The 901,914-nt window shown below is 60.9% G+C and carries 917 protein-coding genes, 13 tRNA genes and 10 pseudogenes (1 of these 940 cut by a window edge); 507 read left to right on the top strand and 433 right to left on the bottom strand.

What is annotated here, in order from left to right; translation table 11 throughout:
* Both ACMGFL_RS12280 and ACMGFL_RS12275 read right to left on the bottom strand, forming a co-directional pair.
* Nucleotides 1-923, bottom strand: partial view of a threonyl-tRNA synthetase editing domain-containing protein gene (locus ACMGFL_RS12280; protein WP_436935825.1) — the 5' portion only. Its footprint begins 703 nt before the window's first position; only the first 923 of its 1,626 coding nucleotides appear in the window; the start codon lies at nt 921-923; the stop codon falls past the left edge of the window.
* A 72-nt stretch (nt 924-995) separates the two neighbouring features.
* Nucleotides 996-1,820, bottom strand: a complete 825-nt coding sequence (locus ACMGFL_RS12275) for a PspA/IM30 family protein (RefSeq protein ID WP_436935824.1) — start codon at nt 1,818-1,820, stop codon at nt 996-998.
* Nucleotides 1,821-1,872: 52 nt separating this feature from the next.
* Between ACMGFL_RS12275 and ACMGFL_RS12270 the strand changes: the two genes are divergently transcribed.
* The 4 genes from ACMGFL_RS12270 to ACMGFL_RS12255 all read left to right on the top strand — a co-directional run bounded on the left by ACMGFL_RS12270 (nt 1,873) and on the right by ACMGFL_RS12255 (nt 5,471).
* Nucleotides 1,873-2,481 carry an alpha/beta hydrolase gene (locus ACMGFL_RS12270; RefSeq protein ID WP_436935823.1) on the top strand — a complete coding sequence of 203 codons (609 nt, stop codon included), beginning with the start codon at nt 1,873-1,875 and terminating at the stop codon, nt 2,479-2,481.
* 116 nt (nt 2,482-2,597) lie between these two features.
* Complete coding sequence (gene pyrG / locus ACMGFL_RS12265; RefSeq protein ID WP_436935822.1) at nt 2,598-4,229, top strand: CTP synthase; 1,632 nt, start codon at nt 2,598-2,600, stop codon at nt 4,227-4,229.
* On the top strand, nt 4,229-5,146 hold the full coding sequence (gene guaA / locus ACMGFL_RS12260) for a glutamine-hydrolyzing GMP synthase (protein ID WP_436935821.1): 918 nt from the start codon (nt 4,229-4,231) through the stop codon (nt 5,144-5,146). Before pyrG ends, guaA begins: the two co-directional genes overlap by 1 nt.
* Nucleotide 5,147: 1 nt before the next feature.
* On the top strand, nt 5,148-5,471 hold the full coding sequence (locus ACMGFL_RS12255) for a DUF7126 family protein (RefSeq protein WP_436935820.1): 324 nt from the start codon (nt 5,148-5,150) through the stop codon (nt 5,469-5,471).
* 52 nt (nt 5,472-5,523) lie between these two features.
* On the opposite strand, the gene ACMGFL_RS12250 is transcribed toward ACMGFL_RS12255, so the two are convergent.
* From ACMGFL_RS12250 to ACMGFL_RS12220, 7 genes are all read right to left on the bottom strand, one after another.
* A complete protein-coding gene (locus ACMGFL_RS12250) occupies nt 5,524-5,751 on the bottom strand; it encodes a hypothetical protein (RefSeq protein WP_436935819.1) in 228 nt (75 codons plus the stop codon).
* 112 nt (nt 5,752-5,863) lie between these two features.
* Nucleotides 5,864-6,841, bottom strand: coding sequence for a DUF368 domain-containing protein (locus ACMGFL_RS12245; protein ID WP_436935818.1), 978 nt, complete (start codon nt 6,839-6,841; stop codon nt 5,864-5,866).
* Between the two features lie 28 nt (nt 6,842-6,869).
* On the bottom strand, nt 6,870-7,325 hold the full coding sequence (locus tag ACMGFL_RS12240) for a DUF892 family protein (protein WP_436935817.1): 456 nt from the start codon (nt 7,323-7,325) through the stop codon (nt 6,870-6,872).
* A gap of 176 nt (nt 7,326-7,501) precedes the next feature.
* The gene (sucD, locus tag ACMGFL_RS12235) at nt 7,502-8,371 is read right to left on the bottom strand and encodes a succinate--CoA ligase subunit alpha (RefSeq protein WP_436935816.1); all 870 of its coding nucleotides are present in this window, start codon (nt 8,369-8,371) and stop codon (nt 7,502-7,504) included.
* Complete coding sequence (gene sucC / locus ACMGFL_RS12230; protein WP_436935815.1) at nt 8,368-9,513, bottom strand: ADP-forming succinate--CoA ligase subunit beta; 1,146 nt, start codon at nt 9,511-9,513, stop codon at nt 8,368-8,370. Before sucC ends, sucD begins: the two co-directional genes overlap by 4 nt.
* A 73-nt stretch (nt 9,514-9,586) precedes the next feature.
* The gene (locus ACMGFL_RS12225; protein WP_436935814.1) at nt 9,587-9,862 is read right to left on the bottom strand and encodes a hypothetical protein; all 276 of its coding nucleotides are present in this window, start codon (nt 9,860-9,862) and stop codon (nt 9,587-9,589) included.
* A gap of 78 nt (nt 9,863-9,940) precedes the next feature.
* On the bottom strand, nt 9,941-10,300 hold the full coding sequence (locus ACMGFL_RS12220) for a dihydroneopterin aldolase family protein (RefSeq protein ID WP_436935813.1): 360 nt from the start codon (nt 10,298-10,300) through the stop codon (nt 9,941-9,943).
* A 205-nt stretch (nt 10,301-10,505) separates the two neighbouring features.
* On the opposite strand from ACMGFL_RS12220, the gene ACMGFL_RS12215 reads away from it, so the two are divergent.
* Complete coding sequence (locus tag ACMGFL_RS12215; protein ID WP_436935812.1) at nt 10,506-11,309, top strand: alpha/beta fold hydrolase; 804 nt, start codon at nt 10,506-10,508, stop codon at nt 11,307-11,309.
* 142 nt (nt 11,310-11,451) lie between these two features.
* On the opposite strand, the gene ACMGFL_RS12210 is transcribed toward ACMGFL_RS12215, so the two are convergent.
* Entirely contained in the window at nt 11,452-11,583 is a 132-nt protein-coding gene (locus ACMGFL_RS12210) for a hypothetical protein (protein WP_436935811.1), read from the bottom strand.
* A 76-nt stretch (nt 11,584-11,659) separates the two neighbouring features.
* Between ACMGFL_RS12210 and ACMGFL_RS12205 the strand changes: the two genes are divergently transcribed.
* Nucleotides 11,660-11,974: a hypothetical protein gene (locus tag ACMGFL_RS12205; RefSeq protein ID WP_436935810.1), complete on the top strand. Its 315-nt coding sequence runs from the start codon at nt 11,660-11,662 to the stop codon at nt 11,972-11,974.
* Here ACMGFL_RS12205 and ACMGFL_RS12200 read toward each other — a convergent pair.
* Nucleotides 11,971-13,056: an actin-like salactin gene (locus ACMGFL_RS12200; protein WP_436935809.1), complete on the bottom strand. Its 1,086-nt coding sequence runs from the start codon at nt 13,054-13,056 to the stop codon at nt 11,971-11,973. The two genes, ACMGFL_RS12205 and ACMGFL_RS12200, sit on opposite strands and share 4 nt — an antisense overlap.
* A gap of 75 nt (nt 13,057-13,131) precedes the next feature.
* Nucleotides 13,132-13,617, bottom strand: a complete 486-nt coding sequence (locus ACMGFL_RS12195; RefSeq protein WP_436935808.1) for a FlaD/FlaE family flagellar protein — start codon at nt 13,615-13,617, stop codon at nt 13,132-13,134.
* 197 nt (nt 13,618-13,814) lie between these two features.
* Here ACMGFL_RS12195 and ACMGFL_RS12190 point away from each other — a divergent pair, with 197 nt between their 5' ends.
* From ACMGFL_RS12190 to ACMGFL_RS12170, 5 genes are all read left to right on the top strand, one after another.
* Nucleotides 13,815-14,714, top strand: a complete 900-nt coding sequence (locus tag ACMGFL_RS12190) for a ParA family protein (protein WP_436935807.1) — start codon at nt 13,815-13,817, stop codon at nt 14,712-14,714.
* The gene (locus tag ACMGFL_RS12185; RefSeq protein WP_436935806.1) at nt 14,711-15,637 is read left to right on the top strand and encodes a chemotaxis protein CheW; all 927 of its coding nucleotides are present in this window, start codon (nt 14,711-14,713) and stop codon (nt 15,635-15,637) included. The genes ACMGFL_RS12190 and ACMGFL_RS12185 overlap by 4 nt, the downstream gene beginning before the upstream one ends.
* Before the next feature lie 64 nt (nt 15,638-15,701).
* Entirely contained in the window at nt 15,702-16,193 is a 492-nt protein-coding gene (locus ACMGFL_RS12180) for a metallophosphoesterase family protein (protein WP_436935805.1), read from the top strand.
* Nucleotides 16,194-16,253: 60 nt separating this feature from the next.
* Nucleotides 16,254-17,006 carry a coenzyme F420-0:L-glutamate ligase gene (locus tag ACMGFL_RS12175; protein WP_436935804.1) on the top strand — a complete coding sequence of 251 codons (753 nt, stop codon included), beginning with the start codon at nt 16,254-16,256 and terminating at the stop codon, nt 17,004-17,006.
* Nucleotides 16,993-17,973 carry a 5,10-methylenetetrahydromethanopterin reductase gene (locus tag ACMGFL_RS12170; RefSeq protein ID WP_436935803.1) on the top strand — a complete coding sequence of 327 codons (981 nt, stop codon included), beginning with the start codon at nt 16,993-16,995 and terminating at the stop codon, nt 17,971-17,973. Before ACMGFL_RS12175 ends, ACMGFL_RS12170 begins: the two co-directional genes overlap by 14 nt.
* On the opposite strand, the gene ACMGFL_RS12165 is transcribed toward ACMGFL_RS12170, so the two are convergent.
* Both ACMGFL_RS12165 and ACMGFL_RS12160 read right to left on the bottom strand, forming a co-directional pair.
* Nucleotides 17,927-18,139, bottom strand: a complete 213-nt coding sequence (locus tag ACMGFL_RS12165) for a DUF8024 family protein (RefSeq protein WP_436935802.1) — start codon at nt 18,137-18,139, stop codon at nt 17,927-17,929. The genes ACMGFL_RS12170 and ACMGFL_RS12165 overlap by 47 nt on opposite strands.
* Nucleotides 18,140-18,332: 193 nt before the next feature.
* On the bottom strand, nt 18,333-19,040 hold the full coding sequence (locus ACMGFL_RS12160) for a hypothetical protein (protein ID WP_436935801.1): 708 nt from the start codon (nt 19,038-19,040) through the stop codon (nt 18,333-18,335).
* A 272-nt stretch (nt 19,041-19,312) separates the two neighbouring features.
* Here ACMGFL_RS12160 and ACMGFL_RS12155 point away from each other — a divergent pair, with 272 nt between their 5' ends.
* Complete coding sequence (locus ACMGFL_RS12155; protein ID WP_436935800.1) at nt 19,313-20,434, top strand: helix-turn-helix transcriptional regulator; 1,122 nt, start codon at nt 19,313-19,315, stop codon at nt 20,432-20,434.
* A 25-nt stretch (nt 20,435-20,459) separates the two neighbouring features.
* Here the strand turns inward: ACMGFL_RS12155 and ACMGFL_RS12150 are convergent, their stop codons facing one another.
* Nucleotides 20,460-21,413 carry a hypothetical protein gene (locus tag ACMGFL_RS12150; protein WP_436935799.1) on the bottom strand — a complete coding sequence of 318 codons (954 nt, stop codon included), beginning with the start codon at nt 21,411-21,413 and terminating at the stop codon, nt 20,460-20,462.
* A gap of 154 nt (nt 21,414-21,567) precedes the next feature.
* Between ACMGFL_RS12150 and ACMGFL_RS12145 the strand changes: the two genes are divergently transcribed.
* The 4 genes from ACMGFL_RS12145 (at nt 21,568) to ACMGFL_RS12130 (ending at nt 26,240) form a co-directional block, all read left to right on the top strand.
* Nucleotides 21,568-21,819 carry a DUF7573 domain-containing protein gene (locus ACMGFL_RS12145; RefSeq protein ID WP_436935798.1) on the top strand — a complete coding sequence of 84 codons (252 nt, stop codon included), beginning with the start codon at nt 21,568-21,570 and terminating at the stop codon, nt 21,817-21,819.
* A gap of 223 nt (nt 21,820-22,042) precedes the next feature.
* Nucleotides 22,043-23,023, top strand: coding sequence for an AAA family ATPase (locus tag ACMGFL_RS12140; RefSeq protein WP_436935797.1), 981 nt, complete (start codon nt 22,043-22,045; stop codon nt 23,021-23,023).
* Nucleotides 23,020-24,030, top strand: a complete 1,011-nt coding sequence (locus tag ACMGFL_RS12135; RefSeq protein ID WP_436935796.1) for a DUF58 domain-containing protein — start codon at nt 23,020-23,022, stop codon at nt 24,028-24,030. Before ACMGFL_RS12140 ends, ACMGFL_RS12135 begins: the two co-directional genes overlap by 4 nt.
* The gene (locus tag ACMGFL_RS12130) at nt 24,027-26,240 is read left to right on the top strand and encodes a transglutaminase TgpA family protein (protein ID WP_436935795.1); all 2,214 of its coding nucleotides are present in this window, start codon (nt 24,027-24,029) and stop codon (nt 26,238-26,240) included. Before ACMGFL_RS12135 ends, ACMGFL_RS12130 begins: the two co-directional genes overlap by 4 nt.
* Nucleotides 26,241-26,245: 5 nt before the next feature.
* Here the strand turns inward: ACMGFL_RS12130 and ACMGFL_RS12125 are convergent, their stop codons facing one another.
* Entirely contained in the window at nt 26,246-27,628 is a 1,383-nt protein-coding gene (locus ACMGFL_RS12125; protein WP_436935794.1) for an FAD-dependent oxidoreductase, read from the bottom strand.
* A 121-nt stretch (nt 27,629-27,749) separates the two neighbouring features.
* Between ACMGFL_RS12125 and ACMGFL_RS12120 the strand changes: the two genes are divergently transcribed.
* The gene (locus tag ACMGFL_RS12120; protein WP_436935793.1) at nt 27,750-28,736 is read left to right on the top strand and encodes an LLM class flavin-dependent oxidoreductase; all 987 of its coding nucleotides are present in this window, start codon (nt 27,750-27,752) and stop codon (nt 28,734-28,736) included.
* Nucleotides 28,737-28,799: 63 nt separating this feature from the next.
* Here the strand turns inward: ACMGFL_RS12120 and ACMGFL_RS12115 are convergent, their stop codons facing one another.
* Nucleotides 28,800-29,894, bottom strand: coding sequence for a Gfo/Idh/MocA family protein (locus ACMGFL_RS12115; protein WP_436935792.1), 1,095 nt, complete (start codon nt 29,892-29,894; stop codon nt 28,800-28,802).
* Between the two features lie 142 nt (nt 29,895-30,036).
* Between ACMGFL_RS12115 and yciH the strand changes: the two genes are divergently transcribed.
* The gene (yciH, locus tag ACMGFL_RS12110) at nt 30,037-30,330 is read left to right on the top strand and encodes a stress response translation initiation inhibitor YciH (RefSeq protein WP_436935791.1); all 294 of its coding nucleotides are present in this window, start codon (nt 30,037-30,039) and stop codon (nt 30,328-30,330) included.
* Nucleotides 30,331-30,743: 413 nt separating this feature from the next.
* Here yciH and engB read toward each other — a convergent pair whose 3' ends face one another.
* Together engB and ACMGFL_RS12100 are read right to left on the bottom strand one after the other, a co-directional pair.
* On the bottom strand, nt 30,744-31,361 hold the full coding sequence (engB, locus tag ACMGFL_RS12105; protein WP_436935790.1) for a GTP-binding protein EngB: 618 nt from the start codon (nt 31,359-31,361) through the stop codon (nt 30,744-30,746).
* 245 nt (nt 31,362-31,606) lie between these two features.
* Nucleotides 31,607-31,679, bottom strand: a tRNA-Gln gene (locus tag ACMGFL_RS12100).
* Between the two features lie 105 nt (nt 31,680-31,784).
* Here ACMGFL_RS12100 and ACMGFL_RS12095 point away from each other — a divergent pair.
* The 3 genes from ACMGFL_RS12095 to ACMGFL_RS12085 all read left to right on the top strand — a co-directional run bounded on the left by ACMGFL_RS12095 (nt 31,785) and on the right by ACMGFL_RS12085 (nt 35,445).
* Nucleotides 31,785-33,323: a (R)-citramalate synthase gene (locus ACMGFL_RS12095; protein WP_436935789.1), complete on the top strand. Its 1,539-nt coding sequence runs from the start codon at nt 31,785-31,787 to the stop codon at nt 33,321-33,323.
* Between the two features lie 425 nt (nt 33,324-33,748).
* Nucleotides 33,749-34,237, top strand: a complete 489-nt coding sequence (locus ACMGFL_RS12090; RefSeq protein ID WP_436935788.1) for a 50S ribosomal protein L11 — start codon at nt 33,749-33,751, stop codon at nt 34,235-34,237.
* A gap of 95 nt (nt 34,238-34,332) precedes the next feature.
* Nucleotides 34,333-35,445 carry an OBG GTPase family GTP-binding protein gene (locus ACMGFL_RS12085; protein WP_436935787.1) on the top strand — a complete coding sequence of 371 codons (1,113 nt, stop codon included), beginning with the start codon at nt 34,333-34,335 and terminating at the stop codon, nt 35,443-35,445.
* 9 nt (nt 35,446-35,454) lie between these two features.
* Here ACMGFL_RS12085 and ACMGFL_RS12080 read toward each other — a convergent pair whose 3' ends face one another.
* Nucleotides 35,455-35,844: a PIN domain-containing protein gene (locus tag ACMGFL_RS12080; RefSeq protein ID WP_436935786.1), complete on the bottom strand. Its 390-nt coding sequence runs from the start codon at nt 35,842-35,844 to the stop codon at nt 35,455-35,457.
* Nucleotides 35,841-36,053, bottom strand: a complete 213-nt coding sequence (locus ACMGFL_RS12075; protein WP_436935785.1) for an antitoxin VapB family protein — start codon at nt 36,051-36,053, stop codon at nt 35,841-35,843. The genes ACMGFL_RS12080 and ACMGFL_RS12075 overlap by 4 nt, the downstream gene beginning before the upstream one ends.
* A 132-nt stretch (nt 36,054-36,185) precedes the next feature.
* Here ACMGFL_RS12075 and ACMGFL_RS12070 point away from each other — a divergent pair, with 132 nt between their 5' ends.
* The 10 genes and pseudogenes from ACMGFL_RS12070 (at nt 36,186) to artA (ending at nt 62,502) form a co-directional block, all read left to right on the top strand.
* The gene (locus tag ACMGFL_RS12070; RefSeq protein WP_436935784.1) at nt 36,186-36,968 is read left to right on the top strand and encodes a VOC family protein; all 783 of its coding nucleotides are present in this window, start codon (nt 36,186-36,188) and stop codon (nt 36,966-36,968) included.
* 383 nt (nt 36,969-37,351) lie between these two features.
* Entirely contained in the window at nt 37,352-39,541 is a 2,190-nt protein-coding gene (locus ACMGFL_RS12065; RefSeq protein ID WP_436935783.1) for a histidine kinase N-terminal 7TM domain-containing protein, read from the top strand.
* Between the two features lie 443 nt (nt 39,542-39,984).
* Nucleotides 39,985-40,689 (top strand): DUF192 domain-containing protein, encoded by a 705-nt coding sequence (locus tag ACMGFL_RS12060; RefSeq protein ID WP_436935782.1) that lies wholly within the window; start codon nt 39,985-39,987, stop codon nt 40,687-40,689.
* A gap of 739 nt (nt 40,690-41,428) precedes the next feature.
* Nucleotides 41,429-46,900: a LamG-like jellyroll fold domain-containing protein gene (locus tag ACMGFL_RS12055; RefSeq protein ID WP_436935781.1), complete on the top strand. Its 5,472-nt coding sequence runs from the start codon at nt 41,429-41,431 to the stop codon at nt 46,898-46,900.
* Nucleotides 46,901-47,094: 194 nt separating this feature from the next.
* Complete coding sequence (locus ACMGFL_RS12050; RefSeq protein WP_436935780.1) at nt 47,095-49,995, top strand: S8 family serine peptidase; 2,901 nt, start codon at nt 47,095-47,097, stop codon at nt 49,993-49,995.
* Between the two features lie 604 nt (nt 49,996-50,599).
* The gene (locus tag ACMGFL_RS12045) at nt 50,600-55,867 is read left to right on the top strand and encodes a beta strand repeat-containing protein (RefSeq protein ID WP_436935779.1); all 5,268 of its coding nucleotides are present in this window, start codon (nt 50,600-50,602) and stop codon (nt 55,865-55,867) included.
* A gap of 317 nt (nt 55,868-56,184) precedes the next feature.
* Nucleotides 56,185-57,705, top strand: coding sequence for a CARDB domain-containing protein (locus ACMGFL_RS12040; RefSeq protein ID WP_436935778.1), 1,521 nt, complete (start codon nt 56,185-56,187; stop codon nt 57,703-57,705).
* A 259-nt stretch (nt 57,706-57,964) separates the two neighbouring features.
* A pseudogene (locus tag ACMGFL_RS12035) lies at nt 57,965-58,069 on the top strand (surface glycoprotein); the annotation flags it as partial.
* 144 nt (nt 58,070-58,213) lie between these two features.
* Nucleotides 58,214-61,405, top strand: a complete 3,192-nt coding sequence (locus ACMGFL_RS12030; protein WP_436936449.1) for a BGTF surface domain-containing protein — start codon at nt 58,214-58,216, stop codon at nt 61,403-61,405.
* Between the two features lie 128 nt (nt 61,406-61,533).
* Nucleotides 61,534-62,502, top strand: a complete 969-nt coding sequence (gene artA, locus ACMGFL_RS12025) for an archaeosortase A (RefSeq protein ID WP_436935777.1) — start codon at nt 61,534-61,536, stop codon at nt 62,500-62,502.
* Between the two features lie 26 nt (nt 62,503-62,528).
* Here artA and dph5 read toward each other — a convergent pair whose 3' ends face one another.
* Nucleotides 62,529-63,269, bottom strand: coding sequence for a diphthine synthase (dph5, locus tag ACMGFL_RS12020; protein WP_436935776.1), 741 nt, complete (start codon nt 63,267-63,269; stop codon nt 62,529-62,531).
* 84 nt (nt 63,270-63,353) lie between these two features.
* Here dph5 and ACMGFL_RS12015 point away from each other — a divergent pair, with 84 nt between their 5' ends.
* Together ACMGFL_RS12015 and ACMGFL_RS12010 are read left to right on the top strand one after the other, a co-directional pair.
* Complete coding sequence (locus ACMGFL_RS12015) at nt 63,354-64,331, top strand: class I SAM-dependent methyltransferase (protein WP_436935775.1); 978 nt, start codon at nt 63,354-63,356, stop codon at nt 64,329-64,331.
* A gap of 50 nt (nt 64,332-64,381) precedes the next feature.
* A tRNA-Thr gene (locus tag ACMGFL_RS12010) sits at nt 64,382-64,455 on the top strand.
* Between the two features lie 199 nt (nt 64,456-64,654).
* Here the strand turns inward: ACMGFL_RS12010 and ACMGFL_RS12005 are convergent.
* The 4 genes from ACMGFL_RS12005 to ACMGFL_RS11990 form a co-directional block, all read right to left on the bottom strand.
* Nucleotides 64,655-65,272: a class I SAM-dependent methyltransferase gene (locus tag ACMGFL_RS12005; protein ID WP_436935774.1), complete on the bottom strand. Its 618-nt coding sequence runs from the start codon at nt 65,270-65,272 to the stop codon at nt 64,655-64,657.
* A gap of 264 nt (nt 65,273-65,536) precedes the next feature.
* Nucleotides 65,537-66,139: a class I SAM-dependent methyltransferase gene (locus tag ACMGFL_RS12000; RefSeq protein WP_436935773.1), complete on the bottom strand. Its 603-nt coding sequence runs from the start codon at nt 66,137-66,139 to the stop codon at nt 65,537-65,539.
* 48 nt (nt 66,140-66,187) lie between these two features.
* Nucleotides 66,188-66,709: a hypothetical protein gene (locus ACMGFL_RS11995; RefSeq protein ID WP_436935772.1), complete on the bottom strand. Its 522-nt coding sequence runs from the start codon at nt 66,707-66,709 to the stop codon at nt 66,188-66,190.
* Nucleotides 66,710-66,767: 58 nt separating this feature from the next.
* On the bottom strand, nt 66,768-67,355 hold the full coding sequence (locus tag ACMGFL_RS11990; RefSeq protein WP_436935771.1) for a mechanosensitive ion channel domain-containing protein: 588 nt from the start codon (nt 67,353-67,355) through the stop codon (nt 66,768-66,770).
* A gap of 161 nt (nt 67,356-67,516) precedes the next feature.
* Between ACMGFL_RS11990 and ACMGFL_RS11985 the strand changes: the two genes are divergently transcribed.
* The 5 genes from ACMGFL_RS11985 to ACMGFL_RS11965 all read left to right on the top strand — a co-directional run bounded on the left by ACMGFL_RS11985 (nt 67,517) and on the right by ACMGFL_RS11965 (nt 70,992).
* Nucleotides 67,517-67,774, top strand: coding sequence for a hypothetical protein (locus tag ACMGFL_RS11985; RefSeq protein ID WP_436935770.1), 258 nt, complete (start codon nt 67,517-67,519; stop codon nt 67,772-67,774).
* 256 nt (nt 67,775-68,030) lie between these two features.
* A complete protein-coding gene (gene pstB / locus ACMGFL_RS11980; RefSeq protein WP_436935769.1) occupies nt 68,031-68,882 on the top strand; it encodes a phosphate ABC transporter ATP-binding protein PstB in 852 nt (283 codons plus the stop codon).
* Between the two features lie 215 nt (nt 68,883-69,097).
* Nucleotides 69,098-69,934: a TatD family hydrolase gene (locus ACMGFL_RS11975; RefSeq protein ID WP_436935768.1), complete on the top strand. Its 837-nt coding sequence runs from the start codon at nt 69,098-69,100 to the stop codon at nt 69,932-69,934.
* 146 nt (nt 69,935-70,080) lie between these two features.
* Nucleotides 70,081-70,671, top strand: a complete 591-nt coding sequence (locus ACMGFL_RS11970; RefSeq protein WP_436935767.1) for a DUF2150 family protein — start codon at nt 70,081-70,083, stop codon at nt 70,669-70,671.
* 15 nt (nt 70,672-70,686) lie between these two features.
* Nucleotides 70,687-70,992, top strand: a complete 306-nt coding sequence (locus ACMGFL_RS11965) for an archaellin/type IV pilin N-terminal domain-containing protein (RefSeq protein ID WP_436935766.1) — start codon at nt 70,687-70,689, stop codon at nt 70,990-70,992.
* Here the strand turns inward: ACMGFL_RS11965 and ACMGFL_RS11960 are convergent.
* Nucleotides 70,961-71,447, bottom strand: a pseudogene (locus ACMGFL_RS11960) (DDE-type integrase/transposase/recombinase); the annotation flags it as partial. The gene ACMGFL_RS11965 and the pseudogene ACMGFL_RS11960 sit on opposite strands and share 32 nt — an antisense overlap.
* 117 nt (nt 71,448-71,564) lie before the next feature.
* On the opposite strand from ACMGFL_RS11960, the gene ACMGFL_RS11955 reads away from it, so the two are divergent.
* Nucleotides 71,565-72,812, top strand: a complete 1,248-nt coding sequence (locus ACMGFL_RS11955; protein ID WP_436935765.1) for an aminotransferase class V-fold PLP-dependent enzyme — start codon at nt 71,565-71,567, stop codon at nt 72,810-72,812.
* 24 nt (nt 72,813-72,836) lie between these two features.
* Here the strand turns inward: ACMGFL_RS11955 and ACMGFL_RS11950 are convergent, their stop codons facing one another.
* A complete protein-coding gene (locus tag ACMGFL_RS11950) occupies nt 72,837-73,616 on the bottom strand; it encodes an SDR family NAD(P)-dependent oxidoreductase (protein WP_436935764.1) in 780 nt (259 codons plus the stop codon).
* 123 nt (nt 73,617-73,739) lie between these two features.
* On the opposite strand from ACMGFL_RS11950, the gene ACMGFL_RS11945 reads away from it, so the two are divergent.
* Nucleotides 73,740-74,735 (top strand): aldo/keto reductase, encoded by a 996-nt coding sequence (locus ACMGFL_RS11945; RefSeq protein ID WP_436935763.1) that lies wholly within the window; start codon nt 73,740-73,742, stop codon nt 74,733-74,735.
* A 2-nt stretch (nt 74,736-74,737) separates the two neighbouring features.
* Nucleotides 74,738-75,826 carry a dipeptide epimerase gene (locus ACMGFL_RS11940; protein ID WP_436935762.1) on the top strand — a complete coding sequence of 363 codons (1,089 nt, stop codon included), beginning with the start codon at nt 74,738-74,740 and terminating at the stop codon, nt 75,824-75,826.
* Nucleotides 75,827-75,867: 41 nt separating this feature from the next.
* Here ACMGFL_RS11940 and carA read toward each other — a convergent pair whose 3' ends face one another.
* Nucleotides 75,868-76,914 (bottom strand): glutamine-hydrolyzing carbamoyl-phosphate synthase small subunit, encoded by a 1,047-nt coding sequence (gene carA / locus ACMGFL_RS11935; protein ID WP_436935761.1) that lies wholly within the window; start codon nt 76,912-76,914, stop codon nt 75,868-75,870.
* Nucleotides 76,915-77,045: 131 nt separating this feature from the next.
* Here carA and ACMGFL_RS11930 point away from each other — a divergent pair, with 131 nt between their 5' ends.
* On the top strand, nt 77,046-77,609 hold the full coding sequence (locus tag ACMGFL_RS11930) for an isopentenyl-diphosphate Delta-isomerase (RefSeq protein ID WP_436935760.1): 564 nt from the start codon (nt 77,046-77,048) through the stop codon (nt 77,607-77,609).
* A 26-nt stretch (nt 77,610-77,635) separates the two neighbouring features.
* Here the strand turns inward: ACMGFL_RS11930 and ACMGFL_RS11925 are convergent, their stop codons facing one another.
* The gene (locus tag ACMGFL_RS11925) at nt 77,636-78,040 is read right to left on the bottom strand and encodes a DUF7977 family protein (protein ID WP_436935759.1); all 405 of its coding nucleotides are present in this window, start codon (nt 78,038-78,040) and stop codon (nt 77,636-77,638) included.
* Between the two features lie 91 nt (nt 78,041-78,131).
* Between ACMGFL_RS11925 and ACMGFL_RS11920 the strand changes: the two genes are divergently transcribed.
* From ACMGFL_RS11920 to ACMGFL_RS11910, 3 genes are read left to right on the top strand one after another with little or no spacing between them, the layout of a single operon-like run.
* Complete coding sequence (locus ACMGFL_RS11920) at nt 78,132-78,767, top strand: MogA/MoaB family molybdenum cofactor biosynthesis protein (protein WP_436935758.1); 636 nt, start codon at nt 78,132-78,134, stop codon at nt 78,765-78,767.
* Nucleotides 78,768-78,769: 2 nt separating this feature from the next.
* Nucleotides 78,770-80,272: a family 10 glycosylhydrolase gene (locus ACMGFL_RS11915; RefSeq protein WP_436935757.1), complete on the top strand. Its 1,503-nt coding sequence runs from the start codon at nt 78,770-78,772 to the stop codon at nt 80,270-80,272.
* Nucleotides 80,273-80,325: 53 nt separating this feature from the next.
* Complete coding sequence (locus tag ACMGFL_RS11910; RefSeq protein ID WP_436935756.1) at nt 80,326-81,030, top strand: MBL fold metallo-hydrolase; 705 nt, start codon at nt 80,326-80,328, stop codon at nt 81,028-81,030.
* A 60-nt stretch (nt 81,031-81,090) separates the two neighbouring features.
* Here ACMGFL_RS11910 and ACMGFL_RS11905 read toward each other — a convergent pair whose 3' ends face one another.
* The 4 genes from ACMGFL_RS11905 to ACMGFL_RS11890 form a co-directional block, all read right to left on the bottom strand.
* Complete coding sequence (locus ACMGFL_RS11905; protein ID WP_436935755.1) at nt 81,091-81,624, bottom strand: thiol-disulfide oxidoreductase DCC family protein; 534 nt, start codon at nt 81,622-81,624, stop codon at nt 81,091-81,093.
* Nucleotides 81,625-81,692: 68 nt separating this feature from the next.
* Nucleotides 81,693-82,892, bottom strand: a complete 1,200-nt coding sequence (locus tag ACMGFL_RS11900) for an iron-containing alcohol dehydrogenase family protein (protein ID WP_436935754.1) — start codon at nt 82,890-82,892, stop codon at nt 81,693-81,695.
* Nucleotides 82,893-82,977: 85 nt separating this feature from the next.
* Nucleotides 82,978-83,048 (bottom strand) — tRNA-Gly (locus ACMGFL_RS11895).
* Nucleotides 83,049-83,123: 75 nt separating this feature from the next.
* On the bottom strand, nt 83,124-83,564 hold the full coding sequence (locus tag ACMGFL_RS11890; protein WP_436935753.1) for a hypothetical protein: 441 nt from the start codon (nt 83,562-83,564) through the stop codon (nt 83,124-83,126).
* Between the two features lie 126 nt (nt 83,565-83,690).
* On the opposite strand from ACMGFL_RS11890, the gene ACMGFL_RS11885 reads away from it, so the two are divergent.
* The 5 genes from ACMGFL_RS11885 (at nt 83,691) to ACMGFL_RS11865 (ending at nt 87,333) form a co-directional block, all read left to right on the top strand.
* Entirely contained in the window at nt 83,691-84,530 is an 840-nt protein-coding gene (locus ACMGFL_RS11885; RefSeq protein WP_436935752.1) for an NAD+ synthase, read from the top strand.
* A 102-nt stretch (nt 84,531-84,632) separates the two neighbouring features.
* Complete coding sequence (locus ACMGFL_RS11880) at nt 84,633-85,337, top strand: DUF7114 family protein (RefSeq protein WP_436935751.1); 705 nt, start codon at nt 84,633-84,635, stop codon at nt 85,335-85,337.
* 42 nt (nt 85,338-85,379) lie between these two features.
* A tRNA-Thr gene (locus ACMGFL_RS11875) sits at nt 85,380-85,451 on the top strand.
* A gap of 199 nt (nt 85,452-85,650) precedes the next feature.
* A complete protein-coding gene (locus ACMGFL_RS11870; RefSeq protein ID WP_436935750.1) occupies nt 85,651-86,775 on the top strand; it encodes a tyrosine-type recombinase/integrase in 1,125 nt (374 codons plus the stop codon).
* 177 nt (nt 86,776-86,952) lie between these two features.
* Nucleotides 86,953-87,333: a hypothetical protein gene (locus ACMGFL_RS11865; protein WP_436935749.1), complete on the top strand. Its 381-nt coding sequence runs from the start codon at nt 86,953-86,955 to the stop codon at nt 87,331-87,333.
* Nucleotides 87,334-87,354: 21 nt separating this feature from the next.
* Here ACMGFL_RS11865 and ACMGFL_RS11860 read toward each other — a convergent pair whose 3' ends face one another.
* Entirely contained in the window at nt 87,355-88,710 is a 1,356-nt protein-coding gene (locus tag ACMGFL_RS11860) for a twin-arginine translocation signal domain-containing protein (RefSeq protein WP_436935748.1), read from the bottom strand.
* 146 nt (nt 88,711-88,856) lie between these two features.
* On the opposite strand from ACMGFL_RS11860, the gene ACMGFL_RS11855 reads away from it, so the two are divergent.
* The 8 genes from ACMGFL_RS11855 (at nt 88,857) to ACMGFL_RS11820 (ending at nt 97,677) form a co-directional block, all read left to right on the top strand.
* Nucleotides 88,857-89,513 carry a helix-turn-helix domain-containing protein gene (locus ACMGFL_RS11855; RefSeq protein WP_436935747.1) on the top strand — a complete coding sequence of 219 codons (657 nt, stop codon included), beginning with the start codon at nt 88,857-88,859 and terminating at the stop codon, nt 89,511-89,513.
* Nucleotides 89,514-89,518: 5 nt separating this feature from the next.
* On the top strand, nt 89,519-90,196 hold the full coding sequence (locus ACMGFL_RS11850) for a nucleotidyltransferase domain-containing protein (RefSeq protein WP_436935746.1): 678 nt from the start codon (nt 89,519-89,521) through the stop codon (nt 90,194-90,196).
* Between the two features lie 300 nt (nt 90,197-90,496).
* Nucleotides 90,497-91,105 carry a hypothetical protein gene (locus ACMGFL_RS11845; protein WP_436935745.1) on the top strand — a complete coding sequence of 203 codons (609 nt, stop codon included), beginning with the start codon at nt 90,497-90,499 and terminating at the stop codon, nt 91,103-91,105.
* The gene (locus ACMGFL_RS11840) at nt 91,105-91,920 is read left to right on the top strand and encodes a nucleotidyl transferase AbiEii/AbiGii toxin family protein (RefSeq protein ID WP_436935744.1); all 816 of its coding nucleotides are present in this window, start codon (nt 91,105-91,107) and stop codon (nt 91,918-91,920) included. The genes ACMGFL_RS11845 and ACMGFL_RS11840 overlap by 1 nt, the downstream gene beginning before the upstream one ends.
* Before the next feature lie 168 nt (nt 91,921-92,088).
* Complete coding sequence (locus ACMGFL_RS11835) at nt 92,089-95,292, top strand: hypothetical protein (protein WP_436935743.1); 3,204 nt, start codon at nt 92,089-92,091, stop codon at nt 95,290-95,292.
* Between the two features lie 102 nt (nt 95,293-95,394).
* Complete coding sequence (locus tag ACMGFL_RS11830; RefSeq protein WP_436935742.1) at nt 95,395-95,835, top strand: hypothetical protein; 441 nt, start codon at nt 95,395-95,397, stop codon at nt 95,833-95,835.
* Complete coding sequence (locus ACMGFL_RS11825) at nt 95,828-96,256, top strand: hypothetical protein (RefSeq protein WP_436935741.1); 429 nt, start codon at nt 95,828-95,830, stop codon at nt 96,254-96,256. The genes ACMGFL_RS11830 and ACMGFL_RS11825 overlap by 8 nt, the downstream gene beginning before the upstream one ends.
* The gene (locus tag ACMGFL_RS11820; protein ID WP_436935740.1) at nt 96,253-97,677 is read left to right on the top strand and encodes a 7-cyano-7-deazaguanine synthase; all 1,425 of its coding nucleotides are present in this window, start codon (nt 96,253-96,255) and stop codon (nt 97,675-97,677) included. The genes ACMGFL_RS11825 and ACMGFL_RS11820 overlap by 4 nt, the downstream gene beginning before the upstream one ends.
* Here the strand turns inward: ACMGFL_RS11820 and ACMGFL_RS11815 are convergent.
* Nucleotides 97,674-97,928, bottom strand: a complete 255-nt coding sequence (locus ACMGFL_RS11815) for a hypothetical protein (RefSeq protein ID WP_436935739.1) — start codon at nt 97,926-97,928, stop codon at nt 97,674-97,676. The two genes, ACMGFL_RS11820 and ACMGFL_RS11815, sit on opposite strands and share 4 nt — an antisense overlap.
* Before the next feature lie 384 nt (nt 97,929-98,312).
* On the opposite strand from ACMGFL_RS11815, the gene ACMGFL_RS11810 reads away from it, so the two are divergent.
* The 4 genes from ACMGFL_RS11810 to ACMGFL_RS11795 are packed head-to-tail and all read left to right on the top strand — an operon-like array spanning nt 98,313 to nt 102,349.
* Nucleotides 98,313-98,945, top strand: a complete 633-nt coding sequence (locus ACMGFL_RS11810) for a hypothetical protein (protein WP_436935738.1) — start codon at nt 98,313-98,315, stop codon at nt 98,943-98,945.
* On the top strand, nt 98,902-99,939 hold the full coding sequence (locus ACMGFL_RS11805) for a hypothetical protein (protein WP_436935737.1): 1,038 nt from the start codon (nt 98,902-98,904) through the stop codon (nt 99,937-99,939). Before ACMGFL_RS11810 ends, ACMGFL_RS11805 begins: the two co-directional genes overlap by 44 nt.
* 6 nt (nt 99,940-99,945) lie before the next feature.
* Entirely contained in the window at nt 99,946-100,335 is a 390-nt protein-coding gene (locus tag ACMGFL_RS11800; protein ID WP_436935736.1) for a hypothetical protein, read from the top strand.
* Nucleotides 100,336-100,345: 10 nt separating this feature from the next.
* Complete coding sequence (locus ACMGFL_RS11795) at nt 100,346-102,349, top strand: helicase HerA-like domain-containing protein (RefSeq protein ID WP_436935735.1); 2,004 nt, start codon at nt 100,346-100,348, stop codon at nt 102,347-102,349.
* A gap of 19 nt (nt 102,350-102,368) precedes the next feature.
* Here ACMGFL_RS11795 and ACMGFL_RS11790 read toward each other — a convergent pair whose 3' ends face one another.
* Nucleotides 102,369-102,977, bottom strand: a complete 609-nt coding sequence (locus tag ACMGFL_RS11790) for a hypothetical protein (protein ID WP_436935734.1) — start codon at nt 102,975-102,977, stop codon at nt 102,369-102,371.
* A gap of 204 nt (nt 102,978-103,181) precedes the next feature.
* Here ACMGFL_RS11790 and ACMGFL_RS11785 point away from each other — a divergent pair, with 204 nt between their 5' ends.
* Together ACMGFL_RS11785 and ACMGFL_RS11780 are read left to right on the top strand one after the other, a co-directional pair.
* Complete coding sequence (locus ACMGFL_RS11785; protein WP_436935733.1) at nt 103,182-104,147, top strand: DUF932 domain-containing protein; 966 nt, start codon at nt 103,182-103,184, stop codon at nt 104,145-104,147.
* A gap of 293 nt (nt 104,148-104,440) precedes the next feature.
* On the top strand, nt 104,441-105,055 hold the full coding sequence (locus tag ACMGFL_RS11780) for a hypothetical protein (protein ID WP_436935732.1): 615 nt from the start codon (nt 104,441-104,443) through the stop codon (nt 105,053-105,055).
* Nucleotides 105,056-105,075: 20 nt separating this feature from the next.
* Here the strand turns inward: ACMGFL_RS11780 and ACMGFL_RS11775 are convergent, their stop codons facing one another.
* Nucleotides 105,076-106,095 (bottom strand): hypothetical protein, encoded by a 1,020-nt coding sequence (locus ACMGFL_RS11775; protein WP_436935731.1) that lies wholly within the window; start codon nt 106,093-106,095, stop codon nt 105,076-105,078.
* A gap of 142 nt (nt 106,096-106,237) precedes the next feature.
* On the opposite strand from ACMGFL_RS11775, the gene ACMGFL_RS11770 reads away from it, so the two are divergent.
* Both ACMGFL_RS11770 and ACMGFL_RS11765 read left to right on the top strand, forming a co-directional pair.
* Nucleotides 106,238-106,570: a hypothetical protein gene (locus tag ACMGFL_RS11770; RefSeq protein WP_436935730.1), complete on the top strand. Its 333-nt coding sequence runs from the start codon at nt 106,238-106,240 to the stop codon at nt 106,568-106,570.
* A gap of 62 nt (nt 106,571-106,632) precedes the next feature.
* Nucleotides 106,633-107,010, top strand: coding sequence for a hypothetical protein (locus ACMGFL_RS11765; RefSeq protein WP_436935729.1), 378 nt, complete (start codon nt 106,633-106,635; stop codon nt 107,008-107,010).
* A 12-nt stretch (nt 107,011-107,022) separates the two neighbouring features.
* Here ACMGFL_RS11765 and ACMGFL_RS11760 read toward each other — a convergent pair whose 3' ends face one another.
* Nucleotides 107,023-107,532, bottom strand: coding sequence for a PIN domain-containing protein (locus tag ACMGFL_RS11760; RefSeq protein ID WP_436935728.1), 510 nt, complete (start codon nt 107,530-107,532; stop codon nt 107,023-107,025).
* 4 nt (nt 107,533-107,536) lie between these two features.
* Nucleotides 107,537-107,827: a UPF0175 family protein gene (locus tag ACMGFL_RS11755; RefSeq protein WP_436935727.1), complete on the bottom strand. Its 291-nt coding sequence runs from the start codon at nt 107,825-107,827 to the stop codon at nt 107,537-107,539.
* 181 nt (nt 107,828-108,008) lie between these two features.
* Here ACMGFL_RS11755 and ACMGFL_RS11750 point away from each other — a divergent pair, with 181 nt between their 5' ends.
* Nucleotides 108,009-109,952 (top strand): ATP-binding protein, encoded by a 1,944-nt coding sequence (locus tag ACMGFL_RS11750; RefSeq protein WP_436935726.1) that lies wholly within the window; start codon nt 108,009-108,011, stop codon nt 109,950-109,952.
* An 83-nt stretch (nt 109,953-110,035) separates the two neighbouring features.
* A complete protein-coding gene (locus ACMGFL_RS11745) occupies nt 110,036-110,392 on the top strand; it encodes a hypothetical protein (protein ID WP_436935725.1) in 357 nt (118 codons plus the stop codon).
* Nucleotides 110,393-110,775: 383 nt separating this feature from the next.
* Here ACMGFL_RS11745 and ACMGFL_RS11740 read toward each other — a convergent pair whose 3' ends face one another.
* Nucleotides 110,776-112,359 (bottom strand): hypothetical protein, encoded by a 1,584-nt coding sequence (locus ACMGFL_RS11740; RefSeq protein WP_436935724.1) that lies wholly within the window; start codon nt 112,357-112,359, stop codon nt 110,776-110,778.
* Between the two features lie 381 nt (nt 112,360-112,740).
* Between ACMGFL_RS11740 and ACMGFL_RS11735 the strand changes: the two genes are divergently transcribed.
* The 4 genes from ACMGFL_RS11735 (at nt 112,741) to ACMGFL_RS11720 (ending at nt 115,898) form a co-directional block, all read left to right on the top strand.
* Complete coding sequence (locus ACMGFL_RS11735; RefSeq protein ID WP_436935723.1) at nt 112,741-113,973, top strand: tyrosine-type recombinase/integrase; 1,233 nt, start codon at nt 112,741-112,743, stop codon at nt 113,971-113,973.
* A gap of 82 nt (nt 113,974-114,055) precedes the next feature.
* The gene (locus tag ACMGFL_RS11730; RefSeq protein ID WP_436935722.1) at nt 114,056-114,208 is read left to right on the top strand and encodes a hypothetical protein; all 153 of its coding nucleotides are present in this window, start codon (nt 114,056-114,058) and stop codon (nt 114,206-114,208) included.
* 34 nt (nt 114,209-114,242) lie between these two features.
* Nucleotides 114,243-114,620 (top strand): DUF8104 domain-containing protein, encoded by a 378-nt coding sequence (locus tag ACMGFL_RS11725; protein ID WP_436935721.1) that lies wholly within the window; start codon nt 114,243-114,245, stop codon nt 114,618-114,620.
* A 258-nt stretch (nt 114,621-114,878) separates the two neighbouring features.
* Nucleotides 114,879-115,898: a LamG-like jellyroll fold domain-containing protein gene (locus ACMGFL_RS11720; protein WP_436935720.1), complete on the top strand. Its 1,020-nt coding sequence runs from the start codon at nt 114,879-114,881 to the stop codon at nt 115,896-115,898.
* Nucleotides 115,899-115,919: 21 nt separating this feature from the next.
* Here the strand turns inward: ACMGFL_RS11720 and ACMGFL_RS11715 are convergent, their stop codons facing one another.
* A complete protein-coding gene (locus tag ACMGFL_RS11715) occupies nt 115,920-116,927 on the bottom strand; it encodes a Cdc6/Cdc18 family protein (protein ID WP_436935719.1) in 1,008 nt (335 codons plus the stop codon).
* A gap of 173 nt (nt 116,928-117,100) precedes the next feature.
* Between ACMGFL_RS11715 and ACMGFL_RS11710 the strand changes: the two genes are divergently transcribed.
* The 6 genes from ACMGFL_RS11710 (at nt 117,101) to ACMGFL_RS11685 (ending at nt 121,700) form a co-directional block, all read left to right on the top strand.
* Nucleotides 117,101-117,895 (top strand): Cdc6/Cdc18 family protein, encoded by a 795-nt coding sequence (locus ACMGFL_RS11710; protein WP_436935718.1) that lies wholly within the window; start codon nt 117,101-117,103, stop codon nt 117,893-117,895.
* Nucleotides 117,896-117,980: 85 nt separating this feature from the next.
* On the top strand, nt 117,981-118,385 hold the full coding sequence (locus ACMGFL_RS11705) for a twin-arginine translocation signal domain-containing protein (RefSeq protein ID WP_436936448.1): 405 nt from the start codon (nt 117,981-117,983) through the stop codon (nt 118,383-118,385).
* 3 nt (nt 118,386-118,388) lie between these two features.
* Entirely contained in the window at nt 118,389-119,432 is a 1,044-nt protein-coding gene (locus ACMGFL_RS11700) for a fibronectin type III domain-containing protein (protein ID WP_436935717.1), read from the top strand.
* Complete coding sequence (locus tag ACMGFL_RS11695) at nt 119,432-119,959, top strand: fibronectin type III domain-containing protein (protein WP_436935716.1); 528 nt, start codon at nt 119,432-119,434, stop codon at nt 119,957-119,959. The genes ACMGFL_RS11700 and ACMGFL_RS11695 overlap by 1 nt, the downstream gene beginning before the upstream one ends.
* A 687-nt stretch (nt 119,960-120,646) precedes the next feature.
* Nucleotides 120,647-121,234, top strand: a complete 588-nt coding sequence (locus ACMGFL_RS11690) for a winged helix-turn-helix transcriptional regulator (RefSeq protein WP_436935715.1) — start codon at nt 120,647-120,649, stop codon at nt 121,232-121,234.
* 199 nt (nt 121,235-121,433) lie between these two features.
* On the top strand, nt 121,434-121,700 hold the full coding sequence (locus ACMGFL_RS11685; protein WP_436935714.1) for a DUF2798 domain-containing protein: 267 nt from the start codon (nt 121,434-121,436) through the stop codon (nt 121,698-121,700).
* Here the strand turns inward: ACMGFL_RS11685 and ACMGFL_RS11680 are convergent, their stop codons facing one another.
* Entirely contained in the window at nt 121,701-124,898 is a 3,198-nt protein-coding gene (locus ACMGFL_RS11680) for a PAS domain S-box protein (protein WP_436935713.1), read from the bottom strand.
* A gap of 49 nt (nt 124,899-124,947) precedes the next feature.
* A complete protein-coding gene (locus ACMGFL_RS11675; protein ID WP_436935712.1) occupies nt 124,948-126,429 on the bottom strand; it encodes a PAS domain-containing protein in 1,482 nt (493 codons plus the stop codon).
* A gap of 76 nt (nt 126,430-126,505) precedes the next feature.
* Here ACMGFL_RS11675 and ACMGFL_RS11670 point away from each other — a divergent pair, with 76 nt between their 5' ends.
* From ACMGFL_RS11670 to ACMGFL_RS11635, 8 genes are all read left to right on the top strand, one after another.
* Nucleotides 126,506-127,987 carry an ATPase domain-containing protein gene (locus ACMGFL_RS11670; RefSeq protein ID WP_436935711.1) on the top strand — a complete coding sequence of 494 codons (1,482 nt, stop codon included), beginning with the start codon at nt 126,506-126,508 and terminating at the stop codon, nt 127,985-127,987.
* A 220-nt stretch (nt 127,988-128,207) separates the two neighbouring features.
* Nucleotides 128,208-129,074, top strand: coding sequence for a sensor histidine kinase (locus ACMGFL_RS11665; protein ID WP_436935710.1), 867 nt, complete (start codon nt 128,208-128,210; stop codon nt 129,072-129,074).
* Nucleotides 129,075-129,280: 206 nt separating this feature from the next.
* Complete coding sequence (locus ACMGFL_RS11660) at nt 129,281-132,025, top strand: cation-translocating P-type ATPase (RefSeq protein WP_436935709.1); 2,745 nt, start codon at nt 129,281-129,283, stop codon at nt 132,023-132,025.
* 78 nt (nt 132,026-132,103) lie between these two features.
* Nucleotides 132,104-132,571, top strand: coding sequence for a pyridoxamine 5'-phosphate oxidase family protein (locus ACMGFL_RS11655; protein WP_436935708.1), 468 nt, complete (start codon nt 132,104-132,106; stop codon nt 132,569-132,571).
* A 94-nt stretch (nt 132,572-132,665) separates the two neighbouring features.
* The gene (locus ACMGFL_RS11650; protein ID WP_436935707.1) at nt 132,666-133,295 is read left to right on the top strand and encodes a metal-dependent hydrolase; all 630 of its coding nucleotides are present in this window, start codon (nt 132,666-132,668) and stop codon (nt 133,293-133,295) included.
* Between the two features lie 84 nt (nt 133,296-133,379).
* Nucleotides 133,380-134,075: a DUF2238 domain-containing protein gene (locus ACMGFL_RS11645; RefSeq protein WP_436935706.1), complete on the top strand. Its 696-nt coding sequence runs from the start codon at nt 133,380-133,382 to the stop codon at nt 134,073-134,075.
* Between the two features lie 90 nt (nt 134,076-134,165).
* Nucleotides 134,166-134,588 carry a universal stress protein gene (locus tag ACMGFL_RS11640; protein ID WP_436935705.1) on the top strand — a complete coding sequence of 141 codons (423 nt, stop codon included), beginning with the start codon at nt 134,166-134,168 and terminating at the stop codon, nt 134,586-134,588.
* A gap of 203 nt (nt 134,589-134,791) precedes the next feature.
* The gene (locus tag ACMGFL_RS11635; RefSeq protein ID WP_436935704.1) at nt 134,792-135,508 is read left to right on the top strand and encodes a helix-turn-helix domain-containing protein; all 717 of its coding nucleotides are present in this window, start codon (nt 134,792-134,794) and stop codon (nt 135,506-135,508) included.
* An 89-nt stretch (nt 135,509-135,597) separates the two neighbouring features.
* Here ACMGFL_RS11635 and ACMGFL_RS11630 read toward each other — a convergent pair whose 3' ends face one another.
* The 3 genes from ACMGFL_RS11630 to ACMGFL_RS11620 all read right to left on the bottom strand — a co-directional run bounded on the left by ACMGFL_RS11630 (nt 135,598) and on the right by ACMGFL_RS11620 (nt 138,353).
* Nucleotides 135,598-135,909 carry a HalOD1 output domain-containing protein gene (locus ACMGFL_RS11630; RefSeq protein WP_436935703.1) on the bottom strand — a complete coding sequence of 104 codons (312 nt, stop codon included), beginning with the start codon at nt 135,907-135,909 and terminating at the stop codon, nt 135,598-135,600.
* Between the two features lie 143 nt (nt 135,910-136,052).
* Entirely contained in the window at nt 136,053-136,718 is a 666-nt protein-coding gene (locus ACMGFL_RS11625; protein ID WP_436935702.1) for an endonuclease III domain-containing protein, read from the bottom strand.
* 87 nt (nt 136,719-136,805) lie between these two features.
* Entirely contained in the window at nt 136,806-138,353 is a 1,548-nt protein-coding gene (locus ACMGFL_RS11620) for an HVO_2922 family protein (RefSeq protein ID WP_436935701.1), read from the bottom strand.
* Between the two features lie 194 nt (nt 138,354-138,547).
* Here ACMGFL_RS11620 and ACMGFL_RS11615 point away from each other — a divergent pair, with 194 nt between their 5' ends.
* The 4 genes from ACMGFL_RS11615 to ACMGFL_RS11600 all read left to right on the top strand — a co-directional run bounded on the left by ACMGFL_RS11615 (nt 138,548) and on the right by ACMGFL_RS11600 (nt 143,101).
* Entirely contained in the window at nt 138,548-139,558 is a 1,011-nt protein-coding gene (locus tag ACMGFL_RS11615) for a polymer-forming cytoskeletal protein (RefSeq protein ID WP_436935700.1), read from the top strand.
* A 53-nt stretch (nt 139,559-139,611) separates the two neighbouring features.
* Nucleotides 139,612-140,718, top strand: a complete 1,107-nt coding sequence (locus ACMGFL_RS11610; protein ID WP_436935699.1) for a phosphotriesterase family protein — start codon at nt 139,612-139,614, stop codon at nt 140,716-140,718.
* An 82-nt stretch (nt 140,719-140,800) separates the two neighbouring features.
* On the top strand, nt 140,801-141,982 hold the full coding sequence (locus tag ACMGFL_RS11605) for a redox-regulated ATPase YchF (RefSeq protein WP_436935698.1): 1,182 nt from the start codon (nt 140,801-140,803) through the stop codon (nt 141,980-141,982).
* 54 nt (nt 141,983-142,036) lie between these two features.
* Entirely contained in the window at nt 142,037-143,101 is a 1,065-nt protein-coding gene (locus ACMGFL_RS11600) for a polyprenyl synthetase family protein (RefSeq protein WP_436935697.1), read from the top strand.
* 27 nt (nt 143,102-143,128) lie between these two features.
* Here ACMGFL_RS11600 and ACMGFL_RS11595 read toward each other — a convergent pair whose 3' ends face one another.
* Nucleotides 143,129-143,893: a DUF2797 domain-containing protein gene (locus tag ACMGFL_RS11595; RefSeq protein WP_436935696.1), complete on the bottom strand. Its 765-nt coding sequence runs from the start codon at nt 143,891-143,893 to the stop codon at nt 143,129-143,131.
* 104 nt (nt 143,894-143,997) lie between these two features.
* On the opposite strand from ACMGFL_RS11595, the gene ACMGFL_RS11590 reads away from it, so the two are divergent.
* Nucleotides 143,998-145,566 (top strand): alpha/beta hydrolase, encoded by a 1,569-nt coding sequence (locus ACMGFL_RS11590; RefSeq protein WP_436935695.1) that lies wholly within the window; start codon nt 143,998-144,000, stop codon nt 145,564-145,566.
* Between the two features lie 27 nt (nt 145,567-145,593).
* Here ACMGFL_RS11590 and ACMGFL_RS11585 read toward each other — a convergent pair whose 3' ends face one another.
* The 3 genes from ACMGFL_RS11585 to asd all read right to left on the bottom strand — a co-directional run bounded on the left by ACMGFL_RS11585 (nt 145,594) and on the right by asd (nt 148,314).
* Nucleotides 145,594-146,517: an NAD-dependent epimerase/dehydratase family protein gene (locus ACMGFL_RS11585; protein ID WP_436935694.1), complete on the bottom strand. Its 924-nt coding sequence runs from the start codon at nt 146,515-146,517 to the stop codon at nt 145,594-145,596.
* Between the two features lie 63 nt (nt 146,518-146,580).
* Nucleotides 146,581-147,174 carry a HalX domain-containing protein gene (locus tag ACMGFL_RS11580; RefSeq protein WP_436935693.1) on the bottom strand — a complete coding sequence of 198 codons (594 nt, stop codon included), beginning with the start codon at nt 147,172-147,174 and terminating at the stop codon, nt 146,581-146,583.
* Nucleotides 147,175-147,276: 102 nt separating this feature from the next.
* Complete coding sequence (gene asd / locus ACMGFL_RS11575) at nt 147,277-148,314, bottom strand: aspartate-semialdehyde dehydrogenase (protein WP_436935692.1); 1,038 nt, start codon at nt 148,312-148,314, stop codon at nt 147,277-147,279.
* A 128-nt stretch (nt 148,315-148,442) separates the two neighbouring features.
* On the opposite strand from asd, the gene ACMGFL_RS11570 reads away from it, so the two are divergent.
* The 6 genes from ACMGFL_RS11570 (at nt 148,443) to ACMGFL_RS11545 (ending at nt 151,925) form a co-directional block, all read left to right on the top strand.
* Entirely contained in the window at nt 148,443-149,564 is a 1,122-nt protein-coding gene (locus ACMGFL_RS11570; RefSeq protein ID WP_436935691.1) for a pyridoxal phosphate-dependent aminotransferase, read from the top strand.
* Nucleotides 149,565-149,615: 51 nt separating this feature from the next.
* The gene (locus ACMGFL_RS11565; protein WP_436935690.1) at nt 149,616-149,993 is read left to right on the top strand and encodes a hypothetical protein; all 378 of its coding nucleotides are present in this window, start codon (nt 149,616-149,618) and stop codon (nt 149,991-149,993) included.
* Between the two features lie 44 nt (nt 149,994-150,037).
* Nucleotides 150,038-150,475, top strand: a complete 438-nt coding sequence (locus tag ACMGFL_RS11560; protein ID WP_436935689.1) for a DUF5810 domain-containing protein — start codon at nt 150,038-150,040, stop codon at nt 150,473-150,475.
* Between the two features lie 24 nt (nt 150,476-150,499).
* Nucleotides 150,500-150,949, top strand: coding sequence for a DUF5809 family protein (locus ACMGFL_RS11555; protein ID WP_436935688.1), 450 nt, complete (start codon nt 150,500-150,502; stop codon nt 150,947-150,949).
* Nucleotides 150,942-151,496, top strand: a complete 555-nt coding sequence (locus ACMGFL_RS11550) for an NUDIX hydrolase (protein ID WP_436935687.1) — start codon at nt 150,942-150,944, stop codon at nt 151,494-151,496. Before ACMGFL_RS11555 ends, ACMGFL_RS11550 begins: the two co-directional genes overlap by 8 nt.
* Nucleotides 151,497-151,574: 78 nt before the next feature.
* Nucleotides 151,575-151,925 carry a rhodanese-like domain-containing protein gene (locus ACMGFL_RS11545; protein ID WP_436935686.1) on the top strand — a complete coding sequence of 117 codons (351 nt, stop codon included), beginning with the start codon at nt 151,575-151,577 and terminating at the stop codon, nt 151,923-151,925.
* A gap of 116 nt (nt 151,926-152,041) precedes the next feature.
* Here ACMGFL_RS11545 and ACMGFL_RS11540 read toward each other — a convergent pair whose 3' ends face one another.
* Together ACMGFL_RS11540 and ACMGFL_RS11535 are read right to left on the bottom strand one after the other, a co-directional pair.
* Entirely contained in the window at nt 152,042-153,148 is a 1,107-nt protein-coding gene (locus ACMGFL_RS11540; RefSeq protein ID WP_436935685.1) for a 60S ribosomal export protein NMD3, read from the bottom strand.
* Between the two features lie 80 nt (nt 153,149-153,228).
* Nucleotides 153,229-153,582: a hypothetical protein gene (locus ACMGFL_RS11535; RefSeq protein ID WP_436935684.1), complete on the bottom strand. Its 354-nt coding sequence runs from the start codon at nt 153,580-153,582 to the stop codon at nt 153,229-153,231.
* Nucleotides 153,583-153,682: 100 nt separating this feature from the next.
* Between ACMGFL_RS11535 and ACMGFL_RS11530 the strand changes: the two genes are divergently transcribed.
* The gene (locus ACMGFL_RS11530; RefSeq protein WP_436936447.1) at nt 153,683-153,856 is read left to right on the top strand and encodes a DUF5786 family protein; all 174 of its coding nucleotides are present in this window, start codon (nt 153,683-153,685) and stop codon (nt 153,854-153,856) included.
* Here the strand turns inward: ACMGFL_RS11530 and ACMGFL_RS11525 are convergent.
* Nucleotides 153,853-154,563 (bottom strand): DUF7530 family protein, encoded by a 711-nt coding sequence (locus ACMGFL_RS11525; RefSeq protein WP_436935683.1) that lies wholly within the window; start codon nt 154,561-154,563, stop codon nt 153,853-153,855. The two genes, ACMGFL_RS11530 and ACMGFL_RS11525, sit on opposite strands and share 4 nt — an antisense overlap.
* Nucleotides 154,560-155,462, bottom strand: a complete 903-nt coding sequence (locus tag ACMGFL_RS11520; RefSeq protein ID WP_436935682.1) for an NAD(P)H-binding protein — start codon at nt 155,460-155,462, stop codon at nt 154,560-154,562. The genes ACMGFL_RS11525 and ACMGFL_RS11520 overlap by 4 nt, the downstream gene beginning before the upstream one ends.
* Before the next feature lie 90 nt (nt 155,463-155,552).
* Between ACMGFL_RS11520 and ACMGFL_RS11515 the strand changes: the two genes are divergently transcribed.
* Nucleotides 155,553-155,753: a DUF7561 family protein gene (locus ACMGFL_RS11515; RefSeq protein ID WP_436935681.1), complete on the top strand. Its 201-nt coding sequence runs from the start codon at nt 155,553-155,555 to the stop codon at nt 155,751-155,753.
* A 227-nt stretch (nt 155,754-155,980) separates the two neighbouring features.
* Nucleotides 155,981-156,358: a DUF7344 domain-containing protein gene (locus tag ACMGFL_RS11510; protein ID WP_436935680.1), complete on the top strand. Its 378-nt coding sequence runs from the start codon at nt 155,981-155,983 to the stop codon at nt 156,356-156,358.
* A 90-nt stretch (nt 156,359-156,448) separates the two neighbouring features.
* Here ACMGFL_RS11510 and ACMGFL_RS11505 read toward each other — a convergent pair whose 3' ends face one another.
* Nucleotides 156,449-157,489 carry an NAD(P)/FAD-dependent oxidoreductase gene (locus ACMGFL_RS11505; RefSeq protein ID WP_436935679.1) on the bottom strand — a complete coding sequence of 347 codons (1,041 nt, stop codon included), beginning with the start codon at nt 157,487-157,489 and terminating at the stop codon, nt 156,449-156,451.
* Nucleotides 157,490-157,592: 103 nt separating this feature from the next.
* Here ACMGFL_RS11505 and ACMGFL_RS11500 point away from each other — a divergent pair, with 103 nt between their 5' ends.
* Entirely contained in the window at nt 157,593-159,326 is a 1,734-nt protein-coding gene (locus tag ACMGFL_RS11500; protein ID WP_436935678.1) for a helicase C-terminal domain-containing protein, read from the top strand.
* Between the two features lie 84 nt (nt 159,327-159,410).
* Here ACMGFL_RS11500 and ACMGFL_RS11495 read toward each other — a convergent pair whose 3' ends face one another.
* Nucleotides 159,411-160,301, bottom strand: coding sequence for a coiled-coil protein (locus ACMGFL_RS11495; RefSeq protein WP_436935677.1), 891 nt, complete (start codon nt 160,299-160,301; stop codon nt 159,411-159,413).
* Nucleotides 160,302-160,563: 262 nt separating this feature from the next.
* Entirely contained in the window at nt 160,564-162,393 is a 1,830-nt protein-coding gene (locus ACMGFL_RS11490; RefSeq protein WP_436935676.1) for a glycoside hydrolase family 2 protein, read from the bottom strand.
* 112 nt (nt 162,394-162,505) lie between these two features.
* On the opposite strand from ACMGFL_RS11490, the gene ACMGFL_RS11485 reads away from it, so the two are divergent.
* Entirely contained in the window at nt 162,506-162,652 is a 147-nt protein-coding gene (locus ACMGFL_RS11485) for a hypothetical protein (protein ID WP_436935675.1), read from the top strand.
* Nucleotides 162,653-162,714: 62 nt separating this feature from the next.
* Entirely contained in the window at nt 162,715-163,437 is a 723-nt protein-coding gene (locus ACMGFL_RS11480; RefSeq protein WP_436935674.1) for a diphthine--ammonia ligase, read from the top strand.
* 29 nt (nt 163,438-163,466) lie between these two features.
* Here ACMGFL_RS11480 and ACMGFL_RS11475 read toward each other — a convergent pair whose 3' ends face one another.
* Nucleotides 163,467-163,886, bottom strand: a complete 420-nt coding sequence (locus ACMGFL_RS11475; RefSeq protein ID WP_436935673.1) for a CopG family ribbon-helix-helix protein — start codon at nt 163,884-163,886, stop codon at nt 163,467-163,469.
* A gap of 191 nt (nt 163,887-164,077) precedes the next feature.
* Here ACMGFL_RS11475 and ACMGFL_RS11470 point away from each other — a divergent pair, with 191 nt between their 5' ends.
* Nucleotides 164,078-165,421 carry a phosphohexomutase domain-containing protein gene (locus ACMGFL_RS11470; RefSeq protein ID WP_436935672.1) on the top strand — a complete coding sequence of 448 codons (1,344 nt, stop codon included), beginning with the start codon at nt 164,078-164,080 and terminating at the stop codon, nt 165,419-165,421.
* Between the two features lie 8 nt (nt 165,422-165,429).
* Here the strand turns inward: ACMGFL_RS11470 and ACMGFL_RS11465 are convergent, their stop codons facing one another.
* Together ACMGFL_RS11465 and ACMGFL_RS11460 are read right to left on the bottom strand one after the other, a co-directional pair.
* A complete protein-coding gene (locus ACMGFL_RS11465; RefSeq protein WP_436935671.1) occupies nt 165,430-166,596 on the bottom strand; it encodes an NAD(P)/FAD-dependent oxidoreductase in 1,167 nt (388 codons plus the stop codon).
* Nucleotides 166,597-166,767: 171 nt separating this feature from the next.
* On the bottom strand, nt 166,768-167,301 hold the full coding sequence (locus ACMGFL_RS11460) for an HTH domain-containing protein (protein WP_436935670.1): 534 nt from the start codon (nt 167,299-167,301) through the stop codon (nt 166,768-166,770).
* Nucleotides 167,302-167,396: 95 nt separating this feature from the next.
* On the opposite strand from ACMGFL_RS11460, the gene rocF reads away from it, so the two are divergent.
* The gene (gene rocF, locus ACMGFL_RS11455) at nt 167,397-168,308 is read left to right on the top strand and encodes an arginase (protein ID WP_436935669.1); all 912 of its coding nucleotides are present in this window, start codon (nt 167,397-167,399) and stop codon (nt 168,306-168,308) included.
* A gap of 31 nt (nt 168,309-168,339) precedes the next feature.
* Here rocF and ACMGFL_RS11450 read toward each other — a convergent pair whose 3' ends face one another.
* The gene (locus ACMGFL_RS11450) at nt 168,340-168,546 is read right to left on the bottom strand and encodes a heavy-metal-associated domain-containing protein (RefSeq protein WP_436935668.1); all 207 of its coding nucleotides are present in this window, start codon (nt 168,544-168,546) and stop codon (nt 168,340-168,342) included.
* A gap of 64 nt (nt 168,547-168,610) precedes the next feature.
* Nucleotides 168,611-169,021, bottom strand: a complete 411-nt coding sequence (locus tag ACMGFL_RS11445; RefSeq protein WP_436935667.1) for a winged helix-turn-helix domain-containing protein — start codon at nt 169,019-169,021, stop codon at nt 168,611-168,613.
* A gap of 96 nt (nt 169,022-169,117) precedes the next feature.
* Between ACMGFL_RS11445 and ACMGFL_RS11440 the strand changes: the two genes are divergently transcribed.
* Nucleotides 169,118-169,735 (top strand): DUF7509 family protein, encoded by a 618-nt coding sequence (locus tag ACMGFL_RS11440; RefSeq protein ID WP_436935666.1) that lies wholly within the window; start codon nt 169,118-169,120, stop codon nt 169,733-169,735.
* Here the strand turns inward: ACMGFL_RS11440 and gyrA are convergent.
* Together gyrA and gyrB are read right to left on the bottom strand one after the other, a co-directional pair.
* Complete coding sequence (gyrA, locus tag ACMGFL_RS11435) at nt 169,719-172,247, bottom strand: DNA gyrase subunit A (protein ID WP_436935665.1); 2,529 nt, start codon at nt 172,245-172,247, stop codon at nt 169,719-169,721. The genes ACMGFL_RS11440 and gyrA overlap by 17 nt on opposite strands.
* A gap of 1 nt (nt 172,248) precedes the next feature.
* A complete protein-coding gene (gene gyrB / locus ACMGFL_RS11430; protein WP_436935664.1) occupies nt 172,249-174,192 on the bottom strand; it encodes a DNA topoisomerase (ATP-hydrolyzing) subunit B in 1,944 nt (647 codons plus the stop codon).
* Nucleotides 174,193-174,346: 154 nt separating this feature from the next.
* Here gyrB and ACMGFL_RS11425 point away from each other — a divergent pair, with 154 nt between their 5' ends.
* Both ACMGFL_RS11425 and ACMGFL_RS11420 read left to right on the top strand, forming a co-directional pair.
* Complete coding sequence (locus tag ACMGFL_RS11425) at nt 174,347-176,725, top strand: DNA topoisomerase VI subunit B (RefSeq protein WP_436935663.1); 2,379 nt, start codon at nt 174,347-174,349, stop codon at nt 176,723-176,725.
* Complete coding sequence (locus ACMGFL_RS11420; protein ID WP_436935662.1) at nt 176,722-177,810, top strand: DNA topoisomerase IV subunit A; 1,089 nt, start codon at nt 176,722-176,724, stop codon at nt 177,808-177,810. The genes ACMGFL_RS11425 and ACMGFL_RS11420 overlap by 4 nt, the downstream gene beginning before the upstream one ends.
* 102 nt (nt 177,811-177,912) lie before the next feature.
* On the opposite strand, the gene ACMGFL_RS11415 is transcribed toward ACMGFL_RS11420, so the two are convergent.
* Entirely contained in the window at nt 177,913-178,662 is a 750-nt protein-coding gene (locus ACMGFL_RS11415) for an MBL fold metallo-hydrolase (protein ID WP_436935661.1), read from the bottom strand.
* Between the two features lie 122 nt (nt 178,663-178,784).
* On the opposite strand from ACMGFL_RS11415, the gene ACMGFL_RS11410 reads away from it, so the two are divergent.
* Nucleotides 178,785-179,111, top strand: coding sequence for a ribbon-helix-helix protein (locus tag ACMGFL_RS11410; protein WP_436935660.1), 327 nt, complete (start codon nt 178,785-178,787; stop codon nt 179,109-179,111).
* 19 nt (nt 179,112-179,130) lie between these two features.
* Here ACMGFL_RS11410 and ACMGFL_RS11405 read toward each other — a convergent pair whose 3' ends face one another.
* The 6 genes from ACMGFL_RS11405 to ACMGFL_RS11380 all read right to left on the bottom strand — a co-directional run bounded on the left by ACMGFL_RS11405 (nt 179,131) and on the right by ACMGFL_RS11380 (nt 183,443).
* A complete protein-coding gene (locus ACMGFL_RS11405; RefSeq protein ID WP_436935659.1) occupies nt 179,131-179,304 on the bottom strand; it encodes a hypothetical protein in 174 nt (57 codons plus the stop codon).
* A gap of 136 nt (nt 179,305-179,440) precedes the next feature.
* Nucleotides 179,441-180,772: a class-III pyridoxal-phosphate-dependent aminotransferase gene (locus ACMGFL_RS11400; protein WP_436935658.1), complete on the bottom strand. Its 1,332-nt coding sequence runs from the start codon at nt 180,770-180,772 to the stop codon at nt 179,441-179,443.
* Between the two features lie 74 nt (nt 180,773-180,846).
* Nucleotides 180,847-181,083, bottom strand: coding sequence for a hypothetical protein (locus ACMGFL_RS11395; RefSeq protein WP_436935657.1), 237 nt, complete (start codon nt 181,081-181,083; stop codon nt 180,847-180,849).
* A gap of 22 nt (nt 181,084-181,105) precedes the next feature.
* Nucleotides 181,106-181,381: a PadR family transcriptional regulator gene (locus tag ACMGFL_RS11390; RefSeq protein WP_436935656.1), complete on the bottom strand. Its 276-nt coding sequence runs from the start codon at nt 181,379-181,381 to the stop codon at nt 181,106-181,108.
* 266 nt (nt 181,382-181,647) lie between these two features.
* Nucleotides 181,648-182,757, bottom strand: coding sequence for an asparagine synthase C-terminal domain-containing protein (locus ACMGFL_RS11385; RefSeq protein ID WP_436935655.1), 1,110 nt, complete (start codon nt 182,755-182,757; stop codon nt 181,648-181,650).
* Nucleotides 182,757-183,443, bottom strand: coding sequence for a PHP domain-containing protein (locus ACMGFL_RS11380; protein WP_436935654.1), 687 nt, complete (start codon nt 183,441-183,443; stop codon nt 182,757-182,759). Before ACMGFL_RS11380 ends, ACMGFL_RS11385 begins: the two co-directional genes overlap by 1 nt.
* A gap of 95 nt (nt 183,444-183,538) precedes the next feature.
* On the opposite strand from ACMGFL_RS11380, the gene ACMGFL_RS11375 reads away from it, so the two are divergent.
* The 6 genes from ACMGFL_RS11375 to ACMGFL_RS11350 all read left to right on the top strand — a co-directional run bounded on the left by ACMGFL_RS11375 (nt 183,539) and on the right by ACMGFL_RS11350 (nt 186,529).
* Complete coding sequence (locus ACMGFL_RS11375; RefSeq protein WP_436935653.1) at nt 183,539-183,916, top strand: helix-turn-helix domain-containing protein; 378 nt, start codon at nt 183,539-183,541, stop codon at nt 183,914-183,916.
* Nucleotides 183,913-184,206 carry a DUF7521 family protein gene (locus ACMGFL_RS11370; RefSeq protein WP_436935652.1) on the top strand — a complete coding sequence of 98 codons (294 nt, stop codon included), beginning with the start codon at nt 183,913-183,915 and terminating at the stop codon, nt 184,204-184,206. Before ACMGFL_RS11375 ends, ACMGFL_RS11370 begins: the two co-directional genes overlap by 4 nt.
* An 81-nt stretch (nt 184,207-184,287) precedes the next feature.
* Complete coding sequence (locus ACMGFL_RS11365; RefSeq protein ID WP_436935651.1) at nt 184,288-184,824, top strand: cob(I)yrinic acid a,c-diamide adenosyltransferase; 537 nt, start codon at nt 184,288-184,290, stop codon at nt 184,822-184,824.
* Between the two features lie 129 nt (nt 184,825-184,953).
* Complete coding sequence (locus tag ACMGFL_RS11360; RefSeq protein WP_436935650.1) at nt 184,954-185,217, top strand: DUF7553 family protein; 264 nt, start codon at nt 184,954-184,956, stop codon at nt 185,215-185,217.
* A 50-nt stretch (nt 185,218-185,267) separates the two neighbouring features.
* A tRNA-Val gene (locus tag ACMGFL_RS11355) sits at nt 185,268-185,342 on the top strand.
* Between the two features lie 299 nt (nt 185,343-185,641).
* A complete protein-coding gene (locus tag ACMGFL_RS11350) occupies nt 185,642-186,529 on the top strand; it encodes a mechanosensitive ion channel family protein (protein ID WP_436935649.1) in 888 nt (295 codons plus the stop codon).
* A gap of 147 nt (nt 186,530-186,676) precedes the next feature.
* On the opposite strand, the gene ACMGFL_RS11345 is transcribed toward ACMGFL_RS11350, so the two are convergent.
* Nucleotides 186,677-187,921 (bottom strand): MFS transporter, encoded by a 1,245-nt coding sequence (locus ACMGFL_RS11345; RefSeq protein ID WP_436936446.1) that lies wholly within the window; start codon nt 187,919-187,921, stop codon nt 186,677-186,679.
* Between the two features lie 280 nt (nt 187,922-188,201).
* On the opposite strand from ACMGFL_RS11345, the gene ACMGFL_RS11340 reads away from it, so the two are divergent.
* Nucleotides 188,202-189,065 (top strand): DUF6159 family protein, encoded by an 864-nt coding sequence (locus ACMGFL_RS11340; protein ID WP_436935648.1) that lies wholly within the window; start codon nt 188,202-188,204, stop codon nt 189,063-189,065.
* A 182-nt stretch (nt 189,066-189,247) separates the two neighbouring features.
* Here the strand turns inward: ACMGFL_RS11340 and ACMGFL_RS11335 are convergent, their stop codons facing one another.
* Entirely contained in the window at nt 189,248-189,673 is a 426-nt protein-coding gene (locus ACMGFL_RS11335; RefSeq protein WP_436935647.1) for an ArsR/SmtB family transcription factor, read from the bottom strand.
* Nucleotides 189,674-189,981: 308 nt separating this feature from the next.
* Between ACMGFL_RS11335 and ACMGFL_RS11330 the strand changes: the two genes are divergently transcribed.
* Nucleotides 189,982-191,013 (top strand): sensor histidine kinase, encoded by a 1,032-nt coding sequence (locus tag ACMGFL_RS11330; protein ID WP_436935646.1) that lies wholly within the window; start codon nt 189,982-189,984, stop codon nt 191,011-191,013.
* A 27-nt stretch (nt 191,014-191,040) separates the two neighbouring features.
* Here the strand turns inward: ACMGFL_RS11330 and ACMGFL_RS11325 are convergent, their stop codons facing one another.
* The 3 genes from ACMGFL_RS11325 to ACMGFL_RS11315 form a co-directional block, all read right to left on the bottom strand.
* Entirely contained in the window at nt 191,041-191,616 is a 576-nt protein-coding gene (locus ACMGFL_RS11325) for a response regulator (RefSeq protein WP_436935645.1), read from the bottom strand.
* A gap of 74 nt (nt 191,617-191,690) precedes the next feature.
* On the bottom strand, nt 191,691-193,235 hold the full coding sequence (locus tag ACMGFL_RS11320) for a bacterio-opsin activator domain-containing protein (protein WP_436935644.1): 1,545 nt from the start codon (nt 193,233-193,235) through the stop codon (nt 191,691-191,693).
* A gap of 112 nt (nt 193,236-193,347) precedes the next feature.
* Nucleotides 193,348-195,888 (bottom strand): efflux RND transporter permease subunit, encoded by a 2,541-nt coding sequence (locus tag ACMGFL_RS11315; protein ID WP_436935643.1) that lies wholly within the window; start codon nt 195,886-195,888, stop codon nt 193,348-193,350.
* A 249-nt stretch (nt 195,889-196,137) separates the two neighbouring features.
* On the opposite strand from ACMGFL_RS11315, the gene ACMGFL_RS11310 reads away from it, so the two are divergent.
* The 3 genes from ACMGFL_RS11310 to ACMGFL_RS11300 all read left to right on the top strand — a co-directional run bounded on the left by ACMGFL_RS11310 (nt 196,138) and on the right by ACMGFL_RS11300 (nt 200,039).
* Nucleotides 196,138-197,763, top strand: coding sequence for a sensor histidine kinase (locus ACMGFL_RS11310; RefSeq protein ID WP_436935642.1), 1,626 nt, complete (start codon nt 196,138-196,140; stop codon nt 197,761-197,763).
* A 300-nt stretch (nt 197,764-198,063) separates the two neighbouring features.
* Nucleotides 198,064-199,383, top strand: a complete 1,320-nt coding sequence (locus tag ACMGFL_RS11305) for a phosphoribosylamine--glycine ligase (RefSeq protein WP_436935641.1) — start codon at nt 198,064-198,066, stop codon at nt 199,381-199,383.
* Between the two features lie 197 nt (nt 199,384-199,580).
* Complete coding sequence (locus ACMGFL_RS11300; RefSeq protein WP_436935640.1) at nt 199,581-200,039, top strand: DUF7344 domain-containing protein; 459 nt, start codon at nt 199,581-199,583, stop codon at nt 200,037-200,039.
* A 35-nt stretch (nt 200,040-200,074) separates the two neighbouring features.
* On the opposite strand, the gene ACMGFL_RS11295 is transcribed toward ACMGFL_RS11300, so the two are convergent.
* The gene (locus ACMGFL_RS11295; protein WP_436935639.1) at nt 200,075-200,683 is read right to left on the bottom strand and encodes an HTH domain-containing protein; all 609 of its coding nucleotides are present in this window, start codon (nt 200,681-200,683) and stop codon (nt 200,075-200,077) included.
* Nucleotides 200,684-200,862: 179 nt separating this feature from the next.
* On the opposite strand from ACMGFL_RS11295, the gene ACMGFL_RS11290 reads away from it, so the two are divergent.
* Nucleotides 200,863-201,282 (top strand): DUF7344 domain-containing protein, encoded by a 420-nt coding sequence (locus tag ACMGFL_RS11290; protein ID WP_436935638.1) that lies wholly within the window; start codon nt 200,863-200,865, stop codon nt 201,280-201,282.
* A gap of 140 nt (nt 201,283-201,422) precedes the next feature.
* On the opposite strand, the gene ACMGFL_RS11285 is transcribed toward ACMGFL_RS11290, so the two are convergent.
* A complete protein-coding gene (locus ACMGFL_RS11285) occupies nt 201,423-201,596 on the bottom strand; it encodes a DUF7511 domain-containing protein (protein WP_436935637.1) in 174 nt (57 codons plus the stop codon).
* A gap of 208 nt (nt 201,597-201,804) precedes the next feature.
* On the opposite strand from ACMGFL_RS11285, the gene ACMGFL_RS11280 reads away from it, so the two are divergent.
* Complete coding sequence (locus ACMGFL_RS11280) at nt 201,805-202,185, top strand: DUF5658 family protein (protein ID WP_436935636.1); 381 nt, start codon at nt 201,805-201,807, stop codon at nt 202,183-202,185.
* Between the two features lie 5 nt (nt 202,186-202,190).
* Here the strand turns inward: ACMGFL_RS11280 and ACMGFL_RS11275 are convergent, their stop codons facing one another.
* Nucleotides 202,191-202,502 (bottom strand): HalOD1 output domain-containing protein, encoded by a 312-nt coding sequence (locus ACMGFL_RS11275; protein ID WP_436935635.1) that lies wholly within the window; start codon nt 202,500-202,502, stop codon nt 202,191-202,193.
* A 192-nt stretch (nt 202,503-202,694) separates the two neighbouring features.
* Between ACMGFL_RS11275 and ACMGFL_RS11270 the strand changes: the two genes are divergently transcribed.
* Nucleotides 202,695-203,954 (top strand): sugar-transfer associated ATP-grasp domain-containing protein, encoded by a 1,260-nt coding sequence (locus tag ACMGFL_RS11270; protein ID WP_436935634.1) that lies wholly within the window; start codon nt 202,695-202,697, stop codon nt 203,952-203,954.
* 63 nt (nt 203,955-204,017) lie between these two features.
* On the opposite strand, the gene ACMGFL_RS11265 is transcribed toward ACMGFL_RS11270, so the two are convergent.
* Nucleotides 204,018-205,208, bottom strand: coding sequence for a glycosyltransferase (locus ACMGFL_RS11265; RefSeq protein WP_436935633.1), 1,191 nt, complete (start codon nt 205,206-205,208; stop codon nt 204,018-204,020).
* A gap of 144 nt (nt 205,209-205,352) precedes the next feature.
* A complete protein-coding gene (locus ACMGFL_RS11260) occupies nt 205,353-206,738 on the bottom strand; it encodes a glycosyl hydrolase family 28-related protein (RefSeq protein WP_436935632.1) in 1,386 nt (461 codons plus the stop codon).
* A 399-nt stretch (nt 206,739-207,137) separates the two neighbouring features.
* Between ACMGFL_RS11260 and ACMGFL_RS11255 the strand changes: the two genes are divergently transcribed.
* From ACMGFL_RS11255 to ACMGFL_RS11240, 4 genes are all read left to right on the top strand, one after another.
* Nucleotides 207,138-208,109, top strand: coding sequence for a glycosyltransferase (locus ACMGFL_RS11255; protein WP_436935631.1), 972 nt, complete (start codon nt 207,138-207,140; stop codon nt 208,107-208,109).
* Between the two features lie 162 nt (nt 208,110-208,271).
* Nucleotides 208,272-210,215: a hypothetical protein gene (locus tag ACMGFL_RS11250; protein ID WP_436935630.1), complete on the top strand. Its 1,944-nt coding sequence runs from the start codon at nt 208,272-208,274 to the stop codon at nt 210,213-210,215.
* 216 nt (nt 210,216-210,431) lie between these two features.
* Nucleotides 210,432-211,934 (top strand): lipopolysaccharide biosynthesis protein, encoded by a 1,503-nt coding sequence (locus tag ACMGFL_RS11245; RefSeq protein ID WP_436935629.1) that lies wholly within the window; start codon nt 210,432-210,434, stop codon nt 211,932-211,934.
* A gap of 581 nt (nt 211,935-212,515) precedes the next feature.
* A complete protein-coding gene (locus ACMGFL_RS11240) occupies nt 212,516-213,013 on the top strand; it encodes an acyltransferase (RefSeq protein ID WP_436935628.1) in 498 nt (165 codons plus the stop codon).
* Between the two features lie 322 nt (nt 213,014-213,335).
* Here the strand turns inward: ACMGFL_RS11240 and ACMGFL_RS11235 are convergent, their stop codons facing one another.
* From ACMGFL_RS11235 to ACMGFL_RS11225, 3 genes and pseudogenes are all read right to left on the bottom strand, one after another.
* The gene (locus tag ACMGFL_RS11235; RefSeq protein ID WP_436935627.1) at nt 213,336-215,156 is read right to left on the bottom strand and encodes a hypothetical protein; all 1,821 of its coding nucleotides are present in this window, start codon (nt 215,154-215,156) and stop codon (nt 213,336-213,338) included.
* A 237-nt stretch (nt 215,157-215,393) separates the two neighbouring features.
* Entirely contained in the window at nt 215,394-216,449 is a 1,056-nt protein-coding gene (locus ACMGFL_RS11230; RefSeq protein WP_436935626.1) for a glycosyltransferase family 4 protein, read from the bottom strand.
* Between the two features lie 106 nt (nt 216,450-216,555).
* A pseudogene (locus ACMGFL_RS11225) lies at nt 216,556-217,848 on the bottom strand (sulfatase-like hydrolase/transferase).
* A gap of 200 nt (nt 217,849-218,048) precedes the next feature.
* On the opposite strand from ACMGFL_RS11225, the gene ACMGFL_RS11220 reads away from it, so the two are divergent.
* Nucleotides 218,049-219,452: a glycosyl hydrolase family 28-related protein gene (locus ACMGFL_RS11220; RefSeq protein ID WP_436935625.1), complete on the top strand. Its 1,404-nt coding sequence runs from the start codon at nt 218,049-218,051 to the stop codon at nt 219,450-219,452.
* Nucleotides 219,453-219,572: 120 nt separating this feature from the next.
* Here ACMGFL_RS11220 and ACMGFL_RS11215 read toward each other — a convergent pair whose 3' ends face one another.
* From ACMGFL_RS11215 to ACMGFL_RS11200, 4 genes and pseudogenes are all read right to left on the bottom strand, one after another.
* A complete protein-coding gene (locus ACMGFL_RS11215) occupies nt 219,573-221,291 on the bottom strand; it encodes a right-handed parallel beta-helix repeat-containing protein (protein ID WP_436936445.1) in 1,719 nt (572 codons plus the stop codon).
* A 66-nt stretch (nt 221,292-221,357) separates the two neighbouring features.
* Nucleotides 221,358-221,552: pseudogene (locus tag ACMGFL_RS11210) on the bottom strand (glycosyl hydrolase family 28-related protein); the annotation flags it as partial.
* A 6-nt stretch (nt 221,553-221,558) separates the two neighbouring features.
* The gene (locus ACMGFL_RS11205; RefSeq protein WP_436935624.1) at nt 221,559-222,137 is read right to left on the bottom strand and encodes a hypothetical protein; all 579 of its coding nucleotides are present in this window, start codon (nt 222,135-222,137) and stop codon (nt 221,559-221,561) included.
* Nucleotides 222,138-222,143: 6 nt separating this feature from the next.
* Nucleotides 222,144-223,526, bottom strand: a complete 1,383-nt coding sequence (locus tag ACMGFL_RS11200; RefSeq protein ID WP_436935623.1) for a carbohydrate-binding protein — start codon at nt 223,524-223,526, stop codon at nt 222,144-222,146.
* Nucleotides 223,527-224,041: 515 nt separating this feature from the next.
* Between ACMGFL_RS11200 and ACMGFL_RS11195 the strand changes: the two genes are divergently transcribed.
* Both ACMGFL_RS11195 and ACMGFL_RS11190 read left to right on the top strand, forming a co-directional pair.
* A complete protein-coding gene (locus ACMGFL_RS11195; RefSeq protein ID WP_436935622.1) occupies nt 224,042-224,470 on the top strand; it encodes an NUDIX hydrolase in 429 nt (142 codons plus the stop codon).
* A 175-nt stretch (nt 224,471-224,645) separates the two neighbouring features.
* Nucleotides 224,646-225,617, top strand: a complete 972-nt coding sequence (locus ACMGFL_RS11190) for an NAD-dependent epimerase/dehydratase family protein (protein WP_436935621.1) — start codon at nt 224,646-224,648, stop codon at nt 225,615-225,617.
* Between the two features lie 768 nt (nt 225,618-226,385).
* Here ACMGFL_RS11190 and ACMGFL_RS11185 read toward each other — a convergent pair.
* Both ACMGFL_RS11185 and ACMGFL_RS11180 read right to left on the bottom strand, forming a co-directional pair.
* Nucleotides 226,386-227,012, bottom strand: coding sequence for a DUF7344 domain-containing protein (locus ACMGFL_RS11185; protein ID WP_436935620.1), 627 nt, complete (start codon nt 227,010-227,012; stop codon nt 226,386-226,388).
* Between the two features lie 203 nt (nt 227,013-227,215).
* Entirely contained in the window at nt 227,216-227,797 is a 582-nt protein-coding gene (locus ACMGFL_RS11180) for a metal-dependent hydrolase (protein ID WP_436935619.1), read from the bottom strand.
* Between the two features lie 167 nt (nt 227,798-227,964).
* Between ACMGFL_RS11180 and ACMGFL_RS11175 the strand changes: the two genes are divergently transcribed.
* From ACMGFL_RS11175 to ACMGFL_RS11155, 5 genes are all read left to right on the top strand, one after another.
* Entirely contained in the window at nt 227,965-228,951 is a 987-nt protein-coding gene (locus tag ACMGFL_RS11175; RefSeq protein ID WP_436935618.1) for a hypothetical protein, read from the top strand.
* Between the two features lie 274 nt (nt 228,952-229,225).
* Nucleotides 229,226-230,407, top strand: coding sequence for a Gfo/Idh/MocA family protein (locus tag ACMGFL_RS11170; RefSeq protein WP_436935617.1), 1,182 nt, complete (start codon nt 229,226-229,228; stop codon nt 230,405-230,407).
* Between the two features lie 248 nt (nt 230,408-230,655).
* Nucleotides 230,656-231,777: a glycosyltransferase family 2 protein gene (locus ACMGFL_RS11165; protein ID WP_436935616.1), complete on the top strand. Its 1,122-nt coding sequence runs from the start codon at nt 230,656-230,658 to the stop codon at nt 231,775-231,777.
* Between the two features lie 248 nt (nt 231,778-232,025).
* Nucleotides 232,026-233,297 carry a nucleotide sugar dehydrogenase gene (locus ACMGFL_RS11160; RefSeq protein ID WP_436935615.1) on the top strand — a complete coding sequence of 424 codons (1,272 nt, stop codon included), beginning with the start codon at nt 232,026-232,028 and terminating at the stop codon, nt 233,295-233,297.
* A gap of 192 nt (nt 233,298-233,489) precedes the next feature.
* A complete protein-coding gene (locus ACMGFL_RS11155) occupies nt 233,490-234,359 on the top strand; it encodes a sugar phosphate isomerase/epimerase family protein (RefSeq protein ID WP_436935614.1) in 870 nt (289 codons plus the stop codon).
* A gap of 30 nt (nt 234,360-234,389) precedes the next feature.
* On the opposite strand, the gene ACMGFL_RS11150 is transcribed toward ACMGFL_RS11155, so the two are convergent.
* Together ACMGFL_RS11150 and ACMGFL_RS11145 are read right to left on the bottom strand one after the other, a co-directional pair.
* Entirely contained in the window at nt 234,390-235,616 is a 1,227-nt protein-coding gene (locus tag ACMGFL_RS11150) for an FG-GAP repeat domain-containing protein (RefSeq protein ID WP_436935613.1), read from the bottom strand.
* 165 nt (nt 235,617-235,781) lie between these two features.
* Complete coding sequence (locus ACMGFL_RS11145) at nt 235,782-236,090, bottom strand: DUF8044 family membrane protein (RefSeq protein WP_436935612.1); 309 nt, start codon at nt 236,088-236,090, stop codon at nt 235,782-235,784.
* Nucleotides 236,091-236,308: 218 nt separating this feature from the next.
* Here ACMGFL_RS11145 and ACMGFL_RS11140 point away from each other — a divergent pair, with 218 nt between their 5' ends.
* The 3 genes from ACMGFL_RS11140 to ACMGFL_RS11130 all read left to right on the top strand — a co-directional run bounded on the left by ACMGFL_RS11140 (nt 236,309) and on the right by ACMGFL_RS11130 (nt 240,671).
* Nucleotides 236,309-237,634: a glycosyltransferase family 4 protein gene (locus ACMGFL_RS11140; protein WP_436935611.1), complete on the top strand. Its 1,326-nt coding sequence runs from the start codon at nt 236,309-236,311 to the stop codon at nt 237,632-237,634.
* The gene (locus ACMGFL_RS11135; RefSeq protein WP_436935610.1) at nt 237,627-239,591 is read left to right on the top strand and encodes a heparinase II/III family protein; all 1,965 of its coding nucleotides are present in this window, start codon (nt 237,627-237,629) and stop codon (nt 239,589-239,591) included. The genes ACMGFL_RS11140 and ACMGFL_RS11135 overlap by 8 nt, the downstream gene beginning before the upstream one ends.
* Nucleotides 239,592-239,684: 93 nt before the next feature.
* Nucleotides 239,685-240,671, top strand: coding sequence for a DUF1616 domain-containing protein (locus tag ACMGFL_RS11130; protein ID WP_436935609.1), 987 nt, complete (start codon nt 239,685-239,687; stop codon nt 240,669-240,671).
* Nucleotides 240,672-240,711: 40 nt separating this feature from the next.
* Here the strand turns inward: ACMGFL_RS11130 and wecB are convergent, their stop codons facing one another.
* Complete coding sequence (gene wecB, locus ACMGFL_RS11125; RefSeq protein ID WP_436935608.1) at nt 240,712-241,845, bottom strand: non-hydrolyzing UDP-N-acetylglucosamine 2-epimerase; 1,134 nt, start codon at nt 241,843-241,845, stop codon at nt 240,712-240,714.
* 192 nt (nt 241,846-242,037) lie between these two features.
* On the opposite strand from wecB, the gene ACMGFL_RS11120 reads away from it, so the two are divergent.
* Together ACMGFL_RS11120 and ACMGFL_RS11115 are read left to right on the top strand one after the other, a co-directional pair.
* Nucleotides 242,038-242,214 (top strand): hypothetical protein, encoded by a 177-nt coding sequence (locus ACMGFL_RS11120; protein WP_436935607.1) that lies wholly within the window; start codon nt 242,038-242,040, stop codon nt 242,212-242,214.
* A 1-nt stretch (nt 242,215) separates the two neighbouring features.
* Nucleotides 242,216-243,412, top strand: coding sequence for a glycosyltransferase (locus ACMGFL_RS11115; RefSeq protein WP_436935606.1), 1,197 nt, complete (start codon nt 242,216-242,218; stop codon nt 243,410-243,412).
* 75 nt (nt 243,413-243,487) lie between these two features.
* Here the strand turns inward: ACMGFL_RS11115 and ACMGFL_RS11110 are convergent, their stop codons facing one another.
* Both ACMGFL_RS11110 and ACMGFL_RS11105 read right to left on the bottom strand, forming a co-directional pair.
* Entirely contained in the window at nt 243,488-245,269 is a 1,782-nt protein-coding gene (locus ACMGFL_RS11110; protein ID WP_436935605.1) for an asparagine synthase-related protein, read from the bottom strand.
* 84 nt (nt 245,270-245,353) lie between these two features.
* Nucleotides 245,354-246,487 (bottom strand): sugar-transfer associated ATP-grasp domain-containing protein, encoded by a 1,134-nt coding sequence (locus ACMGFL_RS11105; protein WP_436935604.1) that lies wholly within the window; start codon nt 246,485-246,487, stop codon nt 245,354-245,356.
* Nucleotides 246,488-246,710: 223 nt separating this feature from the next.
* On the opposite strand from ACMGFL_RS11105, the gene ACMGFL_RS11100 reads away from it, so the two are divergent.
* Nucleotides 246,711-247,637 carry an FkbM family methyltransferase gene (locus ACMGFL_RS11100; protein WP_436935603.1) on the top strand — a complete coding sequence of 309 codons (927 nt, stop codon included), beginning with the start codon at nt 246,711-246,713 and terminating at the stop codon, nt 247,635-247,637.
* A gap of 25 nt (nt 247,638-247,662) precedes the next feature.
* On the opposite strand, the gene ACMGFL_RS11095 is transcribed toward ACMGFL_RS11100, so the two are convergent.
* On the bottom strand, nt 247,663-247,845 hold the full coding sequence (locus ACMGFL_RS11095; RefSeq protein ID WP_436935602.1) for a hypothetical protein: 183 nt from the start codon (nt 247,843-247,845) through the stop codon (nt 247,663-247,665).
* 188 nt (nt 247,846-248,033) lie between these two features.
* Here ACMGFL_RS11095 and ACMGFL_RS11090 point away from each other — a divergent pair.
* Together ACMGFL_RS11090 and ACMGFL_RS11085 are read left to right on the top strand one after the other, a co-directional pair.
* Nucleotides 248,034-249,249 (top strand): annotated as a pseudogene (locus ACMGFL_RS11090) (RNA-guided endonuclease InsQ/TnpB family protein).
* Nucleotides 249,250-249,643: 394 nt separating this feature from the next.
* The gene (locus tag ACMGFL_RS11085) at nt 249,644-249,934 is read left to right on the top strand and encodes a hypothetical protein (RefSeq protein WP_436935601.1); all 291 of its coding nucleotides are present in this window, start codon (nt 249,644-249,646) and stop codon (nt 249,932-249,934) included.
* A gap of 38 nt (nt 249,935-249,972) precedes the next feature.
* On the opposite strand, the gene ACMGFL_RS11080 is transcribed toward ACMGFL_RS11085, so the two are convergent.
* On the bottom strand, nt 249,973-250,923 hold the full coding sequence (locus tag ACMGFL_RS11080) for a transcription initiation factor IIB (RefSeq protein WP_436935600.1): 951 nt from the start codon (nt 250,921-250,923) through the stop codon (nt 249,973-249,975).
* 478 nt (nt 250,924-251,401) lie between these two features.
* Here ACMGFL_RS11080 and ACMGFL_RS11075 point away from each other — a divergent pair, with 478 nt between their 5' ends.
* The 6 genes from ACMGFL_RS11075 to ACMGFL_RS11055 all read left to right on the top strand — a co-directional run bounded on the left by ACMGFL_RS11075 (nt 251,402) and on the right by ACMGFL_RS11055 (nt 255,722).
* Entirely contained in the window at nt 251,402-251,683 is a 282-nt protein-coding gene (locus ACMGFL_RS11075) for an ArsR family transcriptional regulator (RefSeq protein ID WP_436935599.1), read from the top strand.
* A gap of 370 nt (nt 251,684-252,053) precedes the next feature.
* Nucleotides 252,054-252,800, top strand: coding sequence for a DUF7344 domain-containing protein (locus ACMGFL_RS11070; protein WP_436935598.1), 747 nt, complete (start codon nt 252,054-252,056; stop codon nt 252,798-252,800).
* A gap of 456 nt (nt 252,801-253,256) precedes the next feature.
* Nucleotides 253,257-254,045 carry a hypothetical protein gene (locus tag ACMGFL_RS11065; RefSeq protein WP_436935597.1) on the top strand — a complete coding sequence of 263 codons (789 nt, stop codon included), beginning with the start codon at nt 253,257-253,259 and terminating at the stop codon, nt 254,043-254,045.
* Nucleotides 254,046-254,360: 315 nt separating this feature from the next.
* Nucleotides 254,361-254,606, top strand: coding sequence for a DUF8593 domain-containing protein (locus tag ACMGFL_RS11060; protein WP_436935596.1), 246 nt, complete (start codon nt 254,361-254,363; stop codon nt 254,604-254,606).
* A 332-nt stretch (nt 254,607-254,938) separates the two neighbouring features.
* The gene (locus ACMGFL_RS15930; protein WP_495849331.1) at nt 254,939-255,220 is read left to right on the top strand and encodes a DUF8106 domain-containing protein; all 282 of its coding nucleotides are present in this window, start codon (nt 254,939-254,941) and stop codon (nt 255,218-255,220) included.
* 283 nt (nt 255,221-255,503) lie between these two features.
* Nucleotides 255,504-255,722, top strand: coding sequence for a dodecin family protein (locus ACMGFL_RS11055; RefSeq protein WP_436935595.1), 219 nt, complete (start codon nt 255,504-255,506; stop codon nt 255,720-255,722).
* 391 nt (nt 255,723-256,113) lie between these two features.
* On the opposite strand, the pseudogene ACMGFL_RS11050 reads toward ACMGFL_RS11055, so the two are convergent.
* From ACMGFL_RS11050 to ACMGFL_RS11030, 5 genes and pseudogenes are all read right to left on the bottom strand, one after another.
* Nucleotides 256,114-257,312: pseudogene (locus ACMGFL_RS11050) on the bottom strand (CBS domain-containing protein).
* A gap of 74 nt (nt 257,313-257,386) precedes the next feature.
* Nucleotides 257,387-257,725, bottom strand: coding sequence for a DUF7837 family putative zinc-binding protein (locus ACMGFL_RS11045; RefSeq protein ID WP_436935594.1), 339 nt, complete (start codon nt 257,723-257,725; stop codon nt 257,387-257,389).
* Entirely contained in the window at nt 257,722-257,868 is a 147-nt protein-coding gene (locus ACMGFL_RS11040; RefSeq protein ID WP_436935593.1) for a DUF7563 family protein, read from the bottom strand. Before ACMGFL_RS11040 ends, ACMGFL_RS11045 begins: the two co-directional genes overlap by 4 nt.
* A gap of 44 nt (nt 257,869-257,912) precedes the next feature.
* Nucleotides 257,913-258,203, bottom strand: coding sequence for a histone-like protein (locus ACMGFL_RS11035; protein ID WP_436935592.1), 291 nt, complete (start codon nt 258,201-258,203; stop codon nt 257,913-257,915).
* Between the two features lie 247 nt (nt 258,204-258,450).
* On the bottom strand, nt 258,451-258,675 hold the full coding sequence (locus tag ACMGFL_RS11030; protein ID WP_436935591.1) for a DUF1328 family protein: 225 nt from the start codon (nt 258,673-258,675) through the stop codon (nt 258,451-258,453).
* 175 nt (nt 258,676-258,850) lie between these two features.
* Here ACMGFL_RS11030 and ACMGFL_RS11025 point away from each other — a divergent pair, with 175 nt between their 5' ends.
* Both ACMGFL_RS11025 and ACMGFL_RS11020 read left to right on the top strand, forming a co-directional pair.
* Nucleotides 258,851-259,408 (top strand): diadenylate cyclase, encoded by a 558-nt coding sequence (locus ACMGFL_RS11025; protein WP_436935590.1) that lies wholly within the window; start codon nt 258,851-258,853, stop codon nt 259,406-259,408.
* 479 nt (nt 259,409-259,887) lie between these two features.
* A complete protein-coding gene (locus ACMGFL_RS11020) occupies nt 259,888-260,190 on the top strand; it encodes a HalOD1 output domain-containing protein (protein ID WP_436935589.1) in 303 nt (100 codons plus the stop codon).
* Nucleotides 260,191-260,219: 29 nt separating this feature from the next.
* Here the strand turns inward: ACMGFL_RS11020 and ACMGFL_RS11015 are convergent, their stop codons facing one another.
* The 4 genes from ACMGFL_RS11015 to ACMGFL_RS11000 all read right to left on the bottom strand — a co-directional run bounded on the left by ACMGFL_RS11015 (nt 260,220) and on the right by ACMGFL_RS11000 (nt 263,467).
* On the bottom strand, nt 260,220-261,023 hold the full coding sequence (locus ACMGFL_RS11015) for a TrmB family transcriptional regulator (protein ID WP_436935588.1): 804 nt from the start codon (nt 261,021-261,023) through the stop codon (nt 260,220-260,222).
* Between the two features lie 275 nt (nt 261,024-261,298).
* On the bottom strand, nt 261,299-261,610 hold the full coding sequence (locus ACMGFL_RS11010; RefSeq protein WP_436935587.1) for an ArsR family transcriptional regulator: 312 nt from the start codon (nt 261,608-261,610) through the stop codon (nt 261,299-261,301).
* A gap of 431 nt (nt 261,611-262,041) precedes the next feature.
* Nucleotides 262,042-262,116: transfer RNA gene (locus tag ACMGFL_RS11005), tRNA-Glu, on the bottom strand.
* Nucleotides 262,117-262,222: 106 nt separating this feature from the next.
* Nucleotides 262,223-263,467, bottom strand: a complete 1,245-nt coding sequence (locus ACMGFL_RS11000) for a helix-turn-helix transcriptional regulator (RefSeq protein WP_436935586.1) — start codon at nt 263,465-263,467, stop codon at nt 262,223-262,225.
* Between the two features lie 127 nt (nt 263,468-263,594).
* Here ACMGFL_RS11000 and ACMGFL_RS10995 point away from each other — a divergent pair, with 127 nt between their 5' ends.
* The 3 genes from ACMGFL_RS10995 to ACMGFL_RS10985 are packed head-to-tail and all read left to right on the top strand — an operon-like array spanning nt 263,595 to nt 265,079.
* Nucleotides 263,595-263,858, top strand: a complete 264-nt coding sequence (locus ACMGFL_RS10995) for a hypothetical protein (protein ID WP_436935585.1) — start codon at nt 263,595-263,597, stop codon at nt 263,856-263,858.
* A 46-nt stretch (nt 263,859-263,904) separates the two neighbouring features.
* On the top strand, nt 263,905-264,621 hold the full coding sequence (locus ACMGFL_RS10990) for a metal-dependent hydrolase (RefSeq protein ID WP_436935584.1): 717 nt from the start codon (nt 263,905-263,907) through the stop codon (nt 264,619-264,621).
* Nucleotides 264,622-264,680: 59 nt separating this feature from the next.
* Nucleotides 264,681-265,079: an OsmC family protein gene (locus ACMGFL_RS10985; RefSeq protein ID WP_436935583.1), complete on the top strand. Its 399-nt coding sequence runs from the start codon at nt 264,681-264,683 to the stop codon at nt 265,077-265,079.
* 6 nt (nt 265,080-265,085) lie between these two features.
* Here ACMGFL_RS10985 and ACMGFL_RS10980 read toward each other — a convergent pair whose 3' ends face one another.
* Nucleotides 265,086-267,686, bottom strand: coding sequence for a PAS domain-containing protein (locus ACMGFL_RS10980; RefSeq protein WP_436935582.1), 2,601 nt, complete (start codon nt 267,684-267,686; stop codon nt 265,086-265,088).
* A gap of 246 nt (nt 267,687-267,932) precedes the next feature.
* Between ACMGFL_RS10980 and ACMGFL_RS10975 the strand changes: the two genes are divergently transcribed.
* Nucleotides 267,933-268,379, top strand: a complete 447-nt coding sequence (locus ACMGFL_RS10975) for a DUF5799 family protein (RefSeq protein ID WP_436935581.1) — start codon at nt 267,933-267,935, stop codon at nt 268,377-268,379.
* Here ACMGFL_RS10975 and ACMGFL_RS10970 read toward each other — a convergent pair whose 3' ends face one another.
* Entirely contained in the window at nt 268,380-268,520 is a 141-nt protein-coding gene (locus ACMGFL_RS10970) for a DUF7557 family protein (RefSeq protein ID WP_436935580.1), read from the bottom strand. It abuts the gene before it with no gap.
* Between the two features lie 134 nt (nt 268,521-268,654).
* Here ACMGFL_RS10970 and azf point away from each other — a divergent pair, with 134 nt between their 5' ends.
* The 4 genes from azf (at nt 268,655) to ACMGFL_RS10950 (ending at nt 271,377) form a co-directional block, all read left to right on the top strand.
* Nucleotides 268,655-269,416 (top strand): NAD-dependent glucose-6-phosphate dehydrogenase Azf, encoded by a 762-nt coding sequence (gene azf, locus ACMGFL_RS10965; RefSeq protein WP_436935579.1) that lies wholly within the window; start codon nt 268,655-268,657, stop codon nt 269,414-269,416.
* 86 nt (nt 269,417-269,502) lie between these two features.
* Entirely contained in the window at nt 269,503-269,805 is a 303-nt protein-coding gene (locus tag ACMGFL_RS10960) for a hypothetical protein (protein WP_436935578.1), read from the top strand.
* 44 nt (nt 269,806-269,849) lie between these two features.
* Complete coding sequence (locus tag ACMGFL_RS10955) at nt 269,850-270,839, top strand: DUF5784 family protein (RefSeq protein ID WP_436935577.1); 990 nt, start codon at nt 269,850-269,852, stop codon at nt 270,837-270,839.
* Between the two features lie 31 nt (nt 270,840-270,870).
* The gene (locus ACMGFL_RS10950; protein WP_436935576.1) at nt 270,871-271,377 is read left to right on the top strand and encodes a hypothetical protein; all 507 of its coding nucleotides are present in this window, start codon (nt 270,871-270,873) and stop codon (nt 271,375-271,377) included.
* Between the two features lies 1 nt (nt 271,378).
* On the opposite strand, the gene ACMGFL_RS10945 is transcribed toward ACMGFL_RS10950, so the two are convergent.
* Complete coding sequence (locus tag ACMGFL_RS10945; protein WP_436935575.1) at nt 271,379-271,978, bottom strand: hypothetical protein; 600 nt, start codon at nt 271,976-271,978, stop codon at nt 271,379-271,381.
* Nucleotides 271,979-272,069: 91 nt separating this feature from the next.
* Entirely contained in the window at nt 272,070-273,257 is a 1,188-nt protein-coding gene (locus ACMGFL_RS10940) for an MFS transporter (protein ID WP_436935574.1), read from the bottom strand.
* Nucleotides 273,258-273,413: 156 nt separating this feature from the next.
* Here ACMGFL_RS10940 and ACMGFL_RS10935 point away from each other — a divergent pair, with 156 nt between their 5' ends.
* Complete coding sequence (locus ACMGFL_RS10935) at nt 273,414-273,611, top strand: hypothetical protein (RefSeq protein ID WP_436935573.1); 198 nt, start codon at nt 273,414-273,416, stop codon at nt 273,609-273,611.
* A gap of 52 nt (nt 273,612-273,663) precedes the next feature.
* Here ACMGFL_RS10935 and ACMGFL_RS10930 read toward each other — a convergent pair whose 3' ends face one another.
* Entirely contained in the window at nt 273,664-274,527 is an 864-nt protein-coding gene (locus tag ACMGFL_RS10930; RefSeq protein ID WP_436935572.1) for a bacteriorhodopsin, read from the bottom strand.
* Nucleotides 274,528-274,679: 152 nt separating this feature from the next.
* On the opposite strand from ACMGFL_RS10930, the gene dcd reads away from it, so the two are divergent.
* The 3 genes from dcd to ACMGFL_RS10915 are packed head-to-tail and all read left to right on the top strand — an operon-like array spanning nt 274,680 to nt 276,855.
* A complete protein-coding gene (gene dcd, locus ACMGFL_RS10925) occupies nt 274,680-275,267 on the top strand; it encodes a dCTP deaminase (protein ID WP_436935571.1) in 588 nt (195 codons plus the stop codon).
* A gap of 13 nt (nt 275,268-275,280) precedes the next feature.
* The gene (locus tag ACMGFL_RS10920; protein WP_436935570.1) at nt 275,281-276,174 is read left to right on the top strand and encodes a thiamine-phosphate synthase family protein; all 894 of its coding nucleotides are present in this window, start codon (nt 275,281-275,283) and stop codon (nt 276,172-276,174) included.
* Nucleotides 276,175-276,189: 15 nt separating this feature from the next.
* Nucleotides 276,190-276,855 (top strand): class I SAM-dependent methyltransferase, encoded by a 666-nt coding sequence (locus tag ACMGFL_RS10915; RefSeq protein WP_436935569.1) that lies wholly within the window; start codon nt 276,190-276,192, stop codon nt 276,853-276,855.
* Between the two features lie 3 nt (nt 276,856-276,858).
* Here ACMGFL_RS10915 and ACMGFL_RS10910 read toward each other — a convergent pair whose 3' ends face one another.
* The 4 genes from ACMGFL_RS10910 to ACMGFL_RS10895 all read right to left on the bottom strand — a co-directional run bounded on the left by ACMGFL_RS10910 (nt 276,859) and on the right by ACMGFL_RS10895 (nt 279,497).
* Entirely contained in the window at nt 276,859-277,557 is a 699-nt protein-coding gene (locus tag ACMGFL_RS10910) for a hypothetical protein (RefSeq protein WP_436935568.1), read from the bottom strand.
* 149 nt (nt 277,558-277,706) lie between these two features.
* On the bottom strand, nt 277,707-278,105 hold the full coding sequence (locus tag ACMGFL_RS10905; protein ID WP_436935567.1) for a hypothetical protein: 399 nt from the start codon (nt 278,103-278,105) through the stop codon (nt 277,707-277,709).
* Between the two features lie 173 nt (nt 278,106-278,278).
* Nucleotides 278,279-279,040: a DUF7001 family protein gene (locus tag ACMGFL_RS10900; protein WP_436935566.1), complete on the bottom strand. Its 762-nt coding sequence runs from the start codon at nt 279,038-279,040 to the stop codon at nt 278,279-278,281.
* 58 nt (nt 279,041-279,098) lie between these two features.
* Nucleotides 279,099-279,497: a pyridoxamine 5'-phosphate oxidase family protein gene (locus ACMGFL_RS10895; RefSeq protein WP_436935565.1), complete on the bottom strand. Its 399-nt coding sequence runs from the start codon at nt 279,495-279,497 to the stop codon at nt 279,099-279,101.
* A 145-nt stretch (nt 279,498-279,642) separates the two neighbouring features.
* Here ACMGFL_RS10895 and ACMGFL_RS10890 point away from each other — a divergent pair, with 145 nt between their 5' ends.
* Nucleotides 279,643-281,121, top strand: coding sequence for a methyl-accepting chemotaxis protein (locus tag ACMGFL_RS10890; RefSeq protein WP_436935564.1), 1,479 nt, complete (start codon nt 279,643-279,645; stop codon nt 281,119-281,121).
* Between the two features lie 224 nt (nt 281,122-281,345).
* On the opposite strand, the gene ACMGFL_RS10885 is transcribed toward ACMGFL_RS10890, so the two are convergent.
* From ACMGFL_RS10885 to ACMGFL_RS10870, 4 genes are all read right to left on the bottom strand, one after another.
* A complete protein-coding gene (locus ACMGFL_RS10885) occupies nt 281,346-282,266 on the bottom strand; it encodes a sulfide-dependent adenosine diphosphate thiazole synthase (RefSeq protein ID WP_436935563.1) in 921 nt (306 codons plus the stop codon).
* Nucleotides 282,267-282,387: 121 nt separating this feature from the next.
* The gene (locus ACMGFL_RS10880) at nt 282,388-283,032 is read right to left on the bottom strand and encodes a chemotaxis protein CheC (RefSeq protein WP_436935562.1); all 645 of its coding nucleotides are present in this window, start codon (nt 283,030-283,032) and stop codon (nt 282,388-282,390) included.
* A 49-nt stretch (nt 283,033-283,081) separates the two neighbouring features.
* Nucleotides 283,082-283,834: a 4-phosphopantoate--beta-alanine ligase gene (locus tag ACMGFL_RS10875; protein WP_436935561.1), complete on the bottom strand. Its 753-nt coding sequence runs from the start codon at nt 283,832-283,834 to the stop codon at nt 283,082-283,084.
* A 25-nt stretch (nt 283,835-283,859) separates the two neighbouring features.
* A complete protein-coding gene (locus ACMGFL_RS10870; RefSeq protein ID WP_436935560.1) occupies nt 283,860-284,708 on the bottom strand; it encodes a pantoate kinase in 849 nt (282 codons plus the stop codon).
* A gap of 91 nt (nt 284,709-284,799) precedes the next feature.
* Between ACMGFL_RS10870 and ACMGFL_RS10865 the strand changes: the two genes are divergently transcribed.
* Nucleotides 284,800-285,039: a hypothetical protein gene (locus ACMGFL_RS10865; protein ID WP_436935559.1), complete on the top strand. Its 240-nt coding sequence runs from the start codon at nt 284,800-284,802 to the stop codon at nt 285,037-285,039.
* A complete protein-coding gene (locus ACMGFL_RS10860; RefSeq protein WP_436935558.1) occupies nt 285,029-285,238 on the top strand; it encodes a hypothetical protein in 210 nt (69 codons plus the stop codon). Before ACMGFL_RS10865 ends, ACMGFL_RS10860 begins: the two co-directional genes overlap by 11 nt.
* A 142-nt stretch (nt 285,239-285,380) precedes the next feature.
* Here ACMGFL_RS10860 and psmB read toward each other — a convergent pair whose 3' ends face one another.
* On the bottom strand, nt 285,381-286,109 hold the full coding sequence (gene psmB, locus ACMGFL_RS10855; RefSeq protein WP_436935557.1) for an archaeal proteasome endopeptidase complex subunit beta: 729 nt from the start codon (nt 286,107-286,109) through the stop codon (nt 285,381-285,383).
* 151 nt (nt 286,110-286,260) lie between these two features.
* Nucleotides 286,261-286,431, bottom strand: a complete 171-nt coding sequence (locus ACMGFL_RS10850; RefSeq protein WP_436935556.1) for a hypothetical protein — start codon at nt 286,429-286,431, stop codon at nt 286,261-286,263.
* Between the two features lie 290 nt (nt 286,432-286,721).
* On the opposite strand from ACMGFL_RS10850, the gene ACMGFL_RS10845 reads away from it, so the two are divergent.
* A complete protein-coding gene (locus tag ACMGFL_RS10845) occupies nt 286,722-287,087 on the top strand; it encodes a DUF555 domain-containing protein (RefSeq protein ID WP_436935555.1) in 366 nt (121 codons plus the stop codon).
* A 24-nt stretch (nt 287,088-287,111) separates the two neighbouring features.
* On the opposite strand, the gene ACMGFL_RS10840 is transcribed toward ACMGFL_RS10845, so the two are convergent.
* Nucleotides 287,112-287,741, bottom strand: coding sequence for an SOUL family heme-binding protein (locus tag ACMGFL_RS10840; protein WP_436935554.1), 630 nt, complete (start codon nt 287,739-287,741; stop codon nt 287,112-287,114).
* A gap of 119 nt (nt 287,742-287,860) precedes the next feature.
* Between ACMGFL_RS10840 and ACMGFL_RS10835 the strand changes: the two genes are divergently transcribed.
* Entirely contained in the window at nt 287,861-288,403 is a 543-nt protein-coding gene (locus ACMGFL_RS10835) for a CBS domain-containing protein (RefSeq protein ID WP_436935553.1), read from the top strand.
* A 41-nt stretch (nt 288,404-288,444) separates the two neighbouring features.
* Here ACMGFL_RS10835 and ACMGFL_RS10830 read toward each other — a convergent pair whose 3' ends face one another.
* The 6 genes from ACMGFL_RS10830 to ACMGFL_RS10805 form a co-directional block, all read right to left on the bottom strand.
* Complete coding sequence (locus tag ACMGFL_RS10830; RefSeq protein ID WP_436935552.1) at nt 288,445-288,621, bottom strand: hypothetical protein; 177 nt, start codon at nt 288,619-288,621, stop codon at nt 288,445-288,447.
* Nucleotides 288,622-288,691: 70 nt separating this feature from the next.
* Nucleotides 288,692-289,618 carry a metallophosphoesterase gene (locus ACMGFL_RS10825; RefSeq protein WP_436935551.1) on the bottom strand — a complete coding sequence of 309 codons (927 nt, stop codon included), beginning with the start codon at nt 289,616-289,618 and terminating at the stop codon, nt 288,692-288,694.
* 112 nt (nt 289,619-289,730) lie between these two features.
* Nucleotides 289,731-290,729, bottom strand: a complete 999-nt coding sequence (gene purM / locus ACMGFL_RS10820) for a phosphoribosylformylglycinamidine cyclo-ligase (RefSeq protein ID WP_436935550.1) — start codon at nt 290,727-290,729, stop codon at nt 289,731-289,733.
* Nucleotides 290,730-291,227: 498 nt separating this feature from the next.
* Nucleotides 291,228-291,875, bottom strand: coding sequence for a zinc metalloprotease (locus ACMGFL_RS10815; RefSeq protein WP_436935549.1), 648 nt, complete (start codon nt 291,873-291,875; stop codon nt 291,228-291,230).
* A gap of 13 nt (nt 291,876-291,888) precedes the next feature.
* Complete coding sequence (locus ACMGFL_RS10810) at nt 291,889-293,460, bottom strand: TraB/GumN family protein (protein WP_436935548.1); 1,572 nt, start codon at nt 293,458-293,460, stop codon at nt 291,889-291,891.
* A 91-nt stretch (nt 293,461-293,551) separates the two neighbouring features.
* Nucleotides 293,552-294,772, bottom strand: a complete 1,221-nt coding sequence (locus tag ACMGFL_RS10805; RefSeq protein WP_436935547.1) for an MFS transporter — start codon at nt 294,770-294,772, stop codon at nt 293,552-293,554.
* A 122-nt stretch (nt 294,773-294,894) separates the two neighbouring features.
* Between ACMGFL_RS10805 and ACMGFL_RS10800 the strand changes: the two genes are divergently transcribed.
* Nucleotides 294,895-295,329, top strand: coding sequence for an acyl-CoA thioesterase (locus ACMGFL_RS10800; protein ID WP_436935546.1), 435 nt, complete (start codon nt 294,895-294,897; stop codon nt 295,327-295,329).
* Between the two features lie 63 nt (nt 295,330-295,392).
* Here the strand turns inward: ACMGFL_RS10800 and ACMGFL_RS10795 are convergent, their stop codons facing one another.
* Nucleotides 295,393-296,457 (bottom strand): sensor histidine kinase, encoded by a 1,065-nt coding sequence (locus ACMGFL_RS10795; protein WP_436935545.1) that lies wholly within the window; start codon nt 296,455-296,457, stop codon nt 295,393-295,395.
* Between the two features lie 86 nt (nt 296,458-296,543).
* Here ACMGFL_RS10795 and ACMGFL_RS10790 point away from each other — a divergent pair, with 86 nt between their 5' ends.
* Nucleotides 296,544-296,999, top strand: coding sequence for a DUF7992 family protein (locus tag ACMGFL_RS10790; RefSeq protein ID WP_436935544.1), 456 nt, complete (start codon nt 296,544-296,546; stop codon nt 296,997-296,999).
* A 9-nt stretch (nt 297,000-297,008) separates the two neighbouring features.
* On the opposite strand, the gene ACMGFL_RS10785 is transcribed toward ACMGFL_RS10790, so the two are convergent.
* The 3 genes from ACMGFL_RS10785 to ACMGFL_RS10775 all read right to left on the bottom strand — a co-directional run bounded on the left by ACMGFL_RS10785 (nt 297,009) and on the right by ACMGFL_RS10775 (nt 301,863).
* On the bottom strand, nt 297,009-299,504 hold the full coding sequence (locus ACMGFL_RS10785) for a type II secretion system F family protein (protein WP_436935543.1): 2,496 nt from the start codon (nt 299,502-299,504) through the stop codon (nt 297,009-297,011).
* Between the two features lie 42 nt (nt 299,505-299,546).
* Nucleotides 299,547-301,196: a type II/IV secretion system ATPase subunit gene (locus tag ACMGFL_RS10780; RefSeq protein ID WP_436935542.1), complete on the bottom strand. Its 1,650-nt coding sequence runs from the start codon at nt 301,194-301,196 to the stop codon at nt 299,547-299,549.
* A gap of 172 nt (nt 301,197-301,368) precedes the next feature.
* Nucleotides 301,369-301,863, bottom strand: a complete 495-nt coding sequence (locus ACMGFL_RS10775) for a DUF7549 family protein (RefSeq protein ID WP_436935541.1) — start codon at nt 301,861-301,863, stop codon at nt 301,369-301,371.
* A gap of 157 nt (nt 301,864-302,020) precedes the next feature.
* Here ACMGFL_RS10775 and ACMGFL_RS10770 point away from each other — a divergent pair, with 157 nt between their 5' ends.
* The 3 genes from ACMGFL_RS10770 to ACMGFL_RS10760 all read left to right on the top strand — a co-directional run bounded on the left by ACMGFL_RS10770 (nt 302,021) and on the right by ACMGFL_RS10760 (nt 303,291).
* Entirely contained in the window at nt 302,021-302,467 is a 447-nt protein-coding gene (locus ACMGFL_RS10770; protein WP_436935540.1) for a DUF5793 family protein, read from the top strand.
* Between the two features lie 67 nt (nt 302,468-302,534).
* On the top strand, nt 302,535-302,873 hold the full coding sequence (gene pth2, locus ACMGFL_RS10765; protein ID WP_436935539.1) for a peptidyl-tRNA hydrolase Pth2: 339 nt from the start codon (nt 302,535-302,537) through the stop codon (nt 302,871-302,873).
* 94 nt (nt 302,874-302,967) lie between these two features.
* Complete coding sequence (locus ACMGFL_RS10760) at nt 302,968-303,291, top strand: hypothetical protein (RefSeq protein WP_436935538.1); 324 nt, start codon at nt 302,968-302,970, stop codon at nt 303,289-303,291.
* Between the two features lie 10 nt (nt 303,292-303,301).
* Here the strand turns inward: ACMGFL_RS10760 and aglJ are convergent, their stop codons facing one another.
* On the bottom strand, nt 303,302-304,237 hold the full coding sequence (gene aglJ, locus ACMGFL_RS10755; RefSeq protein WP_436935537.1) for an S-layer glycoprotein N-glycosyltransferase AglJ: 936 nt from the start codon (nt 304,235-304,237) through the stop codon (nt 303,302-303,304).
* Between the two features lie 88 nt (nt 304,238-304,325).
* Here aglJ and ACMGFL_RS10750 point away from each other — a divergent pair, with 88 nt between their 5' ends.
* The 3 genes from ACMGFL_RS10750 to ACMGFL_RS10740 all read left to right on the top strand — a co-directional run bounded on the left by ACMGFL_RS10750 (nt 304,326) and on the right by ACMGFL_RS10740 (nt 308,331).
* On the top strand, nt 304,326-306,224 hold the full coding sequence (locus ACMGFL_RS10750) for a DEAD/DEAH box helicase (RefSeq protein WP_436935536.1): 1,899 nt from the start codon (nt 304,326-304,328) through the stop codon (nt 306,222-306,224).
* A gap of 67 nt (nt 306,225-306,291) precedes the next feature.
* Nucleotides 306,292-306,918 carry a helix-turn-helix domain-containing protein gene (locus tag ACMGFL_RS10745; RefSeq protein WP_436935535.1) on the top strand — a complete coding sequence of 209 codons (627 nt, stop codon included), beginning with the start codon at nt 306,292-306,294 and terminating at the stop codon, nt 306,916-306,918.
* 105 nt (nt 306,919-307,023) lie between these two features.
* Nucleotides 307,024-308,331 carry an O-acetylhomoserine aminocarboxypropyltransferase/cysteine synthase family protein gene (locus tag ACMGFL_RS10740; RefSeq protein WP_436935534.1) on the top strand — a complete coding sequence of 436 codons (1,308 nt, stop codon included), beginning with the start codon at nt 307,024-307,026 and terminating at the stop codon, nt 308,329-308,331.
* Between the two features lie 25 nt (nt 308,332-308,356).
* Here the strand turns inward: ACMGFL_RS10740 and menD are convergent, their stop codons facing one another.
* Both menD and ACMGFL_RS10730 read right to left on the bottom strand, forming a co-directional pair.
* Nucleotides 308,357-310,108 (bottom strand): 2-succinyl-5-enolpyruvyl-6-hydroxy-3-cyclohexene-1-carboxylic-acid synthase, encoded by a 1,752-nt coding sequence (menD, locus tag ACMGFL_RS10735; protein WP_436935533.1) that lies wholly within the window; start codon nt 310,106-310,108, stop codon nt 308,357-308,359.
* Nucleotides 310,105-311,445 (bottom strand): isochorismate synthase, encoded by a 1,341-nt coding sequence (locus ACMGFL_RS10730; RefSeq protein ID WP_436935532.1) that lies wholly within the window; start codon nt 311,443-311,445, stop codon nt 310,105-310,107. Before ACMGFL_RS10730 ends, menD begins: the two co-directional genes overlap by 4 nt.
* A gap of 296 nt (nt 311,446-311,741) precedes the next feature.
* Between ACMGFL_RS10730 and ACMGFL_RS10725 the strand changes: the two genes are divergently transcribed.
* Both ACMGFL_RS10725 and ACMGFL_RS10720 read left to right on the top strand, forming a co-directional pair.
* Nucleotides 311,742-311,957, top strand: a complete 216-nt coding sequence (locus tag ACMGFL_RS10725; protein ID WP_436935531.1) for a ribbon-helix-helix domain-containing protein — start codon at nt 311,742-311,744, stop codon at nt 311,955-311,957.
* A 131-nt stretch (nt 311,958-312,088) separates the two neighbouring features.
* Nucleotides 312,089-312,367, top strand: coding sequence for a UPF0058 family protein (locus ACMGFL_RS10720; protein WP_436935530.1), 279 nt, complete (start codon nt 312,089-312,091; stop codon nt 312,365-312,367).
* Nucleotides 312,368-312,385: 18 nt separating this feature from the next.
* On the opposite strand, the gene ACMGFL_RS10715 is transcribed toward ACMGFL_RS10720, so the two are convergent.
* From ACMGFL_RS10715 to ACMGFL_RS10680, 8 genes are all read right to left on the bottom strand, one after another.
* On the bottom strand, nt 312,386-313,189 hold the full coding sequence (locus tag ACMGFL_RS10715; protein ID WP_436935529.1) for an enoyl-CoA hydratase/isomerase family protein: 804 nt from the start codon (nt 313,187-313,189) through the stop codon (nt 312,386-312,388).
* 53 nt (nt 313,190-313,242) lie between these two features.
* Nucleotides 313,243-314,277, bottom strand: a complete 1,035-nt coding sequence (idsA3, locus tag ACMGFL_RS10710) for a geranylfarnesyl diphosphate synthase (protein WP_436935528.1) — start codon at nt 314,275-314,277, stop codon at nt 313,243-313,245.
* 4 nt (nt 314,278-314,281) lie between these two features.
* Complete coding sequence (locus tag ACMGFL_RS10705; protein WP_436936444.1) at nt 314,282-315,628, bottom strand: RNase J family beta-CASP ribonuclease; 1,347 nt, start codon at nt 315,626-315,628, stop codon at nt 314,282-314,284.
* A 367-nt stretch (nt 315,629-315,995) separates the two neighbouring features.
* Nucleotides 315,996-317,009, bottom strand: a complete 1,014-nt coding sequence (locus ACMGFL_RS10700) for a mechanosensitive ion channel family protein (protein ID WP_436935527.1) — start codon at nt 317,007-317,009, stop codon at nt 315,996-315,998.
* A 296-nt stretch (nt 317,010-317,305) separates the two neighbouring features.
* Complete coding sequence (locus ACMGFL_RS10695; protein WP_436935526.1) at nt 317,306-318,235, bottom strand: hypothetical protein; 930 nt, start codon at nt 318,233-318,235, stop codon at nt 317,306-317,308.
* Between the two features lie 146 nt (nt 318,236-318,381).
* A complete protein-coding gene (locus tag ACMGFL_RS10690; RefSeq protein WP_495849330.1) occupies nt 318,382-319,125 on the bottom strand; it encodes an isopentenyl phosphate kinase in 744 nt (247 codons plus the stop codon).
* A 1-nt stretch (nt 319,126) separates the two neighbouring features.
* Nucleotides 319,127-320,110, bottom strand: a complete 984-nt coding sequence (gene mvk / locus ACMGFL_RS10685) for a mevalonate kinase (RefSeq protein WP_436935525.1) — start codon at nt 320,108-320,110, stop codon at nt 319,127-319,129.
* A 65-nt stretch (nt 320,111-320,175) separates the two neighbouring features.
* Nucleotides 320,176-321,810, bottom strand: coding sequence for a potassium channel family protein (locus ACMGFL_RS10680; protein WP_436935524.1), 1,635 nt, complete (start codon nt 321,808-321,810; stop codon nt 320,176-320,178).
* A gap of 180 nt (nt 321,811-321,990) precedes the next feature.
* Here ACMGFL_RS10680 and ACMGFL_RS10675 point away from each other — a divergent pair, with 180 nt between their 5' ends.
* On the top strand, nt 321,991-322,941 hold the full coding sequence (locus ACMGFL_RS10675; protein ID WP_436935523.1) for an AAA family ATPase: 951 nt from the start codon (nt 321,991-321,993) through the stop codon (nt 322,939-322,941).
* Between the two features lie 120 nt (nt 322,942-323,061).
* Here ACMGFL_RS10675 and ACMGFL_RS10670 read toward each other — a convergent pair whose 3' ends face one another.
* The 18 genes from ACMGFL_RS10670 to ACMGFL_RS10585 form a co-directional block, all read right to left on the bottom strand.
* On the bottom strand, nt 323,062-323,613 hold the full coding sequence (locus ACMGFL_RS10670; protein ID WP_436935522.1) for a DUF7519 family protein: 552 nt from the start codon (nt 323,611-323,613) through the stop codon (nt 323,062-323,064).
* The gene (locus tag ACMGFL_RS10665) at nt 323,610-325,580 is read right to left on the bottom strand and encodes a DUF58 domain-containing protein (RefSeq protein WP_436935521.1); all 1,971 of its coding nucleotides are present in this window, start codon (nt 325,578-325,580) and stop codon (nt 323,610-323,612) included. Before ACMGFL_RS10665 ends, ACMGFL_RS10670 begins: the two co-directional genes overlap by 4 nt.
* The gene (locus ACMGFL_RS10660) at nt 325,577-326,524 is read right to left on the bottom strand and encodes a DUF4129 domain-containing protein (protein ID WP_436935520.1); all 948 of its coding nucleotides are present in this window, start codon (nt 326,522-326,524) and stop codon (nt 325,577-325,579) included. Before ACMGFL_RS10660 ends, ACMGFL_RS10665 begins: the two co-directional genes overlap by 4 nt.
* 10 nt (nt 326,525-326,534) lie before the next feature.
* Entirely contained in the window at nt 326,535-327,422 is an 888-nt protein-coding gene (locus ACMGFL_RS10655) for a DUF4129 domain-containing protein (protein ID WP_436935519.1), read from the bottom strand.
* Nucleotides 327,423-327,492: 70 nt separating this feature from the next.
* On the bottom strand, nt 327,493-328,263 hold the full coding sequence (gene rpsB, locus ACMGFL_RS10650; protein ID WP_436935518.1) for a 30S ribosomal protein S2: 771 nt from the start codon (nt 328,261-328,263) through the stop codon (nt 327,493-327,495).
* Nucleotides 328,260-329,456 (bottom strand): phosphopyruvate hydratase, encoded by a 1,197-nt coding sequence (gene eno, locus ACMGFL_RS10645; RefSeq protein ID WP_436935517.1) that lies wholly within the window; start codon nt 329,454-329,456, stop codon nt 328,260-328,262. The genes rpsB and eno overlap by 4 nt, the downstream gene beginning before the upstream one ends.
* Nucleotides 329,453-329,632: a DNA-directed RNA polymerase subunit K gene (locus ACMGFL_RS10640; protein WP_436935516.1), complete on the bottom strand. Its 180-nt coding sequence runs from the start codon at nt 329,630-329,632 to the stop codon at nt 329,453-329,455. The genes eno and ACMGFL_RS10640 overlap by 4 nt, the downstream gene beginning before the upstream one ends.
* Complete coding sequence (locus tag ACMGFL_RS10635; RefSeq protein ID WP_135362633.1) at nt 329,632-329,832, bottom strand: DNA-directed RNA polymerase subunit N; 201 nt, start codon at nt 329,830-329,832, stop codon at nt 329,632-329,634. The genes ACMGFL_RS10640 and ACMGFL_RS10635 overlap by 1 nt, the downstream gene beginning before the upstream one ends.
* A gap of 4 nt (nt 329,833-329,836) precedes the next feature.
* Nucleotides 329,837-330,235, bottom strand: coding sequence for a 30S ribosomal protein S9 (locus ACMGFL_RS10630; RefSeq protein ID WP_436935515.1), 399 nt, complete (start codon nt 330,233-330,235; stop codon nt 329,837-329,839).
* On the bottom strand, nt 330,229-330,663 hold the full coding sequence (locus tag ACMGFL_RS10625; RefSeq protein WP_436935514.1) for a 50S ribosomal protein L13: 435 nt from the start codon (nt 330,661-330,663) through the stop codon (nt 330,229-330,231). The genes ACMGFL_RS10630 and ACMGFL_RS10625 overlap by 7 nt, the downstream gene beginning before the upstream one ends.
* Nucleotides 330,660-331,010, bottom strand: coding sequence for a 50S ribosomal protein L18e (locus tag ACMGFL_RS10620; RefSeq protein WP_436935513.1), 351 nt, complete (start codon nt 331,008-331,010; stop codon nt 330,660-330,662). The genes ACMGFL_RS10625 and ACMGFL_RS10620 overlap by 4 nt, the downstream gene beginning before the upstream one ends.
* 21 nt (nt 331,011-331,031) lie before the next feature.
* Nucleotides 331,032-331,116: transfer RNA gene (locus ACMGFL_RS10615), tRNA-Leu, on the bottom strand.
* A gap of 102 nt (nt 331,117-331,218) precedes the next feature.
* The gene (locus ACMGFL_RS10610) at nt 331,219-332,031 is read right to left on the bottom strand and encodes a DNA-directed RNA polymerase subunit D (protein ID WP_436935512.1); all 813 of its coding nucleotides are present in this window, start codon (nt 332,029-332,031) and stop codon (nt 331,219-331,221) included.
* Between the two features lie 2 nt (nt 332,032-332,033).
* Nucleotides 332,034-332,414, bottom strand: a complete 381-nt coding sequence (locus ACMGFL_RS10605) for a 30S ribosomal protein S11 (RefSeq protein ID WP_436935511.1) — start codon at nt 332,412-332,414, stop codon at nt 332,034-332,036.
* A gap of 1 nt (nt 332,415) precedes the next feature.
* Nucleotides 332,416-332,940 (bottom strand): 30S ribosomal protein S4, encoded by a 525-nt coding sequence (locus ACMGFL_RS10600; RefSeq protein ID WP_436935510.1) that lies wholly within the window; start codon nt 332,938-332,940, stop codon nt 332,416-332,418.
* 1 nt (nt 332,941) lies between these two features.
* The gene (locus ACMGFL_RS10595; RefSeq protein ID WP_436935509.1) at nt 332,942-333,466 is read right to left on the bottom strand and encodes a 30S ribosomal protein S13; all 525 of its coding nucleotides are present in this window, start codon (nt 333,464-333,466) and stop codon (nt 332,942-332,944) included.
* 16 nt (nt 333,467-333,482) lie between these two features.
* Nucleotides 333,483-333,565 (bottom strand) — tRNA-Ser (locus tag ACMGFL_RS10590).
* Between the two features lie 210 nt (nt 333,566-333,775).
* A complete protein-coding gene (locus ACMGFL_RS10585) occupies nt 333,776-335,092 on the bottom strand; it encodes a hypothetical protein (protein WP_436935508.1) in 1,317 nt (438 codons plus the stop codon).
* A 139-nt stretch (nt 335,093-335,231) separates the two neighbouring features.
* Here ACMGFL_RS10585 and ACMGFL_RS10580 point away from each other — a divergent pair, with 139 nt between their 5' ends.
* From ACMGFL_RS10580 to ACMGFL_RS10525, 12 genes are all read left to right on the top strand, one after another.
* Nucleotides 335,232-336,308: an Mrp/NBP35 family ATP-binding protein gene (locus ACMGFL_RS10580; protein ID WP_436935507.1), complete on the top strand. Its 1,077-nt coding sequence runs from the start codon at nt 335,232-335,234 to the stop codon at nt 336,306-336,308.
* Nucleotides 336,309-336,482: 174 nt separating this feature from the next.
* Nucleotides 336,483-337,604, top strand: coding sequence for a monovalent cation/H+ antiporter subunit E (locus ACMGFL_RS10575; protein WP_436935506.1), 1,122 nt, complete (start codon nt 336,483-336,485; stop codon nt 337,602-337,604).
* A 20-nt stretch (nt 337,605-337,624) separates the two neighbouring features.
* Nucleotides 337,625-337,924: a cation:proton antiporter gene (locus ACMGFL_RS10570; protein ID WP_436936442.1), complete on the top strand. Its 300-nt coding sequence runs from the start codon at nt 337,625-337,627 to the stop codon at nt 337,922-337,924.
* Nucleotides 337,921-338,373, top strand: coding sequence for a monovalent cation/H(+) antiporter subunit G (gene mnhG / locus ACMGFL_RS10565; protein WP_436935505.1), 453 nt, complete (start codon nt 337,921-337,923; stop codon nt 338,371-338,373). The genes ACMGFL_RS10570 and mnhG overlap by 4 nt, the downstream gene beginning before the upstream one ends.
* Nucleotides 338,370-338,921 (top strand): DUF4040 domain-containing protein, encoded by a 552-nt coding sequence (locus ACMGFL_RS10560; RefSeq protein WP_436935504.1) that lies wholly within the window; start codon nt 338,370-338,372, stop codon nt 338,919-338,921. The genes mnhG and ACMGFL_RS10560 overlap by 4 nt, the downstream gene beginning before the upstream one ends.
* Nucleotides 338,914-339,384, top strand: coding sequence for an MnhB domain-containing protein (locus tag ACMGFL_RS10555; RefSeq protein ID WP_436935503.1), 471 nt, complete (start codon nt 338,914-338,916; stop codon nt 339,382-339,384). The genes ACMGFL_RS10560 and ACMGFL_RS10555 overlap by 8 nt, the downstream gene beginning before the upstream one ends.
* The gene (locus ACMGFL_RS10550; RefSeq protein WP_436935502.1) at nt 339,377-339,760 is read left to right on the top strand and encodes a cation:proton antiporter subunit C; all 384 of its coding nucleotides are present in this window, start codon (nt 339,377-339,379) and stop codon (nt 339,758-339,760) included. Before ACMGFL_RS10555 ends, ACMGFL_RS10550 begins: the two co-directional genes overlap by 8 nt.
* Entirely contained in the window at nt 339,753-341,405 is a 1,653-nt protein-coding gene (locus tag ACMGFL_RS10545; protein ID WP_436935501.1) for a monovalent cation/H+ antiporter subunit D family protein, read from the top strand. Before ACMGFL_RS10550 ends, ACMGFL_RS10545 begins: the two co-directional genes overlap by 8 nt.
* Complete coding sequence (locus ACMGFL_RS10540; RefSeq protein WP_436935500.1) at nt 341,402-343,063, top strand: proton-conducting transporter transmembrane domain-containing protein; 1,662 nt, start codon at nt 341,402-341,404, stop codon at nt 343,061-343,063. The genes ACMGFL_RS10545 and ACMGFL_RS10540 overlap by 4 nt, the downstream gene beginning before the upstream one ends.
* Nucleotides 343,060-344,862, top strand: coding sequence for a Na(+)/H(+) antiporter subunit D (locus ACMGFL_RS10535; protein ID WP_436936441.1), 1,803 nt, complete (start codon nt 343,060-343,062; stop codon nt 344,860-344,862). Before ACMGFL_RS10540 ends, ACMGFL_RS10535 begins: the two co-directional genes overlap by 4 nt.
* A 143-nt stretch (nt 344,863-345,005) precedes the next feature.
* Nucleotides 345,006-346,283 carry a histidinol dehydrogenase gene (gene hisD, locus ACMGFL_RS10530; protein WP_436935499.1) on the top strand — a complete coding sequence of 426 codons (1,278 nt, stop codon included), beginning with the start codon at nt 345,006-345,008 and terminating at the stop codon, nt 346,281-346,283.
* A gap of 52 nt (nt 346,284-346,335) precedes the next feature.
* Complete coding sequence (locus tag ACMGFL_RS10525; protein ID WP_436935498.1) at nt 346,336-347,682, top strand: hypothetical protein; 1,347 nt, start codon at nt 346,336-346,338, stop codon at nt 347,680-347,682.
* Between the two features lie 126 nt (nt 347,683-347,808).
* On the opposite strand, the gene ACMGFL_RS10520 is transcribed toward ACMGFL_RS10525, so the two are convergent.
* A tRNA-Leu gene (locus ACMGFL_RS10520) sits at nt 347,809-347,893 on the bottom strand.
* Nucleotides 347,894-347,991: 98 nt separating this feature from the next.
* Here ACMGFL_RS10520 and ACMGFL_RS10515 point away from each other — a divergent pair.
* Nucleotides 347,992-348,483 carry a helix-turn-helix domain-containing protein gene (locus ACMGFL_RS10515; protein ID WP_436935497.1) on the top strand — a complete coding sequence of 164 codons (492 nt, stop codon included), beginning with the start codon at nt 347,992-347,994 and terminating at the stop codon, nt 348,481-348,483.
* A gap of 55 nt (nt 348,484-348,538) precedes the next feature.
* Nucleotides 348,539-349,075 carry an HAD family hydrolase gene (locus ACMGFL_RS10510; RefSeq protein ID WP_436935496.1) on the top strand — a complete coding sequence of 179 codons (537 nt, stop codon included), beginning with the start codon at nt 348,539-348,541 and terminating at the stop codon, nt 349,073-349,075.
* A 6-nt stretch (nt 349,076-349,081) separates the two neighbouring features.
* Here the strand turns inward: ACMGFL_RS10510 and ACMGFL_RS10505 are convergent, their stop codons facing one another.
* Nucleotides 349,082-349,309 (bottom strand): DUF5822 domain-containing protein, encoded by a 228-nt coding sequence (locus ACMGFL_RS10505; protein ID WP_436936440.1) that lies wholly within the window; start codon nt 349,307-349,309, stop codon nt 349,082-349,084.
* A gap of 137 nt (nt 349,310-349,446) precedes the next feature.
* Here ACMGFL_RS10505 and ACMGFL_RS10500 point away from each other — a divergent pair, with 137 nt between their 5' ends.
* The 3 genes from ACMGFL_RS10500 (at nt 349,447) to ACMGFL_RS10490 (ending at nt 352,448) form a co-directional block, all read left to right on the top strand.
* Entirely contained in the window at nt 349,447-349,830 is a 384-nt protein-coding gene (locus tag ACMGFL_RS10500; protein WP_436935495.1) for a DUF4260 domain-containing protein, read from the top strand.
* Nucleotides 349,831-349,956: 126 nt separating this feature from the next.
* Nucleotides 349,957-350,187, top strand: a complete 231-nt coding sequence (locus ACMGFL_RS10495) for a DUF7127 family protein (protein WP_436935494.1) — start codon at nt 349,957-349,959, stop codon at nt 350,185-350,187.
* The gene (locus tag ACMGFL_RS10490) at nt 350,184-352,448 is read left to right on the top strand and encodes a CDC48 family AAA ATPase (protein ID WP_436935493.1); all 2,265 of its coding nucleotides are present in this window, start codon (nt 350,184-350,186) and stop codon (nt 352,446-352,448) included. Before ACMGFL_RS10495 ends, ACMGFL_RS10490 begins: the two co-directional genes overlap by 4 nt.
* An 80-nt stretch (nt 352,449-352,528) precedes the next feature.
* Here the strand turns inward: ACMGFL_RS10490 and ACMGFL_RS10485 are convergent, their stop codons facing one another.
* Complete coding sequence (locus tag ACMGFL_RS10485; RefSeq protein ID WP_436935492.1) at nt 352,529-352,765, bottom strand: hypothetical protein; 237 nt, start codon at nt 352,763-352,765, stop codon at nt 352,529-352,531.
* Nucleotides 352,766-352,897: 132 nt separating this feature from the next.
* Between ACMGFL_RS10485 and ACMGFL_RS10480 the strand changes: the two genes are divergently transcribed.
* Nucleotides 352,898-353,449, top strand: a complete 552-nt coding sequence (locus tag ACMGFL_RS10480) for a DUF420 domain-containing protein (protein WP_436935491.1) — start codon at nt 352,898-352,900, stop codon at nt 353,447-353,449.
* Nucleotides 353,450-353,554: 105 nt separating this feature from the next.
* Nucleotides 353,555-354,691 carry a GAF domain-containing sensor histidine kinase gene (locus ACMGFL_RS10475; RefSeq protein WP_436935490.1) on the top strand — a complete coding sequence of 379 codons (1,137 nt, stop codon included), beginning with the start codon at nt 353,555-353,557 and terminating at the stop codon, nt 354,689-354,691.
* Between the two features lie 20 nt (nt 354,692-354,711).
* Here the strand turns inward: ACMGFL_RS10475 and purF are convergent, their stop codons facing one another.
* The 3 genes from purF to ACMGFL_RS10460 are packed head-to-tail and all read right to left on the bottom strand — an operon-like array spanning nt 354,712 to nt 356,517.
* Nucleotides 354,712-356,154: an amidophosphoribosyltransferase gene (purF, locus tag ACMGFL_RS10470; protein ID WP_436935489.1), complete on the bottom strand. Its 1,443-nt coding sequence runs from the start codon at nt 356,152-356,154 to the stop codon at nt 354,712-354,714.
* 1 nt (nt 356,155) lies between these two features.
* On the bottom strand, nt 356,156-356,326 hold the full coding sequence (locus ACMGFL_RS10465) for a 50S ribosomal protein L37e (RefSeq protein WP_436935488.1): 171 nt from the start codon (nt 356,324-356,326) through the stop codon (nt 356,156-356,158).
* The gene (locus ACMGFL_RS10460; RefSeq protein WP_436935487.1) at nt 356,323-356,517 is read right to left on the bottom strand and encodes an LSM domain-containing protein; all 195 of its coding nucleotides are present in this window, start codon (nt 356,515-356,517) and stop codon (nt 356,323-356,325) included. The genes ACMGFL_RS10465 and ACMGFL_RS10460 overlap by 4 nt, the downstream gene beginning before the upstream one ends.
* Nucleotides 356,518-356,854: 337 nt before the next feature.
* Here ACMGFL_RS10460 and ACMGFL_RS10455 point away from each other — a divergent pair, with 337 nt between their 5' ends.
* Nucleotides 356,855-357,292, top strand: a complete 438-nt coding sequence (locus ACMGFL_RS10455; RefSeq protein ID WP_436935486.1) for a fasciclin domain-containing protein — start codon at nt 356,855-356,857, stop codon at nt 357,290-357,292.
* 69 nt (nt 357,293-357,361) lie between these two features.
* Here ACMGFL_RS10455 and ACMGFL_RS10450 read toward each other — a convergent pair whose 3' ends face one another.
* Nucleotides 357,362-358,438 carry a M20/M25/M40 family metallo-hydrolase gene (locus ACMGFL_RS10450; RefSeq protein ID WP_436935485.1) on the bottom strand — a complete coding sequence of 359 codons (1,077 nt, stop codon included), beginning with the start codon at nt 358,436-358,438 and terminating at the stop codon, nt 357,362-357,364.
* Between the two features lie 127 nt (nt 358,439-358,565).
* Here ACMGFL_RS10450 and ACMGFL_RS10445 point away from each other — a divergent pair, with 127 nt between their 5' ends.
* The 9 genes from ACMGFL_RS10445 (at nt 358,566) to ACMGFL_RS10405 (ending at nt 370,443) form a co-directional block, all read left to right on the top strand.
* Nucleotides 358,566-358,859 (top strand): hypothetical protein, encoded by a 294-nt coding sequence (locus ACMGFL_RS10445; RefSeq protein WP_436935484.1) that lies wholly within the window; start codon nt 358,566-358,568, stop codon nt 358,857-358,859.
* Nucleotides 358,860-358,895: 36 nt separating this feature from the next.
* Nucleotides 358,896-359,843 carry a zinc-dependent metalloprotease gene (locus ACMGFL_RS10440; protein ID WP_436935483.1) on the top strand — a complete coding sequence of 316 codons (948 nt, stop codon included), beginning with the start codon at nt 358,896-358,898 and terminating at the stop codon, nt 359,841-359,843.
* A gap of 86 nt (nt 359,844-359,929) precedes the next feature.
* Nucleotides 359,930-362,035, top strand: a complete 2,106-nt coding sequence (rqcH, locus tag ACMGFL_RS10435) for a ribosome rescue protein RqcH (protein WP_436935482.1) — start codon at nt 359,930-359,932, stop codon at nt 362,033-362,035.
* 67 nt (nt 362,036-362,102) lie between these two features.
* On the top strand, nt 362,103-363,479 hold the full coding sequence (locus ACMGFL_RS10430; protein WP_436935481.1) for a hypothetical protein: 1,377 nt from the start codon (nt 362,103-362,105) through the stop codon (nt 363,477-363,479).
* Nucleotides 363,480-363,529: 50 nt separating this feature from the next.
* Nucleotides 363,530-364,567 carry a DHH family phosphoesterase gene (locus ACMGFL_RS10425; protein WP_436935480.1) on the top strand — a complete coding sequence of 346 codons (1,038 nt, stop codon included), beginning with the start codon at nt 363,530-363,532 and terminating at the stop codon, nt 364,565-364,567.
* Between the two features lie 86 nt (nt 364,568-364,653).
* Nucleotides 364,654-364,842, top strand: a complete 189-nt coding sequence (locus ACMGFL_RS10420) for a hypothetical protein (protein WP_436935479.1) — start codon at nt 364,654-364,656, stop codon at nt 364,840-364,842.
* Between the two features lie 97 nt (nt 364,843-364,939).
* Nucleotides 364,940-366,268, top strand: coding sequence for an MFS transporter (locus ACMGFL_RS10415; protein WP_436935478.1), 1,329 nt, complete (start codon nt 364,940-364,942; stop codon nt 366,266-366,268).
* A gap of 74 nt (nt 366,269-366,342) precedes the next feature.
* Complete coding sequence (locus ACMGFL_RS10410) at nt 366,343-368,172, top strand: formate/nitrite transporter family protein (protein ID WP_436935477.1); 1,830 nt, start codon at nt 366,343-366,345, stop codon at nt 368,170-368,172.
* Nucleotides 368,173-368,463: 291 nt separating this feature from the next.
* Nucleotides 368,464-370,443 carry a 3-hydroxyacyl-CoA dehydrogenase/enoyl-CoA hydratase family protein gene (locus ACMGFL_RS10405; RefSeq protein ID WP_436935476.1) on the top strand — a complete coding sequence of 660 codons (1,980 nt, stop codon included), beginning with the start codon at nt 368,464-368,466 and terminating at the stop codon, nt 370,441-370,443.
* Between the two features lie 52 nt (nt 370,444-370,495).
* On the opposite strand, the gene ACMGFL_RS10400 is transcribed toward ACMGFL_RS10405, so the two are convergent.
* From ACMGFL_RS10400 to ACMGFL_RS10370, 7 genes are all read right to left on the bottom strand, one after another.
* Nucleotides 370,496-371,245: a response regulator gene (locus ACMGFL_RS10400; protein WP_436935475.1), complete on the bottom strand. Its 750-nt coding sequence runs from the start codon at nt 371,243-371,245 to the stop codon at nt 370,496-370,498.
* 152 nt (nt 371,246-371,397) lie between these two features.
* Nucleotides 371,398-372,126 carry an SIMPL domain-containing protein gene (locus ACMGFL_RS10395; protein WP_436935474.1) on the bottom strand — a complete coding sequence of 243 codons (729 nt, stop codon included), beginning with the start codon at nt 372,124-372,126 and terminating at the stop codon, nt 371,398-371,400.
* Nucleotides 372,127-372,207: 81 nt separating this feature from the next.
* Nucleotides 372,208-373,167, bottom strand: a complete 960-nt coding sequence (locus tag ACMGFL_RS10390; RefSeq protein WP_436935473.1) for an aminopeptidase — start codon at nt 373,165-373,167, stop codon at nt 372,208-372,210.
* A 79-nt stretch (nt 373,168-373,246) separates the two neighbouring features.
* Nucleotides 373,247-373,738, bottom strand: a complete 492-nt coding sequence (locus ACMGFL_RS10385; protein WP_436935472.1) for a metallophosphoesterase — start codon at nt 373,736-373,738, stop codon at nt 373,247-373,249.
* A gap of 44 nt (nt 373,739-373,782) precedes the next feature.
* Nucleotides 373,783-374,541, bottom strand: coding sequence for an ATP-binding cassette domain-containing protein (locus ACMGFL_RS10380; RefSeq protein WP_436935471.1), 759 nt, complete (start codon nt 374,539-374,541; stop codon nt 373,783-373,785).
* Nucleotides 374,538-375,608 (bottom strand): ABC transporter permease, encoded by a 1,071-nt coding sequence (locus tag ACMGFL_RS10375; RefSeq protein WP_436935470.1) that lies wholly within the window; start codon nt 375,606-375,608, stop codon nt 374,538-374,540. The genes ACMGFL_RS10380 and ACMGFL_RS10375 overlap by 4 nt, the downstream gene beginning before the upstream one ends.
* A 33-nt stretch (nt 375,609-375,641) precedes the next feature.
* Nucleotides 375,642-376,754 carry a hypothetical protein gene (locus tag ACMGFL_RS10370; protein ID WP_436935469.1) on the bottom strand — a complete coding sequence of 371 codons (1,113 nt, stop codon included), beginning with the start codon at nt 376,752-376,754 and terminating at the stop codon, nt 375,642-375,644.
* 112 nt (nt 376,755-376,866) lie between these two features.
* Between ACMGFL_RS10370 and ACMGFL_RS10365 the strand changes: the two genes are divergently transcribed.
* From ACMGFL_RS10365 to ACMGFL_RS10320, 10 genes are all read left to right on the top strand, one after another.
* Complete coding sequence (locus ACMGFL_RS10365) at nt 376,867-377,169, top strand: DUF5785 family protein (RefSeq protein ID WP_436935468.1); 303 nt, start codon at nt 376,867-376,869, stop codon at nt 377,167-377,169.
* 121 nt (nt 377,170-377,290) lie between these two features.
* The gene (locus tag ACMGFL_RS10360) at nt 377,291-377,857 is read left to right on the top strand and encodes a CBS domain-containing protein (protein WP_436935467.1); all 567 of its coding nucleotides are present in this window, start codon (nt 377,291-377,293) and stop codon (nt 377,855-377,857) included.
* A 1-nt stretch (nt 377,858) separates the two neighbouring features.
* Nucleotides 377,859-378,362 carry a GNAT family N-acetyltransferase gene (locus tag ACMGFL_RS10355; protein WP_436935466.1) on the top strand — a complete coding sequence of 168 codons (504 nt, stop codon included), beginning with the start codon at nt 377,859-377,861 and terminating at the stop codon, nt 378,360-378,362.
* An 11-nt stretch (nt 378,363-378,373) separates the two neighbouring features.
* Nucleotides 378,374-378,447 (top strand) — tRNA-Thr (locus ACMGFL_RS10350).
* Between the two features lie 64 nt (nt 378,448-378,511).
* Nucleotides 378,512-379,276, top strand: a complete 765-nt coding sequence (locus ACMGFL_RS10345; protein WP_436935465.1) for a sugar phosphate isomerase/epimerase family protein — start codon at nt 378,512-378,514, stop codon at nt 379,274-379,276.
* Between the two features lie 92 nt (nt 379,277-379,368).
* A complete protein-coding gene (gene msrB, locus ACMGFL_RS10340; protein WP_436935464.1) occupies nt 379,369-379,773 on the top strand; it encodes a peptide-methionine (R)-S-oxide reductase MsrB in 405 nt (134 codons plus the stop codon).
* A 49-nt stretch (nt 379,774-379,822) separates the two neighbouring features.
* On the top strand, nt 379,823-380,725 hold the full coding sequence (locus ACMGFL_RS10335; protein WP_436935463.1) for a hypothetical protein: 903 nt from the start codon (nt 379,823-379,825) through the stop codon (nt 380,723-380,725).
* 94 nt (nt 380,726-380,819) lie between these two features.
* Nucleotides 380,820-381,827, top strand: a complete 1,008-nt coding sequence (locus tag ACMGFL_RS10330; RefSeq protein WP_436935462.1) for a TIGR04024 family LLM class F420-dependent oxidoreductase — start codon at nt 380,820-380,822, stop codon at nt 381,825-381,827.
* Nucleotides 381,828-381,967: 140 nt separating this feature from the next.
* On the top strand, nt 381,968-383,587 hold the full coding sequence (locus tag ACMGFL_RS10325) for a hypothetical protein (protein WP_436935461.1): 1,620 nt from the start codon (nt 381,968-381,970) through the stop codon (nt 383,585-383,587).
* Nucleotides 383,588-383,765: 178 nt separating this feature from the next.
* The gene (locus tag ACMGFL_RS10320) at nt 383,766-384,917 is read left to right on the top strand and encodes a tyrosine-type recombinase/integrase (protein ID WP_436935460.1); all 1,152 of its coding nucleotides are present in this window, start codon (nt 383,766-383,768) and stop codon (nt 384,915-384,917) included.
* An 11-nt stretch (nt 384,918-384,928) separates the two neighbouring features.
* On the opposite strand, the gene ACMGFL_RS10315 is transcribed toward ACMGFL_RS10320, so the two are convergent.
* Nucleotides 384,929-386,266, bottom strand: coding sequence for a PD-(D/E)XK nuclease family protein (locus tag ACMGFL_RS10315; protein WP_436935459.1), 1,338 nt, complete (start codon nt 386,264-386,266; stop codon nt 384,929-384,931).
* Nucleotides 386,267-386,397: 131 nt separating this feature from the next.
* On the opposite strand from ACMGFL_RS10315, the gene ACMGFL_RS10310 reads away from it, so the two are divergent.
* The 4 genes from ACMGFL_RS10310 to ACMGFL_RS10295 all read left to right on the top strand — a co-directional run bounded on the left by ACMGFL_RS10310 (nt 386,398) and on the right by ACMGFL_RS10295 (nt 392,536).
* On the top strand, nt 386,398-387,243 hold the full coding sequence (locus ACMGFL_RS10310) for a hypothetical protein (protein ID WP_436935458.1): 846 nt from the start codon (nt 386,398-386,400) through the stop codon (nt 387,241-387,243).
* Between the two features lie 1,024 nt (nt 387,244-388,267).
* The gene (locus tag ACMGFL_RS10305; protein ID WP_436935457.1) at nt 388,268-389,518 is read left to right on the top strand and encodes a winged helix-turn-helix transcriptional regulator; all 1,251 of its coding nucleotides are present in this window, start codon (nt 388,268-388,270) and stop codon (nt 389,516-389,518) included.
* A gap of 513 nt (nt 389,519-390,031) precedes the next feature.
* A complete protein-coding gene (locus ACMGFL_RS10300) occupies nt 390,032-391,711 on the top strand; it encodes an RNA-directed DNA polymerase (protein WP_436935456.1) in 1,680 nt (559 codons plus the stop codon).
* 114 nt (nt 391,712-391,825) lie between these two features.
* Nucleotides 391,826-392,536 (top strand): hypothetical protein, encoded by a 711-nt coding sequence (locus ACMGFL_RS10295; protein WP_436935455.1) that lies wholly within the window; start codon nt 391,826-391,828, stop codon nt 392,534-392,536.
* A 514-nt stretch (nt 392,537-393,050) separates the two neighbouring features.
* Here ACMGFL_RS10295 and ACMGFL_RS10290 read toward each other — a convergent pair.
* Nucleotides 393,051-393,656: a ribbon-helix-helix domain-containing protein gene (locus ACMGFL_RS10290; protein ID WP_436935454.1), complete on the bottom strand. Its 606-nt coding sequence runs from the start codon at nt 393,654-393,656 to the stop codon at nt 393,051-393,053.
* 332 nt (nt 393,657-393,988) lie between these two features.
* Between ACMGFL_RS10290 and ACMGFL_RS10285 the strand changes: the two genes are divergently transcribed.
* The 8 genes from ACMGFL_RS10285 (at nt 393,989) to ACMGFL_RS10250 (ending at nt 397,206) form a co-directional block, all read left to right on the top strand.
* On the top strand, nt 393,989-394,552 hold the full coding sequence (locus ACMGFL_RS10285) for a hypothetical protein (protein ID WP_436935453.1): 564 nt from the start codon (nt 393,989-393,991) through the stop codon (nt 394,550-394,552).
* A gap of 384 nt (nt 394,553-394,936) precedes the next feature.
* Nucleotides 394,937-395,212 (top strand): hypothetical protein, encoded by a 276-nt coding sequence (locus ACMGFL_RS10280; RefSeq protein ID WP_436935452.1) that lies wholly within the window; start codon nt 394,937-394,939, stop codon nt 395,210-395,212.
* Nucleotides 395,209-395,688, top strand: coding sequence for a hypothetical protein (locus ACMGFL_RS10275; protein WP_436935451.1), 480 nt, complete (start codon nt 395,209-395,211; stop codon nt 395,686-395,688). Before ACMGFL_RS10280 ends, ACMGFL_RS10275 begins: the two co-directional genes overlap by 4 nt.
* Nucleotides 395,688-395,855, top strand: a complete 168-nt coding sequence (locus ACMGFL_RS10270; protein ID WP_436935450.1) for a hypothetical protein — start codon at nt 395,688-395,690, stop codon at nt 395,853-395,855. The genes ACMGFL_RS10275 and ACMGFL_RS10270 overlap by 1 nt, the downstream gene beginning before the upstream one ends.
* On the top strand, nt 395,855-396,247 hold the full coding sequence (locus ACMGFL_RS10265) for an SWIM zinc finger family protein (RefSeq protein ID WP_436935449.1): 393 nt from the start codon (nt 395,855-395,857) through the stop codon (nt 396,245-396,247). Before ACMGFL_RS10270 ends, ACMGFL_RS10265 begins: the two co-directional genes overlap by 1 nt.
* A complete protein-coding gene (locus ACMGFL_RS10260; protein WP_436935448.1) occupies nt 396,240-396,401 on the top strand; it encodes a hypothetical protein in 162 nt (53 codons plus the stop codon). Before ACMGFL_RS10265 ends, ACMGFL_RS10260 begins: the two co-directional genes overlap by 8 nt.
* Entirely contained in the window at nt 396,398-396,682 is a 285-nt protein-coding gene (locus tag ACMGFL_RS10255) for a DUF8112 family protein (RefSeq protein WP_436935447.1), read from the top strand. Before ACMGFL_RS10260 ends, ACMGFL_RS10255 begins: the two co-directional genes overlap by 4 nt.
* Nucleotides 396,679-397,206, top strand: a complete 528-nt coding sequence (locus tag ACMGFL_RS10250; protein ID WP_436935446.1) for a hypothetical protein — start codon at nt 396,679-396,681, stop codon at nt 397,204-397,206. Before ACMGFL_RS10255 ends, ACMGFL_RS10250 begins: the two co-directional genes overlap by 4 nt.
* Nucleotides 397,207-397,208: 2 nt before the next feature.
* Here ACMGFL_RS10250 and ACMGFL_RS10245 read toward each other — a convergent pair whose 3' ends face one another.
* Genes ACMGFL_RS10245 through ACMGFL_RS10235 form a run of 3 tightly spaced genes read right to left on the bottom strand, consistent with a single transcriptional unit; the run spans nt 397,209 to nt 402,399 of the window.
* Nucleotides 397,209-397,388 carry an AbrB/MazE/SpoVT family DNA-binding domain-containing protein gene (locus tag ACMGFL_RS10245; protein ID WP_436935445.1) on the bottom strand — a complete coding sequence of 60 codons (180 nt, stop codon included), beginning with the start codon at nt 397,386-397,388 and terminating at the stop codon, nt 397,209-397,211.
* A gap of 59 nt (nt 397,389-397,447) precedes the next feature.
* The gene (locus ACMGFL_RS10240; RefSeq protein WP_436935444.1) at nt 397,448-398,476 is read right to left on the bottom strand and encodes a type II toxin-antitoxin system CcdA family antitoxin; all 1,029 of its coding nucleotides are present in this window, start codon (nt 398,474-398,476) and stop codon (nt 397,448-397,450) included.
* The gene (locus ACMGFL_RS10235; RefSeq protein WP_436935443.1) at nt 398,473-402,399 is read right to left on the bottom strand and encodes a beta strand repeat-containing protein; all 3,927 of its coding nucleotides are present in this window, start codon (nt 402,397-402,399) and stop codon (nt 398,473-398,475) included. Before ACMGFL_RS10235 ends, ACMGFL_RS10240 begins: the two co-directional genes overlap by 4 nt.
* Before the next feature lie 266 nt (nt 402,400-402,665).
* Here ACMGFL_RS10235 and ACMGFL_RS10230 point away from each other — a divergent pair, with 266 nt between their 5' ends.
* Together ACMGFL_RS10230 and ACMGFL_RS10225 are read left to right on the top strand one after the other, a co-directional pair.
* Nucleotides 402,666-402,947: a toxin-antitoxin system TumE family protein gene (locus tag ACMGFL_RS10230; RefSeq protein ID WP_436935442.1), complete on the top strand. Its 282-nt coding sequence runs from the start codon at nt 402,666-402,668 to the stop codon at nt 402,945-402,947.
* Nucleotides 402,944-403,372, top strand: a complete 429-nt coding sequence (locus tag ACMGFL_RS10225) for an HVO_A0114 family putative DNA-binding protein (protein ID WP_436935441.1) — start codon at nt 402,944-402,946, stop codon at nt 403,370-403,372. The genes ACMGFL_RS10230 and ACMGFL_RS10225 overlap by 4 nt, the downstream gene beginning before the upstream one ends.
* Before the next feature lie 47 nt (nt 403,373-403,419).
* Here ACMGFL_RS10225 and ACMGFL_RS10220 read toward each other — a convergent pair whose 3' ends face one another.
* Nucleotides 403,420-404,460, bottom strand: coding sequence for a type II toxin-antitoxin system CcdA family antitoxin (locus tag ACMGFL_RS10220; RefSeq protein WP_436935440.1), 1,041 nt, complete (start codon nt 404,458-404,460; stop codon nt 403,420-403,422).
* 550 nt (nt 404,461-405,010) lie between these two features.
* Between ACMGFL_RS10220 and ACMGFL_RS10215 the strand changes: the two genes are divergently transcribed.
* The 4 genes from ACMGFL_RS10215 to ACMGFL_RS10200 all read left to right on the top strand — a co-directional run bounded on the left by ACMGFL_RS10215 (nt 405,011) and on the right by ACMGFL_RS10200 (nt 407,441).
* A complete protein-coding gene (locus ACMGFL_RS10215) occupies nt 405,011-406,003 on the top strand; it encodes a DUF7983 family protein (protein ID WP_436935439.1) in 993 nt (330 codons plus the stop codon).
* On the top strand, nt 406,000-406,350 hold the full coding sequence (locus ACMGFL_RS10210; protein ID WP_436935438.1) for a calcium-binding protein: 351 nt from the start codon (nt 406,000-406,002) through the stop codon (nt 406,348-406,350). The genes ACMGFL_RS10215 and ACMGFL_RS10210 overlap by 4 nt, the downstream gene beginning before the upstream one ends.
* 127 nt (nt 406,351-406,477) lie before the next feature.
* A complete protein-coding gene (locus tag ACMGFL_RS10205; RefSeq protein WP_436935437.1) occupies nt 406,478-407,038 on the top strand; it encodes a hypothetical protein in 561 nt (186 codons plus the stop codon).
* A gap of 319 nt (nt 407,039-407,357) precedes the next feature.
* Nucleotides 407,358-407,441, top strand: a tRNA-Leu gene (locus ACMGFL_RS10200).
* A 109-nt stretch (nt 407,442-407,550) separates the two neighbouring features.
* Here the strand turns inward: ACMGFL_RS10200 and ACMGFL_RS10195 are convergent.
* From ACMGFL_RS10195 to ACMGFL_RS10185, 3 genes are all read right to left on the bottom strand, one after another.
* Nucleotides 407,551-408,630, bottom strand: coding sequence for a metal ABC transporter permease (locus ACMGFL_RS10195; RefSeq protein WP_436935436.1), 1,080 nt, complete (start codon nt 408,628-408,630; stop codon nt 407,551-407,553).
* Nucleotides 408,627-409,370: a metal ABC transporter ATP-binding protein gene (locus ACMGFL_RS10190; protein ID WP_436935435.1), complete on the bottom strand. Its 744-nt coding sequence runs from the start codon at nt 409,368-409,370 to the stop codon at nt 408,627-408,629. Before ACMGFL_RS10190 ends, ACMGFL_RS10195 begins: the two co-directional genes overlap by 4 nt.
* Nucleotides 409,371-409,514: 144 nt before the next feature.
* Nucleotides 409,515-410,534: a metal ABC transporter substrate-binding protein gene (locus ACMGFL_RS10185; RefSeq protein WP_436935434.1), complete on the bottom strand. Its 1,020-nt coding sequence runs from the start codon at nt 410,532-410,534 to the stop codon at nt 409,515-409,517.
* A gap of 169 nt (nt 410,535-410,703) precedes the next feature.
* Here ACMGFL_RS10185 and ACMGFL_RS10180 point away from each other — a divergent pair, with 169 nt between their 5' ends.
* From ACMGFL_RS10180 to ACMGFL_RS10170, 3 genes are all read left to right on the top strand, one after another.
* Nucleotides 410,704-411,525 (top strand): inositol monophosphatase family protein, encoded by an 822-nt coding sequence (locus ACMGFL_RS10180; RefSeq protein WP_436935433.1) that lies wholly within the window; start codon nt 410,704-410,706, stop codon nt 411,523-411,525.
* A gap of 81 nt (nt 411,526-411,606) precedes the next feature.
* A complete protein-coding gene (locus tag ACMGFL_RS10175; protein ID WP_436935432.1) occupies nt 411,607-412,776 on the top strand; it encodes a DUF63 family protein in 1,170 nt (389 codons plus the stop codon).
* 86 nt (nt 412,777-412,862) lie between these two features.
* Entirely contained in the window at nt 412,863-413,399 is a 537-nt protein-coding gene (locus ACMGFL_RS10170) for a hypothetical protein (RefSeq protein WP_436935431.1), read from the top strand.
* 26 nt (nt 413,400-413,425) lie between these two features.
* Here the strand turns inward: ACMGFL_RS10170 and ACMGFL_RS10165 are convergent, their stop codons facing one another.
* The 3 genes from ACMGFL_RS10165 to gap all read right to left on the bottom strand — a co-directional run bounded on the left by ACMGFL_RS10165 (nt 413,426) and on the right by gap (nt 417,875).
* Nucleotides 413,426-415,522 (bottom strand): CDC48 family AAA ATPase, encoded by a 2,097-nt coding sequence (locus ACMGFL_RS10165; RefSeq protein ID WP_436935430.1) that lies wholly within the window; start codon nt 415,520-415,522, stop codon nt 413,426-413,428.
* 51 nt (nt 415,523-415,573) lie between these two features.
* Nucleotides 415,574-416,779, bottom strand: a complete 1,206-nt coding sequence (locus ACMGFL_RS10160; protein ID WP_436935429.1) for a phosphoglycerate kinase — start codon at nt 416,777-416,779, stop codon at nt 415,574-415,576.
* A 61-nt stretch (nt 416,780-416,840) separates the two neighbouring features.
* Nucleotides 416,841-417,875, bottom strand: a complete 1,035-nt coding sequence (gene gap / locus ACMGFL_RS10155; protein ID WP_436935428.1) for a type I glyceraldehyde-3-phosphate dehydrogenase — start codon at nt 417,873-417,875, stop codon at nt 416,841-416,843.
* A 176-nt stretch (nt 417,876-418,051) separates the two neighbouring features.
* Here gap and ACMGFL_RS10150 point away from each other — a divergent pair, with 176 nt between their 5' ends.
* Nucleotides 418,052-418,201, top strand: coding sequence for a rubrerythrin-like domain-containing protein (locus tag ACMGFL_RS10150; protein ID WP_436935427.1), 150 nt, complete (start codon nt 418,052-418,054; stop codon nt 418,199-418,201).
* Between the two features lie 388 nt (nt 418,202-418,589).
* Nucleotides 418,590-419,027 (top strand): DUF5790 family protein, encoded by a 438-nt coding sequence (locus ACMGFL_RS10145; RefSeq protein ID WP_436935426.1) that lies wholly within the window; start codon nt 418,590-418,592, stop codon nt 419,025-419,027.
* Between the two features lie 25 nt (nt 419,028-419,052).
* Here the strand turns inward: ACMGFL_RS10145 and ACMGFL_RS10140 are convergent, their stop codons facing one another.
* A complete protein-coding gene (locus tag ACMGFL_RS10140) occupies nt 419,053-419,808 on the bottom strand; it encodes a creatininase family protein (protein ID WP_436935425.1) in 756 nt (251 codons plus the stop codon).
* A gap of 174 nt (nt 419,809-419,982) precedes the next feature.
* On the opposite strand from ACMGFL_RS10140, the gene coxB reads away from it, so the two are divergent.
* The 4 genes from coxB (at nt 419,983) to carB (ending at nt 427,718) form a co-directional block, all read left to right on the top strand.
* Complete coding sequence (gene coxB, locus ACMGFL_RS10135; RefSeq protein ID WP_436935424.1) at nt 419,983-420,735, top strand: cytochrome c oxidase subunit II; 753 nt, start codon at nt 419,983-419,985, stop codon at nt 420,733-420,735.
* Entirely contained in the window at nt 420,735-423,359 is a 2,625-nt protein-coding gene (locus ACMGFL_RS10130; RefSeq protein WP_436935423.1) for a cbb3-type cytochrome c oxidase subunit I, read from the top strand. Before coxB ends, ACMGFL_RS10130 begins: the two co-directional genes overlap by 1 nt.
* A gap of 11 nt (nt 423,360-423,370) precedes the next feature.
* Entirely contained in the window at nt 423,371-423,640 is a 270-nt protein-coding gene (locus ACMGFL_RS10125; protein ID WP_436935422.1) for a cytochrome C oxidase subunit IV family protein, read from the top strand.
* Nucleotides 423,641-423,929: 289 nt separating this feature from the next.
* The gene (carB, locus tag ACMGFL_RS10120; protein WP_436935421.1) at nt 423,930-427,718 is read left to right on the top strand and encodes a carbamoyl-phosphate synthase large subunit; all 3,789 of its coding nucleotides are present in this window, start codon (nt 423,930-423,932) and stop codon (nt 427,716-427,718) included.
* Nucleotides 427,719-427,721: 3 nt separating this feature from the next.
* Here the strand turns inward: carB and ACMGFL_RS10115 are convergent, their stop codons facing one another.
* The 4 genes from ACMGFL_RS10115 to ACMGFL_RS10100 form a co-directional block, all read right to left on the bottom strand.
* Nucleotides 427,722-428,150: a hypothetical protein gene (locus ACMGFL_RS10115; protein WP_436935420.1), complete on the bottom strand. Its 429-nt coding sequence runs from the start codon at nt 428,148-428,150 to the stop codon at nt 427,722-427,724.
* Nucleotides 428,151-428,228: 78 nt separating this feature from the next.
* Nucleotides 428,229-428,705: an NUDIX hydrolase gene (locus ACMGFL_RS10110; protein WP_436935419.1), complete on the bottom strand. Its 477-nt coding sequence runs from the start codon at nt 428,703-428,705 to the stop codon at nt 428,229-428,231.
* Between the two features lie 48 nt (nt 428,706-428,753).
* Nucleotides 428,754-429,005, bottom strand: a complete 252-nt coding sequence (locus ACMGFL_RS10105) for a hypothetical protein (protein ID WP_436935418.1) — start codon at nt 429,003-429,005, stop codon at nt 428,754-428,756.
* An 83-nt stretch (nt 429,006-429,088) separates the two neighbouring features.
* Nucleotides 429,089-429,337, bottom strand: coding sequence for a hypothetical protein (locus tag ACMGFL_RS10100; protein WP_436935417.1), 249 nt, complete (start codon nt 429,335-429,337; stop codon nt 429,089-429,091).
* 116 nt (nt 429,338-429,453) lie between these two features.
* On the opposite strand from ACMGFL_RS10100, the gene glyA reads away from it, so the two are divergent.
* Entirely contained in the window at nt 429,454-430,701 is a 1,248-nt protein-coding gene (gene glyA, locus ACMGFL_RS10095) for a serine hydroxymethyltransferase (RefSeq protein ID WP_436935416.1), read from the top strand.
* Between the two features lie 419 nt (nt 430,702-431,120).
* Here glyA and ACMGFL_RS10090 read toward each other — a convergent pair whose 3' ends face one another.
* Nucleotides 431,121-434,141, bottom strand: a complete 3,021-nt coding sequence (locus ACMGFL_RS10090) for a GAF domain-containing protein (protein WP_436935415.1) — start codon at nt 434,139-434,141, stop codon at nt 431,121-431,123.
* A 170-nt stretch (nt 434,142-434,311) separates the two neighbouring features.
* Here ACMGFL_RS10090 and ACMGFL_RS10085 point away from each other — a divergent pair, with 170 nt between their 5' ends.
* Entirely contained in the window at nt 434,312-435,205 is an 894-nt protein-coding gene (locus ACMGFL_RS10085; protein ID WP_436935414.1) for a bifunctional methylenetetrahydrofolate dehydrogenase/methenyltetrahydrofolate cyclohydrolase, read from the top strand.
* A 168-nt stretch (nt 435,206-435,373) separates the two neighbouring features.
* On the top strand, nt 435,374-436,369 hold the full coding sequence (locus ACMGFL_RS10080; RefSeq protein WP_436935413.1) for an LLM class flavin-dependent oxidoreductase: 996 nt from the start codon (nt 435,374-435,376) through the stop codon (nt 436,367-436,369).
* A gap of 18 nt (nt 436,370-436,387) precedes the next feature.
* On the opposite strand, the gene trpB (ACMGFL_RS10075) is transcribed toward ACMGFL_RS10080, so the two are convergent.
* The gene (trpB, locus tag ACMGFL_RS10075; RefSeq protein WP_436935412.1) at nt 436,388-437,557 is read right to left on the bottom strand and encodes a tryptophan synthase subunit beta; all 1,170 of its coding nucleotides are present in this window, start codon (nt 437,555-437,557) and stop codon (nt 436,388-436,390) included.
* A gap of 151 nt (nt 437,558-437,708) precedes the next feature.
* Here trpB (ACMGFL_RS10075) and ACMGFL_RS10070 point away from each other — a divergent pair, with 151 nt between their 5' ends.
* Nucleotides 437,709-437,894 carry a DUF7576 family protein gene (locus ACMGFL_RS10070; protein ID WP_436935411.1) on the top strand — a complete coding sequence of 62 codons (186 nt, stop codon included), beginning with the start codon at nt 437,709-437,711 and terminating at the stop codon, nt 437,892-437,894.
* Nucleotides 437,895-437,927: 33 nt separating this feature from the next.
* On the opposite strand, the gene ACMGFL_RS10065 is transcribed toward ACMGFL_RS10070, so the two are convergent.
* Together ACMGFL_RS10065 and ACMGFL_RS10060 are read right to left on the bottom strand one after the other, a co-directional pair.
* Entirely contained in the window at nt 437,928-438,344 is a 417-nt protein-coding gene (locus ACMGFL_RS10065) for a hypothetical protein (protein WP_436935410.1), read from the bottom strand.
* Between the two features lie 75 nt (nt 438,345-438,419).
* On the bottom strand, nt 438,420-440,021 hold the full coding sequence (locus ACMGFL_RS10060) for a hypothetical protein (RefSeq protein ID WP_436935409.1): 1,602 nt from the start codon (nt 440,019-440,021) through the stop codon (nt 438,420-438,422).
* Between the two features lie 144 nt (nt 440,022-440,165).
* On the opposite strand from ACMGFL_RS10060, the gene ACMGFL_RS10055 reads away from it, so the two are divergent.
* Complete coding sequence (locus ACMGFL_RS10055; RefSeq protein WP_436935408.1) at nt 440,166-441,371, top strand: potassium channel family protein; 1,206 nt, start codon at nt 440,166-440,168, stop codon at nt 441,369-441,371.
* 18 nt (nt 441,372-441,389) lie between these two features.
* Here the strand turns inward: ACMGFL_RS10055 and ACMGFL_RS10050 are convergent, their stop codons facing one another.
* Both ACMGFL_RS10050 and ACMGFL_RS10045 read right to left on the bottom strand, forming a co-directional pair.
* Nucleotides 441,390-442,643, bottom strand: coding sequence for an APC family permease (locus ACMGFL_RS10050; RefSeq protein WP_436935407.1), 1,254 nt, complete (start codon nt 442,641-442,643; stop codon nt 441,390-441,392).
* 59 nt (nt 442,644-442,702) lie between these two features.
* The gene (locus ACMGFL_RS10045; protein WP_436935406.1) at nt 442,703-443,686 is read right to left on the bottom strand and encodes a calcium/sodium antiporter; all 984 of its coding nucleotides are present in this window, start codon (nt 443,684-443,686) and stop codon (nt 442,703-442,705) included.
* Between the two features lie 135 nt (nt 443,687-443,821).
* Here ACMGFL_RS10045 and ACMGFL_RS10040 point away from each other — a divergent pair, with 135 nt between their 5' ends.
* Nucleotides 443,822-444,547, top strand: a complete 726-nt coding sequence (locus tag ACMGFL_RS10040; protein ID WP_436935405.1) for a TVP38/TMEM64 family protein — start codon at nt 443,822-443,824, stop codon at nt 444,545-444,547.
* 30 nt (nt 444,548-444,577) lie between these two features.
* On the opposite strand, the gene ACMGFL_RS10035 is transcribed toward ACMGFL_RS10040, so the two are convergent.
* The 3 genes from ACMGFL_RS10035 to ACMGFL_RS10025 form a co-directional block, all read right to left on the bottom strand.
* Nucleotides 444,578-445,147, bottom strand: coding sequence for a magnesium transporter (locus tag ACMGFL_RS10035; RefSeq protein ID WP_436935404.1), 570 nt, complete (start codon nt 445,145-445,147; stop codon nt 444,578-444,580).
* Nucleotides 445,148-445,199: 52 nt separating this feature from the next.
* Complete coding sequence (locus ACMGFL_RS10030) at nt 445,200-445,772, bottom strand: magnesium transporter (protein WP_436935403.1); 573 nt, start codon at nt 445,770-445,772, stop codon at nt 445,200-445,202.
* A gap of 87 nt (nt 445,773-445,859) precedes the next feature.
* Nucleotides 445,860-446,330, bottom strand: coding sequence for a redoxin domain-containing protein (locus tag ACMGFL_RS10025; RefSeq protein WP_436935402.1), 471 nt, complete (start codon nt 446,328-446,330; stop codon nt 445,860-445,862).
* 210 nt (nt 446,331-446,540) lie between these two features.
* Between ACMGFL_RS10025 and ACMGFL_RS10020 the strand changes: the two genes are divergently transcribed.
* Nucleotides 446,541-446,867: a Sec-independent protein translocase subunit TatA/TatB gene (locus ACMGFL_RS10020; RefSeq protein WP_436935401.1), complete on the top strand. Its 327-nt coding sequence runs from the start codon at nt 446,541-446,543 to the stop codon at nt 446,865-446,867.
* A gap of 107 nt (nt 446,868-446,974) precedes the next feature.
* On the opposite strand, the gene ACMGFL_RS10015 is transcribed toward ACMGFL_RS10020, so the two are convergent.
* The 3 genes from ACMGFL_RS10015 to ACMGFL_RS10005 all read right to left on the bottom strand — a co-directional run bounded on the left by ACMGFL_RS10015 (nt 446,975) and on the right by ACMGFL_RS10005 (nt 449,095).
* Nucleotides 446,975-447,763 carry a mechanosensitive ion channel domain-containing protein gene (locus ACMGFL_RS10015; protein ID WP_436935400.1) on the bottom strand — a complete coding sequence of 263 codons (789 nt, stop codon included), beginning with the start codon at nt 447,761-447,763 and terminating at the stop codon, nt 446,975-446,977.
* 1 nt (nt 447,764) lies between these two features.
* Nucleotides 447,765-448,577, bottom strand: coding sequence for a diadenylate cyclase DacZ (gene dacZ / locus ACMGFL_RS10010; RefSeq protein ID WP_436935399.1), 813 nt, complete (start codon nt 448,575-448,577; stop codon nt 447,765-447,767).
* An 89-nt stretch (nt 448,578-448,666) separates the two neighbouring features.
* Entirely contained in the window at nt 448,667-449,095 is a 429-nt protein-coding gene (locus ACMGFL_RS10005; RefSeq protein ID WP_436935398.1) for a universal stress protein, read from the bottom strand.
* Between the two features lie 160 nt (nt 449,096-449,255).
* Between ACMGFL_RS10005 and ACMGFL_RS10000 the strand changes: the two genes are divergently transcribed.
* From ACMGFL_RS10000 to infB, 3 genes are all read left to right on the top strand, one after another.
* Nucleotides 449,256-451,484 (top strand): CDC48 family AAA ATPase, encoded by a 2,229-nt coding sequence (locus tag ACMGFL_RS10000; RefSeq protein ID WP_436935397.1) that lies wholly within the window; start codon nt 449,256-449,258, stop codon nt 451,482-451,484.
* An 85-nt stretch (nt 451,485-451,569) separates the two neighbouring features.
* A complete protein-coding gene (locus ACMGFL_RS09995; RefSeq protein WP_436935396.1) occupies nt 451,570-452,856 on the top strand; it encodes a glycosyltransferase family 87 protein in 1,287 nt (428 codons plus the stop codon).
* A 79-nt stretch (nt 452,857-452,935) separates the two neighbouring features.
* Nucleotides 452,936-454,744 carry a translation initiation factor IF-2 gene (infB, locus tag ACMGFL_RS09990; protein ID WP_436935395.1) on the top strand — a complete coding sequence of 603 codons (1,809 nt, stop codon included), beginning with the start codon at nt 452,936-452,938 and terminating at the stop codon, nt 454,742-454,744.
* A gap of 37 nt (nt 454,745-454,781) precedes the next feature.
* On the opposite strand, the gene ACMGFL_RS09985 is transcribed toward infB, so the two are convergent.
* From ACMGFL_RS09985 to ACMGFL_RS09965, 5 genes are all read right to left on the bottom strand, one after another.
* Nucleotides 454,782-455,450, bottom strand: coding sequence for a DUF2110 family protein (locus ACMGFL_RS09985; RefSeq protein ID WP_436935394.1), 669 nt, complete (start codon nt 455,448-455,450; stop codon nt 454,782-454,784).
* Nucleotides 455,450-455,983 (bottom strand): transcription factor E, encoded by a 534-nt coding sequence (gene tfe, locus ACMGFL_RS09980; protein ID WP_436935393.1) that lies wholly within the window; start codon nt 455,981-455,983, stop codon nt 455,450-455,452. Before tfe ends, ACMGFL_RS09985 begins: the two co-directional genes overlap by 1 nt.
* A gap of 101 nt (nt 455,984-456,084) precedes the next feature.
* Complete coding sequence (locus ACMGFL_RS09975) at nt 456,085-456,633, bottom strand: tRNA (cytidine(56)-2'-O)-methyltransferase (protein WP_436935392.1); 549 nt, start codon at nt 456,631-456,633, stop codon at nt 456,085-456,087.
* A gap of 22 nt (nt 456,634-456,655) precedes the next feature.
* The gene (locus ACMGFL_RS09970) at nt 456,656-457,381 is read right to left on the bottom strand and encodes a DsbA family protein (RefSeq protein ID WP_436935391.1); all 726 of its coding nucleotides are present in this window, start codon (nt 457,379-457,381) and stop codon (nt 456,656-456,658) included.
* A 65-nt stretch (nt 457,382-457,446) separates the two neighbouring features.
* Nucleotides 457,447-457,923, bottom strand: a complete 477-nt coding sequence (locus ACMGFL_RS09965) for a hypothetical protein (protein WP_436935390.1) — start codon at nt 457,921-457,923, stop codon at nt 457,447-457,449.
* 108 nt (nt 457,924-458,031) lie between these two features.
* Here ACMGFL_RS09965 and ACMGFL_RS09960 point away from each other — a divergent pair, with 108 nt between their 5' ends.
* The 3 genes from ACMGFL_RS09960 to ACMGFL_RS09950 are packed head-to-tail and all read left to right on the top strand — an operon-like array spanning nt 458,032 to nt 461,629.
* Nucleotides 458,032-459,300 carry a Single-stranded DNA binding protein gene (locus ACMGFL_RS09960; protein ID WP_436935389.1) on the top strand — a complete coding sequence of 423 codons (1,269 nt, stop codon included), beginning with the start codon at nt 458,032-458,034 and terminating at the stop codon, nt 459,298-459,300.
* Nucleotides 459,297-460,868: an RPA family protein gene (locus ACMGFL_RS09955; RefSeq protein ID WP_436935388.1), complete on the top strand. Its 1,572-nt coding sequence runs from the start codon at nt 459,297-459,299 to the stop codon at nt 460,866-460,868. Before ACMGFL_RS09960 ends, ACMGFL_RS09955 begins: the two co-directional genes overlap by 4 nt.
* Nucleotides 460,865-461,629: a metallophosphoesterase gene (locus tag ACMGFL_RS09950; RefSeq protein ID WP_436936439.1), complete on the top strand. Its 765-nt coding sequence runs from the start codon at nt 460,865-460,867 to the stop codon at nt 461,627-461,629. The genes ACMGFL_RS09955 and ACMGFL_RS09950 overlap by 4 nt, the downstream gene beginning before the upstream one ends.
* Before the next feature lie 30 nt (nt 461,630-461,659).
* Here ACMGFL_RS09950 and ACMGFL_RS09945 read toward each other — a convergent pair whose 3' ends face one another.
* Nucleotides 461,660-461,821 (bottom strand): hypothetical protein, encoded by a 162-nt coding sequence (locus ACMGFL_RS09945; RefSeq protein WP_436935387.1) that lies wholly within the window; start codon nt 461,819-461,821, stop codon nt 461,660-461,662.
* 147 nt (nt 461,822-461,968) lie between these two features.
* Here ACMGFL_RS09945 and ACMGFL_RS09940 point away from each other — a divergent pair, with 147 nt between their 5' ends.
* The 3 genes from ACMGFL_RS09940 to ACMGFL_RS09930 all read left to right on the top strand — a co-directional run bounded on the left by ACMGFL_RS09940 (nt 461,969) and on the right by ACMGFL_RS09930 (nt 465,925).
* On the top strand, nt 461,969-464,809 hold the full coding sequence (locus ACMGFL_RS09940) for a DEAD/DEAH box helicase (RefSeq protein ID WP_436935386.1): 2,841 nt from the start codon (nt 461,969-461,971) through the stop codon (nt 464,807-464,809).
* 82 nt (nt 464,810-464,891) lie between these two features.
* The gene (locus tag ACMGFL_RS09935; protein WP_436935385.1) at nt 464,892-465,593 is read left to right on the top strand and encodes an AzlC family ABC transporter permease; all 702 of its coding nucleotides are present in this window, start codon (nt 464,892-464,894) and stop codon (nt 465,591-465,593) included.
* On the top strand, nt 465,590-465,925 hold the full coding sequence (locus ACMGFL_RS09930) for an AzlD domain-containing protein (RefSeq protein ID WP_436935384.1): 336 nt from the start codon (nt 465,590-465,592) through the stop codon (nt 465,923-465,925). Before ACMGFL_RS09935 ends, ACMGFL_RS09930 begins: the two co-directional genes overlap by 4 nt.
* A 125-nt stretch (nt 465,926-466,050) precedes the next feature.
* Here ACMGFL_RS09930 and ACMGFL_RS09925 read toward each other — a convergent pair whose 3' ends face one another.
* On the bottom strand, nt 466,051-467,070 hold the full coding sequence (locus ACMGFL_RS09925) for a methyltransferase (RefSeq protein WP_436935383.1): 1,020 nt from the start codon (nt 467,068-467,070) through the stop codon (nt 466,051-466,053).
* 363 nt (nt 467,071-467,433) lie between these two features.
* Here ACMGFL_RS09925 and ACMGFL_RS09920 point away from each other — a divergent pair, with 363 nt between their 5' ends.
* Nucleotides 467,434-469,191, top strand: a complete 1,758-nt coding sequence (locus ACMGFL_RS09920) for a MutS-related protein (RefSeq protein WP_436935382.1) — start codon at nt 467,434-467,436, stop codon at nt 469,189-469,191.
* A gap of 1 nt (nt 469,192) precedes the next feature.
* Here the strand turns inward: ACMGFL_RS09920 and ACMGFL_RS09915 are convergent, their stop codons facing one another.
* From ACMGFL_RS09915 to ACMGFL_RS09865, 11 genes are all read right to left on the bottom strand, one after another.
* A complete protein-coding gene (locus ACMGFL_RS09915) occupies nt 469,193-470,182 on the bottom strand; it encodes a J domain-containing protein (RefSeq protein ID WP_436935381.1) in 990 nt (329 codons plus the stop codon).
* A 163-nt stretch (nt 470,183-470,345) separates the two neighbouring features.
* Complete coding sequence (locus tag ACMGFL_RS09910; RefSeq protein ID WP_436935380.1) at nt 470,346-471,752, bottom strand: class II fumarate hydratase; 1,407 nt, start codon at nt 471,750-471,752, stop codon at nt 470,346-470,348.
* Nucleotides 471,753-471,830: 78 nt separating this feature from the next.
* Nucleotides 471,831-472,976 (bottom strand): Mrp/NBP35 family ATP-binding protein, encoded by a 1,146-nt coding sequence (locus ACMGFL_RS09905; RefSeq protein WP_436935379.1) that lies wholly within the window; start codon nt 472,974-472,976, stop codon nt 471,831-471,833.
* A gap of 103 nt (nt 472,977-473,079) precedes the next feature.
* Entirely contained in the window at nt 473,080-473,292 is a 213-nt protein-coding gene (locus ACMGFL_RS09900; RefSeq protein WP_436935378.1) for a hypothetical protein, read from the bottom strand.
* Nucleotides 473,289-474,641: an NrfD/PsrC family molybdoenzyme membrane anchor subunit gene (nrfD, locus tag ACMGFL_RS09895; protein WP_436935377.1), complete on the bottom strand. Its 1,353-nt coding sequence runs from the start codon at nt 474,639-474,641 to the stop codon at nt 473,289-473,291. Before nrfD ends, ACMGFL_RS09900 begins: the two co-directional genes overlap by 4 nt.
* A 2-nt stretch (nt 474,642-474,643) precedes the next feature.
* Complete coding sequence (locus ACMGFL_RS09890; protein ID WP_436935376.1) at nt 474,644-476,074, bottom strand: 4Fe-4S ferredoxin N-terminal domain-containing protein; 1,431 nt, start codon at nt 476,072-476,074, stop codon at nt 474,644-474,646.
* Nucleotides 476,075-476,116: 42 nt separating this feature from the next.
* Complete coding sequence (locus tag ACMGFL_RS09885; protein ID WP_436935375.1) at nt 476,117-476,608, bottom strand: plastocyanin/azurin family copper-binding protein; 492 nt, start codon at nt 476,606-476,608, stop codon at nt 476,117-476,119.
* Between the two features lie 296 nt (nt 476,609-476,904).
* Nucleotides 476,905-478,278: a halocyanin domain-containing protein gene (locus ACMGFL_RS09880; RefSeq protein WP_436935374.1), complete on the bottom strand. Its 1,374-nt coding sequence runs from the start codon at nt 478,276-478,278 to the stop codon at nt 476,905-476,907.
* Between the two features lie 157 nt (nt 478,279-478,435).
* Nucleotides 478,436-479,659 (bottom strand): chorismate synthase, encoded by a 1,224-nt coding sequence (aroC, locus tag ACMGFL_RS09875; RefSeq protein ID WP_436935373.1) that lies wholly within the window; start codon nt 479,657-479,659, stop codon nt 478,436-478,438.
* Between the two features lie 60 nt (nt 479,660-479,719).
* Nucleotides 479,720-480,826 (bottom strand): DUF7972 family membrane protein, encoded by a 1,107-nt coding sequence (locus tag ACMGFL_RS09870; RefSeq protein WP_436935372.1) that lies wholly within the window; start codon nt 480,824-480,826, stop codon nt 479,720-479,722.
* 64 nt (nt 480,827-480,890) lie between these two features.
* Entirely contained in the window at nt 480,891-481,616 is a 726-nt protein-coding gene (locus ACMGFL_RS09865) for a site-2 protease family protein (protein ID WP_436935371.1), read from the bottom strand.
* Nucleotides 481,617-481,734: 118 nt separating this feature from the next.
* Here ACMGFL_RS09865 and ACMGFL_RS09860 point away from each other — a divergent pair, with 118 nt between their 5' ends.
* From ACMGFL_RS09860 to ACMGFL_RS09840, 5 genes are all read left to right on the top strand, one after another.
* Nucleotides 481,735-483,774, top strand: a complete 2,040-nt coding sequence (locus ACMGFL_RS09860) for a DEAD/DEAH box helicase (protein ID WP_436935370.1) — start codon at nt 481,735-481,737, stop codon at nt 483,772-483,774.
* A 129-nt stretch (nt 483,775-483,903) separates the two neighbouring features.
* Nucleotides 483,904-484,623, top strand: coding sequence for an ABC transporter ATP-binding protein (locus tag ACMGFL_RS09855; protein ID WP_436935369.1), 720 nt, complete (start codon nt 483,904-483,906; stop codon nt 484,621-484,623).
* Nucleotides 484,620-485,870 carry an ABC transporter permease gene (locus ACMGFL_RS09850; protein ID WP_436935368.1) on the top strand — a complete coding sequence of 417 codons (1,251 nt, stop codon included), beginning with the start codon at nt 484,620-484,622 and terminating at the stop codon, nt 485,868-485,870. Before ACMGFL_RS09855 ends, ACMGFL_RS09850 begins: the two co-directional genes overlap by 4 nt.
* Before the next feature lie 66 nt (nt 485,871-485,936).
* On the top strand, nt 485,937-486,338 hold the full coding sequence (locus ACMGFL_RS09845) for a Rieske (2Fe-2S) protein (protein ID WP_436935367.1): 402 nt from the start codon (nt 485,937-485,939) through the stop codon (nt 486,336-486,338).
* A 92-nt stretch (nt 486,339-486,430) separates the two neighbouring features.
* On the top strand, nt 486,431-487,408 hold the full coding sequence (locus tag ACMGFL_RS09840; RefSeq protein WP_436935366.1) for a phosphoadenosine phosphosulfate reductase family protein: 978 nt from the start codon (nt 486,431-486,433) through the stop codon (nt 487,406-487,408).
* A gap of 265 nt (nt 487,409-487,673) precedes the next feature.
* On the opposite strand, the gene ACMGFL_RS09835 is transcribed toward ACMGFL_RS09840, so the two are convergent.
* Entirely contained in the window at nt 487,674-488,489 is an 816-nt protein-coding gene (locus tag ACMGFL_RS09835; RefSeq protein ID WP_436935365.1) for a CPBP family intramembrane glutamic endopeptidase, read from the bottom strand.
* 2 nt (nt 488,490-488,491) lie between these two features.
* Entirely contained in the window at nt 488,492-490,669 is a 2,178-nt protein-coding gene (gene lonB, locus ACMGFL_RS09830) for an ATP-dependent protease LonB (RefSeq protein ID WP_436935364.1), read from the bottom strand.
* Between the two features lie 236 nt (nt 490,670-490,905).
* Here lonB and ACMGFL_RS09825 point away from each other — a divergent pair, with 236 nt between their 5' ends.
* A complete protein-coding gene (locus tag ACMGFL_RS09825; protein WP_436935363.1) occupies nt 490,906-491,433 on the top strand; it encodes a nicotinamide-nucleotide adenylyltransferase in 528 nt (175 codons plus the stop codon).
* A 33-nt stretch (nt 491,434-491,466) separates the two neighbouring features.
* Here the strand turns inward: ACMGFL_RS09825 and ACMGFL_RS09820 are convergent, their stop codons facing one another.
* Nucleotides 491,467-491,982, bottom strand: a complete 516-nt coding sequence (locus ACMGFL_RS09820) for a CinA family protein (RefSeq protein WP_436935362.1) — start codon at nt 491,980-491,982, stop codon at nt 491,467-491,469.
* A gap of 108 nt (nt 491,983-492,090) precedes the next feature.
* Between ACMGFL_RS09820 and ACMGFL_RS09815 the strand changes: the two genes are divergently transcribed.
* On the top strand, nt 492,091-492,873 hold the full coding sequence (locus ACMGFL_RS09815) for an SAM hydrolase/SAM-dependent halogenase family protein (protein WP_436935361.1): 783 nt from the start codon (nt 492,091-492,093) through the stop codon (nt 492,871-492,873).
* Between the two features lie 19 nt (nt 492,874-492,892).
* Here ACMGFL_RS09815 and ACMGFL_RS09810 read toward each other — a convergent pair whose 3' ends face one another.
* Both ACMGFL_RS09810 and ACMGFL_RS09805 read right to left on the bottom strand, forming a co-directional pair.
* Entirely contained in the window at nt 492,893-493,447 is a 555-nt protein-coding gene (locus ACMGFL_RS09810) for a GNAT family N-acetyltransferase (RefSeq protein ID WP_436935360.1), read from the bottom strand.
* Nucleotides 493,448-493,562: 115 nt separating this feature from the next.
* Entirely contained in the window at nt 493,563-495,065 is a 1,503-nt protein-coding gene (locus ACMGFL_RS09805; RefSeq protein WP_436935359.1) for an arylsulfatase, read from the bottom strand.
* 93 nt (nt 495,066-495,158) lie between these two features.
* Between ACMGFL_RS09805 and ACMGFL_RS09800 the strand changes: the two genes are divergently transcribed.
* On the top strand, nt 495,159-496,697 hold the full coding sequence (locus tag ACMGFL_RS09800; RefSeq protein WP_436935358.1) for a sulfatase family protein: 1,539 nt from the start codon (nt 495,159-495,161) through the stop codon (nt 496,695-496,697).
* 2 nt (nt 496,698-496,699) lie between these two features.
* On the opposite strand, the gene ACMGFL_RS09795 is transcribed toward ACMGFL_RS09800, so the two are convergent.
* From ACMGFL_RS09795 to ACMGFL_RS09785, 3 genes are all read right to left on the bottom strand, one after another.
* Entirely contained in the window at nt 496,700-497,275 is a 576-nt protein-coding gene (locus ACMGFL_RS09795) for a DUF6517 family protein (protein ID WP_436935357.1), read from the bottom strand.
* Nucleotides 497,276-497,363: 88 nt separating this feature from the next.
* The gene (gene thsA / locus ACMGFL_RS09790) at nt 497,364-498,923 is read right to left on the bottom strand and encodes a thermosome subunit alpha (RefSeq protein ID WP_436935356.1); all 1,560 of its coding nucleotides are present in this window, start codon (nt 498,921-498,923) and stop codon (nt 497,364-497,366) included.
* Between the two features lie 146 nt (nt 498,924-499,069).
* The gene (locus ACMGFL_RS09785) at nt 499,070-499,543 is read right to left on the bottom strand and encodes a DUF7109 family protein (protein WP_436935355.1); all 474 of its coding nucleotides are present in this window, start codon (nt 499,541-499,543) and stop codon (nt 499,070-499,072) included.
* A gap of 310 nt (nt 499,544-499,853) precedes the next feature.
* On the opposite strand from ACMGFL_RS09785, the gene ACMGFL_RS09780 reads away from it, so the two are divergent.
* Together ACMGFL_RS09780 and ACMGFL_RS09775 are read left to right on the top strand one after the other, a co-directional pair.
* Nucleotides 499,854-500,543, top strand: a complete 690-nt coding sequence (locus ACMGFL_RS09780) for a carbonic anhydrase (RefSeq protein ID WP_436935354.1) — start codon at nt 499,854-499,856, stop codon at nt 500,541-500,543.
* 76 nt (nt 500,544-500,619) lie between these two features.
* Nucleotides 500,620-500,799 (top strand): DUF5786 family protein, encoded by a 180-nt coding sequence (locus tag ACMGFL_RS09775; protein ID WP_436935353.1) that lies wholly within the window; start codon nt 500,620-500,622, stop codon nt 500,797-500,799.
* A gap of 1 nt (nt 500,800) precedes the next feature.
* Here ACMGFL_RS09775 and ACMGFL_RS09770 read toward each other — a convergent pair whose 3' ends face one another.
* From ACMGFL_RS09770 to ACMGFL_RS09755, 4 genes are all read right to left on the bottom strand, one after another.
* The gene (locus tag ACMGFL_RS09770; RefSeq protein ID WP_436935352.1) at nt 500,801-502,348 is read right to left on the bottom strand and encodes an aldehyde dehydrogenase family protein; all 1,548 of its coding nucleotides are present in this window, start codon (nt 502,346-502,348) and stop codon (nt 500,801-500,803) included.
* A 103-nt stretch (nt 502,349-502,451) separates the two neighbouring features.
* Nucleotides 502,452-504,149: a YcaO-like family protein gene (locus ACMGFL_RS09765; protein WP_436935351.1), complete on the bottom strand. Its 1,698-nt coding sequence runs from the start codon at nt 504,147-504,149 to the stop codon at nt 502,452-502,454.
* 45 nt (nt 504,150-504,194) lie between these two features.
* Nucleotides 504,195-505,013, bottom strand: coding sequence for a transcriptional regulator TbsP (gene tbsP, locus ACMGFL_RS09760; protein WP_436935350.1), 819 nt, complete (start codon nt 505,011-505,013; stop codon nt 504,195-504,197).
* Nucleotides 505,014-505,162: 149 nt separating this feature from the next.
* On the bottom strand, nt 505,163-506,098 hold the full coding sequence (locus ACMGFL_RS09755; protein ID WP_436935349.1) for an alpha/beta fold hydrolase: 936 nt from the start codon (nt 506,096-506,098) through the stop codon (nt 505,163-505,165).
* A 114-nt stretch (nt 506,099-506,212) separates the two neighbouring features.
* On the opposite strand from ACMGFL_RS09755, the gene ACMGFL_RS09750 reads away from it, so the two are divergent.
* A complete protein-coding gene (locus ACMGFL_RS09750; RefSeq protein WP_436935348.1) occupies nt 506,213-506,920 on the top strand; it encodes a DUF2270 domain-containing protein in 708 nt (235 codons plus the stop codon).
* 16 nt (nt 506,921-506,936) lie between these two features.
* On the opposite strand, the gene meaB is transcribed toward ACMGFL_RS09750, so the two are convergent.
* From meaB to ACMGFL_RS09730, 4 genes are all read right to left on the bottom strand, one after another.
* On the bottom strand, nt 506,937-507,941 hold the full coding sequence (meaB, locus tag ACMGFL_RS09745) for a methylmalonyl Co-A mutase-associated GTPase MeaB (RefSeq protein WP_436935347.1): 1,005 nt from the start codon (nt 507,939-507,941) through the stop codon (nt 506,937-506,939).
* 40 nt (nt 507,942-507,981) lie between these two features.
* Nucleotides 507,982-508,398, bottom strand: coding sequence for a cobalamin B12-binding domain-containing protein (locus ACMGFL_RS09740; RefSeq protein ID WP_436935346.1), 417 nt, complete (start codon nt 508,396-508,398; stop codon nt 507,982-507,984).
* A 65-nt stretch (nt 508,399-508,463) separates the two neighbouring features.
* Nucleotides 508,464-511,061, bottom strand: coding sequence for an efflux RND transporter permease subunit (locus tag ACMGFL_RS09735; protein ID WP_436935345.1), 2,598 nt, complete (start codon nt 511,059-511,061; stop codon nt 508,464-508,466).
* 79 nt (nt 511,062-511,140) lie between these two features.
* Nucleotides 511,141-512,616: a PAS domain-containing protein gene (locus tag ACMGFL_RS09730; RefSeq protein ID WP_436935344.1), complete on the bottom strand. Its 1,476-nt coding sequence runs from the start codon at nt 512,614-512,616 to the stop codon at nt 511,141-511,143.
* Between the two features lie 113 nt (nt 512,617-512,729).
* Between ACMGFL_RS09730 and ACMGFL_RS09725 the strand changes: the two genes are divergently transcribed.
* Nucleotides 512,730-513,377, top strand: a complete 648-nt coding sequence (locus ACMGFL_RS09725; protein WP_436935343.1) for a DUF420 domain-containing protein — start codon at nt 512,730-512,732, stop codon at nt 513,375-513,377.
* A gap of 70 nt (nt 513,378-513,447) precedes the next feature.
* On the opposite strand, the gene ACMGFL_RS09720 is transcribed toward ACMGFL_RS09725, so the two are convergent.
* The 7 genes from ACMGFL_RS09720 to btuC are packed head-to-tail and all read right to left on the bottom strand — an operon-like array spanning nt 513,448 to nt 521,001.
* Nucleotides 513,448-515,121, bottom strand: a complete 1,674-nt coding sequence (locus ACMGFL_RS09720; protein ID WP_436935342.1) for a lipopolysaccharide biosynthesis protein — start codon at nt 515,119-515,121, stop codon at nt 513,448-513,450.
* Between the two features lie 50 nt (nt 515,122-515,171).
* Nucleotides 515,172-515,960, bottom strand: a complete 789-nt coding sequence (locus ACMGFL_RS09715; protein WP_436935341.1) for an ABC transporter permease — start codon at nt 515,958-515,960, stop codon at nt 515,172-515,174.
* Entirely contained in the window at nt 515,957-516,904 is a 948-nt protein-coding gene (locus ACMGFL_RS09710; RefSeq protein ID WP_436935340.1) for an ABC transporter ATP-binding protein, read from the bottom strand. The genes ACMGFL_RS09715 and ACMGFL_RS09710 overlap by 4 nt, the downstream gene beginning before the upstream one ends.
* A gap of 53 nt (nt 516,905-516,957) precedes the next feature.
* Nucleotides 516,958-517,185: a SelT/SelW/SelH family protein gene (locus tag ACMGFL_RS09705; protein ID WP_436935339.1), complete on the bottom strand. Its 228-nt coding sequence runs from the start codon at nt 517,183-517,185 to the stop codon at nt 516,958-516,960.
* A gap of 52 nt (nt 517,186-517,237) precedes the next feature.
* Nucleotides 517,238-518,638 (bottom strand): heme o synthase, encoded by a 1,401-nt coding sequence (gene cyoE / locus ACMGFL_RS09700; protein ID WP_436935338.1) that lies wholly within the window; start codon nt 518,636-518,638, stop codon nt 517,238-517,240.
* A 57-nt stretch (nt 518,639-518,695) separates the two neighbouring features.
* Nucleotides 518,696-519,904, bottom strand: a complete 1,209-nt coding sequence (locus ACMGFL_RS09695) for a heme ABC transporter ATP-binding protein (protein ID WP_436935337.1) — start codon at nt 519,902-519,904, stop codon at nt 518,696-518,698.
* On the bottom strand, nt 519,901-521,001 hold the full coding sequence (btuC, locus tag ACMGFL_RS09690) for a vitamin B12 ABC transporter permease BtuC (RefSeq protein ID WP_436935336.1): 1,101 nt from the start codon (nt 520,999-521,001) through the stop codon (nt 519,901-519,903). The genes ACMGFL_RS09695 and btuC overlap by 4 nt, the downstream gene beginning before the upstream one ends.
* Nucleotides 521,002-521,060: 59 nt before the next feature.
* Here btuC and ACMGFL_RS09685 point away from each other — a divergent pair, with 59 nt between their 5' ends.
* Both ACMGFL_RS09685 and ACMGFL_RS09680 read left to right on the top strand, forming a co-directional pair.
* The gene (locus ACMGFL_RS09685) at nt 521,061-522,275 is read left to right on the top strand and encodes an ABC transporter substrate-binding protein (RefSeq protein ID WP_436935335.1); all 1,215 of its coding nucleotides are present in this window, start codon (nt 521,061-521,063) and stop codon (nt 522,273-522,275) included.
* A 65-nt stretch (nt 522,276-522,340) separates the two neighbouring features.
* Entirely contained in the window at nt 522,341-522,781 is a 441-nt protein-coding gene (locus ACMGFL_RS09680) for a MaoC/PaaZ C-terminal domain-containing protein (RefSeq protein WP_436935334.1), read from the top strand.
* Nucleotides 522,782-522,856: 75 nt separating this feature from the next.
* Here the strand turns inward: ACMGFL_RS09680 and ACMGFL_RS09675 are convergent, their stop codons facing one another.
* A complete protein-coding gene (locus ACMGFL_RS09675; protein ID WP_436935333.1) occupies nt 522,857-523,849 on the bottom strand; it encodes a transcription initiation factor IIB in 993 nt (330 codons plus the stop codon).
* A 244-nt stretch (nt 523,850-524,093) separates the two neighbouring features.
* Here ACMGFL_RS09675 and gatC point away from each other — a divergent pair, with 244 nt between their 5' ends.
* The 10 genes from gatC to hflX all read left to right on the top strand — a co-directional run bounded on the left by gatC (nt 524,094) and on the right by hflX (nt 533,654).
* A complete protein-coding gene (gene gatC, locus ACMGFL_RS09670) occupies nt 524,094-524,372 on the top strand; it encodes an Asp-tRNA(Asn)/Glu-tRNA(Gln) amidotransferase subunit GatC (RefSeq protein WP_436935332.1) in 279 nt (92 codons plus the stop codon).
* An 8-nt stretch (nt 524,373-524,380) separates the two neighbouring features.
* Nucleotides 524,381-525,661, top strand: a complete 1,281-nt coding sequence (gene gatA, locus ACMGFL_RS09665; RefSeq protein WP_436935331.1) for an Asp-tRNA(Asn)/Glu-tRNA(Gln) amidotransferase subunit GatA — start codon at nt 524,381-524,383, stop codon at nt 525,659-525,661.
* Between the two features lie 193 nt (nt 525,662-525,854).
* The gene (locus ACMGFL_RS09660; protein ID WP_436935330.1) at nt 525,855-527,363 is read left to right on the top strand and encodes a methyl-accepting chemotaxis protein; all 1,509 of its coding nucleotides are present in this window, start codon (nt 525,855-525,857) and stop codon (nt 527,361-527,363) included.
* 64 nt (nt 527,364-527,427) lie between these two features.
* Nucleotides 527,428-527,709, top strand: coding sequence for a ribonuclease P protein component 4 (locus ACMGFL_RS09655; protein WP_436935329.1), 282 nt, complete (start codon nt 527,428-527,430; stop codon nt 527,707-527,709).
* Between the two features lie 120 nt (nt 527,710-527,829).
* Nucleotides 527,830-528,813 carry an NAD-dependent epimerase/dehydratase family protein gene (locus ACMGFL_RS09650; RefSeq protein ID WP_436935328.1) on the top strand — a complete coding sequence of 328 codons (984 nt, stop codon included), beginning with the start codon at nt 527,830-527,832 and terminating at the stop codon, nt 528,811-528,813.
* 186 nt (nt 528,814-528,999) lie between these two features.
* On the top strand, nt 529,000-529,851 hold the full coding sequence (locus ACMGFL_RS09645) for a hypothetical protein (RefSeq protein WP_436935327.1): 852 nt from the start codon (nt 529,000-529,002) through the stop codon (nt 529,849-529,851).
* 177 nt (nt 529,852-530,028) lie between these two features.
* Nucleotides 530,029-530,508, top strand: coding sequence for an Rpp14/Pop5 family protein (locus ACMGFL_RS09640; protein ID WP_436935326.1), 480 nt, complete (start codon nt 530,029-530,031; stop codon nt 530,506-530,508).
* A 2-nt stretch (nt 530,509-530,510) separates the two neighbouring features.
* Nucleotides 530,511-531,278 carry an archaeal proteasome endopeptidase complex subunit alpha gene (gene psmA, locus ACMGFL_RS09635; RefSeq protein WP_436935325.1) on the top strand — a complete coding sequence of 256 codons (768 nt, stop codon included), beginning with the start codon at nt 530,511-530,513 and terminating at the stop codon, nt 531,276-531,278.
* 172 nt (nt 531,279-531,450) lie between these two features.
* On the top strand, nt 531,451-532,176 hold the full coding sequence (locus ACMGFL_RS09630; protein ID WP_436935324.1) for a ribosome assembly factor SBDS: 726 nt from the start codon (nt 531,451-531,453) through the stop codon (nt 532,174-532,176).
* A 167-nt stretch (nt 532,177-532,343) separates the two neighbouring features.
* A complete protein-coding gene (gene hflX / locus ACMGFL_RS09625) occupies nt 532,344-533,654 on the top strand; it encodes a GTPase HflX (protein WP_436935323.1) in 1,311 nt (436 codons plus the stop codon).
* A 6-nt stretch (nt 533,655-533,660) separates the two neighbouring features.
* Here the strand turns inward: hflX and ACMGFL_RS09620 are convergent, their stop codons facing one another.
* The 5 genes from ACMGFL_RS09620 to ACMGFL_RS09600 form a co-directional block, all read right to left on the bottom strand.
* Complete coding sequence (locus tag ACMGFL_RS09620; RefSeq protein ID WP_436935322.1) at nt 533,661-535,088, bottom strand: NAD(P)H-hydrate dehydratase; 1,428 nt, start codon at nt 535,086-535,088, stop codon at nt 533,661-533,663.
* A 39-nt stretch (nt 535,089-535,127) separates the two neighbouring features.
* Nucleotides 535,128-535,505 carry a hypothetical protein gene (locus tag ACMGFL_RS09615; RefSeq protein WP_436935321.1) on the bottom strand — a complete coding sequence of 126 codons (378 nt, stop codon included), beginning with the start codon at nt 535,503-535,505 and terminating at the stop codon, nt 535,128-535,130.
* Between the two features lie 62 nt (nt 535,506-535,567).
* A complete protein-coding gene (locus ACMGFL_RS09610) occupies nt 535,568-535,957 on the bottom strand; it encodes a hypothetical protein (protein ID WP_436935320.1) in 390 nt (129 codons plus the stop codon).
* 76 nt (nt 535,958-536,033) lie between these two features.
* The gene (locus ACMGFL_RS09605; protein ID WP_436935319.1) at nt 536,034-536,312 is read right to left on the bottom strand and encodes an acylphosphatase; all 279 of its coding nucleotides are present in this window, start codon (nt 536,310-536,312) and stop codon (nt 536,034-536,036) included.
* Nucleotides 536,313-536,364: 52 nt separating this feature from the next.
* The gene (locus tag ACMGFL_RS09600; protein ID WP_436935318.1) at nt 536,365-537,252 is read right to left on the bottom strand and encodes a DNA-3-methyladenine glycosylase family protein; all 888 of its coding nucleotides are present in this window, start codon (nt 537,250-537,252) and stop codon (nt 536,365-536,367) included.
* A 91-nt stretch (nt 537,253-537,343) separates the two neighbouring features.
* Here ACMGFL_RS09600 and ACMGFL_RS09595 point away from each other — a divergent pair, with 91 nt between their 5' ends.
* Complete coding sequence (locus tag ACMGFL_RS09595) at nt 537,344-537,847, top strand: DUF555 domain-containing protein (RefSeq protein WP_436935317.1); 504 nt, start codon at nt 537,344-537,346, stop codon at nt 537,845-537,847.
* Nucleotides 537,848-537,925: 78 nt separating this feature from the next.
* On the opposite strand, the gene ACMGFL_RS09590 is transcribed toward ACMGFL_RS09595, so the two are convergent.
* Nucleotides 537,926-538,162: a UPF0058 family protein gene (locus ACMGFL_RS09590; RefSeq protein ID WP_436935316.1), complete on the bottom strand. Its 237-nt coding sequence runs from the start codon at nt 538,160-538,162 to the stop codon at nt 537,926-537,928.
* Nucleotides 538,163-538,460: 298 nt separating this feature from the next.
* Here ACMGFL_RS09590 and ACMGFL_RS09585 point away from each other — a divergent pair, with 298 nt between their 5' ends.
* Both ACMGFL_RS09585 and ACMGFL_RS09580 read left to right on the top strand, forming a co-directional pair.
* Entirely contained in the window at nt 538,461-539,114 is a 654-nt protein-coding gene (locus ACMGFL_RS09585; protein ID WP_436935315.1) for a chemotaxis protein CheC, read from the top strand.
* Between the two features lie 65 nt (nt 539,115-539,179).
* Nucleotides 539,180-539,644 (top strand): hypothetical protein, encoded by a 465-nt coding sequence (locus ACMGFL_RS09580; protein WP_436935314.1) that lies wholly within the window; start codon nt 539,180-539,182, stop codon nt 539,642-539,644.
* 20 nt (nt 539,645-539,664) lie between these two features.
* Here ACMGFL_RS09580 and ACMGFL_RS09575 read toward each other — a convergent pair whose 3' ends face one another.
* A complete protein-coding gene (locus ACMGFL_RS09575) occupies nt 539,665-539,841 on the bottom strand; it encodes a hypothetical protein (protein WP_436935313.1) in 177 nt (58 codons plus the stop codon).
* Between the two features lie 26 nt (nt 539,842-539,867).
* Nucleotides 539,868-540,152: a PadR family transcriptional regulator gene (locus ACMGFL_RS09570; protein ID WP_436935312.1), complete on the bottom strand. Its 285-nt coding sequence runs from the start codon at nt 540,150-540,152 to the stop codon at nt 539,868-539,870.
* Nucleotides 540,153-540,253: 101 nt separating this feature from the next.
* Between ACMGFL_RS09570 and ACMGFL_RS09565 the strand changes: the two genes are divergently transcribed.
* The gene (locus ACMGFL_RS09565) at nt 540,254-540,526 is read left to right on the top strand and encodes a DUF7111 family protein (protein WP_436935311.1); all 273 of its coding nucleotides are present in this window, start codon (nt 540,254-540,256) and stop codon (nt 540,524-540,526) included.
* Here ACMGFL_RS09565 and ACMGFL_RS09560 read toward each other — a convergent pair.
* Together ACMGFL_RS09560 and pan1 are read right to left on the bottom strand one after the other, a co-directional pair.
* Nucleotides 540,523-540,693 carry a DUF4177 domain-containing protein gene (locus ACMGFL_RS09560; RefSeq protein ID WP_436935310.1) on the bottom strand — a complete coding sequence of 57 codons (171 nt, stop codon included), beginning with the start codon at nt 540,691-540,693 and terminating at the stop codon, nt 540,523-540,525. The genes ACMGFL_RS09565 and ACMGFL_RS09560 overlap by 4 nt on opposite strands.
* Before the next feature lie 67 nt (nt 540,694-540,760).
* Nucleotides 540,761-541,972 carry a proteasome-activating nucleotidase Pan1 gene (gene pan1 / locus ACMGFL_RS09555; protein WP_436935309.1) on the bottom strand — a complete coding sequence of 404 codons (1,212 nt, stop codon included), beginning with the start codon at nt 541,970-541,972 and terminating at the stop codon, nt 540,761-540,763.
* Between the two features lie 179 nt (nt 541,973-542,151).
* Here pan1 and ACMGFL_RS09550 point away from each other — a divergent pair, with 179 nt between their 5' ends.
* The 6 genes from ACMGFL_RS09550 to rad50 all read left to right on the top strand — a co-directional run bounded on the left by ACMGFL_RS09550 (nt 542,152) and on the right by rad50 (nt 550,146).
* Nucleotides 542,152-544,011, top strand: a complete 1,860-nt coding sequence (locus ACMGFL_RS09550; RefSeq protein ID WP_436935308.1) for a PAS domain-containing sensor histidine kinase — start codon at nt 542,152-542,154, stop codon at nt 544,009-544,011.
* Nucleotides 544,008-544,472: a response regulator gene (locus ACMGFL_RS09545; protein WP_436935307.1), complete on the top strand. Its 465-nt coding sequence runs from the start codon at nt 544,008-544,010 to the stop codon at nt 544,470-544,472. The genes ACMGFL_RS09550 and ACMGFL_RS09545 overlap by 4 nt, the downstream gene beginning before the upstream one ends.
* A 3-nt stretch (nt 544,473-544,475) precedes the next feature.
* A complete protein-coding gene (locus ACMGFL_RS09540; protein WP_436935306.1) occupies nt 544,476-545,564 on the top strand; it encodes a sensor histidine kinase in 1,089 nt (362 codons plus the stop codon).
* Between the two features lie 104 nt (nt 545,565-545,668).
* Entirely contained in the window at nt 545,669-545,929 is a 261-nt protein-coding gene (locus ACMGFL_RS09535; protein ID WP_436935305.1) for a winged helix-turn-helix domain-containing protein, read from the top strand.
* A 165-nt stretch (nt 545,930-546,094) separates the two neighbouring features.
* Nucleotides 546,095-547,444, top strand: coding sequence for a DNA double-strand break repair protein Mre11 (gene mre11 / locus ACMGFL_RS09530; RefSeq protein ID WP_436935304.1), 1,350 nt, complete (start codon nt 546,095-546,097; stop codon nt 547,442-547,444).
* Complete coding sequence (rad50, locus tag ACMGFL_RS09525; protein ID WP_436935303.1) at nt 547,441-550,146, top strand: DNA double-strand break repair ATPase Rad50; 2,706 nt, start codon at nt 547,441-547,443, stop codon at nt 550,144-550,146. The genes mre11 and rad50 overlap by 4 nt, the downstream gene beginning before the upstream one ends.
* Before the next feature lie 37 nt (nt 550,147-550,183).
* Here rad50 and ACMGFL_RS09520 read toward each other — a convergent pair whose 3' ends face one another.
* On the bottom strand, nt 550,184-551,164 hold the full coding sequence (locus ACMGFL_RS09520) for an isocitrate/isopropylmalate dehydrogenase family protein (protein WP_436935302.1): 981 nt from the start codon (nt 551,162-551,164) through the stop codon (nt 550,184-550,186).
* A gap of 172 nt (nt 551,165-551,336) precedes the next feature.
* Between ACMGFL_RS09520 and ACMGFL_RS09515 the strand changes: the two genes are divergently transcribed.
* Entirely contained in the window at nt 551,337-551,741 is a 405-nt protein-coding gene (locus ACMGFL_RS09515) for a CBS domain-containing protein (protein WP_436935301.1), read from the top strand.
* A gap of 21 nt (nt 551,742-551,762) precedes the next feature.
* Here the strand turns inward: ACMGFL_RS09515 and ACMGFL_RS09510 are convergent, their stop codons facing one another.
* The 6 genes from ACMGFL_RS09510 to ACMGFL_RS09485 form a co-directional block, all read right to left on the bottom strand.
* Complete coding sequence (locus tag ACMGFL_RS09510; RefSeq protein WP_436935300.1) at nt 551,763-552,365, bottom strand: 3-isopropylmalate dehydratase small subunit; 603 nt, start codon at nt 552,363-552,365, stop codon at nt 551,763-551,765.
* The gene (gene leuC, locus ACMGFL_RS09505) at nt 552,365-553,828 is read right to left on the bottom strand and encodes a 3-isopropylmalate dehydratase large subunit (RefSeq protein ID WP_436935299.1); all 1,464 of its coding nucleotides are present in this window, start codon (nt 553,826-553,828) and stop codon (nt 552,365-552,367) included. The genes ACMGFL_RS09510 and leuC overlap by 1 nt, the downstream gene beginning before the upstream one ends.
* Before the next feature lie 11 nt (nt 553,829-553,839).
* Entirely contained in the window at nt 553,840-554,853 is a 1,014-nt protein-coding gene (gene ilvC, locus ACMGFL_RS09500; RefSeq protein ID WP_436935298.1) for a ketol-acid reductoisomerase, read from the bottom strand.
* Nucleotides 554,846-555,505: an acetolactate synthase small subunit gene (gene ilvN / locus ACMGFL_RS09495; RefSeq protein ID WP_436935297.1), complete on the bottom strand. Its 660-nt coding sequence runs from the start codon at nt 555,503-555,505 to the stop codon at nt 554,846-554,848. Before ilvN ends, ilvC begins: the two co-directional genes overlap by 8 nt.
* A 1-nt stretch (nt 555,506) precedes the next feature.
* Nucleotides 555,507-557,252, bottom strand: a complete 1,746-nt coding sequence (gene ilvB / locus ACMGFL_RS09490; RefSeq protein WP_436935296.1) for a biosynthetic-type acetolactate synthase large subunit — start codon at nt 557,250-557,252, stop codon at nt 555,507-555,509.
* Nucleotides 557,253-557,600: 348 nt separating this feature from the next.
* On the bottom strand, nt 557,601-558,863 hold the full coding sequence (locus ACMGFL_RS09485) for a LeuA family protein (protein ID WP_436935295.1): 1,263 nt from the start codon (nt 558,861-558,863) through the stop codon (nt 557,601-557,603).
* 121 nt (nt 558,864-558,984) lie between these two features.
* On the opposite strand from ACMGFL_RS09485, the gene ACMGFL_RS09480 reads away from it, so the two are divergent.
* Nucleotides 558,985-559,851 (top strand): aldo/keto reductase, encoded by an 867-nt coding sequence (locus ACMGFL_RS09480; protein ID WP_436935294.1) that lies wholly within the window; start codon nt 558,985-558,987, stop codon nt 559,849-559,851.
* A 29-nt stretch (nt 559,852-559,880) separates the two neighbouring features.
* Here the strand turns inward: ACMGFL_RS09480 and ACMGFL_RS09475 are convergent, their stop codons facing one another.
* Both ACMGFL_RS09475 and ACMGFL_RS09470 read right to left on the bottom strand, forming a co-directional pair.
* The gene (locus ACMGFL_RS09475) at nt 559,881-560,285 is read right to left on the bottom strand and encodes a PIN domain-containing protein (protein WP_436935293.1); all 405 of its coding nucleotides are present in this window, start codon (nt 560,283-560,285) and stop codon (nt 559,881-559,883) included.
* The gene (locus ACMGFL_RS09470; RefSeq protein WP_436935292.1) at nt 560,286-560,513 is read right to left on the bottom strand and encodes a DUF7557 family protein; all 228 of its coding nucleotides are present in this window, start codon (nt 560,511-560,513) and stop codon (nt 560,286-560,288) included.
* A 140-nt stretch (nt 560,514-560,653) separates the two neighbouring features.
* Between ACMGFL_RS09470 and ACMGFL_RS09465 the strand changes: the two genes are divergently transcribed.
* Nucleotides 560,654-561,043, top strand: a complete 390-nt coding sequence (locus ACMGFL_RS09465; RefSeq protein WP_436935291.1) for a hypothetical protein — start codon at nt 560,654-560,656, stop codon at nt 561,041-561,043.
* 50 nt (nt 561,044-561,093) lie between these two features.
* Here the strand turns inward: ACMGFL_RS09465 and ACMGFL_RS09460 are convergent.
* Both ACMGFL_RS09460 and ACMGFL_RS09455 read right to left on the bottom strand, forming a co-directional pair.
* Nucleotides 561,094-561,164, bottom strand: a tRNA-Gly gene (locus ACMGFL_RS09460).
* Nucleotides 561,165-561,250: 86 nt separating this feature from the next.
* Nucleotides 561,251-561,472 (bottom strand): antitoxin VapB family protein, encoded by a 222-nt coding sequence (locus ACMGFL_RS09455; protein WP_436935290.1) that lies wholly within the window; start codon nt 561,470-561,472, stop codon nt 561,251-561,253.
* A 202-nt stretch (nt 561,473-561,674) separates the two neighbouring features.
* On the opposite strand from ACMGFL_RS09455, the gene ACMGFL_RS09450 reads away from it, so the two are divergent.
* The 25 genes and pseudogenes from ACMGFL_RS09450 (at nt 561,675) to secY (ending at nt 576,213) form a co-directional block, all read left to right on the top strand.
* A complete protein-coding gene (locus ACMGFL_RS09450) occupies nt 561,675-562,517 on the top strand; it encodes a putative RNA uridine N3 methyltransferase (RefSeq protein WP_436935289.1) in 843 nt (280 codons plus the stop codon).
* A 4-nt stretch (nt 562,518-562,521) separates the two neighbouring features.
* Nucleotides 562,522-563,529: a 50S ribosomal protein L3 gene (locus tag ACMGFL_RS09445; RefSeq protein ID WP_436935288.1), complete on the top strand. Its 1,008-nt coding sequence runs from the start codon at nt 562,522-562,524 to the stop codon at nt 563,527-563,529.
* A gap of 3 nt (nt 563,530-563,532) precedes the next feature.
* A complete protein-coding gene (gene rpl4p / locus ACMGFL_RS09440; protein WP_436935287.1) occupies nt 563,533-564,276 on the top strand; it encodes a 50S ribosomal protein L4 in 744 nt (247 codons plus the stop codon).
* On the top strand, nt 564,273-564,527 hold the full coding sequence (locus ACMGFL_RS09435; protein ID WP_436935286.1) for a 50S ribosomal protein L23: 255 nt from the start codon (nt 564,273-564,275) through the stop codon (nt 564,525-564,527). The genes rpl4p and ACMGFL_RS09435 overlap by 4 nt, the downstream gene beginning before the upstream one ends.
* A 2-nt stretch (nt 564,528-564,529) precedes the next feature.
* Nucleotides 564,530-565,252: a 50S ribosomal protein L2 gene (locus tag ACMGFL_RS09430; RefSeq protein ID WP_436935285.1), complete on the top strand. Its 723-nt coding sequence runs from the start codon at nt 564,530-564,532 to the stop codon at nt 565,250-565,252.
* Nucleotides 565,249-565,671: a 30S ribosomal protein S19 gene (locus tag ACMGFL_RS09425; protein WP_436935284.1), complete on the top strand. Its 423-nt coding sequence runs from the start codon at nt 565,249-565,251 to the stop codon at nt 565,669-565,671. The genes ACMGFL_RS09430 and ACMGFL_RS09425 overlap by 4 nt, the downstream gene beginning before the upstream one ends.
* A 3-nt stretch (nt 565,672-565,674) precedes the next feature.
* Nucleotides 565,675-566,136: a 50S ribosomal protein L22 gene (locus ACMGFL_RS09420; protein ID WP_436935283.1), complete on the top strand. Its 462-nt coding sequence runs from the start codon at nt 565,675-565,677 to the stop codon at nt 566,134-566,136.
* A complete protein-coding gene (locus ACMGFL_RS09415; protein WP_436935282.1) occupies nt 566,136-567,044 on the top strand; it encodes a 30S ribosomal protein S3 in 909 nt (302 codons plus the stop codon). The genes ACMGFL_RS09420 and ACMGFL_RS09415 overlap by 1 nt, the downstream gene beginning before the upstream one ends.
* The gene (gene rpmC, locus ACMGFL_RS09410) at nt 567,041-567,247 is read left to right on the top strand and encodes a 50S ribosomal protein L29 (RefSeq protein ID WP_436935281.1); all 207 of its coding nucleotides are present in this window, start codon (nt 567,041-567,043) and stop codon (nt 567,245-567,247) included. Before ACMGFL_RS09415 ends, rpmC begins: the two co-directional genes overlap by 4 nt.
* Nucleotides 567,247-567,534: a ribonuclease P protein component 1 gene (locus ACMGFL_RS09405; RefSeq protein ID WP_436935280.1), complete on the top strand. Its 288-nt coding sequence runs from the start codon at nt 567,247-567,249 to the stop codon at nt 567,532-567,534. The genes rpmC and ACMGFL_RS09405 overlap by 1 nt, the downstream gene beginning before the upstream one ends.
* Nucleotides 567,525-567,872 (top strand): annotated as a pseudogene (locus ACMGFL_RS09400) (30S ribosomal protein S17); the annotation flags it as partial. The gene ACMGFL_RS09405 and the pseudogene ACMGFL_RS09400, both read left to right, overlap by 10 nt.
* A 5-nt stretch (nt 567,873-567,877) precedes the next feature.
* Complete coding sequence (locus ACMGFL_RS09395; RefSeq protein ID WP_436935279.1) at nt 567,878-568,276, top strand: 50S ribosomal protein L14; 399 nt, start codon at nt 567,878-567,880, stop codon at nt 568,274-568,276.
* Nucleotides 568,273-568,635: a 50S ribosomal protein L24 gene (gene rplX, locus ACMGFL_RS09390; RefSeq protein ID WP_436935278.1), complete on the top strand. Its 363-nt coding sequence runs from the start codon at nt 568,273-568,275 to the stop codon at nt 568,633-568,635. Before ACMGFL_RS09395 ends, rplX begins: the two co-directional genes overlap by 4 nt.
* On the top strand, nt 568,628-569,419 hold the full coding sequence (locus ACMGFL_RS09385; RefSeq protein WP_436935277.1) for a 30S ribosomal protein S4e: 792 nt from the start codon (nt 568,628-568,630) through the stop codon (nt 569,417-569,419). The genes rplX and ACMGFL_RS09385 overlap by 8 nt, the downstream gene beginning before the upstream one ends.
* Nucleotides 569,416-569,943 carry a 50S ribosomal protein L5 gene (locus tag ACMGFL_RS09380; RefSeq protein WP_436935276.1) on the top strand — a complete coding sequence of 176 codons (528 nt, stop codon included), beginning with the start codon at nt 569,416-569,418 and terminating at the stop codon, nt 569,941-569,943. Before ACMGFL_RS09385 ends, ACMGFL_RS09380 begins: the two co-directional genes overlap by 4 nt.
* On the top strand, nt 569,936-570,109 hold the full coding sequence (locus tag ACMGFL_RS09375) for a 30S ribosomal protein S14 (protein WP_436935275.1): 174 nt from the start codon (nt 569,936-569,938) through the stop codon (nt 570,107-570,109). The genes ACMGFL_RS09380 and ACMGFL_RS09375 overlap by 8 nt, the downstream gene beginning before the upstream one ends.
* A complete protein-coding gene (locus ACMGFL_RS09370) occupies nt 570,106-570,498 on the top strand; it encodes a 30S ribosomal protein S8 (RefSeq protein ID WP_436935274.1) in 393 nt (130 codons plus the stop codon). The genes ACMGFL_RS09375 and ACMGFL_RS09370 overlap by 4 nt, the downstream gene beginning before the upstream one ends.
* A gap of 2 nt (nt 570,499-570,500) precedes the next feature.
* Nucleotides 570,501-571,037 carry a 50S ribosomal protein L6 gene (locus ACMGFL_RS09365; protein ID WP_436935273.1) on the top strand — a complete coding sequence of 179 codons (537 nt, stop codon included), beginning with the start codon at nt 570,501-570,503 and terminating at the stop codon, nt 571,035-571,037.
* A complete protein-coding gene (locus ACMGFL_RS09360; RefSeq protein ID WP_436935272.1) occupies nt 571,037-572,188 on the top strand; it encodes a 50S ribosomal protein L32e in 1,152 nt (383 codons plus the stop codon). The genes ACMGFL_RS09365 and ACMGFL_RS09360 overlap by 1 nt, the downstream gene beginning before the upstream one ends.
* Nucleotides 572,185-572,634 carry a 50S ribosomal protein L19e gene (locus ACMGFL_RS09355; protein WP_436935271.1) on the top strand — a complete coding sequence of 150 codons (450 nt, stop codon included), beginning with the start codon at nt 572,185-572,187 and terminating at the stop codon, nt 572,632-572,634. Before ACMGFL_RS09360 ends, ACMGFL_RS09355 begins: the two co-directional genes overlap by 4 nt.
* A complete protein-coding gene (locus ACMGFL_RS09350; RefSeq protein ID WP_436935270.1) occupies nt 572,634-573,194 on the top strand; it encodes a 50S ribosomal protein L18 in 561 nt (186 codons plus the stop codon). The genes ACMGFL_RS09355 and ACMGFL_RS09350 overlap by 1 nt, the downstream gene beginning before the upstream one ends.
* The gene (locus tag ACMGFL_RS09345) at nt 573,191-573,829 is read left to right on the top strand and encodes a 30S ribosomal protein S5 (RefSeq protein ID WP_436935269.1); all 639 of its coding nucleotides are present in this window, start codon (nt 573,191-573,193) and stop codon (nt 573,827-573,829) included. The genes ACMGFL_RS09350 and ACMGFL_RS09345 overlap by 4 nt, the downstream gene beginning before the upstream one ends.
* Complete coding sequence (gene rpmD / locus ACMGFL_RS09340; RefSeq protein ID WP_436935268.1) at nt 573,826-574,290, top strand: 50S ribosomal protein L30; 465 nt, start codon at nt 573,826-573,828, stop codon at nt 574,288-574,290. Before ACMGFL_RS09345 ends, rpmD begins: the two co-directional genes overlap by 4 nt.
* Nucleotides 574,290-574,742 carry an uL15m family ribosomal protein gene (locus tag ACMGFL_RS09335; protein WP_436935267.1) on the top strand — a complete coding sequence of 151 codons (453 nt, stop codon included), beginning with the start codon at nt 574,290-574,292 and terminating at the stop codon, nt 574,740-574,742. The genes rpmD and ACMGFL_RS09335 overlap by 1 nt, the downstream gene beginning before the upstream one ends.
* A 1-nt stretch (nt 574,743) precedes the next feature.
* Nucleotides 574,744-576,213, top strand: a complete 1,470-nt coding sequence (secY, locus tag ACMGFL_RS09330; RefSeq protein ID WP_436935266.1) for a preprotein translocase subunit SecY — start codon at nt 574,744-574,746, stop codon at nt 576,211-576,213.
* A gap of 165 nt (nt 576,214-576,378) precedes the next feature.
* Here the strand turns inward: secY and ACMGFL_RS09325 are convergent, their stop codons facing one another.
* The 3 genes from ACMGFL_RS09325 to ACMGFL_RS09315 all read right to left on the bottom strand — a co-directional run bounded on the left by ACMGFL_RS09325 (nt 576,379) and on the right by ACMGFL_RS09315 (nt 580,326).
* Nucleotides 576,379-577,143: a tail fiber domain-containing protein gene (locus ACMGFL_RS09325; protein ID WP_436935265.1), complete on the bottom strand. Its 765-nt coding sequence runs from the start codon at nt 577,141-577,143 to the stop codon at nt 576,379-576,381.
* 308 nt (nt 577,144-577,451) lie between these two features.
* Nucleotides 577,452-579,143, bottom strand: coding sequence for a glycosyltransferase (locus tag ACMGFL_RS09320; protein ID WP_436935264.1), 1,692 nt, complete (start codon nt 579,141-579,143; stop codon nt 577,452-577,454).
* A gap of 463 nt (nt 579,144-579,606) precedes the next feature.
* Nucleotides 579,607-580,326, bottom strand: coding sequence for a hypothetical protein (locus tag ACMGFL_RS09315; RefSeq protein ID WP_436936438.1), 720 nt, complete (start codon nt 580,324-580,326; stop codon nt 579,607-579,609).
* 159 nt (nt 580,327-580,485) lie between these two features.
* Between ACMGFL_RS09315 and ACMGFL_RS09310 the strand changes: the two genes are divergently transcribed.
* The 5 genes from ACMGFL_RS09310 to epsC all read left to right on the top strand — a co-directional run bounded on the left by ACMGFL_RS09310 (nt 580,486) and on the right by epsC (nt 586,443).
* Nucleotides 580,486-581,232, top strand: coding sequence for a helix-turn-helix domain-containing protein (locus ACMGFL_RS09310; RefSeq protein ID WP_436935263.1), 747 nt, complete (start codon nt 580,486-580,488; stop codon nt 581,230-581,232).
* A gap of 67 nt (nt 581,233-581,299) precedes the next feature.
* Nucleotides 581,300-583,636: a heavy metal translocating P-type ATPase gene (locus ACMGFL_RS09305; protein ID WP_436935262.1), complete on the top strand. Its 2,337-nt coding sequence runs from the start codon at nt 581,300-581,302 to the stop codon at nt 583,634-583,636.
* 86 nt (nt 583,637-583,722) lie between these two features.
* Nucleotides 583,723-584,256, top strand: coding sequence for a DUF7978 family protein (locus tag ACMGFL_RS09300; protein ID WP_436935261.1), 534 nt, complete (start codon nt 583,723-583,725; stop codon nt 584,254-584,256).
* 106 nt (nt 584,257-584,362) lie between these two features.
* Nucleotides 584,363-585,523 carry a lycopene cyclase domain-containing protein gene (locus ACMGFL_RS09295; RefSeq protein ID WP_436935260.1) on the top strand — a complete coding sequence of 387 codons (1,161 nt, stop codon included), beginning with the start codon at nt 584,363-584,365 and terminating at the stop codon, nt 585,521-585,523.
* Between the two features lie 56 nt (nt 585,524-585,579).
* Nucleotides 585,580-586,443, top strand: coding sequence for a serine O-acetyltransferase EpsC (epsC, locus tag ACMGFL_RS09290; RefSeq protein ID WP_436935259.1), 864 nt, complete (start codon nt 585,580-585,582; stop codon nt 586,441-586,443).
* 25 nt (nt 586,444-586,468) lie between these two features.
* Here epsC and ACMGFL_RS09285 read toward each other — a convergent pair whose 3' ends face one another.
* Both ACMGFL_RS09285 and ACMGFL_RS09280 read right to left on the bottom strand, forming a co-directional pair.
* Nucleotides 586,469-587,023, bottom strand: coding sequence for a nitrous oxide reductase accessory protein NosL (locus tag ACMGFL_RS09285; protein WP_436935258.1), 555 nt, complete (start codon nt 587,021-587,023; stop codon nt 586,469-586,471).
* An 83-nt stretch (nt 587,024-587,106) separates the two neighbouring features.
* On the bottom strand, nt 587,107-587,442 hold the full coding sequence (locus ACMGFL_RS09280; protein ID WP_436935257.1) for a DUF7471 family protein: 336 nt from the start codon (nt 587,440-587,442) through the stop codon (nt 587,107-587,109).
* A 135-nt stretch (nt 587,443-587,577) separates the two neighbouring features.
* On the opposite strand from ACMGFL_RS09280, the gene ACMGFL_RS09275 reads away from it, so the two are divergent.
* Complete coding sequence (locus ACMGFL_RS09275) at nt 587,578-588,096, top strand: winged helix-turn-helix transcriptional regulator (protein WP_436935256.1); 519 nt, start codon at nt 587,578-587,580, stop codon at nt 588,094-588,096.
* A gap of 39 nt (nt 588,097-588,135) precedes the next feature.
* On the opposite strand, the gene ACMGFL_RS09270 is transcribed toward ACMGFL_RS09275, so the two are convergent.
* From ACMGFL_RS09270 to ribH, 7 genes are all read right to left on the bottom strand, one after another.
* Entirely contained in the window at nt 588,136-588,987 is an 852-nt protein-coding gene (locus ACMGFL_RS09270; protein WP_436935255.1) for an ABC transporter permease subunit, read from the bottom strand.
* On the bottom strand, nt 588,984-589,709 hold the full coding sequence (locus ACMGFL_RS09265) for an ABC transporter ATP-binding protein (protein ID WP_436935254.1): 726 nt from the start codon (nt 589,707-589,709) through the stop codon (nt 588,984-588,986). Before ACMGFL_RS09265 ends, ACMGFL_RS09270 begins: the two co-directional genes overlap by 4 nt.
* Nucleotides 589,702-591,639, bottom strand: coding sequence for a NosD domain-containing protein (locus ACMGFL_RS09260; protein ID WP_436935253.1), 1,938 nt, complete (start codon nt 591,637-591,639; stop codon nt 589,702-589,704). Before ACMGFL_RS09260 ends, ACMGFL_RS09265 begins: the two co-directional genes overlap by 8 nt.
* Nucleotides 591,640-591,724: 85 nt before the next feature.
* Entirely contained in the window at nt 591,725-592,531 is an 807-nt protein-coding gene (locus ACMGFL_RS09255) for a sulfite exporter TauE/SafE family protein (RefSeq protein WP_436935252.1), read from the bottom strand.
* Between the two features lie 106 nt (nt 592,532-592,637).
* Complete coding sequence (locus ACMGFL_RS09250; protein WP_436935251.1) at nt 592,638-593,228, bottom strand: nitrous oxide reductase accessory protein NosL; 591 nt, start codon at nt 593,226-593,228, stop codon at nt 592,638-592,640.
* 96 nt (nt 593,229-593,324) lie between these two features.
* A complete protein-coding gene (locus ACMGFL_RS09245) occupies nt 593,325-594,482 on the bottom strand; it encodes a pyridoxal phosphate-dependent aminotransferase (protein WP_436935250.1) in 1,158 nt (385 codons plus the stop codon).
* A complete protein-coding gene (ribH, locus tag ACMGFL_RS09240; protein WP_436935249.1) occupies nt 594,475-594,894 on the bottom strand; it encodes a 6,7-dimethyl-8-ribityllumazine synthase in 420 nt (139 codons plus the stop codon). The genes ACMGFL_RS09245 and ribH overlap by 8 nt, the downstream gene beginning before the upstream one ends.
* A 104-nt stretch (nt 594,895-594,998) precedes the next feature.
* Between ribH and radB the strand changes: the two genes are divergently transcribed.
* Nucleotides 594,999-595,688 carry a DNA repair and recombination protein RadB gene (gene radB / locus ACMGFL_RS09235; protein WP_436935248.1) on the top strand — a complete coding sequence of 230 codons (690 nt, stop codon included), beginning with the start codon at nt 594,999-595,001 and terminating at the stop codon, nt 595,686-595,688.
* A gap of 26 nt (nt 595,689-595,714) precedes the next feature.
* On the opposite strand, the gene ACMGFL_RS09230 is transcribed toward radB, so the two are convergent.
* The 3 genes from ACMGFL_RS09230 to ACMGFL_RS09220 form a co-directional block, all read right to left on the bottom strand.
* On the bottom strand, nt 595,715-596,119 hold the full coding sequence (locus tag ACMGFL_RS09230) for a universal stress protein (RefSeq protein WP_436935247.1): 405 nt from the start codon (nt 596,117-596,119) through the stop codon (nt 595,715-595,717).
* Nucleotides 596,120-596,186: 67 nt separating this feature from the next.
* The gene (gene phoU / locus ACMGFL_RS09225; RefSeq protein WP_436935246.1) at nt 596,187-596,861 is read right to left on the bottom strand and encodes a phosphate signaling complex protein PhoU; all 675 of its coding nucleotides are present in this window, start codon (nt 596,859-596,861) and stop codon (nt 596,187-596,189) included.
* A 97-nt stretch (nt 596,862-596,958) separates the two neighbouring features.
* Nucleotides 596,959-598,971 (bottom strand): AMP-dependent synthetase/ligase, encoded by a 2,013-nt coding sequence (locus ACMGFL_RS09220; protein WP_436935245.1) that lies wholly within the window; start codon nt 598,969-598,971, stop codon nt 596,959-596,961.
* A 146-nt stretch (nt 598,972-599,117) separates the two neighbouring features.
* On the opposite strand from ACMGFL_RS09220, the gene ACMGFL_RS09215 reads away from it, so the two are divergent.
* From ACMGFL_RS09215 to ACMGFL_RS09190, 6 genes are all read left to right on the top strand, one after another.
* A complete protein-coding gene (locus ACMGFL_RS09215) occupies nt 599,118-599,963 on the top strand; it encodes an NOP5/NOP56 family protein (protein WP_436935244.1) in 846 nt (281 codons plus the stop codon).
* Nucleotides 599,960-600,589: a fibrillarin-like rRNA/tRNA 2'-O-methyltransferase gene (locus ACMGFL_RS09210; protein WP_436935243.1), complete on the top strand. Its 630-nt coding sequence runs from the start codon at nt 599,960-599,962 to the stop codon at nt 600,587-600,589. Before ACMGFL_RS09215 ends, ACMGFL_RS09210 begins: the two co-directional genes overlap by 4 nt.
* A 21-nt stretch (nt 600,590-600,610) precedes the next feature.
* On the top strand, nt 600,611-601,525 hold the full coding sequence (locus ACMGFL_RS09205; RefSeq protein WP_436935242.1) for an HhH-GPD family protein: 915 nt from the start codon (nt 600,611-600,613) through the stop codon (nt 601,523-601,525).
* An 88-nt stretch (nt 601,526-601,613) separates the two neighbouring features.
* On the top strand, nt 601,614-602,444 hold the full coding sequence (locus ACMGFL_RS09200) for a ZIP family metal transporter (protein WP_436935241.1): 831 nt from the start codon (nt 601,614-601,616) through the stop codon (nt 602,442-602,444).
* 109 nt (nt 602,445-602,553) lie between these two features.
* Nucleotides 602,554-603,378, top strand: a complete 825-nt coding sequence (locus ACMGFL_RS09195) for a nucleotide exchange factor GrpE (RefSeq protein WP_436935240.1) — start codon at nt 602,554-602,556, stop codon at nt 603,376-603,378.
* A 61-nt stretch (nt 603,379-603,439) separates the two neighbouring features.
* A complete protein-coding gene (locus tag ACMGFL_RS09190) occupies nt 603,440-603,739 on the top strand; it encodes a DUF5779 family protein (protein WP_436935239.1) in 300 nt (99 codons plus the stop codon).
* Between the two features lie 118 nt (nt 603,740-603,857).
* On the opposite strand, the gene ACMGFL_RS09185 is transcribed toward ACMGFL_RS09190, so the two are convergent.
* Complete coding sequence (locus ACMGFL_RS09185; protein ID WP_436936437.1) at nt 603,858-604,382, bottom strand: DUF5305 family protein; 525 nt, start codon at nt 604,380-604,382, stop codon at nt 603,858-603,860.
* Nucleotides 604,383-605,498: 1,116 nt separating this feature from the next.
* Between ACMGFL_RS09185 and ACMGFL_RS09180 the strand changes: the two genes are divergently transcribed.
* The 3 genes from ACMGFL_RS09180 to ACMGFL_RS09170 are packed head-to-tail and all read left to right on the top strand — an operon-like array spanning nt 605,499 to nt 608,380.
* Nucleotides 605,499-606,293 carry a ParA family protein gene (locus tag ACMGFL_RS09180; protein WP_436935238.1) on the top strand — a complete coding sequence of 265 codons (795 nt, stop codon included), beginning with the start codon at nt 605,499-605,501 and terminating at the stop codon, nt 606,291-606,293.
* Nucleotides 606,293-606,685, top strand: coding sequence for a DUF8160 family protein (locus tag ACMGFL_RS09175; protein ID WP_436935237.1), 393 nt, complete (start codon nt 606,293-606,295; stop codon nt 606,683-606,685). Before ACMGFL_RS09180 ends, ACMGFL_RS09175 begins: the two co-directional genes overlap by 1 nt.
* Nucleotides 606,686-606,700: 15 nt before the next feature.
* Nucleotides 606,701-608,380: a sensor histidine kinase gene (locus ACMGFL_RS09170; RefSeq protein ID WP_436935236.1), complete on the top strand. Its 1,680-nt coding sequence runs from the start codon at nt 606,701-606,703 to the stop codon at nt 608,378-608,380.
* Nucleotides 608,381-608,409: 29 nt separating this feature from the next.
* Here the strand turns inward: ACMGFL_RS09170 and ACMGFL_RS09165 are convergent, their stop codons facing one another.
* The gene (locus ACMGFL_RS09165; protein WP_436935235.1) at nt 608,410-608,976 is read right to left on the bottom strand and encodes a thermonuclease family protein; all 567 of its coding nucleotides are present in this window, start codon (nt 608,974-608,976) and stop codon (nt 608,410-608,412) included.
* Between the two features lie 70 nt (nt 608,977-609,046).
* Nucleotides 609,047-609,988: a UbiA family prenyltransferase gene (locus ACMGFL_RS09160; protein WP_436935234.1), complete on the bottom strand. Its 942-nt coding sequence runs from the start codon at nt 609,986-609,988 to the stop codon at nt 609,047-609,049.
* A gap of 299 nt (nt 609,989-610,287) precedes the next feature.
* Between ACMGFL_RS09160 and ACMGFL_RS09155 the strand changes: the two genes are divergently transcribed.
* Together ACMGFL_RS09155 and ACMGFL_RS09150 are read left to right on the top strand one after the other, a co-directional pair.
* Nucleotides 610,288-610,485 (top strand): DUF5800 family protein, encoded by a 198-nt coding sequence (locus ACMGFL_RS09155; RefSeq protein WP_436935233.1) that lies wholly within the window; start codon nt 610,288-610,290, stop codon nt 610,483-610,485.
* 69 nt (nt 610,486-610,554) lie between these two features.
* Nucleotides 610,555-611,007, top strand: a complete 453-nt coding sequence (locus ACMGFL_RS09150) for a UPF0179 family protein (RefSeq protein ID WP_436935232.1) — start codon at nt 610,555-610,557, stop codon at nt 611,005-611,007.
* A 45-nt stretch (nt 611,008-611,052) separates the two neighbouring features.
* On the opposite strand, the gene ACMGFL_RS09145 is transcribed toward ACMGFL_RS09150, so the two are convergent.
* From ACMGFL_RS09145 to ACMGFL_RS09135, 3 genes are all read right to left on the bottom strand, one after another.
* Nucleotides 611,053-611,463 (bottom strand): hypothetical protein, encoded by a 411-nt coding sequence (locus ACMGFL_RS09145; RefSeq protein ID WP_436935231.1) that lies wholly within the window; start codon nt 611,461-611,463, stop codon nt 611,053-611,055.
* A gap of 66 nt (nt 611,464-611,529) precedes the next feature.
* Nucleotides 611,530-612,330, bottom strand: coding sequence for a M14 family metallopeptidase (locus tag ACMGFL_RS09140; protein WP_436935230.1), 801 nt, complete (start codon nt 612,328-612,330; stop codon nt 611,530-611,532).
* 127 nt (nt 612,331-612,457) lie between these two features.
* Nucleotides 612,458-612,925, bottom strand: a complete 468-nt coding sequence (locus ACMGFL_RS09135; protein ID WP_436935229.1) for a DUF2237 family protein — start codon at nt 612,923-612,925, stop codon at nt 612,458-612,460.
* An 88-nt stretch (nt 612,926-613,013) separates the two neighbouring features.
* On the opposite strand from ACMGFL_RS09135, the gene ACMGFL_RS09130 reads away from it, so the two are divergent.
* Together ACMGFL_RS09130 and ACMGFL_RS09125 are read left to right on the top strand one after the other, a co-directional pair.
* A complete protein-coding gene (locus tag ACMGFL_RS09130) occupies nt 613,014-613,328 on the top strand; it encodes a cupin domain-containing protein (protein WP_436935228.1) in 315 nt (104 codons plus the stop codon).
* A 76-nt stretch (nt 613,329-613,404) separates the two neighbouring features.
* Complete coding sequence (locus tag ACMGFL_RS09125) at nt 613,405-615,264, top strand: SLC13 family permease (RefSeq protein WP_436935227.1); 1,860 nt, start codon at nt 613,405-613,407, stop codon at nt 615,262-615,264.
* A gap of 67 nt (nt 615,265-615,331) precedes the next feature.
* On the opposite strand, the gene ACMGFL_RS09120 is transcribed toward ACMGFL_RS09125, so the two are convergent.
* Nucleotides 615,332-615,814, bottom strand: coding sequence for a DUF309 domain-containing protein (locus tag ACMGFL_RS09120; RefSeq protein WP_436935226.1), 483 nt, complete (start codon nt 615,812-615,814; stop codon nt 615,332-615,334).
* A 114-nt stretch (nt 615,815-615,928) separates the two neighbouring features.
* Between ACMGFL_RS09120 and ACMGFL_RS09115 the strand changes: the two genes are divergently transcribed.
* Both ACMGFL_RS09115 and aglF read left to right on the top strand, forming a co-directional pair.
* Entirely contained in the window at nt 615,929-617,290 is a 1,362-nt protein-coding gene (locus ACMGFL_RS09115; RefSeq protein WP_436935225.1) for a restriction endonuclease, read from the top strand.
* 57 nt (nt 617,291-617,347) lie between these two features.
* Entirely contained in the window at nt 617,348-618,115 is a 768-nt protein-coding gene (gene aglF / locus ACMGFL_RS09110; RefSeq protein ID WP_436935224.1) for a UTP--glucose-1-phosphate uridylyltransferase AglF, read from the top strand.
* A gap of 33 nt (nt 618,116-618,148) precedes the next feature.
* On the opposite strand, the gene ACMGFL_RS09105 is transcribed toward aglF, so the two are convergent.
* From ACMGFL_RS09105 to proC, 3 genes are read right to left on the bottom strand one after another with little or no spacing between them, the layout of a single operon-like run.
* Complete coding sequence (locus ACMGFL_RS09105; protein WP_436935223.1) at nt 618,149-619,495, bottom strand: glutamate-5-semialdehyde dehydrogenase; 1,347 nt, start codon at nt 619,493-619,495, stop codon at nt 618,149-618,151.
* Between the two features lie 18 nt (nt 619,496-619,513).
* Complete coding sequence (gene proB, locus ACMGFL_RS09100; protein ID WP_436935222.1) at nt 619,514-620,368, bottom strand: glutamate 5-kinase; 855 nt, start codon at nt 620,366-620,368, stop codon at nt 619,514-619,516.
* Nucleotides 620,361-621,134 (bottom strand): pyrroline-5-carboxylate reductase, encoded by a 774-nt coding sequence (proC, locus tag ACMGFL_RS09095; protein ID WP_436935221.1) that lies wholly within the window; start codon nt 621,132-621,134, stop codon nt 620,361-620,363. Before proC ends, proB begins: the two co-directional genes overlap by 8 nt.
* 140 nt (nt 621,135-621,274) lie before the next feature.
* Between proC and ACMGFL_RS09090 the strand changes: the two genes are divergently transcribed.
* From ACMGFL_RS09090 to ACMGFL_RS09070, 5 genes are all read left to right on the top strand, one after another.
* The gene (locus ACMGFL_RS09090; protein ID WP_436935220.1) at nt 621,275-622,261 is read left to right on the top strand and encodes a GDP-mannose 4,6-dehydratase; all 987 of its coding nucleotides are present in this window, start codon (nt 621,275-621,277) and stop codon (nt 622,259-622,261) included.
* Between the two features lie 90 nt (nt 622,262-622,351).
* Nucleotides 622,352-622,612, top strand: a complete 261-nt coding sequence (locus ACMGFL_RS09085; protein ID WP_436935219.1) for a type II toxin-antitoxin system HicB family antitoxin — start codon at nt 622,352-622,354, stop codon at nt 622,610-622,612.
* A 57-nt stretch (nt 622,613-622,669) separates the two neighbouring features.
* Nucleotides 622,670-624,184: a sugar transferase gene (locus ACMGFL_RS09080; protein ID WP_436935218.1), complete on the top strand. Its 1,515-nt coding sequence runs from the start codon at nt 622,670-622,672 to the stop codon at nt 624,182-624,184.
* A 187-nt stretch (nt 624,185-624,371) separates the two neighbouring features.
* Nucleotides 624,372-624,818 carry a DUF4330 domain-containing protein gene (locus tag ACMGFL_RS09075; protein WP_436935217.1) on the top strand — a complete coding sequence of 149 codons (447 nt, stop codon included), beginning with the start codon at nt 624,372-624,374 and terminating at the stop codon, nt 624,816-624,818.
* Nucleotides 624,819-625,554: 736 nt separating this feature from the next.
* Entirely contained in the window at nt 625,555-626,361 is an 807-nt protein-coding gene (locus ACMGFL_RS09070) for a glycosyltransferase (protein ID WP_436935216.1), read from the top strand.
* 49 nt (nt 626,362-626,410) lie between these two features.
* Here ACMGFL_RS09070 and ACMGFL_RS09065 read toward each other — a convergent pair whose 3' ends face one another.
* From ACMGFL_RS09065 to ACMGFL_RS09055, 3 genes are all read right to left on the bottom strand, one after another.
* A complete protein-coding gene (locus ACMGFL_RS09065; protein ID WP_436935215.1) occupies nt 626,411-627,901 on the bottom strand; it encodes a flippase in 1,491 nt (496 codons plus the stop codon).
* Between the two features lie 19 nt (nt 627,902-627,920).
* Complete coding sequence (locus ACMGFL_RS09060; RefSeq protein WP_436935214.1) at nt 627,921-628,538, bottom strand: class I SAM-dependent methyltransferase; 618 nt, start codon at nt 628,536-628,538, stop codon at nt 627,921-627,923.
* A 253-nt stretch (nt 628,539-628,791) separates the two neighbouring features.
* On the bottom strand, nt 628,792-630,144 hold the full coding sequence (locus ACMGFL_RS09055; RefSeq protein ID WP_436935213.1) for a sulfatase: 1,353 nt from the start codon (nt 630,142-630,144) through the stop codon (nt 628,792-628,794).
* Between the two features lie 137 nt (nt 630,145-630,281).
* On the opposite strand from ACMGFL_RS09055, the gene ACMGFL_RS09050 reads away from it, so the two are divergent.
* The 4 genes from ACMGFL_RS09050 (at nt 630,282) to ACMGFL_RS09035 (ending at nt 635,075) form a co-directional block, all read left to right on the top strand.
* A complete protein-coding gene (locus tag ACMGFL_RS09050; protein ID WP_436935212.1) occupies nt 630,282-631,400 on the top strand; it encodes a glycosyltransferase in 1,119 nt (372 codons plus the stop codon).
* Complete coding sequence (locus tag ACMGFL_RS09045; protein WP_436935211.1) at nt 631,393-632,712, top strand: O-antigen polymerase; 1,320 nt, start codon at nt 631,393-631,395, stop codon at nt 632,710-632,712. The genes ACMGFL_RS09050 and ACMGFL_RS09045 overlap by 8 nt, the downstream gene beginning before the upstream one ends.
* A 420-nt stretch (nt 632,713-633,132) precedes the next feature.
* The gene (locus ACMGFL_RS09040) at nt 633,133-633,831 is read left to right on the top strand and encodes a hypothetical protein (protein ID WP_436935210.1); all 699 of its coding nucleotides are present in this window, start codon (nt 633,133-633,135) and stop codon (nt 633,829-633,831) included.
* A gap of 56 nt (nt 633,832-633,887) precedes the next feature.
* Entirely contained in the window at nt 633,888-635,075 is a 1,188-nt protein-coding gene (locus ACMGFL_RS09035) for a glycosyltransferase family 4 protein (protein ID WP_436935209.1), read from the top strand.
* A 644-nt stretch (nt 635,076-635,719) separates the two neighbouring features.
* On the opposite strand, the pseudogene ACMGFL_RS09030 reads toward ACMGFL_RS09035, so the two are convergent.
* From ACMGFL_RS09030 to ACMGFL_RS09015, 4 genes and pseudogenes are all read right to left on the bottom strand, one after another.
* Nucleotides 635,720-636,016: pseudogene (locus ACMGFL_RS09030) on the bottom strand (type II toxin-antitoxin system RelE family toxin).
* A gap of 3 nt (nt 636,017-636,019) precedes the next feature.
* A pseudogene (locus tag ACMGFL_RS09025) lies at nt 636,020-636,287 on the bottom strand (ribbon-helix-helix domain-containing protein).
* A 119-nt stretch (nt 636,288-636,406) separates the two neighbouring features.
* Nucleotides 636,407-636,832, bottom strand: a complete 426-nt coding sequence (locus ACMGFL_RS09020) for a hypothetical protein (RefSeq protein WP_436935208.1) — start codon at nt 636,830-636,832, stop codon at nt 636,407-636,409.
* Between the two features lie 5 nt (nt 636,833-636,837).
* Entirely contained in the window at nt 636,838-637,395 is a 558-nt protein-coding gene (locus ACMGFL_RS09015) for a DUF7342 family protein (protein ID WP_436935207.1), read from the bottom strand.
* Between the two features lie 259 nt (nt 637,396-637,654).
* Here ACMGFL_RS09015 and ACMGFL_RS09010 point away from each other — a divergent pair, with 259 nt between their 5' ends.
* Together ACMGFL_RS09010 and ACMGFL_RS09005 are read left to right on the top strand one after the other, a co-directional pair.
* Nucleotides 637,655-638,236 carry an NAD(P)/FAD-dependent oxidoreductase gene (locus ACMGFL_RS09010; RefSeq protein ID WP_436935206.1) on the top strand — a complete coding sequence of 194 codons (582 nt, stop codon included), beginning with the start codon at nt 637,655-637,657 and terminating at the stop codon, nt 638,234-638,236.
* A 65-nt stretch (nt 638,237-638,301) separates the two neighbouring features.
* Nucleotides 638,302-639,021 carry a phosphatase PAP2 family protein gene (locus ACMGFL_RS09005; protein ID WP_436935205.1) on the top strand — a complete coding sequence of 240 codons (720 nt, stop codon included), beginning with the start codon at nt 638,302-638,304 and terminating at the stop codon, nt 639,019-639,021.
* A gap of 5 nt (nt 639,022-639,026) precedes the next feature.
* On the opposite strand, the gene glmS is transcribed toward ACMGFL_RS09005, so the two are convergent.
* The 5 genes from glmS to ACMGFL_RS08980 form a co-directional block, all read right to left on the bottom strand.
* On the bottom strand, nt 639,027-640,820 hold the full coding sequence (gene glmS / locus ACMGFL_RS09000; protein WP_436935204.1) for a glutamine--fructose-6-phosphate transaminase (isomerizing): 1,794 nt from the start codon (nt 640,818-640,820) through the stop codon (nt 639,027-639,029).
* Between the two features lie 61 nt (nt 640,821-640,881).
* Nucleotides 640,882-642,075, bottom strand: a complete 1,194-nt coding sequence (glmU, locus tag ACMGFL_RS08995) for a bifunctional sugar-1-phosphate nucleotidylyltransferase/acetyltransferase (RefSeq protein WP_436935203.1) — start codon at nt 642,073-642,075, stop codon at nt 640,882-640,884.
* A 69-nt stretch (nt 642,076-642,144) separates the two neighbouring features.
* Nucleotides 642,145-642,711, bottom strand: coding sequence for a DUF7524 family protein (locus ACMGFL_RS08990; protein WP_436935202.1), 567 nt, complete (start codon nt 642,709-642,711; stop codon nt 642,145-642,147).
* A 99-nt stretch (nt 642,712-642,810) separates the two neighbouring features.
* Nucleotides 642,811-643,005, bottom strand: coding sequence for a methytransferase partner Trm112 (locus tag ACMGFL_RS08985; RefSeq protein WP_436935201.1), 195 nt, complete (start codon nt 643,003-643,005; stop codon nt 642,811-642,813).
* A 63-nt stretch (nt 643,006-643,068) separates the two neighbouring features.
* Nucleotides 643,069-644,442: an adenylosuccinate synthase gene (locus ACMGFL_RS08980; RefSeq protein ID WP_436935200.1), complete on the bottom strand. Its 1,374-nt coding sequence runs from the start codon at nt 644,440-644,442 to the stop codon at nt 643,069-643,071.
* Between the two features lie 354 nt (nt 644,443-644,796).
* Here ACMGFL_RS08980 and ACMGFL_RS08975 point away from each other — a divergent pair, with 354 nt between their 5' ends.
* The gene (locus ACMGFL_RS08975; protein WP_436935199.1) at nt 644,797-645,102 is read left to right on the top strand and encodes a hypothetical protein; all 306 of its coding nucleotides are present in this window, start codon (nt 644,797-644,799) and stop codon (nt 645,100-645,102) included.
* Between the two features lie 120 nt (nt 645,103-645,222).
* Here ACMGFL_RS08975 and ACMGFL_RS08970 read toward each other — a convergent pair whose 3' ends face one another.
* The 8 genes from ACMGFL_RS08970 to ACMGFL_RS08935 all read right to left on the bottom strand — a co-directional run bounded on the left by ACMGFL_RS08970 (nt 645,223) and on the right by ACMGFL_RS08935 (nt 656,055).
* On the bottom strand, nt 645,223-647,733 hold the full coding sequence (locus ACMGFL_RS08970; RefSeq protein WP_436935198.1) for a DUF7527 domain-containing protein: 2,511 nt from the start codon (nt 647,731-647,733) through the stop codon (nt 645,223-645,225).
* Nucleotides 647,734-647,863: 130 nt separating this feature from the next.
* Entirely contained in the window at nt 647,864-648,661 is a 798-nt protein-coding gene (locus tag ACMGFL_RS08965; RefSeq protein ID WP_436935197.1) for a CBS domain-containing protein, read from the bottom strand.
* A gap of 50 nt (nt 648,662-648,711) precedes the next feature.
* Nucleotides 648,712-650,280, bottom strand: a complete 1,569-nt coding sequence (locus ACMGFL_RS08960) for a DHH family phosphoesterase (protein ID WP_436935196.1) — start codon at nt 650,278-650,280, stop codon at nt 648,712-648,714.
* Between the two features lie 59 nt (nt 650,281-650,339).
* Nucleotides 650,340-650,768 carry an HTH-type transcriptional regulator LrpA1 gene (lrpA1, locus tag ACMGFL_RS08955; protein WP_436935195.1) on the bottom strand — a complete coding sequence of 143 codons (429 nt, stop codon included), beginning with the start codon at nt 650,766-650,768 and terminating at the stop codon, nt 650,340-650,342.
* A 116-nt stretch (nt 650,769-650,884) separates the two neighbouring features.
* Nucleotides 650,885-651,823, bottom strand: coding sequence for a thiamine pyrophosphate-dependent enzyme (locus ACMGFL_RS08950; protein ID WP_436935194.1), 939 nt, complete (start codon nt 651,821-651,823; stop codon nt 650,885-650,887).
* A gap of 40 nt (nt 651,824-651,863) precedes the next feature.
* Nucleotides 651,864-653,759 carry a 2-oxoacid:acceptor oxidoreductase subunit alpha gene (locus ACMGFL_RS08945; RefSeq protein ID WP_436935193.1) on the bottom strand — a complete coding sequence of 632 codons (1,896 nt, stop codon included), beginning with the start codon at nt 653,757-653,759 and terminating at the stop codon, nt 651,864-651,866.
* 153 nt (nt 653,760-653,912) lie between these two features.
* On the bottom strand, nt 653,913-655,067 hold the full coding sequence (locus tag ACMGFL_RS08940) for an acyl-CoA dehydrogenase family protein (RefSeq protein ID WP_436935192.1): 1,155 nt from the start codon (nt 655,065-655,067) through the stop codon (nt 653,913-653,915).
* 169 nt (nt 655,068-655,236) lie between these two features.
* A complete protein-coding gene (locus ACMGFL_RS08935) occupies nt 655,237-656,055 on the bottom strand; it encodes a DUF7839 domain-containing protein (RefSeq protein ID WP_436935191.1) in 819 nt (272 codons plus the stop codon).
* Between the two features lie 241 nt (nt 656,056-656,296).
* Between ACMGFL_RS08935 and ACMGFL_RS08930 the strand changes: the two genes are divergently transcribed.
* Both ACMGFL_RS08930 and ACMGFL_RS08925 read left to right on the top strand, forming a co-directional pair.
* Nucleotides 656,297-656,370: transfer RNA gene (locus tag ACMGFL_RS08930), tRNA-Lys, on the top strand.
* Nucleotides 656,371-656,736: 366 nt separating this feature from the next.
* Nucleotides 656,737-658,053 carry a nickel pincer cofactor-dependent isomerase, group 22 gene (locus ACMGFL_RS08925; RefSeq protein WP_436935190.1) on the top strand — a complete coding sequence of 439 codons (1,317 nt, stop codon included), beginning with the start codon at nt 656,737-656,739 and terminating at the stop codon, nt 658,051-658,053.
* A gap of 17 nt (nt 658,054-658,070) precedes the next feature.
* On the opposite strand, the gene ACMGFL_RS08920 is transcribed toward ACMGFL_RS08925, so the two are convergent.
* Both ACMGFL_RS08920 and ACMGFL_RS08915 read right to left on the bottom strand, forming a co-directional pair.
* Nucleotides 658,071-659,207 (bottom strand): Gfo/Idh/MocA family protein, encoded by a 1,137-nt coding sequence (locus ACMGFL_RS08920; RefSeq protein WP_436935189.1) that lies wholly within the window; start codon nt 659,205-659,207, stop codon nt 658,071-658,073.
* Between the two features lie 2 nt (nt 659,208-659,209).
* Complete coding sequence (locus ACMGFL_RS08915) at nt 659,210-660,190, bottom strand: sugar phosphate isomerase/epimerase family protein (RefSeq protein ID WP_436935188.1); 981 nt, start codon at nt 660,188-660,190, stop codon at nt 659,210-659,212.
* Between the two features lie 162 nt (nt 660,191-660,352).
* Between ACMGFL_RS08915 and kce the strand changes: the two genes are divergently transcribed.
* Together kce and ACMGFL_RS08905 are read left to right on the top strand one after the other, a co-directional pair.
* On the top strand, nt 660,353-661,297 hold the full coding sequence (gene kce, locus ACMGFL_RS08910; protein WP_436935187.1) for a 3,5-dioxohexanoate:acetyl-CoA acetone transferase: 945 nt from the start codon (nt 660,353-660,355) through the stop codon (nt 661,295-661,297).
* Nucleotides 661,294-662,268: a 3-hydroxyacyl-CoA dehydrogenase family protein gene (locus tag ACMGFL_RS08905; protein ID WP_436935186.1), complete on the top strand. Its 975-nt coding sequence runs from the start codon at nt 661,294-661,296 to the stop codon at nt 662,266-662,268. Before kce ends, ACMGFL_RS08905 begins: the two co-directional genes overlap by 4 nt.
* 6 nt (nt 662,269-662,274) lie before the next feature.
* Here ACMGFL_RS08905 and pdxA read toward each other — a convergent pair whose 3' ends face one another.
* Genes pdxA through ACMGFL_RS08890 form a run of 3 tightly spaced genes read right to left on the bottom strand, consistent with a single transcriptional unit; the run spans nt 662,275 to nt 665,666 of the window.
* Nucleotides 662,275-663,264, bottom strand: coding sequence for a 4-hydroxythreonine-4-phosphate dehydrogenase PdxA (gene pdxA / locus ACMGFL_RS08900; protein ID WP_436935185.1), 990 nt, complete (start codon nt 663,262-663,264; stop codon nt 662,275-662,277).
* Nucleotides 663,227-664,486, bottom strand: a complete 1,260-nt coding sequence (locus ACMGFL_RS08895; RefSeq protein WP_436935184.1) for a four-carbon acid sugar kinase family protein — start codon at nt 664,484-664,486, stop codon at nt 663,227-663,229. The genes pdxA and ACMGFL_RS08895 overlap by 38 nt, the downstream gene beginning before the upstream one ends.
* Before the next feature lie 4 nt (nt 664,487-664,490).
* Entirely contained in the window at nt 664,491-665,666 is a 1,176-nt protein-coding gene (locus tag ACMGFL_RS08890; protein WP_436935183.1) for a mandelate racemase/muconate lactonizing enzyme family protein, read from the bottom strand.
* 89 nt (nt 665,667-665,755) lie between these two features.
* Here ACMGFL_RS08890 and ACMGFL_RS08885 point away from each other — a divergent pair, with 89 nt between their 5' ends.
* The 4 genes from ACMGFL_RS08885 to ACMGFL_RS08870 all read left to right on the top strand — a co-directional run bounded on the left by ACMGFL_RS08885 (nt 665,756) and on the right by ACMGFL_RS08870 (nt 670,017).
* Nucleotides 665,756-666,535: an SDR family NAD(P)-dependent oxidoreductase gene (locus ACMGFL_RS08885; protein ID WP_436935182.1), complete on the top strand. Its 780-nt coding sequence runs from the start codon at nt 665,756-665,758 to the stop codon at nt 666,533-666,535.
* Nucleotides 666,536-666,538: 3 nt separating this feature from the next.
* Nucleotides 666,539-667,702 carry a glycoside hydrolase family 88 protein gene (locus tag ACMGFL_RS08880; RefSeq protein WP_436935181.1) on the top strand — a complete coding sequence of 388 codons (1,164 nt, stop codon included), beginning with the start codon at nt 666,539-666,541 and terminating at the stop codon, nt 667,700-667,702.
* Nucleotides 667,703-667,777: 75 nt separating this feature from the next.
* Nucleotides 667,778-668,908: a Gfo/Idh/MocA family protein gene (locus tag ACMGFL_RS08875; RefSeq protein ID WP_436935180.1), complete on the top strand. Its 1,131-nt coding sequence runs from the start codon at nt 667,778-667,780 to the stop codon at nt 668,906-668,908.
* Nucleotides 668,905-670,017, top strand: a complete 1,113-nt coding sequence (locus ACMGFL_RS08870; RefSeq protein ID WP_436935179.1) for a Gfo/Idh/MocA family protein — start codon at nt 668,905-668,907, stop codon at nt 670,015-670,017. The genes ACMGFL_RS08875 and ACMGFL_RS08870 overlap by 4 nt, the downstream gene beginning before the upstream one ends.
* A gap of 64 nt (nt 670,018-670,081) precedes the next feature.
* Here the strand turns inward: ACMGFL_RS08870 and ACMGFL_RS08865 are convergent, their stop codons facing one another.
* Nucleotides 670,082-671,059, bottom strand: coding sequence for a sugar phosphate isomerase/epimerase family protein (locus ACMGFL_RS08865; protein ID WP_436935178.1), 978 nt, complete (start codon nt 671,057-671,059; stop codon nt 670,082-670,084).
* Nucleotides 671,060-671,167: 108 nt separating this feature from the next.
* Between ACMGFL_RS08865 and ACMGFL_RS08860 the strand changes: the two genes are divergently transcribed.
* The 5 genes from ACMGFL_RS08860 to ACMGFL_RS08840 all read left to right on the top strand — a co-directional run bounded on the left by ACMGFL_RS08860 (nt 671,168) and on the right by ACMGFL_RS08840 (nt 677,027).
* The gene (locus tag ACMGFL_RS08860) at nt 671,168-671,917 is read left to right on the top strand and encodes a glutamine amidotransferase (RefSeq protein ID WP_436935177.1); all 750 of its coding nucleotides are present in this window, start codon (nt 671,168-671,170) and stop codon (nt 671,915-671,917) included.
* Between the two features lie 174 nt (nt 671,918-672,091).
* Complete coding sequence (locus ACMGFL_RS08855; protein WP_436935176.1) at nt 672,092-673,201, top strand: BMP family lipoprotein; 1,110 nt, start codon at nt 672,092-672,094, stop codon at nt 673,199-673,201.
* A 51-nt stretch (nt 673,202-673,252) separates the two neighbouring features.
* Complete coding sequence (locus ACMGFL_RS08850) at nt 673,253-674,830, top strand: ABC transporter ATP-binding protein (protein ID WP_436935175.1); 1,578 nt, start codon at nt 673,253-673,255, stop codon at nt 674,828-674,830.
* The gene (locus ACMGFL_RS08845; RefSeq protein WP_436935174.1) at nt 674,827-675,948 is read left to right on the top strand and encodes an ABC transporter permease; all 1,122 of its coding nucleotides are present in this window, start codon (nt 674,827-674,829) and stop codon (nt 675,946-675,948) included. Before ACMGFL_RS08850 ends, ACMGFL_RS08845 begins: the two co-directional genes overlap by 4 nt.
* A complete protein-coding gene (locus ACMGFL_RS08840) occupies nt 675,945-677,027 on the top strand; it encodes an ABC transporter permease (protein WP_436935173.1) in 1,083 nt (360 codons plus the stop codon). Before ACMGFL_RS08845 ends, ACMGFL_RS08840 begins: the two co-directional genes overlap by 4 nt.
* Before the next feature lie 109 nt (nt 677,028-677,136).
* Here the strand turns inward: ACMGFL_RS08840 and thyX are convergent, their stop codons facing one another.
* From thyX to ACMGFL_RS08805, 7 genes are all read right to left on the bottom strand, one after another.
* Nucleotides 677,137-677,880, bottom strand: coding sequence for an FAD-dependent thymidylate synthase (gene thyX, locus ACMGFL_RS08835; protein ID WP_436935172.1), 744 nt, complete (start codon nt 677,878-677,880; stop codon nt 677,137-677,139).
* Between the two features lie 95 nt (nt 677,881-677,975).
* Complete coding sequence (locus tag ACMGFL_RS08830) at nt 677,976-680,057, bottom strand: DHH family phosphoesterase (RefSeq protein WP_436935171.1); 2,082 nt, start codon at nt 680,055-680,057, stop codon at nt 677,976-677,978.
* An 87-nt stretch (nt 680,058-680,144) separates the two neighbouring features.
* Complete coding sequence (locus tag ACMGFL_RS08825; protein WP_436935170.1) at nt 680,145-680,408, bottom strand: hypothetical protein; 264 nt, start codon at nt 680,406-680,408, stop codon at nt 680,145-680,147.
* A 44-nt stretch (nt 680,409-680,452) separates the two neighbouring features.
* On the bottom strand, nt 680,453-681,481 hold the full coding sequence (locus tag ACMGFL_RS08820; protein ID WP_436935169.1) for a lysylphosphatidylglycerol synthase domain-containing protein: 1,029 nt from the start codon (nt 681,479-681,481) through the stop codon (nt 680,453-680,455).
* 50 nt (nt 681,482-681,531) lie between these two features.
* Nucleotides 681,532-682,011 (bottom strand): hypothetical protein, encoded by a 480-nt coding sequence (locus tag ACMGFL_RS08815; RefSeq protein ID WP_436935168.1) that lies wholly within the window; start codon nt 682,009-682,011, stop codon nt 681,532-681,534.
* 87 nt (nt 682,012-682,098) lie between these two features.
* Entirely contained in the window at nt 682,099-682,680 is a 582-nt protein-coding gene (locus ACMGFL_RS08810; protein ID WP_436935167.1) for an NADPH-dependent FMN reductase, read from the bottom strand.
* Between the two features lie 73 nt (nt 682,681-682,753).
* Nucleotides 682,754-683,485, bottom strand: a complete 732-nt coding sequence (locus tag ACMGFL_RS08805) for a hypothetical protein (RefSeq protein ID WP_436935166.1) — start codon at nt 683,483-683,485, stop codon at nt 682,754-682,756.
* A gap of 82 nt (nt 683,486-683,567) precedes the next feature.
* Between ACMGFL_RS08805 and ACMGFL_RS08800 the strand changes: the two genes are divergently transcribed.
* The 3 genes from ACMGFL_RS08800 to ACMGFL_RS08790 are packed head-to-tail and all read left to right on the top strand — an operon-like array spanning nt 683,568 to nt 687,133.
* Nucleotides 683,568-685,412: a flippase activity-associated protein Agl23 gene (locus tag ACMGFL_RS08800; RefSeq protein WP_436935165.1), complete on the top strand. Its 1,845-nt coding sequence runs from the start codon at nt 683,568-683,570 to the stop codon at nt 685,410-685,412.
* Nucleotides 685,413-685,466: 54 nt separating this feature from the next.
* Complete coding sequence (locus tag ACMGFL_RS08795; protein WP_436935164.1) at nt 685,467-686,642, top strand: 5-(carboxyamino)imidazole ribonucleotide synthase; 1,176 nt, start codon at nt 685,467-685,469, stop codon at nt 686,640-686,642.
* Nucleotides 686,643-686,698: 56 nt separating this feature from the next.
* On the top strand, nt 686,699-687,133 hold the full coding sequence (locus ACMGFL_RS08790) for a hypothetical protein (RefSeq protein ID WP_436935163.1): 435 nt from the start codon (nt 686,699-686,701) through the stop codon (nt 687,131-687,133).
* A gap of 8 nt (nt 687,134-687,141) precedes the next feature.
* Here the strand turns inward: ACMGFL_RS08790 and ACMGFL_RS08785 are convergent, their stop codons facing one another.
* The 3 genes from ACMGFL_RS08785 to cyaB form a co-directional block, all read right to left on the bottom strand.
* Nucleotides 687,142-687,372: a hypothetical protein gene (locus tag ACMGFL_RS08785; protein ID WP_436935162.1), complete on the bottom strand. Its 231-nt coding sequence runs from the start codon at nt 687,370-687,372 to the stop codon at nt 687,142-687,144.
* Between the two features lie 93 nt (nt 687,373-687,465).
* On the bottom strand, nt 687,466-688,317 hold the full coding sequence (locus ACMGFL_RS08780) for an HD domain-containing protein (RefSeq protein WP_436935161.1): 852 nt from the start codon (nt 688,315-688,317) through the stop codon (nt 687,466-687,468).
* A gap of 47 nt (nt 688,318-688,364) precedes the next feature.
* Entirely contained in the window at nt 688,365-689,000 is a 636-nt protein-coding gene (gene cyaB / locus ACMGFL_RS08775; protein WP_436935160.1) for a class IV adenylate cyclase, read from the bottom strand.
* Between the two features lie 53 nt (nt 689,001-689,053).
* Between cyaB and ACMGFL_RS08770 the strand changes: the two genes are divergently transcribed.
* Nucleotides 689,054-690,070 carry an FKBP-type peptidyl-prolyl cis-trans isomerase gene (locus tag ACMGFL_RS08770; RefSeq protein ID WP_436935159.1) on the top strand — a complete coding sequence of 339 codons (1,017 nt, stop codon included), beginning with the start codon at nt 689,054-689,056 and terminating at the stop codon, nt 690,068-690,070.
* Between the two features lie 12 nt (nt 690,071-690,082).
* On the opposite strand, the gene ACMGFL_RS08765 is transcribed toward ACMGFL_RS08770, so the two are convergent.
* Nucleotides 690,083-690,895: an aldo/keto reductase gene (locus ACMGFL_RS08765; RefSeq protein ID WP_436935158.1), complete on the bottom strand. Its 813-nt coding sequence runs from the start codon at nt 690,893-690,895 to the stop codon at nt 690,083-690,085.
* A gap of 168 nt (nt 690,896-691,063) precedes the next feature.
* Between ACMGFL_RS08765 and ACMGFL_RS08760 the strand changes: the two genes are divergently transcribed.
* The gene (locus ACMGFL_RS08760; protein WP_436935157.1) at nt 691,064-691,669 is read left to right on the top strand and encodes a cupin domain-containing protein; all 606 of its coding nucleotides are present in this window, start codon (nt 691,064-691,066) and stop codon (nt 691,667-691,669) included.
* 40 nt (nt 691,670-691,709) lie between these two features.
* Here the strand turns inward: ACMGFL_RS08760 and pyrI are convergent, their stop codons facing one another.
* Nucleotides 691,710-692,171 (bottom strand): aspartate carbamoyltransferase regulatory subunit, encoded by a 462-nt coding sequence (gene pyrI / locus ACMGFL_RS08755; protein WP_436935156.1) that lies wholly within the window; start codon nt 692,169-692,171, stop codon nt 691,710-691,712.
* Nucleotides 692,168-693,082: an aspartate carbamoyltransferase gene (gene pyrB, locus ACMGFL_RS08750; RefSeq protein WP_436935155.1), complete on the bottom strand. Its 915-nt coding sequence runs from the start codon at nt 693,080-693,082 to the stop codon at nt 692,168-692,170. Before pyrB ends, pyrI begins: the two co-directional genes overlap by 4 nt.
* Before the next feature lie 84 nt (nt 693,083-693,166).
* On the opposite strand from pyrB, the gene ACMGFL_RS08745 reads away from it, so the two are divergent.
* The 3 genes from ACMGFL_RS08745 (at nt 693,167) to ACMGFL_RS08735 (ending at nt 695,613) form a co-directional block, all read left to right on the top strand.
* On the top strand, nt 693,167-693,832 hold the full coding sequence (locus ACMGFL_RS08745) for a MinD/ParA family ATP-binding protein (protein ID WP_436935154.1): 666 nt from the start codon (nt 693,167-693,169) through the stop codon (nt 693,830-693,832).
* A 59-nt stretch (nt 693,833-693,891) separates the two neighbouring features.
* A complete protein-coding gene (locus ACMGFL_RS08740) occupies nt 693,892-694,521 on the top strand; it encodes an RAD55 family ATPase (RefSeq protein WP_436935153.1) in 630 nt (209 codons plus the stop codon).
* A gap of 258 nt (nt 694,522-694,779) precedes the next feature.
* Nucleotides 694,780-695,613, top strand: a complete 834-nt coding sequence (locus ACMGFL_RS08735) for a hypothetical protein (protein ID WP_436935152.1) — start codon at nt 694,780-694,782, stop codon at nt 695,611-695,613.
* A 4-nt stretch (nt 695,614-695,617) separates the two neighbouring features.
* Here the strand turns inward: ACMGFL_RS08735 and ACMGFL_RS08730 are convergent, their stop codons facing one another.
* Nucleotides 695,618-696,178, bottom strand: a complete 561-nt coding sequence (locus ACMGFL_RS08730; RefSeq protein WP_436935151.1) for an NUDIX hydrolase — start codon at nt 696,176-696,178, stop codon at nt 695,618-695,620.
* A 173-nt stretch (nt 696,179-696,351) separates the two neighbouring features.
* Here ACMGFL_RS08730 and ACMGFL_RS08725 point away from each other — a divergent pair, with 173 nt between their 5' ends.
* From ACMGFL_RS08725 to ACMGFL_RS08705, 5 genes are all read left to right on the top strand, one after another.
* Nucleotides 696,352-696,783, top strand: a complete 432-nt coding sequence (locus ACMGFL_RS08725) for a universal stress protein (protein WP_436935150.1) — start codon at nt 696,352-696,354, stop codon at nt 696,781-696,783.
* Between the two features lie 69 nt (nt 696,784-696,852).
* The gene (locus ACMGFL_RS08720; protein WP_436935149.1) at nt 696,853-697,062 is read left to right on the top strand and encodes a DUF1918 domain-containing protein; all 210 of its coding nucleotides are present in this window, start codon (nt 696,853-696,855) and stop codon (nt 697,060-697,062) included.
* Between the two features lie 6 nt (nt 697,063-697,068).
* A complete protein-coding gene (locus ACMGFL_RS08715) occupies nt 697,069-697,500 on the top strand; it encodes an RNA-binding protein (RefSeq protein WP_436935148.1) in 432 nt (143 codons plus the stop codon).
* The gene (locus ACMGFL_RS08710) at nt 697,500-698,201 is read left to right on the top strand and encodes an RNase P subunit p30 family protein (RefSeq protein WP_436935147.1); all 702 of its coding nucleotides are present in this window, start codon (nt 697,500-697,502) and stop codon (nt 698,199-698,201) included. Before ACMGFL_RS08715 ends, ACMGFL_RS08710 begins: the two co-directional genes overlap by 1 nt.
* An 85-nt stretch (nt 698,202-698,286) precedes the next feature.
* Nucleotides 698,287-699,369 (top strand): glutamate--cysteine ligase, encoded by a 1,083-nt coding sequence (locus ACMGFL_RS08705; protein ID WP_436935146.1) that lies wholly within the window; start codon nt 698,287-698,289, stop codon nt 699,367-699,369.
* A gap of 533 nt (nt 699,370-699,902) precedes the next feature.
* Here ACMGFL_RS08705 and ACMGFL_RS08700 read toward each other — a convergent pair.
* Nucleotides 699,903-702,554 carry a PKD domain-containing protein gene (locus ACMGFL_RS08700; protein ID WP_436935145.1) on the bottom strand — a complete coding sequence of 884 codons (2,652 nt, stop codon included), beginning with the start codon at nt 702,552-702,554 and terminating at the stop codon, nt 699,903-699,905.
* Between the two features lie 125 nt (nt 702,555-702,679).
* On the opposite strand from ACMGFL_RS08700, the gene ACMGFL_RS08695 reads away from it, so the two are divergent.
* The gene (locus ACMGFL_RS08695; RefSeq protein ID WP_436935144.1) at nt 702,680-703,057 is read left to right on the top strand and encodes a nascent polypeptide-associated complex protein; all 378 of its coding nucleotides are present in this window, start codon (nt 702,680-702,682) and stop codon (nt 703,055-703,057) included.
* The gene (locus tag ACMGFL_RS08690) at nt 703,057-703,779 is read left to right on the top strand and encodes a methyltransferase domain-containing protein (protein ID WP_436935143.1); all 723 of its coding nucleotides are present in this window, start codon (nt 703,057-703,059) and stop codon (nt 703,777-703,779) included. The genes ACMGFL_RS08695 and ACMGFL_RS08690 overlap by 1 nt, the downstream gene beginning before the upstream one ends.
* Nucleotides 703,780-703,827: 48 nt before the next feature.
* Here the strand turns inward: ACMGFL_RS08690 and ACMGFL_RS08685 are convergent, their stop codons facing one another.
* Entirely contained in the window at nt 703,828-704,148 is a 321-nt protein-coding gene (locus tag ACMGFL_RS08685) for a transcription factor S (RefSeq protein WP_436935142.1), read from the bottom strand.
* A gap of 120 nt (nt 704,149-704,268) precedes the next feature.
* A complete protein-coding gene (locus ACMGFL_RS08680; RefSeq protein ID WP_436935141.1) occupies nt 704,269-705,282 on the bottom strand; it encodes a cell division protein CdpA domain-containing protein in 1,014 nt (337 codons plus the stop codon).
* A gap of 132 nt (nt 705,283-705,414) precedes the next feature.
* Here ACMGFL_RS08680 and ACMGFL_RS08675 point away from each other — a divergent pair, with 132 nt between their 5' ends.
* Nucleotides 705,415-705,702 carry a DUF5789 family protein gene (locus ACMGFL_RS08675; protein ID WP_436935140.1) on the top strand — a complete coding sequence of 96 codons (288 nt, stop codon included), beginning with the start codon at nt 705,415-705,417 and terminating at the stop codon, nt 705,700-705,702.
* 45 nt (nt 705,703-705,747) lie between these two features.
* Here ACMGFL_RS08675 and ACMGFL_RS08670 read toward each other — a convergent pair whose 3' ends face one another.
* The 4 genes from ACMGFL_RS08670 to ACMGFL_RS08655 all read right to left on the bottom strand — a co-directional run bounded on the left by ACMGFL_RS08670 (nt 705,748) and on the right by ACMGFL_RS08655 (nt 709,694).
* Nucleotides 705,748-706,557, bottom strand: a complete 810-nt coding sequence (locus ACMGFL_RS08670; RefSeq protein ID WP_436935139.1) for an ABC transporter permease subunit — start codon at nt 706,555-706,557, stop codon at nt 705,748-705,750.
* A gap of 1 nt (nt 706,558) precedes the next feature.
* Entirely contained in the window at nt 706,559-707,464 is a 906-nt protein-coding gene (locus ACMGFL_RS08665; protein ID WP_436935138.1) for an ABC transporter ATP-binding protein, read from the bottom strand.
* 103 nt (nt 707,465-707,567) lie between these two features.
* The gene (locus ACMGFL_RS08660; RefSeq protein WP_436935137.1) at nt 707,568-708,734 is read right to left on the bottom strand and encodes an MFS transporter; all 1,167 of its coding nucleotides are present in this window, start codon (nt 708,732-708,734) and stop codon (nt 707,568-707,570) included.
* 108 nt (nt 708,735-708,842) lie between these two features.
* Nucleotides 708,843-709,694, bottom strand: coding sequence for a hypothetical protein (locus tag ACMGFL_RS08655; RefSeq protein ID WP_436935136.1), 852 nt, complete (start codon nt 709,692-709,694; stop codon nt 708,843-708,845).
* Between the two features lie 170 nt (nt 709,695-709,864).
* Between ACMGFL_RS08655 and ACMGFL_RS08650 the strand changes: the two genes are divergently transcribed.
* The 3 genes from ACMGFL_RS08650 to ACMGFL_RS08640 all read left to right on the top strand — a co-directional run bounded on the left by ACMGFL_RS08650 (nt 709,865) and on the right by ACMGFL_RS08640 (nt 712,601).
* Nucleotides 709,865-711,109: a carboxypeptidase regulatory-like domain-containing protein gene (locus ACMGFL_RS08650; RefSeq protein WP_436935135.1), complete on the top strand. Its 1,245-nt coding sequence runs from the start codon at nt 709,865-709,867 to the stop codon at nt 711,107-711,109.
* Nucleotides 711,110-711,187: 78 nt separating this feature from the next.
* Nucleotides 711,188-712,267, top strand: coding sequence for a CAF17-like 4Fe-4S cluster assembly/insertion protein YgfZ (gene ygfZ / locus ACMGFL_RS08645; RefSeq protein WP_436935134.1), 1,080 nt, complete (start codon nt 711,188-711,190; stop codon nt 712,265-712,267).
* A gap of 49 nt (nt 712,268-712,316) precedes the next feature.
* Nucleotides 712,317-712,601: a hypothetical protein gene (locus ACMGFL_RS08640; protein ID WP_436935133.1), complete on the top strand. Its 285-nt coding sequence runs from the start codon at nt 712,317-712,319 to the stop codon at nt 712,599-712,601.
* Between the two features lie 19 nt (nt 712,602-712,620).
* Here the strand turns inward: ACMGFL_RS08640 and ACMGFL_RS08635 are convergent, their stop codons facing one another.
* Nucleotides 712,621-713,082, bottom strand: coding sequence for a methylated-DNA--[protein]-cysteine S-methyltransferase (locus tag ACMGFL_RS08635; RefSeq protein WP_436935132.1), 462 nt, complete (start codon nt 713,080-713,082; stop codon nt 712,621-712,623).
* 128 nt (nt 713,083-713,210) lie between these two features.
* Here ACMGFL_RS08635 and trpC point away from each other — a divergent pair, with 128 nt between their 5' ends.
* From trpC to ACMGFL_RS08595, 8 genes are all read left to right on the top strand, one after another.
* A complete protein-coding gene (gene trpC / locus ACMGFL_RS08630; RefSeq protein ID WP_436935131.1) occupies nt 713,211-713,969 on the top strand; it encodes an indole-3-glycerol phosphate synthase in 759 nt (252 codons plus the stop codon).
* 52 nt (nt 713,970-714,021) lie between these two features.
* Complete coding sequence (gene trpB / locus ACMGFL_RS08625; protein ID WP_436935130.1) at nt 714,022-715,272, top strand: tryptophan synthase subunit beta; 1,251 nt, start codon at nt 714,022-714,024, stop codon at nt 715,270-715,272.
* Nucleotides 715,269-716,132 (top strand): tryptophan synthase subunit alpha, encoded by an 864-nt coding sequence (gene trpA, locus ACMGFL_RS08620; protein ID WP_436935129.1) that lies wholly within the window; start codon nt 715,269-715,271, stop codon nt 716,130-716,132. Before trpB (ACMGFL_RS08625) ends, trpA begins: the two co-directional genes overlap by 4 nt.
* 86 nt (nt 716,133-716,218) lie before the next feature.
* Nucleotides 716,219-717,025: a 2-amino-3,7-dideoxy-D-threo-hept-6-ulosonate synthase gene (locus tag ACMGFL_RS08615; RefSeq protein WP_436935128.1), complete on the top strand. Its 807-nt coding sequence runs from the start codon at nt 716,219-716,221 to the stop codon at nt 717,023-717,025.
* A 96-nt stretch (nt 717,026-717,121) separates the two neighbouring features.
* Nucleotides 717,122-718,672, top strand: coding sequence for an acyl-CoA carboxylase subunit beta (locus ACMGFL_RS08610; RefSeq protein WP_436935127.1), 1,551 nt, complete (start codon nt 717,122-717,124; stop codon nt 718,670-718,672).
* Nucleotides 718,673-718,674: 2 nt separating this feature from the next.
* Entirely contained in the window at nt 718,675-718,953 is a 279-nt protein-coding gene (locus ACMGFL_RS08605; protein WP_436935126.1) for a DUF8022 family protein, read from the top strand.
* Nucleotides 718,950-720,776, top strand: coding sequence for an acetyl-CoA carboxylase biotin carboxylase subunit (locus ACMGFL_RS08600; protein ID WP_436935125.1), 1,827 nt, complete (start codon nt 718,950-718,952; stop codon nt 720,774-720,776). Before ACMGFL_RS08605 ends, ACMGFL_RS08600 begins: the two co-directional genes overlap by 4 nt.
* A gap of 105 nt (nt 720,777-720,881) precedes the next feature.
* The gene (locus ACMGFL_RS08595) at nt 720,882-721,817 is read left to right on the top strand and encodes a biotin--[acetyl-CoA-carboxylase] ligase (protein ID WP_436935124.1); all 936 of its coding nucleotides are present in this window, start codon (nt 720,882-720,884) and stop codon (nt 721,815-721,817) included.
* A 17-nt stretch (nt 721,818-721,834) separates the two neighbouring features.
* On the opposite strand, the gene ACMGFL_RS08590 is transcribed toward ACMGFL_RS08595, so the two are convergent.
* From ACMGFL_RS08590 to ACMGFL_RS08570, 5 genes are all read right to left on the bottom strand, one after another.
* Complete coding sequence (locus ACMGFL_RS08590; RefSeq protein ID WP_436935123.1) at nt 721,835-722,266, bottom strand: universal stress protein; 432 nt, start codon at nt 722,264-722,266, stop codon at nt 721,835-721,837.
* 39 nt (nt 722,267-722,305) lie between these two features.
* A complete protein-coding gene (locus ACMGFL_RS08585; RefSeq protein ID WP_436935122.1) occupies nt 722,306-723,328 on the bottom strand; it encodes an amidohydrolase family protein in 1,023 nt (340 codons plus the stop codon).
* A gap of 42 nt (nt 723,329-723,370) precedes the next feature.
* Entirely contained in the window at nt 723,371-724,594 is a 1,224-nt protein-coding gene (locus ACMGFL_RS08580; protein WP_436935121.1) for an HD domain-containing protein, read from the bottom strand.
* Between the two features lie 61 nt (nt 724,595-724,655).
* Nucleotides 724,656-725,234 (bottom strand): protein-tyrosine phosphatase family protein, encoded by a 579-nt coding sequence (locus ACMGFL_RS08575; protein ID WP_436935120.1) that lies wholly within the window; start codon nt 725,232-725,234, stop codon nt 724,656-724,658.
* A 141-nt stretch (nt 725,235-725,375) separates the two neighbouring features.
* Nucleotides 725,376-725,612: a hypothetical protein gene (locus ACMGFL_RS08570; RefSeq protein WP_436935119.1), complete on the bottom strand. Its 237-nt coding sequence runs from the start codon at nt 725,610-725,612 to the stop codon at nt 725,376-725,378.
* A 232-nt stretch (nt 725,613-725,844) separates the two neighbouring features.
* On the opposite strand from ACMGFL_RS08570, the gene cofD reads away from it, so the two are divergent.
* The 5 genes from cofD to ACMGFL_RS08545 all read left to right on the top strand — a co-directional run bounded on the left by cofD (nt 725,845) and on the right by ACMGFL_RS08545 (nt 729,372).
* Nucleotides 725,845-726,837 (top strand): 2-phospho-L-lactate transferase, encoded by a 993-nt coding sequence (gene cofD, locus ACMGFL_RS08565; RefSeq protein ID WP_436935118.1) that lies wholly within the window; start codon nt 725,845-725,847, stop codon nt 726,835-726,837.
* A 53-nt stretch (nt 726,838-726,890) separates the two neighbouring features.
* Entirely contained in the window at nt 726,891-727,652 is a 762-nt protein-coding gene (locus ACMGFL_RS08560) for a tRNA-dihydrouridine synthase (RefSeq protein WP_436936436.1), read from the top strand.
* On the top strand, nt 727,649-728,497 hold the full coding sequence (locus tag ACMGFL_RS08555; RefSeq protein ID WP_436935117.1) for a triphosphoribosyl-dephospho-CoA synthase: 849 nt from the start codon (nt 727,649-727,651) through the stop codon (nt 728,495-728,497). The genes ACMGFL_RS08560 and ACMGFL_RS08555 overlap by 4 nt, the downstream gene beginning before the upstream one ends.
* A complete protein-coding gene (locus ACMGFL_RS08550; protein WP_436935116.1) occupies nt 728,494-729,093 on the top strand; it encodes a DUF447 domain-containing protein in 600 nt (199 codons plus the stop codon). Before ACMGFL_RS08555 ends, ACMGFL_RS08550 begins: the two co-directional genes overlap by 4 nt.
* Nucleotides 729,094-729,177: 84 nt before the next feature.
* Nucleotides 729,178-729,372, top strand: coding sequence for a 30S ribosomal protein S17e (locus ACMGFL_RS08545; protein WP_436935115.1), 195 nt, complete (start codon nt 729,178-729,180; stop codon nt 729,370-729,372).
* A gap of 17 nt (nt 729,373-729,389) precedes the next feature.
* On the opposite strand, the gene ACMGFL_RS08540 is transcribed toward ACMGFL_RS08545, so the two are convergent.
* Complete coding sequence (locus tag ACMGFL_RS08540; RefSeq protein WP_436935114.1) at nt 729,390-730,550, bottom strand: site-2 protease family protein; 1,161 nt, start codon at nt 730,548-730,550, stop codon at nt 729,390-729,392.
* A 287-nt stretch (nt 730,551-730,837) separates the two neighbouring features.
* On the opposite strand from ACMGFL_RS08540, the gene ACMGFL_RS08535 reads away from it, so the two are divergent.
* The gene (locus ACMGFL_RS08535) at nt 730,838-731,029 is read left to right on the top strand and encodes a DUF7560 family zinc ribbon protein (protein WP_436935113.1); all 192 of its coding nucleotides are present in this window, start codon (nt 730,838-730,840) and stop codon (nt 731,027-731,029) included.
* A gap of 8 nt (nt 731,030-731,037) precedes the next feature.
* Here the strand turns inward: ACMGFL_RS08535 and ACMGFL_RS08530 are convergent, their stop codons facing one another.
* Nucleotides 731,038-731,499 carry a pyridoxamine 5'-phosphate oxidase family protein gene (locus ACMGFL_RS08530; protein ID WP_436935112.1) on the bottom strand — a complete coding sequence of 154 codons (462 nt, stop codon included), beginning with the start codon at nt 731,497-731,499 and terminating at the stop codon, nt 731,038-731,040.
* A gap of 138 nt (nt 731,500-731,637) precedes the next feature.
* Here ACMGFL_RS08530 and ACMGFL_RS08525 point away from each other — a divergent pair, with 138 nt between their 5' ends.
* Nucleotides 731,638-733,806, top strand: coding sequence for an N-6 DNA methylase (locus tag ACMGFL_RS08525; protein WP_436935111.1), 2,169 nt, complete (start codon nt 731,638-731,640; stop codon nt 733,804-733,806).
* Nucleotides 733,807-733,845: 39 nt separating this feature from the next.
* On the opposite strand, the gene ACMGFL_RS08520 is transcribed toward ACMGFL_RS08525, so the two are convergent.
* Nucleotides 733,846-734,865: a succinylglutamate desuccinylase/aspartoacylase family protein gene (locus ACMGFL_RS08520; RefSeq protein WP_436935110.1), complete on the bottom strand. Its 1,020-nt coding sequence runs from the start codon at nt 734,863-734,865 to the stop codon at nt 733,846-733,848.
* Nucleotides 734,866-734,942: 77 nt separating this feature from the next.
* Between ACMGFL_RS08520 and ACMGFL_RS08515 the strand changes: the two genes are divergently transcribed.
* The gene (locus tag ACMGFL_RS08515) at nt 734,943-736,277 is read left to right on the top strand and encodes a RimK family alpha-L-glutamate ligase (RefSeq protein ID WP_436935109.1); all 1,335 of its coding nucleotides are present in this window, start codon (nt 734,943-734,945) and stop codon (nt 736,275-736,277) included.
* Between the two features lie 151 nt (nt 736,278-736,428).
* Here ACMGFL_RS08515 and ACMGFL_RS08510 read toward each other — a convergent pair whose 3' ends face one another.
* The 5 genes from ACMGFL_RS08510 to ACMGFL_RS08490 form a co-directional block, all read right to left on the bottom strand.
* On the bottom strand, nt 736,429-737,064 hold the full coding sequence (locus tag ACMGFL_RS08510; protein WP_436935108.1) for a helix-turn-helix domain-containing protein: 636 nt from the start codon (nt 737,062-737,064) through the stop codon (nt 736,429-736,431).
* Nucleotides 737,065-737,140: 76 nt separating this feature from the next.
* On the bottom strand, nt 737,141-738,109 hold the full coding sequence (locus ACMGFL_RS08505; protein ID WP_436935107.1) for a sugar kinase: 969 nt from the start codon (nt 738,107-738,109) through the stop codon (nt 737,141-737,143).
* Between the two features lie 54 nt (nt 738,110-738,163).
* Nucleotides 738,164-739,069 (bottom strand): hypothetical protein, encoded by a 906-nt coding sequence (locus tag ACMGFL_RS08500; protein WP_436935106.1) that lies wholly within the window; start codon nt 739,067-739,069, stop codon nt 738,164-738,166.
* Between the two features lie 45 nt (nt 739,070-739,114).
* Nucleotides 739,115-741,223, bottom strand: coding sequence for a DNA mismatch repair endonuclease MutL (mutL, locus tag ACMGFL_RS08495; RefSeq protein ID WP_436935105.1), 2,109 nt, complete (start codon nt 741,221-741,223; stop codon nt 739,115-739,117).
* A gap of 157 nt (nt 741,224-741,380) precedes the next feature.
* The gene (locus tag ACMGFL_RS08490; protein ID WP_436935104.1) at nt 741,381-742,061 is read right to left on the bottom strand and encodes a glycosyltransferase; all 681 of its coding nucleotides are present in this window, start codon (nt 742,059-742,061) and stop codon (nt 741,381-741,383) included.
* 140 nt (nt 742,062-742,201) lie between these two features.
* Here ACMGFL_RS08490 and ACMGFL_RS08485 point away from each other — a divergent pair, with 140 nt between their 5' ends.
* The 3 genes from ACMGFL_RS08485 to ACMGFL_RS08475 all read left to right on the top strand — a co-directional run bounded on the left by ACMGFL_RS08485 (nt 742,202) and on the right by ACMGFL_RS08475 (nt 743,623).
* The gene (locus ACMGFL_RS08485; protein ID WP_436935103.1) at nt 742,202-742,672 is read left to right on the top strand and encodes an FKBP-type peptidyl-prolyl cis-trans isomerase; all 471 of its coding nucleotides are present in this window, start codon (nt 742,202-742,204) and stop codon (nt 742,670-742,672) included.
* Between the two features lie 331 nt (nt 742,673-743,003).
* Nucleotides 743,004-743,234, top strand: a complete 231-nt coding sequence (locus tag ACMGFL_RS08480; protein ID WP_436935102.1) for a hypothetical protein — start codon at nt 743,004-743,006, stop codon at nt 743,232-743,234.
* Nucleotides 743,231-743,623, top strand: a complete 393-nt coding sequence (locus ACMGFL_RS08475; protein ID WP_436935101.1) for a PIN domain-containing protein — start codon at nt 743,231-743,233, stop codon at nt 743,621-743,623. Before ACMGFL_RS08480 ends, ACMGFL_RS08475 begins: the two co-directional genes overlap by 4 nt.
* Before the next feature lie 167 nt (nt 743,624-743,790).
* Here ACMGFL_RS08475 and ACMGFL_RS08470 read toward each other — a convergent pair whose 3' ends face one another.
* Nucleotides 743,791-744,216, bottom strand: a complete 426-nt coding sequence (locus ACMGFL_RS08470) for a peptide ABC transporter ATP-binding protein (RefSeq protein ID WP_436935100.1) — start codon at nt 744,214-744,216, stop codon at nt 743,791-743,793.
* Nucleotides 744,179-744,400, bottom strand: a complete 222-nt coding sequence (locus ACMGFL_RS08465; RefSeq protein WP_436935099.1) for a hypothetical protein — start codon at nt 744,398-744,400, stop codon at nt 744,179-744,181. The genes ACMGFL_RS08470 and ACMGFL_RS08465 overlap by 38 nt, the downstream gene beginning before the upstream one ends.
* A 244-nt stretch (nt 744,401-744,644) precedes the next feature.
* Here ACMGFL_RS08465 and ACMGFL_RS08460 point away from each other — a divergent pair, with 244 nt between their 5' ends.
* Genes ACMGFL_RS08460 through ACMGFL_RS08450 form a run of 3 tightly spaced genes read left to right on the top strand, consistent with a single transcriptional unit; the run spans nt 744,645 to nt 747,669 of the window.
* Nucleotides 744,645-745,685 carry a metal ABC transporter substrate-binding protein gene (locus tag ACMGFL_RS08460; RefSeq protein WP_436936435.1) on the top strand — a complete coding sequence of 347 codons (1,041 nt, stop codon included), beginning with the start codon at nt 744,645-744,647 and terminating at the stop codon, nt 745,683-745,685.
* Entirely contained in the window at nt 745,682-746,590 is a 909-nt protein-coding gene (locus tag ACMGFL_RS08455; RefSeq protein WP_436935098.1) for a metal ABC transporter ATP-binding protein, read from the top strand. The genes ACMGFL_RS08460 and ACMGFL_RS08455 overlap by 4 nt, the downstream gene beginning before the upstream one ends.
* The gene (locus ACMGFL_RS08450) at nt 746,587-747,669 is read left to right on the top strand and encodes a metal ABC transporter permease (RefSeq protein WP_436935097.1); all 1,083 of its coding nucleotides are present in this window, start codon (nt 746,587-746,589) and stop codon (nt 747,667-747,669) included. Before ACMGFL_RS08455 ends, ACMGFL_RS08450 begins: the two co-directional genes overlap by 4 nt.
* A 66-nt stretch (nt 747,670-747,735) precedes the next feature.
* Here ACMGFL_RS08450 and ACMGFL_RS08445 read toward each other — a convergent pair whose 3' ends face one another.
* Entirely contained in the window at nt 747,736-748,737 is a 1,002-nt protein-coding gene (locus tag ACMGFL_RS08445; RefSeq protein ID WP_436935096.1) for an ArsA family ATPase, read from the bottom strand.
* 158 nt (nt 748,738-748,895) lie between these two features.
* Between ACMGFL_RS08445 and ACMGFL_RS08440 the strand changes: the two genes are divergently transcribed.
* Both ACMGFL_RS08440 and ACMGFL_RS08435 read left to right on the top strand, forming a co-directional pair.
* Nucleotides 748,896-749,117 (top strand): DUF8144 family membrane protein, encoded by a 222-nt coding sequence (locus ACMGFL_RS08440; protein ID WP_436935095.1) that lies wholly within the window; start codon nt 748,896-748,898, stop codon nt 749,115-749,117.
* Nucleotides 749,118-749,132: 15 nt separating this feature from the next.
* Entirely contained in the window at nt 749,133-749,258 is a 126-nt protein-coding gene (locus ACMGFL_RS08435; RefSeq protein ID WP_436935094.1) for a hypothetical protein, read from the top strand.
* A gap of 66 nt (nt 749,259-749,324) precedes the next feature.
* Here the strand turns inward: ACMGFL_RS08435 and ACMGFL_RS08430 are convergent, their stop codons facing one another.
* The 3 genes from ACMGFL_RS08430 to ACMGFL_RS08420 all read right to left on the bottom strand — a co-directional run bounded on the left by ACMGFL_RS08430 (nt 749,325) and on the right by ACMGFL_RS08420 (nt 752,162).
* Nucleotides 749,325-750,158 carry an aldo/keto reductase gene (locus ACMGFL_RS08430; protein WP_436936434.1) on the bottom strand — a complete coding sequence of 278 codons (834 nt, stop codon included), beginning with the start codon at nt 750,156-750,158 and terminating at the stop codon, nt 749,325-749,327.
* Nucleotides 750,159-750,249: 91 nt separating this feature from the next.
* Complete coding sequence (locus ACMGFL_RS08425) at nt 750,250-751,338, bottom strand: DUF2891 domain-containing protein (RefSeq protein WP_436935093.1); 1,089 nt, start codon at nt 751,336-751,338, stop codon at nt 750,250-750,252.
* 68 nt (nt 751,339-751,406) lie between these two features.
* Nucleotides 751,407-752,162, bottom strand: a complete 756-nt coding sequence (locus tag ACMGFL_RS08420; RefSeq protein ID WP_436935092.1) for an aldo/keto reductase — start codon at nt 752,160-752,162, stop codon at nt 751,407-751,409.
* A gap of 289 nt (nt 752,163-752,451) precedes the next feature.
* Between ACMGFL_RS08420 and ACMGFL_RS08415 the strand changes: the two genes are divergently transcribed.
* From ACMGFL_RS08415 to ACMGFL_RS08380, 8 genes are all read left to right on the top strand, one after another.
* The gene (locus tag ACMGFL_RS08415) at nt 752,452-753,672 is read left to right on the top strand and encodes a substrate-binding domain-containing protein (RefSeq protein ID WP_436935091.1); all 1,221 of its coding nucleotides are present in this window, start codon (nt 752,452-752,454) and stop codon (nt 753,670-753,672) included.
* A gap of 43 nt (nt 753,673-753,715) precedes the next feature.
* Nucleotides 753,716-755,035, top strand: a complete 1,320-nt coding sequence (pstC, locus tag ACMGFL_RS08410; RefSeq protein ID WP_436935090.1) for a phosphate ABC transporter permease subunit PstC — start codon at nt 753,716-753,718, stop codon at nt 755,033-755,035.
* Nucleotides 755,032-757,221 carry a phosphate ABC transporter permease PstA gene (pstA, locus tag ACMGFL_RS08405; RefSeq protein ID WP_436935089.1) on the top strand — a complete coding sequence of 730 codons (2,190 nt, stop codon included), beginning with the start codon at nt 755,032-755,034 and terminating at the stop codon, nt 757,219-757,221. Before pstC ends, pstA begins: the two co-directional genes overlap by 4 nt.
* Complete coding sequence (gene pstB / locus ACMGFL_RS08400; RefSeq protein ID WP_436935088.1) at nt 757,218-758,138, top strand: phosphate ABC transporter ATP-binding protein PstB; 921 nt, start codon at nt 757,218-757,220, stop codon at nt 758,136-758,138. Before pstA ends, pstB (ACMGFL_RS08400) begins: the two co-directional genes overlap by 4 nt.
* 5 nt (nt 758,139-758,143) lie before the next feature.
* Nucleotides 758,144-758,821 carry a phosphate signaling complex protein PhoU gene (gene phoU, locus ACMGFL_RS08395; protein WP_436935087.1) on the top strand — a complete coding sequence of 226 codons (678 nt, stop codon included), beginning with the start codon at nt 758,144-758,146 and terminating at the stop codon, nt 758,819-758,821.
* Between the two features lie 3 nt (nt 758,822-758,824).
* On the top strand, nt 758,825-759,892 hold the full coding sequence (locus tag ACMGFL_RS08390) for a PhoU domain-containing protein (RefSeq protein WP_436935086.1): 1,068 nt from the start codon (nt 758,825-758,827) through the stop codon (nt 759,890-759,892).
* Nucleotides 759,893-760,051: 159 nt separating this feature from the next.
* Nucleotides 760,052-761,710 (top strand): sensor histidine kinase, encoded by a 1,659-nt coding sequence (locus ACMGFL_RS08385; protein WP_436935085.1) that lies wholly within the window; start codon nt 760,052-760,054, stop codon nt 761,708-761,710.
* Nucleotides 761,711-761,913: 203 nt separating this feature from the next.
* Nucleotides 761,914-762,453: a DUF192 domain-containing protein gene (locus ACMGFL_RS08380; RefSeq protein ID WP_436935084.1), complete on the top strand. Its 540-nt coding sequence runs from the start codon at nt 761,914-761,916 to the stop codon at nt 762,451-762,453.
* Nucleotides 762,454-762,471: 18 nt separating this feature from the next.
* On the opposite strand, the gene ACMGFL_RS08375 is transcribed toward ACMGFL_RS08380, so the two are convergent.
* Nucleotides 762,472-763,329, bottom strand: a complete 858-nt coding sequence (locus ACMGFL_RS08375; RefSeq protein WP_436935083.1) for an alpha/beta fold hydrolase — start codon at nt 763,327-763,329, stop codon at nt 762,472-762,474.
* Between the two features lie 248 nt (nt 763,330-763,577).
* Between ACMGFL_RS08375 and ACMGFL_RS08370 the strand changes: the two genes are divergently transcribed.
* Complete coding sequence (locus ACMGFL_RS08370; RefSeq protein WP_436935082.1) at nt 763,578-764,888, top strand: hemolysin family protein; 1,311 nt, start codon at nt 763,578-763,580, stop codon at nt 764,886-764,888.
* A gap of 65 nt (nt 764,889-764,953) precedes the next feature.
* Nucleotides 764,954-765,925 (top strand): alkaline phosphatase family protein, encoded by a 972-nt coding sequence (locus ACMGFL_RS08365; protein ID WP_436935081.1) that lies wholly within the window; start codon nt 764,954-764,956, stop codon nt 765,923-765,925.
* A gap of 22 nt (nt 765,926-765,947) precedes the next feature.
* On the opposite strand, the gene ACMGFL_RS08360 is transcribed toward ACMGFL_RS08365, so the two are convergent.
* A complete protein-coding gene (locus ACMGFL_RS08360) occupies nt 765,948-767,342 on the bottom strand; it encodes a sulfatase (protein WP_436935080.1) in 1,395 nt (464 codons plus the stop codon).
* A gap of 136 nt (nt 767,343-767,478) precedes the next feature.
* Between ACMGFL_RS08360 and ACMGFL_RS08355 the strand changes: the two genes are divergently transcribed.
* A complete protein-coding gene (locus ACMGFL_RS08355) occupies nt 767,479-768,600 on the top strand; it encodes a glycosyltransferase family 4 protein (RefSeq protein WP_436935079.1) in 1,122 nt (373 codons plus the stop codon).
* 2 nt (nt 768,601-768,602) lie between these two features.
* Here ACMGFL_RS08355 and ACMGFL_RS08350 read toward each other — a convergent pair whose 3' ends face one another.
* Entirely contained in the window at nt 768,603-769,457 is an 855-nt protein-coding gene (locus ACMGFL_RS08350) for a hypothetical protein (RefSeq protein WP_436935078.1), read from the bottom strand.
* Between the two features lie 154 nt (nt 769,458-769,611).
* Between ACMGFL_RS08350 and ACMGFL_RS08345 the strand changes: the two genes are divergently transcribed.
* Nucleotides 769,612-771,063, top strand: coding sequence for a sulfatase (locus ACMGFL_RS08345; RefSeq protein WP_436935077.1), 1,452 nt, complete (start codon nt 769,612-769,614; stop codon nt 771,061-771,063).
* A 78-nt stretch (nt 771,064-771,141) separates the two neighbouring features.
* The gene (locus ACMGFL_RS08340) at nt 771,142-772,602 is read left to right on the top strand and encodes an oligosaccharide flippase family protein (protein WP_436935076.1); all 1,461 of its coding nucleotides are present in this window, start codon (nt 771,142-771,144) and stop codon (nt 772,600-772,602) included.
* A gap of 29 nt (nt 772,603-772,631) precedes the next feature.
* Here ACMGFL_RS08340 and rnhB read toward each other — a convergent pair whose 3' ends face one another.
* From rnhB to ACMGFL_RS08315, 5 genes are all read right to left on the bottom strand, one after another.
* Nucleotides 772,632-773,279, bottom strand: coding sequence for a ribonuclease HII (gene rnhB / locus ACMGFL_RS08335; RefSeq protein WP_436936433.1), 648 nt, complete (start codon nt 773,277-773,279; stop codon nt 772,632-772,634).
* Between the two features lie 79 nt (nt 773,280-773,358).
* Nucleotides 773,359-774,639 carry a tRNA pseudouridine(54/55) synthase Pus10 gene (locus tag ACMGFL_RS08330; RefSeq protein WP_436935075.1) on the bottom strand — a complete coding sequence of 427 codons (1,281 nt, stop codon included), beginning with the start codon at nt 774,637-774,639 and terminating at the stop codon, nt 773,359-773,361.
* A gap of 146 nt (nt 774,640-774,785) precedes the next feature.
* Nucleotides 774,786-777,344, bottom strand: coding sequence for a heavy metal translocating P-type ATPase (locus ACMGFL_RS08325; RefSeq protein WP_436935074.1), 2,559 nt, complete (start codon nt 777,342-777,344; stop codon nt 774,786-774,788).
* A 114-nt stretch (nt 777,345-777,458) separates the two neighbouring features.
* Nucleotides 777,459-778,208 (bottom strand): hypothetical protein, encoded by a 750-nt coding sequence (locus tag ACMGFL_RS08320; protein WP_436935073.1) that lies wholly within the window; start codon nt 778,206-778,208, stop codon nt 777,459-777,461.
* Between the two features lie 19 nt (nt 778,209-778,227).
* A complete protein-coding gene (locus ACMGFL_RS08315; protein ID WP_436935072.1) occupies nt 778,228-779,733 on the bottom strand; it encodes a serine/threonine protein kinase in 1,506 nt (501 codons plus the stop codon).
* Between the two features lie 176 nt (nt 779,734-779,909).
* On the opposite strand from ACMGFL_RS08315, the gene ACMGFL_RS08310 reads away from it, so the two are divergent.
* From ACMGFL_RS08310 to ACMGFL_RS08245, 14 genes are all read left to right on the top strand, one after another.
* Nucleotides 779,910-782,231, top strand: a complete 2,322-nt coding sequence (locus ACMGFL_RS08310; protein WP_436935071.1) for a methyl-accepting chemotaxis protein — start codon at nt 779,910-779,912, stop codon at nt 782,229-782,231.
* A complete protein-coding gene (locus tag ACMGFL_RS08305) occupies nt 782,231-782,974 on the top strand; it encodes a bacteriorhodopsin (protein WP_436935070.1) in 744 nt (247 codons plus the stop codon). Before ACMGFL_RS08310 ends, ACMGFL_RS08305 begins: the two co-directional genes overlap by 1 nt.
* An 80-nt stretch (nt 782,975-783,054) precedes the next feature.
* Complete coding sequence (locus ACMGFL_RS08300) at nt 783,055-783,954, top strand: 3-hydroxyacyl-CoA dehydrogenase family protein (RefSeq protein ID WP_436935069.1); 900 nt, start codon at nt 783,055-783,057, stop codon at nt 783,952-783,954.
* Between the two features lie 89 nt (nt 783,955-784,043).
* Nucleotides 784,044-784,223: an HVO_2753 family zinc finger protein gene (locus tag ACMGFL_RS08295; protein WP_436935068.1), complete on the top strand. Its 180-nt coding sequence runs from the start codon at nt 784,044-784,046 to the stop codon at nt 784,221-784,223.
* 2 nt (nt 784,224-784,225) lie between these two features.
* Nucleotides 784,226-784,492 carry an elongation factor 1-beta gene (locus ACMGFL_RS08290; protein ID WP_436935067.1) on the top strand — a complete coding sequence of 89 codons (267 nt, stop codon included), beginning with the start codon at nt 784,226-784,228 and terminating at the stop codon, nt 784,490-784,492.
* Between the two features lie 49 nt (nt 784,493-784,541).
* The gene (locus tag ACMGFL_RS08285) at nt 784,542-784,829 is read left to right on the top strand and encodes a 50S ribosomal protein L21e (protein WP_436935066.1); all 288 of its coding nucleotides are present in this window, start codon (nt 784,542-784,544) and stop codon (nt 784,827-784,829) included.
* A 103-nt stretch (nt 784,830-784,932) separates the two neighbouring features.
* Nucleotides 784,933-785,289, top strand: a complete 357-nt coding sequence (locus ACMGFL_RS08280) for an RNA polymerase Rpb4 family protein (RefSeq protein WP_436935065.1) — start codon at nt 784,933-784,935, stop codon at nt 785,287-785,289.
* Nucleotides 785,290-785,331: 42 nt separating this feature from the next.
* A complete protein-coding gene (locus tag ACMGFL_RS08275; RefSeq protein WP_436935064.1) occupies nt 785,332-785,910 on the top strand; it encodes a DUF655 domain-containing protein in 579 nt (192 codons plus the stop codon).
* Nucleotides 785,907-786,788: a 16S ribosomal RNA methyltransferase A gene (locus ACMGFL_RS08270; RefSeq protein WP_436935063.1), complete on the top strand. Its 882-nt coding sequence runs from the start codon at nt 785,907-785,909 to the stop codon at nt 786,786-786,788. The genes ACMGFL_RS08275 and ACMGFL_RS08270 overlap by 4 nt, the downstream gene beginning before the upstream one ends.
* Entirely contained in the window at nt 786,785-787,378 is a 594-nt protein-coding gene (locus tag ACMGFL_RS08265; RefSeq protein ID WP_436935062.1) for a HemK2/MTQ2 family protein methyltransferase, read from the top strand. Before ACMGFL_RS08270 ends, ACMGFL_RS08265 begins: the two co-directional genes overlap by 4 nt.
* 40 nt (nt 787,379-787,418) lie before the next feature.
* Complete coding sequence (locus ACMGFL_RS08260; protein ID WP_436935061.1) at nt 787,419-788,408, top strand: 5-methyltetrahydropteroyltriglutamate--homocysteine methyltransferase; 990 nt, start codon at nt 787,419-787,421, stop codon at nt 788,406-788,408.
* The gene (locus tag ACMGFL_RS08255; protein WP_436935060.1) at nt 788,405-789,466 is read left to right on the top strand and encodes a methionine synthase; all 1,062 of its coding nucleotides are present in this window, start codon (nt 788,405-788,407) and stop codon (nt 789,464-789,466) included. The genes ACMGFL_RS08260 and ACMGFL_RS08255 overlap by 4 nt, the downstream gene beginning before the upstream one ends.
* An 86-nt stretch (nt 789,467-789,552) precedes the next feature.
* A complete protein-coding gene (locus ACMGFL_RS08250; protein WP_436935059.1) occupies nt 789,553-790,071 on the top strand; it encodes a DUF7342 family protein in 519 nt (172 codons plus the stop codon).
* A gap of 89 nt (nt 790,072-790,160) precedes the next feature.
* Nucleotides 790,161-790,505 (top strand): toxin-antitoxin system TumE family protein, encoded by a 345-nt coding sequence (locus ACMGFL_RS08245; protein WP_436936432.1) that lies wholly within the window; start codon nt 790,161-790,163, stop codon nt 790,503-790,505.
* A gap of 100 nt (nt 790,506-790,605) precedes the next feature.
* Here the strand turns inward: ACMGFL_RS08245 and ACMGFL_RS08240 are convergent, their stop codons facing one another.
* From ACMGFL_RS08240 to ACMGFL_RS08230, 3 genes are read right to left on the bottom strand one after another with little or no spacing between them, the layout of a single operon-like run.
* Complete coding sequence (locus ACMGFL_RS08240) at nt 790,606-790,986, bottom strand: Zn-ribbon domain-containing OB-fold protein (RefSeq protein ID WP_436935058.1); 381 nt, start codon at nt 790,984-790,986, stop codon at nt 790,606-790,608.
* 58 nt (nt 790,987-791,044) lie between these two features.
* Entirely contained in the window at nt 791,045-792,211 is a 1,167-nt protein-coding gene (locus ACMGFL_RS08235) for a thiolase domain-containing protein (protein ID WP_436935057.1), read from the bottom strand.
* Nucleotides 792,208-792,951 carry a beta-ketoacyl-ACP reductase gene (locus ACMGFL_RS08230; protein WP_436935056.1) on the bottom strand — a complete coding sequence of 248 codons (744 nt, stop codon included), beginning with the start codon at nt 792,949-792,951 and terminating at the stop codon, nt 792,208-792,210. Before ACMGFL_RS08230 ends, ACMGFL_RS08235 begins: the two co-directional genes overlap by 4 nt.
* 195 nt (nt 792,952-793,146) lie before the next feature.
* On the opposite strand from ACMGFL_RS08230, the gene ACMGFL_RS08225 reads away from it, so the two are divergent.
* Nucleotides 793,147-793,953, top strand: coding sequence for an amidohydrolase family protein (locus ACMGFL_RS08225; protein ID WP_436935055.1), 807 nt, complete (start codon nt 793,147-793,149; stop codon nt 793,951-793,953).
* Between the two features lie 26 nt (nt 793,954-793,979).
* On the opposite strand, the gene ACMGFL_RS08220 is transcribed toward ACMGFL_RS08225, so the two are convergent.
* From ACMGFL_RS08220 to ACMGFL_RS08200, 5 genes are all read right to left on the bottom strand, one after another.
* Nucleotides 793,980-794,885: a glycosyltransferase family 2 protein gene (locus ACMGFL_RS08220; protein ID WP_436935054.1), complete on the bottom strand. Its 906-nt coding sequence runs from the start codon at nt 794,883-794,885 to the stop codon at nt 793,980-793,982.
* Between the two features lie 89 nt (nt 794,886-794,974).
* Nucleotides 794,975-795,382, bottom strand: coding sequence for a methylmalonyl-CoA epimerase (gene mce / locus ACMGFL_RS08215; protein ID WP_436935053.1), 408 nt, complete (start codon nt 795,380-795,382; stop codon nt 794,975-794,977).
* The gene (locus tag ACMGFL_RS08210; protein ID WP_436935052.1) at nt 795,383-797,059 is read right to left on the bottom strand and encodes an acyl-CoA mutase large subunit family protein; all 1,677 of its coding nucleotides are present in this window, start codon (nt 797,057-797,059) and stop codon (nt 795,383-795,385) included.
* Nucleotides 797,060-797,154: 95 nt separating this feature from the next.
* On the bottom strand, nt 797,155-798,126 hold the full coding sequence (locus tag ACMGFL_RS08205; protein WP_436935051.1) for an ROK family protein: 972 nt from the start codon (nt 798,124-798,126) through the stop codon (nt 797,155-797,157).
* Nucleotides 798,127-798,292: 166 nt separating this feature from the next.
* Nucleotides 798,293-798,874: a GNAT family N-acetyltransferase gene (locus ACMGFL_RS08200; protein WP_436935050.1), complete on the bottom strand. Its 582-nt coding sequence runs from the start codon at nt 798,872-798,874 to the stop codon at nt 798,293-798,295.
* Between the two features lie 150 nt (nt 798,875-799,024).
* On the opposite strand from ACMGFL_RS08200, the gene ACMGFL_RS08195 reads away from it, so the two are divergent.
* The 3 genes from ACMGFL_RS08195 (at nt 799,025) to ACMGFL_RS08185 (ending at nt 801,375) form a co-directional block, all read left to right on the top strand.
* The gene (locus tag ACMGFL_RS08195) at nt 799,025-800,023 is read left to right on the top strand and encodes an Ldh family oxidoreductase (protein ID WP_436935049.1); all 999 of its coding nucleotides are present in this window, start codon (nt 799,025-799,027) and stop codon (nt 800,021-800,023) included.
* 119 nt (nt 800,024-800,142) lie between these two features.
* Nucleotides 800,143-800,466: a hypothetical protein gene (locus tag ACMGFL_RS08190; protein WP_436935048.1), complete on the top strand. Its 324-nt coding sequence runs from the start codon at nt 800,143-800,145 to the stop codon at nt 800,464-800,466.
* A gap of 9 nt (nt 800,467-800,475) precedes the next feature.
* Entirely contained in the window at nt 800,476-801,375 is a 900-nt protein-coding gene (locus ACMGFL_RS08185; protein ID WP_436935047.1) for a prenyltransferase, read from the top strand.
* A 15-nt stretch (nt 801,376-801,390) separates the two neighbouring features.
* Here ACMGFL_RS08185 and ACMGFL_RS08180 read toward each other — a convergent pair whose 3' ends face one another.
* On the bottom strand, nt 801,391-802,110 hold the full coding sequence (locus ACMGFL_RS08180) for a DUF547 domain-containing protein (protein WP_436935046.1): 720 nt from the start codon (nt 802,108-802,110) through the stop codon (nt 801,391-801,393).
* Nucleotides 802,111-802,211: 101 nt separating this feature from the next.
* Between ACMGFL_RS08180 and ACMGFL_RS08175 the strand changes: the two genes are divergently transcribed.
* From ACMGFL_RS08175 to ACMGFL_RS08145, 7 genes are all read left to right on the top strand, one after another.
* Entirely contained in the window at nt 802,212-802,697 is a 486-nt protein-coding gene (locus ACMGFL_RS08175; RefSeq protein ID WP_436935045.1) for a peroxiredoxin family protein, read from the top strand.
* Nucleotides 802,698-802,789: 92 nt separating this feature from the next.
* Nucleotides 802,790-803,332, top strand: coding sequence for an NUDIX hydrolase (locus ACMGFL_RS08170; protein WP_436935044.1), 543 nt, complete (start codon nt 802,790-802,792; stop codon nt 803,330-803,332).
* 71 nt (nt 803,333-803,403) lie between these two features.
* Entirely contained in the window at nt 803,404-804,960 is a 1,557-nt protein-coding gene (tgtA, locus tag ACMGFL_RS08165; protein WP_436935043.1) for a tRNA guanosine(15) transglycosylase TgtA, read from the top strand.
* A gap of 46 nt (nt 804,961-805,006) precedes the next feature.
* Nucleotides 805,007-806,770 (top strand): archaeosine synthase subunit alpha, encoded by a 1,764-nt coding sequence (arcS, locus tag ACMGFL_RS08160; RefSeq protein ID WP_436935042.1) that lies wholly within the window; start codon nt 805,007-805,009, stop codon nt 806,768-806,770.
* A 58-nt stretch (nt 806,771-806,828) separates the two neighbouring features.
* Complete coding sequence (locus ACMGFL_RS08155; RefSeq protein ID WP_436935041.1) at nt 806,829-807,074, top strand: hypothetical protein; 246 nt, start codon at nt 806,829-806,831, stop codon at nt 807,072-807,074.
* A gap of 67 nt (nt 807,075-807,141) precedes the next feature.
* Nucleotides 807,142-808,218 carry an archaeosine biosynthesis radical SAM protein RaSEA gene (locus ACMGFL_RS08150; RefSeq protein ID WP_436935040.1) on the top strand — a complete coding sequence of 359 codons (1,077 nt, stop codon included), beginning with the start codon at nt 807,142-807,144 and terminating at the stop codon, nt 808,216-808,218.
* Between the two features lie 63 nt (nt 808,219-808,281).
* Nucleotides 808,282-808,482, top strand: a complete 201-nt coding sequence (locus ACMGFL_RS08145) for a DUF8149 family protein (protein WP_436935039.1) — start codon at nt 808,282-808,284, stop codon at nt 808,480-808,482.
* On the opposite strand, the gene rtcA is transcribed toward ACMGFL_RS08145, so the two are convergent.
* Nucleotides 808,479-809,516, bottom strand: a complete 1,038-nt coding sequence (gene rtcA / locus ACMGFL_RS08140; protein ID WP_436935038.1) for an RNA 3'-terminal phosphate cyclase — start codon at nt 809,514-809,516, stop codon at nt 808,479-808,481. The genes ACMGFL_RS08145 and rtcA overlap by 4 nt on opposite strands.
* Before the next feature lie 81 nt (nt 809,517-809,597).
* Here rtcA and purE point away from each other — a divergent pair, with 81 nt between their 5' ends.
* Complete coding sequence (gene purE, locus ACMGFL_RS08135) at nt 809,598-810,239, top strand: 5-(carboxyamino)imidazole ribonucleotide mutase (protein WP_436935037.1); 642 nt, start codon at nt 809,598-809,600, stop codon at nt 810,237-810,239.
* 48 nt (nt 810,240-810,287) lie between these two features.
* Here the strand turns inward: purE and ACMGFL_RS08130 are convergent, their stop codons facing one another.
* The 3 genes from ACMGFL_RS08130 to purS form a co-directional block, all read right to left on the bottom strand.
* Nucleotides 810,288-810,584, bottom strand: coding sequence for a DUF3303 family protein (locus tag ACMGFL_RS08130; protein WP_436935036.1), 297 nt, complete (start codon nt 810,582-810,584; stop codon nt 810,288-810,290).
* A 225-nt stretch (nt 810,585-810,809) separates the two neighbouring features.
* On the bottom strand, nt 810,810-811,487 hold the full coding sequence (purQ, locus tag ACMGFL_RS08125; protein ID WP_436935035.1) for a phosphoribosylformylglycinamidine synthase I: 678 nt from the start codon (nt 811,485-811,487) through the stop codon (nt 810,810-810,812).
* Nucleotides 811,484-811,735 (bottom strand): phosphoribosylformylglycinamidine synthase subunit PurS, encoded by a 252-nt coding sequence (gene purS / locus ACMGFL_RS08120; protein ID WP_436935034.1) that lies wholly within the window; start codon nt 811,733-811,735, stop codon nt 811,484-811,486. The genes purQ and purS overlap by 4 nt, the downstream gene beginning before the upstream one ends.
* A gap of 131 nt (nt 811,736-811,866) precedes the next feature.
* Here purS and ACMGFL_RS08115 point away from each other — a divergent pair, with 131 nt between their 5' ends.
* The gene (locus tag ACMGFL_RS08115; protein WP_436935033.1) at nt 811,867-812,832 is read left to right on the top strand and encodes a formyltetrahydrofolate deformylase; all 966 of its coding nucleotides are present in this window, start codon (nt 811,867-811,869) and stop codon (nt 812,830-812,832) included.
* Between the two features lie 137 nt (nt 812,833-812,969).
* Here the strand turns inward: ACMGFL_RS08115 and ACMGFL_RS08110 are convergent, their stop codons facing one another.
* Nucleotides 812,970-813,998, bottom strand: a complete 1,029-nt coding sequence (locus tag ACMGFL_RS08110; protein WP_436935032.1) for a phosphoribosylaminoimidazolesuccinocarboxamide synthase — start codon at nt 813,996-813,998, stop codon at nt 812,970-812,972.
* Nucleotides 813,999-814,145: 147 nt separating this feature from the next.
* Between ACMGFL_RS08110 and ACMGFL_RS08105 the strand changes: the two genes are divergently transcribed.
* From ACMGFL_RS08105 to ACMGFL_RS08095, 3 genes are all read left to right on the top strand, one after another.
* Entirely contained in the window at nt 814,146-815,165 is a 1,020-nt protein-coding gene (locus tag ACMGFL_RS08105) for a sodium:calcium antiporter (protein WP_436935031.1), read from the top strand.
* Nucleotides 815,166-815,297: 132 nt separating this feature from the next.
* Complete coding sequence (locus ACMGFL_RS08100; RefSeq protein WP_436935030.1) at nt 815,298-815,717, top strand: CBS domain-containing protein; 420 nt, start codon at nt 815,298-815,300, stop codon at nt 815,715-815,717.
* A 70-nt stretch (nt 815,718-815,787) separates the two neighbouring features.
* Nucleotides 815,788-816,030 carry an amphi-Trp domain-containing protein gene (locus ACMGFL_RS08095; protein ID WP_436935029.1) on the top strand — a complete coding sequence of 81 codons (243 nt, stop codon included), beginning with the start codon at nt 815,788-815,790 and terminating at the stop codon, nt 816,028-816,030.
* Nucleotides 816,031-816,072: 42 nt separating this feature from the next.
* Here ACMGFL_RS08095 and ACMGFL_RS08090 read toward each other — a convergent pair whose 3' ends face one another.
* Nucleotides 816,073-817,209 (bottom strand): thiolase family protein, encoded by a 1,137-nt coding sequence (locus tag ACMGFL_RS08090; protein ID WP_436935028.1) that lies wholly within the window; start codon nt 817,207-817,209, stop codon nt 816,073-816,075.
* A 129-nt stretch (nt 817,210-817,338) separates the two neighbouring features.
* On the opposite strand from ACMGFL_RS08090, the gene ACMGFL_RS08085 reads away from it, so the two are divergent.
* The 4 genes from ACMGFL_RS08085 to ACMGFL_RS08070 all read left to right on the top strand — a co-directional run bounded on the left by ACMGFL_RS08085 (nt 817,339) and on the right by ACMGFL_RS08070 (nt 820,058).
* Complete coding sequence (locus tag ACMGFL_RS08085) at nt 817,339-818,445, top strand: DNA-methyltransferase (protein ID WP_436935027.1); 1,107 nt, start codon at nt 817,339-817,341, stop codon at nt 818,443-818,445.
* A gap of 58 nt (nt 818,446-818,503) precedes the next feature.
* Nucleotides 818,504-819,124 (top strand): VOC family protein, encoded by a 621-nt coding sequence (locus ACMGFL_RS08080; RefSeq protein ID WP_436935026.1) that lies wholly within the window; start codon nt 818,504-818,506, stop codon nt 819,122-819,124.
* Between the two features lie 96 nt (nt 819,125-819,220).
* On the top strand, nt 819,221-819,574 hold the full coding sequence (locus ACMGFL_RS08075) for a winged helix-turn-helix transcriptional regulator (protein WP_436935025.1): 354 nt from the start codon (nt 819,221-819,223) through the stop codon (nt 819,572-819,574).
* 73 nt (nt 819,575-819,647) lie between these two features.
* Nucleotides 819,648-820,058 carry a glutaredoxin family protein gene (locus tag ACMGFL_RS08070; protein ID WP_436935024.1) on the top strand — a complete coding sequence of 137 codons (411 nt, stop codon included), beginning with the start codon at nt 819,648-819,650 and terminating at the stop codon, nt 820,056-820,058.
* A gap of 26 nt (nt 820,059-820,084) precedes the next feature.
* On the opposite strand, the gene ACMGFL_RS08065 is transcribed toward ACMGFL_RS08070, so the two are convergent.
* Nucleotides 820,085-820,438, bottom strand: a complete 354-nt coding sequence (locus tag ACMGFL_RS08065; protein WP_436935023.1) for a DUF8062 family protein — start codon at nt 820,436-820,438, stop codon at nt 820,085-820,087.
* Between the two features lie 168 nt (nt 820,439-820,606).
* Here ACMGFL_RS08065 and srp19 point away from each other — a divergent pair, with 168 nt between their 5' ends.
* From srp19 to ACMGFL_RS08050, 3 genes are all read left to right on the top strand, one after another.
* Nucleotides 820,607-820,885, top strand: coding sequence for a signal recognition particle subunit SRP19 (srp19, locus tag ACMGFL_RS08060; RefSeq protein ID WP_436935022.1), 279 nt, complete (start codon nt 820,607-820,609; stop codon nt 820,883-820,885).
* Nucleotides 820,882-821,109, top strand: coding sequence for an H/ACA ribonucleoprotein complex subunit GAR1 (locus tag ACMGFL_RS08055; protein WP_436935021.1), 228 nt, complete (start codon nt 820,882-820,884; stop codon nt 821,107-821,109). Before srp19 ends, ACMGFL_RS08055 begins: the two co-directional genes overlap by 4 nt.
* An 83-nt stretch (nt 821,110-821,192) precedes the next feature.
* Nucleotides 821,193-822,320, top strand: coding sequence for a presenilin family intramembrane aspartyl protease PSH (locus tag ACMGFL_RS08050; protein ID WP_436935020.1), 1,128 nt, complete (start codon nt 821,193-821,195; stop codon nt 822,318-822,320).
* On the opposite strand, the gene ACMGFL_RS08045 is transcribed toward ACMGFL_RS08050, so the two are convergent.
* The gene (locus ACMGFL_RS08045; RefSeq protein WP_436935019.1) at nt 822,317-823,306 is read right to left on the bottom strand and encodes an ornithine cyclodeaminase family protein; all 990 of its coding nucleotides are present in this window, start codon (nt 823,304-823,306) and stop codon (nt 822,317-822,319) included. The genes ACMGFL_RS08050 and ACMGFL_RS08045 overlap by 4 nt on opposite strands.
* Before the next feature lie 271 nt (nt 823,307-823,577).
* Here ACMGFL_RS08045 and ACMGFL_RS08040 point away from each other — a divergent pair, with 271 nt between their 5' ends.
* From ACMGFL_RS08040 to ACMGFL_RS08030, 3 genes are all read left to right on the top strand, one after another.
* Entirely contained in the window at nt 823,578-823,736 is a 159-nt protein-coding gene (locus ACMGFL_RS08040; protein WP_436935018.1) for a DUF7331 family protein, read from the top strand.
* A 127-nt stretch (nt 823,737-823,863) separates the two neighbouring features.
* On the top strand, nt 823,864-824,832 hold the full coding sequence (locus tag ACMGFL_RS08035) for an NAD-dependent epimerase/dehydratase family protein (protein ID WP_436935017.1): 969 nt from the start codon (nt 823,864-823,866) through the stop codon (nt 824,830-824,832).
* 80 nt (nt 824,833-824,912) lie between these two features.
* Nucleotides 824,913-825,986, top strand: coding sequence for an NAD(P)-dependent glycerol-1-phosphate dehydrogenase (locus ACMGFL_RS08030; protein ID WP_436935016.1), 1,074 nt, complete (start codon nt 824,913-824,915; stop codon nt 825,984-825,986).
* Nucleotides 825,987-825,989: 3 nt separating this feature from the next.
* On the opposite strand, the gene ACMGFL_RS08025 is transcribed toward ACMGFL_RS08030, so the two are convergent.
* Nucleotides 825,990-826,466 (bottom strand): hypothetical protein, encoded by a 477-nt coding sequence (locus ACMGFL_RS08025; RefSeq protein ID WP_436935015.1) that lies wholly within the window; start codon nt 826,464-826,466, stop codon nt 825,990-825,992.
* Between the two features lie 118 nt (nt 826,467-826,584).
* Nucleotides 826,585-827,103, bottom strand: coding sequence for a hypothetical protein (locus tag ACMGFL_RS08020; RefSeq protein WP_436935014.1), 519 nt, complete (start codon nt 827,101-827,103; stop codon nt 826,585-826,587).
* 285 nt (nt 827,104-827,388) lie between these two features.
* On the opposite strand from ACMGFL_RS08020, the gene gatE reads away from it, so the two are divergent.
* Entirely contained in the window at nt 827,389-829,260 is a 1,872-nt protein-coding gene (gene gatE, locus ACMGFL_RS08015; RefSeq protein ID WP_436935013.1) for a Glu-tRNA(Gln) amidotransferase subunit GatE, read from the top strand.
* Nucleotides 829,261-829,301: 41 nt separating this feature from the next.
* On the opposite strand, the gene ACMGFL_RS08010 is transcribed toward gatE, so the two are convergent.
* Together ACMGFL_RS08010 and ACMGFL_RS08005 are read right to left on the bottom strand one after the other, a co-directional pair.
* Nucleotides 829,302-829,760, bottom strand: coding sequence for a universal stress protein (locus ACMGFL_RS08010; RefSeq protein ID WP_436935012.1), 459 nt, complete (start codon nt 829,758-829,760; stop codon nt 829,302-829,304).
* A 78-nt stretch (nt 829,761-829,838) separates the two neighbouring features.
* A complete protein-coding gene (locus ACMGFL_RS08005) occupies nt 829,839-830,612 on the bottom strand; it encodes an RNA methyltransferase (RefSeq protein WP_436935011.1) in 774 nt (257 codons plus the stop codon).
* A gap of 117 nt (nt 830,613-830,729) precedes the next feature.
* Between ACMGFL_RS08005 and folP the strand changes: the two genes are divergently transcribed.
* From folP to ACMGFL_RS07985, 4 genes are all read left to right on the top strand, one after another.
* The gene (gene folP / locus ACMGFL_RS08000) at nt 830,730-831,869 is read left to right on the top strand and encodes a dihydropteroate synthase (protein WP_436935010.1); all 1,140 of its coding nucleotides are present in this window, start codon (nt 830,730-830,732) and stop codon (nt 831,867-831,869) included.
* A 202-nt stretch (nt 831,870-832,071) separates the two neighbouring features.
* Complete coding sequence (locus tag ACMGFL_RS07995; RefSeq protein ID WP_436935009.1) at nt 832,072-832,764, top strand: 6-hydroxymethylpterin diphosphokinase MptE-like protein; 693 nt, start codon at nt 832,072-832,074, stop codon at nt 832,762-832,764.
* A 67-nt stretch (nt 832,765-832,831) separates the two neighbouring features.
* The gene (locus ACMGFL_RS07990; protein ID WP_436935008.1) at nt 832,832-833,227 is read left to right on the top strand and encodes a cupin domain-containing protein; all 396 of its coding nucleotides are present in this window, start codon (nt 832,832-832,834) and stop codon (nt 833,225-833,227) included.
* A 69-nt stretch (nt 833,228-833,296) separates the two neighbouring features.
* Nucleotides 833,297-834,949, top strand: a complete 1,653-nt coding sequence (locus tag ACMGFL_RS07985; RefSeq protein ID WP_436935007.1) for a rhomboid family intramembrane serine protease — start codon at nt 833,297-833,299, stop codon at nt 834,947-834,949.
* Nucleotides 834,950-834,959: 10 nt separating this feature from the next.
* Here the strand turns inward: ACMGFL_RS07985 and ACMGFL_RS07980 are convergent, their stop codons facing one another.
* Nucleotides 834,960-835,580: an METTL5 family protein gene (locus tag ACMGFL_RS07980; protein ID WP_436935006.1), complete on the bottom strand. Its 621-nt coding sequence runs from the start codon at nt 835,578-835,580 to the stop codon at nt 834,960-834,962.
* Between the two features lie 79 nt (nt 835,581-835,659).
* A complete protein-coding gene (gene dph2 / locus ACMGFL_RS07975; RefSeq protein WP_436935005.1) occupies nt 835,660-836,712 on the bottom strand; it encodes a diphthamide biosynthesis enzyme Dph2 in 1,053 nt (350 codons plus the stop codon).
* Nucleotides 836,713-836,857: 145 nt separating this feature from the next.
* Between dph2 and ACMGFL_RS07970 the strand changes: the two genes are divergently transcribed.
* The 4 genes from ACMGFL_RS07970 (at nt 836,858) to ACMGFL_RS07955 (ending at nt 841,029) form a co-directional block, all read left to right on the top strand.
* Nucleotides 836,858-837,697, top strand: a complete 840-nt coding sequence (locus tag ACMGFL_RS07970) for an MBL fold metallo-hydrolase (protein WP_436935004.1) — start codon at nt 836,858-836,860, stop codon at nt 837,695-837,697.
* A 104-nt stretch (nt 837,698-837,801) separates the two neighbouring features.
* Complete coding sequence (locus ACMGFL_RS07965) at nt 837,802-838,956, top strand: hypothetical protein (RefSeq protein ID WP_436935003.1); 1,155 nt, start codon at nt 837,802-837,804, stop codon at nt 838,954-838,956.
* Nucleotides 838,957-839,037: 81 nt separating this feature from the next.
* Nucleotides 839,038-839,928 carry a phosphoribosyltransferase HisG-related protein gene (locus ACMGFL_RS07960; RefSeq protein WP_436935002.1) on the top strand — a complete coding sequence of 297 codons (891 nt, stop codon included), beginning with the start codon at nt 839,038-839,040 and terminating at the stop codon, nt 839,926-839,928.
* Nucleotides 839,929-840,027: 99 nt separating this feature from the next.
* A complete protein-coding gene (locus ACMGFL_RS07955; RefSeq protein WP_436935001.1) occupies nt 840,028-841,029 on the top strand; it encodes an AI-2E family transporter in 1,002 nt (333 codons plus the stop codon).
* 45 nt (nt 841,030-841,074) lie between these two features.
* On the opposite strand, the gene ACMGFL_RS07950 is transcribed toward ACMGFL_RS07955, so the two are convergent.
* The 4 genes from ACMGFL_RS07950 to ACMGFL_RS07935 form a co-directional block, all read right to left on the bottom strand.
* A complete protein-coding gene (locus ACMGFL_RS07950) occupies nt 841,075-842,610 on the bottom strand; it encodes a sodium:solute symporter family protein (RefSeq protein WP_436935000.1) in 1,536 nt (511 codons plus the stop codon).
* Nucleotides 842,607-842,849 (bottom strand): DUF3311 domain-containing protein, encoded by a 243-nt coding sequence (locus ACMGFL_RS07945; protein WP_436934999.1) that lies wholly within the window; start codon nt 842,847-842,849, stop codon nt 842,607-842,609. Before ACMGFL_RS07945 ends, ACMGFL_RS07950 begins: the two co-directional genes overlap by 4 nt.
* A gap of 267 nt (nt 842,850-843,116) precedes the next feature.
* Nucleotides 843,117-844,130, bottom strand: coding sequence for a tyrosine-type recombinase/integrase (locus tag ACMGFL_RS07940; protein WP_436934998.1), 1,014 nt, complete (start codon nt 844,128-844,130; stop codon nt 843,117-843,119).
* Nucleotides 844,127-844,519 (bottom strand): DUF5805 domain-containing protein, encoded by a 393-nt coding sequence (locus ACMGFL_RS07935; RefSeq protein WP_436934997.1) that lies wholly within the window; start codon nt 844,517-844,519, stop codon nt 844,127-844,129. Before ACMGFL_RS07935 ends, ACMGFL_RS07940 begins: the two co-directional genes overlap by 4 nt.
* A 185-nt stretch (nt 844,520-844,704) precedes the next feature.
* Between ACMGFL_RS07935 and ACMGFL_RS07930 the strand changes: the two genes are divergently transcribed.
* From ACMGFL_RS07930 to ACMGFL_RS07920, 3 genes are all read left to right on the top strand, one after another.
* A complete protein-coding gene (locus tag ACMGFL_RS07930; RefSeq protein WP_436934996.1) occupies nt 844,705-845,280 on the top strand; it encodes an SWIM zinc finger family protein in 576 nt (191 codons plus the stop codon).
* A 199-nt stretch (nt 845,281-845,479) separates the two neighbouring features.
* Complete coding sequence (locus ACMGFL_RS07925) at nt 845,480-845,881, top strand: DUF4326 domain-containing protein (RefSeq protein ID WP_436934995.1); 402 nt, start codon at nt 845,480-845,482, stop codon at nt 845,879-845,881.
* Nucleotides 845,874-846,335 carry a ribbon-helix-helix domain-containing protein gene (locus ACMGFL_RS07920; RefSeq protein ID WP_436934994.1) on the top strand — a complete coding sequence of 154 codons (462 nt, stop codon included), beginning with the start codon at nt 845,874-845,876 and terminating at the stop codon, nt 846,333-846,335. Before ACMGFL_RS07925 ends, ACMGFL_RS07920 begins: the two co-directional genes overlap by 8 nt.
* 167 nt (nt 846,336-846,502) lie before the next feature.
* On the opposite strand, the gene ACMGFL_RS07915 is transcribed toward ACMGFL_RS07920, so the two are convergent.
* The 8 genes from ACMGFL_RS07915 to ACMGFL_RS07880 all read right to left on the bottom strand — a co-directional run bounded on the left by ACMGFL_RS07915 (nt 846,503) and on the right by ACMGFL_RS07880 (nt 853,700).
* A complete protein-coding gene (locus ACMGFL_RS07915; protein WP_436934993.1) occupies nt 846,503-846,907 on the bottom strand; it encodes a PD-(D/E)XK family putative nuclease in 405 nt (134 codons plus the stop codon).
* Nucleotides 846,908-847,123: 216 nt separating this feature from the next.
* Nucleotides 847,124-848,206, bottom strand: coding sequence for an ATP-binding protein (locus ACMGFL_RS07910; protein WP_436934992.1), 1,083 nt, complete (start codon nt 848,204-848,206; stop codon nt 847,124-847,126).
* A gap of 2 nt (nt 848,207-848,208) precedes the next feature.
* Nucleotides 848,209-849,018: a DUF8125 domain-containing protein gene (locus tag ACMGFL_RS07905; protein WP_436934991.1), complete on the bottom strand. Its 810-nt coding sequence runs from the start codon at nt 849,016-849,018 to the stop codon at nt 848,209-848,211.
* A complete protein-coding gene (locus ACMGFL_RS07900; protein WP_436934990.1) occupies nt 849,015-849,599 on the bottom strand; it encodes a DUF8063 family protein in 585 nt (194 codons plus the stop codon). Before ACMGFL_RS07900 ends, ACMGFL_RS07905 begins: the two co-directional genes overlap by 4 nt.
* The gene (locus tag ACMGFL_RS07895) at nt 849,599-852,301 is read right to left on the bottom strand and encodes an Env/VP5 family phage fusion protein (protein WP_436934989.1); all 2,703 of its coding nucleotides are present in this window, start codon (nt 852,299-852,301) and stop codon (nt 849,599-849,601) included. The genes ACMGFL_RS07900 and ACMGFL_RS07895 overlap by 1 nt, the downstream gene beginning before the upstream one ends.
* 35 nt (nt 852,302-852,336) lie before the next feature.
* Complete coding sequence (locus ACMGFL_RS07890) at nt 852,337-853,074, bottom strand: hypothetical protein (protein ID WP_436934988.1); 738 nt, start codon at nt 853,072-853,074, stop codon at nt 852,337-852,339.
* A gap of 2 nt (nt 853,075-853,076) precedes the next feature.
* A complete protein-coding gene (locus ACMGFL_RS07885; protein WP_436934987.1) occupies nt 853,077-853,463 on the bottom strand; it encodes a DUF8023 family protein in 387 nt (128 codons plus the stop codon).
* 6 nt (nt 853,464-853,469) lie between these two features.
* Nucleotides 853,470-853,700 carry a DUF378 domain-containing protein gene (locus ACMGFL_RS07880; protein WP_436934986.1) on the bottom strand — a complete coding sequence of 77 codons (231 nt, stop codon included), beginning with the start codon at nt 853,698-853,700 and terminating at the stop codon, nt 853,470-853,472.
* A 316-nt stretch (nt 853,701-854,016) separates the two neighbouring features.
* On the opposite strand from ACMGFL_RS07880, the gene ACMGFL_RS07875 reads away from it, so the two are divergent.
* Nucleotides 854,017-854,610 carry a tyrosine-type recombinase/integrase gene (locus ACMGFL_RS07875; RefSeq protein WP_436934985.1) on the top strand — a complete coding sequence of 198 codons (594 nt, stop codon included), beginning with the start codon at nt 854,017-854,019 and terminating at the stop codon, nt 854,608-854,610.
* Nucleotides 854,611-854,634: 24 nt separating this feature from the next.
* Here the strand turns inward: ACMGFL_RS07875 and ACMGFL_RS07870 are convergent, their stop codons facing one another.
* Nucleotides 854,635-855,294 carry a zinc-ribbon domain-containing protein gene (locus ACMGFL_RS07870; protein ID WP_436934984.1) on the bottom strand — a complete coding sequence of 220 codons (660 nt, stop codon included), beginning with the start codon at nt 855,292-855,294 and terminating at the stop codon, nt 854,635-854,637.
* 79 nt (nt 855,295-855,373) lie between these two features.
* Here ACMGFL_RS07870 and ACMGFL_RS07865 point away from each other — a divergent pair, with 79 nt between their 5' ends.
* Nucleotides 855,374-855,622, top strand: coding sequence for a hypothetical protein (locus ACMGFL_RS07865; protein WP_436934983.1), 249 nt, complete (start codon nt 855,374-855,376; stop codon nt 855,620-855,622).
* Between the two features lie 135 nt (nt 855,623-855,757).
* Here the strand turns inward: ACMGFL_RS07865 and ACMGFL_RS07860 are convergent, their stop codons facing one another.
* Together ACMGFL_RS07860 and ACMGFL_RS07855 are read right to left on the bottom strand one after the other, a co-directional pair.
* Complete coding sequence (locus tag ACMGFL_RS07860; protein ID WP_436934982.1) at nt 855,758-856,006, bottom strand: hypothetical protein; 249 nt, start codon at nt 856,004-856,006, stop codon at nt 855,758-855,760.
* On the bottom strand, nt 856,003-856,224 hold the full coding sequence (locus ACMGFL_RS07855; protein WP_436934981.1) for a hypothetical protein: 222 nt from the start codon (nt 856,222-856,224) through the stop codon (nt 856,003-856,005). The genes ACMGFL_RS07860 and ACMGFL_RS07855 overlap by 4 nt, the downstream gene beginning before the upstream one ends.
* A 150-nt stretch (nt 856,225-856,374) precedes the next feature.
* Here ACMGFL_RS07855 and ACMGFL_RS07850 point away from each other — a divergent pair, with 150 nt between their 5' ends.
* A complete protein-coding gene (locus ACMGFL_RS07850; protein WP_436934980.1) occupies nt 856,375-856,593 on the top strand; it encodes a winged helix-turn-helix transcriptional regulator in 219 nt (72 codons plus the stop codon).
* On the opposite strand, the gene ACMGFL_RS07845 is transcribed toward ACMGFL_RS07850, so the two are convergent.
* Nucleotides 856,572-856,832, bottom strand: a complete 261-nt coding sequence (locus ACMGFL_RS07845) for a winged helix-turn-helix transcriptional regulator (RefSeq protein WP_436934979.1) — start codon at nt 856,830-856,832, stop codon at nt 856,572-856,574. The two genes, ACMGFL_RS07850 and ACMGFL_RS07845, sit on opposite strands and share 22 nt — an antisense overlap.
* Nucleotides 856,833-857,119: 287 nt before the next feature.
* Here ACMGFL_RS07845 and ACMGFL_RS07840 point away from each other — a divergent pair, with 287 nt between their 5' ends.
* The 8 genes from ACMGFL_RS07840 (at nt 857,120) to ACMGFL_RS07805 (ending at nt 860,844) form a co-directional block, all read left to right on the top strand.
* Nucleotides 857,120-857,341: a hypothetical protein gene (locus tag ACMGFL_RS07840; RefSeq protein WP_436934978.1), complete on the top strand. Its 222-nt coding sequence runs from the start codon at nt 857,120-857,122 to the stop codon at nt 857,339-857,341.
* On the top strand, nt 857,334-857,678 hold the full coding sequence (locus ACMGFL_RS07835) for a hypothetical protein (RefSeq protein WP_436934977.1): 345 nt from the start codon (nt 857,334-857,336) through the stop codon (nt 857,676-857,678). Before ACMGFL_RS07840 ends, ACMGFL_RS07835 begins: the two co-directional genes overlap by 8 nt.
* The gene (locus ACMGFL_RS07830) at nt 857,675-858,556 is read left to right on the top strand and encodes a hypothetical protein (protein ID WP_436934976.1); all 882 of its coding nucleotides are present in this window, start codon (nt 857,675-857,677) and stop codon (nt 858,554-858,556) included. The genes ACMGFL_RS07835 and ACMGFL_RS07830 overlap by 4 nt, the downstream gene beginning before the upstream one ends.
* Nucleotides 858,553-858,960 (top strand): HNH endonuclease signature motif containing protein, encoded by a 408-nt coding sequence (locus tag ACMGFL_RS07825; protein WP_436934975.1) that lies wholly within the window; start codon nt 858,553-858,555, stop codon nt 858,958-858,960. The genes ACMGFL_RS07830 and ACMGFL_RS07825 overlap by 4 nt, the downstream gene beginning before the upstream one ends.
* Nucleotides 858,957-859,295: a hypothetical protein gene (locus tag ACMGFL_RS07820; RefSeq protein WP_436934974.1), complete on the top strand. Its 339-nt coding sequence runs from the start codon at nt 858,957-858,959 to the stop codon at nt 859,293-859,295. Before ACMGFL_RS07825 ends, ACMGFL_RS07820 begins: the two co-directional genes overlap by 4 nt.
* Before the next feature lie 171 nt (nt 859,296-859,466).
* Nucleotides 859,467-859,706 (top strand): hypothetical protein, encoded by a 240-nt coding sequence (locus tag ACMGFL_RS07815; RefSeq protein WP_436934973.1) that lies wholly within the window; start codon nt 859,467-859,469, stop codon nt 859,704-859,706.
* The gene (locus ACMGFL_RS07810) at nt 859,703-859,945 is read left to right on the top strand and encodes a hypothetical protein (RefSeq protein ID WP_436934972.1); all 243 of its coding nucleotides are present in this window, start codon (nt 859,703-859,705) and stop codon (nt 859,943-859,945) included. Before ACMGFL_RS07815 ends, ACMGFL_RS07810 begins: the two co-directional genes overlap by 4 nt.
* A gap of 383 nt (nt 859,946-860,328) precedes the next feature.
* Nucleotides 860,329-860,844 carry a CNNM domain-containing protein gene (locus tag ACMGFL_RS07805; protein WP_436934971.1) on the top strand — a complete coding sequence of 172 codons (516 nt, stop codon included), beginning with the start codon at nt 860,329-860,331 and terminating at the stop codon, nt 860,842-860,844.
* A 236-nt stretch (nt 860,845-861,080) separates the two neighbouring features.
* On the opposite strand, the gene ACMGFL_RS07800 is transcribed toward ACMGFL_RS07805, so the two are convergent.
* Nucleotides 861,081-861,485 (bottom strand): disulfide bond formation protein B, encoded by a 405-nt coding sequence (locus tag ACMGFL_RS07800; protein ID WP_436934970.1) that lies wholly within the window; start codon nt 861,483-861,485, stop codon nt 861,081-861,083.
* Nucleotides 861,486-861,577: 92 nt separating this feature from the next.
* Between ACMGFL_RS07800 and ACMGFL_RS07795 the strand changes: the two genes are divergently transcribed.
* Nucleotides 861,578-862,411, top strand: a complete 834-nt coding sequence (locus ACMGFL_RS07795; protein WP_436934969.1) for a molybdopterin synthase — start codon at nt 861,578-861,580, stop codon at nt 862,409-862,411.
* A gap of 16 nt (nt 862,412-862,427) precedes the next feature.
* On the opposite strand, the gene ACMGFL_RS07790 is transcribed toward ACMGFL_RS07795, so the two are convergent.
* Both ACMGFL_RS07790 and ACMGFL_RS07785 read right to left on the bottom strand, forming a co-directional pair.
* The gene (locus ACMGFL_RS07790) at nt 862,428-863,573 is read right to left on the bottom strand and encodes a pyridoxal phosphate-dependent aminotransferase (RefSeq protein WP_436936431.1); all 1,146 of its coding nucleotides are present in this window, start codon (nt 863,571-863,573) and stop codon (nt 862,428-862,430) included.
* The gene (locus ACMGFL_RS07785) at nt 863,564-864,052 is read right to left on the bottom strand and encodes an Lrp/AsnC family transcriptional regulator (protein WP_436934968.1); all 489 of its coding nucleotides are present in this window, start codon (nt 864,050-864,052) and stop codon (nt 863,564-863,566) included. The genes ACMGFL_RS07790 and ACMGFL_RS07785 overlap by 10 nt, the downstream gene beginning before the upstream one ends.
* Before the next feature lie 169 nt (nt 864,053-864,221).
* Here ACMGFL_RS07785 and cysK point away from each other — a divergent pair.
* A pseudogene (cysK, locus tag ACMGFL_RS07780) lies at nt 864,222-865,159 on the top strand (cysteine synthase A).
* A 55-nt stretch (nt 865,160-865,214) separates the two neighbouring features.
* Nucleotides 865,215-865,745 carry a GNAT family N-acetyltransferase gene (locus tag ACMGFL_RS07775; RefSeq protein ID WP_436934967.1) on the top strand — a complete coding sequence of 177 codons (531 nt, stop codon included), beginning with the start codon at nt 865,215-865,217 and terminating at the stop codon, nt 865,743-865,745.
* Between the two features lie 21 nt (nt 865,746-865,766).
* On the opposite strand, the gene ACMGFL_RS07770 is transcribed toward ACMGFL_RS07775, so the two are convergent.
* From ACMGFL_RS07770 to ACMGFL_RS07760, 3 genes are all read right to left on the bottom strand, one after another.
* Nucleotides 865,767-866,072: a hypothetical protein gene (locus tag ACMGFL_RS07770; protein WP_436934966.1), complete on the bottom strand. Its 306-nt coding sequence runs from the start codon at nt 866,070-866,072 to the stop codon at nt 865,767-865,769.
* A 67-nt stretch (nt 866,073-866,139) separates the two neighbouring features.
* Entirely contained in the window at nt 866,140-867,120 is a 981-nt protein-coding gene (locus ACMGFL_RS07765) for a Gfo/Idh/MocA family protein (protein ID WP_436934965.1), read from the bottom strand.
* A gap of 74 nt (nt 867,121-867,194) precedes the next feature.
* Complete coding sequence (locus ACMGFL_RS07760) at nt 867,195-867,566, bottom strand: 30S ribosomal protein S8e (protein ID WP_436934964.1); 372 nt, start codon at nt 867,564-867,566, stop codon at nt 867,195-867,197.
* Nucleotides 867,567-867,666: 100 nt separating this feature from the next.
* Between ACMGFL_RS07760 and ACMGFL_RS07755 the strand changes: the two genes are divergently transcribed.
* The 3 genes from ACMGFL_RS07755 to pyrF are packed head-to-tail and all read left to right on the top strand — an operon-like array spanning nt 867,667 to nt 869,437.
* Nucleotides 867,667-868,125, top strand: a complete 459-nt coding sequence (locus tag ACMGFL_RS07755; protein ID WP_436934963.1) for a DUF2240 family protein — start codon at nt 867,667-867,669, stop codon at nt 868,123-868,125.
* A complete protein-coding gene (locus ACMGFL_RS07750; RefSeq protein WP_436934962.1) occupies nt 868,118-868,555 on the top strand; it encodes a DUF7993 family protein in 438 nt (145 codons plus the stop codon). The genes ACMGFL_RS07755 and ACMGFL_RS07750 overlap by 8 nt, the downstream gene beginning before the upstream one ends.
* Before the next feature lie 51 nt (nt 868,556-868,606).
* Nucleotides 868,607-869,437 carry an orotidine-5'-phosphate decarboxylase gene (gene pyrF / locus ACMGFL_RS07745; RefSeq protein WP_436934961.1) on the top strand — a complete coding sequence of 277 codons (831 nt, stop codon included), beginning with the start codon at nt 868,607-868,609 and terminating at the stop codon, nt 869,435-869,437.
* Nucleotides 869,438-869,464: 27 nt separating this feature from the next.
* Here pyrF and ACMGFL_RS07740 read toward each other — a convergent pair whose 3' ends face one another.
* Both ACMGFL_RS07740 and ACMGFL_RS07735 read right to left on the bottom strand, forming a co-directional pair.
* Complete coding sequence (locus ACMGFL_RS07740) at nt 869,465-869,662, bottom strand: hypothetical protein (RefSeq protein WP_436934960.1); 198 nt, start codon at nt 869,660-869,662, stop codon at nt 869,465-869,467.
* 261 nt (nt 869,663-869,923) lie between these two features.
* Nucleotides 869,924-871,054: a serine hydrolase domain-containing protein gene (locus tag ACMGFL_RS07735; RefSeq protein WP_436934959.1), complete on the bottom strand. Its 1,131-nt coding sequence runs from the start codon at nt 871,052-871,054 to the stop codon at nt 869,924-869,926.
* A gap of 199 nt (nt 871,055-871,253) precedes the next feature.
* Here ACMGFL_RS07735 and ACMGFL_RS07730 point away from each other — a divergent pair, with 199 nt between their 5' ends.
* Together ACMGFL_RS07730 and ACMGFL_RS07725 are read left to right on the top strand one after the other, a co-directional pair.
* Complete coding sequence (locus tag ACMGFL_RS07730; protein WP_436936430.1) at nt 871,254-871,943, top strand: phosphoglycolate phosphatase; 690 nt, start codon at nt 871,254-871,256, stop codon at nt 871,941-871,943.
* A 520-nt stretch (nt 871,944-872,463) separates the two neighbouring features.
* Nucleotides 872,464-874,071, top strand: coding sequence for a GTPBP1 family GTP-binding protein (locus ACMGFL_RS07725; RefSeq protein WP_436934958.1), 1,608 nt, complete (start codon nt 872,464-872,466; stop codon nt 874,069-874,071).
* Between the two features lie 28 nt (nt 874,072-874,099).
* On the opposite strand, the gene mch is transcribed toward ACMGFL_RS07725, so the two are convergent.
* Entirely contained in the window at nt 874,100-875,032 is a 933-nt protein-coding gene (mch, locus tag ACMGFL_RS07720; RefSeq protein ID WP_436934957.1) for a methenyltetrahydromethanopterin cyclohydrolase, read from the bottom strand.
* Between the two features lie 192 nt (nt 875,033-875,224).
* A complete protein-coding gene (locus ACMGFL_RS07715; protein ID WP_436934956.1) occupies nt 875,225-875,539 on the bottom strand; it encodes an MTH1187 family thiamine-binding protein in 315 nt (104 codons plus the stop codon).
* A gap of 111 nt (nt 875,540-875,650) precedes the next feature.
* Between ACMGFL_RS07715 and purB the strand changes: the two genes are divergently transcribed.
* Entirely contained in the window at nt 875,651-877,045 is a 1,395-nt protein-coding gene (purB, locus tag ACMGFL_RS07710; RefSeq protein ID WP_436934955.1) for an adenylosuccinate lyase, read from the top strand.
* 13 nt (nt 877,046-877,058) lie between these two features.
* On the opposite strand, the gene ACMGFL_RS07705 is transcribed toward purB, so the two are convergent.
* Nucleotides 877,059-878,132: a M20 family metallopeptidase gene (locus tag ACMGFL_RS07705; protein WP_436934954.1), complete on the bottom strand. Its 1,074-nt coding sequence runs from the start codon at nt 878,130-878,132 to the stop codon at nt 877,059-877,061.
* A gap of 87 nt (nt 878,133-878,219) precedes the next feature.
* Nucleotides 878,220-878,591: a hypothetical protein gene (locus tag ACMGFL_RS07700; protein ID WP_436934953.1), complete on the bottom strand. Its 372-nt coding sequence runs from the start codon at nt 878,589-878,591 to the stop codon at nt 878,220-878,222.
* 147 nt (nt 878,592-878,738) lie between these two features.
* Between ACMGFL_RS07700 and ACMGFL_RS07695 the strand changes: the two genes are divergently transcribed.
* Nucleotides 878,739-881,741: a hypothetical protein gene (locus ACMGFL_RS07695; protein WP_436934952.1), complete on the top strand. Its 3,003-nt coding sequence runs from the start codon at nt 878,739-878,741 to the stop codon at nt 881,739-881,741.
* Nucleotides 881,742-881,770: 29 nt separating this feature from the next.
* On the opposite strand, the gene ACMGFL_RS07690 is transcribed toward ACMGFL_RS07695, so the two are convergent.
* Entirely contained in the window at nt 881,771-881,911 is a 141-nt protein-coding gene (locus tag ACMGFL_RS07690) for a hypothetical protein (RefSeq protein ID WP_436934951.1), read from the bottom strand.
* A gap of 57 nt (nt 881,912-881,968) precedes the next feature.
* Nucleotides 881,969-883,213 (bottom strand): diaminopimelate decarboxylase, encoded by a 1,245-nt coding sequence (gene lysA / locus ACMGFL_RS07685; protein ID WP_436934950.1) that lies wholly within the window; start codon nt 883,211-883,213, stop codon nt 881,969-881,971.
* Nucleotides 883,214-883,362: 149 nt separating this feature from the next.
* On the opposite strand from lysA, the gene ACMGFL_RS07680 reads away from it, so the two are divergent.
* The gene (locus tag ACMGFL_RS07680; RefSeq protein ID WP_436934949.1) at nt 883,363-883,995 is read left to right on the top strand and encodes a helix-turn-helix domain-containing protein; all 633 of its coding nucleotides are present in this window, start codon (nt 883,363-883,365) and stop codon (nt 883,993-883,995) included.
* A gap of 26 nt (nt 883,996-884,021) precedes the next feature.
* On the opposite strand, the gene merB is transcribed toward ACMGFL_RS07680, so the two are convergent.
* The 4 genes from merB to ACMGFL_RS07660 form a co-directional block, all read right to left on the bottom strand.
* Nucleotides 884,022-884,657 carry an organomercurial lyase gene (merB, locus tag ACMGFL_RS07675; RefSeq protein WP_436934948.1) on the bottom strand — a complete coding sequence of 212 codons (636 nt, stop codon included), beginning with the start codon at nt 884,655-884,657 and terminating at the stop codon, nt 884,022-884,024.
* A gap of 70 nt (nt 884,658-884,727) precedes the next feature.
* Nucleotides 884,728-885,555 (bottom strand): 2,3,4,5-tetrahydropyridine-2,6-dicarboxylate N-succinyltransferase, encoded by an 828-nt coding sequence (locus tag ACMGFL_RS07670; protein WP_436934947.1) that lies wholly within the window; start codon nt 885,553-885,555, stop codon nt 884,728-884,730.
* A 75-nt stretch (nt 885,556-885,630) separates the two neighbouring features.
* On the bottom strand, nt 885,631-886,914 hold the full coding sequence (locus ACMGFL_RS07665; RefSeq protein ID WP_436934946.1) for an amidohydrolase: 1,284 nt from the start codon (nt 886,912-886,914) through the stop codon (nt 885,631-885,633).
* A 64-nt stretch (nt 886,915-886,978) separates the two neighbouring features.
* The gene (locus ACMGFL_RS07660; RefSeq protein WP_436934945.1) at nt 886,979-887,305 is read right to left on the bottom strand and encodes a 30S ribosomal protein S10; all 327 of its coding nucleotides are present in this window, start codon (nt 887,303-887,305) and stop codon (nt 886,979-886,981) included.
* A 134-nt stretch (nt 887,306-887,439) separates the two neighbouring features.
* Here ACMGFL_RS07660 and ACMGFL_RS07655 point away from each other — a divergent pair, with 134 nt between their 5' ends.
* Complete coding sequence (locus ACMGFL_RS07655) at nt 887,440-887,877, top strand: bis(5'-nucleosyl)-tetraphosphatase (protein ID WP_436934944.1); 438 nt, start codon at nt 887,440-887,442, stop codon at nt 887,875-887,877.
* A gap of 4 nt (nt 887,878-887,881) precedes the next feature.
* Here the strand turns inward: ACMGFL_RS07655 and nth are convergent, their stop codons facing one another.
* Both nth and ACMGFL_RS07645 read right to left on the bottom strand, forming a co-directional pair.
* Nucleotides 887,882-888,565 carry an endonuclease III gene (gene nth, locus ACMGFL_RS07650; protein WP_436934943.1) on the bottom strand — a complete coding sequence of 228 codons (684 nt, stop codon included), beginning with the start codon at nt 888,563-888,565 and terminating at the stop codon, nt 887,882-887,884.
* A gap of 75 nt (nt 888,566-888,640) precedes the next feature.
* The gene (locus tag ACMGFL_RS07645; RefSeq protein ID WP_436934942.1) at nt 888,641-891,745 is read right to left on the bottom strand and encodes an efflux RND transporter permease subunit; all 3,105 of its coding nucleotides are present in this window, start codon (nt 891,743-891,745) and stop codon (nt 888,641-888,643) included.
* A gap of 136 nt (nt 891,746-891,881) precedes the next feature.
* Between ACMGFL_RS07645 and ACMGFL_RS07640 the strand changes: the two genes are divergently transcribed.
* Together ACMGFL_RS07640 and ACMGFL_RS07635 are read left to right on the top strand one after the other, a co-directional pair.
* Nucleotides 891,882-892,679, top strand: a complete 798-nt coding sequence (locus tag ACMGFL_RS07640) for an RIO1 family regulatory kinase/ATPase domain-containing protein (RefSeq protein WP_436934941.1) — start codon at nt 891,882-891,884, stop codon at nt 892,677-892,679.
* 87 nt (nt 892,680-892,766) lie between these two features.
* Nucleotides 892,767-893,765 (top strand): PhoU domain-containing protein, encoded by a 999-nt coding sequence (locus tag ACMGFL_RS07635; RefSeq protein ID WP_436934940.1) that lies wholly within the window; start codon nt 892,767-892,769, stop codon nt 893,763-893,765.
* A 30-nt stretch (nt 893,766-893,795) separates the two neighbouring features.
* Here the strand turns inward: ACMGFL_RS07635 and ACMGFL_RS07630 are convergent, their stop codons facing one another.
* Nucleotides 893,796-894,665, bottom strand: a complete 870-nt coding sequence (locus ACMGFL_RS07630; RefSeq protein WP_436934939.1) for a DUF8054 domain-containing protein — start codon at nt 894,663-894,665, stop codon at nt 893,796-893,798.
* A gap of 124 nt (nt 894,666-894,789) precedes the next feature.
* Here ACMGFL_RS07630 and fen point away from each other — a divergent pair, with 124 nt between their 5' ends.
* Nucleotides 894,790-895,767 carry a flap endonuclease-1 gene (fen, locus tag ACMGFL_RS07625; protein WP_436934938.1) on the top strand — a complete coding sequence of 326 codons (978 nt, stop codon included), beginning with the start codon at nt 894,790-894,792 and terminating at the stop codon, nt 895,765-895,767.
* Nucleotides 895,768-895,789: 22 nt separating this feature from the next.
* Here the strand turns inward: fen and ACMGFL_RS07620 are convergent, their stop codons facing one another.
* From ACMGFL_RS07620 to ACMGFL_RS07600, 5 genes are all read right to left on the bottom strand, one after another.
* On the bottom strand, nt 895,790-896,467 hold the full coding sequence (locus ACMGFL_RS07620; protein WP_436934937.1) for a DUF7546 family protein: 678 nt from the start codon (nt 896,465-896,467) through the stop codon (nt 895,790-895,792).
* 85 nt (nt 896,468-896,552) lie between these two features.
* Nucleotides 896,553-896,759 (bottom strand): CbaC protein, encoded by a 207-nt coding sequence (locus tag ACMGFL_RS07615; RefSeq protein ID WP_436934936.1) that lies wholly within the window; start codon nt 896,757-896,759, stop codon nt 896,553-896,555.
* Nucleotides 896,756-898,462 carry a b(o/a)3-type cytochrome-c oxidase subunit 1 gene (locus ACMGFL_RS07610; RefSeq protein WP_436934935.1) on the bottom strand — a complete coding sequence of 569 codons (1,707 nt, stop codon included), beginning with the start codon at nt 898,460-898,462 and terminating at the stop codon, nt 896,756-896,758. The genes ACMGFL_RS07615 and ACMGFL_RS07610 overlap by 4 nt, the downstream gene beginning before the upstream one ends.
* Nucleotides 898,462-898,959 (bottom strand): cytochrome c oxidase subunit II, encoded by a 498-nt coding sequence (locus tag ACMGFL_RS07605; RefSeq protein WP_436934934.1) that lies wholly within the window; start codon nt 898,957-898,959, stop codon nt 898,462-898,464. Before ACMGFL_RS07605 ends, ACMGFL_RS07610 begins: the two co-directional genes overlap by 1 nt.
* A 3-nt stretch (nt 898,960-898,962) precedes the next feature.
* Nucleotides 898,963-899,142, bottom strand: a complete 180-nt coding sequence (locus ACMGFL_RS07600) for a hypothetical protein (protein WP_436934933.1) — start codon at nt 899,140-899,142, stop codon at nt 898,963-898,965.
* A gap of 106 nt (nt 899,143-899,248) precedes the next feature.
* Between ACMGFL_RS07600 and ACMGFL_RS07595 the strand changes: the two genes are divergently transcribed.
* Nucleotides 899,249-899,482, top strand: coding sequence for a DUF8131 family protein (locus ACMGFL_RS07595; protein ID WP_436934932.1), 234 nt, complete (start codon nt 899,249-899,251; stop codon nt 899,480-899,482).
* Nucleotides 899,483-899,519: 37 nt separating this feature from the next.
* Nucleotides 899,520-901,910 carry a heavy metal translocating P-type ATPase gene (locus tag ACMGFL_RS07590; protein ID WP_436934931.1) on the top strand — a complete coding sequence of 797 codons (2,391 nt, stop codon included), beginning with the start codon at nt 899,520-899,522 and terminating at the stop codon, nt 901,908-901,910.
* Nucleotides 901,911-901,914 lie beyond the last annotated feature (4 nt).

Here is a 901,914-nt window from a genome sequence, read left to right as displayed (position 1 = left end):
GGATCGAACTCGACACCGAGCGTCGACAGCAGTCGAGACAGACGCCCGACCTGCTGACGCAGCCTCGTGCGCGCGCTGTCCCCGCCTGCGGTGACCGTCCATAGCATCACCGTCTCGCCAGATTCGTTGTCTCGCCGTCCACACTCTCCGACCAGCGAGACGGGCAGGTCGCCGTCGGAGACGGCCACTCGCTGACTCCACGCTCGCGGGTCGTCGACCGGCACTGCTCCGTGTTCGGTCCACTGGTCGCGGATGTACGAGTACAGCACGTCCCGAACGACGGTGCCACGCGGTGTGAGTGTCATCTCTCCCGAGTCACCGTCGCCCCTGAGAAACCCGGCCTCGGTAAGCGCCGCTTCGTATGCTGACCGTTTCGTATCCTCGACATCGGAGTCGTCTCGCTCGGCATCGATGATTCGCTGCATCGACTGACTCACGTCTGCGCTCTCCGCAGATACCGGTCGTATGCGACCGTCGGGGGAGAGCACTCGCCACTCGCGGTCACGGGAGGTAGTGACGTGATCCTCTGAAGAAATCTGACGGGACTGCACCGCGTGAGGGTGGCCCTTGCGCGTGAGTTCGACGCGCTTGCCCCAGCCACGTGGGACAGACAGCACCTCGTAGTCGTCTTCGAGCGTCGATTCGAGGGTATCGAGTACGTCGACTGCTCGCTCGGCACTCGCGGCTGTCTCGCTCAGATGGGTCGTGGGATAGACGGCGAGACGGTCCGCCTTCAACTGGCTGGCGACGGACTCGACGGCCGCCCGTGTTGCGCCGATGACGGCGTTAGTATCGCCAGCCTCGACAGTGGCGAAGACGACGACACACTCCGACAGTTGCCCCTCCGTCTGGGTCGCTTCGGGGTCGCCCTCGCCCGTCCACTCGAACCCGAACCGGTCAGCGTGAACGAAAAGCAGGTGCATAGGAGAGTCCAGTCCCGGTCGAATACAAACTGTTCGATGTTCGCCAGTCGAACGCCTCCCGCGGGCCGACCGCTACTCCTCCTCTTTGAGTTCTTCGAGTTCCTCGTCGATGGCTTCCTCGTCGATGGCTTCCTCGTCGACTTCGGCTTCGAGTTCGTCGAGACCGACGTCCTCTGCGGTCTCGTCGGCTGACTCGTCCGATCCCTCCATCTCGGCTTTGAGCGTCTCCAGTTCCTGGTCGACGGCGCTGTCGGTCGAGAGCTGTTCGAGTTCCCGGTCGAGTTCGCTCTTGTTCGAGATGGAGCTATCGATTGCGCCGCTCTCGCGGAGTTCGTCGAGCGCGGCCGCGCGAGCCTCCATCTCCTCGGTCTGTTCTTCGGCGCGCCGGATCTGTCGGTTGATGTCTTCCATCTCGCTGCCCGCTCCGGTCACCGCCTCGTTGACGCGAACGCTCGCCTCGGCGGCGTCGTGGCGCGCCTTCATCGTCTCCTTTCGGGTGCGGAACTCCTCGACTTGCCGCTGCAGTTCGTCTTTCTGCTCGATGAGGTGGTCCTGCTGGCTTTCCAGTTCGTCGATCTGACGCTCCAGACTGTCTATCTGGTTCATCTTCTGCTTTTTCTTCTCTAGTGCCCGTCGCGCGAGGTCGTCGCGGTCCTGCGTGACGGCCTGTCTGGCCTGCTCGTTGTGTCGCTCGACGTTCTCTTCGAGGCGACGCTTCTGGATCTCGAGGCGCTTTTTCTGTGTTGTCAGGTCAGCGATGCCCTGCTTGACGTTCTGGAGTTCGTCCTGCAACTGCTCGTAGGAGTAATCCAGTTGCTGTCCCGGGTCTTCGGCCCTGTCGAGCAGGGAGTTGAGCTTCGACCGGATGAGATAGGACGTGCGTGAGAGGATGCCCATAGCGAAAAGAGGAACCGAGGGAACTTAAAAATCTTACATCATACCACCCCGTATGAGCCGCAATCTGCCGATTCCCGGCGCTCGCGACGTGCGCGCGACACTCGATAGCGCAGACGGCGAGCACGCAGATACCGAGACTGTCGTCGTCGCCTGCCCGCCACACCCGCAGTTTGGCGGCACCAGACGGGACAGTCGGCTGCGCGCAGTCAGCGACGCACTCACCGAGCGGTCGGTCGACTGTCTGCGGTTCGATTACGGTCCGTTCGACGGCGGCAACGCCGAGCAGACTGATCTTGCAAACGCCGTCGCGTGGGCGCGGACTGAATACGAAGCGGTCGGCGTCTTCGGCTACAGCTTTGGTGCAACGGTCGCACTGCTTGCCACCGCCCGGATGGTCGACCCCGACCGACTGTCCGTACTCGCACCGGGGGCCGAACTCGACGTGGCCTTCGATCCCGGGGACGTCATCGCGGGAGTCGACTGCCCGCTTCAGGTCGTCTACGGCGAGAACGACACCACCGTCGGGTGGGAACCGTTCGTCGAGGCGGCACGGGCCGCGGGCCACGTCGTCACGTCGCTCCCAGCAGACCACCTGTTCGCAGGACAGACGCGAGAGGCCGCCGACCTCGTCGCGTCGTTTTTCGAGACTGACGATCTCTGACCTGTCCGCTTGACACCCTTGACGTCGGTCGAATACAGACTGACGGGATCCACGAACCGAACGGCAACAAGGACGCGTTCCGAAACGGTTTAGAGGCACGCCAGCAGACGGTCAGTATGCCGACGGAATCCGAGACAGGTTACGATCCAAGTCTGGGACGGAAGTTCATTTTTGTCACCGGAGGCGTGATGTCGGGCCTCGGCAAGGGCATCACAGCGGCGAGTACCGGCCGACTACTCGCAAACGCCGGATTCGACGTGAGCGCGGTCAAAATCGACCCGTATCTGAACGTCGACGCCGGGACGATGAACCCGTTTCAGCACGGCGAAGTGTACGTTCTCAAAGACGGCGGTGAGGTCGATCTGGATCTTGGCAACTACGAGCGCTTTCTGGACATCGACATGACCTTCGACCACAACGTGACCACCGGGAAGGTCTACCAGCACGTCATCCAGAAGGAACGGGCAGGCGACTATCTGGGAAAGACTGTCCAGATCATCCCACACATCACCGACGACATCAAGCGCCGCGTTCGAGAGGCCGCACAGGGCAGCGATATCTGTATCATCGAGGTTGGGGGCACCGTGGGCGACATCGAGGGGATGCCGTATCTCGAAGCCCTCCGGCAGTTCGCTCACGAGGAAGACGAGGACGATATTCTGTTTGCCCACGTCACACTCGTCCCGTACTCGAAAAACGGCGAACAGAAGACCAAGCCGACCCAGCACAGCGTCAAGGAGTTGCGGTCGATCGGTCTGCAACCGGACATTCTGGTCGGGCGCTGTTCTGACCCGCTCGACGCACAGACCAGAGAGAAAATCGCACTCTTCTGTGACGTGCCACGTGATGCGGTGTTTTCCAACCCCGACGTCGAGGACATCTATCACGTCCCGCTGATGGTCGAAGACGAGGGCCTCGACGAGTACGTCCTCTCGCATTTCGGACTGCAGGCGGAGGCGCTGCCCGAGGGCGAACGCGACACCGAGTGGCGCGAGCGCGTCACGCGAGAGACGACCGGGAGCGTCGACGTGGCGCTGGTCGGCAAGTACGGTCTCGAAGACGCCTACATGTCGATCCACGAGGCGCTCAAACACGCCGGACTCGAACGCCAGATCGAAGTCGAGCGAACGTGGGTCAGCGCCGAGAATATTGCCGACGGCCACGGCGACGAACTTGAAGACGTCGATGGGGTCATCGTCCCCGGCGGATTCGGGTCGCGCGGCACCGAGGGGAAGATCAACGCCATCGAGTACGCCCGCACGAATGACGTTCCCTTCCTCGGCCTCTGTCTGGGCTTTCAGATGGCCGTCGTCGAGTACGCCCGGAACGTCCTCGGACTTGATCAGGCCCATTCGGCGGAACTCGAAGACACTCCACATCCGGTGATCGACCTGCTCCCCGAGCAGAAGGATCTCGACGACATGGGCGGGACGATGCGACTCGGCGCACACACGACCGAAATCGAACCCGGAACGATCGCACACGACCTGTATGAGTCGACGACCTGCGAGGAACGGCATCGACACCGCTACGAGGTCAACCCCGAGTACATCCCCGACCTCGAAGACGCCGGACTGGTGTTTTCGGGAACCTCCGGCAGGCGCATGGAAATACTGGAACTGCCCGAGCACCCGTACTTTTTCGGCACGCAGTTCCATCCGGAGTTTCGGTCCCGGCCGACGCGAGCGAGTCCGCCCTTCGTCGGGTTCTTGGACGCGATGGTCGAACTCGCAGGAGGTGACAGCTAATGGTCGACGTCGACTCGTTCATCGACGAAAAGATCGCAGAGATAGACGACGAAGTCGGAGACGAAAACGCCGTGATCGCCCTCTCTGGCGGCGTCGACTCCTCGACGGCGGCGGCGCTCGCCTACGAGGCGATTGGTGACCAACTCACTCCCGTCTACGTCGACACGGGCCTGATGCGCAAGGGCGAGACCGAACAGATCCGCGAGACGTTCTCGTATATGGACTCGCTCCGGATCGTCGACGCACAGGAACGATTCCTCGACGCGCTCGATGGGGTTACCGACCCTGAAGAGAAGCGCCACGCCATCGGCGAGCAGTTCATCCGCGAGTTCGAGACGGTCGCTCGCGACATCGACGCGAACTATCTCGTGCAAGGAACCATCTACCCCGACCGCATCGAGAGCGAGGGGACCATCAAGTCCCACCACAACGTCGGCGGCCTGCCCGAGCGGATCGATTTCGATGGCATCGTCGAACCGATGCGGGATCTGTACAAGGACGAAGTCCGCGAGGTGGCGCGCGAACTCGACCTCGAAGAGATAATCTCGGAGCGGATGCCGTTCCCCGGGCCGGGGCTGGCGGTCCGGATCATCGGGGAGGTCACCGAGGAGAAACTCGAAGTGGCGCGCGAGGCGAACCACGTCGTCGAGGAGGAACTCGAGGAGTACGACCCGTGGCAGGCGCTGGCCGCTGTCATCGGGAAGGCCACCGGCGTCAAAGGTGACAACCGCGTTCACGGCTGGGTCGTCGCCGTCCGGTCGGTCGAGTCCCGTGACGGGATGACCGCGCGCGCACAAGAAATCGACTGGGAGACGCTCCAGCGCATCCAGTCGCGCATCACCGGCGAAAACGAGAACGTCTCGCGGGTGCTGTACGACGTGACCCACAAACCGCCTGCAACCATCGAGTACGAGTGAGATGAGCGAGACCACAGTCGTCGTCGCTGGCACCGACGACCACGACATCGCCGACGCGATCGAGGCCGCTGGCTTTGCGGTTTCGCGCGTCGACATCGCGAACAGGCCCGCGCTCGAAGACGCCGGAATCGTCTCCGCAGAGGTGTACGTGCTCACGGAAGTCGAGCAGGCGACCTCGATCTCGGTCGCAAAGGATCTTGCGCCCGAGTTGACAGTCGTCGTCTACGCGGACGGGTCGCTGCCAGATTTCGCACGCAGACAGGCCGACCTCGTTCTCGACCCCGACCTCTTCGAACCCGAGACTGTCGCCACAGAACTCGACTGAAAAAGTGGACCGCGCCGCACCGTTGTTTCATTCTCCGTCTGTATCGTCTCGTCTACTCCATCTCGGGTGCTGCGACGCCGCCGCCAGCGACGATTGCCGCCGCAGCGATGATAGCCGCACTGAGCAGGGTGAACCCGTCTGACGGGTCCAGATCCGCGATACTCGCCGCGGCGTCCACGATGAACACCATCACGAACAGGCTCAGGATGGCGAAAATGAGCATCACGATTGCTGCGACAACTGTGCTTGCGAGCATGCCGAACGAGTCAAGAATTCCCATATTACAGACATATCTATATACGGACAACATATAAAGATAGGGGAATCAGTTCGTGAGCCCCACAGTGTATGGCAATCCCGACTCAGAAGTGGCGGTCGGTGCTGTGGCGAATTCACGCGTTCTGACCTGTACTGTTGGCGACTTTTCCGGCCTCGATCTCCACGTCGATCGCGAAATGATCGAGTCCGTAGAGGATGACAGCACCCACGGCGGCGGACAGGAGAAAGACGCCGACTGTTTCGGCTGACCAACTGGTTCCGGTACTGTTGATCTCTGTGATCGGCGCACGAAGCGCACCGACGACGAGACTCACGAGAAAAACCAGCGTCGTTCTCGGTGCGCGAGTTAGTGAGTACTCTATCGCTCGGGCAACGGTAAACAGACCGATGACGCCGCCAGCGAGAAAGACGGCGATAGTCGTTCCCGGGTCGACGAGTGGGGTAGTCGTTCCGCCCGAAACCAGTTCGCCGATGTGGGTGGTAAACTCCGCCAGCGTCTCCGACATGAACACGTACTGTCCGAGGATCACGAGGATGAGCGACCCCGAGATGCCCGGCAGGATCATCGCGCTGACGGCGAACGCGCCGCCGACGAAGACGAGTGCTGCGCCGTTGCCCTCTAACAGCGTGATATCCCCCGAGAGCACGAACGCGATTAGAAAGCCAGCGAGTGCAACGCCGTAGTGGTGCGATTCGCTCAGAGTGAGTTGCCGCGCGAGGACGACGACCGACGCCGCGATCAACCCGAAGAAAATGCCAAAGAGGACGACGGGGGCGTGTTCGTTCGCGTACGTCACGATACGTGTGACGATGATGACTGCGGTGAGAATCCCACAGCCGAGTGCGAGGAGAAAGACGGCGTCCGTCTCTTCGAGGACCTCGCGGATCGAGTCGACGTCGGCCCTGACCAGCGCGGTGAGGAACTTCGAGGCGTTCCGGGGCGTCACCGCGTTGATCGCGTCGATCAGGCGGAGGTACACCCCGGCGATCAGCGCGATGGTGCCGCCGGAGACCCCCGGAACCCCGTCGGCTGTGCCCATGAAGAGACCGATGACGTACGTCCGCAGGAGACTGCTGGAGGAGAAACTCATGCAGTCGAACAGGTGACGGTGTACTTCCTTATTCCTTCTGATACTCCTTTTTGAAGCCGCGGAACTCGGTTCTGTGCGCCTCCTCGTCGGAGAGGATCGTCACCGCGAGGTCCTCGGTCACGGGGTCGTCGGCGTCTTCGGCCGCGTCGATCAGGCTGCGATAGGTGTCGATGGCGTCCTCTTCAGCGTCGAGGACGCCGTTGATGACCGCCAGCACGTCAGTCGAATCTTCGGGTGGTTGCAGCGAGTCCTGTCTGGCGGTGAACTCCGCCGACCCTGGTGGGCGTGCGTCGAGTTGTTTGAGGCGCTGGCCGAGTTGCTCGGCGTGGGTCAGTTCTTCCTGGATGTCCTGCTGAAGGCTCTCCTTGATCTCCTCGGCGCGAACGCCGTCGAGGACGATAGCGTTCGTCTGGTAGTTCATCACTGTCTCTATCTCGTCGGAGTAGGCCTTCCGCAACAGGTCGATGACTTGGTCTGAGGACATGCACTGCACTAGTGGTCTGTCGCGGTAAAGTGCGTTGGGTCGCCACTCGTGCTGACTGGCGATACGGCGGCTGGTCGACACGATTTGTCGTCTCTCGACGCTGCGAGCACCAGCAGAACACCCGAAGCGATAACAGAACACCCGAAAGCGATAGCGGAACAACCGAAGCGACCGGGCTACAGCAGATCCGCGACGTGGTCGGTGACTTCCTCGGGGGTGTCACCGACGGGGACGCCCGCGGATTCGAGCGCCTCAATCTTGCTCTGAGCAGTACCGGTGCCGGAACTGGAGACGATTGCGCCGGCGTGGCCCATCCGTTTGCCCGGCGGCGCGGTTCGGCCCGCGATGAAGCCGACGACGGGCGTGTCGACGTGCTCGGCGATGTAGGCCGCGGCCTCCTCCTCGTCTTCGCCGCCGATTTCGCCGCACATCACGATGGCGTCCGTGTCGGGGTCGTTCTCGAACAGTTCGAGTGCCTCAATGAAGTCCGTCCCGATGATCGGGTCGCCGCCGATGCCGATGGCCGTGGACTGGCCGAGTCCGCGGTCGGTGAGGTTGTCGACCACTTGGTAGGTGAGTGTCCCTGAACGGGAGACAAGACCAACGTTACCCGACGAGAAGATGTTGCCCGGCAGGATGCCGAGTTTCGCCACGCCAGGGGTGATGACGCCCGGGCAGTTCGGCCCGACGAGGTGGGTGTCGGTCTCGTCCTGTTTGCGCTTGACGCGCGCCATGTCCTGAGTCGGAATGCCCTCGGTGATTGCGACCACCAGGTCGACGGGGGCGTCGAGCGCCTCGAACAGCGCGTCGCCCGCGAAGGCGGGCGGGACGAAGACGACGACGGCGTTCGCGTCTTCCTCGCGCGCTGCGCCCGAGACGGTGTCGTAGACAGGGACGCCAGCGACTTCTTGGCCGCCCTTACCGGGCACCGCGCCAGCGACGATGTTCGTGCCGTACTCGATCATCTGTTCGGTGTGGAACCGGCCTTCGCCGCCGGTGATTCCCTGCACGAGGACGCGGGTGTCCTCGTCGACGAGTACGCTCATTGGTTCACCTCCTCTGCCGCGGCGACAGCGGCCTGCACGGCGTCTTCGAGTGTCGCTTCCACCTGTACGAGGTCTGTGTTGAGAATCTCCATGCCTTCCTCGGCCTTGGTCCCTGCGAGTCGCACGACGACGGGTTTCGGAATCTCGTCGAACTGCGCAAGCGCGTCGTTGATGCCGTTTGCCACCTCGTCACCGCGCGTGATGCCGCCGAAGATGTTGAACACGACGGCGTCGACGTTCTCGTCGGAGAAGACCATATCGAGGGCGTTGGCCACGCGTTCTGCCTTCGCGCCGCCGCCGATGTCGAGGAAGTTGGCGGGTTCGCCGCCGTAGTAATCTACGAGATCCAGCGTCGTCATCACCAGTCCAGCGCCGTTGCCGATGATGCCGACGTTCCCCGACAGGCGGACGTAGTCGAAGCCGTACTCGTTTGCCTTCGCCTCCAGTTCGTCGCCTGCGGCCTCCTCTTCCATCTCGGCCAGTTCTGGCTGACGGAAGAGCGCGTCGTCGTCGATGTTCATCACGGCGTCGGCGGCGATCACGTCGTCGTCCGCGGTGACCATCAGCGGGTTGATCTCCGCGTCGCTGCCGTCCCGATCCTCCCAGAGGTCGTACAGCGTCGTCAGCACGCTTGCCACGTCGCGAGCGATGTCTCGGTCGACGCCAGCGTCGTAGACAGCCTTGCGGGCCTGAAAGTCGTGCATTCCGAACGCGGGGTCGATGTGCTCGCGTGCGATCGCTTCAGGGTCTTCCTCGGCGACTTCCTCGATGTTGACGCCGCCGCGGGTCGAGACCATCGCGACGGGCTTGCCCTCGCCACGGTCCATCGTGACGCCGACGTAGAGTTCGTTGACGAAATCGACGGCGTCTTCCACGAGCACGCGGTCGACGTGATAGCCTTTCAGATCCATTCCGAGGATCGACTCGGCGGCCTCGCGGGCCTCGTCGGCGTTCTCGACGAGTTTGATACCCCCGGCCTTGCCGCGACCCCCGACCTGTACCTGCGCCTTGATGGCGACCGGATAGCCGATGTCCTCGGCGGCAGCCACCGCCTCGTCGACGGTGTCTGCAAGCGCCGAGTCCGGCGTCGGGATGCCGGCGTCGGCAAACACCTGTTTTGCCTGATATTCGTGTAGCTTCATCCACCCGTACTTTTGGCGACCCCGAGTTAGATGTACCGAAACAGTCCCGTCAGACCCAGATCTGTTACCGAATCTATCTGTCTGGCTCGGAAACGCGACGCGTGTCCCACAGACGAACTGTCGCGACCCCGGCGACGAGCAGAAGTTGGTGCAAGAGAACGCCGAGTGCGAACGCACCGAGTGTCGCCCCCACCATCAGCGGGAGGTCGAATCCACGATAGCCGACGACGAGCGCGACCACGACGGCCGCGACCAGCCCGTTTTTCGCCGCGGCGAACAGTTCACCCCGGAACAGTCGAGCGAGCGTCTGGTCGCGAGCGCGTCCGTCGAGCAGAGCCTCGTAGCACATGGCCGTTGGTTAGATTCGATCGACGTAACTCTGACGGCAGTTTCGCCTCGTCGCTGCCGTTTCAGGAGCGATACTGATTCAGACAGACTCGACGGAAACCGGGCGCATCAGTGGATAGCCGTCCTCCATCGCTATCTCTGCGACGACTCGCGTCCCCTCGTAGACGACGACGATTTCCACGTCGAGAAAGCGGCCGGTGAGTTCCGTGTACGTCGCTGGTCCCTCGGCGATAGCGTCGGCAAGGACATCGGTTTTGATGTCGACGCGAACATCGCGACAGTGGGGCTGATTCTCGATCGATTCCTCGATTGCGGCGGCGAGCGAGGCGGCGCTTTCGGGGCTGACCGGCGTCCCCGCGAACTGGTGATACAGCGACCCGAACTTGATCCCCGCCTCGAAACAGGCGACTTGTGCCTCAGTCGGTTCAGCCGAAGTCATACCGGAGATGTGGACGCCCGGCTAATGAGCACAGGGGTCTCCGGGGCAGGTACTGTGGAAGAAGATCTGTCGTCAAGACGGCTTGGAACGCCACGATGCCCGGGGCTGGTATAGCAACCTCGCACCTACTATTGCGGTTTGAGCAGAGTTCACCTCTTGAAACTCTGCTCGGTATTATTAGTCGTGGCAACGTACTATCACTGCTATGCCAGTCATTCAGTGCAACGGGGCTGATCTCTATTATGAGGATCACGGTGACGGTCAACCGATCGTCTTCCTTCACGGGGCCACGGCAGGGCTTCGATACTTCGAGCCCCAGTTGACGGCGATGTCCGACGAATATCGAACGGTCGGGGTCGATTTTAGAGGCCATGGTCGATCCGAGAAGACAGAACTCGGTCACACCGTCCAGCACTATGCTGACGACATCCGATCGTTTCTGGAGCAGCTCGATCTCGATGACGTTATTCTCGTCGGATGGTCGATGGGGGCAGTCGTTTCGTGGGAGCATATCCATCAGTTTGGGACTGAACAGATTCGGGCGCTCGTAGATATCGACATGGAACCGTCGCCTGTAAAACGAGATGGCTACGACTACGGGAGCTACGCGATCGATGATCTCGAAGAGGCCATCCGCCAGATCCAGACAGCACCGATTGAACTCCTTGAACAGCAAGCGAAGGCGATGCTCAATAAGCCACCGTCGCGGGAACTTCGCAACCGAATACTCGACGAAGGGTCACGGACGCCTGCATCAATCCAAGGCGCGTTACTCTTTGGGTTACTGTATCTCCGTGATTATCGGGAGGTACTTGCTGAGATCGACGTACCAACGCTGGTGTGTGCTGGAGCAGACGAAAAGTGGCGTAGCGTTGCATCCGTCCGATACGTCGCAGAAATCGTATCGCACGCTCAGTTCGAACTCTTCGAGGGCAGTGGTCACTGTCCCACTATCGAAGAACCCGAGCGGTTCAACCGAGTCCTTGGCAACTTTATCGACGCGCTCTGACCGAGATGGCCTCACTATTCAGCACAACTGCTGGAGTATCTCAGCCATCGAGTGTTTCAACGAAGCCAAGATGCTAGACCAGACGTGTCCACAGACTGTCGAAGCCACCAAAACGGAACTCACTTAAAATCAGACCCGACAGTCAGGCGGTCGACCGGAACGACGACTTTTGCACGATTTCGGTGCTGTGACAGGTCGGGCAAGCGTACTCTGTCAGCTTTGTCGTTTCGTCGTTGTAGTTCATCCGGGAGCCACACTGGGGGCACTGCTTCATCGTACCCCGAGATACGGTAGAGGGGTTAATAATCATTATGGTTATGAAGGCCTAATATACATATTATGGCACATGTATGAGTGCCCGGGTCGGCGGCACGCTCGCCCGAGTTCACTCTCTGCTAATTCCTGGCGGCAGACGGGTGTCTGACGGGGTTTTAGGGAGTGTGTGGGACTATCCCACGATGATGCCAAAGCGGTCGCTATCGCTTCCAAGCGAACTGGGAACTGACGAACCCGAGAGACGGTCGGGACAGTCAGGCAGCAATCGAGTCACGCAGCGGCTGACGATCGATATCCAGCTGATCGAGGGGTTTCCGCTCTACGGGAACGAGCCAGCCCGCGATCCGACGCTGCTCCGTTGGTTTGCGTGCTGGGCCGGTGAGAACTAGTCGACCTGCGCGAGCCGTGCGGCGATGCGCTGTGCGCCGATGGTCGCTGACAGGTCCGGCCGGTCAGCGGCGACGGCCTCGATCTCCCGGTCGAGTTCCTCGCTGACGCGAGCCTCGAATTCCTCGACGATCCCCGGGATGCAGGCCATCCCGCCGGTGAGTGCGATCGGCCGGTCGAGTGCAAGCTGGTAGAGCTTCATGTTGTCGCTTGCAAGCTGTGAGAGAAACGTGTTCGCGAACTCCTCGACCACGTCGTCGAGATACTCGTCGACGGCGTCCATCACGGACCGCTCGATGGTAAACTCGTGGCTCCCGCCGCCGGGTTGCTGGATGACGTCGGTAAACGGCTGGAAGTCCTCGAAGTCGGCGTGATTTTCCTTGTACTCACGGGCGGTCGTGATGTCGATGTTGACCCGACCCTGCGTCTCCTCCTCGACGTAATTGGCGATGATGCGGTCGACCTCGTTGCCGGTGACAGCGCCGGTGGTGAACGGCGAAATCTGCTCGCCGCGCCGGTACGCCGAGGCTTCGAGGTTCGTCGAACCCATGTTGACTGCGACGAAAATCTCCTCGATTGCCTGCAGGTCCTCGCCGAACGCGGGGATCGAGCCACACAGCGACTCGGGGTAGCTCTCGATCAGATCGCCACCGATCGAGGAGGACTCGATCACGTCCTGCAGATTTTCGAGTCCAGCGGGGTTGTCGATTGTCGGGATGGCGTAGACGACTGCGCTATCCTCGGGGATGTCGTAGGAGTCGATGACGGCCTCGAAGAACTGCTGTGTGAGCTCTGCCCGGTCCTCGTCTTCGGGCAGGCCCGACCGGAGCATGAACTGCACGCGGTCGGGATACTCTGTTGCGGCCTCCTCGCCGTAGAGGAACTGTTCTTCCCCAGTGAGCGGGTCCTCGTAGCTCGCAAGACAGGTCAGCGTCCGGATGATCTTCAGTGTGTCGTCGTCCTCGGGCACAGCAATCACTGTTCGCGTGCTTCCGAGTTTGACGCCGACCGGAACCGTCTCACCGTCAGCACCGATATCCGATCCGGATATCTCCTCGATCTCCGCGTCCACGTTTGGACTCATACGCGGGCCGTTCTCACCCGTGGGGTATATACTAACCGGAAACCAGCAAGGTGCGAAGTCGACGGCGTCTCGCAGTTACCGCATCGAGGAGAGCTTCGCGATGTAGACGAGGCTGAGCAGGTGGTCGTCGACATCCAGATCAGCGGGGTCCGCTGGGGCCTGTTCGTCCAGCCCGAGCATGTAGTCGTTGAGTTGTGACTGTACCTCTTCGGTGATCCAGTCGACCGATTCGTAGTAGTCGATGGCCTCGTTTGCGCCCTGATAGCCAGCGTGCATCAGGAGAAATTCGAGCCACTCGAACAGCAGATGCTCGCCAGCGTAGTGTTCGGGCAAGCCATCGAGGTACGGCTTCGACGCGTCGCTTGCCGCCTCGAGTGGGAGCAGTTCCCGGTAGAGTCCGGCACGGAACGAGCTATCGGCGCTGGGCGGGGAGTCGCTCGACCCGACACTCCCCAGGTCGATGTCGGCGTCCTCGACGGGGTCACCCTCGGTCTGGCCGCCCCGCTCGCGAGCCATCCGGCGGAGTTCGTCGAGGTCGTAGTCGCGGGGATTGAGACTCATCTTGCCGTAGGATTTCACCTACGCTATCATAAATGTTGGAGTCGAGGTCTGACGGGCGTCATACTGCTGGCTGTACCAGACTCCGAGGACCGACCGAAATTGCCCATCTGAATCAGGCCCTCTCTTCCCGCTTCTTGTGAGTGATAATCGGGAACGTATTTTTATAACTGGCCACCGCCATCTTCCGACACGAATCGATGACAGCCGGTAGCACCGCGGCGCGGATCTGTGTGACAAACGCTAAGGGCGGGACTGGCAAGACGACTGTGGCGATAAACGTCGCCGGTGCGCTCAACGAGCGCGGCCGGGACGTCCTGTTTGTCGATATGGACCCACAGGGAAACGCCACTGAAGGACTCGGTCTGCTCTCGGCCTATGACGCGCCGCCGCCGACGTTGTTTGACGTACTGACCGACCACACGAGGCGCGACGACGTCACGGACCTCATCGTCGAACACGAGGAGATGGACGTGTTGCCGTCGAGTATCGAACTGTTACAGGCCGAGCACGAACTGACGATTGCGGACCTGATGGCACAGATACAGGGCGACGACAGCCTCGACGGTGGCGTCGACGCGCTCTCGGCGCTGTCGATAAACGCGACTCCCGACGCAGTCGAGGGGCCACACGCGCTCGGGTCGCTGGCGGCGACGCTCGAACACGTCGAGGACGACTACGACTACATCATCGTCGACTCCCCGCCCTTTTACGGGAAACTGACCGACACCGCCATCTTCGCGACCCGGAACGTGCTCGTCCCGGCGCTGACGGAGGCCAGTTCTGAGCGAGCGATCGAACTGCTGGTCGAACAGATCGCAGCGCTCGAAGGGCACGTCGACATCACCGTCGAGACAGTCGGCGTCGTCGCCAATCGGGTCGAGCAGACAAACGAGGACCAGATGATGATCGACTGGCTCAACGAGGTGTTCTCGGGCTTTCCCGTCTGGGAGGTGCGCAAGCGCGTCGCGCTCCAGCGGGCCTTCTCCGAGGGCAACTCCCTGTTTGCGACCGACGGCTCCACAGACGTCGAGGAGGTCTTTCTCCAGATTGCGGCCGAGTTCGACAGACAGTTCGGCTACGCTGAGGTGACAGCATGAGTAACAACGAACGCATGGACCGTGCCAGACGGATCCGACAGATGCGCGAGGGGAACCGTGACGAGACTGACGAACCGACCGCAGAGAGCGACGACAGGGAGGCAGACGAACGCGTCCCGGACGACGATGGACCGTCCGATGGTGAGGACGAACAGCAGGCAGACGGCACAGAGCAGGCCGCAAACGCGGAGACGGAAGATGCCGAACCTGCTCCGGAAACGGCAGATGCCGAGTCCGACGCGAAGGTAGACGAGGTCGACGGGACAACGGTGGACGCTGACCCGTCGGACGTGTCAGACTCGGGGACGGAACCGGAGACAGCGGAAACCGAGATGTCGGTTTCGACTGGCGGATCGGTGAACGCGCCGCTGCCGGACGAGGAGCAACTCGAAGCGGCACTCGACGGGACAGACGGGGACGACAGTCCGGAACAGGTCGAACCCACGGGTGTCGAGGAGTCCACCGAGACCGACAAAAGCGCCGCGTACACGGAGACAGAAGAGCAGACTCGCGTCCTCGAATTTACGCTCGACGACGAACACTACTGTCTCGACATCGAGTACATCGAGGAAATCGTCAAACAGGAGACGATCACGCGGGTGCCGAACACGCCCGAGTACGTCGAGGGGGTCGTCGATCTGCGAGGACAGATCACGACGATCCTGAACCCCAAGGTGACCGTCGGGAAGGAAAACGACGAGGCGAGCGAACTCATCGTCGTGTTCGACGACGACGCCTTCGACGACCAGGGCTATCTGGGCTGGGTCGTCGACGACGTCCGGCAGGTGTCGCCGGTGACCGACTCCCAGGTCAACGACCCGCCGATAGACCAGGAGCACGTCAACGGCGTCATCGACCGCGAGGACGACGACCAGTTCGTCATCTGGACGACGCCCGAACTCGCGCTGGCCGACGAGGAGTAGCCGACTGGATCCACACTCGAACGCGACCGCCCGCTTTTTTGCCGAATCCGGGTATATATCACGCATGGAGATTGCCATCATCAGCGACACCCACATCCCGTCGCGGGCGAGTCAGATACCCGCGCCCTTCCGCGAGCGAATCGAACGGGCCGACCACGTCATTCACGCGGGCGATTTCGACTCGAAGGGGACACTCGCGAACATCCGTGACCTCGCCGCGGAACTCACTGCTGTCGCGGGCAACATGGATCCCCCGGTCGGTCTCCCGGACGTGGCGACGGTCGAACTCGGCGGCGTGGAGTTCGTCGTCACGCACGGTACCGGGTCCCGGCGAAACTACGAGCGACGGATCGCCGACATCGTCATCGAGAACACGACGAGCGACGACCCCGTCGGCGTCGCTGGCCACACGCACGAACTGCTCGACACGCGCGTCGACGGCGTTCGGTTGCTCAACCCCGGCAGCGTGACCGGGGCGAGTCCGGCCTCGGAGGCGAGCATGCTGGTCGCGACCGTTTCGGATGGAGACATCGACGTCACCGTCGAGCGACGCTGAGGAGGGGTTTGGTGGATTCGTTCCGGTCTGCTTTTGGAGTCGCGTGACTGAGACGGGAGCATGCAGGTGTTCGCGGTCGATGGGCTTCCGGAGATCAGGGCAGGTGACGATATCGCGAGACTCATCGCAGACCAGGTCGACCTCGAAGCGGGCGACGTTGTCTGTGTCGCGAGCACCATCGTCTCGAAGGCCGAAGGTCGGACGGCCGACTACGACGACTTCCCGGCGGGCGAGCGCGCACAGCAGATTGCCGAGCGAGTGAGCGAGCGAGCGGGCGAGCAGAAAGACCCCCGGTTCGCACAGGCGGTCATCGAGGCAAGCGATGAGTTGCTGACCGACGACCCGATCATGCTCGCGGTCACGCCCTTTGGCCACGTCACCGTCAACGCCGGAATCGATCGGTCGAACATCCCAGACGCAGACATGCTCCTGTTGCCCGAGGACCCCTCGGCGAGCGCCCGACGACTCCACGAAGCGCTCGGCGTCCCCGTTATCGTGACGGATACGTCGGGCCGCCCCTTCCGTCACGGCCAGCGCGGGGTGGCAATCGGCTGGGCGGGACTGCCCGCTGCTCGGGACTGGCGTGGGGAGCACGACCGAGAGGGCAAGGAACTCGAAGCGACAGTGCAGGCGGTCGTCGACGAACTCGCGGCAGCGGCGAATCTCGTCACCGGCGAGGGCGACGGCGGCCTGCCGGTCGCGGTGATCCGTGACTGGGACTTTGGCGACCACGCAGGCAGCGATGAACTGTTCCGGAGCGACGACGAGGACCTGATCAGAGATCCGCTGAGGGAGTACTATGCTCGGGATTGAACTCACGCCGGAACACCCCGTTGGAGAGCTATCGGACCGCGCCGTCGACGCCGAGGCGGCCGGGTTCGACACCATCTTCGTGAGCCATCACTACAACAACCGCGACGAGTTCGTCACGCTCGCGGACATCGCGCGCGAGACTGACTCGGTACGTCTCGGTCCGGGAATCACCAACCCCTACGAGACTCACCCGGTGACGCTCGCCTCGCGGATGGCAACGCTCGACGAGTTCGCGGACGGGCGCGGGGTGTTCGGCGTCGGCCCGGGCGACGCCTCGACGCTCGACAACCTCGGCTACGAGACGAAACGACCGCTCGCGCGGGTACTCGAAACCGTTCAGGTCGCCAGACGACTGTGGGGCGGCGAGCGAGTCGACCACGACGGGGCCTTCCGCGCGGACGACGCCGGACTCAACTACGAGGGCGGGTCGATCCCGGTCTACGTCGGCGCACAGGGGCCAGATATGACGCGGATGGCGGCGAAGTACGCCGACGGCGTGCTCTACAACGGGTCGCATCCGCGAGACATCGAGTGGGCGAGCGAGCGTGTCGCGGAGGGCCTCGCGGAGCGACCCGACCATCGCGAGTCGTTCGATTTTGCCGCCTACGCGAGCGTCAGCGTCGCGCCGAAGCGAGATGCTGCACGCGATGCCGCTCGCCCGCCGGTGGCGTTCATCGCCGGTGGCGCGCCGCCGCCGGTGCTCGACCGACACGACCTGAGCCACGAGCGCGCAAAAGAGATCAGTGAGACGATTGCCGAAGGGGCGTTCTCCGAGGCGTTTGGACTGGTGACGCCCGCGATGATCGACGCGTTCTGCATCGCCGGAACGCCCGACACCGTCAGTGCGCGGATCGAGGGCCTCTACGACCACGCCGACAGCGTCGTTGTCGGGTCGCCGCTCGGCCCGGATCTGGAAACGGCTATTCGCCTTTTGGGTACGTCTCTCTCGGCCGGTCCGGACGGATGAGGTCGACCACGACACCGGCGGTCAGCAGTCCGAACGCGCCGAGCGAGACGCCGACGAGAACTGCTCCGATTCCGATCAGCACGGCCGACAGCGGGTCGTGCGTCGCGATGTCTGCGAAGATGCCCGGTGCGTCGAGAATGCTCTGCACTAGTTCCCCGAGTACCATACCCGAGCGTTTCGACCGACAGTACTTGTGTGTTCCCTCTTGACTGAGTGTTCTGGGGCGTTCTGTGTCACTGCGTCAGCGCACCCGATGTGTGGACCTCGCGTGTCGAGCGTTCGAGAAGAAAGGAGGGTCGCCCGTCCGATCCGGACGGGCGGAAGTCAGCGGGGTCCGTTAGGTCTGGGTCGCTTCGTGATTATGCGTCGGCGTTCTCAGCGTCGCTGTCGTCAGCGTCGTCGCTGTCGTCAGTGTCGTCGCTGTCGTCTTCTTCCTCATCGTCGTCGGCTTCCGTGTCGTCGTCATCGTCCGCTTCGTCTGCATCATCGTCTTCTGCGTCCTCTTGTTCGTCAGCGTCGTCGCTTTCTTCTGCGTCGTCACTCTCATCTGCGTCTTCTCCTTCGTCAGCGTCTTCTCCTTCGTCAGCGTCTTCTTCCTCGGCGTCGTCGCCCTCGTCAGCGTCGCCGAGCAGGTCGCTCAGCAGGTCACCGAGACTTTCCTCGGAACCGTCGAGGAACGACTCGATGGTCTGGTGGATTTCGACCACGTGGTCGGGCACCTGTTCGGGCAGGCCACCGCTCGGGCCGACGGTCGTGTTTCCTGCTCGCTCGTTCGGGCCAGCGTCGCTAGCAGTCGCGTTGGATGCGTCGTCACCGACTGCGCCAGGAACGTTCCCGGCAGCATGGTCGGGAATGCCAGCGTTGGCGTTATCGTCAGATTCGCTTGCATCGTCATCGTCTCCAGCATCGTCGTCGGTGCGCGCATCGTCCGCGTTGTCAGTATCCGGTGCGTTCTCTGTTGCGGTGTCCGGAGCCTGGTCGGCCGGGCTAGCGGCACCGACTGCCGCCACGCCGCCGATCAGCAGCAGCGCTGCGACCGAAACCGTCAGGAGTTGTTTTGCTTTCATCGCACTCAATCCTCTGGCTGCCACCTCCATAAGGGGGTGACGTAGTGAACTCGGATTCAGTCGTTTGAACGCCTCTCAAGCCGAATTAAGCCAATTTAACACGATTTATCGTCCGTTTGCCGTGCCGTGCACGTCAGGGCGCTCTCCCGACGACAAAGCGAGACGAATGTGCGCCTCTTTGGCTGCTGCGCACTTTCGGCCGCGGGAGCGACGTGTCCGAACTGCCGATGTGGGCCAACATCGTTTTGTGTGCAACCGACCTTGTTCGAGACGTGTATCGGGGACTGTTGCTCGCGGTGCTGGTCTGTTGTGTGGCTGGACTCGTCGTCCCGGCAGGTGCAACCTCCCACTCTCCGTTCGCGCAGGAGGACATCGACCCCGACGACGTCCTGTTGTCGGTCTCAATCGAGGAGGACACCGACGCTGCCTGGACGGTCGAGTATCGACTCCGACTGGATACCGACGAGGACAGACAGGCCTTCGAGGACATTCGAACCGACATCGATGCGAACCCCGACGCGTACACCGACCAGTTCCGAGCGCGGATGAACGGGACGGCCGACACCGCCGAATCGACGACCAACCGCTCGATGACGATAACGGAGATGACCGTCTCCGCACAGAAGGAACAACTGCCACAGGAATACGGGGTCGTCACCTACACCTTCCGGTGGTCGAACTTCGCGGCCACCGATGGGGAGCGTCTGGTCGTCGGCGACGCCATTCAGGGGATGTTTCTCGACGAGGAGACGACGCTGCTGATCTCGTGGACTGACGCACACGAACTTCTCGACGCGTCACCCGACCCGACCGAGACGCGCGAGCAGTCGGTCGTCTACACCGGGGAGTTGACGTTCGGAGGCGAACAGCCGCAGATCGAACTCGGGCCGCCCGGTGCGTCGTCCGGCGGCAGTGGGGGACTTCCCCTCTCGCCGCCCGTGTTGGTCGCACTTCTTTCCGTGTTAGCCGCTGGCGGGGCTGGAGCGTACGCGTATCGACGGCGTGACCTTGGTTCGACGGACGGTGACGGCGCGACGACACAGCAGTCGGATCAGGGAAGTCAGTCGTCGGACACTGCGGACCAGCACGCAGACTCGGGTGACCGGACGTCAGATTCGGCGAGCCAATCGGGGAGTTCCGACGAAGCGTCCGCTGCTGCGACGGCCTCGGCCGACATCGACCAGGAACTGCTGAGCAACGAGGAGCAGGTGCTTCGACTCATCGAGCAGTCGGGCGGGCGGATGAAACAGCAGGAAGTCGCGACCCAACTCGACTGGACGGACGCCAAGACGAGTCAGGTGGTGACACAACTCCGCGACGACGGCGCTCTCGACGGCTTCCGACTCGGCCGGGAGAACGTCCTCGCGCTCCCAGACGAAACTGACGAGAAGTGATCAGACGACTCTGGATCCGCTTTCCTCACGTGCTGGCTCGTTCGTCAGTCTCGTTTTGGGCTGACTCGTCCGAATCCGTGCTGTCTGGTGTCGACGAGGACTGATCACTGGCCGCGGTATCAGATCCCTCGTCGTCGGTCGCGTCGTCTGCCCCATCACGGTCAGCGTCGGTGTCCGTCTCGTTCGATCCGCCACGGTCTGCGTTCGGGGTCGCCCGCTTTCCATCGCGGTCTGGCTCACCGCTCGTCCTGCTCTCACCGTCCCGGTCCGTCTCACCGTTCGTCTCCTCATCCGCCCCTCCACGGTCAGGGCCGCCGGTCGCGCTCTCGGATTCACCGCGGTCCGCCCCTGGGCGGTCGGTTCCGTTTCCGCCGCGCTCACCGCGGTCTCTGCCGACCGCGCCGGGCCTGTCACCGGTGATACCGCGGGCGATAGCTGCGACTTCCTCACCGCCCAGTCGACTCGCGTCCTGCCGCAGGGTTTCGATTGCGGTCACGTTCACCCCGTTGGCTTCGAGCGCCTCTCGCGGCAGTGTGGCCGCGGCTTCGCCAGTCTGATTCAGTTGGGCCGTGAGCGTGTTGAGTTGGGCGGCGACGACTGCGGTCTGTGCCCGGTATTTCCCCTCCGAAATCGTTCCGTTCTCGCGCTGTTGGGTCAACGCTGCCTTCCGCTCTTCGAGGGACGTGATGCGCTGTTCGACCGCCTCGATCTGTGCGGCGATCCGGTCTGCTTTCGTCGCGTTGTCGTCGGCCCGGTCGAGCGCCACGGCGAAGGACTGCTGGTCGAGTTCTCCGTTGAGTTCGACGCTTTGGACCTCTACTACCCCAGCGAACTGTTCCCCGGGCGCGGTCTGGGCGTCGCTGTCGCCGGTCTGTGCCACGATGTCGCTTGCATCATTCTGGGCCACGAACCCTGCTGCCGGAGCGCCCAGTAGCCCGACAGCGACCAGAAGCCCCGCAACGAGCGTGATCCGGTTCATCGTTATTGGATACGAGGTGCGACACGTCCATATAAACCGCTGTTCCTTGTCGTGGATCGCCCCCGATCAATCCGAATTAAGCCGGATTAACTGAGGCAACGTTGACCTCGGGGGGGAAGCCGGGATATATGAGACAGCGACGACAACGACGCGTATGGGCGACCGCTCACTCGACGAGTTCGGACAGAGCGGCGAGGACGCCGAACCGACAACTGAGCCATCCGAACCGACACCAGTGGCGTCAGATTCGACGTCTGGAGAACGTTCACAGGGGACGGTCGAACCGGCGACGGGCACTGCGCGCTGGAGCGGCGATGGGGAAGTCTGTGGCGCGTGTGGCGACCGCGTCTCGCGACTCTGGTTCGAGGACGGGCAGATGGTGTGTTCGTCCTGCAAGGGGTGGTAAACAGCGTTTAGAACCGAGCCGAGATGCCGACTCTTGCGGATCTGTGAAGCGAGCGTCAGACCACCCTGCCATTTAGTATGCTGGAACCCAAGTATTGGATGACAGTCGATAGCATCCAACGCGGCAAGACGCGTTGACGAGGTTGGCCGGTCCGACACGATGTCGATGTTGACTGCGAACCTGAACCGGTGGCAACTGACGCGGGCAGGAACTGAGAGCACACATGACAGATACGGAGACAGACGCTCCAGACCCAACGACGGCGCGGGACCAGACAGAGGAACCGACCGACATCACGACGGCGCGTGAGACCGTCGATTCGATCATCGACAACGTCCAGCAGGTGATCGTCGGCCACGACGAGGAGATCAGACACATCATGACGGCACTGCTCGGGCGGGGACACGTCCTACTGGAAGACGTACCCGGGGTGGGGAAGACGATGCTTGCGCGGTCGGTCGCACAGTCCTTCGGGGGCACGTTCAAGCGCGTCCAGTTCACGCCGGACCTGCTTCCCTCGGACGTGACCGGTGTCAACGTCTACAACCAGCGCGAGGAGGCCTTCGAGTTCAGAGAGGGGCCAGTGTTCGCAAACGTCGTACTCGGCGACGAGATAAACCGCGCACCGCCGAAGACGCAGAGCGCACTGCTGGAGGCGATGCAGGAGCGACAGGTCACCGTCGACGGGACGACCCGCACGCTTCCGGACCCCTTTACCGTCATCGCGACCCAGAACACCGTCGAGGGTGACCGCGCCTACGACCTGCCGATGGCCGAACTGGACCGGTTCATGAAGAAACTGCAACTTGGCTATCCCGACTCCGCACAGGAGACGGAGTTGCTCGACCGGGTCGTGGGCGAACATCCCATCGAGCAACTGACGTCGGTGGCGACCCTGCAGGACCTGCGGCGCGCCCGGGCGACCACGACTGAGGTCACCGTCTCGAAGGCGATTCGGGAGTACGCGACGCGAATCGTGACCTACACGCGTGAGCAGACACAACTGGGTGTCAGTCCGCGCGGCACCATCTCCCTGCTCAGGGCCGCTCAGGGTCGGGCTGTAATCGACGGACGCGACTACGTCGTCCCCGACGATATCCAGACGGAGGCGCCAGCGGTGCTGGGGCATCGGATCCGGACCAGCGACAACCGAACCGGCCGGACAGTCATCGCCGAAACGCTCGACAGAGTGCAGGTAGAATGAGACTGACACGCCGCGGCTGGATTGCGTTTGGCGTCGTTCTGGGCACCGTCGCGTACGGCTGGCAGTTCGGTGCGCGCTCGCTGAACGCCGTCGCAGCGCCGCTGTTTCTCGCGCTGTTGCTCGGGATGCTCTCGGTCCGGCAGGCGAGCGAGCCGACCGTCGAACTCGCTGGATCAGCGCCGGGCTTTCCCGGGGAGACGCGAACGGTCGAATTGCTCGTCGACGGAACTGGACTCGCAACCGTTCACGTCGCGCCGCCGGACGGAATCGACATGGAGCCGATCGCCGCGACAGTCTCGCTCCCCTATCAGTTCGAGCGCTCCGTCGAGTTACAGGACCGCGGCGTCCACTCGATTGGCCCGCCGACCGTCGTCCAGCGCGGCGCGCTCGGACTCGTCGAACGGCAGATCGAACAGACGACGGCCGCAGAGGTGGTCGTCTATCCGCAGCGATACGAGGTCGCAGCGGAGAGCGCGCTCGCGCGGCAGTTCTCGGATGAGTTCGAGGTCGAGCGGCAGGAGTTCGACCGGCTTCGCGAGTACCAGCCGGGTGACCCCCTTCGACACGTTCACTGGAAGACGAGCGCGAAGCGCGAGGAGTTCATGGTCGTCGAGTTCGCCGCAACCGAACGCGACGAGACGGTCTCGGTCGCCGCGACGAGCGAACCGGGACGGGTAGACGAGATGGCACGTGCGGCCGCAACCGCCGTCGAACTCGGACTCGATGCCGGACAGTCCGTCGAACTCACACTGCCCGAGGAACACCTGCCTGCAGGGCGTGGGATGACCCACCGGGGGAACCTCCTCCAGTTACTCGCGGCAACCGATGGCGGTGACCTCCCCGAGGCAGTGCGCGCCGATGCGGATGTCGAGATTGACGCGGGATCGGACGACACGCGCGTCCGGATCGGTGAGTACACGACGACGCTGTTGGAGGCGATCAGCAAGCAGTCACAGCGCGACGTGGAGACAGAAACTGACCACGAGTCCCCGGAGGTGCACGCATGAACGACACCCGATCCGGACTATTGGTCCGTGGCGTCGCGTTGCTCGCCGCACTCGCGTTGCTGTTTGCCTTTCTCTCGGTGATCCACGACGTGCTCGGCACGGTTCGTGACCCGTGGCCGCTGTATCCGCTCGTCGGGGTGACACTCCTCGCGGCGACGGTGACGGCTCGCGTGCTCGAAGAGCGAGTCGCACTCGCGCTCGGCGGCGCGGTGTTCGTGCTCAGCCTCGTCGTCTACGTGCTCGCCTTACCGTACGACCCGAACGTCATCGCGATGGCGCTGCACAACGTCGAGTTGCTGACGGGCCAGACAGTCCTCAAAATCCGGGCGGTGGACATCTGGGCGCTGTCGGTCACGCCAGCCCCGGTGTTCGTGACGTGGTTTCTGGTCGTGCGCCGCCGATACGTCGCCGGAGCGGTCGCGGGCGGTCTCCCCGTCGGCTATCTCGTGCTCACGGGCGATGCTGCCACGACGGCAACGCTGCTCGCGGTCATCGCAATCGGCGCGCTCGTCGGCTTTGGCGACCTCGACGGACGTGACGTGTCGCGTGCGGCAACCGGACGCGTTGCGACGGTGCTTGCGGTGATGATCCTCGCTCCGCTCGTGGTCACTATCGTGCCCAGCGGGGCCGCAGCGCCGATCTCGATCACCGACACCGGCGAGACGACGACCCTCGAAGAGAGTCTCGTGGGCACTGACGGGCAGATCGATGTTCAGGCAGAGGTCGATCAGTCACCAGCGATTCGGTTCATCGTCGAGAGCGAGCGAGCGAGTTACTGGAAGACGGCGACGTTCGACCGATACACGGGCGACGGCTGGGTTCGAACCGGGTCGAACACGGCGTACGGTCCGGACGAACTCGACCAGCCGCCGGGTGAGACAGAACAGGTCACACAGCGCATCGAAGCCAATACAACTATCTCCGCGCTGCCAGCGGCGTGGCGACCGACGCAGGTCAGCGACGACATCGCTGACCGGACACTCGTGACCGACCACGGTGACATCACGCTCGATGGCACACTCTCGAACGGGGAGACCTACGAGGTGACCAGTCAGGTTCCGCAATCGGACCGGAAACGGTTCAGGTCGACACTCGATTACCCGGACGACATCGAATCGACCTACACCCAGCTTCCCGATGACACGCCGGACCGCGTCGGTGAGTTCACCGCAGAGCTCACCGCGGACGCGAAAAACCCACACGAGGTTGCACTGACCGTCGAACAGTGGCTCAAGAACGCACGCGAGTACTCACTCGACGTCGACCGCCCCGATGGAACCGTCGCCGACGCGTTCCTGTTCGAGATGGAGGCCGGGTACTGCACCTACTACGCGACGACAATGGTGACCATGCTGCGAACCCAGGGGATCCCGGCCCGTCTCGCCGTCGGATACACCCCCGGCGAGGAGGTCGACGAGGACACCTACGCGGTGCGCGGGCTGAACGCACACGCGTGGGTGGAGGTGTACTACCCCGACGTTGGGTGGCTTCAGTTCGACCCGACACCGGCAGACGACCGCGAGGAAGCCGAACAGCGCGCGCTCGACGAGGAGATCGAACAGACGGGCATCGAACCCACTGGGTCTGCAGGGCAGTCGTCTCTCGACAGTAGCACCGACCTGGGAGCAAGCGAGAATGCGTCGGCCAGTAACACGACCCGGTCGACGATTCCGGCACGGCTTCGTGAACAGATATTCGCGGGCGATCCGTCCAGTCTGATGGCTCCGGAGGGAGGGACAAACGGGAGCCAGGTCGTCTCGGGCGCAACCGGAGACACGACTGGACAGGCCGACACCGACAGGGAGTCCGAGACGTTACTCCCGGTGACGCCGCCCCCGACACAGCAGTTCGCACTCGGGGTCGTCGTGTTGCTCGGTCTGGTTGCCGGGGTCAGACAGAGCCCGACGGTCGGCCGGATCGCAAGCAGCATCCGGTTTCGACGACACCGCGGGGCGGACCCAGCCGCCGACATCGAACGGATCCACGACCAGTTACTCGCGACGCTCGAACGGCGACACAGGCCCCGGAAACGCGGTGAGACGATGCGCGCCTATCTGGACGATATCGACGCGAGCTGGAGTGCCAGACAGCTCACCGACCTACGAGAGAAAGCCCGATACAACGAGGCGGCAACGACCGACGATGTCGACGAGGCGCTTGGGCTACTCAAGACCGTCAGACGGTCACAGAGTCGGATTCCGTTCCGCTGACTACACTACTGGACGTCATCGTGGGCAGCGCTGGCAGCGATCCGCCCAGTCACGAGGGCGGTCGCGAGCCCACCGATATAGCCGCCGTTGTGGACGTTTCCGACGCTCGCACCCGCCGCGTACAGCCCTGCGATCGGCGCAAGATTCGTCGAGTCCGTGTTCGTCGAGTCCTGTGTGAGTGTGGAACGGCTCCGAGTCCGGTCGATACCCTCCATCCGGGCTGTGACCGCCACGCCGCCTGTCGTCTGGGTAATCCCGGGCTGCACCGCAACGACGTACATCGGTGGCGTGTCCAGCGGCCGACGGTCGGTAGTGCGTGGCGGATCCAGCCGGTTTCCCTCTGTCATAGCCGCGTTGTACTCTGTGAGCGTCTCGACCAGCCGTGCTCCGTCGAGGTCCCAGTCGGAGAGCGCCGCTGTGAGTCCCTGGATCGACTCTGCCGAGGCGACAGCACCGCCAGCGCGTTCGACCCGGTCGACGAGCGCTTTTACCTGTGACCCCGAACTGATTTCGGACTCGTACAGCGTCGCATCGAGGACGTAGTACGCTCGACCGTCTGCCTCGCGTGCGGTCGCGACGGCGAGTTCGTCCTCGCCGTCACAGGCCGATTCGTCGACGAACCGCTGGCCGCGTTGGTTCACCGCGACTGCTCTGGGGCCGTAGTACTGCGTCAGATCGATGAACTCCTCCGGGCGCACGGTTGCCGGTGGCGCGGCCATGTTGTGCCCGTAGAACCAGCCGGTGCCACGGGTAAGTTTCGCGTCGACAGCGGCCGCCGCCCGATATCCGTCGCCCGTACTCCACGGGTTGCCGCGCAGCCACAGTCGGTCCGGACGGTCGGTGATGTGCTGTTCGACCATCGCGTCGTCGCCCTGAAAGCCACCCGTCGCGAGTATCACAGCCTCGCTTTCGATATGTACCTCCGACCCGTCGTCCGCGACGACGAGTCCCGCAACATCGCCCTCGCGCTCGCGAAGTCGCTTCATCGGCGTGTCGGTCTGTACCGTGCCGCCGTTGCGTTCGAGCGTCTCGACGAGTGCGTTCGTCATCTGCTCCGGGTCGGCGTCCATGATCGTCCGCTCCTCCTCGGTTGGTTGTTCGGTCAGGTCGACGCCCTGTGATGTCAGCCACTCGATGGACTCCTCGTAGCGGTCGACGACGAGCGACTGGAGCATCTTGTTTCCCTGTGGCGCGACTGCTGTCGCCGTGGCAACGTCATCCCACGTCCAGATGGTGCCGCCGGACAATCTCATCGAGCCACCCGGCCGTGACCCCTTTTCGACCACGAGGACGTCCTCGCTCTGTTCTGTCAGCGCGACGCCAGCGACCAGCCCCGCCATCCCAGCCCCTGCGATCACGACATCCGTCGACTGTGGAAGAGCAGACATACGACAGGTACTCTGTGCCAGAACTTAGCAGTTCGGGCTGGCCGTCTCGGTGGTGGGTTTCACTCTACACGACTGCCGACGCGCCGGAATACTTATTCCGACTCCGGCAAACGCTCTGGTCATGTCGTTAGAGATTCACATGAACGTGGGCGGCTGTTTTCGGTCGCCAGCCGAGGACATCGAACTGGCGAAGACGGCCGTCGATGCCGGGTTCGAGGGCATCTGGATCGGGGACCACTTTCATCCCTGGCTGGACACGCGCCCCTACACCCATCACGTCCTCCCATGGCTCGGTGCGGTGATGAACGAGGTGCCAGAGGTTCCGGTCGGCACCTCCGTTTCGTGTCCACTCTTTCGGTACGAACCGCCGGTGTTCGCGCAGGCACTGGCGACGCTCGACAACATGTCCCCCGACCGGCTCGAGGTCGCGCTGGGGGTTGGCGAGGCGCTGAACGAAGCCCCGTTCACCGATACCTGGCCCGACTGGGGCACTAGAGCGGAGATGCTCGTCGAGGCAATCGAGATTATGCGTGAACTCTGGGACACACGGGACTACCTCACCTACGAGGGCGACCATTACCAGTACGAGGACATTCAGGTGTTCACGCCGCCGAAATCCGACATCGACATCAACTGGGCCGCCTGGGGGCCACAGTCGAGTCAGCTTGCGGGAACACACGGAGATGGCGTGTTGACGACGGGTGGGGCTGAGTTGGTCGAAAAGCGGGTGGCTCCGAACTTCCGGAAGGGGTGGGAGGGTGCGGACCGGCAGGGTGACCCGCACATCACGAACGAGATCATCACGAACATCGGCGACCCGGACGAACTGGTCGCCGAGGCACGAGAACGAGGCGAGATGGTTCCCGTCGAGGAACTCGACAACCCGGACCCGCGTTCGATCCAGTCGGTCGCAGACGAGCAGATCAGCGAGATGAGCGACGCAGAAATCAGAGACGAACTGCTCATCACCGACGACCCGAGCGAACTGCTCGAACTACTTCAGTCGTTCGAGGACGCTGGCGTGACTCGCGTCATCGTGATGTCAAACCTGGGTGACCCATACCGGGTTGTCGAGGCGTTTGAGGAGACCATTCTGCCAGCATTTTGACCGTCTGCAGCTACTTGGCTGGAGCGTGCGAATCCCCTGGGCACATCAGGGCCCCGACGAGATTCACCAGGAGGTGATCTCCACGCCGTTCAGCGGCCGGTCGAGTGGCACCGTGCAGGTGCCGTTCGTGTAATGAGAGACGTAGAACCCGATGATGATTTCGAGTGATTTGGCCGCCTCGACGCCGGGTGAGATGTTTTCGACCCCGTCGTTCAGAATGTCCTGAATGTGATTCGCGGCGTTTGCAAACGCTCGCTCGTAGTCCTCGTCCCACGTCCACTCTCCCTCGATACCGGGGAGAGGGAGCTCGACGTGCTCGCCGTCTTCGAGCGACCAGTAGCGCCACTCGCCGTCGTCGTTGTTCATGTACAGTTTCCCTTCCGAACCGATGAAGCTCAGGTTCATCGAGGAGATGTCGCGGGGGATGGTACAGTCGATGGTGACGAAGGTGTCGTCGTCCATAACGACGAAACCGCCGCCAGCGGCGTCGTCGACGTCCTGGTCGGCACCGAGAGAGTCCGCGGCCTCGTTTTCGCCGGTGATGTAGCCGTTGACGACGCTCGGGCGCGCATCCAGCAGATAGACGAGCGTATCGAGCAGGTGCGTGGAGTTCCGGAGCAGTTCCATCCGGAACTGCGTGCTCACGGACCGAATTTCACCGAGCAGACCCTCCTCGTGAATCAGCGTTCGAAGCTGCTGCAGCTTGTCGGTGAATCGAAAGGAGTGGTTGATGACGAGTTCGGTCTCGGTCTCCTCACAGCGGTCGATCATCCGATTGGCGTCTTCGAGCGAGGAGGCGATTGGTTTCTCGCACCAGACGACCTGTGGTGACCCGTGTTCGACCGCATCCAGCACGTGCTCGGCGTGCAACAGTGTCGGCGTCGCGACCGAAACCACGTCGAGTGACTCCGCCTGGAGCATCCTCGTGTGGTCCGTGTAGGTTGCTCCGTCGTCGAGGTCCCACGCGTCCGCGAACGTGTTCAGCTTGTCCGGGTCGGTGTCTGCGACGGCGACCAGTTCGATGTCCGAGGTGGCGTCGTAGCCGCCAGCGTGACTTGCTCGCACTTTCTTCTTGCCGATTTCGTCCTCGTCGTGCATGCCGAGGATGCCGAGTCCGGCGATCCCTCCAGCACCGATGATTCCTGCGGTGTAAGTCATTCTGTCTCTCGGTCAGAGGGCGGCGACACGCATTAATTCTTCTGGGGTGTCAGTCGTTCTTTGCAGACGCATCTCCGTCTGCCCCTCATCGCTCGATATCCCGACAGTATTTAATAGCACCATTTCTTAGGAGTACATTGTAATGTCGGAAGTCTGCTCGACGTGCGGGCTCCCTGACGAGCTTTGCGTCTGTGAGGACGTCGCAAAGGACTCGCAGGAGATTACCATCCGCATCGACGAGCGCCGCTACGGAAAAGAGGTAACGATAATTGAGGGCTTCGATCCGAACGACGTCGACTTGGACAGTCTCTCGTCGGACCTCAAATCGAAATTCGCGTGTGGGGGAACGATAGACGACGGTCAGATCGAGCTCCAAGGCAATCACACAGGCCGGGTCGAGGATTTCCTCCGAGACAAGGGATTCAACGTCGCCTAATCGACTGTTTTCGGTCGCTCCGGTGTGTGTTGGATTCAATTGAGTTGATCGTGTGGCGAACGGGTTTGTAACTGCGAACGCTGTATTGACTACTGACACTTCGTCTGTGCTGACCACCAAGAAAGCCCCGACTGGCTACGCTCCCACGACTCGCTGTGCTCCTCGGCCGTTGGCCTGCGGTGCTTGCTTCGTCGGGGTTCGCGTAGCCAGTCGCCCCTTTCAGTCCCACCCGAGTCGGCTGGTAAGCCTGTCTGCGGGGTGGGACTGAAAGGGGCGAGTCTCTGAACGAGCCCCGGCGAAGTAAGCACGCGACTGAAAGGAGCGCGCGCAGCGAGTCGCGGGAGTTCAGAGACTCGGGGCTTTCTTGGTGTCTACGGACTGTCTGTTATGAGATCCGCTGACCCACTTCGCACCTAGAAGAACTGAAAGAGGTCGTCCCGGCCCGCGTCGTGGAGGTGTTCGCGGACGGCAGATTCGAGTGCGTCGATGTTCCCCCGCTTGGCGGAGATGGGGGCAATCGTCTCCTGCCACTGTTTCCAGGGTGGCACGAGTCCGAAGCGGTCACAGATTTCGTCGAGTCGCTCGTCCGTGTTGTCGACTTTGTCCATCTTGTTGACCGCGATGACAGGCGGAATCCCCACGTCCCGCAGGAAGTGATACAGTTCCACGGTGTGCGGGATGGAATCGGGGCCGCTGTGGCGGTCGATGATATCGACGGCGGCCTTGCCGTCGAGGACGAGAACCCCGACGAGAATCTCGTCGGCGTACTCCTCGATATAGCGGACGATGTCGGTTTTGATTTCCTCGCGCACCTCTTCGGGGACGCCCTTCATGAAGCCGAAGCCGGGCAGGTCGGTGATGACGAAATCCGCAGACGCCCAGTCGTAGTGGTTGGGCTGTCGGGTCACGCCCGGCCGACTCCCCGTGTCGAAGTCGTGGCCGGTGAGTTCGCGCATCAGCGTCGACTTGCCGACGTTCGACCGGCCACAGAGGACTACCTCACTGTCTCGGTCCGGTCGACTCTCGAACATACCTCTTGTTGGCTGCCAGCGGATAAATGGCTGTCCACATCGAGTCGAACGACCGGTGCGTATGCACTGTCATTCGGAGCCAGCGGATATTCACAAGAGAGTAGCCCTGGCTGGATTCGAACCACAGTCACTCCGTTCCCTGCTTCGAATCCAGTCGGCGACTGAAAATACAGTAGCCCTGGCTGGATTCGAACCACAGTCACTCCGTTCCCTGCTTCGAATCCAGTCGGCGACTGAAAATACAGTAGCCCTGGCTGGATTCGAACCAGCGTCAGTGGCTCCAAAGGCCACTATGATTGGCCGCTACACCACAGGGCTTCACCAGTGCTTGCCTGCCCGGATACAAGTGCATTACTGTCCGCAGGAAAGAGGCACCTTTTTAACCATCCATCCCCCGACTGTGGAGTGAGGTTAGTATGACCGGTGATCGATTTATTCGGGGGCCACCCCGACACTAGCACACTCGAGAACATCGGCGACGTACAGTTTCTCGACACGACGCTCCGCGACGGTGAACAAGCGCCGGGTGTGTCGCTCACGCCCGACGAGAAAGCACACATCGCCCGCAAACTCGACGGCGCCGCGATCGACGTGATCGAGGCCGGGAGCGCCTGCACCGGCCCCGGTGAGCGCGAGACGATCCGCCGCGTCGCAGATCTCGATCTCGACGCGACGGTCACCAGTTTCGCCCGCGGCATCCAGAACGACATCGATCTGGCCATCGACTGCGGCGTCGACGGCGTCAATCTGGTCGTACCCGCAAGCGACAAGCACGTCACAGAGAAGGTCGGCATCTCCTTGGAGGAGAACGTCCGCTCGACCGCCGAACTCGTCGAGTACGGCAAAGACCACGGTCTCTGGGTCGAAGTTATTGGCGAGGACGGATCGCGTGCGGATCTCGACTATCTCGAAGAACTGATGGCGGCGTCGCTCGACGCTGGCGCTGACCGGGTCTGCTACGCCGATACAGTCGGCCACGCGACCCCGGACCGCACGCTCGAATGCGTTCGGATGCTTGCCGAACTGGGACCGACGAGTACGCACACCCACGACGACCTCGGACTGGCGGTGACGAACGCGCTGGTCTCGCTCGCGGCCGGGGCCGACATGGTGCACGGCACCATCAACGGCATCGGCGAGCGCGCGGGCAACGTCGCGCTCGAAGAGGTCGCCATCACGCTCGAACACGGCTACGGCGTCGAGACGATGGATCTCTCGAACGTGTACGAACTCGCCCAACTCGTCGCCAACAAGACGGGCATGGCGCTGCCAGCGAACAAGGCCGTCGTCGGCGAGAACGCCTTCACCCACGAGTCGGGTATCCACACCGACGGCACGCTCAAGGACGACTCGATGTACGAGCCATACCCGCCGGAGCTGGTCGGGCGGAAGCGACGGCTCGCACTCGGGAAACACGCCGGACGCGCTGGCGTCGAGGCCGCGCTCAGCGAACACGACGTCTCCGTCACCGACGAGCAACTCGACGAAATCGTCGAGCGAGTCAAGACTATCGCCGACCGCGGCAAGCGCGTCACAGACGTGGACCTCCTGACGATTGCCGAGGAGATTCAGGGGATCGAGCGCGACCGCCGCGTCGAACTGCTTGACCTGACTGCGGTCAGCGGCGTCAACCCACCGACTGCGAGCGTTCGGCTCGCCGTCGAGGGCGAGAGCCGCGAGAACGCAGCGACCGGGTCCGGTCCCGTCGACGCCGCGATGAACGCCACCGAGGAACTCTTGAGTCACGAAATCGACGCCTCGCTGGAATCCTACCACGTCGACGCGATCACGGGTGGCACCGACGCCATCGTCACCGTCGAGGTGGAGATGTCCCGCGACGACGAAACCGTCAGCGTCGCCGTGAGCGATTCCGACATCACGCACGCCTCGGTCACGGCGATGGTCAACGCGATGGACCGACTCGTCGCTGACGACGAGGAGACTCTGATCGCCGACGACTGATCAGTATGTTTGTTTCAGTGGGTTTTGACTGTTTCTTCGCGGCTTCAAACACCAAGAAAGCCCCAGCCTGCTGAACTCCCGCGACTCGTTGCGCTCCTTGGCCTTCGGCCTGCGGTGCTTACTTCGTCGTGGTTCGTTCAGCAGGCTGCCCCTTTCAGTCCCACCCAGTTCGGCTGACCGATCAGTCTATGCGGGTGGGACTGAAAGGGGCCGCTCTCTCGGGGAAGGCGGACGTAGCAAGCACGCGACCGAAGGGAGCGCGCAGCAAGTCCCCCGACCCGAGAGAGCGGGGGCTTTCTTGGTGTTCACAAGATTGGAATCACCCATAACCATGACAGTCACAACATAAAATACGAGACCCAAACACCGATCTAGCGTCGACCGGGAACGGAAGCCCTTAAAGCCCTGCTCACGGATCACCGTGTATGGCTGAATCGATAGAAGTACTCGTTCCCGGTGGAAACGCCGACCCCGGTCCGCCGCTCGGGCCGGAACTCGGTCCGACGCCGGTCGACGTGCAGGCTGTCGTCCAGGAGATCAACGACCAGACCGCGGCGTTCGACGGGACCGAAGTTCCCGTGACCGTCACCTACGAGGAGGACGGCTCCTTCGAGATCGAGGTCGGTGTCCCGCCGACGGCGGAACTCATCAAGGACGAAGCGGGCTTCGAGACGGGCAGCGGCGAACCGCAGGAGAACTTCGTCGCCGATCTTTCCGTCGAACAGATCAAGCAGATCGCTGAGCAGAAACACCCCGACCTGCTGGCCTACGACCTGAAAAACGCCGCGAAAGAGGTCGTCGGCACCTGCGTCACACTCGGCGTGACAATCGAGGGCGAGGACCCCCGCGAGTTCAAAGAGCGCATCGACGGCGGCGAGTACGACGACGTCTTCGCCGACGAGGCGACCGCCTAACCGCCCGTGCAGCACGCGGGACCGATAGACGTCCGTGACGCGATGACGACCACGGACGAAAGCGCTTTTGCGTATCCACCGTCCACACTCGGATAATGGGGCTCGAAGACGAGATCCGGGAACTCGAAGAGGAAATCGCCAGCACGCCCTACAACAAGTCGACTGAAGCACACATCGGTCGGCTGAAATCCAAACTCGCAGAGAAAAAGGAGAAACTCGAAAAACAGCAGTCTTCCTCGGGCGGCGGCCCCGGCTACGCCGTCGAGAAGACGGGCGATGCGACCGTCGCACTCGTGGGCTTTCCCAGTGTCGGCAAGTCCACGCTGTTGAACGCGCTGACCAACGCGGACAGCGAGACGGGGTCTTACGAGTTCACGACGCTCGACGTCAACCCCGGCATGCTCCAGTACCGCGGGGCGAACATCCAGTTGCTCGACGTGCCCGGACTCATCGAGGGTGCGGCGAGCGGCCGCGGCGACGGACAGGAGGTGCTTTCGGTCGTCCGGACAGCGGATCTCATCATATTCATGCTGTCGGTGTTCGAGATCGACCAGTACGAGCGCCTGCAGGAGGAGCTGTACCGCAACGGCATCCGCCCGGATCAGGAGCCGCCACGGGTCTCGATCCGCAAGAAGGCAAAGGACGGCATCTCCGTCAACGCGAGCGTCGACCTCGACCTCGACGAGGGAACGATCACGAGCATCCTCCGTGAGCACGGGTACGCGAACGCGGACGTGACCATCTCCGAGCAGGTCGACCTCGACCGACTCATCGACGGCATCAGGGACAACCGCGTCTATCTCCCCTCCACCGTGGTCGTCAACAAGGCCGACTTGATAGAACCCGATTACCTCGAGACCGTCAACGAAAACCTCCGTGAACACGACATCGACCCTGACGACGCAATTTTCATCAGCGCCGAACAGGAGAAAGGCCTCGATACGCTCAGAGAGCGGATCTGGGCAGAACTCGGTCTCATCCGGGTCTACATGGACAAGCCCGGCCGCGGCGTCGATTACGAGGAACCACTCATTCTCTTTTCGGGTGCGACTGTCGAGGACGCCTGTGAGAAACTCGGCGGGGAGTTCGACGAGCGGTTCAGGTTCGCGCGAGTCAGCGGCCCGAGTGCGAAACACGACGAACAGCAGGTCGGTCTGGACCACGAACTCGCAGACGAGGACGAACTGCGGATCCTGACGACGAACTAGTCGCACCTGTCAGTACAATTCTCGGTGATTTTCGATGTCGAGGTCTTCGATCAACTCGAATCTGCCATCCGACGTAACGAGTGGAACGTCGAGCGAGCGCGCAACACCGGCGATCATCATATCGGGATGCTGGATTCGCTTACCGTTTTCCTCTAGCTCCTGCCGAATTCGCGCGGCTTCGAGTGCATGCGTTCTGTCGTACTCCAGATAGTCCACCCAGGGGAGATGGTCTTCGATGAGCACGGGGTCGCGCCCTTCCTTTATCGCGCCGTGATACAGTTCGTAGGAACCGATCGACGTGAGCACGAGAATTTCGTCCTGGTTGTCGAGTCGATACTCCTTTGCCGGTTCTCGCCCGCGAAGAAAGTCCGCACAGAAGCTACTGTCGAGGATCTTCATGATTCTGCTTCGAAATCCTCGTCCATCTCCTCTTTGACCTCCCGCACGGACTCGTCGATACTCGTGTCGCTCCACGCGCCGAATCCGGCGAGTGGATCGTCATCCTCTAGCTCCCGTCTGATGACCGACTCGAAACTCTCGTCACCTCGCTTTCGCGCTCGGAGCTTCCGCCACGTCTTTTCCGACACCCGGATAGTCTTATCACCCATGTACACACTAGTGTATACATCGAACGAATTTCTGTGTTTCCCCGTTCGTTCGGAGCGGATGATACACGGGAATGCACCAGCCCATTATCTGAGACCCGCACGCTTTTGCTCGCTGCGTCCATCCTTCCGTACATGAGCGGTATTCTCGACCACACGATGATTCGCGTCTCGGACCTCGAACAGTCACTCGACTGGTACGGCACCCACCTCGACTACGAGGAGTTCGACCGCTACGAGGGCGACGACTTCACCATCGTCTACATGGGTCCCGAGGACATGCACGATGACGGCGCGATGCTCGAACTGACCCACAACGAGGGTGAGGACGACCTCGAACTCGGTGACGCGTGGGGCCATATCGCCGTGCGCGTCGAGGACGTTCACGACGCGTACTACGAACTCATGGACGAGGGCGTCGAGGACTATCGCCGCCCCGAGGACAATCCCGGCTACGCCTTCGTCAAAGACCCAGACGGCCACGAGATCGAGATCGTCGAGCGGGACTTCGGCGCGCGCTGGTCGATCGACCACACGATGATTCGGGTCGAGAACGCCGACGAGGCACTCGGCTACTGGACGCGCAAGTTCGAGTACGACGAAGTCGGTCGGTGGGAGGCAGACACGTTCGCGAACTACTTCGTCGAGCCGTCTGATGCCCCCGAGGAAGTGATGAGCCTCGAACTCACGTACAACTACGACGGGCGCACGTACACGCTGGGCGACGCGTGGGGGCATCTCTGCGTTCGACTCGACGACCTGCAGGAGGACTGGGAGCAACTCATGACCAGAGAGGCTCCCGAGTACCGCGACCCAGAATCGTGTGATGACCTGTACGCCTTCACCAAAGACCCGGACGGTCACGAGGTTGAACTGCTTGAACGCGACCCCGCGGCTGAGTCGCTGTTTCCGTTCTAATACTGTCGGCTGTCCACATGGCAGATATTTTGCCCACTGGGTGTGGAAGTAGTTTCGAGATGCGATAGCCGACACTATGCGTGTTTGTCAGTGACTCTTCTGTCTATCGGCGCGGTGCTCTTCGCTCTCCCTATTTATATATGGGGATTTAATATATTTATATATACGTAAAATAAATGTGAAATACTGCTTAATGGCTTCTATTCATACTTTGTCACCAGGTATTTCAGGAGAGAGTTAATTATATATGGAACGGGACTATTCTGTGCAATAGTCTCCTCACATAGGAGAATCGGGCGATGTACAAGAGTAGAACCGATGGTCCAACTTCACACGCGACCGCAAACGCCTATGTCTCTGTGTCGACTAGTCGGTGAAAGCCGATGAGTGCGACGGTGTACTCTTGGGTTGCCGTCGGGGTCTTGGCCGTCTCTGCGTTGATCACGACAGGGATGGGTGTGTATGCGTACTGGCATCGTGAACGTCCTGGTGCACGATGGCTTTCAGGGACACTTTGGGCGACGACAGTCTGGACGGGAACATACGCGCTAGGGTTACTGACACACAACCAGACGTGGCGACCGTTCTGGGAGCACCTCCAGTGGTTTGCAACTCCTGTACTCCCTGTCTGTTTTCTATTGTTTGCGCTCGAATATTCTGGGTATGGACAGGCTGTCACTCGGAAACGAGTACTTGGATTGTTCGTGCTACCCGCAATTACCATCGTATTTGTCTGGACGAACGACATCCACAATCTGATGTGGATCGAGAATCAGGTCGTTGTCAAAGACGGGATCGTGACGATGGTTGCGACGTACGGTCCTTGGTTCTGGGTAACGTTGGTGTACAGCTACATACTGGTGCTTCTGGGCGGGGGAGTATTGCTCCGTTTGTTATTCGCTTCGAACTACTTGTATACCGACCAGGCAATACTTCTCGGTATTGGAATTATCGTCCCACTGGTGGGAAATATCTTTGCGGTGTTTGTCTCGACACCCGTTCCTGGGTTTGATCTCACCCCGTATGGATTCGCAGTTTGGGGGATCGCACTGTTCGGAATTGTCTACCGCCGTCGGCTATTTTCGCTGATCCCGGCTACACAGCGCCTCGGGCGAAAAAACGCAATCTCACAACTTGACGATGGAGTTATTATTATTGATGACGACAAACGTGTTGTCTATTTGAACAATACTGCGGCTTCTGTGTTTGACTGTACCACGACAGAAGCTATTGACACCCCACTTGCATCTCTTGTCCCCGAGTTCGAATTCGAAACTGTCACCACTGCTAAACTTGAACGTAATCAGCGGCGCTACGAGATACGAGTGTCGCCGATCACGAACCAAGCAGACCAACAAATCGGGTACACGCTGATTGTAACTGACGTGACCGAGCGATATCGTCGTGAGCAAGCACTTGCCGAAAAACGGGAAGAACTGGCTCGCGTGAATGAACTGAACGAGACTATCCGTGGCGTAAATCGAGCGCTCGTGAAGTCGACTGAGAAAACGGAAGTATACGAATCCGTGTGTACTCAATTTGCGAACAGAGAACTCTACGAGGCCGTTTGTCTTGCTGATGCCTTGACTGTACTGGATGAAACGGATAACTGGATAATGGGGGGCGAAAGATGTGTTTCCCCACCGATATTAGCAGCGCAGCCAGTTATTGATTCTCAAGAACCCACAACCGTGACTGTCGAGGATATGGATCGATCGGGGACGTGGATCGTGGTTCCAGTTGTCCATGATCAGACCGTATATGGTGTCTTCTGTGCACTTACTTCGCTGGATTCACCTCCCGAAGACGAATACGATATCCTTCTTGAACTTGGGGAACTCATCGGATACACTCTTAATGCGCTGGAACATCAACAACTGCTCTCAGCTAGAACTGTCTCTGAGTTCACATTAAAGGCTCACAACGGCGGCGCAGCACTTGCAACTGCATCTGAACAATCGGGATGTCGGTTTATGCTTCAGGGATTGATTCCATCATCGGAAACTGCTACTGTTGCGTTTCTGGAAGTCAGTAATGGTACAGTCGGGACTGCTCGCGAGGCACTGCTGAACGTCTGTGATAGCTCGGTTCGGACCATTCGCTCGGACGACGAGGATGTCGGCGGAGTACTCTCCTGGACTATCGATGACGGGACACTTCTTGAGGAACTAAACACTGCGAGTACGAACATCACGAAGGTCGTTGCCGACGGTGGAACGGCCGAGTACAGTGTCGAAATGCCCTCTGACCAGAATGCACGTCAGTTACTCGACCGGATCCAGAGTTCATTTCCAGGGACATCGATCTCGTCAAAATGTCAGAAACAACGTGGTATCGATCGCTCGTTGACTGATCCACGGAAAAACGAGATTTTGGAAACAGTAACTGAACGTCAAGAACAGATGCTCAAGGCGGCGTTCCATGGGGGCTATTTTGACTGGCCTCGGGAATCAACTGCCGAAGAGATTGCAGACACGTTCGAGATCTCTGCTGCAACGTTTCATGGCCATCTCCGGAAGGCAGAACGGTCTGTTTTTAGACAGATATTCGATGACGACACAGAACGTGAGTAATCTGCAACGTGTCCTCTCCTTTTGTGATACGCTGAACAGGCACAGTACTACTGCTTTCAGACCATGAATACGCGCCATCCATCGGATGGCTTCCCCCAATCCCTAAATTCATATACATTTCTAGCACTAGCATTTAATTGCAGGCCACGATAATTGTGTCTATGAATCGGTCGGAACGGAGTGGATTACGAACCGTCCTTCGGGAGTGGCCTGTCCACCCACGTAACGAGACTGTCAAACGAATCGTCGGTGAACACCATATCCTCGATAGTTGTGCCGATGTGCCGACTGCTCAAAGCACGAACCACGATCTCCCTGAATCCACTGACCCTGCTGGCGGTTCCGTAGCACAAACAACTCCGGGATGTGGAGATAGATATCAATAAATCTAGTCTATAATACCCGCTAGATTGCACAGACAAAACACGGTCTACACCACGCTAATGAGTAAATACACGAGACGAGTCGTACTCAGCCGTATTGTCGGGACTGGACTGGCTGGATCTGTTCTAGCTGGTTGTCTGGACACTGGAACCGATGCTACTGCTGAGAATTCTACTCCGGCCACTGGATCTAATTCGGACGACAATCCAGTTGAGACTGTGTCTCCAGGTGGTGATTCAGGTACTATCGACACGACGACTGGCGACTCAGACGATACTGACTCGACGACCGACGGATCAACGGACGCAGACTCAGAGACTACGACAGACACTAATTCGTCTGCTGATTCTGAAATCGAGCCGCTCTTTCCGGATCACGATACGACTGGCCTGTGTGTTCTCACACCGGGCGGGGAGCGACTTGGTTCCCTTCGGGCCGCTATCGCTGAGACTCCCGATGAGTGGACGACTGGACTCAGCGATATCGATTTTCTTCCGGAGGACTGGGGAATGTTGTTTGTTACTGATTCAGTAGAAGACCACACGTTCTGGATGAAGGGAATGACATTCGGTATTGATATCATTTTCGTTGATGACGAGAAGACTATCACTGATATCTACCACGCGCCTGAACCCGGACCGGATGAGGATGGAACCGAACAACGGTATCCTGGTCGTGGACAGTACGTTCTGGAAACTACGTATCGGTGGACAGAACACCATACTGTCTCTGAAGGGGACCATCTCGCGTTCAACTTCCCCTGAACTGAGCCAATTCGGTATTTCGCTTCGCTTGTGGTTGAATGGAACGGTTGCTATCGAGTCGTTCACCCGGATCTCTGCATCAATTCTGATCGATACGCTCTCTGAAACGGTTGACTCAGTTGACGACGAAATCTTGCCGTTTATTTTTTGTTACAGCTTAATACAACTGGCCACCGGCTGGCTTTGCCAGACAGGGTTCGTTTCCGAACGCAACCCATCTGAGACTCAAACTAATCCAGCCGTATCGATCCAAAAACACTGCAAACAGACGCTTCGGCCTCTCTCGACGGCATCGTATGACCTACTAGATCCCGGTTCTTTTCTACTCACTACGCACTTAGTGCTCAGTTCTTTCACCCTCCCAGTGCAGTATATCTCATGGCAGGGCAACTATAGGCCAAGCCTATGCAAACATGAACGACTCACAGACGAACACAATTCGTTCTCAGCGGAAAATCAGCCGCTATCTTGGCGGAAACCCAGATACATCCTCTGAGAACCAAGCGTGGACTCGGGAGGACCACATGCATATCCGAACGAGACGAGAATGGAGTGGATCGTTAGCGAACACAACTGGCCTCGTTTCCAAGGTCTGGATCACTGTTGCGAGACTGATCGAGGCACAACAGCGTGGCCAGTCTAGTCATACCAGCATACGAACACACACATGAAATACAGGAGTTATACTACACTCATCGCAGTGTTTTTTGCACTGCTGATGGTGATATCGGCCCCTGCGATGGGGGCCGTGTCAATAGACGTGACAGATTCCGCCGCGGGTGACGTGGCCGGGAGTGGCGAACTTCCGGAGGAACTCGGGGCGAGTACCGTACAAGAGGTAACTGACAACAGTAGTCAGGTTGACGAATCCTCAGCAGCCGAGACGACGCAGGAGGTTGCTTCAGCCGGAAAGTCATTCGAGACCAACGGTCTCGGGTACGGGACGATTTCGGATGGCTCTTCCGTTGACTTCATCTCTGGCGGAACGGAAACAGTCGAGTTCTGGGTGAAACCAGATGCCGATAGCGACGATAATGCCTGGATCATGCGTCAAGCTGGCTCTTGGGGAGTTCAGTGGACAGGCACCGGCGAGGAGCGCCAGATCCGGTTCAAGGCTGATGGCTTTAATGATGGTATTACATCGAGCGGTGGTGTCCCAGCCGATGTCTGGACACACGTCGCTATCGTGTACGACGGCAACCAGGCCAACCTGTACCTGAACGGTAAACTCGACGCGCAGGGTGGTGGTGATTCCCCAGACGAGAACGATAACCGAATCAGATTTGGATCCAACGACGCTGCGAACGGACAGTTTTTCGTTGGACAGATCGACAACGTTCGGTTCTGGAACACCGACCGGAGCCTGATCGAAGTGCGGGCCAATCTCCACGAGGAACTCGACGGTTCGGAGTCGGGACTGGCTCATCTCTTCCAGTTTGACGATGACGCCTCCGACGGACCGGGGACGGATCTTGCCGGTAGTTTGAATATTGACCTGACCGGGGATGCCACGATGGTCGACCGAGATTCCAATCCGGTTGCGCCACACGTCCACGTGACTCCGTTGAATTCCTCGGCAGAGGTCTCTCTTGACCCAAGACCAGGTGCAACAGGTGGAAACACTGCAAACGAGTTCCACCTCTACCGTTCGACCAGCCCAGATCCGAGCACTGCGTCGCTTGTCACGACGCTACAGTCCTCAACGACTAGCTATACGGATCAGGCTGTCACGAACGGGCAGACCTACTACTACTGGGCGACGACAGTTGATAATGATGGGGAAGGAGACTTCTCAAAGGCCGCCTCCGTTGAGCCGTACGGCACGACTGCTGACAGTACCGAAGTCGGACCAGACGGTGGTCAGGGAGGCGATAGCCTGGAGCTCAACGGTCTTGGGTCTGGAACCGTCTCTGATCGTCCATCGCTCGGGATCGGTGGCGGAGATGACGCCGAACTCGCAGTGGAGTTCTGGGTGAACCCCGACGCCGACAGTGATGATAATGCCTGGATCTTGCGCAAGCAAAATGCCTGGGGTGCCCAGTGGACGGGTACCGGCGAGGAGCGCCAGATCTGGTTCAAGGCTGATGGCTTCCATGATGGAATTACATCAAACGATGGTGTCCAGGCGGGCGTGTGGACACACGTCGCTATCGTCTATGACGAGAACCAAGCAAACCTCTACTTGGATGGTGAACTCGACAAGTCAATAAGCGGCGTCGATTCGCCTAGTACGTCCGGGAACGACCTCAAGATTGGTACTAATGACGCAGGAAATGACCAGTTTTTCGTCGGACAGATTGACGACCTCCGGTTCTGGAATAGTTCCCGAACCCAGAGTCAGGTCGAGTCGAACCTCACCTCGGAACTCGTCGGGTCGGAAACTGATCTAGCCGGCTACTGGACGTTCGATACGGTCGAATCGGACGGTACCCGTGGATCGACGTTCCGGCATGGCAAAGTGACACTAACTGGCGACGCGGAGATCGATGACGGCGGTGCCTATCCGGTCGGTACAGATACCTACGTACAGAGTCGCAACGCGAACACCACTGTGTCGTGGTCTGTCCGGCAGGAGACAGCACCTGAGGAGTTTGCAGTCTGGCGAAAACCGGTCAATGGTGACGAAACTGAGTGGTCACTCCTCGACCGAATCGCCGACAGTAGTGCCAGGACGTATGTCGACGAATCTTCCTCGAACGGACAGAACTACCACTATGCAGTCACGACGGTCGATAGTGACGGGCAGGAAAGCGACTTCGCGCGTGGGGCTCCCGCACGGCCCTACGAGGAACATGGTGGTAGCGCACTCTCGCTCGATGGTTCGGACGACACACACGGCGAAGTCACCGATCGTCCATCGCTCGGGATCGGTGGCGGAGATAACGCCGAACTCGCAGTGGAGTTCTGGGTGAAACCCGACGCCGACAGTGATGAGAACGCCTGGATCTTGCGCAAGCAAAATGCCTGGGGTGCCCAGTGGACGGGTACCGGCGAGGAGCGCCGGATCTACTTCCAGGCTGATGGCTTCCGTGATGGAATTACGTCCAACGGCGGCGTTCCAGCCGGTGTCTGGACACACGTCGCTATCGTGTACGACGGCAACCAGGCAAACATCTATCTGAACGGTGAACTCGACAAGTCGACGGGTGCCGATTCGCCCGGTACGTCCGGGAACGACCTCAAGATTGGTACCAACGACGCCGCAAATGACCAGTTCTTCGCCGGACAGATTGACGAACTTGCGCTCTGGGACACTACACGGACGGCCGAGCAGGTTGAACGAACCTACAACGACCGCCTGCGTGGCAACGAGACTGGACTGAACCACTACTGGCAGTTCGATGAACAGGGCGCAGAGGCATCCCGAAGTACTGCACGGCGACACGCGACGGTTCTGCTGCGCGGTCAGGCTGCTATCGACTCTCCGGGTGCGATGCCGGTCACACCACGCGTGTTCGCACGCGCCGACAATCAGTCCGCAACCGTTTCCTGGCGAGTGCGCAACCTCGCGGAGACGACTGATGTTGGCCTGTATCGCTCGACACAGCGGAACCTTGGTGACCGCACCGAGATCGCGATTGTCGATGCAGTCCAGGATTCGAGATACACTGATCCTGGGCTCACGAACGGTGAGACCCGATTCTACCAGGCGACTGCGTTCAACACCGATGGACAGGAGTCAGATTACGCCTTCGAGGCTGGAGCACTCCCCTCGGAGCAGACTGGTGGAAATGCGTTCCAACTGCTTGGTAACAGCAGTTCGTCGTACGGGACTCTCACTGATCGCGCGTCGATCGACCGTGCGATTGGCAACGAATTCGCGCTCGAGTTCTGGGTGAACCCCGATGCTGACAGCGAGGAAGACGCCTGGATCTTCCGCAAGCAAAATACTTGGGGAGTTCAGTGGCGTGGTACTGGCGACCAGCGCAAGATCCGCTTCCAGGCTGACGGGTTCAACGACTGGATCACGTCAGACAGCACTATTGCGGCGGATACCTGGACACACGTTGCTATCGTCTACGACGGCAGCAACCGGAATATCTACCTGAACGGTGAACTTGACACCACGGCCGGTGGCTCCGACGGTCCGGGAACGACCGGAAACGACCTCCGGATTGGAACCAACGGTGCGCTCAACGACCAGTTCTTCCAGGGCAAACTTGACGAGATCCGTATCTGGGATGAACCCCGCGCTGACTCCGAAGTCAGACGGAACTACGACAACGAACTAGCCGGTTCAGAGGACGAGTTAGTTGGCTACTGGCGCGGGCCGTTCACGACTGGCAACGAGACAGTCACTGGGAACGCTCGCAAGCCGATGACGATCGATCTGAACAACGTTGGCTACGCTGACTCTGGGATCCCGATTCAGCCGGGTGGTGTCGACACCACCACGGTCAACGTGACGCTTGCCTGCGCACCCGATGGACTCACTTACTACGAGGCTCGCGTCAACGCGACCTCCGGTGAGCCGATCCGCTCGCTCGAATCTGGGCCGGAATTCGGCGGTGTCTCCGTCCTCGACGGTGGACCAGGCGTGTCGTCTGTGACCGCTGCTGGCGAATTCAGTTCCGCCGAGACGACATTCAGCGACTCTCGTGTGCTCTTCAGCGTTGAGTACGAGGGTGCTGTCAACGCCAGTGACGTGTCCCTCACGGTCAACTCGCTTCGCGGTGGCGACGGCGAGATCACCGAGTGTGCTGTCACTACTGATGTTAGCGAGCCTCAGTCTCCGGACGAGAGCGACGGTGATGATGGCGACGGTGACGAAACGCTCGACTTCGGAATTGAACTCCAGCAGACTGCAACGGTTTCACAGGGTGGAACTGTCAACATCAGTGCATACCCCAACAACCGTGCAAACCAGTCGGCTTCAGGCACGCTCGAACTGCGAGTCGACCAGAATGGAGACGGGCAGTTCGGCTCGGGCGAGGTTGTCGACAGCAAACAGGTGACCTACAGTGCTGATGAACTCCGAGAAGAAGTGTTCACCTACGACAACGTCCAGCTTGCGGATGGCGACTACAGCTACCAGGCACGCCTCATCTCGGGTGGTCAGACGGTCACGAGCTTCACTAATGGGACGTTAACAGTCAGTAGTGAAGACGATGGAACAGAGGCAGTCGTCAAACGTATCGCGTTCGATTACTATCAGAGTGGCGGCAACCTGAACCTCGAAGTGAACGGCGACCGTGTCTACGACATCAACTCATTCACACAGGCTCCGCCGGACGGAGTTGACGGGATGACACTCGGTGGTGCGTCCGTGACTGTCACTGACCGGAGTTCGGCCTTCGGTGAACGTGGCACTGTCGAGATCACCGGCGATATCACCTCGTTCAGTGTCGGCGGCCAAGAGATGCCGATCGACAACATCGAGTTCGGTCCGGAAAGCAATCCGGACTCGAACGTGACCTTCGACACGCTAACGCCAAGTCAGTCTGAGTACACGCTCGGCGATACGTTTACCTCAAACGGCGTCGAGATGGAGATCGCTTCGTTCATCTACAGCGATGGAACCGACTGTTCGACCACACAGTCCTGTGGAAGCGGCTCCCAGACTGACAATCCGAGCTTCACTGCGAACAACGACACGCGGCCGGACTTCTATCCGAACAACGTTAATGTCGAGTTTAACCTCAGCTCCGCAGTCGACGGGACTGACGACAGTGATTCATCGCTCTCCGTCGAGCGCCAGGTCGACACGACTGTTTCGCCTGGTGACGTCGTCGACGTGAGTATCACTGCGTCGGTTCAGGAGGCAACTGACAGCTTCATCCTCCTCGAATCGCTCGATCCTGCAGTTGCTAATGCGACACTCGACAGTGTACAGGTCGATGGTCAGTCGGCGTCTCTGTTTGGCTCATCTGCCACGACAGACCGCGTTGATGTCATCCTTGCAGAGACGCTCGACGGCACCGAGACAGTCGAACTCACCTACTCGGTTGAGATTCCGTCTGACGCGTCGATCGGTAGTCAGTATACCATCAACGGGAACGTGACGACCGATCAAGGTGAGACCACGATAGGCGAAAGTGTGTTGGAAGTATCGGACGGCAGTCCGTCGATATCCGACTACACCAACGAGAACGGTAGAGTCGACACGGCCGGATTGCGAAATGCGATCAGTGACTGGCGCTCCGGTACTATCGGAACCGGTCTGCTTCGTGATGTGATCGGTGCGTGGCGGTCCGGCGATCAGATCACGTAGACCCACCGATAGATCTCCATTTTCTCTCAACTGTTTGCCTACGACTCTCTATTAGGAGGTGCTTGTTGCTCTGTCAACTGATAGTTAATATCCATTTATTTTATATGCTCTTCGTCTAACCTTGTGCTATGGTTTCCAGCAAGGCGTGGTGGCAATACTGTGGGATTGGTCTCTTGTTGGTTGTGCTTACTCTCGTGGCTCTCAGTGCCGGTTCTGGGGTGGCCGCCGCGGAGAACACGACTGCAGAGACGACGATCGCGAGTGAGTTGACCGAAAAGACGGGAGAGGTTGAACTGTTGGTCTCGTTCACTGCAGCACCCGATAATGCCACGGTCGACCAGTTGCGGACACACGCGGCTGAGACACAGGCTGCGTTTTTGACGTATGCGAATCGGACTGACGGTATCACCGTGGAGCGTCAATTCTGGATCGAAAACGCCGTGTTAGTGACTGCTGACACCGATCGGGTATCGCTGACAGATATTGCAAGCGTCACGGCAGTCGAACGCCTCCTGCCTAACGCCAAGCTCACCACGGCCGAGCCGACGGGTGTTTCCACTGAGGGTACAACATCGACGGCTCGCCCGCAATCCACAGCGGAGTCGACTCCGACGACCTACGGGATCGACCAGATCAACGCAACCGGTGTCTGGGAACACTACGACACGCAGGGGGAGGATATCCGTGTCGCCGTTCTGGATACAGGCATCGATGCCGACCACCCCGACCTGGATATCTATACTGATGATGCGTCTGATCCGACATACCCTGGGGGATGGGCGGAGTTCGACCGGAACGGAAATCGTGTTCCGGGATCTGAACCGCATGATATCGGCACGCACGGGACACATGTGAGTGGAACCGTCGCTGGCGGGAATGCGAGTGGCACTCAGATCGGCGTCGCACCAGACGCTGAACTGATGCACGGGCAGGTCTTTTCGGATGATAAGAAAGCATACTTCGCGGCAATTTTGAGTGGTATGGAGTGGGCGATCGAAAACGATGCGGACGTGATCAGCATGTCGCTGGGCGCGGAGGGGTACGGGTCAGCATTTATCGACCCGATTCAGAATGCTCAGGCAAACGGTGTGACTGTCGTCGCCGCGATCGGCAACGACGGCGCGGGAACGAGTTCCTCTCCGGGGAACGTCTATGATGTACTGAGTGTCGGCGCGTCAGATTCGACTGGCAATATCGCCCAGTTTTCGAGCGGTGAGGAGATTCTGACTGACTGGGACTGGGGATCGGCACCCGCTGAGTGGCCAGACGAGTACGTCGTCCCCTCGGTTTCCGCGCCTGGTTCTGCGGTATTGAGTTCCGTGCCGGGCGGATCGTGGTCGGAATCTCACGGAACGAGCATGGCAGCGCCGCACGTTTCTGGTGCCGTTGCGCTCATTCAGTCGGCGACTCCCCGCACACACTCGCCACAGGATATCGCCGACGCACTCGAAGCAACTGCGAGCAAACCCGACGGGTCTGCGGTTCCGCCCGGTGAGCGTGACACCCGCTACGGGTCGGGAATCATCGACGTGTTTTCCGCGATCGCCTGGCTGGAACAGAAGGATCCTGACCTGTCAGACCCTTCGTTCTCGGTGACTGAGACGGCGCTCTCCGAGACGACTGTGCTCGAAAACGCGACGATCAACGTGATCGGGACGCTCACAAACGAGGGTGATACTGAGGCAACTCACACCGTGACACTGACCGTAGATGGTACGCCGGAACAACAACAAACGTACACGCTTGCGTCCGGTGAGTCGGAACTTGTCTCGTTCGAGTTGTCGATCTCCGACCGTGGTGAGTACGCGATCGCACTCGATGGCGTCTCGGCTGGCACGCTGACTGTCGAACAGCCAGCAACCTTCGAGGTGACTAATGCCACAGTTGAACCGACGGAGATAGTCGCGGGCGAGACAGCAACCACGACGGCGACAGTCACGAACGTTGGCGACAGAGCTGGAACCTACGAGGGGACCATCGACGTTGATGGGCTCGCTGTCGGACGAACCACGGAGACGATCGCCGCAGGCGAGACGGCACACATCTCGGTTGCGCGGACGTACTCCGACCCGGGAACGTACGCTGTTGGGTTCGATGGCGTTCGGGCAGGGAATCTGACTGTTCTGGAACCCGCCAATATCACGATAGCGGAGACGACTCTCGACAAATCCGTCATAAACAAGACAGAACACGCAACCGTCTCGGTGACACTCGAAAACACTGGCGAGGCGACTGGCGCGTTTGTGACGAACCTCACCGTCGATGGCGAGACCACTGCGTCACAAACCGTTTCAGTGCCCGGTGACAGCGTCGAACAGGTCACGTTCGAACCCGACTTTGAGACGTTCGGATCCTACGAAGTCGGCGTCAACGACCGGCCAGTCGGTGACGTCTTCGTCCGCGATCCGGTCACGTTTTCGGTGACGAACACGACGCTCAGTCACGCCACTGCCGTCCCCGACGAGACCGTCACAGTCACCGCGACAGTCGAAAACAACGAAAACCGTTCGGGGACGGTCTCACCGGACCTGACGGTGAACAACGGATCGCGAACGTCGATACACCGTGGCATCGAACCGAACGGGACTGTCACTGTCACCTTCGAGCGAACGTTCGATGGCGCTGGTGAGTACGATATCGCGGTCGAGGACCTCGCTGTGGGAACGGTCGCAGTCCCCGAGCCCGTTGCCCGAACGGTCGGTGAGACGAGCGTCACGCCGACAACAGCCCGTACGGGCGAACCGGTCATCGTGAACGGGCGGGTCACGAACACCGACAGTCGGAGTGGCTGGACGAACGTCTCGCTGTCGGTCGACGGACAGTCCGTCGACACGCAGATCGTTTCGCTGGCGGCGAACGAGACGGCGACAGTCTCCTTCGAGTATGTCTTCGCCGAAAACGGGACGTACGTCGTTCAGGTCGGCTCCGGAGAGTCGGCGTCAGTCACTGTCGAGGATGCCCCCTCGCTGGGGAACTACCAGAACGAGGACGGTACTGTCACGACCGGACACCTCCGGGCGGCAATCGACGACTGGCGGACTGACGTCATCGGCACCGGCCTGTTGCGCGAGGTTATCCGCGCCTGGCGGGGATAACATGGTCGCGTGCGTGAAGACTACACGCTGCAGTCCCAGCACGTGGCAGTTCTAGCCCACGTGGCAGTCCCAGCACGATTCGTGACTCACCCCGTCCGGGCTGTTGTTTTCCCGGTGGACTGTCGTAACGCTCCCCGTTGTGTCTCGAAGGGCCATCCTACTCGGAGCGAACTTTGCAGAGCACTGTCGAGCGGTACTGCGTGGGTGAACTGACAGGGCGATCGAACACAGGTTATTCGTTCTGTAATTGTGAGAAGACTCCCAGAAGGAGACAATTCGAGGCCGGAAAGTATTTAACGACTCCTTGTAACTATTCCTGTTGTACAAGCCATAGGTAAACAGTGTCTAATGAGAACAGATAATCTGGGGAGAGGCCCCACTGGGAACGGCAGAATCGAGCGTTCGGCCGTGCGAGCGGACCAACGAACTAATCGCGTTTCGGACGAATCCACGATGCATACGAACCAATCCATCGACGGACGAAACGTATCGACTACAGACCAACACAGAGGTGATGTAGTGTGACACGCGAGCATCTTGCAGATCGTGTTGTCTCACACACATCATCGGCTGCGGGAGCAACTCTCCCGCAGGAGGTGACAGCATGAGTAGTGGCTATCGCGAGAAAGGACGTGCGGTCGTCCTGGCCACGCTGATGGTGCTGTCGGTCGTCGCGATGACGACGGCGTTCGCCGGAAGTGCGGCGGCAGATGTAACTGATATCGACAGTGCCAGTGCTGACGATATCGAAACTGGCGAAAGCAGTACGACTGGTCAAATCACGCTAACGAACGTAAACGACGATGGAAATGGAGACACGCTGACGATCCCTGTCAGTGATCATAGTGGGATCGCCGAGGCTACGGATGTCTCAGTATCAAGTACTGGATACTCGGACACCGTTACCGCATCGGTGAATAACGACGGTGACATCGAGGTATCCGTCCCGGCAGAAAATGCTGATGCAAATATAGTACTTGATGTCACGTACGACACAAGCGGTGTTGTCTCCAGCGAGAACACGGAAAGCGTCACCGTGAGCGCCGCTAATGGTGGTGGTTCCGCTAGTCTTAGTATTGCGGTCCTCCACACTGTGGACGACGAGCTCGTCGTCAACGGTGATGGAGGTGCTGAGTACACCAGCATCTCGGCCGCATTGACTGCGGCTGATGATGAAGATACGATCACTGTAGCGGAGTCCAGTAGTGACTACCAGCCAAGTGAGTCTGGCGAAGCGGACCTCAATATCGACAAGGAGGTCACACTGCAAGCTGCTGATGGTGACAATCCGGTTATCAGTGAGGACTCCACTGCTAAGGAACTTATCGGGATCCAAGCCGATAATGTTGCAATTGATGGATTCACTATTGAGAGCGAACACGACGGCGACAGCAGTATTGTAGTCGACGGAACGAACGCCGAGATTGTCGACAACACGTTCACGTTTGATTCGGGGACCAGCACGGATGTTGCTATTGAAACAGCAGCTGCGTCGTTGGGCGGTCCCTTCGATGGCGTGAGCGGTCTTACTATCGATGGTAACACTTTCCAGGGTGGCAGTAGCGGTAATGCCTACATTGGTGTCTATAACAGTCCCTCTGACGAAGGTGGAAACGACAGAGACACCGATCAGATTGACATTACTGACAACACGTTCTCTGGTTCGATTTCCTCGGGTATTGTGACTGAACACGATAACGTCATGATATCCGGTAACACGCTGAACGCGGATACCAGCGTCAGCAGTAGTGCTGCGATCACAGTCCAGCAGTTCGATATCCATAGTGATGGGACAGTCTCCGATGTCACGGTCGACTCCAACACGATCGCTGGCTCGGAAGGCTTCACGACTGGTATAAGCGTTGGTGACGCTGGCGACACCACGATGGACAACCTCGTCCTGACTGGTAACGACATATCCGCCGCCACGACTGGGATCGACATCCAGGAAGGCGCAGCTGAGGTTACCGACAATACCGTCAGTGGTGCTGATACCGACGTTGTCCTCTCCAACATCGACGACGGTGTTGGTGGCAGCTCGGACACGAACGAGCAGATCCAGTATCTCGTCGATAACAACGACATCACGACGACTAACCCCTACGGGATTGAAGTGACCCCGACGGACGTGACTGTCGGGAACGAGGAAACTGTCGAGATCACCATCCTTGGCCGTGACAGTAATAACCCGCGTGTCACCGACGTTCCGTTCGAAATCCTGGATGCTGACGGTAACGACCCTGTCGCCGACAGTACGACCAGTTCGAACAGTTTCTCGACACTGGTCGGGTTCAACGAAGTCGGTGACTACGAAGTTATCCTTACTGGGGAAACGGATACTCCCACTGAAACCATTACGTCGACCTACGCGGTTGCGAACTTCGAGACTGACCCGGTCGACCCCGCGTTCAGCGACACGGTCACGCTGTCCGGGCAGGTTGTCAACGGTGCCGGTGACGGCGTTGATGTCGGCAGTCTCGATCTGATTAACATCAACGACGACAACACCGAGCAGGTTTCGGGCTTCGCCTCGACGACGGCTAGCGGCAACTTCTCTGGCGTGGTGAACGTCGATGACGCCGCCGCGTATGCCGTCGGGCAGGGCTCCGATATCTTCGCCGAATTCACCGTCGACCCCCAGCAGGCCAACGTGACGCTTACAGCCGGTGACAACGAGGCTGGCTTCGAGCAAACCTACGATATCACGCTAAAAGACGGCAGCGGTAACCAGCTCGACTTCAGTAACGTCGACGGCTTCGTCAACGTGACTGGGCCGTTTGACGATGGAGAAACCATCTCACTAGATGGCGCGGCTAGCAGTGGCCTCCAAGAAATTGACAGCGATGATACCGACGATGTCGTCGAAGCAGTCCGCATCCAGCCTGATGCAGACGCCGACGACGAGTCGATCTCGCTGACAGCTACGCCAGTTGACGCCAACAGCGACATCACGGCCACCCTGAAGAATAACGGCCCGACCAACGATATCACGGACCTGGGCGCCACAGTGTACGGCGGTGCGGAAGATGACACTATCACCACCTACGATGCGCCGGACTACGTCGGCAGTGACAGTCTCGCTGTCAACACGGGTGGTAACCTGAATACTGTCGTTACCACCGACGGTAACGATCTGACGATCGACGCCCCGGAAAGTACCGAGTCAGTCACAGTCACGGTCCGTGGAGTTGACGGGAACTTCCCGGACGGGAACGCTGAAGACAGTAATGACCTCGCGAACGCGACGGTCTCGCTCAGTGGCCCCGGCGTTGATCGGACTGTCGAAGAGTTCGACAGCTCGACCAGCGATGGCAACAACTACAACGTCAACGAAGGCAGCAACCAGATCGTCTTCACTGGCGTGAGCCCGAACGAAGCCGGGAACATCACCGTCGAGATCAGTGCCCGTGCGAACGACGGCACTGAGTACACCGCGGATCCGGTGAACATCACGGCTACTGGCGACAAGATCGCGTCGATCTCGCCGACGTCGGTCAACATCGAGGACAACGACGCGATTAGTGTCCAGGTGACCGACGCCGACGACAGCGCGGTCTACAACCGCGAAGTGACCATCACGCAGAGCGCCGGTTCGAGCGCCACTCTCACCGTCTACAACCAGCAGACTGATCAGGTGATCGAGGACGTTACTGAACTCGTGCTTGACGGTAGTGATGGTGAAATCACGGTAGGTAGCCCCGGAGGGACCGTCATTAGCCCGTCCTCGGGCTTCTCGCCGACAGCTGACGGAACGTACACTGCTGAGAACGTCACGTTCACTGCGACCGGTGACTTCGACGTGACTGTCGACAGTCCGAGCGACGACAGTGCGGAGTCACTCAACGCGATCTCGGTCACTGGCGCCGAAGCCTACGAGGTCTCGTCGAACCGCTCGGCGGCCCTCGCGGGCGCGAACGAGGTCCACACGCTGAACGTTACTGAAGACGGTGAGCCAGTCAACGGGACTGACCTCAGCGACTTTACTAGTAACTTCAAGTACTCGACCGACGTGACGGAAGTCACGGGGCCGTCTACTGTTGACCTTGACGGCGACGGTACGAACGACGCCCTTCAGGTCGAAATCCGTGCGGAGAACGCTAGCGTCCCGGCGAACATTACGATCGACGACGGCAACTCACGAACCGGCATGCTCAGCCTCGACGTGGTTGAGCCGGATATCACCACCACGCTCGGTGGCGATGATCTGACGTTCGGTCTCGTGAGCGAGATGAACGTCACCGTCGAAGATCCGCGTGACGGTAGCGCGATCGGCGGTGCAGAAGTCGCTCTCAGCGCAGTCAACGCGAGCTTCCAGATCGACGACCTCTCTGACGGGTCCGGTCCGGATGCGACGGATGATGGTAGCTCCGAGACTGTGACCGTCAACGACAACGGGACGCGCGCAGTGTCGGTCGCGCCCGAGCAGGGTACCGCCGGTACTGCGCCGCAGACGCTGAACGTCTCGACGTCGCTCGATACGGCTAACGGTGCGTACGGAGAGATCGCGATCGAGACGGGTAACATCACGCTCGAAGACACGCCCGAGGACCTCGAGCCCAGCACGGACTACTCGCTCGTGCTGAACGCCGTTGACGCTAACGGCGACCAGCTTGACCTCCTGGGCGTGACAATCGACGGCGCGCTTGACGGTGGCTCGCAGTCGAAGCTGACTGACGAAGGATTCATCAACTTCGACATCACGACCACTGAATCCGGCACGATCACCTACACTGTCGATGACTCGATCACCGGCAGTGAAGTTGATCTCGTGACGGACACCGCGCAGGCGTCCGATGATGCGAGCTTCCAGGTCGCGTCGACCAACGTCTACGAGCAGGTCAACCTGACGCTGAGCGCGAACGCGACGGACATCGCGCAGAACGACACCGTCGAGTTCACGCTCACTCGTGAGGACTTCGACCAGCAGACTCAGGGCAACCTCACCATCTCCAACGCCTCTGGCGCAGTGGTGGACACGGTTTCGATCGACGGAACCGCAACCTACTCCTTCGACGAGGCTGGTGAGTTCACGGTTGAGGCGAGCAAGCCCACCCGTACACAGGTCGGCAAGACGTTCCTGAACGACACGGTCGACGTGTCCGTTGGCGAGACGCCGGCTGGCTCTGTCACCATCAACGACCAGGAATCTGATGGTTCCTCGGTCAACGTCTCGAGTGCGACGTACAACCTCGAGGACTTCGTCGTGGTCATCCACAACGAGTCTGGTGACATCGTTGGCTCCAGCGGCGACATCGCTGCTGGCGAGATGGCAGAGAACCTGACGGTTGACCTCGACACCGAACTCGGGGCCAGCCAGAACGTGACGGCGATGCTGCACTTCGCTGACGAGAATAGCTCCTACGGCTCGCCGATCTCGATCGACGGCGATGTCGTGCAGGACGAAGCGTTCGTCAATGTGTCCGAGGACACCGACGAGCCGATGTTCGAGCTCAGTGACCTCGAACCCACTGACGCAACCATCGCGCAGGGTGACAACCTCACCGTCTCCGCGAACGTGACCAACGTTGGCGGAGCGGGCGAGGCCACCGTCGCGCTGGAAGTTGGTGGCTCTGAGGTCACCAACATGACTGTCCAGGTCGGTGCAGACGCGACCGAGACGGTCACCTTCGAGAACATCAGCACGAACGCGATCGCACCAGGCAGCTACACGCACGCAGTGACGGTCGACGGCAACTCGATTGAGGGCAACCTCACCGTCGAAACCAGCGTCATCACGTACACGAATGACGATGGTGTTGTCACGACTGGACTGCTCAGCAGCGCAATCGATGACTGGCGAACCGGTGACGTTGGTACCGGGACGCTGAGCCAGATCATCGACGCCTGGCGAACCGGCGACTCGCAGTACTAAGAACGACCGAACCACCGCGGTTCGGCCCTGCCGCTTGCGACATTCATTTTTTTGGTGTTCCTTCGACAGCGGCTGGGCTGCTGTGTTTCGCGCTTGTCGCTCTGGTGTTGACCTTCTTCGTAGCTACTGCAGCCCCGGTCTTTTTGTCATACTGGGAGCCGCGTTTGTTTGGGATGGGACAACAGATAGTGTGACACTGCTGCTGGACTGACTCGCGTTCATTATCATCGTTGGTTTCTGAGCAGGTACCTTTTTGGTGGAGTCTGTTATGATTACGTACGATGAAGCTACGAGACTCGTTCCAACACTCCAACAGTATGGATACATTACCACAGTTTACCACCGTTGTGCTGATAGGCAGTCTTCTCTTACTTGCGGGTCTCTCATTTGCTGGCCCGGCACTGGCGCTCAGTACGGAGACCGTTCAGGAGGCAGACCGCACTGCTGAGAGCGAGACGCTCGCACCCGGCGAGTCGACCCAGGTGACCGTCAACGTGACACTGGAAAATACGGGAGGGCTTTTGATCAACGAGACCTTCGACTCGGCATTTGAGACGGTCGAAATCGTTGATAATGGCGGGGCTGACTTCGACGGCGTCAATAATGCGAATACGCAGTTGTTCGCTGAGTGGGCTTCGGTACAGGAGACCACTCTGGTGTACGAGGTGACGATCCCGGAGGACGCTCAGGACGGTGAGACGTTCACCATCGAGAGCGGATCCGATAGTGATGTCACACTCGCGCCGACGACGTTAACAGTCGACAAAGATCTACCGAACTTTCAACTGAGTAATCTCCAACCAGGTGACACCGAGGTCGATCCTGGTCAGACGGTCGATGTCTCCGCAACCGTAACGAACACGGGGGAGGCCACTGACGAACAGAATATCTCCCTCCAGATCGAAAGCGAAACCGTCGCATCGACCTCGGTTTCACTTACCCCTGGAGAGACACAAGATATCACCTTCACGGACGTATCTGTTCCCGAAACAACCGGCTCCCACCAATACAGTGTTTCAAGTGAGAACGACGCTGTCACCGCCACATTTACCGTGGCTGATGGGAGTGACCAAACAGACCGAACGGTACAAGCGACCGAACTCCCACCCGGTGAGACTACTGTGGTGTCGGTGGATGTGACGCTCGATCAGACTGATTCGTTGTTTATCGCCGAGCAGTTCGACCCGGCGTTTGAGGCGGTCGAAATCGTTGACGATGGCGGGGCTGACTTCAGCGGCGTCAATAATGCAAACACTGAGTTGTTTGCTGAGTGGAGTGCTGTACAGGACACATCTGTGGTGTACGAGGTGACGCTTCCGCAAGATGCGCCAGTCGGTACCGAATACAACCTTTCGTCAGGACCAGATAGTGATGTTGATCTCGGGACAGATACGATCGTGGTCGCCGACGGTGAACCGGCTGCATTCAATCTGACTGAATTCGACCCTCCAGCCAGCGCTGCACAGGGTGACATCGTTGATGCGAATGTTACTGTAACTAACGTCGGGGACCTGTCGGGACAGCAGACAATTGAATTTGCGCTTGATTCTGAGACGATAGCGACTCGGTCTCTCTCTCTGGCTGGTGGCGCAACCGAGACAATTTCCTTCGAACTTGACACCACTGACCTCGATCCGGGAACGTACAACCAGACTGTTTCGACGAGTGATGATACTGAGTTCGCCGAACTGGAAGTCACACACAGTGTTGTCACGTATGCCGACGAGAAGGGGGCTGTCGGTATCGGTGGTCTGAGTCAAGCGATTGATGATTGGCGAGCAGGAGAGATTGGACTCGATCTGTTGCGCGAGGTAATTGACGGGTGGCGCTCGAACTGAGGTGAGTTGTCGTTGAGGCCCCGCAATTGGAATCCTATTATAAGCTAATCTTACATTCTGTTTGTCTTGCTGTGTGGTTCCATGTCTCATACCACCCCCGTTCTGTCCGTCGATATTGGCTCGCTGTTGATTCCCTTCCGCCCTCTAACAACACAAAGCATTTAATACTTCCATCAGTAGGGTCGGGTGGACGGTAGTTCACTAGTAACCGGTGACGTTCCGGTTCCTGTGGGCTACCCACACAAGATAACAGATAACTATGATAGACAACACATCATATCGTGACAAGGGACGAGCGGTGTTCCTTGCTGCGATTATGGTGCTGTCTGTGGTTGCAATGACCGCTGCGTTTTCCGGAGCGGCTGCCGCACAGACAGTATCAGACGCAGACCGAACAGTTGCTGACACCGTTGAACCCGGTGGCACAGCAACTGTAACCGTGGATGTATCGCTTGATTCACAAAGTAGCTTGTTCGTAGCCGAAGAGTTCGATCCCGCGTTCGAAAACGTGGAGTTGGTTGACGCCGACGGAGCAGACTTTAGTGGTGTCAACAATGCTAACACCGAACTCTTCGCCGACTACGGATCGGCACAGGACGTTACTATTGAGTACGAAGTGACCGTTCCTTCCGATGCCGCACTCGGTACTGAGTACGAGATTAGCTCATCGAACGATAGCGATGTTGACGTGGGAACGGACGTACTCACCGTCGAAGAGCCAGCCAACGCGTCGGTGACCTTCGAGGATCAGGACCAGGAGATTCCTGCTGACAGCGTCCTCGTTCAGGAAGCTGTCGCCGGTCAAGATGGTGAATTCCTCGCCATCTGGACTGAATCCAACGGCTCACCCGACGAACTCATCGGCACCACGCAGGAGTTCGGTGAGGGCGTCGAAGTCGATGTCGATGAAGTTTCTGAACAGCAGACACTCATCGCAGCTGTTCACCCGGCTGATTCCCAAGGGAACGCTGACACTGGTACGATCCTTGCATCCGACACCGCTGTCGTGACGCCGGTTGACTCCGACGAGAGTCAGTCGGACATCGACCGCGTGAACACCTACTGGCAGGGCCAGATCGTCAGCTTCACGGGCGACTTCACTGCTGGTGATGACTACCAGGTTCGTGAGGTCGACGGCTCCGGTGAAAACCGTGAAGTTGGTTCGCTCGCACGAGAAGTTCGTTCCACGTCGGACGGAAAACTGCTCGTTCGGACATCCCTCCTCGACGAAGGCCTCTTCGTAATCGAGGACAACGGCAACCGGCTTTCGTCTGGTGATCCGCTCCCGCAAGACCTTGAAACGTACGGCGGATTCGGCTTCGAAATCGCCGTTCAGAGCTTGACGATCGACGACGTTGACAGTACGGTTGTCGAGGGCGATGATATCAATATCGGCGAGGTCCAGTCAGAGCGGTCGAGCTACGACCTGAACTACGACATCGTTCACGAGAACGGAACGAGCGTCCAGTCGGGTCAGTTCTCGAACATCGGCGACTTCGAACAGGATCTCACGATCCCGGCAAACGTTGCACCGGGTAACTACACGCTCGAATTCAACGTGGACGATACGACCGCGTCCGCAGAATTCGACGTTACGGTCAACGCACTGCCTGACACTGAAGTTCAGTTCACCGACGAGTTCTACGAACAGAACCGCGGTGACATCGCGGAAATCACCATGACGGCTCAGGGGGTCGACTCCTACTGGGTCAAGATTGGTGACCTCGAAGAGGTCGGCTACGAAGCAGCCGTCGAAATCGCACCTGACAACGATGACGACAGTACCGTCACCATCAGCCTGAACACGTTCCTGGCTGGTGCTGACATGCGACTTGGCCAGGCTGTCACGCCGAACGATGCGATCGATGTCTCCGGCGGATCGATCGTTCAGTACAACGGCCAGGCAAACGTCACACGTGCAAACGAGGAACCCGTTCCGCGAGTTCTCGATCCGGAAGTCTACGCGCTCGAAGCGTACGACACTGAAGCGAACCCGAGCGAGCTGAACGACAGCGAGCTCGCTGGCCAGGACTACGACGTCGCTGCGCTGAACGTCCAGGAGTCCTCGGTCAACAACCTCACGACATGGACGTCGCCATTCAACTCCGGTGCGTTTGATGGCCTGTCCGTGTCCGAGACAGTCGCGATGCAGGACGGTAGCGGTGACCGTGCCGACTACGCTGTCCACGAAATCGACATCGAGGGTGTCTACGGTGCCCTTGCCTTCCTTGAAGAGAGTAACACTGTCAACAACGACACTGACCTCTTCGAGGATGCGCTGATGCAGAACGTCCTCGGATACGATTACCGTCAGCTGAACCCCGACGCGAACCGCGGTCCGAAACGTCTCGGTAACTACATCGGCCACGGTGAAGCAGGCTCGGCTAATGACGGTATGCCTGCACTCTCTGACACCATCAATATGGATGGTCTCGAGGCATCCATCGATCCGGCCAACAAGACCATCTTCGTCACCCTCGACAACGGTGACGCAACGATGTTCCAGGGTACCGAGCAGGTCGACGTCGAAGTCGGCGACCGGTACCAGGCCAGCTCCAACTGGGGCCAGGCTCTCCTCGACGCGTTCAGCGAGGAGGACATCGATGGCTTCTCGACAGAAGATCAGGTAACTGGAGAGCAGGAGATCGTCGACCGCACCGCGCAGTTCGACGGTGTCCGCCTCGACAACGGTGACCTGTTCATCTACACGAACCCCGTCGAGAACGCGACCATCTCCGGTATGACGTCCGTCGCGGACAACACGGAGATGCGACTCCGCCTCACGTCACCTGATGCAGACACGCCGCTTCTGGAGACCAAGACCGTGACAGTCGAAAACGGAACCTTCGCGACCGACTTCGACTTCTCGGAGGAGGAACCCGGCACGAACATCACGGTGACGCTGCCCGGACAGGGCTTCAACAACCCCGATAACGCCCAAACTGACGGCCAGATCATCGACCCCGAAGATCCGTTCTTCGAGGTCAGTGACCTGAGCCCGTCCTCGGCAACTGTCGAACAGGGCGACACCGTGAGTGTCTCTGCGACAGTCACGAACACCGGCGGTCAGGAAGCCACGCGAACCGTGGAACTCACCGTTGGTGGCTCTGCTGTTGACTCGGTCGAAGTGACGCTCGCACCCGGCGAGTCCGAGGACGTCTCGTTCTCGGCTGCGACCGACGACCTCGACGGCGACTACACGCACGCTGTCACCACTGGTGACGACACCGCAGAAGGCTCGCTCACTGTGAACGCACCCGACCCAGCGACGTTCATCGTGGACGCGCTGAACCCACAGGAAGCAACCGCGACCGTGGGTGACGAAGTCCAGGTCTCGGCGACCGTTGCCAACGAGGGCGGCGTCGAAGGCTCCGCGACTGTCGAACTCACCCTCGACGGTGAGGCAGTCGCAAGCCAGGACGTCACCCTCGCGGGTGGCGACTTCCAGACGGTGACGTTCACCGTGGACACCAGCGAACTCAGTGCTGGTGACTACGAGCACGGTGTTTCCGTCGGTGACGAGAGTGTCACTGGCACGCTTACGCTCGAGGCGGCCGCAACGCCGACCCCGACGCCAGAACCCTCGACGCCGACTGACACGCCAGAAGACTCCGACGGTGACGGCGCTGGCTTCGGTGTCGCCGCCGCACTCGTCGCACTCCTCGGTGCTGCGCTGCTCGCAGCGCGCCGCCGAGCGTAACGCCGGACTAATCCGGTCGTAACTTCCATTTTTTCGCGCGCTACGCTCGAAGTGGCAACACTGCCGTCTGGTGCAGGCTCCGCACACAACAATAAGGCCTATATCTGTCATCGCCATACGCTGGGCTAATGCTTGACCAGCTGTCGACACTGGGAAGTTTCGCCGAACCCGTCGGCTGGGTGGTGCTTGCGGTGTTTCTGCTCGGTGTCGCCCTCGAGTACGCTGGCTACCCCGACCGGTCGCGGTCGGTGTTCGTGTTCGCGTGGGTGCTGTTCGCTGGCTTCTGGCTGTTGCTTATCTATCCGTGGTTCGCCGAAGACCAGAGCATCATCAGAGGGGCTGGCGCGACGCTTGCCGTTCCGCTGTCACTGCTCGTCGCGAAGGCCTTCTACGAGGGACGGGAGTCACTCGCGACGCTTTCCCGAGCAGTCGCGTTTATGGGGCTCATCTATGCGCCCGTCGTGATGATCCCCGTTCTGCACGACCGACTCATCCTGATCGTCGTCGACCACACCGAGTTCCTGATGAACCTGATCGGATACGACCCGCCGGTCGTCGTGGAACTCTCGGAGGTGGGTCTCGACCGGGAGATCAGCGGCAAGAGCAGCGACCTCAGAAACTCGTTTGTCTTTTTCCCGTACGAGGACGTTTCGGTCACCTACAGTATCGTCGTCGCCTGTACCGGGATCGGAAGCATGGCCGTCATCGCGGGCCTCGTCGCTGCGGTCCGCGCACCGCTCGACCGCAAACTGACAGCACTCGCGCTCACCATTCCGATCATCTACGTGCTGAACATCGTCCGAAACGTCTTCATCGGTATCAACTACGGGCATCAGTACGCACAGTTTTTCCCGGACCTGACGATGACGCTGTTCGGCGTCGACAACCCCGTTCGGGTGTCCTATCTGTGGGCCGACCGCATCATCGCACAGAGCATGTCGGTCGTCGCGATGCTTCTCATCATCTGGATCGTGGTCAGAGTTCTTCCGGAAGTGCTAGGAGTCATCGAGGATCTGCTCTATCTGTTGACGGGCACCGAGTACGACCTCGATGAGGTTCTCGACGTTTCCACGGCCGAATCTGAGTCATCGGACTAGCCTCTGACTGTGGCCACTTCGTGTCGTTACAGCCCACCCAGAACTTCCAACGCGTCACGTTCGAGTGGATGGAGGTCCCCGGGAATGATCAGCAAGTGAAGCGGCGGACCAAACGACTCCTCGGCGAGTGCTGTGAGCGACCCTGCTCGAACTGTCGGATCCGGGCTTCCGGCCTGACCGACGACGACACCCACCATGTCGAGATGGTCCGCCAGCAACCCCGCGGCGGTGTCGCCGGACATGAACCGCTCCGTCTCGCCGTCGATGTCGAGATAGACGAGCGTGTGCAGGTCCCGCTCCCGGTTGTCCGCGATTGTCTCGATGACGCTGTCTGGGACGCCGCCGTGTGTCTCCGCGAAGGGAAGCGTCGTCGCCTTTCCGAACCGGTAGTTCTGCAGCCCGGTGAGCGAACTTGCTGCCGTCTGTGCGGTCGTGCCGTGGATGACCTGCGTGTCGATCCCCTGCTCGTGGGCCCGCAAGCGCAAGTCGACGTGCGTCGTCGAGATCATCGTATCTCCGGCGGTGAGAAAGACTGCCTCTCCGTCGTCGGCGGCGTTGAGGATCGGTTCGGGGTGCTGTTCGACGCCCGCCCGGTCGCACATCTCGATCGTAATGTCGTGAAAGGCTTCGAGCGTGTCGAGATCCGCTCCTGCGAGCTTGCTGGTGTACCATTCCGCGAAGGCGCTGTCTGCCGTCTGGAGGACATCCCGTCCGCGGAGCGTGATCGACCGCTCATCGAACAGGCCGAGTCCGACGAAACTGAGCATACCCCGTCTCGGGTCGGTGCGCGGTTAACTGCTTTCACTGCCTGCAAGCGTCAGGCTTACCCTCGCCCTCTGTCGAGTGTTCGTATGGCTGTGCCGTGCGTGCGTGTCGACCGCGAGGCTGGCGAGCGAACGCGAGCGCGTCTCGCCGAGGCTGACCTCATCGACGAGACTCACGAAATCGTCTCTGCAGAGGGCTCGCTGTATATCCCGGTCAGCGACCCCGACGCAGTACCCGATTCGTTCGAGGTCGTCGAGCGGTCGGTGCCACGCCGGGAAACCCAGACGACGCCCGCAGACCTGCTCGATTTTACCCCTTCCTACGAACGACTCGGGGACGTGGTCATCATCGACGAGGACGACCCAACTCGCGCCGAGCAACTCGCAGAGGCAATCGTCGCCTCAGATATCCCCTGTGAGACGGTGCTCAATCGCGCCTCGAAGATTCAGGGGGAGCGCCGCGTTCGCGACTGGGAACTGCTGTACGGCGACCGGACAGAGGCCATCCATAGAGAGTACGGCTACGAGTTCGCTGTCGACCTGGCTGACGTGTATTTCTCGCCGCGGCTGGCGACCGAGCGCCACCGCGTCGTCGAGCAGGTCGCTCCGGAGGAACACGCCTTCGATATGTTCGCTGGCGTCGGGCCCTTCGCGATTCCGATGGCCGGGCACGGCGCGGAAGTTGTTGCCACCGATATCAACGACGTTGCGATCGAGTACTGTCGCGAGAACGCCCGCCGGAACGGCGTCGCGGAGCGTGTGACGGCCATCCACGGCGACGTGCGCGAAATCGCCCCCGACTACGCTGGCTGGGGTGACCGGATCGTGATGAACCTGCCCCACTCGGCCGACGAGTTTCTCGATACCGCGGTCGAACTCGCTGGCGAGGAGTGTGTCCTCCACTACTACGACATCCAGCACGAAGACGACCCGTTCGGGCCGGGAACGCGGGCAATACGCGAAGCGGCCGACGACTACGAGGTGACCGTCGAAACCGAGCGCGTCGTTCGGTCGTACGCCCCCCACGAGTACAACGTCGTGTTGGACGTTCGCCTCTCGCGGTAGGTCGGATTCGCAACGCTTAATGTGTGTTTCCCCGCTATGTCTGCATGCGTGCCGGTGTAGCTCAGACTGGCAGAGCGATTCCTTCGTAAGGAATAGGCCGAGGGTTCAAATCCCTCCACCGGCTTTCTGCTGCGAACGGACGTGAGCAGCGAAAGCCACGCGAGGGGTTTGAACGAGAGAAGACGCAGCCCGCGAACGAAGTGAGCAGGACCGTCTTCGCGTGGTTCAAGATCCCTCCTCCGGCTCTTTTTGCCGAACAACGTGAGACTGACGAGCCACGGGAGCTTTGCATCAGCGAGTGAAGCGAACGCAACGACCGTTGCTCACTGTCGCTGCACCCCGATGAAGTACGCGGGATTGCTGCTCCAGCGCCGCTCGAAGACAGTTCGGTAGTCGAACACGACCTCCCAGCCACCAGCGTTCCCGAATCGCGTGCGCAGTTCCTCGGGGGAGAGACCATAGATCTCGCGTTGGTCGTATCGGGCGTCCCCGAGGACGCAGTAGAGTCCGCCCGTCTCGACGACGTCACCGAGACCGGAGATGAATCGGTCGCGTTCGCGGTCGCCGAGGACGTGGAACATGGCACAGTCGACGACCGTCCGAAAAGAGAGGTCGGCGGTTCGCAACCCCGAGAGCTGCAGCGCGTCCCAGACGAGAAACCGTGCAGGGATACGCCGCCAGCGGGCCTTCTCAGTCGCTTGCCCGATTGCAAGTCGCGAGAGGTCGATGCCGAGTACGTCGTGTCCTCGCCGGGCGAGAAACAGTGAGAGTTCACCCGTACCGCAGCCGACGTCGAGTACCGGACTTCGGACCAGCCCAGCGTCGAGCAGTTGCACGAACGCCCGCTGGGGTCGACCGATGTCCCAGTTCGGAACGCCGGTATAGGCGGCGTCGTACACGTGAGTGAGCGGCCGCTCTAACTGCCGTCGCTCACCACTCATCTCGACGCCCACCGCTTGTCTCTCGTTTTGCCCTCGCTCTACTGTTCATACCTTCACGCAGTGGGCGCGTATCAATCAATCCACCGAGCGATCCGGTCGGCTCGTTCGTGCCCCTGGCAGTTTATCCTCGACCCATACGAGTGGCGCGTATGGCCGATCCGCTGTGGCCCACGTCCGTCCACGGCGAGCAACTGCTAGCTGATGGCCACACGAGGGAGACCGCACGCGAGTTCCCTCTCTCGACGCTGCCCGAACTCGACGCCGTCATTCCTCGATGCGCTCGCCGACGATCACACCGACGTGTTCGGCGACCGGTTCGACGGCGGTGACCGCAAAGCCAGCGTCGGTGAACGCGTCGACGAGGACGCCAATCGTCGCGGGGTCGTCGACTGTCTGGTCGTACAGCTCTGGGTTCAGCCCTTCGAGAAACATGATGTCGCCGAGGACGAACCGCCGCGGTTCGAGTTCGCCGATGAGCGCTATCGCCTCGCGCTTTTGCTCGTCGTCGAGGTGGTGCATCGCGTAGTTCGAGGTGACGATGTCCACGGTTTCGGGTGCGTCTGGTTCACGAAACCGGCCGGGTCCGAAGCTGACGTTGCCGAGGCCACGGTCTGTAGCTTTTTCGCGTGCCTTTTCGAGCATCCCTTCGCTGATGTCTCGCCCGACGACCTCCTTCGCGTCCTCTGCGAGCGCGAGTGCGATAGCCCCTGTCCCCGTTCCCAGGTCGAGAACCACGTCGTCCGATTGCGGTCGCGCGTGGTCGATGACCAGCGACACTGCGGCCTTGTATTCATCGGGCTTCTCCGAGTCGTACTCGGGGGCTTTCTCGTCGAACCGCGCGGCGTGCTCTTCGAGTGGCTGTTTCATACGACCATTTGGGTCCGTACCGTAATCAACGGCGCGACTTGGGGCCGGTTACTCGATGATCTCCATTTCGCTGTCTGGGATATGGATATTCCCGTAGGTCACCCCGAGAAGCAGCCCATAGACCATGTGTGCGACGCCGATCGAGGTGATGACGATCACAGCGCCGACGGCGTCGGGCACGGGAAACACCGGTTCCGGCAGCGACTGGACGTCGAGCGTGTTCATCGCGATTGGCAACACGACCCCAGTGTTCACGAGTCCGACCGCTGCCGCATAGAAGACACCGGCGATCACACAGCCAGACAGTGTCGTCATCTGCTCGCGAACGAGTGGGCGCGTGACGAGCAGCGTAAACACGAGGGCAAACAGCACGCTGTTTGCGAGATGGACAACCCAGCCGCCGATCACCGTCGGCCAGCCATAGACGGATCCGATAAACGGCATGACGTTTGCGCCCAGGTGAAAGATAATTCCCATGCCGATGCCGCCGATGATCCCGCCGGCGATACCTGCCCCCCACGTATCTCGAAGCGTTCCGACACCTGTCTTTGAGGCTGTATTTATGCCCATGCTGAATATCATGTTGCCTGTTACCAAATGACTGTCGGTGGTCGCAGACTGTAGGGTTTTATTCTGACTCTGGTGTTGTTTCTGTCCTGCCCTCGCTGACTTCCTGGGTCCAGCGTTTTTCGACATCCCGGTTCGCGATGACGACCAGGTCACCGTCGTCCGTTCGGATGCGCGTCTTTCGCAGGTCGATGCGCGTGATCGTCCCCGTCACCGACGCTGTCGTCACGAGGTCACCCTCGTTGAAATCGTGGTCCTGCAGGAGATACACGCCAGCGACTGTGTCTGCGATCATCTCCTTCAGCGCGAATGCGACTCCGAGCGCGATGAATCCGGTTGCCGTCCCGAGGCTGGCAGCGATATCACCCATTCCCAGAAGCTTCAACACCACGAGGATGACGCCGAACCACAGAAAGAGGCTCACGACGGTCACGAGGAGATCGACGATCAGGCCTTCCTGTGGCGTGTAGGCGTTCTCCAACACGATCCGGAGCCCGCTCCGAATCAGTCTGATCGTGATGTATGCGAGCACGAGCACGATCAGCGCAGAAAGCAGGCGTGGCACGGCGTTGATGACGTCGTCAACGAACTCCGAGATCACATCCGAAACCGAAGCGCTGTCTGCTGTGAGGAGCGTCTGGCGGAACATACACCCAAATGAGGCACCCGGACCTAAATCAATTCACCACGCTTCTCGGGGCGATTCGGATGGTCTGCGTTTATTTATCTGAACACCTCTGTCGACCGTGACGTGCCTCTGTCGGATCCGACACGGTTATGTTTCGGTTGGTCATAGACGGATCCAAGATAATGACGAAACGACCACTCCTGTACGCGCTGCTCGCTGCACCGTTCTTTCTGGTGATCGCGTCCCCGCTTATTGTCGTGATATCGGCGCTATTTGTCATCGCAACCGGGCAACCCCTGTTCGACTGGGGCTTTGGCTTCGTCATCGGGTCAGCTGTCGCAGTGTTTTACATGATTCTCGCGACCGCCGTCACGTACCGCTGGGCCAAGAACTGGGACGGCACCCCCGCTGACGTGGAAGTGGCGAAAAAGACCTCCTGAAGCGCTTTCGGATCGTTTTTCTGAGACACGTCATCTGCACTCCTGGCTAGTTCTATATCTCTATTTTCGTCTATGTATCTCTCAATATTCAACATAGTGGGATATTTACGTCATTCAGCGCTACGGTCGCGTGATGGCTGACAGTCCGTCGGACGCAACGCGACCGGGGTGTGATACTCCGTTCGCGTCCGTAGTCACAGCAGGAATCCGAACATTCTGTGACTGCTCGATGGCTGCTTCTGTACGTTGAACACCCATGAGCTCTGAGAACACGACCGATCCTGTGACAGATGCTGAATCGCTCGCTGACCCGCCCGCGTCTGCTGTCGACCAGACAACCACTGTCACGGGCGAGACGATAATCGAATCCGAGAGTCTGGACGTCTGGTACGGCGAGACGCAGGCGCTACAGGACGTCACCTTTGCCATTCCCGAACGGCAGGTCACCGCGCTTATTGGCCCTTCTGGCTGTGGGAAATCGACCTTTCTGCGCTCGGTCAACCGGATGAACGACCAGATCGATTCCTGTCGAATCGAGGGAGACCTCCGATTTCGCGGGAAGAACATCTACGACGACGACGTGGACCCAGTTGCGTTGCGTCGGACGATCGGAATGGTGTTTCAGGAGCCAAACCCCTTCCCGAAAAGCATCTACGACAACGTCGCCTACGGCCTGCGCGTTCAGGGCAAGGCCGACGATGTCGACGTCGACGCGAAAGTCGAGGAGTCGCTCCGCCGAGCGGCGCTGTGGGACGAGGTGAACGACCAACTCGATTCGTCGGGGTTAGCTCTCTCTGGTGGACAGCAACAGCGACTCTGCATCGCGCGTGCAATCGCCCCAGACCCGGAGGTCATCCTGATGGACGAGCCAGCCTCCGCGCTCGACCCCGTCGCCACCTCGAAAATCGAGGACCTGATCGAGGACCTCGCACAGGATTACACGGTCGTGATCGTCACCCACAACATGCAACAGGCGGCCCGTATCTCCGACAAGACCGCGGTCTTTCTCACTGGCGGTGAACTCGTCGAGTTCGACGACACCGGGAAAATCTTCGAGAACCCCGAACACCAGCGCGTCGAGGACTACATCACCGGCAAGTTCGGGTAGCGCGCGTCGTCTCACGCCGTTTGTCCTTGCTGTTTTTCGCTTTCGACAGTTCCTGACCGAACAGTTTCATCGCTGTTCTGAACCACTCTGCTGTCTGCCGGTTCGAAGCTGTCGTACACTCTATTTCGATATATCGAATTCGCAACGCGGCTCTTCGGGTGGTGGCTGCGACAGACAACGAACGGCTTTTGCGCCGGGCGACCCCAGTGTGGAGTATGACCGAGACGCCCATTCTCGACAACCATCTGCATCTGGATCCGGTCAACGGCCGCGGGGTCGAGGCCGCGCTCGACTTCGCCGAGGCTGGCGGGACGCATCTGCTCGTGCTCAACAAGCCCTCGTGGAATCTGGTCGACAGCGTCGACAACCCCTCTGCCTTCCGTGAGGCGTTCGAGCTGACCATCGACGTCACTGCTGACGCATCGGCGGAGCTTCCGGGGCGGGCCTGGCCCGTCCTCGGCGTCCATCCGGGGCTCATCTCTCGGCTCGTTGACGACGGATACACCCCAGCGGAAGCCGCGGCGTTCATGCAGGAAGGACTCGATATCGCGGCGGACTTTGTCGCTGACGGCCCGGCGCTTGCGATCAAGTCTGGACGCCCGCACTACGAGGTAGACGACGCAGTGTGGGACGCCTCGAACGACGTGATGCGCCACGCCTTCGAACTCGGTGCCGAGACGGGCTGTGCGGTACAGCTTCACACCGAGGGTGGCGAGGACTTCACGGAGGTTGCCGAGTGGGCGTCGGATCGTGGTCTTCCACCCGAGCAGGTCGTCAAACACTACGCTGGCGGGCGGGTGGACGGCCCGGTCGCGAGCGTGCTGGCAAACAAGGACGAACTCGAAGTGGCTGCTGAGGGCGACGCTCCGTTCCTCATGGAGACAGATTACATCGACGACCCGGACAGACCTGGCGCGGTGCTCGGCCCGAAGACCGTTCCACGGCGCGTTCGGTGGCTTCGCGAGCAGGGATACGAGGAAGCGATCCGACGAGCGCACGTCGACACCCCCGCTCGCGTGTACGGGATCGACACTGAAGCGACGCTGTCCTGACCCGCTGAAGCCGCTGCCTATCCAGCCGCCAGCGGTGTTCAAAGACTCGGGGCTTTCATGCTGGTCACACGTTCGATACTGCATATCTGAACACTACCTAGCCGCCGGTGCGAAAGGCATAACCCCCGAGACCCATACCGACAGGTATGAGCAACCAGCCGGGGGAATACTACACCGACGAACGCTGGCAAAACTGGATCGACCGACTCAGAGAGGAAGAGATCGACCCCGAGGAGGAAGACTCCGCGCGCCTTCTTCTGAACTTGCAGGACGACACCGCCATCGCGGTGGCGAAGATCCTCACCGATTACGACGACGGCGACCTCGACGAAGAGGCCGCGCTCGAGGAACTCACGGACATTCGCGAGGTCGTTCTTGCCGAGGTCTCCTTCGACGACGAGGAGAAGGCGATGCTCATCGACGGCGTGCAGACCTCGCTTGTCTGTGTGTTTCACGCCGCCGAGGAGTTCGTCGTCGGCGGCCCCGCCGAGGAGGGCACTGTCGAGGAGTACATCCAGGCGGCCGCCGACGCCGAGCGCGAAGAGGAGATCGATGCGGCGCTTGGCTACTGCGTTCAGGCCGGGACTCGAATCATCGACGGCGACGAACTGGACATTAGCATCGCAGACGACCTGGAGTTCGGGCTCGTTGCAGAGTGGATCAACGGGCTCGACAGCCTCCAGACCGCGATGCAAGACCCCGAGGTCATCGACGAAGAGGAAGACGAGTCTGACTGACTGACTGATCTTCGTGTGGCTTCCTCGTCTCGTGCTCAGTCGGAGGTCATCGGGGTCGTGTTGCTGACGGGCGTGATCGTTGTCGTCGTCGTTCTCGTCGGGACGGTCGTTCTCTCGGATATCACAACACAGGCAGAGCGTGGTCTGCGTGCAGGCCTTGAGAGTACCGTCGACGACACGACTGTGACGATCCGACACCAGGGCGGCGATAGCTTCGACGCGGCGACGGTCGAACTCACTGTTGTCGGTGATACCGAGTGTACCGCGAGGCTCACCGACGACAGCGTGACGACCGATGCTGGTGGTCGATTCGCATCTTGAGGGTGTGAAACCACTTTTCGATGCGGTTTCGGATGGTGTAGTCGAGCCGACCGCTCAACCCAAGACGAGAGAGGGCAGTCGAGTAGTCAAAGCCATCGACCAGAAACTCTGCGTCTTCGACATCGTGTTTCTCAGTGAGGCCGTGGAGAAACGCGGCTGCTGGATCGGTGCCGTGATGGCTGAATACAGCGATATCCAGCAATAGCTTTGTCTCAACGTCGATGGCAGCATACACCTATTGCCACTCGCCGTTGATCTTGACAGCAGTCTCGTCGACCGCGACCCGCGTCGGCTGGGCCGACGGCGAACGCCCTGGCGGGCGTCCCCAGAACTCGAAGAGTTCTGGTGTGCGAACGAGACACCTCGTGTCTCGTCAACGTCGCCGTCCGCTCCTGTTCCCAAACCTCATTCTATTCTGCTTCTACACTTTCATCGAGGAACTCTTCGAGTGGCAGAGACACTTACTCCAAGAACTCCTCACCTTCTCAAACTCACTAACTAGACCGTGCCCTATCAAATCTACTTTCGACAAACCGAAATAATGTTGCCCGTTCGGCCCCTTTGGTTCGGTAATGGCAACAACCGACTCCGACCATCTCGACATCGAGTCCATCAGGGCTGACTTTCCCATCCTGGAGCGGGAGTTCGGCGGCAACCAGTTGGTCTATCTCGACAACGCGGCGACGACACAGACCCCCGACCCCGTCATCGACACTATCGTCGAGTACTACCGGGAGACAAACGCCAACGTCCACCGGGGACTCCACCAACTCTCACAGGAGGCGAGCGTCGCCTACGAGGACGCCCACGACCGCCTCGCGGACTTCATCGGCGCGAGCGGCGGCCGCGAGGAGATGGTCTTTACGCGTAACACGACCGAGTCGGAGAATCTCGTCGCGTACGCGTGGGGGCTGAACGAACTCGGCCCCGGCGACGAGATCGTCACGACGGAGATGGAACATCACTCCTCGCTCGTCACGTGGCAACAGATCGGCAAGCGAACCGGAGCGGAGGTCAAGTACATCCGGATCGACGAGGACGGCCATCTCGACATGGACCACGCGAACGAACTCATCACCGAGGACACCCAGATGGTCAGTGCCGTCCACGTCTCGAACACGCTCGGGACGGTCAACCCCGTCGGGGAACTTGCCGATATCGCCCACGACCACGACGCGCTGATCTTCGTCGACGGCGCACAGGCCGTGCCGAACATGCCCGTCGACGTGGAGGCCATCGACGCCGACTTCTACGCCTTCTCGGGCCACAAGATGGCCGGACCCACCGGTATTGGCGGGCTCTACGGCAAGCGACACCTGCTCGATTCGATGGAGCCGTTCCTCTATGGCGGTGAGATGATCCGCCACGTCGACTACGAGGACTCGACGTGGAACGACCTCCCGTGGAAGTACGAGGCTGGAACGCCCGCGATCTGTCAGGGCATCGCGATGGCCGCAGCGGCTGACTACCTCGACGACATCGGTCTCGACAAGATCCAGCGCCACGAGAATGAACTCGCCCAGTACGCGCTCGAACGCCTCGACGAGTTCGACGACATCCGCACCTTCGGCCCCGGTCCCGGAACGAAACGCGGCGGCCTCGTCTCCTTCGACATCGAGGGCGTCCACGCACACGACCTCGCCGAGATTCTCAACGACCACGCTGTCGCCGTTCGCGCCGGTCACCACTGCACGCAACCGCTCCACGACAAACTCGGCGTGGCCGCGACCACGCGCGCCTCGTTTTACATCTACAACACGAAAGCCGAGATCGACACCCTGATCGACGCACTCGACGACGCCCGCCAACTGTTCGCCTGAGAGGGATGGCGGATCGCTGTCTCCTCATCTCTCGAACGCCGACGCGATGAATCCGTCGTCGACGGTGAGAATCTCCCCGGTCGTGTAACTCGCCGCGTCGCTCGCGAGATAGACCGCCGCGCCGACCATCTCCTCGGGTCGACCCAGACGCGCCTGTGTCGTGCGTTGCTTTATCGTCTCGTACCGTGGCTCACCGTCGGTGTAGGTTCCCTGCGTCTGCTCGGTGGCGACGAATCCGGGTCGGATGCCGTTCACTCGAATCTCGGGGCCGAGTTCCTTCGCTGCGACGCGGACGAAGGAGTCGAGACCACCCTTCGCAGTCGAGTACGCGGCGAGATCCGGAATCGCTGTCTTCGCCGACGCCGACGCCATGTGGATGATGGCCCCCTCGTCCATCTCGCGAGCGAACACCTGGGTTGCGCGATACGCACCCGTGAGTTGGACGTCGAAGACGTCCTCCCACTGCGATTCGGTCACGTCTTCGACGCCACTCCGTGCGAGGGTACTGGGTGAGTAGACCAGCACGTCGACGCCGCCGAAGGCCTCGACTGTGGCGTCACGGAGGTCGGTCACGTCCTCGCGGACGGTCGCATCGCACGTGATTTCGATCGTCTCGGCCCCGCGTTCCCGCAGTTCGTCGGCGGTTCGTTCGACCCGTTCCAGTGACCGCGATGTCGCAACGACGTCAGCGCCTTCTTCGGCGAATCCGAGCGCAATCGCCCGTCCGATCCCGCTCGTCGCCCCGATGACGACCGCCGTCTTTCCCTCGACAGTGACCGGGGTGTGCGTGTACTCCAGTGGCATGGGTACGAAACGGCGCGTTCGACAGTTGTAGTTTTCCGTCAGACTGTCCGGTGGCTGTCACTTCACTGCTCTCGTGTCGGGAAATACCCCAACGCTTCTATTCGGCCCGGACGAACGCCCGATATGGACCTGACACTCGATACAGTTTCGCTGGGTCGAACTGGACTCGAAGTGAGCGAACTCCCCTTCGGTACGTGGCGCTTTGGCCGCGTCACCGAAGCGGGCACCCTCGAAATCGACCGCTCGACGGCCTTCGATCTGCTGGATTTCTACGCGGATGCAGGCGGTCAGTTCATCGACACCGCTGACGTGTACGGCGGTGGCGACGCCGAAGCGTGGATCGGTGACTGGCTCGAAGAGCGCGACCGGGAGGACTTCGTCATCGCCTCGAAGATTTACTGGCCAACCCGCGAGAACGACCCGAACGGGAGCGGTCTCAGCAGAAAACACATTCGCCGCCAGATCGACCGGTCGCTCGACCGACTCGGCACCGACTACCTCGACCTGCTGTACATCCACCGCTGGGACGACGCCACCCCCGCACGGGAACTGATGCGCACGCTCGACGGACTGGTCGATTCCGGTCGCGTCAACTACCTCGGCGCGTCGACGCTGCGCCCCAACACCTGGCGAATCGCACGGGCAAACGAGATTGCCCGTCAGTACGGCTGGGAACCATTTACCGTCACCCAGCCCCGATACAATCTGGTCAACCGCGAGATAGAGGGCAATTACATGGAGTTTTGCCGCGAGCAGGGACTCGGCATCTGCACGTGGAGTCCACTCGCGCAGGGCTTTCTCACCGGCAAGTACGAGCGCGGGTCGGACCTGCCCGACGACGCGACAGCATCAGAGACGAGCAACTGGGATTATCTCTCCCCGGAGAACTTCGACGTGCTCGACGTGGTTCGGGACATCGCAGAAAGCGTCGGTGCCTCTCCGGCACAAATCGCACTCGCGTATCAGCTTCACCACCCCGACGTCACCGGGCCGATCATCGGCGCGCGAACGGTCGACCAACTCGAAGAGGACCTCCGGGCTGCGACCGTCTCGCTCTCCGAGACCCAGTTCGAGCGCCTCGAAACCGCAAAGCCCGGCCCGTTCGACAATCTGGTGTAAGCGTGCGCTCCGACCGAATCGTAGCGACGACGTTCGAGCGCGTCGGCCTCCCGCTCGCAGAGTCGTTTACGATTTCCCGTGGCAGTACGGAGACGGCGACGAACCTCGTCGTCCGTGTTGAGGACGACACCGGTCGGATTGGCGTCGGCGCGGCGTCACCGTCGGAGTATTACGGCGAGACGCCAGACAGCGTCGCCGCCGTACTTCCGGACCTGCTCGATCTCGTCGAAGACGTAGGCGACCCACACGCCACGCAGGCGATTGCGCAGGAGATGCGCGAGTGTGTGCCCGAAAGCGCACCAGCGCGGGCGTCCGACCACGCCGCGGCGCGGGCGGCCGTCTCCGTCGCCGTTCACGACCTGGCCGCGCGGCAGGTTGACGAACCACTCTACCGCCGCTTTGGACTCGACACCGACGCCGTTCCGCCGACGTCCTACACGGTCAGCATCGACACGCCCGAGCGGATGGCCGAACTCGCTCGAACCGCACGCGAAGCGGGCTTTCCGGTGCTGAAGCTCAAACTCGGCACCGACGACGACCGCGCACGCCTCGAAGCGGTGCGTGCGGCCGCCCCCGAGGCGCGGATTCGCGTGGACGCAAACGGCGACTGGACGCCCGAGGAGGCAATCGACCGCTGTGACTTGCTCGCCGAGATGGGTGTCGAGTTCTGCGAACAGCCCGTTCCGGGCGGGGATATCGACGGGCTCGAACGGGTTCGAGAGACGAGTCCGATCCCGATTGCCGCGGACGAAAGCTGTGTGACTGCGACGGATGTTCCCTCCGTCGTCGACGCCGCCGACATCGTCGTCGTGAAGTTGATGAAATGTGGCGGCCTCCGGCCCGCTCTCCGACAGATCGCAGCCGCACAGGCACACGGGCTCGACGTGATGCTCGGCTGTATGGTCGAGACGAACGCCTCCATCGCGGGGGCCTGTCAGCTTGCACCACTGGTCGAGTACGTCGATCTCGACGGCGCGCTCTTGCTCGATTCAGACCCGTACGAAGGAGTGCCAGTGCGGGAGGGGCAGTTCGATCTCACTGCTGTCGATAGCGGCACTGGCGCGCGCCCGAGTGGATCTGGAGATGGATAGAGATCAGTGTCTAGCGACGGATAGAGAACAGCGCTGTTGACTCAGTCTTCGGCCATCTCGACGACTTCGTCGAAGAAGGAAAGTGAGTCGTGCGGGCCGGGGTTGGCCTCGGGGTGGTACTGGCGTGTGATGATGTCGAGTTCGTCGCTGTCGAGTCCCTCGGGAGTCTTGTCGTTGACGTTACGCTGGGTGACTTCGAGCGTGTCGCCTGGGTCGGCGACGGTGTAGCCGTGGTTCTGCGTGGTCATCACGACCTTGTCGGTTCGAAGGTCGCGAACTGGCTGATTGACGCCGCGGTGGCCGAACTCCATCTTTTCGGTGCGGCCGCCCAGCGTGTTTGCGACGACCTGCTGGCCGAGGCAGATGCCAGCGAGGGGTACCTCGCCGACGAACTCGTCGATGATTTCGCCGGTCTGCTCGAAGTTTTCGGGGTCGCCGGGGCCGTTCGAGATGAATAGCACGTCCGGGTCGATTGCGGCGACGGCGTCGATGCTCGCGTCGTAGGGGAGTTGATGCACGACGGCGTCGCGCTCGACGAGTGAGCTGATGATGCTGCCTTTCGCGCCGCAGTCGATGAGCGCCACGTCCGGGCCGTCCCCGTCTGCGTTGTGGACTGCCGTATCCTGCACGGAGACCTGCGAGCCGATGTCCTCGTGTTCGGACATGTGTTTGCACTTGTCGAGTTCGGCCAGCGCATCCTCCTTGGTTGCGTCGGGGCCGGCGGCGATGCCCGCCTTCATCGCCCCTTCGTCACGGATCTCGGTGACGATCTCGCGCGTGTCGAGGTGGTCGACTGCGGGGACGCCCTCGTCCTGGAGCCACTCGGCCACGTCCGCAGTCAGTTCCCGGGCGACGACGCCGCGGGGGTGAACGCGATCCGACTCGAACCGCTCTTCTCGGACGCCGTAGTTGCCGATGAGCGGATACGAGAAGGTGAGCAGTTGCTCTTCGTAGCTCGGGTCGGTCAGACTCTCCTCGTAGCCCGTGTAGGCAGTTGTGAACACCAGTTCACCGCGGGTCGTGCCCGGCGAGCGCGCACGCGCCTCGATGACGCGTTCGCCCTCGATGGCGACGTAGGCGTCTGTCATTACGAGACCGGTAGGCCGAGTTGGCTGATAAGCGTTGCTTTCGAGGGTCAGATTTGCCATCGGAGTGTCTGACTCTTTCACACACGACGGAAGCGAAGACGGTATGAACCACCGTTTCGTGATGCGTAGTAATGACCGACCAGTCGCTTGCTGACCTCGACCACGAGAACGCTGGAGAGGATGTCATCGCGGTCGACGCCGATGACAACGCACAGGGGACCGTCAACCGCCTCGATGCCCACACCGGGGAGGGGATCCGGCATCGCGCGTTCACGACACTGTTGTTCGACGGCGACGGGCACATTCTGCTCGCCCAGCGAAGCCCCGAGAAGCGCCTCTGGGACACCTACTGGGATGGCACCGTCGCCTCTCACCCCGTCGAGGGGCAGTCACAGGTCGAGGCCGCCACAGAGCGACTCGACGAGGAACTCGGTATCACCGACGACCAGTACGACGACCTCAGAGTCACCGACCGGTTCGAGTACAAGCGCCACTACCTCAACGTCGGCGTCGAACACGAGGTCTGTGCGGTGCTCAAGGCGACGCTCTCCGATACCCACATCGACCCTGTTCCCGAGGAGGTCGGCGGCGTCCTCTGGGCACCGTACGAGGACCTCCACGACAATCCGCGGCTGTACCGTCAACTCCGCCTCTGCCCGTGGTTCGAGATTGCGATGCGTCGAGACTTCCAGTAGCTTCCGTCCTGCTGTTCTCTTGCTTTCTACGCCTGTCCGGGTGGTCGAGACCTGACTGCACTCCAGACGGCGACGGCTCCGAGCAGCAACGCGGGGATCATCGGGAAGATGAGATACGCCTGCCGGAGTGAAAAGCCCATTCGGCCGAGCAGCCAGTGTGCCTCCGGCAGATAGAGGACGAAGAGCGGAATGACGAGCACCGAGAGGACGACGACGCCGACGAGCACCCAGCCCCGCCAGTCGAGTGACTCCCTTGGTGGCCACTGTCTCGGCGGCACTGCCTGCTGGCCCGATTCGGGACCGCGCTGACTCGACTTCGAGTCGTCGTTCGCCGTTCTCTGTTCGCTTCGCTCACCGCTGGCTCCGGCCGCCTTCGGGTCGACACTCGGATCCGCCGTGGCGCTCCCGTTCGGGCCGGAGCCGTCTGTCATGGTCACGCTCTTCGTGCTACCTGCTCAAAACGTTCACGCTCTCGCGCTGTGCTCGGATTTTTACTCCCGGGGATCGAAGCGGCGGACGACTATGGTCGATTTTCAGTCACGGGATACTCGACGGACACGCTCGGACAGAGACGACGATGACGACGAGGAGACTGGCGAATCTGACGAGGAAGTGGAAGCCGCCGGTGACCAGACCGCCGTTGCCGACGAGACTGCGGATGAGGCGGACGAACCCGCGTCGCTCGGGTACGCGGTGGTCACGCTCTCGAACGGGACAGTCGAGGAAGACGCGCCCGGGGACACGGCCATCTCGGCAATCGAAGACGCCGGTGACGCCGTGGCGACCCGCGAACTCGTCGAGCCGAGTTACGACGACGTCCAGAGTACTGTCGTGACGCTGGTCGGCCGAGCGGACGTCGACGCAATCGTCACTATCGGCGGTACTGGCGTCGGTTCTGCTGGCGTGGTGCCCGAGGCAGTCGGAACGATGTTCGACAAGGAACTGCCCGGCTTCGGCGAACTGTTCAGGCGACAGGAGGAGGAGATTGTCGGGACGGCTGTCGTGACGAGTCGCGCCACTGCGGGCATCGTCGATCAGGTCCCGGTGTTTGCCGTCCCTGCGGGCGTGGAGACGACCGAACGTGCGATGGACTCGCTCGTTCTATCCGAAGCGGCCCGGATCGTCGAGGCGGCTGTCGGCGATGGGTCCGACGAGTGACGATGAGTCGCTCTGACACACAGCACGAAGTTCACGACGACGGTGCCGAATTCCGGGGCTACTGGCTCGACGCGTTCAACCCCGGGCTGAAGACCGTCTCGGAAATCGAGACTACGATCGACCGCGTACAAGCGACAAACTGCAACGCTATCGTCGCGCAGGTCGTTCGACGGGCGGACTTCTACGGGGACCGGGGACATCCGCCCCGCACTGCTGACGATGCTGTCGACGACGACATCGACCCGCTCGCGACGCTGATCGAGCACGCACACGATGCGGACATCGAGGTCCACGGCTGGATGGTCGTCGGAAAGCTCTGGGACGATTCGCTCGACGTGCCATCTCAGCCCGACCATCCGTTCAACACTCACGGCCCCGAGAGCGACGACCCGTGGATCACGTACAGCGTCGACGGCGACCCGACCGACAGCAACGGGAACTACTACTTCGAGTACGGCCACCCCGGCGCACACCGGTACCTCCGCGAGACCGCACGAAGCATCGTCGCGAACTACGACGTCGACGGCCTCAATCTGGATTTCATCCGGTATCCGGGCCCCGACCCGGAGGCAAACGCCGCGCCCGAGCAACCGCCGAGATTTGGCTACAACCCGGTCGCGCTCGACCGATACGAGGCCGCGACCGGACGCACCGACCCGGACCCTGACGACGAGTCGTTCGTCGAGTGGCGACGCGAGCAGGTGACCGCGCTCATGCGACGGATCTATCACGCCTGTTTCGCTATCGATCCGTCCGTTCGGGTGTCGGTCGACGCCGTCACCCGATGGCGCGGGCCACAGCACCGGGCGGACGGGTGGGCGGGGACGGCGAACTACTGGCAACTCATGCAGGACTTCAAAGCGTGGCTCGACGCGAGCATCGTCGACACTGCACTGCTGATGAACTACAAGCGCGAGGCCGACCCTGACCAGCGGGCGATGTACCGCGAGTGGGTCGAGTGGACGAACGAACTGCAGTCCGACCGTGACGTCGTGGTGGGGCAGGGGTTGTATCTCAACACGCCCGAGGAGACGCGAGCGCAGATCGAAGCCATCCGCGAGCGCGGACCCGAGACCAGCGGCTGGGCGGGCTTCTCCTACGCGACGCCGACAGTGGGCGTTCACGAACGCGACGTGTCACGCGAGACGGCCTATCGTCGACTCGTCGACGCCCTCGTTGCGGGGGAACACGAACCCGTGTTCCAGACCGCTGTCCCCGTTTCACCGATGCCGTGGAAGGACGACCCCGACCGGGGACACGTCGGCGGCCGCGTCACCGATTCGTCGGACACGCCACGGGACCAGTTTCCGGTCACCGTCACCTCGGACAGCGAGGATCCGACGACGCCGGTTCGCGTCGAAACCGGCCCCGACGGGCACTTCTTCGTCGCTGACCTCGCTCCTGGTGAATACCGCGTCGTCGCCGGAACTGCCGACCAGTCCGTGACCGTCACGCCCGGTAATCTCGCTCAGACGCGATCCGTCACCGATGCAGACCCTGAGTGAGGCGTGATTTGCCGAACCGGGGATTGAATGTGCTGTGTCGCGTCTGTCGAGTCATGGCGACCCGGCTCTCAGCGCACGTCTGGTGGTGTGACTTTCAGGGTGTCAACGCCTATCTGTTCCGTGAGGAGGGATCACTCACACTCGTCGACGCCGGGATGACCTGGCACGCTGGCCGACTCGAGCGCGCCGTTGCCGCCGTTACCGGCAGCCGTGTTTCCGCTGACACGCCGCTCGCTGCGGTCGATCACGTCGTGCTCACACACTACGACATCGACCACGTCGGAGCACTCTCTCGTCTGGATGGGCTGGATGCGACTGTGTTTGCCGGGAGTCCCGACGCCGCCTTTCTCACCCGCAACGAGCGCCCGCCGTGGAACCGAAAGGGGACGATCCAGCGCGCGCTCGACGTCCTCCGGACGACGCCCGATGTCACTGTCGAGACACTCACAGATGGGGACACTGTCGGTGGGTTGACCGCCTACGCGACGCCGGGCCACTCGCCCGGTCACATGGTGTACGTCAGCGAACGACACTCCGTCGCCTTCCTCGGTGATCTGGTTCGGACTGTCGACGGCGAGTTCCAGCGCGTTCCGACGGTCTTTCAGTACGACCGCGCGCAGGCCGACCAGTCGTTGCGGGAGTTCGTCGACCGTGCTCCCCCATTTGAGATTGCCTGTCCCGGCCACGGCACACCGATTGCTTCCGACGGACGGAGCCGATTGCGGGCGTTTGCTGAGACGCTCTCGGACAGTCGCTGACACACTCTCTGCTGTTCGCTGACACACCCCCCACCACTCACTGACGCGCCGCACCCAGCGTCAGGGTTCGGCCCCAGTGTCGGTCCGTGATTCGTTTGGACCGGGTGAGGGGCCACCCGAGAGAAAGCGGTCGCGGATGTCATCGGTCGGCATCAGACAGGCCTCGCGCTTGCCGAACCACTCGTAGCGGTGGCTGGCAACCACGTCGTACACCCAGTCCCGGACCATCTTCGGGACGAGCCAGAAGACAAGAAGCAGATGGTAGAGTCCGCCGAGATGGTGCGCGGCCCGAAGCGCTGCGCTCGATTTGGTGTAACAGCGCCCGTTCTCGACCAGCGCGACGGTTTCGAGATCTTCGGTTGGAACGTCGTACTCCGCGGCGAGTCGCTTCCCGACTTCGGACTGGAGCGGTGCGAACCGGAACACTGCCTCCGGATCACGCCGAATGAGAAAGGTCACTGCCCCCGTACAGAGATTGCACACACCATCGAACAGGACGACCGGACGATCCTCAGGGACAGTAGGACCGTCGTCGGGGACAGTAGGACTGTCGTCGGGGACAGCGGAGTGGTCGTCGGACGCGTCGGCTGTCATTACTGACGCTACGTGGCCGTGGCTGTTGAGCGTTTCCCAGCAGTGTGCTTCCCGTGCACCGTCGTCACTCACCAGGCAGCTTCGAGAACGGTCCGAAGCTCCGACCGCTCCGGATCCAGTCCCGGAGGAACGTTCTCGATCAACGCGTCGTCGACCGTCGTCTGCGCGATGGCGTCGAACGTCGAGCGGTCGATCCCATCGATGTCCCGGAGCCTGGACGGCAACCCCAGTGAGTCGCGAACCGACTCGACGGCGGTGATCGTTCCCTGTGCTGGGTCCGTCGCTGCCGGGACGTTCAGCGCTTCGGCGAGCAGTTCTCGTTGTCCGTCAACGCGCTCGAAGAGGTACGCGAGTGCGTGCGGCGCGAGTACGGCGTGAGCGACACCCTGGTGGACGTCCGCGTGGGATTTGACCCCGTGCCCCAGCGCATGAACGAGCGAGAGCGTCGTCCCGTCGGGCCGCGAGATGCCATACTGCACCAGAACGAGGCCGCGGAGTATCGAATCGAGGTCCCAGCGCTCGCGTTCGCTCGCGAGTGTCGGCAACCCCTCGACGAGCAGTCCGAGCCCCCGGAGTGCCGTCGCGTCGGTGATCGGCGTCCGCGAGCGGGCATAGAGCGTCTCGATGCCCTTGTCGAAGCCGTTCATCGCGGACGCCGAGAGCACAGACTGTGGTGTCGTCCGAACGAGCGCCGGGTCGTACAACGCCGCTGCGGGCATCAGTCGTGGGTCACTGAGCCCGCCGCTGACATCCTCCGACACCAGTCCGGACGCGGCCGATGCCGTTATCCCCGCAAGCTGAGAGAAGTCCGCCCCAGCGAGTGTCGTCGGCACGGCCAGCACGGGCGGCAATTCCCCTGCTGAAATCGTGATTCGACCCGTCGATTCGAGTTGCGCGCCCAGTTTCGACGGGTCACGGTCGCCGCTCGCGATGACGCTTGCGACCTTCGCAACGTCGATGCTGCTCCCGCCCCCTAGTGCGACGAAGGCATCAGCCCCAGTCTGGTGAAACTGCGCCGCCGCCTCGGCGGCCGTCTCCAGACGCTTTTCGGGTGTCGTCCGGTCGAAGACGCCTGCGAGTCGCGCTCCGAGACCGTTCCGGACTGGATCGATGACGGCGGGTGTCGACCCGACCGTCTCACCACAGACCACGAGTGCGCCCGAACAGCCAAGTGCTGTCAGTTCTTCACCCAGCGCCTCGACCGACTGCTCACCAAATCGGATGACTCCCGGGTCGTAGGCGAACCGGAACCGCTCTGTGTCCTCCATCACCGTCTCGTTTGTGCGCTGTCGGCAAAAGCAAACTGCTGGCCACTCTCACTAACGAGCGGGTCTCATACCCATCAAAAGCGGATGCGTGGTCCGGGATTTGAACCCGGGCAAGCAGCGTGGGAGGCTGCTGTCCTACCACTAGACCAACCACGCCCGGACGTGTCTACCCGATCCGGCTATATGGTTCTTATCCTTCGATCCGTCTCACACCACTCGACCGGATGTGCGTCACGACGACCGACCGCTCCCGAGATACGCGAGCGCAAGCCCGCCGACGAGAATCATCCCGCTTTCGATCCCACCCGGTATCTGCCCGGTCTGCCCGCCGACCACACCGACCAGCACGAGACTCACTGCAAGCGCAGACAGGCCTGGGCGTGCCAGAAGTTGCTGCACGAAGGCCCGACCGACCCAGTATGGCATCGTCAGCGCCGCCCGAACCGTCGCTCTGAGCGGGCGGTTCCCGTCTGGATTTGGGGCCGACGTAGCGGCTTCGAGTTCGTCGACGCCGAGTGTCCCGAGTTCGCCGCTGTGGACGCGCTGGCCGTCGGCGTCTCCGACTCTAAGAACCGTCACTTCCGCGTCGCGGACCCCGACGACGCGATAGACCCCATCCGGGTGGTCGGTCCCGGTCAATCGAACGTGGTCGTACACATCAAGATCGGTCATGCGTCGTGGTTCGAGCGACTGACACTTATGTACAGTGTCCGGAGTCGAGACGCCCGGAAGTGACCGACCGTCCAGTTCAGTTCGCCTAGTCCGGACTTACTTGTCCGTTCAGTCCAACTCACGATCATGCCAGCAATCGAGAACGAGGCACGGACGCTGGATCTGTCACTTTCGGAGACCGAACTCGAACAGCGGCGCGACCACATCACGTCGTTCATCCAGTCACAGTACGACCAATCCGGTGCGGAGACCGCTGTGATCGCGCTCTCGGGTGGGATCGACAGCACGCTCACGTCACATCTGGCCGTCGAGGCGCTCGGGGCAGACAGCGTGTATGGACTCGTCCTTCCAAGCGAGGTCAACCGCGCGCAGAACATGTCCGACGCCGAACGTGTCGCAGCCGAGTTGCTCGGCATCGAGTTCGACGTTATCGAGATCGAACCGCTCGCGACGGCGGTTCTCGATGCCTATCCCGGCTTCGACGCCAGCGAACGCGAGCAGTATCACGTCACGGCTGGCAACCTCCGCGCTCGCATGCGAGCGGTCCTCAACTACGTCGCAGCCAACCACCGCAACGGGATCGTGTTCGGAACAGGCAACCGCAGCGAGGCCGCGGTGGGCTACTTCACGAAGTACGGCGACGGCGCAGTCGACTGTCACCCGATCGCCAACCTCTACAAACAGCAAGTGCGCCAACTCGCCAGCTACGTCGGCGTTCCCGATGACCTGGTCGAAAAGACACCGAGTGCGGAGCTGTGGGCCGACCAGACCGACGAGGACGAACTCGGACTCGGCTACGACACGCTCGATTCCATCCTCGCGCTTCACGTCGACGGTCCACTCTCGGTGAGTGCGACCGCCCGCGAACTCGGTATCGACGAATCACTCGTCGAGGACGTGCGGGCGATGCACGAGCGAAGCGCCCACAAACGGCAGGCACCACCCGGCCCAGCACCGCTGTACTGAGCCGATGCTGTCTGGAACCGACCGGGTGTCCGTGACCGCCGAGCGCACTCGCCTGCTCGCGTTTCCAAAGGTCTTTGCCTTTTGCATCCCTACAAACGGGTGATGGACGAGGTCGCTGCGGTCAGACAGACCGCATTCGATGCTGTCGACGCCGTCGAGCCAGCGGCTCTCCGTGAGACGATTCGAACGGAACTCGAAACTGGGTCGATGGTTCCCGGCGTCCTGACGCTTCTGAGTGCCCGTGCGATGACTGAAATCCCGATGTCCGGACCTGCCACTGATGAGTCACCGCCCGACGGAATCCGCGAGCGTGCGGCCGGTGTTCAACTCATCTACGACGGACTCAGACTCACTCGGCGGCTTGTCCACGGACAGCCCTGGAGTGACCGCGACGACGCCGACATGCAGATTCTGGCTGCGGACGTGCTGGTGGCCCGCGGGTTCTATCTCCTCGCACGTACCGAGGGCGCCAACCGGGCAGTCGAGACCGTTCGAGCGTTCGGTCGCGACCAGACCGTCCGACAGGAGATGGACCAGACGGATCTCGACGAGACAGTGAAGACTGATCTCGACCGGAATCTGGAGGCGGACGTACTCGAACTGGCTGTCGTCACCGGTGCGACCGTCGGCGGCCCAGTCATGCCGCAGTTCCGGGAGTTCGCCGCCGACCTGGCAGGCACGCTTCCCGACGGTGCGGCTGGCTTCCCCGACTCGGTGACGCTCTTTCCCGGCGACATCCGCGACCGACTCGACACCCTCGCCGGGGAGAGTCCCCCCGAGGGCGTTCGGTCGTCGATCGACGACTGAAATCGAAACCCCTAAAGAGGTTTCCCGGCTACCTCCGGGTGCGCCTGGGTAGCTTAGCGGTAAAGCGCGTCCTTGGTAAGGACGAGACCCCGGATTCAAATTCCGGCCTAGGCTCTCTTTCCCTGTTCTTTCCGGTAGTTACCGGGTTCTTCGTCGGTGAAAGAATGTACACCATGCAAGGACGAGTACCCGGTGTTTGTTCGGGTACCCTGGTGCAGTCATGCGGTTTTGGAGAACAGTCAGGCATACTACAGTATATTTTTAAGGTTTTGTGGTGTCTAGTTCTAGTTTCTAGATGTGAGGGTGGTTTTGTATGACATACGATGATGAGAACAAGTACAACGGTATTGTCCTCGTTTCTGAGGATGCACAGGAGTATTTAAATCCGAGGCAGGAGGTTACGTATCGGGAGCATCGCCGTGAGTTGGTGGAGTGGATGCTTTCGTTGGGTAAGAATCCGGATAAGGCTGAGGGTTATAGCCATAGTACAGCTAAAAACAGGATGAATCGGCTTGATCTGTTTTATCGTTTTGTTTGGGACAAGAGGGGGCGGTATGTGCAGGATTTGTCGGTGGATGATGCGGATGATTGGATGCGGTTTTTGGCTTCGGAGGAGATGAAGGAGAGTACGAAGTGTCATTATCAGAAGGCTTGTAGGTCGTTGTTTAAGTGGAAGCGTGTGGCTCGGGGTAAGGATGTGGAGTGGGAGCCTGTGATTGAGTATAGTGATCCGTCTACGACTTATAGTCCTCGGGATTATTTGACGAGGGATGATCGTCGTAAGTTGAGGAGGGCTGCTATGGAGTATGGGTCGGTGCCTCATTATAACAGTGTGAGTCCTGGGGAGCGTGAGAGGTGGAAGACGTATCTTTCTCAGAGGCTTCAGAAGCCGAAGGATGAGGTTTCGATGAGGGATTGGGAGAAGGCGAATTCGTTTAAGTATACGTCGCTGATTTATGTTGCGTTGGATGCGGGTTTGCGTCCTATTGAGGTTAAGCGTTCGACTGTTCAGTGGGTGGATACGGAGAATGGTGTGCTTCGTATTCCTCGGGAGGAGAGCAGTAAGAATCGGGAGAATTGGATTGTTGCGTTGAAGGAGGAGACTAGTCAGATCTTGAAGCGGTGGTTGGATGAGCGGGAGACGCGGGAGAAGTATGATGGCCGGGATGCGTTGTGGTTGACGATGTACGGTAATCGGTATGATAAGGATTCGTTTAGGGATGTGTTCCGGAAGATTGCTAGGGAGGCTAACTTGGATTTGGAGAACCGGGATCTTACGCCTTACTCGATTAGGCATAGTACGGCGACTTACGTAGCTGAGGAAGAGGGTTTGGCCGTGGCTGCACAGCAGTGCCGTCACAAGTCGAAGAGGACAACTGAGAAGTACGAGCATAGTTCGACGGCTCGGCAGCAGGACGCAGTCAACAACATCGACTAAAAACACCCTCTTTTTTCTCTATTCTTTTCTTGGTACGGCAGTAAGTCGTTCACCGTTTAGAACCTGATTCAAACCTGTCTGTCTAACCCGGGTAAACGAGTTGTAACCTGTTTCAAGCCTGATTTTCAGAGGGACTGGCTGTGTCTTCTGAGGCTGTTTCTGACCTGTATCCTCCCGGTGCTGGTTTCCTCCCAATCAGAGCTTGTGGAGAAAAAATCCTATCGACGTACAGATTCAAGCTATTTCGAAGCACACCGAACTGAGTCACATGTTGCCGATGCTGACGGGCCAAATGGTGAAGGAAATGGGTTTATTGCGTATCATGAGGAGGATGGTGTCCAAGGAGTTACTGGGGATGTGTTTGAAAGCGAACTTTGGAATGACAACCCTCTCGGCTTTCCGGACATGAACGCAGACTACATCTCAAAAAACGACATGCCAAACATAGAATGCCCAGGAAACACAGTCCGATGCATTGTACCAATCGACGTATCCACCAAAGAAAACGATTGGGGAACAAACCCATCCCAAAGCTTCAAAATAAGCATAACAGGTTGAAACGATTCATTTAGATCTATTTTAGATATCAAAAGCATTCAGGTCATCCAATTCTCTCTCAATCTTAACAGGATCGGTGTAGATGTCTTCGAATGAGCTTTCACCGTCTTTGCCTCTTGCATCTTCAACAGTTTGCTCTATTAGCTCTTCGTCTCCGTATGGCCCATTAACTATCTGATGTAATCCTTCCTCCGACCCATAGAACACAGGTGCTACACCGAAACCAAGATATTTCACATGTTCATGCTCAGGATCGGTAGTGGTGACAGGATTAACTATTTCTCCCAATTCTTCAGATAATCCTCTATATGGATTTAAAGTAGTTCCAGCAGAATCCATTATTCTGCCGTTTCTTTTAAACAGTTCGGAGTCAATATAGTCACTTATGTCTTCTTTTATGTTCTCATCTAGTCCTAATGCAGTTCTACCGAACACCTGTGTTTTTTTCTCTACATCTCCAAGAACAGCCATGTTTATTATTTCTCTATCTTTATCTACTGCTGCATAGGTCATTCTTGGTTGTTCGAAGAAATCTGCTACAGGATTTTCTGGAGTTAGTTCTGCTTTATAGACCGGTATTTCTCCACCTATAGTGTCAACTTGATCCATGTCTGATTCAATCTCATCAACAACCTGATCAAGATTCTTTACCTTGAATTGTTCTCCAGAACCTGATTCTCCAGAATAGATTATTTGATCTAATGGTGCGAAGCTGCTAAATGGTTCTATCGCCTTATATGATCTTCTTCGCTTTTCGAGTGTTTTTTCTGGTATTATTTGTGTTATCATGTCTTGGTCTCTGAAGCCCCAGATTGTTTGGCCTAGTCGGTCTGGTCCTTGGACTTGTTCGGGTGTGGGTGCTGTTTCGAGGTGTTCGAGTCGTTGTTCGGTGTTGTCCCAGAGGACGGAGAATTCTTCTTCGACGGTGACGTCTGCGTTTGATTGTGGGTGTTTTGCTGTGAGTTCGGCGGTGTAGTTTCCGATCTGGTCGAAGTCGTGTTGCGTCTGCAGTCCTTCGTATTCAGTCCCTGCTATCTTCCACAGGTACTGTGCTTCGTCCGGTGAAACCGATTCCCCATCCTTCAAGACTTCTGTACTTGAAGCATCGAACTTCACAGGCTCTTTGATAACCGGGTCGTTCACAATACTGAACGCCGGATCAATCTCCATATCATAATCAGGCGTATCAGTAGGAGTCGGCGTAGAACCGGGCGGTGTAGAAGTAGGAGTAGAACCATCACTCGGTGTATCTGTCGCTGTTGGTGTGTCCGAACCGCTGTCTCCATCACTAGAACATCCTGCCAATACGGTTGCTGCGGCTGCTCCACCAGCCTTCAAAAACTTCCTCCGATTTAGACCTGTGTTGTCCTCGTTCATTATACAAACCAAGCCGCTGTTATTACTAATTAGTTAGTCATTCAATTTCTTATAGTACCATGTTGTAGAGGATTTGTTTCTCCTTGGTCATCGTGGTTATCTTTTTATCGATAAGACTTTTAAATGGTTATCGCTATATAGATAGTATGGGTTTGGATTTTGTGAATCGGCATGTTGCCAAGATATTGTTGGCGGTGGAGGACGGTGATTCAATCAACCGTATCTCCGAGAAAATTGATTCTTCCTACAGTTACACCTATGAATGGGTGAATCGTTTGGAGGAAGCCGGTGTCTTGGAAAGAGAAGATGGAGTCCAAGTTGTCGATGAGGCGTTTGTCGATTCTTTTGAACAGGTTGCCCGAACCGTTTTGAAGCGGGACTTGGATTTGTCCGAGGCGTACCTGTTACCGAACTTTGCAGGAATGCAGTACCGGTACTCGAAGACGGACGCCGTATACATCTGGACGAAGGGAGGCTACCAGATCGGCCGTAACAAGAGTGATTATCCGATATTTATCGATGTCTACGAAGACGACGTTGAACAGTGGGAAGAGTTCTTCCAAAGCTTCGGTATCAACACCGGTATCGGTGAACGAAGGAACGCAGAAGGAATCCACTTCGTGTTATATCCGCAGAGCGAGATGAAGATCGACCGGGTGGAGAGTGCGTCAGTAACTCCGTTGAATGAGACGGTGGACTGGGCCGAAGAGTACAAGGCAAACTTCCAGCCCGCATTAGAAATGTTGGATGAAATGTACGAGTTAAACCTCGGTGTAGAGTACAGGGAACGGAACGTGATGTAGCAGAGATGAGCGGATTTATCGATAGAGAAAACCAGATTTTCGAGGTACTGCAGCGTTTCCAAGATGAAGGACTTGATTTTGTAGTTGTCGGCGGCTACGGTGTCTCCGCATACCAACACCGGTTCTCTGTTGACGCCGACCTCGTAATCAAGCAAAAAGACGTAGAGGAGTTCACAACTGTACTGGAGGAACAAGGATTTGAGAAAGAATCCGAGAAAGACCTTGTCTACAGCGGCCGGTACCTGGCCTACGTTAAAAACACTGAGCTCCCTGTTACAATCGATTTACTTGTAGACGAATTCCAGTGCCGACAAACCGACGCCTCATGGAACTACCGGTATTTCCAGAAACACTCAGAGCAAAAAGAGATAGAAGGCTCCGAAAAAACAGTGCAAGTCCAGGTACCTACAAAGGAATTGCTGACAGCAGTCAAACTTCACAGTGGCCGCCTCACCGACGCAAGAGACGCCGTCGCATTAATTGAGAACACGGATCTAAGAGAAGTAGAGAAACACATTCAACGAGGAAACCAAGAAAAACTCAGAGACATCCTGGAAAACATCCAACAAACCATATCAGACAGTCAATTCGAAGACTCATTCAAAGGCGTATTCTCACAGCAAAACCTGCCCGAAAACCAGATACAGAAACTCCAACAATTCATACAACAACAGACAGGATAACAATCAAAAGACCATCGAGTCCTCTACGATCTTTGCCGAGGTCTGCATACTTGGAGTAAAGCACAGGGACAGTGCGTATACACAGCAGTCCATCAAGGAAATAAGTTCCAGGGTCTAACTCGTAGAAAGGGATTTCTTGCAGCGTAGAGTCGTCTCTGGCTGAGTATCCGAGTTCACGTATATTTTTGTTTTCCAAAAAATTGGGTGTTCTTTTTGCACGGGGGTTGGTTGGATATATAAGTAGTGCTATTTACCAACCGGTTGGTTAAGTATTTAAGTGTTGGAGATTACCACTGTACTATGGGGTTGCTTGAGACGCCTGACCGGAAACGCGGGTTCAATAAGGAGCGGATTATCCGTGCCTTGTTGAATCATTCAGGCGAAGACCTAACCAAATACAAATTGGCTCAACGTGCCGATGCTTCTGATTCCTGGACACGACAGTACATCAACCAACTTGAAGATAAGGGCTTGATCGAAAACACCGTTGTCACCAATCCCAGCAAACTGTACCAAGAGTGGTTGGATATGCGGATTCAACCGAATCATCTGGATATATCACTTCAACAGCCGATGGAGTTATTGGATGAAACCGGCTTGGAATATGTTTTGACGACGTATGAAGCGGAAAATCTGCATCAAGGCCTTCTGTTCACTTCGACAACGGATTTCTACGTCCGTCCCGGACAGATTGATGACTGGCTGGAGGTTGTCCAGGAAAAAGCATTACTGGGAGGCGGAAACACCCGGATACGGGTGCTTGACGACCACGTCTTCTACAATCAACAAGTCGTAGATGGTTTTAGTACGGTCTCGATCCCGCAACTGATTCTCGACTTACTGGATGAAGGCGGGCCATGCAGTGAAGCCGCAGCAAAACTTATCGACTCGTTTCACGGTGAACAGTAATGGTGAGACAGTACTACGTCCCGCAGATAACCGAACTCTCCGAACAGGAGTTACAGTCAATCTGCACCGCAGCAGAACCCCCGGTCTGTCTGCTCGGAGGATGGGCAGTCCATCTCCACGTAAACCCTGGGTTTCAAGCCGAGCATGGACGCCAGTATATCGGTTCCCGAGACATTGATATCGGTGTCCACGTTGACCCGGATTGGAGGCCTGACGGGTTTCTTGAAAAGCCGGTCGGCAACTCACTGACACGGATTCAGGAGCGAGGCTATACGGAAAGCCGATTCGGATTCGTTCAGAACTTCCGCCGGGACACACAGGAGAGAATCAGCGAGGAAGAAGCCCGTGAATATGATATGCACGAGATATTCCAAGTCTATGTTGACGTCATCCCGGATACAGACCAGTTAGACGCGTTCGAGGACGTATTCGGATTCAGGCCGCCATCCGAACCACTACTGAAGCCTGTGTTTGAACAGGACAGAGGCCAGCCTCTTTCAGAGCATGTTTCGTGGCAGGTGCCAAGCGATGTGCAGATTGTTCCACCGGAGCTACTTGCAGCGATGAAAATCCGCTCACTTCCTGACAGAGATAAAAGCCACAAACGAGTGAAAGATATCGCCGACCTTCATTCACTGCTCTGGTACGTCAAAGACTACCGCGAAATGAAGTCCGAAGCCACAGCCCATACCTCAGAAACCGACTTGGAACGTCTGAAAGAGGCAGTCGACCAAAATGTGTTCCAAAACGCCGCACAACTACTACAGATCGAACCCGAACTAATCACAGACTCAATTCAGCAACTATACCAATAAAAACAGGGAGGAATTTAGCCAACGAATCCATCCGTGTCCTGGAAATAATGGGATTTAATTAAGCGGATCAAATGTCTTCACAGGTACTATAACTGGTTTGGAACTAGTGGGATTGAGGTATCACTGTAACGCTGAATTATTTATATATCGGGATTTGAAAGACGACTAATGGTTGGCTTGGCCGGTATAGACGGTTGGACACTGGCAGCGGGTTTCGTAGTTGTATTTTCTGCACTGCTAGCTTTTGTTTCGCTTATATTGCCGAAGTTTAGGTCTTTTCTCGAAAGAAATCCTTGGCTCATGGTTCGAAGAGGCTCTCTTAGGCTTAAGATGATCGGAAAGGAAATTAAAAATAATAGCTGGAGCTTTTTCCTAAAGAACCTTTATCTGGCTCGTAAAGAATCACTCTGGACATACTGGAGCTTTCCTTGGGCACTCTTACTGGGATTCGGCATAGTGTTTGCACTGGCTATCCTAGACCTCCCATCAACGAATTCATTCAGCAACAATCTGATTGAGACCGGTTGGCAGGCCCAGCTGACGATTACAAGTCTAAGCTTTATTGTTTTGATTTTCCTCTTAGACCAGATATACCGAAGTAGATATCAAGAAGGTGTTGTCCAGAAGTTTTTAGCAGCCTCTCGTGTGATGCCGGTTCTCTACTTCTCACTATTTTCGTCAGGAATTGTCGCTTACTTGTATTTCTACCAGTCACCGAAAGCCATTCATCCTCTCTTGATCGATGTTACTTTCTTCGTATTCCTTGGAACAGTCGTCACCATAGGATACGTGTACTACAGGGTTGCTAAGCTGGTTTTCGACGACCCGCTCGACGAGTTTACACTCGATTTGGTTAAGAGAGGACTTGACTTCCAGCTGCGGGACAAAAGGAGGGAAAGAATTTCAAATGGGTATCTTGAAGACGGATTGCCGGAAGTTGCCACGACAGGGTTGAATAGAGAAGGACGTGTTTTTTCAGCACGGGATCTGGGTTTGGATGGTTACGTTTCAGATATTGATCTTAATGCTTTGAGGCGGGCCTGTCGTGAAGAAAAGAGACGGTTGGGGAGTAATGGAGAGAATATTTTAAACTTGAATTTGGGTCTCGGAGACGAGTTAAGTCCTGAAATGGACGTAGTCTCGGTCGACGTTGATAGAATCGACCCGTTGGAGGTTTCGGATGAGTTCGGTGAGAGAGTATCCGATGCAATCTATTGTAGTTCTGACCCGCCGTGGAAGACCGGTGAAAAAATGATTAACAACAATATGGATCAGATCGATGACTCTAGCCGGGCGGCGATCAGAAGATCAAATTCTTCTGGATTAAGGACTTTCCTCGGATTGTATACTGAGCTTCTTGAGTATGCCACAGAGTTGAATCGGCAGATTGTCACGGTTGAACCTGATGCTTCAGCAGGGATAACAGATGGAGGTCAAGACTCCGTTCACTGGGCTGCTTCCAATTTCAGAGGTACTCCTTCTCCAATCCGTTTAATGGTGAGAAGGGTTCGTAGGAAGTTTTACCATATCTTTGAAGCAGCGGCTGACACCGGGAACTTCGACTTAATTACCGCGGTCGGATCTGAAATATACGGTGTTTGCATTAGTTTTCACCGTCAAGGCGAAGTCAACCTGTTTGACGATTTTATCGGATTGTATGGCGGTTTTTACCGTGCTCTTGCATCGAGTAGCGAAGAAAACGAGGAAGCGGTTCACGACCATCTTTCATCTCTACAGGATCTTCAAACACAATTAGTTGCGTCCCTCGACCGAGCCCATTCTGAAGAGGATGTTGAAACCGCTATCACAGACCTTGATAGCTATTATGATGTTCTTGAAAAGACTTTCCGGCACACGATAGAACAGGCGGATGCGGAGTCATTCAACAAGTTGTGGAAGCTCGGGGAAGACGCTTTCATAACTGTAAACCCGGAACGTAAGATCTTTGAACTGGAAAGACAGCTTGAGAACGCCGATACCGAGGAAGAACGGAACCGGTATAAAAAAGAGTTAGAGGTAAGGGAACAAAAGCAGCAGACAGTAGAAGATCTTCAAGACAGGTTTCGGGAGATGCGATTTATTTCTGCCGCAGCTGCCTATCAGGCAATGTTGAATGAGGATCTCTCTGAGGAGGTGTTCCAGGAGATGTTTGAGGAATCAATCCGTCAGGAGTATTCGAGCTTCCAGAAGCTATCTTCTGTCTATTTCGGGATGGTTCAGGACGTTCGTCTTGACTTGTTGCAGTGGGAATTCGACGACATAGATATTTTTAGAGGTGCTCGAATGAGTCAACCTGCGGTTTATACTTGGTTGCAGGAGTTTTTCTGTGCGATGGGCCTGCTGTATTTAGATCCGGATAAGTACGATGTTGATGATCTGGACGAAGATAAGAACCCTCTGTCAAATATCGAGATAGATAGAACCAGTTATCCTGATCTTACCGAAGAGATTGAGTCCGTTTCTAGAGAGGATTTGGAAAAGCTGGATATCTCGCAGATGACACTGGAGAGGTTGGAGGAGAAGAAAAAGGTGTTCTTGGCTCTCCACCGTCAGATGGAGGAGATTATTGAGAGAAGAGAAGAGGATTACATCATCGAATCTGATTTAGACCCACAGAAGGTTTCTAACTTCAAACAGAGCTATGTTGAAGGTTTTGAAGATAAGTTTTCTCTTAGGAATGTCTTCGATGATCTGGGATGGTTTGAATCCCTCGACTATGACGGCGATGTGGAAGGGTTTGGTTTCAATACGTTCTATCCGAAGGGTGCGTTCATTTCTGATCCCCCCGCGGAATTCCTCCACAATCTGGATCGAGAGACGCAAAACCATGTCCGTTCTATTGTAGAGCGTTGGATAGAGAACACGGGAGAACATCTTACGGAGGTTCGAGTAGAGTCGCAAGATCAACTTGTTCAGAGGTTGAGAGAGACCTGTTCGGAGTTATCTGAGCAAGGGAAAGAACCAAAAGCGATAGTTGTCTCTGGGTTTAGAACTTCCAATACTCTAACCCATAGTGAATACTTTGACGAAGACTTCAGTAGGTACGAAGACGATTTCGGAGGTTTCGACTTCGGTGGTTCCAATCTTGTCCCTGCTTATCGTGATTCCGGACATGATTTCGATGTTTTCGTTTTGGCTGGAGAAAACCAGCCTGTGGAGATTAAGGAATATCAGCGTGAGAACCAGCCAGTCTACGTTGATATAGAGAAAGTCACTCGTGAGATGCTGGAGGAAGAAGATCCTGAAGAGTTTGAACAAATGAGCGAAGAGGATATCAGAGACCGTCTGCAGTCCGTGTGGCTGCAGATTATGTATTACTCAGAGATTGATGTCTCAGATCACTTTGGGGCTATAGTTACGGTGGAAGACTGACATCAAAATCCTGTTTCCTAAAGAATAGCTATTTATGACTAAGTGAGGTTTATAATACATGTAATGGGAAGTGCATCGTCTAGATCCTCTGGTGCAAGCGGTATGGGGTATGAAGATGCGAAGAAAGGGATGAACCAGGCACTGGAGTCAGATAAGACGAAGGCAGCGGTTGATATCGCTGTAACCGGTGCCCTTGCGGTACAGCCGAATGGCCCGGCTAAAGTCCCTGCGTATAACTGTCTGAAACACACGAACACATTACTCCAGACTACGCAGGAAGATGGGATTGAGAACGGCATTCAGGAGACGAGCAAGGATGTTGCAAAGTCCCAGATTGCTAGTCAGGCGGCTGGTGGGGTAGTCGATTCTTCGCAGCAGGCGGTCACCATGGCCGCGGAAAACGATACAGTAAGTAAAGGGATTGAAGAGGCGAATAAGAATTTCAACACGCCCTCGGAACAAGCTGCGAAAGATACTCTTGGAGCGGTTTTTTCAAATGGGGCGGATGCCATGATGAGTGAGGGATCAAGTGACGATGAGTGAGGACGGATTCTTAAACGAAGATAAGGCGGAGCAGAATGTTCAGGACTTTATCGAGGAACATGGTACAGAAGGCGTATTTGTCGTATACTTTCGCCAGTTCATTTTCCGGTTTATTATGCAGGAACTGAAATCAGAAGATGAGGAGGTTGATGATATCGGGACTCAGCTTCATCTGGATGTTACTGAGGGGGATGAAGTCCTGAAAATGAAGCGGGAGCAGATGCTTCAAAGGTGTGAGGACTGGGCGAGAGACCTCGTTGATGACCTGAAGGAGGATGAAGTCGTCGCTGAAGTGATCGAGTCAGGAGATGTTGAACGTCTTGATGATGAAGATGTAGAAGAATGTGTTGAGGAGGCTATAGACGGGAAGTTTGAGGAGTGGGAAAATCAACTGGAAAAGTTCCTTGAAGAGATAGAATGAAACATCAGAAATTCTTTATATACCGTCATCCAGAGTTTCGTAGAAGGACTGGCCGGGATATTCAAGAGTACGATAAGACTGATTTCGACGATATTATTGCGGTGATTCCGTACCAGAGTTCGAGGTTCCCACAGGGGCACGATTACAGTCGAAGAAGGCCTTCTGAAGATTGGGATTACATTAAGTATGATCACTCGATAACCCAGGACTCATTCTCTGGAGAAGTTCCGGATGTTGTACTGGATATCCTGGAAATTGCTACTGCTACTTTTGCCGCAGACAAGGCTGTTAATCGAGAGATGTACATCGATGAGGATGATCTTGACGACAGTCTTCTTGAAACCCGGAATATCAAGCTTCAGATACCTGTTCTCTCACCTCGGTTAGCGACTGAAGAAGTGGAGCAACTCTATTCAGATATGGTTTCTCACATGACTCACGATCTCGTAGAATACGAGTTCCATTATACAGAGCCTGTCTCTTCGGTTGGATCGGTTTCGACTCTGAGCAGTATAGATGCGGTCAGCCTTCTTTCCGATGGATTGGATAGTGCTGCAGGGATATTCTATAATAGGTCAGAAAGTATCGATTCTGTTCATACTACTGTGGACTACGGGCAAGGGGTCAAGTCAAAGTCTGAGAAAATTGCGGATAAAGCCGGTATTGACCACCGGGCTTATCGGATAAATTCAGATAGGAGTCGAGAATATACGCAGTTTTCTCGTGGCTTGTTACATTTGAGCTTCGCGGTTGCTGAAGCTCTAGCCGTAGGAACGGATAACATACGCTGTTTCGAGAATGGGATTATGGCACGGTTCTTGATCCTCTCGGATGGCTGGATGACGACTCGTACAGTCTCCCCGCCGTTCCTTGCATACTTTAATGAGATACTCTCAACCGTTCTGGAACAACCGTTAGAAGTTGAAAACCCGTTCCGAGATCTGACTAAGACAGAGATTACAGAGATGGTTCCTGATACGGAGGTAGTCAAGCAGACTGTTTCTTGTCCTCATTCGAGATGGGCCAAGGGGAATAACTGCGGATTGTGTGTCCCTTGTCTGATCCGAAATATTGGGATTATCGCGAGTAGCCATGAGATCTCCTTCGATGAGCTTTCAGAGTATAATGCGTTGTTGGAGGCGGACTTTGAGAAGCAGTCTCTTGATTTCGATGTTTCGGAACAGGGATTGAATCCGTCTGCGAGCAGTCCCGAAGTGTTCTTCAAAGGTATTGCTGAGATTGCATTCTTCTGTAGGCGGGTTCTGGAAGACAACCCTCAGCAATTAGCCAACGAGTATTCAGAGCTATTGGATAAGTCAATATATAAACAGCACCATCGCTTTGCTGAGAACTTTGTTGATGCACTTGGAGAGGTAGCACACGAGAACCCGACTATCCGAACTCTACTCCCAGACAGCTAATTGATCTTATCCAAAACCTGGTTTCGGAATATTTCGAATTTTTGTTCTAGCTCTTCTACCTGGTTTTCGAGGTCGTGGACTTTTTCTACCAGTTCTTTGTGGCTCAGGTCTTCGTATTGGTCTAATTCTTCTTGTTCTATGCTTTTGAGGTACTGTTCTCCTTTCTCAGTCAGGTCTGCTTGTTTGGGGTGTTGGAAGACTCGTTTCTGTCCGTCAATTACTCGCTCTACTGTGCCCTCCGGTTTAGACACGTTCAGGAGACCAAGTTCTTCCAATTTTTTGAAGCCGTAGGCGACGTGGTGGTTTTCGAGCAGGGTTTCCTGGGTGATTTTTTGGACGTCGTCGTTCCCCTGTTGTATCTGTTGGAGTATGAGTTGTTCTTGGTCACGGAGTTGTTCTCCGGTGTTTCTATAACTGGGTTATGGCACATAGTTTGGTAAGGTAGTTTACTGTAATTCCGTTTTCCATCTGGTGATTCGGAGCCTCAGCGAATCCGGATGTGAAACAGGGGTGTATTGGCTATGAACCACCCCGTGTTTCGTAAAAACTCTCTTTTATCGATATTCAGTAAAATAGGATCGACGAGGACTTCGGCAAAGTGCTTTTTACGGATAAGCATCTGGTTATAGACAGGTATGACTATTATTCGGAGAATTCTAAATTGGATCACAGACGTGGTTAGTAGAGATGAAAAAATAAGAGAGGAGCTAGATGATGGTGGTTCCGTCGTTATTGAACAGAGCGGTGAAGTGGATGTAAAGCCACCTAGTAATTCGAGTTATTTTGCTAGGAGTTCCCGCCGTAGTAGTTACAGTAGTAAGTCGGAGGGTGAGTTGGCTAGTCGTGCGGTTGAGAATCACCATGTTTTTTCCGACGTGGTTGATGATCCGTCTTTGGTTGGTGCAGATTCTGAGGTGGAGGCTGTGGCGAAGGTCGCCGTAAATAATCCGGGCTGGGCTTCTTTTGTTGATTTTGAGGCTGATCTGGGTGTTGATCCGGGTGAGGTTGATGCTGCGGCTGGAGATGCGGACGCTCATGCTGGTGAGTCTAAGCATGGTTGTACTGGTGGATCTGCTCCGGATTATGGTGATGGTGCTTCTGAAGATGTGGCGACGGTGTCTGAGAGTGGTTATACTCCTTCAGGTCCGGAGGCCCACTCTGATTTAGGAAGTGACGGCGGCGGCACAGATACCGGTGTTTCCGGCGGTAATAGTGTGGCTGGCGATGGTGGTTCTGGCAGTAGTGGTGGAGGTGGTAACAGTGTCTAGGGATACGAAGGCCCGCGTGCAGGAGTTGTTGGATGAGATTGGTGCTGATGTCGATTTACAGGATTCTAGTGTTTCGCTGGAGGAGCAGCCGGTAACGCATTCTGAGTCCGCTAAGGATTTCGTTGATGTGTCGAGTACGGAAATCTCTGTAATTAAAGAATTTGAGCCGGGGGAGGACACGGCGGGCGACATTACGAACGAGTATTTGTTGGAGGACGGTAGTCGTGTGTCGGTGACCGTGAAGAAACGTCCTCGTTGCCCTAGCTGTAGTTATATTCCTACTGAGGACGGTGAGCCGGTGCATTTGACAGGTACTTGTACTGAGTGCGGGACTAAGGTGTGTCCGTCGTGTCGGAATGAGTGTGAGGCGTGTGGCACGATTTTGTGTAGTAGTTGTACGATGGGGCATGGTGTGAAGGATGAGACTTATTGTCCGATTTGCCGCCAAGATGTTCAGGAAGAGGTTGAGCACAGCCGGGAGTTGGAGAGCCGTGAGCAGATGCATCGTGAACGTATGGATATGGTTGAGGCTGGTTTGGAGGAGAGGAAGCAGCGTGCTGAGTTAGAGGAGAAGGAGAAGCAGGCAAGTCATGAAAGAGAGTTGGATCGTGTTGATAAAAAGTTGGAGGTTAGGCGTCAGGAGCACGAAGAGAAAATGGATAAGCTTGAGACTGAGTTGGAGAAGTGGAAGAAGGAGAGGGAGTTTGAGCAGAAACGGGTTAATGATGAGCACAGCAGGCTTATGGATGAGTTTGAGGCCGAGTTACAGGAGTGGAAGGCTAAGTCGGAGCATAGCCGCCAGTTGGATAAGGATAAGCACAGTGAGGAGATGGATCGGATTGATAAGATGATTGCTTTGGCAAGGATGATTAATGAGTCTGATAGCACGGAGAGTATTAGAGATAGGTTAACTCCTGGGGATAATTCTTTCAATCAGTTTGAAGATTACGGCGGTAATTTCAAGGAGTTAGATTTCGATGATTCGAGTAAGTGAGTTATAATGAATCCAGAAGACGTTGACTTGGAGGATTTAATCGAGTCGAGTGATTCTTCAGCTGATGATTTGAATGTTTCCAGCAAGTCTGAGTTAGCTGATAAAGTTATCTCTCTGGGAAGTGTTAAGCTGGATGATGAGGGCCGTATGCTGATCTCTTGTGTAGGCGGTTCTCCTGCTAGAGGCCGCGGTAATTATATCTGCGGTATTTTTCCGTTGCCTGACCCTAATGGCGATGGTTTTAAACAGGTTTGTACTGGGCCTACGATGAGGTATTCTGATGGTAAGGTTTATTCTGGTGACATCGCTTTTTCTTCTTGTCCGTATAATCCTGGTCGTTTGAATGATGATACTGGTTCTGATGATTCAGATGGCGGTGGTTTGTTTGGTGATTAGGTGTTGAGTTATGGATTTGGTTCGTCTTGGTGGTTTTCCTGGTTTGGGGCGTTTTTGGTTTTGGGAGAGGGAGTCTGGTATGGCTGTGGATGTTTTAGATGCATCAGGAGGAGATGGTTTTTGGGTTCGTTGTGTGGCTGGTTTTAGATTGGTCTCTCAGAGTGAGGAGGGCCGTGAGTTGTGGACGCGTAATTTGTCGAAGATGAGTCGGTATCTTCGGGATAGTTTTACTGGTTTTCGTTTGTCTGTGGACTTTGCGGATTCTGTTTCCGGCGATATAACTGGTATTGAAGAGGAGGCTGAGGGGTTGGCTGGTAGAAGTGAGGAGTTGTTGAGCCGGAAATCTGAGTTGGAGGCTTCTTTGTCTTCTTTGGAGAGGTCTATGAGTCTGCAAGGTTCTGGAAGCTTGGATGAAGTGGTGGAGGGTCGTTATAAGCGTATTAAACAGGAGTTGGAGGATTTGGATGAAGAGTTGGATCGTGTGGTGAGTAGACTAGAATTTTTGAAGCAGTTGAAGGGTGAGTGGGAGTCGAAGGGTTATGCGGTGTCAGTGTGTTTTTCGGTGTCAAATGGATTTGAGAGAACCACTGAAACGCAATTTAAAAGCGTGGTGAGTCGGCAGTTACAGGATTTAAAAAATCGCTGTGACCGGAGTATCAAACAAAAGCTTCAGGGCGAAAAATTTCGGCTAAAATTCACCGAGTTAGATACCCCGCACCAGTTGTTGCAGCATTTTTACACTCCTTTGGTTCATCCAGAGGAAGATATCGATCATCATGACTTGGCTGGTATGCTAGAACTGTATATGGCATTTGCCGATAAAGACTTAGAAATTGATGGGTTGGTGCGTGAACAGGCGAAGGCTGGAGCTGCTCGTTCTGTGAATGCTGTGTTGCAACATTTAAGAAAGACCGGGAGTGCTGATGTTTCTTCTGTGGAAAATACGGGGCCTTTAATCGGTAATGTTTCGGGTACAGATATGACGTTCGGTGTAGATCTTGCCGAACAGCCTCATTTCTATGTGGTAGGCAGCACTGGTTCAGGAAAAACCTATACAAAACGTGTTTTACTGGAAAACTGTCTTGTAATGGAGTATAACATAGTGTCAATTACTCCGCGTGATTTCCAAGCTGTCTCTGCTTTCCAAAAGTTCGACTCTGAGGGGACTGGCTTAGTCGGTGATTATTATCTGCCGGGTGATGAGTTGCTTTTGGATGAACCGGATAACTTTACTGAGTTTTTCAAGGGGGCTTCTTTTGTCTCGTTGAAGTCTCTATCTCCTGCGGATAGACAAAATTTTGTCCATGACTTGTTTGACAGTGCTGCGGATATAGGTCAAACTGACACTCCTGTGTTCGTGTTCCTGGATGAGGCTCATCTGTTCAGTGACGGGGAGAGTGCGGAGAGTATTCAGGAGGCCGTGCGTGAGACTCGGAAGTTCGGCGTACATATTGTGTTGGTGACCCAGTCTCCCATGGATTTCAACAGGAAGTATAAGCATATCCGGCAAAATACTGTAGGTAACTTCTTTTTACAAGGTGAGTATTGGGATTATGCTCAGAGCTATTTGGAGAACGAGAAGAATATTATCGGTTTGAATCAAGGTGAGGCTTGGTTTACCGGCCGAGGTTTTAGTTCTATTAAGTTGGATATTCGAAAGCCGTTGAGCCGTGTTGAGGAAGTTACACGTAGTACTCTTCAGGAATTAGATTTGCTATATCAATCAGAAAACGTAAATTCGGAGTTATTAACACAACATTCAGATGGTGAAGTATTTGAAAAAGATGGTTCTAACTCTCTTAGTGATGAGCAAAGAGAGGTAGTAGAAGCAATAAAAGACTATATTCGAAGAAAAGACCAACTCCCATCAAAAAATAAAGTTATTGAGTGTTCTCCCTATGGATCAAGTAGGACTAATCGTATTCTGTCAGAACTTCAGGAGGAAAGTGTTTTGAAAACAGAAGAACAAGAACGTTATGGGAACACAGCTACTGTTTTCAGAATTGATCTGTGAAAAGCTATAATGCGGAGTCCTATTCTTGTTTTAATTGATCTAATTCAGAAAAACTCCCTTTAGTTTCTTCGTATTGTAGGATGGTTTTATCGTTATTGTGCTGAGTGTGTCTAACTCCGAGATGCCCATTCTCTTCCAATAACTCAACTGCTTGTTTTAACCCGGTTGCTTCTCCCTGTGTCTTCACAAAATATTCTACTGAGTCTACCTCTGTAGTTCTTTGTTCTTTTGAACCTTTTCTAAGGACTTCTTCATATGGATCAACTCTATTGAGGGTGGCGACAACACTATCTGAGTACCAACTTATTGTTGATGATACTATTGTTGCTTCTTCCTCTAACGCCTCTATTAGAGTTTCCACCAAACCAGAGTCATTTTCCGGCTTAGGAGTAACTCCTTGTGAGAACTCATATTCGTTATCAGGATCAAATTTCTTGTATTCCTCTTCTATATTTACACCTTCAACTCCTACCAAAACGCTACTTTTGAGAGTTTTTTCGGGAAGATCAGCCGGATGTTCTGCGACTGCTAGTAGCGATAATTTATAACTTTCCGGTCTAAGACCTCTCTCGACCAGTTCTCTTTCTGCGGATTCTACTTCTTCGTACAGGCTGTCCTCTATAGACACATCTATATCCAAATAACCATCTTCCAAAAGACGAACCACCTATTACTACTAATAGGTAAGTATTTTTAAATTAATTTTGGTTGATATTGCCATTCAACCGAAATTCGGTTATCGATTAGTAATTACCTATTTATTCACCTTTCTTTCTGTAAAGGTGAACTCATTATTCAAGGCGATACCTACACTTTCGATGATTTAAACGAGTTGTTTGAAACCGCAGAAGAGCTTCCGGATGTTGAGCGTCAGGATGTCTATGCCCGGCATGAGGAAATGGATGAGTGGACGCAGGTTCCGTGGAGGGATAGTCTCTGGACTGACGAGGAGGATCCGGAGATGGCTGGCGAGGTGTCCAGCAGCGACGACTTCTACAACGTGATCCAGTACGGGGATATCTTGGAGGCTGTCGGACAAGGCATGGAGAGCCGTGGAGTGGAGCCCGAAGGCCATGTCACGATTTCGCCTACCCGGCACAAGATGAGTGCCAAGATCGGGTTAGGCGAGGTTGTCGAACCGGTCGAAGGCGACGAGATCGCGTTGCAGCTTCACACGAGAAGCGGTCACTCGGGCTACCACGGTGTGAAGTACGAGCCCGGTGCGGAACGCATGGTGTGCAGCAACGGGATGACCGCATTTGTCGCAGACCACAGTTTTGAGCAGACCCACGGAGAACCGTTCCAGCCCCAGCTTGCGTACCATGCGGTCGACGCCATGATTGACGGAGCCGATGAAGTAGAGAAGCGTTTGGAGGAAGCAAGGGAACGGACACTGCTTAACCAGGACGAGGCACTTCTCATACTCCATGACCTGGGTATCGACCAGTACTTAGAGAACCCGACCTCTGACCTGGTCAACGCACTGCACGAAGAAGTCGACGACCCGGACAACCCGTCTCTCTACGAAACCTACAACGCAGCCACATACGCACTCACCCACTTATCCGTACAGGATACACCGGAGTACGTCCTCGACGACGGATACGAAAAGGCAGCCGAACTCTTGGAGTACGGGGACGGTATTCCGCATCCTGAAATCCTTGGGGAGAACACTGTTCAAAACCGTGCAAGAAGCCTGGTGGAGGCCGACGAGTCTGAAACGGAGGAGTACTGGGACGGCGAGACAGAGACAGTCCGAGACCTAATGGAATACCACGAGATTGAAAACATCGGATAGAACTCTGCCTAGAAAACCAATCTTTGAGAGATCAAATCTCCGGTTTTATATAATTGGATTCCTTGGCCATCTCCAGGAATTTTCTTTTATATCCTCCTGCATCTTCCAATTCTTCTTTATATCTATTGGGTTATCTCGGATTATTGTTTGGGAATGTGTTAAGAATCCGCCAAAAAGTTTATACCTGCACACATCAATAGATTTAATTGTTCGCCAGGCCCATGTTAATCGCACTCATGGAACTCATAGCACACAACCACCCGGTATTTGCCGTCCCATCGGAGCTGGTATAGATGATCATATTCGGGATTGAACTGGAGCATCCTGAATTTCAAGAGGATTATCTTCGAGATCTTGATGAAGCTATAGAAGAACAGGGATATCCGACGTGTAATTCTAACTTGATGTATGCCCTGACGGGATCCTTGTTTCTTCAAGAAGAAGCAGATAAGAAGGGTCTTGAGCGATTCTCAAGCCAAATACAAGAGTATATCCAAGAGCTAATGGAGCCTATTGAAGAATTACACGAAGAAAAAGAAAATATTAACCAATATTCTGAGGAAGCCATTTCGATTACTGAAACAAGCCATATCTTCCAAGAAGCAGTTGGGAGCTTTCAACAGGCAGATAGTCAGATTGTACACGGTGGTGATATTGCCAACAGCTATATTGAGGGAACTGATTATCATGAGACCCTCGGTGCTTTGGCAGGCTTTGAATCGTGGTACAGTGATGAAATAGAGTCAATTCTCGATAATTCCAGTAATGAACCGGTTATTGACGGTGCCTTACGAACCTACACACACGAGGAATACAAGCAGGTGGCAATTTTTAATGGTCTAAGAGAGCTTGTCTACCGCCGGTTGAAAGAGGCTTCTTTTGAGCCTGAGGAGATGGCTGCCCCTTAGTTAATCTTGGAGAATCTTTGTTAGGGGTCTATCTGTACCTGCTTTCCTTGACTTGACGAAAAACCATCTTTATTCCCGATGTATAATGTGCTTGAGTGGGCTCCGAGTTGCTGCCAGTCTGTTTTGACTTCGTTTCTACTTTGACTGAATTTCCAGCCGTGTGTTTGGATGGGATTATTGTGGTGGGGTGGATCACGGTGTGCCTGTCCTGCTACTTGAAAAGTTGCATCCATAACATCTGGGATGTCAAAGAATCGAATATGCCACTGGTGACTGGGAAAGACACTCTTTGATTTCCCAGCTTGATCCTTCTGTTTTTGTAGGCCGATTCCATTAGATAGGTTTGTTATAATGTAACGTGTTCCAGTTACTGCAGGATTCTTAGTAGCAAACCCTGACCATCCATTATTTTTCATCTGATTGCCTATATTTTGTGGTGACACGCTATTGTTATTTTTCCAGCCGGTGTTTATCGGCGATTTAAGTTCGAGCAGTGAATCTGGATCTAGATCATCCTGCGATTTTCCTTTCTCATTACTGTAAGCAAACAAAGGCCCGCTGTAACTGGATCTATTAGCATTATTGGTTACGTTACTGTTCTTTGAACGAATCTTCTTTTCAAAGTCAGCAAAGAAACGTATAGTGTCGACCGGTAACTTACCGGAGCTAATCCTTACCAACAACGTTCCTTGGCTTGATGCTTGTTTTTGGAACTGTTCCGAAAGTAAAAAGTCAGCAGCACTATACGGAACATCTTCCTTTTCTAAAACTTGTCGGATGTCCGTATCTATCTCTACTCTGTCCCCTTTTTGCAGGTACTGGATTGCCTTATTGTCCACTTCATGAAAACCTTCGATCTCTGAATCTATAGAAATAGGATCTTCTTCAGAATGAAACGCATATTGTCCAAACTTCTCGTATAACTCAGAACTTAGGAAACAAGTCTCTCTATTAAAGAAATCTTGTTCTTCTTCACGGTAGATCCACTCCAAAATAGTTCCTTGCGTCTTGGGAAGATCAATTTGACCTTCTTCATCCATTATTGTTTGTGAATAACCGACAGAACACAACTTAAAGCTGACTATTTCAATAACCGAACGTCTCAACATCTGGATTCCAAGAGAAAGATGGTCTTCAGCTAAACCTGTATTTGTAGTCTCTATTCTATTTCTGTGATCTCACATGAAGGACAAGTCTGGACATGAGGACTCGAACGATCCTATCGCTGCTTGGGAGGCTTTATTATTGCCTGACTGGCGGTGGGAGGCACTGGAAAAAGAGGGCGACGATCTCTATTACGGCCGGGTGAAGTCTCCGAAGACGTATGACCGGTGGGAGTACGGATACTTTACGCAGGAACAACTGGAGGAGGCCGGAGCCTACCGTGTCGACGTAGATATCGGAAGCGGTGAAGACCTGTTCCCGGACGGCGGAGAGATTGAAGACATCGTCGGCATCTACGAAACCGAGTTAGAAGCACTTCTCGGAGGTGATTCAGAATACAACGAGAAATAGACGACCTCATAGAAGAATACGTTGAGGAGAAACAGTACGTAGAGGAAGAAAAACCGTACTGGATGAACCTTACCGGCGGCACCTCTTTCTCCGGCCCTCTCCGATTCGAACTGGAGAACTACTTCCCCGATGCACACTACAAACAAGCCATAGACCAAGCCTTCAGGAAAGAAGCAGAAGAAGTGTTGACCGACGGAGGCAGCCGGACACAGTACTACTGGAGCGGAGAAAACGGCGTCGTCTACCACACAGAATCCGGAGAAGAAATCGTCGACCCATTCTTCAACTCCATCGAAGAAGCAGAAAACTACCTCGAAAGCCTCGCAGACAAACACAGCAAAGAACGCTACGACGGACTAGTACTCCGAAAATCAGGGAACACAAAAGTCGAAGAAGCAACCGAGGTGTTGACAGAACAGGCAGGATTGACTGACTGGTGAGGAAAAAGTAGGTTACAGAAGGCTCGAAAGGTCCCTTTTGTCTTTTTCTGAGAATTTGTAGTTGTCTTTCTGTCGAAGACCTCTGATAATATCGTCCAACTCGGATTGTGTTTCGATTACGTCTTTGTATACTGCTGCTTCGATCAGTAGTTTCAAATCCCAGGCCTCGACTTCGCGTTGAGATGCAATCTCTCCGACGTGACCGTCATCTGTGATTAGCCGCTGGCCGCGGCTTTCGGAGACCGCGATACATTCCGCGTCAGTGAAAGACAGTGAAGTATCGACTATTTCTTCTGCCAGTTCTAGTTCAGTATCTGAAAGAGATTTTATTTGAAGCCAGCCACCGTTGTAGCTCTTTACTTCGTCTATCTTCGAGACAAATCCGTATCCAGCTACTTCATCGCTGTGAAGTTCTTTAACTACTGATGGAACAGTAACCGGTTCCTCAAATAGCTGATTTAGAATTTCAAGCCGGTCGATCTTAGCAAGTGAACTGAGGATATTATTGTCGACAACAGCCATAGGATCACAGATTGTTTAATTGATCTTTTCGCTCGTCTTCTGATAGAAAACCGGGTTCGCGGTCTACGTTGTGGTCTGATAGAACGTCTTTGAATTCTTCAGGACTCATGCCTGCGATCTCAGCTGCTCTGTTCAAACTGACTGTCCCTGTTTTGAACTGTTCCACCGCTAGTTCGACACGGAGTTCCGGGTGTTCTTTTAGGAAGCTTCGCAGTGCTTCGTTCAGGAATTCTTCCCGTGAAGAGAACTGTCCTTTCTCCCAGAGGATGTCGATACTCTCTTCAACATCAATCATAGCTCATGGTAACCTCTTAGATGAATTTGAGTGTGGAAGCTATAAAACACTATGGCTGCATATTGCCGCAGCCTGTTTTGAAGACCTCTTCCAAGCGAATACCGGTGTTAAGATGGAATGTTAGAGCTTCCTGCAACAAATATGCTGTATAATGAATAGTGATAAGGAACGGATTTTGAGGTTGGCAAAGCAGAACAATCTTCTTGATGACTCAGAGCTTCAAAAGTTGGTGTATGCTGCCGGGTTATCTGAAAACCAGCATGTCACCAAACTTGCGGGAAAGGCGGTGCTTGATAGTTCCTTACAGTATTGGCAACATCCGTTCGACTCTCCGAATGTGTCCGGGAACGTAGAAATCGGTGAGACGTTTAGGAATCAGCCGTTCTACCTTCCTCAGGAAGACCTCACGAAGCATCTCTTGGCTGTCGGCCAGTCTGGTTCCGGTAAGACTACTTTGTTCTACGGTTTGATGAGTGAGGTTGATAAGCCGTTCTGGGCTTTCGATCTTAAACAGGATTACCGGCATATCGATGTTCTTGTGTTGCCGTGGACAGAGCTCAGGTTCAACCCTCTAAAGCCACCAAAAGATGTTCCGCCGAGGAGGTGGGCTCAGGTTTTCTCTGAGGTGTTCGGCCACGCCACGGCTCTTCTCAGCGGGTCGAAGAACTACTTGTTGAAGAAGATTGTTGAGCTCTACCGGTTGTACAACTTGTTTCAGGAGGTTTCTGCTCCTTACCCGTCTCTGCATGAACTGGAGTTGTTGATAAAATCTGAGGGAGTGAACTATGTTCGGAAGCAGGCGGATTACCGTGACACCTTGCTCAACCGGCTTGAAGCCATGAACCTTGTTGCCGGTACTGTCTTCGACTGTAGCACAGGCTACTCCATCCCGGAACTACTACATCGAGATATCGTCTTCGAGTTTGACGGTCTTTCCAGGGATGTACAGAACTTTCTCATGGAGATCTTGTTCGCATATGTCTACGAGTACAGACTAGCTCAGAACCATAGGAACCAGGGACTCAACCACGTCTTCTTTCTCGACGAGGGGAAACGAGTATTCTCTGTCTACAAGGAGCGTCAGGACGCCGCGGGAATCCCGGAGATTGACGAACTTACCGCCAAGATGAGAGAGTTTGGCGAAGGTTTAGTCGTCGCAGACCAGGAGGCATCCAAATTGACTGACTCGATCAAGGCCAATACCTACACCAAACTTCTGCTGCCTACGGCCGGAAGGAAGCAGTTCCAAGCCATGACCGAGGCGATGAACCTGTCTGAGAGGCAGGCAGAGTTCGCACAAGAGCTTGAAACCGGGGAAGCAGTTGTCCAGGTCGGTAACCGTACTCCAGTCCCAGTGAAACTCAGAAACTACACAGTAGAGAAAGACGTCACAGACCGGAAACTCGAACAAAAGCAGAGAAACAAATGGGAAAACCTGAGCCACGAACCAAGGAAGACCACCCGGAAATTCGACCAGAAGATCGCACCGGGAAGAACCGAAGAACAACCGGAGAAAGAAGTCCTCGACGACCCAAACCGGATAGACCTCTCCAACAACGCAAACCGGCTCCTCAAAGACATAATCGAAAACCCGTTCAAGCCTCTCACCGAACGCTACCAGCGTTTCTCAAGCAGCTACAAAGGAAACAAAGCCAAGAACGAACTTGTCGACCAGAGCATAGCAGTAGAGAGAAAAGTCAAGAACGGGGAAAACAGGAAACTCCTCCAACTCACAGAGAAAGGCCGGAGCTACGCAGAAAACACTCTAGATCTGGATACGAAACACCAAGGCCGAGGTGGAATCATCCACAGGTACTGGCAGCACTTCATTAGAGACGCATTCGAAGAAGCAGGTTGGCACGCATTCCTTGAAAAGTTCGAAGCCGACATCTACGTCAACATGGGAAACACCGAGTTAGCAATCGAAGTAGCGATGGGAGACAACCCAAGAGAAATCAAACACGTAGAGAAGCACCTCGAAAGAGGATTCATACTCTGGATCACCTGCCGAAACAAGGAGATACAGGAAGGACTGAAACAGAGAATAGAAGAACAAGGCATAGACACAGATCAACTAGTATTTAGACTGCTTCGGGACTTTCAAAAGTCTGAGAACCTCCCCTGACAGCTAGTTCAACGGTTTCAGGATATCGGAAAGTAACGAGGGTTGAAACAGTTCTATGAGATTTAAAATCTGAATTACGTTACATGGAAGAGCAGGATTTTCTTGAGCTTTCAAACGAAGAACAGCAGCAACTGAAAGAATACAATCAATCTGTTGCGGACAAAGAGGAAGCGAAAGCCACCCACGAGAACAAGAAAGGCCGAAGAATCCTGTATGAAAGAGCACCAGAAGAAACACTTCCTTTCATCATCTACTGCATCTTCGTATCAGCCAACGCTCTAATCGGCACCTTTCTCCTGATCTCCCAACAAGCCAGCCAAATCTTTCTACTCCCAATTCTAATCGCAATGCTCGCACCACTCCTTGCACTACCAAAACTCCCGTTCTTCGGAATAATTTCCTGGTTCAAGGATTATCTCAGGAATCTTTTCAATCGATGAAACTCTCCACGGTGTAGAGAAACGAATCCAAGGAGAAAAATTATGAATGTAGCCTATGATGAATATATCATGGGGAAACACGACAGAGCAGTTCGGTCGCTTATCAAAGGAACCCAGAATCAGAGCAGTGTTGATACTACAAAGGCAGATAACGTCGGAAAATATCCCGATCCTGATCCAATCAGCGGCGAAGTCCCCGATATTGTATTTCAATTTACGAACGGACACACAACTATTGTTGAAGTCGATACTCGACCAATGAGTGACCACGATGAAAAACAAGACGAGACATTTCGCAGATCTGCTAGTCAACGGACAGCCACTAGTTACGAACACTACTTTGCCTCAGACGTAGTATAACACCTTCTTCAGTAATATCTAAGCTATCTCCATTTTTTCGGTTTGTATTCGCCGTCTCGAAATGCTCGTCTAGTTTTTGGTTTCATTGGGATAGCCATATGCTCTAATTGTTCTACGTCTGTAGAATCCAAACGATTATTGACTTCCCGACACAGCAGCTCAGATACTAAATGGTCAAGATCCTCCGCTCTCTCAACTGAGGCGGTCTCCATATCGTGTACAATATCGTTGCGTTTGCTACGGTGCCGATCTAACTCTGAATAAATCCCATTATCTATAATATCTGCAACTTCAGCTAGTTCAAGTATATGGCTAATAAACCAGTGCGATCCATCAAAAATACTCTCCCGTCGATCGCGGTTCACATTATGTTCATCCCGGAGATCGCGTTCAGTTATCATCTCGACGAATTGCTCGACCACCGTCCAATTCAACAAGAAGGAAGCGGTATATTCATCATCTAAGAAATGTGTGTGGGCTTGTAGATGAAGATCAATCAACTCATGTAGATCGGATTCGCCATATATGTCCTCAGTAACCTGTAGTAGATATCCGAGCCGTTCTGACGAGATCAACCCTCTTTCATGGTCAGCTGGTCGAGACTCTCCGGAAAGCAATTGATTCCTTCCTGACGGGGTTGATAACTCAGCATGGTGATTTTTGAATCCCTCTGAGCCGATTTTACCTGAAATGAATTCTCGAGGTTGAAGTGATCTCCATTGGAATCGCTGTCCTATGGTTCCTATTCCTAATACTGTATTTAGAATCTCTAAAACTGTATCAGCGTCATTCTTTTGTCCTTCATTATCTCCATTTGACGAGTCTGCAGGCACTTCTATTGTAAGTGCCAACAACCCATCTCTAAATGCTATAAAGTCTCTTCCCAGGATCTCATCCTCATATACTATCTCATTTTCTCGGAATTGTGGATCCCAGACTTTCTCAGCAAATGTTCTCTCTGGAGGGTTATCTATCCATACAGCAGGATAAATAAAGCCACCTCCAGCCGGTTTTGGGCTCTCTTCCTCTTTTTCACCCGAGTCCTCTGACGATTCATCTATTTGTTTCACCTCCCCATTTTCATCATCTTCGGTGTTTTGAGTGCTTGTGTTATTCGACGTATCTATATCTACTACGTTCCCTGTCAGAATACGATACGAGCCTTGCGGCCACAGACGGCCTTGATCCAAAAATCCTAGTCCAGGCGAAGACAGATCGCTGAATATGGATTGTTCTAGTCTCCCAGTTAATTTTGAGATAAGGCTTGCCAATACGTCCGCCCTTTGTGGGTCTCGGCCTGGCGGAGTTTTGAAATCTTGTGGGGGTACCTTCTGCTGCCATCTTTCTTCTTCACTTATCTCCGCGACTTTCTCAATAAAATGCTCCCCCGAGTACGGCCCGTTTACAACAACGTCTTTATCTGGACGGTCGCGGTCTCTGGTAACAAATATTAGCTGGCCTTCAAGAGGTTCATCAATCCAGAAAACCTCCACCTGACAGGGCGAACTGTAGTCCTGAACCGTGTGAAAAGAAGCTTGTTCTTCACTTCTACGGCTTTTGATGAAGGATACCCACCAATCTTCAATCTCCTTTTCCGAACCTGCCATATCCCTTCTAATGGAAAAGTGGCCTTAAGTTCTTTTCACGCTTCTGACTGAGCCACTGAATTCCCCGATATCACTACTTCGTATGGTGGCTTTGTCTTATCCCCTATATTTTAAAGATTTCTAGACCATACTTTTCTTAACAAACCAAACGAAGGAAGGAAAGAGTCAAAGCAACTCAGTAAAGACTCTAGAACCGTTCATTCCACGGCCAGAGAGTCCAATCTACGAACGGTTCAATGGACACCAAGCGAGGCCGGGTGCAAAAGAAAGACGAGAAGCGATTTACCCGGTCAAGTGAACCCGGCGTTCGATGGATCGACCATCATTCGAACCTCAGTGTCTCCCGTCCTTCCTTCTCTCTAATTTCCGTGAACCACCAGTATGACCACAACCGAATACATCGATGTATCTAAAGCTCTTCAAAATCTGGAGGACGAAGTCTCGCAGGAGAACTTCGAGGCGGTACGGGATTTGATCAACCACGCTGCCGCAGAAGGTATCGGTGAGAGCCAGCAGCAACGCCACATATACGCATGGAAGACTGTACTCAACAAGTTCGCACCGGAAAACTTCCGAATACGGGGTGCTTCTGAGGAAGAGCTAAAGAATCTTGTCGCGGAGCTTAACCGGAGTGACTACGCTGAGTCTACAAAGCACAAGTTCCGAAGTGCGATCAATAAATTTTACACAGTTGAGAATCGGGGGCAGGCACCGGAGAAAATCAAGTTCTTCTCTGTTCACAAGAACAACAAGCCGACGTCTGTCTCACGGGAAGACCTGTTCACTGACGGTGAACTGAAGCAGTTGCTCAGGAACTTCACCAGCACCCGAGATAGGGCATTTACCTACGTTCTCTACGAGTCTGCTGCCCGGCCCGGAGAACTCCTCTCACGGAACATCGGGGATTTCACAACCAACGAGAAGGGTGATTTCATCTTCTTAGAGGGAGCAAAAGGTACACCGGACAGGACGAACCAGCTTGTCCGTTCTGGGCGTCCGCTTCGTGAATGGATTGCCTCTCATCCGCTTGGCGGAGAACCAGGCGATATCGAAGCTCCGAACGCTCCACTCTGGGTGAAGACAGAACAGCAAGCCTGTAAGACTTGTGGAGAGATACCTCACCATCACGATGATTCCTGTAGTTATGAGCCAGACCTTGCGGATCGGATGAAGTATGATGGTTTCAGGAGACGATTCAAAGATGCTTGTGAGCGAGCGGATATCCCAGAGAATAAGCGGAGGCCGTATAATCTGCGGCACACCCGTTTAACCGAGGTTGCAACGTTCATGGGATACGAGCAGTTGAACAAGTTCGCTGGCTGGAAACCAGGATCAGATAGGGCAAAGGTCTACGTCCACCTCAACAACGACGACGTCAACAAAGCTATTAGAGAAAAGTATGGACTAAGCACCGGAGAAAAGCAGGATCAAAGCCAAGACTGTCCGTTCTGCGGGACGAAAAACCAGTCGACGTATTCCGAGTGCCGGAACTGCGGTCGTCCCCTCAGCCTAGAACAGGAAACAAACCGGGAGGAGAAGCAGGAAGTATTGGAACGCTTGGCCGAACTTGATGAGAAAGGTGTCTTGGAGAAACTGGAGAAGATTGATGGATAGAGACTCTCCCGGCTAATTGGTTCAGGCAATCGAAGGTCAGCCAATCAACCGGTATTTCCTGATTCAACTACCATCTCTTTTCATGAAACGACTATCCGCAGGGTTGCTTCATGAAGCCGAGGAACTGTTGGAGAAGGTTGATTCTTGGAGTGATGAAGAGCTTGAGGAGTTACCGAAGCTGTACAGGGAGAAGGCAAGGGAATACCAGGGTCTTACGCAGAGCGGTGAGGAATAACCTGTTTCCCTCTTCCTTTTCAAATACCTGAGTTGTGGAGTACTTCGAATACGGAAATAAAGATCTCGACGTTGAAGAATTCTTGAAGCAGTCTCACGACCGGCAGGAGCTACGGCTGGAAGAAGAGTTGAACCGGATTGAACAGCAGTTAGAGGAGCGAGAAGCGATTTTCGAGCAACACAGGGAGGACTTGGAGTCCAAGCTGGACTGGTACCTGGAACGCCTTGAGAAAGCATACAAACTGACCGGCAACGTCGATGAACTGAAGCAGAAAGTAACGGAGTTCTACAACCTTCTACGCGAAGAACGAGTCCAACACTGGAGAGACAAACAGGAACTGGAGAAAGAGAGAAGAGAACTTCTTCGGGAACTCAACGAATTGGAGGAAACCGACCTCACCCAGCTACTCTGAATACAATAGTTTCTTACAAAAAGTTAAAAATATCTGATACAGAAAAGTTGCTAAAGGTGGACAACTTCTATCACTGAGAAAAATATCGATGAAATAATCGAAGAAAAAGTCCGGAAAAGGCTTAGAGAGCAACTGGATGAAGAAGTAGAGAGAAGAGTCGAGGAACGACTCAACGACCGAGTCGAACAAGAAGTAGAGAAAAAAGTAGAGGAACGGATAGAAGAGAAAGCCAAGCAACAACTAGACTCCTCCAACGAATTGTCACGAAGAGACTTCTTGAAGAAGATGGGTACAGGTGCGGCAGGTCTTGGAGCGTTAGCGATGCTGCCCAGTACTTCTGCGTTTAACATCCGATCAAATAATCCTTTAGAATACTATAACAGTAGCTCACAGGAAAACCCGAACTTTTCGGTAGACACAACCGGAAAAATAGATGCAGAACAAGCAAACCTAACCGAATTAATAGCGGACCGTGTAAAAGCCAGTAACGAACTACAAATACCTACTAAATCAACAAAAACTACAGACAACAACCAACAAATCTGGCTAGACAAATCCAACCAACAACTCAAAACACGATACAACAACACAACATACAAAACCAACCTAATCTCTACCGCGATACCCGAGAGCGGGATCGCTCGATACACACTTGATAATGGTGATACGTCATCGGGAACCGCTATTGACGTATGGGGAGATAATGACGGCACAATCAACGGCCCAACAACTGGAGTGAGCGGGGCAAATCAGACCTATTCGACAAACGAAGCGTATTCGTTTGACGGGGTAGATGACAACGTTGAAATATTCTCTGACAGCGGATTTGGGGAGATCACGGATACGTTTGCACTTGCACTTTGGATTAACCCCGATGACTCCAACAGCACGTCCGAATCAAGCAACGACCGAGTGTATTCTGCTTCTGCAAAAATACTGCTTCGTTGGCACGCGGCCCAAGATCAGTTCTTCATTTTTGACAGTACGGGGACGAAATATGATGTCGGATTTAGCGGATCGTATGCCGCTGGATCGTGGAATCATATTGTCGCACAATATGATGGGTCAGACCTGGAATTATATGTTGATTCAACGCTTGACAACTCCAATAATATTGGATCAATCTCACTGGATGATTCAGGACAGACATCATTTGGAGCGACAGGAGCTGGCGGAGAAGCATATAACGGAGATATAGACGACTTGAGGCTATATGACCGGGGGTTGACAAGCACAGAGATATCTAATCTGTATAATACGGGACGGATAAGCGGATGAGTCACTTGGTGTCCGTGTATATTATGTTGGTTTGTTGAGTTGTATTTCTCGTGTTTTCCCTTTTCTACCTCCGTAATGGTATTTTGCTTCGATAAGGTTCAGATGTTCCAGTTGTTTCAGGAAGTCGCTGATCCTCCGATCTGACAGAGTCTCTCCATCTTGCCTCGAAGCATTCTTCCGATATCTCTGGTATATGTCTCCAGCCTGTACAACATGGTCTCCCTCTTTTGAGAGTTCTTTTAGGGCTTGGTACAGTGTTCTGTGGTGTTGTGATAGGTGCTGAAGCTTGGTTTCAGTATAGAGTTCGAAAGCTTCTTCCTTGATTTCTTGGACGAGATCTTCCGTCACTGTGTCTTCTGCTTTTTGAGCCGCAGTTCGAAGCCAGGTTAATGCGATCTCTATGTTTTGTGTTGTGGAGGCGATATAAGTTACTGCGTTTCTATGTACTGACCGGCTCTCCAGGCTTTTCCATGCTCTGTCTGCCAGTATCTCGTATATTTGTTCTCCGGTGTATGGTTCGAACTGTATCTGCCGGGGCTGGAAGGAGCTGTATGTCCGTGGCTCCAGTTCTTCGCTTAGGTCTTCGGTGTTTGACGTGATTGCTGTAATCGTCGGTGTATTCTCCAGTCTTGAGAGATAGTAGATTAGGTCGTCGCCGTCGTTCAAGAGCAGAAAGTCGAGTTCGTCTAGAACGATTGTAGTATCCAGTGCTTGTTTTTCGATTCTTCGCTGGAGTTCGGAAGTATGGTATCCTGACTTTACCTCGGCTTGAGACAACTGGGATAGGATTTGCTGTAGGGCCTTGTACTGTGTGTCGTGTTTCAGGCAGTTGATGTAGCAAGTCCTGGTTTCTGCCTCCCCTATTGCTTTCTTTACAAGATGTGTTTTTCCTGTTCCCCTGGGGCCGTGGACATGCAGGTTTCTCACTTCCAAATTTTTGTGGAGAAGCTGCTGTTCTTGTTCTCTGTCGATGATTTTCTCAGGTAGATGACTTTGTTTTAGCGGCGTCACGTCTTCGATTACGGTCATATAGAGATACTTCGACTGAAGGAGTTACACTGGTTGAGTTGAACCGGGTTTCATTTGAAAAGTCTGGCCAGCCCAACTCTGATATATATATATTGTTCAAGTGAAACACGGTCAGTGGGAACGGCAATCAAACAACACCAACACAAATAGTTCCACGAGGGGGGGAGAATCCAGTGTTCGACAAGTCGAAAGCTTCGAAAGGCGTACTCAGGTCTGAAACCTATCTAAACACCGGTTACCAACCGGAAAAACCGATCGGACGAGACAACAAGATTGAAAGAATCGCCAACGCAGTCAGACCGCTTACACAAAGAAAACAACCGGAAAACCTGTTAGTACACGGCCCAGCAGGCGTAGGCAAAACCACCTGCGTCAAACACGTATTCAACCAGTTAGAAAACGAGACCTCAGCCCGGTCAATCTACATCAACTGCTGGAAGTACAACACACGATCCTCACTACTAACCCAGCTACTAATCGAACTCGGATACCCGGCACCCCGAAAAGGAAAACCGGTCGACGAACTCCTCTCCAAAATCAGGGAATGGCTGGACAAGAAACGCAACGTCGCACTCGCACTAGACGAATTCGACCAACTAGACCAACGCACAGAAATCATCTACGACCTCCAAACACTCAACGAAGAAGCCGAAAACCAAGTCGGCATCATCATGGTCTCCAACCACCACCCATCCAAACTCAAACTCGACCCCAGAAGCAGAAGCCGGTTAAACTGCCAAACACTCCAATTCCAGCCCTACAACCAAGACCAACTCAAAAACATCCTCAAAAAACGAGTAGAACAAGCATTCAGACCCGGAACAGCACCAGAAAAAGTAATCAAAGAGATCGCAGAAACAGTAGCCGAAAACAGCGGAGACTGCAGACAAGCAATAGAAACCCTGCTAAGAGCAGGAAGACGAGCAGATCAGGAAAATACCGGCAAAGTAAAGCTTGAACACCTGTAATCAGACACAGCAAATATTCGTCGTCAAAAAATGTAAAAAGAAATAGACAAAAACCGTATCATAGACGAAGGAGAGGTGTCAGTCAATCGCAGACCAAAATATTCAAGAGGAAGATATTGAGGAAATAATTGAACAGAAAGTCGAGGAACGGCTTGAAGAAAAAGTCAAAGAAGAAGCCATCAAACAGAAAACAGTTACTGAAGAAGAAACTTCTGACGACATTTCCCGAAGAGAATTCCTAAAGAAAACAGGTCTCGGAGCTGCAGGATTCGGAGTGTTAGCGATGCTGCCTTCTGCATCAGCATTCAACATCAGAACCTCAAACCCTTTACAGTACTTCGGAAACGACCAAAACAACCCCAACTTCTCAGTAAGCCCAGATGGAACACTAAAGGCAGACTCAATCAGTGCAGACACTTCACTGAACATCCCCGAAGTAACTGACGATAGCAACACAGACGGTAATCTTTGGATACGGAGTGACCTGTGATGGGTGGGGCACAACGTTACAACCGCTGGTATCTCATGTCTGCAGAAACTGACCGCATCAAAGAAACAAGATAAAATCATGGTAAACACCTATACATCAAGTTGGAATTTCGCTCAAGAGTACGACAGCACTTACCACACTCCCAAAGATATGGTGGGTAGCAACACAGAAATTGTCATTTCTAATGTTCAGATTCAGTGGCAAGGTTCTGACGCTCAAAAGACAGAAACATATACTAATTCATATACTGGTGAGGGATACGGGCCAGACACAATTTCCGCAGGAGGCTACGAATCAGTAGACACTGAAAGGGGGAAGGGGATGCCTGATGTTTCTTATTTTGACCACTGGGACGTGAGTGCGTCTGTTGACTATACTGGGAGTGGTAGTGTTTCGGGAACTCACTTTTTCTGGTCAGGCGGGTCGTCGGATAGTATAGAAACAGAAACATTTGAAACAGATGGTAGTCTATATCACTATGCTAACGGACTAACACCTGAAAATGCACCTATCGCTGGCGACTTTGACGATAGAATGCATTACCGAGTTGAACCAGATTCGGATTTTCAGTTTAACAACTTTGAGATAGAAGTAACTGCTGTCGGATACGATGATTATACTGCACATACAAAAAATCCAGAAGTACAGGGGGATGTTTCTGCAAGTGTTAATGGCACACTCTATGACGGAGAAACATCATCGTGGACATCTCTTAGTGGTCTACAACCAAATCAACAAAATGAATTTGACCACCGCTACTTTGAGGGTAGCGAAGAACTATACTACCGCATCAAATTCGACTGGGAGATTGCTCTATCTCCACCCACAAACCTCCAAATCACAGACGCTTCAACAGAAGATAAACTGACACTTGATTGGGACACATCAGGCACGAATGCTTCAGGTTACTACGTCTATCGCGCCGAATCGAACGGGTCCACAAAAGGAGACTACACGCAAGTCGCTGACGTATCATCACCGCCATACACAGACGCGGGCCTCGAAGACGGCGAGAAATACTACTACAGGGTGAGTAGTCACGACTGATGGCTGAATCAGACCTCTCTGCGGAAGTTAATGCGACGACGGTTCTTCCATCTGCATCAGATGTCACTGCCTCGTACGCATCTGGTAGTATCTCGCTCTCGTGGACGAACAACGACGACTCATCAGACGGTGGGATCGACGTGGAACGGTCGTCAGACGGCGGAGCAACGTGGTCGGATGTCATAACAGGACTCGCTCCAAGCACGACGAGTTACGATGACTCCTCGGTGACTGCTGGAGAGTCGTATCAGTATCGGATCGAGCGCAACACAGACCACGCGACAGCAACATCGTCGCAGTCTGGGACAATCCAGACGCTCAATCAGATTGGGACGGCACGGATCGATAAGGCAGGCACAACGCTCGATGTCCCCGTCTATTCGACAGACACAGTGAGTGAGACGTGGCTTCGGGTCGAATTATCCGATGGGACTGTTGGTGCGTTGCGACCAGTCGCAAAGAGTGGTGAGCCACTCAGAGCAGAAAAGGACGGGACAGTGCACGGCATCGAAACCAAACAGTCCTGAGGTGTAGTGATTGGTGGTTTCCAGATTAAAGCATGATGGAATAATATTTCTTTAGTGTCTAATAAATGAGATTAGTCTGATGTCGAAAGTCTCGGTGAGTGTTGAGAAACACTGGAACAATTGCTAAGTGCTGAGAGAAAAAGGGAAAAATAAGGCCCGTTTGGAGAATATTTGAATCACAACAGATTAGTATTATCTCTCAGGCCGATAGACTGCTTGCCCGGTGTTTCAAGGGGATGCACGATAATACTAAGGTGGCGAAGAGACCGGCCAACACCGGAAAAAACAGGAAACTCCAAGACACAACCGTGACCCAGAAACCACTGAGAAAACCTGTTGCCTGACGACGGACAAAACGCCGTTTCCAGGCCACGGAACATGTCAACGTCTTGGTAAGGACGAGACCCCGGATTCAAATTCCGGCCTAGGCTTTTCCAAGCGACAAACCCGGAGCGTCAGCGACGGGTACGGAGCGCGTGAAACGCCGAACACGGAATTTGAATTACGGCAGACACGCGCAACGGAGTGAGCATGTCTGGCATCGGATTCAAATTCCGGCCTAGGCTCTTCTCGGAGACTGATTGCGAGCGGCGCGTCTCGTCGCGCCGCGTCCCGTGTCGACGTGCGAGACTGACGCGCCGGACATTCCACCCGGTCTTATTTGCCAGACCGCTTTCTAGTGCGGATATGGCATCCCTCGACGAGACTGACATCGACATTCTGCGGCTTCTCAGTCACGATGCTCGCCGGACGATTACCGACATCGCCGAGGAAGTGGACCTGTCAGGGCCCGCCGTCGCTGACCGCATCGACCGGCTACAGGACGCGGGGGTCATCAACCGATTCACCGTCGATATCGACCGGACACAGCTCGGCGCTGGCGCGCAGATTTTCGTCCAACTCGACCCCGGCGATTCCTTCGATCGGCTCCGGGCTCGTCTCGACGAGTCCGACGCGGTCGAACACGTGATGGTCACCGCCGACGGGGAACTGTGGTTCAACGCACGGGCAGCGGTGCACAACGTTCACCCGTGGCTTCGTGGCCTGCTGGAGCCAGCCGAAAACCCAGAATACAGCGTGACGCTTCTCGACGAGATCGAGTGGCAGCCGTCACTCGACGGGACGGAGTTTGCGCTCACCTGTGCGGAGTGCGGGAACACTGTCGATAGCGAGGGCGAATCCGAGTGGATCGACGACCAGATGTACCATTTCTGCTGTGCCACGTGCCACCGTCAGTTCAAAGACCAGTTGAATCAGCTCAAAGAGGGTGTCTGAGCGGCTCGAAGCGGTCTATCTGAGCGATTTGTATTTCTAATTCACACTCCTGAAAGTTTGCATTTCTAGTGAAAACCGCATTAGTTTCTCATCCCGTTTGTCTAACCGTAATGTTCGAAAGTCATCTACACGACGATATCAGTTCGAACTGGAACGAACCCCGAAACCACTCTCTCACCGTAAGACAGAGGGTGGTGCCATGGTAGCACAGCCACAGTTCGGTCGGACCGTGGCAACGGCTGGCTTGATGGCGCTGTTCATGAGTCTCACCATCGCGCTGGCCCTGCGAGCGCTGTTCGACGGCGTCGGTCCGGGGTTCGTGGGCGATTGGCTGCGGACGGCCGCGATTGCGTTTGTCGTCGCGTGGCCTGCTGCGGTCGTGTTTTTCCCGGTCGTGAACGGCCTCGTCGACCGTCTCCCACTGCCAGACGAACAAACGCGTCAGGATACACCAGATAGCACGTGATCAGGCGGTGTCGACACCGGTTATCTCGAACCGTGCGCCGCCTGCGTCACTCGTCTCGACGGTGATATCCCAGCCGTGTGCGTCGACGATCTCCTTGACGATCGCGAGACCGAAGCCGGTGTTGTCCGGAACCGTCGAGTACGACGATTCGAACACCTCGTCTCGGATCTCTTCGGGGATGCCGGGACCGTCGTCAGCGACGTAGAACCCGTCTTCGAGGGCTCCGACCGTGACTGTCACACTGTCACCGCCGTGATCGACCGCGTTCCGGACGAGATTTTCGAGGAGTTGCCGCACTCGGCTCCGGTCGGCCACGATGCGCTGGTCAGTGTCGACGTGTAGCGTCGCCTCGTTCGTTGCGACGACGGCCCAACTCCGTTTGAGTACCTCCGAGACGCTGAATGTTTCCGTTTCAGCGACACTCTGTCCCTCACGGGCAAGCGTCAGCAGGTCGTCGACGAGTGTCTGACACCGATCGAGTGCGGTCTCGGCCTTCGTGAGTTCCTCACTCTCACACTCCTGTTTGGCCAGTTGCAGACGCCCCTCGACCATGTTCAGGGGGTTTCGGAGGTCGTGGCTGACGACGCTTGCGAACTGCTCTAGTCGTTCGTTCTGGCGCTTAATCTCCGCTTCGCGCTCGCGCTGTTCGGTGATGTCCTGCGTGATGTAGAGGCCGGATATCACCTCGCCCTCGTCGTCACGGATTGGGACCGACCGCAGCCTGTAGGTGCGGCCTTCGTAGGATAGCTCCGTCGTCTCTTCGTTTCCGGCCAGCGTCGCTTCCATGACCGGTTCGAGCATCTCGATCGTCTCCCGGGAGTACTGGTCAATCTCGTAAATCGTGTTTCCGATCAGGTCCTCGGGTGAGATATCGATCGGGTCGAACCCGGTTCCCGAGACGATCTGATACCGGAGATCCTCGTCGAACAGAAACACTGCTCCGTTCGGGAAGTGCTCCGCCAGCGCCCGATATCGGGCCTCGCTCGCTGCGAGGTCCCGTTCGCGCGCTTTCCGCGCGGTGATGTCGCGGCCTTCCGGAATCAGTGATGTCACCTCGCCTTGCTCGTTCGTGACCGGCCGAACCGAAAAGTCGATCACCGCTTCGCGGTCGGCACCCTGCACCTGAACTTCGTCGCGGAACATCTCACCCTGTCGTGCCTGTTCGATGCCCGCTCTGGCCGTCTCCCGGGCCTCGCTGGACTGAAACCAGTCGGTCTCCCAGAACGGCTGTCCGACGACCTCCTCACGGTCGAGACCACCGAACGAGAGTGCCGCATCGTTGACCTCGAGCACCGTCCCGTCTGGGTCGAGGAATCCGGTGGACTGATACGTGTTGTTGAACACGGCCTCGAACCGCCGTTGCTGGCGCTGGCGCTCGGTTATCTCCTGGAAGTAGAAGGCCACACCGCCCTCGTCAGTTGGATAGACCTGAATGTCGAACCATCCATCGAGGCCGGGGTAGTACTCCACCAGGGAGGTCGGTTCCCGGGTCTCCATCACCGCCCGATACTCGTCTTCGAACCGCGTGCCTCGGGCCTGTGAGAACACGTCCCAGAAATTTCGACCCAGCAGATCCTCCTCTCGCATGTCGTACAGCGTTTCGGCCTGGTCGTTGAGGAGGGTAAAATCCCAGTCGGAATCGACCTCGACGATGGCGTCGGTGACGCGTGAGATGATCTGTTCGCGCTTGCGTTCCTGCTCTTTTCGCTCGGTGATGTCACGGCTGATCGCCATGAACCGGTCCTCGCCCTCCAGGTCTAGCCGCAGGAGATGCACCTCGACGGGGAACGTCGACCCATCGCTTCGCTCGTACTCCCCCTCGAACTTCCGGCGTTCGTTCGTCTCGAAGTCACTGAGAATTTGGTCGACATCCGCAGCATCGACCGATCGATCGAGTTCCCAGATTGGCGTCCCGATGATCTCCGCTTTCTCGTAGCCGAGTTCCGTACAGAACCGGTCGTTCACGTCGAGCAGTCGCCCCTCGGTGTCGAGGACGTCGATAAGGTCGGGCGAGTTCTCGTAGAGCGCTTCGATCCGGGCCGTCGTCTCTTCGAGTTGTCCGCGCTGGCGCTCCTGCTCGGTGATATTCCGTCCCTCGGGAACGAGCAGTGTCACCTCACCGTGTTCGTCGGTCACGGGTCGGACGGAAAAATCGATCACCGCCTCGCCGTCCGCTCCTCGAACTCGGACGTTTTTCCGGTAGAGGTCACCGGCGCTGGCCTGTTCGACGGCCTCGCGGGCGGTCTCACGGGCTTCGTTGGAGTGGAACCAGTACGTTTCCCAGAGCGGTCTGCCGACCACGTCCTCGCGGTCCAGTGCGCCAAAGGAGAGGGCGGTCTCGTTTACCTCAACGACTGTTCCGTCGGGTTCGAGCAGTCCCGAAAACGTGTGCGCGTTGTTGAACACGGCCTCGAATCGGCGCTGGCGCTCCTCCCGTTCGGTCACGTTTTGAAACTGCGAGAAGATGCCGACGACGGTTCCGTCCTCGTCGGTCACGACTCGGTTGTGCCACTCGCAGATGATTCGCTCACCGTCCTTGCGGACGTTCTCGTTGATACTGTGATAGCCGCCCCCGTCTTCGAGTAGGTCTCCCACGATATCGCCGACTGCAGTGCGGTCCGATTCCGGGACGATTGCCTCCCACGATTGCCCGAGCAGTTCGCTCTCCTCGTAGCCGAGAATCTCCTCGGCGGCGTCGTTCAGGCGGGCGAAGTTGAACGCCTCGTCCCAGCGAATTACGCCGAAGGGTGACTGCTCGACGAACAGGTCAAGCCGCTGACGGCTAGCCTCTAGTTCCTGCTCTGTGCGCTCCTGCTCGATAGCATTTCGTATCCGATTTGCGAGCAGGTCGTACTGCTGTGTTCCACTTTGCTTTTGCAGGTAGTCGGTCGCCCCGGCACGGAGCGCGTCCCGTGCAACCGCCTCACTCCCTTTGCCCGTGAACAAAATGAATGGGAGATCAGCGTACTCGTCTCGGATGGCTTCGAGCAGTTCGACCCCGTTCATATCGGGGAGAGAATAGTCGCTGACGATACAGTCGATTTCACCACCCATCTCCCGCAATCGATCCCGCGCGTCAGCGCCTCGGCTCGCCTCGACCAGTTCGAACTGGTCACGCTCCTGCCGAAGAAACGTGGCCGTCATATCCCGAAACGCCGGGTCGTCGTCGACGTGGAGAACCCGAATCGGGTCACTCATCGCAGTACTGTAGGGGTAGCAACGGAATAGGGCTTCTGGCAGAGTGAGGTTATTCCTCTGTGTGTCGCGGGACAGAGAGACGAACCGTGGTGCCACGCGGTTCCGACTCGGTCACCGAGAACTCGCCGCCGACGCGGCTGACGACCCAGTACATGAACCAGATTCCGAGGCGGTCGGCGTGATGCAACGACGTTTCCCCGGTTCGGAGCACACTCAGTTCCTGATCGGGGATCCCCGGGCCGTTGTCTTCGATTTCGACATCGATCCAGTCCGCACCACGACCGTTGACGCGTATCTCGACCGCCGGTTCGAGGCTGTCGTTGTGACGGACTGCGTTTTCGACAGCCTCCTCGATGGCAGCGATGAACCCGGGAACGTCGATGTAGTACGTATCCGCGTCAGAGTACGTCAGATTGATCTCGGTATCCGGGAACCGGTCTTTGAACGCACTGATGAGCTGTTCCAGTCGTTCGGTCAGTTCGAGTGGCTCAGTCGACTCGTTGTCTGGAAACGCCTGTTCGATCCGCCGAACAGAGTCTGCAAGCCCAATAAGATCCGCCGCCGCGGACTCGATTTTTGTGAGTGACTCCGGCGGCTCCTTCTCGTACTCTCGCTTGAGCAAGGAGACGTGCCCCTCGATCACGTTCATCTTGTTCCGGAGGTTGTGACTGAGAACGCGCTTGAGCACCTCCAGACGGCGTTCTCGGATCTTTCGCTCGGTGATCTCCATCTGGAAGCCGACGAAGCTCGTGACTGTGCCCTCCTCGTCGTGGACGGGAGCGATGTCCAATCGGTTCCAGAACTTCTGCCCGTTTTTCCGGTAATTCAGAATGTCGACCGAGACCGGGCGACACTCGTCGACTGCCTCGCGTATCGTCGCACGCGTCTCGGGGTCGGTTTCCTCGCCCTGCAGGAACCGACAGTTCTCCCCGATCACGTCGCTGTGTCCAGTGAGCGTCTCGAACCGGCTGTTGGCGTAGATCATCGGGTTGTCCTCGCGGTCCGGGTCGGTGATCGTGATGCCGACGGGCGCCTCGTCCATCGCTCGCTCTTTCAGTTCGAGGTCTGCGACCGTCTGTTCGAGTTGCGCTTCGCGCTCGGCAAGTTCGGCAGCGGTTCGCCGTCGCTCGACGAGGTTGCTGATCCGCGAGAGCAGGTCGGCCTTCTTCGTCGGCAGTTCGATGACGTCGTCGACGTACTCCCGTGCGTCCCTGATTGCGCTGTCGGTGGTATCCTCTCCAACGAGCAGGACGAACGGCAAGAAGACTGGATCCGACGTGTCGCGCTTCGATTGGACGGTGCCCGCAACTCTGTTGAACTGATTCTGGTCGAAGACACAGCAGTCGAACCCGGTTTCGAGCGTCTTTACGTCGGTCGTGGTCCGAACCTCGTATCGCTCGCCCAGCGTCTCTAGCAGCAGGTCTCGGTTCCGCCCGGCGTCCATGAACAGCAGCACTCGTGGCACGTCACCGACGGTGATGCTGTCAGCGGCGTCCGTCTCTGGACGGTTCCGGGACGAATCCGAAGACACACTCTCTCCGTTCGGTGTGTTGCCTCTTAGTTGTAAGGTTCTTTTATATGGATCGCCACGCAAACACGGACAAGCCATGTCACAGGCGCTGTCCGATCGACTTTCGACTGGGATTGATGGATTGAACGAAATTCTACGGGGCGGCCTGATTCCGGAGCGGAGCTACATGCTCAGGGGACGAGCAGGCAGCGGAAAGACGATCCTCGGGTTGCACGTGCTGCAGGAGGGGGTTAGAGCGGACGAAACGGCTCTGTTTATCAATCTAGAGGAAGATCTCGACGATCTGAAGGCGAACGCTGCTGCGCTCGGGTTCGACACCGACGCAATCGAGTTTCTCGATCTGAGTCCGACTGCGGACGTGTTCGTCGAAGATCAGTCCTACGATGTCTTCGATGCATCTGAAGTCGAACAGGGCCCGCTCACCGACGAGATAGTCGAAACGGTCACCGAAGTCGACCCAGATCGGGTGGTAGTCGACCCGCTGACGCAGTTTCGCTATCTCACCTCCGGGGACTATCAGTTCCGGAAACAGATCGTCGGGTTCATGCGGTTTCTCAAACAGCAAGGCGCGACGGTTCTCTTTACCGTGCAGGACACCGAAGACCGACCGACGGACGACATCGAGTTCATCACCGACGGCACGATTCTGCTCGGGGACGCCGCCTACGGACAGACGATCCGTGTCCCCAAATTCCGAGGGTCGTCGACCCAGAGCGGCGAGCACGCGTACCGGATCACCGACAGCGGCCTCGAGGTCTACCCGGCACTGGACCCAAGTCAACACGAGGGTGACTTTTCGGCCGAACACATCTCCGCTGGCGTGCCCGAGATTGACGAACTGCTGAACGGCGGCCTCTCGCGGGGCACAGTCAGCATCATCAGTGGCCCGACCGGGGTCGGGAAGACGACGCTCGGAACGCAGTTCATGAAAGAGGCTGCAGGGCGTGGGGAGCGGTCCGTGATCTACCTGTTCGAGGAGAACGCGAAGACCTTCCTGAACCGGTCGAGAGCCGTCAACATCCCCGTCGACGACATGCTCGAACGGGGGACGCTACAGATCCAGGAGGTCGACGCGCTGGAACGCTCGCCACAGGAGTTCGGGCGGATGGTTCGGACAGAGGTGGAAGAAAACGGCACAGAGATCGTCATGGTCGACGGGATTGCGGGATACCGACTGACCCTCCGCGGTGAGAACGACACGATGCTCGAACGAATGCACGCGCTGGGCCGATATCTCAACAACATGGGCGTGACGACGATCCTCGTCGACGAGACGAAAAACATCACCGGACAGTTCAACGCGACCCAGGAGAACATCAGCTATCTGGCCGACAACATCGTCTTCCTCCGCCATCTGGAAATAAACGGGGAACTCCGGAAAGCAATCGGCGTGTTGAAAAAGCGCACGAGCGACTTCGAGCGGACGCTTCGGGAGTACGAGATCACCGGTCACGGGATCAAAGTCGGTGAACCACTCACCGGGATGCGTGGACTCTTGAGCGGCACGCCAGAGATGATAGACCAGCAGTCCGGCACAGACTCGACGGATTCGTCCTGATACTGCTGGCTGTACGTTCGTACAGATATTCGCCACCCGAGGTGGCGAATTCGTTCAAAATGGTACAGCCAGCAGTATGAGCGATCCGGAGCGGACGCTGGATGTGTTCGTCTCACACGTCGGATAGAGCGACCCGCAATTTCTGCTCACATCTCAGAGCGGGCGTGGATGCGCTTCGGGGGAAATGTATTCATGCCTCGGTAACACATATCATACAATTATGCAACACCAGGCCACGAACACCGACACATTCGGCGATTTGAACCCAGAGCTGTCACCGATGCGAATCGCCGGTATCTATGCAGTGTTTGGGTTCGGTGCGCTTTTCGTGTCTGATCTATTGCTCCCGCGGTATCTTTCGGCGCAGCTGCTGGCGCAGGTACAGGCGCTGAAGGGGGCTATCGAGGTACTGCTGACCGCAGGCCTCATCTACGTGTTGACCCATTACAGTGAGCGACAACTGCAGCAGACAAACCAGCGGTTAGAAGACTTCGCGAGTATTGTCAGCCACGACCTCCGGAACCCGCTCAATACGATGGAGGGTTCACTGGAGCTAGCGAACGAAACGGGCAACACAGCGGACTTCGAGCGCTGTCAGCAGGCAATTGACCAGATGCGGCGTCTCATCGAGAACCTGCTGGCGCTCGCACGCGAGGGCGATCTCATCGCAGCCACAGCACCGGTCGACATGGAGGAGGCAGCCGAATCAGCCTGGCAGACAGTCGCCACAGCAGATGCCACGCTCTCGGTCGGCACCGACCGCGTCATCGAGGCCGATAGAGCGCGCGTGGAGCAACTGCTCGGAAACCTGTATCGAAACGCCGTCGAACACGGCGGTTCGGCTGTCACGGTGAGCGTCGGAGACACAGAGAATGGCTTTTTCGTCGCGGACGATGGCCCCGGTATTTCGGAGGAGGCACGCGAGCACGTCTTCGACGCAGGCTATTCGACTGCCTCGGACGGGACTGGACTCGGACTGGATATCGTGCGACAGATCTCCGAGGCACATGGGTGGGACGTCAGTGTCAGAGATCACAGCGAAGCGGGAGCCTGGTTCGAGATTACCGGCGTCCAGCGACACGACTGACCCTCCGTGTCGGTTCCCTCGATTGCGCAGCGGCCGCTTGCCGATTCGCAGCAAACACGAATCACGCGTACTACTATTATCCTGGGATGTGACTGTGCACTAGCGTTCCAGTTCGATCGGGTGGTCACGTCCGAGTGAAAACGGACGGCTGACGGAGGTACCTCGGTCTCGAACGAACTGGGTACGAGTGCAATCGCTTCAGAATGATGCAACGAGATGGACAAGACAGTCAGCCAGCGTGGGCACAGACAGCGGCCGAGGTGCTGGAGTGGACGGAGGTGTCGATAGAGGAGGGGTTGACTGCGGAGGAGGTCACGCGAAGGCGGGACCGGTTTGGTCCGAACGAACTCCACGAAGCAGAGGGGCGACGCTGGCACGAAATCCTCGTCGACCAGTTCACTAGCTTCATCGTCCTGTTGCTGGTCGTCGCAGCTATCGGGGCGTTCCTGCTCGGGGATACTATCGAGGCAGTCGCGATCATCGCCGTGCTTGCGATCAACGGGGCCATCGGCTTCGTCACCGAGATGCGCGCGGTCAGTTCGATGGAGAGCCTCGAAGAGATAACGGAGATCCACACGCGCGTCCGGCGGTCTGGCGAGGACAAAGCGATCCCCGCCGCGGAGTTGGTTCCGGGCGATATCGTCATCCTCGGTGCTGGCGACATCGTTCCAGCCGACCTGCGGATCGTCGAGTCGTCGCGACTGCAGGTCGACGAGTCGGCGCTCACCGGCGAGTCCGTCCCCGCCGGGAAAACGAGTGAGCGACTTCCCGAAGATATCCCCCTCGCAGAGCGGGAGAACATGCTCTACAAGGGGACGTACCTGACCCGCGGCACCGTCGAGGCAGTCGTCGTCTCGACGGGGCCGGACACGGAACTCGGGCAGATTTCGGCGTCGCTGCAGGAGTCGGTCGACGAGAAGACGCCGCTCCAGAAGAAACTCGACGATTTGGGACAGACGCTGGTCCCCTTCCTGCTCGTCGTAGCGACAATCGTTCTAGTCTCTGGCTGGCTCCGAGGGCAGGACCTCTTTTTGATGGTCGAGACGGCAATCGCACTGACGATTGCGACCGTCCCGGAGGGGCTTCCCATCGTCGCCACGCTCGTTCTGGCCAGAGGGATGTGGCGGATGGCCGACCGCAACGTGCTCATCACGAACCTCGGTTCCGTCGAGACGCTCGGTTCGACGACTGTCATCTGCACGGACAAGACCGGGACGCTCACGGAGAACAAGATGACTGCGGCGGTGTACGAACTGGCGAACGGCTCGGTCGAGGTGTCCGGAACTGGACTCGACACCACCGGGCAGTTCCGACACGGCGGCCACGACTCAGACGAGCCACGGAGCCCTGTCATGCGGGCGGCGCTCGAAGTGGGCGTACTCTGCAACAACGCCTCTGTGAGCGAAACGGACGGCGAGACGACGGTGACGGGCGACCCGATGGAGGTCGCACTCCTGACCGCTGGGCTGAAAGGTGGGATCGACCGGGACGAACTGCTCGAATCCCGTCAGGAAGTCAGGGAAGTTGCCTTCGACCCGGCGGTCAAGATGATGGCGACCTACCACGAGGGAGACGGGCAGTACGTGGTCGCGGTGAAAGGTGCGCCGGAGGCAGTCATCGACTCCGCGACTCGGTTGCTGACGGACGACGGAACGGAACCGCTGTCGGCCGACGAGCGAGCCGAGTGGGTCCAGAAAAGCGAGCAGATGGCCGAGGAGGGACTGCGTGTGCTTGCACTGGCCCGGAAAGAGGTAGACGAAACCGCCGAGCAGCCATACGAGGACCTGACGTTGCTGGGACTTGTCGGCTTGATCGACCCGCCACGGGAGGAGATCAGGTCGACCATTCAGGGATTTCAGGACGCGGGGATGCGGGTCGTCATGGTCACTGGCGACCACGCGGGAACGGCGAAAAACATCGCACAGAGCGTGGGGCTGGTCGAAACGGACGACGCCGAGGCTATCGAGGGCGACCAACTCGACGACCCCGAGCGGCTATCACAGTCAGACCGGGACAGATTCGTCAACGCACCCATCTTTGCTCGCGTGAGCCCCGAGAACAAACTCGACCTGATCGACCTCCACCAGAGCGCTGGCTCTATCGTCGCGATGACCGGCGACGGCGTCAACGACGCACCGGCGCTGAAACGCGCGGACATCGGCGTCGCGATGGGCCAACGCGGCACACAGATCGCCCGCGAGGCTTCGGATATGATCCTGCAGGACGACAACTTCGAGAGCATCTATCACGCCATCAGGGAGGGGCGGATCATCTTCAGCAACATCCGCAAGTTCGTGCTGTATCTCATGTCGTGTAACCTCAGCGAACTGCTGACGATACTCATCGCCGCGCTGTTGGGATTTCCCCTCCCCCTGCTTCCGCTGCAGATCCTCTTTCTCAACGTCGTGACCGACATCTTTCCGGCGTTTGCACTCGGGGCCTGTGGTGGGAGCGAAGACATCATGGATCGGCCGCCGAGGGACCCTGCAGAACCGATCATGACGCGAACGCACTGGGCTGAACTCGGATTGTATGGCGGGCTGATTGCGATTGCGACGGTCGGCGCGTTCGTGATCGGCGGCGGGATGTACGCTGGCGGCATGGAGACCGACGAAGCCGTCACTATCTCGTTTCTCACGTTAGCCTTCGCGCAACTCTGGCACGTGTTCAACGTGCGGGAGATCACCTCGGGTATCCTCGTCAACGAAGTTACCGAGAATCTCTACGTCTGGGGAGCGCTCGGGCTTTCGACGCTGATCCTGTTCGGTGCGGTCTATCTGCCCGGCATCTCGCTGGCGCTGAGCACTGCGCCAATTGGTCTCGACGGATGGGCGGTAGTGTTCGGGATGAGCCTGCTACCGCTCGTGCTGGGTCAGGGCGAACGGGAGTTCCGACGGCGGTTCGGTACGCCCCGCCTCGGAACTCGGATCGAAAACGCGCTCCGTGGGTGACCGCCGTTCACAGCCAGTGCGAACCGCTCCCCCAGAACGGGGGGCGCACTTTTCATCGTGGGCGACTTACTCTAGGGTATGACAGATGAAGACCGAATCAGCATGGACGAGACGGAACGGGACGAATTTCTGGGCGACGGCGGAACCGGCGTCATCTCGTTTACCACTGCCGCGGATGAGCCACCACACTCGGTGCCGGTCTCGTATGGCTACGACGCGACTGCGGGGACGTTTTACTTTCGGCTGTCAGTCGACGCAGACAGCGAGAAAGGTGACCTCGCGGGACGGCCCGTCTCGTTCGTGACACACCGGCGAACGGACGACAGGTGGCACAGCGTCGTCGCCAGCGGTCAGTTAGAAGCGACGACCGACAAACCGATCGCGACCGAGACGCTACAGGGACTCGAACAGACCCACATCCCGCTGTTCGACATCTTCGACCGCCCGACGCGGGAGATCACCTTCGAGTTCTATCGGCTTGTTCCGGACGAACTTACTGGCCGAAAGGAGGCGACTCCCTCGCCAGATCCGAACGCAGACGAGTGACAGTGAGCGGTCGCGAGCGCGTTGCTCCGGCAGAGGTATTCTCGAACGACTGTCGCCGACATGTTCAACACGTCCGAGTTCGTAACACTAGTCCATGATGTTACCGACCCACGCCCTCGGGGGGATGGTCCTCGGCCTCGCGTTCGGGGCCGTGGTCCCGGAGTTCGGCGGTGTCGCACTCCTCGCGGGGCTGATCGGGGGGATGTTCCCCGACCTGGACATGTACTCGGGGCATCGAAAGTCGCTTCACTACCCAGTGTACTACTCGGCGCTCGCGGCTGGTGCGCTGGTGTTTGCCGTCTCGGTTCCGGGGCTCGTGACGGTCGGGGCGGCCCTCTTCTTTCTCGCTGCGGCCGCTCACTGTGTCACCGACGTGTTCGGTGGTGGCCTCGAACTGCGCCCCTGGGAGGGGACCTCAGACCGTGCGGTGTACGACCACTATCGCCGTCGATGGCTTGCGCCACGCCGCTGGGTGCGCTACGACGGGTCGCCGGGTGATCTGCTCCTCTCGGTGTCTCTTGCTGTCCCGCTGCTCCTCGCACTCACTGGTCTCCTGCGGATCGTCGTCGTGGCCAGCCTCCTCGTCGGGACGGTGTACGCTGTCATCAGACGAACCTTGCCCGACATCGTCGAGACGCTGATCGACGACCACCTCTCGCCGGTCGTTCCCGATTCACTGCTCACGCAGATCCCCGACCGCTACCATTCTGACTCGGCCCGGTAGCGGTTAGACCGACACCTTCCGTTCTCGGCGTGCCTTCCGTCGACGCCAAAGAATCATGAGGCTCGACAGGGATTTCACATACGAATGAACGCCGCGCTGATCGCCCTCCTCGCGGGGCTTCTGGGATCGCTCTGTCTGTTGCTGTTTGTCGCAGCTCGCCGCCGGAACGTCGCCGCAGCGGTGAACACGTTCCTCTCGCTCGTTCTCGCGTTGCTCGCGGTGGTGCTCGGCGGGGGCTACTCGCCCGTGACCGAGACGGCGTTCTCACCTGAACTCCCTCTCCTGGTCGCGGTCGCCGGACTGTTGCATTCGCTCGGAATGCTGGGGTTCTACGAGTCGGTCTGGTGGTGGGACCATCTCACCCACACCGTCTCTGCGATGCTTATTGCGGCGCTGGTGTACGCCGCGCTCATCGTCGCTGCCGACGGAACAGTTCCCACGACGACTATCGCTGTCCTGACAGTCGCCTACACCTTCGCTATCGGTGTCTTCTGGGAACTGATCGAACTCGTCGCGCGTGCCGTCGGTGAGCGCTACGACATCGAACCAGTGCTGGTTCACTACGGCTGGCGGGACACCGCCTTCGACCTCGTGTTCGACGTTCTCGGGGCGATTGTGGTCGTCGTCGCGGACGTTCGACTGTTCGTCGTATTGGCTGAGGACTTTCCGCAGATCACACAGTCAGCACTGACCTGGACCGGCGGGGTGGTCACCGTCGGTTCGGTGCTGATGGCGCTCTCACTTGGTGTGATCTCACAGCGTCACGAACCGGATCGTTGATCCGCGCGCGAGTGATTTTCGCACGCCAACTACTTTCACCCGATGAGAATTACCGTTGCGTTGAAACTGATCTGTGAGCTACTACTACGCATGTACGACTCGATTCTGGTAGCGACCGATGGGAGTGCCGCCGCGAACCGTGCAGTCACACACGCGCTCGAACAGGCCGAACAGCACGGCGCACAGTTGCACGCAGTTTTCGTCGTCGACACCGACCGGTACTCCGAACCGGCGTTGAGCAGCATGGAACTGCAGACCCACGCGATCGAAGACTGGGGCAATCAGCAACTCGCGGAGATTGTCGAACGAGCCAAAGGACTCGACGTCGACGTCACCAAGCGGTGCTGTCACGGAAAGCCGTCAGTCGAGATCATCAACTACGCCGACGAGGTCGATGCCGACCTGATCGTCTTGGGCTATCAGGGACAGGATCACACGGAAACAGACCAGATCGGAAGTGTCACCGATCGAGTCGTGCAAAATGCGGGGCGAGCAGTTCTGGTTGCCACGTAGCTCTCGAGTCCGCTTTCGCTGGCGCTGCCAGCAGTCCAGCCGATAGCCATTCGAGTGATACTTGGCCGCAGATCAATTCCCACATCCGTCATAACAGAGTTACTGAAGTTAATCCCGTTCGCTATCGCCAAAATAATGAACAACTCGTTCGATATATGCCATTTGTCCACAAGACTCATATTCTGGAGCCAAGTAGCAAGAATATGTCCGAAGCCTCCCCCGACATCCCGTCCGTAGTGGAGGCCGAATTCCGGCTCCACGATTCCAGTCATCCGTTTGTCGCCGTGTCGGAGATGAAAGACTGCAGGTTCGAACTGGCCAAGTTGATCCCACGCGGGGACGGCCAGTATGCGGAATTTTTCAACGTGACGGGTGCCGAGCCGTCACAGATTGTCGAGATCGAATCCAACTACGACGAGGTCTCCGTGTGTCTGCTCAACGGATACGAGTCTGGCGGGCTCTTCGAGTTCGTCGTTTCGGAGGGCTGTCCCGCAGTTCATCTCGCCAAACGGGGTGCGCTTCCCCGGGAGGTAGCGGGCGCTGACGGACGGGGGCGCATCCTCGTCGAAATCCCCGCTCCGCACGAGCCAGCGACGGTCATCGAGGACTTTCTCGACGCTCATCCGAACGCTCGGCTCGCCTCCAAACAGGAAACAGAGAGCCTCACTCCGCTGTTTACCTCGTCGGGGGTCTCGCAGGTGCTTCAGACCAAACTCACTGACAGACAGCGGGAAGTGCTGGAGGCGGCCTTCGACGCGGGATACTACGACTGGCCGCGAACCGTCACCGGAGAGGAAGTCGCAGACCAGCTCGGTATCGCGTCAGCGACGTTCTCAGAACACATCCACAGCGCCGAGCGCAGGCTACTCGCCGCGCTCTTCGAGGGACCGCCGTCAGACTGGCCCGACGACACGGACTGACGATAGTCCATGTCTGGAGAGGCGTGAAACCGGAGCGTCGGCTTTGCAATAGCCGAGAGGGGAAGCGCAGATCTCATCCGAGTCTCAGTTCACGGATGAGCGCTCTCTGTGGGCGTTATCTCTATCCGACGGTCAGCGTGAACTGTCACCGCACACCCCTCGAAGTGAAACACCACGTAGTCGAGCGGGGACTGCTGATCTCGGTCTGTGTCTCGGCCGAATAGCTCATCGAGCGCGTCCGGATCGACCACATCGTACAGCGGATCCATGTTTGTCGGATCCGTTCCAGTCACATCGGAAACGGCTCCGAGCACGCTCTCCGCCGACGGCTCGTCGTCTGTCGTGCGGTACGTGATCGTGTCCGTGTCTGAGCTCCCACTGGATTCGTCTCGTCGAACCATCTTTTCTCCCTTCATCCCACTAGTGTCTGTCGTCACTTAGGTCACCCACCTATGTTTCGAGGCCGTTCTCGGACTTCGATGGCTATCGTCTGGCTGACACAAGCCCCTCGCTGCTCCGATACGTCTGCCCCAGAGCTGCGCGGTCACCCATCCACACAGACCTCACACTGGCAGTACTCCCGACAGACCGGCGACTCCGAACATCGGGGGTTTCGCGCCGAACAGTACGCTCGTCCGTGATCGATGAGCAGTCGGTGAAACGAGTAGTGGATGTCGTCGGGGACGCGCTCGGTCAGCAGTTCGTGGGCCTGTTCGTAGGAGGCGTCTTCGGGAATCAACTCGAAGCGCTTTGCGACACGCTCGCAGTGCGTGTCGACGGGAAAGTACGGCTTGTCGAACCGGAAGAGCAGGATAATTCCGGCCGTCTTCGGGCCGATTCCCTTGATGTTCGTCAGCCACGCGAGCGCCTCCTCGACGTCCATCTCCTCGATGAATGCCATCGAGTACTCGCCTTCGTGCTCGCGCACGGTGCGGAGTGCGTCCTGAATGCGGGCGGCCTTCTGATTGCCAAGCCCCGCGGTCCTGATCGTCTCCGCGAGGGCGTCCTGGTCGGCGTTCTCGATGGCCGCGTAGTCCGAGCCGAATTCGGAGACCAGGTCGTCCCACGCGGCGTCTCTGTTCTCGTCGCTGGTGTTCTGTGAGAGAATCGTGTGGATGAGCGAATCGACAGGCGGGATGTCACGAGGCGGGTCCGGCGTGCCGTACTCGTCGACGAGCGCGTCGTGTATCTCCCGAATCCGTTCCTCCATACGAGTCTGATACGGGCCGAGACTCTGTAAACGCCCGGAAACCGTGAGACACAAACTGCCCGGAAAACGGCCGACAGACCGCTACTCTCACTCCTCGACTGCTTCGGTGTCCGCGTTGGGCGCGTTCTGCTTGACGCTGTTGAGACCGTCTTCGGCGCCGGTACGCTCGGCGTAGCCCTGCCCGCTGTCAGCGAGGACGTTCCCGTTGCGGTGGCGGAGTCGCCAGCGCCACTTGCCCTCCGCGTCCTCGTAGATTTCGAAGGCCGCGCTTCCGATGTCGAGCGAGTGAGCCTCGGGTGCGTACTCGGTGACGCGCTTGACGGCGTCGTTTGCGCCCCGCTCGGAGGCGTAGCCCTCGCCGCCGTCGGCGATGATGTTGCCGTTCCGGTGCACGAGTCGCCAGCGATACTCGCCTGCGTTGTCCTCGTAGACCTCGAAGTCGGCGTTGCCGCCCTCGTCGACGTTTCGCTTGACGCTTTCGAGTCCCTGCTTTGCCTTCTGTCGACTCGCGTACCCCTGACCGCTGTCGGCGATGATGTTGCCGTTCTCGTGGAGGAGTCGCCAGCGGTACTCGCCCGCGGCGTCCTCGTACAACTCGAACGCGGCCGGGTCGATGCGCAGATAATCCGCGGGCTGGACGTACTGGCGAACGCGCTCGACGGCCCCGTCGCGGCCACTGCGGGAGGCGTAGCCCTCGCCGCTGTCTGCGATGATCTCTCCGTTGTCGTGTCGAAGCCGCCAGCGGTGTTTGCCCCCTGCGTCCTCGTAGGTCTCGATGGTGGCCTGACTCTCCACTTCGGGGACAAAGTCGGGTGCGTCAGCGCCCTCGACTGCCTCGTCGGTCGTCTCGATGTCGACCGCAGTCTTCTCTAGGTCGACGACGCTCGCGCCGAACGCGTCTCGCTTTACTGCACTGAGGCCTTGCTGGGCCTTCTGTCGGCTGCTGTACCCCTGTGCGCTGTCGGCGATGACGTTCCTGTTTCGGTGTCGGAGTCGCCAGCGGTACTTACCGGCCTTGTCCTCGTAGAGCTCGAACTGCGACTGGCTGTCTTCGATCCGCTGGAGGTCCACTTCCAGTGCTGCCCGTTCGGCTTCTTTCTCGGCGGCTTCTCGCCCTCGCTGTTCGGCTTCGGCGATCGCGGCGTCACGCTGGCTTTCGGCCGCTGCTGCGCGCGACTCAGCGGCCTCTTGCTCCTCACGCGGGCTAGTCACGAGCGGCGTGATCGCGCCTCCGAGCGCGATGATCAGCACGCCGAGTCCGTAGAGGCCGATGATTTCGACCTCGGACCCGTCGAATGCGGCCCCGAAGTTGTCGGGGTACGCGACGACGAACCACGCGATTGCGAGCAGACACATCACGCCGCCGAGATACGAGAGTAGCGTCGCCCCCCGCTTCAGCGGCAATCGAATGACCGGTCCGATCAACAACAGCAGCAGGGCAATTCCAGCGATCGCTGCGCCTGCTCCTCGCTCGAAGGATTCGACGTCGCTCATCATCACCAGGACGATTCCGATGAACCCTGCCACGACACCGAGCAAAAATACCCAGTATCCGTAGGCCTCGTCTTCTGTCGACGAAGTGCCAATTCTCGTGTCGTACCAGTCTACTAGCGGGTTGGGCTGTTCCTGTGTCATATACTATCTTATTCATCTGCTTTACATATAATACCCAGTGCCCGTTTCGACGATGAAGGGTTCGCGACAGGACTCGATGGAAACCTCGGCAGAGGAAACCAGTCGTGATCACCTCGGCCAACTGTCTTGCCTCCGTCAGACGCGCGTCAGACACGTCAACGGGCTTTAATATGGACGATAACCCCTAGGTACGTGTGCAAGCGTTTCGCTCAGACCCGCTCGAAGAACTCGTCATCCCCGATGGGACACACGTCGAGGAACACGACCTGGTGACAGATCGTGACGTCATCGTCGGCGGACAAAGCACGGTCGAGTTCGGCGTGCGTGGCGGAACCGTAATCGCGGGCGAGCGTGTCTCTTTCGGGGGGCATATCGAGGCAGAGGGTGATTGCCGTCTCGACATGTGGTGTGACGTCGCCGACACCGTGCTCGTCGGCGAGGACGCCTACATCGGTGAGCGCGTCCACGTGGGTGGGGAGTTGCGCGTCGCTGGGGATCTGGATATCGGTGACGACGTCGACATCGAGGACGGCTTCGAGGCAAACGGCTGGATCGTCATCCGGAATCCGACGCCGACGCTCGTCTTTCTGTTTATCTACCTCTCGCAGTTGCTCCGTCTCGGCGAAGATGAGAAGGCCGAATCGATGCTCACGGAGTTGCTCGAAGACGAACGCGAGGCCGAACCCGTCGTCATCCCGCGCAACAGCCACGTCAGTGACGACGCCTGGCGGGTCTCTGCGCCGGGACGAATTGGCTCTGACTGTCGACTGCACGGGAACATCCGCGCAGAGTCGCTGGTCGTCGGCCGCGACAACGAAATCTTCGGCAGTCTGCGGGCGAAAGACGGCATCACGCTCGGTGCGAACAGCGAGGTCACTGGCAACGTCACCACCCGGAAGGGAACCGTCCGGATCGGCCCAGACGTGACGGTTCGCGGCGACGTCTCCGGCGAGTTCGTCGAGGTCCACCAGGACGCAGACATCGAGGGTGCGATCCGCGCGAGCGAGGAGACGACGATGGTAAACGAGAATGTCGTCCCGTATCAGTACGACTCCCGAGACGAGAATCGGGAGGATATCAGTGACACAGACGACGCAGACGTGAACGAAACGGACGACGTGGACGCGAGCGCCCCGGACGACGCAAACGAGACGGACACGGCGGAGACGGAATCGGGGAAAACGACCGGAATGCAAAGCAATTAGACGATCCTCCGGACCGACCCAACGCTTAATACTAGCAGCGGATATGCGCACGTATGAGTGACGATACGGGACAGGTTGTGACCGTTACCGGACAGATCGAACCGGACGACGTCGGGGTTACGCTTCCTCACGAGCACCTCTTTATCGACCTCGTGGAGACGTGGTTCGAACCGCCCGAATCGGTCTGTGACCGGAAGACAGCACGGGAGTCGCTGTCGCTCGAAAACTACCGATACGTTCGGCAGAATCAACTCAGCATCAAGGACAACGCGAGACTCGAATCCTACGACGAAGCCTGCGCAGAGATCGAACGCTTCGCGTCGCTTGGCGGCGGAACGGTCGTCGACGTGACGCCGAAAAACGTCGGCGGCGACCCCAGACGAGTCAGGCGAGTCAGCCGTCAGACTGGCGTCAACGTCGTGCACGGCACGGCGTTTTACACGAAGCCAGCCCACCCCGCCCGCGTCAGCGAGTCCTCGGTCGACGAACTCGCAGACGAGTTCGTCAGCGACGTGCGCGAGGGGATCGGTGACACCGACGTTCGCGCCGGAATCATCGGCGAACTCGGCGTGAGCGAGGGGATCCAACCTGACGAACAGAAGGTACTGCGTGCTGGCGCTCGCGCCGCACTCCGCACCGGTGCTCCCGTCACCATCCATCCCACCGGCCGGGGGAGCGTGTGGAACAAGGACCAGACCTACCCCTCCTCTCGCTGGGGCCTCGACATCCTCGACATTCTGGAGAACGAAGGGCTGGATCCCTCGCGGGTCATCATGGGCCACATGGACCGTGACCGATACGAGCTGAAACCCGAATCGCTGACCTACCAGCGCGAGTTGGCCGACCGCGGCGCATTCGTCGAGTACGACCTGTGGGGCAACGAGAAGTACTACACGGCACACTACGACAAGAAGCCGTCCGACCCAGCCCGGATCGAAGCCGCCAGCGAGCTCGTCGACGACGGCTACGCCGACAGCCTGCTCTTTTCACACGACGTCGCATTCAAGGACCAACTCACGAAGTACGGCGGCTTCGGATACGGTCACATCCTCGAAAACATCGTCCCGATGCTGCGCGAGGCGGGGATTTCACGGGAGACCATCGATACGATCCTCGAAGACAATCCGGGCGACGCGCTCGAGTTCGTCGAGAGCGAGTGATTCACTGCCTGGCGAGAATGGACGCGCTCGGGATCGCGTGCTGAACCGAAAGTTGGTTTCCAGTGGGCCCGCAACGTGAACCATGATCTCCGTTGCGCTCGCGGGCAAACCGAACGCCGGCAAGTCGACGTTCTATCAGGCGGCGACGATGGCAGACGTCGAGGTCGGCAACTACCCGTTTACGACGATCGACCCGAATCGCGGGGTGAGCTACGTCCGGACGCGGTGTCCCTGTCTCGACCGCGACCAGCGTTGCGACAGCGACAACTGCCGCGAGGGGAAACGCTACGTCCCCGTCGAACTGCTCGACGTGGCCGGGCTCGTCCCGGGGGCACACGAGGGGCGCGGCCTCGGCAACCAGTTTCTGGACGAGTTGACCGACGCCGACGTCATCCTGCACGTTGTCGACGCCTCGGGCGGAACTAACCCGGAGGGCGAACCCGTCGAGGTCGGTGAACACGACCCCGTCGAGGACGTCGATTTCATCGAACGCGAGATGGACCGCTGGCTCGCGTCGATCATCGACCGCAACTGGGAGTCGATCGAGCGCCAGTCCCGCTCGCCCGACTTCGACATCGACGAGTCGCTCGCGGAGATGCTCACGGGTGTCGGCGCGACGCCGACCGACATCGCCCGCGTGTTGCGGGAACTCTCCTATCCTGACGACCCGCGACAGTGGGACGCCGACCTGCGTCGTGAACTCGCGGCGTTGATACGCGAGCGAACGAAGCCAATCGTCGTCGTCGCGAACAAGGCCGACATCGCGCCCGAGGACAACATCGACCGCCTCCGCGAGGCCGCCGACGTCGTCGTGCCCGCGAGCGCGGAGGGCGAACTCGCCCTGCGCCGGGGTCACGAGGCCGGACTGGTCGAGTACGACCCCGGTGACGAGACGTTCACACTCGCCGACGACGCGAGCGAGGCCCAGCGCGAGGGACTCGAATCCGTCCGCGCAGTCATCGACGAGTGGGGCGGCACCGGCGTCCAGACTGCACTCGACCGGGCAGTTTACGACGTGCTCGACCGCATCACGGTCTACCCCGTCGAGAACGAAACGCGCTGGACGGACGGACAGGACCGGATGCTCCCGGACGCGCATCTCCTGCGGCGTGGTGCGACCCCGCCGGACCTCGCCTACGCCGTCCACTCGGATATCGGGGAGGGCTACATCCACGCCGTCGACGCCCGCGAGAACCGCCGTATCGGCGACGACCACGAACTCTCCGAGGGTGACGTGATCAAGATCGTTTCGAGCGCGTCCTGATGCTGTCGGCCGTCGGTGGTGAATTTTTTGTATGCCCCCATCGTCGATTCGAGTATGCGGGATGCGCTCGCCGAGTGGCGGCCGGTGATCGACGAGACGATAGCGGAGTTGCTCCCCCGGGTCATCGACGAGACGTATCTGTCCTCGTTTTTCGGTGCTCCGACCTATCAGTATCAGCCAGAGGCCATCCAGCAGGCGCTCGCAGACCCGATCTGGGAGTTGCTCGACCGGGGCGGGAAGCGCTGGCGCGCCGTGCTCTTTCTGGTCATCGTCGAGGGACTCGGCGAAGACCCTGAGGAGTACCTCGAATACGCGTGTATCCCCGAGATTTTGCACAACGGGACGATCATCGTCGACGACGTGGAAGACGAGGCCCGGAAGCGTCGCGGCGGCCCAGCGCTGCATCACGAACACGGTGACGACATCGCGCTCAACGCGGGCAACGCGATGTACTTCATCCCACTGAAGGTCATCGAGCAGAACCCGGGCGACCTGCACCCACAGCAGCAACTCGACATCTACGAGATGCTCACCCACGAACTCAACCGCACGCATCTCGGGCAGGGGATGGACATCTACTGGCACAACCAGCAGACGATCGCTGTCGACGAACAGCGCTACTACGAGATGTGTGCGTGCAAGACCGGCTGTCTCGCTCGCATCGTCGCGCGACTCGCCGCCATTGTCACCGACCAGTCTGACGCTGTCGAGGAGACGCTCGCCGACTACGCCGAGGAGATGTCTATCGCCTTCCAGATCGGTGATGACATCCTCGACATCGAGCACACGCTCGACCAGGCTGGCGATTTCGGCAAGGAGTTCGGCAACGACATTCGCGAGGGCAAGAAGACGTTGATGGTCATCTACACCGCCGAGCAGGCACCGCCGGAGCAGGTCACCCGCCTCGAGGAGATCCTGTGGGCACCTGAAAACACCGAGGCGGAGATTCTCGAAGCCATCGAAATCATGCAATCTGTCGATGCGGTCGAGTACGCCCGTGACCGTGCGATGGCACTCTCGGCGAGTGCCCGCGACCGGCTGAATTCGCTCGATATCGCTGACGAACAGGACCAGCAACTCCGCGATCTGACCCGATTCGTCGTCGAGCGCGACGTCTGAATCACCACGCGTCTGGCGCGAATCTCCCTAGAGTTCGAACGCGTCGAGACACGACTGGAGCGGTTTCTCCGTCCACCCCTCCGAGAGTTCGTATCCCACCAGGTCGCGCATGTCGACGGCGTAGGTGTTCTCGCCGTGGGCGACGGCGAGGATCCGCCCTTTGGTTCCCAGTACCGTTCCGGATCCGATCGTCTCCGAGACCGGCCGCTCGTCGAGGCTCACCTCGTAGTCGAAGCTGTATCTCGCGATAGGGTCGTGTTCGGCCAGCAGGGCCTCCCACGCATCTTCGTCGACAGTCTGATGGAGGCCATCGATCTTCGTCGAGACCTGCACTCGGTCCCCGATTTCTGTTGCAACCTCTGCTTCGATCTGGCGCGCTCGCTTCCCGTTTTCGACCGTTCGGATATGTGCTGCCCTGTCTGCCCCCTGCTCGCGCAGGCGGGTTTCGAGCCGCCAGGACCGGGTCACGCCGACTTTGAACGTATCGGGCGCAAACGCAGCGAGATACACCGCGTGTTCCTCCCTGCAACTGTCGAGTGGCAGGTCGCAGTCACCCGTACATCTGGCGCAGGCCCATCTGCCCCGGTGTGTCTCACAGTAGGGCGCGTCCGAGTGCTCACAGGGTGTGTGAGTGCCGTCGGTGACGCTTCCGGCACACCGACGCTCGCCCAGTCGGTACTGCAGGTCGCCGCCGGGAACCAGCAACTCTCGGGTGACCGTTCCCTCGTCTGCGATCAGCAAGTTCGCCCGGGGGCGTTCGTCCGTGACCGGTTCGTAGCCGACGACCTGCATGCGTGGACTACTCTGGGGCTCCCATCCAAATACCGCTTGCGGCTGGTGACACTGCCCGAACGCATCTCCAAAACATCTTTTTTCACTCGTGTGGATCTATAGCTATGTCCGACGGGCCTCGCTCGCTCAGTCGACGGACGTATCTCGCTGCGGTGGCGGCGCTGACGACTTCGGTCGCTGGCTGCTCGGACACGTCCGTCGACGATCCGCCCGAGAGCGGGACTGACCGGCCGCCACTCGGCGGTGCTGCCTCCATTATCTCTGACGACGCTGAATCGTCGGAGCGTGACCCGGGAACCGCGACCGAAGTGGCGAATGCGCTCGTGGAGACGATGGCTGCGGGCGACTTCGAGGCTGCATACGACTCCTTCGCAGACAGTGTCCGAAGTCAGATCTCTCCGGGTTCCATCGAGATGATCTGGTTTGGATACACAGCGGTCGGCGGTCCCTACGTGGAGACGGTTACCGCGGAGGCATCGGGACTGGGGACGGTCGACATGACGCTCGCGTTCGAGGCGGGCGAACATTCCATGCGCGTCTCGACGAACGACCAGGGGGACGTGAGGGGGGTGTTCATCTCGGACGATTACGAATCGCCCGAGTACGTCGACGAGGCTGCCTTCGAGAGCCAGACGGCACAACTCGAAACACCGGGCTGCGGCATGGGTGCGACCGTTACGAAACCCGCGACATCCAACGACGTACCCGGTGCCGTCATCGTCCACGGGAGCGATCCACAGGGGATCGCAGACCGGAACCTCGACGTCGGTGGCACGCAGATGTATCGCGACATCGGCGAGGGACTCGCGTCCCGAGGGATCGCCACGTTTCGGTACGACCGCCGAACGTACGCCTGTTCGAACTCGGTTACGCCTGCGGAGTACACCATCGACGCCGTCTCCGTCGACGACGCGCTGGCGGCGATCGAACGCTTCCGACGTGTCGACGGCGTCGACCCCGACCGGATCTACGTCGTCGGTCACAGCCTCGGGGCGATGGCCGCACCGCGAATTGCACGCCGCGACGGTCGACTCGCAGGATTCGTCGCACTCGCGAGTCCCGCGCGCCCGTTCAAGGAACTGACCCTCGACCAGTTGCACCACCAGGCGACGGTCGGTGAGTACGAGAACGAACAGATCATGCAGCAGTACGAACTGTGGCGCGACCGACTCGAACAGATTCAGGCGGGCGAGTACGTCCCGGAACAGACCTACGTCGGCTACCCCGGCGCGCTCTGGAACAGCCTCGCCGCGTACCAGCATATCGAGACCGCACGCGAACTCGACGTTCCCATGTTCTTTCTCCAGGGCAGTCGCGACTTCCGGGTCACCATCGAGGACGATTTCCCGATCCTTCGGGACGAACTCGGTGAGAAACCGGACGCCGCGTTCGCGGCCTACGAGGAGCTCAACCACGGCTTTTTCCCCGGTGAGGGGCCGTCGGTCCCACAGGAGACCATCGTCAGAAACAACGTCGACCCCGCAGTGATCGCCGATATCGCGTCGTGGATCGCCGGTGAGCGGTCCCAGTTCCAGCAGCGCGTCCAGGCTCACTCCGAGCGGCGCGGACAGACACAATCCCGGCACGTGTCACGGTCTCAGCAAAACGCACTGACGCGTTCCCAGCAGACCCGTCAAGAAGCGCCTCACAACGGCTATCCGGTGATCATATAGTCTCGTCGAACAGTTCCCACGTCGCCTCTACTCGTCGAGCAGTTCTCGTGTCGCCTGACGGATCGCGTCGTCGCTTTCGAGTGACGGCTCCCAGCCGAGACCAGCCAGTTTGTCGATGTCCAGACGCATCTTCGGAACGTCACCGCTCCAGCCACGCCTGCCGCCCTCGTACTCGTAGGTCGGGTCCAGCCCCATCTCTTCGCTGACGATGTCCGCAATCTGTGTGACCGAGGTCGTCGTCCGCGTTCCGAGGTTGTAGACGTTGAACGGGTCGTCGGCGGACCCGATGACCGTCTCCATCGCGTCGAGACAGTCCTCGATGTGCATGTACGACTTTTGCTGACGGCCGTCGCCGAGAATGTAGAGTCGGGCAGAGTCCTCACGGAGTTTGTCGATGAAGTCCGGAACGACCGCGCCTTCCAGTCGCGGGCCAACGATGTTCGCGAAGCGAAACACCCACGACCGGATCCCGTGGCTGTGCGCGTACGTCGAGATCAGCCCTTCGTCGGTGAGCTTGCTCACGCCGTAGGGGCTGATCGGTTCCAGCGGGCCGTGGGTTTCCGGCGTCGGTCGCGGCGCTTCCCCGTACACCGTCGAGGAGGAGGTGTACGCGAGTCGGTCGACGCCGACGGCGTCCATCCGTTCGAGGATGTTGTAGGTCATCTCGACGTTCTCGGTGAACTGCGTTCGTGGCGTGTCGGTGTTGACGGCCTTCGAGGCGGCCAGATGGACGACCAGATCGACCTCCTCGGTGATTGCCTCCCGGACCGTCTCGGGGTCGGTCAGGTCTCCCTCCTGTACCCGAACCTCGCTCGGAACCCACGCCCTGGTTCCCGACGAGTAGTCGTCGACGACACTGACGTCGTTGTCCCCGACCAGTCGCGCGACGAGATGCGACCCGACGAACCCAGCGCCGCCGGTGACCACGACTCGCTTGCCACGAAGTTCCATATCTACACGTCATCCAGCGATACAATGTGCCTTCCGGTTTCAAAACGCGTGGCAATCGGAGCTCTAGATGCCCTCCGTGACGCCGCGGTCGTCCGCCGTGCTCCGCCCCGTGGACTTGAACGCGAAGTTCCAGTTCACGTCTCGCACGTCTATCGCCTCGTCGACCTCCCTGCGCTTTGCTTCGACGCGCTGTTTGAGTTGCTCGTACTCGTCACTTCCAGCGAGTTGTGCCGTCGGCGTGTCCTCCTCGATTGCGGCCAGCTTCGAACTCAGCCGGAAGTACTCCGAGAGTGCTGTCTGGTACTGTCGCTGTGTGCGATACTCCTCGACGAGTCCGACCAGATCCGATTCCCCGAGCGGCTTTTTGAGATAGCAGTCGATCGGATAGTCGACGATGTCGAAGTCGGCTGGCAGCGAACTCACCATCGCGATGTGACAGTCGTACCCCCGTTCGTGGATCTCTATCGCGACGTCACGACCCCCCGGTCCGGGCATGTCCCGGTCGAGCAAGACCAGGTCGACGCCGTCGTCGATCCGTCCGAGCGCCGCCTGTCCCCCATCCGCGGTTTCGATCTCGTGGTCCCCGAGCCAGACCGCGTACAGTTTCCGGAGGTCGTCGTTGTCGTCGACGATGAGGATCCGGAGCGAATCCACCATCTACCTGCAGTCAGGACGCGACCCATAAATAAGTGCACCCGATTTTTTCAGACGCTGTAACTACTGCGCTCTCAGATTGGCGGCGGCCTCGCCTCGACGGCTCTAAAGGTAGCCTTCCGTGAGCAGGAGTTCCCCGTTCAGCACCGACGCGCCCGCTGCGCCTCGCATCGTGTTGTGTGCGAGGCAGTTGAACTGCAGTCCGCCCTCGGTCTCCTGTAGTCCGCCGACGGCGATGGCCATCCCGTTGTCCCGGTCGCGGTCGAGCCGCGGCTGCGGGCGGTCTGGCTCCTCGAAGACGTGGATGAGCCGGTCGGGTGAACTCGGCAGGTCCGCCCCGGAGTACGCCCGACACGCCTCCTTCGCGTCGGCCACTGTCGCGTCCGCCTCGGTGTCTGTCCAGACGTTTTCGAGGTGACCGTCCAGCGTCGGGATGCGGTTACAGGAGGCGTAGACGCGGGCGTCGTGCCAACTCACTTCTGCGCCGTCGAACGCGCCGAGCAGCTTTCGGGATTCCGTCTCCATCTTTTTCTCCTCGCCACCGATGTGCGGGATGGCGTTGTCGATGATCTCCATCGAGGTGACGCCGGAGTAGCCAGCGCCGGAGACGGCCTGCAGCGTCGAAACTGTGACCGCTTCCAGCCCGAACGCCTCGTCGAGGGCGGCGAGCGGCGGGACCATCGTGATCGTCGAGCAGTTCGGGTTCTTCACGAGCGCGCCGTCCCAGCCGCGTTCGTCACGCTGGACCTCGAGAAGGCCGATGTGGTCGGCGTTGACCTCTGGGATGGTCAGTGGAACGTCTGGGTCTGTCCGACCGTTCGAGGAGTTCGAGGAGACGACGTAGCCCGCCTCACAGAAGTCGGGTTCGACCGCCTCGCCCACCGAGGAGGGGAGCGACGAGAAGACGATGTCCACGTCGTCGGGCATCGCGTCCGGGTCGGTCTCTGTGACGGTCATCTCCGCAATATCTTCGGGGATCGGCATCGAGATGCGCCACTTGGCCGCCTCCCGATAGGTGTCGCCCGCGCTCGCGTCGCTTGCGGTCAGCGCGGTAATCTCGAAGTCCGGATGTGGGTCGAGGAACTGAATGAGTCGCTGTCCCACCGCCCCCGTTGCGCCGATGATGCCTGCGTTTACTGTCATACCCGGGGGTAGGGAGATGGGTGGGCAAAACAGTTTGGAAACGGCTCGCACAGTCGTCGCTTGGTCGGGCGGCCTATCGGCTGACTTCGAAGGCAACAGTTACGGAGTCGCGGCCCGCCCGTTCTCGTATGACGGAGTTTTCAGCCCGCGTCGAACAGGTGTCGATAAGCGGCATCCGCGAGGTGTTCGAGGCCGCAGGCGAGGATGCGATCAATCTCGGTCTCGGCCAACCGGACTTTCCTGCCCCGGACCACGCCCGCGAGGCGGCCGTCGATGCCATCCGCGAGGGCAAGGCCGACGGCTACACCTCGAACAAGGGGACACGCTCGCTTCGCGAGGCCATCGCCGAAAAGCACGCACGGGACAACGACCTCGACGTCGACCCGGAGAACGTCATCGCGACCGCTGGCGGCAGCGAGGCGCTGCACATCGCGCTCGAAGCCCACGTCGACCCCGGCGAGGAGGTCATCTTCCCCGACCCCGGGTTCGTCTCCTACGAGGCGCTGACACACCTGGCCAGTGGCACGCCCCGTCCCGTCGCGCTCCGGGACGACCTGACGCTCTCGCCGTCGGCCGTCGAAGAAGCGATCACCGAGAACACGGCGGCGTTTGTCGTCAACAGCCCCGCAAACCCAACGGGTGCGGTGCAGTCGCCGGAGGACATGCGTGAGTTCGCCCGGATCGCCGAGGAACACGATGTGGTCTGTCTCTCCGACGAGGTGTACGAACACCAGGTCTTCGAGGGCGAACACCGCTCACCCGCGGAGTTCACCGCACGCGAGAACGTCATCGTGGTCAACGCCTGCTCGAAGGCCTACTCGATGACTGGGTGGCGACTCGGCTGGGTCGTCGCGAGCAACGACCGCATCGAACGCATGCTTCGCGTCCACCAGTACGCACAGGCCTGTGCGAGCGCACCGGCCCAGTACGCCGCCGAGGCCGCACTCACGGGCACGCAGGAACCAGTCAGAGAGATGCGCGAGGCATTCCGCGAGCGCCGGGACGTGCTCCTCTCTGGACTTGAGGAGATGGGTCTGTCCTGTCCGACACCGAAGGGGGCCTTCTACGCGATGCCCGAAGTGCCCGATGGCTGGGCCGAGGAGGTCATCGACCGCGGCGTGGTGGTCGTCCCCGGCGAGGCCTTCGGCGAGAACGGGAAGGGGTACGCGCGACTCTCGTATGCGACCGACATCGAGACGCTCGAAACGGCCATCGACATCATGGCCGAGGCGACCGAGGCAGTGCGATAGACGCAGTTCGAGCAGCGACAGACCGATACTCTCTCGGTCCTACGAGACGGTATGGACCGACTCGCCGCACGGCACGTCCCGATGTACGCGACCGATTCGGAGCGAACACGGATCTGGGACAGGTGTGTCGACAGCGAACTCCCGGTCGTTGTTATCCGGAACGGACGCCGTGGATACATCGTCCGTTACGACCTGCAGCATCTCGACGTGGAACTCGACAGAGAGACGCTTCGGGCGGTTCGCGAGCGAACGCGGCAGTACCGGTCGGAGCCAAACCAGGCTGACCCGATCTCCGAGACAGAACACATCGGCGGCGAGGCCGGTTCTGTCTCGGGCGACCTGCACACAGAGACCGAATCGTCTGCCCGCACGCTCGCATCCCGGCTCTCCGGGCTCCTCTTCGATCAGGACAACTGGAGCGCTCGCTGACTACCAGTGACAACCCATTTTGCGCCGCGGGCCGACGTTCTCCTATGGGATACGCGTGTCCGGTCTGTGAGGACCCACAGGCAGACGACATCCACCTCGCGAATCACCTCGCCTTCACCGCCCTCGCCCGCGGCGGCGACCACGAGGCGTGGCTCGACGAACACGTCCCGGAGTGGGAACAGTACGACGACGAGGGGCTTGCCGCGACGGTGACTGAACTCGCCGAGGAGATGGAGTATCCGCAGGTCTTCGAGGACACAACTGGCGGTCATGGACACGACCACGCACACGATTCGAGCCATCAGCAGGGCGGGCAGGGCACACGCACGCAGATGGACCTGTCCGGGATGGGCGTCGATTCGAGCGACATGCTCGACGAGGACGCGCGCGAGGCGCTCGCGGAGGCCCGTGAGATGACGCGCAAGCGCCGCGAGGGTGGCGACGACAACGCAAAAGCGTCCGACAACTCCGAAACCGAGTAGTCGGTCCGACTCGACTATCCGGATATGGACACAGAGGGAGTGTTCGCACCCGAGACGGCGGCTGCGGCACACGAGCGCTTCCAGTCGTTCGAGTCCGCCGCGAATACGGCACTCAGAACGCTGGGGCGCGAACTCGGCATGGGCACCGACGAGTACACCGAGCGCATGACGGAGGACGTTCGTCTGGCGACACAGGAGGCGATGTTCGCCTCGCTTCTGGAGGTTCACGTCGGAACGCGAAGCGAGTACGAGATGTGGCTCGACGACCATGAGTTCGAGGCCGTCGAGGTCGGAACCGAGTCCGTCGACAACGTGGTCTGGCACGCCCCGCCGTTTGCCGAGAGGGCGATCGCCGCGACGTTCCAGAGCGAGCGCGAGGCGGCGGTCGGAACGCTCCGCACACAGGCGTTCGGTCGCCTCTATCGCGACGTCGTCTCCGCGACACCAGACGCGAGCGAGGACACTGATGACTGATTCATCGCCGCAGGCCCCACCAGAGGGCTGGACGCTGATCGAGTCGGTCACCGAGTACGAGACTGGCTGGTACGAGGGCGGCTACGACCTGCTCGAACAGCCCGACGGAACGGAAAAGCGCTACTACTGGGCGGCACTCCAGCCAGCCGTTATCATCGTCGCGGTTGCAGACGGACAGTTACTCATGGTCGAGCAGTACCGACCGGCCATCCGCGAGGAGTGTCTGGAACTGCCCGCCGGACTGGTCGAGGACGGGGAGTCCTACACCGCCGCTGGCGCGCGCGAACTCCGCGAGGAGACTGGGTTCGACCCCGCGGGCGTCTCGCTGCTCGAAACCTTCTGGTGTGCGACTGGCGTGCTCCGTCACCGTCGCGGGGTGGTCTACGCCGAGGGGCTCGAACCGACCGAAATCGAGCGCGACAGCAACGAATTTCTCTCGATCCGCTCGGTTCCGGTCGAGGACGCCCTCTCGATTGCCCGCGAGGAACCCGTCAACGACGCGACCCTCGAAGGGCTGTTGCTCGCGGAGACCGAGGGGCTGTTGTAGCCGCGCGCCCCGTCCGCAGAATCGCAAACTGGCCGGGCAGTCGTCAGTCGTTTATACGTTCATCCCGCATCGGAACACATGGACGGCGAGATCAGACCGCCGGAACTCGAAGCGACACTCGACACCGACGACCAGCCACTGGTGGTCGACATCCGACAGCCGAGCGCGTTCGCACAGGGACACATCCCCGGCAGTGTGAACATTCCGTTCCCCAGACTCCCACAGCAGGTCGACCGCGTCGAAGGTGCAGACCACGTCGTCACGGTCTGTCCCCACGGCGAGGCGAGCATCCGGGCGGCGCGACTCATCACTGCCTTCGAAGGATTCGATGGGACAGTCGAGAGTCTCGAAACCGGAATCACTGGCTGGGAGGGACCGCTCGACCGCGACGCTGACGAGACAGAGCAGTCATCGGACGCGCCCTTCTAGAAGGTTGGTGGCTCGGTAGTCGGTATCGTCACACGGGGCTCGGTGGGGGTAACTGTTCGTCATCGCCACCGACCGGCGATAGGTCTCGCTCGCTCAAAAACCCACGGACAGCCGTCTCACTGCGAGTGAGACTCGTCAGGTAGCACGTGCAACCCGGCGCGGCTTTTCAGCACCCGAACCGTCTCGGCGTCGGGGTCGAGATACGACGGGCGAGCCACAGTCTTCGACTCGTAGGTCTCCGGGTCGAGCACCTGCACTGCGTGCTCGTCTTCGACGGTAACGAGCGTCGTTTCCTGCCCTTCCGCTGTATCCCCGAGTCGCCGCGCGTCGGGGGCGTCGCCGTCCTCGTACTGGGCTTCGTACGCGTCGCCGGTCGTCAGGCGCGTCCCCTTGAGATTCCCGCGCGCCGATTTGACGAGCACCGGTCCGTCGCCGTCCTCGGGGTCGATGACCTCGCCCGGACGATACGGCGGGAGATGGACAGCGTAGGTCACGCGATAGACCTCGTTGCCGTCCGAGTCCTCCGTGACCAGCGTCTCGTAATCGCTGTAGCTGCCGCCGAACTCGGTGACGATCTGTCTGGCGATCTGCTCACCGAGCCGATTCGTCGAGACCCGGATGTCGATGCCGCCCTCGACGTCGTCGATGGCCGTGACGAAGGCCTCGCGGTCGCCGCTGTCTTCCAGGTCCGCGACGCGTTCGTGTGCGATCGACTCGGCGCGCTCGCGCTCGTCTTCTGCAGGATCACGGTCCCGGGCCCGGAGTTGGATGATACTCGCGTAGGACCCACCAGCGATACGACCACATCGTGTGCAGGTCTCGCGACCGATCTTGACCGGCACGACCACCTCCTCTGCGAGCGGCGTCTCGCGCAACACGCCGGAGAACTGGCAGTGCATCCGGATGGTGGTCTCGTCGACCTGTTCGGGGCTGACCTGCCAGGAGACGCTGCTCGCGTCGACGTGGACGCCGAGTCGCTCGCTCACCTCCTCGATTGCGATGTCCGTATAATCGTCTGCGCCGACGTCGACCCACTGATTCCCTCGATGGACTGCGCCACACTGCGCGCACACCCGAATCTCGATCCGGTCGGGTGCGTCGACCAGATCGTACTCGTCGATGTAGCAGGGGGCACAGAGCCGCTCGTCTTCGGTTGCCGAACCCCCGACCGGTCCCTCGATAGGATCGCCACAGCGGGGACAGAACTCGCCTGACCGACTCATTACCTGGCTGTAGGCGGTTCGACCTTGTAAGCACGACGTTCTGCGGGCGTCTGCCAGGTCAAACCGACGATATCGGCTATCTACCGCGGCAGGTCGTCCGCGGCGTCGAGACTGTCCGTCGAGAGCGCGTCGGTCAGTGCCGACTCAGTCTGTTCGAGTCGCTCGCGCATCTCTGATCTCTGCGAGCGCGCAGTCTCCACGGGATCCGGAAGCTGATCGCTTTCGGCCATCTTCGAGCGTTCGCTGTCGGAGAAAAACGCCTCGCTCGTGAGCGTATCCACCCGGTCTTGCAGGTCGCGGATCTCCTCTCTGCGCTCGCGCAGCGTCGCTTTCTCCCGCGTCGAAATCGGCGCTATCTGATCGATCCCATCCGGGTCGTACACCTCGACGAGTTGGTTGAACTTCTGAATGTGTCGGTTGCTCCGGCTTTCCATCCCTGTCGAAGCAACTGTGCGATAGCTGTTCAAGGTTTGGTCGACTGTCGCAACCGTTACATTGATAGTCAGTACCACCCAAGCATGTGTGTGGTACACAATGTCGATGGGAGCCTATGACGAAGCGGAGCACGAGCGCCGCGAACGCAAAAACAGCGAAGTCGACGCCAGCTTCGACGACGACCGTACTGACTACGAGGGAGATATTCAGTACGAAGGCGGCGACTCGACCGAGCAGCTCCTCGAACAGTTTCAGGAGATCCAGTCGAACTAGTGGTCGGCTTTTGATTGCCTGACCGCGAGCATCGTCACGGACAGTCCCGTCACGGCAGTCACCGCGATGACGTGGCCGACGACAGCACCCAACAGCACCGGCTGGTCGAGCAGAAAGGGGACGAAGGCGAGCTGGAGCAGTCCGAACGCCGCCGTTTCGAGGTCGAGCTGGCGAAACTGCCCAGCCGTCGCCGGGTCGAACGGATAGCGAACCGAGCGCCACAGTCCAGCGACGCTCGTCCACCAGCCCGCACCGATCCGATAACAGACGTCCCACAGAATCAACAGGGTGAGATAGACGACCGGAACCGGGGGATCCGGTCCGAACAGTGATTCGAGCAGGGGCTGTTCGGCCCCCTGGTCGACGACGAAGATGTACGTGATAAGCGCGATGAACGCAAATATCGATAGCACCACCTCGATGTTCGACCCAAAGAGTAGCCGTCGGTAGGGTTCGGGAGCCTCCGACCGCCGAATCTGACCGGCGATCCGGACCAGTTCTGCACTTCCTGCCGTCGCAACGAGAACGGCTACGGTTCCAGCGACCGCTGCCGTCCAGAGACCGTACCACCACGCGAGTATCAGTATTGCTCCTTCGAAGGCAACAAACTGGACGAGCAGCGCGGTTCGCGTCGACAGACTCAGGCCGGGAAGCGCACCCACGATCCCCTCGTACACCCACGTCTCGCCGTACTCGGGGTCGCTCATTCGGCCGCTGCCCCCGAGTCAGCGAGCGCCCGCTCGACCGCCTGATCGAACGGCGTCAGTGTCACGTCGACGTGGTCGGTGATGCTGTCGTCGGTGACGACGACCGGGTTCTTGAGACCGTCGATAAGCGGTCGTGCGACGCTCGGATCTGCGTCCGTGACCAGTCCGACCCAGTACGAGGACAGCCGGGGCGTCAACACCGGGACCGGGACGATGAGCGGACGGCGGATCCCCATCGCTTCGGCGGTTCGGCGAAGCATCGTCTCGTAGGTTAGCACCTCCGGACCTCCGATTTCGTAGGTGTTGCCCGCCGTTTCGGGCGTTTCGATGACAGCGACGAGATATTCGATAACGTCGGCAATAGCGATCGGTTGACACTCGTTGCGAACCCAGCGGGGCGTGACCATCACCGGTAGACGCTTGACCATCTGCTGGATCATCCGAAAGCTGGCAGACCCGTCTCCGACGATGATCGCAGCCCGAAGCGTCGTGAGGTCGTAGGACCCCTCCGAGAGAATCTGTTCGACTTCGCGACGCGACCGGAGATGGGCCGAGAGTTCGTCGCCCGTCTCGCCGAGACCGCCGAGATAGACGGCCCGGTCGACGCCCGCCGCGCTCGCCTGCTCGGCGAAGTTGCGCGCCGCCAGTCTGTCGCGTTGCTCGAAGTCCTTGCCTGCACCCATCGAGTGGACCAGATAGTACGCCGCGTCGATTCCTTCGAAGGCACCGCCGAGACTCTCGTACTCCAGCAGGTCACCCTCGACCACTTCGACGCCGTTGGGCGGGTCGTACCGGGAGGCATCACGAACCAGTGCCCGAACGGTGTGACCAGCTGTCAGGAGTGCCGGGACGAGGCGACCGCCAACGAACCCAGTCGCGCCCGTGACGAGAACGTGCATATGTTCTCTTGGGTCGGAACTGGCTTAATCCCCTGTCCTTACCCTGATGGCAGTCGGAGGGATTTTGCTCGCGCAGGCCTCACTACCGGTATGGCCAGAGCGTGTGACGGCTGTGGCGACCCGGTGAACATCGGCGGCGGTATCGGCGACTTCTGGTCGTTGACGAGCGAGCAGACCGGCGGGATGACCCTCGAACTCGTCGACGGCTCCGAGCACTTTCTCTGTCGGGACTGCATCGGACGCCTCCCGGACGATAGCGACGTGACTGCCGAAGATATCGACGATCTGTGATAGTCCCACACTCCGGAAACCGAGACAGGATTCTACTCTTCGAATGTCTGCCGTCCACTGAGAAATATTATTCTCTGGGGTGTTCGGTGTCGGAGAGTATTGTTACGTTTAGTTATATGTATGACGCACCGATCCGGAGCAAGAACTTCGCGTCACGTGGTTACTCTTACGTACGTCTTACTACTGTCACACACAATTATTTACCGATAGACAGACTTTGGTAGTGTATGTCACACGATAGCTACGAACCGACGGGTAAGCCACCGACAGAACTGAACGACGGTTCAACAGCTATCCTGCTTCATCCGGCGATAGATCGGATCTTCGATCAGCTATCGACACGTCGCCGCCGCTTGATCCTCCTGTCACTGAAACAGGAAGACGTCAGGACAGAGACTGACCTGATGATCCGGGGAAAGAGTGATGACACAACAGCCGAAGTAGAGCTGGTACACAACCACTTGCCAAAATTAGAGGACGCGGGGTACATCAAGTGGAATCGAGAGACTGGGGAGATATCCAAAGGGCCAAACTTCGACGAGATCGAACCGCTCCTCGAACTGATCGAGAATCACGTCGACGAACTCCCACCAGACTGGCCGTAGAACAACTGTTTCCCCGTACGCTGACCCCCGACTGTACCCGTTCTGCCGTTGGCTGTAACCGTCTCACTACGTTTTCACCGGGATACCTTTTCACCCCACGTATCCGTCGAGGATCGTCTCGCCAGTGTTCAATCCCGCTCGGAGCGCCGCGTAGAGACGCCCCTCACCGGCGATCCAGTCGCCGGTGAAGTACAGTCCGTGTTCGGCGGCCGACCCGATAGGTTCGGGATCGACCGCAGATTTGGGAAGCGCGTACCGCCAGCCCTGGTGATCACTCCATGCGGGATCAGGGAGGCGCTCGTCACCGAGTATCTCGGCGGCCATCGCCGCGAGTCGCGTGACGTTCGTCGCCGGGTTGCGGTCGTAGTGTTCCTGCGACCAGTCGTGATTGGCCTGAACGATCAGCACAGATTCCCCGTCGGGGACGTGTCCCGGCTTGCACTCCTCGCGGGAAATCCAGCCGACCTCGTGGTCTTTCTCGGGGTTGACGAGCGCGTAGTACGGCACGTCGAGTTCGAACTCGTAGCCAAGCACCGCCGTCCAGACGGTCCGATACTCGACGGTCCCGATTGCGCTGGCGAGGGACTTCCGGAGTGGGTCTGTCCACTCTGCGTCTGCGAGCAGTTGGGCGGTCTGGGGCGCTGGCGGATTGCACACCAGGATATCGAACGGTCCCCACTCTGTCCCCGTGTCGTCGGTCACCAGCCAGCGGTCGTCGACGCTCGCTATCCGCTCGGCGCGCGTTCGGCGGTGGACGGTCGCGTCGGTGTGTCCGAACAGGCGCTTTGCGATCTGTGTGAGACCACTCCGGTAGGTTAGCTTGCGTCCGTCGCTCGCTCGCCCTTTCGAGACGGTTCCGTCGGCGTCGAACACCCAGACTGGTTCGTCGATGTCGACTAACCCGTCGCTGTCGAGGCGTTCGGTCAGCAACTCCGTGACTCGTTCGTCGTCGTCGGTGATGTAGTTCGCCCCGTAGTCGTAGGTGATGTCGTCGCGGCGGCGGGTGGCAGCACGGCCACAGACGCCGCCGGACTTTTCGAGAACGGTCACCTCCGCTTCCGGGAACCGCGAATCGAGGACGTACGCTGTGGCCGCCGCCGCCGACCCAGCGCCGATGAGACCGATCTCCATACGAGAGGATGAGAACTGAATCCGGAAACCGCCTCCGGTTTTCGACGGGGGGATCGCTTCCGGTATCCACGTGCTTATAATCGGTGACGCCGCCAGAGTAACCGTGGAGCTTTCGCGCATCTTCGAGGAGTTTCCTGCCCCCGAGTACCGCGGCCAGCAGGAGCAAGCCCTCGCTGATATCCGCGACGCGTTCGAGTCCGGCAACGACGTCGTGCTTGCCCGCGCGCCGACAGGAAGCGGGAAATCGCTCCTCGCGCGGGCGGTGGCTGGCTGTGGGGCGACGCCTGGCGAGGCCGCGGCGGAGGAACCGATCGGTGCGTACTACACCACGCCGCAGGTGTCACAACTCGACGACGTTTCCGCTGACCCGCTGCTCGAAGACCTGAGCATCATCCGGGGGAAGAACAACTACAGCTGTATTCTGCCCGGAGAGACCGACACGCCCGTGAACCAGGCCCCCTGCGTGCGCGAACGCGAGTTCGACTGTCAGGTCAAACACCGCTGTCCGTACTTCTCGGACCGTGCCATCGCGGCCAACCGTTCGATTGCGGCGATGACGCTCGCGTATTTCATGCAGACCGCTGGCTCTGACGTGTTCGGGATGCGCGATGTCGTCGTCATCGACGAGGCGCACGGCCTCGGCGAGTGGGCGGAGATGTACGCAACCATCGATCTGGGTCCCGACACCGTCCCCGTCTGGAACGACGTTAAGCCCCCGGACCTGGACGACCTCGAAGATGCCGCCGAGTACGCCGACTATCTCCAGACCATCTGCACGCGGGGGCTGGAGACGCTCCGAAAACAGGAGGAACTCACCCCGGAGGAAGTCGCAAAGCGCGACCGGTACACGGAGTTGCGCTCGGATCTCGCGTGGTTCACCGAGGAGTACCGCGACCCCGAGAGTCCGACGACGTGGGTGCTTGACCAGCCAGACGGTGACGGGACGCGCGTGACGATCAAGCCGATGAACCCGGAGCGCTATCTCAAACACACCGTCTGGGACCGCGGCCGGACGTTTCTGCTCCTGTCGGCGACGATTCTCAACCGGGACGCCTTCTGTGCGAACGTCGGGCTGAATCCCTCTGACGTCGCCCTGGTCGACGTTCCCCACACGTTTCCGGTCGAACACCGCCCGCTGTACGACGTCACGCACGGAAAGATGACCTACGAACACCGCGACGAGACGCTCCCCGATATCGCCCGAACGCTCGTTCGTCTCATGGCATATCACCCCGACGAGAAGGGGCTCGTTCACTGTCACTCCTACGCGATTCAGGAGCAACTCGCGGAACTGCTCTCCGAGTTCGGCGTCGACGCCCGGATCCGCGCACACGATCGCGACGACCGTGACGGCCAACTCGAAGCGTGGCAGCGAGCGGACGACCCGGAGGTGTTTCTCTCCGTCAAGATGGAGGAAGCCCTCGACCTCGATGGGGACCTGTGTCGCTGGCAACTTCTCTGTAAGGCCCCCTATCCCAACACTCGAGACTCGCGGGTCGAGCGTCGACTCGCCGACGGGCAGTGGGGCTGGTACTACCGGACGGCGCTGCGAACGGTCATTCAGGCCTGCGGTCGCGTCGTTCGCTCGCCCGATGACCACGGCGCGACCTACCTCGGCGACACCTCGTTGCTCGACCTGTTCGAGCGAGCGCGGACGGACATGCCCGACTGGTTTCGCGAGCAGGTCGACCGGATGGAACGGCCGACCCTCCCCGAGTTCGACCCGGCGCGTGCGACCGCTGGGATGGGCACGACGACGTTCGGGCGCGACCGGAGTCAGCGCAGTTCGACGCAGGACCGGGACCATCCGCTCTCGGATGTCTGGGGTGACGGATAGTAGTGACCCCGCTTCGATAGCAGACGCTCCCGCTTCAGGGCACGCAGAAATATCGAACTACCGGCGTAGCGCAGTGTCGGCGAGTTACAGAAGGCCGGTCTTCTGGAGTTTCATCAGGTCCTCGGTGTCGAGCGTCTCGCCTTCCTTGAACTTCTGATAGATCTCCTCGGCTTCTTCGCGAGCGGCTTCCTGCTTTTCTTCGCGCTCTTCTTTCTCGGCTTCCTCTTCTTTCTTGTCGAGTTCGCGCAGGCGCTTCTGGACGCGGACGAAGTCCTCGTGGTGCCGGTCGGCGGCTTCCTGGGCTTGCACGAACTTCTCGTGCATCTCGTCGGCTTCGTCACGGATGTCGTCGGCCTCGCGGTAGGCCTCGATCATCTGGTTGTGATGTTTCTGGGCTTCGTCTGCGAGTTCCGTGACCTTCTGATGGTGTTCGGAGGCTTCGGCGCGGATCTCCTCGGCTTCCTCCTCGATTTCGTCGACCTGCTCGTTCTGGCCGAGCTTTTCCTGTTTCTCCTGGAGCTTCTCGCGTTTCTCCTCGATTTTCTCGATGAGTTCGCGCTCTTCCTCCGTGCCGAGCACTTCGGTCTGCTGTTTGAATTCCAGATCCTCGATTTCCTCTTCGAGTTCGCTGATGTCCGGCCCCTCGTCGAGTTTGAGGTCGTCTTTGATCTCCTCGACTTCCTCGAAGAGTTCGTTTGCCTCGGCGTTGAGTTCGTTTCGCTTCTCCTTGTGCTCCTGGACCTGCTCGTTGAGTTCGTCGCGTTTCTCGCGGTGTTCCTGCGCTTCGTCCACCTTCTCGCGAGTCTTCGCGTTGAGTTCGTCGCGCTTCGATGCGCGGTCGGACGCCATCTGGTTGAGTTCGTTGCGCCGGTCGCGCAACTGGCCCGCGAGCTTGATGAGCTGTCCTTTTGATTTCGTTTCCAGGTCCTCTTCTGTCAGTTCAATGTTCTTTGACTCGTCTATCGAATCTACCATGGTTGTACCTCGATGCCATAACCGCCGCGGCGAACGACAGCAGTACCCCTCACGGTTAGCTGACGCCGATAACAAGTGTTCCCTGTCATGTTGGGCGTAGCGCGATACTGCCTGAACGCCGCAAGCGTTCTGGTAATCTTACATTCCTCGGCAGCAAGGTTAAAGATTCCGGTCAACGAAGCCTGTGGCGGCGGTTACCACACACCACGCAACGAATTGCTAGAGGTCGTTCACGACAGACTGGCCGCATATCACCGTCCAGTCAGGACCGGTCGTAGACGTTCTCGATGGTCTCTGATCCGACCGAGACGGTGAGTCGGATCTGATCTGTATCGACCGAGACGGGATCGGTCTCCCACTGACTGTTCGGACTGATCGTGAACTCCTCCTCGCCCGTCCGCTCGCCAGCCTCCCAGGACAGCGTCGCCGACACCTCCTGTGGCAGGTCGTTGACGACGACGACCGCCGACTCGCTCGCGTCGGGGTCTGCGAGAAACGCCTGTACCGGGGCGAAGGCGCGTTCGAGGGTCGCCTGCGCTTCTTTCGCTCTTCCGTCGACGCCGTAGACGCCCATCCCGGCGCTGTCGGTGTCTCGGAGCGCGTAGGCTATCGCACCGACATCGCGCTGTCTGAGTCGCTCGGTCACGGTCTGAAGAGTGCCGGCCTGATAGGCCTGTGACTCGTCGACGGCACCGCCGACGTGTCGGTCGTGCTTGGCGGCGTCGAAGCCAGCGGCGTCCGCTACCTCCGTCTCGGCGAGTGCGCCAGCCCCGTACTCGGCAAGCACCGCCACGGGATACCGGTCGAGTAGGCCGTCGATCCCCGCCGCGTCGCCGTAGTCCCATCCGGGGTAGTAGCTTCCGGCGTCGCCGTCGACTCCCGGCCCGCCGACGACCGGAAAGACCGGACGGTCGGGCAGCGCCTCGGCCACTGCACGCGCTGGCTCGGGGTCGTAACTGCTTCGCCACGCCCGGTAGCGAACGCGCAGGCGGTCGAGAACGCCACTTCCGAGGCCGTCCTCGAAGGCCGCAACCGGGTCGTCGTGAACGCCAAAGGCCGCGAGGCTGGGATGGTGTTCGTACGTCTTGCCGAGCCGCTCCGCTAGGTCGATCCCTCGCCCTCTGTCGAACGCTCCCGGCCCGGTCAGGGGCATGTCCTGCCAGACGAGCAACCCCTGTTCGTCACACCGCTCGTAGACCGACTGTGGGAGGACGTGCGCGTGGGCGCGAACAAGATTCGCGTTCAGGTCCAGCGCCCGTTCGATGTCCGCGCCGTCGTCGGTCAGCAGATTGACGCCCCGAATCGAGAGCGGTGTCCCGTTGACGTGCAACTGGTCGTCCTCGAAAGCGGTTTCACAGATACCGGTCGTGACTGTTCGTTCCTGTCCGGCTAGCTTGGCACGGAGCGTGTACCGATTTTGCTCGCCCAGTTCGCGGGGCCACCACAGCGCAGGGTCCCGGATCTCGATGGTGTGCTCGACTGTCGTCACGCCCGGCCCGTCGGCCTCGACGTGGGCGCGCTCCATCATGCCGCGGGTCTTCGATTCTCCCTCGGGCCGGAGCGAGTAGGTGATCCGCTCGTCGAGCGGTCCCGCCGTCAGCACCGACGTTCGGACGTGCAGTCGCGCGCCCTCCTCGGTTATCTCTGGACGAACGTCGATGCGGTCGAGCGCTGGAAGCGAGTGGGCTTCGAGCGACACGTCCCACCAGATACCCGGGACAGCGTCTTCTTCCGGGACCGCCTCGGTGGCGTGGAGGCCGCCGAACCGGTCCTCTGGCGCTCGGCAGGTCACCACTACTCTGTCGTCGCCGGTCGGCTCGAAGGGGATTCGGAGCGGTTCGAAGTACGCGTCGTGGTCGACCGCACCCTCGCCGTCGATCCGATCGCCGCTCACCTCGACGGTGGCGTGGGCGTACAGCCCCCGAAAATCGAGCACAGCGATATCGTCGTCGCCGTCGCACGGGTCCGGAATCTCTGCCGTGTATTTCACCGCATCCGCCCCCGCAAACGCCGACGGGCGACCGGGAACCGACACCTGTTGGGCGTCGGTTACCCCCTCCTCGACTGCCTGTGCCTGCCACTCGTCGAACATACTCGGATGGGCGTTCGCCGCGGTGATATCCTTTTCCCTGCGGAGTCGGTCACTTTCACTTTCACTCCGCCCATGGCTCGGCTTAAGGTACCTGTCGGCCGAACTCCCGAGTATGCTCGAAGAACTCGCCGCCACGTGTGAGGGCTGTGACCGACAGCTTCGGGACGACGACTGCATGCTCGCCTACCACACCGAGGCGGGACAGCGCCGCGCCTACGAGTGTGACTGCGGCGCGGTGACGATCACCGTTCACCGGTGACGTGCTGCCGTGTCGATCACCGAATCGGCACTCGTTTATCCCCGCGCCCGGTAGCGTTTGGCATGGAAAGCGCGTGGGTCAGTCTGTTCTCGGGCGGTAAGGACTCCTCGTGGGCATTGTATCGCGCACTCGAGGAGGGGCTTCCGGTCGAGCGACTCGTGACGGTCCACCCCGAAGGGGATTCGTACATGTATCACGTCCCGGAGACGGAACTGACCTCGCTGGCCGCCGAGAGTATCGGGATCGAACTGCACGACGTTCGTCCCGAGGGGTTCGACGCTGAGCGGGCAACCGACGCAGGTGCACAGGGCGATGCCGAACTCGACGTGCTCGAATCGTCGCTCGAATCGCTCGCAGACGACCTCTCCGGTGGACTCGCTGGCGTGACTGCTGGTGCGGTCGAAAGCGAGTTTCAGACCTCCCGGATCGAGGCGATGTGCGAACGTCTCGGAGTCGACCTGTTCGCGCCACTCTGGCAGCGCGACCCGAAGGCACTCGCCGAGTCGATGCTCGGCGCGGGATTCGAGATTCAGATCATTCGCGTCGCCGCCGCGGGATTGGACGAATCCTGGCTCGGCCGACAACTCGACGAGGCGGCGCTGTCGGACCTGGAGCGACTCAACGAGGAGTACGGCGTCCACATCCTCGGCGAGGGCGGCGAGTTCGAGACGCTCGTCACCGACGGCCCACACATGGCCCAGCGGATCGAACTCGACTACGAGACGGAGTTCGACGGGACGCGCGGCCGCATCCACGTGACAGACGCGTCGCTCGTCGAGACGTGAGAAGCGCCTGCGAGCGACCCCAACAGTAGTCAGACCAGACTATCGATGCGGTCGACCGGCGTGACCGAGTAATCCAGCGAGAGAGTGTCCTTCGTGGCGCGAATCTTCCCGACGAACGTCGAGATGTCTTCGAGTTCGCCTTCGAGGATGAACAGCTCCATACAGTAGTGGTCGCCGACGTGGTTGTGTACGTGTGAGGTGACCAGTTCCTCGTAGTCGTGGCGCAGGTGCATCATCTTCTGTTCGACGTCGGTCGACTGGAAGTCGAAGAGGACGGTTACGACGCCCATGAGGTCCCGCTCTTCGAGCTGTTTGTCGTCGAACTCGCTCAACAGATTCCGTGACGCTTCGCGGACGACTTCGCTTCGTCCGGTGTAGCCGTGCTCCTCGGCGAAGGCGTCGAGCCGTTCGAGCAGTTCGTCCGGCATCGAGACACTGACGACTGTCATCTAGTAACTCAACGGGGGGAGTGTAGTAGAATGTTATTATCCTACGCACAGAACTTACGAGTGATCTCTCGGTTGGTCGACCCTCCTGCACCTGGTACTGTTGTCCTTCGTTGTGCCCTTGCTGGGTCTTCGCACGCTGTGGGCGCTCGCGTATCCGGTGCTGTGAAATACCGTGCGGGTGAACGGAGGGTATGACACTGTTCGGGACAGCAGGCATCCGCGGGCCGGTCAGCGACGTGACGCCCGAACTCGCGCTTTCGGTCGGCCGGGCGGTCGGTCGCGAGGCCGACGAAGTCGTCGTCGGGTTCGACGGCCGCGAGACGAGCGAGACACTCGCCGATGCAGTTGCGGCCGGACTCACAAGCGGCGGTGCCGACGTCGTCCGGGGCGGACAACTCCCCACGTCGGCGCTTGCTTACACCAGTCGGGGACGCCACGGGACCATGGTGACGGCGAGTCACAACCCGCCAGCGGACAACGGGCTGAAACTGTTCGCTGACGGCTCTGAGTACGGTGGCGGGGCAGAAGGACGGATCGAATCTCGGGTCGCTGACGACGCTGGCCCGGTCGAGTGGAACCGCTGGGGCGAGAGCGAACGCGAATCCCCGCTCACAGCCTATCGCGCTGCCGTTGCGTCGTTCGCCCGCGACCACGGTACCGATCCGACTGCCGTGACTGTCGCTGTCGATTGCGGCAACGGGATGGGCAGTCTGGTGACGCCGCAGGTGCTCCGCGAACTCGGTGCTGACGTTCGTGCGCTCAACGCGAACATCGACGGTCACTTTCCTGGCAGGGGGAGCAAGCCTACGCCGGAGACGCTCACCGACCTTCGGGCCTTCGTCGCGCAGCGAGAGATCATCGGCATCGGCCACGACGGCGACGCCGACCGTATCGTCGTCGTCGACAACGATGGCGAAATCGTCCACGAGGACACCGTTCTCACCATCCTCGCCGAACACTACGTCGAGCGAAGCGACGCGGCCGACCCGGTGGTCGTGACGACGCCAAACGCCTCGGGGCGGATCGACGAACGCGTCCGCGCCGTCGGTGGGCGCGTCGAGCGAACTGGATTGGGGACGCTCCACGAGGAACTCGCTCGGATCCGCGAGGACGACTCGGACGCGACTGTCGTCTTTGCGGCCGAGCCCTGGAAACACCTCCATCCGGAGTTCGGGGGATGGATCGACGCGATCGTCTCCGCCGCGATATTCGTCCGCCTCGTCGCCGCTGACGGACTCGACAGGCTCCGAGCGCCGGTGACCGAGCGACCCTATCGGAAGGTGAGTATCACCTGTCCCGACGAGCAAAAGACTGCAGTCATGGCCCGACTCGAAGACGAGTTGCCCGACGCGTTCCCCGAGGCAACCGTCGACACCGCACACGGGGTCCGACTCGACATCCCCGACGACGGCTGGACGCTCGTCAGGCCGAGCGGCACTGAGCCGTACATTCGACTCTACGCCGAAAGCGACGACGTGGATAGCCTCGTCGACATCGTCAGCGAACGTATCGAGGCTGCCGTCGAAGAACAGTAGCCGCTATTTCACATGTCTGACCATGCGGCCGCGGCATCGCCAAGGTTTGTGACGGTGGCGATCCAGCGGGCCGCGATGGCCTTCTTGAGCGTTCGCGCGGGGAAGCCGCCGAAGGTGTCGACGAAGGGGAGCATGGCTACGTCGTGGGCAACGGCGTCCTCGCCGACGGAGATGACAGTCCCTTTGTCCTTGAACGTCCACTTTTTGAGTGGCTGTCCGCGGATTGCGCGGGCGAGGTTCTCCCCTGCGACTTCGGCGGCCTGCCAGGCGGCCTGTGCGGTCGGCGGCGCGGGTTCCTCGCCTGGCTGGTCGATGAGTGCGGCGTCGCCGATTGCGAATACGCGCTCGTCTTCGGTCTGGAAGGTCTGTCCGGTCTTCAGGCGGAAGTTGCGCTCGTCCTTGTCGACGTTCATGTTCCGAACTGGATTCCGTCCGGAGATTCCCCCGGCCCAGACCAGCACGTCGTAGTCCATCTGGCCGTCGTCGCCGATGTACACTGTCTCGGTGTCGACTTCGCTGATGAACTCCCCGGTTCGGATCTGCACGTCGCGCTTTTCGAGTCGCTTCCGGAGCGCGTTCTGCACGCTCGGGTCGTTCCCGGGGAAGATTTCGTCGAGCCCCTCGACCAGATAGATATCGAGTGAAGCGTCGTGTTCGTCGCGATACCGGGCGGCCTCGCCCGCAATCTGGATACCAGTCAGCCCCGCACCGCCGATGATGACCTGCCCCGGATCCTCGGGGGTCGCTTCCCGCGCTGTCTCCGCGATGTCCTCGTGGATCGCGAGCGCGTCATCGAGGCTTTTCAGGGTGCGTGCGTGCTCTTCGAGCCCGTCGATACCGAAAAACGCCGTCTGTGAACCGATTCCGACGAGCAGGTAGTCGTACTCGACGGTCGAATCGTCTGCGAGATGGACCGTCCGGTCGTCGGTTGATACCGACTCGACGGACGCCTCGATGAACTCGGTCCGCGGTGACTTGATCTCCTCGACCGGGATGGTGATCTTCTCTTGGACTGTGGGGTCGCTGATACAGCGGTGTGACTCGTGCAAGACCAGGTGGTAGTCCTGGTCCGAAATCCACGTGATCTCTGCGCCTCCGTCGAGTTCGTCTTCGAGGCTTCGAATCGAGCCTGCTCCCGCATAGCCCGACCCGAGAACGACAACCTGCGCTGGCATACGCGCCCCTCAGGGGTGGTTCGATACAAACCCTTCGCAATCACAACGAGTGAGACAGTCGTTACCATACCACAGCGCGAGCGCCACAGCCGCCATGTGCTGTCAGACCGAGTATACAAAATACGACATCTCACTCCACGTTCATAGACAGACGCCGAGACGGCTACCGATTCAGTGTTCCGGCTCTTCGGCCGGGGCGCGCATGTCGTCGATGACGAGCACGAGCGCGTTGCTAGTGTCGTCCTTTCCCTCGACTGTACCGATGATCTGCAGCTTCGAGAGCGGCGTCGGGCCGACGGTCACGCTATCGTTCTCGTGGAAGTCAGCGATCGACCCCCGGAGTTTGATCTTGGCGCGACACTCCTCGGGGTGGTGGACGCTCGTCAGGTCGATCTGTTCGACGTTTGCGCTCTCGACGAGTTCGCCCTTGTGATAGAGCGGGACGTCCGCGGCCTGGTCCATCTCCTGAATCTGGAGCGTGTCGTATGCAAGCGCCGTCGGCTTGTACCCACCCTTCGGTCCCGGGACGCCCTCGACCAGTTGTAGCGCCTTCAGACTCTGCATCTGGTTGCGTATCGTCCCCGGATTTCTGTCCACCTTCTCCGCGATCGTCTCCCCCTTGACCGCCTCTTCGCTATCCTGATAGAGGTTGACAAGTTCCTGCAGGATCGTCTTCTGACTCGGTGTCAGTTCGATTGATGACATGTGTTGACATTCGGTAGTTGCTACCTTAAACCCGGCGGTGGGGGAACCCCACGATCCATGCTATCCTTTTTCTCACTCCCCCGCGAACGTATCGCATGGACAGACCCGTACACGTCATCGGTGTGCCGATGGATCTCGGCGCAGACAGGCGCGGCGTCGACATGGGGCCGTCGGCGATACGGTACGGCGGTCTCGCCGACCGGATCGAAGCCGCTGGGATCACCTGTCGAGATGGCGGAAACGTCCGAGTCCCGCGTCCGGAACAGCAGACAGCGGACTTGGGGGAGACGGTCGACGGCGGGCGGGCGAAATTCTTGCCGGAGACGAAACTCGTCTCCGAGCGACTCGCCGACCGGGTCGCGTCGGCACGGCGGAAACACGCGCTTCCGCTCGTGCTCGGCGGCGACCACTCTATCGCTATCGGAACGGTGGGGGGACTCGACGCTGACTCGCTCGGCGTGCTCTGGTTCGACGCGCACGGCGATTGCAACACACCGGCGACGACGCCGAGCGGAAACGTTCACGGGATGGGACTCGCAGCGCTGCTCGGCGAAGGTTCCTTTGCGGATCTGCCGTGGGCACGCGCGCCAGCGGTCTCCGCCGAGAACGTCGCCGTCGTCGGCCTGCGTGATCTTGACCCTGGTGAGCGTGACTTTCTCGCCGACAGCGACGTGAGCGTCTATACGATGAGCGATATCGACACCCGCGGCGTCACGAGCGTCGTCAGCGAGGCGCTCTCGGTCGTCACTGATGGCGTCGACGGCTTGCACGTCAGCCTCGATCTAGACTGGCTGGACCCCGACGAAGCGCCGGGCGTGGGCACGCCCGTCCGGGGTGGCGTCACCTACCGCGAGGCACACGCGGCGATGGAACTCGTCCACGAGCAGAGTCAGGAACTGTCTGCGCTGGAACTCGTCGAGGTAAATCCGATCCTCGACGAGCACAACCGCACTGCAGAGTTGGCCTGCGAACTCGCCGCGAGCGCGCTCGGCGACCGAATCCTGTGACCGCTACGCGACTAGTGGATCCCGTGACCACCTACGCGACCAGTTCGTAGCCTGCCTCGCTGATCGCGCCAGCGAGTTGGTCGTCCGAGACTGTCCCGTCGAGTTCGACGGTGACGGCGTTCGCTTCGTGGTCTGCCCGTGCACTCGTGACACCGTCGATACCCTCGATTGCCGCGACGACAGCACTCTCACAGCCACCGCAGGACATCCCCTCGACGCTGAGTATTCGTTCGGTCATAGGCGGCAGTTGGTCCGCAGCGAAAAGACGATTACGGGAGCAAATTCACTCTCTGAGAGCGAGGCTACTCTGCAGAACTATCGTACATTCCCTTGAACTCCTGCTCACCTTGGATCAACTCGTCGACGCCTTCGGTGATCGTTACCCGTCCAAACACCGTCGCACGATAGTACGTGTACAGCCCATCCTGTCCTCGCTCCGTGCGCTGTCGTTTCTCGACGAGACCGACATCGACCAGTCTGTTCAGGTGGTAGTGGAGCGTGCTGTCGTCGATCTCCATCACGCTTACCAGTTCTGTCGGACTCATCTTGCCCCCATGGACGAGACGATAGAGAATTTCGTATCGGGTTCGCTGTCCGACAGCAGCGTGCATATCGAGATACTCGTCGAGACTGAGAACGCTGTCCTCCGGCAGAAGATCCTCCGGATCGGCTGGCATCTCCCCGCTGCCTCTGTGCGTTCGGTCTATCGACATCTCGACTGAACCTATGTGAGATACGCACTTAGCACTTTTCAAGCCAACATCCACCAAAAACGCATGTTTTTATAAATATCCGCGAGAACAGAGCACATGGCGGAGATCACACGCAAATTGATTACGGATCGGCTGGGGGGTGTGCAGTACGATCGATTTTTGTTCTATCTCATGGGGCCGTACAAATCGTTCAATCTCAATTACGTCCTCGATGAGCATCAGCTGGCGGGTATCGATACCGCGGATCTTCCTGGGCCCATACGTCAGCTCTTCCAGAACAGAGAAAGCATCGACGACGCACAGGCGCTCTTGCGGCGGGTTCAGGGGAAACTCCGGTTGAATCCCGGCGTGAATGCGTTTCTGGCACTCGATGTCGACGTGGATACTGACGAAGTGGACGCAGTCACCCAGAGCATCGAGTACACGCGGTGCAGTAATGCGACTGCATTCGTTCTTCCCTTTCTCGGGCACAACTTCGGAGTTGGTGAGGAGGCAGGGAGCATTCTCGAAACACTCGCAGAGACCCACAGCGAGCGGTTACTGTTCGTCCACGAGACCGCTGTTACGAGTGCCATGATCCAGTCGGCAAACGCGCGGTGGGACTTACGGATCGAGACCTACGAGACAAAGCCAGAACTCGTCGAGAAGCTTCGACGATTCATCGGCGAAGTCATGCACTGTGAGCGTCTGGGAGAACTCAGTCGTCTGGAGTGACCGCCGGAACGACCGTCACGCTCGCGACTCTATCGTCCTCGGTCACGTCCATCACGATGACGCCTTTCGTATTTCGGCCGACCGTCGATATCTCCCCGACTGGACAGCGCATGATCTGCCCATTCTCGCTCATCACGACGATGTCGTCTGTCTCGGTGACGGCCTTTGCAGTCGCGACGGGACCGTTTCGCTCGTCGGTCTTGATGTCGACAAGCCCCATCCCGTACCGGGACTGTCGACGGTACTCCGAGAGCGGCGTGCGCTTGCCGAATCCGTTGCGCGTAACCGTCAACAGCGACCGCTCGTCGGCGTCGTCGGTGGCCACCATCGCCGCCGCGTGGTCGCCCTCCCGCAGGTCGACGCCGCGGACGCCGCGGGCGGTGCGGCCCATCTCCCGAACCTCTGTCTCGTCGAATCGGATGGTCATCCCCTGCTCGGTGGCGATGACGAGGTCACCAGTGCCGTCGGTCACCTCGACGTCGACGAGTTCGTCGCCCTCGTTGAGACTGGCTGCGATGATCCCCGTCGAGAGGACGTTCGCGAACTCCGTCGTGCAGGTGCGCTTGACGTAGCCCTGCCGGGTGACCAGCGTGATGCACTCGTCTTCCTCGAACTCGTCGGTGTTGACGACCGCCGTGATCTCCTCGCCGTCGTCCAGATCGATGAGGTTGACGGCTGACTTGCCGCGGGCGGTGCGACCCATCTCCGGAATCTCGTATGTCTTCAACTGGTAGACCTGTCCGTGGGTGGTGAAACAGAGCAGGTAGTCGTGGCTGTTCGCGCGGAACACCTTCGAGACCCGGTCGCCTTCTTTCGGGTCCGAGCCGATGATCCCCTTTCCGGCCCGTCCCTGCGGGTCGAAGTTCGAGACCGGCATGCGCTTGATGTAGTCCTGTTCGGTGATGACGACCAGACAGTCCTCCTCGGGGATCAGGTCCTCGTGGGTGACCTGGCCGTCTGCTTCGAGGATCGATGTGCGCCGGTCGTCGTCGTACTCGGCTTTGAGTTCCTGGAGTTCCTCCTTGATGACGCTCAGGAGCTTCTCCTCGCTTGCCAGCACGGATTCGAGGTAGTCGATGCGCTCCTGAACCTCCTCGTACTCGTCTTCGATCTCACCGGCTTCCATCGACGTGAGCGAACCGAGTTGCATCCGGAGGATGTGTTCGGCCTGCTCCTCGGAGAAATCGAACGACGACTGCACGTCTGGGTACTCGAAGGTCGCCCCCTCGACGGTATCGAGATCAAGATCGCCTTCCAGAGCCTGCTGGGCCTGTTCGCGGTCCGCGGATTCGGTGATCAGGTTGACGATTTCCTCGGCGTAATCGACGGCTTCGAGTCTCCCCTCCAGAATATGTGCCCGGTCTCGCGCCTCTTCGAGGTCGTGTTCGGAGCGCCGACGGACGACCTCCTTTCGGTGTTTGACGTACTCTTCGAGCGTTTCCTTCAGCGTGAGCACGCGGGGCTGACCGTCGACCAAGGCGAGATTGATGACGCCGAAGGTCGATTCGAGGTGGCTTTCGAGGAGTTTGTTCTCGACGACGTCGACGTTCGCAGACCGCTTGAGGTCGATGACGATCCGGACGCCGTCTCGGTCTGACTCGTCGCGCAGGTCGGAGACCCCCTCGATGACGCCCTCGTTTACGTCCTCGGCGATTCGCTCGACCATCCGCGCCTTGTTCTCCTGATAGGGGATTTCGGTGATGACGATGCGATCACGGCCCGACTCGTTGCGCTCGATGTCGTACTCCGCGCGCATCCGAACGCGGCCCCGCCCAGTCGCGTACGCCGAGTAGATGGCGTCCTTGCCGACGATGTTCGCACCGGTCGGGAAGTCCGGTCCCTTGATGTGGGTCATCAGGTCGTCGACGCCGCAGTCGGGGTTGTCGATGAGATGCACCGTCGCGTCGACCACCTCGCCGAGGTTGTGCGGCGGGACGTTCGTGCTCATCCCGACCGCAATCCCGGAGGAGCCGTTCAACAGCAGGTTCGGAACCTTCGCGGGCAACACCTCCGGTTCGCTCAACCGGTCGTCGTAGTTCGACTGGAAGTCGACGGTGTCCTTTTCGATGTCTTCCAGCAGTTCCTCGGCGATCGGTGCCATCCGGGCCTCGGTGTAGCGCATAGCCGCTGCCGGGTCGCCGTCCATCGACCCGAAGTTGCCCTGCCCGTCGACGAGCGGATAGCGAAGCGAGAAGTCCTGTGCCATCCGCACGAGCGTGTCGTAGATTGCCGAGTCGCCGTGCGGGTGGTAATCACCCATCGTCTCGCCGACGATGGAGGATGACTTCCGGTGGGCAGAGCCAGCCGTCACGCCCAGTTCCGACATCGCATAGAGGATGCGCCGATGAACCGGCTTGAGACCGTCACGCACGTCGGGCAACGCCCGTCCGGCGATGACGCTCATCGCGTAGTCGATGTAACTCTGCTCCATCTCGTCTTCGATGCGAACGTGCTCGACGTTCGCTGCCGGTGCCTCCGTGTCGTCGGGGTTGTCTGGTAGATCCGAACTCATGTTAGATGTCGATCCATTCGGCCTCGGGGGCGTGTTCCTTGATGAACTCCTTTCGCGGTTCGACGGCGTCGCCCATCAGCACCGAGAACATCTTGTCCGCCGCTGCGGCGTCCTCGACGGTGATGCGCTTGAGATACCGCGTCTCGGGATTCATCGTCGTCTCCCAGAGCTGGTCGGGATTCATCTCACCTAGTCCCTTGAACCGCTGTACTTGCGTCGGGTTGCCGTCACACTTCTCTGCGACGATTCGGTCACGCTCCTCCTCTGTCATCGCATCGTAGGTTTCCCCGCGATACCGGATCCGGTACAGTGGCGGTTGCGTCGCGTAGACGTGTCCGTGCTCTAAGAGCGGCTTCATGTGCCGGTAGAAGAAGGTCAACAGCAGCGTCCGGATGTGTGCGCCGTCGACATCGGCGTCGACCATGAGGTAGATGTTGTTGTAGCGCAACTCGGTGATGTCGAACTCGTCACCGATGCCTGTTCCGAGTGCGGTGATGAGATTTCGGATCTCGCTGTTTTCCAGAATCCGGTCGAGGCGGTGCTTCTCGACGTTCAGAATCTTCCCCTTGATCGGCAGAATTGCCTGAAATTCGGGGTTGCGCCCCTGCTTTGCGCTGCCGCCAGCGCTGTCGCCCTCGACGACGAACAGTTCCGCCTCGTCGGGGTCGCGGGTCTGACAGTCGGCGAGTTTCCCGGGCAGCGCGGTGGAGTCGAGCGCGCTCTTGCGGCGGGTCAACTCCTCGGCCTTCTTCGCGGCCTTGCGCGCCTTCGCGGCCTCGACGGCCTTCGAGACGATCGTTTCGGCGGTGTCTGGGTTCTCCTCGAAGTAGGTTCCGAGGTGTTCGTGGACCGCCGACTCGACGATGCCTCGGACTTCGCTGTTGCCAAGTTTCGTCTTCGTCTGTCCCTCGAACTGCGGATCCGGGTGTTTCACCGAGAGCACGGCCGTCAACCCCTCGCGGATGTCCTCGCCCTTGAGGGTGTCGTCCAGATCCTTGAGCAGGCCCTCCTGCTGTGCGTAGTCGTTGACGATGCGCGTGAGCGCGGTCTTGAACCCGGTCATGTGGGTGCCGCCCTCGCGCGTGTTGATGTTGTTCGCGAAGGCGTGCAGCGACCCCTGGAGTTCGTCGGTCGCCTGCATCGCAACCTCGACCTGAACGACTCCCTCCCCGCCCTCCTCGTGGGCGACGACGGATTCGCTCGCATCGAAGTAGATGACGTCGTCGTGGAGTCTCGTCTTGGTCTCGTTGAGGAACTCGACGAACTCCTTGATTCCGCCCTCGTACTCGAACCGTTCGCTGGTACCGTCGCGCTCGTCGGTGAGGGTGATCTCGACGCCGGAGTTGAGAAATGCCAGTTCGCGCAGGCGAGATTCGAGCGTCGAGAAGGTAAAGTCGTCCGTCTCGAAGATATCGTCGTCGGGCCAAAAACGGATGGTGGTTCCCGTTCCCTCGTCGGGCCGCATATCACGGACGCGTTCGAGTTCGTACTCGGGTTCGCCGTGGTCGAAGCGCTGTTTCCAGACGGCCCCGTCGCGTTTCACCTCGACTTCGAGCCACTTCGAGAGGGCGTTCACGACGGAGACGCCGACGCCGTGGAGTCCACCGGAGACCTGGTAGGACTTGTTGTCGAACTTCCCGCCCGCGTGCAGCACGGTCATGATGACCTCGACGGCCGGTTTGTCGTGTTCCTCGTGGGTGTCGACCGGAATGCCCCGGCCGTCGTCTGTCACCGATACTGACCCATCCTCGTGAATCGTCACGCCGATGCTGTCACAGTGACCGGCGAGGGCTTCGTCGATGGCGTTGTCCACAACCTCGTAGACGAGGTGATGGAGCCCGCGAGTGTCGGTCGACCCGATGTACATCGCAGGCCGCTTGCGAACCGCCTGAAGCCCCTCCAGTACCTGTATCTGCCCAGCACCGTACTCACTCTCGTCAGACATAGAATCGTACTGTAGCGTAGTACCCCCCGTGGGATAAAGGTCACGCACGCGCTCGCGCGCCTGTACCGCTGGATATCGCCCGACTGCACGGAGAGCACTTTCACCCCGGTAGCAAACAAGATTTAAACGCGGCCCCGGTAGGTATCTTCACAGGATGACATCGTACCAGTCGAGTCTCGGCGAGGACGGGATAGCCGAGGAGCTGGCCGAAAGCCAGCGGTCTATCTCTATCGCCGAATTCTTCGAGAAGAACAAGCATATGCTCGGGTTCGACTCTGGGGCCCGGGGGCTCGTCACCGCCGTCAAGGAGGGCGTCGACAACAGCCTCGACGCCTGCGAGGAAGCTGGAATTCTCCCTGACATCTACGTCGAGATTCAGGAGGAACGTGACTACTACCGGCTCATCATCGAGGACAACGGTCCCGGGATCACCAGAGAACAGATCCCGAAGATTTTCGGAAAGCTGCTCTATGGGAGTCGGTTTCACAAGCGTGAGCAAAATCGCGGACAGCAGGGTATTGGAATCTCTGCAGCAGTGCTGTACTCGCAACTCACCTCCGGAAAACCCGCAAAGATTACCTCGCGAACACAGGGTTCAGAGACTGCCCAGTACTTCGAACTCATCGTCGACACAGACACCAACGAACCCGAAATCAGCGTCGCGGAGACGACGAGTTGGGACCGGCCACACGGAACCCGGATCGAACTCGAACTCGAAGCGAACATGCGCGCTCGCCAGCAACTTCACGACTACGTCAAGCACACGGCCGTGGTCAACCCCCACGCTCGACTGGAGTTGCGCGAACCCAGCGATCACTTCAAATTCGAGCGTGCGACCGACCAACTCCCCGCCGAAACAGAGGAGATACGGCCCCATCCACACGGCGTCGAACTCGGGACGCTGATCAAGATGGCCGAAGCGACCGATTCGTACTCTGTCTCCGGATTCTTGCAGGGTGAGTTCACCCGCGTCGGCCAGAAGACGGCAGATTCGGTGATCGACGGCTTCCGTGACAGGCACTTCGGCCGGGAGATGACGTGGCGACCGCCTGCCTCCCACGAAGACGACATCCAATCGGCACTCGTCGAGGCGGTCGTCAACAAAGGCCAGGACGCCACCGACGAGTTCGCGACACGTGTCAGCGACCAACTGCGAGAGCGCGACCGGATCGCTCACCACCACGTGGTCGAGGCCGTCGACGAGGTGGCGGATTCAGTCCAGACCGAGTACGGAACGACGTTCGGGTCGACGGTGCGGGAAAACGCCGTCGCGGCCGCGTGGGACGTGATCACTGCCTCGCGGGAGTCAGATCTGTACGTGCTCGTCGACGATGCGACGACCGACCGCAAGGACGACGCCGTGGTGCAGGCGCTGGCGGAACGCCTCGCCGCGAAGTTCGAGCAGGGCGAGCGCCACCGGGTCACCAGAAACGATCTGCTGGATTTCGTCGAGCGGTCGGCGGAGATGACCGAAGAGCACGACGGCGCGACGATTGGCGACACCGCACGCGAGAAGATCATCGACGCGCTCTGGAACGCGGCCGCCCGCGTGCCCGACGACCCGCCGAAGATTTCCGATGTAGCCGGGGACCGCGACACGGCCTCGGAACTGCTCGACGCGATGCGGGAGGCCGACATCATCTCGCCGCCGACGGACTGTCTCGCGCCCATCACGGACGAACTCGTCGAGGCAGGCCTCCGGAAGGAGTACGACGCCGAGTTCTACGCAGCATCCACGCGGGATGCCTCCGTCCACGGCGGCGACCCCTTCATCGTCGAGGCGGGCATCGCCTACGGCGGCGACATCGAGGAGAGCGCGGCCGAGGTGCTCCGGTTCGCCAACCGCGTTCCGCTCGTCTACCAACGGGGAGCGTGTGCGACCACAGACGTGATCAAGTCGATCAACTGGCGTAACTACGGCCTCGACCAGCCCGGTGGCAGCGGCATCCCGAACGGCCCCGTCGTGATCATGGTCCACGTCGCCTCGACGAACGTGCCATTCACGAGTGAGTCCAAGGACGCAGTGGCCAACGTCCCCGAAATCGAACACGAGATCGAACTCGCACTGCGGGAGGCGGCCCGCGAACTCAAAAGTCACCTCAACAAGCGCCGCTCGATGCAACAGCGCCGCGAGAAACAGAACAAACTCGGGACCATCTTGCCCGCGATGGCCGAAAAACTCTCGACAGTGACCGGACGAGAGCCGCTGAATATCGACACCACGATGGCCAGCATCATGAACAACGTGCTGGTCGAGCGCGAACGCGAGAACGGCACCGTCAGCCTCGTCGTCGAGAATAACACCGACGTGAACGCGGATCTGGAACTGACCGAAATCGTCTCCGCAGAGCCCGAACTCGACGGCAGCGGCACCGTCGTCGAGATGGACGGTGAGTGGTTCATCAAGTGGGCGCCAACCGTCGGGAGCGACGAGACGGAGACGCTCGAATACCGACTCGACCAGTCCGCTGATTGTTCTGTTTCTGTCGAAGGAATCGACGACGAGAAGCTCACAGTCGACACAGAATCATGAGTACAGACGACACAGACGCACGCGAGCAACTGCTCGATCTCGCCGCTCAGTTCTACGACCAGTTCGAGGCAGGCGGCGTGCCGAGCATGGAGGTACCGACCCGAACGAAAAGCAACATCGAGTACGACGAGGACAAGAACGTCTGGGTCTACGGCGACCGCACTTCGACGCGAAGCGCAAAGTCCGTTCGAGGTGCTCAGAAGCTACTGAAGGCAGTCTACGCCATCGAGTTTCTCTCCCGGCAACTGGAGGAAGACCGCTCCTCGACCCTGCGTGAACTGTACTACCTCTCGGAGTCGTGGGACCTCGACGAGGCGCAGTTTTCGAGCCAGGACGAGTCGAACCAACTCATCGAGGACCTGGAGATCGTCTCCGGGGCGACCCGCGAGGACTTCCACATGCGCCCCGAGGAGTCGGGTGCGACCATCATGGGGCCGCTCGAACTGCGCGAGCAGACCCGCCGCGGCGAGCGGGAGATTCACTGTCAGAAGGACGTCGGTGAGGGTGGCTATCAGATCCCGAACAACCCGGACACCATCGAGTTTCTCGACAACGACGCTGACTTCGCACTCTGTGTCGAGACCGGTGGTATGCGCGACCGACTCGTCGAGAACGGTTTCGACGACGATTACAACGCGATCATCGTCCATCTGAAAGGCCAGCCTGCGCGTGCGACCCGTCGGATCACCAAGCGACTGCACGACGAACTCGACTTGCCCGTCGTGGTGTTCACTGACGGCGACCCGTGGAGTTACCGGATCTACGGATCCGTCGCGTATGGCTCGATCAAGAGCGCACACCTCTCCGAGTATCTCGCGACGCCGGAGGCGGACTTCGTCGGCATTCGCCCGCAGGACATCGTCGAGTACGACCTGCCGACCGACCCGCTGTCCGATTCCGATATCAACGCGCTCGAATCCGAACTCGAAGACCCACGCTACCAGACGGAGTTCTGGAAAGAGCAGATCGAACTCCAACTGGACATCGAGAAGAAGTCCGAACAGCAGTCACTCGCCTCACGGGGTCTGGATTTCGTCACCGACACCTACCTGCCCGAACGACTGACCGAGATGGGCGTGCTGTAGCCGTTCGTCGACACGCTCCGCTCATACTTCGGCTGTACAATCTCGAACATAATTCGCTACCCCGGGGTAGCGAATAGTTGTCCGTACGTACAGCCGACAGTATCACTCGTCGAGCGCCACTGGAATCGAACGCTCGGAAACATCCGTGGCAAACGCCGTCGAATCCGTTTCGAGCGCGTCGAAGGTGTTGTAGTGAATCGGAACCACAAGATCCGGGTTCATGTTCGCTGCGAGAAGCGCCGCTTCCCGCCGGTCCATGGTGAACGCGCCGCCGATGGGTGGGAGAAACACGTCGACGTCGAGTTCCTCGTGGCCTTCGAGCGCGTCGCTGTCGCCTGGCCAGAACACCCGATAGCCTGCCACGGACAGCAGGAAGCCGACCCCTCGCCCCTCGGGGTGGAATGGGGTGCCGTCGATGCGGGTGTGCGGTCCGTCGGGTTCGTTGTAGGCTGGCACCGTCCAGAACGGCACGTCCGCGACGACCCCTTCGGCTTCCTGCTCGACGCGGCGCACTGTCTGTGGGAGTTCCGAGAGTCGTGGCAGGTCCCGCGAACTGTTTCGGACGTTGATGCCGTCGGCAGCGACGACGGTCGTCTTCGGCCCCGAAACGCGGTCGATCCCGTCCGGGTCGTAGTGATGAACGTGACTGAGGAACACGGCGTCTGCATCTTCTGGTCTGCGGTCGCCGGCCGCCGGATGGTGGTCGGCGGCCGTCTCGCTGTCGGCCGCCCACTCGCCGGTTAGCACGCCGTACCGGCCCGGGTCGAGATAGACGGTCTGCTCGGGTGTCCCGAGCCGAACGGTCGCGTAGCCGTACCAGTCGATGGTCAGGTCCCCGTGAGTGACTGTCATCGTGCAGTCCATCGGGTTGCCGTCTCAAAAGTCTCACGTCGGTTCTGACGACGTTGTCTCGGACGCCCTCGTCGATGCTGGCGGATGAAAGACGTTTTGCGCGCGCCAGCCGAATGGCGGGTATGAGTCTCGATGACCTCTCGGCGGCAATCGGCGAGCAGTACAGCGACCTGGGCGAGGAGCTGACCGTCAGCCTCGACCGGGAGACGCGAAACGAACTGGCGATGCTGTCTGTCGCGATGGAACCGGACGACCCCGACGAACTGGTTCGGCGCGCGGTCCACATGCTCTTTCAGACGCAGGTCGACACGGGCAAACTCGACTTTCATCTCCGCAGTGGCTACGACGTGACCTACGACGAGTATCTGTCGGGGATGACCTTCGACGAGATGACTGGCGGGCAGTTCCCCCAGCAACAGCAAAACGACGACCGGCGCTACCAGTTCTGACTGAACCCAACTCCGTCGGCTATTGGGAGTTTCGGGAGTCTCCGCCCGGGATGTTGCGGCCCATCTGGTTGGTCTCTGGCGGATCCGGCCGTTCCTGATTCATCCGAATCTGGTCGAACAGCCACGTCAGCACGCCACCTGCGATTGGCGCGACCATGAGCATGAACACCCCCAGTGCGACTGCTGGCTCCATGTTATCTCACCCCATCTGGATCTACGAACGTGACAGGAAAAAGGTGACTGAATCGTCTTTCGGCGGGGTCATACTGCTGGCTATACCATTTTGAACGAATTCGCCATCCCGGTGTACAAACGGACAGCCAGCAGTATCAGGCGACGTCCTGTATCGCTTCGACGAGCAGGTCTGTCCCCAGACGGATCTCTCGCTCGGTCACGTCGAGCGGTGGGAGAATCCGGAGCGTCTTCGTCCCACACCCGATCACGAGCAACCCTCGGGCGAACGCGGCCGCCTGCACGTCGTCGCGACGCTGTGTCTCGTCCAGTTCCACGCCGAGCATGAGTCCCAGTCCGCGAACGTCGACGACGCCGGGCGTGTCGGCCGCTTCGAACAGTTCGCGGAACTGTCTCCCCCGCTCGGTCGCGTTGTCGAGCAGGTCGTGCTCTTCGATTGCATCGAGCGTGAGTGCTCCCTGCGCGGCGCTGAGGATGTCGCCCGCACCCCACGTCGAGGAGAGTCGCTTTCGCTTGGCCGGAAACACTTCTTTGCGAGAGATAGTTGCGCCGACGCGAAGCGCCTTCGCGCTCGCGATCACGTCGGGTTCGATTGCGGAGTGGTCGCTGGCCCACCACTCGCCCGTGCGGCCCACGCCGCTTTGCACTTCGTCGACGACGACGGGGATGTCGAACTCTTCCGCGACTGCTGCGATTTCGTCCGTGAACGCGTCGCTCGGGATTCGATAGCCACCCTCGCCCTGAACAGGTTCGACGACGAACGCGGCGACTTCCTCGGGGTTGACGAACCCAGTATCGCGGACCATCTGTCGAAGTGCCGACCCGTCCTCGCGGAAGAAGCCACAGTCACAGGTCTCCGACGAACACGTCCGGTCGGCACAGAAGGGGACGTCGTGGACGCTCGCAATTTCGGGAAATCGGCGGCGATAGACCTCCTTCGAGCGATTCAGCGAGAGCGTGCCGAGCGTCCGGCCGTGAAAGGCTCCCTGACAGGTGATCGTGTACTTGCCAGCGGTGTAGTCGAAGGCGATTTTGAGCGCGTTCTCGACGGCCTCGGCGCCGGTGTTCGAGAGAAAGACCGTGTCCATCCCGTAGCCGGTCACGTCTGTCAACCGATCCATGAGGTCGGCCGGGCCGGGAACCCCCCGGTCCGAGAGCTCCTCGGCGGGCAGATAGAAATCCTGCCCGGCGATTTTGAGTGGGTCGACGAGCTCGAACTCCTCGAGTCTCTCCAGTATCTTCGGGTTGTTGTATCCGAGCGGCATCGACCCGACGTGTCCGGCAAAGTCCAGCAGCACGTTCCCGTCGACGTCCGTACAGAACGGGCCAATCGCCGGTTCGGAGTGGTCCCACACGAACTCGCAGATGTACGTGCTCGGTGCGGCGTGTTCGTGGTGGTAGGACACGAGTTCTCGGGCCCGCTCCCCGGGCAGGTCGTCCACCTGCGGTTCGACGCTATCGCGGTCCATAGGGCTAGTCGGGGTGCCGTCCACTAAACCCTTGACTGCGAAGTTCCGACGAGCGTTTCACCGCTGATATTGCCTCAGGACTGCTCTTCGAGTCGACTCCCGTCCCGTGGGCAGAACTCGTACTCGGTGTCCGTCGTCGTGAACGCACAGCGTGGACACGTCTGCACCGACCGGGCGCGCTGGCCGAACAGAAACGGAACGAACGGGACGAGCAAGAACGCGACGAACGTATCCAGATAAACCCAGAGCAGCGCGCTCACGCTCAGATTCAGGAGAATACCGGCGATGGCCGTCTTTGCTTTTGGACGCATCAGAACTCGAAAAACAGCGAATCTAGCGGTCGATATACTGGTCTTCCCACTCGTTGCGGGCTTCGATTTCGCGTCGGCCACGACGGGTGAGACTGTAGTAGTTCGTTCGGCGGTCACGCTGGCCCTTCTCGACGAGTCCCTTGTCGACGAGCGTATCGAGGTTCGGGTAGAGTCGTCCGTGGTGAATCTCTGTCTCGTAGTAGTCTTCTAGCTCTTCTTTGATCGCGAGGCCATGGGGGTCTTCGCGACCGGCGATCACGTACAGCAGGTCGCGCTGAAATCCTGTCAGGTCGTACATCGGTCGTATCCACATTACCATTATTGTCTAAATCTATTAAATATGTTGCTTCTGGAAACATTAGACCGGACACTCTCGGAGTGGAGTATAACCTATTTGCCATTTACCAACGGACAGCGACGGGTTTTGTGGACCACTTTGTGCGAAACCTCATTCGCTTCTGTACTCTACTTTCAGAAACAGTTCAGACAATAACAAGCAATAGTTACACAACGGCAGGGAACCACGGAGTGTTATTGGTAGCTGGTATCGGTGTTTCTCATATATCACACTATTTCGGGTATCGGACTGTCGGAGTTCTGTGCCAGCATCTCGATATACTGTGAGACGTGGTCGTCCATGCGCCGTTTGAACCCCGCTTGACGGGCCATCCGGTCGAGTTCCCGCGCGACGAGACTGCCGTACTGAACCGCCTTCTTCTCCCGAAAGGCGAGACGGTCGGGCAGCCACTCGCGAGCGGCGAGGCGGAGCGCCCACTTGCGCTCTCCGGCCGAGGACCTGATCAGCGCCTCGGGTAGCGACAGCGCCAGCCGAACGACCCGGTCGGACAGAAGCGGCGTCACCGGTTCACAGCCGCTGGCTCGGATGGCGAGCACGTCTCGTTCGAGTTGGTCGGGGAGCGTTTCGAGCACCTCCCGGCGAGCGCCGCGAACGGTGTCGGCGCTCACGCGGGGATCGGTCGGTGCCTGCACGACTTTGGCGTAGCCGCCGAACAGTTCGTCCGCTCCCTGCCCGAGAACGAGGCGGTCGAAGCCATCTGCCGCGGCCTGCTGGGCGACCAGCACGAGTCCAGTCGTGATCTGTACGTCCATCGCGTTGGTCCGACCAGTCGCCTGCACGATCTCCGGGACCGCACGCTCGATGTCGCCGTGGTCAAATTCGACGACGCGAAGTTCCCGGCCGAGGACTGCGGCGGCCGATCGGGCCTTCTCGATGTCGTGGCTGTCGGGAAACCCACCGACGTAAAGCGGACAATCGAGCTGTGCGGCGAGTACCGCGGAGTCGAGTCCGCCCGAAAAGGCGACTGCGGCGTTTGCAGTTTCGGCAGTTGTAACGGCGTCTTCGATCGCGTGTCGCAGATCTAGCACGAGCTGCCGCGTGTCCGCTCGCGGTTCCGGGTTCGGGAGGTCCCACAGCGTTCGGGTGCCGGATGCGTCACGGACGTGACCGGCGGGGAGTCGCACCGGCGTGTCGAGCCGTCTCGGATCGAGGCTCCACGTGTCCGGATCACCGCGTTCGCTAAAGAGTGGATACCGGCCGAGGACGTCCCGGACGACCAGCCCATCGACCGCTCCCGCGAAGCCAGCGGTGCCGGGCAAGGGCGTTTCGTTCCGGATTGCCCTCTTGACTGTCTCGGTGTTCGCGCCGACACACATCACTTCAAGAACCCGTTCACTCGATACTTGAGCCGTCGCCGCATCGAACTCGCGGCCTGCTGGAAGCTGATCCGCCAGGGGGTCCGCTTGCCTTCGATTCTCGTCGCTCCGGCGAGGACGGCATCCAGAATGGCGTCGGCGCTTCGCTCGTCCGCGTCGACGTGTGTGACTGCCTGTCCGACCATGCGACTGATGTGAGCGTCACTCCCGGCGGTCATCGGAAGATCTCGTTTCTGTGCGAACCGTTCGGCCTGTCGGTTCGCGCGCCCGGTGAGGAGCCGTGAGTTGTACACTTCGATGGCGTCGGCCGTCGCGAGTTCCTCCTTCGAGATGTTCGCGAGGACGCCGTGACGGGACTCCTGAAACGGGTGCGGGACGACAGCAATCCCCCCATAATCTCTGATCTGAGCTACTGTTTCCCGGAAGGAAAGCCCCGCTGGAACTTGCTGTTCGACACCGAGTGCGAGCACGTGGCCGTCGGCACTGGAGACTTCGAGGCCGGGAATGGCGACCAGTCCGTAGTCGTCGGCGAGCGACCGGGCGTTCAGACTCGCCTCGATGTCGTCGTGGTCGGTGACGGCAAGCGCGTCCAGGTCGACGGCCGCTGCCCGTTCGAGCAGGTCCTCGACCGGGTCGCGCCCGTCGTAGGACCGCTCGGTGTGTGTGTGAAACTCGACTGCGAGCACACCGATCGGTAGGGCGGAGAGCACCAAAAGGCCGCCGGTGTCGGTCGTTCGCTCTCGGCACCGTTAAGCCGCTGGGCAGGAACGTTCACGTACGGATGGTCCGTGACACGTTCGCGGACGACGATACGCCGGACCTGCAGTCGGTCCTCGATGCGCTGGACGACCCTGACTGCAGACAGATCGTCAGCGAACTCACTGAACCGATGACGGCCGAGGAGATATCGGAAGTCGCTGACATCCCACTTTCGACGACATACAGAAAGATAGACACGCTTGTCGAGGCCTCGCTGCTGGAGGAGGGCGTCCAGATCCGCTCTGACGGCCAGCACGCGAGTCAGTATGTCGTCGCGTTCGACGAGGTGGCCATCGGACTCTCTGACGACCGGGTGTTCGAGGTCGATATCTCGAGGGAACCGCGGACCGCAGACGAACGACTTGCCGACCTCTGGTCGGAGGTGCGAAAAGAAACATGAGCATGCCCGATGCAACAATCCCGTCGCTGATAATCGCGCTGAAGACGCTCACGCTCGTTCTCGGTGGCCTGATCACCTACTTCGCCTACCAGGCCTACAGACGAACCAGATCCCGCTCGCTCGGTGCGCTCGCGCTCGGATTCGGCATCATGACGCTCGGCACCCTGCTTGCCGGGATCGCAGACCAGCTGTTTCAGGCGAACTTCGAGATCGGGTTGCTCATCGAGAGCGCGCTGCTCGCTACGGGGTTTGCAGTCATCGTGTACTCGCTGTACACGACGAGCCCGTGATGAAACGTAACGAGCACGTGATGGAACAGTGAAAGAGCCGTGAGCACCAGAGGTTAAGTGACTCTCGGCCCCAGTCCGCGTATGAAAATCTACACCGGACGCGGTGACGAGGGGCTGACCGACCTGCGAAACATGGACCGGGTCTCGAAGGCGAGTGGGCGCATCGAAGCGTACGGAAGCGTCGACGAAGTGAACGCGCTGGTCGGACTCGCCCGGCCCACCGGCTACGACGACATCGACGACCAACTGCGCGAGGTTCAGAACCACCTCCACATCGTACAGGCCGATTTCGCCAACCCTGACCCCGAGGACGACGACCCACAGATCCGCGACGAACACGTCGACCGCATCGAATCGGTCATCGACAGCCACGAGGCGGAACTCGACCCGCTCGAAGATTTCATCCTCCCCGGTGGCTCCGAACACGGGGCGCAACTCCACCAGGCGCGGGCGGTCTGTCGCCGTGCCGAACGCCGCGCCGTCTCCTTTGCCGCCGAGGAAGCGACCGCGAACGACGCCGCAATCGTCTATCTCAATCGGCTCTCTGATGCGCTCTTTACCCTCGCTCGCGTCGTCAATCAGCGCGAGGGCGTCCCCGAAGAGAATCCGACGTACTGACGGCTCGCCACTCTGAGAACTCGCGTTGTATGTGATGTACTACAACGAATACACCGGCTCGCTTGTGCGAGCGAGGTCGACGCTGACGATGCCACAAAGGATATATTCGTTGTCTGCGTATGGTCAGATATGAACAAACACTTCGAGGACACGCGATATTACCTGAAACGGGCCGGTGAGACGGCAAAGCAAGGCGTTCAGGAGGAAGTTGAACCTCTCCAGGAGCGCGTTCAGGACATCATCGGCGAGGAAGAGGAACCGGAGCCAGGTCGTGTCGAGAAACTCCGTGCGGACCTGAAAGAGGTCGGTGAGCGTGCCGAAGGTGAAGCGAGAGAAGCCATCGATCAAGCCCGTGGGAAGGTGACGCAGTATCGCGGCGAGCGCAGCGACTAGCGGGCGAAAAACAATTCTTAAGGTACCTGCACAAGTAGCCACGAGTGCGCGGGTCGGTGATCTAGGCCGGTTATGATACCTCCTTCACACGGAGGAAGTCGGCGGTTCAAATCCGCCCCGACCCATGAGCATTTTCGACGAGCATAGCGAGGAGAAAACCCGCAGTGGGGAGGAAGGATTTGAAACAGGGAGTGGAGCGTAGCGGAACGATCGAGGTTCAAATCCGCCCCGACCCGCTTCTGATGGCACAATACGACGAGCGAAGCGAGTCGCCAGCGCCGTCTGTGTGGTCCAAGCGGCTTTGAAGCAGACGAGTCGCGCGCAATAACGTGAGCACGTCTCGGCGCGGTGTACATCTGTCCGGCCCATTTTCTGTCCACCACTGCAATTGGGCTTTTTGGTGGTGGCGGTCAACACTTGGTCCATGAGTGACCGGATTTCACTACCAGACTGGCTGACAGATGTGTTGTCGGCCTACGGTCAGGTGTTGTCAGAGCTGTTCTGGTTCTTCGTAGGGCTGACGAGCGTCTATCTCCTCGGTCGAATCGTACTCGTTCCGCTCGTTGCCCGGTTCGTCAGAGCGCGTAATCGGAACAACCCCACCATCGAATCTGCGGCACAGACGTACCTGCGAGTCGTTCTGATCGGGTTCGCGACTCTGACTGGCATCATCGCTGCAGGCTACGGGAACGTGCTCTCCGAGTCAGCGGTCATCATCGCGGCCCTCACGTTTGCCCTCGGCATCGCTGGCCAGCAGGTGTTCGGATCGCTCATCAGCGGGATGTTTCTGGTCGCCGATCCTGATTTCAACGTCGGCGACTGGATATCGTGGCCGGGCGGTGAGGGAACCATCGAGTCAGTCGACTTCCGTGTCACGCGGGTTCGAACACCGAACCACGAAACCATCGCCGTTCCGAACACTGAACTCACAGACAACGCGCTCACGCGGCCCTACGGCCGGGACCGGTATCGAATCACAGAACAGGTGTACGTCGCCTACTACGAGGACACCGAGCACGCCCTGCTGGAACTGCAACAGATCGCCACGAACCAGGAGTTCGTTCTCGATGACCCAGCCCCAAACGCGCGCATCGTCGAACTCGGTGAAAACGCGATCACACTACAGACGGAGTTCTGGATCGCGGATCCGATGAATCAGGACATCCTGACCGCCCGGTCGGACTTCCGACGAACGGTGAAGCGTCGATTTGACGAAGAAGAGATTACGCTTGCGCCCCCCTCCGCACAGTTGCTCTCGGGCGAGGTGACCGTGACAGGTGAGAGAACCGACCCGTCCGGGAACGGTTCGTGAGAGGCACGACGGACGGTGAGACTCTTGGGTCCCGACTAGCTCTGCCCGGCGTTGGCCTCGATTCTGGCATTAGGCTATCGAACGTACCCGAGCCACTTCAGTTCGAGCTACCACGAATGCCACCGTTGTGGTGTGTCACACACCCGCTCAGTCGTCCGTCAGTGTGACGTCCGGAGGTGTGTGGGATCGGCCGGGGAGAAACCGTCCGGTCTCGCGGTAGACGCCGCCGAGCAACACGAACGTGGCCGCAACCGGGAGCGCCGCGCAGGCGAGATACACCGGAACGAACCCGATCGAGTTCACCAGTGGAAGGGACACCAGTGGCCCGAGTCCGCCACCGACATCACCGAAGACGTTGTTCGTCCCGACAGCACGACCCATCCGTTCGTCTGGCGTCATGTCGGCCAGAAGCGCCATCAGTGGCCCACTCGTTCCACCCTGTCCGGTTCCGATGCAGACGCAGGCGATAGCGAGTGTCAGGACCGAATCTGCAAGCGCGAGCAAGACGAAGCCACCGCCAGCCAACAGCAGAAAGACAAGCAGCGTCGGCACCCGTGAGGCTCGCCGGTCGCTCAACATCCCGCCGAGAAGCATGAATACGCCAGCCGAAACGACAGTGAGCGCCATAAATATCCCCGAACTTCCCTGTGGCCCGAGTCCGAACACGCCCAGGTCGTACTCGCGGATGAACACGACGAGTGTCGCAAAGAGGGCTCCGGTGTAGACGAAAAAGACGGCGAAGTTGACGCTCCCGACAGTCAGTGCCGGGATCGCCGTATCGACATCCCACGGTTTGACTGACCGGTGTGCGTCCCCCTCGACGTGTGTCTCGGGGATAGCACGGTACGCGATCAGCGTCGCGATCACTGCGAACACGGTTGCGAGGCTGAAGGCCGCGACGTTGCCGTACAGTTCGCTGACGAGGCCGCCGAGCACGACGCCTGTGGGAAACCCAAAGAGGATCCCCCCTCTGATCATCCCCATGTTCGCACCCCGAGAGTTGCCCGAACTCACGTCGGCCGCGATGGTGAGTGCCGTCGCGAAGACGAAAGCACTGCCGACACCCCAGAGGATCCGTGCGCCGAGAAACCAGGCGGTCGGAAAGGGGAGAAAGAAGGCGACGATATAGCCAGCGGTGCCGACAGCCTGAATCCCCATCCCCAGCACGAAGGGGGTTCGGGTTCCAATCCGGTCGACGAGCGAACCCGCGGGTGCGTTCGCGACCAGCCGTGTGAACCGGTTCGCGCTCAGGATGACGCCGACGAGCAACGGCGAAATCCCGAGTACCACCCCCAGATTCGGGAGGATCGGAAAGATCACACCGCCGCCAAACCCGATGAAAAAGGTGCTGATGACGACAGTTGCCACGACGACGGCGTTGTCACCAAACATCCGGGACAGTACGCTCCCGTCGCCGACGATCCGTGACACGACGCTCGAATCGCTGTCGTTCACTGTGGGATCTGGCCGAGGGTACTCGGCCGTCTCTGTTGTGGTCTCACTAACTGATTAGTCAGTCAGGACACCGCAAATATGTTGCGAAACGGTGAGCGACCGCGGCGCAAACACGAGACGACAGCGACAATACCCGTAGCAGACAGCGCGATGCGTTTCAGCGCGTGAAACAGTGACCCGGACCTTACCCCCCGACTGTTCCTACTACCAGACAGCCATGCAACTGCTCGGCAGAGCCAAGCGAGGCTATCTCCTCGTTCGACAGAGCGTCTCGGTACTGCGAGAACACCCGCGACTCGCGCTGTTCCCAGTCGTGAGCGGGATCGCTGGTCTGGCGTATCTCGCGCTCTTGCTGACGCCGATGTTCAGCGTTCTCGCACTCGACAGCAGCGACACGATCACGTTCGTCGTCGGCGGTATTGCCCTCGTAGGTATCTATCTCGGGACGGCGTTCATCTCGGCGTTTTTCACCGCGGCGCTGGTCCATCAGACACGTGCGGTACTCGCTGGCGAGGAGCCATCGCTCCGTGACGGTATCGAGAACGCGTGGGCGGTCAAGTGGCCGCTGCTTGCGTGGGCGGTGATCAGCGCGACGGTCGGTGTCGTTCTCGATCTCATCTCGGAATCGGACTCTGCAGTTGGTCAGATCCTCGCCATGGTGGTCGGCATCGCGTGGACGCTGTTGACCTTTTTCGTCATCCCGGTCATCGTCTTCGAGAAACCCTCGGTCCGGGAGATGTTCACGCGCAGCGCGACGACGTTCAAGGAGACGTTCGGTGAGACGCCGATCGGTCTCGTGGGTGTGAACCTCATCGCGATGGTCGTCGCGCTGCCGGTGCTTGCACCGGGTGCGTATCTCCTGTTCGCCGAGGAGATACTCATTCTCGGTCTCCCGCTGTTCGTGGCTGGCGTGTTGATCGCACAGCTCATCACGTACACGCTCCGTGGCATCGTCAAGACGGCGCTGTACTTCTACGCGACTGAAGGGAATCGTCCCGCCGAGTTCGACGAGGTTTTCGACCGCCTCGACGACGTCGAGACGTCTCGCTCGACCGGTCCCCGCGGCGACGGGTTCATCTAACTGCTTGACCGACACGAATCTGTTGCCACTCACGAATAGACGTTAGACGAGTGTCGGTTACTCATACTGCTGGCTGTCCCATTTTGAACGAATTCGCTACCCTTGGTGGCGAATATCTGTACGAACGTACAGCCAGCAGTATCACAAGAGGAAGATGCTGCCGAACTGCACCGCGGCCAGTATCAGTCGTCGGCAGGTGACCGTCGTCTGGTCCGTTCCTGTTTGTCGTTCGCTACGTCTGAACCGGGCTCGATCCGTGCGGTGAACTCGTCCTCGCCAAACTGCACCTGTATCGACTGCGTCACCGCGTGAAACTGCTTGCAGTGATGTCCGTCTTCGTCGAGTTGCATCGTCGAGTCGACGATACCGGCCTCCTCTAGCCGGTCCAGCCGTCGGTACACTGTTGCCTTCGAGACGCCTGTCGCCTCTCGGATCTCCCGCCCAGTCCGTGGGCGTTCGACGACGGCTTTGAGGACTTGATAGGTGTAGTCGTCGCCGAGCAACGCGAGCAGCGTGTCGGCGTCGACCGGTGCCTGGTGGCTGCACTGCGCTGACTCGACTGCACTTCTGTCGGGAGGGCGCTCGGATCGACGGGTCGACCGTGTCATATCTCTCTCTATGCGGCACCCCATCCTGTGTCCCCAGGCTAGGTATCGACATCTCCCCCTCGTGAAGCATCTAGCAATACAGATGCGCGAGTGTGGCACGGACCACAGAGCGCAGTCCGTCGCTGCGAGCGAGACCGAAAACTGCGGGAGAGAGCCGGAGTACCGCTCGCAATCGGCGTCTGTCCCGTCTCTTTGTATAGCTAGGCTCTACCACTAAGGGCGTGGACAGCCAACAGAAATTCAAATGTCGCGCCCGAACCACGACTGTTGGGGCGTGTCGAGGCGCCGTCCCGTCGGCCCATGAGACCATGTCCAGAGACTCAACACAGGCGCGTTCGCTTTCGATCGACCGCTATCCCGGCCCCGCGTGTAGCTACGGCATCGAGAACGGCACACCGGTCATCCGGTCGACGAATGCGGCATTCGAGACGCGCTTTGGAACGGACGTCGACGGCCAATCGATTCCAGACGCGTTCGAGGCGCTCGGTGTTCGAGACGGGTCTGATTCGCTCAGTTCGCTTCTCACCGAGGGCGACCAGTTCGAGGTGCAACTCAGCAAATCTCGATCGGATACCGACTTTCTCGTCACGGCGGTTCCGCCCGAAGACGGCGAGCAGGGCTTTTTGCTGTTCACCGAGACAGATGCTGACGAACCGGACGACGGAGCGGCGGGGACTCTCGAAATCGACCACGTCGCCAGCGTGGTCAGTCACGACCTGCGGAACCCGCTGGACGTTGCCAAGGCCCGCCTCGAAGCTGGCCGGGAACTCGACGAAGACGAACACTTCGACCACGTCGAACAGGCACACGAGCGAATGGAGCGGATCATTCAGGACGTGCTCACCATCGCTCGGGGAGAAGAGGTCGTCCAACCGGACGGGGCGGTCGACCTGACCGACGTGGCCGAAACTGCCTGGGAGACTGTCGAGACAGACGGTGCGACACTGACTGTCGCTGAGCAACTCCCCACGGCGACCGCAGACCCGGACAGCGTCGGGCGACTGTTCGAGAACCTGTTCCGCAACGCCGTCGAACACGGTTCGACGGGACTCGCCGAACACAGCTCGACGGGGACCGCCGAACACGGACGATTCGACGTGTCGGTCACTGTCGGTTCGATCGACGGTGGCGGCTTCTACGTGGCCGACGACGGCCCGGGAATCCCACGAGATGACTGGGAGCGTGTCTTCGAACCCGGTTACAGTTCGGACGACCACGGAACCGGGCTGGGACTGGCAATCGTCGCGCGGATTGCCGACCTGCACGGCTGGTCGGTCACCGTCACAGACGCCGCCGCGGGCGGCGCGCGAATCGAGGTCAGTGGTCTCGATTCGGGCTGAGTTTCGCCGGTCTCGATCCGATCTGAGTTATTGTCCTTCGCGGCCGATGTCCTCGAACTGGTCGAGGAGCGTCTCCGCGTCGTCGAGAAGTCGACGGACGCGCTCTTCGAGTTCACTCGCGCGGGCTATCGTCTCCTGATACTCGTCGTGTGTCTCGCGGTCCTCCGTGGCGACCTCTGCTGCGATGACGCGTCGTGTCGATTCGACGCGGAAGTACTCGCCGAGCGTCTCGTAACCGAGTACCGTACACTGCTGTGTGACCGCCTCCCTGACGTCCTCGCGGTCGATCGGCTTGCAGAGATAGTCGTCGAAGGGCATATCGAGCACGTCGAATCCGGGGTCGATAGCCGTCACCATGATAACCTGTCCGTAGTAGTCGCGGTCGTCGAGTTTCTCGAGTACTTCGTCTCCGGACAGTCCCGGCATGTGCCGGTCGAGGAGGACGATATCCACCGCTCGCTGTTCGGTTTCCTCGAGCGCTGTACGCCCGTCGTAGACCGTCTCGATCTCACAGAGTCCGCGCAGTCGGAGCGCGTACGCGTCTGCGACTTCCTTCTCGTCGTCGACGACGAGCGCGTTCGGCAGCGGCGTCGAATCTCCCATGGCCCTGTGTTATCGGATCTTCCCCTGCAATCCCTATAATGGCCGTGGTTCGCTCGTCGGACCGACAGCACTCGCTAGTTCGGATGCTCGTCAGTCTGCTCGAAAAACTCCGCGAGGAGTTTGCGCTGTCCGGCCCGGAGGTGGTGCAGCAGCGTCGGGCCGGTGATGTCGAGCGCCTCAGCGACTTCCTCGGCGTTGCTCCCTCTCGGGGACTCGAAGTAGTCTGCGAGAAACGCGGTCTTGAGCGCCGTCTCCTGTCGCTCGGTCAGGCGGTCGCTGAGCGTGTCCCGAAACTCGCGTGCAGTCTCGACGTCACGTTCGCGCTCGCGCTTGGCGAGCACCTCGGCGTCGTACTCGCGGGTGACAGCGTCGGCGAGGCGTCGCACGTCCTCCTCGGGAGACAGGTCGACGAGAATCTCACCCCCGCGGCCGTCGAACGCCGCAGACCGAACGGTCGCCCCCCGAGTCACCAGTCGACCGAGCGGCGTCTCCTCGTCCAGCACGACCTCCAGCGACCCTCCGTCGTCGTACTCCTCGACGACGCGTGTCGAGACTGTCCCCGTAGTTTCGGCCAGCGCCTCCGCAACTGCGTCCGGCGACGCATCCTCGACCGAGAGATAACAGAGTAGATCCTCCCCCTGCGGGACCAGCCCGTTTACCGCGAGTGCGCTATCGTATCTCGCACTGACGCCGACGAACGGGTCGGACTCATCGGTCACCTGGAGGCGGAGTTCGACGAGCGTGTCCGACAGCAGGAGGTTCCGGTTGCGGGTCGCGTTCACGGCGAAGCCAGCCATCTCACCGACCGTCGCGAAACTCGCTCGCTCGCGGGGCGAGAACGCCTCGCGCTCGGACGTGTACAGGCCGACGACGCCGTAGACGTTCGAGCCGTAGGTCAGTGGAATCGCGAGCACAGACTGGAGACCGTCAGCGAACGCGGCCCGCCGGATCGCTTCGGGGACCGACTCGTCGTCACCGATCGGCTGGACGATTTCGGGCGTGCCAGTCTCGACAGCGCGCGTCTCGGGGATGGCGTCGCCTCCGTCGAGACAGGTTTCGATGCGGTCGAGCGTTCGGCCGGTCGCCCCTGCCGCCGCGCGCACGACCATCTCGTCGCTCCCGAGTTCCCGCTCGCCCACCCACGCGAAGTCGTAGATGTCCGTCTCACCGAGTTGCCGACCGATCGTCTCGGCAATCTCTTCGCGGGTAGACGCGCCGACGAGTTCGCCGATAATCTCCGAGATGAGTTCGTTGATGATCGTCAGTCGGTCGAGGTCAGCCTGCAACCGTTCGACGCGACGCTCGTCCCGATGCTGATCGGTCACGTCCTGCAGATAGAGCGTGACTGCACCATCTGTCGGCACGAGCGAGACGGTGAGCCAGCGGTCGAGGGCTGGATAGTACTCCTCGATGGAGCGGTCCGCTGTCGGGGGCGTGTCGAACGCTCTCGGGACGCTCGCGTCGACCGATTCGGGAAACACCGATTCGAGTGACGAATCGACCGCGGCGTCCGGGTCGGCGTCGAGCAGATCCTCCGCTCGCTCGTTCATCTCGCGAACGACCCCCTCCGGAGTCACGTCGAGGATGCCGACCGGCGCGCGCTCGAACGTCTCGTCCATGGGTTGCGTAGTGGTGGGGAGGGGAAATATCTGTCAGTCGTCGGCTGTACGTACGTAAACATATTCGCCACCCGGGTGGCGAAGTATTTTCGAGATGGGACAGCCGACAGTATCAGTCGTCGGCAGTGGCAGCACTCTTGGATTTCGCTCCCGCGAGCGACACGCCGCCGTGGTGTGCCCACAGCCAGAGGACGCTCGGCAGGACGAACACGCTCAGGAGGAAGGAGACGCTGAGCGCGAGCGCGACGATCAACCCGAAGGAGTTGAACTGCGGATGCGGGATGATCATCAGTAGCGAGAACGCGCTGCCGGAGGTGACAGCACTCCCGAGCAGCGCGCCACCAGTTCCGGTGACTGCCTCCCGGAGTGCCGCCTCGACGTCCCGGCCGCCTTCGAGTTCCTGTGCGAAGCGGTCGCTGACGTGGATGTTGTAGTCGATGCCCAGTCCGATGGTGATGCTCACCAGCAGCGCCGTCAGCAGCGTCAGCGGTTGTCCGAGCAGATACATCACCCCGAAGACGATGCCGAGCGCCAGTCCGATGGGGACCACCGTCACGACGCCGAGCGAGAGACTCCCGTGGACGAATCGGTAGATGGCGGCGAGTGTCACCAGCACGCCGAGCATCGCGAGCAGCGACGTGACCACGATGCCCTCGGCTATCTCGGCAATCTCGGCGTCGTTTATCGTCCCGGTTCCGACCGCAGTGACGGCGTAGTCTGACTCGGTCGTCATCTCGTCGGCGATACCGTTCATCACCGCCGCGCGCTCGGAGCCAAACGACTGCTGTGCGGGAACGAAAACCAGCGTCGACCCGTAGGTGCCGTCGGTCCGTTCGAGCACCTGCGCCGCCTGCTCGGGTGCGGTGGCGAACAACTCGTCGAACAGCGATTCGACGTTCCTGTCCGGGACGCCATCGCTGTCCGTGTCCGCGTCTGCGAGCGTGGCTGCGAAGTCCTCGTTCGTGGCGGCGACTCGCTGCATCACCGACAGCACCGACAACACCTGCACGTCGCCGTTTTGCTTGATGACGATATCGCCGTCAGCTTCGGCGGCGGCGCGGTGTCCGGCGGCGACTGTCTCCATCGCTTCGGGGGTCGCCACGCTCCCCCCACCGCGAACGAGCATCGTCGTGAACCCGCTGCCGCCGTCGGTGAACCCTTCCTGATCGCTCTGGAAGTGCGACCGGACGTAGCCCATGTTCTGTGCGACGTCAGACTCGTGGGCGTCGTAGGCAAGCGGTTCGGGCAGGTCACTCTGCCAGCCCGGATCCTCGTGGAAATCGCCGCTCTGCCACGCCTCGCGGTCGAGTTCGGTGAAGGCCAGTCCGCCGACGAGGCCGCCGATCAGGGCCACGACGATAACCAGTGCTGCGCCGCGCCGTGCTGCGGTCACGCCGCTTCCGAGCACGCGACTGAGATAGCGGCCCTTGCCGAGTGCGGTCTTGCGGCGGTCGAAGCCGAATCGTTCCCAGAGACCGTCAACACTCACCTTCAGCGCGGGAACCAGCGTGGTGAAGATGACGAGCGCGGCGACCACGCCGAGCGTGATAGCGAGCCCAAGCTCGCGAATCATTCCCACCGGACTGAACTGATTCGAGAGGAAGCCGATGGCTGCAGTCACCGTCACGAGCAGGAACGCGACGGTGACGGCCGTAGTCGCCCGACCGAGCGCGGCGCGGATCCCCTCTTCGGGGCCGCGGTACTCCCGGTAGCGCATGAACACGTGAAAGCCGAAGTCGATGCTCAGTGCCGCCACGAGCACGGGTGCGATGAGCGCAGTCTGTTGATTGAGCAGGCCCATCCAGCCCATGAGGCCGGTGGCCCAGATGAGCGAGATGACCGTTCCGGTGAACCCGAGCATCACGTCGGTCACGTCTCGGTAGGCGAACCCGAGGATGACGAGCAAGACGAGCAGGATTGCCGGGATGACCAGCCACGCTGCGTCGGAGAGAAACTCCTGGTTCAGGTCCGCGTACGCGGGCGCGCCGTCGACGAATATCGCCGCCGAATTGTACTCGTCTGCCGCGTCGGCCAGCGCCTGCTGGGCGTCGGTCGGTGCCGTCTCACTCGCAAAGGTGAACGTCAGTCGAATCGCGTCGCTTTGGGTGCTACCCGTCTCGTAGGTCGTCGGGAGATAGAAGGCAGTCTCCTCGCCGCTCGCGAAGGCGGTCGTGACCGCCGACTCGAGTTCTGCATCGCTCGCACTGTCGATTGCCTCATATTGTGCCTGCAGGCTCGCATCCGACTCGTCAGCGAGTGCCTGCCCGACGATATTTGGCACGCCGCGGACGCCGTCGGTGGCGAGCGCATCACTGACTGCCGGATTCTCGACGGCGTCCATCTGGTAGGACAGCGCCGTGAGGAGGCTGTCCCGAGACAACGCTGAGCCGTCTTCTGCGATCAGATACACGTCTGCGCGTGTGCTGTCGTCAGACCCCTCGCCGCCGTAGCGCTCCTCGATGTATTCGGCCGCCTGCATGACGTCCGAATCACCGAGCGCGCCCTCGTCGATCGACTGGTCGGACCCGCCCTGATCCTGGGTGATGCCCATGGCGACACCCGCAGTCAGGACGAGCAACAGGAGGATGACGATTCGGTTGTGGTTCGTCACGAACTGTCCGAACCGCTCGGTTGCATTTCGCATCAGTTGCATCTGTCTCCCTCCGCGACTGTGTGTACTGTCCCGCTGATTCGATGCCGTTTCGAACCGGCCCTGTGTGTGACAGCGACCATATCTACTGGCACAGTCGAGTCGCCCCTGGCTTGTTGTGCTAGCTATACAGACGAGAACTAGCAAACAATCTAGCAATACAGACTGCTCCGTGAGTGACGTGAACGGTCACTTCACAGCCACCGAGGTGGAAGGCGTGCACTTTTTTTGAGTCGATCTGAATCTAGTGGTATGGCCCTCTCGCTCGGAGATGGGTGGTTCGCCGTTGCGATCCTCTCCGGTGTCGTGCTGTGCTGGCTCGGCATCTACTGCTATCGGCGGTGGGACGAACCGGGCGTGACCCCCTTTGCAGTCGCGGCCCTCTTCCTGGGGATTGGCGCGGTCGGGGGAAGCGTCCTCGCTCTCGCTGGCGGGACGGAGATTCCCGACACTGGTGTCACACTGTGGTTGGAGGTGTCGCTCATGCTGTGGGTGCTCGCAGTCGTACCGTGGATTCTGTTTGCGTTGCAGTACACCGGACGATACACCCGGTTCCGCCTCCGAACGATTGCGCTCGTCTCCTTTCCCGTGGTGGGTATCGTCGTCCTGCTCGTTTTCCAATCGTCCACTGGGCAGGGACAAACGGTCCTCACACAGGTTCTTGGGACGATTGGACTCCTGTACGTGCTGGCGCTCGTCGCGATTGGCTGTTATCTCCTCTTGCGAACGACCCAGAAGTACGGCCATCTGTCGCTGTTTCAGGGGGTGAGCCTGACGCTCGCCGGGTCCAGTCCGCTCATCATCATCAACTCGATTTCGATACTGGCGGGCGAAGTGAGCGATTCCACGGTGTTCGCGGTGTACTCGCTGGCATTCGTCACCCCAGCGGTCACGCTCCTGCTGGCGGTGTTTCGCCACGACATGTTCGAGTCGACCCCCGCCGCGGGCGCGCTCGGTGAACGGGCCATCCCACGCGAGACTGACGACCTGGTGTTCGTCGTCGATACGGACGGCAGGATCATCAAGATCAACGAGACAGCCGTGGAGACGCTCGACGCCTCCCCGTCAGACCCGCTGGGTGACCCGTTCGACTCGCTCGTGTCGGTCTCTGTCGACGACTTACAGTCGACCGAGACCGTCGAACTTGAGACCGTCGCCGGGATGCGGAAATTCGATCCACAGATCACCACGTTCACCGACCAGCACGGTCGTCCGCTCGGATCGCTGGTCAGTCTGCGCGACGTGACCGAACGGGAACTTCGCAAACAGCGTCTCGAAGTCCTGAATCGCGTACTCAGACACAACCTCCGCAACAAGGTTGACGTCATCAAGAGCAACGCGGAGGCGGTCGCAGCCGAGTCTGACAGCGAACACACCGGAGCGATCCTCGACTCGGCGGACGAACTGGCAACGCTCAGTGCCAAGGCGCGCTCGACTGACCAGCTCGTCTCGCACCCGACCCGGGAATCACGAAACGATCTCTCCGAACTCGTTTCCGATCTCACCGAAACCGACGGTGACGTCGACATCACGCTCGATATTCCCGAGTCCGCGCCACTCGTCACCGACTGGGAGGCGCTGCGCTCGGCGCTGTCGAGCGCGATACGGAACGCGGTCGAGTACGCCGAGGAGTCGGTGACTGTAACTGTCGAACAGATCCCCGACGGCTATCGCATCGTCGTCGAAGACGACGGCCCCGGCATTCCCGAGTCAGAACTCGCATCGATCGATGCCGAGAGCGAGACACCCCTCCAGCACGGTACCGGGCTCGGTCTCTGGCAACTCCGGTGGGGGATCACCAAACTCAACGGGAATCTCTCCTTCGACACGCAGGACGGCACGGTGGTTCGCATGACCATCCCGGATCTGTCAGCGTAGCGTCCGTCCCGACACGTGTCACTCTCTGCTACGTGTTCGTCCCAGTAGTCATCAGGTCAGACAACTCGAAGAGCTGAACGTCATCACGCGTGTCAGCGACAGTTTGCAGATCGTCAGTGTACCCGGAGCGACTGAACAGGATGTACTGCGTTTCCCCGTCTTGGCCCTTCTGACCCCGACCAAGTAGAACTTCTGATTTTGGAAATCGTAGTTTCCGAATTCGTGATTTCTTTCCTTTGGGACCGGTAGTTACGAGGTGACCGGCGGAGAAACTACAGACCCAAACGTACATACTACACTATGGGATCCAGACACTTCCTGTTCATCTCCGCCGACGCCGCACTGATTACCGACCTCGCGTGGCACGTCCACAGCGAAGGCCACGACGTGAAATACTACATCGAAGCCGAAAGCGATCAGGAGATCGGTGATGGCTTCGTTCCCAAGACTGACGACTGGAAGGCAGACGTCGAGTGGGCCGATGTCATCATTTTCGACGATATCTGGGTCGGGTCCGATATCGGCACCGGCGAACTCGCGCAGGAACTCCGCGAGCAGGGCCACGCCGTCGTCGGTGGCACGCCGAACACCGATCACCTCGAAGAAGACCGGGGATACGCGATGGAGATTCTCGAAGCACACGGCGTCAACACGGTCGAGCATCACGTCTTCCACGACTTCGACGCCGGGATCACACACGTTCAGGAGCACCCGAATCCCTACGTCATCAAGCCACTTGGAGAGGTCCAGAACGTCAAGCGACTGCTGTACGTCGGCAACGAGGACGATGGGAGCGACGTGATCGATGTCCTGAAAGCCTACAAGAAAGCGTGGGGACATCGCATGAAGGGCTTCCAGCTACAGCGGAAAGTCGAGGGGGTCGAAGTCGCAATCTGTGGCTTCTTCGACGGCGAGCAGTTCATCGATCAGGTTAACTTCAACTTCGAGCACAAGAAACTGTTCCCCGGCAACATCGGCCCGTCGACGGGTGAGATGGGCACATCGATGTTCTGGGCCGGCCGGAACAAACTGTTCGAGGAGACCCTTGGCAAACTCGAAGACTGGCTCGCAGCGGAGGGGTACGTCGGGAGCATCGACCTGAACTGTATCGTGAACGAGACTGGGATCTACCCGTTAGAGTTCACGCCGCGGTTCGGCTATCCGACGATCGCACTTCAGGAGGAATCCTTCGAGTCACCGACTGGCCAGTTCTTCTTCGACCTCGCGCACGGGGCCGATCCCGACCTGACGGTACACCGCGGCTACCAGATCGCTGTTCGAATCGTCCTTCCGCCGTTCCCGTTCGACGACGAGAAAGCGTACGACGAGAACTCCCGGAACGCCGCCGTCGTGTTCGAGACCGACAGCCGAGATGGGATCCACATCGAGGACGCGAAACACGTTGACGGCCAGTGGCGCGTCGCTGGCGAAAACGGGATGCCGCTAGTCGTCACCGGCAAAGGCGAGACGATGCAGGACGCACGCGAGCAGGCCTACGAGCGCGTCGACACCATCGTCATTCCGAACTGCTACTATCGCGACGATATCGGTGAGCGATGGATCGCCGGGGACGGCGATAGATTACAATCCTGGGGCTATCTCGGCCCGGCCGAACGCTGATCTGCTGGCTGACTGCTCTCAATTGCTTGAATCCTGCAGTTGCATCTGGAGTCGGAATGTGGCAAGCACTGCATAACAATAGGTATGTCTCCAAAACTGCGACTCGTGCCAGTGTATCGACTCCACCGCCGACACCTGACTCATCGTGTCCGGGGTTTGATTCGACCGCAATCGACAGATATGGGGAGGGTCGCGCGATGAACGAAGGCGAGACCGGGACGGACGAGAACACCCAACCCGAGTTGGGCGCGCTGATGAGCGAATCCGAACACATCGCGGTCGAGGTACTGCTCGACGAGTCGTGGGACCCGGACACAGCGATGACTCGAAAGACGTTCGACGAACTCTTCGAGACGCTGTCCGACCCCGGGAAGCGATACGTGCTGACGTATCTGCTCCGCTCGGAGGGGTACGTTCGGATGACGGAACTCGTCGATTACGTGATGCGACGCACACAGACGCCCCAATCGGACGAGGCATTTCGACACCGCGTCACCGCAAAGCTCACACACACCTTGCTTCCGGCGCTCGTCGAAGACGGGTACGTCAGCTACAACATGGAGCGGCAGCTGGTCAGCCCCACAGAGAAGCTCGAACTTGCTGGCCCGTATCTGCGGATCGCACTCGTCCAGCAACGCGCCCAACCAGAGTCCTAGTCATCTCCTCCCTGCGACGTTTGGACGATTCGGAGCTAGAACAGCCGAGCGATATCTGTCTCGGGCCGAATGTCTTCCTCAGGCCTATCGCTTCCAGCCACCGCTGTATGTACGCTTTGCTCACCCTCGCGCTCGTTCATACTGCTTCCCTCCCGGAGCAACTGACCCAGAAACGCGGCCGGACTGTAGGTTCGCTCGTCCGCTCTGCAGGGAAAGACCCCGATCAGCGTGTCGTCAGCATAGACGCCAGCAGTCAGTTCCGGCGGCGTGACCGTCACGTGTGATTCGCCAGCGAGCGTCGACGAGGACTCACAGCGAACGAACCCGCTCGACCGGATCCCGCCGTCTCGCCAGGACATGAGTCGGAGTACTGTCTCGATCGTGGGCTGAATGCTTGCGAGATTCCGACAGCGCTCACAGACACAGAGTTCGTCGCCGATGATCGCAACGTCGTAGCTGTCAAACAGACCGGAATCTGCCGCATCTGCGAGTGCCTGTAGAAACTGTATGCGCTGAGAGTGGATACCGAGCGCAGGTGCGACCGACCGGAGATACACTGTCACCCTGACCTCGTCGCACCGCTCCGTACAGTCCCAGTACGTCTCCCACCACTGATTGATCGTGGCTTCGTCTGTCGAGTCCATCAGTACTCTCAGAAGCGAGTCGCAGGCATAAGCGCGGAGGATCGTTCATCCCGAAAAGGAACTCCTACTCAGTAAACAGTGTCTTCTCGCACGGTAGGAGCGCTCTAGTTCCCGACGAACCGCGAGGGGGATCGTGTAGATTGCGCTTAACTATACCCTTCGTGCAGGTCAAGGAAGGTATGGCAGAAGCTATCGAGCAACAAGAAACCGAGCGGACAGACGCAAGCACGGGCCGTGACCGCCTCTCGAAGGCTCACGTCTTCGAGTTGCTCAGCGCACAGCGTCGACAGGAAGTGCTCCGGTATCTCGAAGCAAACGGTGGTACGGCAACACTAGGCGAGGTCGCAGAGTACATCGCTGGTCTGGAGTGTGAAGTCGACCCCGCGCAGCTCAATTCACAGCAACGAAAGCGGGTGTACGTTGGGCTTTACCAGTGTCACCTCCCGAAGATGGCTGATGCCGGTGTCATCGACTACGACCAGAGTCGTGGGGATATCGAACTCAACGAGCGGTCCGCGCGGCTGCTAAAATATCTCTATCTGGAAGAGCACAAGTCAGAGACGCCACAGTCTGGCCTGCTTGGACGTCTGTTTGGCTGACTGGTGTTGTCTCTATAACCTCTTTTTCGGAACGGGACACTCCACAGGCCACCGTACGTCTCTGCGTCAGAAGCTGACTGCTGTTGCCACACCCTCTTATCACCGATCGACTGCCGTTGCCACACTCACTGTCCGCTCGTTCACCGAACCGCTGTGAGCGAGACGAACGATCCCTCCTTTGCCGTGATCCATGTCGAGAGTCTCGCTTCTTCGTCGTCGTCCGGTGCGTAGATCGTACACAGGTCTGGCTGTCGGTGTCGCTCTTCGATTTTCGCGACGAGGCGGATCTCGCGCGGGTCGACGGATGTGGCCATAGGTTCTCTCTCTCTCCAGCGCACAATAGTTAGAAAGACCATACGATGCGTACAGCGATTGATTTTCCCGGTATCAAATCTGGATCTCATCACGCAGAACGTCCCTACGTCTGTGATCTTCTCGTAATCTCCTCGATAACAATATGGGAACCGTTCGCACGTCCAGACGCCGGGAGTTCCCCTGCCCAGACGGTCTCCGGCGAGTACCATGTCGATTCATGAACTGCTCACGCGTTCGGCGAACGCCGACGACGCTCGATGGACCGACAGCGGGGTAACACAGTACCTGTCCGACTGTGAACGTGACCTCTGGGTCGTGGTCGTCGCTGCGATGTCGCTGGACGTGATACTCACCGTCTATGGACTCTCAGTTGGGCTGCAGGAGATGAATCCGATCGCGCGTCACGCGCTCGAAACAGCAGGTGTGGCCGGACTGGCCGGGCTGAAACTCGGCGCGCTCTCGCTTGGAGTCTGTTGTCTCTGGCTCGTTCCGGACCGCTATCGGCCGGTGATTCCGATCGGGCTTGCGATCCCGTCGGTCGTTGCGGTGGGCGTCAACGCGACACTCATCGCGTGGGTGCTTCTGTAGGCGCGCTACAGCTGGGTGGCGCGTACGACAGACACCGTTCCGTTTGCCTGGATGCGAACGAGACAGCCCTCGTACTCGAACTGGATGTGCCCAGTTCGGCGTAGTGTCTCGCCTGTCGGCGTGAATAGCTGATTCAACGCGTCCGTCTCGATCACGTCGTTGAGTGGCTCTACTTCTGTCGGTTCGACTCCGAGCATGTCCGTGACGGCCTCGACCACTGCGAGCGTGGCTCCCCCTTCGTCGTCCCAGCTGAACGCACGAGTGTGTGCATCTTCGCTCTCGAAGAGATCTGCCGAATCGATTGAATCTAAACTCATTGATGAACTCATTACTGATCGGTATTCGTCTTCTGTGTTGTTTGCTCGGGGGGAAATGAAACTTGTGATGGGCTCTGGGAATGGCGCTTCTATTGATACGTTGGGCCGCTGACTTCCTGTTCGGAAGCTGACATCTGCCCCCTCGGGGGTATGAGCTGTATAATTATACCTCACTATCGATAGTGGGTCAGTATGAACTGGGACGGCGTGCATGCAGCCACCAAGTCGGCGTTCCTCTCGCTCTGTCACCTTCGGACACAGCGGATCGCGCCGTTGCGTTCACAGCTCTCGCAGTTTCTCCTTCGGGAGGTAAATAGCTGGTCGACCTGGGTCGGGATGGAGCCTGGACAGCGACTTCGAAACTACCGGAACGGATTCCTGAGCCACAGCGCAGCGCTGTACGATTTCGAGTCACACGACAGAGACCAGTTCCTCACGGACTTTCAACGCGAGAAAACGGCCTACATCAACGACGAACAGTTCGTCAGCGTGCTGGCGAACAAGGTCGGATTCTACGCGGCGATGGCCCCCTTCGAGAGTCACCGGCCGGAGACGTTCGGCATCATCGACGAGGGGCTATTTCATCCGATCCGAAACACACAGCCAGTCATGACAGACGGGTCCGCTCGACAGAGCGGTCATGGATCATCGAGCACTACACCTCCCGTCGTGACTGCACTCACCGAATCAAACGCCGACGACCCGGTTCGTTCTCTTTCGGGGCTGACAGAGACAACGCCCGCCGGGGCGTGGGTGCTCGACCAAATCAGGTCCGGACAGCAACTCATTCTCAAGCCGGTTCACGCAGCAGGTGGCACGGGAGTGAAACACTGCTCGTATCGAGACGGCGAGTGTCGTGTGAACGGCGAGCGAACGAGCGATGCAGCACTTCGGGAGATGGTCGAAGACCGGGACGCGAACGTCGCCATGGAGTTCGTCGAGCAGGCCGCGTACGCCCGGGATCTGTATCCGGCGTCGACGAACACGGTCCGCGTGCTGACGATGTGGGACAGCGAACGTGAGGAGGCGTTCTGTCCTGTCGCAGTTCACCGTATCGGTACTGATCGATCCGCGCCCGTGGACAACTTCGACCGGGGAGGCATCTCGTCTCGGGTCGATCTAGAACGGGGGGAACTGGGAACCGGCGTTCAACTCGCCGAAGATGGCGTGGTCAAACATCACGACACACATCCGGAGACCGGTGCTCAGATCACCGGAACACAGATCCCCGGTTGGTCGACCATTCTCGATACGGTTCTGGAGATCGCGGAGGCATTCTCCTACGTTCCGTACACCGGCTGGGACGTCGTCGTCACAGAACCAGGTGAGTTTGTCCTGCTCGAAGCAAACAACTGTCCCGGCGTCAAATCGCTTCAGGCGCACGGGCCGCTGCTGACAGATCGTCGGACGAGAGCGTTTTACGCCCGCCACGGAGTCTGTTCACCCGCGTGACCTAATGGCACTCGCTCCAACCCACTGTCCGTAGACAACGGGCGTGTCGAATATTCTCTGCGTTCACGGAATCTGTTCAGCGGCTGTGTCTGAGGCATGCGCGACATGTCGGTCAAGAAATCGCTCGTACTCTTCCAGCACGACACCGGGCGCGAAGTCGTCCGACCGTGCCTGGAGTTTCTCCGCCCGCGGTGGTCGGTCGAGCGTCTCGACGACGGCATCTGCCATCTTCGGAGCGTCGCCAACCGGGACGAGTTGTCCGTACGTTCCGTCGGCGAGTACCTCACGTGGTCCAGCGAGACAATCAGTAGCGACGATCGGACACCCGCAGGCCAGCGCTTCGATGAGCACCGTCGGTAGTCCTTCGTACCGCGAGGACAGGAGAAACACGTCAGCGCGCTGCATGTAGCCGTAGGGGTTGTCGACGTACCCCGGGATCGAAACGGCGTCATCGACACCGAGTTTCGCAGCGAACGCAGCCAACCCCTCCCGCTGTGAGCCTTTCCCAGCGATGATCGCTCGCGTCTGCGGTCGGCGCTCGTGGACTCGTGAAAACGCTCGCAGCCACGTTTTCAGGTCTTTTTGCGCTTCCAGTCGGCCCACCGAGAGCATGACGTCAAGCGAGTCGTCGCTGAGCCACTCGTTGTTGACTGGCTCGCGCGCACGGGAGCGAACTGCCTCCACGTCAACGGGGTTGTGGAGTACGGACACCTGGTCTGCTGTCACGCTGGTCTTCTGGACGATGCTGTCTGCTACTCCCTGAGAGACAGCAATATGGTGATCAGCGTACGGCAGCAGTCGAGCGGTCAGTGAGAGGTAGGCTCGTGACCGCAACGGGGGATTCTCACTCATGGCGAACGGGCTGTGTTCGGTCAGAAATATCCGGGTATCCGCTCGCGAAAGCTGTCCTGCTAGCAGACAGACCAGATTTGCGTGTGTCATCTGTGCGAATATCGCGGCCGGTTGCTGTCGTCGCAGATACGACGCGAGTGCTGGGACGTGTGCACCAATCCCGATGAATGGGGGCCTGCTCTCTCCGAGCGCGACGATGGAAACGTCGTCTGCAACCTCGGCCTGAAGCTTCCCCCGTGGATTCGAGACGACGAGGTCGATATCGTGGCCTCTCTGTGCCAACCCGTTCGCGATGGTCACCGTCACCTGTTCGGCACCGCCGGTCAACAGATTCGGCACGTAGAATGCCAACTCGTACTCGGCTGTCGCCCGTTCCTGGTTGTGAGGTGTTTTTCGTTCCATAGGAGATGCAGGATGCAGATAGTCGACTGAGAGAACAGATGGTAAGTACCCGTATTGTTATGGATCTCTTTCAACTGTTACGGGATTCTGGAAGCAGTCGTGTCCGTGATGCCCTCCCCGAGACGACCCGGTCAGCTACGACGGCTACGAATGTCTGGACCACGCGCCGACATCGGATGCCTCAGGCGTATCTAACCGACCCGGGTCGGAATTTATCAGCGCGCCAAATTGCAGGTTCCCGTGGGGCGTCTCCGGGCCGATTGCACCGCCTTCGTTGTTCTTGTGGTACAGCGTATCGATAGTGAACTCGTGGTTACCGTCGAACCACACGGCAGGCCCCTCTTGCGTTCCGATGACGCGGAGTTCCTCGATTGAACCACCGCCAGCACCGTGGACCGTCAGTGCGCCGTGGCTGCCGCCGCCATTACTGGCCCCGCCACAGTTTCGGATCTCGATTGGGCCGTCGATCAGCGCCGAATTCTGCACGCTCGAATTATCTCCTGATATATATATCCCACCGCCGAGAGCGTCTCGGATCGCTACTGTGTCCAGCGACAGTTCGACGGGCGCGTCCGGTATGTCCGCCGTCGTACTGATGTTCGTCCGTACTGCTGCGTCGTATCGCTCGCCCTGAAAGGTCACGTTTTCGATCCGGGTCCGACGGTTGTCTTTCGTCGTCTTGAAGCCGCTGTGTCCGTTGTTTTCCGAGTAGACGTTCGCGATCCGAACGCGCCCGCCTTTGTTGTGGTCGATCCCGACCCAGTCCGCGTTTTTCGAGACTGAATTCTGAATTGTGACTCCGTATCTGTCGGTTCCTGCCGTCGAGTCGTCCATTTCTGACACGCCGAAGTTTTGCCGGTTGTTGACGCTCGTGATCCGATTGAACGTAACACGGCCCTCCCGGCAGACGACCGCCGCTCCGGCGAAGTTCTCGACCCAGCAGTCCTCGACGAGGATGTCGTGCCCGCCGCCCGCGCCGCTCGGATAGAACTGGATCCCGTGCGTGTACCGTGGGTAGTCGCCTGGAGGGCGATTTCCGTCGACAGTCAGGTTGCGAATCTTCAACCCCTCGACAACGTTTCTGTTGACCGGGATTCGCAGCACTGCGAAGTTTCGGTCGTCGTCGTACTCACGCTCAGCAACGAAGATGCGCGTCTCGTTGTAGCCGACATCACCGAGAATGGTGAGATCAGCCACGTCTGTCGGAACGGTCAGTATCGGGCCACCACCCCAGCTAGACCGTGAGACGAGATAGTCCCCTGCTGGTAGATACACCGTATCGCCATCGGCCGCGCCGTCCAGCACATTCTGGATCGCAGCGGTGTCGTCACTCTGTCCGTCCCCCACAGCACCGAACTCCTGCACGTTCAGGAACTCACCATACGTATCCTCGTTATGATCCTGTGCGTCCGCTGGAATCTCTATCAACTGGTCTTCAGAGTCTGACGGTGGGTCTTTGGGAGCGTCTTCGGGGTTCCCGTTCTCAGCCGCGCCGTCCTCTGCCCACCGAGTCAACGATGGGGAGGTCACACTGAGGAGACCGATCCCAGAAAGTACTGAGAGGGATTTTAGCACTTGACGGCGGGAAGGCACAGATTACACACCACCCACAAATTCTCCGGAGACGACTTAGTTTAATATCGCTTTATCTGAGTAGGCGGTTCATACTAGCACCCGTCCGACACTCTCAAGAGGGATCTTTTCGGCCCTCGTGACCGCACCACGAGTCAGAGACGACCGTTTATTTCCGGCGAGACTGTTCGTGTGCGTGTCACCTGTGATACTGAAACTTCGTGGCCAGAGACTGTCTCTGCTGTATCCTGGATTACTCCGCGGCCGGAACTGTATCCGTTGTATAACTAATATCCTGACTGTGAAGGTACTCCCATCTGGAGCGACCCATCGTGAAATTCGGACACTATCTCAGCCATGACGACTGAACCATCAGACAACCGCGACCCGCTCGTGACCGTCATCATCACGACGTACAACCGACCGACGTATCTCCCAAAAGCGGTCGAGAGTGTTCGGACACAGACCTACGATCCGGTCGAACTCGTCGTAGTCGACGACCACTCTACCGAACCGGCACAGCCGATCGTGACGGAGGCGGATCTATCGAGCCTTCAGAACGTCGAGTGTATTCGCCACGAAGAAAATCGCGGTGCGAACGCCGCACGAAATACCGGAATCGAGGCATCGTCTGGGGAGTACATCGCATTTCTCGACGACGACGACCGGTGGCATCCGGAGAAGATAACGCGACAGGTCGAGGCCTTCGAGCGAACTGACGACGTCGGCTTCGTCTACACTGGCGAAATGATAGGGACTCGCGCTCGAAACGAGGTAGCGGTCGAAAACATCGACGGTGAGATCAATATCCCACCGCTGGTCACGGGCGATATGACCAAGACGTTGCTCTGTCGAAACGTCGTCGGAACCCTGTCCAAAGTCATGGTCCGTGCTGACATCGCGAGAGCGGTTCCGTTCGACGAGCACTTCCCGGTCTGGGCCGACCTCGAATGGTACATCAACGTCTCGCTGCAAACGACGTTTCTTCGGATCCCAGAGCCGCTCGTCGTCTTCGAGTATTCGGCGCACAACCGGTTGACTGACAACTTCGAGAAAAAGCGGGTCGGCTACGAACGCTTTCTCGAGGAGTTCGACCAGTTGGCCACACAGTACGGCCGCCTCTTCAGACGAAAGATGCGTGGCTGGGCGGCGTTTCGGATCGGAGCGTCCGCGATGCAAAACGAACGGTACGACCAGGCGCGACAGTTGCTGACAACGGCCATACGTCGATATCCGCTCGAACCGCGTTTTTTCAAATACTGGGTCGCCACGCTCGGTGGACGGTACACGCACGAACTCGCCAGAACGGCGGATCGCATTCTCAACTGACGTGCCCGGTTTCCGCTCTGGATGCGCGACACTCCTCGGGCAGTCACCCTCCTACACACTGATTGTCTCGCTGGACTACGTGAGTTGGAGGCGACGTTTCGCGTCTGACCGTAGACTGAGTAGAACTCGTATAACTAATTCCGTATAGGGGATGGTTCGAGTGTGACGGCGTTTCGGACACGAATCCGGACAGTAGCACGTGCGGCACAGACACAGATCCCTGCCTTCGCGGACACTGGCTCTGACCGGGAACACCTCGACGCGGCAATCGACTGGCTGAATCTCAGCCAGGATGTCACCAGCGGGTGTGGCTCAGCGGCCACGTACAATCTCGTTCTCGGCTGGGAGGACCCCTATCCTGAAACCTCGGGCTATATCGTCCCGACGCTGTACCGATACGCCGACCGAAATCCCGAGAGCGACGCGTTCGAGCGAGCGACTGCGATGGCCGAGTGGCTCTGTTCCGTCCAACATCCTCAGGGGAGCATTCCGGAAGGAACGGGCGAAACCGGCGACCCGAACGTATTCAACACTGGACAGGTGGTGTTCGGGCTCGTCGAGGCATATCGTCGGACGGGAACCGAGCAGTTCAAAGCTGCCACGCGAGACGCCTGTGACTGGCTCGTCGAGATTCAGGACGACTCGGGCGCGTGGACGGCGTTCGATTACAAGGGTGATGTCCACACGTACACGACTCGGGTCGCGTGGGCGCTGCTGGAAGGGGCGACAGTCGTCGACGAGCGGGCGGACCGATATCGCGAGGCAGCCGAGAACAACCTCAGGTGGGCTGTCGGGAAGCGTCGCTCGAACGGCTGGTTCGAGGATGCAGCGTTCACGTCAGACGCCGACCCGTATCTCCACACGATTGCTTACACGATACGCGGACTCCTCTCCGGGAGTGCGTTGCTGAACGACGACTCACTTTGGGGGGCGGCAAAGGAGTCAGCAGACGTACTGCTCGAACTCCAGCAGCAGGAGGGGCAATTAAAGGGAGCGTACGACGAGCAGTGGTCACCGAGTTGGTACTACTGTCTGACGGGGAACGCACAGATGGCGCTCATCTGGCTGCAACTGTACGAAGCGACCAACGATCGGGAGTATCTGCTCGCGGCCCGTTCGACCGCCGAGTTTCTCAAGCGACATCAACCGCTGACGGGCCCAGATCCGGTCCGCGGCGGTGTTCCCGGGTCGTATCCCCACGTCGGACGGTATCTATTCTTGCGCTATCCGAACTGGGCGGTCAAGTTCTTCGCAGACCTCCTGTTGGAGTTACAGACGGTGTCTCCGCCCGCCCGACCGGCTGCGGAGACTGGCGACCGCTGCCGGGTGTGTCTGTTGTTCGACGGCGAGTACACCGAGCAGTGGGTCAAGGAGGCAATCGAGCAGATGCTCTCGGAGACAGACGCCGAGATTACACTCGTCGTGATCAACGAAGACGCAGGATTGCTCGGCAGTGAGAACGTCAAGCGTGGGCGAAAGTATCCCGCATACGCGGCGTTCTGGCTCGCCTCGAAACTCGTATCTGGCCTCACTGAGGGGGAAGCATACGACAACCCTGTTCATATCTCTGATATTACTGATGTCGCAGACGCGACGTGGATCCGGACGTATCCGACTGCGGTCAGCGGTCTCTGGAAGGAGCTACCGTCGGAAGTGGTCGATGAAGTCCGGTCCAGTGCTGATCTTGTGTTCCGGCGTGGCTTCGGACTGGTCCGTGGGGACATTCTTACCGCAACAGAGTATGGTGTACTTAGCTACCACCACGGTGACCCCCGAGCGTATCGCGGCGGACCTGCGGGGTTCTGGGAGTTCATGCACGACGAGGAGACTGCTGGCATGATCGTCCAGTCGCTCAGTGACGACCTCGACGCCGGTACCATACAGGCTCACGAGACGGTGAACATCCATGGGTGTCAAAGCTGGAGCGAGATCAAGCGAAAGCTGTACACCGAATCGACCGGGCTGCTCGCCGAGGCAGTCGAAACAGTTCAGGACGACACACAGGACCCGATGATAGTCGAGGATCTGGGTCCCGTCTATCACCCTCCCTCCGCCGCCGAGCTATCGACGTTTTCACTCAAGCGACTCCGAAACGCGATGGCCTGACTGCGTTCGACGACTGTTTTCCGAACCGACGACTGTTCGCGTGGAGTAGACCGAATATAACAACATGGTGTCTGTCGCTCCTCTCCAGTAATGCAACCGCGTCGACGTTCGGTTCATACTGTCGGCTGTACGTGCGTCCAACTATTCGCCACCTCCGGTGGCGGATTGTCTTCGAGATGGGACAACCGACAGTATCAGCCTCCACGGGTGAGCTAGATGAAAGAGCGAATCAAAGCGATTCTCGCACATCTCGTTCCGACGGGGTCGGTGTTACAGCGAACTATCAAAAGCGGCATCTGGGTGTCGGCGACCAAACTCGCCGCCAGATCCATGCAGATTCTGATGTTAATCGTTCTCGCCAGACTGCTCTCCCCGAGAGAATTTGGGTTACTGGGGATTGCACTCCTCACAGTTGGGGCCACGAGACGATTTACCGATATCGGTCTGAATGCTGCACTCATTCAACAAAAGGAGAAGAACGTCGACAGCTATCTCGACACGACCTGGTGTCTCGAGATCGCCCGTGGCCTGCTCATCTTCGGTGTGCTCTTCTTGCTTTCACCTCTTATCGCCCAGCTGTTCGGAGAGCCGCGCGCCCAGCCAGTTATCCGTGCACTCGCGTTCTCGCCGGTGATATACGGGCTTCGGAACCCCGGCGTCGTGTACTTCAAGAAAAATCTCGAATTCCACAAGCACTTCCTGTATAACACGAGCGGTGGGTTCGCGCAGTTCGTCGTCGGCGTGACCTATGCTCTGTACTCGCCGACTGTCTGGGCGCTCGTGTTTGCCTCGTTGAGTCGTCCCACTATCAAACTCGTGCTCTCGTACGTTCTCCACGACTATCGCCCGTGGCCGTCGTTCGACATCGACGCGGCGCGAGAACTCATCGACTTCGGCAAGTGGATCACCGGCGCCTCTATCATCCAGTGGCTCTACAACTCGGGTGACGACGCATTCGTTGGCTGGTTCCTCTCCGCCACGGCGCTTGGGTTCTATCAGTACGCGTACCGGATGGCTGACACCCCTGCCACCGAGGTCTCTGGCGTGATATCCCAGATCACGTTTCCTGCGTACTCGGCCATTCAGGAGGACCTCGACGAACTCCGCGGAGCGCTGTACCAGTCGCTTCGATTCACCGCCTTTCTCGCCTTTCCGATGTCGTTTGGCATCGCCCTCGTCGCGCCGAGTTTCGTCCGGGCGATCCTCGGCTCTGACTGGACGCCGATGATACTGACGATGCAGATCCTCGCGATATACGGACTGTTGCACGCGATCACACGGAACTTCGGCGCGGTCTGGAAGGCACTCGGCAGACCGGACCTGCTAGTAAAAACCGGATCCCTTCGTGTCGTGTGTATCGCAATCGCGATCTGGCCGATGACAGCGACGTGGGGTATCGAGGGGACGGCACTCACCGTCACCGGGATCTCCTTGTTCATTTTGCTCCCAATCGATGTCTACCTGGCAGCGCGTCTGGTAGAAGGGCATACGATCCAGATATACATGGAGTATCTGTACCCGTTCGTTGCGGCAGCGGTGATGTTCGGCACGCTCTGGTACGCCCGAACGCTGATCGCGGTGTCGCCGATTGTCGAACTGCTCGTGTTGATCCCCGCGGGCGCGGCTATCTACATCTCTGTCGCGTTTCTGCTCGAACGGCAGTTCGACTGGGGCGTCGGACAGAACATCCGGATGATCGTAAATGGGATCCGCGGTTGAGGACGACTCGCGTCGCCTGACCCTTCCGACTGGCCCCCTCTCCGTAGCGACATGTACTGTTTCCGCTCTGTGTAGCCTACGGACTTCGATGGTAACAGGTGTTTGAGTCTACGTCGGGAAATGGGACCGGAGCGAGCGACGACGCCGAATACGTCGTCTTCCGGGACCGGTGATGAGGAGAGGGTAGTCGTCGACCGGGGTAGTCCAGCGTACGAGACGAACGCGTAGACGGCCGATTCGGTGTTCTCCGTTCGGACCCTCACTGGTGTTTCAACCGTAACGTTGTACGTCTCGATCCAGTCTATCAACTGTCGAATGGCAGTTCTGTCTCTTAAGACGTGCAAGATACACAGCGCCTCTATCGCACGGAGGTTTCCAGAAGGAGACACCCTCGAATTCTCAAACAGAGGACCGACCCATCACGGTAGAACTGGTAATTTCATTTTCACAAGGTATAGTACATGAATACTAATAGGGCTCCTTCCGTAGAGTCTAACTCTATGTCCGGTATTCTCGCCCGGTTATCTGATTACTCGAGTCTTACGGATATCGCCATCACGGTCGTGGGGAAAATCGAGGAGGTGAAACACGACCAATACAACGACCTTCGCAACCGATACTACAGGCGGAAGGTAGAGCGAACGGCAGAAAAGGTCGGTTCGGGCCTGTGGGTCGGCGGCGAAACCCTCGTCAATTCGAATACGGTCATCGGCGACAACGTCCATCTCGGGGAATTACAGATACGCGGAGAGGGCCGGGTAACCGTCGGCGACAACGTCCACTCGGGAACCGGATGCGAGATCCTGACGGAGAATCATAATTACGAGGGGGATGCGATCCCGTACGACGAGTCGGTCATCCGAAAATCCGTTTCGATCGGGGATAATGTCTGGATCGGGATCAACGTGATCATCATCCCCGGCGTCTCAATCGGCGAGGGTGCGATTGTCCAATCGGGATCCGTCGTCACTCACGACATCCCGAGAGGTGCGATCGCTGGCGGTCACCCCGCGGAGGTGTTCGACCATCGAGATATGGATCACTACGAGCGTCTCAAAGCCGACGGCAAATTCAACTGACCCGTCATGTGCTTCCCGTAGCGAGAGCGGAGGATCGCGCTGTGTACCTTGCACGGCGCTCAAACAGTATCTGCAAGGAGAATGACACACGGCGGTCGGGGCACACATCTCCTGAGCAGATAGTTCAGCAACCTCGACGTACAACAAACGGAACGGTCTTGCTGACTACAGCCTCTGGATGTTGCACACTATCTCTATCAGAACACGGACGTCTTCCCGGCTAACCGGGGGAGCGATTCACCGTCGAGACGTGACACCTCAATCAGGTATTTGTCTGGTACAACTGGACGCCCCTCGAACGAATGATACGAGAGACGACGGGTTAGCTTCCCGCTGGTGGCTCGATCCGGTAGATGTCGAACTCACCGTTGTCGTAGACGTGTGAGACAGTTGGGTCGGTCGGTAGACGGGCAAAATCCTCCTGGCGGTAGCTCCAGAAGTGCTCGTAGTTCGGATACACAGTCGGGTAGAACACCCGGGCCTGCTCTGTCAGGACGTAATACTGGGTCTCGTTGTAGCTCTCCCCGAACGTCGAATACTCGGTGTAATTGAACCGGTTGGGTGGCCGGGTGCCGTCCTGTGGCACGTTCTCTGACTCACTTCCGTTAAGTGCGTGCTCGAACCGGTACATCCGAATCCCCTGTTCCTGGAGTGGCTCCGTGTCCAGATCGTTGTCGAAATACCACTCGGCGCCTGTAAGTTCGTGGTCGCTCACCTGAAAGTTCGATTCCCCACCCGCTGACGAATAATAGAGCCCGAACACCGAGATCGCGACTAATGCGATCAGGACGACCGTAGCGACAGTCGTCACTCCCGACTGCCAGTCGAAATATCGGTAACACCAGTACAGCAGTGATCCTGCGACGAACGCACCGAAGTACTGGGCGACCATGAGTGGCCGACCGAATCCACCGATCATGTCGACGATCATAAACAGCACCCCGAACGCCGAAAAGAGGACGAACCCGAGACCGAACGTCAGCAGATAGGGCGTCGATGGACGGCGGCCTCTGAGATACAGCCCGAACAGCCCCAGTACGAACAGTGAACCGATCCCCAACAGCACTGCGGTCTCGCCGTACTTGACCAGTGCTATCTGCATCAGATCGGTGAGCGACGGGGAGAATTGATTGATCGTGGCAGAGTACGTGTCCAGCTTTGTCTGACTGGTCCCCGGGTCGAGTAGCCGCTGGAACACTGTCTCGAATCGGAGAATGATCCCGACGAAGTTGTAGTACCAGGCGACGAACACGACCAGCGAGAGTTGCATCGTGGTTCCCGACGTGATACTCGACACCGCAAGGGAGTGTTCGCTGGACACACCGCGGTTCGAGACTATCGTCACTCCGTGATGGATCAGAAAGATGAATATCAGAAACACTGCTGTCAGCGGATGGTAGAGGATCAGTGCGATGACGAAGAGAGATAACGGAAGCCGCGTCGCGAACGACTCCGCTTGCTGGCTTTTGACGAACAGATACAGCACGAACGGGAGCATCAGGACACTCTGTGCGTACGGGGAGGGGTTCATGTACGCTCGACCGCCGATCAGCGCCACGACGAAGGGGAGCGTAAGCAGGGCCCGTCTCCGATCGAAGACGGTCGCGACCAACGCGTACGATGCCACGATCGAAAACACCGAGATAATACCTCCGACGCTGTTGATGACCTGACTGGGTTCGAGTCCGGTTGCGTACGAAAGCGCAAGTACGAGCTGGTGAATGTTCTGATAGATGTTCTGGAACGGTTCGCCGCCGCTTGCCTGTATCTCCAGCACGCTCCCGATGTGTGTCATTACGTCGGCCCGTCCATAGATAGGATAGCCACGGATGTACGGCATGAACACGAGAAGTCCGGCGATGACGACTGTCAGGAGAAATCCGATCTGCCAGTTGGCCGTCGCGAGATTCCGGGAGAGCGCCGCCTTGATAATGATGTACTGGCCGATGGTGAACGCCACGACCACGAGAACCCAGAAAGAAGTCGGGTACGGGGCATACATCGACGGCTCGTACCCGGACGCAGCGGGCGTTCGCAGGAGAATCACCACGAGACCGAGGACGATTCCGAAGCCGACGACGGCCAACCACGTCAGCCGAGACTTGCCAGACTGGTCGTCGCCAGCGACTCCGCTCGGACTCATCGGCGCGTCACCTCGTTCAGGGGTGGCCCTGTGGACCCGTCAGCCACCGCTCGTTGGGTGCGTTCGCGACGACGCGACGAACAGCGTCGTTCTGGGTTCGCTGGCTGGAGACACATCTGCGATACAATCTGGTTTTAATAGCTTACCCTTGGTTATAGATCGCTTATACTGCTGGCTGCCCGTTCGGAACACGACTTGCGGGTTCGAACTATGTTCGAGATGGGACAGCCAGCAGTATTATTTGGCCTTTGCGTAGACGCGTTCGGTCTGTGTTGCGATACTCGCCCAGTCGTACTGGCTGACCCGTCGTCTGTTGGACGCGCCCATCGCGTCTACGTCACAATCGATGGCCCGCTCCAGACGCTCTTGGAGTCCAGTCTCGTCGTCAGCGTCGTAGAAGAGCGCCCCATCCTCGGGGATCAGTTCCGGCAGACAGCCACATCGCGAAACGATCAGCGCAGTTCCGAACGACATTGCCAGAACGGCGCTCCCGGACGTCGTCACTCTCCGAAACGGGAGGACGACGACGTCCGCTGCGTTCATGTAGTACTGGATTTCGTCGTCGGGAATGAACTCGTAGACCCCGCGGATTCGGTCGTCGGAGTCCGTCGCTGCCAGCAGTTCGGCGTGAAGCGACTCCGACCTTGGGTTTCCAGCGATCACGAGCGTGCTGTCTGGCACCGAAGCGGTCTGAAAGCATTCGACGAGGTTGAGAACGCCCTTGTACCGGCGTATCAGTCCGAAGAACAGAAAGACTGTGTCTGACTGGTCGATGTCCAGTCTGTCCCGCGCTTCCTCTGTGGTGGCTGTGTTCTCGTAGTTGTCGAGATAGTGGCCGTGGGGGATCACGTCCATTCGCTCTCGTGTCGACTCTGGAAGGTCAAGTTCCTCGATGAGGGTGTCCGCTATCGCGTCACAGTGGAGGATGAGTCTGTCACAGGTGCCGGAGATGATGAACCACCGCTTGAACTGCCGCTCCAGTCGGGGGTGGTTCGGTTCGTGCATTGTCGCGTTGTGGACCGTCCAGACCACCGGGACGTTCACCAGCCGTATCGCGAGAAGGCGAACAAGTAGCAATCCGAACTGTACTGCGGTGTTCCACCACCGGTCCCCCTTGAAAAACAGATTCAACCAGTGGAAGTGAACGACCGCGATGTCGTCTTTCCAGAGCGCACCCAGCACAGGAAACTTCGTCCCCGTGCGCCCGTATGTGACCTCTTGATCGAGCGCGTCTGCGAGGTTCGACTGATACGGGTTTCCATCGCTGTAATCGGGGATGAAGAGGAGACTCACACTAGCACTCAGCGACGATGATCTGCTTAGTTATCCGATGGATACGGTCGAGCGCGTCCATCCGTTCTGTCACCGCGTTGGGGCAGTAGCCACGCAGTGGGACCGCTCAGAGATAGCCGAGCGAGCGAAGATGCTGTTCCATCGCCGCATCGGTAGCTACTTCCTCCGTCGACTCCGTCGTAGCGGTTAATGCCTCCAGATACTCCTCACTTCTTGTCTGTAGCGCGTTGAATACAGATGGATGCTTCTGAGACACGTCGACCGTTTCACCGTCGTTTGCCAGATCGTAGAGCCGTGCTTCGTCTTCTGTCTGGAGATACTTCCATCGGTCGCCACGAACTGTGATCGCGGAATCGTCTACTGTTCGTGAAACGACGTACTCGGCTGTCAGTTCGGAGGGATTGAGTGTTTTCTCCTGGGCGTATCGGGAGAGTCTCTCCGGAATCTTGATCGTCGAGATGGGGGCATCGAGAGTGTCGTCGCAATCGGTTCCGTGGACCAGCAACGGAACGTGAATATTCTCCTCGTAGAGGTGTGACTGATGACCAAATGAGCCGTGTTCACCGAACGCTTCACCGTGGTCAGAGTGAAACACTATCAGCGTCTCGTCGTCCATATCGTTCATCAGTTGATTCATGAATTTATCGACGGAGCGAACGCAGTCCCGATAGGCATCTTTCAGCCGTCGCAGCGTCTTCGGGTCGATCGTGCGTCGGATCGATGTCTGGGCGCCCGATTCTGTGAACATGCTGTTGCCTCAAAGCAGTCCGGAGTACATCCCGTACGTCGATGACTGGTGTCGATCTGTTCTTGGAACAAGGTACGGATTGTGCGTATCGATCAGAAAGATCCAGGTGAAGACTGGTCCCTCAAGTTCATCCACTGTGGCAATCAGGTCGTCGTAGAACGTTCGCCACTGACAAAAGAAACTGTCCTTGTACACCCAGTGGTCGAACAGCCACGCTGCTCTTGCGAGTGGCGTTCCACTGAACAGTGCATGAATGTTCCCTCCGTTCTTTCCGACTTCGACGAACGTGTCGAAGCCAGCGTCGAAGCCAGTCGTGTCGCTGATCCACGGGTTGGCAGTGAATGCGACAGTGGTATATCCTCTGTTTTGCAACTCCTCGCTGATGGTCTCGAACGTGTCGAGGTGGGTGCGGATACGGTTGATTCTGTCGTCATCACTGTCGATAGAGTCTTGGGTGTACGCTAGTGGTGTTCCAGTATGAGTCGCTGGGACAGATGAAAAGGTCCGTGGTCCGGGTGAGATCGCGGACGTGAACGTCAGCGAATCCGCTGCCATGCTATCGAGATGTGGCGTACTATCCGTCTGATTCAGCCAGCCACAGTGGTCTGCTCGGAGACTATCCACGGTGATCAGAACAATATTGTTTGACATTACCCCACCTGAATTTACAGACTGATTTGTTATAGAGCTGTTATCTATCCCAGATTTGGCTGTCTCTGTCGATCGAACTGGCAGATATTCTAGTGAAGAAACGACCAATCCTGTTGAAGAAGATACAATTTTCGAATGCTACCGAACTACTGGTGTGCTAAGGACTCCTTTACTAAGGCTTCTTCTGATAAGTGGGACGTATGGTCTCGCGACGCCGACTACTCAAACTTTCATCCGCTGCGGTGTTTGGTCTTGCTGGCTGTAGCTCTCCCACCCGAGATAGCGAGCCTGCGGACGAGTCACCGGAACCTGACCCGGTAGACCGAGAACCGAGTCCGACTGTTAGTCATCCTGCCTACTCGGACACGGACCCGGAAGGACCCATCGATACCAGCACCGACCAGTTCACGCAGAACGTACAGTTCTTCGGTGCGGAAGGTGACGGTACGACTGACGACACAGAAGCCATACAGGCCGCAATTGACGCGGCAGAGGAAGGGGACACGGTCGTGATTCCTGAAACCGATGACGCCTACCGTATCAGTCCGGACTCCTCTCGATTTTCCAGGGCTATCCTGCAAATTCAGGGGGATAAACACCCGGACAATCTGACGATCACAGGTGAGGGGAGCGGTTCAGTTCTCAAAGTGGACGACCAGCTGTCCTCCATACACACCCATCAGATCTTCGCGGTGGATATTCAGTCTGGCCTGTCCGGACTCGAAATTCGCAATCTTGCGCTCGCGGGAACGTCCGACAGCGAAACGGAGTACGCAATCCACGGCATTCGGTGTGGAAACGCAAACGAGGAAGCGCGGAACAATATCGATATTCTGGTCGAAGACGTGCTGTGTGAGGGGGTCAGCGGGATCGGGTTTAAATCGAACTTTGGTGGGGTGCGGTTCAACAGATGTACCGCAATCGATTCGTACTGGCACGGCTTTGAGACGACGGCAAACGAGGTACAGAACGGGTCGGCCCATATCGAAGACCCGCCGGTTGAAGTCACCAATTCCTACGCACTTCGATGTGGAGTCGGCGGCGGCGGTCACTACGGACACAATTCTTCGGGGGGAAAATCGATAACCCGGAACTTCGTTGCTCGAAAGTGTTTTTCGGCGACAAAAGTAACATCACCGACGACCGCTGCAACGTATCAGAACGTACGCTTCGAGGACTCGATCGGTGCGGGATTTCAACGGACTGGAAGCAGCGGCTTTCCCGAAGTAACGTGGGGAAACGCCGTAATCGAAAACAACGGAGTGCGCGCGATCACGGGCCGATTGGCTAGTCACACTTTTCTTGAGGGAGCGGAAATCCTTGCGATAGGAAATGCTGAAGAGACACGCTGGGATGTCCACTTCTACCAGCGGGCGACGCTGGACGCTGACGATGCGACCCTCTATGTGAACAAGTCAAATGCGGAGTTTGCCTTGCAATGGGGCAGTGAAAATACCGGTGAGCTTGGCACCTACGTGGCCGCACAGAATGTCGATGAGGACTTGTACAAGAACGGCAATTTGACCATTCACGAACAACGATCCGGGCTAAAGACAGACGTAGAAGCAGTGCCGACAGCAAACGAGGTTGGTGCCTGGAGTTAATTTCGGACCCTCATACTGTCGGCTGTCCCATCTCGAATATACGTCGCCACCAAGAGTGGCGAAAAGTTGTCCGCACGTACAGCCGACAGTATCAGAACAGTTGGATCAGCCCTGTTCGGACTATGGACTCTCGACGGCTGGCGTCCACTCGGGGCGCCCTGTCTTACCGAGTGGACCGACACGATACTCGTCGAAGAATATTCGGTTGCCGCCGACTCGATAGGTTCCGATACCGACACCAACGTCGTCCGCGAAGACGCTACTCGGATCGACCCCCTGAGTGCTTGACTCGAAGGATCTCCACTCGGAATTCGTTCTGTCCCATTCATACCCGTGGTACGTCAACACGACACCACTGCTCGTCGTTTCGAACTCGATCACGTGTTCAAGCCAGGTGTTCGTGGGGAAGTCACTATCAAACGTTTCAAGTGGCTCAGAGCTTCCATCAACCGTTCGTCTGATAATCGGGTTCCCGGAGTATTCGGGGCCGCCACGGATCCGATAACAGTTTTCGTTGAAGTTGCTCTCATCGCTTGGGATGCCGAACGCGATATCGTGAAACCCGTCTTCGATGTAGGTCGCAACTCTGATTGTGCAATCGGCGCTTGGATACTCGTTGAGACCGTCACCCGCCAGTGACTGAACCGCATTATAGTACAGGGAGTCGGTGAGAATGACGGACTGATCACCGCTGGCAGCAGCGCTGCTTGTCACCGCGAGGTTGGTACTGAACCAACCAGCACCTGCCCACGGGTCAGTTGTGTGTATCTCTTTCCCCGTGGGGTACCCCTCAAAGTCCTCAACGGTGTCGAATCGAACCGGGGTTGGAGCTGCTCCCGTTTGTATTGTTGCGCCCATCGTCTGTATCACTCCGCTGGCTGTGGTAATGTTCGCCGCGGTGGTGTCAGGGGCGGGTTCGGTCGAATCTCCGGAATCGGTCGTACCGGACCAGGCACCGACCTCGTCAGCGACTGGAACGCCATCGATATCCGTTCGCTCTACCGTCGCCTGGTTGTGAATCGAAAGATTGTCCGTCGAACCGGTTGCACCGCCAGAGTTACTGTAGGGGTAGTAGTTCTCTATCGTGGAACCGGTACTGTTTGTATACGAGGTAATTCCTGGGACCCCGTCCCGTGCGTGGCTCGAATAGACATTCGACGCGTCGATCGTAGCATTATTGATCAGGAATATCTGTGGCTGATTTTCCGGCGCCCCGGAGTTTGTGACCACGAGTTCGGATCCATCCGGGACGACGAAATTTTGCTGATCTTCTAGCCGAAACGAACGACCGTTATCTTCCGCGACGACGTCGTCAAAGACAACAGTCGCGTTGCCTCGATTATCTCCTGTCGTGGTCAGAAACGAGTGCTTATCGTTGTTGGCGATGCGAACCCGTCGGAGGAGACAGTCGTTTGCATCCACCGTTTTCATCCCATGGCGGTTCCCGGTTATCACTGTCTCTTCGATCAACCAGTCACCATACGCTGCATCGATACCGTAGTGTCCTGGATGGATCCGGGAATTATTTTCTAATAGTGTCTGTTTTATTTCGACTCGTTGACCGTCTGTGTTCGTCGCTCCGATGTTTATGCCGTGCTTACCGTTCTTTCTCACTGTACAGCGCTCGACGGTGACACCCTGTGAACGCAGAGTAAATCCCTCACCATACGAGTTTTCGACGATCAGATCCTCAAACCGATAGCTTTGAGATGTCGCCTCATCGCTTTTGACCAAAATCGAGAGTGTTGCAACCGGATCGCCGTTGACGGTATCGGCGCCACCGTTGATCGTCATGTTCCGCATTATGAATCCATCAAGCGGACTGCCGATCCGAAACATAAAGAAGTTCTGGTCAGTGTCGTTTCCACCGGTGTATCGGACCTCCGTTTCCCGTCCGTCTCCCGCTATTGTGAGATTGTCAGGGGCATCGGAGAGGTTGATGATCGTGTAGCCGCCCCGGATCGAATAGTATGCTTCCGTTGCAGGGAGATAGACTGTATCGCCGGTCCCGGCGCTGTCTATCGCCGCCTGAATCGCGGCGGTATCGTCACTCGATCCATCACCGACAGCACCGAAGTCCTGAACGTTTAGCGTGGCCATGAGTCTCTACCGTCTGATGTTCGCCCAGACCTTGGGGACGACATCGACTGGACTACCGCTTGTGTTCGAGACGGTCACCGTGACGGGCGAGGAGGAGGCGACCCACGGGGCTGACGAGGCAGACGAGGCCGTGGTGAAGTCGTTTCCGTCGAGTTCCAGCAAGAGAGTCCCGCTGGTCCCACCGTCGTAGACACGAAGGTTCACATCGGGGTCGGTGGTCCCCTCCGAAACGCCTTTCATCGGGAACGAGGCGCGGATGACTTCGAGTACCTCGTCGGACCCGAAAAAGAACGTGTTGATCTCCTCGTCTTCCAGTCCGCTCTCGTAGTTGACGTAGTGGCCCAGATCACCGCCGCCAGCGCGGGTGAGATACCCAGCGAGGTTCCACGAATCGCCGTCGCCGGTGTAGGTCGCGCCGGAGTCAGTCGCGAAGAACTTCGCGCCGATCACTGGCGTGTAGTTGCTCCGGTTACTTTCAGTGTCGCGTATTTCGACGTCGCGGTCGAGCTGTTCGAAGTTTTCGTTCAGTGGAATATGCCAGTCGAGTGTACCTTCCGAAGGTGTGTTGTATCTGTGGTTGCTCATGAATAGCTACTGTGAGATGCCGCCGTATTCGTATTCACCGTACGCCTGCGTTCCGTACTCGTCGTCCTGTTCGCTGTTCTCGATAAATCGAATCCAGTGAAGGTTGGTGCTGTCAGTGAGAAACTCGACTCGGAGGACCTGCGTGCCGCTCTGTGTCACGTCGACCCCTTCGAGTGTCGTGCTCTCCCAACTGTACCAGCCGCCGGTGTTGGGAACTTGGACGGTGCCGAGCGTCTCGCTTCCGAGCGCAATCGCGAGTTCTCGTCCATCGAATGCAGTCGACGCGTACACCTCGATATCGTAGGTTCCGGACGTGACATCGACAGTGTATTCGAGCCATTCGCCCGCCCGGGTGTAGCCGACGTTGTACTCGTTCGCGGAATCGCCCGCCTGTTCGATGTCGACGAACTCGTCGGGGCGGAACGCGCCGCCCTGATTCTCCTGTGTCGTGTCGACGTAGGCGACGTCCTGTCCGCCGGTGTCGAACTCCTCGGCCTGAATTCGGCCGGGGATAGTCCGGGGGGTCCCACCGTAGGGCGATTGTCCCGAACCCGTCGATCCGTCGTCGGTGCTGCCATCGTCGCTTCCACTACCATCATCACTTCCGCTCCCATCGTCAGTGCTGCCGCCGTCACTGCGGCTGCCGTCGTCGACAGTCTCGAGCAGCACGGTAAACGAGTAGGGCCCATCGCCTTCCTCGATGTCGATAACCTGGACGAAGTGTGTCCCAGTCGTCGTTGCAGTCGTCGAGAGCCGATGGAGGCTGTCGGTGCCGACGAAGAGTTTCTCCTTGAAACTCCCGTCGGGCCCGTACACGACGACGCCGGTGACGCCGACGGTGGGCGACCGTTCGTACTCGACGGTGATCGGGTCACCCTCGGTGGCATCGAAGCCGAACCAGTCGACGGTTGCCGGGTCGAGTTCGGCTTCGACCAGCGCTCCGGGGGTGATTGACATCGCCGTCGACCGCTCGGCGTTTGCTTCTGTCTGTGTCAGCGTCTCGCTTGAGTCGACAGTCAACGTGGCCGTCGCTGCCGTTCCGATGGCACCGCCGCCGCCGTATCCGTAGGCGTCGATCTGACTCACGTCCGCCGTTGGCGTCGCAGTTGCCACGTCACCGCCCGTGATTCCGCTCACGGCGGTGGCCACTGCGCCGCCAGCCATCAACATGTAGGCTCGGCGGTTGATCCCGCCTGAATCAGCGGTCTCGGTGCGGTTACGCCGAGGCTCCGCTTCGACTGCCGATTCAGGGTCTTGGTCGCCGCGCTGTTCGCTCAGCCGTTCGCTAATCTGTGTCGGAGTTACCGCTCGTATGATCTCCTTACTCGTCGCTGTTAGTCCGGTAGGATGTTCGTTCTCCATATCGTGGCCGGTTGGATCGTCACTCATCTCGACACGTGCATGGTTACGAAGTGCCTATAATAACAGATTTGGCAGAGTAAGGGCCTGATTCACCAGTTTTGTCGACGATTGCTAATACGTTAGTTACGTGTAGATGCAAAGCAATTGCAGTAAGGCTGCTCTTTCCCGGCTGTTGCGTGGCTCTCTCCCGCTGCTGAGCGGATGCGCAAGCTGTGTTAGTAAGACCTTATCTGTCGTATGATTGTTTTACTGCAAAGTAAGAACAGTCTGCAATCCCGGTTGGGGCAGAACGATGCGTCGTATTCGCCTGCGAAAGCGCAACCGACAGTATCACTCGATGGTAGCGCTTTTGGCGAGGGTTTGCCGATGGGCCCGGCGAGCGCGTCTGCCGTGTGGTAGGCGATCCGCTGGAGCTGTCTATTGCCGAAACTTTCCGCTCTGTTCGGACCTGCCCTGTGGTCTGACTCACTGTCGGACAGCGACGCCGACCTGTGGCTGGTATCTGGTGTCTACTTATTGACCTGAATCGAGATGTGGGAGGTATGTCCAGCCAGGCGAACACGTCCAAACCGCGGCCGATAGTACTCAGACACGGGGTGAAAGCACTCGTAACCGCTGCGGACCGTGTCCTACTCGTCAAGGAGACGCATTCGGACGGGTCGTCGTTTTGGACGTTACCCGGTGGTGGCGTCGAATCGGCTGAGTCGAACGCAGCCGCACTCCGTCGAGAGCTGGCCGAGGAGCTGTACTGCCGGGCACGAATCGAGAGCGAGCGGGCGACGTTCTGGTATGCTCACGCCAGCCGCGAGAACACCGTCACCCGGTACACCGTGTTCGACTGTACGCTCGTCTCCAACCCGAGACCGAACGAGACGGACGGCATCCTCGCCAAGCGATGGGCCGACCCCACGTCACTGCCGCCCTCGACACTGCTTCCCGTCCGTCACTGTCTCGAACGTGGATTCGACTGATACTGTCGGCTGTACGTACAACTATTCGCCACCCCAGGTGGCGAAGTACGTTCGAGATGGAACAGCCGACAGCATGAGTGTCCGTTCGCCGGGCAGCGAGTCCAGCCTGTGCAACGTGTCGTGGCGCGCGGTAATATCTCCATAACAATTGAAACAGTTCGCAAACATCACGTCGATGAGTCTCTCACTTGAGTCCGCTGCGAGCGCACACGACTTCACGGGACACAGCGTCCTCGTCACGGGCGGAGCGGGGTTCATCGGGAGCCACCTGGTCGATGCACTCGTCCAGGCAAACAACGTCACCGTTCTCGACGACCTGTCGACGGGGACGCTCGACAACCTCCACCCGCAGGCGCGGTTCATCGAGGGTGATGTCCGTGACCGGGAGACGGTCGAGCGGGCGATGCGGGGCGTCGATACCGTCTTTCATCAGGCCGGTCTGGTGAGCGTCGACGCCTCCGTCGACGAGCCACGGGAGAGTCAGACGATAAACGCCGGGGGCACTGTGGAGGTACTCGACTGTGCGCGGCGGGCGGATGCCCGGGTCGTCGCTGCATCGAGCGCCGCCGTCTACGGTCATCCATCCACAGTCCCCATTCCGGAGCGCGCGCAGTTCGCTCCGACCTCGCCGTACGGTGTGGACAAGGTCACTCTCGATCACTACACACGGCTGTTTTCGGATCTGTACGGGCTTCCGACAGTCGCGTTGCGATACTTCAACGTCTACGGGCCGCGCCAGTCGGCGTCGGATTACAGCGGCGTGATCAGCACCTTCCTCGAACAGGCCCAGCGCGGGACCGCCTTCACCGTCCACGGGGACGGAACACAGACTCGGGATTTCGTGCACGTCACCGATGTCGTCCGGGCGAACCTGCTCGCGGCGACCACCGAACACACCGGCGAGGCGTTCAACGTCGGCACCGGCACCGAGACGCAGATCCGTGAACTCGCGCGGATTATCAGTAATCTGGTTGTGACGGAGTCAGAACGCCGTTACACCGACGGCCGCTCGGGCGACATCGAGCGGAGCTGTGCAGACACAGACCGAGCCGAAACCATGCTTGATTTCAACGCGCAGGTGGGACTCCGCGCGGGTCTCGAGACGCTGCTTCCTACGGATTCACAGCCCCGGAACCGACGAATATAGCCGACTGCGACTGTCGACGTTCCTGATCTTCTGGCGTTGGGGTACTCGTTGCTCGGTGCTTGGATTGCACTCTCCATTTGGTCTCACTGTCACAGCGAGCGTGGTCTGAGCAGTGCGTTCTCGGCGATAGTTTGTTTCGTGTTATCATACACCAGCAACATTAACATATCGACAGCACAGCACAGCGGTAGTTCGTCTTTACTGGACTTTTCGGCCTGTTAACATCGAGTAACGCAGGAATATTCCCGATAATGTCAAGTAAATATTGTATTTGGAAACAGTATATAGGAGCTAACTAGCGGCGACGCGTCGTCCATTAGGAGACAAATTACTATCTCTCACACTCCCTCAGTAGAAGTTGATGCCAGAACATCTCACCGAAAACGAACTGCGACGTATGCGAGAATTCGCTGAAACCCCTGTCTACAAGCGCGAACCGGAACAACTCATGCCACAGTCCGACGAGCACCACGAGACGAACACTAATCGTCGCGGTGACCAGTAACGGCCATTCCTGGTGTGGCTGTTCACGATGATCGATATCAGCCAGTCGTGGTGTGGCTGTTCGCGGTGAGCAGGTTCGGCTGCTCGGACGATCAACAGAGCGGACATGCCCTTCTCCTGATACTGCTGGCTGTCCGTTCGTACAGATATTCGCCACCCGGGGTGACGAATTCGTTCAAAATGGTACAGCCAGCAGTATGAAGTCTGCTACTACCCTCTCGACGAGAACAGCCTGAAAGTCAACAAACTGTCAGGATGGGTCTCTTAGAGTCGTTTTTTGAGTTCCGACGGGACTCCCTGCTTGGCCTGCATCCTTGAGATAGTGTGAGCGACTGCCGCGATGAGGAACGCAGCGAGAATCACGATGGCAATCGCGGACTCAGACACGGCCTCGAAAAACAGGAAATCTAGCACGGTGAGTGTCAGCAGTACTGCACTCGTCGCCGCGAGCGCGAGATACACCCACTCCCACGAGATCCCAGACTCCGGCGTCTCGAGGTAGTTGTCCACCGCTTTGGCGTTGGGTTCGAGCGCAACCATCCCGGTGTCCTTGTCGTAGGCAACGACACCCGCATCGTGGAGATGCGGGATGTGGGTCTGATACAGCGAGACGTACACGCGCTTTCGTTCCTGCTCAGTCAGGTCATCGACGTCGGTGTCGTATTCCCAGGCTGCGACCTGACTGGCAAGCTCCGTCAGTTTCATCGGTTCGTCTGCCTCGCGTAGCAAATACAGGACATACCTTCGGCGAGCGCTACTGAGCAGCTCAAACACGTCGTCTTGGGAGAGTGATTCTTTGGTCGACACGATTGGATCGGTCAGTGTTCGGTGATTTGCTGTGCTAGTTCCGGGTCGGCTGGCGCAGACGCGCTGTCTGCCCCCGAATGGCATCTGTCTCGCGGTAGTGAGTCGTGATACACGGAACCACCGTAGTTCATCAGGGACCCCTCACTACTTTGTTACATTTAGAATAACATCGGATGGGACCTATTATCGAGAGTAGTATCCTGTTGTTATCGGGTAGGAGGCGGGTACTCGCCTGTGCTTCGACGGCAGCGACCGGAGTGTGCTAGCCGGTTCCCCCACGGTGTCAATCACCTGGTGAGCAGGTTCGCTGTCTTTCGAACCCCCTCACGTGCGACCGGAGCGCCGTCGTACAGCCAGAGGCAGAACACGAGTACGGTGATCACGAGCTGTGCCCACATGTACGTCGAGAGGTCTCCGGCAAGCACGTCCGCACGAAAGAGTTCGATCCGGCGGAGCGACTCCCAGAGGAACCCGTTGGTCGCTTCTACTTCCCCGAAGGTTGCAATCGGCCAGAGGACAATCTCAAGATGGACACCACTGCCCCCAGTCATCTGAAAGACGATATCAGCGGGGAGATGCAGCAGGTAGCCGACCCCGAAGGCAACTCCAACCCGTCGCTGTTCCGCAGATGCGGCCCAGACGCCGACGGCGACCACGAGCGGGACAGCAAAGAACACGGAATGCCCGATCGCGTATCCCGTTTCGACGAGACCGACACTCCAGGCCAGCGGTTTGTCGATGAGATCCGGCAGTAGCGATGCGAAGACGACGACACTCGTTCCGAGACTCGTGGGCGATTCTCCGTACCGAAGATGACAGACGCCGGAATAGACGAGATAGCCGAGAATTGCGTGCTCCCACGGCCACATTTTCTGAGAGGACGGGGGTGATGGGCAAAGTTATGTAATTCATACTTCGGTGCGGTCACGCGACCGAGGATTCGATCGTGGCGGCTTCAGTCTTCCACAGTGGGCGATCCCTCGCGAGCGAACGTCAGAGAGTGCGTAACAAAGACTCGGTACTGTCACGTCGAAGTATGGACACACCAAACAGACGTGAGTTCTTGCTTACCGGGAGTGCGGTCGTTGTCGGGCTCAGCGGCTGTCTCGGATTCGACGCCGACGATGACGCGCCGGACGAAGTCGCCGGATCTGACGCCAGCGATACTCCCGAGTCGCTCCAGAGCGATGATGCTAACTCGGAGACGGCTGCTGAATCCGACGGGGACACTGACGACCCGGACACGCAGGAAAACACGGATCAGACGGAGAGCCAACAAACCGAGAGTCCGGAGTTACCCAGAGAGCTACACTGGGGTAGAGCGGGGGCGGAACACATGGCCCTCAACTGCCCCGACGACAGCTACTGGAAGTGGGTGCTCTCCCCGGGCGGTTCCGAGCCAATCGAAGACGCGACGCTCACCGTTCACTTCGAGGACGAACCGACGATAACGGATCTCGCAGGGACCGTTCGGGATCAGGGCTCGGTTCACTTCGATGCAGTTCAGCGCGCTGGGACTGTTACGGACGCGTCTGTGTCGTTCAGCGGTGGCGGCGACGATCCGACACTCACGCTGAGTCACAGCGGCTGTGTCCCGGAGCCGAGCTACGTCCCGGAACTGGTGTACTGGCAGGTCGACTTCGGCCCCGGAAGCGCGCCGCCGGACCCGCCCCTGTACGGCGGCAACGACCTCGATCTGATGGCCGCACTCGGCAATTCGATCGATGGCATCACGGAGAACCCGTCAGCGGGTCCGCGAGAGGGCAACGGCCAACTCGATGACGTCCACATCGTCGACGAACGCTTTTCCTTCGACGACGAGGACGAACCGACGGCCGTTACCGTCGAATTCGAAATCGAATCGGGGGGCGAACCACGGGACCTGCATCTGGCGACGTTCGCCATGCCCGGACCGTTTGCGATGGCTGAACTCGAACTGCAGGAACGGCGCTCACTCGTGTCTCGAACCTTCGAGGGCGGCGACCACGGTCAGTTGACCGCTCCTATCCCACAGCCAGACTGACGCTTTGGCGTCCATGACGAAGCCCTTCGGACTCCCCTGTCGGGATCGGATATCTCTTGTACGTGTCTGTGTACGATGGAAAACTATGTATACGCTCTGTGAGCGTGCGTATTCGCTTCGCTCCGGTTACAGCGGACCAAGCGCGAACGTCCACGACTTCAGTGGGGAAGTCAGAGCGCGAACGACACGCGCGCATGAGCGAAACGTGTCCACACGGCGTTGCCTCGCGGTAGCCGCTTTATACTCTTACAGCCGTGTCCGAAAGAGTAGCCACATGACCTACCGAGTCGCGATCATCGGAACTGGCGCGGACCCGGACGAACGAGACCGAGACGGCTATGCGATGGCATACCGACACGCCCCCGGCTACGAGCGTCTCGACGAGTGCGAACTGGTCGCCTGCGCTGACATCGTTCCCGAAAACGCCGAGGCGTTCGCCGAGAACTTCGGTCTCGACCAGGTGTACACCGACCACGAAACTCTGCTCGACGAGGCAGACGTGGACATCGTGAGCGTCTGCGTCCCGCCCTCGGTACACGCCGAGATCGTCGTCGACTGTGCCGAGATGGGTGATCTCGGGGCGATCCACTGTGAGAAACCGATGGCGACGCAGTGGGGCGATTGCAAGGCGATGGTCGCCGCCTGCGAGCGCAACGACGTTCAGTTGACCATCGACCACCAGCGTCGACTCTCGGAACCGGTTCGGGCGGCAAAACGGTTGCTCGACGACGGCAAGATCGGTGACCTTGAGCGTCTGGAATGGTCTGAGGTCAACCTCTTCGACGCTGGCACCCACCTGTTCGATCTCTGTGAACTGTTTACCGACGAGGCGACGCCGGAGTGGGCACTCGCAGGTGTCGAACCGGACCCAGAGAACCGATGGTTCGGCGCGCTCAACGAGCGACGGGCCGTGGCACACTGGGAGTACTCCGATGGGACACAGGGATTTGCTTCGACCGCGGAGGGCGGTGAGACCCTCGTCGATGCGTATCTCCGTCTCGTCGGGACAGACGGTTGTATCGAGATACAACCGGACTCCGGGCCGCCGTTGCGCGTGCGTACGACAGGCAAGTGGGAATCAGTCGACACGAACGGCGAATCGGTCTACACGACGGGACCGACGAGGATGCAGGCTGTGACAGACAAGATTACGAGCGTACTGCCCGGGGTCTCGGTCGACCGCGATCAGATCAATCACTACGAACGGGCGATCGAACACGTCGTTGATTCCCTGCAAGCGGGAACGGAGCCAGCTATCTCTGGACAGCGTGCGCTCCGCGGGACCGAACTGGTCTTTGCCTGCTGGGAATCGGCACGACGCCAGCATCCGATCTCACTCCCGATTCGGATCACCGATAACCCACTCGAAGCGCTCTGTGCTGAGCACTACGAGAGCGTATCGAAAACGGCTGCTGAGAATGGACCAACCGTCCAGACGAAACCCAAGACGCAGTAAACTGACTCCGGTGACGACAGCGACCAGCTGACTTCTCTGGCCAGTGTTCGTCGGGTAGGGTGTGCTGATCTGATCGACTACAGCGAGAAGAGAGCGACTAGCATCTGTAACTGAAGCATAACAAAGCACGGTTCGGCCGTTTCCCTCGATACTTCGCTGACCGGGCACCGCTTCGGAACCGATCCCGGCGGGAGTCGTGTCTGGTGTCGGCAGTCTGTGTGTCTCCTGTTCCCGCCACGCAACCGATCATGTACAAGGGAAAACTCATCGCCGTCGTGATACCGGCGTACAACGAGGAAGGGTTCGTCGGCGACGTCATCGAGACGATTCCGGCATTCGTCGACCGGATCTATCCAGTCGACGACTGCTCGACAGACAGCACCTGGGCCGAAATCAGAGCGGCGACGATGCGAGTCAACGATAGCGAGGCTGAACCGGCGAGTGCGTCCACAAACTGGGTTGCCGACGGTGGGCTAGATACGTCAGCAGACCACGACCGGGCGGCCGCGGTGGGCGAGGGGGTCGACGTGCCGGTCGGTGGCACAGTGGAAGTGCTGTCGCCCTACGAACAGATATCCGGGAATGAGCGACCCGTCTCGCGGGTCGTCCCGCTCAGACACGAGACGAACCAGGGTGTCGGTGCCGCTATCAAGACGGGGTACACGCGCGCTCTCGACGACGGGATGGACGTCGTGGCAGTGATGAACGGGGACGGGCAGATGGACCCGGACATTCTGGACGAGATTCTGGACCCGGTCGCCGAGAACAGAGTCGAGTACGCGAAGGGCAACCGTCTCGTGACCAAAGACCACTGGCGGGGGATGACGCGCTGGCGCCTGTTTGGGAATCTTCTCCTGACGACGCTCACGCGAATCGCGTCGGGATACTGGCGAATGACCGACCCCCAGAACGGCTACACGGCCATCTCTGCCGAGGCGCTCGAACAGATCGAACTCGATTCGCTGTACGACGAGTACGGCTTCTTGAACGACCTGTTGACCCGCCTGAACACCCACGATATGCGAATCGCTGACGTCGAAATGGCTGCGGTGTACGGAGACGAGGACAGTTCGATCAGGTACAGCCGATTTATCCCCCAGCTGTCGTGGTTGCTGTTGCAGAACTTCGTCTGGCGACTCCGGACGAAGTACGGGTCGAGTGGGCGCCGGGTCGTACTCCCGTATCTGTTCGGGACGGTCGGCGGCGCTCTGCTGGTAATCTCGCTTTTGCTGTCGGTCCTGATTTCGGCACAGTACACCGCTCTGGGCGCAACTGCCTTGGGGCTGTGTCTCTGTGCCATTTTGATCGGCGTCGGGATGGCATTCGACCGACAGCAGAGCGCGGATCTGGAGGTGACTGTCAGACGATGAGTGTCGACAGGTTGTCTATAACAAAGCGGATTTCAGCGGAGGATCCAGAAGATGCATAGCCGGTTCCAACGCGATGGACCGATCCCGCAACGACAATCAGCTATCGGTCACCAACCCATGCAGTCGGATGCACGCTCGCAGTCCGATCCGTGCTCGCAGTCGGATGCACGCTCGCAGTCCGATCCGTGCTCGCAGTCGGATGCACGCTCGAACCAACAGCGCACGCATCACTCGGGAGGGAACGAACAGTGACTATCTGTGTGCACGGCCTCGGGTACGTGGGGCTTGCGACGGCGTCGCTGTTTGCAAACAACGGACACGAGGTCGTCGGGTACGATACCGACCCGGCGGTTCTCGAGTCGCTCAGAACTGGCGACCTGACCGTGACCGAGGACGCCCTGGAGCGATACGTGACAGATGCGCTGGCCAGTGGGCTGTCGCCCAGTGACGAGAGTGTGCCAGCAGAGTACCACGCGATCTGTGTCCCGACGCCGTACGACGATGCGGCGAACCTGACCTACGTCGAGCAGGCGTCGGAAACGATCGCTGCCGACCTCCGTCCGGGTGATACCATCATCGTCGAGTCGACGGTCCCACCGACGACGACGGCGACTACCGTCGCCCCGCTGCTGGAGAAGTCCGGACTCACGGCGGGATCGGAGTTCGGACTCGCGTACTCGCCGGAGACGATACTCCCCGGAAACACCGTCGCTGAACTCCGAGCGAACGACCGCATCATCGGCGGTATCGACCGCCGGTCTGCCAGAACTGTCTGTGACCTGTACCGGCCTGTCATCGACGGGGCCGTTCATGTGACATCCGATGCCACGACCGCGGAATTTGTCAAACTGGCACAGAACGCGTTTCGTGACCTGAACATCGCGTACGCGAACGAACTCGCACTCCTCGCTGACGACCACGATATCGACGTGCGTGAGGCGATCCAGTTTGCAAACACGCATCCACGGGTGGATATTCTCCGCCCCGGTCCAGGTGTGGGCGGCCACTGCTTGCCGGTCGACCCGCTCTTTCTCACCGAGTACTCCGATCGAGCGACACTCGTGGAGTCGGCCCGGTCGGTCAACGACAGCATGCCGGAGTACATCGCGGCCAGACTGCGCGAGGAACTCGGAACGCTCGCGGATGCAGAGATCGCTATTCTCGGTGTTGCCTACAAAGGAAACGTTGCGGAGACACGCAACAGCCCCGGACTGGCACTCGCCCGGACGCTCGAAGAGGCCCCCGTTCGAATCGAACCACTCACTGACGGCGGGCGCGGAACCGTGAGCGTTCGTCTCTCGGACCCGCACGTGACCGACTCGTATCTCGACCTGTATTCACAGCAAGAGGCGCTCGACGGGGCGGATGCCGCTGTTCTCACCGCCGCCCACGACGAATACCGTAGTCTCGACCCGGAGACTGTGAGTGGTCTTCTCCGCACTGACCTCGTGTTCGATGCCGTGGACGTCCTCGACGAACGGCGATGGGACACCCACGACGTTCGACTGTGTGGGATCTGATCCCCCGGCGCAGCAGCCGTTCAACGGCCGTCTGATACCGAAAATACCTCGACCTCTCGTCGGGTAACGCTGGTATAACAATATTCGCTCCGGAGTATGGCTGCGTATGGCCCGTGACTTTCGGTACCGTCGTACTGCTCGCCTGTGGAAGGAATTCTCGACCCAATTGCGCCTGTCTGCGGGGGTCGAACCATGATGCGACCGGCAATCCAACTGCACAGCGTCCGTGACCTCGAAGTGACCCTCCCGACAGCCCTGGAGTACGTTAGCGACGCGGGATTCGAGGGCGTCGAGTTCGCTGGCAGATTCGCGGATGCGGATCCGGACGCTGTCGCCGCCACACTCGATGAGACGGGGCTCGTTCCGGTCGGCGGGCACGTCGAGTTCTCGGCGCTCAAGTCGGATCCAGGCCCGATCATGGACCGGTTCGAGACAATCGGCTGTTCCCAACTCGTAATCCCGCACGTCCCGGCGACGCACTTTCGGACCAAGCGACGTACCCGAGCGTTCGCAGACACGCTGACGGAGATTGCGACGACACTCGAACAGCGCGGGTTCGATCTGGTCTATCACAACACGCGCCATGACCTGTTTCCACCGCTGAACTATCCGCTTCTCGGTCGTCTCGTGGACGCTGGAGTCGTGCCGGGCGCTGTTGACGGACTCGTGTTTGAGCCGTTACGGCTTCGACAGACTGCAACCCAGATGCGTGACACGGGGATCGGCTATCTCTTCGAGTGTACCGCCGGAGCGAACATCGGCTTCGAGATCGACGCCGGAGAGGTCAGAGCCGCCAACCACGACCAGAATGAGGTGTACGAATTCTTCGGTGACCGGTTGACGGCGATTCACGTCTGTGACGTCACTGACTCGTCTGACGGCTATCAGTCGACTGATCCCGGGACTGGCGTGCTCGACTACGAGCGCGTGTTTTCAGCGGCTACACGGAGCGACGTCGAGTGGCTCATCTACGAACACGACCACCCCGAGGACGCGATGGCGACGATCCAGCACGGGGCCGACGCCGTCGTCGAGCCACTCCGCGCGCAGGCTATCGCCTAACGGCGAACAGTCGGTGACCCCTCACGGCCGTCACTCGGCGCTCGTTCGATTGTACCAGACGTCGACGTGGGTGTTCGGCTCGTAGGACTTTCCGATGATGTCGATTCGGCCGTCGCCGTCGACGTCGACAGCTTTGGCCTCGTGGGTTGGGATGCCCCACTCGATGACCGTCTCCTCGAACTCGCCACCGCCCTGATTCCGGAAGATCACGTGTTCGGCATCGCCGTCGTTCGTCCCAAGTCCCATCTCCCCCACGTAGATGTCGAGGAGTCCGTTGCCGTCGAAGTCTGCAAGCTGGACGGAGTGGGGGCAGTACATGTCATCACGGAGCAGATGCGGTTCCCAGTCCGGAGGGTCGAACCAGGCGACGCGGGCCATCGAATCGCCGAGTTCTGGCGAATCGCCCTCGGTGAACACGACCTCTAGCTCTCCGTCGCCGTCGATGTCTCCGACAGCGACCCGCGTCCAGTCCCAGTCACTCGCAATCTGTGTTCGCTGCCAGTCGTCTGCAATTTGCAGCGTCGCTCCGCCATCAGTTTGCGCTTCACTGACGCTGGCTTCTGCTGGGCTTGCTGACAGTCCCGGCTCACCATTTTCGGTGGGAACGTGGCGGTAGATGTTCGTTCCAGCGATCACCTCGTTTTTCCCATCGCCGTCGATATCGACGACTCTCAGCCCCTCGACGTCCGTGTTCTCAGCGATGATGTGACAGCACTCCGAGGGCCACGGTGACTGTGTTGGATCGTCGGGGATGTCGTAGTAGAAGATGACTTCGCTCTGTTGGGACGTTCCGACGATCTCTGCGTTGCCGTCGTTGTCGACGTCCCCGAATTCGAGGTCGTGATACTTGTTGAAATCCGACGCAACGAGATGCCGTTTCCAGGTCTGTCGGGGGTCAGCTGGCTGTTCGAACCAGTAGATGTCGTGCTGCCCAATCCCCTGTCCGACGATGAGGTCGAGTCGGCCGTTTCCGCTGACGTCGCCCAGCGCGTTTCCGAACACGTACAGGTGCGGTGTCGTCGAGATGGCGTGGCGTTTCCAGCCGGGATTTTCGTACCAGAACAGGCTGGTCTCCAGTCGACGAAAGAACCGGCCGATCAGCGGGAAACCGTTCGTTCCGAGCACCGGCAGCGTCTCCGACCCCATCCCCCCGACGATGAGGTCCGGGCGACCGTTGCCGGTCAGATCCGTTGGCTGGCAGATACCGAGTCGTCCGCAGGGCGGGCTATCGTCGATGACTTCGTGTGTAAACTCCATGTGACACGACGACGCTCGCTACCTACAAAATTAGAGAGTTCATACCCCGTGCTGAGGGGAGTTTTGCGCGCTGAATCGCGGATTTGGCTGTCGTTCCGTATCGGGGTCTCCACTCGACTGTGACTCCGGTACGGTTGGTCTATGCACCTCGAACGGCCAGCAGTATCAGACCTGCGTAACGTCGGTCACACGGACCGCGACGAAATAACAGAGGCCGAGAAAGCCGAGTCGAACGAACCACTTTACGGTTCGCCACCAGCGCGCTGCGGGTTCGACCGGCGCGAACAGTTGCGCGTTGACGGCCAGACCGACGTACGAGAAGACGTAGAAACTCTCGAACGAAAACGACCCGAACCACTCCAACAGCCCGACCAAAAGCACCATCCAGACCGCCTGTACGGCGACGAGTATTCGGATTCGGGGCAGGGATGTGTCGGCATATCGTTCGTCACTTCGCGCTTTGAGAGTACTCATCTACCCTCGCTTACTGTGCCCGACACTTCAGTATAGGTCGCTTAACCGTCGACCGTTCGAGATAACCGGGCCGACACGTCCGCTCTTCATGTGCCCCCGACCGCTAGCGGCAGCATAACAATCTCCGACACGTCTCCAGAGTGGCACAGATGAGTGTCTCCGACGTATCGAGTGGCGGTGATACCCCTGACCCGACCGCACGGTTTGACTTGCCCCCTGTGACAGACAGCTCTGAATCGTCTGACGGGGAGGCCAAGCGGAGTGTCGTGTTCGTCTCACAGCAGTTCCCGCCCGACAGAAGCGGACACGCCTCGCGAATCGACCACGTGGCCACGTCACTCGCAGACGACGGCTGGGCGGTCACGGTCCTTGCGCCACCTGCGAGCTTTCCCCCGGAGGACTTCGGTCGTTCCTGGCGATTCAGAGAGTCGACGACCGTCGACGGTGTCGTCGTCAATCGGCTCTGGGCGTGGCAGCCGACCACCGCTGACCCGGGATTTCTCGCCCGCATGGCGTACTACGTGCTGTTTGCCGCCCACTCGTTTCTCTGGCTGCTGTGCAACGGTCGACAGTACGACGTGGTCGTGACGACGACGCCGCCGATATCGACCGGTGTCGCCGGGCTGACGACGGAACTGTTCGGACAGCGCTGGGTCGTCGACGTGCGTGACCTCTGGATCGACGCCTCGATCTCGCTGGGGTTCATCGAGGAAGGGGGTGCGCTCGAACGGGTCAGTCGACGCTACCAGCGCTTCGTTCTCGGTCGTGCCGACAGCATCGCGGTCACGACTGAAACGCTCGGGGACCGGCTGTGTGACCAGTACGGCGAGCACCTCTCGACGAAGATACGGCTGGTTCCGAACGGCGTCGACATCGCACGATTCGCGAACGAGATGGACGGGACAGACGCCTCTGAGGCGGGCGAAGTGGAAACGGACGACGATGTGACAGACAGCCCTGCGACCGACGACGCGGAGACAGACGACCCGTACGTCGTCATCTACACCGGAAATATCGGTCACGCGCAGGATCTTGGCATCTGTGTCGACGCGCTCGCTTCCCTTCCCGAGTCGGTGCAGTTGCGACTCGTCGGCGGCGGCGACGCTGTGGCAGACCTGAAGCGGCGAGCCACAGAACAGGGGGTTCGCGACCGCGTGGAGTTTGTCGACCCCGTGCCACACGAGCAAATACCAGACCTGCTGTCAGACGCACACGTGGGGGTCGCCCCGCTCAAGGACGACGACGAACTGTCCTACGCGATGCCGACGAAAGTCTACGAGTATCTCGGCTGTGCACTCCCGGTCGTCGCCACCGGAAACGGGGAACTCGACCGGTTTCTCGAGGAGTCGGGCGGCGGAATTCTTGCCGAGAACGACCCCGAATCGGTCGCTGCCTCCATCGAGCGACTGCAAACCGATCCCGACCTGCGCGCCGAGACCGGACGGCGAGGCCACGAGTACGTGCGCGACAGATACGACAGGAACGCTATTGCCGACCGCTTCGAGTCCCACCTCCGGAACCTGAGCGATGGAGACCATGACTGAGACAGACGACAGTTTTCGGGCGGAGTCTGTCGGGTCCCACCCGTGGTCGGACGGGTCCCGGGCGGAGTCAGATGAGTCTGAGTCAGGGTCGGACGAGTCCCGGATTGGGTTCTTTCTCGACCCGGGCAACTGGCCGCTGTTCTATCACACCGCGACGAACATGCACGTGCGACAACTCGCGGGGGTCGCAGAGCGGAAGGCACGTCACCTCGTCGTCCCGTCGCTCCCAGTCGATTTCGACGAGCGATACGAGCGCCGCATTCCCCCGGACCTGCGGACCACACCTGCCCCGATTCGCGCCAACACAGCGACGCTTCGTCGGTGCGTCTCTGCTGAACAACGACGACACCATCTCGACCGTGCGCGAGCAGTGCGGGAGGGGAACCTCACTCTGCTCAACGAGACGCTACACGTCGCGCCCGGAGGTGAGCCGAACTGGTTTCATCCGGCGCTGGCTGACCAACCTGAACTCTGGGCGATCAAGTTCCGGGGCTTCGAGTTTCTTGCAGATGTGGTGTTCGGCACTGAGACACCAGCGGACGTGGCGGACGAGCACGACCGGTTCCGGCGGTGGATTCGGAGTTGGGCGCGGTCAGACGAGACGAAAATCGGCACGCACGGATATCTGCGCCGCGCCTGGACGCCACACGCTGTGTCGCTCCGCCTGCTGAACTGGTGTCGATACTACTGCTGGTGTGTCGATACTGAGGCGGAATCTGCGTTTCTCGACACCCTCGCTCGCCTGATCTACAAGAACGCGCTGTTTCTCGAACAGCACATCGAGCGCGATATTGGCGGCAACCATCTGATCGAGAACGGCATTGCACTCGTGATGGCTGGCGTACTGTTTCGGACCCACGACGCAGGCGCGCGCTGGCTCGAAACCGGGGTCGCTGTGCTCGACACTGCCAGCGACCAGTTTCTGCCCGACGGCGGCCACTTCGAGCACAGTCCGATGTACCACGTCATCGCGCTCACCAGATATCTGACCGCACTCGGTCTGTTGGCGGAGAGCGGTTCGGCGTTGCCGAGCGCGGTGGCGGATGCAGCGACGCGGGGGACGCGGTTCTTGCAGGCGATTCGACCGCCCGACGGACGCATTCCACTCCTCAACGATGCCGTCTACGGGCAGGCGCTGGAACTGGACGACTGTCTGGCCTACGCCGAGGCTGTTGGTGTCGAACCACAGGCGGACGGAGACATCGGCGCACTCCCAGAGTCGGGCTATTACTGGCTCGGAGACGGAGGCGACCGCCTTCTCGTCGACGGTGGTCGCTTCGGTCCGCCATCTCTCCCCGCCCACTCGCACAACGACCTGTTTTCGGTCCTGCTGTGGGTCGACGGCACGCAACTGGTCACCGATACCGGTACCTACGACTACGCGCCGACCGCGAGACGCCAGTACGCACGAAGTGTCCGCGGGCACAACACGGTGCAGGTCGGACCCGTCGAACCGGTCGATATCGGGGGTCGCTATCTGGCTGGCAAGCGCCTACAGCCCCAGGTTCAGTACACGCACGCCGACGGCCACACCGTCTTCGACGGTGCGTATCGGAAACACTCTCTCTCTCACGGGTACCGCCATCGAAGACAGGTCGTCACCGATGGCGAGTGGTGGCTGATCCGCGACAGTGTCACCGACACTGAGCGCGACGCTGCCCGGAGTCATCTTCACTTCCATCCGCAGGTTCGCGTCGAACGGCAGGACGCTGGCGATGGGTTCGCCCTCGCTGTCGATGGAACGGAACTCGCGTATCTGCTCCCGGTCGGATTCACCGACGTGACGCGTGGGACCAGCCCGTACTTCCCGGAGTTCCGACGGGAGATCAGACGGCCGAGTCTCAAGTTTGTCTTCTCGCCGGGCCGCGACCCAGTGGATCTGCTCATCTCCAAACGGCCCTGCAGTCGGTCTGAGTATCGCGAGTACGAAGCGAGAGCGAACTCGCTGGGACAGTGACTCCGGACGCCCGGATTCGGCGGACAGCCGAGACACCTCCCCGTGGTAACCACAGCATAACAATCCGAACGTACGGGTACGTAATCGTTATTGATGGAACGGACTGACGCGGGAACGAAGCCGTCACAGACGACACGCGCTGGCGCGACTGGTTTGGCCGTGCTGACCGATCTGGCGCTGGTCTCTGCTGCGGCGGGTCTTACCCTTCTGCTCGCGATGGGATCGGCGGGTGGCGCAGCGGCGATTCGCGTCCCGCTCGGCTTCCTGTTTGTCTTTTTTCTCCCCGGCTACGCGCTCATCTCGGCACTGTTTCCGAGAGCAGCACCGGGCCTGCTGGCGTCGGATGACCGGTCCAGCAGGGGGGTGAGCGCGTTCGAGCGGGTTGTGCTTTCGGTCGGGCTGAGTCTCGCGATTGTTCCGCTCCTTGCGCTCGGACTGATCTTCGTCTCACAGACCATCGAACGCGGGACCGTGTTGTCGACTATCGCCGGATTCACCGTATTCAGCGCACTTCTCGGAGCGGTTCGGCGGTACAGACAGCCCCCGTCCGACCGATTTCACGTCTCGTTCAGAGCGATGGCACGACGCGGACTGTCGTACACGACGGCGAACAGGCTGAACGCGGCGCTCGTCTTGCTGGTCGTGCTGGTCATCGCGGGTGGTGGGCTCGCAATCGCAAGCCCCGGCGAACCCGAGCGCTACACGGAGTTCGGACTCCTGAGCGAGGGAGAGGGTGGTGAACTGACCGCCAGCGCCTATCCAGCCGAACTGTCCACGAACGAGTCGGAGACACTCTATCTCCACGTTGGTAACCACGAGAGGCAGACCGTCGAATACACGACCGTGATACTGTTACAGCGGTACGAATTCGGCGAAATCGACGAGACGGTCGAACTCGACCGGCGAACCCTCACACTGGCACACGGCGAGGAACGGATAGTCGACCACGAGATTCGGCCGACGACGGTGGGCGATCGGATCCGGCTGACGTATCTTCTCTATCAGGACACTGTTCCAGCGGATCCGACGCTCGAGAACGCGTATCGGTCGGTGAGTCTCACCGTCGCCGTGACTGACTGAGACGTACTGTGTTTCAGATACGGGTGTCGGTTCTGATACGCTACTGCGTTTCACGTACGTGGACGGTCGATGGTTCGGTCGGGTCAGTACTCTCGGTGTCGAGTGCAGCGACGATGCGTTCCCCCGCCAGTCCGCCGCCGAACGGGGACGTCCAGTCGCCTTCTTTCGAAACCATACGGTTCGCCGCAGTGGTGATATCTGTTGGGTCCAGACCAGCGATACAGTTCGCACCTACGAGCGCCGTCTCCGGACGCTCGGTGTTGTACCGGAGCGTCACGCAGGGCGTTCCGAGCACACAGGTCTCCTCCTGAACGCCGCCGGAGTCGGTAAAGACGAGCGCAGCCTCGTCCTCCAGTTGAAGGAAATCGAAGAAGTCGAGCGGTTCGACGAGTCTGACCGATTCGGGAAGGTCGATGTCGAATTCGTCGAGACGCTCCCGCGCACGGGGATGGATCGGATAGACCACCTCGTATCCGGACTCACGAGCAAACCGATCGACGCCTGCGAGTAGGGACTCGAACCGGGTGCGGTCGTCGACGTTCTCCGCTCGGTGGGCAGTCAAGAGGCAGTACCCCGCTGGCTCAAGTTCGAGGTCAGCGTGGACGGTGCTCGCGTCGGCCGCGAGCTCGCCGCACCGCTTGACGGCGTCGACGACTGTGTTTCCGGTGACGGTGATCGAGTCATCCGAAATACCCTCCGCTCGCAGCAGTTCGGCCGACTGTTCTGTCGGCGCAAAGCAGTGGTCGGAGATGTGGTCGATGACGACGCGGTTGGTCTCCTCGGGCATCTCCCGGTCGAAACTGCGCAGGCCCGCCTCGATGTGTGCCACCTCTATGTCGAGTTTGCTCCCCGCGAGCGCTCCTGCGAGCGCCGAGTTTGTGTCCCCCTGCACGAACACGACCTCGGGTTCAGATTCGAGCAACTGTTGCTCGATAGCGGCGAGCATCTCGCCGGTCTGCTCGCCGTGCGTTCCGGAGCCGACCTCCAGATTGACCGTCGGAGAGGGGAGGTCGAGTTGCCGGAAGAACACGGCGTCGAGGTTCTCGGAGTAGTGCTGGCCGGTGTGGATGAGTATCGGATCGACCCCGCGACGCTCGTAGGCCTGAATCACGGGAGACATCTTGATAATCTCTGGACGGGTGCCCAGCACCATCGCCACGTCACTGTGGGTCATAGCCAGCCACCTCGCTGCGAATCCGCGTCAGCCACCTCGCTGTGGGTCATACGCTCTCGATACTCCGCCGACCCGTTTCGTTATAGACGGCTTTGTGACGCCGACGGTGCGCACTGGATCACCGCATCGCCGGACCGGAAATATAGCCGATCGATAACTAATATGCTGAGGGTCAGTCGATCCGAACACCCCATGTCCGGAGACCGGCAGCACAGCGACGGATCACTCGCGGGTGTCGTCGATTGGCGTCCCACGCTCGTGGGTGTCACCGACCGACCTTTCACGCTCGCGGCCGCCGCTGGCTGGCCCCCCACGCTCGGCAGGCGGTACACACACGAACTGGCCGGAACGCCCGCTATTTTCAACTGATATGCTCGACTCCCGATCCGGATACGCGCTGCTCGCATCGGCGGTCAATCATCCGGACCGGATCCATCCGCTCTGGGGGCTGTTCAACCACCGGAGCCTCGATGCGCTGACTCGGACCGGAACTGCTGTCACCGCCATCGTACCGCGGCCACACGCCCCACCAGTCGGGCCGTACTCTCAGTATCGCTCGATCCCGCCTCGGGACCGGAGCTTCCCCTATCCAGTCGTCCATCCGCGCTTTCTGTACTACCTGCCGAAATCGCTGCTGTATCACCGTACTGGTGACTCGGTCGCCTCGACGCTCACCTCGTGGTACGAACAGAACGGCCACTCGGCAGACGTCACTCATGGCTGTCACCTCTACCCGGACGGATACGGCCTCACCAGGGTATCCGAGACACACGACATCCCGTTGACTGCCTACGCGCACGGAACGATCGTCAACGAATTCCAGAATTTCAACGCGGCGACCCGTCGGCGGATACGGTCGACAGTGGCGGCCGCAGACCGGATCTTCTGCTCCGGGGCGGCGATCCAGTCGAAGGTACACGAGATCGAACCGAACGCGCAGACAGCGGTCGTCCCAATCGGCGCAACGCCGTCGAACTTCCCGACCGACCGACAGGCTGCGCTGCGACAGGAGCTGAACGTCCCGGCCGACGCGACGGTCGTCCTCTTCTGTGGGCACCTGACCGAGGCAAAGGGTGTCGGTGACCTCTTGGATGTCCTTCCGGACCTCGACGACGACCTCTACTTCGTGTTCATCGGACACGACGGGGAGTTGCGAGCGGACGTGCAGGACACGCTCGGACAGGAACCGACGCCCCCCGGGAAACTGCTGTGGCAACTCGACCCCGTCGCCGTTCGCCGGTGGTTCGCAATTGCCGACCTGCTGGTGCTCCCCAGCTATTCCGAGGGGCGACCGACCGTGATCTACGAGGCGATGGCGAGCCAGACGGCCGTACTCGCGACCGATGTCGGCGGCGTCTCCGAGCAGGTCGCGGACGGAACGACGGGCTGGATCATCGACTCGGGCGATACGGAGGCGCTGCGCTCGATCTTGCAGACGCTCAGCGCCGAGAGGCTACGGCAGATGGGAGTGGCCGCAGAGCAGCGACTGCGAGAACAGGGGTGGACGTGGGAGGCCCACGCGAACGCGATCAGGGACGCTCACGAGACATTACTCGACGGCTCCTGACAATCGCTTTCGGGCCAGTTCCGTCGAGCGTCGACAATATCGAAACGTCTTCTCGCGATTACGCAATACTCACTATCAGTCCAGATTCGTCTGTAACCAGTGTTCGATCGTCGTGATCTTGCTCAACATCGCGGCGTTGTTTGCGCCGTCCATGTGCTCGTCGTACACGTCCCGGACGGCGTCGGCGTCGAACAGGTCGCGCGAGCAGGCGTCGTCGACGAGTCGGGTCACGTGGTCGTGCAGCTGTGTCTCGGTGTCGCGGATCCAGAAATCCGAGAGCTGTCCGGAGCCGTAGGTGGGCCGTGAGCGCAGTCGGTTGACGAGGACGTTGCCGACGAACCCGGCGACGTGAACCGGATACGGCCACGACGGCTTCACCTTCGAGCGCTCGTAGGTGATATCGGCCAGATCCGGATCGATCCGGCGGATGAGACCGAGTTTTGCACGCGTCGGCTCGAAGGGCACACCGCCCTCGGGCGTGCCCCACGTTCTGAGTGCGCCCTTTCGGAACCGCCGGGGAAGTTTCGCACACAGTTCGAGGTAGTCACCGTCGACCTGTGCCGCTCGTGTTCCGACGCGGTCACGCATCAGTCGGTTACTCGGCATGAACACGCGGCTGTAGTAGTTCTGGAAGTGGATGTCGAGCACCTGCTCGCGAACGCTCGTCTCCGAGGTACGCTCGACTTCTGCCCGAAACGAATCGAGCGGATCGACCTCGGGTGAGAGCAGTCCAGTGACTGTCTCCGGGCTGGTGTTCGTCTCGCTCGATGCCTGCGAATCCACGGCGGAGGAGACGTCGTGGAGGTGATGCCGGTAGAGGTGGTCGCCGAGCAGTGCGCCCTGCATCCCTTCCATCATCACGGGCGTTGGATTCTCGATTTCGTAGGTCGCCGAGAGGTTCGCGCCGAATGCCCACATGAGCATCCCGTCCGTCGCCTCGATGATCCGCTCGAAGTTCTCGCCGACGGTTTCGGCCGTCAGCGGGACCTGCTGGTTCTCGACGCCGAGCGTCCGGGCGACCTGCCGTGCAATCTTGGGATTGTCGTTCGTCGGCGGATTCGCATCGTAGGTGTAGGTCTTGAGCGTCTCGAACCCGCCCGGCTGTCGGTACTGCTGGAGTGCGCCCGTCGTCGTTCTGCTGTCGAGACCACCGGACAGCCAGATGCCGACTTCCGACGGAAGCGTTTCGCTCGTACGCCGCACCGCCTGTCGATAGCTGTCGGTCAGGTCGGCCAGATACTGCCCGTCGGCAGCTCGTTCGGTGTACTCGGGCTTCCAGTATCGCGTCGCGGACCGGTCACCGTCGACGACATCGAGAACCGTGGCTGGCCGCTGGGCGTGGATCCCCTCGACGAGTGTCCGCTCCCCCCAGAGATGCCCCATCAGGAGCATGTCGCTCACGGCCTGCAGATTCACCGACGGGTTATCACAGTACCGCAGAAGCGCCCGCACGGCCGAGGCGTATCGGATGGGTCCCGACGCGGTGTAAAAGACGGGACGGGCACCCAGTTTGTCGGTGACGACCAGATGGCGGTCAGCAGACGGGTCCTGACAGACGATGACGAACGCACCATCCAGAGCCGCTGCCGTCTCGGCTGGCCGCTGCAGCAGTCGATGGAACAGATCCTCGACGGACCAGCCCAGTTCGTCCAGATTCGTCACGGCGCCGTAGATAACTCCTCCGCGCGCGCCGTCGGTCCACATCGTCCGTCCCTGCTGGTCGGCACGCTGATACGCCAGTCCGAGAGCGAGGTCGTCGTGCTCGTGGTACCATCTGTTCGTTCCGTCCCCGTAGCTCAGTTCGTCGAGTGTCTCCTCCAGCAGCGCAACGTCCGTTCCCCCGACTAAGCCAGTCATATTACGGGGCTCTCGGGAAGACGGCTTTATTATGACGTGGCTACGCCCGGAAACCGGTGACTGTCAGTCCGACACAGCGCCCACTCAGATCACGCCGTGATGCTCGTAGAACTCTCTGATGTCGTCGTCGACGAGCAACGGTTCGTGGACCTGAAAGACATCGGGATCCGGAAAACTGTTCCCCTCGATGATTTTGAACTCACCGGGTCCGGTCACGAGAAGATCCCATCCGACGTGGCTAAACGCCGTCGTCTCCTCGGCGATTTCCCGGATCCGCTCTCGGATCTGCTTCCATTCCGGAACCATCACCCCGACGATAGCCGCGCCCGTGTCGGGGTGTGTCTCGTACCAGGTCGGCTCTCCACCTTTTGCGGGTTCCGCTGCGGCGCTTAGCTCACCGGTCTCCATGTCGATAGCTGCCGACATGCCGCCCTGCGAGAAGCTATCGAGGCCGCCCGTCCGCTCGGACCCAATCCTGTGCACTGCTCGCACAACGAGGATATCGTCGGTCTCTGTCCGGAGTGTCAGCACTCGTATCGTGTTTGCCGCATGCGGAAAGATCCGCTCCGCATAGTCGGCCTGTTCGCAGTACTCGGTCACCAGATACTTCGCTCGATCAGCGCTCGTCCGCTCTAGGTCGACCAGCAGGCAGTCGGTGCCGTCAGCGTCTGTATCGACGTCGTTGACCGTGCAGATGTGAACGTTGTTTCCCGCTGCGCCGGTGCGGCGTTTGACTACGGCCCGGTCGTGGTCTCTCAGAACGTCCCGAAGCGTCGAATAGCGGTCGCTCGTGAACTGTCCGTTCGTGATCTGTCCGTAGACGGTCGGCAGCATCGGTCCGAAGCCACAGTCACGAAGGTAGGCGTCGAACTTTGCTTTGTCATCGAGGCGGTCGGGTCTGTCGTTCGTAAACTTCGCGTGCCGTCTCGACACGTCATCGAGATACTGGCTAGCTGGACGGTCACTGCAGTCAAGGCCGTATAGCTGATACAGGTCGGTCGTGAGTCCGTGTCGGAACGCCTCGATCCGTTCCGCGAGCGATAGCGTGGATGGCTGATCGAGGCGGACTGCATCGAGAAACACTGCTCGGCGCGCTCGAAAGCGGGTCCCGAGCGGCTTGGGAAGTGCGAAGTCGACCACCGCAAAGCAGAAGCTCCCGAGACCACGCTCGGCAATATAGTGCCGGGAGCGGTCAACGAGCTCTGTCAGCGGTGACATTCTCTGGATGAGTTCTCCGCTCTCTCAGATAAGAAAGCACAGGCTACCACCGCTCAAAACGATGTACCTCGCTGGCAGGAGGCCGAAACGGAGCGTGACTGAACGTATCAAGAGACTACTAATGAGTCACCCTGTCCGTTTCCCTACATCTATGCGTTCACGTCTGCAGGTCGGTGCTTCGCACCCGAAGTTGGTTGCGCCATATCTCAGACGGCGGGCAAGGATGACACGCGCGCTCGTCTCACACGGGCGGTATACGCTTGCTGGGTACTATCTTGCCGATCTGCTCACCGGAGGTGACCGATTTCGCTCGCACCTGGAGGCAAACGGTGGAGACCGATATTTCGACTGTGACGTGTTCGATTTTCAGCTACGGGTCGATCTTCTCGACGAGGGGCTCTCCCGGGATATTCTCATACACGGCTACAGAGAACCGGAAGCGACGGCCAGATACCGTGCTGAGTTGGAGCGCTTGGAGGCTGAACACGGCGGGCTGACGGTTGTCGACGTCGGGGCCAACATCGGCTACTTCGCACTCCTGTACCCAGCACAGCGCACGCAGGATGGCACTGTCATCGCGATAGAGCCACATCCGGAGAACATCTCACTGCTCCGTGAGAACGTCCATCTCAACGACTTCGAGGATATCGTCACGTGCCATCAGACTGCAATTGGTGCGGAGACACGTTCGACGACGCTGCAGGTTTCCAGGCACAGAAATCTGTGTACGACGACCGAGCGGGATACGATCCCGGGATACGTCGGGGACATCGAGGTGCCGGTGAAACGGCTCGACGACCTGCTCCTCGAAACTGGAACTGCACTCGACACCGTCGACGTGCTCCGGATGGACGTTCAGGGGTACGAGTACGACGTGTTCCGGGGGATGGGCGCGCTACTGGATGCCGGAACTGTCAAGCTAGCCTTTCTCGAGATCCATCCCGAGTATCTGCGCGAGCGTGGCGAGTACGACGCGTTTCTCACAGTACTTCAGGATGCAGGCTTCGAGGTTTCATTCGTTGCTGACGGGCGAACTGCGTTTCTCACTGCGGACAGCCCTTCCTACACGGACCGGCCGCTTGCTATCGATTCGTTCGACGAGTTGCGGGACGCCGAATTCACCGTCGAAGTGCTTCTCCGCAGGCAGTAGACCGCACAGCCAACGGGGACGGGCACTAGAGAACGTCGTGATACTCGTAAAATCGGACGACGCGGTCATCAGTCAGTAACGGCTCGTGGGTCTGGTTTATTACGTCGGGTGAACTGTTCGCTTCGACCACCTGAAAGGACCCGTCCGTGTCCGCCACGACCACGTCCCAGCCGATATACGGCGTCAACAGTGCGACGTATTCGGCCATATTGATTCAGCGAGGGAATCCCGCCCTTCCCGTGAGTGACGAGTGTTGCGACACCGGTCAGAACCGAGGAGCGAACAGGGCGGGAGGGAATCGCGTAAGCTCCGTGTGGCAATCCACCGACTACACCACGGCTGACTCCCCAATACTGTGCCGCTATATGAATGATTTTTATACCAGTTCAACTCAATATGGTAATTGTGGAGCTTCGACGTACTGCCGTCGTGAAACTCGACGTAGACGATAATGCTCACAAGCTTCTCCAAGAGACGATAGACCGCTTCAAACAGGCCACTCAGCTGGTTGCAGACGACGGCTGGAACGGAACTGAAGACGGCTATATTGTCACGTCGAAAACCGAGCTACACGACCGGACATACAGCGAAGTACGCGAAGCGACCAACGAACTCAACGCCGACCTTGTGTGTGCGGCGCGGAATCGAGCCGCCGACGCACTCGACTCCTGTGCCGAAAAACGCAAAGACGGGGAAAATCCCTCGAAACCACAGTTCACATCTGATTCGATCGTCTACAACCTCAACGCGATTACCTACTACGACGAGTACGCCACGCTTGCGACCGTGGACGGACGACGCCGAGTACGTCCTACCTGACAAGGACGTGCCACCGACAACCTACTTCTCTGCGGAGTGGGAGAAACGCGAGGCGACACTGCATCACCGTGACGGCGACTACTACCTCCATATTGCTGTCGTGAAAGAGACGGACACAGGGCCGGAAGATGCCGAGTACGGAACGGTACTCGGCGTAGACTTGAACGTGGACGGACATCTCGCCGTCACTTCGACTGGCGCGTTCATCGGGAACGCTGACTACCTCAACCACAAGCGGCGTGAATACGAGAAGCGGCGTGGACAGATGCAACGGACAGGCACACGGTCGGCACATCTAACGATGAAATCACTCGGTGGGCGATTCGCCAACTGGAGCGAAGACTACCTGCATCGTGTCTCGAAGACACTCGTCCATGAGGCTCTCGCCCACGACTGCACGCATATTGCGTTCGAGAAACTGAAACATATCTGCGAACGCATCTCGAACGCGAGCAAATTCCAGCAGTGGGCGTTCCGTCGCATCCAAGAGTACACCGAGTACAAAGCCGCCGAGTACGGGATTGCCGTCGAGAAAATCGCGCCACAGTACACCAGTCAACGGTGTAGTCACGTTGACTGTAGCTTTACCCACGAGGACAACCGCGACGGCGACGAGTTTTGCTGTCTCAAGTGCGACCGCGAGTACCACGCCGACTACAACGCCGCAAAGAACATCGCTCGGAAACTACTCCAGAACTGGCACAAGTCTGGTGCTGGAGGGGCAACCAGTTACCTTGCCCTGAAGTCGGGGACGTTGAATGTGAACGGCATCTTCACGCTTACCACTGTCTAGTGGTCAGAACGGGAGTCCACCGACAAGCTCCGCCGTTTACGGCGGAGAAGGTGACTTGTTATGATATCTGTACTCGGCCCGTACTGGCCCTGTCTCGCAGCATGTGGATCGCACAGCAGACTCCACTACTACTCAACTTCTGCCCCAAGAATGCGCTTGCAGCGGAATACGACCGTGTTAGTAACTACCTACCAAACTTGTCCGGGATCATACCTACCAGTAAAAACTACTTACCGGTGGGAAAATAGCTTCCAGAGGCGTCTGAGTACTTTGCATGTACCTGGATAGTATCTTTTATCCACGACCGGTCAGCTTACCCAGTAATATGACAGAACGGTTAATTAAGTAAGAGCCGATTACCCCAGTACAGAACCCCAGAGGTACCCGATAGAGCATGACTGACGACACTGATGGCAGCCGACGTGGAAATCGAACCGTACCGAGTGAGCAACCGCTGACAGCCGATTCCACGGAGGAGTGGAGCAGGGAGGACTGGGAATCGCTGGCAGGGGACCCGGACGTGTCCGCTGACCTGGGATACGAGTTCAGGGAGTGGGAACAGTTCGAAACGCTGGACGAGACGGAACAGGTGATGTTTCTCCCGACCGAGGAGGAAGAACTCAAAGACGCTGCGTTTATCGTCGCGGAACGTGAGGCCCACCTCGATCTGGAAAACCACTGCTGAACCGCAGGACTCCAGTCCGAACGACACAAGCCACCACGCTAGGCTTCGGTACGCTCGACCACGGCTTTGTGTTCCTGATACCGGTTTCGGATCGTCACCTCTGTCACCTGCGCGACGTCCGCGATGTCTGACTGTGTCACCTCAGAGTCACACTCGCGTGTTGCCAGATAGATCGCCGCTCCAGCCAGTCCGGTCGGAGACTTTCCTGAGTGCAGCCCTTCGGCCGCCGCCTGTTCGAGGATCGAACGTGCCCGTCGCTGCACGGGACGGCTCACGTCGAGTTTCGAGCAAAAGCGGGGGACAAACAGCTTCGGATCGACTGGCTTCATCTCCAGTTCCTGCTCGGCAGCGATCCGACGATACGTGCGGGCGATTTCCGTCCGGTCGACCCGCGCGACGCGTTCGATCTCGTCGAGGCTTCGGGGGATCTGCTCGTTCCGGCACGCGATATAGAGTGCGCTGGATGCGACGGCTTCGATCGACCGTCCCTGAATGAGGTCGTCCGAGAGCGCGTCGCGGTAGATGTGGGATGCCATCTCCCGGACCTGCTCGGGGACAGCCAGCGCGCTCGACATCCGGTTGATCTCACTGAGAGCGACCTGGAGATTGCGCTCACCGGACCGGCTGAGTCGCGCCCGCGTTTGCCAGGTTCGGAGCCGCCGCATCGTCTGTTTCTTTCGTGCTGATATCGGGCGGCCGTGCGCGTCGGTGTCTTTCCAGTGTATCTTCGTCGTCAGCCCTCTATCGTGGAGGAGTTCGGTCATCGGCGAACCAACTCTGGTCGTCTGTTCGGCGTCGCTGTGCGAAAAGGCCGACCAGCTCGATCCCGTCTCGACCAGGTTGTCGCTGAGAACACAGCCGCACTCTCGACACACGCGCTCACCGTGGACGTCGTCACGGTGGATCGAGTCGCCACCACACTCGGGACACACATCTGCCAGCGTGTCCCCCTTGGCGGCCGAGTCACGGGACGCGAACTCACCGCTCATCGCTGGATCGGTTTCCCGTGACGCTGCTCGGTCGTGAACACGCTGTATTCAGCACACCGGCCGAGCGGTCCGCGTCGCGTGGTTAGTCGGAAAGCCATACTGAATGCTGTGTGTGTTCCTGTATTGTTATATTGGGTGTACTTTCCCCGTTGGTGTTGTCTGACCACAGCGTCTGTTCGTCCCGCACCCGGCGTGGCCGATTCCTCGTCGACACCCGCCGACAGACTGGATGCGAGCGAGCAGACGCCGGTATCGATCCCAGCCTGTCCGGGCGACGCTGTCGTATCGCGCTCTAATCGACTCTTACTCGGACTAGTACTTGCTTACTGGTGTGAACTGAACTAAACGGACGGAACGGCTATACAGACAGCAGTTGATAACAAAAACGAGTGTTGGTGTATCGAACCAGCTAGTACCGTTGAACAACCACACATACGGTGACACGCGCCTGTCACCAAACAAAACCAGTACACAACAAATGGATATCGATTGGGACGAGATTGGATTCGTTATCAGCTCGAAATATCGTATTGTCGCTCTCAGACGCCTCGCAGTCGGCCCCGCGACACCCTCGCAGATCGCTTCCGACGAAAGCGTCGGAATCGCTCATATCTCACGTGCGTTGCAGGACCTTCGTGACCGAGAACTCGTTGACCTTCTCGTATCAGAAGAGAGGAAGAAAGGCAGAGTGTATGGGCTCACAGAGCGTGGTCGAGAGATCTGGGAGACGATCGATACCGAGAACCTTGCAAAGGATTGATATATTAGGATGTGAATACGGGCGGATTTCAGTCCGAACGACGGATCACCGTTCTGGCACTGCCATGACTCAGCTAAGTTTAATCGCACCAGGTGAAGAAAATACCTGCACTGATAGGCGACTCTGTGTGAGTCGATCAACCCCGAAACGACGCTCAGCAGTTCGCTCGCTGTGTAATGTCAGGTACATCAATAATAATTCACCTAAGCAAACAATACCGGGGTATTATAAGAGTGGAACGAAGATGGATGATACTCGAAAGAGTGCGTTCACCCACCCCAACAGAGGCGCGATGACTCTCGCAAAGCAACTCTCAGCACACACTGCTGAGAAACCAGGTCCTGCACGTACGATAGGAGGATCGATACTGATGCACGCCATCCCCCACAACATGATACAGCGCTACCGGAGTACACGCGGACAGAAGCAGCCACCACAGCACAGCATCCGGTTCCGAAACCGGTTGCAAGCGATACGAACAACAGCGCTGTTCGGGGCTGGGTTGAAGACAGCACAGCCCCAGTCACCGGACCGGCCCGATGAACAGGTGAGCCCCGACGAGTCCTCACAGTCAACGAGTGACGGGAGTGAGTCAGACGAGGAGGAGAGTGAGGACACGACAGCGGAACTCCCGCTCGACCAGGTGTTCGAGATACTGAAAAATAGCCGTCGCCGCGAAACCCTCCAGTACCTGAACGAGAACGACGGGACCGCGACGCTCAGCGAGGTCGCAGAGCATATCGCTGCCATCGAGAACGACACGACGGTGCGGGCTATCTCTTCTACCCAGCGAAAGCGCGTGTACGTCGGCCTGTATCAGTGTCACCTGCCGAAGATGGACGATGCAGGCGTTGTCAATTTCGACAAGGACCGGGGAACGATCGAACTTGGACCTGCGGCGAGTCAACTCGACCCGTATCTCGACGACACCGACGAGCAGAACTGGCACAAGATCTATCTCGGTAGCATCGTCGGTGGCACGGTGCTCTTTGGCCTCGGACAGGTCGTCGAGGTCGCATACGGAATGACAGCCACGGTCGTCCTCTTTGGACTCATCGCCTTCCTCACCGCGCTCGCACTCGTTCACGCACAGCACGACGGCGACCTTCTGTCGTAGACGCTCGAACGGAACAGTCGCTCGTCACGTCCGTTCCTCACAGACAGTCGCCTTCATCGTGTGGACTGGTGAGACTACGTTCCAGATTGTGAACGGCGGACTTGATGACGAGTTCGTGTGTTGACGACGGTGGCGGGGATCGAATCACCATCGAGGATGTCACGGATGTGGGGCATCTCGCTGAGTTCATCAACGAGAGTGGTTGTTTTCTTCACCTTGAGGCGGAACCGGACGAAACATCAAACCAGAATACGCCAATTCCATGAATAGCGACTCCAAAACCGTGCCGCAGCACGGCGAGCCAGCACCATAGCACGCTCACCGGATCGAAGAAGCCGTAACTTCGGGAGAGTTTCTATTTTCTTCCAGCTACTCACCTGTCGTATTCCTCAGCAGGGTTTCAACAAGACCTGCTATCTAAATAGATACACACTAAGGAACTGTAGTCACTTCCTAATGGGCTTCCCATCGGCTGTCGACATCGACTCAGACCCGCGCGTAACTGGCGAGTACATACGTCAGGTATCGAGTGACACCCGAACGGTGACACTCGTCGGCGTCGTCCACGACCATCCGGCGAGTACGTACCGCGCTCGACAGGTGGTCGAGGAACTCGACCCGGAAGTGCTCGCGTTGGAACTGCCGCCGATCTCAATCCCGCTGTTCAAACAGTACGCGAGCACCGACCGATGCCCGCCCGTTTTCGGCGGCGAGATGAGTGCGGCGATCCAGGTCGCCACGGGCACTACCGTCGGCATCGACCGGCCGACCGGTGGCTTCTTCCAACGGTTGGGACAGAATCTACTTCGCGAACGCCCATCGCTCCAGACGGTTCGAAATGTGGTCTCGGATGCCGTCAAAACAACGAAACACGCAATTATCTGCCGTGCTGCGGCGACCGTCGGCGCGCGCACCTCGGTCCGAGTGGAGGTCGACTCGCCGGTGTCGCACGACATCGACTGGACGGACGCACCCGACGACCAGGCACGCGACGAGCGAAAGCAGGTTCGTCGATCCCGATCGTTTCTGAATGCGTTTCGGACTGCGAGTCGCTCTCAGGCCTCCCGACTCGAAGATGTGGCCAGAGAGGAAGAGATGGCCGCTCGACTCCTACAGCTCCGCGAGGAAGGCGACATCGTCGCAGTGGTCGGTATAGAACATCTCGACTCGGTAGCCGAACGGCTGAACTCGGTGGATGAAGCGGCCTCGCCCGACGATGTCCGCGATCACTATCGTACCAATTGAGGCGATTTACACACCGATTGTACTGCTGTCGTGCGATGGGTGTCTCTGCTTTTCAAAGCTATTCTCGCTCGTGCAGACCGACGTTGCGGCGGATTGGAGCCGATGTCCACGTTATACTCCTCTCCGATACGATTCCTTTCTCTTCCTACAGTATCCCCCGGAATGCGGCCGTTTGTGACTATTCTGTACATATCCGAACATTTCGAGCGATACCCATGTGCGAATAGCTGTACTGGTGTAACACGGATCTACCGCTCTCCCGTTTCGGATATCATCTTTATAACTACACTCACACGAGCAATACTTCTGGGTGTAATGGAACGAGACCACATTACTGATGACGACGAAGGCAAAGCGGTAGTCGACTCTCACGGGCAAAAGATCGGTATGGTCACGGAGGTCAAATCCGGCACTGCGTACGTAGATGCGGATCCGGGACTCGCTGATACCATTCGCTCGAAACTCGGCTGGGGGGACGCCGACCAGGACGATTATGCCCTTGAGGAGAACCGTATTCACACAGTAACTGACGACGAGATTCGACTCAAAGACGATTTTTAGTCGGGACCCACGCACCAGAGCGTGGACCGCTCTTTTATAAGCGAGAGGGTGAGACAACGTGGAACAGTCCATCTCTTTCTCCAGAGAGCGAACCTGTAGATGACTCTGCAGTACTGAGAGTCCCGATCAAATACCCGACTCCCAGGCGGTAGTTGATCAATATCGCCTCTACGAAACTAAGTTCAATACAGGAGTTCCCCAAGAAAAATTGGAGTTGTGTGTAAAGTCCTCGGATATTGAGGTGGTACTTTTATATTTGTTTTTCACTTAATCAAAAAAATTCATGCTGAAAAGGAAGAGGGGTTTATCCCCGTACGAAACAACTGAAAGACATGGCCAGTATGCCGAAACAGGCAACAACTCCCCGGCTTGAAGGAGATGTCCCCTCGAAGGGGACACTCTTTTGTCCGAACTGCAGTCACCAGAGTCAATATGACGGTGACTGGACTGTTGTCACGAGCGGGCAGGGTTCCCGCTCACTTTGTCCAGACTGTGGAACAGAAATCACATCTCGGTCATCACCGGAAACTGGCCGTTCACTGTTCTACAACCATGTCCTCTGGCAGATGTGGGGAACCAATATTCAGTTGCTGCAAAAACTGTTCTGGGTGTAGACGATACCTCTTTGCGAGATGGCTTGTGGCTACCCTGTATCGACCGATTTGACAGCGTCGATTCCGGCCACCTTCGGAGACCAGATCACGCCTTCTTTCCGACATCGTCTAAGCTGAGTACAAGAATAGGTTCGAAAGCGCGTGCTGAATACAGAGCGAATATTCCTCACAGGGTTGCCCAAGACGATCCGAGCGGGAATGACGACTGCTCTCTTATCGGTTTGCAGTGGTAACAACTCACAAACTATAAGTCAGTGATCTGTAGATTTGGTGAGAGTCAATTATGTCCACCAGTGACCGCGGTACAGTCAAGATCGTAGAAGTGATGGGCGAATCCGAAGAGTCGTGGGAAGATGCGGCACAGCAAGCAATCACCGATACCGGTCAAACCATAGACGGAATCAGCGGAATCGATATCGTCAGTCAGACCGCAGAGGTAGAAAACGACGAAATTGTCCAGTACCGTACGACAGTTCACCTCTCATTCCCAGTTCAACGCTAAATCTGTACCGGCAGACAGAGGTGAACAGATCCTACCCCGAGGATAGCAGCCCCCCGTTCTCAGAGGCGCTGAATCCGGTGAGAGTCTTGAACGGTTCACTTGGATTCGTCGCAAGTCGGTAAGGTCAGCGTAAGTTGCCCATCTCCGGCATGCGAGGCACCCGATGCTGGCTCACGAAACGATCTGGGCCGCCAGAAGGACCAGCGGAAGCAACAGCAGACGACAAAATGGTACGTTCACGTCTACCTGCAAACCGAAGACCTGGCGGTACTGCTGAATAACGAAATCGTATTACCAACAACTGCGATAACCCGGAATTCAAAAGACCGACGATACCGGTCGACAACCTGTCATTTAGAATCACTCGCTCCCGCACGAACAGTTGAATGCATCATCCATTGAGCCACCAGCCATAGAGACGCTCTTGTTCTCGGCTGTCAGGATGCTTCTTCGATCGCCCGTAGGTTTTCCCCTTGAGTATTTGACGCTCAACTTTGTTTGCGGCCAGTCTGGGTGCGTGGGAGGCACCATACCCCTCCCCATCGGCTGTGAAATAGCCACGGTCAGTCACCAGTCGGATTCGCGCCAGCACCAGCGGCACACCCCGGGATCTTTCTTTGTGTTCCTAGAGTTCGATGCTGGCTTTGATCACACTCATCTCACCATACTTTGAGGTCATCTTCTCAATTACTGTGCAGACCTCATCATACTCCATACCGTCCAGCAGGTCGAGCCCGAACACCTGCACGGCATTCCGGTCATCCTGTTCCCAAGTGAGTGACACGAGAACGTCTGTTTTCGTGATAACGCCAATCGGTTCATCACTGCCATCTGCGAGAACCACCAGCGAGGAAACCTCTCGGCCGAACATCGTTTCGACAACTTCGTCGAGAGATGCGCTTCGTCGAATCGTGACGACGATATCGGACATCAGGTTCTGCACCGGCAGATCGAGCATGCGATCGACTGGCCCTCGCGCGCTCCGAGACCACCGTGACGCCCACTGCCACCTCGGCCCCCAAAATTCCCTGATGAGCCACCCTGACTCTTGGTTCCACCCCGCGTCGTGAATCCGATGACGTCGAACAGGCTCACCATCCCGATGACTTCGCCATCATCGATGACCGGCAGATGTGCGATTTGACTTTCTCGGAGTGTGTTGAGGGCTTTACCGATCGTCGTTTCGGGAGTCGCGCTGATCAGCTTTTCTGTGTATGCATCTGCGACCGTGACAGCACTGAGGAATGTTTGCACTGCCTTGAGCACACTGTCGCCGGACACGATACCGACGACACGCCCATCTACCAGCACAGGAAGCGTTTTGGCACCGCTACCTATCATGAGCCGCGCGACCTCGCGGACGTCTGCGGTTCGAGCGACAGTCGGGACGCGCTGTACCCGTGACCCGACTTTTGCCGACGGTTGGTTGGACGATGAGGCTAACTGTCGGCGACTAACGACGCCACGGTACTCGTCACCGTCTGTGACAACGACGGCGTCAAGTTCCTGATTTTCGAACGCTCCAGCGACTTTGGACAGTGGTGTGCCACTATCGAACTCGGCGAACTTCGGTGAGAGGATTTCTGAGATGTTCCTGTCTGATTAAGAATCGGGGTGGGACGGTATTGGGCAATGAAGGCTGTTATTTTGTCTCATTCGGAGTGTTACACGCTTTCGTTGAGAGTGCATACGTAGTGTTTATCAATAGTGATCCAGCGTGTCGTGGTTTCGTTCTGCGGATCGAAGATCGTTATCTCGGCTGGAGCGTCTTCGTCGTCGAACGCCCAGAAAAGGTGACTGCTAGAGCGTTCTGCAGGATGTGGTTTGTAGTCGTGTGTTTGCATGGATGGAACAGGTATCGGATGATCGACACGAGTGCACGCTGGACATTCAGCGAACGCTTTCGTCTGCCCGGTCGCAGTCCGATATTCAATCAGTGTCTGGCTTGGGGATAGTACTTCTCCACAGGCCGGACATCGACCAACGGGTGGTCGCGTCGTCATGAGTGCTCTCTGACCGTTTGGCCCGAAGCCAGTTCTGTGTTTGACAGACAGTCATGACATCCGTATACGTCGTCTTGGTTATTACCGAAGACGCGGATAAATCGGGTTGTTACGAACGCCCCGCAGCTTTTGCATTCTGGCATTAGTACAGTCGGTGTGGAGCAGTCCCGTGGTGTCGTGTCCGGCGTTATCGACGCCGTCCGCGTTCCTCGCGGTCCTGGTGTCGTTCGTTCGCCTGTCCGATGTCTTCGGAAGAGATGTTCTTCCGGCCGCGACGGCGGGCTCGACGGGCTGCTGCTTCCGCGACTTCGGCGGTTTCTTCAGCTGCAGCCTCGCGGAGTGTTTCAGCAGCGTCGTCGTCAGGTTCGACCTCCTCGTCAGCGGCTTCCGAGAGGACGGCTTTCGCTTTCTTGGAATCAACTGCGTTTCGCGCCTTCTGTCGTGTCTTGCGTCGTGGTCGGTCTGTATTTCGTGCCATTTCTGAAATACTCGTATAGGGTGAGTATGACGACAGTGGAGTGTGTTCTACATCAAATGGCGACATTTTCACGATACCCAGTGTTTTGATTAACTTGGTAACTAGTCCCGTAGTCCCAACACAGACAGGGGATGTCGCTGTCGGAACCGACACCTCGGCAGTCATGCGGCAACACGACAGAAGGAGTCCTGATCAGTACGAGATTCCGAAGGAAATGAGGGGGATCACCGAGCGCAGCTGGGGGAGTCTACAGGATGAACGTGACAATAGCAAGGACGACGAAGATGATGACGAGCCATTTGGCGATATCCATACTGAGTCCGGCGACCCCCCGGGCGCCGAGCACCGCTGCGACAATTGCGAGTAGCAAAAAGAGGACTGCAAGCTCAATAAAGCCACCGCCTCCGACGGACTGCAGCGGCACAGCTTCGACTGGGACGGCACTGTCTAGAACACTGTGTGGAGCTATCATAGCGTACCTACGTCTCCCGAGTGTGTTAACCTGCAACATATTTACTCCAATTCTGGTTTTGATTAACCGAGTAATTCCATTCGAGTGCTAGTGGTTCACCCGGTTAATCAGGACAGAGACCCATTCGGAAATTCGGGGCTACTATGCCTCCACCAGCCGTATTCGTTCGTGACAGATGATCGATCCCATCTATAGCTCTGCGATGTCGCAACCGGAACCTGCTGTTGCAGACATCGAGGCAACACTCGAACGGATCGAACGGTGCGTCAAGGACATCAGCCTCGGGTTCGAGCAGTGGAACGACCCCTACGCCCGTGGACCCGGACTGTATTTCGTCGTCGAACGGAATCCTATAACCGAATTTGCGACTCCGATGGGGACGAACCGCTGGCCGGTTGAAAACTGTGCGACTGTTTTTGCTGAGATCGATGTGCTTCTTGAGACTGTACAACATGTTGCGTTGTCCTGCGATGGTGCAATCGTCGTTCACAACGACGGCACGATCGAGGAGGAAATGGTCCGAGTCAAGCAGCTCTCGCCAGCCGAATGCCGACGACACGACGATCTTCCCTATCGTGGGTGGATGGGTGCCCGTCACATGAGCGCGCTGGAAACCTCGACCCGCAAAGAAGTCATCGCAGCGATCACCCTGAGCGAAGAAGACGGACGAGTAACGGTCTTTAATAACGGCACATTCGAGGATTCTCTAGCGACGTCCCTGGTGAGTGATTGACCAACGGAGGTGAATCTATTCATAATCGTCGCTGATCGACTCGAGTTTGCACCAGTCGTCGGTGAACCCCTCACCGGGTTGGTGCTAGACCCCTCGATTCTCGGCTTCGTTGCTCCGACGGCCACGGCTCTTGTCGTCCCAGTTCCCGATCGGCTGGCATGGAAGTTGACCTTCAGACGGTACGCCACTACGTTCGGTCGACGATAACACTCGCTGTTGGAGCCTCTATCGTCCCGTTCCTGTTGGGTCGCTCTAGGATAGGCTCTTCCCGCGAGGTTCCTCGTTACTCCCGAGCAGCGATTGCCGTTCGCGCTGTTCCTGGCGACAGCGCTGAGCATCTCGGCGGTCCCCGTCGCCGTGCGTGTACTCACCGATCTCTCATTCTCGACGAATGCAGACTCCAGAAGAGCCGCTAATTTTGTTTTGATTATCTGGGTGAAATTCGGACACGTTTTGATTGCCGACCACTACACTGTAGTATGGAGTACGAGATTGGATCGGACGAGTCAGTAAGTACAGCAGTGGTGTGTGCGGTGAGTGCCGTCGAAGGTGTCGATCAACGCTCGCTTCGGCCGCTTGCGGACGTCCTCGATCCCGATGCGCTAGATGCTCTGTTCGATTCGCGCGGTGACGGCACCTCTCGAACAGGCGGGCGTCTCCCGTTCATCTACAGCAAGTGCTGCGTCACGGTTGATAACGGCGAGTACCTCACGCTACACCCGATCGACCCTCGAATCCGTGAGGAGCGCGGTCCCGATGTCGTCGCCAGGGACATCCAGTAACGGCTCAGCTGCGAACATCCTCCGAGGACTCACACGGTGGGATCACGCTTGGTCAGGAGCCCTTGTGACATGAGTCGACGGGCGATCACGACCAGACCGTTTCCGAATCCCTCGCCGAAAATCGCTTGTTCCGCTTTCGTCTCCGGCATGATCGAGCTCACGAGAATCGTCGAGCGATCGATCAGTAACAGACGGCCGATTGCGGTCTCGTCTTCGGTGGCGTCCTCGCCATGTAACCACTCTAACCCAGAGATGAACGTCGTGGCATCTGGCACGGCCGTTTGAATTTGCTCTTGCAGCGGTTTAGTTACCGCACCGATGAGCAACTCGACGCTGTCCCCGATCCCGTTAAGGGTGGCGATGAGATCCTCAGTCAACAGCGACTCGTCGCCGATGACGAGTACGATCTCCTCAGTTGCCGTCTCGATGAGTTCTTCTGTCCGGTTTTCGATTCCGACGTTCCCGGCCATTGCCCACACTTGCTGGATTGGCTCCTCGTCGCCTTCTTCGACGATTTCGACCGTATCGAGGGCGTCGTGAAGGCGCTCGACACGGGCTTCATATTGATCGCGCAGTGTCTCAGTCGCTTCATCCAGCGGAACCGCGCGAAACTGCTGTGGACTTGAATGATGGATTTGAACTAGTCCCTGTGCTTCCAGCATCCGGATCGCGTCGTACACTCGCGTCCGGGGCACTTCGGTCATCTCGCTGAGTTTCTTTGCTGTGCCTGTCTCTAACTGTGACAAGCCAACGAAACACCGTGCCTCGTACTCCTTTAATCCGAGTTGCTGGAGCACTTCGATGGCTTCTTCTACGTTTTCGGATGTATTCATTATGTCCCAACCGCTCTATCTGAACGGAGCTTGATTGTCAATTGGCCAGAGATACGTATATGAATTGTCACTCCCATCATAACGCAGAGATCACTTCTGTCGGTTGGAACTCCGAAACGCGGAGTCAAACTGTCTGATACGCAAAGAGCGCGTAGACGGTTGTGATTCTACGAGCGACAACTCCTCTGTGAGTGTCGAGATGGACAGAAACCGAACGAGAGCAACCTGTCACTACTTCACCCGTTTACTAACAACAACTATCGTTCTGAACGTACCTACCATGTCTGTCCCTCTGTTGGAAGATAATCGTCGGGGAGCGCGTCACGCTGAGTTTCTAGTGCTGTGAGTACGGGTTCGACGACCTCGAAATCATCCCCTGTTGTCACGGTACCCGTGTCTCGTTTCCATTCGATGAGGTCATTCTCTTCCAGAAAGGGGAGATGAACATGACGGAGTTGGATAGCCTTCTCTTGTGCATCGCCATCACCGGAGAACGGATGGACATACTCATCATCGCAGAGTGAGACCAGTATTTGTCGGCGACGACCGTTCGATAGTGCACGCATGATCTCATCAAAATCGTTCATCTTCCGAAAAGATGAGACATGCTACCGTTTTAAACGACCATATTTTCACCGCATCCTGTGTTGTGATTATACGAGTTACGAACCAGGAGGCGGAACCTCCTACTGAGATGCGCTCCATATGTAATAGCGGCTGGTAAATCTATTAGTGCTACTGACTTCACCGGATCACGTTATTCCTCCGATGCGCGGCGTCACGACTCGCATCGAACAAGGAGTACTGCTCGATTGATCCTCTCCCGTGTCTCCGAGTCAGAGAACGCAAATCCGAGCCACCGACACGACTCGTTACGAGTTCTACCCGAGTTCAGTAGGAGTCCTCTGACTGGGATTCGAACCTGATGCCAGACGTGCTCACTTCGCTGCGCGCGTCTGCCGTGATTCGAACCCCGGTCGTGCGCGCTTCGCTCACTCGCAAACCTCGTTCGCTGTAGTGCTCCGACTGGGATTCGAACCCAGGTCATCGCCTCGAGAGGGCAATATGATTGGCCGGACTACACTATCGGAGCCCTGCGTTGTCGGGTACTCCTGAGAACGGTTTAACGATTGCGCTTTGGAACCTCCGTGTGACTGAGACCGTTGGGGACTCGTAGCACACGGACTCGAACAGGTCTCTCACTCCTCGAACGGCGAGCCTGCAGCGTCCGGTTCTTCGCCCGCGAGGCTGATGATGTTCTCACGCCCGACCCGGAGCTTGCTGATCAGTTCCTCTTCTTCCATCTCGCTGAGGAGCATGCTCACCTTCGATTTCGACCACTCCGTCTCCTCGACGATATCGACCTGTTTCATACGACCGCCGTTCTGTTCGAGCAACTGGAGGACTCGATCCTCGTCAGCGACGAGTTCCGGGTCGACCGTCTCCGCAGCAGGTTCGCTCGTCTCGCTTCTCGGCTGTGAGAGCGGTGCCGTCTCTGTGGTCTCTGTTCTGGTTCGAGTCGCTGCGTACCAGGTAACTCCGCCACCAATTCCGACGAGCAACACGGCTGCCACGGCCATCATCACCATGTCGGTTCCACTGCCGTTTGCCGTCTCCCCGTCGCCCGCAGAATCGCCAGCGCCGTCGTCCGTCTGGCTGTCGTCGGACGTGCCACTATCTTCTGTCTGTCCGTCAGCTGTCCCGTCGTCCGATGTTCCGCCGTCGGACGTACCGTCACTCCCCGATTCGTCGTCCGGTTCGAAAGCGACACGAGGTCGCCGGTCGGTGAACTCCGCTGGCCCCTCGTAGGTAATCGAGGTTGCTTCGGCAAGCGTCACACTCTCCAGCCCGGAATCTGGCTGGGGCGCGGGTGAGGCGGCAAATCTCAGTCGCTCACCGGGCTGAACGACGACGCGCTGACTGTCGAGGATGGACCACCCTCCGGCGAAAATGTCGGCAAGGACGACGCGGTCGCTGTCCTGGTCGGTCACGGCGATGTTCGTCCAGCGAAACGACATCACGATGACGCCGGTCCGCTGTCCACGTTCGTCGACGAACGCCTCCCGCTCGAACGCCTCGGCGGTCATCTCCCGGCCGGTTGCGGAGCTACCGCTTTCAGTGAGGCGATTTGCCCGCTCGCGAAACGTCTGGAACGTGTCCGTCTGTTCGGTCTCGAACCGCTGAGCGAACGTCTCGAAGTCCTCGACTTCCGTGTCGGTTTCGAGCGGGCGGATCTGTCTGATCGCCCAGCGTCCGTCGCCGTTCTCGAAGACGGTAATCTCGAAGGAGGTGTCGGTGAAGTTCTCCATCTGCCACGTCGACTCGGTGACTGCGCCCGAATCGCCGGAAGCGCTGGGGTCGCCTCCGAGCGGGCCCCCGGCAACTCCGCCGAGGGTGCCCGTCAGGAGAAACAGAGTAACAAATCCCACAACTATCCGGCGCATCTAGTCGGATCAACCCGAGGACAGAATAAAAATACTGTGACTGTCACGCTGATTATCCTTTGCTGTCCCGTGGTCGAATTCCGGTTCGCCCGCAAGATACTCTATCGGCCCGCCTGTTGTACCGAATATGTCAGCAGAGACTGCTCGTCGAGGGTCAGCGAAGGGCCCGGGTGTCGTGAGACCGGGGATCCGCTGTGGACTGGAGATGCTGCTCGTCGGCGCACTCGTCGTCCTCGTTGGACTCCCTGCGGAAAACGCGATGTATCGTGGAGCCGTGTTCGGCCTCGCGCTCGTCTCGATGGTCGTCGTGCTGTTCTGGGCGCTCGACCGACAGATGCGGGCCTGGTTAGCGATACTCCGTGCGGAGACCGACCAGTCCGAAATCGACTGACGTATCGGGTACCATTAAGTGTGATTCGGACAAACAGACAGATGCTATGGAACTTACCTGGCACGGCCACTCGACATGGCACGTTTCCGTCAACGGCACCGACCTGTTGATCGATCCCTTCTTCGACAACCCCCATACGGATCTGGAACCCAGCGACGTCGACGCCCCCGATTATCTCCTGCTCACGCATGCGCATGCAGACCACATCGCCCACGCCGCCGAGTTCGCGGACTCGGCCGTCGTCTGTGGCACGCCCGAGATTACCGGCTACGTCGACGACGAGCACGACGTCCAGGATGCGATCGGTATGAACATCGGCGGAACTGTCGAGTGTGGCGACGCCTACGTCACGATGGTACAGGCGATGCACACCAACGGTATCAACACTGACTACGACATGGATGCTGGCGTCCCCGCGGGATACGTGATCAGCGACACGAAACCGACCCAGATCGAAGACGCGGATTCGACGACGTTCTATCACGCGGGCGATACGGGGCTGATGACCGAGATGCGCGACGTCATCGCGCCGTTTCTCGAACCCGATGCCGCCGCACTTCCGGCGGGCGACCACTTCACGATGGGGCCACAGCAGGCCGCAATCGCCGCCGACTGGCTCGACGTCGAGTACGCGTTCCCGATGCACTACGATACGTTCCCGCCCATCGAAATCGACACCGACGACTTCGAGCGTGAGGTCGCTGGCAACGCGCCCGGCACCGAAGCGGTCGTTCTCGACGGCGACGAGACGTTCACGCTCTAGCGGTTCCGGGCCGTCTGTCAATCCACAGCATTTTATCGGCGGCAGGCGTTTGTCGAGTGATGCCAGACATCGAAACTGAAACCACGAGTACCGAGGGTTTCGCGACAACGAGCAACATCGGCGACTGGGACCTGACGGTCGACGCGACCGGAGAGACGGGGCCAGACCCCAATCAGGTGCTGGTCGCAGACTACGCCGCCTGTTTCATCCCCGCATTCCGCGTCGGCGCCGAGCGCGCCGGGTACGACGATGTCGGGAAAGTGAAGATCGATGCCGGAGCAGATCTCGACGAAAACGACGACCTGGAAGCCATCGATTTCGAGCTGTTCGTCGAGGAAGCCCTCGGCGACGACGCCAGCGACATCCTGCTGCGCGCCGAGCGCATCTGCCACGTCCACGCCGCGCTGCGTGAGGAACTCCAGGCGGAGGTCACCGTCCGAGACGGCGTCGACTTCTGAACGACCTCACTCGACGCCGGTGATCTCGAAGCGCGCGCCGTCGTCAGCGCTTTCTGTCACTTCGATCTCCCAGCCGTGAGCGGTGACTACCTGGTCGACGATTCGGAGTCCGAACCCGATCCCCTCCGTTGCGGTCGAGTACCCGGCGTCGAACACGTCGTCTCGCTTTTCCGGCGGAATTCCGGGCCCGTCGTCGGCGACGTAGAAGCCGGAATCGAGTTGCCCGACTGTGACGGTGACCTGCTGGTCGCCGTGTTCGATAGCGTTTCTGAACAGATTTTCGAGCGCCTGCGTGAGTCGGTCCACGTCGGTATCGACTGTCCCCAGTTCGGCATCTTCGACATCGAGTGTGGCGCCCTCGGCGTCGTCACCGACGACCTGCCAGGCACTCTCCACCACCTCGCACAGCGAAGCGGCTTCGGTCGTCCCGATGTCCTTCCCCTCGCGAGCGAGCCACAGCACGTCACCGACGATGTCCTCCATGCGGTCGACCGCGTCCTGAATCGCGCCGATGTGTGGGCTGTCACACTCGTCTTGCAACAGGTCAAGTCGGAGGTCGGCGACGTTCAGCGGGTTCCGGATGTCGTGTGAGACGACGCTCGCGAACTCGTCGAGGCGGTCACGCTCGCGCTGGAGTTCCTGCTTTCGCTCTTTGCGTTCGGTGATGTCGCTCGCAACGCCGAAGACGGCGACCGGCTGATCGGTGTCAGACCGCGTCCCCGTGTCGTACACCGGCGATTTCGTCGTGAGAAACGTTCGCTGCTCTCCCTGCGCCATGATTCGCTCTTCCATCTGGAGTGGTTCGCCCGTCTCGATGACTGCACGGTCGTTCGCTCGCATCTCCTCTGTCATCTCCGCCGGATGCAACTCGTGGTCGAACCGCCCGACGACGGTCTCTCCGCCCAGACCGAAAAGCTCCCGGTACTCCTCGTTGACGAGGATGTACCTCCCCTCGTCGCTTTTCATGAACATCGGCGCAGTCGTGTTTTCGAGGATCGCCTTCAGTCGTCGCTTCATCACTTCGAGTTCGCGCTCGCGCGTTCGCTGGGCGGTGATGTCCCGACTGGAGATGATCAGCGACACGACTTCCCCGTCGTCCAGCACCGGTTTGAACATCCCCTCGACGATGTACTCCTCGTCGTCCGGCCGAACGAGACTGGTCTCGAACTCGACGTATTCGCCACTGGCCGCTCGGTCGACCCACTCTCTTACGTCCGCCTGTTGCGTCTCGGAATGGTCGAACCACGGCGTCTCCCAGAACAGCTCGCCGGTCACATCCTCGCGAGCAGCGTCGATGTACTCCATCGCTGTCTGGTTGATGTCGAGTACCGTCCCGTCGGTATCGACGAGTCCGACGAGGATGTTCGGGTCGTCGAAGATGGCCTGATAGCGCCGTTCTTTCTGTCGCAGCGTTCGCTTGCGCTCTTTTTCCTCGGTAACGTCACGGGCGACGCCGACTGCGTGATCGGTGCCCGTTTCCGTGGCTCTTTCGACGGAGACGACATCGCGAACCCACCGGATGCGACCACATTCCGGGTTCGTTCGGTACTCGATTTCGCCGCTGTCGCGGTCACCGTCGACCAGTTGCTGGTAGAACTTCCGAAACTCCGCTCTGTCCGCTGGATGCACCGCGTAGTCACTGTACGCCTCCAGCGTGGGCAGTTCGTCGGGTGGTGTCTCGAAGAACTCCTCGAACGCCCCGTCTCGGATCACCTTCTTCGTGTCGAGGTCGACATCGAAGATGACCGAGTCTGTGTGTTCGAGCGCGAGTTGCATCCGGTCTCTCGTCTGTTCGAGTTCGCGTGCCCGATGGCGTCGGTCGGTCACGTCGACCGCGAACCCGAGGACAGCCTTCGTCTCGGGGATATCGAGCGCGTGTGGGAGCATTCGCGGTCTGAACACGCGCTCTCGTCCCTTGGCGTCCGTGACTTCGACCGCTGGAATCTGCGTTTGTGCGTCGCTGTCAAGTACCGTATTGAGGTGGCCCATGAACTGTTCGGCGGCCGAGGGATCGAGCATTTCGGTGACGTGCGCCCCCTCGATAGCTTCGATCGACGTGTCGTGCAACGATGCGAGTGCCTCGTTCGCGAGCAGATACCGCCCCTCCCCGGACACAACGTAGACCGGATGCGGGAATCCGTCGACGATCTCGCGGAGACGCTGTTCGCTTCGCTCGATCATCTGCCGAGAGCGGTGGTGGTCGATAGCGTTCGAGATGCGGTTTGCCAGCACCGTGTACTGGTCAGCCCCACCCTCCTTCTGGAGGTAGTCGGTGACGCCAGCGGAGATTGCGTCGCTTGCGACCTCTTCCGACCCCTTGCCGGTGAACAGAATGAACGGGAGGTCGGGATACTGCTCGCGAACAGCTTCGAGAAGCTCGATGCCGTTCATCTCCGGCATGTCGTAGTCCGAAATCACGCAGTCGAAGTCGCTTGCTGCGAGTCGATCCAGCCCCGCGCTCGCGCTCGTCGTAGTTTCGACCGCGAAGCGCTCGTCCTCGCGTTCGAGAAAGGTCTCGGTCAGGTCGGTAAATTCGGGCTGGTCGTCGACGTGGAGTACACGGACCGTCTCGGCGACGGTCCCTGCAAGCGGCGAGAGCGGATTCATCCGTCTGGACCTCCGTGCGCGAGCGACCCGGGCCGCTCGGTGGTCGACACGACACCAGTCACAGAATGGACCGTCTCGATTTGATCTGCTACCGAACGTGTCCCGTCTCGTTTCGCTACGTTCACACGTGAACAGCGCTGGTGTCGGTGTGACCGTGCCATCATCCACCGCTAGTTCTTCATCGTCAAGATAGTATCGGTCACAGTATCGGGAAACGCTGATACGGTTCGACAGCGAACGTCGGGTATGGCAAACGACCTGAGTGAGCAACTCGCTGGCGCGCGGATGCAAGTCGACGGGCGGTTCAACGACCGGATCCTCGACTCGCAGTTCAGCAACCAGGAGTGGGGACTCATCATGACGGCAGTCGAGTTCGAAATCGACCAGCCTGAGGACCCGGCACAGGCACAACTGGTCGCAAATACCGACAACGTTTCGGCAGTGATCGGTGAACTCGGTGATGAGCAACCCCGTCATCCCGCCGGGACAGCGCCCGCGGGGACCGACTCCTCGGGCGGGATCCTCGACCGTCTCGGTGACGCGCTCGGGCTCGGAAGTTCGGAGTCCACCGACGATACGGAGCAACTCGAAGCTGCAGAGGCACTCGCACGGGAGTACGCCGACGAGTTACAGGCGTTTCTGGAAGAAGAAGGGCGATGGGCGGCCGTCTGTGAGTCTGCGACGAACTCCTAGCTACCCGGCGTGAAACAGCGTCCGTTCCTCGGCCTCGTAGATGTTGATGAGTTCGGTGACGATCTCGTCGTAACTCTCGTCCTCAACCCTGAGGTTGTCGAGCCGGGCGATGGTTTCCTCGTCGAGTTCTATCTGGGGCATGTTCTATTGTTCACTGAGCGAAGACTTAAACACCACGGCTGTCTGTCCGACTGTCACTGCCGAACCTCGGGACGGTGTGGTTCCGAAGAGAAGATCGTATGCTACTTATCCGGCCTGCCACTCTAGCCGCATGAATGGACGAGCCGGTCTTGCTTACTGGTGCAGGCGGTCACGTGGGTCGAACGGTCTTCGAGCGGCTCCGTGACAGGTACGACTGGCGACTGCTGTATCACAGCGAACCAGCCGAGGATCCGGGTGTGCCCTACTTCACCGGCGAAGTGCAAGACCACGGGGACGTCAGACCAGCGATGGAGGAGTGTGGTTCGGTCATCCATCTCGCTGGCGACCCGCGCCCCGAAGCGCCCTGGAGTAGCGTACTCACGAACAACATCGACGGGACCCACACGGTGTACGAAGTCGCCGTCGAAATGGGCGTCGAGAAGGTCGTTTTCGCTTCCTCGAATCATGCTGTCGGGGCCGCCGAAACTGACGAGCGCACCCCCGAGATGTACCGCACACACGACGACTTTCGACTCGACGGAACGGAGTTTCCCCGGCCGGGCAACAAGTACGGCATCAGCAAGGCGACCGGCGAAGTCATCGGCCGCTATTTCCACGACAGACACGACATCGCCGTCTGCAACATCCGGATCGGCAACCTCAACGAGAACCACCCGCCGGTCGACTACGAGCGCGGGCAGGCGATGTGGCTCTCGCCGCGTGACTGCGCACACATCCACGACCGCGCCCTGCAGGCCGACTACGACTTCGAAATCGTCTACGGTATCTCTGACAACGACCGGAAGTACTACTCGATCGAGCGCGCGAAGGAAGTACTCGGCTACGAGCCACGGGACAACTCCGCGGAGTGGGACGGCGACGAGAAGGTCGTGTAGACGCCAGCCGCGTGTGACGGCTCAGCGTTGCTCGCTTATTGGATTAGTCTGTTACTTACTATCTGCCAAGCACGAAAGCTGCGGGTATGACGAACCGTCCTACAGACCAACCGTCCGGTGGCGATTCAGCGACGCGTGCCGACCAGCTCGACCGTGTCTCCGCGCACCTCGAAGCCATTCTGGAGTCGGTCGACCTCGAATCGGAGCCACATCTCGCCGAGGCGGTGATCGACGCCATTCGGGCAACCGAACGTGCGTCCGATATCGACGCCTCAGCAGTAGCTGTCGCTGGCAAGCGCGCAAGCGGCCACATACCGGCGTCGTTTCTCAAGCGCAGTGAGCAGCGACGGACATTCGCCGCGCACGGTGTACAGAGACGACGGCAGTAGCGACGGATCCAAACCCACAACAGCCTCGCCCGCGTAGTGTCACTGTGGCAGGCCCGATCCGATTTCGATATGCGACCGATTCCTGGACCCAGCAGCGCGTCGACAGCGAGCTGTTCGGGCCATTGAACGGCAATCTCGGCGCGAGGCGTGTCGACCCGCACAACGACCCGCCGCCGGAGTATCAGGCCTGTCTCTTCGAGATGGACAACGGCGACATCGCGCTGTTTTGCTGGCACGACGACAGCGGTGCGTACTGGCTCGGAAACACCGAGACGCCGCGGACGCTCTGGCGCACCGAGAAGTACACGTTCGAGGAGATTCCCTATCCGGTGGCACGGTGGGCACAGCGAGAGTTGCTCGCTCGCCTCGAAGCGAGCGACCCGTGGCTCGCCGCGTACGACCACGTCGCCTGGTTTTTCCTGCCGGTCTTTTTCTCGAAGGACGGCCGCGAGACGACACGAGCGTTTTTCCGCGACCACGAGGGGGGCTTTCCGGACGCGACCCGCGAGGACGCGCTCGAATTCTACGAGGCGTTGCTCTCGACGGGGATCCTCGACGACCATCGGTACACGATGGCGACCAAGCTGGGCACGAGCGAGCGCCTGGACCTGGTTCGGATGCGCGCGTCGATGGCCGAACTGCACGCCGCAAAACTGCTTGCCGATGGCGGCCACGAGTTCGTCCCCGAGGTCGAACTCGACTCGGGCTATGCGCTCGACTTTCGCGTACTCGATACAGACCGGCTGGTCGAGGTGACGCGACCGGAGCCACCCACGCGCCGCCGTGCCGGGACGCCAGCAGCCGCACTCAGAGAGACCGTCGACGGCAAGACGTCGAATCAGCTTGCGGCTCATCCAAATGCCGTCGTCTTCGTCGACTGCTCGTCGTTCCATGATGACGAGTGGCAGGCAATCGCCGCCGAACGACCGGGGGTCGGTCACAATCCTGCGGTCGTCTATCGAATGCGGCCCGACGGCTCGGTTGCGGGCTACTCACACGGGGACCACGGCCTGTCGCTCCAGCTGTCGCCCTGACTTTCTTGCCCGCTCCCGACAATCTATTACCGTGATCCGAAGTTTCCGCGAACGCGGGCCGGTCGTACTCATTCCAGCAGCGTGGACGGCAGTCGGCGCGACCGAATTCGAGTATCTGAGTACGGACGGTCTGTTCGTCGCACATCTCGTCATGGCGGCCTTTATCGGCTTCTTTCTCCTGACGGGCTGGTCAGAGCTGTCGGCCGGTGCGCTGCGCGCCTGGCGCGTCGTGTTGCTCGTCGGGTTCGGGCTGACGCTCGCCGGGATTGCTGGCTTTCTGGTCGACACATTCGAGACTGCACTTCTGGCCACCAGCCTGTTTGGCTGGATGGTGCTGCCTGCTGGTGGACTCGCCTACACTGCGCTCGAACTACCCGAAGCGAGACTCGTGTACGGCGGCGGAGCCCTCGTGTCCGTGCTCGGAGCGTGCGTGTTCGCCGTCGCGCTCGTGTGGACGATCGATCCGGGACTTGTGGCTGGACTCGCACTCGTCGCTGTGGGACAGACTGCAGGAATCGTCGATGCGGCGCGACGGTAGCTCAAAACTCGACGTCGACTTCCGCGTCCTCTGTGGCCTCTTCGAGGCCGTCCTCGTGTGCGTCGGAGACCAGTTGTACCGTCATGTCGGCGTCGGTGAGCGTCTCCTCGAAGGCGGTGCGAAAGCGATAGCTCACGCGACGGGCGCGTTGTTGCGTGTCGACGATTGCGAGCGCTCGTTCTGCGGTCCCCTCGTCGAGTTCGCACTCGTCCGCGAGTTGTTCGGCCGTCACGCCCTCTGCGTGGCGGTCACGCACTGTCGCGGAACCAACCGCCAGCTCGTCGAGAGCCGTCTCGCGAGTCAGATGCAGGTCCATCCGCGCCCAGAACACCGTCTCTGGTGAGCGGTCCAGATCCGCGCCAATCTCCGCGTCCGAACGGCCCTCGTAGAACTGCCTGACGAGTTGCTCGTACTCGTCGTCGGTCAGGCCGGTCCGGAAGGAGAACTCTTCGCGCATTCGCTCGATGATACTCTCGAGTCGCGTCTCGACTGACTCCCCCTCGATGAGCGACCCGCGCGTCTCCTCCTGAGATTCCGTGACGGTCTCATCCTCCGCGACATCGAGGAAGATGTCTCGAAGTTCCGCTGTCTTCTCTTCCATCTGACCCCCTACTCAACGGGACATGTATATAAATGTGATCCTCCGCGAACAGGATGTCAGCGTTGGGCACGGAAATCCGAGGTCGGCAGTATCAGGCGATCGTTCCGGGTTCGCCGCCAGCTGGAAGTTTGTCGAACCGGTACAGCACGAACATCCCAGCCACGAGGACGCCGACAGTGACGGCGAGCACCTGAAAGATGAGTGTGTAGTTTCCCCCTCGCGTCACGAGGATTCCGACGACCCCGGAGCCAAGCGACTGGGTGAGCGACATTATCGCCGAGTACATCGCGTAGGCGCTGGCCCGGTGATGATCCGGGAGCGAGGCGAGCAGGTACGTGTCGACTGCCGGATACAGTGAGTGCGCGAAGTAGCCGACAAAGAGGCTGACAGCGGTGATCGCCACGACGCTCTCGACGACTGTCAACACGAACACCGAGCAGGCGAAACAGGCGATCAGCGCGATCAACAGCGGAACGTTCGGAACTCGGTCGGCCAGTTGGCCAGTGATGAGAAAGGCCGGAAGCCCGGCCGCAAACATCACCGAAAGCAGGAGCCTGCCCGTTCCGGGGTCGATGCCTTTCGCGACTTCGAGATAGTCGCCGAAGAGGTTGAACAGGCCGTTCCAGAGGAAGCCGGACGCACCGAGTAACACGATCCCGGTGAGCACCGTAGCCCACTGCGCGCGGATCGCGGCGAACAGGTCTCGGTCCTCGCTGCCAGCGTCGGGGAGTCTCATCCGCCCGGCCATCAAGACGAACGCGACCGTCGTGACGGCAGCGATAGCGCCGATACACAGAAACGTCGTCCGCCAGTCGCTGACGAACAGAACGGCACTGACCACGAGCGGCGCAACCGCGGCCCCGACCTGACTGGACATCCCGTGGACTCCGATGACGGTTCCGACCCGGTCGGGGAACAGTTCGCTGACCAGCGGGTTGGCCGCGGTGAAGTACATCCCGCTCGAAACGCCCATCAGGGAGGCCCCGAGCGCCAGTTGCAGGACCGACTGTGACAGCGCGGTGAGTATCGACGTGCCGACGAGCAGCCCGCCGGTTGCAGCGACGACGTAGTGGCGCGGAACGCGCGTCAGCAGATAACCCGTCGGAAGCCGTGGTGCAGCGCTGCCAAGCCACGCGGCACTGGTGACGACACCGAGCGACGCAGTGGTCACGCCCAGGTCGGCGGCGACTGGCTGAAGCAACGGAGCGAAGATAACGCGTGCGAGATTGACGAGAAACACCATCGCACAGAGCGACCCGAACAGTTGTCTGCGAGACACATCCGAACGCTTGACTCGGAAGCGTTTGAAAGAATCGAATCGTGCCAGATTCGGGGAGAGTGGTTGTACAGCTGACAGCACGTGAAACGTGTGTTCTCCGTTCGATGACCGGGAGCGACCCGAAGCCATTAGCGATATCTCGTTCTATCAGTACACATGAATCGGTATCTTCGCTGGTACGCCAGCCTGCACAAGTTCTATCGGATACTGTTCTGGGCCTCGATAAGTGTCGGCGCGTTTGGAGTCGTGGCCGGGTTGGCCACAGAGAGCGTTCCGATGGCTGGGCTGGGTGTGTTCTGGCTTGTCGGCGGGCCGGCCGTTATTTTTCTTGCGTCCTTGTTCGACAGCGAGTGACGGGATTTAGGCGCTCTCTCTCGGTTCGAACCAAGCGGGCTGGTGAAACGCTCTAGTCGTCCGCCGGAGCCACGTCAGTCGTGGAGCCGTACGACTCCCCAGCACTGATCGTGTCGATGTTGTTGATCGTGTACCTGATCACGAGGAACGAGAACAGATATTTCGCGACCAGATCGAAGGCTGAGTAGCCCCACGAGGTGAGAGCGACATCATCGATGAGGGCGAGTCCCTCGTTACCAATCGCCCACCAGACGGTGTATCCGAGCCAGAGGACGACAGTCAGATTTCGAAGCAGGTTGAATATCTCCGCCGTTCCAGCACGCTTTGCGTCCTCGGGCCACTCAACTAACAGGATGTAGAAGACGACGAGCAGAAACGTACAGCTGATCACGTACCACGACCACCGCATCATGTGACTCGAGGTGGTCAACGCGGCTGCGAGGCCGGTGATCATGATCCCCACGTCGAAGACGACAGCGGTGAATATCTTCGTGAGGTTGGTGCCAGCCAGCAGACCGAGCGCGATCAGGATGAAGGGCGTCGAGAATGCCCACGTCAGATACCGGCCCCACAGGCTAATGGTGCCATCGACTTCCTGTCCGGTGCCTTCGAGCACCGTCGTGGCCCCCGCCAGCGCGTGTCCGTCTGGCATCTCGATGACACTTATCGTCAGCCCTGATGCGAGTCCGGTGTAGCTCACGATGGAAACTGCCGAGACAGTCATCGCAGAGACGACAATCAACTGTGCTCGCGGGTCTGTCACGCCGCGCGCGAGAAATGCGAAAAGCAGCAACGACAACCCGGCAACCGCGATGTTGACGTAGATCGAACTCCCGAGCAACACGTCGTTCAGTACGTGTTCGAACATCGCCTCCTGTGATACTGATAGCACGGTCTGACCGATTGGATTGTACATACACTCGACAAGTCGCAGAGGGCACATTTAACAAATATGCCTTACTCGTTTGTAGCAACTGCATACCCCCGACTGACTCTCATCGAGTTGCCCGGTGTCGGTCGGACAGACTAACCGGGAGTTTTTAGCCCTCGGTGGCCCGTGCTCTGTGTATGATCCTTTCGGACGCGGACATCGCCCGCCGACTCGACGAGGGCGAACTGGTCATCGAGCCACTCGATGACCCCGAGTTGCAGATCCAGCCCGCGAGCGTCGACCTCCGCCTCGGTCGGGAGTTTCTCGAATTTCAGCGGACGAACATCCCCTGTATCCACCCCGACAGCGAAAACGAGGTCGACGAGTACGTCAGCGAAACAGTCGTCGAGGAGGGCGACGACTTCATCCTCCACCCCGGCGATTTCGTCCTCGGAACCACCAAAGAGCGTGTCGAGATCCCTCCGGATCTCATCGCCCACGTCGAGGGCCGCTCGTCGCTCGGCCGTTTAGCGATTGTGGTGCACGCGACAGCCGGACTGTGCGACCCCGGATTTGCGGGGAAGATCACGCTCGAACTCTCGAACCTCGGCGCGGCGCCCGTCGCGCTCTCGCCGGAGATGCGCATCTCACAGCTCACCTTCACTGAACTCACCTCGCCCGCCGACCGGCCCTACGGGGCCGAACGGGGCTCGAAGTATCAGGACCAGGACGGCCCCCAGACCTCGAAGATCGGCGGCGACCGGGAGTTTGGGGGTGACCAATGAGGGTCCGAGGCCGATGAAGTTCATCGAAGAAATCGTCGTCGAGGAGTTTCTCCCGACCGTCCGGTCGCTGCTCGCTGAGTCGCTCAGAGCACGTGGATTGACCCAGAGTGACGTGGCCGAGTTACTGGGAATCAGTCAGAGCGCCGTCTCGAAGTACGCGACCGGTGACGTCGACCGCAACGAACGCCTGCTCGCCGACGAACGGGTGCAGGACCTGGTCGACCGGCTTTCGGAGGGGCTCACGACCGGCGAGATGTCGCCGACCGAAGCACTGATCGAAATCGAAGTCTGTATCCGCGAACTCGAACGCGGCGGGGCGCTGGCGGAGTTACACGCCGAGGCTGTCCCGGACCTGGCCGAGTACGACGGCGAACTCGCGGTTCACGACCCCGACAGCCGCCTCCGCGAGGCCGGGCGCGTCCGGTCCTCGGTTCGTCGCGGATTGCGAATCCTCCGGAACACCGACGGGTTCGCGGGCGAGATTCCCGCAGTCGGGTCGAATCTCGTCGAATGTCTCTCGGATGCCGAGACAGTCGAGGACGTCGTCGCAGTTCCCGGTCGGATACTGGCCATCCGCGGGCAGGTGACAATCCCCGGCGAACCGGAGTTTGGCGTCAGTCAGCATGTCGCGAGCGTGCTGCTCGCAGCACGCCGTCACGGCAGCGACGCGCGGGCGGTGGTCAACCTGCGATACGACGAGGCAACGCTCGATTCGCTCAGAGACGACTACGTCCTCGCCGAATTCGACGCCGACGCCGACCTCGACGAGGCGATCGCAGCGGCGCTCGCTGACCAGCAGGACGCGGACGTGCTGTATCAGTCCGGCGGATTCGGAATCGAGCCGATCATCTACGTGCTGGGCCCCGACGCACCGACTGTGGCCGAAATCGTCAGAGAACACGTCTGAATCGCGTTCCACACCATGTCCGAGCAGACTCTCACTGACTCGTTTTACGCGCGGTGGGCGCGTCTGTACGACCGCCTCGCTGTCGCACCCGTCGTCCGGGGCTGGCGCGAACGAGCGGCCGAGACACTCGACGTGACCGTTGGCGACACAGTCGTCGACATGGGCTGTGGCACCGGCGCGAACGCTCCGGCGCTGCGCGAGCGAGTCGGCGCAGACGGGCGCATACTCTGTGTCGACCTCGTTCCTGAAATGCTCGCCCGGGCAGGGCGACGGTCCGGCCGACGCGGCTGGGCGAACGTCCATCTTGTTCGCGGCGACGCGACCCGACCACCGGTCCGCGGGGCCGACGCGCTCGTCTCGACGTTCGTCGTCGGGATGTTCGCCGATCCCGCTGCAGTCGTTCGGTCGTGGCTGCAGTGTGTGAAACCGGGCGGCCGGATCGCACTCCTGAATCTCAACCGGAGCGAACAACTGGTGGCAGCGCCGCTCAACGCTCTCTTTCGGGGGTTCGTCCGCGTCGGCGCTCCCGGCGACCGATGGCGTCTGCGGTCCCCGACTCGGCAACTGGAGCGGCGATGCACCGCGGCGAGGGAGGCCCTGTTCGAGGGGACAGTCGACCAGCGCACCGAGACGCTCGCTGGCGGCTACGTCACGCTCGCGAGCGGGCGGGTTCCGGAATAACGCCTACAGCTTGAGGATCAGAACGACCCCGAGGAGGCAACCGACGAGACCGATCAGGAGACCGGCAACAGCGATTTTCGCCATCCGAGGCATAGTCTGACCGGGTGTGCGGTCAGACACGACGAGCGGGTCGATGCCGTCGGCGGTGACGCGACCGACGACCGTCACGTCGGTTCCGACGTCGGCCCGCTGTTCGCGGTATCGCCGCGTTCCGAGCGAGAGCAGTCCGAACAGGGGCGCGAGAACCGAGGGCGGGTCGCGCCACAGCGTCGTGTCCGAGACGTCGTCGTGGTCGCTCTCGAACCGCTGGATCCGCTCGGGTGGGGTCTCGTTCGGGCCGCACGTCTCGACTGTGTCTCTCGTGAGCGTCACAGTGTGTGCTGGCTCGACGACAGAGACCGTTCCGGCTGCGGTTTCGAGCGTGAACGGGACAGCGCTGGTCGCCTCGTACAGGGTGACGTACCACGGGAGCAGATACAGCACGCTGAGTCGTCGTTCTTCGATCTCTGACCGGAGCGCGACACACTCGGCTGCGCTGAACGGGGCGACGATCCTCTCGTCAGCGTGTTCGACCGTGCCGGTCGCTCGGCCGAGCGACCCGGCCGTCGCTCCGTCGCTGATCTGCGTGGCGCGGTACACGGCCGTCGCTCGCCAGATGTACCGTGCGCTCACAGCAAGCGCAACGCCCCCCAGAATGAGCATTATTGCGCCGAAAAGTGTCGATGTGGAGAAACTTGTGGCCATATCCGGTGTTATCGAGGTGGCTGTAAAATCGGTTTGGGTTTGGACACTCTGTGGGATCAGTCGTTCTCGGCCAGCCGGACCCCTACGCTGACAGGGTCCCCAACATCCTACTGTTCGGTCTTCTGTCGTTCTTCTTCGAGTCGCTGGCACCCAATTACTAACGAATCTGGGAGTTCGCTTGCCGACTGTTGCAAGGTTTCGAAAACGACTGCGACTTCGTCGAATCGCGGTCCACGGAACGCTCGCAACGGATCACGCTCCCACTCGATGAAGCCCCCTTCAGCGAGTTTCGGCAAGTGTGTGTGGTACAGTTGCGCCTGAAACTCCTCGGCGTCTACCGGTACGTTCGGATTTATCGCCCCCTCTGGGAGCGGTACTGAATCGCCTGCCTCGGCGTCCAAAAGAGAGACGATCAGCTGTCGGCGCGGCTCGGCTGAAACCGCCTCGAACACCCGATCCCATCGCTCGATGACGCGTTTTCCGTTGTCGAACCTCACGGAGACCATGCTCGAACTACTACGTGGTAACACTTAAATATATAATCGCCTCATGAGAATTCCAAAAATAAACCGTCCGCCGTCGGATCTGCCCCTCACAGTAGCTGTAGCGACAATCTCGCTGCTCTTTTGCATGAATCCCGAGATCAGTCGAGCGCTTCGCCTCGATGCTGTCGACATCGCTACCGGTATCGCTCGGCATGTTCGGGGCAGAATGCCGGGTCGGTGAGCTGTGCCTCGATCACGCCGGGCTGTCTGTGCGGGTTCGCGAGTCGACAGCCCTCCGTCTCGCAGAAGCTCTCCCCCGTTTCGAGGTAGTGAACCGCCTGCAGGACGTAGCCTTTCAGCGCGTCGGTCGTGCGCGGGTCGTCTTCGATCAGGAAGTCGCCCTCGACCTGCTCTTCGAGCACTTCACGCGGTGGGGGGCCGCCGCTGAGCAGCGCGTGTTTCTGCTGTTCCTTGTAGTACTGCTCGGGCTTTGCGGGCGCTTCGTACAGCCCCGGAACCGAAACGAGTGCTGGCTGACCGAGGACGTTGACGCGCTTGTGCCAGCGCCCGTCGTGGTCGCCCCACGTCCCGATCACCCGGTCGAGAAGCGGAACGTGCAGGTGATCGAGGGACTGCTCGCTCTCGGGAATGCGCCGTCCGAGCGCCTCTTGTACTTGCAGGCCGTCGTAGATGACCCCACCCGCTCGCTCGGGATGTTCGAGCGCGCGCTCTTCGTAGCGGACGATGCCGACCATCGTGTTCCCCGTCTCGCGCTCGTAGGGGTCGAGAACGCGTGCCTCCGCCAGATCCGCTGCCAACTCGTCGTCGGCGTACTGGGCACAGAACCGCTCGGAGACTGTCACGGACGCGTCGAGGTGTTCTCTCAGCCAGTCTGCGATTGCGTCCGTGTCCGCGACGGTCGTCGTCGCGCGATACAGCGTGACTTCCTCGACCATATCTCTCCTTTGCTACTCCGGCCTGAAACAATTGCGATCTGGTGGATTGGACGACCACTCAGGGGCCGGTGAACAGTTCGTCGGCTCGAATGCGGAGAATAACGCGCTCCGTTTCGATTGGGTTCTGATACTCCTCGGCGTCCGTGTACCGCCGTGCCAGTTCGTCGATGTGTTCGCGCGCACCCTCTGTGGTTATCTCCGTGACTTCACCAGTGACCGACAGAAACTGATAGGGGTTCTCGGGATAGGTCATGCTCACCGCGACGCGCGGGTCACGTCTGACGTTGCGCTCTTTCTGTCTGTCTCGTTCGGTGTTGACGAGAATCCGCTCGTCTGCGGCGTCGTAGTCGACCCACACGGGCGTCGAATGGGGCCGTCCGTCCGGAAAGAGCGTGACGACGTGTGCAATCGTTGGCTGCTCGAATAAGTCGTGAAACTCTACTGGTATCTCGACCACGCTGGCGTTACACCCGGTCGATAGGTAAGCGTACTCCTCTTGTGATGTCCCTTCTGTCACTCGTCGGCACACAGTCCCCTCGTTTTCAGAGCGATAGAACGTAGTCCGTCGTTTAAATACCAACCCGCCGAAGTGGTTCGATATCATGAGTTTAGCGTCCCCATCCGAATCAGACGAGACTGCCCACGGGTACACCCTCCAGCTACTGTTGGACACGCTCGACCTCCCGGCGTTCGCGCTCGATTCGACCGGTACGGTCGTCGCCTGGGACGAGCAGATGTCCGAACTGCTCGGCGGGAGCCCCGAGGAGATACGTGGTCTCGAACGCCTCGGCGCATATTTTTACGACGACGGTCGACTCACGCTCGCCGAGAAAGTCGCCGAACACCCGGAATCGACGGCACAGGTGTACGACGGCGTCAGCCTCGCAGATGACGACTACGCGTTGTTGAACGGCGAGTACGTCTACGAAGACCGGAGCGTCCTCGACGGCACAGACATCTGGTTCGTCGCGACGCCGGTCTACGATGGCGAGGACTTCGTCGGCGTCCTCGAAATCGTTCAGGACATCACCAGTTCGGCACGCTACGAACGCGAACTGGAGGAGTTGTTCGCGAACCTCGCGTCGGCGATGCTCGCGTACTCCCGCGGTGCGTTCGACGCCCGCGTCTCCTTCGACACACAGGACAGTCTGCTCGAAGACGACTACCTCGCTATCGTCGACCGGGTCAACGAGATGGGTGCTACGATCCAGAGTCACGTCGCCGAAGTAGAAGCCGACGTGCGGGACCTCGAACGCGCAGTCGAGGACATCACCGACCGGTCGACAGATATCAACACGGTCACCAACCAGCAGTCAGAGAGTATGTCTACCATCTCCTCGGAGGTGGCGAATCTCTCGGCGACCGTCGAGGAAATCGCCTCGACGACAGACACCGTCGAGTCGACGAGCGAGAACGCACGGACGCTCGCCAACGACGGTGCCGAGACGGTCGACGACGCGCTCGACGTGATGGCCGACGTCGCCGAGTCGGCCGACGTCGTGGCCGACGACGTGGACGCCCTGCAGTCACGCCTCGAAGATATCGACGAAATCGTCGACGTGATCAACGACATCGCGGAGGAGACGAACATGCTGGCGCTGAACGCCTCCATCGAGGCGGCCCGCGCTGGTGAGGCCGGTGAGGGCTTCGCGGTCGTCGCCGACGAGGTCAAGTCGCTCGCCGAGGAGTCACAGGAAAACGCAAGCCGTATCGAACAGATGGTCACGGAGATCCAGTCGGAGGCCGACGACACCGTCTCGAATCTCGAAACGACCACCGAACAGATCACTGACGGCATCGAGCAAGTCGAGGTCGCGATGGAGCAGTTCGACCAGATCGTCGAAGCTATCGAGGAGACGACTCACGACATCGAACAGGTCTCGGATGCGACCGACGACCAGGCGGCAAGTGCCGAGGAAATCGCCTCGATGGTCGACGATGCCGCCACGAAAGCCGACACCGTCTCCGACGCCGTCGACGACATCACGGCCACCGCCGAGGAGCAGTCGTCGCTGGTCGAAGACCTCGCCGACTCTGTCGGGGAACTGACTGACGACTCGGACGACACGCCGTCTCCCTGATCCCGACCGGAACCCTCCTGTGATCCATCCGCGCCGACGGCGCGGTTCACTCGGCGCGAACGCAGTGAGCGCCGAGCCCGTTTTTCCCCAAGTTTTCACAAGTTGCGAGGGAACGAAGTTCCCTCGAACCATGCGAACGGGCCTACGGCCCGTGAGCAGAGAGCGGTTCCCGCAGCGCGCTCTCCGAGCGCGCGAGGAAGCCCGACGAAGTAAAAAGTGGTCTCTTAGTCGTCAGCAGGACTCGCGCGACTCGTCATGTCCACGTCCTCGGCGTCGACGCCGAGTTCGTCGATAGCGGCCTGCGCGGCGCGCTTGCCGGAGACGAGCATCGCACCGAAGGTCGGCCCCATTCGCGGGAGGCCGTAGGTGGTCGCAGTCGCCATGCCGGTGACGATGAGACCGTCGTGGGCGAGACCGGTGTGTTCGACGACGGCGTCCTCGCTCTCGCCGACCCACATCGAGTCGTGACCGGGCGAGTCGTGGCCGGGTGCGCCGTAGGTGTCGTCGTCGGTCTGGTCCATCCCGCTGGCTTCGTCTTCGAGGCCCGGCGCGTTGAGGACGCCGCGCTCGTCGAGTTTCTTGACGGCCATCGCGTCGTGGCCGGTGGCGTCGATGACGAGATCAGCTTCGACGGCGATGGGGTCGACGCAGGTGATTTCGCGGGGGAGCGCGTGCACTGGCGTCCAGTTCATGACGATGCCGCCGACGCGGTGGTCCTCGCGGATCACGATGTCGGTAAACTCCGTCATGTTCTGCATCTTCGCACCGGCGTCACAGGCGGCCTTGATGAGACCGGAACAGGCCTCGGGACCGTTGGCGACGTAGAGTCCCTCGCTGTCCTGGGACTGCTTGAAGTCGACGTCGAGGTCGTCGAGAACGTGCTGTGCGGGGTCACGAACCGTGACCTTGTTCATCAGGAAGCCACCGAGCCAGAAGCCCCCGCCGAGGTAGTTGTTCTTCTCGACGACCATCGTCTGGACGCCGCGCTCGGACAGTTCCTTGGCGGCCATCAGGCCCGAGGGACCACCGCCGACGATGATCACGTCGGAGTCCGAGAAGTCCATGAACTCCTCGGTCCACTCCTGCCCGATCGCGCGTGTCACTTCTGCCTCACCAACGTCGCTGAACTGGTTGAACTCTGCCATAGTAGTCAGTAGTACCACCGCCTTGTTGATAGGCGTTCCGTTTGAACCAGAGGAGGGTTGCCACTGCTGTTCGCTGCTTCTGGAGACTCTTGGGACTGTTACGAAAACCGAGACGGAGTCGTCAGTTCTGCGTGAGCGACGAATCGGCGACGGTGTCCGATTCGATGTCGGTGTCGATGTCGATCGCTCTGACGAGTTCGACCAGATCGCGAATCTGCGGGAAGGTGTAGACGGTCAGGTCGACGTCGGTGTCGCCGGTCGTAATTTGCGAGTCCAGCACGAACACGATATCCTCGTCGGGCCACCCGCCCATGTGTTCGATGATCTGGTGACTCGGCCCGTAGGTGAAGGTTGGCGTCCCCATGTCGATGGTCGTCTCCAGCACGTTCGCCCACCCGTCGATGTACCCGGAGGTCATGATGTTGCCGATCTCCTGGATTGCAGACCGCTCCATGTCGGAGAATCCACCCTCCGAGGACCCTTCGCCGGGGACCATCGACTGCGCGAGGCGCTTGCTGTCTGCGGGATCGAGCAGAAAGAGGACGTAGCCGTAGGGCGACTCGGTCAGTTCGACGTGGATGCCGACCTGTTTCTCGTCACCGAGGTGGGTTTTCACGTCATCGATATGGAGCAGATTGATCTTCGAGACGTGAATCGCCGCGTCCATCCCCGTCATCTGACTCAGACTGTCTGCGACTTTCCGGGACCCCTCCTTCGAGACCTTGTTGAAAAGTTCGAGTTTCCTGACGTCGACCTCGAGACTCATATGCGGTGATTGGCGTGAACTGGTGTAAAGACTCGGGTCGAAGCGACGCTCAGTCAGTTAGTTCCCCTTCCCGAATCGCGCGTTCGGCAGCCGACAGCGCCTCGTCGGCGTCGAACGCGTCGATGATCGCCGCTAGTTCCTCAGGGGATGCTCCCTGCAGGTCGCGGGCGTTGGAAATGATGTTCGGAATCGCCCGGATGATGTTGTCAACGATGGGAACCGCCGCGACCTGTGCCGACCGCGAGAGCGGATTCAGATCGATGACGATTTCGATCTTCCCCATCTCCGCGAGTGCGGCCGCGCGGTCACCGTCTTCCAGCGGGACGACCACGACATCAGCGGAATGGATGCCGTCAGCGTCGACTTTCGCTCGCTCGTGGTCGAGACCAGGAATCTGTGCGTCCGCGGCGAGGCCGAGCACCTCGTCTGCCCCGTGCTCGCGGAGGTGGTCAGCGATGGCCTGCATGCGTTCTGGCGTCCGATTGAAGAGATTCACCTCGATGGCCGCTCCGACCACCTCCGCGAGTTCGACAACCTCGTCGGGCACGAGCGCCGCGACGTTGCCGTTGACCGAGATGACTGGGTCCTCAGCCCGCAGCAAATGCGCCGCGGCGGCGCGGGCGGCGGCGTCGGCGCTCTCGATAGTTCGCTCGCCGAGCAGGTAGTCGAAGGCCTCCCCGCGGCCCTGTGCGATCAACCCCTGCTTGCTCGTGATCCCGCTCTCGACGCCCGCCTCGATCCGGTGGCGGGTCACGAGCGAATCGTGTCGCGGATGCGTCTCTGGAATCTCTGCGTCGGTCATCGCTGAACTCCCTGTCTTGGTGCGGTCATTCGTATGCCTTCGAGTCAGTTTCGAGCCTTGCGCCCTCGGTGTGAATCGAACACACTTCGGGGTCGTATCCAGCGTCCGACAGTCCGGTTCCGAGCGCGAACACCGTCTCACCGAGCATCGCCATCGCCGCTGACCCACCTGCTTCCGATACGTCCGTGATGGCCTCCTGAACGCGGTCGGTCAACAGCGCCGATTCCCGCGAGAACTCACGAGAGGCCCGCATCAGCGACGGCAACGTCGGCTCACCGACCACCGTCGAGAGTGCCTGTTTTCCTGCCTGGTTTATCATCTCTGTTTCCCCGTCGAGCACTTCTGCAGTCGGGAGTTCCCCGAACGTCCGGTACTCGACTCGGCTTCGTGCGGGGATCCCGTCCATGTGGTTGTCCTGTGGGCCGCCGGGTTCGAGGCGGATCGGAACTCCGCCGCGGGCCTGCGCGACCACGTCCCCGAGTCCGGTTCCGGCCTGTACCTCCGCACCGTGTGCGATCGTGAGCAGTTCGTTCTCCGAGAGTGTGCGCTCGAACAGCGCGTTCGTTGCGAGCGCCGTTCCGAGCGCCATCGCACCCGAGACGCCAAAGCCAGCGCCGAGTGGGAGATCTGTTGCCCCCCGAACCTCGGCTCCCGCGTCGAGCGCCCGGAGCACTCGCATCGGTGCGTCCATCTCGATTTCGTCCCCGTTGAGAACTACCCCCGGATCCGCAGCCGGACGAACCGTGACCGACACGCCATCAGAGAGTGCGATCCCGCCCCCTCGCGACCCTGCTTTGGTCGGGTCATCGTCCGGGCAGATCGTAAAAAACCCGGTCACGTGCCCGGGAACGAACGCCTGCGCGACATCTGTCATACTGTTCGTTCGTCGGTACTCGGTGAAAACAGTTTCCGACTGTCGACACACAGTTTCAAGTATCAACAACCCAATATTGTGTATAGTTCCCATGGTAGTTGACCAACTGCAAGATTTCGGAGCCAGATCCCTCGTGACACACGCGCTCATGGCGCTTTCGCTCGTCGGGGCAATCGCAGCGGCACTGTTTCTCGACGGCGAGACGGGACGGATCTCGTTCGTGGCACTCCTGAACTTCACCGCCGGACTGTGGGTGTGTCAGTCGATCCACGCACTCGGAAACCCGGACTACAGAGGCATTATCAGCGTGGTGAGATCGAATGACAGCTAACGACGAGTTCGACACCGGACGGTTCGGACGGCTGCTCGCACTGATCGCCTTCGTCACGGCCATCTCGGTTATGACGTCCGCTCAAACGCTCGAAGATGACCTGTTTCAGATCTCCGTGTTCGCCATCGGAAGCGTCGCGCTGCTGACGGCGATCATCGGATTTCTGATCGCTGCTGCGGGTGCCTACGACGCGGAGTAGTCAGAGCCAGCAGTAGTCACCGGTCGCAGGCCGAAGCGGTCAGCAGCCATCGATCGGCAATCAGGAGCGGTCAGTCTGACGGGGCCGAGACAGCAAAGAACTGCACAGCAGTCACACGCTCAGTGGGTTCGGCCGTCCGACCTCACACGTCGAGTTCGTCCAGGTCGTAATCGGAGATGTCGACGCCCTCCTCGGTCACTTCTGCGACGTAGATGCCGTTGCCCGACCCAGTGTCGCGCTCGGCGGCGGCCTTGATGCCCGCGCCTGCGGCCTTCTTGGCTTCGTCGAGCGACATGTCGGCCTCGTAGCGGTCTTCGAGGGTCCCGTATGCGACCGTCAGCCCGGACCCGGTGATGGTGTAGTCGTCTTCCATCACGCCGCCAGCGGGGTCGATGCTGTAGACGTGGCTGCCGTCCTCGTCGATGCCGCCGAGAATTGGGTTGATGGCGAGGAAGGGGCCGCCGCGGGCGAAGTTGCCCGCGAGCGTCGAGAGCGCAGTCATGCTCATGTCCTGGCCGCGACGCGCCTCGTAGAGGTTCACTTCCGCACGGAGCGTCCGGATAAACGACTGTGCGCCGCCGACTGAACCGACGAGCGTGAGCGCGGCAGTCGGATGGATCTGCTCGACTTTCTGGACGTTCTTGTTCGAGACGAAGCGACCGCCGAGGCTGGCGCGCTTGTCCGTCGCGACGATGACGCCTTCCTCTGTCGCGATTCCGATCGTAGTCGTTCCCGTCTTGTTGACCGTCTCTTCGTCACGGTCACCGTTCGGGAGCGAGCCGAGTTCTGGCTCGTGCGGGTCGTTCGCGAACCGTCCGGCCAGACGCTGCTGATTCTGCGAGAAGTCCGAATCGATGGTTGGGTCTTGCATTACCTTCCCGTATCAGTTCCCCACGTAAGAAAGTACCCGTTCCGGCGACACCGCCAGGAGTGAGCGCTCCCGAACGGGCGCACCTGCACCGGTGCGCTCGAATTTCGTTCAGCGTGCGGCCGCATCTCGCTTTGGCGTGTGATCGAACCGATCAGTTTGGCTGTACCTGCTCATAAGCGTCTTTCGTCCGGGTCACCGCGCGGTTGAGCGGCAATTCGATTCCGACCCGCCGGGTCACCAGCGCCAGCGGCAACAGCGCGATACCGGCAAGCAGTGTTAGCTGGTACAGTGCGAACAGCGTGACGCGTTGAAGCCGTTCCATCGTCGTTCAGTCCACTCTCTTGGAATGGGTGTATATATACTTTCCGGCAGTATTATGCTGATCTATGATTATACACTACGTCTTCAAATGCCCGCTGTCTTGCGGTTTTCAATATCAGCATACGTTTCCAGTCATCTTCCACGCGTCCCGCCCCGATACGGGTAATCTGGCCGTTGGAACTCGATTCACTGTCGATAAGTTATCGCGATTATCCCGGTGACGTGCGCATCGGGCGATCCGGGAAAACAGAGATCAAAAGACCCGAGTAGGCCCCGGTCGTGGATCCGCGTATGAACTACAGAGTCGTGCTGGAAGCAGCCTGGCTGGTGTACGATGTCGAGGCAGTCGACGACGCGATCGGTGTCGCCGTGAGCGAAGCGGGGAAGCGGCTCAACGAGGAGGAGATGGACTACGTCGAGGTCGACGTCGGCTTCACCGAGTGTCCGGCCTGTGGCGAACCGTTCGAGTCCGGGTTCATCGCCGCGGACACGGCGCTCGTCGGACTGCAACTGGAGATGGACGTGTTCAACGTCGAGAGCGCTGAACACGCCCAGCGCGTCGCCAAAAGCGATATCGGAAACGCGCTGCGTGACGTCCCGCTGAAGATCGTCGACACCATCGAGACCGGCGACGGGGACGACGGGGACGACCAGTAGCTTACGGCTGGCGACACGTTCGCGTCAGTTCTCGGCCCTGACGTCTACTGCCACTTCGTTTCGTCGCATAAACGGCGGCGTCCACGGGTCGTTGTACCTCAGAAGATACGACTCCCCGAGTGGTTCAATTCCCTCCTGTTCGAGCCTCGAGAGCAGCTTTTGTGACCGCCGCGTGACTCGTCGGTCCGGTGCGTACCACGAAAACCGATCCACTGCGACGGTCTTTGCTGGCTCGATGACGAGTCTGACGCCGGGTTCCGTTGGCTCTGGCGCCGTCTCTGTGTCGTACTCGGCTGGCAGGTAAAACGCCATTCGTACCCGTTCCTTTTCGACCTCCCCGGAACGAACCGGTGCTGTCATCGATATCGACGTTCCTTCCTGCGTCTCGACGGGAGTGGTCATCGAGATGGATTCGTCACCCTCGTTGGCACCCGAGATGTATCTGAAGAGGCGCCGGAATGCGGTCGTCTGATTTGCTGCTGTCGTTTCTGCCAACACTGTCTGGGGATATCGGCGAAGTTCGTACCCATCTATCTGCTGTACCTGCTCGTAGGGCACTGACTCTGCCGTTCGATTTGCATAGAGGCCCCAACCGACCCAGCCAGCGATGAACACGCTACCTCCGACGAGTAGTGCCTTGAGGAGTTGTCTCATAGTTTCAGTTTACCGTCTATACAGATTAACAAATCGCCCACAACTGGATCTACTGGGTGGCTGATGGAGGACTAGCCGGTGCCGCAGGGTTTTTGTATTACTTGTGGTTATGTGGCTGTATGGAACTGCCGACGCCGGAGGACTTACGCGAGCGGCGTAATGACCTCGGGTTGACTCAGAGTGATCTGGCACAGAAAGCGGACGTCTCACAGCCGCTGATCGCGCGTATCGAGGGTGGTGACGTGGACCCGCGGCTCTCGACGCTGCGGCGGATCGTGACGGCGCTGGAGGAGGCAGAGGGTGGGCTGATGCGGGCCGAGCAGTTGATGCACTCGCCGGTCGTCAGCGTCCCGCCCGACGCGAGCGTCCGCGAGACGACCGAACTCATGGACGAGAAAAGCTACTCGCAGGTCCCGGTTATTCGCGACGGTATCCCCCAGGGGATTATCGGCATGTCGGATATCCGCCAGCGCTCGGAGGACAACGTTGGCGACCTGCCGGTCGCGGAGGTGATGGGTGAAGCCGTCAGCACCGTCGAACCGGACGCCACGATAGACGCCATCGACGCCCACCTCGACCACAACGACGCCGTGCTCGTCGTCGACAACGGCGAGACTGTCGGGATCATCACCGAGGCAGACATCGCTCGACACATCTCCTGACGCTCGTCTCTTTTCGGGTCGCGCGTGTCGTCTCGGGGCGCTTACTCTGTGAAGTAACTCGCAAAGAACCCGGAGAGAAACGACGAGAGGGCGACCGCCAGCAGCAGGTCATCCAGGTCGTACGGTCCCGTGTCGTTTCTCGCTGTGAGGGCTGTGATGCCGACGCTGATGAGCAGTGAGACGACCCCGCTGACGAGGTATCTGCGCTTCGAAGCCATGTCTGACGGTTCGTTCCGCTCACACATGAACATTCCCGACTCTGTGGGGTTTCGCTCGACACCCACTCGGTCAGTCCCGCTTTGGGTGCTGCTGGTCGGGGACAGAGAACTCGTGTTCCTGCACTTCGTCGTCGATCCGGCCCAGCGCCACGAGCCGGTCGGGCGTCTCGACGAGAACGGCCTCGCCGCCATCTGACTGCCGGTTGTTCCGGATGACGTTCTGACAGACGACAGTGCCGCTGCGGGTCGGATACTCGCGGCGCGTATGGCCGACGATCTGTCGCGGCGCGTCCGTCGGCATGTGCTCGAAGTCGAGCCAGGCAAGCCCCGCGTCCGGCCCTCGCCCTGTCCGTCCGCCGACCCCGAGGACGCGCGGGAATTGCTCGACGAGTTCGGACTGGACGAGCGCGTCGTCACCGGTGCCGACAACCGGGTCGAGACGTCGTGCAGCGGCCACGAGTCGGTCGTTGACCGCCTTCGTGTCGTAGGGGTCGGACTGTCCGGCGTGTGCGTAGGTGAACCGATATCCGTCGTAGGCCGCGACGACGTGGCCGTCACGGATCTGCCGGAGAAACTGCCGGCGGTCGGCATCCGACACCGTGCCGGAAAACCAGCGGTCCCAGCCGAATCGGTCGGGCGTCAACAGCCCCATCTCGTGATTCCCGAGCGTCATCCGGACGTGCCCCGGCGGGGCCTCCTCGACGAGTCGCGCGACCATCGAGAGTGCCTCCTCGTTGTGTGGCCCTCGGTCGATCAGGTCGCCGTTGATGACGAGCACGTACTCGTCGCCACCAGCCCAGTGGAGTCGCAACGCGGCGTCCTGTTGGACAACTGGGGCGTAGTCAGGATGATCAGACAGTGTCAGCAGCGCGCTCCGAGCCTCGCCGAGATACCCGTGAATGTCGCTGATACTCACGACTGCTGGCGTCCCATCGAGCGCCATGACGGCGTCTCGTTCCGGCGGTTCTATCGGGCGCTGGTCGATTTCGTCTAGCACGCTGGATCACACTCTCTGGGCACCGCCGTCCGCGGCGGATCGCTCCTGTTCCACCCTGAGCCTGTACTTCACCGGATAAAAACACGAGGATGCAGACTGTCCGAAACCGATTTCACGACAGTTCGAGCCCGCGAATTGCGACCGTCCCTTCCCCCTCCCGAACTGTACCGATTATCTGCCCATCCTCGGTCGCTTCGACGACGGCCTCGGCCTCGTCGGGGTCGAGCGCGGCGACGAATCCGGTTCCCATGTTGAAGGTGCGGTGCATCTCGTGGTCGTCGACGTTGCCCGCCGACTGGACGAATTCGAAGACAGACTGTGCAGGGAAGGGGTCGGTGATCTCGTAGTGACGCTCGCCCATTCTGGTGAGGTTCGTCCAGCCACCGCCGGTGACGTGTGCCGCCGCGTGCGTCTCGTGTGACCGCAGGGGTTCGAGCAGGTCGGTGTACAGTCGCGTCGGGGTCAGCAGTTCCTCGGCAATCGTGCGCTCGGGGTCGGGCGGGAACGGGTCGGTGTACTCGTGGTCGCGCGTCGCCGCCTCGCGTGCGAGTGTCAGCCCGTTCGAGTGAATCCCACTGGAGGGCCAGCCGACGATTGCGTCTCCTGGCTTGGCTTCGCCCGGAAAGAGCGCGCCCTTCGGGGCAAGCCCGGCGCACGCCCCGGCGATGTCCAGTCCGTCGATGATGTCTGGGAGGACGGCAGTTTCGCCGCCGACCAGCGCCACGCCCGCCTCGCTCGCGCCCTCGCGAAGCCCCTTCCCGATGGCCTCTGCTGTCTCGTCGTCCGGTTCGTCGACGGCGAGATAGTCGACGAACGCGACCGGTTCGATCCCCTCTGCGACCAGGTCGTTGACGTTCATCGCCAGACAGTCGATGCCGATAGTCGAGTAGTCGTCGACGGCCTCCGCGACCAGTAACTTGGTCCCGACACCGTCTGTCGCCAAGGCGAGATACTGGTCCCCGATGTCGACTAGGCCCGCGTAGTCGCCCTCGAACTCGCCAACAGCGCCGACCAGCGCCGCCGTTGCGGCCTCGCTCGCGTCGATGTCGACGCCCGCCTCGGCGTAGGTCAACCCGTCTTCTTCGGATTCTATTTCGGAGTCGTCGCTCATTATCAGTGCAGGCGCTTCGGGCGGAAAAAAGCCCATCGCTCCTAGTCGGTGATTTTGTGTTCTTTGACACTGTTCCCGTTGTTTTGACCACCAAGAAAGCCCCCACCAGTTCGAGTCGGGGGGGCCTCCCTGCGCGCTCCCTCCGGTCGCGTGCTTGCGTCGGCCGCCTTCCTCGAACTGGTGGCCCCTTTCAGTCCCACCCGTGTCGGCTGATTGGCCACTCTATGGGGTGGGACTGAAAGGGGCCGCGTTCTCCGGGAAGACGGACGACGTAAGCACCGCAACCCGAAGGGTGAGGAGCGTGGTTCGAGAGAGCGACGCTCTCTCGTCATCTTGCAAGAGCTACGCTCTTGCCGACCTCGCGAATCTTCGATTCGCTCAATCACGAAAGACGCGGCGCGTCTTTCGAACGACAACGAGTCTCTCGACCGGAGAACGCGGAAGCTTTCTTGGTGTGGTCGGTCTCTACCTCAACAAATTTCCCAGAAACACCACTTCCTAGAGCACGTACAGGAACAGAACGAGACACGCGCCAGCGGAGACGCCGAAGATGAGCGCGAACACTTCGCGGCTCCACGCGATCACCGTGTTGCCGTCGAGCGGGCCGAACGGGACCATGTTGAAGGCCGCGAGAAAGCAGTTGACGAGCAGGCCCCAGCGGCCGATTTCGCCCACGATGCCGGGGCCGACCAGAAACAGCGGCAGCGAGACGACAGCGAGCGCGAGGTTCGTCACCGGTCCGGCAGCAGCAATAATTCCGTTCTGTCGGGCCGTGATCTGGCCGCGGTGGTAGACTGCACCGGGCGCGGCAAAGAGAAAGCCAGCGAGCCCCGCCGCAATAGCGACGCCGAGCATGGCATAATCCGCTCTGAAGGCCGCAATCTGGTCGAATCGGACCGCCATCACCTTGTGTGCAATTTCGTGGAGCAGAAAGCCCGTTCCGACTGTGAGCATGCTGAGGAGGAACACGCGGGCGAGTTCGCTCGTCTGGATGTTCGCTCGCTGTATTGGCTCCTGCAGGCCGAGAAAGAAGGTAAAGGCGACGCCGAGTGCCAGCCACGCGAGCGCCAGGTCGCGAATCTCCGTCCGTCCGAATCGGATCCCACCGACTTCGACCGAGCGAAATCGACCGGTTCGGTTGCTCATCGTCGCCTCACCATCACGTAAGTAGCTCCCAGATGAGTTCTGCGCTGTTCTGTGCGCCGGTGAGCATCTCCTCGCCCAGTCCGGTCACGCCGCCGATGTCGGTGGCGAACCACGGGAGAAAGACCGTCGCGAAGAGGATACTCGCGATGAAGCTCCCGATGTTCGTCATCGCGACGATGAGGATGAGCCGAAAGAGCGGCACGTCGTCGCGCATCTCTCTGACGAGATCGAGCATCGGCGTCTCGTGGTCCGAGAGCTTCTCGTTGAGGAGGCTGATGTCGGAGACGTTCACCCGCGTGTAGCGCAACTCGACGTAGCCAGCGAACCACCCCGGCGCGAGCAGCGGGTTGATGCTCGTCAGCCAGGCGACGGCCCCGCCGACGCCCGCGCTCGTCCAGTGTGCGCCCGCGAGCCGGGCCAGCCCTGCGGCGATGATCCCGTTTATCAGAAACCACGCCACGAACAGCGAGAGGAGGAACTGTCCACGGACGCCAGCCATCGCGAGCAAGACGAAGAAGGCGAAAAACCCGAGCGTGAACGTGTAGCCGATCCCCTTGTACAGGAGTGTTCGCCATCGACTGCGCGTCACTTCGCCGACGAGCGAGTCCGCTGGCGGGAGCGTCGAGGGGTCGTCGAGATATCGCTGGATCCCCTCGCGGTGGCCTGCGCCGACGACTGCGACGACGTCGTAGCCCGCGTCCCGGAGCGCGACGAGTCGGTGCGCGATGTAGGCGTCTCGCTCGTCGATGAGTGCCTCCGCGCCGCCGGGCGAGAAGCGGCGGAACTCCTCTATCATCGCCGTCACGACGTCCGCGTCGGTCAGCGTCTCAATGTCGAACTCGCCGTGGTCGACGTTGCGCGTCGAGGCAACGAGCGCGACTGCGATTGGGACGCCGATCACCACTGCGACGCCAGCCGCGACGAGCAGGCCATCGAGCATCCCGCCGAACGTCCCGAGGAGACTGCCGACGAGCGGTACGCCGATCGATCCGCCGATTCCGGCCGGGATCAGGAATGGGCCAGCGAGCGCGCTGGCGATGATCGAGACGAACAGCCCGATCGAGAAGCCGATCGTGAGACCGACGGTCCACGGGCCGCCCACCTCGACTAGCAGAGCCCCGAGAATCGAGAGCTTCTCGCGAAACCCCATCCGACTCCAGAGTCGCTGGACGGTTAGCTGGATGTCCCTGTCGACCAGCGCGACGCCGCTTCCCTGTTCCTGTGCCGCGTCGATTGCGGCCATCATGTCCGCGCCCGGTTCGATGTCGAACCGGTCGCCCATCCGCGCCTGCACGTACGAGAGCATCCAGTAGGCGAGGAACTGATACACCGTCTTGCCCGAAATGACGTCCCGTCCCTCGATGTCGTCAGGCGTATCTCCCTTGAGCCGCTTGTATCGCGTCTCGTCGAGTTCGACGGCCACGACGTCTGGCTTTCGCTCTGCGATGGTCTCCTTGACGCGCTCGACGCTCTCGTGGGAGACGTGGGCGGTGCCGACGATGGTGATCGATCCCTCGCCGGAGCGCGAGGTGGGCCGGACTGGTGTCTCCCCCTCGTCCAGCACGTCCGCCTCGCTGTCGCTCATTACCCACCATTATCCGGTGGGGAATAAACGCTTGTCGGGACAGGTTCGTCAGCGACGGCTGATCCGGTCACTGTAGTGCGGATCAGCGCAGTCACCGCGGCGTGAACCGGGCGAGTGCCGACGAGGGTTTGAGTCCAATCGTGAACACGACCACCCCCGAGAGCAGGAAAAAGCCGCTGATTAGCGTGAAGGCGACGTACACAGTCGACAGATCGATCACCGCGCCGAGGAACACGGGGGTGACGAGTTGTCCGAGTGAACTCATGGTGAACACGAAGCCGAAGCTTCGTCCGGTCGATTCGGACGCTGAGAAGCGACTCACCAGCCGGTCTCTGGAGGCGAATACGAGCCCGTAGCCACATCCAGCGAGTGTAAACAGCGCGACGAACGTGCTGGCGGTGACCGGCACCAGTTCGGCGACGACGACCAGAAGCGTGAGCGCCGCCATACCGGTTGCGGCACCGATGACGTATCTGGGGTTGTATCGGTCGGCGAAAAAGCCACCGAGGAGGACACAGACAGCCGACGCTCCGAAGAACAGCGACAGCGCGGTGTTCCCAATCGCCTCGGACAACTGGAAGCCGTCGATGGCAAAGAGTGGCGCAAACGTCCGAAGACCGGTTGCTGCCGTCGCAAACAGCAGGAAAAAGAGAGCCATGACGAGGATCCCGGGCCGCAGGAAAATCGCCCGAAAACTCGCTCGATCGTCGCTCGACTCCGATTCGCTCGCGTCCATCTGGTCGCGATACACTGGTGGGAGCGCGATAGCAGAGAGGACAGCATAGCCCATCCCGACCGCGCCGACGATCAGCAGTGCGGTCTGCCAGCCAAAGCGGCTTCCGAGCGTTCCGAGAACGATCGGCGCGGTGGCAAAGCCCATCGTCCCGCCGAAGGTGTGGATGCTGAAGTTCTGGCCCCGTCGCTCCGGGTCGCTGACCGTCTCGACGAGCGGATAGTCCGACGGATGAAAGGCCGCCTGTCCGATTCCAGAGAGCGCCGCGAAGGCGAGCAAGACGAAATACGTCGACCCCGTCCCGGCGAGAAACATACACAGCGAGGTGATCGCGACGCCCCCGACGAACACGCGCTTTGCCCCCACTCTATCTACGAGGTCGCCGACGACGACCTGTAGCATCATCGCCGCCGGGATGATCCCTGCGAGAAGCCCGAGTTGCGCGTTGCTGAGCGCCAGGTCCGAGCGCAGGAACGGAAACAGCGGCGGAAAGGCGAGCAGGTAGAAATGAGACAGGAAGTGGCCGCCAGTCACGAGGCTGACGGTGGTGATCTCCTGTCTAGATCGGGCAAACGCCATCTACTGTGTACCTGCGAAAATCTGGATAAAACACTTGCGATACGGACGACGACTCGTCGGTTCCGGCCGGGCTGTTCGCCCGAGGACATAACTGACACGTACACGCCCCTCCGACGGAGGGTATGCCCACGCTCCTCGACTCGAAAGTGGAGTCACGCCAGTTCGTCCTGCCAGCACAGTCGAACACGTACCACACCGCTCACGGCGGCGACGTGCTGAAGTGGATGGAACAGACCAGCGCGATGAGCGCGATGACGTTCTCGGGAAAGACAGTCGTCACCGCGCGCTTCGACCGTGGCCAGTTCCACGAACCGCTCCCCGAGGGCAGTATCGCCTTGCTCGACGCCTACGTCTACGAGACGGGCACGTCGAGCATGACCGTTCGTGTCCGCTGTTTCCACGACGACCACGAGACCGGCGAAAGACAGTTGGCGACCGAGGCGACAGTCGTCTCCGTCGCCGTCGACGAAGCGGGCGAGTCTCTCTCGGTTCCCGACCTCTCGGTTGCAACTGACCGCGGCGAGCAGTTGCGAGCGGAGGCACTCGACCAGTCTTGATACTTCGGCTGTCCGTACAACCGTGCCGCTGAACCGCACGTTCTGGGCGAAGATACCGGTCGGTCACGCGCTCGGAAGTCGGAGGCTGACGTCGGCCCCTCCAGCCTCGTTTTCGTCGATGTCGAACTCCCCGTCGTAGGCGTCGACGATCCAGCGCACGAGCCACAGTCCGATTCCGCTCGCGTGGTCGAGCTGTGTGATCGACGTTTCCCCGAGTACGACCTCCCGTTCGTGTTCCGGAACGCCGGACCCGTTGTCACTGACCGTGAGGACGACCGCTCCGTCACCCCCCGCTGTGACCGACACTGTCACGCGCGGTGTGCTATCCGGTGCGTGGACGACCGCATTTTCGAGCAACTCCGTGAGGGCTGCCGAGATGTACTCGCCAGCCAGCACCGACTGGCTCTCGGGCAGATCCGTCTCGAACGTGGCCTGCGGGAACTCCTCGCGAATCTCAGCGACGCACTCGTCGACGACCGCCGTGATGTCCATCGCGCGCCGGTCCGGTTCCTCACCGATGAGCGTCTGGAGGATCCGGATCTGTTCGTGGGTATCGGAGAACGTCTCACCCGTCCGCTGGACCGCTGCCGCGATCTCTGCAAGTTCCTCGTCGTCGGATGCGTATCGCTCTAGCCGTCCGGCATGTGCGTACAGCACCTGTGCTTCCGAGCGGAGGTTGTGGCGAACGAGTCGCGCGAGCACCGAGAGCTTTTCGCGCTCCTGTGCCAGTTCCTTCGCCCTGATCCGGCGGACGTCGTTGACCCCGATCAGGACGTGTGCGACTGCGCTGACGCCGACGACGACCGCCCCGGAAAACACCGGGTTCGGCGGGGGGCTTCCGACGGCAGTCTGATACATGTAAAACAGCAAAATGGCGGCCCCGAGAACGACGATTCCGAGGCTGTTCCAGCCAGCGATCCGACTCGCCTGTGACCCCGTCACGTCCGACCGGTAGATGGCGATTCCGGCGATTAACAGTGCGGCCCCGATGAGCGTGCCGAATCCGGCCAGCAGCAGCCCCGCAGTTGGAAGCGACCGGGTGACGATATTCCCACCCATGATACCGATGAGTACGGCCCCACTGGCGCTGATGAGTCCACACGCGCCGAGTCGCTGTGGTTCGACCATACGAATGTCTCTTGGGGAGGTGTGTTGAAGATTGTGGGTCGGAGATCAAACGAGCGTTTATACGCGCTGTTTCCGTACGTCCGGGCATGTCACTGGACGTTTCTGTGCCCGACCCGCCCGAGCTCGAAGCGCACGACCCAAACGAGTACGAGGACGCGGAGGTCGTGGGTGACACCGACTATCGTCGCGACGAACTCGAACAGTTCCTGCGCGAGGGCGCGTGGGAACGGGCCTTCGAGCAGTGGGCCGCGGAAACCGACATCGAGGCCGACACCTTCGATATCATCGTGGATCTCGAGATGATCGACCGCTTTGACTTCTTCTGGGACTCGTATGCCGAGCGAGTCGGTTATCACGCGCCGGGGATTCCCGAAGACTGGAAAGAACGCGAGTACCACCCCGACATCGACTCGTGGGGGGTCGCTTCGGGGATCAACGCCGCGATGACGGAACTCGGACAGGTCGTCTGTGACGTGCTCAAAGACGAGTATATCGACTGGGAAACCGAGTACGAGGCTCCCGACGACCTTCCGGACTTTTGAGAATCCCGTTCAGTCTCCGATGTACGTGACTTCGACGCGCTCACCGAACTGCCCGGTGTCGGAAACCGGGTGGTAGGGGCCGTCGGTCTGACTCGTTCCCGGCAGATACGGCCCACGGAAGTCGAACTCCTGGTTCCCGTTTGTGTCCCGGTGGACGACGATCCGGATCTCCGTATCCTCTGTTATCTCGCCGTACTGGAGCGGTATCTCTACCCCCGTCTGGCTGTTGACCGAGTCGTGTGGCCCCGGCGGGAGATACTCGGTGTGGCCGAGCAGGGTTCCGTTGACCCCTTCGTCGGCATCGTCGTAGACGGCGATGAAGCCGCCGTCGGACAGGTCTGCCCCTTCGATCCGAACCGAGTCACCGGCCGAGGTTGCCTCGGTGATCGAAAGCGTCGCGACGGGTGCGCTGAGCAGGATGAAGACCAGATACGCGATAGTCAGCATGACCGTCGCGTGTTTCACGCCGTCGCGCAGGGATCCCTCACCGAGTTGCCCAGCGATAAGTCCAGCACAGAGCGCCTGAAGCAGCGCCGCGTGGAAAAATATCAGCGTGTAACTGGCCGCGTTCACCTCGGCAAAGCGGCTGAATGCGTCGACGTTCGTGCCGAGGCGGTTGACCTGATTCTCCCCCGGCGTCGGCACTGCCGCGGGAAGGCTGGGGACGAGCACTTCCGTGACAGCCATGATGATGACCAGAAAGACGAAAAACGAGACGTAGATGACCACGAGATAGGTGAACATCTGCTGGCGGCGTGCCCGACGGAGGTTGACCTCGGCTCGGGCCTGCTCTGAGGCGATGCGCAGAACCGGCCCCATGTTGCCGCTCGCGCGCATCGCGTTCGTCAACAGCATCACCACGCGGGTTATCGCTGTCGTCCGAACGCGTCTCCCAAAGCGGATCAGGGCGTCGCTGACGTTCGAGCCGTACTCGATATCCCGCCAGATGCGGTCCACCTCGGGCGTCAGGACGCCGAGGTCGCTTCCACGGACGCGACTGATCCCCTCGACGACGGACATCCCTGCCTCGTTGAGGCTCGCTAACCGTTCGAGCAGTTCGGGTATCGCCGCCTCTATCTTGTCGATGCGACGCTTGTAGAACTGCCGAACGACGCCGTAGGTCACCAGCACGAACAGCGCAGACTGGATGATGAAGTCGTCGAGCATGCGCACCGCGATGCCGTCTGCCTGAAACGCCGCTGGCGCTCGGACGAGCAGGACAATCGCCGCGACTGGAACGGCCAGCCACAGCACCTTCGGCGGGGCGCGCAGAAACGTCTGAAGTGGGTTTCGCAGGCCGCGTCTGATGCGCTCGACCCTGTCGAACTGGGCCAGCACCTGTCTGTTCTCCCGGTCGGCGTCGTGAGCGAGGCCGCCGTCGGGGAGGCGACGACTTGCCCCCGTGACCGAGCGTGTCGGCGTCGCTATCGTCATCTGGTCGAGGATTGACTTGCCGCTCCGGCGAGCGATTCCGAGCAGGTCGAGCTTCTGCTGGAGATACACCGCGAAGCCAGCGTTTCCGAGCGGGATCACGAGATAGACGAGCAACTGCAGTATCCAGAGCGTGTCCGTGACCGTCAGCCCGAACACCAGCAGGATTGTGATCAAAAACAACATCCCGGCGACGAGAATCGTCACGTACGCCTCCGCGAGGGTCGCGAGCACCTCCAGAATGTCTTCCTGTCGAGTCTCTGCTTCCTCCTGGAACCGCTCGTACTGGTCTTCGAGAAACGCCGAGAGGTCGCTGCCGCTTTGCAGGATGCTCGTGAGGTTCTCGGAGAACGTCTTGAACTGCTCGCTCGGCGTCCGGCGTGACATTCGCCGGAGTGCGGTTATCATGTCCCGTCCGAACAGGTCCATCTCGCGGACGGTGATGCTCATCTCGTTTGCCGTCTCGCCGTAGACGCTGCGGTATTCGGTTAGCGTTCGAAGGATCTCCGGGAACTCCATCCCACCGCGGGACAGCGCGTACATGAACGCGGCGGTTCGTGGCATCCCCTCGTTGATCGCGCGCCGCCGAACCTCCGCGTCGCTCGCCGGGACCTGCCAGCGGAGCACGTACGCGAGGACGGCGACGACGACACCGATGGCAACTCCACCGCCTGCGATCACCAATCGCCGCGTCGAATCAGATATCTCGAAGACGTAGTTCGGATGGATTCCGAGTGGTGCGGTCATCGTCCGCGGAAGCCCCGCGAGCGCCTGCACGAGCGGTTCGAAGATGGCCAGCAGACCGACGATGAGATACCCTCCGGCAATCGCCCCGGCGACGAACCCAAAGACGGTGTACAGCAGCGACTTCGCCGCGTACGTTCGGTAGGTCGTCTCGATGTACGCTGACTCGATGCGCCGCTCCCGGTCAGCGTTCGCCGAGACGAGTGGGTCAAACAGCACCCGTGCGACCCGCTCGCCCCACCGTCGAATTCCGTGGCTCACCTTCCCCCCAAGCCAGACGATAAGAACAAAGACGACGACGGTCGCTGGCAGGAAAAACACGACGTTCATCGCGGTCGCCCTCCCATCTTTCGGTGGGTGCTGTGGTGCATATCAGGACTCGACGTGCACGTTCTCGCTGTCGATCCGTTCCATGACCTCCTCGGGGTCGGCGTAGTACTTGTTGACCATCGCGGTGAAGCGTCGGTAGTCGGTGATGCCCTTCTGCTGGAGAAACTTCAGAAACCGCCTGCGGTTCCGGAGTTCCTTGAGCAGTTCCGATTGACTCCAGCCTCGTTCTCTTCGGATCTCGTCGAGTAGTTCGGAGTTGCGCTCTGTCCACGAATCCGACTGTGCCCCCCACTCGTAGGTGTTCGAGTAGTCGAGTTCGCCGGTTCGCTGGTCGATCCCTTCGATCTCTGCGAGGGTCTTCGCCCGTCGGACGCGCTCGCCGCCCGAGCGGCCGAGCACCTGCACCCAGAGGATGTCGAGCGACGTGACCATCGGCCGGGGAACGTTGATCGGGTCGTTTTCGAGCCGGTTGATCACCGTCTGAACGCTGTCTGCGTGCATCGTCGAGAACGTCGTGTGACCGGTGTTCATCGCCTGAAAGAGCGTGATGGCCTCCTCGCCGCGGACTTCTCCGACGATGATGTACTCCGGCCGGTGTCGAAGCGCGGAGCGCAGCAGGTCGTACATCGTGATGTCACCCTCGCCGCGCTGTTCGCGAGTCACCGAAGAGAGCCAGTTGTCGTGATACAGCGAGAGTTCCCGCGTGTCCTCGATGCTCACCACCTTCGCCCGCGGCGGGACGAACATCGAGAGGGCGTTCATCGACGTGGTCTTGCCAGCCGCGGTGCCGCCCGCGAAGATCATCGACTTGTTGCTCTCGATTGCGAGCCACACGTACGCGAGCAGTCGCCGGTCGACAGTACCGTAGTTCAGCAGATCGATCGGCGTGAACGGTTCCTCGGCGTACTTTCGGATCGTGAAGGCAGAGCCTTTCGGCGTCACTTCCTCGCCGAGCGCGAGTTCGATCCGCGATCCGTCGGGCAGCGTCGTCGACACGACGGGGTCCGAGACGGAGACGTGTCGTCCGGAGCGCTGGGCGAGTTGGATGACGAAGTTCGCCAGTTCGTCCGGGTCGTAGGTGACGCTCGTCTCGATGTCGGTGTAGTCGTCGTGATAGACGAACACGGGCAGGTTCGGCCCGTCACAGGAGATGTCCTCGATGTGGGGGTCGTGCATCAACGGGTCGAGTCTGCCGTAACCCTGAAACGACCGGTACAGATAGTAAAAGAGCCGATAGAACGTCTCCGGCCCGACGTCGACGCCGTACTCTTCGAGACGGGCGCACAGTTCCTCCTGCAGCGCGACTTCGGGGTCGTCGGCTATCTCCTCGCGGTACAGCAGCGGCCCGCGGATGTCCTCGAACAGCCGATCCAGTAGTTCTCGCTCGAACTCGGAGAGGTCGGGTTCGACCACGTAGTAGAAGTGTTCGGCCTCTTCCGCGTCGTAGTTGATCGAGACGAAGGCGTAGGGAACGTTCACCCAGTAGCGGTCGACCTCTTCGTAGCCATCGAGTCCGTCGAAGCCCACGAGCCGACCGTGTCTGTTGGGGTCGTATTCGGACATCTCAAGCGTCGATCCGGTCAGCGCACGTGCTGTCCGCGAGAGCCACGACCGGAGTCCACCGGTCTGCTCCGACTCGTCTGCGCCCCGCTGTGACGCGGGCGTGCCCTGATCGGCGTGGTCTTGCGCCATCTGTGAGTTGTGTCCCCCGGGTTTGTCAGGGATTGCACAGCCAGGTACTTAAAACGCACCCGGTCGACGTGTCGCGGTCGTTGCATTTCCCGTCGATCTGTTCAGTCTGAATCATCGTCTGTCATTCTGTTCGGCCTGTCGCATCATTTGTCGACCTGCTCGGTCTGCTCCATTATCCGTCGACCTGCTCGGTCTGCAACAACACGACGCCGAACACGAGCAGGAGCACGGTCCCGACCGGCAGCGTGGTGCCAGCGTGATGCTGAAGGAGGAGCCAGAACGCGCCGAGATAGGCCACTCCGGCCGTGAGCAACAGCACTCCGAGCACGCGAACGGGGTCGAATCGGCGGCGCTGCACCCGCTGTTCGTCGACGTAGTACACGAGGCTGAACGCGACCGCGACCAGCACGAGTACCGCGCCGAGCAGCCAGAGATAGGTGACGTAGGTCTCGCCGTCGTAGACCGCAAAGTCGAGAAAGTCCCAGACCCACAGCGGACGACTCCCCCGAATCTCCGTTCCGGGGGTGAAGAGGAGATTGAGCGGGGTGAACCAGAAAAAGACGGCCGTCAGTTCTTCCGTGATGACCGTCACCGACCACGGGACGAGCGCGCACAGCCACGTCGAGAGAACAGCGAGTTCACCGGCGTACTCGGAACGAACCCACATAGTAGCGAGCGCGAGTCCGCTCCTGATAAAACCCACCGACTGATCGCTCCGATGGCCCTGTTCTCTGAAGATCGTCCTGAAGCGCCCTTTGGGCTCGGATTGTCCTGTCTCCCGGCGTTACGTTCATGGCGTCTCGTCCCGTAGATGGACGTAGCGGATGAGGCGTGATCACTTCACACTGACGGCGGACAACACGGACACCGACGACCCCGACCAGCCCACCCTCTCTATCCGGTACGACGGGCCGGAGGAGACACTCACAGCCCAGCTTGGAAGCGAGGATGGGGGGCTGCTTTCGGCCGACGAGATGGATGCGGCGCTCCGACTGCAGGGCTCGGTCGATGCATCCGACGCGACGGGCGTCTTCAGTCTCACCCATCGGATCACCGGCGAGTATCTGATCGAGGCGAACGTGGACGCGACCGAAATCGTCGACCTCGTCGCCGCGACACGAAACGAGTCCGACGACCAGACCTACCAGATCCGGATCGAACGCAACGACGGAGAGACGGTCGTTTACGACATGGACTCGCTGATCGTCTACGACGAGGACGGCGGGTTGCTTCGCCAGTACAGCCTGATCCCGAGCGGCGTGGAACTGTAGACTGGCACGGGGCGAACGGCTACCGACAGGTAACCAGCTTCTTGTGGCCACCCCACGGAACGAAGGTATGAAACAGGCTATTGTCGCGCGCGCAGATCTCGGGATGGGCGAGGGCAAACTCGCCGCGCAGGTCGCCCACGCGTCTCTGCAGGCCTACGAAGACGCGGACAGACAGGCCCAGCGCGAGTGGAAGGGCAGCGGACAGAAGAAAATCGTCCTGCAGGCAAACAGCGAGTCACAGCTGTTCGAGTTGGCCGACCGGGCGGACAAAAAGCGCATCCCGCACGCAATCGTCAGGGATGCGGGACACACACAGCTCGATCCCGGTACTGTGACCGCGCTCGCAGTCGGCCCGGCCGCCGACGACCGGGTCGATGCGGTCACCGGTGACCTCTCGCTGTACTGACTGTCCCGTCCGCTCGAATCCCAGAAGCGATCTGCCCGCCTGCACGAGGTGGGATCCACAATATTTTCATTCCAGAGGAACCGCGGTCTACATAATGGTTCGGCCACCACCGAGCAACAGCGGAGAGCCCGACGCGATAGAGTTCGGTATTGCCGAACTGGACGCCCGCCTCGAAGATGCCGGTATCTCCTTTCCGATCGATGCGGACCAGCTCGCGGAGGAGTACGGCTATCTCACGGTCGACGTCGACGCGTCGGGCCATCGGATCACGCTCGAAGACGCCCTCAGCGAGTGTGACCGACAGCAATTCTCCTCCGAGCAGGACCTCCTGAACGCGCTTCACCCGGTGTTCGAGGCCAAACGCGAGCAGCTCTCGAACAGTCTGTTCGGTCGCCTTCGCGCGCTCTTTCCATTTTGACCTGTCGCTTCTACTCCTCGTCGCTATCGAGTTCGTCCGTGAGTCGCTCGATTCGACGCGTCTGTTCGCGGTTCATCGTGACGATCAGGTCCGAGAGGATGCCGAACATGACGAGTTGGACGCCAAACAGGATAGCGACGCCGGAGGCGAGCGCGACCACCTCGTGGGAGATGCCCTGGCCGAACCACCGCCACAGAACCCAGAGTGCCATCGCGATTCCAGAGAGGATGCTGAGTACACCGATGCTTCCGAAATAGAAGATAGGGTTGTTCGTCCGGGCCATCTGATACAGCGTCAGCAGAATGACGCCGCCGTCCCGGAAGGGTCTGAGGTTCGTCTCGGAATCGCCCGGTCGGGGCTCGTAGGTGATCGGAACGACTGTGGTGGTGACGTTCTGTCGGACACATGCGACTGCCATCTCTGTCTCGATGCCGAACCCGTCTGCCGTGAGCGAACACCGCTCGAAGGACTCGCGGGTGAACGCGCGGTAGCCACTCAAGATGTCCTGCAGGTCCCGGCCGTGAATGAATCGAAACGCGCGGTTGATGATTCGATTCCCGGTCTGATTGAGTCGGCTCATCGCGTCAGGATCCATGTCCGCAAACCGATCGCCGATGACGTGTTCGGCTTCGCCCGACAACAAGGGATCGAGAAGCCGGTTGGCCTGCTCGGGGCGGTAGGTACCGTCCCCGTCGACGAGCAGCACGTAGGGTGCGGTGATCATCTCGACGGCCTCCCTTACCGCCTGTCCCTTTCCGCTCCCGCTTTGCTGTTCGACGCGCGCTCCGGCCTCCCGTGCGAGTTCCGGCGTGCCGTCGTCCGATCCGCCGTCGATGACGAACACGTCGTCGAACCCCTCCGCTCGGAAGCGCTCGACGACGTCCGCGATGGTCTCGGCTTCGTTGTAGGTCGGAACGAGGACACAGACCTCGTCGTGGGCCGCCATTAGAGGAGAGTACATCGGTGCCCGGCAAAAAACCGGGTGATTGCGATTCCCAGGGCTCGACGGTCGGACACACACAAACACAAGCGGTTTGTCCGGGACTCGTCTAGAGCTTTCAGTGACAGACGACGCCGACACGTTCTACGACACGCTCGAAACGCTGGGTCGGCCGGTCGTGACTGCGACCCGGTACGCACAGGAGCGCTCGTGTACGCAGGACGAAGCCACGTCCCGGCTGGACGAACTCGAACGCGAGGGAGTTCTCGAACGACTCGATGTCTCGAACGACCCCGTCATCTGGTATCCGAGCGACTGGGCGCGGATGACCGACCGCGAGCGAATCGTCGTCTTTCCGAACCGGCGAGAGCTGGTCGTCGACCAGCCGACCCAGTTCACGCGGGCACAGCTTTCGCAGTTTGCCCATCTTGTCGAGACGACCGGTTCCGGGGCCTACATGTACGAACTCCGCGAGGAGGACATCTGGCAGGCTCCTGTGGACTCCGTCGAGGACCTGCTCGGAACTGTCCGCGCGACGCTGCCCGAGCGGTATCCCGGTCTCGAAGAGTGGATCGAGAGCCAGTATCGGCGCGCGACCCGATTCACGCTCCGGACACACGAGGAGGGATACACGGTCCTCGAAGCGACGTCAGCGGATCTCATGGGCAACGTCGCCCGGCAGAAACTCGACGACGACCAGCTCCGGGCCAGCATCTCCGAGACCGAAAGCTGGGTCGACGAGGACCGGGTCGCCGAGGTCAAGCGAACGCTGTACGAAGCGGGCTATCCCGTACAGGACGAGCGCTCGCTCGAACGCGGTGACCCGCTCCCGGTCGAACTCGCCGTCGACCTCCGCGAGTACCAGCAAGCGTGGCTCTCGCAGTTTCTCGACGCGGGGTCGGGCGTCCTCGTCGGACCGCCGGGCAGCGGCAAGACCGTGACGGCACTCGCGATTCTCGCGGCGATCGAAGGCGAGACGCTGATTCTCGTGCCCGGTCGCGAACTCGCCGGGCAGTGGCGCGAGCAACTGCTCGAACACACCGACCTCGACCCGGAACAGATCGGGGAGTATCACGGCGGCGAAAAGGAGATTCGGCCGGTCACCATCGCTACCTACCGGACGGCGGGGATGGACCGACACCGCCAACTCTTCGGGAGCCGCGAGTGGGGGCTGATCATCTACGACGAGGTGCATCACATCCCCAGCCCCGTCTACCGACGCAGTGCTGATCTGCAGACCCGACATCGACTCGGACTTTCGTCGACACCGTTGCGGGAGGATGACCGCGAGACGGACATCTTCACGCTCGTTGGACCCCCTATCGGCACCGACTGGGACGCGCTGTTCGATGCGGGCTTCGTTGCCGAACCGGAAGTCGAGATCCGATACGTCCCGTGGGGTGACGACGACAGCCAGAACGAGTACGTGAGCAGCGAGGGTCACGAGCGCCGACAGGTCGCCGCGACGAATCCAGCAAAGATTGCGGAGATCAAAGAGATTCTCAGTGCTGCTGGCGAGAAGCAGGCGCTCGTGTTCGTCGAGTACCTCGACCAGGGACAGCGCTACGCGGACGAACTCGGCGTCCCGTTCGTCAGCGGGGAGATGCCTCACCACCGCCGGGAGAAACTCTTCGAGCAGTTCCGCGCGGGCCAACTCCCGACGCTCGTCGTCTCCCGCGTCGGCGACGAGGGGATCGACCTGCCGAGTGCGGAACTGGCTATCGTGGCGTCCGGGCTCGGTGGCTCGCGGCGACAGGGAACCCAGCGCGCTGGTCGGACGATGCGTCCGACCGGTCGTGCCCGCATGTACGTGCTCGCGACCAGAGGCACACGCGAGGAGGAGTTCGCCCGACAGCGGATGCGGTATCTCGCCGAGAAAGGCGTTAGAGTGACCGAACGAACCGGAGCCACGGCCGAACCCGAGGACGACACGACGAACGAACCCACAGACGGAAGTAGGGTCTCCTCTGACGGGGATGAGCCGATCGAATAGACCGGCACATTCCCACCGATTGAGAACAGGCGAACCGTTGTTTTTGGGGTACATTATATACTCACGCATGGTTGGAATTCGGGCCGAACTCGTCTTTCCGGACGCAGACAACTGCCCGGTTGCGGATACCTCGGCCGAGATCGACGGGGCGGTCACCGACGTGTCGCGGGCGGCGACCGGGAACGGGGAGGTGGTCGAACAGTTCACCGCGAGCGACGCAGGCGAGACGATGGAGGCCGTTTTCGATTACGGCGCAGAGACAGTCTACGAGTTCGAACGCGACGGGGAGCCACAATGTATCTGTGAGGCAATCGAGGACTCGGTCGGTCCGGTCACGGAGACCTACGCTCACGGTGGTGACCTGCATGTGACGCTTCACACGCCGGATATGGACGGACTTCGAGAGGTCCTCGGCTCACTCCAGTCGGAGTTTGGCGACGTTCAGGTCGAGTATCTCGCCCGCGGCCGAGAGGAGCGCGACGAGTCCGAGGTCGTTCCGGTTGATCTCAGGAAACTGACCGAGCGCCAGCGCGAAGTCGTGCGCACCGCCTACCGGATGGGCTATTTCGAGTATCCCCGGGAAGCGAACGCGGGCGAGGTTGCGTCCGAACTCGATATCGGGACATCGACGTTCACCGAACACCTCAACGCCGCGCAGTCGAAACTGCTCGACGAACTGCTCGTCCGGGAGTGAGTGGTTGCGCGACGGTCGAATTGGCTCGGCCAACGCCTCGCAGACAGCGGCAATACACCTGGTTCGGGCAAGCGTTGATATGGACAGGCCACGAGGTGCCGGTGTATGACAGACGACGACATCTACACCGACAGCATCCACGCAGGACAGCAGCCAGACCCGGCAACTGGGTCGCGGGCACCGCCTATCTACCAGACGACATCCTTCGTCTTCGACGACGACGAGCACGCGGCAGAACTGTTCGCGCTCGAAGCGGAACCGATGACCTACGCGGCTGCCTACACGGGCAAGAACATCTACAGTCGGATCATGAATCCGACGACGATGATGCTCGAAAACCGGCTGGCGACCCTCGAAGGCGGGATCGGCTGCATGACAACCGCAAGCGGCATGGCGTCGCTTGACCTCGCCACCTTCCTGCTCGCCGAGAACGGGGACAACATCGTCACCGCCTCCGCGCTGTACGGCGGAACCTACACCTACTTCACTCACACGGCGAGTCGCCGCGGGATCGAAGCCCGCTTCGTCGACACGCTCGATTACGAAGCCTACGAGGAGGCCATCGACGAGGATACCGCCTACGTCCACGTCGAGACCATCGGCAACCCCGCTCTGGTGACGCCGGATTTCGAGCGCCTCGCAGACATCGCCCACGACCACGATGTACCGCTGTTTGTCGACAACACCTTCGCCACTCCCGCGCTGTGTAATCCCTTCGAGCACGGCGCAGACCTCATCTGGCACTCGACGACCAAGTGGATCCACGGCAGCGGGTCGACCATCGGCGGCGCGCTCATCGACAGCGGCCAGTTCGACTGGGCGGCGGGCGACTATCCCGAAATCACCGAGGATAATCCTGCCTACCACGGCATCAACTTCCACGAGAACTTCGGTGAGGCGGCCTTCACCTTCGCCGCGCGCGCCCGCGGACTGCGTGACCTCGGCAACCAGCAGTCGCCCTTCGACGGCTGGGTGACGATGCAGAAGTTGGAGACGCTCCCGCTCCGGATGGCGCGACACAGCGAGAACGCGATGGCCGTTGCCGAGTATCTCGACGACCACCCCGAGGTGTCCTGGGTGAACTATCCCGGCCTCGAATCACACGAGACACACGACAACGCGAGCGAGTACCTCGACGGCGGCTACGGCGGGATGATCACCTTCGGTCTCGAGGAAGGGTACGACGCTGGCAGACAGATGTGCCGCGAGGCCGAACTCGCGAGTCTACTCGCGAACGTCGGCGACGCCAAGACGCTCATCATTCACCCCGCGAGCACCACCCACCAGCAACTCACCGACGAGGAGAAACAGGCCTCCGGCGTGACCGACGACCTCGTTCGGCTCTCGGTCGGTCTCGAAGGCACACAGGACATCATCGACGACCTCGACCAGGCCATCGACGCATCGACCTGAGGCTGGCCTGCACTACTTCCACGGGTCACTCGCTCTCGAACTGCTCACAGACGGTCTCGTGGATCGATTCGCGGATTCGATGGCTCCGCTCGGCGTCTGGTTCGACCAAGATGATCCGCGATCCGTCCTCGCGCGTGCTCGCCTCGACTGCCGTCTCCAGGTCGGCACGGCTGTCGACGCGCTGAAACGGGATGTCGTAGAGTTCGCCTGCTGGCTCGAAGTCGAGTCCGTGTGGCGTGCGGAACTGCTCGGTGAAGGGTGGGTCGAACGCTTCGATCGGAAGTTTGTGGAAGATTCCGCCGCCGTCGTTGTTCACGAGGACGAGAGTCACGTCGACACCACACCGCCGCACCGCGAGCAGGCCGTTCATGTCGTGGTAGAAGGCGATGTCGCCGGTCAGGGCGACGAGCGGGTCGTCGGTCGCGCTGCCAGCGCCCAGCGCCGTCGAGGTGATTCCGTCGATACCGCTGACACCGCGGTTGCCCAGCACGGTGATGTCAGCGGGTCGCGGGCGAGCGAACCGATCCAGATCGCGAACCGGCATGCTGTTGGAGACGAACAGTGTCGCAGGATCGGGACAGGCCCGTGCGACCGTCTCGGCGATTGTTCCCTCGAACAGTTGATCGTCGGTCGCTGTCGCGATCGTGTCCCAGTACTGGCCTTCGAGGGTGGCAAATCGGTCGGCGTAGTCGCTTCCGGATTCATCGAGACGCGTGTTGAGAGCATCAGCGAGCGCGGTGGGGTCTGCCTCGACGATCCGTGTCGCGGTGAACTCCGCCTCGCGCCAGCCACCCGCCGGGTCGACCAGCCACTGCTCTGTGTCCACGCCCGCGAGATACGTCCGGAGTACCTTCGAGGTCGGTGACGCGCCGAAGCGAATGACAATCTCTGGGTCGGGAACGACGCCCTCTGCGTCGAGATACGAGTCGTAGCCGCCACACACCACTCCCTCGTCGTGCCCGAAGCGATGGCCCGACAGCGGGTCGGCGAGCACCGGAAACCCCGTTGCATCGACAAGCGCGGCGAGCGCATCCCGGTCGGGCGTCGGGGCGTCTGCTGGCCCGCAGACGACGAGTCCCCGGTCGGCGGCTTCGAGTCGATTGCCGAGACGGTCGATGTCGGTGTCCGACAGCGACAGTCGACCGCGCGTGGTTTCGACGAACGGACCCGACCGCCCCTCGGCGGCGAGTCGGTCTCGCTGGGACAGATCCGACGGAACGTCGCCCTCGACGGGCGTCGGTTCGAGCGGTTTCCGAAACGGGACGTTCAGATGTACTGGTCCTGCGGGCGGACGAGTCGCTTCCGCGACGGCGCGGGATCCGGTCACCCGGAGCGAGCGAAGCGTCCGCGGCGTCGGATCCGGTTCCGGAAGGGTTCGGTACCACCGGACAGCGTCGCCGTAGAGCTTCTGCTGGTCTGTCGTCTGGTTCGCGCCGCTGTCCTGCAGTTCCGGCGGTCGGTCGGCCGTCAACAGGAGCAGGGGGACGCGGCTCTCGCTCGCCTCCAGCACGGCGGGGTGGAAGTTCGCCGCCGCGGTTCCCGACGTACAGACCACCGGCGTTGGACGGCCGGTCCGACGGGCGCGTCCGAGCGCGAAAAACGCCGCCGACCGCTCGTCGAGATGGGAGTAGACCTGTATCTCCGGGTGATCGTGAAATGCCACGGTCAACGGCGTCGACCGGCTTCCGGGTGCGATTGCGGCCGCCTGCGCTCCGGCGGCTGCGAACTCCTCGACGAGTGTCTCCGCCCAGAGCGTGTTCCGGTTCGGTGCAGTCATGTGAGCACGTCGAGGATCGGCCCGTATTTCAGTCGCAGTTCGTCGTACTCCTCGTCGGCATCGCTGTCGGCAACGATCCCGGCCCCGGCAAACAGCGTCGCGGTCTCCTCGCGGGCGAGCGCAGAGCGGATAGCGACCGCGAAGGTGCCGTCCCCGGACGCGTCGAACCAGCCGACCGGTGCAGCGTACCACCCGCGCTCGAAGGGTTCGAGTTCGCGGATGGTCTTCAGGGCTCTCTGCGGTGGGAGACCGCCGACGGCCGGGGTCGGATGCAGCGCCTCGACCAGTTCGAGCACGTGTCGGTCCGTTTCGAGCGTCGCCCGGACTGGGGTTCTCAGATGCTGTACGGTCTCCAGCCGTCGAACTGACCGCTCACCGGTCCGGATGTTCTCGGTCAGCCCTGAGAGTTGCGCCCGGATCGCCTCGACGACCAGTTCGTGCTCGTGATTGTTCTTCTCGCTCTCGGCGAGTTCGTTCGCCAGCCACTCGTCCTCGGCGCGTGTCTCGCCCCGCCCGGTCGACCCGGCGAGCGCCTCCGTGTCCACCGTCTCTCCGCGAACCGAGACGAGCCGCTCCGGTGTCGCACCGAAAAATGTCCCGCCCACGTCTGGCTCGAAGAGAAAACGGTAACATCCGGGATAGGACGCGCCCAGGGCCGCAAGCGCGTCGGGAACCACGACCGACCGGCCGAGTTGTGCCTGGAGTGCCTGTGCGAGGACGACTTTCCGGAGTTCACCCTGTCGAATCCGGTCGGTCGCGGTCTCGATGAGGTCTCGCCACTCCATCTTGGAGGGGGTGTACGTGCGACCGTGGATAGTCGGCGGCTTCGCCGTCCGTAGTTTGGGCAGCGCCGCCAGCCGCTGTTCCCAGGCCTGCAGTCGGCTCTCGGCTGTCTGCTCGGCTCCTGGTCCGAGCGCCGCTGTGGTCAGCCACGGCCCCTCGGCGGTTACTGATAGCTGTACTTTCGGGAGAACGAACTTGGCCCCCGGATACCCTTCCCAGACCGTTCCTGCGTCGGCGTGCTCGTCGGTGAAGGCAAATCCGCCGTACAGCCGGGGTCGTGCGCTGTTGGCAATCCCGACCTCGACGTCGAGCTGGGAGAATAACTCGTCTGCACGCGCTCTGACACGCTCGAACCGAGCTGTGCCGCCTGTCGTGATCGTCTCGGCGGCACCGCCAGCGGCAATCGTCGCCGTCGCGTCTGCCCACGCGAGCCGCGGTTCGTCGAGCGAACAGAGAAACGACCGAACTGGTGCCCGCTCGACTCGACAGCCGCGGACGACTCCAGATCGCGCGTCCGTTCTGGATGCCCACTGCTCGCCGCGCGATGAGTCCATTACACCGTCGTTAGGACTGTGTCCCTTTGAGCCTAACTATAGCGCTGATGTCGTCTGAGCGACAAGCTGCGCGCGCTCTGATACTGTCGGTTGCCCGTCCGTACACATATTCGCCATCCGGGGTGGCGAATTGGTTTCGAGCTGGGACAGCCGACAGTCTGAACAAAGATGGGTTCGATCAGAAATAAACTACAGCAGACCAAAATATATTTTCCCATATCTCCTGTTATTTTCTCTCCACGAAAACAAACCCCGTCAGGTTTAAATACCCCTCAGTCGAACCCACGCACGTTGCGATGCCAAAGGTAGAGATCACCATCCCGGAGCATCTGGAGATGCAGATAGCCCAGCTAGTCGAACAGGGCGAGTTCCTCAACCGCGAGGAAGCGATCGAGGACCTCCTGTCGACAGGGCTGAAGGCGTACAAAACGAGCGGACCGACCGACGAGGGGGAGGAGCCAGGATACGAAGACGACGGTATGATGGGTCACGACGACGAATACGTCTTCTGACACTTCAATCGTGCGTACGTCCAGCTATTCGGCTCCTCGGGGTGCCGACATCCGTCAGCTAGCGGGGCAGACAGCCGTTCTGGTATCGAATCCCAAACAACTCTTAAACCAGTTGCCGCCGTAGAGAGCGTATGCACAAAGACGAGTTGCTCGAACTCCATGCGGAGATGGTCACCATTATGGAGTATTTCAAAGAACTCGAACAGGTAGACGAGTCGCTGTTCGACCCGTACGAGGAGATCGACGTGACGCCCGACGACGTCCACAAGTCAAAGAGCGAGCACAAACACGCCGTGTTCGTCCTCGGCAACGCACTTGCGAACGCGATGAGCGAAGACGAGTTCTCCGACGCCGGGCGCGTCTCAAAGCGCATGAAAGAACTTGCCGAAGACGCCGAAAGCAGACTGTGAATTGCTGTCTGGTCTGATTTACTCACCCTCGAACTCCGGGTCACGTCCCTCGACGAAGGCGGTGACGCCCTCGATGTGGTCGTCGGTGCTCGCCGTTCGTCCGACCCCTTCGAGTTCGGCCTCGACTGCCTCGTCGAACGACCGCTCGAAGCTTCTGTCGAGGAGCCGTTTCGACTCCCTGAGCGCGGCGGTCGGCCCGCTTGCGATCCGGTCGATGAAGCCGTGCGTTCGCTGTTCGAACTCCTCGGCCGGATAGACCTCGTTGAACAGGCCGATGGCCTCGCCGCGGTCGGCGTCGACGAGTTCGCCCGTGTACACCAACTCCTTTGCGACGTTCAGTCCGACGACCCGCGGGAGCAGATACGAGGTTCCCGAATCGACCGAGAGACCGACCTGTCGGAAGCCAAAGCTCATCTCCGCTCGCTTGCTGGCGAGCACGACGTCACAGGCAAGTGCGAGCGCAGCGCCAGCCCCGAAGGCCGGACCGTCGACTTTCGCGACGGTCGGAACGGGACACTCGTGGACTGTCCTGACTGCATCGACGATTGGCCGAGCGACTGTCTCCAGTCGGTCGTCGGAAACCTCCTGAGCGCTCTCCTCGCTCTCGCTGTGAGCGATTTCGAGCATCGCCTCGATATCCCCACCAGCACAGAATGTCTTCCCCGCTCCTTGCAGGACGACACACCGAACGCTGTCGTCGAGGCTGTCGAGACTCTTTGACAATTCTTCTGCCATCTCGACTGTCAGTGCGTTTCGGAGGTCGGGGTTGTCGAGCGTGACGACTGTTCGCCCGTCGACTGTCTCACAGCGGACGCTGTCCATATCCGTTGCACGGAAAGTGCGGTGTTAAGTCCCCGCATCGAATCGGCGTCCGCTCAGTACTCTCGCTCGATCAGATAATCCGCGATGGAATCGAGCGTCTCGTGGGCCTCGTTGTTCGGCAACACGTCTAGGTGGGACTTCCCGCTCGCGACGAGTTCGCGAGCGCGTTCGCGGGCGTAGTCGATACTCCCGACCGCTTCGAGTTTACTCACCGCTTCGTCTATCTCCGCCTCGGTCACGGCTTCGACCGAGTCCGCCGAGACGAGGTTGTCCACGTCGACGCCTTGGTCGCGGGCGTGGACGGTGATGATCGTCTGCTTTCCTTCGACGAGGTCGCTGCCGCGCTGTTTGCCCAGTTGCTCGGTCGGGGTCGTCAGATCGAGGACATCGTCCTGAATCTGGAACGCGCGCCCGATGTCGAGCCCGTAGCTGTGGAGCGGTTCGACCGCGTCGTCGTAGCCCAGCACGACTGCGGGCATGCTCGCGGCGGCGGCATACAACACCGCTGTCTTCAGTTCGACCATCTCCAGATACTCGTCGGGAGTGATGGCACCACGCTTCTCGAACTCGATGTCCAGCGACTGCCCCTCACAGATCTCCGTGCAGGTCGTCGCGAGTTCCGACAGCGCACGGACTGACCGCTGTGGTGACGTGCCGGTTTCGAGCATGTTCTCGAAGGCCTTCGAGTACAGCGTATCACCCGCGAGAATCGCCGTCGAGAGGTCGTACTCGCGGTGGACTGCGGGGACACCCCGGCGCATGTCGTCGTCGTCCATGATGTCGTCGTGGATGAGCGTAAACGACTGGATGATCTCGATGCTGACCGCCGCGGTCAGGACGTCAACCTCGGTTCCGTCCGCCGCGGGGAAGCGCCGATACTCCGCCGACAGCGGGTCGACGTCCGCAAGTGACTCCGCGGCGAGCAACAGGATTGTGGGCCTGAGTCGCTTGCCGCCCGCCTTGAGCAGGTATCGGGACGCCTCGTACAGCCGTTCCGGGCGGTCGAGGGGCAGGTCCTCGTCGATGGCGTCGTTGACGACGCTTCGGCGGCGCTCGATTGCGGCTTCGACTGCCTGCTGGCCTGTCATCGCTTCACTCGACGAGCTGGATCAGGTTGCCGTTTCGGGTCACGTGCAGGTCACGACCGACCTTGTAGCCGTTGTTCTCCGCCAGAGAGACATAATCCGCGTAGCCGCTCATGTCCTGGTGAGCAGGGATCACGTGCTGGGGCTGGAGCGCCTGCAGCATCTCGTAGTGGCCCTCGCGGTTGAGGTGGCCGGAGACGTGGATGTCGTCGTAGATGCGCGCACCCTGCATGCCCAGCAGCTTCTCGGCCTGGTAGCGCTGCCCCTCGTTTGTCGGCTCCGGGATCACGCGCGCCGAGAAGATCACCTTGTCGCCGTTGTCCAGTTCGTACGGCGTCTCGCCGCGGCCCATCCGGGTCAACATCGCGCGCGGTTCGCCCTGATGGCCAGTGACGATTGGTAGATAATCTTCCTTGCCCTCCTTCATGATGCGCTCGAACGTGCGGTCGACGGACTTCCGGTGGCCGTACATGCCAAGGTCCTCCGGGAAGTCGATGAAGTCGAGTCGCTCTGCCGTCCCCGAGTACTTCTCCATCGACCGACCGAGCAGAACGGGCTGGCGGCCGATGTCGTCGGCGAACTCGACGAGCGAGGACACGCGAGCGATGTGTGAGGAAAACGTCGTCGCGACGATGCCTCCGTCGTAGTCTTCCATGCTGTACATGACGTCCTTGAGATGTCGCCGCGCGACGGACTCGCTCGGAGTGCGTCCCTTCTTGCCCGCGTTGGTACAGTCCTCGATGTAACAGAGGACGCCGTTACCCTCGCGCCCAATCTCGCGGAACCGTTCCATATCGATCGGGTCACCGATGACCGGATCGTGGTCCATCCGCTTGTCGAGGCCGTAGACGATGGACCCCTCGGGGGTGTGCAAGACGGGGTTGATGGCGTCGATGATCGAGTGGGTCACGTTGACGAACTCGAGTTCGTTCCGGTCGCCGATGGACATCGTCCCGCCTGCTTCCATCTTCACCAGGTCGTTCTGGACGCCGAACTTCTCCTCGCCCTGAATCTGCTGTTTGACCAGTTCGATGGTAAACGGCGTCGCGACGATTGGTGCGTCGTATCGGTGAGCCAACTTCGAGATAGCGCCGATGTGGTCGAGGTGGCCGTGTGTGGGGACGATGGCCTGCACGTCACCCTCAAGATCCGACATCACCCGGTCGTCCGGGATGGCACCCATGTCGATCAGGTCGAGTGAGTGCATCCGCTCTGTTTCCACGTTGTCGTGGATCAGTACCTTCGAGAGGTTGAGGCCCATGTCGAAGATGACGATGTCGTCGCCCGCTCGCACCGCCGTCATCTGTCGCCCAACCTCTTCGTAGCCGCCAATCGTTGCGATTTCGATTTCCATATGTATCACGCCGAGGTGGCCGTCCCCTGCGCGACCGGCGATGTGCAACACGGTCTCGTGACCGATCCGCCTGCAGTCCCGACTCTGTTTGTCGGCCACCGTCGAGCGTTCCGGCATTCCTGCCGAGACACTCTCATTCGGTGACTCGCCGGTCGCCCGCGACAGTCCTGGGACGACCGCTCGCTCGGATACACTGTACTCTGACGCCGAGCCTAAAAAGAACGTTGATCGCCGCACCCGCGGTGTCGCTCGCGCAAACTTGCTACGCTGTGCCGTCTGACCGGCTGGATCGCTCTCCCGAGTCAGCCACACAACCAGCACACGTCGGTTGCGCACTCACCTGCCGGTCGAATGGATGGTTGATGCCTTACTCGCCTGTCTCGTCTTGCTCTTCAGCGATCGAGTCTTTGGCAGTGCCGAACCACTCGTCGATGTTCTCGGCAACGAAATCTTGGCCACCCAGACCAACCGCGATACCGATGCCGAGTGCCAGCGCCAGCCCAAGTGCGCCGAAAAACGCCACCACGAATACCGTGAACAGATTCGTGAGTGGCGATGCGTTGACCCCGATCGTGGACAACACGACCGTGATTGTCATGTAGTAGATAAACACTTTGACTACCAGACTGGCCACCACCATGGGGCGCCCGTCTCCGCTTTCGCTGACGATGTCTGCGACTCGTTCGGCAAGCCAGATACCGACCAACAACACGAGGAGACCGGCGGCCAACGACGGCAGATACCCAGCGAAGTCGTTGAGTAAACTCGAGAGCGCGTCGATCCGGAGAATATCTGCGACAGTCAAGATTGTCAGAAGATAGATGTAGTACGCGACGAGTTTCCCGACGATGCGTCCGAACTCGCCTTCTGTCTCCCCGAACTGTTCGAGTGGTGTCTCGCGGAGATACTGCCCGATGTTGAACCCATCGACCACTTTCGATACCACATCACCGACAATTCGCCCGATAATGAACCCGATCACGAGAACGATCAGTGCACCGAGAATGACCGGGAGAAACACCCCGATCTCGGCCAACAGATCCGTAAGTTGACTGATGCCCAGGACGTCCGCTGCAGCGATGATGGCGACGAAGTAGACGTAGTAGGAGATGACCTTCCCCAGCAGACGCGCAATCGCATCGCTGTCGCCGTCACCCACCTCTTCAACCGCGGTTCCCTCGACATAGCGCCCGACGCCGAGACGACGAATAACGCGAGTCACGACCCCCCCGAGTATGCGGCCGATGATATACCCAGCAAGGAGTATGACCAGCGCGCCGACGACGACGGGAAGATATTCGATGCTGTCAGCTATCGCCTGATCGATCGATTCACGGACTGATACTTGCAACGGGAGTGCCGGTGCGACATGTGTTACCATGACATTAATAGCCCGTCGGCAACGTGAATAATTATTAGCGGATTATCGAACTGTATCTATTGCTTATACTTCGAGGATGCCGGTTTCTCTAACGTCGGTGATCGGAACATCGGCCGCTGCTCTTGCCGGTATTATCTGTCTATTCTGACATATCCATCTAAGGACTGATGGATGTGTGTGTGTCGGCAGAGCGATTAATTGGCTTTCCCCGTCCGTTCCGGGTGGGATTGTAATTTCCGCCCTGCTCGTTTCCCGACGATTCGTCGACTCCGTGCGCTTTTAATGGCGCACCGTCGCTACTTCTCTTCGGGGTCTGCGAGCGGGTCGTCTGTCCCGGACTCGTTTGCTGGTTCTGATTGTTCGTCTGCTGTTTCCCGTTCCACTTCTTCCGCATCAGTTCGTTGAGCGGTGTTCTCACCGCCACTCTCGAACTGTCCGCGCTCGCTATCGTCTACTGGTGACGATTCCTCCCGTGGCTCCGTTCCGGACGCGTCGTCGGCTTCGTCGCTGAATACCATCTTATCGTCCGGTACTTCTCCCATCGTCTCCTCCTCGGTAGCCCTTTCGCTCTCGTGTGTTTCGGTTGCCGGGCCCGAACTGGTTGTCCCCTCAGCGTCAGGCGATGTCGTCTCGACGTCCGTCTCGGATCGCCTGCCTTCGTTGCCGAAGGCGATCTCCTCAGCAGACCGCTCGGTCTGGGACTGGGCACTGTCGGTCGCTTCTGGCCGACTCCAGTTCCCGGACCAGCCCCGCTCACCGGCCTCCGCTTCGGGACGGTCCGCTTCTGTGGCTGTCGACGGTTCTGTGTCCGTGTGCTCGGCTGTTGGCTGCTGTGACGCGGCCGACTCGGACCCCGTTCGTTGCTGGGCCGTCGACCCATTCACCGTCTGCTCCAGATCGGTGACTGTTCGCGTCGCGGCCGCGCTGTCTTCCGACAGTGTCACGGAGACATCTGCCTGTCCACGCGCGACGGAGTCGGCAATCAGTTTGTGTGCGAGCGCAAACAGGCCACCCGTCCAGACGGCGAATCCGAGCAGACCGAGGACGGACCCGCCGACGAGTTCCGCCGTCTCGTAACTGGTGTCGTCGATGAGCGATTCGAGTTCCGGGATGGCAAGTGCCCCTCCGAGTGCCATCCCGCCGATACCCACGACACCGACCACGAGAAAGTAGCCCAGCAGCACGGCTCCGTACTTCAGACTGTCGACGATCCGAACGGCTGTCATACCGGTGCCAACGGCGACTTTCCCCAAATAGGTTGCGGGGTCTCCTTTCTGCGCCGATTTGCCTGCTCATACTGTCGGCTGTACCATCTCGAAAATAATTCGCCGCCCGGATGGCGAATATCTTTACATACGTACAGCCGACAGTATCACCCACGAACGACCGTTCCGGCCTCCCCGGATTCCAGAAACACACCGAGGTCGTCGGGGCCGAATATCGAGGCCGGGGCGTCCAGTTCCAGCAGCGCCCGGACCTTCCCTGCCATCCCGCCGGTCACGTCGGTTTCCTCGCCCGTCTCGAAGACTGACGCGACCGCATCGAAACTGTGTATCTCCCCGATCACGGCGTCGTCTTCGTCCAGTACGCCGGGAACGGTCGAACACAGTCCCACGCGGTCGGCGTCGAGGGTCCGCGCCAGCGAGACGACGATTTCGTCGCCGCTGAGTATCGTTGCCCCCCTGCCGGTGTGACCGATCACGTCACCGGGAACGACGGGGACGAACCCCTCTCCGAGCAGCGTCTCGACTGGTTCGGCCGGAAAGGCGAGTTCCCCCTCGTCGGTCCGGTGGGCGACCGAGAGCGGCCGCACCGGGACCGCCTCGACGCCGCGGTCGTGACAGGCCGCCAGCACCGCGTCGTTCAGGTCGCCCATCGCCCGGTGAACGTCGGTCACGGCGACGGCGTCTCGCGTCCCGTCTGTCTGTGTCAGGCCGTATCGCGCGGCGTAGTGGTGGCCGAAGCTCCCACCGCCGTGGACGAGCAGGAGTTCGCCCGCTGTGTCGTGCCACGCGGCGAGCGCGCTGATGGCCGCCGACAGGCGCTCGAAGTCGACCGTCTCGGGCTGTGACTTGTCGGTGATGAGGCTGCCGCCGAGTTTGAGTACCGTCAGCATCTCACTCCGCCTCGTGTGTGACACCCGTCGTCGATAGCCCGGCGCGGAACGTCTCCTCACAGCCGGGGGTGAACTGGAGTGCCGTTTCGGTCTCTCTGGTCTGGTCCAGCGCGACGATACAGCCCCCGCCACCAGCGCCAGTCAGCTTTGCGCCCAGCGCGTTCGCATCGCGTGCGGCCCAGACCATCGCGTCTAGCGAGCGCGAGGAGACGCCGAGCGCCGACAACAGCCCGTGATTGAAGTCCATCAGCTTCCCGATTTCGTCGATATCCCCCGCTGCAAGCGCCTGCTCCCCGCGACGGACCAGATCACCGATAGCCGAGATGGTGTCGGCGGCGAAGTCGTACTCCGAGCGGAGTTCGCGTACGCCGGAGACGAGCGCGCCGGTGTCGCCCGCGCCGCCGTCGTAGCCGATGACGAAGGGCAGGTCCGGCGCTTCGATCGGCTGGCAGTCGTCGCCCTCTACCCGGACGGCCCCGCCCATCGTACAGCAGTACGTGTCGGCCCGCGAGGCCTCCCCGTTCTGTACCTCGTACTCGACCTGATAGGCCCGCTCTGCCAGTTCCTCCCGGGAGAGTTCGACGCCGAGTTCCCGCGTCGCCGCGTCGATGGTCGCGACCGCAACGGCCGCAGAGGAGCCAAGCCCCGCACCGAGCGGGATCTCGCTCTCGATTTCGATATCGAAGCCACAGTCGACGCCCGCGGCGTCTTTCGCCTGCGTCACCGCCTCGTTGATGTAGCCCATCCCGGCCTCGACGAGCGTGTCCGGCACGTCGACGTCGGGGCGACCGCTCTCTTCGCCGTCGTATTCGACAGTGAACTCTTCGAGTGTCAGATCGCCAGCCTGCACGCGAAGTCCGCTCTCGCGCCGTCTGACCGTCACGGAGGCGCGGAGTTCGACCGCACACGGCACCGCCGGTTCGCCGTAGACGACCGCGTGTTCCCCGAACAGATACACCTTTCCCGGGGCGCTTGCAGTGACCATACCGGGTTCTGACACCCGAGGGTGTTCTAAATATCGGTTCGCGACCGGTCGAGCGAGCGGACGAGTCACGTGAATCGCCGCTCGAACTCGTGTATCCCCTCGTCCGTCCCGACGATAACGAGTTCGTCTCCCGAGTCGATGACCGTCTCCGGCCCGATGTCCGTGAGCACCTCGTCGTCGCGCTCGATTGCGATGACGGTACAGCCAGTTTCGGCGCGGATGTTCGCCTCGCTCAGGGTCTGACCGACGATACCGGGGACTTCGGTACGAATGACTTCGACCTGCTGGTCGAGCGAGAGCACCACGCGGTCCTCCAGAAGTCGTGACGCCGACATCCGGCCCGTGACTGTCCCGAGGGAGAGGACGTAGTCCGCGCCAGCGCGGTAGGTCTTCGAGATGTTCTCGTTGTTCTCGATGCGGGCGATGATCTCCGCGTCGGGTGCCAGATCCCGAACCACGAGCGTCGCGAACTCCGTCGTGGTGTCGTCTGGCAGCGCGAGAACCACCGTCTGTGCGTCCTCGACACCAGCCGCAACGAGCGTCTCCGGTTCGGTCGCGTCACCGACCACGTCGACGCCCTCGATGTCCATCTGGTCGACGACCGTACGGGAAATTCCGACGTCGTCGAGTTCGGCTGTGACCGTTCGGCCGACCTCCCCGTATCCGACGACCACCGTCTCCCCGGCCTCGAACTGTCGAACGGCGGACTGGGCCATCTCGACGAGTTGATCCAGCTGGTCTGCGTGGCCGGACACGAGCAACACCGTTCCGGGAGCGAGCGTCGCGTCGGGGGCAAGCGGGGTGACGAACTCGCCGCGGACCCACGCCCCGAGCACGTTGACCCCCGACCGTTCTCGGATCTCGCTGTCTGCCAGCGTCCGCCCGGCGAGAACACTTCCGTGCCGGATCGACACCTCCGCGAGCTGGAGGTCGTCGCCGATTTCGACCGCCTCGTCGATTCGCGCCCGGAGCGCCGTCGTCACCTTCTGGGCGAGGCTCTTTCCCAGCAGTTCCCGCGGGGAAATCACGTGGTCGGCACCGGCCAACTCGTGATATCTCGCCAGGTCGGGTTCCGAGACGACGCTCACCACCGGTACCGTCTCGGTGAGTTCCTTCGCGGCGAGGACGATACTCGCATCCACCTGGTCGGAGACGTCCGCGAACAGCGCTCGCGCAGACCTGAGCCGTGCGGCCTCGAGCCCCTCCGTCGACTCCGGGTCGGCCCGGATCACGCGATGGCCGTCCTCGTACAGTTCGTCTGCCCGCTCACGGTCCGACTCGATGATCACGTACGGCACGTCGTGTGAGTCGAGTTCGTCGATGAGTTCGTCAGTCCGTGCCGTGTACGAGCAGATTACGACGTGATTCGAGAGCGGCGTCTCCAGTTGACTCGGCGCGCTCGTCGATAGCGCCTCCTCCAGCAGCGGCCCCACGACGACCGGCAACGCTCCGACGAGCACTGCCATCCCGAGCAGATCTGTGACGATGATGAACAGATGCATCTCCGAACTCTCCCAGGGTGCGTCCCCGCCGAACCCGGTCGTCGTGAACATCTCGACGGCGAACTGCAGCGAATCCAGAAACGTCTGTGGCCGCCCCTCGAACGTCCGCATGCCGAACTGATAGCCGACAGCGGTCACGACCAGTGCCAGCGCGACAAAAGCGGAGTACCAGATTGCGCGCCGCTTCCATCCGTCCATACCCGGCAAAGAGTGCCTCACCGGTAAAAATACACGCGTGTTTCCGGGATCTGATAGCTGGTCGCGTCTGCCGGGTGGGTTGTGGAAACTGATACCGTGAAACTAAGTAGGTCCGAGATGCCATAGCAAACGAACGGACAGACGCCGGGTCGGCCGGTTGGAGACGTTCGAGGGGATATCATGGATATCGACGAGGCAACACGGCAGTGTGACGGGGTTATCGAGGCGGTCAGAGAGGCGGTCGTCAGTGACCGGGCGTTTCTGGAGACGATTCTCGTGGGACTGCTCGCCCGCGGGCACGTCCTGCTCGAAGACGTTCCCGGCACCGGAAAGACGCTCACGGCCCGCAGTCTCGCGACGGTGCTCGGACTGTCCTTCTCGCGCATCCAGTTCACGCCGGATCTTTTGCCGACTGACGTGACTGGGACGAACATCTTCAACGAACAGTCTCGCGAGTTCGAGTTCCGGCAGGGGCCGCTTTTCAACAACGTCGTGCTGGCAGACGAGATCAATCGCGCACCGCCGAAGACCCAGAGCGCGCTGCTCGAAGCGATGGAGGAACGACAGGTGACCGTCGACGGCGAGACACGCGACCTCCCTGATCCCTTCTTCGTCATCGCGACGCAGAACCCGGTCGAACACGAGGGCACCTTCGAGTTGCCCGAGGCACAGATCGACCGGTTCATGGTCAAAACCAGCCTCGGCTACCCGGATTTCGATGGCGAACTCTCGCTGATGAAGCGGCGCTCGAACCGATTCGAGCGCAGTCCGAGCGTCGAACCGCGCCTCTCACACTCTGAGGTCAAGGAACTTCAGGAAGTGCCCGAGTCCATCCGCGTCGACGAGGACCTGATGCGATACGCGCTCGAACTCGCGCGTGCCACCCGCCTCGACCCACGGGTCGACATCGGCGTCTCTCCGCGTGGGTCTCAACGGCTCTTCGAGGCGATTCGTGCGCGGTCGGTGATCGACGGTCGGGCGTACGCGACGCCGGATACGGTCAAAGCTGTCGCGGTACCTGTCCTCGCTCACCGACTCGTCCTCACCGCCGAGGCACAGGTCAACGACGTCGAGAAACGAACCGTCATCGAAGATATCCTCGACGAGACGCCCGTCCCGACTATCGACTGATAGTGATTATTGCGAGTCTTTACCGCCAGATGAGGGGTGGGTGGAGCGCTAAGCGTCGGTACAGCCAGGTTTTCGTGGCCGTGCCGACAAGTACCGCAATAATCACTATGACGACCGCAGTCACACGCCGGGCGCGGTGGAGGCCTGTCGGCGGAGTCCAGCGAGCAACAGGAGGGCAGCGACGAGCAAGCCCAGCAGCACCGACACCGGTTGCCCGCCCGTCCCAATTTGGAGTGCGAGATATCCGACGACCGCTGTCACCGTCCCGACGGCGATACTCCCGAACAGATGGGTCAGTTCGAGTCGCCTCGTGTCCGCTCCCCGCCCGAGTTGCTCGCCCAGGTCGATTGCGGTCTGTCCAGTATCCCACGCCAGAACGCTCGCGGTGACGCTGAACAGCATGACTGCCGTGGGTGCGTCCTGCACGCCCGCGGCGAGCGCGCCGAACAGGAGTCCGACACAGCCGACCGTCAGCCCGCTACGAGACCCGCGGACGACGCCGACGAGTACGAGCGCCGCCCCCGCGACACAGAGCGCGAGCGCGACCCCGTCGTACGGTCCGCTCGCTGCGGTCACGAGCATGCCAAAGGCGCTCGCGAGAAAGCCGCTCAACTGCGTCGGTGCATCGTCGAACTCCGTCGTCGTGTCGCTTCCGTCGGTTGCATCGCTCATCTGTTCACGTACCTCCCTGCTTTGAGCACGCCCTCCAGCGGTTCGTCCGGCCCCCAGTCGAACACCGGAACGCCCGACTGGCGAAGGTCTGTGAGAAACATCGAGCGAGAGACGCGCTGGAGACGCTGATTCGGTGTCCGGTCGGCGGTCGGGTCGGGGGTGATGACCGTCACCGGATAGCCGTAGGCCTCGAACCGCTGTACCGAGCGGACGGTCGCCCCGTCACACAGCGGCGAAAACACGATGATCTGGGTGTTCTCTGGGAGGAACTGCCTGAGTTGTTTCTCCCAGAAGAAGGCCCCCTCGTCGGATTCGGTCGGCACCGACGAGAGCGCCGGGTCGTTGCCGAGCACCTCGCGAACGTGATGGCGGTGGCTCTTTCCGGAATTCGGTTCGATCCAGCACTCGGCTGGCCCCAGCGTGGCGACGCCGACCTGATGGCCGTCGTCCAGCAGCCGAGCGAAGATCCGTCCCGCGGCCGCTACTGACCGGTCGACCCCGTGGTCTGCCTCCGGCGTCGGGCCGACGTACGCTGACGGTCGCACGTCGACGGCGAGCACGACCTTCGCCGCGCGCTCCTCGCGGAGTTCGAGCGTCGTCAGTTCGCCGGTCTTGGCCCGCCGATTCCAGTCGATCCGGTTCATCGGGTCGCCCGGTTCGTACTCCCGGATCGTGTGAAATTCGTGGCCGTCGCCGCTCGAATCCGTCTCGACGATACCGGTGTACTTGGTCGCTTTCGTCTGGAGTGGCATCGGCTCCCGGGTCGGCTGGAGCGCGGGCGCGCAGGGTATCGTTAGCTCGTCGCGCGGATACTGCGCCCGCTCGACCGACCCGGGCAGATTTCGGGCGAGCACCAGCGCCGGGTCGAACTCGTGACGGCCGCGCCGTGCCTGTACCGTGTACGAGAGTGTCTCTGACTCACCCGGCTGGAGCGCGGTCCCACACCGTGGCGACCCGGAACTGACAGACAGCGTCGCCGGAACGCCGTCGACGACGCGGAGATCCGGGAGCAGACGGGTTCCCTCGTTCGTTATCTCCAGCGTGACCTCGATTCGGTCCTCCGGGCGTGGGTTCTCGTCGCTGACCGTTCGGTCGATGCTGACATCCACCGAGCCGGTTGGGAACGACCGCGCATACGCGACGTAGCCGATCCCGACGATTCCGGCGAGCAACACGCCGGGTTGCTGGACGATCACCCCGAGTCCGAGACAGACCAGCGCGACCACACTGACACCCGTCCAGTGGTGTGTCTCACGGAGTGCGTCCGGCGTCGAGCGGCCCGCAACCAGCGGCACTTCCGGGTCGATCGCGACGCTGTCGGGCATCGCAGACGGTTGCTCGCCCTCCGATCCAGCGCCTTCTACTGTCGTTTCGGTCGCTTCCTCGGTTCCCTCCCCCCTCGCTCGCTGTCCTGTCTCGGCAACCTCGACTATCGCATCTATCGTCCGGTCGATGGCGCGCTCGCTCTTGCTCGGGATCGAGAGCCGGGACCTGACCGACCGCGTCACCAGTCCGTACTCTTCGAGATCACCCGTGAGAAAGTCGGCGGCGACCGCGTCGTCAGTCCAGCGTTTCTGCTCGATCTGTTCTCGCGCTTCGGCTTTGGTACAGTCACCGTACCGCGTCAACACCGCGATGGCCGCATCCTGCAACCCCTCGCGTGTCGTGTAGCTCCAGCTACTGTGCTCTCGCTGTATCTTCGGAAACTGCCTGAGAATCGCAGAGAGCGACTCGCCGGGAACGTCCGTGGGCAGTCGCCGCTCGACGTGTGGTATCTCGACCCGGTCGATCTGTTCGCTCCGCCGGGCCCAGACGACGGCGAGCGCGTACAGCATCGTCGCCCCACCCAGAACGAGCACCATCTCCTCGCCGAACGGGTTCGGCAACAGCCCGGGTATCGCGAGTTCGGCACCGACGAGGGCGATCAGGGCGAGTCCGAGACCGACAAAGAGCTGTTTCAGATTCATTCGTTATTCGTGTATCGTCGTTCGATTCGTCGCAAGATCTCGCGTGCCTGTTGTTCGCGGGAGTCGGTGGGGTCCTGTCCGCCGTATCGAACGTCCTCGAACAGGCGGGTGAGGTCGGTGACGTCCTCCTGTTGCATCCCCGCGTCGACGGCGGCGCTCGCGAACTCGCCGGGGGTCGTCGAGTCGGGGTCGTCGACATCGAGGTGCTCGACCATCTCCTCCCACGCCCGATACACCTCGTTGTGTGTCACCGTGTCTGTGGCGGCGTCGATTCTGTCCGCTGCGCGGCCAGCAATCTCCCCAATCTCGGCCGAGCGGTCGGTGTCCGGTTCCGCGTTCGACTCGGACCGGCCGATCCCACCGACCGAGTCCGAAAAGAACGCGAGTGCGACGAACAGCACGACACCGACGACGCCGAGCAGCGTAACGAGCATCGTCGTGGGGGCGCTGGGCGCAGCCCCGTCCGTTCCAGATCCGCCGCTGCCGTTGCCCTCCATTCCGGTATTGACGGTCGGCTGTTCCCCACTTTGCGGGGTGATCGGGTCTCCGGTACTCAGAACCGACAAGAGGAGATAGCCCACGACGAGGATCCCACCGAACAGCAGCGCAAAGTAGAGGACCTTCCGCGGTTCCAGCATCGTATACGCGTAGACGCTGAGCAACGCGACCCCGGCGAGGACGGCGATCACCTGCACGAGGAACGGGTCGCCAACGCCGACACCGGAACCCGGGTTGACCGGCATATCGACAGCTCCTGACGCACCGCTCCCACTGCCGTCTCCGCTGCTCACCGCCGACGAGAGTGTCGCCGCAGCCAAGCCCACAGCGACGACCGACAGTGCTGCGACCCCCATCACGACAGCCGTCTGTCTGTCCACGTTCCCCTGTACCGCTCGGCGGCTGTTTAAGCTTATCGACAGGACGGTCGCTGTCGATTTTGCCATACAATCGCGGTCATCGACGGTCGGCTGACTCGTCGATACGCTCGCGGATCTCGCGTGCCTGTTGTTCGCGGGAGTCGGTGGGGTCCTGTCCGCCGTATCGAACGTCCTCGAACAGGTGGGTGAGGTCGGTGACGTCTTCCCGCTGCATTCCGGCGTCGACTGCGGCGCTCGCAAATTCGCCGGGGGTCGTCGAGTCGGGGTCGTCGACATCGAGGTGCTCGACCATCTCTTCCCACGCCCGATACACCTCGTTTTCGGCGCTGTCGTCGAGTTTCGACTCTGAAACGGCCTGCACGCCAGTCTGTGCGCCAAACGGTGCTGCCGTCTCCGTCTGGTCCGCCCGCGGCGCTGTCTCGCGTTCCCGAGTACGGTCTGGCCCGCTTGCGAACTGCAGTCGGTAGACGGTCACGGCAAACACGAGCACCCCGAGGAGTGCGAGCAGTTCGTACTCCGTCGTCGAGAGCGAGCCGACGTTTCGCCCCTCGCCGTCTCCGAACAGGTCTCCGCCGAGGTTCCCCCTCCCATCGCCGCCCGACAGCAGCGAGGGCAGGTCAAAATCGACCAGCAAGAGCCCATACAGCAACAATCCGAGAACGACCACGCCAGCTAACTGGGGGAGATACTGCCGCCAGTATTTTGCGACGTACACGAGCGAGAGTATTGACCCGATGGCGAAGAGGACGAATAGGGCGTTCCCGACCTGCTGTGGGACTGCGACCGAACTGTTCGTCTCCTGCGGTGTCGGTTGCTGGAAGTTGACGACCCCTTCCGAAGATTCGTTGCCCCCGACCCCGTCTGATTCGGTTGCGACCGTCGACGAGAGCGTCGCCGCTGCGAACCCGACAGCGAGCACTGCGAGCGCTGCGATCACCGCAACGGCGAGCGTCCGTCGGTTCACACCCTGCTTAGGGGTCTCACGAGTATAGGCGTACCGACAGTTCGACTCGGGTGTAGAATGAAACTCCGACTCAGATGTCGCTCTCGAAGTCCTCGAGACCGTACGCGGGGTCGGCACCGCGTCGGTCGAGCGTCTCGTTTGCCAGTAGCCAGTAGACTACCGACAGTGCTTTGCGTCCTTTGTTGTTCGTCGGGACGACGAGGTCGACGTTGCTCGTGGTGTTGTTCGAGTCACACATCGCGATCACGGGGATGCCGACCGTGATCGCTTCCTTCACGGCCTGTGAATCTCCGATCGGGTCGGTGACGACCACGACGTCGGGTTCGATGTAGCCGTCGTACTTGGGATTGGTCAGCGTTCCCGGGATGAATCGGCCGGTTCGCGCGCGAGCGCCGACCGCTTCGGCGAACTTCTCGGCGGGGAAGCGGCCGTACTGGCGCGAGGACGCCACGAGGATCTGCTCGGGGTCGTAGTTTTCCAGGAAGTCGGCCGCGGTTCGGATGCGGCTGTCGGTCATCGACACGTCAAGCACGTACAGCCCGTCCGTGCGGACGCGGTGGATGAACCGACTCATGTCGTTGGTCTTTTGCTGGGTCCCGATGTGGACACCAGCGCCGAGATAGTCCTCGACGGGGATCAGCAGGTCCGCCTCCTCGTCGGACATGACGTCCTCGTCCATCGCAGGTTCGTCTGGTTCTGCCTCGGCCGCGTCGGCCTCGGCGGGCGCTTCCTCGGTCGTCTCGGCCTCCGCGCTTTCGGCTTCCTCCGTGACCACGCCGTCTCCGGCGGGTTCGACATCGGACTCCGACGCGTCGAGGCCTTCGTTATCGTTTCCGCTCATACGTTTTGCTCGATTCTGATGAGTTCGTTCAGCTTTGCCGTCCGCTCGCCACCGACTGCGCCGGTTTTGATGTAGGGCGCGTCAGTCGCGACCGCGAGGTGTGCGATCGTCGTGTCTTCCGTCTCGCCGCTCCGATGTGAGATGACCGGCGCGTAGCCGTTCGCGACGCCCAGTTCGACCGCTTCGACGGTGTCCGTGAGTGTCCCGATCTGGTTTGGCTTGATGAGGATGCTGTTGCCCGCACCGACGTCGATGCCGCGTTCGAGGCGCTCGACGTTGGTCACGAACAGATCGTCGCCACAGACGAGCGTCTCCGAACCGACCCGGTCGGTCAACTCGGCGAACCCCTCGAAGTCGTCCTCGTCGAGTGGGTCCTCGACGTACGCGAGGTCGTACTCTTCGGCCAGTTCTGCGACGTATTCGATCTGCTCGTCGGTGTCTCGGGTATCGTCGCTGTACTGATAGACGCCCTTCTGATGCAGTTCAGCGGCGGCCATGTCCAGACCCAGCTTGATCTCGAAGCCGACCTCGTCTTCGACGACGCCGATCGCCTCGTCGACGAGTTCGAATGCTTTGCTGTCGTCGATGGATGGGGCCCACGCTCCCTCGTCGCCCTTGCCCGCGGGGATGCCGTGGTCGTCGAGCAGGTCTGCGACGGCCGCGTGCACGGCGGCGTTTGCAAACACCGCATCCTCGACCGAGGGTGCCCCGACGGGCACGGCGAGAAACTCCTGAATATCGGTCGCATCCGCCGCGTGTTCGCCGCCGCCGACGACGTTTCCGAGCGGCACGGGGAACCCGTCGCCGCGGAAGGTGCCGCCGAGATGCTGAAAGAGCGGTGTCCCGAGCACGTCTGCGGCGGCGTGTGCGGTGGCCATCGAGATGGCGACCGCGCTGTTTGCGCCGATGACCGAGAAGTCGTTCGTTCCGTCGGCCGCGTGGAGTGCGGCGTCGACATCGCGCTGATTGCCAGCGTACACCTCACCGACGAGGCGCGGGAGCGCCTCCTCGCGTGCGGTGGCGATTGCTTCACCGACCGGGAGTTCGATGGCCTCGTACTCGCCCGTGCTTGCGCCGGAGGGCGCACGCGCACGACCGAAGCCGCCGCTTTCGGTCAACACGTCCGCCTCGACTGTCGGGTTCCCCCGCGAGTCGAGCACCCGGCGCAGTCGCACGTCAGTGATGAGCGTCACTCGCCATCACCTCGTCGAACGGTAAACGGGAGCACGTCGCTGTCGTACTCCTCGGCCGCGATGAGGATGGGTTCGGTCTGCTCGGTGTCGATGAGCACCGGCGCACCGTAGGCCACCTGCAGCGCTCGCGCGCCGATGATGCGTGCCTTCTCGTAGCGGTTGTCGAGTCGAGCCATTATTGGTAGGGTGCGACGATGTCGACCAGGTCTTTGTGCGAGACGAGCATCCGCCGACAGCAGTGGCGTTCGACGCCCAGTTCGTCGAGCACCTTCTCCGGGTCTTCCGGGTCGTCGGCCTCTCTGGTCCGAGCTTTGAACTCCTCCCAGTGCTCACCGACGACGTTGCCACACGTGAAACAGCGGACTGGTACCATCATGGTATCACCGGTAGGATTTCTGGTAGCGAGCGCGTGCACCGGGGCCGCCCCACTTCTTGGGTTCGCTCTGGCGCACGTCGTTGACCAACAGCGACCGGTCGAAGTCCATGTAGGCGTCCCGTAGCTGTGCGTCGTTCGTATGCTGGACGAGTCCGCGCGCGACTGCCGTCCGGGCGGCGTCTGCCTGCCCCATCACGCCGCCACCCTCGATGGTGACGTCGATGTCGACGTCGTCGCGGAGGTTCTCGTCGACGACCCGGAACGGTTCGAGCACCTTCAGTCGGGCCATCTCCGGATCCATCAGTTCGACCGGCTGGGAGTTGATACGGATCTTGCCCGTACCTTCCCGAACGGTCGCCCGTGCGATTGCCGTCTTCTTCTTGCCTGATGTGTTCGTTACCATGTGACGTTTGCTCCGAGTGATTCGCTGACCTCACCTAGTGAGGTGAACTTGATCTTCGAGAGCCGATCCAGCGAGGTACCGTCCAGTCGCTCCGCCTCGTCGTACGGGTTGCCGACGTAGACGCGGACGTTCTCGAACGCCTCGCGCCCGCGTGGCTTCTTGTAGGGAAGCATGCCCCGGATCGACCGCTTGAAGATGCGGTCCGGCCGTTTCGGGTAGTACGGCCCACGGTCGGACCCGTGTGACCGCCGGTCGAGGTATTTCTCCTTGATCTGCTCTTCTCGTCCGGTGATGACCGACTGCTCGGCGTTGACGACGGCGACCCGCTCGCCGTCGAGAACGCGCTCTGCGACCTGTGAGGCGACGCGACCGAGGATGCAGTCGCTCGCATCCACGACGGTGTCTGCCTCGAACTCCGCGACGCTCATCGGATCACCCGCACGTTCGTTCCGTCTGGGTTCTGTTCGAGTGCCTGTTCGAGATGCATGGTATCGCCTACCTGGTCGATTTTCGTCTCTGCTGTCCCGGAGAAGTTGACGGCCGCGACGGTGACGTCCTTCTGCAGGACACCACTGCCGAGTACCTTGCCGGGCACGACGACCGTTTCGTCCTCCTGTGCGTACCGCTCGATGCGGCCCAGGTTGACTTCGGCGTGCGTGCGCCGGGGTTTCTCCAGCCGCTCGGCGACGTCACTCCAGACGTCGCCCTCGGAGTTCCGGGCAGCCGACTTCAGGTCGGCGATGAGACTGTTGAGTCTCGGGTTCGTCTTACTCATGACCTTCCTCCTGTGGAAAAGTGCAGGGAGCAGGATTTGAACCTGCGGACCCCTACGGGACAGCGCCCTGAACGCTGCGCCGTTGGCCTGACTTGGCTATCCCTGCTCGCAGTCTGTGATTCTGTCGTCCCCCTCAAACTCCTTTCGGTTGTCCGGGCCTGCGCGCCGCTCTCCAGCGCGCTTGCTGCAACCGTCTGGGGGGGACACGTCATAGCTGGATTGTCTCCTGTAGTTCCGCCGCACGACCTTCGAGCGTCTTTGCGGCCTGTGTCACCAGGTCGTCCACCGGGAAGGATCCGTCCGTCTCGACGTCGAACACGAACGCGTCCGGAACGTCGTGGACTTCGAGTTCCTTGCCGGGGTATCGCTTCGAGAGGTCGTTGCCGAACTGGTCGGTCGGAACCAGATCACCGTTCTCGACGGGTTCGCCGTCGACCGGTTCGGCGTGTTCCGCTTCCTGCTCTTCGATGACGCCACGCAGGATCTGCGGTTCCTCGTCGTCGAACTCCGAGCGGTCACCGACAACCTCGACCTGCTGGAGGTGACGGTAGCCGACCGCGACGCCACCCTGGTGTTTGGCGTGTTCGCGCCCGCTGTCGAGCACTGCGTCGGCCTCGATTTCGAGTCGCTGCTGGGATTTGAGGTCGATGATCGGGATGTTGTCGTCCGCTGGCTGCACCATCTCGTCGCTGCTTTCCAGATCACCGGAGTACGCAGTCACGGTCTCCTCTGGGTCCTCGCGCTCCGGTCCGCTCACGTCGAGTGACAGCGTCACTTCCTCACCCAACTCGAACTCCTCGACTGGGGTCGTCAGCGGGACCATCCCCAGCCTGAGTCCGATCTGCTCGTCGAACATCACGCTCGAGTTCTCGATGACGCGGACGGTGTCGATGCTGAAGGTGGGCACGTCCGCGATCATCGCCCGGCGGATGCCGTTCGCGAACGCGGGCGTGATCGGGCGCGCGACGAAGCGCGCCGAACGTTCGCTTCGGTCGACGAACTGAACCTCGTACTCCTCCATCGTTAGAACCCTGCGTTTTTCGGACCGCGGGTGCCGTCGTGGGGGATCGGGGTCACGTCCTCGATACGACCGATTTCCAGCCCTGCTCGGGCGAGCGCGCGGATGGTCGCCTGCGCGCCCGGTCCGGGGTTTTGCTGCTGGTTCCCGCCGGGTCCGCGAACGCGGACGTGAACGCCCTCGATGCCCTGTGCTTGCACCTGCTCAGCGACAACTTCGGCCATCTGCATCGCCGCGTAAGGCGACGCTTCGTTTCGGTTCTGCTTGACGACCGTCCCGCCACTCGACTTGGCCAGCGTCTCGGCGCCGGTCTGGTCGGTGATCGTGATGATCGTGTTGTTGAACGATGCGTGCACGTGGGCGATGCCCCATTTGTCGTCTGCCATGTTATTGGTCCTCCGCTCGCTCTGGGTGCAGTTCGTCCGTCAGCGGCGACTGGCTGGTGAAGCTGACGGCGTCCTCCTCGGCCACGGAAACGGTGTATCCGGGTTCACGGACCTGCTGTCCGTCGATTGTGATGTGCCCGTGCGAGATGAACTGTCGAGCCTGCTGGACGGTGTTTCCTAGTCCCTGCCGGTAGACGACTGTCTGGAGTCGCCGTTCGAGGATATCCGTCACATCGAGTGCAAGGACGGTGTCCAGCGAGTCCGCCTCACCGAGCACGCCGATTCGCTGCAGGCGGGCGAGAAACTCCGCAGCCTCTCTGTCTGTGACGTCGGTGTTCCCTGCGCCGCGGCCGAGCAGTTTCCGTGCCTCGCGGCGGTAGCCGCGCAGTTCGGACTGCGTTCGCCACAGTTCCTCTTTGTTCTTCAGCCCGTACTTTCCGATCAGCCCCGACTCCTCGGCGATTCGTTCGCCCTGATAGGGGTGATTCGGCGTCTCGTAGAACTTCGTGTTCGATCCAAGCGCCATCTTATTCGTCCTCCTCTGCCGCCGCTTCCTCGGCGGCCTCTTCCTTGATCGCCTCGACGTTGACGCCGATGGTTCCTTCGGTTCGCCCGGTGGACTTCGTTCGCTGGCCGCGGACCTTCTGTCCGCGCTTGTGTCGGACGCCCTTGTAGGAGTCGATCATCTTCATCCGGTTGATGTCCTGTCGGCGCGTCAGTTCGAGGTCGTTCCCAGTTTCGTGGGTGGTCTCGCCCTCGAAGAAGTCGTTGCGGTGGTTGGCGAGCCAGTCGGGCACCTCGTCGGCGAATCCTTCCACGAGATCGACGACCGACTCGATTTCGTCGTCTTCGAGCGCGCCGAAGGTCGCGGTTCGGTCGACGCCTGCCTTCTCTGTGATGATGCGGGCCGCGCGATGGCCGATTCCGTTCATCTCCGTTAGCGACCGCTCGACGGACTTGGTCCCGTCGAGGTCGGTCTGGCCGATGCGCACGAAGTAGCGGATGTCCTCATCCTCACCTTCGTCCGCGTTTTCGGGTTCTTCAGCACTCATGTGTATTCTGTGTGCACGTCGTGGCGGGGATTTGAACCCCGGAGGCATTACGCCACATGGTTAGCAACCATGCGCCTTGGGCCGCTTGGCTACCACGACACGTGCTCGTTGTGGCTGCGGATGCGCCGCATGGCGGAACTTACGCCCACAGATGTGGACTCGGGGCCGGACGCCCCTACACGATTCTACCAGTACATCCCGTACCTGCGTATTTAAACACACCGAATCGGGATGATCGCTTCCCGATTTTGGCTCCGAATCGGGCTGATCCCCGCTCGATGTTTGCTCTGACTGTCGCCGCCTTGACCGTCAGGCGCTCTTTCGCCCCTTGTAGTAGGCGTACACGGAGAGGACGACGAGCGCCAGTCCGAGGACAAACAGGACCAACAGCGTACTCGCCGCTTCGACTGCGACAGCGGGCACCTCGGTTCCGTCGAAGATGACCGTTGCACCGGCTTCGTCGTCTTCGATGTACCCGATCGCCAGCAACACGCCGAGCAGAGACACGACTGAGAGCGCGATTGTTCCGCCGACCCCCTGTCGGTCCCACGGCGCGAGCGCGACGACTGCGGCGAGTCCGCCCAGGATCGCGAGAAACAGGAAGCCAGCGAATCCGTGTTCGAGCAGGAACGTGATCCCGTTTACCGACGCCGACCCGTCGATCGCCGTGACCCACGGGAAGGCGAGACTGGCGAACAAAAGTGCCACGGCACCCTGTATCGCCCGCTTGGTCCATTCGGGCACTACGAATCGCCTCCCTGTGCTCTCCCCGGACCCGACAGCCGTCTGCTGTCTCTCTTCCGTTGGTTGCTGGTGTGTGGTCCCGCGTGCCTGCGATGTCTGTGATCCGGGTTGTGACTGTCCCTGCTGTCCCGTCTGTACTGGTCCCTGTCCTGCGCGTTGAGCCTGTGGCGGTTGCTGTGCTGTCTCTCTTGTCCACTGTCCACTCTGTCCGCGCGGTGCAGTCTGTTGTTCGGACTGCGTGGTCTGCTGTCCCGTTTGTTGCGGTTGCCGTCCTTGGGGTGGCTGTTGGCTCGGTTGTGCGGTTTGCTGTCCGGGCTGTGCGGTCTGCTGTCCGGATTGCGGCTGTGTGGGTTGCTGTCCCTGCGGAGGGCGCTGCTGCGTCTGTTGGGGATGTTGTCTCGCCTGCCCGCCGTGGGCTGGTGGCGGATGTTGAGACCCCGTGGACCGATTTCGATAGCCGCTGAGTGCGCCCCCGAGCAGGAGTGCACCGCCAAGCAAGGCGACGAACAGCCCTGGTCCGGGGTCTGTGATCGCCTCGAATTCAGCCGGTGGTCCCATGCCGCCCTGATACTCCGCGCCAGCGAGCGGGTCCGTGATGTACAGTAGCGCGATTGCGACGACGACGAGGCCAGCCACCACGACCGCGCCCACGTTCCAATTATCCCAGTCACGCGCCCACGCGAGCACGCCTGCGATGACGGCCGCGCCAGCAGCGATGAGTCCGTCGGATGAATCGAGACCTGTGATCTCTGTCTGTGGCATCCCGTCGACGAGCAGTATCGCCTGGTCGGCCGTGATCCACGGCAGGAACAGCGACACGATGACCAGCGCAACGCCACCCACGACGAGTTGCTCCGGTCGTTCGAAGTCTCCGGTGTCCATATCCGAATGTCGCCGCTCTCTCATAAAAAAGCTGAATATTCGTGTTCCGGACAGCTGATGAATTCAGCGCGTGGATCGGCGCGAACTCGCTGCAGCCATCGTTCACAATTCTTTTCGTTCGGTCGGCCCAATCTCGTACATGGACACACCCGACGCGGACGAGATTCGCGAGCGGTTGCGGTCGGTCGCGGATCCGGACCTGGGTGACGACATCGTATCGCTGGGTCTGGTCAACGACATCACGGTCGACCACGACGACGGCCGGATCTATATTGACCTCGCGCTCGGGGCGCCGTACTCGCCGACGGAGACGGAGATGGCGGCGGCAGTTCGGGATGCTGTCGACACCGACTACGACCTCGAACTGTCTGCGACAGTCGACCGCGGTCTCGACCCCGACGAGCAGGTGCTCCCGGGGGTCAAGAACATCATCGCCGTCGCCTCCGGCAAGGGCGGCGTCGGCAAGAGTACGGTCGCTGTCAACCTCGCCGCCGGTCTCGCCGACATGGGTGCACGCGTCGGCCTGTTTGACGCTGACATCTACGGGCCGAACGTCCCCCGGATGATGGACGCGAGCGAGCGCCCCAGCGCGACTGAAGACGAGACAATCGTCCCGCCCGAGGAACACGGCATGAAGCTGATGAGCATGGACTTTCTGCTCGGCGAGGACGACCCCGTGATCTTCCGCGGGCCGATGGTACACAACGTCCTCACGCAACTCTGGGAGGACGTCGAGTGGGGGTATCTCGACTACATGATCGTCGACCTGCCGCCGGGAACCGGTGACACGCAACTCTCCTTGCTCCAGAGCGTTCCGGTGGCCGGGGCTGTCGTCGTCACCACGCCACAGGAGGTTGCGCTCGACGACGCACGCAAGGGTCTGCGGATGTTCGGTGAACACGAGACGCCCGTGCTCGGCATCGTCGAGAACATGTCGACGTTTCACTGCCCGGACTGTGGCGGCGAACACGCCATCTTCGGTGAGGGCGGTGGCAGACGACTTGCCGACGAGGTTGACCTGCCCTTCCTCGGTGAGATACCCCTCGACCCAGCGATCCGCGAGGGCGGCGACGAGGGGAAACCCGTGGTACTGCAGGACGGCGACACCGGGGAGGCGTTCCGAGACTTTGTCCGCCAGACGGCGAACATGCAGGGCATCGTCCACCGGAACAGGGAGCGCCGTCAGCGTGAAGGAGAGAGCGCCCACGTGGAATGATCCTCGCCGACAGAACGTGTCAACGACTGTATTCTCTCTGGCGTACTGAGCGGCGCTCGCTCAGACGCGTCGCCTGAGAACGAAATCGTTTTCGCCGGGGGCCCCAACGGGTCGAATAACGAGCCACTACTATGCGAGTCCCCGACAGCGCTGTCAACAGGAGGTGTCAGAAGGGTGTCGGATGAACGCCTGCTCGTCCCCGTCGAAGAGTCAGCGACGCTGCGACAGACAGTCGAGTACGCCGTCCGCGTCGCACTGTCGGACGACCATTCCGGATACATTCGCTTCGTCTACGTCCACTCGCCGGAGGCCGGAGGCGACCAGGACGACGTTCGACGCGAGGACCAGGAAACGGCGACCGACGCTGCCGCGGAGTTGCTGAACAGGGTTACCGTCTGGGCGCGCGAGGACGCTGGCGAGCAGTCCGACCAGCTCACGGTCGAGACGGCCCAACTCGGGCAGGACGTGTATCTGTTCAGTCCCGAAGACGTCGCAGCGATTCTCGCAGACGACGCCCGCGAACACCGGATCGACCGGATCATACTCGACCCGGAGTACGACCCCGGAATCGGCGCGCCGTTCCTCCGCCCGCTGGAGGTCGAACTGAGTCGGGCCATCGAGTGTCAGATCGAGGAAGCCCCCGCTACTGTCCCGACACGCCGGGCGCCGCTCGACATCGGCGGCACCGCGCTTCAGGTCGGTGCGCTCTTTGGCCTCTCCTTTCTGTTCTACCAGATTCTCGTCGGAACGCTCACCCCACTCGACCTCGTGACCGGGACCATCTCCGCGACTATCGTGGCGGTGAGTCTCTCGCGGGTCACGTTTAGCCGCGACCCCTCCCTGCGTTCGCTCGCGAACCTGCTCAGACTCGTCGTGTACGTGCCCTATCTATTCTGGGAAATTCTCAAGGCGAACGTTCAGGTCGCCGCCGTGATTTTGCATCCCCGACTCCCAATCGACCCGCGCATGACCCGAATCACCCCCGCCGTCTGGGGTGGACTGCCCGTGACCACGCTCGCAAACAGCATCACGCTCACGCCCGGGACGCTCACGGTGCGGATCCGCGGCCGGTCGCTGAAGGTTCATACGCTCCTTCCGGCTTCCAGGGAAGACCTCTTCGACGGCGGTCTCGAACGGGCAGTCAGATTTATTTACTACGGCCGGACGGCGATGAATATCCCGTCGTTGCGCGAGCGCGACGCCTGTGAGATGCTTCATCCGCCCGACGAGAACCCGCCCGACGAGGATGACCCGGAGCAAGAGTCCGCTGACGACACATGGGGTGGTGAGCGATGAGTGCGATAGCCTCCGTCCCGATGAGCGCACCGGCACCACTCACGGGGGACCTGATAACGGACGTGTTTCTCACCGCGGCGGCGGTGTTTCTGCTGCTCGCAGTCGCGATGCTGTATCGCGCTGTGAAGGGGCCGACCACGCAGGACCGCGTTCTCGCGGTGAACGTCCTCGGGACGAACACGGTGGTCGTGCTCGCCTTGCTCGGTGCGGGACTCGGTGAGCCGTCGCTGCTGGATATCGCGCTCGTGTACGCCCTGCTCAACTTCCTCATGGCGGTGGCCATCTCGAAGTTCACCGTCGAGCGAGGTGGTGTGCTGTGATCGAGACCATCCGAACTGCGGCAATCGTCGGCTGTGTCCTCGCCGGACTCTTCTTCACACTCGTCTCGACAGTCGGCGTGCTCCGACTTCCCGACGTGTACTCGCGCGCTCACACCGCCTCACAGGCGGACACGCTCGGTGCAGGATTCGGCCTCGCCGCGGTTGCGCTCTCGCTTGGCTGGGAGACGACGACGATCAAGACTGTCCTGCTGTTGTTTTTCATCTTCGTCACGAACCCGACCGCCGCACACGCCATCTCGCGTGCGGCCGACGAGCAGGGGATCGAGCCGTGGCGTGCCGACGACGACCGAACCGACCAGATGCTCTACGAGGAATCGATGGATGAGGATACACTCCAGGACGAAGACAGTACGGTTGAATCGGACGCGACGACCGATGACCGCTCAGCGGGGGCGACGTCCGATGCCACGGGAGGTGTCGACCGATGATCTCTGGCGTCGAGGCCGCCCTGTTTGCCTTCGTCGTGGCAACCGCGCTCGCGACGGCGCTCCTGCGGGATGTGCTGGCCGCAATCGTCGTGTTTGCGGCCTACAGCCTCGGTATGGCGATCTTCTATGCCTTCCTGCTCGCCCCCGACGTTGCGATGACAGAGGCAGCTATCGGTGCTGGCGTGACGACGCTGTTGATGGTTCTCACGCTCGCAAAGACCGTCCGGTCGGGTCGGGGCACACTGTTCGAGCGCCCGAACCTGAAAGCGCTGTTCGTGATGGGCGGGCTGTTTCTCGTCTTGCTCGCCACGTTCCCCGAGTTCCCGGCCGTGGGCGACGCGAGCAGGGAGGCAATCGCGTGGTGGAACCCCGCAGTCACCCAGCACTACATCGCGAACGCGTACGACCAGACTGGCGTCACCAACGCCGTGACAGCGGTGCTCGCCGGGTATCGTGGCTTCGATACCTTCGGCGAGGCGACCGTCGTCTTCGCCGCTGGCGTCGCGGTGCTCGTCGTGTTGAACAGGGAGGTGTTCACCGGTGAGTGAGTCCCAGCGCTCGGCCTACGTCGAGAGTGAGATCATCATGACGACTGTCCGGGTCGTCTCTCCGTTCTCGCTCACGTACGGTCTCTTTACGATGTTCCACGGTGCCAACTCGCCCGGCGGAAGCTTTCAGGGCGGGGCGATCATCGGAGCCACGATCCTGATGATCGCCTTCGCCTTCGGGATCGAACCGACCCGCGACTGGATACAGAACCGGGTCGTCACGGTGCTTGCGGCCGGTGGCGTCGCGATGTTCGCCATAATCGGTCTCGTCCCCGTCGCGTTCGGACGCAACTTCCTCGAACACCCCTTCTTCGAGGACGCCTGGGGGATCAAGACCAAGTGGGGCCTTGAGGCGATCGAACTCACCGGTGTCGCACCCATCGTCGCTGGGGTCGTCATCGCCCTCTTTTTCCTCATCGCTGCCGGACCGAACCCGGTCGAGGAGGTGACCGAGGATGATTGACCTACTCACGACCCGCTACGCGTACGTGCTCTTTGCCGCGTTGCTCGTCGTCGGTCTCTATATGGTCGTCGCGAGTTCGAACCTCGTCAAGAAGGTCATCGGGCTGAATCTCTTCCAGACCGCGATTTTCCTCTTTTTCGTCTCGACCGCCTACGTCTCCGAGGTCGACGGCGAGCGAGCGCAGTCCCCGATCATCCCGAAAGAGGCGGAGATGTACGACCCCTACGCCAGCCCGCTCCCGCAGGTGATCGTCCTCACCGCAATCGTCGTCGGGATTGCTCTCACTGCGGTTGCGCTTGCGCTGATCGTCCGCATCTACTCCGAGTACGGCACACTTGACGAAGAGACCCTTCGGGAGGTGCGTTCCGATGACTGACACGCTCCTCGCTCTGCTGATCGTCGTTCCGATTCTCGCGGCCACGCTCCCGCTCGCGCTGGGTCTCCTCCGAGAGGACGTCGGCTGGTCCATCGCAGCGGTCGCTCTCTCACTCGAGGCTGTGCTCGCGTCGGTGGTCGCGTACACGATCTACGTCGACGGCGAGCGCATCGTGCACGTCCTCGGTGGGAGCGAGTTCGGCCGCTACTCCGTCGAGTTCGGCGGGACGACTTCCGAGTTCATCGTCGGAATCGAACTCGTCGGCGACGCGCTCTCGGGTCTGCTCGTCGTCCTGATCGCCGCCGTTTCGCTCGCAGTCCTCGCTTTCTCCCGCACGCGCGGCCCCCGTGGGAACGCCTTCTACAGTGGCTATCTCATGCTCACCGGCGGACTGATGGGTGTTCCGCTCACCGGCGACCTGTTCAACATGTTCGTCTTCCTCGAAATCGTCGGGCTCACGACGTACGCGCTGGTCGCGAGCAGCGACCACCCCGAGGCGGCCGTTGCCGCGCTCAAGTATCTCATCATCGGGACGACCGGCGCGTCGCTGTACCTGATCGGCGTCGGCTATCTGTACGTCCGGACGGGCACGCTCAACATGGTCGACGTTTCACGCTCGCTCGCGGGCGAGCCAGGCTGGATCGACGGTGCGCTCTACGGGGACCCGCTCGTCGTCGCTGGCTTTGGCTTCATCGCAGTGGGACTAGCGACGAAAGCCGCTATCTTCCCGCTTCACACCTGGCAACCCGGGGCCTACTCGGAGGCACCCGACGCGGTGACCGTACACATCTCCGCGCTGGTCTCGACGGTCAGCGCCTACGCCTTCGCGCGGGTCACGTGGTTCGTGTTCACGCCCGACTTCTTCGCGGTGAACCCAATCGCAATCGAGGCCGTCCTCCTGCTCGCGGCGATCAGCATCATCGCCGGGAGTGTGCTGGCCGCCACACAGCGCCGCGTCAAGCGCATGTTCGCCTACTCCTCGGTCGCGCAGTTCGGACTGGTGATACTCTCCGTCGGCGTCGCGGTGCATCCGGCCGCTGGCCCGCAGGCCACCCGGTTTGCGGTGTACGGCGCTGGCATTCACCTGATCGGTCACGCCGTCATCAAGGGTGGCCTCTTCGCGACTGTGGGGTCGCTCGCGGCCGCCACCGACGCCCGGCGCGTCAGCGACTACGCCGGACTCGCAAAGCGCCGCCCGTTCCTCTCCGGGGCGTTGGCCGTCCTCGGGTTGGCGCTCGTCGGTGTCCCGCCGACGGTCGGCCTGCTCGGGAAGTGGTACATCGCGCTCGGTGCGGTCCAGTCAGAGATCTGGCCGCTCGTTGCGGTGGTGTTCGTGAGTACCGTTCTCTCGCTACTGTATGTCGCTCGACTCATCGAGAAACTCTACTTTGACCCCGGACAGACCACGGCTGACTCGCCAGATTCTGAGACAGTCGCTACTGACGGCAGCGGTCAGGATGAAACTATGAACGATACTGACGACACAGACGCGACCGAACGGCAGGTTCCAGTTGGAATGGTTGCAGTCGCACTGATCGCCGCGGCGCTCGCGGTCGCACTCGGCTTCGCCGGGGCTGACCTGGCGACGGCCCTCGACCCGGTCGCCGATGCCGTCGTCGAGAGCGCTCCGGAGGTGAGTTCATGAGCGAGACTGTCGTTTCCGACCCGCGACCCGTCGCCGCCGTGCTCGTGTCAGCAGTCGCCATCGCATTCATCATCGCCTCGCATCGACGTCCGAACGTCCGCGAATCGTGGTCGGTGCTCGCTGCCGTCACGAAGTTCGCCATCGTCGCCAGCATGCTCCCGGGCGTACTCGGCGGCACGGAGTACCGCTGGTCGATGGGAACGTTCCTCCCCGGTCTCGACGGCGTCGAACTCGCCTTGCGGGCCGACCCGCTTGGGATGCTCTTTGCGACGCTCGCGAGTCTCCTGTGGGTCTTCACCGCGTTCTACGCGGCCGGATACATGCGCGGTCTCGACGAACACGGGCAGACACGGTTTTTCGCCGCCTTCGCCGCGAGTCTCTCCGCGGCCGTCGGCATCGCATTCGCCGAGAATCTGGTGACCATCTTCCTCTTTTACGAACTCCTGTCGGTCGCCACCTACCCGCTGGTCGCACACGACGAAACCGAAGAGGCTCGGACGGCGGGGCGGAAGTACCTCGCGTACACCTTCTTCGGCGGCGGTGTACTGGTACTCGCCGGAACCGCGCTGGTGTTCGTGCTGACGGGAACGACCACCTTCGGCGAGACGGCCGCGGAACTCGCCGCTTCGGACCCGGCGCTCGCCCGTGCGGCCTTCGGGTTGCTCGCCGCCGGATTCGGCGTGAAGGCGGCGCTGATGCCGATGCACTCCTGGCTGCCCGACGCGATGGTCGCGCCGACGCCCGTCTCGGGCCTGCTCCACGCCGTCGCAGTCGTCAAAAGCGGCGTCTTCGGCATCGCTCGGCTCACACTCGAAGTGTTCGAGCCGGAACTCGTGACTGATCTTGGTGTCGGCGTCGTGCTCGCGGCCGTCGCCGCCTTCACACTCACCGTCGCGAGTATCATCGCGCTGAGACAGGACCGACTCAAGGCCAGACTCGCCTACTCCACGATCAGCCAACTCTCCTACATAGTCCTCGGACTGGGCGTGCTCGGCCCGACAGCGATCAAAGGGGCGCTCTTGCACATCCCGGCACACGCCTTCATGAAACTCACGCTGTTTTTCTGCGCCGGGATCATCCACGTCGAGACCCACACCGACTACATCAGCGAGATGGACGGCATCGGCAAGCGGATGCCGCTGACGATGGGCGCCTTCGCCGTCGCCGCCGCGGGGATGGCTGGCATCCCGCTGGTCGCCGGATTCGTCAGCAAGTGGTTCCTGCTGACTGGCTCGGTCGAGGTCGGACAGTCGATTTTCGCCGTCGTGTTGCTGATATCGGGTGTGCTCAACATCGCGTACTTCTGGCCCATCGTCTACGGGGCCTTCTTCGAGTCACACGACAGCGCGGACTCGAAACCGCTCGTCGAGGGGCGACTCGGCGGCGGCCCCGCCGAGGGCGAACCGGCGACCGACGGCGGTACGGAAGCGCCAGACGATAGTGGTGAGCCTCACGCAGCGGAGGATGACCACGACCACCACGGCGGCCCCGGCCCCGACGGCTGGGAGTCGGTCGGCTGGCGGGGCGCTGAGGGGTCGTGGCTCATGCTCGGGCCGATACTCGCCATCGCCGCCGGGTCGCTCGTGCTCGGTATTGTTCCCTACGAGGCCATCTTCCTCGAACTCATCGAGGTCATCGTCGCGGGGGTGACCGCCTGATGGTGCTCGAATTCGTCCATCCGGCGATACTCGTGCTCGCGGCGGCGCTGCTCGTCGCGGTGCTTCCACGCCGAATCGGTCACGCGGTCGGCGTCCTCGCCACGGCCACAGTCGTGGTACTCGCGTGGACGATGTCGACCGGGACGTATCTGGACGTCACGCTGTTCGGGCAGTTCGACGCGGTGCTGTACAACGTCGACGACTTCTCGCGGCTGATGGCGCTGATCTTCGGCTTCATCGGCGCAGTCGCTGTCCTCTACTCGTATGCCAGCGACGCCGACAGCACGCAGACGGCCTATGCGCTCACGTACGTCGGGACCAGCCTCGGCGCCGTCTACGCTGGCGACTGGCTGACGATGATCTTCTTCTGGGAGCTGATGGCCGTGTTCTCCACCTTGCTCGTGTGGCACTACGGCGGCGTCGCGGTTCGGGCGGGCTTCCGGTACGCCGTGCTGCACGGCATCGGCGGCAGCCTCCTGCTCGCGGCTATCGTCTGGCACTATGCGGAGGTTGGAGCCGTCGCCTTCGAAGCACACCCTGGAATCGCGAGCGGCGTCCCCGCCGCGCTCGCGGCGCTGGGCATCGGCGTCAACGTCGGCTTCGTCGGCCTGCACGCCTGGCTTCCCGACACCTACCCGCGACCACACATCGCGGCGAGTGTCTTCCTCTGTGTCTACACCACCAAGACCGGCGTCTACGGGATGTTCCGGGCCTTCCCCGAGGGGCACCTCTGGATCGCCTACATGGGCGGTGCGATGGCCGTCTTCGGGGCCTTTACCGCCCTGCTCCAGTCGGATATGCGCCGCCTGCTCTCCTATCACATCCAGTCGCAGGTCGGCTATATGGTCGCTGGTGTCGGTCTCGGCGGCGCAGCGATCGGATACGGCGGCCCGGACACCTACTACGACGCGCTCGCGACCGCTGGGGCGTTCGGTCACGTGTTCAACCACATCCTCTACAAGGCACTGCTGTTCATGACCGTCGGCGTCATCATCTACCGGACGGGCAAGGAGAATCTCGACGACATCGGTGGGCTGGGCGTTCGGATGCCGCTCACCGCGATCACCTTCACGATAGCGGCCCTGTCCATCGCTGGCTTCCCCGGCTTCAACGGCTTCGTCTCGAAGGGGATGATCATCGGGGCAGCACACAAAAAACACCTCGACGCGTTGTGGTATCTCCTCCTGCTCGGCGGCGTCGGTACCTTCCTCTCCTTCATCAAACTCGGCTACTTCGCCTTCATCGAGGGGAGTTACGACGGCGCTGTCAAGGACGCCAACACGGGACAGAGCGTCGCGCTGGTCTCGGTCGCGGGGCTGTGTGTGCTCTTTGGCCTCGTTCCGAACCTCCTCTTCGATCTGTTGCCCTTCCAAGGCGAGTACGAGTACACGACCTTCACCGTCTCGCACATCGGTGAGGGGGTCGCACTCGCCGCCGCCGGATTGGTCGGCTTTGCCATCCTCCGTGGCCCGCTCCATCACGTCGGTCGCGTGCCAGACATCGACGCGCTCTACAATCGAGTGTTCTTCTACGGCGGGCGGGTGCTCGTCGTCGGCGTTACGGAACTGTACGCCGCGGTCGACCGCGCGGCCGTTGGCCTCGTCCGAACGTGCTACTGGGCCGGGAGCAATCCGGTGCAGGCGACCCAGCGCACGACGGCGTGGCTGCCGGAGTCGGTTCGTCCCGTCGAGAACCCGGAGATAGAACCCCCATCTCGCCTCTCGCTCAGGGCGGGCATCGGAACGTCCGTACTCATCCTCGCCGGGGTGCTCACTGTCGTGCTGTTCGTCCTCATCTGATACTGTCGGCTGTACGTGCGTACAAATATTCGAGATGTGACAGCCGACAGTATGAACACCTTCGGCGTGGAGTACGCTGAACACGTTCGCCTCCGAGCGATCTGAACAGCAAACAGTTAGTGTCCGCCAGCGATAGCACTGGTATGGACATTCGGTCTATCGGTGACCTGAAGCCGAGCGAGCGGGTCGCTATCTTCGAGCGCGGTGGCGGCATCGACGCGGTTCGCGACGACGTTGCGGACATCGTCGAGCGCGTTCGCGAGGAAGGCGACGTGGCTCTGCGGGAGTTCGCCACCGAGTTCGACGACGTGAGCGTTGGCAACATCGACATCACCGACCGCGCCGCGCGAGCGGCCGACGAACTCGACGACGACATCCTCGAAGCGATCGAAACCGCCGCCGAGAACATCCGCGCGTTTCACGAGCGCCAGCGCCCCGACGACTGGCGCGAGGACTTCGACGGGCGGGAACTCGGACGGCGCTTTCGTCCGCTCGATACGGCCGGGGTGTATGCACCCGGCGGCACCGCCGCCTACCCCTCCAGCGCGCTGATGGGGGTCATCCCCGCGACGGTCGCTGGCGTCGACCACGTCGCCGTCGCGACGCCGCCCGCCGAGACGATTTCGCCCGCGACGCTCGCCGCGATAGATATCGCTGGCGCCGACGCCGTCTATCAGGTCGGCGGCGCGCAGGCGATTGCCGCGCTGGCCTATGGCACCGATACCGTCGACGCCTGCGACGTCGTCGTCGGGCCGGGCAATCGCTGGGTGACGGCGGCGAAGGCACTCGTCCGCGGCGACGTGGAAATCGACTTTCTCGCCGGGCCGAGCGAACTGCTCGTCGTCGCTGACGGCACCGCCGATCCGGACCTCGTCGCCGCGGACATGCTCGCCCAGGCCGAACACGACACGGATTCGGCCGTCGCCGCAGTGACTGACGACGAGGAACTCGCAGACGCTATTCTCGCCGAACTCGACGCCCAACTCCCCGAGCGCGAACGCGAGTCGATCATCGAGGAGGCTCTCGCCAACGACGCGAGCGGCGTCTTTCTCGCACGCTCTCAGAGCGAGGCGGCGCTGTTTGCCGACGAGTACGCCGCCGAACACCTCACCATCGTTGCCGAGGACGACGAGGCACTCCTGGACCGCATCGACAGCGCAGGCTCGGTCTTTCTCGGGTCCTTCAGTCCGGTCGCCGCCGGTGACTACGCGAGCGGCCCGAACCACGTTCTTCCCACAGGCGGGAGCGCACGCCGTGTCGGCGGCCTCTCCGTCGAAACCTTTCTCCGGTCGACGACTGTCCAGCGACTCTCGGAGGACTCGCTGGGTGACCTCGCGGAGACGATTACGACGCTCGCCAGGACCGAGGGCCTCGAAGGTCACGCTGAGAGCGTCGAACGCCGGTTCGACCGCGAGGAGTGAGACCGGCGTTCGGAACAGCAAATTATTTCATACAGACAGTTTCACCCCGTGTATGGGGGATTCAGAACGCTCGCGCAGAACCGTTCTCCAGACAGGGCTGTCGGCAGTCGGCGTCGCCGCCGCTGGCAGCCTTAGTGGCTGTGTTGGCCTGCTCGACGATGGTGACGACGGGGGCGGCGGTGGTAGTCGGGTATCGCTCTCGCAGATCCCAGCAGGAACCGAACTCCTGATCGATGTCGACATCGAGGCTGTCCTCGCGGACGATACGCTCATCGACGGGATCAACGAGAGCATTCAGGGCCAGCCGTTCGATATGGAACCGGTGGACGCACTACTAGACGGGTTCAAGGAGCGCTCCGAACTCGATCTCAGTGCTGCAACGAGCCTGCTCGTCTTTCGTGGCGAGTCTCTCTCGGGCGACGGCGCGATTCTGTGGGCCGACTGGGACCGGGAACTGGTGTTCGCGCAGGCGAGGAGACAGCTCTCGGGTGAGTTGACCGAAGGCACCTATCGTGACCGACCGACCCTTGCGTCCACAACGACGATCGTCGTCGAACTAGAAGACGGTGTCTTTGCGGTCACGTCGCCGTCCGTTGGCGAAACGCTCGTCGACCTCCGGGAAGGCGACGCTGAAGCGGTGTCCGACGACCTCCGCGAGGTCTTCGAGAACCAGGACAGCTACGGACGGTTTGCCTACGCCCTCCCCGGGGACGAAGTGGCGACCGCCTCAGTCTCGCCAGACGAAGCGGTCGAGGTTGCCTCGGTCGGGGGATCTCTCTCTGCAACCGGTGACGACGGAACCCTGACGACCGAAGTCGTGGCCGCCAGTCCGGAGGATGCCACAACACTCGAAGCACAGATCGACCGATTCGTTTCTCAACTCGAAGCAGCGGCACAGAGCGACAGAGGACGAATCGACGTCTCGACAGAGAACGTGACTACGCTCTCGAATGGACTCACCTACGAGACAGATGGTTCGACGCTGTCGGTCGAAGTCCAGATGCCAACTGAACAGATGGCAGAACTGGGATCGAATCTGCTGGTCGGCCCATTCTTCTTCGAGTTGGGCGATTCGAGTGCGCGGACCCACCCGACCGCGCAGTTCGAAGTCGAATACGAATCCACCGACGACGACCGCGGTCGGCTTACGATCACTCACGTCGCCGGTGAGTCGATTCAGGCGTCGAATCTCCTGATCCGGGGCTCGGGATTTGCGGACGTCGGGGATGTCGACCAGACTGGGTCTGGCTCCTGGCAGGGAACCACCGACGATAACGGTCGTGTGACCGCTGGCCATCGAGTCGTCCTCGGCGTCACGAGCGACTATTCGATCAGTGTCGTCTGGTGGGGTGACGGGGAAACTGTGACACTGACCGAAGCTGACGGACCGGACGCGTAACCGCTCGAACAGTTCGGACGAGACGCTGATCGTGTAGCATCGGGAAAAGTTGCGTGGGTGCTGATTCCCGGCAGGGAATTGCACCGAGCACATCTGGCCACTCGCGGTTTGCTCGTGACCGGATAGTGCGTGGGACCGGATTTGAACCGGCGGACCCCTACGGGACAGCGCCCTCAACGCTGCGCCGTTGGCCTGGCTTGGCTACCCACGCACTTCGCATTCGCCTTTCCCCCCGGCGAAGTAAAAGCACTTTCGTTTGCGGGGCGGGGAAAACGGGATTTTAAATACCGCGGATTGACTAGAACTGCTATGGCAAAATATTCGACCGGTAGCGGGGGTGTCGACTCCGCCGATAGCTGTGAGCTCTGCGGTGCCTCCGGGGTCGACCTGCAGACCGCGACCGTTGCGGGCGCGACCCTCCAAGTCTGCAGCGACTGTCACCAGCACGACGACCAGTCCTCTTCCTCCGACGACGACAGCGAGCGCGACCGGAAGCGCCGAGCGGCGCAAAACACCGCCCGCGTCCACGACGCAACAAAAGGCGACTCCACCCACTGGGAGAGCGGCGCTGACTACGACGACGACCAGCTCCCCTATCTTCGCTCCGGATACGACGAGCGACTCACCGAAGCGCGACAGTCCGCTGGCTATCAGCTCGAAGAACTCGCCACGGAACTCGGCGTTGAGGAGAGTGACCTGCTCGCCCTCGAACAGGGCCGGGCGGCGCAGGCCGGTGTCGGCGGGTCAGTCGTCGAAGCACTCGAAGCGTTTCTCGACGTCGAACTGGTCGACGAGGACTAATCCGCCCGGCACACCAATCGCAGGCTCTTTGCGCTCTGGCGACGTACACTATCGTGTGACCAGGGAGTACGAGGCACTCGTGTACGACCTCGATGGAACGCTCGTCCATCTCGATGTCGACTGGGACGTCGTCGGAACGGAGATTGCGAGCGCGCTGCGCGCTCGCGGCGTCGATGTCGATACGACGAGTGTCTGGGAACTGCTCGAACGATCTGAGGACGCTGGCCACTGGGAGGCCGCCGAGGAGATACTCGTTCGTCACGAGCGCGACGGCGCGCGCAGTTCGAGGCGCCTCGCCCTCGCTGACGAGTTGCCCGCGTCGGTACCAGTCGGCGTCTGCTCGCTCAACTGCGAGGCGTCGGCCCGAATCGCCCTCGAACTGCACGGGCTGGACAGCCACGTTGGCGCAATCGTCGGCCGCGATACCGTCAGCACGCGCAAACCCGACCCCGAACCGCTGCTCGAAGCCATCCGGGGACTCGGTGCCGAACCGACGCAGTCACTGTTTATCGGAGACTCCGAGAGCGATGCGATCACTGCCGAGCGCGCGGGCGTGGATTTCCAGTACGTCAGCGACCGACAGCGCGTCTGAGACGAGTCACTCCGCGTCCGCGGCTGCGTCCTGTTCTTCGCTGTCCGTCTCGTCCTCGTCTCGATACTTGCGCGCGTAGAGATACACGGAGAGGCCGGTCAGAAACCAGACGAGCGCACCGACCCGGATCGCAAATTCCGCGCGCGCTCCCCAGTCGGGTAATGTCACAAACAGCGACGCGAGCGCGACGACTGGTGCGCCGACCAGAATCGTCGCGAGAAAGGTCACCTGCATCACCCACCCGTAATCGACTCCCTCCGGATCGGTGTGCGTAACCTCGGGTGTCACACCTGTGCGTTTCCCTGCGCGAGTAAGGATGTGCCGATCCGTCCTCGCCAATAATTATTACGGATCGCTCCGAATCAACGAACATGGATCCACGCACGATTCTGCGAGTCGAAGGGTTGGCTGTCCTCGGCGTCGCGCTTGGCGGCTACTTCACGCTCGATGGACCCATCTGGCTGTTGCTCGTTCTGGCGTTAGCGCCGGACCTGTCTATGATCGGGTATCTCGGCGGTCCTCGTATCGGGAGTTACAGTTACAATCTCGTTCACACCTATACGCTCCCCTTGATTCTCGGTGCTGTCGGGTTCCGGGTCGACCATCGAATGGCACTGCTCGTGGCGCTTATCTGGGCGGGCCACATCGGCGCTGACCGACTCGTCGGCTACGGCCTGAAGTTCGAAACCGGATTCAAAGAGACCCATCTGTCGACTCAGCCAGCCCCACTCCAGGCACTCACAGAGTCCGACTGACTCTTGCGGTGAATCGACGCCGAATTCTTCTGTGAACCGCAATCATAGAACTCCACGCTATTTCGCTCACGTCCCCTCAATTTTACCGAAATATTTATATACTTGCAGAGATTACTTGTAGTTAGTATGACTGTGACAGAGCGGTTCGCAGAGCGTGGGATCGATGCGCGTCGCATCGAGCGTGACGACGGTGTGGAACTGATCGCGGATCTCGGCCCTGAGACTGACGCCTCGGCTGAGATTGTCGACGGGACCGTGATCGTCGTTACCGACGACGACCAGTACGATATCGATCTGGACGCCGATGGACGAGCACTTATCAACAACGGAATCCTTACTGTTGAGGTGAACGAATGAGATTAACTGTCAAGCCGCTGAAACAGAAAGACGCCGGTCGCGGACTGGCGGCCATCGACCGACAGGCGATGTCGAAGATGGGACTCGAAAACGGCGACTACATCCTCCTCGAAGGCGATTCCGGACGGACTGTCGCTCGCGTCTGGCCCGGCTACCCTGAGGATAGTGGCCGCGGCGTCGTTCGCATCGACGGCCGATTGCGCAAGGAGGTCGGCGCTGGCATCGACGACACCGTCGACGTCGAGGGCGCTGACGTGCAGCCCGCGACGCGACTCTCGGTCGCACTGCCACAGAACCTTCGAGTTCGGGGCAACGTCGGCCCGATGATCCGACAGAATCTGAGCGGACAGGCCGTCACCGAGGGGCAGACTGTACCTGTTTCCTTCGGCCTCGGCCCGCTGTCGTCGATGTCCGGTCAACGCATTCCGCTAAAAATCGCGTCCACGGAACCCTCTGGAACAGTCGTCGTCACCGACTCGACGGACATCGAGATCAGCGAACAGCCAGCCGAACAGCTCACGGACCGCGAGGAGGGCGGCCGCGAGACGCCGGACGTGACCTACGAGGACATCGGCGGCCTCGACGACGAACTCGAACAGGTCCGCGAGATGGTCGAACTGCCGATGCGCCACCCGGAACTGTTTCAGCAACTCGGCATCGAACCGCCGAAAGGCGTTCTCCTGCACGGCCCGCCGGGCACCGGCAAGACGCTGATGGCCCGCGCGGTCGCAAACGAGATCGACGCCTACTTCACGGACATCTCCGGCCCGGAGATCATGTCCAAGTACTACGGCGAGAGCGAAGAACAGCTTCGCGAGGTCTTCGAGGAGGCCGAGGAGAACGCGCCCGCCGTGGTCTTCATCGACGAAATCGACTCCATCGCGCCCGAACGCGGCGAAACGTCCGGTGACGTCGAGCGGCGTGTTGTCGCGCAACTGCTCTCCCTGATGGACGGCCTCGACGAGCGCGGTGACGTGATCGTCATCGGCGCGACCAACCGCGTCGACGCCATCGACCCCGCACTCCGCCGTGGCGGCCGGTTCGACCGCGAAATCGAGGTCGGTGTTCCGGACAAGGAAGGCCGCAAGGAGATCCTGCAGGTCCACACCCGCGGGATGCCCCTCGACGAACAGATCGACCTCGACCAGTACGCCGACAACACGCACGGATTCGTCGGCGCTGACCTCGCCCAACTCGCCAAGGAAGCGGCGATGAACGCGCTCAGACGCATCCGCCCGGAACTCGACCTGGAAGAAGACGAGATCGACGCCGAGACCTTAGAACAGCTCGAAGTCACCGCTGACGACTTCAAGCAGGCAATGAAGGGCATCGAGCCGTCGGCGCTCCGCGAGGTGTTCGTCGAGGTTCCCGACGTCACCTGGGATTCGGTCGGCGGTCTCGAAGACACCAAAGAGCGTCTCCGCGAGACGATCCAGTGGCCCCTCGAGTACCCCGAGGTGTTCCGACAGATGGACATGCAGGCCGCGAAGGGTGTCCTGATGTACGGGCCGCCGGGGACCGGCAAGACGCTGCTCGCGAAGGCCATCGCCAACGAGGCACAGAGCAACTTCATCTCCATCAAGGGGCCGGAGCTGCTCAACAAGTACGTCGGCGAGAGCGAGAAGGGCGTCCGCGAGATATTCGAGAAGGCGCGCGCGAACGCACCGACGGTGGTGTTCTTCGACGAAATTGACTCCATCGCGGGCGAGCGCGGCCGACACTCGGGCGATTCGGGTGTCGGTGAGCGCGTCGTCTCACAGCTGCTGACCGAACTCGACGGCCTCGAAGAACTCGAAGACGTGGTCGTCATCGCGACGACGAACCGCCCCGACCTGATCGATGCGGCGCTGCTCCGACCGGGCCGACTCGACAGACACATTCACGTGCCCGTCCCCGATGCCGAGGCACGCCGGAAAATCTTCGCGGTGCACACCCGCGACAAACCGCTCGCCGACGACGTGGATCTCGACGACCTGGCCGACCGCACCGACGGCTACGTCGGCGCGGATATCGAGGCGGTCTGTCGCGAGGCCTCGATGGCAGCCAGCCGGGAGTTCATCAACAGCGTCGACCCCGACGACGTCGACGAAACCGTCGGCAACGTCCGCGTGACCAGCGACCACTTCGAGCAGGCGCTCAAAGAGGTCCAGCCGAGCGTCACCGAGGACACCCGCGAACAGTACGAGGAGATCGAAGAGCGGTTCACGCAGGCTGAACCGCAACCGGGCGATGAGGAACAGGTCGGTCGCACGTTCCACTGACCGCGTTCCGCCCTTGTCGATTGAGATCGGTCGGTTCACCGACCCCCTTCACGCTGACTGACTTGCAATCTCTCTCCGATTTAGAAGTGTTTTCCGCGGAGCCGTTCTGCTTTCATGCCAGCGATGCCGCCAGCAATCGCTGACCCCGCCATCAGCGCCCCCGTCACGAGAATCGTCGTCACACCGAAATCAAGGAACATGACCGCGCCGACGAGTACGGCGAGGACGACGAGTACTGCACCGATTGCGAGAAGTCCCTCGATAATCTCGAAGCCACCGAACAGCACGCCGAATTCGAGGAGGTCTTCCGGATCCATGTCCGGAAATCTGTCAGCCAGCCACTTGTATTCTCTTCATCACGGTCACCTCTCTGGGCTGTTCTCTACCCGGAAGAGCCAACAGCGCCCGTCGATCACAACACATAGGCGTTCGGTGCCATATCCCGAGACATGGAACTGACTGCTCGGGAGCGGATCCGGGAACTGACCGCGCTGCTCACGGCCGTTTCGCTCGTTCTGGTGTTCAGCGCAGTCAGAGGCGTCGCTCCGGAACTTCCCGAGATAGGGTGGCTCCTCCCGGCGATTCCACATCTCAACGCGGCCATCAGCGTGCTTGCAATTGTCACGATTCTGTCCGGCGTTCGTGCCATCAAGCGGGGGAACGTCAGCACGCATCGGCGGGCGATGCTCGCGAGCGCTGCGCTCTTTGGAGCCTTCCTGCTTCTGTACCTCTACCGGGTTTCTCTCGAAGGGCCAACTGCTTTCACCGGCCCGGACTGGGTGCATCAGTTCGTCTATCTGCCGGTGCTTGCGGTTCACATCCTGCTCGCTATCGTCTGTCTGCCCTTCGTCTACGCCGCGCTGTTGATCGCGAGCACACACGACGTGAGCGAACTGCCCGAGACTGCTCATCCCCGCCTCGGACGGATTGCGGCGGTGCTGTGGCTCGTCTCCTTCGCGCTCGGAATCGTCGTCTACGCGATGCTGTATCTGGTCTTTTGAGCTCCGCTCGTACTATTGGCTGTTTGACTGCAATACGACGCAATTTACATACCATTCAAATGTGTCCGCGTTCAACAGAGACATCCACCGCAGGCTGAGAGGATTATGAGTCAGGAATCAGTTGATTGGGTTCAGGCCCGACGTGACCTCTACGACGTGCTTCAGCGCGACTGTTCGTTCGAGGAAACGGCCGAGCACGCACTCGCGGTCGGAGAGCAGTATCTCGGGGTCGAAAACGGCCATCTCACCAGGATCGAGCCGGACAGCGAGTACTGGAAGGCAACCGCGAGCACCGACCCCGAGGACGGTCAGTTTCCGCCCGGACTCATCCTCGATCTCAAGACCACGTACTGCCGCCGAACCGTCGCGCAGGGGGAGTCGATTGCACTCCATGACGCACCTGACCAGGGGTGGGAGGACGACCCTGCATTCGAGACACACGAACTGTACTGCTATCACGGCACTCCCGTCTTTCTCGACGATGAGGTGTACGGGACAGTGTGTTTCGTCTCCACAGGGCCGCGAGACCGTCCGTTCACCGACGACGAAACGCTGTTTGCTGAACTGATCGCCCGGACGCTCGAACACGAACTCCAGCGACAGCAGACCGAGGCGAAAATTGAGCGCCTCGACCAGTTCGCGAGCGTGCTCAGCCACGACCTACGTAATCCGCTGAACGTGGCACAGTTGCGAGTCGATCTCGCACAGGACGCCGACAGCGAACATCTGGCAATCGCGTCGAGCGCGCTCGACCGAATGGAGTCACTCATCACGGATGTGCTCACGATGGCGAGACAGGGCCAGCACGTCGAGGAGACGACGGAGGTCTCACTCGCTGCAATCGCCGCCAACTGCTGGGAATCGGTTGCGACTGCCGATGCGAATCTCGTCGTCGAGGAGGACCTGCAGTTCCGCGCGGACCCCGAGCGAGTCCAGCAGCTCTTCGAGAATCTCTTTCGGAACAGCAAAGAACACGGCGGGACCGACATAACGGTCTGGCTCGGCCCGCTTTCGGATGGTGACGGGTTCTACGTCGAAGATGACGGCCCGGGGATCCCCGACGCGAAGAGCGAGGAGATATTCGAGGTTGGCTGTTCGACAGGCGACGACGGACTCGGGATCGGACTCGCCATCGTAGAGGGCATCGCCTCCGCTCACGACTGGACTGTCCGAGTCACAGATGGACGAGAGGGTGGCGCGCGCTTCGAGGTCAGTAACGTCGTGGTGAGCAACTCCCCGTGAACGACTGTCGTGACTGGCGGTCAGTCGTCGGCGCTCGCGCGCTCGCTTCCGATGACCGGACGAGTCACGTCTCTGTCGCGCTCCTCGCCGTCGATGTCGTAGGGGTACTTGCCCGTCACACAGCCGAGACACAGGTCGCTTTCGGACTTGCCGAGCGCGTCGACGATGGCGTCGATAGAGAGATAGGAGACGCTGTCAGCGCCGATTTCTGCCTCGATGTCCTCGACGGACCGGTCTGATGCGATGAGTTCCTCGCGACTCGCCATATCGATCCCCATGTAACACGGGGAGATGATCGGCGGCGAGCCGACGCGGACGTGCACCTCCTCGGCACCGGCGTCACGGAGTAGTTCGACGAGCTGTGTCGAAGTCGTTCCCCTGACGACGGAGTCGTCGATGACGGTGACAGTCTTGCCCTCTATCGTTGACTTTATCGGATTGAGTTTGAGCCGAACGGCGCGCTCGCGTTCGTCCTGTGTCGGCATGATGAACGTGCGGCCGACGTAGCGGTTTTTCATCAGCCCCTCGGCGAACTCCGTCTTCGCGCCATCTTCGCCCGCTGCCTCGGCGTAGCCCGAGGCGAACGCCCGCCCCGAGTCGGGCACGGGCATCACGACGTCAGTCTCGATGCCCGAGTCCGCCCAGAGTCTGCGGCCGAGTTCACGGCGCACCTCGTAGACCAGTTCGTCGTCGATAACCGAATCGGGCCGGGCGAAGTAGACGTGTTCGAAAAAGCAGTGTGCGGTCTGCTCGCGCTCGACCAGTTGATACGTGTCGTAGCCGCTTCCGTCTGGCTTGAGGACGATCAGTTCGCCCGGCTTGACGTCGCGGACGATTTCGCCGTCGAGCGTGTCGATGGCTGCCGATTCCGATGCGAGGACGTACCCGTCTTCGAGTTTGCCGAGACAGAGCGGCCGATTGCCCTGTGGGTCGCGCACGCCGAGGACCGTCTCGTCGTGCATGATCGTCAGCGAGTACGACCCGTGGATGCGCTGCATCGTCGATTTCACCGCGCGAACCAGATCCTCCTCTAAGAGATTCCGCGCCAGGTCGTGTGCGATGACTTCCGTATCTCCCGACGAGGTAAAGGCGTGGCCGAGTTCGGCCAGTTCCTCGCGAACCTCGTCGGCGTTGACGAGGTTGCCGTTGTGCGAGAGACCGAGCGACCCGCTCTTGAAGGAGACAGAAAACGGCTGTGCGCAAGAGGCGTTGACACCACCAGCGGTCGGATATCGAACGTGTCCGATCCCGTTCGAACCGTTCAGCGCGTCGATGTCCTCCGGTCGAAAGGCGTCACCGACCAATCCCATCTCGACGTGCTGGTGTTGCTGAAAGCCGTCGTGAGTTACCATCCCGGCCGATTCCTGGCCGCGGTGCTGCAAGGCATAGAGCGCGTAGTAGATAGGGTGGGCGGCGTCGCGTTCTTCGAGTGAGATGCCGACGACACCACACTTTTCGTGCATTTTATTCGCCAGCTTTGCTTTCCCAGGCGTAGTCGCGGCGCTTTGCCGACTTGCCGAATCCACACGACGAACAGACCTTCTTCTTGACGTGATATGACTTCTCGCCACAGCGGCGACATTTCACGTGTGTCGTCGTGTTTTTCTTGCCCTGACTTGACGTTCCTGTCGTCATGGACGTATGGATACGACGTTGTCACCGCGTATAATCGTTGTGTCTTTCTCGTCCTCGACGACGAGGTTCATATGCTGGTCGTAGCCGACCAGTTCGCCCTCGTACTTCTCGCCGTCTTTCAACAGCACGGTCACGCTCGTCCCGACCGAGGATTCGAGCACGTCCAGCGGCCGGTTGCCCGTGTCACTCATACCTCTATCCGGTGGCGACGGGTGCTTAAGCGTACCGGCTCATCCCCTCCGTGCAACCGCACACCACAGGTGCCTCGATTGGCGAGGCTGATCCTCGGATGTCATACTCTCCGGCTGTTCGTTTGTTCAGACGATGTTCTGAGCATCAGTACGGATCTCGTATTAATTGTAGGACGATATTATTAACACCCCTTTGTCTATAGGACGTTCTTAGTAATACAGTCTGACTCCTAACCGACGTACTGGTATGCCCGACAAGCTAGACCGGAGGACGGTATTGAAGACAGTTGGCAGTGCTACCGTATTGTTCGCTGGTGGTACCGGTACGGCGAGTGCGATGCCGGGACGGAAAAGAGGAGCAAGCGCGGAAAAGAACCTCGTCGAGACCGCGATTGCACTCAATAAAAGCGGCCCGTTCGCCGAGAAGTTCGACACCCTGATCGCAGCCGTGATAGAAGCCGATCTGGTTGACACTCTCAGTGGGAACCGCCAGCTGACGGTGTTCGCCCCCACCGACGAAGCCTTTGAAAACGTGTTGGGTATCGACGCAGACGAAGTCGGTGGTGTCGATGACGCTCAACTGTTGAGTATCCTGACGTATCACGTCACACCGGGCCGACGGTACGCGCGGTCGGTCGTCAACGCTTCGATGATACCCACACTGAACGGCGCACGAATCGACGTCGAAACGGAACTGAGCGATTCGATCGCTGCGACGGACATCGAAGCCTCGAACGGCGTCATTCACGCGATCAATACCGTATTGCTGCCGTAGGGACACGCCACTCTGTTATCCGGGCAATAAGAACGTGGCGTCCAGATCTGCTGCAGCATACAGCCTCGCTTACTCTCGTTGATGCGTCCCGCCGACATCGACTGTGTACTCGAACTCGTGGGCCTGACTCGCCCAGTGGCCGAGAACGTCGGCAGTCGCGTCCAGATCCGACAGATCGATCATCTCGACTGGCGTGTGCATGTACCGATTGGGCACGCCGAGATACAGCGACGGGATGCCACCGCGCGACGTGAAGAAGGCGTCGGCGTCGGTGGCAGTGCGGATCCCGGTCGCCTGCAACTGGACGGGCACGTCCTCGTCACTCGCGACTGACCGGATAGCCTCGACGAGTCGTGGATGGTTCGACCCGCCGCGGGAGACGGCGGGCCCGCCGCCGAGTTCGACGCCGGTCGTTCGATCGCCCGGCGTCTCCGGCCCGTCGGTCGCGTGAGTCACGTCGACGACGATAACGGCGTCGGGGTCAAGTTCGAATCCGACCATCTGTGCGCCCTTGAGACCGACCTCCTCCTGGACGGTACTGACCGCACAGACTGTCGCCTCTGTGCCGCGCTCGGCCGCCCGGCGCAACCCCTCGGCGGCCGCCCACGTGCCGATGCGGTTGTCGAGTCCGCGTGCTGCGATCCGGTCGCCAGCCAGGTCGGTGACGCGCTGGGCGACCGTTATCGGGTCGCCGCGCTCGACCAGTTCGGTCGCTTCCTCCCTGTCTTCGGCACCGATATCGACGTACTGCTTCGTGATCTCTGTCGGTTCCTCGTCGTCCGCGTCTCGGAGGTGGATCGCGGTCTGGCCGATGACGCCCGAGACGGGGCCGTCCGCCGTCTGGACTGTCACGTGTTGACCACGCGAGACTGACTTGTCCGACCCGCCGATCCGATTGAGTTTGAGATAGCCGTCCTCGGTGATGTCCCGAACGATAAACCCGATTTCGTCCCCGTGGCCAGTCATCGCTACCGTCGGGCCGTCGCCCTCGACTGTCGCGACGGCGTTGCCGTACTCGTCGGTGCGAACGGTGTCGGAAAACGAGGAGACGTAGTCGATCCAGACGCGCTGTCCTGCCGTTTCGAAACCCGATGGGCTCGGCGTTTCGAGGAGTCGCTCCAGAAACTCGCGGTGGGACTGATCCATGGGGCCAGTTCGGTACCGTCCTCCGTGAAACCTCGGGTCCGAATGCAGCACGTCCGGCCCACCCAGTTCGACGACCGAAATTGTCTGTAACGTAACCGGTAAGTCCCCATCGCCCCTACCGACACATATGGTGAATCTCACCTTCCTCGAAATCCACCTCGACGACGGATCGGTCAACCTCCCCTTCGGTACTGTTGGGAGCGACGAGACACGCGACGAGAGCGGCACAGCCGAAGACGACGAGGAAGTCGCTGCCGAAGCAGACGACGGCGGGTCCGGCAAAGGGAAAGTCGCAGTCCTTGGCATCCTGCTCGTGTTCGTCGCCATCGCGGCGCTCGTCAAGTACCTCTCGGGCGAGGAAAGCCCGGAGGTCGAGGTCGATACCGACGACGAGTCGCTCGAAGTGACCGTCGACGAGTAGCCGAAGGCATTTGTTCCTCAGCGTTCTCTCTCGGGTATGAGCATCTATCGGAGCGTCCGTGCTGTCACTGGGGCGTCCGGCGACAGCCCCGTCGACTGGGACGCGGTCATCGACGCTGCCTGCGAGGCAGTCGACCCCGGCGAGTTCGACGTGTCTGCGGCCGAGCAGGAGGGGTATCGAACTGACGTGCGGGACGCGCGCGACCGCGTGCGAACCGTGACCGGACTCTCCTTCGACCTGCCCGAGCGCGTCGAGATCATGAACCGACACCACTGGCTCGAAGCCAACGTCGGGACCTTCGAGCGCGTCCTCGGACCGATCGAAACGCAAGCCTCGCAGCTCGCCGGCGTCGCGCGCGTGCTCAACACCGGATCGATGGCGTTTGCGCTCGGCTTTCTCTCGAAGCACGTGCTCGGCCAGTACGACCCCCTGTTGCTCGCCGAGGGCGAACCGCACGCGCTGTATTTCGTCCAGCCGAACATCGTGCGCGTCGCTGACGTGCTCGACGTCCCCTATCCGCGATTCCGCCGCTGGATCGCCTTCCACGAGGTGGCCCACGCCGCGGAGTTCGGTGCCGCCCCGTGGCTTCCGGACCACCTCGAAACGGCCATGCAGGAGGCCGTCGAGGATCTGACGGCTGGCCGGATCGACCGCGAATCGCTCGGCCAACTCGATACGACGATGACGGCCGTCGAGGGCTACGCCGAACTCGTCATGGACCGAGCCTTCGACGAGGAGTACGACGACCTGCGAGCCAAACTCGAACGCCGCCGACAGGGCCGTGGCCCCGTCGAGCAACTCATTCGCCGTCTGCTGGGCCTGAGCGTCAAGCGACGGCAGTACGAGCGCGGCAAGGAGTTTTTCGAGACTGTCGCGGACATGCGAGACATCGAAACCGCCGGTCGGGTGTGGGAATCGCCGGAGACGCTTCCGACAGACCAGGAACTCGACGACCCGGAGGCGTGGGTGCGACGAGTCGCGTGACCTGAACGCAGAACAGTACGGCCGAAACTGCGTCCCTATGAGCCCCGAACGACACCCCTTTCCCACCGCTTGCGGAAGTGTGGGGCATGGAGCCAAAGCGAGAGCTAACGAGCGTGGACCTGGCTGCGCTCGAACGCGAACTCGCCCGGTACGAGGGCGCGCGCCTCGACAAGGCGTATCTCTACGACGACGGTCTGGTCCGGCTGAAACTCCGCCATTACGACCACGGCCGGACGGAGCTATTGCTCGATCTCGGCGAGACCAAGCACGTCCGCGTTGCGACACCAGAGCACGTTCCGCCCGCCCCCGAGCGGCCGCCGAACTTCGCCATGATGTTGCGAAATCGGATGGAGGGGGCCGAACTGGTCGACGTCTCTCAGTTCGAGTTCGACCGCATCCTCGAACTGACCTTCGAGCGCGAGGACGGCACGACGACGCTCGTCGCGGAACTGTTCGGTGACGGCAACCTCGCGGTGCTCGATGGCACTGGAGAGGTTGTCGACTGTCTCGACACCGTTCGACTGAAGTCACGAACCGTCGCGCCGGGGTCGCCCTACGAGTTCCCCGACGCCCGATTCAATCCGCTGACGGTCGAGTTCGACGCCTTTCGGGCGCGACTCGAACAGTCAGACACCGACGTCGTCCGCACGCTGGCGACGCAACTCAACTTCGGCGGCCTCTGGGGTGAGGAACTCTGCACTCGCGCGTCGGTGTCCAAGACACTCGACATCGACGAGGCCACCGACGAGCAGTTCGAGGCGCTGTATCGAACGGTGCAGGACCTCTCGGAACAATTGAATGCGGGTGATTTCGACCCCCGGGTGTACTACGAGAACGGCGTCGAGGCGGGGCAGCGCGTCGACGTCACGCCTGTCGTGATGGAAGAACACGCTGCCCTCGAACGCGACTCCTTCGACGACTTCGTCGGCGCGCTCGACGATTACTTCACCCACTTCGACACCGAACCCGACGAACCCGAGACGACCGACGAGGGGCCGGACTTCGCGGCCGAAATAGCAAAACACGAGCGCATCATCGAACAGCAGGAGGGCGCAATCGAGGACTTCGAGGAGCAGGCCCAGGAGATTCGAGAGAAAGCGAAGGCACTCTACGCACACTACGACCTGGTCGACGACATCCTCTCGACGATCCGGGACGCGCGTGCGGAGGGCCACTCCTGGGACGATATCGAACAGCGCTTCGAGGAGGGCAAAGAAGCGGGGATTCCCGAGGCTGAGGCCGTCCAATCGCTCGACAGCAGTGAGGGCACTGTCACGGTCGAGATCGACGGCGACCCGGTTACGCTCGTCGTCGCGGACGGCGTCGAGCGAAACGCCGACCGCCTCTACACGGAGGCGAAGGGCATCGAGGAGAAGAAGGCAGGCGCACAGGAGGCGATCGCGGAGACGCGAGCGCAACTCGACGCGATCAAACAGCGCCGCGAACAGTACGAGCAGGAACCGGACGAACAGGAAGACTCCGAGGAGGAGGACGCCGAGGAGACGGACTGGCTCCGCGAGTCCTCGATTCCGGTCCGCGCGTCCGAGGAGTGGTACGAGGAGTTCCGGTGGTTTCACACCTCGGACGGCTTGCTCGTCATCGGGGGACGAAACGCCGACCAGAACGAGGCAATCGTCAAGAAGTACCTCGACCGCGGCGACCTGTTTTTCCACGCACAGGCACACGGCGGCCCGGTGACGGTACTCAAAGCGACCGGGCCGAGCGAGGCCTACGACGAGGACGTGACCGTGCCCGACCGCTCGAAGGCCGAAGCGGCGCAGTTTGCGGTCTCGTACTCCTCTGTCTGGAAGGACGGGAAGTTCGCTGGCGACGCCTACATGGTCGACCACGACCAGGTCTCGAAGACCCCCGAGAGCGGCGAGTATCTGGAGAAGGGCGGCTTTGCGATCCGCGGCGACCGCACGTACTTCGAGGACGTTGCCGTCGGCGTGGCGGTCGGAATCACCTGCGAACCGGAAACGCGCGTCATAGGCGGCCCGCCCGACCCGATCACCGAGCGCGCCGAGACGACGGTCGAACTCGAACCCGGCAAGTACGCGCAAAACGACATCGCAAAGCGCGTCTACCGGGAACTCCGCGACCGCTTCGCGGACGAGACGTTCGTCCGGAAGGTCGCAAGCCCAGACTTGATCGCCGAGTTCCTTCCGCCGGGCGGGAGTCGGATGCGGTGAGTCGAACCGTTCGACAACTCGGGCGTAAGTATTTATCCGCCATGTCCGAAACCCGGATACCCGTAGCATGTCCGGCCACTCGTCGTCACCGGCAGCAACCGATCCGGAACCGCCCGAAGACCAATCGCCAGCCACCATCGAGGATCTGTTCGCCGACCTGCGAGAGCTGCCGGGATACCGCGAGGAGTCCGAGACCCGAGCGGAAGTGCACGACGTCAAGCAGTTGCTGGTCGAAGCACACGAGCGGGGACTGATCGATTCGGGCGTTCGCGACCTGACGAGACGAGATGCCGCCGAGGCCTTCGTCGGCAGCGTCATCTTCGCCTCGCCGCTGCTCGTCGAGGACGGCATCTTCGACATCGCCGACTACCTCTTCGAGTTCACGCTCGCCGGTGTGCCGGTCTTTCTGATCGTAAATACGCTGTTTGTCTTTTTGATGACCTACGCACTCATCGAGTGGACCGGGCAGGACCAGGAGGAGACTGCGGTGCTGTTCGGCGTCGTCCCGATTCGGATGATCGTCGTGCTCACTATCTCCTTTGCCGTCGCGACGCTTTTGATGACCGTCTGGGGACGCGTCGGTGGGTGGGAGTCACCGATCGAGGCAATCGCGCGCATCAACGTACTCTGGACGGTTGGATCGCTCGGTGCCGCGCTCGGTGACATCGTCTCGAACAACGAACCACGCCCGGCGGTCGTGCAGCGCGAACACGTCGAAGCGACCGCGGCTTCGGGGACACAGTCTTCCCTCGATGTCGTCACCGTCGAGGAACTCCCCGAGTCGGTACGGCAGATGAGCGACGGCGAACTCGTCGACGCGCTTCACGAGCAGTTCGACGACCTCGAACTGGCCGTCAGCGACGCCGCGAACCGCGAGGCGGTACACCAGATCAGAACGGAGACGATACAGGCGACACTCGACAACACCTTCGGCGACAGAATCCAGAAGTACACCTCGCGGGACATCGCCGAGGCCTTCGTCGGAAGCGTCGTCTTTGCGATTCCGTTTCTCGTCGAAGACGGTGTCTTCGAGATTGCCGACTTCTTTCTCTCCTTTCAGATCGGCATCTTTCCCGTGTTCTTTCTCGTCAACGCGGCGTTCGTGCTGGTGATGATTCTGGCGCTCGTGTACTGGGCCGGGCCGCAGGACGTGCAGGTGAATCGACCGATATTCGGTCTCATCCCCCGTCGACTGGTCGGCATCGCAGCCGTCTCCTTTCTGACTGCGGCGGCGCTGATGACGATGTGGGGACGGGTCGACAACTGGCAGGACCCGGTCGTCGCGCTGGCACGCATCAGCGTCGTCTGGACAGTCGCCTCCTTCGGCGCGTCGCTCGGTGATATCCTGCCGGGTGAGAGTTCCGGCGCGGACATCAACGACGAGATTGCGACGCTGGGCGAGTCACGCGCCATGGGGGACGACGGCGAAAACCGAGACGGTTGAGTGCATGACCGGCCCAGTACACTTGTACCGGCCCGGGCCGTAACTGTCGTATGAGCAACGTGGAGTCGCTTCGGAAGGTTCTGCTGGCGGGCGAGGAACTCACCATCGTCTGTCACAACAATCCGGACCCGGACTGTCTCGCAAGCGCGCTGGCGCTCGGTCGGATCGCCGCGTCGGTCGGCATCGACGAGCGACGCATCCTCTACAGCGGCAACATCTCCCACCAGCAGAACCGCGCGTTCATCAATCTGCTCGACATCGACTTGCGGGAGTTCGACGAGGCGTCGGTCCGCGACCGGCCGGAGGGATCGCTGCTTGCCTTCGTCGATCACTCGATCCCGGGGTCGAACAACCGCGTTCCGAAGGGCACACCGGTCGATATCGTCATCGACCACCACCCTGCGGAGTCGATCGACGCACGTTTCGTCGACCACCGTGAGGCGGCCGGTGCGACGGCGACGATTCTCACCGAGCATGTCAGGGCCTTCGATCTCGAACTCGATTCGGTCCTCGCAACTGCGCTGCTGTTTGCGATCCGCCGCGAGACACTCGGCTTTCTCCGCGGCGCGACAGGTGAGGAGTACAGTGCCGCGGGGTATCTCCACGACGCCGCTGATCTTGACCTGCTCCGGAAGCTGTCGAGTCCGTCCGTCACCGGTGCGACCGTTGATGCGATTGGACAGGCAATCGAGAATCGGATGGTTCGCGGGTCCGTACTCATCACGCACGTCGGCATGACGAACGAGCGTGACGCCCTCCCGCAGGCGGCGGATTATCTCGCTACCCTTGAGGGTGTCGAGACGGCCATCGTCTTCGGCATCGTCGACGAGAGCATCCACCTGAGCGCGCGTTCGACGGATTCGCGACACAACATCGGTAACGTACTCGACGAGGCCTTCTCAGATGTGGGCAGTGCTGGCGGCCACCGGGAGATGGCGGGCGGCGAGATACCGCTCGGGATATTTGCCGATGTCGCCACCGACGACGAACACCTGACTGCCATCGTTCAGGGGGTGGTCACGTCACGTCTCCTGTCTGCACTCAACCTTCAGCCGGAGGAGGGTGAGCGAGGGTCTGAGCCTTCGTGACCGGACCACCTGCCACACGTTTGGCCTGTTTTGAATGTACGTAGCCACCACTTTCATCAGGCTGGCGAACGTATCATCCGAACGCGATGTCTGACAAGGATAGCGACCGCTTTGATCGCATCGACACCGCGATAGACAAGATCCGAACGGAGGTCGATGACGCCGCAGAAAGCGGAAAATCAGCGGGCTCGAAGGCGACGAAGGAGGTTCGCGAAGCGATCGATGCCCTCGAACAGAAGGTGGATAATTTCCGCGACGAGGACGAGGACAACTAGACGACGCATAACCCAAACACAGGTAGGATCTGAAACAGCCGGACCGACGTTCCGGTCCAGCCAGAGTGTTTTTACTCCAGTCCCTCCACCGGAGCGTATGGCAAAGGGTTGGCTCACCGCGTGGGGACTCGCCTCGGTCGCGCTCGGTGGTGCGTCGCTTATCGTGCCCTTGTACGTCGTCCAACTGGGCGGTGACCCGTTCACGCTCGGTCTCCTCGCGTCGGCCGCAGCCTTTGTCGGCGTCCCCGGCGCACTCGTCTTCGGACGGTTGGCCGACCGGACGGGAAATCAGCGGGGGCTGGTGCTCGCCGCGCTTGCGATGATCGTCGCCATGCTCGCGCTCGTCCCGTTTTTGTCTTCGATCGGACTCGTCATCGTCGCGAACGCGGTGGTCTGGTTCGCGTTCGCGGCCGCGACGCCCGTGCTGACGCTGCTTGTCGTGGCGGGTGCGAACCCACAGGCCTGGAGTGAACGGATCGCGCTGTTGAACAAGTCACAGGGGGTCGGATGGGCCCTCGGGCTCGCCCTCGGTGCGGTCTGGACGATGGGTGCACGCGGGATGGCGGAACCGGTCACGGTCCAGCGATACTTTCTCGCGTTCACCGCAGCCTGTGCGGGTGCTGCGCTGGTGCTTAGTGCTCGGTCGCTCCCGCTGGACCCGAGACCCAAGCGCCGCGTCGACCGGCGGCGTCTGCAGCGAGCGCTTCGGGGCGCAGACAGATTCAGCGTCCGCACGGCTGTCTCCCCGTTCACGCTTGGCTGGGGACGGCTTTCGGGGCTGAACCCGCGAGCGTTCGCCCGTCGGTTCACCCCGTTGCTGGCGCTGTATTTCGGCGCTGTTGTCCTCTTTTTCACCGGGTTTGCGGCCTTCTTTGCGCCGCTCCCGGCGTATCTGACAGACACCGGCTTCGGATCGGGTGTGGTGTTCGTCCTCTATCTGGTTTCGAGTGTCGGCGCGGCTGTCTTCTTCGATGGGGCCGGAGCGCTCGCCAGACGCCAGAACGTTCCCACACTACAGAGTGCGGGGTTGCTCCTCCGCGGCGGGTTGTTGCCGACCGTTGCGCTGGTCGGTGGAGCGCTCGGTTCGACGCCGCTCGGTCTCGGTGTCGCCGCCGTCGTGTTCGCGCTCATCGGCGTCACGTGGGCGGTCATCGCTGTCACGGCTGGCACGCTCGTGACCGCACTCGCACCGGAAGCGATCCGCGGGGAAGCGCTGGGCGTCTACGCCGCTCTCGGCGCGCTCGCCGGTGGTATCGGGAGTCTCCTGGGTGGCTGGCTCGCGACCGCTGGCTACCTGATCGCATTCGGCGTCGCTGGCGGACTGGTCGTCGTCGGTGCAGCCATCGTGTTCGGGTTGCGACACCGTACGGTCACAGCGCGGTCGCGAACTGTCGCGGACGCGACCGCACCGGACCGAGCGGAGTGAGTCGGGTCACTCGCGCCTCGGTCGACAGGTCGGAAACCCAACGGTATTAGTATCGGCCGGGTGTGATACCGTTCATGAGCGGTTCTGAGGGCGCTGATACCGCTGACGAGCGAGCGCAGACCTCGGAGAGCGGGGTTCCGGCGGAGGGCGCACTCGTCCGTGACAGATTTTCGTCCGACGAGGTGTTCCAGCGGATCATCGCCGCCGCCGACGAGGAGATCACATCAAGCCGTCGGGAGCTGTTCTTTGCAGGGTTGGCTGGCGGACTGGCGATTACGATCACAGTTCTCGTCTACTCCTCGATGATAGCGACGACCGGCGAGGTCACCGGTGATTCAGTCGTCGGGTACAACTCCGTCGTTGCCTCGCTTCTGTATCCGATCGGCTTTATATACATCATCATCGGCGGCTATCAACTCTACACGGAGAACACCCTCCCGCCAGTCGCGCTGACGCTCGAACGCTTCGCGAGCATCCCCGCCCTGCTCCGGAACTGGTCTATCGTCCTCCTCGGAAACTTCACAGGCGGTGCGATCGGTGCCATCGTTCTCGCACACGGGGGTGTCCTCACGGGCGGCGCTGACGTGGCTGCGATGCAGATATCGCAGAGCGGTATCGACGAAAGCGCCTTCTCGCTGTTCACGAAAGGTGCCGTCGCTGGACTCGTCGTCGCTGGCGTCGTCTGGGTCGAATACGCCTCGCGTGATACCATCTCTCGGCTCATCGTCGTCTACCTCGCATTTCTCTGTATCCCGCTTGGCAACCTGTATCACTCCGTCGTCTCGTTCACCGAGATGTGTTATCTCCTCCTGCTGGGAGAAGTCGGCGTAGCGCTCGGAATGACGGATTTCGTGATCCCCGTTCTGCTCGGGAACACCATCGGGGGCGTGGTGCTCGTCACGGTCGTCAACTACTACCAGACGAGTGAGAGTCGCCTCGGGTCGATGTACGACAGCGAGATAACCAAACTCTCAAAGCGGGAGTGGCTGTTCGGTCGGTTCGCCGGACGGTCGTACGTCCCGCTGATCGACACCCACGAGCGGACGGGCGCTCCAGTGAGCGACGACGCGTTTCGTCTGATGGTTCCGGTCTCGAATCCGCGGACAGACACCCGCCTCGTCGAACTCGCCTGCACGATCGCAGACCAGAAGCCCTCGGCAACGGTGCATCTCGTCCATATCGTCCAGATGCCACGCGGGACGACCTACGAGTACACCGGACGGCAGCGCTCTCGCATCACCTCGGAGTCGAAAAAGCGACTGACTGCCTTGCAGGACTCGCTCGACTACGAGGATATCGCCATCGAGGCCTCGACTGTCGTGTCCTACAACTCCTTCGAGGAGATATTCAGCCAGGCCAGACAGGACAAGGCGGATCTCGTGGTGATGGACTGGGACGAAAACGATAGCTGGGGAACGCTCCGAAGCGGCCGCCCGATAGACGAGTTGACGAGCACGCTCCCCTGTGATTTCCTCGTGCTCAGAGACAGAGGGCTCGACACCTCCGAGGTGTTGCTGCCGACCGCTGGTGGTCCCGATTCGGACCTCAGCGCCGACGTCGCCCGGGCGCTTCGTGACAGCGTCGGCAGCACCGTCAGATTACTCCACGTCGTCGACAGCCCTGCCGAGCGGGAGGCAGGCGAACAGTTCCTCGAAGAGTGGGCGGCCGAACGGGATCTGGCGGACACAGAGCAGATCATCGACGACAGCGGTGACGTCGAACGCGCAATCGCACGCGAGGCTCCCGACCCCGGGTTGGTGCTTATTGGAGCGACCGAACGCGGGATGATCTCCCGACTCGCACGCGGGTCGCTTCACCTCAAGGTCATCGAGGAAGTCGACAGTTCGGTGTTGCTCGCCGAACGGCCGCACAGACGCGGGTTACTCCAGCGACTGTTCGGGTGATCGCTTCCGAAAAGCGACAGACAGGGGGGACGAACGCGGCCGCAATCGGACACCGATTCGAGCCATCCAAACGGGCGTGACCTGATGCACAAACGTCCCCAGCACCGGACAGCGGTGGTTGATGTCCGGCAACTGAACCTTGCGCTGTGACGAGGATGAATATTTGTCCGTCAAATCGTGGTCTTTTATCGGTGGCGTGACGACAATCTCACTCCGGGAATAAACTCAGGCTCTGTTGTTCGTTCCAAAAAAGACAACGTTGAAAGTCGACGCGGGAGACTACAGGAACGTATGACAAAAGCGTTCGAGGACATCGAGACGATCACCGTTCTCGGTGCGGGAACGATGGGCCACGGTATCGCAGAAGTCGCCGCGCTCGCGGGCTACGAGGTACGCCTCCGCGACATCGAGGCGGAACTCGTCGAGGACGGCTACGACCAGATCGAGTGGAGCCTCGGTAAACTCGCTGAGAACGACCGGATCAGTCAGGAGGACGCTAACGCCGCACTCGAACGGGTGACGCCACTGGTCGACCTGGAGGAATCTGTCGCTGACACGGACGTCGTCATCGAGGCAATCGTCGAGAACATGGACATCAAGCGGGAGGTGTACGGGGAACTCGACGAGTTCGCGCCAGCGGACGCCATCTTCACCTCGAACACGTCGAGCCTGTCGATCACGGAACTCTCCGAAGCGACCGACCGCCCCGAGCAGTTCTGTGGAATGCACTTTTTCAACCCGCCCGTTCGGATGGAACTCGTCGAGGTGATAAGTGGCGCACACACCACAGAGGAGACGCTCGACGTGATCGAGCAACTCGCGGAGTCGATGGACAAGACCCCTGTTCGGGTGCGCAAGGACGAACCCGGCTTCGTCGCCAATCGGATACTGGTTCCGTTGCTGAACGAGGCTTGCTGGCTCATCGAGAACGACACAACGACGATAGCAGAAGTGGACTCGACGACGAAATACGACATCGGTCTGCCGATGGGCGCGTTCGAACTCAGTGACCAGGTGGGAACCGACGTCATCCTCCATATTCTCGAATATATGCACGAGGAACTGGGGGCGGCCTACGAGCCCGCGCCACTGCTCGTGCGAACGGTCGACGAAGACAAGCTCGGGAAGAAGACCGGAGCCGGGTTCTACGATTACGACAACGGTGGCGTCGACATCCCGCCGGACAGCGTTCGAGAGGACGTCAAGCTCCGCCTGCTCGCGGCCATGGCGAACGAGGTCGGAAAGCTGCTCGAAAAGGAGGTTGCCCCACCGGAAGACATCGACAGAGCCCTGCAACTCGGGGCTGCCTTCCCCGAGGGACCGGCCCAGTTGGCTGACGACGCTGGTCTCGACCGACTCGTCGAGACGCTCGAATCGGCTCACGAGGAGACCGGCGCGGCCCGGTACGAGGTCGCTGACGGGCTCCGCGCCGCCGCCGAGGACGGCGGCTTCTACGGGGGCGAAGAGGAGGTCGATGCGGGGGCCACCGAGTACGAGACTATCCGCGTCGAGTATCCCGGTGACAGCGTTGGACAGCTAATTCTCGACCGGCCACACCAGCTGAACACCGTCACCCCAGAGCTTCTCGACGAGTTCGACGCAGCACTCGACGAACTGGAGGACAACGACGAGGTGCGGGCGGTGCTGATAACCGGTGCGGGCGACCGCGCGTTCTGCGCCGGAGCGGACGCAGTCGGCATGGCGGGCAACGCGAACCCCATCGACGCGATCAAACTCGGCCGGAAGGGCCAGAGTACGTGGGGTCGTCTGGAGGAACTCTCGATGCCCGTGGTCGCCGGTATCGACGGCTACGCGCTCGGCGGCGGCATGGAGATGGCGGCCTGTGCGGACATGCGCGTCGCCACGGAGCGGGCGACGTTCGGCCAGCCCGAACACGATCTCGGCATCCTGCCTGCGTGGGGCGGCACCCAGCGACTGAAACACCTCATCGGTGAGAGTCGCGCCAAAGAGATCATCTTCACGACCGACCACTACGACGCCGAGCGGATGGCTGACTTCGGCTTCGTCAACCGAGTCGTCGACAACGACGAACTCGAAGAGCGTGCGCTCGAACTCGCCGCGGATCTGGCCGCCGGGCCGCCGCTGGCCCAGGAGTACACGAAGCGAGCGTTCCTCGCCGGGCGAGACGATATGGACGCTGGACTCGAAATCGAAGCACAGGCCTTCGGGCATCTCGTCGGCACCGAGGACTTCCTCGAAGGCGTCTCGAAGATGCAAAGCGACGACGACCCCGAGTTCGAGGGGAAATAGGGCGGTTCTCCCGCGTGAACCGCCGACAGCGTGACTCGACTGTGGTGTCGAACTAGTAGTGTATCATCGCCTGTGCGACTCGCTGTCCTTGATAGTACCCGTATGCGGTTGCGACTGTCGCCTGTTTGATCTCCCCGTTGACGGTTCGAACTCGGTACTCCCGTTCGGGGGCTGACTCCCCCTCGTTCATGAGCTGTTGAAACCGGCCCTGTGCGGTTTCTTGGTCCTCGGGATGAAGAAACGCCGTGAATGGTTTGTCTTCGAGTTCTGTATGCGAATCGGCACCCAGAAACGAGACAGACGCTTCGTTCGCATACACTAACTGACCGTCTCGATCAAAGAGGAGGATGGGGATCGGTGCGGTATCGACGAGATTGTGGTACCGCTCTTCCGTGCGCTCTACTGCCGTCTCGCTACGATACTTTTCGACCGCGTTCCGAATACGATTTGCGAGCAGTTGGTACTGTTCTGTTCCGGCCTGCTTCTGGAGGTAATCCGTTGCCCCAGCAGTGATTGCGTCACTGGCGACCGCTTCGCTTCCCTTTCCGGTGAACAGAATAAAGGGGAGCTTTGGGTACTTGGACCGAACTGTCTGGAGGAACTCGATACCGTTCTGACCGGGCATATCGTAGTCAGAGACGACACACTCGAAGCCATTCTCCGCGAGATGGTTGAGCGCGGCACTCCCACGCGTCGCTGTTTCGATCTCGAACCGGTCGTCTTCTCGGCCGAGAACCGTCGTCACCAGATCCAGAAAGTCGGGTTCGTCATCCACGTGGAGCACCGGAATCGAGTCGACCATACTCGCCAGTAGAGTCTATTTGAAAATAATCGTTATGGCAGTTGATAACACAGCACGGCCAGCTCCGCAGCAATCGGCTGTCCCTCGAAGATCAGTTCGACGTTCCCGCTCTCACCGCAACCGGGTTCGAATCTTGGCGTGTGCGCGGCCAGCTATTGCGTCGCCTCGTAGACCACGCTGACACTGTAGCGGACAGTCACGTCCCCAGTCTGGATGGTGGTCGGCGGTGCTGCTGCCCCGTCGCCACCGTCAGCATCCTCGTACCTGACTGGGACTGGTCGAACGTCACCTGCCGAGGCGTCGATCGACGTCGCGCCAGCGATTTCCAGCCCGCTGCTCTCGGCGAGCGTTTCGGCCTGCGACCGGGCGTCGTCCATCGCTGCCTCGATTGCCTGCTCGCGGATCTCCTTGCGCGTTTCGTCGGACAGCGTCAGCGAGATGCCACCGATTTCGGCGTTCGTATTCGCCGCCGCGTCGATGACTTCCCCGGTCATATCGAGGTCGTCCACCGTCACCTCGTAGGCGTGAACGCCCCGGTATCGGGCGACGTCGCGTTCCTCGTGATCGTGTGTCTGTCGGACGTTGTAGTTGGTCGTCTCGTACTCGACGCCGAGTTCGTCGAGCGCCGCTTCTAAATCTGCCGCTCCCGACGCGAGTTTGTCACGCACGTCTGCTGGGCTCTCACCCTCGACGGCGACTGACGTCCGGACGAGCGCCCTGTCCGGCGTCGCGTCGACGGTTCCCGACCCATCGACTGCGATTGTCTGATTGCCCGCTGGCCCCTGTTCCTGTGCGCCGACGGTTCCGAACGTCGCGAACGCGCCTGCCGCGACCACCGCAACGGTGATCGCACCCAGCACGAGCAGTGTGTTTCGTTCCATACAGGCAGACTATCGACGCACACAGAGATATACCCGCCGTAGACACAAATGGTTCTTTGAGTTATCGGAACAGTCGATGCGCTACGTATCCGGAGCGGGCAGTTCGATCTGGTCGCCGTCGACGAACACGGTCGGGTCGGTCAGGATGCCATCGAGGTGGATCGGTGCCTCCACGTCGCCACCGATGCCGTGGTTGTCACCGATCGCCATGTGTACGGTTCCGGCGGCCTTCTCGTCGAGCAACACCGACCCGACCAGATCTCTCACCGCGACGTTGGTTCCGATCCCCAGTTCGGCGAAGTTGTATGCGGCCGCGCCCGCTGTCTCGGCTGCCGCGTCGACCTCCGCGCGGACAGCGTCGTCTTCGATTTCGGTCACCTGTCCGTCCTCGACGGTGAACGCGACTGTGTTCCCGTCGGTCAACTGCCCGTGCGGCATCATCGTGCCATCGACGACGACGCGGCCGTCCGCCGTCTCGGGGCTGACGAACACCTCTCCGGCGGGGAGATTCGAGAACGCCCCCGGTTCGTGGACGATGCCGGTGTCCTCGCGCCACTCTCGCTCGCCCGGGCGCACCGTGATGTCGGTTCCCTGTGGCGACGTGACCCGGAGTTCGGTCGCACCCTCGACGATATCGAGCATCCGACGGCACGCGTCGCGGATCGCCTCGTAGTCCGCGTCAAGCCCCATGAGAAAGACGCCGTCTGTGATGCTGGGAAGCGTCGCCATCCGTGCGCCAGCGGTCGTCGCGTCGGTTCGGGCGTTCGTGTGACTCAGGCTCTTGGTCGTCGGTGCGAGTACGACGTCGGCGCTTGTCATCGCACCGGTGACCGGTTCGGGAGGCTCTGCCCCGTGTTGCTCGCCGGGCGGATAGCGGACCAGCACGGCGTCGTCGGTGATCTCGCTCGCGACGGCGTACAGCGCCTCGCCAATAGCCATCCGCTCGTCGTCGGTGATGATCGCACAGGACTCCGCTGGCTGGAGGTTCATGCACTGCTTGACCGCAGTTTCCGCTGGCACACGGAGCGACGAATTGCTCATACTTCAGTTGTCTGCCGGGGAGGGATATGTGTTTCCCGCTCCGAAACTGCTGCAGTGCCTCGCTTTCGACTCGCCCGCGCTACGGCAGGTCGTGGAACTCGACGTCGCCGGTGTCGGTGTCGAGAAGCACGGCCGCCGAGGCGTGGCCCTCGTCTGGGTCGGTCGCGATCCCACCTGGATTGATGCGCACGGTGTCGCCTACGTTCTCGTGAGCGCGCTCGTGGCTGTGTCCGTGACAGACGTAGTCGTACTTGCCACAGTTTACGAGCGCGTCGACGATCGGTTGACTCGTGCCGTGATAGACGGCAAACGTCAGCCCATCGAAGGAGAGTTCCCCCATCTCACCGAGGTAGACGCCGAACTCGCGGACGACGTTCTGGAGCGCCCACTCGCCGTCGTTGTTCCCCCGGACGGCGTACAGGTCGAAGTCGGCGTCGAACAGCGACGCCGAGAACGGTGCGACGAAGTCCCCACAGTGGATCACCGCGTCGGCGTGCTCGGAAAACAGTTCCACTGCCGACTGTGCCACGTCGAGATTGTCGTGCGTATCGGAGACGATTCCCACCTGCATACCCGCGGATACGACCGGCAGAACTATCAAATTGATGACTCCGGTCAGTCTGACGACTGGGAGACACCCTCGCGCTCCAGTATCGTGTTCACGTAGTACTTCTGCAGTGATTCTTCGGGGCCGAGTTCGAACGCGTCGGTTCGCCTGTCGAAGATGGCCGACCCACGGTGCATGACAGTTACCCGGTCGAGGTGCTCCTCGAACTCGGTCACTCGGTGCGTACAGACAAGCACTGTTCGAGCGCCGCCAGCGTACTCGGCCATGAATCGGAGAAAGTGGGCCTTCGAGACGTCGTCGAGGGCGCTCAGTGGTTCGTCGAGGACGAGCACCTCGGGTTGTTTTAGCAGCGCGAGTGCGAGGTCGAGTTTGCGTGCGAACCCGCCCGACAGTTCCGACGCCTCGCGGTCAAGCGCTCGTTCGAGGCGGAGATTCTCGATCACCGTCTGGTTCCACGACTCCTCTGTCCCGCCGACGAGGCTCGAAAACGTCTCGATGTTCTCCCGGACGGTCAGTCCGGGGTAGAAGTTCGGCTGCTGGAACCCACACCCGACCACGGCATCGGACACCCGCCGCGTGCCTGCTGTCGGCTGTGTCAACCCGAGCAACAGGCGGAGGACGGTCGACTTCCCCGACCCGTTCGGACCGAGCAGACAGTGATACTGTCCGCCGCCAATCGAGAGCGTCAGGTCGTCGACTGCAACGACTGACCCGTAGGTCTTTGTGACGCTGTCGAGCTGCAACTGCGTGTCTTCGAGACGAATCGGGGAGTAGACGCCATCATCCGGCGCGCCGTCCTCTCTCATGGTGCTACCCTCCTGTACTGTACGATTGCGAGTTTCAGAGCGAGCAGCGCAAGCCCGGTGACGGCGACTAGGCCGAGAAACCAGTCGGCAAACACCGAGAGATCAGACCCCTTCAACATCACGCTTCTGACCTGTACCATCGCGTAGTACGTCGGGAGTAGCTGTGCAACTGTCGTTCGAAGCGACGAGAAAAAGCCGAGCGGAAACGCAAGCGCCGAGAGCCCGGTGAGACCGAGCAACAGGACGACGTTGATGAACTGTCCGACTGCGCTGAACCGCGTCAGAATGACGATTGTCATGCTGACAGTCGAGAGAAACAGGACGGTCAGCAAGAGAACGAGGACGGCCTGCGGCGCGAGCGAGTTCACCGCGTACCCAAACTGCGTCGCGGCGAGATGAAAGACGGCGATGGGAAACAGCATCAGCGTAGTGAGATAGATAAGCTTCGCGGCAACCACCGCTTCGAGTGTGGTCTCGACCCGGAGTCGGTCGAGCACCGTCTGCTCTCGCACGAGGGCAAAGGGGACGTACGTGAACGCGATAAACAGCAACAGCACCATCAGAAAGACCGGATAGAGATACTCGGGGAGTTCCTTCTGGTCACCGACGACTTCCCGCTCGGCCGAGATGTCGGCGGCGAACAGGCCGTCCAGTTCGTCGTCCATCAGGCCCGTGATGACCTCAGATGGGTCCTGAAAGGGGACGATACTGCCGTCGACGATAACGCGAAACGTTGCTTCGGCGTCCGGGTCGGTTATCCCCGGTGGCACGACGACGATTGCGTACACCTCCTCGCGTTCGAGCATGCGCCGGGCCTCGGATTCTGAGTCGACTGTCGTGGGTTCGGTGAAGATGTTGAGGCCACTCTCGATCAGTTCCATGTCGCTGTCGGGGACTGTCTCGTCACCCGCCGTCACCGCGACCGGAACGTCTCTCGGGAGCGTCTCCTGCCAGAAGAGACTGATTCCGGCGAAGAAACTGGGCAGAATCACCAGCAGAAAGATGATCGCCCAGATGTGACGGGCGCTCCAGTAGCCTTCCTTTTTCAGCAGTGAGCGAATCGACATCCGTCAGGGCATCCCCGATGCGAACACTCTCAGTTATCCCGCTACTGCGCTCGGCGTGATGGACATCGACGCTCCCATCGACTGGCTGGCGTACAGTTCGAGTGCTGCGATAATCTCGTCGGGCGTGGTCGTGAACGAGATAGTCACTTCCGTCCCGTCCTGCTCGGCGCTCAGTCCGTCGAGCAGTGACGCCAGTTCGGGATTCTGCTCTGCCATCTGCCCTTCGCCCATCTGGATGGCGAGATCGACCGTCGACTTGAGCTGCTCTGCGTTCTGGGTCGAGTCCATGTACACGTGTGTGTCCATGATCATCTCGTTCCCAGACGTGTGATACACCATGCTCATCCGCTCGATGTTGCTCGCGTCCGGCAACATCCCACCGCCCGGCTGAACCCCCTCACTAACCTCCTGTGGGGGCATCTCCATCGCGACTTTCGTGTATCCATCCGCTGCGCTCTCGTACGTGTCCCGAAGTTCGCCGCTCCAGGCGTTCATCTCGCCGTTTCGCGTATCGAGAACGTCCTTGACGACTGCGTCCGTCCCGGCGACGAACGTCCCGTCACCGAGGTCAGCGAGCCACGTCGTCTGGTCCGTGAACTCGTCCTCCTCGATGTAGACCGTCACGCCCTGATACTCCGTCGTTTCGAGGTCGTCGAGGCTCTCGTCCGAGGCTTCGGCCAGTTGCTCGATGGTCCAGTCAGTCTGCATGATCGCACCAGTGTACTCCTCCGGTGAGCCTCCGCTCCCGTATTTGAAGAACACGGTCATGCTCTGGAACCCATCGGTCGAGAGGTTGCTCTCCTGTTCGGCTCGGTCGAGCATCTCGTCGTACGACGTCGGCCCATCGTAGTCCGGGTTGTATTCCATCGCCATCTCGATGAGGCCGTTCGCCAGACTCTCTGTCGTCTGGTCAGTCGCGACGCCGCTGTCGAAGTACATCACTCCATCGACGCCTTCTGGAACCGAATCGACTGATGCAGTGCCCGAACCCGTATCACCGCTGCCCCCGGTGAGGCCGCTACAGCCTGCAAGCAGAACAACAAGTACCGTCAGCACGGTCAGTGCCACGCGTCCGGAGATCATCCCACGGATCCCCGACATCCGGTCTCTCCCCGATGTCGGTTCATTCTGGTGGTTTTGACTCATGTGTGTTCTACCTTGTGAACAGATAGTATAATAGTTTGGTATCCGACTGATACTTCAGACCACACGCATCCGGGACAGAAATGCTTTTGACTGGTTCGCCGTAGGTATTACTATGGACTGGCCACACGACCCCGATGGTGACGAGGGGAGCGAGGGCGGCCGGAAGTACGGACAGGCGGTGCTCGCAAAGAAAATCGACGAAGACGAGGACTTCCCGTTTACTGCGGCGGACTTCGTCGACCAGTACGGTGACCACCCCGTTCGTATCGATTACGATACCGTCGTCAGCGTCGAGCAAATCTTCGAGCAAATCGACCCCGACACCTCTTTCGAGGACTTCCCCGAGTTTCATCAGGTGGTCGGACGGGCGATGCGCGATGCCGACTACTGGCCGTATCGTCTCGAACACGCCTGATACTGCTGGCTGTACGTTTGCCGTTGGTCTCGCGTTCAGTTTTAACCTCGTAGCTACGCACGAACCCACAATAAAGCTACTGCAGTCACCTTTTTCACTGCCGTGTGCCAATAAGTACCACATGAATGCGGACGTGACGATTCGAGAGGTGATGAACAGAGAGTACGTCGGTGTCAACGAGTCCGACGAACTCGTCGGTGCCGTCGAGTTGCTGCTCCGCGAGGGGTCAGAGACGGCAGTCGTACTCCGCGGGAGCGACCCCGTCGGATTGTTGACAGAGCGGGACGTGTTTGCGCTGCTCGTCGAGGGGCCCGACCCGGCGTCTGCGACGGTCAGCGATGCGACGACGACCGAAGTACCCGCTGTGTCGCCGGAGACGACACTCGACGTTGCGGCCGACACCATGGCGACACATTCGGTTCGTCGGCTCCGCGTGACCGAGGGTGACGAACTGATCGGGATCGTGACCGAACACGACATCGTGTCCGCGCGGGCACCGCGGGACACCACAACGGACATGCAGGCGGAGATCACCGAGACGCCAGCCACCGCGACGACGGCGATGGCAAGCGAGGGTGCAGACACTGACTTCGAAGACCAGAGCATCTGCGAGGGGTGTGGGTCACTCGCTCACGACCTGGTCTCGTTCAACGGGCAGTTGCTCTGTGCCGACTGTCGGGACATGTAGGATGGAGGTCGTTCGCCCCTCGATGGCTGCGGCCGATAGAATTGCCGACCAGTGGGTCACGTTTGCAGCCCGCCAGCGCGACCACGGCTCGCATCTCCTGCCCGAGCAGAACCGAAAGCGGATCCGGGAGACTGTCGCCAGATACATCATCCGTGACCAACTCCTCGTTGCGCGTGCCGACGAAATCTACGGGTTCGTGATGTACACGCTCGAAAGCAGCAGCTACGAGCAGGACACGTCTCGGGGTGTCATCGAGAACCTCTACGTGGAGCCGTCGGTTCGGTCACAGGGCGTCGGTTCCGAACTGCTCGAAGCCGCAGAGCAGGACCTCGCAGATGCCGGTGTCTCTGTGGTCACGCTCGATGTGCTGGCGGCCAACGACCGCGCGCGCTCGTTCTATCGCGACCACGGCTACTCCCCGCACCGAATCGAGTGTGAGAAAGCACTCGACGGGGACGACGCTGCCCCAGTCGAAAGCGATACACACTCAAGGGATGACGCGTAACTCCCGAACGCGCCAGGGGAGCTTGGGCGGTTCAAGCACCCGACTTGTAATCGGGAGTTCGAGGGTTCAAATCCCTCCCCTGGCTTCGACTCTTCTGAATTTCCTGCAGAATACCATACGTTTATACTGTAGCGGCCGATGTAGGATCGATGTCCGAGACACGACCCTTCCTGGCGAATCAGGTTCAGTTCCATCTCGAAGACGATGATGGACCGTTACGAAATCCGATCGAGTTGCTCGACAGATCTGCCGATCTAGGATTCGATGGAATCGAACTTCGAGACGCGACGTGGACCGAATCCGAGGAGACACGAGACGATGTGCGCGCGTACGTGGACTCGAATGACGTTCATCTCGTCTACGCCACCGGGACGGAACTCCTGATTCCGAACCGTGGAGACGGGCAGGAGCAGTTGTGGGCCGATATCGACACGGCGGCAGACATCGGCGCTCCCTATCTCCGGGTGTTCACCGGGGACGTTCCGGACGAGTCCCATCAGAGTTGGGACAAAGCCGCGGAAGCAGTCGAATATGCAAGCCAGCGTGACGTAAACCTGCTCCTGGAAAACCACGGACTCGAACCTGGCACGACTGTTTCCGAACTGACCGACGTGCTTTCTACACTCGACGATCCGACCCTCCGGGTGAACGTCGACGTCGGCAACTTCTATGCAAACGAGATTGCTGTTCAGGAGGCAATCGAGACACTCGCCGACGACATCAGGTACGTCCACTTCAGAGACCCCTCAGCACCGGATGACGTTGTGGGTACGGGGGAAATGCCGATGACCGAAATCGCGACGATGTTGAACGAACTCGACCAGGAGGTCTGGTACGGGTTCGAGTTCCTCGGCGGAGATGATCCGGAAACTGCGCTGGTCGAGAGCAGGCGCTTCGTGGAATCGACGTTCTGACCCACACGGAGACACCGAACTGTCTCTTCCGACGTGTGGTTGGCACTACCGCACTCAGCCACAGTTATGCGTATCGAGTTCCAATAGGGAGTATGAGCGAATCCGAGGAGATGCCCGACTCAGAGGAGCGCTGGCGAGAGGTCCTGACCGACGAGGAATACGAGATACTCAGAGAGGCGGGCACCGAACCCCGGTTCAGCGGCGACCTGCTCGACATCAAGGACGAGGGCGTGTTCACCTGCGCTGGCTGTGGGCTCGAACTGTTCACGTCCGACGAGAAGTACGATTCCGGGTCGGGGTGGCCGAGCTTCTGGGACGCCTACGACAGCGGCAACATCGAGACGCGAGTCGACACGAGTCACGGCATGCGCCGGACGGAGGCAGTCTGTGCTCGCTGTGGCGGCCACCTGGGTCACATCTTCGACGACGGCCCCGAACCGACCGGGAAGCGTTACTGTATCAACTCGGCGTCGCTGGATTTCGAGCCAGAATCATAGTCTGTCCTCGCCGAGGGGCTTAAATAACCGAGTCGAGAACACAGGGTACATGGATCGCCGAGACGTGCTGTGTTCGCTTGGAAGCGTCGCAACGCTGTCTGTCGTCGCTGGCTGTCTCGGCGGCGATGGTGAGGAGACTCCGGGGAGTGCGGACCCAGTGGAGTGGGTTCCCGACCCGAACCAGCTTTCGGACAGTCTCGATCACTATCAGGTGTTTTCGACGGCTCCTGCAGCGGTTGGCGAGCGGGCCGACCGACTCAGTTCGTCGACATGGGAGCAGTATCAGCGTGAGTGGCTCGACTGGACCATCGCCAACCCGAACCCCGCTGATGTCGAGCGATTCACTCGTGGTGGCGACCCCGAGAAGGGAGTCGGATTTGGGGCCGTCACACACGACCTGGACGGCGACCAACTCCGCGAGACCCTCCGAGACGAGGGGTTCGAGGAGGACGGCTCCTACGAGGGATTTGATCTGTTCGTCACTGCAAATGGGCAGCGGGCACGCGGACTCGACGGGCGACGTCTCGCGGTCGGTCAGCACCCGTCCGGCGGGCGGACCGTGGTGGAAGCGGTCGTCGATATCGGTCTTGGAAACGCGTCGCCGTACGGAGACCGCGAGACGCTGACGGATCTGCTCCAGCAACTCGACACTGAGCACAACTTCCGGTTCAGAACACACCCTCGAAACGATGTGACAATACCCCGCGAGGGTGTGTTCGCTGGTTCTGTGGCACAGGGATACAGCCTCGCACTCGGTGAGGAGTTCACCGCGACGCGGGCCGAGCGCTTCGTCGAGGATGCCACGATTCCGACCGATGCGCTCGAATCCTACGCACAGTCGAACGACCTGTTCGATGGCGCACAGAATATTGAACTCGGGACGGGGTCGAACGTCGGGTTGCTCACGTGGACGGCAGACCCCACAGCACTGAGTCTCAACCAACTCGGCTGAGTGAGGAGGGGCGTCCGAGCACGCCGAACCGGACGAGGCTGGGATTGTCAGATCGTGCTGGGATTTTAAGCCGCAGCGCACCGTTAACTGAATGATGCCAGCAGACCGTGACCTGTATCTCCCCGTCGCCGCCCAGTCTTCACTCGACTCACTCTGTGAGTTAGGCGTTCGGGCCGAGGACCTGGGATACGACCGCGTCTGGTTGCCCGAGACGTGGGGGCGCGATGCGGTGACCGTCCTCTCGACGCTCGCGGAGCGAACCGACAGCGTCGGGATCGGAACCTCGGTGCTGAACGTGTACTCGCGGTCGCCCGCGCTGCTTGGACAGACCGCCGCGACGCTGCAGGAGGCGTCTGGTGGTCGTCTCCGACTCGGTGTCGGACCGAGCGGTCCCATTCTCGTCGAGGGATGGCACGGGACCGAGTACGAGCGACCGCTCCGGCGAACCCGCGAGACGATCGAGATCATCAGAGCCGTACTGACTGGTGAAACAGTCGAGTACGACGGTGATATCTTCCAGCTTGCTGGCTTTCGGCTCCGACACGACCCGCCCGAAACGCCGCCACCGATCGACGCGGGCGGTATGGGACCGAAATCCGTCGAACTCGCAGGTCGATTTGGCGATGGCTGGCACGCGCTGTTGTGTACGCCCGATGGACTCAGAGAGCGTCTCGAACACTTCCGGCGTGGCGTCGAACTGGCCGGTGACAGCCCTGCAGACTGTCGGGTGACTGTCTCGATTCCCTGCTGTGCGCTCGCGGATGCCGAACGCGCACGCGAACTCGTTCGCGACCACATCGCCTTCTACGTCGGTGCGATGGGAACCTTCTACCGGGAAACACTCGCAAGCCAGGGCTACGAGGAGACGGCAGCAACGATTGCACAGCGGTGGGCAAACGGCGACCGCGAGGGCGCGATAGACGCAATCGACGCTGACCTGCTCAGCGAGATGGCGGCCGCAGGCACACCCGAGACCTGTCGTGACCGACTCGACCAGTTCGCGGCGGTCGATGGCGTCGACGCGGTTTCGGTCTCGTTCCCCCGGTCGGCAAACCACTCCGAGATCATCGAAACGGCCAGAGCACTTCGACCGCGCGCCTAATAGCTCTCTGCGGGCGATCTTTCGGCGAGCTAGCCCCGACCCCGCGAGTCAGCCCCGACATTCCGGTGTATTCTTCATACTGAGAACGCCCCGAGCGTTTTATTATCTCCCATGATAACGACAACGTAGGAGAACTGATTATGACCGGGGACAAGAACACGTCGTTTGGTGTCGATGACGCCTCACTTGGGCGTGCGGTATCCCCGTCGACTATCTCTACTATTATCGATGATAACGAAACCGCTGGAGGTGCGTTCATCAGCCCGGAGGGGCTATCGCGCGTCGAGGACGGACAGCGGCGGCACGTCGATATTCCGGTGTTGCTGGTCGTGACCGACCGGCGCATCCTGTTTGTCTCGGCGGCAGACGGAACGCCCGGGGAGGACGCTGGCGACCTGTCCTACGGCGATATCGCAACGGTCTCTGTCGGTGCGGTCACGGACAGGCAGCTCGAAATCGCGACGACAGACGGTGTGAGCTGGCAGTACAGATTTCCAGAGGGTGTCGAAGGCGCTGTCGACGGAATCGCCAGGCATCTCACGTGGGTCGGGACGCTCCGGAGTGAGGTGCTCCGACTCGGCAGTGACGTCGAACTCGCCGCTGGCGAGATGCAGGAGGCTGCCGCCGCTCGGGAGTACGACGCAGCGACGGCGACCTACGACCGCGTTCGGTCCTCGGTCGATCAGCTTATCGGCCGCGTGCAACTGACTGAGCCGATAGCTGACGACGTGCTCGCCCCGGAACTGACCGACATCGAACGAATCCTGGAGGACGCACACGCGCGACTGTACATCGAACGGGCACGCTCCCGACTCGAACTCGGCGACCAGTTGCTCGCGGTCGACCGGCACGAACAGGCCGATAGCGTGCTGACAGAGGCGCGAGCGGATTACGAGCGAGCGCGCGACGTGGGTGAGGCGGTTCGGCGCGGCGACGCCTTCCAGTTCGGTCGACAGCGCAGGCTCAACGAGGAACTCGACCGGCTGCGCTGGGATCTGGAGATGGTCGCCGCCGAACCGATCCGCCAGGCGCGAGCGGCGAAACTCGCCGCCGAACTCGAATCGGACCGCGAACTCGCGGCCGAGAGCTGGGAATCCGCTTTCCATCAGTACGACTACGCCCAGACGCTTGACTGGACCGCTGAGGGACCGCCGCTCGACCCCAAAGCTGCACGCCGGGAGATGGAGACTGCCGCAGAACAGAGCATCCGTCTTCGGGTCGAAGTCGCTCGGGAGCGCTGGGAGAGTGGGTTCGCCCACGTCGAATCGGGCGAGCAGAAGGCGGCGCTGACAGGCTTTCAGGACGCAAAGGACCATCTCGACCAGGCGCACGAACTGGCCGTCGCAATCGAGTCCGGCTCCGCCGACGAGATAGCCGACCATCTCGACCGGGTCGAGGACACGCTGGAGCAACTGCGAACGGACGAATTTGTGGACACGTCGGACGACGCGGCCGAGTCAGACGCTGTTCCCGCAGGGGACGGTGGCTCCGCTGTCGACACCGAAGATAGATCCGCCAGTTCAGTGCAGACCGCTGAGTCGGACGCTTCCTCGGGTGCATCCGACGAGTCAGCAGCCGATCTCCCCTCGCTTCGTGACCTCGAACAACTCGATACCCACCACGAGATTGCGCTCCCCACTGACGACGATTCCGACCGATGGATGGGATCGGAGGACGCCGAGACACGTGAGTCCCGAACGGAGCACGAGGAGCGCACAGCGGATGAGGAGACTGTCGAGCACGCTGTCGACTCCGAGTGATCCAAAACCGGGACGTTAAAATCAGCGAGTCCAGTACCAACTACCGTGCGAGGGTAGCCAAGCCTGGAAACGGCGGCGGACTCAAGAAGAGCCACTCTAAGCGCCGCTAAGCCAGTTATTTACTCTCGCAAATTCCCGTTCCGTCCCTCGGTTTTGATGGATTCGTGACCTACCAACGATGTTGAACGAATCCGACGACGATTTGAGTCCGTTCGAGCAACGAACCGTAGAAATAACCTTCCCCCTCGTCCCGAAGGCAGCCTCCCGGATGCTCGACTCCAAGCAGGAGTTCGACTACCGCGAGCGTCGAGAGGAGTTCGCCAAGTGGCTCCTGCTCGAAGGCAAAGACACGCGGGACATCGAGGGATACTCGCAGGCGACGGCCAAGCGGACGATGTATCGCGTCAGCTACTTCGAACGCGCCGTCTGGGAGAAAGCAGACGAGTACGTGCCCGTGATGACTATCGAGCACGCTAACCAGTATATCGAGGGACTTGCGTACTCCGACAAGAGTCAGTCGCACAAGCACCACACACTCCACGCGCTGAAACGCTACTTCAAGTGGCGACACCACGAGTTCGGAGAGCCGGAGTGGGAGCCGGACAGGGCTTTCACCGTCTCGAACTCGCAGAAGCCCCAGGACTTCTTCAAAGAAGACGAGCGCCGCAAGCTACGCCAAACTGCGCTGGAGTACGGAACGATTCCCTCGTACAAGACTGTCCAGACTGACGAGGAACGCCGAGAGCGTCTCAAACCACTGGTAGCGGAGTATCACGAGAAAGATGTCGGCGATGTTGGCACCGACGACTGGGCGGACATCCCATCGTGGAAGGTCACGTCACTCGTCTGGACCAGCCTTGATGCCGGTTTACGCCCGGTCGAAGTAGGGAACGCTCGAACCGAGTGGGTGGACAGTGACAACGCTGTCCTCCGCATCCCGAAAGACGAGTCAGCGAAAAACGAGGCCAACTGGGAAGTGTCTCTCCGCCGGAAAACAGCGAAGGCTCTCAACCGCTGGATTCAGGAACGAGAGCACTATCCCGAGTACGATGACACAGACGCACTCTGGCTTACGCAAAAGAAGAAGCCTTACGACTCGAAGCAACTCGGACGGCTTCTCCGAAAACTCTGCGACATCGCTGGGATTGACACTGCTCGTCGTGACGTTAGTTGGTACTCCATCCGCCACTCAGTCGGGACATACATGACTCGGGAAGAGGACCTCGCAGCCACCCAAGCCCAACTCCGTCATCTCCGTCCAGAGACGACGATGAAATACGATGCTGCGCCAGTGAGCGACCGGCGAGACGCACTCGATAGGATGGGTTAGAGCCGACAGATTCACTTATCTATTTTGTTAAACGATTTTTCGTAGATGTCGTCGATAGTCCTGATGAGTTCCTCGTTATCTACGGCATGGTCGACGAACGCCTCTTGCAGTGCCGCGATGTACGCATCAAAGAACGTATCGTGGCTTCGAACGTCGATGTCATAGCTGGTTTCGAGTAGATTGGTCTTGTTGCCAGTGATTTCGCTGGGCTTTGGCGTGAGGTCAGCAATCGCTTGCCGTCGGTCGTAAAACCTCTGTTCGAACGCGTTTTTGAACGAATCGGAACTGGGTGGCGTCATCCGGAAAAAGAATTTCAGTTCGTGGTCGCGCACGGCGTTCGTTCGATGCTTCTCCAGTCGATGAAGGAACCCAATCCTCACGTCGGGCCTGTCTCGCCCGTAGATATTCTCTCCGGTGTCGGCTCGTTTCCACCACCCGTCTTTGAAAATCCAGGCCCAGTCGGAGGTTGCCTGCTTGAAAATCCACCGCTCCAGCGCATCGTCCCCTCGGTCAAACGTGAACGCCACGTACTCGTCCGGGACAGCAGGAACCGTTTCGGTCTCACCGGCGTCGAGAGCGTTTGCCAAACGAGTCCCCCACTCCTGTTCGAACTCGGTCCAGCCTTCGTCAAACGCATCCTGTACCTCGTGAATCTCGTCGTAGTGACGTACGTACAACTCCATCTTCTCCTGTTGGTTCTCTTGGTACTCTGTCATAGTCAGTTCACTCCGTACCGTGTCGATGAACTCGTTGAGTTGGGCAGTCGTTCGAGACGGATACTCCCCGTAACTCTCTGCGAGAAACGCCTGTAGTTCCGACACTATCCACTCCCAGGACACAGAAACAAACTCGTCTGCGTCCGGTCTGGGGGCGTCCTTTGGTGCGAGATAGACGTAGTGATGGCCTGCAACCTCCGATTTGTCGAGATTGATGCTGTCGAACGATTCGACCTGGACGTATCGCTCGGTCTGGTCGTTGCCCTCTGATGAGTCGATTTTGAGTTCGAAGCAGATGAACCAGTCTTCGGACCAGACAACAACGTCAGGACGACCCTCGTCGGTGACCACTTCCTGAGCGACTTGGACACTGTCGAGGTCGAAGCGTGAGTACGAGTAACCGGTGTCCTCGCGGGCGGCCAACGCTCTCAGGACGTGTTCGAGAACGACATGGTCGAGTCCGTGGGCGTCGTTCGGGGTCAAAAAGTGGACGAGAAATCGCTGCCAGTCCTTTTCTTTATGACTGCGACCGAGCACCTGTAGCGTGGTTGGCGGTGGTTCCTCCGCCTCTGGGAGGGCATCCAGTTGCCGCTCCAGTTCGCGTAATCGTTGTTCGATACTCTCGGCTGGCACGTGCGCTACTTGAAACGGATGCCGAATCAAAGTATCGCAAGGATGGACGTAGTGCGTGTCAGGCTACTGTTTTGCTGTCAACAAAGTTACTATAACCTGGGAACCCCTATTTTCACACGGGTTCAGGAACCGTGAGTGACAACCCCGACCAGTTCCGGTTCAACGACGACGGTGAACTCGAAGAGCCGGATGAGAACGAGGAGGACGAGGTACAGACCAACGACTTCGGCAAAGAGATGCCGTGGTACGAAACCAAGGGCGGATTCAGACGGGACGTAGTTAGCTCGCTCTTCCAGAAGGCAGTTCGTCGGTCAGACGATGAGACGGCGGCGTTCGCGGCGTGGGAACTCGTCCGTTCCGGAGAGGGTTATGAGACTCACTACTGGAACCGTGTAGTTCTCGCTTGCATCGAGGACTTGGTAGCGGGCAACGAGGCAATCGAGCACGTCCTTCGGTACGAGAAATTGGCCAAGAACAGATACGAAGACGACGCCTGGGTGCGGCGGCTCTGTGCTATTGCGGCTGCCCTTGTAGCCAGTAGGGCCAAGAGCAGCCGAGCTACCACCCATGCAAACGGCTACTTCTCGAACACGATGGAGGATAGAGCGCGAGCGAAACAGGATGAGGACCACGAACGATTGTACGAGCCGCCGGTCACCGACGAGGAGTTAGACCCAGACGGACCTATTGGTCGTGTTGCCGCTGACAAGCACACCTACCCCGGTGCTGGTAAGGGACGTGACTGGCCTCACTTTCGAATCCACGGCGCACGCATCGGCCCCGACCCAGAGACCGACCTCGGCGAAAAGTGGTGGCGTAGGGTTCTCAGCTACGATGCGCCCGAATACGCCTATAGAGAACCGGAGGAAGCGTTCACCGAGGAAGAAATCGAGCACGCCGTAGAGCCGACGCCCGAGGACGACCCATGGCGATGCGAGTTCGACAACGACACCGACCTCGACGAGTTCGAAGAGTAACGGAGGCTACCCCCGATATTTCGCCCCTCTCTACGGCGTTGATGGGCTTCCCCAGCCCCTCTCGGCCTCTTTCACACCGGGGCCTGTTTTAGCAGGCGGCACGGCATTATGAAAAAATCGGCAAAAATTGCTGATAGCAGGTCGAATCAGATTTGTGGGTTCTGACTTGATGCCGTAGCTTGGACGGCTGGGATAACTAATGATAATACTTCGTAGAGTAACGAAGGCCAGGCGCAGCGAGGAGGACCCTCTGTCGGATGTCAACTACCCATGTGATATTCCGAACCTGTAATATTGATTGGTCGCTACCTTGACAGTGGCAAATCTCCCGCCATCTGTTGAAACCGGTATAGCGATTATCGTGTAAAACGGTGAGACGCCGTCATCTCAAACAAGACAGATAAAAATAAATATTCTGACATTCGGAACCTGTAATGCTTTAGCCAGTGTGGAGAAGTTGTGACTACTACTGGTGATACCCTTTATTTCACCCGTCAATCGAATGTAAAACGTATAGGATATTCATAGCTTGGGGTGGGGCAAAGGCGACCGACTTGAAAATTGGTATTTATAGACCCTATCGTATCTATTGGTGGATGGCATCACACACAACCATACCCTGCCAGCAAGAAACGAGAAAGCTGGTCAAATCCAAACTGCGTGGGGGCGAAAGCTACGACGACCTCCTGCGTAAGATGGTTGCTCAGTACGAACCGGAGGGGACTAACGAGTAATCCAACAGCCTACTCGGAAAAACCACCGACTTCTCCGGACTGCTCAATTGGTACCTGGGTCAGTCCGGTAACGTCGGCGGTTCCGTGCCGGGTAGGTTTTGACAACCAACCCATGATAGAATTAGACTTCCGTAACATTAGGCATTATGGGTCTCTCAACGAGGCCCGGAGATGTATCGCTATCCAGCCAACAAACCGAGGCAGAACGTGGGGTAGGGCTCATGAGTAAAACCTCGGACTCTCCACCGGTGTCGTCAGACCTTGACCATCTGAGTGACGGTGCACGGTCCGTGCTGGAAGACAGCCATTCCCAGCCGTTGTGGGGACAAGAGTTCGTCAGCACGTACATTAAGACAGGAAACACGATGAGCTTCAACAACTCGAAGCTCCACACCGCCTCAATGCTGGCATTGGCGAGCCGGACGCTCCGTGGAACGAAGATACAGGCAAACAACAACGAGATACCACCCGCTATTCATCCGATTGCCATTCAGAAGAGTGGTACTGGGAAGTCACCGGCGTTCAAGTACGCCCGGATGGTTGCAGAGATGGCGGACATTTCGTTTCGTAGCCAGACTGACTTGACAGAGGCCGGGCTCATCGGAACCGTTGAAGACAGCGAGCCTGTTCGGGGAGTAGCGGCGCAGGCAGAGATTGTAGGATTTGAGGAGATGAGCACCCTCTTCCGTCTCGCCGAGCGTGAGCACAGTTCAAACCTCGGTGAACACCTGAATCAAATAATGGACAATAAAAAGGTGCAGAAGGACCTGGCTCATGGAACGATAGCCTACAAGCCGAAGTGTACCCTCTTCGGAACGACGTATCCACCAGAAGATTTAGATTTAAAGCGTCTACTGAATAATGGCACGCTCGCCCGGTTCTTTTTCTTCTTCAAGGAGATAGACCGAGCGTTTTATCGGGACACGCTCGGGAAAGTCATCGACTCAATTGTCAGTGACGACGGTACAGAGGAGCTGTCCAGGACTGACCTCGTAAACAATGTCGGTCGGCTCGGGACGGCCCTTCAAATCATTCGCGCGCATTACGACTCCGGGTTCGTGTTTAGCTTCGACTTTGAGCCCGAGGACTTGGACCTTGAAGACAGAATGTGGAGTGTCTATGAGGATTATCCTGAGATGACAAAAGAAATCGTTGAACCAGCAATCATCCGTTATGGTATCCACGCGTTTCGTATTGGGGCTGTAATGGCTGCACTTGACCGATGTTCTGAGAGTGTGAGCTTGTCCCATATGGAACAAGCGATGGACCTCTTTGAGCAGTCATGGCGTCAGATGCTCAACTACTACAATGAGAACTACCGGCAAAACATCGCGGAATTAGAATCAGAGAACGAAACGAAATTTAAAATCGTTCAGACGCTCGCCCAACATGGCTCACTAAGCCAGAGTAAGCTTGCCGAGGAAGTAGATGTTACCACTCGGACAGTCCGAAAGCACGCAGATACGTTACTTCTGGCCGGTGTAATTGCGGAATCCGGTGGTAACGGTAGGAAGAAGATGTACTCGCTTGCAGAAAGATAGGGTCGGAAGCGCGGAAGGTGGAAATTCTGGAGGTTAAGACTACTTAAACCCCATACTTAAAAGATAACTATAGTCGGTTGGCGTGCGCCAAGGAGAAGTCCGTTTTTATACGGGTTTTTTATGTCTATAACATGTTCTAATTCCGCCTTCCGCGCTTCCAGGGTCGAGCGTCGATACGGCGCGAACCGCGGTGTGGAAGACTGGTGTCAACGAGGTCACTGGCCCACCCGTTGATTCACAAGCATGGTGACCGGTCGCAGGTACCTTAGAACCGCTATCTTGAGTTCCGTGGCAAACCTACGGCGTTACCGTCCCATCTCCTCCACCTGCTATCAGCGACGGCAGTCCGGCAAACCCATTGGACGGTGTCGGTCTGACGCCACTAATAGCAGCTGCGATGCAGTAGAAATTCACCGGCTGGACAATTACTTTCTCATTCGTTAAGGTAGTGTCAGGCCGTGTAAAACGAGCAGCCCCTTCTATTTTGTAGAAGCCGTTTATATTCGGATGCAAATGGAAATTGACCGGAACCTGAACCTAAGTTTAGCATGGCGGAAAACCAAGCGGGACCTCCGCCACTATATGAACGCATTTGCGGATACACCATATCTTATTGATATATTGAATAGTCAGGAAGATGAATGGCTCGACGATTTAGAACAACGTCTTAGCGAAGAGGATGAATCGGCTAACTATGGTAATTCATCCGAGGGAGAGTTTGAACCTACTACTCCCAGAGTTATTGATGTCCCGAAATCAAATTATCACCTGCGACCTGCTCATATCCTCTATGTTGAAGATATGGTGGTTTACTCTGCTCTGATGCTGGAACTTTACGATGAAATTAGAGATGCTATTTGTTGGTCTGCTGCGAATCGTAGATTTTCTCACATATTATATGAAGACAAGGGAGAGAATAATCGATGGCAAGATTTTGAAAGAGATTATTGGAAAGAAATGCAAGAGTGTAAGATAATTCTCGCTGACGAATACAATTACGTTATAGAAACCGATGTATCTGGATTTTACGAAAATATCGACATTGAGAGGGCAACTTCCGTAATAAGGCAAATGACTGGTAAAAAGACAGTAGCAATGAAATTATGGGGCCTACTGGCAATGTGGGCTGAACCACGGAAAAGAGGTGTACCACAAGGATACGGCCCATCAGATATTATTGCTGAGGCATATCTGGACAGCATTGACCGGCGACTCAAGAATCACGAGGTTGACCATGTTCGGTTCAACGATGATTATTTCGTCTTTCTCAATTCTAGGGACAGAGCAATTGAGACCCAAAATTTACTTGAGAGGTTGTTCCGCTCAAAAGGTCTCAATATGAAAAGTGGAAAAACAGAGATTCGGGAGGCTCAAGAAGCGAAAGAAGACTTTGAAGAACCAGAATCAGTCTTCAATGAACTGCGCGACAGTAATGGAGACAATAATAATAACGGAGAAGAAGCCAGAACTCCTCAAGTCACAGCAACCCCCTATGGAGTGGTCACTGTATCGAGCGAAACTGACGAAGACTCGTCATCTGACGAGGAAGGTCAGTCAGAAAGTGAAACAGACGACGGTGTGTCGGAGGAAATGCTTGAAGAAGCATATAATCAGTATATCGAAAGCGTAGATTTTGACGAATTAGAACATCATCTCTTTCGATATATTATCAATCGTTTAGGAGATATGGATAACACAATTGCAGTAGACTACTGTATGGATTATATTAGAGAAGGACGGGCTGACGTCCGTCGAATCATCTACAATTATTTCGATGACCTTTCATCTGCTTCTGAGATAGCAGACAATTTAGCGCAAGATATCTCTGAAGGACAGATAAGATATTCATACCATGAATTTACCTTAATACGTTGGTTCTTCGAATCGAATTTTAATTCTCCGGACATTCTCCATGCCGCGAGACTCGTTTTGTCAGCTGAGAAAGACTCATTATTGGAGGCGCGTGACTATGCCATGGCAATACTGGGCGAGTTCGGGGATTATTCAGATTGGGAACAGATTGAAATGACCTATGACGAAGAACTACGGCCTACGAGTAAAGCTGTGATGACATATGCACTGAGGAATTTTGAGCCGAACCACCGGAGTAAACTATATCAGCGAATAGATACCTCAAATCAAATCACTGAATTGTCAATTGAGGCTGCAAAAAGTGACGCCGAGGAAATATAACTGCCAAATCCACTTAAAGAAAATACTACTATGATACTAAATCAAAATTCGAAACTTCTGGCGCGTGCTGCCAGAGAAGCTTCCCGTGATACACGAAAAAGGTACCAAGACAATATGCGAGAAGACCAAATAACTAATAAATTCATACACAGCCTTGACGGTAGTATCTCAGAGCGGGCTGTTGATTCACGGTACTCGGTGTATGGGGACAAATTTTTCGATGGTTCGACTAATTCTCCAGAAACCATAACTGGCTCTGATTTTATTATTGCAACTGGCGTAGTCTCTACCGAGGGATACTGGGGCTCCGGTATTATTGCACAGGCTAAATCGGCCCCTAAGCATGATACCCCTCCAGTAGAAGAACTGCAAAAAGACTGTGAGAAGATGCTCAGTTATACACCCAGCTCATTTGCTGTAATGTACCACGAATCTGGATTCCGATTTTATCCGGCCAGGGCACTCATGCCTCTTAACCCTGCGAGGTTCAGTGGTCGTGGAGCGGACCGGCTTCATACACAAATAAACTGGAGAGATGCCAGTGCGGTTCTATATTCTCTACCAACAGGGTTTGTAGGTGACAACTGGGTGTTCGAAAATTTGGAGTCTATTCTTCGACCGCTTGAAAACCCGATATCACATAGAGGCGTAGCAATGGATGGGGGGAGTCAGAGAGAAGATTTGGATGAATCAGGTATTCCTGCTGCTCTTCTTCTACTCTTTGTTGACCCAGAATACGAAGCTCAATACATAGACGAACGACTTCCATATGACGACCTCCCGTTTTCGCCAGACGGACCTTTTAGCGGGATTAGTGAGTTGTGATAGTTAGATGTCGCTTAGTATAGGTTCTTGTATCGTTGCTATCGGCAATAATTGCCTGGTAAGACGGTAGCATATCTAACGATGCTGATAGCAGGTGCCAGCGAAAGAAACATTCCAGCGACTCTATCACTACTCCGCTCATAGCCCAGTATATGAGGGCCGTCCGAAACGACGAGTCGGAACTGTGGCACCTGATAGGAACACGAGGATGCGGTGCCGAACCCGAGGGCGCGACCGTCGAAGGGAACTGGGCCGAGGTGCGGGACCGAGTGGACCGCGATGCTGGCGAGCGGTGCAGTCGGTGTAACTGGCCGAAAAGGTAGATACAGAGAGGCTCGCCCGTTCTATGCGACAGTTATTCGAAGCAGGAAATAAAGGATACCAGAGATGAACACCAACCAACTTAGAACGCTAATAGGTCCAAGAGAAAGGGGAGCCAGGTGGTCAACGGAGACGACTCCGAGCGAAGCCAGCCAGATAGTCGATGGCAATCTCACATGGACCCACGAGTTTGTCATCTCTCGTCCCACCCCGTGACCATTTTTTCGAATGGAGGGATACCATCAACCGCCATCTCTATAGTCGTAGCCATACCCAGAACGGTATTAATCAGCTCACCCCTGTTCAGATGACTTCTACTGATTTGTTTTTCCAGCTGAATCCCATCAGCTTGAGATACAGTATCAACGGGCCGATTGTCACTCGACAGTCCGGCTAAATAACCCGGCCCCTCCAAGAGAATTGCCTCGTCTACTTCGGAAAAGAGGCGTTTCAAAACGGGACATGTGATTTTGATGGGGTCACTCTGCAAGCCCCCGTGGACCCACACAGGTACATTGGAAGTACGAAGTAAAATCGTCCAGGTTGCACCTTCGATAGTTGTGGTTTCTCCAGTTTCCTTGTCAAATTCGACTGCTGGAAACGTGTCTCTGCTAATCACCTCTATACGCTGTTCGCGTTCTAACCATGTGCGAATCGTTCGGTCGGATGGACGCTGTTCTAACTCATCAACACGCCGTCGGACCGCGTCACGCACGAGTTCTGAGCCGGATGAGTACCCACCTTGCTCAGCAACTGCTTCCACCTGTTCTTCAAGCTGGTCTGGGATTTGTGGACGCATAGTGTACATAGGAATACCACAAACGTACTGAAAAACTTTGGGTCGTGTTACCCGAGTTCCTACTAACTATACCTTGACCAACGTACGTTCGGAAGCCAAAGCATGGGCGGCTCGCATCGCAGTCACGGGCCTGGTGCTTGGACTCTGGTGGTAACCTGTGAGTGCGCTATCTGGTGGAGGCGTATTTCCGTAGTGTCGATGCGACGTTAGTGGTACTCCGAGAACCTTGGGCGAGGTATCTCTTCTACACTTTCTCTGAGTTTCTCAGTATCTTTCTCAGTTTCCCAGTATTTATGTGTTTGCATTTATTACACAGAGTCAGAGCACACACCATGAACGAAATCGAGTTCACTAACGATAGCGTCGTTCTCCGGGAAGAGGTCGAAGTCTTCGGGGAACGCGACGAGGAGGAACTCCCCGTAGAGTACGACGAGCGCGACGAGTTCGAGGTAGAGATTGACACTGGCGGTTACGTATCCCTGGATGCGCTCGTCGACGTAGAGCACACAGCTGATGGCAATATCAAGTCGCTCACGCTCAGGTTCGACCGGTTACCGTCGATTCAAGCGACGGCCCGAAGAAGAACGGCCACGGCGAATGGAGACCTCCCGCCAGTCCCAGATGTCGATACGACTGGGATAGAGGTCCAGGCTCGCCGTCGTTTTTACGAGCGACTGCGCAACTCGTCAGAATCACAGCCAGCAGAAATTCGCAAGCTCATCTACGAACACCAAGAACTGGAACGCGAGGAGTTCGACCGGCTCATCGACGAGGAATTAGGGTATGCCCCCGATGGAGGCGGTACCAATATGTCGTTGGTCGTGCTTGAATCCGTAACCGGCGAAATCGAACGACGTGGTCGAGGAGACAACCAAACTATCGTCTGGACCGGTTAGAAAAACATACCAGTCGGACTATCTGGACTGGGATGGTGGTCCTCTGTCTATGCGCTATCCGGGCTGAGCAACGACGTGACTGGATGGGCAATTTTGACTCACGGAAGCCTTGCGGTGTCTCTTGGTCTGTGCGCTATCCGACTTAGGCCAGGGTGGCAGGGTAATATGTCGCCCATGCGGACTCATCGGCACCTGCTATCAGTATCGAATACCTGGGGTGTTTTCAACTTATTCACGTCAGAAACCGCTGCAATCAATGACATTTTACAAATACATCACCTATACAATATCAGGGACAAACACCGGATAGCGACGGCTCTGGAGTTAGAGTCGAACCCGGTGTAAGGGCACCGGGCCGGTGTTGGTTCCCTGGAACGAGAACTAATGACACCACCATCGACTACTGGCGAGACTGGCAAAAATTCATCGCAAATCGCCAACGGAGAGAAGGACAGAATCATCGAACGTCACGCGGCGCGGGTCAACGGTCACGACTTGGCGAAGTGCGAAGGCTGGGAAGGCCCGCTGACCCCCGAGGAGCGACGGGATGGCGCGTCGGCTTGGTACACGTTCTGGGCCTGCGAGCGGTGTTCGCGGGAGACGGTTGAGCCGCCCCACCGCTGGGAGACGGTCCCGTGCGAACCGGAGGGTCAGCGATGAGCGGGAATCTGCCTCCTGGAACGACACGAGCGGACATCGACCGTCACTACGGCGGCGGCATCCCGGACCACGAACACGAGTGGGTACCGGTCCAGGGATTGTCTCCCATCCTCGAAGACATGGCGGCCATCTTCCACGAGCAGTGCCGCTGGGCAGAGGTCGTGGATTCCTACACCGACTACCGACGCGACGAGACCTACTACGAGACCGGTTCAGAGTGCGAGGCGGAGCGTCACTACCGCTTCGAACTCGCGTACGTCGTCGACGAGTCGGGCACTCGGCTGGACCGCGACGACATCGACCGACTGGAAGCTGAGGGCGACGACGGCTTCGAGAGAGTCATCGAGGCGGTGATTGCAGCAGAGCGAGCGTTCCCTGGTGAGACGGAAGTCGTCGACATCGACCCAGACCGACGCAACGGCCAGGTAGTCATCCGACACGACGGGTTTGAACTCGGCTACGGAGGTGACACCTGATGGCGACGTGTCGGGAACTCGGGTGCAACCGGGAGGCAACGCATACCGTCATCGTCAACGCGCCGGTTCGTGGATACAGCGAGGATCCCTGCTGTACCGAGCACGCCGAGAAAGCTCGCGGTCGGGTCTACGTTCGAGACGTGCGACAGCGAGGGGGTGAAGCCTGATGTCGTCGGAGTCAGTCCAGCCCGATATCGAACCGAGGACAATTCGGGCCCTCAGAGAGCACATGACCGTCATCGAGGAAGCCCGTGCCCTCTTCTCGGTGACCACCCAGTCGGGCTCGGAATACACGGTAGATATCCAGGGCGAGCCAGCGTGTACGTGCCCGGACTTCCAGCACCGGGAGGAAGTGAAAGAATGTAAACACATTTGCCGGGTTCGGCTGGAGTGCTCTCAGGTCGACACCGACGCACTCGAAGCCCGGTTGTCAGAGACGGCTGACGACCTCGACGCGAACGCCGCCGACCTCGAAGAACAGGCCCAGGAACTCGCGGAGACTGCGGATGACCTCCGTGACGCGGTGGACCGGCTGGAGGAGGTGACCGGGGATGCTTGAGCGGTACTTCCGACTGATGTATTGGTGGATTCGACGGTGGTATCCCGTGTTCAGGTGGTTCGGGCGGGTCACCGGTCAAGAGGAGTACGTCGAGCGAGCCATCGACGTGACGGAGGAGAACTTCGAGCGGATTCTGGAGGGCGACGACGAATGAGTCCTGCTGACCCGGCGGCGGCGATGAACGGAACGCGCACAGGCAATATCTGTTCGCGCTGTAACAAGGGCATCCGGAGTGGTGACCTCGTCAGAGGCTATGTCACTCACTATCCCCGCGACGGGTGGGTGCTCCGTCGCCTCTACTGCGATTCTTGCGGTGACACGAGCATCGAGCATGGCACCGAGGATGCGGACGAAGCCATCATCGAGGCGGTCTACTGGAACGGTCGCCTCGCTGGCGTCGAAACACGTGCCCGGAGCCGGGAGGAATCAGCATGACACCACACCAGTCACTGGGTGCGATGTGTCGTGACGCACTCGCCGAGGGAATCGCCACCGAACCTACCGCCGAGCCCGACCCGGATATGCATCTCTCGCGGCCCACCGCCGCCGGAGACGCTCTGGCGTGGGTGCGAGATACGATTGCCCAGCGGGACGAACAGGCGTGGGCTCACTACGAGGACGGCCTCGCGGCGATTCGACACGGCGAGTCCGCCAAGGCCATCTACGAGTTCGAGCAAGCAGTGAATCGTTACGAAGCGATTCATTCGGATGTCTTCGCTTGGCGGAGTACCTTCGAGTCCGACCAGCCACGGCGGACGCTCTCCGAGGAATTGTGGGCGTACTACTACCATCTCCACGAGGCGGCCGTTGCGTGGGCCAATAGTGCGATTGCGCGTCAGGACGACCCCCAGCGGGCGGACCAGTGGCACGTCCGCGCCCACGACGCCATCCTGACCGCGAACGGACACGCGATGATGTGGTGGCGGTATATTGAGCGGTGGACCGCGGACGCAGAATAGGCTCACTCCTCGCTTTTGTACACGCGCGTGTACGTGAGAGTGAGTTCATCATCGTCGGATGCAACCTCGATTTCGAAGATGTCGCCCGCGTTCACGTCGTATTCATCGACGACTTCGGCGGGAAGAGTCAAGTCCAGCGAGTTGGCCCCGTAGTGTTCGCGGGCTTTCACGGTCTTACTCATTGCTATTGTGGTGGGAGTGGATGGTGACATTTTGCGTTTTGTGCACATTATGTACAGAGTCAGTCGAGCACGCCGATTCCAGTCTCCTCATAGAGTTCCTGGAGTTTACGCGGTGTGTAGTCTGAGTAATGCTTTGCCAGTGCCGAAGTCGGTGTGCGTCCGCAGTAGGCGTCGATGTATCGGTCGGGCACGCCCAGGCGGCTCATCTCGTTACAAAACCACACCCTGAGCGTCTGGGGTGTGATCGTCATGGTTCCGGCGCGCTCGCTGGCCTGTCTGAATCGACGTGTGAGCGTATCCCGATGGAATGAAATCAACGGCTCGTCAGCTTGCATATCGGCGAAGTCATAGACACGCTGGAGTTCGGTCGCGGTGTCCGGACTGTAGAACGTCACCCATTGGCGTTTGGTCCGCTGGCCATCCTCGGTGCTCGGGTAGATGAGGCGGTCGTCCCGGTCACAATCACTCGGTGTCAACTCGACCAGTTCGCGGCGGCGAATCCCCGACGTGGCCAAGAGCAGGAACGCAACCTGGAGTTCGACAGCGTCGAGTTCGTGATAGACTTCGCGGAGTGCGTCTTTCGTGGGCGCTTTCTTCGGCTTCGGCGGCGAGGGTGGGAGTTCGAAACTGTCGGCGATCTCGGTGTCGAAGTACTTGCCGTAGATGACGCGGAGGGTTTTGAGGGCATTGTCGTCGTCGTACTGCTGGAGAAAGGCGCGAAGGTCGGGTTTCGACGCGGTCAGGGGGTGGCCGTCGAGGTGGTCGACGAGCTTCTCGGCATAGCGCATCCGTTCGCGAGTGGTGCTGTCGGCGTAGTGCCAGTCAATTCGGCATGTCTGCTCGAAGTCGGTCAGGAACTCGTCGGCGTCCAACTGGTCGGCTGTGCCGGGAGTTGGCGCGGCGGGGTTTTGCTCGGCGAGCGTCAGGGCGAGCGGGGCGGGTGTCTCGCTGGCGAGGGTGCCCTGGCGGGCGCTCTCGATGCGGATCTGGAGGGCACGCTCTGATGTTTGCGAGATGTTAATTCCGAGTTCCTTCGCTTTTTCGTAGACGTTCGGATTGAGGCTGATGTTGGTTCGCTTCTTGCTCATGGGGCGCTCACCGTGTGGATACGTGTGTAGGAATACACACACGCGGGAGGAGTCTCGGATTCACATGGTCCAGCGCTCTCCGTCAATAGAGGCTGGAGAGTCCTCTGAGCCGGAGAATAGACTTTCGAAGTGAACGCATTGTCAGCACCGAGCGTGGTGGTGATCTCCGGCTCAACCACGTCGAGGCTGAGCACGCCGGTTCGTGAGTTGCCGTCGCCGAGCGTGACGTTCGCCATCGCGCTGGCGTTCGTCGCGTTGAGCGTGACTTCCAGCGCGTCATTCGTACCGTCCTCGTCGAGGTCGACAGGCGTCAAGCCACTGTACGACGTGTCGTCTGCGCTACTGGTGACACTGAAGTCATCGAGCGCGGTGCCGTTGACTTCCGCACCGTCCTCGGTGATGTTCAGCGTATGGACCTCTTCCGTGCCCGCGAGGGCCGCCGAGCGGTTCGACGACACTTCGTAGGCTTCGACGCCAGTGACCGAGATGCCTTGCTTCGACTGGGCGGAAATCTCAGTGCCACCTTCCGCGTAGTTGTTGCTGGGCTGGTCGCTGACGTAGACGTCGAAGCTCCCAGTCGCTGTGAAGGTGACGTTCTTGACGGTGTAGATACCGTTGTTGGCAATATAGTTATCGTCGATTTGACTCGAACCTGGGCCTGGGCTGTCGGCGGTTCCAGTCGTGATGGTACCAGCCGAACCATCGATTTTCACCGTCGAGACACCAGTTCGAGCCGTGTTGTCGACCTGATCGTAGACAGTCAGCGTCGCACCATTATTGGCGTCGAGAATGACCTCGCGGTTGGGGAGCGGCGTCCCCTCGTCGTCGGTCACTTCGACAGTGATGTTGCTGTTGTCCTCAATTTGCACCGAGGTCGGGTCGACACTGTCGATGATGTCACCCGTCACGTCGACAGTGAGACTATCTGTGTACACACTGCCGTCGTCAGCGTAGGCCGTGACGTCTGCAGTCAGCGTCCCTGCTTCATCAGGTTCGACACTGAACGAGACCGTTTGGCTTTCCTGATCAGTCTTCTCAGTGTCAATATTGATGCCCGACAGCGCGACGGTCACATTATTCAGGTTGTTACCGCTGTCGCCGTCAGCAGCACCGCCGTCACTGCCAAGCACTTCGACAGTAACTGTCTTCGAGCCCTGTGCGGCCTCAATCTGACTGCCTGCGGTGATGCTGGTGACGAGGTCTTGGTCACCCGTGACAACGTCGAGGCTCTGGTCATCAGCGACGTAATCCGGTGAGTCGTAGGTAGCGTCACCGGTATTGATCTCTTCGAGACCAGTGTAGGTTGACGAACCATCGTCACTTTCGAGGCTTGCCGTCACGTCTGAGTCAGCGTCGACTGGTGTCGCACTGAACTCGACCGTGTCTTCACCATTTTTCAGCTGGATCTGGACCCACACAGTTTCATCGTTTCCGTCATCGTCAACATCCGAACGCTTGGAGTCTTCGATGCTATCCACGTTCGAGTTATCGTAGTAACCCGTGGACGTCAGATCCTCCTCGAATGGACCAGTGACGTTGATATAGCTGTCGTCGTAATCATCCTGCATGTTGAACGCGTTACCGTCTGCGTTCTTCAGAATGACATCGTAGTTCTGGCCGAAGCCAGCAGTCGGCTCGGAATCAGCCGCGAGCGTCAGGTTCGCTTCCTTCGGCTCGACAGTGAATTCGGCGAAGCTCCGGCTCGGGTTACCGTCGGCGATAACCTCGTACGTGCCTGCGTCATTCACTGAGACAGCGGTGAACAGGAAGGAGCCGTCACCAGTCGTGACCTCCGGATTGTCACCGGCGTTCTTCTCAGTGCCGCCCGGCGACACAAGGTCAAGGTCGAAGCTACTCACACCCGAGCTGCCAGCCATGAGGTCACCGGAGACGGTGACCGAGGTGTTTTCGAACACCGGCGGGCTGGGCGTCGTGCTGAGGTTTTCGACTGTGTAGTCGGACGTCGTACTGTTGAGGACATCCGAGTTCACGCCAGTGCTACCACTGGCAAGCAGACTGAACGGGTAGTTCGTACTGGCCGACTGCGGCGTCACGTCGAATGTCTGTGAACTGCCGGAGAACGTGCCAGTTGTTTCGGTACCCTGCTGGATGAGGATGCCGTCAACGGTTTCATCCCAGCTGTCGCCTTCTGCTGCATCGGCGAGGTAGAAGCCACCACTGACCCAGTCTGAATCAACGTTTGAGCTAAAGTCATTGGTTGCAGTTACGTCATTGTTGTCCGCACCAGCAAGGAGGATATCACCCTCATCATTGTCGTACTGGTTATCAGTGTCGCTACCTGAAACACCATTTTCCAAGAAGATGATGTCGTTAGCTGGATCAAAGGCACCACCGTTGTCGTTTGAATCGACCCAGTGAACGTCTGACCAACTGTTGGACGATTGGAGTTCGTTGTAGCTACTGACAGGGTTGCCAGCGATGATCGACCGGTTGACGACTTCGTAGGCGAAGGATGGGCTGTTGCCATCCTGCACGCCGACGATGTTAGCCGTCACCGTCGAGGATTCCGAGGTCGGAATCCGATTCTCGTCGATACTCACGGCGTACCGAGTCGAGTAGAGGTTCGCTCGCTGGATGTCGTTGTTGTTGTACAGCGAGATGAGCTTGTTGTTCAGGGTCGTTTTGGCATTGATCGAGCCAGTGCTGCCCTGACCATTGGCGAGAACATCTTCTTTGATATCCGAAACCGTATTCTGTTTGATTTCGGTGTTTACGATCTGACCACCAGCGGTATTCTTGTGGAGTCGAACACCGGCGGTTTCAGTTTCACCCGCGGTATCATCAGCAGTCGTCGCGTCACTGATGGTGTTGCTGATGACGTGTACGTTGTCAACGTTCGATCCGGCCGTCGCGAGCTTGATGCCCGATTCGGAACCGGCGACACTAATGACGTTATCCTCGATGGTCAGTTGGTTATTCGACGATTCGGCAGAGACCAGGATGCCGTTCTGGGCATCGTTGATCGTGTTGCCGGTGATCGAGGAGTCGCCACCGAGAGTGCCGTCACTACGGATTGCGAACTGGCTACCGTCGCTGTTGAACTCGTTGTTCTTGATTTCGAACGAGTCCCCAGCGCCGGAGCGCACTTCGATACCGTACTGACCATCGTTGATGACGTTATTCTTGATGACACCGTTCGCCAGACCATTGTTGCCCGTGTCGTAGTCGATGACACGCGCGTTGGAGTCAGTCGACGTGATGTCGAGACCGTTGATGGTCACGCCAGCAGAACTGATGTCAACCGGCTGTGCAGCTTCAACGGATGGTGAGGCGCCAGGAGCGGCTGAGACGTTGACTGATTTGTCCACGTCGAAGGCATCGTAGGTTCCGCCCGAGTAATCACGCACGAGGATGGTGTCGTCACCATCGTCAGCGTCAATTGCGTCTTGGATAGTGGTCCATTCCGCGCCACCATCGCCGTCAACGACGAGTTCGGTGTCGTCGATGGTCACAAAGCTGTTGGAAGCAACATCTCCAGTTCCTGAAACCGACTCGCCTTCAGTGGCGACGATAGAGAGATCGCCATCGGCGAATGTACCTGACGACGGGGTCAGCTCCACCTTCGCGTTGATGGACCCATCCGCACTTCCGTCAAGGTCCTTCGCTCCGCCGTCTTCCACGGTAATGGAGTCTGTACCGTTGACACCAGTGGTGTCATCGCTGAGGTCTCCATTGTTGCCACCGTCGAAAGCAAGCGTGACGTTGTTTCCGCTGGTACCTACGTCAACGCTTACTTCGATGACGTCACCTGGTTCATACGGGCCGTCGTTGGTGACATCACTTGGGCTGCTCGCGGCCGCCGCCGCAGTCCCGGCGAACGCCGTCGTCATCGCGACGACTGACAGCACCATCAGCGCGGCCAGGACGACCGCACGTCCTTTCTCGCGATAGCCACTACTCATGCTGTCACCTCCTGCGGGAGAGTTGCTCTTGGATGACGGATGGCAGGGCACCTATTGCACGCGTTATAACAATATGAAGTCTGATAATGAAAGGAAAAAGAGAGGTTCCGGAGTTGGTTCTACCATACGCCACTCTCAGTAATGCCTGTCGCCACCAACGAGGTGACAGTCACAACCGACCCCTGCTATAACGGAAGTCGCAACTCACAACCTATGGGAAATATCCCATACTTTCTTGATGATGGGATGCATACCATACAGTGGCGATGGGTCATACGGTCATCGAGGACGTAGAGGATCGCGTCGACAACCGCGTCATTCGCCGGAAGATTATCAAGACCGATGCCCCACAGTATCCGAGCGGGTACCGCTACGCACTCCACTACGGCTACACGGACGGCCGAGGCACCATCCTCCGGTACGACAACGAAAACGAAACTGTTGGCCGCCACGAGCGTCACACACCCGAGGGAATCACCGAAATCGACTTTCCGGGGATGATGGAACTCCGTGACCGATTCCTCGACGAAATCGAACGCCACCCATGACCGAAAACACACTCAAAATCACGTTTCAGCAGGCCGAACAGCATCGGCAAGCGGCCCGCGAACGGTTGCGACGGGCTGAAGCAGGGGAGACAGGCGAGGCCGTCGAGCAGGACGTGCGCTTCATCCTCAACTTTGAAGAGTTCGACGACATCGCCCGGCTGATGCGCACCTCGAACCTCGAACTCATCGAGGCAGTCGTCTCCGACGAGCCAGCGAGCATCCGCCAACTCGCCGACGTAGTGGACCGTGACTACCGTGAAGTCCATCGCAACCTGACCGAACTCGAATCGCTCGGCGTGGTCGAGTTCGAAGACGATGGGTCGCGCAAGAAGCCAGTCCTCCGCGGTGGAGCTGAACACATTGATTTCTCGATTCGCTTCCCTCGTTCTACTGACCGTGGGGAGGTTCCAGGAGCATCCGCTTGACTCTCAGCATCAGAATCAGTTCCAGGACTGTAGCGTAGACGCATAGATTACTCAAGGAGTGTAAGTCCGGCGTCATCGTAGATTTGCTTCAGCTTGCGCGGCGAGTAGTCCAGATAGTGTTTTTCGAGCACGGAGTCGGGCGTCCGGCCACAGAAGGCATCGATGTAACTGGAGTCCACGCCGAGGGAGGCCATCTCGGAGGCAAACCACCGCCGGAGCATCTGTGGCGTTATCTTCACGCCCGACTTCTCTGAGAGTCGTTGAAACGTCGTGTTCACCGTGGGCTTGCTCGCCTGGAACAACCGCTCGTCATTGGGCGCGCGGGTGGGTTTGAACGCTTCATATGCCTGTTCGGCCTCTTCGTTATAGAACGAGACCCACGTCTGCTTGACAGCGGAATCGTTCTCGGGGATGAGCATCCGGTCATCTTCGTTGATGTCGTCGATGGTGAGTTCGACCAGTTCGGACGAGCGGAGGCCGGACGTGGCGTACATCAGGAAGATCGTCTGGTACTTGGGATTCTCAATCGCGTCGTAGAAGGTCTGGAGGTCCGCTTTCGTCGGCACCGTGGTTGGGTTCGGACTCGTTGTCGGGAGCTTGAAACTGTCGGCTATCTCCGACTCGACGTATTCGCGGAAGAACACCCGCACCGCCGAGAGGATGTTCTGTTTTTTGGACTCGCTCATCGGCTGTTCGGACTCCAGATAGGCGATGATGTCTGCTTCTTCGATAGCGTCGGGGGGTTTCTCGGCGTGTCGGAGTAACCGGTCGAGATACCGGCGGTGCTGGTCGAGGGTCTGCTCACTTCGGTTGAGCACAGTTATCGCGTAGTCAGTGTACTCGTCGAGCGTCTCCTCGACCGATTGTGTCGAGTGAGAGCGTGTCGTGGTCTCTGTCGTTGGTAGCGCGTCTGATGCGGGTGGGTCTGAAGAGGCAACCAAGGCGGAGTCTGTCTGTTCACCACCATCGAGTGCACGGATATAGCTCTGGAGGGCGTGTTCGGCCACGCCGGAGACATTCAGTCCCAGTTCCTTTGCTCTGGCATGAAGGTCTGGATCGACGCTGATATTGACCCGTTTTTTCGACATCGACCGAGCATCTGTAATATTTGTACATATTGCACATACATCTTATGCCGGTGACTCCTGATTAGCATTGTTGACTGGACCACTGACGTGAGACATCGGTCTCCCATCTCGTTCTGGAAAGCCGAGTATGAAGACAGAGTTTACCCGTGAAACCCGCGACCAGTGTTAGATAACCAGCGATAATTCTGACCTTGCTGAGGCGACTCTGCTATCAGCGGGTCAGACACCGCACTGTCGCTCCGAAAGTTCCGGAACTGGTACGTATAGAGTATTATACGGGGTAGTTCCGCAACCCGGAGCCGTACCCGACTGCGCTGGTAGCAGGGGTTGGTCTGTATTATCTCCACGTTTAGCCCTTCAAACCAATTAATTCGAGGGAAAGGGATTCTCTGCCGTACAAATATAAAAACAGAAGCCCCGCATATCTCGAATTAAATCGGTAGGAGAGTTCTACTGCTGGATTAGTAGCCAGCCAACATCCACATACTCGTCCCTCCGATAGTCCTGACTCAGAGCAAGGCTTAGCGTGCTTCCCCCACGAAGCTGACGTATGTCCTTCAGCGTCACTTGGCACACGCTCCTGGACGAACTCGACGACCTCCCCGAAAGGTCGACACTCATCACGCCACTGTCGCACGACCGATTCCGTGTCACAGATGTACAGGAGCAACGTGTCGTCATCGAATTTCTCGACCGCGACATCGACGAGGGCCGACCACTCCAGCGCGACCAGTTCGAGACGCTCTATCGGCGCATCACCGACGAACAGGACGGGTTCGACCTCGACCGTCTCCCACCCGACGCTGACCCGTACCCCGCTGTGCTGAGTCTCCACCCGCGCTTCGAGGTCGATGAAGACGCAAAGGTCATCACCGAAACCGAAGGGCCGACCTCGACACAACTGCTCGACAGCGAGCCCGAGACGGACACTACCGAGCGCACCGAATCGGACCTCGACGTGTACGCGGACGCTCTCCTACTCGTTGACGCCCTGGAACGCCACGAGGTCGAAGTTCTCGAAGAGATGGAGACGGACGCGCTGGTGAACCTCTACACCCTACTCTCGGACGTACAGCGCAACGCCAACGACCTCCGCCAGGACGTAGCCAACGTGCTCCTGAACCGGCTCCATCACGGCCGCCCGGTGAGCGGGCCGTTCGGCTCCGTACAGCGCACGACGCGCCGGAATCGCTCGCTCAAAGATGACGACAAGGTACTGGCAACGGTCGAAGCGGCTGGTATCGACCGCGAGCGCGTGCTCGGCGTCGACCGTGACAAAGTGGACGACGCGCTCGACGTGACGGAACTCTCCGAAAGCGACGTGTACGACATCGAGGAGTCCGAGTATGTCCGCAAGGCCGAGGTGGACGAAGAGCGCAAAGAGACGCGACTCCAGGGTCTCAAGGACCAACTCGCGGCCACTGAGGGCGAGGAAGCCGAGGAACTCCGCGAAGAGATAGAGGAGCTTGAGAGTCGCATCGAGGAGTTGACCGAGTTCAAGTCCGGGGCGTCGTTCCACACGCGGGCCGGGGGTGAGCCATGACCGAGCGAGACGAAGAACGCGAAGAGCGCATCAAGACGAGGATAATTGTCGATGCCTACGGCGCGAACGAGCAAGCCTACGGCTGGCACGCCTACCTCGATGACTTGATGGACTTTCCCTTCGAGGCGCGGTGTACCACCGAACGGGAGGAGTCACCGCTGAAGGAAGGCGAGACAGTGCGCGTCGTCGGCATGTCGTCGACGGAACCGACGCTCAGTCAGCAGTACGTAACCGTCGAGTGGATGGACCGCGAACTCGGCGTTCCACTGGAACAACTGGAACCCGTCGATGTAGATGACGACACAAAGCAAGCAATCGAGGATTGGCACTACTGGCTCGAACGCTGACGGGGATGCCGGTTTCTCGTCCGTCCCGTGTGACTACGTTCCGTGACGCCGAAAGGACTCACCGGAGCCCACCTACCGTCAACTCCGTCGAAACCGTTGTGACCGTCGAGGTTCTGGTTTCATCCTAATGCCGGTCAGCGTCGAGGTGTCTCCCCGATATGTCCGTCGTGCCCGACAAATCGGTCAAGAGCGGATGGGTTCGTTCGAGGATAATGATGATTGGTACAGTGATGCGGGCGAGCAGGGATGGGGGCATGAAGCTCACAAGCGTCACCTCATCGGTGCTCTGGGGGAGATGGCGTTTGCCATCTACTACGAGCTTCAGGTCGACACAGAAACGTTCTCTCGGACAGACGGTGGTGTAGACTTCCGTGTTCGGTTTACTGAGCGGGACACCTCGGATGAAACGGTAGAAGTCGATGTCAAGTGTTCACCGGCTGAGAATCCCGACCTGATTGTGGAGACGGATAGCGTCGATGCCGACTACTACGTACAGTGTCGCCTTCCAAATGGACCTCCAGAGAACGACAAGCGAACTACTGTCGAGATGTTGGGCGGAGCAACCAAGGAGATGCTACTCAACCGAGAACCCCGGAGGTCACTGAAGTATGGGCACTACAACTACCACGTCGCTCCAGAGTATCTTCTGGAGTTACCCTCGCCCAGTGGTGTTCAACCGATAGAGTAGTCGCGCAGGACTGCTCGACGCTGTTCTGATTCACCCCTCAAAACGTCGATTTTGCAGGTCCGTCATTTTCGTTCGACCCCACTCAACCCTCAAAACGTCCGGTCGAAATCCGTCCCCGACGGTACCGGGTTGGGACCCTGTTGAGGCCCCAAAACGTCAGTCTCATTTGGTCCGTGGACGTGGAATCTTTATTACAGCATGACCCAAAACGTCGGTCGCGGGTCCGTCAAAACCTGACGGTGGAACGAGGACATATCGCCTCCGTATGGCGATTCAATCCGAAAGAGCTTACACAGACAGCCAACAAGAAAGCATGCGTGCGAGGGTAGCCAAGCCTGGAAACGGCGGCGGACTCAAGATCCGCTCCCGTAGGGGTCCATGCGTTCAAATCGCATCCCTCGCACTGTGTGGCCTCACGGCCCCTCGCAAAACAGTGCGGGAAGATCCACGGAGCGATCTTCCCTCGCAATTTTCGTCGCATCAAAACGAGAGCAACAGCAGTACCGCACCACTCAGTGTATCGAGAGCCTGCCGACGGCTCTGTCCGAGAGCGTGACTGCGGCGAGATAGACGCCGATAGCGACGACGATGATCGACCCGCCAGCCGGGAGACTTCCGACGAGCGCGATGAAGAGTCCACCGAGGACTGAGAGCTGTCCGAGGAGGACGGAGAGATACACTGTCTCGCGGAAGTTCTGACCGAGTTGCGAGGCCGCGGCGGCGGGGATCACGAGCAGTCCGGCGACGAGGATGACGCCGAGAATCTGCATCGCGCCGACGACGACGACGGCGGTCATCACGATGAGCAGCGAGTTGTAGCCGCGCACGTTCAGGCGGGCGACGTGCGCGGCCTGCTCGTCGAACGTGATGAAAAAGAACTGCTTGTAGTTGTAGATGACCAAGGCGACGACTAGCACGGTCAGCACGGCGACCATGCGGGTCCCCTCGACTGTGACGATTGCGATCTGTCCGAACAGGAAATCCTCGATTTCGATGCCGATCGCAACCCGGTCGCGAAACATCGAGATCAGCAGTGTCCCGACTGCGAAACTCCCGGTCAGCACGATAGCGATCGGGACGTCGCCGTAGGAGTCGGTGTACTCGGTCAGCCACTGCAACCCGAGCGCGGCGACGGCACTCACGAGAAATGCGACGAGGATGAGTTGGTCCTGCGTACCGGCGATGCCGGTCAGCCCCGCGACGACGACGCCGATGGCGACGCCCGCAAATGCGGTGTGAGCGAGCGTCTCCCCGATGAGCGCCATCTGCCGATGGACGAGAAACACGCCGACGAGCGGGCCGACGATACCGATCAGCACGCCCGTTGCGACGATGCGGATCGTTCCCGGGGACTCGAACACTCTCGTCCCGAGTATCGTATCGAGCGCGCCACCAGCCGAGACGTAGAGATCGAATGCCGTCGTCGCCGTCGAACTGAGCGGGAGCGCGGAAAGCCGAAGCCAGTCGACGAGCACGAACAGGAGCATGAACGCCGCGAGTACTGCTGTCAGTCCGAGTCCGACTAACTCTGCCGTATGGCGTGCCCGTCCCCTGACGGGTGGCCGTTTCCCGTCTGCCGTCTCCCCACTCATGGGTGGTCGTGTGCGAGAATCTTCCCCGTCTTTCCGTAGGCCTTCGCGATAGCGTCGCTCTCCAGAAAGGAGACGGTGTCGCCGTGGTGGTACAGTTCGCGGTTGAGACAGGCGACGGTGTCGACGTGTTCTGTCAGAATATCCACGTCGTGCTCGATGAGGATGATCGTGATCCCCTGCTCGTTCAGTTCGTCGAGCAGGTCGTAAAACTCCGTCCGCGAGTCGGCGTCGACCCCGACCGTCGGTTCGTCGAGCGCGAGCAGGTCGGCCTCGGCCGCAAGCGCCCGCGCGATGAACGCTCGCTGGCGCTGTCCGCCCGAAAGCTCTCCGATCGACCGGTCTGCAAGGTCGGGAATACCCACCCGTTCGAGCGCGCTGTCGACGAGTCGGTAGTCCTCGGCGGTCGGACGCGCGTGCCCGACGTGTGGGAACCGCCCCATCAGCACGACCTCGCGCACCGAGACCGGCATCGACCCGCTGCGGTCGGTCGACCGCTGTGAGACGTAGCCGATCCGCTCGCCCGCGTCGAACTCGGTCGCTGGCTCGTCGAACAGCCGAATCGATCCGCTGTCGGGGGACTTCAGCCCGATCATGAGATGCAGGAGCGTCGTCTTTCCGGAGCCATTTGGCCCGATCAGACCGACGAACGCCCCCTGTTCGATCGTCAGCGAGACGTCTTCGACGGCGACTGTCTCGCCGTAGGCGAAGGTCACGTCCGAAACCTCGATTGCGGCACTCACGGGTCTCTCACTAGCTCTCTGTTCTCCCCGAGCGATAAAAAGGGTTATTATCTAAGATGTTGCTTTTAATAACTCGGAGTTGGGACGATTCGGACGCTGAGCGTGGGTCTCGTCGCGCGGCCGCTGATTCTGCTGGCTGTCAGTCTAACTGTCGCCTGACGCCTGCCCTGGATTGAGGGCCTGTTCGAGCGACGGGATGTTCACTTCCTCCATCTGCTCGACCCAGCCCCAGCCCTGTTCGTTCCACTCGCCGGTGGTGCCCGACGCTGGCGTCAGCGGTTCGGCGTGCTCTGCTGGTGATTCTTCGAGGATCGACTCGACGATCTGTGGATAGCCATCGCCGGGCGTGGGTGCCTCGAATGGGTCGTAGAGAATGGTGTCCATCCCGTGGTCCTCGATGGTCTCGATCAGGCCGATGATGTCGTCACGGGAGGCCCGTGCGTCGGGCGAAACCCCGGTCGGCGTTTCGAGGCTGAACCCGTATCGGCGTTCGAGATACTGAAAGGAGTTGTGCCCGGCGAAGACGGCCACGTCCAGCTCTGACCGTGCGACCAGTTCGGTGAACTGTTCGTCGACCGCCCCGAGACGGTCTCTGTACGCGGCCCCGTTTTCCTCGTACGTCGTCGCGTGTTCCGGGTCGAGTTCAGCGAGTTCGGCCTCGATTGTTCCGACCATCTCCTGAGCGATGATGGGATCGACCCAGACGTGTGGGTCGTGAAAGCCACTCCCGCCGTGTTCGTGACCGTCACTGCTTTCATCACTGCCATCGTGGTCAGAGGAGATCAAATCCGATTCCAAGCCAGCGAGCAGGTCCACCACGGCAATATCGTCGTAGTCCCGTTCGAGATTCCGGGCGACATCCTGTGCCCACGAGAACTCCTCGGTGTCGAGATAGAGGAACACGTCAGTTGCCGCCACGTCGGACGTGATGTTCGCATCTGGGCTCCACCCGTGTCCCATCCGACCCGTCCCGACCGGATTCTCGAAGGTCATCCGTTCGCCGCCCACCGCTTCCGCCCAGTCGTGGATGGGGAAGAATGCGGCGTATCCATCGGCATCGCTCGCCTCTGTTCCGAGACCGACGACATCGAGACAGCCAGCAGTGGCGCTCACTCCCGCCAACCCGACACCAGCTTTGAGAACCTCTCTCCGGGTCAAACTCATATTTCCTCCTTTCTCCCGTTCGCACAAAAGTGTTATTATTATCTACTCTATTTTTATTAACTCGGCGCAGGTTGGCGCGCTGTTCTAGCAACTCTGGTTTGCAGCGTCTCTCTGACAGCGCGACGCGTGAAACGGTGATGCTATCTGTCACCGGACAGAAGAGGCGAGTATGAGCGATGGGATTCACCGTGCGGCGCTCGCGGAGCGGGCCGCGCGTGCCGGTGGGGTGGTCGCCCGCAAGCAGTTCCGCGGGTCTCTGCGGGTCGAACAGAAATCGAACGAGACCGATCTTGTCAGCGACGCGGACCGGGCAGCACAGCGGCAGGTCATCGTCACAATCCGCCAGGAGTTTCCCGACGACCCGCTTGTCTGTGAGGAGGAGAGCCTTCCACCGGACACCGATGAGTCCGTTCGACTCCACGATGAGGTCCCGGAGACGGGGCCAGCGTGGGTCGTCGACCCAATCGACGGCACGAACAACTACGTCCGTGGGATCCGATTCTGGGCGACGAGTGTGACGGCCGTCTCCGATGGCGAACCGGTCGCGACAGCGACGTATCTGCCCGCCGAAGACGACATCTACACGGCCGGGCCTGAGAGTGCGACGAGAAACGGCGATCAACTCTCTGTGAGCGACCGGACCGACCCGCAGTCGTTCACCGTCGGACTGATCGGTCACTGGCCCGGAAGGGGCGACTACGCGACGTTGCTCCGACGCAGTGGGACGACCTTTGGCGATACCCGACGCTTTGGCTGTCTGCAGGGGGTGCTGGCACTCGTCGCGGCTGGCAGTCTCGACGCAGCGTTCATGCCAGAGACGCCTCTCCCCTGGGACGCACTCGGCGGCGTTCAGTTGATCCGACAGGCTGGCGGGACAGTGACTGACGTTCACGGACAGCGCTTTACGAACGGGGCGGAGGGCCTTGTCGTCTCCAACGGCCGCGCCCACGAGACAGTACTCGACGCTGTGTCCGAGAGCCTCGACAGCTGACGCTGGCCGCTCCGGTTGGGGTACCCGCAGTCGGCACACAGAACCGGAATCCTCAACAGGTCGGGGGTTCCTCTCACGGGTATGGAGATTCTCGACCGATACGATATCAGCCCCGAACTCGCGTGGGTCGGGTCGCTCGTCGTCGGTGTCGTCGCCGTCGTCGCCGCCGCGATAGCGTTCACCCGGCAGGTGTTCTGGGGGTTTCTCTGGCACTACTTCTGGGGACCAGTCCACGCCGACGCAGTCGACTCCAGTTGTGTCGTGTACCGCCCGGACGTCGGGTCGGTCCAGACCGGCGAGATGGCACGCGGGTGTGACATCGCGGCCTACGACGCCGCTGGCGAGGCTGCCTACGTCGCCACTCCCGGATACACCGTCGTGTCGACGCTCGGCTACGTTGCCGTACTCGTCTTCATGCTCGTCGGAGTCTATCTGCTCCTGCGTCGATTCGACCTCTCACCGCACCCGAAGTTTTTCTACGCGCTCGTTCCGTTCATGCTGTTTGGCGGTGCGCTCCGAACCGTCGAGGATTCCTTCGTCGCCGCGCAGGAAGCGGGCGTCACTCCGGCGATGGAGTACCCGCTCAGCGCCGCGCTCATCTCTCCCTTTATTTACTTCACCGTCTTCGCTATCGCCTTGGGCGCGTTTCTCCTCGGGAAGTGGCTCGCACACACTGGCCGAACTGAGACGTACTACTATCCGCTCGGGACTATCGGTGCTGTCGCCCTGTTTACCTCCTTTGGGTATCTCCTGTCGGTTGCCGCCACCGAGTCGTACGTGCGCTTCTATCCGGGCATTCTCCTCGTGACGCTCGTGATTGCGACGATAGTCGCGGCAGGCACGTACTTCCTAACCGAACGATATCGGCCATGGATCAACGCCGGAACTGGGCTGATGGGGCTTGTCGTCCTCTGGGGCCACGCCATCGACGGCACCGCAAACGTCCTCGCGAACGACTGGACGCACGTCTGGGGGCTGGGCGAGTACTCTGCCAAACACCCGCTGAACCGGACGATAATGGACTTGACCAACTCGATTCAGGGCGGGACCGAACTCTTCGGCGTCTACGTCGGGGAAGCCTGGCCCTTCCTCGTGGTCAAGATTCTCGTTCCGCTCGCGATCATCTCCGTGTTCGACAAGCAGTTCATCGAGGAGAACCCGCGCTACGCGATCATGCTCCTCGGTGCGATCGTCGCGGTCGGACTCGGTCCCGGGACCCGCGACATGGTTCGGGTCACGTTCGGGATCTGACCGCCGCCCTGGCCGGGTCGGCCCGCTTTCCCTAAATTCGTGAGTCGTACCAATATGACTAACCGTCGGTCGCCCGATCTCTGGGTATGAATCGCCGGACGCTACTCCGTGCTGCCGCTGTTTCGCTCACCGCTCCGATTGCGGGCTGTCTGAACGACGGCAGCGGTGACGATTCTCACGACCACGATCACGTCGATGGCGGCGATGGCACCCGCATCATCGAAAACTTTCAGTTCGAGACGGTCACGCTGAGCGGCGAGTTTCCGCTCCACCTCTACGACACGAGCGACGACAGCGTCGTCGTTCGCTACCACGGCCATCCCGACGGAAAGAGCAACTGGCATCGGTCGCCGATCGAGGTGCCCTTCGGCGCACTGCTGACGACGCGCGTCGAACTGTACGACCAGCACCGCGAGCAGATCCCGATCGGTCCGGACGGACTCGACTTCGAGGTGTATCCAGCAGATGACTCTTCGACCGACGTCCTCGAAATCGACCGTGATGGGACGCTCGTCTCCTTTCAGGGCGTGAGCGAGGGCGAGGGACACGTCCGTTTCGACTTGATCGAAAATGGGGCGGTCGTGTTGACGACGAATCCCTGTCCGGTACATGTCCTGGAGTAGAGGCCTGTCACCGGTCGCGTCTGGTGTCAGTCCTCTCCCACGGTTTCGAGCGCCCGCTCGAACTCGTCCATTCCGATCACGACCGCCTCGGTGTGCTCGGCAGCTTCGTCGGGATCAATATCGTGTGCAATTGCCCGGATCGCCTGCATCGACGCCTCGCGGACCAGCGCTTCGAGTTGCGCGCCGGAGAGCCCGACCGACTCCTCTGCGACTCTGTCGAGATCCACGTCCTCGGCCAGCGGCGTATTTCGGGTGTGGACGGCCAGAATCTCCCGGCGTGCCGCCTGGTCAGGCGTCGGCACCTCGATGTGGGTTTCGAGTCGACCGGGCCGGAGCAACGCGGAGTCGATCGCATCCCGGCGGTTCGTCGCCGCAATTACGACCACGCTCGGATGGTCTGCGATCCTGTCGAGTTCGGTCAGTAGTTGCGAGACGACCCGCTCGGTCACCTCGTGGCTCTCCCCTCGTTTGGTGGCGATGGCGTCGAGTTCGTCGAGCAGGACGACCGCCGGTGCGGTCTGTCGTGCGCGCTCGAACAGATCGCGGATGGCCTCCTCTGTCTCACCGACGTAGCGATCAAGCAGTTCCGGCCCGGCGACCTGGACGAAGTTGACGCCGCTCTCTCCGGCGATTGCGCGGGCGATGAGCGTCTTGCCGGTGCCCGGCGGGCCGTAGAGCAAGATTCCGGCGGGCGGGTCCGTCTGTGCGGCCTCGAACAGCGGCCCGTAGGAGAGGGGCCACTCGACGGCCTCCCGGAGTCGCCGCTTCGTCTCGTCGAGACCGCCCACGTCCGCGAAAGTCACCGCGGGTGACTCGGCAACGTACTCCCGCATCGCGGAGGGGTCGACACCGGTCAGCGCCGTCTCGAAGTCCGCCTGTGTGATCCGCAACTCATCGGTGGCCGTGGTCTCGCGTCTGCGCAGTGCGGCCATCCCGGCCTCGCGGGCGAGCGACGCGATGTCGGCCCCGACGAAGCCGTGCATCCGTCCAGCCAGCGCGTCCAGATCCACGTCGTCAGCGAGCGGGACGTTTCTGGTGTGGACGTCGAGGATCTCCCGGCGACCACGTTCGTCCGGGACGCCGATTTCGATCTCCCGGTCGAACCGGCCGCCGCGGCGCAGGGCGGGGTCGACCGCGTCGACGCGGTTAGTCGCGCCGATGACGACCACCTGCTCGCGCTCTTCGAGACCGTCGAGTAGCGTCAGAAGCTGTGCAACCACCCGATTTTCCATGTCGGCTTCGTCGTCTCGCGCGCCCGCGATGGAGTCGATTTCGTCGATGAACAGGATTGCGGGCGCGTTCTCGCTCGCGGCCTCGAAGGCGTCCCGGAGCTGCTGTTCGGACTCGCCTTTGTACTTCGAGACGATTTCGGGGCCGGAGATGGTGTCGAAGTAGGCGTCGACTTCGCTCGCGACTGCGCGGGCGATGAGTGTCTTGCCGGTGCCCGGCGGGCCATACAGCAGGACGCCTTTCGGCGGTGTGATCCCCAGCCGCGTGAACACCTCGGGTTCGGAGAGTGGCAACTCGACCATCTCCTTGACTAGGTCGAGTTCCTCGTCGAGTCCTCCAATATCCTCGTAGGTCGTCCCTGCGTCCTCCTGTTCGACTGACTCGCTTGCCGTCTCCGCTGGCGATGCGAGTTCGGGGTCGACGAGAATCGTCGTGTCGTCGGTGATCCGAACGGACCCACTCGGTGTGGTCTCCGTGACGACGTAGGGACCGTACCCCTCGATGCGGATCTTCTTTCCCGTTCGAACCAGTCGGTCTGCGAGCTTTCGCCCCACGGCCTGCTCCGACGGCGCGTCGTCTGCGTGTTCGTCCGCTGGCTGGATGTGGACCTCGCTGGCATCTTCGACAGAGGCCGTGCGAACGGTGACGCTGTCCCCGATGTTCGCACCGACGCTCGCGCGGGTGTCGGCGTCGATTCGGATCACCGAGCGGTCGTCCTCGCCCGGCCAGACCTTCGCCACCGTCAGTCGGTCGCCCTCGATGATGATCGGATCACCGCTGAGCACACCCAGTTCACGCTGGACGTGCGTCGGAACTCGTGCGATCCCCCGACCGGCGTCGCGCTTGCGTGCGCCCTCGACACGAACCGTCGCAGTGCCGTCGCCCGCTGTCATACTCGTCCGTAGGGCGTCGTTGCGGTTTAAGGTTTGTCTGGTCGACTTTTCCTACGCCGCGCCCTGCAGCGCCTCGACAGCGACGAGCGGTTCGCCGGTCAGCGCCCGGACGTACGCCCCGCCTGCGATCGAGACGTGCGAGAAGTCGTCTTCGGAGAGGCCGTACATCTCGATCGCACGGGAGGTGTCGCCGCCGCCGACGACCGAGAAGCAGTCCGTCTCGGCGATGGCTTCGAGCACGCCCACAGTTCCGTCGGCGAATCGCTCGTCCTCGAAAACGCCGAGTGCGCCCTTGACGAAGACGGCTTCGGACTCGCGGACGCGGTCGGCGAACGCCGCTGTGCTGTCGCTTCCGATGTCCAGAAACGAGGTCTCCTTCTCGATGCCCTCGACTGCGACCTCCGCGCGGTCGCCGTCTTCGTCCTCGTAGGCCAGATCCTTGGCGAGCATCAGTCGGTCGCCGTACTCGTCGAGGGTCGCCTCGATGGTGTCACCGTGTTCCTCCCACTGGTGGTCGTACAGTTCCGACCCCGCAAGATCGAAGCCGACCTCGTGGCCCGCCGCGCGCAAGAAGAGTTCGCCGACGATCCCACCGAGACAGAACCGGTCGACGGTGTCGTCGACGCGTTCGATGACGGGGATGAGATCCTCGGCTTTGGTGCCGCCCAACACCATCGTCACTGTGCCGTCGAACTCCCGTTCCTGAATCGCGGAGTTTGCGGTGTATTCGTGTTCCATCACGCGCCCGGCGTAGGCGTCCATGACGAGCGGGAAGCCGACGAGCGAGGCGTGCGCCCGGTGAGCGGCGGAGTAGGCGTCGTTGACGTAGGCGTCGAACAGCGGCGCGAGCGTCTGCACGAGGTCGCTTTCGGCGTGGACTTCGGGTTCCTTCTCGGGGAGTTCGTCCTCGCACATCCGCACGTTTTCGAGCAACAGCACCTCACCACTGTCGAGACTCTCGATGGCGGCGAGTGCCTCCTCACCGTAGGTGTCGGGGACGAACTCGACACCGGTGTGAAGGTGATCCGCCAGAATGGCAGCGTGACTCTCGAGCGAAATGAACGTGTCTCGGCCGGGGCGACCCTGGTGCGCGAGCAGACAGACTGCGTGCCCGGCGTCGAGCAGTTCCGCGATGGTCTCGGCATGGCGAGCGAATCGGCGGTTGTCCTGCGCCCGGCCGTCCTCGACTGGGGCGTTGATGTCGATGCGAACGAGTACGGTCTGGTCTGGTTTCAGATCGTCTAGCGTTTGGAACATGATTGTCGGTCTGATTGAGGTCTGGCGGGTGTGTAAAGTGCGGTGGTTCGGGGTGTCAGAGTCAGTCCGAGATGATGTGGTCTGCCAGATCAAGCATCCGGGTCGCGTAGCCGTACTCGTTGTCGTACCACGTCAGCACCTTCACGAGACCGTCTTCGACCATCATCGACGCCTCCAGATCCACGTACGAGGAGAATGGAAGACCGATGATGTCCCGTGAGACGATCTCTTCGTCGGTGTAGCCGAGCACGCCCGCGAGGTCGCCGTCCGCGGCCGTTTTGACTGTATCTTCGATCTCCGCCATGGTCACGTCCGCTTCGAGCGAGACGGTGAAGTCGGTGATCGACCCGTTGGGAACCGGGACGCGGATCGCCATCCCGTCGAGTTTGCCCTCCAGTTCCGGGAGCACTTCGGTCGTGGCAATCGCCGCGCCGGTAGAGGTTGGAACGATGTTCTCGGCGGCCGCGCGGCCGCGCCGTGTCTTCGCGTTCGGGCCGTCGATCAGGTTCTGCGACCCGGTGTAGGCGTGGACTGTGGTCAACAGTCCCGACTCGATGCCGAAGGCCTCGTCGAGGACGTGTGCGACCGGGGCGATGCTGTTTGTCGTACACGAGGCGTTCGAGACGACGTCCTCGCCGTCGTACTCCTCGTGGTTGACGCCGTAGACGAACATCGGCACGTGGGTGTCACCTTTCGCCGGTGCCGAGATGATCGCCTTCTCTGCCCCCGCCTCGACGTGCTTGACTGCCTCCTCGTAGGTCCGGAACAGGCCAGTCGCCTCGAAAGCCACGTCGATGTCGAGTTCACCCCACGGCAACTCGGTCGGATCCCGCTCTGAAAGCAACTGGATCTCCTGGCCGTCGACTCGCAGGGTGTCGTCTTCCCCACCGACCCCGTCGGTTCGGCCTGCGATGGAATCGTACTCGATCAGATACCGCATGTCGTCGTTGCTCATCACGTCGTTGATGGCGACAATTTCGATGCCATCGTATTCGAGTGACGCCCGCAGTGCATTTCGCCCGATTCGACCAAATCCGTTCAATCCAACGCGGATCGATTCACCAGACTCCCCCCCGAGGGTAGAATGTTCACTCATATCCGAGTTATCGTTTTCCCGGTTCAAGTATCTTATTCACTCGCGCTGTACAGATCGAGACACGCTGGAATTAAATATTTTCTCCTGCTCCTGGTATTGGTGGGTTTGTGTATAAGGACCTAACCCATGTATTAACAGTTAATATTTAAATAGGGCCAGCCCGTAGATGGGAGCGCATGCACGACCTCGCTGACGATCCGGACACCGCTTCGACATACGAATGTCTTAACTGCGGTACTGTCATGACTGCAGAGACTCGGCCGACCCAGTGCGACGAGTGTGGCGAGACGGACAGCATCCAGAACCGCGCCCTCTCTCTCGAATAGGTTCGTCTCTGATTTACCTCCGTTTTGCGTACTCCTCGCCACACAGAGTTCGTCAGCTGTCGTAGTCAAACTTAAGTATTGTCGAATGGATCTCCAGATAATGCCACCAGTACCATACACGGGAACGTCACGAGAGTCACCGTCCCCACAGATAACACACTGCTGCCCGTCCTGTGGTGGCCGACTCTCGCGCAAGCAACTGTCGCTCGTCTGTCCGGGATGTGGTCACGTTCCGCGACACGGCGCGGACTGATACTGTCCCATTCCGACACTACTTCGGTACCCACGACTAGCTGTCCGAAGGAACAGCCAGCAATGCGACTGGTTTGACTGTTTCACTTTCACTTCCTGGCACCCCTTTAAATTAGTGTGGGACCAACACCTTCGTATGACACAGGCGACACTTGACGACGACGAACTGTTCAGCGAAGCGGCCTCGGAGATGCGCGAGGACGTGGAGGCCTCACTCGAACGCGCTCGCGAACAGCTTCCCACGGGCGACGAACTCTGGGAGGTCGATGCCGACAACTCGCTGGGCGCGCTCAACGGCCTCCGGTCTGCGCTCGATGTCGGTGATGCGCGCGACCATCTCCACGACGCGAAAAAGTGGTTCACGATGGGCAAGGAGGCCGACGCGTTCGAGGACAGCGAGGATCTTGCGGAGGAAATCGAGACTGTCGAAGCGCTGATCGCTGATATCGAGGATGCCCACGAGGCAGTCGGGGATCTCGCCAGCACCGTCCCACAGCTTCGAAACACGCTCGAGGAACTCGACGAGTCGGCCGACGCCGACGCTGACACGGACGCCGACGCCGCAGAGGCGTAATCGGCACTCGACCAGAAACTGATTGCTACCGACGGTCCGGACGCTCAACCGACCGCTCGCGCACTGTTTCGAACAGGTCGGCGAGCTGTTTGCCTGCGACAGCGAGCAGCTGCGTTCCGAGTTCGGCTGACCCGACAGTCGGGTCGCCGACGACACCGTTTTCGGTAAACTCCGCGCTGTCGTACGCGAGATTCACGCCGTGTCTGTACTCACCCCACGTCGACGCGCCGCCGTCGCGTGCTGCTTCGATCTGCTCTTCTCTCACACACTCTGCGCGCACGTGTCGTACGAGACTCGTTTCGACCGCGCCAGCGTGGCCCATCGACTCGCCGTCGAGGTCTGTAAACTGGTCGAGGTCGATGGCATCGAACCACGTGAACGGGACGGTGTAGGCCGTTTCAGCGCGCGTCAGCGATCCACAGACTTCCCGAAGCGCGTCCACGTTTCCGCCGTGTCCGTTGACGACCACCACGCGATCCCAGCCGTGCGATGCGAGACTCTCTACCACGTCGCTCACGTACGAGCGAAACGTGTCCGCGCCGACCGAGAGTGTTCCCGGAAACTGCGCGTGCTCGACGCTGACTCCGACCGAAACTGCCGGAGTGAGCACCGCCTCCCCGTCGTACCGCTCTATCCCTGCTTCAGCGACCGCACGCGCGGCCATCGTGTCAGTACCAAGTGGCGCGTGAGGCCCATGCTGCTCTGTGCTTCCGACCGGTACCACGGCCAGATCTGTCTCAGTATCGCCTGCGTCACACCACGTCGTCTCGGCCAGTCGCATACACCCATCTCGTCCGGGCGGCCCAAATTGGTATCGACCGCTCGCCACCGACAATTTCAGCTCTATCCATCGGAACAGAATTCGAGCGACCCACGGCTACGGTCGTAAATCCGCCCACGGATAGGCGGTGGGTTTCCGAAATGCATAAGAGACGGTGCTCGTAAGGGCGAACTAATGCAGGGTACCGGACACACGACACTGTCTTTGCTGGGACACGCGATGCCAGCGTCGGCCCGCAGTCCCGCCGACGTGTTCGATAGTCTCTTTCTGGTGTTTATGGCACTCGGAACTATCGTCGGCATCATCGTGATCAGCTACACGGTGTATAATGCGATCAAATACCGATCCGAAGACGGGGACAGGGAAGGCGGATACGACATTTCGGAACCGGAAGAGCAGGATGACGACGTTGCTCGCCCACAGCTCGGCGAAATCCCGACCGGGGCCGGAAAGGGCGGCGGCAAGAAACTGTTTATGTCGTTTGGCCTCAGCGCGATCATCGTGCTGGGACTCATCATCTACGGCTACTCGCTGTTGCTGTTCGTCGAAGGTGAGCCGCAGAACCACGAGGATGCGATCGAAATCGACGTTCAGGGGTACCAGTTCGGCTGGGATTACACCTACCCGAACGGTGAAACGACCTCCACACTGCGCGTCCCGGCCGGGGAGGTGGTCGAGCTGAACGTCACCTCGCGAGATGTGATGCACAACTATCGGATACAGGAGTTAGGGGCGAGTGCCGACGCGATCCCTGGCCAGACCACCGAGACGTGGATTCACCCCGACGAGGATATGGCTGGAACCGAGTACAAGGCGAAATGTCTCGAGCTGTGTGGCGCAGGACACTCGAACATGATTGGGGACGTGATCGTGATGGACCCGGGCGAATACAACGAATGGTACGACAATCTCGGAGGTGGTAGCTGATGGCAGAACACGCTGACGGCAACCACCTGCCACCGAAATCGACGGTCAAACGCTGGCTCGTCACGACCAACCACAAGGATATCGGTATCCTGTATCTGCTGACGTCGATCTTTACGCTCGTCTTTGCTGGATTGCTCGCACTGCTGATCCGTATCCAGCTCTGGGAATCTGGCGGTCTGATTCTCGAAGGACTGGGCTACAATCAGATCGTGTCGTCACACGGTCTGCTGATGGTGTTCTGGTTCCTGTCTCCCTTCGGGTTCGGGCTCGCGAATTACTTCGTTCCGCTGCAGATTGGCGCGAAGGATCTCGCCTTCCCGCGCCTGAATGCGCTGAGCTACTGGCTGTATCTGACGTCGATCATCGCCTTTGCGCTCTCCTTTTTCCAGGGCGCAACCTTCTCCGGCGGCTGGACGATGTACGCACCGCTTAACGTCCCGGCGTTTATTCCGCCCGTCGCGGAAGTCGGCTCCCTTGCGGCGATTCTCGGACTGACGATGTTCGTCACGTCAGTTACGCTGGGGTCTGTAAACTTCATTACGACTATCTACCGAATGCGTGCTGAGGGGCTGCGGCTCCGTGATATTCCGCTTTTCAGCCTCTCGATTTTCCTGACTGTCTGGATGATGCTGTTTGCGTTTGCTGCGTTGCTCGCAGCACTTGTCATCCTCTCCTCGGACCACCTGCTCGGGACGACGTACTTCTCGAGTGACGCTGGTGGATCGATGCTGTGGACACACCTCTGGTGGTTCTTCGGCCATCCGGAGGTGTATATCGTCTTCTTCCCGGCACTGGGCGCGATGGCTGAAATCGTCCAGACGTTCTCCGGTCGCCGTCTCGTCGGTCGCAAGTGGTTCGTCATTGCGATGGCGCTTGTCGCAATCCAGAGTTTCATCGTCTGGATGCACCACATGTTCCTGACGAGCATCAATCTGCCAATCAAGACGGTCTTCATGGTGACGACGATCGGGATCTCACTACCGTTCGACCTGATGGTCTTTGCGCTCATCTACACGATGATCAAGGGCCGTGTCCGCTGGAAGACGCCGTTCCTGTTCGTTCTCGGTGCGCTGATTATCTTCATTATCGGCGGTATCACCGGCGTCTTCCTCGGTGCGATTGTACTCGATTACTCGTTCCGTGGGACGTACTGGGTGACTGCCCACTTCCACTACGCGATGGCTTCGGCGGCCGTCGGGTTGATCGGTGCGGTCTATTACTGGTATCCGAAGATGACCGGGAAGATGTACAACGAGTTCCTCGGGAAGGTCCACTTTGTCTCCGCGTTTATTGGGTTCAATATGCTGTACTTCCCGATGTTCATCGTCTGGGAGACGCCACGTCGCGTGTTCGTCTACGACTCGGGCTTTACCCTGTGGCACCGCGTCGCGACAGTCGGGGCGTTCCTGTTTGCCGCGTCGTTCCTCGTGATGTTCTACAATCTCGTCAAGAGTCTCTACAGTGACCGGACAGTCGACGAGAGTCCGTGGGCGTACACGTCCTCCTCTGAGTGGGCGCTCTCCTCTCCCCCACCAGAAGATAACTTCCCCGGAACACCCTCCTTCGCGAGCGGAAAGCTGAACTTCCTCACCGGCTCCGAGGCGACAGACGGTGGCGTCAACGAGACGGCCGCTGATGGAGGGGCCGTCACGCACGCCGAGGAAGTCCACGCCGACCACGCGAGTTGGTGGCCGATGCTTCTGAGCGTGGCAACGCTCGCGACCGCGATCGGGCTCTCCGGTATCCCGACGGAATATTTCGTCTGGCCGTTCATCTTCGCAATTCCGGCATTCGTTGCCTCGTTGGGGATCGTCGGCGCGAGACATGATGGGTTCAGCCCACTCCACGGCGTCTTCATGGCAGCCTCGATGCCCCTGCTGGTGTTGCTCGCGCTCCCATTCCACCTCAGTCTCGGGGTCCCAGACGGATTCCTCAACGCTGGAATCTACTTCTGGGTGACGATGGCCGGTACCTACTTCGGTGCCTACACGCTCGTCGGCTTCGGGTGGGAGTCCTTCGAGGTGCCAAAGCCAACCCTCTCCGAGCAGTGGCCCTTCGAGTCGCTCACGAACACCAAACTCGGGATGTGGACATTCATCGGATCTGATATCATCCTGTTCGGTGCCTTTATCGGCTCGTACATGTTCATGCGCCTGCAGTACGGCTGGCAGGGCTGGTTCAAGGCGGCGGCGTACACGCACAAACCAGTGTGGCCTGGGTTGATGAACACCTACTTGCTACTCGCGAGTAGCTTCACAATCGTACTCGCGCTGGTGTACGCGAAGCGGCAGAACAAGCTGGCGACGCTCGGATTCCTCGGCCTCACGCTGGCGGGAGCCGGTGCCTTCCTCGTCAACAAGGCCATCGAGTGGCACGACCTGTACTTCAACCAGGGCTGGACACTCGCATCGGACCCGATGGGGTCGACGTACTACCTGACGACCGGGTTGCACGCGGCACACGTCATCGTCGGGATGATGATCTTGCTGTTCCTGATCGCCAGGGCCTACAAGGGCGCGTATATGGGCGAGGAGGAATCCCACACCATCGAGTACTTCGGTCTGTACTGGCACTTCGTCGACATCGTGTGGTTGTTCCTCTTCCCGCTGTTCTACATCCTCTGAGGTGATCTCACATGACATCAATCAAAACATACACGGCGATATTCGGCGTACTGATGGTCATCTCCACAACCCAGTTTGCGGTCGAATCACTGGGGCTGCTGGAAGACAACTACTGGCCAATCTTGGTAGTCATCCTCGCGCTATCGTCGCTGAAGGCGATTGCCGTCGCTGGCTGGTACATGCACCTGCGAGAGGAACCGCGTGCCGTCTCCTACATCGCGCTCGCTGGCGTGATCGGTGTCGTCGCGCTGACCGCCGGTGCGGCCTACTCGATGCTCTAGTCTGTTGCGCCGCTCGTGGCTGCGGACTATGACGACCGATTCTTCGGTGCGTGAAGACTGGCTGTCTGTTCTCTCGTGATCCCGTCAACAGCACTTCGTGAGCGGTCTCGATATGGTTCAACACTGTCGTGAAACCGCATCGCTGTGCGACCAGTAATTACTGCTCTCCGTACCCGGCTGACAGACCCGCTGAACCGCCGGAAACAGCGGTGTGTGGAAGTCGATAACAGGTCTCGCCTGTCTTGGTCTTTCGTCGGGCTTATTACGATGTGTGGACTCTGCATGGACAATGACAGACGGAGACGACCGAACGATTTTGCTCATCGGGAGCGGGCCGATCCAGATCGGACAGGCAGCCGAGTTCGACTATTCGGGCGCACAGGCCTGCCGCGCGCTACGGGAGGAGGGCGCGCGGGTCGTACTCGTCAACTCGAACCCGGCGACGATCATGACCGATCCGGACATGGCAGACGAGGTGTACATCGAGCCGATCACGCCGGAGGCCATCGCCGAGATTATCCGGAAAGAACAGCCGGACGGCGTCATCGCGGGACTTGGCGGACAGACGGGGCTGAACGTCACTGCGGAACTGGCAGAACTCGGCGTGCTCGAAGAACACGACGTCGAGGTCATGGGAACGCCGCTCGACACCATCTACGCGACCGAAGACCGCGACGAGTTCCGACAGCGCATGGAGTCGATCGATCAGCCCGTCCCAAGTTCGGTCACTATCAACGACGTCGACGAGGTCGAGGACGCAGTCGAGAAAGTCGGGGGGCTTCCGGTCATCATGCGCACGACCTACACGCTCGGTGGAGCGGGGTCGGGCGTCATCGACGAGATGGACGAACTGAAAGAGGCCGTCCGCCGGGGGCTGAACCTCTCGCGAGACAATCGCGTGATGATCACCGAGTCGATCGACGGCTGGATCGAACTCGAATACGAGGTGATGCGCGACGCCGACGACTCCTGTATCATCATCTGCAACATGGAGAACCTCGACCCGATGGGGATCCACACGGGCGAGTCCATGGTCGTCACGCCCTCACAGGTCATCCCCGACGAGGGTCACCAAGAGATGCGAGACGTTGCCCTCGAAGTGATCCGCGAACTCGGCATCCAGGGCGGCTGTAACATCCAGTTCGCGTGGCAGGACGACGGCACGCCGGGCGGCGAGTATCGCGTCGTCGAGGTCAACCCCCGCGTGTCGCGTTCGTCTGCGCTCGCCTCGAAGGCGACCGGCTACCCCATCGCTCGCGTCACCGCGAAGGTCGCACTTGGGAAGCGACTCCACGAGATCGAAAACGAGATTACCGGCGAGACGACGGCGGCCTTCGAGCCAGCCATCGACTACATCGTCACCAAGATCCCTCGCTGGCCGAAGGACAAGTTCCGCGACGTGGAGTTCGAGCTCGGTCCAGCGATGAAATCCACCGGCGAGGCGATGGCGATCGGTCGCACGTTCGAGGAATCGCTCTTGAAGGCGCTCCGCTCCTCGGAGTACGACCCCGCCGCCGACTGGTCTGAGGTCAGCGACGAGGAACTCGAAGCAGACTATCTCGAACGACCAACGCCCGACCGCCCCTACGCGATGTTCGAGTCCTTCGACCGTGGCTACGACGTCGAGGAGATCGTCGCGTTGACCGAGATCCGCGAGTGGTACGTCGAACGGTTCAAGCGCGTCGCGGACGCCGCAAACGCGGCTGCAGACGGTGACTTCGGGACACCGGCAAGCGCGGGCTTCACCGACCAGGAGATCGCCGCCCTCGCGGGTGGGGAGTTCCACGATACGCACGCGTCGTGGCTGCCGGAGCATCTCGACGACGAGCAGGAAGTCGAAAACGAGGCCGCCCCCGACGGCGGAACGACCGTCGACGACGTGGATACGGCCACGCCCGACCGGGACTTCAAACTGGTCGACACCTGTGCGGGCGAGTTCGTCGCCACGACACCCTACTACTACTCGGCCCGCGACCCGATTTCGGGGCTCAACCGTGACGAACTCCGCATCGACCGCGATGTCGAGAGCGTCGTCGTGGTCGGCGGCGGCCCGATCCGCATCGGACAGGGCGTCGAGTTCGACTACTGTTCGGTCCATGCCATCCGTGCGCTCCGGGAGATGGGCATCGAAGCCCACGTCGTCAACAACAACCCCGAGACGGTCTCGACCGACTACGACACCTCCGACGGCCTCTTCTTCGAGCCAATCACGGCAGAGGAGGTCGCGGACGTCATCGAGGCCACCGAGGCCGACGGCGTGATGGTGCAGTTCGGCGGCCAGACCAGCGTCGACATCGGTCGTCCGCTCGAACGCGAACTCGACCGCCGTGACCTGGACTGTGACATCCTCGGCACCTCCGTCGACGCGATGGATCTTGCCGAGGACCGCGACCGTTTCAACCAGTTGATGGACGAACTCTCCATCTCGCAGGCAGAGGGTGGCACCGCCACCAGCAAGGAGGAGGCGCTCGAACTCGCACACGACATCGGCTATCCCGTGCTCGTTCGTCCCTCCTACGTGCTCGGCGGGCGTGCGATGGACGTCGTCTACAACGACGACGACCTCGAAACCTACATTGAGGAGGCCGTTCGCGTCTCGCCCGACAAGCCGATCCTCGTCGACGAGTTCCTCGCGGACGCGGTCGAACTCGACGTGGACGCGGTGTCGGACGGCGAGAACGTCCTCATCGGCGGCGTGATGGAACACGTCGAGACTGCGGGTGTGCACTCCGGCGACTCGGCGTGTATGATCCCGCCGCGCTCGCTCGGCCGAGACGTCAACCGCCGCGTGCGCGAAGTGGTCGAGAACATCGCGACGGCACTCGATACGGTCGGCCTGCTGAACGTCCAACTCGCAGTTCGTGACGGCGAGGTGTTCGTGCTGGAGGCGAACCCGCGCTCCTCGCGTACGGTCCCGTTCGTCTCGAAGGCGACGGACGTCCCGATAGCGAAAATCGCCGCGAAGGTGATGGCTGGGGCGACGCTCGACGAACTCGACTACGAGGAACAGATCCCCGAACAGGTCAGCGTCAAGGAAGTCGTCTTGCCCTTCGACCGCCTGCCGGGCAGTGACCCCCGACTGGGTCCGGAGATGAAATCCACCGGCGAAGTCATGGGCACGGCGGACACCTTCGGCAAGGCCTACGACAAAGCGCAGATGAGCGTCGGCAAGCCCATCCCCCGCGAAGGAACCGCAATCGTCGACCTGCCCGTCGCTGGCTTCGAGGACTTCTTCGAGGTGATGGAACTCGACGACTTCGAGAGCACGGAGGCGGTCAACGAGGCACTCTCTGCGGGCGAAATCGATCTCGTCATCTCCCGCGAACGGGACATTCTGGAGACCTGTGTCGAGGAGACGATCACGTACTTCTCGACTATCGAGAGCGCACAGGCCGCGCTCGAAGCGATCCGCCACGCGGACGAACCGATCGACGTCGAGTCGGTCGACGACAGACCCAAACTCAAGGAGTACTGGGGACAGCCAAAGGGCCGTGAGGATCTGCGCACACAGATCGAGACGCTTCGCGGCATCGCCGACGCGGGCTATCTGGACGCCTTTGAGTCGGACGGTGACGACCTCGCCGAGTTCGTCGACGCGCTCGATACGGTCCTCGAAACCGTCGACGAGTCCGTGCTGGTGTTGACCTCACGCGTCGGCGACGCGAGCGACGACGCCGCGGCAGTGGCCGAGACGCTCGAACACCACAGCTACCAGCCCCGTATCGCGAGTGAACTGCCCGGCGTCGAGGGACGCACCCGAGAGCAGGACATCGCCACCTACATGATGCTCTCGAAGTTCTCGATTCTGATCGACCGGGACCCGGCCCGCCGACTCACTGAGTACGAGACGGCGAAGGCACACAAGAACGTTCTCGCGCGTCTCGTCCCGAAAGAACGGGACAGCAAGGCGACACACATGATCGGCGGCCACGAGGACGACGACGTCGAACACATCCGGGAGTTCGCGTTCGAGGACAGTCCGGCGGAGGTGCTCGACGACGCCATCTCGTGGGCCGAGTCGGTCATCGAACGCCGCCGGCAGTCGACCCGCGACCGCCTGCCGTGGGGTCGAGAATAGAGGTTACCGCGCCCGAGGGGCTTGCGCCTGTCTCGTGGACGTGTTTCGCTCTTTGAGGTAGCCGTACACGCCAGCGCCCAGCATCGCCAGTCCCCCGAGAAGTGTCAGATGAAGCCCGATCCCCGCTTGCGCTTCGAGGATCTGCTGTGCAGCCTGGTCTTCGAGGTTACCGTAGACGTTACCAGCGATGAGCGTCGTCATGAGACCCAGCACGACAGTCGCCGCCATCTCGACGGTTCCCCACTCTCGAACGAGAACCAGTCCGAGGACGACGAGTCCGAAGATGATGGTGAGAACGCCGTCGCCGTCCAGTCCTGAGACAGTAACGATCCCCGCATCGACCCACGGAAGGACTGCACCGATGGCTGTCACGATGCCAGCGCCAGCGGCTACTTTCTGTCCTGTGGTCAGTGAATCAGTGTCTATCTCCACGAATCGGCATTACAAGGAACCTCCGTTAAACGTTGTGGCCGACGGACGAGCAGTCCGTCGCTTTGTATTATACCGATGTTACTTTTCACCTCCGACCACCTCGATGGCGCGCTGGCCGACTTCGACTACATCGTCGGGAAACCGGTCAGCGTTTGCCTCCAACTCGGTGGGGGCGTACCACTCCCATTCCTCGGCGTCGGCTTCGCCGGGAGCGGGGTCGATGTCGCGACTCTCAGCGTGGCCGTAGTAGATGAAGTCGATGTGCTGGTGGCCGACCTCGCCGTCTGCGACGTTGATGTCTTCGAGCAGGAACTGCTGTGGCTGTGGGATCGACCGGGCGGTGTCTGATTCGAGGTCACCGACTGGCGCGTGCAGGCTCACGTCGAGGCCGAGTTCCTCGCGCACCTCCCGCTGTGCGGCCTCGTGGGGGAGTTCGTCGCGCTCGATGTGTCCGCCCGGTGGGAGCCACATGTCGAGTTTGTCGTGCCTGTGAAGCGCCGTTGCACCGTCGTTGACGACGTACACGGTGGCCACGAAGTGTCGGGTCGTCTCCATACGAATCGGGAGAGTGGCAGCGATATCGGTGTTACGCTCTCCCTGGCGCTAGATGGTGTTGACGATGTACACCAGCCAGTTGATGACTGCCGATGCGCCCATGAAGACGATCACGGCGCTCGTTATCGTTCGGTCCGAGCAGTTATACAGACGGTAGCCACAGTAGATGGCGGCCAGTCCAAACAGCAGGGGGATGAAAACCCACGAGAGAACTGCCGTCACAGCGCCAGCAACAAGAAACCGCTCAGATTCCTCGTATCGGCTCAGAAATTCCCCGACTCGGGTCTGTTCGTCACTCATCGTTACGTACACGTCCGGCGAAGCGATAAGCGTTCTGAACGATCCCAGACTGCGTCGCGTGCAGGAATTACTTGGAAGACGGCTCAGAGTTGCGTCGCGAGAAAGAGGACCAATCGAAGTAGTTGGGCAAGTCCGAGGACGACCAGGATACCCCCGCTTATCCGCCGGTCGTAGTTGACGTACAGCCGGTAGCCACAGTAGATGGCGACCACGGAGAGTTCGGGGATGCGGATCCAGGCGGCGATGACGGAGGCCAGGCCCGCGACGAGAAACAGGTCCGACTCGTCGTACTCCTCGCGCAGTCGCTCGAACCAGGGCCGCGAGTCACTCATCTCGTACCTGAGGAACGTCTATCGGGCGGATAAGCGTTCGGAACCACCTGTGCCAGTCGTTCACACTCCGTTTCGAAGACAGGTAGTTTCTTGTCGACCCACTCCCGAGCTAGCACATGAGCTACGAACGGGTACGGGCGGTCGACCCGGAAATTGCAGACGCGCTGGTCGCAGAGCGCGAGCGTCAGAACGACACGCTCGCGATGATCGCAAGCGAAAACCACGTCAGCGAGGCGGTTCTCGAAGCACAGGGCTCCGAGCTGACCAACAAGTACGCCGAGGGGTATCCCGGTGAACGCTACTACGCTGGCTGTGAACACGCAGACACCGTCGAAACGCTCGCCATCGAGCGCGCGAAGGAGCTGTGGGGTGCCGAACACGTCAACGTCCAGCCTCACTCGGGCACGCAGGCGAACATGGCCGTCTATCTCGCCATGCTCGACCCCGGTGACAAGATCCTCTCGATGGAACTGGAACACGGCGGTCATCTCTCGCACGGTCACCCCGCGAATTTCACCGGCCAGACCTACGAGGTCGAGCAGTATCAGGTCGACCCCGAAACCGGCTACATCGACTACGACGCGCTCGCAGCGGTCGCTGAGGAGTTCGACCCCGACATCATCGTTTCGGGGTACTCGGCGTACCCCCGCGACATCGACTTCGAGCGGATTCAGGCGGCCGCTGACACAGTCGATGCGTACCACCTCGCTGACATCGCCCACATCACCGGACTCGTCGCCGCAGGCGTTCACTCCTCACCGGTCGGGATTGCCGATTTCGTCACCGGCAGCACACACAAGACGATCCGTGCGGGGCGTGGCGGCATCGTCATGTGTCGCGACGAGTTCGCCGACGACATCGACTCGGCGGTGTTCCCCGGCGGACAGGGCGGCCCGCTGATGCACAACATCGCAGGCAAGGCAGTCGGGTTCAAGGAAGCCCTCCAGCCCGAGTTCGAGGCGTACGCACAGCAGGTCGTCGACAACGCGAAGGCGCTCGGTGAACGGCTACAGGAGCATGGCTTCTCGCTCGTCTCAGGCGGCACCGACAACCATCTGGTACTCGTCGACCTGCGCGAGTCGCACCCCGACACGACGGGCAAGGACGCCGAGCAGGCGCTCGAATCGGTCGGAATCGTGTTGAACGCCAACACCGTTCCGGGCGAAACGCGCTCGGCATTCAACCCGTCGGGCATCCGGGCCGGAACTGCTGGCCTCGCAACACGCGGCTTCGACGAGGATGCGACCAGAACGGTCGCGGACCTCATCGCGACGGTCGTCGACGACTACGACGACGAGGCTGTCAAAGCGGAGGTCACAGACCGCGTCGCGGAGTTGACAGACGAGCACCCACTCTACGAGTGATACTGTCGACTGTCCGTGCGTACACATATTCGCCACCCCGGGTGGCGAAGTACGTTCGAGATGGGACAGTCGACAGTATGAGTGCAGTCACGTCTCGGTAGTTCCGGATCTATCTCCCAAAGTGAATCAGAAACCGTCGACGTACGTGTGTGGGGAGAGAGTCGGCGGCGTGTATGCCGGAACGAATCGCCCGGACCCCGAACGATGTCCGAACCGCCCTGCGTCAGGTCACGGAACGTGGGTGTCAACCGTGGACATCGTGTGCCTCTGCAATCTGGGTTTCCGGTCGAACACGATCGTGTGCCGCCATCCGTATTCACGGGACATTCCGGTTTAGAAATAGTTACTATTATACAAGAATGGGCGGGAGATTTGGGCTAATTATCTAGATTTGGGCTGCTATCGTACAGCCGACAGTCTCAGAAGTGATCGGTAAACAGCGCGTCGAACAGACGGCGCTGTGCCTCCCGGAGGTGGTAGGTCAAGGTCGGTTGCGAGATGTCAAAGAGGGCGGCCAGTTCGGCCCCAGTTGTCTCGCGCGGGGACTGGAAGTATCCGCTCTCGTAGGCGGTCAACAGTACCTCCCGCTGGCGCTCGGTGAGTCCCTCTTCGAGTACCGTCCAGGCCTGCTCGTGGCCGTTCGGTTCTGATTCCACGTCAGTCCGGGTGAGCAGTTCCACCGCAGGGTAGTGTGTTTCGAGTCGCCCGAGAAAGACGCGCACGTCGAGTTCCTGCGGGAGTTGCACGACTGCAGTTGTCTCCTCCGCTGTCGCGACGACTTCACGCGGAACTGCCCCACAGTCAAACAGTGTCGTCGCGACAGTATCGCCCGACAGCGTCGCACGGAACAGCTGTGTCTCGCCACGCGAGAGATGCGAGAGCGACTCCACCGAGACGAAGGCAGATTCGAGTGCGAGTATCTCCTCGACTGGCGGGTCCGCGAGCTCAAACAGGAGCTGTGTCCCCCCGTCGGCCGTGGGCTGGATCTCTCTGAACGTGACGGTGTCGTCGGCGATATCTGCGACGGCATTCGGAAAGCCGCCCGTCCCGTCGATGTCGACTTCGAGTTCGGTCACGCAGTCGGCAAGGATTGCCTGCCTCGTCTCGACGGTGTTGATGCCGAAGGCGATAGTCTCACCGAGGTCAGCGAGCATCGTCTCGAACCCGTCCCCGAACGCGTTTGGTTCGCCGCTGTACACAGCAAGGACGCCGTAGGTCGTCTGCCCGTAGACGAGCGGCACGGAGAGCACAGACTGGAAATCGCGGTCGGCCGCGAGGTGTGCCCACTCCGTGTCGTGGAGCTTGTCGGTTACGTCCTGGATAGTCACGATCTGACCGGTTCGAGCGGCCAGCGCTGCGGGTTCCTCACCGTCGACTGCGAGCGAGACGTCGTCGAGGTAGCTGTTTCCGACACCGGCGTACGCCTGCGGGACAAGTTCGGTCTCATCGGGTGGTGTCGTTCCGATCCAGGCGAAACTGTGTTCGTCGATGTCGACGACCCGCTCGCAGACGCCGCGTTCGATCTCCGCACGCGTGTTTGCCCGTCGGAGCAACTGGTTCGTCGCGCGAACGAACTGGAGCGTCTGTTCGAGCCGGATCAGCCGGTTCGTGCGCTCGGCGAGTTGCTGGTCGCGTTCCCGGATGTCCGCCTGTCCGGTGACACGGTCGAGCGCCGCCTCGGTCGTCGCTGCGAGCAGGCCGACCAGCTGACGTTTCCGGTCGTCGAACACGTCGACCACCTCGGATGCGACGACGAAGACTCCGTGCTCGCCAAGCGGCACGATGAGGGCACTTCGCGCGTCGGTATCGGGGGCAGTGACGTGCTCCGCGGTCCGGATGTCGGCGAAGTATCGGGATTCGCCGGTCGCGTAGACCTGCCACGCCTCCGAGTCCGCATGTCCCGGGCCGAAGGTCGTCGCCCTGTCGTAAAACGACCGGAGCTGGTCGGTCGCCGAGACCAACTGGAGCACGTTCTCCTGGTCGTCGAAGATGAACAGGCCGACGCCGGAGGGTTCGAGTACGTTTGCGGCCGTTTTCACGACCACGTCACAGACGGACTGCGCGGTGTCGGCGGCGAGCAGTTCCTGTGTCGCCTCGTACAGTGCCGTGAGCGTCTGCTCGCGTTCGCGACTCTGGACTGCTGCAATCGCGTACCCGACCGTCTCACCGAGTTCGTCGAGTACTTCGATCTCCCGCTCACCGAAGGCATCGGCCTGTGTCGTGTACACGCCGATGACGCCGTACTCGCGCCCCTCGTAGCTGATGGGAATGGCAGCCAGTCCCTCGATTCCGACCGCCTCCGCGATGTCCTTCCAGGGCTGTCGCCCGTCCTCGACTGACGGAACGACGTGTGTCTCTTTGGTTTCTATCGCACGCTGTCCTGGTCCCGGCTGTTCGGTCTCGACTGAAAACGCCCGCTGTACGTACTCCTCGCCTTCAGGGGTCCACGCGTCTGGCTCTAGCTTCCCATCGCTGGTGAGGCGTAGCGCCACTGCGAAGTGGTACTTCTCGGATGCAGCGAGCCGGTCACAGACAGCCTGTTCGATCTCAGGGCGACTCTGTGCGCCGACAAGTGCCGATTCGACGTCGCGGATGATCCGGTTGATGCGGTCGAGTTCGGCCAGTTCGTCACGCTGACTCTCGATTTGCTCCTCGCGTCGTTTGTGTTCGGTGATGTCCTGTGCAAGCCCGACGACACGCCGCAGTGACCCGTCTTCGTAGACACCGAACGCACGGTCGTGCACCCATCGAATCTCACCGTCCGGCTGGACGACCCGATAGGTGATATCGTAGCTGTCCGGCGTCGCAAACAGGGAGTCGAGTGCGTCTCGAACCCGGTCGCTGTCGTCCAGGTGGACGCCCTTCAGAACAGTGCTTGGCTGTTCGTACAGTGCTTCACGCGGTCGTCCCCAGACTCGCTCGAATGCCTCGTTGACGAACGTGAGCCGCTTCTCGTCTGCATCGAGCATCCAGACGACGTCACCGACGTTTTCCATTATCGTCGCCAGCAACTGGTCGCGTTCGCGGTCTGTGGCGACGCCCCCTGTCAGCGGCGCGTCGGGAAGCACTGACTCGATTCGCTCTCTGATCACTGCGGCCGGTGTCTCCGCCACCGTCGAGGGGACGACGTCGACCCCGTCGAGACCGAGCAGGGCTTCGAGGTCGTCGTCTGAACTGGCATCGACAAAGACGATGACTGGCGTGAGCGGAGCGGTTTCGAGCAGTTCCATCACTGCCTCGAACTGGCCCGCGCCAGCACCGAGATCAAGCAGGATACAGTCGAATACCTCGGCCGAGAGTTCCGCCTGTCCTTCCGTTCTCGTCGCCGTCGTGACCGACACGGCAGGCTCGTCGAACCCGAACTGGCTGGCTGACGTATCCACAGCATCGTCCCTGTCGGTGACGTACAGAAGCGATGTCGCTTCGGAGCTTGCTTGCATTACCGGTGACACCCATCGTTCCGGAGGGCTCGCATGCCCCCACAGACACGTTTGTATACCATCACTTTGCGGCCCAGCTACATAACTCCGGTGTATTTCTGGGCGTCTTGGCTGGGCACTGCCGATGCCCGTTTCGGGACGTTCAAGTCCGGTCGGACCGGCGATCCAGTATGGCCGACAGGATCGACGGCAACGAGGTTGCAAGCGAGATCAGGTCTGCGCTTGCGGATTCAGTCGAGCGACTCGCAGACGCCGACGAGCGACCGACGCTCGCGACGGTGCTGATGAGCCCCGACCCGGCGAGTGAGACCTACGTCTCGATGAAACAGCGCGACTGTGAGGAACTCGGAATCCAGACCCGAGATATCGAACTCGAACTCGACGCGCCCGCGTCGGATCTCTTCGACGTCATCGCGGAGTTGAACGGCGACCCCGACGTGAACGCCATTCTCGTCCAGTCGCCGGTGCCCGACCACGTCGACTACCGCGAGGTGATAGAGCGCATCGACCCCGAGAAAGATGTCGATGGCTTCCACCCCGAGAACATTGGGCGACTGGTCGCGGGCTATCCGCGATACAAGCCCTGCACCCCACACGGCATCCAGAAACTGCTCGAAGCCGAGGGCGTCGACACCGAGGGGAAAGACGCCGTCGTCGTTGGCCGGTCCCGAATCGTCGGCAAGCCAATGGCGAACCTCTTCATCCAGAAAGCGCCGGGCGGCAACGCAACGACGACGGTCTGTCACTCCCGGACGGACAATCTCGCTGAGAAGACTCGTCAGGCAGATATCCTCGTCGCCGCCGCTGGCGTCCCCGAGTTCATCGACGGCTCGATGGTTTCCGAGGGAACGGTCGTCATCGACGTCGGGATCAACCGGGTGGACGCAGACACCGAGAAGGGCTACGAACTCGTCGGCGACGTGGACTTCGAGAGCGTCGAGCCACAGGTCGACGCCATCACGCCCGTCCCCGGTGGCGTCGGCCCGATGACTCGCGCGATGCTCCTGTACAACACGGTCAAGGCGACCAGCCGACAGTCCGGTATCGACGTGGAACTGCCCTGAACCGATTCGACGCACTGGACTCCGAGCCTCTGTGCGACAGAGGCGGCTCGATTCTCGAACGGAATGGACTCATCACGGTTTCTTCCACACGTGTACTGACAATCTTGAACTCATGTGTGCTGTGCTGAACAACACTTAACAGTAAACACTCCTGAGGGCACCATAGCCATGGTAGAATTTGGTGTAAACATCAACAACCGTGAACCATTATTGGTCGAGAGTTATACCGTCGAGAAGATGATGGATCTGGGCGCGATGGCAGAGGAATATGGGTTCGACTCGGTCTGGGTCGGGGATAGTCTCCTCGACCGTCCGCGACTCGAACCGATCAGCTTGCTCGGCCACCTCGCGGCTCAGACGGAGGACGTCAAATTAGGCACTGGCTGTATGATCACACCGTTGCGGAACCCGCTGCAGTTTCTCCAGGCGTGGAACAGTCTCGATATGCTGTCCGATGGCCGCATGGTACTCGGTGCGTGCATGGGGCCACCGACGCCAGGCTGTAAGGAACAGTACGAAGCACTCGGGCTGGAGTACCGCAAGCGTGCGAAGATGCTCGAAGAGCAACTGGAGATTTTCAAGCAGTTCTGGCGCGAGGGTGAACTCACCTACGACGGGGAGTTCTACCAGTACGACGACGTCGACTTCCGTCGAGGCCCGGAGGTTCGTGATCTGGCACCAGTGCAGGACGACCCGACGATCCACGTCATCAGCAACCCCGCCCATCACAACAACGGAACTGACGAGGTTATCAACAGGGCGGCGAAACGAATCGTCGAACTCGGTGACGGCTGGATGGCCTCTGGACTCGGAGACGCACCACACGAGTACAGTCGTCAGTACAACTCCATCGTCGACTACGCGACCGAACACGGTCACGACCCCGCGGAGATAGAGACGAGTTTCCAGGTCACGATGACCATCGACGACGATACAGCCAGCGCCGACGAGAAGATGCGTAAATACATCAAGACGTACTATCCGCACCTCTACAAGGAAGCAGATCAGCTCGCATGGGGACCAAGCGGCGACGCCGACGACCTCATCGCGTGGATCGAAGAGTTCCAGGAGCGGGGCTGTGAGCAGTTTATCATCCGATTTGGCGGCGAAGACCAGACCGGTCAGCTCAAACAGTTCACCGAGGAAGTGTTGCCGTCCTTCTAACCCCGGAACGCGGTGTGACTAACTCAGGTCGAACTTCTCCGCGGCGGTCTGCATGTCCTTGTCACCGCGCCCACAGAGGTTGATGAGGATGGTGTCGTGTCGGTCTTCCTCGGCGAGTTTCAGCCCCAGCGCGATGGCGTGGCTCGGTTCGAGTGCGGGAATGATCCCTTCTGTCTCGCTGAGTTCGCGGAAGGCCGCGAGCGCCTCGTCGTCGGTGACGCCGTGGTACTCGGCGCGGCCGAGTTCCTGCAGGGCGGCGTGTTCCGGGCCGACTGCCGGGTAGTCGAGTCCCGCACTGACGGAGTGGTTGGTCGTCTCGTCGTCGATCATCTTCGTCTTCATGCCCTGGAAGATCTGCGGATCCTCGACTCTCGTGTCTGCGAGTGGCGCGGAGTGGTGCCCCGAATCGAGGCCCTTTCCGGCCGGTTCGGCGCCGTACAGGTCGACGTCCTCGTCCTCCTTGAACGCGTGAAAGAGCCCGATTGCGTTCGAGCCACCGCCGACGCAGGCGACACACGCGTCCGGCAAGTCGCCGTGCAGGTCCTGTATCTGCTCGCGCGCCTCGTGGCCGATGACCGACTGGAACTCCCGGACCATCCGCGGGAACGGGTCCGGACCGACGGCGCTGCCGACGAGGTAGTGTGTCTCCTCGGTATTCTCGATGAGGTCCTCCATCGCGGCGTCGACTGCCTCGGCAAGCCCCTCGTTTCCGCGGGTCACCTCCTCGACCTCCGCGCCGAGCAGTCGCATCCGGAAGACGTTCATCTCCTGGCGGTTCACGTCTCGGCGACCCATGTAGACAGTCGTGTCCAGATCCAGCAGAGCACCGACCATCGCCGTCGCGGTGCCGTGCTGTCCTGCGCCGGTTTCAGCGATGAGTCGCTCCTTTCCGGCCTGCTTTGCGAGCAGGCCCTGTCCGAGCGTGTTGTTGAGCTTGTGTGCGCCGCCGTGGAGCAGGTCCTCGTGTTTGAAGTAGATGTTCGCGTCGTAGCGCTCGCTGAGCGTCTCCGCGTGAAAGACTGGCGTCGGTCGACCGCCGTAGTGTTCCAGCAGATACTCGAAGCGCTCGTGGAACTCGTCGGACTCCATCGCCGCCTCGAAGCCAGCGGCGAGCTGTGCGAGCGGTTCTTCGAGCGGTTCTGGGACGTGTCGGCCGCCGTAGCCCTCGAACGTGCCTTCGTGTGCCATACCTGCCGTTGACGAGACGCTGGCAGGTAAGTGTCCCGGAAAGCGACGTCCTCTCGCTCTCGTCGTCGACCGCTGTTCGGTCGAATAGACGACTGCACAGCGGTCGAATGCGCCCGAGTTAAATACTCCGGGCGACGAGGTATCTGATATCATGGTCGACCCGACATCGGATCTCAACGAAGATATCACGGCGGAGGAGGCCCCGACCTGCGGGACCTGCGGTTCAGCGATCACGAACAGCGCAAACCACAGAGTCCTGACGTGGATCGACGACGGCGAGGTACAGGCTGTTCACTTCTGTGACGACGCGTGCAAAGCCGACTGGGACGAGAACTGATACTGCTCTTTCGCTTCTGTTTTGCGAACTCGATCACACGTCTGCTCCACCGACGAGTCGGTCTGTCGATCCCCTAATCGACAGATAGAACGCAGCGACAGCGATGTTGACCGCAGGAATCGCAGCAAGTCCTCCCCAGATCAGCGGCGTTCCCGTCCAGTCGCTCGTCCGCTTCAGTTGCCGGGCGTCGATATACAGTCCGACCGGAAGGATGAGGAAGTTCCCGGCCGCCCAGAGCGCGAAAAACTCGGGTGTAGCGGCCAGTTCCTCGAACCCGAACATCGTGGCTATCGCGAGCGAGACGTTGATCGCGAGACCGACGATGATCCCGTACAGCCCGCGGCTGTCACCCCGCGGCGCAGTCGATTCGGCCACCGCTGTCGACTCGTCACCACCCGAACTGTCCGTCTCTGTTGCGCTCTCGTCGGCGGAGCCGTCGGTCTCTGACACGTATCCCCCATTCGATACCGCCCCCACTAAACGTATCGTTCCGCGGCCGTCGACGCACTTCGGCACAGTCAATCTTCACTGCTCGTCTGTGTCGTTCTCGCCGCCTGTCTCCACTGACTGGGCGTCGGCAGCCGAACTGCTGCTGGAGGCATCCGTGTCGCTCTCACCGTCGTCCCCAGCGGCGGCTGTGTCGGTTTCCCCGCGCTGCTCGACGTAGGAACGCAGACCGAGTGCGTCGCGGACTCCGTCGAGCTTTCGGCGGCGGTCGGCAGCGACGAGTCCGAACAGTCCCAGACCGATAACCAGCACGAGTGCGGCGATCAGGCCGATCTGACTGAGCGTACCGTCGACCACCGCCAATCCACCCTGCGCGAGACCGGATGGCTCTGCTTCTCCCTTCGGCGTTGCCTGTCCTTCGAGGAATCTCCGAAGCAAGGGGTTGACCACGTATCCGACGAGAACGCCGAACGCGCCGACCGTCGCGAACGTCTTCCCGGTTGTCGCCGCGGTCCGGTGTGGGCCCCGAGTCAGCCAGTACACCACGCCGACGAGTACAATCGTCGCCAGCGGAAGCACCCAGACTGCGAGGCCACCGAGACTGAACACCAGCACGACCGCGTCCAGATTGTCGCCGTCTTCACCACCCAGTCCCTCTGCCAGATCGAGATTCTCGGGAACGCTCGATTCGATCTCTGCGTCGATAGCGGCCGCGATTTCTGTCTGGAGTGTTTCCTCGCTGTTCTCTAGCTGTGTGGTGTACTCGGTGTGGGTCATATCGCCGACGAGACCGTCGACCACTGTCGTCCCGAGATTTGCGCCAGCATTCGTGACTGAACTGGGTTGGTCTATCGACCGCGCCTCTCGTTCGATGTCGGCGCGGGTCTGTTCCCCAATCTCCTCAAGCCGCTGTCCGACTCTGGCCGCGAGTTGCTCGTCGGTCTGCAGTTCGGATTCGAGATACGACCGGATCGCGTCCTCGCGTGCGTCGATCTCTTGCTGTTTCTCCTCTGCGGTGTACTCCTCGGGGTCGTAGTTGTCGATGACCGCATCGAGCAATCGGTCCGGGTCCTCTCTGCGCAGCCCCCGGAAGGCAACGTCGACTCGGAGCTGCTGACGGACTGCTTCGTAGCTCTCCTGACTCTCGGAAAGTGCTGCGACCGTCTCGCTGTCGGTCGGCAACGGGGTATCCGCGGGCGACAGTTCCGCGACGAACACCGGCGTGTCGACCGCGACCTGCTCGGTCTCGAACGCCCCCTGCAAGCGCTCACGGACCTGCGCGAGGTCGATTTCCATCATCAGCGTCTCGGTCTCGCCGTGTACAAACGCGTACAGCCCGGTGATCGCGTCGCGAAACTCCGCTTCGATGTACGACTCCGAGATACTCTCCGCTGCGGTTCGGTTCGCGTCGAAATTTGTGATCGTGATCCCCGGGGGCAGACCCTCGCCCACTGCCTGCGAGAGGTTCTCTGAGACTTCGGACTGGAACTCTTCGGTGAGACCGGCGTAGGAATCCTCGTCTTCGAGCGTCTTGACGACGTACTCGTCGTCGAACGCAGTCCGGTCGAGACCGATGGCGGTCACTGTCCCGAGTACGGACACGAACAGCAAGAGGACAACGAACCCGAAGACCACTCGTTTCCCGAGACTCGTCTGCTCCTGTTTCTCCGATTCGCTCATACTTTTATTTGCTCGCTCGGGGTCATCTATCCCCGAAATAGCACGTTTCACCCAATCACATGAGCTGGGAATAAATATTGTGGCCGACAGGGCAGCGATTTCCACAGCCGATAGAATGAAACGGGCGAGCGAAGTAGTGACAGTATGGCCGCGTTCGACGGCGACCCCGGGTCGGAGACCATCGAGTACGAACCCGTCGGCGTCAAGGACCTGCTGGTCGCGATGAAAAACAGCTCCGAGCTTATCGTCGACCTGGCGTACTCTGCGCTGTTGAACAACAGCGAGCAACTCGCGACGGAAGTGCTCGAACTGGAGTCACAGATGGATCGGCTTCAGATGCAGGCCCGTATGAACCTACTGATGGCTGCCCGGAACCCACAGGACTCGAAACAGCTTGCCCCGGTCCTCGGCGTCGTCGGGGCGACCGAAAAGATCAGCAACGCGGCGGGCGATATCGCAGCGATCGTACTCGAAGAGACGGAACTTCCCGGGGCGATCCGTGCGGCACTCCCGGAGGCGATGGAAGTGCTCACGCGTGCGACCGTCGATCCGGGCTCGGCGTATGCGGACCGCTCGCTCGGCGATATCGACCTGGAGACAGAAACTGGCGTCCGCGTCATCGCCCTTCGCTCTGACGACGAGTGGGAACTCGACCCCGACAACGAAACGACCCTCGAATCCGGCGACGTGTTGCTCTTGCGTGGCGCAGCGTCGAATCTGGTCGATGTCTACGAGACGGTGACCGGTGAGCCATACGAACAGACTGAGCCGGTCGAATCTGAGATTACCGACCTCGACCGGGCCGTCGATACCATCGTGTTGATGAAAAACGTCAGCGAACTCTCCGTCGACCTGGCGTATGGCAGCGTTCTCGCTGACGACGAACCGCTCGCACGCGAGGTTCATTCGCTCGAAATCGAGGTCGACGCGCTACAGGCGCGTCTGGAAGCCTGGACACTCCAGGCGGCTGGTGAGATCGACGATCCGATCACGCTTCGGGGCCTGCTCAGACTTGCAAACAGTGCCGAAGTCATCAGCGATGCCGCACTGGAGATCACTGAGGGGATTCTCCGCGATATCGACACTCATCCCGTCATCACCGAGTCCGTCAAGGAGAGTGACGTCGCCGTCCGGCCCGTTCGTATCGGTGCGGAAAGCCCGTTCGTCGGCGCGGATCTCGGGTCGATTCTGGACACACACGCCGGCGTGTCGGTCATCGCCATTCACGACGCAGCCGACGAATGGACGTTCTACCCCGAGCGGGCTTCCCAACTCGCAACGGGCGACGTCGTAATCGCACGGGGGACGTGGAACGCCATCGACGACCTGCTCTCGGCGGCTGAAGCGTAGCTGTTTTTCAGTGTGTCCTCAGAGGAAACTGGACACGTAGACTGTAAACAGTCCGAGCGACGTGACCAACCCCGCGAGCGCGGTGACAGACAGCCGTCCCACGGTCAGCGGGGCGGTGAACCCGCCGCGTTCGTCGGGCTTCTCGTATCGCAGTTTCAGGAGTGCAGCGTTCACGACGACGAACACGACGAGCAGCCCCCCGTTGGCGAGACTCGCCACCTGTCCCAGATCATCGAGCAGCGTCACCGGTATCGTGACGCCGCCGACGAGCGCGACTGCGAGGTACGGGGTCTGCCGGGCGGCGTGGACACGTGAGAACACAGTCGGGAACGACCGATACTCGGACTTCGAGACACCGTACACCAGCCGCGAAGTGGAGACGAGCAGAATGAGTACCGTGTTCGCAGTCGAGGTGAGCGCGATGGCAGTGATGACCGACGCGGCCACGTCGCCGCCCCCGGCCCGTGCGACCAGTGTCAGCGGTGAACTGGAGGCACCGAGCGCTTCCCAGTTCACCACCCCGATCGCCGACACGGCGACGAAGACGTACAGGACGGTCGTGACTCCGATCGCGAGAACGATCGCTTTCGGAATCGTCTCGGTCGCGTTCTCGGTCTCTTCGGCGATATTGACGATAGAGCCGAACCCGAGATACGCGAAAAAGACCAGAAACGCGGCTTCGACTACCCCGGGCGCTCCAAAGGGCGAGTGAAGGACGTTCACATTACCCCACGTCGTGCGGCCGAACCAGATCACGATGGCGAGACCGGCGACCTCGGCGGCCGTGAAGGCAAGATTCAGCTTCACTGAGGTATCAATTCCCCAGAAATTGACTGCGGACGCGAGCACGATCAGCCCGATTGCGACCGGTACGGCCGGGACGGACACGAACCCGTCGAGGTAGCCCGCGAAGGCGAGCGCGACCGCCGCGGCCGACACAGCGCCGACGAACACGCGCAAAAACGCCACGGCTTCCGCGAGGCGCTTGCTCCCGAAGGCGTTCCGGACGTAGACGTAGTCGCCCTCTCCGCGGGGAAAGCGCGAGGCAAGTTCTGCGTAGCTCAGGCCGGTAAACGACGCGACCACCGCCGCGACGACAAACGAGATGGGGAGCGCTTCGCCAGCCACACCGGCCGCCTCACCGAGTATTGCGTAGATTCCGGCCCCGAGGATGAGGCCGACTCCGTAGACGACGACCTCGAACAACCCGAGATCCCTGCTGAGCGTCGGCGCGGCCGATTCTGTGAGTCCGGACCCCTGCGATGACGTCATCCAGTCACACTGATCGAGAACCGTCTCGTACAAAGATCTTCGTGTCGTCACCATCCGAGCTACGGGGCGAGGTTCACGACGAACGCGGCATACAGCAACACGAGTGCGAGCCCTTCCCACCGCGTTATCTCGCGGTCCTGCGTGATGAAGTAGTACAGTAGGGTGGCGAGAATCATCACCGGCAGAGCGAACGTCCGGACGCTCGGTGCGGCCGGAACGGGCACGAGGAGAGCCGGGACGCCGACGACAGCGAACGTATTGAACACGTTCGAACCGAGGACGTTCCCGACGGTCAGTTCCGACGACCCGCGCCGAATCGCGCTCAGGCTAACCGAGATTTCGGGCAGGGACGTCCCCACTGCGACGGCGGTCATCGCAACGAGTTCTGTACCCACGTCGAGCGCCGCGGCGATAGCGAGCAGTGACCCGACGAGCTGGCTGGCGGCAACGAACACCACTCCGAGACTTCCCACGAGCACCGCATACGTCCGTACGGTCACGTCGGGTTCGACGCCGTCGGCGACGACAGCCTCGTCGCCGGCTCGTTCCGTGTGTTCCTCGACCAGTTCGTCGACCACCTCGTCGAGACGCGTTCGCGTCGAGAGCGTGAAATGGACGTAGACTGCAAGCCCCAACAGTCCGATGAGACCTTCGTACCATCGAACCGAGCCGTTCCACGCGACGATGAGCAGGAACACCGCCGAGGCCATCAGGAGCGGCAGATCCACGCGGACGAGTTCGCGGTCGATCTGGAGATGGCGGGCCGCCACCGCGGCGATGCCCAGCACGAGGAAGATGTTCGCGATGTTCGAACCGACGGCGGTGCCGAGTGCGATGCCGGGTTCGCCCTCGACGGCGGCAAGCACCGACGACACGAGTTCCGGCAGCGACGTACCGCCAGCGACGATCGTCGCACCGATCAGAAACGGCGACACTCCAGCAGCGAGTGCGAGACGCTCCGCGGCCGAGGTGAACCACTCCGAAGCCACTAGCAAGAAGGCGAGCGCGACGACAAACACGGCCACCGAACTGAGGAGTGACACACTACTGATCGGTACGGAGCGATTGAATATGTACTCTTGGCCGAATGTCCCTCCCATTACGAGAAAGATGGCCTACATATATGTTCGCGCCGGACGAGGATCTACCAACTCCGTCGCGTGTAACGCTCTCCACCCATGAAATCACTCCTCTGGCGGACGAACGAAGTGACACGTGGCGTCTTCACCTCGAAGGCGGCCAGACGTCGCGCGATTCTGTGGCTGTTTGTCATCGGTATTGCTCTGTTCGGCAGTGCCATCGTCCTGCGTCGGTACGTCCCCTGGCTGACCGATCCCGAAGGGCTTCGACTCGGTATCGAGGCGTACGGCCCGCTCGCTCCGGTCGTGTTCATCCTCGTTCAGGCGACGCAGGTGATCGTTGCGCCAATCCCGGGACAGGTGCTTGGCTTCGTCAGCGGCTATCTCTTCGGGATGGCTCTCGGGACGCTGTACAGTCTCATCGGTGCGGCTATCGGGAGTTACGTCGTCTTTCGACTGTCGCGACGGTACGGCCGGTCGTACGTCGAGCGCTCTATCGACCCGTCGCTTATCGACCGATTCGATACGATGACACAACGACGAGGCCTCACTGCACTTTTTCTCATCTTTCTCATCCCTGGGATCCCCGACGATGCTATCTGCTTTGTCGCTGGCCTGACCGACATCCGGATCCGGGATATGGTGATCGTTTCGGTTATCGGTCGGCTCCCGGGATACGCCGTCGCGAACGCCGCGGGCGCGCAATTCGCCGCACACAGACTTACAGAGATGGCACTTCTTCTAGGTGTCCTCGTGGTTCTGACGGGCGTCGGGTATCTCAAGCGCGACGACCTGTTCAGACGACTCGGCGGACCAGCAGCGTGACCGCTCGGTGTTGGCACACCGCCGACAGTCTCAGTCGAGTACGGCAAGCGACACGCTGAGAAAGATGATCATACCGAACACGTCGACGAGGTTTGTCACGATTGGGATGGTCGTATCGTCGGGGTCGATCCCCGCACGGTAGGAGAGATACGTCGTGAGAAAGCTGAAGACGATTGCGATGACGGCTACCGACATCCCGCTGACGAGCGAGATGAAAAGCAAGGTTCCGAGTCCAAGCTTCGAACCGATGACGAACCCGAGCGCGTACGTGCTGACAGCGAGTACAGTAAAGAGCGTCAGCGCGAGCGCGAGAATGGCGAGGACGTTCGCCCACAGGACACGGTCACGGGGGTCGAGTTCGGTCGTTCCGAGGTGAAACCGGGTCGACAGCCGCGAACTCAGGATTGCACCGAGATTCCCGCCCAGGCCGACCATCGTCGGCACCATCACGGCCAGCAGCGCAAACTCCGCTAAGAACTCGTCTGCGCTCTCGAGTCGCAACCCCGCGACGAGGACGATAAGCGACAGCGCGACGAGTAACGGGAACATGTGTCCCACGATGGTCCTGACCTTCCACGTGCCGAGTGAACTCCGTGTCATGCGGATATCTCGCTCCCGAGTGTCGTCGTGTGCACGCTGTCTCTCCGCCCGTTCATGTGACGAGTGCCTCCATGAGTACGACCGAGAGCAGCAAAAAGAGCATCCCGAAGACGTCACCGAGCGTCGTCACGATCGGTCCGACGAGATTGTCCGGGTCGTAGCCCGCTCTGAACCCATAGAAGATCAGCCCAAGGAGCCCGATGATCATCACCCCAGAGGTGAGTGCGCCCGCGACGAACATGATGCCGACGAGATGGAGCAGGTCGGCGCGGGGCCAGCCTAGCGCGACGAGCGCGAGCCACGAGATGACGCCGATGACGATGGAGATGCCGATTCCGTTGACGACTGACGCAACGACGGCGTTGAGAAGCCGGTCGTCGCGCTGGAACTGCGGTTCGATAAGCCCCTGATGGAGTCCGCTCGCGATGCGACCACCGAGCGCCCCGTAGACGTTTCCGCGGGTCGCGAGAAAGACGGGGACCATGATGAGCAGTCCCGGAAAGTCGGCGGCGCGTGCGATCACGAGCTCCAGCACGAGTCCGGCAAACAGGCCGCCACCCAGCGCGACGAGCAACACGGGAAGCGCCTGGCGATAGATGTCCCAGACGTCGTGCCGGACGCTCATAATCGAGAGTCGGTGAGTGTTCTGTTAAAGCTACCGAGAGCGGCCGGATCAAAGAATGCGCTCGTACGTTCCTCCTCGAACGCCAACCTATACGTTTGCGACGGCGGCTTCGAGTTCGTCGTAGGACGGTTCGACGCCGGGGTCGTCGGAGACCCAGGCGTAGGAGACTGTCCCGTCTTCGTCGATGACGAGCACCGAGCGCTTGGCGACGTTGTGGACGCCCAGTTCCGTGAAGTCCATCGCCAGGTCGTACTCGTGGACGATGTTGCGGTTCGTGTCGCTGATGAGAGCGAATTCGAGGCCGAGTTTGTCGCGGAACTCATCGAGCGAGAACGGCGAGTCGACGCTGACGCCGTACACCTGCGCGGAGTCTGTCAGCGAGTCGAGTCGGTCCTGCAGGGCGTTCATTTCGTGACTGCAGACACTCGTGAACGCGCCGGGGAAAAACGCCAGCACGACCGGCCCGTCGTCGAGCGCATCTGACAGCGTGAACGAGTCGACGTCGCCGTTTGCGAGCGGTGCAGTGAAATCGGGCGCAGTGTCGCCTTCTCGTACCATATCGGGCAGGTTGGACGCGCGTCTGAAGTCGATTGTGATCCGCGGTCAGTCGTAGTAGGGTGGTTCTCGCAATTCGCGGTCAGTTGTGGAAGATGGGTCGTCGACCGTCGGCGAACGAAATACGTGGAAGACACAGCAGCGAACCCCCGGCCGTGGAGTGCGTTTGGAGCAAAAAGCCTATAATACGGAGTTTGCAACGTAAGGGTAGAGATGGCAAGCACACTCGTACCCCTGTTCGGTCCAGTGCCGGGGGGGATGGAAATGGTCGTAATCCTGCTGATCGCCGTGTTGCTGTTCGGCGCGAACAAGATTCCCAAACTCGCTCGGTCGACCGGGCAGGCGATGGGCGAGTTCCAGAAGGGACGCCAGCAAGTCGAAGAGGAACTCGAACAGATGGAGGAGGCAACCTCACTTGACTCCGAACCGGACCTCGGTCTCGACGACGAGGAAAGCGAGGGACTCGACACGCAGACGGCCGAAAGCGAGACGACTGACACCGAGACGACTAGCACCGAGAAAGAAGAGACGTCGAGCTAATCCGCTGACGTCGTGGTGGGGCCACGTACTGCGGCAGTGTCCGACGAGCGTTGACTGTGTGGAAACGGCGTAGTGAGTGGCCCACTTCGTCACGTTCTGCCGCAGTGTCAGTTCCGGACCCGGATCACGCCTGACTGGAAGATCCGCTGGTTCGGGATGATGTACTCCTCCTCGTCATTTTCGATCTTCGTGACGAAGACGCCGACTTCCTGGACGATTCCCTGTTTTCCGTCGACGTGGATCTCGTCGCCGATCGCGTATGGTTCGGTCAGGAGCAGGTAGATCCCCGCCGCACTCGCAGCGAGCAGGTCCTTGAACGCGATGCCGCCGAGAAAGACGACGCCGAACACGTAAGCTGCGAGCAACACGAGCAACGCCTCCGTGACGACGCCGAGCTGTCCGAGTGCGATGAGTCCCGCGATGAAGAAGATGCTGTACTTGACGATTTCCGGGATAATCGTCGCTTCCGGTAGCTTGACTGACTGGAGGCGGTCGATGATCGCGAGTTTCGCTCGTTCGCCGACTACCAACCCGATGATGATCGCGAGCACGGCGATCACAGCGTTGGGGAAGAAGGCGCTCAGCCGCAGCCAGAACGCCTCGACGGCGATGAGTTGGCTGATCTGAAACGCGAAGACGACGAACCCGAGATATGTGAGCGTCGCTGCAAGCACTGCGATGACCCCGCCAGTCGAGGTTCCGTATCGCTGGAGCGAGCGATCGAAGGGGGTCGCTTCGACCATGTCTGTGATCCCGGACCGACGAAAGACGGAGTGAACCCACCGCCACACGAAATACGCGATGAACGCGCCGACGACGAGTAATCCGATAGCGATTCCCAGTGCCACCTCCTCCGAGAAGACTCTGCGGACGAGTGCTGACCACTCCACCTCCATCTCAGTACTCCTCCGGGTCGAGTTCGAGTATCAGTTCACCGCCCTTGAACGCGCGGACCATTCCATCGCTCTCGGAGAGGACGATTGCAATCGCGTTGGTCTCTCTGGTGATCGCACCGCCAGCCATGTGGCGCGTGCCGAGTCCTTTCGGAATATCGACCCCCTCGGCGGCCGGTTCGAGGTAGCGATAGGCAGAAACGATCTTGCCGCTGTCGGAGATGACGAATGCGCCATCGAGTCGCGAGAACTCCTTCAGCATCACGTTCACGATCGGATCGCCGACCTGCACGTGGGACTTCTCGAAGGGGTTGTACGAGAGCGGCCGGGACTTGTTCATCACCTTCCCGGCGTCCCCGACGACAAAGAGCGCGCCGACGGGACTTCCTTTCTGGCCTTTCTTCCCGAGTTCGATCACCACCTCGAAGACGTCACGAACCACGTCGGCGTCGGCCCGCGAGTTGACAAACAGGTCGTAGATCCCGGTTCTGGTGAACTCGTCGGCGCGGATACGGATCGCGGTGTCGACATCGTTCTCGTTGAACGCCTTCGTCAGGCAGACGACGTCGTCGTCCTCTTCGACCAGTCCGGTGTCGAGCGCCCCCTCGAGACCGAACCGAACCCGGTCTTCGATGTCGGTAAACGAAAGCGGCAGTGAGACAAACGACTCCGCATCGACCGCGTTCTCCGTCGCCACGACGATCACTTCGACGTCGTCGTCTTCGAGGCGGTCGTACGTCGACTTATCTTCGGTGAAAACCAGTACGGCATCGATGTCCGCTACAATATCGGCGAGCAAGTCCTCGACTCCGGTCATTACATACACTATCGATCTGCCCTGAGAAAAGGTTGTGGGCCGTGTCTGGCACACAGCAGACTTCTCTCTGACCCGCTTCACGTCACTTGTCAGGCCGAGCGGACGAGATGCACGTCGTAGCCTGCTTTCGTCGCGATATCGCCAAACGGCGTCGACAGGTCGTCGCTCTCAGCGGCCGGGTCAGCCCCGACAAACAGCACCGATGCGTCGATGTCCTGAGCGACCCGACGGACGTGTTTGCTGACGCCGTTTCCGAGTGTACTCGCATCGGGGCCGGAGAAGGACCGCTCCGCGTCGTCGGTCGCCTCAGCTATCTTGCGTTTGAGTTCGTTTCGGGCGTTGTCGGCGGCGAAGTCCTCGCTCGGTTCGATCCACTTGCGCCGCTCTGCATATTCCGCGCCAGTTGGGACAAAACTGACCGCCACGACTTTCGTGTTCATCGCTTTTCCGTGCTCGATTGCGCAGTCGAGTGCGCGCTCGGAGACCGGCGAACCGTCGTACGGGACGAGAAAGACCATGTGAGACGGTAACAGTTCCAGGGTTATGAACCTAACCGACAGTGACCTTCTTCTGACATTTCTTCGAGACCGGTTCGATGATTTGGGTAGCCCGCACAACCACCGGTAGCAAAAGGCATATCTCCGGGGACACCTGACTGTACTAGCATCACAGGCTACTATGAATGAAGTCCAACTGGAGGTTGCAAAGGCGTACCCGAACGACTCCGGGCGGGGCATCGCGCGTCTCGACCCAGATACGCTGTTGCACCTCAAACTCTCGCCGGGCGACATCATCGAGATAGAGGGCGCAGAGACGACGGCCGCGAAGGTCTGGCGCGCGGACCGACAGGACTGGAACACGGACACCGTTCGCATCGACGGGTTCACCCGTCAGAACGCCGACGTGGGGATCGGTGAACGCGTCGAAATCCGCAAGGCAGAGGCCGAGAAGGCCGAGACACTCGTGCTCGCGCCGCCGGAGGAAGCGAGCGTCCAGTTCGGCAGCGACGCCGCGGGGATGGTGAAACGACAGATCCTCAAGCGACCGGTCGTCGAGCGTGACATCGTGCCGGTGATGTCCTCGACGAACCACCCCTTCATGCGCTCGCCGGGGCAGGCAATCCCGCTCATCGCCGTCGAGACCGAACCCGAGGGGGTCGTGTTGATCACCGAGGACACCGACGTCGAACTCCGCGAGGAGCCGATCAGCGGCTTCGAGAAAACTGGTGGGGGGATCACCTACGAGGACATCGGTGGACTGCAGTCCGAGATCCAGCGCGTCCGCGAGATGGTCGAGTTGCCGATGAAACACCCCCAGATCTTCAAGAAACTCGGCATCGAACCGCCACAGGGGGTGCTGTTGCACGGGCCGCCCGGCACTGGCAAGACCTTACTTGCGAAGGCGGTCGCAAACGAGACGTCGGCGAGTTTCTTCTCCATCGCCGGACCAGAGATAATCTCCAAGTACTACGGCGAATCCGAACAGCAGTTACGCGAAATCTTCGAGGACGCCAGCGAGGAGTCGCCGTCGATCATCTTCATCGACGAACTCGACTCGATTGCGCCCAAACGGGAGGACGTCACCGGCGAAGTCGAGCGCCGCGTCGTCGCGCAGTTGCTGACGATGATGGACGGACTGGAATCCCGCGGGCAGGTCATCGTCATCGCCGCAACCAACCGCGTGGATTCGGTCGATCCGGCCCTTCGCCGCCCCGGCCGGTTCGACCGCGAGATCGAGATCGGTGTCCCGGACGAGAGTGGGCGTCAGGAGATTCTCCAGATCCACACCCGCGGGATGCCCCTCTCTGACGACGTGAACCTGAACAAACTCGCCGAGGAGACACACGGCTTCGTCGGGGCAGACATCGAGAGCCTGACCAAGGAGGCTGCGATGAAGGCACTCCGTCGCTACCTTCCGGAGATCGATCTGGACGAGGAGGACATCCCACCGAGTCTGATCGACCGGATGATCATCAAACGCGACGACTTCCGCGGCGCGCTCAACGAGGTGTCCCCGAGCGCGATGCGGGAAGTGCTCGTCGAACTCCCGAAGATAAACTGGGACCACGTCGGCGGCCTCCAGGGGGCAAAGAAGGAGGTCCGCGAGTCCGTCGAGTGGCCGATGAACTCGCCGGAGAAGTTCACGCGGATGGGGATCAGTCCCCCGTCTGGCGTTCTCCTCTACGGGCCGCCGGGCACCGGCAAGACGCTGATGGCCAAAGCCGTCGCAAACGAGACCGACGCGAACTTCATCAGCGTCCGTGGGCCGCAACTGCTCTCGAAGTGGGTCGGCGAAAGCGAGAAGGCGATCCGCGAGACGTTCCGGAAGGCACGTCAGGTCGCGCCGACGGTCATCTTCTTCGACGAACTCGACTCGCTCGCGCCCGGTCGCGGTGGCAGTGAAGCGGGCTCGAACGTCTCCGAGCGGGTCGTCAATCAGCTACTGACGGAACTCGACGGGCTCGAAGAGATGGAGGAAGTGATGGTGATCGGCGCGACCAACCGGCCGGATATGATCGACCCGGCGCTGATCCGTTCGGGTCGGTTCGACCGACTCGTGATGATCGGCGAACCCGATATCGAGGGTCGCGAACAGATCCTCAAGATCCACACCGAGGACATGCCCCTCTCCCCGGACGTGAGTCTGCGAGAACTCGCTGAAGTGTCGGAGGGGTACGTCGGTTCGGATCTGGAATCGATCGCTCGCGAGGGTGCCATCGAAGCGCTTCGACAGGACGAGGACGCCGAAGTCGTTGAGATGCGCCACTTCCGGCAGGCGATGGAGAACGTCCGCGCGACCATCACTGACGACATCCGCGACTACTACGAGCGCATGGAAGAGGAGTTCCGTGGCAGCGGCCCCGAACCCCAGCAGCAGGGCCGCGGCGGCCGGATCGGCTTCCAGTAACGCCGCGCTCAGCTGTTGTATCTCACCGAGACCGACGGGTCTGAGACCATCAAACATATGACGGTCTCGGTCGTGGCACCCGGTGATGTCGCTGTCGAGGCAACTGTGGAACCGCCGCCACGACCGCCCTGGATTCGTCGCCCTCTCGATTGTGACCGTGCTGACGATGGTCTGCTGGCCGGTGGTCGACGCGTGGCTTCAGACCGTCGAAGCGATTCACGTCTCGGATTACGGCTTCAACGACTTCAGCGCGTATTCGAGCGCGGTCGAAGGCTGGCTTCAGGATGAGGAGATATACGTTCAGAACGAGAGCGGGGGCTACCACGGCAGTTACCTGTATCCTCCGTTCGTCATTCCGCTGTTTTACCCCTTTGCGAAACTCGGTTTCGAGGCTGGTCCCGTCCTCTTCGGAGTGCTGTCGCTCGTGTTGCTGTGGGTCGGGGTCGAGGCCGTCGTCGAGGAACTCGGATACGGGCTGACGGTGCCCGAGCGGATCCTCACCCTCTTTGCGCTGTTTGGCTTTCACCCACAGCTCTGGGACTTCAAGTGGAGTCAGATATCGACGCTCCTTGCCGCGCTGCTGTGCTTTGGGTTTTACACGCACGAGCGCGGCGACCGTGGCCTGTGGGGGCGACAGTGGCTCAGCGGCCTTCTAACGACGTTCGGCAGTTCTGTCAAGATTTTCTATGCGACTGCCGGGGCACATCTGCTGCGTGACCGAAACCGACTTGTCTCGGCGCTCGTGACTGCCGGAGGGCTTCTCGCGGTGTCACTGCTCGTGTTCGGAATCGACACGAATCTGGCGTATCTCGACGTGCTCCGGTGGGGCAAAGGCTGGGGCACTGAGCAGTTTGCTCCCTACATGAACCTGACAGCTTACTACCGGCCGTTCTACCTCGTCGATCAGTTCGTCGCGTCGTTCGGGCTGTCGCTTCCGAACGTCTGGGTGATCCCCGTGACTGTGCTTGGGGTTGTCGGCGTCGTCTGGCTCGCTGTGACGCGTCGCCACCATCCGAAAGCGGCGTGGCCGACCTTCGCGCTCGGCGTCGCCGTGATCCCGCTGTTCGCGCCGCGTGCGTACACCCACGACCTGGTGGTCCTGATCGTGCCTGCGATCATCTTGCTCGCCGCCGAGTTCGACCGCGAAGACGGGCTTCCGTGGATCCCGGTCCTCGCCGTCTTGCTCGTTCACTTCCACTCGATTGGGACCAAGACCGCAATCTATCTCTTCGGTCGCTCGGAGGCAGTGCTGCTCCAGCCAGGCGTGTACGGGACGGCGTTGCTGGTCGGTCTCGCTGCAGTTCGGCTGGCACAGCATCCCGGTTCGCTCCCGGGCGAGGATCTGCTCGAATCTGACGACCAGTCATCATAGCAGAGCCAGCCCGGCGTGACGAGACGAATTACTTAAATGGAGCCGACGGCTGTTTTCAATCAGTTTTCGGTGAGACGGGATGTCTGAAGATACACCCTCGGGACAGTCGGAGTCGGGCGCGCTTCGAACCCCCATCGTCGCGGTGCTGGGACACGTCGACCACGGCAAGACGAGCCTGCTCGACAAGATTCGCGGCTCCGCGGTCAGCGAGGGGGAGGCTGGCGCGATCACACAGCATATCGGCTCGACCGCGGTGCCGCTGTCGGTCATCTCTGATATCGCTGGTGACCTGGTCGACCCCGACGACTTCGACCTGCCGGGACTGCTCTTTATCGACACGCCGGGCCATCACTCGTTTTCGACGCTGCGCTCGCGCGGCGGCGCGCTCGCAGACATCGCCATTCTCGTCGTCGACGTCAACGACGGCTTCCAGCCACAGACACACGAGGCAGTCGACATTCTCAGGCGCACCGCGACGCCCTTCGTCGTCGCTGCCAACAAAATCGATACCGTTCCCGGTTGGAACCCGACGCCGGACCGGCCCGCACGAGTCGCTATCGAGGCCCAGAGCGACCGCGTCGAGTCGGACCTCAACGAGAATCTCTACGAGATCATCGGCGAACTCTCCGACGGTGGCTTCTCGGCCGATATGTACTGGCGCGTCCAGGACTTCCAGAAGAACGTTGGTGTCGTTCCAGTATCTGCCGAGACCGGCGAGGGGATCCCAGACCTGCTGACCGTCCTCATGGGGCTGTCACAGCGCTACATGAAAGAGGAGATGCAGATCGACGTGGCCGGTCCGGGGGCTGGGACCGTCCTCGAAGTCACGGACACGCAGGGTTTCGGAACCACTATCGACACCGTCGTCTACGACGGGACGATCCGCGAAAGCGATCAGATCGTCGTCGGCGGACAGACTGAACCGATCGTCACGGACGTGCGCGCGCTCCTCCAACCGAAACCGCTCGCGGAGATTCGCTCCGACGAAGCATTCGAGAGCGTCGATTCGGTCGTCGCCGCGCAGGGTGTCAAGATCGCCGCGCCTGACCTCGACGGTGCGATGGCTGGCGCGCCAGTCCGGGTCGTCCGCGACAGGGACGTCGAGAGCGTCATCACCGAAGTCGAGGCGGAACTCGCAGACATCGAGGTGTCGACCGAGGAGGAGGGCCTGACGGTCAAGGCAGACACGCTCGGAAGCCTCGAAGCGCTCGCGAGCACGCTCGAAGAAGCCGAGATACCGGTCATGCACGCCGAGGTGGGCGACGTCGCGCCGCGGGACGTTCGGATGGCAGAGACGGCGGACAAGCCTCACCACCGGTCGATCCTCGCCTTCAACGTCGACGTGCTCGACGACGCCCGAGATCTGGCCGAGGAGACTGACGTTCGCCTCTTCGAGCACGACGTCATCTACCGACTCGTCGAGTCCTACGAGGAGTACGTCGAGGAGATCGAATCCGAACAGCAAGAGCAGATCCTCGAAAACATCACGCGCCCGGCGCGGTTTACGATCCTCGACGACCACACCTTCCGGCAGTCTGACCCCGCTGTTGTCGGCGTCGAAATCGGCGGCGGATTGCTCCGGCGGAACTCCCGCATCGTTCGCTTCGATGGCTCCGAACCCGAACGCGTCGGCATGCTGAAATCCATCCAGGACGAGGGCGAAGACGTCGACGAATCGCGCACGGGCGAGCGCGTCGCCGTCTCCATCGACGGCCCGACCGTCGGCCGTCAGATCGAGGAAGGCGACGAACTCTGGGTCGAGATCCCAGAGAAACACGCCAAGATCTTGGAACAGGAACTCGGTGACGAAATCTCGATGGACGAACGCGAAGTCCTCAGCATGTACCTCGAAAAGCACCGCAATCGGGATCCCTTCTGGGGGAAGTGACACCGCCGTCTACAGCGCTGTTGTGGCGTGCTCGGACTCAGTCCGGGATGACACAGAGCAGTTCTGCGGGGAGGTACTGACCGATGCTGGCGAGTAGGCCCGGCGGGTCGGTTCCCTCCTTGCAGATGATACTCTGTTCGAGCAGGCCGAGACGTTCGACAGTGACGATGTCGTTTGCGTGTCCGGCGCGGTTGACAGTCGCGCGCACCTCCGCGCGCGTCGCGCTGTTGACGTTGACGCGGCCGCTTCCACGCGTCCACTCGTAGAGTCGGTCGCGCTCGCTGTCTGCGAGTCGGGACGACTCCCCGTAGACGAACTGGAGTGGGACGTGCTGGACGAGTCCGTAGCGGGTTCGGATCTGCTCCGGACTGCCCGGTCCGAGACCGAGGTTGTCCTGTGGGATCCAGACCTCGCGCCCGGCGTCGAGAACGAACCCGTCATCGTCCCACGATTTGAGCGTTCCCGTGTACACCTCACCGTCGTCCATGTGCGGTGTAATTGCGCCCCACTCTTCGCGGAGCACGTTGCGCGCGGCGGTTGCGTCCGGCCCATCCACCGTCACCGAGGGGAATCCGTCGTCGCGGAGGCCGACGTCGACGGTGACTTCGAGTCCCTCGACGCTGTTGTTGACGAGCGAGCGAAGCGAATCGAGCGCGCGCTCGCGGGCGCTGCCCTCGACGTAGCATTTGGTCGCGAGAACGACCATCAGGCCTCTATCTCCGTGTTCTCCACGTTGAGTTCGTCACTAAGCTCCTCGATTCGCTCGTCCATCGCGTCGACTAGTCTGGTGTTTTCCATCGCGTCGACCGAGGAGCCACACTCGGGGCACTCGAAGCCAAACTCCATTGCTTCGTCGAACTCGAAGCGGATCCCGCACTGCTCACAGAGGTAGAATTCGTTTTCGAGTTCGTACTCGCGGCGCCGTTCGAGCGCAGCGAGTAGCCGCTCCATCTCCGATTCGAGCTGTTCTGGTATCTTGTCGTACTCGAAGGTCCAGAGGTAGGTGAGCCACCCCGAATCCTCGTCGCGCAGCCGACGATAGCTCGCCAGGTCGTTCTCGTAGAGGATGAAAAGCGCCCGGCGAACGTCGTTCAGTTCCAGGCCGAGTTCCTCGGCCAGTTCCTCGTCTGTCACTTCGCCATCGGGCGGCGCGGCCGCGACGGGCATCCCCTTTGGTCCGACGAGTTCGTGGAGGTACTTCTGTATCACCGGGTCCTCCAGTAAGTCCTCAAAAGCCATTATGAGAACAACGGAGAGTCAGGTGGTTAAAACCATCGAAGGGGTCGTTCCGTCGGTTTCGACGCTCGGTGCACCCGACAGTCGAGTGTGATGCCTCGCGGCTACTCCGTCTCGTCTGCGTCTTCGACCAGCTTTCCTTCGGCTTTCGGCACGACGGTCTGCGCTGCGTCGGCCCACTCCCGGTCGAGTTCTTTCCCCTCGAACAGGCGGTCGAGAAAGACCGCGAGCGACGCAACCTCGGAGTGTGGCTGGTTGGTCACCGCGACGTTGTCCGTCGCCTGGTCGTAGATGTCCCACGGCACCTTTCCCGCACCGACGACGACCAACAGCGGATCCCCGCGCTCGAACTCCTCGCGAACCTCCCCAATAACGTCCTGTACCGGCAGGCCGTACATCGTCAGGTGAACGATCGTTCCCCCCCATTCCTCCAGCAGGTCGACGGGGCTGTCGGTCGTCTCGACGGCGAAGGGGCCGCCGAACCGCTCCGTGATGTCCTCGATGGTGTCGCCCTGAGATTTCCCCTCGCCGGACAGAATGACGCGGTCAGCACCGAGCGCGCGAGCGGTCAGGCCGACGTGCGTCGTCATGCGCTCGTCACGGCCCGGCCGGTGGCCGAGTCTGAGCACCGCGAGGTCGGGTTGTCCCTTCATCTGGTCTGGAGTCGCAGTACGTTCATTCGCCGAGGGCGCTCTCGATGGCGCTCATCACGTCGGATATCCCACCGGAAACCACCTCGCCGTTGAGGGCAAAGCCCGGTGTTCCGCCAATTCGAAGTTGCTGTGCGCGGTTTCGGTCCGCGGTGACGGTATCGCTGTACGTCTGGTTCGCGCCAGCGGACTGGATCGTGTCTCCGTCGAGGCCGAGTTCTGTCGCCAGTTCTCCGTAGATGTCGGGCGCATCCTCTGTCAGTCGGTCCTGCTCCTCGAAGAGTCGATGCGAGTACGCCCAGAAGTGGCTGTTGCCACCCTCCTCAAAGGCGGCCCGGGCGGCGTTTGCAGCCTCGAACGATTCTGGGTCTGCGACCGGCAACGGTAGACTTCGAGCCTCGTATCGGATCTGATCGGACGTGACGAATTCGCTGGTGATCCGTTCTGCATCCTCCATCACGTACGTCCGACAGTGGGGGCAGGCGAAGTCCTTGTAGACCTCGAGGGTGACCTCGGCCTCTGGATCGCCTCTGACTGGACGGGCGAAATCCCCCTCCGGCACGTCAGAGAACTGGTCTAGCAGATCGCTGCCGTCTGCTGAACCGTCCTCATCTCCATTTGCTGAGTCGTCTCCGTTCCCGTCTCCATCGGAATCGTCGCCACCGAGACAGCCAGCCAGTGCCGTTACCCCCGCCGCCGCAGTTCCCACCAGAACCCGTCGGCGCGTCCATCGCGTCGTTCGCTGTGTCATCACCCACTGTTAGTCGAGGACGCGTATAAATCTGGAGTTATAGAACTCTCGGCCCCTGAACGCAGTTACGACGAATCCTCGCGCTGTTGTTCTCTCGGGCCGGTGACGAACTTCCGGCCGTTGAGTCGCTTTCGCCCCTCGTTTGCCGTCTCGATGAGTAACTCCGGTCCCTTGTGACGCATCATTCGGATATCGTATATCGTCTCGAACTTCCACCCCTTCACGCGTGCGAGTCCCTTCTCGTCTATCTCGATGAAGGTTCGGGGAACCGTCTGGTCACCGAAGTCCCAGGACTCGCCATCGACTTCGATCGTCTCGTCGCTCAGCTTCCCCCAACTGAACACGCACCGACACTGTGCGCGTGGCTCGCCTCCTCTGTCGTGGTCGACGTGTTTCGTTCGCTCGAAGTCGAAGCCACAGTGTGTGGCCCACTTCTCGAAGTGCTCGTCGTCGAAGCGCTTTCTGGTCGCGCCGCTCCGTGTGCTCCGAGTCCAGATGATGTGTGACTTCGAGGGCTTGCCCCGGAACTGCCGGTCGCTCACAGATGAGACTTTCGCAGATGCGGTAATAAGCCTGATTGCCACATGATCGACAGTCGTCACGAACCCGGACGGCAGACGCTTTTAGTGCTCGGGTGTGAACGGGAACGTATGAGTCTCGACGACCATGCCGAGGAACTCGCCTCCAGCCTCGGCGTTGACAAAGCGGAGGTCAAAGCGGACCTGAAGAACATGCAGGAGTACAGCGTTCCGATCGAAGAGGCCAAACAGAGCCTGCGCCGCAAGTACGGTGACGGCTCCCCCGAGGGCGTGGAAGCGACCGACAACCTCGCCGACGTGACGACGTCGACGAGCAGCGTCTCGACGACTGCGGTCGTTCTCTCCGCGGGCAAGCGCTCGATCCAGTACGGCGGCGACCAGCACGTCATCTTCGAGGGCGAGATGGCAGACGAAACCGACAAGCGCTCCTACACGGCGTGGGAGGACTTCGACCTCGAACCCGGCGACACGGTCGAAATCGGGAACGCCGACGTTCGCGAGTGGGAGGGTGAGGCCGAACTGAACCTCGGGGAGAGCACGAGCGTCGAACGCGTCGACGAATCGCTCGACGTCCCCTACGACATCGGCGGCGACGCCACGCTCGATGCAATCGAGTCGGGCGACCGGGGCGTCAACGTCGAGGTGCGCGTGCTCGACGTCGAACAGCGAACCATCGACGGCCGCGACGGCGAGACGGAAATTCTCAGCGGCGTCCTCGGAGACGGCACCGCCCGCCTTCCCTTCACCGACTGGGAGCCCAGACCGAAGATACAGGAGGGCGAGTCGGTTCGCATCGAAAATGCATTCGTCAGGGAGTTCCGCGGCGTTCCGTCGGTGAACGTCTCGGAGTTCTCGACGGTCAGCCGCCTCGACGAATCGGTCGAAGTCTCCGAATCCGCGCCCCGACGCTCGGTTCGCGCGGCGGTCGATTCTGGTGGGCTGTTCGACGTCGAACTGCAGGGCAACGTCGTCTCCATCCGGGACGGCTCCGGCCTCATCGAGCGCTGTCCGGAGTGTGGCCGCGTCACACAGAACGGCCAGTGTCGGAGTCACGGCGCAGTCGAGGGCGAGGACGACCTGCGCGTGAAGGCGATTCTCGACGACGGTACGGGCACAGTAACGGTCGTGCTCGACGATTCGATGACAGCTGAGGTGTACGGCGGCGACCTCGAAGCGGCGAAAGAGCACGCCCGCGACGCGATGGACCGAAGCGTCGTCGCTGACCAGATTCGGTCGGAAGTGGTCGGCCGGGAGTTCCGCGTCCGCGGGTCGCTGTCGGTCGACGAGTACGGCGCGAACCTCGAAGCCTCGGAGTTCGAGCCAGTGTCTGACTCGCCGAAATCACGTGCGCAGGCCCTGCTCGACGAGGTGACAGGATGAGCGACGCCGAGCAGGGCGGCGCTGGCCGCCGCGAAGTCGCCTATCGGATATTCGCAGTCGAATACGACGACGCCGACTACTCCTACTCCGAGAGCGACGAGGAGCGCGCCCCGAACTACGTCATCACCCCGACCGGCGCGCGCGTCAATCGCCTGTTCGTCGTCGGCGTTCTCACCGAAGTCGAACAGGTTAGCGACGACGTGCTCCGTGCGCGCGTCGTGGACCCGACTGGCGCGTTCGTGCTGTATGCGGGCCAGTACCAGCCAGACGAACAGGCCGTGCTCGAACGCCTCGACCCGCCAGCCTTCGTCGCCGTCACGGGCAAGGCCCGAACCTTCCAGCCCGAGGACTCCGATCAGGTCTTCACCTCGATTCGCCCCGAGAGCATCAACGAAGTCGACGACGAGACCCGCGACCGGTGGACGCTTCAGGCCGCAGAGCAGACCATCGACCGGATCGGCTGGATGGCGGCGGCGCTCGACCGCCCTGCCGAGGAACGCGAGGGCTGGCTGGACCAGCAGGACATCGACGACGGACTCGCGGCCGGGATACCGCTCGCCATCGACCACTACGGAACTACGCCGACGTATCTCGACGCGCTTCGGGAGACGGCACTCGATGCAGTCCGCGTCGTCGCAGACGAACTCGACGAGGTCGAACCCCCCAACCTCTCGCCCGACGCGACCGGCGACGTGCGCGCAGCGGACCTGGCCCGGGCGGACGTCGATATCTCGCCAGAGTCGGTTTCGGACGAGTCGGCGGCCGAGGCTGATGCCGCCGAAATTGATTTCGAGGAATCTCACGACAGTGACTCGACGCCCGACACGGTATCGGCCACCGCGACTGACGCCACTGCTGGTTCTGAAACTGCCGCGGCTGATGCGGAGACTGCGGACGTATCGGAAGAGTCTGCAGATTCCGAGAGCGAGGTGTCGGAGTCTGACGATCCAGCAGAGTCAGCGCCCGAAACGTCAGCCTCCGCCGAGACAGCGACTGAACTGTCAGAGCCAGCGTCCACAGAGCCAGAGTCGGGATCCGAAGAACTGGAATCGCCGTCCACGGAATCAGAGACCGGACCCGGAGACTTCGACCCCGACGAGTTCGAACTCGAACCCGAAACCCGCGAACAGATCGAGGAGGAGTACGGCACCGAATTCCAGTCCGGCACGGAGGTTGACGAACCCGGATCGGCCGACATCGAGACGCCGGAACCGGACGAACCTGAACGCCCGGAATCTGCTGACGTCGAGGAAGCCAGCCAACCGGACGAGACCGACGAGACGCCCGCTGAGCCTGCTGAATCGGTCGAAGCAGAAACCGCAGGTGAGGACGGGAGCGAGGAGCCATCCGAAGACGCAGACACCGACGAACCCGAGGATATGCAGGCGGCCCTGCTCTCGGTGATGCGCGAACTCGACGATGGGACGGGGACCGAGCGGGAGGCACTCGTGGCAGCGATGGAAGAGCGATACGGAACGTCCCCCTCCGCGGTCGACGAGGAGATTCAGACGGCGCTGATGGACGGGCAGTGCTACGAACCCGACGACGACACGCTCAAACCGATCTGACTGTGATCGAACCGGTTCCGGACCATCCGGCGGCGACCGCAGCGACCCCCGACGAACGACTGTTGATCATTGCTGACTACCACGCTGGCATCGAGACGGTGCTACGTACGGAAGGTGTCGAACTCGCGGACGGATCTGCCGAGCGTCGCGAGCGTCTCCTTTCGCTGCTCGTCGAAACAGACCCCGACCGACTCGTTGTTCTCGGTGACCTCATCCACAGCATCGGCACGCCGTGGGACGCAGAACGCGAGGAACTGGCGGCGCTGTTCGATAGCCTCTCGGTACCGGTCACGCTCGTCAGAGGCAACCACGACGGCGACATCGATTCGCTGTGTGCCGAACTGGACCACGACATCACCGTGACGCCGCCCGGCGGAACACGGGTCGGGTCGATCGGATTCGTTCACGGACACACCTATCCCGACCCCGACGTTCTCGACGTCGACGTTCTCTGTATGGGCCACGAGCATCCGGTGGTCCGACTCGAAGACGAAGTCGGCGGCCACCGCATCGAGCGGGTCTGGCTTCGCGGGACGCTCGATCTCGGGCCGTTCGAGGAGTTCCTCGCGAACTCATACGCTGCCGACTCGACCGGTTCGTCCGAACTCGTCGTCTTTCCCGCATTCAACGATCTTTCGGGGGGCACGTGGGTCAACGTCGCTGGACAGGAGTTTCTCTCCCCCTATCTGCCAGACGCGCTCGATTCGGGAGAAGCGTATCTGCTCGACGGCACTCGTTTGGGGCCGTATCGAGACGTGTGACCGTCGGTGACTGTCCAACGCGGCCGACGATCAGTACGGGCCGCGGTCACGGCCGAACCCGTCTTCGCGACTCTCGCACTCGCCGTTCTGGTTGATCACGACTCGGCCCTGATAGCCACACTGCCCGTTGTTGTTGTACTTGCATCGCTTACAGCGACATTCGAGATTCTTCGATGTGCTTCGTGATGCCATACCACTCTTTTGGGACGAACGACCTTCTATCTGATCGTCAGGTTGGTTCGGCCTGACACGTAGCGAGCGGAAGCCTACCCCTTCAGGGGTGGGAGGATGTCAAAGGCTCCGACGGGCTTAATCAGCGCGACGCCCTATCTGTGCCCGATGACTGAGTCCGAGTACGTCCAGGGGCCAGCGGCGTTTAGCGTGCTCGGCGAGTCGGTTCGAACGGCCCTCTCAGAGCGTGGCTGGGAGCAACCCACCGAGCCACAGCGTCGTGCGCTCGGACCGCTTTCGGCGGGCGAGAACGTGCTCGTGGTCGCCCCGACCGGTAGCGGGAAGACCGAGACTGCGATGTTGCCCGTGCTGGATGCGCTCGCCGACAGGGAGCGTTTCGGGATCGGTGCACTGTACGTGACGCCGCTGCGCGCGCTCAACCGCGACATGCGCGAGCGTCTCGACTGGTGGGGCGAGACGCTGGATCTCGATATCGACGTGCGCCACGGCGACACGACCGACTACCAGCGCCAGCAGCAGGCCGAGGATCCGCCGGACGTACTCGTGACGACGCCCGAGACGCTGCAGGCGATGCTGACCGGCACAAAGCTTCGCCGGGCGCTCGAAGACGTCGAACACGTCGTCGTCGACGAGATTCACGAACTCGCCGTCTCGAAGCGTGGGGCACAACTTGCTATCGGTCTCGAACGGCTTCGCGAACTCGCTGGCTCGTTCCAGCGGATCGGTCTCTCCGCGACCGTCGAGGATCCGGATGAAATCGGCCGCCTACTCACCGGCGGTCGGCCCTGCGAGACTGCCGTCGTCGACGTCGGCAGTTCGATCGATATCGCCGTTCGATGCCCGACGGTGACCGATGCCGACGATCGCCTTGCGAGCGAACTCGTCACCGACCCCGAAGTCGCCAGCCACGTTCGAGCGATCGATTCTCTCGTCTCTGACCACAGCGCGACCCTGATTTTCGTCAACACCCGACAGACCGCCGAGGCGCTCGGGTCGCGGCTGAAGGAGTACGGCACCGACGTGGGGATCCATCACGGCTCGCTCGCAACCGAATCGCGCGTCGCGGTCGAATCAGATTTCAAGGCGGGGGATCTGGACGCATTGCTGTGTACCTCCTCGATGGAACTGGGAATCGACGTGGGCCACGTCGACCACGTGGTCCAGTACAATAGCCCGCGACAGGTCACCCGACTCCTCCAGCGGATCGGCCGTGCGGGTCACCGCGAAGGCGCCGTTTCTTCGGGGACGATCGTCACGAGCCATCCCGACGACGTGCTCGAATCGGTCGTGATCGCACGCCGGGCACGCGCCGGTGCGGTCGAACCCGCCGACATCCACGAGGGGAGTCTCGATACGGTCGCCAATCAGGTCGCTGGCCTGCTGATGGGCCACGGCGAAATCAACGCCATGCGGGCCTACGAACTGGTCACGCGCGCCCACCCGTTTCGGGATCTGGAGGCGAGTCAGTTCCGGGCCGTGGTTCGCGAACTGGCCGACAACCGCGTGGTCTGGCTCGACGAGGACGCAGACCGCATCGAGAAGCGTCGCGGGACGTGGCAGTACTTCTACCGGAATCTCTCGATGATCCCCGACGAGACCACCTACGACGTCGAGGACGTGGCGAGCGGCCGTCAGGTCGGGACGCTCGACGAGCGCTTCGTCGTCAACTTCGCGACGCCCGGCGAGGTGTTCATCCAGGGCGGCGAGATGTGGCGCATCACGGAAGTCGACGAGGAGGAGGAACGGGTGACCGTCTCGCCTATCGAGGATCCCGCAGGCGAAGTCCCCTCCTGGAGCGGTCAGGAGATTCCCGTTCCCGAAGCGGTCGCGGGAGAAGTCGGCCAACTCCGCGGTGTCGCTGGGAGCCAACTCCAGTCGGGCGCATCGACTCCAGCAGTCGCGCGGGACCTGCAGTCTCGGTTTCCGGTCGCTGCGGAAGCGATCGAGGCGGGACTCACAGACCTCACGTCACACGTCGGGGACGGCCATCCGCTCCCGACCGACGACCACCTGCTCGTCGAGTTCAGCGGCGGGTCCGTAGTGGTGAACGCCTGTTTCGGTCACAAAATAAACGAGACGCTCGGCCGTCTGCTCTCTGCGCTTCTCGGCCAGCAGACCGGATCGAGCGTCGGCCTCGAAGTCGACCCCTATCGGATCGAACTCGACGTCTCCCGCACTGTCGCCGCCCGCGACGTGGTCGAGTTGCTGAAGACGACCGACCCCGACCACGTCCGGGACCTGATCGAACTCAGCCTCAAGAACGCCGACGCGCTGAAGTTCGAGGTTGCACAGGTCGCCGCCACCTTCGGCGCGCTCAAGCGCTGGCGGTCGAGCGGTCACACCTCGTTCGGGCGAAGTCGCCTGCTCGACGCGCTCGAAGGTACCCCTGTCTACGACGAGGCACTCCGCGCGCTGATCCACGAACAACTCGACATCGAGGGGACGAGTGCGGTGCTCGACCACATCCAGTCTGAACAGATCACCGTCGAGCGAATCGGGGAACACACGCCGGTCGGAACCGGCGGCCGAAACGCGGGCACGGAACTGCTGACGCCGGAGAACGCAGATGCGAGTGTCATCCAGACCGTCAAGGACCGAATCCAGGGCGACCGGGTGATCCTCTTCTGTCTGCACTGCAAGGAGTGGACGCGGACGACGCAGGTCAAACGCGTCGACGACCAGCCGACCTGTCCGAACTGTGATTCGACACAGGTTGCGGCGCTCAATCCGTGGGACGAGGAGACGGTCAAGGCAGTTCGCGCACCCGAGAAAGACGAGGAACAGCAACAGCAAACGGAGCGAGCGTACCGGTCTGCGAGTCTGGTGCAGAGCCACGGCAAGCGCGCTGTCATCGCACTCGCCGCCCGTGGTGTCGGCCCCCGAAACGCCGCCCGAATCATCAACAAACTCCGCGAGGACGAGGACGACTTCTACCGGGACATCCTCTCCCGCGAGCGCGAGTACGCACGGACGCGGTCGTTCTGGTGACCGGAATCACGGACAGCAAATAGACCGGACTCACGGACAGTAGATAGAAGTGACCACCCCCAAAAACCAGAGTCACAGACTAATGAAAGTGCTCGTGGACGGACTGTCCGTTGCGGAAAACCGCTCGACGTTTCTCGCCGGAGTGAAAGACGCTATCCCCGTTCTTACTGGGCTCGTTCCGTTCGGGATCATTCTCGGGATAACGGCAACTGAACTGGGTTTCACTACTGTGGAAATAGCGACGATGTCGGCGCTCGTCTATTCGGGTGCAGCACAACTTGCAGTCATGTTTCTCATGGAGGAAAGCGCCCTGTTGGCGCTCGTACTCGTGACTGCAGTCATGATCAGTCTGCGGTTCGCAATTTATAGTGCCTCTCTGGCACCGAAGTTTCACTCGTATTCACGCATCCGGAAGGCCGTGTACTCGTTTTTTCTCGTCGATCACCTGTATGCACTCTCGATTTCGTACTTTCGCGACCACGATGTCGAGCGGGGCCACTGGTACTACTTCGGTGCTGGCAGTATCTCGTGGGTCGCCTGGGTGATCGGAACTGCCGTCGGCGCGTCGATCGGTGTGGGCGTACCGGATGCGTTTCCTGTTGGGTTGGTGCTCCCGCTGGTGTTTATCGCGCTGTTGTTCCCGGTTCTCGAGGACCGGCCGAGTCTGGCGACTGCGGCCGTGGCTGGTAGCGTGGCTGTCGTCACTGCCCCGCTGGACTACAATCTTGGCTTGCTCCTCGGAGTGAGTTGCGGGCTGGCTGTCGGGGTGGTGCTCAACCGATGACCGCTATCGAAACCATGTCGACGCCGTGGCTCTGGACACATATTGTCGCCGTCGCCGTTGCCACGTACGCACTCCGTGCCTCTTTTATCGGGTTGTTCAGCTATTATGACGTGCCCGCTGAAGTGAAAGAGCAACTGAACCTCGTCCCTCCGGCGGTCCTGGCAGCGCTTGCGCTGCCACCACTGCTCTACCGGGAGGGAACGTACCATCTCGCTCCTGGCAATCCATTTCTCCTTGCTGGACTCGTCGGAGCACTCGTTGCGTGGCAGACTGAGAATCTGCTCGGGACGCTCATCGCGGGCTTTCTGACGTACTTCGTGATCACCATCTGATGGTCGGATTCTCAGTTCTTTCAGCCTATCACTCTTTCAGAATTTTATAGAACGTGTTGAATACAGCGGATAGATCTATCAGCGCGGTCAGTTGGGGTCGTTTCACATTTTGGCTCTGGCTGTATTCACCGTTGGGCGACGACCATCGATTCTGGGCCGGGTAGCTGTTCGATCCGCGGATCGGTGAATCCGACTCCGCGGAGCCACTCGATACACTCACTGTGGGTGTAGTCGAACCCATTTGGTGTCTCGACGAGCATGTTGAGGCTCATGAGCAGTCCCATCTCATTCTCGCGGCGTTCCTCGTCTATCATCGTTCCGTATATGATGACTGCACCGTCATCGGTAACAGCCTCAGCTACTTTATCGAGAATCTGTTGTCGCTCGTCGAGATCCCAGTCGTGAAGGATATGTCCGAGGATGTACACGTCTGCCTTCGGAAGGGGTTCGTCCCCGAAGAAATCGCCGGTTTGGAACTCGATGCGGTCAGCGACGGGACTCTCGCCAGCAATTCCCTGAAAGTACGGTTCGACTCGGGGGAGATCGACACCAGTAGCACGGATGTGATCGTTCTCCTCGGCGATACGTTTGGGGACGATGCCTTCGCTGGTCCCCAGATCTAGTACTGTATCGTACTCCTGCCAGGGGAACTCGTGTGCCAACGCGTTCGCCACGCCCATACTCATCCCCGTCATCGCGCCGACGAACTGTTCGAGACGTTCGTCGTCTTCGTAAATCGCCTCGAATGGGTGGGTCTCAGTACCCTCAAGTTCGTTGGTTGGCTTGCCGGTTCGAAGCCCTTCTTCGAGGTCGCCCCAGAACGGATACAGTCGGTCGTTGGCCATCTCGAATATGCCACCAATATACGACGGCTTTCCCGAAACGAGAAACGCCTCCGCTTCGGGTGTATTCTGATACACACCGCCCTCACGGTCGAGAACGTCGAGCGCAACCAACGCGTCAAAGAAGTCAGCAGAACTTCGTGGGTGAAGGCCGAGATCATTCTCTAACTGTTCTTTGGTTCGTGGGTTATCCGACAGCGCATCGAAGACGCCGAGACGTACGGCTGTGAGAAGTGTCTTCGACGCCTGGAAGCCGAACCCGATCTTCATGAGGTGGTCGGGCTTGGGACGCTCTTCTACCATGGTCTTCGATAACACGGACCGCCAACGTAAATTATTAATCGTTATATATGTATTTATAACTATCCACATCGATACGGAAGAACCGTTTCGGTTGCTAGGTACGCACTCGGTACACAGTACGACACGCATTCACACACTTCTGATCGGACGGGCAACAATCAATTGGCACAGCTCCAGAGTAGTTGGTTCATCGAACGGGAAATCAATACGAGTCCACGAGACTAACCATCGCATATCCGACACGATACTCAATCGTGGTGCTCTCGTGTTTAACAGAACATCGACGCACGACGATGGCATCTCTGAGCCAACTCATTTGATCAGTGAGAACACTGAAGACAGTTCCAGCACACCCACAAGCTAATGCGACTCGAAGAGTACTGGGGAGTCGGCCCGAAGACCCGTGATCTGCTGGCCGAACAGTTGGGTGTCGAGGCCGCGCTCGAGGCAATCGAGAGCGCCGACGTGCGGCGACTCACCGACGCTGGACTGGCCCGCGGGCGTGCGACCCGGATTCTCCGCCACGCCCACGGCGGCGCAGCGATGGACGTACTCGCGACGCGGGACAGTCGGAACGTCTACAAGGAACTACTCGACCTCGTTAGTTCGTATGCAGTCACCGACGACGCGGCAGACCGGATCCGGATCCTGACGCCGCTGTCGACCGAGGCGGCGATGGCGGAGCGACTCGACGACGTGATGGAGGCCCGCGAAAGCTGGGACCGACTCGCTGCGGACGAACGGGACACCGTACTTGCTGCCTTCGACACCTACGACGAGCGCGGCGGCGGCGAGCGAGCGGGCGTGCAGGCCGCGCTCGAACTCGCCGAGGCTGGCTTCGCTGAGGGCGTGTTCGAACCGCTCTCTGCGCTCGACCAGTCGACGCTACGCGATGGGCTGGCTGCACTCGCAGGACTAGAAGGCGACGACCGCGTCGGGAGCGGGGCCGACGACCGACTCGACGAACTCCGCGACCAGCTCGGAGCGGTCGAGGATATGGCCGCCACGCCGGGAACCGTCGTCGAGGAAATCCAGTCCGCCGCACGTGGCACCGACCAGCTTCGGGAGTCACTCGCCCGCCACGTCACGAGCGAGACGGGAATCGACGTTGCCGCCGTTCGCGAGGCGATGCCATCCGAAGCGACCGACGCGCGCGGGTTCGTCGGCGAGACGCTTCGAACACTGGCCGACGACCGCCGAACTGCGGTCGAAGAGCGCGAACAACAGGTCGCGGCGACACTCGAAACAGATCTGGACGCCGCACGCGAGGAGATAGACGCCGCTGTCGACGCGACTTCTGACATCGCGGTGTCCATCTCGCTCGCTCGGTTCGCGCTCGCCTTCGACCTGTCCCGGCCACAGTTCGTCGACAGCGAGGTCACCGGTGTCGTCGACGCCCGGAACCTGTTTCTGGAAGACGCTGGCGTGTCCGTCCAGCCAGTGACGTACGCCGTCGGCGACCACAATCTCGACGTCGCGAGTGCGAACGCGCCACCGACCGGCGACCGCGTCGCCGTCCTGACGGGGGCCAACAGTGGCGGGAAGACGACGCTTCTGGAGACGCTCTGTCAGGTGCAACTGCTCGCGCAGATGGGCCTTCCCGTTCCTGCACGCGAGGCGCAACTCAACCCAGTCGATCGGATCGTCTTCCACCGACGGCACGCGAGTTTCAACGCGGGCGTGCTCGAATCGACGCTCCGAACGGTGGTGCCCCCGCTGTCGGAGGCCGGGCGGACGCTGATGCTCGTCGACGAGTTCGAGGCGATCACCGAACCCGGCAGCGCTGCCGACCTGCTGCACGGGTTGGTCACGCTGACCGTCGAGAAGGACGCGCTGGGCGTGTTCGTCACCCACCTCGCCGACGACCTGGAACCGCTCCCCGAGACGGCCCGCACCGACGGCATCTTCGCCGAGGGACTGACGACTGACCTCGAACTGCAGGTCGACTATCAGCCCCGCTTTGGCACCGTCGGCCGGTCGACGCCGGAGTTTATCGTCTCGCGACTCGTCGCCAACGCCGACGACCCCGCCGAGCGCGTCGACTACCAGACGCTGGCCGAAGCCGTCGGCGAAACCGCCGTCCAGCGGACGCTCGCCGATGCCGAGTGGTCGCAAAACTGAGTCACCCGACGCTCATCGGCTGGATGAACAGGTACGTCAGTATCGAGAGTGCAAGCGGGAAGACGACACCCGTAATCGCGAGGACGCCGATGAGCGAAAACAGCGACACCCCGAAGACAGTAGTCAACACGATTGGCAACAGGACGGTCCAGACGCCGAAGACGACGACGGCGACGTTCGGGATGCTCTGGAGGAACGCGACGATGAGCACCGCACACATCGCGACGATAATGTTGACTGCGAGCGGGAAGGTCCGAAACAGTGCGCCAAACAGTAACACGGGGTAGACGAGAAACGTTGCGCCGAGTAACACGAGCGCCTGCTGTGAGGAGAAGATACCGCCCTTGGCGCGGAGGCTGTCTTCCCCGCGCCGAACGGCGTAGGACCCGCCCGTATTCCAGGTTCGCCAGCTATCCTCCCACTCCCCGTCTGTCGTGTACGCCGCGTCGTTCCACGTCCCGGCCCGGCCCTGCCGTGACTCCTGACTTCGCTGGCTGCCACGACCTGCCGTCGCTCTCTCGCCGCGAACGTCTCCGGTCCGATTGCTCTGCTCTCTCGCTCGGCGCTGTCGGTTTCGTGCTCGATTGCGTCGCTGTCTATGGGTCGTTCCCCGCCCCGACTCGCGTTGTGTTTCCCTCCCAGCAGCGTCACCGTGAGAACGCGATCCGACTGAGCCCGTCTGCGATTGCCCTGTCGTGCTCGAATTGCTCGAACGACCACCCTGAACTGTAGTCGTCGGATCCTCCCCCACGTATGCGTCGTGGCCGATTCTGTCGTACCGTGCGCGCTCGGCCTCGTCGGTCAGCGTCTCCTTTGCGTCGATGAGCCGTTTCGTCCGCTCGCTCGCGTCCTCGTGGTCGCTGACGTCCGGATGTGTCTCCTTGAGCTTTCGCCTGTAGGCCTGCTCTATCTCTTCAGTGGTGGCATCGGGAGAGATGTCGAGCAGGTCGTAGTAGCTCTCCATGTGGTCTGCGTGTCGGATTACGGACATCCCGACCATAAAACTCCGGTCCGTCGAAGCGACCGTTCACCCGAAGGCCACTAATCGAGTCACGGCGACTCGTCTGGGGGGCTCATACTGTTGGCTGTCCCATCTCGAACATCCTTCGCCACCAGAAGTGGCGCATCTTTGTAGGTACGTACAGCCGACAGTATCACTCGTCGCCGAGGATCACGCGCTCGGTCATCTTCCGGGGGTCGAGCACCTCGTCGGCCTCCTCCTCGGTCAGATACCCCTTCTCGATTGCGACCTCTCTGACCGTCTTGTCCTCCTTGAGTGCGGTCTTTGCGACTTCGCTCGCCTTGTCGTATCCGATTGCAGGATTGAGCGCGGTGGCGAGTGCCATGCTCTGGTTGACGCGCTCTTCGCAGTGGTCCTTGTTTGCCTCCAGTTTCGCGACGAAGCGCTCGGCGAACACCTCGCTCCCGTTCGCGAGCAGGCGCGTCGACTGGAGGAGGTTGTGCGCGAGCACCGGCTTGTAGAGGTTCAGGTCGATCTGTCCCTCGGCAGCACCCGCACTGACGGCGGCGTCGTTGCCGACGACCTGCTTGTGCACCTGATTGACCGCCTCCGCCACGACGGGGTTGATCTTGCCCGGCATGATCGAGGATCCGGGCTGGTTCTCTGGCTGTTCGATCTCACCGAGACCGTTCCGCGGCCCGGACGCGAGCAGTCGAAGGTCGTTTGCAATCTTGTTGAGACTTCCGGCGACTGTTCGCAGCGCGCCGTGGGCCTCGCTCATCGCGTCGTGGGCGGCCTGCGCCTCGAAGTGGTTGTCGGCTTCACGGAATTCGATCCCGGTCTCCTCGCTGATGTACTCGGCCGCGCGTTCGGGGAATTCGGGGTGGGTGTTCAGACCCGTCCCGGTCGCGGTGCCGCCGAGTGCGAGTTCGGCCAGTCGGGGCTGTGCACTTTCGACGCGTTCGATCCCTTTCTCGATCTGTGTGCGGTAGCCGCCGAACTCCTGACCGAGTCTGACCGGCGTCGCGTCCTGCAGGTGTGTTCGCCCCGTCTTGACGACGTCGTCGAACTCCGCCTCCTTCTCGGCCAGTTCCTCGCGGAGCGTTTCCAGCGCGGGGAGGAGATCCTTCTGGAGCGCTTCGAGGCTCGCGACGTGCATCGCTGTCGGGATGACGTCGTTGCTCGACTGACCGTAGTTGACGTGGTCGTTGGGGTGGATCTCTCGCGATCCGATCTCTGCGCCGTACAGTTCGCTCGCTCGGTTCGCGATCACCTCGTTCGCGTTCATGTTCGAGGAGGTGCCAGAGCCAGTCTGGAACACGTCGACGGGGAACTGGTCGTCGTGCTCCCCGGCAATAACCTCGTCTGCGGCCTCGATGATACAGGACGCTCGCTCCTCTTCGACCAGACCGAGGTCGCGATTGGCCTGTGCCGCGGCCTTCTTGACGACTCCGAGCGCGCGCACAAAGCGTCGTCCGAAGGTGACCTTGCTGATCGGGAAGTTGCCGATCGCTCGCTGGGTCTGTGCCCCCCAGTATGCGTCCGCCGGTACCTCCATCTCGCCGAGACTGTCCTGCTCGATTCGGTAGTCCTCGCTCATATCTGCGGTTCGAGAGCGAGCGCGTAAAATGTACTGATACGGTCGTCACAGCGGGCAGAGTCTCCCGCGATATGGCGGCTAGAATCCGGGGCCGCGCCCGCCCGAACGGTCACTCGTCGCGGTGGCGGTGCCGGCGGGTTCGTCACCGAACGCCGAGCCAGCCTCGCCGACGTCGAGCAGTCCGGCGACCTTTCGCCGATTCACTTCGCCGATGCGGTCGGCGATGGTCTCGATAAGTTCGACTGTCGGTTCGTTGACCGCGCTCCCTTCCTGCTTAACCACCGGATCGACGGTGCCGTCGGCCCCGTAATCGGAGTGGATCGGCAGCGAGCCGAGCAGGTTCACGTCGTAATCGTCCGCGATGACCGATGCCCCTTCCTCCCCGAAGGGGTCGTGGGAGTCGCCGCAACTCGGACAGTGAAACGTCGACATGTTCTCGACGATGCCAAGCACGGGCGTCTCGTGTTTGGCAAAGAGTCTGAGCCCCTTCCGGGCATCGTCGACAGCCATCTGCTGAGGCGTCGTCACGATGGCGACGCCGGTGACGGGCAGCGACTGGAGCAAGTCTAGCGAGGCGTCGCCGGTGCCCGGCGGCAGGTCGACCACCAGATAGTCGAGGTCGCCCCAGCGGACGTTCTCGATGAAGTGGGTCATCACGTTGTTGACCATCGGCCCGCGCATGATCGTCGGGTCGTCCTGCTGTTTCGTCATGAAGCCCATGCTCATCACCTTCACACCGTCCGAGTCCGGCGGGAGAATCGTCTCCTCGTTCTCGGTCACCTTCGGCTCCTCGTCGACGGGCAGAATCCGCGGCACGTTCGGGCCGTGGATGTCCGCATCGAGCAGACCCACGCGAGCGCCGAGTTTATCGAGTCCTGCAGCGAGGTTCGCCGCCACCGTCGTCTTGCCGACGCCGCCCTTTCCGGAGGCGACTGCGATGACGTTTCGGACGTTCGGGAACACCTCCTCGTCGAAGCCCTGCTCGGCGGTGACGTTCGCGCGAAGGTCCGGTTCCAGTCCAGCCTCGGAGATTACGTCGCGAATCTCGCTGCCCAGATCCATCTCCGCTGGGGCAAATGGGGAGTTGAACGCGAGTGAGATTCTCGCCGTGTCTCCCTCGATTGCGATGTCGTTGATCAGGCCCATCGAGACGATATCCTCGCCGACCTGAGGGTCTTCGACCGCTGACAGTCGGTCTTCGAGTTCGGCCGCTGAGAGAGTCATACGAGAGATTGGGCGTCGAGAAAGGTGTCCCTTTCGGGTTCGATACGCGCGACAGTCGACGAGTGTGACAATTCGACCGGGAGAACAGCGACCGCGAATCGGGCTACGAGAAGAACAGTATCCGAATCGCGATCGTTATCGAGAACAGACCGCCCCAGAGTGCGGTCACCAGTGCCAAGAACGTCGACGTTCCCAGTATCGTGGTCCGGATGTTTCGCGGTCGCCCCAGGAACCAGCCCAGGAAGGCGACGTACACCGGCAGCCCGATGACCATGAAGATGACCCAGACGCCGGGGTTGAGCACTTCCCAGGTCATGCTGTCACCTCCTCGTCACTGGCATCGCCGTGTCCGTTCCCGTGGTCGTCGTGGCCCTCGACCGCGTGGAGTTCGACGACTGGGATCACCTTGACGATGACGAGGAAGATGAGCGAGCACATCGCGATGGTCGCGGCAAGCGAGAGTCCCTCGACAAGACTTGGAACGTACACGCCCGGCACACCGCTGTAGAGGTCGAACGTCGGGTACTGAAGCCCTTCGACCACGAAGAGAATCTTCTCGGAGAGCGTCGCGTACAGCACCAGGAAGGAGACTGCAAGCGAGCGGTTCTTGGTGAAGACCCGTTCGTTGACCGCCTGTGCGAAGATGTACGCGAGGACGATAGTCATCACGATCACAACGAGGATGAACACCTCGTTTGAGAGTTTGGCGTAGGCGAACTTCTGCAGGTCGGCGGGTGCTGCGAAGACGCCGTTGATGACCTGCTGCAGCTGGAGCCAGATGAAAAGCAGGGAGAAGAGGCCGAGCCACATCGTCAGCCCGCGGAAGACCTCATCAGGCAGTACTGCTTCCCAGTCGTACGCCCAGCGCATCGCATACGAGAGGATGATGACGCCGCTTATCGCCGACGTGAGCGCAATCGTCAGGAACTGTGGACCCTGCACTGCGCCCTGCCAGCCCGGCATCGACGGCAGCAGTGAGAACAGCCACGGAATCACGCCACCGTGCAACAGGAGTGGCGCGAGCACGATGATACCGAGCGCGAGCCACCAGACCATCCGCTCGATGATCTCGTCTTCCTCTTCGCTGTATCCGAGTAGCATGATCTTGTAGACCGGCCCGAGAATCGATGGGAGTCGATGTCGGAGCCGCGCGATGTCGTACCTGAGCGTCAGTGCCAGATAGGTGGCGGTCAACACGAAATACAGCGTGATGACCGTCACGTCCCAGACGAGCGGCGAACTCTGCACCGTCGTCGGATACGCGGGGAGAATGCTGAGTACCAGCCGGTCGGGACGACCAGTGTGAACGACGATGTACAGCCCGGCCATACTCAGCGCGGCAATCGTCAGCAGTTCGGCCATTCGCGCGACCGGCTGATAGCGGTCCATTCCGAACAGCCGGACAGCCGCAGAGAGAATGATTCCGCCGTGGGCGATGCCGACCCACCAGATGAACGCGCCGATGTACAGCCCCCAGGTGACACCGCCACCGCTTCCCCAGTCACCAAGGCTGGTGACGATGAGGCCTTCCTGAAGCTGGTAGCCCCAACCGGCCAGCCAGACCATCGTGACGGCGATACACGCGCCGACAGCGACGTACCACCAGCGCGACGTGTTCTCGATGGGCCGAAGGATGTGGTCCGGCCCCGCTTCGCTCGTTGCCATCGTTAGGCCTCCTCCTCAGGTGGGCCGCTTGGCCCGTAATCGAGGTGCTCTTTGCGGTTGGACTTGACCGGGACGCCCCACTTGTTGCCAAGTGATTCGTAGGCGACGGGACCGTCTATCTGCTGGGCGTTGGGTGACGGCTCGTTCCCGAGGTACGTGATGTTCGGCTCGGTGCCAAGGTCTTCGAGCAGTTTGAACGCCGAGAGCTTGCCCCAGTCGGTGACTGTCGACTCCCAGGCTTCGTCGCCTTCGAGTTCGGTGTCGTTGTCGAACTCTTGGTCCGCTCTGCGTCTGAGGTACTCGCGGGGTCGACTCTCCTCGTCAGACATGTCTCCGAAGTGGATTGCGCTCATGCCCGCGCGGTCGCACGCGTCCATGCACGCAGTGGTCCCTCTCGGGTTGTCCGTGTGCTCGTCCTGTCTGGACGGACAGAACGTACACTTGCCCATCGTTCCGATCGGCGGTCGGCTGTCGGTCCACCAGCCGCGTTCGTCGTAGACGTGGTCGTTGGCCTCCGAGAGCGCCTCGTGGCGCTCCTCTTCGTCCATCGCACGCACTTCCTCTGGGGTCTCATCCAGGTGCGTGATCTCGTGCATATCGACGTCGGGTTCGCCCCACTGGAAGTAGTTGACACCGTAGGGACAGGCGACCTGACAGTACCGACAGCCGATACAGGTCTCGTAGTTCGTGAGTACGAGGCCGTCGTGTTCGCGAGCGTGGCGTGCACGAACCGGACAGACCTTCGCGCAGGGCGCGTTCGAACAGTGCTGGCAAGGTCGAACCAGAAAGTTCTCCTGCTCGGTGTTGTCGTCCTCGTAGGCGAAGACGTACATCCAGTTCGCACCGGTCGAGGTACCGTTCTCGTCGATACAGCCCGAGACACAGGCGAGACAGCCATCGCACCGTTCGAGGTCGATGACCATCCCCCATCGGCTTTCGAGGTCGTCGCCCTCGGCCGGTCGGAGGTTGTTCGCGTCGTCAGGGATATCCGCCTGTTCGTCTCCACGGCTGTCGACGGTTGCGTACGCGCCGTATGCGAGAAACGCCGCGCCCGCACCGGTCTTTTTCATCATGTCCCGGCGGGACATGTCGTCGGTTTCGAGGTCGATGTCCTGGAGCGATTCGAGCATCGATTCGCTGTCCAGGTCGTCGACTTCGGAGGTGTCGACGTCGTCGAGAACGGGTCGGTCGTCCTCCTCGAACTCGGCCTCGACGTCCTCGTGGTATTCTGCGTAAAACTCCTCTTCGGATAGTTCACCAGCGACCAGTCGCTGGGCGTCCCGTGCCATCTGCATCCCTAGATCCGCGTCGTAGTCGGTCTCCTCGAGCTCTTCGCGCATCCGGTCTTCCCACTCTTTACCCATCGGGTGGAACGACTCGTCGGTCTCGTAGGGATGTCTCGCTTCGTCTTCTTGTGTATCGTCCGTGCTCATTCGATTTCACCGTGTCCAGATCTGTTGTTCGTTCGATCCACGCTACTCGACGACTACTGCACCGTGGTGTCCATTTCCTTGATGGGGGATACAGTAGTACATGAAGTTGCCGGTCTCCTCGAAGGCGTAACTGAACTCGTCGCCCTCGTTCTGGATGCCACTGTCGAACAGGTCATCAGTAGACGTGACCGAGTGACCACTCGATTGCCACTCCCACTGCACTGTGGTTCCCGAATCGACGATGACCGCCGCCGGGCCAAAGCGGAAGTTGCCACCCGGGCCGACATCGACCGTGGCCTCGCTCTCACCGCGATAGTCGACGAGTTCGCCTTCGTAGCCGTTCGCGTTGTTGTCCCCGAGGTATCCGTCGACCTCTTCAGGAACGTCGCTGACGGTCTCCGGTGAACCGCTATCGTCGCCATCACCTTCATCATCACCACCATCTCCGTCGCCGGAACAGCCCGCGAGTCCGACCGTCGCAGCTGCCCCAGCCGCCATCAACATCTTTCGTCGCTGTGGATCGACCGTGGTCATAGTTCTCGTCGGTGCGGGATTGTAACCACTCCCGATTGAATGCTTCGATTCAGCCGTTCCTGAACGGTGAGAAGACGGCGAACATTTAAGTTGGATCTCGAAGTAGCTTCGAGACCATTTAGCGTACTTTCTCAGCGAGTACCACAGTCGGCACTCGGATACGGAAACCTGCGGCGGTGGTCGTCTCGCTCTGACGGGTGCAGATCTCGTTGCCGGATTTCGGACTCGCCATTACGGCAGTCTGGCATCCACAACTCGGTAAACAGAAAGAACGTGACGGCGAATATCGGCCGGAGTTATCCCGTGAAGTCGCTGTAGGAGACGCTGCCCTGGTCGACGATGGTCTGGCTGTCGGGCACCTCGCCGTCCGGGGGCATGCTGCCTTCGGCGGGGCCGCCGGGTTCACCGACGACGATACGACCGACCATCCCGAGCGTCTTGTGCGGCTGGCAGTAGAAATCGTACGTACCTGCGGTCTCGAAGGTGAGTTCGGCAGTTTCACCGATGGTCGTACTGAACTGCTCTGCGCCCTCAGGAATGCGCCCCTCGTAGCTGACGACGTTGTGACTTCCCTCTACGTTCTCGAATGTCACCGTGGTGCCTGCTTCGACGTGCAGTCCAATCGGATCGTAGTAGTAATTCCCGCTGTCAGTGATCATCTCGACCGTCGCGGTCCCTCCGCCACCGTTTCCGGTTCCATCGTCGCTGCTCCCGTCGCCGCTTCCGCCTTCGACGACGATTGCACCCTTCTGTCCGAGTGAGCGATGGGGGATACAGTGATACAGGTACGTTCCGGGTTCGTCGAAGGTCTGGGAGAAGGTGGTCCCGTCGCCGGTCTGGATTCCGCTGTCGAACATGTCCCCGTTGGAATGGGTCACGGAGTGGCCGATGTCGCCCGACCACGTCCACGTGACTTCCGTTCCGGCGTCGATCCGGATCGCTGGCGGGTCGAAGACGTACGATTGCTCTGTGCCCTCAACCTCTCCGTTTGTCACGTCGACGGCGCCCTGCCCGGTGAGATCTTCGAGAGAGCCGCCGTAGTTGCCGGTGTCAGAGAGGTGCTCGTTGATCGCTTCCATGTCGGCACCGGTCCCGCCATCGCCGTTGCCGTTGCCGCCGCCCATCTCTCCGACGACGATTGCACCCTTCTGTCCGAGCGAGCGGTGCGGGATGCAGTGATACAGATACAGCCCTTCCTCCTCGAAGGTCTGGGAGAAGGTGGTCCCGTCGCCGGTCTGGATTCCGCTGTCGAACATGTCCCCGTTGGAATGGGTCACGGAGTGGCCGATGTCGCCCGACCACGTCCACGTAATCTCCGTCCCCGGATCGACCTGAATCGCTGGCGGGTCGAAGACGTAGGCTTGCTCTGTGCCTTCGACCTCCCCGTTTGTCAGGTCGACAGCGTCCTGTCCGGTGAAGTCCTGAACAGTACCGTCGTAGTTGCCGGTGTCCGAGAGGTGGTCGTCGATCTGGGCCTGCATACCTGGCTGGGGCGTACTGCCATCGCCGGTGCCGTCACCGGTGCCATCGCCGGTGCCGTCATCGTCGCCATCCTCAGGCGGATCGGAACGGCCCGGAACGCCGCGGCTGTCGGCGATACAGCCTGCCAGCCCGATTGTCAGTGCCGCGCCGCCAGCTTTCAGAACCTTCCGCCGCTCGAAGTCGGTCATTGGTTGTCTGTTCGGAGGTTACAAGCACGCGTGATTGAAAGCTTCGGTTCGCGTCTGGGCCGGTTCTCCGTGGCGCTCATACTGCTGACTGTACTATTTTGACAGCATTCGCCACCCCGGGGTGGCAAATATCTCTACGAACGGACAGCCAGCAGTATCACTCGTCGAGGGTCTCCGCGTGGGTGTCAGCGTCGTCGGGGTCGTTGACCGGACTCGATGGATGATAGTCGGTGTCGTACTCGCCCGGCCGGTCGTCTAGCCGGTCGGGATTGATGCGGCCGCCGAGTAGCATGAAATCCAGAATCGTCAGTCGGAGCATCGCCTCCACAACTGGGACGGCCCGTGGCATCAACACGGGGTCGTGACGGCCGACGACCTGAATCTCCTTTCGCTCTTCAGTCTCCCAGTCTGCGGTCTTCTGCGCTTTCGGAATGCTCGTCGGGGGATGCCACGTCGCCTCGCCGTAGATCGGTTCGCCGGTCGTGATCCCACCCTGGAGACCGCCGTGGTCGTTGCCGACCGGAACGGGGTCGCCCTCCTCGCTGACTGTCTCGGGATGGTCGCCCTCGTCGAACTCCCAGTCCTCGTTTCGCTCGATACCCCGCATGGTTCGGGTCTCTCGTCCCTTCCCGAACTGGAAGGCACTCGTTGCCGGAATCGAGAAGAAGGCCTTCCCCAGTCGGGCGGCAAACGAATCGAACCGCGGTGCGCCGAGTCCGCGGGGCACGCCGCGACACTCGAAGTAGACCGACCCGCCGATGGAGTCCCCCTCCTGCTGGTATTCGTCTATCGCCTCACGCATGCGCTCTGCCGTCTCGGGATGAGCACACCGAACCTCGTTTTCCTCGGTGTGTTCGAGCATCTCCTCGAAGCTCACCTCGGGCGCTCTGATGTCGCCCACCTGATTGACGTGGGCTTTCACCTGCACGTCGTACTCGCTCTGGTCGAGCACCTGCTTTGCGACCGCACCCGCGGCGACCCAGTTGACCGTCTCGCGGGCCGACGACCGGCCGCCGCCGCCCCAGTTGCGCGTGCCGAACTTCGCCGAGTAGGTGTAATCGCCGTGTGAGGGGCGGGGCGCAGTGACGAACGGTTCGTACTTGCCCGAGCGCGCGTCCTTGTTCTGGATGACCATTCCGATTGGCGTCCCCGTCGTGTATCCGTCCTGCATGCCAGACTTGATCGACACCTCGTCGGGTTCGCCCCGAGAGGTAGTGATCATCGACTGCCCCGGCTTCCGTCTGTCGAGTTCCGCCTGAATTTCTGCCTCGTCGAGTTCGACGCCCGCCGGACAGCCCGACACCGTACAGCCCATCGCCTCGCCGTGAGATTCCCCGAACGTCGTCACCTGAAAGAGTCTGCCGTACCGGTTCCCGTTCATTACGCGACAGTGGTGCGTGCTGGCATAAAGATGTTGAGAAAGTTCGCGGTCGCCAGCCCCTCACTTCCAGTCGCTTTCCTCCGTCCGGTCCGTGTCCCGGAGGATGAACGGCCCGATAGCGAGCGTTCGCTTCGCGACGGTGACGATGCGGAGAATGTAGGCGGTCAACAGACAGAACGGGACGAGCGTGATCGTCACCCCTGCCGCGACGACCCAGACGAGACCGTCGACGCCGAGGTACGTCCCCGAAAACGAACTCGGCGAGACGTACAACTGGAGGAAAAAGGCGGCTGAAAGTGCCGGAAACGCTGCATAGAGCATCACCCGCGAGAGGTTGATCAGCTCCCACTGAAAGTACAGCGTCTTGAAGTGCTCGCGCGCGGGACCAAAGAATTTCAGTCCGTTGATGAGTTCATCGATCGCCTCCCTGGCTTCGTCGGTGAGTTCCTCGTCGTGGACGTGGCGGAGCCGGTTTGCCTCGTATATCTTCCACGAGTAGTTGAAATCGAGCGCCGAATAGAGCACGTCGAACTTGCCGAACGTAGTGTTTTCCAACCCCTCACCGACGGCCGCTGCCTGGTCTGTGAGACTCGTGACGAACTCCGCCACCTCCTCGCGGGTCGCTTCGTCTTCACAGTCGTCTGCGGCCGTCTGAAGCGCCTGCGCACGTGTCTCGACCCCGTCGAGTAGCGCCGCAAGGAACGAGGACGGGTCCGGCGGCGTCGGCGCTGTATCCAGCCAGGATTCGACGTCGTCGCGGAAGTCGATTGCTCCGCCCATCCGGTCGCGCTGGTCGCCCAGTGGCCCGAGTTCCTGTGAGAGCACTAACTGCGTGAACGTGACCACGAGCGTGACACCGGTGATAACCGCACCGATGAGCGGGGAGAAGACCCACCACAGCGCCGTCTGCTCGCGGACGACCTGCCGCATCGGGGCGATGTCAAGCGCACTCGCCAGCACGAGTACCAGAAACATCGAGAGTGCGAACACGGCCGCGACAAATCTCCGATTCGCGTTCAACAGAAGCCACGTTCGCACTCGACCCCCGCCGATCCGCCCACCCAGTGTGTCACTCGGCGTGTCCTCCGCACCGCCCTCTGCCGCAGTGTCGCCGCCGTCGGTGCGCACATCTCGATCCGGCATCGACTGCTCAGGCGGACCGGTCATTAGTATCGACGACGGGGCTCTGTCATAAATCTCTAGTGGGGTTCGACAATTGTGGACGCTGTCGCTACCTCGATTCGACCAGCACGGTCAGCCACATGAGCAGTGCGAACCCGACGAGCACGTACAGCGACAGTGCGACGCCGACCAGCGCGAGTGCGCTGGCGACGCCGACGCTGATCACGGCCGTTAGTTTCGTCGCCTCGGCGTAGGGGCGTGAACGAGCGAGCACTGCCCGCACTGTCTGCCCGCCATCCATCGGCACCACTGGGAGCATGTTGACCACTGCCAGCCCGGAATTCATCACGATCAGGTAGCCGAGCACGAACAGGACCGAATCGGCAAGAGCAGTCCCGCCCGGTGCGAGAGCGAGAAACGCAACCGTCGCAGCGAGTCCGGAGCACAGACTCGCGGCTGGCCCGGCAAGCGAAATTACAGCCTCCTGTCGCCACGTCGCTGGCGCGGTCTGAATCCGTGCTGCGCCACCGAACAGCCAGAATGTGACCGATTCCACGGGGAGTCCGTACCGTCTGGCGGCCAGACAGTGCCCGAGTTCGTGTCCGAGCACGGAGGCGAGCAACAGCACCGCTGTCACAACTCCGAGCAGCCAGGGAAACATCCCTACCCCGAGCCGTTCGGAATCCAGATCCGTCCCGGCGGAGAGGTTGAGGATTTCGGCCCAGTCGCCAGCGAGAACAGCGACCATCGCCGCAATCGCGGCGGAGACGACGACGACTGATACGTCCATCCGAAGTGGGATGTCTGCGACTCGGCCGACTCGAAACTGACGCATCTATTCGGCCGGTGGATTCGAGTCGTCTTAAGCGCCGTTATCCAGGTACCTCCGCGGGTCGTCGGAGCAGAGCCACAAATCCACACGACTGAAATACGGGGGTCGCCTATCTCGTTCTGTGTCACAGCAGGTCGGCAGCGTCGATACGCTCTTTGTACACGAGGACGGCCAGGACTTCCGCATCGCCGTCAATCGTGACGGGGAGCGCGCGTTCACCGGGAAACTCGAACTCAAGGAGACCGATGCGGGTCCCCGCCCGGCACGAATGCGCGTCGTCGAGGGGACCAGCGAGACGCCCCGCAGCCCCGACGAGTTCGTCGAACTGGCTCGTCGAGCGACGCGCATCCGCATCTCCGAGCAGACCTCGAAGGCCGGACGCGATCGACTCCGGGAGATGCTCGACGGCTACCAACTCGACGCGAAAGTCGTCAGAACCTGTCGATACTGCGCCGACGAGGGGCGGTACTCGCCGATAACTGCAGAGACTGCGATAGCAACCGAACAGGAGGACATCTGCCCGGACTGCGCTCGCGAGGAACTCGACCGGCAGTTGGCCTATCACGGCGACATCTCGGGTACGGCGCAGGACCGACTCGAAGACCTGCTCTTCGAGGTGAAGGATCTCGAACGCGTCGTGAACCTGCTTTCGGGCGAACTCGACCCCGAGTTGACCAAGTTCGACGAGATCAGCCCGACGGTCGAGGACGTGGACCCGGTTCGCGTCGACTCGCTCTCGCTCCATCCCGGGATCCAGTCCCGGGTCGAAGAGCGCTTCGACACGCTGTTGCCCGTTCAGAGCCTCGCCGTCGAGAACGGCGCAGTCGACGGCCAGGACCAGTTGGTCGTCAGCGCGACGGCGACGGGAAAGACACTGATCGGCGAGATGGCTGGGCTGGACCGCGCGCTCAACGGCGAGGGGAAACTGCTCTTTCTCGTGCCGCTGGTCGCGCTCGCGAATCAGAAGTACGGCGAGTTCCAGGACCGCTACGGCGACATCGTCGACGTCACACTCCGGGTCGGAGCGAGCCGAATCAACGACGACGGCAACCGCTTCGACCCGGACGCGGACGTCATCGTCGGCACCTACGAGGGCGTCGATCACGCGCTCCGCACCGGACGCGATATCGGTGACGTCGGAACGGTTGTCATCGACGAGGTGCACAATCTCGGCGAGGGCGAGCGTGGCCACCGACTCGATGGCCTCATCAGCCGTCTCAAGCACTACTGCGAGCGCGAGTCCGCAGGCGACACGCAGTGGATCTATCTCTCTGCGACGGTCGGCAACGCCGAGGCACTCGCTGGCGCGCTCGAAGCAACCCTCATCGAGTTCGAGGAGCGCCCCGTTCCGATCGAACGGCACGTCACCTTCCTCGACAGCAGGGAGAAAGTCGATGTCGAGAACAGACTCGTCAGGCGCGCCTTCGACACGAAATCGAGCAAGGGCTACCGCGGGCAGACGATCATCTTCACCAACTCCCGGCGGCGCTGTCACGAGATTGCGCGCCAACTCGATTACTCGGCCGCGCCCTACCACGCTGGCCTCGACAACGGGCGACGGAATCGTGTCGAAAAGCAGTTCGCCGACCAGGATCTGGCCGCAGTCGTCACGACTGCCGCACTCGCCGCTGGCGTCGACTTCCCCGCCTCGCAGGTCATCTTCGACTCGCTCGCAATGGGTATCGAGTGGCTCTCAGTACAGGAGTTTCACCAGATGCTTGGCCGCGCCGGACGACCGGACTACCACGACACCGGGACGGTGTATTTGCTCGTCGAACCCGACGGCGTCTATCACAACAGCCAGGAGATGACCGAAGACGAGGTGGCCTTCAAACTGCTCAAAGGCGAGATGGAACCAGTCCAGACGCGCTACGACGAGGCCGCGGCCGTCGAGGAGACGCTCGCGAACGTCACCGTCGGAGGAACCGCCGCGAAACGACTCAACGAGCGGATGGTCGGGGAGGTACCGACCAAACACGCACTGGGGAAACTCCTCGAATACGAGTTTATCGACGGGCTTGCGCCGACGCCGCTCGGTCGGGCGGTGACGACGCACTTCCTCTCGCCCGGCGACGCCTTCGCGCTGCTCGACAGCATCCGTCAGGGCGAGAACGCCTACGACCTCGTCGCCCGGATGGAACTGCGCGACGACGAACTCTGACACGATAGCTGTCGCAATCTGCACAGCAGTGTACTGGTGTGATCATCACGCAGCGGCACTCACACGCGTGTTTTCTCGGAAACGAATCCCCGAGGTATTAGTAGTGACGTGCCGACAGCAACGAATATAATGGCAGCGCAATCGACTGAACTGGACGACCGTGCTGTCGTCTCCGTCCGGAACGCTAGCCGGACGTACTTTCTCGGTGAACCAGTTCACGCCCTCAAAGACCTCTCCCTCTCGCTTCCAGATGGATCGTTCACCGCCGTCATGGGACCGAGCGGTTCCGGCAAGAGCACGCTGATGAACCTGCTCGGCTGTCTCGATACGCCCGACGAGGGCACAATCGAGATAGACGGCCAGTCCGTGGCTGAGCTATCTGACGCCAAGCGCGCACGGCTCCGGGGAACCAAGATCGGCTTCGTCTTCCAGCAGTTCAACCTGATGCCCCGGCTGACGGCTGCCGAGAACGTCACACTTCCCATGGTGTTCAACGACGTCATCGACACGAACCGTCGGGAGCGCGCCCGCGACCTGCTCGGACGAGTTGGACTAGGTGACCGACTCGACCACACGCCGCCGGAACTGTCGGGTGGACAGCGCCAGCGCGTCGCAATCGCCAGAGCGCTCGCCAACGAGCCGACGCTCATTCTCGCCGACGAACCGACCGGGAACCTCGATACCGAGACTGGCGAGCAGATCATGTCGCTGTTCGAGGAACTCAACGACGAGGGGCGAACCATCCTGATGGTCACCCACGAGCGTCACATCGCGGAGCACGCTGACCGGATCGTCCACCTGCTCGACGGTGAACTGGAGCGGATCGAGTCCCTGGAGGGCGACGGATGAAGTTCACAGAGAGCGTCCGCATTAGCTGGCGAGCGATCACCGGCCACAAGCTTCGGTCGACGCTGACGACACTCGGCGTCATCATCGGTATCGGCGCAGTGATCGCCTTCATGGTGATGGGCGGGGCCTTCGAGCAGGACATCCTCGGTGACATCGACGCCGACGAGGACACGTCGATGACTGTCCGAACACAGGTTCAGCCAGAGGGCGGATTCGGCGTTCAGTTCTCCCAAGCGCCGATATATACCCAGAGCGATATCGACGCCGTCTCGTCTATCGACGGCGTTTCCTACGTCTCGCCGGTCGCGGATATCTCTGCGGTGCAGTTACAGGTTGGCGATCGCCAGATCGCTGGCGGTGGCGGGTTCGGTGGGGGATTCGGCATCACTGCGACGACACCCGACCGGTTCGGGCAAAGCAACTGGGAGATAGTCGAGGGTGAACCCTTCGAGTCAGGAACTGATCAGGCAGTCGTGAACGAACTCATCATCGAGGCGCTGGACGGCGCGCTCGGAGTCGGTGACGAATTTACTGTCCGATTCGAGGACGGCACGACGACGACGTTCACGATCTCCGGGGTTGTCGAACGAACCACTGGTGGCTTCAGCATCCCCTCGGTGTACGTCCCCATCGACCCCCACTACGACACGACGATCCAGATGGCAGATGGAACCGAAAAGACAGCGTTCTCCGAGTTCACGCTCGGCGTCGAGGACCCCGACGATATCGAGACCGTGCAACAGCGCGTCCAGGAGTACTTCTCCGAAGACTCGGACGCTCAGCAACTCACGGACGACGACCAGACGATCGTCGTTCAGACCGTCGAGGACACGATCGACCAGATCACGAGCATCATCGACCAGTTCGCGCTCTTTTTGGGTGGTATCGCCGCCATTTCACTGCTCGTCGGCTCTATCGGCATCGCGAACATCATGATCGTCAGCGTCACCGAGCGCACCCGAGAGATCGGCATCATGAAAGCAATCGGCGCGCGCAGACGCGACATCATGCAACTGTTCCTCGTCGAATCGCTCGTCCTCGGGATCATCGGGGCCATCGGCGGCGTGTTGCTCGGTCTGGGGATGGGCTTTATCGCAGTCTCGGTTATCGGCTGGCCGATGGTGTACCCGCTCGACTGGATTCTCATCGCCGTCGCTGTCGGTCTCGCCGTCGGGGTTCTCTCGGGCGTGTACCCGGCCTGGCGGGCCGCGAGGATCGACCCGATCGAAGCGTTGCGACGTGAATAGCTGACGCGACTGTCGAATCGTCGGGGCAGTCCCGAACTTTTAGGCGACTCGACCGAGACGAACGATATGGAGTTGCTCACGGAACTCGACGAGATATCGGATCGTGGCTATCTCTTTACCGTCCGAGAACCCGATGGAGGGAAGGAGGAAGTACTCTTGCTCGATATCGACGGCGAGGCTGTCGCCTGGAAGAACTTCTGTCAGCACGAGACCGACCAGCGACTCGCCCGTGAGAACGGCGCGGCGATACGCGACGGACAGATCATCTGCCCGAGACACGGGTCGATGTTCGACAGTCGAACGGGCTACTGCGACAACGGGAAAGCCAAAGGCTCGACGCTCGTCGAAGTGGACGTGACGACCCGGCACGGCCAGGTGTATCTGACTGACGACGCAGAGTTTCTTCACGAGGGACCGATCGACGACGATGACGACATGCCCGGATCCACGTCGCATCTGCAGTTTTAACCGCTGGGCTTCGACACCACTTGGCGAAGGCTCACACGATGAAATCCAACACGAAAGACACTTAATCGATCGTAATTAGATGTAATTATACGATGACAGACAACCCAGAGTTTCCCGACTACCTGAACGTATCGTACGAGGACGGAGCGGGCGAGGACCCCGAGGACTATCCGACGCTCGACGACAAACTGGAGAAGGCAATCGAGGTCACCCGAAAGGGTCTCGAAGAGTACCGGAATCCAGTCGTGATGTGGACGGGCGGGAAGGACTCGACGCTGACGCTGTACGTGATCAAGGAAGTCGCCGAGCAGTTCGATCTAGAAGTTCCGCCAGCGGTGTTCATCGACCACTTCCAGCACTTCGACGACATCCACGACTTCGTCGACCGGTGGGCCGACGAGTGGGACCTGGACGTCATCTACGCGCAGAACGACGACGTAGGCGCGTACGCCGAGGAACACGACCTCGAACCAGGTGACGATATCCCCGTGTCGGCGCTCGACGAGCACAACCAGCACCACATCAGGGAGATTCTCGAATACGAGGAGGACACCTTCCCGTTCCTGCTCGACACCTACGTCGGGAACCACCTGCTGAAGACGGTCGCACTCAACGACACGCTCGAAGAGTACAACGTCGATGGCGTCATCTCGGGTGTGCGCTGGGACGAACAGGAGGCCCGCGCGGACGAGACGTTCTTTTCGCCGCGTCACGACCCCGACATCTACCCGCCACACGACCGCATTCAGCCAATTCTGCAGTTCGACGAGGCCGCCGTCTGGGAGGCGTTCTGGCAGGTCGTCGTCCCCGAAACTGTCGAGGGCTTCCCCGAAGAGGGCTACATCCCCGCGAGCGGCGACGACCTCCCCAACGGACTCACGCAGGACGATATCCCGGTGTCACCGAAGTACTTCGCCGGATTCCGGTCGCTCGGTAGCGAGGTCAGCACCGAGAAAAGCGACGAGGAGCCAGCGTGGTTGCAGGATCTCGAATCGACGACCGAGCGCGCAGGCCGTGCCCAAGACAAGGAAGACCTGATGGAACGCCTGCGTGACCTCGGCTACATGTAAGTCAGGCTAAGAAGGTGAGACAATCGGTAGAGAGAGCGACACACCGCTGACGGCCGCGAGAACACGGTCGTTGCAGGTTCTTTTACTCTTTGACTGCCTTGCAAACTGGGCAGGTCGAACCGTTTACCGTCGTGTTGAACGTGTTATCGCAGCTATCGCATGTTTTCAGTGAACGTCGTCCCGACTGCTCCATGTCAGCGAGTCACGCGGCCACAACATATATGTTTCCGTTTCGTGATCACGCAGGGCGGCTGACAACACTGCGCTAGGGAATGTGGTCGTCGAGTCGCGTCTCGTGGACCAGAAACTCCATCGCGTTGACGACGTAGTGGGCAACGACGACGAGCAGTAGACTCGCGGAGAGGACGTATCCCGCTGCGAGCACGAACCCGAGCGCGCCGGTGACGACGACGCCGACTCGGCCCTGTGCGCCGTGGCCGAGCGCGAAGGCAAGCGAGGAGACGATGGCGAACAGCCACGCCGAGATGCCCGTCCCAGCGGCCGCGACGCCGACGAGTGCGCCACGGAAGAGCAGTTCCTCGGAGATAGCGACGAGCGGCAACACGACTCCGAGGAGGCCGATCCAGCCCAGAACAGAATCGGGCGCTAACAGTTCCCGGACGGATTCGTCGTAGGCGGCCCCGACGGCGTCTGCGAGTCGCGTCGACAGTTCGTTTCCGACCCACAGCACTAGTCCGAACACGACGCCGAGACCGAGCGGCTGTGCTGTTTCTGTCGATAGTCGCTCTGTCCAGATATCCGTCGAGAGTCCGAGCGCATCGCTGGGAATCGAAAAGTACCACGCGGCAACGGCGAGAATGACGACGACGGCCCCCTGCGTGACCACGACGTTTGCAAACATCACGCCAGTCGTCAGTTCGACCTGCTCGGTCGCAGGGGGTGTCTCGGCTATCTCCTCCGGAGAATCAGCCACTGTGTCACCGGTCTGACGGTCAATTGGCTCGCGTGCTGCTGTGCCGTTCTCGAACTGGTCGAGTGTGTTCGCCGAGACGTGCGAGAAGAAAACGACGAGGGCCGTCAGCACCGCCGCAACAGCGAGAAACGCGCCCCAGGCGGGCACGGTTACTGTGGGTTCGGGCTACCGGCGCTCTGGCCGACTTCGCGTTCGAGTGCCTTCCCGGTGATAGAGCGGAGGCGGTCGACGAGCGTGTCCTTCTCGGGTTCACCGGCGAGTGCGACTTCGAGCACTTCCGAGATGTGGGTGACGGGGATAATCTCGATCTGGTCCTCGTACTCGTCTTCGATCATCACGTCCTGCTCGTTGGCCTGCGGGATGATGACCGTATCCAGCCCGGACTTGGCGGCGGCCTCGATCTTGTGGGTGACGCCGCCGACCGGCAGCACGTCGCCACGAACCGACAGCGAGCCGGTCATCGCGATGTTTTGCTGCACGGGGATGTCTTCGAGCGCGCTGATCACGGCCGTCGCGACGGTGATCGACGCCGAGTCGCCGTCGACGCCGCCGCCAGCGCCCGCCTGCACGAACTGGATGTGGATGTCCTTCTGGGAGATGTCCTCGTCGGAGAACTTCTTGATGATCGCCGAGACGTTCTCGACTGCCTCCTCGGCCATCTCCTTGAGTTGTCCCGTCGCGATGACCTGACCGGGACCCTGCGAGGGCGCGACCTCTGCCATCACGGGCAGGACGATACCGGAGTCCTCGCCCATCACGGCGAGCCCGTTGACGCGGCCCACGACGCCGCCCTCGGAGACGGTGAGTTCGTAGTCCTTGCGTCGCTTGATGTACTCGTCTGCGAGCTGCTGTTCGATCGAGCGCGAGCGGCTCTTTGCCTGCAGCACGTCTTCGCGCTCGGTGAACTCCTTGTCCGCCGCGCGAGCGATGTCGCCAGCGACGCGGACGAGTCCACCCAGGTCACGGAGCTTGAGCGTCAGGTGTTCCTTGCGTCCCGCCCGGCGCTGGGCCTCGAGGATGACCTCCTCGATTGCCTCGCGAGTGAAGTGTGGCAGGCGACCGTCCTTCTCGACTTCCTGCGCGACAAAGCGGGCGTACTTGCGGCGCATCTCCGGGGTGTCCTCGATGGTGTCGTCCATGTACACCTCGTACCCGTAGCCCTTGATTCGCGAGCGAAGGGCGGGGTGCATGTTCTCCATCGCGTCGAGGTTCCCCGACGCGACCATGATGAAGTCACACGGGACGGGTTCGGTCTGGACCATCGCACCCGAGGAGCGCTCGCTCTGTCCGGTGATCGAGAACTCCCCTTCCTGAATGGCCGTCATCAGCTTCTGCTGTGAGCGGATGTCGAGGGTGTTGATCTCGTCGATGTAGAGAACGCCCTTGTTGGCCTTGTGGATCGCACCGGCCTCGACGCGGTCGTGGCTCGGCGTCTCCATGCCGCCGGACTGGAACGGGTCGTGTCGGACGTCGCCCAGCAGCGCACCGGCGTGTGCGCCGGTCGCGTCCTCGAAGGGCGCGGTCTGCTGGTCTTTCGTGTCGACCAGCAGGTTCGGCACCATCGCGTCGTTGCCACGCGATGCGTACCGGAAGACGAGATAGACGATACCCGCAGCGAGAATACCGAGCAGCGGCGCTCGGGAGATGATGAGTGCGTACCCGAGCACGAGCGCGATGATGATCCACATCACGAACGTCTTCATCTGGTTGCGCTTGCGTGCTTCTTCCTTGTGTGCCTCGACTATCTGTTCGCCCTTGCCGGTGGGGACGGTCCGCACTTTCGGCTCGTTGCCGTCGTCGGGGTTGTGATAGACGAGCACGTCCTGCAGTTCCTCCTTCGGGAGGAGTTGACTCATCGCCTTCGCCAGCATGGACTTGCCGGTCCCCGGCGAGCCGATCATCATCACGTGGCGGCGCTGTTTGGCCGCCTTCAGGACGATATCTCGTGCGTGGTCCTGCCCGATCACCTGGTCGACTAGCCGGTCAGGCACCTCGATATCGTCGGAGGAGTCGACCTGCAGGCCGCCGAGCAGGTCGTCTTCAGCGATGTCCTCGTCGACGGGCATGTCCTCGTCGACTTCGCTTCCGAGCGCCTCGTCGATTGGATTCGAGTCGGACGGTCCCTCCTCGGGCGATTCCTCTGACTCGTCGTCGCCGGGCGGTCGCTCCCCCGGCAGTTGCCCAGCAGGCCCATCGACGCCGGATTCATCTGATGAATCCGACTCCGCAGAGGAGACATCCTCGGCGGATCCGGCGTCGTCGGATGGCCGCTCTGGGGGACTGGCGTCGTCCCCCTGGGCCTCTTCGCGCTCTGTGTCGTTGCTCATACGGACGTAGTTACCAGTTCAAACCAAGGCCTGTCGATTGATATACTTTCTCCCAGAGCGCCGCGCCGCTCAGGCGAATAATCGAAAGAAGGGGACGGAATAGTCCCACGATTGAGGTGTCGCCAATACCACGACGACTCTCCCAACAGTTGGCCCGTGCAGGCTGCGCTATTCGCTCACGAAACGCCTTCCAGAGCCCGTCGGGTTTATCAGCAGTCGACTCCAGCACTGAGATAATGACCACGAGGCGTGGATTTTTCGTCGGCAGATTCCAGCCCTTTCACGACGGGCATCGACAGCTCACGGAGCACATCGCCGAGGAGGTGGACGAACTCGTCGTCGGTATCGGGAGCGCGGGCGACTCACACACCGTCCACAACCCGTTCACTGCGGGCGAGCGCATCATGATGATCACCAAGACGCTCGAATCGCTTCCGATCACCTCCTATGCTGTCCCCATCGAGGACCTGAACAGAAACTCCGTCTGGGTGAGCCACATCGAGAGCATGGCCCCGCGCTTCGACATCGCGTACTCGAACAACCCCCTCGTCGTTCGACTCTTTCAGGAGGCGGACATCCCCGTTAGGCAGACCAAACTGTTCGACCGCTCGGATCTCAAGGGAAGCGAAATTCGCGAGCAGATGATCGACGGCGAGGACTGGGAGCAACACGTCCCCGAGGCAGTCATCGAAGTTATCGACGAGATCGACGGGATCGAGCGCATCCAGTCCGTGAGTCAGGTCGGAAGCATCGATCCGGATTGATGTCGGTCGCCCGCAGAGAATCGGCGCTGTTTCTCACCGCTCTTGCCTCTCGATAGCGTCACACAGATCCGCGAGTGCCTGCTCCGCGAACTGTCGCTTGCACGCCCGCCGGTCGCCGTCGAACTCGTAGCGTTCGACCACTGTTTCGGAGTTTCCGGTGCCCCACGGGGCCGTGACGGCGACGGCGATACAGACGATTCCGACGGGCTTTTCGGGCGTTCCGCCGCTCGGTCCGGCGACCCCTGTCGTCGAGATGCCCCACGTCGTCCCCGCCCTGTCGCAGACGCCGCGGGCCATCTCACGGGCAACTGGCTTCGAGACAGCCCCCTCTGCGTCGAGTGTCTCCCGCGAGACGCCGAGGTGTTCCATCTTCGCCTCGTTCGAGTACGTGACGAGCGACCGGTCGAAGTACTCACTCGAACCGGGCACGTCCGTGATGAGCGAACCGACCAGCCCGCCGGTCGCGGATTCGGCGAGTGCGACCGTCTCCTCGCGCCTCCGGAGCAACGCCTGAACTTGCTCGCCGGGGTCGTCATCGTCCATACGCATCGGTACGTCTCCCGCACCTAAATCACTCCGGCGCGCGAGACTGACTCTCGCGCGACCGACGACGGTCGAACGCACGACTTACAAGCGAGACAGCACAACAGTGAGTCGATGATCACGTTGAGTTCTGATTTTAGGTCGCCGTATCCGGCCGCGATGAAAGGCGTCATCGCCAGCCAATCCGACGCCCGACTCGTCGACATCAGCCACGAGTTCCCCCGGCAGAACGTCGACGCCGCCGCCTTCTGGCTTAGCGAAATACTCCCCTATTTTCCGTCAGCCGTCCACCTCGTTGTGGTCGACCCCGGCGTCGGCACTGATCGCGACGAAATCGTCGTCCGGGCTGGCGACCACGCACTCGTCGGTCCGGACAACGGCGTGTTGCTCCCCGCAGTGCGCGAACTCGCCGCAGAGTGGTCGGTGTTCCGACTCGCCGAGTACGGCACCGACGAGCAGTCGTGGCCGCCAAGCAGGGACAGTTCCACCTTCCACGGTCGGGACATCTTCGCGCCGATGGCCGCGCACGTCCACGAGGTTGGCGTCGATTCGCTCGAATCGGTCGACGCGCTCGAACCGACCGACGACTACGAACCGCTCGAACTCCCCGAACCGACGCTCCGCGAGGACCGCGCGACCGGGAAAATCCTCGCAGTCGATGGGTTCGGAAACGCGATAACGAACATCCCCGGACACGTTCTGGACGGCCGATACGACAAACACGTCGAGATAAACGACTCTGTCGCGCGCGTTCGACGGACCTACGACGACGCCGACCCCGGCAGGCGAATCGTCACCGTCGGCAGTCACGGCAACGTCGAACTCGCGGTCAATCGCGGGCGCGGCGACCAGTCCTTCAGCGTCAATACCGGGAGTTCGGTGACGATCAAGTACTGAACGAAGTATTGGGCTTTTCTCACCCGTCAACTGACCACTCGGCGTCGAGCAGTCCGTAGTAGTGGATATCGTGATAGGACCCGTCGAGATATATCTCGTCGCGCTGTACCCCTTCGTGCTGAAAGCCGAGTGACTCCTCGAACAGCGCCCGGGACAGTTCGTTGAAGTCGAACACGCGCGCGGAAATCTTGTGGAGTCGCAGGTCGTCGAATGCGTACGTGATCAGCGCTTCAGCCGATTTCCTGCCGAATCCATTCCCTTGCGCATCGGGCGTGATCCACAGACCCATCTCCATCACGCCGGTGAGACCGAACACCGTCCGGCTCGTCGGACTGCGCGGTGAGAGTCCGACGAGACCGACCGGGTCGCCATCCACACAGGCGAGCAGGGAGACGCCGTCCCCCTCCTCGTCGAAGAACGTCGCCTCGATGCGCTCGGTCGTATCCGGAAGGCGATGCCCGGTAAACGGCCGCATCTCCGGGTCGTTGCTGTTCTCGACGAGAAAGGGAACGTCCTCTCGTTCGAGCGTTCGGAGCGTGATCGGGTCACGTTTGAGAAAGACGGATCCGGGCATCTGAACTCACGACCGCCGATTTCGGACGCCCTCTATTAAGTATTGTGTCGAGTGCCAGGACCGCTCGCTGAGCGATTTCTGGTCGGAGTCTCCTGTGAGTGATTTCGGGCTGGGGTTACTCTCCGGAATCGTCCTCGAAGTGGATGAAACTGGAGCGACGCCGCGCCAGCAACTGGTCACCGTCGGTGAACTCCTCCGGGCGTCCCGACAGTTCGTCGATGAGTCGCTGGCGAAGGTCCATGTATATCTCCTCGTAATTGCTCTCTCCGGTGAGGTCAGTCGTCTCCTGGGGATCTGCCTCCAGATCGAACAGTACCTCCCCGCCAGTCGCGGGGTTCCAGATGTACTTCATCCCCTCGGCGACCACGTACTGGGTCGCGTTGTCCGGGTGATACACCGCCTCGTGTTCGCCGTGGTAGTACTCCCGCCAGTCGTCTCGCGTCGGGTCCTCGATCAGCCTCAATACGCTTTCGCCGTCGACCGTCTCGGGGATATCGACGCCCACCGCATCGAGAATCGTCGGCATCAGGTCCTCAAGACCGACGAGTCGGTCGATCTGAACCCCTCGCTCGCTCTCGACCGTTTCGGGTAGTTTCACCAGGAACGGAACCCGGGCCGTCCCCTCGAACCCGTGGGACAGACTCCAGTGATGGTGCTCGCCGAGCATCGTCCCGTGGTCCGACGTCAGCACGAACAGCGTGTTCTCGAACTCGCCCTCGATTTCGAGCGTTCGGATTACGCGTCGGATCTGGTGGTCGACGTGGGTGACCAGCGCCCAGTAGGCCGCTCGCACCCGTCTCGCGAGTTCGTACGGCGCGTCGTAGAGCCAGAAATCCGGCGACGCGCCCCGCTTTGTCGTGGCGTAGACCGGGCTCTCGCTGGGGTCGAGACCGCCGTACAGATCAGCGACCCAGTCACCGACGACTGGGTCTGGCAGGTCGCGATTCGCGTACATATCCAAGTACGCCTGCGGCGGGTCGAGCGGGGGATGTGGACGGACGTACGAAACAGTCAGGAAGAACGGCTGCGTCGGGTCGCGCGTCTCGATGAACTCCTGTGCGCGTCTCGTCGTCCAGTTCGTCGGGTGGTACTTCTCCGGTAGATGCCACGGACGGGCGTCGCCTGTGTTGTACGTCAGACCACCGCCGTACTCGGTCGTGAGATTGTCAGTGTGTCGCTGCAGCCAGCGCGTGTAATCGTCGGTGTGGTCGCTTTTCTCCCACAGCGGATTGCCCGCGTGCTGCTCTATCTGCTCGAACCCGAAGCGGTTCCGGAGCGGATAGGCGTGTGACTTGCCGACCAACCCAGCCTGATACCCGGCGTCGGTCAACTCGGCGGGCAGCGTGTGCTCGAACTCCCACGGGTCGTCAGTCCATCCGGTCGACCCACACGAGGCTGGCGACTGTCCCGTCCAGAGACACCGCCGGGCGGGGACACAGGTCGGCGCAGGCGAGTAGGCGCGACTGAACAGCGCCCCCTGGTCTGCGAAGTAGTCGATGTGCGGCGTGTGGACGATCGGTTGCCCAGCACTGTCCCGAGGGGCGTGTGGATCGGCACCGATGCTGTCCCCGCGAAGCTGGTCGAGCAGGATGAACACGACGTTGGGCCGGTTGGGCATGTTACGCTGTCCCATACGCGTACCGAAACCTAAAGATGAGGGTCGGCGCACATCGTCAGTACATTTACATTCCTGAGCGGCGACGTTGCACCCATGCGAATTCTCTACATCGACTGTGATTCACTGCGACCGGACCATCTGGGCTGTTACGGGTATCACAGGGACACGTCACCGAACATCGACCGTATCGCTGATCGGGGGCGACGGTTCACGAACTACTACGCCTCGGACGTTCCCTGTCTGCCCTCGCGGACGGCGCTGTTTTTCAGTCGCTTCGGCATCCACACTGGCGTCGTCAATCACGGCGGAACGAACGCGGAGATGCGACAGCGCGGGTCCCGCCGCGGATTCAACACCCAGACGGACGGCTTTCGCTCGTGGCCCGCAGTGCTTCGCGGTGCGGACTACCAGACGGCCTTTGTCAGTCAGTTCCCCCAGCGTCACGGGGCCTACCACACGCTCGATGGCTTCGACGAGTGGATCCATCCCGGCGGCGACGGCTATGCGAACGCCGACGTCGTCGCCCGTCACGCCGACCAGTGGCTCGACGAACACGCCACCGACGAGGACTGGTATCTCCACGTCAACTTCTGGGACCCGCACACCCCCTACGAAACGCCAGCGGAGTTTGGTAACCCGTTTGCCGACGAATCTGCTCCGGAGTGGCCCGACGAAGAAACAATTCAGGAACAGTACGAGGGCTACGGCCCCCACAGCGCTCACGAACCCCACCACTGGGGTCACACCGTGCGACACGAGCGGAGCCACCTCGACCGGATGCCCGCAGAGATCGACTCCCGAGAGGCCTTCAAAGAGTGGGTCGACGGCTACGACACCGGGATCCGGTATATGGACGAATACATCGGCGGGCTGCTCTCGATGCTCGAATCGGCGGGCGTCCTCGACGAGACGCTGATCATCCTCACCGCGGACCACGGGGAGAACCTCGGCGAACACAACATCTACGGTGACCACCAGATCGCTGACGACAAGACCTGTCGCGTCCCGCTCGTCGTTTCTGGCCCGGATGTCGAACCCGGCGTCGACGAGGGTCTGCACTACAACGTCGACCTGCCCCCGACGATAGCCGAGTTCGCCGGTATCGCGCGACCCCCGCGCTGGGACGGGCAGTCCTTCGTCGGATCGCTCCGGGAGGGCAGAGACGAGAGTCGGGAGATGCTCGTCCTCTCACAGGGAGCGTGGGCCTGCCAGCGCGGCGTTCGGTTCGACGACTGGCTACTCATTCGCACCTACCACGACGGGCTGAAGGACTTCGACCCGGTGGAACTCTACGACCTGGAAGCCGACCCCCACGAGACGACGAACCTCGCCAGAGAGCGCCCGGAGATCGCCAGAGAAGGAATCGCTCGACTTGAGAGCTGGGTGAGCGACCGCCTCCTCGAAACGGCGACCGACAGAAACGGCGGCAATCGGGACGGGCCGCGGACGCTCACCGACCCGCTCTTTGAAGTTATCTCCGAGGGCGGCCCCTATCACGCCCGCCCTGACCAGCAGTTGCCAGCGTACACGGACTGGCTCCGCGAGACAGGCCGGGCTGAACACGCCGAGAAACTTGAACGGACGCGTGGAATTGTCTCACAGGATGTCGAGGCGTATCTCACCGGGTCCTGAACTTATTGCGCAACGTCGCGGATCCGGTCGAACAGTTCGCGTCTGTCCGCTGCCGGTTCAGCCCTGAGACCGTTCGGAGCGGTGTCGAGCGGATAGATCCCTCCACCCATGGCGAACGATGCTTCGGTCGGCCACAGAATCATCCACACCCGAACGGGGAGGGAGTCGCTGACGTCGCCCGCGACCGGGTATGCGGCGTCGTAGCGGTAGGCCTTGCCAGTGAGCGATCCGGACAGTCGCAGGTCACGTGAGTCGGTTTGCTCGACGTTCGCGAGTCCGTCAGCGCTGAGGCTCGCCTCGAACTCCCGGCTCGCGTAGTTCCCGGCCATCCGGAAGAGCCGTTTCGTCGGGATTCCGGGCGGCGGCGGCGGAGCAAACTCCAGGCCCGTCGTGAACAGTCCGTGAGGGGCGTAGTCTGTGCCCTCGGGGACGAGCGCTTCGACTTCCGCACGCAGGTCCGTTCGACTGTAGACGGCGGTGTTCGCGGTGACAGTGACGAACGGACTCTCGAAGACAGTCTCGACCCACTCGCCCGTCTTGACCCAGGAATCGGAGGCTATCTGCGGGGCAGTCGGCATACACACAGATCGGGCGCGGAGACAGATAAACAGCACAACGGGTCGAAAACAGCGAGAATGGGTCGAGCGAACCGGGTCGAACGTGCCGTTAGCTTGCGGAGATGACGTCGTCGATGCGGACGAGCATCGTCGCCGCCTCGGTGGCGCTCTCGACTGCTTCCTCTTTCACTGCGGCGGGGTCGAGGACGCCGTGTTCGATCGGGTCGTCGACGACGCCGGTCTGGCCTTCGCTGATGATGCCGTAGCGGTTGCCCGCTTCGAGTTCTGCGCGCAGGTCGACGAGCGCGTCGATGGAGTCCATACCGGTGTTCTCCGCGAGCGTGCGCGGGAGCACGTCGACGGCGTCGGCGTAGGCCTCGACTGCAAGCTGTTTGCGTCCCTCGATACCGGCGGATTCCTCGCGGATGTGGTTCGCGATGGCGATTTCGGTCGCGCCAGCGCCAGCGACCACGCCGCCAGCGTCGAGCGCGGCGGTGACGACGTCGAGCGCGTCACGGAGCGCGCGCTCGAGTTCGTCGACGACGTGTTCGGTGCCGCCGCGGGCAAATACCGTGACAGCCTCGGCGGCTGCGCCGCCCTCGATGAAGACGAGTTCGTCGTCACCGAACGTCTCGATGCGGATCGACTCGGCGTTGCCCAGGTCGTCCGCTTCGAGCGTGTCGAGTGAACCAGTTCGGCTCGCGCCGGTTGCGGCACACACGGAACTTACGGTGTCGCTGTCGACGCCCTCGAAGGCGAGGATGCCGTGGTCGACGAGATAGCTCGCGACGCGGTCGTCGAGGTCGCCGTCGACGAAGACGACGTCGGCACCGACTTCAGCGAGGTCGTCTGCGTACTGGCGGAGCTGGTCGCTCTCGGCCTCGATTGCCGCATTCAGCTGGTCGACGTTCGTGACCTCGTACTCGGCATCGATGTTGCTCTCCTTGACTTCGAGGTCGCTCTCGATCACGGCGATCGAGGCGTCCTCGACAGAGAGGGCCATCTCTTCGCTCGCGCGGTCTTCCTCGACGACGACACCCTGAACGAGTTCCGTCGCGCTCGAGGAGGCTCCAGTCTGGGTCTGAATCGAGATGTTCGCTCGATTGACGCCCTCGTCGGTTTCGACCTGTCGGACGGCGTCGACGACCGAGCGGGCGAGACGCTCCGCGGCCACGTCACCGGTTCCCTTGCCGGTCATGCTGGATTCGGCGACCTGCACGAGCTTGTCGTCGTCGAGCGCCACGTCGAGCACTTCCTCGTCGATGGCGTCGCGTGCGAGACTGGCGGCCTCGTGATAGCCCTCGACGATGGTCGTCGGGTGAACGTCGTCGTCGAGCAGCGACTCCGCCTGGGTGAGGAGTTCGCCAGCGAGAATCGCCGCTGTCGTCGTTCCGTCACCGACTTCCTCCTCCTGTGTCTCCGCGACTTCGACGAGCATCTGTGCGGCCGGATGCTCGATATCCATCTCTTCGAGAATCGTCGCGCCGTCGTTCGTGATGACGACGTCGCCGTCGTCGGAGACGAGCATCTTGTCCATCCCGCGTGGGCCAAGCGTCGTCCGTACGGACTCGCTGACGGCCTTGCCCGCGGTGATGTTCGATGACTGTGCGTCCTTGCCGCTCGTGCGTTCGCTATCGTCGCTCAGAACAAACAGGGGCTGCCCGCCCATGCGTCGCTGTCCAGACTGTGACATTGATGATTACCTCAGTTAATTCATCGTTTGCGGTTCTATATAAGGTTTATCACTCGGAACCACTCTCCACCGGCCCCGGATGGGGGTGACTGGCACGGGTTTTATGTGGTTGTCGGCTGCTATCACACCTCGTCTAGCCAGTCACGTTCGTCACTGAGATCGATCGGTCCCCACGCTTCGAGTTCGTAACTCAAATCGAGCAACGTGGCGATTCGGTCGGTGTCGTCTTCGTCGATGGCCTCGGTCACGTCGCGTCTGAACGTCGAAATTGCGCCGCTGGCGGCGGCGGAGCGTTCGATTTCCCGCGGTTCGGTGTCGAGAATGTGCAGCAGGTCACGAGCGTCTGGCGGCAACTCGGGGAAGGCTGTCGGCCCCGCAACGAGTACCGGATTCACGACCGAATCCAGGCCGTGCTCGGAGACGACAATCAGATGATAGCTCTCGATAGCCCCGTCGATTGCTTGCCCGTGGGCGTCTGTGTCGTACTCCTCGCCCCCACGATAGGCGAGTTCCGCGAGCGCCGTGTCGAGTTCTTCGCGGGTCAACCCGCCGAACAGGTCGACCACCCCCGCGAGTTCGTCGGCTGTCACGTCCATGCTCTGACACCGGCCCCGACGCACTTGAGGGTTCGTGGAACCGGGCAACCTCGCCTCGCGCAGAACCGTCGGGGACACCGCGAAATACCGCCGCTGACAGGAGATTTATGAGTCCCCGCGGGTAACTGTCCCCTGCCGGTAGTAGACGCTTTTCACGTCGATGCCGGTATCTAATTTCCCGTCCCGACGGCGCTCGTCTCCGGGTCGCTCTCCTCGGCCGTCCGCCTTTCTCCAATCGAACCACCGACACCTTTCGAAACCTTACTCAGACCCCGCACGAACTGCTGTGTATGCGGGAGGGTGGCCCAACGTGAACGAGACGCTCCGGGAACTGCTCGCGGGGAACAGCGAACACGCCAGCGACTTCGACGAGCAGTTCGACCATCTTCAGCAGGCACAGCGGCCACGTGCTGTGACGGTCTGTTGTGGCGATTCGCGCGTACTGCAAGACGAGATGTGGCACAATCACACCCCCGGGGTGGTGTTCACGCACAGCAACATCGGCAACCGGGTGCGACAGGAGACGCCGACCGGCGCGGTCGTTTCGGGGGACGTACTCTATCCGCTCGCTCACACCGGAACCGAGACTGCAATCGTCGTCGGTCACACTGGCTGTGGTGCCGTCACCGCGGCCTACGACGTGCTTCAGGGCGACATCCAGGCAACCTCGGAACCGCCCGGCATCGAGTACTGCATCGGTCTGCTGAGACAGACCCTCGAACCCGGGTTCGAGCGACTGCCCGCGGATCTCGACCGGCCGATGGCGATCAACTCTCTCGTCGAGTACAACGTCGACCGGCAGATCGATGCACTCCTGAACAGCCCCGACGTGCCTGATTCTGTCACGACCGTCGGCGTCGTCTACGACTTCCAGGACATCTACGGCGGACAGCGAGGTGAAGTGCACGTCATCAACGTCGACGGGACCCGCGACCCCGAACGGCTCCGAGCGTCGCATCCGGACATCGACGGACGGATCAGACGACTCTGGGAGTACTGAGGGCTGCTCGTTACGATCCGCTGGCAGACTGGTCTGAACCGCCCAATATAAACCGCTGGCTCCACTTGGACTAGATATGGGGTTTGGAAGCTACGATGAATCCGAGCAAGAAAAGCAAGAGACAAACAACGACGACGACCACGAGGCCGTAAACGTCCACGAGAACGACCATCAGGGTGAGGTCCAGTTCGAGTCCGAAGCCTCAACCGACGATCTCGTCAGCCGTCTCGGCGAGATGAAAGACGACGACGAGTAACTCACCGGTCTGTTTCTGCGCCCGTCTCGGATTCGGTCCTTATCGCAGCGGAGAGGCCCTGCGCCATCTCGATATCCCGACTGTTGTTGACTGTCCACGCCGTCCGGTCGGTGACGGCCTCGATCACTTCGCGTGCATGTGGCGTCCCTTTTCCTGACTGTTTGACACCACCGAAGGGCAACTGCACTTCGGCGCCGATACAGGGAAGATTCGCATACGCCAGTCCGAGTTCGGCGTGGTCGCGGAAGTGGTTGATCTCGCGGTAGTCGTCGCTGATGATTGCCCCGGCGAGACCGTAGGGCACCTCGTTGTGGATTTCGACGGCCCGTTCGACCGGCCCCGAGTACTCGATGAGCGCGACGTGTGGCCCGAACACCTCCTCGGTGATCGAGCGCAGGTCGGGGTCGTAGTCGATTTCGTAGACGAACGGGCCGACCCAGAAGCCACCGTCGCACCCCTCCGGAATCGCCTCGTCAGGAAGATCCGCCCGGTCGACGAGTACGGTCGCCCCCTCGTCGTGAGCGATCTGATTGTACTCGTGGAACTTCTCGACCTGCGCCTCGTCCGCGAGTGGCCCCATGAAGGTGTCCTCGTCGAGTGGGTCACCGACGGTGACCTGCTCGGAGAGGTCGACGAAGCGCTCTTTGAACGCCTCGTAGACGCCCTCGTGGACGATGAGTCGCTCCGAGGAGACACACCGCTGACCGGTCGTCTTGAACGAGGACAGCACCGCCGAGTGGACTGCCACGTCGAGATCCGCGTTTTCAGTTATTACGATGGCGTTTTTTCCGCCCATCTCGCAGGACGCAGTTTTCCCTCGCTCCGCACCGACCCGACCGGCAACCTCGTGGCCGACCTCCGCGGATCCGGTAAAGAGCACTGTATCGACGCGGTCGTCACCGACGAGTGCTTCCCCAGCGTCGCCAAAGCCCTGCACCAGATTGAACACTCCGTCCGGAATCCCCGCATCGTCGAGCATCTCCGCGACGATCTGTCCGCACCAGGGCGTCTGCTCTGCTGGTTTCCAGACGACGGTGTTGCCCTCGACGAGTGCGACCGCCATGTGCCAGAATGGGATGGCGACCGGGAAATTCCAGGGGGTGATACAGCCGACGACACCGCGTGGCCTGCGTCGCATGTACGAGTCCTTCGCGGCGATTTCGGAGGGGACGACGTCGCCGTGTGGATGGCGCGCGTTGCCCGCCGCCCACTCGACCATGTGCCATGCCTCGGTCACGTCCGCTTTTCCCTCGCTTATCTCCTTGCCGGACTCTCTGGTGACGATCTCTCCGAGTTCCTGGTGGCGGTCGCGCAACTCGTGAAAGACCTCCCAGAGAACCTCCGCCCGGTCGATGTAGGAGTACTCCCGCCACTCCTCGAACGCCGAATCCGCCGCCGCAACTGCGCGCTCTACGTCAGCCTCGGTCCCCTGGACGAACTCGCCGAGCGTCTCGCCGGTTGCGGGATCGATGCTCTCGAACGCCTCGTCGCCGTGGCCGGACTGGAACTCGCCGTCGATGTAGTGTCGGTAGGGTTCACTGCGGGACATACTGTAAACGTTCGGCTTCTGACGTGAAAAGAATGCCGTGCGGTAGCACGGAACAGCACACATGGGCAGAGATGGGATGTCGGTCAGGCCCGAGTACAATCACTCAGGGGAACGGATGATGGTCGCGGTCGAGACGTGCCTCGAACCCGAGCGTTTCGGGCACCGACCGGGCGCGCTCGCCGAAGTAGGCGTCGCCGAGAAAGAGCGGCTGGGCCGACGGGACGACCGCCCGAACTGCGTCGAAGCCGACCGCAGCCACGTCTCTGGTAGTCAGGTCGGCGCCGTACGCGTTCAGGTCGGCGCGTTCGATCCGGTCGAGGACTGCCTCCAGCTGGTCTCTGCCCTTCGGAACTTCGTCGGGACCGACCGAATCCGCTGGCACGGTCGTCTCGGCGTCGATAAACGACGCCACCGAGTCGGGCAGTCCCGCGTACCGACCGATCGCGCCAGCGGCGGCCGCCGCGTCGTCCTCGCCCATCCCGCGCAACTCCATCCAGTTCTGTATCGCCTCGGCGGCCGCCGATTCCGTGGCGCGCGTGACATCGAGGTGCGCGCCCGTTCCGAACGCGAGCGACGGCCACTCATCGCGGTGGGCGGCGACCGCAACCACCGGAATGTCCACGTCCTGGGTCAGCAACAGCGGGGTCAGCGAAAGTGACTCCGCCTGCGCCCGGTCAGTGAGCGTCTCGACGGTTTCGTCGTCGACGGCGAGTTCCAGCGGTTCGAACGTTGAGTACCACGACAGCATCATCGCGTCCCGTTCGATCACCTCGTACAGCCCCGCGAGCAGCGCCTCGACGGTGCTGTTTCCGAGCCCCAGCCCCGTCGTGACTGCCGACCGATAGCGTCTGCTCGGTGGCGGGTAGTGGACGAACTCGGCCGGAAGCGAGACGGGCGCTCCGGTCACGAGGTCCTCCCCCTCGACCCACTCGATGGACTCCGTGTTGGGGTCGTACTCGGTGACGAATGCGTCCGGAGCGACGGCGTTTGCTGTCTCCTCAGGTGTTCCCGTCTCGAAGCTATCAGTCCGGTAGACGCCAGCGCAGTACCGTTCGAGCGCCTCTCCGACCGCTTTCATGAAGGCGGCGTTCCAGTCGGCGTCGACGCCAGCCGCGTCGCGGGCGGCGCTCGCGTCGCTAAAGCCCGCAGTATCGCAGTTGTGGGCGAGATAGTAGGGAACGGGAAAGGATTCGGCCTCGCCGACTTCCGCCACGAGACCGAACTGGTCGTCGATTGCTCGCTCGGCGCGGGCGAGTGACTCCTCGATCCCTCGGTCGACCCACTCGCGGTCGAGGTTCTGCGTTCGCCCGTCGTCACAGACGCAGTTCGGAAGTGGCAGAAACTCCCGCTCGTCGAAGGGGACGATGACTACGCGCCCGAAGATGTCCGCGTCGCCGGTGACCGCACGCGCGACTTCCCGTCCGGCGACTGCGCCAGCGAATCGGGCAGTGTGTGCGGCGGGTGCTGCGGCGGGTTCGGCCTGTGGGTCGAGGTTGGCGCTGACGCGGCCGCTGAGACACTCGTAACAGCCCGAGTCGGGCGCAAAGCCCGAGACGGCGGCGTCGACGATCGGGATCCCGCCGACGCCGCCGAGTTCGACGGCGACCCAGTCTGTTCCCTCGGCGAGCGCTCGCTCGTTCGCCCGCTCGAAGACGGTCTCCCCTGTCTGTCCGATCACGACTGCAGTCTCGACCGCCTCGAACTCCTCGACATCGATCGATCGGGTCGAGACACCGACGTCGTCGAGAGCGGTCTCGACCGCCGCTGCGCCGGGCCCGGAACCGACAATACCTACTGTCATACCTGTCCGGACGGCTGGCGGCTAAAAAAGCGTCGGGGGACGAACCTACGCGAGCGCCGACCGGGTCTGTTCGACCAGTTCGGACGGCGAGGCGGTCTCCAGTTCGCTGGAGCCGAGTTTGAGCCGGAGCCGCGGTCGACCCACCTCGATCGGGACCTTCTCCGTCTCGATAATACCGGCGTCTTCGAGTTGATTCTTGCTCCGGGAAAAGGTCGCCTTGCTCGCCAGCCGGATATCCTCGCCCCACCGGCTGATGTCGTACAGGAGGACGTTGTTTTTCGCCGCGACGAGCAGGCTGATCTCCACTTCGTCTAGCCCGTCACCATCTCCACGGGCAGTGTCGAGCGTCTCCAGGATCTCGTCGAAATCGGCCACCGCCTCGGGGCTGATGTCCGATTCGAGTGTCTCTCTGACGTGTGAGAGCGCAGGCGTTCGCAGCGAGAACTCCTCGGCATCTGCCCACTCGTCCTCGTATCGCGCGTACAGATTGGCGACGAAGTCCTCGACACCTGTTGTCAGCCCTGCGGCTTCGCCCTTTCCTTCGATAACTGAGACGAGTCCGGCTTCGGTCAACACGAGCGCGTGTCGCGGAACCGTAGCGAGTGTCCGAATCGAGAGCGTGTCGTTGACAACGAGATCAGCGACGACACTCGCGACCAGAAAGTCGTCGGTGAGTGCCTTCATCGGTTCTTCGTCGACGAACAGCCGGATCGACGGCGGGTCGTCCATCGAATCGAGCGCTTCGACGACCCGCTCGATCGCATGCTGTGATGGGTTGATTACAAATGCTTCGTCGGTTGCGTGTTCGAGCGCTGTGGACAGCACCGCCCCGACGCTTTCCTCAAACAGGTCTGATTCGAGCATCTTATTTCATATACAGGGAGAGTATTGCATTTAATAGTTCTGGCCAATATTATTACAGTGTAACATATTTCGATAGGAATATACACAACTGCAGAAAAACGCTCTCTGGTAGCTGAGGAAGCAAAAAGGGCCGATCTCAATCTGTCGAGTTACTGCTCGACAGCGATGTCGTCTCGGACAACCGACACGAATTGTCCGGGGTGTTCACAGTGAGGGAGGAGTTTGGCCTGGTCGAAGACGACGAACCCGGCATCGGCAGTTTCAGCGAGTTCGCGTCCCCGGTCGAGCGGCGCCACCTCGGTGTTTCGACCCCACACGAGCGTCACGGGTGCATCGACGGCCTGCAGTGCGTCCGCCAGTTCGGTCTCGGGGTCGAGAAAGCCGCTCAAAAACGAGGCTGGTGCGAAGCGCGCGCCGGGTTGGTGGGCGGTCTGATACTCGTAGTCGAGCACCACGTCGGAGAGTGCATCAGGGTCGTAGTAGCCGTGGTCAGCGTTGAAATGCCGGAGCGATGCCTTGCTGGTGATGAGATTAAACAGTCCTTCGCCGACGACCGGCGAGCGAACTATTCCACGCACCCAGACGTTTCGGTTGCCCATCGAGGAGTCCGTCGGACAGACCAACACGAGTCGGTCCACATCGACAGTTTCGGCCGCTGCGGCGACGTAGGAACTGGACAGCGACGACCCGACGACGACCGGCGGTTCGTCGGTGAGATCTGTAATCGCGTCCGCGACGAACGTCTCGTACAGCGCCCCGGAGTACAGAAGCGGCGGGCGGTCCGAGTGTCCAAAGCCGGGCAGGTCCGGCGCGATGATGTGAAACTCCTCGCTGAGTTCGTCGACGACGGCGTGGTACTCGTGGCTCGACGCCGCCACACTCGTCCCGTGGATCAAGAGGAGATCCTGATTCTCTGGGTCGCCGTGTTCGGTGTAGGCGATATCGAACCCGCGCCAGCGGTACGTTCCCGTTTCGCCGTCGAGAAATGGCTCGAACTCGCTGTCGTCGCCAGCGAGAACCCTGTTCGCGACTGCAATCCCGCCGACTGTACCCGCGACACCGAGCAGGACGTTTCGGAGTTTCATAGTACTCACTATGTGTCACCTGGTGTTATAAGTTACATCTGCGGGTGCAGGCCCTCGGGGGATAGGATTCGTTCGTGGCTGGGGTTTACTTACCCCCTTTTCGTATGTGAACGTATGTCGGACATTCAGGGCGATTTCGATCCGGAATCACCCGAAGAACGCGAAATCGCCGGTGAGGCGGCCACCGACCGGTCCGATTTTCTCTCGCTGATGGCACACACATATCGTGGCGAACTCGGCCGCACCACCTCGTGGCGGACGCGGATCGACAGGACGACAAACTGGGCTGTCGTGCTCGCTGCGACGCTGCTCACCTGGGCGTTCTCTGCCGATTCACGCCCACACTACATTCTCCTCGTCGGGGTTGTGATGGTCACTGTCTTTCTGGGGATCGAAGCCCGCCGATATCGGGTCTACGACATCTGGCGGTCCCGGGTGCGACTCCTCGAGGAGAACGTGTTTGCGAACGCACTCGACCCCGAAGGTGTCGAGCAGACGGCCTGGCGCGAACTGCTCAGCGAAGACCTGCGCGAACCGACGATAAAGATACCTGTTCGCGAGGCGATCGCTCGTCGGCTTCGACGGGTCTATCTTCCCCTCATATCGGTGTTGCTGTTCGCGTGGGTCGTCCGACTGACCGTGTTTGCGTCGCCATCGACCAGCGTCGTCGAGACGGCCGCTGTCGGCGGCATCTCCGGTGCGCTCGTTCTCACGAGCGTCGGGCTGTTCTACGCGATTGTGTTCCTGCTGACGTTCTGGCCGAGTGGTCGGAAAGCGAAAGGCGAACTCCAGTCCGAGACCGACACTGACGACTGGAAATAGTGCGTTCCGACCGCTCTCACTCGTCTGCATTCTCGCTGGTCATGCAGTCTGCGACTGGTTCGAGGAGTTCGTCGGCGACGGTGTACGGGTCCGTCTCGCCCGCACACACGCGGTCGACGAACTGGTCGAGTCCGCCACGGGAGTCGATTTCTTCCGCGAGCAGTCCGTTGATGTCCTCTCGGAGTAGCGTCTGGATCTCCTCGCGGTAGCGCCGTCGGCGTAACTCCTCGTCGCGTCCCGACCGAAGCAAGTACTCGCTGTGTGAATCCAGTGTATCGAGCACGTCTTCGATGCCGGTTCCTTCGGTTGCGACCGTTTCGATCACGGGCGGATGCCACTCCGATTCCGCCGCGCTGTCCTCGTCTGCGACGGCCTCGGGCGCCTCACGTCCGTATTCGAGCATCTCGTGGAGTTCCCGAACCGTCCGGTCTGCGCCCGACAGGTCGGCCTTGTTGACGACGAACAGGTCGCCGATCTCCAAGATTCCGGCTTTGAGCATCTGGACGTCGTCACCGCTTCCGGGCGGTACTAGCACCGCGACCGTATCCGCGGTTTTGACGATATCTATCTCGTTTTGGCCCGCGCCGACCGTCTCGATGATGATCCGGTCTTTCCCGAAGGCGTCGAGCGCGCGAACCGCGTCGGTCGTCGCCGTCGAGAGACCGCCGAGGCTCCCGCGGGCCGACATCGAGCGGACGAACACCTCCATGTCGCCGACGTTCGATGCCATCCGGATGCGGTCACCCAGCACTGCGCCGCCGGTAAAGGGCGAGGACGGGTCGATTGCGATGACGCCGACCGTCAGCCCCTGCTCGCGGTACGCACTCGCGAGTCTGTCCACGAGTGTCGACTTCCCCGACCCCGGCGACCCGGTGACGCCGATGACCCGCGCGTCCCCGGTGTGGGGATGCAGTCGAGCGACGACATCCCGATACCCGTCCTCGCGGTTTTCGATGTTCGTGATGACTCTCGCGAGTGCGCGATGGTCGCCTGCCAGCAACTCCGAAACGAGGTCACTCATCTGTGACTCCAGAGCGCCGCTGATCGACTGCGGTTCCCGGTCATGACCGGTCGGGTGCGTTCTCCCTGACGAAGGTGATCATCTCGTCCATCGACGCGCCGGGACCGAACACTTCCGCGACGCCCATCGCCTTCAGTTCCTGCTCGTCTTCGTCTGGGATGATCCCGCCGACGAGGACGAGCGTGTCATCGAACGCACCGTACGACTTGAGTCCCTCGATTATCTCGGGGACGAGCGTGTCGTGTGCTCCCGAGAGAATCGAGATGCCGAGTACGTCGACGTCCTCCTGAACGGCGGCCTGAACAATTTCTTCGGGTTCACGGTGAAGTCCTGAGTAGATGACCTCGAACCCGGCGTCCCGGAACGCCCGAGAGATGACGTGTGCCCCCCGGTCGTGCCCGTCGAGTCCGACCTTGGCGACGAGACACCGGATCTGGCGCTGTTCCGCTTCGGACATACCCACAGTTCGGTCGGTCGCTGTTTGACTGTTACGCCTCTGGAAGTACACGAGATGGGACAGTATCAGTCGTCCTGCGCTTCCTCGACTGTCCCGCTGTCGCTGGCCGCTGGGAACTCCCCAGCCGGCACGTCGAAGGAAACCTCCGGACCGAGATATCTCGTCCAGAGGGCGAGCAGACTCGGGAGGACGAGCACGCTCGCGAGGAACGCGTAGATGATCGTCATCCCGGTGATGATCCCGAACTGCTGGAGTGGCGGGAGGATAGCGAATGCGAGCACGCCGAAGCCACCGACCGTCGTTGCGGCGCTGCCCAGCAGTGCGCCACCCGTGCCTGTGGTCGCTCTGGACATCGCTTCCCAGACCGAGCCTGTCCGGTCGAGTTCGAGTTTGTACCGCTCGCTCATGTGGATGCTGTAGGCGACGCCGAGTCCGACAGTCAGGCTCGTGATCATTCCCGTCATGACGTTGAACGGGATTCCAAGCAGGTACATCGTGCCGAGAATCCACGAGACGCTGAACACGACGGGAAGCAGCGTGATCACGCCGAGTGTCGCACTGCCGTCGGTGATCCGGTAGGCGACCATCAGGAAGGCGAAGACTGCGACGAGCGTGATCAGCAGGCTCTGGATGACCGTATCGAACAGTTGTTTCTGCACGATGTCGAACAGGATGGTCTGGCCGGTCGCAGTCGCCTCGATTCCGTTCCCGTTGATCCCGTCTGCGATAATTCGCATCTCGCTCGTCACGTCGCTCATCGACGCCGTTCCGCTCGTCGAGATGACCATCCGGAGCGCCTCGTAGTTGCCGTCTACTCGGTTGATGACGTTGCGGGCCTGCTCCGGTGCGACGGCGAACAGTTCGTCGTAGAGCTGTTCGATGTTCTGGTCGGGTGCGGTGGTCGGGCCGCCACCTGCTGCAGTGAAGGTGGCGTTGAACGACTCGTTTTCCCCGGCGACCGCTCGCATCAGCCGAAGCGGACTCTGGATATCGGCGTTACCGTCTGGGAGCGTAACGACAACCTCGCTTTCGGCGGCCGCGCGTTCGGCCGCTGCGATCCGCTGTAACGTGTCGGGGTTCGTTATTTCTCCCTCGATGAGGATCTGTGCCTGTGAATCCTCGCGGACGAAGTTTTCGTTGACGTACTGGAGGTTCTCCTTCATCGTGTACTCGCTGGGCCGGAAGGGTTCGGGGAGGTTGTCCGTCCACGCGGGCGGGTCCTCCGCGATGAAGTCCTCCTGATTGAAGCTGGTATCGACCTGCGTGGCTCCGTAGGCTCCGACACCGCTCACGACGACCGTCAGCAAGAGGATGACCATCGGGGCCTTTCTGGCCATCGTCGCGCCCACGGAGATGGCCTGACTGAACCGACCGCCGCCCGTTCCGAAGGCGCGCTTTTTCCGGGAGAACCCGCGCCCTTCGAGGAACGTGTCGACTTCGATTTTCAGCGCGGGGATCAGGGTACCGAAGATGAGCAGCGCGGCCGTAATTCCAACTGCACTCACGATACCGAAGTCCTGTATCGGCGGGACCGGACTCGTGAGATTCGAGAGGAAGCCGATTGCGGTGGTTGCTGTCACCCAGACGAGCGCGAGCCCGACGCCAGCAAGCGCGACTCGCATCGAGCCACGCACGTCGTCGTCGCCGTACTCACCGACCTCCTGGCGCTGTTCGCGGTGGCGCATGAAGATGTGAATTGCGTAGTCGATAGAGAGCCCGATCAGTAACACCGGAACTGCGATGAACAACTGGTTGAAGTTGATCCCGGCCCAGCCCATGAAGCCGAACGTCCAGACGAGGACGGCGACGATGCCGAACAGACCGAGTAGGATGTCGAGCAGGTCCCGGTACGCGATGATCAGCGCGAGGAGGACAAACAGGAGCGCGAGCGGCCCGACGATTGCGAGGCTGTCACCCATCGAGTTGTTGATCTCCTCGCTCAGTATCCCGGCGCCGAAGACGATGGCGTCACCGCCGCCCGCCTCCGCGTAGTCGTTCGCGAGCGTCTGCATGGTCAGTTGCGAGTCGATGATCGCCTCTGGTGCGGTCCCGCCCTGACCGGCACTGCCGCCCATCTCTTGGGTGACGAGCAGCATCGTCGCGTTCGCGCTCGTCGACCCAATCTCGTAGTGTGTCGGCATGAAGGCGAGTCCGCTCGCACCGTCTCCCAGCACCGCCTGAAGCGTTCGCTCGAAGGCAGCGGGACTCATCGACTCGAGCGCGGCAATCTGTGTTTCGAGTGTAGGTGGACCAGTCTGCTGTCCTGCCTCCTGCTGACTGCGTATCGCTGCCGTTGCGACCAGGTTGGCCACGCCGACAGTCGGCCGATTTTGTGAGAGCGTCGGGCCGATGGTCTCGTTGTCTCGGAACGCCTGCTGGAGTTGAAGTGTCTCGACTAGCATCTCCTGCGAGAGGACGTTCTCGCCCCGGAGGATGACCTGTGCCGTCGACGAGTTTTCGTCGCCAGTCGCGAAGTTATCCCTGTCCTCGATGTAGTTCAGCTTCTCCGCTTCCGTGGTGTCGCCCTGGAACTGGTCGAGCGACGACGACTGTTCGACCATTCCCATTCCGGCACCTGCAAGAACCGTCACGACGAGCATAACGGCGATGACGGCCCGGCTGTAGGTCGTTATCGTCTCCGAGAGGCGGTCCGCGAGGCTCATTTCCGCTTGCCTCCGCGTGCTGTTCGCCAAGTATGTCTACGACGACACTCGCTCATATTACTGAATGTTCATTCAGGGCCTATATATCTTCTGTGATCGGCCCGTCTGCGGAGTCGCCGGTGTCGATCCCACCTCGTGCTGGGCTGGCGTCGACATCGGTCTGTGGCAATTCGACGGAGAGTCTGCTGGCAGGTGGTGCGTCAGTGGCGTCTGCGATCGTTATCTCCCCGCCGACCGACTGTATCCCCAGGTACGCCTGAGCGACCGCCAGGTCGCTGCCGTGTTCCAGCGCCGTTTCACTCCCGGTCTCGATGAGCGTCCGCTCTCCGGCAGGGAGTACGGGTGCGTCGGCTGTCAGTTCCAAAAGCAGATACTGACTGTGGGTCTCGATGGTCAGTTCGAGCGTCGATTCGTCTGCATGACTCGACACGCTGTCGAACAACTGGGACACAGCCTGCACCCCGCGGCGGGGCACCGCACCCGGTCCCGACCGCTCGACTGTCATCGTCGTTGCCGGTTCCCATTCGGTCACGTGCTCGGACAGGCGCGACACGGCCGTCGGGATCGACAGCGAATCGGTCTGCTGTACGTCGTCAGTGAGACCAGTTCGGATCCGGCTCGCTTCCTCACTCAACGCCTGCAGGCGGTCGCTGGCTGCGCTGATCGTCTCGACTGCGTTCCGTTCGTGAGAACTCACGGGATCGAGCTGTTGAGCCCAGCCTCGGATGACTGTTAGTTCGTTTCGCAGATTGTGCCGCAGTACGCGGTGGAGGACGTCGAGTTGTTGCTCGCGATGCTGTCGCTCTGAGAGGTCGATTGCCGCCCCAGCGATCCCCGAGAACGTGCCGTTTTCGTAGATCGGCCGGGCGTACAGTTCGACGGGCACCCGTGACCCGTCCTGCGCCCGATGGGCTGTCTCGTAGCCGTCGAGGATCCCGCCGTTGAGAACCTGCTCGAACAGCTCGTCGAACTCCTCGTCTTCGAGAAAGAGCGGATACGACCGGCCGAGAACCGACTCGGCGGCGTAGCCGAACGTCGCCTCGGCAGCCCGGTTCCAGCGCTCGACGGTGCCGTCGACGTCGAGCACGGCGACCGGAACCGGGAGTGCGTCGAGAAGGGTTTCGAGTCGGCTAGTTGCCGATTCCAGGCGGCGTTCGCGATCCAGCTGGTCGGTCACCTCACGGAACACACCCAGGACGAGTACGCCCTCCGACGTATGCAGCCGCTTCGCGTTGATCTCGACCGGTACGTGCCGCTCGTCGAGCGTTTCGATGTACAGCGGCTCGCCAGTCTGGAGCCGGTTCACTCGCTGCCCGTCGATCGCTCGTCGAAACGCCTCCTCGTAGTCACCGTGGTTAGATGGGTGTAGCTCCGACTGGTGGCGGCCGACGAGTTCCGCGGGCTGGCAGTGAAATAGTGCACCGGCAGCGGTGTTCGCCTCGACGATGCGACCGGTGTCGGAGTTCGCTATCACGACAGCGTCGGGAATGCTGTCTAGGTCGACGTCGACCCCAGACCCGGATCCGGCGTTCGTACTGTCCTCTCTCCGAGACATTAACTTAGCTCGAATGTACGTACTGTCCTCGTGACAACGAATACACCGCCAAACTGGTTTGGCCACTGCCGCGGATCCAAAGCCGATTTATCCGTCAACCCCGAGTGTCGGATATGGCAGCGACAGGGCGAGTCAGACAGACGATTCGGGCGCGGCCAATTACGGTGACGGCAGTGTTGAGCGTGATCGGCTACGCGCTCGTGATCGGGACATTTGCGGGCGTCTTGAACATCTATCCCGACCTCTCGCAGTCGACGGTCAATCTGCTCTCGCATCTCATCGCTGCGATCAACACGACGGCGCTGACTGCGCTGGTACTCGGCGTTTACTACATCAAAGACGGCGACTACGAGCGACACCGCGCCGCGATGGTGACCGCGTTCGTCCTCATCCTCCTCTTTCTGGTCGTCTACCTGCTCAAAATCGGCGGCGGCACCGAGAAGTCGATCATCGCTCCCGATCTGGTGACAATCGTCTATCTGATCATGCTCGCGATCCACATCGTGCTCTCGGTCGTCTCCGTTCCCGTCGTGCTCTATGTCGTCTTGCTTGGACTCACTCACTCGCCCTCCGAGCTGACAGAGACACGAAAGGCCCAGGTCGGACGGATCGCCGCCAGCGCGTGGATTCTCAGTCTCTTTCTGGGCATCGTCACCTACCTGCTGTTGAACCACGTCTACGCCTCGGAGCCCCGGGACGCGCTGCTGATCCTCGCGCTCGCTCCGGTCTCTGTGGGGGAACTGATCCCTGACCTCTCGTGACCGATGACGGGCCACGGAGAGGCCAGCGAACGAACGGAGACGAGGGATCTGGGCCGTGATCGTCAGCAACTCACAGCCAATCCACGAGCACACCGCGATAGCGCGCGACGAGTTCGTCGACGACGAGTCGGTCCCGCGGGTCGACGCCGAGAACGAGGAGCGATCCGACGTAGGCGAGGACGCCGACGACGGCACCGACAGCGACGGCGAGGGGGCCCGCGAGGGTCTGCCGCGCGGCGAGCATCACTGCGGCCATGACCATCCCGGCGCCGAGCGGCGTGAGGAAGCTTCGGTCGAACGGCCACAGCCCCTCGAACCGGCGGAGCAAGAGCACCTGCAGGCTGTTTTGCACCGCGATCGCGAGCGACGTGCCGAGCGCAGCGCCGACGAGTCCGAACTGGCGAATGAACAGATAGGTCAGCACGATATTGAGTACGGCGAGCAGCCAGTCGAGTGCCATCCGGGCGTACTGGTGGTCCGTCATGATCAACAGCCACCCCGTTGCGCCGACAGCGTGTCCGACGAAGACGCCACCGAGGTAGACGAGCAGGGCACCGTACCCGGCGGTGTAGGTCGATCCGAAGACGCCGAGCAACTGCTCTCCGAACACCGCAAACAGCGCGAGAAAGGGCAGAACAGCGGTGACCACCTGCCTCGTCACCGACGTGTACACGTTGTTGAGGACACTGATCCGGCCGCTGGAATACAGGTCGGATGCGACTGGCGGCAGGAGTTGATTGTACGACCGAAGCGGGATCCACGCTATCGAGACGAGGACGAGCACCACATTATACACTCCTGCGCTGACGGCAGTGAGCATGGCCCCGACCATGATGAGGTCGATCCGGTTCTGGAATATCTTGCCGAGACTGCTCATCGCGACCGGCCCGGCGTGATTGTAAAACCGGCGCACCTCACCGCGGATGCCTCTGATCCGCGGAACGATACCGGTCACCCGAACGGAGACTGGCACACCGACGACGACGAACGCGAATGTACAGACCACGATGGTTCCGGTGACGCCGACGACGGAGAATCCGAGCGAAAGCGCGACGACGGCACCCACGAGTCTCGCACCCGGACGCAGCAGTTTGTTGAAAAGCACCTCACCGCGTGCCGACCCGATTGCGCGAAAGATTGCGGCCGTGACCATCAACAGGCCGACGAGACCGACTAGCGTCCCGAACAGCCCCAGCGTCAGCGGAAAGTCCGGATGTGAGACGGTGTGGTCGTTGATCCACCGAGCGGTCAGCCAGACGAGGAGCGCGATGAGCGCACCGAAGGCGACTGTCGTCGCGTACGCCAGTCCGGTGAGCCGGGACTGCTCGCCGGAGTCGTTCGCCGACGGCAGAAAGCGCTGAAGCGTCGGGACACTCCCGAAAGTGACGACCCGAACGAGTAGTTGCGAGATTCGCCAGGCGAGCGCGTACACACCGTATGCGAGCGGGCCGAGTCCACGCGCGAGAATGAACTCCGTCGCGGTCGTCAGCACTCGATGCGCCGAGACGCCGCCCGACGTGACGACTGCCCCTCGTGCAATCGTCACCAGCGCTTCGCGTTCGTCGTCCCCGATGTCGTCTTCGTTCTCATCGACGTCGCGCTCGCCGTCTTCGACATCGTCTTCGTTCTCATCGACGTCGCGTTCACCGTCTTCGACATCGCCTTCGATCTTCTCGACGTCGTGTTCACCGTCCTCGACGTCGTCTGTCGAGCCCTGACTCACGTCCTTGTCGGGCCGGAGCATCGGTCCATTCTTAAGCCGTTCGCTTATCTCCCGGGCATCTCGACGACCAGTCAATCTGTCTGTGGAAGCAACACTGCGGCGACGACGAACGTGACGAGTGCGAGCACCGACAGGACGGCCAGGTTCAGAACGGGGCTCGTCGGCGGCCACCAGTCGAAGATGGCTCCCCCTGCTGGAACCTGTTCGTGCGTCACCGTCCGGACACCACGTGAGAAGTACGTCAGCGGCGAGAGTTCGAGTGGCAGCCACTCGGGCAGCATCTCTGCCGGGACGAACGTCTCGGAGAGAAAGAGCAGCGGGAGCGCCAGCCCGTTGCTCGCGGCGACGACGCCGTCCCGTGAGTCGACGAGACTGCCGAGGATTGCACCGATCGCACAGAAGAGCGCGACGCCGACGACGATGAACGGCACGACGAGCAGCAACTCGGCTGACAGCGGAACGCTCAGGCTCGTTCCAGCGAAGAGCAGACCCACCAAAAGCAGTGTCGCGAGGCCGATGACGACGGTGTTGACGAGCGTCTGTGCCAGCAGCCACTCCCAGCGCCGCAGCGGCGTCGTCGCGAGTTTCTCGAACTGGCTCCCCTCCCTGTGGCGCGCAACCTCGCTGCCAACGCGCGAGAGCGGCGTGAACAGGACGACGACCCCGATGTACCCCGCGACGTACCAGCCTGCGGGTTCCGAAAACAGCCCGCCGTCGGTCGGCTGTGTCCCGACGAGCACGCCGAAGATGACGACCAGTATCGCCGGGAAGAAGAAGGTGAAAAACACGGCCGTCCGTCGGCGCAGAAAGCTGTGCCAGCCCGCTCGCGTACTCGCTGTGATCCGCTCGAGGCGACTCACTGGCTTTCCACCTCAGCTTCCGCGACGTCCCCGGCGGGTACGTCCCGCTCTGTCGCCGTCCGACCGACGCTCGAATCGGTCAGTTCCAGATACACGTCCTCCAGATCAGGCTCTCGCCACGTCAACGACTGATAGGAAACGCCCGCGTCGGTGAGTCGGTCGATGACATCGCCGATATCTTCGGGCGACACGTTCTGGATCAGCAGTTCTCCGTCTGTGACTGCTGCTTCGTGTGTGAGCCGATCGGTGACTGCCGGGATGAATTCACCCTCGATGACGAGCAGACTCTCGCCGCCGTGGTCAGCGATGAGTCGTTCGGGCGAGTCGACAGCGACGAGGCGGCCGTCCGCGAGCAGGCCCACTCTGTCAGCGAGGCGGCGCGCCTCCTCCATGTAGTGGGTGGTGATGAAGACAGTCGTCCCTTCGTCTGCGAGCCCCTCGATCAGATTCCACAGCGTCCGTCGTCCGGCCGGGTCGATGCCGGTCGTCGGTTCGTCGAGCACCAGCAGGTCCGGGTCGTTGACCAGCGCTGTCGCGACACACGTCCGGCGTTTTTGCCCACCCGAGAGGTTCTCGTAGTAGGTGTCGTCGTCGCCGTCCATGCCGACCGATTCGAGTACGTCGTCGACCGGTCTGGCCTCGTCGTACAGTCCACCGTAGTACTCGACCAGTTCTCGCGCCGTGAGTCGCGACGGCGGGTCGAACTCCTGTGGAAGTAGCCCGATCCGCTCGCGGTTTACCGCCCTCGGTCCCTCGCCCCACAATCGAACAGTCCCCTCGGCGTCTGTCGTCCCGGTGAGCGCCCGAACGAGCGTGGTCTTGCCCGCGCCGTTCGGCCCGACCAGCGCGAAAATCTCCCCCTCGGTGACTGACAGCGAGACGCCATCCAGCGCGACCGTCTCGCCGTATCGCCGCGAGACGTTCTCGGCCACGAGGGTATCCATAGGAGAGGATTCGGACGGTCAGGCAAAGGCCATTCGATACCAGTCTGCGAAATTCACTGCGCTCGGATCTCCCGAACGATGTCGTCCACGTCGAGTCCGTTTTCTTCCTTGTCGTAGACCACGTTCCCGTCCGCGCGCACCTGGAAAATCCCGTGGTCGCCCATCACGAGCGATACGGAGTCGAGTTCGGTCTCGAGTCCAGTCAGAATCGCCTGCTGGACGTCGAGCGCTCGGTCACGGAAGCCACACGGCACGCAGTACTCGATTTCGACTTCGGTCATACCAGCCGGTTGTCGGGCGGGAAGTAACAATCTTGGGAGCGAGAGTCTGTCCTCACACGGTCAGCGCGTCGACGACGATTGCGACGAGGACGAGGCCGAGATAGGCGTTCGAGGCATGGAACGCTCTGAACGCGGCGGCTTCGGTGCGCTCGCGGTGCAACTGCACGACGGCCCACAGGAACACTGCGCCGACTGCGACCGTCGTCGTCGCGGCCAGCCAGCCCAGGTCGGCCAGCCAGATGAGCGCGCTCATCGCCGCGAGGGTCGCACCGAGCCACAGCAGGATGTGCTTGCGCGTCGTCGTCTCGCCCCGCACGACGGGCATCATCGGGAAGCCGCCGCGGGCGTAATCTTCCTTGTACGCCAGGGCGAGGTTGTAGAAGTGCGCTGGCGTCCAGACGAAGATCAACCCGGCCAGCGCAACTCCGGCGACTCCGATTCGTCCGGTCACAGCCGCCCAGCCGATCAGTGCTGGCAACGCGCCTGCCGCGCCGCCGATGACCGTGTTCTGGACCGTGTTCGGCTTGAGTACCAGCGTGTAGACGATACTGTAAAAGAGGATGGCGAGAAAGCCAAGCGCCGCCGTGAGCGGATTGACCTGCAGAAAGACTGCAATCGACAGCGCGGTGAGGGCGAATCCAAAGGCGAGCGCGTTCCGGACCGGGATCTGGTAGGTTGCGACCGGACGGTCGCTGGTCCGGGACATCTTCTTGTCGCGGTCACGTTCGAGCACGTGGTTGAAGGTTCCGCTCGCGCCGATAGAGAGGACGCCACCGCCGAGCGTGAACACGATGGTCTCCACTGAGAGCGCCGGGCCTGCGGCGAGTGCCATCCCCGCGGCGGCCACCAGACAGAGCAACCACATCAGGCGCGGCTTCATCAACCGGAAGTACGCCCAGACACGGGCCTTGAGACGCGCACCGAAGGGCCGGTCGGCGAATGCGACCTCCGGGGTGGCGTCCGACTCGGAGTCCGAACCGCCCGGTTCGATCGGGTCGGGATCGAGCGGTTCGTCGGCACCGCCGGTCTCCGCTTCGAGGTGCCAGGCGAGCGCGAGCAGGAAGGTTCCGAAGATGGTCACGCCAGCGAGCAGATGAACTCCCGGGATCGATAGACCACCGGTCGCGACGAGCGCGCCGACCGCGATCTGTCCGGGGTACAGCGCGGATCCGAGCAGCGTCGTTGCCTTGACCCGCTGTGTCGCGTTCGACCGGACTGCAACCGCTGCAGTCAGGAGAACGAGTAACCCGACCAGTGCCGCGAGCGCGCGGTGGCCGAGCGCGACGAGCGCGCCGGGTTCGGAGACCGTTCCCTCACAGCCGGGCCAGGCCGAGCAAGCCTCGGCGGCCTCGGAGAACGACGCCGTCGCGCCGACGACGAGCAGCAGATACACACCCACGGTTGCTGCACCGAGAAGCGTCGTCAGGCGTGGCGTAGGTCTGCGCAACCGCATTACCACACACTTCTCCTGTGGGTATTTAGATGACGCGCTTCGTTCGCGGTGTTAGGATCACCGACCGGCGTCGAGACACTCGCCGACCGCCGGGACGAGTTCGGGAAGCGAGCGAACGGTCCCCATCTGGCCACCGTCGCCCGCGATAGCCGGACTTTCGCTTGACTGCGCTGCCGACGGGGCGAACCGTATCCGGGGCGGGTACGCTTCCGTGGGTTCGCTCGCCTCGATGTCGACCCCGGCGCTCCCGCCTTCGACGACGACGAGCACGTCACTCCCCGCGACGAGTTCCTCGGCTTCGCTCACGACGGTCCCGTCGGGCGGTCGAAACGGCGGCGCGGTGACGGCCTCGATGCCGAACGCTGCGGCCGTGCGAGCGAGGACACTGCCTTCCGGAACCGGACCCACAGATACGGTAAAGCCAGCACGCCAGAGGCGTCGAGTCGCCGCGACCGCCGACTCGCCATCACCGCTCACGTGTACTCGCCCCTCGCGACTCGTTCGGCCTTCGAGCGCCGTCACCGTCGGCGTTCCCGTGACCGGGTTCTCTGTCACCGCCGTCTCCGTTCCGAACGTGCGTTCGAGTGCCGGGTCGTCGAGCACTGTCTCCGGCGGGCCGTTCGCCCGTATCTGTCCATCAGCGAGCACGGCAATTCGGTCGCAGTACCGCGCGGCCAGATCCAGGTCGTGAATCGCGGCCAGCACTGCCTTACCGTCAGCGACGAGTTCCGTGATCAGTTCGAGCACGCGGATCTGGTGGTTGATGTCGAGACTCGCCGTGGGTTCGTCGAGCACGAGCGCGTCGGGTTCCTGTGCCAGCGCACGCGCGAGAATGACGCGCTGGCGCTGGCCCCCGCTTATCTCGTCGATCTGCCGGTCGCGAAATGCGGCCGTCTCAGTCCGTTCGAGCGCGCGGTCGATCGGGTCGCCCTCGTCCGTCCAGTCCAATCGGGAGCGATGTGGCGTCCGCCCCATCTCGACGATCTGTTCGACGGTGAAGGCAAATCCCATCGAGGTGTCCTGCGGGACGGTTCCGACCTGTCGACTCACGGCGCGGACGGACTGCTCGCCGACGGGCGTGTCGTCGAGCGTGACCGTTCCGCTGTCGGGGTCGAGTGTTCCGTTTATCGTCCGCAACAGCGTCGACTTGCCTGCACCGTTCGGGCCGACGACGGCGACGAACTCGCCGCGCTCGACCGCCAGATCCAGTCCGTCGAGCACCTGCACGTCACCGAAGGAAAGCGAGAGATTCTCGACAGTGATCATAGCGCGTGTACCTCCTTGCGACGGAGCAACAGCAGGAAGAAGGGCGCGCCGATGGCCGCGGTCACGATGCCGACCGGGACCTCTACGGGACCAGCGCGGGCGAACGTGTCGGCCGCAACGAGAAAGCTCGCACCCGCGAGCGCGCTCACCGGGAGGAGAATCCGATGGTCGGGGCCGACGACCAGTCGCATCGTGTGCGGGACGATGAGTCCGACGAAGCCGATGACGCCAGCGACGGCGACTGCCGCGGCGGTGATGACACTCGATCCGGCGAGCAGGAGGCGCTTGGTGCGCTCGACGTCGATGCCGAGCGCGTGGGCGTCCTCCTCGCCGAGTAACATGACGTTCAGGTCACGCGCGTACACGAGCAACAGCGCAAAGAGGACGACTGCGACCGGGAGCGTCACCGTCACGTCGTCCCACGTGGCGCGGCTGAGATGCCCCATCAGCCAGACGATAGCCTCGTTGAGGCCCTCGCCGGTGTGCAAGAGGAGATAGGAGATGACCGCTCCGAGAAACGTCTGGATGGCGACACCTGCGAGCAACAGTGTGGCGACCGGCGTTCGGCCGTCCTCCGTCGCGATGGCGTACACCGCCCCCGCGGCGACGAGCGCGCCGACAAAGGCCGCCGTCTGCAGTCCGAAGGGAATCGCGAGCGGGACGGCCATCGTTGCGACCGCGCCCACGGCCGCCCCCGAGGAGACACCGATGATCGACGGGTCGGCCATCGGATTCCGGAAGAAGCCCTGCATGACAGTTCCAGCGCTCGCGAGCGAGAACCCGACCACAGCACCGAGCAAGATCCGAGGCATTCGAACGCCGGTGACAATCGTCTGGTCGGTGTCGGAGACGGCAAAGTCGAACGGTGTCGTGTATCCGAAATCGAGTGTCGGAAACGGGATTCCGGCGCTACCGATGGTTCCGGTCGCGACGTCGACCTGAAGACTTGTCGGGAGCGCGACCCCGTTGAGCATCGCCTTCGCGACGCCGAGGACGCCGATATCTGCGGGGCCGACCGTCGCGCTCGTGAGTACCGTACCTACGAGTACCGCAAACAGCACGGCCGACCACAGCGCGGTACGCGCGACTATCCGCATGCTGTCCAAGTCGACTTGCTTTAGATAAATATTTGTTGCATACGCCCAGAGTCGCTGGCGTGCAACGACTCACACGCATTTTCGTCGCCCTGCTTGTCACGTTCGCCGCGGGGCCAGCCCTCGCAGGCGGCGCGCTCGCAGCGGACAGTGGCCAGACAGTCAGTGCAGATGGACAGACATCCGCCGTGCAACCACAGCCAGCCCAGCTCGGCGACGAGGTTGTCTGTGAATTCCCCGTCGGGGTGACGGACGGAACCAACACGACCGTCCGACTCGACGAGGAACCGCAGGAGATCGTCGTCACCGCGCCGAACGTCGCCCAGCACATGTGGGAGATTGGCGCACAGGACAAGGTCGTCGGGATGCCGGTCGCGCCACAGACGGCGTACCTTAACGGGAGCCAGAACAAGACTAGCGTCACAAACAATCTCCAGCCAGACCGGGAGAAAATTGTCGACCTCGACCCTGACCTGGTGCTCGTCGGTAACATCAACAGCCAGGAACTGGTCGAGAATCTCCGGTCCGACGGCCTGACAGTGTACTACTACCCACGCGTGAACTCGCTCGGTGGGATGTACGAGCAACTCGAAACGGTCGGCCGACTCGTCGGAAACTTCGAGGAGGCGGCAGCGACCACGGCCGAGATAGCGGGCAAAGTTCAGGCCATCGAGGCGGCCGTTGCCGACGAGGAACGACCGACGGTCTACTACGAATTCTTTGATTTCACTGTCAGTTCCGATACGCTCGAACACGACCTGATCACGCGTGCCGGCGGGAACAACATCGCAACCGAGGGTGATGCACCCCGTGCGTACTTCGAGTTGAGTGACGAAGTTATCGTCCAGCAGGATCCCGAGTGGCTGATCCTGCAGGAGGGCGCACCGATACCGGATTCGCCAGCGGTACAGGAATCGACCGCCGTGCAGGAGAATCAGACCGTCCGCGTCAATCCGAACTTCATCAGCCAACACGGCCCGCGAAACCTCGATCCACTGCTCGCGATGGCTGAGGCGTTCCACCCTGACGCCATCGACGCGGCAGATATCGAGAGCGCCGAGCCAGTCGAGGCGAGTCAGTGTGCAGCCGCCGCGACGCCGACGCCCGAACCGACGCCCGAACCGACGCCAGAGCCGACGCCGACCGAAACCCCAGAATCGACACCGACTGAGACCGCCGAACCGTCCAGTGACGATGATGACGGCGCGGGCTTTACCCCGATTGTCTCTGCGGTTGCGCTCGTCGCGTTCGCGCTCGTCGTTCGCAGACGCAGGTAGTGCACGCGCGACGGTCCGTCGCCCGCTGTCGGTAGCTACTTTTTCTTCCCCCTCTCAGTCGGCGTATGCACGACACCTACGAGGATATCGAAGTCGGCGAGACATTCGAGTTCGGAACCTACGAGGCCACTCGCGAGGAGATGATAGCCTTCGCGGAGTCGTACGACCCACAGCCGTTTCACACTGGTGACGTTGAGACCGATGTCTTCGACGGACTCGTCGCGAGTGGCTGGTACACGGCAGCCGTGTCGATCCGGGTACTCGTCGACAACTACGCCAGAGAGTCCGGCGCGCTGGCATCTATCGGCCACGACAAACTCCGGTGGCCCGCGCCGGTTCGTCCTGACGACGTGCTCTCTGTCTCGATGCGGATGGGCGAGAAGGAGGTGTACGACGACCGCCGCGGACTCGTCCATCAGGAGATAGAGACCGTTCGCGACGACGGCGAGACTGTCCTCTGGATGGACGCGCTCGTGCTGTATCCACTCGAAAGCGCTGTCGAGTAATCCTGAAAAATATCAGCGTCGGTCGCGAACCGCACAACGGAAGCTACCAGCGAACTGGGACGACCTGCACCGTCACTAGACCCCGGCGATCTCCTCTTCGGCTTCGAGCAGTTCGTGATAGCGGTTCCGGATGGTGACTTCGGAGATGTTCGCCACCTCGCTGACCTCGCTCTGTGTGACCTTCTGGTTGGTCAAAAGCGAGGCCGCGTAGACTGCGGCGGCGGCGAGTCCAACCGGGGACTTCCCGGAGTGGACACCCTGGTCCTTGGCGGTTCGGAGCAGTTCCTTGGCGCGGCGCTCGACTTCCTCGGAGAGGCCGAGGTCCGAGATGAACCGCGGGACGTAGCTCTCGGGGTCGGCGGGCTGAATCTCCAGGCCGAGTTCCCGGACGATGTACCGATACGTGCGGGCGATTTCGTCCTTGTCGACCCGGGAGACTCGCGTCAGTTCGTCGAGCGAGCGCGGGGTGTTCGCCTGCCGGGCTGCCGCGTACAGCGCCGAGGTGGCGACGCCCTCGATGGAGCGACCCGGGAGCAGGTCCTCGTCGAGCGCGCGCCGGTAGATGACGCTTGCAGTCTCGCGGACGTTCTCGGGCAGGCCGAGCGCGGAGGCCATCCGGTCGATTTCGCCGAGTGCCTGCTTGAGGTTGCGCTCCTTGGAGTCACGCGTGCGGAACCGCTCGTTCCACGTGCGCAGGCGCTGCATCTTCTCGCGCTGGCGACTCGACAGCGCGTTGCCGTAGGCGTCCTTGTCCTGCCAGCCGATGTTGGTCGACAGGCCCTTGTCGTGCATCATATTCGTCGTCGGCGCACCGACGCGGGACTTCTCGTCTTTCTCCTTGGAGTCGAAGGCGCGCCACTCCGGTCCGGGGTCGATTTCGGCTTCCTCGACGACCAGGCCACACTCCTGGCAGACCGTCTCCCCGTGCTCCTCGTCGGTCGCCAGCGCACCGCCACACTCCGGACAGTGAAGCTGTTCATCTGCAGCCGATTCCGACATCTGTTCGTCGCTCTGTTCGGATTTTCGCTCTCGTTCGCGTGGGTAGCGTCTCGTTGTCGTATCTGTCATGGTGGGACTTCCGTGGGCGAATGCCCTGAAAACGTCTTACCGTACCTTTATGTTGTATCTCCGCCGACTTAAAGCTTTCGCCGATTTCAGACGTTCTACGGAGCGATCTTACCGAAAAAGCGCTGCTGAACTGACCGAACGTCTCGATTATCCGCTACCGACGGAGACAAGCGCGCAGATCATCACGGGGAGACGACCGGAACGGTTCGAAACGCTTACCGCCCGGAGCGCACTGACGACGGACATGGACGACTCCGTCGTCGATCCGGCGGAGGTCGAGCACGTCGCTGACCTCGCACGGGTCGACATCGACGAGAGCGAACGCGAACGATTTGCCGAACAGTTTGGCGAGATCCTCGACTACTTCGAGACGCTCGATTCGGTTCCCGAAGTCGAGACCAAGGACGAACTGACGAACGTGATGCGCGCCGACGACGTGCGGGAGAGCCTCGACCAGTCGGAGGCGCTCGAAAACGCCCCCGACACCGAGGACGGCTTCTTCAAAGGGCCGCCGGTCTCGTAGGTGAAAGGATGGATCTGAACTGCTACATTACCGAGTCCACGATAGACGGGGCAGACGAGGGACCGCTCGCCGGCGTGACCGTCGCTGTCAAGGACAACATCTCGACCGAGGGCGTCCGTACGACCTGTGGATCCGAGATGCTCGACGACTACGTTCCACCTTACGACGCGACGGTCGTCGAGCAGTTGACCGCCGCGGGCGCGACCATCCCCGGCAAGACCAACATGGACGAGTTCGGGATGGGAACGACGACGGAAACCTCCGCCTTCGGGCCAACCGAGAACCCCGCTGCTCCCGGGCACGTTCCCGGCGGGTCCTCGGGTGGGTCGGCGGCCGCCGTCGCCGCTGGTGAAGCCGATATGGCCCTCGGCACCGACACCGGCGGTTCGATCCGCTGTCCGGCCGCGTTCTGTGGCGTCGTCGGGATCAAACCGACCTACGGGCTGGTCTCGCGATACGGGCTCGTCGCCTACGCCAACAGCCTCGAACAGATCGGGCCGATCGCTCCCACTGTCGAGGAGGCCGCGCAGTTGCTCGAAGTCGTCGCTGGCCCAGACGAGCGAGACGCCACGACGCGTGACGCTCGCGACCACGGAGGCAACTACGACTTCGCGGCCGCCGCCGACGGCGACGTGTCCGACATGACAATCGGGGTCCCGACCGAACTGGTCGAAGACGCCGACGAGGCCGTTCTCGACCGGTTCCACGAGTCGCTCGACGAACTCGAAGCACAGGGTGCGACGATAACGGAGGTCGAACTGCCGAGCGTCGAACACGCCGTGCAGGCGTACTACGTCATCGCGATGAGCGAAGCCTCCTCCAACCTCGCCCGATTCGACGGCGTCCGATACGGTACGTCGGGTGGCTACGACGGGAACTGGAACGAGACGTTCGCTCGCGCTCGGGAGGCGGGCTTCGGTGAGGAGGTCAAGCGCCGAATTCTGCTTGGAACCTACGCCCTCTCCGCTGGCTATCACGACAAGTACTACAAGAAGGCACAGGACGCTCGTGCGTGGGTCAAACAAGACTTCGATTCGGCCTTCGAGTCGGTCGACGTCCTCGCCTCGCCGACGATGCCCGTCCCGCCTTTCGAACTCGGCGAGAGTCTCTCGGACCCGCTGAAGATGTATCTCGCAGACGCGAACACGACGCCGGTCAATCTGGCGAACCTGCCCGCAATCTCGGTGCCAGCGGGCGAAACTGCCGACGGTCTGCCCGTCGGCCTCCAACTGGTCGGCCCCGCGTTCGGAGAGCAGACGATCATCCGGGCGGCGAGCGCGCTCGAATAACTCGTTTCTCGAACCGCTCTGTTGCTCCGCGCTCAGTGATGTTATCACTGCTGAGAACACCGTGACAAAGCTTTTGCCCAAATCTGTCCGTCAACACCGCATGAACGAGAAAACAGCGAACCTTGGGATAACAGGGCAATTGTTGGTTCACATTGGTGTCATTCCAGTACGTCTTGAAGGGTTGTTTCCAGACGTGATCCGGCGAAACTTCGGTGCACGTATTTTTGCCCTTGCGTTCATCTCTATCGTTGGAGCGCCGGTACTCGCGCTTTTGCTGTTCGAGAGTGCACTTCCAGCGGTCATCTTGGTCGCCGGTGTGACGACTGTGACCGGGTTCCTGGGCTATTGTGAGATGTATCGATCGTTGCGCGCAATCAACGCCAATATCAATCGGGTCGATAACGGTGAATTCGAAGTCTCGTTTGAGGGTGACCGGATTGATGAGATCGGTGAGACCTACACAGCGTTAGAGGAGACAGCCGCCTCGCTGGGCGAGATGATACAGGAGGCAGAGGCTGCTCGTGAACAGGCAGAAACGGCCCAGCGTGAGGCCGAGCGCGAGCGTGCGGAGATAGCAACGCTCAACGAGCAACTGCAAGAGCAGGCACGCTCGGTTCAGGAGGCGATGGACGCGGCTGCCGCCGGGAACTTCACTCATATTCTTGACACCGACCTTGATACGGAGGTGATGTCGGATATTGCGGCCAGCTACAACGACATGGTTTCACAACTTGCCGACACGATCGGCGAAGTTCGCGAGTTTGCCAACGATGTTGCAGACACCGGAGAGAGTGTTTCGAGTCAGGTTGCGAGTAGTCGGACGGTCAGTGAGGATCTGGCGAGCTCGATTCGAGATGTCTCCGAGGACGCTGCCGACCAGTCTGCGAAACTCGACAGCGTCAGTCAGGAGGTACAGACGCTGTCTGGGACGGTCGAAGAGGTAGCGTCACAGGCAGACCGCATCGCGTCTCTCTCCAGCGACGCTAACGACCTCGGCACCGAGAGCGAACGGGCGGCGACGCAGGCCGCGGACGAACTTGACGCGGTCGGCGACGAGGTGTCGGAAGCGATCACTCGCGTCGAGACACTCGCCGACGATATTGACGAAATCAGCGAAGTATCAGAGACAATCGCGAGTATTGCGAGTCAAACCAATATGCTCGCGCTGAACGCCTCCATCGAGGCCGCACACGGCGGCGGGCAAACTGGGAGTGACGGGTTCGCTGTCGTCGCCGACGAGATCAAGACCCTCGCAGAGGAGGCGGGGGAAGCGGCCGAGGAGATTCAGCAGTCGGTCGCAGGCGTCCAGCAAGCGGCCGAGGCGACGGTGACCCAGATGGAACACACTGGTGAGCGTGTTGCCGATGGGATCGATACAACCGAAGACGCGCTTGCCGCCCTCGGCCAGATTGCCGAGACGGTCGCAGAGATGAACAGTAGCATTCAGGAGATCAGTTCGGCTACCGATGACCAGGCAGTGTCGACCGAAGAAGTCGCGGCAGCTACTGATGATATCACCGCTGCCGCGACAAACATCAGTCAGGAGTCAACGTCCGTCACAGAAGCCGCACAGGACCAAACGGAGATGCTCTCGAATGCCGAAACGAGTGCTACGACGCTTTCGGCCCGTGCTGACGAACTACAGACGCTGCTGAGTACGTTCGAAGTCGATACGAACGGTCGGCCGGAGTCGGCTGGATGAACGGGCCGGGACGGAGCACGACCACACCGCAACCGATATTGTCACGCCTACCGATTCACGACCCGTGACTATCGCGAGCGAGCGCATCGAACGCCTGCACGAATTGGCACGAGAAGCGGCCGCGGAGTGTCACGACGACCGCGCCCGCCGATACGTCCGCCGGGCGCGCCGGATCGCAGAGCGAAATCGCCTCACTCTCCCCCGATCCTTTCTTAGGTACACCTGTGACGCCTGCGACGCGTACCTCCGCCCCGGCAAGAACGCCCGCGTTCGGCTTCAGAGTGGCCACGTCGTTGTCACTTGTGACTGCGGGGAGATCGCGCGCTACCCCTACGACGACCAGTGAGAACCGTCCATTTTCTACCTCGCTAACATTATCTCTTGCTGATCTGTAGTGCGTGTTGAATCGGGGGCCTATTCAGCAAGAGCGACGGCGTTTTCGCACGTGGACACGTTTACTCCGGGTATGGAATATTTCATCACCGGTGCCACGGGATTCATCGGTAGTCACGTGGCTCGTCAGTTGCTGAACGACGGGCACGATATCGTTGTGCTTGCACGAACACCAGCAAGCGCGGCGGACTTGGAAGCCGCTGGGGCAACAGTTGTCGAAGGTGACATCACCAAGAAAGAGACGCTTCGCGACCCGATGGACGGTGTCGACGGTGTGTTCCATATTGCAGGCTGGTATGATGTCGGTGTGACTGACCCAGCGGTCGGCGAGCGCATCAACGTCGAAGGCACGCGAAACGTGTTCGATGTGATGGATGCCCTCGACGTTCCGAAGGGCGTATACACGAGTACACTGGCAGTCAACTCGGATACCGGCGGCGTCGTCGTCAACGAGGACTACTACTACGCTGGCTCACACCTGACGGCGTACGACTGGACGAAGTGGAAGGCTCACTACGAAGTGGCCGAGCCGATGGTCGCGGATGGACTCCCGCTCGTGACGGTCATGCCCGGTATCGTATACGGTCCCGACGATACCAGCGTCTTCGGGGACTCCCTCCGTGACTTTCTGCGCGGTGACTTGCCGTTCATCCCCCGTGAAGTAGCCTACTCGCCTGGCCACGTTGCGGACATCGCCCGTGCACACGTGCTGGCGATGGAACAGGGAACGCCGGGCGAGGAGTACATTATCGGCGGTGAGCCGACGACGCTGGTTGAGCTGTTCGACATCGTGGCCAATATCGCTGGCCGTGATCCACCGCGGGCGGTTTCACCCACTCTCTTTGGCGCTGTTGCCCCAATCGTCGACTTCCTCGAACAGTTCGTCACACTCCCGAAGGATTACCGGGCCGAACGGCTTCGCGTCCTGGCTGGCGTCACGTATATCGGAGACAATAGCAAGGCAACGAACGAACTCGGACTCGAACACCGGCCGCTTCAGGCAGGACTCGAAGAGACAGTGGCACACGAACAGGCACGACTGGCGAAATCCGGCTGACAACCAGTATCGTCGGGAGTCTGGTACCGTTGAAATCCACAGTGAGCCATCGGTTGTCTGCATGATCTTGTCGTGATCATCGATATCTGATATGAAGTGGCTGCTGAATAGAACCGATATCTGCAGCAAATGAGGAAACGCATATCGTCTCGAACGCTGAATACGAATATGTGTGATGTGATAACGATGCCCAGAAAGAAAGCAGCTCTTCGGAGGTGGACGATGGATCCCTCGGCCCGTGACGGGCAGGTCCTCCCAATTACCCGATGGGTCGCGCGCTTCATTATCCCGTTTTTAGCCGCGGCGTTTCTGGTCCTCTACGGACTACCCGATCAGACCACTACGTACTTCGCGTGGACGATTCGACCCGAGATGACGCCGATCCTAATGGGCGCAGGCTACGGGGCAGGCGTGTATTTTTTCTATCGGGTTTCCACCGTCGAGGAGTGGCATGCGGTCGCCCCAGTTTTCCTCGGGATTGCCACATTCACGTGGTTGATGGCTATTGCCACCGTACTCCACTGGGAAAACTTCAACCACAGTCACTTCACGTTCGACCTCTGGGTTTTCCTCTACGCAGTCACCCCCGTTCTCATTCCAGCGATCTGGGCGCTCAATCGACGAACAGACCCCGAGAAACGGACAGAAGACGAGTCCCTTCTTCCACGAGGGGTGCGGGTGCTCGGTGGTCTCATCGGAATTCTCGTCACAGTCAGTGCCGTCACCCTGTTTGTTGCCCCTGAACTCATGATTGGTGTGTGGCCATGGGCCGTCTCCTCCTTCACAGCGCGAATTTTGGCGGGATGGTTTGCGCTCTTTGGTGTGGTCAACTGTGCCGTCGTACTCGACCCACGCTGGAGCGCCGCCCGAATACTGATCCAAAGCCAAATCCTTGGCTTCACGTTGGTCTTGATCGGTGTCGCCCGTGTCTGGGCGAACTTCGACCCGTCGAACGTGCTGACGTGGGGCGTCGTCGGAGGGATGGCGCTGTATTTGATCGCCATACTGCTCCTGTATATCGGGATGGAAATTCGCTGATCACTTATCGGATGAAATCCGTTCTGTCGATGGATACGCGCTCTGTATTCAGGACGGCTGCTGAAACATACCATCGTTAAAATATTTAATCGCAGTACTATTTTCAGCACGGACTCTACAACCGATCAGTGCTGCCGCGTTCCCATCCTTGATGCCCGTCGAGCGAGAACCGTTCCTGTGAAACACCTCCCGAAGCATCTCCAGCCGCGGTGGCGATATCTCGCCGTCGGCATCGAGACGTGGCCTGACGCCGCGCTCGACCGCGACCAGTTTCAGCGGGCGCTCTGGTACAGCGCCCAGAATCTGCTCGGGGATGTCGGCAGCGCTGACGCCGACCTGACCCTGTTCGGGTTCAGCCACGCCGACGGAAGCGGCGAGGCTGTCGTCCGAACGCGGCGCGACAGCGTCGAGCAGGCGCGTGCGATCATCGCCGCAATCGACAGCGTCGACGGCGTTGCTGTCGGCATCCGTGTTCGTGGCGTCAGCGGCACGGTGCGTGCCTGTGAGGAAAAGTATATGGGGCGTGGACGGGAAGGCACAGACCAGAGACACGTCGTGTTCGGAGACGCTGAACGGTCGGCATTTGTCCGTGACGGACGAGTTGACGTGCAGACCGACGAAGCGTTCACTGGCGCGACGACCCTCGATATCCACTAACCATGCAGGGCCAAAACCAACAGCAGGCGTACGACCGAGGGATCACTATCTTCTCCCCGGACGGCCGCCTCTATCAGGTCGAATACGCCCGCGAAGCGGTCAAACGCGGGACAGCAAGCATCGGCGTACGAACACCCGAGGGCGTCGTCATCGCCGTGGACAAGCGCATCCGGTCGCCGCTGATGGAGCGGGACAGCGTCGAGAAGATCCACAAGGCCGACGACCACATCGGCATCGCCAGCGCTGGTCACGTCGCCGACGCTCGCCAGCTCATCGACTTCGCTCGCCAGCGCGCACAGGTGAACGCGCTTCGCTACGGCGAACCAATCGAAGTCGAGACACTCACCAAGGAAGTCACCGACTACATCCAGCAGTACACGCAGGTCGGCGGCGCACGTCCATTCGGTGTGGCGCTCATCATCGCCGGAATCGCCGACGGCGAACCCCGCCTCTACGAGACTGACCCCTCCGGGACGCCCTACGAGTGGAAGGCGCTCGCAGTCGGCGCAGACCGGGGCGACATCAGAGACTACCTCGAAGCCAACTACGAGGAGGACCTCACCCTCGACGGCGGCGTCGAACTCGCGCTCAAGGCGCTCGCATCGGTCAACGACGACGAACTCACCCCCGAAGGGCTTGGCGTCGCAACCATCCCCGTCGAGACTGAACTGTTCCACGAACTCACGGACGAGGAGAAAGCGGAGTACCTCGAGGGTCTCGACCTGCTCCCCGACGAGGGCGAGGAAGACGAGGACGAAGACGAAGAGTAACTGCACCCGCAGTTTTGGACCGTCAATACGTTTCTACGTCGAGATCAGCGACGCGCTCGAAGTGGCTATCTCGTGTGACGAACTGAGTTCTCGGCCACCGTTTATAACCCGGTGCTGACGGGAGGCAGTTCGGTCACAAACACATTTAACGCATCCACAAGAACAATCAGGTATGATATCACTCGACGAGGCGGTGACGGCCCGACTGGAATCTCACGGGGAGCGGTTCGAGGTGCTGGTCGACCCGGACGCGGCACTCGCAATCAAGCGCGGCGAGTTTGAGGGTGACCTGGAGGACGTGATCGCAGCAGAGGACGTGTTCGAGGACGCAGAACGGGGCGACCGACCGCCCGAGAGCGCGCTCGAAGAGGTGTTCGGCACGACAGACCCCATGGAGATCATCCCGCAGGTTATCAAGGAAGGAGATATCCAGATCACGGCCGAGCAGCGCCGGGAGATGAAAGAACAAAAGCGGAAGAATCTCATCAATCGCATTACCAGAAATGCGGTCAACCCGCAGATGGACGACGCGCCGCACCCGCCCGAGCGCATCGAGTCGGCGCTCGAAGAGACCGACTTCCGAATCGACCCGATGGAACCGGTCGAGAATCAGGTCGACGACGCGCTTGACGCGCTCCGTCCGGTGATCCCGATTCGATTCGACACGATGACCGTCGCTGCGCAGTTGCCCCCGGATTACGCCGGGAGCGGTCAGGCGAAAATCAGAGAGTTCGGTGACCTCAAGCGCGAGGAGTGGCAGGCCGATGGCTCGTGGATCGGGGTCGTCGAGTTCCCCGCCGGGATGCAAGAGGAGTTTTACAGCCTCGTCAACGAAGTCTCGAGCGGCGAAGCCGAGACGCAGATCATCGAGAGCGAAGACGAGATTGGAACGCGATGAGCGAAGACGAGATTGGAACGCGATGAGCGAAGACGAGATTGGAACGCGATGAGCGAAGACGAGATTGGAACGCGAGGGGCGAAGGCGGGTCGAAACGCGATGAGTGCGGGCAAGGAACCCACACCCGATAACGGATTTATATATCATCGGGCCGTAGTGACGGACAAGTGACTGACACACCGACAGGCGAGCGCGCCGTCGTCGCGGCGCGCGTCGAGGCGGGGACAGCAGATACAGCCGAGATAACCGACCTCGCTCGGGCGGCGGGCTACCGGGTCGTCGAGGAGGTGACCCAGACCCGAACAGAGGACCCGGCCTATCACTTCGGGGAGGGGAAAGTCGAAACTATCGCAGAGCGCGTCCGTCGGAGCGATGCCACTGTCGTCATCGTCGACAACGAACTCGGCCCCTATCAGACGTACAACATCGGGAACAAACTCCCGGCGGACGTACGGGTGATCGACCGCTTCCGACTCATCCTCGAAATCTTCGGCCAGCGCGCCCAGACGCGCAAGGCCCAGCTTCAGGTCGAACTCGCGGAGTTGCGCTACGAACTCCCGCGGGCCGAGGCCAAAGCCAGCCTCGCGAAACGGGACGAACGCCCCGGGTTCATGGGGCTTGGTGAGTACGACGAGAGCCGCGAGGACGACATCAAGGCCCGCATCTCCCGCATCCGCGACGAACTCGAACAGATCGAACAGACCGACCAGAAGCGCCGCGAACAGCAACGGGAGTCGGGGTTCGATCTCGTCGCGCTCGCGGGCTACACCAACGCGGGGAAGTCGAAGCTGTTGCGCCGACTCGCCGAGGACCTGGATGTCGACGAAAACGAGGACATCCATCCCGACATCGACACGACCGCCGAATCCGAGAATCGGCTGTTCACCACGCTCGGCACGACGACGCGCCGGGCCGACCTCGACCGACGGGACGTACTCGTCACCGACACCGTCGGCTTCATCTCGGACCTGCCCCACTGGCTCGTCGAGTCGTTCAAGTCGACGCTCGATGCGGTGTACCGGGCGGATCTGGTGCTTCTGGTCGTCGACGTGAGCGAACCTGTCGAGGATATCAGAGAGAAACTCGTCACGAGCCACGACACGCTCTACGAGCGAAACGAGGCCCCAATCGTCACGGTGTTGAACAAGTGTGACACGGTCAGCGACGAGGAGGTTCGCCGCAAGCGCGAGGCGCTGTCCGCACTCGCGACGAATCCCGTCGTCGTGAGCGCGAAGACGGGCGAGAACGTGGACGCGCTCCGGGAGCGCATCGACAGAGAGTTGCCGGATTTCGAGCGCGAACGGCTTGTCTTGCCGATGACCGACGAGACGATGAGCGTCGTCTCGTGGATCTACGACAACGCCGTCGTCGACGACGTCGAATACGGAGAGCAGGTCGTCATCGAGTTCGAGGCCCGGCCCGCGGTCGTCGAGCAGTCCCGGTCGAAGGCCGGACAGCTCGTCGAGGCGTCCGCCTGACGCTGATCAGGTATCCTGCAGTGCGCTCGGAATCGCGCCTAGCAGGTCGCTCGCGAGGAGGCCACCGTCGTGTGATTCGTACACCGCATCTCCGGCGCGGCCGTTGACGAAGGCAGCGAGACCACCGGCGTCGACTGTCGACATCCGGGACGCGAAGGCTCCCGTGATGCCAGCGAGCACGTCGCCGGTACCGCCGACGGTCATCCCCGGGTTTCCGGTTCGGCTGACGCGCGTCCGGTCCCCGTCCGAGACGATGTCGTAGGCCCCCTTGACGAGCAGCGCGTGTCCGAGTTCTGCGGCAAACTCAGTGACCAGTTCACGACGTTCGCGCCAGTCGCTGCTGGTCTGACCGCCCATCTCCACGAGTTCGCCCTGATGGGGCGTACACAGAAGCGTCGCGTCCGTATTCAGGTCAGGCACGACCGAGAGCGCGTCGGCGTCGACGACTGCGGTTCCGTCGTAGGCTTCGAGGATGGCCTCGACGGTTTCGAGCGATCCCTCGTCTTCCCCGAGTCCGGGGCCGACGATGATCGTCTCGTGTTCGGCCGCAAACTCCATGACTGGGCCGACGTGACCGGGTTCGAACTCCCGGCCCTGCACCGGTCTGAGAATGAGGTCCTCGCTGTAGCCCTGCACCTCGTGTGCAATCGCGGTCGGACAGCACACGCGAACGAGATCAGCACCAGCGCGGAGCGCGGCCTGTCCGGCCAGCGCTGGCGCGCCGACGTAGGGGCCGCCGCCGATGACGAGCACCTCGCCGTGATGGCCCTTGTGACTCTGTGGGTCCCGCGCGAGTCGTCGGAGATCCCCGCGTTCGACGAACTGAGTAGCGCCATCGGGGATGCCGATGTCGGCCACAGTCACGTCCGCATCGAGGCTGTCGAGGCCGGGCTTGGTGTCGTGGAAGGTCACGACGTGGTCGGCGTCGACGGCGTTTTCGGCGAGTTCGCCCGTTTCGGCGTCGAGTCCCGACGGGACATCGACAGAGACGACGGTCGCGTCCGCGTCGTTCATCGTCACCGCGGCGGTCGCTTCCGGTTCCCGGAGTGCGCCCGTGATCCCCGTCCCGAGCATGGCATCGACGATGACGTCGCCCTCGATGGCGAGGTGTGTGGAGTCGCGGATTTCGGTTGGCTCCTGGTCGGCGGCGACGAGCGCATCCCAGTTTGCGCGCGCGATGTCGGTCTGGATGGTCTCTGCCCGCCCGAGTAACAGCACCTGAGTCGTGAACGACTCGAGAAACCGTGCGGCGACGAGCGCGTCACCGCCGTTGTTGCCGCGCCCGGCGACGATAGTGATCGTATCCGCTGGGTCAGCCACGTCTCGAACCGCGCGAGCGACGGCGTTCCCGCTCGACTCCATGAGTTGCTTCTGTGACACGCCGAGCGCCGCCGCGTTCCGGTCGACGATGGCCATCTCGGAGCCCGTGATCATGGGGACGGCTTCGAGGGGGCGGAGTATAACTCTGGGGCTCTACAGGCCGGGGACGCCGTAGGCGTCGAGGCCGCCGAGTCCGAGCGCGGCGAGAATGACCAGCGCCACGAGCGCGGCGACCCACGCGCCGATGCCGATGATCGCTGCCCGGATCCACCCTACCTGATAGCGCCAGCGAACCACCCACGCCCAGACAAGCAGGGCCGCGAGCGACGCAATCGCGCCGCCTATCTCGGCACGCGAAAAAGCAACGTCCACGACAGCCCACGCGAGTGCGCCGAGCAGGGCAGTCAGGACTGCGTGAGAGTAATCACGCGACGCGAGCGCGAGTTTCGCACCGACCGAGATTGCGAATCCGCCGACGAGTAGACTCACCGCGAACACGATGAGGGAGGTTTCGACGCCGTGTGCTGCCATACTGGTCTGGTCGAACGCTCGACAATTAAGTGTAGTGGCAGGTCGGCTGTGAGCGCTCCCAGCTAGTCCTGTTCGATTGACGCCTCGGCGCGGAAGTTCTCGACGTCTCGACTGTCTGTGACGACGCCCTCGAAGACGTACTGTGCTCTCGGGCTTGCGCCCCGGCCGATCGATATCTCGTGGCGCTGTTCCCAGCGCTCCAGAACATCCTCGCCGTCGGTGTATTCGAGCACGACCACGACCGTCCCTTCCTGTCGCTCGGGAACGTCGTTTTCGATGGTGACGCGGACGAGTAGGTCGGGCGGATACTGGTAGTCGACGTTTGGCATCCCGTTCTGGGGAATTATCTCGGTGTTGGTCACCAGAAACTCGGCGTCGTCACTGCTACAGCCAGCGATGGCGACGGATGCGACCACCAACCCGAGAAACTGCCGCCGCGACGGGGGAGTCATTAGCGAACCGTCGGGACCACGCCGACTTGTGGGTTCCGGGGTCCTGTCGAACCGTCCGCGCGTACCTCGGTGTGTGCTACCATCGAACCTGGAATCCGTCTTCTCCTTCCGGCGACTCCTCGTGCACCTCGACGTCCCTGACGGTCGCACGGTTGCTCCCCTCGTGACAGAACTCGACCATCTCCTCGACGGCATCTTCCGTCCCCTCGAAGACCGCTTCGACGCGGCCGTCGTCGAGATTTCTGACCCACCCGTCGACGCCGTGCTCGCGGGCCTGGTCGCGGGTCGTCGCCCGGAAGTACACTCCCTGTACCGTACCACTCACGTACACGTGAGCGCGTGTCCGCTCAGTCATACAGTGACTGTGGGTCGTCTCGACGGATAATCCTCTCGCTGTCCGTCGCTGGTCACTCGGCAGTGCGGAGATAGTGAAAGAGGTACGTCTGCGTGTACCCGGCATACGGCCCGAGACGCTTGCGAATTGCCCGCGAGGTGTCGGCGTAGTTACCTCTCTCACAGTCGGGATAGTGCTCTGCTATGGTCCGCTTGATCCATGTATCCAGCGGGACGGCTTCGAGATAGTCGAGCGAGAACAGCAGGACACAGTCGGCCACCTTGTCGCCAACGCCGACGAACTCGGTCAACTCCGCTCTCGCCTGTTCGTAGGGCTTGCCCCGAACGGTCTCCGGCGTGGTTCCGTCCGCGACCATTTCGGCCGTGCGCTTGACGTAGGGCGCTCGGTAGCCAAGCGAGAGGTCCCGGAGCTGTGCTTCGGTCGCACCGGCGAGTTGCTCTGGCGTCGGATACGCGTATTCAGTTTCTCCACGAAAGGAGACGGGCGTGCCGAAGGCTTCGCGCAGGGACTGTTGCATCCCGTGGATACGAGAGACGCGCATCTGTGCCGAGCAGATAAACGAGATGAGCGCGCCGAAGGGCGGGTCGCGGACGAGGCGCATCCCCCAGTAGGCGTCGTAGGCCTCGTCGATGAGGTCGTCTGTCGCGGTTTCCGCTCGAATCTCCGCCAGGTCGTCGTCGAGACGCACCCGCGAGCGAAGAACCGGGTCGGCGTCGACGGTCGCTTCCCACTCCAACTCGCCGTCGCGCTGACGAACGCGAATGACTGCGGGCGTACCGGTCGCGCGCGTGGTCGTCCGATACCAGGCGTCGCCGCCGTGCAGTCGGTCGCTTTCGTAGTCCTCACCGTCCTCGCGCCACCAGAGATACGACTGTCCGCTCTCGATAGTCGACTGGAGATCGAAGGGATTTCCAGACAGATCGATACGGCCGCTGTGCATCGTCACGAATCTGGGGCACGGTGACCATCTGCCTTTCGAGTTCACCGTCTCAGGGCCAAGCTTGATTACGAATGCCAGCCAACAGTTCAGTATGAACTGCCGAGTTGTCGTCGAAGCCGCCGTTCCGGTTTACGATGTCGAAACGTCAGACGAGGCAGTCCGGATCGCTATCTCGAAGACCGGGGAGATGCTCAACCCGGATCTCAACTACGTCGAGATCAACATGGGCGAGCGCTCCTGTCCCCACTGTGGGGAGGCGCTCGACCCGGCGTTCATCGCCGCCGACGAGAGCCTGGTCGCGCTCGAACTGGAGATGACCGTGTTCAACGTCGAGCGCGAGGAACACGCGTCCCGGATCGCACGCAAGGAAATCGGCCAGCGACTCGAAAACATCCCGCTCGAAGTCCTCGAAATCGAGGAACTCGAAGATGACGAAGATGAGGACGACGAAGACACCGACGAGACTGATTCTGCCGAGGAAACCGAACCCGACGACACTGGAGAGGACTCCACTGACGACACCGCAGAGACACAATCTGAACCAGCGGACGACGACCAGGTGCTGCCGGAGTTCGAGGAACTCATCGACGAGTGACCCGTTTCGACGCCGACCAGCGTGACGTGGACGCCGCTGTCCGGTGTAGTGTCACTACGTGACGAAACAACAGAACAGTTAGTCAGCGGTCGCCGAAACGCGCTCGGTCTCGGTCTCTCGCATCTCGGAGGTGATTCCGTTCGCGAGTGCAAACACTGCGTCCTTGTGATCCGTCTTCGATTTGTGGATCGATGTCGGTTGAACGCCGAGTGTGGTGTATCGATCGTGCTCGACCGTCTCGCCTGTCTCTTGCTCGTAGTGATTCTGTACCTGTGCAAGCAGGCCGTGGAGGTGAATGAGCTCCTGCTTTTTCATGGACACCAACTCATAGATACTGGAGGGTTATAGTACTATCCTGAGTCGCGTTAACACACTTCCCCCAATATTGCCCTCTCAGGCCCTGTATTCCCATGTGGGGCTTGACACGAGACTCCAGTTGCAGCTAATTTTTCGCAAATTTGTATCGTTATTAGTACTGATAGTATGTCCGATTCTCACATCTCTCTGTTCGATGAGCTGACCAGCGCGGCGCGCGACCCCACCATCTGCTCGGTCTGCTGGACACGTGCCCTCGCCGTAACTACTACGAGGATGCCCGCAAAATGACCATTCGATGCCGATACTCGTCGACATTCGGAAGCTGACTATTATCGGGAAGCTGATCCAGCACGGCGCGAAAAACGTCGCCTCGTCGCTGTCGACCATGGCCGGTATCGACGCCGACGTGAAAATCAAGAGCCTCTCCTTTGTCGAACCGGACGACGTCCCAAAAGAGATCGGCAGCGGGGAGTTCTATCACGCTAACATCAGGCTGACCGAACCGCCCTACGGTGTCTTTCTGATGACGCTCGACGAGCACACTGCCGCCCAGATTGCCGAACACATGACTGGCCAGCAGGTCGAGGGCGGACTCAACCAGATGCACGAGAGCGCGCTCCAGGAGATGTGCAACATTCTCACCTCCGGATTCATCGACGGCATCGCGAACACGCTGGATACGACCATCAACATGGACACTCCCGATCTGGAACTGGCCGACTCAGATACGATCGCCGAGCAGGCACTCTCACACATCCACTCGGACTCGCTATCTATCGTTCTGGATTCGACCGTCGACCTCGCCGAGCAGGACACGCAGTTTCAGCTTCGCATCTTCCTGATCCCCGACCCTGGTGCCTTCGTCAATCTCATCGACAAACTCGATGTCGAGGAGATCCGCGATATCGAGAACCCGACCGCTCTGCACGACGGCGACCGCGCGTTCTAAATCCTGCGTCAGCCAACCGGAGACGAATCGGACGTTTTGAGTGAGTGCATCCGACAGATGGTGACATGGAACCGATCGAAGTCGTCGCGTACGTGCTCCACTCGTTGTTCGCTGGACTGTGGACTGGCAGCGTCGTGTTCGTCACGCTCACCGTGCTGCCGCTCGCACGGGAGGGGGATCTGACTGCGGCCGCGCTGGAGCGGATCACCGGAAAACTCAAGACTGTCTCGCGGACGAGCGCACTCGTGTTGTTTCTCACCGGGAGCCACATGGCGGCCCAGCGATACACGGGCGAGTCGCTGACGGGAACCGACGGCGGGAACCTCGTTCTCGCGATGGTCCTGTTCTGGTTTCTGCTCGCCGCCACCGTCGAGATGGGCGCGAAGCGACTCGCGGACGGCACCGGGCGCGACAAGGTGCGCGAACCGGCCCGCGAGGCACGGCAACTGTTCCTGGCCGCGAGCATCCTCGCGCTCGGCTTGCTCACCGTCGCCGGACTGCTCTCTGCGAACAACGTCGGCTTTCTCTGATACAGCCAGTGAGCGCGGGATCACTCCGTGAGTCGCGTTATCGCGGTGTACCCGCCGAACCCGACCAGACAGCCGAGTGCCGCACTCGCTCCGACCCCGACGACACCGAGCGACGTCTGCGCTGCGAGCAGTCCGCCGACAGCGCCGCCGAGACCGCCGCCGACCGCACCTGCGGTGCTAGCTGTCGTCTGTGTCATATCATCCGATCGATCTGGGTCGGTGTTCAGTCTTTCTCCCCTTCGACGTGTTCGCGCATCCACTCGACGTGTTCGTCGAGACGCTGTCTCCCGGCGTCGGTCAGCACGTATCTGTCGTGGATGCCCGCCGTCTCCGTCTCGACGAATCCGCTGGATTCGAGCGCATCGAGCGCGCCGTAGAACGACTTGGGTTCGATGCGCTCGTCGTAGTGTGTTTCCAGACGGCTCTTGAGCGCCTGCGCCTGTCGGGGTTCGTCCGCGAGCAACACGCAGATGTCACGGCGTCGCCCGCTCTGGAGGAACTTCGTCATGCCTCGACGGAACAGACCGGACGGTTTTGCTGTTTCGACACGGTACTCTACCGCTCTCTTGCCGACAGCGAACCGACACGCTTGCCTGTCTGCGGCCGTAGATGCAGCTAATGACACCGGCCCCTGACGCGCTCACAGCTACCTACGACGAAACCGACGCAGAACGCCGCCTCGTCTACGAACTCGGGGACACACAGGTTACGATTGCCCAGAACATCGAGGGGTACGCGATGCTCAAGGTTCGGCGCGACGGCGACGAACTCGAACGTTACTACGGGTTCGACATGGCACTCGACCACGCGGCCGAGCTGCTCGGCGTCGATCCGACGAACCTTCCGGTGCCTGACGAGGCGGCCGACATGGGGATGAGCTAGACCTTCCGCTCGAAGACCAGTCCGACGGTCGTCCCGTCGCGCTGGAGCGTCTCGCTGAGTCGCCACCCCTCCTGTGCGTACTCGTTGATGATGCTCTCGATGTTGCCCATCTTCCGGGGACGGGCCTCGGTTTCGTGTGTCGTGTAGACGTATCGCTGGTCGGCCATATCTCAGGGAGGGGTTCCCGATGCAAAAGTGATAGGGCTACAGAGCGTGACGGACTCAGACCGGTAATCAGGCGAACGTCCGGTCGATCTCTTCGTCTTCGGTCTCGTTTTGGATCTTCTCGTAGGCTTCCTCGAAGTCTTCCATCCGGACGTTCGTCCGGTCGTCGCGGATGGCGAACATCCCGGCCTCGGTACAGATCGCCTTGATGTCTGCGCCGGATGCGCCGTCTGCCATCGCCGCCAGATCCGCGTAGTCCAGATCCTCCTCGACGTTCATCGCCCGCGTGTGGATCTTGAAGATCTGTTCGCGGCCCGCCTCGTCGGGTTCGGGCACTTCGATGAGTCGGTCGAAGCGACCGGGGCGCAAGATAGCGCGGTCGAGCATGTCGAAGCGGTTCGTGGCAGCGATGATCCGGATCTCGCCCCGATCCTCGAAGCCGTCCATCTCCGAGAGCAACTGCATCATCGTCCGCTGGACTTCAGCGTCACCTGAAGTCTTCGAGTCGGTTCGCTTTGCCGCGATGGCGTCGATTTCGTCGATGAAGATGACCGCAGGCTGGTGCTGGCGGGCCAACTCGAACAGGTCGCGGACGAGCTTTGCTCCCTCGCCGATGAACTTGTGGACGAGTTCGGAGCCAGCCATCTTGATGAACGTCGCGTCGGTCTGATTGGCGACGGCCTTCGCGAGCATCGTCTTGCCGGTGCCCGGCGGGCCGTGCAGAAGAACACCAGACGGCGGTTCGATGCCGACTGCCTCGAACATGTCGGGGCTTCGGAGCGGCATCTCGACGGTCTCTCTGACCTCCTCGATCTGTGCCTCGATACCGCCGATGTCGCCGTAGGTCACGTCGGGACTGGTGTCGACCTGCATCACGCGCGCCCGCACGTCTGTCTCGTCTTCCAGCGTCTTGACGACCGACAGCGAGTTGTTCACGGCGACCCGGTCGTCAGGCTCTAGTGACTCGCGCATCTCCTCGGTGACCTCGGTGAGCGCCTCCTGATTGTTGCCGTGCTGTTTGATGATGACCCCCTCTTCGGTCAGTTCCTGCACCGTCGCGACGAAAAGCGGCGACTGCTTGAGCTTCTTGTTCTCGTGAGTCAGCCGTTCGAGCTTCTGCTGATATTTGTTGTTCTCGGCGTTCGCATCGAGAAGCTTGTCCCGCATCTCCTCGTTCTGTGATTCGAGAACCTCCAACCGTTCCTCCAGTGAGTCGATCTTGTCCTGCTTGGACGCGTCGTCGTCGTACGGCAGTTCGACGTCGTCCACTGTGTCCGTCATTACCCTCGTATAGTGCCCTCAATAATAAGAGGTTTCGGGTCGACACGAACGCTCGAACCGATCCCGTCGGTCTGTGGGCCCTCTGCCCGCCGCTGTCTGGCGCGATATTCAAATTTGAATCTGTGACCCATTCATTAATGAGCGCGTTCGTCGTAGCGCGGATAGACGGTACTCCGGGCATGAGTAAGACAAAACTGAACGTGGAGGACTACCGGTCCGTTCTCGACAGCGTCGACAACGGGGCGTTTCTCCTCGACCGTGAATCTACCCTCGTGTACGCTAATTCGAGGCTGTGTGACCGCGTTGATGCACCAGTTGGTCAGTTCACCGAACGGCCAGTTGCGGACCTGGCAGCGGAACTGCTTGCCTCCGATGAGCGGGATCAATTCAAGCAGACGCTCCGTACTGTGTTGACCGACGAGTACGACGAGTATCCGGTCAGCGAACAGTTTCGGGCGAGCGGATCGACGGGAACCGAGTTACGCTTCTCTCCAGTTCGTGACGGCGGCGCTGTCGTCGGGGCTGTCGTGGTCGTCGGTGAGACAACGGGGCCATCCGCTGGCCGGGCGACGCGCGAGCAGGAACTCGAACGATACGAGGCGATCGTGGAGGCCTCACAGGACGTGCTCTGGATGTTTACGGCTGACTGGTCTGAGGTAGTCTATCTCAATTCCGGATTCGAGGAGGTCTGGGGGATCACCGCCGAACAGCTGTCCGAGGATCCCACGCTCTTTCTGGAGGGTGTTCACCCCGACGACCGAGCGACAGTTCACTCGGCCATGGAAATTCTCTCGAACGGGGAAGGGGCGGAACTCGAATTCCGCGTCAATTCCGCGGAGGACTACGGCCGATGGGTGCGCGTGGAGGCCGAACCGGTGTTCGAGGACGGCGAACTCACGCATATCGTCGGCTTCACCCGAGACATCACAGAGCAGAAGGCCTACGAGCGGAATCTCGAACAGACGCAGCGACGGCTCGAACTCGCCCTCGAAGCGGCCGACGCTGGCGTCTGGGAGTTCGACCCCGACTCCGCGGAGATCATCCTCCACGAGAGTCGTCAGACGCAGGTTCCGGCTGACGAGACGAACGGCAGACTTCCCTTCGGCGCGCTGCTCGACCAGATTCACCCAGATGACCGTGAGACCGCCCGGTCGACAGTCGAGACTGCCATCGAGAACGGTGAGGACTTCGAGCAGGAGTACCGGATGATCCACGACGATGGACAGACACGGTGGTGGCAGTCGAACGCACAGTTCGTGACTGAAGACGAGGCAACACAGCGACTCATCGGCGTCAGTATCGACATCACCGATCGGAAGGAACACGAGCGCCGACTGGAGGAGTCGAACGAACGCCTCGAACGATTCGCGTACGTCGCATCTCACGACCTGCAGGAGCCACTTCGAACGGTCGCGAACTACGTGGATATACTCGCGGAGGACTACGAGGACGACCTGGACGACGAAGCGCAGGAACTCATCGACGTCGCGGTCACCGCTACCGAGCGGATGCATTCGATGATAAACGCGCTGCTGGATTACTCCCGTGTGACGACGCGCGGCAGCGAATTCGACCAGGTTCAGGTCGACGAGGCCGTCGGCGATATCGTCGACGACCTGCGTGTCCTGCTGGAAACACACGACGGAACCGTCGACTGCGAACCGCTCCCGACGGTCGAGGCCGACGGGGATCAGATCCGGCAGGTCTTTCAGAACCTCGTGAAGAACGCGCTCGAACACTCGACAGACGAACCCGTGACGATCACCATCAGCGGGGAGGAACGGCCCGACGAATATCGCTTCGAGGTCGCAGACGACGGTCCCGGAATTGCCGAATCACAACAGGAGAAGATATTCAGGATGTTCAAAAGCACTCACCAGTATCAGACCGAGAGTCAGGCAAAGGGCGTCGGACTCGCCATCTGTGACAACATCGTGCAGCGCCACGGCGGCGAGATATGGGTCGAATCACCGCCCGACGAGGGCGCAACCTTCGTATTCACGCTCGACAAACAGCAGCCAGACGGTGATCTGCCATGAGCGATGTTCCATCCGGCCCGACCACACAGGAAGAACCAGTCGAAATCCTGCTCGCAGAGGACAACCCAAACGACGTTCGGCTGACAAAGCGTGCCTTCGACAAGGGAAAGCTGCTGAACAACATTCACGTCGTCAACGACGGGGTCGAGACGATGAAGTTCCTCCGGCAGCAGGGCGAGTACACCGACAAGCCTCGCCCGGACGTCGTGTTGCTCGACATCGAGATGCCCCGAAAGGACGGCCTTGAGGTACTCGCAGACGCCGAGCAGGACCCAGAGCTGTCGACGATCCCGATCATCATCCTGACGAGTTCCGAGGCTGAACAGGACATCGTCGAATCCTACGAGCACAGCGCGAACGCGTATCTGACGAAGCCGGTCGGCCACGCCGAGTTCAAGGAGACGGTTCGACAGATCGAGCAGTTCTGGTTCCAGCTCGTCAAACTTCCCGAAACGGAGTGACGGATGCAGGTAGATTCGCTCGACGTTCTGTTGGTCGAAGACAACCCGAACGACGCGCGACTCATCCGTCGCCACCTCACGCAGGCCGACTCTGCGCTGTTGCCCGACGAGGTCACCGTTCGTCACGAGCAGACACTGAACGCGGGCAGTGACTGGATCGAACAGAACGAGGTCGATCTCGTGTTGCTCGATCTCGGCTTGCCCGAGACCAGCGGCGTCGAGACCTTCCATCGACTCGACAACTGTATCGCCACAACCCCGGTCGTCGTCCTGACCGGGCTGCAGGACGAACAGGCGGCGCTCGAACTGCTTCAGCAGGGGGCACAGGACTATCTCACGAAGGGCGCGATGAACCGGGAAGCGCTCGTCAAGTCGGTTCGGTATGCCCTCGAACGTCAGGAGCGAGAGACGGAGGTTCGCACGACGAAAGACCAACTCGAGGTGCTCAACCGGATCCTCAGACACGATATCAGCAACGACGTGCAGGTGCTGGAACTGTGGGGCGAACGCCTCGCCGAACAGGTCGACGACGAGCACGAATCCGACCTCCGGCGAATCCTGCGAACGACCGACCGGATCCGGGAGTTGACACAGAACAGCCGCGAGTACATGCGGATCGCGACCGAGCAGTCGGATATCGAAACCGAACTGATCCGACTCGACCAGTATCTCCGTGAGGAAGTCCAGAAGGCTCGAACCCGCTATCCGGGCGCCGAGTTCGAGCTACGGGACCCGCTCCCGCAACTCTCCGTGGCCGCCAACGGGATGCTCTCCTCGGTGTTCCGAAACCTGCTGAACAACGCTGTCCAGCACAACGAGGGAGCGCCCCACGTCGAGATATCTGTCGAGGCAGACGACGAGTCGGTCCACGTCAGTATCGCAGACGACGGCCCGGGGATCCCGGACGAGCGGAAGGCCGAAGTGTTCGGCAAAGGGGAACGCGGATTGCGGAGCGAGGGGACCGGTATCGGCTTGTATATCGTCAACACTGTCGTGACTGAATTCGACGGCGACACCCAGATCCTCGACAACGACCCGACTGGAGCGATAATCAGCCTCGAACTGAATCGCGCCGAGAACCAACCGTTCTGATCTCACACCCTGCCGGTCTGTCTCATCGAACATGCTGATATTACTATAGTGAATAAAGCAAGATAGAAAATATTATTATAGTACATCCCAGAGAGGTGTGTATCATGAGTGTCACAGAGGTCGAGCGGTCGGCAGCACAGCGTGGCTGGGATGCAGTGCGGGAGTTACCACCGAGTGCGAAACTCGTCGCGAAGGTTCTGGAGTACAACGATCGGCTCACGCAGAGCCAACTGGCGTCGGAGACGCTGTTGCCGCCGCGGACGGTTCGGTACGCGCTGACCCGACTGGAAGAGGTCGGTGTCGTCGACTCGCGCATCGCGTTTTCCGACGCGCGAAAGCGGGTCTACACGCTCACTATCGAGTGAGCACCGCTCTCGCTGACTGTTTGTCCGCTTGCCGTCGACTGACCGCCACGTTCATCGTTCACTGCCTGCCGCGGTCGTCGTCGACTGACCGCCGTGCTCGTTGGGGCTGTCACTTTCACTGCGGTCGGGGAATTCATTTACCGGCGGCTTTCCTACTGAGGGGTAATGACGCGGATACTCCACACTGGCGATACGCATCTCGGCTACAGGCAGTATCATCTGCCCGAGCGCCGGGACGACTTTCTCGCTGCGTTCCGGCGGGTGATCGACGACGCTGTCTCCGACGACGTCGATGCCGTCGTCCACGCTGGCGACCTCTTTCACGACCGCACGCCGACGCTCTCTGACGTGATGGGCGCGGTGTCGCTGTTGCGCGAACTCGACGCCGCAGATATCCCCTTTCTGGCCATCGTCGGCAACCACGAATCCAAGCGGGACACGCAGTGGCTCGATCTGTTCGAGAGCATGGGGCTGGCGCAGCGACTCGGAGACGAGCCAACCGTCGTCGGTGACGTGGCGCTGTACGGGCTGGATTTCGTCTCCCGTTCGCAGCGCGAGGACCTGTCCTACGACTTCGAACCGCACGACGTCGACTATGCTGTACTCGTCTCTCACGGTCTCTTCGCGCCGTTCGCACACGGCGACTGGGACGCGACCGAGATTCTGGCGGAGTCGACGGTGCAGTTCGACGCGATGTTGCTCGGCGACGACCACGAGGCGAAGACGAAACGCGTCGAGGAGCCACACGAGGCGTGGCTGACCTACTGCGGGTCGACAGAGCGTGCGAGCACCGCCGAGCGCGAGGACCGGGGGTACAACATCGTCGAGTTCGACGACGGCGTCGACATCCGCAGGCGCGGCATCGAGACGCGATCCTTTGTCTTCGTCGAGGTGGAACTCGCTCCGGGCGAAGGTGCTGGCCGCGTCCGCGAGCAGGTCGGCCAGTACGATCTAGAAGGTGCCGTCGTCGCAGTGTGGATCCGCGGCGAGGGCGAGGACGTGCTCCCGGCCACCATCGAGGAGTTCGCCGCAGACCAGGGCGCGCTCGTGACTCGCGTCACCGACGAGCGCGAACAGACCGAGGACAGAGACATCGAAGTGAGCTTCGCTGACCCCGACGCAGCCGTCAGGGAGCGCCTCGACTCGATGGGGTTGAGCGGGGCCGCACGCGACCTCGACGAGACGATCCGCGCGAGCAAGGTGGCTGACTCGAACGTCGCCGACACCGTCGAGCGCCGCGTCGCAGATCTACTTGATGATCGTGATGCGTTCGAGCAAGCCGATTCAGAAGCGAACGCATCGCAGGACGGCCAAGATGCGTCCCCGGACCTCGACGGAGCGGGACACGTAGACATCGACGGAGAGGAACACGCAGACCTCGATGACACAGCACAGACAGACACCGACGAGTCTGCACGGTCCGACACGCCGCAGATAGACACCGACGAGTCTGACCAGTCGGAGACGGATCAGGCCGAGAGTGACGGCCAGGCGACGATGGGTGAGTACCGATGAGGTTCGACCGGGTCAGACTCTCGAACTTCAAGTGTTACGAGGACGCAGACCTCCGTCTGGACGTGGGTGTGACCGTCATCCACGGGCTGAACGGGAGCGGCAAATCCTCGCTGCTGGAGGCCTGCTTTTTCGCACTCTATGGCTCGAAAGCGCTCGACGAGACGCTCGACGAAGTCGTCACCATCGGGGCCGAGGAGACGACGGTCGAACTCTGGTTCACTCACGACGGGGAATCCTATCACATCCGGCGGGAGATCCGCAGTCGAGACGGCGACGCCCGAACCACAAAGTGTGTTCTCGACGGGGAGGACCGCACCATCGACGGCGCGACCGACGTCCGGAACTTCGTCACCGAACTGCTCAGGATGGACACCGAGGCGTTTCTCAACTGTGCCTACGTTAGACAGGGGGAGGTGAACAAGCTGATAAACGCCGACCCGTCGACCCGGCAGGACATGCTCGACGACCTCCTGCAACTTGGCACCCTCGAAGAGTATCGCCAGCGCGCGAGTCAGGCCCGCGTCGGCGTCGGCCGCGTCCGCGACGACAAGCAGGGCGCGCTCTCGGAGGTCGAAGACCAGATCGAAGCAAAGGCGGAGAAGAATCTCCACGACCGCCTGAACGATCTGGAATCCGAGGCAGCAGAGATCGATTGTGAAATCGACCGATACGAACAGAACAGAGAGCAGGCGGTCGAAACGCGCGACGAGGCCGAGGCCGTCCTCGACGAGTACGAACAGAAACAGGAGGAACTCGAATCACTCGAATCCGACATTGACGACCTCCGAGAGCAGATTGGAGAGACCGAACGAGAACGGGAGCAACTCGCCGAGCGGATCGAACAGCGAACTGAAACCCTCTCGGAACGGCGGGACCGGCGCGACCAACTCCTCGAAGGAGTCGAGCAGTTCGAGACAGTCGAGGCCCGGGCCGAGAGCGACGACCTGACTCGGGAGCAACTCGATACCGAAATCGATGCGGTCGAGGCAGAGATCGAGGAAGTGACCGACCAGATCAGGGAGCAAAGTGTCGAGAAACAGGAGGCAGACAGCACTCGCGAGTCGCTACTCGAATCGGCGGCAGACCTGGAGGAGACGGCGACCGAACGCCGCGAGGAGGCCAGTCAACTCGAAGCAGAACTCGAAGATGCCGAGGACAATCTCGCCAACAAGCGGGAGAAGGTTGCCGAACTGACTGCGGAAATCGAGGAGATACACGAACGCTTCGAGGACGCACCGATCGCAATCGGTGAGGCCGACGCGCACTACGAGACGGTCAGCGACGACCTTTCGACGTGCCGCGAGCAACTCGCAGAGCGGAGAACGGAACTCGAAAACGCACGGGAGCGAGTGAGCGAAGCCGAGTCGCTACTGGATGCAGGCAAGTGTCCGACCTGCGGACAGCCAGTCGAAGACTCCCCGCACGTCGACGCGCTCGGGGAACGCCGCGAGCGCGTGTCAGAACTGGAAACGGCCGTCGCGGACCTCGAAGAGCGCGAGGAGCGCCTCGAAACGAAACTGGAGCGCGCCGAGGACCTTCGCGAGCGAGAACAGCGAGCGGCGGAACTCGAACAGAACCGGGACAACATCGAACAGATCCTCGACGAGCGGGAGTCAAGCATCGACGAAAAGCGGGACCGGATCGAGCAACTCAGAGCACAGGCAGACGAGGACGAACAGGCGGCGGCCGAAAAGCGAGACGAAGCAGCGGCGGCCGAGGATCGTGTCGACGAAATAACCGAGGCAATCGCAAAGCGAAACCGGGAGCACGGAGAACTGAAGGAGCGACTCGAACAGCTCGAACAGATCGACACGACGCTGGAAGAGATCGACCAACTCCAGTCAGATGTCGAGCGATTCAGAGAACAGCGAGCCGAAAAGGAGACCGTCAACGACGAACGCCGCGAGCGACTGGCCGAAAAGCGCGAGCGCCGCGACGAGTTGCGAGAGACGTTCGACGAAACCCAGATCGAACGGGCTCGACAGCAACACGAGAACGCGACGTCGTATCTCGAAGAGGTCGGGGAGACGCTCGACGACCTGGAAGGCCAGCGCACGGAACTGCAAGAGCAGATCGGAGCGATCACGAACGAACTCGACGCACTCGAACAGTTGCGGGACCGGCGCGACGAACTCACAACGACAGTCCAGCGGCTGAACTCGCTGTACGAAGAGGTCGAACAGTTGGAGGAGACCTACGCCCAGTTGCGCGCGCAACTCCGCCAGCAGAACGTCGAGACGCTCGAACGGATGCTCAACGAAACCTTCGAGTTGGTCTACGAGAACGACACCTACTCCCACATCGACCTGGACGGAAGTTACGAACTGACTGTCTACCAGAAGGACGGCGAGACGCTCGACCCCGACCAGCTATCTGGCGGCGAGCGCGCGCTCTTCAATCTCAGCCTGCGCTGTGCGATCTATCGGTTGCTCGCGGAGGGCATCGAGGGAACGGCACCGATGCCGCCGCTCATTCTCGACGAACCGACGGTGTTTCTCGACGCCGGGCACGTCGGCCAACTCGTCGAACTCATCGAGACGATGCGGGACCTGGGCGTCGAACAGATCCTCGTCGTCAGTCACGACGAAAAACTCGTCGACGCCGCCGACGACCTAGTGACGGTCACGAAAGACAGCACGACGAACCGCTCGACAGTCGAGCGCCAGCCAGCGCGCGAGAGACTCCTCGAAGCCGACGACTAGCAGGTCTCGTCTCCTTGAGGCGCGGGAGTTCCCCGTCTCAGATCTGATCGATCACGGCGTCGGTGACTTCCTCGGTGGTGGCGTCGCCGCCCACGTCGGGCGTTCGGGGACCAGATTCGAGGACGGACTCGACGGCGTCCCGAACGGCGGTCGCCTCGTCGGGGTAGCCGAGATGGTCGAGCAACATCGCCGCAGAGAGGATCATCGCCGAGGGGTTTGCAATCCCTTCGCCAGCGATGTCGGGCGCAGAGCCGTGTACTGGCTCGAAGAGGGCGTTTTCGGGGCCGACGTTCGCAGAGGGGAGCAGTCCGAGGCCGCCGACCAGTCCCGCCGCCAGATCCGAGAGCATGTCCCCAGCGAGGTTCGGACAGATGACCACGCCGTAGTCCTCGGGGTGCATCACGAGGTGCATCGCGAGCGCGTCCATCAGCGCCGTCTCGTACTCGGCGTCGCGCTCGTCGGCCACGCGCTCGGCGGTTTCGAGAAATAGCCCGTCTGTCTCGCGCATGACGTTTGCCTTGTGGGCGATGGTCACGTCGTCGTAGCCGTTCCGTCGGGCGTATTTGAACCCGTACTCGGCGATTTCCTCGGAGGCGTCTTCGGTGACGACGCGGGTGAGTGTCCGGACGCCCTCGGTAATCTCGCTTTCGAGGCCCGAGTACACGCCCTCGGTGTTCTCTCGGATGAAGACGAGATCCGTCTCGGGTTTGACCGCGTCGAGACCGGGATAGGACCGGGCCGGGCGGACGTTCGCGAAGGACCCGACGATAGAGCGCAGCGGGAGGATGACGTCCGCTGCCGTCTCGCCTGCCGCGCCGAACAGCGTCGCGTCGGCGTCGGCCGCAATTTCCTGTGTGTGTTCGGGCAGAGCAGTTCCGGTTTCGGCAAGCACCTCGTCGCCAGCCTCGCCTTCGACGAAATCGAAGTCGATCGGAGTCGCTTCGAGTACGTCGACCGCTGCCGGTGTGACCTCCTTCCCGATGCCGTCGCCCGGTATCACCGCGATTTCGTGAGTCATGGCCGTACTTTTCCGGGGGCGAAAAAGAGCGTGTCGGTCGCCGTCTCGGTCAGCCACGACTCCAGATCGGTACGCAGTAACAGGTGAGACTGACTCCAGACCGGTACGCATTAACAGGTGAGACTGACTCCAGATCGGTACGCATTAACAGGTGAGACTGCATCGTGTGTGTATGGACGACATTTTCGTTGGGCGCGTCATGTCCTCGGGCATCGTCTCGGTCTCCCCGGACACCTCGGTCGCAGCGGCCGCAGAGATCCTTCTCGAGAAAAACATCGGCTCACTCGTCGTCGTCGACGACGACAACCAACTGCAGGGTATCCTGACGAGCACCGACTTCGTTCGGATCGTCCGGGACAACGAGCCAAAGGACAATTCGACTGTCGGCGACCACATGACCGAACAGGTCGTGACCGTCACCGCACAGGACTCGATTCGAAGCGCTGCCGACAAGATGATCACCTACGACATCCAGCACCTGCCAGTCGTCGACGACGAGGAAGGCGTCATCGGCATGTGTTCGACGACCGACCTGACGTCGTATCTCTCGGACATTCGAGAGCCGTCGCCAGCGTAATTCGGCGAGTTCGAGAACTAGTTAGACTTCTTCGACGTACGGAAGTTCGCTTGCGGTTTTCTCGACCTTCGAGAGGTTCGAGTACATCAGTTGGGTCGTGTCCCAGATGCCGTCGACGAGCGCTTCCTTCATCGCGTCGTCGATGTTCCCCTCGATGACGGTGTCGCCGTAGGTCACCGTCTCTGCCTCGACGTCGATTTCGATGTCGCTATTGGGGTTGTCCTCGATCCACTCCTGGAGTGCGGTCACGTCCTCGTGGGAGGCGGTGACCGCCGGAATGCCCAGCGACTTGCAGTTGTCGCGGAAGATTTCGGCGAAGGATTCGCCGACGACGCCGTCGACACCCCAGCGCATCATCGCCTGCGGGGCGTGCTCCCGGGAGGAGCCACAGCCGAAGTTCTGGTTGACGACGGCGATGGACGCGTCCTCGAAGCGGTTGAGTGGGTGGTCGTTGAACTCCCCGTTCTCGTCACGGCGGGCGTCGTAGAACAGATAGTCCGCCATGTTGTCGAAGGTGACCTCCTTCATGAAGCGGGCGGGCAGGATCTGGTCTGTGTCGACGTCGTCGCCCGGAATCGGGACGCCCGTCCCAGACACGCCGGTGATGTGTTGATCGTCTGCCATCAGTCTGCCACCTCCTCGACGTCAGTTGCTGTAACCGTTCGCACGTCGGAATCGAGGAAGCGACGCGGGTCGGTCACTTCGCCCTCGACGGCCGCGGCGGCGACCATCGCCGGACTCATCAGCACGGTTCGGCCCTCCTTCGAGCCCTGTCGACCGATGAAGTTCCGGTTCGACGAGGATGCACAGACTTCGTCCCCTTCGAGCGAGTCGTCGTTCATCGCGAGACACATCGAACACCCGGCGCGGCGCCACTGGAAGCCAGCGTCGATGAACACCTCGTCGAGGCCGTGCTGTTCGCATTGCTCGCGAACGGTCTCGGAACCGGGCACTGCGAGTGCGCGAACGTCGTCGTCGATGGTTCGGCCCTCCAGAATGTCCGCTGCGACCTGGAAATCGGAGAGTCGGCCGTTCGTACAGGTGCCCAGAAACGCCACGTCGACGTCGTAGCCGAGCATCGACTGGCCCGGTTCGATGTCCATGTGTTCGAGGGCCTGTTCTGCGGCCTCGCGGTCGCTTCGGCTCTCGAAGTCCTCGGGGTGGGGGACCGGTTCGGACACCTCGATGACCTGTCCGGGGTTGATGCCCCACGTGACAAGTGGGTCCATGCCGTCGACGTCGATGGTGACCACGTCGTCGTACTCGGCGTTCTCGTCGGACCTGATCGACTCCCAGTAGGCCTTTCGCTCCTCGAAGGCCTCGCCCTCGGGGACGTACTCGCGCCCGCGGAGGTATTGGTAGGTCGTCTCGTCGGGGTTGATGTAGCCCGCGCGAGCGCCGCCCTCGATGGACATGTTACAGATGGCGAGTCGCCCCTCCATGTCGAGTTCGCGGATTGCGGGGCCGCCGTACTCGTAGACGTGGCCGACGCCGCCGTCGACGCCGAGTTCCTGAATGATCTTCAGGATGATGTCCTTCGCGTAGACGCCCTCACCGAGGCTTCCCTCGACGTTGATGCGTCGGACCTTCTGTTTCTCGGCGGCGATACAGCCAGTCGCGAGGATGTCGCGGATCTGGCTGGTGCCGACGCCGATGCCGATGGAACCGAACGCTCCGTGCGTTGCGGTGTGGGAGTCGCCACAGGCGACGGTCATTCCGGGCTGTGACAGCCCCAGTTCCGGCGCGACGACGTGGGTGATACCCTGCTTGCCGGACTCGAAGCCGAAGTAGGTGATCCCGTTCTCGGAGACGTTCCGTTCGAGCGCAGAGAGCATCTGCTCTGCCTCGTCGTCCTTGAGCGGTCGGTCACGCTTGTCGGCCTCGGTCGGTGCGATGTGGTCGGTCGTCGCGTAGTTGCGCTCGGGAAAGGCGACATCGATGTCGCGCTCGCGGATCATCGCGAATGCCTGCGGACTCGTCACCTCGTGGATGAGGTGTAGCCCGATGAACAGCTGGTCCTGTCCGTTGGGCAACTCCGTTACCTTGTGCTTGTCCCAGACGTTGTCGTACAGTGTGTTCTTGCTCATTGCCCTTGTTCTCAGTCGGCTGTCTCGCCGCTTTCCTCGTCCCACGCGAACAGTTCGCGCAGGCGCGCGCCGACTTCCTCGACCTGGTGGTTCTGCTCTGCCTGCCGGTACTGTCGGTAGGCTGGCCGGTTCGCCTGATTCTCGTTGATCCACTCGCGGGCGAACTCGCCGTTCTGGACGCCCTCGAGAATTTCGTCCATTCCCTCGCGGTTGATGACCTCTTCGCCGCGGGTGAGACCGCCGTACTCGGCGGTGTCAGAGACCGAGTTCCACATCCCCATGTGGCCGCCCTCGTACATCAGGTCGACGATGAGTTTCAGTTCGTTGAGACACTCGAAGTAGGCCATCTCCGGGGCGTAGCCCGCGTCGACGAGCGTCTCGAACCCGGCCTTGACCAGGTCGGTCACGCCGCCACAGAGCACTGCCTGCTCGCCGAAGATGTCCGTCTCTGTCTCCTCGCGGAACGTCGTCTCGATGACGCCCGCTCGCGCACAGCCGATGGCCTGTGCGTACGCCAGCGCTTCCTGCTGTGCCTCTCCGGTCGCGTCCTGATAGATTGCGAGCAGGCCCGGCGTCCCTTCGCCACGCTTGTAGGTTCGGCGGACGAGGTGTCCCGGCGATTTTGGGGCGATCATCGTCACGTCGACGTCTTCGGGCGGTTCGATCTGCCCGTAGTGGATGTTGAAGCCGTGGGCAAACTGGAGCGTATCGCCCGCATCGAGCGCTGGTTCGATGTCCTCGTACACGTCTGGCTGAACCGTGTCGGGGACGAGCATGACCACGATGTCAGCGTCCGACGCGGCGTTTCGCGGCGTCGCGACCGGAAGTCCGTCCGCCTCGACCGCCTGGCGTGACGAGGAACTCTTCGGGAGGCCCACGACCACGTCGACACCGCTGTCGTCGAGGTTCTGGGCGTGTGCGTGACCCTGGCTCCCGTAGCCGAGTACTGCGACCGTCTTGTCTTCGATGTTCGTTGCGTCGATGTCGTCGTCGTAGTGTACTGGTGTCGTGAATTTATCAGTCATCAGAAACTTCCTCCGTTGCGACTTGCGCCTCCGTCGGCGCCTGATTCGGTTGCTTGACCTGTGCTGTCGGTGCCTCGCCGCGTGCGAGTGCGGCGTCGCCAGTTCGCATCACCTCGCGGATGCCGAACTGCTTGTACGCGTCGAGCGCGGCGTCGATTGTCGACTCCTCGCCGGTCAACTCGACCGTGATCGTTCGCGGGCCAGCGTCCAGCGTCTTCCCGTCGTACATGTCGGTGATGGCGTTGACCTCGTCGGGTCGCTGGCCGTTGACTTTTACGATGGCGAGTTCGCGCTGGACCGCCGTGTCCTCCAACTCGCGCACCGAGATGACCGGGATGCGCTTTTCGAGTTGCTTTTTCGCCTGGTCGATGCCCGGGCGCGTCTCGTCGATGACGATGGTCATCCGCGCGAGGTCCTCGTCCATCGTCGGCCCGACGGTCAGCGATTCGATGTTGAACTGTCGGCGGCTAAAGAGCCCTGAAATCTCCGCGAGCACACCCGGTTCGTGTGTGACCAGTGCGGAAAGCACCGCGCGCTCTGGTTCGTGTGTCGCTTCGACCTCGGGGTCGATTCGAATTCCCTGTGAGTTGCGTCTGCCGCTTGGCTGCATCCGTTCGTCCGGATGCGGCCCTGGGAGTTCTCCTTTCGTCATCTTAGATGTCCTCCAGATGCTGCTCGTTGAGCGCAAACTGTGCGTTGTCGCCGCCACTTGGCACCATCGGGTAGACGTTCTCGCCGGGGTCGATAATGGCGTCGATGACCGACGGCCCGTCGTACTCGCGTGCCTCCGCGATGGTGTCCTCGACGTTCTCGTACTCTTCGACGCGCAACCCTTGCGCACCGAAGGCCTCTGCGAGTTTGTCGAACTCCGGGATCCACGGGTACTCGGAGGCCATCCGTCGGCCCTCGTAGAACCCGTCCTGCCACTGCCGCACCATGCCGACCGCCTCGTTGTTGAGCACGACGATGGTCAGGTCGAGGTTCTCCCGCACTGCGACGCTCAGGCCCTGTGCGGTCATCAGGAAGGACCCGTCGCCGTCGAACGCGACGACCTCTTGGTCGGGGGCGGCGATTTTCGCACCGATGGCCGCCGGGACTGCATAGCCCATCGTCCCGAGGCCGTGTGAGGTGACCCAGGTTCGGGGCTGGGTCCACGTCCAGTACTGCCACGCCCACATCTGGTGCTGGCCGACGCCAGCGGCGACGATGGTGTCCTCGGGCGTCACGTCGTCGAATCTCTCGACGATGTACTGGGGTTTCAGCGGTTCGTCCTCGGGCATCTCGTAATCGAGCGGGTACTCCTCTTTCCAGGTCTCGCACTGTTCGACCCACTCGTCACTGTTCGGCGGTCGGGGCATCGTCTCGTAGAGTTGCTCGATGACGGCCGCTGCGTCGCCGACGAGCGGATAGTCGGCCTCGATGTTCTTCGATATCTCGGCCGGGTCGATGTCGACGTGGACGAGTTCGGCGTCGGGCGCGAACGTCTCCACGTCGCCGGTGAGTCGGTCGTCGAATCGGGTGCCGATACCGAGCAACACGTCGCAGTTCGACACGGCGAGGTTCCCGTAGCCGGTGCCGTGCATGCCTGCGATGCCCAGCGACAGCGGATCCGTCTCGGGGAACGAGCCGGTGCCGGGCATCGTCGTGACGACCGGAATCTCGTACTCGCGTGCGAACTGCCGCAGTTCGTCGCTGGCTTCGGCCTTGATGACCCCGCCGCCAGCCAGAATGGTCGGTCGCTCGGCGTTTGCGAGCGTCTCTGCGGCCGCCTGCACGGCCACGTCGTCTGCTCGTTCCGGTGGGTCGTAGGTGTCCGGCGTCTGTGGGGCTCCGGGCTGGCTGTCGGTTTCGCCCTGTGTCACGTCCTTGGGCAGGTCGACCAGCGTCGGTCCCTGTCGGCCGGTGTTCGCCAGCGCCCACGCAGTGCCGATGTCGTCGCCGACGGTGTCCGGGTTCTCGGCGAAGATGTTGTTTTTCGTGATCGGTTGGGTGATACCGATGGTGTCTGTCTCCTGGAAGGCATCGTTCCCGACGAAGTTCGTCGGCACCTGTCCGGTCAGCGCCAGAAGCGGGTCCGAGTCCATGTTGGCGTCTGCGATGCCGGTGATCAGGTTCGTCGCACCGGGTCCCGAGGTTGCCAGACAGACGCCCGGCTTGCCCGTCACGATGCCGTAGGCGTCCGCAGCGTGGGCGGCGCCCTGCTCGTGGGCCATCGTGATGTTCGTGATGTTCTCGTGTTCGTACAGCGCGTCGTACACCGGCATGATCGCGCCGCCCTGGACGCCGAACAGATGTTCGACGCCCGCGTTTTCGAGTGCCTTCGCGACGGACTCTGCGCCCGTCTCGACTGGCTGCTCGTCCTGTTCGTCTTCCCGTGACACGGATGCTCGTTCGCTCATGACTGTCTCTCCCGTAAGTTCGGTCCTGTTGTCGGTGGATCTGGTCGGTACATTTGTATATGCTCTTGCTGTCGTCGGACGATACGTGTCGAGAAACGACTGGTGAAATGTGGGGCTATACAGCCCCTACAAGGAGAGTCGCGGGGCTGACAGTGCGGGTGCGGCCGTGACTGCCAGCGCTCGTTCGCATCACGTTGACGGTCAGACGCCGGTCCGTAATAAACGTTCCGTGACACGCCCGGCGATCGCCCGCTCACGGGGGCGAAATTGCCCTCCACGCCGGACTGATCTCCGTCGTGTGACACTGGCTGACGACTGGTCGTCTGGTCTGACCGTCCTGCCATCGGCCTACGCCTGAACCTCCTCGCGCTGTTTGACGCCGACTTCGCGCGCGAACTTCCGCAGTTCGGACATCGTTACGCGCTGGGCCTCGGCGGCGAAGTCCTTGACCCGTCGGGTCACCTCGCGAACCTCTTCGTCGGTCGGGTCGAACCCGGCCTCCTGCAGTCGCTCCCGGACGGAATGGGTGCCGGTGTGTTTGCCCAGCACGAGTTCGCGCTCGGCACCGACCATCTCCGGCGTCATCACGCCCGGTTCGAACGTATCGGAATTCTCGATCACACCGGCCGCGTGAATCCCACTCTCGTGGGCGAATGCGTTCTTGCCCACCACGGGCTTGTTGCCCGGGACGGGAACGTCGGATTTCTGCTCGATCTTTCGGGAGAGCGCCGTGATCTGTGTGGTGTCGATACCGGTGTCGATGTTGTACAGCGATTCGAGCGCCATCACGACCTCCTCGTAGGCCGCGTTGCCCGCTCGCTCGCCGATGCCGTTGACCGACACCTGTGACTGGCTTGCACCGGCCTCGTAGCCAGCGAGTGCGTTCGCCGTCGCCAGCCCGAAATCGTCGTGCGTGTGCACGTCGACGCGCGCGTCGGGGTCCGTCTCCTCGACCGTCTCGACGACTGACTCGACCAGGTGAGTCATTCGCGTCGGCGTGGCGACGCCGGTCGTGTCGGGGATGTTGACCCAGTCGGCACCGGCGTCGACGGTCGCCGCGACGATTTCGTGGAGGAACCCCTCGTTGGTGCGTGTTGCGTCCATCGGTGAGAACATACACTCCACACCGGCCTCTTTCACGCGCTCGACCGCTTCGACGGCACGCTCCTGGGCTTCCTCGCGGGTGGCGTGCATCGAATCCTGTAGCTGGACGTCGCTGGTGGAGACGAAGGTGTGCACCATGTCGACGCCGCTGTCGAGCGCGGCTTCGATATCTTCCTCGACGACGCGCGCGAGTCCGCACACGTCTGTCGAACTCGCTGCGGCGATGTCGCGAACTGCCTCGAACTCCGCGTCGCTGTTGACCGGGAATCCCGCCTCGATGACGTGTGTTCCCATGTCGTCTAGAAGCGCCGCTATCTCGCGTTTGTCTTCGTACGAGAATGACGTTCGTGGCGTTTGCTCGCCGTCGCGCAGCGTCGTGTCGAAAAGTCGTGCGTCCTCAATTTCGGACGTGTTCTCCAGTGTGCCCTGGAAGAACTCGATCCGCCGGGGTTCCCGACGAATCCTCGTTGTCGTACATAAGCATGTGTAACAGGACGCCGACGCCATATAAATCTGTCTTGCTACTGATCGGTCTGTGAACGCATCGCACACGAACTGTCGGACTGCATCACTCCCTTTTCGCCCGCGACCAGCACCGATTAGTGGCTCGCCCCCGACGTTGACACGTATGTCTGACGAGATTGTAAACGAGAGTGAGACGTTCGATATCGGCGGCGACCTGACTGTGCACCGACTCGGATTCGGCGCGATGCGACTCACCGGCGAGGACATCATCGGCCCACCCGCCGACGAAGACGAAGCCCGGTCTGTCGTCCGCCGTGCCGTCGAACTCGGCGTCGACTTCATCGACACCGCAGATTCGTACGGCCCGGGCGTCAGCGAGCGCCTGATCGGGCAGGAACTCACCGACAGCGACGACGCGATAGTCGCCTCGAAGGCCGGACTGGTTCGCCATCGCGACAGTAACTGGCTCCCCCACGGCGACCCGGACTTCCTGCACAATCAGGTGCTCTGTAGTCTCGACCGACTTCGGACTGACACGATCGACCTGTATCAGTTCCACCGGCCCGATCCCGACACGGACTTCGAGGAGTCCGTACACGCCTTCGCTGAGATGAAAGACGCCGGGCAGATCAGACACGTCGGTCTCTCGAACGTCTCTGTCGAGCAACTGGAGACGGCGATGGACATCGTCGATATCGCGACGGTGCAGAACCAGTACAACGTCGGCTACCGCGGCGACGAGGGCGTGCTTCGCGCGTGCGAGGAATACGATGTCGGCTTCATCCCGTGGGGGCCGCTGTACACCGTCGAGGACGAGGGCGTCGCTGGCACTCTCGAACAGATTGCAGCCGACAACGACGCTACACCGCGGCAGGTAGCGCTCGCGTGGTTGCTCCACCACTCCGACGTGATGCTCCCAATCCCGGGCACCTCGAGCGTCGACCACCTCGAATCGAACGTCGCCGCCTCGCAACTCTCTCTGGACGAGGACGAACTCGCTCAGTTGAACGATATCGACCCGCAGGAGTGACTCGTCGTTCCCGAGTTGGCATTTGACATTCAGTACGGATCGTATTCTGCCACAGGCACGACAGACTGCACGCGATCATCCCAGAAGTGCTTCTCCGCGGTTGCGAATGTGCCGCCGTGTTCCCGCGCTGACGCCGCGATGAGTGCATCTGGATGGTCAGCCGCAACTCCCGCGCTGAGAAGTTCTTCCTGAAGCGATGCAGCCTCGTCTGCGGTTCGCTCAGTCACGGGAAGCACCTCCATGGATGCTGTCACGGCCTGCCGGAGCGTCGATGGCGTGCCGTCGATATAGCCGTGGATGCTTCCCATATACGCCTCGTACAGGACAATCGATGGGATGGCCCACACGCGTTGCTCGTGCTGCTGGAGAAAGTGACGCGCTGTGTCCACCCCGTCGAGATAATCGCTGAGAAGGTTGTTATCGAACACGAGCATCTATTCGTCCTCCTCGATATCGTCGGCCATCCCGGCTTGCAGGGCCTCTCGCATCCGATCCATCCCACGTCGTGTCTCTCGGTCAGTGTCCGAGAGCGCGCCGAACCCTGCCCACTGGTCGCGCTCGGTGAGTCGCAAAATCACGTCCTCGTAGCTCTCCCCCTCGCGTTTGTACAGATCGAGGCGGTCTTTGGCTTCCTCGGAGACGCGGATCGTGGTGTCGCCCATATATGCGTATACGTATACGTATGCAAAACGACTTCGATTTATGTTCTATTGGTTTAGTTATACTATCTCTGGCTCTGAGCGATTATACCTTACTGGTAAGGTACCATAGTAACCCGAGAGCCTTTCGAACTAGCATTTGTATGTACGATATTGTAGCCAACCGGCGAGACAATCGGCTGCGTATCGACCTGACCGGACGGATGAACGCTGCGAGCATCGACGAGGCGGCGGATGTCGCCGTCGAGGAAGCCGAACAGCTCCGGGATGGGTTCGACATCATCACGGATCTCTCTGGATTCAGGCCTCCATCACCCGAGGCGGCAAAGCCGATCAAACGCGCACAGCAACACCTCAAGGAGATGGGCGTCGACCGCGTCGTGAGAGTAGTCGACGAGGAGACGAGCGAGGTGGTCGTCAACGCGTTCGAGCGCCGCTCTCGGGACGTTGGATACCGCGGCGAGCAGGCCGGGTCGCTCGATGAAGCCGAGCGAATGCTCGAACAGGAGCAGATCGAAGGATACGCAGACTGACAGCGGTTGCACACGCTTCGCGGTGCTCGCTGGATTGCGTCGAAAGAAAGTGCGCTGGCCGAGATTTGAACTCGGGTTAGGACCGTGGCAGGGTCCTGTGATACCACTACACCACCAGCGCCGGGTGCAATATATCCTACCACCGGAGGACAATAAAAGGGTTCCGGATGTGTCCAAACGTGAGATCCGTTATCAATACGAATCGCGTTACTCCTCGCGTATACAGTCGAATTCTCCCTCGCTCAACTGAGTTATCTCTTCAGATGCCTCTCTGTAGGCTTTGGTTGCCAGAATCTGCGCTCCAGCAACGTCTGAGTGACGTTTTCCGTCGTCTAGGTGCGCTGCAATTACCTCACTGAAACTCCTATCTCCCTTTTTGCGTTTCAATCGCTCGTATACCTCGTCGCTAACCTCGATGTAGTTGCTCATGACAATCCCATGCCGTTCGACCACAAAAAATGCTATCCGGACGGGTGATCTCGATATCCTGTTATTCACTCCCTGTGTGCCCTTCTCACACGCTGAGAACCGTGATAACGCGACACAACCCAATCGGGAAACGGGGTCTTTTTAAGTCCGGATGAGAGAGTAATCGGCACAGTCTAGTGGCGCGACGTGGAAGCGTTACGGCATGACAGTCAGCGTGCTCGTGCCATCGTCGCTCACCCGGGAAGCCGAGGACAAACGCGAGGCAACTCGCAAAATCGGATACGTGGCCCGCGCGGCCACGATCTTCCGGGTCGACCGATTGACGGTCGTTCCCGACCCCGACGGGGCCGGGAAGTTTGGCGATGGGTTCGTCGAAACCGTACTCCGGTACGCCGCCACGCCCCCGGAACTCCGAAAGGAGGCCTGGGACAGGCGGGACGAACTGGAGTACGCGGGCGTCTTGCCGCCGCTCCGCGTGCGTTCACAGACCGGCTCCGGATCACAGAATTCGGGGTCGTTAAGACAGGGAATCGTGACCAGAGTCGGAGCTGATGGGCGCGTCCGGGTCAATTGCGGACTGCAACACCCGATCTCGTTGCCGGTGCCATCCGGAATGGAGGTAACCGAACGGGAGCGCGTCACCGTCAGGGTCTCTTCGCGAGAGCCGGTTCGGGCGAAACTCGTCGACGTGGCCCCACCGGGCTACGCCGTCGACCGCGCGAACCTCGATACGGCACTATCCGAGGACGATGCAGGCCTTACCATCGCCGCGTCGCGGCATGGCGAGGTCCTGGACGTGGACCTGCTCGGCAACCTAGCCGGGGATATCCACGGCGAGTCCTCCGACTATACGGTTGCATTCGGCGCACCCGAGCGTGGCTTACCAGCCATCCTCGGCATCGAGCCAGCAGCCGTCCGCGAAGAGCCCAGAGAGACTGGAGGGTTCGACCTCTGGCTGAATACGGTTCCGAACCAGGGCAGCGAGGTAATTCGCACCGAGGAAGCGGTGTTCGCCACGCTCGCCCCCCTCAACATCGAGGAGTAACACAATGCCACAACCTGAACGACCACGAAAAGGCTCGCTGGGCTTTGGCCCGCGTGAGCGTGCGGCGAGCGAAACGCCGCGTTTCAACAGCTGGCCCGACGACGAGGGACAGCCGACGCTACAGGGCTTTGCTGGCTACAAGGCCGGTATGAGTCACGTCGTTATGATCAACGACGAACCGGACTCAGCCCGCGAGGGGATGGAGGAGACGGTGCCGGTCACCGTCATCGAAACCCCACCCATGCAGGTCGTCGCCCTGCGAGCCTACGAGGAGACGCCGTACGGCAAGCGACCGCTGACGGACGTCTGGGCCGACGGGTTCCACCCGTCGCTGGATCGAACGCTCGATCTGCCCGACGAACCCGACGCGGACGCTGCAGAGGAACAGATTCGCGAGGCACTCGACGCGGGGACGCTCTCGGACGTGCGTGCGATCACGCATACCGTCCCGGGCGAACTCGACGGTGTCCCGAAGAAACGACCCGACGTGATGGAAAACCGCATCGGCGGCGGCACGCTCGAGGAGCGTGTGGACTACGGACTCGAACTCGTCGCAGATGGCGAGTACAACGCCACGGACGTGTTCCGTGCTGGCGAGTACGCCGACGTTGCGGGCGTCACGAAAGGGAAAGGAACGCAGGGCCCGGTGAAACGCTGGGGCGTCCAGAAGCGCAAGGGCAAACACGCTCGCCAGGGATGGCGACGCCGGATCGGCAACCTCGGTCCGTGGAACCCCTCTCGCGTGCGCTCGACAGTCCCGCAACAGGGACAGACGGGCTACCACCAGCGAACCGAACTGAACAAGCGCCTCGTCGATCTTGGCGACGACGTCACCAAAGACGGTGGCTTCGTCAACTACGGTGAGGTCGACGGCCAGTACGTGCTGGTCAAGGGTTCGGTTCCGGGACCGGAGAAGCGTCTGGTTCGCCTGCGTCCCGCAGTGCGTCCACAGGATTCCCCGCGCCTCGACCCAGAGGTGCGGTACGTATCCACGGAGTCAAACCAGGGATAAGCCATGCAGGTACCAGTATACGACACAGACGGCGAGCAAACGTCCGACGTGGACCTGCCGGAGGTCTTCGAGACGACCTATCGGCCGGACCTGATCCACCGGGCGGTTCTTGCAGCACAGGCAAACCGGAAACAGGACCACGGGTCCGACGAGTACGCCGGAATGCGAACGCCAGCCGAGTCCCACGGAAGCGGACGCGGCATGGCACACGTCCCCCGAGAGGGAGGCCGCGGACGGCGCGTCCCCCAGACGGTCGGCGGCCGTCGGGCACACCCGCCCAAGGCCGAGAAGGACCGGTCGCTCGATGTCAACGACAAGGAGCGAAAACTCGCGGTTCGCTCGGCACTCGCAGCGACGACCGACCCCGAACTCGTCCGCGAGCGCGGGCACGAGTTCGACGACGACCTCGAACTCCCAATTGTGATCGACGACGAGTTCGAGGACGTCAACAAGACACAGGACGTCCTCGGCATTCTCGAAGCGCTCGGCCTCGCAACCGACATCGAGCGCGCCGACGAGACGACGATCAAGGCCGGACAGGGGTCGACGCGTGGGCGGAAGTACCGTCGGCCGAGTTCGGTCCTGTTCGTGACGAGTGAGGAGCCCTCTCGCGGTGCACGCAACCTCGCTGGTGCGGACGTGACGACTGCGGCAAATCTCGGCGCGGAGAAACTCGCGCCCGGGACACAGCCGGGTCGACTGACCGTCTTCACCGAGAGCGCTCTCGAGGAGGTGGCAGACCGATGAGTTCAGTCATCAAGCATCCACACGTGACCGAGAAAGCCGTCGACAAGATGGACTTCGAGAACAAGATGCTCTTTATCTGTCACTCGGAAGCCACCAAGCCCGAGATCGTCGACGCCGTCGAGACGCAGTTCGACGTGGCGGTCACGGACATCAACACGATGATCACACCAGACGGCGAGACGAAAGCGACCGTACAGCTTTCAGACGACCACGATGCACAGGAGATCGCATCACGAATCGGGGTGTTCTGACCATGGGACGACGAATTCGCGGACAGCGACGTGGTCGCGGGTCGCCGACGTTCCGCGCGCCATCCCATCAGTACAAGGCAGAACTCTCCCACCGAACCGTCGAGGACGGCGACCTGATCAGCGGGACAGTCGTGGATATCGAACACGACCCGGCACGCAGTGCCCCGGTCGCCGCAATCGAGTTCGAGGACGGCGACCAGCGCCTCGTGCTCGCCCCCGAAGGGATCACCGTGGGCGACGAGATTCAGGTCGGAATCACGGCTTCGATCGAACCGGGCAACACCCTTCCGCTGGCGGAGATCCCGGAGGGCGTTCCGGTCTGTAACGTCGAGGCGAATCAGGGCGACGGCGGCAAGTTCGCTCGTGCCTCTGGTGTCAACGCGACGCTTCTGTCCCACGACCGGAATGTTGCGGTCGTTCAGTTGCCAAGCGGCGAGATGAAGCGACTGGACCCGCAGTGCCGAGCGACAATCGGCGTCGTCGCCGGTGGCGGACGGACGGAGAAGCCGATGGTCAAGGCCGGAAACAAGTACCACAAGGTGAAGGGCCGCGGAACGGTGTGGCCCCGCGTTCGTGGTGTCGCGATGAACGCCGTCGACCACCCGTTCGGTGGCGGCGGCCGACAGCACCCCGGCAAACCAAAGAGTATTTCGCGGAATGCCCCGCCCGGACGGAAGGTCGGGGACATCTCCTCGAAGCGCACCGGCCGGAGTGGTGACTCATGAGTTCGGACTATCAGATCGGCCACGAGGGTGAGTTCACCTACCGTGGTCACACGGTTGATGAGTTGCAGGAGATGTCAGTCGAAGAAGTCGCGGAACTGCTCCCCGCTCGACAGCGGCGAACTATCACACGCGGTCTGTCCATCGAGCACGAGAAACTGCTCGAGAAAGCACGTGAAGCAGAGGAAGAGGAGACCGCAAACGACCCGATCCGCACACACCTGCGGGATATGCCGATCCTGCCGGAGATGATCGGGATCACGTTTGCAGTCTACACCGGTCAGAGCTTCGAGCGTGTCAAGGTCGAACCCGAGATGCTGGGTCATTACCTGGGCGAGTTCCAGTTGACCCGGACGAGCGTCGAACACGGACAGGCCGGTATCGGAGCGACACGCTCCTCGAAGTTCGTACCCCTGAAATAAACCATGGGAATCAGCTACTCAGTCGAGGCCGACCCGGAGACCACCGCGAAAGCGATGCTCCGAGAGCGGCACGTAAGTCACAAGCACAGCAAGGCCATTGCCCGTGAGATCAAGGGGATGCAGGCAGGCGACGCAGTCGAGTACCTCGAAGGCGTCGTCGAAGGCGAGGAAGTCGTTCCCTTCAAGCAGCACAACTCGGGCGTCGGCCACCGGAAGAACATCGACGGCTGGGACGCCGGTCGCTTCCCCGAGAAGGCGGCAAACGCCTTTCTGGATCTCCTGGAAAACGCCGTCGGCAACGCCGACCACCAGGGGTTCGAGGGCGAATCCATGGAGATCATGCACGTCGCCGCCCACAAGGTCGGCGAAAACGAGGGACGCAAGCCCCGCGCGATGGGGCGAGCATCGCCGTGGAACACCCCCGAAGTTGACGTCGAGCTCATCTTGGAGGAGGTGTCCGAGTAATGGCGGACGAACTCCAGTTCATCGAGAACGGCCTCCAGCGAACCCAGATCGACGAGTTCTTCCAGGACGAACTCAGCCGCGCCGGGTACGGCGGCATGGAAATCGCCAAGACGCCGATGGGCACACAGATCGTCCTCAAGGCCGAAAAGCCCGGGATGGTCATCGGCAAAGGCGGGAAGAACATCCGCAAGATCACGGACACGCTCGAAAACGAGTACGGCCTCGAAGACCCGCAGGTCGACGTGCAGGAGGTCGAAGAGCCGGACCTGAACGCGCGCATCGTCGCAGACCGACTGGCGAACGCGCTCGAACGTGGCTGGTACTTCCGCAAGGCGGGCCACACCACGATCGACCGCATCATGGAAGCGGGCGCACGCGGCGCGGAGATCGTTCTCTCCGGTAAGGTCACGGGCGCACGCTCACGCGTCGAGAAGTTCAACCGTGGCTACATCAAGCACAACGGCGAACCCGCAGAGGAGATCGTCGACCACGGCGTCGGCACCGCGGTGATGAAGCTCGGAACCATCGGGGTTCAGGTGAAGATCATCCCGCCGGGCGTCGAACTCCCCGACGACTTCGAGATCTACGAGGACGTCGAAGTCGAGGAGTACGTCGAAGAGGGCGAGGGCGTCGAGGAACTGCTCGCCGGTGAACCCGAGGAGGGCGACGAGGCAGGCGAACCGCCTGCAGAAGCCGAAGCGACGGAGGAAGACGCCGAGGAGACCGTCGAAGAGGAAGTCGTCGAGGAAGCCGAGGAGTTCGAGGAACCAGACCTGCCCGGCGACGATGACGTCGAGGAGGAACTCGAAGACCTGGACGCGGCAGTCGAGGAGGAACTCGACGAGGAGACCGAGGCCGAAGCAGAAGAGCTGATGGACGAGATGGACGAGGAGGGTGACGACGAATGACGATCCTCCACCCAGTCGAGATCCGCGACATGACGCCAGCAGAGCGAGAGGCCGAACTCGAAGACCTCGAGACGGAACTGCTGAACGCCAACGCGGTGAAGGCGGCGGGCGGCATGCCCGAAAACCCGGGTCGAATCAAGGAACTCCGGCGAGCAATCGCCCGGATCAAGACGATCCAGCGAGAAGAAGGGGAGAGAGAATAATGGCGGCAACAGCAGAATCGCTCTGCAGACACGAACTCGTCGGTCGGTCGGTGACCGTCGTCTCGTCGTCGGACCCGACGCAGGTCGGATTCGATGGAGAAGTCGTCATGGAGACGACCCGGACGCTCGGTATCGAGCGCGAGGGTCGTGTCCGCCACGTCCCGAAGGAACAGGCCACGTTCGAGTGGTCGCTTCCGTCGGGCGAGCGCGTGCGAACCGACGGCGAGAAGCTCGTCGCCAGGCCAGCACGGCGCACAGAACAGACAGGTGATTCACAATGGCGATAGGACTAGACGTAGCACAACCACCAGAACCGGAAAACCCGGACGAATACGATTACGAGACCTGTCCGTTCTACGGGGAACTCCCCGTTCGCGGACAGGTCATCGAAGGCGAAGTTGCCTCGACGGAGATGGACAAGACCGTCATCGTCGAGCGGGAGTACGACGTCTCGCTGCCGAAATACGACAGGCTGATGAAGCGACGCTCGCGGATTCCGGCACACGTGCCGGGCGTCCTTCGCGGTCTCTCCGTCGGCGATACGGTCAAGATTGCAGAGACACGACCGCTCTCGAAGACGAAATCACACGTCGTCGTCGAAGTAGTCGAGGAGAACGGAGGTGAGGCCTGATGGAGGCGATGAAGGCAGACGTGACACAGGGCCTCGAAAAGGGGTCGCTCGTGACGTGTGCGGACAACACGGGCGCACGCGAACTGAAAATCATCAGTACGCACGGCTACTCCGGAACGAAGAACCGGCACACGAAGGCCGGACTCGGTGACAAGGTGACCGTCTCGGTCACGAAGGGCACCCCGGAGATGCGACGACAGGTGCTCGAAGCAGTTGTCGTCCGTCAGCGAAAGCCGATCCGTCGGCCGGACGGCACCCGAGTCAGGTTCGAGGACAACGCGGCGGTCGTCATCGACGACAACGACGACCCCCGTGGCACAGAGATCAAGGGACCGATCGCACGCGAAGTCGCGGAACGCTTCGGGTCGATCGCCTCAACAGCGACGATGATAGTATGAGTAAGCAACCACACAAACAGCGCAAACAGACGGAACAAGCGCCGCTGCACGAGCGACACAGCCAGGTGCAGGCGACGCTGTCCGCGGATCTCCGCGAGGAGTACGACCAGCGCTCGGTCCGTGTCAACGAAGGCGACACGGTTGAGGTCATGCGTGGCGACCACGCCGGGGAAGACGGCGACGTCGTCCGTGTCGACCTCAGAGACGCTGTCGTCCACGTCGAGGACGTCACCCTCGAAACCGCAGACGGAGAGGAGGTCCCGCGGCCAGTCGACGCCAGCAACCTGCGCGTCACGAGTCTGGATCTCTCGGACTCGCTTCGCGAACAGCGGCTCACGGAGGATGAGAACGATGAGTAACCACCAGAAACGCCTGTCGGCCCCGAAAAGCTGGCCGGTCGAGCGAAAGGAGGAGACCTTCACGGTCGCTGCTGGCGCTGGCCCGCACGGCGAGTCGGGCGTGCCCCTGCTCATCGTCCTTCGGGACGTGCTGGGGTACGTCGACAGTCGGAAGGAAGCCCGCTACGCGCTCAATCAGGACAACGTCCTGATCAACGGCGTAGCCGAGAGCGACGAGGAGCGTCCCGTCGGGATGTTCGACATCGTCGCCTTCGACGAGCGCGAGGAGTACTACCGGGTGTTCCCCGACGAGGGGGGTCGGCTCGCGCTGACGCCCATCGAGGCGGACGCCGCACAGAGCAAACTCGGCAAGATCGACGAGAAGCGCCACGTCTCCGGCGGCGATATTCAGTTGACGCTGCACGACGGACAGACGCTGCTCGTCGACGAGGACGCACCCTACGACGCCAACGATTCCATCGTCGTCGCCAACGAGGACGACGAAATCGTCGCCCACTTCGAGTACGAGGAGGGCGCGCTCGTGACCGCCATCGCTGGCGCGCACGCTGGCGAAATCGGCACCATCGACGAGATTCAGGTGACGCCCGGCAGTTCCGCGAACAACGTTCTCGTCAGTCAGGCTTCGAACGACGGCGGCTTCGAGACGGTCGAAGAGTACGTCGTCGTCATCGACGAGAACTTCACTGACGACGATTCCGACGCGGACACGGCCGAAGATACAGAATCAGACGCCGAATCCGCGGACGAGGCGTCCGATGAAGACACAACGGAGGGAGATGAATGAGTTCCGACACCGAGCAGTTCCATCCGATGCGCGAGCCCCGAATCGAGAAGGTCGTCGTCCACATGGGCGTCGGTCAGGGTGGCCGCGAACTCGCACAGGGCGAGGAGATTCTCGAAGAGGTCACGGACCAACAGCCAGTCAGAACGACGGCGACCAAGACCGAACCGGACTTCGACATCCGCGAAGGGGATCCGATCGGTGCGAAGGTGACGCTGCGTGACGAGGAGGCAGTGGAGTTCCTCGAGACGACGCTCGCCTTCACCGAGTTGCGTGAGCGGCAGTTCGACGACACCGGCAACTTCAGCTTCGGTGTCGAGGAACACACCGACTTCCCGGATCAGGAGTACGACCCGACGATCGGAATCTACGGGCTCGACGTGACGGTCAATCTGGTTCGGCCGGGCTATCGCGTCGCGAAGCGCGACCAGGGCGCACGGTCGATCCCGTCAGGGCACCGACTCACTATCGAGGATGCGGTGAACTTCGTCGAAGCACGCTTCGACGTGGAGGTCAACGATGAGTGAAAGCGAAGTTTCGACAGGTGAACAGGCGGCCAAACGAACGGAACAGCTCCGCGAATGCCAGCGCTGCGGGCGCAAGCAGGGACTGGTCGGAAAGTACGACATCTGGCTGTGCCGACAGTGCTTCCGCGAGGTGTCGCGAAGTATGGGGTTCAAGAAATACTCATGACTGGAAACGACCCACTCGCCAACGCGCTCTCGGCAATCGACAACGCGGGAAGTGTTGGCAGTCTGATACAGGAGGTACAGCCAGCCTCGAACGAGATCGGGAGCGTCCTCGAAGTGCTGTACGACCGCGGCTACATCGACGGATTCACGCGCCACGAGGACGGCAAAGCCGGGACGTTCGAGGTCGAACTGAAGGGAGCAATCAACGAATGTGGCCCGGTCAAGCCACGATACGCTGCTGGCGCAGACGAGTTCGAGAAGTGGGAGAAGCGGTTTCTCCCGGCCCGTGACTACGGGACGCTCGTCGTCACGACCTCGCATGGCATCATGAGCCACTACGAGGCGCGCGAGCAGGGGATCGGTGGCCAGGTCATCGCATACGTCTACTAACAATGCCACGAACAACACTACAGATACCAGCGGAGGTCAGCGCCGAGATGGACCATCTCGACCTGACCGTCGAGGGTCCCGAAGGAAGCGTCACACGTCGCCTGTGGTATCCCGACGTGTCGGTGTCGGTCGAGGACGGCGAGGTCGTCATCGAGAGCGACGTCGAGGACGCCAAGACCAACTCGACGGTCGGCACCTTCGAGAGTCACGTCCGGAACATGTTCCACGGCGTCACTGAGGGCTGGGAGTACGAGATGGAGGTCTTCTACTCTCACTTCCCGATGCAGGTGACGGCCGACGGCAACGAGATCCGCATCGAGAACTTCCTCGGTGAGAAAGCGCCCCGGCGGACGGAGATCCGCGGGGACACCGAGGTCGAGGTCGACGGCGAAATCGTGACGCTGAGCGGCCCCGACATCGAGGCGGTTGGACAGACTGCCGCGGATATCGAGCAGTTGACTCGCGTGACGGACAAGGACGCCCGCGTCTTCCAGGACGGTGTCTACATCACGAGCAAACCGAACCGAGGTGATGCCTGATGGCAGACGACGAGGACGACGTCGAAGTTGCCTTCGACGAGGAAGCGGAAGACGGCGCGGCCGACGACGCAGTCGAGGAAGCAGTCGAAGATGCTGAGGACGGTACAGAGACCGACGACGTAGACGAGGAAGCCGAAACAGTGACTGACGAAGGATCTGACACAGACGAATCAGTCGACGAGGACGACGCCGAAGAGTCCGGACTCACCCAGCTCGGCGGTGTCGACGAGGAAGTCGCCACGAACCTCGCGGAGGCTGGCTACGAGACGGTCGAACACATCGGCGCGGCGAGTCAGGACCAGCTAACAGAGGTCGACGGCGTCAGTCTGGCACTCGCAGCGCGGATCAAAGCCGAGACGGACGAACTCGACGTCAGCGACGACGTCGAATCGGAGGTTGCCGAACTCGAACCCGACGACGCCGAGTCGGACGATGTCGAGGACTCTGACGCTGACGAGGAAGTCGAGGAACCGGAACTGACCGACCTGACCGACATCAGCGGTGTCGGCGACGCGAAGGCCGAGAAGCTTCGCGACGCTGGCTACGAGACGGTCGACCAGGTCCGCGGTGCAAGTCAGGACGAACTCGCAAGCATCGACGGCGTCGGCATGGCACTCGCCGCGCGGATCAAAGCCGACGTCGGTGACCTCGAAGTCAGTGAGGAGGTCGAGGCCGAAGTCGAGGACGAAGAGGCAGAAGCCGAAGAGGTCGAGACGGAACTGCAGCCACGCGGACTGGTCGAGAAGACGCCGGATCTGGACGAGGAGACCGAGCGACTCCTCACACAGCGAAAGCGCGTCGGAAAGCCGCAGTTCAACCGACAGGACTACCACAAGAAAAAGCGCGTTCCCACCTCCTGGCGACGCCCGCGCGGCCAGCTCTCGAAGCAGCGCCGCGGCATCAAGGGCAAGGGCGACACCGTCGAGGCGGGCTTTCGCTCGCCGAAAGCGGCACGCGGCCTGCACCCATCCGGCTTCGAGGAAGTTCGCGTCCACAACGTCGATGACCTCGACGGCGTGGACGGTGACCGTCAGGCGGTTCGGATCGCCTCGAAGGTCGGCGCACGCAAGCGCGAGCGCATCGAGGAAGTCGCAGAGGACAACGGGATTCGCGTACTCAACCCAACCTACGAGGAGGTCGAAATCGAATGACGGACCTGAGCGCACAGAAACGAATCGCATCGGACGTGCTCGACGTCGGGGAGAACAAACTCTGGTTCGACCCTGACCGACAGGGCGACATCGCGGAAGCGATCACTCGCGAAGATATCCGTGACCTCGTCGACGAGGGGCTCATCCGGGCGGATCCGCCGGAGGGCAACTCCCGCGGACAGGCCCGCAAGCGAAACGAGAAGCGCGCCTACGGCCACCGGAAAGGTCCCGGTTCCCGCAAGGGGACAGCTGGCGCACGGAACAACGAGAAAGAGGACTGGACGTCACGCATTCGCGCACAGCGAAGTCATCTGCGCGAACTCCGCGACGACGGCCAGCTAGACAGATCCCAGTACCGCGACCTGTACGACAAAGCTGGCGGCGGCGAGTTCGACAGCGTCGCGGACCTGGATCGGTTCATCGACGAACAATACGGTGATACATAATGGCAACAGGACCACGATACACGGTGCCCATGCGGCGTCGCCGCGAGGCCCGTACAGATTACCATCAGCGGTTGCGCCTGCTGAAATCCGGCAAACCACGCCTCGTTGCTCGCAAGAGCAACACCCAAGTCAGGGCGCAGCTGGTCAGTACCGGCCCACAGGGCGACCGAACACTTGCGGCCGCAGAGGCAGTCGAACTCGCAGACTACGGCTGGGAAGCGCCGACGGGCAACATGCCCGCGGCGTATCTCACCGGACTGCTCGCAGGGCTTCGAGCCATCGAGGCTGGCGTCGAGGAAGCGGTTCTCGACATCGGGCTGAACTCCCCGACTCCCGGAAGCAAGGTGTTCGCAGTACAGGAAGGCGCAATCGACGCCGGACTCGACGTCCCTCACAACGACGACGTGCTGGCCGACTGGTCACGGACCCGCGGCGAGCACATCGCGGAGTACGCCGACTCGCAGGACGGCCTCTACAGCGGGGACTTCGACGCAACAGACCTGCCAGAACATTTCGACGAGATGCGAGAGACACTACTCGACGGAGAGGTTGAACTATGAGCGCTGACGACGGATGGGTCCCCCAGACGCGACTCGGACAGAAAGTCGCTGACGGCGAAATCGACTCGATGGAGGAGGCGCTAAACGCGGGCCTGCCGCTGAAGGAGCCGGAACTCGTCGACCAGTTGGTTCCGGACCTGGAAGACGAAGTGCTCGACATCAACATGGTCCAGCGGATGACCGACTCCGGTCGGCGAGTGAAGTTCCGCTGTGTCGTCGTCGTGGGCAACCGCGACGGACTCGTCGGCTACGCCGAGGGCCGCGACGACCAGGTCGGCGGTGCGATTCAGAAGGCTATCGACATCGGCAAGTTGAACCTCATTCAGGTGCCGCTTGGCAGTGGCTCGTGGGAAGACCAGCCCGGCGGGACGCACTCGCTGGTCCGGAAATCCGAAGGCAAGGCTGGAAGCGTGGAAGTCGAGATCAAGCCCGCTCCGAAGGGGCTCGGACTCGCTGCCGCCGAGACGCCGAGGAAGGTGCTCGAACTCGCTGGCGTCGAGGACGCGTGGACGAAGAGTCACGGCAACACCCGAACGACGGTCAACCTGGCGAAGGCGACCTTCAACGCACTCGAAAACGCGGCAGAGGCACGCGTCCCACAGCGCGTCCACGAAACCCGTGAGGTGACAGAATGAAGGCACTCGTACAGGTTCGCGGTGAAGTCAACATCGACGGAGATATCCGCGACACGCTGAAGATGCTCAATCTCGGCCGCGTCAACCACGCGACGCTTGTTCCCGAGGAGCCGACCTACGAGGGGATGGTGACGAAGGTCAACGACTACGTCGCACACGGAGTTCCGAGTCAGGAGACGGTCGAACTCCTGATCGAACGACGTGGCGAACCCGCGACGGGCGAGGCAGACATCGACGACGAGTGGGTCGCCGAAAACACCGAGTACGACTCGGTGTCCGCTCTCGCTGGCGCGCTGGTCGACGAGGAGACGACCCTGCAGGACGCGGGGCTGTCGCCGACGCTGCGGCTGCACCCGCCCCGTGGCGGACACGACGGTATCAAACAGCCGGTTCACACCGGCGGCCAACTCGGCGTCCACGGCACTGACGACATCGACACGCTACTGGAGGCGATGCGATAATGACAAACAAGAAAAAGCGACAGCGCGGTTCACGCACGCACGGCGGCGGATCACACAAGAACCGTCGCGGCGCCGGTCACCGCGGTGGACGCGGTGCGGCGGGCCGTGACAAGCACGAACACCACAACTACGAACCGCTCGGCAAGAGCGGCTTCACGCGTCCAGAGAAAGCACAGACGGATGTCGAAACGGTCGACGTCCAGAAACTCGACGAGGACGCGCCGCTTCTGGTCGCCGAAGGGCTGGCGACCGAAACGGGCGACGGCTATCAGATCGACGCCCGCGACCTCGTCGACACGGACGCGGATGTCGTGAAGGTACTCGGCAGCGGGCAGGTTCGCAACGCCCTCGACGTCGTCGCTGACGACTTCTCTGCGGGCGCAGAAGAACAGATAGACGCAGCAGGTGGAACGACGACGTTATCCGAGCGCGCACAGACAGACGAGGAGTAACATGAGCTGGAAGGACACCGCCGAACCGGTTTTGACGCGAATGCCTTCGGTCCGTCGGCCACAGGGGCACGTCCCGTTCAAGCGAAAGCTAGGCTGGACCGCGGGCATTCTCGTGCTGTACTTTTTCCTGACGAACGTCATCGTGTTCGGACTCGAAGGGACTGGCGGATCGGACGCATTCGGCCAGTTCCGCTCGATTCTCGCAGGGTCTCAGGGGTCGCTGCTGCAGGTCGGTATCGGTCCGATTGTCACTGCAAGCATCGTCTTGCAGTTGCTCGGCGGTGCCGACCTCCTCGGACTCGATACGCAGAACAACCCCCGCGACCAGGTACTCTACCAGGGCCTACAGAAAGTGCTGGTGCTCGTGATGACGGCGCTGACCGCGCTTCCACTGGTCTTTGCGTCCAGTGCACTCCCGGCAGACCCGCAGATCGTCTCTCAGCTTGGCATCGGAGAGACCGGCGTTCAGTGGCTGATCTTCTTCCAGATCTTCGTCGGCGGAATCCTCATTCTGTTCATGGATGAGGTCGTGAGCAAGTGGGGCGTCGGAAGCGGTATTGGACTGTTCATCATCGCTGGTGTGAGCCAGCGCCTCGTCGGCGGGATCATCTCGACGCAGCCACTCGGCGGCCAGCGCGGGATCCTCGCAAACTGGTATCAACTGCTCTTTGGTAGCGCCGACACACCGTCGCTGTTGACTGGGCAGGGCCTCGAAGAGCTGTTGATCGGAACCGGTGAGATTCTGGCGATCATCACGACAATTGCCATCTTCGTGATCGTCGTCTACGCCGAGAGTGTTCGCGTCGAGATTCCCCTCTCGAACACCCGCGTCAAGGGTGCCCGGGGTCGATACCCGGTCAAGTTGATCTACGCGAGTGTCTTGCCGATGATTCTCGTTCGGGCACTCCAGTTCAACATCCAGTTCATCGGACAGATACTCAACCAGCAGATGGGGTCGATGCCCGGCTGGCTCGGGTCGTATGCCGATGGACAGGTGACTGGTGGGCTGTTCTACTACCTTGCACCGATACAGAGCCCACAGGACTGGATGTTCTTCGCCGGGATGGGACGTGGCAACACCGCGCTCGAAATCCTGATCCGGGTCGGGGTCGACCTGACGGTCATGATCGTCGGCGGTGCCATCTTCGCCGTCTTCTGGGTGAAGACCACGGACATGGGTCCCGAGGCGACGGCTCAGCAGATCCACAACTCCGGGATGCAGATCCCTGGGTTCCGGCAGAACGTCCGGAGCATCGAACGCGTGCTCGACCAGTACATCCCGCAGGTGACCATCATCGGCGGCGCGCTGGTCGGTCTGCTCGCGGTCGGTGCGAACATGCTCGGCACCATCGGTAGCGTCTCCGGAACCGGGTTGCTCCTGACGGTGTCTATCACCTACAAGCTCTACGAGGAGATTGCAGAGGAGCAACTCATGGAGATGCACCCAATGATGCGCCAGATGTTCGGGTAAGAGGCTCACGGCGTTCCTCGTTCTCGGTGTATTGTCTCCTTCGTGATTGCCGAACTGTCAGATTCGGTCCTGTGAAGACGCACTTTACGACTGACCTCCGAGCCCGTCGTCTTGAACCCGGCTGTCAGCTTCCCCCTGTTCTCAGTCACGTCCGTGGTCGTTCTGTTAGTCGTCGGCGGGCGCGGGTTCGGTATCTCCATCCAGTCCGAGGTGGTCCTCGACTGCTGCCAGTCGGTCGGTGAGGGCTTCGTTTTCGGCCGCAAGCTCCTCGGCTCGCTCCTGAAGTTGCTCGATTTCTTCATCTTTCGCCTCGACAGTCTCACGGGCGTCGTCGAGTTCGGCCGCGAGTTCCTGGGTTGCTGCGAAGGCCATCCCGTCCGCGTCGATGGAGTTGATGTGCTTCTCGTTGTCACCCACGTCGAGCACGTCGTGGAAGTCCTTGGCCATCGGTCCGACGTGGCGCACACCCGCGCCGTCCCCATCCTCGTTGGTGTACTCCCAGGTCGAAACTTCCATCTCCCGCACGCCATCGAGGACTGACGCCGAGTCGACGGGCTCGATGTTCGTCTTCGCTGTTCGCGTCGACGTGGTCGACCATCCCGTCGACCCACCAGAGATGTAGGTCGTTCCGCCGTTCGTGACGAACTTGACCCCGCTGCTCGCCCGAACGTTGAACGTGTCATCGTTCTTGACACCGGAGTCGTTGGGGTCCTCGCTCGAACTGAACTCGGCGTCGGTGCTGTCTGCCCAGACGAATGCCCCCGGATTGAATGCGGTTGCGTTGCGGCCAGCCGCGAGTGCGTAGTCCCCGTAGACTACACAGGTGTCACCGCCGGGAACCGTTCCAGCGGTGCTGTTGATAAAGTTATTCCGGCCGCCGCCAATTGTTGAATGCTTGCCCTCGGCATCGTTTTCTTTCCCACCAGCCACTGTTGCGAACGCTGCGTCTGTGGAACCACCGTCTGATGTTCCTGCTGAGTTAAATCCACCACTCCGACCGTGCAGTAGTCGTCGACCGCCTCGTTGCTCGTTATGTCGGGGAATGAGGTATCGCTCGGACCGCCGCCTGCCACAGTCGCGAACTTCCTCAGCTGTCTGGCTACTGTTTTCGATCAGAGATCAGGATGCTCAGGGGTGACGAGGTGCCCCCAGCCGACCAAGTACGTGGGGTTCGTTGGAACGCTCTGTCGGGTCATGTTCCGATGGTGCATTTGAAAACACGCGATTGTCAGGCGCGTTCAGTCGGACGGTTCCAGCCTGACTGTCGGTGCTTCGAAGATGTTGGTTTGAACGCTGTCGAGGCCGTTTAACACGCCTTCCTTTCGGTTGTATCCCTCTCCCGAGTCGGCCATGATCGCTCCGGCCTCGTCGACGAATCGCCAGCGCCATTCTCCGGATCTGTCTCGGTACACCTCGAAGTGCGGCTGTGCCGTACCGTCGTCGGGAAGCTCCGGTGTCGTCTCGTCGAGTAGCTTTACCGATGCCTCGACACACGTCTCTCGGATACGTCCGATGTCGCGTTTGGCATCCGAACGCTCCGGATAGCTCTGGAGCGACCGTGCGATGATATTCCCGTTCTGGTGAACGAGTCGCCAGCGCCACTCCGACGCCTTGTCGCGATACACCTCGACTTTCGCCTTGGACTGGTGCTGTTGACTGGTAGCGGGATCTGGTCTTGAGTCGGTGGACCTGGGGCCGCTTCGGCCTGCGGATGTCCATGAGACGCGACGCCCAGTCACCACGTCGAACAGACTTCGGAGCATGATGAAATCCTGAAGCTGTTTGTATCCGATCACCATAAGCGGGGTGTACCGGAGCAATCTGTAGTCCTCTTTTTCGATGCTGTCTTCTATGACCATCGCGGTCGTTGCAAACAGCGCCTCCAGAATGACGAAGATCGCGATGAGGCCAAGCACCTGGACGACCGAGCCGAACAGACTCGTCCAGATGATCGCCGCTGAAACGATGGCTCCGAGTATCGGCGCCATCCCGACGGACATCCACATGTACGGCATGAGCACGATGTGCAGTGGGCCGTAGTTCGTGTTCATTACGATGTCTTTGTGCTTTCTCAGCGTCTGAATTGTGCCTCGATACCACCGGAGTCGCTGATTGTACAGCCCCCGGAGGCTCTGCGGTGCCTCGGTGCGCGAAATCGCAGTTGAGCAGTAATGGACTTTTCTGCCCTGTTTCAGCACACTCAGTGTAAAGTCGAAGTCTTCAGTCACAGTGTCACCGGAGAACCCGCCGACAGCCGTGACAGCCTCGCGCTCGAACAATCCCAGACATCCAGGAACGACGTTGACTATGCCGAGGTGGTCAAGTGCTCGACGGAACATATTGATCGAGACGATATACTCGAGCGCCTGTATCCGCTCGAGCGCCGAGTGTCTGTGCATGATCTTGATATTCCCCGCGACGGCACACGGTTCGTTGTGCCACTTGTAGGTCGTGACGAGTTCCTTTACTGCCTCGGCATCGACCACCGAATCAGCGTCGACACTGACGATCAAATCGCTGTCAATCTCTGACAGCGCGGTGTTCATCGCCTCGTGTTTGCCCTCGTTCTCTTTCTGGATTACTCGCACCCGGTCGGACTCTCGTTCGCGAATTTCGGCCAGTGTTCCATCGGTGCTCCCGTCGTCGACGACGACGATATCGAAGGACTCGTCGAGATAGTTGGTTGCGAGTACTGAGTCGATACACCTGCCGACGTACCCTTCCTCGTTGTACGCCGGGATAACCGCCGTTACTGTTGGCCACTCGTTGATCTCGACCGTCCGCCGTTGTTCGCCGTAGTGTTGGTACAGCGCCAGTGGAATGACTGTCCAGTAAATCGAGATGAACAACAGCAGCGAGAGAAAGATAAGGCCGGGAACGAGCGAAAACGCGACGTCGAAATACCAGACGAATCCTGCGGCGGTAAACACTGGAAATAGCAACAATACCAGAATCGGAACCGTGCTCACCCGCCGTGGGACGCGGTCTCGGAAATTGTATACGACATAGCCAATTCGGACGGGAGCGCAGACGCCCCGATGATAATTCCGCCCAGTAGAAGGATCAACCGGGGGAGCAAAGCGACAAGCAAGAACAACGTCGCGGCGAATATTACCACCGCGATCGCTATCTCTGTCCTCGATAGCGAACGCGACTCCTCTTTGTCAGTCATGTAACTCCTCAATTATTGTTACCATGTACGTAATCATGTGTGAATATACTATTACATTACTAGAAGATAAACGTCTAGGTTTATTTACTATTATCTTCCTGTGCGACTTTACCGATTGCTGAACGGATTGTTTACGCAGTTTACAGAGCCGCACCATTCAGTCGCGTTCTGACAGACGGTCGAAACGAGAGCGCTTCCCAGGTGGGTGTGTTGGTCCGTAGCTATGGAAAGCCCCCGTAGCGGAGATAGACCATCACGACGATGATCATGACCTGGAAGGCGCCTTGCACGCCAGCCAGCTTCGCGTTGCGCTGTCCGATCTGCTTGATGAGCGCCGCGTCGGGGTCGGCCGTGCTCATCTCTCGGTAGACGCGGATTTCGCCGGGCATGAGCAGCCCGAACCCCTGGAGATTGAGGACGGTAACGATGCCGAGTGCGGCGAGGATCACGTTTCGGGGCAGCTCCAGATCACCGACGGTGAGCGCGACCCACGCGAGGGATCCGATGAGCGTGACCAGAAATGGCGCAAGCCATCGCCAGTCGCGCCAGGCGTCGAACTGCCAGCCGATCAAAAGGAGCGCGCCGGGGACGTTGACCAGCGTAAACAGCGCGAGCCACGCGTTCGGACTCGGAAGCAGGTCCATCCTGATGGCGAGCGTGATGCCACCGAAGATAGCGACGGTCGCTATCGTCGGCAGCAGGAATGCTGTCTTCGGGGTGAACTTCTCGAAAAAGGCCGCAGACGACTCCTCGTCGAGACCGCCGACGACCGGGCCGACGACCAGTCCCATGAAGATGTCGATGCCGGTCCACAGCACCCCGGTCATCACGTGGACGAAGGTGTGCTGTTGGGTCGTGCCGACCGTCTGAACGTAGCCGAAGGCAGCAAACGGCAGAAACACGACGGCAACTGCGAAAGCTGGATTCGCTGCCTGTGCCATCCCGCGAATCGTACCACGAACTGTCGCCGTGGACATGCTATTCCATCACGGTCACGTCTCGCCAATAAACGCTACGTTCGATTCGACATCGCAGTGTGGGCATCCTTGAGATCCGACTCGGAGCCAACGTGTTATGCCCCGTCAGGACGTACACCTCGTATGCGCGAACTCGCCTTTGCGCTCGAATACGAACCGGGGTGCAACAGGGTGGCCGACACGCTCGCAGAGCACCCCGACGCCCGGATTCGCTCGCTCTCGCTTCACGCCACCGCCGAGAGCCTCTGGCGCGTCGACCACGCGACGGGGACGCCGGACGCGCTCGACGCCATCGAAGACGCCGTACTCGACAGCGACTACTACGCCGACTGTCTCGCCACCGATGAGTGCGGTGCCACCCAGTGTACGGAGATTCTCGACCGCACGGACGACACGCTGGTGATCTATTCACGCTGGAACCGAACTCCGGCCTGCTCGTCCGTCCCGCACATCGCTCGCGACCATCTGGGCGACGGCGTGCTCTTCGAGACACGCCACGAGGGGCGACACTACACGTGGCGGGTGCTTCACTCCGGCGAGGGTGACGTGGCGGCGTTTTTCGACGAAATCGAGGTGGCAGTCGGTGACACCGCTCGCATGGAGATGCTTCGAACTGCAGAGACATCGACAGGCGCGAGTGACATCGACGACAGCACGGGTGGCCTGTCCCCGGAACAAGCGGCAGCACTCCGGGCCGCCGTCGAACACGGCTACTACGAATCACCGCGGGACGTCGACGTGGGTGAACTTGCCGACCATCTCGACGTCCCGCGGTCGACGCTCACCTACCGACTCCGTCGCGCGGAGGAACGCCTCGCCAAACAGTATGTGGCCGAGATGCTGACGGAGCGCCCCTCGACGACGCTGTAACACCACGCACGATTGGTTGGAATATTCCAACAAAGGCTTATCGACGTACCGCTACTACCTGCAGGTAATGACCGACGAGGACGCGACGGAGCGGGCAGTAGAAGAGAGCGCGACGGTGACAGTTCGTCTCGTCGTCCCCGAGATGGACTGCCCGTCGTGTGCAGGGAAAGTCGACAAGAGCCTCGAGCGTGTCGACGGTATCGTCGAGACGACGCTCCAGCCCACGACTGGCAGCGCAACGGTGACCTACGACCCCACTCGCACGAGCGAGGCTGCTATCATCGAAGCCGTCGAGTCCGCTGGCTACGAAGTCGTCGGCGGTGATAGTTCAGCGGACGGCGAGCACTCCGACAGCGTCGACATCGCACCCCCATCGGAGGTCTGGACGAGTCCCCGAGCGATCAAGACGTGGGTCGGTGCAGTGTTGCTCACTGCCGGTCTGCTCTTCGAATTTGTCCTGACCGGTGAGAACCTCGCGGTGGCGTCCGTTCTCGACCGTTCTCTCACGCTGGCGGACGTACTCTTTCTCAGCGCAATCCTCAGCAGCGGCCTTCCGGTCGTCAGAGGCGGCTACTACTCCGCGAAGAACCTGAATCTCGATATCGACCTCCTGATGGGGACGGCGATCATCGCCGCGACCGGTATCGGCTACTTCGTCGAGGCGGCGACACTCGCCGTTCTGTTCAGCATCGCGGAGTTGCTCGAAGACTACGCGATGGACCGGGCGCGGGATTCCCTGCGCGAGTTGATGGAACTGTCGCCCGACGAGGCCACGGTGCGGCGCGACGGCGAGGAGCACACGGTGGCCGCTGACGACGTCGATGTCGGTGAGACAGTCATCGTCCGCCCCGGCGAAAAAATCCCGCTTGATGGGACGGTCGTCGAGGGAACGAGTGCGGTCGACGAGTCGCCGATCACCGGCGAGAGCGTCCCCGTCGACAAGACCGCTGGTGACGAGGTGTACGCTGGCGCGATAAACGAGGAGGGCTATCTCGAAGTGACGGTCACGTCGACCGCGGGCGACTCGACGCTCTCGCGCATCATCGAGATGGTACAGGGCGCACAGTCGAAACAGACTGAGACCGAGCAGTTCGTCGACCGGTTTGCGGGCTACTACACCCCTGTCGTGGTCGTGCTCGCGATTTTAACCGCTGCCGTCCCGCCGCTTGTCATCTCTGATCCCATCTCGACGAGTGTGGCTGGCTATGCGTTCACCTTCACCGGCGAGTGGGGGACGTGGTTCGTCCGCGGACTGACCCTCCTGGTGATCGCCTGTCCCTGTGCCTTTGTCATCTCGACGCCCGTCTCAGTCGTCTCGGGCATCACGAGCGCCGCGAAAAACGGCGTCCTGATCAAAGGTGGCAACCATCTGGAGGCGATGGGCGAAGTCGACGCCATCGCTCTCGACAAGACCGGAACGCTCACCCGCGGTGAACTCGCCGTCACCGACGTCGTCCCGCTCGGCGGTACCGACGAACGGACGTTGCTCCGGTACGCCGCCGGACTGGAGCAGCGAAGCGAACACCCGATAGCAGAAGCGATCCTCGCGCGTACCGAGGCGTCCGGAACTGACGACATTCCGGAACCGACCGCCTTCGAGAGTCTGACCGGGAAGGGGATCCGCGCCGACATCGACGGGGAGACGTATTACGCTGGCAAACCCGCGCTGTTCGAGGAGATGGGATTCGACCTCGCTCGCGCCAGAACCGAAACTGACGGCGGGAGCGTCGTTTCCGGGGCGAAACCGGACGGCAGCGAGACGTTCGAGGCGGACACGCTCGCAACGCTGGAGCGCGACGGGAAGACAGTCGTCATCGTGGGCACGGAGACGGAGTTACTCGGCGTCATCGCCATCGCCGACGAAGTGCGTCCCGCCTCGAAGCGCGCCGTGTCCCGCCTGCACGAACTCGGCGTCGAACACGTCGTGATGCTGACTGGCGACAACGAGGGGACGGCACGGGCCATCGCCGAGGAAGTCGGCGTCGACGAGTACCGCGCCGAACTCCTGCCCGATGAGAAAGTCGAGGCCGTCGAGGAACTGCAGGCCGAGTACGGCGAGGTGGCGATGGTCGGCGACGGCATCAACGACGCACCCGCGCTTGCGACTGCCGACGTCGGCGTCGCGATGGGGGCGGCGGGCACCGATACCGCTCTCGAAACCGCCGATATCGCGCTGATGGGTGACGACATCGGCAAACTCCCCTACCTGTACGGTCTCTCGCACACAGCAATTGGCGTGATCCGACAGAACATCTGGGCCAGTCTCGGCGTGAAGGCCCTGCTCGCGCTCGGCGTGCCGCTGGGTCTCGTGAGCGTTGCGCTCGCCGTCGTCGTCGGCGACATGGGTATGAGTCTCGGCGTCACCGGGAACGCGATGCGACTGTCACGTATCGACCCCGAGTGAGACGCGACCTCCCTTACTTCTTGCTAGAAATGGTTGCGGATTATTCGCAAGTAGATTTTTATATACTGGCTTAATGTATCAGGTTGATGGCGCGAAGACAGCAGACCCAAGGCACGGACGAAATCCCCTACGTACAGGGCGCAATCTACGGCGCTGTGGCCTTTGTCATCGGCTATCTGATCACCTTGGTCGTGGTATCAACGCAGGAGGCCGAAGCACTGACCGAGGAACTCGTGGAGGCCAGCGGGTGGTTGTACTATAATGCACAGTTCGTTGACGTCGAAGCCGCAGGGTCGACGTTCAATTATCTCTCATCCGATCTGGTGCAACTGGAAGCGCCCACGATTCTCTATCGTTTGATTCCCGTCGTTGTGTTGCTCGGAGCCGGATTCGCACTCGCGAACCAAGTTAATGTACGGGAACCGCAGGAAGGGGCGCTCGCAGGTGCAACGATCGCACTGGGGACTGTCGTACTCGCAATCGTCGGCACGTTCGTCTTCGAGATCTCCCAGGGTGGGTCATCAGCCGGACCACCGCTTGTCAACAGCGTTCTCCTCGTCGGACTGGTCTTCCCCGCCGTCCTTGGTGGCCTCGGCGGTGTGCTCGCGACTCAGACGTAAACTCCCCACGCAGTTCAAGCGGCACTCTGCACTGACGCTCTCCGCCGTGTACAGCTATCTGTGAACGCTCCAACAGAATTAATCGTGACCAGTCCCTTGTGAGGGCATGGCAATCGCACGGGGCGAACGCGGCGTACGTGCTGATCTGGAGGCGCTCCTCTCTCAGGTGCATCCCGTCTTCATGCTTCCGCCGCTCGCCGCCTCGTGGTTCGGAGCGGCCGTCGCTGGTGAGTTTACGATTTCGGTCGGGGTCGTCCACATGGGCGCGATATTCTTCGCCGTCTACACCGCACACGTCAAGGACGGCTACGTCGACTTCTACGGACGCGGCGAGGACGACGACCACCCGATGACGATCCGTGGCTGTCGGGCCGCGCTCGTCGGGGCGACCCTCGCCTTTGCCGCCTGTACGCTCGCGCTCGGCGTTCTCGTCGGTGCCGGGGCGGCACTCGTCACGCTCCCGACCTGGGTCATCGGCTTTCTGCACGCCCCCCAGTTCGATACGAACCCGGTCACGACGACGCTCGGCTATCCGACCGGGATCGCGCTCGCGATTCTCGGTGGCTTCTACGTCCAGACGACTGCGGTGACAGCCACTATCCTCGGCTTCTCGCTCGTCTTTCTCGTGGTGCTCGCTGGCGTGAAGATCATCGACGACGAGCAGGATTACGACTACGACCGCTCGATCGAAAAGCGGACAGTCTCGGTTGCGCTCGGCCCTGACCGTGCCCGAACGCTTGCTGTTTCGCTCATGTTCGCCGGTCTCGTAGGCGTTCTCTGGGGGACCGTCGACGGTCTCTTTCCGCCGTCAGCGCCAGCAGGTGCGCTCGCGTTCGGTAGTATCGCGCTCGTCGCGAGACGGGCGCGGCCGGACATCGCGACGATGCTTCTGATCCGGGGCGCGTACGTCTTTCTCGCCGCCCTGTTCGTCGCCGTCTGGTTTCGACCGCTCTCCGGTGCTGGGCTTCCGGATATCACGATATTCGGACGGTACACCTATCTCGTCACGGAGATTTGCTTCGGAGCGGTCGCGTTCGGACTGCTCTATCGTGCCGGTGCGCTCTGGCGCGCCGCTCGGACCATCGCTGTCCTGTATCCGGTCGCGTATCTCTGGGACTGGTACACGCTGGAGGTGGGCGTCTTCGCTATCACGATGCGCACCGGGCACAACCTGTTTGGGATCCCAATCGAGGAACACCTGTTTATGCTCGTCGTGCCAGCGCTCGTACTCGGGATTCACGAGACGCTCAGGGCACACCACTCGTGAGAGCGAGACGGTCGTGATCGGGAACGCCTAAGAGAATCCGCTGGCTCTATCCCGGTATGGACTATCGGTACACGGGCGACGCCCACACGCGCCTGTGTGACGCCTACGCAGACGACCAGGCGCCGTTTCCGACGGACCCGGAGATGGCGTTCCCCGAGCGCTGGCATCGACGTGCGGATATCGAACTGCTCCGGAAACTCTTCTTTCCGCGCTGCTGGAATGCCCAGTCGTTGCTCGCCAGTCCGACCGCTGTCGAGGAGTATCTGTCAGATCTCGGTTCGCTGTTTGCGACCGGAATCGACCCGTATCTGGACGGGTCGCCGACGCCGATCGTCGACGCCGCGCTCGACGCGTTGCCCGACATCCGCGCGGTGCTGAAAACCGACGTGACCGCTGCGTATCGTGGTGACCCGGCGGCGAAGACCTACCTCGAGATCATCCGCTCGTATCCCGGCCTGCAGGCACTTTTGACCCAGCGGGTCGCACACGTCCTCTACGAGGAGGGCGCGCCGGAGTACGCACGCGAGTTGACCGAACACGCCCACTCCGAAACCGGGATCGACATCCACCCCGGCGCTACCATCGGTGAGTACTGCTTCATCGACCACGGGACCGGCGTCGTCATCGGCGAGACTGCGACCATCGGTGACTGGGTGCGGATCTATCAGGACGTGACGCTCGGAGTGCTCCACTTCGAGGAGGACAGCGACGACGACCACATGCTGCGAAAGGGCTACAAGCGACACCCCGACATCGGTGACCACGTCGTCATCGGTGCCGGAACGAAGGTGCTCGGACCGATATCGATCGGCGACCGGGTGAGTATCGGTGCGAACTCGTGGGTCACCGAGAGCATCCCCGACGACACTCGTGTCTACGTCAGTGACCACCCGGAACAGGAACGAAAGCAGCAGAAGTGACCGCCGCGAGCCACGTAACGAACCGTCAGATGTCGCGCGTTACGTACCAGTCACGATACCTGAGAACGATCGATCTGTTCAGGTCCGCTTCGGCCGCGATGTCCGCTTCGTCGAGGTCGTCGAATCGCTGCACGTACGAGCGAGCCTCTGACTGACTGCGAAAGGGGACTGGATTTCGCATCGGGTCCATCCCTCGCTCTGGGAGTTCGTTCAAGACGAGAGATAGGTCGGTAATATCGATCAGGTCCCGCGTCGGGAACTCCCGGACCCACGTTCGGTGTACTGCTGGCGCATCGAACTCGTTGGGAAGTGTGTGATACGTTATCGCACAGCCGGGGCTGCAGAAAAACTGCCTGCTCCCGTCGCCGTGTGTCGTCTGTGCGTTCGCCTCCGGATACTCGGCCGGTGGCATGTGACAGACGCCGCAGGTGATGCCCTCGGGAGCCTCCGCCGTCTCGTCGATTGGCACGTCGGCAAATTCCTGTGGGGTGTTCGACGCTGTGGGTGTCGCTTCCCCTTCTTCGGTGTCCTGTCCGTCAGCGAGACAGCCAGCCAGCGCCACGCTGCTCAGACCAGCCACCGAACGCACAAAGCGCCGTCGGTGCATTATCGACAGATAGACCCCGGTCTACTAATCCAATCTGGTGCGCCCATCGAATCGTCTCACTCATCGAGTGAGTGCTGTGGGCCGCTCTGATACACTGCATACAGGATCAGTGCAGCGATCGAAAAGTCGAAGCTGTGTTCGACCAGATGATGGACGGTCATCGGAACCACACCTGAGACGGTTCCCATCCCGACTATCGACCGGACGAACAGCGCGCCGACAGCGACTGTAACGAGTAGATATCGTCGCGAGCGGCGCTGGCGGTAGGCGAAAACGCTCACGAGAAAGAGCAATCCAGTGCCGACCGCAGCGAGCAGAATGACACAGCCCAGCATAACCGACCCTTCGACACCGGGCCAGTTACCTGCCGAGAGAACGACGGCGGTGGTCATCGTCCCCGCATAGGAGCGAGGGTGACAAGAATCGTGGGGTACAGCTCGGTAAACACACGAAACGCGTTCTCACCTTCCGGGACCAAACGGCAGGCTTTTCCCTCTGATTTTGCTAGCTGAGATAGGAGATATCCCGTGTCAGAAACTCGGTCCCGCATCCGTGAATGCGTCTACAGGGAGCCCGGAATCCACTTCAACGATATCACCAGACGCCTCGATATCGCGACCGGGCAGACGCAGTACCATCTGCGGAAACTCACACGGAACAGTCGGGTCGAGCGAGCCGACATCTGCGGGCGGACACACTTCTATCCGCCGACCTACTCCGAGTGGGAGCGTGGCGTCATCGCCATGCTCCGCCGGGAGACGGCCCGAGAGATTCTCGTGCAACTCGTTCGTGGCGAGAAGACGCCGTCAGAACTCACCGACGCCGTCGGCGTCGCCCGGAGTACGACCGAGTGGCACCTCTCGACGCTGATCGAACACGACATCGTTCGCAAGCGCACGGAGTCGTCTGAGGCTGGGGACCAGTTGGTCGTCGAACTGACCGACCGGTCAGAGGTGTATCGACTGCTCCGTGAGGTCGAACCGAGCCTCGCGAACCGCCTCGTCGACCGGTTCACCCGTCTCACTGACGACCTGCTGTCGGACTGACCGTCGCTGGTCCATTCTTGACGCTCGTTGACGCGTGTCTCACCGCCGCCGAACGGCGACTGTCGCACCGACCAGCGAGAGCACCGTCCAGCCGAGCAACCCCGTCGCCCCCGCGATCAGTGACCCGTGCTGGGTCTCGCTCGTGAGTGCCGTCGACAACACGGACTCGAAGACCAACCCGCGGTAGGCGCTGGTCGGTGAGGCTGCGAGCGCAGCGACGAGATTCTCGTCGATCACGCCGCTTCCGACGCCCTGCACGAGCAGCAGGTCGAACCCGACGACGACCGCTCCGAGAACGACGACGCCGATCACCATCGCGCTCCGGAGCGACCACGCGATGGCTGACCCCGCGAGCGACATCGCCACGACGACCCAGCCGAAGGCGACCGTGAGGCCGAGAAATCGGGCGAACAGCACGAACGAATCGGCACCGGCGTGTGTCGCGATCACGTCGGTCTGTGGCGCGGCGGTGACTGCGACGTAGAGGCCGACTGCCAGAAGCGGCAGGCCGACCAACACGGTCACCGCGAGCGCGCGGCCGACGTACACGCCCAGCACGTACGCCCACGCGGGCAGCGGATAGGTCTTCAACACGTCGAGTTCGCCCCGTTCGACATCTGCGACGATAGTTCGATAGCCAACGGTGACGGCAACGACCGGTACGAGTACCTCCACCGGTGCCCTGATGTCCGTCACCGTCGGCAGATACCCGCTCTGTGGCCCACCGCCAGCGCGTGCAATCGTAAAGACCACGAGCGCGATCAGCACGAGCAAGGCGAGATACGACCGCGTCCGAACCACCGTGATCAGTTCCCGAACGGCGACCGCTTGCAGGCGCTGTCCGCTGGATACTCGCTCGCTCGCATCGCCCGACTGCGCTTCTGTACTCATTCGGTCACCCCCGCGACTTCGACGACGCTTTCAGGACCCGTCACGGCGGCGTCGAAGACTGCAGACAGGTCTGGTTCGTCGTATCCGGTTCGGAGCTGTTCGGGCGACCCGTCCGCCACGACGGATCCACTCTCGAGTACGACTACCCGGTCGGCCCGCGCCTCGACCAGTTCCAGGTCGTGCGAGGAGAGCACGACCGCTGCGCCCGCGTCTGCGAGTTCGGCGGCCACCGCCGCGACCCGGGTTCGCATCCCCGGGTCGAGGCCGCTTCCTGGCTCGTCGAGCACGACGACTGGCGGGCCGCCGACCGTCGCCTGTGCGATGCCGAGCAGGCGCGTCATCCCCCCCGAGAGGTTCTCGACGCGGCGCGACCCGGCATCGTCCAACCCCACCCGAGCGAGTGCCGAATCCGGGTCGTCTCCGACGAGTGCGGTGTAAAACTCCATCGTCTCGTTGACGGTGAATCCCGGGCGGAAGGCCGGTTGCTGTGGCAGGTAACCGAACTGCCGAAACGTCGGTGTCCCCGTGTACGTGACAGATCCCGAAGTCGGGTCGAGCAAGTCAGCGAGCAGGCGCAGAAGCGTCGTCTTCCCCGACCCGTTCGGGCCGACGATGGCCGTCAGACTACCCGCCGCAATCTCCATGGTGATGTCTTCGAGTACCGACACGCTTCCGAAGGACTTCGCGACGTCGTCGAGTTCGAGTACCGTTCGGTCAGTCATCTGTAGAGTCTGGTTGTGTCGTGGCCGGTGGCCACACGCCACGGTCGAGGGTTGCGATCACGTTCTCGTGATGTGGCTGTGCTCGCGGTGCGGTGTCGACAATTTCCCCCTGTCGTATCCCCGGCGACTGGTCGCGAACGGCGTTGAGCGCGCGCATCACCGGTGACTGTGTCAGTGTGAGCACGCCATCAGTTCGGTGCAGTCGGCTCTGGAGGACGTCCGTCGGCGAATACGACTGGTCGAGATGGCTCGCGGACGCAGATACGCTGGACCAGTAGTTCCCGGTCCCCTCGTACGTCCAGATTCGCAGCGGCCCGATTCCGGCTTCGGCGTGTTCGTCGTTGTTGACGAAGTCGTTGTCGAAGACGAGATTCGAGGGCCGTATCGACCCCGACTGGACCCCGATGTCGTTCTCGTACAGCAGGTTTCGCGTGTAGACCGACTGACTCGCGCTGGTCGTGATTCCCCGGTCGTTGTACGCGATGACGTTCTCTGCGATGTACGACCGAGAGCCAGCAGGAAGGATGCCGGTCGAGGCGTTCCGGATCCAGTTGCCCACTATCGCGTTTCGCGTCGGTGACGTCATGATCGTGACCCCTGCGTGTCCCTGTCCGGTCGCCACGTTGTTCGCGACGAGTGACTCGGAGGTGTACATGAGATGGACCCCGAAACGATTCTCACGGAACGTGTTCGCTCTGATGACGGTTCCGTGCGACCGATGGAGGTAGATTCCGTCCCGACCGCCCCGGAACGTCGAGTGTTGCACGACCACCGGTGAGTTCATCGCCATCACGCCCATGAACCCCTCGGCCCATTTTTCGGTCCCGTTGACAGTCACGTTCTCGACGACCGTTCCCGGCGACGACCGGAGTAAGACGCCGTTTGCTGGCGTCTCGATGCGAACGTCACTGACCGAGAGGTTCGCGGACCCGTTCCCCGCGATTCCAGCGTCGCCGGTTCCGTAACCCGACTGGATCCGACTGTCCCACTCGCTGCCGCTGTCGAGGGACTCGCCCTGTAGCGTGTCGCCGACGCCAGCGATGTCGAAGCCGCTGATCTCGACTGCATCGGCGCTGACCGACACCACGGTTCCGTTCCGGTCACCGAGCAGCGTCGCGTTCTGTCCCCGGAGTGTCAGCGGCTTCGTTATTTCGACTGTTTCCTCGTACGTTCCTGATGGAACGAGGACAGTCGTATTCGGCGGTGCTGCGTCGATTGCAGCCTGTACTGTCCGCGCGTCGTCACCGACGACAGTCGAGACAGGTCGCTCGCTGTAGGACTGGACGTTCTCGACGCGTCGGTCCGCGCGTCGGTGTCTGTCGGGTAGGTCCGCTTTGACTGCTGACCCGCTCTGCAGGTCGAACGAGAGCGACTGCACGCGCTCCCAGTCGTGGACGTGCCCGCCGTGTTTGGCAGCGAACTCCCGTGCCCGCTCGGCGTCTGCGAACGGGACGACCGTCTCACCGGTTGCCGACCGCGCATCGCTGCCGACCACGAAGTGTGCGTCAGTCGCGTCGACCCATTCCGGATCCGAGGAAACGTGCAATCGATTCGAGTCGGTCAACGCGACGCCCGTCTCGTCGTAGCCAGTCACGTACACCACGGTCGGATAGCCGAACTGCCGTTCGTGAGTTGGCTGCTGGAACTGCGTGACTGCCTGCTCGACGCCGTGGTAGCCGACGACGTACTGATACTGGGAGTAAAACACCTGCACTCGCGGCATCCGAATGGATTCGTTGTGGCGTATCGTCTCCTGCTGGGCCGTCAAGCCCAAGTCCGTCGTCTCCGAGAACGCCACCGGATCCGGGTCGGACGTCCCAGCATCGACTACGAGGACACCGCCGCCGAGCACGAGCGCTGTCGCCGCACACACCAGAAATGCGTACCGAACGGTCGGACTGCGAAAGAGCATCCGGGCGAGCGATGACACGACTGTCAGTAGCTGTCCGGCGAACTTACGCTAATTGGTACGTCTCCCGAATCGTACTGTCGTCGTTCGTCCGTCGTCTCAGCGACTAGTGACTGCCGCCGGGCATCCCAAGTCCGCCGTCCCAGAATGGGAGCATCGGATGGGGGATGTGAATTCCGATCGACATCAACCCGTGAGCCAGCAGGATGTATCCGAGTGCGAGAAAGGCGACCCCGAGCACTCGGTGAAGCCGCCGTCGGTGGGTCGCGCCGACGCTGTCGATGAGCGTACCGTAGGTGAAGACGGCGGGGATAGTTCCGACCCCGAGCGAAGCGAGCGCGACCCCACCAGCGACCGGGGATCCGCTGGCGAAGGCGTACAGATACGCCGGATAGAGGATCGGGCAGGGAAGCAACCCGTGGACCGCACCGAGTCCGACGATTCCGGGGCCGTTCACCAGTCTGTCGACCCACGAAGTCAGTTTCGCCGTCACGCGCTGTGCGCCCGGCAGCCCCATCCCGACCGAGATGCGGCCAGCGACGTAGTACGCGCCGATGACCATCACCATCGCGCCGATTCCGAGTCCGACGACGCCGCGGATCGTTTCTGCCGTTGCCGTCACTTCACCGAGTCCGAGGAAGACGACGCTCCCGAGCGCGCCCATGAGCACGCCGATGAGCGTGTAACTCGCCGCCCGGCCGACGTTGAACAGCGCGTGCTGGCGCACTTCATAGAGCGTCAGGTGCCCTCGCCGGTTCTGCCCCGCGGTGGCCGTGCCGCCGTCGGTCTGTGGCGTCATCCGGTCGGCGTAAATCGTCACCAGCGGCCCGCACATCCCGATGCAGTGTGCGCCGCCGAGCAGACCGATGACGAAAAACAGCGCCACGTCGACCCCAAAGGGCGTCACCGCCATCGCTGATCACCCGAGGACGGCGGTGGCGTCCGGCCCGTGACCTCCATGTCTCCCGCGAGGGTCTCTGGACACATAAGTCGTATCTCGATTCCCATCATCTGGTGTGTCATCGGCTCATCGACTGAGACCCCTGTATCTGCTCGACCACGGCCGGGGTGAGGTCGTCGAACGCGACCGGTTCGCCCCCGTACTCGGATACAAAGGCGTCCGCGTCCTGTTCGTCGGAGAACGGATGCAGGCCCGGCCCCATGCCGCCCCGCACGGAACTGTCCATGACGTAGGTAAGTTCGCTCGCGTCCCCGAAGGTGTCGGGTGCCGTCGGCGAGGGCATCGTCGGCGTCCCGTCGCGTTTCTGCACCTCGTACTCGACGGCCGAGAAGTCGGTCACGTACATCGCTGTCGTCTCCCAGCCCCGGTTTCGCCGGTCGAAGTAAAACGGGAAGAAGCCAAAGACGAGCGTGTGGAACCAGAACGGGCCGCCGTCGCGCTCGGACGGTGTCTCGTTCTCGTAGAATATCTGCCCGTTCGCGCCGCCGTGTGGACCAATTTCCATACCACCCTGGTCGTCGAACTTGCCCCCGGAGAGGTCGACCGGGTCCGGTCGCTCCCCATTATCCGATCCGAACATCGACAGACAGCCAGCGAGTCCAGCGGTTCCCACGGTTGCTGCGCCCTGAAGCAGTCGTCTCCGTCTCATTATCTCATATCGCTGCTGTCGGCTAAAGCCCGTTCGGGTACGAGAGTCGAACGCCGGTATTCACGACAGGCAGAATGGACAGGTCGCAGGTTCGGGTTACAGCAGGTCGTGGTCGTCGAGACGCTCGACAGCCTCCTGCAGACGCTCTTTGCTGTTCGCGTAGGAGATACGGGCGTAGCCCGGCGTGCCGAAGGCGCTTCCTGGCACCGTGGCGACGTGTGCCTCGTCGATAGCTTCCTCACACCACGCCTGGTCGTCTTCCGCGACGGGAAGCATCATGTAGAACGCGCCCTCGGGCTTTGCGACGTCGACGCCGCGGTCTGCGAACTCCTCGAGCAGCATGTCGCGGCGCTCCTCGAAGGCGTCGCGCATCTCCGCGACTGCGTCGTCGGTGTGTTCGAGCGCCTCGATGCCCGCGTGCTGGACGAAGTTGACCGCACACGACACCGAGTGGCTGTGAATCTTCCCCGCCTGGTCGATGAGTTCCTCCGGACCGGCGAAGTAGCCGAGTCGCCAGCCAGTCATCGCGTAGGCCTTCGAGAAGCCGTTGAGCGTGATGGTTCGGTCGGCCATGCCATCGAGCGAGCCGAGACTCGTCATCGAGACGCCGTCGTAGGTTATCTCCTTGTAGATCTCGTCGGAGATGACCGTCACGTCGTGGGTGACCGCAACGTCTCGGACCGCTTCGAGCGCGGCGTCGGAGTAGACCGTCCCGTGGGGGTTGCCCGGCGTGTTGACCACGAGCAACTCGGTGTCGTCGGACACGGCCCCGCGCAGGTCACCGAGCGCGTCTTCGAGACGGAAGTCGTACTTCGCCGTGTCGATTCGCGTGAGCGTTCCGCCCGCGATTTTCGCCATCGCCTCGTAGGAGACCCACGCTGGGTCGAGCAAAGCGACTTCGTCGCCGTCGTCGATGAGCGTCTGGAATATCTCGAAGAGTCCCTGCTTGCCGCCGGGCGTGACCATCACGTTCTCCGGGCCGTGATGGCCAAGACCGTCGGCAGCGAGTTTCTCGGCGATAGCTTCCCGAAGTTCCGGAATCCCCTGCGAGGTGGTGTAGCCCGTCTTGCCAGCGTCGAGGGCCTCCTTGGCGGCGTCTTTGATGTTCTCCGGCGTGTCGAAGTCGGGTTCGCCGACGCTGAGGTCGACGACGTCGACACCGTCGGCTTCGAGCGCCGCTGCCTTGTTCGAGATGGCGAGCGTGGCGCTGGGTTCGACGCGCTGTACACGGTCTGCGAATGTGAGTTCAGTCATGGTTGTCGAGTGCTCCTGCGAGTTCGATCGCGCTTTCGACTGCCTGTGCGCCCGAGTCGATTCGGGCCTGCGCTTCGTCCTGGCTCATCCCCGGTCCAGTGATTCCGAGCGTGACCGGCGTGTCTCGGTCGAGACTCACCTGTGTCAGCCCCTCGGCGGCCGCGTTCGCGATCACCTGGTCGTGGTCGGTGTCCCCCGTGACGATGGCTCCGACGACTGCGACCGCGTCCACGTCGTCGCGGCGCGCGAGTCTGTCCGCGGCCAGCGGCGTGTCGTACGACCCCGGAACGTCGATGGAGTCGACGATAGTCGCGTCGCGGTCCGCTGCCGCCTCGCGCGCACGCCGTGCCATCCGCTGTGGGATCTCCCCCTCCTTGCTGAACTGGGCGACGACGAGCCCGAGCTGTACCATACTGTGACCGGAGTCTGCTGTCCTAAAAGATGTACCGTTCTGGGTTTTGCCGGACGCTCGCAGATGCCCACCCCTTAAATGCGATGGCAACTGAAACGCACGTAGTGACCGATCCGATTCCGACCGGCTGTCGCCCGCTCGATTCCCTGCTCGGCGGTGGGTTCGAGCGGAGTGCCGTCACACAGGTGTACGGCCCGCCAGCCTCCGGCAAGACGAACCTCGTCCTCTCTGCCGCCGTCGAGACGGCCGCACGCGGCGGGTCTGCGCTCTTTATCGACACTGAGGGGCTGCCTATCGAGCGCCTCGAACAACTCGCCGAGGCTCATCCCGAGGCGGACCTCGATACGATTGCCTCGCGGATCATTATCACCGAGGTACACGATTTCGCCGAGCAGGCCGAGGCAGTGCAGGACGCCGAGGAGTTCGCGGACCAGGTCGATTTCGTCGCTCTCGACAGCGCGACCGGCTTCTATCGACTCGAACGAACCCAGCAGGAAGACGGCGAAGCGCTGCGCGACGTTGCTCGACAGGTGACCCATCTGCTCTCACTTGCGCGAAAACACGATATCGCGGTCGGCATCACGAATCAGGTGTACACCGACCCGGAGAGCGAAGGGACACGTGCCCTCGGCGGCCACACGCTGAACCACTGGTCTGCAATCGTCCTTCGACTCGACCGGTTTCGTGGCGGCAACCGGCGTGCGACGCTCGAAAAACACCACACCAAAGCCGCGGGCGAGACTGCCGAGTTTCGGATTACGGGTGACGGGCTCGCCGAGTCACAGTCGCGATAGGGCGACGCTTCGCATAGCAGGCGCGTTCAGCGAACGATTGTAACGGGGACTGGCGCGCGTCGGGTCACCGTCTCCGCGACGGAGCCAAAGAGCACGCGACGAACGCCCGTCCGACCCGTACTCCCCATGACGATGTGGTCGACGGGATGCTCCTCCGTGTAGTCGACGATGGCCTTACCAGCGTTTCCGGTCAGTCTGACGGTCTCTACCTCGCGGTCGTTCTCGGCTGCGACTGCCTCGGCATCTGCGAGGACTTCGTCGGCACGCTCGGCCGCGTACTCGAATGCTGTCTCTCCGGTCTGGTCCGGGATCTGGTCGACTTCGAGCACGTGTGCCACCCGGATCGAACGCTCGGGAAACAGATCGAATGCGTATTCGAGCGCGTGCATCGATTCACTGGAGCCGTCGACAGGGACCAGTATCTCGTCCATATCATGTGGTACTCCCGGCCGGGGCAAAGTCGCTTCGGTGCGTCTCCTGTCGTCCAGCACGCCCGATTTAGTACAGCAGATCGTCGTCGGAGTCGACCATGTACAGCGTCCGTGCTGCGATATTGACGGCGTGATCGCCGACACGCTCTAGGTCACGGATCGTCAGCAACAGCCGATAGACGTCCTGCATGAGTTCGTCGATCTCCTCCTGTGACTCCACGTTCTCGCGTTCGATGAGGTCGCGAGCGACAGTTTCAGACGCACGCTCACAGAGGTGATCGATCTCGTCGTCGCGCTCTGCGATCTCGTAACATCGATCGCTGTTCTGTTCGGCGTAGGCTTCCATCGCGTCTTCCACCATCTCGATTGTCAGTGACCCGATCGCCTGAATGTCTACCTCCGGGAACATGTCCTGTCTCGCATCGAGCGTGTGATCGCCCAGGTTCGTCGCCAGGTCGCCGATCCGTTCGAGATCGGTGATGATCTTGAACGAGGCGGCGATAAAGCGCAGATCACCGGCGACTGGCTGCTGGAGCGCAATCAGATCGATGCAGTCCTGTTCGAGTTCGAGATAGAGTTCGTTGATCTCGTGGTCGCCCTCGATGACCTCCCACGCCAGGTCTTCGTCTTTGTGTTCCAGCGCGTCGAGCCCCTTCTGGAGCCGTTCGAGCACGATTTCGCTCATGTAGAGGACGTCCTCGCGCAAGGCCTCCAACCGCTCCTGATAATCTTTCCGCGGCATATCACTCAGTGTGTTCCCGTCCCGTATGTAAGTTGTCACCCGGGCAATTCTCCGTGCGGCGTGGCTTCGAGGCCGCACTATCGAGCGCTTCAGGACCTCACTCGTATATCTCAGCCACGAGACCGTCGTAGCTGTTGAGGATGTTTCGGCGCTTTTTCTTCATCGACGGGGTGAGCATGTCGTTTTCAGCGGTCCACTCCTCGGGAACGAGCGCGAACTCTTTGATCTGCTCGATACGTTCCAGGTCCTCGTTCACTCGGCCTATCTCCTCGCTGACCCACTCGACGACGCGCTCATCCGCGACCAGTTGCTCCCGGTCGTCGGCCAGGTCGTACCCGCGTTCATCTGCCCACGCCCTGAGTCGCGCGAAGTTGGGCACGACGAGCGCCCCGATGAACTTCCGGTCGTCACCGACGACCATGATCTGCTCGATGCGGTCGCTCGTCGCGAAGCGGTCCTCGATAGGGCCAGGCGCGACGTTCTTGCCCGTGCTGAGCACGAATAACTGTTTCAGACGCTCGTGGAAGACCAGAAACCCGTCCGGCGTCTGCTCGATCAGGTCGCCGGTTCGGAACCACCGTTCTTTCGACGTATCGCTGTCTCTGTCCTCGTGTCCGGGGACTGTTTCGACGAACGCGCGTTTGGTCGCACCTGGCTGGTTCCAATACCCCTCGAAGACGTTGTCACCGCGAACGAGTAACTCGCCGACACGCCCTTCGGCGTCGATGTGTTCGGTCCCGATCGAAGGCGATTCGTCGAACGCAACCTCGACCCCCTCCAGTGGCGGGCCGAGCGTCCCGGGTCGCACGTCGTCGGGTGTGTTGACCGAGACGACCGGTGACGTCTCGGTGAGCCCGTACCCCTCCAGAATCGGTACCCCCATCCCTTTGAACAGCCGAGCCAGATCCTCGCTGAGACTGCCGCCGCCAGAGACCATACATTCGAGCCTGCCGCCCATCTGTTCTTTGACGGTGCTGTAGACCAGTCGGTCGGCCAGCGCGTGTTTCGCCCGCAAGACCGTGCCGGGGTCGTCGGTCCGGGCGTACTGTCTGGCGACATCGAGACTCCACTCGAAGATGCGTTCGGTCAGGAAACTCAGCGACCCCGAACTCGCCTGCGTGCGCATGCGGTCGAAGATGCGCTCGTAGACGCGCGGGACGCTCGCCCCGGTGTGCGGTCGGACCTGCGTGAGGTCGTCGGAAAGCGTGTCCGGACTCTCGGCGTAGCCGACTGTCGCGCCGGACCCGAGCATCAGAAAGTGCCCGGCTAGCCGTTCGAGGACGTGCGCGAGCGGGAGAAAGGAGATACTCACTGTCCCGGGGCCGACGCTGAACCGGTCGGACTGGCTCGGTCGCGGGCCGACACGCCTGCGGATCTGGTGGACGTTCGACCGAAAGTTCCAGTGTGTCAGCCGGACACCTTTCGGTCTCCCCGTCGTGCCGGAGGTGTAGATGATGCTCGCGAGGTCAGAGGGGTCCGTCTCGTCGAGCCATGCGGCGTACTGGTCCGGGTCGAAGACATCGCTCCCGGTTTCGTGTACCTCCGCGAGCGTGTGAATGTCTTCTCGCTCGTGATCAGTCTCGTCTAGCACCACGATCCAGGAGAGCTCCAGCTCATCTTCGACTGCCAGCACCGTCTCGAGAAGGTCGTCGTCTTCCACGACGACGCCCGTCGCGCCGGGGTCATCGAGGAGATACTCCGCCTGCTCGGGCGAGGAGTCGGTGTAGACTGTCGTTACGACACCACCGGCCGCGAGCACTCCGAGATCAGCCTGCGCCCACTCCATGCGCGTATTGGCAAAGATACCCACGCTGTCACCGTGGTCCAGCCCGAGATTCCGAAAGCCTGCGGCGAGGTTGCGAACGATCTCCTGGAGTTCTCCGTAGGTGAGCGATCCGTACTCCCCGGCGGGCGGTTCGGGCACGTAGGCGGTCATCGATCGGTTCGAGATGCCGCCCTTGTAGAGCTGGGCGAGCTGGTCTGCGTGACGCTGTGCGCTCGCCTCGAACAGTTCGGGGATCGTCCCACGTTCGCGGAGTTCGTCTTCGTAGTCTCGCTCCGCCTCTCTCCAGTCGGGGATGCCCTCATCCGAGCCCGATTGCCATGCCATAAAACCACATACGTATCCTCAATATTAAAGCAAGGTGCCGATCCAGACCCTTTCAGCTATCTATTTCCTTTGAAGGCACAAAATATCGCCCGGCACGACTGTCGCTCAGTGCGAACCGATAAACGCCCCCGGATCGAACGAGAGGTATGAGCGAGCGAGCGGACGACTCGGCTTGGTTTGCTGGCTGCCCTCTCACGGACCGCGAGGCGACACGTGCGGCCATCGAGCGGGGACGCGCCACGGAGCCAGCGGTGTGGCCCGAACGGGCAGTCGAGTCGGGCGTCGTCGACAGTACTGAGGAGTACTACGAACTCTTACACGAGGTGACCTGTCACGCGGCCCGCGAGGCCACGGCCGAACTCGAACAGGCCGACGACCGACAACTGATCCACGCCATCCGTGCGATGGACGACTGTCGACGGACGGCGAACGAACTCACCGAGCGCGTCGCTGAGTGGGCGGGCACACACGACAGCGACGCGGCGGTCGACACCGAGTATCTCCGGACGCTCGTCGACGACGACACGGCAGACCCGGCCCGGCGGCGCGTGCAGTCACTCGCCGAGACGGTGCTCGCCGTCGAGGCGGAGGGCGACGAGTTACAGCGATTCGTCGAGCGACTGGCGCCGGAGGTGGCCCCGAACCTCGCCGCGCTCGCGGGCCCGGAACTGGCCGCACGACTCGTCTCGCTTGCGGGCGGACTCGAAGAACTGGCGAAACAGCCAAGCGGCACCGTGCAACTGCTCGGTGCCGAAGACGCGCTCTTCGCCCACCTTCGTGGCGGCGCGCCGTCCCCGAAACACGGGATCATCTACACCCACGAGGCTGTCAGGTCGACCGCGCCCGAACACCGCGGATCTGCTGCCCGGGCGCTCGCTGGCAAACTCACAATCGCTGCCAGAATCGACCACTACAGCGGTGACCTCCGGTCGGAACTACAGGACGAACTGAACGAACGCATCGAGCGTATCCGCGCTCGTGATGAGACGTGACACTCCCCGCGGGCGTCGAGCGGCGGTCGGTCGATGGACAGACAGGGCTGGCGACGCGTGGGGAACCAGTCTACGGCGAACCGACAGACGGCGAGTGGCGACTCTGGAACCCCCACCGCTCGAAACTCGGCGCGACCATCGAGCAGGGCATCGAGACCGGTCTCGACGGTGAGGAACGGGCTCTGTATCTCGGCGCGGCAAGCGGGACGACGGTGAGCCACGTCGCGGACTTCGCAGGGCCGACCTACGCCGTGGAGTTTGCGCCCCGTCCGATGCGTGATCTGGTCGGCGTCGCAGAGGGGCGGCCGAACCTCTTTCCCCTGTTGAAGGACGCCCGCGAACCTGAGACCTACGCCCACGTCGTGGAACCGGTCGACGTGGTCGTCCAGGACGTGGCAACCCGCGGCCAGGCGGACGTGGCACTCACAAATCGGCTCTTTCTCGAAGACGATGGACGGCTGATCGCCGCTTTCAAGGCCCGAAGCGAGGACGTCACCGCTGATCCAGACGCCGTGTTCGACCGGCTACTCACAGAGTTGGAATCCGGCTACGAGATACTGGCGACCGAGCGACTCGAACCGTATCACGACGACCATCTCGCCGTCGTCGCAACGCCCGAGCGATGAGCGAGGTCGATACCGCCGACGATGAGTGATGCTGACCCGCTCGAAGCCGTCGACGTGCCAGCGGTCAGAGAGCGACTGGTGGCGTGGTATCGCGACGACCACCGCCCGTTTCCATGGCGCGAGACCACAGATCCATACGAAATTCTCGTCTCAGAGGTGATGAGCCAGCAGACGCAACTCTCCCGGGTCGTTACCGCCTTCGAGGCATTCGTCGATCGCTGGCCGACGACGGCGACTCTCGCGGACGCCGACCGCGGGGAGGTGGTGGCATTCTGGACTGACCACAGCCTCGGCTACAACAATCGAGCGAAGTACCTCCACGAAGCGGCGATCCAGATTGAGGAGGAATACGACGGGGAGTTTCCCCGGTACCCCGATGACCTCACTGACCTGATGGGCGTGGGGCCATACACGGCGAATGCGGTCGCTAGCTTTGCGTTCAACAACGGCGACGCCGTCGTCGACACGAACGTCAAGCGGGTGCTGTACCGCGCGTTTGGTGTTCCGGACGACGACGACGCCTTCGAGCGTGTGGCCCGCAAACTACTGCCCGATGGCGAGTCCCGCGTCTGGAACAACGCCATCATGGAACTGGGCGGCGTCGCCTGTGGGAAGACGCCGCGGTGCGACGAGGCGAGTTGTCCCTGGCGGGAGTGCTGTGACGCGTACCAGTCAGGTGATTTCACCGCTCCGGACGTACCCACACAGCCAGACTTTGAAGGGAGCAGGCGACAGATGCGCGGGCGAATTATTGGGGCACTCGGTGAACACGGCGAGATGCGTCTCGATACCCTCGGACACAGAGTTCGCGTGGACTACACGCCAGACGGCGAGTACGGGCGCGAGTGGCTTCGAGACCTCCTTGCAGATCTGGCTGATGATGGGTTGGTCGAGATAGAGGAGTTGGGTGAGGAGACGACCGCGCGACTTGGGTAGGGCATCTGCTATCGAGCGTTCGGTACGGTCCAATTAATCATAGTGATACGGGTTGTACGATCGATCGAGGTGTTCACGAGGAGTACCCATGGTCGTTGAACAATTTCCCAAACTGTTCGGAACGAATCCAGTCGTCCACGGACTGGTGGGTGGACTCGTCATCGCCGCCCTCAATCTTCTGGGTGCCTCTCTCGTATTCGTCTGGCGGAACCCATCAGAGCGTGCTCTGGACGGTGCTCTTGGTTTCGCCGCGGGCGTGATGCTCGCAGCGAGTTTCACGAGTCTCATCATCCCCGGTATCGAGACCTATACGCCGAGCGGAAGTCCGTTCCCGGTACTTATCGGTATGGCCCTCGGCGCACTGTTTCTGGATCGGTCGGACATGCTCGTACCACATGCGCACTATCTGCTCTCGGGGAAGCGCCGAAGCGATGCAGCGAATCCAAGCGACACCGTTCCTGTAGCCGACGAGCGTCTCGCTGGCGTCGTGCTGTTCATTCTGGCGATCACGCTCCACAACATGCCAGAGGGACTCGCTGTCGGCGTCGGATTCGGCAGCGGCGACCTCGAGACTGCCATCCCGCTGATGCTCGCCATCGGAATTCAGAACATCCCGGAGGGACTCGCGGTGTCTGTGGCGGCGATCAACGCTGGTCTGGACAGGCGGTTCTACGCGGCGTTTGTCGGGGTTCGGTCCGGACTCGTCGAGATCCCACTTGCCATCCTCGGTGCGTACGCTGTCCAGTCGGTGTCGGCGTTGCTCCCCTACGCGATGGGATTTGCCGCCGGAGCGATGTTGTTTGTCATCAGCGACGAAATCGTCCCGGAGACCCACACACGGGGACACGAACGGATCGCAACGCTGGGGACGATTTTCGGTGCGATCGTGATGCTCTATCTCGACATATCGCTCGGGTAACTCCCGGTCGCTACGTTACGCGACGAGATTCCCAGCAGGCGAACCCGCTCGGCAGGGACGCTCGACCCGTGTCGACTGGTTTTTATTCACGAGCGGGCTTGCATCGTGTATGACCGAGCAGGACGGCGACACCGACGTGGCCGCCGACGACGAGTCCGCACGCGAGGAAACGGAGGGAGCGACCACCGCCGAAGACACAGACGCACGTGATGAGTCGAGTGACGAGTCTGAAGCCGATCCACAGCGTGAAACGCTCGAAGAAATCGCCGAGAAGCCAGACGACGTGGAGCGGGCGCTCGATGCGATTCTCTCGCGAAACACCGACAACGATGCCGACGACAGCGCCGAAGGAGTCAGCGTCTCGACGGACATCGACCCCGAGGACGTGGCTGTCGATGCGGAGGTACTGGAGTGGGTGGACGCGGCGTCGGTGGAGACGACTGCCCGCGTGATCGAAGCACTTCGTCGGGAACGGGACAGACTCGAATCGGACCTGGCCGAGACGAGCGAGCGGGCCGACGATTTCGAGTCGCGGCTGAAGCGAAAACAGGCCGACTTCCAGAACTACAAGAAACGCCAGCAAAAGCGCCTCGAAGAGGAGAAACAGCGCGCGACCGAGGACTTCGTCGAGCGCATCCTCGACGTGCGAGACAATCTCGACCGGGCGCTCGACCAAGACGAAGGTGCGGACATCCGGAGCGGCCTCGAATCGACAGTCGAGCAGTTCGACGAGCAGTTGCGCCGCGAGAACGTCGAGCGGATCGAACCCGAACCGGGGCAGGATACCGACCCGCAGCGTCACGAGGTACTCGCAACGGTCGAGTCCGACCAGCCCGCGGACTCGATAGCGTCCGTCCACCGAACTGGCTACGAGATGGCTGGCAAGGTGCTTCGCCCGGCGCAGGTCACCGTCAGTGGCGGATCTGAGGAGTAGACCGAGCCGAGATTTGTTCGGCTGTCAGTAGACTTTTGTATCGGTCGGCCAAGCATGAGATATGGGAGATTTCGACGGTCTGGATCTGCAGTCGGTCGAAGACCAGCTCGACGAGGGGGAATCGGTCGACAGCGACCGTATCGTGCTCGGTGTGCTCGATGGGTCGACGCCCGACGAGGAGTGGCTCTCGGTCATCGAATCGAACGCGATACTCGTGCTGAACGTCGAGGGTGACCTGAACGAACTCGCGGCCGGATTCGCACGCCAGATCAAGGACGCTGGGGGCGAACTCATGCACTTTCGCGGCTTTCTGATCGTGACTCCGCCGGGTGTCAGCATCGACGCTGACCGACTCGAATGACGCGGTATCGCTCCGACCCGTACCGTCTCGAAAACCACTGTGGGACGTGTTTCTCTCTGTCCCGTTTGATCGATCACACAACGGTGTCGTGGCGCGGTATTCGTTCTGACAGTCTGCGTTATGCTTTTCCGGGCGATGGCGGCGCAGTGAATCTGTATATGGTCTCTTCGAGAATCACGACGTAGCTGTTCCGGGACTGATCCGCCACGACTCGTCGGTTCGAGTCGATCGCCACGTCGACCAGATCTTCGAGCGAGTCGACCTCCACGACGGTCCGCTCGTCGACATCTGCAGGGAGCGTGCCGTGGCTGATCCACTCCTCGAACTCCGACCGCTCTGCTCGATACTGGATCCACGTCCGTTCTCTGTCCGAGATCTCGAATGTTTCCTCTCGACGCCCGATGACGATTCCACCGATCCCGAGCACCGATACGAACAGTAGGACGGGGCCACCGACTGTCCAGAGCGGCCCATAGCGTTTCTGACTCGTCTCCTGTGCAAACTGCTGGCCAGAGTCCGTAACAGGGCCGCCATTCGTCACCCTGTAGACGTTCCCCTGTGTGTCGATCTGCATCTGGTACTCCTTCTCCTCGGCTATCTGCAGATCGTTGCGAGTGCCCGTGAGTTCTACCTGTAACTCGATAATAATTTATGTATTCCCGAGCGATCCACTCAGTTGACTCTCAATTTCCCCAATCTGTTCGTTGAGTTGGGTGATATTTATCGAGAATGGAACCGTAATTTCCTCCCCGGATTGGACGGACTCGTTACTGACAGCTCCCAGTTCGGTCTCCGTGCGCCAGTACTCTACATTTTGGTCGACTGAGCGGAGAATGACCGAAAGTTCAGTCGCCGTATTTAGCTCTCCGCCTGCTGTGGCTTCGTACTCGTACCGGAACGTACTGTCGAGCGTCGGTGTGACAGACTCGAAATACACGGAGCGGTTTGTTAACACGTCTCCCTCATCGAACACCGCCGTCTGGTTTACGACGGTCGCCTGGTGGGTAAACTCTGCAGTCGAGGACCAGCTTGCCTTTTCGCTTCGTTCGACCTCTGTCCCGGGACTGAGATACGATTCAAATGTGAGAAACCCCCCAAATAGTGTCAGTACAACGAACCCGGCTATGATGTATTCACTGTTCTCTGAAATGAACAGGGAAACTTGTCGTGGCCGGGTAGACCTCAGTAGGTTTCATGTTTTATGCACACCGTAAATAGATAACGAACAGACGGATATTCCTGAGTCAGCGACTGGTGATCCGTCCGTTGAACTCGTGTGTACCAATCAGGGGAAACCACGAGCTTGTTCTCGGTTGCGAGTTCGCGGCCGGTTCCGAACAAAAACAATCCAAACATGTAGAACAGGACACCGAGTACGAAGAGCCAGCTTTGGCTGTGTTCCTCTGACGAATACTCCATATGCGTTTCGGAGGAACTGTATTTCGAGACGTGTCTAGAACGGATCGAAGCGTTGATTCACCAAACTCGATGAGCGGACGCCGATTTCGACCTGCGTCAACAGTTTGTTGACCGTGCCCCTTTTTGGAGATGAGCCACAGAACAGCTTTCAGCCAGATACTACTATCTGGATACAATCTTGTGTTTATCGTCGTGTTTTCCTTTATTGCGCTCGTCGAACGGTGACACCTGATCTCCAATCATTTCCCGATATCGTCTCACTCGACCACTCTATTTCACTCAACCGTCTGCCAGATGTCTGACGAACTTATTTATCTTCGTGTTCGTTTGGATGGTTTGTATGGAAAAGCCAGTGAGGCTGGCAATCAGTAATCAGAAAGGAGGTGTTGGAAAGACTGCTATCGCGATAAATATTGCTGGTGCCCTCAACCGACAGGGATCGGACGTGTTGTTCGTCGATCTGGACCCACAGGGAAACGCAACCGAGAATCTCGGGATGCGGGAGGCATACGACGAGGATCCCCCCTCGCTCTTTGACGTACTGAGTGACGCAGAACAGCGCGAGCGAATCACCGATATCGTCCGGGAGCACCGGGAGATGGATCTTATTCCTTCGAATATCGACATGACGGCCATCGAACCGGAACTGACGCTGTCGCGTCGGTCGGGACAGCAACTCGATCTGGTACTCGAACACGTCGAAGACGAGTACGACTACGTCCTCATCGACTGCCCTCCGTTTCTCGGCAATCTTATGGATAACGCGCTCTATGCGGCACAGAATACACTTATCCCCGCGCTGGCGGAGACGACGAGCAAGCGTGCCTTCGAACTGCTGTACGACCACATCGGCGCGCTCGAGACAGACTACGGCATCGAGATTCAGGACTGTGGCGTGATCATCAACCGAATCGACGTCAGAAAGACTCAGGCACAGGAGATGATCGCCTGGATCGAAGACGCCTTCGACGACACACCGGTCTGGCAGGTTCGCGAACGGGCGAGCATCCAGCGGGCGCTCAGCAACGGCGTCAGCCTGTTCGAGGAAGACCCCAACTGCGATCAACTCCCGATGTTTGAGGATATTGCTGCACAGCTAGCCGATCAGTTTCAACGAACGGAGGTTCACGTCTAATGGACGACCGATCAGAACGACTCCGAAAACGCCGCAAACGGTCCACTGAACAGTCAGAGAGCCATCCCACCTCGAACGAGCAACCGCCCGACTCGTCCAGCGGTGAGATCACCGACGCAGATTCTGCGGATGTGACGGCTGACTCCTCGGATACGGAGCATACCCCGATCAAGGAAACGCAGACGGGAACGTACATGTATCTCCCAGACGCCCAGGTCCGCGAACTCCGCCGACTGTACAACGTCCTGAAAGCCGAGTACGAGTTCGAGTACGACGAGGAGTTCGAGAAAAATCGCCACTTCTACCCGCTGGTCATCCAGTATGGTTTGGATAGTTTGGACGGTGCGGACATCTCTGAGATTCGGGCGTACCTAGACGATTTCTACGAATAAGCACAGTCCGAGACCATGTCCACACTACTCGTCATGCAGATTATTCTGATAGCGACGATTGCTATCGGATTCACTGGCGCGCTGATCGCCTGGCGCGAGCGCCCTGAACCGGGCTCTGTCTCGTTGACAGTCCTGCTCGCTGGTCAGTGCTGGTGGTCAGCCACGCTCTTTTTCCGGATCAACGAGACTGGCGTGGCCGAGAAGATCTTCTGGACGGACGTCACCTGGCTGGGAGTTGCCATCCTCCCCGTTGCGTGGCTGTTCTTCTGTCTGTCGTATACAGGATACATCGAGTATCTCGAAGTCCGGTATCTCCTTGTTGCTTCGGTCGTTCCGATTCTCACTATCGGCTTTGGGTTGACAAACGACATCCATCACCTGATGTACACTGATTCAGTGCTCGTCGAACAGGGCGGATCGATGATCCTCGATCGAACTCCCGGAATCTGGTTCTGGGTGATCGCGGCGTACACGTACCTGCTTGGGATTCTGGGTGCAATTCTGTTGTTGCAGTTCGTTTCCAGTGACGTGTTTCTCTTCCGCGGACAGAGTCTCGCGCTGTTGCTCGGGCTGTTTATCCCGTGGGTCACCAACGTGACTCACTTGCTTGGACTCCTGCCCACTGGCGGAATTGACCCGACACCTGTCGCCTTTTCACTCTCTGCCGTCCTCTTTCTGGGGGCGCTGACGCGGTTTCAACTGCTCGGGACGAGTCCGACGCCGATTCGACCGGCGCGGCGGTCGATGTTCCGTCGGATGCAGGAGGGGCTGATCGTCCTCGACCGGCGCAACAATATCGTCGACATGAACGACCAGGCGGCACAGGCGGTTGGATCAGCGACACTCGGCAGTCCGGTCGAATCGGTGATCCCCCAGTTCGAGAACATCCGGAGTGAGCAATCTCACTCCGGGCGTACCGTGTTTCATTCTACGGACGGAACGCGTGTCTACGACATCTCGATCAACGAACTGACTGACACACACGACCGGCCGACCGGACAGATCATCACGCTCCACGATATCAGCGAATACGTCCGACAGCAACAGCGTCTCGAAGTTCTCAACCGGGTCTTTCGCCACAATATCCGAACCAACATTCAGGTCATCCTGAGTCAGACCGAGGTGCTCGCAGACCAGGACGACGAGGGTCGAGTCGAAAAAACCCGAGAGAAGGTACTCGAAATCGAGGAGTTCAGCGACAAGATACACCAGATTCTCGACGTCTTCGAGCGCGGCCGGGCCGAACTAACGCCGGTACGTCTCGGTATTATCGTTCAGGACTGTCTCAACTCGGTTCGCGACGACTATCCCGACGTAACCGTTCACACCGATCTCTGTTCGGAGACGACCTACGTACACGGCGTTCTGGACGACGTCCTCTCGAACATCATCGAAAACGCAGCAAAACACAACACGAACGCCGACCCGACAGTCTGGGTCGACGTTACACAGACCGACGACGGCGTCCGAATCGTCATCGAGGATAACGGCCCGGGGGTCAACGACGACGAACTCACGCTGTTGACCGAGGGGACCGAAACGCCGCTGAAACACGGCAGCGGCCTCGGACTTGCGCTTATCGTCTGGGGAACGGAACTCACCGGCGGCGAGGTAATCTTCGAAGACAACGACCCGACCGGGACCGTCGTTACCGTCGAGGCCCCCGTCCTTTCGGAGACTGATGGCGCGTCCTGATCGGGTTCGTCATCTCGCCGTGTTATCTCTTAGGTTCCAGCCGACTGACACTCCCAGACGCCCCGGTTTGCTTCTTGCGCATCCCTCTCTGCCTCGTTGAACTGGTCTAACTCGGAGAATGTCGTGTCGTAGACGCGGGCGTGTCCCTCCGCGACCAGGTGGCGGTTGAAGTTCTCGCCGTCCACGACGATGTATGCCAACAACCGTCCGAAACCGCCCCGCCGGTCCGCCCTCGCGTCGAATCGCAGCGTTACCCGTTCCCCCGCCAGTCGCGCTTCGGTGTGCTCTGATGCTTGCGACCCCCAGCGACGCAGACACTCACGGCCCCCGGTCGTGTCGGGGACGCCCTCGAACTCGTCGGTGGTGACCTCCGTTTGAACCTCTGGAGTATCGACGCCGAGTAGCCGAACCGTCGCTTCGGTTCCGTTGTCGTATCGCACGTCGACTGTATCGCCGTCTGCGACGTTCACGACGGTCACGACGATGGCATCTTCCCCAGACGGTGTCGGCTCACCGGAAAAGATGGGTGCGCCTGCACACCCCGACAGAAGGAGCATGCCAACCAGAGACAGATACGCCGACGACGCGGTTCTCATACTGATGCAACGAAATCCTGTGACAAAAAACGTCGGTGAACTCTGTCTGTGTCCCGAGTGGACCGCTTTCCTACGACAGAACCGCCAGCACTGCCAGTCCGAGCAGTACCGGGACGGGTGTACACTCGGCACCGAGTGCGAGAAGCCGTTCGTTCGATATTCGCTCGACCAGCGAGAGGATGACGACGAGACAGACCACGCCAGTCGAGAGGACTGCTGCCGAGAGCACAGTCACGATTCCGCTAGCGACTCCGCCACAGAGGACGACGAGTGTCCCCAGCGAGAGGGCAGACAGAACAACCCGGGTCCGCTCGACGCCGACGATTGTCGGCATCGTCGCGACGCCGCTTGCTCTGTCGCTTTCCACATCCCGGATGTTTGCAATCTCTGTATTGACAAAGGTTGCAAAGCTAAAGTAGAGAACGAGCAGTCCGGCGGTGGGCGTGAGCGTCGCATCCGCAAACGCAACTGGCAGGACGACGACAGGGACTGCCCACGCGATCGCGACGAGCACTGAGTTGATCACCGGAATCTCTTTGAGTCGGGTCACCTGGACCGTGTTGACCTGTATCCACTCGACGGCGTAGGCGACCCAGAGGAGACCGGGAAGGACCGTCAGACCGAACGCGAGCGCGCCACCGAGTGCGGCGACGGCGACACCGAGACCGTACGCGACTGCGGCGAGTACGTACAGTTCGCTTTGATACCGCTGTACGAATGCTGTCCGGTCCGGGTTCGAGACGCTATCGCTCTCGGTGTCGACGATTCGGTCGTTTGCATAGATTGCAAACGTGACGAGCGCACCGACGAGCGGGGCCGGACTCAGCGGGAGTGACAGAATGTACATCACGATAAGCACCTTCGCCGCCGCGATGAGCGCGAGATACGCCGAACTGTACTCCAGCGTCCGCCAGAGCCGCGTCGTGAGACTCCGCAACCGTGCATTCATCGAACCCGGTGCGCCGACCGACGTTTCGGGGACGTTTGACAGCGTCTGTTGGTCGGATGCCATCGTTTGCGTTATTTGTCTCTCGTTCGAGCGGCGACGCCGTGCTTGTACGGAGGGCTGGACGTTCGTCTGAACGGGACAGACAGCGTTTCATTTGGTTTTTCTTGCATGAGGAATAAAACGTCATACATTCGTATAAATACTGATAGGTTTCGGACTGTTCTCCTCTCACGCAATTCTGAATCAGCACAGAGAGACGAACTGTACAAACTCGTTTGTACTGCGTGCCCACTCGATGTCTCACGCAAGCGGTCCGGGTCTGTCCCGGCTACTTTTTATTCATCGCTCACCTATCTGTCGATATGACCGTTCTTTCGTTCGACGAGGAGGGTGTTGACGTGATCTACGAGGGTACCGAATTTCGCCTCGAAAAGGCGCTTCTGGAGGAAGCAATCGACAAGGAGTATCCCGCGATGACCGACCACGAGGTACTCCAGATCATCGACGAGGACCCCGCCCTTTCTGGGGAGCCACAGCGAATCGGGGATATCCTCACGTAGCTTCCCCTACCTCTCTGACGGCCCGTTGGGATGCGGGAGGCTTACCTGCACTCACCACGTAGCAAACCTATGGCGACGGTGACGCTCGTCGGGACGCGCCTCGCGCGCGAGGGTACGGAATTCGTCTATCAGGGCGAGGCAGACGCATGTGAGGGGTGTCCCTACCGCGACCAGTGTCTCAATCTCACGCCGGGACGACGATACCGTATCACCGACATTCGCGAGGATGCACACACGCTCGACTGTGCCGTTCACGACACCGGCGTCACGGCCGTCGAAGTCGAGCCAGCGACCATCCGGGCGAACGTTGCCGCCGACAGCGCGTACGCGGGGAGCAACGTCTCGCTGGAGGGTTCCTGTCCACACACGGGATGTCCCAGCCACGAGTACTGTGAACCGGCCGGGGCCGACTTCGAGCTGTCTTATCGCATCGACAGCGTCGTCGGTGACCCGCCCCACGACTTCTGCATGCTGGACCGGGACCTGACGCTCGTCGACCTTGAACCGCCCGAAGACGCGTGAGGCCGGGATACTGGTGGACGCCTGTGAAAGAGTGCAGCCAGTTCGCTACGCGTCCCGCACTTCGATTCCGGTACTGTTGAGATACGACCGGAACATATCCTCGTCGCCGGTGATGATCTTCCCGAGCGTCGCCTGATAGGGGGAAATCGTGTACGGCTCGTTCGGGTTTGCGGGCTGCTGTGGGAAGGGTACGTGTGCCCGGAAGTTGTCGAGACTCGCGATCGTATGATACTCGACAGGTGAGTTGCCGTAATAGACCAGATAGCTGAAACTTTGGCTGTTTGCCTGCAGGTGCTGTGTCCAGGGCGTTTCGAGATTCGCGTTCAGTTGTTCGTGGCGTTGAATCCGGAGTTGTACGTCGCTGCGAAAGGTCCACGTCCCCATATCGGCAAACTGTATCCAGTCGTCCGGAGCCGATTCCGCAATCGTCGTCTGTACCTCTCCGAGTGTCGTCATAGTCGGGATATATCGGCCGCTATATATAATTTTAGCTGTTCTGTGAACGGCCTGCGAGTCGCCTCGTCACTCGGAGCTAGCGGTGAACGTCCCGACGCGCTCGGCGGCGTACCCGAACAGTTCCTCGTAGCCATATGGCGACAGCAACACGGGGTAGAACGGCCCTTCCGCGACCATCTCGGTCTCGTCTGCGGCAGCGAACGGTTCTCCCTCGATAACGCGCTCGAAGTTCGACGCGTAGACCTGATAGGATTTTGCGTCCGCCTTCTCGATCGGTCGCCGGAGTCGAAAGAGTTCCAGATCGGTCTGGGGGGCGAGTCGCTCGCTGGGTAACACGCCAGTCGCGCCGAGAAACTCCCTGGCGACCTGAAAGGCGTTGTCGGCGGCCTGCTGGGAGCCCTGATAGCCACACTCGATTTCGACCGTCGTCGGAATCGACTGAAACAGCCGCCCCTCGTCGTACGGGCCGACGTCGACGACAGCGTCCACGGACAGACGCGGACAGATCTCCCGTGCGTACGGGCTGACGTCGTTGACCAGAGCGAACATCCCCTCGTAGGATTGCGTGGAGTGTAGCGACAGCGTCCGACAGTGACCGATCTCCTCGACGAGACGTGCGGCGAGTCGGGATTCGTGCGTTGTCGCATCTTTGCGGCCGGGAAACGCCCGGTTGAGATCCTCGTCGACGTAGCGTTTCTCGACTGCGAGTGCCCGCTCGTTCGCTATCACCAGCGCCACGGGACGTTCGACGTCCGGTTCCATCGCGAGCAATCGTTCGATAGCCTCCGGGCCACATGGCTCGTCGCCGTGGATCCCACCGACGACCGCAATATCGGGATCATCGCCGCCGAGATACTCGATACGCATTAGCGGTTCCTAGCGGTGGGAGCCTAATGAATCTGGAGACTTCCCGCCGAGAGATGTCAGTGGCGGTGACTGAGTTGCGTCTCGAATCAGCCTCCGCGAAGTCAGTGCCGAATCGGCCTCCACGAGGTCACGTCTCGAATCGGTCTTCGAGATCAGATTCGGGGCTGTCGCCGTTTTTCTTCGGTGACGAAAGCCTCCGCATGTCCGGTCTCTTCGAGAACTCATCGTCTTCTGGATCGTACGCGTAGTCGTCGAGCGTCGACCGGTCCACGTCGTCGAGCACGGACTCGTTCGTCGCTTCGAGTACGACCGGCGGCGCAACTCCCGCATCGAGTGCTTCCAGCCAGCGTCCGACACAGAGACACCATCGGTCGCCGGGCGTGAGGCCGGGGAAGCCGTGTTCCGGACGGGGCGTCACGAGGTCGTTGCCCCGCGCCTTGCTGAATTCGAGAAACTCCGCGGTCACGACAGCACAGATTTCGTGACGACCGATGTCATCGTCGTGGTCCCGACAGCACCCGTCTCGCAGGTAGCCAGTCACTGGGTCCCCGCTGCAGGGTTTGAGTCGCTCACCCAGCACGTTCTGTTCGTCCATACCGCTCATTTTCGCTTCGGACTCATACCGGCGACGATATCGCTCGACGGATGCGAACGGAATTATATCTCCGGCCCCGATCACGGATATGGATCTGTACCCGACACTCGATCCGGACGCAGGTGAGGTGATCGATACGGAACTGGTCGTGAGCGACGACGTGCTGGTGAAAGCCTTCGCACTGGGGCCGGGCGCAGAACTCTCTCCACACGAGCACGCCGACTCGACGAACATCTTTCACGTTCTCGACGGCACGGTGACCGTCATCCGCGATGGCGACGAGGCGACAGTCAGCGCGCCCGGTGTGGTCGAACACGGCCGTGGCGTCTCACACGGCGCGCGAAACGACACCGACGATCCGGTCGTCCTGACCGCTAGTCTCTGTCGGATGCCCGGCACGTAGCCTCTGTCCGTCTCGGAACTGGTCACCGACGTGTCTGCAATAGCTTTTTGCCTCCTGTCGGTGTGTCTCTGCCTGAATGGATCCCGCGGTTCTCGCACAGACTGGCGGCGAGATACCTCCCCTGACGACTGAGATACTGGTCGTGTTTGCGATTATTGGGGTTGCGATTGTGCTCTTTATCACTGAACCGTTACCGATCGACATCACCGCGATTGGGGTCATGTTCACCCTCATCGCACTGGAGCCCTGGACGGGCGTCGACGCCGAGATGGGTGTCAGCGGATTCGCCAGCCCTGCGACGGTGACCGTCCTGGCGATGTTTATCATCAGTGAGGGGATCCGGCGAACTGGACTCGTCAACATCATCGGCACCAAGATCGCAGACCGCTACGGCACGAGCCCCTACAAACAGCTCCTGGCCGTCCTCGGTCTCTCCGGTGGGTCGGCCGGATTCATCAACAACACGCCGGTCGTGGCGGTGATGATCCCGATGGTGAACACGCTCTCGAACAGGACGGGCATCTCCCCCTCCAAACTCCTCATGCCCGTTTCGTACGTCGCGATGCTCGGCGGGATGCTGACGCTCATCGGCACCTCGACGAGCATTCTCGCCTCGGACATCTCCGGCCGAATCATCGACCACCCGTTCTCCATGTTCGAGTTCACACAGCTTGGCGTTCTCGTGCTCGGAACGGGTGTGGTCTACTTTGCGACCGTTGGCCGACTGCTGATCCCCGAACGCATCGAGATGGGCGACGAACTCGTCGACGAGTTCGAGATGGCGGAGTACCTGACCGAAGTGGTCGTCACCGAGGAGTCACATCTCGTCGGAAAGACGGTCGACCAGAGTTTCACTGAACTCGACGTGGATGCAGAACTCATTCAGGTAATTCGCGGCGACCAAGTGTTCACCGAACCGCTCGCGAGAACGGTGATAGGCCCCGGTGACATCCTCGTCTTGCGAACCGACCAGGAGAGTCTGATGCGACTCATCGAAACGGAAGGGCTCGAACTCGCGCCGGACGCTGAGGTGACTGACGAGACGCTTCAGGCCGAGGAGGCGGACATGGTCCCCGTATCGGACCAGCAGCTGGTCGAGGTCGTCATCTCTCCCGAGTCGTCGATCCGGGGGAAAACACTCGAGACGCTGAACTTCAGACAGCGCTACGACGCGACGGTGCTTGCGATCCGCCGGGGCGGCCAGATCATTCACGCACGGATGGACGAACGCAAACTCCGACCGGGTGACACACTCCTCATCCAGGCCCCGGACGAGTCGATCAAACGGTTCGCGAACGACCGCGAGTTCATCGTCGCCCAGGAACTCACGCTCCCGGATTTCAGATACGAGCGCATCCCGGTCGCACTGGGTATCGTTGCAGCAGTCGTCGGGCTGGCAGCGCTCGATGTGATGCCGATTCTCGCCAGCGCGCTGGGTGGGATCGTCGCGATGGTCGCCACTGGCTGTGTCAAACCGAACGAGGTATACTCCGCAGTGGACTGGAGCGTCGTCTTCCTGCTTGCCGGACTCATCCCGCTGGGGATCGCGATGGAGGAGACGCTCGCTGCGGACTGGCTCGCAGAGGTCATCCTCGTCGCCACGGTCGGTCTCTCCCCGGCGGTCATCCTGGCGCTGTTCTATCTCTTTACCGCACTCGTCACGAACGTCGTCAGCAACAACGCGAGCGTCGCCCTCATGATACCCGTCGCAATCGAGGCGGCCCAGTCTATCGGGGCCGATCCCTTTACGTTCGTTCTGGCGGTCACGTTCGGAGCCTCGACCGCGATGCTGACGCCGATAGGCTACCAGACGAACCTGATGGTGTACGGCCCCGGCGGCTACAAGTTCACCGACTTCTTCCGGGTCGGCGCGCCGCTCCAGTTGCTGCTCACGGTGGTGACGACGCTCGGCTTGCTGGTCATCTGGGGAGTCTGACCGACACGCTGGGAGGGCCTGATCGACGTGTACTGCGCCGACTGGTGTGGACTGCAACACTGACGTCTCATTCGAGTGCGTCGACGTACTCGTAATCCTCCGGTCCCGCTTCCGGTTGCTCGCCGTCCAGTTCGATCTGCCACCCGTCTAACACGGTTGGATCGTTCAGCGCGTTCGTGAGCGTGGTCCGAACGTTGAGCACGTCGACGCCGTAGTAGTCGTTCGGGGTACCGTGGAGGTACTGCAGCGCCGTCTCGAAGAGGCTTCGCATCCCGTCGTCATTTTGAAAGCCGAAGTGCTTGTACGCGCCCGCCGCGACCTGTACCATCCCGTGGAGAAATGCGCTCTCGGTCTTTCCCCGACCATAGTTGTACCACTCTGCCTCGAAACAATCGTGTGACTCGTGGAACGCACCGGCGTTGAACAGTCTGACGCCGTGAATCACCGCCCGCCTGAGCGTCGCGTGTTCCCACCGCTCGGCGTCGGGATTCCAGCCAGTCGGGTCTCCCGCTGGCGGGGCAACCGTCGGATCCCGTGTGTGTTCGTCCACGCTCGAAATTGAGCTTCCGACGGCATAAACGCCGTCGCTCCGACAGGTTGCTGGTCTCGCGTCTGAACTGACCGCAACCACTTTCAAACTGGCAGTTGTCGTACCGCGGGACGGATGACGGTACTGGACGAACTTTCGGGGTTCGAGTTCGAGGACGTGATGGAGGACGTGTTCCGAAATCTCGGCTACGAGAACGTCAGACAGGCCCAGAAGGTCGGGGACGAGGGCCGGGACATCATCATGGAGGAGACGGTCGACGGCGAGCGCTGTTCGGTCGTCGTCGAGTGCAAGCACACCGGCACGGTCGGCCGACCGGTCGTCCAGAAGCTACACTCCGCGGTGGCGACACACACTTTCGATGGCAAAAAGCGAGGGATCGTCGTCACGACGGGGCGGTTCACTAGCCCCGCACAGGAGTACGCCCGGGAGCTTCGGGACAACAGCGACCCGCATCCGATCGACCTGATCGACGGGACGGACCTGCGAGCGATTGCCGAGGAGGTGGGGCTGGATCTCTACAACGGCCGCATCGAAATTCTCTGCGAGGAGACGCTCCGGCCCTACGACCCCGCACGGAGCGTCGACGCGCCCATCGTCGACGCCGTTCGCGACGTCGAGAACCTCGATCCGGGGGAGATTCCCGAACCGCGGACCCACGCAGTCTTTCGGCCGGTCGTCCGCATCCGTGCCGCAGTCGATGCCGTCTTCGAGACGACTGTCGGCGTCGTCCACCGGGTCGACGAGCGCGATACGTTTCTCGTCCACGCGGACAGAGACGGCCCGGAGATTCCCGAGAGCGACGTTCAACAACTCGTCACATCGAACTTCCACCAGCGGATCGAACTCGACGAAGACGAGTTCGAGACGACGTTCGACGAGATGACGGTTCGGCGGTTCGGACAGACCGAAACCGAGTACAAGGAGTGGGCTGTCGAGCGCCTGCAAGACCGACACACTGCGACCGTCTCGTACACCGGCGACAACAACGTCACATACACGAAGACCTGCGAGCCGAACCAGTCCGACATCTCCGTGCAGTCCATCACGCCAGTGTACCTGCCGCGCCTCCGGGGCGTCTTCGAGATGGGGTCCTACGCCTACCCCTACGAGTACTACACCGCTGGCCCGTCGCGGGAGACCATCGAGGACGGCATCCACCGCTGTGTGCAGTGTGAGAGCGCCGACGACGATACCTACACGTACTGTGAGAACTGCGGGAGCATCAACTGTTCCGACCACACCAAAACCGAGCGATTGGAGGGGGAGCCAGTCTGTACTGGCTGTGCTGTCACGGAGCGGTTTTTCCTCCGAACGAAGTACTTCTACTCGGAACAGAACCGCGAGCAGTTCCGCGCGGAGTACGAACAGATGCCGATACACGAGAAGGCGATGGAGAACCCGCCGCTTCTGGCTGGCGTCGTTCTCGCCGTCCTCGTGGTCGTCGGCTTTCTCCTCGTGAATGCGGGCGTTATCTAGTCTCGATCGGGCCGAAGATGCCACATAGTTTTTACCGCTCGGGCGAGCAGTTCACGTATGAAAGCTGTCGTACTCGCCGCCGGGAAGGGGACGCGGTTGCAGCCCCTGACCGACGACAAACCGAAGGGGATGGTCGAAGTCGCGGGCAAACCCCTCCTGACACACTGTTTCGAACAACTCGTCGAACTCGACGCCGAGGAGTTGCTCGTCGTCGTCGGCTACCGGAAGCAGGACATCATCGACCACTACGGGGACTCCTTCGATGGTGTCCCGATCACTTACGCACACCAGCGCGAACAGAACGGACTCGCGCACGCCTTGTTGACCGTCGAGGAGCACATCGACGACGCCTTCATGCTGATGCTCGGCGACAACGTCTTCCGGGCGAACCTGCAGGACGTCTGCAACCGCCAGCAGGAACAGCGCGCCGACGCGGCCTTTCTCGTCGAGGAAGTGCCCTGGGAGGAGGCGAGTCGCTACGGCGTCTGTGACACCAACAAGTACGGCGAGATCACGGAGGTGCTCGAAAAGCCCGACGACCCACCGTCGAATCTCGTGATGACCGGCTTCTACACCTTCACCCCCGCAATCTTTCACGCCTGCCATCTCGTCCAGCCCTCGGACCGCGACGAATACGAGATCAGCGACGCCATCGACTTGCTCATCCACTCGGGGCGAACCATCGACGCCATCCGACTCGACGGATGGCGGATCGACGTCGGCTACCCCGAGGACCGCGAGGCGGCGACCCAGCGGCTGACCGGCGAGGCGGACGCCACAGACGAATCTGAGACGGCTGACGAATCGGTCGCAGAAGCAGAGTAATTCCTGCCGCAACGTGACCGGTCGCTCGCCGTGCTACTCACTCGATAGCGTTCCCGGTTCCCACTCCCCGTCGAACTCCTCGTGGAGGAACGGCTTCGCGTCGGATCCGGCGTAGGTTCCAACTATCTGTCCGTCGCCTTCGAGGTAGTACTGGTAGGTGGTGATCCCCTCCAGTCCGACGGGGCCGCGGGCGTGAATCTTGCCCGTGCTGATCCCGACTTCTGCGCCGAGACCGAATCGGTAGCCGTCGCTGAACCGCGTCGATGCGTTGTGAAAGACACTCGCTGAGTCGAGACCAGTCATGAACGACCGTGCGTGCTCTGTGTCCTCGGTGACGATCGAATCGGTGTGTTTCGAGCCGTAGGTCGTGATGTGTTCGAGCGCGTCCACGAGCGAGTCGACGACTCGGATCGACACGATGAGGTCGCCGTACTCGGTCGACCAGTCGGCCTCGGTTGCCTCGCCTGCGTCGATGATCGCTCGGGTGCGTTCGTCGCCGCGCATCTCGACGCCCGCATCGGTGTACTCCGCCGCAATCTCGGGCAGGAACTCCGATGCCACGTCCTCGTGAACGAGCAACGTCTCGACAGCGTTGCAGACCGCCGGATACTGGACTTTGGCGTCGTAGGCGATGTCTGTCGCCATGTCCAGATCGGCCGCGCTGTCGACGTAGACGTGACAGATCCCCTCCGTGTGGCCGAGTACTGGGATCTTGGTGTTGTCTTGGATGTAGCCGACGAACTCAGAACTCCCACGGGGCATGACCAGGTCGATGGCGTCGTCCATCCCGAGGAGTCTGTCGACGTCCTCGCGCGTGTCGATGAGTTGCGCCCAGCCGTCGGGCATCGAGTCGGTCGCCTCGCGGATGATGTCGAACAGGACACGGTTGGACTCGCTGGCTTCGCTCCCACCCTTGAGGATGACCGCGTTTCCGGACTTGAGACAGAGGGCGGCGATCTGCACCAGCGCGTCGGGTCGGGACTCGAAGATGGTTCCGATGACGCCGATAGGCACGCGACAGCGGTAGAGTTCCAGATTCTCGTCGAGTTTGCGGGCGACTTCGGTCGTGCCCAGCGGGTCGTCCTGTCCGGCCACACTTCTGACCATCTCGGTGATGCTCTCCAGTTTCGATGGGGAGAGTTCGAGTCGGTCGACGAGCGCCTGCGTGTACTCGCCCGCTTCGAGCAACGCCTCGGCTTCCGTGACGTCTCGCTCGTTCGCGTCGAGGATCGTCTCCTGTGAGTCCTCGATTGCGTCAGCGATGGCATGAAGCGCCTGCGAGCGCTCCTCGTCGCTCGTGTTTGCAAGTGACAGCGCCGCTCGTTCGGCCGCCGATACCTTCTCGCGTGTCGTGTTTGCTGTGGTCGTTTGCTCAGTCATTGTGGTTCACTTGCGCGCTCACTCGTAGTTCATCCCGTTCGTGGGGACGAATATGGTCCCGACAGGCTTGCCAGCAACGATCTGTTCTAGCACGTCGGGTTCGTCGGACGCAGCGATGATCGCGACGATACCGTGTTCGCTTACCGACCGCGCGCCGCTGACTTTCGTCTGAATCCCGCCGAAACTCGACGACGAACTCGCCTCGACGAGTTCCTGTATCTCCCCGTAGTTGTCGCCGACGGCCTCGACGCGCTCGGCGTCGGGGTCGTCTTTCGGATTGTCCGTGTAGACGCCGCCGACGTCGGTGAGCGTCACCAGCAGGTCGGCGTTGACGCCGATGGCGATAGACGAGGAGAGCATGTCGTTGTCGCCGATGCGAATCTCCTCGGTGGCGACGGCGTCGTTCTCGTTGATGATCGGGACGATGCCCCACGCCAGCAGCGTCTCGACGGTGTTTTTGAAGTTGGTGAACCGGTCGGGGTCCTCCAGGTCGTGTTGTGTGACCAGAATCTGTGCGATCTTGCGGTCGTAGCGCTCGAAGCTCTCGGTGTACCGGCGCATCAGATGGGACTGCCCGACCGTCGAGAGTGCCTGCGCTTCCTCGACGCGCTGTGTGGAGTGACCGACGCGGCCCTTTCCCGCACCGATCGCTCCGGAGGAGACCAGCAGTACCTCCTTGTCTCGGGCGAGCATGTCCATCACGTCGTCGACGAGTTTGTCGATTTTGGCGTCGTCGAGCCGCGAGCTGTCGTCGGTCAGCGAGTTCGTCCCGGCCTTGACCACCACACGGTCGGCGTCGGCCGCGAGTTTGCGAGCGCGGGCAACCGTCGATTCGTCGGGCGCGTTCTGCCCCAGTGACTCGTGTTCACTCATCGTCTCCACTCGCTGCGAGTTCCTTCGAACGGCGTTCGGCCGCCGCGACTGCTTCCTTGAGCGCCACATCCGCGTCGCTGTCCCAGAGCACCTCCATCCCTTCGATGGTGGTCCCCTTCGGCGAACAGACCGCGTCGATGAGGTCTTCGAGCGACTCGTCTGATTCCAGGACGATTTCGGCTGCGCCCTTGAAGGTCTGTGCGGCGAGCGTCTGGGCGTCCTCGGAGTCGAGTCCGCTCTCGATGCCCGCATCGCGCATCGCCTGGATGAAATAGAAGACGAACGCTGGCCCACTCCCGTTCACTGCAGTCGCGATGTCCATCTGGTCTTCGGACACCTCGACGGCGACGCCTGCCTCGCTCAGGAGTGCTTCCACGTCTGCAGGCAGTTCTCCACCGGCGACTGCAGCGGCCATACTTTTGCGTTCGGCCGCGAGGTTTGGCATGACCCGAAGCACAGTCGCGTCGGTTCGTGGGGTGAGCGAATCGATCGAGACCCCGGCGGCAAACGAGACGAGCGTCTGATCTGCGGAGAGGTCCAGTTCGTCGAGAATCTCCGGTGCGAGGTCGGGTTTGACGACCAGAAAGATGACATCTGCCGTCGCCGCCTCGTCCAGATCGGTCGTCGTTTCGGTGCAGTACTCGGAGACGGCCGAAAGCGCCGCCTCGTCGATGTCGTACGCGACGAGTCTGTGCTCGCCATCGGAGAGACCGGCGACCAGGGCTGAACCCATGTTCCCACAGCCGATCACGCTTACATGAACCATTACCTCCCTCTCGTTGTCTGAAGACCAAAGCGACTGTGGTTTTGTGTTGACGCGTGAACTGTCGTCCCGCCCGTTGTGTTTTTCGAGACTGTCGAGTCCGATACGGTGGGTTTTTGTCCGCTATCGTCCACGGACTTCACATGGAGATTCTGGTCACCGGCGGCGCTGGCTTCATCGGCGGCCATCTGGCCGAGCGATTCGTCGCCGACGGTCACGACGTGACCGTCCTCGACAACTTCGATCCCTTCTACGCGACGGGGATCAAAGAGCGGACCGTCGAACTGTGCCGTGACCGAGCGGCCGACGCTTCGGGATCGTATACGCTCGTCGAGGGGGACGTTCGTGACGCCGACACCGTACAGTCGGTCGTCCCCACGGAGGGGTACATCTTCCATCAGGCTGCACAGGCAGGCGTTCGACAGAGCGTCGACGACCCTAGACGATACCACGAAATCAACGTCGACGGGACGCTGAATCTACTCGATGCGGCCCGCGAACGCGACGTGCGACGGTTCATCTGTGCCTCCTCGTCGTCGGTGTACGGCGAGATGGCCTCGCTACCGGTGTCGGAGTCGGACCCGACCACACCGAAAAGCCCCTACGGCGCGTCGAAACTCGCAGCCGAGCGCTACGCCTGCGCCTACGATTCTGTCTACGACCTGCCAGCGGTCGCGCTCCGGTATTTCACCGTCTACGGCCCGCGAATGCGGCCGAACATGGCCATCTCGAATTTCGTCTCGCGCTGTCTCAACGACGACCCACCGGTCATCTACGGCGACGGCACACAGACCCGTGATTTCACCTTCATCGAGGACATCGTCGACGCGAACGTCCAGTTGCTCGACACCGACGCCGCCGACGGTGAAGCGGTCAACGTCGGCAGCACCGACACCATCGAGATCCGCACGCTCGCCCGCCAGATCCGCGATCGACTCGCACCTGACCTGGACATCGTCTTCGAGGCGCGCCACGAGGCAGACACCGACCACACGCACGCGGACACGTCGAAGGCGGCGGACCTGCTCGACTACGAACCCGACTACACCATCGACGAGGGCGTCGACGCCTTCATCGAGTGGTACCGGGCAAACCGCGAGTGGTACGAACCGCTCGTTCGGTCGTCCTGACCGCTCGTCTTCGATCGTTCTGATCGCTCCCATCTGGTCTTGCGGCCGGTGTTCGGCAACGCTTTTCCCGGTCCGATCCATAGGAGAGCCATGGTCGACGAGGACGAAATCGAGGTCGAGGAGGGTGAAGACGGCACCTGGACGGTCACACATCCCGAGACGGGTATCGAGGCCCGCGGGCCGACGAAAGGCCAGGCGATGGCGTATCTCGAAGAGGGGATCGAAATGTACGCACAACAGGTTCCGTCCCGGTTCAGCGACGAGGAACTCCGCGAGATGGACATCGATCCCGAGAGCGTCGACGAAGACGCCCACGACCTCGACTATCCGTGGTCGCTCGACGAGGAGTGACTATCGTTTCCCCGGACAGCACAGCACTTAAGCGTCCACTAACACCTGTCTAGAGTAATGACGACCGGGTGGCGGTATCGACTCGTTGCAGCGCTGGGGACGCTGTCGTTGACCATTATTGCTGTCGTCGTCGCGAACGCCACCCTGATTCAGGAACTGTTCGCACAGATTCCGTACTTCGGCCGTCCGGCACCGGCAGTGTTGTCCGGTCAGGAATTCTGGGTCGCCCTCTGGACGACTGTGGCGGTGGTGTCTGCAAGCATGTGGCCGCTGTTCAAGCCGCGCCCACGTCGCATCCTCGACACCGGCTTGCTCACCGCACGGCGGGTCTTTCTGTCGACGATCGGTCTGGCGGCGCTTGGCTATTTCAACTACACCTACCGGCTTCCGCGGTCGACGCTGATGCTCGTGACGGGGATGCTGATGGTATCCCTCCCGATTCTCATGGTAGCGATCAGACGCCGTCCGCGAGCGCAGTCCCAGGCAGTTATCATCGGGGACGACCCCGAGGCGATGGCAGCGGTCCGCGGCGCTTACGACCGAGAGGTGGTCGGTTACGTGACGCCGCCGACGACACACGACGACCCGACCGCGGCGGAACTCGACGACCTCCCCATCGTCGGCGGGTTCGCCAGACTCGACGAGGTGTTTCTCGAATACGACGTAGACACGGTGTTGCTCGCCTTCCATCGCACTGACCGAGATGAATTTTTCGGGACGCTCGAGGCCTGCTATCAGCACGGCATCACCGCACTCGTTCACCGCGACCACGTAGACCACGTGCTGACCTCGGGTGTCGCCGGTGAGGCGCTGCTCCGCGTCGACATCGAACCGTGGGACTGGCAGGATTACGCCGTCAAGCGCGCCTTCGATATCGTCTTCGCTGGCGGTGCGCTCGTGTGTCTCTCACCGATTATGGCCCTCATCACGGCCGCGATCAAACTTGACAGCCCCGGCCCGGTGCTGTACAGCCAGCAACGCACCGCAACCTTTGGTGAAACCTTTACCGTCTACAAGTTCCGCAGCATGGTCGAGGACGCAGAGTCCACGACCGGTGCGACTGTCAGCGACGATGACGCTGGCGGTGAGGACCCACGCGTCACCCGCGTCGGGCGCTTCCTCCGGGAGACCCATCTCGACGAGATTCCCCAATTGTGGTCAATTCTCGTCGGAGATATGAGCGTCGTCGGACCGCGACCCGAGCGGCCGGAACTCGATGAGGACATGGAGCGTGGCGCGGGCCAGTGGCGGCGGCGCTGGTTCGTCAAACCGGGTCTGACTGGACTCGCTCAGATCCGCGGCGCGACCGGGCACGAACCCGGGGCGAAGCTTCGCCACGACATCGAATACATCCGCAGGCAGTCCTTCTGGTTCGACCTAAATATCGTGGCTTGGCAGGTGTGGCAGGTCTTTCACGATGTATTCTCATTCTCTACTGGTGACAAGTATGGGCCGGAAACTGATACCTCCTGTTCGGCTAGTGAACCTCCTCCTGTTGATGATGAACCTGCATTCGAACAAACCGATGAGTCAGAAGAGAACGATATTGAAGGGATACGACCTCCAAAGTGATCAACTCATGAAGGCAGCCTCCCTACAAATAGGAGTACCGGTTGGTTGACACAGCCAGCAGGCTACCTGTATGACCTCTTCTGTGGATTCCAACCCATGGCCTTCAGATCATGGATGATCTCATCTTATGCCCAAATCTCGTGTAACATAACCACTATACCCCCCCCACACAAACAATCTCCAACAGATGCCTGTTATTGACGATAAGGGGCGGTTGTTCGGGAAGATCAACATCATCGATGCGTTGGCCATCTTGTTTGTTCTCGCAGTTATCGTTGCGGGGGTTGCCCTTGTGACCGGTGGCGATAACAGTACCAGCAAGACGTCAACGCAGACGGTTGTCTTCGATATTGGCCAGCAACCCCAGTACATTATCGACGCTATTGAAGAGGGATCGGTCGAGAAGGAGGCCATTGTTGCAGTTAAGAACAAAACAGTTATTCCGGCCAAGAGAACAGACATTCCGCTCAATTGCACTGACCAAGTACGCCTGACGGTTGCGCTCACGGTCAGCGAGACCGCTGATGGTCTACCAATGTTCAAAGGAGAACGACTCTACATCGGTCGCCAAGTTCGGCTAGACCTCTGGACGACGATCGTCAACGGTACCGTTGTTACACTACGCTCACAATGACTAACTCTCTCCTGACCAACCTTCGCTATCGCGTACGTACAGCATTCGATCAGTCTCGGCTCCGCCGTACGCTAGTAGCCGCGGTTGAGGTCTCGCGTGTCTTCACTCTCTTGTCGATACTCGGGACGGCCGCCGATTATGCCCGCATCACGCAACATCTCCGGACTCTACGGCGCTGGGGTCGCCACTCGTTTCTCTATCGCTGGCTCACGAAGGAACCAGATCCAGACGTGATCGTTATCGACCTCCGCGAGACATACACGGTCGGTTCGATCCTCGCTGGCGTTGACCGACTCACGGATCCGCTTGTCCGGTCGTACCAGCACTCAAAGCTCCGTAACATAGCAGACAGTGTAGCAATCTCGCTCACCTGGATCGCAGCGACACGCGTCGGTCGCCTTCTCAAGCGCGCTCTCACTCCTCCGGATCCGCCGGGGAACCGCTCGGTCGAAGATTACCGGACACAGTCCGATGATGACCGTGAGAATTCCCGATAACAACGGCTTCCGCTCAGGAGTGAGAACCTGAATCCCAGCAAACTCTCTTGACGAGCTAACCTATCAGGGAGAGCGAAGTATGGTAGTGTCCGTTCTGAGTCGTGTTAGTTAATAATTTGAATAACTACCGTTCAAATAGTCAACGGTCGAATTGACACATGATCATCGGTTTATTTATCCGTCGAAACTGAGTCGTACCGAATAATGGGGCATCGGAATCAGAATGGAGGTCAAACTTAATGAGCAATATTTCCGTTTTACTTCCTGTATCCGCTACGAGCGACCCCGAGGATTTGCATCGAGCTCATCGAAGCATTATTGAGCAAACGAAACCGCCAGCAGAGGTCGTCTTGGTGACTAACCAGTCGCTCGCACGAGATATTGAAACGGCAATTACTGATCTAGTAAAGACACACTCCGTTAGCCGGCACGAACACTTTCCTGACGCCCAAGGCTTAGGAGGTGTGCTTCAAGCGGGTCTCAAGAGATGTTCAGAGCCGTTTGTCGCACGGATGGATGCTGACGACATTTCCGAACCCGAGCGATTCACGGATCAGTTAACTGTCCTCACAGAGACCGAGGCAGATATCGTTGGCTCACATCTCGCTGAATTCCGCGATGATCCCGAAACTCCAGAGCGAAGACGTGAGGTTCCAACATCTCATAACGAAATCGCAGAGTGGATGCCGTGGCGATGTCCAATGAATCATCCGACTACGATGTTTGACCGTAAAGCGGTTCTCGACGCGGGTGGTTATCGTAACTTTCCGATGATGGAGGATTGGGATTTGTGGGCGCGGTGTCTTGCTGCTGGACTTCAGTTCCGCAATCTCGATCAAACGCTTGTTCGGGCAGAAGTAAACGACCTTGTTGATCGCCGAGGTGGATTAGACTATGCTAAGGCCGAAATTCAAATGGCGTGGGAGCTACGGGAACTCGATATAGCTTCACGAAAAGATACACTACAACACTTTTCACTTCGAGTTCCACCAAGACTTCTCCCGCAACAGGTTCGTGAAGCTGTCTATCAGATATTTGCTCGGTAATCTCAGATAGGTCTGAAAACTCTATATCGCTAGTGCCGTCATTCAGGAGCTACGGAAGGACATATTCAAAAACTGTCTTAAGAAAAGACTGTTCTTCTGGTTCAGATATCACAGTCGAAAACAGTAGAGCGACGTATATTACCAGCAGTGCAACACCCAGAAGCAGCGTTGATATCTTAGACGTGAAAATAATATTTCTGAGAATAATGAAGGCTAAAAACAAGGAAGCAATAATTGTGATTATTTGACCAGTATGGTCGCTAATCGGAGAGATTCCTGTACTCTGATACAGCTGCCAAGAGTACAAGAGGTTCATCAGAGCATATGAGGTTCCGGTTGCAATCGCAGCACCAACGAACGAATATTGAGGAATAAGGAGTAAATTCAAAATGATATTACAGATACCTACGACGATATTTATTCGCATAATTGCTTTAGTGTTGCCAATTGATGTTAGCGTCGCCCCATTTGGGCCGGCGACGGCGTGTGTGAAAAATCCAAGTGATAGAATAGACAACGCTGGTGCGCCTGCTGTATATTCAGCACCGAACGTGATTTCAATCACCTGCGCCGGGAAGAAGAGAAAGACGAAAAGAACCGGGGCTGACAGGGCCATAATCCACTTATTAGTTAGTGCATACACACGACGGATATCTTCAGTCCTCACGTTTGCGTGGAGTTCTGATATCTGAGGCATTACGATGAATCGAAACGAGGTGAGAAACGCAGTAATCATTACAGTGAGTGGAAACACTACATTATAAATTCCCACCGCACTCGTCGTTGAAAAGTATCCGACCATCAGTGTATCAATGTTCGAGAGGAAGACGGTGATTGTCGCCGTGATCATCAACGGTGCCGAAAAAGAAACTAGTTCCCGACGCATCGGCGTGTACTGGTTTGTCGAAGGGATAGACACCCGTGTGAAAATGTAGTACATCGCTGCAACCGCAACCACTAGATACGACAGAAAGTAAGCGCCAGCGAACGCCTGCGTGCCGAGGCCGATGAAAACAGCGAGCGCGATTAGGCCGAACCGAGTTCCTGGAAGGCAGATATTCCCTAGTACAACTTTCGGTACCGAACGTTGTTGACCCTGAATAATCCCAATCGAGAGGCGGAACAAGACAACTAGCGGAATTGCTATCGCAAAGATCCAGATCAGTGCTGTCGCCTGCGGATTATCGAATAATACCGTTGCAATAGAATCAGAAAAGAGGATAATGATTATCGAACTCACAACGGCAAGTGGTAGTGCAATCTCAAGCGCGGATCTAACGATGCTACCGCGGTCAACCTGTGAATCGAAACGGGGTATGTATCGACCAATACCGGTATTGAGTCCAACAAGTGAAAATGCCGTCACCAGCGTCATTATCGTAATTCCGAGCGAGACTTCCCCGTAATCAACCTTCCCAAGATATCTGGCAATCAACAACTTTGCACCGAACGAAATCAGCATTTCGAAGCCAAATCCAAAGAAAACAATAGCGCTTCCCCGAAGAACTGTAGTAAACGGTGACGCATTATCTTTCCCCATTATTTAAAGAAATATACTACTACTCTAACGTTAGTACACCGATTCCGCCCCATTCGTCTGGTCCATTAGAATCATGGAACTCTTGTGTCGAATGATCAGACTTCAGTTCATTCCATAAAGTACCAACACCACAGCGTTCATGATCGCCACGAATATCATGGAAGGCAACAAGACCACCGGACGAAACGAGTTTTGAATACAACTGAAAGTCTTTCTTGACGCCTTCATATGAATGGTCTCCATCTATAAAAAGGAAATCCATCTTCGTGTCCAGATCTTGAGCTATCTGCTTAAGTAACTCTTCTGAATGCGAATTTCCCATATACGAATCGAATTTTCGACCAGTTTCAGATACGAAGGTGTTGTAGAAATCTGGATCTCTTCCCCAAAAATTAATATCTACTGCAATAACACGGTTTACTCCATCTATATAACGGCACCAAGGATATAGTGAACCTCCGTTTGCAGTGCCGATCTCAAGAATTGTTTCAGGCTTTCGGTCGTTTACTGTGTGTATTAATTGCCGGTGCTCTGTTGGATTCTGGAGGGGTTTGATAGAGTTATAAAGTCCAAATCCTTCATAATTTTCTAGTGTTTGGTAAATGCTATTTAAAGAATCTCGTTGTTCATTTTTCATTCGTGATTTTAATCGTGATTTCGATCTCCGTTTCGAAATACTATGAACTAATGGGGTCCGCCAAAAGGTTTGGGAGATATTTTTTGTGCCCTTTTGTATTGCAGAACGTATTGTCGCTGACGCACCTCTCTGACGATATGTGGATATCAACTTATCGAGCATGTAATCCATAAGATCGGGTCCAGATACTTATCTCTGAATGATTGACGGAGTTCGGACAGTTCAAATAAACAATGTATGGTGGTTTTCTCATTCAGGCGTACCCTAGGTCCTTCAGCTGCTGCCGCACATCGTCGGGAATTTCGTCATCTTGATCCTCAACATCACGTGTATCAAGATCACGGACAATACGCTGGATGCGTTCTTCTGGATCGTCTATCTCTTCACCAATTACGGTGGTTCCTTCAATAGTTTGGTACGCGTAAGAACCGTCGTGGGTAGCAACTCCGTATAGTTTCTCGTCATACTTGTCTACTAGACTATCCGAATAATCACTCTCTTGGAGGCGTTCCTCACTCCATGGAGTGAGCCCAGTGTACTCAGCAAGAATATCCCGTTCTTTATCAGTATTGAGAAGACTTTGCCCTCGTGGCGTATGGCTATGATCAATACCAGCTAATTCGAGAATAGTTGTGTAGACATCCACGAGACTCACGACGTTATCACATCTCCCTGAGAGTCCTTTACCTGATATAACCAATGGGACGTGAATTAGCTCCGGATATACGCCGTGTTCGTGACCCCATGCATCATGTTCGCCCAGCATTTCTCCGTGGTCAGCGAGTGTGATTATGTAGTCGAATGAGTCCGACAATTCGGCGAATAGCTCTTGATACTGGTCAGAGAGATAGCGAACACAGCTGTCATAGGCCTGCTGAATTTGATCCTGGTTAGTGCTGCCGGCAGAACCGTTATTAAATGATAGATCCCCAATTGAGGTGGTCAGGTCTGGCGGATCACCTTGCATATACTCTTTGGGGGGGTTATATGGTTCATGAGCCTCCATGAGATTTATAAACAAAAATTCCGCCTCGTCCCCATTCTGGTTTGCCAACCAATCTATTGCTTTATCAGATCCCCCCGGATTTGTGTACGAATCCTTGCTCAAAACCTGGTTAATACCAGACTTGATCGAATCAATTGTGTTCCAATCACCAAAAATGGATCTCTTTACACCGTGTGCATACATTAAAAGTCCAGAATACGGTAATTCTTCAACAAAGGATTTCCAGTTGATGATCTGATCTGAGTTCAGATGGCTAAACTCTGGTGGTGAATCAAAAGAGTCAAATCCTCTATCAAAACAGAAATGAGACGATACATTCGGGTTTGCACTAAATCCTCGCGTAGTGTAGCCTTTTGATGAGAGAATCTGAGCTAAGGAGCTTCGATCACAGTCAAAGTATAATTGATTAGAATTGACTCCAATTTCGCTTGAATACTCTCCAGTAAAAAGGGAGGCATGAGCGGGAACAGTCCACTGAGATGTAGAGTAAGCTCGCTCATATCGCCGACCAGGTAGCCAATCAAAGTACCGGTCAAAATGATCCTTCCGAAGCGTATCTAAAACCACAAGAGCAATACTTGGTCGGGCGTGCTTAGTCATTATAGCAGGTCTAAGTCGGCCCCGATATAATAATCAAGCGGAAAACTATGCATTTGAATTCCAGTGACAAATCAACGACTGAGATCGCTATCGTTCATCCTGATTTGATGATGAAAGGCGGAGGCGAAGCAGTTTGCATGAACATCCTTGAGGCACTTCAAAAATCATATAATGTTATACTACTAACAACGACAACTCCTGACTTCACCGAATTAAACAAATTTTTCGGAACCTCTGTGAGCGATGTTAAAATTAAAAAACCGACTGATGCCGCAATGCGGTCTGCCAAATGGGCTTCATCATCTCTTCCGATTAATATTGGTTTGGCGGCTTTTCAGTACAGTCTTTTGTACCGGCACGCTAGAAACGTTCAAAACGCATATGATCTTGTCATATCGACGCGAGACGAGATCGGATTCAACACAAAGGCACTACAGTATATCCATATTCCCACTAGAGGGTTGATCAAGAAAGGCGGGAGAGAAGCCATTCCGGGATATCGAGGTAATACTTCCGCATTATATGAAGTATATGATCATATGTGTAATATAATCTCCGGATTCTCCACAGAACGAGTTCGTCAGAGTCGCTTGCTCACTAACTCTGATTGGACTGCGAATTTAATAGAGGAGATCTATAATACTGAGACAGAAGTTGTATATCCACCTATTGAGGTAGACGAGTTCTCAAACCCAGCTTGGGAGCAACGTGAGAGCGGATTTGTTATGATCGGTCGATTATCTCCTGAGAAACGTATTCTTAGGTCAATTAAAGTAATTGAAAGGTTGCACGAATACAACAACGATATCCATATTCACGTCATTGGTCCGAAGGAGGATACCGAATACTCTGATCAAGTCGAACAATATGCAGCTGAACGTGATTATGTATATCTAGATGGTGAATGTAATCGAAAAGATTTAATTGAAAGAATACAACAACATAAGTACGGGATTCACGGAAAGGAATTCGAACACTTTGGTATGGTCGTCGCAGAAATGATTGCAGGTGGAACTATCCCATTTGTCCATAATAGCGGTGGGCAAACCGATATTGTACTAAACGATGATCGACTTATCTACGACGATGTCGAAGAAGCAGTGCAGAAAGCTAAGAAAGTAATTGGAGATAGTAGTCTACAACAGGAACTCGCTAAAATGCTAACGGAATCAGTGCATCGGTTTAGTAAACAAACGTTCCAACAGCAGATTAGAAATATCGTATCAGAGGAAATAAATCCTGATAAAAATGCTTAATTCCGCTTATATAGCTCTATCTGTCGGTATTATAATTCTATCCGCTCTTTTTATCCTACGAGTTTGGTTTTACATTCGAAATCAAGAGGATCCATTTGACCCAATTCTCTTATTTACATTATTGGCTATATATTTCTATCTTATACCAGGGATCTATTTATTTATTACAGGGGATTGGGTGTGGCTCGATAATGTCCCAAATAGGGACTTTTTGATCGCGTCGTTAGTTGTGCTCCTGTTTTTCATCCTTGTCATCAATTCCTACTTACGGTCTCCAAAACTGAAACTTCGTGGAGTTGGAATTAACACCAGTTCGGCAGATTTCCGCTATTTATTCTATGCCGGTGTTTTTTGGATAGTTCTCGGTCTTGTTGGCTATCTTTTATTTGTCTGGCTCAATGGCGGATTCATCCGATTATTCACCGTGAATCGCACTCAGTTCCAGATGGTACCAAATACTCAACGATACAAAATACTCGCATGGACTGGACTTTGGGGAGGACTACCGTTGGTGGTTTCTTCAGCTCACGAACTCTACAAGGGTATATATAATAGCTATAGACAGAGGTTTTTATTCATCGTCACTGGTATCGTATTAGCTGTTATTGTTGCAACGCTCTCCTTTCGAAGTCGATTGAAAGCTGGTTATCCTATCGCATTCCTTCTCCTGTACACTCATTATCGCATATACAGGTTTGAAATGAAACAAGTGGGAATAATTGCTGCGCTTGGAGTTATTGGTATCGGCGGTTTTTCTTTTGTAGAACATATTATAGGTAGTGGGGATACGAGCATCCAATTATTGATGAACGGAATTATATATCGTGTGCGCTTTGAGCCGTTAATTGCTGTTATTAATTCAGTTCCTGTTGAACAATCACTTCAATTTGGTACTTCTCTCTTTTACGGAGGAATGTGGTTCGACAATGGAATAACGGGCCTCGGAAATCAAATAGATCTGATTGTAACTGGAACGAATACATCTGGTTTGGCAATTGGCGGAACAGTCATTGCAGAGCTATATCTAAATTATGGTATTATAGGAGTGTTATTATTTGCGCCCATATATGGATTATTGCTTAAGTCCATTCGATCTACCCTCATTGAATCAAATAACGATCTCGCCCAAGGACTTTACCCAGCAATACTGTTCATTATGCTTGCAATTATCCCAACGAGTATTGGATGGGTATTCCGAAATTTTATGATCGTAATTCTACCACCGATAGTTCTTTCAATATTTGTTCGGGAGTTCTTGAGTACAGTTTCAAATCAGGACCAAGTCTCTGAACAAGAGTATAACAAGTCATAAATATCAGATATAATGACGAAACCTACAAATACTGTCTGGATGGCGTTTCTCGTCCTGCTACTGCTTATTATTGCTGTCCCAAGTCTATATCGCATATCTAATTCTCACGTTGATATAACTATTTCTGACTATAGCCAGGGCAAACACAATAGATCTACAGTAACCACAACAGGAAATCTTAGTTTAGATTATCAAATTCTTTTCTCTGAAGATTTCTCACAATCACATTCCATCAACCGATCTCGATGGACTGTTTCGACCCGAGGAAATTGATCTCTCCAAACTAGGCAAGGATCGATACAACTCGTAACGACAAGTAATGGTGATTCTGTCGGTTTCACAACTCACAAGCGGTTTGATTTCACAGAAGCCTCTGCTCTGGAATTAGATTTTGTCGCTCGTTCACCGGGCTCTGAAGGAGTGAATACTCAGGAATTCTTCTTTTTGAATGGTTCGGATATGGAAGAGAATTTCTTTGTAATGTACGACATGGGAGGCGCATCAAAGAATCCGGACAACCCAGAGGATAGTTGTGGCGCAAGTACGGATACTCCGTTTAACCGAGATCAGCTATCTTATCGTAACTTTCTCACCAATGAGCAGTGTTGGGACGATTTCGATGGCCGTCCAATCAATTGGTCGCGCCCATGGCACGGTGAACTGCGAGTAAATCTTCACGAAAACCGGATAACTGCATTCCGTAATTCGACGCAAATCGCGTCGCTTAGGCAGGAGGATGGACAGACTATGCCGCCACAAACCTCCTACAGAATATGGTTCAAGAATAATGATAAGGGTGGGTCGGGTGACTTGATCGTTTACCGTATTCGGGTCCAACAGATTGGACAATACCAGCGAATGGGAACATATGTTTCAGATCCGATTGATGCTGGTTCAAGTGTCTCATGGACTGCCGCTGAGATAGTAGGGGAAACGCCATCGGGGACGTCATATGATGTGGATTTTGCAACGAATCAATCGGGGAAATGGATCTACTATGACCGGATAGAGCAACTTCCAGACAGCAGATACATCCGTTACCGAGTAACCCTGCACACCAGTTCTGAAACGAAAACGCCGACGATATCCGATATCACCCTATACTATGATCCAGAATGAGGCTCACGACGCACTTCACAAGGGCTAATGGGATATGGGGGAAAACGGCGTAACAGATGGCAGATATCGCAGTCTTTCACCCCGATATCACCCGTGGGGGTGGAGGCGAAACGGTCGCACTCTATGTCCTTGATGCACTTGTTGATGATCACAGCGTCACACTCTATACTGCAAGTGACCCCGATTTTGAGACACTGAGCCGACAGTACGGCGTAACAGTTTCCGACGACGATTTGACGGTCAAACCCATATCATCTCTACCAGTCTCCGCGATCGAAACCCTTGCGAATGTGGCTAGCGAGTGGTTCCAGACTGATTTGCACCTAGATGCTCTCAAGTCGGCATTCATACAACGGCGTGTACGCGCGTCGGAACTTGTTCATGACCTCTTGATCAGTACAGCAAACGAGTTTTTTGTCGATGGTCCCTCATTACAATATATTCACTTTCCGACATATACCGGAAGCACCGGATCTGAGTACGAAACGTGGGCTCCATCGCTACCGTACCGACTATACCGAAGAGTCTGTAGATCCGTCGCCGGTGCGAGAAGCTTCGACTCCTCGACGACCTTGGTCACAAACTCCCAGTGGACACGAGAGATCGTCCAGCGCTCCTATGATCATCCAGTAGAGGTTGTCTATCCACCAGTAAACGTCGGAGACTTTGACCCAAACAGGGATAATCAAGAAACAGGCTTCGTCACTGTGGGCGCTATTCACGAGTCTAAGCGTCAATTGGAGCTGATTGAAATCTTAGATGAGTTGCGGGATCAAGGGATCGACACTCATCTTCACATCGTTGGTGGAGTGGGAAGCCAGTCGTACTACGAACGCGTTCGTGACGCGGCGAGCAACCGAGACTATATCCACCTTGAAGGATATGTGAATCGAGATCAGCTAGTAGATCTTATTGAACAACACCAGTATGGACTGCACGGTCGGAAGAATGAACACTTTGGGATAGCGGTTGCAGAGATGGTCGCAGGGGGAACTATTCCATTTGTCCCGGATGGTGGAGGTCAAACTGAAATCGTAAATGATAGACAGGAACTAAAGTACGAGAGTGTCGATGATGCGGTTCAAAAGATAACGAAAGTAATGTCTGACGGTGGATTACAGCAGAATCTGAAATCAGATCTTGAATCAACGGTTACAGAGTACTCGACAGACCAATTCACAAGATCAATCAGATCGCTCGTGACTGAACTCTGTACCTCACAGACACAAGGACACAACTCGTAACTATGGATTGACCGTGGACAAAACGATGGATGCTTGTACTATTTCAATTATCCGCATCGGTAAAATAATAATCTAACAAAATTTATAGTCTCTCATAAGCCAACATTATGCTACATTGATCTTTTGTACAAACTAGTGTGGTTGATTGTTTCCCGTTCCAGACTGACCTTTAACTTTGACCGGAGGTTTAGTTACAGCATGTCAAGCAACTCTGAGGGACAGTCAGAAGGGGGTGATCAGAAGGATCAACCGGAACTCCCCGACTTCGTCGAGAGGATGTGCCCAGTCTGTGGCCGTGTGTACGAAAAGAACGGGGCCGCATGCCACCCATCTCATGTGGTCAAGTTCGAACGTCGGCTCGCTACCCAGAACTGATTAGTCACTGCACAGCGATCACCTGACACGCCACTGGGCGCGTCTCCCGTCGTCGGAAGTGATTGCGCCTCATCCGAAGCCACGGACTTGGCGATCAGGTCACTCATTCACTCTGAACCAGACCAGTTCGACGCATACCTCTCGGATACATCATACCAGATTCAGGGGCAGAAGTGGATTGCATCGGTTTACCGTCAGTACTTGTCCGAGACAGATGAGCTAGTTCCGGGAGTCTTGGCAGGCATCCAGGCCAGCGAGAATCGGATTACTTACTCATCATCTCGCCAGGATCCCCAGACTTCACGGTATTTGCCGAGTTCGCGGTATTCTTTCGCTCGAACGCTTCGATGGCGTAGAGCACCTCGTTGTCCTTGTTCCAGTCGATCAGAACGTGAAAGTCGCTGACACGGAGCCTGTATCCAGGATGGTCTTTCATCCGGTCGAGAGAGTGATCCGGAAAATCGTCGATGTCCTCTAGTTTGTTGATGATCCGCTCGGCGTCTTTTGTCTCGAACTGCTCCAGCGTTTTCGACCACTGTCTCTGTCAAAACAACGTCGTGAGTCACAGTTCAGTCCTTGTCGATACGGAGGCGCTCAGGGCCTCGCTTGTGGACATCGTCTGGCCCGCCGCAACGTCCGCGTAGCCCTCAGAGACCCCTCCTGTACTTCTGCTGTCAAAATCGGCTCTGCGGTGTTGCGAAACACCTCACGAACGAACTCCGAGCGGTTGGTGTATTCCAGTTCCTCGGCCAGCTCGTCGATCTCCTCAAGCAGCCGCTTCGGTACCTTGACATTCAATTTCCCCATGCCGCCGTCCTCGTCGGCACCTGTACTCATATTTTGTGGTACATGAGTGGTACCCTAAGAACTGTCGTTCACCGAACTTCTTCCTTCGAGACGCTTGGGATGTCACCATCCCAATCGAGCGCACTGAGGACGTCCACAAGATCATCGATTCAGTGATCGAATACATTGAGCTGATGGATATCAAGAAACGCTGCACGCTCCCGCGGTACTGTTTCCCCTTGGTAATCGATCTGGAAATGACACTCTCCGAGATCCATGTGGGTTTCGTCCTGGTGCCATCCGAGCCTGAGTTCATGCTCTGACTCGACCCACTGAAGGGAATAATAATCGTAGGAGGATTCCGTGGGAAAATCGAACGAGATCTGGAGTGCAGCTTCATCGGCTGGATAGGATGTCCCAAGGAATACGTCGGGATTGATCGTCGCTCGAACGCTGGCCTTGTTCCCCTTTGAGGTGTGATACCAGACCCGTTCAATCGGAGAAATCTCGTCAGTGACCTGCGTCTGGAGTTTGTTGTGCAGTCGCGTGAGGAGCGTCCGTGTATCGAGGCTCGCCCGATTGGCAAGGAAGATCATCGAGACTACTGTGTGAGTGAGAGTGAAGAAGCCGAAGATCCGTTCGTTCCCGGATAGTGCGACCGGGCATCGTCGTAGAATTCGAGTGCGTGCTTGAGGAGTTGTTTGTTGTCCTCGTGGTGCTCCCACTGACGGAGCACGCCGTTACGGTTCCGATTAGCCTCACTGGAAAGCTCGTTGTCGGTGAGTGTCGATTCGAGTTCGTCTCGGGATTCGACGTCGAATTCACGCTTCCATTCGTCTATGGTGTCCTGGATCGTTGTGATCTCCTCACGGAGTTCCGCGCGCGTGTGGCTGTTGATCAACTCGGTTACTTCGTTGAAGTAGCGTAGCTGGAAGTTCGGCGCGTACTTCGTGTTCCCGTCGTCACCCTCGATGGCGTGGACTTGCCCGAATTCGACGAGCATTTCCAACTCGTCTTTGGCGGTCTGCCAGGCGGAGACCTGCGCTTGTTCGCGCACCCACTCGACGGATCGCGGTTCGGTGAGCGTCGTTGCGATCTCCCTGACGCGTTCGCGGGCCGTCAGGCCCTCTGTCCACGATTCGAGCCCCTGATCTGTCATATCCGGTAGTAGCCGCCACACTCTATTATGTCTTTGAGGATACACACATATACGAGAGCGAAATGATATTCTTCAAGGAGTAACGGCTGTTTGGCACAGCCATCGGTGCGCCTGTTGGATAAATCGACGGGGGAAGTTGCCCAACAAGAACAGGCCGTGTCGTGAGCCACAATATCCCAACAACGGTCGGGAATCCTCGCCCTTCAGGGCGGAGAGGATGTCAACAACTGTTATTTCGCTGGAGGCCCATGACACGCACATGAGTGACGTACTGATTGTCGGCGGCGGCCCAGCGGGTCTCAGCGCAGCACTGTTTACAGCCAAGAATGGTCTCGACACGACTGTCTTCGACACCGACGAGACGTGGCTGCACAAGGCACACTTGTTCAACTATCCGGGAATCGGGTCGGTCGACGGGACGAACCTGCTCGCGAACATGCGCGACCAGGTCGACGACTTTGGCGTCGACCGACAGCAGGACACTGAAGTCACCGACGTCGAAGCGGATTCGGATGGCATTACGGTCACGACAGAGGGCGGCGAACACACAGCGTCATACGTCGTACTCGCGACGGGTGCGAACCGCGACCTCGCGGAGGGTGCTGGCTGTGCGTTCACGGACGAGGATGTCGTCGACGTGGACGTGACGATGGAAACCTCGGTCGATGATGTGTACGCGACGGGTGCGATGGTTCGCGCAGAGGAGTGGCAGGCAGTCATCTCTGCTGGCGATGGCGCTGCCGCTGCACTCAACATCCTCACCAAGGAGAAGGGCGAACACTTCCACGACTTCGACGTTCCGGCCGACGCAGCGGAGGTCTTTGGATCGCTCGTCGAGTGATCTGGGCAGCCACAGGCAATCTGTCGACCCGAACTGACATCCCGTCGGCTCTCTTCCGGTGACGCATGGGCCGCAACGTCGGCGTCACCGAGGTTCTTCGTGACGCGCTTCCGGACGGGAGCAGGACAGTCTTCGAGACACTCACACATCTCGGCGACTGGCGACTCGTCCTCCTCGCGCTTGCGGTCATCGTCACAGTCGACTTTTTCGATGGACTCGTCCGTCCAACAGACGAGAACGCGCCACTGTTCTCCCCCGCTGTTCTCACTATCGTCGCGACTGTCTTCGGCGCGCTCGCGCTTGCGCTCGTCCTCGAGGTGGTGATCGACGCCCCAGTTGCTGGCCACTCACCACGGGAGCCACAGACTGCGACGGGCTTTCCGAGCGGCCACGCAACGGTTGCGGCCGTGTTCTGGGGCTCGCTCGCGACGTGGACCTCGGTCGGAACCCGACGAACGCGAGTTGGGGCCGCGACTGCTATCGTCGCCGTCGTCGCCGTCTCCAGACTCGCACTCGGCGTCCACTATCTGGTCGACGTGGTCGCCGGTGTCGTTCTCGGTGCGGGGTACGTCGCCGTCGTCGTCGTGCTCGACGCACGCCCCGGACGCGCCTTCGCGCTCGCGCTCACGCTCTCTGCGCTCGCTGTTGGACTCGTCGGAACCGACCGGGCGCTGCTCTCCGTTTTCGGCACGCTCGGAACCGTTCTCGTGTGGCGACTGCTCGAATTGCCGCCGGTTCGAACGGGGCTTCGGTCCGGTGTTGCAGCCATCCAGTCGTCTCGCTGAGTCCGCTATTCGACCGTGACACTTTTCGCGAGGTTGCGGGGCTTGTCTATCGGTCGTCCGAGTCTGTTCGCGATGTGATAGGCCACGAGCTGGAGCTGAACGTTCGCCAGCACTGCGCCGACGTGCGGGTGTGTCTCGGGCAGTTCGAGGACGTGGTCAGCGTAGGCCGCGGCGTCGTTCTGTCTGTCGGTCACGGCGACGACGGGAGCGTCCCGCGCTTCGACCTCTTTGATGTTTCCGACGGTTTTGGTGGCTATCTCGTCGTCACCGGTGACGACGGCAAAGACTGGTGTCCGGTCGTCGACGAGCGCGAGCGGACCGTGTTTCAACTCGCCCGCCGCAAAGCCCTCGGCGTGCTTGTAGCTAATCTCTTTGAGCTTGAGCGCGCCTTCGAGCGCGACGGGAAACTGATAGCGTCGACCGATGAAAAAGTACGCTGGCGCGTCGTAGAACTGCTCTGCGACCGCCTCGGCACCCGAATCGTCGAGCAACGCCTGGGTCTGTCCCGGGAGGTCACGTAATGCGGGGACCACCTCCCCCGCGGAGGCATCTGTCGTCGCGAGCACGAGCAGATTCAGGGCGAGCAGTTGACTCGCGAACGTCTTCGTCGCTGCAACGCCAATCTCCGGCCCGGCGCGGATGAACAGTTTGCGGTCAGACTCCCGTGCTACGGTCGATCCGACCGTGTTTGTCACCGCCAGTGTCTCCGCACCCCGACGACTGGCTTCTCGCAGGGCGGAGAGCGTGTCTGCAGTCTCGCCGCTCTGTGTAATCGCGACCACGAGGTCGTTGCCGATTGGCGGGACGGCGGTGGCGTACTCGCTTGCGAGAAACGCCTGTGCTGGGATCCCCTGCTCGCGAAAGAGCTGTGCGCCGTACAGGGCCGCATGGTAGGAGGTTCCGCAGGCGACGAACTGCACGCCGGTTGGCGCGAGATTATCGAGTTCGTCGACGGTGACGCTCCCGCCGAGTTCGTCGACGCGACCCTGCAGACACTGACGCAGAGCGCGGGGCTGTTCGTGAATCTCCTTGAGCATGAAGTGCTCGTAGCCGCTCTTGCCCGTCTCCTCCGGGTCCCAGTCGACTGTCTCGACTGACTTCTCTCGGACGACGCCGTCGCTGTCGGTTACCACCCACTCGTCGTCGAGTCGGACGAACTCGCCGTCGTCGAGGTAGACGACTCTGTCGGTGTACTCCCGGAAGGCTGGCACGTCACTCGCGACGAACAGCGCTTGCCCGTCGGGAGTGTCGTCACCGATGCCGAGCACGAGCGGGGAGTCCTTTCGCGTCCCGAAAATCGCGTCACAGCCTGCGATGAGACAGACGACTGCGTAACTCCCTTCGAGACGCGCGATTGCTGCCCGAAACGCGTCCTCCGGGTCCGTTCCGGCGGCCAACTCTGCTTCGATGAGATGCGGGATAACCTCGGTGTCCGTCTCGCTCGTGAACGTGTGTTCGTCGAGTTCGGCACGTAGCTCCTGATAGTTCTCGATGATGCCGTTGTGGACGACCGCAACGTCGCCGGTGCAGTCGGCGTGCGGGTGGGCGTTTTCGTCTGTCGGTGGGCCGTGTGTGCTCCACCGCGTGTGACCGATCCCTGGTTCGCCGCTCATCGATCTGCTCCCGAGCGCAGTCTTGAGTTTGGCTATCTCGCCTGCGGCCTTGCACACTGAGAGTTTACTGCCGCCGAGAGCGATGCCTGCGGAATCGTAACCCCGGTATTCGAGCGTCTCCAGCCCCGAGACGAGCGTATCGGCCGTTCGCTCGCCACGCCCCACGCAGCCGATGATCCCACACATCAGTTCGACACTCCTCGCCGTTCGTAGGCAGTGTCTGACCGACGATACAGCGAGCAACCCATCATCGAACCACCTCGGCACCTTCTGAAATCTGCCCGCGGACGTGCGTACTCGCGCCGATTTCGGCGTCGGGGCCGACGAGCGCGCCCGGTTCGAACGTGGCCGCTCCGCCGACGGTCACGCCGTCAGCGAGCACCGCGCCGAGGCGCTGCCGCTCGAACACCTCGTTCCCGACCCGGACGGTGCCCGGCCCTCCGGGGATAGTCACGTCAGCGCCGACGCGGACGCGCTGACCGAAGACGGCGTCGACGATAGTCGCGCCGTGCCCGACTCGATTATCGGTTTCGATTACTCCTCGCTCGATGGTCGCGTTCGCTTCCACTGTACTGTTTTCCCCGAGTGCGACAGTCGGACCGATGACCGCTCCTGGCCCGACCTCGCAATCTGCGCCGATGACGACTGGCGGCATGAGTGTCGCGTCGTCGTGAACTCGCGCAGTCTCAGCCACCCAGGCGCCTGTCTCGCGCTCTGGCTCCTCGACCCGCCCGGCTTCGAGAACCGACGAGGCAACTTCGAGCAGGTCCCACGGGTAGGTCGCGTCGACCCACAGCCCGTCGACGCGGACGCCTCGTGCGCGCCCATCTGCGACGATCCGTGCGAGTGTCTCCGTGAGTGCGAGTTCGCCAGCTTGCCGGGGCGTCTCCTCGATTGCCTCGAAGATGGTCTCGTCGAAGGCGTAGATCCCCGCGTTGATGAGGCGAAACCCGTCCGAGTCCGGCTTTTCGACCAGCGTCTCGATAGTCGACCCGTCGAGCCTGACCGCGCCGTACTTCTCTGCATCGTCCCGTTCGATGACCGCCATGGCCGCGCTCGGCGTCTCCGCTTCGAACAGGTCGATGACCGCCTCGACCGAATTGGCCTCGATGAGATGGTCCCCGTTCGCGACGAGCACCGACCCGTCCACGGCATGTCTGGCCTGTAACAGGGCGTGCCCGGTCCCGAGTTGTTTCTCCTGATGGACGTACGTGATCGGACGGCCCCGATACGATGGGCCGAAGTGCTCCTGCACGCGCTTGTGCTGGTAGCCGACGACGAGTACCAGCCGCTCGATCCCTGCCTCGACGAGCGCGTCGAGGACGTGTTCGAGGATGGGGCTGTTTGCCGCAGGCAACATCGGCTTCGGGCGGTTTCGGGTCAGCGGCCGGAGCCGCGTTCCTTCACCGGCCGCCAGCACGACTGCCGTCTGAACGCTCATACCTCCAGGTGGCGACCGGCGATTGTTAAGCTTCGGGGAACGGCGAATACTCCTTCTGGCGTCTCCGAGTCACCCGACTGGCTCGTCGCGCAAGAGGAAAAACAGCGCGACGAGAACGCCGCCCAGCACGACCAGCGAACCGACGAGGACGGCGGTGCTGTCGATGAGCACGGCCGTGACCACACCGAGCACGAGCGCGACGGCGGCGAGTGCGAGGACGGGAATCTCCGGTCGGTCGAACAGCGACGGTTCGGGTTCTTTCGGCTGTGGCTTCGCTAGCGACTCGTCGATGTTCATCGACTTCGCGGATTCGCGTGGCTCTGTGAGTTCCACGTCTATCCAGCGCGTCGTCGCCCCGTATCCGGAGGCGATCTTGAGCTTCCCGACGTACGTCGACCCGTCGAGTCCGTCGGTGTTTGCTTCGACGCGAACGAGTCGCTCCCCCTCGACGTAGTGGTTGACAGCCTCGATTTCCGCGCGCTCGGACAGTGGGTCGTCGAGGTGGAGGTGGACGTGCAGCGGCTGCCCGTGGTTGACGAGTCGGATGTCGAACGAACCGTCGACCTCGATCGAATCCGGGACGTCGAGAGAGTGTAGCTCGTCGCGATTGATGTGAACGGGCAACTCGTCGGTCACACCTGTATCTGGGTGTGGGCGGTAGAAAAAGCTTCAGGCTACAGACCGGTTCTACAGAGAAAGCAGGCAGAGTGCCTCGGGGCTTGACCCCGGAGCAGTTCACGCCGCGGCTTCCTCGCGCATGTCCGGCGGGAGCAGGTTCGGGATGCCGTCCTCGATTGGATACTGCTCGCCACACTCCGTACACGTGAGTGTTCCCGTGAGAATCTCCTCGCCTTCTTGCTGTTCGACGTCGAGTTCGAGGTCGTGTTTGTCCAGCGGACAACACAGAATGTCCATCAAGTCCTCTTTCATACCTCCTTTGAGGTCCGGACGGTTCAAAAGCGTTTGCGGTCCAGTTCTGTTACGAGTTCCGGACTACTCGAATGCCCGCTGGCGGACGACCGACTCGTTTCGGCCGGGGCCGACGCCGATTGCGTAGACCGGCGTCTCGGTCTCGCGCTCGATGTATTCGAGATAGTCCTGTGCGTTGTCCGGTATCGCCTCGTAGCCCTCAGCCGCGACGGCCGCCCAGTCGACGTCTGGCCAGCCCTCGAAGGAGCGAAAGACCGGTTCACACCGGCCCCACTGTTCGGTCGTCGCTGGGATGGTCATGCGCCGTTCGCCGTCGAGTTCGTAGGCGTGCCCGACCTTGACGGTATCGAGTCCGGCGAGCACGTCGACGTGGTTGACCGCGAGTCCGGTGAAACCGCTTCTGCGTGCGGCGTGTCGGAGCATCGGAATGTCGAGCCAGCCGACGCGGCGCGGTCTACCCGTGACTGTTCCGTACTCGCCGCCCTCCTCGCGGATGTACGTCGCAAGCTCCTCGTCGTCGCCGTCGCCGTCGTATCCCGGCGTGTCGCCAACGACGCCGCCGAGTTCGGTCGGGAGCGGCCCGCTGCCGACGCGCGTGAGATAGGCCTTGACGATTCCGATCACCTCTCCGCTGCCGACGGTTCCGGGGCTGAGTCCCGTCCCTACTGCTGCGCCACCCGCGGTCGGGTTCGAGGACGTGACGTAGGGGTAGTTCCCGTGGTCGATGTCGATCATGGTCCCCTGTGCTCCTTCGAGCACGACGTTCGCGCCGGAATCGATCTGTTCGTTCAGGAACGCGCCAGCGTTTACGATCATCTCCTCTTCGACGAGTCGCTTGCCGAACGCGTGAAACTCCTCGAACAGCGCGTCGACGTCGAATGCGTCCGAGTTGTCGAGTTCGTCGACGGACACCCCATAGACGTCCTCGATGAGCGCGCGCTTCTGCGGTACGACGTATTCGAGTCGCTCTCGGAGCACCTCGGTGTTGCGCAGGTCCCCGATGCGAATCCCGCGACGGCCAGCCTTGTCCTCGTAGGTCGGACCGATGCCGCGTCCGGTCGTGCCGACTTCGCTGTCTGATTCGCTTTTCACCTCTTCTTCGATCCCGTCGAGCACACGGTGGTACGGCAGGATTGCGTGGGCGCGCTCGGCGATGCGAACGTCGGGCTGGAGGCCGCGCTCGCCGAGCTGGTCGAGTTCGTCGAACAGCGTCCGAAGATTGACGACACAGCCGTTCCCGAGAACGCCAACTTTGCCGCGAACCGCGCCGCTCGGAACGAGCGAGAGCTTGTACTCCTCACCCTCGTGAACGACAGTGTGGCCCGCGTTGTCGCCGCCCTGATAGCGCGCAACGATATCGGCAGAATCGCCGTACAGGTCGACGATTCCACCCTTGCCCTCGTCACCGAGCTGTGCGCCGACGATTGTAACGGTCATCACGTACTCCATTCCGGCCACCCCGATAAACCGATTACGGTCCAGAACTGGTCCGATACCGCAACGCCGTTCATATCTGAGGCACCACTCTACGGCATGCTAACCGTCCGTTCTCTGTCGGGACTAGATCTCCAGCGTGACAACTGAACGATACCACGGTAGCTGTTCACAAGGGATATATATCGGCTGGTCGAACCAGTACCACCGCCAACGAAAGGGCGCGTGACCAAACCGGTACAGAGCGTGCATGCGGCCTTTTCAGGTAATACTGTCCGGATCCGGGGTGAAAACCCCGCTTTCTGTGCTGCTGGGACAACAACTTTTAAATCCACCCAATACAAGTTAACAATTGTCATGATAGACAGGCTTGAGAAGGAAGTCGATATGCTGGAGCGCCATCTGCAGGTACTGCGGATGGTAATCGAAAACGAACCCATCGGCATCGTGAAAATGTCGAACGAGACTGGCTACCCGCATCACAAGGTGCGCTACTCGCTTCGCGTTCTCGAAGAGGAGAATCTCATCGAGCCATCCAGCCAGGGCGCGATCACGACCGAAGACACCGAGGAGTTCGTCTCAGACCTCGACGGGAAGATCGACCACATCATCGAGAAACTCGAAGGGATGAAAATCGACGAAGTCGCGGAAGTCGAAGGGTAACCTCCAGCCGACACGGAATCGCTTGCCGTACCGAGACTGTAGTGACTCTTCACTGTTCGCGTCTCTGCCTGAGCTATCGGTTACTGTCGCGAGTGTTGTGAACTGCGTGCCAGGCTCAGCCTAGAGTTCCGGAACGGTGACGTGGAAGTTCTGATTTCTCGCCTCGACCAGACAGAGGTGGTAGCCGCGCTTGCGCGAGATGTTCACGAAGCTCTTTCGCTTGTTGCGGCTGAGCAACCCACCCTGTGTGGCCCCGCTCGTGGTTTCGAGCGCACCGGGCTCGAAGAAGCTCTGTGTCACCATGAACGCGGCCGCGAACTCTTCCTTGGACTGGCCGACCCGCTCCGCGGAGGTGATGAGCCGTTCCATCATCGACTCCGTGGCAGCCTCACGTGAATCGTTGAGATTCGCGACCAGCAAGGGATTGCCCATTCTGTCCCGGAGCACGACGTCGAAGCTCTCCTGCGTTCGAGTCTCCTGTCCGCCCTCGGTGTAGACGACGTCCACCACGCCGGACAGCTCTGCCCGGTCCACGTCGGGCAGCGCGTCGTAGAGGTCCTTGAGCGCGGTTTCGTGCCCTGTCGAGCGAATCTCGAAGAGCAACTCGCGGACGACCCAGTTGACGAACTGATACTCGACGGTGGATTCGAGGAACTCGTCGAACGTCTTCCCGCCGACGGCGACGTTCGACTTCTCGAAGGTGGTGTGTGTTTCGAGCCGGAGGTTGTCGTTGACGTCCTCCTTCCGGACGCCCGACCCGTGGGCCTTCGCGAGCGTCGCGTCACCCTTCGAGTGATACCGGACGAACAGATCTGTCCCCGACAGGGCTTCACCAGGTGTCAATCGCTGCTCGGCGTCGGTTGCCGCTCCGAGTTCGGATTCGAGTTGCTGGAGCTGGCCTTCGAGTGTCTCGACCTGCTCTTCGAGTTCGTCTCGCTCGGCGCGAAGCTCCTCGAGGTCGTCTTCGAGGTCATCTCGCTCCCCGCTGGTTCGTTCGAGTTCCGTCTCCAGTCGTTCGATTTCCGCCTCTCGGCTTTCGAGTTCGTCTTCGAGCGTCTCGACTCGCTCGGAGTCGACCGATTGGGCTGTGCCCTCTTCGGGGGGTTCCTCGCCCGCCTTAGACTCTGCCTGCGGTGTACGTTCGTCGGCGGGTGCAGTCTCGTCTGTGGACTCGCTCTGTGCTGTGTTGCGCTGGGTTTGGTCACTCGGTTCGGGTTCAGTGACACTGGCGTCTACTGGTTCGGTCGGCTCCGGCTGTCTGCCTGACTGCGTGTCCGCGGCAAGTGGATCTGTTCGGCTCGACTGCCGTTGGCTCGTCTCCATCGTCCGCGTGGGATCGAGCGAGGGGATGGCTCGCTGTTCGAGCGAGGCCGTTGTCGACGACGATTGACTTGTGTACTGAGACCGCGGCTGATTGCCTGTTGCGTCCGCTGTTTCGACACCGCCAGTCGGTTGGGTCGTCCGAGGCGTGGTCGTCTCTGACTGGTCTCTGTCTTGGCGCGTTGGCTGATCGGCTGTGGGGGCCGGTTGCGCTGACTCTCCGGCTTTGGTCGCGGGTTGACTGGCTCCAGAGTCTGTTGATCGGCCAGCTTTCGTTGCGGGCTGGCCGGATGCTCGGCCGGAGTCGTCGGCTGACTGTGCGGTCTCCGATTCTGTCGACTCGTTCACCTCGGCCGCTGACCGCTCTGTTTCCGCTGGTTTCTCTGTTGCCGTCGGTTCGTCTGTTTCCGCTGCTTCCACCGGTTCGCTCACCGCAGTGTCAGCCCTGTCGGTCGCTGTGGAGTGGTCAGCGCCATCGTCCGATCCGGCGTCCGGTTCGTCACGTGCCGTGACAGTCGATTCCTCGTCCCCCGTGCTATCATTCGTACTGGGGTCGCCGGTGGTCGGTTCCGAGTCTGTGGCCGTCGCCTCCGCTGACTCGGTCTCCGTAGTGTCTGCCGTCGTCGCAACTGTTCCGCCCCCCTGACTTGCTGTCTCCGCGTCGGGTTCGTCGGGCGCTGTGCCCGCTGGACTGCTTTGCTCTTCCCCTTCATCTTCGGTTCCGGTGTCGGGCGTGTCAGCGGGCGCTGGTGTACTCGCTTCTGGCTCGCTCGGTTCGGGTATCTCTATCGGGTCGATATCCACCTGGTACACCTGATAGATGCCGACCTCACCGTTGGCCCGTTCGAAGGCTTCGTCGCCGTCGAGCAACCGCTCCGATTCGCCAACGAACGCGACGCTCATCGACGTGCCAGCGTGATAGACTAGATAGTAATCGCCGCTGAGTACGTTCTCCGAGAGTTCGATGAACCCGGTAAAACCTCCATCCGAGAGTGTCGAGTCCACTTCCGATATCGATGTCTTCTCGCTGTAGTACTGCGCCCGCTGTTCACCGGCGCGTTCCTGCATGACTGCGAGCAACGGGAGCGACTCGGCGGGCGACTCGTAGACGGTCCCCTCCGCGTTCTCGAAGTCCTCGATCGAACCGCTGAGCAACCCGACACAGACACCCCGTGTCATGTATAGCTCCCCGCCACCCGCTCTGATGACGCCCGAAAACGATTGCTCTGCGAGGTCCTGCAGCGCCCGATACCCGCCCTCGAACGACCGCCGATCCCAGTCTTCGACCCGATCGGCCACGCGTGTACTCATTAGTTCACACAAACCAGATGGGAAGTATATACTTTGCGGGCATCGAACGAGAAATTGCAGCGATATCCCGGTCGCCCGCTTGCACGTCCGTCGGGAACCCCCCGTCACGAGGTTTCTTGCGGGCGCTGTGCTACGAGGTTTCTTGCAGGCGCTGGGTCGTCTCGACGAGGGGGTGCCGTGCGTAGTCGACTGCCTCGATGTCCTCGATCGTTTCGAGGTCCTCCTTACGTGCGGTTTCGGCCATCCCGAGTTCGATCTTCTCGTCGATGACGATCACGTACGCGTCCATCTCCTCGATCCCGAGTTTTGTCGCGGCCTTCACGCGGTGATGACCGTCTGCGAGCAGCATATTCCCGGCGACATCGACCACCACCAGCGGCTCGGCGAGTCCGCGCTCGAGTTCGTACTTCCGACCCTGGAGTTCGTCGGCGTACACCTTCCCCTGCGTCGGCGTCAGATCGGACAGCGTGACCGACCGGTGTTCCTCTCGCGCGTCCACGTCGTGGATGTTTTCGAGCGTCCGCAGGAGTTTGTCGACCTTGCCAGGGGTCGCTCGCTCGATCTGACTCCGGATCACGTCCGCGTTCGAGATGATCCCGACGAGATTGCCCGCGTCGTCGACGACCGGCAGGCGCTGGATCCCCGAGCGGAGGATCACTCTAGCTGCGTCGTCGACGTCCATCTCCGGATGGGCAACCAGCAGGTCGCTCGTCATGATTTTGAATATCGGGACGTGATCGCGTTCCAGAAGGAGATCACGCGCCGTCACGAACCCTTCGACGTGTCGGCCATCGCACACGGGAAAGCCACTGTGGTCGTCGCTTTCCCCGATCCGCTTTGCGACCTCTCGGACGGTGTCGTCCGGCGAAACCGTCGCCACGTCGCGGGTCATGTAGTCACCGACCTTCGCCTTGCCTTCGTCTGCCATCGCTCGTATAGTGAGCCGTCGCAGACAAAAGCTTCACGCCCACTCTCGCGTCACTCCTCGGTGTCCTGCTCGTCGCCGCTTTGCGCGTCGGTCACTTCGGCTGACGCTGTCTCCGACCGCGCTCGCTCCTCCGGTGGTTGCACCGTCTCGTCTGGTTTGAAAAACGCGTGATCGATGTCCGACTCGCTTCGATACGTGCTCGGCTTTCGTGCAGTTCTCCCCTCGAAGGCTTCGAGCAGTCGGTCGGCGACAACGGCCTCCACGATGTCGTTCAGGGACCTGTCCTCCCGGTCGACGGTTTCGAGCAAGCCAAGCGGGATCTGTGCGCCCGCCATGTCGACGTGACCGCCAGCGCTTCCGATCTGGTCGAACGCGGTGCGTAACGTCTCGCCCAGGTCGACATCTGACCCTCTCGACCGGGCAGAGATGTAGATGGTTCCGTCCATAATGCCGTACACGACCGAAACCGTCACTCCGTCGAGGTTGAGGATCCTGTCTGCCGCCTGTGCCAGCGCGTCGCGTTCGCCAATCTCGCCGACACAGCTCAACAGCACCGACCCCTCGCGATGCCGGTTGTCGATCGCACTCGCGATGATGTCGAGCGTGCTGAGGCTGACACTCGGGGTCTCGATCCGTTCGAGCGTGCCGAGGTCCGCTTCGGGCACGAGCGTCGCTGCGGCCTCGAAATCGGCCTGCGACACCTCTCTCGTGAACGCTCTCGTGTCGACCCGGATCCCAAAGAGCAGCGCAGTCGCAACACTTTCGTCGAATTCGAGTCCGAACCGCTCGAAGTAATCCACGAGGAGCGTGCTCGTCGCGCCGACGTCGCTCCGCAGGTCGACAAAGCGCGCATCGACGGGCGCGCGCGGCGGATGATGGTCGATGACGATGTCCACTTGTGTCGTTTCGGGAAGCTGGTCGTTGACGCCGGGTCGGGAGTGGTCGACGAGTGCGACCCCGTCGAACGCCGCAATCGCATCCGGCGTGTCGAGATGCGTCATCTCGATGTCGAGCAGGTTCACGAACGCCCGATTTTCCTGATGTGTGATGTCGCCGTAGTAACAGACTGTTCCGTCACAGCCAGCGAGCTGCGCGAGCCGTGTGAGCGCGACCCCACTCGCGATGGCGTCCGGATCCGGATTGTCGTGTGTCACGACCGCAAGCGACTCGATGTCACGCATGACATCGAGGAGTTGCTGCGCGCGCTGTCCACTCTGCCCGATGCGCTCTAGCAGATGCGAAGCGACTGCCGCGTTCGGGTCGAGCACGCTATCAGCGACTGCGGTGAGCGGTTCAGACTGCTCGTCTGTCCGTTGGGCCTGTTCGTCGTCCGCGTAGATGATGACGTAGGCGTCGGGGAACACGTCACGGATCACGTTCCCGACAGCCCGGTTGACCGCCGCGCTCTCGTCGGCGATGGCAACGATGTCGACCGGCCCGGCGAGTTCGAGTGCTCTCTGCTCGGTCGGATCCCCCATCTGTACGTCCACGTCGCCACGGATCGTTCGGGCGTACTGCTCGTCGTCGGTCAGCACCCGAACGGTTCCCGGCCTGTCGGCAAGCGAGTCGACGATAGTGTGGGCCAGCGACCCGCTCCCGATGACCAGCCGGTCTGTCATATCACTTGCTCGGAGACACGCGTCCTAAAAACTCCGGTTTCGTAGGCCACCGTCGTCAGTTACTTCAGCCGCTCCTGCAGAAACGAGGGGTGTGCGGCGCTGACGCCTTCGAGGCTCGTGATCTGCTCGTTGATGATATCCCCGAGTTCGTCCCCGTCTGTCGCCCGGAGTTCGGCCATTAGGGTGTGGTCGCCACTCGAGGTGTACAGCGCTTCGATCGCATCGAGTTCCTTCAGTGCCTGCGTCACCTCGACGTAGCGTTCGCTCTCGATATCGATACCGACGATTGCGATGGACTGACTCGATAGCTTCTTCGGGTCGACATCCGCCGAGTAGCCGACGATAACCCCCTCCTCTTCGAGTTGGTTGATGTACTTCCGGACGGTCGGCTTCGAGACGCCTGCCTGCTCTGCAATCTCCGAATACGATGCCTGTGCATCCTCTTCGAGCACCGAGAGGATGCGCTCTTCGGTGGCCTCGGCACTCATACCGTACTATTTTCCCCCATGGAAAAAATATCTTCCGAACCCAAAAACAGAGGTAGAACCGTCGAAACGTGGATCGGAAGCGGACAGCGAAGGGGGCGTGTTGTGTTGAGCGCCGTTCAGGTGTGGCGTTCGATGAGTTCGTCGGCGGTGCGCTCCCACTCGGCGTCGTCGTCGAAGTACCGCTCTGCGAGCGGTTGCTCGGGTACGTCTCCTTTCGCGCGTTTCTCCGCGCCGTAGGAGAGGCGGTTCTCGTCGTGGTAGAACCGGCCGGTGAGTACCTCGCCCTCGTAGAGGCGCGACTCGGCGTCGTACATGGCCTGTGCGGCCTCCTGTCGGTCGGTGATGTCGAAGTCGAACTCGTCGTCGTCCTGGACGTCCGTGTAGGGGACGTACTCCTTTGCGTCCTTGTTCCAGGTCGGACACTGCGTGAGGAAGTCGACGTGTGCGAAGCCGTCGTGTTCGATGGCTTCGGCGACGATCTCCTGTGCCTGTCGCGGGTTGACTGCCGCGGTGCGAGCGATGTAGGACGCACCGGAGGCCAGCGAGAGCGACAGCGGCCTGACGGGGTCCTTGGCGCTGCCGTGTGGCTGGGTCTTCGACTTGTGACCTTTCGGACTCGTCGGGGAGGTCTGTCCCTTCGTCAGCCCGAAGATTTCGTTGTTGAACACGATGTAGGTCATGTCGTGGTTCTCTCGGGCGGTGTGCATGAAGTGATTGCCACCGATCCCGTAGCCGTCGCCGTCACCGCCCGCCGCGATCACTTCGAGGCCGGGATTGGCGAGTTTCGCCGCGCGGGCGACCGGAAGCGAGCGCCCGTGGATGGCGTGAAAGCCGTAGCTCTCGAAGTAACTGGAGAGCTTACCGGAACAGCCGATGCCGGTCACCAGCAGCGTCTCCTCCGGTGTTCGACCGACCTCGGGCATCGCGGCCTTGAGCGCCTTCAGAACGGCGAAGTCACCGCAGCCCGGACACCACGTCGGCTGTGGTTCGACGCCGGGCGTGAACTCCTCGCTTTCTATCTCTCGGTCCTCCTCGATCGCTGAAAAGGCTGTCATAGTCGGTCACCTCGTGTGTGTCGTGTGTGTACCACCATCGTCAGTCACCCGCTGCGGGAACGTATTTCATGTTCCCGGTGGTTGGCTGGGTGTCCTCGATGCTCGACTCGAAGCCGGAGACGATTTCGCTAGGCTCGAACGGTTCCCCGTCGTATTTCAGCAGGCTCGACAGTTTGTCACCGAATCGGCCCAGTTCCTTCTGGGTCAGCCCGCGGAACTGAGCGGTGGCGTTCATCTCGACGACGAGACACTCGTCGACGCTTTCGAGGAACGCGCTCACCTCGGCCTCGGGATACGGCATCAGGTCGCTCACGCCGAGGGCTCTCACGTCGTGGCCCTGCTCGTTGAGTCTGTCGACGGCCTCGAAGACTGTATCCTGCTGGCTGCCCCACGTAAGGATGCCATAGGTGGCCTCTGCTGGGCCGTGTGCAGTCTGGTTCGAATCGTCACTGTCGTCGAGTTGGTCGCGAATCGACGAGAGCTTTCGGAGCCGCCGTTCCATCTGCTCGACGCGGTTGTGTGGGTCCTCGCTAATGTGGCCCACTTCCATCGACTCGTTGCCACTGACCAGATGACGGCCGCCTTTCTGTCCCGGAACCGAGCGCGGATTGATGCCGTCTTCGGCCCCGTGCTGGTACCGTTGGAACTTGCCCGCCGCGTCGTGTGCGGCTTCTTCGAGTTCGTCTTCGGTCAGTACGGAACCGGCGTCGCCGTCCGGTTCGCGGTCGAAGAAGTCCTTCGAGACCGACCGCATCTCGCCGCCCATCTTCTGGTCGTAGAGGATGATCGCTGGAAGCTGATAGTCGTAGGCGAGTTCGAAGGCCGTTCGCGTCTGTTCGTAGGCTTCCTGGAGGTTGCTCGGTGCGAACACGACGCGACAGGAGTCACCCTGACTCGTGTACAGGACGTGTTCCAGGTCGGACTGTTCGGATTTCGTCGGCATCCCGGTCGACGGGCCAGCACGCATCGCCTCCAGCAGGACGATAGGCGTCTCGGTCATCTCGGCCAGCCCGAGCGGTTCGCTCATCAGGGCGAAGCCACCGCCGGAGGAACCGGACATCGCCTTGACGCCGGTATGCGAGGCGCCGAGTGCGAGCGCCGCTGCGGCGATCTCGTCTTCGACCTGCTCTGCGATCCCGCCGAACTTCGACAAGTTCTGGGACATGATCGTGAAGGCGTCCGTCCAGGGTGTCATCGGATAGCCCGCGATGAACCGACAGCCTGCGTCCAGTGCCCCGTACGCGATGGCGTTGCTCCCCGAGAGCATCGCCTGCTCGCTCTCGTGAGAGCCAGTCGGCGCCTCCAGGTCGTGGGTGTGTTCGAGTTCTTCGGCCATCTCATAGGCCGCGTTGAGGATCTCGATGTTCGCTTCCATCGCCTCGCCGCTCATCGCCTCACTGATGAGTTCCTCGAAGTGGTCTGTCTCCAGACCGAGCAGCGACGCGGTCACGCCCACACCGGCAGTGTTTCGCATCACTTCACGCCCGTGCTCGCGGGCGAGTCCCCGAAGGTCGATGGGGTAGACGTGCCAGTTGTTCTCCGCTGCTTTCTCCTCGAGGTTCACTTCCGCGGCGTCTTCCTCGTCGATGAGGCCCGTGTCGTAGACGATGACGCCGCCCTCGTTGAGGTCGTCGAAGTGCTCGTACAGCGGCTTGAGTTCCTCCTTTCCGTAGTAGGCCTCTTCCGAGGGGTTCCGCGCGAAACTGTCCCCGAGTGCGAGCAGGAAATTGAACCCGTCGCCCCGGGACTCGACCGGTTCGTCAGCCGCGCGTACCTCGACGTACGTGTGACCGCCACGGATCCGCGAGGGATAATGTCTGTGTGTGAAGATGTTCAGCCCGGAGCGCATCAGTGCCTTCGCAAAGTTCTGACTCGTCGAGTCAATACCGTCGCCTGACCCGCCGGAGATGCGCCACATCAACTCCGTTCCTGTCATGGATACCGCCTCCACTGGCGTGCCATGCCCGAGAGAAGTACCGGTGCAGACTAAAGGCTTGCTACCGAATACCACATTATTAATTGCACGGGATGCGAGTAAACAATAATTACTTCCTTCGAAGGAATTCCTAACGCTCGGCTGTTCGGTTCGCTACTGCGGCGCCTGTCGATAGATGAGGTTCCGCTGGATCGCGTTAGCCCCTTCGTAGATCACCGGAACGCGCGCGTCCCGGAACACGCGTGCGATGCGGCGGTTCGTGAGTACGGACCGGCCGCCGTGCAACTGCATCGCACGGTCCGCACAGTCTGTCGCGGCTTCGGTGGCGACGGCTTTGGCGAGCGCGGCCCAGTAGCCCGGATACTCCTGATTGGCGACCTTCTCGGCCGCGCGCCAGGTGAGCGCTCGCGCGGACTCGAAGTCCATCCGCATCTCCGCGATGTCGTGCTGGACGGACTGGAACTCGTTGACTGACCGACCGAAGGCCGACCGGTCGTCGACGAACGCCGTCGCCTCCTCGATTGCCGCCGCGGCCAGTCCGAGTCCGTGGCCGCCGACGATGACCCGGCCGTGGTTGAAAAAGTCCGCCAGCATGTAGAATCCCGCGCCCTCGACGCCGACGAGATTCTCCTCGGGGATCCGGCAGTCGTCGAACGTGATGTGGGCCTGCTTCGAGGCGCGGAAGGCCATCTTCTCGGGGATGTGCTCGGCCTCGTACCCCTCGGCGTCGGTCGGGACGATGAACATCGAAAAGTTCCCGTACCGGTCGTTCTCGTCGTCACCCGTCTTCGCGTAGACGGTCATCCAGTCCGCCTCGACACCGTTGCCGACCCAGTACTTCTCGCCGTTGAGCACCCACTCGTCGCCGTCCTTGTCGGCGGTCGTCGTCATCCCGGCGAGGTCGCTTCCGGTCTCCGGTTCCGAGACGGCAAGCCCCGTGATCTGCTCGTTTTCCGCGACGGGGCGGATGTACTCCGCTTTCTGTTCGTCGCTGCCGTGTTCGACGACAATCTCCGCGCCGAAACTCGCGAGTTGCAGCGTCAGCGCGATTCCGGCGTCTGCGCGGTAGAACTCCTCTGCAATCGCGAGTACCTGCTGGAGATCCAGTCCTTTTCCGCCGTACTCTTCGGGCAAGTCCTGCGCGACCAGTCCGGCGTCCATCCCCGCTTCCAGAATCTCCCACGGATACTCGCCGCTCTCGTAGTAGGACTCCGCAGCCGGTGCAATCTCTGCTGCTGCGAACTCTCGCGCCTCCGCTTTTATCTCCTGTGCGTGCTCCGGGACGATAGTGTCCTCTAACAGTTCCATACCCATAGATACGCATCCGAAACCAAATAGATCCGCAAACTGAAACAAATCGCTTCGGGGTTTACTGATCGCTTTCTGATACTGTCGGCTGTAAGTGCGTAAAAATATTCGCCACTTCGGGTGGCGAATTATTTTCGAGATGTTACAGCCGACAGTATGAACATCGCCGTCATCGGTCGTCGACTGGGTCGATCACTTCGTAGCTGACGTTGTGCTCGCGGAAGGTGTCGGTGTAGGCCGACAGTCTGGTGTTGACGACGAGCAGGAGGACGTCCTGTCCTTTCGTGGCGGCCTCCTTCACTGCGGCTTCCGTTCCGAAGCGAATGTCTGGGGTGAGATCCGCCGCTCGCGCCGTCGCGACCCCCTCGGAGGAATCGACTGCAACCAGGTCGTGACTGCTGGCCAACTCCACGATCCGTTCGGGTGCTATCGTCACACTGCCGCCCTCCTGAACGGGCGGAACGGAGACGACGGTGACTGACCCGATGTCGTACTCGATGACACCCTCGAAGTTCGTGACCCCCACGTCCTGGTCGACCGACGCGTCCGTGACTGCGACCGCGGTTGCGCTGCCGGTCGACCCAGCCACCGCGTGCAAGACGCCATCGCGCATCGTCAGCGAGACGGTGTCACCCTCCTCGATGTCCGTGGCGGCGATCACTGTCTCGACGCCGACGTTGTCGAGTACGTCCTCGGAGACGTGGTCGACGAACTCGCGCAGGGTATCGGTCTGAGTGATCAGCCAGTCGACGCCTGTTTTCGTCACCTCGTAGCGTCCGCGTCCGCGCTTGTTCACGTGACCGCGCTCGATGAGCGTCTGCAAGTAATCGCTCACGGCCTGTGCGGTCACGCCGATCGCGTCTGCGATCTCCTGCTGGCTGACTGCTGGCTGGCGTTTCGCTATCTCGACGAGGATCTGGTAGGTCGTCGCTGCGCGCTTGCTCTGTAACACGCGCTCCTCAGTAGTCCCCTCGTCGTTGTCTGCCATTTGTTCGATCATGCCCGTCCCAATTCAAGTAAGTTTGCCATCAATACGGTAGATCAGGTGTCTGAGGTCCCCTCAACACCGCCTCGATCAAGTATAATTGGACACAGACAACAGAGATTGTACTGAACATCACAGTAGTTGTCCCTCCTGTGACGTTGTCATATAAGTGTGAAACAGATACACAGACAGCCCCACATCGAAAGGAAACGTATTTGGGTCGTCTCGCGTATGCTTGTTCTGTGGGCCGGTAGCTCAGTCCGGGAGAGCGACGGACTCTTGATCCGTCGGTCAGGGGTTCAAATCCCTTCCGGCCCGTTTTCCTGCGAACGAACGTGAGCAGTGAAAACGCTTGAAGGGATTTGAAGTAGAGAAGACGCGCGCAGCGGAGCGAGCACGTCTTCGCGTGGTTCAAATCCCTTCCGGCCCGCTAAATTTTACTGCGTCGGGTTCGCTCTTCGAGCGAACCACTCCTTGCAAAATTTAGTATAAAACTACCTGCTGACTCACTCCGTTCGTCAGCAGCGAAACGACTCGCTCCGCTCGTCGTATGCTTGTTTACTTCGCTGCTGAGCGACTGGCGTGAGCAGTGAAAACGATCGAATGGATTTGAACTGGAGCCAGACGTTCGCGCCCGATGGAGACGAGCCGAAGATTCTAGTCGTCTCGGAACGACAGGGAGGTATGGAGATTTCGTTTCCGGGAACCGAACGATTCGAGGGCGCTCTCGACTTCGAACTGGAGAACCTCCCCCGGTTTGCGACGGCGACACGGAGTCGAGATCAGCCGGTCGTCGAAGACGTGACGGCAGCCACGGAGACTGCGCTGGAGGAGATAGCGGCACTCCACGGGCTGCCAGCGGGGTCGCGAGTTGCGCTCACCGCCGGAAGTCGGGGGATCCACGACATGCCGGAGGTACTCGCAACCACAGTCACAGTACTCCAGAACCAGGGGCTGGAGCCGTTCATCATGCCTGCGATGGGCAGTCACGGCGGTGCGACCGCGGAGGGGCAGGTCGAAACACTCGCCTCGCTTGGGGTCACGCCGGAGTCGATGGGTTGTGAGATCGAATCTTCGATGGCTGTCACGGAGGTCGGACGCGACCCGGACGGCCGCCCCATCTACGCGGCAGACGACGCACTCGAAGCGGACGCCGTTGTCCTGCTCAACCGAGTCAAGGCCCACACCGACTACGAGGGGACCTACGAGAGCGGACTCGCGAAGATGGCCGTCGTCGGCCTCGGCAAACACAGGGGTGCCGAGCAGATGCACAACGCGGCACTCGACCGCGGATTTCAGGAGGTTATTCCAGAGCGTGCCCGCGTACTCATCGACGAGACCCCGGTCGTAGGCGGTATCGCGCTGATCGAGAATGCAAACGAGCGCGCCGCGGAGATAGTCGGACTCGCTTCCGGGGAGATCATGGACCGTGAGCCGGAACTGCTCTCGCGCTCGAAGGAACTCCTGCCGATGCTGCCGGTCGACGACCTCGACGTGCTCTTTGTCGAGGAGATGGGGAAAAACGTCAGCGGCACTGGCCTCGACACCAACGTCCTGGGCCGACAGCTGTTCCACGGACAGCCCGAACCTGACGGGCCGGATATCACCCGGATTTACGTGCGCTCGCTCACCCCAGAGTCACACGGGAACGCGCTGGGCATGGGGCTTGCAGATTTCGTCCACCGGGACCTTGTCGAGCGCGTCGATTTCGGGGACACCTACGTCAACATCGCGACCAGCGGGGAGCCAGTCAGGGCGAAGCTCCCCTTCGTGGTTCCAGCAGACGAGACGCTGCTGAAACTCGCCGGATCGACGACCGGGGTTCGCGAGCCAGATGAGTTGCGTATCGCGGCGATCCAGAACACGCTCGAACCTGACGACCTGTACGTCTCTGCGCCCGTCGCGGAGGAACTGCGGGACCGCCCCGCTGTTTCTGTTGGCTCGCTCGAATCACCCACGTTCGACGAGGACGGCACGCTTGAACTCCCGTTCGAGGGGTAAGTTCCGAATTCTGCCCCTCAGAGAGTCACCCAGGAACCGGTTTCGTCGCTCTCCTCGATGGCAGCGAGGACCTGCTGAACCTGAAGGCCCGTCTGGAAGTCGGGCTGGAACTGGTTGCCCTCCTCCAGCGCGGTGAGGAACTCGTAGTTCTCGTGGACGAACGTGTGTTCCCAGCCGATGATGTGCCCGGGGGGCCACCAGCGGTCGATGTAGGGGTCCTCTGCGTCGGTCACGAGTACCGTCTGGTAGCCCCGGTCGCCCTCCCGCAGCACCTCTAGTTCGTTGAGTCGCTCGTGGTCGTACCGGAGACTTCCCTTCGAGCCCTCGATCTCGATCGTGTGGTCGTTTTTCCGCCCGTTGGCAAACCGGGAGGCTTCGATGGTCCCGATGGCCCCGTTTTCGAGTTCGACGTTCGCCGTGTACGCGTCGTCGACCGTGACCGGTTTGGTCTCCTCCTCGTCGCCGTCCTCGTGTCCGACCGAGTCACCGCGGGCGTCCTGTCCCTCGATCGGCCGCTCGTCGACGAAGGTCTTGAGCTGGCCGCTGACGCGCGCCACGTCGTCGACGAGATACTGGAGGATGTCGACCGTGTGAGCGCCGAGGTCACCGAGCGCGCCGCTCCCGGCGAGTTCCTCGTCGTTGCGCCAGGACCACGGCGCGTCCGGATCGACGAGCCAGTCCTGGAGGTACTGCGCGCGGACGTGATGAATGTCACCGAGGACGCCGTCGTCGATGAGCCGTTTGGCGTAGATCAGTGCCGGGACGGCCCGGAAGTTGAACGCGACACCAGCCATTCCGTCGCTCCGGCGTGCCGCTTGCGCGACGCGCTCTGCACCTTCGACGGAGGGCGCGAGTGGCTTTTCGCAGAAGACGTGCAGGTCCCGGTCGAGCGCCTTGATAGTCGGCTCGACGTGGAGCCAGTTCGGCCCGAGATTGTACAGGATGTCGATTTCGTCGAGCGCCTCGCGCCAGTCCGTCGTAGTGGTGGCAAAGCCGAACCGGTCGGCGGCGTCCGCAAGTGCCGCTTCATTTCTGCCGATCAGGACGTGTCGCTCTGTCTCCGGTGCGTCGGGGAAAAACATCGGGAGACGCGCCAGCGCGTTCCCGTGAGCCTTCCCCATGAACTTGTAGCCGAGGAATCCGACCCGGTACATGGTCAGACGTTCGAGTCGACCCAGTAGGCCTCACCGGGCTGGGTCTCGAAGATTGCTTCGTCGAGCGAACTGATCGCCTTCTCCAGCCCCTCGCGGGAGGAGGTGAGCGAGTCCTCGTGTTCGACCGAGAGCGTCCCGTCGTAGCCGACCATGCGGAGCGTTGAGACGAAGTCCTTCCAGTAGTCCATGTCGTGGCCGTAGCCGATAGAGCGGAAGATCCACGACCGGTCGAGTTCCTCCGTGTAGGGTTTGGTATCGAGAACGCCCGTCACGTCCTTGTTCGCGTCGTAGACTCGCAGGTCCTTCGCGTGGACGTGGTGGATCGCGTCCTCCTCCCCGAGATACCGGATCGCCTTCGGGATGTCGATGCCCTGCCAGACGATGTTCGCGGGGTCGAGGTTCGCGCCGATCCGCTCGTTTGTCGCCTCCCGGAGCTTCAGCATCGAGGGCGGGTTGTACACGAGGAAGTTGGGGTGCATCTCGATGGCGACGTCGACACCGTGGTCGTCGGCGTACTCGGCCAGGTCCTGCCAGTAGGGGATGGCGACGTCCTCCCACTGGTATTCGAGCGCGTCGAGATGCTCGTTCGGCCACGGTGCAGTCACCCAGTTTGGAACCTCGTCGTTCGGGCCGCCCGCTGGCAATCCCGAGAAGCAGGTGATACAGTTCGCATCGAGCTGGTCCGCGAGCCGTATCGCGTCTCTGAGTTGCTGGTCGGCCGCCTCGGCCCGCGCTTCGTCCGGATGAAGCGGGTTGTTGTGTGTCGCGAGTGCGCTGATCCCGACGCCGTGCTCGTCGAGTAGCGACAGGAGGTCCGCCTGTGCATCCTCGTCGTCGAGATACTCGTCTATCGGGAGGTGGTCGTCTCCGGGGTCGCCGCCACATCCCAACTCGACCATCTCGACGCCGAGTCCGGTCAGGTACTCCAGCGCATCGTCGAGTGACTCTCCGCCGAGTGGTACCGTGAGAACACCGATTTGCATACGTTGGATGTTTTCGTCTTACATAATTTATAATTTATGTCACTCAGGCATGTCGATGGTACGGTCATTTTTCTGACTATGTATCGTCACAGAAGAAATCACTCGATCTGTCGCAGTTCACCCCACAATCTATGTATCCCGGCGGTCCAAGACTCAGTAGCGATGCGTACTCTCGACAACGTGATAGTTTCCTGTGCGATAACGGGTGCGATCCACACTCCATCGATGTCTCCGCATCTGCCGGTGACGCCCGAGGAGATAGCAACCGACGCCATCGAGGCCGCCGAGGCCGGTGCGAGTATCGTCCACATTCACGTACGCGACCCGGAAACGGGGGAGCCGATCACCGACCTCGACCTGTTTCGGGACGTCGCCGCGCGAATTCAGGAAGAGTCCGACGTGATCGTTCAGCCGACGACGGGCGGCGCACCGACGATGGACCCGGAAGAGCGGGTTCAGGTTATCCCGACGCTGTCCCCCGAGATGGCGTCGTGCAACCAGGGGTCGCTGAACATCGGGCTCTACCCGATGCTGGAGCGATACGACGAGTTCGAGTACGACTGGGAGCGGGAGTACCTCGAAGAGTCCTGGAAGAACGTCTTCCAGAACACATTTCACGACCTCCGGACGATGCTGCCCGTGTTCGACGAGCACGGAACCAAGCCGGAACTGGAGTGTTACGACGTCGGACACCTGTACAACGCCCGCCATCTCGTCGACCGGGGGCTGATCGAACTGCCCGTCCATCTGCAGTTCGTGATGGGGCTACACGGCGGCATCGGCGCCACCGAGGACCATCTCACCCATCTCGTCAACACCGCCGAACGGCTCTTCGGTGACGAGTTCACCTTCTCGGTCATCGGCGCGGGACGAAAGCAGTTCCAGCTAGGGCTGCAGGCCGTCTGTATGGGCGGCCACGTCCGTGTCGGACTCGAAGACAGCCTGTACATCGGGAAAGGGAAACTGGCATCGAGCAACGCCGAGCAAGTCGAGAAAATCGTCAGACTCGCGGACGAAGTCGCCGGGCGCGACCCCGCGACGCCCGCCGAAACCCGTGCATTTCTCGGCCTGAAAGGCAAAGAGAAGACGGCAGTTGCCGAGTCATGAGCAGACAGCGAGTCGCGGTCGTCGGAGCGGGACGGATGGGACACGGCATCGCACTGACCTATGCGCTGGCGGGACATCCGGTCAGGCTGACCGACGCCGACGACGCCATCCTCGAATCGAGCAGCGAACGGATCGCGACTGCGCTCGATACGCTGGTCCAGGGCGGACGGATCACCGAAACCGAAGCCGACGCGGCCCTCGACAACATTTCACGGGCTGACGAAATCGAAAGCGCCGTCGCGGACGCCGACTTCGTGACCGAGGCAGTCGCGGAGGATCTTGCGATCAAACAGGCGGTCTTCGCGGAACTCGATTCCCACGCGCCTCCGGACGCCTTGCTTGCCACCAACACGTCCGGACTCTCTATCGACGACATCGCTGACCCGGTCGAGAACGAGGCCCGCGTTCTGGGCACACACTGGTTCAACCCACCACACATCGTTCCGCTCGTGGAGATCGTCAAGGGGACTGCGACCTCAAACCGGGCCGTCGAGACGGTTCGGGACCTGCTCGCCTCCGCAGACAAGACGCCCGTCGTCGTCCAGAAGGACATTCCGGGGTTCATCGGTAACCGGATCCAGGCCGCGATGTCCTACGAGGCGTTTTCGCTGCTCGCGCGCGGTGTCGCAACGCCCGAGGACATCGACAGGGCAGTCAAGGCCGGATTCGGCTTCCGACTCCCGATACTGGGCATCTTCGAGAAGATGGACCAGTCAGGCCTCCACATCCACCACGAGGTGGAAAAACAGCTGATGGGCGAACTCGACCGGGGAAGGGACCCCAATCCGGTCATCACCGAACTCCTCGAGGAGGGACACCGCGGGACTGAGACCGGAAAAGGCATCTACGACTGGACCGACGTCGACCTCGAACGCGAAACGCGCGACCGCGACCGGGCGCTGCTCTCGATGCTCGACCTCTACGAATCGGCGGTGGACGATTCGCCGCCAGCCAACTACGACCGAACCTGAGTTGTTCTACTGTGTCGCTCGCACGGCAACCTCGACGGCATCGATCAGGCTCTGTGGGTCGGCGACACACTCTCCCGCGATGTCGAACGCCGTCCCGTGGTCGACGCTGGTTCGGACGATCGGAAGTCCCACCGTCATGTTGACTCCCGTTACTGCGCCCTCACCGAAGCCGAGCATCTTGATCGGGATGTGCCCCTGGTCGTGGTACATCGACACGACGCAGTCAGCAGCACCACCAGCGGCCTGCACGTAGACTGTGTCGGGTGGCTCCGGCCCGAATACGTCGAACCCATCGGCGCTCGCCAGTTCGACCGCCGGTTCGATCGCTTCTGCTTCCGCATCTCCGAGCAGTCCGCCGTCGCTCGCATGCGGGTTCAGTCCGGCGACCGCTATCGTCGGATCCTCGACCCCCAGTCGGTCGAGCCCGGACGCTGTCACTCGGATCGTCTCGTGGACCGACTCGGTCGTCACGAGGTCACACGCCTCGCGCAGCGGGACGTGCGTACTCACGTGCGTGACCCGGAGGTCGTCGTGGATCAACATCATCGAATAGGCGTCTGTGCCCGTCCTGTCAGCGAGCAGGCCGGTGTGACCGGCGTGTTCGCTCCCGGCGAGTCGCGTCGCCTGCTTGTGGATCGGTCCAGTCGTGATGGCATCGATCTCCCCGCTCTGTGCGAGTTCGATCGCACGCTCGACGTACGCGAGACTGGCGGCCCCGTACTCCTCGCGGACGACGCCGTATTCGAGTTCCGCAACCATATCGAGGTCGAGGACGGAGACCGAATCCGGCCCGAAGGTCGCTTCCGAGAGCGTATCGATTGGCTGGATGGAAAGCGACGACTCACAGCGTTCGACGGCAGCCCGCAGAACCGAGGCGTCACCGATGACGACGACGTTTGCCATCCGGGCGAGGTCGGGGTAGGACGTGACGATTATCTCTGCACCGATACCCGATGGGTCACCCATCGTCACGCCGACGACTGGAGTCCGGGACATGATAACCAGTCAAGGAGTGCAACGCGTTAAGAATTGCCATGTCGTCACCGAAGGCACCCGCTTTCGTGACACAGACGAGTCCGTCGGCCGGGCCGCCCTCAGCTTCTGCGACCGGAACACCGGCAGCGATCTGCGTGCCCGTCAGTTCGAACGTCTCCACGTCGAGCGCATCGAAGGTGGCCGTTGCCACCGCGCCGCCGGTGACGAACAGCCCCTGTAGACCCATCCGCTCGTGGACGCCGCGGGCGACGGTGCCGAGCGCGTCCGAGATCCGGGTGGCTGTTTCGCTCTCGTCGAGGCCCTGCTCTCGCCCCGCGTCCCGCGCCGCGGTCACGTCTGCGACCCCTGTCGCTGCAGTCACGACAACCCAGTCCGTCTCCCCATATCTGTCACCGACTGCTTCCACTGCACGATCGGTCTCCGAATCGGGGTCGTGAATCACCGCTTCGGGGTCGAGTTCGACGACGCTCTCGGCGGGCAAGGCAGCGAGCTGCTCGATGGTCTCCGGTGCCACGCTCCCGACGACACCCAGAACGGAGGAGGCGGGACCGAGACGAACGTGTTCTGCGAGACCGGCACTCCCAGTGTAGACGGGTATGAGAGCAGATTCGTCGGCCGCCCGCGCGATTGTCGACAGATGGGCATCGGTCGTCGCGTCACAGACCAGCAGCGACGGGTCTCGGTTCGCCGCGACTCGGTCGAAGCGGTCGCGGAGACGTGATTCGTCGGCGACGACATCGACAGAACAGTGTTCGACGGGATACGAAGACCGTTCGAGAAGCGACGGCAGGTGAGCGGTGTCCGGTCCCATCCGGTCGTGGCCTGCTTCGGTCTCCGTGACCGGTGTGCCGTCCACGAGATGATATCCGCCGACAGTGGTCCGCCCAGCCGACGGGAACGCAGGAGCGATGACTGCGCTGTCGGCACCGGCGGCGTCTATCGCTGCCTCGATTTCCGCGACCAGATTCCCGCGGAGGGTCGAGTCGACCTTCTTGTATCTCGTGTCTGGTGAGTTCCCTTCGAGCGCCCGCTCGACGCGGCTTCGTGCGACAGCCTCGTCCACGTACCGAGAGTCCGTGTTCACGACGGTCACGGCGCTCTCGTTGCCCTCGGCTGTCGGCTGGTTCGACCGGACGACTCTGGTTGGGTACCCTCGCGTGGCGAAGGCGCTCCCGGTGTCGTTGGCTCCCGTGAGGTCGTCGGCGATGACGAGACACCGCATAGCCTCACCGTTCGTGTGCTTGATAGGTGTCTTTGAACTCCGGTTCGAGGAAGTTGTGGTCCTCCATCGGGTTGCAGTCGTGTTCGAGCGCGGCGTCCTCGTCGAACTCGATCCCCAGTCCTGGCTCGTCTGGAACCGGGATCTGCCCGTCCTCGACGGTGATCGGATGGTCGACGACGTCGCTGACCCAGTCTGGACGGGTCGCCTCCTCGAACCCTTCCTGTATCTTGAAGTTGGGGATGACGGCGTCGACGTGGACACAGCCAGTCAGGCTGACCGGCCCCGCGGCGGCGTGTGGCGCGGTGAAGATCGACCGAGCGTCGGCCATCTGTGCGATGTACTGGGTTTCACGGAGCCCCCCGACGTTGCCCGTATCCGGCTGGATGATGTCGATCGCTCGGGGTGCGAGAAAGTCCATCGCCTCGTGCTTGTGGGCGATGCTGGCCAGGTCGTCTGAGATCGGAATCGAGAGGGCCTCGCGAACCTCGCGGAACGCGTCCGGCCCCTGTGACGCCTGCACCGGCGCCTCGAACCACAGCGGGTTGAACTGTTCGAGTCGCTTGCCGACCTTTATGGCCTCGCCTGGGGTGAATCGGGCGTGTCCCTCGATGATGAGGTCTGGCTCTGGGCCAATCCTGTCCCGTATCGCTGCGATCCTGTCGATTGCGAGTTCGAGCGCTTCGTTCGAGATGTCACGCACTGCGGTCTCGAACGGGTCGAATTTCATCGCGTCGTACCCGTCGTTGATGACTTCCTGTGCGCCCTCAGCGAACTCTTCGGGCGTGTGCAACGAGTCGTACCAGCCGTTCGCGTACGCACGTAACTCGTCTCGAACCTTCCCACCGAGTGCTTCGTGGACTGGCACGCCGTGGTCCTTTCCGACGATGTCCCAGCAGGCCATCTCCACGCCCGAGAGCATCGCCTGATTCAGCCGGGAGAGCCCCCACGGCGTCTCCTGAATCTCCATCCGGATCGCCTCGATGTGGTGCGGGTTCATGCCGGTGAGCCACTCGTCGAACTTCTCGGCGTGTGCCACCTTGGCGTCCAGATCGGTGTTCGCCCAGAGGCCACCTGCCTCCCCGACACCCCGGATCCCCGCATCCGTCTCGACGGTGACGATACACCACGGGTTCCAGAGGTCGTCGCGAAGCGGATACGCGTCGATGTCCGTAATCTCCATTATGCGGTGATAGAGACGCGGTTCTCATAATTAGCTTGTGGTGGGTTGACCCTCATAATTAATAAGTCGATATCGAGTAACAGTGTCTCATGTACGATTTTGCCGACCAGACTGTTATCGTGACCGGGGCATCGAGCGGAATCGGTCGCCGGATCGCACAGCGATTCGGCACCGAGGGCGCAAACGTCGTCTGTGCGTCCCGGAGCAACGAACCCCATCGGGGCAAGCACCACGATACGGACGTCTCGGTACCGACCGAACAGTGGATCGACGAGGAGACGGAGGGGAGCGCACTCTTCGTCTCGACCGACGTCAGCGACCCGGACCAGGTTCGGAATCTGGTCGAGGAGACCGTCGAGACCTACGGCAGGATAGACGTTCTCGTGAACAACGCCGGGATCTTCATCGAAGGCGATTCCCAGTCGACGACAGTCGAGGAGTGGGATACGCTCATGGGTGTCGACCTTGACGGAACATTCTACTGCTGTAAGTTCGCTATCCCGCATCTCAAGGATGTGGAGGGTGCCATAGTGAACATCGCGTCGGTCAACGCGACGGAGGGTGGCACTGGCCCAGCATATGCTGCAGCGCAGGCCGGTCGCGTCAACCTGACCCGCGACCTGGCAGTCGAACTGGGCGAACACAACGTCAACGTCAACTCGGTCTCGCCGGGGTACATCAAGACGCCGATACAGGACTACCAGGACGAGGAGAGCATCCAGATCAGCCGCGAACAGACGCTCCTTCCGAATCTCGGAGAGTCCGAAGAGGTCGCTGACGTGGTCGCCTTTCTCGCGAGCGACGAGGCGAGTTACGTCCACGGCGCAGACATCCTCGTCGACGGCGGTTGGGCCGCCCACCGGGTGTGACTGATGGCTGGGACGCACGACAGCAACGAACGCACTGCATCTGACGGGCTATCGCTGCTCGTCGAGCGCGTCTGGAGTACACTCGAGGAAATCGACGACAGGTTTCCGTACGTCGCTGACCCAGACACGGGCGAGTGGACGGTCACTGCTGACGGAAACTGGTGTGGCGGACACTGGATCGGGATGCTCTGGCTGGCCGCTGACCGAACTGGCGAGACGCAGTTCACACGGGCCGCGCGACGGTACACCGAGCAGATGACGTCGCGGCTCCCGTCGGACAACATGTTCTACGGGATGAACCACCAGTACGCCGGGTTCCGCGCGTACGATATCACGGGAGACGAGTCCCACCGGGAACTCGGGCTCCGTGGGGCAGACCGAACTGTCGACTACTTCCACGAAGGTGCCAGACAGGTCCCGCTCGGAACGCTCGCCATCGAGGCGCCAGCCGAGAACTTCCGCGGTCCGGACGACGAGGGCGGCCCGTCGGGTGACCGCCTCGGCGCGGTCGATGCGCTGTACACGGCCATTCCCGTCCTCTGGCGCGCCTATCGGGAGACGGGTGAGCCGAGATACCGCGACGTCGCAGTTTCACACGCCGACCGGTTTCTGGACTGGTATGTGCGACCTGACGGGAGTACGTGGCACCACGCCGAATTCGACCCTGATACGGGCGCGCTGGTCCGCCAGTACAACGAACTGGCCTACAGCGACGACACCTGCTGGGCGCGCGGACAGGGGTGGGCTATCGCTGGACTCGCACGCGCCTATCGAGAGACTGGCGCACGACGATACCGCCGCGCGCTGGAGCGCGTCGTCGGCTATTACGTCGACAACTCGCCGGAGGATCTGGTTCCACACTGGGACTTCGAGCATCCGGACAAGCCAGCGATCGAGCGCGACACGAGTGCCGCCGCACTCGCAGCCTACGGGTTGACCCGCCTCCCTGACGAGGCTGAAACCGAAGCACTGGTCGAAACGGGCGAATCCATCCTCGAATCGCTACTCACTCGCTATCTCACGCCCCGGTCCGACGACGACGCTCGACCCGCAGGGATGGTTCTCGAAAGCTGTTACAACGGCCCTGCGGGGTACGCCACGAAACACGAGCACGTCTGGACCGACTACTACACGATGTATACGCTCGCCCAGCGAGTCGAGGCGTGACCGATTCCGAACGAAAAGCGGGGCTCAGCGGCGGTAAGTTGATTAATTTTCGGGAGACATGTCTGACCGTTCACTATGACATGGAACGTCGCCGGAATCAACTTCGCACACTTTCACATGGGAGACCAGTTGGGATACGTCGAAGACCACCCCGACGCAAGGATCGCCGCGATCTGTGACGAGAACCCGGAGATCGCGACACTTTCACTGGAGACCACCGCCGAGCAGTTCGACCTCGACGACGATCAGGTGTTCACCGACCACGAGCGCTGTCTGGAGTCGACCGACGTCGACCTGGTGATCACCTGTCCCGTCCCGACAGAGCACGCCGAGTGGGTCGAGAATCTCGCCGAGTACGACGTGTCTGTGCAACTCGAAAAGCCGTTCGCGACGTCAGTCGAGGAGTGTGAGCGTGCGATGGACGCCATGGATGGGTCTGCGGGCGAACTCGCCGTCAACTGGCCGCTCGCGTGGTACCCGACCCACCGGACGGCCAAACGCCTCGTCGACGAGGGCCGCATCGGCGAACTCATCGAGGTCCACTACTACAACGGCAACCGCGGCGGCCAGCGGTTCACCGAAGTCGAGTACGGCGACGAAGGCGAGATGCACTTCATGGGCGACCTGGACGGCGGCGGTCCGATCGAGAACGTCGAGGCCCGCGACCGCGGTGACCGCGCCTGGTGGCACGACCCCGAGAAGGGAGGCGGGTCGCTCATCGACTATCTCGGGTACGGCACGACGCTGGGCACGTGGTTCCGTGGCGGAGAACTGCCCGTGTCCGTGACTGCGGATGCGTTCTACCCCGACCACATGGACGTGGACACCCACTGCATCGCGGTCGCCAAGTACGAAACAGGGCTCTCGAAGTTCGAGAGTCGATGGGGGACATTTACCGACCCGTGGATCGACCAGCCACAGCCACAGTGTGGGTTCGTCCTCGTCGGCACCGAGGGAACGATCGCGAGTTACGACTACAGCGAGACGGTTCGGGTGCAGGACGCGGACACGCCGGAGGGATACGAGGTGGAACTCGACGAGATATCGCCGCCGATGGAGAACCCCGTCCAGTACATGCTCGACCGGATGGAGCGAGGCGAACCGGTCGAGTACGGCCCGCTTCGCCCTGCCCTGAACCGCGACGCCCAGCGGATCACCGACGCGGTCACTGAGAGTGCCGAACGAGGTGCGGAAGTGATGCTATGACCGACGACGAGGACGACTACGGACTGGCCGACGTCGTCGACCTGCCGGAGATCGATCCGCCGGAATACGAGTATCGTCCCAGCGAGGTGCAATCCTCCGATCCGGGGATCGCACTCATCGGAACCGGCGGGATCAGCGAACAGCATCTCGAAGCGTACACGAGCGCGGGCTACGATATCGTGGCGCTTTGCAACCGAACGCGGTCGAAAGCGGAGGACAGAAAGGACGAGTTTGACCTGACAGACGCGGCTATCTACGAGGACTACCGTGACGTGCTGGACCGGGACGACGTGGACGTGGTCGACGTGACGACACATCCCGATCAGCGGGTCGGAATCGTCGAGGACGCACTCGCTGCGGGGAAACACGTTCTCAGCCAGAAGCCCTTCGCCGAGGAGCTAGACACCGCTGAGCGTCTGGTCGCTCTCGCAGACGAGAAGGGGATGAAACTCGCCGTCAACCAGAACGGGCGATGGGCACCACACTACAGTTACATGCGACAGGCAGTCGAAGACGGTGCCATCGGAACTGTTCACGGCGTGAGTTGCAACGTACACTGGGACCACAACTGGATCGGCGACGTCGAGGAGCTAGACGCAGTCGAACACATCATCCTCTACGATTTCGGGATCCACTGGTTCGACATGCTCACCTGTCTCGTCGACAAACAGCCCCAGCAGGTGTTTGCGAACTACGAGCGCTCACCCAGCCAGGAGGCGACGCCGCCGCTGACCGGCGCTGCTGTCGTCGAGTTCGACGAGGCGCAGGCGACGCTCACCTTCGACGGCGATACGAAACTCGGCCCCGAGGACCGAACGGTCGTCACCGGCAGTACGGGAACGCTCAAGAGTGAAGGACCTGACCTCGAGGAACAATCGGTCACGATATACACCGAGGAGGGGTACGGTTCGCCCGACTTGGAGGGGACCTGGTTCCCGGACGGGTTCCACGGCGCGATGGCCGAACTGCTGTGTGCGATCGAGGAGGACCGCGAACCGAGTCACAGCGCGCGGAACAACCTCGAAACGCTAGAACTGACGTTCGCGGCCGTGGCCAGCGCGGAGGCGGGTGAGCCGAAACGACCCGGTGAGGTTCGGTCGTTGCCGTAGGTCTGTGTCGTCGCCAGTTTGCGCGGCCGAGATGAAACAGCGTCGATGTGTCTGGTTGCAGGCGCTAATCTTCGGCGGGAACGGGTTCCTCCGACTGAACCGATTCCAGGATCGCTTCCATGTACGAAAGCGACATCTCGTTTGCCTCGTCGATGGCCTCGATGCCCTGGAGTTCGTGGTCTTCCATACAGGGGACACAGTACTCGGAGAGAAGATAGCCGTCGTACCCGATCCGATCGAGTTGCCGGACGAACTCCTCGTTGTTGATGAGTTCGCCGGACAGCGGCGAGGGAGTCTGGACGACCTCACCGTCGCGACGGGTGAAGTTCCAGGCGCCGTAGTGTGACAGTTCGATGTGGTCGGCACAGGCCTGCACCGCTTCTCGGATGTACTCGTCGCTCTGTCGCTCGTAGAACAGCACGGCGTCCAGACACAGCCCGACGTTCTCGCGGTCTATCTCCTCGACGAGCTGCAGGGCGTCCTCGTAGCCGCCAGCCAGCACCGGCGGGTGGTTCTGCACGGCCAGTGTGATGTCCCGTTCGGCCGCCCAGTCTGCTACTTCTCGAATCCCCTCGACGCACCGGTTCCACTGACGATAGTCCTCCGTCCCTGGATATCGCGTCTCCCAGTGGGACCGCATCGGCATCTCGCCGTAGATGGCGGTCTCCGCGTGGTCGTCTTTGATACCTGGCCACGCGGGGAACACCTTCACGAGGTCGACGTCCAGATCGGCGGCGAACTCGAGGACGTCGTGCATCATCGCCAGGTTGTTCTCCCGCTCTTCGTGGTACGGACTCGCGAAGTTCGACATGCTTTCGACCGCACAGATGTCGATCCCGGCGTCGTCTGCTGTTTCCTTCAGTCGCTGTCGGTCCTCCGCGTCGAAGTCGAGCGGAAACGCTGTCGGACGCTTTGTCTCGATCGATATCGCGTCGTACCCCATCTCGTCGGCCTTCTCGATCTGCTCTTCGAGCGACAGTCCTGGCCCGTCGTGCCACAATCCGCTGTAGGACACGCTGAGTAATCCGAATTGCATTGTCATGGTATCACAAACCAACATGTTCGACCCGGACGGATATAACTATTTCTCCCAATTTCGTGAGCGTTGTCAGATCCGAGTGCCCGAAGTCTATTAGTTGGCGTGCTCGGTATGACGGTGCAGGTGAACACGATGAACGTGCTACTCGCTGGGGAGTCCTGGCACGAGATTATAATGTACGTCAAGGCACGGGACGTGACGACGAGTGGCTCCTACACGGAGGCTGGGGAGTACCTGATCGCTGCGCTCGAGGCCGCGGGTGCGGACGTGACCTACCAGCCAGCCCACGTCGCCTACGAATCGTTTCCCCGCACCGCCGCGGCGCTTTCCGAGTTCGACCTCGTGATTTTGAGCGACATCGGGTCACAGTCGCTGCAGTTGACGCCTGCAGTCGCTGCCGGAAACACCGACGGGGACCGGTTGCGAGCGCTCGCTGAGTACGTCGAGGCGGGCGGAGCGCTCGGGATGATCGGGGGGTACATGAGCTTCGCTGGCGAGAACGGACAGGCCGGGTACGGTCGGACGGTTATCGACGACGTGCTCCCGGTCGCTATCTCGAACCACGACGACCGGATCGAACGTCCAGCAGGTGTCACGCCGACGAATCAGGCTATCGACGGACTACCAGACCGGTGGCCGGATGTCCTCGGCTACAACAGAGTGACCGCCGCTGAGGATGGCACGGTCCTGGCAACCGTCGACGACGACCCACTTTTAGTCGTCGGAGAGTACGGGTCCGGCCGAGCATTCGCCTTCACGACAGACTGTGCCGAGCACTGGGCACCACAGTCATTTCTCGAATGGGAGCACCTCCCGGAACTGTGGGACTGGATCCTTTCAAATATGAACGGTCAGAGCTGATACAAGTCTGAATAGACAGTGTCTAGCGCAAACGTCATACTTTCGTCTGGTTTCCTCTCGACTATAGCTTGTTATTTACAAAAATACGATACTACTGTTGGTTTCTCTGTACTTGCATCTATCATGAATAAATCACCACAATCCTTTTTACTTGGTTCCGAGTAAAAGTAGGATATGGCAGAGCAGCAACCAGAAAAAGCTGACGCAGTTACAGAGCGCTCTAGCACCTCTTCACGGATAAGCCGTCGATCAGTACTGGCTTCGGGCGCAGCGCTGACGACCACAGCGGTCGCCGGGTGTCTCGGCAGCGGTGGTGACGACGGACTGAGTATTGCGATCATTTCGAGCAACTCCGGGTTTGGCGACCGAGCGTTCAACGACCTCGCGCTCGAAGGGCTCGAACGAGCACAGGAGGAAAGCGACTTCGAGTTGAACCAGATCGAGGAGACTGATATTGCGCAGTATCCCGACACACAGGCCCAGGCGGCGGAGTCAAACGACCTGGTTGTCTGTGTCTCACTCCAGCATACGGAACCACTCCAGGAGAATGCACCGGAGTATCCGGACACGAACTGGATGCTGATCAACGCCAGCGTCGACGAACCAAACGTTGCGGGATACACCTGGGCCAATCACGAGATGTCGTATCTGGCTGGCGTGCAGGCTGGCACGGTGACGACGTACGACCTGCAACACGACGGGAGTTCGACTGACCCCGACGGCACTCACGTCGGGTTCGTCGGTGGCGAGGAAATTCCGCTCATCAGGGCCTTCGAGCGCGCCTACGTCGCTGGCGTGGAGTATGTCAACTCCGATGTCGAGGTATCGCGCGGATACGCGAACAGTTTCGGTGACCCCGCGGCGGGAGAACAGGTCGCTTCGTCACAGTACCAGGCCGGAGCCGACATTATCTACCACGCTGCAGCGGCGACGGGACCGGGTATCTTCGAGGCGGCACAGGAGGCAAACCGATTTGCGATTGGCGTGGACGCAGACCAGTCTGTCACGCTTCCGGATTTCTCGGATGTGATCATCGGTTCAGCGATCAAGAAGATCGACGAGGGAACCTACGACTGCGCGACTGCGACGGTCAACGACAACTTCGACTCCGTCGCTGGTGCCAACGTACTCGGCCTGCAGGAAGACGCTGTGGATCTGATTATCGGACAGGAATTCGAAGACCAGATGCCGGACGAACTGTCCGGGAATCTGGAAGATGCACGACAGGGTATCGCAGACGGCGATATCGAGGTTCCGTGTACCGCTGGCGGCTGTGAAAACTGAGCGACCAGTCTATTGGAGCAAATTACTCTATCGAGGTAAGTGACGGAACGTATGTCAACACAGAATAACGACAGTGGATCGGCCGTAGAACTGCGTGGAATAAGTAAACGGTTCGGGACAGTCGTGGCAAACGACGAGATAGACCTGACGGTAGACCAGGGAACGGTACACGCGTTACTCGGGGAGAACGGCTCGGGCAAGACGACGCTGATGAGCATCCTCTACGGTCTGTACGACCGCGACGAGGGGACGGTATCCGTTACTGGATCCGAGCGCGAATTTGACTCCCCACGGGATGCAATCGATGCAGGTATCGGGATGATCCACCAGCACTTCCAGCTGGTCGAGACGATGACTGTACTCCAGAACATCGTCCTCGGGCACGAACCTGCAAACCGCGGTCACGTCGATACCGCTCAGGCGCGAACGGAGATCGAAGCGATCTGCGAGCAGTACGATTTCGACGTGGACGAACACCTCGACCGGAAGGTGAGCGAACTCGAACTGGGGATCCGGCAGCGCGTCGAAATCGTCAAGAGCCTCTATCGGGGCGCAGAGATACTGATCCTCGATGAACCCACAGCGGTGTTGACACCACAGGAAGTCGACCGGCTGTTCGACCTGATGCACCAGCTTCGCGACCAGGGGACATCGCTCGTGTTCATCACGCACAAACTCGAAGAGGCGATGCAGATCGCCGACGAGATCACAGTGTTGCGCGATGGCTCCCGAGTTGGAACAGTTCCAGTGTCGGAGACGACGACCGAAGAGCTTGCCGAAATGATGGTCGGACGAGAGGTGATCTTCGAGTACGAGAAACGAGCGCACTCGACTGGCGACCCCGTGCTCGAAGTTGACTCCGTCGAGATGGTCGACGAGCGAGGGGTGCAGATGGTCAACGACGTCTCGTTCGAGATTCAGCAAGGCGAGATACTCGGGATAGCGGGCGTTCAGGGGAACGGACAGTCGGAGCTGGTCGAGGGAATCACCGGCCTGCACCCGATCGATGGCGGAACAGTCAGCTTTCGCGGTGAGGATATCACGAACGCGACCAGACGAGAAGCGATCGAAGATGGGATCGCGTATATCCCCGAGGACCGCCACGCAGAGGGTCTGGTCCTCGACTACGACCTGACGAACAATTCCCTGCTCGGATTCCAGACGCTGGCACCGCTGTCGAATGGAGGGTTCCTGAACTGGGACACGATCAAGGAACACGCGGAATCGATAATCGACGACTTCGACGTACGGCCGCCCGAGAGACAGAAGAAGGCGTCGTCGTTTTCCGGCGGTAATCAACAGAAGTTCGTCGTCGGGCGGGAGCTCAGCCACGAGCCGAACCTGCTCGTCGCCTCGCATCCGACACGAGGGGTCGATATCGGTTCCATCGAATTCATTCACCAGGAACTGCTCGACATGCGTGCGAACGGGCTGCCAATCCTGCTCGTCTCCTCGAAGCTAGAGGAGATACAACAGCTGTGTGACCGCATCGCAGTCATGTACGAGGGAGAGATTGTCGACATCGTCGAACCGGAACAGGTGACAGAGCGAGATCTCGGCTTGCTCATGGCTGGTCAGACGATCGACCAGCAGGAGTCTGAATCGGTCACAAGTGGTGGTCGAACATGAGCGAATCCCAGCCAGGGCGGATCGAGCGTCTCGGTCGACGGCTGGCTGCTGCCGGTGGGCTCGAACGGGTTGCCATCGCAATTGCGTCCGCCACGCTTGCGCTCGCGATCGGACTCGTAATCGTCGCGGCGACGGGGAACTCCCCCTCGCTGTTTCTCACCGAGATGATCAACGGTATCTTCGGCTCCGAGCGCGGCATCGCGCTGACCTTGCGCGAATCGACGATGTTCATCCTCGCGGGCGTCGCAGTGGCGGTCGCATTCCGTGCTGGAATCTTCAACATCGGCGTACACGGACAGCTCGTCCTCGGTGGTCTCGCGTCCGTGATGACGATCCTCTACCTCGCGCCCGTGTTGCCCGAAAACACGCTCGGCGGCTGGATACTTATTGTTCTCGGGACGCTCGTCGGTATCACCGTCGGCGGGCTGTACGGTGCGCTTCCGGGTGTTCTGAAAGCCTACGCTGATGCGAACGAGATTATCACGACGATCATGCTCAACTTCATCGCCCTTGGCGTCGGACTGTATCTGCTCACGGGCCCGTTTCAGGGAGAAGGGATTCAGGAGCCCCGAACTGATTCGCTCCCGGAGTATGCGGATTTCCCACAGATACTCTTTTCCTCAGGGTCGTTCTCGTTGGTCGGACTCCTGATCGCGTTGATAGCTGTCGCCCTGATGTATTATCTGCTGACCAGAACGAGGGTCGGCTACGACATGATCACGAGCGGCAAACAGGAGGCAGCGGCCCACTATTCGGGTGTGAACGCAAAGCGAACTATCGTCGGAACGATGACGCTTTCGGGGATGATCGCCGGACTGGCGGGCGCGATCCTCGGTATCATGATCATCGAAGGGTTCGTCAATCCAAACGGGATAAGCACGTACGGGTACGACGCAATCGCGGTGAGTCTGCTCGCCGCCAACAACCCGCTTGGTGTCATCCCGGCAGGCCTGTTGTTCGGTGGTCTCGCGAGAGGCGGGTCAGTTATCGGTATCACCACGGATATCCCCGGACAGCTCGTCGACGGTGTGACTGGATTGATCGTGTTGTTCGTTGCGGTTCCAGAGCTGTTCCGGATGGGTGCAAAGCGGTTCTACGATATCGGAGGTGACAAATGATCTGGACTCGCCTCGTCGAGGGATCTGCCGAGTTTGCCCGCAAGAATCGTTATCGACTCGGTTTTGTCCTGGCTGTTCTGGTCGTGGTCGTCGGCGCACTGGAGATAAGCGGGATCGAAACTGGCAGGGTGTTCACCGCCGGGTTCTTCGAGCGGACTGTTCGGGCTGCTGTCCCGATAACGCTCGCAGCGATCGGCGGACTGTACGCCGAAAAAAGCGGTGTCTTCAACATCGGCCTCGAGGGATTCATGATATTCGGTGCGGTGAACGCCGTCGCGATTTCCTTTCTCGTCGCTGGTGGCGAAAACGCGACGGTAGCACAGTCGGACATCTGGATCGGGCTCACCGGCGCGCTGCTTATCAGTATCGTCATGAGCACCATCTTTGCGATATTGCTGATCCGCTACGATGCCGACCAGATCGTCGCAGGGCTGGCGGTCTGGTTCATCGGTCTCGGGTTCGGTCCGTTCACCGCCGTCATCATCTGGGGGAGCCAATCCAGCCCGCCAGTCGGGCGAATCGGGCGGATCAACGTGCCAGCGCTCTCGGAGATCCCCTACATCGGCACGGTCTTCTTCAACACGTCTCCACTGGTGTGGCTCACGTTCCTGCTCGTCGGACTCTCGTGGTACGTCCTGTACTACACGCGGTACGGTTACTGGGTGCAGGCCGCAGGTGAAAACCCAGAGGCGCTCGATACGGCGGGCGTCGATGTCAACCGCGTCAGATATGCGACCACGATCTTCTCCGGCGCGATCGCTGGCTTTGGCGGCGCAGTCCTCGCCGTCGGTATTACGACCAGTTTCGTCGGCGGTGGCCTGACGATGGTCGATGGCCGAGGCTGGATCGCTATCGTCGCGTACCTGTTCGGCAACTACAATCCGGTCGGTGCCTTTCTGGCTGCGATACTCTTTGGCGGCGCCAACATGTTCCAGGTCCAGTTGCAGACCGTTGGTATCGACCTGTCGTCGACGCTAACTGGGCTGCTCCCGTACGTCATCGTACTGGTCGTGCTCACTCTCTATGGCACGACGCAGATGCCCTCGGAGGTTGGCGAATCCTACGAGAGCGAATCCTGAGCGGGACTCACTCACGTTTCTCGCTTGCCGAAATCGAACGGTAGACCGTCCCCAGACGTCTGTCGTGTTCACGCAACGCTGATTGATAATCGATGTGTAACCCAATCCACTACGGTGCGAGGCGATTCTTCCGGTTTTTCATGTGCTGTTCGTAGTACTGGAAGGTGATGGGACACCACTCGGACGCGATATCGAGCACTTCCTCGGTCATCTCTCGAATTTCCCACTGGGCGTCGGCGGCGGCGCGCATGTCAGCGACGTGCATCAGCATCCGTGCGTTCATCGACATGACCATGTTGACCTTGCTTCCGATCGGGAGTACGTAGCGTGCGTCCTCGGGCGGCATCCCGAGTTCGAGCAGTTCCTGATAGGACTCGAAGGCGTCGCCAATCGTCTCCCGAAACAGTTCCTCCCGGCGTTCGGCCGTCTCGTCGTCGACGGGACCGGACTCCTGATTGCGTCCCACCCAGTCGGGGTCCGTCGCTGACGGGGGAACGACGACCATCTCGCCGTCACGAACGTCGTCCGGGTCGACGTCGTCGAAGGAGACGTAGCGCATCGATTGAATGTCGAAGGAGACGTGTCGGTGCCGGGTGATCTGTGCCATACAGGAGCGGCTGATCCCCTTCACTGCGAACGTCGCGTGGGGATGCTCGAACGGGCCGAAGTGACCGTGTTCGAGCAGGTGACCGATGAGCGTCTCCTTGCGCTCGTCGAGCGAGTCGCCGTCGATGCTGGCCATCACGTCGTCGAAGTCCGTCTCACCGACGAAGGACTCCATGTAGTCGTTGCGGGCGGCCTGACAGATGAGTCGCTCGGGGTCTGGCGTCGACTCCAGTAGCGTCACTTCCATACTCGGCAGGGCGGCCCGGAGGTAGATAATACCTGCTGGTCTCCACAGAGCTGCCACTCCGGACTTGCTCGTCAAAAGAACGGATGTCGACCGTATCAGACCGCGGCGGCGGAGAGTTCGTCCGCGAGCGCCTGGAGGAGCGCTTCCTGGGCAGGGTCTCGCTCGCCCGAGAGGAACTCGACGCGTCCCTCGCGTGCGCCGCGTGCATCGAGGCCAGCACCCGGCGCGTGCGTGCTCGCTCGCTCGATGAGTTCGCGCACGTCGATGTCAGCGTCGGTTCGGATGTACGCCTCGTCTCGGTCGACACCGAGCAGGGCGGTGGCCGAGTCGCGGTTGCGTCGGTAGAGTTCGTCGAGCAGGAGCGGCTTCGGCGGGAACTCGTACCGGTGGGTGTAGGCGTCGGTGTCGAGCACGAGCACCGTCTCGCCGTTCAGTTCACGCTCGGTGAGGTTGGCCATCGCCGTCTCGATGGCTGTGTCCATTCGCTTGCGGAACTGCTCGCTGATGTGTGTCGCAAGCCGCATCGGGTCCTCTGCTTCCTCCGCGAAGAGCAGGTCGATGATCAGTTCGCGCTTGTCCTCGTAGGACTGGTAGTGGGCTTCGAGCGTGACTGCCTCGCGGAGGCGCGCGACGTCCAGGTCGTCGTATCCGGCCTCCGCAGCGAGTTCGAGATAGTTGTCGGGGGCGTTCTCCCAGAAGCTGACCGCTGGCAGATGTCCGATATCGCCCTGTCGGTCGGGATTGACGTGTGCAGCGACGTTCGCGGCGAGTGCCGTCGCGGTTGTCTCACTCACGGGGTTGACGAGCACGTCCACGGCCGCTGCGACGCCGGAATCGATTTCGCGCTCGTCGACAACAGCGCGCCGAACGTCGTACACGTCGAGCAGGTCGAACCCGTCGAGTGACTCCTCGGTCCCGCCCGCGGCGACGAAGACGAAAAGCGGGAGGTTCTCACCGTGACGGTCCTGATTCGAGAGCATCGAGGTCACGTCCTTCGTGGCGTCGTTCATGTCGTAGACGGACCCTTCGAGCGGCCGCCGGTCGAAGTAGTGGTACTCGGCGTCGGCCTGCTGGTGGTGCTCTCTGATGAGCGGCAGCGTCGCTCGCTCGATTGCGGTCGCGCCGACGTAGCCATCGGCCGTGTCTGCGTGTCGGACGACAACCGGACGCCCCTCGATGACTGCACGACGGATCGCGGCTGCCGTGTCCCGAATCTCGTCGAGCGTGCTCTCCACTGCCTCGTCCGCCGCGAGCGGTTCGAGCGTCTGCGGTCGCGCACGTTCGAGGAGCGCCTCCTCCATTCGCTCGGTGACTTCCGTTCGCTCCTCGTCTTCGAGGATCACGAGCGCTTCGGTTTCGACCTGCAACTCGCCGCGTCGCCGCTCGACGTGGCCCTCGATGCGGACGATGTCGCCCTCGTCGACTTCTGGGTACGCGCGAACGCCTGCCTCCTCGAAGGCGGCACACTCGACTGTGCCCGTCTCGTCGCGCAACTCGAAGATTGTCGGGCCGCTCGTCTGCCGCGCGTTTACGACTTCACCTTCGAGGCGAACACGGTCGCCCACCAGGTCTTCGAGGCGGTCGACCGTCGCTGACTCTGCGGCCTGTGATTCGGCCGTCGCTTCCTCGTCCGCTTCGGATGCCTGCGATTCGGCTGGCGCTTCCGTCGATTCGGCCGTCTCGGCAGATTCTTCGTCGCTCGCTGAATCGCTGGCTTCGTCAGTTGGTTCCGTCTGTGTCTGCGCTGTCGACTCTGAGGGCGTATGCGTGACAGGTTCCTCGCCGCTGGTGTCGTCGCTGATGACTGTCTCCTCGCCGTCAGGGTCGTCGACGAGCGCGCCACGGAAGTCAGACCGGGACTGCCGTATCGACCAGCCAAGGTCGATGTTCCCGTTGTCCCTGACGTTCTGGACTTGGACGAACACTTCGTCGCCCGGTTCCAGGTCGATACTGTCGAGGCGCTGGTCTAGCTCACTCTTGTGCAACAGTCCGGTGATGCTGTCCCCGATGTCGACGAAGATGCCGAACTCGGCGTAGCCGTCAACCGTCCCGCGGTAGTACCGATTCGGGGTGAGTTGGTTGGGATGGTCACCGCGAAATTCGAACACGACGTCTTCCTCGTGGAGCTCACAGACGCGGCCGTCAGCAGACGAACCACAGATGATACACGAACTCATTACACGATGAAAGCAGACCCGGCCTAAAACGGTTGTCGAAACACGTTCGGGAGCGATTGTCGAAACGCGTCGGATATCTCGGAGTCGCTACTCGAACACACCACTTTCTTCTTCGAGCGATTCCAGCGTCCGTGCGAGCGATTTTGCCTCTGGCGGATCGACTGCGACCTCTACTTCGTTGCCTTCGCCGTCCTCGAACGTGAGCTTCACCCGCTCGTCCCCGAACTCCCGGGCGTCGACCGCTTCGACGTCGTAGAGCTTCGCCGTTGCCGTCTTGTTCGATGCGCCGACGTGTTTAAGCGCGCCGTCTTTCAGTTCGAACATGAACTGGTCGAGATCAATCGTGAGCATATCCACCGCTTCGAGCGGGGGTGATATAAGGACAGGCACTCCGGTCAGGCACGCGCTAACGACCGCCGAACTTGGATGCCAGTTAGCGTGAGCGATCCGACGACCACTGGCGTCCAGAACACCAGGCCGCGGGAGACGGCGACGGCCGTGACTATCTGGGCTTCGTGCCCATCGACCATCGCGAGAAGGAGCAACACTTGCGTGCCCTCGATGCCACCACCCCCACCCGGGAGTGGGACGGCAGACGCAAGCAGTGATACCGGGACGACGAAGATCGTCACGGCGAGCGCAGTCTCGACGCCGACGCCAGCGAGTGCGACCCAGAGCAGAGCGCCCTGTGTGAGTACCGCCGTCGTTGCGAGCGCACACGCGACGGTGACAGTCGACCGATTCGAGACAATCTGCCCTACTGATTCCGAGAAGCGATCCACTCTGGTCTGTATCTCGGTTGCGTCAAGTTCGGGAACGCGTGGAATCTGTGCTATCCCTCGATTCAGCGAGGACACCGCGCGATAGATCGCCTCTCGGGCAGCCGCTGGGTTCCGGTACACCAGAACGACAGCGATGACGAACCCAGCCACGCCGAGACTGAAAATCGCGGCGAGAGACCGAAGCCGTGTCGGAACTGGCTTGTCGGTGAAGACGATGTAGGTCCCACCGAACAGAAAGACCAGAATGCCCGGGACGAAGGCGACGACCTCCTTCATCGACATCGCCGCGACACTCCGCTCGAAGGGCTGTTTCGTCCACCACGAGATGATCGCCCCACCGGCCGGAACGCCGCTTGCCTGACCGAGCGGCGTGAATCGCTTCATCAGGGAGACGGTCGCGTTCAGAAAGATACTCTCGACCGGAGAAACCGTGAGACCAGCGCCGCGAGCAACGACGTACAGGGTAAGCCCCATACAGACCGTTCCGAGAGCGTTCAGCGCCACCATCGTGGCAAATCGCGGTCGCGATATCGCTGTCACAGCGTCGACGAAGTCCCGCGGGCCAGCCAGTGCGACAAGGAGTACGAAGACGGCCACCCAGACCAACACACCGGCGACAGCGTGTCGTCGATTGAATTCCATGCTAGTTCCCCTCGTTCGCAGCGGTGTCTGATAGACAGCGGGCCGCCTGGTTATTTGTCGGTTGCGTCTCGATACTCCCGTATCTGTTCCAGCGACTCGTCCGCGTAGTTTCGCTCCATCAGTGGAATATCCGCCTCGTAGAACCAGTACGTCACTAGCGATGGGTGAACACCGGTCACCAGTCCGATCCACCAGAGCGTTCGTTCTCGCTCCCAGAATAGCTCTCGCAACCGCTCGTCTGACGGGCGGCGGTCGACGAGTGACGGGTACGCTCCATCTGCCTCGTCGTCGGGGTCGATAATCCCATTTTGTTCGAGAAGATACGCCGTAATGAACGGCTCTCCGAGGCTCGGGACCGTCCGCTCGACGTCGTCTGCGTATAGGGCGTCGTGGATTGTCTTCACTGCGTCGTAGGGGTCCATCTCGTGAACCGTGTCTTGCATCTGTTCGACCAGTGCCGTTACCTCGGGTGCAGGGGGACCGAGAGCGGCCTCTCGAACGTCCCAGGAAACCGGATCGAACTCGCCCATTATCTCACCGGCCGGATATACACTGGCCCCAGGCATAAGGATGGGTAATGGAGCAATTAGTCACAGACATGTGCCACCGCGGGATAATCAATCGTCAGCGCCGACGTTCTGTGTACTCTCGAACGAGGCGGGGTCCGGTTCGATGCGGGCATACTCGACGGCCCGTTCACCGAGGACAGCGACGCGGTTTTCCATGCTCTCGTCGACGAAGGAACCGTCCTCGAACTGGCTGCTGGCGTTCGGAATCGCTGCCTGATGCGGCAACACCCACGCGTTCAGCGACCGACAGACAGAACGGAGATGTTCGAGTGTGGTGATCGGGAACTTCCCGCCGGAGACGCCGAGCAGTCCGACGGTTGTCTCCTCGAACTCGTCGAAGCCAGTGTAATCGAGTGCGTTTTTGAGCGGTGCGCTGTAGGACCCGTGATACATCGGCGAGCCGAGCAGAATCGAGTCAGCCGACAGAAGCCGATCACAGAGACGGTCCGCGTCCGGAACGGTTCCGCTGTCGGGGTCGAACATCGGGAGGTCGTACTCACGAAGGTCGATCAGGTGCGTCTTGGCTCCGCGCTCGTTCGCGCTCGCAAGCGCGCGTTCGAGGCCGAGACGCGTGTAACTGCGGTCACGAAGACTTCCACACAGCCCAACGACGGTCGGTGGTGTCGACATGATTCCCGGTTTATCCCGCGTTCAGTTATGTCTGGCTGTCCAATCGATGGCAATCGGAGCGGTGGGTCGCGATTCACTCGTCGGTTCGGTGTTCTTCGAGCGCCTCGTCGATCGTCAACTCCCCGACCGCCACCTGTCGTGCAAGCCCCCCGTCTATCGCGCGATTGCGCTCGCTTCGCTCCCGGGAGCGCTCTCGAATCTGCTGGATCTCCCCCGGCGTCGGGTCGACCTCGCGTGACTCGACGCGCTCTCCCTCCCGCCGGGCGATGTTGACCGCCGCGAGTACGTCACCGAGGCCGCGAGCGCCAGCGCCGAGATACGGCGTCGTTCCCGTCTCGTCGACGAGTTCGACCGGCACGTCGAGGTCGTCGATGATGCGCGCGCCGATCAGACGCGCTCCGTCGCCGATCCGAACCAGCGGATCCGACTCGTCTGCGAGTTGCTCGTGGACGACGTCGGCAACGCGTTCTGGAGGGACCTGAAACGTCGCGATTACGGTTTCGCCGACAAGCACCGCTATCCCGGGGTTCTCGCCGGGGTCGATCCCGATGACGGTCCTGCCAGCCTCACCGCGGAGCGCAGCGAGCGCCTCCTCGACCGCCGCCCGTCCGGCATCGGACGTCGTCTCGATTTGCGTCACTCCCTCCGGAATCTCCAGGTCGTCCTCGTTCGTCGTGATCAGGACAGAGGTGGCCGCTGGCAACTCCGCACCGGGTTCGACCGTCGTGAACGTTACATCGCGGTCGCGCAACTCCCCCAACACCTCGTGATAGACCTCGAAATCCTCCGTCGCGACGACGATCACACCCGGATCTGAGAACTCGCGCGTATTGAACACGTCGGAGAAACCGTAACTGTTCTTACGCGGGGCCGAAAGCCCTCAACTAATGAGCGAGGGTCGGCGCGAGTCAGACGAGGATGCAGTCGAGTCTGATGGGACCGCGGACTGGCAGGAACCGCTCACATCGTGGCTGAAGCGCCTGTCCGAGGTTCGCCTGCTCACGGCCGTGCTCGCGATTGCCTTTGTGGCACTTCTGGCCCGTCTCGTCTGGCTCGGCGGCCGGTCTGCCCACTGGGACGAGGCCCGCGTCGCCTACTGGGCGCAGTACTACGCCGACACAGGGTCGCTTGCCTATCACTGGGAGGAACACGGCCCGTTCGTCCAGATTGCCGCTCGGTGGCTGTTCGACGCCTTCGGAACCAGTGACTTCACCGCTCGCCTGCCCGTCGCACTCGTCGGTGGTCTGTTGCCCGCGGCCGCGTACCTCTACCGCGAACATCTCGACCGCGCCGAAGTCGTCGCGCTCGCGCTCGTCCTCTCCTTCAATTCGGTACTGCTGTACTACGGCCGGTTCATGCGAAGCGACGTGCTGGTCGCGGCGTTCATGTTCACCGCCCTCGGCATGCTCGTGCGACTGTCCGACACCCGCAGGCTCCGCTATCTCTACGGGGCCGCTCTCTTCGTCGCTCTCGGCTTTGCTTCGAAGGAAAACGCCATCGTCTACGTGCTCACGTGGGGTGGCGCGACCGGATTGCTCGGAGTCCACGCGCTCGCTCGCGCGGACACGTCTGGGGTTCGCGGCCGCGTCCGGGCCGTCGTTCGTCAGGGCTGGACTGGACTCTGGGAGACGCTCCGCCCGCTCAGACACGTCGCTGGCGCAATTGTGCTGTTTCTCGGTGCTATCGTCGCGCTCTTTGCCCCGCGAGGAAACGGCCTCGAAGGACGATACGCACCGCCGGGCGGAGCGGACACGCTCGGCCTGTGGGAGGCACTGCGCACCCCGACGAAGATACCGAAACTGGTCGATACGACGCTTCGCTCGACCGTCGACGGGTTCGAGGAGTGGTTCAGTCAGTCCGAGGAGACGACCTTCAGCGAGTATCTCGACTTCGTCGCCGGGTACGCAGAATTTCTGGCCGAGTACGCCCCGATCCTGATCGCCTTCGCTGCCGTTGGCTTTGGCGTCGAGTGGTACCGTCGGACGGATGCGCGCCCAATCGTGTTGTTCCTGTCGTACTGCGGCGCGGCCTCGTTCGTCGGCTACCCGCTCGGGTCGCACATTCAGGGCGACTGGGCGTGGATTTCGACGCACATCGTGGTCGCGCTTGCGCTCCCTGCCGCGGTCGGACTCGCGTGGCTGTTTTCCCGCGGCGTCGAGGGGGTTCACGATGCGGAAATCAGGCCTGTCGCAGTCGTCGCCGTCGTCCTCGCGATTGCGGCAGTGGCTGTCGGAGTGGTCGTGGTCTCTGACGTGTACCAACAGCCCCAGGACAGGGACAACGGGCTGGCGCAGTTCGCCCAGCCAGCGAGCGACCTTGGCCCGCTCGAATCACAGCTTCGTACGAGTGCCTCGCCGGACCGAACGGAGGTCGTCTTTTACTACGGCGAAACCGGAGAGGCGTTCGAGGGCGGTGATTCGCTCGTCCGCCTGTCGGGGGTGAACGCGTCCGCACGGTGGAACGTCCGTCCGGTCTGTACCTCGTGGGCGGACTCCCAGCCGCTGAACTGGTATCTCGCAGCGACGGGAGCAGATGGAACCTGCGAACGGAACGCTGCTGACCTCAGAGAGCGAATCGATGCCAATCCGCCGCCGATCATCATCACCAGCCCGCAGGACACCACCGTTCCGCGAGACCGACTCGGGGAGTCCTACACCGAACAGTCCTACGAGATTCGTCTGTGGGCAAACGAGATCAACGTGTTCGTCCACGAGGACCTCGTCGAGAACTGACCGCTCTCTCCGAACATCGGGAGCTTCTTTACTCGCTGGCCGGGAAATCGTGGTATGACCCTCACATCGGGCGAGACAGTCGTCGGCGTCGTCGGCGGCGGTCAACTCGGACGGATGCTCGGTGAGGCGGCCGGGCCGCTGGGTATCGATCTGGTCGTCTCGGACCCGACCCAAAACGCCCCGGCCGCATCTGTCGTCAGCGATCAGATCGTCGGTGCGTTCGACGACGAATCCACGATCAGAGCGCTGGCAGAGCGCTCGTCGTATCTCACCTACGAAATCGAACTCGCGGACCCGGACGCACTCGAACGGATCAGCGAGGAGACCGACACACCAGTCCACCCCCACCCAGAGACGCTGCGGCTCATCGAGGACAAACTCAGACAGAAGCGCCGACTCAGCGAGGCCGGAATTCCGGTTCCGGCCTTCCGTCAGGTCGACTCCGCCGAGCAACTCCGTGACGCGCTCGACGAACTCGGCTATCCGGCGATGCTCAAGGCACGCGAGGGGGGCTACGACGGGCGCGGGAACGTCCCCGTCCACTCGCCCGAGGACGTTGAGGACGCCGTCGCCGCTATCGACGGCCCGGCGATGGTCGAGGAGTTCGTCGACTACGAGCGCGAACTGGCTGTGATGGGTGCGGTCGGTGACGGCGAAGTGGACACGTTCCCCGTGACCGAGACCATTCACGAGGAGGAGATTCTCCGGGAGACGGCCAGCCCCGCCCGGACGACGCCCGAAGTCAGAGCGCGCGCGAAGGAGGTGGTCAGAGACGTGCTCGACGTGCTTTCGGGCCGCGGCGTCTTCGGCGTCGAACTGTTCGAGACCAGCGAGGGGGAAATTCTCCTGAATGAGATTGCCCCCCGGCCGCACAACTCGGGGCACTGGACCATCGAGGGCTGTCACACCTCCCAGTTCGAGCAGCATCTCCGAGGCGTGACCGGGCGACCGCTGGGCACGACCGAACGGCGCGCTCCGACTGTCTCCACGAACATTCTGGGCGACGTCGAGAAGCGCCAGCGAGCGACCCTAACCGGCGAGACGGCTGTCTTCGAGCGGCCGCGCGCCCACCTCCACTGGTACGGCAAGCGCGAGGTGTATCGCCTCCGGAAGATGGGCCACGTCACGCTCGTCGGTGACGACGCGGCCGAAGATGACGATGCGGAATCGGCCGAAGATATTCTGGCGGACGTGCGCACGCTTCGAGACGGACTGACGTTCACGGAGTGACGGTATCCGAGTCGGCCCACACTATTTTGACGGATCCAATCAGATCTGATCTCATAATGTCGCTCCCGCTGTTGGATACCGGACAACCGATCCGTTTGCAGGTGTTTCTCGCTCCGCTTGGGGTCTGGCTCGTGCTGGCGGTTATCGCCGTTCTCAACGGCGGGCTCCGGGAGACTGTCCTCATCCCGCGTGTCGGGGAGTACGCCGGACACGTCATCAGTACTGCGCTACTCGTCGCCGCCATCCTCGTCGTCTCCTTTCTCTACTTTCAGTGGACGACACTCGCGTACGCCCGGGCAGAGTTGGTACTCGTCGGCGTCCTGTGGACGGTGCTGACCGTCGGCTTCGAGTTTCTGGTCGGCTACGTGGAGGGTACACCGGTGTCTGTGACGCTCGGACAGTACAACGTCTTCGCTGGACAGGTCTGGATCGCCGTCCCGCTGACGTTGCTCGTCTCTCCCTTACTGTTTGGCTGGTATCTCACGCCGTGAGCGAACGATTACTCCAGTTGTCTGTCGAGCAGGCTGTCTATCTCCTTGCTCACGTCCGCCTCGGTGTCGATACCGAACGTGTCGGCGAGTCCAGCGCGTTCGATTGCCTGTTCGAGTTCCCACCCCGTGACGTCCGCCTGCGTCGCGGCCTCGTGGACTGTTGCGTCGCTGAGCGCAAACAGTCCCAGCGCCAGGGCCATCTCGGCGTCGACGTCGTCAATCGATTCGTCAGTCCCCATGTGGGTAGACAACTCGATCGATGCTATTGAATGTACCCCTGATCTGTCGGGGGTTCGTCGCTCGGTCCAGTTTCGTGGCGACCGTTCGACGAGTTACAGTTCGATCCGCTCGACGATCCGGTCCTCGTCGGTGTGTGCGTTGATCGCGACAATACGGAGATGCTCTTCCAGCCCCGACTCCTTGATTTTCGCCTTCAGGAGGCTGTCGACCTGATAGACGCCAGCGGCGTTTCGCATCTGGATCTCGATCAGCACGGCGCGTTCCTCCCCCTCGGAGAGGGAGACGCGTTCGATGGCCTGACTGGAAACAGTGTTGATCCCGCGACCACCCTCCTCGTAGGGGACACGGGAGCGCCCCCGCTCCATGTCGAGCGCGTCGGCGACACGAACCACACCAGCCTCTAGCGTGAGCGGTTCCTCGGAGGTGTGATGACAGAGAATCGCGTGGAGCACCTCTCCTTTCACCCGGACCTGCTCCGGGACGTCGTAGAACTCGGGGAGCAGTCTGTCGAGCAGGTCGGCCGCAAGCGGGAGCGAGTAGTAGGGGTGTTCGTCGCGGTGGATCACGTGGCCGATGTCGTGCAGGACCGCCGCGAGCGCGATGATGACGGCCTCGTCCGCTTCGTCGAGGCCCTGCTGGCGCGCTCCGTTGAACTCGATGCCCTGACGCTTGAGCAGGTCGTAGAGACAGAGCGCCCGATTGCGGACGATTTCGATGTGTTTCGTCCCGTGGTCGTTGTACCGCTTTCGCTTGACAGGGTTGACGTTCTGCGCTTCGAGGTAGGTAGTTATCTCGGGGTCCTCGTCGACGACTGCCAGCACGTCGTTGACTCGCTCGTCGGGAAACGCGTGGTCGTCGTCCGGGTCGTAGACGCGCCCGTTCCCCGCACTGGAGTCTTCCTCCAGACTCTCGGCCACCCGTCTCTCGTCGCTGTCGTCTGCCATGACTGGTGAAAGGCCCCGGACGAACAAAAGGCTGCTCGGTCGTGATATCACCCGTCGGTCGTCGAGTCAGCTCCAGTAGCCTCCTCACGCGCAGCGAGGACGAGACCGAGATACGAGGTTCGGATCTGGTCGTCGGCGTCGAGTCCGAGCCGGTCGAGAATTTCGATTGCCTGCTCGCGTGCGGCGTCGATTGCCGCCTCTGTCTCCTGTGTGTTTGCCACCGCTGTCTCCAGTTCGACCTCGACGAATTCACCCACTCCAGCGACGTGGTCGAGCGTGACCGTACAGCCGTCGAGTTCGTAGCGCTCGCGCTCCTTGGTGACCGTCGCCGCGGGTCCGTACCCAAGCCCGGAGAGGATACCGCGGATGGCATCGTCGTCCTCGACGGTTATCTCGTACTCCTCGCGCGTCTTCGAGTCAGCGTCGACCAGCGGACCCTTGTATGTCAGAAAGACGCTCTCTGCGTCGCCGTCACGGTGAGAGCGGTCGGATGAACCGCCCGTCGAAAGTGTTGATTCGGCCCGAACGCGGAGCGCCTCGTCGGTTTCTGCGAAGTCGCGGTCGGGGGCGTCATAGTAGGTGTCTTCCTGTCTGACTGCCCCCAGAAACTGCCCCCCGCATTCGGACAGCCGCGTCCGGACGCGGTCGTGGTCGGCCCGCACCTTCAGTTCGACCTCGTACATGAGTTCCATGTCGAAACGGTGTCCTTAAGAGTACTACGACTGACCCACAGGGTATGAGCAACGAAGCCGAAGACGACGAGACCACGGACACGACCGAGGTCGAGGAGCAGGAACCGGACGCCGAGGAAACTGGGGAGAATACGCCAGAGGGCGAGGCTGAAGAGAGCGAAGAAGTCGAGGAAAGTGGACTCGCAGCGGGCGATTTCATCAGGCTCGCGTACACCGCGCGCACCGTGGAGGACGGGGACCTGGTTGACACCACGGACCCCGAAGTCGCCGAGGAAGAAGACGTCGACGCCGACCAGGAGTTCGCCCCGCGAACGATCGTACTCGGTGAGGGCCACATCTTCGAGTCCGTCGAGGACGACATCATCGGCAAGGACGTCGGCGACACCGGATCAGTCGTGGTTCCGGCCACCGAGGCCTTCGGCGAGTACGAGGAAGACGCAGTCCAGACGGTCAGCAAGGACAAGATTCCGGAAGACGACCGATACCCGGGCGCACAGGTGCAGATCGACAACCAGCAGGGCTTCGTCGAGACGATCATCGGCGGTCGCGCACGCGTCGATTTCAACCACCCGCTCGCTGGCGAGGACATCGAGTACGAGTACGAAGTTGTCGAGGAAGTCGACGACCGGACCGAGATGGCACAGGGCCTGCTCGACATGTTCCTCGATCTGGATCTGGAGATCCGCTTCGAGACCGACACCGTCACCGAGACACAGATCGTCGAACAGGACGAGGCGGAAGACGAGGAAGCAGCCGACGACGAGGAGAGCGAACCCGAAACCGAAGAGGTCGAGGTGGAGAAGGAGTCGCTGTACATCGAAGCGACGCCCCAGCTCTCGATGAACCAGCAGTGGATGATGCAAAAACAGCAGATCGGCCAACAGCTCATCGATCTGCTCGGCATCGACCGCATCGTCATCGAGGAGGTCATCGACGGTAGCGGCATGGGCATGCCCGGCATGATGGGCGGCATGGGCGGCGGAATGGGCGGCGGTGACCTCGAAGCGGCGCTCGAAGAGGCCGACGTGGACGCCGACGAACTCGCGGAAGAAATCGAATAACTGACTCGTTTTTCAGAGTTGACTTTGCAGCATGGCGCGCCCGGACCGCAGCAGCGACGGCCGTGTGATTCGCTCGTGCTCCTCGCGTGAGAGCTTGAAATCGAAGATGTCCACGTTCTCTGCGAGGTGCTCGCGCGATGTCGACATCGGAATCGTCACGACGTTCTCGTGTTGGGTCGCCCACCGGAGCGCGACTTGTGGGCCCGTCTTGCCGTACGCGCGCCCGACTGCTTCGAGTACGTCGTCACCGATTGCGGCCCCGTTTGCCAGCGGGCTATAGCCAGTTAGCAGAACGCCCGAGTCCTGACAGTACCGGAGGAGTTCGCGCTGTGGCCACCAGGGGTGAAAGAGCACCTGATTCGTGAATATCGGTTCGTTCGCGATTCCCTGCGCGCGCTGAAGGCGATTCTTTCCGAAGTTGCTGACCCCGATGTGCCGGGTCATCCCGCGGTCGACTGCGGCTTCGAGTCCTGTGATTACTGTCTCGAGATCAACGATCGGATTCGGCCAGTGTATCAAAAGCAGGTCGACGGAGTCGACGCCGAGTGCTGTGAGGCTCTCCTCGACAGACTCGACGATATCGTCGATAGTCCGATGCATGGGGTTGACCTTCGTCGTGAGAAAGAGTTCGTCGCGAGAGAGATCGGCGTCCGTGATTGCGCGTCCCACTCCCGCCTCGTTCTCGTACAGTTGCGCGGTGTCGACGTGTCGATACCCGATATCGAGCGCCGCCGAAACCGACTCGTAGGCCACGTCCGAATCCATCTGCCACGTCCCAAGTCCGAGTACCGGCACACTCTCGCCACAGCGCGTCTCATACTCCATACTTCCGGGAAGAGCGTGAGATGTATAGGAATTGGCCACGGGAACGTGTGATGACCGGACGCAGGAAACGTCTCTGCGGTCAGTCAATCGCTACGGGTTGGGAACCCGCTCCGACGTGTGGTAATTGCAGACACACATTCAAGTGAATGGAATTTAACATGGACAGGTATGACCGAGGGATTCAGCAACATAGCCGAACTGAACCCACACGTCGTCAGAGACAACGCTGCGGAAACGGATGGCGAGTTCGTCCGATTCGAAAGCACGATGTACCCCTCCTCCACGGATCCGACAGCAGCGAGAGAGCTTTCACACGAACCATGGGGGCTGGATAACGATTTCGAACACGTGCATCCCGAACAAGAGGAACGCTGGAAAGTGTTAGCTGGCAAGCTTCGCATCGCGGTGGACGGCGACGAACAGATTCTCGAAGAGGGTGAAGAGACCACTCTCCCGTCGGACGTTCCGCATCGGCACTGGAATCCGACGGACCGGCCGATCCGAGTCAGGTGGGAGCGACGTCCGGCCTTTCAGACCGAAGCGTGGGCTGAAAGCGTGTACGCCTTGGCTCAGGCCGGAAAGACCAACGAGGAAGGAGTACCGGATCCATTACAGATCGCAGTATGGATCGACGCCTTTCCGGCTGAGACGGCGTATCCGACCGTGGCTCCGGTCAGCATCCAGAAGCGTCTTTCCGCTCTTTTTGCTCCGGTGGGTCGACTTGCTGGATACGAAGCACAGTATTCCAGAGAGACGACCGGTACAGAAGAGTAACGCGGACATGCCCATCATGTGGCTCTGACAGACGCGTGCGTCAACCCAGAATGTGCGAGGCCAGATCCTCCCGAATGATCGTATCACAGTAGACACAGCGGACCCCCTCTTCGAGTACCTCGAACTGCGAGTCGACCGGTTCGTCTTCCGTCGTGATGCAGTGCTGATTCGGACACTGGAGGATTCCGGTGACCTGTTGTGGACGTTCGACGCGGTGTTTCTCGACTACTTCGTAGCCCCTGACGATGTTGATTGTCGCCTCGGGCGCGATGAGCGAGAGGACATCGACTTCAGACTGGCTGAGTTCGCGCCCCTCGACTTTGACGATGTCCTTTCGCCCGAGTCGGTCCGATGGGACGTTCATGGCGATGCTGAGCACGTCGGTCCCCGTGCCGTCGATGCCGAGAATCGCCAGCACGTTCAGCGCCTGCCCGCCGGGGACGTGGTCGATGACGGTGCCGTCTTTGATCTTGCTGATGCGGAGTTCGGTCTGTTCGCTCATTGGTTACCCCCGAGAAGCAGGTCGAGCAGCGCCATCCTGACGGGGACGCCGTTGTGCGCCTGCTGGAAGTACTGTGCGTGACTCGTCTCGTCGACGTCGTGGTCGATTTCGTCGACGCGCGGGAGCGGATGCATCACGGTCAGGTCGTCGCTCGCCGCGTCGAGTGTCGTCGTGTCGATTTGATACTGTCCCGCGACCTTGCGGTACTCGCTCTCGTCGGGGAACCGCTCTTTCTGGATCCGGGTGATATACAGCACGTCGAGATCAGAGAGTACGGGATCCAGTTCGGTGTGTTCCTCGACAGTCGCGCCCTCCTCGTCCAGATCGTAGCGGACGTTCTGTGGAAGGCGAAGGCTCTCCGGGCTGATGAAGTACTGGCTCGTCTCGAAGTTCGTCAGGGCATACGCCAGCGAGTGAACTGTCCGCCCGTACTTCAGGTCGCCCATGATCCCGATCGTCAGGTCATCGAGCCCCGCCGCCTCGCGGATCGTATACAGGTCGAGCAGCGTCTGTGTCGGGTGCTGTCCGGCCCCGTCGCCGCCGTTTATCAACGGCACGTCGACGAACTCGCTGGCCATCTGTGCCGACCCCTCGCTGGGGTGGCGAAGCACCAGCGCGTCTGCGTACCCCTCGACGACCCTGACCGTGTCTGCGAGACTCTCCCCCTTCTTGACGCTCGAAGCCTCGACCGGACCCATGTCGACGACGTCGCCGCCCAGACGCTTGATTGCGGCGGAGAAACTCATCTTCGTCCGCGTACTCGGCTCGAAAAAGAGCAGGCCAAGCAGCGCCCCAGCGTGGCGGTCCGCGTACGACGACGGGTCGGCCGCGATCTCCCGCGCGCGGTCGAGTACCGTCTCGATATCGCCCCGCGAGAGCTGTTTGGCGCTCGTGATGTGGTCGTGGCGCATCGGTGAAAATCCTGTCCCGAACCCTCTTGAATCTCCCGACACCGCGAGCCTGATATTTATATCGGAAGCCGAGCCACCCTGCCTATGATCGCCATCGCTGGCGGAAAGGGTGGCTGTGGCAAGACGACGACAGCGCTCGGACTCGCGAGCGCGCTCGCCACCCGGGGCGCTCGTCCGCTCGTCGTCGATGCCGACCCTGACATGCCCGACATCCATCACGCAGCAGAACTGGACCGTGGACCGGGGGTCGACGCGGTGGCCCGCGGGGAACCGATCGAACGCGTCTACAGACAGTCAACCACGCTTCCGGGTGTCGCGGTCCTCACGGCTGGCAGCCGCGAGAACTATGCGCGTACGCTGGATGCACTCGGGGGTGGCTGCACTCGACGCGGGTCTCGTCGAAGTCGCTGGCCAGGCCCCGTCATCCTCGATTGTCCCGCAGGGGCGGGGCCGGACGCGATCCGTCCACTTCGGTATGCCACGACAACACTCGTGGTTACGACCGGGTCCTCGCAGTGTCTGGAAGATGCGGCCCGGACGACAACGGTGGCACGCGAACTCGACGCCGACCCCGTGGGAACCGTGTTTCGTGACGGTCAGACCACCGATTCAGGTGAGCGACGCGTCGAGATGCAGGATTGTTTGCCGCCAGTCCGCGCACGGGTTCCGACAGTCGAAGGAGATCCACTGGAGAACCCACGGACGCAGTCCGTCTGGACGCAACTCGCGGCGACACTTCCGACGGACTGATCGATATCCCGTAGTGAGGCGGAATCTTTACGGAATGGTAGCACAAACGATGTGACGAGATGCCAAACCGGCTACGGACTGGTATCGATGTGCTCGACCGGAAGCTTGGCGGGGGGCTTCCAGCGGGTAGCATGGTCGCGCTGTCGGCCAGTCCGTCCAGTCAGGCCGAGCTATTTCTGTACGAACTCACCGCGACGCGTGGGACGCTGTGGCTGTCGCTCAACCGGACTGCCGAGGCAGTGTCTGACAGCATCGAGCACACGCCCGCCGAGACGGGCGACCCGACAGTCCGACACATCTCGGGGGAAGCGCCGCTTGACAACGCCGGGAAACTCATCAGCGCACTGCCCGAGACGTCGAATCTCATCGTCGACCCGCTGGACGTTCTGGAATCGCAGGAACCCCCCTCCCGGTTCCGGAGTTTCATGAACGACCTGCAGAATCACATCTTCAACACGAACAGCCTCGCAATCCTGCACTGTCTGGAGGGTCGCAGTGTCCCACCCTTGCGCGATACGACCGAACACTTCGCCGACGTGGTCTTCCACCTCGAAACGAACATCAGAGGCGACGAGGTCGACAATCGCCTCTCGATTCCGAAGTTCCGCGGGGGACGCGCACCGTCTGACGTGATCAAACTCAACCTGGTCGAGGACGTCTCGATCGATACCAGCCGCGATATCGCCTGACCGGTCCACACTGTCGACGCTCCGAGTGTTGCCTGCCCCGGAAAGATTTTAATCCAGTGTGTCGTTATTTCAACTGATGTCGAAGAAACGAGCCTTCATCATGGTTGCCGCACTGGCCGCGATCGTCCTCGTGTACAAGATTGCCCTCGAGGACTGAACCGCCCGACCCGCTCGGTCGGGATTTTCTCCGTGGTGTCGCGAGAGGAGTAGTACGCACTATCCCGAACGGATTACGTGTCTGCAGGCGGAGACAGTAGTATGTACGGTATCGTCACGCGCAACGAGGAGGAACTGACCTGGCCCGAGTTCGACCGGGCGTTTTTCGAAATGAAAGATGTGACCGGACGGGCGACCGACCCCGTCAGCGAGGGGGTCAACATGATCTCCTGTTTCGGGGACAACGCCGCGGCGGAGGGGAACCCCGAACTCGTGCCCGTCAGCGACGACGGTGAGCGCGCAACACGCGAGCGGGAGTACTTCGACTGGGATTACGTCTGTCCGAGCCACGAGCCCTACCGAGAAGGGCTGTTCGAGATGATCGAAGACGCTGTCGAGGCAAACGAGGATGTTCGCCTCGACGACGTAGGATTCCCGCGCGCGGAGTACTGCCACTGCGACCGGTGTACCGCTCGGTTCGAGACGAGTGAGTACGACACGTTCTCGGAGTGGCGTACCGCGACGATCACGGAGTTCGTCGCGAACGCACGCGAGCGGATCCCGGGCGACCTGTATCTGACACTGTATCCCGACCCCTATCCCGGTCATCTCGAGCGCAGGAGCGGCGTAAACCCCGACGCCCTCTCGCAGTACGTCGACGAGTTCGTCGTCCCAGTGTACGACACGGCCTACGGGACGACCTACTGGCTCGAATCGATCGCAAGCGGCTTCGAGGACCGTCTGGACGTCCCCTTCAGCGTCGAACTGTACGCGATCGATATCGACGTGGACAACCTCATTCGGGCCGCTCGGGTGGCCGGAACCTACGCCGAGACGGTGCTGTTTGGCTACGAGTCAGGAAACGCTCGCGCCGCACTCCGCCGGATGCGTGCAGACGGCCGCGACGGCGTCTCGCATGGTCCCGAGGACCTGTAGCCAATCACTCGAATCGCCGCGCTCGCCACGCCCGCAACTGTTCTCTGTCGCGCGTGTCTGGCGGCAACTCCGCGAACCAGCGGGCGTCCGAGATTTCGTCGTCGGGATCCTCGACAGTGAGCGGTTCCGGCGACGCCTCAGCCTCGAAGATTGGCAGGACTCCCCACGTTGAGTGGCTGTCAGTGTAGAAATCGACGCGGACGAGCATCCCAAGCCCGTCGTAGGCGGCATCGATCCCTGCCTCCTCGTCGAGTTCTCGCTGGGCGGCCGTTCGGAACGATTCTGACCCCTGTGTCTCCCCGCCCGGGAGAACCCACAGGTCGACGCCGTCGTGTCGGACCAGCACTATCGACCTGTCCGATCGATAGGCGAGCGTGTGCGCTCCGTAGGGTGCGCCGTTGTCGCGGATACGGCGCGCGACGGTGCGAAATCGGCGGCGCGAGACGTGTTTTGTCGTCTCGAATTCCATGTAATCCGTGTACCGATCCGCCAGGCGGTGGTACGTCTGGTCGGCCTGCTGGTCAGCCTCGTCAGCGAGATACCACAGGTCGTCGACTGTCGTCATCGGCGTGTATCGAACAGGGGCACTCGACAGACCGATACAGCGAAATTCGGAGGGGCGAACGCGGTCATGTGTGTCTCTTGGTGTCCGTGGGTATAAGCTTTCAAGGCGAGGTGGGTCGCGACAACGGCCGTCTCGACCAAAGCAGGCAAGAGTCTCACGGGCGAACTGTACGTATGTACGAGACGATACTCGTCGCCACTGACGGAAGTGAGACAGCGGAGCAGGCTGTCGATCACGCGGTGTCGCTCGCCGAGGCGACGGACGCAACGGTCCACGTGCTCATGGTGATCGATACGACAGCAGATCCGATGCGGTTCGGCGTCGAGGACGTAGCCGAGATCGAAGATGCCGTCTCTGATCTGGCGGCCGACCTCGTCTCCGTGTACGAGGATAGTTCGGCCGAGATCAAGCCCGAAATCCGTAGAGGGCGGCCCGCAACAGTAATTCTCGACCACGCAGCAGAAATCGACGCCGATCTTATTGTCGCCGGACAGCGAGGTGGAAATTCGCTCAAACGAGCCATTCTCGGCAGCACGACCGACAGACTCGCCCGCGAGACGGACATCCCGCTGACCGTGGTTCCAGCGGAGGAATCCGGCGACTGAGGGGTCTGACTGTTCACCCGTCCGGAACGATTCACTCAATTTTTACCTGCCCGTCGAGAACGGAGAGATATGGGACTGGAGAAAGACGATACGGTCGTACTCAACGACAAACACAGCGAACACGACGGCGAAGTCGGCACCATCACGCAGGTGTCGGAGACGATGTTCGGCGACAAGAACTTCACCGTCTCCTTCGAGGAGGGGTCAGAGGCTGGCGTTCCCGAGGAGGCGCTCGAACCGGCCGACGACGCGGAACAGGACGACGAGTCCGACGAGTAATTCGACATGTCCGCTGTCCCGTTTCACTACATCGACCTCCGGACGTTCTGTTACGTCACGGAAGACGAAAAGCGGGTAGCGGACGCACTCCGTCGACTGTTGCCCGAGGAGTTCGAGATTACCCGGACACCGTCTGAAGGCCATTTTGGCGACCGGATTCTCGTCCTCTCGGCGCGCGTCGAGAATGCCGACGAGATGCGAACGGTGCTGGACGCACTTGGATCGCTCCCAGCGGATGAGTTCAGCCAACTGATGGCTGAACTCGACGAACGCGTCGACGAGAACTGTTCGTTTTTCGCCACACTCGATAAGCAGGCCGCGTACAACGGGGAGGTCCGGTTGGGGACCGGAATCACACTTCGTGGGAAGGTCGAAGCCTATCCCGCGAAACAGGAGCGGGCGTTCGAAACACTCGAAGACGCCTTCGAGAGTCTCTGATGTACGAGGGTGTCCACGCTTGGCCGGACGGCGAGAGCACCGTCGCGCGGATGGCCCTGACAGCAAGCGAGTACGGCTTCGACGGTATCGTCGCCCGAAACCACGGGGAAGACCCGGCATCTTACGACCCGGAAACGATCGCCGAGAAATACGGGATCGATGTCGTTCCAGGTGTGGAGATCCGCGCGTCAGACCCCTCGCGGGCGAGCGGGTTTCTCGGAACGCACCGAACTGACAAGACAATCGTCGCGATCCACGGCGGATCCCCGGAGATGAACCGATTCGCGGTCGAACAGGCCGCAGTCGACGTGCTCGCACATCCGATGGCAGAGGATGGGGGATTCAATCACGTTCTCGCACGCGAGGCAGTCGAAAACGCGGTTCACATCGAGTTCAACTTCGCGGCTGTCCTTCGCTCGACCGGCGGCGAGCGGGTCAAACAGCTGCGTAACCTGCGCAAACTTAGAGAGCTCGTCCGGACCTACGACGTGCCCTACGTCGTCAGTGCGGACCCACGGACACATCTGCAGTTGCGCGCGCCCCGCGACATCGCGGCCGTCGGTTCGACGATTGGCTTCGAGGCCGACGAGATTGAAGCGGGACTCCGGGCGTGGGGTGAGCTGGCCGAGCGGAATCGAGCGCGCCAGTCGCACTCGTTTGTCGAACCCGGCGTCTGGGTGCAATCGGACGACGAAGAATAGGATTTACTGACGGTCTTCGCTCTGGATGCAGGCCGAGACAGCCGACGGTAAAGCCTATACACGACGGGTTCAAACCGATGGAGAGATGGAGCGTGGCGACGCCGCGAACTTCGACCGGATGGGAACGCTCGGCATCGAAGAGGAGTTTTTCGTCGTCGACGAGCGCGGTCGGCCGACTTCCGGGACTGACAGGCTGGTCTACGAGACGGAACCGCCGGAGATACTCGACGGACGTCTCGACCACGAACTCTTCAAGTGTGTCATCGAGACCCAAACACCGCTGATCGAGTCGCTCGACGACGCAGAGGAGACACTCAACGCGGTCCGGTCCGCGTTGTGTGAGCACGCTCACGACAACGGCTTCGACATCGCCGCAGCGGGGTTGCATCCACTCGCGAACTGGCGTGAACTCGAACACGCAGAGAAGCCTCGCTATCGGGCACAACTCGACCGCATCCAGTACCCACAGCACCGCAACACCACCACGGGGCTTCACATCCACGTCGGGGTTGACGACGCGGACAAGGCCGTCTGGGTGGCGAACGAACTCCGATGGTATCTCCCGATGGTGCTTGCGCTGTCTGTCAACTCCCCGTACTGGTGTGGGTTCGACACGGGACTCGAATCGGCCCGCGCGAAGATATTCGAGGCGTTGCCGAACACCGGCATTCCGACCGCGTTCGACTCCTACGAAGCCTTCGACGAGTTCGAGCGCACGATGGTCGAGAACGGGTCGATCGACGACCGAGGCGAACTGTGGTTCGACGTCAGGCCGCACTCCGAACACGGGACCGTCGAGGTCAGAACGCCCGACGCACAGGCAGACCCCGAGCGCGTGCTCGCGTTCGTCGAATACATCCATGCCCGCATTATCGACCTCTGTGAACGGTACGAGGATGGCGAGAGCGGCCACCGACAGCGCCGCGAACTGCTCGACGAAAACAAATGGCGAGCGTTGCGATACGGACACGACGCGTCGTTCATCGACCGCGAGAGCGCAGACACCGTTTCGCTGAGTCAGGCAGTCCACCGCGAGGTCGACCGTCTCGGCGTCGGGTCGCTACGTGACATCCTCGACCACGAAAGCGGGGCGACCCGTCAGCGCCGCGTTCGAGACCAGCACGGCGACGACGAACTCTGTGACCTGCTGCGCATCCCGTCGCAGTGAGTCAGGAAACTATCACACCAGGAGTCGTCGACAGTTTCGAGACGGTTTCGGCGGCGATGTCTGATACTGCTGGCTGTCCCATTTTGAACGAATTCGCCACCCGGGGTGGCGAATATCTGTACGAACGTACAGCCAGCAGTATCAGACCGCGAGTTTCGATGATGTGACTCGACGAACTCGTCGAAAGGGCCATTCGACTGGGTTCGAATTCTGTTCAGTGAGAACAGTGGTTACAGACACGCCCGTCACGCTCGTGGCTCATACTCACAGCGCAGAAACACGAGAACAATAACGCGTTCACGGGCCGGTGCCACCCCAGTGGCATCCCCCTCAGTCCCGACGCCAGGAACGAACGTTCCTGGACATTCATGTATATCTCCCGGGGGAGTATATAATGAACGGAGATCGGAATTATCGATAATGAAAATCGACTCTGCTTCGAGTGGCATGTCCCCTGATATCGATCAGAATCCTATTTTATCGAAAGAATTTGTGGAGATGGAAAGTAAAATGCAATCGGTGAACCGTACCGACTACACCTTCGACCAGTACGCCGAGCCCGCAGACGGTTCGGCATTTCGCGAGTCGACAACCGCTTTCCAGACACTCCCGTTATGGGAGACTCGATCGCCAACCTTGTACAGAACAGTCGGATCCCACTTCGGATACTTGTTGCTACCGTCGTCTCCACCGCTGCCATCGTCACCGCCACTTCCATCATCGCCACCGTCGTCACCGCCACTTCCATCATCGCCACCGTCGTCACCGCCATCGCTACCGCCACCATCACTTCCATCGTCACCGCCATCACCGCTATCTCCGCCGTCGTCAGTTCCATCGTCGCCACTACCGTCGTCACCGTCACCGCTATCTCCGCCGTCGTCACTTCCATCATCGCCGCCACTATCACCTCCATCGTCGCCACCACTACCGCTGTCGCACGATTTGACGTTGCTCCATGGACCCCACTTGCTGGCACCGGGCTTGTCGCCACGAGTCCACCACTGTGCCTTCCAGAGTGAGCCGTTGTAGACGGCGTGATCCGGATCCTCTGGATCGCTCGGGTCGTATACTTGCTCACTGTCCCACGCCGAGTACTCATCACAGTTTACGCCATCACCGCCATCACTTCCATCATCTCCGCCACCATCACTTCCATCATCGCCGCCGCTCCCGTCGTCGCCGCCATCGCTACCATCATCTCCACCACTGCCATCGTCTCCGCCATCGCTACCATCATCTCCGCCGTCGCCGCTATCTCCACCGTCGTCACTTCTGTCATCTTCGCCATCATCGCTCTCGGTGACCGTGACGGTCTCTGTTGAACTCGCGGAATTGCCTTCTTCATCAACGACAGTCACGGTGACTTCGTACGTCCCGGGCGCACCATAGCCGTAGGTGATCGACGCTGTTTCGTTGTTGAACGTGGCCCCATCGTCGAGCATCCACTCGTAGCTGACGATGGCTCCTGCGTCACTCTCCGCATCGCTTGCGTCCAGTTCGACCTGTTCTCCGACGGAGATATCTGCCGCGCTGACAGTCAGATCAACTTCTATTTCGGCGTCGTCCGATTCGCCCTCTTTGACGCTGACTGTCGTGGATGCAGTGTCGGCGTTCTGTTCCGTATCGACCGCTTTCACGCTCGGGCTGTAGTCTCCGGGTTCAGTATACGTAACGTCGACAGTGGGGTGCTGTGTTCCATACGCGGTCCCGTTGTCGAAATCCCACTCGTAGATGACCACGGTCCCCTTGCTCGATGTTGAGTCGTCAGCATCGAGAGTGACTGTCTGTCCGGCACGCACCTGGCCGGGATCCGCTGTGAGCACAGCGTCGACTGCCGGTTCCTGACTCCCCACGTCACCGACCGGGACGGTCATCTTGTCGCTCCCGGTGTTGCCCTGACCGTCGACTGCCGTGACCGTGATGTCGTACTCGCCGGGCTGTTTGTAGCCGTATCCGATATCGCCATTTTTCGTCTCGAAGCTGTTTCCGTCCCCGAAGTCCCACCGATAGGTCTCGATGCTGCCAGCCGAACTCGTCGACGCCGTCGCGTCGACATCGATCACCTCCCTCGGCTCCGCAACCGTCGGTTCGACCGAAAGCTGTGCGTCGACCTTATTCTGGGCTGGCACCACAGTGACCGTGGCCGTTGCCGAATTCGTATTGCCCGCCTCGTCGATGGCCGTGACCGTGATGTCGTACTCGCCGATCTTTCTGTATCCGTATCCAATACTGCCCTGTTCGGTCTCGAAGGTGGTTCCGTCGTCGAAATCCCAGCTATAGCTGACGATTCGGCCAGCACCGGAACTGGAGCGGCTGGCGTCGACTTTGATGTCGTCACCGACCGTGACACGGTTCGAGGAGAGTGACAGTCGCGCGTCGACGCCCGCCGTCGATTCGTTCTGGTCTCCCTCCTGTACCACGACTATCCGCGAGGCTGTGTCCGTGTTTCCGGCGTCGTCGACGACGCTGAGTGAGATTTCGTACTCGCCGGGTTCCCGGTAGCCGTGACGGATCTGTGGCTTGCTCGTCTCTCGAACGGCTCCGTTATCGAAATCCCAGTTGTAGCTGATGATCTGCCCCTCGGTAGACTCGGAACCGCGTGCATCGACGGTTATCGGACGCCCCTGGCTGACCGTCTGGGACTGTACACTCACGTCCGCCACGATTGCAGGGCCAGTACTATCGCCGTTCGACTGGTCGTCGTTCGATTGGTCGTCGCTGGATTGACTCCCCTCACCAGCGAGCACGGTGATCGAATCGGTATCCGATTCGCCGTCTTCGCCTGTGACCGTCACCGTCACTTCGTACTCGCCGTTCTCCTCGAATTGATATCGGATGGTCCCGCCGCTGCTCTCGAACGTGGGACCGTTCTCGAAGTCGAATTCGTAGCTCGCTATCTCGCCCGGAGCCTTGGACTGGCTCGCGTCGAGCATGACCTTCTCGCTCAGGTCGACTCGGGCGGCATCGACGAGCAGCGTCGCCTCGACGCTCTCGACATCGCCCCCCGTCGCATCCGGGTTGTCTGTTCCCGTCCCGTTCCCCTGTTGGTTACCGTCCGATGCTTCAGTCGTGCTGCCACTGTCGGGTGTCTCCTCGCTTCCGAGTGTGCCCCCACACCCTGCGATTGCGACAGCGGCAAGTACGGAGCTACCTGTAAGTAGCTCTCGACGCGTCTGTTCCATCCCACACCCACTACCATCACTATTTTCCCTCAAATTGTAAAAGCGTTTCTGGATATAACACTCATACGAGGGGTTTGGGCACGCTCAACGTAGCCCTTTTGAGCACGAGGTGAGAACAGGGGGGTATGTTTGGAGGAGGCGGCGGCGGACTCGACCCGAGCAAGATGCAGCAAATGATGAAGCAGATGGGCATCGACATCGACGAACTCGATGCCGAGGAGGTCATCATCAGAACGGCCGACGAGGAACTCGTCTTCACCGACCCTGACGTCCAGCGCATGGACGCGAAGGGCCAGGAGACGTACAATATCGTCGGCACCCCGGAGACGCGCGAGCGGTCGGGAGAGACACCTGAACTCGAAAGCGACGACGACGAGTCGGGGATTCCTGACGAGGACGTCGAACTCGTGGCCCAGCGCGCTGGCGTGAGCGAAGACGACGCCCGTGACGCCCTCGATGCGACCGACGGCGACCTGGTCGCAGCGATCGAACGCCTCGAATAGTGGCGTATCTGCTCGTTCACGACGACCGGGAGTATCTGCTCGACCCGGGAGCGCGCATGGAGACCGATCTGGGGATTCTCGAAGTCCCCGAGGACGTCTCGGCCGGAGATATCGTCCAGACGCATCTCGGAACCGCGTTCACCGTTCGGAAACTCAGGCTCCCGGATCTCTTCCATCACCTCGAACGCACCGGCGCGCCGATGATGCCCCGCGACGTGGGACTCGTGCTCGGACTCACCGGAGCTGGCTCCGGTGACTGTGTCCTCGATGCGGGAACCGGAACGGGGATTCTCGCCGTCGCACTCGGTCGGGCGGGCGCAACCGTCGAAAGCTTCGAGCGCGACCCCGAATTTGCTGACACCGCCCGAGAGAACCTGGCGGTCGCAGGCGTCGAGGAATCGGTCACCGTCCACACTGGAGATATCCTCGATCATCTCGGAGAACTCTCGGGGTTCGACGTGCTCACGCTCGACACCGAAGACGCCCCGGCCGTGATCGAACACGCACCGACGCTGCTCGTCTCGGGTGGCTACGCTGCAGTCTACTCCCCCTTCGTCGAATCCAGCCGCGAAGTCGTCGAGCGCGCTCGCGAGGTGGGTCTCGTCGACATCGAAACCAGAGAGACCATCCAGCGCGAGATGGACTTCGACGACCGCGGATCCCGCCCCTCTACAGCGGGGGTCGGTCACACCGGCTATCTGACCGTCGCTCGGCGGCCCTGACCGTCGCTTGACGTCCCTGACGGCGGCCGTGTTCGGCTAGCGTTTCGCTCAGTGGTCGTCTTCGCGCCACTTGTGTTCGCACTCGGTACAGACGAAAAACCGCGTCTCGCTCTCGTCGGCCGCACGGATCTGCTGCATGTACCAGTACGCCTGGTCGTTGTCACACTCTGGACACTGTGCCGTCGTCTTGGGCCGTCCAGAGTCCTCGGCGTCGCTGATGTCGATGATTTCACTCTCTTCCTGGCCGGTCGTCGTCACCATCTGTTCCTCTGTGGCCTCGTCGCGGAGTTCCTCGTACCCACAGCTCCCACACACCCAGCGGTCGTCCTCTGTCTTCATCATCGAGCCGCACTCGTCACAGAATTGCATATCGGAATGTAGCCGTCGGGACCGATATAAGCGCCCGGGTTTATACTGCTGGCTGTACCATTTTGAACGAATTCGCCGCCCCGGGTGGCGAATATCTTTCCGAACGTACAGCCAGCAGTATTAGTTGTTTGGCTCCCACTCCTCGCAGGCGTCCATGTCCTCCATCAGCGCGTTCTGGAGGCCGCAGTAGGGCGTTATCTCGCCGTCGGCGCGGACGTACTCGAAGTGCTCACAGTTGCCGCAGTAACTGTCCGGCCGCGACCGACGCCTGGCAGCCGGAATCGTCTGCTGTTCGGAGCCTATCGAGACGGCCGTTCCGCCGTCGCTCGTCGGTTCCGGCGTCGTCGAGAGCGGATCCGACGACTGACTGCCGGTCGTCGTACTCGAATTCGAGGTGGTGACCGGCCCGGTGTCTCGCTGCTTCTTCGTGCCGGATGAGCGCTGCGTCTGCGATGAGGACTGGGTGCGCTGGTCGCTGGCGGTAGCTGTCGCGTCAGGTGTCTGTGCTGTCGGTTCGGGAACGAGCATCTCGTCGTCGTCATCGCGGTTCGTCTGTGTTTCCACGTCGCCGTCCGGGTCACGGCCGAAGAGACCGACGCTGCCAAAGCCCGGCATCGGTGACTCAGTCTCGACGAGTCGAACCGTTCCCTCGTCGGTTATCTCCAGACGAGCGGTACCGCCAGGTTTGTTCCGAGTCTTGAACGTCGCGGCGGCGATAAACAGACACCAGAAGGTGATGAGCGTTCCCAGTGAGTACACCACTATCGTCGCGAGTGTGAAACCAGGGTCGGTCGTGAGCCAGCGCTGTGGATAGGCGTGCTGAAAGAGTCCGACCCCGAGAACGGCCAGACTCGCGCCGATGGCACCGGCGGCCCGCGTCGCGTTGCTGGCTGGCAACACCGCGAAGATGCCAACGAAGACAGCGGGCACGCCGAGGCCAGCGAGAACCCCTGCAAGCTCTCGGGCTTCGAGCGTCGTGAGCCCGAGCGACGAGGGCAATCCGGTCGTCGCGAGAGGGATCGCACCAACCACCATCGCAACCCCGGCGACGAAGACGCTCATACCGAGAACGCGACGCTTGCGGTCGACGACGCTCCCGACGCCGCCCTCGTAGACGCGTGACAGACTGGTCATGATCACGTCGTTGCTCTCGCACGCACAAAATTACCCGTCAGACAGTCGTCAGACGACAGACTCCGGATCGAAATCGGATAGTCGACAGTCTGAGCCGAAAAGGCTAATCAGCGCCGGTGTGAAGCGCCAATCATGGCTGACGAAGACGAGGCCGAAGCGAACGCGATCGAACTCGGGGACGGAGCGCCAGTCGAGGGTGCGCCGCTGGCCCGGATCGCCGCTCGATTCATGTGGGGGATCGAGAAAGGCGAGATCGAACGACGCGAAGGCGACACCATGATCCGGACCCCCGACGGCCCGAGAGCGCTCTCAGACCTGCTCGAAGCGGTCGACACGACCTACTTTTCGAGTCGCCGTGAGTTCATGGACACGCTCGAACCCGTGGTCGGGTCCGGGCCCATCCCGACCGCCGAGGAGTGACCCGCTGCGGTTGTTTCTGCCTCCGAGATTTCGCCCCGAGACGGTTCACAGATCGTTCCTGTTGAAGAGAACGTATCCACCCAGCAGTGGCACAGCAAGCCAGACCAACACGACGCCGAGGGCGAACCACAGCGTCATGTAGACCGGCGGGTTCGGGGGAACCGAGGCTGCAACCACGGGGAACGGGTCAGCGAGGTCGGGCGCGACACCCGCCGCAATATTTCTCGTACCTGCAAACGGGGAGAGCTGTTCGAAGATGCGCGCCCACTCGGGGCGGTTGTTGGGGATCTCGAAGTCGTTCAGCAGGAACAGCACACCGTCGGGCAGGAGTCGCCACAGCTGAAACGCAAAGAGCAGGTACATCCCGAACGCGTAGACCGAGGCGGCTGACGTACTTCGCGTGACCGCCGAGAAGCCGATAGCGAGTGCCACAAACACCATCCCAAGAAGGGTTATCAGGACAAACCCGATCAGCAGTTCGTTCGCATCGATTGGCTTCCCGAGGAGCACGGCGACGACGGCCGTCGTCGCGTATGCGCTCGCGACAGAGATTGTGAGAACCACCGTCCGTCCGAGGTAGCTTCCGAGATAGACCTCCAGCCGGGAGAAGGGCAGTCCGAGCAGCACGGTCAACTCGCCGCTGTCACGCTTCCCGACGATGGAGTGCTGAGAGAACAACAGCCCGACGAGCGGGGAGAGAAAGGCCAACAGCAACACGAGCGCCTCTGCAAAGTCAGCGTCGACGAAGTACGCGAGCGCACCGCCGACGAGCGCAAACATGACGACGAGTGTGTGCAATCGCCATCCCCGAATGGAATCACCGACATCCTTCCGGGCGATCTGTGGCAGTCGCATCTCAGTTGCCCCCCGTGTACGCCGCAAACAGGTCTTCGAGCGACGCCTTGCTCGTCTCGATGTTCGTCACGGCGGGGTCGACCGCGAGACACGCACGGACCACGCCGCCTTTCGCGCGATTCGTACAGCTTACACGGAGTGTCGACTCCGAGACGGTGGCCGAGGAGACCCCATCGAGGGCTTCGACGTGTGCGACAAGTTCCTCCGACACGCGTTCGAGCGAGATGGCGATTTCGCCGGTCGTTCCGGCCGCCTCGCGCAGCCCCTCGATAGTGTCGACCGTGACAATCGAGCCACCGGCGAGAATGCCGACCCGGTCACAGACAGCCTCGACCTGTTCGAGGATGTGGCTCGAAAAGAAGACCGTCGCGCCGCGCTCGCGCTCGGCGGTGATGATCTCGCGCATCTGTCGAGCGCCGTTCGGATCCAGCCCGGTCGTCGGTTCGTCGAGGATCAGGAGTTCGGGCGACCCGGCAATCGCCATCGCGAGCATCAACCGCTGGCTCATCCCCTTCGAGTAGGCGCTCACTGGGCGGTCACCGGCTTCGAGAAGACCAACCCGGGCGAGTAGTTCGTCCGGGTCGTCGGCGGTGCCCTTCGCCTCGATAGCGAAGTCGAGATGCTGTCGCCCGGTCATCTCGCCGAGCGGGCCGAACGCCTCGGGCAACACACCAGTTCGTTCCCGGACGGCGACGGTGCTGTCCTGTGCGTCCATTCCGAGCACCCGAACCTGCCCGGTGTCGGGCCGGGCGTGGTCGAGCAGAATGTCGATCGTCGTGGATTTCCCTGCACCGTTCGGGCCGAGAAAGCCAAACACTTCCCCGTCCTCGACTGTCAGAGAGAGGTCCTGGAGGGCAGTGACGTCCCCATACTGTTTGGAGACGCCGCGGAGATCAATTGCTGACACAGGCTGGCAGTTCGCACAAGGCGCATGAAAATCGTTTGCATTCGGTTCGACGCTCGTCGGGCGGCAAAACAGACGTATTCCACCATCGGTCACGCGAACGGTGTCACAGTCGCGGCAGTACGAGCCAGACCAGTCCAAGGACAGCGGCACCGGCGCCGGAGACAAACAGCGTCTGCCGGTAGCCAATCACGGTTGCCGCCCCGACGGTGAGCGGCGGGCCGACGGTCGTCCCGAGTCTGAGCACGCTCGTCCGAATGCTCATGATGCTACCGCGAAATTCGTCGGGTGCGCGTTCGTTGAGTGCGGTGTCCGTAATCGGCTCCGCGAGCCCCTGACCGAGTCCGAACAACAGCAACGCGCCAGCGACGACGACGATCGATTCCGCAACTGCCACGATAGCGAGACCGACCCCGTAACTCACGAATCCGAGCGCGATGGACTGGAAATCCGTGACCACGCCGAGGATCCGGTCAGCCTGCATCGCGGCCGTCCCCATCATGACGGCAGGCAACGCCAGCAGAACGCCGATATTCGCCGACGAGAGGGAAAACTCGTTCGAGAGCAGGAACGGCACGGCTGTGAGTTGCGCACCGTAGAGGAGAACGAAGATGCCGAAATAGGCGAGATACAGGAGCGCGAAGGGGGCCATCGGCGTCGACCCGGTGAGAAACTCGCGGATGCTCGAACTGGCGTCGGTTTCAGACCGATCTGGTTCCGCAAGCAGTGTTATCCCCGGGACAGCGACGAGTAATGCGACGAAAAAGCACGCGAACGGGGCCGCCCACGTCAGCGCGGCGAGTCCGCCGCCCAGAAGCGGATAGCCAGCCGCGCCGACAGCGAGTACGGCCGCGTTCGCGCCGATCAGCGTCTGTCGCTGTTGACCCGTGAACATATCGCCCAACAGCGTGACCGTGAGCATGATTATCGCGCTACTCGCGGCACCCTGCAGCGCTCGAAGCGCGAGAATCAGCGTGAAATCGGAGACGAAGATGATCCCGCCGCCAGCGAGTCCGAACACGACGAGCGAGGGGACCAGAACGGGCTTTCGGCCGATCCGGTCGGTCACTACCCCGATCGGCGGTGAGAGAACGATCCCCGGAAGCGTAAACACCGACAGCAGTAAACTGGCCTGTGATTCCGAGATTCCCCACGCCTCCTGGATAGCGGGCAAGGCGGGGCTGATGAGCGAAACACCCATGACACCAACGAGCGTGCTCGCAAATATCACCGCGACTGCGGGCGATTCCCTGAGTGTCGGTAGCACGTCCATCCTGTCGAGTATCGATCGGCGGGACTGCCTTCTAAAGCCTCTGATAGCGTCGACTGATCGTAGTTATCGCGATAATCACAGTGACGCTCCACCTCCCGTCTGTCGCAGTTACGCCACTTCCAGCCACGGGACTTCCATCAGCGGGTCGATGTAGGTCTCGATGTGGTGTTCCCAGACGCCTTCCTCGCCGAAGGCTTCGCCGTGGTCGGCGGTGACGACGACGTCGCCATCCAGCTCCTCGACGAGGTCCTCGATTTCTTCGAGTGCGATCCGGAGGTTCTCCTCGTGGTACTCCATCGCTGTCTCGCGGGTGCCCTTGCTCAGCGCCGTGACGGTGTCGAGTTCGAGAATGAGTCCCGCTTTCATCGCGAGCGAACTCCCATCCAGGAGCGATTCGGCCTTCGGTCGGATCTTGTCCCCGACAGACGAGAGCAGTCCACCGTCGTCTTCCTCCTTGTCCCCCTGTCGCTTGATCCCCTTCTGGATCGTGGTCAGTTTGCCGCCCTCGCCGCGGCCGAGATACGGAGCGTGGGGCTGCATGTAGTGTAGGACCGTCCTGTCGCGTCGTTCGATGGCGTCCCGGTGGTCCTCGACGGCCTCGGTCATGCTCTCCGGCGGAACGGTCCCGAGGTCGTCGTCCCACCCTTCCTGCCAGATGTCGAATATCTCCGCGAGATGCTCGGTCGCCGTCCACTCGTAGTCACAGCTTGCACCCCACTTGAGTTCGTTCAGCGGGATTCCGAGCCCGTTGATGAACGGATTTCCGGAGAAGTAGGCGATGTCGAGATCCCCCTGCAGCGTCCGGTAGGCCCACTCCGGGGTCGAGGAGCCAAGCGACCGACGCTTTTCCAGAGTCCCGTCCAGATAATCGTCGTAGACCTCCGAGAACACGTCGAACCGACACGAATCGAGCACCAGACAGTAATCCCACTCCGACTCGAGAAACTGTTGGTCTTGCACAGTAGAGGGTTCACGCTCAGTGAATTAATTGTGTCGGTCGAAACCGCTCGCGACGAAGGACGCACAGATGACGATTGCGTCGACAGTCAAACCGCAGTAGACAGTCGATATACACGCCCGAACGGTGAACGGTCGTTAGAGATTTAACACTCGTCCTCGCACAGTTAGGTATGAATCGGTCGCTTCTCGTAGCCGCGCTGGTCGGTGTGAGCACACTCGCGTTCGCGGCGGTCGCGATTGGGGGAGTTGCCGGGCAGGACACAGTGACCGTCGACGTGACGCTCGTAGACCAGGACGGTGAGGGTGTGGGGGATGCGGAACTGACTGCAACGTGGGATGGGGGCAGCGATACGGCGACAACCACCAGCGGGGGTGCCGCTCTGCTCGAAGTCGAGGCTGGGGCTGACGTGGAAATCTCCGTCGACCACTCGGTGTACGTCCGCAACCAGCCCTACGAGATCGAGGACGCGTCGGTTCCGGAGGGTGAAAATCGACTGCCGGTCGAGGTCGACGTCTCGATGTCGGGAACCACGACGGTGACGGTCACGGACGAGGCCAGCCAGCCGATCGGAGATGTTGCGGTTCGGTTCCGTCAGCAGTTGGAGAATCGGCCGAACGATGTCGTCGAGACGGTTCGAACAGACCAGAATGGCGTCGCCGAAACGGCCGAACTCGAACGCGGTGAGTACGAGGTCTGGACGCGGGCGGAGGGCTTTCTCGACACGTATCGGGACTTCACGCTCTCGGACTCCGAAGCCGAACTTGATATCACGATTTCGCGTGGCTCCGTCGAGTTGGCGGTCAACGTCACAGACGACCATTTCGACCCACCACAGCCAGTCGAGAACGCGAACATCCAGATCGAAGACGACGTCCTCTCGACGCGCAGTGACGGTACCCGAACCACCGACATGGCTGTCAACACGATCTACGAAATTTCGGTGACAAAGGACGGATACGTGTCGGTCACGGAGGGGGTCAAGATCAACGAAGCGGATGCGACGATGAACGTCTCGATTTCGCGGACGCCGGAGATCACGGTCGACTCGGCGCAGGACCGGGTCGTCGTCAACGAGTCCACCACGGTGACCGTCACGGACGCCTACGGTGACCCAGTCGAGGGGGCGACAGTCTCCCTCAACGACGAGGAACTCGGGGAAACCGACGCGAACGGGCAACTGACGGTTCAGATCACGGCAGCCGGACAACAGACGATTTCGGCGTCTGACGGTGACCTCTCCGACTCCAGCACTATCGAGGGCGTCTCACCGGGAAGCGACGAAACGCCAACGCCGACGCAGACAGCGACTCCGACCGAGGAACCGGAGGATGACGATAGCCTCGGTCCCGGATTCGGCGTCGGTACCGGACTCGTTGCGCTGGTGGCCGCCGCTCTGCTCGCGCGCAGACGGTAGTGGGCTTCAGCACAGTAGCGCGTTCGGCACCCCGGCTCTTCGGGGGACTTAACACCCGCGGGCCCCGAGAATGCGCCGATGACTGTACTCGGGGACGTTCACGAGGACCACGGGGCGACGTTCGTCGAGCGCGGCGGTCGCCGTGCAGTCGGGGAGTACGGCCGACCGGAGAGCGCGCACCGCGCCGTCCGTAACGGCGTCGGTCTCATCGAGCAGGTCGCTGACGTGCTGGTCGTCACCGGCGACGACCGCGTCGAGTACGTCGACAACACAATCTCGAACACCGTGCCGCAGACGGACGGAACGGGAACCTACGCGCTGATGTTGACGCCACAGGGCCGCATCGAGACGGATATGTACGTGCTCAACGCGGGCGACAAACTGCTGCTCTTTCTCCCGCCCGGTGAGGGCGAACCGCTCGCTGAGGAGTGGCTCGACAAGACCTTCATTCAGGATGTGGACTGCAGCGTTGCGACCGACGATTTCGCCGTGTTTGGCGTCCACGGCCCGCAGGCGACCGAGAAGATCGCGAGCGTGCTCTCGGTGGGAACGCCCGAGGATTCGCTGTCGTTTGTCCGCGGGTCTGCAGGGGACGTCGGTCTCACCGTGATCAGAATGGATGCGCCGACCGGTGAGACGGGCTATCAGGTCGTCTGCGACGCATCCCGCGCAGAGCGGGTCTTCGACACGCTCGAAACCCGCGGACTGAACGCCGCGCCATTCGGCTATCAGACGTGGGACTCGCTGACGCTAGAGGCGGGGACGCCGCTGTTCGAGTCGGAACTCGACGGACAGATCCCGAACAGCCTCGGTATCCGCAACGCCATCGACTTCGAGAAGGGGTGTTTCGTCGGTCAGGAGGTGCTTTCACGCATCGAGAACCGCGGAGAGTTGAACAGGCGTCTGATCGGACTGGAGGTCGAAGCAGTTCCGGACGTCGGTTCGACAGTCGCACTCGATGGGGAGGCAGTGGGAGAGGTCACTCGTGCGCTCAACAGTCCGACGCTGGAGACGCCGCTCGCGCTCGCACTCGTCGACGCTGAGGGGATCGATGGGGGAACGCTCACGGTGCGAGCGGAGTCAGAGTACTCGGCGGCCAGCGCTGAACTGCCGTTCGTCGAGGGGTCCGAACGCTCCGCGCGCCTGCCGACCTACTGATTCAGCCGACAGAGCCAAGCCTATTACTGAGCGCATCAAACGAACCGGTATGACTCAACAGCACGCGAACGAGCGCGAGACGACCGTCGATACGTCACCGAGTCCAGCAGCGGTTTCGCTCCTTTGTGGTGCGATTGGGACCGCAGTCGGCGCTCGACGCGGCGTCCGCGGGGCCGCAGCCGGTGGGTTCGTGGCCGGGACTGTCGGCTATCTCGCCACAGCGGTTGCGGGAGCAGGCACTGACACCGCGCCATCCGCCGACGACCCGATCAGCATCGACATCGAGTCTCAGGGCACGGAGAGTGTCGAGGGGACGGACGGACCCACCGAGTGACGACGACCAACCGACGGTATCAGGCCAACCCCTCGACAGAGCGGAATTTCTGCTCGACATCCGGGGGAGCGCCGCTCGGGCCGTCGCGGATCCGATGGTCGGGAATGAGAAGTGGGACGGGATTCGCCGCGAGCGCTTCCCGGACGAGCGTGCGGTCCGACTGCTCGTCTGGGTCGCGCCCGGGGACCATCCGTGTGAGTCCCTCGACGGTCTGCTCCTGTCCGTATCCAACCTCCCGAACCGCTTCGAGCACCGCCCGATGGTCTGTCTCCATCGTCATCGCCACCTGCACGTCCGAAAAGTCATCGCGCGCCCCGTTCAGGTACGATTCGATCCGGTCCAGCAACTCATGGGTGTCCCCCGCATCGTCGGGTTCGCTCACCGGAAACGAAACAGAGATGACGCGCCCCTGTGCGATGCCGACCTGTACGTAGCGGTCGAGATACCCCGACTTGCGTGCGTAGATGCCCGCATCTTCCATACGTGCCCCTCGGCGCTATCCCCCTTGAAGATTCGTGTCCGTTCGAGACACTCTCGCGCCCGGACCGACCCGCACTCCGACGCTCTTACACAAGCCTTATGTACATCTCTGTCCATTAGTGTTCACTAATGGAGTCTTCAGAGGAAGTCGCGCCAGCAGTTCGGTCGATACTGGCGAGCGCACGGGAGCGAGCGGGTGGAGATGAGCGTGTGACAGTGACCGCTCGCTCGTTGCCGGAGGCGTTCGAGCGCGCCAGCGCAGACGGCCGAGTCCCGGTGATCGCTGAAGTGAAGCCAACCTCGCCAACGACGGACGGCGAGCGCACCGACGACCCGGTCGAACTCGCGCAGGGGATGGTTGAGGGCGGCGCGGCGGCGCTCTCTGTGCTGACCGAACCCGATCACTTCGGCGGCGACCCGGAGACGCTGACTGCGATCCGCGAGGCAGTCGACGTTCCGGTCTTGCGGAAGGACTTCATCCTCGAAGAATCCCAACTCGACACCGTGCAAGCGGACGTTGTGCTTCTGATCGCTCGTTTCGTCGAGGACCTGGAGTCGCTGCTGACGGCGGCCCGCGAGCGTGGCTTTCAGGTGCTCGTCGAGACCCACACCGAATCGGAGGTCGAGGCGGCCCTCGCGGCCGGGGCCGACATCGTCGGAATCAACAACCGCGACCTGGCGCAACTTGAAGTGGATCTCGAAACCTTCGAGCGTGTCGCGCCCGCAGTTCCCGACGACGTGACACTCATCGCCGAAAGCGGTATCACCGAGCGAGCAGACGTGCGACGAATGTGTCAGGCGGGCGCTGACGGACTACTCGTGGGGTCGGCGATCATGGACGGGGACGTGCGGGCGAACACGCAGCGACTCACGGAGACCGACGTATGAATGCACGATTCAGAAGATCAACGATGAACACGCGACCAACTGAGGCAAACCGATGAGCACAGAGAAGACGTTTGGTGAGTACGGCGGACAGTACGTGCCGGAGGCCCTGATGCCGGCACTCGAAGAGCTAACCGACGCGTACGAGCGGTACGTGCTCGAAAACGAGGACGGGTTCATGGACGAGTTTCGCCAGCGACTGCGCGATTTCGGCGGTCGTCCGCTCCCGCTTCAGCACGCCGAACAGTTGAGCGAGCGCTACGACACGACGGTGTATCTCAAGCGCGAGGACCTGCTTCACGGCGGCGCACACAAGCTAAACAACGCGCTGGGGCAGGTGTTGCTGGCCAAGTACATGGGCAAGGACCGCATCATCGCAGAAACCGGCGCAGGGCAACACGGGACCGCGACGGCGATGGCCGCGGCGCATCTCGACATGCCCTGTGAGGTCTACATGGGCGAGACCGACATCGCCAGACAGCGCCCCAACGTCTTCCGGATGCGAACCAACGGCGCGACTGTGACGCCGGTGACGACCGGTCGGGGAACCCTGAAAGAGGCGATAAGCGAGACGATGCGGGACTGGTCGCGAACCGTCGAGACCACGCACTACGTGATCGGGAGCGTCGTCGGCCCGCACCCGTTCCCGGCGATGGTCCGAGAGTTCCAGTCGGTCATCTCCGCGGAGACCCGCGAGCAGATTCTCGACCGCGAGGAGCGACTGCCCGATTCCGTCCTCGCCTGCGCTGGCGGTGGATCGAACACGATGGGTACGTTCGCCAACTTCGTCGACGACGAGGGCGTGGGCCTGTACGCCGTCGAGGCTGGCGGGTCCTCGCTCACCGTCGACGAGGACGCTGGCGTCGCCCCGAACTCGGCGACGCTGTCGACCGGCGAGGAGGGCGTGTTGCACGGCGCACGCACGAAGATTCTCCAGGACAGTCACGGCCAGATCATGGAGTCGCACTCGGTCTCTGCCGGTCTCGACTACGCTGGCGTCGGCCCGGAACTGTCCCATCTCGTCGACGAGGGGCGCGTCGAGGCGGTCAACGTCGACGACGACGACGCGCTGGAGGCGTTCCACCGACTCTCGCAGGACGAGGGGATCATCCCCGCACTGGAGACGGCTCACGCCTTCGGCTATCTGGAGAACGACCACGACGAACTCGGTGATCTGGTCGTCATCACCGTCTCCGGTCGAGGGGACAAGGATCTCGAAACCGTGATCGAAGAGACGATGGAGCGCGACCTCGATATCGCGCCGGACATGAGCATCTTCCGCGACGTAGGAGGTGGCCGCCTGTGAGTCTCGAAGACGCCTTCGCCGACGGCCCCGCCTTCGTCCCGTATCTCGCCGCTGGCGACCCGAACTACGAGGCGTCACTGGAGTACGTCGAGGCGGTCGAGCGGGGCGGCGCAGACGTGATCGAACTCGGCTTGCCCTTCTCGGAACCCATCGCCGAGGGGCCGACGATTCAGGAGGCCGTCGTCCGCTCGCTCGACGCAGGAATGACCCCTGACCGCTTTTTCGACTTCGTCTCCGACCTAGACGTGGACGTGCCGCTCGTTTGCATGACCTACTACAATCTGGTCTACCAGTACGGCGGTTCGGCGGACAGCAATACGCCGGGCGACGACAACGAGAGCGAGCGCGGCCCGCGGCCGTTCGTCAAGCGCGCCGCAGAGGTCGGCATCGACGGCTTCGTCATTCCGGACCTGCCAGCGGAGGAAGCGGGACCGCTCCGTGCGGCCTGCGACGAGTTCGGTCTGGATCTGGTCTTCATCGTCGCGCCGACGACGGAGGGCGAGCGACTCGAACGGATGCGCGAGCAGGTGTCGGGCTACGTCTACGTGCAGGCACGACTCGGGACGACCGGCGCGCGCGACGACGTCTCCGAGTACACGGAGCGCTCGCTCGAACGGATCGCAGACTGGGACGTGCCGAAGGCTGTCGGCTTCGGAATCAAGACCGGCGACCACGCAGAGCGCATCGTCGCCGCTGGCGCAGACGGCATCATCGTCGGGTCGGCGCTGGTCGACATCATCGCCGAGGGGTACGAGACCGACGAACCAGTCGAGCAGACAGCATCGAGACTGGAATCGAAGGCGCACGAACTCAAGGAGGGCGCGCTGCGCGGCCGACCGACAAATCAGAGCACGAAATAGGTGAAAATGCTGACAGCACAGAGACAGCAGACGACTGTCGGTCGCAATCGGAACGCACATAACCGTACTTGCCACACTGTGTCACAATGACTGCTGGGAACGCGGCACGACTCGATCGGATCGGGACAGCGGGCCGACATCTCGTCGTCCCGATGGACCACGGAATCACACTGGGCGCGGTGAAGGGGCTCGTCGACATCGAATCCACCATCGACGCGGTGACCGCCGCTGGAGCGGACGCCGTGTTGACCCAGCGAGGGATCGCACCGCGGGTACACCCGAACAAGAACGGCGCGGGCTATATTGTCCACCTCAACGGGTCGACCAGCATCGGCCCCGACGAGAGTGACAAGCGCCCGACCGGAACCGTCGAAGATGCGATTCGCGCTGGCGCAGACGCCGTCTCCTTTCACATCAATGTCGGGAGCGAACACGAACCCGACCAGATCACGCAACTGAGTGAGGTGACGAGCACCGCCGCCGAGTACGGGATGCCCGTGCTCGCGATGACCTACGCCCGCGGCCACGATGTCAGGACGGACGACCCCGCGAAGTTCGCCGAGGACCTGGGCCACGCAGTCCGTCTCGGCGAGGAAGTCGGCGCGGATCTGGTCAAGACGGCCTACTCGGGCGACCCCGACACCTTCGAGCGTGTCGTCGAATCGACGCGCCTGCCGGTGCTCATCGCCGGGGGGAGCAAGGGAACTGACAGGGAGACGCTGTCGATGGTTCGCGGCGCAGTCGACGCCGGGGCCGCTGGCGTCTCGATGGGACGGTCCCTGTTCCAGCACGACGACCCCGGCGCGATCACTGAGGCCGTCGCGGCGGTCATTCACGACGACGCCGCTGCTGAGGAAGCCGTAGAGCGTGCTGGTCTGTCGGTCGAGCGCTGAGTTTGCGACGGGGAACGCCGAACTGGCTCGAATCGTTGGGGAATCCTTTTTACCGCGGTCACACTTCCTCCTTGCAATGGCTGACGGGGACCACACATGACGATGGACGACCGTCTCGACGAACTCAGAGAGTTGCGCGAGGAGGCCCGCAAGGGCGGCGGCGAAGAGCGCATCGAGGCCCAACACGAGAAGGGGAAACTAACCGCTCGCGAGCGCATCGACTACTTCCTCGACGACGGCACGTTCACCGAGTTCGACCAGCTTCGAACCCACGACTGCTACAACTTCGACATGGCGGAAAAGAAGGTTCTCGGCGACGGCGTCGTCACCGGCTACGGCGAGGTGAACGGCCGGACAGTGTTCGTCTTCGCCCACGACTTCACCGTCTTCGGCGGGTCGCTCGGGATGGCCTTCGCAGAGAAGGTGACGAAGGTCATGGACCGGGCGATGGAAACTGGTGCGCCGATCATCGGTCTCAACGACTCGGCGGGCGCTCGCATTCAGGAAGGTATCGACTCGCTGGCTGGCTACGCGCACATCTTCCACCGCAATCAGCAGGCGAGCGGCGTCGTCCCGCAGATCTCGGCGATCATGGGACCGTGCGCTGGCGGCGCAGTCTACTCGCCAGCGATCACCGACTTCGTGCTGATGGTCGAGGAGACCAGCCACATGTTCATCACCGGCCCCGATGTCATCGAGACAGTAACGGGTGAGAAGGTGGGCTTCGACGAACTCGGCGGGGCGGGGACACACGCCTCCGAATCGGGTGTGGCCCACCTGACCGCCGCAGACGAGAAGGCAGCGCTCGACGATATCCGGCATCTGCTCTCCTATCTCCCGCAGAACAACGTCGAGGACCCGCCGCGCATCGACCCACAGGACGACCCACAGCGCCGCGACGAGGAACTGCACTCCATCGTCCCCGACCAGCCACGCAAGCCCTACGACATGACCGACGTCATCGGACGTGTCATGGACGAAGGGTCGTTTTTCGAGGTTGCTGAGGCCTTCGCCCGGAATCTCGTAATCGGCTTTGCGCGACTCGACGGGCACTCGGTTGGTGTCGTCGCCAATCAACCGCGGGTCAACGCAGGCACGCTCGACATCGACTCCGCGGTCAAGGGTGCGCGCTTCGTCCGCTTCTGTGATGCGTTCAACATTCCGCTCGTAACCTTCGTCGACGTGCCCGGGTTCATGCCCGGGACCGACCAGGAACACGACGGCATCATCGTCCACGGCGCGAAACTGCTGTATGCCTACTCCGAGGCGACGGTGCCCCTGCTGACCGTGATCACACGGAAGGCCTACGGCGGCGCGTACGACGTGATGGCCTCGAAACACATCGGCGCCGATGTCAACTACGCGTGGCCGACCGCCGAGATCGCGGTCATGGGGCCGAAAGGCGCGGTGAACGTCCTCTACGACGACGAGATCGAAGCGGCGGACGACCCCGAGAAACGGCGCGAGGAACTCATCGAGCAGTACCGCGAGCAGTTCGCGAACCCCTACACGGCCGCCGACCGGGGCTACGTCGACGACGTGATCGAACCCAAGGACACCCGGCCGCGGCTTATCAGCGATCTCGATATGCTGCGCTCGAAACGCAAATCACAGCCGGAACGAAAACACGGTAACATCCCCCTCTAATGATGACTGACGACGACACGCTGACTGGTTCGCTCGACATCCCGACCGACGCGACGCCGGAGGAGGCCGCCGCCATCGCGACGGCAATCGGCGCACACCTCCGCGACGAGCGTGCGGCCGCACGCACCGCTGCCGCCGACACCGACCGTTCGTGGGACGGCGACCGATTCCGCTTTGCTGGCCGTCTCGAAGCGCTCTCGGGGCGGTCGGCGCGGGTTCCGAGCACGGCACCGAGAGACGAGTGGACGGCCGCGGGCCGACGGGATAGGTTCGACCGATGACCGGGGGGTTCGATCGCGTCCTCGTCGCGAACCGTGGTGAGATAGCCGTACGCGTCATGCGCGCCTGTCGGGAACTGGACATCGACACCGTGGCGGTCTACAGCGAGGCCGACCGGGACGCAGGCCACGTTGCATACGCCGACGAGGCCTACCGCGTCGGTCCAGCGCGGGCCGCCGACTCCTATCTCGACGGCGACGCCATCATCGACGCTGCGAAGCGATCAAGCGCGGACGCGATCCACCCCGGCTACGGCTTTCTCGCGGAGAACGCCGACTTCGCGGCACAGGTCGAGGAGACAGCGGGGATCACGTGGGTCGGCCCGCCGAGTGATGCGATGGAGCAACTCGGTGAGAAGACCCACGCCCGGCGCGTCATGCAAGCGGCTGGCGTCCCAATCGTCCCCGGAACGACTGATCCCGTCACCGACCCCGAAGAAGTCGCCGCGTTCGGCGACGAGCACGGCTATCCGCTGGCGATCAAAGCTGAGGGTGGTGGCGGCGGCCGCGGGATGAAAGTCGTTCACGACCCCGAGGAAATCGAGGCAAAACTCGAAAGCGCACAGCGTGAGGGCGAGGCGTACTTCGACAACGATTCGGTGTACGTCGAGCGGTTTCTGGAGCACCCCCGCCACGTCGAAGTGCAGATCCTCGCAGACCAGGATGGCGAGGTTCGGCATCTCGGCGAGCGGGACTGTTCGCTCCAGCGCCGCCACCAGAAGGTTATCGAGGAAGGCCCTTCGCCCGCGCTCTCCGAGGAACTGCGCGAGCAGATCGGTGCCGCGGCCCGGCGCGGCGTCGAGGCGACCGAGTATACCAACGCCGGAACCGTCGAATTCCTGGTCGCAGAAGACCTCGACCGGGACGAACCGCTCGGTCCGGAGACCGACTTCTACTTTCTGGAGGTGAACACGCGAATTCAGGTCGAACACCCCGTCACCGAGGCCATCACGGGTATCGACATCGTGAAGTGGCAACTGCGGGTCGCGCAGGGCGAGGCAATCGCTTTCGAGCAGAGCGAGGTCGACATCGACGGTCACGCGATCGAGTTTCGCATCAACGCCGAGAACGCCGCCGACGACTTTGCTCCGGCGACGGGCGGCACCCTCGACACGTACGACCCACCGGGCGGCATCGGCGTCCGCGTCGACGACGCGCTCACGCAGGGCGACGCGCTCGTGACCGACTACGACTCGATGATAGCGAAACTGATCGTCTCTGGCGAGACGAGAGTCGAGACGCTCGCCCGGAGCAAACGAGCGCTGGCGGAGTTCGACATCGACGGCGTCGTCACCATCCTCCCCTTCCATCGACTGATGGTCACGGACGACCGCTTCGTCGCCGGGACACACACGACGCGCTATCTCGACGAGGAGGTCGACACCGAGCGCATTCAGGACGCACAGAACCGCTGGGGAACCGAATCGAGCGAGTCCGACGACGGGGACGAGTCGACGCGACGCGAATTCACCGTCGAGGTGGACGGCAAGCGCTTCGAGGTGGAACTCGAAGCACACGACGCACCGTCTCTCGATGTCCCCGACGGGCAGGGAACTCAGCCACGCCCGGAGCGGGCGAGTTCCGAGACAGACCAGACGGCGAACGCGCCCGGCGGCCAGACGGTCACCGCGGAGATGCAGGGAACGATCCTCGAAGTCAACGTCGAGGAAGGCGACGAGGTTGCTGCGGGTGACGTACTCTGTGTGCTCGAAGCGATGAAGATGGAAAACGACGTGGTCGCGGACAGTTCCGGCACGGTCACCGACGTGCGAGTGAGCGCCGACGAGAGTGTCGATATGGGCGACGTGCTCTTTGTCATCGAGTGACGTGCGTTCGCGCAAATCGATTCGCTGTGCAATATGGAGCGTGTTCACGAGTATCGATTCGCCGTCGAGAGAGTCCCTTTTGAGGCCTGCCCTCGAAGACGAGGTATGCAGGAGACGCGGCGAGCAGTCCTTCGGGCACTCGAAGACGGACCGGTGACGGGGCCGGAACTGGCTGACAGGCTCGAGGTCTCCCGTGCAGCCGTCTGGAAGCACGTCGAGGCGCTCAGAGACGAAGGGTTCGAGATCAGCGACGGGTCGGAGGGGTACACCGTCGAATCAATTCCGGAGTACGGGGAGGCGGCGGTCGTCTTCGGTCTCGATGCGCCCTTCGAGGTCGAGTATCACGAGCGGATTCCGAGCACGAACACGCGCGCTCGCGAACTCGCGACGTCGGGGGCGAGCGACGTGGTCGTGCTCGCGGACGAACAGACCGGCGGGCGGGGCCGTCTCGACCGCGAGTGGCACTCACCAAGCGGCGGAGTCTGGCTCTCGATTCTCGCCCGTCCGGATCGGCCCGCGATGCACGCGCCGGTGTACACGCTCGCGGCCGCCGTCGCGACGGCCGAAGCCATGCGAGAACTCGGCGTCGACGCCGCGATCAAGTGGCCGAACGACGTGCTCGTCGACGGGGAGAAGGTGGCGGGAATCCTCACCGAGATGGAAGGTGAAGCGGATCGGATTTCGTGGCTGGTGGTCGGGGTGGGGATCAACGCAAATGTGGACCCGTTAGAGATTCCCGCAGACCGTGACGCCACAAGCCTTCGGGCGCTCGTCGGCGGTGTCGACCGGCGGGCGCTCACGCAGTCACTGCTCGAACGGTTCGACGTGTTGTGCCGTGATCTGGATGGAGTTCTGCCTGCGTGGCGCGGTCTGAGTGAAACGCTCGGACGACGCGTTCGCGTCGAAACGGGCGAGCGCACCGTCACCGGCGAAGCAGTCGACATCACCTATCCGGGGACGCTCGTTGTGGACACGGGAACAGCGCGTATCGAGGTCGCTGCCGGTGACTGTGAACATCTACGCCCTGCCGAGAGTCGGTAGCCCACCCCGGCCGCGACTCACTTTTCGCCGACGCGAATAGTCAACACCGGCACGGGAGAGGACCGGACCACGCGTTCTGCGACGCTTCCGAGGAGCCATCTGTCGAATCCAGACCGGCCGTGCGTTCCCATCACGATCACGTCACAGTCATTCTGGGAGGCGTACTCGCCTATCTGTCGCGATGGAGAACCGGTCGCCACCTCCGTCGTGACCGGAACATCACCCGCCCGCTGCTCGACCTTCTCGAGGGCGGTTTTCCCCTCGCTCTCCATCGCCTGACTGACCCCCTCCCAGGAGGATTCCAGCGGCAAGTCCGACAACGAGGCAGTATCGACCACGTACAGCGCGTGAATCGTGCCGCCGTGTATCTCGGCCAGTTCCAGTGCGTGGTCGATCACTGCCCCCATCTCCTCGGACCCATCCACCGGAAGCAGAATGTTGTCGTACATACCTGGTGTTACCACGTGACACGGTATATATCCCCGCACTCATTCGTTCGGAAAGACCACGTCTTTGAGGTCGTGAACGCTCGCCCGGCGAACGACGGCACGAACCGGGTTGCGCGCGCCAGTGAGGTTGTGCGAGTCGCCGTCGAGGACGAGCAACCGGGCGTCGTAGCCCTCCTCGACGAGTCCACAGTTCAGTCCGGCGATTTCGGCCCCGTTGATGGTCGCCATCGCGAGCACCTCCCGTGTGGTCGCCTCCGTTAGCTTCGCGGTGAACTCCATCTCGCGGAACATCGACGGCGAATTGAGCATGACGTTGTCGGTGCCGAGCGCGACTGTTGTCCGGTCGAGCAGTTCTCTAACCGGGGGGAGGCCAACTTCGGTGGTGATGTTCGACCGCGGGCAGACGACCACCGGAATTTCGCTGTCCGCGACGCGGTCGAGATGGATCTCCTCCGCGTGAACCATGTGGACCAGAAGATCCGGGTCCAGGTCGAGCGCCGGGTTGATGTCGGTCGTGTCGACCTCTCCGGCGTGGATGCCGAACAGTTTCCCGGCCTCTCGTGTCGCCGTCCGCTCGCGAGAGAACTCCCCGTCGTTTGCGCCGCTGGCTCCGAAACCCTCGCCTGCCTCCATCGCCTCGGTGGATTCACGGCCGAGAATGACTCCGGTGATATCCTGCCCGGCGAGCGCGTCCTGCAGCGCGTGGACGCCGTCGACGCCGCCCTCGCGGAAGTCGAAAAACGCCGCCGTTCCGGCCGACTCCATGAACTGGATGGAGCGATCCATCCCCGCGACCAGTTCCTCGCGGCTGGCCCGACGGAGCAGTCGGTGTTTCAACCCGTCAGGCGGCGCGACCAGTTCCTCCAGAGTGAGCCCTTCGCCCGCCTCCTTGGCTATCGAATCACCGATGTGCGTGTGCGCGTTGACGAAGGCCGGAAGGATGATGTCGTCAGTCCGAACGTCACCTTCCTCGACTGACTGGATGGTCCCGTTCTCGACGACGACGCGGCCCTCGATAGGCTCGAACGACCGGCCGCGAAGAACGGTTCCTTCGAGGATCATACCCCGTATGTGGACGGCCCGGCTTTTGAACGCACCGGAGAGTCACTCGAACTCGTCGAGCGTCGCGTTTATCCCCGGCCGAACGTCCCGGACGTAGGTGTCTTCGAGGTCGAGGCCGAGCGTGCGGACGGCAGCGGTTCCCACGCGGTCGCTGTGTGGTGCGGGCGCGTACACGCCGAGTCGCCACTGGTCGCGCTGTGCGATCCGGAGCGCGTTCACGAGTGTCGACTGCTCACCGAGACGCCGAACCTGCCCGCTGACGAGCACTCGCGAGGTCGATTCGGCCATCGACGGCTCCGAGGGCACGTCGAGGATCACCTCTTGGCTGTCGACGTTTGCGGCCGCGGCTATCTCGCGTTCGAGTTCGGTGATCTGGTCGTGGTCGGACCCGACCAAGTCGTCGGGGACGGCCGCTCGCTGTGCCCACACCGCTCGCTTGTACAGGTCCCGGTCGTCGAGTCGCCGGGCAATCTCCACAGTGCTGTCACACTCTCGGAGCAACACCCGAAGCTCGAAATCGTCCATCCGCCGGAGCGTTTCGGGGTCGGTTGCATCGGCTGCGAGCGCCCGCTGTGCCGCCCGGCGCAACATCGCCTTCGCGATGCGCGCGACGTGGTGCCGGTAGACGGTCGGATTCATGAGCGCACGCGCAAGCAGGAGACTCTCCGCAGTCTGGACGTTCCCCTCGTCGAGGACCAAGTCGCCGTCGACAAACCGGAGTTCGCGGATGAGTCGCCCGTGGTCGATGGTGCCGTACGGAACGCCGGTGTGGTGAGCGTCCCGGACGAGATAGTCCATCCGGTCGACGTCGAGTTCGCCCGAGACGAGCTGGCCGAGTTCGCCCTCCCCGGCGACGATGGCAGCCACGTTGTCGGGGTTCAGCCCGTGGTCGGTCAGCACGCGTGCGACCGGCCCATCACCGATCAGGTCGTGTATCTCGTCGTGATACGCGCCCGTGTGTCGGTGTATCAGTCCCTCGATGTTGTGGCTGTACGGGCCGTGGCCGACGTCGTGCAAGATGGCTCCCGCTCGGACCCGCTCGGCCTGCTGTCCCTCGATACCGAGATGGGCGAGCGCGCGGTCGGCGAGATGATACACCCCGAGGCTGTGCTCGAACCGGGTGTGATTGGCCGACGGGTAGACCAGTCCGACAGTCCCCAGTTGTCGGATGCGGCGAAGCCGCTGTACTGGCGGTGTGTCGATCAGGTCCTCGGCAACCCCCTGTAACTCGATGTGGTCGTGAACGCTATCCTTGATCGTCGTCATTATCGGGTCTTGGTCGCCGTCTGTCAAAAACGTCAGTATCGTGCCAAAGTCAGCAAGCGGATTAGATTGGGACGCGCTCACGTTGTTCCCGGCGGGTTGCAAACCGGTCGAGGACATCGAGCAGGTCGTCTTTCGATGCGGAGCCGTCGAGTCCCTTGGTCGGTGACCGACCCGTCTCACGGACGGCATCGAGCGCCTCTCGCGGGGTGCGTCCACGGCCGTACACGAGCCACGCCGAGAGCGCTCGACCGGTCTGTTCGAGACCTGTCAGCGAGTGAACGACGACCGGATCCCCCTCGCGTACACTTCCCTCGAGAAAGGAAAGCACGTCCTCTGCGAGGCGGTCCGGAGGTGCGAGTCGTCGGTCCGGGAGCGGCACGTGTTTGACCTTCTCACTCCCGAAGGCCTCACGGTACAGCCCAAGATTCGCGTCCGACGCGTCGAGTCGCCGCCCGGCGAGCAGACAGCAGACTCGTTCGATCCCCTGTGACTGCATCTCCTCGATCCAGTCTTCGATCGCTGTCTGCTGGTCACAGCACGCGTGCCACCCCGGACTGCACGCCCCATACACGACCTCCTCGTCCGGCCCAGCCGGTCCGAATCGATAGATGTCATCGATTACCACCTCCTGATCGGCCATTATCTCATCTCGACTGTCAGTACCCTTGAATCTATAGACGCAGTTCTCAACGCTGAAACCGAGAGTTGACAACTGAAAGAGAGTTTCTGTGAGATGCAGTGTTGCTCGTCCGGTCGGCACGCAGAGAGCCCGGGCCTGTCGTCACTCATCGTGGTTCGAGAGGACGGTCTTGAGTCGGTCGAGTCCGAGTGTCGTGACAAAACAGACGCCAGCAAAATACAGAAGTAACTGCGGGTCTACGGCAAGACGAGTCACGAGGGTCGTTCCGTACCCCAAGATAGCACTCAGATACCCGAGCATCGAGACAGTCCAGCCGAGACCAGTGATCCCCGCAAACTGATCGAGAAGGTCGATATCTGTTACTCTACTCTGAGACATGGTGAGTCATCGTCACGGTAAGTGTCTCTTACTCTGGTGCTGGTTATGAGTATTCTTACGATGCACTGGTAGTATTGTTGCGAGACAGCACCACTTGCGTAGTAGAAACGTGTCCACTGAAAATAGGCAGATTCGACGTGACACAGCCATCCAGAATTCACCGCAGTTGACGGAACCGACTGCGCGAAGAGAGCCCATGCGGTTTTTAACCGCCCATCTCCGTAGAGTGGATATGGTGACGTTTCTGTCAGGCGGGACCGGCACGCCGAAGTTGCTCGCCGGAAGCGACGACGTGTTTCCGGCAGCGGAGACGACAGTCGTCGCGAACACTGGCGACGACATCGAACTCGGCGGGTCGCTGGTCTGTCCGGATCTTGACACCCTGATCTTTCTCGGCGGCGACGAACTCGACCGGGACCTGTGGTGGGGTATCGAGGGCGACACCGCCAACACGCACGCGGAGCTGCAGGAGATTGCCGACCGTGCGGGGATCGACGGCGGCCCGCGATATCTCCCCGACGATCAGCAGACCGGCGGACGGCGACTCGCTCGCTGGCGGCGGTTTTCGGCCGTCGCGGAGTTCATGCACATCGGTGACCGCGACCGGGCCGTTCACCTGACGCGAACTGGCCTGCTCGACGAGGGGGCGTCGCTGACCGACGTGACCGCGACGCTCACCGATGCCTTCGACGTTCCGTGGCGACTCCTCCCGATGAGCGACGACCCCGTCGCGACGCTGATCCACACCCCAGAGACCACGATGCACTTTCAGGAGTTCTGGGTCGGGCGCGACGGCGAACCGACTATCGAGAGCGTCGAGTTCAGAGGGGCGGCGGACGCGGAACCGACCGAGGCCGTGCTGGACGCGCTCTCGGATCCGGTCGTCATCGGCCCCTCGAATCCGATCACGAGCATCGGCCCGATGTGTGCGCTCGACCGATTTCGGGATCGACTCGACGAAACGACCGTCGTCGCCGTCTCGCCGTTCGTCGAGAACACGGTCTTTTCCGGGCCAGCGGACGACCTCATGCGGGCGGAAGGGTACGAGGCATCGACCGCTGGCGTCGCCGAAGCATACCCCTTCGCAGACGCCTTCGTGCTCGACGACGCCGACGGGACGGCACTCGACAGACCAGTCGTCAGAACCGACACGAGTATGGACACCCCAGATGACGCCGACCGCGTTGCGCGGGCCGTCGCGTCCGCGCTGGAGGTGGCAGAGTGAACGGATCGGTGAGCGGGCAAGGCGACGCGAACGGAGGCCGACCAGTGCCAGCCATCGATCCGCCAGTGGTGCTCGCGAGTCTCAGCGGCGAGTCCGACGCTACGTGGGCGCAAGCGGGAGCGCCGTATGCTGGTCTCGCCATGCTCGGTGGGATCGCAATCGACGAGTCGACGCGAGCGGCCGCACGAGAACTCGTCGCGCGCGATCGGACGGAGTTTCTGCCAGCGGATCCGGTCGCCTTCGTCGACGACCAGTTCGAGAAGCTAGAGACGGTTCAAATCCGGCCCGGGATCAACGTCAGAACCACATCGACGGAACCGCTGGAGCGTCTCGCGGGTGTCTGTGCTGACCACGACGCCGTGCTCGAACTCAACGCTCACTGCCGACAGGACGAGATGTGCGCGGCAGGTGCGGGCGAGCGACTGCTCCGAGACACCGACCGCCTCGCAACGTACGTCCGACAGGCAACGCGAGAGGCCCCGACAGTCGGTGTGAAGGTTCGCGCAGAACTGTCCGGCGTCGACCTGGTCGAGGTAGCGCAGGCAGTCGAGAACGCAAGTGGCGACTTCGTTCACGTCGACGCGATGGACTCCGAGGAGGTCATCAGGCCCATCGCGGCAGCAACAGACCTGACAGTGATCGCAAACAACGGCGTGCGAGACTGGGAGACGGTCGTCGAGTATCTCGAATACGGTGCGGACGCGGTCAGCGTCGGCCGCCCGAGCGACAACCCAGCGGTCCTCGAACGCGTACATCGAGCGGCGACCCGGTGGTTCCAGAACGAAGCCAAGGCAGTTGGGAGTGATCCGCCGTGAGAACGGCGGCACAGAACGCACGTCTCGCGCTGTTGCTCGAAGTCGCCGGGACGCCAAAGCCCGGCAACGTCGACAGACACAGGGAGTACCCCGACCTGCGATTCGAGCACTTCCTGGCCGGTGCGGTCGGAGCGGAAGATGGGTTCGAGCACGCGAGCGCTGGCGGTGCTGTCGGCGCGTCTTTCGAGCGTGCAATCGAGGGGATGAGCCACCAGTCGGGCGGGAACACGCAGTTCGGCGCAGTGTTGCTCCTGACACCGCTCGTGAAAGCGGCGGTTGACTCCGAACGCCTCACGTCGGAGGCGGCGACTGCCGTCGTCGACGCGACGACAGTCCCGGATGCGGTGGCGTTCTATCGCGCCTTCGAGCACGTCGACGTGGCAGTCGACGAACCACCTGAGGGGATGGACGAACTCGACGTTCGCCGGGGCGGCGAGGCTGCTCCGTACCTCCGCGAACAGGAACTGACGCTCGCTGACATCATGGAGCAAAGTGCAGACAGAGACGGAATCGCCGCCGAGTGGACGGGCGGGTTCGAGCGGACGTTCGGGGCGGCCGACCGATTGCAGGAGTACCAACGCACGGAGGACTGCCCAGTGACAGACACCGCCGCGGCCGTCTTTCTGGAACTGCTCGCAGAGCGGGTCGACACGTTCGTCCAGACACAGCACGACCACGAGACTGCGATGGACGTTCGTGACAGGGCGCAGGCAGTTCGTGCGGGCGAGGAGTCGGTCGAGTCGTTCGCTGACGAACTCGTCGAGCGAGAGATAAATCCCGGGACGACGGCCGATATCACAGCTGGCGCGCTGTTTGTCGCGCTCGAACGGGGGCTGGAGGTATGACAGACGGGGACAGCGGTGAGACGGCCGACGCAACGTGGCCGGTCCGATTGCGCGGCGTGACCGAAACAGTGGTGACGACTCGCGGACCTGCGGGGCAATACAACATCGCCGCGCTCGGGATCCACGCCCCGACTGACGGCCCCGCGACCGCCCGAACGTGGGGGCGAACCCGGACGCGACAGAACTTCGAGCGACACGGCACGGGTCACGTCCATTTCGTCCGTGACCCGGTAGTGTTCGTCGATGCTGCGCTCGGTGTCGTCGAACGCGAGCACCCCACGCTCGACTGCGCTGCTGCGACCGTCGAGGTGGCCGTCGAGGCGCTCGACAGCGGGCAGGAGGGCGACACCGAGTGGGTCGACTGGTCCGTCGAACCCTTCGAGACGACCGTTCGATCGGAGTCCGTTCCGGTGATCCATCGCGGCTTCGCGGCCGTCGTCGAGGCGACCGTTGCGGCCTCACGGCTCGGCGTGGCGACGTACGACGACGCCGACCTGCACGACCGGATCGAGTACTTCGAGGGCGTCGTCGAGCGCTGCGGTGGCCCCGCCGAACGGGAGGCTTTCGCGAAACTGCGAATGTACATCGAGGAATGACGGGGACGACAGGACTCCATATGGACCGCAGCAAAATGCGAGTCGAATCCTTTTAGGCCCGGTGTCAGTAAAGGGAGTACAACGATGGCAATCAAGCCCGCATACGTGAAAAAGACAGGACGGATCCTGATGGAGCGATACCCCGACGCGTGGGGGACGGACTTCGAGCACAACAAGGACATGGTCACCGAACTGACGAACGTCGAGTCGAAGGGCGTTCGCAACCGGATCGCAGGCTACGTGACCCGAAAGCAGGGCGCGCAGATCCCCTCTCAGTAGACGATTTTTCGGTCGATTTACAGCGAGCGTGCGCTCGACAGCTTGTCCTCGAAGCGCTGTCGCTCGGTGACGACTCTGAACGCTCGCATCATGTCTGTGCGCGTGATGATCCCCACCAGTGACCCGTCTTCGTCGACGACCGGTAATCGCCCGACGTCCTCAGTTCCGATCGTCGTGAACGCGTCCATCACGTCTGTCGACGGCGAGACTGTCGCCAACTGTTCGTTCGGCGTCATCACGTCACGAACAGACTCGTCGGAGGAATCGGCCGACTGAACGTCCGAGAGCGTGACGATACCGACGAACTCGCCGTCTTCGATCACCGGATAGCCGGAGTGTCGCTCCTCGAACATCACGTCGAGGAGTTCGTCGAGCGACAGTGCCGCGTCCACCGTCGACAGTCTCCCGGTCTTTGTCATCACCGACTGTACCACCATCCCCTCGAAAGCAGCGTCGAGCATCATCTGTCGGCTTTCGGAGGTCGCGGCGATGTAGACGAAAAATGCGATCGCCACGAGGACGAAGTTGAACGCGAGCAGTCCGACAATCCCGAGCAGTAGCGCCATCCCCTTTCCGACGGCGGCGGCCTGTCGGGTGGCGCGCACGTACGACTGATTTCGGGCGAGCAGCGCCCGGAGCACTCGCCCGCCATCGAGCGGGAACGCCGGGAGCATGTTGAACACGGGCAAGACGATGTTCAACAAGGCGAGATAGAGCAACAGAAAGACGAGCACGTCACTCGCAGGAACGACGACGAGCGCGGCCCCACACCCGAGAGCAATAACAACGTTCACGACCGGTCCGGCGACTGCGATCCAGAACTCGTGTTGCCATTCGGTCGGGAGTTCGGCTGGCTTTGCGATGCCGCCGAGCAACCACAGCGTGATAGACTCGATTTCGTAGCCATACGACAGCGCAACGGCCGCGTGGCCGAGTTCGTGGAGTGCAACGGAGGTAAACAGCGAGACTGCAGCGACAAAGCCGACGATCCACTCCCGGTTGCCAGCCGTCAGCGTCTCTGTCTCGAGTGAGGTTCCAAAGGCGTCGTTGAACAGGGGGACCACGTCACCGATCTGGGCGCCGATCAGCCACACAAACACCGGGAGGATGATCAGAAACGTGATATCGAGTTTGAACGGAATTCCGTGGATGGTTCCGACTCGATAGCTTTTGAACATATCAGTTACTCTGTGTCTGATCCGCTTCAACCTAGTGTTGGAGCAGGTCTGTAGTAAAACAGAATCCAAACCACACAGAGCGTCGGAACGCTCGTCCTTCGTGAGAAGGGCGGGATTCTCTCGCTGAATCAAGATAGAAAAGACGAAACGTTGATACAGATCCCCCGAATGGTCTTGAGCAGAGCACAGTCGTCTGTCGGCTGTGACCGGTGTAGGAACTTGAATGTACCTGCATATACTGGCTGTACCCCTTAGCTGATACGGGACAGAATCACCGTAGGGACGATATGGCAGGCAGTGTCCGCGGGACGAGAGAAGAACACCGATACATGAAAGAACACGAGTTTACCTGTTCGGAATGCGGCCAGCAGATCACGGTCAACGAGGGGATGCGTGAGGCTATCGTATCGAGCGGCTGTCCAGTCTGTGGCGCTGCAGCCACCGATGCGCAGTTTGCGCCCATCGACACGGGAGAATAGGCGGGGGATTACGATTCGTCTCTGTCGACTTCCGTCAGCCGCCCATTTAGCTCGTCAGGTCGGAACCGAAACAGTTGGATGTCGAGGCTGTCCCGTTCCTGTCCCCAGATCTCGAAGAGCGGGCGCTTCGCGCTCCCGTACTGCTCGATTTGCTCTATCGTGAGTTCGTCGGGGTCGATCTGTGCTAGATCTCCCGAGGCGACGACGCTCTTATACTCCGTTCCCTGGGTGTTGCTGTCGTAGACGACGAGTCGTGCGGCGGGGTTTGAGGAAAGAAACTCCCGCTTTTCGCTTTCCGGCGTCGACACCAGACGCATGTAGAACGTTCGTTCGGAACTGTCGTATCCATAGGAGATCGGAATCGCATACGGGCGCTCGTCACGGGCGAGCGAGAGCACGCCACTCTCCCGTTCGGCGAGAAAATCGTCCACTTGCGCCGCCGTCATCTCCGTTTCCTCGGCGAGAGCCATCGTTTAGTAGCACGATGATCCGTGTACCCTTAAGCTATTCCCACTGAGTGTAGCGGCTGTGCGGTCGGATCCGCGGCCGAACGAACCTACGCTTATGGTCCGGGCACTGAAACAGAGAGCTACCGTAGGCAACCGAGGATGACAGACCCTAAGCTACTGAACGCCGTCGGACAGAGCAGCGACCTGTACGAGCGCTACAGGTCTCGCGCATTTGCCGCACTTTCGACGGACACCGCGGTGCAGTCGGCACGGCGAGAGTGGGTGACGTTTCTCACCCGCAGTCACGGCACCATCTTCGACGACAGTTCGGTCGAGAATCCCCGCGACGCGCTGTTCGTCGAGACGCTGTACTACGATTTTGTCGTCGAGCGACTCATCGAATCCGCTCAACGCGAGTTCGGGGTCCAGGTCGTGAACCGAGAATCGACGGAAAACACCGACGCGCTTTCCGTTTCTTTCCGGTCGCTTCACGAGCGAATCCTCGGTTCGGACACGCTCGAACCCCTGCTCGCGTCGCGGCTCGATCTGGAATCGCTGGCCCAGTCAGACCTTCTGCGAGCGCTGTACGAGGCTGTCGTCTCCCGCGAGATGCGCCGACAGCTCGGCCAGTACTACACGCCACGCGGGGTAGCCGACCTGGCTGTGAGCGAACTCGGTGTCATCGATCACCGGTCGGAGACGTTCCTCGACCCTGGCTGCGGGTCGGGTGTGTTTCTCGCGGCCTGTATCGACGCAAAACGGGACGCGCTCGCAGACGACTGTGACCCCGAAACGCTCATCGAAGTCATCACGAGCACGGTGTTCGGAATCGACCTCAACCCTGTCGCGGTCAAAAGCGCAAAGCTCAGGTACCTCCTCGCACTCCGGCCACTCCTTGCAGAGAGCGATATCGACCGACTCGAACTGCCGGTGTTTCTGACCGACGCGCTCGCGCTGACGCGCGATGACGAGATCCGATTCGGTGGATCCCCCATCTCGCTGACCGTCGACCATCTGGTCGGAAATCCGCCATGGATCACGTGGGGCGACCTGCCGGAGACGGTGCGCGATGCGTGGCGAGCGCAGTACATCGACCAATTGAACCTATTTCCACAGGAGGGAATCGATGCACGTCTGGGGCACGGAAACGACGACATCTCGGTGCCGTTCGTCTGTGTCTGTATCCATCGATATCTCGACGAGGGAGGTGACGCTAGCTTCGTCCTGAAACGCGACATTATGAAGGGGCCGGCGGGCCGACTGCTCCGGACACAGCAGGTCGGGTCCCGTCCGGTCGCTGTCACGCACATTCACGACTTCAATCAGCTCCATCCGTTCGAGACAGCGACGGTCCAGTCTGCCATCTACACGATGGGCGTCGGGCGTGAGCCGAACTTTCCAATCCCGGTCGATTCCTGGAGCGCCGGAGAGAACTCGGCTGACTTTTCCGCTCTCGAGACGATTCGGGAGACACTTAAACACGAGACGACCGAGATGGTTCCGCTGGACGACGACCCCGACTCGCCGTGGGTCAGAGCGGATGCCAGCACGCGTGCGCTCGGTGACTGTCACCACGACATCCGTCACGGGGTAAAAGACGACGCCAAGGACGTGTTCAGTATCGACCGGGCTCAGCTCTCGGAGTTAGAACACGACCACGTCTACCCGTACCTCAGATCGAAACATATTGTCAAGTACGGCCTGTTCGGGCACGACCTGCATCTCGTCCCGCTCGAAAAGACGAACGTCGACAACGAGGCCGAACTGCAAGCCACCTGCCCGAACACACACGAGTATCTCAGCGCGAACAGGGAGCGCCTCGAAGCCCGTTCCTCGTCGTGGCTCCAGAAGGGGACGTTCTACAACCTGTTCGGACTCGGCGAGTACACGTGGGCAACGTACAAGGTCGTCTGGTGCCGACTCGGATTCAAGCCGCATTTTGCCGTCGTATCGACCCGACACGACGAGGATCTCGGTGAGAAACTGGTGGTCCCCGGCGACCACTGTATGTTCATCGCGACCGACGACCGGTACGAGGCGCACTTTCTCTGTGGGCTGCTCAACTCCTCGATCTACCAGCAGTCGCTCAGAGAGATCGCCTCCGAGGGGAAGGCGAGTCTCTCGAAAGAAGTCGTCTCGAAGCTTTCCTTGCCGGAGTACGAGCCGACGGCTGACGCCGAGCGACTGGCCGAACTCTCGATGGCCGCTCACGACGTCGTGCCAGAGCACACAAACGTGCGCAAGCGAACGTACAACGAAACGCCAATTCCGGAACTGGAGGCGTTACAGACAGAGATGGACGCGTGCGTCGAGTCGCTGCTGGACTGAGGTTCCGATACGGAGAGGAGTCACGTTCCGACGCGGACGTCAAGACTCACGGTGTGCGTCGGTCTCGCTGCGTTCGAGCGCCCGCAGTGTTCGGTCGTCGAGTTTCACGAGATGGCAGAGCGGATTGCCGGGATAGACGAGCGGATTCTCGACGGCACCGACCAGCAGGCCGGTGAATGGCGCTTCGACGACGGTCGATTCGGTCTTGAACGGGTTGGAGATGGTGGCGATGCGGTCCCCCTCTCTGACGAGATGGCCCCGGTCTGCGTGCATATCGACCAGACCGCCAGCGTCTGCCCGGATCCACGTCTTGTCACGGCCGCGGACGACCGTTCGCCATCCGGGCCACGCGACAGTCGAGGTGTCGATCATGCCGAACTCAGCGAACACGCTTTCCACGCCAGCGAGTGCGGGGTCGATGACCTCGCGCTGGAACCGCAGGGCTTCGCCCATCTCGACGGCGACTGTCGCAGTGTCGTTTTCCTTTGCCGCCCGGCGGACCGTTCCCGAGGGGCTTTGCTTGTCGATGACGACGTGCGACGCGAAGGCCTGTGCGACCCGCGCGACGGATTCGTCGTCCATGTCCGCGCGGACGTGGAGCATGTTCGACCGCCCGCGGGTCGAGGTGTGAAAGTCGATGCCGAAATCACAGGGTTCGATGAAATTGGTGAAGATGTTGTGAGCGATCCGCTTGGAACTGGTGCTGTCTGGGTCGCCGGGAAACGATCGGTTCAGATCCCGGTCGTAGATGGGGAGGTATCGCTGCTGTGCGATGAAGCCGGGGACGTTCAACACGGGGAGACAGACCAGCGTGCCACTGAGGTTCGGAAGGTCCCACTCGTAGGCGACTTCGCGAACGACTTCGATCCCGTTGAGCTCGTCGCCGTGGGCGGCCGCCGAGAGAAACGCTGTCGGCCCGGGATTTGGCCCGTTGATGATCGTGACGGGTATTCTGACTGGGTCGCCAAGATACGTCTCGGTGACTTTGAACCGGAGGTCCTGTCGTTCTCCGGGGTCGACCCGCCCACCCTGATAGGTAAACGCTTCGGCGGCGGTCATACCCACCGGTGAGAGAGCAACGCGCATACATCTGACGACATCAGAGAGATTATTTTTGCGCCGGGCCGAAACAGCGTATGGGTACTGAATCAGGGCCAGTCACGGTCGGCGTCCTTGGGCTACACAACAGCAAGGAGAGCAAAGCGATTTTGAATGCCGTCGAGGCGCTCGGGCACGACACCGCGTGGTTCCGGCGCGCGAACACGAGCGTCAGCATCGACGACGGCGCAGTGACGCTCGAACCCGCTGCCGACATCATCGCAAATCGGCTCCTTTTGTCGACCAGCGCACAGCCAGCCGAGGAACTCGGTCTGGCGCGACTGTTCAACTCCGTCAGACCGATGCTCAACGAGCCAACTGCGGTCCTGACTGCGATACACAAGTTCGCCACCGCGGTCGCGCTGGCCGAGGCGGGGCTGCCGGTCCCCGACGCAGTGATGGCACTCGCCAGCGACAGACTCAACGACGCCAGACGGGACTTTGGCGACCGGGCCGTGTACAAGACAGCGATCGGGACCCACGGCGGCGGCGCGTGGAAGATCGACCTCGACGACCCGGTGAACCCGCGCGTCGGTGACAGACAGGCATTTCTCCAGCACTTTGTCGACACGCCGGACACGCCACGCGACGCACGTGTCTACGTCGTCGATGGAGAGGTCATCGGCGCGATGTATCGGTACGCGCCAGAAGGGGAGTGGCGCACGAACGTTTCGCTGGGCGGTAATGTGGAGGATGCGACTGCAGACCTCCCCGAGGACGCCAAAGAGATCGCCGTTCACGCGGCCGAGACAATCGGACTCGACTACGCCGGTGTCGATCTCATCGAGACGAAAGAGGGCTGGGCAATTCTGGAGACGAACCCGACGGCTGGCTTCCGTGGGCTGTTCCGTGCCACGGGGACCAGCCCTGCGCCCTACATCGCCAAGATGGCGGTCGAACGCGCCGGGGGGACTGTCGACGACGACGCCGTCAGAGACCTCTCGAAGACGCTCGACGACTCGACCCCATCCGCCGCGCCGAAAAAGCCCCGACAGACTCCGACGGAACCGAGTGTCATCGGATACACCGAGGAGGTGGTCATCAGCGGGACCCGAGGCAGCCAGCCAGTGCTCGCCAAGGCAGATACAGGCGCCGACCGAACCAGCATCGACTCGCAACTCGCCGCCGAGATCGGAACCGGGCCGATCAAGGACATCGTCCGGGTGCGCTCGGGCAGCGCCAAAGGTGGTCGCGCTCGTCCGATCGTCGACGTCGTCGTCGGCGTCGGCGGCACACAGCACACCGTCGCCGCCAGCGTGGAAGACCGGAGCCACATGGACTACTCGATGTTGCTTGGCCGTGACATCCTGAAACACTATCACGTCGATGTAACGCGAAAAGTCGACGAACACGCGGGACCGGTCGAGGAGTGACTGCGCGCCGGTCGGAACGTCACGAGCGGTCGCTGCACGCTGGTGAGTCGTGTGTCGAGCGACCCTCGGCTCATACTGCTGGTTGTACGTTCGTACAGATATCCGCCACCCCGGGGTGGTGAATTCGTTCAAAATGGTACAGCCAGCAGTATCAGTCGAGAATATCTTCGAGCAGTTTCCGCTGTGCCGCCATCAGGTGGCCGGTGAACGTCGACTGTGTGATGTCGAGTGCCTCCGCGATTTCGGTCGCATTCGACTCCTTCGGGCGCTGGAAATACCCCATCTCGAAGGCCGCTTCGAGTACCTCGCGCTGTTTGTCCGTCAGTCGGCCGCGGTTGACGAACACGCGCTCGTCAGCGGGCCCTTCGAGCGGTGGCTGAAGCAGGCGCTGGACGTCGATCGGCGGGTACGACTCGCGGAGATCCTCGACGATCGTCTGTAGCTGCTCGAAGCTGCTGACGTGAAACACGAGCGTCAGTGTGCCGTCGTCTGCCACCTGGCGGTGAACGGGGCAGCCGTGCTGGCCGAGGAGTTCACACGGGCAGGTTGGGTCGCCTTCGTGGCGCGTCCGAAACACCGTCGCAGCCCCGTAGGAGAAGGTCGGCTCTGCATCGATGTCGTCCAGATCAGACGCCTTCACGAGAAACTCTGAGACGCTCGGGTGTTCTGTGGTGCCGACGCTCGTCGACACCTGTTCGATCACGTCGCCGGTCGCACGGGACGCGGCGGCGATCGGACAGTCACCGGGGTCGGAAAATGCGATCGTCGCTCGTATCCCGGAGTTCATCACGTTCTAGTTTTCACTCTGCGGTTTTGAGCGTGCCGGACTCGCGCTCAGTGGGTGCCGAACAGGTTCGCATCGATCACTGCGACTGCTGTTCGACACGCTCGGCGAGGGCAGCGATCTCTCCCAATCGCGTTGTCAGAAACGGCCCGGGAACGGTCTGGACGTGCGCCGCCGCCGCGACAGCGTAGTTCAGCGCAGTTGCGGTGTCGGCCCCGTCGATGAGTTGCTGGAGGAACGCGCCGACGAACGCACTGCGCGTGCCGGTCGTGTCGACGACGTCGACGTCGACCGATTCGCGCTCGTTGAGGACGTTCGTCCCCGCCGTGTTGTGCAACGCGACAGAACTCCCGTCGGATTGTGTGAGCACGACGATCTCGAAGTCGTAATCAGCACCCAGGATGTTCACGAGTTCGCGTGGGGACCCGGACCGGTCCAGCACCGTCTCGATCGAGTTCTCGGTGGCAAACAGCATATCGAGGTGCGATGTCAACCCCTCGAACGCCTCTCGATAGCGCTCCGGTGGTGCCAAGCCCGCCTGGTAATCCAGTTCGAGCGCAGTCACGGCATTAGTACCGCCGCTTGCTCGTAACAGCGCCTGCGTCGTTTCGGTCGTCTCCGGCGAAAGCGCGGGCGTACTCAACCCAGTAAACACGACAGCGGCGTTCTGTGCGCGCTCCATCGGTAACTCGCCCGGGACGGCCGTCGCCGCGGCAGTGTACTGTCTGTCATGAGCGGTGCTCGTGTCACGGGGTGCTGACCCACGTTCGTGAAAGACAAGCCCCTGCCGGAGATGCTCGTCGTCGCTCCAGGTCACGTCCGTCTCGATGCCGTGCTGTTCGAGTTCGGTGACGACACGCCGCCCGAGTGCCGTCTCCGGAAGTTTCGACAGCCAGAGTGACTCCGCCCCCAGTTCCGCCGCCGCAACTGCCGTGTTGCTCTCGGTCCCGGTTGCGGTGAGACTCGTTTCCCCTGCCGTCTCCAGTCGCTCGTACCCCGGCGATGAGAGCCGCAACGGCGTCTCACCGAAGGTGACAAACTCTGCCATACCGCCACTGTCGACGTGGAGAATCTTAATTCGACTGGTCGATATCTCGAGTGATTACTGTGACGATTCGTCCGATTCGCTATCGTCCGATTTGCCACCATCTCGCTCGTCAGAGACGACATCCGCATCCGAGACGGCCTCCGAAACGACATCTTCGACCGTCTCCTCGACAGTTTCCTCCACCGTGTCTTCGACCGTCTGCTCGACTGTTTCCTCGACGGTCCCTTCGACAGTATCTTCGACCGTTTCCTCGACAGTATCTTCGACCGTTTCCTCGACAGTCTGTTCGACTGTCTCCTCAACGGTGCCTTCGACCGTATCCTCGACGGTTTCCTCCACCGTGTCCTCGACTGTCTGCTCGACTGTTTCCTCGACCGTTCCCTCGACAGTCTCTTCAACCGTGCCTTCGACCGTCTCCTCGACGGTCTCCTCGACGGTTTTCTCGACGGTTTCGCCAACCGTCTTCTCGACTGTCTCTTCGACAGTGTCCTCGACAGTCTTCTCCATGGTGTCACCAACCGTTTCTTCGACCTGCTTGCCAACTGTCTCTTCGACTTGCTTACCGACGGTCTCTTCGACTTGCTTACCGACTGTCTCTTCCATCTGTTTGCCGACGGTCTCTTCGACCTGCTTACCAACTGTCTCCTCGACCTGCTTGCCGACGGTTTCTTCCATCTGCTTGCCGACAGTCTCCTCGACCTGGTCGCCGACCTGCTCCTCGACGCTCTGTTCGACCGACGTGCCGACCGTCTCCTCGATCGTTTCCTCGACCGAGCGAGTCATCCAGTCAGGGTCGAATCGTCCCATCTTCCAGACGACGTGAATCGCATACGAGACCAGGACGCCGATCCCGAATGCGAGTCCCTCAGGGCGTCCAACGAGCAGCATCGTCAGTGCGGCGATAAAGATCAACACGCCATACGCGAGATCGACGAGTGCATCGACGCGACCTGGATCCATACCACCCATTCGTCTGGCCAGCCGTTAAGCACTTCTGAAACGAGTTTACTGATGACCGGGATAGTCACGCTCGAATCGCCCCTCCAGTTCGTCGCGGTCGAGTTCGACGATGACTGGTCGCCCGTGCGGACAGGCGTAGGGGTTCTCGCAGGCGTCGAGTGCCGAAAGCAAATTGACGATCGATCCGTCAGTCAGCGACGTGTTTCCGGTCACTGACGGGTAGCAGGCCAGATCAGCGAGTAACTCGTCGGCCGCGGCCTCGACAGTGTCTGCCGGTTCGCCGTCGACACAGGCCGCGAGGGCGTCCTGCAGGAGTTCCGGCCCTGCAGTGTCTGCGACGAAGGCGGGGACTGTGCGGAGTTCGACGGTTCTGTCCTCCGTGAGGGTCGCATGAAAGCCAAGCGACGTGAGCGCGTCTTGCTGTGCCTCGAACAGTGCCGCCTCCCGCGCGGTCAGTTCGACCGTCACTGGCTGAGCGAGCGTCTGTGTCGTGGTGTCGCCGCGACATTGTTCTCGCAGACGCTCGTAGTTGATCCGCTCGTCTGCCGCGTGCTGGTCGATCAGCACCAACCCCTCGTCCGTTTCGGCGACCACGTACGTGTCGTGGAGTTGCCCCAGAATCCGCATCGCTGGCAGACGCTCGAACATCGGTTCCTTATTGCTCTCTGCGAGCCGTGTCTGTGTTCCGCTCTGCCTGAACTTTCGCGACCGAGAGCCGTTGTTGTCGCTCTCGGCACTCTCGGGTGTACGGCGACCAGCCTGTCGACTGTCAGCCGATGACGAATTGGAAATCGACGATGCAGTGTCGGCCGACGACTGCGCTCGTCCTGACGCGCCGTCCTCCGCGTTCACCGAACTGCGGTCGGCAGTCTCAGTCGATTCGCGCTGGACGCCTGTCTCGTCTCGGTTCTCTGCCGTGTGGCCTTCCGTGTTCTTCGGACTCGGGCTTCTGTCTGGGCTTTCAGAGTGGTTAGAGGCTGGCTCCGACGGGGCTGAACCCCTCCGGTCTTTGTCCTCCCCGTCGGCCGTGGTCGATTCTTCCGCTTCACCGTCGGCAGTCGAGTCGTGGCCGCGTTCGTTCGCCTCGGGCCTGATCTCCGTCTGTTCTGGCGCTGACCGCCCGCGCGGGGCCGAGGACCGGATCAGCCCGTCATCGAGCAGCGTTCGCTCGACGGCGGTTCGCACCTGCTCGCGAACGCCGGACTCGTCTGCGAATCGGACCTCCATCTTCCGAGGGTGGACGTTCACGTCGACTGTCGCCGGATCCACGTCGAGAAAGAGTACGGCGAAGGGATACCGGTCGCTCGCGAGTTGTCCGTCGTAGGCTTCGACGAGCGCGTCGGTGACTGCCGTCGCGTTCACGTATCGGCCGTTGATAAAGACCGAGCAGTACTCCCGACTCGCGCGGTTGGTCTCGGGGTGGCTCACCAGCCCCGTAATCTCCGCGAGCGGCCCGTCCGGAAGGTCGATGTGTTCGACTCGACGCATCGACTCGGCAACGTCGTGTCCGTACACAGAGAGGACGGTCTCACGCAGGTTTCCCTGCCCGGTCGTCGAAAACGTCTCGCGTCCGTCGTGTTCGAGCGTGACCGCCACGTCTGGATTCGCGAGCGCGTAGTTCCGCACGACTGCGCTGACGTGTGCAAACTCCGTCGATTCCTGTTTGAGATACTTCCGCCGCGCTGGTACGTTGTAAAACAGGTCGTCCACCTCGACTGTCGTCCCCTCCGGACAGCCTGCCGGATTGACTGCAGTGATATCGCCACCCTCGACGGTGAGTGTCGTCCCCTGCGCACTCCCGACTGCACGGGAGGTGATCGTCAGTCGCGACACCGCACCGATCGCGTGGAGTGCCTCCCCGCGGAACCCGAGCGTGTCGACACCACCTTCCAGGTCGTCGATGTCGGTGATCTTGCTCGTCGTGTGTTTCTCGACGGCACGACGGAGCGCAGATTCGATCATTCCAGCGCCGTCGTCGGTGACTTCGATGCCGTCGATGCCGCCGGATTTGACTGCGACTGTGACGCGGGATGCGTCGGCGTCGATGCTGTTCTCGACGAGTTCTTTGACCGCTGACGCCGGTCGCTCGACGACCTCCCCTGCCGCGATACGCTCGACGGTGCTCGGGTCGAGTTCCCTGATCTCGGATGGCATGTTCGATTGCGTTCGTGGGGTGTAGTGCGAGCGGTGACTTGACACTGCTGGCTGTACATTCGTACAGATATTCGCCACCACGTGGTGGCGGATTCTTGCAAAATGGTACAGCCAGCAGTATGAGGGTACGGGTCTGCCCGAAGTCAGCCGATAGCGGTCAGTTTCCCTGCCCCGACTGCGAGAGGAACCGCCCAACATCGAGGCGGAGGTAGTGATAGAGCGCGCCGGTCAACCCGGACTCACCGAACCGTCGGCCGGACGTTTCGACCAGCACGTCGGGATGGTAACCAGTCTGACACTCCGTACCGAGTTGACGGCTGTACGCGGTATCCTCGTTCGGAACGTCCGGAAACCCACCGGTCTGTTCGTATACGTCCGCGTCGACGACGAAATTGAACCCCGGCAGAATCGGTTTGCGCAAGTGCGGGAAGACACGATTGACGATGACCTGCTTCGCCTTGCCGCGGTAGACATCGATCACTCGACAGCGCGAACTCGCCGCGTCGAGGTTCCGCTCGCGGACGTACTCCAGCATCGCCGAGAGATACTGCCCAGTCACTCGCGTGTCCGCATCGACGAAGACGAGCCAGTCACCGACTGCGCGCTGTGCACCGAGGTCACGCCCGGCACCGATCCCGCCCGAGGGCTGGTCGAGCACGCGGACACCGTACTCCGGGGCAATCTCTGGCGTCCCGTCAACGCTCCCACCGTCGACGACGAGGACTTCGTGAGAGATATCGGTCTCCATCGCCCGAATGCTTTCGAGCGTTCGCGGGAGATATGCAGCCTCGTCGAGTGCAGGGACGACGATGCTGGCAGTAACCGACTGCTGCCCCATGGCTGATATCTCACAGACCACATGTACAAAATTTTCATGTGTCCCGCGGCGGTTTCTCGACGCACCTGTGGGTGACACGAGCACCGTCGGCGGGTCGGAGAAGCGACAGGTGTTAACAGCGTCGGTGAGTATCGTCGCCCATGACAATTTCAGAGGGCGATACAGTCAGGATCGAGTACGTCGGACGGCTGGAGGACGGGAGCGTGTTCGACACGTCGGATAAAGTACTCGCAGAGACGGAGGGGTTGCTCGACGACAACCCGGACCGAAGCTTCGCGCCATTCACGCTGGAAGTCGGTGAGGACGACGTCATTCCGGGACTCACCGAGGCGCTGATCGGGATGGAAGATGGCGAGCAGAAGACGGTGACGATTCCGCCAGAGAAGGCCTACGGGGAACACACTGACGAACGAATCGCCGAGTACGAACGCGACACCTTCGAGGAGATGCTCGGCGGCCGCGAAGCGACTGTCGGCACCGAAGTCGAAACCGAGCAGGGGCTTCCGGGCGAAGTGACCGCAGTCGAAGACGATACCGTGACCGTCGACTTCAATCACGAACTCGCCGGTGAAACGCTGGAGTTCGATATCGAAGTTGTCAGCGTGAAGTGACTCGCTGAGCAGTTCGCCCAACCGTCGAGAACCGACTGTCGGCGTGGCGGAACGCTCTTTGATATCCTCCGAGTACTCCAACCCGGCCGATGACGAGCACTGCCCACAGAGCCGGATACCGGCGATGACGAACCCTATGAGTGCCGAGGCCGCCATTCTGACGGTAAGGGAAGTCTCTGGGGTTAACTGGTTGTGGCCATGGTAGATATAGGCCCCGGTCAGTTCAGCCTCCGCTCACCGTGTTAGATTGAAGCTAGTTAGCCGATGGAGCGAACGACACTCCGAACAGCAGCCGAAGATTGATTAATGCGTATATCCGAGTATACGGCACATGAGTAAATCAGTTCGTATCTCCGAGGAGTTCCACGAGTTCGTGAAGGCTCACAAGCGCGAAAACGAGACGATGGAGGAGACGCTTCGTCGCCTCATCGGAGGACCACATCCCGAGGACGTCGCCGGGATACTCTCGTCGGAAACGGCGACGGCGATGCGGGATCGTCTCGAAAACAAGCGCAAGACCGATGCTGAAGAGAAACACAAACTCCGGGAGCGGTTCGAGTGATCCTCGATACGTCGTTCCTGATCGATCTCTTCAACGGTCGCGAGGGGGCGTTCGAGAAAGGCATCGAACTCTCCGAGACGAAGACCGTTCAGCGGGTTCCATCACCGGTCGTCATGGAGCTCTCGTACGGTGCCGAGTTCGGTGATGAGGACGAACGGAGGGCGGTTAGGAACGCGCTCCGGATGTATCCGGTCGTCGAACAGAACGATACGATAGCTCATCGCGCCGGACAGTTGCTCGCACGGGCCGACCAGCAAGCCGACGGTGAAAGCGGCATCGATAAAGTCGATCCGATGGTCGCAGCAGTCTCTGACGTCTACGATGAGCCCGTCCTCACCGACAACGTCGAGGACTTCGCAGCACTCGGAGTCGACATCGAGACGTATTAAGACGTGGATAGATCGTGAGTTGTGAGTCCCAAGGCCGACTTTCTATCCACACAGTTGCGAGGAGAAGTGAACGAAATATCACCCCTCGTACTCAAAGATGTCGCGCAGTACGTGGTGGATGAGTCGGTGACCGAGCCACGGACGGCCTCGACGGCAGGCGCGTCGGATTACGGTGACGACACGCCCGAACGCAAGCGGTTCACCGTGGCAACGGCACCTGCCCAGAACGCCGAGAGGAAGCCAGAGAGTCTGAGTTCGACAGGATCGATACCCAACCACCGTGCGAGTGGGCCGCTTCTGGTCCCGGCACCGAGCGCGGCAAGGGTGCGGTTTCGGGCTCGAATCTCCAGTGCGAGATCTCCCGTCGTCAGCACCGAATGCAGGCGCCCGTGCTCGGTTGTCGGCAGACTTCGGAGGGCCTGCACCGCCGAGACGGCCGACGGGAATTCGAGGAACAGTCGCTCCCCCGTCGACCGGAGCGTCGCCTCTGTCCCGTCGACCGTCAGGGTGAGGTCTGTCGTGACTGTGAGCGGCACCGACTCGGAGTCGTCGCTGTCAGTCACGTTCACGAGTCGTGATTCGGACTGTGCCATCGAGTCGCCAGTCGGCGTGGTCGGCATTATCACCGACCTTGCTGGGAACCTCGACCACCATGTCCTCGAACTCGTAGATTATCTCGGCATCGCGGCCGGTCAGCCTGTCGTAGAGACCGATGGCCAAATCGGGCCACGTTTCCATTTCGTCGATTCGTTCTTCGCCGGTTGATGATTCAGCCATACAATATCTTTCGTAAGACATAGGAAAATACTGTTTTCGGGATACATATTGGTGCAGTCGTATTGCGTACCGATAGTCTTTGTTCAGTATTCAATTGGTTACCTCTGGCAGTCACGTGATCCTGCAACCACAGTATTTGGAACCACAACGTATAAGTGTGACACTAAAAAATAATAGATTAGATGGGTCTAATTATTTGCTTTGGTGGTGACCTATGACACGCGAGGTGTCCGACGGACGAGCGGTGACGCGACGGGACGCACTACGCGCTGGCGGTGCCGCGGCGCTCGTGGGTCTGGCCGGGTGCACGGCGCTGCCGAGCGCACCCGGACAGGCCCAGAGCGGCGGTGGCGACCCGGTCGCAGTGGCTTCGTTTTTCAGCTTCTTCGACTTTGGACGACAGATCGCCGACGGGACCCCGCTGACGGTGGAGAACCTCGTCCCGACGGGACTGCACGGCCACGGTTGGGAACCCAACGCCAGTATCACCCGGCGTATCATCGACGCGGACGCGTTCGTTCACGTCGGGGAAGACTTCCAACCCTGGGCCGACCGCGCCATCGAAATAATCAAAGCGGACGACGTGGACACGGCGCTGATCAACGCCCGAGAGGACATCGACCTGGTGGATCTCGCCGCATCCCTCGACCGTGAGGAGGAGGGCGTCGGCGCTCAACGCGGGAAGGACCCGCACTTCTGGCTCGACCCGCAGCGCGCGAAGCAGTCCGTCGACAATATCGCCGACGGGTTCGCGGAAGTCGTCCCGGAATACGCCGACGCCTTTCGTACGAACGCCGAGACGTACAAGTCCGAAGTGCTCGAACAGATCGATTCAGACTACGAGGCCATGTTCGATCGGTCCGAACGCGACATCGTCCAACTGGCCGCGCACAACGCCTTCCAGTACATCGGGGTACGCTACGGCGTTCGGATGCGACCGCTGGTGACGAGTCTCGCGGCGAGCGGCGACGTCAAGCCCGCCGACATCCGTGAGGCGGCGGAGGTCATCCGCGAAAATAACATCCGCTACATCGCAAACGGCGTCTTCGAGGCCCAGCGTCCAGCCCAGACACTCGTCCGCGAGACGGCTGTCGAAGCGTACTTTCCCGTGACGCCGTACGCTGGCGTCCGTGAGGACTGGGTCGAGGAGAACTGGGGCTACGAGGAAATCGCCTACAATATCAACATGCCCACGTTCGAGATCGTCCTCGGCAACAAGACACCCGAGGATGCGGCCCCCTCGGCGAGCTGGCTCGAGCAGTGGCGGAACTTCACACCGATATGACAACGCACGATACCGACTCCGCAACGGCGGCCGACACGGACGAGCGGATAGCCACTGGGACCGGTCCGGACACTGCGATAGACGAGCCACTCGTCGACCTCTCGGGCGTTACCTTCGGGTACACGTCGACGCCCGTCGTGGAGGACGTGTCGCTGACTATCGACCAGGGGGAGTACGTCGCTATTGTGGGGCCCAACGGCTCGGGAAAGTCGACACTGATGCAGCTCATGCTGGGCCTGCTGCGTCCGGACGAGGGGACAGCCCGACTGTTCGACGAGTCGGCCACACGCTTCGACGACGGCGAGCGCGTCGGGTACGTCGCCCAGCACGCTAGCGCGGCGAAAGAGATGCCTATCACCGTGCGCGAAGTCGTGAAGATGGGACGCTTTTCTCACGTCGGACTCGACCGCTTCGCCGCCGAACGGACCGTCGACAGCTTGCTCGAAGAGCCGGTGAGGACCGTCACTGACGCCGCGAAGGCGGTCTTCGGCCGCCTCTCGGCGGAGGACTGGACCATCGTCGACGACGCGCTTGCGACTGTCGGAATGAGTGCGTTCGCCGACCGGCGTGTCACGCAGCTCTCGGGTGGCCAACGCCAGCGCGCGTTCATCGCACGGGCGCTGGCGAGCGAGGCCGACCTGCTCGTGCTGGACGAGCCGACTGTCGGCGTCGACGCCGAGTCGGTCGACGCCTTCTACGACCTGCTGGCGGCGCTCAACGCAGAGGGCATCACCGTCGTTCTTATCGAACACGACCTCGGTGCGGTTGTCGAGCACGCCAACCGCGTCGTCTGTCTGAATCGCGAAGTCTACTTCGACGGTCCGACCGACGAGTTCGTCGAAAGCGACGCGCTGGCCCGAGCGTTCGGGACTGAAGCGCGGTTTCTCTCGGGGGTGGACGGATGAGCGCGGGCGTGGCGGCCACGCTCACGGCGAGTGCCCTCGCCAGCGTGGACCTGTCTCTGACCCTCCCGCTTCAGGGCGTTCTGGGTGGAATCGGCGACCTGGTCTTCGGGATTCTCCTGTGGTTCTTGGAGCAGTGGTACTGGCTGATGGACTGGGTGTACTACTTCACGGGCGTGGAGATGCTGAACCCGGAGTACCGGTATATGCACCGAGCGCTCCTCGTCGGGCTCTGTATCGGTGTGATGGCCCCACTCATCGGTACGTTCCTCGTCCATCGACAGCTCGCGCTCATCGGAGACGCACTGGCTCACACCGGGTTCGCCGGGGTCGCTGTCGGACTCTTCCTGAATGCTGTCCTCGACCTGGGGGTGTCGCCCTATCTCACCGCCGTCGTCGTGGCGATGATCGCCGCGCTGTTCATCGAACTCATCTCCGAGGTCACGGACGCCTACAACGACGTCTCGATGGCCATCGTCCTCTCGACGGGGTTCGCGCTGGGGACGACACTCATCAGCCTCAACGCAGGAGGACTCGCTGTCGGTGTCAATCAGTTCCTCTTCGGCAACCTCGCTACGGTGTCGCCCCAGAGCGCAGCGATTCTTCTGGTGCTATTCGCCGTCATCGTCGTCACGGTGGCCCTGACGCGCAACCAGCTCCTGTACGTCACGTTCGACGAGACCGCAGCCGCCGTCTCCGGCATCTCCGTCAACTGGTACAACCGAGTGATGGTGATGCTGACAGCGATGGTCGTCGTCGGCGCGATGCAGATCATGGGTGTCATCCTCGTCGCGGCGATGCTCGTGGTTCCAGTCGCGGGTGCGACCCAGGTGTCCCGTAGTTTCTCTGAATCGCTTCTCGTCTCGGTCGTCCTCGCGGAACTCGCGGTGTTTTTGGGTATCGGCGTCGCCTACTACACCGGCGTTACGGCCGGTGGCATCATCGTCCTCGTCGCCGTGGGCATCTACATCTGCGCCGTCGCGCTGGGTAAGGTTCAATCTGCTCGTGGTGATCAGGCCACGCCCGACATGGGGAGCATCGAGGCCGACAGCGTCGATGTCGGCGTCGGGAGGGATGACTGATGGTGACCGCCAGTGACCGCGACTCGCCACGCGACGATCGCGTCAGAAGCGACGAGCGGGTGTTGCCTACGGTCGATCCGGGTCTTCTCTGTCGAGTTGTTCCGAGAGCAGATAGCGACCGAGTTCTGACAGCGCGTCCAGCCCCTGTACCTCGGTCTCCTGGAGCGGAACGACGCTGACATCGAGATCGAACTGTTCGTCGATCTCCCGCAAGCGCTGTGTGTGTCGTCGTGCGTCGCGCTGACACCTGTCACACTGGCACTCGTCCTCATTCTCGAAGACGCGGTTCACCACGAGTGAGTCGACCGGAACAGACGCGGTATCGAGACGCGAGACGAGTCGATCGGTTTCGGCTATCGCCATCCGCTCGGGCGTGAGTACAACCCGAAACTGAGTTGTGGCTGGGTCACGGAGCAGTTCTCTCACCACGCCGACGCGTTCGCGAAGTGTCTCGATCTCGTCCGAGTTGTCTGTGCCACCCCAGTATGCTGCGGGCCCGAGTACGATGCTCCGTGCCGCTCTGGCCGTCCGCTGAACGCGCCGCTGCACCTCGCCAGCCACGCCGAGGGTCTCCCCGAGCACTTCGGGGAGGTCGAGCAATCGAAGCGTGTGACCGGTCGGTGCAGTGTCGAAGACGACATTGTCGTACCCCGCCAAGGAGTAGCGAGCGATGTACTCGAGCGCGGCCACCTCGTCGCCGCCCGGGATCAATCCCGACTCGAAGAGACGTTCGAGGTCGTCGTCGTCCAAGCGTAGTCCTGCATCGCGAAACTCCGCGACGAGCGCCTCGACGACGCGCTGATACGCTTCCTGCCCGCTCTCGGGGTCGACCTCGGCGGCGAACAGCGAGTCGGTCACTGCGCTTGGTTCCCCCGTGAGGTCGCGCTCGAATGCGTCGCCGAGGGAGTGAGCCGGGTCAGTCGAGACCACGAGTGTTCTCGCGTCCGACGACCGCTCCGAGAGTGCCAGCGCGTGTGCTGCCGCACAGGTCGTCTTTCCGACGCCGCCTTTCCCGCCGTACAGCGTGATCGTAGACGAGTGCTGTTCTGTCTCGTCGGACTGATTCATCATCCCTAGATAGGGACCACGTCGTTACAAGTGTACGTCCGACTGCCATCACGATACGCATCACTGGCTGTGTCTTCCGCAACCAGTATCGGCCATTTGTGAGTCAAGATCCGGCGCAGACGGGTACATTTATACGGTCATCGTATCTACATTCGAGTATGGCAACGAACCCTGTCGAGCGGAACTTCGTGACCCGGTACATTCTGGGATTTGCAGTTATCGTCGCGATGATGTTGGGTGGCGGCGCAGGCGGCTACGTGCTACAAGGCGTCGATATCCCCTATGCTGGTGGGATTGGAACGGCACTCGGTGCCCTCCTCGTATTCGTGGCGTTCGTGGCCTGGTATCGTCGCTACGACGCATCCTACTCTTCTGAGTAGCGGAACGATGCAGTAATGGGATTGACAGCGGTTGTCCGGAAGGAAGTGCTCGATTCGCTTCGCTCGTATGCGTTACTCACTCTCACCACCGTCTTCGTCCTCTCACCGTCTTCGTCCTCTTTGGCGGTGGCCTCGCTGTGATCGAGTGGGTGCCGACCATCTTTCCACGGATAGATCTGTCTTGAGAGGCACTTACGAAGCCCGCACTCAGAACGGAACGGATCGCATCACCGCGGGAAGCTTGTTTCGGAGGCGGACCGACAGGCTTCCCGAGAGGTCGTGAATCTCGCGCATCTCTGCGTCCGTCAGACTAAAATCGAAGATGTCCACGTTTTGCGCGATGTGTTCGGGCGAAGACGAGCGCGGGATCGGCGCGACGCTCGGTTGCTGAACGAGCCAGCGCAGCGCGACCTGCGCCGGGGTCTTTCCGTATCGTGTTCCGATCCGTTCGAGTGTCTCGTCGCCGAGGACGGACCCCTTGGCGAGCGGGCTGTAGGCAGTCAGAATAGTATCGGTTTTCTCGCAGTGCTCGCGGAGGCTCCGCTGGTCGATGTAGGGATGATAGAGTACCTGATTCGTGACGATTGGAACCGTGGCGGCGGATTGCGCCTCTGAAAGCTGCGACTCGGTGAAGTTGCTCACACCGATGTGCCGAGTCACGCCTCGCTCGACGAGTTCTTCCATCGCCGCGAGTGTCTCCTCGATCGGTATCCGGGGGTGGGGCCAGTGCACGAGCAGCAGGTCGACGTAGTCGGTCCCGAGGCGGCCACAGCTCGCCTCTGCAGCCTCGATGAGATCAGCGCGGCGGAGGTTCGACCGCCACACTTTCGTCGTCAGAAAGACGTCGTCACGATCGACCGACGACCGCCGTATCGCCGCCCCGACCGCCCGCTCGTTGTCGTAGTACTCGGCGGTGTCGACGTGGCGGTAGCCGTATTCGAGGGCAGTCTCGACGGCAGATTCACACGACTCGCCAGACAGCTGAAAGGTACCAACGCCCGGAATCGGCATCTCCACCCCGCTGGCTTCGATGTGTTCCATGCGTGTGTCGAACGACCGGAGCGAGTAAAGCGACGTGGTCTCGTCGTCAGTGTGTGCCTCGACCGCGATATTTTTTGCTCCCGAGAGAACGTCACTTGGAGACCACGTCGACCGCGATGCCACCGTCGTTTCTCGTCAGCAGATACAGGACGAACGACGACAGCCAGTGTGATCCAGCGTAGTCGTCTGTAAACGCCAGCTCGATGCCAGCGCGTGCGTGCCGCCGTGCGCTCGCTGTGAACAGGTCGCTGTACCGGTGTTCGGGAAGCGATTCGGCGAGGCCGACCAGACACCACGCTTTCGAGAGGTTCATCCCGACCAGATGGAGCGCGACCCCCTCGTCGGGGTCGGGGTCGACGTCAACCGGATCCAGAATCGTGTCGTAGGGAGCGCTCGTCAGGTCCGGGAAGAAGTCGTCGACCCACTCGATGAACGCGTCGGGAGTGAGCACTCGACGCATCAGGTCAGCCTCGGTCAGCGCCGGGGAGAGGAAGTCCCAGCCCATCGGTTCGTACTCGACGGGATAGGCCTGGTCGTCCTGATAGAACGCCCGTGCTGTCTGTGCCGCAGCAGTCGCAAGCGAATCGTCGTCCGTCACCGCGGCGTAGTCGAGGACGAATCCAAGCGCGAACGCAGAGTTGTGATGCGTCCCGACTCGGAACGGGCGATCCTGTGTGAGAAACTCCTCGCGCACCAGTGAGACGATCCGAGATTCGAGCGGTTCGAGCGACTCCCGCCACGCGATTGCGTGCTCTGTGTCCCACAGCGAAAGCTCTGCGACGAGCCGGAGCAGCCATGCCCACCCGTAGGGTTTCTCGAAGGTCGGGTTTTCCTCGAAGTAGGCGAGTTCACCCTCGACGTTCGCTGGGGTGAACCGGTCGTCGAGACGCTCGACAATATCCGCGCTGCGAGGGTGGTCTGCAAACAGGCGAAGCTGGCGAATCAGACACCAGTGACTGTGTACCGCAGAGTGCCAGTCGAAACAGCCAAAGAAGACCGGATGTTGCTCGCTCGGCTTGGTCATCGAATCGGGACCCTCCGTAGCGCGCTGATGGTGTGGGTACTCCGTCCCGATGCAGTCGAGTGGATACGCTGCGAGTTCCTCCTGCAGCGGGGACTCGATCGGATCGCTGTGCCCAGCGAGAATCGTCTCGACGTCGACCTGTTCGAGTGGATCCATCGCTCTGTGCTTGCGCGCTGGATCCTATCAGTATTTGGGTACTGTGGTGGCGAGCGAAGTTCGCGACGTCACTCCGGGTACAGTTCGTCTTCGCGTTCGACGCCGTCGATGGCCGCGACGTCTTCGGGGTCGAGGTCGACGGACTGTGCCGCGAGATTCGCTTCGAGATGTTCGCGGCTGGATGCTTTCGGGATCGGGTGAATCCCCTTTTCGAGGAGCCACGCCAGACTGGCCTGTTCGGGCGTGATGTCGTGGCGGGCCGCCACCTCGACGACGGCATCCACGTCGCCGACGCGTCCGTCGTACAGCGGCGAGTAGGCGACGAGTGGATACTCGTGTTCGCGAGCGTGTTCCAGTCGGTCTTCGGGCTGAAAGCGCGGATGGTACTCGACCTGATTGGCCGCAGGGGGGCGCTCCAGCACGTCGATAAAGCGGTTCAAATCATCCAGTTCGAAGTTACTGACCGCGATCTCGTCGACCAGTCCGTCGGCCTGCAGGTCCGCAAGCGCCGGAAGCGTCGATTCGGGGTCGTATTTCCCGCGCGGCCGATGTACGTACAGGAGGTCCACGGCGTCGAGTCCGAGTCGGTCGAGACTCTCGACGGTGCTTTCGCGCACTCGGTCGAGTTGGTCGACCCAGAGTTTCGTCGCCACGACGAGTTCGCCGCGGTCGACGTCGGCGCGAGCGATTCCCTCACCGACGACAGCCTCGTTGTCGTAGATTTGCGCGGTGTCGAGATGCCGGTAGCCCACGTCGATTGCAGTCGCTATCGCTTCGGGGTCTGTAATTCCCATCGTTCCCAATCCGAGTCGTGGCAAGTTCATACGATCATGTCTGCCACTGCGGATTTGTACCCGTCGACTCGCGTGCCCGTCGCGATCTGGTTCGGCATACCCGAGCGTCCGTCGAGTTGACGGTGTAGCCTCTGCCGTTCCGTCAGGGACGATCCGGTCCGCGACCTATCTTTATAGACACTATATCTGGACTGAGTGGTATATAGCACTCTCCAGCGATACAGCGACCTCTACTCGGATCAGAACAGAACGTACCGCTCGTAGGCATCTATACCCCTATTATAAACCGCTTTTACCCTCTTCTCTCTCTACACAGGTGATGGCGCAAGACTCAGAGCGTCTGTCTGACTTCGCATCGCGACGTAAATTCCTGGTGGCCTCGGGTGCCGTCGGTGCCACGGCGCTCGCTGGCTGTTCGAGCAACGATGGCTCAGACGATGGCGACGGAAGCGGTGACAGCTCCGGAGACGGAAGCGGTGACGATTCCGAAACAACCAGTGGTGACGGATCCAGCACTCCGGAATCGAGCGACGGCAGCGGTGACGGCTCGGGAGACGGCAGCGGCGACGACGGCAGTGAGCAGATGTCCGACGAGGACGAGGACATCGCCCCGGTGACGGCGGACGGTTCCTCGACCGTCTACCCGATCACCAACCTGGCCTCGTCGCTGTGGAACGGGAACCCGCCAGCAGACGACCAGGAGTACTGGGGTCCCGGCCAGTACGACATCGACACGGACATGAACCTCGCGGATTACTTCGCCAGCCTCTACGGGTTCGAGCCGACCGAGACGCGAAGCGTCCCGCCCTTCCAGGCGCAGGTCGCACTCAGCCACTCCGGGACGGGCGTCGAGGGGGTCATCAACGAGCGCGTCGACATCGGTGACGCGAGTTCGACGGCCGAATCCATCCTCGGGAGCGACCACGAGGCACTCGACAACATCGTCGACCACGTCGTCGGCGTCGACGGTCAGCCGGTCGTCGTGAGCCGAGAGATCTACGACGCGGGCGTGACGCAGGTCACGGGCGACCAGCTCCGTGCGATCTACAAACAGGAGATCACGAACTGGAGCGAACTCGGTGGCCCGGACCAGGACATCTACGCGATCGGGCGCGCTCAGGACTCGGGGACCGACACCGCGTTCAGAGCCAACCTCTACGGCGACCCCGAGGAGCCGATCGAGCCGGACGTCCGCCGCGGACAGAACCAGCAGGTCGCACGGCTAGTCGAGCAAAACGACAACGCAATCGCGTACATCGCATTAGCGTTCGTCGAGCCCGATGGCGCGACGCCACCGATCGGACTCGAACTCGACGGGACACTCTACGAGTACGGCAAGAACCTCGGTGCGAAGGAGTACCCGCTCAGCCGCGACCTGCACTGCTACACGTGGGAGGGCACCGACCGACGCGAGAGTGCCTTCCTCAACATGATTCTCTCGGAGTTCGGCCAGCAGTACTTCGTCGAGCCGAACAACTACTTCAAACTCCCGCCGGAGCGACGCGAAGAAGAGCGGGCGAAGCTGGCTGACCAGGCCTGATTCAGGCTACGACAGTCGTCTCGCCGACGAGCGACTTTACATCATGTTTCATATACTGACAAACATACTGACGTTCGTTCGACAGCCGAGAGCGACGCTTGTCTCGACGCTTCAGGAGGCAAAAGCGGAGGGGCGTTTGCGTCTCGGACTCGTACTCGCACACTGGCTGTTCGCAGCCCTACAGGTCCTGTTTCTGGCCGGTGTCGTCGTCGCAGTTCTCCGCCAGTCTGACTGGACCAGGCCGCTCCTGTACAGCTTTCTACTCACGGGCGCGGCCGAGGTGATAACGTGGCGATTCCGGGAACAGACCGAGTCGCTGCTCCGGCGTGGCGCTGACCTCGACCGTCTGAGTCTCGCTCTCGTACTCGCACAGATGCTGCTGATAACCGTCGTCTTCGCGGCGTTTCTCCGCCAATCGGTGTGGACGACAACGCTGCTGTATGGCTTCCTGATCGTCAGCGGCGTCGGATGGGTCAGCAGACAGGCGCTGACCGCGAAGATGCTGACGTTTTTCATGACCGCGGCCACGCTCCTGACGCTGGGGCTCATCGCGGTCTTTCTGGTGCTCGAGGCCGTGCCCGCATTTCAGGAGCTTGGATTCGGTCTCATCTCACCGTTCGAGGTGAAGGAGTGGCAACCCAGTCAGACTGAGTATTCGCTGGTCCCGATGATCTGGGGGACTGCGCTCACAACCTTCGTCGCCATCCTTGTGGCGGCACCGTTCGGGATCGCTGGCGCGCTGTTCATCAGCGACATCGCCCCTATCTGGCTTCGCGATATCGTCAAGCCAGCGGTGGAACTGCTCGCGGGCATCCCGTCGATCGTGTACGGCTTCATCGGCTTTACTGTCATCAATCCCTACGTCGGAAATCTCCTCTCGGTCAACCCCGGCGCGCTGTTTGCTATCGGTCTCATCATCGGGTTCATGGCGCTGCCGACGGTCATCTCGGTGGCAGAAGACGCCCTGTCGGCCGTCCCAGAATCGATGAAAGACGGGTCGGCGGCGATGGGTGCGACTGACTGGCAGACGATGAAAAGTGTCTCGATACCGACTGCCTTCTCCGGCATCTCTGCGGCAGTGTTGCTCGGGATCGGTCGAGCCATCGGCGAGACGATGGCGGCGACAGTCATGATCTCCCACAGCCGCCGAATGCCCCAACCCTCGTCGTACAACGTCTTCGACAGCACCGAGACGCTGACGACGTTTATCGCCTCAAGTTACGGACACGTCACGCCCGGACAGCTATTCTGGAGCGGACTGTTCGCAGCCGGGGTCATTCTGATGGTGATCGTCACCGGACTCGGTGTCGTGTCACAGCTCATCGAACAGCGAATGCACCGAAAATTGGAGGGTGGACAATGAGTGACGCGTACGCAGTCCGACTCGTTGACGACGGCGGAACAACCTACGAACGGTTTGCGATGGCTGTCGTGGCCGGGGCCTTCCTCGCGTTCGTCCTCGGAGCGGCGACACTGTTTGGATGGGTCCCCGTCGAGGGGGTTGTCGCTGGCGTCTCTGCCCCGTACTACTTCGGCGCTGGCGTGCTCGCACTCGGCATCGCATCGGGCGCGCTCGGTGTGTTTTCACGCTGGGGAGCCGTTCGAACCACGCCCGATAGCACGCCCGGACTCGGTGTCGGTTTCAGCCAGCTCGTCATCTGGACGGTCACCGCCGGACTGGTGGCGAGTAACACCGTTGGACTCGGGTGGCTCGGCTGGCTGGTTGCCCTTCCGATCGGTGTCGGTGCTGGCTACCTGACACTCATCGCACGCGAGGATGTCGGTGGAACACTCCCCGCTGCTGTCTTCATCGGCCTCGTTGGCCTGTTCGTTCTGACGGGTGTGATCGCGCCGGAATGGACGTGGGAACCAAACGCGTTCGACGCCACCATCCCCGGCACCCTCGTGATCCCGATTCTCACGATGGTGTCGAGTCTGCTGGCCGGCTGGGCCGGGGCGTCGGCGTACGACGGATTCGGCATGCAGGGCAGGCAGAACGGTGCCTTCATGCTCATCTCACTCGTCGTGATGCTGGTTCTCTCGGTGCTCGTCTATCTGCTGGTGTTTGTCTTCCAGCGCGGCATCATGGTCGTGCTCGAAAATCTCACTGTCGGTGCTGGAACGGCACTCCTGCTCGTGTTGAGTTCGCTCGTGTTGCTGGTCCGCCATGGCCATGTCAACCCCGGAGTGACCCGAGGCGCTGGCAGAGTCCTCGCGTTCGTGCACCTCACCGTGGCGTCGCTGCTCGCGCTGGGCGCAGTCGGATTCTCGTACATCATCGCCACGAACCAGTCTGTAACGAGAAACGCGGTCACGATAGCCCCGACGACCACTGTCGGTGCGCTTATTGGACTGTTCGTCGGGGCGCTGTTCCTGCTGCTAGCCCGGCGGTCGACGCCCACGTGGGCACCCGAGTCGGATCGGGGACGTACTGCCGAGTTGATCCGACGGGTCGGCCTCGGCATACTGGCCGCGACCGCACTGATAGAGGTCTTCAGCAGCGGTGAACTCGCCGTCGGCGGTATCGCAGTCGTGCGTTCGCTCGTCTTTCTCGTCGGCGGTGTGGCCGTCGGATTGCTCGTCGTTCACGGACTGGACCGGCGGTCGAGTGCCTCGCTCACGCGGCCATGGCTACCGCCGCTGTCGCACAGCGTGACGATGGGATTGAGCGCGTTCGTCGTCGCCTGTCTCCACGTCACAATCACCGGCTATCCACTGGAACTCGGTCCCGTCGGGCTGACCGCGGGCGGCACGATCGACTGGCCGTTCGTGATGAACGCCTCGCAGGGACTCGGGATCCAGATCGGCGTGATGCCCGCGATGTTTGGAACCATCTGGCTCGTTATTGGTGCCGTGCTGTTTGCGGTGCCGCTTGCCGTCGGTGCTGCCGTCTATCTCACCGAATACGCCGAGGATAGCATGTTCACGCAGGCAGTCGATATCGCGACAAATGGCCTCTGGAGCACGCCGAGCATCGTCTTTGGCCTGTTCGGCCTCGCCTTCCTCGTGCCGAGATTCGGCGGGAGCCCCTCCATCTTCGCCGCGCAACTCGTACTCGGGTTCATGCTGCTCCCACTCGTGCTCATCACGAGCAGGGAAGCGATGAAAAGCGTTCCCGACGAGTACAGGGACGCGAGCGCGGCATTAGGCGTCTCGAAGTGGGAAACGATCCGGAGCGTCGTCATCCCGGCGGCGATACCGGGGATCACGACGGGCGTGATCCTCGGTGTCGGCCGAATCGCAGGCGAGACCGCGCCGCTACTGCTCGTGCTCAACGGGCCGAACTTCCCGAACGCCGGGCCGGGCGTGCTCTCGAGTTTCGCGTTCGACCTGAGCGCGCAGGCACCCTTCGTTCACGTCTCCAATCCCGCACTGCTCGAACGCGCGAGCGCACTGCCGTATCAACTGTACGCGGTCATCACCGCCGGTGTCGGTGCCGAGGAGTCCTTCGGCTGGGGAACGACGCTCGTGCTGATCGGTGTCGTCCTCATGTTCTTCGGCATGGGTATCGCAACCAGACGCTACTTCAGGAAGAAACTGCACCAATGACAGAAACAAGTCTCGACACAGCGACAAAGCAAAGCACTGAATCGAACGTATCGACGACAGAGACGACCACCGGAGAGAGCGAAGAACAGACGAAAGAATCGTGGCGACAGTACTCCTTTACCGGCGAACCGGTGCTGTCGGTCGAGGATCTGAACGTTTGGTACGGTGACGACCACGCGTTGACGGATATCTCGATCGATATCCCCGAGGAGAGTGTGACCGCGCTCATCGGCCCGTCCGGCTGTGGCAAGTCCACGTTTCTCCGGTGTCTCAACCGGATGAACGACCGGATCAAAGGTGCCCGTGTAGAAGGGTCGGTCTCGTTTAACGGGCAGAACATCTACGACGAGGGAGCCAACCTGGTCGAACTTCGAAAGCGGATCGGCATGGTGTTTCAGCACCCAAATCCCTTCCCGAAGTCGATCCGAGCGAACGTTGCCTACGGTCCGCGCAAGCACGGCGACATCGACCGTGGACTTGTCCCGCGATTGCTCGGGCGCGACGACAGGGAGAAGGAAAACGAACTGGTCGAGCGCTGCCTGCGTGATTCGGCGCTCTGGAGTGAGGTGAACGACCGCCTCGATTCGAACGCGCTGAGCCTCTCCGGCGGACAGCAACAGCGACTCTGTATCGCCCGGTGTCTCGCGGTCGACCCCGAAGTCATCCTGATGGACGAACCCGCCTCTGCGCTCGACCCGATCGCCACCTCGAAGATCGAAGACCTCATCGAGGAACTCGCCGAGGAGTACACGGTCGTCATCGTCACCCACAACATGCAGCAGGCGGCGCGCATCTCCGACCAGACCGCCGTCTTCCTCACCGGCGGCGAACTCGTCGAGTACGGCGACACGGACCAGGTGTTCGAGAACCCCGAGAGCCAGCGTGTCGAGGATTACATCACCGGCAAATTCGGGTGAGTTCCGTGGCACGAGAAACCTATCAGGAGTCGCTCGATGCCCTCCGCGAGGACGTCGTCGCGATGGGTGATCTCGTCGTCACGCGACTCGATACGGCGCTTTCGTGTCTGGACAGCGGTGACGAGGCGCAGGCCCGCGAGGTTATGGACGGCGACGACGAGATAAACGAACGATACCTCTCGCTCGAAGACGACTGTATCGAACTGTTCGCGCTGCAGGAACCCATCGCGAGCGACCTGCGCTTCGTGGCGGCCTCGTTCAAGATCCTCACTGACATCGAACGCGTCGGAGATCTGGCGACGAACATCGCGGGCTACGCGATCATGTCCACGCGCGATCTTGCCCCGCCGGTCGCGCTCGACGAGATTGGTCAGGACGCGAAAGAACTCCTCGAACGGAGTCTCAGTGCCTACGAGACGGGGGACGCAGCGGCCTGTCGGGACATCGTCGCGAGCGACGACGCCATCGACGCGCTCAGTCAGCAGGCAAGCGAGACGGTCACACGCGACCTGATAGAACGGGAGAGCGGTCGGGAACGGCAGTGGAGGGTCGAGCAACTGCTCGACGACGTCGCCAGTGTCCTGTTGACGATCAGAGACCTCGAACGCGTCGCGGACCACGGGGTGAACATCGCGGCCCGCACTCTGTACATGGTCGAAAACGACCCCGAACTCATCTACTGAATAATGGACACACGCAAAGTACAGACGGTCGGCGGCGGAACGTACATGGTCTCGCTCCCGAAGGAGTGGGCAGAATCACGCGACATCGACCGCGGCGACACCGTCAACGTCCACAGCCACATCGACGGCATCCTCGTCATTCAGACCGGAGAACGCGAGGAAGATATGCTCGGCGCGGTGACGGTCCCGGTGACAGCCGACGACGCAGACGAACTCGAACGGACGCTCCGGGCGGCGTACGCGGCAGGATCGACGGAAGTCACGTTCGACGCAGTGGAGACGTTCACCAACGAACAGCGGCGAGTCATCAATCAGGTGGCCCGAAACCTCCCCGGCGTGTCGATTGCCGAGGAATCCGACACGTCGATCAGCGTTCGCACCCTGCTCGATGCCGACGAGGTGTCGATCCGTCAGTCGGTGCGGCAACTCAAATTCGTCGCGCTCTCGATGCATCGGGACGCGACAGCTCCGCTGACCGGGGAGACGGAGCCAGCGAGCCTGGCTGACCGCGACGACCAGGCGGACCGACTGTACGCGATGATCGACCGGACATTCACGCGGGGCCTCGCTCGCCTCGACCAGGTCGATGCGCTCGAACTGACCAGACCCGAACTGTTCGAGCTGTGGGCGGCGACACACGAACTGGAACGTGTCGCAGACCACGCCGAAGCGCTCGGGACGGCAGTACGACGAATCGATGGATCCGTCGACCAGTCGATGCGCGACGAAATCGACGTGATCGCATCCCAGTCTCGACAAATCGTCTCGGAGTCGGTGGACGCGCTCGTTGGCGACGGCGGTGTCGATACCCTCCACGAGACGCTGAATGCCCGCGATGCGCTCCGAGAAGAGATCACGGCGTGTACGTACCAACTGTCCACGTCAGAGACGAACGCCGAGCGCGTCATCCCCGTTCTCGACCGATTGCGCCGGACGGCAGAGCACGGCGGGAACATCGCCGAGTTCGGACTCCGCCGGGCGGTCCGGGAAGGAAACCTTTCGAGATCTACGTCGAAAAGCGGGTCCAAAAATAGTGCTGAACAGAAGTCCCAGTTTTCAACTGGCGAATGACAGCAGCGTTCTCGCATTCGTCGAGTCTTGACGTGACCGAAAGCCACCGACTGGCATTCTGTAGAATCAGTGTCTATTACACCCGAAATTCGATCAGTTATGTAGAATAATATCGGATAGCCAAAACAATTTTGTTATAATAATCCGAGTAACAACCAGATGCCGATAGCTGGTGAGTTGATTCGGCTGGCTTATATTGGTGTTTTCAGTCTGACTGCGCTCGTTTGTTTTGCTGCAATCGCTCGTGCTCGGTCCCAGATCACTGATACAGATACCCAGTGGGGTCTGATCTCTCTGCTGGCAACCTGTGGCCTCTGGTCGTCTTTCCACGTTGGTCGTATGGTTGCCCCGCTCCCAGAACTGAAGCTGACCTTCTATATCCTCGGTCTCACTGTGGGATTAGCATCAGTTGGCTCGTGGCTGTACTTTTGTTCGGCCTACGCCGGGGAGTCCTACCATCGACAAAAATTCTATAGACGGCTGGCGCTTGGGGTTTTCAGCATCATTCTCATAATAAAGTGGACGAGCCCAGTTCACGGCCACTATTTTTCGACCAGTACCGCTGCCACACCATTCTCTCATCTCGTAATCCGATTCGGGGTGCTTCACTGGATCGTTACCGGGTTCGCGTATTCGCTCTCAGCGATCGGATTCTATATTCTCTTTGACCTGTTCCAGGACTCGAATTACGCCACCAAGCGCTTGTCAGGTCTTGTCGGATTGGCGGGTTTACCCGTGATCTTCGATCTTGTAGCGTATTCAAATTCAGACATCTTTCTCACGATGAACTACGAACCGATAGGTGTCGGCCTGTTTGCGATCGGAGTGCTGTACGTTATTGATGGGCGATTTGTTGCCGTTCAGCGGTTCGGCCGTGAGCAGTTATTGGATGAGCTTAATGAGGGAGTGATTCTGCTCGACGAAGAGAATCTCATTCAGGACGCCAATATCGTGGCGAAAGAGATGTTTCCGAGTCTCGAGAACAGCATCGGTAGCGCCTTAGAGGACTCGGTTCCAGAGTTGTCAACGTATCTACCGGCGAACTCAGAAATAGTCAGCTTTTCTGAATCGAACCTCTCCAACTACTATTTGTTATCGAGCAAACAGCTCACTGTGGGTCAAACCGCAGTCGGGCAAATTCTTGTGCTGGCCGATGTTACCCAAGTTGAACGGATCCGGCGTAAACTTGAACAACAGAACTCACAATTCGATGATTTCGCGGAGGCGATCACCCACGAACTCCGAAATACGGTCAACATTATCACGCAATACACTGAGCTGACTCAGCAAGCGATCGATTCAGACGCAGAGTCACAACTGTCTGGCAATCTTACCACGATCATGGAAACAACCGATCGAATGGAGCAGATCATCACCAATCTAACGATGTTGAGTCAGTACGGACGCCCCATCGAGCAGACAACAACTGTCGACGTCACGAGTGAGGCAAAGAGAGCGTTCAACTCGGTGACGAACGGAGGACAATCCCTCGAGATTAGCGTCGACGAGACGATCGAGGCAAACGAGGTACAGACTGGTCTATTGTTCGAGAACATATTCCGGTTCCTAATTGAGAACGGTGCTGATCAAATTACTGTGATGCAGACGGACAATCAGTTCGTAGTATCGGATAACGGAACATCGCTGAAAGGTATGAACGAGCAACGACTATTGGCATATGGCGAAGCAGTACCGGATGCAAAGCGAGGAATGATACTTCCAATTGTCAAAACATTAGCTGGAGCACAGGGGTGGGACGTAGCGGTTGACACATCCTACGAAGACGGCTCTCGTCTGACCATAGACTACTTGCACTAAACATACCTACTGACATCTGCGTTATAAAAATACCCAATAAAATGAATCCACGCACGAGACGGGAATTCGGCAGGCTTGTCGCGGGAACGGGACTGTCCGGGATCGCGCTCGCTGGCTGTTTGAACGCTGACAGTGACACTGACGATGACACTGCCACGCCGACTGGTTCGGGGGGCACAACCGCTACCGATTCCGACGGTACCATGACTCCGACCGATTCCGACGAGAGAGGCGACGGCACCACGCCTTCGACCGAGCCGGGGGAGAACGCAACTCCAACTGATTCTGGCGAGACAGACGCAGACGGGAACGCAACCGATTCTGGTGGGGTCGCGACACCGTCGTTTCCCGACCACGAGACGACCGATCTGCGCGTCCAGACTCCAGACGGCGATCGACTCGGATCGCTCCAAGTCGCCATCGCCGAGACTGTCGAGGAGTGGACGACCGGTCTCAGCGAAACCGACTCGCTCCCGTCTGGGTGGGGGATGCTGTTCGTCTCGGATTCGGTCGAGGACCACACCTTCTGGATGCTCGATATGGACTTCGGAATCGACATCGTGTTCGCAGACGCCGAGCAGACGATAACCGGGATTCACCACGCCCCCGAACCCGGTCCAGGGGAGGACGGGACCGATCAGCAGTACCCCGGCCGGGGGCAGTACGTCCTCGAAACGCCGTATCGATGGACGGACCACCACGACGTCACCGAGGGCGATCGAATCGAGTTTGACCGGTCCTGAACAGTCACGCCACGGTATTCAGGCGAACGCGACGTCGAGATACTGTAGTGCCGCCTGCCAGGCGCTGGCGGACGCGTGTGCGTTGGCTTCGTTTGTTCCACCGTACTGGTGACGGTCTGTCGGATCGGTGTCCCCCTCGAACCGATAGGGGACTCTGATCGCATGGCCTGCACGAGGGAAGGAGAGGTGTTCGAACTGCCACGGATGGTCGTGCTCGTCGAGTCGGTCTGCCGCCCGGTCAGCGAGCAGCGCAGAGGGCCACACGATGTCCTGTCCCCCAGAGACAAGCAGAACGGGCCCGTCGATATCTTCGACGGGAATTGCGGCCTGTTCTCTCTCTGCTGTCGTCGACCGATCGATTGCGAGTGTCGGAGCGTTCGGTTCCTCGCCGAATGGCTCGTCGACGTCGTCCGATTCGTAGACGTATTTATCGATCGGGAGATGTGGGAGCGGTTCGCCAGCGAGTGTCCACGTTGGTTCGCCCTCACCGACGCCGTCCATCCAGGACGGCGCTGGCCAGACGTAACAACTCGGGACGTACGCGACCACCACACCGACCGTCTCGAACGTAGAACCGACGAGAAGCGACGCTTCACCGCCCCGGGAAAAGCCGACAACTCCGATGCGGTCTCCGCTAACCGCCGGTCGGTCGAGAAGCCAGTCCGCCGCACGCTCGAACTCCTCGAGGGGGACCTCGTGGAGGGCGTCACGGGTCCCCGGCGCAGCAAAGTATTCGACACAGAGTGCGGTGTAGCCGTGTTCGGCGAGCAACGCTGCGTATTCCTGTTCGTATCCACCCGCACCACCGCCACCGTGGAGCACGAGGACCCCCGGACGAGGGCCATCACCGAGGCCGGGGTAAAGGCGACCAGACACCGTCTCGCTTCGGATTTTGGTTCCCGAGACGAACATTACGTGTACGGAGCGTTTGCAAGCGGCCTGGAATGTAGCTATCGGATCTGACGGCGTCTCCTCACAAGAACGGGAGATCAGTCGGTCCCAGAATCTCACTCGACGCAGACGAGACCATCTGGGAGTTCGAGAACCACCAACATCTTTACTCAGCCCCCAGGAAGTACGGGTATGACTGCGTTCTGTGCGAGTGACGACGCGGGAGGGACGCGATGGTAGACCTCGTATTCTCCACGACACGACTGCTTCTCGCGCTGTTTCTGGTGGTGCTGAACGGCTTTTTCGTCGCCTCCGAGTTCGCCTTCGTCCGCATCCGCGCGACGTCAGTCGAGCAACTCGTCGAAGATGGCCGCGCGGGAGCGGGGACGCTTCAGGAAGTTGTCGACAACCTCGACAACTATCTCGCGGTGACACAACTCGGAATCACCATCGCCTCGCTGGGGCTCGGGTGGGTCGGGGAACCCGCCGTCGCATCGCTGCTCGAACCCGTTCTGGAGTCGGTGCTCCCGTCGAACCTGATCCATCTCGTCGCCTTCGCGCTCGGGTTCAGCATCATCACCTTTCTGCACGTCGTCTTTGGCGAACTCGCACCGAAGACAATCGCCATCGCTGAAGCAGAGCGCCTCTCGCTGTTTGTCGCTCCGCCGATGAAGTTCTTCTACATCCTGTTTTATCCCGGACTCGTCGTGTTCAACGGGACGGCAAACGCCTTCACTCGACTGCTCGGGATTCCGCCAGCCTCCGAAACCGAGGAGACACTCGAAGAGCGGGAGATCCGTCGCGTCCTCGCTCGCTCGGGCGAGAAGGGCCACGTCGACACGGCGGAAGTCGAGATGATCGAGAGCGTGTTCGATCTGGACGATACGCTCGTCAGGGAGGTGATGGTCCCCCGCCCAGACGTGGTGAGCGTGACTGGCGACGCCACACTCACGGAACTTCGGTCGGTCATCCTTGATGCAGGACACACTCGCTATCCAGTTATCTCGGAAGACGGAGACGAGGCCGCCGGATTTCTCGACGTCAAGGACGTCCTGCGTGCGAGTGAAGCGGACGACGAGGGCGAAACGACCGCAGACGACATCGCGCGGGAGATTCTCGTCGTCCCCGAGACGACGACGATCAGCGACCTGCTGTTGCAGTTTCGCGCCAACCAGCAACAGATGGCCGCCGTGATCGACGAGTGGGGCGCGTTCGAGGGAATCGCGACCATCGAGGACGTGGTGGAAGCCGTCGTCGGTGACCTCCGCGACGAGTTCGACACCGACGAGAGCGAACCCTCGATACGACAGCAGGACGAGGGGGTGTACGAGATAGACGGCGGCGTCCCGCTCTCGGTGGTCAACGACACGCTCGACGCCGACTTCGAGAGCGAGGGGTTCGAGACGCTCGGCGGACTGATACTGGAACGACTCGACCGCACACCGGAACTCGACGACACGATCGAGGAAGCGGAGTACACGCTCACCGTCACAGGGGTGGACGGCGCTCGAATCGTGGCGGTCCGCGTCGAACAGCGCGGGTAGCGAGACGCCCGCATCGTCGGTCCACAGACGGAACCTATTACTCCGCCGGGGCGGTATGTCGGCGTATGACTGTCGTGGTCTTCGGGATCGACGCGCTCGATCCGGACTTGGTCGACCCAGGCGACCATCCACATCTCGCGCTGTCGGCGTCACAGCCCATCGATACGATCGTCAGTTCCAGCGGCGAACCCAGCACGCACGAACTCTGGCCGACGATCATCACGGGCCTACCACCGGCGCAACACGGGTTGACGCTCGACGACGGCGTCGCCTGGGAGAGTCCGATACTCCGGGCGGGGAGCGACGCGGCCGAGTTTCTGCTCCCAGATTCGGTCCAGACACGACTGGGGGCGATACTCCTCAATCGAACGAGCGAAGACGCGTTCCGGACGCCGATGTCGTACTACAGCGAGCGCGAGATTACGACCGTCTTCGACGACCGGTCGGCCAAGGTGATCGGCGTTCCGAACTACGTCGTCGATTCTGATTCCGAGGACCGGGAACACCAACTCCGCCGCGAGATGGGCGAACTGTTCGAGCGCGACCCGGAGGCACAGGGCGGACACACCTCTTCGGACCCGGTCGAATTCTACGAACAGTGTCTGGAGATGGCGATGATCCGAACGGCGCGCGTCAGACGGGGACTGCGAGGGCGACAGTACGAACTCGTGTTCGGCTACACGAGCGGGCTGGATCTGGTCGGACACGTCAGCTACGACCGGCCCACCCTCCAGGAGCGTGCCTACGAGGAACTGAACGACTTCGTTGGCGAATTGCGAGATGATCTACGCGACGAAGACGAGCTCATCCTCGTCAGCGACCACGGCCTGCAGGACGGTCTCCACACGGAGACTGCGATGATCGCCGCAACCGACCCGGCCATTATCGACTCCGTATCGAGCGTCCTCGACGTGCGGGCGGCGCTGGAAGAGGAACTCGAACGGACGGACCACTCCCCGGAACCGCGAGACGACACCGGCGAAATCGGTACGTCACAGGACGTGCAGGAGCAACTGGAAGAACTCGGATACATGTAGCCACGCGGAGGGGCAGCGGAAGTCACATCTCGTGGTCGAGATAGCCAAGGTCTGCGAGTCGCTCCCGCATGGTGTCGTCCACCTCCACCTCCGAGCCAGTTCCGACCGGTTTCCCCTCCGTTTCGAGCCACTCTGAGAGCCACGCGTCCATCTCCGATGCGCGCTCGTCGCATTCCTCGGTCAGGTTTTCGTCCTCGTCCGGGAGGCGATAGAGGCGCGGGTCGTCGGAACGCTGGACGTACTTGTACTCGCCGTCCTGAGCAGCCGAGTACTCCCCCGTGTAGAACTTCGCTCTGTCGAAGTCGGGGTTCCGGTCGAGAAGCGGATCCAGATCGCCCTCGCCCGACTGACTGATCGCGTACTCACGAGAGTCGGTTCGCAGGTCGACGCCCTGTATCGTTTCTGTGTCAGCGCTGGCGATTTCGAGCGCCGTTCGCACGATATCGGAGTGTTGCACGACGCCGGACTCTGAGAGGTCACTGATTCCAGCGACCACCATCGGAACGTTGAGCACGGCGTTGTGGAGGCTGTACTTGTGGGCGAGCATGTCGTCTTCGCCGAACAGTTCCCCGTGGTCCGCGGTGACGACGACGATGGTCTCGTCGAGTCTGTCGTCGATCAGGTCGAGCAGGTTCCCGACCAGTTCGTCGGTGTAGGCGATTTCGGCGTCGTACATCGCGATCAGGGCCTCCATCTCCGCCTCACTCAGGTCACAGCCGTTCGCGACGATGTCCACGAGGTTGTGATGGACGTCCATCGCGACCGACGCGGCTTCCTCGGGACCCATCTCGATGTCGTCGGTGAATGTATCGAGGTAGGGAAGCGGTGGATGATACGCCCGATGTGGCTCGTTGTAGTGAACATAACAGAACAGCGGTTGCTCGCTCGCCTGTAGCTCCTCCTTCGTGAGTTCGTTCAGCAGATACGCCCCGGAGTGTGCGTGAAAGTCCGTACTGAACCCGACGGAGTGACGGCGGATGTTGACGAGATACTTTAGCAGGTTCGTCACGCCGACGCTCTGGAGAATCTCCCGCGGCGTCGATCCCAGAAGGGTGAAGCTGTCGAATCCCCGGTCCAGCCCGGTGAGCGCACTCGCGTACCCGTTGTTCGAGACCCCGATTGTCCTGTAGCCGACGTCACTCAGCAGTTCCGACACGAGCGGAAGTTCTCCCGGAAACTGAGTGCTGTTGCCGAAATACGTCCGGTGTCGCGACGGGTACGTCCCGCTCAGGATGGACGGAACAGATGCGGGAGAGGACCGAGCGTGAGAGAAACAGGACGAAAACGAAACCCCATCGTCGCGATTCGCCAGCGCCTGCAGGTTCGGCGTCGTGTTACGTTCGTAGCCGCTCATCGACGTGTGGTCGTATCTGACGCTGTCGAGCGTGAGCCAGATGATGTTCGGATGCTCGCTCATCGAATCCTCGTGCTGTACTCCCCGTCGAGGGGTCTTGAAACTCACCTTCGACAGTCTCACTGCGGGGATCGGAGCGAACGGTATCCAGGCCAGATGACAAAACCCATGTCAGCCGCGTTTGACTATCCCAGCGTAGATGGGCGAACCAATCGCAGTGTGTCACGTCGTCAACTCCGCTGGCGCGTCGAGCATTCCGGCGGAGATTGCCGCGCGCCAGGCGTCGGCCGATGCGTTCGACCAGGTCGGACTGCTGGCGTGGTTTGACATCGACCCGTTCGACGGGATGGAGCGTGTCGAGACAGTCTCCCTCAACAGTCCGGACCGGTTCCGGATCGACCGGTCACAGTACAAGACGGTTCGGTCGATACTCGCAGAGTACGACCTGATCCACACGCACCATCCTCACTCGGCGTTCTACGGCACGCTCATCGCCAAGCGGCTGGGCAAGCCAGTCGTCCAGACCGAACACAACACCCACGACGGGTACACGAGGACGGGCCGGATCGCAAACGGGCTGACGAACGGCCTCGTCGATGCGGTCGTGTGTGTCTCCAGCGCAGTCCACGAGTCGTTCGCCCGCTGGGAAGACGCTATTGTCCGCGACCGAACGGTCAGCGTCATCCACAACGGCGTCGACCGCAGTCGAGTGATCGAGGCGACTGATATCCCCTGGAGCATCCACGACGTCGCTGATATCGACCCCGGTGGCACTGTCGTCGGTGCTGCAGGGATGCTCACCGAACAGAAAGCACAGGACGTTCTGATCGAGGCAGTGGACCAGCTCAACGCTGAAACCGACCACCACGTCGAACTCGTCCTCTCCGGGGACGGGAACCGCAGAGCGGCACTCGAAGAGCAGACACAACGCGCCCGATACAGCGACCGACTGCACCTGCTCGGATTTCTCGACGAGCGCGCACAGGTATACAAGATGCTGTCCGAAATCGACATCTACGCCATGCCGTCCCGGTGGGAGGGGTTCTGTCTCGCCGTGCTGGAAGCGATGTCACTCGGCAATCCGTGTGTCCTGTCTGACATCCCCGTCTTCCGAGAGGTCTACGGCGAGTCGGCGCTGTATCACGCAGTCGACGACCCCGACGCTCTCGATGCGCAGTTGCGTACGCTGGTAGAGGATCCGGCAGTCTACTCGGAGTACGAACAGAGAGGGACGGAGTTATCGAAGACCTATTCGCTCGACCGGACAGTCTCAGCCTACACAGACGTCTATCGGTCGGTTCTCGGACACGCGTCTCGGTGAGGTTACTGCTTGTACCCGAGCGCTCTGAGTTTCTCTTCTGCGGTGCGCGCCGGGTCGTCGGGTTCCGTGGCTGGTTCGAGCGTGATGAACGGGACGCGAACGAGTGGGGCGACGTGACACTTGTGTGGATGACAGTAAAAGCCGTAATCCCGGAGACGGCCAAACCCCTCACCGTGGTCTGCGGTGATCACCACGGAGTTCCCGTCCGTGACCCACTGTCCGACGTATTCTGCGATCACGTCCCACGTGCTCTCGACGGAGGCACGGTAGCCGCGGGCGGCCCGGGTCGTGTCGACGTGGCCGCCAGCCATCGCGACCTGCGGGCTGAGTCGCTCGGAGTTTCGGTCGCCCTTCCAGACGTCCGTATCGGGGAGAATGTCGACCCACTCCCCGCCGAGTTTGGCGACGTAGGGTGCATGGGGCTGGAGCAGATGCACGACGACCGGTGAATCGTCCTCGTCGAGAATGCTGTCGGCGCGTTCGAGAACGGGTTCGGGGAGTACCGTCCCGAACCGGTCCTCCCAGTCAGTTTCCCACAGGCCATGGAGTTCCGCCTCCCCGAGGTCACGGTCGAGTTGGTGATATTGTGAGTTCGCCGCAACGATTCGCGCATCTGCAAAGATGCCAGTATCGGCAGCGACGGTCAGCCATTCGGTCGTCGAACTCGCGGGGGACCGGCAGGTGTCGAGCGCCCACGGGGTGACAGCATTGAGCGTATCGGCCCGACAGGCGTCCATTATCACGACGACATCTGCGTCGAAGGCGGCGAGACGGTCGTGCTGGTCTCCCGCGCTTCGAAGCGTGGAAAGCCCCTGGGCCAGTCGCTTCCACGCTCGGTAGCGTAGCGGTTCGTGCATACTCTCTGATTCAAAGCCCCGGGGTTAAGTCTAACCGATCGTGTGTCCCGTGAAGACTGTCCACGAACACGGAGGCGATGAGTGCTATCCAGTGGTGCGAAAAAGATAGGTAAGTAGATATATGTCGAACGGCGAAAAACCCGGAAGCAAGTGAATGAGTGACCCGAATATCCTCCTGGTCGTGTTGGATGCAGTTCGCGCCGACCACACGACGGTTCACGGACACCATCGAGAGACGACGCCGAATATAGAGGCGCTTGCCAGCGACGGGGTCCAGTTCGAGAACGCATTTGCGCCATCGATCTGGACGCTCCCCTCACATGGGGGGCTTTTCACCGGAAATCTCCCGAGTCACAGCGACGTTCGGCGGTCGTCGAGAGACCTTCCGACGGACACCACGACGCTGAGCGAACACATCAAAGCGCAGGGGTACAGAACGTTCTCGTCGAGCGCCGGTGCGCATCTGCGCTCCGGCCGGGGGTTCTCGCGGGGCTTCGACGTCTACAAGGAGACCTATCGGATACGGCCCGACGCAACCGCGCTCAGCAAGATGGTGCGCGACCGGTCGTTCGCGAAGCAGACGCTGTTTTCGCTGACGCGCGGGCCGGACAAGAAGACGCTGTACAAGTTCGACGCGCTGAAGCGGTGGATCGCAAACGGGGACGACGAGCCGTTTTTCGCGTTCATCAACTGCAAGACCGCACACAACCCGTACAATCCGCCGCGGCCGTACAAGTCGATGTTCTGTGATGGGCTCTCCCGCCCTCGATACGAGTTTCTCGAACGGTTGTCCTCGCAGGTCGGCCAGCGATCACAGTCGGTGGCAGGCATGGACGGGACACGACTTCGGAAGATGTCGGAATCGTTCCCACTGATGGGCGGGGAGTTCGTCCCGACTGAGGCGGAGTGGGAGGTGATACGGTCGTGGTACGACGGCGCGATCCGATATCTCGACTACAGAGTCGGGGAACTCGTCGACTTTCTCGACGCCCGGGGTGAACTCGACGACACCGTCGTCGTGATCACCGCGGACCACGGGGAACTGTTCGGTGAACACGGGCTGGAAAAGCACAACTACTCGCTCGCAGAGCAGTTGCTTCACGTTCCACTCGTGGTCAAGCCAGCAGGGGAACAGCGCGGGGGAGACACCGTCGAATCGATGGTGTCGCTGCTCGATCTCTTCCCGACACTGATCGAGGCGGCGGGCGGCACACCGCCCGAACGGCCGTTCGCAGAGACGCTGTACGACCTTGCCGACAGACCGCGCCACGAACACGTGTTTGCCGAACTCGACGGGATGGAAGACGCGGTACCGAAACAGCGGTATCCCGCCCTCGACGATTCGGAACTCGGCCAGCCGCGACAGTCGGTCCGGAACGACCAGTACAAACTCGTCCGACGGATCGACGGGACGACGACGCTGTACGACTGGCGAGCGGATCCCGAAGAGTCGACCGACCTCACAGACGAGTACCCAGATATCGTCGCAGCCCTCACAGACGTGCTCGAACGCGAGGTAGGGGACATCACACAGAACGCGATAGAGGACGAAGAGATCACGGACGAGCGGCTTCGGGACCAGCTCGAAGACCTCGGATACCTGTGAACCACCACCGTGGATCCCAACGAATAAACTGGTCTCCGACAATAGACCGGACCAGTTAGCGAACGCCGGTATCAGATAATGAAAGTCGGACAAACATCGATCATCGTCTTCCTCTCGAAGCTGCTCGGGTCAGCGCTCGGGTTTCTGGGGACGCTCTATTTCGCACGCGAACTCGGCGCGGAGGTGATCGGGGTCTACACGCTGGTGCTGACGGTCGTTGGCTGGCTCATCCTCGCGAGCGAGGTTGGGGTCGGAACGGCGATGGTGAAACGGATCAGCGAGGGGACAGACCGCGGTGCATATCTGACGGCGGCGCTTCTGACGATACTCGCGTTTGCCGCGTCTCTCTCGGTACTCGTCGTCCTCGGAACGCCCGTACTGGAGTCGTACATCAGCGAGTTCGACCAGTACGTGACACGCTCTGTCGTCTGGTTCGTGATCGGGTTGATCTTCATCGAGTTGTTCGATAAGTTCGTGTACAAGACGCTCAAAGGCGAGCGGAAGGTCCACATCGTCGGCCTGCTCAATCCGGTGCAGATCGGCGGACAGAGCCTCCTTCAGATCGCGCTGGTCTTCGCTGGCTTCGGCCTGTTCGGGATGCTCGTAGGGTATATCGTCGGCGGCATCATCGTCGGCGCGGTCGGACTGGTCTGGGTCTCGGTTCGCCCCACGCGACCGAAGAGACGCCACTTCAAGAGTCTCTTCGAGTACGCCAAGTTCTCCTGGCTCGGCGGCCTCCGGAACCGCGCGTTCAACGAAGTCGACATCCTGCTTCTGGGTGTGTTCGTGCAGACGGGGCTGGTCGGCGTCTACTCCGTCGCGTGGTCGATTGCGAAGTTCCTCGACCTGTTTGGCACCTCGGTCGCGTCGACGGTGTTTCCCGAAATCAGCCACACGTCCACACAGCAGTCGCGTCAGGACGCCGCAGCGATGCTCGAAGATGCCCTCGCGTACACGGGTCTGATCGCGATTCCCGGGCTGGTCGGCGGTCTCATCCTCGGTGACCGACTTCTGCTACTCTACGGCGAGGAGTTCGTCGACGGGACGGCGGTGCTCGGCCTTCTGATCCTCGCGGTACTGATCTACTCCTACCAGAAGCAACTCCGAAACGGGCTGAACGGTCTCGACCGTCCTGATCTTGCCTTCCGGATCAACGCGGTGTTCATCGCGCTCAACGTCCTTCTCAACCTCGCGCTCATCTGGCAGTACGGCATCGAGGGCGCAGCGGTCGCGACTGCGACGTCGGTCGCCGTCGTCCTCGTTCTCTCCCACTACATGCTCTCGCAGTTGATCACCTTCGAGGTACCGTACACGACAATTGCACAGCAGTGGATCGCCGCGCTGGCCATGGGCGCGACGGTGTTCGGTGCCCGTACTGCCATCGAACGACTGTCGGTGATCGACCACAACGCGGCCATCGTCGTGGCCCTCGTCGCGCTCGGCGCATGCATCTACTTCGTGACGCTGTTTGCAATCTCGACCGACTTTCAGGAGACTGTCAATCGGAACCTCCCGTTCGAGCTACCGACCGTTCGGTGACCGCGCAGATAGTTCGGGTCGTCAGTCGCTCACAGGCTCTGAAACTCCGCCAGCGAGGCCTGTCCGCGCTCAGCGAGGATGTCGCGGCTGGTCTGCCAGGACTCCCGGGCGCAGTCGGGCAACTCGCCGGTTCTACTGACGAACTCCCGGAGGAACGTGCGGGTCGTCTCGTCGCCCGGATAGCCGCTGCCCACGTCACCGTACTCCTCGGCCAGTCGAGCGACGTGAGCGTCTCGCTCCACCTTGGCGACGATGCTCGCCGCGCTCACGACCGGGTCGGACTCGTCTGCGCCGTGTTCAGCCCGCAGGTCAACGTCGTCTGGGAGTCTGTCGGCGAGACGGCGCTCGAACCGGACGGCGTTGGTGTCACAGGCGTCGGCACGACAGCGAAGTCCCTCGACCGTGACAGCACCGAGCGCGTCAGCCTGTGCAGCGACCGTCAGCCCGTTCATGTCCGTCTCCGGGTCGTCGATGCGCTCGACTGGGACTTCGGCAACCGCGACTGCGCTTGCTCGCTCGCGGATGGTCGCTGCGAGTTCCTCGCGCGTGTCGGCCGAGAGCTGTTTCGAGTCGGCCACCGCGGCTGGTACCCGGTCGGGATCGATCCGAACCGCTGCCGCGAACATCGATCCCAGTACCGGCCCTTTCCCGGCCTCGTCGACACCTGCTCGCATTATGTGCCGATTGGTCGAGAACCGTATAAACCTTCCCGGCGCGTCAGCCCTCCGTCTGACGGGAGTTACACACGTCAGATGGTCACTCGCGCAGGAACTCCTCGCGGGCGAACGCCTCCGATTCCCCCTCGACTGCGAGCACGTCGAGCGCCGTCACCGTCGCCCCGACGCCGAGTGCTCCTGCGAGACTCGGTTGGGTCCGGCCGTCGTCGCTGCTGACCAGTTCCTTCACGTACAGCCCCCCTTCGCCGTGAACCTCCAGCGTCGCCTCCCGGCCGTCCGCTTCGAGTTCGCCGGACGCGTCGTAGACGTCCCGAACGCGCGTTTTCGCCGCGCGGCGGTGCGACACGCGCTGTGGCGTCTCCTGCTCGACGGTTGCTCCAGCGAGTGCGTCGACCGCCTCCTGAAACGCCTCCGGAGAGACGGACTCCTCGAACTGGATGTCCATCCGGTAGGTCTTGCTCGCGTCCAGTTCCTTGACGCGTTCGACCATCTCGTAGGTCGCGAGTTGGAGGTCCCGAACTTCGACTTTGCCCTCGGCGAACTCGTTGACTTGCTCCTGCAGGTCGTCGGTGTCCGGGCGTCGCAGTCGTGGATCTTCGACTTCGACGACGAAGGGGCGGCCCTCGCCGAGCATCCGCGCGTCGACGTCCTCCCGGCCAGCGCCGTGGAAGGTCGCACTCTCCCCGTTCATTGCCTCTCGGATCGGCGGTGCGGTCAACTGCTCGACGCTCTCCTCGTAGCGATAGCCAATCCCGTCACAGCCCCCACACTCCTCGCCGTGGACGAGACCGGTGCCGTTGCACTCCCGACAGGGCCACTTCGTCTGCGGGATGTCGCGTTCGAGTTTGCGGTAGCGACCGTAGACGAAGGCGGAGTTGACCTGCAACTCGACGTCGTCGGTGCCAAGGTCACAGAGCACGAGTACGTCCGGGCGCTCGAAGTCGACTTCGCTGTCGGTTTGCTCGCCGAATCGCTTGCCTACTTCGCGGTTGAACTCACTCTTGAGCAACTCGCCCGCTTCCGGGTCGAGTCCGGCGTCCTCGCGGAGCAGTCGGTCGTTTTCCTCGATGAGCGGTGGCACCTTCGTCCCGACTTGGTAGGTGTCGAACTCGTAGCCGCGGACGACGCTTTCGGCTTGTCTTGCCCACCAGTCGTATCGGTCACACTCGCCCTCACAGACCCAGCACTCGTCGGGCGGGTCGAAGTCCTCGTCGTCTTCGAGAGCGAGACTCACCCGGAGCGCGTGGCCGCGCTCGTGATTCGAGAGTCCGAAACTCCGGTCAGCGACCAGTCGGCCTAAACAGGCGTCACAGACCGGGCCGGAGTCGAGCGCGCGCCGGGCAACGTCGAGTACAGTCATTACGGGAGGGTCGGGCCGTCGGAGTAATTCCCTTTCGAAAAGCGGTGCTCTACGCTACTACGGTCACTGTGGCAGAAAGTAACGAACTCGTCCGGGGTTTCATTTGGCTCCCTCATCCTCTGACTGCGATGCACTTTGCCTGCGAGTCACTCAAGCAGTTTCCGCGAGGAGTTAGTGACGACGAGCGTGCTGCTCAGCCCCATCGCGACGGCGGCAAAGAGTGGGTTGATGAGGCCGGTGATCGCAAGCGGGATGGCGATGCTGTTGTACAGAAACGCCCAGCCGATGTTCTGCTTGACGCGGCTGTTTGCGGCCGCCGCCAGGTCGAAGACGGTTTCGAGCGAGCGCAGGTCGTCCGTGACGATAGCCACGTCTGCGGCATCTGCAGCAAGCGCCGTGCCGCTTCCGAGCGCAATACCAAGGTTGGCGCTCGCGAGCGCCGGTGCGTCGTTCGTCCCGTCACCGACCATCACCGTCTGTCGCCCCGCTCCGAACTGCTGGACCGTCTCGGCTTTGGCCTCAGGTGGCACACCAGCGAAGACGTGGTCGACGGCCGGATGGTCCTCGAAGGCCGTCGCGGCGTCGCGCTCGTCGCCGGTCAGTATCGCCACCTCGATGTCCTGCGCTGCCAGATCAGCGAGGACGGATTCCCAGCCCTCTCGCGGTTCGTCACCGACGACGAGAAGCCCTTCAGCAGTCCCGTCTCGGCCGACGAGTACGGGCACGTTCCCTCCGTCACGCGCGTCGTCGATCTGTGAGCCGAACGCGTCGGGAACCGACCAGCCCTGCTCGGCGAACAGGTCGGGATGGCCGACGAGCAGGTCCGCCCCGTCGACCGTTCCGCCAACGCCGGTGGCGTAGCTCTGAAAGCCCGAGACACGGGCCTCGCACTCGTCTTGGTCGTCGAGTTCGGCCGTCTCGTCGTGCTCGCCCGCCTCGTCGTGTTCATCATCCTCGTCCACGACGACACCGCCGTCTGTGGTCTGCTGGTCGGAGCGGTCCACGATCAGCGACTCGGGGTCGACTCGGCCGGGCGAGTCGTATTCGTCCGAATCGGTGTTCCGATCCGCGTTCCCGTAGGCGGTTGCGATTGCCTCCGCGATGGGGTGTGAGGAGCGCGTTTCGAGCAGAGCGGCCTGCTCGAACAGGTCCTCGGGGCCGTCAGCGTCGCGGACGCGCATCTCGCCGGTCGTGAGCGTCCCCGTCTTGTCGAAGATGACGACCTCGACGTCGCGCAAACGCTCGAAGATGGTCTCGTCGAAGACGACAATGCCGCGCTCCAGGGCCGCGTGGATGCTGGTCGCGATGGCGAGCGGCGTCGCAAGCCCGAGCGCGCAGGGACAGGAGACGATGAGCACGGTCAGTGCGACGAGCAGCGTCTCGGACGCGCTCGCACCGAGGGCGAAGTGCGCAACGCCGACGACCATCGCGAGGACGAGTACGACCGGAACGAACACCGTGGCGAGTCGGTCAGCGAGTTGCTGGATGCCGTGGTCGGCGCTTTGCAGATCCCAGACCATGTCCGTGATGCGGTCGACGCTGCTCGTCGCGCCCTCGTTCACCTCGATGACGAGCGAGCCATCCTGCAGTAAGGAGCCACCGACAACCTCGTCGCCAGCCGTCTTTGCCACCGGCAGAGACTCGCCGGTCACGACCGCCTCGTCGACGGTACCCTCACCCTCGTGAACGACGCCATCGACGGGGATCCGTTCGCCGTCACGGACGAGAACGCGCTCGCCGCCGGAGAGATCCGCAACCGGAACGGTCGTCGTCGACCCGTCGGAATGGTACCGTCGGGTTTCGCTGACCTGCGATTCGGTCAGGTTCGCCAACTGCTCTGTCGCTTTTCGCTTGATCTGGCTTTCGTAGTAGCTTCCGGCCGTGACGACGAGAACGATGCCGACAGAGACGTCGTAGTAGATGTGTTCGGCCCCGAGAAAGATTGCGAGCGTGCTGTAGGCCCACGCGGCGGTGGCGGCGAGTGCAACGAGCAGGTCCATGTTCGGTTCGCGGGTTCGCAGGCTAACCCACGCGCCCTTGAGGATCGGTCCGCCGGTGTAAAAGAGGACGATGCTCGACAGCAGACCGACGACGAGATAGAAGTACGCCGCGGAGGCGCTCGCGAGCATCTCCGCGAGGAAGGCGGCGGTCTCAGCGGGGTAGTACAGGCCGTCGAAGTACGTCGGATAGATGATGGCGACGTAGTTGAGCATCACCATCATCCCGAAGACGGCCCCGACGATCAGTCGCGTGAGGATGTTGTCCTCGGCCCGGCGCTTTCCGAGCGGGTCGTCCCGGGCGTAGGCCCGATAGCCGAGCCCAGTCACCGCCTCCGTCAGTTCCGACTCCTCGACTGCGGGGTCGTGGTCGATGCGGACGGTGTCGGTGATGTAACTCGCTGCAACTCCGGCCACGTCCTCGTGGTCGCTCGCACGTGCCTCGATGAACGTCTCACAGGTCGCACAGTGCATCCCGTCGACCCGGAGAAAGGTGCGTTCGTATCCCTCCGGGGTCTCGGTTTCCTCGGTCAGTGTCTCCTGAATATGCTCCAAGTTATCGTCGGGCGAGAGGTCCTCGCGCTCGCTGAGCGTCCCGTGAACGTCACGACAGCCCCGACAGCAGAAGGGGTCCCCGGTCTCGTTTTCGACGGCTGGCTCCGAAACCGGCAGGTCACAGAGCGTGCAGGACTGCTCAGTGTCTGCCATCGCCGTCACCTCGGCTGTGAGTTCGTGTTTTCCTCATGTGGCGATTCACAGGGCGGAATTGCTAGACAGCTTTGTGACGAAACGGCAATACGCTGTTGGTTTCGCGCAGTCCGGTCACAGCCCGGCCAGTGTCTGCCGGAGTTTGACCGTCGCAGTCATGAATCCGGTGGCGGTCATGATGATGAACACCACCTGAACGTGCATAACGACGACGCGTTCGAGACCGAAGGGGACCGCGATTGCCACGATACCGATGAGCGACGCAAAGGTAAGGATCGGGAGTAGATGTCGCAACAGCGAGTCGAGCATCGTGCCCTGCAGTCGCGTCCGCTCGGTCTGGTCGTAGAAGTACACCATCCCGTAGCCGACGTAGGCCAGAGCGCTCCCGCCGAGCAGGGCCGCCGACAGATCAGTTTGCCCGACGGCTGTCACCGCGAGCGCGTACACGACCACGGCGAGCACGAAGACGACACGGACGACACGCTCGTAGGCGTACAGCGACGCGGACTGGTCGCCTGCGTTTGCCGCGAGATACACCTGACGGAGTGCGAAGGCGAGCAGCAGCGTACAGGCGAGCAACAGTGAGTCACTCGCCGGAACCGAAATGGAGCTGACGATTTCGAGGACGCCGACCCCGCCGTACAGCGCGGCAAAGATTCCGATGTACTGGAGATAGCGCCAGATGCCGCGCTGGAGGGCCACGTCGGCCTGTCGTCTGTTTCGCCACGCGTAGTAGGAAAACCGGAGTCCGAGAACGCTGATGAGGACGAATGCGATAAACAGCAGGAAGGTCAGACTCGGGTTGTCCTCGACGAGGAACAGGCCGAATTCGAGTTCGGAGCCGCCGACTTCGATTGTTGTCATCGAATCACGCTCCACCGAGTCAGGTATCGCTGTGTTTCTCGGCCAGACTTGTTAGTTCCTGCTGAAACTGCTCGGCAGTCTCGTAGCGCCGGAGCTTTTGCTTTGCCATCGCCTTCATCACCAGGTCGTCGAGTTGCTCGGGAACGTCCGCGACGGTGCTCGGCGGCGGCGGGATGCTTTCGAGCACCGCGGCGCGGACGCGCTCGAAATCACCTGTGTGGGGTGGCCGCCCGGTGAACAGCCGATAACAGACCGCCCCGAGTTGGTAGATGTCGGTCGAGTGGTCGATCCGGCCGAACTGGTCGTTGTAGTACTCTGGTGCGGCAAAGCGCGGGTCGAGACACTGCGATGGTGGGAAGTGGTGTCTGTAGACGTTCATCAGGCCCACGTTGTCGAGCATCAGTTCGTGCGTCACCGTCTCGGCCATCGATTCGCCGGGGACGACGACGTTTCCCGGATCTATCCCGCCGTGAACGAGGTCGCTCGTGTGGAGATGCGCGAGCGCATTAGCAAGCTTTCGGGCAATGTCGAGTCCGGGGCCGATGTCGGCCGGGTCCCGATTCGACAGCGTGTCGGCACTGAATGGGGTGACGACCCACGGCTGAGGTTCGAGCCCCCAGTCGAGCACTGACACGACCTGCGGATGCGAGTCGAGCGTCGCCCACTCGCTGATCTGCGATTCGAGTTCCCCCTCGAACACGGGAACCGAATCAGTTCGCTCCGGACGGTGGAGCAACCGAAGCGAGACGGCCTGTTCCTCGCTCCCGCCACCGACGAGCGCCTCGTAGGTGTCGGCGTATCGGCTCCGGCGATGGTCGCCGCGGACGTGTAGTTCGTCGAAGCGACTCCTGACAGCAATCGTCGACACTTCGGTCGTCCGGCGAAGCATCGCCTCCGGGTTGTTCTCGAACTCTTCGCCCCACGCTGGCCCGCCACCCTCGTCTGCAGCCTCCTCCGTGCCGGTCTCTGCTTTGTCGTCGCTCTCAAGCTCCCTGTCGCGCTCTCGTTCGCGTTCGTCGCGTTCTTCTTTCAGTCTGTCCGCGTACGTCTGTCGTGGGTCGTCTTCGTCAGTCGAAGCGACCTGCGTTCGACCCACGCCTTCGCGGCTGTAATCGCGGCTGTAGTAGTGTTCGCGCGTGAAGTTTCCGACCTCGGGCAGGGGGATATCCCCTCGTTCGGCTTCAATCTCTTCGAGCAACTGTTCGACCTGGTCGACATAGAGCGAGGAGAGATAGTCGAGCGCCGTCGTCAGTTCGAGCGACGCTTCCTCACCCAGACGGTCGCTCATCCGCCGAACCAGATACTCGTTTATCTCGTCGTCGTCAGCCTCGATCGCGACGAGACAGCAGGTTATCGCGGCGGTAAACCGTATCGAGCGCTCCTCCGATTCGAGCAAACTCACCAGATACGGAAGCCGTTCCTTTCCCTGTCCGGGGTCGTCGAGACAGTCGATGAGAAAGGAGCGAACGTGTGCTGTTTCCTCGTCGCCGTCACCATCGCGCTCGCTCGATTCTGTCGGAGTCATCTCGCGCAATTCATGTACGCTTGTCGACAAACAGTTATTACTCTTTTTGTTGCAAGTATGTCACGATTGCGTTCGTTCCCGTCGTCAGCCACTTTGTCGTGGAACTGGGGGACTGTGATTATCACCAGTGAAAGCTAGCCTGTACCGTTCAAGTACTCCCAGTCGTAATCACGGCCATGTCACAGAAGGGACAGTCCTTTCTCCCATCGTTCGTGGAGGAGAGCTATGCGGCGCGACTCGGTGTGGCTCTGTCCTTCGCCATCGTCGTGCTGGTGTGTTTCGGACTTGTCATCAGCGTTCAGGCCACTGGAACGCTCGAAGACGATGTCGAGACAGACCTGACCGGGGACGCCGAAACGCAAGCGAGCGAACTCGAAAGCTGGGTCGAGAACACCGAGCGGAGCGTCCGAGCGACGTCGGCGTCGCCAGCGCTCGACACCGACGACCCCCAAGCGACGAGCGACTATCTCGAGACCCTCGTCGAAACCGACCGCGTCTCCACGGATGTCGCCGCGGTTCATTATGTCGACACCGAACAGTCACAGATTGTCGCCAGTTCGAACGAATCCTTCGTCGGTGTGAATCCGGCAGACCAAGGGGCCGCGTTCGCGACGAATCCGCCGGATTTCTCTGGGCCACACGACACCCACGTCACCGAACCGTTCACTGTGCCGATAGCGGACCATCCGATAATCGCTGTGCTCTCCCCGGTCCCCGGCGACGAGAACGGCGTGCTCGTGTACATGACTGACCTGCAAGAGCGCGCACAGACCATCGGTGACCAGCAGTCTGACACCTACACCGTCGTGGTCAACGACGGCGGTCAGTTCGTTGCACATCCAAACACGAGCATGATCCTCGCCGACCATCGCGAGATGGGGATGCTCGACTCGCTGTCGCCCGGTGAGAGTTCCTTCATGGAGATGAACGATGAGGTGATGGGGCTGTCGCGAATGGGTGTCAACGACTGGACGGTGATGGTCCATTCAGATAAGGAGAAGGCGTTTGTGCTTGCCAACCAGATCAACTCAGATCTGATCGGATTGCTCTTGTTTGCAGTCATCAACCTCGGACTGGTGGGTGTCACCGTCGGGACGAACACTATCACGTCCCTCCGTCGGATCTCAGAGCGGGCACGGGAGATGGGCGAGGGGAACCTCGATGTCGACCTGTCCACGTCTCGCAGTGACGAGTTCGGCACGCTCTACGATTCCTTCGACCAGATGCGGACCTCACTCAGAGAGAGTATCGAGGACGCAGAACAGGCCCGCGAGGAGGCGGAACGCGCCCGCGAGGAAGCGATAGAGGAACGCGAATCGGTGAAGGAAGTGAACGAGGAACTCGAACGGAAGGTCACTGAGTACCGCGACGTGTTGAGCGACGCCGCGGCCGGTGACCTGACCCGTCGCGTCGACCCCCAGAGCGACAACGAGTCGATGCAGGTGGTCGGCGAGGAGATAAACAGCACGCTCGACGCATTAGAGGAGATTATCTCGACTACCCAGTCGTTCGCACAGAGTGTGTTGGCGGCCAGCGAACAGGCCGGATCGAACGCCGACCAGGTCGAGTCTGCCAGCCGCGACGTTCGTGACTCCATACAGGAGATATTCGAGAGCGCGTCGCGACAGAACCAGCAACTCCAGGACGCGGCAAACGACATGGAGGGGCTCTCGGCGACTGCAGAGGAGGTCGCGGCCTCGGCCCAGCAGGTCGCAGACACCTCACAGGCGGCCGCAGAGGTCGGTGAGACCGGACGCGAGGCCGCCCGGGAGGCCATCGAGGAGATGAACGCAATCGACGCAGAGACTGACGAGACGGTCTCTGAGATAACCGAACTCGCGGAGGATCTCGACGAAATCGGTGAAATCGTCGACCTCATAACAGAGATTGTCGAGCAGACGAACATGCTCGCACTGAACGCCTCTATCGAAGCGGCCCACGCGGACGCGGACGGTGACGGCTTCGCCGTCGTCGCAGACGAGATCAAGAACCTCGCCGAGGAGACCAAAGACGCCGCGGGCGACATCGAGACGCGGATCGAGCGGATCCAGAGTCAGGCGGGTGAGACAGTCGAGACGATGGAGGAGACAAGCGAGCGCATTACGACCGGAACCGAGACAGTCGAGGAGGCCATCGAGGCGCTCGAACGCATCGTCGAGTACACCGAGGAGGTCGATGTCGGGATTCAGGAGATAGACGACGCGACCGCCGAGCAGGCCGACGCGGCACAGTCCGTGATGGGCGTCATCGACGAACTTACCGAGATCAGTCAGCAGACCGCTTCTGAAGCCGACCGCGTAGCGAACGCGGCCGAAGCACAGACCGAGTCGATCGACGAGGTGTCGACCTCGGCGGACGAACTCAGAGAGAACGCACGGGCGCTGCAGGACTTGCTCGATCGATTCACGGTCAAGAGTGATGCGGCCGGAACCGGGGCGGTCGGAGGGTCCGACGCGTTCGACCAGAGTTCGGCCGCGTCTATGGGAGGTGACGAGTGATGGCGACGCTCGAAACGTGGTTCGGACTCGGCGCGGTTGGGATGCTACTCGGGACGCTTGTGCTGGGATACGGCTCCCGATACGTCCCCGACCGTCAACGGCGTCGGTACGCGCTTCTGGTCGCCGTTCCGCTCATCGCGGCGGTCGCGTACGCGCTCATGGCGCTCGGGTTCGGGGAGCTAACCTCACAGAGCGGCGATCCGGTCTTCCTGCCGCGCTACGTGGACTGGCTTCTGACGACGCCGATCCACGTGCTCTATCTCGGACTCTTCGCTGGCGTGGCGATGTCGACGATATACCGCTCGATCGCGTTGATGGGGCTCACTATCGCCTTCGGATTCGCTGGCGCGATGCTCTCGGGACCGCTGGGCTGGCTTGGCTTTCTCGCCGGGTCGGTCACCTTCGCTGGCGTCGTCTACTACGCGTACGACGACTTCGAAGACGCAGCACGCGGTGGCGGCATCGAGAGCGCGGCACGCGATGGCGAAGCCGCTGGCGGCATCGGCGGTGCTGCACTCGTGACCTTTCAGAAACACCGCTCGTTTCTGGTGGTCCTGTGGCTCGTCTATCCGGTCATCTGGGCTCTGGCTCCCGCTGGTCTCGGACTGATGAACGTGGAGACGACAGCGCTCGTCGTCTCCTATCTCGACGTGGTCGCGAAGGTCGGATTCGGTCTGATCGGACTGACTGGCTACCGGTCTGTGAGCGACACGGCCTCGCAGTCGACGACATCGGCGGACTGACGACGTCGACAACGTCCGCTGATGGAGACCACCTTTCGCCCACCCCAAATCACTAACTCGCTCGACTACGGTGAACAGGCATGGACGTTTCAGTACTCGGAACCGGACCGGCGGGACGCCTGCTCGTCGAGCGGGCGGCACGTTCCGGACACGACGTTCGCGTTCACGATACGGACGTGACGGTGGTGATGGACAGCGTCGACCGGATTCAACAGCGTATCGAAGACGATACGGCCGACTCAGAGGCCGCCGGAGTAGGTGACCGCGTCGAGGCGACGACGGGCCTGGAGGCGGCCGTCGACGGGGCCGACTTGGTTATCGAAACGGCCACTGAGGGGACCGACGAACGCCAGCGTCGCGTGGCCGACATCGAGACGTTTCTCGACCGCGAGACGCTCATCGCGGTCACCACAAAAACGGGGTCCATCACGGCCGCTGCGGCCGGACTCAGACACCCCGACCGGGCTGTCGGCTTCCGGGTGCGCGAGCGCTCGGACACTCGGTTCGTCGAACTCGTCGCGACCGAACAGACCGCCGAGGAGGCGATAGACCGAGCGTCGTCGTTTCTCGACTCGCTCGACTGCGACTCGGTCGTCGTCGGGGACGCCGTCGGCGGTGCGTCCACCCGACTCGCGCTTGCACTCGAAGCCGAAGCCATGCGACTGGTCGAGGAGGGTGTCGGACGCGTCGAGGCCGTCGACACGATGCTCGAATCCGGATACGGACACCTCCACCGCCCGCTCGAACACGCCGACAGAGTCGGCCTCGATGCACGCCTCGAAACGTACGAGTTTCTCGCCGACACGGTCGGTGAGCGATTCGACCCACCCAGCGTGTTGCGCGAGCGGGTCGAGGCAGGAAAGACGGGACTCGACGCTGGCGAGGGATTTTACCTGTGGGAGAGCGGGGAACCGACAGCGAGTGCGCTTTCGAATCCTAGTGTGGTCGGCCGTACCGACCACGAAACTGAAACGCGGTGAGACTCCCGGGTGTATGAGCCATCGGGACGAGCGTTCGACGGCCGATGGAGTTGACAAGGGTTAAAACCGCTGCCGCGAAATGGGCTGGTATGAGCGAGAGCCAGCAACGCAATACGCAGAAGTGCATCTCGTGTGGCATCAACATCGCTGGCACGAACGCAGCGACGTTCGCGTGCCCGGAGTGTGGCCACCAGATCCATCGCTGTGAGACGTGTCGCAAGCAGAGCACGCTGTACGAATGCCCGGACTGCGGGTTCACGGGGCCATAACGATGGGAAAGGTAGCTGCTGCGATCAAGGTCATGCCCCAGAGCCCGGAGGTCGACCTCGACGAACTCGAAACGCGGCTACGGGAGTCACTCCCCGAAGGCGCACAGATCAACGGATTCGAGCGTGACGACGTCGCCTTCGGTCTGATTGCGCTCATCCCGACGGTCATCGTCCCCGACGAGGCTGGCGGCACCGAGGCAGTCGAGGAGGCCTTCGCCGACGTCGAGGACGTCGAGAGCGTCTCTGTCGAGGACGTCGGCCGCCTCTGAGGACGGAACGCACGTTTTATACCAGCAAGTCAACTATCAGGTGATACGAATGCCCAACTCACACGGACCACAGAAAGGAACGCGGAACAAGCTGAAAAACGACCCCCGAGAGCGCGGTACGTCGCCGCCACAGCAGGCCGTCGAGCAGTTCGAGGCTGGCGACACCGTCCATCTCGACCTGGACCCGAGCGTGCAGGAAGGCCGCTTTCATCCACGATTCAACGGCCGGACGGGCACTGTCCTCGGCAAACAGGGACAGGCCTATCAGGTCGAAATCGTCGACGGCGGCGTCGAAAAGAAACTCATCGCGAAGCCAGCCCACATCACGAAGGCGTAAGTCGAGGGCGAACATTCGCGGCTTCTAAAAAATCCGTTTCCGAAGGTATTTTTCGGTTGGTCGTGTAGGCTTCGACAAGCGAGAACCACTCCGGGTCGATAAGATGACAATATTCAAGGAAAAAGTGGACGAGGAGTATCTGACGGTTGCACAGACGAAGGCAGTACTCGAAGACATCGAAGCCGAGCGTGCGGCCGACGAGGAACGCGAGATGCGGTACGAACTCGCGCGAGCCATCGAACACGTCAACCGGTTCGCCAACCTCACGCCCGAGGAGTCCGCGGAGTTCGTCGAGCAGTTGCTGGAACTCGAAAAGGTCGACGAGAAGACGGCCTACAAGATTGCGGACCTGCAGCCACTCGACCGGGACGAACTCCGGGCGGTGTACGCACAGGAGCGGTTCTCGCTCTCGGGCGAGGAACTCGACGAGATTCTCAACGTCGTCAAGCAGTACGCGTAGGGCGGCCCACGTTTAAGTGACCACTCCTCTTATCCACAGAACATGACCGACGACGAGCGTGACGACTCTGCTGGCCAGCCGGACGCGATCATACTGGACGTGTTGCCCCACGGGCGGAGTGACGACGACCGCCCACAGTACCAGAAGGAACCGCTCGCGTACGCACTCGACACCGACCAGTTTCGGCTGTACGAGTTCATCGTCGACGGCGACGAGGACATCACCATCGGCGACCGGATCGACATCTACCAGGACTCGTTTGTCGGCCGCGTCAACGAAATCGAATACGAGGACCTCCCCAGCGGCGCGACTTCGGAACTCGACTACGTCATCGAGGACCTGGTCGAGGAAAACGAGGACCGGTTCGTCGACGTGTACAACGACGCACAGCCGATCACGCTGCGACTCCACCAGTTGAATCTACTGCCCGGGATCGGCAAGAAACTCCGCAACAACATCCTCGACCAGCGCAAGCGAACGCCCTTCGAGAGCTTCGAGGACCTGGAATCGCGCGTCGACGGGCTTCACAACCCCGAGGAGATTCTCGTCGAGCGGATTCTGGAGGAACTCAAGGAGGACGACCTGAAGTACCGGCTGTTCGTCCGTCACGACGAGCAATGACCGAGGGGAACCGCTCGACTGAAGACGACGGGAAGCGACAGTTCCGTGACCCAGATGCGCTGCGCGCTCGCGCTGGCGTCAGCGGCAACCCCGACGAGGATCAGCACTTTCTCGTCGACGACCGCGTCCTCGACCGGCTGCCGACGTACGCGACAGCGGTCGACGCAGACACAACACACATCCTCGAAGTCGGGGCCGGAAACGGGGCGTTGACCGACCGACTGCTCGCAGTCGGCGAGCACGTGACGGCTATCGAGCGAAATCCGGACCTGGCCGCCTTCCTCCGCGAGGAGTTCGCCGACGCAATCGACGCGGGGCGGCTGACCGTCGTGGAGGGCGACGCGCTCGACGTGGAACTGCCCGCATTCACGTGCTCGGTGTCGAATCTTCCCTACGGGATTTCGAGCGAAATCGCCTTTCGACTGCTCCCCGCGAAGCGTCCGCTGGTGTTGACCTTCCAGCGGGAGTTCGCAGAGCGAATGGCCGCCACGGCGGGCGAGGCGGAGTACGGTCGGTTGTCGGTCACGGCTGGTCACTACGCCGACGTGGAGATAGTCGAGCGGATTCCGAAGGAGGCTTTCGACCCACAACCCGCCGTCGAGAGCGCCGTCGTGCGGACGCAACCACGCGACCCCGAGTACACTGTCCCCGACGAAACGTTCTTCATGGATTTCGTGCGAGCGGTGTTCACCCAGCGGCGCAAGACACTCCGAAATGCGATCAGAAACACCACCCACATCTCGGGGATCACCGACCCCGAGGCAGTCATCGAGGGCGCGGACGAAGCAGTTCTGCAACAGCGAGCGGGCAACACCACGCCGGAGACGTTCGCGCGACTGGCGACGCTCGCCTGGGAAGTCGGTGACCCGGCCGAATGACCGAGGAACCGCCGTCGCTCGCAGAGCGTCGTGACCTGGAGGCGGTGTACCAGCCAGCCGAGGATTCGGCGCTGCTTTCCGAGACGGCCTGCGACCGAATTGACGACGAGGACCGCGTTCTCGAAGTCGGCGTCGGGTCTGGCTTCGTCGCAGAACGCGTCCGAGAACGGACGGGTGCGACAGTCATCGGGTGTGACATCAACCGCGAGGCCTGTCTGGACGCCCGCGAGCGCGGCATCGAGACGGTGTGGTGTGACCTCACCCATCCGTTCGCCGCCGAGAGCTTCGACGTCGTGCTCTGTAATCCGCCGTATCTGCCGACCCCGGCCGAACAGGAGTGGTCTGATCCGATGGAGGCCGCCCTCTCCGGCGGCCCGGACGGCCGCGCCGTCGTCCGCCGCCTACTCGCCGACGTCGGCCGCGTCCTGCGCTCTGATGGGCGACTGTATCTTCTGGTCTCGTCGCTCACAGACCCCGACGCCGTCCGCGAACACGCCGAGGTCGAAGGGTTCACCGTGAGCCGAGTCGCACAGCAAAAACAGCCCTTCGAGCGGCTCGTCGTTCTCGAAATTACTGATATGCATTCTTGAGTGGAAAATATTAAAACGCGTCATCTCTTACCGGAGGCTAATGTCGGAGATAATCGCAACGACGCCCGGCCTGTATCCGTTGCCTGACTGGGCGAAAGACGACCTTCCCGAACAGAAGGGAAGGCAGAAAGACGACCTGATCGATGGAACGGAGTCCGAAGAACTCTCTGCAATCTACCGGGAGGTTCGCGAAGAGCTCATCGACCGTCAGATCGAGGCCGGACTCGACAGAGTCGTCGAGGGGCAGGGGCGGTGGGACGACATGCTCGCACACCCGCTGGCGGTGAGCGAAAGTGTGGAAACCCGGGGCATCGTCCGCTACTACAACAACAATAACTTCTACCGAGAGCCAGTCGTCACGGACGCGCTCGAACCGACCGGCGACGTCGCGTCGGAAGTCACCGCCGCGACCGAGTACACGGACGAGTCAGTGCAGGCGGCCCTTCCTGGCCCGTACTCGCTTGCAGACCTCGCGACCGACGAGCACTACGGCGACAGTGCGGACTTTCTGTCCGCCATCGCGGAGTTTCTCGCCGGGGAAGCCGACGCACTCCCCGAGGTCGAGACGCTGTTCTTGCTCGAACCCTCACTGGTCGAGAATCCCCCCGACGACGGGACTGACGAGCGCGCAAGCGAAGCAGTCGATACCGTCGCCAGTGCTGTCCCGGCTGACGTCGTCGTCTATCCCTACTGGGGCGCGCTCGAAGAGAAAGTGTACGCGCACCTCCTCGACGCCGACATCGACGCGGTCGGGTTCGACCTGGTGAGCGACCACGACGCGAACGTCTACAACGCGGGGGAGTACGGCACCACTGACGACGTCGCGCTCGGTATCGTCGACGGACAGAACACGCTCGTCGAGTCGCCCGAGGAACTCCGCGAGCGCATCGACTGGTTCGACGACCGAACGCACGGTGACTTCGACCGCGTGTACGCGACGGCGAACACCGGACTCTTTTACCTTCCCGTCAACCGCTTCGAGGAGAAACTGGATGCACTCGGTGCCCTCACGACGGAGGTGACGGCATGACGCGAGAGCAGTTCCGTCCGGCCGACCACCCGAACGACCACTTCCTGCTGACGACTGTCGTCGGGTCCTATCCGAAGCCAAAATGGCTGGACCGAGCACGAGAACTGTACGAGGACGACGACCGCTCGTTCGACGCCGACTATCTCGAAGAGGCGATGGACGACGCCGCCCGTCTCATCACCGAGGAACACGAGCGCGCGGGACTCGACGCCGTCGTCGACGGCGAGATGCGCCGTAACGAGATGGTCGAGTACTTCGCCGACCGCATCGACGGCTACGAGTTCAACGGCCGCGTGAAGGTCTGGGGCCACAACTACTTCGACAAGCCCAGCGTCGTCGACGAAGTCTCCTATGGCGAGGAGTGGCTCGTCTCCGAGTACGACTTCACCGCAGATGTCGCGGCCCGCCCCGTGAAGGTCCCCATCACTGGCCCCTACACGCTCGCCCGCTGGTCGTTCAACGAGGTGTACGACAGCGAGGCCGAACTCGCCTACGAACTCGCCAAACTCGTCAACACGGAGATCGAGGCGCTCGTCGACGCTGGCGCACGCTACATTCAGATCGACGAACCAGCGCTCGCGACGACGCCCGACGACCACGCCATCGTGGGGGAGTGCCTCGAACACATCGTCGCCGACGTGCCCGACGACGTTCGTCTCGGCCTCCACGTCTGTTACGGCGATTACTCCCGAATCTACCCCGAGATGCTCGACTACCCCGTCGAGGAGTACGACATCGAACTCTGCAACGGCGGCTACGAACAACTCGACGTGTTCAAAGAGACACCCTTCACCAAGGATCTCGCGATGGGCGTCGTCGACGCTCACGTCGCGGAGGTCGAACCGGTCGCAGAGATCAAGGAGAATATCGAGAAAGCACTCGAAATCGTTCCGCCGGAACGCCTCACCGTCAGCCCCGACTGCGGACTGAAACTTCTCCCCCGTGACGTTGCCTACGGCAAGATGGAGAACATGGTCACCGCAGCACGGGAGATCGAGCAGGAACTCGACGCTGGCGAACTCGACATCGAACCGGCTGCACCGAGCGCCGACGACTGATTCTGGTTCCGGGCGCGCTGAAACCGCCGTAACCATATATTTGGGGTGACAAAAGAAATATATTTGCAAGCCCCGTCTGAGGAGATATGACAGACGACGCCCGCAGCGGCGGCCCGCCACCGTTCGATAGCCCATTCGAGGATGAGGACACGAAACAGCGCATCTACAGTACGGTATTGCACGCTCGTGATCCGATGACTGCCGCCGAAATTGCCGATCGGGCGGACTGCTCCGAGGAGTCAGCGCGGACACACCTCTCCTTCTATGCTGATCTGGGGATCGTCATCCGACACGAGGGACGACCCGTCAGATACGAGCGCAACGACGATTACTTCGAGTGGCGGCGAGTGAACGAGTTGGCCCGGGAGCATACTGTCGAGGAACTTCAGACGCGCGTCTCGGAGTTGACCGACCGGATCGAAGCGTACCGCGACACGTACGACGCTGACTCGCCTCCCGAAGTCGACGTGCTCGAATTCGACGCGGAGCAGGTCGAGGAGGTGTACGTGGAATTAGGAGACTGGGCGACCGCCGTTGAGGAACGCCGCGTTCACGAACGCGCGCGACGGAAGGCCGCTGGTTCGACAGCGCCATCACACAGTTGACGATGGTGCCAGCAGATGACGGTGCGAGCCCTGCCCCACTCGACCGGGCGGTGCTAGAACGGATACGATCTCGCTTCGCTGGCAGTCGTCTGAGTGAGTCTGCGGAGATAGTCGAGGCGGAGAGAGTGCATCTTCGCGTCGCGTTGGCTGACGAGTACTATCCGAGAAGAGTAACAGCACGTCTTGAGATCCGCTGGTATCGCAACGACGATTTCAACGTTCACTATCAGGAGGAGCACGAGGATAGCGTCTGGAAGTGTCGCTGGGATCGACATCCGAGTGCGCACAGCGCGCGGGATCATTTTCACCCGCCACCGGTCGCCAGTCGTACCGATGCCGAAGACGCTCAGTGGCCCGACGACCATCGTGATGTTTGTCGTCATGTCCTCGAATACATCGAAGAGCGCATCGAAACGCTGTGGGAGCAAGCATGAGATGACAGCACTTCTCTGTAGTCGCTTTCGATCTCTCTCTGTGTGCGAATCCGGTAACGAGAGAATTCGAGCGATAGGACAATCGGCCGTGGCGGTGCGGTCAGGCCGGGTCGAACACCAGCAGTCGGTCGCCGGTGGTCTCCGTCTCGTCGACAGCAGGGGTGACCTCGTCGCCAATTTCCACGTCCTCGGGGTCGACGCCGCGCACCTGCCCGGTCATCTGCACCGGACCGAAGTCGGCGACAGCGACGACGAACGGCGCGTCGTCGACGAAATCAGGCGAGGCCACGTACGTGGTCGTGCACGTAAGAATCTCGCCGGTCTCGGGGAGCGGTTCCTGACTCAGACCTCGCTCGCCAGTTTCGGGGTCGAACTCTCGCGGTGGGAGCCACCCGTCGCCGTCGCCCTGCAGGTAGAACGGGTCACCCTCCTCGACGGCGTCGAGGAAGTCGTCGTAGCCAGCGTCGCGTGCGTCGCTCATCGGTCCACCTCCAGAGCGTCGCTCTGGCGTCGTCGCATTCGTCGAGGCACTGCTCGACTCATGCGACCACCTCCAAGACGTTGACGACACAGCTAGCGACTGTCCCGCCCGCGTTGTGGGTCACGCCGACTTCGGCGTCAGAAACTGCGTCGCTGTTGACGTGGTCACCGCGGAGCAGTTTCGTCAACTCCGAAATCTGTGCGCCGCCAGTCGCGCCGACCGGGTGGCCCTTCGCCTTCAGACCGCCCGAGAGGTTGACCGGCAACTCGCCGTCGATGGTGGTCTCGCCGCGGCGGGCCGCCCCGATTGCCTCGCCGTGCTCGTACAACCCGAGCGATTCGAGCGCGAGCGCTTCGGCGATGGTGAAACAGTCGTGGACCTCAGCGACGTCGATGTCGTCGCTGGTGATCCCAGCGTCCGCGTAGGCCTGCTCGGCAGCGCGTTTTGCCGCGGGGGTCTTCGTGACGTCGTCGCGGTCGTGCAAGGCGAGGTTGTCGCTGTCCTGACCGGTTCCGGTGATTGCGACCGGCGCGTCGACGCCGTGTTCCTCGACGAACTCGGGCGAGGCGAGCAGGATGGCGCTCGCGCCGTCGCTCATCGGCGAGCAGTCAAAGAGGCCAAAGGGCGAACAGACCGTCGGCGCGTCGAGCACGTCGTCCATGTCGATTGCCTTGTTGAACTGCGCCAGGTCGTTGTTGACCGCGTTCGCGTGGTTCTTGATCGCGATGTGGGCCAAATCCTCGCGGTCACCGCCGTACTCGTGGAAGTACCGATTCGCCATCAGCGAGTACGCGCCGGGAAACGTGATGCCAGCACGCAGTTCCCAGAGCGCGTCGGCGGCCGCGCCGAGTGCCTCGGTGCCGTCCGCCGTCGAGAGGTTCGTCATCCGCTCTGCGCCGCCGACGAGCACCACGTCGGCCTGTCCGCTCCGGACGCGCTCGATGCCCATCCGGACCGCGGCACCGCTTGATGCACACGCGCTGTCGACGCGTGTCGCGGGTGCGGTCACGCCCGCTGCCTTCGCTGCCATCGGACCCTGATGACCCTGCGTCTCGGCGAACTCGCCCATGAAGTTGCCGAAAAAGACCTCCTCGACAACATCAGGGCCGAGCTCGGCGTCGTCGTAGGCCTTTCCGGCGGCCTCGGCGAAGAGGTCACGAGCGGTTCGCTCTGGCGACTTCCCGAAGGGCGTCATCCCGACGCCCGCGACACGAACGTCGCTCACCATTCCATCCCTCCGTTGATGCCGAGCACCTGACCAGTCATGTAACTCGACTCACGGCTCGCGAGGAACCGAGCCATCCCGACGATGTCCTCGACTTCGGCGAAGCGGTCGAGCGGGATGCGTTTGAGGATGTTCTCCTGTACGCGGTCGGGAACGTCTTTGAGCATATCGGTCATGACGAACCCGGGGGCGATAGTGTTTGCTGTCGACCCCTCATTTGCCAGTTCCAGCGCAATCGTTCGCGTGAACCCAAACAGGCCGCTTTTCGTCGTCGCGTAGTTGGCCTGTCCGTAGTTGCCTTGCTGTCCGACGACCGATGAGATGTTGATGAGCCGACCCTCGTCGGCCTGACGGATGTCCTCGAAACAAACCTTCGTCGCGTTGTAGACGCCGCCGAGATTCACGTCGATAACCCGTTCCCAGTCTTCTCGGGTCATGTTCTCGAACTTCTTGTCGACGGTGATCCCCGCGTTGTTGACCAGCACGTCGATGGTGCCGAACTCGTCGGTGGCCTGTTCGTACATCGCTTCGACTTGGTCGAACTCGGAGACATCCGCCTGGGCGACGATGGCGGTGCCGGGGCCGTCGTTTATCTCGTCCCGGACGTCGTAGGCGTCCTCCTCCGACGACCGGTAGTTCACCACGACGTTCGCGCCGTGGGCGCCGAACTCCTCGGCAATACCGCGACCAATCCCTTTCGATGCGCCTGTGACCAGACAGGTCCTGTCTTCCAATTGCATCTGTGATACCATCAACACGTTCTCGTAATTCGTCCCGCGCTTATTAGCATATTGTTCGATACCTCACAGGATCCCATGGATAATGCCTTCAAAGGTATCTTTATCACGTATCACAGAACGGTAACCGTTGATTACTTTCGCGGTTTGGGCCTCAGCCGCGAAAATCTAAATACCCCGACCGCAAAGCACCCTCTGATGCTCGGACTGGAGCACGGGTTCAGGGTCGTCGACACCCACATGGAGATAGAACCAGACGAGCGGCGTCGGCCGCGGGCTATTGGCGACCCGGAACAGGTCGAACGCGAGATGCAGCAGGCAGGCGTGGTTCGGTCGCTCGCGTTCCCAGCAGAGCGAAACGGGAGCTACCTGAAAGCGAACAACGCAGTCGCCCGGATCGCAGTCGACCGCCCCTTTATCGCTCTCGCACGCGTCAACGGTGTTCGTGATCCGGGCACCGGAACTGGGAGCCGGATTCGAAACGCCGCTCGGTCGCGGTCCTCGGAGCACACGTCACCGGCCGACATCGAGCAGTACGCCTACGAGGACCGCTTTGTTGGCTTCATGCTCAATCCCGCCGCGGACGGACTGCCCGACTCCGAGGTACTCGAACAACTCGAAGCGTCCGGATTGCCCGTTCTCACCTATGGCGGGCGCGGGTTTCCGCCCGAATCGATCGAACGAACCCTGCTCGAATACGACTTCCCGCTCGTTATTGCTCACTTTGGTGGCTATCCGCTCGACGAGCGACTGATGAACCGCACTATCGAACTGCTGGGTCGCTACGAGAACTGCTTTGTCGATACGAGTTTCGTCGGATTGCGCGACCCCATCGAGCAGGCGGTGATGGAACATCCCGACCGAGTCGTGTTCGGGAGCGGCGCACCCGCGATCCATCCAAACGTCGCTATCATGGAGATTCTGACGCTCGACGTTCCCGAGGACGCGATGCGAAAAGTCTTCTCGAACAATATTTCCCGGGTGTTCGACGAACTCGCGCCCTGAGCACGTCGAGAGGCGATCCGATACCGCTACGCTGAGTCTCGCCTGTCGTAGACGGTGACGGCACGGTCCGTTCGCGCCGAGCGGCCACGTGGGTTGTGCCGCTTCGAGCGGTCCGTCCGGCGCGCGCTCATACCCGCACGGATTCCGCCGAGAATCCCCCCAACCACGTCCCGGCCATTTCCGAGCCACTCCGAAGGTCGAAGATCCCCGCTCCAGACAGCGCGAAACTGACTCACGCCGTCGCCACAGGCGTGTCGTCCCGTGCGCCCGAGCACCGTCGGCCTGAGGCCGTAGTTTTTTACGAGGCGATAGGACAGCGACCGATACTTCCAGTCCCAGTCCGGTTCTCGTTCGCCGCCATCAGCGCCCAGTCGCTGCCGGACGGCCATGTCGTCGTCCCATCGAACGGCGTGGTCCAGACCGGCCAGCCGATGCGCGAGGTCGCGTGCGCCACCGATTTCCAGATACTCGTCGAACCCGTCGAGCTCGTCGAGCGGGCCGCGCTCGAAGACGACGTTTCCGGGGTTGAAGTAACTCACCGACCGCCCCCGGATGGTTCGCCGCTCCGGTTCGGTGTATCGGGAATCGATCCCCGACTGTGTCGGTCCAGTGACGACCGGCGCACGGTCCAGACCACTCTCGACTGCGTCTCGCCACGCCGACGTGATAGAGACAGTCGGGTGGACGAAGGCGATAGCGTCGCCCCGGGCCTGTTCGATTCCGGCGTTTCGGGCGGCGTTTATCGTCCGGTCTGCGAGTTCGACCAGTACGTCGACACCCGTCCGCTCACGGACCATCCCGGTCGTCCCATCTGCAGATGGCCCGTTGACGACGATGACTTCGGCGTCGGGCACGTACTCGGCGAGTGCGTCCAGACAGTCCGCGAGTTCGTCGCGGGTGTTGAGTGTCGGGACGACTACCGAGAGATTCATATCTGTCCATAGCACTCCCGAGACATATAATACCCGCGGGCGCCGGTTTTGGGTGATGGAGAGTCCCGGAATACTGTTCGGACCAGAACTTACCGCTGGACGAACTCGATGAGTACGCCACCAGTCGAGTTCGGATGGAGAAACGCAACGTCGTGGTCCCACGCGCCCGGCCGTGGCGCGTCGTCGATGAGGCGAACCCCGTTCTCTCGTGCGTGCCCGAGTGCACTCTCGATGTCCGACACGGAGACTGCGAGATGGTGGATCCCGGAGCCGTGTTCGTCGAGATAGGACTGTATCGGCCCCGGTTCGACCGGTTCGATCAACTCGAAGTAACTGTCGCCGACCGCGAGAAAGTGGATCTCCATGCCGTCGAATCTGGTTTCGTGAACGCGCTCACAGCCGAGCAGATCGGTGTACAACGTCGCCAACTCCTCCGCGTCGTCGGTCGCGATTCCGGCGTGGTCGAAACGGACATCCAGAGATGTCGCGGCGGTCATTCAGACCCCACTCCGGTATTCGCCGAAGACATCTCGCATCGCGTCACAGATTTCGCCGACCGTGGCGTAGGCTTTCACCGCGTCGATGATGTACGGAAGGAGGTTCTCGTCGCCGCTGGCGGCCGATCTGAGCGCGTCGAGCGTCTCCTCGACCGCGTCGTCCTCGCGCTCCTCGCGGATCGATTCGAGGCGGTCGCGCTGGCGGCTGACCTCCTCGTCTGCGACCTCCTGAATGTCGACCTGTTCGTCCTCGTCGCTCGCGAACCGGTTGACGCCGACGATGACGCGCTCGCCCGCCTCCTGTTCCTGCTGGCGGTCGTAGGCCACGTCCTGTATCTCCCGCTTGACCCATCCGCTCTCGATGGCGTCGAGCATCCCGCCGCGCTCGTCGACTGCATCGAGAATCTCGAAGGCCTCCCTCTCTAGGTCGTCAGTCAGCGACTCCACGTAGTAGCTTCCGGCGAGCGGGTCGATGGTGTCTGCGGCGCCGGATTCGTGGGCCAGTATCTGCTGGGTGCGCAGCGCCGTCCGGACGCTCTGCTCGGTCGGAATCGAGAGCGCCTCGTCTTTCCCGTTCGTGTGCAAACTCTGTGTCCCACCGAGTACTGCAGCGAGGGCCTGATACGCGACGCGGACGACGTTGTTCTCGACCTGCTGCGCGGTCAGCGTCGACCCCGCGGTCTGGGTGTGAAACTTCAACTGCTTGGATTTGGGGTTCTCCGCACCGAACCGCTCTTCCATAATTTGGGCCCACATCCGTCGGGCTGCGCGGAACTTCGCCACCTCTTCGAGGATGTTGTTATGCGCTGCGAAGAAAAAGGAAAGCTGTGGTGCGAACGTGTCCACGTCAAGCCCCGTTGACTCCGCCGCCTCGACGTATTCGATTCCGTTCCCGAGCGTGAAGGCGATCTCCTGGGCCGCCGTCGAACCCGCCTCTCTGATGTGATAGCCCGAGATTGAGATGGTGTTGAAGTTCGGCGTCTCCGCGGCACAGAACTCGAAGATATCCGTGACTAGCCGCATCGACGCCTCGGGCGGATAGATGTATGTGTTGCGCGCGATGTACTCCTTGAGGATGTCGTTCTGGATGGTGCCGCGCAACTCCTCGCGGTCGACCCCCTGCTCGTCTCCGACCGCGATGTACATCGCGAGCAGCACACTCGCGGGCGCGTTGATCGTCATGCTCGTCGAGACGTCGTCGAGCGGAATCCCCTCGAAGACCCGCTCCATGTCCCGCAGCGAGTCGATGGCGACACCGGTCTTGCCGACTTCGCCAGCGGCCATCGAGTCGTCCGAGTCGTAGCCCATCTGCGTCGGCAGGTCGAAGGCCATCGAGAGGCCCGTCTGTCCCTCGTCGAGCAGGTACTGGAACCGCTCGTTGGTCTCGCGGGCGGTGCCCATCCCCGCGTACTGGCGCATCGTCCAGAGCCGACCGCGATACATCGTCGGATACACGCCGCGCGTGTACGGCTCCTCGCCCGGGAAGCCCAGGTCGCGCTCGTAGTCGTAGCCCTCCAGATCAGCGGGCGTGTAGATCCGCTGTACGTCCTGCCCGTCTGTGTCGGTCTCGAACTGGTCGCGGCGCTCACCGAACCGCTCGATGACGGGGTCGAGCGTCTCCGATTCCCACTCGGATTTCGCCGACCGTATCTCCGCGAGGTCGTCGGCGTCGAACATACCCGAACGGACTGGCTGTACGAATAAAACGTTTGAGTCTTGCCGACTTCACTGATTCCGTGAGGGCGTTCCACAACCGCTGAAGATCGCTGTGATTAATCCTGCACCTGCTTCACGACTTCCGATTCGGTGCCACGAACGGCGTTTTTGTCCGCATTTCGTCCGATTGCGAGTGCACCGTACAGCCCGATCTGGTCCTCGAGTGTCGTCATTTCGATAGCTGGTTGGTCGACAAAGCAGTACTCCTCGAAGTGTGGTAACACGCTCTCTTGGAACCATTCACAGTTGTTCAGCGCCACTCCGCCACCGACTGTGATCAGTCCCGGGTTGTACGCATTTGCGACAGCACCGAGTCCGGCGGCGTTATACTTGCCGACCTGTTCGAGCGCGTTCTGCGCGACCGTGTCACCGTTCGCGGCTGCCTCGAAGACCGCTTTTGCGGTGGTTGGTTGGTCGAGGTCGGTTTCGTCTTCCTGGCCAAGCAGTTGCGCTGCATAATTGGGAATCCCACGGCCGGAGCAGTACGCTTCCCACGCACCAGTCACTCCGGCACTTTCGAGATCACCGTCGGAGACGACTGGAAGCAGCCCTACTTCGCCAGCCTGGTCAGTTTCGCCCCGCAGCAGACGCCCACGCTCGACTACCCCACACCCGATTCCGGTGCCGAAGGTGAGATGAACGATCGAGTCGTACTCTCTCCCTGCGCCGTAGAACCACTCCGCGAGTGTCGATGCCGTGCAGTCGTTTTCGAGACACACGTCTATTCCGTGTGTTTTCTCGATCGAGTCACCGATCGGGACTCGCTCGATAATCTCCCCGTCAGGGGTGTCGAATTTCCGAATTTCGGTATCACTTACCAGTCCGGCACACGCGATACACACTGTCTCCAGATCTCCGTTCTCCTCGATGAGCCGGTCGACTATCTCGACTGCCTGGCTGTCCAGGTCATGTGCCCGCGTTGGCTGGCGTTCGACAGCCCGCAGTGTTCCGGCCACCGGGTCACCGAGACCGCTGTAGAGATTTGTGCTACCGATCCCCAGGACACCGATGGTTTTTCGTCCGTTCACTGATCCCCCATAGCGTAACGGACACTTAATTAATAACGCATTATATCGTGTCGACTTGCGCACAATTTTCACTCCAGATGGACGCGGTCATCCCAATATATTCGTCTGTCAGTAGATAGGCTGTTCATAACACTTCAAATCGGTGGGGGGAATGGTCCTGTGGGCGCTAGTTGCCCGTGTCGTACTTGTAGGTCGCCTCGTCGGGGTCGATGCCGAAGTCTTCTGGCCCCTCCTCGGGTTCGGTTTCTTCCTCTTCGGGGGCGGCCTGTTTGAAGCGCTCGCGCAGGTGGCCGGGCATCCGGAAGCGGTCCGGTTCGATCCGAACCGGGACAGCATCGGGTTCGAGTTGTTCCTGCTTGGTGAGCAGTCGCTCCTGCAACACCTCGGGAAGTTGCTCGGGGTCGATGCGCTCGAACCCGAACTGGGAGAGATACTCGGGCTCGCCGGTCAGCGAGTACACCACGTCGAAGTCCTTGTCGCGGGCAGTCGTGACGAGGCGTTCGACGACGTGCGCGCCGACGCCCTGCCCGCGCCAGTCTTCGAGGACGCCGATACTCGTCAGTTCGCAGTACTCCCCGTCGTCGGTCTTGTGGATCCGGATCCGACCAAAGCCCGCTCGTTCGCCCTCGCGTTCGTCCATCGCGATGACGTAATCCCGGGATCGAAAGGCGGTTTCGTCCAGTCCCATCGCCTCGATGTGGTCAAGTAGCCAGACCTCGTCCCTGTTTTTTGCATCCCGGACGTACATGGAGTCATCTAATCGGTCCCCCGCCTAAATAGTTGTCACCCGGATTCGGACGTCCGCCTTCATATTTGGTTGGTCTCTCTTCTCGACACAGAGGCGATCCACGCCGGACCGTGACGAACACTTTTGCGCGTGTCGGGCAAACTGTTCTACATGGATCACAACACAGAGGACGCGATCCGGGTGTCTCACGAACCGCTTCGGTCGTTCGCCGTCGACGCGCTGGGGGCCGTCGATATGCCAACGGAGCGGGCAGAGACACTCGCAGACCTGCTCGTGCGGATGGACCTGCGCGGGATCCACAGCCACGGGACGGCGCTTCTGGGCAACTACTGGGGCAGAGGCTACGTCCGGATGCTCGACGAGCGTGTCGTCAATCCAGACCCCGAACTCGATGTGGTCAGGGAGACGCCTGTGAGCGTGCAGGTCGACGGTGACGGTGGACTCGGATATTTCCCGGCGCTCGACGGCACCGAGCGCGCAATCGAGAAGGCCAGTGAGCAGGGTATCGCTGTGATGGCGACGCGCAACCACAACCACTTCGGAGGTGCGGGGATCTACCTGCAGGAAGCAGTCGACGAGGACCTGCTCGCGTTCGTCATCTCCGGTCACCAACTGCAACTCTCACCCGGCGACGAGATATACGAGGCCGCTGGCGGGTCGCCGATGGCGTTCTGTGCGCCTGCAGACGAGGAGGAGGACATCCTGCTCGATTTCGGCACGATGCACGACCTGTACGACACCAGCCCGTATCGGGACGCTATCGCGGAACTCGCGCCCGGACTCGTGCTTCGACACGTCGGGATGGGGTCGATCTGTCAGTCGTGGGGTGGCTTTCTCACCGGACTTGCACTCGACGGCCCCCGAGAGCACCAGACCTACGATATGGCAAACCAGGGCGCACTCGCCATCTTCTTCCGGATCGACCTGTTCGAGGACCCTGACCGGTTCAAGCGCGAGATCGACGAGTACGTCCGGACCGTCGGTGAACTCGAACCGCTCGATGGCTTCGACGAGTCGTATCTCCCGGGTGGCGTCGAGGCCGCACGGGAACAGAAGAACCGAGCGGTGGGCGTCCCGGTCACATCAGAACACCAGGCGACACTCGAAACCCTCGCAGACGAGTATGGCCTGACTGTACCGTGGAGCTAACTGTCTGGTCGGTCCCTGTTCCTGGGCTTGATTCTCTCCTGCGTTCAACTATTCAGCAAGAGCACAATACTCGCGACAGAATAGTATGATTTTTACTGACGTAGGGATATCCCTGTGGTATGGCTGTGCATGGTACGGGAGGGACAGACACATCCGGTCGGCGGCTCCCGGATGTTGTTCCCTTCGATCTCCAACATCTGACGCGGTTGAGCTGGGAACTCGGATCACGCGTCGTCGACGACGACGAATCGACCTGTCACAGCGACTGGGAGCACGCGGGAACGCCGTGGTCGCTGTCTATCTTTCACGCAACTACCCATACCGTCCTTATCCGTGTGCGAACACCCGTTGGTCGGGAGCGATTCTACGGCTCGACAGAGTCCGATCTTGAGCGTGCGCTTCCTACGATCAGAGACGCCCCGGACTGGGAATTGTCAGACTAGTACTGGTGCATGACTCGTGTACGTCTGGACTGGTCTCTCGGTCGAGTGCTGTATGCGACTGCCAGACCGGCACAACTGCTGTTGATACTCGGCGTCTACCTCTTTGGGGTGAAAGTTGCGCTGTTTATGGGTGCGACTCTGTCGGTACTGGCGCTTGCTTCGGGGGCGCTCGTCTTACTCCTGACAGCTACAAGTGTCCACCAGATCAACGAGTACGCTGATTACGAAACCGACGCCCGCACCGACCGCACGCCGTTCTCCGGCGGGAGCGGCGCGCTCCAGCGGTTCGACGTGTCTCGGACCGTCGCGCTCCGGGCGGCCGCGCTCTCGCTCTGTCTCGGCATCGTGTTCGCCGTCGCCTTCGCCGTCAGCGGCTGGCTTTCGCTCCGTGCACTCGGAGTGCTTGCGGTGATTGCGGTCTTCGGCTGGCAGTACTCCGTCGGCCCGCTCAGACTGGCCTGGCGTGGCCTGGGCGAACTCGATAATGCCGCGCTCGGCGGACTCGTCCTCCCGGTGTACGGCGGCGCTGTCGTCGGTGGGACACTCGGGTTCGTGGCGCTCGCATCGATCCCGTTCTTTCTGGTCGTCCTGTTGAATCTGTTCGCGACCCAGTGGCCGGACCGCGAGGCGGACCGAGCGGTCGGCAAGCGAACTCTCGCAGTGCAGTGGTCTCCGACGCGGCTCCGGCGTGTCTACGTGGGAATTGCACTGCTGGCTGGCCTCTCCCTGTTCGCACTCGCCGGGCGGTCCATTCCCGTGCCGGTAGCGCTCGCCAGCCTTCCGGTCGTCCCGCTCGTCGGATACGGTGCGTACGGATACACCCGCCGACACACCCCGTGGCCGACCGTGACGGCGATGGTCTCGCTGTTGATCCTGCAAACGGCTGGTTGGTGCTGGGTGGCGGGCTAAGCCGCCAGCACGCCTTCACTTCTCCGCTGCAATCTCTGAGTCTGCGTACTGCTCGCGGTGCATCGACCAGTTCCAGTCCCGATAGGAGAGGCGCGGCGTCACCCCGGGTGGGATCTGCTCGTATCGCTCCAGAAATGCGAGGATGTCGCGCTTGCGCCCGAAGTCGCCGCGGAACCACAGCATGACCCGCGGGACGCGAACGACTCCGGCGTCCGGGTCGTACTCGACTGTCTGGGCCAGATATCCCTCGGTCGCCCAGTCGAGTTGCTCGTCGATCCGGTCCGCGGTGTAGGCGGCAATCGCCGGACAGCTTTCGGCCCCGCAGTTCACCGCAAAGTGGATCCGTGGATCTCTGGCGTCGAGTTCGTAACGCTCGCAGAACCGGTCTCGAAGGGGCGAGCGGAGATAGCCGAGGGCGTACTTGCTGTACGAGCGGCGCAAGATCCTGTGTTCGATGTCGTCGAGGCTCAAATCGCTCCCGGCGACGGTGACAAGCGGCGTGGAAAAGAACGTTCGGCGGTTTTCGTATCGCTCTGGGTCGGCGTCGAGCGCCCACTGTGTGACTCCGTTGTAGAGGTTTATCCAGAAGGCCAGACGCGCATCGTCGGAATTCAGTGCGGCCGAGAGGTCGTCCGGATCGACCGCCGCGAGTCGTTCGAGAAGCGATGCGACTGGTTCGTCGCGCCTGACCGCGAGGAGAAACTGCGCCGGAACGGAGGCGATGTCGGCCGTCACACCGGACCTATGGACACCAGACGGGAAATAGTTCGGCAGGTGTGTTCGGAGCGGACACGACCGACAGCACAGTTTTCGGGCTGGCAGCCGAACCAATCTGCATGGAACTCGCCGTCGATTTCGAGCTCGAAAACGTCGGATCCGGGCCGGACCCACTCGCCTTTCGGTCGCTCGCTGCCGATAACGACTTCGTCGCGCTGTTTTTCCAGCGCGACTACTACTGTACGAACTGTCGCAAGCAGGTACAGACGCTCGCATCCCGGTACGAGGAATTCCGAGAACGGAACGCCGCAGTCGTCTCAATCGTCCCCGAACCGGCCGATAGACTCGAAGACTGGCAGTCGGATTACGACCTGCCCTTTCCGCTCTGTGCCGACCCCGACACGCGAGTCAGTTCGGAGTACGACCAACCGGTCAGATTCGGGGTTCTCGGCCGGTTCAGCGACTTCTTCGGCCGGATGCCGAAGATAGTGATGCTCGATTGCCGCGGCGACACACCCGAGATCATCTACACGCACGAGGGGTCGTCCACGTGGGACAGACCCGAGATCGATGACCTGCTCGACGTGATAGATGCGCATCGATAGCTCGACCGGACTGACTCGCGTTCGTCTCGTTCTCTCAGTATGTTGGCTGCCACACCGACCGGCTTACGATGGTCCGGGCTCAAATACCGCCCATGACAGACCCCTGGGAGACTGTCTCGGAGCAGACCGCGTACGAGTGTGACGGGTTCACAGTCCGGAATCAGACCGTCAGACTGCCAGACGACACTGAAGCGGAGTTCGACTACATCACAGAGGAGCCGAGTACCGTCGTACTCCCTTTCACGGCCGACGGAGCGGTTGTAACAATCGAGGAGTGGCGACAGGCAGTCGAACGGACGAATCACGGTCTTCCAGCGGGCACACTCCACGAGGGCGAACAGCCAGCGGAGGGCGCACGCCGGGAGTTGCGGGAGGAGACCGGCTACCGCGCTGAGTCGATGGAGCATCTGGTCACGCTCGAACCGGCAAATGGCTTCGCGGATTCGGTCTTTCACTACTTCGTCGCCGAGGGCTGTGAACCGGCAGGCGACCAGAACCTCGACAGCGACGAGACGATAACCACGCGGACGGTGGCCTACGAGACCCTCATCGATGCGCTCCGCGCGGGTGATATCCGAGATGGCCGAACCGCGAACGGCCTGCTGTACTACGAACTGTTCGAGCGGTCAGAGTGACTGCTGTGGGGTGAGAGAGATTGCCCGGTGAAACACAATCCTTACCGCTGGGCCACGCCCATGGTGGGCTAATGAACGAGGTTTTCGAGGTTCGCTCTTACGACGCCGCGGGACGGATCGGCGAGTTGACCGTCCCGCGTGCTGACGCGACGGTGCAGACGCCAGCGCTGCTTCCCGTCGTCAACCCGCACGTCCAGACGGTCGAGCCAGCAGAACTCGAATCCGACTTCGGCGCACAGATCCTCATCACGAACAGCTACATCATCCACGGCAGCGACGAGTTGCGCGAGCCAGCACTCGAGCAGGGTCTCCACGACATGCTCGATTTCTCCGGCGCGATCATGACCGATTCCGGCTCCTTTCAACTCTCCGAGTACGGCGATATCGACGTCGACACGCCCGAGATACTGCAGTTTCAGCACGACATCGGTTCCGACATCGGCACTCCGGTCGACATCCCGACGCCGCCCGATGTCGACCGCGAGCAGGCGGAGTCCGAGCAGGCAACCACCCAGTCACGACTCGAACTCGCGGCGACTGTCGAGACGGGCGAGATGCTCGTCTCCGCTCCGATTCAGGGCTCGACCCATCCCGACTTGCGCGAACGGGCCGCGCGCGAGGCGGCGACGACCGGTCTGGACCTCTTTCCCATCGGCGCGGTTGTCCCGCTGATGAAGTCCTACCGATTCGCTGACCTCGCGAGCGTCGTCACCGCCGTCAAGCGCGGCCTCGACGAGGCAGCGCCCGTGCATCTGTTCGGCGCGGGACACCCCATGATGTTCGCCTTCGCCGCTGCGATGGGCTGTGACCTCTTCGACTCGGCGGCCTACGCCCTCTTTGCCCGCGACGGGAAGTATCTGACCGTCAGGGGGACGAAACAGCTTTCGGACCTTTCGACGTTTCCCTGTTCGTGTCCGGTTTGTACCGAGTGGACGCCCGAGCGCCTTCGCGACGCCGACGAGGGCACGCAGGAGCATCTGCTGGCAAAGCACAACCTCGCAGTTTCGTTCGCCGAGATGCGAACCGTTCGGCAGACCATCGAGGAGGGCAATCTGCTCGAACTCGTCGAGACGCGCGTTCGGGGCCACCCCGCGCTCCTCGACGGCTATCGACGCCTGCTCGACGACGCCGACCAACTGGAGCGGACCGATCCGGTCTCGAAAGACGCCTTCTTCCACCTCTCGACGGAGAGTGCGCGCCGCCCGGAAGTGCGTCGCCACCACGACAGACTTTCCCGGCTGACCGTCGAGGGTGATCTGTTGCTTACTGCGGGGAATCCGAGCGACCAGTTCGACCAGTCGTGGCGACTCGTTCCGCCGTTCGGGCCGGTTCCGCGCGCGCTCTCTGACGTGTACCCGCTCGCGGGCGAGATTCCCGAGCGACTGGAGCCACAGGCCTACGAGGCGGCCGCGCGAGGGGTACAGAAACTGGTCGCGGCGAACCCCAAGACGACGGTGACGCTCTTTCACGACGACTGGCCGACGACGGCGCTCGATCAGGTTCCCGAGTGCGTCGAAGTCGAACCGCTCGGTCGCCGGGCAAAGCAGGGCGGCGACGGGGCTGTCGGTGGCGACGATTCGACGAAACCGGAGGACAGTTATTCCGGAGCGACAGACGGGGACGTATGAGTGAGTACGTGTGTCCGCTCGGTAGTCACGACGGAGCGAGGGACGCATGACCGACTACTTCGAGGTACACGAGCGCGACGGGGCGGCACGACTCGGGGAACTCCGGTTCGCTGATTCCCGGCGGACGCCCGCGCTCGTCGACGACCTGATCCGAGATGCGGGCAGCGAGTGGGTTCGTGACCGCGAGTTCGACGCCGACCAGTTGTCCGACAACAGCGACGCGATAACCGTCCTCCCGCACCGCGCACTGCCGGGCGAAACTCCCGAGGACGTGCAGGAGGCATTTGCGCCGGAGTACCCCGGCGTGGACGTTCCGAGCGGTGCAGTTGTGACGCCAGCGACGGCCCGCGACCACGGCACAGATGCGTACGTGCTCTCGAACGCCCAGCAACTCGTCGGCCACGCCGAGGCGTTCGTGAGGGGGATCATCGAGACGCGTGAATCGATCCCCGCCGATACCGCGCTGTATCTACCCGGCGTCGCGACGCCCGCGAATGTCGCGACGCTCGCGTACGCGGGGGTGGATCTGCTCGACACCGACGAGGCCGTGCTCGCTGGGACGCGAGGCCACTACCTCACGACTGACGGGATGCGGTTTCTGGCGGATCTGGCGGAGTTGCCGTGTGCGTGTCCCGCCTGTCAGCAGTCGATCGAGACATTCGACCGCGAGGACTGCGCTGAACACAACGAACACGTTCTGCGGGCCGCGCTCGGGACGGTTCGCGAGCGAATTCGTTCCGGGAGTCTCCGCGATTACATCGAGGGACAGGCCCGTCACGAGCAGTGGCTGACCGCCGTCTTTCGTCGTCTCGACCAGCAGTACGCCTATCTGGAACAGCACACGCCCGTCTTTCGCCAGTCTGAGATCACCGCTGCGACCGACGACACACTCAACCGGGTCGAGATTCAGCGGTACGCACAGCGTGTCACCGAGCGCTACGAGAACCGCTTTGCGAATCCGCTCGTGCTGGTTCCGTGTTCGGCACAGAAGCCCTACAGCGACTCCCAGAGCCACGGCCAGTTCCACGATGCCATCCAGTACCGCGCCCATCTGGTCTCGATGACTTCGCCCATCGGCGTCGTCCCGCAGGAACTCGAACTGACCTACCCCGCCCAGCACTACGACACCGTCGTCACGGGCGAGTGGACGCCGACCGAAATCGAGTTCGTCGCGAGCGTGTTGGAGGCGTACCTCCGAGCAAACGAGTATCCACGGATCATCGCACACGTCGCGGGCGAGGGCTACCGTGACATCTGTGAGCGCGTCGAGGAACGACTCGACCAGTCGTTCGAGTACACCGCCGTCGACCATCCCACGACGACCGACTCGCTTGCGAACCTCGCCGCGACGCTCTCCGAGGAACTCAAGTACTCGAAGCGTGAGCGCCAGCACAACACACTGCGGGCGATCGCAGACTACCAGTTCGGCGCGGGCGCAGGCGGGGCCATCTTCGAGGATCTCAGCGTCGAGAGCCACTATCCCAAACTCAGAGCGCTCGACGGCGACGGAACCCAACTCGCAACGCTGGTCGCCAAGTACGGCCTGCTCGCGCTGACACTCGCTGGCGCTCGCCGGTGGGTCGAGAGCGATGCGCCCACGAAGCGGGTCACCATCGACGCCTTCGTCCCGCACGGGTCGGTGCTCGCGCCGGGCGTCGTCGACGCCGACGAGTCGATCCGCGTCGGCGACGAGGTGGTCATCGAGGGTCCGAAGGCCTTCGCCGTCGGGCGAGCAGAGATGTCCGGCCCGGAGATGGTCGAGAGCACTCGTGGGATCGCGAGTCAGGTTCGTCACGTCGAAGAGCAGTAGCGAGACGCGTGCTGTCGAGACACGCGGATTTTTGTGTCCGGCCCGTCTCAACACAAATATGACAGATATCGAGCAGTCGCTCCGGAGCGCATTCGCCGATGCGGGCTACGAGGTGGGGGAGATCCGTCAAAACCGCAAGCAGGTCAGCGTCGTCGTCACCGAAGACGACGCGAGCGCGAGCGCCCTGCGGGAGATCGTCGTCGACACGCTCGGCGATGACAGCGTGCTCGGCCTCGACGTGACCACGGAGTCGACGGGTGACGACGAGATCACAACGGTCGTCTCGTTTCGACACCGGGAGTAGCCCGTTGTACTCGGTAGTCGTGTCGACAACGCAGACGCTTTAGGTTCCGCTGTCCTATCGGTCGCTAATGAGCAAACCCAGCCCCGATGTGTACGAGCAGGGCAAGGGGATGGACGCCCACAACCGGGCGATGCGGGAGATCCGCGCCCGTAACGATACCTCCCACGACCCCCGAGAGCCGACACGCGTCTGGCTCGACGAGGACAACACCCCCGACGGCGTCTACGACTCGCTGACGATCATCTTGAACACCGGCGGCTGTCGGTGGGCCCGCGCTGGCGGCTGTACGATGTGTGGCTACGTCGCCGAATCCGTCGAGGGCGGGACGGTCGCCCACGAGGATCTGATGCGACAGGTCGATGTCTGTCTCGAACACGAACAGGACAACGCTGACGAGCCTGCGGGACAGATCAAAATCTACACCTCTGGATCGTTTTTCGACGAGCGAGAGGTTCCGGCGGAGACGCGGGCGGCCATCGCAGACACCTTCGCCGACCGCGACCGCATCGTCGTCGAGTCGCTCCCCGATTTCATCGCGAGTGAGAAGATAGCAGATTTCACCGACCACGGCATCGAGACGGACGTTGCAGTCGGACTCGAAACCGCGACAGACCGGATTCGCCACGACTGCATCAACAAGTACTTCGACTTCGCGGATTTCGAGGCAGCGGCCGAACACGCACGCGACGCGGGCGCTGGGATCAAAGCCTATCTCCTGATGAAACCGCCATTCCTCGCGGAGTCGGAGTCCATCGAGGATATGGTCGAATCGATCCGCCGCTGTGCAGACGTTCCAGGCTGTCACACCGTCTCGATGAACCCGACGAACGTCCAGCGCTACACGATGGTCGAAGAGTTGTACCACAACGACGGCTACCGCCCGCCGTGGCTCTGGAGCATCGCGAACGTCCTCGAACGCACGGCCGAGGAGGATGTCCTCGTCGTCTCAGATCCGGTCGGTCACGGGAGTGACCGCGGCCCACACAACTGCGGGGAGTGCGACGACAGGGTCTTCCGGGCAATCAAGGACTTCAACCTCCGGCAGGACTCCTCGGTGTTCGATCAGGTCTCCTGTGCCTGTGAGCGAACGTGGGAGGAAGTCCGCGAGCGCGAGCGAAGCTATTCGATGCCGCTCGTTCGATAGACAATAAGGGCTGGGTCTCTGCTTCGGCAAGCATATACCCCACCGAAGTCGTATCTCAGGATAATGTCTGACGACGAGCCAGCGGTTCCCGTCGCCTGTCCCGAGTGTGAAACAACGACGCGGATCCCACTCTCCGATCTGAAAGCGGGGATCGAAGCGCACAACGACCGCCTCCACGACGGTGAGGAGGTCGCCCGGATCGACCCAGCGATCAAGGAGGAACTGACTGACCTCGTCGCGAAAGACCTCGAACTGCTCGATTAGCGGTCGATATCCCCCGGGTCGGTTCCTGGCGCGGACACGACAGCCGACGTTCTGTTTTCCTCGATGTGTATCTCGAATCCGAACTGGTCGAGCAACGAGCGGTGTGTCTCGACGTGTTCGGTAACCTCGGGGATCCGGATCTCTCCGCCGGAAAGCGCGAGAAAGAGCAGGAGTTGGTCGGCGAGATATCGGTCGACGACGGCGTCGCTCTCGTGAACAGATAGCGCCCGTGAGACAGCCTCGTCTGCGATGTCTTCGGCGGGCGTTCCAGGTTCGCCGAGCGCGTCGAATCCTGCGCGAGACCGTTCGTACTCGAATGCGACGGTAATTGCTGACCCGGTCGAATCCGTCTCGTCGACGGTCGTCGCCCGCTCTGTCGTATCGATACCTCCCGACGAGAGTCTCTCGACGGCCTGCTCGGCCTGTCGCTGCGCGACGTCTCTGGCTGCCAGATCCGCCGAGCATCGTGAGTCGACGACCACCCGTTCTAGATCGCCGCGCTGGGAAAGTGACAGCGGGTCGAGTGTCGAGGGGGCTAGCCACAGCGTCGCACGCCCGCCCCCTGCAGGATAGAAGCCAGTTCGCTGGCGCTCGACGGTTGTCTGGAGTCCGAACCGGCGACAGAGCGGGAGTTTGACGCGTTCGTGAGTCGCGAGTGGTGGCGACCACGCGACCTCTGTCCCTCCCGTCGCCGTGACCGAGATTGCGTCGTCGATTCGCGTCGCAAGCGGCAACACAGCGTCGAACAGCAAGGTCAGACTCCCGGCCGTCGGGATCTCGATTTCGATTGGGTCTGTGGTGAGCGCGTCCGGGTCGAAGGTGATCGTTTCAGACCCGAGCGTTGCACCCTCGACAGTCGCTTCGCAGAGCCGTTCGAGTGCGCGCACTGCTGCGAGATGCTGCGGTTTCAGCCCCGGATCGGGCCTGTTTCCGCGAATGTTCGCTATCTCGACTGGCTGGTCGGTGAGCGCGGCGAGCGCTAGGCTCGACCGGAGCAACTGCCCGCCGCCGTCGTCTCCGTCCACTTTGATCATGGTCCGACGTTAGCTCTGTCGGGATAAAATCACCCTGGCCTAACATCAACGCTTAGGTGGCCGCCACCCCCAGCCACGCACATGGCAGACAGCGTCGAACGACTCAAGAAACAACTCGAATCAGAGGCAGCGAGCGAGCGAGACCCGGAGACGACACCCGAAGTCGGGATCATCATGGGATCAGATTCGGATCTGGACGTGATGATGGGCTCAGAGACCGGTCGTCCAGGCGCGTACGACGCGCTGACGGAACTAGGCTTTGCGGAACAGACTGACTTCGCTGACGCCCCCGAGGAGCGGTTCACCTTCGAGACCTTTGTCGTCTCCGCCCATCGCACCCCGGACCTGATGGATGTCTACGCTCGCACGGCGGCCGACCGGGGACTCGACGTCATCATCGCTGGCGCGGGCGGCAAGAGCGCCGACCTGCCGAACATGACCGCCTCGATTGCCTATCCACTTCCGGTGATCGGTGTGCCCGTACAGGAGAAATCGGTTCCGTCGGTCATCGGGATGCCACAGGGCGCACCCATCGTCGCCGTCGACGCCGGAAAGTCCTACAACGCCGCCCTCTCGGCCGTCCAGATTCTCGCCCGACAGCACGAGGTGCTCCGCGAGCGTCTCGAACGTGCCCACGAGGAACTCCGCGAGGGCGTCGGTGAGGTCTCGAACGACCTGCACACGCTTGGGACGCCGGAGTTCAAACGACAGCGCGACCAGTAACAAACACGTCTAACTGGGGTGGTTGTCCGAACGCGACCTTCGATTGTTCTACTCCTCCAGCAGTATCTCATCCACCTCTCCGAGTGTGTGGACAGGTGCGATATCGCCGTCATGGTCTTCGAGAAATGGCGAGTCGAGGAATGCAGTGACTGACTCGAAGTCGTCTACCTCGAGGACGAAGTAGAGTTTGTGCTCGTTCGGTGTGACGTAGGACCCATGAAGTTCAACGTCGTGCTCCGCTGCTCGCTCGTCTATGGTACTGATCCACTCTTTGGCTTTCGTTCGGTGTTGTTCTCGTGCCCAGCAATTATCGGCTGAATGTTCCAGGGTTGCTACGAAGTGCATTATTCTCCTCGCTCATTCTTTCACACTCGATACCGTTGTTATTGAGTACTTAGTGGAGAACGCGAGTTCGAAGCGAAAGAGCAGAGTTTGCTAGATCTTCTCTACTCTCGCGTTTTGGCAAAGTGGGGTTTTCTATCGCATCAGCGGTGAGCGGTACGCAGAGAACCGCTTTTAGCTGTCTGCGACGATTTAATCGACACTGATTCGAGGGAAAGGACTCCGTACCTATTCGGCAAAGGCTCGCAGAATACCCTGTCCGTCTGTACCGTCGATATCCGGCAGCGAAACGCGCTCTGGGTGGGGCATCATCACTGCAATCGTCTCGCTCGTGCCGGTGATGCCCGCGACGTTTTCCTTCGACCCGTTGGGGTTCGCGGCGTCGGTCACATTCCCGGATTCGTCGCAGTACCGAAAGAGGATCCGGCCGTCGTCGTCGAGTTCGGTCAGTTTCTCGTCGGTGATCTCGAACCGCCCTTCGCCGTGTGCGATTGGGAGCTCGATCACCTCGCCTTCGTCGTACCGTTCGGTAAAGGGCGTCTCGGCGTTTTCGACCCGTAAGTAGACGTGTTCACACTGGAAGCGCGCGCTCCGGTTGGTGGTAAACGCCCCGGGCGTCAGCGAACTCTCACAACCGATCTGTGCGCCGTTGCAGATGCCAAGCACCGGAACGCCGCTCTCGGCGCGGTCGCGAACCTCGTCCATGATCGGCGAGCGGGCGGCCATCGCGCCAGCGCGCAGATAGTCGCCATAGGAGAATCCGCCGGGGACGACGATACCGCTCGTCCCCTCGGGTAGGCCGTCCTCGTGCCAGACGAGTTCGGCGTCGACGCCGAGTTCAGAAAGCGCGAGGACCGTGTCCCGGTCGCAGTTACTCCCGCCGAACTGAATCACTGAGACGGTCATCGTTCTCGTACCGTGACCTCGTAGTCGTGCAACGTCGGGTTGGCGAGCAGTCGCTCGGTCATCTCCGTGACGCGCTCTGTTGCCTCCTCCTCACCGTCTGCGTCCAGATCGATCTCGAATTCGTCGGCCGAGCGCAAGTCCGAGAGCTCGAAGCCGAGCCGTTCGAGCGCGCGCTGGGTCGTTTCGGCCTCGGGGTCGAGGACGCCGGATTTGAGCCGAACAGTGACGGTCGCTGTGTAGGCGGTCATCGGTGAAAACGCGGTGGCCCCGCTCGAAAACGTTTGTGATCCGAAGTCGCAAAACGAACGTTTTTGACCCGGGAGTGCCCTCTATCGGTGTATGAACCATCGGCACGTGCACACGGCCCGGGGGGATCGTCATGGCTCGTGAGTTCACCGAGATAATTGTCGTCGGCGAAGACGAAACCGGTCTGATCGCAAACGTCACGTCGCTCCTGTTCGAGCGCGGGATCAACATCGAGGACCTGGACCAGGCCGTTCGCGAGGGCGTCTTCCGGATGACGATGCGGGTCGACACCGACGAGATGGTCTGTACGAAGGCGAAACTCCGCGAGGACCTGGCCGAACTCGGCGATGAACTCGGCGTCGACGTGCAGGTCAGATTCCCGTCCGAGCGCGACACCCAGCAAATCGCAGTACTGGTCACCAAGGAGTCACACTGTCTCGAAGCGATCTTCGAGAAGTGGGCCAGCGGCAACCTCGGCGCGGACGTGAGCGTCGTCATCGGCAACCACTCGGACCTCGAACCGCTGGCGGAGAAGTACGAGGTGCCGTTCCACGACATCGGCGACGAGAAGGGCACACCCGACGAGGGCGAACTCCTCGACATTCTCGACGACTACGACACTGACCTGATCGTGCTGGCGCGGTACATGCGGATTCTCAGCCCCGATGTGGTCTTTCGCTACGAGAGTCGCATCATCAACGTCCACCCCTCGCTGTTGCCATCCTTCCCCGGCGCGGAGGCGTATCTGCAGGCCCTCGAAGAGGGCGTTCGCATCGCGGGCGTGACCGCACACTACGTAACCACCGACCTCGACCAGGGGCCGATCATCACCCAGCGAGCCTTCAACGTCCCGCCCGATTCCGAAGTCGAGGACCTCCGGCGCATCGGGCAGCCACTCGAAGCCGAAGCACTGCTGGAAGCGATCGACCTGCATCTGAACGACGAGGTTACGGTCCACCGTGGTCGCACGCAACTCCGCAACCCCGAGGAGAGCGACGCGCAACTCGGCGCACCGTCGGAACTCGATGAACTCAACCCGGATCGACCGATCGATGGTCTGGGCGAGTACGTTGCAGAGTCACAGGAAGCAGACGACTGATACTGCTGGCTGTACTATTTTGAAGGAATTCGGCCACCCTGGGGTGGCGAATATCTGTACGAACGGACAGCCAGCAGTATGAGCGATCGAACGGACAGCCAGCAGTATGAGCGGTTCTTCTGCGTTCGCTGTCGCGGTTACAGGTCTCTGACTGCCTCGACCGCAGCATCTAGGTCTGGCGCGTCGAACACGTCTCGACCGATGTAGGCGTTCGCGCCAGAGCAGTACAGATCCCGTGCCACCCGAATAACTGACTCGTCGAGGGGTGCTGGCTCGCGGTCACACAGTGACTTCCAGTCGGCCTGGCCCGTTTCGTTCGCTCGCTTCTTTGCCTCACTGACGGCCTCGACCCACTCCGGTTGCGTGCGCTTGTGGTACTGCCTGATCACTTCCTTCGAGAGCTGTGTCCCCCCGTAGGAAAAACGGTTCTCGTCGAACGTGCCGACCACGTCAGCGACGCGAATCTCGCCCTGATAGTAGAGACACTCGATTTTCCCGTCCTGGTGGGTCAGCCCCGCCTCGGCGGCGCGTTCGGTCACGAGTCGGTTCACTTCGCGGGCGACCGCTTCGAGGTCGTCGAGATCTGCGACTCCTGCGATAGCGTCGGCCTCGGACCGGGAGAGATACCGGTCCTGTTTCTCGTACTTGGTCGAAAACTCTACGATGGGTTCGGAGAGTTCGACCGCCTCCTCGGGCCAGACGTCGAAGTCGAGGCCGTGGTCGGCGGGGTCGGTGCGCCGCCGGAGCGAGGACCCGACGCCGACCCGGTTTCGGAAGACGATTTCGAGTGGGACGAGGTAGTTCTCAGCCGCCGCCTCGTGGTAGGCGTCGTAGTCGTACTCGCCGCCCTCGACCGGAAGGTCGGGCACCTGTGTCAGGTCAATTGCCATCTCCGTCGGCGTGTGTCCGGCATCGAGTGCGTCGGTGAGTGACTGGACGCCATCCGCCGTCTGGATGCCTCGATAGTGCGTCGGCACACCGTGGTCTTCGAGCAACTCGAAGTTGAATGCGCCCATGGCACACAGCGAGGCACCCTTGTCCGGAATCGGGTCGGGCATCTGTCCCCAGTCGAACACGGAGTAGGCGTCCGTGAAGACGAAGGCACCACGCCCGAGCGTCTCCGCCGTGGCCGCCTCGTCGATGCGGAAGTTCTTGACGCTGGTCATTACCACACCCTTTCCGGGCCACCGTTAAGTGCGTTGCAGTTTTCGGCGCACGAGTGGCGTGTCTCGTCCGGCAATACGATCCCGGAGGTTCGGGCGGTGAATCCGATAACCACACAATTTTACCCCCCGAAAGCGAGGGTTCCGATAATGGATTGGTCGCTCGCGTTTGCAGTACTCACCGTCTTTGTCTCGACAGCGGTGCTGTGGGTCGGGAGCGACCTGCTCGAACGCGGAAGTGCGCGCCTCGGGACACACTACAACCTCCCGCCAGTCGTTCAAGGTGGGATCATCGCCGCCGCGGGGTCGAGCTTTCCGGAACTCGCGACAGTCGTCATCGCTGCGCTTCTGGGCACGTTCGGCCTCGGTGTCGGGACCGTCGTCGGATCTGCTGTGTTCAACATTCTCGTCATCCCCGGACTCGCGGTCATCATCTCCGGCGGGCACATCGCTTCGACGCGGACGCTCGTTCACAAGGAGACGCTGTTTTACATCCTCTCAGTCGTGGTGCTCTTTCTCACGTTCGCACTCGCCGTCGTGTACAATCCAGGTTCGGGCGGTTCTGTCGGTGAGATGGACCGCCTTCTCGTCTCATTTCCGCTTCTCGTCTACGGTCTCTATCTATTCTTGCAGTGGCAAGATACCACGGACTACACGAACGAACCAGAGAAACTCGACATCACTGTCTGGAAGGAGTGGGTCCTCCTGCTTGCGGGGCTTGCGCTCATTCTCGTCGCCGTCGAACGACTCGTCCACGCGGTGCAGATACTCGGTGAGGCGGCCGGAACACCCGACTTCCTGTGGGGTGTCACCGTCGTCGCGGCGGCGACGAGCGTCCCGGACCTGCTCGTGAGCGTACAGGCCGCAGAGCGTGACCGCCCGGTGGTCAGCATCTCGAACGTGATCGGATCGAACATCTTCGACCTGCTGGTCGTCATCCCGGTCGGCGTCCTCATCACGGGCACAGCCACCGTCGACTTCGGGCTTGCTGCGCCGATGATGGGCGTGCTCGGGGTGGCGACTGTCGTCCTGTTCGTCCTCCTCCGAACCGATCTGGTGCTCGAACCGTGGGAGGCGTATGTCCTCCTCGGCGTGTACACCCTGTTTGTCCTCTGGCTTGCTCTCGAGACGCTCGCGGTCGTGAACCTGCTACCAGGGGCGAGCGGCTGAGCGCGTCGTGGGACGATCGCTCGCAGCTGTAGCTATCCGCCGACAGATGCACCCGGATGAAATTCTAAGATAGTGAGAATGATGATAATCCATTATAGTTCTGTGTGTGAATTTCAAATTGGGTGAAATCAAATGCCAATCGAAGACCTATCCCGAAGCGAGGTTGTCACGGCCGAACCAGACACAGGTGTGGCCGAACTCGCCAGAACCATGGACGAAGAACGCGTCGGAAGTGTCGTGATAACGAACGGCGGTGAGATCGCTGGTATCGTGACAGACCGTGATCTGGCGGTTCGCGTGCTCGGCGCAGACGCGGACCCGGCCGAACACACCGCCGAGGACGTCATGACGAGCGACCTGTGCACCGCAGGGAGCGAGACTGGCTTCTACGAGGCGGCCAATCTGATGGCCGAACACGGCGTCCGGCGACTGCCAGTCTGTGAAGGAGATGACCTCCGAGGGATCATCACCGCAGACGACCTGACGGAACTGCTCGCCGACGAACAACAGCAACTCGCGGCGGTCATTCAGGCCCAGCGACCGGAATACTGACCCGCAATCAGTTCCGGTTCGGGCCCGCATCGTCGAACAACCACAGCAGAAACGAAACTGGGAACCGCTAATGCCTGAGGAACAACTGTTCAAAACCACGGCAGAGCAGTCGAGAGAACAGATCGCCGAAACACTGCGTGTCGCAGCTGACGAAATCGAGTCTGGTTCAGTCAACCTGGAGAGCGAATCCGAGATGCAGGACGTGACAGTGCCCGAACGTCCCCGATTCGAGGTCGAACTCGAACGCCTAACCGATTCGGAGACGGGCGAACAGCGGTACGAACTCGAATACGAGGTTAGATGGACAGAGTGACGCTGACCTGCCGTCGGTGTCGTCCACGATTCGACTGACGGATCAGACGAGGTGGAACTCGATCGCTGCGCCCTGTCCGAAGCCGACACACTCAGTCGCCAGTCCGAGGTCCGCGTCGCTGCGGTGCATCTCGTGAATCAGTGTGACCGGAAGCCGCGCCCCGGTCGCGCCGAGGGGATGTCCGAGCGCAATCGCGCCGCCGTTGACGTTGTAGATGTCGTCGTCGAAGCCGAGTTCCTGCTGGCAGTACAGACACTGGCTGGCGAAAGCCTCGTTCAGTTCTACTAGGTCGTAGTCGTCGATATCTCGGCCAGTGCGCTCTGCGAGGCCCCTGACCGCTGGCACGGGGCCGATCCCCATCACCGTGGGATCGACGCCAGCAACGTTGTGGTGCCCGACTTCGGCCAGCACTGAGAGGCCGCGCTCCTCGGCGAACTCGCGGCTGGTCATCAGCAAACCTGCGGCCCCGTCCGAAATCTGTGAGGCGTTGCCCGGCGTCACAGTCCCGTCGGACTGGAATACCGTCGGGAGGCCAGCGAGCGCTTCGAGACTCGTATCCGCTCTGATCCCTTCGTCGCGCTCGATACGTCCGTCGTCGGTTTCGATGGGGACGATCTCCTCGGCGAATCGGCCAGATTCGGTCGCGTCGGCCGCGCGCTTCTGGCTTCGGAGTGCGTACTCGTCTTGCTGCTCGCGCGTGATGCCGTACTCCTCTGCCACTTTCTCGGCGGTCATCCCCATCTGGAGGCGGCCGACGTTGTAGTGGTCGTTCAACCCCGGATGCACGTTGTGGGTGTTCGCGCCCATCTCGACGCGACTCATCGACTCCATGCCGCCGACGACCAGGCAGTCGCGCTGTCCGGCTGTAATGGCGTCTGCGCCGCGCATGATCGACTCTGCAGAGGACGCACACCACCGATTGATAGTACTCGCCGGAACCGACTCCCCGAGGTCCGAGAGGAGTGCGATGACTCGCGCGACGTTGTTGCCCTGCTCGTCGCGCTGCTGGGCACACCCCCACAGCAGGTCGTCGACGTCTTCTCCCGACAGACCGGTTCTGTCGAGCAGTTCGTTGATGAGCGGTATCGAGAGGTCTTCGGCCCGAACGTCGGCGAAGACGCCGTCTTCCTTGCCCTGTGGCGTCCGGACGGCCTCGACGATGACTGGTGTCTGTGCCATACTCACTTGTCGGCCCCGTTCGTGTTAAACCCTGACAAACTGTGTGCGACTGACTGGGAGTTGCCGCGACGAGCAGGACGGAACGGCGCGTGAGAACACCTAAGGCGCGCCGCTTGATACTGGGAGTGAATGGAGACGAGTCACCGCATCGTCACGGGGGACGCCCGATCGCTGTCGCAGGTCGAAGACGATTCTGTGGAGTTGGTCGTCACGTCCCCGCCGTATCCGATGATCGAGATGTGGGACGACCTGTTTGCTGATCTCGACCCGGAAATTGCGGACCATCTGGACGCAGGGGACGGGCAAGCGGCCTTCGACCGTATGCACGAGCAACTCGAAACCGTCTGGACGGAACTACGCCGCGTCCTCGTTGATGGCGGCATCGCTTGCGTCAACGTCGGAGACGCAACCCGAAAAATTGGTGGGAGCTTTCGAGTCTTTCAGAACCACTCGCGGGTCGTCTCGGCGTTCGAGGAGCTGGGCTTCGAACCGCTTCCGGAGATTCTGTGGCGAAAGCCCGTCAACTCGGGTGCGAAGTTCATGGGATCGGGGATGCTCCCCCCGAACGCGTACGTGACCCTCGAACACGAGTATATCCTCGTCTTCCGGAACGGGACCGACCAGCGCCACTTTGAACCGCACTCGAACCGACGATATCGTTCGGCGTACTTCTGGGAGGAGCGAAATCGGTGGTTCTCTGACGTGTGGACCGACATCAACGGCGAACTCCAGTCGCTCGAAAGTGACAAACTTCGGGAGCGCTCCGCGGCCTATCCCTTCGAGATACCGTATCGACTGATCAACATGTACTCGGTCTACGGGGACACCGTTCTCGACCCCTTCTGGGGGACTGGAACGACCGCGCTCGCGGCGATGGTCGCCGGACGAAACTCGATTGGATACGAACTGGACGAGGAGTTCGTCGACGTGTTCGACGAGCGCATCGAGCGCGTCCCGGACCACTCCCGAGCGGTCATCGAGCAGCGACTGGACCGCCACCGGGAGTTTGTCGAAACGCGACGCGCTGACGGCGAGACGTTCAAATACGAGGCAGAACGCTACGAGTTCCCAGTCACGACCAAGCAGGAACGGCAGATCCAGCTTTACACCGCGTCGTCCGTCACGAGCACGGACGATGGATACGAAGTTTCGCACGTGCCTGTCGAAGAAGTCGAACGGAATCGCGACGACAGCAGGGAGGCTGACGGGGTCAAGTCACCGTCACACACATCGTGATGGTTCGCCGTGGAGACGGCCGCAACAGGTACTTTGCGAGACAGCCCCAACAGTAGCTATGGCTGATGAATCAATTCCGGTGAGTGCAGCGCAACCGGACAGTCCGATCCACACGACAGGAACCGACCACATCACCATCTGGGGGTCGAACCCCGAAGACACCATCGAGTACTACCGGGACGTGCTCGGCATGCCGCTGGTCTTGCGCCAGCCGAATCTCGACGACCCCAGTCAGACGCACCTGTTTTTCGACACCGGCGACGGGACCATCCTGACCTTCTTCGTCAGTGAGGACCGCGACGCCACCCGTTCCCCGCAGCGGACGGGCGTCGGCGGCGTCCACCATCTGTGTTTCACCGTCGCGCCCGAGCGCTTCGAGTCGGTCGCCGAGTCCCTGGACGAGGAGGGGTACTCCTACAACGTCTTCGACCGCGGCATCTTCCTCTCGCTGTACACCCGCGACATGGACGGCCTCATCATCGAACTCACCGTCGACAAGTTCGACTTCCCCGACGAACGCAAGGGCGAGGTGCTCGCCACCGCCCAGCGCATCCGCGAGGAGGACGGGGCGGAGTACGCGAAGACCGAACACATGGAGGCCGCGCTCGAAGAACTCGGCATCGAAGTCAAACCCCACGACCTGCCGGACGCCGAAAGCGGCGTCGGCGGACTCGACTGACCAACCGCCGACGCCACTCAAAGTAACACCTCGCCACCTGGTTCGTTTCGGAATCCATATATCCCTTTAGAAACAAAAGAAAGTCAGATACTGTCGATGTCGCAAATGAGTACACACGCAGAGGAGAGCGTCGAGGAGAAAAACGAGGCGGCGTGTCCGGTGGTCGAAGCCATCGAGGAAATCGGGTCCCAGTGGCGACTGATCGTCGTGAACGACCTGCAGGACGGCGAAAAGCGGTTCAACGAACTCAAGCGCTCGACCGGCGCGAGTTCGCGCACACTTTCGCGAGTGCTCGACGACCTGGAGGACGATGGGATGGTCACTCGCCGGGTCGAGGACCGCCCGATAGCGACTTACTACAGCCTCACCGAGAAGGGGAGGGCGCTGTTCCCAGTCATGGAAACTATCGAGTCGTGGGCCAGCGAGTGGGTCGAACCGAGCGAGGAGTAACGAACCGAAGCGAGTGCCTGGGGACGCGTTCGGTAGGGAAATCCATATCCCTCCCGCGCCCGAACGAGAGACCATGACGTTCGATCCGAACGCGCCGGAACTCGACGCCGAAGAGGTACAGGAACTCGTCGACGAGCGCATCGAGAACGAGGACCTCGTTCTCTTCATGAAAGGCGACGCCCAGATGCCCCAGTGTGGCTACTCAGACCGTGCGCTCACGCTGCTCTCGAAGTACCGTGACGACGTGGTGACCGTCGATACGCTCCAGAACCTCGACGCCTTCCGCGACGCGCTCGATTCACACAGCGGGTGGGAGACCATCCCCCAGACGTTCGTCGACGGGGAGTTCATCGGCGGCAGCGACATTCTCGCTGAACTCGAAGAACGCGACGAACTCGCGGAGGAACTCGGTGTGGATCCAAGCGACGTCGAACCGAGCGATGTCGGATCTGCCGGAAGCGGAAACGTCGACGCGCCGTTCTGAGAATCGCTGGGTCGATTCCCGGTCGATCAGTTCTCGCTGGAATCTTCCTCTTCTGTCTCGTCGCTGATTCGTTCGCTTGTCCCCGCTGGTTCTGATAGTGTAATCTCGTGTCCTGTGTGCCGCGCGTGCGTTCGTGCCCAGCGCCGTGCGGGCGTCTCGGAGAGAAACGCATCCTCGTCCGGACAGTGCCGACAGTCGACGACGTAGGGGCTGACGTCGTCGGGAAAGTGGCCGGTGTGGCGGCGGTGGTCGAGTGCGAACTGTTCGACCGCGCGGTTGCCGACCTGCAACTCGTCGAGTTCGAATTCGAGCGTCCACGTCTCCCCACAGCGAGCACAACTCACTGTCGGTGTCCCCGCTGGATCCGAGCGATCACTCATATCCGTTCGAAGGGGGGTGATGGACTTGTATCTCCTGCACTCCGGGTCGGTCACCAGCGAACACTCCGTGACAGATGCAGTCACGACGAGGTTTCGACGAACGGACCGAGGACCAGCGAAAATTCGGCAACAGGAAAGAGATTTGTGTGTGAGTCTGCTGGTACTAGTATGGTCGAAAACGTCATCTGGCCCGCCTATATTGACGCCAATTGTTCGCGGTCGGAGGGACGACGGGTGTCGCTAGAACTCGCCGTCGAGGACCCCGACGTCGAGGAGATCGCTAAGGCGGTACAACAGGTAGGCTACGACGCCGTCATCGAACGCGATGTGACATATCCCCGTGAGTACGAACCTCGCGGGCGGGTGTTGATTCAGGGTGCAGACGACGCGAGCAAGAGTGATCTCCTGCAGGCAACCGCGGCCTACCTCGACGCGCTCCGAGCATGAGACGCGTCGGGTCCGTCGTACAGGCTGCTCAGGGGCTCGCAATCGTTCGCTCAGACGAGGATCACCCCGATATCGGGACCGCTGTCATCGACGAGGAACTTGCCGCGGTCGGCCGCGTCGTCGACGTGTTCGGCCCGGTGGACCGACCCTACATAGCTGTCTCCCCCGATTCTGACCGGGTTGCCGCGCTCGTCGGCACGACGCTGTATGCTCGTGACCAGTAGCGCGAACGCTGGTCTCTCTTACTCTGTACTCACTCCGGAACTGGTGTCGAAATCCTCAAATCCGTCACCCTACACGACCCAGTATGGACCATCGCCGCCGAGTCGTACTCGCCTGTGCCGGGATCGTCGGCATCTTTCTGCTCGTCCAACTGGGGGCAATCGCGCTCGTCGAACCCTTCCAGGCAGAGGGCTTCCAGCAGGTCGAGGATACCAGCGACCCGACGATAACCGTCCTCTACATCGGTGCGATCCTCGTGGCGACTGCGCTGATGCTGCTGGCGATGAAATACGGCGGCTCCGGGGTGCTCCGGTACGTCATCCTCTTTGCGGCCGTGTACATCTCCTACTGGGTGCTCTCGGTCATCGCACCCGACGCACTCGCCCCCTCGATTGGCGGCAGTCCGGTCGACGTACTCGCGATTGCTGGCGCGCTTCTCATCGGGGCAGCACTGCTGCTCTATCCCGAGTGGTACGTCATCGACGCGACCGGCATTTTGATGGGCATCGGCGCAGCGGGGCTTTTCGGGATCAACTTCGGTCTCTTTCCAGCGCTCGTGTTGCTCACCGGACTCGCCGTCTACGACGCGATCAGCGTCTACGGGACCGAACATATGCTCACGCTCGCCTCCGGCGTGATGGAGATGCGCGTTCCCGTCGTCTTCGTGGTCCCACTCTCGCTCTCCTATTCGTATCTGGACAACGCCTTGCCCGAGGTCGATGCAGACGATGCGGAGACGCCAGACACTCCCTCGGCCGAGGAGTTGAACGAACGCGGACCGGAAGGGATCGAAGCGCTCGACGACGAGACGCTTGCTGCGATAGACGAGGAGACAGTCGCGGAGATAGACGCGGAGATACTGGACGCGCTCGACGACGAGGCCCGAACACAGCTACAGGGCGAGCGAGACGCGCTCTTTATCGGACTCGGTGATGCCGTGATCCCGACCGTTCTCGTCGCGAGCGCGGCCTTTTTCGTCGAGAGCGGGCCTGCGCTGACGGTACTCGGTGTCACCGCGCCGCTCCCGGCACTGACGGCCATCGCTGGCACACTCACTGGGCTGGTGATCCTCCTGTGGATGGTGCTGAAAGGGCGCGCTCACGCGGGGTTGCCGCTGCTCAACGGCGGCGCAATCGCTGGTTATCTCGTCGGTGCGCTCGCGAGCGGACTTACGCTGGCGGAGGCGGTCGGTCTCTCCGGCGGTCTACTCTAAAACGCGTCGCTGGCCGGTGAGAGCGTGAGACACGTGCCGGAATCGTTCTCTCGCGCGCGGTCGTAGAGCATCCGCGCTGCTGCCACCGTCTCGATTGCCGTCCCGCCGCTGTCGAACAGCGTTATCTCCTCGGCTGACTGTCGGCCCGGCGCAGTCCCGCAGACGACATCCCCCAGTTCCGCGTGAACGTGTCCGTCGTCTATCGCGCCCTCTTTGCGGGCAAGAATGTACGCGCCAGCGTCCCGTTCGATCCGCGCCCGGAGGTCCGGAACGTACGTGCTTCGCGCAACTGTGGTTGCGTCGACTTCCCGGCGCTCCGGATGGTACTGCCCCATCGCGGTCACGTGCGTTCCGGGTTCGAGGTCGTCGCCGTCGAAGACAGGTTCGCTCGCTTTTGTCGCCGTGATGACGATGTCGGCCCCATCGAGTGCGCTCTTGGCGTCCGGCACTGCCTCGACAGTCGCGTCGAGCCGCTCGTTCATTTCGCTGGCGAAGGCGCGACGGTTCTCCGGCGTTCGGGAGTACACGGACACCTGTTCGAGCGGTCGCACTGTCGCGGTGGCGAGCAACTGACCGCGGGCCTGGGACCCGCTTCCGATGATGGCGAGGTCAGTCGCATCCGCTCTGGCGAGCGCATCGACGGCGACTGCGCCTGCCGCGCCGGTCTTGGAGGGGTTCATCGCAGCCCCATCGAACAGCGCCAGCGGTTCGCCGCTCTCGAACTCGAACAGCGGGAGCATGAAGTGTGCGTCACGACTGCCGAACCCGGCGGTGTAGGTGTACGCGCCCATCGCGTTCGAGTCCGGGAGGATAGCGAAATAGCCTGTGAGAAAGCCCGGCGGGTCCGCGCTGTCGAGTTTCGTTCGTGGCTCCGCTGGCGCACCTTCACCGCGCTGTCTGTAGCCGTCGCGAACTGCTGGGACGTACGCCGCTGGCTCTGCGAGCGTGGCCGTCTCCTGACTCGATAGGAACAGTACTTCGACCATACCAGGGAGAAGCACCGCGGGCTAATACGCTTTGACACATCGAGTGCCACGCTGTGACACCAGCGAGGATAAATCTCCCCGCTGTTCTCTGTTTGATGTGTATTTTCTCTGAACGCTCTGTTCTGTATAGTGTTTTCGTTTGTGATATTAGCCCATGATATAGTTATTCACTGCCGAACTCCAGCTATCAGCAGTGAAAACACCCCGGTGTACTTTAGTACTTGTATGCCCATTATTCACATGGAGGATGGAGGCATCGGCCTCATCACCAATGAGCAAGCGTGCAACTGACAACGAAGCCGTCGACGACGAGACGAACCGATACGCCGAACTGACCATCGGTGACGAAGAGTTCGTCATCTATGACCGGGAGAACCATCAAGCCTGGATCCAGTCGACGGTAGCAGTCACAGCAGACGACCTTCGGTAGGCGCTTGCGATTCAACGCTATCGCTCTTACTCCTACGTCTTTTCGAGGCCTCTTCCAGACAGACGTTGCTGGCAGGGCGACTTTCTCGAACCCGCCCATTTTTGTCTGAACCGTCGAAGAATCTCCTATGGAGCAGGCGCTCGTCATCGGCGGCACCAGATTCATCGGCCGACATCTCGTCACCGAGTTGCTCGACCACGACTACGCAGTGACGCTGTTCAACCGCGGCACGCACGAGAACCCCTTTGCGGATAACGACTCGGTCGGACATATTGCGGGGGACAGACGGAGTGGCGCTGCACTCAAAGCGGCACGCGATGCGGTCGATCCAGACCTGGTGGTCGACTGTGTGGCCTACTATCCGGGCGAGGTGCGAATGGCCACGCGAGTGTTCGAGGCTGTCGACGCGTACGTCTTCATCTCCTCCGGCGCGGCCTACGGGCCGGACGTGATCCCGAAACGCGAGGACGAAACGCCACTTGAACCCTGTTCGGACGATGAGGCTGTCGACGACAGCGAACGGACCTACGGAGCGCGCAAGGCCGAGGGCGACCGTGCGGTGTTCGAGGCCGCTGAGAACAGCGTCCAAGCGATGAGTGTGCGTCCGCCGATTGTGTACGGGCCCTACGACTACACCGGGCGCTTTGCCTACTGGGTCGACCGTGTTCGAGACCACGACCGGGTGCTCGTTCCCGGCGACGGAACCAACATCCATCACCTCGTCGCGGTCGAAAACGTCGTTCGCGGAATCCGAGCCGTCGCCGAGGAAGGAACCGCAGGAGAGGCATACAACGTTGCCAATCGACGGATACTGACCCTCGGGGACCTCCTCGAGTCGATTGCCGATGCGCTCGACACCGACGTCGAACTCGTCACCGCTGGTGCGCGGGAACTCGGCCGACTGGAGCCGACTGATTTCCCGCTGTACAATCCCAATCCACACATTCTCTCGACGGCGAAACTTGCCGATCTGAACTGGGATCCGGTCGATGTCCAGACAACGATTGCGAACGCAGTCGACGACCCCGCCGAACCCGAGCGCGACCCCGGGCCGGACGTGGCCGAGACTCGGGCAGTGCTGGACCGACTGGTCTGACGCTGTGAGCGACCCACCGCTTCAGCGGTGGACTCACGTGAACCTCAGTTACTAAATGCGTTGGAGCGAAAGAGACCCCTATGTTCGAGAAGTCGACGTGGATTCGGCTGCCGAGGAACGTCCTCGTCGGCCACGGGATGCTCGACAGGACCGGCGAGGCCGTCGCTGATCTGCATCTGTCCGGCCAGCCGCTCGTCGTGACCAGTCCGACGCCGAGAGCGGTCGCGGGCGACCGAGTCGTCGAACAGTTGTCGCAGATCGGTCCCGAACCGGACGTGGTCGTCGTCGAGACTGCTTCCTTCGAGGCCGTCGAGCGCGTCATCGACCGAGTACGAGATATCGACGCTGGCTATCTCGTCGGTGTCGGCGGCGGCAAGGCAATCGATATCGCGAAGATGGCCGCGGCCGACCGTAATCTGGGCTTCGTCTCCGTTCCGACGGCCGCGAGCCATGACGGCATCGTCTCCGGACGTGGCTCGGTTCCCGATGGCAAGACGCGACACAGCGTGGCCGCCGCACCGCCGCTTGCTGTCGTCGCTGATACGACGATTCTCGCAGACGCGCCGTGGCGACTCACGACCGCTGGCTGTGCTGATATCATCTCGAATTACACGGCAGTACAGGACTGGCGACTCGCAAACCGGCTGAAAAACGTCCCCTATTCGGAGTACGCAGGCGCGCTCTCGCAGATGACTGCGGAGATGCTCGTCGAGAACTCCGCGTCGATCAAGAAAGGGCTCGAAGAGTCCAGTTGGATCGTCGTCAAGGCGCTCGTCTCCTCGGGCGTGGCGATGAGTATTGCCGGCTCTTCCCGGCCCGCAAGCGGCGCGGAACATCTCTTCTCGCACCAGCTCGACCGACTCGCGCCCGGGACGGCGCTGCACGGCCATCAGGTCGGCGTCGGGTCGATCATCACCGCGTATCTCCACAGCGGCGACGTCGGCTGGCGGGACGTCAAGCACGCGCTCGAAAGCATCGGCGCACCGACCACCGCCGAGGAACTGGGAATCGACGGGGAGACGATTATCGAGGCACTGACGACTGCGCACGAGATCCGCGACCGATACACGATTCTCGGGGACGGTCTCAACGAAGACGCCGCTCGCGAGGCGACACGCGTCACGGGCGTTCTCTCGGACGAATCGGACTACTGAGCGCTAGACGCGAACCGAAACGGCTCCCTCGACGGTCGGTTTCCAGACGGCATCAGAATCGGCTGAATCGTCTCGAACGGACGCGGCAAACAGCACGGCCAGTCGATACACCGTATCCCGGTCGGGGTTCGCCTGGTCTCTGATTCCGACGATGGTCGCCTGTTCGACGTCGTCGATCTGTGCGGTGATTCCCGTTCGCTCTTCGATGGTCTCGATGAGAGACGATTCGAGCGTGTCCGTCTCGGCAATCGTGGTACTCGGCAGTGACGGACTCCCCTCTCGTTCGAGATGCAATACGTCGGACTCGCCGTTCGTTACCTTCCCGAAGATATCGAGATTATCGAGTTCGGCGCGCGCCTGCTCGTAGCGCTCTGTCGCCACCGATACCGTGGTCTGATTGACGGGGAACGAACTGTATGCGGTTTCTAGCTCCGTGAGACGCGACTCGACGCTCGCGCTGGAGTGCTCCACCACTCCCATGGACACAGCGATCGGTTACAGACGAATAAATCCAGTGACTTCGGACATATTCAGGTTTCTCGTTTGATTGGTTTTGCGTTTGATGTGTCGAGAAGATGTAACGGAAAGTCGGCGGTGTTCAGTACTGCTCGTAGTTGTCGAGGCCGTACGCAGTGAGAGCAGCCGTGGCCGCAATACCGATCACAGCGGCGATCATCCCAATAATTTCGGCACCGAGATCGACGCTTCTCGCCACCTGACTCGGCTCGAAGATCATGACGAGCAGAAGTCCGATGATGAACGCGACGATAGATCCGGCTGCCGCCGCGACCGCCGAAGCGATGTGTGATGGGTCGCTTGGCTCGTGCAGATAGTAGTAGACAGCGACGACGAGTGCAAGTATCAGTGCGAAGGCCATGAGCGTATTCATCATCGACTGTGCAGCAAAGTACAACTCCTCTCCGCCCTGACTGTTGAAGAACGCTGCATTCTGGTCGTCGCCGAGGAACTGGATGAGTGCGTTCGTGATGAACGTACCCAGTGCTAGTGCGAGATAGAGGACAAGCCCGAACTTCGCGTACTCCTGATAGTTGCCCGATCCACCTGTTCGTTGCGGTACGCCTCCTTGAGGTTGTCCACCTGGCTGTTGTGCAGACATGACAGAAGAATGTGTGCGGGTATGGTACTTAAAAATACCTGTCTATTACTAGCTGATTATATGTTCTTGTAGTTTGGTTATTTTTCGTAACGTGTGACATCCAGTCACAATCTGAGATGGAGCGTACCTGATCCCGAAATTCTAGCTGCTATCAGACAACACTAGTCAGTTCTCTGTCTTGTCGTCCTTCTTAACCGTGGTGGCCCAATCGCGTTCCACGGTGGTGTGTGCGATACGTGTCTTCGATAGTGCGTTTTTTGCCCCTCGGTGTCACAGATAGGGGTAATGAGTGAGTTTGATTACGAGGATCTGGGGCTGGTTGCGGGCCTCGAGATCCATCAGCAACTGGACACGGCGACGAAGCTGTTCTGTGCCTGTCCGACCGAACTCCGGGAACCCGAGGAGTCGACCCGCCGATTTACCCGCTATCTGCATCCCACGAAAAGCGAACTGGGCGAACTCGACGAGGCCGCGCTCGAAGAGAGCCGCGTCGACCGGGAGTTCGAGTATCTCGCTTACGATACCACCTGTCTCGTCGAGGAGGACGACGAACCACCGGCCCGGGTCGATAGCGAGGCGCTCGAAACGACGCTCGAAATCGCTGCCCTGCTGGATATGGACCCCGTCGACCAGGCCCACGTCATGCGAAAAATCGTCGTCGACGGCTCGAACACGACGGGCTTTCAGCGGACGATGCTCGTCGCTGGCGACGGTGTTATCGAGACCGAGGAAGGTGCAGTCGGCGTCGAGGACCTGATGCTCGAAGAGGAAAGCGCACAGCGCGTCGAGGAAACCGCTGAGGGGGTTCGGTACAGCCTCGACCGACTCGGGATTCCACTCGTGGAGATTGGGACGCGCCCCGACATCCGCACGCCCGAACAGGCCCGTGAGGCCGCCGAGCGAATCGGGATGCTGTTGCGCTCGACTGGCAAGGTCAAGCGCGGCCTCGGCACCATCCGCCAGGACGTGAATGTCTCCATCGCAGAGGGCGCTCGCGTCGAGATCAAAGGCGTCCAGAGCCTCGACGATATCGACGACATCGTCCGCAACGAGGTCCGACGACAGGTCGAACTGCTCGATATCGCCGAGACGTTGACCGAACGGGACGCCGCCGTTGGTGACCCACAGGACGTTTCGGACCTCTTTGCCGAGACTGACAGCGGCGTCATCAGGGGTGCGCTCGATGACGGGGGATCCGTTCGCGCCGTCCGTCTCGGCGGCTTCGACGGACTCGTCGGCCGGGAGATTCTGCCAGACCGACGGCTCGGCACCGAGTTCGCAGACCACGCGAAGCGCCACGGCGCTGGCGGTATCTTCCATACTGACGAACTGCCCGCCTACGGGATCACCGAGGCGGAAGTCGACCGCCTCCGGGATGCGGTCGACGCTGGCCCGGAGGATGCGGTCGCACTCGTCGCCGACGACCCGGAGACGGCGGAACTCGCCATCGACGCAGTCGTCGAGCGGGCGCGAACGGCCGTCGAGGGCGTCTCTGAAGAGACGCGAGACGCGAACGAGGACGGCACCACGCGGTACCTCCGTCCGCTCCCGGGGGCCGCACGCATGTACCCCGAGACCGACGTCCCGCCGGTCGAACCGGACCCCGCCGCGGTGGAACCGCCGGAACTGCTGACCGAGAAGGTCGAGCGCTATCAGGACGCCCACGGTCTGGACGTCGGACTCGCCGAACAGGTAGCCTACGGCGAGCACATGCCGCTGTTCGAGCGTCTCGTCGCCGAGGGGGTCGACCCGACGCTCGCGGCGGGGGCGCTCGAATCGACGCTGACCGAACTCCGGCGCGACGGCGTTCCGGTCGAGAATCTCACCGACGACCACCTCGCGGACGCCTTGCTGGCGGTCGAGAGCGGTGAGGTTCCCCGGGAAGGGCTTCCCGACTTGCTCAGCGCCCTCGCAGAGAATCCGTCGCTTTCGGCGTCTGCGGCCATCGAACAGGAGGATCTGGGCGGCGTCGACCGGTCGGAAGTCGAGGAGGCAGTCAGAGACGTCATCGAGCGCAACGCAGACCAGGTCGAAGCCGAGGGGATGGGCGCGTTCTCGGCGCTGATGGGCGAGTGCATGGGTGCACTCCGGGGGAAGGCAGACGGTGACCTCGTGAGCGACGTGCTCCGCGAGGAGATTCAGAAGCGAGCGAACTGACTACGCCGGTGACTGGGACCTGTTTGGGCGTTTCCAGCAGGTCACTCAGTCAGCGTGACGACGTACTGGTCGAAGTTGAGGATCACCTTCTGAGCAGTGTCGCCGAAGACGGCCTTTCCGGCCGGACTGCGGCGTCGGCCAAGGAGGAAGATGTAGTCGTTGTCGTGTCGTTCGGCCGTCTTGAGAACCTCAGAAGCGCGGTCATCGTCGTCACCGACCGCCCGCCCGACCGCTTCCGTTTCGATGTCGTACTTCGAGAGAATGTCCGAGATGGCGCTCTCGGCGACTTCCTTGGCGTACTCGGCGGCGCTCATCTCGTAGTTCGCGCCTTCGATGTCGCTTATCGTCTTGAGGACGTCAGCGTCGCCGGAGTATTCCTCGTCCGAGACGACTGTCAGTACCGTTAGCGGCACGTCTGCGGCTTCCGCGAGTTCACCGGCCTCGCTGATCATCTCGGCAGACCGATCACCCGGGTCGGTAACGACAAGTGGTCGTTCCATGGTCTCCGTTCGTGAAACGTTCACTAATAGCTTGTCACATAGAACGAAATACGGTTGGCTTCAGTCGACTCTCGCTGCTCAGTCTGTCGAGCTATCTCCCGTCTCGTCCGCGATACGTTCGCTCCCGCGTCGAAACAACCCGACGAGCGTCCGGACTTCGCGGGGTGTTGGGTCCGCCCGCCCGAGAAGGCGGCGAAAGAGCAGACGGGTTTTCTCCTGTTTGTGCTCGGGGTGTCCGACGGCTTCGATGAACGTCCCGAACTGGTCGTGAAGGCGCTCGATTTCGGCCTCGTCGGCGCGACGATGGATCGTCTCCGGGTGTTGCGTGTCTGTCACCGTGAGACTCCGAAGTTCGTACAGCGTGATAGTCGCGGCCTGTCCGAGATTCAACACGGGATAGGACGCGCTCGCGGGAATCGAACAGATCCGGTCGAGTTCGGCGAGTTCCTCGTTCGAGAGACCGACCGACTCGCGACCGAACACGAGCGCGACCTGCGAGTCGACGCCCCGGAGTTCCTCAACGAGGTCGGCCGGTTCGGCGGCCGGATAGCGCACGTGCTCTGTGGCGTCCTCGTTCGTCGTCGCCGTACAGGCAATCGTGTGGTACTCCCGTGCCAGTTCCTCGAAGCTGATCTCGGTCGCGTTCGGCAGCACGTCTTCGCGGGCGTGTCCGGCGAGTCCGTATGCCTCCCCGTCGGGGTCGAGTGGCGGCGGGTCGACGAGCAACAGGTCCGAGAGACCGAAGTTCTTCATGGCACGGGCGATGGTTCCGACGTTTCCGGGCGTCTCGCTGGCGACGACAGCAACCGAGATGTCCGGCGCGGAGTCACCCGCTTCCTCGTCGGCGTGCATGTGTTCGGAGTGGTGGAGACGTGATATAAATCGCGTGACTCTGCGGAGTCGATCGGCGGTCCGACGAAAACTCGTCAAAGACGAGGCACTTATCCATCTGCACTCAAAGGGACTGCCATGCGAACCGTCGACGCCGCAGGGCTCGATATCGGTGACGATGCGCCGCCACGCATCATGGGTGTGCTCAACGTCAGCAGCGAATCCCCCTACAAACCCTCCGTCTTCGACGACCCGGGGGAGGCCGCGGCCTACGTCGACAGCGAACTCATCGACGAGGGGGCGGACATCGTCGATATCGGTCTCGAGTCCGCGAACAAGCGCCTCGACGTGCTGTCTGCCTCGGAGGAACTCGACAGACTCGATACTGCAGTCGAGGCCATCGAGAGCGTCAGCGGCGACGCCGTCTTCTCCATCGAGACGCGGTATCACGAAGTCGCAGAGGCCGCGCTCGAACGCGGCTTCGAGATGGTCAACGACATCTGTGGCTTCGCCGACCCGGAGATGCCCCGCGTCTGCGAGGACTACGACGTTGCCGTCGCGAAGATGGCCAGCCCGCCGGATCTAAAGCGCCCCGGGGCCATCGAGGCCGTCGACGACATCTACGACGCGCTCTTTCAGAACGGCCTGACCGACAAGACGCTCGTCGACCCCGCGTTCGGTGGCTGGAGCGAGGACAAGACCCTCGAAGACGACCGGGAGACGTTCCGCCGCCTCCGGGAGTTTCGGGCGATCGGGCAGCCGATCCTGGTCTCGATAAACCGGAAGAACTTCCTCCGGGAGATTGCTGGTCGTGACACCGAAGACGCGCTCCCCGTCTCGCTCGGAGCGACTGCGATGGCCGTCGAGCGCGGTGCGCACGTGGTCCGAACGCACGACGTAGCCGAAACACGCGATGCAGCACTCGTCGGCAGGGAGTTCACCCGTGACCGTCTCAGAACCGAAGCCAACGGCCTGCGGATCGAGGAACTGGACGCCCAGACTGTCGAGGAGATGACGGCTCATCTAGACCGGTTCGGAACGCCGGGAAGCGCGGCAGAACGGACGGTCACACGCGCCTTTACCGTCGACGGTCTGTCGAAGAATACACGCGAGCAACTGTCCGCTATCGGGGCCGAAATGGGGCTACTTGTCGCGACTGCCGGAGCGACGACACTCGTCGCGGGAACTGTCGCAGCCATCGAAAAGACGGCAAAGCGGGTCAGCGAACCGCCCGAACTGGCCGACGTGCTCGGGCGGATCTGGTCTCAATCTCGGTAAGAAAACTTATACGGGATGAGCCTGAATACCCGAGTAACGGCCGAAAGGGCACACGGGCAGGGGAACACCTCTGTGCCATTCCGGCTCAATCCGGTTTATCTGGGAGTTACCCGATGAGTGGTATGTCTATCCTACCGACACGAACACTGATAAGAGCCGCTCCACTCCGAGAGACTTCCGCTGGCAAACGGAGGTGGCTCTGATGCGGTTTGCCGAGTGGGAGCCAGTCTACGAGCGGATCTGTGACGACTTCGGATACGACAGGGCGGGCGACGAAGCGGCGCGAGACGAACTGGCCGCGCTGTTCGCGGACGTGACGCCGTTCGATCCCACCGGGATTGGTATCGAGGGGCAGACCGTCGCAATCGCCGGTGCTGGCCCGACACTCGAATCGGATGCCGCGCTCGCACGCGAGGCAGACGTCGTGCTCGCGGCGTCGGTTGCCGCCGACCGGCTTCAGGCAATCGACATTAGGGTCGACTGTATGGTGACAGATTTGGACAAAAACCCCGAGACGGTCCGGGCGCTGACCGAGGCCGAAACACCCGTCGCCGTCCACGCTCACGGTGACAACCGTGAGGCGATAGCGCGAATAGTACCCGACCTACACACGGAGTGGGTCATCCCGACGACGCAGGCTGAGCCAGTCGGACCGCTTCGCAACGACGGTGGCTTCACCGACGGCGATAGGGCGGCGTTTCTCGCAGACGCACTCGGGGCCGACAGACTCGTCTTTCCGGGGTGGACGTTCGACGACTCCACTGTCGGCCCCGAGAAGGCGAAAAAGCTCCGCTGGGCAGAGCGCCTGCTCTACTGGCTCGAACGCCGCCGAGGGGAGCGGTTTGCCGTGCTGAATGGGCGTCGAGACGGTATCGACGCGGAGTGGCTCTCGTAGCTGGCCCGGTACAGCAACCGAAATTCAAGCCGTCAGACACACGTTCGCGTGCGACTGACTTGTCTGTATGAACGGCTCCGATGGCACCTATCACGTCGTTGCAGCCGACTCGCTCGACCCGACGCCAGACTACCCGTGTACTCGCCAGTCGATATCGGAGGCCGCTGGCCTGTCGATGCTTGCCGCGGCGACGTACACGCTCGCACCCGGCGAGCAACTGCCACGGACCTACCACTCGCACGACCAGCGCGAGGAACTGTTTTACGTGCTCTCTGGTGAGTTGTCCGTCGAGACGCCCGACCGAACCTACAGCGTCCCCGAAGAGTCCGTGTTCGTGGCCGAACCTGACAGCCCGCACCGTGCGTACAACCCCGAAACAGCCGACGAATCCGTTTCTGTCCTCGGTGTCGGTGCGCCCCAGTACGACCCTGCCAAGCCCTACGATCCAGCCGACGAGACGTAACTCACACTGGCTGGGACGACAGACGAACCCTGCTGAAGATTTATGCCCGTCCCGTCCTGCTGTTATGGCATGTCACTGCTCCCCGGCAACGGGCCGGTCGACTCACTCAGCCTCGCACTCCTGCTTCTCGCGCTCATCCTCGCCTATCTCGTCCTCAGACGTGAGGACGGGCGGGTGTTCGACCCACTTCGGCGGCGCTTCGTCCTCGGCGTGCCGTGGGGAACGGTCATCGTTATCGTCGGCGTCTGGGCCGTCTACCAGTTCGTTCAGGGTGGCTCCGAACCGGGCGGCCCTGTCGTCGTCGGCTTTCGGTCGTGGTCGTTTTTCTACCCGCAGGGGATGCTGTTTTCCTCGTTTGCCCACGGGAGCGAGTCGCACCTGTTTGGCAATCTCGTCGGGACAGTCCTCTTCGGAACGGTTGCCGAGTACGTCTGGAGTCACTACCCGCAAGCGCGCGGCAGCAAGACGTTCTCCTCGTGGCTGACCAATCCCTTCGTTCGCATTCTCGTGTTCGTCTCCGCAGTCTTCGTCGTGGGACTGCTCGCGAGCATGTTCGTTCCGGTCGCCGCAATCGGGTTTTCGAGCGTCGTCTTTGCCTTCGCTGGGATGGCTGTCGTCACCGCCCCGATTGCCGCTGTCGGTGCGCTCCTCGGCGTGCAGGTACTCGCGCTCCTCCGCGATGCGGTTCTCTATCCCACGCCGACGTTCCGGACGGAGCCCGGCTTCTTCACGCCGTCGTGGGTCGACACCGCCATTCAGGGACATCTGTTTGGCTTCGTCGTCGGTGTGTTGGTCGGAATCGCGCTGCTGTCGTATCGCGACCAGTTCCCGTCGCTTAGATACGTCTTCTTCGCCGCGCTCGTCTTTCTCGTCACCCGGTCGATGGAGGCGGTGTACATCGCTCGCGGCGGCGGGGAGTTCGTCCTGTATCGTGCCCTCGGCACCGCTGGCGTGATCGTCCTCGCAACTGCTGTCGCGCTGCTTGTCACCGGGCGTAATTGGGAGTTCATCTCGCGCCCCTCAGTTTCTCTGCGGTCGGTCGCGGTCGGATTGTTGCTCATCGTCGTCTGTTCGCTCGCGCTCACGGGTGTCGCGTTCAATCTGGTGTCGGTGACCAACGGCGACGCTGTCGACGGCGGCCTCGATGTGCGCGATTACACGGTCATGTACGCCGAAGACGCCGAAAATCAGTACATCGCTGACTCGCCGCTTCCCGATTTCCTCACGCCCCCACCGGCCTCTTCCGGGGTGATCGTCACCAGCGAACAGCGCGACGCCTGGGTGCAGGTCTCCTCTGCCCGGGAGTTCTCCGCCGAGGGGCGTGAAGTGATCGCCCTCGGTGACGCCACGTGGCGGGAGGTGGTTGTTGTCTCCCGGACTGCGTGGACGTTCGTCGACGGCAACGAGACCTACAAGGTGTTCGGGAACCGCGCCGGTATCTCTGCACAGCAGTTGTTCGCGTCCGGGCCTGCGAACGCGTCGGTTATCATCAACGGTAGCACAGTCGCAATCGAACCCACGACCGAGTCGTACGCACTCAGCGTCAGCCGAAACGGCACTGTCCTCGGCCAAGCGCCAGTTCCAGAGCACAACCAGACGGTCGAAATCGCTGACATCACCTTCGAGCGCGACCGAAACAGCCTCATCGCGAGGTACGAGCGAACCGAAATCGAGTTCGCACGCTACCGGGTCGGCGGAACGCTGCAGGATGTGGAACAATAGCCGTTCGAGGCTACCACTCGATCCGGAACACTTCCACGTCGATAGATCGACGCTCTTCGGTGTGGAACTCGAAGGAGTGTGGCAACTCGAATGTCGCCTCGAATGCGTGGGTCACCGTGGCGTCGTGGTCGTCCGCGAAGGCCTCGATGAAGTCGGCGCTGTCGGCGTTGTGAATCGAGTAAGAGACGTCAGCGATGTCGGCGGTCGTCTCCAGAAAGGCTCTGTCTGCGTGTTCGTTGCCCGACTGCGCCCCGAAGGGCGGGTTCATCACGACTGTCGTCGATTCGGTCGGACACAGCGGCGCCTGTGTCGCGTCCGCGCGAACCCACGAGACGCGACTCGTGGAGGCGACCTTCCGCTCGTTTTCTCGCGCCGTCGCGAGCGGGTCGGGGTCGATGTCCACCCCGACGACGGTTTTCGGGCCGCGTAACGCGGCGCTCAGCGCGAGCATCCCCGTGCCACAGCCGAGGTCGACGACCACGCGCCCGGCGATGTCTCCCTGCAGGTCCGCGGTGTGAACGAGATGCGCCGCGAGTTCCGGCGGCGTCCGATACTGCTCCAGGTCCACCCGCGGGTCGTCGAAGCCCGCGACGACCCCGAGCTGCTGGGTCAACTCGCTCTTTGTCGGCATCGACTACCAATACCCGATATTAATACAAAAATGTTTGTACATGCTTGATGGTTATTTCATTCGCGACCGACGCTTTTGCCTACCACGTGCCGTGGAACGTATCGAAGGAAAGCGAGTCGAGCGGCTTCTCGCCGATGGCTATCTTGTATTCGCCGGGGGTGAGCATCGGGGAGTTGAACTGCGGCCCGTCGTCGGTGGTGATCCGCGGACAGCCAGTGTTGACGTAGGCATCGAGACCGAAGTTCCGCAGTCGGTCGGGTGTGATCTCGTCCAGCGTGATGAGGTAGGCGTCGTCGTTTTTCGCGACGATTTCCTGTGCCTGGTCCCACCGGCCCTGTCCGATCTTCGTACAGAAGATGACGCCCCAGGTGTCGGCGTCCATCGCGCGATGGACGGCCCCATATCGCTGTTTCAGGAACGATTCGGCGTCGGCAATCGAGATGGCGTTGTTGACGGGGTCGGCGATGACGACGGTCTTGTCCTGGTGTTCCATCGCCAGTCCGAGCGGGTGGAACTTGCCACCGCCGACGTAGAGCACTTGCTCGGCGTCGATATCTGCGGAGGCGTAGTTACAGCCCAGAACCTGGCCCTCGTGTGTGAGTCGCTCGTCGCCGCGGCGGGTGTGTACCGTGTAGCCGTTCGAATCGAGCAGTTCCTTCATCTCCTCGAAGCGGTTCATGTGCTGGGCGGTCGTGACAAGGCCCACGTCCGGATCCTCGTCGGGGTCAGCGAGTTCTTCCTCCATCGCTCGCTCGACGATGGGTGCGACTTCGACGTTCGAGAACAGCGGCACGTAGATGATGTTTTTCGACTCCTTCATCGGCGAGTGGCCGAAGTGGACGAACACGTCGGTCCGGCGCATCAGGTACGTATCCAGGTCACAGGCTCCGTAACAGGGCTGGCCAGATATCATCACCGAGACGCCGTCCGGGAGGCGTTCGCGCAGGTCGTCTGCGACGCCCGGTCCGCGGCGCTTGAGTCCTTCGGGAAACTGGAGTCCAACGGAGTCTGCGTCACGCTCCGAGACGGCCTCTGTGATGCGGTCGAGTTCGTAGTCCCACTCCCTGTCGTGGCGGAGCGCCATCCCGGTCGCCCGCAGGTCTCCGTCGGGAGTCGTCTGCTCGCGGCTCATTACCCCTCGATTGGAGTCGTGCGCGTAAAACGGCGACGCTTCCACATCGATCGCTAGTTCAGTCAGCGACCTACCGCTGGGCACCTTCGAGCGAGTCCGACCACTCACCGAAACACTCAACCGGGACTCCCCCGCAGGTTCGGGCATGACTGAAATACACAGTGACTGGGGCGACTGGCTGCCGAGAGCGGTCGCAGAGGCTGACCCGGACGGAATCGCCGTCTGGTATCTCGGCTGTAACGGGTTCGTCGTGAAGAGTTCGGGCGGGACAACTCTGTGCATCGACCCCTACCTGAACACCGGCGACCCGCCGCGGACGGTTCGGATGATCCCGATTCCCTTCGAACCCGACGACCTGACCGGGATCGATGCTGTTCTCGCCACGCACGAACACTCGGACCACGTCGACGAGCGCTCACAGGCACCGATTCTCGAAGCGAACGACGCGACGTTCTACGGCCCCTCCGCCAGTGTCGACGTCGTCGAGTCCGAGGGCTGGACCGACAACTGGGGGATCGAACCGTCACAGACCGAGCGGGTCACCGAGGGTGACCAGTTCGCGCTCGGCGACCTGACTGTCTCGGTCGAACCGGCGAACGACCCGGACGCAGACCACCCCGTCTCCTACGTCTTCGAGCACGAGACTGGAACCTTCTTCCACGGCGGCGACGCACGCCCCGGTGAGTTCGAATCCGTCGGAGAGCGCTACGACATCGACCTCGGTGTGCTTGCGTTTGGCTCGACCGGGATGATCCCGGACAAGGAGACGCGAACGCCGAAGCGGACGACGTGGTACAACGACGAGAACATGGTCATCGAGGCCGCCAATCACCTCCAGATCGACCGACTCGTGCCGACACACTGGGACATGTGGAAGGGACTTCGCTCCGACCCGACCGTACTCCATCACCACAAACAGAGCTTCGAGTATCCCCGCGTCCTCGACGTGGTCGAAATCGGCGACCGACTCGACCTTCTCCGATAAGCGCGCATCGAGTGTGAGATCTGCTCATACTGGCCCGAATTCCGTCGAACTGTCCGATTTGATACAAAAATACCTTAATGCTGTTAGCGATTGCACCTACATGTATGAGCGAATCAGAGGGGTACGACAAGCAAGTAATTCACGAGGATGGGGTGACCGTGACGAAGCGGTTCGAGGAAGACGAGTTTCCGGTGCCAGCGATCGCATTCGAGTTCACGTCCGACAGAGACGAATCCGTGTGGGTGTCGCTGAGCGACACCGTTCCCGAGGGTGTCGAGGTCGAGGATCTGGGATTCCATCCGGAGTACGGCAGCGAGTTCTGGATGATCGACGACGAGACGATCACCTTCGAGCGGGAACTCGACAGTGGTGATTCGTACACGACAGTCTACGGGATCCGGGCGACGGGAACCGAAGACGTCGAACAGTTTCTGACCGAACCCACGCTCGATGAGGTCGACCCGCCACTGCCCGAGGATGAACAGGCAAGCGGCGCGGAGGATATCATCCCGAAAAGCGGCGACGACGTCGTCGAGGAGGCGATTCTCGGGGACGGTGAGATTCCGGGGCTCGAAGAGACAGAGGCAGAAATCGACGACGAAGACGTTGGGACGCTCGAACTGAACGACCCGAACTCGGAGGGGACAACCGCCGAGAACGCGTCGGACGCTGCGGTCACGGCCGACAGCATCGTCAGCGCGTTCGTCGCAGAACTCCGTGAAGGGACTGCACCCGCTGAGGATGTGAAGGCACTCCAGCAGGCCTTCGCTGTGGAGTCGAGCGATTCCGACGGGAGCGCAGACGCAAAGATCAAACAGCTACAGACGGATATTGCGGATCTGCGCGCGTACACCAGTGCGCTCGAAGAGTTCCTCGAGGAAGAGGGGACAGGGCAACAACTCATCGAGGACTTCGAGGAGCGTCTTGCCTCGTTCGAGGACCGACTCGAAGGGATGCAATCGGACATCTCCGATCAGAGTTCGGACCTCGAAACCGCACTCGAAGAGGTGGAGACCGTTTCGGAGAACGTCGAAAGCGTCGAACGCGAGGTCGAAACCGTCGAGGGCGAACTCGATTCGCTCACCGAGGATATCGACTCGGTCGAAGCGTCGATAGCAGACCTCGAAAGCGACGTTGAGCGCATCGACGAGGATCTCGTCAACGGGGAGGTGCTCGACCAGATAGAAGACATGGAAGAGAGCATCGACGACCTGCAGGCCTGGCAAGAGCAGATCAAAAAGACCTTCGGCGGTAACTGACCGGGTGTTCGCGATCGAGGGTCCGTGGTTCTCGCGGGGAAACCGGACGGGTTTTTACGACAGCAGCCGTCACACCGGACGATGACTATTCGCGTTGCTGTCCCACGGAAGGGCAGACCGCTCGAAGCCGTTCTCGAGCGACTGGCCGATGACGGCTGGCAGGAGACTGCCGACAGCATCATCTCCACGCTCCGGTACGAGAAGGCGCTGACGAAGGACAACCAGACAGACAGCCGCGACGTCTACGACCGTCTGGCCGCGTACAGCAACCTCTCAGACCCGCATGCGCCGGAGTACACACTCGTCCGTGACAGCAGGTCGGGGATGCCCAGACGGCTTGTATTCGACAGCGTCACGGTGCCACGGGATGGCCCCGACCTCCAACTCGTCGGTCGGCAGGAACCGCTCCGGGCGCTCAGAACACACGAGTTCGCGCTCGGATTCGACAGTGCGGATCTGGTTTTGGAGACGCTCGTCACCCTCGAACCCGAGCCGCTGGACTCGCTGTCTGCGGTCAACGACCGGATCGACCCGGTCGACACCGACGTTCGGATCCACACCGGTCTCGGTGACACGGTGTATCACACGCTGCTCGGAACGCCCGAGACCTGTGGGAACCGGGATCTGGACCGCGAATTCGTCCGCGAGTACGAGGGGGCGCTGTGTATCTCGCCGCGATACGAGCGACTCGTTGAGGCCGTTCTCGGTTCACGAGCGACCGAGGGGATCGAATTCACCTATCCGGATAGCAGCCACGCAGAAGAGGAAGCGGCAATCGCAGAGACTGGCCTCGGGGTCTATTTGACGGTGACTGGCTCGACTGCGCGAGAGCACGGTCTGATCGTCGGCGAATCCCTGTTTCCCAGCGAGACCGTGTTGCTGTCGAACCGATTCGAACTCGACGAGACCACCGAAGCGGTCGCCGAGTCCATCGTCAACGGCGGAACCGAGACGGCCATCCCGCAACTCTGACGGTGAGACGGGACCGGTCGCGGTGCGCCCCAGTCGGAGTCGAGTCGCACACTCGACAGGTGTAGTAACTTTTTAACGCCGTTCGTTCGACTATCGAGTGTGGCACCGACCCGTCGAAAGATCCTCTTTGGCGTTCTGGGAGCGACCGTCGTGATAGCGGCGCTTTTCCTCTCTCGCGTAATCGGTACTGTCGTGCTTGGAGTCGCTGCGGCGTACGTACTGCTGCCGGTGCATCGGTGGTTCCTCTCGCGCGGGGTTCCGCCGTACTGGAGTGCGATCATCTCCACGGGGATGCTCGTCGTCATCGGCAGCGCACTCATTTTTCCGGTCGTTATCGTTCTCTGGGTGCAGTGGGACCAGATCAGTGATATCCTCACCGGGGAGACGTTCCATCAGTCGGTCACCGTCGCTGGTCGCGAGTTCGACCTGAGCTTTACCGAGATCCAGGAGATATTCCTCCCGAACGTCGACGAGCTTGCAGTCTCGCTGGCGACGGACGCGACGGTGTACGGCGCGCAGGCCGTCGTCTTTGCCTTCGTCATCTTTGCGCTGTTGTACTACCACGACCGGCTCAAACCGCTCGCGTACGCGCCGCTTCCGGACCCGTATCACGACGTTGTGAACGCCATCCACGTCCGAATCAAGGAAGTGCTGTACGGTCACTACGTTCTGGCTGTCATCGGCGCGACAGTGACCTACGTCGCTGGCATCTTCGTGTTCGGACTGCTCGGCTATTCGCTTCCGTTCGTCTTTGCGCTCACGGCGGCGCTGTTCTGGATCCTGCCGTTTCTGGTCCCCTCCGTGTTCGTCTTCGGGCTCGGTGCGTATCACGCGCTCGTCGGGGACCTGCTGCTCGCGGGACTCATCGTCGTGATCGGATCGATTTTCCTGATCGCGCTTCCGCGTCTGGTCGTCGCCGAGTTTCGAGAGCGACTGGGCGACCCGCGTCCGCTATCCTCGACAGTCTACTTCATCGGCTTCGTCGGCGGCGCGCTCACCATCGGCTTTTACGGCATCGTTATCGGCCCGCTCGCGCTTGCCGTTCTCGGCGTCGCGCTCGACTTGCTCGCCGACGATACGAACGGCGAGGCCCCTACGTGACAGTCCCGCCGGTGTTCGTCCTCTGATATAGGACAGCCGACAGTATCAGTCGGCGGTGAGACCATCGAAATAGAGAGATACATCCTCATCCGGTTTCTGGGTAGTCACCAGCGAGACGCCGACGGTGACGGCCAAGCCCAGAACCATACAGTAGAGCGAAATCCCCCACCCGAAATAGGTCACCGCAAAGACCGTCACATCGGCGACCCCCGTCTCGGGGAGAAAGTTGAAAGCGATATAGCCGAGTTGCGAGGCCACAATCCCGGCGGCGATTCCCTGCCGTGTCGTCTCCCGCCAGTAGAGTGCAACGAGCACGGGGAGGGCAAGTTGAGCGAATCCGCCGAAAGCGAGGTCACCGATTTCGACAAGGAGTGAACCGACGGCGTCTGCACCGAATGCGCCGACCTCCTCCACCCAGATGCTCGCCGCGAGCGCGAGGACCGCAAACACTCCGACGCCGACCCGACCGAGCACCTCCTCGCGGCTCTGGGAGAGGGTGTCGTCGACGAGCGGTCGGTAGATGTCTCTGGTGAAATACGACGACCCGGACAGGAGCATCGAATCCGACGAGGACATCATCGCTGCGACGGCACCGGCGACCACCAGCGCGGCGAACCACGCAGGGGCGAACTCGTTGAGCACGACTGGAAGAATCGACTGGCCGGAACCGATATTCGCTTCGAGGCCGAGGCCTTTCGCCCACGCCCCCAGCAGGAATGCGGGAACGAACAGCAAGACGACGAGGATCGGCCACAGCGCGAACGAGCGTTTGAGCACCGTCTCCGACGACGCTGCGAAGAACCGCTGATTGACCTGCGGAAACATCGCGACGCCGAAGGCAATCGAGATGGCGAACGTGAGCATCCGCTGTGGGGTGTACCACTCTCCCCCGAGGGCGAGATACTCGGGTGCGCTCGATTCGAGGCCTGCGTTTATCGTCGATACGCCGCCGTCGACCGAGACGAGCACCCACACCAGCGCGGCCCACACCATCAGAAGCATGAATCCACCTTGGAGGGTGTCGGTCCACGCAACTCCACGCATTCCAGCGATCACGACGTACAGAACCATGAAGAACGTGATGAGCGTCGCGCCGAACCAGAAGGGGACAGCGCCGTCGGTGAGTGCGAGGAGCGCACCGCCAGCGCCGATCTGTTGGACCATGATGTAGGGAAACAGCCAGAACAGCGAAATCCCGGCGACGAGTGCCTGCAGTCGGCGCGACCCGAATCGCTCGCCCAGCATTTCGCCCAGCGTGACGTAACGGTGTTGCTGTCCCAGCAGCCACTGCTTGTACCCGATGAAGTACCACAGAATCGCGAAGATGATGCCGTCCATCAATCCCATCACCAGGATCCACTCCGGCCCGAAGGCGTAGGCGGTGTCTGGTCCGCCGAAGAAGGTGAACGCAGAGAGAAGCGTCGCAAACACGGTAAAGAGCAAGACGACTGTGCCGAGAGTCCGGCTGGCGAGATAGAAGTCCTCTGCCGTCCGCTCGGTGACGCGGTAGGCCACCAGTCCGACTCCGAGTGCGACGAGGAGATACGCGACGATGATGCCGAGCTGGAGCCTCACAGTCATGCCTGATCACCCCACTCCGGGTTTCCATCTCGTATCCAGATCCCCCACGCGCGTTTCGTGAATACCCAGAACACGACCCCGGCGACGGCCATCCAGCCAATATGCCACCAGACCCAGATGGGCAGGCCTGCGATCACCCGGTCGGCCCCCCACAGAAACCACGGAATGGCAAATGCGACCAGCACGGCCATCATAGCCAGCCATCCGACCTGTTCGACCCTCGTTACTGTCTCAGACATTACTCTATCTATCGAAACTGCCGTCTGTTAAGGATTTCTACTAACATCTTCTCTCTCGAAGAACAATCTTCTTCAACGGGTGCGGACCCAGCTGTCGCAAACACGTGGCCGCGGTAACTCTGCGGCATTGGGTCTGTTGGCGATGGACCGGTCCCAGCGATTTACTCCAGAACAATCGCAGCGATATGAGTATAGGTTCGATATAGCGATATATGATTTATATCTCTCAGACACAACGAGATACGCTGGCCACACCTAGTAATAATTCTACAATATCGGGTAGATATTCGCCTCGTAGACCTCACGAACCCGATCACCCCAGTCGTGCGTGTACGTGTCGATGACGTCGGAGGCGACATCGCCCCGGAGGTACTTCACGATACCACGGTCGCCGGTGCGGTCCCGGAGGTGTGTCGTGAAAAAATGCCGGAAGTAGTGGGGTGTGACGTTTTCCTCCGGCCCGCCACCGCGTGTGTACCAGCCTGCCGTCCGTGCGTGCTGTTCGACGATGTGGTGGACCATGTCGGGGGTGAGGCGCTTTCCCCACTCTCGGGTGCTACAGAACAGCGGATCCGCACTTGAGCGTGGATCGGGCCGGACGGCGAGCCACTGACACAGGGCGTCTGAGAGTTCGTCGTCGACCGGAATCGTCGTTGCGCGCTTGCGTTTGTTCGAGGCAGTTCGACGCTCGCCGTTGTACACGCTGTCTGCTGTCGGCGTATCGTCGACGTACAGCGAGTCCGGCCGCCCGTCGAGACGAGGCCTGTGTGGCCGTTCAGGGCCCGCAGTGAGGTACACGTCGCGCGTGTCGAGATTGCATAGCTCACCGGCTCGCATCCCGGTTTTTAGCAGTGTGACGATGATCGCCCTGTCCAGCGGATGGGCAATCGTCTCGACAAAGGAACGCATCTCCGGAATCGAGATGTCGCGGCGAGCCGGGTCGGTGTTTATCGATTCGTCGATCTCCTCTAATACGATCGCCATCGGATTCTCGTCGAATCTGTCCACGCGCATCATGTAGTCGTAGAAGCGATGCAGGTAGGAGGTGTACGAAGCGACGGTGCTTTCGGCACGTGCCTCCCGAATCTGGTGGACGTAGGCCATACAGTCCCGGTGATTTGCCGTTTCGAGTGTCAGATCGCGGGAATCCAGATACGCCTCGAAGTCACGCAACACGCGCTCGTACGCGCGTCTGGTCCGGTTGGACTTTCCCTGATAGGTGATGTCGTCGAGGAAGTACTCGACGTGGTCTACGGTTCGCTTCGACTCTGATTCGCTCACGAATTTGCCTCCAGAATGTATCCGCCGTCTCGACCGCTGTACCGCACACGATCACTCGACTGGAGGTCCTGCAACGTGGTGTCGAGTCGCGATTCGATGTCTTCGGTCAGGATAGAGAGCAACTCGTCCCACGAGAGCGGCCCTGACTCCTCTAGAATCTCACAGACTTCTGATTCGAGTGACTTCTCCTGACCTGGCTCGCTCTGTGTCGATTCCTCTGGTTCGCTGGCACCGAACTCGCTTCGTCCGGCCTGCACCATCGCCTTGACGAACTCGGACCGGTTCATTCCGAGTTGATCCGCGTGTTCGTCCCACTGGTCGCGCTGGTAGGCCGGAACGTAGGTCTGAACGACAGTTCGCTCAGTGTCGCGCTCCGATTCGTCACCCATATTCGGTGATCGACCCCCTTCCTCATCAAGGTAATGGTAGATACACAGCTAAAGGCTACAATACGTGTTGAGAGGCCTTTAGATTGCCTGAAATTGATTCTCTGTATCTCTCGGGAAATGATAGTAGATATACATCATAGGACCGCTCGCAGACTCGACAGAAACAATTCTAGGAGGCTGATAGAATGAGCAAAACCAGCAGTCAGAACGGCATCGATGCATCGCTCGCAAAGCGCGTCGGAACGCCCCCGGCGTTCGAGATCCCCGATACCGTCGACGGCAAGCCCTGGACGCTCTCGACGAGTTGGTACAGAGCCGTTGCAGAGGACGCCGACGTGTCGCCCGTGCGGGACGCCGAGTGGATGGTCTCGATGGAAACGAGCGAGGACTATCACCGGCTTGTGTTTGTGCTCGACCAGGCGACCCTGCGCGCCGAGTGTAGCTGTGCCGGGTGGACGCATCGAGACTGGTGTCCCCACGTCGCGACGCTCTGGTGGCGATGGGTTCGCGGGCAGTTGCAGGTGACGCACTACCAGACCGGACACGAGTACGAGACGCCGCCCGAGTGGTACCAGCACGGCGAGCGAGACGTGCAGATACAGGTGTCCAGAGGCATGACCAGCGCCGAACTCGACGCCTATCTGACCTGCGAACTCGGGCAAACCGGCGTCCGCGAGTACGCCCGCAAGACCGACCGCGCCCCCGGCACGATCGGGAACCTGCTCCGGCGAGCGCGAAACAAGGCAGGTGGTCAGGCATGACCCGGCGCACCTGTCAGCCCGGTCAGACGAACCGCCGGACTCGCGCGTGGGGGCGCACGCCCGCCGACGCGAGTCCTTCTCAGAGTGGGGGAGGGGGTGGTACCCATGTTGCCTTTTCAGCGGTGAATCGCAACATGGCGGCCCGACGCCCCCTAGTACCACACCCCCGGTGTGCTAGTACCACTCATGGGGGTGCAGCATGAGCGGTCAGTCTACAGACGATACTGAGCGAACGCGGGTCGGTCACTACAAGGCCGATGAGACTGACGTGTACGTCGGCCGCGGGCCGGACGGGCGCGACATGACCGAGGCGGAGATCGGCGAGCGTGGGTGGCTCGGGAATCCGTTCTCGTTGGACGACCACAGCCGAGAGCACAGTATCGAGCGGTTCCGGCAGGTGTTCATCCAGCGGATTCAGGACGATGGCGATTTTGCCGCCGCGGTCGCGGACCTCTCCGGTCAGACACTCGGATGTTGGTGCCAGCGGCTCGACGAGGACGGGCCAGCTTGTCACGCCGAGATAATCGCCGACCACGCCGACCGACTCGCCGCTAAGTACGACACGGGAACTGACCGGAACGGAGGGCCGAGCAGTGAGTAAGCAGATCCACGACGAGAGTCAGCGCCGCAAGCAGGTCAAATTCCGCGCCGCCGAGTCTCTTATCGACGAGTTTGATGCACTCGTCGACACCAGTGACGAGTACGACAACCGCGCCGACGCGCTCCGAAGTGCGATGCGACGGGCGCTCGGCGACGCCGACGAGTCAGACGCCCCACGCGAGCCGCCCGCCGACGAAACGCTGCGGAGCGCGTATCTTGCGCTCGTCAGCATGGCGAACCACCGCGGGGTCGTGCCCCATGATATCGCTGTCGCCGAACTCTCGACGCAACTCGCCCGGTCGCAGGATATCATCAACCGGCGCGTGCTCGGCAAACTCCGGAAGCGTGGCTACCTCCGGCAACTCGTCGGCGAGCGACTCGTCGATCGGGCGTGGCAGGTGCGCGGGATGGAGGATACCCCCCACCCGGATGCGGGGGGTGGTTCCGGTGGGTGAGCAATACGACGCCTGGAAGTACCGCCGCAAGCTCGCCGACGCCGACCCCGAGGACCTGGGGCTGTCGCCGCGACTCGACGAGGACGGTGATCCCGATGCTTGAACCGCTGGCCGCCTACGGACTCTTGGCGGCGTTCTGGTATCGGTACGTCACGTTCTACTGGGCGTCAGTCGAATAACTGCCGCGCGGGAATCTCTGCCTGTTCCTGCCCGCGCGGTTGTGTTGTGCCGTACCAGTTGATCGAGATCGCCGACGCTCGGAGCGCCCGCGAGTGATGCACCGCGATCCCGTTCGATCGCAACTGATACTCGACGAAGACGTAGCAGCCATCCGCGCGCTTGAGCGATTCGTGTTGGTCTCGCCAGACCTTGAACCGTGTTTCGTCCGGACGCCCACCCCGGCGGTTCCGCGCGACCGCTTTAATCTCGACCGGCGTCTCACTGTCCGGGTCGATCGCGTCCATCCTGACACCGTTGACAGGCTCGTAGGAGCGTTCGAGGCCGTACTCGTCGAGAACCCACGCTTCGACTTTCGCCCCGTAGTAGCCCGGCGCGCGTCTGTTCTCGACCATCAACGACCCCTCTCTGTCTTGTGTTTTGTGTAGATTCGATCGCCGCGCGTCGACCAGCACCGCAACCATTTTTTCTTTTTCCAGCCCGATTTTCCCCACCCCGGCGGCGATTTTCGCGCCATCCACGCGACCCCGATCACGCACGTATTAAACAATATTTGCCCAGGTCCGGCTGGATGGATGGACCGATTCACCCGCCTGCGGTCGGTCAGTTTCCTATTCATCAATCTCCACCCAGTCGAGTTCTCCGTTCCGGTATTCTTTGACGCGATTGCCAACCCACGAGTCAGACCAACCGACCGCTTCACCAGCCTCCGCATAGGTCATGTCTTGCTCAAGCGCGAGTGTCAGGGCCGTCTGGATGGATGCACGCTTCTCCGCGCTCATGCCGCTGTCAGCGCCGTCAGAGTCGTCGCTGTCGTAATCCTGCGTTACCTCAAACTCTGAGGCCTGATACTCGTCGTATCGTTCTGCGGTCTCCGTGAGGCCCTGATAGGTGGCCTTTTCCTGCCACTCGTCTTTTCCGCCCTCGCTTTCGAGGATGCGTGCTCGATCTGGCCGTGTCTTGTCGGGCTTCTCGACCGCGAACGATGCGACCCGCCGGATATCCTTCGCCGTCTTGGTCCGCGTGTGGGCGACGCACATCACGCTCCCGCGTTTCGCGTATTCACCGTGCTGGGACTCGCGCTTCCGGATATAGAGCAGTTGGTCGGTGAACGCTTCGGCCTTTTTCGAGCCGGTACCGAAGCCCGAGAGTTCCTGCGCGATCTCGTCGAGCACAGCGAGCACCGGCCCCTGATAGGACGCCATCGCTTCGAGCATCTCCTGGTCCGAGTAGAACTGCCGATCCGCGCCTTCCCAGTCGATGTTTGCGATTACCTTCCCGCCGGTGATCGCCCGCCACACCTGCGCGGCGTCGAGTACGACCGACGTTTTCCCCGACCCCGGCGAGCCGAACACGAGTCCGATCGATCCCTCGTGCGAGAGTTTGTCCGCTACTTCGACGAAAAACCGGTCTTTGTTCTCGGACTGGTTCGTGAGACCGGTCGCCGCTTTCATCTGTGAGACGTTTCCCGCGCGAACGCTCTCGTCGAGCGTGTCCGTCGCGGCGTTCGCGATTATCTCGCGGCCGATCTGTGTCTGCTCGACTGGTTCGGTTAGCACAGTGTCGAGATGGGCGAGTAAACCGAGTGTGTCCGGGTCGTCAATCAGTCCGGCGTAGGGTCGGACGTGCTCGCCGGGGTCGTCACGCAGGTGCGATGCCAGTTCAGCCGATGCGTAAGCGTTGTTCTTGCTCATTCTTAGAGTCCCTGCAGCGGCATGTCGTCGTTCACTTCGATATCGATCTCGTGGTCGTCAGCGTGGCCGTTCTCGCGGGGTGCGTCGGCCTTTGGTTCGTCGTCTGACCCCCGCCCCGCATCCGGGTGCAGGTCGTCGGGGATCTGCTCGTCGATAACCTCCGAGATAGTCGTCGCGTCGAGGCCCTTGTCCAGCGTCTGCTCGTCGAGTTGTCGGGCGCGGGCTTTGGTGCGTTCCTCGTCGAGTCGGCGCACGATCCCGCGGATACGCCGGCGAAGTTCCCGTGCTTCGGCCGCCGACGGTTCTAGATCCTCGCGGAGTTCGCGGATCGCCGTGAACACGTCTTCGACAGTGCGCTCCTGGGCGAGTGTGCTTCCGGGCGCGGTCTCGCGCCAGTTGGCGATGGCCGTGTTCTCCTCTGGGTCGTAGTTGCGCACCTCGTAGACCCGGCGGCTGCTCTCTGTCCACTCGAAGAGCGTGCCGTCGGTCTCCATGTCGGCGAAGGTGTCGTCTTGGAGTTCCCAGATTTCGCCGCCGCCGTCGTCGTCAGCGCGAAACGCCACCAGCAGAATGCCGTCTTCCTCGGGGATGAGTTCGGCCACCTTGTCAGCGCCGAAGTAGGCGGCGATGCCCGCGGCGATCACGACCGCCGCGGCCAGCGGCCACCAGTCGGGCAGGCCGATATCGATTACGCCGCCCCACTGCAATGCAAGTAGGAGCGTGGTCGAGCCGATCACTAGTCGCGAGTGTTCGTCAAGCCAGCGCCGGAAGCCCTGCACGCCCGCCGCGAACCGCTGTTCGAGTTCCGTCATGCTATCCGCTCCTTGCCGTGATCCTCGTCGCGTTTGATCCGAAACACAAACACAAAGACGCCGGCGGCGGTGACGACCGCCGTCGCACCGACGAACAGGATCGCCATGTCAAACGGAATATCCGGATAACTCGACGGGTCGCCGTCCTGCAAGACCAGCGCCTCGTTCCGGTCGACGGATTGGGTCGTCGTAATGAGGATCGCGGCCGTCCCGCCCGAGCGGATCTCCGCGCCCATCTTCACCGTCGTCCGCTCGCCGGGTGCGAGTCGGAGTTGTTTGAAACTGATCTGTGTCGACCCGCCGCTGTCGAGTTCCAGCATCTCGGTCATCGTCACCGACTCCGGGGCGTCGCCGCGCCACGTCAGATCCATCGTGAACGTGTTCGTCGCGTCGTCGTAGTTGTATTCGTGAACGATCAGGTCGCCGAGTTGGTCGGCGATCTCCTCGTCAGCCTCGGGCGTCGGCGTTGCTCGCGGATCGTCCGGGGCGTCCTGCGCCACCGCAGTCCCAGCAAGCGCGAGCGGGCCAGAGACGGCGAGCACAAACACAAGCGCCGCCGTCGCGACAGTGCTCCCGCGCATTAGTTTGAGAGCGCGGAGAGGCCCAGGTAGCCACCGCCGATGATGATCACCGTTTCGATGACGCCGAAGCCCGGCAGTGTCGGGATGTTGATCCCGCCGAAGTTCCAGCCGCCGCTGCCGAAGATCGGATTGCTCCCAGCAATCTCATCGAGAGCGTTCTCGAACTCGTCGCTGATTTTGGCCATGTAATCCGACCACTCCGAGATATCCGCAGAGTCGTACTGCGGCGGGCCGAAATCGTCGACGTTGACGTTATTGACCGGATTGCCGTCAGCGTCTTTCATTTCGAGGATCGTGGTCTCGCCCGAGAGATACAGTTGATCCATCCCGTTTTCTATCGCCGCCGAAAATTGAGCGTCTTGCATGATACCGTCGAATTTGGTATATGCCTGATACACCGGCAGATCCACGGTATATCGATTGTACCAACCAGAAACTATCGGTTCGTTCTGGTCTGTCCCGATATTACCGAGCTTACTCCCATCGGAGATATCTATCTTCTGCCCGGCAGTCCCGTTGTTGGTAACAACAATATCAGGTCCGAGGAGACTGATCCTCGGGGGGGTAGCTTGACTTGCCGATTGGGTCCAAACAGTTTCATCGACACCACTATCCGACCACTTGATCCGTTTCACATTCCCTTCTCCGCCAATTCCGATGAAATCGGTTTCAGAGACGGCTACGATATCTTTGTCTCCTTGTACACCGTCGACTTGAATCACAGTATCTTGCGACCACAGGATCGACTGATTTTCAGTGTCAATAAGGTTTAGCTCCGGGGTTCCGCTCGTAACTGATCCAGCAATTATCCGATTGTCAGCTATCTTGTGGACAGATCGCGCCATCTCTCCAAGTCCTACAGTCCAGTCTGTCGACTCGGACTCAATACTGATCGCCGTGACCTGATTCGATCCTGCATCAGCGACATAGATATGGGAATCAGTTACCTCAAAACCCTCTGGGGCATCAAGGGACACCTCCCATTTAATAGACCCATCGGAGACGTTACGGGCCGCGACTTTCCCCGCGCCAACATCCAAGGTTGCGATAGTGTCCGGCCCGATTGGTTTTATCCCCTCACACGAAGGGGCCCCTGCAGAACTAACCTGTACCTCAAACTCTTTTTGACCAGATCTATCGAACTTGTATAGATATCCACCGTTGTCCCCAGCAAATATCTCTCCATTATGAATTAACGCAGACATACCAGTACTCCGGATCGAACTCGTCCAAAACACAGATTGATCTATCGGATTGACAAGGGAGATATTTCCATCACCAACAGACACCATAGCCAGATTAGTTAGATACGTGTTGTCGACCGACAGATCCGAACTAATTGAGGATGCGAAGATCTGGCCCTGGAACACCTGATCTGTGACCGAGCCGGTGAGCTCCCGCTGTCGCGTCCCGTCCGCGTCGACAGAGATCTCGATATCGGTGGGGCCGGTGTGTTCGATCGTCACCGTGGCGACCTGCGAGAGATCCGGCCGCGGGACGCCCGTCAGCGTCGAGAGGGCGATCTGATACCGTCCCTCCGTTGCGTCCGACGTGCCCGACAGGTGTTCGGCGAGTCCGGCGACCCCGCGGATCTGATTTGGCGTCACGTCGCCGTTGTCGAGCGCCGTGTAAATCTGTCCGACCCGTTCGAGATCGTAGTTCTGCTTCAGGTCGGTGGCGTTTTGCTCGATCCGATTGAGCGCGTCGGCGAGATCCGCACAGTTGAGGATGCGTTTCGAGGGGAGATTCGCATCCGGAACCGAGAGGTTCGCCGCCGTGAAGTCATCGGTAAACTCGTTGCCCTGATCGGTGCTAAAGGTGAACTCGCCGCTCGCCGAGTCGTAGCCGTCGAGAAACGAGTTATCGAGCAGCGACGACCACGTATCGCCGTTGTCCCACTCGACGCTAAACTCGACGACCTCCAGCGTCGGCGTCTCACCGTTCGGGAGCGTGATATCCGTTTGTGTTGTGTTCGGCGAGATTTGCGTGCCGCCGTCGACGATCGACCCGCTCCCGGTGTAGTCGGCGTTCGCGGGCGTCGGGCCGATATTCGTCCAGTTCGAGTAATCGGCTTCGGTCGTATTCGCCGCCGTCTGCATCACGTAGGCGATCTGAAGGGCGTTCGCCTGTTTCGAGACGAACGTATTTCGCCAGAGGATCGAGTGGTAACCATCGATCGCGTCAAGTGCGGCCTGTGAGGCTTCAGATTCAGTTTTGCCGTCTTCCCACGCGTCGGCGATAGCGTTACGTGCCTCAATATCCGCGAGCATCTGGGAGTTCTCGATCTGGTTCTCGATGTGGACTTTTGAAACCTGTTGCCACCCCATGAAGCTGTTCGTCGTCGTCTGATGGAACGACACGTCTCCGGCGGTCGGCGAGTCGTTCGTGCCGCCGAGGCCGAGTGAATCGCCGAGGCCACCGACTGCGAGAGCCAGCGACGACGGCCCGGCGAACGACCCGGTATAGGCGGTCGGGAGTGTCAAACCATACGAGTACTTGATCGCTTTTCCCGTTAATCCGTCAGTCGCCCAGTCAAATGTATCTTCGAGGACTCCCGCCCTCGCGTTTCCGATCGGGGATATCCCTGCACCTGTCGCTCCGCTGCCAACCGCCGCCGCGCCGACTGTCCAGCCCGCGCCCTTCATGAACGTTCGTCTGTCAATACTGCTTCGGTCGCTTGTGTTGTGTTCTGATTCGCTCATTCTCTTGAAAAATGGCGTCGCTTCAGGCGACGAATCTATATCAGTTCTTGGCCGCGGGCGTAGAGCAGTCCGAGAATCACCACGCCGAAGGCGACCAGTTCGGTCTGTCCAGCGCCGCCGATGATGCCGCCGCCGCCGAGGAAGCCACTGTCATCAGAGACCCACATCGCCTCATAGCCAGCCGCGGGCGAGGTGGTCACGGTCACGTTGACCGGCCCATCCTCACCAGCATCCCACTTGACGGTCTTCATCCCGGAGCCGTCCTCGTACTCGACGGGATCGAAGTTGATCGTCGTCGTGTTCGAGGACGTGTTCTGTTGCCACTCAACTGTGGCCGTCGTGGTCTCTGTCGCGTCAAACTCCACGTCGACCGCGACGGTGTCGTTCTGCGAGACGTTCAGCGCGTTCGTCTGCGTAGTGATCATCCGCGTCTCCGACAGAGACGCGCTCGCGTCGTCAGTGACGACGAGCGAGTAGTCGCCTGCAGAGACCCCGGTCAGGTCGAGCGTGCCCGTTTGGGTTTGCCCGCTGGTGCCCGAGACCGTCGTCGACTCGACAACGCTGCCGTCGCTCGTGAGGTTCACGTCGACGCTCGTGTCGCCGCTGAAGCTCACGTCTACCTCTAGCTGTTGATTGTCCGGCTGGTCGACGGAGATGTTCGTGTCAAGCATCTGCGCGCCTGCGCCGCCCGAGAAGACAGCCATGACGAGTGCGAACAGCGCCGCCAGACCAGCCAGCCCGATACCGACCGATTTGAGTGTATTTCGTGCCATTGTTAGTTGATGTAGGTGATCACGACGAACCCGATCGATTGCACGGTAAACGCGATGAAGCTCGCCGGTCTCGCCGCTAAGGTTTCTGCGAATGCGGGGAAGAACGGGGGTGCCAGTATCAGCCCGACTGTCGCGTAAAACACCCAGAGTTCCAGCGCGCCGAGTGCATCAGCGATCGGGGCGTCCCGGTTGACGATGACTGCCACGAGCGCCCCGATCGAGACGAGTCGGCCGAGCGTCCAGTCGATCGTCCCGAACGTCAGCACCGTCTCACCGAGATCAACCCACGGCAGGATATCCGTCGAGACGATCCCGAGCGTCGCCGCCGCGCCGAGCGCGAACAGCGGATAGATCAGGTACGTCTCCCTGTCTATCTCTAGTTGCGTCATTTGGGATCACCCATCCATCGGGTCGCCGAGTAGCTCGACGACCCCGACGTTGTAGAGCGCCAGTGCACCAGCAGCGGCGACGACCGCGATCACCGCCGTGTACGTGTCGCCCGTCAGGCCGAGCGTGTCCACGAGGAGATCTGTCCCCGCAAACTCGATAAGGCCCCAGTTAATTGCGCCGACCGATGCGAGTACGACCGCGACCATCCGCATGAGTTCGTTACCTATTTTTGCCATAGTGACACCCAGCGCGAGCCGGGATGTATTGAGCAAGCGAGTGATTGGATAAATATTATTTGCTAATATAACTGAATGGTATCGCAATATAGAGACGTAACTACTCAGTAGTATTAGCAACAAATCTATTACCGAGTAGTGAGGTTGTGTTGTGTATGGTTGACGACAGATTTTCTGTGTTTGTGCCGATGACGGCTTCTCATACAAGTCGGATCTACGCCTGTTTTTGAATGTTCGAGTCTCCTAATAGAAGCGAACATTCAAGGCGGATGCGCGTCTGTTTCTTTATATACTACCCATGTCGGAGACAGCCCAAATGACAGAAACGAACATTCATTATCTGAAGCCCGCGCAGGTCGAAGCGATGCGAGACGCCGCCCACGAAGGGACGTTCGGCACTCGCGACGACGCGATCGTGACGATGCTCTACGACACCGGGCTTCGGCGCGGGGAGCTCGCGCAAGTCAACCGCGACATGCTCGACCTCGATGAAGGAGAGTTGCGCATTCCGGCACGGATTCAGAAGGACTATCCCAACGACAACAGTCCCGACCCGGCGACGTTCCGGCTCGACCGGAGCGGCGACCTCCGGACGGTGCGAACGCTCCGGGCGTATCTCGACAGTGACAGCGACGACGCGCTGTTCCCGAGTCGCAAGAGTGACCGCATGACCGGCAAGGGCATCAACGACGTGGTGAAGCGGTTGGCCGAGCGGGCGGACGTACGCCCGTATCGCTTCGACGGCCGCGGCCAGGCGGACGACGTGACCGCACACACGCTTCGGCACTCCGTGGCGTGGCGGATGCTCCGAGCAGAGGACGAGAACACGCTATACGACGTTCGGAACCGGCTTCGGCACGCGACGATTCTCACGACCGAACGGCGATACGACCACTTCCAGACTATCTAACCCCCCACCCGCATGCGGGGGGGGCTATTGGGCAAGATATGAATAGAACCCGGCAACCACTACTCCCGCTGCTCCTACTAGACAGACATACACCCCGACACCTACTTCCATCACTTGATACAAGAGTAATTCCGCGGCTGAACTAATATCCCCCTTGAAAATTAGCGGATCGTTCAAATAGAGTAACAGAACGATCCCAGTGATGAGGGCAAGAACGGAACCCAGTACGTGCAACTCCGGTTTGTCGTCGAAAAAGAACGCCCCAGACAGCACGCCCACGACCACAGTGACCCATCCCCAATTATGTTGAATTCCGAGAACCGTTTCTGTAACTTCTACTTGCATGAATCCGAACTGGGCCGTCACCCACGGGAGGAATACACCAGCGATCAGTCCGAGTGCGGAGATCGCACCGACAGCCCTTATCCCGAGCCGGAGGTTCTCTTGTCCCGGAACTGTTTCGTTCTGTTTCGCCGAGCCTGCTCGCGAGGGTTTTTCTTGAGTATGTGCCTGTTTCGGTTGTTTCTGAGGCGGTTGTCGGTTTTGTTCGGCCTTTTCGGCTACCCGCGCCTGTCTGGATTGTTCTTTTGTCTTTTTCTTGACTTCCGGGAGTTCCTTCCCGCAATTCACACAGAACGTGTCCCCCTTCGAGAACTCCGCTCCGCAATCAGGGCAGTAGGGCATGCGTCGGTTCTCTCCCGCTACTTGTATATTTGTTATCCTTTCCTCGGTGTTTATTTACCGGGCGGTCATGCTGGCGCGCATGGGACTCGGCGATATCTTCGGTGGCGACGACAGCAGCGACGGCGACGACGAACCGACCGACCTGCAAGCAGACATTCTCCGGATGGCCAGCCAGAACCCCGACATGACTACGTCGATGATCGCGGCGCGGCTGGATTGTTCGCATTCGTACGTGAGTGAGACGCTTCGAGTCTACGGCGATTGGGGCGAAGCCGACGACGGCGACGGTGACGACGACAGTGACGGGCTTGGAGAACTGTTCGGGTAGCTTTTCGGAAATCCGGAAGCCGCCCTCCTTAGTTGAAGTACACTCCCCAGAAAGATGTGTGTATCGTGGCTTTACTTTCACTTTCACCGTGCGTCTTCGCCTTGCCCTTATCAGTCTGGTGGCCGCGACAATCACCTATGCAACAGCGACAGCCCGCCAGTGGTCCCCCTGGGGCGACACATCCCGGATCGTCAAATCGTACAGCGAGAGAAGACGCGAGACCGCAGGCGGCACGCCCTCGGCGCACAACACAAGCTCGACCGTCCAGCGGTCCGTCGGGTCGGTCGCCGGGTCGAGCGCGTCCGCGTGCTCGACAGCAGGCTCGCCCAAGCAGGCCGTCGCACAGTCGCGCGCGTTCTGGCGCTGCTCGACGGTACAGGTCATGCGTCCATCACCGGGAGGTTCCGGAGCGCGCCGTGGCCGAGGCCGCGAGCGCGCAGCGCGTCGGCGAGATCGTCGCGATCCTCGATCTCGGCGAAGCCGACGAGTTCCTTGCCGATCGAGCGTGGTTCGTAGACGAGCGTGCCGCCGCTGACCGGGACGCGGATGTAGTTATCGGCTGTACCAGAATCGTTTTGCGTTCGTGGTTCGTTGGTCGTCATGGTTCCAGTCCCGGAACCCCGGCCGTCCTGTCTAAGCAGGGCGGGCGTTTTCTCCGACGCAACGCCCGCGAGTGGCCGGTGTTCCTAACTAACTGTTGTTGCAGGACAACCATAAAACTATTGTTCCGGGACAACAGATGGATAATTAGAATGGCTGTGCGAGGTCCAGACCCAACCGTGTCAGACAGTGAGATAATATCGGCAATAGAGAGTACAGACTGCCCGTTTGCAACTGCTAAGGATGTTGCTGAGATAGTCGGACTTTCCCGAGAGCGTGCGCGTCAGAGACTCAACCGGTTATCAGAGCAGGGCGCGATTGAACGTGAGAAAACAAGCGGAGTAGTGATTTATTGGCTATCCGATGACTGAGACCCGATTTTTCGCTCGCCCTCGTCAGTTATCCACCAGATTCTTACCTGCCCTACCTTTCGAGAATCTACGTGTCCGTCTTCCTGTAGCCGCTTTAGGTGTCTCGCTGTTGCTTGGTTCGATATCCCGATCTCATCAGCTATATCCGCAGTTCCCAAAGCTGGCGGATACGCGAGTTTGATGATCCGGAGTATTTCCTCCGGGTCGACAGTTGGGTCTGGTCCGGGCCTATCCGCCATACAAACACTGTTATTTCCCACGTATTTAATAGGAATCCATTTTATCTGTTGTTCTGGAACAAGAGTTAAGTACCCCGCAACTAGACGTATGTAGATATGACTCGACAGGCGGCGCTCGCAGACACGTTGTCGCGCAAAAGTCGAGGACGGCGCGCCACCATGCGCCGACGCGCGCCGTCTGTCGGGTCCGATCAACCCATGACTAGAAACGCCGATCGGGCACTTAAGCCCGCTGGTAGCTGTACAGTCTCCAACTACCCCCACCCGCATGCGGGGGGTGGTTTGCGATGAGCGAAATCGAAACCAAAGGCGGCGTGACCGTCACGCTCGACGCCGACGATCTCAACCACCTGCTGACGCATGGTCGAGCGACCGTGACCAAGGAGATCGGGCCGCTTGAGGTGAAGATCAAGACCGACGCGAAGGTGCGTCACCAGATCGTGCTCGAAGATCCACACGGCGAGAGTGAACCGATCGCCGCAATCGACGGCGGTGATGCCGATGCCTGAGGGTAGCACTGAGCGGCAGACTGCACTCACATCCCACGCCGGACGCGAGATCGCCGAGCCGGTGCGCGACGACGAGCGGAACGTCCGCTGTCCGGACTGTGACAAAGTAGTTTCGGCGTCGAAGGGAAGTCACCCCGCACCCGACGACGCACCAACTGATCGGATCTGGGGCTGGCAGTGTGGTGTTTGCGAGAACACGCTTCCGAGCAACGCGCTCCGAGAGAACGCGCCGACCTTCAACGACCGGATCACAGCCGTCGAAGTGACGTTCCGCGACGGGAGCCAGCGACTCGTACCAGCTCCGAAAACGCACGTCTACAGCGGTGATCAGGCATGAGCGAAGCCGTTCCGCAGCTCGACGGCGACGACACCGACCTCGATTTTGCCGCTCCCGAGGACGCCGCCGTGTCGATCGTCACGCAGGGCGACCCCATCCGGTCGCTGGCTTGTGTTGTGTCCGCGCTCGTCGAGGAAGCGAAGCTCCGGTTCGACGCCAACGGGCTCTCGACGACCGCCGTCGACCCCGCGAACGTCGCGATGGTCGACCTCGACGTGCCCGCCGAGGCATGGACTGGTTACGAGTGTGACGACGAGACCGTGGTCGGCATGCCACTCGACCGGTTCAAACGCGCGCTCGCCTTCGCCCGCAAACGCAGTGGTGACGGCGACCCCGTCCGGATCGACCTGTTCGAATCAAGCACCCGCGCACGCTGTCGCGTTGCGGTGTTGCGCCCGGACGAGGGTGTGCGTCGCGTCAGCGAGTTCTACACCATCGATCCCGACTCGGTGCGCGAGGAGCCTGAGGTGCCCGACCTGGCGCTCGGCAATCACGCACAGGTCGATATCGACCCGTTCCGTGAGGTCGTCGAGAGTATCCAGTACGACTACGGCTATCTCTCGCGAGCAGGCAACACGCTCCTCTTTGGCACACAGCCGACGCGAGATTACAAGCTCGACGAGGATACCGACATGGTGGAGATCGTTGAGTTCACCGCCAGCGCCTGGGCAGACGACGACGCAGGCGAAGACGAGTCCTCGCTGTTCTCGCTGGATTACCTCAGCGACATCATGCAGGCTATCGACACCGGCAAGGCCGACCACCTGACGATCGACTTCGGCGACGAGTTCCCCGCCATGTTCCGCAGTGAGTGGACCGACTGGGGCTTTTCAGCCGACTTCATTCTCGCGCCCCGCATGGAGAGTGATTCGCAATGAGCATGACAGCGCACACCAGCCGTGACCGTGCCAGAGAACAGTTCTGGACAGACCACGACCCAAAATCGTACACCTGCCCCGACTGTGGCCGCGGTCACGATCGAATCTATCAGTGGGAAATCCATCATAAAGACGGGGATCCCCAGAACAACGACCCAGAGAACCTTATTGGCCTCTGTCGGCGGTGTCACGCCTGGCGACACTACGACGGGCCGACGTTGTCCGGTCTCGACCTCGAAGAATGGAAAGACGGTTTCGCATCGATCGGCGACGATTCTACCAAGCGACATACGGTTTATGACCAACCAGCCACGACGGAATGTAGACAGTGTGGAACCCCGACACCCCCATCAGTCGCTTGTGTTTGTGCCGGGTGTCTCCGAGACCTGGAGGGCGAGACATGAGTCAACGCGACCCCGACCCCGAGCAGTTGCCGACCGACTACATGCCGTCGCACGTCATCCTCAATACTGACGAGTCGCTGTTCGTCGCCCACGCCAAAACGCTTGAGAACGGCTGGTTGCTCGTCCGGCTCTGGGACGGCACCCGGCGGAAGTATCCACCGCACCGGATCGACTACTACGAGACGATCCCGACCGACACCCACCGAGTCGAGTTGCGAGAGGATACCCACGTTCGGGTTATCGACAACCCGCAGCTGAAGGATCGTGCCCGCGATCTTGCCAGTGCGACCGGGAACGGACAGGCGATCGCCGATGGAGGGCAGACAGATGGGTGACACACGCCGCCGATCCCCCTGGGAATGGCCCGAGTGTCCCGGCTGTGACAGTCATCTATTCGTCGACCGGATGCACACCCACGGCCTCGACGGCGAGTATCGCTGTCACCAGTGCGATCGGGTCTTCAGCGCGCCCGATTTTACCCCACCCGCATCCGGGGGTGGTGTTGCGTGATAGAGCGCGTGATCGCCACGTGGGAGAACCAACCATACACGGCCGTCGATAAGCGCTACATCACCGTCAGGCACCGCGTGAAAGTCGCATTCTATCCCGACGTGGGCGCGGATATCAGGCACGAAATCCGGTGTGAAGAACGCAATACAGGCGACTGGAGTCTCGCAGAGAAGTGGGAGTTCCGTTCGCACGGCTGTGACAAACTGAAAACAGAACTCGGAGAGGGATTACCGTGAGTGCAGACCACGACCACGACCCATACAGCCGGTGGCCGCCCGAGTTCGAGACCTGGCCCCACGCCGACCAACTCAAACACTGCGAGATGCGCATGACTCGGAAAGGCCTCATCGCCGCGATGCTCAGCCGGTCGGGACTCGACCCCGAACAGTACCAACTCAGAGATGACAGCAAACTGCGGAAAAAAGAACTAGCAGCGATATATCTCAAAATGGAGGGTGTTGCGAATGCAGAGTAACAATCAGGCCCAGATAGCAGATACACAGCTAAAGGCTATTATTTGTATAACTGCATCTGTATATGGCGGAAATAGTGACAAACTCTGGCTGGGTATATTAGTTTCACAAATAAGAATTGGTCTTGCGCTCACTCCCCTGCAGCTGTGCCGCTGGCGGATTCAGAACCCACTGCTAAATCGAGTGCCATCATGTCGGTTGAACACCCGCAGTATCGTTGACGCCAGTATTCTGACCGGGGTTTTAAATGGGGTCAAGTGTTCGGAATATCTCGGTCAACTTCGGCGAATTCACTCCGCCCGGAGCCGTCGTAGCACCCATGCTCCGGTTGGAACGTAGTTCGGCCGTCAGTATGCTCTTTACCGTGGTCGGTGTATTCACTGTCATGGTAAGCGTAGGCGTCCTTTTGCTCGGTCTCGGGTCGATAACCGTACTACTCGCGATAAGTGCGTTCTTTTCGAGTTCAGAGACTGCTATCTTCTCGTTACCCGACGAGTGGTTCGAGCAGCAAGCAGAGACGGACGACCGACGAGCGCGTGTCCTGAACGAATTGCACGACGACCCCCATCGGTTACTCGTCACCCTCCTGGTCGGCAACAACGTCGTGAACATCGCCATCTCGAGCATCATGACTGTTCTCGTTGCTAGCGTGCTACAGCCTGGTCCTGCAGTCGTCGTAACCACCGTCTTGACGAGCTGCCTGATCCTCATCTTCGGTGAGATCGTTCCGAAGGCGTTCGGACTCGGTAACGCCCGGCGCTGGTCGCTGACAGTCGCGAGGCCTGTCGGCATCGTCGAACGCGTACTGTTTCCCCTCATCGTTGCCTTCGATCTGATCACCCGACGCATGAATGCCCTCATCAGCGGAGACAGCGACATCGAGAAGCCCTACACCGACTGAGTCTCCCTGTCGGCGTGTGTGATCATAGTCGATATCCGAGAGCTATGTCCGGTCGGGTGGCTCTTGCCAGTCTGCCTTTCGGCGGACAGCACGCAGATATGTACCAGCTTGTATTAATATATCGGCCGATAGGACTGTCTCTCTCCCAACTCGTAAACCCCATACTGCTATATGAACTATTTGGTGTCCAGCTAGCAAAGCGGTCCCGTCTGCGCACGTATCGATACCATGCGTGCTTATCGGTCGTATCGCGTGGCAATCATGGCCGCTGTGATGAGCACGAACGCGGCCAGCGAGAGATTGGGGATCGTGAACAGTCCAAACAGCCGGTATTGAACAGTTCCACAGCCGCCGACAGTACAGACCGTCGACTCGCTCGTGGTCTGAATGTAGGTGTGGTACGCGGCGATGAGCGTCCCGAGCGCTGACAGGGGAACCACTGTCCGGTAGACTCTCGGCCGATCTTCGAGCGTGGCGACGCCGAGGACGACGACGAGCGGGTACATCAAGATCCGCTGGAACCAGCAGAGTTCACAGGGGACCAGCCCCATCACTTCACTAAAGTACAGACTGCCGCTGGTGGCGACGACAGCGACCAGCGTCGCTGCGGCGAGCAAGCGGCGGGTAATATCGTCCTCCATCACTCACCGCGTTGCTCGCAGATCCACTAAGATCTATCGACTTACTATCCTGATGAGAGACGTTTTTGGTGCAAGCGAACGAATGCACGGCTATGAAGGCACTCGCGGTCGTCGGGCCATCGGACTCCGGGAAGACCTCTGCCGTTGCGACGCTCACAGAGCGACTGCGCGACCGGGGATCGGTGGCGACGGTCAAGCATCTCACACACGACCCTGACGTTGACACCGAAGGGAAGGACACGGCACGACACCGGTCAGCGGGCGCGACACACACGGTTGGACTCACTGATGACGGCTCGTGGTTTGCGACCGGACAGGAGCAAACGCTCGACGACGTTCTCGACCAGTACACACCCAAGTACGACTACGCGCTCGTCGAGGGGTTCAGCGACAGCACTCTCCCGAAGGTAGTGCTTGGCGACCGGCCAGCGGCCGACCCAATCGTCGCCACCGCGCCCGACGCCGACGCGCTCGACGTGGACGCGGTCGTGAAAGCCATCGACGATCAGGACCCCCGCGAGACGCTCGAATCGCTCGTTTCCCAGGCTAAGGCGACGCAAGGAAGCGAGTTCTCGGGCGCGATAGCGACGTTCACTGGCCGGGTTCGCGAGCGCAACCATTCTGAGGATACGCCGACAAAATACCTCGAATTCGAGAAATACGACACTGTGGCCGAACAGAAAATGGCGACAATTCGTGAGGAGTTGTGCGAACGCGAGGGCGTCTACGACGTGCGCTTACATCACAAGACGGGCGTCGTGACGGCGGGCGAGGACATCGTCTTCGTCGTCGTGCTCGCTGGCCATCGAGATGAAGCGTTTGCGACCGTCTCGGACGGCATCGACCGACTCAAAGACGAGGTGCCGCTGTTCAAGAAAGAAGTCACGGTCGACGACGAGTTCTGGCGACACGAGCGCGCCGAATAGCGAGTATCGCAGTATGTCAGGAGATGAACTGCTCGATCCGATCGAGCGCCTCCTTCAGGTCGGCCATCCCGGTGGCGTATGAGACACGGAGGTGCCCCTCACCAGCCTCGCCGAAGGCCGAACCGGGGACGACTGCGACCTGCATCTCTTCGATCAGCGCCTCGGCGAACTCCTCGTCGTCGTCCCACGGACAAGCCGGAAACGCGTAGAACGCGCCGCGTGACCGGAAGCAGTCGAGACCCATCTCCTCGAACCGCGAGAGCACCAGCTTTCGGCGGCGGTCGTACTCCGACCGCATTTCCTCGACGGCACCGCCACAGGACTCGAGCGCCTCGATAGCCGCGTACTGTGCCGTCGTCGGCGCGGACAGCATCGTGTACTGGTGAATCCGATTCATCGCGTCGATGACCGGATCGGGGGCGAGCGCGTACCCGAGCCTGAGGCCGGTCATCGCGTAGGCTTTCGAGAAGCCGTTGAACACGACCGTTCGCTCGCGCATCCCGGGCAGTGTCGCAATCGACGTGTGGTCGTGGTCGTAACTCAGCGCTGCGTAGATCTCGTCTGCGAACACCGTCAGGTCGTGTTCGCGGGCAAACGCGGCGACTTCCCGGAGTTCGGATTCGGTCATCGTCGCCCCGGTCGGGTTGTTCGGATAACACATCACCAGCACGTCCGCGTCGGCAGCACCTGCGTCCGAGAGCACCTCACGCGTCAGCTTGAAGTCGTCCTCCCGTCGGGTCGTGACTGGCAGCGACTCCCCGTGCACGAAAATCGTGTTTGGCACGTACGAGACAAAGCCCGGCCGCTGGACTGCAACGGTGTCACCCGGGTCGACCAGCGCTCGAAATGCCAGATCGATCGCCTCGCTCGCGCCTGTCGTCACGAGGATCTCCGTATCGGGGTCGTAGGACAGGTCGTACTGTCCGTCCACGTGGGTGGCAATAGCCTCACGGAGTTCGCGGCGGCCGCGATTCGCCGTGTAGGACGTCTTGCCCTGTTTGAGCGACGTGATCGCGGCGTCGCGGGCCGCCCACGGCGCGGAAAAGTCAGGCTCTCCGACGCCCAGCGAGATGAGGTCGTCTTTCTCCTCGGCGAGTTCGAAAAACCGCCGGATACCCGACGGTGGCACCTGGTCGACGCGGTCGGCGGGCTTCATGGTGATATCGACAGGCGGTCGTCGTCGCTTCCGTCCCCGAACACAATACCCTGCTCCTTGTAGGAGTCCATGACGTAGTGGGTCACCGTTTGCGTAATCTCGGGGACCGGCGCGACCTTGTCGCTGATGAACTGCGAAACCTCCCGCATCGAGTCACCCTCGACCTCCATCAGGAAGTCGTAGTCGCCACTCATCAGATGCAGAGACTCGACCAGCGGGAACTTTGCGATCCGGTCTGCCACGTCGTCGTAACTGGTCTCGCGGTCGAGTTTCACGTTCAACTCTACCGCCGCCCTGACGGACTCAGATTCTGTCTGGTTCCAGTCGATGACCGCTCGATAGCCCCGGACGACGCCGTCGGATTCGAGTTCGTCGATAATCGCCTCGACCTCCTCGGGGTCGGCGTCGGTCTGACGAGCGATGTCGTCGACGTTCTGTCGGGCGTTCTCGCGGAGTACGTCGAGCACCTGCTGGCGACTGCTCATACCATATCTCCGCTCCAGCGCAGACAAAAGGTTTGCTACTGACAGCTCGATACAATTTCAGCCTGTCAGCGCTGACTTCTCCCGAAAACAGTACCTTCGAAGGCACGTTTGTCGACATCTGAGAATCGCAGAGTCACTTTTGCGTACATACTACGAGCGTACAACTAGCATGCCATCTGAGAGTGCCAGTTCACGGATGAACGTCGCGGCGTCGCTCGACGAACTCATCGGGGAGACGCCGCTGCTCCGTCTGGATTCGTTCGCGGAGAACCTGCTGGGGAAAGTTGAGGGGCAGAATCCCTACTCGGTGAAAGACCGGATCGCTCGCGAAATCGTCGACGCGGCCGAGCGGGATGGGTCGCTCGAACCGGGCGGTACGGTCGTCGAGTCGACGAGTGGCAACACCGGCATCGGTCTGGCGTCGGTCTGTGCCGCCCGGGGGTACGACTACGTGCTCACGATGCCGTCCTCGATGTCCGCGGAGCGGCGAGCGATACTGCGCGCGCTCGGCGCGGATCTGGAACTCACGCCCGCCGAAGAAGGGATGAGCGGCGCGAACGAACGGGCCGAGGAGATCGTTTCCGAGTACGACGACGCCATCATGGCACGACAGTTCGAGAACGAGGCGAACCCGGCGGCACACCGCCAGACGACGGGGCCCGAACTGTGGCGTGCGACGAACGGCGACATCGACGCGCTCGTGGCAGGCGTGGGAACCGGGGGAACGATCACGGGCGTTGCCGAGTACTTCACGGAGGAACGGGGTGAGACCAACTTTACGCCGTCGCGGTCGAACCCGCCGAGTCTCCGACGCTCTCCGAGCAGTGTGCTGACGGACACGACATTCAGGGGGTCGGTCCCGGCTTCGTCCCCGACATTCTTCGCACCGAACTGGTCGACGAGGTTCGGGCAATCGAGGCCGAAGAGGCGAAGGCGGCCGCGCGCAAACTCGGGCGGACCGAGGGCTTGCTTGTCGGGATATCCGCGGGGGCCGCACTCGCGGCGGCGACAGCGTACGCCGACGACCATCCGGACGAACTGGTCGCAGTCGTGTTGCCTGATCCCGGCGAGCGCTATCTCTCGACGGGTCTGTACGAGACCGAGTGACAGGACCACGGCCGGAAAAAGAAGAGTCAAGCGGCTGTCGTTCCCGCATTAGCGTGTGGACTTCGAGATAGACGGCTGGGAGGCAGACGAACCGACGCTCGAACTCGACCACCGGGAGTTCGCGTACGCGGGCAAGTTCGTCGTCTCGAACACCGGGAAAGCGGTCGTGCGAGAGAACGAAGCGATTCTCGGGGCGGTCGCGTTCAGTCGTGATTACAGCGACGAGACGGCTGTTCGCCTTCGGTACGTCACTGTCAGAGACGACCGACGAGGCGAGGGGATCGGCGCGCGCCTGCTCCGGTTCTGTGCCCATCGACTGCAGGAACGATACGAGACTGTCGGGATCGCGGTCAACAACCCCGTCGCCTATCGCGCGTGCTATCGGGCCGGATTTCAGTCGACCGGCGAGCAGACGGGCATCGCCGAACTCGAACTCGTCTACGACCCCGAGCGTGACCGCGACCGCTCGCGGTACGAGGCCGGACTCGACGTGTTCGAGTCCCGCGATTTGCCCGACACACAACGTGCCTGTCTCGACTCGTCCAGAGCGAGCGGCCCGCCCGCCGTCGTCGACGTACCAGAGTAGTTGGATCGAACTCCCCGCCTCTCACTCGACGGTGTAGGACTGGTGGTCGCCACGGGTCCGAACGTCGACGAACTGGTGGCGCGTCGCGTTGCCGATGTCGCCCGCGAAGGAAACGTCGGTCACACCTTCTGAGTACACCTCGTTTGCACCGCGAAGGTCGTGTGCCCGGAGTCGCGCAACGATGTCCTCCGGGAGTCGTTCGCCAGCCGTGTTGTCGACGATGAGGAGATGATCTGTGAAACTCTTCGCGAGGAAGGCGTCATGCACGGCATCGTGCTCGCGCAGTGTGCTGGCGAGATCGCGGAGTTCCTCGTCGCGGCCAGTCATCGCTGTCCACTCAGGACGGGACTCCCAAGACACTTGACGCGAACGTATTCGTCTACCGTGATGGTCTCTATCCGAGTTCGACTTCCTCGCCGTACTCTGCACTCTCGTAGAGCGCGTCGAGGACGGCCATATTTCGGATCGCCTCCTCTGGTCCGGTTCGGGGTGTCGTCCCCGTCTCAACACAGTCAGCGAAGTGCTCGACTTCGAGGCGGTACTGGTCTGCTGGATCGAACTCCTCGCGACCGCGCCGCCCGTCCATGCGATACGAGAGACTCGTCGACTCCTCAGTTGGTGCGTTGAACGTGACCCCCTGCTCGGCCTCGACCCAGCCCCCGGTCCCCTCGATGCGATACCGCTGGACAGGTTCGGTGTCGAACGAGCAGTCGAACTGCGCTGTCTCACCGGTGTCGTAGACCAGCATCCCCATCATTCGGGTGTCGACACCGTAGTCCCCGGAGTCGCGGGCGCGAGCGTACACGCGGTCAGGTTCGCCAAGTATCCACCGGGCGACCGACACCGGATAGCAACCCAGATCCATGAGACTCCCGCCCGCGTACGCCGGGTCCAGGCGGAAGTCCGCGGAATCTGAGAGCGGATAGTGGAGCGTGCCGCTGACCGAGTAGACCTCCCCGAGAGCGCTCTGAGCCAGTTCGTACGCCCGCTCGTTGCGCGGATGGTACCGGTACATGAACGCTTCCATCAGCGTCACGTCCCGCTCGCGACAGTACGCGGCCAAGTCACGGGCCTCCACGGCGTTTGCTGTGAGTGGCTTCTCACAGAGCACGTCGAGTCCGTGGTCGGCGGCTCGCTTCGACCACTCAGCGTGCATCGAGTTGGGAAGCGGATTGTAGACGGCATCGATGTCCGGCGCGTCGAGCAATTCCTCGTAGGAACCGTACGCGTCAGGGATGTCGTGTTCGTCCGCAACCTGCCTGGCCCGGTCTCCATCTCGGGATCCGATCGCTTGTACGGTGTGGTCGCTTTTTGTGATGCCCGGGATGACGGCGGTGCGGGCGATGGCCGCCGTGCTGATGATGCCAAATCGCATACTCCACACAGGAGGCGTTACCGGATAAGTGTGTGTCACTGCGGAAACGGCACTGGGGCGAGAACGAGAGCGAACTACTCGACGAGAACGGCGTTGATCTGGCCGTCCTGTCCGGGTCGTGAGGTGACGCGCGCGCGGCCCGCGCTGGTCTCAACGATGGCCGAGCGCGTGATGATGTTCCGTCGTGCGTAGTTCGGGTCGGCCGGGTTCTCGACGACGTCCTCGATCTCCGCGGCGACGACGCCGTCGTCGGTCGCGACGCTTGCGGTGTCTGCTTTGATCGCTCGCACCTTCGTGCTGTTGCCGCGTGCGTCGACGGTCTTGAGTTTCGCGTCCCCGACCTGTGTCTCGGTCGGTTCGTTCCCGATCTCGTGTTTGCGCCGGTCGCGTTTCGGTCGCAGTCGTCCGCCAGTCCGCTTGCGCAGCGAGCGTCCGTGGTCTGTCATGGCCGAACGAACGGCCAGCCCACACTTGAACCTCTCGACTCGGAGGTGCCAGCGACACACCCCGACAGATTTAGGCCCCTGCCGACCGGCCACAACGACGATGAGTCTCCGACGTGCCGTCGCGGCACCCTTCCGGCAGGAGGGTGTCGAGCAGATGCCCGAAAGCGAGTTCGTGGTCGCGCTTTCCTTGGACCGCGACTGGTTCTCGCCCGACCAGGCCAAGCGTCTGATCACCGTCGCGGACGGTGAGGGCCTGCTCGACCGCGAGGCAGCCAGCCTCGCGCTCGCGTTCGACCCGCACTCCATCGAGATCCCCGACGGGTTCGAACCCGACGAGAGCATCCTGCAGGCCCGGAGTACGTTCGAGCGCGCGCTCGACACCATCGTCGACGCGGGCGTCGAGAAACAGACGGCCGTCGCGAACATCAATCGGATCCAGTCGGATCTCGGGGTCACAATCGAGGCCGCGGCGGTCGTCTACGCCCACCGCGAAGGGGTCGCTGTCGACGACCTCGCAGACCGCGTTCGGGAACATCTTGGGGGTGAGGAGAGTGGTTGAGGACCGGATCACCGACGGCGAGCGCATCGCGCAGTTGCTCGCTTCGGAACTTACCGGTCTGGACGTCGAGCCACTCGAAGGGGTGACCGTCGTCGACGCAGACCGGGACGTGTCCCCGTCGTCGGACGGGCCGGTCGCGTACCGGATTCGGCATCGTGAGAGCTACGTCGGTGCGGTGCGACTGTATCCAGACGGCGCACGCCTCCAACTGACCGTTACTGACGACACAGTCCTCGAAAGTGTCGATGAGCGTCACCGCGAACTGACCGTGATCGAGGGAAGATCCGGGGACATCGGTGGCGAGTTTCACTCCACGAGCGCCATCGACCGGGAGTCGTACTCTGACGACGTGCTGACGGTACAGATTGCATCCGGCGCAGCGGTCAAACCTGCGCTGGACGTGGTCCGCGACGTACTCGAACAGACGTAGCCATCGGTGTCAAACCCGAACGTTCAACGGTACCGTCTGCGAAGAGCACCCATGACGTTTTTCGACCGTCTCGCGGATCGTATCGACGCTGCCGACAGCGTCGTCTCGGTTGGCCTCGACCCTGACACCGAGCGGCTACCCGATGCTGTCTCCGATGCAGACCTGCCCCGCTGGGCGTTCAATCGGCGGATCATCGACGCCACGCACGAACACGCCGCCTGCTACAAGCCAAACGCCGCCTTCTACGAGGACAGCGACGGCTGGCGGGCGCTCCGGGAAACTATTGCGTACGCACACGGCAAGGACGTGCCGGTGCTGCTTGACGCAAAGCGCGGGGATATCGGCAACACCGCCCGCCAGTACGCTCGCGCGCTCGATACACCCGCTGAGGGTGGCCTCGGGGCGGACGCAATCACCGTCAACCCTTATCTCGGCCGGGATTCGCTGGACCCATTCCTCCGGAAAGACGGCGGCGTCTTCGTCCTCTGTCGAACGTCAAACAGCGGCGGCGCGGACCTGCAGGATCTGGAACTCGCAGACGGGCGAACGCTCTACGAACACGTCGCCTCGCTCGCGGAGACGTGGAACGGCGATTCGGCCGATAGTGCGGGTTCGATTGGGCTCGTCGTCGGCGCGACTGCACCCGACGAACTCGAATCGATCCGAGAGACGGTTCCGGGTCTTCCCTTCCTCGTCCCCGGTGTGGGCGCACAGGGCGGCGATGAACGCGCTGCAATCGAACACGGGCTCGCAGACGGCGTCGGTCTGGTCAACTCTTCGCGGGGGATCATCTTCGCTGGCGAAACCGCTCAGGGGGACTACTTCGAGGCGGCGGGCGAGGCCGCAAAACAACTCAAGCGAAGTCTCAACCAGTATCGCTGACGCCAGCTCTATGCAGAGACACTTCTATTAAAACCGATAGGTGTCGACGCCATCTGGCAGGTCTTCCTCTTCCCTACTCTCCCCACGGCCGACCTCGGCCACGCACGCGGTGCAGTACCCCAGCGACTCGTCGTAGTGGTTCTCACAGACGAGTTTGCCACACCGGTCACAGGTGTCTCGGACCTCTCCGCGTCCACAGATCTCACAGGGGCTGGAGACGCTCATACCGATTTATTGGATCTCTGTCCGTTTCAACCCTCGCCCGTCGGTGTATCGGACGTGTCGCCAGCGTATTCCCTCGCGAGGGTCCCGTACTGTGTGGGACTCCCGCGATCGATTGGTTTTTCCTTTCAACTGTTCATCACTGAGTAATGGACGGAGACACAGCCGGGAGTATCGACGAGCGGCTTACTCACTGATAACCCACGGTTGGCACTGGGATTCCTGACTGCGGACTGAAATCGTGGGTTTTCATCCCCTGCAAAGCTATTCTCCGGATCGCTCTATCTTCGAAATCGAACGCAGCGTTCGGAGGAGGAACATCATACTCTTCCGCATGTACGACCACTGGTTGAAGGTCCCGATCAGGTACACGTCAATCGTGGGATTGTACAGCATGAACGCACTGCTCGCACCCAATCCACCCCACGAGTGGAAGCGTTTGAGAAACGGTAATGGGCGGATGCGGACGATGCCGTAGCCGTAGTCGATTCCCTGCCACAGTTTGTTCCACTGCTGCATCTTCTGGAGCGTCTCCTCGGCTACGAGTTCCCCCTCGACCAAGGCCCGATGGAATTGGAATAGTTCTTCTGCGGTGTTTACCGTCTGCCCACCGGCGTAGAATGCGCTCAACGAGGGCACGTCATCCACATCGATCCTCGTTTCGTCGATATAAAACGGGGCCGTGGGAAACTCACTTTCGACAGCAGGGTCAGAGAACGGCGGTAAGTACGAGTGATCCATCCCCAACGGATCAAAGAGGAACTCCTCTAGCGCCTCGTGATACGGTTGCTCAGTTACGCTTTCGATGATCAATCCGAGCAAGTTGTATCCGAACTCGGAATAGTAACAGTCCCCCCCAGGTGGGAAGTGCGGTTCCAGATTTTGTTTTGTCCACTCAATCGTCTCCTCCGGTTCCCATATCCGGTCCGGTTCCGCTAACATCTCGTCGAACAGTGTGTTCCCCTCGGGAGATTCTTCCAATCGAGTGTTCAAGAACATCTTCCCGCCTTCGGGGAGGGAATGCGGGAGTCCAGAGGTGTGACCGAGGAGATGACGGATTCGGATATCGTCTGTGTAGTCTGTGCCGTTGATCGTGTGAAGACCGTCGAGAATTGACTCAGACAGGTACTCCGAGATTGGGTCATCGAAACGCAGTTGCTCGTCGTCGGCGAGCATAGCCACAATTGTCGAGGTAAAGGTCTTGCCAATACTGGCTGCGTAGTATGGTTGCTCTGGAGCGGCTTCGATACCCTCCGTCTGACCGGTGGCTAGGTTCCAGTGAAGGTCACGGCTGTCGGAATGGACCAACAAGTACGCGGAATGGAGGTCAGAGTTGTCTTTGACAGCAGATTGTAACCTCGATTCCAGACGCGATTTGGCTTCTTGCCGTTCCATACTGTTCGAATATTTGAATTTAGGGATGTTAAACGGTGGTATCGTCCCCGACCCTGAAGCGTGTATTCTGCGATCTACATTTCCCGACACCCGGTGGGAAAGATTCGCGATACTCAGTGTGACACAGCGCATCGCAAGGGTCAAATCACGCGTTTGCCAAAGCGCCAGCATGGACGAAACAGAGGCGCTCCGCGCCGCAATCCCCGGGGACGTGGGTCCGCTGGCAGTCGATATCGACGGGACGTTGACCGACCAGAACCGCGCGCTCGACGCGCGGACGCTCGACGTGTTGCGCGCCTGGCCCGCTCCGGTCGTGGTTGCGACGGGCAAGGCGATGCCCTATCCCGTGGCACTCTGTGAGTTTCTCGGCATCGATTCGGCCGTCATCGCAGAGAACGGCGGCGTGGTCGTCATCGAGCAGGCAGATTTCCTGTCCGTTCACGGGAACCCGGACGCTGCAGCGGCTGTTCTCGCTGACTACCGCGAGGCCGGACACGACTCGGGATGGGGGACAGTCGATTTGATCAATCGCTGGCGCGAGACCGAACGGGCCGTCAGCCGCGACCAGCCACTCGAACCGCTCGAAGCGATCGCTGCCGACCACGGACTCGTCGTGGTCGATACGGGCTTTGCCTACCACGTCAAATCCCCCGACGTCTCCAAGGGACAGGGGCTCGAGACCATCGCCACACAGATGACGTTCGCGCTCGGAGACACCGTCGCTATCGGTGACTCCCGGAACGATGTCTCCATGTTCGAGGCAGTGGGAACGTCGATTGCAGTCGGAAACGCGCCCGAATCGGTGCGTGCGGCGGCCGACTACGTCACTGAGGCGACCTACGCGGATGGGTTTCTCGAAGCGATCGAGTGGGTCGGAACGACTGACTGATACCGACTCCTGGCGCTGTGTCTCAATTCGGCTGTCTGACTCGTCCGGTCGATTTCAGGAGGACTTGCGACGTGAGATACCCGGCCACGTCGTAGCTGCCGTCTCCGTGTTCCGTACCACTTTCATTCAGGATAACAGTAACAACCTGTGGTCAAATATGACGAAGTATGCACTGTCTCAAGCAGTTCTTCTGGTCACATTTGTACGGCGACTGGGAGTCAGTCACACGGCTGCTCTGGATATATCTGCATGTGAATATTCTGCTTGCGACCGCTCTCGCCCGGGTACTTCTTCGCCCGCGGCAGGTACGTATTCACGCTTTTGTTGCTTCCATTTCCGGCCGTGTATCTGTACAAGCGATACCAGAAAGCCAGAACCTACATCGTTCACTCGGAGACGCCGATTGAGCCAGGCGAGGAGTACGACCCTGGCGAAGAACGCTCTCGATAAGGTCGCCTGTCTCGGTCCAGTAGTTTCGTCCCGGGGAAGGTTTTTATTCAATCGCCCGTAATTCGGTTGCATGAGCCCGGACAGGGCCGTTCTCGAACGCGCAATCGACGAGGGGGAACGCGAGGGTGGACGCGTCGAGTTCAAAGAGCGACTCACCAAGGATCTGCATCTCTCCGAGGGCCGACTGGAGAGTCTGGCTGCACAGCTTCGACACCGCGTGCTCTCCGGTGACGGCACTGCAACCTACGTCATCGGGATCACCGACGACGGCGGCATCGCGGGCATCTCCCCAGATGCCTTCTCGGAGTCGATGGACGTGCTCTCGATTCTGGCAGACGAGGCCGACGCTCACATCGAGGACGCACAGACGTGGGGTGTCGACGGCGACGGACTCGTCGGCGTCGCGACGATCAGCGAAGGCTCCGTGATGACCGACGACGAACACATCGTAGTCGGAACCGCTGGACACGTCGACCACGGCAAGTCCACGCTCGTCGGGTCGCTGGTGACCGGCCAGCGCGACGACGGGCAGGGCGGAACCCGGAGCTATCTGGACGTCAAGCCCCACGAGATAGAGCGTGGCCTGTCCGCCGATCTCTCGTATGGCGTCTACGGCTTCGACGAGGACGGCCCGGTGCGGATGGACAACCCCCACCGAAAGGGCGACCGCGCCAGCGTAGTCGAGGAGGCAGACAGACTCGTCTCCTTCGTCGATACGGTGGGGCACGAACCGTGGCTCCGCACGACGATCCGCGGACTGGTCGGACAGAAGATCGATTACGGACTCCTGACTGTCGCGGCAGACGACGGCCCGACGCAGACGACTCGCGAGCACCTTGGCATCCTGCTGGCGACGGACCTTCCGACGATCGTGGCGATCACGAAAGTCGATCTGGTCGAGGACGACCGCGTCGCAACAGTAGAGCGCGAAGTCGAGCGACTCCTTAGAGAAGCAGACCGGACGCCGCTCAGCGTCGCTCGACACGGCGCCGAGGCCGCCCGCGAGGAGATAAGCGAGACGGTCGTGCCAATCGTTGCGACGAGCGCCGTCACAGGGCAGGGGCTGGAGACGCTCGACGACTTCTTCGAGAACCTGCCCAAGACCGAGGACCCCCGTCGCAGCGAACCCTTCCAGATGTACGTCGACCGGACGTACAGCGTCACCGGTGTCGGTGCTGTCGCGTCGGGAACGATCCGCTCGGGGGAACTCGAAGCGGGCGACGAACTCCTCCTCGGGCCGATGCCAGACGGCCGATTCCGGGACGTCGAGGTCCGCAGCATCGAGATGCACTACCACCGCGTCGACAAAGCGAGCGCTGGCCGCATCGTCGGCATCGCGCTCAAAGGCGTCGACGAGGAGGAAATCGAGCGCGGCATGGTGTTGCTTCCACGAACCGCCGATCCCAGTCCAGTTCGGGAGTTCGAGGCCGAGGTGATGGTGCTCAATCACCCGACACGGATCGGGTCGGGCTACGAGCCAGTAGTGCATCTGGAGACGATAAGCGAGGCCGCCGCCTTCTATCCCGAGAACGAACAGCTACTGCCCGGCGACACCGGCACGGCGACGGTTCGCTTCAAGTTCCGGCCCTACCTGATCGAGGAGGGCCAGCGCTTCGTGTTCCGCGAAGGACAGAGCAAGGGCGTCGGCACAGTCACCAGTCTCGACCCGGACGCGTGAGTCCGTGCTCACCGACGAGATCGGTACGCTACAGGCCGAACGATTCTGCGAGCACTGAGTCTGACACGCTCCCGTAGACTTCCGTCTCGCCGCCGACGACGTTCACCGTCACCTGTGCGGGCGCGAACAGTTCCATCGGGAGTTCGTCGAACGCCCAGTCGACCGACTCGAAGATTTCGAAGAAGGGTGCGCCGTACTCGTCGTCAGCGATAGAAACCACATCCTCGAAGTTGTCGAAGGGTTCCTCGACGACGAGGTGTGCCTGCCCGCCGTAGGCGACTGCGTCGTTCGTCGCGGCCATCGCGCGCTCCTCACTGTCGGCCACGGGCGCGACGGGTGCGGAGCCAGTCACCGAGAGGATGTCGACTGGGTCGTATCCGAGTTCCATCAGTCGATATGCGGCGAGTTCCGCCGCTCGGGCGGCACCGACGACGCTGCCGGTCACCGACGCACTCGCGTAAGTGGGCATGAACACGCCGCTTTCGGGTACCTCCGAGAGCTCTGCGACGTGACTCGCGACCGCCTCGTCGGGGAGCTGGTCGGACTCGACGACGAGCACGGCAAAGTCGAAGTTCTCGTGGTAGCCGACGCGCTCGAAGACGTCTTCCTGCGCAACGAGCGCCCGCGCCGGGCCGCTCCCCAGCCCCTCGAACTCGTCGACGCTGAGTTCCCAGCCAGCCTTGCTCGAACAGAGTAACGCGAGCGCGGGATGGTCCGTCGACAGTTCGACGTGCGGGATGGGCGCGCCAGCGACGTCGCGCATGTGGGTCCCGACCGTCGCGAGGCCTGCAGTCTGTATCTCGGCAAGCAACAGTCCGGCCTCGATAGACCCGGGGACCCGCACGCCGCAGTCGATCACTGCCGAATCGCCATCCAGCGAGTAGACGTCGACCGCCAACTCGTCGGCGAAATCGATCGCCTCGTCGACGAGTTCGGTCGCCATCCGGTTGAGACTCTCCATACACACGGGTTGGCCGTCCCAGGTTAAGAACTCGGGGCTTTGGAGTTGCACAGACGCAGGGTGTCGGGGTTGTGGCCCTCATCCGACGACTGGCAGATCACCGTGCTGTTCGCGACGGGCGATATCACGGACGAACAACTGCACCTGCTCGACGCATACGGTGAGTAACTCGCCTGCGCAGCCCTCGAATAGTCACTCCCGGTCGCGTTTCGCTTCTCGGCCGAGTTCGTCCTCGACAGAGCGAACCTTGCCGGCCGCGGACTGGTCACTCGTGCGCTTGTCGTCTATCTTGAGGAAGGTGCTCACCCGGTCGCCGTCGACGGCATCGTGGGCGGCGTTCGCGGCAGCGAATATCTCCGTGGCGTCGTCGGCCTCGATGATGGTCCCCATCGGCGTCGTCTCGTAGGCCACGTCGAACTCGTCGAGGGCCTTGACTGCCTTCGCGACTTCCGACGCCATGCTCTCCTCGATGACCGGTGCGACGCTCAGGAACGCGACTGTGGTCATGCGGGGACGTTGGGGCGAACTGCTCTTAACGCTCGGGATGCGATACTGCGGGATGCGCGGGATTCGACAGAGACCGGCAGGCTTTTTCAGTCGAGTCGAGCATGTGCAGGTATGACTGACCGCGGTTCGTACGACGCCGTTTCGCCGCTGGATGGACGCTACGCCCGGTACACCGAGGGGCTGGTCCCCTACGTGAGCGAGCGGGCACTGATGCGCGCCCGCGTCCGGGTCGAGGTGGAGTATCTCATCGCGCTCGCCAATCTCGACGAGACGCCGCTGTCGATATCGGAGCCTCAGCGCCGCCAGTTGCGAGGCCTGTACGAGAACTTCGACAGCGAGGACGCGACGCTGGTCAAACAACTCGAAACCGAAGGATACGGCGAGTACGAGGCGACCAACCACGACGTGAAGGCCGTCGAGTACTTCATCCGCGAGCGCCTGTCGGACGACCTCGACGTTGCGGAGTGGCTTCACTTCGCGCTCACCAGCGAGGACGTGAACAACCTCGCCTACCGACTCCTGCTCAAACCGGCCGTGGAGTCGGTGCTTCGTCCACAACTTGCGACGGTTCGCGACGAGTTGACAGCGATGGCCCGCGAGTACCGGGACTGCTCGATGCTCGCACGCACACACGGCCAACCAGCGACGCCGACGACGTTCGGCAAGGAGATGGCCGTGTACGCGTCTCGACTGGGTCGACAGATGGGTCGGCTGAGCGAAGCGACGGAGTCGCTGTCCGGAAAGCTTGCCGGAGCGAGCGGTACGTACGCCGCCCACCGCGCGGCGTACCCGGACGTTGACTGGCGGTCGTTTGCCCGAGAGTTCGTCACCGGACTCGGTCTCGAACACGAACCGCTGACGACACAGGTCAACCCCTCTGACGACCTGGCGACGCTGTTCGACGCACTCCGTGGCGTGAACAACGTCCTGCTGGATCTGGACGTGGACATGTGGCTGTACGTCTCGGATCGGTATCTTGGCCAGCAGACGGTGGCGGGCGAAACCGGTTCCTCGACGATGCCACACAAGGTCAACCCTATCGACTTCGAGAACAGCGAGGGGAACCTCTCGAAGGCAAACGCCGATCTGTCATTCCTCGGGGAGTATCTCACCCGGTCACGGCTCCAGCGTGACCTGTCGGATTCGACGGTCAAGCGAACGATCGGTGCGGCCTTCGGTCACTGTCTCATCGGCTACGAGAAGACCGAAACCGGCCTCGGCAAGGTCGTCCCGAACGAGCAGGTCATGCAGGATGATCTGGCGGCGAACCCGGCAGTCATCGGTGAGGCAGTCCAGACCATCCTCAGACGAGAGGGTCACGACGATGCCTACGAACAGGTCAAGGCCCACACGCGCGGCGAGACAGTCACGATGGACGATTTCCACGACCTGTTCGACTCGCTTTCGGTTCCCGAGGCGGTGCGCGAGGAGCTATACGACCTGACGCCAGCGGCGTACACCGGGTTCGCGAGCGAACTGGTCGACGACATCCCGGACCAGAACTGAGACAGCGAGGAATTTACGCCAGCAGTCGCTCGACAGCCTCCTGGACCGCGACCGCCGCACGCTCGACTTCCGCGCGGGAGACGTACTCGCGTTCGGCGTGAGCGACCGGTCCCTCGTCGTCGGCGAGTACGCCCGGGCCGAAGACGACAGTCGGAGCGTCGTCGGCGAAGTACGACGCCTCGGTCGCTGCGCCGAAGGCGCGCACCTCTCCGCCGCTCGTCTCCTGAAGCGTTCGCACCAGATCAGCGTCCGCTGGCGTCTCGAACGCGTCGGGAGCAGGCTGTCCGGGTCGAACCGGGCTGACCGTCACCTCGAACGGATCGGGCAGTCGGCCAGCGAGGTGCGCACGCAGACCATCCAGAAACGACTCGATCGTCTCGGGCGGGACCGGCCTGCGGTCGAATTTGATGGTACACTCGGCGGGCACCTGATTGAGTACGTCGCCACCCTCGATGGCAGAGGGAGTCAGCGTCGCTCGCCCGAGCAGGTCGTGTTCGGTCGGTCCGCGCTCCCGGTCGTAGGAATCGAGCGCTTCGAGAATCGGTGCGGCCGCGCTGATGGCGTTCGCGCCGTCGCCCGGATTTCCGGCGTGGGCGTTGACCCCTCGGATCGTGACCTGCCCCTCGAACTGGCCGCGGGCGGCACGGCAGACGTCGAGTCCGGTCGGTTCGCCGACGATGTACCCATCCGCCGAGAGCGTCTCACCGAGATGTGCGCCGCCGGTCTGTGTCGTCTCCTCGTTGGGCGTGATTGCAAGCACCAACGTTCCGGACTCGATATCTGCCCCGAGGAAGGCATCGAGCAAGGCCGCAAGTGGCCCCTTCGCGTCACAGGCCCCGCGCCCGTGTAGCGTGTCCCCGTTTTCGCGTATCGGGACGTGTGGTGCGACCGTGTCGATGTGCGTGTTCAAGACCAGCGTCCGGTCACCGCTCCCACGCCTCGCGAGTACATTTCCGGCCTCGTCTCGCTCGGATTCGACCCCCTCGCGTTCGAGTGTCTCGACCAGCAGGTCACGCATCTCTGCCACGCTGTCGTGTGAGGGCATCTCGACTGCCTGCGTGAGAAAGCCGTTCCGGTCGAACGTCATTAGCTGTCACTCCGCGCCCAGACGGATAGCGATTCTGGATCCCGTCGGACGGAGCGTGACTGCCGTGTCCGCCCTCGACGAGGGCGTTCAGAGAAGCAGATACAGTCCTCCGCCGATGGCGGACAGAAAGGTGGCGGACCCGAGCATCGGGACCTGATCGATCTGCTGGCCGAAGAGCCGTTCGAACAGGCGTCTGACCGGCGGGAGCGCGAAGACGCCGCCGACGACGACGAAGGCCCCGCCGACCGACGGCAACAGCGCCAGTCCGACGACGAGCACCAGCCAGCCGAGCGCATATCCCATCCGGTCCAGCAGGACGCTTCCGGACCCGGACGGCGCGTTCTCCGAGGCGAACTCTTCGAGCGCCGCTGCCGCCTCCTCGTTTTGCGGTGCGCCACAGTGATGACAGAAGTTCGCCGACTGGGGGATCGACCGATCGCACGCCCGACACTCGACCATGTAAGGTATCTTGACCGCCCCCACCCTCAATCTTTGGAGCGATACGTGTCGGTTCGATCCCGTCGCCAGTCCCAGTTGTCACGAGTGAGAATGTGCCCACAGGCTTAATAGCGACTCTGTGTCTACGATGGGACAGTTCAACCCGCCATGTTCGGTGAACGCGGACGCACTCGTCTGGGCATCTCGCTGGTCGCGTGTGTCGTCTGTCTTCTGTGTCTCGCGATCGCGCTTCCCGGAGCGGCGGGCGCGGAAGAAAATACCGTCACTATCGAGGAGGTCACACCCTCGTTCGTCCAGTCTGACCAGAGCAGCGTGACGGTGACTTACACCGCACAGGGGCCGGACATCGGCAACGACGACGTTACGCTTCGGTTCACCGACGTGGCGGGCAACGAGTTCACCGTCGAGGGCACAAGCGGGAAGGAAGTCGAACAGACCGTGGTGATCCCCGGTTCCAGCGACCGTGTGCCAGGACCGTACGACGTGACGGTCGAAACCGGCGTGAAAAGCGACACCGAGACGGAGGCCTTCGAGGTCGCTCCCCGGTACACCCCTGACGACGCCGAGTTCGACCTCACGACGTTTTCGACCAACGCGGGCGACCAGGTGTACGTGAGCGTGACGATGAACGACATCGATGAGGCGTATCTCGTTATCGGCGGCGACCGACCCCTCGGACAACACCAGGTGACGAACTACCTCGACGTGTTACACATCGACAGCTCGACGACGTTCCGGATCAACACTCGCTTGCTCGGAACGGACCGGCCGAACGACGCCGTGTTCTACGACCCCAACGGGGACGTGACCAGTTACACCCACACCTACGGAGCAGACACCCCGGCGGAAGCAACCGAGGAGTTCGAGAACTTCCGCTTCGAGACGGAAGATTACGAGCAGGTCGGGGACAGCCTCGCCGACTTTCAGGCGGCGGTCAACATCACGACGCTCCCGGGGCCGCTTCAGCCCGGAAGCTACAGCATGGCGCTCGCTGACGGCAACTCGTTGATGATCCGCGAGGATGGGATCACCGACCCGAGACAGCCAGTCGACCGGGCCGCGCTCGAACTCACAAAGCCCGGAATCGAGGAGTTGACGGTCTATCGACACCCGACCGGTAACGCGAACGAGATGGATTTCTTCCCGAGTACGATCACGAGCGATCCGCTCGGAGTCAACAACACCGACGAATTGCTCGCGGAGGCCACAGAGACAGACCGCTTCGCCATCGGGGACCGGATCGTTCTCGACATCGAGGCGACGGGGCTGTACGGCGCGTTGCTGGACGAGAATCCGACGCTCTTTCCGCGTCGCTCGCTCGACCCGCCAAGCGGGATGACACCGTCGGAGTTCGGCGCGCTCCTGCGGAATCACGAGGGTGTCGAACTCGAACTCACTGAGACCAATCCCGGTCCCAACAACAGGTCGATGGACGTCGACCTGCTCGATGCGGACGGTACCGACGTGTATCTGGTACCAGCACGGACAACGGACCCGCAGTTTCCGGACCCGGAGGAGATCCAACAGGATACCACCGTCGACGAGACGCTCGAACCGTTCGTCGGTGAGCCAGTCGCAGACCGGTTTCTGGTCGTCATCGACACCCGGGGGGCAGCGCCGTTCGAGGAACCGTTGGCTGGGGGCGAGCGGTTCGAGATAACGTTCTCCTACGAGTCACCACCCGGAGAAACCTATCGGTTTCAGGCGACCGACCATCCGGAACTCCCACCGCCCTTTGACCCGCAGAACACGCCCACCGACGGTGTCGAACACTATCCGTACTTCACCGCTCAGGAGGAGACAGTCTCCGTGAGCGAGACGCTGACCGCCGAGCAACCCCAGGTCGAGTACAACCGGACCACGGCGGACGGCCGACCGATCTTGGAGACAGGCAACGCGACGCTCTCCGGCGTGACGAACATCGCGCCCGGCATCGCACAGGAGATAGACATCATCTTCGACGTGCGACAGGAACCGACGAAAGTCGTCGCGGAGAACGTCAATATTCTGTCCAACGGCACCTTCGAGGTGACTGAAGACCTCTCTGCGATCGACCCGGAGGACGACGTGGAGATCACGTTTCGCGCCTACCAGCGGGTGCTCGACGAGCGTGAAGCGTATCTGATCGAACCGGACGGCGACGCGTCGAACTTCGTCGTCGAACGGCTGGAGACGCGCTCGGAGACGACGGCAAATGAGACAACCGCGAACGTGACGGCCACAATTACGAACGTCGGAGCGATCCGAGACAATCGCACTGTCGAACTGTTCATCGACGACGAGCCAGTCGATAGCGCCCGACTCGATTTGCGCGCCGGGTCGTCAGAGACCATCGCCTTCGACGTTCCGAACGGGGCGTACGGCCCCGGGAACCACGTCGTTCAGGTGCGGACACCCCACGACAACCAGACGCAGTTACTCGTCGTGCAGGAACCGACGACCAACTTCACTATCGAGTCGTTTGCTGTCGACTCGCCGGTGACAGCGGGCGACCCGCTCGCGGTGAACGCGACGCTGCGGAACAACGGTACGGTTCGCGGTCAGCAGGAGGTCAGACTCCTGGTCGGCCAGACCGAACTGGGAACCGAGACGGTCGAAGCGTTCGACGGTGAGACAGTCCGGCCCGCCTTTGCCGACGTGACCGCACAGCTCGACCCCGGCGAGTATCGTCTGACACTCCAGACCGACAACGACGAAGCGACCGTCGACCTCACCGTCGAACCAGCGCCGGGCGAGTTACTCGTCGCCGATCTCTCGGTCGATTCGCCGGTCAGCCCCGAGACGCCCGTCAACGCGACGACGACGATAGCGAACACCGCTGGGTCGGAGCAGAGTGGAACGGTGACGGTCATCCTCGACGCCGAGCAGCGACAAACAATAAACGCCACGCTGGCTGGTGATTCTGAGGAGACGCTCGAGATTGGGGAGGCGATCGGTTCGCTCCCGGCGGGTAACTACTCGCTGACGGTCGAAACGCAGGATGACGAACAGACCGTCGAGTTCGTTGTCGAATCCGAGGGGTCAGACAGGAGCGACGACGAATCTGGAACGTCTGGCTTTTCCCTGTTCGGACTGGGTGTCGGAACCCGAGAACTCGCTGTCGGAACGGCTACCGTCGGCGCGATACACGTTCTCGGTCACTGGGTGTGATGCTGTCCCATCTGAAACGGCGTCGCTGGCTACAGCGCAAAGAGTGCGAGTACCATCCCGATTACGACGACGCCGACCGTCCAGAGGACGATGATAGCCCAGACGTGTTTGGTGTACGTCGTATTGTCGTCGGTCGGCATGATCGTTCTCTCTTGTGAGAGAATGCTCATATCCGACAGTACACAGCCTACATAATAAATCGTATTGTTTATTCTATTACCAATTTCTCAGTTGGATTCGACGCGAGTGACGTCGTCGAGCGTCTCGCGCCGACGGACGACCCGTGTCTCTCCCGCTTCGATGGCGACTTCCGCCGGACGGGGTTGGGAGTGGAACTGATTTGCGAGTTCGTAGCCGTACGCGCCAGCGTTGCCGATGGCGAGCAGATCAGTTCGCTCGGGGCGTGCGATTGGCCGGTCGGTGCAGAACACGTCGGCGCTCGTACAGCACGGCCCGCCGACAGACACCGGTTCGGGCGCTCGGTCGGGTGCTGTCACGTTCCGGATCGGGTGGTAGGAATCAAACATTGCCGGGCGGATGAGCGTCGCGAGCGAGGCGTCCACCCCGACGACTGTCGCCGTGTCCGTCTCCTTGATTGTGTTCACACGCGTGAGAATACACTCCGCGTCGGCAACGACGTACCGCCCTGGTTCGAGGGCCAACTGCACGTCCATGTCGCCCACCGCCTCGCGAACGCGCTCCCCGACCTCCGACATGTCGAGCGGTGGTTCGTCCTCACGGTAGGGCACGCCGAATCCGCCGCCGATGTCGAGAAACTCCAGGCCGACGCTGGCTTCGCGCGTCGTCTCACGTGCAATATTTGCAACTCGTTCGATCGCTGTGCAGTGGTCGTCCAGATCGCCCTGTAGCACGCCACTGCCTACGTGGGCATGAATTCCAACGAGATCGAATCTGTCGGCGATGTCGGCCGCGAGAGTGGGTACCTGTTCGGCCGGGATGCCGAACTTCGCGTCCTTGCCGGTTGCGACCTTCTCGTGGTGGCCGGTACCGATCCCCGGGTTGACGCGGATTGCGACGCGGCCGTCGTAGCCGCGCGCTTCGAGTCTGTCGAAGGTGTCTCTGGCTCCAGCAGTGATCGTCAGCCCTGGGTGATCCTCGCCGAGTTGTGCTGCGTACTCGACGTCCGCTTTGGGTGGGTTGACCGCCGTGTACTGGAGCGTGTTTGGGTCGGCTCCGGCCTGGATCGCGCGCTGTAGCTCGCCGCGTGCGGCACACTCGATGTCCGCACCGGCATCGAGAAGCGTCGAGAGCACTGCCTGACCGGTGTGTGCCTTCGCGGCGTACATGACGTGCGCGTCCGGAAAGGCGGCCGAAAACCGGCCGTAGTTTTCCCTGACGCGGTCGGTGTCGAGGACGTACAGCGGCGTCCCGTGTTCGTCCGCGAGGCGTTCGAGCCGGTCGTGTGGCCAGTCCGCGAGGCGTCGAACCGGCGGCGACGTCTGGTCGGTCATATCTGCTATAGGGACTCGGCAGGATAACAAGGGTTCCCTTTCGGTTCGTTGCGGGCGAACCATCCGAACCACGTCCGCAAACACTGCATTTGAATGCCCAGCATATTGGGCACAATTCTTTACTTCCCGTTCGACGAACAGGAGAGACGATGCGCGAAGCGAACGTGTCAATCGACAACTCGGCGTTCGAGGCGATGGGGATCGAACCGCTCATCGACCTCGGGCGGGAGGCGGGGATCCGAGAGTTCGAGGAACTGGCCTGTCACGGAACCAGCGCCGTCGTGCAGATGACTGTCGAGTCGCGATACGACGAGGAGCAACTCGACGGACTCGACTGTGTCGACCAGTGGGACTACGTCGCCGAAACCGAGACCGGCCACCTGTACGTCATCGCCTTCACCGCGCCGGACCTCCCCGAGAGTCTCACTGAGACCTCGGCGGATCTGGTCGGAACCTGTGACCCGGAACTGGACGAACGGAGCGCCACCATGTCACTCGTCGGCCCGCAGGAGACGATTTCGGACACGATCAGCGAGTACGAGGCTGCCGGTGTCGCTCCCCAGCTTCGAAAACTCGGGTCCTACGAGGGGGACGACCATCCGCTGGACGCGCTGACGGATAGACAGCGAGAGGTCATCGAGACAGCGTTCGAGATGGGGTATTACGAGGTGCCACGCGAGATATCGACCGAGGAGATCGCGTCCGAACTGGAACTCGACCCCTCGACGGTGGTCGAACACCTGCAGCGGGCCGAGCGAAACGTCTTCAGTCAACTTCTGTGAATGTCCGAAAACGGGCACTCCTGCGGTCAGTTCACGAGTGCAGCGGCAAGGTCGGTCGCGTCAGCGAGTTCGAGTGCGACCGTGGCAGCCGGAACTGACTGCGCCCACCGTTCGTACGCCGCTCGGTCCGGAAACGCCTTGACGTACGGACAGATGGCAGCGTAGCCACGTTCGAGGTTCGGTTTCCCATCGGATGGCGGATCCACGTCCGCTGCGATGCCAAACGAGAACACGGCGTCCGCGGGCGTCACCGCGAGACGCTCGGTACCGACGGCTCGCATCTCGATGGATGCCCCTTCGGGACTCTCCGTGTGAATCTCGACCGGGTCGTCTCGCAGCGCCGCGAGTATCACCGCGTCGTAAAAACACAGGAAGTCGTATCGCTCGCCGTCGACGACGCCGTAGTGGGCCGTCTGCCCGTCGCTTACGCAGAGTTCGTCGACGGAGATTGTGTCTTGTTCAGCGTGCTGATTGATTTCGTCGGCCAACTCGCTCAGCGTCTCGACAGACTCGCGTCCGAGAAACCGGCCGAACGCTGTCTGCACCGATTCGGGGAGGTCGGCGTCGAGAACTGGTCCACCTGGTGTCCATCGATCGGCAGTCGATTCGTCTGTCGCGTTCTGTGCTCTGTCGCCACAGCACTGGCACGATTGCTCTGCCATATCCGTACGAACGTCGTCGTCAGCAATCGGCGTGACTCCCATCTTATGGGGGCCATTTAGGTACCCACCGTCAGTTGTCTCTGAGTGCGTCCTCGCGTTCGGTCGCTTCGAGCGTCTCGGTTTCGAGATCCGTCGCGACGACCGCTGGCTTGTACGCGCCGCCCTCGAACATCTCGTGGTCGCTGACCGAGGACTCGACGTAGCGAGTGAACGCACGTCGCTCGGGCGGCAGTTCGCCGTAAACGACCTCCTCGTTTACGAGGTCGTACACTGGAATACGCGGAGTCAACAGGGTGTTCTCCCCGACGACGCTGTCCTCGCCGACGACAAAGCCCGACGTGACGCGACAGCCAGCCCCGAGCGAGACGTTATCTTCGACGATGACTGGCGCGTCCTCGACCGGTTCGAGCACGCCGCCGATGAGCGTGTTCGCACCGATCTTGACGTTTTTCCCGATCTGAGCGCAGGACCCGACCGTATCACAGGAATCTACCAGCGTGCCGTCGCCCACACGTGCGCCGATGTTGACGAAGGAGGGACTCATCATGATCACGTCGGACCCGAGATTCGCGCCGCGGCGGACGACGGTTCCGTCCGGTGTGTTGCGCGACCCGCGCTCGGCCAGCGAGGTGGAGTCGTACAGTTCGAGGACGTCGTTGTAGGCGACGCCGCCGTGCATCTGTGTCGTGATCTCACGCAGACTGAAGTTCAGCAGGACGCCCCGTTTCACCCACTCGTTTGCCTGCCACTCGCCGTCGACGCGTTCGGCGGCGCGTATCTCGTCGCTTTCGAGCGCGTCGAGAAACTCGTCGAGTACTATCAGATCGTCTAGGTCCGCCTCGCCGCCATCCTCCTGCGTTCGCTCCCAGAGTTCGGTCACGTCGGATTGGAGACTCATACGTGTGGTCTCGATGGCTCCGAACTTGTCGGTTGCGTCTCCGGGCGGCGTGAGCGGCCGCGTCGATACGTGAACTCACTCGGAAAGGTCGCGCGCAGTCGAGCGAATTGCGTCGGAGATGACTTCGACACCGATCGGAAGCGACCGCTCGTCGACGTCGAAGGTCGCCGAGTGATGTCCGCCAGGGTGGTCGGTTCCGATGCCGAGATACGTTGCCAGACCGCCGCGCTCCTGGACGCGTTTCATCAGGAAGGTCGCGTCCTCGCTCCCGCGGAACTCGTCCCGTCGCACGATGGAGTCGACTCGCTCATTCGCATCCGCGGCCCGTGCAATCTGGTCGACGAGCTCCTCGTCGCTTTCGGCGCTCGGTGCCTCCGCGCCCTCTTCGATAGAAACGCTACAGTCGTGCATCGACGCGGCCGATTCACACACCTGCGTGACCCGTCGCCGCATGTACTCTCGTAACTCCGTCGTCCCGCCCCGAACTTCCCCCTCGATGAACGCCTCCTCGGGGATGATGTTCGAGGCCGTGCCGCCCCCGACGCGGCCCGCGTTGACGCGGGTTCGGCCGTCGGTGTGCCGAGCGATGCCGTACATGTTCTCGACGGCGGTCGCCATCGCCTGCACCGCGTTTCGTCCACCGTTGGGATGCGCACCGGCGTGTGACCCCTCACCGGTGAACTCCATATCGAGGTGGGCGACTGCGAGGAAGTCGCTGAAGCCGCCCACGACCGTGCCGGTGGGATAGGTGAGGCCGATGTGGACCGCAAAGAGCGCGTCCACGTCGTTGAGGTGGCCGCCCTCGGCGACCGGTCTGCCGCCGCCGATGACCTCCTCTGCTGGCTGAAAGACAACCTTGAGTGTCCCCTCGAAGTCGCTCTCGGCGACGGTTTGCAACACACCGAGACCGATCGCCGTGTGTGCGTCGTGGCCGCAGGCGTGCATGTGCCCGTCGTGGACCGACCGGAACCCCTCTGCCGTCGGGTGGTGACCATCGTCTGCCGATTCGGTTCTTGGGAGGCCGTCGATGTCGACTCTGAGTGCGATCGTCGGCCCATCGCCGCGGTCGAGTGTGGCGAGCGCGCCGGTCAGCCCGCCTTCCATCTGGTCGAGCAGGTCCGGGTCAGCATCCGTCTCCCGGGCACGGTTGAGCCACTCGGAGAGGGTAGCAGAATCCGGAACGCCCTGTCGGGCGTCAGCGTCGAGCAAGTCAGGTCCGAGCGTCACCGCGACGGGCATCTGCTCCAGTTTCTCGACGATCCGTGCCGTCGTGTAAAACTCGCACCAGCCCGGTTCCGGGCGGCGGTGCAGGTCGCGGCGAACGTCGACGAGCCAGTCCTTCGTGCGTTCTGTCGCCATGTCTCGGGCAACGTCACAAACCCACATAAGAACACGCCTTCATCTGCGGAATACGAACAGCAGTTTATCCATCGCCGATCTGGTCGAACTGCTCGATATCGGCGCTGATGTGGATCTGGTCGGGGTACTCACGTGCTGCGACAGAGCGGGCAAAGTCGTCGTGGCCGACGATTTCGATCAGGCGGGTGTAGACGGTGTAGTCCCACGTGTCGAAGGTTCCGGATTCAGGAAGCCCCTTGTGGAGCGCCACCGCGTGTTTCGATGGCGGCTTCGGGTGTGGCCCCTTGAGTTCGACCCCCTTTCGCTCGGCGCGGTCCTTGATGTCAGCGACGACGGCGTCGAGTCTGTCGCCGTCTCCGCTTTTGAGCGTCAGTCGCGTCACGAAGGGCATACCTGCGATTTGACGGCCGCTGACTAAACCCGTTCGCTTCTGTGTGGCTCCGAGTGGCATCGCTCGAATCGCGGGATGTTAGCCAGGCCCGGAGTTCGACATTCTCTTTACACGGGGGCGAGTAGTTACAGGTAATGATAGAGGCCACGAGTGCGGGAGCAATCCTCTTTCGCGACACGCGTGGCCGGCGGGAGTACCTGCTGCTCAAGAGCCGCCCCGGCGACTGGGAGTTTCCCAAGGGCGGGGTCGAGGGTGAGGAGGAGCTTCAACAGACCGCCATACGCGAAGTGAAAGAGGAGGCCGGAATCGAGGATTTCCGGCTCATCGACGGCTTCCGCGACGATTACGACTACGTGTTCGAAGCGCAGGGTGACACCATCCACAAGACAGTCCACCTGTTTATCGCCCGCTCGTTCGAGGCGTCGGCCGAACTTTCGAACGAACACCGGGACATGCAGTGGCGCGACTACGAACAGGCGATAAATACGATCACACAGGACGGCCCCCGCGAGATACTCGAAGAGGCCGACGAGTTCCTCGACGAGGAGGTCGAGGACGCAGACAGCGACTGACGACTCACCAGCGGTCGCCGCTGGCGAGGTCCCGCTCGCTGTCCACTTTCGAGGAGGGGCAGATATCTTCGAGCGTGCAGTCTCCGCAGTCGGGGTTCCGAGCGGTGCAGGTCGCACGCCCGTGACTGATGAACAGGTGTGTGAGCTGTTGCCACTCCGATTCTGGAACCAGATCCATCAACTCACGTTCGATCGCATCGGGACTGGACTGTTCAGTTATCCCCAGACGGCGGGTGATCCGCTGTACGTGTGTGTCGACGACGACTCCCTCGACGACGTCGTGGCCGTGCTGGAGCACCACGTTTGCGGTCTTTCGACCCACGCCCGGCAGGTCCGTGAGTTCGCTCATCGTGTCCGGGACTTCGCCGTCGTGTTCGTCGAGAATCTGCTGGCAGGCCTCGCGGATGTAGCTCGCCTTGTTGTTGTAGTAGGTGATCGAGTTGAGATCCTCGGCCAACTCCTCCTGGTCGACGGCGGCGTAGTCTTCGGGGCCGTCGTACTTCTCGAAGAGGTGTTCCGTCTCGGCATTGACTCGCTCATCCGTACACTGTGCTGAGAGAATGACGGCGATCAGCAGTTCGAGCCGATTCGAGAAGCGAAGCGATATCGAGGAGTCGGGGTAGGCTTCCTCCAGACGGTCGATCACTTCGCGGACCTGCTTCTCGCGTGATGGCAGCGACGTTCCCATAGCCGGAGTTCGTGTCGGGTCGGTTTGAGCGCACCGACTCGGACGCCGAGAGGAGCGCGCCGATCCGGATTCGATTTACTGCCCGGACAGCCACGCCCGAAGCACCTGTTCGTACTGTTCATCGTCGATTTCTCCCGCAGCGAGCGCGTCGCTTGCAGCGTCGAGCGTCTGACCCGACTCGCCTGAGTCGCGTTCGGGGTCGGATATCGATGTCGACCCGCGGCTCATCCGAGGACCGTCGACCGGGTGTGACCCATCCCCATCCAGAATTGCTCCGTCGAACCTGACCGTACCGGGGTCGGAGCGTTCGACGGTGTAGACCAGCCGCGCTGGCTCGCCGTCCAGTTCCCACAGCGAGTACAGCCGTTGCCCGTCAGACACGAGCGTTTCAGGTTCCGGCTGGACCGATTCGACGGATGCGGTCCCACCGTTGATTGACTCACGGAGTGCGACCCGACCGCTACGCGGCGGTATCTCGACGACGACTCGCGCCCGCCCTGACGACGAGAATGTGAGTGTCTGTTCGTGTTGCTGCTGGCGGGTGTCCGGAAGCTGTATCTCGACGGTTCGCGGGCTATTGGACTCTCGGCGTCCGGGGGGCTGTTCCTGTGCTGTCTGTGGCCCCCGAAGTTGGTCCCGCGCCCACTCTGGGCCAGCAACGCGCGTCCACAGCGTCAACAGCGTCGGCAAGACGAGGACGCTCCCGATGAACGCGTAGATAATGCTGAGCGCGGTGATGAGTCCGAACTGCCGCAGCGGCGGCAGGATGGCGAAAACGAGTACACCGAAGCCACCGACCGTCGTTGCAGCACTGCCGAGCAACGCACCGCCGGTCCCCGTCACGGACGTCTCCATCGCCGCCCAGACGTCGCTCTGTCGCTCCAGTTCAAGTGTGTACCGCTCGCTCACGTGGATGCTGTAGGCCACGCCCAGACCGATAGTGAGACTCAGGATCATCCCCGTGATGACGTTGAACGGGATCGAGAGCAGATACATCGAGCCACCGATCCATGCGGTGGCAATCGCGACTGGAGCCAGCGTCACCGCGCCGAGCGAGGCACTCCCGTTGGTGATCCGGTACGCGGCCATCAGGAACAGGAAGACGGCGACCAGCGTGATTGCGAGGCTCTCGAAGACGGTATCGAGCAACTGGTCCTGGATGACCGTGTTCAGAATGAGCGTTCCGGTGACGGTGGCCCGCAGCGTGTCGCCGGAGAGGTCGTCAGCAACCGACTGCATCTGGTCGGTCACGTCCTGACTGGGGGCGTCTCCGCGAACGGCGACGGTGAGTCGCAGCGCGCGATACTCGTCGTCGGTCCGGTGGATGTACTCCGCGGCCCGCTCGGGGGCGAGTTCGAACATCCCGTCGTACAGGTCGGCGATGTTCTGGTCCGGAATCCCGTCGCCGTTCGTGTCTGCCGCTTGCACCTGCTGGCCAAATTCGGGATTCTCCTCGGCGAGTTGAGCCAGCAACGAAAGCGGGCTTTCGATCGCTGGCTGTCCGGTCGGAAGCGTCTGGGTGACGTCCTGTTGCGCCAGCCGTGCCCGGGTCTGACTGAGTTGCACTATCGTCTGTGAGTCGGTTATCTCCCCACGTATCAGAATCTCGGCGGTCGCGTCACTTCTGATGAACCGTTCGTTGACGAACTGGAGCGACGATTTGGCAGTATACGTCTCGGGGGCGAACGGTTCGGGCAACTCCGTCATCCACTCCGGTGGGTCGTCAGCGAGAAAGTCCTCCTGATCGAACGAGGTATCGACCTGGAGCGCGCCCGCAGCGCCAGCCACTCCGAGTAACAGAACGACCGCGATGACGACCGCTGGTGCGCGTCGCGCGCCCCGTGACCCGACAGCGAGGAGCGAGCTAAACTGTCCGCCGCCGGTGCCGAAGGCCCGCTTGCTGCGGTCCCAACCCCGCGCTTCGAGCAGTTCGTCGAGTTCGACCTTGATCGCCGGGACGAGCGCGCCGAAGATCACGAGCGCGGAGACGATGCCTGCCGCCGAGACGATTCCGAACTCGCGGATCGGCTGGACTGGGCTCGTGACGTTCGAGAGGAATCCGATCGCCGTCGTCGCCGTGACGAAGACCAGCGCGACCCCGACGCCTGCAAGCCCCGTGTGCATCGCCTCTCTCACACCAGCCTGCGTTCCGTCTGCCCCCCGATGTTCGCGGTGTCGCATGAAGATGTGGATCGCATAGTCGATAGAGAGACCGATCAACAGGACCGGGACGGCGACGAACACCTGCCCGAAGTCGATCCCGGTCCAGCCCATGAATCCGAAGGTCATCAGCAACACCGCCCCGATTCCGAAGAGACCGAGCAGGATGTCGAGCGGGTCCCGGTAGGCGATGGTGAGCGTCAGAAGCACGAACGCGAGTGCCAGCGGGGCGACGACAGTGAGGCTGTCGGACATCGAGGCGCTGATCTCGTGTGAGATGATACCGCTGCCGAAGACCTGATACTCGTCGGGGGACATCTCTGCTCCGATCGAGCGCATCTCCAGTTGTGCGTCGATCGTCTCCTCGCCAGCCGCCTGATTGACCGCAGAATCGGTCTGGGCGACCTGTGTGACGCTGATGACCGTCGCCTCGGCCGTCGTCGCCCCGGGTTCGTAGTCGGTCGGCATCAGCGACAGTATCTCGGCGCTCCGGGCGGACTGTCCCGGGCCGAGCGCCGCCGAAACCGCCGCCTGCAGTTGCTCCGAGTCGACCGACTGCAGAAGCTGCTGCTGTTCGGACAGCGACAGCGTCGGTACCTCCCCGTTTGCTTGCTCCGCTCCCCCGTCCTCCTGCGCTAACTGCTGGCGATACGCGGTCTGTGCAATCGCGTTCGCCACGCTAAACGTCGGGTTCTCATCGACAAACGTGGTGCGAACGACGTCGGTTTCGTGCAACCGCTGCTGGTATTCGAGCATCGCAACGAGCGACTCCCGCGAGAGGACGTTCTCTCCGCGGACGACAACCTGTGCAATAGTCGTCTCACCCTCCCCCTCGAAGTTCGTCTCGATGTAGTCGAGCGCGTCCGACTGCTCGGATTCGGTCTGGAACTGTTCGAGCGACGTCACGCTGTCGACCGCTGGCGCACCGGCACCGACGCCCGCGACGACGAGCAAGAGGACGACGATCGTCGGTCGAGTGCGTGCCGTGATCGCTCCAGACAGCCGCTCTGGGAGACTCATCGGTCCCTCCCGTACCAGTCCCGGACTCGAATCATGCTGACCTGTCTATGCCCGATTTCTTCCCGATCCGGTATAAATCGACTGTTGTGACACGAATGTCCCAAACTCTATAGGTGGCTGTATCTATCAATAGGGTATGGCGTTCCGTCGGCTATTGCGCGGGGAAATCGCGGAGGAAACCCTCGAAGGGATCGCGAGGGAGGCGGCCAGCCGGTACGACCAGCGGCTGGAGTCGATTCGGCTACTCGAAGCCGACAACTGGCTGTCGACGCCTGCGGTGCTCAACGAGGAGTTCTTTCTGAAGATCATCACACCACAGAACACGTTCGTTCACGGGCTGTTGACGACCGGTCGCAACGTCGGGGTCTTTGCGAGCGGAACGGAGGGGTTCTTCGAGCGGTTCGGGACGCCAATCGGGATGGCCGAACACGAACTCGACGCCGCCAGACAGATGCGCGAATTCGGGGTGAACGTTCCGGAGCCACTGGAGGCGTTCGAACACGAAGGGTACGGCGTCGTCGTGTTCGAGTATCTGGACGGATACGAGACGCTCGAAACGCTCAGCCCCAACCAGGTCGAGTCAGTCGCACCGGACCTGTTTCGCTCGCTGGCCCGGATGCACGACGCCGAGTTCGTTCACGGCGACCTCCGCGGGGAAAATGTACTCATCGTCGACGACGAACTGTTTTTTATCGACGCCACGAACGTTCGCGAGGACGCCATCGACGACGCCCGGGCGTACGACATCGCCTGCGCGCTGGCCGAACTGGAGCCACACATCGGCGCGGCTACTGCCGTCCGAATCGCCGCACAGTATTACGACAACGACACGCTCATCGATGCAGAGCGGTATCTCGACTTCGTGAGCATCCGTCCCGACCACGACTTCGCGGCGCTCGCGCTGAAAGGCGAGATCGTCAAGCAGACTGATTAATATATAGATTCTTGAATTATGCGATACCAGGACGCGGTATATATAGAATAAGAAAGATTAATACAGATATAGCGTTTCGGGTCAACTATGGAGACGCGCAAAGTGCAGGTTACGGGCGGGTCGACCTACACGGTGTCGTTACCGAAAGACTGGGCGACGAACAACGCAGTCAGTAGCGGGTCAGTCGTGGAGTTTCACTCCGAGGACGACCTGCTTCTGTTGACGCCGCGGGACGAGGAGGGACACACTGAGGGCGAACTCGACATCACGGGACTCACTGAAGAACACGAGATAACTCGGGCGGTCATGACGATGTATGTCAGCGGCTTCGACGTGATCCGGCTGACGACAGACCGGATGACGGCAGAGCAGCGCCGGACCGTTCGGGACGCAACACAGCGACTCGTCGGTCTCGAAGTCATCGAGGAGATGCCCGACGAGATGGTGTTGCAGGACCTGCTCGACTCCTCTGAGCTGTCGATCGAAAACGCCGTCACGCGCATGCGGCTCGTCGCTTTGACCATGCTCGAAGACGCCGTCGAGGCGCTCGTGACGAACGACGACGCACTCGCCCACGACGTGATGGAACGGGACGACGACGTGGACCGACTGTGGTACATGACCTCCCGCGTGTTTCGGACCGTGTTGCGCAACCCGACCGCAGCGGACGACATCGGCTTCTCACGGGAGACCTGCTTCGACCTGCAATCGAGCGCTCGACAGCTCGAACGGATCGCGGACCACGCGACCAAGATCGCGACGCTCTCGCTCGAGATCTCTGCGGTCCCCGATTCGATGGCGGAACCGCTCCGCGACCTCCATCGGGAGGCCTCGACGATTCCCGAGACTGCGATGGACGCGCTGCTGGCCGACGACTCTGACGAGGCGACTGCCCTTGCCAGCCAAGCGCGCGCAGACGTCGAGACTGTCGACGAACGAACCCGCGCAGTCGACACCGAAATTCACGAGGCCGACCCACAGACCGCGCAGGTTCTCGGACTCGTCATCGACTCGCTCTCGCGGACTGCTGACTACGGGACCAACATCGCGGAAAATGCACTGCAGAAGGCCGCACCACGGCCCTAGAGTACCCACCCGCAGCGATTCACAGCCACGTCAGGTTCGGTGCATCGATTCGCGGTTTCGCTGAATGTGCTCGAACAGGCGCGCGCCACAGTTGTTACAGTCGACAGCAGCCACCTGATGTGCAGTACAGCAGGACTCGACCATCTCGGTGCCCAGCTCCGGGATACCCCCGCAGTTCGGACAGCTCGTCATAAACAGACGAAGTCCGGTCAGTAGTTGACTTTTCTGCTGGACGGAAAACGAGTCCCAGTTCTGGACTGCATCTTCGAGGACTCGGGCCGCACCGACGTCGGCATGGAACGCCGCCTTCGACTCCCAGCGGCCGATGCGTTCACCGTCGACCCCAACCTCGAACGCCTCGTTATCTCCGAAGTCTTTGAACTCGACATCTCGGTCCGAGACGTCGAGCAGTTCGAGCATCGCCTCGCGTTCCGTGCTGTCTTCCTTCGCGTTCTGTATCTCTTCGTGCCAGACTTCCCGGAACGAGTCAGCGAGACAGAGGTCGTCGCTGTCCTCGCACTCTTCGAGCGCACCGATCTGCAGCAGCGCCGCCTCTGCGTCCAGCTGTTCGTCTTCCGGGATCTGCTCGCCCTGCCACTCCGCGAGCGGTTCCTTGCCAAATAGCCGGAGCAGCCAGACCGGGAAGTACCGCTTTGTCAACGTCGGTGTCCCCGGCACGAAATACCCCTTGAGATAGATCACGACGACCGACGCAGCAAACACCAGTAGCCCCGTCGTCATCGCCATCTGAACGGATGCGACCGCAAACACCGCGAGTCCGACCACCCACGCGAACATCCCTGCAAGCAGCGTGTTGACGGCTGTACACGGCAGACAGCGGTTTTCCCCTGTGTACTTCTGATCTTTCAGCCCCCCGAGTCGTCCGGTCGTTTCTGCCATATGTTGTTGATCGGCAAGGCAAAACTTGAGTGTTGCGCACGGAGGAACTGCTGCGACCGTGATCGAGTGACGATGACCAGAACCGATGGGGGAGATTCAAGCCTGCCACGCTCGTAGGCCGGGTATGGGAAATGCAGACCTCCGTGATCTCGCTGTCATCGAACCGATCTCCTTCGATGAACTTGCGGGGTCGGTCGTCGCTGTCGACGCGCACAACTGGCTGTATCGATATCTCACGACGACAGTCAAGTGGACGGCAAGCGAGTCCTACACCACGGCAGATGGGACCGAGGTGGCAAATCTGATCGGCGTCGTGCAGGGGCTCCCGAAGTTTTTCGAACACGATATGACTCCCGTGTTCGTCTTCGACGGCGCAGTCACGGACCTCAAAGACGACGAGGTACAGGCCCGACGCGAGCAACGCGAGCAGTACGAAAGCGATCTGGCGGAGGCACGCGAACGTGGCGACGAGATTGCAATCGCCCGACTCGATTCTCGCACACAGCGACTCACCGACACTATCGTCGAGACCACCCGAGAACTCCTCTCCGTGCTCGACGTGCCCGTCGTCGACGCGCCCGCCGAGGGGGAAGCCCAGTGTGCGCACATGGCCCGGACTGGCACCGTCGAGTACGCCGGAACCGAAGATTACGACGCGCTGCTCTTTGGCGCGCCGCTGACACTGCGACAACTCACCTCCAAGGGTGACCCGGAGTTGATGGATCTGGACGCGACACTCTCGAAGCACAATCTGACGTGGGAGCAACTCGTCGACGTCGCCATCCTCTGTGGAACGGACTTCAACGAGGGCATCTCCGGGATCGGTCCGAAGACGGCCGTCGACCTGATCTCCGAACACGGCGACCTGTTTAGCGCCCTCGACGCTCGGGGCGAACATATCGACCACGCCGACCGGCTCCGGTCGCTCTTTCTCGACCCCGCAGTCAGAGACGTGGCTGTCGACACAGACATCGACCCGAACGTCGACGCCGCGCGCGAATACGTCGTCGACCAGTGGGGGGTCGACCCTGACGAGGTGCGTCGCGGCTTCGAGCGCATCGAAGATTCGCTCGTCCAGACCGGGCTGGGCGAGTGGACGTAGCTGCTGGGCGAATGGACGTCGGTTATCGCTTGCTCACGCTCGTTCGCGCCGCTGTCACAGCGAGCAGGACGACGGTCAGCACGAACACTCCTGTCGCCAGGTCGTAGGTGGCGGACCCAGCAGAGAGCGCGACGGAACTGCCGCCGAAGATTCCAGCGACTGCGGCAAACACAGGGATGACACAGGAGATACAGGAGAAGAGTCCGAGGAGACCGGCGACGGCACCGCGTGACGTGCCAGCGACTGCCCGGTAGACGGCGTAGGTCAACGCGAGATAGCCAATCACCTCGAATGGGATGAGCACAGCGGCGATCTGGGCATTACTGTAGGAGATGATCGGTCCCCACCCGGGGGTCGCCCACGTGACTGTCAGGCCGTTGTTCGCGGTGGTCAGGTCGACGACGCCGCCGACGTAACTCAACAGGAACAGATACCCGACGGCGACCGCCGCGCCGAGTCGCGGTCGAAGGCGTGGCGGCCCCGAGGTGTAGAGATACACGACGAGCCAGATGCTGGCGACGATCCAGACGAAGGGCAACAGCGTGTGTCGGGTCGACGTGACGGCTGCGCCAGTTCTACCGACGTAGGCGAACAGCAGACCGACGAGGAGAAACCAGGCGAGGAAGGCGAGGACGCTCGCGGGCCTGAGCAGAAACTCGACAGCGCGCCTGATGCCCTGATTTCGCGACCGTGTCGACATTATCGGTGATCAGTCTCTCCCGCTCTTATATCGTTCGACTGGTGCGGGCCAAGAGGAGTCCGGAGTCGCGGCGTCCGGTGATCGGTCAGGCCCTAGTCGGATTTCCCTTCCGATTCTCCGGCAACAGCAGAATCGCAACTGCAGCCAGCACGACCAGCGAGATGCTCACGCCGAGATAGATCTCTGAGGACACTTCGACACCGAGCATCGATAGGACGGTCCGAAACTCGACGATGACCGGTATCGAGAACGCGAGCAGGACGAGCAATCCGGCTCTCGATGGACGCTTCATCCGACCACCTCTATCAGTACCTCAACCGGGACGAGCAGCCCGCTCTGGCCGAACACGCCCGACCCCTGAATGATGGAGGCGACTGGCAGGACGTATGTGAACGTGATCAACACCAGTGCAATCGCCGTCCAGAGCTTCAGATTGCTCAGCACCTTTGGGGCGTGTTCCGGCCCTGACAGCGCCGGTGGCAGCGTCTCCTCGGTCGCCTTCGGTCGGTTGCTGACCGCGAAACTCGACAGCAGGAGGTGAGCGAAAAACAGCACGAGCGAGAGCGACAGGATGACGCCCCCGAGTGCGATCTGTAGCCGAAGCTCGGAGATGGATCCGAGCGCCGACGAGTAGTCGAAGTTCGAGTACGTCGGGTCGGCGGTCCGACGCGGAACGCCAGCCAGACCAGCACGGTGCATCGCGTTGCCCATCAGGACCATCCCGATGAACCACAACAGCACCTGCACAAGTCCAAGTTGCTTGCTGAACACCTCGCGGCCGGTGAGTTTCGGCAGGAACCAGTAGGTTGAGGCCATGATGGAAAGCGCCACAGCCGTGCCCACAGTCATGTGGAAGTGACCGACGACCCACAGCGTGTTGTGCACGAGGTAGTTGAAGTTCATCCCCGCGTTGACCATGCCGGAGAAGCCAGCGGCTGCGAACATCAGTCCGGCCAACACCATCCCTGTGAAGGCCGGAGCACGCCAGGGCAGCGCGGTCAGCCAGCCGAGATACCCTTCACCACCGCGCTGACGAGCGCCGTGTTCGATGCTCGCGACGACGGTGAAGGCAGTCAACAGACTCGGTAACAGCAGGAACATCGTGTTCGACATCGCGAGGAACTTGAAGCCTTCTGCGATACCGGGATCAGTGTACTGGTGGTGGATGCCAGTTGGCACGGAGAGAAGCAAGAACAGCACGAAGACGATTCGTGCGAGTGGGTCGCTGAACAGCCGACCACCAGCGAGCTTCGGCAGGATGACGTACCACATCATGTACACTGGCAGCAGCCAGAAGTAGACCACCGGGTGGCCGAAGAACCAGAACAGCGTCCGCGTCAACAGGGGGTTGACGCTGTCGACGAGCCCCAGCGACCACGGGATAATGAGGAAGATTACGGCAATCGCGATACCGATGGTGGTGAGATACCACATCAACATCGTCGTCAGCACCATGAACGTTCGCAGCGGGGTGCGCTCGTCGGGGTTGTCCTTCTTCCAGGCCCACCACGAACGGAACCAGTCGAACCCGGCGAGCCAGGTGCCGACGATGAACACTGCCAGCCCGATGTAGTAGATCGGGTGTGCTTCGAGTGGCGTGTAGAACGTGTAGAGGACGGTCGCGTCTAGGTTCGTCGTATCGATGAATCCGCCCAGAATTGCGGTTGCGGCCAGCACCGTCCCGACTGTCATCAGCCCGTACCAGAGCCTCGTGAGTTGGATGTTCTCCGACGCCCGGTCGAGACTATCGGTGATCGCCCACTGGAAGAACCCGACGAGGAAGTAAATGGTGAACAGCAGCACCATCGCGACGCCGTGCAGCGTCAAGACGGTGTAGTACGTCGAATGGTCGATTATCTGCAGATAGCCCGTGCGATGGAGCGCCTGAATCAGTCCCATCACGCCGCCGAGAAAGAGTGCGACGAATGCACTCGTCAGCGCGGCCTTGACGATGAACGCCTCGTCGGGGTATCGGTCGACGAATACGTTCCCCATCAGGAACCACCCTCCCACTCGTCTTGCGGAACGACTCGAAGCTGTCCTTCCATCACGTGATGTTGCGGACCGCAGTATTCGTGACAGATGTAGCCGTAGGTCCCGGGTTCGTCGAACTCGACGGTGAATTCGGATATCTGCCCGGGCACGATCATCGTGTTGACGTTCGTGCCGACGATCTCGAACCCGTGGATGACGTCACCGGAGGTGATGTAGAAATCGACCGTGCTGCCCGCTGGAATTTCGAGTTCTCCGGGAACGAAGCTCGGATGGAACGCGAGCATGTTCACCTCGTAGTGGTCGCCGCTCACGTGATGGACACCGGTGTTCCCGAACCGTTCGTGGTCGGACAGCGAGTCGGGGTCGACCGTTCCCCCTTCGTCGGAGATCATCTTGATGCCGACCCCGGCCGCCCCGAACGAGACGGTGGCGATGAACCCGACGATCAGAAGCAACGAGACGCTGAACCAGAGCTTCTCGTATCGATGTATCTCCATTACTTACACCACCGTTGGGCCGTTTCCGAGGAATTCGACGAAGTACATGAACACCCACAGGGCCGCGACGATGACAAAGTAGATGAATATCAACACGAGCGTCCCCACGGGGTCGAACTCGTCGTGACTGATCTCCCGTTCTAGTTCGCTTGCCGTCTCCGGTTGCTCGGTGGACGAACTCATTTCTACCTACCTCTTTCGACCCCCACGGTTTTAATTCGGTCGCCATTCCCAACCCGTGGGAACGTTGGCGGTTGATTAAATACAGTTCGTCCCTACCTAGTAAAACATGAACGTTCCATCAACAGACGAGGTGCCCCTCCCGCCACACGTCATCGCTATGCTCGGTATCCTCGCAACCGTTCCGATCACAGCCTACGCCTCCGCTACCGGCTACATTCTGGAGGTAAGCCTCATCCTCACGTTCGTGAACGTATTTCTCATCACGTCCTCGCTGGTCTTTCTGTTCGGACCGGACGAAGATCCTTCCCCCGGAGAAGTGGCGTCACTGGACGAGGTCTGATGAGACTCGCCAGCACACGCGTGGCTGACCACTCCTGATGGACTGTACACTGTGTGACCTGCCCGTCGAATCGCACGCCGTCACGGGCGAGTCCGTCGATGGAACCTTCTGCTGTCGGGGGTGTCTGGAAGTCTACCGACAACTCGGAGATGTCGATCCGGATCAGGCCAAATCGACACAGCACGCCGACGACGAGACGTATCCCGACACCGCAGCGTCGACGTACTTCTCGGTCGACGGGATGCACTGTTCGACGTGCGAGGTGTATCTCGAACTGGCAGCAGACGAGGCCGACGGCGTGTACGACGCAGACGCGAGTTACGCCGCGGAGACCGTCAAAGTCGTCTACGATTCGGACCAGGCAGACAGCGAGGAGATAGCCGACGCAATCTCCGGGTTCGGCTACGTGGCCGCCAGTCGCGGTGACGACACCGAGACCGGATCCGACCTGCAGAGCCGCCTGCTCGTCGGCGGCATCTTCGGGATGATGGCGATGACGTGGTACGGCATCTTTCTGTACCCGACCTACTTCGGTTTCGACCCAATCGTGACGCTCGGAACGTTCGACGGGGCCTACCTGTACGGCCAACTCGCCGTCGTCACTGCGGTCATTCTCCTGTACACAGGCGGGCCGATGCTCCGCGGCGCGTACGTCAGTCTTCGCACACGGCGGCCGAACGTGGATCTGCTCGTCACCGTCGCCGCACTCGCCGCGTATCTGTACAGTACCGCACGCCTCCTCACAGGTGGGTCGGACCTGTACTACGACGTCACTATTGTCGTCGTACTCGCGGTCACCATCGGCAACTACTACGAAGACCGCATCAAACGACGGGCGACCGGCCTGCTCGCAGATCTGACGGAGTTGCAGGTCGACACAGCTCGGCTGGAGAACGGAGAGACAGTGTCAGTCGAGACACTCGACCCCGGCGACCGACTGCTTGTCAAGCCGGGCGAACGGATCCCGGTCGACGGCACTGTCCGAGAGGGACGAGCAGCGGTCGACGAAGCGCTGGTTACCGGCGAATCACTTCCGGAGACCAAGACGGCGGGCGACGCCGTCGAGGGCGGCACCGTCGTTACCGATCGTCCGCTCGTCGTCGAGGTCGGTGCGGACGCAGACAGCACGCTCGACCGCATCGTCGAGATGCTCTGGGAGATACAGGCGACCCGGCCCGGCGCACAGCGCGTCGCAGACAGGCTGGCGACTGTGTTCGTTCCGCTCGTTCTCTCTCTTGCGGGGTTGATCACAGTCGCGCTTCTGGTGACCGGTAGTTCACTCCAGGCAGCGGTGTTGACTGGTCTGACAGTGTTGATCGTCTCCTGTCCCTGCGCGCTCGGACTCGCGACGCCGCTTGCCGTCGCCGCTGGCTTACAGTCGGCCGCGAACAGGGGAATCGTCGTCGCCACACCAGCGCTGTTCGAGTCGGCAAGCGACGTCGACACGGTGGTTTTCGACAAGACCGGCACTGTCACGGACGGACGCATGTCGGTGACGGCGGTTCACGCACCCGAACACAGTCCGGAATGGGTGCTCGAACGCGCGGCCCGCGTCGAGCGGTTCTCGGACCATCCTATCGCGGTGTCGATCACCGCGGCCGCGTCAGTCGAGCACGCACAGACCAGCGACGAGATGGCCGACTTCGAGTCGTTCCACGACGGCGTCGCCGGAACCGTCGACGGCGACCGGGTACTCGTCGGCCACCCAGACCGGTTTTCGGAGGCTGGCTGGCCGGTGCCAGAGGAACTGTCGGACCCCATCGTGGCGGCCCGCGAGCAGGGGTCGGTTCCGGCCGTCGTCGGCTGGAATGGGACCGCAACGGGCGTGGTCGTCGTCGGTGATTCGCCACGGCCCGAGTGGGACGAGGTGGCGAGCGAACTGGCAGATCAGATGCGAATCGTCGTGCTGACCGGCGACGACAGCGTCGCCGCGGGCTGGCTCCGGGATCACCCGGCGGTCGACGAAGTCTTCGCTGGTGTGCCGCCCGACGGGAAGGCGGAAACTGTGCGGCGACTCGCGGCGACCGAAACCGTCGCCATGGTCGGCGACGGGAGCAACGACGCACCAGCGCTCGCGGCCGCCGACGTCGGCGTCGCGCTGGGCGACGGGGCGAAACTTGCGTCGGACGCCGGTGATGCCATCATCGTCGACGGTAACCTCAGGCGCGTCCCCGATGTCTTCGACATCGCAACGCGGACGCGGCGACGCATCAGGCAGAACCTCGCGTGGGCGTTCCTGTACAACGGCATCGCGATACCGCTCGCGCTCACCGGCGTGTTGAATCCGCTGTTTGCCGCGCTCGCGATGGCGACGAGTAGCCTCTTCGTCGTCGCAAACTCTGCTCGCACGCCCGAGAAACGAGTCACCGAGGACACAACAGTCGACCAGCCGAGTCAGGACCCCGCGGCGAATGCCGCTCCGACGTGATGGC

It is taken from the genome of Halovenus marina (assembly GCF_051414115.1).
In the GTDB taxonomy this organism is placed as follows: Archaea; Halobacteriota; Halobacteria; order Halobacteriales; family Haloarculaceae; genus Halovenus; species Halovenus marina.
This window is presented reverse-complemented; position numbering and strand designations above follow the sequence as displayed.

Coding starts and splice junctions, on each gene's coding strand:
- ACMGFL_RS12275 (WP_436935824.1), bottom strand. CDS start 1,820: ATGGGCATCCTCTCACGCACGTCCTATCTCATCCGGTCGAAGCTCAAC.
- ACMGFL_RS12270 (WP_436935823.1), top strand. CDS start 1,873: ATGAGCCGCAATCTGCCGATTCCCGGCGCTCGCGACGTGCGCGCGACA.
- pyrG (WP_436935822.1), top strand. CDS start 2,598: ATGCCGACGGAATCCGAGACAGGTTACGATCCAAGTCTGGGACGGAAG.
- guaA (WP_436935821.1), top strand. CDS start 4,229: ATGGTCGACGTCGACTCGTTCATCGACGAAAAGATCGCAGAGATAGAC.
- ACMGFL_RS12255 (WP_436935820.1), top strand. CDS start 5,148: ATGAGCGAGACCACAGTCGTCGTCGCTGGCACCGACGACCACGACATC.
- ACMGFL_RS12250 (WP_436935819.1), bottom strand. CDS start 5,751: ATGGGAATTCTTGACTCGTTCGGCATGCTCGCAAGCACAGTTGTCGCA.
- ACMGFL_RS12245 (WP_436935818.1), bottom strand. CDS start 6,841: ATGAGTTTCTCCTCCAGCAGTCTCCTGCGGACGTACGTCATCGGTCTC.
- ACMGFL_RS12240 (WP_436935817.1), bottom strand. CDS start 7,325: ATGTCCTCAGACCAAGTCATCGACCTGTTGCGGAAGGCCTACTCCGAC.
- sucD (WP_436935816.1), bottom strand. CDS start 8,371: ATGAGCGTACTCGTCGACGAGGACACCCGCGTCCTCGTGCAGGGAATC.
- sucC (WP_436935815.1), bottom strand. CDS start 9,513: ATGAAGCTACACGAATATCAGGCAAAACAGGTGTTTGCCGACGCCGGC.
- ACMGFL_RS12225 (WP_436935814.1), bottom strand. CDS start 9,862: ATGTGCTACGAGGCTCTGCTCGACGGACGCGCTCGCGACCAGACGCTC.
- ACMGFL_RS12220 (WP_436935813.1), bottom strand. CDS start 10,300: ATGACTTCGGCTGAACCGACTGAGGCACAAGTCGCCTGTTTCGAGGCG.
- ACMGFL_RS12215 (WP_436935812.1), top strand. CDS start 10,506: ATGCCAGTCATTCAGTGCAACGGGGCTGATCTCTATTATGAGGATCAC.
- ACMGFL_RS12210 (WP_436935811.1), bottom strand. CDS start 11,583: ATGAAGCAGTGCCCCCAGTGTGGCTCCCGGATGAACTACAACGACGAA.
- ACMGFL_RS12205 (WP_436935810.1), top strand. CDS start 11,660: ATGAGTGCCCGGGTCGGCGGCACGCTCGCCCGAGTTCACTCTCTGCTA.
- ACMGFL_RS12200 (WP_436935809.1), bottom strand. CDS start 13,056: ATGAGTCCAAACGTGGACGCGGAGATCGAGGAGATATCCGGATCGGAT.
- ACMGFL_RS12195 (WP_436935808.1), bottom strand. CDS start 13,617: ATGAGTCTCAATCCCCGCGACTACGACCTCGACGAACTCCGCCGGATG.
- ACMGFL_RS12190 (WP_436935807.1), top strand. CDS start 13,815: ATGACAGCCGGTAGCACCGCGGCGCGGATCTGTGTGACAAACGCTAAG.
- ACMGFL_RS12185 (WP_436935806.1), top strand. CDS start 14,711: ATGAGTAACAACGAACGCATGGACCGTGCCAGACGGATCCGACAGATG.
- ACMGFL_RS12180 (WP_436935805.1), top strand. CDS start 15,702: ATGGAGATTGCCATCATCAGCGACACCCACATCCCGTCGCGGGCGAGT.
- ACMGFL_RS12175 (WP_436935804.1), top strand. CDS start 16,254: ATGCAGGTGTTCGCGGTCGATGGGCTTCCGGAGATCAGGGCAGGTGAC.
- ACMGFL_RS12170 (WP_436935803.1), top strand. CDS start 16,993: ATGCTCGGGATTGAACTCACGCCGGAACACCCCGTTGGAGAGCTATCG.
- ACMGFL_RS12165 (WP_436935802.1), bottom strand. CDS start 18,139: ATGGTACTCGGGGAACTAGTGCAGAGCATTCTCGACGCACCGGGCATC.
- ACMGFL_RS12160 (WP_436935801.1), bottom strand. CDS start 19,040: ATGAAAGCAAAACAACTCCTGACGGTTTCGGTCGCAGCGCTGCTGCTG.
- ACMGFL_RS12150 (WP_436935799.1), bottom strand. CDS start 21,413: ATGAACCGGATCACGCTCGTTGCGGGGCTTCTGGTCGCTGTCGGGCTA.
- ACMGFL_RS12145 (WP_436935798.1), top strand. CDS start 21,568: ATGGGCGACCGCTCACTCGACGAGTTCGGACAGAGCGGCGAGGACGCC.
- ACMGFL_RS12140 (WP_436935797.1), top strand. CDS start 22,043: ATGACAGATACGGAGACAGACGCTCCAGACCCAACGACGGCGCGGGAC.
- ACMGFL_RS12135 (WP_436935796.1), top strand. CDS start 23,020: ATGAGACTGACACGCCGCGGCTGGATTGCGTTTGGCGTCGTTCTGGGC.
- ACMGFL_RS12130 (WP_436935795.1), top strand. CDS start 24,027: ATGAACGACACCCGATCCGGACTATTGGTCCGTGGCGTCGCGTTGCTC.
- ACMGFL_RS12125 (WP_436935794.1), bottom strand. CDS start 27,628: ATGTCTGCTCTTCCACAGTCGACGGATGTCGTGATCGCAGGGGCTGGG.
- ACMGFL_RS12120 (WP_436935793.1), top strand. CDS start 27,750: ATGTCGTTAGAGATTCACATGAACGTGGGCGGCTGTTTTCGGTCGCCA.
- ACMGFL_RS12115 (WP_436935792.1), bottom strand. CDS start 29,894: ATGACTTACACCGCAGGAATCATCGGTGCTGGAGGGATCGCCGGACTC.
- yciH (WP_436935791.1), top strand. CDS start 30,037: ATGTCGGAAGTCTGCTCGACGTGCGGGCTCCCTGACGAGCTTTGCGTC.
- engB (WP_436935790.1), bottom strand. CDS start 31,361: ATGTTCGAGAGTCGACCGGACCGAGACAGTGAGGTAGTCCTCTGTGGC.
- ACMGFL_RS12090 (WP_436935788.1), top strand. CDS start 33,749: ATGGCTGAATCGATAGAAGTACTCGTTCCCGGTGGAAACGCCGACCCC.
- ACMGFL_RS12085 (WP_436935787.1), top strand. CDS start 34,333: ATGGGGCTCGAAGACGAGATCCGGGAACTCGAAGAGGAAATCGCCAGC.
- ACMGFL_RS12080 (WP_436935786.1), bottom strand. CDS start 35,844: ATGAAGATCCTCGACAGTAGCTTCTGTGCGGACTTTCTTCGCGGGCGA.
- ACMGFL_RS12075 (WP_436935785.1), bottom strand. CDS start 36,053: ATGGGTGATAAGACTATCCGGGTGTCGGAAAAGACGTGGCGGAAGCTC.
- ACMGFL_RS12070 (WP_436935784.1), top strand. CDS start 36,186: ATGAGCGGTATTCTCGACCACACGATGATTCGCGTCTCGGACCTCGAA.
- ACMGFL_RS12065 (WP_436935783.1), top strand. CDS start 37,352: ATGAGTGCGACGGTGTACTCTTGGGTTGCCGTCGGGGTCTTGGCCGTC.
- ACMGFL_RS12060 (WP_436935782.1), top strand. CDS start 39,985: ATGAGTAAATACACGAGACGAGTCGTACTCAGCCGTATTGTCGGGACT.
- ACMGFL_RS12055 (WP_436935781.1), top strand. CDS start 41,429: ATGGGGGCCGTGTCAATAGACGTGACAGATTCCGCCGCGGGTGACGTG.
- ACMGFL_RS12045 (WP_436935779.1), top strand. CDS start 50,600: ATGAGTAGTGGCTATCGCGAGAAAGGACGTGCGGTCGTCCTGGCCACG.
- ACMGFL_RS12040 (WP_436935778.1), top strand. CDS start 56,185: ATGGATACATTACCACAGTTTACCACCGTTGTGCTGATAGGCAGTCTT.
- artA (WP_436935777.1), top strand. CDS start 61,534: ATGCTTGACCAGCTGTCGACACTGGGAAGTTTCGCCGAACCCGTCGGC.
- dph5 (WP_436935776.1), bottom strand. CDS start 63,269: ATGCTCAGTTTCGTCGGACTCGGCCTGTTCGATGAGCGGTCGATCACG.
- ACMGFL_RS12015 (WP_436935775.1), top strand. CDS start 63,354: ATGGCTGTGCCGTGCGTGCGTGTCGACCGCGAGGCTGGCGAGCGAACG.
- ACMGFL_RS12005 (WP_436935774.1), bottom strand. CDS start 65,272: ATGAGTGGTGAGCGACGGCAGTTAGAGCGGCCGCTCACTCACGTGTAC.
- ACMGFL_RS12000 (WP_436935773.1), bottom strand. CDS start 66,139: ATGAAACAGCCACTCGAAGAGCACGCCGCGCGGTTCGACGAGAAAGCC.
- ACMGFL_RS11995 (WP_436935772.1), bottom strand. CDS start 66,709: ATGGGCATAAATACAGCCTCAAAGACAGGTGTCGGAACGCTTCGAGAT.
- ACMGFL_RS11990 (WP_436935771.1), bottom strand. CDS start 67,355: ATGTTCCGCCAGACGCTCCTCACAGCAGACAGCGCTTCGGTTTCGGAT.
- ACMGFL_RS11985 (WP_436935770.1), top strand. CDS start 67,517: ATGACGAAACGACCACTCCTGTACGCGCTGCTCGCTGCACCGTTCTTT.
- pstB (WP_436935769.1), top strand. CDS start 68,031: ATGAGCTCTGAGAACACGACCGATCCTGTGACAGATGCTGAATCGCTC.
- ACMGFL_RS11975 (WP_436935768.1), top strand. CDS start 69,098: ATGACCGAGACGCCCATTCTCGACAACCATCTGCATCTGGATCCGGTC.
- ACMGFL_RS11970 (WP_436935767.1), top strand. CDS start 70,081: ATGAGCAACCAGCCGGGGGAATACTACACCGACGAACGCTGGCAAAAC.
- ACMGFL_RS11955 (WP_436935765.1), top strand. CDS start 71,565: ATGGCAACAACCGACTCCGACCATCTCGACATCGAGTCCATCAGGGCT.
- ACMGFL_RS11950 (WP_436935764.1), bottom strand. CDS start 73,616: ATGCCACTGGAGTACACGCACACCCCGGTCACTGTCGAGGGAAAGACG.
- ACMGFL_RS11945 (WP_436935763.1), top strand. CDS start 73,740: ATGGACCTGACACTCGATACAGTTTCGCTGGGTCGAACTGGACTCGAA.
- carA (WP_436935761.1), bottom strand. CDS start 76,914: ATGACAGACGCCTACGTCGCCATCGAGGGCGAACGCGTCATCGAGGCG.
- ACMGFL_RS11930 (WP_436935760.1), top strand. CDS start 77,046: ATGACCGACCAGTCGCTTGCTGACCTCGACCACGAGAACGCTGGAGAG.
- ACMGFL_RS11925 (WP_436935759.1), bottom strand. CDS start 78,040: ATGACAGACGGCTCCGGCCCGAACGGGAGCGCCACGGCGGATCCGAGT.
- ACMGFL_RS11920 (WP_436935758.1), top strand. CDS start 78,132: ATGGTCGATTTTCAGTCACGGGATACTCGACGGACACGCTCGGACAGA.
- ACMGFL_RS11915 (WP_436935757.1), top strand. CDS start 78,770: ATGAGTCGCTCTGACACACAGCACGAAGTTCACGACGACGGTGCCGAA.
- ACMGFL_RS11910 (WP_436935756.1), top strand. CDS start 80,326: ATGGCGACCCGGCTCTCAGCGCACGTCTGGTGGTGTGACTTTCAGGGT.
- ACMGFL_RS11905 (WP_436935755.1), bottom strand. CDS start 81,624: ATGACAGCCGACGCGTCCGACGACCACTCCGCTGTCCCCGACGACAGT.
- ACMGFL_RS11900 (WP_436935754.1), bottom strand. CDS start 82,892: ATGGAGGACACAGAGCGGTTCCGGTTCGCCTACGACCCGGGAGTCATC.
- ACMGFL_RS11890 (WP_436935753.1), bottom strand. CDS start 83,564: ATGACCGATCTTGATGTGTACGACCACGTTCGATTGACCGGGACCGAC.
- ACMGFL_RS11885 (WP_436935752.1), top strand. CDS start 83,691: ATGCCAGCAATCGAGAACGAGGCACGGACGCTGGATCTGTCACTTTCG.
- ACMGFL_RS11880 (WP_436935751.1), top strand. CDS start 84,633: ATGGACGAGGTCGCTGCGGTCAGACAGACCGCATTCGATGCTGTCGAC.
- ACMGFL_RS11870 (WP_436935750.1), top strand. CDS start 85,651: ATGACATACGATGATGAGAACAAGTACAACGGTATTGTCCTCGTTTCT.
- ACMGFL_RS11860 (WP_436935748.1), bottom strand. CDS start 88,710: ATGAACGAGGACAACACAGGTCTAAATCGGAGGAAGTTTTTGAAGGCT.
- ACMGFL_RS11855 (WP_436935747.1), top strand. CDS start 88,857: ATGGGTTTGGATTTTGTGAATCGGCATGTTGCCAAGATATTGTTGGCG.
- ACMGFL_RS11850 (WP_436935746.1), top strand. CDS start 89,519: ATGAGCGGATTTATCGATAGAGAAAACCAGATTTTCGAGGTACTGCAG.
- ACMGFL_RS11845 (WP_436935745.1), top strand. CDS start 90,497: ATGGGGTTGCTTGAGACGCCTGACCGGAAACGCGGGTTCAATAAGGAG.
- ACMGFL_RS11840 (WP_436935744.1), top strand. CDS start 91,105: ATGGTGAGACAGTACTACGTCCCGCAGATAACCGAACTCTCCGAACAG.
- ACMGFL_RS11835 (WP_436935743.1), top strand. CDS start 92,089: ATGGTTGGCTTGGCCGGTATAGACGGTTGGACACTGGCAGCGGGTTTC.
- ACMGFL_RS11830 (WP_436935742.1), top strand. CDS start 95,395: ATGGGGTATGAAGATGCGAAGAAAGGGATGAACCAGGCACTGGAGTCA.
- ACMGFL_RS11825 (WP_436935741.1), top strand. CDS start 95,828: ATGAGTGAGGACGGATTCTTAAACGAAGATAAGGCGGAGCAGAATGTT.
- ACMGFL_RS11820 (WP_436935740.1), top strand. CDS start 96,253: ATGAAACATCAGAAATTCTTTATATACCGTCATCCAGAGTTTCGTAGA.
- ACMGFL_RS11810 (WP_436935738.1), top strand. CDS start 98,313: ATGACTATTATTCGGAGAATTCTAAATTGGATCACAGACGTGGTTAGT.
- ACMGFL_RS11805 (WP_436935737.1), top strand. CDS start 98,902: ATGGTGGTTCTGGCAGTAGTGGTGGAGGTGGTAACAGTGTCTAGGGAT.
- ACMGFL_RS11800 (WP_436935736.1), top strand. CDS start 99,946: ATGAATCCAGAAGACGTTGACTTGGAGGATTTAATCGAGTCGAGTGAT.
- ACMGFL_RS11795 (WP_436935735.1), top strand. CDS start 100,346: ATGGATTTGGTTCGTCTTGGTGGTTTTCCTGGTTTGGGGCGTTTTTGG.
- ACMGFL_RS11780 (WP_436935732.1), top strand. CDS start 104,441: ATGATCATATTCGGGATTGAACTGGAGCATCCTGAATTTCAAGAGGAT.
- ACMGFL_RS11775 (WP_436935731.1), bottom strand. CDS start 106,095: ATGGATGAAGAAGGTCAAATTGATCTTCCCAAGACGCAAGGAACTATT.
- ACMGFL_RS11770 (WP_436935730.1), top strand. CDS start 106,238: ATGAAGGACAAGTCTGGACATGAGGACTCGAACGATCCTATCGCTGCT.
- ACMGFL_RS11765 (WP_436935729.1), top strand. CDS start 106,633: ATGAACCTTACCGGCGGCACCTCTTTCTCCGGCCCTCTCCGATTCGAA.
- ACMGFL_RS11760 (WP_436935728.1), bottom strand. CDS start 107,532: ATGGCTGTTGTCGACAATAATATCCTCAGTTCACTTGCTAAGATCGAC.
- ACMGFL_RS11755 (WP_436935727.1), bottom strand. CDS start 107,827: ATGATTGATGTTGAAGAGAGTATCGACATCCTCTGGGAGAAAGGACAG.
- ACMGFL_RS11745 (WP_436935725.1), top strand. CDS start 110,036: ATGGAAGAGCAGGATTTTCTTGAGCTTTCAAACGAAGAACAGCAGCAA.
- ACMGFL_RS11740 (WP_436935724.1), bottom strand. CDS start 112,359: ATGGCAGGTTCGGAAAAGGAGATTGAAGATTGGTGGGTATCCTTCATC.
- ACMGFL_RS11735 (WP_436935723.1), top strand. CDS start 112,741: ATGACCACAACCGAATACATCGATGTATCTAAAGCTCTTCAAAATCTG.
- ACMGFL_RS11730 (WP_436935722.1), top strand. CDS start 114,056: ATGAAACGACTATCCGCAGGGTTGCTTCATGAAGCCGAGGAACTGTTG.
- ACMGFL_RS11715 (WP_436935719.1), bottom strand. CDS start 116,927: ATGACCGTAATCGAAGACGTGACGCCGCTAAAACAAAGTCATCTACCT.
- ACMGFL_RS11695 (WP_436935716.1), top strand. CDS start 119,432: ATGGCTGAATCAGACCTCTCTGCGGAAGTTAATGCGACGACGGTTCTT.
- ACMGFL_RS11690 (WP_436935715.1), top strand. CDS start 120,647: ATGGCATCCCTCGACGAGACTGACATCGACATTCTGCGGCTTCTCAGT.
- ACMGFL_RS11685 (WP_436935714.1), top strand. CDS start 121,434: ATGGTAGCACAGCCACAGTTCGGTCGGACCGTGGCAACGGCTGGCTTG.
- ACMGFL_RS11680 (WP_436935713.1), bottom strand. CDS start 124,898: ATGAGTGACCCGATTCGGGTTCTCCACGTCGACGACGACCCGGCGTTT.
- ACMGFL_RS11670 (WP_436935711.1), top strand. CDS start 126,506: ATGTCACAGGCGCTGTCCGATCGACTTTCGACTGGGATTGATGGATTG.
- ACMGFL_RS11665 (WP_436935710.1), top strand. CDS start 128,208: ATGCAACACCAGGCCACGAACACCGACACATTCGGCGATTTGAACCCA.
- ACMGFL_RS11660 (WP_436935709.1), top strand. CDS start 129,281: ATGCAACGAGATGGACAAGACAGTCAGCCAGCGTGGGCACAGACAGCG.
- ACMGFL_RS11655 (WP_436935708.1), top strand. CDS start 132,104: ATGACAGATGAAGACCGAATCAGCATGGACGAGACGGAACGGGACGAA.
- ACMGFL_RS11650 (WP_436935707.1), top strand. CDS start 132,666: ATGATGTTACCGACCCACGCCCTCGGGGGGATGGTCCTCGGCCTCGCG.
- ACMGFL_RS11645 (WP_436935706.1), top strand. CDS start 133,380: ATGAACGCCGCGCTGATCGCCCTCCTCGCGGGGCTTCTGGGATCGCTC.
- ACMGFL_RS11640 (WP_436935705.1), top strand. CDS start 134,166: ATGTACGACTCGATTCTGGTAGCGACCGATGGGAGTGCCGCCGCGAAC.
- ACMGFL_RS11635 (WP_436935704.1), top strand. CDS start 134,792: ATGTCCGAAGCCTCCCCCGACATCCCGTCCGTAGTGGAGGCCGAATTC.
- ACMGFL_RS11630 (WP_436935703.1), bottom strand. CDS start 135,909: ATGGTTCGACGAGACGAATCCAGTGGGAGCTCAGACACGGACACGATC.
- ACMGFL_RS11625 (WP_436935702.1), bottom strand. CDS start 136,718: ATGGAGGAACGGATTCGGGAGATACACGACGCGCTCGTCGACGAGTAC.
- ACMGFL_RS11620 (WP_436935701.1), bottom strand. CDS start 138,353: ATGACACAGGAACAGCCCAACCCGCTAGTAGACTGGTACGACACGAGA.
- ACMGFL_RS11610 (WP_436935699.1), top strand. CDS start 139,612: ATGAGTGACGATACGGGACAGGTTGTGACCGTTACCGGACAGATCGAA.
- ACMGFL_RS11605 (WP_436935698.1), top strand. CDS start 140,801: ATGATCTCCGTTGCGCTCGCGGGCAAACCGAACGCCGGCAAGTCGACG.
- ACMGFL_RS11600 (WP_436935697.1), top strand. CDS start 142,037: ATGCGGGATGCGCTCGCCGAGTGGCGGCCGGTGATCGACGAGACGATA.
- ACMGFL_RS11595 (WP_436935696.1), bottom strand. CDS start 143,893: ATGCAGGTCGTCGGCTACGAACCGGTCACGGACGAACGCCCCCGGGCG.
- ACMGFL_RS11590 (WP_436935695.1), top strand. CDS start 143,998: ATGTCCGACGGGCCTCGCTCGCTCAGTCGACGGACGTATCTCGCTGCG.
- ACMGFL_RS11585 (WP_436935694.1), bottom strand. CDS start 146,517: ATGGAACTTCGTGGCAAGCGAGTCGTGGTCACCGGCGGCGCTGGGTTC.
- ACMGFL_RS11580 (WP_436935693.1), bottom strand. CDS start 147,174: ATGGTGGATTCGCTCCGGATCCTCATCGTCGACGACAACGACGACCTC.
- asd (WP_436935692.1), bottom strand. CDS start 148,314: ATGACAGTAAACGCAGGCATCATCGGCGCAACGGGGGCGGTGGGACAG.
- ACMGFL_RS11570 (WP_436935691.1), top strand. CDS start 148,443: ATGACGGAGTTTTCAGCCCGCGTCGAACAGGTGTCGATAAGCGGCATC.
- ACMGFL_RS11565 (WP_436935690.1), top strand. CDS start 149,616: ATGGACCGACTCGCCGCACGGCACGTCCCGATGTACGCGACCGATTCG.
- ACMGFL_RS11560 (WP_436935689.1), top strand. CDS start 150,038: ATGGGATACGCGTGTCCGGTCTGTGAGGACCCACAGGCAGACGACATC.
- ACMGFL_RS11555 (WP_436935688.1), top strand. CDS start 150,500: ATGGACACAGAGGGAGTGTTCGCACCCGAGACGGCGGCTGCGGCACAC.
- ACMGFL_RS11550 (WP_436935687.1), top strand. CDS start 150,942: ATGACTGATTCATCGCCGCAGGCCCCACCAGAGGGCTGGACGCTGATC.
- ACMGFL_RS11545 (WP_436935686.1), top strand. CDS start 151,575: ATGGACGGCGAGATCAGACCGCCGGAACTCGAAGCGACACTCGACACC.
- ACMGFL_RS11540 (WP_436935685.1), bottom strand. CDS start 153,148: ATGAGTCGGTCAGGCGAGTTCTGTCCCCGCTGTGGCGATCCTATCGAG.
- ACMGFL_RS11535 (WP_436935684.1), bottom strand. CDS start 153,582: ATGGAAAGCCGGAGCAACCGACACATTCAGAAGTTCAACCAACTCGTC.
- ACMGFL_RS11530 (WP_436936447.1), top strand. CDS start 153,683: ATGTCGATGGGAGCCTATGACGAAGCGGAGCACGAGCGCCGCGAACGC.
- ACMGFL_RS11525 (WP_436935683.1), bottom strand. CDS start 154,563: ATGAGCGACCCCGAGTACGGCGAGACGTGGGTGTACGAGGGGATCGTG.
- ACMGFL_RS11520 (WP_436935682.1), bottom strand. CDS start 155,462: ATGCACGTTCTCGTCACGGGCGCGACTGGGTTCGTTGGCGGTCGCCTC.
- ACMGFL_RS11515 (WP_436935681.1), top strand. CDS start 155,553: ATGGCCAGAGCGTGTGACGGCTGTGGCGACCCGGTGAACATCGGCGGC.
- ACMGFL_RS11510 (WP_436935680.1), top strand. CDS start 155,981: ATGTCACACGATAGCTACGAACCGACGGGTAAGCCACCGACAGAACTG.
- ACMGFL_RS11505 (WP_436935679.1), bottom strand. CDS start 157,489: ATGGAGATCGGTCTCATCGGCGCTGGGTCGGCGGCGGCGGCCACAGCG.
- ACMGFL_RS11495 (WP_436935677.1), bottom strand. CDS start 160,301: ATGGTAGATTCGATAGACGAGTCAAAGAACATTGAACTGACAGAAGAG.
- ACMGFL_RS11490 (WP_436935676.1), bottom strand. CDS start 162,393: ATGTTCGACGAGTGGCAGGCACAGGCAGTCGAGGAGGGGGTAACCGAC.
- ACMGFL_RS11485 (WP_436935675.1), top strand. CDS start 162,506: ATGCTCGAAGAACTCGCCGCCACGTGTGAGGGCTGTGACCGACAGCTT.
- ACMGFL_RS11480 (WP_436935674.1), top strand. CDS start 162,715: ATGGAAAGCGCGTGGGTCAGTCTGTTCTCGGGCGGTAAGGACTCCTCG.
- ACMGFL_RS11475 (WP_436935673.1), bottom strand. CDS start 163,886: ATGACAGTCGTCAGTGTCTCGATGCCGGACGAACTGCTCGAACGGCTC.
- ACMGFL_RS11470 (WP_436935672.1), top strand. CDS start 164,078: ATGACACTGTTCGGGACAGCAGGCATCCGCGGGCCGGTCAGCGACGTG.
- ACMGFL_RS11465 (WP_436935671.1), bottom strand. CDS start 166,596: ATGCCAGCGCAGGTTGTCGTTCTCGGGTCGGGCTATGCGGGAGCAGGC.
- ACMGFL_RS11460 (WP_436935670.1), bottom strand. CDS start 167,301: ATGTCATCAATCGAACTGACACCGAGTCAGAAGACGATCCTGCAGGAA.
- rocF (WP_436935669.1), top strand. CDS start 167,397: ATGGACAGACCCGTACACGTCATCGGTGTGCCGATGGATCTCGGCGCA.
- ACMGFL_RS11450 (WP_436935668.1), bottom strand. CDS start 168,546: ATGACCGAACGAATACTCAGCGTCGAGGGGATGTCCTGCGGTGGCTGT.
- ACMGFL_RS11445 (WP_436935667.1), bottom strand. CDS start 169,021: ATGTCGATAGACCGAACGCACAGAGGCAGCGGGGAGATGCCAGCCGAT.
- ACMGFL_RS11440 (WP_436935666.1), top strand. CDS start 169,118: ATGGCGGAGATCACACGCAAATTGATTACGGATCGGCTGGGGGGTGTG.
- gyrA (WP_436935665.1), bottom strand. CDS start 172,247: ATGAGTTCGGATCTACCAGACAACCCCGACGACACGGAGGCACCGGCA.
- gyrB (WP_436935664.1), bottom strand. CDS start 174,192: ATGTCTGACGAGAGTGAGTACGGTGCTGGGCAGATACAGGTACTGGAG.
- ACMGFL_RS11425 (WP_436935663.1), top strand. CDS start 174,347: ATGACATCGTACCAGTCGAGTCTCGGCGAGGACGGGATAGCCGAGGAG.
- ACMGFL_RS11420 (WP_436935662.1), top strand. CDS start 176,722: ATGAGTACAGACGACACAGACGCACGCGAGCAACTGCTCGATCTCGCC.
- ACMGFL_RS11415 (WP_436935661.1), bottom strand. CDS start 178,662: ATGACAGTCACTCACGGGGACCTGACCATCGACTGGTACGGCTACGCG.
- ACMGFL_RS11410 (WP_436935660.1), top strand. CDS start 178,785: ATGAGTCTCGATGACCTCTCGGCGGCAATCGGCGAGCAGTACAGCGAC.
- ACMGFL_RS11405 (WP_436935659.1), bottom strand. CDS start 179,304: ATGGAGCCAGCAGTCGCACTGGGGGTGTTCATGCTCATGGTCGCGCCA.
- ACMGFL_RS11400 (WP_436935658.1), bottom strand. CDS start 180,772: ATGGACCGCGATAGCGTCGAACCGCAGGTGGACGACCTGCCCGGGGAG.
- ACMGFL_RS11395 (WP_436935657.1), bottom strand. CDS start 181,083: ATGCGTCCAAAAGCAAAGACGGCCATCGCCGGTATTCTCCTGAATCTG.
- ACMGFL_RS11390 (WP_436935656.1), bottom strand. CDS start 181,381: ATGTACGACCTGACAGGATTTCAGCGCGACCTGCTGTACGTGATCGCC.
- ACMGFL_RS11385 (WP_436935655.1), bottom strand. CDS start 182,757: ATGTGTGTCGGCGCGAACACCGAGACAGTCAAGAGGGCAATCCGGAAC.
- ACMGFL_RS11375 (WP_436935653.1), top strand. CDS start 183,539: ATGGTCCGTGACACGTTCGCGGACGACGATACGCCGGACCTGCAGTCG.
- ACMGFL_RS11370 (WP_436935652.1), top strand. CDS start 183,913: ATGAGCATGCCCGATGCAACAATCCCGTCGCTGATAATCGCGCTGAAG.
- ACMGFL_RS11365 (WP_436935651.1), top strand. CDS start 184,288: ATGAAAATCTACACCGGACGCGGTGACGAGGGGCTGACCGACCTGCGA.
- ACMGFL_RS11360 (WP_436935650.1), top strand. CDS start 184,954: ATGAACAAACACTTCGAGGACACGCGATATTACCTGAAACGGGCCGGT.
- ACMGFL_RS11350 (WP_436935649.1), top strand. CDS start 185,642: ATGAGTGACCGGATTTCACTACCAGACTGGCTGACAGATGTGTTGTCG.
- ACMGFL_RS11345 (WP_436936446.1), bottom strand. CDS start 187,921: ATGTTTGGTGACAACGCCGTCGTCGTGGCAACTGTCGTCATCAGCACC.
- ACMGFL_RS11340 (WP_436935648.1), top strand. CDS start 188,202: ATGCAACTGCTCGGCAGAGCCAAGCGAGGCTATCTCCTCGTTCGACAG.
- ACMGFL_RS11335 (WP_436935647.1), bottom strand. CDS start 189,673: ATGACACGGTCGACCCGTCGATCCGAGCGCCCTCCCGACAGAAGTGCA.
- ACMGFL_RS11330 (WP_436935646.1), top strand. CDS start 189,982: ATGTCCAGAGACTCAACACAGGCGCGTTCGCTTTCGATCGACCGCTAT.
- ACMGFL_RS11325 (WP_436935645.1), bottom strand. CDS start 191,616: ATGGGAGATTCGACGCCGCTGCCGAACGCGCTCGTCGTCGACGACGAG.
- ACMGFL_RS11320 (WP_436935644.1), bottom strand. CDS start 193,235: ATGGACGAGACGTTCGAGCGCGCGCCGGTCGGCATCCTCGACGTGACT.
- ACMGFL_RS11315 (WP_436935643.1), bottom strand. CDS start 195,888: ATGCAACTGATGCGAAATGCAACCGAGCGGTTCGGACAGTTCGTGACG.
- ACMGFL_RS11310 (WP_436935642.1), top strand. CDS start 196,138: ATGGCCCTCTCGCTCGGAGATGGGTGGTTCGCCGTTGCGATCCTCTCC.
- ACMGFL_RS11305 (WP_436935641.1), top strand. CDS start 198,064: ATGGGATCCAGACACTTCCTGTTCATCTCCGCCGACGCCGCACTGATT.
- ACMGFL_RS11300 (WP_436935640.1), top strand. CDS start 199,581: ATGAACGAAGGCGAGACCGGGACGGACGAGAACACCCAACCCGAGTTG.
- ACMGFL_RS11295 (WP_436935639.1), bottom strand. CDS start 200,683: ATGGACTCGACAGACGAAGCCACGATCAATCAGTGGTGGGAGACGTAC.
- ACMGFL_RS11290 (WP_436935638.1), top strand. CDS start 200,863: ATGGCAGAAGCTATCGAGCAACAAGAAACCGAGCGGACAGACGCAAGC.
- ACMGFL_RS11285 (WP_436935637.1), bottom strand. CDS start 201,596: ATGGCCACATCCGTCGACCCGCGCGAGATCCGCCTCGTCGCGAAAATC.
- ACMGFL_RS11280 (WP_436935636.1), top strand. CDS start 201,805: ATGTCGATTCATGAACTGCTCACGCGTTCGGCGAACGCCGACGACGCT.
- ACMGFL_RS11275 (WP_436935635.1), bottom strand. CDS start 202,502: ATGAGTTTAGATTCAATCGATTCGGCAGATCTCTTCGAGAGCGAAGAT.
- ACMGFL_RS11270 (WP_436935634.1), top strand. CDS start 202,695: ATGAACTGGGACGGCGTGCATGCAGCCACCAAGTCGGCGTTCCTCTCG.
- ACMGFL_RS11265 (WP_436935633.1), bottom strand. CDS start 205,208: ATGGAACGAAAAACACCTCACAACCAGGAACGGGCGACAGCCGAGTAC.
- ACMGFL_RS11255 (WP_436935631.1), top strand. CDS start 207,138: ATGACGACTGAACCATCAGACAACCGCGACCCGCTCGTGACCGTCATC.
- ACMGFL_RS11245 (WP_436935629.1), top strand. CDS start 210,432: ATGAAAGAGCGAATCAAAGCGATTCTCGCACATCTCGTTCCGACGGGG.
- ACMGFL_RS11235 (WP_436935627.1), bottom strand. CDS start 215,156: ATGAGTCCGAGCGGAGTCGCTGGCGACGACCAGTCTGGCAAGTCTCGG.
- ACMGFL_RS11220 (WP_436935625.1), top strand. CDS start 218,049: ATGGTCTCGCGACGCCGACTACTCAAACTTTCATCCGCTGCGGTGTTT.
- ACMGFL_RS11215 (WP_436936445.1), bottom strand. CDS start 221,291: ATGTTTCGGATCGGCAGTCCGCTTGATGGATTCATAATGCGGAACATG.
- ACMGFL_RS11205 (WP_436935624.1), bottom strand. CDS start 222,137: ATGAGCAACCACAGATACAACACACCTTCGGAAGGTACACTCGACTGG.
- ACMGFL_RS11200 (WP_436935623.1), bottom strand. CDS start 223,526: ATGAGTGACGATCCAACCGGCCACGATATGGAGAACGAACATCCTACC.
- ACMGFL_RS11195 (WP_436935622.1), top strand. CDS start 224,042: ATGTCCAGCCAGGCGAACACGTCCAAACCGCGGCCGATAGTACTCAGA.
- ACMGFL_RS11190 (WP_436935621.1), top strand. CDS start 224,646: ATGAGTCTCTCACTTGAGTCCGCTGCGAGCGCACACGACTTCACGGGA.
- ACMGFL_RS11185 (WP_436935620.1), bottom strand. CDS start 227,012: ATGCCATTCGGGGGCAGACAGCGCGTCTGCGCCAGCCGACCCGGAACT.
- ACMGFL_RS11180 (WP_436935619.1), bottom strand. CDS start 227,797: ATGTGGCCGTGGGAGCACGCAATTCTCGGCTATCTCGTCTATTCCGGC.
- ACMGFL_RS11175 (WP_436935618.1), top strand. CDS start 227,965: ATGGACACACCAAACAGACGTGAGTTCTTGCTTACCGGGAGTGCGGTC.
- ACMGFL_RS11170 (WP_436935617.1), top strand. CDS start 229,226: ATGACCTACCGAGTCGCGATCATCGGAACTGGCGCGGACCCGGACGAA.
- ACMGFL_RS11165 (WP_436935616.1), top strand. CDS start 230,656: ATGTACAAGGGAAAACTCATCGCCGTCGTGATACCGGCGTACAACGAG.
- ACMGFL_RS11155 (WP_436935614.1), top strand. CDS start 233,490: ATGATGCGACCGGCAATCCAACTGCACAGCGTCCGTGACCTCGAAGTG.
- ACMGFL_RS11150 (WP_436935613.1), bottom strand. CDS start 235,616: ATGGAGTTTACACACGAAGTCATCGACGATAGCCCGCCCTGCGGACGA.
- ACMGFL_RS11145 (WP_436935612.1), bottom strand. CDS start 236,090: ATGAGTACTCTCAAAGCGCGAAGTGACGAACGATATGCCGACACATCC.
- ACMGFL_RS11135 (WP_436935610.1), top strand. CDS start 237,627: ATGACTGAGACAGACGACAGTTTTCGGGCGGAGTCTGTCGGGTCCCAC.
- ACMGFL_RS11130 (WP_436935609.1), top strand. CDS start 239,685: ATGGAACGGACTGACGCGGGAACGAAGCCGTCACAGACGACACGCGCT.
- wecB (WP_436935608.1), bottom strand. CDS start 241,845: ATGACCCACAGTGACGTGGCGATGGTGCTGGGCACCCGTCCAGAGATT.
- ACMGFL_RS11120 (WP_436935607.1), top strand. CDS start 242,038: ATGTCCGGAGACCGGCAGCACAGCGACGGATCACTCGCGGGTGTCGTC.
- ACMGFL_RS11115 (WP_436935606.1), top strand. CDS start 242,216: ATGCTCGACTCCCGATCCGGATACGCGCTGCTCGCATCGGCGGTCAAT.
- ACMGFL_RS11110 (WP_436935605.1), bottom strand. CDS start 245,269: ATGACTGGCTTAGTCGGGGGAACGGACGTTGCGCTGCTGGAGGAGACA.
- ACMGFL_RS11105 (WP_436935604.1), bottom strand. CDS start 246,487: ATGTCACCGCTGACAGAGCTCGTTGACCGCTCCCGGCACTATATTGCC.
- ACMGFL_RS11100 (WP_436935603.1), top strand. CDS start 246,711: ATGACACGCGCGCTCGTCTCACACGGGCGGTATACGCTTGCTGGGTAC.
- ACMGFL_RS11095 (WP_436935602.1), bottom strand. CDS start 247,845: ATGGCCGAATACGTCGCACTGTTGACGCCGTATATCGGCTGGGACGTG.
- ACMGFL_RS11085 (WP_436935601.1), top strand. CDS start 249,644: ATGACTGACGACACTGATGGCAGCCGACGTGGAAATCGAACCGTACCG.
- ACMGFL_RS11080 (WP_436935600.1), bottom strand. CDS start 250,923: ATGAGCGGTGAGTTCGCGTCCCGTGACTCGGCCGCCAAGGGGGACACG.
- ACMGFL_RS11075 (WP_436935599.1), top strand. CDS start 251,402: ATGGATATCGATTGGGACGAGATTGGATTCGTTATCAGCTCGAAATAT.
- ACMGFL_RS11070 (WP_436935598.1), top strand. CDS start 252,054: ATGCACGCCATCCCCCACAACATGATACAGCGCTACCGGAGTACACGC.
- ACMGFL_RS11065 (WP_436935597.1), top strand. CDS start 253,257: ATGGGCTTCCCATCGGCTGTCGACATCGACTCAGACCCGCGCGTAACT.
- ACMGFL_RS11060 (WP_436935596.1), top strand. CDS start 254,361: ATGGAACGAGACCACATTACTGATGACGACGAAGGCAAAGCGGTAGTC.
- ACMGFL_RS15930 (WP_495849331.1), top strand. CDS start 254,939: ATGGCCAGTATGCCGAAACAGGCAACAACTCCCCGGCTTGAAGGAGAT.
- ACMGFL_RS11055 (WP_436935595.1), top strand. CDS start 255,504: ATGTCCACCAGTGACCGCGGTACAGTCAAGATCGTAGAAGTGATGGGC.
- ACMGFL_RS11045 (WP_436935594.1), bottom strand. CDS start 257,725: ATGACGACGCGACCACCCGTTGGTCGATGTCCGGCCTGTGGAGAAGTA.
- ACMGFL_RS11040 (WP_436935593.1), bottom strand. CDS start 257,868: ATGCCAGAATGCAAAAGCTGCGGGGCGTTCGTAACAACCCGATTTATC.
- ACMGFL_RS11035 (WP_436935592.1), bottom strand. CDS start 258,203: ATGGCACGAAATACAGACCGACCACGACGCAAGACACGACAGAAGGCG.
- ACMGFL_RS11030 (WP_436935591.1), bottom strand. CDS start 258,675: ATGATAGCTCCACACAGTGTTCTAGACAGTGCCGTCCCAGTCGAAGCT.
- ACMGFL_RS11025 (WP_436935590.1), top strand. CDS start 258,851: ATGATCGATCCCATCTATAGCTCTGCGATGTCGCAACCGGAACCTGCT.
- ACMGFL_RS11020 (WP_436935589.1), top strand. CDS start 259,888: ATGGAGTACGAGATTGGATCGGACGAGTCAGTAAGTACAGCAGTGGTG.
- ACMGFL_RS11015 (WP_436935588.1), bottom strand. CDS start 261,023: ATGAATACATCCGAAAACGTAGAAGAAGCCATCGAAGTGCTCCAGCAA.
- ACMGFL_RS11010 (WP_436935587.1), bottom strand. CDS start 261,610: ATGAACGATTTTGATGAGATCATGCGTGCACTATCGAACGGTCGTCGC.
- ACMGFL_RS11000 (WP_436935586.1), bottom strand. CDS start 263,467: ATGCGCCGGATAGTTGTGGGATTTGTTACTCTGTTTCTCCTGACGGGC.
- ACMGFL_RS10995 (WP_436935585.1), top strand. CDS start 263,595: ATGTCAGCAGAGACTGCTCGTCGAGGGTCAGCGAAGGGCCCGGGTGTC.
- ACMGFL_RS10990 (WP_436935584.1), top strand. CDS start 263,905: ATGGAACTTACCTGGCACGGCCACTCGACATGGCACGTTTCCGTCAAC.
- ACMGFL_RS10985 (WP_436935583.1), top strand. CDS start 264,681: ATGCCAGACATCGAAACTGAAACCACGAGTACCGAGGGTTTCGCGACA.
- ACMGFL_RS10980 (WP_436935582.1), bottom strand. CDS start 267,686: ATGAATCCGCTCTCGCCGCTTGCAGGGACCGTCGCCGAGACGGTCCGT.
- ACMGFL_RS10975 (WP_436935581.1), top strand. CDS start 267,933: ATGGCAAACGACCTGAGTGAGCAACTCGCTGGCGCGCGGATGCAAGTC.
- ACMGFL_RS10970 (WP_436935580.1), bottom strand. CDS start 268,520: ATGCCCCAGATAGAACTCGACGAGGAAACCATCGCCCGGCTCGACAAC.
- azf (WP_436935579.1), top strand. CDS start 268,655: ATGGACGAGCCGGTCTTGCTTACTGGTGCAGGCGGTCACGTGGGTCGA.
- ACMGFL_RS10960 (WP_436935578.1), top strand. CDS start 269,503: ATGACGAACCGTCCTACAGACCAACCGTCCGGTGGCGATTCAGCGACG.
- ACMGFL_RS10945 (WP_436935575.1), bottom strand. CDS start 271,978: ATGGAAGAGAAGACAGCGGAACTTCGAGACATCTTCCTCGATGTCGCG.
- ACMGFL_RS10935 (WP_436935573.1), top strand. CDS start 273,414: ATGAATCGGTATCTTCGCTGGTACGCCAGCCTGCACAAGTTCTATCGG.
- ACMGFL_RS10930 (WP_436935572.1), bottom strand. CDS start 274,527: ATGTACAATCCAATCGGTCAGACCGTGCTATCAGTATCACAGGAGGCG.
- dcd (WP_436935571.1), top strand. CDS start 274,680: ATGATCCTTTCGGACGCGGACATCGCCCGCCGACTCGACGAGGGCGAA.
- ACMGFL_RS10920 (WP_436935570.1), top strand. CDS start 275,281: ATGAAGTTCATCGAAGAAATCGTCGTCGAGGAGTTTCTCCCGACCGTC.
- ACMGFL_RS10915 (WP_436935569.1), top strand. CDS start 276,190: ATGTCCGAGCAGACTCTCACTGACTCGTTTTACGCGCGGTGGGCGCGT.
- ACMGFL_RS10910 (WP_436935568.1), bottom strand. CDS start 277,557: ATGCTCATTCTGGGGGGCGTTGCGCTTGCTGTGAGCGCACGGTACATC.
- ACMGFL_RS10905 (WP_436935567.1), bottom strand. CDS start 278,105: ATGGTCTCCGTGAGGTTCGACAACGGAAAACGCGTCATCGAGCGATGG.
- ACMGFL_RS10900 (WP_436935566.1), bottom strand. CDS start 279,040: ATGGTCGAGGAAGTCACGCTGTATCGCGCGACGACGACCGTCGCGGAC.
- ACMGFL_RS10890 (WP_436935564.1), top strand. CDS start 279,643: ATGAGTTTAGCGTCCCCATCCGAATCAGACGAGACTGCCCACGGGTAC.
- ACMGFL_RS10885 (WP_436935563.1), bottom strand. CDS start 282,266: ATGGCAGAGTTCAACCAGTTCAGCGACGTTGGTGAGGCAGAAGTGACA.
- ACMGFL_RS10880 (WP_436935562.1), bottom strand. CDS start 283,032: ATGAGTCTCGAGGTCGACGTCAGGAAACTCGAACTTTTCAACAAGGTC.
- ACMGFL_RS10875 (WP_436935561.1), bottom strand. CDS start 283,834: ATGACCGACGCAGAGATTCCAGAGACGCATCCGCGACACGATTCGCTC.
- ACMGFL_RS10870 (WP_436935560.1), bottom strand. CDS start 284,708: ATGACAGATGTCGCGCAGGCGTTCGTTCCCGGGCACGTGACCGGGTTT.
- ACMGFL_RS10865 (WP_436935559.1), top strand. CDS start 284,800: ATGGTAGTTGACCAACTGCAAGATTTCGGAGCCAGATCCCTCGTGACA.
- ACMGFL_RS10860 (WP_436935558.1), top strand. CDS start 285,029: ATGACAGCTAACGACGAGTTCGACACCGGACGGTTCGGACGGCTGCTC.
- psmB (WP_436935557.1), bottom strand. CDS start 286,109: ATGCAAGACCCAACCATCGATTCGGACTTCTCGCAGAATCAGCAGCGT.
- ACMGFL_RS10850 (WP_436935556.1), bottom strand. CDS start 286,431: ATGGAACGGCTTCAACGCGTCACGCTGTTCGCACTGTACCAGCTAACA.
- ACMGFL_RS10845 (WP_436935555.1), top strand. CDS start 286,722: ATGAACTACAGAGTCGTGCTGGAAGCAGCCTGGCTGGTGTACGATGTC.
- ACMGFL_RS10840 (WP_436935554.1), bottom strand. CDS start 287,741: ATGAGACAACTCCTCAAGGCACTACTCGTCGGAGGTAGCGTGTTCATC.
- ACMGFL_RS10835 (WP_436935553.1), top strand. CDS start 287,861: ATGGAACTGCCGACGCCGGAGGACTTACGCGAGCGGCGTAATGACCTC.
- ACMGFL_RS10830 (WP_436935552.1), bottom strand. CDS start 288,621: ATGGCTTCGAAGCGCAGATACCTCGTCAGCGGGGTCGTCTCACTGCTC.
- purM (WP_436935550.1), bottom strand. CDS start 290,729: ATGAGCGACGACTCCGAAATAGAATCCGAAGAAGACGGGTTGACCTAC.
- ACMGFL_RS10815 (WP_436935549.1), bottom strand. CDS start 291,875: ATGAGCAACCGAACCGGTCGATTTCGCTCGGTCGAAGTCGGTGGGATC.
- ACMGFL_RS10810 (WP_436935548.1), bottom strand. CDS start 293,460: ATGAGCGACAGCGAGGCGGACGTGCTGGACGAGGGGGAGACACCAGTC.
- ACMGFL_RS10805 (WP_436935547.1), bottom strand. CDS start 294,772: ATGGCGTTTGCCCGATCTAGACAGGAGATCACCACCGTCAGCCTCGTG.
- ACMGFL_RS10800 (WP_436935546.1), top strand. CDS start 294,895: ATGCCCACGCTCCTCGACTCGAAAGTGGAGTCACGCCAGTTCGTCCTG.
- ACMGFL_RS10795 (WP_436935545.1), bottom strand. CDS start 296,457: ATGGTCGAACCACAGCGACTCGGCGCGTGTGGACTCATCAGCGCCAGT.
- ACMGFL_RS10790 (WP_436935544.1), top strand. CDS start 296,544: ATGTCACTGGACGTTTCTGTGCCCGACCCGCCCGAGCTCGAAGCGCAC.
- ACMGFL_RS10785 (WP_436935543.1), bottom strand. CDS start 299,504: ATGAACGTCGTGTTTTTCCTGCCAGCGACCGTCGTCGTCTTTGTTCTT.
- ACMGFL_RS10780 (WP_436935542.1), bottom strand. CDS start 301,196: ATGGCGCAAGACCACGCCGATCAGGGCACGCCCGCGTCACAGCGGGGC.
- ACMGFL_RS10775 (WP_436935541.1), bottom strand. CDS start 301,863: ATGTGGGTTCGTTCCGAGTACGCCGGTGAACTCGCTGTTCTCTCGACG.
- ACMGFL_RS10770 (WP_436935540.1), top strand. CDS start 302,021: ATGAGGCGTGATCACTTCACACTGACGGCGGACAACACGGACACCGAC.
- pth2 (WP_436935539.1), top strand. CDS start 302,535: ATGAAACAGGCTATTGTCGCGCGCGCAGATCTCGGGATGGGCGAGGGC.
- ACMGFL_RS10760 (WP_436935538.1), top strand. CDS start 302,968: ATGGTTCGGCCACCACCGAGCAACAGCGGAGAGCCCGACGCGATAGAG.
- aglJ (WP_436935537.1), bottom strand. CDS start 304,237: ATGGCGGCCCACGACGAGGTCTGTGTCCTCGTTCCGACCTACAACGAA.
- ACMGFL_RS10745 (WP_436935535.1), top strand. CDS start 306,292: ATGGTTGGAATTCGGGCCGAACTCGTCTTTCCGGACGCAGACAACTGC.
- ACMGFL_RS10740 (WP_436935534.1), top strand. CDS start 307,024: ATGACAGACGACGACATCTACACCGACAGCATCCACGCAGGACAGCAG.
- menD (WP_436935533.1), bottom strand. CDS start 310,108: ATGACTGCACCGAACCGGAACACGCTCTGGGCGGAGACACTCGTCGAG.
- ACMGFL_RS10730 (WP_436935532.1), bottom strand. CDS start 311,445: ATGGACTCATCGCGCGGCGAGCAGTGGGCATCCAGAACGGACGCGCGA.
- ACMGFL_RS10725 (WP_436935531.1), top strand. CDS start 311,742: ATGCCAAAGGTAGAGATCACCATCCCGGAGCATCTGGAGATGCAGATA.
- ACMGFL_RS10720 (WP_436935530.1), top strand. CDS start 312,089: ATGCACAAAGACGAGTTGCTCGAACTCCATGCGGAGATGGTCACCATT.
- ACMGFL_RS10715 (WP_436935529.1), bottom strand. CDS start 313,189: ATGGACAGCGTCCGCTGTGAGACAGTCGACGGGCGAACAGTCGTCACG.
- idsA3 (WP_436935528.1), bottom strand. CDS start 314,277: ATGACAGGCCAGCAGGCAGTCGAAGCCGCAATCGAGCGCCGCCGAAGC.
- ACMGFL_RS10705 (WP_436936444.1), bottom strand. CDS start 315,628: ATGGAAATCGAAATCGCAACGATTGGCGGCTACGAAGAGGTTGGGCGA.
- ACMGFL_RS10700 (WP_436935527.1), bottom strand. CDS start 317,009: ATGGTAACACATGTCGCACCGGCACTCCCGTTGCAAGTATCAGTCCGT.
- ACMGFL_RS10695 (WP_436935526.1), bottom strand. CDS start 318,235: ATGACAGCCGTTCGGATCGTCGACAGTCTGAAGTACGGAGCCGTGCTG.
- ACMGFL_RS10690 (WP_495849330.1), bottom strand. CDS start 319,125: ATGCTGACGGTACTCAAACTCGGCGGCAGCCTCATCACCGACAAGTCA.
- mvk (WP_436935525.1), bottom strand. CDS start 320,110: ATGGTCACTGCAAGCGCCCCGGGAAAGGTGTATCTGTTCGGGGAACAC.
- ACMGFL_RS10680 (WP_436935524.1), bottom strand. CDS start 321,810: ATGGACGGATGGAAGCGGCGCGCAATCTGGTACTCCGCTTTTGTCGCG.
- ACMGFL_RS10675 (WP_436935523.1), top strand. CDS start 321,991: ATGGATATCGACGAGGCAACACGGCAGTGTGACGGGGTTATCGAGGCG.
- ACMGFL_RS10670 (WP_436935522.1), bottom strand. CDS start 323,613: ATGAGCGATGCAACCGACGGAAGCGACACGACGACGGAGTTCGACGAT.
- ACMGFL_RS10665 (WP_436935521.1), bottom strand. CDS start 325,580: ATGAATCTGAAACAGCTCTTTGTCGGTCTCGGACTCGCCCTGATCGCC.
- ACMGFL_RS10660 (WP_436935520.1), bottom strand. CDS start 326,524: ATGGCAAAATCGACAGCGACCGTCCTGTCGATAAGCTTAAACAGCCGC.
- rpsB (WP_436935518.1), bottom strand. CDS start 328,263: ATGAGCGGAAACGATAACGAAGGCCTCGACGCGTCGGAGTCCGATGTC.
- ACMGFL_RS10640 (WP_436935516.1), bottom strand. CDS start 329,632: ATGGCTCGACTCGACAACCGCTACGAGAAGGCACGCATCATCGGCGCG.
- ACMGFL_RS10635 (WP_135362633.1), bottom strand. CDS start 329,832: ATGATGGTACCAGTCCGCTGTTTCACGTGTGGCAACGTCGTCGGTGAG.
- ACMGFL_RS10630 (WP_436935515.1), bottom strand. CDS start 330,235: ATGGTAACGAACACATCAGGCAAGAAGAAGACGGCAATCGCACGGGCG.
- ACMGFL_RS10625 (WP_436935514.1), bottom strand. CDS start 330,663: ATGAGCGTCGCGGAGTTCGAGGCAGACACCGTCGTGGATGCGAGCGAC.
- ACMGFL_RS10620 (WP_436935513.1), bottom strand. CDS start 331,010: ATGAGTAAGACGAACCCGAGACTCAACAGTCTCATCGCCGACCTGAAG.
- ACMGFL_RS10610 (WP_436935512.1), bottom strand. CDS start 332,031: ATGGAGGAGTACGAGGTTCAGTTCGTCGACCGAAGCGAACGTTCGGCG.
- ACMGFL_RS10605 (WP_436935511.1), bottom strand. CDS start 332,414: ATGGCAGACGACAAATGGGGCATCGCCCACGTGCACGCATCGTTCAAC.
- ACMGFL_RS10600 (WP_436935510.1), bottom strand. CDS start 332,940: ATGGCGCTTGGATCGAACACGAAGTTCTACGAGACGCCGAATCACCCC.
- ACMGFL_RS10595 (WP_436935509.1), bottom strand. CDS start 333,466: ATGAGTGCTGAAGAACCCGAAAACGCGGACGAAGGTGAGGATGAGGAC.
- ACMGFL_RS10585 (WP_436935508.1), bottom strand. CDS start 335,092: ATGGACACCGGAGACTTCGAACGACCGGAGCAACTCGTCGTGGGTGGC.
- ACMGFL_RS10580 (WP_436935507.1), top strand. CDS start 335,232: ATGGACACACCCGACGCGGACGAGATTCGCGAGCGGTTGCGGTCGGTC.
- ACMGFL_RS10570 (WP_436936442.1), top strand. CDS start 337,625: ATGAGCGCACCGGCACCACTCACGGGGGACCTGATAACGGACGTGTTT.
- ACMGFL_RS10560 (WP_436935504.1), top strand. CDS start 338,370: ATGATCTCTGGCGTCGAGGCCGCCCTGTTTGCCTTCGTCGTGGCAACC.
- ACMGFL_RS10550 (WP_436935502.1), top strand. CDS start 339,377: ATGATTGACCTACTCACGACCCGCTACGCGTACGTGCTCTTTGCCGCG.
- ACMGFL_RS10545 (WP_436935501.1), top strand. CDS start 339,753: ATGACTGACACGCTCCTCGCTCTGCTGATCGTCGTTCCGATTCTCGCG.
- ACMGFL_RS10540 (WP_436935500.1), top strand. CDS start 341,402: ATGAGCGAGACTGTCGTTTCCGACCCGCGACCCGTCGCCGCCGTGCTC.
- hisD (WP_436935499.1), top strand. CDS start 345,006: ATGGACATTCGGTCTATCGGTGACCTGAAGCCGAGCGAGCGGGTCGCT.
- ACMGFL_RS10525 (WP_436935498.1), top strand. CDS start 346,336: ATGGGGGATTCAGAACGCTCGCGCAGAACCGTTCTCCAGACAGGGCTG.
- ACMGFL_RS10515 (WP_436935497.1), top strand. CDS start 347,992: ATGGCAAAATATTCGACCGGTAGCGGGGGTGTCGACTCCGCCGATAGC.
- ACMGFL_RS10505 (WP_436936440.1), bottom strand. CDS start 349,309: ATGCAGGTGACCTTTCTCGCGACGATTCTGGTCGGCGCACCAGTCGTC.
- ACMGFL_RS10500 (WP_436935495.1), top strand. CDS start 349,447: ATGGATCCACGCACGATTCTGCGAGTCGAAGGGTTGGCTGTCCTCGGC.
- ACMGFL_RS10495 (WP_436935494.1), top strand. CDS start 349,957: ATGACTGTGACAGAGCGGTTCGCAGAGCGTGGGATCGATGCGCGTCGC.
- ACMGFL_RS10490 (WP_436935493.1), top strand. CDS start 350,184: ATGAGATTAACTGTCAAGCCGCTGAAACAGAAAGACGCCGGTCGCGGA.
- ACMGFL_RS10485 (WP_436935492.1), bottom strand. CDS start 352,765: ATGGATCCGGAAGACCTCCTCGAATTCGGCGTGCTGTTCGGTGGCTTC.
- ACMGFL_RS10480 (WP_436935491.1), top strand. CDS start 352,898: ATGGAACTGACTGCTCGGGAGCGGATCCGGGAACTGACCGCGCTGCTC.
- ACMGFL_RS10475 (WP_436935490.1), top strand. CDS start 353,555: ATGAGTCAGGAATCAGTTGATTGGGTTCAGGCCCGACGTGACCTCTAC.
- purF (WP_436935489.1), bottom strand. CDS start 356,154: ATGCACGAAAAGTGTGGTGTCGTCGGCATCTCACTCGAAGAACGCGAC.
- ACMGFL_RS10465 (WP_436935488.1), bottom strand. CDS start 356,326: ATGACGACAGGAACGTCAAGTCAGGGCAAGAAAAACACGACGACACAC.
- ACMGFL_RS10460 (WP_436935487.1), bottom strand. CDS start 356,517: ATGAGTGACACGGGCAACCGGCCGCTGGACGTGCTCGAATCCTCGGTC.
- ACMGFL_RS10455 (WP_436935486.1), top strand. CDS start 356,855: ATGCCGGGACGGAAAAGAGGAGCAAGCGCGGAAAAGAACCTCGTCGAG.
- ACMGFL_RS10450 (WP_436935485.1), bottom strand. CDS start 358,438: ATGGATCAGTCCCACCGCGAGTTTCTGGAGCGACTCCTCGAAACGCCG.
- ACMGFL_RS10445 (WP_436935484.1), top strand. CDS start 358,566: ATGGTGAATCTCACCTTCCTCGAAATCCACCTCGACGACGGATCGGTC.
- ACMGFL_RS10440 (WP_436935483.1), top strand. CDS start 358,896: ATGAGCATCTATCGGAGCGTCCGTGCTGTCACTGGGGCGTCCGGCGAC.
- rqcH (WP_436935482.1), top strand. CDS start 359,930: ATGGAGCCAAAGCGAGAGCTAACGAGCGTGGACCTGGCTGCGCTCGAA.
- ACMGFL_RS10430 (WP_436935481.1), top strand. CDS start 362,103: ATGTCCGGCCACTCGTCGTCACCGGCAGCAACCGATCCGGAACCGCCC.
- ACMGFL_RS10425 (WP_436935480.1), top strand. CDS start 363,530: ATGAGCAACGTGGAGTCGCTTCGGAAGGTTCTGCTGGCGGGCGAGGAA.
- ACMGFL_RS10420 (WP_436935479.1), top strand. CDS start 364,654: ATGTCTGACAAGGATAGCGACCGCTTTGATCGCATCGACACCGCGATA.
- ACMGFL_RS10415 (WP_436935478.1), top strand. CDS start 364,940: ATGGCAAAGGGTTGGCTCACCGCGTGGGGACTCGCCTCGGTCGCGCTC.
- ACMGFL_RS10410 (WP_436935477.1), top strand. CDS start 366,343: ATGAGCGGTTCTGAGGGCGCTGATACCGCTGACGAGCGAGCGCAGACC.
- ACMGFL_RS10405 (WP_436935476.1), top strand. CDS start 368,464: ATGACAAAAGCGTTCGAGGACATCGAGACGATCACCGTTCTCGGTGCG.
- ACMGFL_RS10400 (WP_436935475.1), bottom strand. CDS start 371,245: ATGGTCGACTCGATTCCGGTGCTCCACGTGGATGACGAACCCGACTTT.
- ACMGFL_RS10395 (WP_436935474.1), bottom strand. CDS start 372,126: ATGGAACGAAACACACTGCTCGTGCTGGGTGCGATCACCGTTGCGGTG.
- ACMGFL_RS10390 (WP_436935473.1), bottom strand. CDS start 373,167: ATGAGCAATTCGTCGCTCCGTGTGCCAGCGGAAACTGCGGTCAAGCAG.
- ACMGFL_RS10385 (WP_436935472.1), bottom strand. CDS start 373,738: ATGCAGGTGGGAATCGTCTCCGATACGCACGACAATCTCGACGTGGCA.
- ACMGFL_RS10380 (WP_436935471.1), bottom strand. CDS start 374,541: ATGAGAGAGGACGGCGCGCCGGATGATGGCGTCTACTCCCCGATTCGT.
- ACMGFL_RS10375 (WP_436935470.1), bottom strand. CDS start 375,608: ATGTCGATTCGCTCACTGCTGAAAAAGGAAGGCTACTGGAGCGCCCGT.
- ACMGFL_RS10370 (WP_436935469.1), bottom strand. CDS start 376,754: ATGAGTCAAAACCACCAGAATGAACCGACATCGGGGAGAGACCGGATG.
- ACMGFL_RS10365 (WP_436935468.1), top strand. CDS start 376,867: ATGGACTGGCCACACGACCCCGATGGTGACGAGGGGAGCGAGGGCGGC.
- ACMGFL_RS10360 (WP_436935467.1), top strand. CDS start 377,291: ATGAATGCGGACGTGACGATTCGAGAGGTGATGAACAGAGAGTACGTC.
- ACMGFL_RS10355 (WP_436935466.1), top strand. CDS start 377,859: ATGGAGGTCGTTCGCCCCTCGATGGCTGCGGCCGATAGAATTGCCGAC.
- ACMGFL_RS10345 (WP_436935465.1), top strand. CDS start 378,512: ATGTCCGAGACACGACCCTTCCTGGCGAATCAGGTTCAGTTCCATCTC.
- msrB (WP_436935464.1), top strand. CDS start 379,369: ATGAGCGAATCCGAGGAGATGCCCGACTCAGAGGAGCGCTGGCGAGAG.
- ACMGFL_RS10335 (WP_436935463.1), top strand. CDS start 379,823: ATGGATCGCCGAGACGTGCTGTGTTCGCTTGGAAGCGTCGCAACGCTG.
- ACMGFL_RS10330 (WP_436935462.1), top strand. CDS start 380,820: ATGCCAGCAGACCGTGACCTGTATCTCCCCGTCGCCGCCCAGTCTTCA.
- ACMGFL_RS10325 (WP_436935461.1), top strand. CDS start 381,968: ATGACCGGGGACAAGAACACGTCGTTTGGTGTCGATGACGCCTCACTT.
- ACMGFL_RS10320 (WP_436935460.1), top strand. CDS start 383,766: ATGTTGAACGAATCCGACGACGATTTGAGTCCGTTCGAGCAACGAACC.
- ACMGFL_RS10300 (WP_436935456.1), top strand. CDS start 390,032: ATGGAAATTGACCGGAACCTGAACCTAAGTTTAGCATGGCGGAAAACC.
- ACMGFL_RS10295 (WP_436935455.1), top strand. CDS start 391,826: ATGCGAGAAGACCAAATAACTAATAAATTCATACACAGCCTTGACGGT.
- ACMGFL_RS10290 (WP_436935454.1), bottom strand. CDS start 393,656: ATGCGTCCACAAATCCCAGACCAGCTTGAAGAACAGGTGGAAGCAGTT.
- ACMGFL_RS10285 (WP_436935453.1), top strand. CDS start 393,989: ATGAACGAAATCGAGTTCACTAACGATAGCGTCGTTCTCCGGGAAGAG.
- ACMGFL_RS10280 (WP_436935452.1), top strand. CDS start 394,937: ATGACACCACCATCGACTACTGGCGAGACTGGCAAAAATTCATCGCAA.
- ACMGFL_RS10275 (WP_436935451.1), top strand. CDS start 395,209: ATGAGCGGGAATCTGCCTCCTGGAACGACACGAGCGGACATCGACCGT.
- ACMGFL_RS10270 (WP_436935450.1), top strand. CDS start 395,688: ATGGCGACGTGTCGGGAACTCGGGTGCAACCGGGAGGCAACGCATACC.
- ACMGFL_RS10265 (WP_436935449.1), top strand. CDS start 395,855: ATGTCGTCGGAGTCAGTCCAGCCCGATATCGAACCGAGGACAATTCGG.
- ACMGFL_RS10260 (WP_436935448.1), top strand. CDS start 396,240: ATGCTTGAGCGGTACTTCCGACTGATGTATTGGTGGATTCGACGGTGG.
- ACMGFL_RS10255 (WP_436935447.1), top strand. CDS start 396,398: ATGAGTCCTGCTGACCCGGCGGCGGCGATGAACGGAACGCGCACAGGC.
- ACMGFL_RS10250 (WP_436935446.1), top strand. CDS start 396,679: ATGACACCACACCAGTCACTGGGTGCGATGTGTCGTGACGCACTCGCC.
- ACMGFL_RS10245 (WP_436935445.1), bottom strand. CDS start 397,388: ATGAGTAAGACCGTGAAAGCCCGCGAACACTACGGGGCCAACTCGCTG.
- ACMGFL_RS10240 (WP_436935444.1), bottom strand. CDS start 398,476: ATGAGCAAGAAGCGAACCAACATCAGCCTCAATCCGAACGTCTACGAA.
- ACMGFL_RS10235 (WP_436935443.1), bottom strand. CDS start 402,399: ATGAGTAGTGGCTATCGCGAGAAAGGACGTGCGGTCGTCCTGGCCGCG.
- ACMGFL_RS10230 (WP_436935442.1), top strand. CDS start 402,666: ATGGGTCATACGGTCATCGAGGACGTAGAGGATCGCGTCGACAACCGC.
- ACMGFL_RS10225 (WP_436935441.1), top strand. CDS start 402,944: ATGACCGAAAACACACTCAAAATCACGTTTCAGCAGGCCGAACAGCAT.
- ACMGFL_RS10220 (WP_436935440.1), bottom strand. CDS start 404,460: ATGTCGAAAAAACGGGTCAATATCAGCGTCGATCCAGACCTTCATGCC.
- ACMGFL_RS10215 (WP_436935439.1), top strand. CDS start 405,011: ATGTCCTTCAGCGTCACTTGGCACACGCTCCTGGACGAACTCGACGAC.
- ACMGFL_RS10210 (WP_436935438.1), top strand. CDS start 406,000: ATGACCGAGCGAGACGAAGAACGCGAAGAGCGCATCAAGACGAGGATA.
- ACMGFL_RS10205 (WP_436935437.1), top strand. CDS start 406,478: ATGCCGGTCAGCGTCGAGGTGTCTCCCCGATATGTCCGTCGTGCCCGA.
- ACMGFL_RS10195 (WP_436935436.1), bottom strand. CDS start 408,630: ATGAGTGGGGAGACGGCAGACGGGAAACGGCCACCCGTCAGGGGACGG.
- ACMGFL_RS10185 (WP_436935434.1), bottom strand. CDS start 410,534: ATGAGTTTGACCCGGAGAGAGGTTCTCAAAGCTGGTGTCGGGTTGGCG.
- ACMGFL_RS10180 (WP_436935433.1), top strand. CDS start 410,704: ATGAGCGATGGGATTCACCGTGCGGCGCTCGCGGAGCGGGCCGCGCGT.
- ACMGFL_RS10175 (WP_436935432.1), top strand. CDS start 411,607: ATGGAGATTCTCGACCGATACGATATCAGCCCCGAACTCGCGTGGGTC.
- ACMGFL_RS10170 (WP_436935431.1), top strand. CDS start 412,863: ATGAATCGCCGGACGCTACTCCGTGCTGCCGCTGTTTCGCTCACCGCT.
- ACMGFL_RS10165 (WP_436935430.1), bottom strand. CDS start 415,522: ATGACAGCGGGCGACGGCACTGCGACGGTTCGTGTCGAGGGCGCACGC.
- ACMGFL_RS10160 (WP_436935429.1), bottom strand. CDS start 416,779: ATGTTCCAAACGCTAGACGATCTGAAACCAGACCAGACCGTACTCGTT.
- gap (WP_436935428.1), bottom strand. CDS start 417,875: ATGAGTGAACATTCTACCCTCGGGGGGGAGTCTGGTGAATCGATCCGC.
- ACMGFL_RS10150 (WP_436935427.1), top strand. CDS start 418,052: ATGCACGACCTCGCTGACGATCCGGACACCGCTTCGACATACGAATGT.
- ACMGFL_RS10145 (WP_436935426.1), top strand. CDS start 418,590: ATGACACAGGCGACACTTGACGACGACGAACTGTTCAGCGAAGCGGCC.
- ACMGFL_RS10140 (WP_436935425.1), bottom strand. CDS start 419,808: ATGCGACTGGCCGAGACGACGTGGTGTGACGCAGGCGATACTGAGACA.
- coxB (WP_436935424.1), top strand. CDS start 419,983: ATGCAGGGTACCGGACACACGACACTGTCTTTGCTGGGACACGCGATG.
- ACMGFL_RS10130 (WP_436935423.1), top strand. CDS start 420,735: ATGGCAGAACACGCTGACGGCAACCACCTGCCACCGAAATCGACGGTC.
- ACMGFL_RS10125 (WP_436935422.1), top strand. CDS start 423,371: ATGACATCAATCAAAACATACACGGCGATATTCGGCGTACTGATGGTC.
- carB (WP_436935421.1), top strand. CDS start 423,930: ATGACAGACGGAGACGACCGAACGATTTTGCTCATCGGGAGCGGGCCG.
- ACMGFL_RS10110 (WP_436935419.1), bottom strand. CDS start 428,705: ATGGAGACGACCCGACACTTCGTGGCCACCGTGTACGTCGTCAACGAC.
- ACMGFL_RS10105 (WP_436935418.1), bottom strand. CDS start 429,005: ATGAGTGACGAACAGACCCGAGTCGGGGAATTTCTGAGCCGATACGAG.
- ACMGFL_RS10100 (WP_436935417.1), bottom strand. CDS start 429,337: ATGAGTGACTCGCGGCCCTGGTTCGAGCGACTGCGCGAGGAGTACGAC.
- glyA (WP_436935416.1), top strand. CDS start 429,454: ATGAGCTACGAACGGGTACGGGCGGTCGACCCGGAAATTGCAGACGCG.
- ACMGFL_RS10090 (WP_436935415.1), bottom strand. CDS start 434,141: ATGCAAGCAAGCTCCGAAGCGACATCGCTTCTGTACGTCACCGACAGG.
- ACMGFL_RS10085 (WP_436935414.1), top strand. CDS start 434,312: ATGGCCGACAGGATCGACGGCAACGAGGTTGCAAGCGAGATCAGGTCT.
- ACMGFL_RS10080 (WP_436935413.1), top strand. CDS start 435,374: ATGGTAGAATTTGGTGTAAACATCAACAACCGTGAACCATTATTGGTC.
- trpB (WP_436935412.1), bottom strand. CDS start 437,557: ATGGCACACGAAGGCACGTTCGAGGGCTACGGCGGCCGACACGTCCCA.
- ACMGFL_RS10070 (WP_436935411.1), top strand. CDS start 437,709: ATGGTCGACCCGACATCGGATCTCAACGAAGATATCACGGCGGAGGAG.
- ACMGFL_RS10060 (WP_436935409.1), bottom strand. CDS start 440,021: ATGAGCGAATCGGAGAAACAGGAGCAGACGAGTCTCGGGAAACGAGTG.
- ACMGFL_RS10055 (WP_436935408.1), top strand. CDS start 440,166: ATGGCCGCGTTCGACGGCGACCCCGGGTCGGAGACCATCGAGTACGAA.
- ACMGFL_RS10050 (WP_436935407.1), bottom strand. CDS start 442,643: ATGACGTCATCGCAGGGGTCCGGACTCACAGAATCGGCCGCGCCGACG.
- ACMGFL_RS10040 (WP_436935405.1), top strand. CDS start 443,822: ATGAAATCACTCCTCTGGCGGACGAACGAAGTGACACGTGGCGTCTTC.
- ACMGFL_RS10035 (WP_436935404.1), bottom strand. CDS start 445,147: ATGACACGGAGTTCACTCGGCACGTGGAAGGTCAGGACCATCGTGGGA.
- ACMGFL_RS10030 (WP_436935403.1), bottom strand. CDS start 445,772: ATGAGCGTCCGGCACGACGTCTGGGACATCTATCGCCAGGCGCTTCCC.
- ACMGFL_RS10025 (WP_436935402.1), bottom strand. CDS start 446,330: ATGGTACGAGAAGGCGACACTGCGCCCGATTTCACTGCACCGCTCGCA.
- ACMGFL_RS10020 (WP_436935401.1), top strand. CDS start 446,541: ATGGCAAGCACACTCGTACCCCTGTTCGGTCCAGTGCCGGGGGGGATG.
- ACMGFL_RS10015 (WP_436935400.1), bottom strand. CDS start 447,763: ATGGAGGTGGAGTGGTCAGCACTCGTCCGCAGAGTCTTCTCGGAGGAG.
- dacZ (WP_436935399.1), bottom strand. CDS start 448,577: ATGACCGGAGTCGAGGACTTGCTCGCCGATATTGTAGCGGACATCGAT.
- ACMGFL_RS10005 (WP_436935398.1), bottom strand. CDS start 449,095: ATGGTCTTTCTCGTCCCGTACGACGGTTCGCCGGTCTCCGAGCGCGCA.
- ACMGFL_RS10000 (WP_436935397.1), top strand. CDS start 449,256: ATGAATGAAGTCCAACTGGAGGTTGCAAAGGCGTACCCGAACGACTCC.
- ACMGFL_RS09995 (WP_436935396.1), top strand. CDS start 451,570: ATGTCGCTGTCGAGGCAACTGTGGAACCGCCGCCACGACCGCCCTGGA.
- infB (WP_436935395.1), top strand. CDS start 452,936: ATGTCTGAAGATACACCCTCGGGACAGTCGGAGTCGGGCGCGCTTCGA.
- ACMGFL_RS09985 (WP_436935394.1), bottom strand. CDS start 455,450: ATGGTCGTTCTCGCGACCAAATGCTACGTCGAGGGCAGCGCCCGCGAG.
- tfe (WP_436935393.1), bottom strand. CDS start 455,983: ATGGCTTTTGAGGACTTACTGGAGGACCCGGTGATACAGAAGTACCTC.
- ACMGFL_RS09975 (WP_436935392.1), bottom strand. CDS start 456,633: ATGAAGGGACAACCCGACCTCGCGGTGCTCAGACTCGGCCACCGGCCG.
- ACMGFL_RS09970 (WP_436935391.1), bottom strand. CDS start 457,381: ATGACACAGCGAACGACGCGATGGACGCGCCGACGGGTTCTGGTGGGA.
- ACMGFL_RS09960 (WP_436935389.1), top strand. CDS start 458,032: ATGAGTCTCGACGACCATGCCGAGGAACTCGCCTCCAGCCTCGGCGTT.
- ACMGFL_RS09955 (WP_436935388.1), top strand. CDS start 459,297: ATGAGCGACGCCGAGCAGGGCGGCGCTGGCCGCCGCGAAGTCGCCTAT.
- ACMGFL_RS09945 (WP_436935387.1), bottom strand. CDS start 461,821: ATGGCATCACGAAGCACATCGAAGAATCTCGAATGTCGCTGTAAGCGA.
- ACMGFL_RS09940 (WP_436935386.1), top strand. CDS start 461,969: ATGACTGAGTCCGAGTACGTCCAGGGGCCAGCGGCGTTTAGCGTGCTC.
- ACMGFL_RS09935 (WP_436935385.1), top strand. CDS start 464,892: ATGAAAGTGCTCGTGGACGGACTGTCCGTTGCGGAAAACCGCTCGACG.
- ACMGFL_RS09930 (WP_436935384.1), top strand. CDS start 465,590: ATGACCGCTATCGAAACCATGTCGACGCCGTGGCTCTGGACACATATT.
- ACMGFL_RS09925 (WP_436935383.1), bottom strand. CDS start 467,070: ATGGTAGAAGAGCGTCCCAAGCCCGACCACCTCATGAAGATCGGGTTC.
- ACMGFL_RS09920 (WP_436935382.1), top strand. CDS start 467,434: ATGCGACTCGAAGAGTACTGGGGAGTCGGCCCGAAGACCCGTGATCTG.
- ACMGFL_RS09915 (WP_436935381.1), bottom strand. CDS start 470,182: ATGTCCGTAATCCGACACGCAGACCACATGGAGAGCTACTACGACCTG.
- ACMGFL_RS09910 (WP_436935380.1), bottom strand. CDS start 471,752: ATGAGCGAGGACTACCGAATCGAGCAGGACAGTCTCGGCGAGATGGAG.
- ACMGFL_RS09905 (WP_436935379.1), bottom strand. CDS start 472,976: ATGACTCTCTCAGCGGCCGAACTCGAAGACCGACTGTCAGCGGTCGAA.
- ACMGFL_RS09900 (WP_436935378.1), bottom strand. CDS start 473,292: ATGACCTGGGAAGTGCTCAACCCCGGCGTCTGGGTCATCTTCATGGTC.
- nrfD (WP_436935377.1), bottom strand. CDS start 474,641: ATGGCAACGAGCGAAGCGGGGCCGGACCACATCCTTCGGCCCATCGAG.
- ACMGFL_RS09890 (WP_436935376.1), bottom strand. CDS start 476,074: ATGAGCACGGACGATACACAAGAAGACGAAGCGAGACATCCCTACGAG.
- ACMGFL_RS09885 (WP_436935375.1), bottom strand. CDS start 476,608: ATGACCACGGTCGATCCACAGCGACGAAAGATGTTGATGGCGGCTGGG.
- ACMGFL_RS09880 (WP_436935374.1), bottom strand. CDS start 478,278: ATGACCGACTTCGAGCGGCGGAAGGTTCTGAAAGCTGGCGGCGCGGCA.
- aroC (WP_436935373.1), bottom strand. CDS start 479,659: ATGAACGGGAACCGGTACGGCAGACTCTTTCAGGTGACGACGTTCGGG.
- ACMGFL_RS09870 (WP_436935372.1), bottom strand. CDS start 480,826: ATGACCGGTCCGCCTGAGCAGTCGATGCCGGATCGAGATGTGCGCACC.
- ACMGFL_RS09865 (WP_436935371.1), bottom strand. CDS start 481,616: ATGCGTCAGTTTCGAGTCGGCCGAGTCGCAGACATCCCACTTCGGATG.
- ACMGFL_RS09855 (WP_436935369.1), top strand. CDS start 483,904: ATGGCAGCGCAATCGACTGAACTGGACGACCGTGCTGTCGTCTCCGTC.
- ACMGFL_RS09850 (WP_436935368.1), top strand. CDS start 484,620: ATGAAGTTCACAGAGAGCGTCCGCATTAGCTGGCGAGCGATCACCGGC.
- ACMGFL_RS09845 (WP_436935367.1), top strand. CDS start 485,937: ATGGAGTTGCTCACGGAACTCGACGAGATATCGGATCGTGGCTATCTC.
- ACMGFL_RS09840 (WP_436935366.1), top strand. CDS start 486,431: ATGACAGACAACCCAGAGTTTCCCGACTACCTGAACGTATCGTACGAG.
- lonB (WP_436935364.1), bottom strand. CDS start 490,669: ATGAGCAACGACACAGAGCGCGAAGAGGCCCAGGGGGACGACGCCAGT.
- ACMGFL_RS09825 (WP_436935363.1), top strand. CDS start 490,906: ATGACCACGAGGCGTGGATTTTTCGTCGGCAGATTCCAGCCCTTTCAC.
- ACMGFL_RS09820 (WP_436935362.1), bottom strand. CDS start 491,982: ATGCGTATGGACGATGACGACCCCGGCGAGCAAGTTCAGGCGTTGCTC.
- ACMGFL_RS09815 (WP_436935361.1), top strand. CDS start 492,091: ATGATCACGTTGAGTTCTGATTTTAGGTCGCCGTATCCGGCCGCGATG.
- ACMGFL_RS09810 (WP_436935360.1), bottom strand. CDS start 493,447: ATGCCCGGATCCGTCTTTCTCAAACGTGACCCGATCACGCTCCGAACG.
- ACMGFL_RS09805 (WP_436935359.1), bottom strand. CDS start 495,065: ATGCCCAACCGGCCCAACGTCGTGTTCATCCTGCTCGACCAGCTTCGC.
- ACMGFL_RS09800 (WP_436935358.1), top strand. CDS start 495,159: ATGCGAATTCTCTACATCGACTGTGATTCACTGCGACCGGACCATCTG.
- ACMGFL_RS09795 (WP_436935357.1), bottom strand. CDS start 497,275: ATGCCGACTGCCCCGCAGATAGCCTCCGATTCCTGGGTCAAGACGGGC.
- thsA (WP_436935356.1), bottom strand. CDS start 498,923: ATGGGCGGGCAGCCCCTGTTTGTTCTGAGCGACGATAGCGAACGCACG.
- ACMGFL_RS09785 (WP_436935355.1), bottom strand. CDS start 499,543: ATGGACGTGACAGCCGACGAACTCGCGGGGGTGGTCGACCTGTTCGGC.
- ACMGFL_RS09775 (WP_436935353.1), top strand. CDS start 500,620: ATGGGGTTTGGAAGCTACGATGAATCCGAGCAAGAAAAGCAAGAGACA.
- ACMGFL_RS09770 (WP_436935352.1), bottom strand. CDS start 502,348: ATGTCCCGCAGTGAACCCTACCGACACTACATCGACGGCGAGTTCCAG.
- ACMGFL_RS09765 (WP_436935351.1), bottom strand. CDS start 504,149: ATGACAGTAGGTATTGTCGGTTCCGGGCCCGGCGCAGCGGCGGTCGAG.
- tbsP (WP_436935350.1), bottom strand. CDS start 505,013: ATGCTCGAATCAGACCTGTTTGAGGAAAGCGTCGGGGCGGTGCTGTCC.
- ACMGFL_RS09755 (WP_436935349.1), bottom strand. CDS start 506,098: ATGAAACTCCGAAACGTCCTGCTCGGTGTCGCGGGTACAGTCGGCGGG.
- ACMGFL_RS09750 (WP_436935348.1), top strand. CDS start 506,213: ATGTCGGACATTCAGGGCGATTTCGATCCGGAATCACCCGAAGAACGC.
- meaB (WP_436935347.1), bottom strand. CDS start 507,941: ATGAGTGACCTCGTTTCGGAGTTGCTGGCAGGCGACCATCGCGCACTC.
- ACMGFL_RS09740 (WP_436935346.1), bottom strand. CDS start 508,398: ATGTCCGAAGCGGAACAGCGCCAGATCCGGTGTCTCGTCGCCAAGGTC.
- ACMGFL_RS09735 (WP_436935345.1), bottom strand. CDS start 511,061: ATGAGCCTCGCGGACCGCCTCTCGGAGACGATAACGACCTACAGCCGG.
- ACMGFL_RS09730 (WP_436935344.1), bottom strand. CDS start 512,616: ATGTCTCGGAGAGAGGACAGTACGAACGCCGGATCCGGGTCTGGGGTC.
- ACMGFL_RS09725 (WP_436935343.1), top strand. CDS start 512,730: ATGGCAGCGACAGGGCGAGTCAGACAGACGATTCGGGCGCGGCCAATT.
- ACMGFL_RS09720 (WP_436935342.1), bottom strand. CDS start 515,121: ATGCTCCGGCCCGACAAGGACGTGAGTCAGGGCTCGACAGACGACGTC.
- ACMGFL_RS09710 (WP_436935340.1), bottom strand. CDS start 516,904: ATGGATACCCTCGTGGCCGAGAACGTCTCGCGGCGATACGGCGAGACG.
- ACMGFL_RS09705 (WP_436935339.1), bottom strand. CDS start 517,185: ATGACCGAAGTCGAAATCGAGTACTGCGTGCCGTGTGGCTTCCGTGAC.
- cyoE (WP_436935338.1), bottom strand. CDS start 518,638: ATGCGGTTGCGCAGACCTACGCCACGCCTGACGACGCTTCTCGGTGCA.
- ACMGFL_RS09695 (WP_436935337.1), bottom strand. CDS start 519,904: ATGATCACTGTCGAGAATCTCTCGCTTTCCTTCGGTGACGTGCAGGTG.
- btuC (WP_436935336.1), bottom strand. CDS start 521,001: ATGCGGATAGTCGCGCGTACCGCGCTGTGGTCGGCCGTGCTGTTTGCG.
- ACMGFL_RS09680 (WP_436935334.1), top strand. CDS start 522,341: ATGCACGACACCTACGAGGATATCGAAGTCGGCGAGACATTCGAGTTC.
- ACMGFL_RS09675 (WP_436935333.1), bottom strand. CDS start 523,849: ATGACAGATACGACAACGAGACGCTACCCACGCGAACGAGAGCGAAAA.
- gatC (WP_436935332.1), top strand. CDS start 524,094: ATGGACGACTCCGTCGTCGATCCGGCGGAGGTCGAGCACGTCGCTGAC.
- gatA (WP_436935331.1), top strand. CDS start 524,381: ATGGATCTGAACTGCTACATTACCGAGTCCACGATAGACGGGGCAGAC.
- ACMGFL_RS09650 (WP_436935328.1), top strand. CDS start 527,830: ATGGAATATTTCATCACCGGTGCCACGGGATTCATCGGTAGTCACGTG.
- ACMGFL_RS09645 (WP_436935327.1), top strand. CDS start 529,000: ATGCCCAGAAAGAAAGCAGCTCTTCGGAGGTGGACGATGGATCCCTCG.
- psmA (WP_436935325.1), top strand. CDS start 530,511: ATGCAGGGCCAAAACCAACAGCAGGCGTACGACCGAGGGATCACTATC.
- ACMGFL_RS09630 (WP_436935324.1), top strand. CDS start 531,451: ATGATATCACTCGACGAGGCGGTGACGGCCCGACTGGAATCTCACGGG.
- ACMGFL_RS09620 (WP_436935322.1), bottom strand. CDS start 535,088: ATGATCACGGGCTCCGAGATGGCCATCGTCGACCGGAACGCGGCGGCG.
- ACMGFL_RS09615 (WP_436935321.1), bottom strand. CDS start 535,505: ATGGCAGCACACGGCGTCGAAACCTCCCTCATCGTGTTCGCGGTGAGT.
- ACMGFL_RS09610 (WP_436935320.1), bottom strand. CDS start 535,957: ATGACTCCCCCGTCGCGGCGGCAGTTTCTCGGGTTGGTGGTCGCATCC.
- ACMGFL_RS09605 (WP_436935319.1), bottom strand. CDS start 536,312: ATGACTGAGCGGACACGCGCTCACGTGTACGTGAGTGGTACGGTACAG.
- ACMGFL_RS09600 (WP_436935318.1), bottom strand. CDS start 537,252: ATGCACAGCGGCCGTATCGATCTGTCTGGAAATCCCTTCGATCTCCAG.
- ACMGFL_RS09595 (WP_436935317.1), top strand. CDS start 537,344: ATGAACTGCCGAGTTGTCGTCGAAGCCGCCGTTCCGGTTTACGATGTC.
- ACMGFL_RS09590 (WP_436935316.1), bottom strand. CDS start 538,162: ATGAAAAAGCAGGAGCTCATTCACCTCCACGGCCTGCTTGCACAGGTA.
- ACMGFL_RS09585 (WP_436935315.1), top strand. CDS start 538,461: ATGCCGATACTCGTCGACATTCGGAAGCTGACTATTATCGGGAAGCTG.
- ACMGFL_RS09580 (WP_436935314.1), top strand. CDS start 539,180: ATGGAACCGATCGAAGTCGTCGCGTACGTGCTCCACTCGTTGTTCGCT.
- ACMGFL_RS09575 (WP_436935313.1), bottom strand. CDS start 539,841: ATGACACAGACGACAGCTAGCACCGCAGGTGCGGTCGGCGGCGGTCTC.
- ACMGFL_RS09570 (WP_436935312.1), bottom strand. CDS start 540,152: ATGACGAAGTTCCTCCAGAGCGGGCGACGCCGTGACATCTGCGTGTTG.
- ACMGFL_RS09565 (WP_436935311.1), top strand. CDS start 540,254: ATGCAGCTAATGACACCGGCCCCTGACGCGCTCACAGCTACCTACGAC.
- ACMGFL_RS09560 (WP_436935310.1), bottom strand. CDS start 540,693: ATGGCCGACCAGCGATACGTCTACACGACACACGAAACCGAGGCCCGT.
- pan1 (WP_436935309.1), bottom strand. CDS start 541,972: ATGACGGACACAGTGGACGACGTCGAACTGCCGTACGACGACGACGCG.
- ACMGFL_RS09550 (WP_436935308.1), top strand. CDS start 542,152: ATGAGTAAGACAAAACTGAACGTGGAGGACTACCGGTCCGTTCTCGAC.
- ACMGFL_RS09545 (WP_436935307.1), top strand. CDS start 544,008: ATGAGCGATGTTCCATCCGGCCCGACCACACAGGAAGAACCAGTCGAA.
- ACMGFL_RS09540 (WP_436935306.1), top strand. CDS start 544,476: ATGCAGGTAGATTCGCTCGACGTTCTGTTGGTCGAAGACAACCCGAAC.
- ACMGFL_RS09535 (WP_436935305.1), top strand. CDS start 545,669: ATGAGTGTCACAGAGGTCGAGCGGTCGGCAGCACAGCGTGGCTGGGAT.
- mre11 (WP_436935304.1), top strand. CDS start 546,095: ATGACGCGGATACTCCACACTGGCGATACGCATCTCGGCTACAGGCAG.
- rad50 (WP_436935303.1), top strand. CDS start 547,441: ATGAGGTTCGACCGGGTCAGACTCTCGAACTTCAAGTGTTACGAGGAC.
- ACMGFL_RS09520 (WP_436935302.1), bottom strand. CDS start 551,164: ATGACTCACGAAATCGCGGTGATACCGGGCGACGGCATCGGGAAGGAG.
- ACMGFL_RS09515 (WP_436935301.1), top strand. CDS start 551,337: ATGGACGACATTTTCGTTGGGCGCGTCATGTCCTCGGGCATCGTCTCG.
- ACMGFL_RS09510 (WP_436935300.1), bottom strand. CDS start 552,365: ATGGCAGACGATCAACACATCACCGGCGTGTCTGGGACGGGCGTCCCG.
- leuC (WP_436935299.1), bottom strand. CDS start 553,828: ATGAGCAAGAACACACTGTACGACAACGTCTGGGACAAGCACAAGGTA.
- ilvC (WP_436935298.1), bottom strand. CDS start 554,853: ATGACTGATAAATTCACGACACCAGTACACTACGACGACGACATCGAC.
- ilvN (WP_436935297.1), bottom strand. CDS start 555,505: ATGACGAAAGGAGAACTCCCAGGGCCGCATCCGGACGAACGGATGCAG.
- ilvB (WP_436935296.1), bottom strand. CDS start 557,252: ATGAGCGAACGAGCATCCGTGTCACGGGAAGACGAACAGGACGAGCAG.
- ACMGFL_RS09485 (WP_436935295.1), bottom strand. CDS start 558,863: ATGGCGTCGGCGTCCTGTTACACATGCTTATGTACGACAACGAGGATT.
- ACMGFL_RS09480 (WP_436935294.1), top strand. CDS start 558,985: ATGTCTGACGAGATTGTAAACGAGAGTGAGACGTTCGATATCGGCGGC.
- ACMGFL_RS09475 (WP_436935293.1), bottom strand. CDS start 560,285: ATGCTCGTGTTCGATAACAACCTTCTCAGCGATTATCTCGACGGGGTG.
- ACMGFL_RS09470 (WP_436935292.1), bottom strand. CDS start 560,513: ATGGGCGACACCACGATCCGCGTCTCCGAGGAAGCCAAAGACCGCCTC.
- ACMGFL_RS09465 (WP_436935291.1), top strand. CDS start 560,654: ATGTACGATATTGTAGCCAACCGGCGAGACAATCGGCTGCGTATCGAC.
- ACMGFL_RS09455 (WP_436935290.1), bottom strand. CDS start 561,472: ATGAGCAACTACATCGAGGTTAGCGACGAGGTATACGAGCGATTGAAA.
- ACMGFL_RS09450 (WP_436935289.1), top strand. CDS start 561,675: ATGACAGTCAGCGTGCTCGTGCCATCGTCGCTCACCCGGGAAGCCGAG.
- ACMGFL_RS09445 (WP_436935288.1), top strand. CDS start 562,522: ATGCCACAACCTGAACGACCACGAAAAGGCTCGCTGGGCTTTGGCCCG.
- rpl4p (WP_436935287.1), top strand. CDS start 563,533: ATGCAGGTACCAGTATACGACACAGACGGCGAGCAAACGTCCGACGTG.
- ACMGFL_RS09435 (WP_436935286.1), top strand. CDS start 564,273: ATGAGTTCAGTCATCAAGCATCCACACGTGACCGAGAAAGCCGTCGAC.
- ACMGFL_RS09430 (WP_436935285.1), top strand. CDS start 564,530: ATGGGACGACGAATTCGCGGACAGCGACGTGGTCGCGGGTCGCCGACG.
- ACMGFL_RS09425 (WP_436935284.1), top strand. CDS start 565,249: ATGAGTTCGGACTATCAGATCGGCCACGAGGGTGAGTTCACCTACCGT.
- ACMGFL_RS09420 (WP_436935283.1), top strand. CDS start 565,675: ATGGGAATCAGCTACTCAGTCGAGGCCGACCCGGAGACCACCGCGAAA.
- ACMGFL_RS09415 (WP_436935282.1), top strand. CDS start 566,136: ATGGCGGACGAACTCCAGTTCATCGAGAACGGCCTCCAGCGAACCCAG.
- rpmC (WP_436935281.1), top strand. CDS start 567,041: ATGACGATCCTCCACCCAGTCGAGATCCGCGACATGACGCCAGCAGAG.
- ACMGFL_RS09405 (WP_436935280.1), top strand. CDS start 567,247: ATGGCGGCAACAGCAGAATCGCTCTGCAGACACGAACTCGTCGGTCGG.
- ACMGFL_RS09395 (WP_436935279.1), top strand. CDS start 567,878: ATGGAGGCGATGAAGGCAGACGTGACACAGGGCCTCGAAAAGGGGTCG.
- rplX (WP_436935278.1), top strand. CDS start 568,273: ATGAGTAAGCAACCACACAAACAGCGCAAACAGACGGAACAAGCGCCG.
- ACMGFL_RS09385 (WP_436935277.1), top strand. CDS start 568,628: ATGAGTAACCACCAGAAACGCCTGTCGGCCCCGAAAAGCTGGCCGGTC.
- ACMGFL_RS09380 (WP_436935276.1), top strand. CDS start 569,416: ATGAGTTCCGACACCGAGCAGTTCCATCCGATGCGCGAGCCCCGAATC.
- ACMGFL_RS09375 (WP_436935275.1), top strand. CDS start 569,936: ATGAGTGAAAGCGAAGTTTCGACAGGTGAACAGGCGGCCAAACGAACG.
- ACMGFL_RS09370 (WP_436935274.1), top strand. CDS start 570,106: ATGACTGGAAACGACCCACTCGCCAACGCGCTCTCGGCAATCGACAAC.
- ACMGFL_RS09365 (WP_436935273.1), top strand. CDS start 570,501: ATGCCACGAACAACACTACAGATACCAGCGGAGGTCAGCGCCGAGATG.
- ACMGFL_RS09360 (WP_436935272.1), top strand. CDS start 571,037: ATGGCAGACGACGAGGACGACGTCGAAGTTGCCTTCGACGAGGAAGCG.
- ACMGFL_RS09355 (WP_436935271.1), top strand. CDS start 572,185: ATGACGGACCTGAGCGCACAGAAACGAATCGCATCGGACGTGCTCGAC.
- ACMGFL_RS09350 (WP_436935270.1), top strand. CDS start 572,634: ATGGCAACAGGACCACGATACACGGTGCCCATGCGGCGTCGCCGCGAG.
- ACMGFL_RS09345 (WP_436935269.1), top strand. CDS start 573,191: ATGAGCGCTGACGACGGATGGGTCCCCCAGACGCGACTCGGACAGAAA.
- rpmD (WP_436935268.1), top strand. CDS start 573,826: ATGAAGGCACTCGTACAGGTTCGCGGTGAAGTCAACATCGACGGAGAT.
- ACMGFL_RS09335 (WP_436935267.1), top strand. CDS start 574,290: ATGACAAACAAGAAAAAGCGACAGCGCGGTTCACGCACGCACGGCGGC.
- secY (WP_436935266.1), top strand. CDS start 574,744: ATGAGCTGGAAGGACACCGCCGAACCGGTTTTGACGCGAATGCCTTCG.
- ACMGFL_RS09315 (WP_436936438.1), bottom strand. CDS start 580,326: ATGGCACAGGCAGCGAATCCAGCTTTCGCAGTTGCCGTCGTGTTTCTG.
- ACMGFL_RS09310 (WP_436935263.1), top strand. CDS start 580,486: ATGCGCGAACTCGCCTTTGCGCTCGAATACGAACCGGGGTGCAACAGG.
- ACMGFL_RS09305 (WP_436935262.1), top strand. CDS start 581,300: ATGACCGACGAGGACGCGACGGAGCGGGCAGTAGAAGAGAGCGCGACG.
- ACMGFL_RS09300 (WP_436935261.1), top strand. CDS start 583,723: ATGGCGCGAAGACAGCAGACCCAAGGCACGGACGAAATCCCCTACGTA.
- ACMGFL_RS09295 (WP_436935260.1), top strand. CDS start 584,363: ATGGCAATCGCACGGGGCGAACGCGGCGTACGTGCTGATCTGGAGGCG.
- epsC (WP_436935259.1), top strand. CDS start 585,580: ATGGACTATCGGTACACGGGCGACGCCCACACGCGCCTGTGTGACGCC.
- ACMGFL_RS09280 (WP_436935257.1), bottom strand. CDS start 587,442: ATGACCACCGCCGTCGTTCTCTCGGCAGGTAACTGGCCCGGTGTCGAA.
- ACMGFL_RS09270 (WP_436935255.1), bottom strand. CDS start 588,987: ATGAGTACAGAAGCGCAGTCGGGCGATGCGAGCGAGCGAGTATCCAGC.
- ACMGFL_RS09265 (WP_436935254.1), bottom strand. CDS start 589,709: ATGACTGACCGAACGGTACTCGAACTCGACGACGTCGCGAAGTCCTTC.
- ACMGFL_RS09255 (WP_436935252.1), bottom strand. CDS start 592,531: ATGGCGGTGACGCCCTTTGGGGTCGACGTGGCGCTGTTTTTCGTCATC.
- ACMGFL_RS09250 (WP_436935251.1), bottom strand. CDS start 593,228: ATGAGACGGAGACGACTGCTTCAGGGCGCAGCAACCGTGGGAACCGCT.
- ACMGFL_RS09245 (WP_436935250.1), bottom strand. CDS start 594,482: ATGACTGAACTCACATTCGCAGACCGTGTACAGCGCGTCGAACCCAGC.
- ribH (WP_436935249.1), bottom strand. CDS start 594,894: ATGGTACAGCTCGGGCTCGTCGTCGCCCAGTTCAGCAAGGAGGGGGAG.
- ACMGFL_RS09230 (WP_436935247.1), bottom strand. CDS start 596,119: ATGGACGAGATACTGGTCCCTGTCGACGGCTCCAGTGAATCGATGCAC.
- phoU (WP_436935246.1), bottom strand. CDS start 596,861: ATGCCGCGGAAAGATTATCAGGAGCGGTTGGAGGCCTTGCGCGAGGAC.
- ACMGFL_RS09220 (WP_436935245.1), bottom strand. CDS start 598,971: ATGGCATGGCAATCGGGCTCGGATGAGGGCATCCCCGACTGGAGAGAG.
- ACMGFL_RS09215 (WP_436935244.1), top strand. CDS start 599,118: ATGAGCGAGCGAGCGGACGACTCGGCTTGGTTTGCTGGCTGCCCTCTC.
- ACMGFL_RS09205 (WP_436935242.1), top strand. CDS start 600,611: ATGAGTGATGCTGACCCGCTCGAAGCCGTCGACGTGCCAGCGGTCAGA.
- ACMGFL_RS09200 (WP_436935241.1), top strand. CDS start 601,614: ATGGTCGTTGAACAATTTCCCAAACTGTTCGGAACGAATCCAGTCGTC.
- ACMGFL_RS09195 (WP_436935240.1), top strand. CDS start 602,554: ATGACCGAGCAGGACGGCGACACCGACGTGGCCGCCGACGACGAGTCC.
- ACMGFL_RS09190 (WP_436935239.1), top strand. CDS start 603,440: ATGGGAGATTTCGACGGTCTGGATCTGCAGTCGGTCGAAGACCAGCTC.
- ACMGFL_RS09180 (WP_436935238.1), top strand. CDS start 605,499: ATGGAAAAGCCAGTGAGGCTGGCAATCAGTAATCAGAAAGGAGGTGTT.
- ACMGFL_RS09175 (WP_436935237.1), top strand. CDS start 606,293: ATGGACGACCGATCAGAACGACTCCGAAAACGCCGCAAACGGTCCACT.
- ACMGFL_RS09170 (WP_436935236.1), top strand. CDS start 606,701: ATGTCCACACTACTCGTCATGCAGATTATTCTGATAGCGACGATTGCT.
- ACMGFL_RS09165 (WP_436935235.1), bottom strand. CDS start 608,976: ATGAGAACCGCGTCGTCGGCGTATCTGTCTCTGGTTGGCATGCTCCTT.
- ACMGFL_RS09160 (WP_436935234.1), bottom strand. CDS start 609,988: ATGGCATCCGACCAACAGACGCTGTCAAACGTCCCCGAAACGTCGGTC.
- ACMGFL_RS09155 (WP_436935233.1), top strand. CDS start 610,288: ATGACCGTTCTTTCGTTCGACGAGGAGGGTGTTGACGTGATCTACGAG.
- ACMGFL_RS09150 (WP_436935232.1), top strand. CDS start 610,555: ATGGCGACGGTGACGCTCGTCGGGACGCGCCTCGCGCGCGAGGGTACG.
- ACMGFL_RS09145 (WP_436935231.1), bottom strand. CDS start 611,463: ATGACGACACTCGGAGAGGTACAGACGACGATTGCGGAATCGGCTCCG.
- ACMGFL_RS09140 (WP_436935230.1), bottom strand. CDS start 612,330: ATGCGTATCGAGTATCTCGGCGGCGATGATCCCGATATTGCGGTCGTC.
- ACMGFL_RS09135 (WP_436935229.1), bottom strand. CDS start 612,925: ATGGACGAACAGAACGTGCTGGGTGAGCGACTCAAACCCTGCAGCGGG.
- ACMGFL_RS09130 (WP_436935228.1), top strand. CDS start 613,014: ATGGATCTGTACCCGACACTCGATCCGGACGCAGGTGAGGTGATCGAT.
- ACMGFL_RS09125 (WP_436935227.1), top strand. CDS start 613,405: ATGGATCCCGCGGTTCTCGCACAGACTGGCGGCGAGATACCTCCCCTG.
- ACMGFL_RS09115 (WP_436935225.1), top strand. CDS start 615,929: ATGACGGTACTGGACGAACTTTCGGGGTTCGAGTTCGAGGACGTGATG.
- aglF (WP_436935224.1), top strand. CDS start 617,348: ATGAAAGCTGTCGTACTCGCCGCCGGGAAGGGGACGCGGTTGCAGCCC.
- ACMGFL_RS09105 (WP_436935223.1), bottom strand. CDS start 619,495: ATGACTGAGCAAACGACCACAGCAAACACGACACGCGAGAAGGTATCG.
- proB (WP_436935222.1), bottom strand. CDS start 620,368: ATGAGTGAACACGAGTCACTGGGGCAGAACGCGCCCGACGAATCGACG.
- proC (WP_436935221.1), bottom strand. CDS start 621,134: ATGGTTCATGTAAGCGTGATCGGCTGTGGGAACATGGGTTCAGCCCTG.
- ACMGFL_RS09090 (WP_436935220.1), top strand. CDS start 621,275: ATGGAGATTCTGGTCACCGGCGGCGCTGGCTTCATCGGCGGCCATCTG.
- ACMGFL_RS09085 (WP_436935219.1), top strand. CDS start 622,352: ATGGTCGACGAGGACGAAATCGAGGTCGAGGAGGGTGAAGACGGCACC.
- ACMGFL_RS09080 (WP_436935218.1), top strand. CDS start 622,670: ATGACGACCGGGTGGCGGTATCGACTCGTTGCAGCGCTGGGGACGCTG.
- ACMGFL_RS09075 (WP_436935217.1), top strand. CDS start 624,372: ATGCCTGTTATTGACGATAAGGGGCGGTTGTTCGGGAAGATCAACATC.
- ACMGFL_RS09070 (WP_436935216.1), top strand. CDS start 625,555: ATGAGCAATATTTCCGTTTTACTTCCTGTATCCGCTACGAGCGACCCC.
- ACMGFL_RS09065 (WP_436935215.1), bottom strand. CDS start 627,901: ATGGGGAAAGATAATGCGTCACCGTTTACTACAGTTCTTCGGGGAAGC.
- ACMGFL_RS09060 (WP_436935214.1), bottom strand. CDS start 628,538: ATGAAAAATGAACAACGAGATTCTTTAAATAGCATTTACCAAACACTA.
- ACMGFL_RS09055 (WP_436935213.1), bottom strand. CDS start 630,144: ATGACTAAGCACGCCCGACCAAGTATTGCTCTTGTGGTTTTAGATACG.
- ACMGFL_RS09050 (WP_436935212.1), top strand. CDS start 630,282: ATGAACATCCTTGAGGCACTTCAAAAATCATATAATGTTATACTACTA.
- ACMGFL_RS09045 (WP_436935211.1), top strand. CDS start 631,393: ATGCTTAATTCCGCTTATATAGCTCTATCTGTCGGTATTATAATTCTA.
- ACMGFL_RS09035 (WP_436935209.1), top strand. CDS start 633,888: ATGGCAGATATCGCAGTCTTTCACCCCGATATCACCCGTGGGGGTGGA.
- ACMGFL_RS09020 (WP_436935208.1), bottom strand. CDS start 636,832: ATGATCTTCCTTGCCAATCGGGCGAGCCTCGATACACGGACGCTCCTC.
- ACMGFL_RS09015 (WP_436935207.1), bottom strand. CDS start 637,395: ATGACAGATCAGGGGCTCGAATCGTGGACAGAGGGCCTGACGGCCCGC.
- ACMGFL_RS09010 (WP_436935206.1), top strand. CDS start 637,655: ATGAGTGACGTACTGATTGTCGGCGGCGGCCCAGCGGGTCTCAGCGCA.
- ACMGFL_RS09005 (WP_436935205.1), top strand. CDS start 638,302: ATGGGCCGCAACGTCGGCGTCACCGAGGTTCTTCGTGACGCGCTTCCG.
- glmS (WP_436935204.1), bottom strand. CDS start 640,820: ATGTGTGGGATCATCGGCTGCGTGGGGCGTGGCGAGCGAACGGCCGAT.
- glmU (WP_436935203.1), bottom strand. CDS start 642,075: ATGAGCGTTCAGACGGCAGTCGTGCTGGCGGCCGGTGAAGGAACGCGG.
- ACMGFL_RS08985 (WP_436935201.1), bottom strand. CDS start 643,005: ATGAAAGAGGACTTGATGGACATTCTGTGTTGTCCGCTGGACAAACAC.
- ACMGFL_RS08980 (WP_436935200.1), bottom strand. CDS start 644,442: ATGACCGTTACAATCGTCGGCGCACAGCTCGGTGACGAGGGCAAGGGT.
- ACMGFL_RS08975 (WP_436935199.1), top strand. CDS start 644,797: ATGATAGACAGGCTTGAGAAGGAAGTCGATATGCTGGAGCGCCATCTG.
- ACMGFL_RS08970 (WP_436935198.1), bottom strand. CDS start 647,733: ATGAGTACACGCGTGGCCGATCGGGTCGAAGACTGGGATCGGCGGTCG.
- ACMGFL_RS08965 (WP_436935197.1), bottom strand. CDS start 648,661: ATGGCAGACGAAGGCAAGGCGAAGGTCGGTGACTACATGACCCGCGAC.
- ACMGFL_RS08960 (WP_436935196.1), bottom strand. CDS start 650,280: ATGACAGACCGGCTGGTCATCGGGAGCGGGTCGCTGGCCCACACTATC.
- lrpA1 (WP_436935195.1), bottom strand. CDS start 650,768: ATGAGTGCCGAGGCCACCGAAGAGCGCATCCTCTCGGTGCTCGAAGAG.
- ACMGFL_RS08950 (WP_436935194.1), bottom strand. CDS start 651,823: ATGACAGCCTTTTCAGCGATCGAGGAGGACCGAGAGATAGAAAGCGAG.
- ACMGFL_RS08945 (WP_436935193.1), bottom strand. CDS start 653,759: ATGACAGGAACGGAGTTGATGTGGCGCATCTCCGGCGGGTCAGGCGAC.
- ACMGFL_RS08940 (WP_436935192.1), bottom strand. CDS start 655,067: ATGGAACTGTTAGAGGACACTATCGTCCCGGAGCACGCACAGGAGATA.
- ACMGFL_RS08935 (WP_436935191.1), bottom strand. CDS start 656,055: ATGGCAGACAACGACGAGGGGACTACTGAGGAGCGCGTGTTACAGAGC.
- ACMGFL_RS08925 (WP_436935190.1), top strand. CDS start 656,737: ATGGAGATTTCGTTTCCGGGAACCGAACGATTCGAGGGCGCTCTCGAC.
- ACMGFL_RS08920 (WP_436935189.1), bottom strand. CDS start 659,207: ATGTACCGGGTCGGATTCCTCGGCTACAAGTTCATGGGGAAGGCTCAC.
- ACMGFL_RS08915 (WP_436935188.1), bottom strand. CDS start 660,190: ATGCAAATCGGTGTTCTCACGGTACCACTCGGCGGAGAGTCACTCGAC.
- kce (WP_436935187.1), top strand. CDS start 660,353: ATGCGTACTCTCGACAACGTGATAGTTTCCTGTGCGATAACGGGTGCG.
- ACMGFL_RS08905 (WP_436935186.1), top strand. CDS start 661,294: ATGAGCAGACAGCGAGTCGCGGTCGTCGGAGCGGGACGGATGGGACAC.
- pdxA (WP_436935185.1), bottom strand. CDS start 663,264: ATGTCCCGGACTCCAGTCGTCGGCGTGACGATGGGTGACCCATCGGGT.
- ACMGFL_RS08895 (WP_436935184.1), bottom strand. CDS start 664,486: ATGCGGTGTCTCGTCATCGCCGACGACCTCACGGGAGCCAACGACACC.
- ACMGFL_RS08890 (WP_436935183.1), bottom strand. CDS start 665,666: ATGGAGATTACGGACATCGACGCGTATCCGCTTCGCGACGACCTCTGG.
- ACMGFL_RS08885 (WP_436935182.1), top strand. CDS start 665,756: ATGTACGATTTTGCCGACCAGACTGTTATCGTGACCGGGGCATCGAGC.
- ACMGFL_RS08880 (WP_436935181.1), top strand. CDS start 666,539: ATGGCTGGGACGCACGACAGCAACGAACGCACTGCATCTGACGGGCTA.
- ACMGFL_RS08875 (WP_436935180.1), top strand. CDS start 667,778: ATGACATGGAACGTCGCCGGAATCAACTTCGCACACTTTCACATGGGA.
- ACMGFL_RS08870 (WP_436935179.1), top strand. CDS start 668,905: ATGACCGACGACGAGGACGACTACGGACTGGCCGACGTCGTCGACCTG.
- ACMGFL_RS08865 (WP_436935178.1), bottom strand. CDS start 671,059: ATGACAATGCAATTCGGATTACTCAGCGTGTCCTACAGCGGATTGTGG.
- ACMGFL_RS08860 (WP_436935177.1), top strand. CDS start 671,168: ATGACGGTGCAGGTGAACACGATGAACGTGCTACTCGCTGGGGAGTCC.
- ACMGFL_RS08855 (WP_436935176.1), top strand. CDS start 672,092: ATGGCAGAGCAGCAACCAGAAAAAGCTGACGCAGTTACAGAGCGCTCT.
- ACMGFL_RS08850 (WP_436935175.1), top strand. CDS start 673,253: ATGTCAACACAGAATAACGACAGTGGATCGGCCGTAGAACTGCGTGGA.
- ACMGFL_RS08845 (WP_436935174.1), top strand. CDS start 674,827: ATGAGCGAATCCCAGCCAGGGCGGATCGAGCGTCTCGGTCGACGGCTG.
- ACMGFL_RS08840 (WP_436935173.1), top strand. CDS start 675,945: ATGATCTGGACTCGCCTCGTCGAGGGATCTGCCGAGTTTGCCCGCAAG.
- thyX (WP_436935172.1), bottom strand. CDS start 677,880: ATGGAAGTGACGCTACTGGAGTCGACGCCAGACCCCGAGCGACTCATC.
- ACMGFL_RS08830 (WP_436935171.1), bottom strand. CDS start 680,057: ATGAGTTCGTGTATCATCTGTGGTTCGTCTGCTGACGGCCGCGTCTGT.
- ACMGFL_RS08825 (WP_436935170.1), bottom strand. CDS start 680,408: ATGCTCACGATTGATCTCGACCAGTTCATGTTCGAACTGAAAGACGGC.
- ACMGFL_RS08820 (WP_436935169.1), bottom strand. CDS start 681,481: ATGGAATTCAATCGACGACACGCTGTCGCCGGTGTGTTGGTCTGGGTG.
- ACMGFL_RS08815 (WP_436935168.1), bottom strand. CDS start 682,011: ATGGGCGAGTTCGATCCGGTTTCCTGGGACGTTCGAGAGGCCGCTCTC.
- ACMGFL_RS08810 (WP_436935167.1), bottom strand. CDS start 682,680: ATGTCGACACCACCGACCGTCGTTGGGCTGTGTGGAAGTCTTCGTGAC.
- ACMGFL_RS08800 (WP_436935165.1), top strand. CDS start 683,568: ATGAGCGAGGGTCGGCGCGAGTCAGACGAGGATGCAGTCGAGTCTGAT.
- ACMGFL_RS08795 (WP_436935164.1), top strand. CDS start 685,467: ATGACCCTCACATCGGGCGAGACAGTCGTCGGCGTCGTCGGCGGCGGT.
- ACMGFL_RS08790 (WP_436935163.1), top strand. CDS start 686,699: ATGTCGCTCCCGCTGTTGGATACCGGACAACCGATCCGTTTGCAGGTG.
- ACMGFL_RS08785 (WP_436935162.1), bottom strand. CDS start 687,372: ATGGGGACTGACGAATCGATTGACGACGTCGACGCCGAGATGGCCCTG.
- ACMGFL_RS08780 (WP_436935161.1), bottom strand. CDS start 688,317: ATGGCAGACGACAGCGACGAGAGACGGGTGGCCGAGAGTCTGGAGGAA.
- cyaB (WP_436935160.1), bottom strand. CDS start 689,000: ATGTACGAGGTCGAACTGAAGGTGCGGGCCGACCACGACCGCGTCCGG.
- ACMGFL_RS08770 (WP_436935159.1), top strand. CDS start 689,054: ATGAGCAACGAAGCCGAAGACGACGAGACCACGGACACGACCGAGGTC.
- ACMGFL_RS08765 (WP_436935158.1), bottom strand. CDS start 690,895: ATGGAGTATGAGACGCGCTGTGGCGAGAGTGTGCCGGTACTCGGACTT.
- ACMGFL_RS08760 (WP_436935157.1), top strand. CDS start 691,064: ATGACCGAGGGATTCAGCAACATAGCCGAACTGAACCCACACGTCGTC.
- pyrI (WP_436935156.1), bottom strand. CDS start 692,171: ATGAGCGAACAGACCGAACTCCGCATCAGCAAGATCAAAGACGGCACC.
- pyrB (WP_436935155.1), bottom strand. CDS start 693,082: ATGCGCCACGACCACATCACGAGCGCCAAACAGCTCTCGCGGGGCGAT.
- ACMGFL_RS08745 (WP_436935154.1), top strand. CDS start 693,167: ATGATCGCCATCGCTGGCGGAAAGGGTGGCTGTGGCAAGACGACGACA.
- ACMGFL_RS08740 (WP_436935153.1), top strand. CDS start 693,892: ATGCCAAACCGGCTACGGACTGGTATCGATGTGCTCGACCGGAAGCTT.
- ACMGFL_RS08735 (WP_436935152.1), top strand. CDS start 694,780: ATGTACGGTATCGTCACGCGCAACGAGGAGGAACTGACCTGGCCCGAG.
- ACMGFL_RS08730 (WP_436935151.1), bottom strand. CDS start 696,178: ATGACGACAGTCGACGACCTGTGGTATCTCGCTGACGAGGCTGACCAG.
- ACMGFL_RS08725 (WP_436935150.1), top strand. CDS start 696,352: ATGTACGAGACGATACTCGTCGCCACTGACGGAAGTGAGACAGCGGAG.
- ACMGFL_RS08720 (WP_436935149.1), top strand. CDS start 696,853: ATGGGACTGGAGAAAGACGATACGGTCGTACTCAACGACAAACACAGC.
- ACMGFL_RS08715 (WP_436935148.1), top strand. CDS start 697,069: ATGTCCGCTGTCCCGTTTCACTACATCGACCTCCGGACGTTCTGTTAC.
- ACMGFL_RS08710 (WP_436935147.1), top strand. CDS start 697,500: ATGTACGAGGGTGTCCACGCTTGGCCGGACGGCGAGAGCACCGTCGCG.
- ACMGFL_RS08705 (WP_436935146.1), top strand. CDS start 698,287: ATGGAGCGTGGCGACGCCGCGAACTTCGACCGGATGGGAACGCTCGGC.
- ACMGFL_RS08700 (WP_436935145.1), bottom strand. CDS start 702,554: ATGGAACAGACGCGTCGAGAGCTACTTACAGGTAGCTCCGTACTTGCC.
- ACMGFL_RS08695 (WP_436935144.1), top strand. CDS start 702,680: ATGTTTGGAGGAGGCGGCGGCGGACTCGACCCGAGCAAGATGCAGCAA.
- ACMGFL_RS08685 (WP_436935142.1), bottom strand. CDS start 704,148: ATGCAATTCTGTGACGAGTGCGGCTCGATGATGAAGACAGAGGACGAC.
- ACMGFL_RS08680 (WP_436935141.1), bottom strand. CDS start 705,282: ATGACCAGTCTGTCACGCGTCTACGAGGGCGGCGTCGGGAGCGTCGTC.
- ACMGFL_RS08675 (WP_436935140.1), top strand. CDS start 705,415: ATGGCTGACGAAGACGAGGCCGAAGCGAACGCGATCGAACTCGGGGAC.
- ACMGFL_RS08670 (WP_436935139.1), bottom strand. CDS start 706,557: ATGCGACTGCCACAGATCGCCCGGAAGGATGTCGGTGATTCCATTCGG.
- ACMGFL_RS08660 (WP_436935137.1), bottom strand. CDS start 708,734: ATGGACGTGCTACCGACACTCAGGGAATCGCCCGCAGTCGCGGTGATA.
- ACMGFL_RS08650 (WP_436935135.1), top strand. CDS start 709,865: ATGAATCGGTCGCTTCTCGTAGCCGCGCTGGTCGGTGTGAGCACACTC.
- ygfZ (WP_436935134.1), top strand. CDS start 711,188: ATGACTGTACTCGGGGACGTTCACGAGGACCACGGGGCGACGTTCGTC.
- ACMGFL_RS08640 (WP_436935133.1), top strand. CDS start 712,317: ATGACTCAACAGCACGCGAACGAGCGCGAGACGACCGTCGATACGTCA.
- ACMGFL_RS08635 (WP_436935132.1), bottom strand. CDS start 713,082: ATGGAAGATGCGGGCATCTACGCACGCAAGTCGGGGTATCTCGACCGC.
- trpC (WP_436935131.1), top strand. CDS start 713,211: ATGGAGTCTTCAGAGGAAGTCGCGCCAGCAGTTCGGTCGATACTGGCG.
- trpB (WP_436935130.1), top strand. CDS start 714,022: ATGAGCACAGAGAAGACGTTTGGTGAGTACGGCGGACAGTACGTGCCG.
- ACMGFL_RS08615 (WP_436935128.1), top strand. CDS start 716,219: ATGACTGCTGGGAACGCGGCACGACTCGATCGGATCGGGACAGCGGGC.
- ACMGFL_RS08610 (WP_436935127.1), top strand. CDS start 717,122: ATGACGATGGACGACCGTCTCGACGAACTCAGAGAGTTGCGCGAGGAG.
- ACMGFL_RS08605 (WP_436935126.1), top strand. CDS start 718,675: ATGACTGACGACGACACGCTGACTGGTTCGCTCGACATCCCGACCGAC.
- ACMGFL_RS08600 (WP_436935125.1), top strand. CDS start 718,950: ATGACCGGGGGGTTCGATCGCGTCCTCGTCGCGAACCGTGGTGAGATA.
- ACMGFL_RS08595 (WP_436935124.1), top strand. CDS start 720,882: ATGCAGGAGACGCGGCGAGCAGTCCTTCGGGCACTCGAAGACGGACCG.
- ACMGFL_RS08590 (WP_436935123.1), bottom strand. CDS start 722,266: ATGTACGACAACATTCTGCTTCCGGTGGATGGGTCCGAGGAGATGGGG.
- ACMGFL_RS08585 (WP_436935122.1), bottom strand. CDS start 723,328: ATGATCCTCGAAGGAACCGTTCTTCGCGGCCGGTCGTTCGAGCCTATC.
- ACMGFL_RS08580 (WP_436935121.1), bottom strand. CDS start 724,594: ATGACGACGATCAAGGATAGCGTTCACGACCACATCGAGTTACAGGGG.
- ACMGFL_RS08575 (WP_436935120.1), bottom strand. CDS start 725,234: ATGGCCGATCAGGAGGTGGTAATCGATGACATCTATCGATTCGGACCG.
- ACMGFL_RS08570 (WP_436935119.1), bottom strand. CDS start 725,612: ATGTCTCAGAGTAGAGTAACAGATATCGACCTTCTCGATCAGTTTGCG.
- cofD (WP_436935118.1), top strand. CDS start 725,845: ATGGTGACGTTTCTGTCAGGCGGGACCGGCACGCCGAAGTTGCTCGCC.
- ACMGFL_RS08550 (WP_436935116.1), top strand. CDS start 728,494: ATGACAGACGGGGACAGCGGTGAGACGGCCGACGCAACGTGGCCGGTC.
- ACMGFL_RS08545 (WP_436935115.1), top strand. CDS start 729,178: ATGGCAATCAAGCCCGCATACGTGAAAAAGACAGGACGGATCCTGATG.
- ACMGFL_RS08540 (WP_436935114.1), bottom strand. CDS start 730,550: ATGTTCAAAAGCTATCGAGTCGGAACCATCCACGGAATTCCGTTCAAA.
- ACMGFL_RS08535 (WP_436935113.1), top strand. CDS start 730,838: ATGGCAGGCAGTGTCCGCGGGACGAGAGAAGAACACCGATACATGAAA.
- ACMGFL_RS08530 (WP_436935112.1), bottom strand. CDS start 731,499: ATGGCTCTCGCCGAGGAAACGGAGATGACGGCGGCGCAAGTGGACGAT.
- ACMGFL_RS08525 (WP_436935111.1), top strand. CDS start 731,638: ATGACAGACCCTAAGCTACTGAACGCCGTCGGACAGAGCAGCGACCTG.
- ACMGFL_RS08520 (WP_436935110.1), bottom strand. CDS start 734,865: ATGACCGCCGCCGAAGCGTTTACCTATCAGGGTGGGCGGGTCGACCCC.
- ACMGFL_RS08515 (WP_436935109.1), top strand. CDS start 734,943: ATGGGTACTGAATCAGGGCCAGTCACGGTCGGCGTCCTTGGGCTACAC.
- ACMGFL_RS08510 (WP_436935108.1), bottom strand. CDS start 737,064: ATGAACTCCGGGATACGAGCGACGATCGCATTTTCCGACCCCGGTGAC.
- ACMGFL_RS08505 (WP_436935107.1), bottom strand. CDS start 738,109: ATGGCAGAGTTTGTCACCTTCGGTGAGACGCCGTTGCGGCTCTCATCG.
- ACMGFL_RS08500 (WP_436935106.1), bottom strand. CDS start 739,069: ATGGATCCAGGTCGCGTCGATGCACTCGTCGATCTCGCGTATGGCGTG.
- mutL (WP_436935105.1), bottom strand. CDS start 741,223: ATGCCATCCGAGATCAGGGAACTCGACCCGAGCACCGTCGAGCGTATC.
- ACMGFL_RS08490 (WP_436935104.1), bottom strand. CDS start 742,061: ATGGGGCAGCAGTCGGTTACTGCCAGCATCGTCGTCCCTGCACTCGAC.
- ACMGFL_RS08485 (WP_436935103.1), top strand. CDS start 742,202: ATGACAATTTCAGAGGGCGATACAGTCAGGATCGAGTACGTCGGACGG.
- ACMGFL_RS08480 (WP_436935102.1), top strand. CDS start 743,004: ATGAGTAAATCAGTTCGTATCTCCGAGGAGTTCCACGAGTTCGTGAAG.
- ACMGFL_RS08470 (WP_436935100.1), bottom strand. CDS start 744,216: ATGGCACAGTCCGAATCACGACTCGTGAACGTGACTGACAGCGACGAC.
- ACMGFL_RS08465 (WP_436935099.1), bottom strand. CDS start 744,400: ATGGCTGAATCATCAACCGGCGAAGAACGAATCGACGAAATGGAAACG.
- ACMGFL_RS08455 (WP_436935098.1), top strand. CDS start 745,682: ATGACAACGCACGATACCGACTCCGCAACGGCGGCCGACACGGACGAG.
- ACMGFL_RS08450 (WP_436935097.1), top strand. CDS start 746,587: ATGAGCGCGGGCGTGGCGGCCACGCTCACGGCGAGTGCCCTCGCCAGC.
- ACMGFL_RS08445 (WP_436935096.1), bottom strand. CDS start 748,737: ATGAATCAGTCCGACGAGACAGAACAGCACTCGTCTACGATCACGCTG.
- ACMGFL_RS08440 (WP_436935095.1), top strand. CDS start 748,896: ATGGCAACGAACCCTGTCGAGCGGAACTTCGTGACCCGGTACATTCTG.
- ACMGFL_RS08435 (WP_436935094.1), top strand. CDS start 749,133: ATGGGATTGACAGCGGTTGTCCGGAAGGAAGTGCTCGATTCGCTTCGC.
- ACMGFL_RS08430 (WP_436936434.1), bottom strand. CDS start 750,158: ATGGAACACATCGAAGCCAGCGGGGTGGAGATGCCGATTCCGGGCGTT.
- ACMGFL_RS08425 (WP_436935093.1), bottom strand. CDS start 751,338: ATGGATCCACTCGAACAGGTCGACGTCGAGACGATTCTCGCTGGGCAC.
- ACMGFL_RS08420 (WP_436935092.1), bottom strand. CDS start 752,162: ATGAACTTGCCACGACTCGGATTGGGAACGATGGGAATTACAGACCCC.
- ACMGFL_RS08415 (WP_436935091.1), top strand. CDS start 752,452: ATGGCGCAAGACTCAGAGCGTCTGTCTGACTTCGCATCGCGACGTAAA.
- pstC (WP_436935090.1), top strand. CDS start 753,716: ATGTTTCATATACTGACAAACATACTGACGTTCGTTCGACAGCCGAGA.
- pstA (WP_436935089.1), top strand. CDS start 755,032: ATGAGTGACGCGTACGCAGTCCGACTCGTTGACGACGGCGGAACAACC.
- pstB (WP_436935088.1), top strand. CDS start 757,218: ATGACAGAAACAAGTCTCGACACAGCGACAAAGCAAAGCACTGAATCG.
- ACMGFL_RS08390 (WP_436935086.1), top strand. CDS start 758,825: ATGGACACACGCAAAGTACAGACGGTCGGCGGCGGAACGTACATGGTC.
- ACMGFL_RS08385 (WP_436935085.1), top strand. CDS start 760,052: ATGCCGATAGCTGGTGAGTTGATTCGGCTGGCTTATATTGGTGTTTTC.
- ACMGFL_RS08380 (WP_436935084.1), top strand. CDS start 761,914: ATGACTCCGACCGATTCCGACGAGAGAGGCGACGGCACCACGCCTTCG.
- ACMGFL_RS08370 (WP_436935082.1), top strand. CDS start 763,578: ATGGTAGACCTCGTATTCTCCACGACACGACTGCTTCTCGCGCTGTTT.
- ACMGFL_RS08365 (WP_436935081.1), top strand. CDS start 764,954: ATGACTGTCGTGGTCTTCGGGATCGACGCGCTCGATCCGGACTTGGTC.
- ACMGFL_RS08360 (WP_436935080.1), bottom strand. CDS start 767,342: ATGAGCGAGCATCCGAACATCATCTGGCTCACGCTCGACAGCGTCAGA.
- ACMGFL_RS08355 (WP_436935079.1), top strand. CDS start 767,479: ATGGGCGAACCAATCGCAGTGTGTCACGTCGTCAACTCCGCTGGCGCG.
- ACMGFL_RS08350 (WP_436935078.1), bottom strand. CDS start 769,457: ATGCACGAACCGCTACGCTACCGAGCGTGGAAGCGACTGGCCCAGGGG.
- ACMGFL_RS08345 (WP_436935077.1), top strand. CDS start 769,612: ATGAGTGACCCGAATATCCTCCTGGTCGTGTTGGATGCAGTTCGCGCC.
- ACMGFL_RS08340 (WP_436935076.1), top strand. CDS start 771,142: ATGAAAGTCGGACAAACATCGATCATCGTCTTCCTCTCGAAGCTGCTC.
- ACMGFL_RS08330 (WP_436935075.1), bottom strand. CDS start 774,639: ATGACTGTACTCGACGTTGCCCGGCGCGCGCTCGACTCCGGCCCGGTC.
- ACMGFL_RS08325 (WP_436935074.1), bottom strand. CDS start 777,344: ATGGCAGACACTGAGCAGTCCTGCACGCTCTGTGACCTGCCGGTTTCG.
- ACMGFL_RS08320 (WP_436935073.1), bottom strand. CDS start 778,208: ATGACAACAATCGAAGTCGGCGGCTCCGAACTCGAATTCGGCCTGTTC.
- ACMGFL_RS08315 (WP_436935072.1), bottom strand. CDS start 779,733: ATGACTCCGACAGAATCGAGCGAGCGCGATGGTGACGGCGACGAGGAA.
- ACMGFL_RS08310 (WP_436935071.1), top strand. CDS start 779,910: ATGTCACAGAAGGGACAGTCCTTTCTCCCATCGTTCGTGGAGGAGAGC.
- ACMGFL_RS08305 (WP_436935070.1), top strand. CDS start 782,231: ATGGCGACGCTCGAAACGTGGTTCGGACTCGGCGCGGTTGGGATGCTA.
- ACMGFL_RS08300 (WP_436935069.1), top strand. CDS start 783,055: ATGGACGTTTCAGTACTCGGAACCGGACCGGCGGGACGCCTGCTCGTC.
- ACMGFL_RS08295 (WP_436935068.1), top strand. CDS start 784,044: ATGAGCGAGAGCCAGCAACGCAATACGCAGAAGTGCATCTCGTGTGGC.
- ACMGFL_RS08290 (WP_436935067.1), top strand. CDS start 784,226: ATGGGAAAGGTAGCTGCTGCGATCAAGGTCATGCCCCAGAGCCCGGAG.
- ACMGFL_RS08285 (WP_436935066.1), top strand. CDS start 784,542: ATGCCCAACTCACACGGACCACAGAAAGGAACGCGGAACAAGCTGAAA.
- ACMGFL_RS08280 (WP_436935065.1), top strand. CDS start 784,933: ATGACAATATTCAAGGAAAAAGTGGACGAGGAGTATCTGACGGTTGCA.
- ACMGFL_RS08275 (WP_436935064.1), top strand. CDS start 785,332: ATGACCGACGACGAGCGTGACGACTCTGCTGGCCAGCCGGACGCGATC.
- ACMGFL_RS08270 (WP_436935063.1), top strand. CDS start 785,907: ATGACCGAGGGGAACCGCTCGACTGAAGACGACGGGAAGCGACAGTTC.
- ACMGFL_RS08265 (WP_436935062.1), top strand. CDS start 786,785: ATGACCGAGGAACCGCCGTCGCTCGCAGAGCGTCGTGACCTGGAGGCG.
- ACMGFL_RS08260 (WP_436935061.1), top strand. CDS start 787,419: ATGTCGGAGATAATCGCAACGACGCCCGGCCTGTATCCGTTGCCTGAC.
- ACMGFL_RS08255 (WP_436935060.1), top strand. CDS start 788,405: ATGACGCGAGAGCAGTTCCGTCCGGCCGACCACCCGAACGACCACTTC.
- ACMGFL_RS08250 (WP_436935059.1), top strand. CDS start 789,553: ATGACAGACGACGCCCGCAGCGGCGGCCCGCCACCGTTCGATAGCCCA.
- ACMGFL_RS08240 (WP_436935058.1), bottom strand. CDS start 790,986: ATGAGCGACGCACGCGACGCTGGCTACGACGACTTCCTCGACGCCGTC.
- ACMGFL_RS08230 (WP_436935056.1), bottom strand. CDS start 792,951: ATGCAATTGGAAGACAGGACCTGTCTGGTCACAGGCGCATCGAAAGGG.
- ACMGFL_RS08225 (WP_436935055.1), top strand. CDS start 793,147: ATGCTCGGACTGGAGCACGGGTTCAGGGTCGTCGACACCCACATGGAG.
- ACMGFL_RS08220 (WP_436935054.1), bottom strand. CDS start 794,885: ATGAATCTCTCGGTAGTCGTCCCGACACTCAACACCCGCGACGAACTC.
- mce (WP_436935053.1), bottom strand. CDS start 795,382: ATGACCGCCGCGACATCTCTGGATGTCCGTTTCGACCACGCCGGAATC.
- ACMGFL_RS08210 (WP_436935052.1), bottom strand. CDS start 797,059: ATGTTCGACGCCGACGACCTCGCGGAGATACGGTCGGCGAAATCCGAG.
- ACMGFL_RS08200 (WP_436935050.1), bottom strand. CDS start 798,874: ATGTACGTCCGGGATGCAAAAAACAGGGACGAGGTCTGGCTACTTGAC.
- ACMGFL_RS08195 (WP_436935049.1), top strand. CDS start 799,025: ATGGATCACAACACAGAGGACGCGATCCGGGTGTCTCACGAACCGCTT.
- ACMGFL_RS08190 (WP_436935048.1), top strand. CDS start 800,143: ATGGCTGTGCATGGTACGGGAGGGACAGACACATCCGGTCGGCGGCTC.
- ACMGFL_RS08185 (WP_436935047.1), top strand. CDS start 800,476: ATGACTCGTGTACGTCTGGACTGGTCTCTCGGTCGAGTGCTGTATGCG.
- ACMGFL_RS08175 (WP_436935045.1), top strand. CDS start 802,212: ATGGAACTCGCCGTCGATTTCGAGCTCGAAAACGTCGGATCCGGGCCG.
- ACMGFL_RS08170 (WP_436935044.1), top strand. CDS start 802,790: ATGACAGACCCCTGGGAGACTGTCTCGGAGCAGACCGCGTACGAGTGT.
- tgtA (WP_436935043.1), top strand. CDS start 803,404: ATGAACGAGGTTTTCGAGGTTCGCTCTTACGACGCCGCGGGACGGATC.
- arcS (WP_436935042.1), top strand. CDS start 805,007: ATGACCGACTACTTCGAGGTACACGAGCGCGACGGGGCGGCACGACTC.
- ACMGFL_RS08155 (WP_436935041.1), top strand. CDS start 806,829: ATGACAGATATCGAGCAGTCGCTCCGGAGCGCATTCGCCGATGCGGGC.
- ACMGFL_RS08150 (WP_436935040.1), top strand. CDS start 807,142: ATGAGCAAACCCAGCCCCGATGTGTACGAGCAGGGCAAGGGGATGGAC.
- ACMGFL_RS08145 (WP_436935039.1), top strand. CDS start 808,282: ATGTCTGACGACGAGCCAGCGGTTCCCGTCGCCTGTCCCGAGTGTGAA.
- rtcA (WP_436935038.1), bottom strand. CDS start 809,516: ATGATCAAAGTGGACGGAGACGACGGCGGCGGGCAGTTGCTCCGGTCG.
- purE (WP_436935037.1), top strand. CDS start 809,598: ATGGCAGACAGCGTCGAACGACTCAAGAAACAACTCGAATCAGAGGCA.
- ACMGFL_RS08130 (WP_436935036.1), bottom strand. CDS start 810,584: ATGCACTTCGTAGCAACCCTGGAACATTCAGCCGATAATTGCTGGGCA.
- purQ (WP_436935035.1), bottom strand. CDS start 811,487: ATGACCGTCTCAGTGATTCAGTTCGGCGGGAGTAACTGCGACCGGGAC.
- purS (WP_436935034.1), bottom strand. CDS start 811,735: ATGACCGCCTACACAGCGACCGTCACTGTTCGGCTCAAATCCGGCGTC.
- ACMGFL_RS08115 (WP_436935033.1), top strand. CDS start 811,867: ATGGCTCGTGAGTTCACCGAGATAATTGTCGTCGGCGAAGACGAAACC.
- ACMGFL_RS08110 (WP_436935032.1), bottom strand. CDS start 813,998: ATGACCAGCGTCAAGAACTTCCGCATCGACGAGGCGGCCACGGCGGAG.
- ACMGFL_RS08105 (WP_436935031.1), top strand. CDS start 814,146: ATGGATTGGTCGCTCGCGTTTGCAGTACTCACCGTCTTTGTCTCGACA.
- ACMGFL_RS08100 (WP_436935030.1), top strand. CDS start 815,298: ATGCCAATCGAAGACCTATCCCGAAGCGAGGTTGTCACGGCCGAACCA.
- ACMGFL_RS08095 (WP_436935029.1), top strand. CDS start 815,788: ATGCCTGAGGAACAACTGTTCAAAACCACGGCAGAGCAGTCGAGAGAA.
- ACMGFL_RS08090 (WP_436935028.1), bottom strand. CDS start 817,209: ATGGCACAGACACCAGTCATCGTCGAGGCCGTCCGGACGCCACAGGGC.
- ACMGFL_RS08085 (WP_436935027.1), top strand. CDS start 817,339: ATGGAGACGAGTCACCGCATCGTCACGGGGGACGCCCGATCGCTGTCG.
- ACMGFL_RS08080 (WP_436935026.1), top strand. CDS start 818,504: ATGGCTGATGAATCAATTCCGGTGAGTGCAGCGCAACCGGACAGTCCG.
- ACMGFL_RS08075 (WP_436935025.1), top strand. CDS start 819,221: ATGTCGCAAATGAGTACACACGCAGAGGAGAGCGTCGAGGAGAAAAAC.
- ACMGFL_RS08070 (WP_436935024.1), top strand. CDS start 819,648: ATGACGTTCGATCCGAACGCGCCGGAACTCGACGCCGAAGAGGTACAG.
- ACMGFL_RS08065 (WP_436935023.1), bottom strand. CDS start 820,438: ATGAGTGATCGCTCGGATCCAGCGGGGACACCGACAGTGAGTTGTGCT.
- srp19 (WP_436935022.1), top strand. CDS start 820,607: ATGGTCGAAAACGTCATCTGGCCCGCCTATATTGACGCCAATTGTTCG.
- ACMGFL_RS08055 (WP_436935021.1), top strand. CDS start 820,882: ATGAGACGCGTCGGGTCCGTCGTACAGGCTGCTCAGGGGCTCGCAATC.
- ACMGFL_RS08050 (WP_436935020.1), top strand. CDS start 821,193: ATGGACCATCGCCGCCGAGTCGTACTCGCCTGTGCCGGGATCGTCGGC.
- ACMGFL_RS08045 (WP_436935019.1), bottom strand. CDS start 823,306: ATGGTCGAAGTACTGTTCCTATCGAGTCAGGAGACGGCCACGCTCGCA.
- ACMGFL_RS08040 (WP_436935018.1), top strand. CDS start 823,578: ATGAGCAAGCGTGCAACTGACAACGAAGCCGTCGACGACGAGACGAAC.
- ACMGFL_RS08035 (WP_436935017.1), top strand. CDS start 823,864: ATGGAGCAGGCGCTCGTCATCGGCGGCACCAGATTCATCGGCCGACAT.
- ACMGFL_RS08030 (WP_436935016.1), top strand. CDS start 824,913: ATGTTCGAGAAGTCGACGTGGATTCGGCTGCCGAGGAACGTCCTCGTC.
- ACMGFL_RS08025 (WP_436935015.1), bottom strand. CDS start 826,466: ATGGGAGTGGTGGAGCACTCCAGCGCGAGCGTCGAGTCGCGTCTCACG.
- ACMGFL_RS08020 (WP_436935014.1), bottom strand. CDS start 827,103: ATGTCTGCACAACAGCCAGGTGGACAACCTCAAGGAGGCGTACCGCAA.
- gatE (WP_436935013.1), top strand. CDS start 827,389: ATGAGTGAGTTTGATTACGAGGATCTGGGGCTGGTTGCGGGCCTCGAG.
- ACMGFL_RS08010 (WP_436935012.1), bottom strand. CDS start 829,760: ATGGAACGACCACTTGTCGTTACCGACCCGGGTGATCGGTCTGCCGAG.
- ACMGFL_RS08005 (WP_436935011.1), bottom strand. CDS start 830,612: ATGCACGCCGACGAGGAAGCGGGTGACTCCGCGCCGGACATCTCGGTT.
- folP (WP_436935010.1), top strand. CDS start 830,730: ATGCGAACCGTCGACGCCGCAGGGCTCGATATCGGTGACGATGCGCCG.
- ACMGFL_RS07995 (WP_436935009.1), top strand. CDS start 832,072: ATGCGGTTTGCCGAGTGGGAGCCAGTCTACGAGCGGATCTGTGACGAC.
- ACMGFL_RS07990 (WP_436935008.1), top strand. CDS start 832,832: ATGAACGGCTCCGATGGCACCTATCACGTCGTTGCAGCCGACTCGCTC.
- ACMGFL_RS07985 (WP_436935007.1), top strand. CDS start 833,297: ATGTCACTGCTCCCCGGCAACGGGCCGGTCGACTCACTCAGCCTCGCA.
- ACMGFL_RS07980 (WP_436935006.1), bottom strand. CDS start 835,580: ATGCCGACAAAGAGCGAGTTGACCCAGCAGCTCGGGGTCGTCGCGGGC.
- dph2 (WP_436935005.1), bottom strand. CDS start 836,712: ATGAGCCGCGAGCAGACGACTCCCGACGGAGACCTGCGGGCGACCGGG.
- ACMGFL_RS07970 (WP_436935004.1), top strand. CDS start 836,858: ATGACTGAAATACACAGTGACTGGGGCGACTGGCTGCCGAGAGCGGTC.
- ACMGFL_RS07965 (WP_436935003.1), top strand. CDS start 837,802: ATGAGCGAATCAGAGGGGTACGACAAGCAAGTAATTCACGAGGATGGG.
- ACMGFL_RS07960 (WP_436935002.1), top strand. CDS start 839,038: ATGACTATTCGCGTTGCTGTCCCACGGAAGGGCAGACCGCTCGAAGCC.
- ACMGFL_RS07950 (WP_436935000.1), bottom strand. CDS start 842,610: ATGACTGTGAGGCTCCAGCTCGGCATCATCGTCGCGTATCTCCTCGTC.
- ACMGFL_RS07945 (WP_436934999.1), bottom strand. CDS start 842,849: ATGTCTGAGACAGTAACGAGGGTCGAACAGGTCGGATGGCTGGCTATG.
- ACMGFL_RS07935 (WP_436934997.1), bottom strand. CDS start 844,519: ATGGGTGACGAATCGGAGCGCGACACTGAGCGAACTGTCGTTCAGACC.
- ACMGFL_RS07930 (WP_436934996.1), top strand. CDS start 844,705: ATGAGCAAAACCAGCAGTCAGAACGGCATCGATGCATCGCTCGCAAAG.
- ACMGFL_RS07925 (WP_436934995.1), top strand. CDS start 845,480: ATGAGCGGTCAGTCTACAGACGATACTGAGCGAACGCGGGTCGGTCAC.
- ACMGFL_RS07915 (WP_436934993.1), bottom strand. CDS start 846,907: ATGGTCGAGAACAGACGCGCGCCGGGCTACTACGGGGCGAAAGTCGAA.
- ACMGFL_RS07910 (WP_436934992.1), bottom strand. CDS start 848,206: ATGAGCAAGAACAACGCTTACGCATCGGCTGAACTGGCATCGCACCTG.
- ACMGFL_RS07905 (WP_436934991.1), bottom strand. CDS start 849,018: ATGACGGAACTCGAACAGCGGTTCGCGGCGGGCGTGCAGGGCTTCCGG.
- ACMGFL_RS07900 (WP_436934990.1), bottom strand. CDS start 849,599: ATGCGCGGGAGCACTGTCGCGACGGCGGCGCTTGTGTTTGTGCTCGCC.
- ACMGFL_RS07895 (WP_436934989.1), bottom strand. CDS start 852,301: ATGAGCGAATCAGAACACAACACAAGCGACCGAAGCAGTATTGACAGA.
- ACMGFL_RS07890 (WP_436934988.1), bottom strand. CDS start 853,074: ATGGCACGAAATACACTCAAATCGGTCGGTATCGGGCTGGCTGGTCTG.
- ACMGFL_RS07885 (WP_436934987.1), bottom strand. CDS start 853,463: ATGACGCAACTAGAGATAGACAGGGAGACGTACCTGATCTATCCGCTG.
- ACMGFL_RS07880 (WP_436934986.1), bottom strand. CDS start 853,700: ATGGCAAAAATAGGTAACGAACTCATGCGGATGGTCGCGGTCGTACTC.
- ACMGFL_RS07875 (WP_436934985.1), top strand. CDS start 854,017: ATGACAGAAACGAACATTCATTATCTGAAGCCCGCGCAGGTCGAAGCG.
- ACMGFL_RS07870 (WP_436934984.1), bottom strand. CDS start 855,294: ATGCCCTACTGCCCTGATTGCGGAGCGGAGTTCTCGAAGGGGGACACG.
- ACMGFL_RS07865 (WP_436934983.1), top strand. CDS start 855,374: ATGGGACTCGGCGATATCTTCGGTGGCGACGACAGCAGCGACGGCGAC.
- ACMGFL_RS07860 (WP_436934982.1), bottom strand. CDS start 856,006: ATGACCTGTACCGTCGAGCAGCGCCAGAACGCGCGCGACTGTGCGACG.
- ACMGFL_RS07855 (WP_436934981.1), bottom strand. CDS start 856,224: ATGACGACCAACGAACCACGAACGCAAAACGATTCTGGTACAGCCGAT.
- ACMGFL_RS07850 (WP_436934980.1), top strand. CDS start 856,375: ATGGCTGTGCGAGGTCCAGACCCAACCGTGTCAGACAGTGAGATAATA.
- ACMGFL_RS07845 (WP_436934979.1), bottom strand. CDS start 856,832: ATGGCGGATAGGCCCGGACCAGACCCAACTGTCGACCCGGAGGAAATA.
- ACMGFL_RS07840 (WP_436934978.1), top strand. CDS start 857,120: ATGAGCGAAATCGAAACCAAAGGCGGCGTGACCGTCACGCTCGACGCC.
- ACMGFL_RS07835 (WP_436934977.1), top strand. CDS start 857,334: ATGCCTGAGGGTAGCACTGAGCGGCAGACTGCACTCACATCCCACGCC.
- ACMGFL_RS07830 (WP_436934976.1), top strand. CDS start 857,675: ATGAGCGAAGCCGTTCCGCAGCTCGACGGCGACGACACCGACCTCGAT.
- ACMGFL_RS07825 (WP_436934975.1), top strand. CDS start 858,553: ATGAGCATGACAGCGCACACCAGCCGTGACCGTGCCAGAGAACAGTTC.
- ACMGFL_RS07820 (WP_436934974.1), top strand. CDS start 858,957: ATGAGTCAACGCGACCCCGACCCCGAGCAGTTGCCGACCGACTACATG.
- ACMGFL_RS07805 (WP_436934971.1), top strand. CDS start 860,329: ATGGTAAGCGTAGGCGTCCTTTTGCTCGGTCTCGGGTCGATAACCGTA.
- ACMGFL_RS07800 (WP_436934970.1), bottom strand. CDS start 861,485: ATGGAGGACGATATTACCCGCCGCTTGCTCGCCGCAGCGACGCTGGTC.
- ACMGFL_RS07795 (WP_436934969.1), top strand. CDS start 861,578: ATGAAGGCACTCGCGGTCGTCGGGCCATCGGACTCCGGGAAGACCTCT.
- ACMGFL_RS07785 (WP_436934968.1), bottom strand. CDS start 864,052: ATGAGCAGTCGCCAGCAGGTGCTCGACGTACTCCGCGAGAACGCCCGA.
- ACMGFL_RS07770 (WP_436934966.1), bottom strand. CDS start 866,072: ATGACTGGCCGCGACGAGGAACTCCGCGATCTCGCCAGCACACTGCGC.
- ACMGFL_RS07765 (WP_436934965.1), bottom strand. CDS start 867,120: ATGCGATTTGGCATCATCAGCACGGCGGCCATCGCCCGCACCGCCGTC.
- ACMGFL_RS07760 (WP_436934964.1), bottom strand. CDS start 867,566: ATGACAGACCACGGACGCTCGCTGCGCAAGCGGACTGGCGGACGACTG.
- ACMGFL_RS07755 (WP_436934963.1), top strand. CDS start 867,667: ATGAGTCTCCGACGTGCCGTCGCGGCACCCTTCCGGCAGGAGGGTGTC.
- pyrF (WP_436934961.1), top strand. CDS start 868,607: ATGACGTTTTTCGACCGTCTCGCGGATCGTATCGACGCTGCCGACAGC.
- ACMGFL_RS07740 (WP_436934960.1), bottom strand. CDS start 869,662: ATGAGCGTCTCCAGCCCCTGTGAGATCTGTGGACGCGGAGAGGTCCGA.
- ACMGFL_RS07735 (WP_436934959.1), bottom strand. CDS start 871,054: ATGGAACGGCAAGAAGCCAAATCGCGTCTGGAATCGAGGTTACAATCT.
- ACMGFL_RS07725 (WP_436934958.1), top strand. CDS start 872,464: ATGAGCCCGGACAGGGCCGTTCTCGAACGCGCAATCGACGAGGGGGAA.
- mch (WP_436934957.1), bottom strand. CDS start 875,032: ATGGAGAGTCTCAACCGGATGGCGACCGAACTCGTCGACGAGGCGATC.
- ACMGFL_RS07715 (WP_436934956.1), bottom strand. CDS start 875,539: ATGACCACAGTCGCGTTCCTGAGCGTCGCACCGGTCATCGAGGAGAGC.
- purB (WP_436934955.1), top strand. CDS start 875,651: ATGACTGACCGCGGTTCGTACGACGCCGTTTCGCCGCTGGATGGACGC.
- ACMGFL_RS07705 (WP_436934954.1), bottom strand. CDS start 878,132: ATGACGTTCGACCGGAACGGCTTTCTCACGCAGGCAGTCGAGATGCCC.
- ACMGFL_RS07700 (WP_436934953.1), bottom strand. CDS start 878,591: ATGGTCGAGTGTCGGGCGTGCGATCGGTCGATCCCCCAGTCGGCGAAC.
- ACMGFL_RS07695 (WP_436934952.1), top strand. CDS start 878,739: ATGTTCGGTGAACGCGGACGCACTCGTCTGGGCATCTCGCTGGTCGCG.
- ACMGFL_RS07690 (WP_436934951.1), bottom strand. CDS start 881,911: ATGAGCATTCTCTCACAAGAGAGAACGATCATGCCGACCGACGACAAT.
- lysA (WP_436934950.1), bottom strand. CDS start 883,213: ATGACCGACCAGACGTCGCCGCCGGTTCGACGCCTCGCGGACTGGCCA.
- ACMGFL_RS07680 (WP_436934949.1), top strand. CDS start 883,363: ATGCGCGAAGCGAACGTGTCAATCGACAACTCGGCGTTCGAGGCGATG.
- merB (WP_436934948.1), bottom strand. CDS start 884,657: ATGGCAGAGCAATCGTGCCAGTGCTGTGGCGACAGAGCACAGAACGCG.
- ACMGFL_RS07670 (WP_436934947.1), bottom strand. CDS start 885,555: ATGAGTCTCCAATCCGACGTGACCGAACTCTGGGAGCGAACGCAGGAG.
- ACMGFL_RS07665 (WP_436934946.1), bottom strand. CDS start 886,914: ATGGCGACAGAACGCACGAAGGACTGGCTCGTCGACGTTCGCCGCGAC.
- ACMGFL_RS07660 (WP_436934945.1), bottom strand. CDS start 887,305: ATGCCCTTCGTGACGCGACTGACGCTCAAAAGCGGAGACGGCGACAGA.
- ACMGFL_RS07655 (WP_436934944.1), top strand. CDS start 887,440: ATGATAGAGGCCACGAGTGCGGGAGCAATCCTCTTTCGCGACACGCGT.
- nth (WP_436934943.1), bottom strand. CDS start 888,565: ATGGGAACGTCGCTGCCATCACGCGAGAAGCAGGTCCGCGAAGTGATC.
- ACMGFL_RS07645 (WP_436934942.1), bottom strand. CDS start 891,745: ATGAGTCTCCCAGAGCGGCTGTCTGGAGCGATCACGGCACGCACTCGA.
- ACMGFL_RS07640 (WP_436934941.1), top strand. CDS start 891,882: ATGGCGTTCCGTCGGCTATTGCGCGGGGAAATCGCGGAGGAAACCCTC.
- ACMGFL_RS07635 (WP_436934940.1), top strand. CDS start 892,767: ATGGAGACGCGCAAAGTGCAGGTTACGGGCGGGTCGACCTACACGGTG.
- ACMGFL_RS07630 (WP_436934939.1), bottom strand. CDS start 894,665: ATGGCAGAAACGACCGGACGACTCGGGGGGCTGAAAGATCAGAAGTAC.
- fen (WP_436934938.1), top strand. CDS start 894,790: ATGGGAAATGCAGACCTCCGTGATCTCGCTGTCATCGAACCGATCTCC.
- ACMGFL_RS07620 (WP_436934937.1), bottom strand. CDS start 896,467: ATGTCGACACGGTCGCGAAATCAGGGCATCAGGCGCGCTGTCGAGTTT.
- ACMGFL_RS07615 (WP_436934936.1), bottom strand. CDS start 896,759: ATGAAGCGTCCATCGAGAGCCGGATTGCTCGTCCTGCTCGCGTTCTCG.
- ACMGFL_RS07610 (WP_436934935.1), bottom strand. CDS start 898,462: ATGGGGAACGTATTCGTCGACCGATACCCCGACGAGGCGTTCATCGTC.
- ACMGFL_RS07605 (WP_436934934.1), bottom strand. CDS start 898,959: ATGGAGATACATCGATACGAGAAGCTCTGGTTCAGCGTCTCGTTGCTT.
- ACMGFL_RS07600 (WP_436934933.1), bottom strand. CDS start 899,142: ATGAGTTCGTCCACCGAGCAACCGGAGACGGCAAGCGAACTAGAACGG.
- ACMGFL_RS07595 (WP_436934932.1), top strand. CDS start 899,249: ATGAACGTTCCATCAACAGACGAGGTGCCCCTCCCGCCACACGTCATC.
- ACMGFL_RS07590 (WP_436934931.1), top strand. CDS start 899,520: ATGGACTGTACACTGTGTGACCTGCCCGTCGAATCGCACGCCGTCACG.